This window comes from Sphingomonas sp. G-3-2-10 (genome assembly GCF_012927115.1).
Taxonomy (GTDB): Bacteria; Pseudomonadota; Alphaproteobacteria; order Sphingomonadales; family Sphingomonadaceae; genus Sphingomonas.
Genome location: NZ_JABBFY010000001.1, coordinates 283,402 through 1,182,608, shown reverse-complemented (window position 1 = coordinate 1,182,608; position 899,207 = coordinate 283,402). Strand labels below are relative to the sequence as shown.

Annotated in this window: 901 protein-coding genes, 14 tRNA genes, 2 other RNA genes and 1 riboswitch (2 of these 918 only partly in view); of the genes, 421 read left to right on the top strand and 496 right to left on the bottom strand. The window is 65.6% G+C overall.

The genetic code is table 11. The features are described 5' to 3' along the window. The 3 genes from HHL13_RS05970 to HHL13_RS05960 form a co-directional block, all read right to left on the bottom strand. Window positions 1–88, bottom strand: the 5' portion of a protein-coding gene (locus HHL13_RS05970) for an REDY-like protein HapK (protein WP_169554805.1). Its footprint begins 227 nt before the window's first position; 88 of the gene's 315 nt are visible here — the first part of the coding sequence; the start codon lies at window positions 86–88; its stop codon lies beyond the left edge, outside the window. A 24-nt stretch (window positions 89–112) separates the two neighbouring features. Further along, window positions 113–1,261 (bottom strand): aspartyl/asparaginyl beta-hydroxylase domain-containing protein, encoded by a 1,149-nt coding sequence (locus tag HHL13_RS05965; protein WP_169554804.1) that lies wholly within the window; start codon window positions 1,259–1,261, stop codon window positions 113–115. Between the two features lie 77 nt (window positions 1,262–1,338). Further along, entirely contained in the window at window positions 1,339–1,938 is a 600-nt protein-coding gene (locus HHL13_RS05960) for a glycine zipper 2TM domain-containing protein (protein ID WP_169554803.1), read from the bottom strand. A gap of 311 nt (window positions 1,939–2,249) precedes the next feature. Between HHL13_RS05960 and HHL13_RS05955 the strand changes: the two genes are divergently transcribed. Beyond that, window positions 2,250–4,352, top strand: coding sequence for an EAL domain-containing protein (locus HHL13_RS05955; RefSeq protein ID WP_240953635.1), 2,103 nt, complete (start codon window positions 2,250–2,252; stop codon window positions 4,350–4,352). Window positions 4,353–4,358: 6 nt separating this feature from the next. On the opposite strand, the gene HHL13_RS05950 is transcribed toward HHL13_RS05955, so the two are convergent. Continuing rightward, the gene (locus tag HHL13_RS05950; protein ID WP_169554801.1) at window positions 4,359–4,871 is read right to left on the bottom strand and encodes a hypothetical protein; all 513 of its coding nucleotides are present in this window, start codon (window positions 4,869–4,871) and stop codon (window positions 4,359–4,361) included. A gap of 79 nt (window positions 4,872–4,950) precedes the next feature. Here HHL13_RS05950 and HHL13_RS05945 point away from each other — a divergent pair, with 79 nt between their 5' ends. Then, window positions 4,951–5,619, top strand: coding sequence for a hypothetical protein (locus HHL13_RS05945; RefSeq protein ID WP_169554800.1), 669 nt, complete (start codon window positions 4,951–4,953; stop codon window positions 5,617–5,619). Window positions 5,620–5,646: 27 nt separating this feature from the next. Here HHL13_RS05945 and HHL13_RS05940 read toward each other — a convergent pair whose 3' ends face one another. From HHL13_RS05940 to HHL13_RS22810, 3 genes are all read right to left on the bottom strand, one after another. Further along, entirely contained in the window at window positions 5,647–6,537 is an 891-nt protein-coding gene (locus tag HHL13_RS05940; protein ID WP_169554799.1) for a hypothetical protein, read from the bottom strand. Window positions 6,538–6,669: 132 nt separating this feature from the next. Continuing rightward, complete coding sequence (locus HHL13_RS05935; protein WP_169554798.1) at window positions 6,670–8,988, bottom strand: UvrD-helicase domain-containing protein; 2,319 nt, start codon at window positions 8,986–8,988, stop codon at window positions 6,670–6,672. A 43-nt stretch (window positions 8,989–9,031) separates the two neighbouring features. Then, a complete protein-coding gene (locus HHL13_RS22810) occupies window positions 9,032–10,375 on the bottom strand; it encodes a class I SAM-dependent methyltransferase (protein WP_169554797.1) in 1,344 nt (447 codons plus the stop codon). A gap of 121 nt (window positions 10,376–10,496) precedes the next feature. Between HHL13_RS22810 and HHL13_RS05925 the strand changes: the two genes are divergently transcribed. Both HHL13_RS05925 and HHL13_RS05920 read left to right on the top strand, forming a co-directional pair. Beyond that, window positions 10,497–12,140 carry an inorganic phosphate transporter gene (locus HHL13_RS05925; RefSeq protein ID WP_169554796.1) on the top strand — a complete coding sequence of 548 codons (1,644 nt, stop codon included), beginning with the start codon at window positions 10,497–10,499 and terminating at the stop codon, window positions 12,138–12,140. 52 nt (window positions 12,141–12,192) lie between these two features. Next, window positions 12,193–12,795 (top strand): hypothetical protein, encoded by a 603-nt coding sequence (locus HHL13_RS05920; RefSeq protein ID WP_169554795.1) that lies wholly within the window; start codon window positions 12,193–12,195, stop codon window positions 12,793–12,795. A gap of 7 nt (window positions 12,796–12,802) precedes the next feature. Here HHL13_RS05920 and HHL13_RS05915 read toward each other — a convergent pair whose 3' ends face one another. Next, complete coding sequence (locus HHL13_RS05915; protein ID WP_169554794.1) at window positions 12,803–12,973, bottom strand: hypothetical protein; 171 nt, start codon at window positions 12,971–12,973, stop codon at window positions 12,803–12,805. Window positions 12,974–13,111: 138 nt separating this feature from the next. On the opposite strand from HHL13_RS05915, the gene HHL13_RS05910 reads away from it, so the two are divergent. Beyond that, on the top strand, window positions 13,112–14,386 hold the full coding sequence (locus HHL13_RS05910) for an MFS transporter (protein ID WP_169554793.1): 1,275 nt from the start codon (window positions 13,112–13,114) through the stop codon (window positions 14,384–14,386). 110 nt (window positions 14,387–14,496) lie between these two features. On the opposite strand, the gene rsmD is transcribed toward HHL13_RS05910, so the two are convergent. Together rsmD and HHL13_RS05900 are read right to left on the bottom strand one after the other, a co-directional pair. Continuing rightward, window positions 14,497–15,036 (bottom strand): 16S rRNA (guanine(966)-N(2))-methyltransferase RsmD, encoded by a 540-nt coding sequence (rsmD, locus tag HHL13_RS05905; protein ID WP_169554792.1) that lies wholly within the window; start codon window positions 15,034–15,036, stop codon window positions 14,497–14,499. Beyond that, a complete protein-coding gene (locus tag HHL13_RS05900) occupies window positions 15,036–16,427 on the bottom strand; it encodes a pseudouridine synthase (protein WP_346775484.1) in 1,392 nt (463 codons plus the stop codon). The genes rsmD and HHL13_RS05900 overlap by 1 nt, the downstream gene beginning before the upstream one ends. A 120-nt stretch (window positions 16,428–16,547) precedes the next feature. Between HHL13_RS05900 and HHL13_RS05895 the strand changes: the two genes are divergently transcribed. Further along, window positions 16,548–16,979: a response regulator gene (locus HHL13_RS05895; RefSeq protein ID WP_169554791.1), complete on the top strand. Its 432-nt coding sequence runs from the start codon at window positions 16,548–16,550 to the stop codon at window positions 16,977–16,979. Window positions 16,980–17,116: 137 nt separating this feature from the next. Here HHL13_RS05895 and HHL13_RS05890 read toward each other — a convergent pair whose 3' ends face one another. After that, window positions 17,117–18,244, bottom strand: coding sequence for an SRPBCC family protein (locus HHL13_RS05890; protein ID WP_169554790.1), 1,128 nt, complete (start codon window positions 18,242–18,244; stop codon window positions 17,117–17,119). Window positions 18,245–18,312: 68 nt separating this feature from the next. Here HHL13_RS05890 and HHL13_RS05885 point away from each other — a divergent pair, with 68 nt between their 5' ends. Beyond that, the gene (locus HHL13_RS05885) at window positions 18,313–19,674 is read left to right on the top strand and encodes an MFS transporter (RefSeq protein WP_169554789.1); all 1,362 of its coding nucleotides are present in this window, start codon (window positions 18,313–18,315) and stop codon (window positions 19,672–19,674) included. Between the two features lie 4 nt (window positions 19,675–19,678). After that, window positions 19,679–20,440, top strand: a complete 762-nt coding sequence (locus tag HHL13_RS22460) for a tetratricopeptide repeat protein (protein WP_169554788.1) — start codon at window positions 19,679–19,681, stop codon at window positions 20,438–20,440. On the opposite strand, the gene HHL13_RS05875 is transcribed toward HHL13_RS22460, so the two are convergent. The 7 genes from HHL13_RS05875 to HHL13_RS05845 all read right to left on the bottom strand — a co-directional run bounded on the left by HHL13_RS05875 (window position 20,437) and on the right by HHL13_RS05845 (window position 26,259). After that, window positions 20,437–20,865, bottom strand: coding sequence for a DUF6628 family protein (locus HHL13_RS05875; RefSeq protein WP_169554787.1), 429 nt, complete (start codon window positions 20,863–20,865; stop codon window positions 20,437–20,439). The genes HHL13_RS22460 and HHL13_RS05875 overlap by 4 nt on opposite strands. Window positions 20,866–20,964: 99 nt before the next feature. Next, complete coding sequence (locus tag HHL13_RS05870) at window positions 20,965–22,284, bottom strand: folylpolyglutamate synthase/dihydrofolate synthase family protein (RefSeq protein WP_169554786.1); 1,320 nt, start codon at window positions 22,282–22,284, stop codon at window positions 20,965–20,967. A gap of 127 nt (window positions 22,285–22,411) precedes the next feature. Continuing rightward, window positions 22,412–23,263, bottom strand: coding sequence for an acetyl-CoA carboxylase, carboxyltransferase subunit beta (gene accD, locus HHL13_RS05865; protein ID WP_169554785.1), 852 nt, complete (start codon window positions 23,261–23,263; stop codon window positions 22,412–22,414). Further along, window positions 23,260–24,051 (bottom strand): tryptophan synthase subunit alpha, encoded by a 792-nt coding sequence (trpA, locus tag HHL13_RS05860; RefSeq protein WP_169554784.1) that lies wholly within the window; start codon window positions 24,049–24,051, stop codon window positions 23,260–23,262. Before trpA ends, accD begins: the two co-directional genes overlap by 4 nt. Continuing rightward, window positions 24,048–24,305 carry a hypothetical protein gene (locus HHL13_RS05855; protein WP_169554783.1) on the bottom strand — a complete coding sequence of 86 codons (258 nt, stop codon included), beginning with the start codon at window positions 24,303–24,305 and terminating at the stop codon, window positions 24,048–24,050. The genes trpA and HHL13_RS05855 overlap by 4 nt, the downstream gene beginning before the upstream one ends. Continuing rightward, window positions 24,302–25,546, bottom strand: a complete 1,245-nt coding sequence (gene trpB, locus HHL13_RS05850) for a tryptophan synthase subunit beta (RefSeq protein WP_169554782.1) — start codon at window positions 25,544–25,546, stop codon at window positions 24,302–24,304. Before trpB ends, HHL13_RS05855 begins: the two co-directional genes overlap by 4 nt. An 89-nt stretch (window positions 25,547–25,635) precedes the next feature. Further along, entirely contained in the window at window positions 25,636–26,259 is a 624-nt protein-coding gene (locus HHL13_RS05845) for a phosphoribosylanthranilate isomerase (protein ID WP_169554781.1), read from the bottom strand. 97 nt (window positions 26,260–26,356) lie between these two features. Here HHL13_RS05845 and HHL13_RS05840 point away from each other — a divergent pair, with 97 nt between their 5' ends. Then, a complete protein-coding gene (locus HHL13_RS05840; RefSeq protein WP_169554780.1) occupies window positions 26,357–26,812 on the top strand; it encodes a surface-adhesin E family protein in 456 nt (151 codons plus the stop codon). Between the two features lie 163 nt (window positions 26,813–26,975). Here HHL13_RS05840 and HHL13_RS05835 read toward each other — a convergent pair whose 3' ends face one another. Further along, window positions 26,976–27,488, bottom strand: coding sequence for a GNAT family N-acetyltransferase (locus tag HHL13_RS05835; RefSeq protein WP_169554779.1), 513 nt, complete (start codon window positions 27,486–27,488; stop codon window positions 26,976–26,978). A 66-nt stretch (window positions 27,489–27,554) separates the two neighbouring features. Here HHL13_RS05835 and HHL13_RS05830 point away from each other — a divergent pair, with 66 nt between their 5' ends. Then, window positions 27,555–27,992, top strand: coding sequence for a hypothetical protein (locus HHL13_RS05830; RefSeq protein ID WP_169554778.1), 438 nt, complete (start codon window positions 27,555–27,557; stop codon window positions 27,990–27,992). 18 nt (window positions 27,993–28,010) lie between these two features. On the opposite strand, the gene HHL13_RS05825 is transcribed toward HHL13_RS05830, so the two are convergent. From HHL13_RS05825 to purM, 9 genes are all read right to left on the bottom strand, one after another. After that, window positions 28,011–28,448, bottom strand: a complete 438-nt coding sequence (locus HHL13_RS05825) for a hypothetical protein (protein ID WP_169554777.1) — start codon at window positions 28,446–28,448, stop codon at window positions 28,011–28,013. Beyond that, the gene (gene pyrF / locus HHL13_RS05820) at window positions 28,448–29,122 is read right to left on the bottom strand and encodes an orotidine-5'-phosphate decarboxylase (RefSeq protein ID WP_169554776.1); all 675 of its coding nucleotides are present in this window, start codon (window positions 29,120–29,122) and stop codon (window positions 28,448–28,450) included. Before pyrF ends, HHL13_RS05825 begins: the two co-directional genes overlap by 1 nt. Continuing rightward, window positions 29,119–29,463, bottom strand: coding sequence for a lipopolysaccharide assembly protein LapA domain-containing protein (locus HHL13_RS05815; RefSeq protein ID WP_240953634.1), 345 nt, complete (start codon window positions 29,461–29,463; stop codon window positions 29,119–29,121). Before HHL13_RS05815 ends, pyrF begins: the two co-directional genes overlap by 4 nt. Before the next feature lie 205 nt (window positions 29,464–29,668). Beyond that, window positions 29,669–31,963, bottom strand: a complete 2,295-nt coding sequence (locus tag HHL13_RS05810; protein ID WP_169556789.1) for a patatin-like protein — start codon at window positions 31,961–31,963, stop codon at window positions 29,669–29,671. 11 nt (window positions 31,964–31,974) lie between these two features. Next, complete coding sequence (locus HHL13_RS05805; protein ID WP_169554775.1) at window positions 31,975–32,670, bottom strand: endonuclease/exonuclease/phosphatase family protein; 696 nt, start codon at window positions 32,668–32,670, stop codon at window positions 31,975–31,977. Window positions 32,671–32,712: 42 nt separating this feature from the next. Further along, window positions 32,713–32,901: a hypothetical protein gene (locus HHL13_RS05800; RefSeq protein ID WP_169554774.1), complete on the bottom strand. Its 189-nt coding sequence runs from the start codon at window positions 32,899–32,901 to the stop codon at window positions 32,713–32,715. Between the two features lie 75 nt (window positions 32,902–32,976). Then, window positions 32,977–33,354, bottom strand: a complete 378-nt coding sequence (locus HHL13_RS05795; protein ID WP_169554773.1) for an MmcQ/YjbR family DNA-binding protein — start codon at window positions 33,352–33,354, stop codon at window positions 32,977–32,979. Further along, a complete protein-coding gene (purN, locus tag HHL13_RS05790; protein ID WP_169554772.1) occupies window positions 33,321–33,920 on the bottom strand; it encodes a phosphoribosylglycinamide formyltransferase in 600 nt (199 codons plus the stop codon). The genes HHL13_RS05795 and purN overlap by 34 nt, the downstream gene beginning before the upstream one ends. Before the next feature lie 94 nt (window positions 33,921–34,014). Continuing rightward, window positions 34,015–35,109, bottom strand: coding sequence for a phosphoribosylformylglycinamidine cyclo-ligase (purM, locus tag HHL13_RS05785; RefSeq protein ID WP_169554771.1), 1,095 nt, complete (start codon window positions 35,107–35,109; stop codon window positions 34,015–34,017). Between the two features lie 61 nt (window positions 35,110–35,170). Here purM and HHL13_RS05780 point away from each other — a divergent pair, with 61 nt between their 5' ends. The 4 genes from HHL13_RS05780 to HHL13_RS05765 are packed head-to-tail and all read left to right on the top strand — an operon-like array spanning window position 35,171 to window position 40,720. Continuing rightward, a complete protein-coding gene (locus HHL13_RS05780; protein ID WP_240953633.1) occupies window positions 35,171–36,439 on the top strand; it encodes a heavy-metal-associated domain-containing protein in 1,269 nt (422 codons plus the stop codon). Continuing rightward, window positions 36,436–37,050 carry a chromosomal replication initiator DnaA gene (locus HHL13_RS05775; RefSeq protein ID WP_169554770.1) on the top strand — a complete coding sequence of 205 codons (615 nt, stop codon included), beginning with the start codon at window positions 36,436–36,438 and terminating at the stop codon, window positions 37,048–37,050. Before HHL13_RS05780 ends, HHL13_RS05775 begins: the two co-directional genes overlap by 4 nt. Next, window positions 37,047–39,224, top strand: a complete 2,178-nt coding sequence (locus tag HHL13_RS05770; RefSeq protein ID WP_169554769.1) for an RNA degradosome polyphosphate kinase — start codon at window positions 37,047–37,049, stop codon at window positions 39,222–39,224. The genes HHL13_RS05775 and HHL13_RS05770 overlap by 4 nt, the downstream gene beginning before the upstream one ends. Next, window positions 39,221–40,720: a Ppx/GppA family phosphatase gene (locus HHL13_RS05765; RefSeq protein ID WP_169554768.1), complete on the top strand. Its 1,500-nt coding sequence runs from the start codon at window positions 39,221–39,223 to the stop codon at window positions 40,718–40,720. Before HHL13_RS05770 ends, HHL13_RS05765 begins: the two co-directional genes overlap by 4 nt. A gap of 31 nt (window positions 40,721–40,751) precedes the next feature. Here the strand turns inward: HHL13_RS05765 and HHL13_RS05760 are convergent, their stop codons facing one another. Further along, a complete protein-coding gene (locus HHL13_RS05760) occupies window positions 40,752–41,039 on the bottom strand; it encodes an I78 family peptidase inhibitor (RefSeq protein WP_169554767.1) in 288 nt (95 codons plus the stop codon). After that, the gene (gene rnd, locus HHL13_RS05755; RefSeq protein WP_169554766.1) at window positions 41,036–42,211 is read right to left on the bottom strand and encodes a ribonuclease D; all 1,176 of its coding nucleotides are present in this window, start codon (window positions 42,209–42,211) and stop codon (window positions 41,036–41,038) included. The genes HHL13_RS05760 and rnd overlap by 4 nt, the downstream gene beginning before the upstream one ends. A gap of 88 nt (window positions 42,212–42,299) precedes the next feature. Between rnd and aspS the strand changes: the two genes are divergently transcribed. The 5 genes from aspS to HHL13_RS05730 all read left to right on the top strand — a co-directional run bounded on the left by aspS (window position 42,300) and on the right by HHL13_RS05730 (window position 46,926). Next, window positions 42,300–44,096, top strand: a complete 1,797-nt coding sequence (aspS, locus tag HHL13_RS05750; RefSeq protein ID WP_169554765.1) for an aspartate--tRNA ligase — start codon at window positions 42,300–42,302, stop codon at window positions 44,094–44,096. Between the two features lie 77 nt (window positions 44,097–44,173). Continuing rightward, complete coding sequence (locus HHL13_RS05745) at window positions 44,174–44,896, top strand: hypothetical protein (protein ID WP_169554764.1); 723 nt, start codon at window positions 44,174–44,176, stop codon at window positions 44,894–44,896. Next, window positions 44,851–45,348 carry a GNAT family N-acetyltransferase gene (locus tag HHL13_RS05740; protein ID WP_169554763.1) on the top strand — a complete coding sequence of 166 codons (498 nt, stop codon included), beginning with the start codon at window positions 44,851–44,853 and terminating at the stop codon, window positions 45,346–45,348. Before HHL13_RS05745 ends, HHL13_RS05740 begins: the two co-directional genes overlap by 46 nt. A 34-nt stretch (window positions 45,349–45,382) precedes the next feature. Further along, the gene (locus tag HHL13_RS05735) at window positions 45,383–46,153 is read left to right on the top strand and encodes a hypothetical protein (protein ID WP_169554762.1); all 771 of its coding nucleotides are present in this window, start codon (window positions 45,383–45,385) and stop codon (window positions 46,151–46,153) included. Next, window positions 46,150–46,926, top strand: coding sequence for a polyphosphate kinase (locus tag HHL13_RS05730; RefSeq protein ID WP_169554761.1), 777 nt, complete (start codon window positions 46,150–46,152; stop codon window positions 46,924–46,926). Before HHL13_RS05735 ends, HHL13_RS05730 begins: the two co-directional genes overlap by 4 nt. On the opposite strand, the gene HHL13_RS05725 is transcribed toward HHL13_RS05730, so the two are convergent. After that, on the bottom strand, window positions 46,923–47,630 hold the full coding sequence (locus tag HHL13_RS05725) for a hypothetical protein (RefSeq protein WP_169554760.1): 708 nt from the start codon (window positions 47,628–47,630) through the stop codon (window positions 46,923–46,925). The two genes, HHL13_RS05730 and HHL13_RS05725, sit on opposite strands and share 4 nt — an antisense overlap. Before the next feature lie 60 nt (window positions 47,631–47,690). Further along, entirely contained in the window at window positions 47,691–48,320 is a 630-nt protein-coding gene (locus HHL13_RS05720; RefSeq protein WP_169554759.1) for a carbonic anhydrase, read from the bottom strand. A gap of 122 nt (window positions 48,321–48,442) precedes the next feature. Here HHL13_RS05720 and lipA point away from each other — a divergent pair, with 122 nt between their 5' ends. Beyond that, complete coding sequence (gene lipA / locus HHL13_RS05715) at window positions 48,443–49,363, top strand: lipoyl synthase (protein ID WP_169554758.1); 921 nt, start codon at window positions 48,443–48,445, stop codon at window positions 49,361–49,363. Beyond that, a complete protein-coding gene (locus HHL13_RS05710; protein ID WP_169554757.1) occupies window positions 49,363–49,845 on the top strand; it encodes a type II toxin-antitoxin system RatA family toxin in 483 nt (160 codons plus the stop codon). Before lipA ends, HHL13_RS05710 begins: the two co-directional genes overlap by 1 nt. Here the strand turns inward: HHL13_RS05710 and HHL13_RS05705 are convergent. The 4 genes from HHL13_RS05705 to HHL13_RS05690 are packed head-to-tail and all read right to left on the bottom strand — an operon-like array spanning window position 49,785 to window position 52,557. Then, complete coding sequence (locus HHL13_RS05705) at window positions 49,785–50,306, bottom strand: CinA family protein (RefSeq protein WP_169554756.1); 522 nt, start codon at window positions 50,304–50,306, stop codon at window positions 49,785–49,787. The two genes, HHL13_RS05710 and HHL13_RS05705, sit on opposite strands and share 61 nt — an antisense overlap. A gap of 7 nt (window positions 50,307–50,313) precedes the next feature. Then, window positions 50,314–50,865 carry a hypothetical protein gene (locus HHL13_RS05700; protein ID WP_169554755.1) on the bottom strand — a complete coding sequence of 184 codons (552 nt, stop codon included), beginning with the start codon at window positions 50,863–50,865 and terminating at the stop codon, window positions 50,314–50,316. Between the two features lie 4 nt (window positions 50,866–50,869). Continuing rightward, entirely contained in the window at window positions 50,870–51,412 is a 543-nt protein-coding gene (locus HHL13_RS05695; RefSeq protein ID WP_169554754.1) for a hypothetical protein, read from the bottom strand. After that, window positions 51,409–52,557 carry a bifunctional 2-C-methyl-D-erythritol 4-phosphate cytidylyltransferase/2-C-methyl-D-erythritol 2,4-cyclodiphosphate synthase gene (locus HHL13_RS05690; protein WP_169554753.1) on the bottom strand — a complete coding sequence of 383 codons (1,149 nt, stop codon included), beginning with the start codon at window positions 52,555–52,557 and terminating at the stop codon, window positions 51,409–51,411. Before HHL13_RS05690 ends, HHL13_RS05695 begins: the two co-directional genes overlap by 4 nt. A gap of 83 nt (window positions 52,558–52,640) precedes the next feature. On the opposite strand from HHL13_RS05690, the gene dusB reads away from it, so the two are divergent. From dusB to HHL13_RS05665, 5 genes are read left to right on the top strand one after another with little or no spacing between them, the layout of a single operon-like run. Further along, the gene (gene dusB / locus HHL13_RS05685) at window positions 52,641–53,639 is read left to right on the top strand and encodes a tRNA dihydrouridine synthase DusB (RefSeq protein ID WP_169554752.1); all 999 of its coding nucleotides are present in this window, start codon (window positions 52,641–52,643) and stop codon (window positions 53,637–53,639) included. After that, window positions 53,615–54,721 (top strand): ATP-binding protein, encoded by a 1,107-nt coding sequence (locus HHL13_RS05680; RefSeq protein ID WP_169554751.1) that lies wholly within the window; start codon window positions 53,615–53,617, stop codon window positions 54,719–54,721. The genes dusB and HHL13_RS05680 overlap by 25 nt, the downstream gene beginning before the upstream one ends. Then, complete coding sequence (gene ntrC / locus HHL13_RS05675; RefSeq protein WP_169554750.1) at window positions 54,718–56,172, top strand: nitrogen regulation protein NR(I); 1,455 nt, start codon at window positions 54,718–54,720, stop codon at window positions 56,170–56,172. Before HHL13_RS05680 ends, ntrC begins: the two co-directional genes overlap by 4 nt. Window positions 56,173–56,231: 59 nt before the next feature. Beyond that, window positions 56,232–58,484 (top strand): ATP-binding protein, encoded by a 2,253-nt coding sequence (locus HHL13_RS05670; RefSeq protein ID WP_169554749.1) that lies wholly within the window; start codon window positions 56,232–56,234, stop codon window positions 58,482–58,484. Then, window positions 58,481–59,860, top strand: a complete 1,380-nt coding sequence (locus tag HHL13_RS05665) for a sigma-54 dependent transcriptional regulator (protein WP_169554748.1) — start codon at window positions 58,481–58,483, stop codon at window positions 59,858–59,860. Before HHL13_RS05670 ends, HHL13_RS05665 begins: the two co-directional genes overlap by 4 nt. Window positions 59,861–59,902: 42 nt before the next feature. Here HHL13_RS05665 and HHL13_RS05660 read toward each other — a convergent pair whose 3' ends face one another. After that, complete coding sequence (locus HHL13_RS05660) at window positions 59,903–60,220, bottom strand: multidrug efflux SMR transporter (RefSeq protein WP_169554747.1); 318 nt, start codon at window positions 60,218–60,220, stop codon at window positions 59,903–59,905. Between the two features lie 234 nt (window positions 60,221–60,454). Here HHL13_RS05660 and hfq point away from each other — a divergent pair, with 234 nt between their 5' ends. The 5 genes from hfq (at window position 60,455) to HHL13_RS05635 (ending at window position 64,401) form a co-directional block, all read left to right on the top strand. Further along, entirely contained in the window at window positions 60,455–60,940 is a 486-nt protein-coding gene (hfq, locus tag HHL13_RS05655; protein ID WP_169554746.1) for an RNA chaperone Hfq, read from the top strand. Between the two features lie 14 nt (window positions 60,941–60,954). Beyond that, window positions 60,955–62,247, top strand: coding sequence for a GTPase HflX (hflX, locus tag HHL13_RS05650; protein WP_169554745.1), 1,293 nt, complete (start codon window positions 60,955–60,957; stop codon window positions 62,245–62,247). A 66-nt stretch (window positions 62,248–62,313) separates the two neighbouring features. Further along, entirely contained in the window at window positions 62,314–62,655 is a 342-nt protein-coding gene (locus HHL13_RS05645; protein WP_169554744.1) for a hypothetical protein, read from the top strand. Between the two features lie 22 nt (window positions 62,656–62,677). After that, on the top strand, window positions 62,678–63,331 hold the full coding sequence (locus tag HHL13_RS05640) for a YdcF family protein (protein WP_169554743.1): 654 nt from the start codon (window positions 62,678–62,680) through the stop codon (window positions 63,329–63,331). 17 nt (window positions 63,332–63,348) lie between these two features. Further along, window positions 63,349–64,401: an MBL fold metallo-hydrolase gene (locus HHL13_RS05635; protein WP_169554742.1), complete on the top strand. Its 1,053-nt coding sequence runs from the start codon at window positions 63,349–63,351 to the stop codon at window positions 64,399–64,401. Window positions 64,402–64,405: 4 nt separating this feature from the next. Here the strand turns inward: HHL13_RS05635 and mazG are convergent, their stop codons facing one another. From mazG to HHL13_RS05575, 12 genes are all read right to left on the bottom strand, one after another. Continuing rightward, window positions 64,406–65,170 (bottom strand): nucleoside triphosphate pyrophosphohydrolase, encoded by a 765-nt coding sequence (gene mazG / locus HHL13_RS05630; RefSeq protein WP_169554741.1) that lies wholly within the window; start codon window positions 65,168–65,170, stop codon window positions 64,406–64,408. Between the two features lie 81 nt (window positions 65,171–65,251). Further along, the gene (locus HHL13_RS05625; RefSeq protein ID WP_169554740.1) at window positions 65,252–65,920 is read right to left on the bottom strand and encodes a TIGR02281 family clan AA aspartic protease; all 669 of its coding nucleotides are present in this window, start codon (window positions 65,918–65,920) and stop codon (window positions 65,252–65,254) included. A 47-nt stretch (window positions 65,921–65,967) separates the two neighbouring features. After that, a complete protein-coding gene (locus HHL13_RS05620; RefSeq protein ID WP_169554739.1) occupies window positions 65,968–66,240 on the bottom strand; it encodes a hypothetical protein in 273 nt (90 codons plus the stop codon). Next, window positions 66,237–67,004 (bottom strand): MBL fold metallo-hydrolase, encoded by a 768-nt coding sequence (locus HHL13_RS05615; RefSeq protein WP_169554738.1) that lies wholly within the window; start codon window positions 67,002–67,004, stop codon window positions 66,237–66,239. Before HHL13_RS05615 ends, HHL13_RS05620 begins: the two co-directional genes overlap by 4 nt. 112 nt (window positions 67,005–67,116) lie before the next feature. Beyond that, window positions 67,117–67,896, bottom strand: coding sequence for a TatD family hydrolase (locus tag HHL13_RS05610; protein WP_169554737.1), 780 nt, complete (start codon window positions 67,894–67,896; stop codon window positions 67,117–67,119). Further along, a complete protein-coding gene (metG, locus tag HHL13_RS05605; protein WP_169554736.1) occupies window positions 67,893–69,401 on the bottom strand; it encodes a methionine--tRNA ligase in 1,509 nt (502 codons plus the stop codon). Before metG ends, HHL13_RS05610 begins: the two co-directional genes overlap by 4 nt. A gap of 40 nt (window positions 69,402–69,441) precedes the next feature. Continuing rightward, window positions 69,442–69,765, bottom strand: coding sequence for a hypothetical protein (locus tag HHL13_RS05600; protein WP_169554735.1), 324 nt, complete (start codon window positions 69,763–69,765; stop codon window positions 69,442–69,444). Window positions 69,766–69,854: 89 nt separating this feature from the next. Next, a complete protein-coding gene (locus HHL13_RS05595) occupies window positions 69,855–70,184 on the bottom strand; it encodes a cystatin domain-containing protein (RefSeq protein WP_169554734.1) in 330 nt (109 codons plus the stop codon). A 79-nt stretch (window positions 70,185–70,263) separates the two neighbouring features. After that, window positions 70,264–71,256 carry an AAA family ATPase gene (locus tag HHL13_RS05590; RefSeq protein WP_169554733.1) on the bottom strand — a complete coding sequence of 331 codons (993 nt, stop codon included), beginning with the start codon at window positions 71,254–71,256 and terminating at the stop codon, window positions 70,264–70,266. 7 nt (window positions 71,257–71,263) lie between these two features. Further along, complete coding sequence (locus HHL13_RS05585) at window positions 71,264–72,433, bottom strand: D-alanyl-D-alanine carboxypeptidase family protein (RefSeq protein WP_169554732.1); 1,170 nt, start codon at window positions 72,431–72,433, stop codon at window positions 71,264–71,266. A 51-nt stretch (window positions 72,434–72,484) separates the two neighbouring features. Further along, window positions 72,485–73,558: an SPOR domain-containing protein gene (locus HHL13_RS05580; protein ID WP_169554731.1), complete on the bottom strand. Its 1,074-nt coding sequence runs from the start codon at window positions 73,556–73,558 to the stop codon at window positions 72,485–72,487. After that, the gene (locus HHL13_RS05575) at window positions 73,542–74,561 is read right to left on the bottom strand and encodes a lytic murein transglycosylase (RefSeq protein ID WP_240953631.1); all 1,020 of its coding nucleotides are present in this window, start codon (window positions 74,559–74,561) and stop codon (window positions 73,542–73,544) included. Before HHL13_RS05575 ends, HHL13_RS05580 begins: the two co-directional genes overlap by 17 nt. A 180-nt stretch (window positions 74,562–74,741) precedes the next feature. Here HHL13_RS05575 and HHL13_RS05570 point away from each other — a divergent pair. Further along, window positions 74,742–74,831, top strand: a tRNA-Ser gene (locus HHL13_RS05570). Between the two features lie 207 nt (window positions 74,832–75,038). On the opposite strand, the gene HHL13_RS05565 is transcribed toward HHL13_RS05570, so the two are convergent. Next, entirely contained in the window at window positions 75,039–75,434 is a 396-nt protein-coding gene (locus HHL13_RS05565) for a MerR family transcriptional regulator (protein ID WP_169554729.1), read from the bottom strand. Window positions 75,435–75,506: 72 nt separating this feature from the next. On the opposite strand from HHL13_RS05565, the gene HHL13_RS05560 reads away from it, so the two are divergent. The 4 genes from HHL13_RS05560 to HHL13_RS05545 all read left to right on the top strand — a co-directional run bounded on the left by HHL13_RS05560 (window position 75,507) and on the right by HHL13_RS05545 (window position 79,807). Then, window positions 75,507–76,490 (top strand): aldo/keto reductase, encoded by a 984-nt coding sequence (locus HHL13_RS05560; protein ID WP_169554728.1) that lies wholly within the window; start codon window positions 75,507–75,509, stop codon window positions 76,488–76,490. A 67-nt stretch (window positions 76,491–76,557) separates the two neighbouring features. Then, on the top strand, window positions 76,558–77,052 hold the full coding sequence (locus HHL13_RS05555; protein WP_169554727.1) for a GFA family protein: 495 nt from the start codon (window positions 76,558–76,560) through the stop codon (window positions 77,050–77,052). A gap of 77 nt (window positions 77,053–77,129) precedes the next feature. Beyond that, the gene (locus HHL13_RS05550) at window positions 77,130–78,320 is read left to right on the top strand and encodes a GNAT family N-acetyltransferase (RefSeq protein ID WP_169554726.1); all 1,191 of its coding nucleotides are present in this window, start codon (window positions 77,130–77,132) and stop codon (window positions 78,318–78,320) included. Next, the gene (locus tag HHL13_RS05545) at window positions 78,320–79,807 is read left to right on the top strand and encodes a lipopolysaccharide biosynthesis protein (protein WP_346775483.1); all 1,488 of its coding nucleotides are present in this window, start codon (window positions 78,320–78,322) and stop codon (window positions 79,805–79,807) included. The genes HHL13_RS05550 and HHL13_RS05545 overlap by 1 nt, the downstream gene beginning before the upstream one ends. On the opposite strand, the gene HHL13_RS05540 is transcribed toward HHL13_RS05545, so the two are convergent. Together HHL13_RS05540 and HHL13_RS05535 are read right to left on the bottom strand one after the other, a co-directional pair. Beyond that, window positions 79,770–80,957, bottom strand: coding sequence for a serine hydrolase domain-containing protein (locus HHL13_RS05540; protein WP_169554725.1), 1,188 nt, complete (start codon window positions 80,955–80,957; stop codon window positions 79,770–79,772). The two genes, HHL13_RS05545 and HHL13_RS05540, sit on opposite strands and share 38 nt — an antisense overlap. A gap of 94 nt (window positions 80,958–81,051) precedes the next feature. Next, window positions 81,052–84,090 (bottom strand): TonB-dependent receptor, encoded by a 3,039-nt coding sequence (locus HHL13_RS05535; protein WP_169554724.1) that lies wholly within the window; start codon window positions 84,088–84,090, stop codon window positions 81,052–81,054. Window positions 84,091–84,353: 263 nt separating this feature from the next. On the opposite strand from HHL13_RS05535, the gene HHL13_RS05530 reads away from it, so the two are divergent. Then, complete coding sequence (locus HHL13_RS05530; protein WP_346775482.1) at window positions 84,354–85,940, top strand: permease; 1,587 nt, start codon at window positions 84,354–84,356, stop codon at window positions 85,938–85,940. Then, window positions 85,937–86,938 (top strand): serine hydrolase, encoded by a 1,002-nt coding sequence (locus tag HHL13_RS05525; RefSeq protein WP_169554723.1) that lies wholly within the window; start codon window positions 85,937–85,939, stop codon window positions 86,936–86,938. The genes HHL13_RS05530 and HHL13_RS05525 overlap by 4 nt, the downstream gene beginning before the upstream one ends. Before the next feature lie 32 nt (window positions 86,939–86,970). Here HHL13_RS05525 and dacB read toward each other — a convergent pair whose 3' ends face one another. Then, the gene (gene dacB / locus HHL13_RS05520; RefSeq protein WP_169554722.1) at window positions 86,971–88,401 is read right to left on the bottom strand and encodes a D-alanyl-D-alanine carboxypeptidase/D-alanyl-D-alanine-endopeptidase; all 1,431 of its coding nucleotides are present in this window, start codon (window positions 88,399–88,401) and stop codon (window positions 86,971–86,973) included. Window positions 88,402–88,531: 130 nt separating this feature from the next. On the opposite strand from dacB, the gene HHL13_RS05515 reads away from it, so the two are divergent. After that, window positions 88,532–90,562, top strand: a complete 2,031-nt coding sequence (locus HHL13_RS05515; protein ID WP_240953630.1) for a prolyl oligopeptidase family serine peptidase — start codon at window positions 88,532–88,534, stop codon at window positions 90,560–90,562. Further along, window positions 90,562–91,833 carry an amidohydrolase family protein gene (locus HHL13_RS05510; protein WP_169554720.1) on the top strand — a complete coding sequence of 424 codons (1,272 nt, stop codon included), beginning with the start codon at window positions 90,562–90,564 and terminating at the stop codon, window positions 91,831–91,833. The genes HHL13_RS05515 and HHL13_RS05510 overlap by 1 nt, the downstream gene beginning before the upstream one ends. On the opposite strand, the gene HHL13_RS05505 is transcribed toward HHL13_RS05510, so the two are convergent. The 24 genes from HHL13_RS05505 to rpsB all read right to left on the bottom strand — a co-directional run bounded on the left by HHL13_RS05505 (window position 91,830) and on the right by rpsB (window position 113,030). Beyond that, the gene (locus tag HHL13_RS05505) at window positions 91,830–92,213 is read right to left on the bottom strand and encodes a hypothetical protein (RefSeq protein ID WP_169554719.1); all 384 of its coding nucleotides are present in this window, start codon (window positions 92,211–92,213) and stop codon (window positions 91,830–91,832) included. The genes HHL13_RS05510 and HHL13_RS05505 overlap by 4 nt on opposite strands. Continuing rightward, window positions 92,213–93,049 (bottom strand): TIGR02587 family membrane protein, encoded by an 837-nt coding sequence (locus HHL13_RS05500; RefSeq protein ID WP_169554718.1) that lies wholly within the window; start codon window positions 93,047–93,049, stop codon window positions 92,213–92,215. Before HHL13_RS05500 ends, HHL13_RS05505 begins: the two co-directional genes overlap by 1 nt. Window positions 93,050–93,190: 141 nt before the next feature. Next, complete coding sequence (locus HHL13_RS05495) at window positions 93,191–94,432, bottom strand: dicarboxylate/amino acid:cation symporter (RefSeq protein ID WP_169554717.1); 1,242 nt, start codon at window positions 94,430–94,432, stop codon at window positions 93,191–93,193. After that, window positions 94,429–95,994 (bottom strand): amidohydrolase family protein, encoded by a 1,566-nt coding sequence (locus HHL13_RS05490; protein ID WP_169554716.1) that lies wholly within the window; start codon window positions 95,992–95,994, stop codon window positions 94,429–94,431. The genes HHL13_RS05495 and HHL13_RS05490 overlap by 4 nt, the downstream gene beginning before the upstream one ends. Further along, a complete protein-coding gene (gene dgcA, locus HHL13_RS05485) occupies window positions 95,991–96,980 on the bottom strand; it encodes an N-acetyl-D-Glu racemase DgcA (RefSeq protein WP_169554715.1) in 990 nt (329 codons plus the stop codon). The genes HHL13_RS05490 and dgcA overlap by 4 nt, the downstream gene beginning before the upstream one ends. After that, window positions 96,938–97,972, bottom strand: a complete 1,035-nt coding sequence (dgcN, locus tag HHL13_RS05480; RefSeq protein WP_169554714.1) for an N-acetyltransferase DgcN — start codon at window positions 97,970–97,972, stop codon at window positions 96,938–96,940. Before dgcN ends, dgcA begins: the two co-directional genes overlap by 43 nt. 69 nt (window positions 97,973–98,041) lie before the next feature. Then, a complete protein-coding gene (locus HHL13_RS05475; protein WP_169554713.1) occupies window positions 98,042–98,926 on the bottom strand; it encodes a LysR family transcriptional regulator in 885 nt (294 codons plus the stop codon). 37 nt (window positions 98,927–98,963) lie between these two features. Continuing rightward, window positions 98,964–99,479: a hypothetical protein gene (locus HHL13_RS05470; protein ID WP_169554712.1), complete on the bottom strand. Its 516-nt coding sequence runs from the start codon at window positions 99,477–99,479 to the stop codon at window positions 98,964–98,966. Window positions 99,480–99,568: 89 nt separating this feature from the next. Next, entirely contained in the window at window positions 99,569–99,826 is a 258-nt protein-coding gene (locus tag HHL13_RS05465) for a PilZ domain-containing protein (RefSeq protein WP_240953628.1), read from the bottom strand. 139 nt (window positions 99,827–99,965) lie between these two features. Continuing rightward, complete coding sequence (gene rpmE / locus HHL13_RS05460) at window positions 99,966–100,196, bottom strand: 50S ribosomal protein L31 (protein WP_169554710.1); 231 nt, start codon at window positions 100,194–100,196, stop codon at window positions 99,966–99,968. 163 nt (window positions 100,197–100,359) lie between these two features. Next, on the bottom strand, window positions 100,360–100,839 hold the full coding sequence (gene fabZ / locus HHL13_RS05455; RefSeq protein WP_346775481.1) for a 3-hydroxyacyl-ACP dehydratase FabZ: 480 nt from the start codon (window positions 100,837–100,839) through the stop codon (window positions 100,360–100,362). 11 nt (window positions 100,840–100,850) lie between these two features. Further along, complete coding sequence (locus tag HHL13_RS05450) at window positions 100,851–101,600, bottom strand: OmpH family outer membrane protein (RefSeq protein ID WP_169554709.1); 750 nt, start codon at window positions 101,598–101,600, stop codon at window positions 100,851–100,853. Continuing rightward, window positions 101,600–104,353 carry an outer membrane protein assembly factor BamA gene (gene bamA / locus HHL13_RS05445; RefSeq protein ID WP_240953770.1) on the bottom strand — a complete coding sequence of 918 codons (2,754 nt, stop codon included), beginning with the start codon at window positions 104,351–104,353 and terminating at the stop codon, window positions 101,600–101,602. Before bamA ends, HHL13_RS05450 begins: the two co-directional genes overlap by 1 nt. Before the next feature lie 91 nt (window positions 104,354–104,444). After that, window positions 104,445–105,578, bottom strand: a complete 1,134-nt coding sequence (locus tag HHL13_RS05440; protein ID WP_169554707.1) for a M50 family metallopeptidase — start codon at window positions 105,576–105,578, stop codon at window positions 104,445–104,447. After that, window positions 105,575–106,732, bottom strand: a complete 1,158-nt coding sequence (locus HHL13_RS05435; RefSeq protein ID WP_169554706.1) for a 1-deoxy-D-xylulose-5-phosphate reductoisomerase — start codon at window positions 106,730–106,732, stop codon at window positions 105,575–105,577. Before HHL13_RS05435 ends, HHL13_RS05440 begins: the two co-directional genes overlap by 4 nt. Then, window positions 106,729–107,496, bottom strand: coding sequence for a phosphatidate cytidylyltransferase (locus HHL13_RS05430; protein ID WP_169554705.1), 768 nt, complete (start codon window positions 107,494–107,496; stop codon window positions 106,729–106,731). The genes HHL13_RS05435 and HHL13_RS05430 overlap by 4 nt, the downstream gene beginning before the upstream one ends. Further along, a complete protein-coding gene (locus HHL13_RS05425) occupies window positions 107,493–108,224 on the bottom strand; it encodes an isoprenyl transferase (RefSeq protein ID WP_346775480.1) in 732 nt (243 codons plus the stop codon). The genes HHL13_RS05430 and HHL13_RS05425 overlap by 4 nt, the downstream gene beginning before the upstream one ends. A gap of 46 nt (window positions 108,225–108,270) precedes the next feature. Further along, window positions 108,271–108,828 carry a ribosome recycling factor gene (frr, locus tag HHL13_RS05420; protein WP_169554704.1) on the bottom strand — a complete coding sequence of 186 codons (558 nt, stop codon included), beginning with the start codon at window positions 108,826–108,828 and terminating at the stop codon, window positions 108,271–108,273. Between the two features lie 30 nt (window positions 108,829–108,858). Then, the gene (gene pyrH, locus HHL13_RS05415; RefSeq protein ID WP_169554703.1) at window positions 108,859–109,593 is read right to left on the bottom strand and encodes a UMP kinase; all 735 of its coding nucleotides are present in this window, start codon (window positions 109,591–109,593) and stop codon (window positions 108,859–108,861) included. A gap of 110 nt (window positions 109,594–109,703) precedes the next feature. Next, window positions 109,704–109,895, bottom strand: a complete 192-nt coding sequence (locus HHL13_RS05410) for a hypothetical protein (protein ID WP_169554702.1) — start codon at window positions 109,893–109,895, stop codon at window positions 109,704–109,706. Between the two features lie 13 nt (window positions 109,896–109,908). Continuing rightward, window positions 109,909–110,502 (bottom strand): hypothetical protein, encoded by a 594-nt coding sequence (locus HHL13_RS05405; protein WP_169554701.1) that lies wholly within the window; start codon window positions 110,500–110,502, stop codon window positions 109,909–109,911. A gap of 58 nt (window positions 110,503–110,560) precedes the next feature. Beyond that, a complete protein-coding gene (locus HHL13_RS05400; protein ID WP_169554700.1) occupies window positions 110,561–110,938 on the bottom strand; it encodes a hypothetical protein in 378 nt (125 codons plus the stop codon). 105 nt (window positions 110,939–111,043) lie between these two features. Then, entirely contained in the window at window positions 111,044–111,979 is a 936-nt protein-coding gene (gene tsf / locus HHL13_RS05395; protein ID WP_169554699.1) for a translation elongation factor Ts, read from the bottom strand. A gap of 166 nt (window positions 111,980–112,145) precedes the next feature. After that, on the bottom strand, window positions 112,146–113,030 hold the full coding sequence (gene rpsB / locus HHL13_RS05390) for a 30S ribosomal protein S2 (RefSeq protein WP_169554698.1): 885 nt from the start codon (window positions 113,028–113,030) through the stop codon (window positions 112,146–112,148). Between the two features lie 323 nt (window positions 113,031–113,353). On the opposite strand from rpsB, the gene HHL13_RS05385 reads away from it, so the two are divergent. Next, the gene (locus tag HHL13_RS05385; protein WP_169554697.1) at window positions 113,354–113,575 is read left to right on the top strand and encodes a hypothetical protein; all 222 of its coding nucleotides are present in this window, start codon (window positions 113,354–113,356) and stop codon (window positions 113,573–113,575) included. On the opposite strand, the gene HHL13_RS05380 is transcribed toward HHL13_RS05385, so the two are convergent. Continuing rightward, window positions 113,508–114,329 carry a phosphatidylcholine/phosphatidylserine synthase gene (locus tag HHL13_RS05380; protein ID WP_169554696.1) on the bottom strand — a complete coding sequence of 274 codons (822 nt, stop codon included), beginning with the start codon at window positions 114,327–114,329 and terminating at the stop codon, window positions 113,508–113,510. The genes HHL13_RS05385 and HHL13_RS05380 overlap by 68 nt on opposite strands. Before the next feature lies 1 nt (window position 114,330). Further along, window positions 114,331–115,065 carry a phosphatidylserine decarboxylase gene (locus HHL13_RS05375; protein WP_169554695.1) on the bottom strand — a complete coding sequence of 245 codons (735 nt, stop codon included), beginning with the start codon at window positions 115,063–115,065 and terminating at the stop codon, window positions 114,331–114,333. A 46-nt stretch (window positions 115,066–115,111) separates the two neighbouring features. Here HHL13_RS05375 and aac(6') point away from each other — a divergent pair, with 46 nt between their 5' ends. The 3 genes from aac(6') (at window position 115,112) to HHL13_RS05360 (ending at window position 117,312) form a co-directional block, all read left to right on the top strand. Next, a complete protein-coding gene (gene aac(6'), locus HHL13_RS05370; protein ID WP_169554694.1) occupies window positions 115,112–115,543 on the top strand; it encodes an aminoglycoside 6'-N-acetyltransferase in 432 nt (143 codons plus the stop codon). Between the two features lie 161 nt (window positions 115,544–115,704). Then, complete coding sequence (locus HHL13_RS05365) at window positions 115,705–116,928, top strand: NADP-dependent isocitrate dehydrogenase (RefSeq protein WP_169554693.1); 1,224 nt, start codon at window positions 115,705–115,707, stop codon at window positions 116,926–116,928. 69 nt (window positions 116,929–116,997) lie between these two features. Continuing rightward, entirely contained in the window at window positions 116,998–117,312 is a 315-nt protein-coding gene (locus HHL13_RS05360; protein WP_169554692.1) for a hypothetical protein, read from the top strand. Window positions 117,313–117,336: 24 nt separating this feature from the next. On the opposite strand, the gene HHL13_RS05355 is transcribed toward HHL13_RS05360, so the two are convergent. The 9 genes from HHL13_RS05355 to hisI form a co-directional block, all read right to left on the bottom strand. Beyond that, the gene (locus tag HHL13_RS05355; protein ID WP_169554691.1) at window positions 117,337–118,800 is read right to left on the bottom strand and encodes a PH domain-containing protein; all 1,464 of its coding nucleotides are present in this window, start codon (window positions 118,798–118,800) and stop codon (window positions 117,337–117,339) included. Beyond that, the gene (locus tag HHL13_RS05350; protein ID WP_169554690.1) at window positions 118,797–119,288 is read right to left on the bottom strand and encodes a PH domain-containing protein; all 492 of its coding nucleotides are present in this window, start codon (window positions 119,286–119,288) and stop codon (window positions 118,797–118,799) included. The genes HHL13_RS05355 and HHL13_RS05350 overlap by 4 nt, the downstream gene beginning before the upstream one ends. A 122-nt stretch (window positions 119,289–119,410) precedes the next feature. Continuing rightward, window positions 119,411–119,845 carry a hypothetical protein gene (locus HHL13_RS05345; RefSeq protein WP_169554689.1) on the bottom strand — a complete coding sequence of 145 codons (435 nt, stop codon included), beginning with the start codon at window positions 119,843–119,845 and terminating at the stop codon, window positions 119,411–119,413. A 65-nt stretch (window positions 119,846–119,910) separates the two neighbouring features. Next, window positions 119,911–121,692, bottom strand: a complete 1,782-nt coding sequence (locus tag HHL13_RS22805; protein WP_169554688.1) for an alpha/beta fold hydrolase — start codon at window positions 121,690–121,692, stop codon at window positions 119,911–119,913. A 97-nt stretch (window positions 121,693–121,789) separates the two neighbouring features. Beyond that, a complete protein-coding gene (locus HHL13_RS05335) occupies window positions 121,790–122,479 on the bottom strand; it encodes a heme-binding beta-barrel domain-containing protein (RefSeq protein WP_169554687.1) in 690 nt (229 codons plus the stop codon). A gap of 184 nt (window positions 122,480–122,663) precedes the next feature. Then, window positions 122,664–124,466, bottom strand: coding sequence for an acyl-CoA dehydrogenase C-terminal domain-containing protein (locus HHL13_RS05330; RefSeq protein ID WP_169554686.1), 1,803 nt, complete (start codon window positions 124,464–124,466; stop codon window positions 122,664–122,666). Window positions 124,467–124,485: 19 nt separating this feature from the next. After that, complete coding sequence (locus HHL13_RS05325) at window positions 124,486–124,902, bottom strand: MerR family DNA-binding transcriptional regulator (protein WP_169554685.1); 417 nt, start codon at window positions 124,900–124,902, stop codon at window positions 124,486–124,488. A 64-nt stretch (window positions 124,903–124,966) separates the two neighbouring features. Next, a complete protein-coding gene (locus HHL13_RS05320) occupies window positions 124,967–125,464 on the bottom strand; it encodes a hypothetical protein (protein WP_169554684.1) in 498 nt (165 codons plus the stop codon). Further along, window positions 125,461–125,826 (bottom strand): phosphoribosyl-AMP cyclohydrolase, encoded by a 366-nt coding sequence (gene hisI, locus HHL13_RS05315; protein WP_169554683.1) that lies wholly within the window; start codon window positions 125,824–125,826, stop codon window positions 125,461–125,463. The genes HHL13_RS05320 and hisI overlap by 4 nt, the downstream gene beginning before the upstream one ends. Before the next feature lie 118 nt (window positions 125,827–125,944). On the opposite strand from hisI, the gene purF reads away from it, so the two are divergent. Beyond that, the gene (purF, locus tag HHL13_RS05310) at window positions 125,945–127,405 is read left to right on the top strand and encodes an amidophosphoribosyltransferase (protein WP_169554682.1); all 1,461 of its coding nucleotides are present in this window, start codon (window positions 125,945–125,947) and stop codon (window positions 127,403–127,405) included. A gap of 14 nt (window positions 127,406–127,419) precedes the next feature. Next, window positions 127,420–128,130, top strand: a complete 711-nt coding sequence (locus HHL13_RS05305; protein ID WP_169554681.1) for an SDR family NAD(P)-dependent oxidoreductase — start codon at window positions 127,420–127,422, stop codon at window positions 128,128–128,130. Between the two features lie 190 nt (window positions 128,131–128,320). Here the strand turns inward: HHL13_RS05305 and HHL13_RS05300 are convergent, their stop codons facing one another. The 7 genes from HHL13_RS05300 to HHL13_RS05270 form a co-directional block, all read right to left on the bottom strand. After that, entirely contained in the window at window positions 128,321–129,505 is a 1,185-nt protein-coding gene (locus tag HHL13_RS05300) for a serine hydrolase domain-containing protein (RefSeq protein ID WP_169554680.1), read from the bottom strand. Beyond that, window positions 129,505–130,737 (bottom strand): cyclopropane-fatty-acyl-phospholipid synthase family protein, encoded by a 1,233-nt coding sequence (locus tag HHL13_RS05295; RefSeq protein WP_169554679.1) that lies wholly within the window; start codon window positions 130,735–130,737, stop codon window positions 129,505–129,507. Before HHL13_RS05295 ends, HHL13_RS05300 begins: the two co-directional genes overlap by 1 nt. A 51-nt stretch (window positions 130,738–130,788) precedes the next feature. Continuing rightward, on the bottom strand, window positions 130,789–132,144 hold the full coding sequence (locus HHL13_RS05290) for a deoxyribodipyrimidine photo-lyase (RefSeq protein WP_169554678.1): 1,356 nt from the start codon (window positions 132,142–132,144) through the stop codon (window positions 130,789–130,791). 37 nt (window positions 132,145–132,181) lie between these two features. After that, on the bottom strand, window positions 132,182–133,216 hold the full coding sequence (locus HHL13_RS05285) for a 2-oxoacid:ferredoxin oxidoreductase subunit beta (protein WP_169554677.1): 1,035 nt from the start codon (window positions 133,214–133,216) through the stop codon (window positions 132,182–132,184). Between the two features lie 10 nt (window positions 133,217–133,226). Beyond that, complete coding sequence (locus tag HHL13_RS05280; RefSeq protein ID WP_169554676.1) at window positions 133,227–133,754, bottom strand: hypothetical protein; 528 nt, start codon at window positions 133,752–133,754, stop codon at window positions 133,227–133,229. Then, window positions 133,751–135,694, bottom strand: coding sequence for a 2-oxoacid:acceptor oxidoreductase subunit alpha (locus HHL13_RS05275; protein ID WP_169554675.1), 1,944 nt, complete (start codon window positions 135,692–135,694; stop codon window positions 133,751–133,753). The genes HHL13_RS05280 and HHL13_RS05275 overlap by 4 nt, the downstream gene beginning before the upstream one ends. A 90-nt stretch (window positions 135,695–135,784) precedes the next feature. Beyond that, window positions 135,785–136,684: a histone deacetylase gene (locus HHL13_RS05270; protein ID WP_169554674.1), complete on the bottom strand. Its 900-nt coding sequence runs from the start codon at window positions 136,682–136,684 to the stop codon at window positions 135,785–135,787. Window positions 136,685–136,731: 47 nt separating this feature from the next. Between HHL13_RS05270 and HHL13_RS05265 the strand changes: the two genes are divergently transcribed. The 17 genes from HHL13_RS05265 (at window position 136,732) to HHL13_RS05185 (ending at window position 159,649) form a co-directional block, all read left to right on the top strand. Further along, entirely contained in the window at window positions 136,732–137,220 is a 489-nt protein-coding gene (locus tag HHL13_RS05265) for an RNA pyrophosphohydrolase (protein ID WP_169554673.1), read from the top strand. Window positions 137,221–137,264: 44 nt separating this feature from the next. Beyond that, window positions 137,265–138,158 (top strand): DUF481 domain-containing protein, encoded by an 894-nt coding sequence (locus tag HHL13_RS05260; protein WP_169554672.1) that lies wholly within the window; start codon window positions 137,265–137,267, stop codon window positions 138,156–138,158. A gap of 24 nt (window positions 138,159–138,182) precedes the next feature. Then, window positions 138,183–139,391, top strand: coding sequence for a hydrolase (locus tag HHL13_RS05255; protein ID WP_169554671.1), 1,209 nt, complete (start codon window positions 138,183–138,185; stop codon window positions 139,389–139,391). Further along, window positions 139,392–140,402: an arginine N-succinyltransferase gene (locus HHL13_RS05250; RefSeq protein WP_169554670.1), complete on the top strand. Its 1,011-nt coding sequence runs from the start codon at window positions 139,392–139,394 to the stop codon at window positions 140,400–140,402. It abuts the gene before it with no gap. Further along, the gene (locus tag HHL13_RS05245; RefSeq protein ID WP_169554669.1) at window positions 140,389–141,645 is read left to right on the top strand and encodes an N-succinylarginine dihydrolase; all 1,257 of its coding nucleotides are present in this window, start codon (window positions 140,389–140,391) and stop codon (window positions 141,643–141,645) included. Before HHL13_RS05250 ends, HHL13_RS05245 begins: the two co-directional genes overlap by 14 nt. Before the next feature lie 66 nt (window positions 141,646–141,711). Next, window positions 141,712–141,924: a hypothetical protein gene (locus HHL13_RS05240; protein ID WP_169554668.1), complete on the top strand. Its 213-nt coding sequence runs from the start codon at window positions 141,712–141,714 to the stop codon at window positions 141,922–141,924. Window positions 141,925–142,017: 93 nt separating this feature from the next. Further along, entirely contained in the window at window positions 142,018–143,316 is a 1,299-nt protein-coding gene (locus HHL13_RS05235; protein ID WP_169554667.1) for an ATP-binding protein, read from the top strand. Between the two features lie 225 nt (window positions 143,317–143,541). Then, window positions 143,542–145,125, top strand: coding sequence for a pectate lyase (locus HHL13_RS05230; RefSeq protein ID WP_206376852.1), 1,584 nt, complete (start codon window positions 143,542–143,544; stop codon window positions 145,123–145,125). 30 nt (window positions 145,126–145,155) lie between these two features. After that, a complete protein-coding gene (locus HHL13_RS05225) occupies window positions 145,156–148,713 on the top strand; it encodes a hydantoinase B/oxoprolinase family protein (RefSeq protein ID WP_240953627.1) in 3,558 nt (1,185 codons plus the stop codon). Continuing rightward, window positions 148,713–149,399 carry a DUF969 domain-containing protein gene (locus HHL13_RS05220; RefSeq protein ID WP_169554666.1) on the top strand — a complete coding sequence of 229 codons (687 nt, stop codon included), beginning with the start codon at window positions 148,713–148,715 and terminating at the stop codon, window positions 149,397–149,399. Before HHL13_RS05225 ends, HHL13_RS05220 begins: the two co-directional genes overlap by 1 nt. Continuing rightward, window positions 149,396–150,337: a DUF979 domain-containing protein gene (locus HHL13_RS05215; protein ID WP_169554665.1), complete on the top strand. Its 942-nt coding sequence runs from the start codon at window positions 149,396–149,398 to the stop codon at window positions 150,335–150,337. The genes HHL13_RS05220 and HHL13_RS05215 overlap by 4 nt, the downstream gene beginning before the upstream one ends. Beyond that, window positions 150,334–151,329, top strand: coding sequence for a DUF2891 domain-containing protein (locus HHL13_RS05210; RefSeq protein WP_169554664.1), 996 nt, complete (start codon window positions 150,334–150,336; stop codon window positions 151,327–151,329). Before HHL13_RS05215 ends, HHL13_RS05210 begins: the two co-directional genes overlap by 4 nt. A gap of 237 nt (window positions 151,330–151,566) precedes the next feature. Next, window positions 151,567–152,472, top strand: a complete 906-nt coding sequence (locus HHL13_RS05205) for a hypothetical protein (protein ID WP_169554663.1) — start codon at window positions 151,567–151,569, stop codon at window positions 152,470–152,472. Window positions 152,473–152,483: 11 nt separating this feature from the next. Next, complete coding sequence (locus HHL13_RS05200; protein WP_169554662.1) at window positions 152,484–152,960, top strand: DUF11 domain-containing protein; 477 nt, start codon at window positions 152,484–152,486, stop codon at window positions 152,958–152,960. Between the two features lie 19 nt (window positions 152,961–152,979). Beyond that, a complete protein-coding gene (locus HHL13_RS05195) occupies window positions 152,980–154,071 on the top strand; it encodes a DUF11 domain-containing protein (RefSeq protein WP_169554661.1) in 1,092 nt (363 codons plus the stop codon). Window positions 154,072–154,139: 68 nt separating this feature from the next. Next, a complete protein-coding gene (locus HHL13_RS05190) occupies window positions 154,140–159,167 on the top strand; it encodes a hypothetical protein (protein ID WP_240953626.1) in 5,028 nt (1,675 codons plus the stop codon). Then, window positions 159,164–159,649 (top strand): hypothetical protein, encoded by a 486-nt coding sequence (locus HHL13_RS05185; RefSeq protein ID WP_169554660.1) that lies wholly within the window; start codon window positions 159,164–159,166, stop codon window positions 159,647–159,649. The genes HHL13_RS05190 and HHL13_RS05185 overlap by 4 nt, the downstream gene beginning before the upstream one ends. A gap of 3 nt (window positions 159,650–159,652) precedes the next feature. Here HHL13_RS05185 and HHL13_RS05180 read toward each other — a convergent pair whose 3' ends face one another. Both HHL13_RS05180 and HHL13_RS05175 read right to left on the bottom strand, forming a co-directional pair. Further along, a complete protein-coding gene (locus HHL13_RS05180; protein WP_169554659.1) occupies window positions 159,653–160,228 on the bottom strand; it encodes an alpha/beta hydrolase in 576 nt (191 codons plus the stop codon). A 184-nt stretch (window positions 160,229–160,412) separates the two neighbouring features. Next, window positions 160,413–160,489 (bottom strand) — tRNA-Arg (locus HHL13_RS05175). Window positions 160,490–160,604: 115 nt separating this feature from the next. Between HHL13_RS05175 and HHL13_RS05170 the strand changes: the two genes are divergently transcribed. After that, window positions 160,605–161,096, top strand: coding sequence for a hypothetical protein (locus HHL13_RS05170; protein ID WP_169554658.1), 492 nt, complete (start codon window positions 160,605–160,607; stop codon window positions 161,094–161,096). On the opposite strand, the gene HHL13_RS05165 is transcribed toward HHL13_RS05170, so the two are convergent. From HHL13_RS05165 to HHL13_RS05140, 6 genes are all read right to left on the bottom strand, one after another. Next, window positions 161,093–163,345 (bottom strand): fused MFS/spermidine synthase, encoded by a 2,253-nt coding sequence (locus HHL13_RS05165; protein WP_169554657.1) that lies wholly within the window; start codon window positions 163,343–163,345, stop codon window positions 161,093–161,095. The genes HHL13_RS05170 and HHL13_RS05165 overlap by 4 nt on opposite strands. Window positions 163,346–163,394: 49 nt before the next feature. Beyond that, window positions 163,395–163,931: a GNAT family N-acetyltransferase gene (locus HHL13_RS05160; RefSeq protein ID WP_169554656.1), complete on the bottom strand. Its 537-nt coding sequence runs from the start codon at window positions 163,929–163,931 to the stop codon at window positions 163,395–163,397. Then, the gene (locus tag HHL13_RS05155; protein WP_169554655.1) at window positions 163,928–164,461 is read right to left on the bottom strand and encodes a GNAT family N-acetyltransferase; all 534 of its coding nucleotides are present in this window, start codon (window positions 164,459–164,461) and stop codon (window positions 163,928–163,930) included. Before HHL13_RS05155 ends, HHL13_RS05160 begins: the two co-directional genes overlap by 4 nt. Beyond that, a complete protein-coding gene (gene hemB / locus HHL13_RS05150; RefSeq protein ID WP_169554654.1) occupies window positions 164,458–165,444 on the bottom strand; it encodes a porphobilinogen synthase in 987 nt (328 codons plus the stop codon). The genes HHL13_RS05155 and hemB overlap by 4 nt, the downstream gene beginning before the upstream one ends. A gap of 39 nt (window positions 165,445–165,483) precedes the next feature. Continuing rightward, complete coding sequence (locus tag HHL13_RS05145; RefSeq protein WP_240953625.1) at window positions 165,484–166,932, bottom strand: MATE family efflux transporter; 1,449 nt, start codon at window positions 166,930–166,932, stop codon at window positions 165,484–165,486. A 137-nt stretch (window positions 166,933–167,069) separates the two neighbouring features. After that, window positions 167,070–169,874: a valine--tRNA ligase gene (locus HHL13_RS05140; protein WP_169554653.1), complete on the bottom strand. Its 2,805-nt coding sequence runs from the start codon at window positions 169,872–169,874 to the stop codon at window positions 167,070–167,072. An 89-nt stretch (window positions 169,875–169,963) separates the two neighbouring features. On the opposite strand from HHL13_RS05140, the gene HHL13_RS05135 reads away from it, so the two are divergent. Continuing rightward, window positions 169,964–170,383 carry an MAPEG family protein gene (locus HHL13_RS05135; RefSeq protein ID WP_206376992.1) on the top strand — a complete coding sequence of 140 codons (420 nt, stop codon included), beginning with the start codon at window positions 169,964–169,966 and terminating at the stop codon, window positions 170,381–170,383. A 55-nt stretch (window positions 170,384–170,438) separates the two neighbouring features. Here HHL13_RS05135 and HHL13_RS05130 read toward each other — a convergent pair whose 3' ends face one another. The 4 genes from HHL13_RS05130 to HHL13_RS05115 form a co-directional block, all read right to left on the bottom strand. Further along, entirely contained in the window at window positions 170,439–172,529 is a 2,091-nt protein-coding gene (locus tag HHL13_RS05130) for a S9 family peptidase (protein ID WP_169554651.1), read from the bottom strand. A 68-nt stretch (window positions 172,530–172,597) separates the two neighbouring features. Continuing rightward, a complete protein-coding gene (locus tag HHL13_RS05125) occupies window positions 172,598–172,957 on the bottom strand; it encodes a DUF2497 domain-containing protein (protein WP_346775479.1) in 360 nt (119 codons plus the stop codon). A gap of 198 nt (window positions 172,958–173,155) precedes the next feature. After that, the gene (locus HHL13_RS05120; protein WP_169554650.1) at window positions 173,156–174,691 is read right to left on the bottom strand and encodes a TolC family outer membrane protein; all 1,536 of its coding nucleotides are present in this window, start codon (window positions 174,689–174,691) and stop codon (window positions 173,156–173,158) included. A gap of 20 nt (window positions 174,692–174,711) precedes the next feature. Then, complete coding sequence (locus HHL13_RS05115; protein WP_240953624.1) at window positions 174,712–175,374, bottom strand: protein-L-isoaspartate O-methyltransferase; 663 nt, start codon at window positions 175,372–175,374, stop codon at window positions 174,712–174,714. 233 nt (window positions 175,375–175,607) lie between these two features. Between HHL13_RS05115 and HHL13_RS05110 the strand changes: the two genes are divergently transcribed. Beyond that, window positions 175,608–175,681 (top strand) — tRNA-Cys (locus HHL13_RS05110). A gap of 142 nt (window positions 175,682–175,823) precedes the next feature. Here HHL13_RS05110 and HHL13_RS05105 read toward each other — a convergent pair. Further along, on the bottom strand, window positions 175,824–176,351 hold the full coding sequence (locus HHL13_RS05105) for a hypothetical protein (protein WP_169554649.1): 528 nt from the start codon (window positions 176,349–176,351) through the stop codon (window positions 175,824–175,826). Window positions 176,352–176,579: 228 nt separating this feature from the next. On the opposite strand from HHL13_RS05105, the gene HHL13_RS05100 reads away from it, so the two are divergent. From HHL13_RS05100 to HHL13_RS05070, 7 genes are all read left to right on the top strand, one after another. Then, the gene (locus HHL13_RS05100; protein ID WP_169553742.1) at window positions 176,580–176,801 is read left to right on the top strand and encodes a hypothetical protein; all 222 of its coding nucleotides are present in this window, start codon (window positions 176,580–176,582) and stop codon (window positions 176,799–176,801) included. A 91-nt stretch (window positions 176,802–176,892) separates the two neighbouring features. After that, complete coding sequence (cysS, locus tag HHL13_RS05095) at window positions 176,893–178,323, top strand: cysteine--tRNA ligase (RefSeq protein WP_169554648.1); 1,431 nt, start codon at window positions 176,893–176,895, stop codon at window positions 178,321–178,323. 63 nt (window positions 178,324–178,386) lie between these two features. Next, window positions 178,387–179,142, top strand: coding sequence for a hypothetical protein (locus HHL13_RS05090; RefSeq protein WP_169554647.1), 756 nt, complete (start codon window positions 178,387–178,389; stop codon window positions 179,140–179,142). Window positions 179,143–179,202: 60 nt separating this feature from the next. Then, window positions 179,203–180,138, top strand: a complete 936-nt coding sequence (locus HHL13_RS05085) for an NAD(P)-dependent oxidoreductase (protein WP_169554646.1) — start codon at window positions 179,203–179,205, stop codon at window positions 180,136–180,138. Window positions 180,139–180,151: 13 nt separating this feature from the next. After that, the gene (locus tag HHL13_RS05080; RefSeq protein ID WP_169554645.1) at window positions 180,152–180,736 is read left to right on the top strand and encodes a hypothetical protein; all 585 of its coding nucleotides are present in this window, start codon (window positions 180,152–180,154) and stop codon (window positions 180,734–180,736) included. Window positions 180,737–180,777: 41 nt separating this feature from the next. Beyond that, complete coding sequence (locus tag HHL13_RS05075; RefSeq protein ID WP_169554644.1) at window positions 180,778–181,116, top strand: metalloregulator ArsR/SmtB family transcription factor; 339 nt, start codon at window positions 180,778–180,780, stop codon at window positions 181,114–181,116. Then, window positions 181,113–181,565 carry an SRPBCC family protein gene (locus tag HHL13_RS05070; protein ID WP_169554643.1) on the top strand — a complete coding sequence of 151 codons (453 nt, stop codon included), beginning with the start codon at window positions 181,113–181,115 and terminating at the stop codon, window positions 181,563–181,565. Before HHL13_RS05075 ends, HHL13_RS05070 begins: the two co-directional genes overlap by 4 nt. Here HHL13_RS05070 and HHL13_RS05065 read toward each other — a convergent pair whose 3' ends face one another. After that, a complete protein-coding gene (locus tag HHL13_RS05065) occupies window positions 181,566–182,138 on the bottom strand; it encodes a TetR/AcrR family transcriptional regulator (protein WP_169554642.1) in 573 nt (190 codons plus the stop codon). Window positions 182,139–182,199: 61 nt separating this feature from the next. On the opposite strand from HHL13_RS05065, the gene HHL13_RS05060 reads away from it, so the two are divergent. After that, a complete protein-coding gene (locus HHL13_RS05060) occupies window positions 182,200–183,621 on the top strand; it encodes a carotenoid oxygenase family protein (RefSeq protein WP_169554641.1) in 1,422 nt (473 codons plus the stop codon). Window positions 183,622–183,624: 3 nt separating this feature from the next. Here HHL13_RS05060 and HHL13_RS05055 read toward each other — a convergent pair whose 3' ends face one another. From HHL13_RS05055 to HHL13_RS05040, 4 genes are all read right to left on the bottom strand, one after another. Further along, window positions 183,625–184,701 carry a flavodoxin family protein gene (locus tag HHL13_RS05055; protein ID WP_169554640.1) on the bottom strand — a complete coding sequence of 359 codons (1,077 nt, stop codon included), beginning with the start codon at window positions 184,699–184,701 and terminating at the stop codon, window positions 183,625–183,627. A gap of 42 nt (window positions 184,702–184,743) precedes the next feature. After that, window positions 184,744–184,974: a hypothetical protein gene (locus HHL13_RS05050; protein WP_169554639.1), complete on the bottom strand. Its 231-nt coding sequence runs from the start codon at window positions 184,972–184,974 to the stop codon at window positions 184,744–184,746. After that, complete coding sequence (rnk, locus tag HHL13_RS05045) at window positions 184,971–185,393, bottom strand: nucleoside diphosphate kinase regulator (protein ID WP_346775478.1); 423 nt, start codon at window positions 185,391–185,393, stop codon at window positions 184,971–184,973. The genes HHL13_RS05050 and rnk overlap by 4 nt, the downstream gene beginning before the upstream one ends. Window positions 185,394–185,601: 208 nt before the next feature. Further along, the gene (locus tag HHL13_RS05040) at window positions 185,602–186,246 is read right to left on the bottom strand and encodes a metal-dependent phosphohydrolase (RefSeq protein ID WP_169554638.1); all 645 of its coding nucleotides are present in this window, start codon (window positions 186,244–186,246) and stop codon (window positions 185,602–185,604) included. Between the two features lie 104 nt (window positions 186,247–186,350). On the opposite strand from HHL13_RS05040, the gene HHL13_RS05035 reads away from it, so the two are divergent. From HHL13_RS05035 to HHL13_RS04995, 9 genes are all read left to right on the top strand, one after another. Continuing rightward, the gene (locus HHL13_RS05035; RefSeq protein ID WP_169554637.1) at window positions 186,351–187,943 is read left to right on the top strand and encodes a 3-deoxy-7-phosphoheptulonate synthase class II; all 1,593 of its coding nucleotides are present in this window, start codon (window positions 186,351–186,353) and stop codon (window positions 187,941–187,943) included. Between the two features lie 178 nt (window positions 187,944–188,121). Further along, complete coding sequence (locus HHL13_RS05030) at window positions 188,122–188,949, top strand: transporter substrate-binding domain-containing protein (protein WP_169554636.1); 828 nt, start codon at window positions 188,122–188,124, stop codon at window positions 188,947–188,949. A 34-nt stretch (window positions 188,950–188,983) separates the two neighbouring features. Beyond that, entirely contained in the window at window positions 188,984–189,736 is a 753-nt protein-coding gene (locus tag HHL13_RS05025) for an ABC transporter permease subunit (protein WP_169554635.1), read from the top strand. Next, window positions 189,733–191,208: an ATP-binding cassette domain-containing protein gene (locus tag HHL13_RS05020; RefSeq protein WP_169554634.1), complete on the top strand. Its 1,476-nt coding sequence runs from the start codon at window positions 189,733–189,735 to the stop codon at window positions 191,206–191,208. The genes HHL13_RS05025 and HHL13_RS05020 overlap by 4 nt, the downstream gene beginning before the upstream one ends. After that, entirely contained in the window at window positions 191,205–191,972 is a 768-nt protein-coding gene (locus HHL13_RS05015) for a hypothetical protein (RefSeq protein ID WP_169554633.1), read from the top strand. Before HHL13_RS05020 ends, HHL13_RS05015 begins: the two co-directional genes overlap by 4 nt. 67 nt (window positions 191,973–192,039) lie before the next feature. Next, window positions 192,040–192,114 (top strand) — tRNA-Glu (locus tag HHL13_RS05010). Window positions 192,115–192,366: 252 nt separating this feature from the next. After that, on the top strand, window positions 192,367–192,531 hold the full coding sequence (locus HHL13_RS05005; protein WP_169554632.1) for a hypothetical protein: 165 nt from the start codon (window positions 192,367–192,369) through the stop codon (window positions 192,529–192,531). Between the two features lie 85 nt (window positions 192,532–192,616). Beyond that, entirely contained in the window at window positions 192,617–193,378 is a 762-nt protein-coding gene (locus HHL13_RS05000) for a class II aldolase/adducin family protein (RefSeq protein WP_169554631.1), read from the top strand. Further along, a complete protein-coding gene (locus tag HHL13_RS04995) occupies window positions 193,378–193,695 on the top strand; it encodes a hypothetical protein (protein ID WP_169554630.1) in 318 nt (105 codons plus the stop codon). Before HHL13_RS05000 ends, HHL13_RS04995 begins: the two co-directional genes overlap by 1 nt. 53 nt (window positions 193,696–193,748) lie before the next feature. Here the strand turns inward: HHL13_RS04995 and HHL13_RS04990 are convergent, their stop codons facing one another. Next, the gene (locus tag HHL13_RS04990; protein WP_169554629.1) at window positions 193,749–194,549 is read right to left on the bottom strand and encodes a class III extradiol ring-cleavage dioxygenase; all 801 of its coding nucleotides are present in this window, start codon (window positions 194,547–194,549) and stop codon (window positions 193,749–193,751) included. 95 nt (window positions 194,550–194,644) lie between these two features. Here HHL13_RS04990 and HHL13_RS04985 point away from each other — a divergent pair, with 95 nt between their 5' ends. From HHL13_RS04985 to HHL13_RS04960, 6 genes are all read left to right on the top strand, one after another. Beyond that, window positions 194,645–195,127, top strand: a complete 483-nt coding sequence (locus HHL13_RS04985; RefSeq protein WP_169554628.1) for a (2Fe-2S)-binding protein — start codon at window positions 194,645–194,647, stop codon at window positions 195,125–195,127. A 107-nt stretch (window positions 195,128–195,234) separates the two neighbouring features. Beyond that, window positions 195,235–196,179, top strand: a complete 945-nt coding sequence (locus HHL13_RS04980) for an RcnB family protein (protein ID WP_206376850.1) — start codon at window positions 195,235–195,237, stop codon at window positions 196,177–196,179. Between the two features lie 92 nt (window positions 196,180–196,271). Beyond that, on the top strand, window positions 196,272–196,961 hold the full coding sequence (locus tag HHL13_RS04975) for a 2OG-Fe(II) oxygenase (RefSeq protein ID WP_169554627.1): 690 nt from the start codon (window positions 196,272–196,274) through the stop codon (window positions 196,959–196,961). A 46-nt stretch (window positions 196,962–197,007) separates the two neighbouring features. Next, on the top strand, window positions 197,008–197,706 hold the full coding sequence (locus HHL13_RS04970; protein WP_169554626.1) for a 2OG-Fe(II) oxygenase: 699 nt from the start codon (window positions 197,008–197,010) through the stop codon (window positions 197,704–197,706). Window positions 197,707–197,711: 5 nt separating this feature from the next. Then, a complete protein-coding gene (gene recJ / locus HHL13_RS04965) occupies window positions 197,712–199,478 on the top strand; it encodes a single-stranded-DNA-specific exonuclease RecJ (RefSeq protein WP_169554625.1) in 1,767 nt (588 codons plus the stop codon). An 80-nt stretch (window positions 199,479–199,558) separates the two neighbouring features. Beyond that, window positions 199,559–199,633 (top strand) — tRNA-Glu (locus tag HHL13_RS04960). A 34-nt stretch (window positions 199,634–199,667) separates the two neighbouring features. Here the strand turns inward: HHL13_RS04960 and HHL13_RS04955 are convergent. From HHL13_RS04955 to HHL13_RS04935, 5 genes are read right to left on the bottom strand one after another with little or no spacing between them, the layout of a single operon-like run. Beyond that, window positions 199,668–201,794 (bottom strand): DNA/RNA non-specific endonuclease, encoded by a 2,127-nt coding sequence (locus tag HHL13_RS04955; RefSeq protein WP_169554624.1) that lies wholly within the window; start codon window positions 201,792–201,794, stop codon window positions 199,668–199,670. 13 nt (window positions 201,795–201,807) lie between these two features. After that, the gene (locus tag HHL13_RS04950; protein WP_169554623.1) at window positions 201,808–204,531 is read right to left on the bottom strand and encodes a hypothetical protein; all 2,724 of its coding nucleotides are present in this window, start codon (window positions 204,529–204,531) and stop codon (window positions 201,808–201,810) included. Next, complete coding sequence (locus HHL13_RS04945; protein ID WP_169554622.1) at window positions 204,528–205,610, bottom strand: hypothetical protein; 1,083 nt, start codon at window positions 205,608–205,610, stop codon at window positions 204,528–204,530. Before HHL13_RS04945 ends, HHL13_RS04950 begins: the two co-directional genes overlap by 4 nt. A 1-nt stretch (window position 205,611) precedes the next feature. Next, window positions 205,612–206,631, bottom strand: a complete 1,020-nt coding sequence (locus HHL13_RS04940) for a serine protease (RefSeq protein WP_169554621.1) — start codon at window positions 206,629–206,631, stop codon at window positions 205,612–205,614. Between the two features lie 11 nt (window positions 206,632–206,642). Then, window positions 206,643–208,052, bottom strand: a complete 1,410-nt coding sequence (locus HHL13_RS04935) for a hypothetical protein (RefSeq protein WP_169554620.1) — start codon at window positions 208,050–208,052, stop codon at window positions 206,643–206,645. A gap of 204 nt (window positions 208,053–208,256) precedes the next feature. Between HHL13_RS04935 and HHL13_RS04930 the strand changes: the two genes are divergently transcribed. Both HHL13_RS04930 and HHL13_RS04925 read left to right on the top strand, forming a co-directional pair. After that, entirely contained in the window at window positions 208,257–209,342 is a 1,086-nt protein-coding gene (locus tag HHL13_RS04930) for a hypothetical protein (protein ID WP_169554619.1), read from the top strand. 29 nt (window positions 209,343–209,371) lie between these two features. Then, window positions 209,372–209,977, top strand: a complete 606-nt coding sequence (locus HHL13_RS04925) for a DUF1353 domain-containing protein (protein WP_169554618.1) — start codon at window positions 209,372–209,374, stop codon at window positions 209,975–209,977. A gap of 61 nt (window positions 209,978–210,038) precedes the next feature. On the opposite strand, the gene HHL13_RS04920 is transcribed toward HHL13_RS04925, so the two are convergent. Together HHL13_RS04920 and HHL13_RS04915 are read right to left on the bottom strand one after the other, a co-directional pair. Then, on the bottom strand, window positions 210,039–210,662 hold the full coding sequence (locus tag HHL13_RS04920) for a lysozyme (protein WP_169554617.1): 624 nt from the start codon (window positions 210,660–210,662) through the stop codon (window positions 210,039–210,041). A gap of 163 nt (window positions 210,663–210,825) precedes the next feature. Further along, window positions 210,826–212,496: an MFS transporter gene (locus HHL13_RS04915; RefSeq protein ID WP_169554616.1), complete on the bottom strand. Its 1,671-nt coding sequence runs from the start codon at window positions 212,494–212,496 to the stop codon at window positions 210,826–210,828. 202 nt (window positions 212,497–212,698) lie between these two features. Between HHL13_RS04915 and HHL13_RS04910 the strand changes: the two genes are divergently transcribed. Both HHL13_RS04910 and HHL13_RS04905 read left to right on the top strand, forming a co-directional pair. Further along, entirely contained in the window at window positions 212,699–212,965 is a 267-nt protein-coding gene (locus HHL13_RS04910; protein WP_169554615.1) for a DUF6356 family protein, read from the top strand. Window positions 212,966–212,987: 22 nt separating this feature from the next. After that, window positions 212,988–214,334, top strand: coding sequence for an FAD/NAD(P)-binding protein (locus HHL13_RS04905; protein WP_169554614.1), 1,347 nt, complete (start codon window positions 212,988–212,990; stop codon window positions 214,332–214,334). 213 nt (window positions 214,335–214,547) lie between these two features. Here HHL13_RS04905 and HHL13_RS04900 read toward each other — a convergent pair whose 3' ends face one another. Continuing rightward, window positions 214,548–215,150 carry a TetR/AcrR family transcriptional regulator gene (locus HHL13_RS04900; protein ID WP_169554613.1) on the bottom strand — a complete coding sequence of 201 codons (603 nt, stop codon included), beginning with the start codon at window positions 215,148–215,150 and terminating at the stop codon, window positions 214,548–214,550. Between the two features lie 129 nt (window positions 215,151–215,279). Here HHL13_RS04900 and hppD point away from each other — a divergent pair, with 129 nt between their 5' ends. From hppD to HHL13_RS04885, 3 genes are all read left to right on the top strand, one after another. After that, window positions 215,280–216,317 carry a 4-hydroxyphenylpyruvate dioxygenase gene (hppD, locus tag HHL13_RS04895; RefSeq protein WP_169554612.1) on the top strand — a complete coding sequence of 346 codons (1,038 nt, stop codon included), beginning with the start codon at window positions 215,280–215,282 and terminating at the stop codon, window positions 216,315–216,317. Window positions 216,318–216,441: 124 nt separating this feature from the next. Further along, window positions 216,442–217,719 (top strand): homogentisate 1,2-dioxygenase, encoded by a 1,278-nt coding sequence (gene hmgA, locus HHL13_RS04890; protein ID WP_169554611.1) that lies wholly within the window; start codon window positions 216,442–216,444, stop codon window positions 217,717–217,719. Further along, complete coding sequence (locus tag HHL13_RS04885) at window positions 217,716–218,075, top strand: Rieske (2Fe-2S) protein (protein ID WP_346775477.1); 360 nt, start codon at window positions 217,716–217,718, stop codon at window positions 218,073–218,075. The genes hmgA and HHL13_RS04885 overlap by 4 nt, the downstream gene beginning before the upstream one ends. Window positions 218,076–218,144: 69 nt before the next feature. Here the strand turns inward: HHL13_RS04885 and HHL13_RS04880 are convergent, their stop codons facing one another. Then, window positions 218,145–220,199, bottom strand: coding sequence for a M13 family metallopeptidase (locus tag HHL13_RS04880; protein ID WP_240953623.1), 2,055 nt, complete (start codon window positions 220,197–220,199; stop codon window positions 218,145–218,147). A gap of 97 nt (window positions 220,200–220,296) precedes the next feature. Here HHL13_RS04880 and HHL13_RS04875 point away from each other — a divergent pair, with 97 nt between their 5' ends. Together HHL13_RS04875 and HHL13_RS04870 are read left to right on the top strand one after the other, a co-directional pair. After that, a complete protein-coding gene (locus tag HHL13_RS04875; RefSeq protein WP_169554608.1) occupies window positions 220,297–220,767 on the top strand; it encodes a GNAT family N-acetyltransferase in 471 nt (156 codons plus the stop codon). A 5-nt stretch (window positions 220,768–220,772) separates the two neighbouring features. After that, window positions 220,773–221,222 (top strand): MaoC family dehydratase, encoded by a 450-nt coding sequence (locus tag HHL13_RS04870; protein ID WP_169554607.1) that lies wholly within the window; start codon window positions 220,773–220,775, stop codon window positions 221,220–221,222. Between the two features lie 95 nt (window positions 221,223–221,317). Here the strand turns inward: HHL13_RS04870 and greA are convergent, their stop codons facing one another. From greA to carA, 4 genes are all read right to left on the bottom strand, one after another. Continuing rightward, on the bottom strand, window positions 221,318–221,794 hold the full coding sequence (greA, locus tag HHL13_RS04865) for a transcription elongation factor GreA (protein ID WP_169554606.1): 477 nt from the start codon (window positions 221,792–221,794) through the stop codon (window positions 221,318–221,320). 83 nt (window positions 221,795–221,877) lie between these two features. After that, window positions 221,878–225,210: a carbamoyl-phosphate synthase large subunit gene (gene carB, locus HHL13_RS04860; RefSeq protein WP_169554605.1), complete on the bottom strand. Its 3,333-nt coding sequence runs from the start codon at window positions 225,208–225,210 to the stop codon at window positions 221,878–221,880. A gap of 3 nt (window positions 225,211–225,213) precedes the next feature. Further along, window positions 225,214–225,843, bottom strand: a complete 630-nt coding sequence (locus tag HHL13_RS04855; protein ID WP_169554604.1) for a hypothetical protein — start codon at window positions 225,841–225,843, stop codon at window positions 225,214–225,216. Then, window positions 225,840–227,003 carry a glutamine-hydrolyzing carbamoyl-phosphate synthase small subunit gene (carA, locus tag HHL13_RS04850; protein ID WP_169554603.1) on the bottom strand — a complete coding sequence of 388 codons (1,164 nt, stop codon included), beginning with the start codon at window positions 227,001–227,003 and terminating at the stop codon, window positions 225,840–225,842. The genes HHL13_RS04855 and carA overlap by 4 nt, the downstream gene beginning before the upstream one ends. A 129-nt stretch (window positions 227,004–227,132) precedes the next feature. On the opposite strand from carA, the gene HHL13_RS04845 reads away from it, so the two are divergent. The 3 genes from HHL13_RS04845 to rpoD are packed head-to-tail and all read left to right on the top strand — an operon-like array spanning window position 227,133 to window position 231,543. Next, window positions 227,133–227,585: a GatB/YqeY domain-containing protein gene (locus tag HHL13_RS04845; RefSeq protein WP_169554602.1), complete on the top strand. Its 453-nt coding sequence runs from the start codon at window positions 227,133–227,135 to the stop codon at window positions 227,583–227,585. 1 nt (window position 227,586) lies between these two features. Beyond that, the gene (dnaG, locus tag HHL13_RS04840) at window positions 227,587–229,470 is read left to right on the top strand and encodes a DNA primase (RefSeq protein ID WP_169554601.1); all 1,884 of its coding nucleotides are present in this window, start codon (window positions 227,587–227,589) and stop codon (window positions 229,468–229,470) included. Window positions 229,471–229,512: 42 nt separating this feature from the next. Next, window positions 229,513–231,543, top strand: coding sequence for an RNA polymerase sigma factor RpoD (rpoD, locus tag HHL13_RS04835; protein WP_169554600.1), 2,031 nt, complete (start codon window positions 229,513–229,515; stop codon window positions 231,541–231,543). Here the strand turns inward: rpoD and HHL13_RS04830 are convergent. The 3 genes from HHL13_RS04830 to HHL13_RS04820 form a co-directional block, all read right to left on the bottom strand. Further along, window positions 231,526–234,321: an SIR2 family protein gene (locus tag HHL13_RS04830; RefSeq protein ID WP_169554599.1), complete on the bottom strand. Its 2,796-nt coding sequence runs from the start codon at window positions 234,319–234,321 to the stop codon at window positions 231,526–231,528. The genes rpoD and HHL13_RS04830 overlap by 18 nt on opposite strands. A gap of 154 nt (window positions 234,322–234,475) precedes the next feature. Further along, window positions 234,476–234,760 (bottom strand): hypothetical protein, encoded by a 285-nt coding sequence (locus HHL13_RS04825; RefSeq protein ID WP_169554598.1) that lies wholly within the window; start codon window positions 234,758–234,760, stop codon window positions 234,476–234,478. 196 nt (window positions 234,761–234,956) lie between these two features. Then, window positions 234,957–235,334 carry a hypothetical protein gene (locus HHL13_RS04820; RefSeq protein ID WP_169554597.1) on the bottom strand — a complete coding sequence of 126 codons (378 nt, stop codon included), beginning with the start codon at window positions 235,332–235,334 and terminating at the stop codon, window positions 234,957–234,959. 299 nt (window positions 235,335–235,633) lie between these two features. On the opposite strand from HHL13_RS04820, the gene HHL13_RS04815 reads away from it, so the two are divergent. From HHL13_RS04815 to HHL13_RS04780, 8 genes are all read left to right on the top strand, one after another. Then, a complete protein-coding gene (locus HHL13_RS04815) occupies window positions 235,634–236,248 on the top strand; it encodes a hypothetical protein (RefSeq protein WP_240953622.1) in 615 nt (204 codons plus the stop codon). Window positions 236,249–236,310: 62 nt separating this feature from the next. Beyond that, window positions 236,311–236,670: a hypothetical protein gene (locus tag HHL13_RS04810; protein WP_206376849.1), complete on the top strand. Its 360-nt coding sequence runs from the start codon at window positions 236,311–236,313 to the stop codon at window positions 236,668–236,670. Between the two features lie 84 nt (window positions 236,671–236,754). After that, on the top strand, window positions 236,755–237,606 hold the full coding sequence (locus HHL13_RS04805; protein ID WP_169554595.1) for a MoxR family ATPase: 852 nt from the start codon (window positions 236,755–236,757) through the stop codon (window positions 237,604–237,606). Between the two features lie 5 nt (window positions 237,607–237,611). Then, window positions 237,612–238,022 carry a GFA family protein gene (locus HHL13_RS04800; RefSeq protein ID WP_346775476.1) on the top strand — a complete coding sequence of 137 codons (411 nt, stop codon included), beginning with the start codon at window positions 237,612–237,614 and terminating at the stop codon, window positions 238,020–238,022. A gap of 79 nt (window positions 238,023–238,101) precedes the next feature. Beyond that, the gene (locus tag HHL13_RS04795) at window positions 238,102–238,620 is read left to right on the top strand and encodes a ferric reductase-like transmembrane domain-containing protein (RefSeq protein ID WP_169554594.1); all 519 of its coding nucleotides are present in this window, start codon (window positions 238,102–238,104) and stop codon (window positions 238,618–238,620) included. After that, a complete protein-coding gene (locus HHL13_RS04790) occupies window positions 238,617–240,014 on the top strand; it encodes a hypothetical protein (protein ID WP_169554593.1) in 1,398 nt (465 codons plus the stop codon). The genes HHL13_RS04795 and HHL13_RS04790 overlap by 4 nt, the downstream gene beginning before the upstream one ends. 3 nt (window positions 240,015–240,017) lie before the next feature. Continuing rightward, window positions 240,018–241,196 (top strand): VWA domain-containing protein, encoded by a 1,179-nt coding sequence (locus HHL13_RS04785; protein ID WP_169554592.1) that lies wholly within the window; start codon window positions 240,018–240,020, stop codon window positions 241,194–241,196. Then, on the top strand, window positions 241,193–242,290 hold the full coding sequence (locus HHL13_RS04780; protein WP_169554591.1) for a M23 family metallopeptidase: 1,098 nt from the start codon (window positions 241,193–241,195) through the stop codon (window positions 242,288–242,290). The genes HHL13_RS04785 and HHL13_RS04780 overlap by 4 nt, the downstream gene beginning before the upstream one ends. Here the strand turns inward: HHL13_RS04780 and HHL13_RS04775 are convergent. Together HHL13_RS04775 and HHL13_RS04770 are read right to left on the bottom strand one after the other, a co-directional pair. Next, a complete protein-coding gene (locus HHL13_RS04775) occupies window positions 242,287–242,676 on the bottom strand; it encodes a DoxX family protein (protein WP_169554590.1) in 390 nt (129 codons plus the stop codon). The two genes, HHL13_RS04780 and HHL13_RS04775, sit on opposite strands and share 4 nt — an antisense overlap. An 83-nt stretch (window positions 242,677–242,759) precedes the next feature. Further along, the gene (locus HHL13_RS04770; protein ID WP_169554589.1) at window positions 242,760–243,053 is read right to left on the bottom strand and encodes an Hpt domain-containing protein; all 294 of its coding nucleotides are present in this window, start codon (window positions 243,051–243,053) and stop codon (window positions 242,760–242,762) included. Between the two features lie 82 nt (window positions 243,054–243,135). On the opposite strand from HHL13_RS04770, the gene HHL13_RS04765 reads away from it, so the two are divergent. Further along, on the top strand, window positions 243,136–245,445 hold the full coding sequence (locus tag HHL13_RS04765; RefSeq protein WP_169554588.1) for a hypothetical protein: 2,310 nt from the start codon (window positions 243,136–243,138) through the stop codon (window positions 245,443–245,445). 4 nt (window positions 245,446–245,449) lie between these two features. Next, window positions 245,450–245,893, top strand: coding sequence for a GyrI-like domain-containing protein (locus HHL13_RS04760; RefSeq protein WP_169554587.1), 444 nt, complete (start codon window positions 245,450–245,452; stop codon window positions 245,891–245,893). Here HHL13_RS04760 and HHL13_RS04755 read toward each other — a convergent pair. The 28 genes from HHL13_RS04755 to HHL13_RS04625 form a co-directional block, all read right to left on the bottom strand. Then, the gene (locus HHL13_RS04755; RefSeq protein ID WP_169554586.1) at window positions 245,890–246,150 is read right to left on the bottom strand and encodes a DUF1467 family protein; all 261 of its coding nucleotides are present in this window, start codon (window positions 246,148–246,150) and stop codon (window positions 245,890–245,892) included. The two genes, HHL13_RS04760 and HHL13_RS04755, sit on opposite strands and share 4 nt — an antisense overlap. A gap of 4 nt (window positions 246,151–246,154) precedes the next feature. After that, complete coding sequence (locus HHL13_RS04750) at window positions 246,155–247,789, bottom strand: ribonuclease J (protein WP_169554585.1); 1,635 nt, start codon at window positions 247,787–247,789, stop codon at window positions 246,155–246,157. A gap of 30 nt (window positions 247,790–247,819) precedes the next feature. Then, window positions 247,820–248,602 (bottom strand): type III pantothenate kinase, encoded by a 783-nt coding sequence (locus HHL13_RS04745; RefSeq protein WP_169554584.1) that lies wholly within the window; start codon window positions 248,600–248,602, stop codon window positions 247,820–247,822. 17 nt (window positions 248,603–248,619) lie between these two features. Then, window positions 248,620–249,321: a biotin--[acetyl-CoA-carboxylase] ligase gene (locus HHL13_RS04740; RefSeq protein WP_169556774.1), complete on the bottom strand. Its 702-nt coding sequence runs from the start codon at window positions 249,319–249,321 to the stop codon at window positions 248,620–248,622. Window positions 249,322–249,323: 2 nt separating this feature from the next. Beyond that, on the bottom strand, window positions 249,324–250,772 hold the full coding sequence (gene nuoN / locus HHL13_RS04735) for an NADH-quinone oxidoreductase subunit NuoN (protein WP_169554583.1): 1,449 nt from the start codon (window positions 250,770–250,772) through the stop codon (window positions 249,324–249,326). Next, window positions 250,772–252,352 carry an NADH-quinone oxidoreductase subunit M gene (locus HHL13_RS04730; RefSeq protein ID WP_169554582.1) on the bottom strand — a complete coding sequence of 527 codons (1,581 nt, stop codon included), beginning with the start codon at window positions 252,350–252,352 and terminating at the stop codon, window positions 250,772–250,774. The genes nuoN and HHL13_RS04730 overlap by 1 nt, the downstream gene beginning before the upstream one ends. Window positions 252,353–252,356: 4 nt before the next feature. Next, complete coding sequence (gene nuoL, locus HHL13_RS04725; protein WP_169554581.1) at window positions 252,357–254,447, bottom strand: NADH-quinone oxidoreductase subunit L; 2,091 nt, start codon at window positions 254,445–254,447, stop codon at window positions 252,357–252,359. Further along, a complete protein-coding gene (gene nuoK, locus HHL13_RS04720) occupies window positions 254,447–254,752 on the bottom strand; it encodes an NADH-quinone oxidoreductase subunit NuoK (RefSeq protein WP_169554580.1) in 306 nt (101 codons plus the stop codon). The genes nuoL and nuoK overlap by 1 nt, the downstream gene beginning before the upstream one ends. Then, window positions 254,749–255,360, bottom strand: a complete 612-nt coding sequence (locus tag HHL13_RS04715) for an NADH-quinone oxidoreductase subunit J (protein WP_169554579.1) — start codon at window positions 255,358–255,360, stop codon at window positions 254,749–254,751. The genes nuoK and HHL13_RS04715 overlap by 4 nt, the downstream gene beginning before the upstream one ends. A 32-nt stretch (window positions 255,361–255,392) precedes the next feature. Further along, the gene (nuoI, locus tag HHL13_RS04710) at window positions 255,393–255,878 is read right to left on the bottom strand and encodes an NADH-quinone oxidoreductase subunit NuoI (protein ID WP_169554578.1); all 486 of its coding nucleotides are present in this window, start codon (window positions 255,876–255,878) and stop codon (window positions 255,393–255,395) included. After that, on the bottom strand, window positions 255,875–256,930 hold the full coding sequence (nuoH, locus tag HHL13_RS04705) for an NADH-quinone oxidoreductase subunit NuoH (RefSeq protein ID WP_169554577.1): 1,056 nt from the start codon (window positions 256,928–256,930) through the stop codon (window positions 255,875–255,877). Before nuoH ends, nuoI begins: the two co-directional genes overlap by 4 nt. Window positions 256,931–256,943: 13 nt before the next feature. Beyond that, window positions 256,944–257,066 (bottom strand): hypothetical protein, encoded by a 123-nt coding sequence (locus tag HHL13_RS22710; RefSeq protein WP_277346986.1) that lies wholly within the window; start codon window positions 257,064–257,066, stop codon window positions 256,944–256,946. A 3-nt stretch (window positions 257,067–257,069) separates the two neighbouring features. Next, a complete protein-coding gene (nuoG, locus tag HHL13_RS04700; protein WP_169554576.1) occupies window positions 257,070–259,070 on the bottom strand; it encodes an NADH-quinone oxidoreductase subunit NuoG in 2,001 nt (666 codons plus the stop codon). After that, window positions 259,070–259,699, bottom strand: coding sequence for a hypothetical protein (locus tag HHL13_RS04695; protein ID WP_169554575.1), 630 nt, complete (start codon window positions 259,697–259,699; stop codon window positions 259,070–259,072). The genes nuoG and HHL13_RS04695 overlap by 1 nt, the downstream gene beginning before the upstream one ends. A gap of 2 nt (window positions 259,700–259,701) precedes the next feature. Then, window positions 259,702–260,289: a hypothetical protein gene (locus HHL13_RS04690; RefSeq protein WP_169554574.1), complete on the bottom strand. Its 588-nt coding sequence runs from the start codon at window positions 260,287–260,289 to the stop codon at window positions 259,702–259,704. Next, window positions 260,286–260,918 carry a hypothetical protein gene (locus tag HHL13_RS04685; RefSeq protein ID WP_169554573.1) on the bottom strand — a complete coding sequence of 211 codons (633 nt, stop codon included), beginning with the start codon at window positions 260,916–260,918 and terminating at the stop codon, window positions 260,286–260,288. Before HHL13_RS04685 ends, HHL13_RS04690 begins: the two co-directional genes overlap by 4 nt. After that, window positions 260,915–262,219 (bottom strand): NADH-quinone oxidoreductase subunit NuoF, encoded by a 1,305-nt coding sequence (gene nuoF / locus HHL13_RS04680; RefSeq protein ID WP_169554572.1) that lies wholly within the window; start codon window positions 262,217–262,219, stop codon window positions 260,915–260,917. Before nuoF ends, HHL13_RS04685 begins: the two co-directional genes overlap by 4 nt. A 93-nt stretch (window positions 262,220–262,312) precedes the next feature. Continuing rightward, the gene (locus tag HHL13_RS04675; RefSeq protein WP_169554571.1) at window positions 262,313–262,489 is read right to left on the bottom strand and encodes a hypothetical protein; all 177 of its coding nucleotides are present in this window, start codon (window positions 262,487–262,489) and stop codon (window positions 262,313–262,315) included. Further along, window positions 262,489–263,157: an NAD(P)H-dependent oxidoreductase subunit E gene (locus HHL13_RS04670; RefSeq protein WP_169554570.1), complete on the bottom strand. Its 669-nt coding sequence runs from the start codon at window positions 263,155–263,157 to the stop codon at window positions 262,489–262,491. The genes HHL13_RS04675 and HHL13_RS04670 overlap by 1 nt, the downstream gene beginning before the upstream one ends. Then, the gene (locus HHL13_RS04665; RefSeq protein WP_169554569.1) at window positions 263,157–263,621 is read right to left on the bottom strand and encodes a hypothetical protein; all 465 of its coding nucleotides are present in this window, start codon (window positions 263,619–263,621) and stop codon (window positions 263,157–263,159) included. Before HHL13_RS04665 ends, HHL13_RS04670 begins: the two co-directional genes overlap by 1 nt. Next, window positions 263,618–263,962 (bottom strand): nuclear transport factor 2 family protein, encoded by a 345-nt coding sequence (locus HHL13_RS04660; protein ID WP_169554568.1) that lies wholly within the window; start codon window positions 263,960–263,962, stop codon window positions 263,618–263,620. Before HHL13_RS04660 ends, HHL13_RS04665 begins: the two co-directional genes overlap by 4 nt. Window position 263,963: 1 nt before the next feature. Beyond that, window positions 263,964–264,281 (bottom strand): hypothetical protein, encoded by a 318-nt coding sequence (locus HHL13_RS04655; protein ID WP_169554567.1) that lies wholly within the window; start codon window positions 264,279–264,281, stop codon window positions 263,964–263,966. 23 nt (window positions 264,282–264,304) lie between these two features. Next, window positions 264,305–265,540 carry an NADH-quinone oxidoreductase subunit D gene (locus tag HHL13_RS04650; RefSeq protein WP_169554566.1) on the bottom strand — a complete coding sequence of 412 codons (1,236 nt, stop codon included), beginning with the start codon at window positions 265,538–265,540 and terminating at the stop codon, window positions 264,305–264,307. Continuing rightward, the gene (locus tag HHL13_RS04645; RefSeq protein WP_169554565.1) at window positions 265,533–266,456 is read right to left on the bottom strand and encodes an NADH-quinone oxidoreductase subunit C; all 924 of its coding nucleotides are present in this window, start codon (window positions 266,454–266,456) and stop codon (window positions 265,533–265,535) included. The genes HHL13_RS04650 and HHL13_RS04645 overlap by 8 nt, the downstream gene beginning before the upstream one ends. Beyond that, window positions 266,453–266,992: an NADH-quinone oxidoreductase subunit B gene (locus tag HHL13_RS04640; protein WP_169554564.1), complete on the bottom strand. Its 540-nt coding sequence runs from the start codon at window positions 266,990–266,992 to the stop codon at window positions 266,453–266,455. Before HHL13_RS04640 ends, HHL13_RS04645 begins: the two co-directional genes overlap by 4 nt. After that, complete coding sequence (locus tag HHL13_RS04635) at window positions 266,983–267,357, bottom strand: NADH-quinone oxidoreductase subunit A (RefSeq protein ID WP_169554563.1); 375 nt, start codon at window positions 267,355–267,357, stop codon at window positions 266,983–266,985. The genes HHL13_RS04640 and HHL13_RS04635 overlap by 10 nt, the downstream gene beginning before the upstream one ends. A gap of 172 nt (window positions 267,358–267,529) precedes the next feature. After that, window positions 267,530–268,006 (bottom strand): hypothetical protein, encoded by a 477-nt coding sequence (locus HHL13_RS04630; RefSeq protein WP_169554562.1) that lies wholly within the window; start codon window positions 268,004–268,006, stop codon window positions 267,530–267,532. A gap of 70 nt (window positions 268,007–268,076) precedes the next feature. Next, window positions 268,077–269,330 (bottom strand): hypothetical protein, encoded by a 1,254-nt coding sequence (locus HHL13_RS04625; protein WP_169554561.1) that lies wholly within the window; start codon window positions 269,328–269,330, stop codon window positions 268,077–268,079. Window positions 269,331–269,408: 78 nt separating this feature from the next. On the opposite strand from HHL13_RS04625, the gene HHL13_RS04620 reads away from it, so the two are divergent. Beyond that, on the top strand, window positions 269,409–271,007 hold the full coding sequence (locus HHL13_RS04620; protein ID WP_169554560.1) for a glycosyltransferase family 39 protein: 1,599 nt from the start codon (window positions 269,409–269,411) through the stop codon (window positions 271,005–271,007). Between the two features lie 94 nt (window positions 271,008–271,101). Here HHL13_RS04620 and HHL13_RS04615 read toward each other — a convergent pair whose 3' ends face one another. The 5 genes from HHL13_RS04615 to thiE all read right to left on the bottom strand — a co-directional run bounded on the left by HHL13_RS04615 (window position 271,102) and on the right by thiE (window position 275,104). Further along, complete coding sequence (locus tag HHL13_RS04615) at window positions 271,102–271,923, bottom strand: inositol monophosphatase family protein (RefSeq protein ID WP_169554559.1); 822 nt, start codon at window positions 271,921–271,923, stop codon at window positions 271,102–271,104. 189 nt (window positions 271,924–272,112) lie between these two features. After that, a complete protein-coding gene (efp, locus tag HHL13_RS04610) occupies window positions 272,113–272,676 on the bottom strand; it encodes an elongation factor P (protein WP_169554558.1) in 564 nt (187 codons plus the stop codon). 41 nt (window positions 272,677–272,717) lie between these two features. After that, window positions 272,718–273,335 carry a M23 family metallopeptidase gene (locus HHL13_RS04605; protein ID WP_240953621.1) on the bottom strand — a complete coding sequence of 206 codons (618 nt, stop codon included), beginning with the start codon at window positions 273,333–273,335 and terminating at the stop codon, window positions 272,718–272,720. A 4-nt stretch (window positions 273,336–273,339) separates the two neighbouring features. Further along, complete coding sequence (locus tag HHL13_RS04600; RefSeq protein WP_169554557.1) at window positions 273,340–274,338, bottom strand: L,D-transpeptidase family protein; 999 nt, start codon at window positions 274,336–274,338, stop codon at window positions 273,340–273,342. A 76-nt stretch (window positions 274,339–274,414) separates the two neighbouring features. Continuing rightward, window positions 274,415–275,104, bottom strand: coding sequence for a thiamine phosphate synthase (gene thiE / locus HHL13_RS04595; RefSeq protein ID WP_206376847.1), 690 nt, complete (start codon window positions 275,102–275,104; stop codon window positions 274,415–274,417). A gap of 80 nt (window positions 275,105–275,184) precedes the next feature. Here thiE and HHL13_RS04590 point away from each other — a divergent pair, with 80 nt between their 5' ends. Further along, on the top strand, window positions 275,185–275,559 hold the full coding sequence (locus HHL13_RS04590) for a hypothetical protein (RefSeq protein ID WP_169554556.1): 375 nt from the start codon (window positions 275,185–275,187) through the stop codon (window positions 275,557–275,559). Here HHL13_RS04590 and HHL13_RS04585 read toward each other — a convergent pair. The 9 genes from HHL13_RS04585 to tkt all read right to left on the bottom strand — a co-directional run bounded on the left by HHL13_RS04585 (window position 275,556) and on the right by tkt (window position 284,697). Next, window positions 275,556–276,218, bottom strand: a complete 663-nt coding sequence (locus tag HHL13_RS04585; RefSeq protein WP_169554555.1) for an O-methyltransferase — start codon at window positions 276,216–276,218, stop codon at window positions 275,556–275,558. The two genes, HHL13_RS04590 and HHL13_RS04585, sit on opposite strands and share 4 nt — an antisense overlap. A gap of 4 nt (window positions 276,219–276,222) precedes the next feature. Then, window positions 276,223–276,615, bottom strand: a complete 393-nt coding sequence (locus tag HHL13_RS04580; RefSeq protein ID WP_169554554.1) for an antibiotic biosynthesis monooxygenase family protein — start codon at window positions 276,613–276,615, stop codon at window positions 276,223–276,225. 1 nt (window position 276,616) lies between these two features. After that, on the bottom strand, window positions 276,617–277,531 hold the full coding sequence (locus HHL13_RS04575; RefSeq protein ID WP_169554553.1) for a class I fructose-bisphosphate aldolase: 915 nt from the start codon (window positions 277,529–277,531) through the stop codon (window positions 276,617–276,619). An 85-nt stretch (window positions 277,532–277,616) separates the two neighbouring features. Next, the gene (locus HHL13_RS04570; protein ID WP_169554552.1) at window positions 277,617–279,401 is read right to left on the bottom strand and encodes a hypothetical protein; all 1,785 of its coding nucleotides are present in this window, start codon (window positions 279,399–279,401) and stop codon (window positions 277,617–277,619) included. A gap of 83 nt (window positions 279,402–279,484) precedes the next feature. Beyond that, window positions 279,485–280,033 carry a putative glycolipid-binding domain-containing protein gene (locus tag HHL13_RS04565; protein ID WP_169554551.1) on the bottom strand — a complete coding sequence of 183 codons (549 nt, stop codon included), beginning with the start codon at window positions 280,031–280,033 and terminating at the stop codon, window positions 279,485–279,487. Between the two features lie 31 nt (window positions 280,034–280,064). After that, window positions 280,065–281,261, bottom strand: a complete 1,197-nt coding sequence (locus HHL13_RS04560) for a phosphoglycerate kinase (protein WP_169554550.1) — start codon at window positions 281,259–281,261, stop codon at window positions 280,065–280,067. Beyond that, complete coding sequence (locus HHL13_RS04555; protein WP_169554549.1) at window positions 281,258–281,716, bottom strand: MOSC domain-containing protein; 459 nt, start codon at window positions 281,714–281,716, stop codon at window positions 281,258–281,260. Before HHL13_RS04555 ends, HHL13_RS04560 begins: the two co-directional genes overlap by 4 nt. Further along, complete coding sequence (gene gap / locus HHL13_RS04550; RefSeq protein WP_169554548.1) at window positions 281,713–282,720, bottom strand: type I glyceraldehyde-3-phosphate dehydrogenase; 1,008 nt, start codon at window positions 282,718–282,720, stop codon at window positions 281,713–281,715. Before gap ends, HHL13_RS04555 begins: the two co-directional genes overlap by 4 nt. 18 nt (window positions 282,721–282,738) lie before the next feature. Continuing rightward, the gene (gene tkt, locus HHL13_RS04545; protein ID WP_169554547.1) at window positions 282,739–284,697 is read right to left on the bottom strand and encodes a transketolase; all 1,959 of its coding nucleotides are present in this window, start codon (window positions 284,695–284,697) and stop codon (window positions 282,739–282,741) included. A 214-nt stretch (window positions 284,698–284,911) separates the two neighbouring features. Here tkt and HHL13_RS04540 point away from each other — a divergent pair, with 214 nt between their 5' ends. The 7 genes from HHL13_RS04540 to HHL13_RS04510 all read left to right on the top strand — a co-directional run bounded on the left by HHL13_RS04540 (window position 284,912) and on the right by HHL13_RS04510 (window position 287,472). After that, window positions 284,912–285,091 carry a hypothetical protein gene (locus HHL13_RS04540; RefSeq protein ID WP_169554546.1) on the top strand — a complete coding sequence of 60 codons (180 nt, stop codon included), beginning with the start codon at window positions 284,912–284,914 and terminating at the stop codon, window positions 285,089–285,091. Beyond that, window positions 285,091–285,393, top strand: coding sequence for a cell division protein ZapA (locus HHL13_RS04535; protein WP_169554545.1), 303 nt, complete (start codon window positions 285,091–285,093; stop codon window positions 285,391–285,393). The genes HHL13_RS04540 and HHL13_RS04535 overlap by 1 nt, the downstream gene beginning before the upstream one ends. A gap of 337 nt (window positions 285,394–285,730) precedes the next feature. Continuing rightward, a complete protein-coding gene (locus tag HHL13_RS04530) occupies window positions 285,731–286,279 on the top strand; it encodes a 5-formyltetrahydrofolate cyclo-ligase (protein WP_169556771.1) in 549 nt (182 codons plus the stop codon). Then, window positions 286,276–286,512: a DUF2842 domain-containing protein gene (locus HHL13_RS04525; protein ID WP_169556770.1), complete on the top strand. Its 237-nt coding sequence runs from the start codon at window positions 286,276–286,278 to the stop codon at window positions 286,510–286,512. The genes HHL13_RS04530 and HHL13_RS04525 overlap by 4 nt, the downstream gene beginning before the upstream one ends. Further along, window positions 286,503–286,769 carry a hypothetical protein gene (locus tag HHL13_RS04520; protein ID WP_169554544.1) on the top strand — a complete coding sequence of 89 codons (267 nt, stop codon included), beginning with the start codon at window positions 286,503–286,505 and terminating at the stop codon, window positions 286,767–286,769. The genes HHL13_RS04525 and HHL13_RS04520 overlap by 10 nt, the downstream gene beginning before the upstream one ends. Before the next feature lie 31 nt (window positions 286,770–286,800). After that, window positions 286,801–287,010, top strand: coding sequence for a hypothetical protein (locus HHL13_RS04515; protein ID WP_169554543.1), 210 nt, complete (start codon window positions 286,801–286,803; stop codon window positions 287,008–287,010). Window positions 287,011–287,022: 12 nt separating this feature from the next. Beyond that, window positions 287,023–287,472, top strand: a complete 450-nt coding sequence (locus tag HHL13_RS04510) for a DoxX family protein (RefSeq protein ID WP_169554542.1) — start codon at window positions 287,023–287,025, stop codon at window positions 287,470–287,472. 266 nt (window positions 287,473–287,738) lie between these two features. On the opposite strand, the gene HHL13_RS04505 is transcribed toward HHL13_RS04510, so the two are convergent. After that, window positions 287,739–287,815, bottom strand: a tRNA-Asp gene (locus HHL13_RS04505). A 56-nt stretch (window positions 287,816–287,871) separates the two neighbouring features. Beyond that, entirely contained in the window at window positions 287,872–289,023 is a 1,152-nt protein-coding gene (locus HHL13_RS04500) for an AI-2E family transporter (protein ID WP_240953758.1), read from the bottom strand. A 402-nt stretch (window positions 289,024–289,425) separates the two neighbouring features. Between HHL13_RS04500 and HHL13_RS04495 the strand changes: the two genes are divergently transcribed. The 3 genes from HHL13_RS04495 to HHL13_RS04485 all read left to right on the top strand — a co-directional run bounded on the left by HHL13_RS04495 (window position 289,426) and on the right by HHL13_RS04485 (window position 292,135). Further along, on the top strand, window positions 289,426–290,886 hold the full coding sequence (locus HHL13_RS04495; protein ID WP_169554541.1) for a glycerol kinase: 1,461 nt from the start codon (window positions 289,426–289,428) through the stop codon (window positions 290,884–290,886). Between the two features lie 66 nt (window positions 290,887–290,952). Beyond that, window positions 290,953–291,675, top strand: a complete 723-nt coding sequence (locus HHL13_RS04490) for an SIMPL domain-containing protein (protein WP_169554540.1) — start codon at window positions 290,953–290,955, stop codon at window positions 291,673–291,675. Between the two features lie 100 nt (window positions 291,676–291,775). Further along, window positions 291,776–292,135, top strand: a complete 360-nt coding sequence (locus HHL13_RS04485; protein WP_206376844.1) for a hypothetical protein — start codon at window positions 291,776–291,778, stop codon at window positions 292,133–292,135. On the opposite strand, the gene HHL13_RS04480 is transcribed toward HHL13_RS04485, so the two are convergent. Beyond that, the gene (locus HHL13_RS04480; protein ID WP_240953620.1) at window positions 292,132–293,883 is read right to left on the bottom strand and encodes a class I adenylate-forming enzyme family protein; all 1,752 of its coding nucleotides are present in this window, start codon (window positions 293,881–293,883) and stop codon (window positions 292,132–292,134) included. The genes HHL13_RS04485 and HHL13_RS04480 overlap by 4 nt on opposite strands. Before the next feature lie 156 nt (window positions 293,884–294,039). Here HHL13_RS04480 and HHL13_RS04475 point away from each other — a divergent pair, with 156 nt between their 5' ends. The 6 genes from HHL13_RS04475 to HHL13_RS04450 all read left to right on the top strand — a co-directional run bounded on the left by HHL13_RS04475 (window position 294,040) and on the right by HHL13_RS04450 (window position 302,211). Beyond that, a complete protein-coding gene (locus HHL13_RS04475) occupies window positions 294,040–295,263 on the top strand; it encodes a serine hydrolase domain-containing protein (protein ID WP_169554539.1) in 1,224 nt (407 codons plus the stop codon). A gap of 82 nt (window positions 295,264–295,345) precedes the next feature. Further along, complete coding sequence (locus HHL13_RS04470) at window positions 295,346–297,373, top strand: 3-hydroxyacyl-CoA dehydrogenase NAD-binding domain-containing protein (RefSeq protein ID WP_169554538.1); 2,028 nt, start codon at window positions 295,346–295,348, stop codon at window positions 297,371–297,373. 52 nt (window positions 297,374–297,425) lie between these two features. Continuing rightward, window positions 297,426–298,862: a serine hydrolase domain-containing protein gene (locus HHL13_RS04465; protein WP_169554537.1), complete on the top strand. Its 1,437-nt coding sequence runs from the start codon at window positions 297,426–297,428 to the stop codon at window positions 298,860–298,862. A gap of 31 nt (window positions 298,863–298,893) precedes the next feature. After that, window positions 298,894–300,048 (top strand): acyl-CoA dehydrogenase family protein, encoded by a 1,155-nt coding sequence (locus tag HHL13_RS04460; protein WP_169554536.1) that lies wholly within the window; start codon window positions 298,894–298,896, stop codon window positions 300,046–300,048. Window positions 300,049–300,190: 142 nt separating this feature from the next. Then, window positions 300,191–301,315, top strand: coding sequence for an acyl-CoA dehydrogenase family protein (locus tag HHL13_RS04455; protein WP_169554535.1), 1,125 nt, complete (start codon window positions 300,191–300,193; stop codon window positions 301,313–301,315). After that, on the top strand, window positions 301,315–302,211 hold the full coding sequence (locus HHL13_RS04450; protein ID WP_169554534.1) for an acyl-CoA thioesterase II: 897 nt from the start codon (window positions 301,315–301,317) through the stop codon (window positions 302,209–302,211). Before HHL13_RS04455 ends, HHL13_RS04450 begins: the two co-directional genes overlap by 1 nt. On the opposite strand, the gene HHL13_RS04445 is transcribed toward HHL13_RS04450, so the two are convergent. From HHL13_RS04445 to HHL13_RS04410, 8 genes are all read right to left on the bottom strand, one after another. Then, a complete protein-coding gene (locus HHL13_RS04445) occupies window positions 302,208–302,552 on the bottom strand; it encodes a hypothetical protein (protein WP_169554533.1) in 345 nt (114 codons plus the stop codon). The two genes, HHL13_RS04450 and HHL13_RS04445, sit on opposite strands and share 4 nt — an antisense overlap. After that, the gene (locus HHL13_RS04440) at window positions 302,552–303,268 is read right to left on the bottom strand and encodes a TonB-dependent receptor (protein WP_169554532.1); all 717 of its coding nucleotides are present in this window, start codon (window positions 303,266–303,268) and stop codon (window positions 302,552–302,554) included. The genes HHL13_RS04445 and HHL13_RS04440 overlap by 1 nt, the downstream gene beginning before the upstream one ends. A gap of 64 nt (window positions 303,269–303,332) precedes the next feature. Further along, a complete protein-coding gene (locus HHL13_RS04435; protein WP_169554531.1) occupies window positions 303,333–304,046 on the bottom strand; it encodes a TonB-dependent receptor in 714 nt (237 codons plus the stop codon). 59 nt (window positions 304,047–304,105) lie between these two features. Further along, on the bottom strand, window positions 304,106–304,906 hold the full coding sequence (locus tag HHL13_RS04430) for an SDR family oxidoreductase (RefSeq protein ID WP_169554530.1): 801 nt from the start codon (window positions 304,904–304,906) through the stop codon (window positions 304,106–304,108). Then, window positions 304,903–305,667 (bottom strand): SDR family oxidoreductase, encoded by a 765-nt coding sequence (locus HHL13_RS04425; RefSeq protein ID WP_169554529.1) that lies wholly within the window; start codon window positions 305,665–305,667, stop codon window positions 304,903–304,905. Before HHL13_RS04425 ends, HHL13_RS04430 begins: the two co-directional genes overlap by 4 nt. 87 nt (window positions 305,668–305,754) lie before the next feature. Further along, on the bottom strand, window positions 305,755–306,771 hold the full coding sequence (locus HHL13_RS04420) for a phosphotransferase family protein (RefSeq protein WP_169554528.1): 1,017 nt from the start codon (window positions 306,769–306,771) through the stop codon (window positions 305,755–305,757). Continuing rightward, window positions 306,768–307,853 carry a Zn-dependent alcohol dehydrogenase gene (locus HHL13_RS04415; RefSeq protein WP_169554527.1) on the bottom strand — a complete coding sequence of 362 codons (1,086 nt, stop codon included), beginning with the start codon at window positions 307,851–307,853 and terminating at the stop codon, window positions 306,768–306,770. The genes HHL13_RS04420 and HHL13_RS04415 overlap by 4 nt, the downstream gene beginning before the upstream one ends. After that, the gene (locus HHL13_RS04410) at window positions 307,853–309,136 is read right to left on the bottom strand and encodes an acyl-CoA dehydrogenase family protein (RefSeq protein ID WP_169554526.1); all 1,284 of its coding nucleotides are present in this window, start codon (window positions 309,134–309,136) and stop codon (window positions 307,853–307,855) included. Before HHL13_RS04410 ends, HHL13_RS04415 begins: the two co-directional genes overlap by 1 nt. Window positions 309,137–309,286: 150 nt before the next feature. Between HHL13_RS04410 and HHL13_RS04405 the strand changes: the two genes are divergently transcribed. Together HHL13_RS04405 and HHL13_RS04400 are read left to right on the top strand one after the other, a co-directional pair. Then, window positions 309,287–310,540 (top strand): TetR/AcrR family transcriptional regulator, encoded by a 1,254-nt coding sequence (locus tag HHL13_RS04405; RefSeq protein WP_169554525.1) that lies wholly within the window; start codon window positions 309,287–309,289, stop codon window positions 310,538–310,540. Between the two features lie 25 nt (window positions 310,541–310,565). Next, window positions 310,566–311,039 (top strand): surface-adhesin E family protein, encoded by a 474-nt coding sequence (locus tag HHL13_RS04400; RefSeq protein ID WP_169554524.1) that lies wholly within the window; start codon window positions 310,566–310,568, stop codon window positions 311,037–311,039. 27 nt (window positions 311,040–311,066) lie between these two features. Here the strand turns inward: HHL13_RS04400 and HHL13_RS04395 are convergent, their stop codons facing one another. The 6 genes from HHL13_RS04395 to HHL13_RS04370 form a co-directional block, all read right to left on the bottom strand. Then, window positions 311,067–311,843, bottom strand: coding sequence for an SH3 domain-containing protein (locus HHL13_RS04395; protein WP_169554523.1), 777 nt, complete (start codon window positions 311,841–311,843; stop codon window positions 311,067–311,069). Window positions 311,844–311,881: 38 nt separating this feature from the next. After that, complete coding sequence (locus HHL13_RS04390; protein ID WP_169554522.1) at window positions 311,882–312,238, bottom strand: hypothetical protein; 357 nt, start codon at window positions 312,236–312,238, stop codon at window positions 311,882–311,884. Between the two features lie 24 nt (window positions 312,239–312,262). After that, a complete protein-coding gene (locus tag HHL13_RS04385; RefSeq protein ID WP_169554521.1) occupies window positions 312,263–313,552 on the bottom strand; it encodes an MFS transporter in 1,290 nt (429 codons plus the stop codon). Window positions 313,553–313,649: 97 nt separating this feature from the next. Further along, a complete protein-coding gene (locus HHL13_RS04380) occupies window positions 313,650–316,451 on the bottom strand; it encodes a TonB-dependent receptor (RefSeq protein ID WP_346775475.1) in 2,802 nt (933 codons plus the stop codon). A 594-nt stretch (window positions 316,452–317,045) separates the two neighbouring features. After that, window positions 317,046–318,122 (bottom strand): acyl-CoA dehydrogenase family protein, encoded by a 1,077-nt coding sequence (locus HHL13_RS04375; protein ID WP_169554520.1) that lies wholly within the window; start codon window positions 318,120–318,122, stop codon window positions 317,046–317,048. A 128-nt stretch (window positions 318,123–318,250) separates the two neighbouring features. After that, window positions 318,251–319,474 (bottom strand): acyl-CoA dehydrogenase family protein, encoded by a 1,224-nt coding sequence (locus HHL13_RS04370; protein ID WP_169554519.1) that lies wholly within the window; start codon window positions 319,472–319,474, stop codon window positions 318,251–318,253. Window positions 319,475–319,640: 166 nt separating this feature from the next. Here HHL13_RS04370 and HHL13_RS04365 point away from each other — a divergent pair, with 166 nt between their 5' ends. Both HHL13_RS04365 and HHL13_RS04360 read left to right on the top strand, forming a co-directional pair. Further along, window positions 319,641–320,858 carry an MFS transporter gene (locus HHL13_RS04365; RefSeq protein ID WP_206376842.1) on the top strand — a complete coding sequence of 406 codons (1,218 nt, stop codon included), beginning with the start codon at window positions 319,641–319,643 and terminating at the stop codon, window positions 320,856–320,858. 45 nt (window positions 320,859–320,903) lie between these two features. Further along, window positions 320,904–321,608 carry a glutathione binding-like protein gene (locus HHL13_RS04360; protein ID WP_169554518.1) on the top strand — a complete coding sequence of 235 codons (705 nt, stop codon included), beginning with the start codon at window positions 320,904–320,906 and terminating at the stop codon, window positions 321,606–321,608. Between the two features lie 39 nt (window positions 321,609–321,647). Here the strand turns inward: HHL13_RS04360 and HHL13_RS04355 are convergent, their stop codons facing one another. Further along, entirely contained in the window at window positions 321,648–322,439 is a 792-nt protein-coding gene (locus HHL13_RS04355) for an SDR family oxidoreductase (protein ID WP_206376841.1), read from the bottom strand. Between the two features lie 83 nt (window positions 322,440–322,522). On the opposite strand from HHL13_RS04355, the gene HHL13_RS04350 reads away from it, so the two are divergent. The 5 genes from HHL13_RS04350 to HHL13_RS04330 all read left to right on the top strand — a co-directional run bounded on the left by HHL13_RS04350 (window position 322,523) and on the right by HHL13_RS04330 (window position 327,690). Beyond that, entirely contained in the window at window positions 322,523–324,013 is a 1,491-nt protein-coding gene (locus tag HHL13_RS04350) for a class I adenylate-forming enzyme family protein (RefSeq protein ID WP_169554517.1), read from the top strand. Further along, window positions 324,010–324,783, top strand: coding sequence for a thioesterase family protein (locus tag HHL13_RS04345; RefSeq protein WP_169554516.1), 774 nt, complete (start codon window positions 324,010–324,012; stop codon window positions 324,781–324,783). The genes HHL13_RS04350 and HHL13_RS04345 overlap by 4 nt, the downstream gene beginning before the upstream one ends. A 164-nt stretch (window positions 324,784–324,947) precedes the next feature. Beyond that, on the top strand, window positions 324,948–325,466 hold the full coding sequence (locus tag HHL13_RS04340; RefSeq protein ID WP_169554515.1) for a ca2+ sensor protein: 519 nt from the start codon (window positions 324,948–324,950) through the stop codon (window positions 325,464–325,466). An 83-nt stretch (window positions 325,467–325,549) separates the two neighbouring features. Next, complete coding sequence (locus HHL13_RS04335; protein WP_169554514.1) at window positions 325,550–326,269, top strand: response regulator; 720 nt, start codon at window positions 325,550–325,552, stop codon at window positions 326,267–326,269. Next, window positions 326,269–327,690: a HAMP domain-containing sensor histidine kinase gene (locus HHL13_RS04330; protein ID WP_169554513.1), complete on the top strand. Its 1,422-nt coding sequence runs from the start codon at window positions 326,269–326,271 to the stop codon at window positions 327,688–327,690. Before HHL13_RS04335 ends, HHL13_RS04330 begins: the two co-directional genes overlap by 1 nt. Window positions 327,691–327,759: 69 nt before the next feature. Here HHL13_RS04330 and HHL13_RS04325 read toward each other — a convergent pair whose 3' ends face one another. Beyond that, the gene (locus HHL13_RS04325; protein ID WP_169554512.1) at window positions 327,760–328,632 is read right to left on the bottom strand and encodes an OmpA family protein; all 873 of its coding nucleotides are present in this window, start codon (window positions 328,630–328,632) and stop codon (window positions 327,760–327,762) included. Between the two features lie 265 nt (window positions 328,633–328,897). After that, complete coding sequence (locus tag HHL13_RS04320) at window positions 328,898–330,496, bottom strand: alpha-L-fucosidase (protein ID WP_169554511.1); 1,599 nt, start codon at window positions 330,494–330,496, stop codon at window positions 328,898–328,900. Window positions 330,497–330,645: 149 nt separating this feature from the next. Between HHL13_RS04320 and HHL13_RS04315 the strand changes: the two genes are divergently transcribed. Beyond that, window positions 330,646–331,761, top strand: a complete 1,116-nt coding sequence (locus tag HHL13_RS04315; protein WP_169554510.1) for a mandelate racemase/muconate lactonizing enzyme family protein — start codon at window positions 330,646–330,648, stop codon at window positions 331,759–331,761. Window positions 331,762–331,847: 86 nt separating this feature from the next. Here the strand turns inward: HHL13_RS04315 and ndk are convergent, their stop codons facing one another. Together ndk and HHL13_RS04305 are read right to left on the bottom strand one after the other, a co-directional pair. Beyond that, window positions 331,848–332,270: a nucleoside-diphosphate kinase gene (gene ndk / locus HHL13_RS04310; RefSeq protein WP_169554509.1), complete on the bottom strand. Its 423-nt coding sequence runs from the start codon at window positions 332,268–332,270 to the stop codon at window positions 331,848–331,850. Window positions 332,271–332,379: 109 nt separating this feature from the next. Continuing rightward, window positions 332,380–332,820 carry a DNA polymerase III subunit chi gene (locus tag HHL13_RS04305; RefSeq protein ID WP_169554508.1) on the bottom strand — a complete coding sequence of 147 codons (441 nt, stop codon included), beginning with the start codon at window positions 332,818–332,820 and terminating at the stop codon, window positions 332,380–332,382. Between the two features lie 110 nt (window positions 332,821–332,930). Here HHL13_RS04305 and lptD point away from each other — a divergent pair, with 110 nt between their 5' ends. From lptD to rsmA, 4 genes are all read left to right on the top strand, one after another. Further along, a complete protein-coding gene (gene lptD, locus HHL13_RS04300; RefSeq protein WP_169556764.1) occupies window positions 332,931–335,234 on the top strand; it encodes an LPS assembly protein LptD in 2,304 nt (767 codons plus the stop codon). A gap of 200 nt (window positions 335,235–335,434) precedes the next feature. Next, on the top strand, window positions 335,435–336,760 hold the full coding sequence (locus tag HHL13_RS04295) for a peptidylprolyl isomerase (protein WP_346775474.1): 1,326 nt from the start codon (window positions 335,435–335,437) through the stop codon (window positions 336,758–336,760). A gap of 14 nt (window positions 336,761–336,774) precedes the next feature. Continuing rightward, complete coding sequence (gene pdxA, locus HHL13_RS04290; protein WP_169554507.1) at window positions 336,775–337,788, top strand: 4-hydroxythreonine-4-phosphate dehydrogenase PdxA; 1,014 nt, start codon at window positions 336,775–336,777, stop codon at window positions 337,786–337,788. Further along, entirely contained in the window at window positions 337,785–338,618 is an 834-nt protein-coding gene (rsmA, locus tag HHL13_RS04285; RefSeq protein WP_169554506.1) for a 16S rRNA (adenine(1518)-N(6)/adenine(1519)-N(6))-dimethyltransferase RsmA, read from the top strand. Before pdxA ends, rsmA begins: the two co-directional genes overlap by 4 nt. On the opposite strand, the gene HHL13_RS04280 is transcribed toward rsmA, so the two are convergent. The 6 genes from HHL13_RS04280 to HHL13_RS04255 form a co-directional block, all read right to left on the bottom strand. Next, window positions 338,608–339,135 carry a tetratricopeptide repeat protein gene (locus tag HHL13_RS04280; protein ID WP_206376839.1) on the bottom strand — a complete coding sequence of 176 codons (528 nt, stop codon included), beginning with the start codon at window positions 339,133–339,135 and terminating at the stop codon, window positions 338,608–338,610. The two genes, rsmA and HHL13_RS04280, sit on opposite strands and share 11 nt — an antisense overlap. A gap of 32 nt (window positions 339,136–339,167) precedes the next feature. Beyond that, window positions 339,168–340,352 (bottom strand): RsmB/NOP family class I SAM-dependent RNA methyltransferase, encoded by a 1,185-nt coding sequence (locus tag HHL13_RS04275; protein ID WP_169554504.1) that lies wholly within the window; start codon window positions 340,350–340,352, stop codon window positions 339,168–339,170. Window positions 340,353–340,518: 166 nt separating this feature from the next. Beyond that, the gene (locus HHL13_RS04270) at window positions 340,519–341,349 is read right to left on the bottom strand and encodes a TIGR02452 family protein (protein ID WP_169554503.1); all 831 of its coding nucleotides are present in this window, start codon (window positions 341,347–341,349) and stop codon (window positions 340,519–340,521) included. Between the two features lie 4 nt (window positions 341,350–341,353). Further along, on the bottom strand, window positions 341,354–342,811 hold the full coding sequence (guaB, locus tag HHL13_RS04265) for an IMP dehydrogenase (RefSeq protein WP_169554502.1): 1,458 nt from the start codon (window positions 342,809–342,811) through the stop codon (window positions 341,354–341,356). 63 nt (window positions 342,812–342,874) lie between these two features. Further along, window positions 342,875–343,279 (bottom strand): ACT domain-containing protein, encoded by a 405-nt coding sequence (locus tag HHL13_RS04260; RefSeq protein ID WP_169554501.1) that lies wholly within the window; start codon window positions 343,277–343,279, stop codon window positions 342,875–342,877. A 4-nt stretch (window positions 343,280–343,283) separates the two neighbouring features. After that, window positions 343,284–343,577, bottom strand: a complete 294-nt coding sequence (locus HHL13_RS04255) for a hypothetical protein (RefSeq protein WP_169554500.1) — start codon at window positions 343,575–343,577, stop codon at window positions 343,284–343,286. A 144-nt stretch (window positions 343,578–343,721) separates the two neighbouring features. On the opposite strand from HHL13_RS04255, the gene HHL13_RS04250 reads away from it, so the two are divergent. After that, on the top strand, window positions 343,722–344,948 hold the full coding sequence (locus HHL13_RS04250; RefSeq protein WP_169554499.1) for a cysteine dioxygenase family protein: 1,227 nt from the start codon (window positions 343,722–343,724) through the stop codon (window positions 344,946–344,948). Between the two features lie 7 nt (window positions 344,949–344,955). Here HHL13_RS04250 and HHL13_RS04245 read toward each other — a convergent pair whose 3' ends face one another. Beyond that, entirely contained in the window at window positions 344,956–345,768 is an 813-nt protein-coding gene (locus HHL13_RS04245) for a CoA ester lyase (RefSeq protein ID WP_169554498.1), read from the bottom strand. Window positions 345,769–345,834: 66 nt separating this feature from the next. Between HHL13_RS04245 and HHL13_RS04240 the strand changes: the two genes are divergently transcribed. The 4 genes from HHL13_RS04240 to HHL13_RS04225 are packed head-to-tail and all read left to right on the top strand — an operon-like array spanning window position 345,835 to window position 349,422. Beyond that, entirely contained in the window at window positions 345,835–346,809 is a 975-nt protein-coding gene (locus HHL13_RS04240; protein WP_169556762.1) for an SPFH domain-containing protein, read from the top strand. Beyond that, window positions 346,806–347,261, top strand: coding sequence for an NfeD family protein (locus tag HHL13_RS04235; protein ID WP_346775473.1), 456 nt, complete (start codon window positions 346,806–346,808; stop codon window positions 347,259–347,261). Before HHL13_RS04240 ends, HHL13_RS04235 begins: the two co-directional genes overlap by 4 nt. A gap of 17 nt (window positions 347,262–347,278) precedes the next feature. Next, entirely contained in the window at window positions 347,279–349,096 is a 1,818-nt protein-coding gene (locus tag HHL13_RS04230) for a DUF885 family protein (protein WP_169554497.1), read from the top strand. After that, window positions 349,093–349,422 carry a hypothetical protein gene (locus HHL13_RS04225; protein ID WP_169554496.1) on the top strand — a complete coding sequence of 110 codons (330 nt, stop codon included), beginning with the start codon at window positions 349,093–349,095 and terminating at the stop codon, window positions 349,420–349,422. The genes HHL13_RS04230 and HHL13_RS04225 overlap by 4 nt, the downstream gene beginning before the upstream one ends. 219 nt (window positions 349,423–349,641) lie before the next feature. On the opposite strand, the gene HHL13_RS04220 is transcribed toward HHL13_RS04225, so the two are convergent. The 5 genes from HHL13_RS04220 to HHL13_RS04200 form a co-directional block, all read right to left on the bottom strand. Continuing rightward, window positions 349,642–349,962 (bottom strand): hypothetical protein, encoded by a 321-nt coding sequence (locus HHL13_RS04220; protein WP_169554495.1) that lies wholly within the window; start codon window positions 349,960–349,962, stop codon window positions 349,642–349,644. A gap of 38 nt (window positions 349,963–350,000) precedes the next feature. Continuing rightward, entirely contained in the window at window positions 350,001–350,276 is a 276-nt protein-coding gene (locus HHL13_RS04215; protein ID WP_169554494.1) for a hypothetical protein, read from the bottom strand. Then, window positions 350,273–350,533 carry a translation initiation factor IF-1 gene (gene infA / locus HHL13_RS04210; protein WP_169554493.1) on the bottom strand — a complete coding sequence of 87 codons (261 nt, stop codon included), beginning with the start codon at window positions 350,531–350,533 and terminating at the stop codon, window positions 350,273–350,275. Before infA ends, HHL13_RS04215 begins: the two co-directional genes overlap by 4 nt. 128 nt (window positions 350,534–350,661) lie before the next feature. Beyond that, a complete protein-coding gene (locus tag HHL13_RS04205; RefSeq protein ID WP_169554492.1) occupies window positions 350,662–351,105 on the bottom strand; it encodes a hypothetical protein in 444 nt (147 codons plus the stop codon). 46 nt (window positions 351,106–351,151) lie between these two features. After that, window positions 351,152–352,765: a phosphoenolpyruvate carboxykinase gene (locus HHL13_RS04200; RefSeq protein WP_169554491.1), complete on the bottom strand. Its 1,614-nt coding sequence runs from the start codon at window positions 352,763–352,765 to the stop codon at window positions 351,152–351,154. 426 nt (window positions 352,766–353,191) lie between these two features. On the opposite strand from HHL13_RS04200, the gene HHL13_RS04195 reads away from it, so the two are divergent. The 9 genes from HHL13_RS04195 (at window position 353,192) to HHL13_RS04155 (ending at window position 359,659) form a co-directional block, all read left to right on the top strand. After that, window positions 353,192–353,899 carry a response regulator transcription factor gene (locus HHL13_RS04195; protein WP_169554490.1) on the top strand — a complete coding sequence of 236 codons (708 nt, stop codon included), beginning with the start codon at window positions 353,192–353,194 and terminating at the stop codon, window positions 353,897–353,899. Next, window positions 353,868–355,442 (top strand): stimulus-sensing domain-containing protein, encoded by a 1,575-nt coding sequence (locus HHL13_RS04190; RefSeq protein ID WP_169554489.1) that lies wholly within the window; start codon window positions 353,868–353,870, stop codon window positions 355,440–355,442. Before HHL13_RS04195 ends, HHL13_RS04190 begins: the two co-directional genes overlap by 32 nt. After that, a complete protein-coding gene (locus HHL13_RS04185; protein WP_169554488.1) occupies window positions 355,443–355,901 on the top strand; it encodes an HPr kinase/phosphatase C-terminal domain-containing protein in 459 nt (152 codons plus the stop codon). After that, window positions 355,898–356,830: an RNase adapter RapZ gene (rapZ, locus tag HHL13_RS04180; protein ID WP_169554487.1), complete on the top strand. Its 933-nt coding sequence runs from the start codon at window positions 355,898–355,900 to the stop codon at window positions 356,828–356,830. Before HHL13_RS04185 ends, rapZ begins: the two co-directional genes overlap by 4 nt. 5 nt (window positions 356,831–356,835) lie before the next feature. Continuing rightward, entirely contained in the window at window positions 356,836–357,243 is a 408-nt protein-coding gene (locus tag HHL13_RS04175; RefSeq protein WP_169554486.1) for a PTS sugar transporter subunit IIA, read from the top strand. Continuing rightward, window positions 357,240–357,512: an HPr family phosphocarrier protein gene (locus tag HHL13_RS04170; protein ID WP_169554485.1), complete on the top strand. Its 273-nt coding sequence runs from the start codon at window positions 357,240–357,242 to the stop codon at window positions 357,510–357,512. The genes HHL13_RS04175 and HHL13_RS04170 overlap by 4 nt, the downstream gene beginning before the upstream one ends. 44 nt (window positions 357,513–357,556) lie before the next feature. Further along, window positions 357,557–358,360, top strand: a complete 804-nt coding sequence (locus tag HHL13_RS04165; RefSeq protein WP_169554484.1) for an RNA methyltransferase — start codon at window positions 357,557–357,559, stop codon at window positions 358,358–358,360. 23 nt (window positions 358,361–358,383) lie between these two features. Beyond that, window positions 358,384–358,854 (top strand): hypothetical protein, encoded by a 471-nt coding sequence (locus HHL13_RS04160; protein ID WP_169554483.1) that lies wholly within the window; start codon window positions 358,384–358,386, stop codon window positions 358,852–358,854. A 97-nt stretch (window positions 358,855–358,951) separates the two neighbouring features. Further along, window positions 358,952–359,659, top strand: coding sequence for an META domain-containing protein (locus HHL13_RS04155; RefSeq protein WP_169554482.1), 708 nt, complete (start codon window positions 358,952–358,954; stop codon window positions 359,657–359,659). A gap of 3 nt (window positions 359,660–359,662) precedes the next feature. Here HHL13_RS04155 and HHL13_RS04150 read toward each other — a convergent pair whose 3' ends face one another. Both HHL13_RS04150 and HHL13_RS04145 read right to left on the bottom strand, forming a co-directional pair. Beyond that, window positions 359,663–360,415, bottom strand: a complete 753-nt coding sequence (locus HHL13_RS04150) for an AAA family ATPase (protein ID WP_346775472.1) — start codon at window positions 360,413–360,415, stop codon at window positions 359,663–359,665. 2 nt (window positions 360,416–360,417) lie between these two features. Beyond that, entirely contained in the window at window positions 360,418–361,668 is a 1,251-nt protein-coding gene (locus HHL13_RS04145) for a DNA recombination protein RmuC (RefSeq protein ID WP_346775471.1), read from the bottom strand. Window positions 361,669–361,905: 237 nt separating this feature from the next. Between HHL13_RS04145 and HHL13_RS04140 the strand changes: the two genes are divergently transcribed. From HHL13_RS04140 to HHL13_RS04085, 12 genes are all read left to right on the top strand, one after another. Continuing rightward, window positions 361,906–363,570 (top strand): formate--tetrahydrofolate ligase, encoded by a 1,665-nt coding sequence (locus tag HHL13_RS04140; RefSeq protein WP_169554480.1) that lies wholly within the window; start codon window positions 361,906–361,908, stop codon window positions 363,568–363,570. A 35-nt stretch (window positions 363,571–363,605) separates the two neighbouring features. Further along, window positions 363,606–364,040: a hypothetical protein gene (locus tag HHL13_RS04135; protein ID WP_169554479.1), complete on the top strand. Its 435-nt coding sequence runs from the start codon at window positions 363,606–363,608 to the stop codon at window positions 364,038–364,040. A 24-nt stretch (window positions 364,041–364,064) separates the two neighbouring features. Beyond that, window positions 364,065–364,889 (top strand): sterol desaturase family protein, encoded by an 825-nt coding sequence (locus HHL13_RS04130; protein ID WP_169554478.1) that lies wholly within the window; start codon window positions 364,065–364,067, stop codon window positions 364,887–364,889. A 90-nt stretch (window positions 364,890–364,979) separates the two neighbouring features. Next, window positions 364,980–365,765, top strand: a complete 786-nt coding sequence (cobA, locus tag HHL13_RS04125) for a uroporphyrinogen-III C-methyltransferase (protein WP_169554477.1) — start codon at window positions 364,980–364,982, stop codon at window positions 365,763–365,765. Further along, a complete protein-coding gene (locus tag HHL13_RS04120; RefSeq protein ID WP_169554476.1) occupies window positions 365,762–366,058 on the top strand; it encodes a DUF2849 domain-containing protein in 297 nt (98 codons plus the stop codon). The genes cobA and HHL13_RS04120 overlap by 4 nt, the downstream gene beginning before the upstream one ends. A 1-nt stretch (window position 366,059) precedes the next feature. Then, entirely contained in the window at window positions 366,060–367,691 is a 1,632-nt protein-coding gene (locus tag HHL13_RS04115; RefSeq protein ID WP_169554475.1) for a nitrite/sulfite reductase, read from the top strand. Further along, on the top strand, window positions 367,684–368,109 hold the full coding sequence (locus HHL13_RS04110; RefSeq protein ID WP_169554474.1) for a DUF934 domain-containing protein: 426 nt from the start codon (window positions 367,684–367,686) through the stop codon (window positions 368,107–368,109). The genes HHL13_RS04115 and HHL13_RS04110 overlap by 8 nt, the downstream gene beginning before the upstream one ends. Further along, on the top strand, window positions 368,102–368,878 hold the full coding sequence (locus tag HHL13_RS04105; RefSeq protein ID WP_169554473.1) for a phosphoadenylyl-sulfate reductase: 777 nt from the start codon (window positions 368,102–368,104) through the stop codon (window positions 368,876–368,878). Before HHL13_RS04110 ends, HHL13_RS04105 begins: the two co-directional genes overlap by 8 nt. Before the next feature lie 42 nt (window positions 368,879–368,920). Beyond that, window positions 368,921–369,478 carry a hypothetical protein gene (locus HHL13_RS04100; protein WP_169554472.1) on the top strand — a complete coding sequence of 186 codons (558 nt, stop codon included), beginning with the start codon at window positions 368,921–368,923 and terminating at the stop codon, window positions 369,476–369,478. 116 nt (window positions 369,479–369,594) lie between these two features. Further along, window positions 369,595–369,813, top strand: a complete 219-nt coding sequence (locus tag HHL13_RS04095) for a hypothetical protein (protein ID WP_169553741.1) — start codon at window positions 369,595–369,597, stop codon at window positions 369,811–369,813. Window positions 369,814–370,014: 201 nt separating this feature from the next. After that, the gene (locus HHL13_RS04090) at window positions 370,015–370,365 is read left to right on the top strand and encodes a hypothetical protein (RefSeq protein WP_169554471.1); all 351 of its coding nucleotides are present in this window, start codon (window positions 370,015–370,017) and stop codon (window positions 370,363–370,365) included. Window positions 370,366–370,401: 36 nt separating this feature from the next. Further along, a complete protein-coding gene (locus HHL13_RS04085; RefSeq protein ID WP_169556759.1) occupies window positions 370,402–372,030 on the top strand; it encodes a GMC family oxidoreductase N-terminal domain-containing protein in 1,629 nt (542 codons plus the stop codon). Here the strand turns inward: HHL13_RS04085 and HHL13_RS04080 are convergent. Continuing rightward, window positions 371,991–373,481, bottom strand: coding sequence for a replicative DNA helicase (locus tag HHL13_RS04080; RefSeq protein WP_169554470.1), 1,491 nt, complete (start codon window positions 373,479–373,481; stop codon window positions 371,991–371,993). The genes HHL13_RS04085 and HHL13_RS04080 overlap by 40 nt on opposite strands. Window positions 373,482–373,565: 84 nt before the next feature. Here HHL13_RS04080 and HHL13_RS04075 point away from each other — a divergent pair, with 84 nt between their 5' ends. The 5 genes from HHL13_RS04075 to dcd all read left to right on the top strand — a co-directional run bounded on the left by HHL13_RS04075 (window position 373,566) and on the right by dcd (window position 378,027). Next, window positions 373,566–374,045, top strand: a complete 480-nt coding sequence (locus HHL13_RS04075) for a UPF0262 family protein (RefSeq protein ID WP_169554469.1) — start codon at window positions 373,566–373,568, stop codon at window positions 374,043–374,045. Between the two features lie 3 nt (window positions 374,046–374,048). Continuing rightward, complete coding sequence (locus HHL13_RS04070) at window positions 374,049–374,744, top strand: GH25 family lysozyme (RefSeq protein WP_169554468.1); 696 nt, start codon at window positions 374,049–374,051, stop codon at window positions 374,742–374,744. Then, window positions 374,741–375,184, top strand: a complete 444-nt coding sequence (locus HHL13_RS04065) for a cytidine deaminase (RefSeq protein WP_169554467.1) — start codon at window positions 374,741–374,743, stop codon at window positions 375,182–375,184. Before HHL13_RS04070 ends, HHL13_RS04065 begins: the two co-directional genes overlap by 4 nt. A gap of 120 nt (window positions 375,185–375,304) precedes the next feature. After that, the gene (locus HHL13_RS04060; protein ID WP_206376838.1) at window positions 375,305–377,269 is read left to right on the top strand and encodes a sialate O-acetylesterase; all 1,965 of its coding nucleotides are present in this window, start codon (window positions 375,305–375,307) and stop codon (window positions 377,267–377,269) included. A 203-nt stretch (window positions 377,270–377,472) separates the two neighbouring features. Further along, on the top strand, window positions 377,473–378,027 hold the full coding sequence (gene dcd, locus HHL13_RS04055; RefSeq protein ID WP_169554466.1) for a dCTP deaminase: 555 nt from the start codon (window positions 377,473–377,475) through the stop codon (window positions 378,025–378,027). 111 nt (window positions 378,028–378,138) lie between these two features. On the opposite strand, the gene HHL13_RS04050 is transcribed toward dcd, so the two are convergent. The 5 genes from HHL13_RS04050 to HHL13_RS04030 all read right to left on the bottom strand — a co-directional run bounded on the left by HHL13_RS04050 (window position 378,139) and on the right by HHL13_RS04030 (window position 381,403). Then, on the bottom strand, window positions 378,139–378,501 hold the full coding sequence (locus HHL13_RS04050; RefSeq protein WP_240953618.1) for a tetratricopeptide repeat protein: 363 nt from the start codon (window positions 378,499–378,501) through the stop codon (window positions 378,139–378,141). Window positions 378,502–378,847: 346 nt separating this feature from the next. Then, window positions 378,848–379,276: a biopolymer transporter ExbD gene (locus HHL13_RS04045; protein WP_169554465.1), complete on the bottom strand. Its 429-nt coding sequence runs from the start codon at window positions 379,274–379,276 to the stop codon at window positions 378,848–378,850. 27 nt (window positions 379,277–379,303) lie between these two features. Then, entirely contained in the window at window positions 379,304–379,780 is a 477-nt protein-coding gene (locus HHL13_RS04040) for a biopolymer transporter ExbD (protein ID WP_169554464.1), read from the bottom strand. Between the two features lie 98 nt (window positions 379,781–379,878). Then, complete coding sequence (locus tag HHL13_RS04035; protein ID WP_169554463.1) at window positions 379,879–380,643, bottom strand: MotA/TolQ/ExbB proton channel family protein; 765 nt, start codon at window positions 380,641–380,643, stop codon at window positions 379,879–379,881. An 82-nt stretch (window positions 380,644–380,725) separates the two neighbouring features. Next, window positions 380,726–381,403, bottom strand: coding sequence for an energy transducer TonB (locus tag HHL13_RS04030; RefSeq protein WP_169554462.1), 678 nt, complete (start codon window positions 381,401–381,403; stop codon window positions 380,726–380,728). A 222-nt stretch (window positions 381,404–381,625) separates the two neighbouring features. On the opposite strand from HHL13_RS04030, the gene HHL13_RS04025 reads away from it, so the two are divergent. Further along, window positions 381,626–382,465 (top strand): hypothetical protein, encoded by an 840-nt coding sequence (locus tag HHL13_RS04025; RefSeq protein WP_240953617.1) that lies wholly within the window; start codon window positions 381,626–381,628, stop codon window positions 382,463–382,465. 87 nt (window positions 382,466–382,552) lie between these two features. On the opposite strand, the gene HHL13_RS04020 is transcribed toward HHL13_RS04025, so the two are convergent. Beyond that, window positions 382,553–382,924, bottom strand: a complete 372-nt coding sequence (locus tag HHL13_RS04020; protein WP_169554461.1) for a dihydroneopterin aldolase — start codon at window positions 382,922–382,924, stop codon at window positions 382,553–382,555. A gap of 144 nt (window positions 382,925–383,068) precedes the next feature. On the opposite strand from HHL13_RS04020, the gene HHL13_RS04015 reads away from it, so the two are divergent. From HHL13_RS04015 to HHL13_RS03995, 5 genes are all read left to right on the top strand, one after another. Further along, window positions 383,069–383,575 (top strand): N-acetyltransferase, encoded by a 507-nt coding sequence (locus HHL13_RS04015; RefSeq protein ID WP_169554460.1) that lies wholly within the window; start codon window positions 383,069–383,071, stop codon window positions 383,573–383,575. 121 nt (window positions 383,576–383,696) lie between these two features. Further along, window positions 383,697–384,275, top strand: a complete 579-nt coding sequence (locus HHL13_RS04010; RefSeq protein WP_169554459.1) for a DUF1285 domain-containing protein — start codon at window positions 383,697–383,699, stop codon at window positions 384,273–384,275. Further along, the gene (locus HHL13_RS04005; protein ID WP_169554458.1) at window positions 384,272–384,862 is read left to right on the top strand and encodes a CoA pyrophosphatase; all 591 of its coding nucleotides are present in this window, start codon (window positions 384,272–384,274) and stop codon (window positions 384,860–384,862) included. The genes HHL13_RS04010 and HHL13_RS04005 overlap by 4 nt, the downstream gene beginning before the upstream one ends. Continuing rightward, complete coding sequence (locus HHL13_RS04000) at window positions 384,850–386,028, top strand: CCA tRNA nucleotidyltransferase (RefSeq protein WP_169554457.1); 1,179 nt, start codon at window positions 384,850–384,852, stop codon at window positions 386,026–386,028. The genes HHL13_RS04005 and HHL13_RS04000 overlap by 13 nt, the downstream gene beginning before the upstream one ends. A 103-nt stretch (window positions 386,029–386,131) precedes the next feature. Next, window positions 386,132–387,466, top strand: a complete 1,335-nt coding sequence (locus HHL13_RS03995; protein WP_169554456.1) for a hypothetical protein — start codon at window positions 386,132–386,134, stop codon at window positions 387,464–387,466. 132 nt (window positions 387,467–387,598) lie between these two features. On the opposite strand, the gene HHL13_RS03990 is transcribed toward HHL13_RS03995, so the two are convergent. Then, window positions 387,599–389,203, bottom strand: a complete 1,605-nt coding sequence (locus tag HHL13_RS03990) for a bifunctional diguanylate cyclase/phosphodiesterase (protein ID WP_169556755.1) — start codon at window positions 389,201–389,203, stop codon at window positions 387,599–387,601. A gap of 262 nt (window positions 389,204–389,465) precedes the next feature. Beyond that, window positions 389,466–391,706 (bottom strand): DNA topoisomerase IV subunit A, encoded by a 2,241-nt coding sequence (parC, locus tag HHL13_RS03985; RefSeq protein ID WP_169554455.1) that lies wholly within the window; start codon window positions 391,704–391,706, stop codon window positions 389,466–389,468. A gap of 92 nt (window positions 391,707–391,798) precedes the next feature. Here parC and HHL13_RS03980 point away from each other — a divergent pair, with 92 nt between their 5' ends. Further along, a complete protein-coding gene (locus HHL13_RS03980) occupies window positions 391,799–392,611 on the top strand; it encodes a hypothetical protein (RefSeq protein WP_169554454.1) in 813 nt (270 codons plus the stop codon). On the opposite strand, the gene HHL13_RS03975 is transcribed toward HHL13_RS03980, so the two are convergent. After that, window positions 392,563–393,507: a LysR substrate-binding domain-containing protein gene (locus HHL13_RS03975; protein WP_169554453.1), complete on the bottom strand. Its 945-nt coding sequence runs from the start codon at window positions 393,505–393,507 to the stop codon at window positions 392,563–392,565. The genes HHL13_RS03980 and HHL13_RS03975 overlap by 49 nt on opposite strands. A 116-nt stretch (window positions 393,508–393,623) precedes the next feature. On the opposite strand from HHL13_RS03975, the gene HHL13_RS03970 reads away from it, so the two are divergent. The 11 genes from HHL13_RS03970 (at window position 393,624) to purQ (ending at window position 404,386) form a co-directional block, all read left to right on the top strand. Next, window positions 393,624–393,956: a UrcA family protein gene (locus tag HHL13_RS03970; RefSeq protein WP_240953616.1), complete on the top strand. Its 333-nt coding sequence runs from the start codon at window positions 393,624–393,626 to the stop codon at window positions 393,954–393,956. Window positions 393,957–394,314: 358 nt separating this feature from the next. After that, window positions 394,315–395,247 carry a hypothetical protein gene (locus HHL13_RS03965; protein WP_169554452.1) on the top strand — a complete coding sequence of 311 codons (933 nt, stop codon included), beginning with the start codon at window positions 394,315–394,317 and terminating at the stop codon, window positions 395,245–395,247. 470 nt (window positions 395,248–395,717) lie between these two features. Beyond that, window positions 395,718–396,692, top strand: coding sequence for a DUF4349 domain-containing protein (locus HHL13_RS03960; protein WP_169554451.1), 975 nt, complete (start codon window positions 395,718–395,720; stop codon window positions 396,690–396,692). 106 nt (window positions 396,693–396,798) lie between these two features. Next, a complete protein-coding gene (purC, locus tag HHL13_RS03955; RefSeq protein ID WP_169554450.1) occupies window positions 396,799–397,578 on the top strand; it encodes a phosphoribosylaminoimidazolesuccinocarboxamide synthase in 780 nt (259 codons plus the stop codon). A 6-nt stretch (window positions 397,579–397,584) separates the two neighbouring features. Further along, window positions 397,585–399,450: an acyltransferase family protein gene (locus HHL13_RS03950; protein ID WP_169554449.1), complete on the top strand. Its 1,866-nt coding sequence runs from the start codon at window positions 397,585–397,587 to the stop codon at window positions 399,448–399,450. 55 nt (window positions 399,451–399,505) lie between these two features. Beyond that, the gene (locus HHL13_RS03945) at window positions 399,506–400,744 is read left to right on the top strand and encodes a transferrin-binding protein-like solute binding protein (RefSeq protein WP_169554448.1); all 1,239 of its coding nucleotides are present in this window, start codon (window positions 399,506–399,508) and stop codon (window positions 400,742–400,744) included. Beyond that, complete coding sequence (locus tag HHL13_RS03940) at window positions 400,741–402,099, top strand: surface lipoprotein assembly modifier (RefSeq protein ID WP_169554447.1); 1,359 nt, start codon at window positions 400,741–400,743, stop codon at window positions 402,097–402,099. The genes HHL13_RS03945 and HHL13_RS03940 overlap by 4 nt, the downstream gene beginning before the upstream one ends. Window positions 402,100–402,183: 84 nt before the next feature. Continuing rightward, window positions 402,184–402,567: a hypothetical protein gene (locus HHL13_RS03935; protein WP_169554446.1), complete on the top strand. Its 384-nt coding sequence runs from the start codon at window positions 402,184–402,186 to the stop codon at window positions 402,565–402,567. A 119-nt stretch (window positions 402,568–402,686) separates the two neighbouring features. Beyond that, on the top strand, window positions 402,687–403,301 hold the full coding sequence (locus HHL13_RS03930) for a DUF4272 domain-containing protein (RefSeq protein WP_169554445.1): 615 nt from the start codon (window positions 402,687–402,689) through the stop codon (window positions 403,299–403,301). Between the two features lie 192 nt (window positions 403,302–403,493). Beyond that, on the top strand, window positions 403,494–403,724 hold the full coding sequence (purS, locus tag HHL13_RS03925) for a phosphoribosylformylglycinamidine synthase subunit PurS (RefSeq protein ID WP_169554444.1): 231 nt from the start codon (window positions 403,494–403,496) through the stop codon (window positions 403,722–403,724). Further along, window positions 403,721–404,386 (top strand): phosphoribosylformylglycinamidine synthase subunit PurQ, encoded by a 666-nt coding sequence (purQ, locus tag HHL13_RS03920; RefSeq protein WP_169554443.1) that lies wholly within the window; start codon window positions 403,721–403,723, stop codon window positions 404,384–404,386. Before purS ends, purQ begins: the two co-directional genes overlap by 4 nt. 63 nt (window positions 404,387–404,449) lie before the next feature. Here purQ and HHL13_RS03915 read toward each other — a convergent pair whose 3' ends face one another. Both HHL13_RS03915 and HHL13_RS03910 read right to left on the bottom strand, forming a co-directional pair. Further along, a complete protein-coding gene (locus HHL13_RS03915; protein WP_169554442.1) occupies window positions 404,450–404,848 on the bottom strand; it encodes a hypothetical protein in 399 nt (132 codons plus the stop codon). Next, entirely contained in the window at window positions 404,845–405,594 is a 750-nt protein-coding gene (locus HHL13_RS03910; protein WP_169554441.1) for a queuosine precursor transporter, read from the bottom strand. The genes HHL13_RS03915 and HHL13_RS03910 overlap by 4 nt, the downstream gene beginning before the upstream one ends. A 58-nt stretch (window positions 405,595–405,652) precedes the next feature. On the opposite strand from HHL13_RS03910, the gene HHL13_RS03905 reads away from it, so the two are divergent. The 6 genes from HHL13_RS03905 (at window position 405,653) to HHL13_RS03880 (ending at window position 411,426) form a co-directional block, all read left to right on the top strand. Further along, window positions 405,653–405,729 (top strand) — tRNA-Arg (locus HHL13_RS03905). A gap of 482 nt (window positions 405,730–406,211) precedes the next feature. Then, window positions 406,212–406,505 (top strand): hypothetical protein, encoded by a 294-nt coding sequence (locus HHL13_RS03900; RefSeq protein WP_169554440.1) that lies wholly within the window; start codon window positions 406,212–406,214, stop codon window positions 406,503–406,505. A gap of 233 nt (window positions 406,506–406,738) precedes the next feature. After that, complete coding sequence (locus HHL13_RS03895; RefSeq protein WP_169554439.1) at window positions 406,739–406,939, top strand: helix-turn-helix transcriptional regulator; 201 nt, start codon at window positions 406,739–406,741, stop codon at window positions 406,937–406,939. Beyond that, a complete protein-coding gene (locus HHL13_RS03890) occupies window positions 406,936–408,198 on the top strand; it encodes a DNA cytosine methyltransferase (protein WP_169554438.1) in 1,263 nt (420 codons plus the stop codon). The genes HHL13_RS03895 and HHL13_RS03890 overlap by 4 nt, the downstream gene beginning before the upstream one ends. Continuing rightward, complete coding sequence (locus HHL13_RS03885) at window positions 408,191–410,515, top strand: ATP-binding protein (RefSeq protein WP_169554437.1); 2,325 nt, start codon at window positions 408,191–408,193, stop codon at window positions 410,513–410,515. Before HHL13_RS03890 ends, HHL13_RS03885 begins: the two co-directional genes overlap by 8 nt. Further along, window positions 410,512–411,426, top strand: coding sequence for a response regulator (locus HHL13_RS03880; RefSeq protein WP_169554436.1), 915 nt, complete (start codon window positions 410,512–410,514; stop codon window positions 411,424–411,426). The genes HHL13_RS03885 and HHL13_RS03880 overlap by 4 nt, the downstream gene beginning before the upstream one ends. A 1,171-nt stretch (window positions 411,427–412,597) precedes the next feature. On the opposite strand, the gene HHL13_RS03875 is transcribed toward HHL13_RS03880, so the two are convergent. The 6 genes from HHL13_RS03875 to HHL13_RS03850 all read right to left on the bottom strand — a co-directional run bounded on the left by HHL13_RS03875 (window position 412,598) and on the right by HHL13_RS03850 (window position 420,782). After that, window positions 412,598–412,915: a hypothetical protein gene (locus HHL13_RS03875; protein WP_169554435.1), complete on the bottom strand. Its 318-nt coding sequence runs from the start codon at window positions 412,913–412,915 to the stop codon at window positions 412,598–412,600. 400 nt (window positions 412,916–413,315) lie between these two features. Beyond that, window positions 413,316–413,675: a hypothetical protein gene (locus tag HHL13_RS03870; protein WP_169554434.1), complete on the bottom strand. Its 360-nt coding sequence runs from the start codon at window positions 413,673–413,675 to the stop codon at window positions 413,316–413,318. A 60-nt stretch (window positions 413,676–413,735) separates the two neighbouring features. After that, window positions 413,736–417,734, bottom strand: a complete 3,999-nt coding sequence (locus tag HHL13_RS03865) for an RHS repeat-associated core domain-containing protein (protein WP_169554433.1) — start codon at window positions 417,732–417,734, stop codon at window positions 413,736–413,738. Window positions 417,735–417,810: 76 nt separating this feature from the next. Further along, entirely contained in the window at window positions 417,811–417,987 is a 177-nt protein-coding gene (locus tag HHL13_RS03860) for a hypothetical protein (protein WP_169554432.1), read from the bottom strand. Between the two features lie 741 nt (window positions 417,988–418,728). Beyond that, window positions 418,729–419,898, bottom strand: a complete 1,170-nt coding sequence (locus HHL13_RS03855; RefSeq protein WP_169554431.1) for a putative 2OG-Fe(II) oxygenase — start codon at window positions 419,896–419,898, stop codon at window positions 418,729–418,731. A 14-nt stretch (window positions 419,899–419,912) separates the two neighbouring features. Then, window positions 419,913–420,782: a hypothetical protein gene (locus tag HHL13_RS03850; protein WP_169554430.1), complete on the bottom strand. Its 870-nt coding sequence runs from the start codon at window positions 420,780–420,782 to the stop codon at window positions 419,913–419,915. A gap of 183 nt (window positions 420,783–420,965) precedes the next feature. Between HHL13_RS03850 and HHL13_RS03845 the strand changes: the two genes are divergently transcribed. From HHL13_RS03845 to HHL13_RS03835, 3 genes are read left to right on the top strand one after another with little or no spacing between them, the layout of a single operon-like run. Next, on the top strand, window positions 420,966–421,223 hold the full coding sequence (locus tag HHL13_RS03845) for a PqqD family protein (RefSeq protein ID WP_169554429.1): 258 nt from the start codon (window positions 420,966–420,968) through the stop codon (window positions 421,221–421,223). 22 nt (window positions 421,224–421,245) lie between these two features. Continuing rightward, window positions 421,246–423,144, top strand: coding sequence for an asparagine synthase-related protein (locus HHL13_RS03840; protein ID WP_169554428.1), 1,899 nt, complete (start codon window positions 421,246–421,248; stop codon window positions 423,142–423,144). Between the two features lie 28 nt (window positions 423,145–423,172). Further along, the gene (locus HHL13_RS03835) at window positions 423,173–423,463 is read left to right on the top strand and encodes a PqqD family protein (protein ID WP_169554427.1); all 291 of its coding nucleotides are present in this window, start codon (window positions 423,173–423,175) and stop codon (window positions 423,461–423,463) included. A gap of 10 nt (window positions 423,464–423,473) precedes the next feature. Here the strand turns inward: HHL13_RS03835 and HHL13_RS03830 are convergent, their stop codons facing one another. The 10 genes from HHL13_RS03830 to hutI form a co-directional block, all read right to left on the bottom strand. Beyond that, the gene (locus HHL13_RS03830; protein ID WP_169554426.1) at window positions 423,474–424,298 is read right to left on the bottom strand and encodes a Stf0 family sulfotransferase; all 825 of its coding nucleotides are present in this window, start codon (window positions 424,296–424,298) and stop codon (window positions 423,474–423,476) included. A gap of 98 nt (window positions 424,299–424,396) precedes the next feature. Beyond that, window positions 424,397–424,546, bottom strand: a complete 150-nt coding sequence (locus HHL13_RS03825; RefSeq protein ID WP_169554425.1) for a hypothetical protein — start codon at window positions 424,544–424,546, stop codon at window positions 424,397–424,399. 145 nt (window positions 424,547–424,691) lie between these two features. After that, window positions 424,692–424,841, bottom strand: coding sequence for a hypothetical protein (locus HHL13_RS03820; protein ID WP_169554424.1), 150 nt, complete (start codon window positions 424,839–424,841; stop codon window positions 424,692–424,694). Window positions 424,842–424,932: 91 nt separating this feature from the next. Beyond that, window positions 424,933–425,967 (bottom strand): 50S ribosomal protein L11 methyltransferase, encoded by a 1,035-nt coding sequence (locus tag HHL13_RS03815; RefSeq protein WP_169554423.1) that lies wholly within the window; start codon window positions 425,965–425,967, stop codon window positions 424,933–424,935. Window positions 425,968–426,074: 107 nt separating this feature from the next. Then, window positions 426,075–427,229, bottom strand: a complete 1,155-nt coding sequence (locus tag HHL13_RS03810; protein WP_169554422.1) for a nucleotidyltransferase family protein — start codon at window positions 427,227–427,229, stop codon at window positions 426,075–426,077. A 63-nt stretch (window positions 427,230–427,292) separates the two neighbouring features. Continuing rightward, entirely contained in the window at window positions 427,293–427,583 is a 291-nt protein-coding gene (locus tag HHL13_RS03805) for a PqqD family protein (protein ID WP_169554421.1), read from the bottom strand. Between the two features lie 9 nt (window positions 427,584–427,592). Beyond that, complete coding sequence (gene hutU / locus HHL13_RS03800; protein ID WP_169554420.1) at window positions 427,593–429,251, bottom strand: urocanate hydratase; 1,659 nt, start codon at window positions 429,249–429,251, stop codon at window positions 427,593–427,595. After that, window positions 429,248–430,048, bottom strand: coding sequence for an N-formylglutamate deformylase (gene hutG / locus HHL13_RS03795; protein ID WP_169554419.1), 801 nt, complete (start codon window positions 430,046–430,048; stop codon window positions 429,248–429,250). The genes hutU and hutG overlap by 4 nt, the downstream gene beginning before the upstream one ends. Then, window positions 430,045–431,535, bottom strand: a complete 1,491-nt coding sequence (gene hutH / locus HHL13_RS03790) for a histidine ammonia-lyase (protein WP_169554418.1) — start codon at window positions 431,533–431,535, stop codon at window positions 430,045–430,047. Before hutH ends, hutG begins: the two co-directional genes overlap by 4 nt. After that, window positions 431,532–432,722, bottom strand: coding sequence for an imidazolonepropionase (hutI, locus tag HHL13_RS03785; RefSeq protein WP_169554417.1), 1,191 nt, complete (start codon window positions 432,720–432,722; stop codon window positions 431,532–431,534). Before hutI ends, hutH begins: the two co-directional genes overlap by 4 nt. A gap of 47 nt (window positions 432,723–432,769) precedes the next feature. Between hutI and HHL13_RS03780 the strand changes: the two genes are divergently transcribed. From HHL13_RS03780 to HHL13_RS03710, 15 genes are all read left to right on the top strand, one after another. Next, on the top strand, window positions 432,770–434,077 hold the full coding sequence (locus HHL13_RS03780) for a formimidoylglutamate deiminase (protein ID WP_169554416.1): 1,308 nt from the start codon (window positions 432,770–432,772) through the stop codon (window positions 434,075–434,077). Next, complete coding sequence (locus HHL13_RS03775; protein WP_169554415.1) at window positions 434,074–434,730, top strand: UTRA domain-containing protein; 657 nt, start codon at window positions 434,074–434,076, stop codon at window positions 434,728–434,730. Before HHL13_RS03780 ends, HHL13_RS03775 begins: the two co-directional genes overlap by 4 nt. 36 nt (window positions 434,731–434,766) lie before the next feature. Then, window positions 434,767–435,288, top strand: a complete 522-nt coding sequence (locus tag HHL13_RS03770; RefSeq protein ID WP_169554414.1) for a hypothetical protein — start codon at window positions 434,767–434,769, stop codon at window positions 435,286–435,288. Window positions 435,289–435,317: 29 nt separating this feature from the next. Beyond that, the gene (locus tag HHL13_RS03765) at window positions 435,318–435,722 is read left to right on the top strand and encodes a hypothetical protein (protein WP_169554413.1); all 405 of its coding nucleotides are present in this window, start codon (window positions 435,318–435,320) and stop codon (window positions 435,720–435,722) included. 110 nt (window positions 435,723–435,832) lie between these two features. Then, window positions 435,833–436,144 (top strand): TrbC/VirB2 family protein, encoded by a 312-nt coding sequence (locus HHL13_RS03760; RefSeq protein ID WP_240953615.1) that lies wholly within the window; start codon window positions 435,833–435,835, stop codon window positions 436,142–436,144. Between the two features lie 4 nt (window positions 436,145–436,148). Then, window positions 436,149–436,433 (top strand): type IV secretion system protein VirB3, encoded by a 285-nt coding sequence (locus HHL13_RS03755; protein ID WP_169554411.1) that lies wholly within the window; start codon window positions 436,149–436,151, stop codon window positions 436,431–436,433. After that, window positions 436,412–438,793: a VirB4 family type IV secretion/conjugal transfer ATPase gene (locus HHL13_RS03750; RefSeq protein WP_169554410.1), complete on the top strand. Its 2,382-nt coding sequence runs from the start codon at window positions 436,412–436,414 to the stop codon at window positions 438,791–438,793. Before HHL13_RS03755 ends, HHL13_RS03750 begins: the two co-directional genes overlap by 22 nt. Then, the gene (locus tag HHL13_RS03745) at window positions 438,793–440,028 is read left to right on the top strand and encodes a type IV secretion system protein (protein ID WP_169554409.1); all 1,236 of its coding nucleotides are present in this window, start codon (window positions 438,793–438,795) and stop codon (window positions 440,026–440,028) included. Before HHL13_RS03750 ends, HHL13_RS03745 begins: the two co-directional genes overlap by 1 nt. Next, on the top strand, window positions 440,025–440,867 hold the full coding sequence (locus tag HHL13_RS03740) for a type IV secretion system protein (protein ID WP_169554408.1): 843 nt from the start codon (window positions 440,025–440,027) through the stop codon (window positions 440,865–440,867). The genes HHL13_RS03745 and HHL13_RS03740 overlap by 4 nt, the downstream gene beginning before the upstream one ends. Next, window positions 440,864–441,553, top strand: coding sequence for a TrbG/VirB9 family P-type conjugative transfer protein (locus tag HHL13_RS03735; protein WP_169554407.1), 690 nt, complete (start codon window positions 440,864–440,866; stop codon window positions 441,551–441,553). Before HHL13_RS03740 ends, HHL13_RS03735 begins: the two co-directional genes overlap by 4 nt. Continuing rightward, a complete protein-coding gene (locus HHL13_RS22450) occupies window positions 441,553–442,671 on the top strand; it encodes a TrbI/VirB10 family protein (RefSeq protein WP_240953613.1) in 1,119 nt (372 codons plus the stop codon). Before HHL13_RS03735 ends, HHL13_RS22450 begins: the two co-directional genes overlap by 1 nt. Then, a complete protein-coding gene (virB11, locus tag HHL13_RS03725; protein WP_169554406.1) occupies window positions 442,668–443,660 on the top strand; it encodes a P-type DNA transfer ATPase VirB11 in 993 nt (330 codons plus the stop codon). The genes HHL13_RS22450 and virB11 overlap by 4 nt, the downstream gene beginning before the upstream one ends. Before the next feature lie 86 nt (window positions 443,661–443,746). Then, complete coding sequence (locus HHL13_RS03720; protein WP_169554405.1) at window positions 443,747–445,234, top strand: L,D-transpeptidase family protein; 1,488 nt, start codon at window positions 443,747–443,749, stop codon at window positions 445,232–445,234. A gap of 15 nt (window positions 445,235–445,249) precedes the next feature. Next, window positions 445,250–445,570 carry a hypothetical protein gene (locus HHL13_RS03715; protein ID WP_169554404.1) on the top strand — a complete coding sequence of 107 codons (321 nt, stop codon included), beginning with the start codon at window positions 445,250–445,252 and terminating at the stop codon, window positions 445,568–445,570. Window positions 445,571–445,574: 4 nt separating this feature from the next. Continuing rightward, complete coding sequence (locus HHL13_RS03710; RefSeq protein WP_169554403.1) at window positions 445,575–446,915, top strand: NCS2 family permease; 1,341 nt, start codon at window positions 445,575–445,577, stop codon at window positions 446,913–446,915. 3 nt (window positions 446,916–446,918) lie between these two features. On the opposite strand, the gene HHL13_RS03705 is transcribed toward HHL13_RS03710, so the two are convergent. From HHL13_RS03705 to HHL13_RS03675, 7 genes are all read right to left on the bottom strand, one after another. Continuing rightward, window positions 446,919–447,932 carry an aldo/keto reductase gene (locus HHL13_RS03705; protein ID WP_169554402.1) on the bottom strand — a complete coding sequence of 338 codons (1,014 nt, stop codon included), beginning with the start codon at window positions 447,930–447,932 and terminating at the stop codon, window positions 446,919–446,921. Window positions 447,933–448,060: 128 nt separating this feature from the next. After that, a complete protein-coding gene (locus HHL13_RS03700; protein WP_169554401.1) occupies window positions 448,061–449,002 on the bottom strand; it encodes a Gfo/Idh/MocA family oxidoreductase in 942 nt (313 codons plus the stop codon). A gap of 81 nt (window positions 449,003–449,083) precedes the next feature. Next, window positions 449,084–449,926 carry a class III extradiol dioxygenase subunit beta gene (locus HHL13_RS03695; protein ID WP_169554400.1) on the bottom strand — a complete coding sequence of 281 codons (843 nt, stop codon included), beginning with the start codon at window positions 449,924–449,926 and terminating at the stop codon, window positions 449,084–449,086. Next, window positions 449,926–450,336, bottom strand: coding sequence for a protocatechuate 4,5-dioxygenase subunit alpha (gene ligA / locus HHL13_RS03690; protein WP_169554399.1), 411 nt, complete (start codon window positions 450,334–450,336; stop codon window positions 449,926–449,928). The genes HHL13_RS03695 and ligA overlap by 1 nt, the downstream gene beginning before the upstream one ends. Beyond that, window positions 450,333–451,358: an amidohydrolase family protein gene (locus HHL13_RS03685; protein ID WP_169554398.1), complete on the bottom strand. Its 1,026-nt coding sequence runs from the start codon at window positions 451,356–451,358 to the stop codon at window positions 450,333–450,335. Before HHL13_RS03685 ends, ligA begins: the two co-directional genes overlap by 4 nt. Next, complete coding sequence (locus HHL13_RS03680; protein WP_169554397.1) at window positions 451,355–452,197, bottom strand: NAD(P)-dependent oxidoreductase; 843 nt, start codon at window positions 452,195–452,197, stop codon at window positions 451,355–451,357. The genes HHL13_RS03685 and HHL13_RS03680 overlap by 4 nt, the downstream gene beginning before the upstream one ends. A gap of 54 nt (window positions 452,198–452,251) precedes the next feature. Beyond that, window positions 452,252–453,454 (bottom strand): LysR family transcriptional regulator, encoded by a 1,203-nt coding sequence (locus HHL13_RS03675; RefSeq protein ID WP_169554396.1) that lies wholly within the window; start codon window positions 453,452–453,454, stop codon window positions 452,252–452,254. Between the two features lie 97 nt (window positions 453,455–453,551). Here HHL13_RS03675 and ligK point away from each other — a divergent pair, with 97 nt between their 5' ends. From ligK to HHL13_RS03635, 8 genes are all read left to right on the top strand, one after another. Further along, complete coding sequence (gene ligK, locus HHL13_RS03670; protein ID WP_169554395.1) at window positions 453,552–454,226, top strand: 4-carboxy-4-hydroxy-2-oxoadipate aldolase/oxaloacetate decarboxylase; 675 nt, start codon at window positions 453,552–453,554, stop codon at window positions 454,224–454,226. Next, complete coding sequence (locus HHL13_RS03665; RefSeq protein ID WP_169554394.1) at window positions 454,219–455,274, top strand: 4-oxalomesaconate tautomerase; 1,056 nt, start codon at window positions 454,219–454,221, stop codon at window positions 455,272–455,274. The genes ligK and HHL13_RS03665 overlap by 8 nt, the downstream gene beginning before the upstream one ends. Continuing rightward, window positions 455,271–456,155 carry an amidohydrolase family protein gene (locus HHL13_RS03660; RefSeq protein ID WP_169554393.1) on the top strand — a complete coding sequence of 295 codons (885 nt, stop codon included), beginning with the start codon at window positions 455,271–455,273 and terminating at the stop codon, window positions 456,153–456,155. Before HHL13_RS03665 ends, HHL13_RS03660 begins: the two co-directional genes overlap by 4 nt. 92 nt (window positions 456,156–456,247) lie before the next feature. Continuing rightward, entirely contained in the window at window positions 456,248–457,291 is a 1,044-nt protein-coding gene (locus HHL13_RS03655) for a bifunctional nicotinamide-nucleotide adenylyltransferase/Nudix hydroxylase (protein WP_169554392.1), read from the top strand. 53 nt (window positions 457,292–457,344) lie between these two features. Next, window positions 457,345–458,745, top strand: a complete 1,401-nt coding sequence (locus HHL13_RS03650; protein WP_169554391.1) for a nicotinate phosphoribosyltransferase — start codon at window positions 457,345–457,347, stop codon at window positions 458,743–458,745. 94 nt (window positions 458,746–458,839) lie between these two features. After that, window positions 458,840–460,393: a carboxylesterase/lipase family protein gene (locus HHL13_RS03645; protein ID WP_169554390.1), complete on the top strand. Its 1,554-nt coding sequence runs from the start codon at window positions 458,840–458,842 to the stop codon at window positions 460,391–460,393. 123 nt (window positions 460,394–460,516) lie between these two features. Beyond that, entirely contained in the window at window positions 460,517–461,851 is a 1,335-nt protein-coding gene (locus HHL13_RS03640) for an alginate export family protein (protein ID WP_169554389.1), read from the top strand. A 191-nt stretch (window positions 461,852–462,042) separates the two neighbouring features. Continuing rightward, complete coding sequence (locus HHL13_RS03635) at window positions 462,043–464,241, top strand: TonB-dependent receptor (RefSeq protein ID WP_169554388.1); 2,199 nt, start codon at window positions 462,043–462,045, stop codon at window positions 464,239–464,241. Between the two features lie 144 nt (window positions 464,242–464,385). On the opposite strand, the gene HHL13_RS03630 is transcribed toward HHL13_RS03635, so the two are convergent. Continuing rightward, entirely contained in the window at window positions 464,386–466,848 is a 2,463-nt protein-coding gene (locus HHL13_RS03630; RefSeq protein ID WP_169554387.1) for a TonB-dependent receptor, read from the bottom strand. A gap of 272 nt (window positions 466,849–467,120) precedes the next feature. On the opposite strand from HHL13_RS03630, the gene HHL13_RS03625 reads away from it, so the two are divergent. Continuing rightward, on the top strand, window positions 467,121–467,588 hold the full coding sequence (locus HHL13_RS03625; protein WP_169554386.1) for an Hsp20 family protein: 468 nt from the start codon (window positions 467,121–467,123) through the stop codon (window positions 467,586–467,588). Window positions 467,589–467,683: 95 nt separating this feature from the next. On the opposite strand, the gene HHL13_RS03620 is transcribed toward HHL13_RS03625, so the two are convergent. Beyond that, window positions 467,684–468,724, bottom strand: a complete 1,041-nt coding sequence (locus HHL13_RS03620) for a serine hydrolase domain-containing protein (protein WP_169554385.1) — start codon at window positions 468,722–468,724, stop codon at window positions 467,684–467,686. A 169-nt stretch (window positions 468,725–468,893) separates the two neighbouring features. Between HHL13_RS03620 and HHL13_RS03615 the strand changes: the two genes are divergently transcribed. Next, entirely contained in the window at window positions 468,894–469,118 is a 225-nt protein-coding gene (locus HHL13_RS03615) for a hypothetical protein (RefSeq protein ID WP_169554384.1), read from the top strand. A gap of 48 nt (window positions 469,119–469,166) precedes the next feature. Here the strand turns inward: HHL13_RS03615 and HHL13_RS03610 are convergent, their stop codons facing one another. Both HHL13_RS03610 and secG read right to left on the bottom strand, forming a co-directional pair. Continuing rightward, on the bottom strand, window positions 469,167–470,798 hold the full coding sequence (locus HHL13_RS03610) for a CTP synthase (protein ID WP_169554383.1): 1,632 nt from the start codon (window positions 470,796–470,798) through the stop codon (window positions 469,167–469,169). Window positions 470,799–470,932: 134 nt separating this feature from the next. Further along, window positions 470,933–471,322, bottom strand: coding sequence for a preprotein translocase subunit SecG (gene secG, locus HHL13_RS03605; RefSeq protein WP_169554382.1), 390 nt, complete (start codon window positions 471,320–471,322; stop codon window positions 470,933–470,935). A gap of 254 nt (window positions 471,323–471,576) precedes the next feature. Here secG and HHL13_RS03600 point away from each other — a divergent pair, with 254 nt between their 5' ends. The 8 genes from HHL13_RS03600 (at window position 471,577) to eda (ending at window position 479,168) form a co-directional block, all read left to right on the top strand. Continuing rightward, window positions 471,577–471,930 carry a MarR family transcriptional regulator gene (locus HHL13_RS03600; protein WP_169556752.1) on the top strand — a complete coding sequence of 118 codons (354 nt, stop codon included), beginning with the start codon at window positions 471,577–471,579 and terminating at the stop codon, window positions 471,928–471,930. A 118-nt stretch (window positions 471,931–472,048) separates the two neighbouring features. Beyond that, complete coding sequence (locus HHL13_RS22445; protein WP_240953611.1) at window positions 472,049–472,246, top strand: SH3 domain-containing protein; 198 nt, start codon at window positions 472,049–472,051, stop codon at window positions 472,244–472,246. Then, complete coding sequence (gene argC, locus HHL13_RS03590; protein ID WP_169554381.1) at window positions 472,243–473,181, top strand: N-acetyl-gamma-glutamyl-phosphate reductase; 939 nt, start codon at window positions 472,243–472,245, stop codon at window positions 473,179–473,181. The genes HHL13_RS22445 and argC overlap by 4 nt, the downstream gene beginning before the upstream one ends. 157 nt (window positions 473,182–473,338) lie before the next feature. Beyond that, the gene (gene zwf / locus HHL13_RS03585; RefSeq protein WP_169554380.1) at window positions 473,339–474,796 is read left to right on the top strand and encodes a glucose-6-phosphate dehydrogenase; all 1,458 of its coding nucleotides are present in this window, start codon (window positions 473,339–473,341) and stop codon (window positions 474,794–474,796) included. A 166-nt stretch (window positions 474,797–474,962) separates the two neighbouring features. Continuing rightward, complete coding sequence (gene pgl / locus HHL13_RS03580) at window positions 474,963–475,667, top strand: 6-phosphogluconolactonase (RefSeq protein WP_169554379.1); 705 nt, start codon at window positions 474,963–474,965, stop codon at window positions 475,665–475,667. A gap of 1 nt (window position 475,668) precedes the next feature. Then, the gene (gene edd / locus HHL13_RS03575) at window positions 475,669–477,492 is read left to right on the top strand and encodes a phosphogluconate dehydratase (RefSeq protein WP_169554378.1); all 1,824 of its coding nucleotides are present in this window, start codon (window positions 475,669–475,671) and stop codon (window positions 477,490–477,492) included. Between the two features lie 78 nt (window positions 477,493–477,570). Next, complete coding sequence (gene glk / locus HHL13_RS03570; protein WP_169554377.1) at window positions 477,571–478,539, top strand: glucokinase; 969 nt, start codon at window positions 477,571–477,573, stop codon at window positions 478,537–478,539. Further along, the gene (gene eda, locus HHL13_RS03565) at window positions 478,536–479,168 is read left to right on the top strand and encodes a bifunctional 4-hydroxy-2-oxoglutarate aldolase/2-dehydro-3-deoxy-phosphogluconate aldolase (protein WP_169554376.1); all 633 of its coding nucleotides are present in this window, start codon (window positions 478,536–478,538) and stop codon (window positions 479,166–479,168) included. Before glk ends, eda begins: the two co-directional genes overlap by 4 nt. Window positions 479,169–479,186: 18 nt before the next feature. Here eda and HHL13_RS03560 read toward each other — a convergent pair whose 3' ends face one another. The 9 genes from HHL13_RS03560 to fabD all read right to left on the bottom strand — a co-directional run bounded on the left by HHL13_RS03560 (window position 479,187) and on the right by fabD (window position 485,946). Further along, the gene (locus HHL13_RS03560) at window positions 479,187–479,504 is read right to left on the bottom strand and encodes a hypothetical protein (protein ID WP_169554375.1); all 318 of its coding nucleotides are present in this window, start codon (window positions 479,502–479,504) and stop codon (window positions 479,187–479,189) included. Further along, entirely contained in the window at window positions 479,501–480,409 is a 909-nt protein-coding gene (mltG, locus tag HHL13_RS03555; RefSeq protein ID WP_346775470.1) for an endolytic transglycosylase MltG, read from the bottom strand. The genes HHL13_RS03560 and mltG overlap by 4 nt, the downstream gene beginning before the upstream one ends. A 112-nt stretch (window positions 480,410–480,521) precedes the next feature. Continuing rightward, window positions 480,522–481,781, bottom strand: a complete 1,260-nt coding sequence (fabF, locus tag HHL13_RS03550; protein ID WP_169554374.1) for a beta-ketoacyl-ACP synthase II — start codon at window positions 481,779–481,781, stop codon at window positions 480,522–480,524. Window positions 481,782–481,941: 160 nt separating this feature from the next. Beyond that, window positions 481,942–482,178, bottom strand: a complete 237-nt coding sequence (locus tag HHL13_RS03545) for an acyl carrier protein (RefSeq protein WP_169554373.1) — start codon at window positions 482,176–482,178, stop codon at window positions 481,942–481,944. A 128-nt stretch (window positions 482,179–482,306) separates the two neighbouring features. Further along, a complete protein-coding gene (locus HHL13_RS03540; protein WP_169554372.1) occupies window positions 482,307–482,852 on the bottom strand; it encodes a hypothetical protein in 546 nt (181 codons plus the stop codon). A gap of 54 nt (window positions 482,853–482,906) precedes the next feature. Further along, complete coding sequence (locus tag HHL13_RS03535) at window positions 482,907–483,455, bottom strand: hypothetical protein (protein ID WP_169554371.1); 549 nt, start codon at window positions 483,453–483,455, stop codon at window positions 482,907–482,909. Window positions 483,456–483,576: 121 nt separating this feature from the next. Next, a complete protein-coding gene (locus tag HHL13_RS03530) occupies window positions 483,577–484,119 on the bottom strand; it encodes a hypothetical protein (RefSeq protein WP_169554370.1) in 543 nt (180 codons plus the stop codon). Between the two features lie 111 nt (window positions 484,120–484,230). After that, on the bottom strand, window positions 484,231–484,971 hold the full coding sequence (gene fabG / locus HHL13_RS03525; RefSeq protein WP_169554369.1) for a 3-oxoacyl-[acyl-carrier-protein] reductase: 741 nt from the start codon (window positions 484,969–484,971) through the stop codon (window positions 484,231–484,233). A 39-nt stretch (window positions 484,972–485,010) separates the two neighbouring features. Further along, a complete protein-coding gene (gene fabD / locus HHL13_RS03520) occupies window positions 485,011–485,946 on the bottom strand; it encodes an ACP S-malonyltransferase (RefSeq protein ID WP_169554368.1) in 936 nt (311 codons plus the stop codon). Between the two features lie 191 nt (window positions 485,947–486,137). On the opposite strand from fabD, the gene HHL13_RS03515 reads away from it, so the two are divergent. From HHL13_RS03515 to HHL13_RS03480, 8 genes are all read left to right on the top strand, one after another. Beyond that, window positions 486,138–486,497, top strand: coding sequence for an RcnB family protein (locus tag HHL13_RS03515; RefSeq protein ID WP_169554367.1), 360 nt, complete (start codon window positions 486,138–486,140; stop codon window positions 486,495–486,497). Between the two features lie 170 nt (window positions 486,498–486,667). Next, complete coding sequence (locus HHL13_RS03510) at window positions 486,668–487,612, top strand: hypothetical protein (RefSeq protein ID WP_169554366.1); 945 nt, start codon at window positions 486,668–486,670, stop codon at window positions 487,610–487,612. Between the two features lie 149 nt (window positions 487,613–487,761). Next, a complete protein-coding gene (rpsF, locus tag HHL13_RS03505; RefSeq protein WP_169554365.1) occupies window positions 487,762–488,133 on the top strand; it encodes a 30S ribosomal protein S6 in 372 nt (123 codons plus the stop codon). Window positions 488,134–488,139: 6 nt separating this feature from the next. Further along, on the top strand, window positions 488,140–488,364 hold the full coding sequence (rpsR, locus tag HHL13_RS03500; protein ID WP_010543816.1) for a 30S ribosomal protein S18: 225 nt from the start codon (window positions 488,140–488,142) through the stop codon (window positions 488,362–488,364). A gap of 12 nt (window positions 488,365–488,376) precedes the next feature. Next, window positions 488,377–488,985, top strand: coding sequence for a 50S ribosomal protein L9 (rplI, locus tag HHL13_RS03495; RefSeq protein ID WP_169554364.1), 609 nt, complete (start codon window positions 488,377–488,379; stop codon window positions 488,983–488,985). A 120-nt stretch (window positions 488,986–489,105) separates the two neighbouring features. Continuing rightward, a complete protein-coding gene (locus tag HHL13_RS03490; RefSeq protein WP_169554363.1) occupies window positions 489,106–489,579 on the top strand; it encodes a hypothetical protein in 474 nt (157 codons plus the stop codon). Window positions 489,580–489,959: 380 nt separating this feature from the next. Then, on the top strand, window positions 489,960–490,493 hold the full coding sequence (locus HHL13_RS03485) for a CAP domain-containing protein (protein WP_169554362.1): 534 nt from the start codon (window positions 489,960–489,962) through the stop codon (window positions 490,491–490,493). Between the two features lie 112 nt (window positions 490,494–490,605). Further along, window positions 490,606–491,298 carry a CAP domain-containing protein gene (locus HHL13_RS03480; protein WP_169554361.1) on the top strand — a complete coding sequence of 231 codons (693 nt, stop codon included), beginning with the start codon at window positions 490,606–490,608 and terminating at the stop codon, window positions 491,296–491,298. Window positions 491,299–491,301: 3 nt separating this feature from the next. On the opposite strand, the gene HHL13_RS03475 is transcribed toward HHL13_RS03480, so the two are convergent. Both HHL13_RS03475 and mutL read right to left on the bottom strand, forming a co-directional pair. Further along, a complete protein-coding gene (locus HHL13_RS03475; RefSeq protein ID WP_169554360.1) occupies window positions 491,302–491,703 on the bottom strand; it encodes a hypothetical protein in 402 nt (133 codons plus the stop codon). 249 nt (window positions 491,704–491,952) lie between these two features. Further along, window positions 491,953–493,770: a DNA mismatch repair endonuclease MutL gene (gene mutL / locus HHL13_RS03470; RefSeq protein WP_169554359.1), complete on the bottom strand. Its 1,818-nt coding sequence runs from the start codon at window positions 493,768–493,770 to the stop codon at window positions 491,953–491,955. A 161-nt stretch (window positions 493,771–493,931) separates the two neighbouring features. Here mutL and HHL13_RS03465 point away from each other — a divergent pair, with 161 nt between their 5' ends. From HHL13_RS03465 to HHL13_RS03440, 6 genes are all read left to right on the top strand, one after another. Next, a complete protein-coding gene (locus tag HHL13_RS03465) occupies window positions 493,932–494,972 on the top strand; it encodes a rod shape-determining protein (RefSeq protein WP_169554358.1) in 1,041 nt (346 codons plus the stop codon). Between the two features lie 87 nt (window positions 494,973–495,059). Further along, window positions 495,060–495,893, top strand: coding sequence for a rod shape-determining protein MreC (mreC, locus tag HHL13_RS03460; protein ID WP_346775469.1), 834 nt, complete (start codon window positions 495,060–495,062; stop codon window positions 495,891–495,893). Next, complete coding sequence (locus tag HHL13_RS03455; protein WP_169554356.1) at window positions 495,890–496,402, top strand: rod shape-determining protein MreD; 513 nt, start codon at window positions 495,890–495,892, stop codon at window positions 496,400–496,402. Before mreC ends, HHL13_RS03455 begins: the two co-directional genes overlap by 4 nt. 5 nt (window positions 496,403–496,407) lie before the next feature. Beyond that, window positions 496,408–498,402 carry a penicillin-binding protein 2 gene (mrdA, locus tag HHL13_RS03450; protein ID WP_169554355.1) on the top strand — a complete coding sequence of 665 codons (1,995 nt, stop codon included), beginning with the start codon at window positions 496,408–496,410 and terminating at the stop codon, window positions 498,400–498,402. Next, window positions 498,399–499,517: a rod shape-determining protein RodA gene (gene rodA / locus HHL13_RS03445; RefSeq protein WP_169554354.1), complete on the top strand. Its 1,119-nt coding sequence runs from the start codon at window positions 498,399–498,401 to the stop codon at window positions 499,515–499,517. Before mrdA ends, rodA begins: the two co-directional genes overlap by 4 nt. Window positions 499,518–499,629: 112 nt before the next feature. Continuing rightward, a tRNA-Lys gene (locus tag HHL13_RS03440) sits at window positions 499,630–499,705 on the top strand. Window positions 499,706–500,399: 694 nt separating this feature from the next. Here the strand turns inward: HHL13_RS03440 and HHL13_RS03435 are convergent. Then, on the bottom strand, window positions 500,400–501,290 hold the full coding sequence (locus tag HHL13_RS03435; protein WP_169554353.1) for a LysR family transcriptional regulator: 891 nt from the start codon (window positions 501,288–501,290) through the stop codon (window positions 500,400–500,402). Between the two features lie 148 nt (window positions 501,291–501,438). Between HHL13_RS03435 and HHL13_RS03430 the strand changes: the two genes are divergently transcribed. From HHL13_RS03430 to HHL13_RS03410, 5 genes are read left to right on the top strand one after another with little or no spacing between them, the layout of a single operon-like run. Beyond that, window positions 501,439–502,422, top strand: a complete 984-nt coding sequence (locus tag HHL13_RS03430) for an aldo/keto reductase (protein ID WP_169554352.1) — start codon at window positions 501,439–501,441, stop codon at window positions 502,420–502,422. Between the two features lie 22 nt (window positions 502,423–502,444). Further along, on the top strand, window positions 502,445–503,308 hold the full coding sequence (locus HHL13_RS03425) for an aldo/keto reductase (protein WP_169554351.1): 864 nt from the start codon (window positions 502,445–502,447) through the stop codon (window positions 503,306–503,308). A gap of 55 nt (window positions 503,309–503,363) precedes the next feature. Further along, window positions 503,364–504,533, top strand: coding sequence for an aldo/keto reductase (locus HHL13_RS03420; RefSeq protein ID WP_169554350.1), 1,170 nt, complete (start codon window positions 503,364–503,366; stop codon window positions 504,531–504,533). Between the two features lie 8 nt (window positions 504,534–504,541). Then, window positions 504,542–505,351 (top strand): carboxymuconolactone decarboxylase family protein, encoded by an 810-nt coding sequence (locus HHL13_RS22440; protein ID WP_169554349.1) that lies wholly within the window; start codon window positions 504,542–504,544, stop codon window positions 505,349–505,351. A gap of 16 nt (window positions 505,352–505,367) precedes the next feature. Next, window positions 505,368–505,886: a hypothetical protein gene (locus HHL13_RS03410; RefSeq protein WP_169554348.1), complete on the top strand. Its 519-nt coding sequence runs from the start codon at window positions 505,368–505,370 to the stop codon at window positions 505,884–505,886. A gap of 61 nt (window positions 505,887–505,947) precedes the next feature. Here the strand turns inward: HHL13_RS03410 and HHL13_RS03405 are convergent, their stop codons facing one another. From HHL13_RS03405 to HHL13_RS03345, 13 genes are all read right to left on the bottom strand, one after another. Next, window positions 505,948–506,427 (bottom strand): hypothetical protein, encoded by a 480-nt coding sequence (locus HHL13_RS03405; RefSeq protein ID WP_169554347.1) that lies wholly within the window; start codon window positions 506,425–506,427, stop codon window positions 505,948–505,950. A gap of 69 nt (window positions 506,428–506,496) precedes the next feature. Beyond that, window positions 506,497–508,380 (bottom strand): ATP-binding protein, encoded by a 1,884-nt coding sequence (locus HHL13_RS03400; RefSeq protein ID WP_169554346.1) that lies wholly within the window; start codon window positions 508,378–508,380, stop codon window positions 506,497–506,499. A 59-nt stretch (window positions 508,381–508,439) separates the two neighbouring features. Further along, window positions 508,440–509,561, bottom strand: coding sequence for a DUF1176 domain-containing protein (locus HHL13_RS03395; RefSeq protein WP_169554345.1), 1,122 nt, complete (start codon window positions 509,559–509,561; stop codon window positions 508,440–508,442). Further along, the gene (locus tag HHL13_RS03390) at window positions 509,554–510,099 is read right to left on the bottom strand and encodes a hypothetical protein (RefSeq protein ID WP_169554344.1); all 546 of its coding nucleotides are present in this window, start codon (window positions 510,097–510,099) and stop codon (window positions 509,554–509,556) included. The genes HHL13_RS03395 and HHL13_RS03390 overlap by 8 nt, the downstream gene beginning before the upstream one ends. A 77-nt stretch (window positions 510,100–510,176) precedes the next feature. After that, window positions 510,177–511,142, bottom strand: a complete 966-nt coding sequence (locus HHL13_RS03385; RefSeq protein WP_169554343.1) for a DUF1176 domain-containing protein — start codon at window positions 511,140–511,142, stop codon at window positions 510,177–510,179. Next, window positions 511,142–512,182: a DUF1176 domain-containing protein gene (locus HHL13_RS03380; RefSeq protein WP_169554342.1), complete on the bottom strand. Its 1,041-nt coding sequence runs from the start codon at window positions 512,180–512,182 to the stop codon at window positions 511,142–511,144. The genes HHL13_RS03385 and HHL13_RS03380 overlap by 1 nt, the downstream gene beginning before the upstream one ends. Window positions 512,183–512,262: 80 nt before the next feature. Next, the gene (locus HHL13_RS03375; protein WP_169554341.1) at window positions 512,263–516,705 is read right to left on the bottom strand and encodes an autotransporter-associated beta strand repeat-containing protein; all 4,443 of its coding nucleotides are present in this window, start codon (window positions 516,703–516,705) and stop codon (window positions 512,263–512,265) included. Between the two features lie 89 nt (window positions 516,706–516,794). Continuing rightward, a complete protein-coding gene (locus HHL13_RS03370; protein ID WP_206376835.1) occupies window positions 516,795–517,499 on the bottom strand; it encodes a response regulator transcription factor in 705 nt (234 codons plus the stop codon). Window positions 517,500–517,624: 125 nt separating this feature from the next. Continuing rightward, entirely contained in the window at window positions 517,625–518,023 is a 399-nt protein-coding gene (locus HHL13_RS03365) for a DUF1801 domain-containing protein (protein WP_169554340.1), read from the bottom strand. A gap of 13 nt (window positions 518,024–518,036) precedes the next feature. Beyond that, the gene (locus HHL13_RS03360) at window positions 518,037–518,450 is read right to left on the bottom strand and encodes a DUF1801 domain-containing protein (RefSeq protein WP_169554339.1); all 414 of its coding nucleotides are present in this window, start codon (window positions 518,448–518,450) and stop codon (window positions 518,037–518,039) included. Continuing rightward, window positions 518,447–518,662 (bottom strand): hypothetical protein, encoded by a 216-nt coding sequence (locus HHL13_RS22435; RefSeq protein WP_169554338.1) that lies wholly within the window; start codon window positions 518,660–518,662, stop codon window positions 518,447–518,449. The genes HHL13_RS03360 and HHL13_RS22435 overlap by 4 nt, the downstream gene beginning before the upstream one ends. Before the next feature lie 11 nt (window positions 518,663–518,673). Continuing rightward, window positions 518,674–519,081, bottom strand: a complete 408-nt coding sequence (locus tag HHL13_RS03350) for an SRPBCC domain-containing protein (RefSeq protein WP_169554337.1) — start codon at window positions 519,079–519,081, stop codon at window positions 518,674–518,676. After that, window positions 519,078–519,407 (bottom strand): metalloregulator ArsR/SmtB family transcription factor, encoded by a 330-nt coding sequence (locus tag HHL13_RS03345; RefSeq protein WP_169554336.1) that lies wholly within the window; start codon window positions 519,405–519,407, stop codon window positions 519,078–519,080. The genes HHL13_RS03350 and HHL13_RS03345 overlap by 4 nt, the downstream gene beginning before the upstream one ends. Before the next feature lie 124 nt (window positions 519,408–519,531). Continuing rightward, window positions 519,532–519,734, top strand: a riboswitch (cobalamin riboswitch). A gap of 110 nt (window positions 519,735–519,844) precedes the next feature. Between HHL13_RS03345 and metE the strand changes: the two genes are divergently transcribed. Next, window positions 519,845–522,148 carry a 5-methyltetrahydropteroyltriglutamate--homocysteine S-methyltransferase gene (gene metE / locus HHL13_RS03340; RefSeq protein ID WP_169554335.1) on the top strand — a complete coding sequence of 768 codons (2,304 nt, stop codon included), beginning with the start codon at window positions 519,845–519,847 and terminating at the stop codon, window positions 522,146–522,148. Between the two features lie 4 nt (window positions 522,149–522,152). Then, the gene (locus tag HHL13_RS03335; RefSeq protein WP_169554334.1) at window positions 522,153–522,923 is read left to right on the top strand and encodes an acyl-CoA thioesterase; all 771 of its coding nucleotides are present in this window, start codon (window positions 522,153–522,155) and stop codon (window positions 522,921–522,923) included. On the opposite strand, the gene HHL13_RS03330 is transcribed toward HHL13_RS03335, so the two are convergent. Beyond that, complete coding sequence (locus HHL13_RS03330; RefSeq protein WP_169554333.1) at window positions 522,910–523,572, bottom strand: LysR family substrate-binding domain-containing protein; 663 nt, start codon at window positions 523,570–523,572, stop codon at window positions 522,910–522,912. The two genes, HHL13_RS03335 and HHL13_RS03330, sit on opposite strands and share 14 nt — an antisense overlap. A gap of 154 nt (window positions 523,573–523,726) precedes the next feature. Between HHL13_RS03330 and HHL13_RS03325 the strand changes: the two genes are divergently transcribed. The 3 genes from HHL13_RS03325 (at window position 523,727) to HHL13_RS03315 (ending at window position 529,629) form a co-directional block, all read left to right on the top strand. Further along, complete coding sequence (locus HHL13_RS03325) at window positions 523,727–527,842, top strand: GAF domain-containing protein (RefSeq protein ID WP_169554332.1); 4,116 nt, start codon at window positions 523,727–523,729, stop codon at window positions 527,840–527,842. Further along, on the top strand, window positions 527,839–528,663 hold the full coding sequence (locus tag HHL13_RS03320) for a response regulator (protein WP_169554331.1): 825 nt from the start codon (window positions 527,839–527,841) through the stop codon (window positions 528,661–528,663). The genes HHL13_RS03325 and HHL13_RS03320 overlap by 4 nt, the downstream gene beginning before the upstream one ends. A 411-nt stretch (window positions 528,664–529,074) precedes the next feature. Beyond that, entirely contained in the window at window positions 529,075–529,629 is a 555-nt protein-coding gene (locus HHL13_RS03315; protein ID WP_169554330.1) for a porin family protein, read from the top strand. A 161-nt stretch (window positions 529,630–529,790) separates the two neighbouring features. On the opposite strand, the gene HHL13_RS03310 is transcribed toward HHL13_RS03315, so the two are convergent. Then, the gene (locus tag HHL13_RS03310; RefSeq protein ID WP_169554329.1) at window positions 529,791–530,942 is read right to left on the bottom strand and encodes a crosslink repair DNA glycosylase YcaQ family protein; all 1,152 of its coding nucleotides are present in this window, start codon (window positions 530,940–530,942) and stop codon (window positions 529,791–529,793) included. Window positions 530,943–531,074: 132 nt separating this feature from the next. Between HHL13_RS03310 and HHL13_RS03305 the strand changes: the two genes are divergently transcribed. Further along, complete coding sequence (locus tag HHL13_RS03305) at window positions 531,075–532,688, top strand: alpha-L-fucosidase (protein WP_240953608.1); 1,614 nt, start codon at window positions 531,075–531,077, stop codon at window positions 532,686–532,688. Next, the gene (gene fucP, locus HHL13_RS03300; RefSeq protein WP_169554327.1) at window positions 532,685–533,938 is read left to right on the top strand and encodes an L-fucose:H+ symporter permease; all 1,254 of its coding nucleotides are present in this window, start codon (window positions 532,685–532,687) and stop codon (window positions 533,936–533,938) included. Before HHL13_RS03305 ends, fucP begins: the two co-directional genes overlap by 4 nt. 85 nt (window positions 533,939–534,023) lie before the next feature. Here fucP and HHL13_RS03295 read toward each other — a convergent pair whose 3' ends face one another. From HHL13_RS03295 to HHL13_RS03285, 3 genes are read right to left on the bottom strand one after another with little or no spacing between them, the layout of a single operon-like run. Further along, entirely contained in the window at window positions 534,024–536,876 is a 2,853-nt protein-coding gene (locus HHL13_RS03295) for a TIM-barrel domain-containing protein (protein WP_240953607.1), read from the bottom strand. Between the two features lie 11 nt (window positions 536,877–536,887). Then, the gene (locus HHL13_RS03290) at window positions 536,888–538,504 is read right to left on the bottom strand and encodes a DUF5597 domain-containing protein (protein WP_169554325.1); all 1,617 of its coding nucleotides are present in this window, start codon (window positions 538,502–538,504) and stop codon (window positions 536,888–536,890) included. A 19-nt stretch (window positions 538,505–538,523) separates the two neighbouring features. Then, window positions 538,524–541,313: a TonB-dependent receptor gene (locus HHL13_RS03285; RefSeq protein WP_169554324.1), complete on the bottom strand. Its 2,790-nt coding sequence runs from the start codon at window positions 541,311–541,313 to the stop codon at window positions 538,524–538,526. Between the two features lie 226 nt (window positions 541,314–541,539). Here HHL13_RS03285 and HHL13_RS03280 point away from each other — a divergent pair, with 226 nt between their 5' ends. Next, window positions 541,540–543,153, top strand: a complete 1,614-nt coding sequence (locus HHL13_RS03280) for a tryptophan halogenase family protein (RefSeq protein WP_169554323.1) — start codon at window positions 541,540–541,542, stop codon at window positions 543,151–543,153. A 29-nt stretch (window positions 543,154–543,182) separates the two neighbouring features. On the opposite strand, the gene HHL13_RS03275 is transcribed toward HHL13_RS03280, so the two are convergent. Then, window positions 543,183–544,484 (bottom strand): L-fuconate dehydratase, encoded by a 1,302-nt coding sequence (locus tag HHL13_RS03275; RefSeq protein WP_169554322.1) that lies wholly within the window; start codon window positions 544,482–544,484, stop codon window positions 543,183–543,185. Window positions 544,485–544,651: 167 nt separating this feature from the next. Here HHL13_RS03275 and HHL13_RS03270 point away from each other — a divergent pair, with 167 nt between their 5' ends. The 3 genes from HHL13_RS03270 to HHL13_RS03260 are packed head-to-tail and all read left to right on the top strand — an operon-like array spanning window position 544,652 to window position 546,698. Then, entirely contained in the window at window positions 544,652–544,987 is a 336-nt protein-coding gene (locus HHL13_RS03270; RefSeq protein ID WP_206376833.1) for an L-rhamnose mutarotase, read from the top strand. Continuing rightward, window positions 544,984–545,985 (top strand): aldo/keto reductase, encoded by a 1,002-nt coding sequence (locus HHL13_RS03265; protein ID WP_169554320.1) that lies wholly within the window; start codon window positions 544,984–544,986, stop codon window positions 545,983–545,985. The genes HHL13_RS03270 and HHL13_RS03265 overlap by 4 nt, the downstream gene beginning before the upstream one ends. After that, window positions 545,982–546,698 carry an SDR family oxidoreductase gene (locus tag HHL13_RS03260; protein ID WP_169554319.1) on the top strand — a complete coding sequence of 239 codons (717 nt, stop codon included), beginning with the start codon at window positions 545,982–545,984 and terminating at the stop codon, window positions 546,696–546,698. The genes HHL13_RS03265 and HHL13_RS03260 overlap by 4 nt, the downstream gene beginning before the upstream one ends. Window positions 546,699–546,847: 149 nt before the next feature. Here the strand turns inward: HHL13_RS03260 and HHL13_RS03255 are convergent, their stop codons facing one another. After that, entirely contained in the window at window positions 546,848–547,639 is a 792-nt protein-coding gene (locus tag HHL13_RS03255; protein ID WP_169554318.1) for an IclR family transcriptional regulator, read from the bottom strand. A 177-nt stretch (window positions 547,640–547,816) separates the two neighbouring features. Here HHL13_RS03255 and HHL13_RS03250 point away from each other — a divergent pair, with 177 nt between their 5' ends. The 3 genes from HHL13_RS03250 to HHL13_RS03240 all read left to right on the top strand — a co-directional run bounded on the left by HHL13_RS03250 (window position 547,817) and on the right by HHL13_RS03240 (window position 549,387). Then, on the top strand, window positions 547,817–548,524 hold the full coding sequence (locus tag HHL13_RS03250) for a hypothetical protein (RefSeq protein WP_169554317.1): 708 nt from the start codon (window positions 547,817–547,819) through the stop codon (window positions 548,522–548,524). 103 nt (window positions 548,525–548,627) lie between these two features. Continuing rightward, entirely contained in the window at window positions 548,628–548,852 is a 225-nt protein-coding gene (locus HHL13_RS03245) for a hypothetical protein (protein WP_169554316.1), read from the top strand. A 10-nt stretch (window positions 548,853–548,862) separates the two neighbouring features. Next, a complete protein-coding gene (locus HHL13_RS03240) occupies window positions 548,863–549,387 on the top strand; it encodes a gamma carbonic anhydrase family protein (protein WP_169554315.1) in 525 nt (174 codons plus the stop codon). A 7-nt stretch (window positions 549,388–549,394) separates the two neighbouring features. Here HHL13_RS03240 and HHL13_RS03235 read toward each other — a convergent pair whose 3' ends face one another. Beyond that, complete coding sequence (locus HHL13_RS03235; RefSeq protein WP_169554314.1) at window positions 549,395–549,670, bottom strand: hypothetical protein; 276 nt, start codon at window positions 549,668–549,670, stop codon at window positions 549,395–549,397. A 157-nt stretch (window positions 549,671–549,827) separates the two neighbouring features. On the opposite strand from HHL13_RS03235, the gene HHL13_RS03230 reads away from it, so the two are divergent. Next, window positions 549,828–550,772 (top strand): nitronate monooxygenase family protein, encoded by a 945-nt coding sequence (locus HHL13_RS03230; RefSeq protein WP_169554313.1) that lies wholly within the window; start codon window positions 549,828–549,830, stop codon window positions 550,770–550,772. A gap of 102 nt (window positions 550,773–550,874) precedes the next feature. Here the strand turns inward: HHL13_RS03230 and HHL13_RS03225 are convergent, their stop codons facing one another. Both HHL13_RS03225 and HHL13_RS03220 read right to left on the bottom strand, forming a co-directional pair. After that, window positions 550,875–551,339 carry a DUF1465 family protein gene (locus tag HHL13_RS03225; RefSeq protein ID WP_169554312.1) on the bottom strand — a complete coding sequence of 155 codons (465 nt, stop codon included), beginning with the start codon at window positions 551,337–551,339 and terminating at the stop codon, window positions 550,875–550,877. 117 nt (window positions 551,340–551,456) lie between these two features. After that, window positions 551,457–551,651: a DUF465 domain-containing protein gene (locus HHL13_RS03220; RefSeq protein WP_169554311.1), complete on the bottom strand. Its 195-nt coding sequence runs from the start codon at window positions 551,649–551,651 to the stop codon at window positions 551,457–551,459. Between the two features lie 152 nt (window positions 551,652–551,803). On the opposite strand from HHL13_RS03220, the gene HHL13_RS03215 reads away from it, so the two are divergent. Then, window positions 551,804–551,956 (top strand): DUF465 domain-containing protein, encoded by a 153-nt coding sequence (locus HHL13_RS03215; RefSeq protein WP_169554310.1) that lies wholly within the window; start codon window positions 551,804–551,806, stop codon window positions 551,954–551,956. 148 nt (window positions 551,957–552,104) lie between these two features. Here HHL13_RS03215 and HHL13_RS03210 read toward each other — a convergent pair whose 3' ends face one another. From HHL13_RS03210 to HHL13_RS03195, 5 genes are all read right to left on the bottom strand, one after another. Then, window positions 552,105–552,479 (bottom strand): PilZ domain-containing protein, encoded by a 375-nt coding sequence (locus HHL13_RS03210; RefSeq protein WP_169554309.1) that lies wholly within the window; start codon window positions 552,477–552,479, stop codon window positions 552,105–552,107. 112 nt (window positions 552,480–552,591) lie between these two features. Continuing rightward, the gene (gene dksA, locus HHL13_RS03205; protein ID WP_169554308.1) at window positions 552,592–553,056 is read right to left on the bottom strand and encodes an RNA polymerase-binding protein DksA; all 465 of its coding nucleotides are present in this window, start codon (window positions 553,054–553,056) and stop codon (window positions 552,592–552,594) included. A 531-nt stretch (window positions 553,057–553,587) separates the two neighbouring features. Continuing rightward, complete coding sequence (locus HHL13_RS22380) at window positions 553,588–553,941, bottom strand: hypothetical protein (RefSeq protein WP_206376832.1); 354 nt, start codon at window positions 553,939–553,941, stop codon at window positions 553,588–553,590. Between the two features lie 30 nt (window positions 553,942–553,971). Next, on the bottom strand, window positions 553,972–554,301 hold the full coding sequence (locus tag HHL13_RS22375) for a hypothetical protein (RefSeq protein WP_206376831.1): 330 nt from the start codon (window positions 554,299–554,301) through the stop codon (window positions 553,972–553,974). A gap of 338 nt (window positions 554,302–554,639) precedes the next feature. Next, window positions 554,640–555,095 (bottom strand): host attachment family protein, encoded by a 456-nt coding sequence (locus tag HHL13_RS03195; RefSeq protein ID WP_169554307.1) that lies wholly within the window; start codon window positions 555,093–555,095, stop codon window positions 554,640–554,642. Between the two features lie 143 nt (window positions 555,096–555,238). On the opposite strand from HHL13_RS03195, the gene serS reads away from it, so the two are divergent. The 4 genes from serS to HHL13_RS03175 all read left to right on the top strand — a co-directional run bounded on the left by serS (window position 555,239) and on the right by HHL13_RS03175 (window position 559,156). Continuing rightward, complete coding sequence (gene serS / locus HHL13_RS03190) at window positions 555,239–556,525, top strand: serine--tRNA ligase (RefSeq protein WP_169554306.1); 1,287 nt, start codon at window positions 555,239–555,241, stop codon at window positions 556,523–556,525. Window positions 556,526–556,570: 45 nt separating this feature from the next. After that, window positions 556,571–557,638, top strand: a complete 1,068-nt coding sequence (locus HHL13_RS03185) for a M23 family metallopeptidase (RefSeq protein ID WP_169554305.1) — start codon at window positions 556,571–556,573, stop codon at window positions 557,636–557,638. A gap of 12 nt (window positions 557,639–557,650) precedes the next feature. Beyond that, entirely contained in the window at window positions 557,651–558,649 is a 999-nt protein-coding gene (locus tag HHL13_RS03180) for a potassium channel family protein (RefSeq protein ID WP_169554304.1), read from the top strand. A gap of 150 nt (window positions 558,650–558,799) precedes the next feature. Further along, a complete protein-coding gene (locus HHL13_RS03175) occupies window positions 558,800–559,156 on the top strand; it encodes a DMT family protein (RefSeq protein ID WP_169554303.1) in 357 nt (118 codons plus the stop codon). Between the two features lie 4 nt (window positions 559,157–559,160). Here the strand turns inward: HHL13_RS03175 and HHL13_RS03170 are convergent, their stop codons facing one another. Beyond that, complete coding sequence (locus tag HHL13_RS03170; protein ID WP_169554302.1) at window positions 559,161–559,565, bottom strand: DUF1761 domain-containing protein; 405 nt, start codon at window positions 559,563–559,565, stop codon at window positions 559,161–559,163. A 120-nt stretch (window positions 559,566–559,685) separates the two neighbouring features. Between HHL13_RS03170 and rimO the strand changes: the two genes are divergently transcribed. From rimO to HHL13_RS03155, 3 genes are all read left to right on the top strand, one after another. Then, on the top strand, window positions 559,686–561,014 hold the full coding sequence (gene rimO, locus HHL13_RS03165) for a 30S ribosomal protein S12 methylthiotransferase RimO (RefSeq protein ID WP_169554301.1): 1,329 nt from the start codon (window positions 559,686–559,688) through the stop codon (window positions 561,012–561,014). 129 nt (window positions 561,015–561,143) lie between these two features. Further along, window positions 561,144–562,061 (top strand): hypothetical protein, encoded by a 918-nt coding sequence (locus HHL13_RS03160; protein WP_169554300.1) that lies wholly within the window; start codon window positions 561,144–561,146, stop codon window positions 562,059–562,061. A 110-nt stretch (window positions 562,062–562,171) separates the two neighbouring features. Continuing rightward, window positions 562,172–563,566, top strand: coding sequence for a leucyl aminopeptidase family protein (locus tag HHL13_RS03155; RefSeq protein WP_169554299.1), 1,395 nt, complete (start codon window positions 562,172–562,174; stop codon window positions 563,564–563,566). 4 nt (window positions 563,567–563,570) lie between these two features. Here the strand turns inward: HHL13_RS03155 and HHL13_RS03150 are convergent, their stop codons facing one another. After that, on the bottom strand, window positions 563,571–563,966 hold the full coding sequence (locus HHL13_RS03150; RefSeq protein ID WP_169554298.1) for a GFA family protein: 396 nt from the start codon (window positions 563,964–563,966) through the stop codon (window positions 563,571–563,573). Between the two features lie 50 nt (window positions 563,967–564,016). Between HHL13_RS03150 and HHL13_RS03145 the strand changes: the two genes are divergently transcribed. Beyond that, window positions 564,017–565,399, top strand: a complete 1,383-nt coding sequence (locus tag HHL13_RS03145; RefSeq protein WP_169554297.1) for a DHA2 family efflux MFS transporter permease subunit — start codon at window positions 564,017–564,019, stop codon at window positions 565,397–565,399. Here HHL13_RS03145 and tpiA read toward each other — a convergent pair. Further along, window positions 565,365–566,117: a triose-phosphate isomerase gene (gene tpiA, locus HHL13_RS03140; protein WP_169554296.1), complete on the bottom strand. Its 753-nt coding sequence runs from the start codon at window positions 566,115–566,117 to the stop codon at window positions 565,365–565,367. The genes HHL13_RS03145 and tpiA overlap by 35 nt on opposite strands. 118 nt (window positions 566,118–566,235) lie before the next feature. On the opposite strand from tpiA, the gene HHL13_RS03135 reads away from it, so the two are divergent. Both HHL13_RS03135 and trpE read left to right on the top strand, forming a co-directional pair. Then, window positions 566,236–568,173 carry a peptidylprolyl isomerase gene (locus HHL13_RS03135; RefSeq protein WP_169554295.1) on the top strand — a complete coding sequence of 646 codons (1,938 nt, stop codon included), beginning with the start codon at window positions 566,236–566,238 and terminating at the stop codon, window positions 568,171–568,173. Further along, window positions 568,174–569,685 (top strand): anthranilate synthase component I, encoded by a 1,512-nt coding sequence (trpE, locus tag HHL13_RS03130; protein ID WP_169554294.1) that lies wholly within the window; start codon window positions 568,174–568,176, stop codon window positions 569,683–569,685. It begins immediately after the preceding gene. 124 nt (window positions 569,686–569,809) lie between these two features. Here the strand turns inward: trpE and HHL13_RS03125 are convergent, their stop codons facing one another. Beyond that, window positions 569,810–570,226 carry a hypothetical protein gene (locus HHL13_RS03125; protein ID WP_169554293.1) on the bottom strand — a complete coding sequence of 139 codons (417 nt, stop codon included), beginning with the start codon at window positions 570,224–570,226 and terminating at the stop codon, window positions 569,810–569,812. A gap of 110 nt (window positions 570,227–570,336) precedes the next feature. Here HHL13_RS03125 and HHL13_RS03120 point away from each other — a divergent pair, with 110 nt between their 5' ends. The 3 genes from HHL13_RS03120 to HHL13_RS03110 are packed head-to-tail and all read left to right on the top strand — an operon-like array spanning window position 570,337 to window position 572,812. Then, window positions 570,337–571,101: a phosphodiester glycosidase family protein gene (locus HHL13_RS03120; RefSeq protein WP_169554292.1), complete on the top strand. Its 765-nt coding sequence runs from the start codon at window positions 570,337–570,339 to the stop codon at window positions 571,099–571,101. A gap of 54 nt (window positions 571,102–571,155) precedes the next feature. Continuing rightward, the gene (locus HHL13_RS03115; protein WP_169554291.1) at window positions 571,156–572,217 is read left to right on the top strand and encodes an alpha/beta fold hydrolase; all 1,062 of its coding nucleotides are present in this window, start codon (window positions 571,156–571,158) and stop codon (window positions 572,215–572,217) included. Between the two features lie 10 nt (window positions 572,218–572,227). Next, a complete protein-coding gene (locus HHL13_RS03110; RefSeq protein WP_169554290.1) occupies window positions 572,228–572,812 on the top strand; it encodes an aminodeoxychorismate/anthranilate synthase component II in 585 nt (194 codons plus the stop codon). Here HHL13_RS03110 and HHL13_RS03105 read toward each other — a convergent pair. After that, entirely contained in the window at window positions 572,809–573,189 is a 381-nt protein-coding gene (locus HHL13_RS03105; protein WP_169554289.1) for a VOC family protein, read from the bottom strand. The two genes, HHL13_RS03110 and HHL13_RS03105, sit on opposite strands and share 4 nt — an antisense overlap. Before the next feature lie 145 nt (window positions 573,190–573,334). Between HHL13_RS03105 and HHL13_RS03100 the strand changes: the two genes are divergently transcribed. Then, the gene (locus tag HHL13_RS03100; RefSeq protein WP_169554288.1) at window positions 573,335–573,727 is read left to right on the top strand and encodes a hypothetical protein; all 393 of its coding nucleotides are present in this window, start codon (window positions 573,335–573,337) and stop codon (window positions 573,725–573,727) included. Between the two features lie 49 nt (window positions 573,728–573,776). Here HHL13_RS03100 and HHL13_RS03095 read toward each other — a convergent pair whose 3' ends face one another. Next, the gene (locus HHL13_RS03095) at window positions 573,777–574,736 is read right to left on the bottom strand and encodes an NAD(P)-dependent alcohol dehydrogenase (RefSeq protein WP_206376830.1); all 960 of its coding nucleotides are present in this window, start codon (window positions 574,734–574,736) and stop codon (window positions 573,777–573,779) included. 215 nt (window positions 574,737–574,951) lie between these two features. Between HHL13_RS03095 and trpD the strand changes: the two genes are divergently transcribed. The 5 genes from trpD (at window position 574,952) to HHL13_RS03070 (ending at window position 579,302) form a co-directional block, all read left to right on the top strand. Further along, window positions 574,952–575,944 carry an anthranilate phosphoribosyltransferase gene (gene trpD / locus HHL13_RS03090; protein ID WP_346775468.1) on the top strand — a complete coding sequence of 331 codons (993 nt, stop codon included), beginning with the start codon at window positions 574,952–574,954 and terminating at the stop codon, window positions 575,942–575,944. Next, window positions 575,944–576,729, top strand: a complete 786-nt coding sequence (trpC, locus tag HHL13_RS03085) for an indole-3-glycerol phosphate synthase TrpC (protein WP_169554285.1) — start codon at window positions 575,944–575,946, stop codon at window positions 576,727–576,729. The genes trpD and trpC overlap by 1 nt, the downstream gene beginning before the upstream one ends. After that, complete coding sequence (gene moaC, locus HHL13_RS03080; protein WP_169554284.1) at window positions 576,726–577,193, top strand: cyclic pyranopterin monophosphate synthase MoaC; 468 nt, start codon at window positions 576,726–576,728, stop codon at window positions 577,191–577,193. Before trpC ends, moaC begins: the two co-directional genes overlap by 4 nt. A gap of 124 nt (window positions 577,194–577,317) precedes the next feature. Continuing rightward, window positions 577,318–578,889 (top strand): ABC-F family ATP-binding cassette domain-containing protein, encoded by a 1,572-nt coding sequence (locus tag HHL13_RS03075; protein ID WP_169554283.1) that lies wholly within the window; start codon window positions 577,318–577,320, stop codon window positions 578,887–578,889. Between the two features lie 20 nt (window positions 578,890–578,909). Then, complete coding sequence (locus tag HHL13_RS03070) at window positions 578,910–579,302, top strand: VOC family protein (RefSeq protein WP_169554282.1); 393 nt, start codon at window positions 578,910–578,912, stop codon at window positions 579,300–579,302. Window positions 579,303–579,308: 6 nt separating this feature from the next. Here the strand turns inward: HHL13_RS03070 and HHL13_RS03065 are convergent, their stop codons facing one another. Continuing rightward, window positions 579,309–579,644: a hypothetical protein gene (locus HHL13_RS03065; RefSeq protein ID WP_169554281.1), complete on the bottom strand. Its 336-nt coding sequence runs from the start codon at window positions 579,642–579,644 to the stop codon at window positions 579,309–579,311. After that, window positions 579,641–580,183, bottom strand: a complete 543-nt coding sequence (locus HHL13_RS03060; protein ID WP_169554280.1) for a DNA-3-methyladenine glycosylase I — start codon at window positions 580,181–580,183, stop codon at window positions 579,641–579,643. Before HHL13_RS03060 ends, HHL13_RS03065 begins: the two co-directional genes overlap by 4 nt. 105 nt (window positions 580,184–580,288) lie before the next feature. On the opposite strand from HHL13_RS03060, the gene HHL13_RS03055 reads away from it, so the two are divergent. Next, the gene (locus HHL13_RS03055) at window positions 580,289–580,948 is read left to right on the top strand and encodes a glutathione S-transferase family protein (protein ID WP_169554279.1); all 660 of its coding nucleotides are present in this window, start codon (window positions 580,289–580,291) and stop codon (window positions 580,946–580,948) included. Between the two features lie 91 nt (window positions 580,949–581,039). After that, complete coding sequence (locus tag HHL13_RS03050; RefSeq protein ID WP_169554278.1) at window positions 581,040–582,005, top strand: PilZ domain-containing protein; 966 nt, start codon at window positions 581,040–581,042, stop codon at window positions 582,003–582,005. A 3-nt stretch (window positions 582,006–582,008) separates the two neighbouring features. Here the strand turns inward: HHL13_RS03050 and HHL13_RS03045 are convergent, their stop codons facing one another. Both HHL13_RS03045 and HHL13_RS03040 read right to left on the bottom strand, forming a co-directional pair. Beyond that, window positions 582,009–582,797, bottom strand: coding sequence for a hypothetical protein (locus HHL13_RS03045; protein ID WP_169554277.1), 789 nt, complete (start codon window positions 582,795–582,797; stop codon window positions 582,009–582,011). Then, complete coding sequence (locus HHL13_RS03040) at window positions 582,797–585,436, bottom strand: TonB-dependent receptor (RefSeq protein ID WP_169554276.1); 2,640 nt, start codon at window positions 585,434–585,436, stop codon at window positions 582,797–582,799. The genes HHL13_RS03045 and HHL13_RS03040 overlap by 1 nt, the downstream gene beginning before the upstream one ends. Before the next feature lie 163 nt (window positions 585,437–585,599). On the opposite strand from HHL13_RS03040, the gene glp reads away from it, so the two are divergent. Together glp and lexA are read left to right on the top strand one after the other, a co-directional pair. After that, window positions 585,600–586,790 carry a gephyrin-like molybdotransferase Glp gene (gene glp, locus HHL13_RS03035; protein WP_169554275.1) on the top strand — a complete coding sequence of 397 codons (1,191 nt, stop codon included), beginning with the start codon at window positions 585,600–585,602 and terminating at the stop codon, window positions 586,788–586,790. A 59-nt stretch (window positions 586,791–586,849) separates the two neighbouring features. Further along, complete coding sequence (lexA, locus tag HHL13_RS03030; protein WP_169554274.1) at window positions 586,850–587,530, top strand: transcriptional repressor LexA; 681 nt, start codon at window positions 586,850–586,852, stop codon at window positions 587,528–587,530. Here lexA and HHL13_RS03025 read toward each other — a convergent pair. The 3 genes from HHL13_RS03025 to HHL13_RS03015 are packed head-to-tail and all read right to left on the bottom strand — an operon-like array spanning window position 587,524 to window position 591,167. Continuing rightward, window positions 587,524–588,150, bottom strand: a complete 627-nt coding sequence (locus HHL13_RS03025; protein ID WP_169554273.1) for a 2OG-Fe(II) oxygenase — start codon at window positions 588,148–588,150, stop codon at window positions 587,524–587,526. The two genes, lexA and HHL13_RS03025, sit on opposite strands and share 7 nt — an antisense overlap. 42 nt (window positions 588,151–588,192) lie before the next feature. Continuing rightward, complete coding sequence (gene bla, locus HHL13_RS03020) at window positions 588,193–589,050, bottom strand: subclass B3 metallo-beta-lactamase (RefSeq protein WP_240953606.1); 858 nt, start codon at window positions 589,048–589,050, stop codon at window positions 588,193–588,195. Beyond that, window positions 589,047–591,167, bottom strand: a complete 2,121-nt coding sequence (locus HHL13_RS03015; RefSeq protein WP_206376829.1) for a ComEC/Rec2 family competence protein — start codon at window positions 591,165–591,167, stop codon at window positions 589,047–589,049. Before HHL13_RS03015 ends, bla begins: the two co-directional genes overlap by 4 nt. A gap of 79 nt (window positions 591,168–591,246) precedes the next feature. On the opposite strand from HHL13_RS03015, the gene gltX reads away from it, so the two are divergent. Both gltX and HHL13_RS03005 read left to right on the top strand, forming a co-directional pair. Then, on the top strand, window positions 591,247–592,680 hold the full coding sequence (gene gltX, locus HHL13_RS03010) for a glutamate--tRNA ligase (RefSeq protein ID WP_206376828.1): 1,434 nt from the start codon (window positions 591,247–591,249) through the stop codon (window positions 592,678–592,680). 21 nt (window positions 592,681–592,701) lie between these two features. Next, the gene (locus HHL13_RS03005) at window positions 592,702–593,976 is read left to right on the top strand and encodes a citrate synthase (RefSeq protein ID WP_169554272.1); all 1,275 of its coding nucleotides are present in this window, start codon (window positions 592,702–592,704) and stop codon (window positions 593,974–593,976) included. A 435-nt stretch (window positions 593,977–594,411) separates the two neighbouring features. Here HHL13_RS03005 and HHL13_RS03000 read toward each other — a convergent pair whose 3' ends face one another. Beyond that, complete coding sequence (locus tag HHL13_RS03000; RefSeq protein ID WP_169554271.1) at window positions 594,412–595,281, bottom strand: MBL fold metallo-hydrolase; 870 nt, start codon at window positions 595,279–595,281, stop codon at window positions 594,412–594,414. A gap of 72 nt (window positions 595,282–595,353) precedes the next feature. On the opposite strand from HHL13_RS03000, the gene HHL13_RS02995 reads away from it, so the two are divergent. The 5 genes from HHL13_RS02995 (at window position 595,354) to HHL13_RS02975 (ending at window position 597,598) form a co-directional block, all read left to right on the top strand. After that, entirely contained in the window at window positions 595,354–595,668 is a 315-nt protein-coding gene (locus HHL13_RS02995; protein WP_169554270.1) for a metalloregulator ArsR/SmtB family transcription factor, read from the top strand. Window positions 595,669–595,672: 4 nt separating this feature from the next. Next, entirely contained in the window at window positions 595,673–596,191 is a 519-nt protein-coding gene (locus HHL13_RS02990) for a rhodanese family protein (protein WP_169554269.1), read from the top strand. Window positions 596,192–596,197: 6 nt separating this feature from the next. Beyond that, the gene (locus HHL13_RS02985) at window positions 596,198–596,977 is read left to right on the top strand and encodes a sulfite exporter TauE/SafE family protein (protein ID WP_169554268.1); all 780 of its coding nucleotides are present in this window, start codon (window positions 596,198–596,200) and stop codon (window positions 596,975–596,977) included. 172 nt (window positions 596,978–597,149) lie between these two features. Continuing rightward, entirely contained in the window at window positions 597,150–597,362 is a 213-nt protein-coding gene (locus HHL13_RS02980) for a hypothetical protein (RefSeq protein WP_169554267.1), read from the top strand. Continuing rightward, a complete protein-coding gene (locus HHL13_RS02975) occupies window positions 597,359–597,598 on the top strand; it encodes a hypothetical protein (protein ID WP_169554266.1) in 240 nt (79 codons plus the stop codon). Before HHL13_RS02980 ends, HHL13_RS02975 begins: the two co-directional genes overlap by 4 nt. Before the next feature lie 184 nt (window positions 597,599–597,782). On the opposite strand, the gene HHL13_RS02970 is transcribed toward HHL13_RS02975, so the two are convergent. Beyond that, window positions 597,783–598,664: a LysR family transcriptional regulator gene (locus HHL13_RS02970; RefSeq protein WP_169554265.1), complete on the bottom strand. Its 882-nt coding sequence runs from the start codon at window positions 598,662–598,664 to the stop codon at window positions 597,783–597,785. 104 nt (window positions 598,665–598,768) lie between these two features. Between HHL13_RS02970 and blaOXA the strand changes: the two genes are divergently transcribed. Then, window positions 598,769–599,593, top strand: coding sequence for a class D beta-lactamase (gene blaOXA, locus HHL13_RS02965; protein WP_169554264.1), 825 nt, complete (start codon window positions 598,769–598,771; stop codon window positions 599,591–599,593). A 21-nt stretch (window positions 599,594–599,614) separates the two neighbouring features. Here blaOXA and HHL13_RS02960 read toward each other — a convergent pair whose 3' ends face one another. From HHL13_RS02960 to putA, 7 genes are all read right to left on the bottom strand, one after another. Then, complete coding sequence (locus HHL13_RS02960; RefSeq protein ID WP_169554263.1) at window positions 599,615–601,036, bottom strand: ATP-binding protein; 1,422 nt, start codon at window positions 601,034–601,036, stop codon at window positions 599,615–599,617. Then, complete coding sequence (locus HHL13_RS02955) at window positions 601,033–602,151, bottom strand: DUF2336 domain-containing protein (RefSeq protein ID WP_169554262.1); 1,119 nt, start codon at window positions 602,149–602,151, stop codon at window positions 601,033–601,035. Before HHL13_RS02955 ends, HHL13_RS02960 begins: the two co-directional genes overlap by 4 nt. 36 nt (window positions 602,152–602,187) lie before the next feature. Further along, entirely contained in the window at window positions 602,188–603,369 is a 1,182-nt protein-coding gene (locus tag HHL13_RS02950; protein ID WP_169554261.1) for a hypothetical protein, read from the bottom strand. A 284-nt stretch (window positions 603,370–603,653) separates the two neighbouring features. After that, the gene (locus HHL13_RS02945) at window positions 603,654–604,208 is read right to left on the bottom strand and encodes a sel1 repeat family protein (RefSeq protein ID WP_169554260.1); all 555 of its coding nucleotides are present in this window, start codon (window positions 604,206–604,208) and stop codon (window positions 603,654–603,656) included. 136 nt (window positions 604,209–604,344) lie between these two features. Beyond that, the gene (locus HHL13_RS02940; RefSeq protein ID WP_169554259.1) at window positions 604,345–605,541 is read right to left on the bottom strand and encodes a DUF1343 domain-containing protein; all 1,197 of its coding nucleotides are present in this window, start codon (window positions 605,539–605,541) and stop codon (window positions 604,345–604,347) included. Next, a complete protein-coding gene (locus HHL13_RS02935; RefSeq protein ID WP_169554258.1) occupies window positions 605,538–606,050 on the bottom strand; it encodes a DOMON-like domain-containing protein in 513 nt (170 codons plus the stop codon). The genes HHL13_RS02940 and HHL13_RS02935 overlap by 4 nt, the downstream gene beginning before the upstream one ends. A 40-nt stretch (window positions 606,051–606,090) precedes the next feature. Beyond that, window positions 606,091–609,690, bottom strand: coding sequence for a trifunctional transcriptional regulator/proline dehydrogenase/L-glutamate gamma-semialdehyde dehydrogenase (gene putA, locus HHL13_RS02930; protein WP_169554257.1), 3,600 nt, complete (start codon window positions 609,688–609,690; stop codon window positions 606,091–606,093). A 97-nt stretch (window positions 609,691–609,787) separates the two neighbouring features. On the opposite strand from putA, the gene HHL13_RS02925 reads away from it, so the two are divergent. The 3 genes from HHL13_RS02925 to HHL13_RS02915 all read left to right on the top strand — a co-directional run bounded on the left by HHL13_RS02925 (window position 609,788) and on the right by HHL13_RS02915 (window position 612,028). Then, the gene (locus tag HHL13_RS02925) at window positions 609,788–610,258 is read left to right on the top strand and encodes an Lrp/AsnC family transcriptional regulator (RefSeq protein ID WP_169554256.1); all 471 of its coding nucleotides are present in this window, start codon (window positions 609,788–609,790) and stop codon (window positions 610,256–610,258) included. Window positions 610,259–610,325: 67 nt separating this feature from the next. Continuing rightward, window positions 610,326–611,273, top strand: coding sequence for a serine O-acetyltransferase EpsC (epsC, locus tag HHL13_RS02920; protein WP_169554255.1), 948 nt, complete (start codon window positions 610,326–610,328; stop codon window positions 611,271–611,273). Next, window positions 611,270–612,028 (top strand): gamma-glutamyl-gamma-aminobutyrate hydrolase family protein, encoded by a 759-nt coding sequence (locus tag HHL13_RS02915; protein WP_206376826.1) that lies wholly within the window; start codon window positions 611,270–611,272, stop codon window positions 612,026–612,028. The genes epsC and HHL13_RS02915 overlap by 4 nt, the downstream gene beginning before the upstream one ends. A gap of 4 nt (window positions 612,029–612,032) precedes the next feature. On the opposite strand, the gene HHL13_RS02910 is transcribed toward HHL13_RS02915, so the two are convergent. After that, window positions 612,033–612,512 carry a CYTH domain-containing protein gene (locus HHL13_RS02910; protein WP_240953604.1) on the bottom strand — a complete coding sequence of 160 codons (480 nt, stop codon included), beginning with the start codon at window positions 612,510–612,512 and terminating at the stop codon, window positions 612,033–612,035. Between the two features lie 87 nt (window positions 612,513–612,599). On the opposite strand from HHL13_RS02910, the gene tyrS reads away from it, so the two are divergent. Together tyrS and HHL13_RS02900 are read left to right on the top strand one after the other, a co-directional pair. Further along, a complete protein-coding gene (gene tyrS, locus HHL13_RS02905) occupies window positions 612,600–613,829 on the top strand; it encodes a tyrosine--tRNA ligase (RefSeq protein WP_169554254.1) in 1,230 nt (409 codons plus the stop codon). Between the two features lie 105 nt (window positions 613,830–613,934). Next, window positions 613,935–614,264, top strand: coding sequence for a PilZ domain-containing protein (locus HHL13_RS02900; RefSeq protein WP_346775467.1), 330 nt, complete (start codon window positions 613,935–613,937; stop codon window positions 614,262–614,264). 1 nt (window position 614,265) lies between these two features. On the opposite strand, the gene recG is transcribed toward HHL13_RS02900, so the two are convergent. After that, window positions 614,266–616,317, bottom strand: a complete 2,052-nt coding sequence (gene recG / locus HHL13_RS02895; RefSeq protein WP_169554253.1) for an ATP-dependent DNA helicase RecG — start codon at window positions 616,315–616,317, stop codon at window positions 614,266–614,268. Window positions 616,318–616,388: 71 nt separating this feature from the next. On the opposite strand from recG, the gene HHL13_RS02890 reads away from it, so the two are divergent. From HHL13_RS02890 to HHL13_RS02880, 3 genes are all read left to right on the top strand, one after another. Further along, the gene (locus tag HHL13_RS02890) at window positions 616,389–616,655 is read left to right on the top strand and encodes a succinate dehydrogenase assembly factor 2 (RefSeq protein ID WP_169554252.1); all 267 of its coding nucleotides are present in this window, start codon (window positions 616,389–616,391) and stop codon (window positions 616,653–616,655) included. A 115-nt stretch (window positions 616,656–616,770) separates the two neighbouring features. Continuing rightward, window positions 616,771–620,229 (top strand): transcription-repair coupling factor, encoded by a 3,459-nt coding sequence (gene mfd / locus HHL13_RS02885; protein ID WP_169554251.1) that lies wholly within the window; start codon window positions 616,771–616,773, stop codon window positions 620,227–620,229. A gap of 80 nt (window positions 620,230–620,309) precedes the next feature. Then, window positions 620,310–620,816: a GAF domain-containing protein gene (locus HHL13_RS02880; RefSeq protein ID WP_169554250.1), complete on the top strand. Its 507-nt coding sequence runs from the start codon at window positions 620,310–620,312 to the stop codon at window positions 620,814–620,816. A 3-nt stretch (window positions 620,817–620,819) separates the two neighbouring features. On the opposite strand, the gene HHL13_RS02875 is transcribed toward HHL13_RS02880, so the two are convergent. From HHL13_RS02875 to HHL13_RS02865, 3 genes are read right to left on the bottom strand one after another with little or no spacing between them, the layout of a single operon-like run. Continuing rightward, a complete protein-coding gene (locus tag HHL13_RS02875; protein WP_169554249.1) occupies window positions 620,820–621,221 on the bottom strand; it encodes a hypothetical protein in 402 nt (133 codons plus the stop codon). Beyond that, complete coding sequence (locus tag HHL13_RS02870) at window positions 621,221–621,664, bottom strand: nuclear transport factor 2 family protein (RefSeq protein ID WP_169554248.1); 444 nt, start codon at window positions 621,662–621,664, stop codon at window positions 621,221–621,223. The genes HHL13_RS02875 and HHL13_RS02870 overlap by 1 nt, the downstream gene beginning before the upstream one ends. Before the next feature lie 12 nt (window positions 621,665–621,676). Next, entirely contained in the window at window positions 621,677–623,647 is a 1,971-nt protein-coding gene (locus HHL13_RS02865; RefSeq protein ID WP_346775466.1) for a GGDEF domain-containing phosphodiesterase, read from the bottom strand. A gap of 75 nt (window positions 623,648–623,722) precedes the next feature. On the opposite strand from HHL13_RS02865, the gene moaA reads away from it, so the two are divergent. From moaA to HHL13_RS02830, 7 genes are all read left to right on the top strand, one after another. Then, window positions 623,723–624,721 carry a GTP 3',8-cyclase MoaA gene (gene moaA, locus HHL13_RS02860; protein ID WP_169554247.1) on the top strand — a complete coding sequence of 333 codons (999 nt, stop codon included), beginning with the start codon at window positions 623,723–623,725 and terminating at the stop codon, window positions 624,719–624,721. Next, complete coding sequence (locus HHL13_RS02855; RefSeq protein WP_169554246.1) at window positions 624,718–625,488, top strand: NAD kinase; 771 nt, start codon at window positions 624,718–624,720, stop codon at window positions 625,486–625,488. Before moaA ends, HHL13_RS02855 begins: the two co-directional genes overlap by 4 nt. Before the next feature lie 76 nt (window positions 625,489–625,564). Further along, window positions 625,565–625,639 (top strand) — tRNA-Asn (locus tag HHL13_RS02850). A 141-nt stretch (window positions 625,640–625,780) separates the two neighbouring features. Then, entirely contained in the window at window positions 625,781–626,404 is a 624-nt protein-coding gene (locus HHL13_RS02845) for an MSMEG_1061 family FMN-dependent PPOX-type flavoprotein (RefSeq protein ID WP_169554245.1), read from the top strand. A 54-nt stretch (window positions 626,405–626,458) separates the two neighbouring features. Continuing rightward, the gene (locus HHL13_RS02840) at window positions 626,459–627,472 is read left to right on the top strand and encodes an adenosine deaminase (protein ID WP_169554244.1); all 1,014 of its coding nucleotides are present in this window, start codon (window positions 626,459–626,461) and stop codon (window positions 627,470–627,472) included. Window position 627,473: 1 nt separating this feature from the next. Next, a complete protein-coding gene (locus tag HHL13_RS02835) occupies window positions 627,474–627,992 on the top strand; it encodes a phosphoribosyltransferase family protein (protein WP_169554243.1) in 519 nt (172 codons plus the stop codon). Window positions 627,993–628,149: 157 nt separating this feature from the next. Further along, window positions 628,150–628,692 carry a hypothetical protein gene (locus HHL13_RS02830; RefSeq protein WP_346775465.1) on the top strand — a complete coding sequence of 181 codons (543 nt, stop codon included), beginning with the start codon at window positions 628,150–628,152 and terminating at the stop codon, window positions 628,690–628,692. 72 nt (window positions 628,693–628,764) lie between these two features. Here the strand turns inward: HHL13_RS02830 and secA are convergent, their stop codons facing one another. The 4 genes from secA to HHL13_RS02810 form a co-directional block, all read right to left on the bottom strand. Further along, window positions 628,765–631,509: a preprotein translocase subunit SecA gene (gene secA / locus HHL13_RS02825; RefSeq protein ID WP_169554241.1), complete on the bottom strand. Its 2,745-nt coding sequence runs from the start codon at window positions 631,507–631,509 to the stop codon at window positions 628,765–628,767. A gap of 123 nt (window positions 631,510–631,632) precedes the next feature. After that, the gene (locus tag HHL13_RS02820) at window positions 631,633–631,899 is read right to left on the bottom strand and encodes a hypothetical protein (RefSeq protein ID WP_169554240.1); all 267 of its coding nucleotides are present in this window, start codon (window positions 631,897–631,899) and stop codon (window positions 631,633–631,635) included. Window positions 631,900–632,026: 127 nt separating this feature from the next. After that, window positions 632,027–632,914: an energy transducer TonB gene (locus tag HHL13_RS02815; RefSeq protein ID WP_169554239.1), complete on the bottom strand. Its 888-nt coding sequence runs from the start codon at window positions 632,912–632,914 to the stop codon at window positions 632,027–632,029. 110 nt (window positions 632,915–633,024) lie between these two features. Beyond that, window positions 633,025–635,856 (bottom strand): TonB-dependent receptor, encoded by a 2,832-nt coding sequence (locus HHL13_RS02810; RefSeq protein WP_206376825.1) that lies wholly within the window; start codon window positions 635,854–635,856, stop codon window positions 633,025–633,027. Between the two features lie 410 nt (window positions 635,857–636,266). Between HHL13_RS02810 and HHL13_RS02805 the strand changes: the two genes are divergently transcribed. From HHL13_RS02805 to HHL13_RS02795, 3 genes are all read left to right on the top strand, one after another. Continuing rightward, complete coding sequence (locus HHL13_RS02805) at window positions 636,267–637,079, top strand: 2-keto-4-pentenoate hydratase (protein ID WP_240953603.1); 813 nt, start codon at window positions 636,267–636,269, stop codon at window positions 637,077–637,079. Window positions 637,080–637,146: 67 nt separating this feature from the next. Beyond that, window positions 637,147–638,382: a bifunctional glutamate N-acetyltransferase/amino-acid acetyltransferase ArgJ gene (argJ, locus tag HHL13_RS02800; RefSeq protein ID WP_169554238.1), complete on the top strand. Its 1,236-nt coding sequence runs from the start codon at window positions 637,147–637,149 to the stop codon at window positions 638,380–638,382. Window positions 638,383–638,456: 74 nt separating this feature from the next. Beyond that, window positions 638,457–638,678, top strand: coding sequence for a hypothetical protein (locus HHL13_RS02795; RefSeq protein ID WP_169554237.1), 222 nt, complete (start codon window positions 638,457–638,459; stop codon window positions 638,676–638,678). Between the two features lie 41 nt (window positions 638,679–638,719). Here the strand turns inward: HHL13_RS02795 and trxA are convergent, their stop codons facing one another. The 8 genes from trxA to HHL13_RS02755 form a co-directional block, all read right to left on the bottom strand. Beyond that, window positions 638,720–639,040, bottom strand: a complete 321-nt coding sequence (gene trxA / locus HHL13_RS02790) for a thioredoxin (protein WP_169554236.1) — start codon at window positions 639,038–639,040, stop codon at window positions 638,720–638,722. 49 nt (window positions 639,041–639,089) lie between these two features. Next, window positions 639,090–642,536 carry a double-strand break repair helicase AddA gene (gene addA, locus HHL13_RS02785; RefSeq protein WP_169554235.1) on the bottom strand — a complete coding sequence of 1,149 codons (3,447 nt, stop codon included), beginning with the start codon at window positions 642,534–642,536 and terminating at the stop codon, window positions 639,090–639,092. Next, window positions 642,523–645,456 carry a double-strand break repair protein AddB gene (addB, locus tag HHL13_RS02780; protein ID WP_169554234.1) on the bottom strand — a complete coding sequence of 978 codons (2,934 nt, stop codon included), beginning with the start codon at window positions 645,454–645,456 and terminating at the stop codon, window positions 642,523–642,525. The genes addA and addB overlap by 14 nt, the downstream gene beginning before the upstream one ends. 107 nt (window positions 645,457–645,563) lie before the next feature. After that, window positions 645,564–646,325: a nucleotidyltransferase family protein gene (locus HHL13_RS02775; RefSeq protein ID WP_169556739.1), complete on the bottom strand. Its 762-nt coding sequence runs from the start codon at window positions 646,323–646,325 to the stop codon at window positions 645,564–645,566. Between the two features lie 10 nt (window positions 646,326–646,335). Then, window positions 646,336–647,313 (bottom strand): phosphotransferase, encoded by a 978-nt coding sequence (locus HHL13_RS02770; RefSeq protein ID WP_206376967.1) that lies wholly within the window; start codon window positions 647,311–647,313, stop codon window positions 646,336–646,338. Further along, window positions 647,310–647,753 (bottom strand): tRNA (adenosine(37)-N6)-threonylcarbamoyltransferase complex ATPase subunit type 1 TsaE, encoded by a 444-nt coding sequence (gene tsaE / locus HHL13_RS02765; protein WP_169556738.1) that lies wholly within the window; start codon window positions 647,751–647,753, stop codon window positions 647,310–647,312. The genes HHL13_RS02770 and tsaE overlap by 4 nt, the downstream gene beginning before the upstream one ends. Further along, the gene (locus tag HHL13_RS02760) at window positions 647,753–648,094 is read right to left on the bottom strand and encodes a hypothetical protein (RefSeq protein WP_169554232.1); all 342 of its coding nucleotides are present in this window, start codon (window positions 648,092–648,094) and stop codon (window positions 647,753–647,755) included. The genes tsaE and HHL13_RS02760 overlap by 1 nt, the downstream gene beginning before the upstream one ends. Continuing rightward, the gene (locus HHL13_RS02755; RefSeq protein WP_169554231.1) at window positions 648,091–650,421 is read right to left on the bottom strand and encodes a PAS domain-containing sensor histidine kinase; all 2,331 of its coding nucleotides are present in this window, start codon (window positions 650,419–650,421) and stop codon (window positions 648,091–648,093) included. The genes HHL13_RS02760 and HHL13_RS02755 overlap by 4 nt, the downstream gene beginning before the upstream one ends. A 147-nt stretch (window positions 650,422–650,568) precedes the next feature. Between HHL13_RS02755 and HHL13_RS02750 the strand changes: the two genes are divergently transcribed. Continuing rightward, window positions 650,569–651,675 (top strand): TIGR03032 family protein, encoded by a 1,107-nt coding sequence (locus HHL13_RS02750; protein ID WP_346775464.1) that lies wholly within the window; start codon window positions 650,569–650,571, stop codon window positions 651,673–651,675. A 96-nt stretch (window positions 651,676–651,771) separates the two neighbouring features. On the opposite strand, the gene HHL13_RS02745 is transcribed toward HHL13_RS02750, so the two are convergent. The 4 genes from HHL13_RS02745 to HHL13_RS02730 all read right to left on the bottom strand — a co-directional run bounded on the left by HHL13_RS02745 (window position 651,772) and on the right by HHL13_RS02730 (window position 659,145). Next, the gene (locus tag HHL13_RS02745; protein ID WP_169554230.1) at window positions 651,772–654,891 is read right to left on the bottom strand and encodes a TonB-dependent receptor; all 3,120 of its coding nucleotides are present in this window, start codon (window positions 654,889–654,891) and stop codon (window positions 651,772–651,774) included. A 229-nt stretch (window positions 654,892–655,120) separates the two neighbouring features. After that, window positions 655,121–656,536 (bottom strand): adenosylhomocysteinase, encoded by a 1,416-nt coding sequence (gene ahcY / locus HHL13_RS02740; RefSeq protein WP_169554229.1) that lies wholly within the window; start codon window positions 656,534–656,536, stop codon window positions 655,121–655,123. 126 nt (window positions 656,537–656,662) lie between these two features. Beyond that, window positions 656,663–658,432, bottom strand: coding sequence for a hypothetical protein (locus HHL13_RS02735; RefSeq protein WP_169554228.1), 1,770 nt, complete (start codon window positions 658,430–658,432; stop codon window positions 656,663–656,665). A 32-nt stretch (window positions 658,433–658,464) separates the two neighbouring features. Then, window positions 658,465–659,145 (bottom strand): GNAT family N-acetyltransferase, encoded by a 681-nt coding sequence (locus HHL13_RS02730; protein ID WP_169554227.1) that lies wholly within the window; start codon window positions 659,143–659,145, stop codon window positions 658,465–658,467. Between the two features lie 45 nt (window positions 659,146–659,190). Between HHL13_RS02730 and HHL13_RS02725 the strand changes: the two genes are divergently transcribed. After that, window positions 659,191–659,757 carry a WG repeat-containing protein gene (locus HHL13_RS02725; RefSeq protein WP_169554226.1) on the top strand — a complete coding sequence of 189 codons (567 nt, stop codon included), beginning with the start codon at window positions 659,191–659,193 and terminating at the stop codon, window positions 659,755–659,757. Between the two features lie 9 nt (window positions 659,758–659,766). Further along, complete coding sequence (locus tag HHL13_RS02720; protein WP_169554225.1) at window positions 659,767–660,093, top strand: YnfA family protein; 327 nt, start codon at window positions 659,767–659,769, stop codon at window positions 660,091–660,093. A 1-nt stretch (window position 660,094) separates the two neighbouring features. On the opposite strand, the gene HHL13_RS02715 is transcribed toward HHL13_RS02720, so the two are convergent. Continuing rightward, window positions 660,095–660,655: a YqgE/AlgH family protein gene (locus tag HHL13_RS02715; RefSeq protein ID WP_169554224.1), complete on the bottom strand. Its 561-nt coding sequence runs from the start codon at window positions 660,653–660,655 to the stop codon at window positions 660,095–660,097. A 96-nt stretch (window positions 660,656–660,751) separates the two neighbouring features. On the opposite strand from HHL13_RS02715, the gene HHL13_RS02710 reads away from it, so the two are divergent. The 4 genes from HHL13_RS02710 (at window position 660,752) to HHL13_RS02695 (ending at window position 663,712) form a co-directional block, all read left to right on the top strand. Beyond that, window positions 660,752–661,234, top strand: a complete 483-nt coding sequence (locus HHL13_RS02710; RefSeq protein WP_169554223.1) for a peroxiredoxin — start codon at window positions 660,752–660,754, stop codon at window positions 661,232–661,234. Window positions 661,235–661,297: 63 nt separating this feature from the next. Then, window positions 661,298–661,555: a hypothetical protein gene (locus tag HHL13_RS02705; RefSeq protein ID WP_169554222.1), complete on the top strand. Its 258-nt coding sequence runs from the start codon at window positions 661,298–661,300 to the stop codon at window positions 661,553–661,555. A 214-nt stretch (window positions 661,556–661,769) separates the two neighbouring features. Next, window positions 661,770–663,212 carry an AMP nucleosidase gene (locus HHL13_RS02700; protein WP_169554221.1) on the top strand — a complete coding sequence of 481 codons (1,443 nt, stop codon included), beginning with the start codon at window positions 661,770–661,772 and terminating at the stop codon, window positions 663,210–663,212. 140 nt (window positions 663,213–663,352) lie between these two features. Next, complete coding sequence (locus HHL13_RS02695) at window positions 663,353–663,712, top strand: hypothetical protein (protein WP_169554220.1); 360 nt, start codon at window positions 663,353–663,355, stop codon at window positions 663,710–663,712. Window positions 663,713–663,722: 10 nt separating this feature from the next. Here the strand turns inward: HHL13_RS02695 and HHL13_RS02690 are convergent, their stop codons facing one another. From HHL13_RS02690 to HHL13_RS02680, 3 genes are read right to left on the bottom strand one after another with little or no spacing between them, the layout of a single operon-like run. After that, a complete protein-coding gene (locus tag HHL13_RS02690; protein ID WP_169554219.1) occupies window positions 663,723–664,451 on the bottom strand; it encodes an SIMPL domain-containing protein in 729 nt (242 codons plus the stop codon). A gap of 55 nt (window positions 664,452–664,506) precedes the next feature. Continuing rightward, window positions 664,507–666,366 carry a M2 family metallopeptidase gene (locus tag HHL13_RS02685; protein WP_169554218.1) on the bottom strand — a complete coding sequence of 620 codons (1,860 nt, stop codon included), beginning with the start codon at window positions 666,364–666,366 and terminating at the stop codon, window positions 664,507–664,509. 57 nt (window positions 666,367–666,423) lie between these two features. Continuing rightward, on the bottom strand, window positions 666,424–667,128 hold the full coding sequence (locus HHL13_RS02680; protein ID WP_169556736.1) for an alpha/beta fold hydrolase: 705 nt from the start codon (window positions 667,126–667,128) through the stop codon (window positions 666,424–666,426). 274 nt (window positions 667,129–667,402) lie between these two features. Here HHL13_RS02680 and HHL13_RS02675 point away from each other — a divergent pair, with 274 nt between their 5' ends. The 3 genes from HHL13_RS02675 to HHL13_RS02665 all read left to right on the top strand — a co-directional run bounded on the left by HHL13_RS02675 (window position 667,403) and on the right by HHL13_RS02665 (window position 670,657). Beyond that, window positions 667,403–667,852: a MarR family winged helix-turn-helix transcriptional regulator gene (locus tag HHL13_RS02675; protein ID WP_206376824.1), complete on the top strand. Its 450-nt coding sequence runs from the start codon at window positions 667,403–667,405 to the stop codon at window positions 667,850–667,852. Beyond that, the gene (locus tag HHL13_RS02670; protein ID WP_169554217.1) at window positions 667,845–668,945 is read left to right on the top strand and encodes an HlyD family secretion protein; all 1,101 of its coding nucleotides are present in this window, start codon (window positions 667,845–667,847) and stop codon (window positions 668,943–668,945) included. Before HHL13_RS02675 ends, HHL13_RS02670 begins: the two co-directional genes overlap by 8 nt. Before the next feature lie 131 nt (window positions 668,946–669,076). Further along, entirely contained in the window at window positions 669,077–670,657 is a 1,581-nt protein-coding gene (locus tag HHL13_RS02665) for a DHA2 family efflux MFS transporter permease subunit (protein WP_169554216.1), read from the top strand. A gap of 21 nt (window positions 670,658–670,678) precedes the next feature. Here the strand turns inward: HHL13_RS02665 and HHL13_RS02660 are convergent, their stop codons facing one another. From HHL13_RS02660 to HHL13_RS02645, 4 genes are all read right to left on the bottom strand, one after another. Beyond that, window positions 670,679–671,158 (bottom strand): hypothetical protein, encoded by a 480-nt coding sequence (locus HHL13_RS02660; RefSeq protein WP_169554215.1) that lies wholly within the window; start codon window positions 671,156–671,158, stop codon window positions 670,679–670,681. Between the two features lie 71 nt (window positions 671,159–671,229). Beyond that, the gene (locus HHL13_RS02655) at window positions 671,230–671,667 is read right to left on the bottom strand and encodes a GFA family protein (protein ID WP_169554214.1); all 438 of its coding nucleotides are present in this window, start codon (window positions 671,665–671,667) and stop codon (window positions 671,230–671,232) included. Between the two features lie 4 nt (window positions 671,668–671,671). Next, window positions 671,672–672,700 (bottom strand): aspartate-semialdehyde dehydrogenase, encoded by a 1,029-nt coding sequence (locus HHL13_RS02650; protein WP_169554213.1) that lies wholly within the window; start codon window positions 672,698–672,700, stop codon window positions 671,672–671,674. A gap of 92 nt (window positions 672,701–672,792) precedes the next feature. Beyond that, window positions 672,793–673,908 (bottom strand): LysR family transcriptional regulator, encoded by a 1,116-nt coding sequence (locus tag HHL13_RS02645; protein ID WP_169554212.1) that lies wholly within the window; start codon window positions 673,906–673,908, stop codon window positions 672,793–672,795. A 124-nt stretch (window positions 673,909–674,032) separates the two neighbouring features. On the opposite strand from HHL13_RS02645, the gene HHL13_RS22370 reads away from it, so the two are divergent. Both HHL13_RS22370 and HHL13_RS02635 read left to right on the top strand, forming a co-directional pair. After that, complete coding sequence (locus HHL13_RS22370; protein WP_206376823.1) at window positions 674,033–675,166, top strand: GNAT family N-acetyltransferase; 1,134 nt, start codon at window positions 674,033–674,035, stop codon at window positions 675,164–675,166. Continuing rightward, window positions 675,159–675,515, top strand: a complete 357-nt coding sequence (locus tag HHL13_RS02635) for a transcriptional regulator (protein WP_240953602.1) — start codon at window positions 675,159–675,161, stop codon at window positions 675,513–675,515. Before HHL13_RS22370 ends, HHL13_RS02635 begins: the two co-directional genes overlap by 8 nt. Here the strand turns inward: HHL13_RS02635 and HHL13_RS02630 are convergent. The 4 genes from HHL13_RS02630 to soxR form a co-directional block, all read right to left on the bottom strand. Further along, the gene (locus HHL13_RS02630) at window positions 675,490–675,672 is read right to left on the bottom strand and encodes a hypothetical protein (RefSeq protein WP_169554211.1); all 183 of its coding nucleotides are present in this window, start codon (window positions 675,670–675,672) and stop codon (window positions 675,490–675,492) included. The genes HHL13_RS02635 and HHL13_RS02630 overlap by 26 nt on opposite strands. A gap of 97 nt (window positions 675,673–675,769) precedes the next feature. Beyond that, window positions 675,770–677,095, bottom strand: a complete 1,326-nt coding sequence (locus HHL13_RS02625; RefSeq protein ID WP_169554210.1) for a DUF418 domain-containing protein — start codon at window positions 677,093–677,095, stop codon at window positions 675,770–675,772. A gap of 192 nt (window positions 677,096–677,287) precedes the next feature. After that, a complete protein-coding gene (locus HHL13_RS02620) occupies window positions 677,288–679,504 on the bottom strand; it encodes a DPP IV N-terminal domain-containing protein (protein ID WP_169554209.1) in 2,217 nt (738 codons plus the stop codon). A 78-nt stretch (window positions 679,505–679,582) separates the two neighbouring features. Beyond that, window positions 679,583–680,041 carry a redox-sensitive transcriptional activator SoxR gene (gene soxR, locus HHL13_RS02615; RefSeq protein ID WP_169554208.1) on the bottom strand — a complete coding sequence of 153 codons (459 nt, stop codon included), beginning with the start codon at window positions 680,039–680,041 and terminating at the stop codon, window positions 679,583–679,585. 88 nt (window positions 680,042–680,129) lie between these two features. Here soxR and HHL13_RS02610 point away from each other — a divergent pair, with 88 nt between their 5' ends. Continuing rightward, the gene (locus tag HHL13_RS02610; protein ID WP_169554207.1) at window positions 680,130–680,510 is read left to right on the top strand and encodes a VOC family protein; all 381 of its coding nucleotides are present in this window, start codon (window positions 680,130–680,132) and stop codon (window positions 680,508–680,510) included. Between the two features lie 52 nt (window positions 680,511–680,562). Here HHL13_RS02610 and ybaL read toward each other — a convergent pair whose 3' ends face one another. The 12 genes from ybaL to ffh all read right to left on the bottom strand — a co-directional run bounded on the left by ybaL (window position 680,563) and on the right by ffh (window position 690,798). After that, window positions 680,563–682,182 (bottom strand): YbaL family putative K(+) efflux transporter, encoded by a 1,620-nt coding sequence (ybaL, locus tag HHL13_RS02605; protein ID WP_169554206.1) that lies wholly within the window; start codon window positions 682,180–682,182, stop codon window positions 680,563–680,565. Window positions 682,183–682,467: 285 nt separating this feature from the next. Continuing rightward, on the bottom strand, window positions 682,468–682,866 hold the full coding sequence (locus tag HHL13_RS02600) for a hypothetical protein (RefSeq protein ID WP_169554205.1): 399 nt from the start codon (window positions 682,864–682,866) through the stop codon (window positions 682,468–682,470). A 127-nt stretch (window positions 682,867–682,993) separates the two neighbouring features. After that, on the bottom strand, window positions 682,994–683,383 hold the full coding sequence (gene rplS / locus HHL13_RS02595; RefSeq protein WP_169554204.1) for a 50S ribosomal protein L19: 390 nt from the start codon (window positions 683,381–683,383) through the stop codon (window positions 682,994–682,996). Next, window positions 683,380–684,117, bottom strand: coding sequence for a tRNA (guanosine(37)-N1)-methyltransferase TrmD (trmD, locus tag HHL13_RS02590; RefSeq protein ID WP_169554203.1), 738 nt, complete (start codon window positions 684,115–684,117; stop codon window positions 683,380–683,382). Before trmD ends, rplS begins: the two co-directional genes overlap by 4 nt. A gap of 46 nt (window positions 684,118–684,163) precedes the next feature. Continuing rightward, complete coding sequence (locus tag HHL13_RS02585) at window positions 684,164–684,505, bottom strand: hypothetical protein (RefSeq protein WP_169554202.1); 342 nt, start codon at window positions 684,503–684,505, stop codon at window positions 684,164–684,166. Beyond that, entirely contained in the window at window positions 684,505–685,965 is a 1,461-nt protein-coding gene (locus HHL13_RS02580; protein ID WP_169554201.1) for a serine hydrolase domain-containing protein, read from the bottom strand. The genes HHL13_RS02585 and HHL13_RS02580 overlap by 1 nt, the downstream gene beginning before the upstream one ends. Window positions 685,966–686,173: 208 nt before the next feature. Next, a complete protein-coding gene (locus HHL13_RS02575) occupies window positions 686,174–687,016 on the bottom strand; it encodes a TIGR04222 domain-containing membrane protein (RefSeq protein WP_169554200.1) in 843 nt (280 codons plus the stop codon). Window positions 687,017–687,019: 3 nt separating this feature from the next. Further along, complete coding sequence (locus HHL13_RS02570; protein ID WP_169554199.1) at window positions 687,020–687,589, bottom strand: hypothetical protein; 570 nt, start codon at window positions 687,587–687,589, stop codon at window positions 687,020–687,022. Window positions 687,590–687,615: 26 nt separating this feature from the next. After that, complete coding sequence (locus tag HHL13_RS02565) at window positions 687,616–688,155, bottom strand: AAA family ATPase (protein WP_169554198.1); 540 nt, start codon at window positions 688,153–688,155, stop codon at window positions 687,616–687,618. Between the two features lie 67 nt (window positions 688,156–688,222). Then, on the bottom strand, window positions 688,223–688,699 hold the full coding sequence (rimM, locus tag HHL13_RS02560) for a ribosome maturation factor RimM (RefSeq protein ID WP_169554197.1): 477 nt from the start codon (window positions 688,697–688,699) through the stop codon (window positions 688,223–688,225). Window positions 688,700–688,703: 4 nt separating this feature from the next. After that, entirely contained in the window at window positions 688,704–689,252 is a 549-nt protein-coding gene (gene rpsP / locus HHL13_RS02555) for a 30S ribosomal protein S16 (protein WP_169554196.1), read from the bottom strand. A 40-nt stretch (window positions 689,253–689,292) separates the two neighbouring features. Further along, a complete protein-coding gene (gene ffh, locus HHL13_RS02550) occupies window positions 689,293–690,798 on the bottom strand; it encodes a signal recognition particle protein (RefSeq protein WP_169554195.1) in 1,506 nt (501 codons plus the stop codon). A 271-nt stretch (window positions 690,799–691,069) separates the two neighbouring features. Here ffh and HHL13_RS02545 point away from each other — a divergent pair, with 271 nt between their 5' ends. After that, window positions 691,070–692,707: an EAL domain-containing protein gene (locus HHL13_RS02545; RefSeq protein WP_169554194.1), complete on the top strand. Its 1,638-nt coding sequence runs from the start codon at window positions 691,070–691,072 to the stop codon at window positions 692,705–692,707. Here HHL13_RS02545 and HHL13_RS02540 read toward each other — a convergent pair. Beyond that, on the bottom strand, window positions 692,704–693,249 hold the full coding sequence (locus HHL13_RS02540) for a cytochrome b (protein WP_169554193.1): 546 nt from the start codon (window positions 693,247–693,249) through the stop codon (window positions 692,704–692,706). The genes HHL13_RS02545 and HHL13_RS02540 overlap by 4 nt on opposite strands. A gap of 66 nt (window positions 693,250–693,315) precedes the next feature. Here HHL13_RS02540 and HHL13_RS02535 point away from each other — a divergent pair, with 66 nt between their 5' ends. Continuing rightward, the gene (locus tag HHL13_RS02535) at window positions 693,316–693,966 is read left to right on the top strand and encodes an intradiol ring-cleavage dioxygenase (RefSeq protein WP_169554192.1); all 651 of its coding nucleotides are present in this window, start codon (window positions 693,316–693,318) and stop codon (window positions 693,964–693,966) included. A gap of 2 nt (window positions 693,967–693,968) precedes the next feature. On the opposite strand, the gene HHL13_RS02530 is transcribed toward HHL13_RS02535, so the two are convergent. Beyond that, complete coding sequence (locus HHL13_RS02530; RefSeq protein WP_169554191.1) at window positions 693,969–694,562, bottom strand: DUF924 family protein; 594 nt, start codon at window positions 694,560–694,562, stop codon at window positions 693,969–693,971. Here HHL13_RS02530 and mtaB point away from each other — a divergent pair. From mtaB to HHL13_RS02510, 4 genes are read left to right on the top strand one after another with little or no spacing between them, the layout of a single operon-like run. Beyond that, window positions 694,562–695,785, top strand: coding sequence for a tRNA (N(6)-L-threonylcarbamoyladenosine(37)-C(2))-methylthiotransferase MtaB (mtaB, locus tag HHL13_RS02525; protein ID WP_169554190.1), 1,224 nt, complete (start codon window positions 694,562–694,564; stop codon window positions 695,783–695,785). The genes HHL13_RS02530 and mtaB overlap by 1 nt on opposite strands. Further along, window positions 695,782–696,717: a signal recognition particle-docking protein FtsY gene (gene ftsY, locus HHL13_RS02520; RefSeq protein WP_169554189.1), complete on the top strand. Its 936-nt coding sequence runs from the start codon at window positions 695,782–695,784 to the stop codon at window positions 696,715–696,717. The genes mtaB and ftsY overlap by 4 nt, the downstream gene beginning before the upstream one ends. Then, window positions 696,707–697,321, top strand: coding sequence for a septation protein IspZ (ispZ, locus tag HHL13_RS02515; RefSeq protein WP_240953600.1), 615 nt, complete (start codon window positions 696,707–696,709; stop codon window positions 697,319–697,321). Before ftsY ends, ispZ begins: the two co-directional genes overlap by 11 nt. A 4-nt stretch (window positions 697,322–697,325) precedes the next feature. Beyond that, window positions 697,326–698,333: a 2-hydroxyacid dehydrogenase gene (locus HHL13_RS02510; RefSeq protein WP_169554188.1), complete on the top strand. Its 1,008-nt coding sequence runs from the start codon at window positions 697,326–697,328 to the stop codon at window positions 698,331–698,333. Here the strand turns inward: HHL13_RS02510 and HHL13_RS02505 are convergent. Continuing rightward, the gene (locus tag HHL13_RS02505; RefSeq protein ID WP_169554187.1) at window positions 698,330–698,716 is read right to left on the bottom strand and encodes a hypothetical protein; all 387 of its coding nucleotides are present in this window, start codon (window positions 698,714–698,716) and stop codon (window positions 698,330–698,332) included. The two genes, HHL13_RS02510 and HHL13_RS02505, sit on opposite strands and share 4 nt — an antisense overlap. Window positions 698,717–698,833: 117 nt before the next feature. Next, window positions 698,834–699,454 (bottom strand): superoxide dismutase, encoded by a 621-nt coding sequence (locus HHL13_RS02500; protein WP_169554186.1) that lies wholly within the window; start codon window positions 699,452–699,454, stop codon window positions 698,834–698,836. Window positions 699,455–699,643: 189 nt separating this feature from the next. Here HHL13_RS02500 and HHL13_RS02495 point away from each other — a divergent pair, with 189 nt between their 5' ends. Beyond that, the gene (locus HHL13_RS02495) at window positions 699,644–700,210 is read left to right on the top strand and encodes a urate hydroxylase PuuD (protein WP_169554185.1); all 567 of its coding nucleotides are present in this window, start codon (window positions 699,644–699,646) and stop codon (window positions 700,208–700,210) included. 74 nt (window positions 700,211–700,284) lie between these two features. After that, window positions 700,285–700,644 (top strand): DUF559 domain-containing protein, encoded by a 360-nt coding sequence (locus tag HHL13_RS02490; protein ID WP_346775463.1) that lies wholly within the window; start codon window positions 700,285–700,287, stop codon window positions 700,642–700,644. Between the two features lie 85 nt (window positions 700,645–700,729). Here HHL13_RS02490 and pspF read toward each other — a convergent pair whose 3' ends face one another. After that, complete coding sequence (pspF, locus tag HHL13_RS02485; protein ID WP_169554184.1) at window positions 700,730–701,764, bottom strand: phage shock protein operon transcriptional activator; 1,035 nt, start codon at window positions 701,762–701,764, stop codon at window positions 700,730–700,732. Between the two features lie 402 nt (window positions 701,765–702,166). Between pspF and pspA the strand changes: the two genes are divergently transcribed. The 10 genes from pspA (at window position 702,167) to HHL13_RS02435 (ending at window position 707,883) form a co-directional block, all read left to right on the top strand. Further along, entirely contained in the window at window positions 702,167–702,835 is a 669-nt protein-coding gene (gene pspA, locus HHL13_RS02480; RefSeq protein ID WP_169554183.1) for a phage shock protein PspA, read from the top strand. A 4-nt stretch (window positions 702,836–702,839) separates the two neighbouring features. Further along, window positions 702,840–703,106 carry an envelope stress response membrane protein PspB gene (gene pspB / locus HHL13_RS02475; protein WP_169554182.1) on the top strand — a complete coding sequence of 89 codons (267 nt, stop codon included), beginning with the start codon at window positions 702,840–702,842 and terminating at the stop codon, window positions 703,104–703,106. Between the two features lies 1 nt (window position 703,107). Then, on the top strand, window positions 703,108–703,485 hold the full coding sequence (pspC, locus tag HHL13_RS02470; RefSeq protein WP_169554181.1) for an envelope stress response membrane protein PspC: 378 nt from the start codon (window positions 703,108–703,110) through the stop codon (window positions 703,483–703,485). Between the two features lie 33 nt (window positions 703,486–703,518). Beyond that, window positions 703,519–703,809 carry a hypothetical protein gene (locus tag HHL13_RS02465; protein WP_169554180.1) on the top strand — a complete coding sequence of 97 codons (291 nt, stop codon included), beginning with the start codon at window positions 703,519–703,521 and terminating at the stop codon, window positions 703,807–703,809. Window positions 703,810–703,820: 11 nt separating this feature from the next. Next, on the top strand, window positions 703,821–704,141 hold the full coding sequence (locus HHL13_RS02460; protein ID WP_240953599.1) for a hypothetical protein: 321 nt from the start codon (window positions 703,821–703,823) through the stop codon (window positions 704,139–704,141). 25 nt (window positions 704,142–704,166) lie between these two features. After that, window positions 704,167–704,430 carry a hypothetical protein gene (locus HHL13_RS02455; protein ID WP_169554179.1) on the top strand — a complete coding sequence of 88 codons (264 nt, stop codon included), beginning with the start codon at window positions 704,167–704,169 and terminating at the stop codon, window positions 704,428–704,430. 199 nt (window positions 704,431–704,629) lie between these two features. After that, window positions 704,630–704,902, top strand: coding sequence for a hypothetical protein (locus tag HHL13_RS02450; RefSeq protein WP_169554178.1), 273 nt, complete (start codon window positions 704,630–704,632; stop codon window positions 704,900–704,902). A gap of 42 nt (window positions 704,903–704,944) precedes the next feature. Further along, window positions 704,945–705,169 (top strand): hypothetical protein, encoded by a 225-nt coding sequence (locus HHL13_RS02445; protein WP_206376964.1) that lies wholly within the window; start codon window positions 704,945–704,947, stop codon window positions 705,167–705,169. 154 nt (window positions 705,170–705,323) lie between these two features. Continuing rightward, window positions 705,324–705,728: a SufE family protein gene (locus tag HHL13_RS02440; protein ID WP_169554176.1), complete on the top strand. Its 405-nt coding sequence runs from the start codon at window positions 705,324–705,326 to the stop codon at window positions 705,726–705,728. A gap of 67 nt (window positions 705,729–705,795) precedes the next feature. Next, window positions 705,796–707,883, top strand: coding sequence for a beta-propeller domain-containing protein (locus HHL13_RS02435; RefSeq protein ID WP_169554175.1), 2,088 nt, complete (start codon window positions 705,796–705,798; stop codon window positions 707,881–707,883). A 61-nt stretch (window positions 707,884–707,944) separates the two neighbouring features. On the opposite strand, the gene HHL13_RS02430 is transcribed toward HHL13_RS02435, so the two are convergent. From HHL13_RS02430 to HHL13_RS02415, 4 genes are all read right to left on the bottom strand, one after another. Next, complete coding sequence (locus HHL13_RS02430) at window positions 707,945–708,376, bottom strand: hypothetical protein (RefSeq protein ID WP_169554174.1); 432 nt, start codon at window positions 708,374–708,376, stop codon at window positions 707,945–707,947. A gap of 262 nt (window positions 708,377–708,638) precedes the next feature. Next, the gene (locus HHL13_RS02425) at window positions 708,639–709,061 is read right to left on the bottom strand and encodes a hypothetical protein (protein WP_169554173.1); all 423 of its coding nucleotides are present in this window, start codon (window positions 709,059–709,061) and stop codon (window positions 708,639–708,641) included. Window positions 709,062–709,210: 149 nt separating this feature from the next. Continuing rightward, entirely contained in the window at window positions 709,211–709,504 is a 294-nt protein-coding gene (locus HHL13_RS02420; protein ID WP_240953598.1) for a (2Fe-2S) ferredoxin domain-containing protein, read from the bottom strand. Then, a complete protein-coding gene (locus tag HHL13_RS02415) occupies window positions 709,501–710,037 on the bottom strand; it encodes a J domain-containing protein (protein ID WP_169554172.1) in 537 nt (178 codons plus the stop codon). The genes HHL13_RS02420 and HHL13_RS02415 overlap by 4 nt, the downstream gene beginning before the upstream one ends. A gap of 302 nt (window positions 710,038–710,339) precedes the next feature. Between HHL13_RS02415 and HHL13_RS02410 the strand changes: the two genes are divergently transcribed. Next, the gene (locus HHL13_RS02410; RefSeq protein WP_169556728.1) at window positions 710,340–711,932 is read left to right on the top strand and encodes a SulP family inorganic anion transporter; all 1,593 of its coding nucleotides are present in this window, start codon (window positions 710,340–710,342) and stop codon (window positions 711,930–711,932) included. Further along, entirely contained in the window at window positions 711,929–712,567 is a 639-nt protein-coding gene (locus HHL13_RS02405) for a carbonic anhydrase (RefSeq protein WP_169554171.1), read from the top strand. Before HHL13_RS02410 ends, HHL13_RS02405 begins: the two co-directional genes overlap by 4 nt. A 48-nt stretch (window positions 712,568–712,615) precedes the next feature. Here HHL13_RS02405 and pip read toward each other — a convergent pair whose 3' ends face one another. The 10 genes from pip to HHL13_RS02355 form a co-directional block, all read right to left on the bottom strand. Beyond that, window positions 712,616–713,572 (bottom strand): prolyl aminopeptidase, encoded by a 957-nt coding sequence (pip, locus tag HHL13_RS02400; protein WP_169554170.1) that lies wholly within the window; start codon window positions 713,570–713,572, stop codon window positions 712,616–712,618. A 38-nt stretch (window positions 713,573–713,610) separates the two neighbouring features. Further along, window positions 713,611–713,981: RNase P RNA component class A (rnpB, locus tag HHL13_RS02395), an RNA gene on the bottom strand. 23 nt (window positions 713,982–714,004) lie between these two features. Next, window positions 714,005–714,607 carry a DUF2306 domain-containing protein gene (locus HHL13_RS02390; RefSeq protein WP_169554169.1) on the bottom strand — a complete coding sequence of 201 codons (603 nt, stop codon included), beginning with the start codon at window positions 714,605–714,607 and terminating at the stop codon, window positions 714,005–714,007. Then, window positions 714,604–715,302: an N-acetylmuramoyl-L-alanine amidase gene (locus HHL13_RS02385; protein ID WP_169554168.1), complete on the bottom strand. Its 699-nt coding sequence runs from the start codon at window positions 715,300–715,302 to the stop codon at window positions 714,604–714,606. Before HHL13_RS02385 ends, HHL13_RS02390 begins: the two co-directional genes overlap by 4 nt. 84 nt (window positions 715,303–715,386) lie before the next feature. After that, a complete protein-coding gene (locus tag HHL13_RS02380) occupies window positions 715,387–716,253 on the bottom strand; it encodes a protein-glutamate O-methyltransferase CheR (protein WP_240953597.1) in 867 nt (288 codons plus the stop codon). Next, entirely contained in the window at window positions 716,250–717,317 is a 1,068-nt protein-coding gene (gene cheB / locus HHL13_RS02375) for a chemotaxis-specific protein-glutamate methyltransferase CheB (protein WP_346775462.1), read from the bottom strand. Before cheB ends, HHL13_RS02380 begins: the two co-directional genes overlap by 4 nt. Before the next feature lie 22 nt (window positions 717,318–717,339). Then, window positions 717,340–717,705 (bottom strand): response regulator, encoded by a 366-nt coding sequence (locus tag HHL13_RS02370; protein ID WP_169554167.1) that lies wholly within the window; start codon window positions 717,703–717,705, stop codon window positions 717,340–717,342. 86 nt (window positions 717,706–717,791) lie between these two features. After that, a complete protein-coding gene (locus HHL13_RS02365) occupies window positions 717,792–718,223 on the bottom strand; it encodes a chemotaxis protein CheW (RefSeq protein ID WP_169554166.1) in 432 nt (143 codons plus the stop codon). Continuing rightward, window positions 718,223–720,541, bottom strand: a complete 2,319-nt coding sequence (locus HHL13_RS02360) for a chemotaxis protein CheW (RefSeq protein WP_169554165.1) — start codon at window positions 720,539–720,541, stop codon at window positions 718,223–718,225. Before HHL13_RS02360 ends, HHL13_RS02365 begins: the two co-directional genes overlap by 1 nt. A gap of 80 nt (window positions 720,542–720,621) precedes the next feature. Beyond that, complete coding sequence (locus HHL13_RS02355; RefSeq protein ID WP_169554164.1) at window positions 720,622–721,266, bottom strand: histidine phosphotransferase family protein; 645 nt, start codon at window positions 721,264–721,266, stop codon at window positions 720,622–720,624. Between the two features lie 145 nt (window positions 721,267–721,411). Between HHL13_RS02355 and HHL13_RS02350 the strand changes: the two genes are divergently transcribed. After that, window positions 721,412–722,134 (top strand): energy transducer TonB, encoded by a 723-nt coding sequence (locus tag HHL13_RS02350; RefSeq protein WP_169554163.1) that lies wholly within the window; start codon window positions 721,412–721,414, stop codon window positions 722,132–722,134. Here the strand turns inward: HHL13_RS02350 and HHL13_RS02345 are convergent. The 3 genes from HHL13_RS02345 to HHL13_RS02335 form a co-directional block, all read right to left on the bottom strand. Beyond that, window positions 722,131–723,420 (bottom strand): tetratricopeptide repeat protein, encoded by a 1,290-nt coding sequence (locus HHL13_RS02345; RefSeq protein ID WP_169554162.1) that lies wholly within the window; start codon window positions 723,418–723,420, stop codon window positions 722,131–722,133. The two genes, HHL13_RS02350 and HHL13_RS02345, sit on opposite strands and share 4 nt — an antisense overlap. Window positions 723,421–723,443: 23 nt before the next feature. Continuing rightward, complete coding sequence (locus tag HHL13_RS02340) at window positions 723,444–724,730, bottom strand: tetratricopeptide repeat protein (protein ID WP_169554161.1); 1,287 nt, start codon at window positions 724,728–724,730, stop codon at window positions 723,444–723,446. A gap of 132 nt (window positions 724,731–724,862) precedes the next feature. After that, window positions 724,863–725,267, bottom strand: coding sequence for a M67 family metallopeptidase (locus HHL13_RS02335; RefSeq protein ID WP_169556725.1), 405 nt, complete (start codon window positions 725,265–725,267; stop codon window positions 724,863–724,865). Between the two features lie 19 nt (window positions 725,268–725,286). Here HHL13_RS02335 and HHL13_RS02330 point away from each other — a divergent pair, with 19 nt between their 5' ends. The 4 genes from HHL13_RS02330 (at window position 725,287) to mtgA (ending at window position 728,926) form a co-directional block, all read left to right on the top strand. After that, on the top strand, window positions 725,287–726,240 hold the full coding sequence (locus tag HHL13_RS02330) for an RluA family pseudouridine synthase (RefSeq protein ID WP_169554160.1): 954 nt from the start codon (window positions 725,287–725,289) through the stop codon (window positions 726,238–726,240). Between the two features lie 69 nt (window positions 726,241–726,309). Further along, entirely contained in the window at window positions 726,310–727,212 is a 903-nt protein-coding gene (gene rpoH, locus HHL13_RS02325) for an RNA polymerase sigma factor RpoH (protein ID WP_169554159.1), read from the top strand. Between the two features lie 43 nt (window positions 727,213–727,255). After that, window positions 727,256–727,885, top strand: a complete 630-nt coding sequence (locus tag HHL13_RS02320; protein WP_169554158.1) for a zinc ribbon domain-containing protein — start codon at window positions 727,256–727,258, stop codon at window positions 727,883–727,885. 333 nt (window positions 727,886–728,218) lie between these two features. Then, entirely contained in the window at window positions 728,219–728,926 is a 708-nt protein-coding gene (gene mtgA / locus HHL13_RS22430; RefSeq protein ID WP_346775578.1) for a monofunctional biosynthetic peptidoglycan transglycosylase, read from the top strand. A gap of 6 nt (window positions 728,927–728,932) precedes the next feature. Here mtgA and HHL13_RS02310 read toward each other — a convergent pair whose 3' ends face one another. The 3 genes from HHL13_RS02310 to HHL13_RS02300 form a co-directional block, all read right to left on the bottom strand. Further along, window positions 728,933–729,253: a hypothetical protein gene (locus tag HHL13_RS02310; protein WP_206376822.1), complete on the bottom strand. Its 321-nt coding sequence runs from the start codon at window positions 729,251–729,253 to the stop codon at window positions 728,933–728,935. A 64-nt stretch (window positions 729,254–729,317) separates the two neighbouring features. Then, window positions 729,318–729,641: a YbaB/EbfC family nucleoid-associated protein gene (locus tag HHL13_RS02305; RefSeq protein WP_169554156.1), complete on the bottom strand. Its 324-nt coding sequence runs from the start codon at window positions 729,639–729,641 to the stop codon at window positions 729,318–729,320. Window position 729,642: 1 nt separating this feature from the next. Next, a complete protein-coding gene (locus tag HHL13_RS02300) occupies window positions 729,643–731,265 on the bottom strand; it encodes a DNA polymerase III subunit gamma/tau (RefSeq protein ID WP_169554155.1) in 1,623 nt (540 codons plus the stop codon). A 31-nt stretch (window positions 731,266–731,296) separates the two neighbouring features. Between HHL13_RS02300 and HHL13_RS22705 the strand changes: the two genes are divergently transcribed. Continuing rightward, a complete protein-coding gene (locus HHL13_RS22705; RefSeq protein WP_277346984.1) occupies window positions 731,297–731,422 on the top strand; it encodes a hypothetical protein in 126 nt (41 codons plus the stop codon). Between the two features lie 12 nt (window positions 731,423–731,434). Here HHL13_RS22705 and ffs read toward each other — a convergent pair. The 7 genes from ffs to HHL13_RS02265 form a co-directional block, all read right to left on the bottom strand. After that, window positions 731,435–731,532: signal recognition particle sRNA small type (gene ffs / locus HHL13_RS02295), an RNA gene on the bottom strand. Between the two features lie 80 nt (window positions 731,533–731,612). Then, window positions 731,613–731,912: a hypothetical protein gene (locus tag HHL13_RS02290; RefSeq protein ID WP_169554154.1), complete on the bottom strand. Its 300-nt coding sequence runs from the start codon at window positions 731,910–731,912 to the stop codon at window positions 731,613–731,615. 154 nt (window positions 731,913–732,066) lie between these two features. Then, window positions 732,067–732,927, bottom strand: a complete 861-nt coding sequence (locus HHL13_RS02285; protein ID WP_169554153.1) for a sigma-70 family RNA polymerase sigma factor — start codon at window positions 732,925–732,927, stop codon at window positions 732,067–732,069. Then, window positions 732,927–733,388 carry a carboxymuconolactone decarboxylase family protein gene (locus tag HHL13_RS02280; protein ID WP_169554152.1) on the bottom strand — a complete coding sequence of 154 codons (462 nt, stop codon included), beginning with the start codon at window positions 733,386–733,388 and terminating at the stop codon, window positions 732,927–732,929. The genes HHL13_RS02285 and HHL13_RS02280 overlap by 1 nt, the downstream gene beginning before the upstream one ends. Before the next feature lie 213 nt (window positions 733,389–733,601). Continuing rightward, window positions 733,602–733,934 (bottom strand): 2Fe-2S iron-sulfur cluster-binding protein, encoded by a 333-nt coding sequence (locus HHL13_RS02275; RefSeq protein WP_169554151.1) that lies wholly within the window; start codon window positions 733,932–733,934, stop codon window positions 733,602–733,604. After that, the gene (locus HHL13_RS02270) at window positions 733,931–735,010 is read right to left on the bottom strand and encodes a cysteine desulfurase family protein (RefSeq protein ID WP_169554150.1); all 1,080 of its coding nucleotides are present in this window, start codon (window positions 735,008–735,010) and stop codon (window positions 733,931–733,933) included. The genes HHL13_RS02275 and HHL13_RS02270 overlap by 4 nt, the downstream gene beginning before the upstream one ends. Beyond that, on the bottom strand, window positions 735,007–736,083 hold the full coding sequence (locus HHL13_RS02265; protein ID WP_169554149.1) for an aminotransferase class V-fold PLP-dependent enzyme: 1,077 nt from the start codon (window positions 736,081–736,083) through the stop codon (window positions 735,007–735,009). The genes HHL13_RS02270 and HHL13_RS02265 overlap by 4 nt, the downstream gene beginning before the upstream one ends. 89 nt (window positions 736,084–736,172) lie before the next feature. Between HHL13_RS02265 and HHL13_RS02260 the strand changes: the two genes are divergently transcribed. The 3 genes from HHL13_RS02260 to HHL13_RS02250 are packed head-to-tail and all read left to right on the top strand — an operon-like array spanning window position 736,173 to window position 737,581. After that, complete coding sequence (locus tag HHL13_RS02260; protein ID WP_169554148.1) at window positions 736,173–736,829, top strand: alpha/beta hydrolase; 657 nt, start codon at window positions 736,173–736,175, stop codon at window positions 736,827–736,829. A 4-nt stretch (window positions 736,830–736,833) separates the two neighbouring features. Next, entirely contained in the window at window positions 736,834–737,298 is a 465-nt protein-coding gene (locus HHL13_RS02255) for a GFA family protein (RefSeq protein WP_169554147.1), read from the top strand. Between the two features lie 31 nt (window positions 737,299–737,329). Beyond that, window positions 737,330–737,581 (top strand): hypothetical protein, encoded by a 252-nt coding sequence (locus tag HHL13_RS02250; protein ID WP_169554146.1) that lies wholly within the window; start codon window positions 737,330–737,332, stop codon window positions 737,579–737,581. A gap of 10 nt (window positions 737,582–737,591) precedes the next feature. On the opposite strand, the gene HHL13_RS02245 is transcribed toward HHL13_RS02250, so the two are convergent. Genes HHL13_RS02245 through HHL13_RS02230 form a run of 4 tightly spaced genes read right to left on the bottom strand, consistent with a single transcriptional unit; the run spans window position 737,592 to window position 739,129 of the window. After that, window positions 737,592–737,807, bottom strand: a complete 216-nt coding sequence (locus HHL13_RS02245; protein WP_169554145.1) for a DUF2093 domain-containing protein — start codon at window positions 737,805–737,807, stop codon at window positions 737,592–737,594. A gap of 1 nt (window position 737,808) precedes the next feature. Beyond that, window positions 737,809–737,988, bottom strand: a complete 180-nt coding sequence (locus HHL13_RS02240) for a hypothetical protein (protein WP_206377104.1) — start codon at window positions 737,986–737,988, stop codon at window positions 737,809–737,811. Then, on the bottom strand, window positions 737,985–738,149 hold the full coding sequence (locus HHL13_RS02235) for a hypothetical protein (protein WP_169554143.1): 165 nt from the start codon (window positions 738,147–738,149) through the stop codon (window positions 737,985–737,987). The genes HHL13_RS02240 and HHL13_RS02235 overlap by 4 nt, the downstream gene beginning before the upstream one ends. 11 nt (window positions 738,150–738,160) lie before the next feature. Then, a complete protein-coding gene (locus HHL13_RS02230; protein WP_346775461.1) occupies window positions 738,161–739,129 on the bottom strand; it encodes a threonine/serine dehydratase in 969 nt (322 codons plus the stop codon). Window positions 739,130–739,281: 152 nt separating this feature from the next. On the opposite strand from HHL13_RS02230, the gene HHL13_RS02225 reads away from it, so the two are divergent. The 4 genes from HHL13_RS02225 to HHL13_RS02210 all read left to right on the top strand — a co-directional run bounded on the left by HHL13_RS02225 (window position 739,282) and on the right by HHL13_RS02210 (window position 743,265). Beyond that, a complete protein-coding gene (locus HHL13_RS02225) occupies window positions 739,282–740,466 on the top strand; it encodes a type III PLP-dependent enzyme (protein WP_169554142.1) in 1,185 nt (394 codons plus the stop codon). 106 nt (window positions 740,467–740,572) lie between these two features. Continuing rightward, entirely contained in the window at window positions 740,573–741,655 is a 1,083-nt protein-coding gene (locus tag HHL13_RS02220) for a deoxyhypusine synthase (RefSeq protein WP_169554141.1), read from the top strand. A gap of 118 nt (window positions 741,656–741,773) precedes the next feature. Further along, window positions 741,774–742,745, top strand: coding sequence for an alpha/beta hydrolase (locus tag HHL13_RS02215; protein ID WP_169554140.1), 972 nt, complete (start codon window positions 741,774–741,776; stop codon window positions 742,743–742,745). A gap of 79 nt (window positions 742,746–742,824) precedes the next feature. Beyond that, window positions 742,825–743,265 (top strand): MAPEG family protein, encoded by a 441-nt coding sequence (locus tag HHL13_RS02210; RefSeq protein ID WP_169554139.1) that lies wholly within the window; start codon window positions 742,825–742,827, stop codon window positions 743,263–743,265. A 6-nt stretch (window positions 743,266–743,271) separates the two neighbouring features. Here HHL13_RS02210 and HHL13_RS02205 read toward each other — a convergent pair whose 3' ends face one another. The 12 genes from HHL13_RS02205 to HHL13_RS02150 all read right to left on the bottom strand — a co-directional run bounded on the left by HHL13_RS02205 (window position 743,272) and on the right by HHL13_RS02150 (window position 758,780). After that, on the bottom strand, window positions 743,272–745,164 hold the full coding sequence (locus HHL13_RS02205) for an XrtA/PEP-CTERM system amidotransferase (RefSeq protein ID WP_169554138.1): 1,893 nt from the start codon (window positions 745,162–745,164) through the stop codon (window positions 743,272–743,274). Further along, complete coding sequence (xrtA, locus tag HHL13_RS02200) at window positions 745,164–746,696, bottom strand: exosortase A (RefSeq protein WP_346775460.1); 1,533 nt, start codon at window positions 746,694–746,696, stop codon at window positions 745,164–745,166. Before xrtA ends, HHL13_RS02205 begins: the two co-directional genes overlap by 1 nt. Next, on the bottom strand, window positions 746,693–747,898 hold the full coding sequence (locus HHL13_RS02195) for a TIGR03087 family PEP-CTERM/XrtA system glycosyltransferase (protein WP_169554137.1): 1,206 nt from the start codon (window positions 747,896–747,898) through the stop codon (window positions 746,693–746,695). Before HHL13_RS02195 ends, xrtA begins: the two co-directional genes overlap by 4 nt. Further along, a complete protein-coding gene (locus HHL13_RS02190; protein WP_169556721.1) occupies window positions 747,898–748,959 on the bottom strand; it encodes a FemAB family XrtA/PEP-CTERM system-associated protein in 1,062 nt (353 codons plus the stop codon). Before HHL13_RS02190 ends, HHL13_RS02195 begins: the two co-directional genes overlap by 1 nt. A gap of 8 nt (window positions 748,960–748,967) precedes the next feature. Further along, window positions 748,968–749,810, bottom strand: a complete 843-nt coding sequence (locus HHL13_RS02185) for an XrtA system polysaccharide deacetylase (protein WP_169554136.1) — start codon at window positions 749,808–749,810, stop codon at window positions 748,968–748,970. Window positions 749,811–749,818: 8 nt separating this feature from the next. Further along, window positions 749,819–750,943 carry an AAA family ATPase gene (locus tag HHL13_RS02180; RefSeq protein WP_169554135.1) on the bottom strand — a complete coding sequence of 375 codons (1,125 nt, stop codon included), beginning with the start codon at window positions 750,941–750,943 and terminating at the stop codon, window positions 749,819–749,821. Window positions 750,944–750,960: 17 nt separating this feature from the next. Then, on the bottom strand, window positions 750,961–752,592 hold the full coding sequence (locus HHL13_RS02175; protein ID WP_169554134.1) for a hypothetical protein: 1,632 nt from the start codon (window positions 752,590–752,592) through the stop codon (window positions 750,961–750,963). Beyond that, window positions 752,589–753,626: an AAA family ATPase gene (locus tag HHL13_RS02170; RefSeq protein ID WP_346775459.1), complete on the bottom strand. Its 1,038-nt coding sequence runs from the start codon at window positions 753,624–753,626 to the stop codon at window positions 752,589–752,591. The genes HHL13_RS02175 and HHL13_RS02170 overlap by 4 nt, the downstream gene beginning before the upstream one ends. Window positions 753,627–753,630: 4 nt before the next feature. Beyond that, complete coding sequence (locus HHL13_RS02165; protein WP_169554133.1) at window positions 753,631–755,151, bottom strand: XrtA system polysaccharide chain length determinant; 1,521 nt, start codon at window positions 755,149–755,151, stop codon at window positions 753,631–753,633. A gap of 7 nt (window positions 755,152–755,158) precedes the next feature. Then, the gene (locus tag HHL13_RS02160) at window positions 755,159–755,803 is read right to left on the bottom strand and encodes an XrtA/PEP-CTERM system exopolysaccharide export protein (protein WP_169554132.1); all 645 of its coding nucleotides are present in this window, start codon (window positions 755,801–755,803) and stop codon (window positions 755,159–755,161) included. A 99-nt stretch (window positions 755,804–755,902) separates the two neighbouring features. Beyond that, entirely contained in the window at window positions 755,903–757,126 is a 1,224-nt protein-coding gene (locus HHL13_RS02155; RefSeq protein ID WP_169554131.1) for a pyridoxal-dependent decarboxylase, exosortase A system-associated, read from the bottom strand. Between the two features lie 142 nt (window positions 757,127–757,268). Next, window positions 757,269–758,780, bottom strand: coding sequence for an acyl-CoA ligase (AMP-forming), exosortase A system-associated (locus tag HHL13_RS02150; RefSeq protein ID WP_169554130.1), 1,512 nt, complete (start codon window positions 758,778–758,780; stop codon window positions 757,269–757,271). A gap of 74 nt (window positions 758,781–758,854) precedes the next feature. On the opposite strand from HHL13_RS02150, the gene HHL13_RS02145 reads away from it, so the two are divergent. Genes HHL13_RS02145 through HHL13_RS02135 form a run of 3 tightly spaced genes read left to right on the top strand, consistent with a single transcriptional unit; the run spans window position 758,855 to window position 760,649 of the window. Then, on the top strand, window positions 758,855–759,127 hold the full coding sequence (locus HHL13_RS02145; protein ID WP_169554129.1) for an acyl carrier protein: 273 nt from the start codon (window positions 758,855–758,857) through the stop codon (window positions 759,125–759,127). Further along, window positions 759,124–759,864, top strand: a complete 741-nt coding sequence (locus HHL13_RS02140; RefSeq protein WP_169554128.1) for a hypothetical protein — start codon at window positions 759,124–759,126, stop codon at window positions 759,862–759,864. The genes HHL13_RS02145 and HHL13_RS02140 overlap by 4 nt, the downstream gene beginning before the upstream one ends. Continuing rightward, on the top strand, window positions 759,852–760,649 hold the full coding sequence (locus HHL13_RS02135; protein WP_169554127.1) for a hydrolase 1, exosortase A system-associated: 798 nt from the start codon (window positions 759,852–759,854) through the stop codon (window positions 760,647–760,649). The genes HHL13_RS02140 and HHL13_RS02135 overlap by 13 nt, the downstream gene beginning before the upstream one ends. Before the next feature lie 31 nt (window positions 760,650–760,680). Here HHL13_RS02135 and trxB read toward each other — a convergent pair whose 3' ends face one another. Continuing rightward, window positions 760,681–761,652, bottom strand: a complete 972-nt coding sequence (gene trxB / locus HHL13_RS02130; RefSeq protein ID WP_169554126.1) for a thioredoxin-disulfide reductase — start codon at window positions 761,650–761,652, stop codon at window positions 760,681–760,683. Between the two features lie 368 nt (window positions 761,653–762,020). Next, entirely contained in the window at window positions 762,021–762,158 is a 138-nt protein-coding gene (locus HHL13_RS02125) for a hypothetical protein (RefSeq protein ID WP_169554125.1), read from the bottom strand. 175 nt (window positions 762,159–762,333) lie between these two features. Here HHL13_RS02125 and HHL13_RS02120 point away from each other — a divergent pair, with 175 nt between their 5' ends. Beyond that, window positions 762,334–762,933, top strand: coding sequence for a peptidylprolyl isomerase (locus HHL13_RS02120; RefSeq protein ID WP_169554124.1), 600 nt, complete (start codon window positions 762,334–762,336; stop codon window positions 762,931–762,933). Between the two features lie 129 nt (window positions 762,934–763,062). On the opposite strand, the gene HHL13_RS02115 is transcribed toward HHL13_RS02120, so the two are convergent. Next, complete coding sequence (locus HHL13_RS02115) at window positions 763,063–763,449, bottom strand: hypothetical protein (RefSeq protein WP_169554123.1); 387 nt, start codon at window positions 763,447–763,449, stop codon at window positions 763,063–763,065. Between the two features lie 238 nt (window positions 763,450–763,687). Here HHL13_RS02115 and HHL13_RS02110 point away from each other — a divergent pair, with 238 nt between their 5' ends. After that, window positions 763,688–764,209, top strand: a complete 522-nt coding sequence (locus HHL13_RS02110) for an SMI1/KNR4 family protein (protein ID WP_169554122.1) — start codon at window positions 763,688–763,690, stop codon at window positions 764,207–764,209. A 210-nt stretch (window positions 764,210–764,419) separates the two neighbouring features. On the opposite strand, the gene HHL13_RS02105 is transcribed toward HHL13_RS02110, so the two are convergent. The 4 genes from HHL13_RS02105 to HHL13_RS02090 all read right to left on the bottom strand — a co-directional run bounded on the left by HHL13_RS02105 (window position 764,420) and on the right by HHL13_RS02090 (window position 767,620). After that, window positions 764,420–764,496, bottom strand: a tRNA-Met gene (locus HHL13_RS02105). Window positions 764,497–764,549: 53 nt separating this feature from the next. Beyond that, entirely contained in the window at window positions 764,550–765,086 is a 537-nt protein-coding gene (locus tag HHL13_RS02100) for a 2'-5' RNA ligase family protein (RefSeq protein ID WP_169554121.1), read from the bottom strand. Further along, window positions 765,083–767,002 carry a potassium transporter Kup gene (locus HHL13_RS02095; RefSeq protein WP_169554120.1) on the bottom strand — a complete coding sequence of 640 codons (1,920 nt, stop codon included), beginning with the start codon at window positions 767,000–767,002 and terminating at the stop codon, window positions 765,083–765,085. Before HHL13_RS02095 ends, HHL13_RS02100 begins: the two co-directional genes overlap by 4 nt. 150 nt (window positions 767,003–767,152) lie before the next feature. Next, window positions 767,153–767,620 carry an Lrp/AsnC family transcriptional regulator gene (locus HHL13_RS02090; RefSeq protein ID WP_169554119.1) on the bottom strand — a complete coding sequence of 156 codons (468 nt, stop codon included), beginning with the start codon at window positions 767,618–767,620 and terminating at the stop codon, window positions 767,153–767,155. A gap of 137 nt (window positions 767,621–767,757) precedes the next feature. Here HHL13_RS02090 and ald point away from each other — a divergent pair, with 137 nt between their 5' ends. Continuing rightward, entirely contained in the window at window positions 767,758–768,864 is a 1,107-nt protein-coding gene (ald, locus tag HHL13_RS02085) for an alanine dehydrogenase (RefSeq protein ID WP_169554118.1), read from the top strand. 34 nt (window positions 768,865–768,898) lie between these two features. Here the strand turns inward: ald and HHL13_RS02080 are convergent, their stop codons facing one another. The 13 genes from HHL13_RS02080 to HHL13_RS02025 all read right to left on the bottom strand — a co-directional run bounded on the left by HHL13_RS02080 (window position 768,899) and on the right by HHL13_RS02025 (window position 777,456). Then, a complete protein-coding gene (locus HHL13_RS02080; RefSeq protein ID WP_169554117.1) occupies window positions 768,899–769,561 on the bottom strand; it encodes a tetratricopeptide repeat protein in 663 nt (220 codons plus the stop codon). Continuing rightward, window positions 769,558–769,995, bottom strand: coding sequence for a cytochrome c-type biogenesis protein (locus tag HHL13_RS02075; protein WP_169554116.1), 438 nt, complete (start codon window positions 769,993–769,995; stop codon window positions 769,558–769,560). The genes HHL13_RS02080 and HHL13_RS02075 overlap by 4 nt, the downstream gene beginning before the upstream one ends. Continuing rightward, window positions 769,992–770,519: a redoxin family protein gene (locus tag HHL13_RS02070; RefSeq protein WP_169554115.1), complete on the bottom strand. Its 528-nt coding sequence runs from the start codon at window positions 770,517–770,519 to the stop codon at window positions 769,992–769,994. The genes HHL13_RS02075 and HHL13_RS02070 overlap by 4 nt, the downstream gene beginning before the upstream one ends. Continuing rightward, window positions 770,516–772,441 (bottom strand): heme lyase CcmF/NrfE family subunit, encoded by a 1,926-nt coding sequence (locus HHL13_RS02065; RefSeq protein ID WP_169554114.1) that lies wholly within the window; start codon window positions 772,439–772,441, stop codon window positions 770,516–770,518. Before HHL13_RS02065 ends, HHL13_RS02070 begins: the two co-directional genes overlap by 4 nt. Next, complete coding sequence (gene ccmE / locus HHL13_RS02060) at window positions 772,438–772,872, bottom strand: cytochrome c maturation protein CcmE (protein WP_169556719.1); 435 nt, start codon at window positions 772,870–772,872, stop codon at window positions 772,438–772,440. Before ccmE ends, HHL13_RS02065 begins: the two co-directional genes overlap by 4 nt. Next, on the bottom strand, window positions 772,872–773,000 hold the full coding sequence (locus tag HHL13_RS22700; protein ID WP_277346983.1) for a hypothetical protein: 129 nt from the start codon (window positions 772,998–773,000) through the stop codon (window positions 772,872–772,874). The genes ccmE and HHL13_RS22700 overlap by 1 nt, the downstream gene beginning before the upstream one ends. Beyond that, on the bottom strand, window positions 772,997–773,722 hold the full coding sequence (gene ccmC, locus HHL13_RS02055) for a heme ABC transporter permease CcmC (protein ID WP_169554113.1): 726 nt from the start codon (window positions 773,720–773,722) through the stop codon (window positions 772,997–772,999). The genes HHL13_RS22700 and ccmC overlap by 4 nt, the downstream gene beginning before the upstream one ends. A 95-nt stretch (window positions 773,723–773,817) precedes the next feature. Continuing rightward, window positions 773,818–774,117, bottom strand: coding sequence for a hypothetical protein (locus tag HHL13_RS02050; RefSeq protein WP_169554112.1), 300 nt, complete (start codon window positions 774,115–774,117; stop codon window positions 773,818–773,820). 112 nt (window positions 774,118–774,229) lie between these two features. After that, entirely contained in the window at window positions 774,230–774,520 is a 291-nt protein-coding gene (locus HHL13_RS02045; protein WP_169554111.1) for a hypothetical protein, read from the bottom strand. A gap of 152 nt (window positions 774,521–774,672) precedes the next feature. After that, window positions 774,673–775,023 carry a PilZ domain-containing protein gene (locus tag HHL13_RS02040; protein ID WP_169554110.1) on the bottom strand — a complete coding sequence of 117 codons (351 nt, stop codon included), beginning with the start codon at window positions 775,021–775,023 and terminating at the stop codon, window positions 774,673–774,675. A gap of 168 nt (window positions 775,024–775,191) precedes the next feature. Next, the gene (locus HHL13_RS02035) at window positions 775,192–776,244 is read right to left on the bottom strand and encodes a Glu/Leu/Phe/Val dehydrogenase (RefSeq protein WP_169554109.1); all 1,053 of its coding nucleotides are present in this window, start codon (window positions 776,242–776,244) and stop codon (window positions 775,192–775,194) included. 56 nt (window positions 776,245–776,300) lie between these two features. Further along, window positions 776,301–776,377, bottom strand: a tRNA-His gene (locus HHL13_RS02030). Between the two features lie 56 nt (window positions 776,378–776,433). Next, a complete protein-coding gene (locus HHL13_RS02025) occupies window positions 776,434–777,456 on the bottom strand; it encodes an ATPase, T2SS/T4P/T4SS family (RefSeq protein WP_169554108.1) in 1,023 nt (340 codons plus the stop codon). 111 nt (window positions 777,457–777,567) lie between these two features. Between HHL13_RS02025 and HHL13_RS02020 the strand changes: the two genes are divergently transcribed. Continuing rightward, on the top strand, window positions 777,568–778,230 hold the full coding sequence (locus HHL13_RS02020) for a 2OG-Fe(II) oxygenase (protein WP_169554107.1): 663 nt from the start codon (window positions 777,568–777,570) through the stop codon (window positions 778,228–778,230). Between the two features lie 49 nt (window positions 778,231–778,279). Here HHL13_RS02020 and HHL13_RS02015 read toward each other — a convergent pair whose 3' ends face one another. The 3 genes from HHL13_RS02015 to HHL13_RS02005 all read right to left on the bottom strand — a co-directional run bounded on the left by HHL13_RS02015 (window position 778,280) and on the right by HHL13_RS02005 (window position 785,403). Then, window positions 778,280–780,673: a TonB-dependent receptor gene (locus HHL13_RS02015; protein WP_240953595.1), complete on the bottom strand. Its 2,394-nt coding sequence runs from the start codon at window positions 780,671–780,673 to the stop codon at window positions 778,280–778,282. Between the two features lie 238 nt (window positions 780,674–780,911). After that, the gene (locus HHL13_RS02010; protein WP_169554106.1) at window positions 780,912–783,638 is read right to left on the bottom strand and encodes a TonB-dependent receptor; all 2,727 of its coding nucleotides are present in this window, start codon (window positions 783,636–783,638) and stop codon (window positions 780,912–780,914) included. A gap of 88 nt (window positions 783,639–783,726) precedes the next feature. Continuing rightward, on the bottom strand, window positions 783,727–785,403 hold the full coding sequence (locus HHL13_RS02005) for a hypothetical protein (RefSeq protein WP_206376820.1): 1,677 nt from the start codon (window positions 785,401–785,403) through the stop codon (window positions 783,727–783,729). A 321-nt stretch (window positions 785,404–785,724) separates the two neighbouring features. Here HHL13_RS02005 and HHL13_RS02000 point away from each other — a divergent pair, with 321 nt between their 5' ends. After that, the gene (locus HHL13_RS02000) at window positions 785,725–786,831 is read left to right on the top strand and encodes a hypothetical protein (protein ID WP_169554105.1); all 1,107 of its coding nucleotides are present in this window, start codon (window positions 785,725–785,727) and stop codon (window positions 786,829–786,831) included. Window positions 786,832–786,872: 41 nt separating this feature from the next. Here HHL13_RS02000 and HHL13_RS01995 read toward each other — a convergent pair. The 3 genes from HHL13_RS01995 to lon all read right to left on the bottom strand — a co-directional run bounded on the left by HHL13_RS01995 (window position 786,873) and on the right by lon (window position 789,976). Further along, a tRNA-Val gene (locus HHL13_RS01995) sits at window positions 786,873–786,947 on the bottom strand. An 87-nt stretch (window positions 786,948–787,034) separates the two neighbouring features. Next, on the bottom strand, window positions 787,035–787,307 hold the full coding sequence (locus tag HHL13_RS01990) for an HU family DNA-binding protein (protein WP_169554104.1): 273 nt from the start codon (window positions 787,305–787,307) through the stop codon (window positions 787,035–787,037). A gap of 212 nt (window positions 787,308–787,519) precedes the next feature. Continuing rightward, window positions 787,520–789,976, bottom strand: coding sequence for an endopeptidase La (gene lon, locus HHL13_RS01985; RefSeq protein WP_169554103.1), 2,457 nt, complete (start codon window positions 789,974–789,976; stop codon window positions 787,520–787,522). Window positions 789,977–790,064: 88 nt separating this feature from the next. Here lon and HHL13_RS01980 point away from each other — a divergent pair, with 88 nt between their 5' ends. Together HHL13_RS01980 and HHL13_RS01975 are read left to right on the top strand one after the other, a co-directional pair. Then, window positions 790,065–791,774, top strand: coding sequence for a M1 family metallopeptidase (locus tag HHL13_RS01980; protein WP_346775458.1), 1,710 nt, complete (start codon window positions 790,065–790,067; stop codon window positions 791,772–791,774). Next, window positions 791,771–792,823, top strand: coding sequence for a serine hydrolase (locus HHL13_RS01975; protein ID WP_169554102.1), 1,053 nt, complete (start codon window positions 791,771–791,773; stop codon window positions 792,821–792,823). Before HHL13_RS01980 ends, HHL13_RS01975 begins: the two co-directional genes overlap by 4 nt. A gap of 12 nt (window positions 792,824–792,835) precedes the next feature. Here the strand turns inward: HHL13_RS01975 and HHL13_RS01970 are convergent, their stop codons facing one another. Together HHL13_RS01970 and HHL13_RS01965 are read right to left on the bottom strand one after the other, a co-directional pair. Continuing rightward, complete coding sequence (locus HHL13_RS01970) at window positions 792,836–793,291, bottom strand: hypothetical protein (protein ID WP_169554101.1); 456 nt, start codon at window positions 793,289–793,291, stop codon at window positions 792,836–792,838. 133 nt (window positions 793,292–793,424) lie between these two features. Next, a complete protein-coding gene (locus HHL13_RS01965) occupies window positions 793,425–793,583 on the bottom strand; it encodes a hypothetical protein (RefSeq protein ID WP_169553740.1) in 159 nt (52 codons plus the stop codon). Here HHL13_RS01965 and HHL13_RS01960 point away from each other — a divergent pair. Beyond that, window positions 793,570–794,298 carry a cytosine permease gene (locus tag HHL13_RS01960; RefSeq protein ID WP_240953594.1) on the top strand — a complete coding sequence of 243 codons (729 nt, stop codon included), beginning with the start codon at window positions 793,570–793,572 and terminating at the stop codon, window positions 794,296–794,298. The genes HHL13_RS01965 and HHL13_RS01960 overlap by 14 nt on opposite strands. Here HHL13_RS01960 and HHL13_RS01955 read toward each other — a convergent pair. After that, a complete protein-coding gene (locus HHL13_RS01955; protein ID WP_169554099.1) occupies window positions 794,295–795,026 on the bottom strand; it encodes a hypothetical protein in 732 nt (243 codons plus the stop codon). The genes HHL13_RS01960 and HHL13_RS01955 overlap by 4 nt on opposite strands. 79 nt (window positions 795,027–795,105) lie before the next feature. Here HHL13_RS01955 and HHL13_RS01950 point away from each other — a divergent pair, with 79 nt between their 5' ends. Then, the gene (locus tag HHL13_RS01950) at window positions 795,106–795,939 is read left to right on the top strand and encodes a TonB family protein (RefSeq protein ID WP_169554098.1); all 834 of its coding nucleotides are present in this window, start codon (window positions 795,106–795,108) and stop codon (window positions 795,937–795,939) included. Here HHL13_RS01950 and HHL13_RS01945 read toward each other — a convergent pair. The 3 genes from HHL13_RS01945 to HHL13_RS01935 all read right to left on the bottom strand — a co-directional run bounded on the left by HHL13_RS01945 (window position 795,936) and on the right by HHL13_RS01935 (window position 798,382). Next, on the bottom strand, window positions 795,936–796,118 hold the full coding sequence (locus HHL13_RS01945) for a hypothetical protein (protein ID WP_169554097.1): 183 nt from the start codon (window positions 796,116–796,118) through the stop codon (window positions 795,936–795,938). The two genes, HHL13_RS01950 and HHL13_RS01945, sit on opposite strands and share 4 nt — an antisense overlap. A 155-nt stretch (window positions 796,119–796,273) precedes the next feature. Further along, window positions 796,274–797,530 (bottom strand): ATP-dependent Clp protease ATP-binding subunit ClpX, encoded by a 1,257-nt coding sequence (gene clpX / locus HHL13_RS01940; protein WP_169554096.1) that lies wholly within the window; start codon window positions 797,528–797,530, stop codon window positions 796,274–796,276. A gap of 225 nt (window positions 797,531–797,755) precedes the next feature. Beyond that, window positions 797,756–798,382 carry an ATP-dependent Clp protease proteolytic subunit gene (locus HHL13_RS01935; protein ID WP_206376819.1) on the bottom strand — a complete coding sequence of 209 codons (627 nt, stop codon included), beginning with the start codon at window positions 798,380–798,382 and terminating at the stop codon, window positions 797,756–797,758. A gap of 156 nt (window positions 798,383–798,538) precedes the next feature. Here HHL13_RS01935 and HHL13_RS01930 point away from each other — a divergent pair, with 156 nt between their 5' ends. Beyond that, window positions 798,539–799,549, top strand: a complete 1,011-nt coding sequence (locus HHL13_RS01930) for an aldehyde reductase (protein ID WP_169554094.1) — start codon at window positions 798,539–798,541, stop codon at window positions 799,547–799,549. Here the strand turns inward: HHL13_RS01930 and HHL13_RS01925 are convergent. The 4 genes from HHL13_RS01925 to HHL13_RS01910 form a co-directional block, all read right to left on the bottom strand. Beyond that, on the bottom strand, window positions 799,546–800,526 hold the full coding sequence (locus tag HHL13_RS01925) for a glycosyltransferase family 2 protein (protein WP_169554093.1): 981 nt from the start codon (window positions 800,524–800,526) through the stop codon (window positions 799,546–799,548). The genes HHL13_RS01930 and HHL13_RS01925 overlap by 4 nt on opposite strands. Before the next feature lie 25 nt (window positions 800,527–800,551). Then, a complete protein-coding gene (locus HHL13_RS01920) occupies window positions 800,552–802,072 on the bottom strand; it encodes a S41 family peptidase (RefSeq protein ID WP_169554092.1) in 1,521 nt (506 codons plus the stop codon). Window positions 802,073–802,187: 115 nt separating this feature from the next. Then, window positions 802,188–803,822 (bottom strand): trigger factor, encoded by a 1,635-nt coding sequence (tig, locus tag HHL13_RS01915; RefSeq protein WP_169554091.1) that lies wholly within the window; start codon window positions 803,820–803,822, stop codon window positions 802,188–802,190. Window positions 803,823–803,883: 61 nt separating this feature from the next. Further along, a tRNA-Leu gene (locus tag HHL13_RS01910) sits at window positions 803,884–803,968 on the bottom strand. A 106-nt stretch (window positions 803,969–804,074) separates the two neighbouring features. Here HHL13_RS01910 and HHL13_RS01905 point away from each other — a divergent pair. From HHL13_RS01905 to HHL13_RS01885, 5 genes are all read left to right on the top strand, one after another. After that, complete coding sequence (locus HHL13_RS01905) at window positions 804,075–804,248, top strand: hypothetical protein (protein WP_169554090.1); 174 nt, start codon at window positions 804,075–804,077, stop codon at window positions 804,246–804,248. An 11-nt stretch (window positions 804,249–804,259) separates the two neighbouring features. Next, a complete protein-coding gene (locus HHL13_RS01900; RefSeq protein ID WP_169554089.1) occupies window positions 804,260–804,460 on the top strand; it encodes a hypothetical protein in 201 nt (66 codons plus the stop codon). A 156-nt stretch (window positions 804,461–804,616) separates the two neighbouring features. Continuing rightward, on the top strand, window positions 804,617–805,264 hold the full coding sequence (locus HHL13_RS01895; RefSeq protein WP_169554088.1) for a hypothetical protein: 648 nt from the start codon (window positions 804,617–804,619) through the stop codon (window positions 805,262–805,264). Window positions 805,265–805,277: 13 nt separating this feature from the next. Beyond that, a complete protein-coding gene (locus tag HHL13_RS01890) occupies window positions 805,278–805,937 on the top strand; it encodes a hypothetical protein (RefSeq protein ID WP_169554087.1) in 660 nt (219 codons plus the stop codon). Between the two features lie 40 nt (window positions 805,938–805,977). After that, the gene (locus HHL13_RS01885) at window positions 805,978–806,637 is read left to right on the top strand and encodes a hypothetical protein (RefSeq protein ID WP_169554086.1); all 660 of its coding nucleotides are present in this window, start codon (window positions 805,978–805,980) and stop codon (window positions 806,635–806,637) included. A gap of 44 nt (window positions 806,638–806,681) precedes the next feature. On the opposite strand, the gene HHL13_RS01880 is transcribed toward HHL13_RS01885, so the two are convergent. The 9 genes from HHL13_RS01880 to HHL13_RS01840 all read right to left on the bottom strand — a co-directional run bounded on the left by HHL13_RS01880 (window position 806,682) and on the right by HHL13_RS01840 (window position 815,989). Beyond that, entirely contained in the window at window positions 806,682–807,482 is an 801-nt protein-coding gene (locus tag HHL13_RS01880) for a hypothetical protein (RefSeq protein WP_169554085.1), read from the bottom strand. Next, window positions 807,479–808,072: a hypothetical protein gene (locus HHL13_RS01875; protein ID WP_169554084.1), complete on the bottom strand. Its 594-nt coding sequence runs from the start codon at window positions 808,070–808,072 to the stop codon at window positions 807,479–807,481. Before HHL13_RS01875 ends, HHL13_RS01880 begins: the two co-directional genes overlap by 4 nt. Before the next feature lie 107 nt (window positions 808,073–808,179). Further along, window positions 808,180–809,085 (bottom strand): hypothetical protein, encoded by a 906-nt coding sequence (locus tag HHL13_RS01870; RefSeq protein WP_169554083.1) that lies wholly within the window; start codon window positions 809,083–809,085, stop codon window positions 808,180–808,182. Continuing rightward, window positions 809,085–809,636, bottom strand: coding sequence for a hypothetical protein (locus HHL13_RS01865; RefSeq protein WP_169554082.1), 552 nt, complete (start codon window positions 809,634–809,636; stop codon window positions 809,085–809,087). The genes HHL13_RS01870 and HHL13_RS01865 overlap by 1 nt, the downstream gene beginning before the upstream one ends. A 51-nt stretch (window positions 809,637–809,687) precedes the next feature. After that, a complete protein-coding gene (gatB, locus tag HHL13_RS01860; protein ID WP_169554081.1) occupies window positions 809,688–811,190 on the bottom strand; it encodes an Asp-tRNA(Asn)/Glu-tRNA(Gln) amidotransferase subunit GatB in 1,503 nt (500 codons plus the stop codon). A 115-nt stretch (window positions 811,191–811,305) separates the two neighbouring features. Beyond that, the gene (locus tag HHL13_RS01855) at window positions 811,306–812,124 is read right to left on the bottom strand and encodes an FkbM family methyltransferase (RefSeq protein ID WP_169554080.1); all 819 of its coding nucleotides are present in this window, start codon (window positions 812,122–812,124) and stop codon (window positions 811,306–811,308) included. A 227-nt stretch (window positions 812,125–812,351) separates the two neighbouring features. Next, a complete protein-coding gene (gene gatA, locus HHL13_RS01850) occupies window positions 812,352–813,833 on the bottom strand; it encodes an Asp-tRNA(Asn)/Glu-tRNA(Gln) amidotransferase subunit GatA (RefSeq protein WP_169554079.1) in 1,482 nt (493 codons plus the stop codon). After that, window positions 813,833–814,120, bottom strand: coding sequence for an Asp-tRNA(Asn)/Glu-tRNA(Gln) amidotransferase subunit GatC (gatC, locus tag HHL13_RS01845; RefSeq protein ID WP_169554078.1), 288 nt, complete (start codon window positions 814,118–814,120; stop codon window positions 813,833–813,835). Before gatC ends, gatA begins: the two co-directional genes overlap by 1 nt. Before the next feature lie 66 nt (window positions 814,121–814,186). Then, window positions 814,187–815,989: a DUF4153 domain-containing protein gene (locus tag HHL13_RS01840; protein ID WP_169554077.1), complete on the bottom strand. Its 1,803-nt coding sequence runs from the start codon at window positions 815,987–815,989 to the stop codon at window positions 814,187–814,189. A 195-nt stretch (window positions 815,990–816,184) separates the two neighbouring features. On the opposite strand from HHL13_RS01840, the gene HHL13_RS01835 reads away from it, so the two are divergent. The 5 genes from HHL13_RS01835 (at window position 816,185) to HHL13_RS01815 (ending at window position 820,705) form a co-directional block, all read left to right on the top strand. Continuing rightward, entirely contained in the window at window positions 816,185–817,303 is a 1,119-nt protein-coding gene (locus tag HHL13_RS01835) for a DUF3089 domain-containing protein (RefSeq protein ID WP_169554076.1), read from the top strand. 121 nt (window positions 817,304–817,424) lie between these two features. Next, window positions 817,425–817,886 carry a Holliday junction resolvase RuvX gene (gene ruvX / locus HHL13_RS01830; protein WP_169554075.1) on the top strand — a complete coding sequence of 154 codons (462 nt, stop codon included), beginning with the start codon at window positions 817,425–817,427 and terminating at the stop codon, window positions 817,884–817,886. Window positions 817,887–818,028: 142 nt separating this feature from the next. Continuing rightward, window positions 818,029–819,018, top strand: coding sequence for an aspartate carbamoyltransferase catalytic subunit (locus HHL13_RS01825; RefSeq protein ID WP_169554074.1), 990 nt, complete (start codon window positions 818,029–818,031; stop codon window positions 819,016–819,018). Next, the gene (locus HHL13_RS01820) at window positions 819,015–820,226 is read left to right on the top strand and encodes a dihydroorotase (RefSeq protein WP_169554073.1); all 1,212 of its coding nucleotides are present in this window, start codon (window positions 819,015–819,017) and stop codon (window positions 820,224–820,226) included. Before HHL13_RS01825 ends, HHL13_RS01820 begins: the two co-directional genes overlap by 4 nt. A gap of 5 nt (window positions 820,227–820,231) precedes the next feature. Further along, window positions 820,232–820,705 (top strand): hypothetical protein, encoded by a 474-nt coding sequence (locus HHL13_RS01815; protein ID WP_169554072.1) that lies wholly within the window; start codon window positions 820,232–820,234, stop codon window positions 820,703–820,705. A 131-nt stretch (window positions 820,706–820,836) separates the two neighbouring features. On the opposite strand, the gene HHL13_RS01810 is transcribed toward HHL13_RS01815, so the two are convergent. From HHL13_RS01810 to HHL13_RS01800, 3 genes are read right to left on the bottom strand one after another with little or no spacing between them, the layout of a single operon-like run. After that, the gene (locus tag HHL13_RS01810; protein WP_169554071.1) at window positions 820,837–822,195 is read right to left on the bottom strand and encodes an SPOR domain-containing protein; all 1,359 of its coding nucleotides are present in this window, start codon (window positions 822,193–822,195) and stop codon (window positions 820,837–820,839) included. Window positions 822,196–822,206: 11 nt separating this feature from the next. Then, window positions 822,207–822,800: a hypothetical protein gene (locus HHL13_RS01805; RefSeq protein ID WP_169554070.1), complete on the bottom strand. Its 594-nt coding sequence runs from the start codon at window positions 822,798–822,800 to the stop codon at window positions 822,207–822,209. Further along, a complete protein-coding gene (locus tag HHL13_RS01800) occupies window positions 822,800–823,522 on the bottom strand; it encodes a ParA family protein (RefSeq protein WP_169554069.1) in 723 nt (240 codons plus the stop codon). The genes HHL13_RS01805 and HHL13_RS01800 overlap by 1 nt, the downstream gene beginning before the upstream one ends. Window positions 823,523–823,697: 175 nt before the next feature. Between HHL13_RS01800 and HHL13_RS01795 the strand changes: the two genes are divergently transcribed. Beyond that, window positions 823,698–824,666, top strand: a complete 969-nt coding sequence (locus HHL13_RS01795) for an SPOR domain-containing protein (RefSeq protein WP_240953593.1) — start codon at window positions 823,698–823,700, stop codon at window positions 824,664–824,666. A 12-nt stretch (window positions 824,667–824,678) separates the two neighbouring features. Here HHL13_RS01795 and HHL13_RS01790 read toward each other — a convergent pair whose 3' ends face one another. Beyond that, complete coding sequence (locus HHL13_RS01790) at window positions 824,679–825,470, bottom strand: hypothetical protein (RefSeq protein WP_240953592.1); 792 nt, start codon at window positions 825,468–825,470, stop codon at window positions 824,679–824,681. Between the two features lie 187 nt (window positions 825,471–825,657). On the opposite strand from HHL13_RS01790, the gene HHL13_RS01785 reads away from it, so the two are divergent. From HHL13_RS01785 to HHL13_RS01770, 4 genes are all read left to right on the top strand, one after another. Next, the gene (locus tag HHL13_RS01785; RefSeq protein WP_169554068.1) at window positions 825,658–826,179 is read left to right on the top strand and encodes a DUF2975 domain-containing protein; all 522 of its coding nucleotides are present in this window, start codon (window positions 825,658–825,660) and stop codon (window positions 826,177–826,179) included. Window positions 826,180–826,182: 3 nt separating this feature from the next. After that, window positions 826,183–826,401: a helix-turn-helix transcriptional regulator gene (locus tag HHL13_RS01780; protein WP_169554067.1), complete on the top strand. Its 219-nt coding sequence runs from the start codon at window positions 826,183–826,185 to the stop codon at window positions 826,399–826,401. Further along, complete coding sequence (locus tag HHL13_RS01775; protein WP_169554066.1) at window positions 826,398–826,814, top strand: hypothetical protein; 417 nt, start codon at window positions 826,398–826,400, stop codon at window positions 826,812–826,814. The genes HHL13_RS01780 and HHL13_RS01775 overlap by 4 nt, the downstream gene beginning before the upstream one ends. A gap of 61 nt (window positions 826,815–826,875) precedes the next feature. Further along, window positions 826,876–827,670, top strand: coding sequence for a MipA/OmpV family protein (locus HHL13_RS01770; RefSeq protein WP_169554065.1), 795 nt, complete (start codon window positions 826,876–826,878; stop codon window positions 827,668–827,670). A gap of 3 nt (window positions 827,671–827,673) precedes the next feature. Here the strand turns inward: HHL13_RS01770 and HHL13_RS01765 are convergent, their stop codons facing one another. Both HHL13_RS01765 and serB read right to left on the bottom strand, forming a co-directional pair. Further along, window positions 827,674–828,084 (bottom strand): PilZ domain-containing protein, encoded by a 411-nt coding sequence (locus HHL13_RS01765; protein WP_169554064.1) that lies wholly within the window; start codon window positions 828,082–828,084, stop codon window positions 827,674–827,676. A gap of 100 nt (window positions 828,085–828,184) precedes the next feature. Next, window positions 828,185–829,063 (bottom strand): phosphoserine phosphatase SerB, encoded by an 879-nt coding sequence (serB, locus tag HHL13_RS01760; protein ID WP_169554063.1) that lies wholly within the window; start codon window positions 829,061–829,063, stop codon window positions 828,185–828,187. Between serB and miaA the strand changes: the two genes are divergently transcribed. The 4 genes from miaA (at window position 829,056) to ilvC (ending at window position 833,459) form a co-directional block, all read left to right on the top strand. Beyond that, entirely contained in the window at window positions 829,056–829,991 is a 936-nt protein-coding gene (miaA, locus tag HHL13_RS01755) for a tRNA (adenosine(37)-N6)-dimethylallyltransferase MiaA (protein WP_169554062.1), read from the top strand. The two genes, serB and miaA, sit on opposite strands and share 8 nt — an antisense overlap. Before the next feature lie 78 nt (window positions 829,992–830,069). After that, window positions 830,070–831,815, top strand: coding sequence for an acetolactate synthase 3 large subunit (locus HHL13_RS01750; protein WP_169554061.1), 1,746 nt, complete (start codon window positions 830,070–830,072; stop codon window positions 831,813–831,815). Window positions 831,816–831,819: 4 nt separating this feature from the next. Next, window positions 831,820–832,335, top strand: coding sequence for an acetolactate synthase small subunit (gene ilvN, locus HHL13_RS01745; RefSeq protein WP_169554060.1), 516 nt, complete (start codon window positions 831,820–831,822; stop codon window positions 832,333–832,335). A gap of 104 nt (window positions 832,336–832,439) precedes the next feature. Continuing rightward, window positions 832,440–833,459 (top strand): ketol-acid reductoisomerase, encoded by a 1,020-nt coding sequence (gene ilvC / locus HHL13_RS01740; protein ID WP_169554059.1) that lies wholly within the window; start codon window positions 832,440–832,442, stop codon window positions 833,457–833,459. Window positions 833,460–833,537: 78 nt separating this feature from the next. Here ilvC and HHL13_RS01735 read toward each other — a convergent pair whose 3' ends face one another. Then, the gene (locus HHL13_RS01735) at window positions 833,538–833,681 is read right to left on the bottom strand and encodes a hypothetical protein (RefSeq protein WP_169554058.1); all 144 of its coding nucleotides are present in this window, start codon (window positions 833,679–833,681) and stop codon (window positions 833,538–833,540) included. Between the two features lie 86 nt (window positions 833,682–833,767). Between HHL13_RS01735 and HHL13_RS01730 the strand changes: the two genes are divergently transcribed. Together HHL13_RS01730 and HHL13_RS01725 are read left to right on the top strand one after the other, a co-directional pair. Further along, window positions 833,768–834,193, top strand: coding sequence for a DUF5990 family protein (locus tag HHL13_RS01730; RefSeq protein WP_169554057.1), 426 nt, complete (start codon window positions 833,768–833,770; stop codon window positions 834,191–834,193). 101 nt (window positions 834,194–834,294) lie between these two features. Continuing rightward, on the top strand, window positions 834,295–834,927 hold the full coding sequence (locus HHL13_RS01725; protein ID WP_169554056.1) for a YceI family protein: 633 nt from the start codon (window positions 834,295–834,297) through the stop codon (window positions 834,925–834,927). A 324-nt stretch (window positions 834,928–835,251) separates the two neighbouring features. Here the strand turns inward: HHL13_RS01725 and HHL13_RS01720 are convergent, their stop codons facing one another. Next, the gene (locus tag HHL13_RS01720) at window positions 835,252–837,963 is read right to left on the bottom strand and encodes a TonB-dependent receptor (RefSeq protein ID WP_169554055.1); all 2,712 of its coding nucleotides are present in this window, start codon (window positions 837,961–837,963) and stop codon (window positions 835,252–835,254) included. 235 nt (window positions 837,964–838,198) lie between these two features. Between HHL13_RS01720 and folE the strand changes: the two genes are divergently transcribed. Genes folE through HHL13_RS01705 form a run of 3 tightly spaced genes read left to right on the top strand, consistent with a single transcriptional unit; the run spans window position 838,199 to window position 839,931 of the window. Next, entirely contained in the window at window positions 838,199–838,819 is a 621-nt protein-coding gene (gene folE / locus HHL13_RS01715) for a GTP cyclohydrolase I FolE (protein WP_169554054.1), read from the top strand. Between the two features lie 4 nt (window positions 838,820–838,823). Then, a complete protein-coding gene (locus HHL13_RS01710) occupies window positions 838,824–839,588 on the top strand; it encodes an SDR family NAD(P)-dependent oxidoreductase (RefSeq protein ID WP_169554053.1) in 765 nt (254 codons plus the stop codon). Further along, window positions 839,581–839,931: a dihydroneopterin aldolase gene (locus HHL13_RS01705; protein WP_169554052.1), complete on the top strand. Its 351-nt coding sequence runs from the start codon at window positions 839,581–839,583 to the stop codon at window positions 839,929–839,931. Before HHL13_RS01710 ends, HHL13_RS01705 begins: the two co-directional genes overlap by 8 nt. Here HHL13_RS01705 and HHL13_RS01700 read toward each other — a convergent pair. From HHL13_RS01700 to HHL13_RS22425, 4 genes are all read right to left on the bottom strand, one after another. Continuing rightward, the gene (locus HHL13_RS01700) at window positions 839,928–840,881 is read right to left on the bottom strand and encodes a hypothetical protein (RefSeq protein WP_169554051.1); all 954 of its coding nucleotides are present in this window, start codon (window positions 840,879–840,881) and stop codon (window positions 839,928–839,930) included. The two genes, HHL13_RS01705 and HHL13_RS01700, sit on opposite strands and share 4 nt — an antisense overlap. Window positions 840,882–840,991: 110 nt before the next feature. Next, window positions 840,992–841,573, bottom strand: a complete 582-nt coding sequence (locus HHL13_RS01695) for a helix-turn-helix transcriptional regulator (protein WP_169554050.1) — start codon at window positions 841,571–841,573, stop codon at window positions 840,992–840,994. Window positions 841,574–841,618: 45 nt separating this feature from the next. After that, window positions 841,619–842,323: a LytTR family DNA-binding domain-containing protein gene (locus HHL13_RS01690; protein WP_169554049.1), complete on the bottom strand. Its 705-nt coding sequence runs from the start codon at window positions 842,321–842,323 to the stop codon at window positions 841,619–841,621. Further along, window positions 842,320–843,423, bottom strand: a complete 1,104-nt coding sequence (locus HHL13_RS22425; RefSeq protein WP_169554048.1) for a histidine kinase — start codon at window positions 843,421–843,423, stop codon at window positions 842,320–842,322. The genes HHL13_RS01690 and HHL13_RS22425 overlap by 4 nt, the downstream gene beginning before the upstream one ends. Window positions 843,424–843,526: 103 nt before the next feature. Here HHL13_RS22425 and HHL13_RS01680 point away from each other — a divergent pair, with 103 nt between their 5' ends. Then, entirely contained in the window at window positions 843,527–844,213 is a 687-nt protein-coding gene (locus HHL13_RS01680; RefSeq protein ID WP_169554047.1) for a hypothetical protein, read from the top strand. Between the two features lie 102 nt (window positions 844,214–844,315). Beyond that, window positions 844,316–844,819, top strand: coding sequence for a rhodanese-like domain-containing protein (locus HHL13_RS01675; protein WP_169554046.1), 504 nt, complete (start codon window positions 844,316–844,318; stop codon window positions 844,817–844,819). Here the strand turns inward: HHL13_RS01675 and HHL13_RS01670 are convergent. Next, the gene (locus HHL13_RS01670; RefSeq protein WP_169554045.1) at window positions 844,816–845,607 is read right to left on the bottom strand and encodes an AraC family transcriptional regulator; all 792 of its coding nucleotides are present in this window, start codon (window positions 845,605–845,607) and stop codon (window positions 844,816–844,818) included. The genes HHL13_RS01675 and HHL13_RS01670 overlap by 4 nt on opposite strands. A gap of 131 nt (window positions 845,608–845,738) precedes the next feature. On the opposite strand from HHL13_RS01670, the gene HHL13_RS01665 reads away from it, so the two are divergent. Beyond that, complete coding sequence (locus HHL13_RS01665; protein WP_169554044.1) at window positions 845,739–846,167, top strand: hypothetical protein; 429 nt, start codon at window positions 845,739–845,741, stop codon at window positions 846,165–846,167. Between the two features lie 85 nt (window positions 846,168–846,252). Here the strand turns inward: HHL13_RS01665 and HHL13_RS01660 are convergent, their stop codons facing one another. The 4 genes from HHL13_RS01660 to HHL13_RS01645 form a co-directional block, all read right to left on the bottom strand. Then, window positions 846,253–849,417, bottom strand: coding sequence for a TonB-dependent receptor (locus HHL13_RS01660; RefSeq protein WP_169554043.1), 3,165 nt, complete (start codon window positions 849,415–849,417; stop codon window positions 846,253–846,255). A gap of 163 nt (window positions 849,418–849,580) precedes the next feature. Then, window positions 849,581–849,943, bottom strand: a complete 363-nt coding sequence (locus tag HHL13_RS01655; protein ID WP_169554042.1) for a LytTR family DNA-binding domain-containing protein — start codon at window positions 849,941–849,943, stop codon at window positions 849,581–849,583. A gap of 116 nt (window positions 849,944–850,059) precedes the next feature. Next, window positions 850,060–851,718 (bottom strand): 2-isopropylmalate synthase, encoded by a 1,659-nt coding sequence (leuA, locus tag HHL13_RS01650; protein WP_169554041.1) that lies wholly within the window; start codon window positions 851,716–851,718, stop codon window positions 850,060–850,062. 225 nt (window positions 851,719–851,943) lie between these two features. Beyond that, on the bottom strand, window positions 851,944–852,144 hold the full coding sequence (locus HHL13_RS01645; RefSeq protein WP_169554040.1) for a hypothetical protein: 201 nt from the start codon (window positions 852,142–852,144) through the stop codon (window positions 851,944–851,946). 340 nt (window positions 852,145–852,484) lie between these two features. Here HHL13_RS01645 and HHL13_RS01640 point away from each other — a divergent pair, with 340 nt between their 5' ends. From HHL13_RS01640 to HHL13_RS01630, 3 genes are all read left to right on the top strand, one after another. Further along, a complete protein-coding gene (locus tag HHL13_RS01640) occupies window positions 852,485–852,754 on the top strand; it encodes an SWIB/MDM2 domain-containing protein (protein ID WP_169554039.1) in 270 nt (89 codons plus the stop codon). A gap of 494 nt (window positions 852,755–853,248) precedes the next feature. Then, a complete protein-coding gene (locus HHL13_RS01635; protein WP_169554038.1) occupies window positions 853,249–853,983 on the top strand; it encodes a polysaccharide biosynthesis/export family protein in 735 nt (244 codons plus the stop codon). Window positions 853,984–854,017: 34 nt separating this feature from the next. Continuing rightward, a complete protein-coding gene (locus HHL13_RS01630; protein ID WP_169554037.1) occupies window positions 854,018–856,243 on the top strand; it encodes a polysaccharide biosynthesis tyrosine autokinase in 2,226 nt (741 codons plus the stop codon). Window positions 856,244–856,294: 51 nt separating this feature from the next. Here the strand turns inward: HHL13_RS01630 and HHL13_RS01625 are convergent, their stop codons facing one another. The 12 genes from HHL13_RS01625 to HHL13_RS01570 form a co-directional block, all read right to left on the bottom strand. Further along, window positions 856,295–856,936 carry a class I SAM-dependent methyltransferase gene (locus HHL13_RS01625; RefSeq protein ID WP_169554036.1) on the bottom strand — a complete coding sequence of 214 codons (642 nt, stop codon included), beginning with the start codon at window positions 856,934–856,936 and terminating at the stop codon, window positions 856,295–856,297. 145 nt (window positions 856,937–857,081) lie between these two features. Next, window positions 857,082–858,200, bottom strand: coding sequence for a glycosyltransferase family 1 protein (locus tag HHL13_RS01620; RefSeq protein WP_169554035.1), 1,119 nt, complete (start codon window positions 858,198–858,200; stop codon window positions 857,082–857,084). Window positions 858,201–858,207: 7 nt separating this feature from the next. Beyond that, window positions 858,208–859,593 carry a hypothetical protein gene (locus tag HHL13_RS01615; RefSeq protein WP_169554034.1) on the bottom strand — a complete coding sequence of 462 codons (1,386 nt, stop codon included), beginning with the start codon at window positions 859,591–859,593 and terminating at the stop codon, window positions 858,208–858,210. Further along, entirely contained in the window at window positions 859,590–860,765 is a 1,176-nt protein-coding gene (locus tag HHL13_RS01610; RefSeq protein WP_169554033.1) for a glycosyltransferase, read from the bottom strand. The genes HHL13_RS01615 and HHL13_RS01610 overlap by 4 nt, the downstream gene beginning before the upstream one ends. Beyond that, window positions 860,758–861,399, bottom strand: a complete 642-nt coding sequence (locus HHL13_RS01605) for a class I SAM-dependent methyltransferase (protein ID WP_169554032.1) — start codon at window positions 861,397–861,399, stop codon at window positions 860,758–860,760. The genes HHL13_RS01610 and HHL13_RS01605 overlap by 8 nt, the downstream gene beginning before the upstream one ends. Continuing rightward, complete coding sequence (locus tag HHL13_RS01600) at window positions 861,392–862,264, bottom strand: glycosyltransferase family 2 protein (protein WP_169554031.1); 873 nt, start codon at window positions 862,262–862,264, stop codon at window positions 861,392–861,394. Before HHL13_RS01600 ends, HHL13_RS01605 begins: the two co-directional genes overlap by 8 nt. Then, on the bottom strand, window positions 862,261–863,445 hold the full coding sequence (locus HHL13_RS01595; protein WP_169554030.1) for a glycosyltransferase family 4 protein: 1,185 nt from the start codon (window positions 863,443–863,445) through the stop codon (window positions 862,261–862,263). The genes HHL13_RS01600 and HHL13_RS01595 overlap by 4 nt, the downstream gene beginning before the upstream one ends. Next, entirely contained in the window at window positions 863,445–864,755 is a 1,311-nt protein-coding gene (locus HHL13_RS01590) for a hypothetical protein (RefSeq protein WP_169554029.1), read from the bottom strand. Before HHL13_RS01590 ends, HHL13_RS01595 begins: the two co-directional genes overlap by 1 nt. Then, complete coding sequence (locus tag HHL13_RS01585) at window positions 864,755–866,212, bottom strand: PQQ-binding-like beta-propeller repeat protein (protein ID WP_169554028.1); 1,458 nt, start codon at window positions 866,210–866,212, stop codon at window positions 864,755–864,757. Before HHL13_RS01585 ends, HHL13_RS01590 begins: the two co-directional genes overlap by 1 nt. Window positions 866,213–866,234: 22 nt before the next feature. Further along, window positions 866,235–867,107, bottom strand: coding sequence for a phytanoyl-CoA dioxygenase family protein (locus tag HHL13_RS01580; RefSeq protein ID WP_169554027.1), 873 nt, complete (start codon window positions 867,105–867,107; stop codon window positions 866,235–866,237). Between the two features lie 29 nt (window positions 867,108–867,136). Further along, window positions 867,137–867,901, bottom strand: coding sequence for a TylF/MycF/NovP-related O-methyltransferase (locus tag HHL13_RS01575; protein WP_206376817.1), 765 nt, complete (start codon window positions 867,899–867,901; stop codon window positions 867,137–867,139). A gap of 85 nt (window positions 867,902–867,986) precedes the next feature. Next, window positions 867,987–869,681: an oligosaccharide flippase family protein gene (locus HHL13_RS01570; protein WP_169554026.1), complete on the bottom strand. Its 1,695-nt coding sequence runs from the start codon at window positions 869,679–869,681 to the stop codon at window positions 867,987–867,989. 23 nt (window positions 869,682–869,704) lie between these two features. On the opposite strand from HHL13_RS01570, the gene HHL13_RS01565 reads away from it, so the two are divergent. Then, on the top strand, window positions 869,705–870,367 hold the full coding sequence (locus tag HHL13_RS01565; RefSeq protein ID WP_169554025.1) for a hypothetical protein: 663 nt from the start codon (window positions 869,705–869,707) through the stop codon (window positions 870,365–870,367). On the opposite strand, the gene HHL13_RS22800 is transcribed toward HHL13_RS01565, so the two are convergent. Next, window positions 870,364–872,304, bottom strand: coding sequence for an acyltransferase family protein (locus HHL13_RS22800; protein ID WP_169554024.1), 1,941 nt, complete (start codon window positions 872,302–872,304; stop codon window positions 870,364–870,366). The genes HHL13_RS01565 and HHL13_RS22800 overlap by 4 nt on opposite strands. Continuing rightward, window positions 872,301–873,419, bottom strand: a complete 1,119-nt coding sequence (locus tag HHL13_RS01555) for a glycosyltransferase (RefSeq protein ID WP_169554023.1) — start codon at window positions 873,417–873,419, stop codon at window positions 872,301–872,303. The genes HHL13_RS22800 and HHL13_RS01555 overlap by 4 nt, the downstream gene beginning before the upstream one ends. Before the next feature lie 248 nt (window positions 873,420–873,667). Between HHL13_RS01555 and HHL13_RS01550 the strand changes: the two genes are divergently transcribed. Further along, window positions 873,668–874,924 (top strand): glycosyltransferase, encoded by a 1,257-nt coding sequence (locus HHL13_RS01550; protein ID WP_169554022.1) that lies wholly within the window; start codon window positions 873,668–873,670, stop codon window positions 874,922–874,924. On the opposite strand, the gene HHL13_RS01545 is transcribed toward HHL13_RS01550, so the two are convergent. The 4 genes from HHL13_RS01545 to HHL13_RS01530 all read right to left on the bottom strand — a co-directional run bounded on the left by HHL13_RS01545 (window position 874,897) and on the right by HHL13_RS01530 (window position 880,530). Next, the gene (locus tag HHL13_RS01545; protein ID WP_169554021.1) at window positions 874,897–875,982 is read right to left on the bottom strand and encodes an acyltransferase; all 1,086 of its coding nucleotides are present in this window, start codon (window positions 875,980–875,982) and stop codon (window positions 874,897–874,899) included. The genes HHL13_RS01550 and HHL13_RS01545 overlap by 28 nt on opposite strands. A gap of 46 nt (window positions 875,983–876,028) precedes the next feature. Further along, the gene (locus HHL13_RS01540) at window positions 876,029–877,423 is read right to left on the bottom strand and encodes an exopolysaccharide biosynthesis polyprenyl glycosylphosphotransferase (RefSeq protein ID WP_169554020.1); all 1,395 of its coding nucleotides are present in this window, start codon (window positions 877,421–877,423) and stop codon (window positions 876,029–876,031) included. Between the two features lie 118 nt (window positions 877,424–877,541). Then, window positions 877,542–880,061, bottom strand: a complete 2,520-nt coding sequence (locus HHL13_RS01535; protein WP_169554019.1) for an O-antigen ligase family protein — start codon at window positions 880,059–880,061, stop codon at window positions 877,542–877,544. Window positions 880,062–880,272: 211 nt separating this feature from the next. After that, window positions 880,273–880,530 (bottom strand): hypothetical protein, encoded by a 258-nt coding sequence (locus tag HHL13_RS01530; protein WP_169554018.1) that lies wholly within the window; start codon window positions 880,528–880,530, stop codon window positions 880,273–880,275. 188 nt (window positions 880,531–880,718) lie between these two features. On the opposite strand from HHL13_RS01530, the gene HHL13_RS01525 reads away from it, so the two are divergent. The 5 genes from HHL13_RS01525 to HHL13_RS01505 all read left to right on the top strand — a co-directional run bounded on the left by HHL13_RS01525 (window position 880,719) and on the right by HHL13_RS01505 (window position 886,414). Continuing rightward, on the top strand, window positions 880,719–881,732 hold the full coding sequence (locus HHL13_RS01525) for a M48 family metallopeptidase (RefSeq protein WP_169554017.1): 1,014 nt from the start codon (window positions 880,719–880,721) through the stop codon (window positions 881,730–881,732). A 78-nt stretch (window positions 881,733–881,810) separates the two neighbouring features. Next, window positions 881,811–882,812 carry an NAD-dependent epimerase gene (locus HHL13_RS01520; RefSeq protein WP_169554016.1) on the top strand — a complete coding sequence of 334 codons (1,002 nt, stop codon included), beginning with the start codon at window positions 881,811–881,813 and terminating at the stop codon, window positions 882,810–882,812. Between the two features lie 79 nt (window positions 882,813–882,891). Continuing rightward, the gene (gene cysD / locus HHL13_RS01515) at window positions 882,892–883,788 is read left to right on the top strand and encodes a sulfate adenylyltransferase subunit CysD (protein ID WP_169554015.1); all 897 of its coding nucleotides are present in this window, start codon (window positions 882,892–882,894) and stop codon (window positions 883,786–883,788) included. Beyond that, the gene (gene cysN, locus HHL13_RS01510) at window positions 883,788–885,701 is read left to right on the top strand and encodes a sulfate adenylyltransferase subunit CysN (RefSeq protein WP_169554014.1); all 1,914 of its coding nucleotides are present in this window, start codon (window positions 883,788–883,790) and stop codon (window positions 885,699–885,701) included. The genes cysD and cysN overlap by 1 nt, the downstream gene beginning before the upstream one ends. After that, window positions 885,698–886,414: a 3'(2'),5'-bisphosphate nucleotidase CysQ gene (locus tag HHL13_RS01505; protein WP_169554013.1), complete on the top strand. Its 717-nt coding sequence runs from the start codon at window positions 885,698–885,700 to the stop codon at window positions 886,412–886,414. The genes cysN and HHL13_RS01505 overlap by 4 nt, the downstream gene beginning before the upstream one ends. Here HHL13_RS01505 and HHL13_RS01500 read toward each other — a convergent pair whose 3' ends face one another. The 7 genes from HHL13_RS01500 to HHL13_RS01470 form a co-directional block, all read right to left on the bottom strand. Further along, window positions 886,415–886,822, bottom strand: a complete 408-nt coding sequence (locus HHL13_RS01500) for a hypothetical protein (protein ID WP_169554012.1) — start codon at window positions 886,820–886,822, stop codon at window positions 886,415–886,417. Window positions 886,823–887,054: 232 nt separating this feature from the next. After that, window positions 887,055–887,131 (bottom strand) — tRNA-Arg (locus tag HHL13_RS01495). A 79-nt stretch (window positions 887,132–887,210) separates the two neighbouring features. After that, window positions 887,211–887,627 carry a hypothetical protein gene (locus HHL13_RS01490; protein ID WP_169554011.1) on the bottom strand — a complete coding sequence of 139 codons (417 nt, stop codon included), beginning with the start codon at window positions 887,625–887,627 and terminating at the stop codon, window positions 887,211–887,213. Between the two features lie 125 nt (window positions 887,628–887,752). Beyond that, entirely contained in the window at window positions 887,753–888,214 is a 462-nt protein-coding gene (locus HHL13_RS01485) for a DUF1178 family protein (RefSeq protein ID WP_169554010.1), read from the bottom strand. Further along, window positions 888,211–889,038 carry a carbon-nitrogen hydrolase family protein gene (locus tag HHL13_RS01480; protein ID WP_169554009.1) on the bottom strand — a complete coding sequence of 276 codons (828 nt, stop codon included), beginning with the start codon at window positions 889,036–889,038 and terminating at the stop codon, window positions 888,211–888,213. The genes HHL13_RS01485 and HHL13_RS01480 overlap by 4 nt, the downstream gene beginning before the upstream one ends. Then, complete coding sequence (gene grxC / locus HHL13_RS01475; protein ID WP_169554008.1) at window positions 889,035–889,292, bottom strand: glutaredoxin 3; 258 nt, start codon at window positions 889,290–889,292, stop codon at window positions 889,035–889,037. The genes HHL13_RS01480 and grxC overlap by 4 nt, the downstream gene beginning before the upstream one ends. A gap of 34 nt (window positions 889,293–889,326) precedes the next feature. Continuing rightward, window positions 889,327–890,055 (bottom strand): ComF family protein, encoded by a 729-nt coding sequence (locus tag HHL13_RS01470; protein ID WP_169554007.1) that lies wholly within the window; start codon window positions 890,053–890,055, stop codon window positions 889,327–889,329. A gap of 44 nt (window positions 890,056–890,099) precedes the next feature. Here HHL13_RS01470 and HHL13_RS01465 point away from each other — a divergent pair, with 44 nt between their 5' ends. Further along, entirely contained in the window at window positions 890,100–890,924 is an 825-nt protein-coding gene (locus HHL13_RS01465; RefSeq protein WP_169554006.1) for a methyltransferase domain-containing protein, read from the top strand. Between the two features lie 29 nt (window positions 890,925–890,953). On the opposite strand, the gene HHL13_RS01460 is transcribed toward HHL13_RS01465, so the two are convergent. Continuing rightward, complete coding sequence (locus HHL13_RS01460; RefSeq protein WP_169554005.1) at window positions 890,954–891,346, bottom strand: (deoxy)nucleoside triphosphate pyrophosphohydrolase; 393 nt, start codon at window positions 891,344–891,346, stop codon at window positions 890,954–890,956. 103 nt (window positions 891,347–891,449) lie between these two features. On the opposite strand from HHL13_RS01460, the gene HHL13_RS01455 reads away from it, so the two are divergent. The 3 genes from HHL13_RS01455 to HHL13_RS01445 all read left to right on the top strand — a co-directional run bounded on the left by HHL13_RS01455 (window position 891,450) and on the right by HHL13_RS01445 (window position 892,327). Then, window positions 891,450–891,620, top strand: a complete 171-nt coding sequence (locus HHL13_RS01455) for a Flp family type IVb pilin (RefSeq protein WP_346775457.1) — start codon at window positions 891,450–891,452, stop codon at window positions 891,618–891,620. A gap of 220 nt (window positions 891,621–891,840) precedes the next feature. Then, window positions 891,841–892,008 (top strand): Flp family type IVb pilin, encoded by a 168-nt coding sequence (locus tag HHL13_RS01450; protein ID WP_169554003.1) that lies wholly within the window; start codon window positions 891,841–891,843, stop codon window positions 892,006–892,008. Between the two features lie 151 nt (window positions 892,009–892,159). Further along, window positions 892,160–892,327 carry a Flp family type IVb pilin gene (locus tag HHL13_RS01445; protein WP_169554002.1) on the top strand — a complete coding sequence of 56 codons (168 nt, stop codon included), beginning with the start codon at window positions 892,160–892,162 and terminating at the stop codon, window positions 892,325–892,327. Window positions 892,328–892,406: 79 nt separating this feature from the next. On the opposite strand, the gene HHL13_RS01440 is transcribed toward HHL13_RS01445, so the two are convergent. The 4 genes from HHL13_RS01440 to HHL13_RS01425 are packed head-to-tail and all read right to left on the bottom strand — an operon-like array spanning window position 892,407 to window position 896,203. Beyond that, window positions 892,407–893,354: an acetyl-CoA carboxylase carboxyltransferase subunit alpha gene (locus HHL13_RS01440; protein ID WP_169554001.1), complete on the bottom strand. Its 948-nt coding sequence runs from the start codon at window positions 893,352–893,354 to the stop codon at window positions 892,407–892,409. 12 nt (window positions 893,355–893,366) lie between these two features. Further along, the gene (locus tag HHL13_RS01435; protein ID WP_277346981.1) at window positions 893,367–894,284 is read right to left on the bottom strand and encodes a tyrosine-type recombinase/integrase; all 918 of its coding nucleotides are present in this window, start codon (window positions 894,282–894,284) and stop codon (window positions 893,367–893,369) included. Window positions 894,285–894,294: 10 nt separating this feature from the next. Beyond that, window positions 894,295–896,085 (bottom strand): hypothetical protein, encoded by a 1,791-nt coding sequence (locus HHL13_RS01430; protein WP_240953590.1) that lies wholly within the window; start codon window positions 896,083–896,085, stop codon window positions 894,295–894,297. After that, a complete protein-coding gene (locus HHL13_RS01425) occupies window positions 896,066–896,203 on the bottom strand; it encodes a hypothetical protein (protein WP_169554000.1) in 138 nt (45 codons plus the stop codon). The genes HHL13_RS01430 and HHL13_RS01425 overlap by 20 nt, the downstream gene beginning before the upstream one ends. 83 nt (window positions 896,204–896,286) lie before the next feature. On the opposite strand from HHL13_RS01425, the gene HHL13_RS01420 reads away from it, so the two are divergent. The 3 genes from HHL13_RS01420 to HHL13_RS01410 all read left to right on the top strand — a co-directional run. Continuing rightward, a complete protein-coding gene (locus HHL13_RS01420; RefSeq protein ID WP_169553999.1) occupies window positions 896,287–896,826 on the top strand; it encodes a shikimate kinase in 540 nt (179 codons plus the stop codon). Beyond that, window positions 896,823–897,926 carry a 3-dehydroquinate synthase gene (aroB, locus tag HHL13_RS01415; protein WP_169553998.1) on the top strand — a complete coding sequence of 368 codons (1,104 nt, stop codon included), beginning with the start codon at window positions 896,823–896,825 and terminating at the stop codon, window positions 897,924–897,926. Before HHL13_RS01420 ends, aroB begins: the two co-directional genes overlap by 4 nt. Before the next feature lie 134 nt (window positions 897,927–898,060). After that, window positions 898,061–899,207, top strand: the 5' portion of a protein-coding gene (locus HHL13_RS01410; protein WP_240953589.1) for an ATP-binding protein. 824 nt of this gene lie beyond the right edge of the window; the window shows 1,147 of its 1,971 coding nt (coding positions 1–1,147); it begins with the start codon at window positions 898,061–898,063; the stop codon falls past the right edge of the window.

The window sequence follows — 899,207 nt, the reverse complement described above, 5'->3', positions numbered from 1 at the left end:
TCGGATAGTCGGTGGAGCGCACCCAGGCTTCGAACTCGTCGTGCGTGGTGCCGGGCTTCAGCCGGTAGTGCAGGATCACCTTGGCCATGATCGTCTCTCCTCCTCGGTTGGTTCAGGCGAAATCGGGCGTTCCCTGATATTCGCCGATCAGTTCGAACACCTGCGATAGCGCCGCCTGCTCCTCGGGCGTGATTTCCGGCCGCCAGATCTCGAACAGCAGCACGACGCGCGTCGATTGTCCGCGATTCCATGCCTCATGCTCGAAGCTGTCGTCGAAGATCAGCGTCTTGCCCTCTTCCCACTCGCGGGTCTCGTTGCCGACGCGGAAGCCGCAGCCGGGCGGGACGATCAGCGGCAGGTGGCAGATCAGGCGGGTGTTGAGCACCCCGTTGTGCGGCTGGATATGGGTGCCCGGGCGGAGGACCGAGAACAGGCCCATCGGCGACCAGCCCTCGATCATCGGCCGGGGCGTCTTTGCCAGCGCGGCCATTGTCACCGGACAGCGCGCCGCATTCTCCTCGACGATCGCACCGTCCTTCCACAGGAAGAAGGCGCTCCAGTCGGGATTGTCGAGCAGGCTGTGCGAGGGCGGCGGGCGTCCCTCCGGTGTTTCGATATAGGGTTGAAAGCCTTGCGGACCCGCCAGCACCGCTTCGAGCTCAGCGCGGATCGCCGGGGCCTGGGCCTCGAGTTCGGCGAGCCACGGGAACTCGTCGCGCTCATAGAATTGCCGCTGGGGCAGCCCGGGGAAATAGAACATCGAGGGCTGCTGGAGATAGAGCTGGGTGCGGCCTAGCAGCAGGTCGATCGCGGCCTGCATTCGGGTACCGCCGAAACCATCCGCGAGGCCGGCGGTCAGATGGCTCTCGAACCGCTTTCCAGCATCGGCCATGAAGCGCCGCGCCGTGTCGATCAAGGCGGCCAGCGCCGGGGCCGGGGGCTGGTTCGCGGCCAAGGCAAGCGCTGTCTGGAAGAAGTCGGTCGCGGCACGATCGTCGCCGTCGAGGCGCTTGCGGTCGCCCAGCAGGAGAAGCGCGGGAAGGCTGCGCGGTTCGTCGCGCAGCGCGTTTTCCAGCGCGGCGATTTCGGCGGGCGCATCGCCGGTCTGCCGGCAGGCCTGGGCCAGCATGATCCACGGGCGGCGCGCGCCGGGCGGCGGGTCCAGCGCCAGCGCCTGTTCGAACAGGCTGCGCGCTTCGGCACCGCGACCCGCGCGATAGGCTTGAACGCCGGACTGGGTAAGGGCTTCGAAGCTGGTCATCGGCACCAGCGATGCCGCGACCGCTCCGGGCCGTCAATCCGGGCGGGGCGCCGCCCTGCGGCAGCGCCCCCAATCCCTCAGCGACAGCGGATCTGCTGGTTCTGCTGATTGTTCGCGTTGCGCTCGATCGCCGAGCCCGCGACGGCGCCGACCACTGCGCCGAGCAGGGTCCCCGCAGTGCGCGAATGGCCGCCATCGATCAGGTTGCCGAGCACGCCGCCCGCCACCGCGCCGACGATCAGGCCGGTCGTGCCGTCGCTGCGCTTGCAGTAATAGCGGCCGTCGCGCCCGCGATAGACGCGCTCGTCGGCGGTCAGGACGCGCTCCTGATAGCGCGGGCTGTCGCGATAATATTGGACGGGATCGTAATCGCCCTCGTCGCGCTGGTCCCAGCGATCGTCGCGGTCATAGCTGCCACGCGGATCGTTATAGCGCGGATCGTTGCCGCGGGGCGGATTGTAGCGGGGATCGCGGCGCACCGCCTGATAGCGATCGAACGCCTGCTGATACAGGTTGAGCTCGCTCGCGAAGCGGCGCTGCGCGGCGTCGAAGCGGGCCTCTTCCTGCTGCGGCGTGCCGTAGCGATCGTTCGGGGCCGGCGCGCGCTGGGCCATCGCCGGCGTGGAGACGGCGAGACAGGTCGCAGCGAGTGCGGCGAAGGTGGTGATGGTCTTCATGATTATCCTCTCGTGTGGCGGCTTGCGCCCCCTGGAATACGGTTGAGGTGCGACGTTCGTTCCGGTGCTGTGATGATTGTTCGCGGCAGCGCCGCCGGTGATTTCACCAAACCTAAAGGATCGCCGCCGTAACAGGGTCGGTCACCGCAAAAATCGCGGGAACACGGGTGCGCAAAGCAATGGGTCGAGCTTCCTCTACGGGTAAGGAACCCGGCACGGCAGAAGCGGGAAGCCGCCGCGCGCTTCCGTTCGTCCGCGCCCCCTGGTCCGCTGGCGGGCGTGATGCAGCGGTAAAGGACCAGCATTCGCGGTTGCTGAGCAATTACGAGGAAATGGAGCTCGGCTGGTTCTGGGAAACCGATGCCGAAGGCCGAATCGTTTATGCCAGCGAGCCGGTCGCCGCGAAGCTGGCGGGAAGTCCGGATGGTCTGCTGGGTCGCGACCTGATGTCGCTGTTCAAGTCGCCGGACGATGCCGATCGCCGCCGCACACTGCCATTCCAGCTGATCCGGCGAGCGAAGTTCGAGCATATGCTGGCGATGATCGACATGGATGGCGTCGAGCACTGCTGGTCGCTGTCGGGCAATCCGCAGACCGATGCCAAGGGGAATTTCGCAGGCTATCTGGGCCACGGCGTCGATGTGACCGCGCAGCATCAGTCGGCGGTGGAAAGCAGCAGGCTGGCGACCAGCGACCAGCTGACTGGCCTGGCCAACCGCGTGCGCATGGCGGCCAAGCTGGACGGCATCATGAGCGCGATGCGCGCCCAGCGCCGGCCGTGCGCGGTGATGCTGGTCAATCTCGACCGGTTCAAGCCGATCAACGACTCGATGGGCCATGCCGTGGGGGACGCGCTGCTGAAGCAGGTCGCGACGCGGCTGGTGAAGATCGTGGGCGATGCCGACAAGGTCGGCCGGATCGGCGGCGATGAATTTCAGATCCTGTTGCAGGATGCGCATGACCGCGGCTCGCTGGGCGAGCTGGCCACGGCGATCGTCGAGGGCTTGTCCCAACCCTATTCGATCAATGGCAGCCGCTGCCTTGTCGGCACATCGGTGGGCATCGCGGTGACGCCGTTCGATGGCGGCACCAGCGAGGAAGTGATGCGCAACGTCGATCTGGCGCTGTACGACGCCAAGTGCGGCGGGGGCGGGGGATATCGTTTCTTCTCGACCGAATTCCTGAAGGCGGCGAACGAGCGGCGCGAGCTGGAACAGGATCTGATGGACGCGCTGTCGCGAGGCGAGATCGCAGTCCATTACCAGCCGGTGGTGAACGCCGCGACCAACGAGGTCAGCGGGTTCGAGGCGCTGATGCGCTGGAACCACCCCAAGCGCGGCCGCATTTCGCCGGCGGTGTTCATCCCGATCGCCGAGGAAGCGAACCTGATCCCGGCGCTGGGCGAATGGACGCTGCGGCAGGCCTGCATGGATGCCGCGAAATGGCCGGGCGAGCTGCGCGTCGCGGTGAACGTCTCGCCGATCCAGTTCGCCAATGAGAACCTGCCCCAGATCGTAGTCAGCGCGCTGGCCAATTCGGGGCTGCCCCCCGAGCGGCTGGAGCTCGAGATCACCGAAAGCGTGTTCCTGGGCGACAGTTTCGAGACCGATGCGCGGTTCGCCGCGCTGAAGCGGCTGGGCGTGCGGCTGGCGCTCGACGATTTCGGCACCGGCTATTCCTCGCTCGGCTATCTGAAGACCGCGCCGTTCGACAAGATCAAGATCGACCAGAGCTTCGTCCGCGGCACCACCGAGGAAGGCGCGCGCAACCAGGCGATCATCGCCGCGATCGTCGCGCTGGCCAATGCGCTGGGCATGGAGACCACAGCCGAGGGCATCGAGAGCTTCGACCAGCTCGAGACGATGAAGGCGCTGAAGGTCAGCCATATCCAGGGCTTCCTCTACAGCCGCGCCGTCTCGGCCGAGGAACTGACCGGCTATATCCATGACGGCAAATGGGTGATCAAGCCGAACGGCCCGGCCAAGCAGCGCCACAGCCGCCACGCGACCTTCCGCAAGGTGGGCGTGATCCATGACAATCACTATTACGCGGCGGTGCTCCGCAATTTCTCGGCGTCCGGCGCGCTGATCGACGGGATCGTCGACGTGCCCGAGGGGACCCAGTTCGTGGTCGATCTGGGCGAAGGCCAGCTGGCGGTGGCGACCGTGCGCCGCGCGATGAACCATCAGCAGGGCGTGGAATTCGAGCAGCCTCTGGTCGACGACGGCACCGGGGGCCTGTGCACCCGGCACCGCGTATCGCCCGCGGTGCTCGCGGCGGCCGGCCTGACCTACGATCCGAGCAATCCCAAGAACAATCTGGTCGCCAAGACCGGGGACGGACAGCTCAGCCTGCCGGCGTTCCACACCATCACCGAATGGAAGGCCGCGATCGAAGGCGGCGGGATGGTCTGAGGACCTTCACACGAAGGCCGTTTCGCCGAGCGCCGCCAAAAGGTCCGGGAAGTCGCGCTGTTCGTGACCTTTGCCCGAGGGGATTTGCGCCGATCCGAACCGACCGGCAGCGCCATGTGCCCGAAGCGCGGCGATGAGCATGTGATCATTGTTCGCCGCAACGACGCCCAGCGGCAGCCCGCGATAGGTGCGCGGAACGAAGCGATCGGTGAGCGCGGCCTCCGTCACCAGATCCAGGGCCCGCCGCCGCGCGTCGCCGAGCAATTTGTCCCATGCGGCGGCGAAGCTCGCTGCGCCGGAGCGGGTGCGAAGACGATAGGCCGTCCGCCCGCTCATCCCGACCGACTTTGCCGCGGTGGCAACGACGCCGGTGGCGTACAGCGCGACAAGGAACGCCTGCTGCCGCGCCGGCGTCCAGCCGTCATGGCGTTTGCGCTCGGTGCGGACGGGGACGAAGGCGATACCGGCGGCCTTGAGTCGGCGGGCACGGGGTCTGGGTTGGGTAGGGAAGGCTGTCATCCGCCAGTTTGGAGCAGATGGAATCCAACATTGGAAGGGGGCGCTTGAGGCTGGGCCGGTGCTGTGCTGTGTTCCGGCCATGAATTTCATGCAGTTGCTCAAGTCGCTCGACGATCTGTTGTTCGAGATCATGAGCTGGCTCGTCTTCTATCCAATCACCTTCTGGCGGACGATCCGGCATCCGTGGAAGATGATGGCCTATGCCAGCCGCGAACTGAGCGCGGACGAGGACAAGCAATATGACGACACGCTGAGTCCGCCGCTGTTCCTGCTGCTGACGCTGTTGCTGAGCCATGCGATCGAACTGGCGCTGGTGGGGCAGAGCAGCCTGATCGGTGACAAGCATGGACTGGCGGCGCTGGTGAGCGACGATACCAGCCTGTTGCTGCTCCGCCTGCTGGTGTTCAGCATCTTCCCGCTGATCATGGCGGTGCGGCTGGTGCGCAAGATGAAGGGCGGGCTGAACCGCGAAACGCTGCGCCGGCCCTTTTATGCGCAATGCTATCTGGCGGGGCCGTTCGCGCTGCTGGTAGGGCTGGGGGGGCTGGTGAACCAGTTGGGCTGGGCCTGGACCGAACCGGCCGGACTCGCACTGATCGCAGTCGCCTTCCTCTGGTATGGCGGATTTCAGGCGCGCTGGTTCTCGCGCAAGCTGCGTGTCACGATCTGGCGCGGCTTCTGGATCGCATCGGTTGGGATGATCGAATGCGTCATCGCGATCCTGCTGGTGGCGCCGCTGCTCGCCTGAGGACAGGCAGCGGCGCCGGTTGCAGGATCAGAACTGGCCGCCGCCGCCGCGCCAGTTGCCGGCTTCGCAGCGGCCGTTGAACGGCTGCATTCCGCGGATCGTGATGGCGCCGCTGCGGCGGTCGATCGTTACCGTGGGGCGGTTGAGGCCGTTGAGGCGATAGCGACCGGTGATCTGGCTGCGGTTGATCACCAGATCGGTCAGATCCCACCAGCCATTGTCGCCGCGGGTATTGATCGGCGGCACCATGTTGCCGCCCAGATGGATGCGGCCGCGGCCATGCCAGATCTCGATCTGGATATCCGACTGATAGCCCTGACGGCCGAGACCGGTTTCCGAATAGGGTTCGAACTTGTGGCTGTCGTAATTGTAGCGATAGCCCGAACGGTAATCGGTCGTGACCTTCGTACCGCCGCCGAAGCAGATCAGCGTCAGCGAATCGTCGCCATTGTCGCCATGACCGTAATCCGGCCGCCCGCCGCCGGGACCGGGGCCGTAATCGGGACGGCCGCCGCCCGGAGGGGGGCCATAGTCCGGACGTCCGCCCTGGGGCGGGCCATAATCGGGACGGCCACCCTGAGGCGGGCGATTGTCGACGGGCGGACGCTGGCCGCCGCCCTGCTGCGAGCAATTGCCGTCGGGTACGCGATTGATGCTGGAATAGCGGCCATCGGTGGTCGCGATGCTGACGCAGGTGCGGCCGTTCCACCAGAAGGTCCACGACACGCCGTTGGTGCGCGACGCACCGGTGTTGGTATAGCCGCGCGACTGCATCTGCGTCTCACCGCCAGCCGCGCGCGCACCGACCAGATCGGCGAGTTCCGGCGGGGTCTGGGACGACTGGGCCGAGGCGGGCAGCGCCGCAAGGGCCGCGAGCAGCACGCCGGCCGGCATCGCGAATTGAAGTGGCTTGACCATCTTGTTCTCCCGGAAGTCGTTACACGCACCGGATCGGTGCGGGGGCGAAACTATCAGCCCTTTGTGACAGGGGGAACGTGGCGTGATGCCGAAAAGTTGCAGAAGATACGAGCAACTTCGCGAGGGACGGGATCAGTCCGTCGTAACGAAGCTATCCATCACCCGCTTCCTGCCCGCAGTCTCGAAGTCGATCTCCAGCTTGTTGCCTTCGATCTCCACGATCGCGCCATAGCCGAACTTCTGGTGGAACACGCGCATGCCGAGCGACAGGTCATCGCGGGGTTTGGCGCCGAAACTCACGGCAGATGCGCGGCTTTCGAGGACGCGGGGGGCTTCGCGGGTGAAGGTGCGGCTGGTGAAGCCGCCGCCGGGTTGTTTGGGGTCGTAGGCGCTGCTGGTGCCTGCCGCGCGTTGCCAGCCAGGACCCCGGCCGGTGCCCCGGCCGACATCGGCGAAGGGATCGCTGCGCTCGCTCCAGTTGGCCTGCCATAGCGACGCGCCGCCGGTCATGGTGGACTCGCTCTCGTGATGCTCGGGCGGCAGTTCGGCGACGAAGCGGCTGGGGATCGAACTGGTCCACTGGCCATAGATGCGGCGATTGGCGGCGTGGAGGATCGTCGCCTGACGCCGGGCGCGAGTGATCGCGACATAGGCGAGGCGGCGTTCCTCCTCGAGGCTCGCGAGGCCGCCTTCGTCGAGAGCGCGCTGCGACGGGAAAATGCCTTCCTCCCATCCGGCGAGGAACACGGTGTCGAATTCCAGCCCCTTCGCCGCGTGGATGGTCATGATGGTGACCTTGGGCTCGTCGGCCTGCGCTTCATTGTCCATCACGAGCGAGACGTGTTCGAGGAACGCGGTGAGGCTCTCATACTCCTCCATCGCGCGGACGAGTTCGTTGAGGTTCTCCAGACGCCCGGCGGCTTCGGCGGTGCGGTCGGCCTGCCACATCGCGGTGTAGCCGCTTTCGTCGAGGATGATGCGGGCGAGTTCGGGATGGGGCAGGGTGTCGGCCATCGCGCGCCAGCGAGCGATGTCGCCGACAAGGTTGCCGAGCGAGCGGCGGGCCTGCGGCGTCAGTTCGTCGGTATCGAGGATGCGCGCGGCCGCGACGGTCAGCGGGAGCTGTTCGGCGCGGGCGAGCATATGGACCTTCGCCAGCGCCTTGTCGCCCAGACCGCGCTTGGGCGTGTTGACGATGCGTTCGAAGGCGAGGTCGTCGGCCGGTTGCGCGACGGTGCGCAGATAGGCGAGGGCGTCGCGGATTTCGGCGCGTTCGTAGAAGCGGAATCCGCCGACGATGCGATAGGGCATGCCGATGGCGATGAAGCGGTCTTCGAACTCGCGGGTCTGGTGCTGGGCGCGGACGAGGATCGCGGTCTTGTCGATGCTCAGGCCGCCGCGCTGCAGGCCCTCGATCTCCTCGCCGACGCGGCGGGCTTCCTCGGGGCCGTCCCATACGCCGAGGACCTTGACCTTCTCGCCATGCGGTTCCTCGGTCCACAGGGTCTTGCCGAGACGGCTGCCATTATTGGCGATCACGCCCGATGCGGCGGCGAGGATGTGCGGCGTCGAGCGGTAATTCTGTTCGAGGCGGATCACCTTCGCGCCGGGGAAATCCTTCTCGAACTTCAGGATATTTTCCACCTGCGCGCCGCGCCAGGAATAGATCGACTGGTCGTCGTCGCCGACGCAGCAGATGTTCTTGCGTTCTTGAGCAAGGAGTCTCAGCCAGAGATACTGGACGCTGTTGGTGTCCTGATACTCGTCGACCATGATGTAGCGGAAGCGCTGCTGATATTGCTCCAGCACGTCGCGATGCTTGCGCAGGATGACGAGCATGTGGAGCAGCAGGTCGCCGAAATCGCAGGCGTTGAGGGTGCGCAGACGATCCTGATAGGCGGCGTAGAGGCTCTTGCCGCGGCCGTTGGCATATTGCTCGCTCTCGCCGGCGTCGAGCATGTCGGGCGTGAGGCCCTTGTTCTTCCAGCTGTCGATCAGCCCGGCGAGCTGGCGTGCGGGCCAGCGCTTCTCGTCCAGTTCCTCCGCGACGATGAGCTGCTTGAGCAGGCGCAACTGATCGTCGGTGTCGAGGATGGTGAAGTTCGATTGCAGCCCTACCAACTCGGCATGGCGGCGGAGCATCTTGGCGCCGATCGCGTGGAAGGTGCCGAGCCACGGCATTCCCTCGACCGCGTCGCCGACGAGACGGTGGACGCGCTCCTTCATCTCGCGCGCGGCGCGATTGGTGAAGGTGACCGAGAGGATTTCGGACGGATAGGCCTTCCGCGTCCATAGCAGATGCGCGAGGCGCGCGGTGAGCGCCGCGGTCTTGCCCGTGCCGGCGCCGGCAAGGACGAGCACCGGGCCTTCTGTGGTGAGCACGGCATCGCGCTGCGGCGCGTTCAGACCCTTGAGATAGGGCGGGTCCTGGGGATCGGCGGGTACGGACATCGGCGAACAAGTAGGGAACGAGGGCGGCGGGGGCAAGCGGCGTTCACGTCCTGCGGGTGCACCAGAAATCATACATGCCGTTGAACAGGCGCGGATGACCGCGCTCCCATGCATGCAGCGCCGCCAGATCGCGAACGGCGGGATCGCCGGAATGTGCGGCGCGATAGGCCGCCGTCGCTTCCCGGCCGGGCAGGCTGAAGCCGAGCAGTTCCAGCCCAAACCGGTCGAGCGCGCGTCCGATGCGCGGCAGATCGAACGGATCCTCGTGCCGGTGGAGCAGCAGATCATGGATTCCACCCATGCTGTAGAAGCTCACGGAGTCGATAATCGGCTGGAAATCGGCTGCGATGATGCGGGCGCGGACCTGCCGGATCAGGTCGGCGGTGACGGGCCGGTCGATCAGATCCGCGATCAGCCGCCGCGCGGCCTGCACCTGCAGACGGGCGATCCGGCTGTATAACATGATCCGCATCGTGCCGCCGGGCGCGAGCGCTTCGGTCAGCGCTGCCCAGCCCGATTCGGGATCGGGAAGATGGTGCAGCACGCCGCTTGACGCGATGTGATCGAACGGGCCGATTTCAGGAGCGGTATGAAGATCGCGCCGTTCGAGCGTGAGGTTGGGTGCGTCGCAATGCGCGCGCGCCCATGCCAGCGATGCGCTGCTGAGGTCGATGCCGGTCACCGATGCTTCGGGCGCGCTCATGGCTAGCCGCTGGGCCTCGCGCCCGGTGCCGCAACCTGCGACGAGCAGGCGCGCGTTCGCCGGAAGCGGAGCGGCTCCCATCCGGGTGCGAATTCCGGATAGCCGTTCGCTCGGGGCGGTCATGGCGCGTTGCCAGACCGGATAGGGCCAGTCCGAATATTGCGCGGCAACCGCGCGGGTGACTGGATCGGTATAATCGGGCGTAGCCATACCCGGCGGGGGCGGCAGATAGGCGGGTGCGAAGTCAGGCGCTCCGGCAAGAGCATCGGCTTCATCGGGAGCGAACAGCCAGGTGCCGCCATGATGCGCCGCCTGCGCGATCAGAGCGTCGCAGACTGCGGGCCATGCCGCGCGCCGAGATTCGAGCAGGAGCCAGCGGCGGAGCCGGGTCAGCGGGCGTTCGATTTCGAGCAGGGTGAGCTGGGTGGAATGGAGAAGATCGAGAGCGAAGCGATCGCCCTCCAGCCATGCCGCGACAGCCTCCGGCGCGGCGTCGGGTGCAGGCAGGCGGCAGGTTTCGCGGATCGCCGACCAGCTTGCGCGCTCGATCGTGCGCGGATCGACTTCGGGATCGAGCAACAGGCCATGCAGCAGCGGTTCGTCGGCGGCGTTCGCCTGTGCGGGGTGCATCTGGAACCAGCGGGCGAGGCGGATGGTGCCGGACGGACGGGGGGCAGGGCTCACCCCAGCGGCTTACGCGCGGGATTGGCTGCGAACAAGCGATCGGGGCAGGATCGTAACGATCCACAAAGCTGTAATCGATACGTCATCACATTGTCACACGGCCCCGCCAGAGGCGCGGCATATGGCCACGCTCGCACTGGACCTAGCCCCGACGGCCGAAACGCCGGCGGCTCCCCGATTCGACTATGAGACCCACCCGCTGGCGAAGCTGCTGTTCGCAGGCTTGCTGGTCGGTGGTCTGGTGTTCGCAGGCTGGAGCGTGTTCACCGACACGGCGATGGCCGGCGAGCATCTGGCGCTGGGCGTGTTCGCATTCCTCGCCGTGGCGCTGCTGATCGCGCTGGGCTTCGAGTTCGTGAACGGCTTCCACGACACCGCGAACGCCGTCGCGACGGTGATCTACACCAATTCGATGCCGGCGCACTTTGCCGTGGTCTGGTCGGGCATCTTCAACTTCCTCGGCGTGATGTTCGCCAGCGGGGCGGTGGCCTATTCGATCATTACCCTGCTGCCGGTGGATCTGATCCTCAACGTCGGATCGTCGGCGGGCTTCGCGATGATCTTCGCGCTGCTGCTGGCGGCGGTGCTGTGGAACCTCGCGACCTGGTATGTCGGGTTGCCCAACAGCTCGAGCCACACGCTGATCGGGTCGGTGCTGGGCGTCGGCTTCGCCAACCAGCTGATTCAGGCCGGATCGCGCGGCGGCACGGCGGGCGTCGACTGGAGCCAGGCGCAGAAGGTGCTGACGGGCCTGTGGATGGCGCCGCTGATCGGCTTCTTCGCCGCGGTGCTGCTGTTCTTCGTGCTCAAGATGCTGGTGCGCAATCCCAAGCTCTACAAGGCGCCCGAGGGCAATGCGCCGCCGCCCAGGGGCATTCGCGCGCTGCTGATCCTGACCTGCACCGCCGTGTCGTTCAGCCACGGATCGAATGACGGCCAGAAGGGCATGGGCCTGATCATGCTGATCCTGATCGGATGCGCGCCGACGGCTTACGCGCTGAACCGTACGGCGCCAGCGAGCGAGACTCCGGCTTTCGTTCAGACCGCCAATGCCGCGACCGCGGTGTTCGACGCGCGCGGCGGGCAGATCGATATTCCGGTCGCGGATGCCCGCGCAAAGCTGACCAGCGCGCTGCAGAACCGCAAGATCGAAGCGCCGCAGACCTATGCCGCACTCGAAGCCCTGTCGCGCGACCTGACCACGCGCGTGCAGGGCTATGGCTCGCTGAGCGCGGTGCCTGCCGAAGCGACCTCGAACGTGCGCAACGACATGTATCTGGTGCTCGACAGCCTGCGCCTCGTCGCCAAGAAGCCGCCGGCCGACTTTACCGAAGCCGATACCAGCGCGGTGAAGGCGTATCAGACCAAGCTCGAATCCGGCACGCGCTACATACCGCTGTGGGTGAAGATCGTGGTCGCGATCGCGCTGGGCCTTGGCACGATGATCGGCTGGAAGCGGATCGTGATTACCGTGGGCGAGAAGATCGGCAAGCAGCACATGACCTATGGCATGGGCGCATCGGCCGAGATCGTGGCCGCGGCGACGATCCTTTCGGCGGATCGCCTCGGCCTGCCGGTGTCGACCACGCATATCCTGTCCTCGGGTGTGGCAGGCGCTTCGGTCGCCAATGGCGCAGGCCTTCAGGCGAAGACGCTGATGCAATTGGCGGCGGCATGGCTGCTGACGCTGCCGGTGGCGATGGCGCTGTCGGGCGGGCTGTACTGGCTGCTGCTGACGATCGTGAAGGCGAGCGGAGCGAACTGACGCTTCGCCGCATTCGCGGAACCCGATCGGGGGCCGCGCGCGTTGAGCGGCGATGACGTTTCCCAACCTTCCCCATCGCACGTCGCTTCGCAGCGGTGCCGCGGCGCTGCTCGCCGGCAGCGTACTCGCCGCCTGTTCCTCGCCCGAGAGCAACACCAGCAACACCGTGGAGCGCGACATTTCGATCACCGAAGTGACGATCCGCAACGAAGCCGCCGTGACGCCAGCGCCGGAAGTGGCGGGCAACGCCTCCGGCGCGACGATCGGCGGTGACGGATCGGAGATCGTGCTGAACCCGCTGACCGCCGCCGATGTGGAGGGCGCGAAGCTGGAGGGCGAACTGGCGTGCAGCTTCGCGACGTCCGCAAGCACCGCGCCGCTGTTGCTGGGCAAGGCCAATGTCGGGCCGAACGAGACTGCGTGGAGCGTGGTGAAGGTCAGCGACGATGTCGAACCGCTCAGCGCGGGCGGCGGCTTCAACGCGATGGTTCGCGGCGTGACCTTCTCGGGCAAGGGCAAGACGATCCGCATCGCGCCGACGGGCGAGAAAGCTGCGGAGAGCGGGGAATCGCCGCCGGTTCCGGCGACGCTGACCTATGACCGCGCGGACGGTGCGCGGCGGGTGATCGAGGGGCTGTGGACCTGCGGGCCCTGAGGCGCGCTCAGCCGACCAGCTTGGCGGTATATTCGAGGCTGAGAACGAAGCCCTTGGTATCGGCGCGGACTTCGGCCTTGAGCCGGTCGACCGGGTTGGACAGCCAGACCATCACGCCGGCTGCGACCGCGAAAAGGGCGCCGAAGATCGGTCGCCGGTGCGTGTCGTAATAGCGCATTCCCGCCTCCCTCTCGCTTCTCTGTCGGATGCGTAACGAATAGGTCGGCTTGTCTGTCGCGCAGATGAACGAGGCTTGACCGCGGCCCCCGCAATCGCGACCACGCGACGGAACGAAGGGTTTGGGGGAGGAGCCGAAGTGACCGCAGAGACCGTACCCGCGTCGCACCGGCGCATCCTGTCCGCGAGCCTGGTCGGCACAGCGGTCGAATTCTACGATTTCTATATCTATGCGACGGCAGCGGCGCTGGTGTTTCCGGCGCTGTTCTTCCCTGCCGAAGATCCCGGCGTCGCGACGTTGCTCTCCTACGCCAGCTTCAGCATCGCCTTTTTCGCGCGTCCGCTGGGCGGGATCGTGTTCGGGCATTTCGGCGACCGGATGGGACGCAAGTCGACGCTGGTCGCGTCGCTGATGCTGATGGGCATTTCGACCGTGCTGATCGCATTCCTGCCGACCTATGCGATGATCGGGCTGACCGCGCCGATCCTGTTGTCGCTGCTGCGGTTCGGACAGGGCTTCGGCCTTGGCGGCGAATGGGGCGGGGCGAGCCTGCTCGCTGTGGAGAATGCACCGAAGGGCTGGTATTATCGCTATGGCGGCTTCCCGCCGATGGGCGCGCCGGTCGGGTTCATCGCCGCCAACGGCTTCTTCCTGATCCTGGGCATGATCCTGAGCGACGACCAGTTCCGCGACTGGGGCTGGCGCATCCCGTTCCTCGCCAGCGCGGTGCTGGTGGGTGTGGGCCTATGGGTGCGGCTGAAGATCACCGAGACCCCCGATTTCGTCGAGGCCCAGCAAAAGGCCCCGCCGCCCCGGGTGCCGATCGGCGAATTGCTGCGAGATCATCTGCGCCCGACGCTGGCGGGCACGGTGGGCGCGGTGGCGTGTTTCGCGATGTTCTACATCTCGACCGTGTTCATCATCGGCTATGGCACCAAGGTGCTGAAATATGATCGCGAGACGTTCCTCGCGGTCGAACTGGTGGCGATCCTGTTCATGGCGCTGGGCATCGTCGTCGCCTGCACCTGGGCCGACAAGGCCAAGGGCGGCGCGTCCACGGTGTTGCGCTGGGGCTTTATCGCGACGATGATCGCGGGACTGGGGATCGGAGCGCTGATGAATAGCGGCACGCTGGGGGGCGTGTTCGCATGGCTGGCGCTGGCGCTGTTCGTGATGGGGCTGGTCTATGGCCCGCTGGGCGGCTGGCTGCCCAGTCTGTTCCCGGCGCGGGTGCGCTATACCGGCGTGTCGGTGACCTTCAACCTGGCCGGGATTATCGGCGGCGGCCTCACCCCGCTGATCGCCGAGACGCTGGTGCGCGAAGGCGGGATCGGGCTGGTGGGCTATTACCTCGTCGCCGCGGGCGTGCTGAGCATGATCGGGCTGGCGTTGCTGCCGAAGCGAGTGCTTTGAGCCGGTTCAATCCCTCCCGTTCGTGTTGAGCTTGTCGAAGCACCGCTCTTTCTTCTGACCATCGGTCGAAGAGGAGGGCTGCCCTTCGACAAGCACAGGGGGAACGGAAATTATGCGGCAGGTCGAAGCAAGGTCAGCCGTGCCTTCCCGTAAACACGGGTGGCATCGACTTCGAAGCCGGCGACGCTCGGTTCCTCGCCCTTTTCGGTCTCGAGGCTGACCCAGGTCGCGGGGCCGGTCCAGCCGAGCCGGGCGAGTTTGTCGAGCGCCACGCTGCCCGCGCCCGTGCCGTAGGGCGGATCCATCATGATGAGGTCGAGCGGCCTCGCGGCGGGGCCGAGGGCCATGACCGAAGTTGCGCGGATGTCGGCCTTTGCGCCCAACTTAGCGATATTGGCTTTGAGCGCTTCGAGCGCGGGCTTGTCCTGCTCGACGAACAGGCATGAGCCTGCACCGCGTGACAAGGCTTCGAGGCCAAGCGCGCCGCTGCCCGCGAACAGATCGGCGACCGCCAGATCCTCGAAGCTGCCGACGCGGCTGACCAGCATCGAGAACAAAGCCTCGCGGGTGCGATCGGCGGTGGGACGGGTGGCGTCGCCCTTGGGCGCGACGAGCGGGCGGCCGCGCCAGGTGCCGGCGATGATCCGCATTATTTGCGCGTCCTTGGCGGCCGGGCGGGCCTGGACGGCTTGCCTCTGCCTCCCGACGGACCCTTGGTCGGGCGCGGCGGACGCGGATTGCGCGGACGATCGACGAAATCGCCTTCGCGCGGCTCGCGGGTCTCGCGATGCGCCTTGGCCCTTGCGGCGCGCGCGGTGTTGGCCACCGGGCGGGCATCTTCACGGGCCGGGCGCTCGGTGCGGGCGGACGGCGTTACGCGCGGGGTGAAGCGAGCTGCGCGCGGTTCGGCGGCGCTGCGCTCGTCGTTTCGCGCCGTGCCGCGGCGTGCGTCGGGCCGGGCGCCCTCACGCGCCGGGCGTTCGCTGCGATCGGGTGCACCGCGCGGGGCAAAGCCGCGAGGGCGTTCGCCGGACGGGGTGCGGTCGTCGCGGCGGACCGGGCCGCGCTGGGGACGCGCGTCGTCACGGGCAGGGCGTTCTTCACGAGCCGGACCACGGCGGTTATCGGGGCGATAGTCTTCGCGAACCGGCGTGGGGCGAGGGGCTCGCCCGGGGCGGTTATCCGGGCGGCTGGTGCGCCGGCCAGCCGGTTCGATCCCGGCTTCGCTGCGCGGCGGAGGGGGCGCCGCGACGCGCTGGCGCACCGCGAACTGGAGGTTCGACGCCGCCTTGCCGCCGCCCGGCTTGCCCAACACGGTGCGGAAGGTGGCCAGATCGGTCGGGCGGATCTCGTCGACATCGCCGGTTGGCAGGTCGCCGAGATGGAACGGGCCATAGCGCGTGCGGATCAGGCGGCTGACCTGCAGCCCGAGATGTTCGAGCACGCGGCGGACTTCGCGGTTCTTGCCCTCGGTCAGCGTCATCTCGATCCAGAGATTGGCCCCGGTGCGGCGTTCGATGTTCGCGTTGATCGATCCGTAGCGCACGCCCTCGATCTCGACGCCGAGCATCAGATCCTCGAGCTGCTCCTGCGTCACATTGCCATAGGCGCGGGCGCGGTAGCTGCGCTCGACGCCCGAGGCAGGCAGTTCGAGCTCGCGCTTGAGCTCGCCATCGGTGGTGAGGAGCAGCAGGCCCTCGGTATTCAGATCGAGCCGGCCCACAGGCATCACGCGCGGCAGGCCCTGCGGCATCCGGTCATAGATGGTCGGGCGGCCCGCCGGATCGCGCTCGGCGGTGAGCAGGCCCGATGGCTTGTGATAGCGAAACAGGCGCGCGGCCTTGGGCGCTTCGACGGGATGGCCATCCACCGTGACGCCCTCGAGCGACGCAAGGACGGTGGCGGGCGTATCGAGCGTCTTGCCGTTCAGGGCGATGCGGCCCTCGGCGATCATGCGTTCGATCTCTCGACGCGACGCGATTCCGGCACGGGCGAGCAGCTTCGCGATGCGCTGCTGATTTGGATCACTGGTTTGGGACACGCGGGCGCTATAGCGATTAACTGCGCGCAGACAAAAATTATTGCGGCACTGGAAAGAGGTTGCGCGTTACAGCGTTGAGGCGCGGGCCATTCTGGGCCGTGCGGGTTTGGGTAATCGGCCATGTTGTTCGGAAAGAAGAAGCGCAGGATCGAACATGTTCTCATCGTCGAGGACGAACCTCTGGTCGCGTTCGACACAGAGCATTTCCTGCGTGAATCCGGGTTCGAGATCGCCGGCACGGTCGATCGCGTGGCGGATGCGCTGGCGCTGATCGATACCGCCGAAGAGATCGACCTGGTGCTGCTCGACGTGAATCTGGCCGATGGCAGCGGAATCGATGTGGCGAAGGCGGCGCATGCCCGCGGCATCCAGATCCTGTTCGTGACCGGCAATTGCCCCGGCGATGCGCGGGCGCTGGCGGCGGGATGCCTGTCCAAGCCCTATCCGCAGCGCGACCTGCTTGGCGCGATCGATGCGATCGAAGCGGTGGTCGAGGGGAAGAAGCCCAAGCGCCTGCCCGGCAGCTTCAGCCTGTTCGCGCAAGCGGCATAATTCCTTCTCCCATTGGGAGAAGGAAGGGTCCCGCGCCGAAGGCGTGGGAAGGATGATGTGGCTTAAGTCACCTCGTCCAGTCGCCCTCACCCTTCCGGCGCTTCGCGCCTCCTCCCTCTCCCAATGGGAGAGGGCATTCAGAGAGCTCCCTCCACCGCGTCGTGGAAGTTGCGCACGCCCAGTTCGAGCGTGCCCAGCGTCATCCGGTCGATCGCGCCCGACGCCAGCCCCTGCTGGCCGAGTTCGGCCGCGCGGAAATCCTCGCTGGCGAAGACGCCGCCGTCGAGCAGGTTCCAGCTCTTTTCCCAATGCGCCAGCGCCTTCTCGGTCGCGGGCGGCTCGGGGATCAGCATGAAATCCTCGACCAGCACGCGGTCGACCGCCTGCGGCATCAGCACCATCAGGTTGATGTAATCCGGGCTGACGATCAGCACCGTGCCGGGGAACATCTGATAGGTGTAGGTGATCGCCCCGCGCAGCACCGCCCAGTCGCTCGACGACAATGCCTCATGCGCGGAATCGCGGCCGACCGCGCTGCGCTGATGCGGGCCGATCGTGTCGGCGGTGGTCACGCCATCCTTGAAGAACGGCCCGATCGTCGCGGCGTGGAGGCGGGTGACGTGATAGGATTCGAGGAAGGCGTCCATGATCAGCTTCCAGTTCGCCTTCACGTCGTGGGTGCGGCGGCGGAACAGGTGCTGTCCGGCAAGGTCGAACGCTTCGAAATCATGCGCGAGCGTCTCGGGCCCGGCGAAATCGGCGTCCTCGTCGAAGGCGAACCAGATCAGCCCGCCGGCTTCGAAGGTGGGCAGGCGCTTGAGCCCGTGCGCGCTCTTGTCGAGGCCGGGAAAGGTTTCGGGGCGCGGCATTCCGGTCAGGCTGCCATCCAGCTTGTAGGTCCAGGCATGATAGGGGCAGACGAGCCGCGGCGACTTCACCGCCTCGCATCCCTCGACCAGCCGCGTCCCGCGATGCTGGCAGACGTTGAGGAACACATGCGCGGCGCCATCCTTGTCGCGCGTGACGAGCATCGGCTTGCCGAAGCCGTCATGCGGCACGGCCATATTGGGTTCGGGCAACAGCGCGGACGGCGCGATCACCAGCGGGTGGCGGGCAAAGATGCGCTGCTGCTCGGCGGCATAGCGGGCTTCGCTAACATAGGCCGAGGCATCGACATAGGTGATGCCCGTCGCGCCGCGCGAGCCGCCTGCCGCAAGCTGCGCGGCGAGCGCCAATTGCCCCTCGGTCGGAACCCGCGCGTTCATTATCCTCTCCCACTGGCGTTCGCCGGTTTTGGCGCTAGTTTCGCCCCAACGGGGTAAGGGAGCAAGGGATGACGACGGGCAGCACGTTCGAGGAAGGCAAGGGCGGTTTCGGCGCCGCGCTGCTTCCCTATCTGAAGCCGCGTCCGCTGGCGGCGCTGCTGCTCGGCATTTCGAGCGGTTTCCCGCTGGCGCTGCTGCTCGGCACCATGACCTTCTGGCTGGCCAAGGTCGGGATCGACAAGAAGACGATCGGCTTCGCGATCGGCCTCACCACACCCTACACGCTCAAATTCCTGTGGGCGCCGCTGATCGACCGGCTGAAGCTGCCTATCCTCACCGGCATCTTCGGTCAGCGCCGCGCTTGGCTGTTCACGGTGCAGGCGCTGCTGTTCGTCTCGATCTGGATGCTCGGTGCCAGCCAGCCCGAACTGCATCTGGGCGTGTTCGCCTTCTGGGCGATCGCCACCGCCTTTCTCGGCGCGACGCAGGACATCATCATCGACGCCTACCGCATCGAGATCCTCAGCGAGGACGAACTGGCGCACGGCACCGCCAACAACCAGTTCGGATACCGGCTCGGCGCCTTCGCGGCGGGCGTGGGCACGATCGCACTGGCATCGCCCGAGGGGCTTGGGCTGGGCTGGGCGACCGCCTACGGCCTGACCGGCTTCTGCATCATCCCCGCGATCATCGCATCCTTCTGGGCCGGGTCGGGCCTGCACGACCGCGTGATCGCGACGCACCAGCGCCAGTCGGCGGGAGCGTGGATCCAGTCGACCCTGATCGGCCCGTTCCGCGAGTTCCTGAAGCGGCGCGGCGCGGTGCTGATCCTGCTGTTCGTGCTGATCTACAAGCTGGGCGACGCGATGGGGCAATCGATGCTCAATCCGATGATCGTCGAGCTGGGCTTCAGCGACACCGAATTCATCGCGATCAACAAGGTGATCGGATTCTGGGGCCTGATCGTCGGCACCGCGCTGTCCGCGCCGCTGCTGGCGTGGCTGGGAATGGGACGCGCCCTGTTCGTGTCCGGCGTGCTGATGATGATCAGCAACCTGACCTTCGCGATCCTCGCGTCGCAGGGCCATTCGAACCTGTGGCTGACGATCGCGGTGGCGACCGAGCAGGTGACCAGCGGCCTCGGCCTGTCGATCTTCGTGGTCTATCTCTCCGGGCTGTCGAGCCTCGCCTATACGGCGACGCAGTTCGCGCTTCTCTCGGCGCTGGCGGGCGTTGGGCGGACCTGGCTGTCGACACCCGCGGGCTGGGCGGCCGAGGAACTGGGCTGGGTCGGCTTCTGGGTGATGACCACGGTCGTCGCCATTCCCGGCATGATCCTGTTGTGGGTGCTGTGGCAGAAGGGGTTCGTCGTCGAAAGCGTCCGCAAGGCGCGCGCGGGGGCGGAGGAAGCCGCGCCGGCGAAAGACTGACGCCGTGCCCGTCTATCTCGCGATCATCGCGCTGCAGGTGGCGTGCGTCATCCATCTGGTGAAGACCGGCCGGAACCAGATGTGGCTCACCGCGCTGATCTTCCTGCCGGTGGTCGGTGCGATCGCCTATTTCGTCGTCGAAGTGCTGCCTGGCATGCAGGGCAACCGGCATGTGCGGACGGCGAAGGCCAACGTGATCGCTGCGATCGATCCCGAGCGCGAGGTGCGGGCGGCGCGCGATGCGCTCGATCTGGCCGACACCGCCGCGAACCGGATGCGGCTGGCCGATGCGCTCGCGGCGCTGGGGCGGCACGACGAAGCCATCCCGATCTATCGCGAAGCGATCGACCGGACCGCGGGCGATATCGATCCGCGGACGCAGGGAAAGCTCGCTGCTTCGCTGTTCGAGACCGGGCAGGGGGCGGAAGCGCTGGCGTTGCTCGACACGATCGGTAGTTCGGGCACGCAGGGCGAGCGCGATCGCATGACGATGCTTCGCGCGCGGGCGCTCGATCATCTCGGGCGCAAGGACGAGGCGCTGGCGCTGTACGAGGATGTCGTCACGCGCCTGCCGGGCGAGGAGGCGCGATGCCGCTACGCAGCGCTGCTGATCGAGCGGGGATGGGACCGCAAGGCGCTGAAGGTGCTGGAGGAAGTGGAGCGCCGGATGCGCCACCTCGACCGGCATCAGCGCGCGGCCGAGGCCGGCATGTACAAATGGGCGATGGACACCCTGCGCGATCTGCGCGCGCGGGGCGTCGCTTAGCCCGGCAGGGGCAGGCCCATATCGGCGAAGGCGTTCGACAGCGCATGGGTCGTCGCGACGATGCCGCCAGGATCGCGCAAGCCGAGCAGGTCACCAAGCAGCAGCGACGCGGCCTGGGGATTGGTGCGGACCCGGCCCAGGGCCGAGAGCAGGGCCGATTCGGCTGCGGTCATGCGCGGGCAGCACCACGGCGCGATCTGGACCGGGCGGGCCGATGCCGCGGACATTTCCGCCATGAGCGCGCGCAGCAGGACCAGCGGGCGCTGGAAGCCCCTCCCAAAGGCGGTGACGAAGGCATGGGCGGCGCAGGCGTCGTTGAGGCCATGCGCACCCATCTGGCGGATACCGAAGAGCATGAGCCGTGCACCGGGATCGTCCGACTGGACGGCGGGAAGCGCGGCGGTGAGGGTCGAGCTGGCGTGCATTCGAGGACTCCGGCGTGGGTACGGAATCCAGTCTTGCGAGTTCGCTATTGATAGTCAATCGCAATAACGTGATGCGGTGCGGCATTGCGCCGAGCCGCGTCAGTCGGGCAGTTCGCCGTTGGCCTCCAGCACCTTGCCGGCGAGATAGAGCGAGCCGAGCACCAGCACGACCGAGGGCTTGCCGCCGTGCGGCAGGCGGGCAAGGGCGGTGGGGACGTCCTTTTCCATCTCGGTGACGGGCGTACCCATTTCGCGCGCGATCTCGGCGAGATGGCCGGGATAGTGATGCGCATGACCCTCGACCGGCACGGCCGTCAGCGACGCGATCCGCGACGCGAAGTGCCAGATCAGCGTCTCGGCATCCTTGTTTTCCAACATGCCGAGGATGAGGTGGATCGGGCGGCCCTGTGCGACTTGCCAGATGGCATCGGCGATGACTTTCGCGGCTGCGGGATTGTGGCCGCCGTCGAGCCACAGCTCGCTGTCGGGCGGCAGGTGCGCGGTCAGCGGCCCCTTGCGCAGCCGCTGCATCCGCGCGGGCCAGCGGGCGCGGCTCGAAGCTTCGATCAGCGCGCCGAGCGAGATGGGCACGGCCTTCTGATAACGCAGCATCGCGAGCGCGAGGGCATAGTTGGCGGGCTGGTGCGGTCCGGCGAGCGCGGGCAGCGGCGCGACGATCGTCTCGCGGGCATCGGCGAAGCGGATGGCCTGGGCAGTGGCGGTGTAGCGCCATGCCTCGCCCTCGGCGATCACCACCGCGCCGGCCGCGTCGGCCACCTTGCGGATGCGGTTCGCCACCGAATCGGGATAGCGCATCGTCACCAGCATCGTGCCGCGCTTGGCGATCCCGGCCTTCTCGGCCGCGATGTCCTCGGCGGTGTTGCCGAGGAACGCTTCGTGATCGATGCCCAACTGGGCGATGCCGGTGATCGCGGGATTGGGGATGACGTTGGTCGCGTCGAGCCGCCCGCCCAGGCCGACCTCGATGACGCAGGCATCCGCCGGCGTGCGCGAGAATGCGAGGAAGGCGGCGGCAGTGGTCACTTCGAAGAAGCTGGCGCCGATCCCCTCGGCATGATCGAGCACTTCGGAAAGCAGGACGGCAAGCGCGTCGTCTTCGATCAGCTTGCCCGCGATCCGGATTCGCTCGTTGAACCGGACGAGGTGCGGGCTGGAATAGACATGGACGGTCTTGCCCCCGGCTTCGAGCGCGGCGCGCAGGAAGGCGCAGGTCGAGCCCTTGCCGTTGGTGCCGGCGACGTGGAACACCGGCGGCAGCTTGCGATGCGGATTGCCGATCCGGTCGAGCAACGCGGTGATGCGCTCGAGGCCGAGGATATCGGCGCCGGGCGAAAGCGCGGTCAGCCGGTCGAGCTGGGCCTGGACCGCGGGCGAGGAGGAGGTGGCGTGATCGGGCATGGCTTTTTCTTAGCCCCTCCCCTTCAGGGGAGGGGTTGGGTGGGGCAGTCATCGCCTCGCAGAGGCCGGGGCCAGGAAGGACTCCTCCACCCCAACCCCTCCTCTGAAGAGGAGAGGCTCAAGAAGATCAGGCCGCCTTCTTCGCCTCGCACAGCAGGCCGATCAACTGACCCAGCGTCTCGCGCAGCTGCTTGCGATGGGTGACCATATCGACCAGCCCGTGATCGTAATAATATTCCGAGGTCTGGAAATCGTCGGGCAGCTTTTCGCGGATCGTGTTCTCGATCACGCGGCGGCCGGTGAAGGCGAGGGTGGCGCGCGGTTCGGCGATCTGGACATCGCCCAGCATCGCATAGGCGGCCATCACGCCGCCCGAGGTCGGATCGGTCAGCACAACGATATAGGGCAGGCCCGCGTCGTGGAGCATCTCGATCGCCACGGTGGTGCGCGGCATCTGCATCAGCGACAGGATGCCTTCCTGCATCCGCGCGCCGCCCGATGCGGTGAAGACAATGTATGGCGCGCGGGCGCCGATCGCGGCTTCGACGCCGGCGATGAACGCTTCGCCCACGGCCTGGCCCATCGATCCGCCCATGAAGGCGAAATCCTGCACGCCGATCACCGCACGGCGGCCGAGGATCGTGCCGCTGGCGTTGATGAACGCGTCGCTCTCGCCGGTTGCGGTGCGCGCGGCCTTCAGGCGGACCGGATAGGGCTTCTGGTCGCGGAACCGCAGCGGATCCTCGGCGACCTTCGGGCTGGGAAGGACGGTATAGCCTTCGTCGAACAGCGCTTCGAAGCGTTCGGCCGGGCCGATGCGCTCATGGAAATCGCAATGCGGGCAGACGCTCTGGTTTTCCTCGAGCTCCTTGAGGAACACCATCGTCCCGCATCCCTTGCACTTGTGCCAGAGATTGTCGGGCGTCTCCCGCTTGGTGACATAGGCGAGCGCGTTGCGGACGCGTGAGATCCAGGTCATGCGACTTCCTTGGCGGCGACGATCGCCGACTTGAGCGAATGGATATAGGCGCGAACGGGTTCCGGCGCACCCTCGCCATGTTCGGCGATGATTTCGATGATCGCGGAGCCGACCACGACGCCGTCCGCCACGCGGGCGATGGCGGCGGCCTGATCGGGCGTGCGTACGCCGAAGCCGACCGCGACGGGCAGGTCCGTGGCGGACTTGAGCCGGCCGACCGCGCTTTCGATGCTGTCCTGCGCCGCTTGCTGGAGCCCGGTGATGCCGGCGACCGAGACGTAATAGAGGAACCCGCTGGCGCCATCGAGCACAGCGGGCAGGCGGGCGATGTCGGTGGTCGGCGTGGCGAGGCGGATATTGGCGACACCAGCGGCGCGCAGGCTCGCGCCGAGGCTGTCGTCTTCCTCCGCCGGGATGTCGACACAGATCACGCCGTCCACGCCGGCTTCGGCGATGGCGCCGGCGAACCAGTCCGGCCCGCGCACGGTCATCGGATTGGCATAGCCCATCAGCACCAGCGGGGTTTCCGGGTGACGCTGGCGGAAGGCGCTGGCGATGGCGAGCACGTCGACGGTGCGGGTGCCCTTGGCCAGACTGCGCAGATTGGCAGCCTGAATCGCCGGGCCATCGGCCATCGGATCGGTGAAGGGCATGCCCAGCTCGATCACGTCCGCCCCGCCGGCAACCAGCGCGTCGAGATTGGCGGCGGTGTCGCCATCACCGGCGGTGATGAAGCAGACCAGGGCGGGATGCCCCTTGGCAAAGGCGGCGGAGAGACGCGTGCTCATGCGGGGCGCTTTCGGCGAGGCTTGCGGCTGGATTTGCGCGAGCGGACAACTTCCACGAGCGCAGTGGCGATCACGGCGAACAGCACGCCGCCGGCGATGCCGGTCCATTGCGCGCCGCGAAAATACATCGCCGGAACCACCACGCCGATCCCGAGCAGGATGACGAAAGTCGCCACCGGCCGGATCCAGCGGTGATAAGGCACCGGCGGAAGATCGGCGCGGCGGCGGATATGGCGCCGGGTACGAATGCTCACAGCTTTACCCCGAGCGCCTCGGCGACGGTGAAGATGTCCTTGTCGCCGCGGCCCGAGACGTTGACGATGATGATCTGATCGTCACGATATTTCAGTGCGTTGGTTTCCAATGCCGCCAGTGCGTGCGAGCTTTCCAGCGCGGGGATGATCCCCTCCAGCTTGCAGCAGAGCTGGAACGCGTCGAGGGCCTGCGTGTCGGTGATCGGCTCATACGTCACCCGGCCACTCTCGTGCAGCCAGCTATGTTCGGGGCCGATGCCGGGATAGTCGAGGCCGGCCGAGATCGAATGCGCCTCGGTGATCTGGCCGTCTTCGTCCTGGAGCAGATAGGTGCGGTTGCCGTGCAGGATGCCGGGAACGCCGCCGTTCAGGCTTGCCGCGTGCTGGCCGGTCTCGACGCCATGTCCCGCGGCTTCGACGCCGATCATCGCGACGTCGGCATCGTCGAGGAAGGGATGGAACAGGCCGATCGCGTTCGATCCGCCGCCCACGGCCGCGATCAGCAGGTCGGGCAGCTTGCCCTCGGCCTTCCGGATCTGCGCGCGGGCTTCGGTGCCGATCACGCTCTGAAAGTCGCGGACCAGTTCGGGATAGGGGTGCGGGCCGGCGGCGGTGCCGATGATGTAGAAGGTGTCGTGGACGTTCGCGACCCAGTCGCGAAGCGCTTCGTTCATCGCATCCTTCAGCGTCTGCGCGCCGCTGGTGACCGGCACCACTTCGGCGCCGAGCAGCTTCATGCGGAACACGTTGGGCTGCTGCCGCGCGACGTCGACCGCGCCCATGAAGATCGTGCACGGCAGGCCGAAGCGCGCGGCGACGGTGGCGGTGGCCACGCCATGCTGGCCCGCACCCGTCTCCGCGATGATCCGCGTCTTGCCCATGCGGCGGGCGAGCAGGATCTGGCCGATGCAATTGTTGATCTTGTGCGCGCCGGTGTGATTCAGCTCTTCGCGCTTGAAATAGATTTTCGCACCCATGCCCGCGGGCGCGCCGTCGCGATAATGTTCCGTCAGCCGCTCGGCATAATAAAGCGGGCTGGGGCGGCCGACATAATGTTCGAGCAGATCGTCGAACTCGGCCTGGAACGCCGGGTCGGTCTTCGCCGCGCGATATTCGCGCTCCAGATCGAGGATCAGCGGCATCAGCGTCTCGGCGACGAAGCGGCCGCCGAACTGGCCGAAATGGCCGCGCTCGTCAGGCAGGTTGCGGAGCGAATTGGGCAGGGTGATGGAATCGGTCATGGTCGCTGTCTCTCGATACGGTGGTCGGGTCGCTTCAAGCGATCAGCGCCATCGAATCGCGGTGTGCGTGGCCGGCAGGATCAGCGTCTTCATTGCGAAACCGCCTTAAGGAATGCGGCGATCTTGTCCACATCCTTGATACCCGGAGCGGATTCGACACCTGAAGAAACGTCCACCAGCGTCGCGCCGGTGATCCGGATCGCTTCGGCGACATTGGCCGGGTCGAGACCCCCGGAGAGCGCCCAAGGCAGCGGGTGGCGAAAGCCCTGCAGCAGTGTCCAGTCGAAGCGCAGGCCCATGCCCCCGGGCAGCTTCGCGTTATCCGGCGTCTTCGCGTCATACAGGATGCGGTCGGCCGCGCCGTGAAAGGCGGCCGCGGCGTTCAGGTCCGCGCGCGTCTTGACCGCGACCGCGACCCATACCGGCACGCGCGCCCGGACCGCGGCGGCCCGCTCGGGCGTCACCTTGTGGAGCTGGACCGCGTCGATCGCGGGCAACGCCGCTTCCAGCACAGCATCGTCGGGATCGACGAACACCCCGACCTTGCCGACATGCGACGGCACCCGCGCCGCAAGCCCGCGCGCCTGCGCGAAGTCGAGATTGCGCGGGGAGGGCGGGAAGAACACGAAGCCGACATGGCTCGCCCCGCCGCCGATCGCGGCGTCGAGCGTTTCGGGCGTCGAAAGGCCACAGATCTTGGCGGTAACCGGCATGGCGTGGCCCATAGGGGCAAGCATCGGTCATGGGAACGCAGAATGGCTTGCGCGGGGTGGAAGCTGGACTAGCCTCGCGCCATCGGGGAGGGCGTGGATGATTCGAGCGATCTTGCTGGCTGCGGCGCTGATGGCGCCGGTCGCGGCTCAGGCGCAGGACTGGCGCCTGCTTTCGGTCAGCGACGACAAGGACGCCGTGGTCTTCATCGACGCGGGCAGCATCACCAGCGGGAATCCGCATCCCAGCGCCACGATCTTCCTGATGATGAACGGCTTGCCCGGCGATGCGAGCGGCGTGGCGGCGCAGATGGAATATGACTGCAGCACCGAACGCTGGCACGGTCTGAACGCCACGAGCTATGATGGCTCGGGCAAGGTCGTGCAGGACGTCGGATCCGATCCGCGCTGGAACGAGATTGCGTCGAACGGCCTCTATCGCCCGGCCTTCGACATCGTGTGCAAGGGTGCGAAACTGGCGGCGGAGAGCCACGGAAGCGCGCCGCCGATCGCTCATGGCCGTTCGCTGATCGGTTCCCCGGCCTCGCCGAAGTAACTGGGCGGCTTAGGGTCAGACCTCAATTAGATGCGGTGCAGATGGAAAGGGCGATCAGCCCTCCCCCTTGATGGGGGAGGGTGGGGTGGGGGTGACCATCAAGAGAGAGGGATTGTCTTAGAATCCCAATCTATTAGCCCGACTTCCAATTGAGCATGGAGCCTTAGCCCAGTGGCTTGACCAGCACCGTCATGAATAAGGGCGGCGTCACCGGCACGGGGAAGTCGCGGCGCTCGCCGGACGCAGCGTAGCCGCGCCGCTCGTAGTAAGCGATCAGCTCGGTGCGCTGGTCGATAACGGTCATTTCCATCGCGGTTGCGCCGAAGCTCTCGCGCGCCTCGGCTTCGGCGGCAGCGACCAGATGCTTGCCGATGCCGCCGGCCTGAAGCTCGGGATCGACGCAGAGCAGGCCGAGATAGGCGATGCCCTCTCCGCGATCCTGCACATTGACGCAGCCGAGCACGGTATCGCCGTCGCGCGCGATCAGCAGGCGGCTGGCGGGATCGTCGATCAGCCCGCGCAACGTGTCGAGATCGGTGCGCTGATCGCTCAGCAGGTCCGCCTCGTGGGTCCAGCCCGCGCGGGCGGTGTCGCCGCGATAGGCGCGCTCGATCACCGGATGGAGCGCAGGGAGGTCGTCTCGCGTGGCGGGGCGGATGTCGGGAACCTTGTGCATCACGCCAGCCTATAGGAGCGCATCGTGCCGTGCGATATGCGTGTCGGGACACAGAGGGGCAAAATCATGATTCGGACGGCATGTATCCTTGCGGGCATCGCACTGGCCGCGCCGGCTCAGGCGCAGGACTGGCGCTTCCTCGACAAGGAGAGTGGCGGCGGAGCGGTATTCTTGGACGCCAAGAGCGTCGTTCCCGGCGATGACGGTGTCCGGACTGCGGATCTTGCGATGATCTACCCGGAATCGCGGGACGGCGTGGACGCCTTCCGCTTTCGCATGACGGTGGATTGCACCCAGCCGCGATTCCGGACCGAATTCATCTGGCTCTACGATGCCAGCGGAAAGCAGACGGGATCGGGAGCAGGCACCCGCACCTGGACCCCGACGTCCGGCGCCAACGGCCTGAAGACGAGCGACATCATCTGCGAACGTCAGGCCGCCCCGGCAAAATCCTATGGTTCCGAGATCCCGATCGCCGAAGGGCGTGCGATGAAGGTGCAGTAGGCCGCGGGAGCGGCGGCCTCAGCGCGTCGGTGCGCTGAAGGTCGCGACGGCGCCGAGCGTGCTCGATCCTTCGCGATAGACCGCGAAGCAGAGCATCATCAGCTCGCCCAGATTGTCGTTTTTGTAGATGCGGCAGCGTCCGTTGCTGGTCGCGGCGGGCGCCGATCCGCCGATCGAGACGCGATCCATCGTGATATCGGTCTGGTCGCCCGCATGGCCCTCGAACGTGGCGACCGGTTTGCCGCCCTTGTAGAACACGGCCTGCTTGCCCGGATGGATGACGACGCGATCGCATTCCACAGTCGTCACCCGTTCCGCGCCGTCGCGCTGCTTCATCATGTTGGGCAGCGTCGCATTGAGCTCACACTTGCCCTTCAGCTCGATCGGGCGCTCCGCATCCTGCGGTGCCGCCGCGATCGTGAGCGCTGCGATCCCGATCGCGAGCAGGGCCTTCATCAAAGCGTCGCTTCGATCGCGCGTGCGGCGAGGTCCGGATCTTCGGCCTGCGTGATCGGGCGGCCGACCACGAGGATCGACGCACCGGCGTCGAGCGCGGCGCGCGGCGTGACCACGCGCTTCTGATCGCCCACAGGCCCGTCCGCGGGGCGGACGCCGGGGACGACGAAGAACCCGTCGTGCCACAGCTTCTTCGCGGCGGCGACTTCTGCGCCCGAGCAGACGATGCCGTCCACGCCCGATTCGCGGGCCAGTTCGGTCAGGCGCATCACCTGCTCGTGCGGGTCCGGCGCGAGGCCGATTGAGGTCAGGTCGCTCGAATCGAGGCTGGTGAGCATGGTCACCGCGACCACCTTGGTGCCGCTGGGCGCAGCGGCCTTGGCGTCTTCCATCATCGATCGGCCGCCGGCGGCGTGGACCGTCAGGATCGCCGGATTGAGCGGACGCAGCGCCTGGATCGCCTTGCCGACGGTGTTGGGAATGTCGTGGAACTTCAGGTCGAGGAAGATCGGCAAGCCGATCTCGGCCATTTCGTGGACGCCGTGGCGGCCATTGGCCATGAAGAATTCGAGGCCCAGCTTGATCCCGCCGACATGCTTGCGCACGCGGGTGGCCAGCGCCTTGGCGCGTTCCAGATCGGGGGTGTCGAGCGCGACGTAGAGCGGCGTGCTCATGCGCCCTGCTCCGGGAACAGGCTGGTAGCGGGGGCTGCGGCCGGCGCGGGAATTGCTTCGGGCGCGGCGGTCGGGGCCGGGGGCGTCACCGCGCGGATATCGGTCAGCGCGCGCTCCAGTCCGGCGATCCGCTGGCGGCTGCGCCAGCGCAGGCCGTGATAGGCGAGCAGCATCGGCAGGAAGCCCAGCAGGAAGACGAGGATCAGCATCACTGGCAGGCTGAAATCGGCGATCAGTCCGCCCCACAGGTGGATGGCGACGCGTTCATTGCCGTTGTAGATCACGAAGGCCGCGACGAGGCCGCCCAGCAACAGCCAGAACAGCACCTTCAGAAACCGCATTCCGCTCCCTTCCTTCGCGACCTTGAGCGAAACGAGCTTAGGACGGGTGGGTCAATTTGACCAGCGTTCCCTCTCCCCTTGTGGGAGAGGGAGGGAGCGAACGAAGTTCGCGGAAGGGTGAGGGGAGTGAGACTCAGTCCCCCTCATCCTTCCCACTCGCTTCGCGAGCGGGCCCCTTCCTTCTCCCACAAGGGGAGAAGGAGGTTCAGCCGATCTCTGCTCTCAGCTCGTCGAACAGGCCCGGCACGGCCTTCAGCCGCGGCTCCTCTTCGTCGAGGATCGCGTGGAACGCGGCCTTCTTGATCTCGGCGATGCGGGTCTGGGGCAGGCAGTTCGAAGGGGGCAGGGTGGACAGGATGATGTCCACCAGCCGGTCCGCGCCGTGGAGGCGGCCCCACAGATAGTCGTTCTCGCGATAGGCGCGGCTGAAGAACGCGCCGAAGCTGTTGAACTGGATGCCCTTCAGCGTCTCCTTCGCCCCGCCGGATCGGATCGCGCAGGCGTCGTCCGGCGCGATCCGATCGACGCGGATCGGGTCGAACTCGTCCACGCCCTCGCCCTGCAGGATCGGCAGGGTTGCGATGTCGAAGAAGGGGAAGCCGAGATGCGCGAGCAGCAGCGGGCGGCGCAGTTCGCGCGAAAGCTGGCTGAACCCCTCCGACAGCCGCGCGTCGGTGGCGGCGTCTAGCGCCTTGAGGCCCATTCGCGCCGCCACTTCGTCAAGCAGCGGCCCGGCATCCTCGCTCAGATCGCGCACCAACGGCTTGAGATCGGAGAAAGTGTCGGCGCGCTTGCACTCCAGATAGGCGGCCAGCGAATCATAGATCGCCTCGCGCATGGGCAGCAGTTCGGCATGCGATCCGGGCAGGTCGATATCGGTCAGGCGGCGGGCGAGGAGCCGCAAGCGCCGGATCCGGAAGCCCAGATCGTGCGCGCGCAGGAATTCCAGCGTCTCGGGGCTGGCGCCGTTGGATTGGGTGGCACCGAATTGCGACTGGCCGCGCTCGCGCACCGATCTGGCCACCAGATCGCGGATTTCGCGCAGCCGCTCCGGCCCATGACGGTCGCCGATCTGGTAGAGCAGGCGCGCGGTGCGATCGATCGCGCCATTGACCTTGAGCAAGCCATAGGCGGTGTGCCCGTATCCCGCCTTGGCCGCCGCCGCGATCTGGGCGCGCCGGCGCCATGCCGCGAGCCGCTTGGGCGTCGGATAGTCCATGAACAATGTGTAGCCGAACAACGCCTCGACCTGAGTTTCCACTTCGGTGCGGATTTCGCCGATGATCGCCAGCATCTGCTCGATCCGGTTCGATCGCGCCGCGATCTCCTCCAGATTGTCGCGGATCGGCTGTTCGCGGGGCAGTTCGGAAAGCGCGCCGATGATCGTCTGGAAGAAGCCCGGCGTCTCGGTCTTCTCGCCGTACAGCGCCAGACGGCCGTCGGGGAACGGATCGATGAACACGAAGCGGCGGTCGACCTGACGCCGCGCCGGGCGCTCGCGCAGCGCTTCGATCGCGGGCCGGAACGGCGCATTGGCGAGGACCGACCCGTCGATCAGCACCGCCTTCTCGGCGCGATTGTCGTGCCACTGGTGCGACAAGGCATGTTCGAGGAACGCATCGCGGCCCGGCCATTTCGCGCCGCGTTCCTTCACCGCTTCGTCCATCTCGGCGACGGTGAAGGGCGGGAAGGCGCCGGGGAAGCTCGACGTGGCCCGCGCGGCAAAGGCCAGCTCGCAGCCATGCGCGAACTCGCCTTCGCTCGCCACGCCATGATCGGTGAAGGAGAAGACGAGGCGATGCTCGGTCTCCATCACTTCCGGCGGGGAGTTGAGGCGGAGCCGCTCGGCATGGCCGCGGAAATCGGTGACGGTCACGAACAGATCGAGCGGCTGGCCCTCGGGCAGCAGTCTTTTGTCCGCCGGGGCCTTCGCCATCGCGTCGAACGCGTCGAGGATGGTGTGGAGCAGTTGTTTGCCCCCGAAGGGCGGCTCGAACCAGCGCGAGCGGACGAACTTCTCCAGCTTCAGCCGGACTTCGTCGCGCGCGGCGGCTTCGACCGTCGCCTCGACCGTCTTGCTGCGATTGGCGACCATCCACGCCAGCGGGATCGCCCAGAATTTGGCGAGCTTGTGCGACGGGCGCTGGCTGGGGGCGAGCAGCGCTTCGACATCGGCATGCTCCATCCACAGATCGGTCAGCGGATCGAGCGACTGGCCCGTGGCGATCGCCTGCGCGAGGAACACTGCGTTGATGCCGCCTGCACTCGCACCGGCGATGATGTCGACCAGCACGCGAAGCCGGACGCCGGTGGTTTCCTGAATCTCGCCCAGCATCGCGTGATACACGCCTTCGCTGCCGGTCCTGGGCGTATCGCCGTCGCGCGCAGCGCGGCTGGCGCGGGCGAGGTGCCAGATCTCCTTGCTGATGCCGTGCATATATACGGCGAGACTGATGCCGCCGTAGCAAACCAGTGCGAGCCGCAGCTCGCGCTCATGGATCGTCGTCACGCTCAGGCCTGCTCCACCGTCGCCCAGATGGGGAGATGATCCGAGGCTGTACGCGATGCCGGGCTGTCATGCACCCCGGCCGAAGTGATGCGCAGGTCCGGCGTCGCCATGATCCGGTCGAGCTTCGCGACCGGCCGGCGCGCATGGAAGCTCCGTCCCGTCTCGGCGAAGGTGTAATGATTGGCGAAATCCTTGAGACAGCCCGATCCGGCGGTCCAGTCGTTCAGGTCGCCCATCAGTACCGTCGGGCGCTGATGCGTGCTCGACTGGATGTGCGTGATGATCGCGTGCGCCTGCCGCCGCCGCCACAGGCCGGACAGGTCGAGATGCATCCCGACGAAGCGGTAGGTGGTCCCCTTGATCCGGATATCGGCCATCACCGCGCCGCGCGGCTCCAGCGCAGGCAGGTGGATCTGCTCGTAATCGACGACCTCGGCGTCCTTCGGCACCAGCAGCGCATTGCCGTGCCAGCCCATGCTGGCCGCGCGTGCGCCGAACGAGATTGCCTTGTACGGGCTATGCTCGAGCAGCAGGTGTGACGTCATCACCGCGGCGCGCGTGCCGAACCGGCGATCCGCTTCCTGCAGCGCGACCACGTCCGCGCCGATCTCGCACAGCACTTGCAGCGTGCGTTCGGGCCGGCGCCGCCGATCGGTACCGATCGACTTGCGCATGTTGTAACTGGCAACCTTGATCATCTGACCCCTCTATGGCGGGGGCGGTGGCGACCACGCAAGATTTTAGGCTCCCGGCTCCTGATGCTTCGCCACTTCGGCGGCGACGAGCAGACTTCGGGCGGTGCCTTCCGCCGCATCGGGCGTCATGGTGATCGCGACTCCGTTCGGACCGTCGAGGATCACCTGTCCGCCTTCGGCGCTGGCGACACCGGGAATAGCCTTTGTCTCGATCGAGTGGCCTGCCTCTGTCATGGTTGGTTCCTTTCGCGCGGCGGACTGCCGGGCTGGTGGAAACAACTTGCGGGCAACCGAAAATATCCCCGAAAATCAGCGCCCACCGGCCTCGAGCAAGCGGCGCGGGGCGACCAGTTCCCAGCTGCGCGCGATCCGGTCGCCGACATGGTCCCAATCGGTGTCCTCGGGCTCGAGATTGATCGAGACCCAACCGGCGCGGAAATAGGCCGGGCGGCTGTACAGATCGGGCATGCTCTCGATCAGCGAAACGGCTTCCTCGGGATCGCCGGTCTTGACGATCACCACGGTGCGGTCGTCGCCATGATGATCGTGACGGAACTGCGCGAACATCTTGCCCGCGGCGAAGAAGGTCGGCTGCATATGGCTCGGCCGCTCCTCGCTTTCGGGAAGGGCCAGCGCCAGATCGCGGACTTTGGTCAGGATGGCGTCACGGTCGGGGCTAAGCGGCATACGAACTCCGCAAGGACTTTGGGATAGAGCCGATGCTCCTCCTTCAGCACGCGTTCGGCAAGCGTTTCCGGCGTATCGCGCGCTTCGATCCGAATGCGCGCCTGGCCGAGCACTTCGCCGCCATCGAGTTCCTCGGTGACGATATGGACCGAGCAGCCGGCCTCCATGTCGCCCGCCACCAGCGCGCGGCGATGCGTGTCGAGGCCCTTGTACAGCGGCAGCAGCGAGGGGTGGATATTGACGATCCGCCCGCGCCAGCGCTCGACGAACGCGTCGGAGACGAGGCGCATATAGCCCGCCAGCGCGATCACCTCGACGCCGGCCTCACGCAGCGCCGCGTCGATCGCAGCTTCATATTCGGCCTTGGGAATGCCCTTGGGCGAATGCGCGAAGGTCGGGACGCCCTGTTCCTTCGCCCATGCGAGTCCGGCGGCGTCGGGCTTGTCGCTGGCGACCAGCACCACTTCATAAGGCGAGTCGGGCGTCCGCGACGCTTCGACCAGCGACATCATGTTCGAGCCGCGGCCTGAGATGAGGATGCCTACCTTGCGCTTCATTCCAGACATCCGTTCGTGCTGAGCTTGTCGAAGCACCGTTCTTTCTTCCTGCCTCGGGAGAGAAGGAGGACTGCCCTTCGACAAGCTCAGGGCGAACGGTGGATTATTGATTGTGCGTCGCGATCCAGTCGCCCCGGCCGCCCCAGGTTTCGTCGCTGCCCTTCACGGTACAGCCGCGCTGGCCTTCGGAGACGGTGCCGATCGAAAACACCGTTTCGCCAGCAGCTTGCAGCGCTTCCGTGACCGCAGTCACATTATCCGCGCTCACGATCACCGCCATGCCGATGCCGCAGTTGAAGGTGCGGGCCATCTCTTCGGGCTCGATATTGCCCTGCGCCTGCAGGAACGCCATCAGCCGCGGCTGGTCCCACGCATCGGCATCGACGGTGGCATGGCAATTGGCGGGCAGGACGCGCGGGATATTCTCCAGCAGGCCGCCACCGGTGATGTGGGCGAGGCCGTGGACCAGACCGGCCTGCACCGAAGGCAGCAGGCTCTTCACATAGATTTTGGTCGGCGCCATCAGCGCGTCGATCAGGATCACGTCCTGATCGAACAATGCAGGGCGGTCGAGCTTCCAGCCCTTGTCCGCGGCGAGGCGGCGGACCAGCGAGAAGCCGTTCGAGTGAACGCCTGCCGATGCGAGGCCGAGGATCACATCGCCAGCCGCAACCTTCGATCCGTCGAGCAAATTCTCGCGCTCGACCGCACCGACGCAGAAACCGGCCAGATCGTAGTCGCCGTCCGAATACATGCCCGGCATCTCGGCGGTCTCGCCGCCGATCAGCGCGCAGCCGGCCTGACGGCAGCCTTCGGCGATCGACGCGATGACGGTCTGCGCGACCTGCTGGTCGAGCTTTCCGCTGGCATAATAATCGAGGAAGAACAGCGGTTCGGCGCCCTGCACGATCAGATCGTTGGCGCACATCGCGACGAGATCGATCCCGACGCCTTCGTGGCGGCCGCTCTCGATCGCCAGCTTCAGCTTGGTGCCGACGCCGTCGTTCGCGGCGACGAGCAGCGGATCCTTGTAGCCGGTGGCCTTCAGGTCGAAGACGCCGCCGAACCCGCCGAGATCGGCATCCGCGCCGGGGCGGCGGGTCGAACGGGCGAGGGGCGCGATGGCGCGGACCAGCGCGTTGCCGGCTTCGATGGACACGCCTGCCTGGGCGTAAGTGTAGCTTTCGGGGTCGCTCATGGCGCGCGCTTAGCGACATCGCGCTTGGAATTCCACGCCCGCTTCGCCAAAAGGGCGCGGAATGATCCGTCGCCGCTCTTCTTTCGTCTATGGTTTCGCTGCCGCCGTGCTGATCGCGGGGGCTGCCGGCGGCGTGATGGCGCAGCGTGGCGGCACCAAAACCGGCAAGGCCGGCACCGCCTCGACCGATCCGGCCAGCTTCGAAGTCTCCGGCGTGATGGTCGACGTGCGCGGTGCGAATGCCGAGGCGGCCCGGCAGGGCGGCTGGCGCGTGGCGCAGCGCAAGGGCTGGGAAATGCTGTCGAAGCGGCTGGGCGGCAAGGCGAGCAGCCTGTCCGATTCGGCGCTCGATGCGCTGGTGACCGGCATCGTCGTCGAACATGAGCAGATCGGGCCCAATCGCTACATCGCGCGGCTGGGCGTCCTGTTCGATCGCGGCAAGGCCGGGGCGATCCTCGGTGTGGCCAGCACGGTTTCGCGCTCGGCGCCGATGCTGCTGATTCCGGTCGAATGGTCGGGCGGCACCGGCCGCGTGTTCGAACGCCAGACGGCATGGGCCAGCGCGTGGACGCGGTTCCGCAGTTCGAACAGCACGATCGATTATGTCCGCCCGCGCGGCGGCAGCGCAGACTCGCTGCTGATCAATGCCGGGCAGATCGGCCGGCGCGGGCGCGGCTGGTGGCGTGCGATCGTCGATCAATATGGCGCGATCGACGTGCTGGTCGCCGAGGTTCAGCTGCGTCCGGACTATCCGGGCGGCCCGGTGACGGCGATCTTCACCGCCAGCCACGGGCCGGACAAGATCCGCGTCACCCAGTTCGCGTTGCGCGTCGACAATGCGGCGGGTCTCGATTCGATGCTCGATCAGGGCATCCAGCGGATCGACCAGGCCTATCAGGCGGCGCTTGCCAGCGGTGCACTGAAGACCGATCATCTGCTCGCCTATCGTCCGCCGGAGGAAAAGCCGGTGGAAGAGGAAACGCCCGAAGAGGCAGCGACGCCCACGCCCACGCCGGGAGCGACCGATACGACGGCCAGCTTCACCGTTCAGGTCGAAACGCCGACCGCGACTGCGTTCAACGCAGCCGAATCGGGCCTGCGCGGCGTTCCCGGCGTCCGCAGCGCCAGCTCCACCAGCGTCGCGCTGGGTGGCGTCTCGGTGATGAGTGTTCGCTACGACGGACCGATCGGCAGCCTGCGCGCGGCGCTGGAAGGACGCGGCTGGCAGGTTCAGGAAGGGCCGGGCGTGCTTCGCATCCGGCGGCCGGGTGGCGGTGGCGGCGGCAACGCGCCGAGCCCCGCGCCATCGGGTAGCCCGAAGAGCGAATGAGCCAGCTCGCGCTGCCGCTCGTCATTCCCGAGACGAGCGAGACGGAGTTCCTTGTCGGCGAGTCCAATGCACGCGCGGTGCAGATGCTCGAGCGCTGGGCGACGTGGCCGGTGATGGCCGGGCTGCTGATCGGCCCGCGCAAATCGGGCAAGAGCCTGCTCGCGCGCATCTTCGCGGCGAAGACCGAGGGCAATTTCATCGACGATGCCGATCGGGTGAGCGAGACCGCGATCTTCCATGCGTGGAACAAGGCGCAGGCCGATCACAAGCCGCTGCTGATCGTCACCGAGGAATTGTGGCCGGTGAAGCTGCCCGATCTGCGCTCGCGCATGGCCGCCACGCCGCTGCTGACGTTGCAGCCGCCGGACGACGCGCTGGTGCCGCTGCTGCTCAACAAATTCTTTGAGCGCCGCCTGCTGGTTGCGCCACCCGAACTGATCGCATGGCTCACAAAACGGGTCGAACGATCGCATGTTGCGCTGATTCGGGTCGCGGATGCGCTGGAAAACGACGCGCACGAGCGACGCAGCCCGCGATTATCAATTACACATTCCCGCGCCACACTGATTCGCGCCGGCCTGCTGGCCGAATCCGAAAGCGAGACGCAATGACGACCGCCGTACCGACGATCGCCGAGAATGTGGACGAGGCGCTCTCCGATCCACTGGAGGGAAAACGCTATTTCAACCGCGAGCTGAGCTGGCTCGCCTTCAATCGCCGGGTGATGGAGGAAGCGTCCAACCGCGCCCATCCCTTGCTCGAGCGGCTGCGCTTCCTTTCGATCTCGGGCAGCAATTTCGACGAGTTCTTCATGGTCCGCGTCGCCGGGCTGATGGGTCAGCATATGCAGAAGGTCGAGGCGCGCTCGGTCGACGGGCTGACGCCCGAGCAGCAGCTCGAGGCGATCGTCGCCGAGGCCGAAGTGCTGGCGGACAGCCAGCAATCGGTATGGACCCGGATCCGCGCCGAACTGGCCGAAACCGGGATCGAGGTGCTCGACCAGGGCCAGATCGACGGCGAAGTCGAGAAATGGCTGGAGAATCATTTCCGCGAGCAGATCTTCGCCATCCTGACCCCGCAGGCGCTCGATCCCGCGCATCCCTTCCCGTTCATCCCCAATCAGGGATCGAGCGTGATCTTCGATCTGGTCCGCCAGTCGGACCATGAGCCGATCCGCGAGCTGGTCCTGCTGCCGACCACCATGCCGCGCTTCGTTCGCCTGCCGGGCAAGCGGGTCGCGCGCTACGTCACGGTCGAGACGATGCTCAAGCGCTTCTCGCACCTGATGTTCCCCGGATATGATGTGCTCGGCTCGGCGGCATTCCGCGTGCTGCGGGACAGCGACATCGAAATCGAGGAAGAAGCCGAGGACCTCGTCATGACCTTCCGCAGCGCGATCAAGCGCCGGCGGCGGGGCCGCGTCATCCGTCTCGAGATGGAAGACGGGATCGACGCGGCGCTGGAAGCGGTGCTGCTGGAGGAACTGGGCGGCAGCGAGGCGCTGCTGACCGAGACTGGCGGTTTCCTCGGCGTGGGCGACCTGTCGATGCTGGTCGACGAGGATCGGCCGGACCTCAAATTCCAATCCTATACGCCGCGTTTTCCCGAGCGAATCCGGGAATATGGCGGCGATTGTTTCGCCGCGATCCGGGCAAAGGACATCGTTGTCCACCATCCCTATGAGAGCTTCGACGTGGTGCTCTCGTTCCTGGGGCAGGCGGCGGCCGATCCCGATGTGGTCGCGATCAAGCAGACGCTGTACCGCGCGGGCAAGCAGTCCGCGGTCATCAATGCGCTGATCGCCGCGGCCGAGGCAGGCAAGTCGGTGACGGCGGTGGTCGAGCTGAAGGCGCGGTTCGACGAGGAACAGAATCTTTACTGGGCAACCGCGCTGGAGCGCGCCGGGGTACAGGTCGTCTATGGCTTCATCGACTGGAAGACCCACGCCAAGATTTCGATGGTCGTGCGGCGCGAGGGCAATGGCTTCCGCACCTATTGCCACTTCGGCACCGGCAATTACCATCCGATCACTGCCCGCATCTATACCGATCTGAGCTTCTTCACCGCTGACCCCCGCATCGGGCGCGATGCGGCGAAGGTGTTCAATTATGTCACCGGCTATGTCGAGCCGCATGGGTTGGAGCTGCTCGGCATCTCGCCGCGCGATCTGAGACCGCGCCTTATGGAGCTGATCGACGAGGAGATCGCCCATGTCCGCGCGGGCCATCCCGGGGTGCTGTGGGCCAAGATGAATTCGCTGGTCGATCCCGCGATCATCGAGAAACTGTACGAAGCCAGCAATGCGGGCGTGGAGATCGAACTGGTCATCCGCGGCATCTGCTGCCTCCGCCCCGGCGTGCCGGGCATGTCGGACAATATCCGCGTCAAATCGATCGTCGGCCGTTTTCTCGAACATAGCCGTATCTGGGTGTTCGGCGGCGGCAAGGCGCTGCCGAATGACGGCGCGAAAGTGTTCATCTCGTCCGCCGACTGGATGCAGCGCAATTTCGATCGCCGCGTCGAATATATGCTGCCGATCCGCAACCGCACGGTACACGACCAGATCGTCGACCAAGTGATGGTCGCGAACCTGATCGACAATGAACAGAGCTGGGAATTGAAGCCGGATGGCCATTATACGCGCGTCGATCCGGGTGAGACTCCGTTCAACCTGCATCGCTATTTCATGACCAATCCGTCGCTGTCCGGTCGTGGCGCGGCGCTGGAGAAGAGCAGCCGTTCGGTGCCGAAACTCACCCTGAAGCGTTCGAAGAAGCGCAAATGAACACGCTGCCCTTCCGCAAGCCGCGCGCCGATCGCGCGACAGCGCCATATCGGGTCGCGATCATCGATATCGGTTCCAACTCGATCCGCCTCGTCGTCTATCAGGGCGCGGCGCGATTGCCCGCGATCCTGTTCAACGAGAAGGTAATGGCCGGGCTCGGCCGTTCCCTCAACGAAACCGGTGCGATCGATGCCGCATCGCTGGCGATGGCGCGGGCCGCGCTGGCCCGCTTCGCGGCGCTCTCGCGCGAGATGCAGGTCGACGAGCTCCGCGTTGTCGCCACCGCCGCGGTGCGCGACGCATCGAACGGGCAGGAGATCATCGACACCGCCAATCGCCTCGGCCTCGAAGTCGAACTCCTGTCGGGGCAGGAGGAGGCGATGGCCTCGGGCCTCGGCGTGCTTTCGGGCATTCCCGATGCCGACGGGATTGTCGGCGACCTGGGCGGTGGATCGCTGGAGCTTGTGCGCGTGGTGGCGGGTACGGTGACCGACCGCGTGTCCTTCCCGCTCGGCGTGCTGCGGCTGGCTGCGATCCGCGCCAAGCCGCAGGGTACGCTCGACCGTCGCGTCGGCAAGCTGATCGCCGAGGCCGGTTGGAAGGGCAGGGGCAAGGATCTGCCCTTCTACCTCGTCGGTGGATCGTGGCGCGCGCTGGCGCGGCTCGACATGCACCTGACCGACTATTCCCTGCCGATCATCCACCAATATCCGATCTCCGCCGAGCAGGTGACGCGGCTTGGCCGCACGATCAGCCATGTCGCCAAGGGCAAGCTGCGGAGCATCCCCAACATGTCGGGGGCACGCGTCGCGACGCTGGGCGATGCCACGGCTCTGCTTTCGAGCGTGCTCAAGCATCTCGGCAGCGATCAGACGATCGTGTCGGCCTATGGTCTGCGCGAAGGCCTGTTGTTCGCGCGGCTGAACGACGAGCAGCGGCGCGAGGACCCGCTGATCGTCGCGGCGCGTGACGAGGGCCAGCGGCTCGGGCGCTTTCCCGAGCATGGCGACCTGCTGAACGAATGGATCGAGCCGCTGTTCGAGGGCGAGCCGCCCGAGCTGGAGCGGCTGCGCCACGCTGCCTGCCTGCTGGCCGATGTGGGCTGGCGCGCGAACCCCGAGTTCCGCGCCGAACGCGGGCTTGAGATCGCGCTGCACGGCAATTGGGTCGGCATCGACGCGGCGGGCCGGGCGATGGTCGCACAGGCGCTCCACAGCTCGCTGGGCGGCGGAACCGAGGTTCCCGCGATGATCGGCAATCTCGCGACGCCCGAAGCGCTGGCGCGCGCGACGCAATGGGGACTGGCGATGCGCCTCGGCCAGCGGCTGAGCGGGGGCGTCGCCGCGCCGCTCCGGCGCTCGCGCCTCGCGATCGACGACGACGCGGTGTGGCTGGTGCTCGAATCGCGCGACGCGGCGCTCTACGGCGAAGCCGTCGAGAAGCGCCACAAGGCGTTGGCGAATGCGATGGCGCGTAAGGCGCGGCTGGAATCCTGAACATCCTTCCCGTGCGCGGGAAGGTCAGGGGTCAGCTGCAATAGAAGCGGGTGATCACGCCCTTGTCGTTCAGATCGACGTTCAGCCGATCCTCGCGATAGTCCATCGTCACTGCCATTCCCGGCGAGATCCAGCGGATGTTCTTCGCGCCCGATCGTTTCGCGACTTCGGCTGAAATTGCGTCGGTGCGCTTCTTGCCGATGAAATCGGCTACCTTCTCCGATCCGCACGCGGTCGGCGGCGCGGGGATCGCGGCGGGGGGCGGGGGCGCGCAACTCACCAAGGCGAATCCGATCAGCGGGATGGTCAGGCGAATCATTCGGGTACCTCCGTCCGTGTCATCTTGAGCTTTCCGTTCTTCACGGTGAACCCAAGCTGACCCTCGACAAGATTGAGCGCGTCGCGGCCGAATTGTTCGAAACGCCAGCCTTCGAGGATCGACAGGCCTTCGCGCTGGCCCGCCGCCAGTGCTTCGAGATCGTCGCTGCGCGCCAGCAGCTTGGCGGCGACGTTGATTTCCTTGGCGCGGATCTTGAGCAGCAGCTTGAGCAGATCGGCGACCAGCGCGCCGTCCTTGCCCAGCGCCGGCTTGCGATCGTCGCGTGCGGGCATCTCCGCCGTGGTCATCGGCTGCGCATCGGCCAGGGCCGCCATCAGCCGCCCGCCGATATCGTTGCCCGACCAAGCGGGGGAAAGGCCCCGGACGCGGCCCAGATCGGCCTGCTTGCGCGGCGGATTGGCGGCGAGATCGGCCATCGTCTCGTCCTTGATGATCCGTCCGCGCGGCAGATCCTTGCCCTGCGCTTCCAGCTCGCGCCAGCGCGCCAGCGCCTTCAGGCGGCCGAGTACTTCGGGCTTGCGGCTGGAAACGCGGATTCGCTGCCATGCCTTGTCCGGATCGTTGCGGTAATTCTCGGGGTCGGCGAGCCGCTCCATCTCCTGATCGAGCCAGGCGCCGCGTCCGGTCTTCTTCAGCTTCTCCAGCATCCGCGGGAAGATTTCGGAGAGATAGGTCACGTCGCAGATGGCGTAGTCGATCTGGCGCTTGTCGAGCGGACGCCGCGCCCAGTCGGTGAAACGCGCACCCTTGTCGACCACGATGCCCAGATAGGTATCGACCAGGTTGGAATAGCCGATCTGCTCGCCTTGCCCCAGCGCCATCGCCGCGACCTGGGTGTCGAACAGCGGGTGAGGGGTCTTGCCCGTCAGGTTATAGACGATCTCGATATCCTGCCCGCCGGCATGGAAGACCTTCAGCACGTCCTCATTCTCGGTCAGCAGATCGAGCAGCGGGCCAAGGTCGATATTCGGCGCCATCGGATCGATCGCGGCGGCTTCCTCGTCATCGGCGATCTGGATGAGGCACAGTTCGGGCCAATAGGTGTTCTCGCGCATGAATTCCGTGTCGACGACCACATAGGGCTTGGTGGCGAGACGGGCGCAGAGATTGGCGAGCGAGGCGGAGTCCTCGATCAGGTCATGGATATGCATCTAGGCCCCATAGACATGTCTTCGGGTTGACAAAAGAGTGCTTGGCGGGGATGCGCCCGCCTTTCCGTATCTGTCAGAGACGAGAACCATGCACGCCTATCGTACGCACACCTGCGCCGCACTTCGCGCGACCGATGTCGGTCAGGAAGTCCGCCTCTCCGGGTGGATCAATCGCACGCGCGAACATGCCAATGTGCTCTTCGTCGATCTGCGCGATCATTACGGCATCACCCAGGTCGTGATCGAAACCGATTCGGATCTGTTCAAGACCGTCGATGCGCTCGGCCCCGAGTCGGTCATCACCGTCACGGGCAAGGTTTCGGCACGCTCGCCCGAGACGCTGAACCCCAAGCTGCCGACCGGCGAGATCGAAGTGTTCCCCAGCGCGGTGACGGTCCAGTCGGCCGCCGACAAGCTGCCGCTGCCGGTGTTCGGCGATGCCGAATATCCCGAGGAAATCCGCCTCAAGAACCGCTTCCTCGATCTGCGCCGCGAGCGGCTGCACAAGAACATCATGCTGCGTTCGAACGTCATCTCGTCGCTGCGCCAGCGGATGATCGCTCAGGGCTTCACCGAATTCCAGACGCCGATCCTGACCGCGTCGAGCCCCGAAGGCGCGCGCGACTATCTGGTTCCGTCGCGCGTCCATCCGGGCAAGTTCTACGCGCTGCCGCAGGCGCCGCAGATGTTCAAGCAGCTGCTGATGGTCGCGGGCTTCGACCGCTATTTCCAGATCGCGCCGTGCTTCCGCGACGAGGATGCCCGCGCCGACCGTTCGCCCGGCGAATTCTACCAGCTCGATTTCGAGATGAGCTATGTCACCCAGGACGACGTGTTCGCCGCGATCGAGCCGGTGCTGCACGGCGTGTTCGAGGAATTCGCGGACTGGGACGGCAAGGGCCGCACCGTTTCGCCGCTGCCGTTCAAGCGCATCCCGTACAAGGAATCGATGGCCAAGTACGGCAACGACAAGCCCGATCTGCGCAACCCGCTGCTGATCAGCGACGTCTCGGACTTCTTCAAGGGCTCGGGCTTCGGCCGCTTCGCCTCGATGGTCGAGGAAGGTAGCGTCGTCCGCGCAGTCGCAGCACCCAACACGCACGAAAAGTCGCGCAAATTCTTCGACGAGATGAACTCGTGGGCGCAGTCGGAAGGCTTCCCGGGCCTCGGCTATGCCACCCAGAAGGATGGCGTGTTCGGCGGCCCGATCGCCAACAACCACGGCCAGGACGGCATGAAGGCGATCGCCGATGCGATGGGCCTCGGCCCGAACGACGGCATCTTCTTCGCGGCCGGCAAGGAAGCGCAGGCGGCCAAGCTCGCCGGCCTCGCCCGCACCCGCGTGGCGGACCAGCTCGACCTGATCGACAAGTCGCGTTTCGAATTCTGCTGGATCGTCGATTTCCCGATGTTCGAGTATGACGAGGACAACAAGAAGGTCGATTTCAGCCACAACCCCTTCAGTATGCCACAGGGCGAGCTGGAGGCGCTGAACACGAAGGACCCGCTCGATATCCTCGCCTATCAGTATGACATCGTCTGCAACGGCGTGGAGCTCTCGTCGGGCGCGATCCGGAACCATCGTCCGGAGATCATGTACAAGGCGTTCGAAATCGCCGGCTACACCCAGGCGGAGGTGGACACGAACTTCGCGGGCATGATCAACGCGTTCAAGTTCGGCGCGCCGCCGCACGGCGGTTCGGCGCCGGGCGTGGACCGCATCGTGATGCTGCTGGCCGACGAGCCGAACATTCGCGAAGTGATCGTGTTCCCGATGACCCAGAAGGCCGAGGACCTGATGATGCAGGCGCCGGCCGAAGTCAGCCCGAAGCAGCTCAAGGAACTGCACATCAAGCTGGCGAACGACGGCCCCAAGGCAGGCTGACAACCGATATGCCCCGGCTGGCCTTTGATCGCCGGCCGGGGCACATTCCTCCCGCCGGATCATGGCAGGGGGATCGCATGATCAATTTTTCCGCCGTTACGACGACCGATGCCATCGCCATCTTCGCGATGGGCGCGTCGATATTCTCCGCGATCTACGCGTGGCGATCGACGCGCAATGCACGAGCACAATTCGAAGCGGCCGAGGCGCGCGAACAGCGCCACTACGAAGATAGTAGGCTGCGCGAGAACGAGGTCCACCTTGCGGCGAACTATCTCGCGCTGGAAACCAGCTCGAGCGAAATCTTCAAATATACCGCGGACAACGAGACCAAGATCGCAGCTATCCGCGGTGCCGTCGGCAAGACGATATGGTCGGCGAAGAAATATGCCGAAGCGCGCGGCATCCTGATCAACCTCTATTACCAGTCGCTCAACCTGTTCGAGGTCTGCGCCAGGTTCCGCCGCAAGGAGATGATCCGGACCGAGGTGTTCGCCAGCTGGATCGCGTGGATGGTGGAGATATTGGAGGATGATTATTTCCGCGCGCACTGGGACGCGCTGATCCGCTCCAACTACACTCGCGACGTGCGCGATATCTTTGATGTCGGCGTCGAGATTTTCGAGGCAGGCCTGCCGGTCGCGGATCGCGACCAGGCCTTTTATGAAGCCGTTGCGGAGATTATGGGCGGCTGCGAAGCGATCGCCAACTGGCTGGTCGATAGCCGCGAGCCGGCCAGATGGAGCGAATTGGATTGCAGCAGCAAATATCTGTCGAGTGGGACAAGTCAGGCAGCGTAGCGCAGGAAGCGGCGGCGTTTGCCGCGCGCGTGGTCGCGACCGATCCGCGCTATATCAGCCACGGCGAGATCCAGACCGGCCTCAGCCCCGATGGCGAGCGCTGGGTCGACAATCTCGACGCGCTCTATGCCGAGGACTTCGCCGAACTGGGTGACGAGCGCGATCTGGTGATTGCGCGCGATGGTGGCGGCGTTCTGGTCGGCATGGCCGTTGTCGCATGGGAGGAAACGCCGCGCCGCCGCTTCGCGGTGCTGGAGGACATGGCCGTGGAGCCTGCGCGCCGGTCGTTGGGGATCGGCGAGACGCTGTTGAAGGCCGTCGAGGCGCGGGTGGCGGAACGCGGCGTGGACTGGCTGTTCCTGGAGAGCGGGCTGCAAAACCACGGCGCGCATCGCTTCTTCGAACGCAACGGGTTCCACACGGTGTCGCACGTCTTCGCCAAGCGCCTATAAGGGGTGCTGGCCGGCCGGGCCGGGGGAGGATGCCATGACGGTTCGCTACCTTGTACTGATGGCTGTGGCCGTCGCGACCCCCAGCCTGGCGCAGCAGGCACCGCCCAGCGTGGCAGCCGGCGCCAAGGCGCGTGCCGGGCTCGACGCGATCCTTCAGTCCGATGGCATCTTCGAATCCGGAAACAGCCTGGAGGGCGCCTATACCGAGGGCCGGCTTTATACCCGTCCCGTCTCGACGGGGTTCCCGGGCGTGTGCCGGCGCGACATGGTCGCGGTCGGCTATGCCGATGTGAAAGGGGGGCAGCGGACCTATACCGACATGGCCGAGATGCCGTTCGGCCTGCGCGCGAAGACCGAGTATCGCATCATCACCGGCGAAGCGATGATCTCGCTGGACCGCCCGCGCGACTATCAGCCGTTCAAGGGACCCTGCACTGCGATCGACGGCATGGCCCGCGATGGCTGGATCAGCGCGGACAGCAGCTGGACGGTCGCCTATGGCTATAATGCGCTGATGATCGCGCTGGGCACGATCCGCGAGGGCAAACGCGCCATTCCCGGCTGCCACGACAAGAAGGGGCGGATATCGCGCGAATGCTCCGGCTTCGTGTCCAGCGCCTTCCCGGGCGACGTAACCGATATCCGCCAATGCGTGTCGAAGCCGCCCGATCCCTGCTATGCGTTCACAGTGGGGAACTATTGGGTGACGATCCAGCTTGAGTACCGGCCTTCGCCGCGCCTCGATGTGCTGCGAAGCATCGTGATCGAGGAGGACAACACCATCATGGTTCAGGGAACACCATGACGATCGACCTTTCCGACTATGAATCCGGCGACGAATTCGACGGCAAATACGCGCACGAGCTGGAAAAGCTGCAGAAGCGGCTGAGCCATATCCAGACCGCGCATATCGTCCACAAGCGGCGCGCGATCGTGCTGTTCGAAGGCTGGGACGCGGCGGGGAAGGGCGGCATCATCAAGCGGCTGACCGCCGAATGGGACCCGCGCTATTTCGAGGTCTGGCCGATCAGCGCGCCGACGCCCGAGGAACTCGGCCATCACTTCCTGTGGCGCTTCTGGCAGCGGCTGCCCGCGCAGCACAATATCGCGGTGTTCGATCGCAGCTGGTACGGCCGGGTGCTGGTCGAACGGGTCGAGGGCTATGCCACCGAAACCGAGTGGCGGCGCGGCTATGACGAGATCAACGCGTTCGAGGCGCAGCATGTCGATACCGGCGCGACGCTGGTGAAGGTCTTCGTCCATGTGACGCAGAAGGAGCAGGACAAGCGGCTCAAGGACCGGCTGGAACATCCTTGGAAGCGCTGGAAGACCGGCCTCGACGACTATCGCAACCGGGCGAAGCGCGACGCCTATCTCGACGCCATGCACGAGATGTTCGAACGCACCTCGACCAAGGCCGCGCCCTGGACGGTGATCGACGGCAACAACAAAAAGGCGGGCCGGATCGCGGCGCTGACCGCGATCGCCGAGGCGCTGGAGGCGAATGTGCCGATGCACCCGCCGAAGCTCGATCCCGAGGTGGAGAAGGTCGCGCGCAAGGCGTTGGGCAAGAGCTAGGGCCGCGCTGCCTCATAGGTCAGGCTGAGCGCCGCGCCGACCATCGATGCGATCAGGCCGACCGCGAGCGAGTCCAGCACCATGATCGGCCACAGCAACACTGCCGGCTTGCCGATCGCGATCCAGTGGAAGCCGTAATGCAGCGCCATCCCCGGCGCATAGGCAGCGACCAGCAGGAGCAGCAGCAAGGGCACGTAGCGCCAGTCGCGCCAATAGCGCGCGAGCAGCCCCGTGCGCCGATCGCCCGCCAGCGCGGCCATGATCGGCACCATCAGCGGCAGGGTCGCGAGGCTCAGCACGGTGTAGCTGGTCCAATAGACCCAGACGGGCACATGGGCGCGGACGAGATCGGGGATCGCCGGGACCAGCAGGAACAACAGCAGCGCGCCGATCAGCGGAAGCCAGGCGATCTCGCCGAGTTTCCACCACGTTCCGCCTTGCGCCCGCGCGGCCAAGTATCGAGCCGCCGCCAGCATCGCGAGGCCGAGTCCGGCCAGCTTGAAATAACCCGCCGTCCAGCGCGCCGGATCGTTCGCCAATGCGCGGCCCTGCTCGATGCTGTCGAACATGCCGATGCGGATTTCGACGATGTGCTGGATGAACTCCGGCACCACGACCAGCGCGATGATCACCGGGGCGATCAGGAACAGCGCGAAGCCGCGGCGATAAAGCCCGACCAGTTGTCGCCAGGTGAATTGGATCATCGCGCTTCCCCCGCCGTGAAGCTGGAGAAGAGCGCGATGTCCGTCAATGGGTGGCCCGAGTTACGCTGCCGCGAACTCGCCGTCCTCGCCCATCACATGCAGTCCGCCGTCGGCGATCGCGAAATAGGCGCCGTGGATCGTCAGCGCGCCCGCCGCTTCGCGCTCCGCCACGAACGGAAAGCCGCGCAGATTGGCGATCGAGGTGCGGACGGTCTCATATTCCATCTCGCGGGCGATATCGGGGCTGCCGGCGAACTTCGCCTTCACCTTCTCGCGCGCGCCATCGAGGATGCTCACCCATTCATGCACGAAGCCGCCGTCGCCAGGCTCGGAATCATGGAACATCTCGGTCAGCGCAGCATGCGCGCCGCCGCACTTGCCGTGGCCGAGGATCACGATTTCCTCGACGTTCAGCTTGGTCACCGCGAACTCAAGCGCAGCGGAGACGCCGTGGCGGCCCGGAGTCGTCTCGAACGGGGGGACGAGATTGGCGACGTTGCGCACCACGAACATCTCGCCGGGCAGCGTATCGAAGATCTGCGAGGGCTCGACGCGGCTGTCGGCGCAGGCGATGACCATTACCTTGGGCGACTGCCCCTCGGCCAGCTGCTCCCAGCGTTCGCGCTGGCGACGATAGTCGGAGCTGCGGAAGCGGTGATAGCCGTCAACGAGGTCGGTGAAATAGGTCATGTTACCTCCATGCGCCCCGACAGGTACGATAGGGCGATTGCCGGGTGGCGGTTAATGGAAAGCGCGGTAGCGGGACAAGCGCAACATTGTAACCGTTCGTTGCTGCCGCTATCTGGCCCCTCATGAACGACCTTTCCGCCACGCCGCGCCCGGAACGCCAGCGCAAGCCCGACTGGATCCGCGTCAAGGCGCCGACCTCGGCCGGGTTCGCCGCCACGCGCGAGCTGATGCGCTCGAAGAGCCTGACGACGGTGTGCGAGGAAGCGGCTTGCCCGAATATCGGCGAGTGCTGGTCGAAGAAGCACGCCACGGTGATGATCCTGGGCGATACCTGCACCCGTGCCTGCGCCTTCTGCAACGTGAAGACCGGCATGCCGCGCGCCGTCGATCCGATGGAGCCGAACAACGTCGCCGATGCAGCCGCGCAGATGGGGCTGGAGCATATCGTCGTGACGTCGGTCGACCGCGATGATCTGAAGGATGGTGGCGCGAGCCAGTTCGTCAAGGTGATCGAGGCGATCCGCAAGGCGAACCCGGTCACCACCATCGAAATCCTGACCCCGGATTTCCGCAACAAGCACGAAGCCGCGGTCGAAGCGATCGTCGCGGCGCGGCCCGATGTGTACAACCACAACCTCGAGACGGTCCCGAGGCTCTATCCCACGATCCGCCCGGGCGCGCGCTATTACGCCTCGCTGCGCCTGCTGGAGCAGGTCAAGCGGCTCGATCCGTCGATCTTCACCAAATCGGGCGTGATGCTCGGGCTGGGCGAGGAGCGGCTGGAGGTTCATCAGGTGATGGACGACATGCGCTCGGCCGGTATCGATTTCCTGACGATGGGCCAGTATCTCCAGCCCACGCCGCGCCATGCCAAGGTGCAGGAATTCGTCACCCCGGCGGCGTTCAACGCCTATGGCGCGATCGCGCGGGCCAAGGGCTTCCTGCTGGTCGCATCCTCGCCGCTGACCCGCTCCAGCTATCACGCGGGCGATGATTTCGCGAAGATGCGCGCCGCGCGAGAGGCGAAGCTGGCCAAAGCCTGATGCCGCGCCATCAGGAGACGAAGGCGCTTCCCTATACGCCGGAGCAGATGTTCGATCTGGTGGCTGATGTCGGCCGCTATGCCGAGTTCCTGCCCTGGGTGACCGCGGTCAGGGTCCGTTCGAACAGCGAGACCGAGATGGTCGCCGACGTGATCGTCGGCTTCAAGGGGCTGCGCGAGACTTTCTCGTCGCGGGTCGGCAAGCAGCGGCCCGATCATATCCGCGTCGATTATCTCGACGGGCCGCTCAAGCATCTCAACAACGACTGGAAATTCCGCCCGGATGGCAAGGGCGGCTGCCTCGTCGATTTCAGCGTCGACTTCGCGTTCAAGAACCGCATGTTCGAGATGCTGGCGGGGCAGGTGTTCGATCGCGCCGTCCGCAAGATGGTCAACGCGTTCGAGGAACGCGCGGCGCGGCTTTACGCTTCGGGAACCGAAGCGCCCGGCATCAGCAGTTCGAGCGCAACCAGCGCCGCCTGAAGGCGGATACCGCCCCGGCCGTTATTCTCGAACAGCTTCGAATCCGCGACGATGTGATCGGGATCCGCGCCCTTTTCGGCGCGGGCGAACACCACCGTGCCCACCGGCTTCTTCTCGCTGCCGCCATCGGGCCCGGCGATCCCGGTGATCGCCACGGCGACATCGGCGCGGGTCTTCGCCACCGCATTCTGGGCCATCGTCCAGGCAACGGCGATCGAGACCGCGCCGAACGTCTCCAGCACATCGGTGCTGACCTTGAGCAGATCGGTCTTGGACTCGTCCGAATAGGTCACGATCCCGCCCTCGAACACGTCGGACGATCCGGGGATTTCGGTCAGCGCGCCGCAGACGAGGCCGCCGGTGCAGCTCTCGGCGACGGTGATGCGGCGTCCGGCGGCGCGATTGGCCTCGATGACCTTGCGCGCTGCGGCGACCAGTTCGGCGGGAAGTACGGTATCCATGTTACTCTCAACGTGCCTTTCGGGCGCATATGGTGATCGGCAGCGGCTTCTGCTTCTTGTCGCGCGAGCCGAGCTCTGCGACGATCGTCAGCACGCTGGCGACATTCTGGGGCGGCAACGGGTCGAGCAGGCGAAACATCCTGTCGAACGCGTAGCAGCGGATCGTGTCCATCTGATCGAGTTCGCCCAGCACCATCATCTGGGCCAGCGACGCAAAGCCGGCCGAGGAGCCGGGTACCGAAGCCGCGGCGGGCGGCAAGCCGAGCAGCTTGGCGATGCCCGCTCCGGCGGCGCCTTCCGCGCCTTTCGCAGCGCTTTCGTAGCGCGCGAGCTGGGCGCGGCCGCCGGAGCCGGACAGGAAGGCGCCGGCGGTGAAATAGGGCGTACAGGCCTGCGTCACGCCCTTGATCGCACCGGGCGCGATCAGCAGCATCACGGCTTCCGCTTCATGCGCCTCGAGGCACGGGATATCGCGCCCGCCAAAGGCCTGCGCATGCGCAGCCGTGGCGGCGAGCGCCGCCCAGGCCGCGGCGGCGGCAAGCAGGCCCTTGCGTATCATCCGGTTACTGGCCGGCCGGGCAAATGGTGAAGGGCGGGTTCTTGTCTTCCTTCATGCCGATTTCCATCAGCATCACCACCAGCCCGGTGAGGTTCTCCGCCGGCAGGGGATCGAGCAGCAGCAGCGCCTGATCGATATCGGTGCAGATCTGGGCGTCGACCTTCGGCTGGAGCGACATGATCATCATCTCGCCCATCGGCGCCATCGAAGCGGCTGCGCCCGGAACGCCCTTGCCGTCCTTGATGCCCATCATGCGCGCCATAGCGCGATCGGCATCGGGGCCGGATCGGGCCGCGGCCTGCTCGAACCGCGCACCCAGCGTGCGGCCGCCATTCAGCAGATAGGCTTCCTTCGGCAGCAGCGTGCCGCAGAGCTGGTTCGCGCCCCGGATCACCCCGGGAAGCATCAGCATGACCAGCGCGGAGGCTTCCTGCTTCGATACGCAGGGCGGCTTCGCGCCGCGTTTCGCGACCGACTGCGCTTCGGCGGCCATGCCGGTCATTGCCATCCAGCCCGCCGCCGCCGCGACGATTCCCTTGCGAATCATGCCCCTGTCTCCGCTATCCTGATGGTTGCGACGGCCTGCGCCGCCATGCCTTCGCCCCGGCCGGTGAATCCCAGCCGCTCGGTTGTCGTTGCCTTGACGCTAATGCGGCTGACCGGGAGCCGCAACAGTTCCGCGATGCTGGCGCGGATCTCTTCGCGGTGCGGACCGATCTTGGGTGCTTCGCAGATGATCGTGAGATCGATGAAGTCGATGATCCCGCCTTCGCGCGCGACCAGCGAAGCGGCATGTTCGAGGAAACGGCCCGAAGCCGCGCCGCGCCATTGCGGATCGCTTGGCGGGAAATGCATCCCGATATCGCCCGCGCCGATGGTGCCGAGCAGCGCATCGGTGATGGCATGGAGCGCGACATCGGCGTCGCTATGCCCGCTCAGCCCCTTGCTGTGCGGGACCAGCACGCCGCCCAGCCACAATTCCTCACCCTCGGCAAAGCGGTGGACGTCATAGCCGCTCGCGGTACGGACCCTTAGGCCGGCGGCGTAGCGGGCTTCGGCGGCGGCGAAATCGGCGGGATGGGTGATCTTTTCCAGCGCAATGTCTCCTGGGACGATCGTGACTTCATGGCCGGTATCGCGCACCATCTGGGCGTCGTCGGTGGCTTCGATTTCGGCGGGCCAAAGGCGATGTGCTGCCATGAGGGCGCCGAAGACGAATGCTTGTGGTGTCTGCACCCGGTAGAGCTGATCGCGAGGGACCGTCTCGCCCATCATACCGTCGAACCGAACCAGCGTATCGGCGACGGGTAGCGCGGGAATTGCACCCTCGTAGCAATCCAATTGGGCCAGAAGGTCGTCAATGACGCGGTTGGACAGGAAGGGCCGGGCGGCGTCATGGATCAGCACGCGGTCCGCTGTGATCGCTTCGAGCCCGCGCAATACCGATTCGCGCCGTGTCGCGCCGCCAGTGACATGGCGAACGTCGCCGAGCGCTGTTGCGAGAGCGGCTTCCTGCCCCTCACCGATCACCACCAGCACTTCGTCTACGTCGGGATGCGACGCCAGCGCGGCATGGCTGTGCGCCAGCATCGGCTTGCCGGCGAGGGTCGCGAACTGCTTGGGAACGGTGCCACCCGCACGGGTGCCTTGCCCAGCGGCGACGATGATCGCGACGGTCTTTGGGCGTGACATGCCGCGCGCCCTAGCGGGCCTTCCCCAACTTGCCAATCTCCGCTTGTACGCGTAGAGGCCGCTGCCTATTTTTCAGGCAGATCATGACGACGCTCGCTCCCATCCAGGTCGGTCCGGTAAAGATCGACGTACCGGTGATCCTCGCCCCGATGACGGGTGTCACCGACCTGCCGTTCCGGCGGGTGGTGCGCCGCTATGGATCGGGCCTCAACGTCACCGAGATGGTGGCGAGCCAGGCGGCGATCCGCGAGACGCGCCAGTCGGTCCAGAAATTCGCATGGGATCCGATCGAGGACCCGGTGTCGATGCAGCTGGTCGGCTGCACGCCCTATGAAATGGGCGAAGCGGCGAAACTCTCCGAGGATCGCGGCGCGGCGATCGTCGACATCAATATGGGCTGCCCGGTCCGCAAGGTGACCAATGGCGATGCCGGATCGGCGCTGATGCGCGATCTGCCGCTTGCCAGCCAGCTGGTCGAGGCGGTGGTGAAGGCGGTGAAGGTGCCCGTCACGCTCAAGATGCGGATGGGGTGGTGCCATTCGAGCCTCAACGCGCCCGAACTGGCACGGATCGCCGAGGATCTCGGCGTGAAGATGGTCACCGTCCACGGCCGCACCCGCAACCAGATGTATCGCGACAGCGCCGACTGGGCGTTCGTGCGCAAGGTGAAGGATGCGGTCTCGATCCCCGTCATCGTCAATGGCGACATCCTGAACGCCGACGACGCCCGCACCGCGCTCGCGCAATCGGGCGCGGATGGCGTCATGATCGGCCGCGGCTCCTATGGTAAGCCGTGGATCCTAAAGCAGGTGATGGACGAACTGTCGGGGCAGGGCGAGCGGCCCGATCCCGCGCTCGACGAGCAATATGACATCATTACAGCGCATTATCGCGACTCGCTGAGCCTGTATGGCAACGAAGTCGGCGTGAACATGATGCGCAAGCATATCGGCTGGTACACCAAGGGGCTGCATGGCTCGGCGGAGTTCCGAAATGGCGTCAACAAGATCGCCGATCCCGACACGGTCCTGAAGATGCTCGCTGAATTCTACGCGCCGTGGCGTTCCCGCGCCGCGGCCTGATCCGCGCGAAGCCGGCGCCCGTCAGCGGGCCGGGCTTTGGCGAGATGTTCGCGGCCTTGCCCGTGGCGGTGCTCGTCATCGATCCCGATGGCCGCATCGCCCATGCCAATGCCGCGTGCGAATTGCTGCTCAACCATAGCGAGACCGCGATGGCGGGGCAGCCCTACGACGCTGTCCTGCTGCCGCCCGACGATTATGCCGACCGGCGCGACGGGCGCGGCTTCGCTGCCTATGACGTCGAGATCGAGGCCGTGCGCGGCGCGCGCATCCGCGTCGATTTCGTCGAGACGTCGGTAGCCGATCATCCCGGCTGGCGGATCGTGACGCTGCACCACGCGCCGCGTCGCGCCGCGCATGGCGGCGATCGTTCGGCTGGCGCCCGCGCGGCGGTGGGCGCGGCGGCGATGCTTGCGCACGAGATCAAGAACCCGCTTTCGGGCATTCGCGGCGCGGCGCAGTTGCTCGGCATGGGCGGCGGCAGCGAAGGACCGGAGCTGACCCAGCTGATTACTACCGAAGTCGATCGCATCGCCGCGCTGATCGACCGGATGCAGGATTTCACCGACACCCGCCCGCTCAAGCTCGCACCGACCAATGTCTATCCGCTGCTCGATCATGCCCGGCGCGTCGCGCTGGCCGGGTTTGCGCGCGGGATGGTGATCGAGGAACGGTTCGATCCCTCGCTGCCACCGGTCCTGATCGACCCGGACGCTTTCCTTCAGGTGATGCTGAACCTGCTGAAGAACGCCGCAGAGGTTCTGGTCGGCCTTGCCCAGCCGCGCATCACTCTTTCCACTGCCTATCGCCACGGCATGTCGGTCAGCACGGGGCAGGGGCGGCCGCGCCAGCCGCTGCCGATCGAGATCCTCGTCATGGACAATGGCCCCGGCGCGCCCGAGGACATCGCCGAGCATCTGTTCGAGCCGTTCGTGTCGGGCAAGCCCGAGGGCAAGGGCCTTGGCCTGCCGCTGGTCGAGAAGCTGGTCCGCGACATGGGCGGCATCATCCAATATTCGCGCGAGCGCACGGGCCACAACGAGTCCACCGTCTTCCGCATCCTCCTGCCCAGAGCTTCCAAATGACCAGCCCCGGCACCGTCCTTGTCGTCGATGACGACGCCGCGATCCGCACCGTCGTCGCCGCGGCGTTGAAGCGCGAGGGGCATCGGGTGACAACGGCGGGCAGCGTCGCCGAATTCCACCGCGAGTTCCGCCTGGCCATGCCCGAAGTGCTGGTCACCGATGTGGTGCTGCCCGATGGCAACGGCCTCGATCTGGTCGCGGGGTTGCTCGGCGATCATCCCGATCTGCCGGTGATCGTCTTTTCGGCGCAAAACACGCTGGCGACGGCGGTGCGTGCGACCGAGGTAGGGGCGTTCGACTATCTGCCCAAGCCGTTCGATCTCGACGTGCTGACCCAGGCGGTGCGTGGTGCGATCGCGAAGGGGCGGCGGCGGCCTTCCGAAGCCCCCGAATTCGATGGCGGCGCGGGGACGACCCTGATCGGCCGCTCGCCGGCGATGCAGGAAGTGTATCGCGTGATCGCGCGGGTGGTCTCGAACGACCTGACCGTGCTGGTCTCGGGCGAGTCGGGCACCGGCAAGGAACTGGTCGCCAGTGCGATCCACGAACTCGGTCCGCGCAAGCGCGCGCCGTTCGTCGCGCTCAACATGGCGGCAATCCCGCGCGAACTGATCGAAGCCGAACTGTTCGGGCATGAGCGCGGGGCCTTTACCGGCGCTGCGGCGCGCGTCGCGGGCAAGTTCGAGCAGGCGGCGGGTGGCACGCTGTTCCTCGACGAAATCGGCGACATGCCGATGGATGCCCAGACCCGCCTGCTGCGCGTGCTCCAGTCGGGCGAGTTCACCACCGTGGGCGGTGCGCGCACGATCCGCGCCGATGTGCGCATCGTGGCGGCGACCAACAAGGATCTGGCGGCGCTGGTGAACAGCGGCCAGTTCCGCGAGGATCTGTTCTACCGGCTAAACGTCGTGCCGATCGCGCTGCCCTCGTTGCGCGAGCGCCGGCAGGACGTGCCGTTGCTCGCAAGGCACTTCCTCGATCGCGCCGCCGAGGACGGACTGCCCCGCAAGCAGCTCGACAAGGACGCGGTCGCGGTGCTCGAGGCCTATGACTGGCCGGGCAATGTCCGCGAGCTCGAGAACCTCATGCGCCGTATCGCTGCGCTCAGCCGCGACGAGTGGATCGACGCCGCGGGGATGCGTCGCGCGCTGGGCGAGGCCAATATGGGCGCGGCTCCGTCGACGGTTCGCGACGAGGGGATCGAAGCAGCGGTGCGCGCCCGGCTGGAGCGGATCGCGATCGAGGAACCGCAGTCGCTCGACGATGGTTCGCTCTACGATCGCATCATCGGCGAAGTGGAGCGGCCGCTGATCGAAGCGATGCTGAGCCGCCACGGGCAGAACCAGTTGCGCGCCGCGCGGTCGCTGGGGATCAACCGCAATACGCTGCGCAAGCGGCTCGACACATTGGGGATTGCTGTTGCCGGTGGGCGACAGGATGGTACCGAATAGCGACAATCTGATCACATTATGTGTTTTTCCGGCCACAATCCTGTTGTAGCCATGTCACGATGGATGCCGTTACCACGCCGATGACCGCAGAAGCCGCTCGCAAGCGGTGGTTCTCGGTTACCCCGGCAATCGAGTTCGGCGTCCTCGGAATCGCCGTCGCGATCGCCCTTCTCACCTGGTTCATCGTCGCCGGACGCAACGAATCCGAGCAGTTGCTAACGCCGCCGCTGGTGGCGCTGTTGCTTGTCGCGAACCTGTTGGCCTGCGGATCGCTGATCGTGCTGATCGGGCGGCGCATGGCGCGCAAGCGGGCTGCTGCGGCGGCATTGGGCGGAGGGGCGCTCCATGTCCGTCTGGTCGCGATCTTCTCGTTGCTGGCGTGCGTGCCGACGGTGCTGCTGGCGGTAATCGCATCGCTGCTGTTCCAGTATGGCGCCGAATTCTGGTTCTCCGCGCGAACGCAGGGAATGCTCGAGAATTCGCAGAAACTGGCCCAGGAATCCTATGCGCAGTTGTTGAGCTATGTCGACAACGAGAATGTCGCGATGGCCAACGACGTGAACATCATGCTGTTCGATCGCCGCTGGGAACCGCAAAGCATCGATTTCCAGACCACTTTTGCACAGGACGTCTATCAGCGCAGCCTGTCGAACTCGGTGCTGTTTTCGGTTCGCCCCAATGGCGAGCTTCAGGCCATCGCGATGGTCAAGAACTCCGATCGCAATCCGATGCAGGACGTTCCGGCCGACGAGATCCGCAAGCTGAAGGGCGGCACCGCGCAGAGCGTGGTGGGGATGACTGCCGCACGGACCTATTCGATCGCGCGCGTCGCGGGCACCGATTATCTCCTCTATTCGACCCGCGAAGGCGACGCGAAGGAGATGGTGAGCCGCATGGACCGTGTGCGGGCGGTGTTCACCGACTATCAGTCGCTGCTCAACCGCACCCGCGCACTCCAGCTCCAGTTCAACATCGCGCTGCTGGTGATCTCGCTCCTCGTGATCGGCATCGTCGTCTTCATCGCGCTGCGGGTCGCCGACAGGCTGGTGCGGCCGGTCAACGAACTGGTTGCTGCGGCGCGAGGCGTGGCCGAGGGCGACCTTGGCGTGCGCGTGCCCGAGCCGAAGACGCAGGACGAGGTCGGCGTGCTCGCCGGCGCGTTCAACCGGATGACCGAGCGGCTCCAGATCTCCACCAACGCGCTGGTCACGGCCAATGCCGAGTCCGAGAGCCGCCGCGCGCTGATCGAAGCGGTGATGTCCGGCGTGACCGCAGGCGTGGTTTCGATCGATGCGGACCGCAACGTGCGGCTGCTCAATGCCTCGGCGATGGCGATGCTGCGTCAGGGCGACGTGACGGGCAAGCCGCTGGCCGAGATCGCGCCGGAACTTGCCGCGCTTCTCGACGGACCGGAGCGCGAAGCGGTGGTGCAGGTGTCGCCGGGCGGCGATCCGCGTACGCTGGCGGTGAAGATCACCCGGGACGACGAAGGGCAGGTTCTGACCTTCGACGACATCACCCAGCAGCTGCTCGACCAGCGCCGCGCGGCATGGTCGGACGTAGCACGCCGGATCGCGCACGAGATCAAGAACCCGCTGACTCCGATCCAGCTCGCGGCCGAACGTCTCCAGCGCCGCTATGGCAAGAAGATCGATGCCGAGGACGGCACGTTCGCGCGGCTGACCGACACGATCATTCGCCAGGTCGGCGACCTTCGCCGGATCGTCGACGAATTCTCGTCCTTCGCACGGATGCCCAAGCCGCTGTTCCGCCGGGAATCGCTGCTCGACATCGCCCGCCAGTCGATGTTCCTCCACGAAGTCGCACATCCTACGATCCGCTTCGAGATGGATACGCCCGATCCCGCCCCCAACCTCGTCTGCGACCGCCGTCAGATCGGTCAGGCGCTGACCAACGTCGTCAAGAACGCAGTCGAGGCGATCGAGGGGCGCGGCGAAGGCGAGGCGCTGCCGCGTGGCGAGATCGTGCTGACCATCCTCGATGGCGAGGAGGGCAGGGTGATGCTCACTGTCGCGGACAATGGCGTCGGGCTGCCCGTCGAACGCGACCGGATCGTCGAGCCCTATATGACCACGCGCAGCCGGGGCACCGGGCTGGGGCTCGCGATCGTCAAGAAGATCGTCGAGGAGCATTGCGGCACGATCGGCTTCACCGACCGGCCGGGCGGTGGAACCATCGTCACCATCTGCTTCGACACCGATGCGCTGGCCAACATGGTCACCGCCGATTCCGATACCGCCGACAGCGCCGATGCGCGCCCGGCGGCGCTTACCCGTGGGAACAAGTCATGAGCCTCGATATCCTGGTCGTCGACGACGAGCGCGACATCCGCGAACTGGTCGCGGGAGTCCTCGAGGATGAGGGCTATGAAACGCGCGGCGCAGCCGACAGCGATTCCGCGCTGAACGCGATCGCCGACCGCCGGCCGAGCCTCGTCCTGCTCGACGTGTGGCTGCAGGGCTCGCGGCTCGACGGACTGGAACTGCTCGACGAGATCAAGCGCCGCGACCCCTCGATCCCGGTGCTGGTGATCTCGGGGCACGGCAATCTGGATACCGCGGTGGCCGCGATCCGCCGCGGCGCGGTGGATTTCATCGAGAAGCCGTTCGAGGCCGAGCGGCTGCTGTGGCTGGTCGAGCGTGCGACCGAAACCGAGCGGCTGCGCCGCGAAGTGGCGACGCTGCGCGCGTCGATCGGGCGCGAGGAAGACCTGACCGGCATGTCGGGTTCGATCAACGCGGTGCGTGCGACCCTCAAGCGCGTTGCCTCGACCGGCAGCCGCGTGCTGATCAGCGGCGGCGCGGGCGTGGGCAAGGAAGTCGCCGCGCGGCTTTTGCACGGCTGGAGCCAGAGGGCGCAGGCGCCGTTCATCATCGTCAGCGCGGCGCGGATGACGCCCGAGCGGGTCGACGAGGAATTGTTCGGGGTCGAGGAGAATGGCGACCTCGTCCGCACCGGCCTGCTGGAGCAGGCGCATGGCGGCACGCTGTTCCTCGACGAGATCGCGGACATGCCTGTCGCGACGCAGGCGCGTATCCTGCGCGTACTGACCGATCAGAGCTTCAGCCGCGTCGGCGGTACGCGCGTAGTGAAGGTCGATGTGCGCGTGGTTTCGGCCACGGCGCGGGACCTGATGACGGAAATCGCCGAGGGCCGCTTCCGCGAGGACCTTTATTACCGCCTCAACGTGGTCCCGGTGGTGATCCCCCCGCTGACGGAGCGGCGCGAGGATATCCCGGTGCTGGTCGAGCATTTCGTGGCGCATTACGCCAGCGAACGACGCGTTCCGACTCCCGAAGTGGCTGCGGACGCAATCGTCGCGCTGCAAAGCTATGAATGGCCGGGCAATGTCCGCCAGCTTCGCAACGTGGTCGAGCGCACCGTCATTCTTGCTCCGGGCGACCGGATCGGACGGATCGATCTCGACCTGCTGCCCCCCGAAGTACTCGGCAAGCCGGGCGAGATGGGCAATGGCATGGGCGCCAACGCGATCATGGGTGCCCCGCTGAAGGAAGCACGCGAGACGTTCGAGCGGGAGTATCTGAAGATCCAGATCCGCCGCTTCTCGGGCAACATCTCGCGCACCGCGAGCTTCATCGGGATGGAACGCTCGGCGCTCCACCGCAAGCTGAAGCTGCTGGGGATCACCGAGACGCGGGAGGACTGATCTTCCTTCTTAGCCCCCCCCTCAGGGGAGGGGCTAAAGAGATTACGGCGTAGCCAGCTTCATCAGCGCGATGCCCGACACGATCAGCCCCGCGGCGGCGATGCGCATCAGGCTGGCGCTTTCGCCGAGCACCATCACGCCCACGGCAAACGCGCCGACCGCGCCGATTCCGGTCCAGATCATGTAGCTGGTGCCGAGCGGCAACTGCTTCATCGCCCAGGCAAGCAGGGCGAAGCTGGCGAACATGAAGACGAAGGTAGCGATCGTCGCGCCGGGGCGGCTGAAACCGTCCGACAGCTTCATGAAATAAGCCCACACGATTTCGAGCAGACCGGCGACGAACAAAGCAATCCAGGCCATAGGGCCCTCCTTTGAAGGGCCGGGCCGTCCCGGGCTTTTGCCCGCGACATTGCGGGGGAGGGCGTGGCCTCGCGCGGCTCACTTAGGAAAATGAAGCACCCCGATCAAGCATCCAACTGGACGGAAGGGGGCGGAATCCCTAGATTGGCTCTGCGCGCCAGCGGTGGCGCGACTCCGACGCCGGGAAACGGCGCCCAGCGGGACAGACCCCGCCAAAAATAGTGGAGCCCATTGATGGCCGACAAGCAGACCTCGCTCCAGGACCTGTTCCTGAACTCGCTGCGACGTTCCAAGACCCCCGTCACCATGTTCCTCGTCAAGGGCGTGAAGCTCCAGGGCATCGTGACCTGGTTCGACAATTTCTCCGTCCTGCTCCGCCGCGACGGCCAGTCGCAGCTGATCTACAAGCATGCCATTTCCACGATCATGCCCTCGGGCGCGGTGGACCTCGAGCAACTCTTGGATCAGGTTGGAGAATATCAGGCCAAGAACCCGGTTTTGCAGGAAATTTTCCTGAACGCGATCCGTAAGCAGCAGGAAAATGTCACCATGTTCCTGGTGAACGGCGTGATGCTGCAGGGGCAGATCGCGGCGTTCGACCTGTTCTGCATGCTGCTCCAGCGCGAGGGCATGGCCCAGCTGGTCTATAAGCATGCGGTTTCCACCATCCAGCCCGCACATCCGCTGAACCTCGCCGAGGAACAGAATGGCGAGGACTGAGTAAGGTCCAACGTATGAGTACCGGTTTCGATCGCGACGCCAGCGAGTTCACTCGCGGGGCGAGGGCGGCAGTCGTCTATCCCGACACGGGAGGCAGCTCGCGCGACCCTGACGCGCGCCTTGAGGAAACCGCGGGTCTGGCGCTGGCGATCGGTGTGGAAGTGATCGAGAAGGTCAGCTTCCGCCTGCGCCAGCCCAAGCCGGGTACGCTGATCGGTTCGGGTCAGGTCGAGGCGCTGGCGGAAACGGTGCGTGATCGCGAACTGGACCTCGCCGTGTTCGATGCGGCGTTGACGCCGGTGCAGCAGCGCAATCTCGAAACCGCGCTGGGATGCAAGGTGATCGACCGTACCGGGCTGATCCTCGAAATCTTCGGCGAGCGCGCGCGCACGGCCGAGGGCCGGTTGCAGGTCGAACTCGCCCATCTCGATTATCAGGCGGGCCGGCTGGTGCGCAGCTGGACCCATCTCGAGCGGCAGCGCGGCGGCTTCGGTTTCCTTGGCGGTCCGGGTGAAACCCAGATCGAAGCCGATCGCCGGCTGATCCGCGACCGGATGGCGCGGCTGAAGAAGGAACTCGATCAGGTCAGCCGAACGCGAAGCCTCCATCGCGACCGGCGCCAGCGTGCCCCTTGGCCGGTGATTGCGCTGGTCGGTTATACCAACGCCGGAAAGTCCACGCTTTTCAATCGCCTGACCGGCGCTGACGTCATGGCGGAAAACCTTCTCTTCGCCACGCTGGATCCGACGCTGCGCCAGATCCAGTTGCCGGGGATCGACAAGGCAATCCTTTCCGACACGGTGGGCTTCGTTTCCGAACTGCCGACCCAGCTGGTTGCGGCGTTCAAGGCGACGCTGGAGGAAGTGGTGTCGGCCGATCTGCTGATCCATGTCCGCGACATCGCCCATCCCGACAGCGAGGCGCAGCGCACCGATGTCGAGAAGGTGCTGGGCGAGATCGGCGTGTCGCTGGAAACCCCGCGGTTCGAGGCGTGGAACAAGCTCGACCTGCTCGACGACGAACGGCGCGAGGAAGCGCTGGCCGAAGCGACGAAGCGCGAAGACGTGGTGGCGCTGTCCGCCTGGACGGGGGAGGGCGTGGCGATCCTGATCGAAGCAGTCGCGGCACGGCTGACCGAGGGGCACCGGCGCTACACGATCCTGCTCGACCCCGCCGATGGCGCGGGCGCTGCGTGGCTGCATCAGCATGGCGAGGTGATCGACCAGTCGATCGAAGGCGAACGCGTGGTCTATGAAGTGCGGATGGCGCCGCGTGATTTCGAGCGGTTCGGGCTACGATCGCGCTGAGCGGCGGATGGCAAAAGCGATAGAGGCAGGCGGGCATTTGGCCGCATCGATCGAAGGTTGCCGCTCATGATCGCGAGTATCGGAATCTATCTCCTCATTTTCTTCGTTCCGTTGCTGTTGCATCTGGACTGGCGGATGGACCGTTCGCGCGGGCGGTCCGGCAAACGGAGACCCAGGCGGCCGAAGGGGCTCTCCAACGCTCAGGCACCCAAGGCCAGGAAATCGCCCTTCCGCATCCGTAACTGGCAGATCGTGCCGCTGGCTGTCGGTGCGCTGCTGGTCTCGGCGGCGATCGCGCACGATCATGGTGCGCCGGAGCCGCTTGCCGTCACGCTGTTCGTACTGGCGCTGATCCTGTTCGCGGTAGATGTCGTGTTGATGATCATGCGAACGCTGCGCGCGCTGTAGCGATGTCTGGAGGGGGCAAAGCATGAGCGGGCTGGACAGCGTAACCGATGAGGATTGGCTGGGCAGTTGGCTGATGCGCGAGGCATGGCGGCTGTTGCGCTGGCCGCTGCGGTTGCTGGGCGCGCTTTCGATCCTGTTGGCCGGCTGGCTGCTCTGGCTCGTCGTCGCGATCCAGATCGATGGCGGCCGGCATTCGACGCGCAATGCCGATGTCGCGATCGTACTGGGCGCGGGGGTTACACGCGGCGAACCATCGGCGGCGTTCGATGCGCGCATCCGCCACGCCGTGGATCTGTACAAGGCGGGAAGGGTGCATCGCCTGCTGATGACGGGAACGGCTTTTGGCAGGGAACCTGCGGAGGCGCTGGCCGGGCGGGACCGGGCGATTGCACTGGGGGTGCCGCCACAGGCAATCCTGATCGAAACGCAATCCTGGACGACTTCGATGAACTTCAGCGAGGCGCGCAAGGTGATGCAGGCCAATGGCGCGAAGACCGCCCTGGTGGTGACCGAACCGCTGCACATGATGCGGTCGCTGCGAATGGCCCGCGATCTGGGGATGGATGTGGCGGGTGAACCCACGCCCGCGACCTTTTATCAGGATTGGGGTAGCTGGTACCGTTTCCTGCGCAGCGAGATCCTGCTTTACCATCGCTATCTTGCATACGGTTATTGATATTGGAGGATAAGCCAATGTTCTTCCAGCAGATATCGGATAGCGGATGCCAATCGTACATCGTCGGATGCGAGACGAGCTGCACCGCCGCGATCATCGATCCGGCGCTGGGGCAGGCGGACCGGTATCTGGGGATCGCCAGCCGCGAAGGGCTGAGGGTGCGCTACATCATCGAAACGCATACCCATGCCGATCATTTCTCGGCCGCACAGCAACTGCGCGACGCGCTGGGCGCGCAGATCGTGATGCACCGGAACAGCCCGGCGCCTTATGTCGACATGCATGTCGAGGATGGGCATCTGATCGCACTGGGCGAGCTGCGCTTTCGTATCGTGCATACGCCCGGCCACACGCGGGATTCGATGAGCGTACAGGTCGGGGACCGGGTGTTCACCGGCGATACGCTGCTGATCGGCGGGACTGGCAGGACCGACCTGCCCAGCGGCGATCCGGATCAGCTGTACGACAGCCTGTTCGGCAAGCTGCTGAAGCTGGAGCCCGGGACGCTGGTGTTTCCCGCGCATGATTACAAAGGGCAGGGGCATTCGACCATCGGTGCAGAGATTGCCGGCAATCCGCGGTTGCAGAAGCGCGATCGGGCCGAGTTCGTCGCGATGATGCAGGGCCTCAACCTTTCGACCCCGACGCATCTGACCGAGGCGCTGCGCACCAACATGACCGGCGGGAAGACGGTGCGGCAATTGCTGGCGGAGGCGGCTGCGGGAACGCCGTTCCTGTCGCTCGACGAACTGGCGGAACGCCTCGAGCAGCGGCGCAACGACTTCGTGATCCTCGACGTGCGCGAGCGCGATGCCTATGCGCGCGGCCATGTGCCCGGCGCACGGCATCTGGCGCGCGGTCAGCTCGAGATGAAGGTCGACGAGACGTTTCCCGATCCGACGATCGAGATCCTGACGGTGTGCGAGGTGGGAAAAATCTCGACGCTGGCGGCGGCGACGCTCCGCGCGCTTGGCTTCCGCCGCGCGGTCGCGCTGGATGGCGGCATGACGTCGTGGCGCGCGGCAGGCTATCCGGTGGACGAGGGGGAGGAGCCGGCTTTGCTGATCTGAGCCCTCAACCGCGCTTTACGACTTGCCAGAGCGCTTCCTTGGCATCCAGATCGAGATCCAGGAAAGCGTCGCCGGCGCTGGCTTCCATCGCCTTGAAGCGGCGTTCGAACTTGCCGTTGGCGGCGCGCAGCGCGGCTTCCGCGTCGACGCCCTGCTTGCGAGCCCAGTTGACCACCGCAAACAGCAGATCGCCGATTTCCTCCTCGCGATGCTCGGGCGTCTCGGCGGTTTCGACTTCGGCGATTTCCTCGTCGATCTTGGCGCGGGCGCCGGACGGATCGGGCCAGTCGAAGCCGGTGCGGGCAGCGCGCTTCTGGAGCTTTTCGGCGCGGAGCAGGGCGGGAAGACCGAGGGCGACGCCGTCCAGCGCACTTTCCGCGCCCTTGCTAACCCGTTCTTCGGCCTTGATTTGTTCCCATAGATGATGGCCGCCATCGGCGACGTCACCGAATATGTGCGGATGGCGGCGCTCCATCTTGTCGCTGATCGACGTTATGACGTCAGCGAGGGCGAAGTGGCCGGCTTCCTCGGCCATGCGGCTGTGGAAGACGACCTGGAGAAGCAGGTCGCCAAGCTCGTCCTTGAGGTCCGCCATGTCGTTGCGCTGGCAGGCGTCGGCGACCTCATAGGCTTCTTCGATCGTATAGGGTGCGATGGTGGCGAAGGTCTGGACGGTGTCCCATTCGCAGCCGGTCTCCGGATCGCGCAGGCGCGCCATGATCTGAACGAGACGTTCAATAGCGTCCGGGGCGATGTTGGTGAAAGTCATGCGGAGGGGGCTTTCCGGAGTTGATCCGTTGGAACGATAATATACATTATGTTAAATTAAAATGGTGTTCCGGGAGAGGCCTCACGGTTCGCGCTGGTCCCTCTTGCCCGGCATATCGGCCTTTTCCGCGCTGTTGCTTCCGCGGATGTTGTCATTGCCGCCGCGTGCCGGCTCGAGCACCAGCATCTTGCCCTCGACGCGCCAGGAATCCAGGCGCGACAGGAAGTTCATCCCCAGCACGTCGAACTCGCCAAAGCTCCGCGCGACGACGACTTCGAGATCGCCGGTCCGCAGCGGCCCGACCTCGACCAGCCTGGCGCGTGTGCTGCGCGCCGAAACCGATCCGTTGGCGGTCTCGATGACCACGGGCAAGCCACGGCCGATGTCGATGCCGGCTTCGCGCGCGGTGCTTTCGGACAAGGCGGTGATCGTCGCGCCGCTATCGACCAGCATCCGGCGCTCGACCCCGTTGATCGTCACGCGCGCCCAGAAATGGCCGTCGCGGCTCATCGGAATGCGCACGGTGTCGCCTTCGACCTTCTGATCATAGCCGAGCCGTTCCGACACGCGTGCCAGCAGCGATCCGAGTTCCTGCTGATGCGTGAACACGATGAACGCGACCAGGCCGATCGCGGCCCAGCTGACCAGGCTCTGGATCAGGCCGCGCACCGTGAAGCCACCCGCGAGCAGCCGCGCGGCGATCAGCAGCGCGACGGCAGCGACGATCAAGGCAAGCAGTTGATTATTCATGAGATATCCATGCCCTGCCCCTCATGAACAAATGCCGAACGCGCGGATCAGGCCCTTCCCTGCGCGCCGGAAATCCCGGCGATCCGGCTATTGTCGGTCGGCTGCACTTCCAGCGGCGCATCGTCGGGCACGATCCCGATCGCGCGGCCGATGGCGTGGCGATTGTCGACGATCACGAAGGCGATCAGGAAGATGCCGGCCCAGAGCAGCAGCAGCCGCAACGACTTGCCCAGCGACAGCCGCGTTCCCCACAGCCCGCTGGCAACCAGCACAAGCGCCGCCAGCAGATAGATGACCCGCGCGCCTTCATATTCGCTCATGCCGCGATCTCCAGTCCGTCATGCCCCGGCTCGACGCCGGGCGGCAATTCGGCGGACAAGGTAGCGAAGTCCATCGACTGGTCCATATGCACCAGCACCGCGCGACGCGGTTTCAGTTCGGCGATCCATTCGAGCGTGGCGCCCAGATGCGGGTGCGTCGGGTGCGGCGCATGGCGCAGGGCGTCGACTACCCACAGATCGAGATCGCGGAAATTATCGCGCATCTCGTTCGTCATTTCATTGAAGTCAGTGGAATATCCGATTGATTTCCCATCACTTTCAAAGCGGAGTCCGGCGGAGGTAATGCCCCCGTGCGGCTGATCCGCGACGCTGATCGCGATGTCGCCGATGCGGCAGCAATCGTGGAGCAGATCGCCTTCGATCGTCGGCCGATAGCCGGCGCGGCCGTAAAAGGCATAGGCGAAGCGGCTCTGGAGCTGTTCGAGCGTGAAGGGCCGCGCGAGACCGCGGACGGGATCGCCGCCGCGCAGGTGCATCAGCTGGCGCAGATCGTCGATGCCGTGACAATGATCGGCGTGATCATGGGTCCAGATCACTGCGTCGAGATCGCTGACGTTCGCGGCGAGGAGCTGTTCGCGCATGTCGGGGCTCGTATCGACGAGGATCTTCGTCGTGGCGGTGGATATGAGAACCGAGGCGCGGGTGCGGCGGTTGCGCGGGTCGCTGGGATCGCAATCACCCCAGTCGTTGCCGATCCTCGGGACGCCTGACGACGTGCCTGAGCCCAGGATGCGGACTTTCACGCCCCTGCCCTGAAGTCGTCATCCCCGCGAACGCCGGGATCCAGAGTCTCAGGCGACACGGCCTCCGATTCTGGATCCCGGCGTTCGCTGGGATGACGAAGGGAGAAACGCGTCACGCCGCGGTTTTGGCGAAAAGGCGGTGGAAGTTGAGCCGCGTCGCATCGGCCAGCGCGTCCTCGTCCTCGCCGCGCAGCTTCGCGAGGAAGCGGCAGGTGTCGGCGACGAAGGCGGGTTCGCCGGTCTTGCCGCGATGGGGGACCGGGGCGAGGAAGGGGGCGTCGGTTTCGATCAGGAGCCGGTCGAGCGGCAGGCGCGCGGCGGTTTCCTGAAGCTCCTTGGCGTTCTTGAAGGTCACGATGCCGGAAATCGAGATGTAGAGGCCGAGTTCCAGCGCGATGTCGGCGAAGGCGCCGCTGGCGGTGAAACAATGGATGACGCCGGGAAAGGCCCCCTTCCCCATCTCCACGCGGAGCATCTGCGCCGTGTCTTCTTCGGCATCGCGGGTATGGATGACGATCGGCAGCTGGGTTTCGCGGCTGGCGGCGATGTGCGAGCGGAAGCTGTGCCGCTGACGGTCGCGGTCGCTATGATCGTAATAATAATCGAGGCCGGTTTCGCCGATGCCGACGATGCGGGGATGTTGGGCGCGAGCGACCAGTTTCGCAGTGTCAACATCGGGGTGTTCATCCGCCTCGTGCGGATGGATGCCTACCGTGGCCCACACATCCGGCTCGCGCTCGGCCGCGGCGAGGACATCGTCCCATTCGGATTCGCGCGTGGCGATGTTGAGCATCGCTTCGACGCCAGTTTCCCGAGCACGCGCAATGACTTGCGCCTGTTCTTCGACAAGCCCTTTGTAGTTCAGATGGCAGTGGCTGTCGGCTAGTCTCACGCTTCCTCGCTCTGCTGAAGCTCCAGTCGCGGGAAGATAGGGGTCGGGGCGGTGATGTTGAAGGTGCCGCTGGCCTCGTCATAGCCGAGTTGGGCGATCAATCGTTCCGCCGAAGTTGGCACGACCGGCTGAATCGTCACCGCGAGACGATGAATTGCCTTCAGCAACGTGCCGAGCACGGCATGCATCCGCTCCAGATCGGTCTTGCGCAGCGCCCACGGGGCCTGGGTGTCGATAAAGGCGTTGCAGGCGAAGACGCCCGCCATCCAGCTCTCGATGCCCTGGCTGAGCGCGAGATCCTCGAACGCCTTGGCGAAGCCCGTGCAGGCAGCGTCAACTTCGGAGAGAAGTTCCGCGTCGGCAGGTTCGCCCCTGCCCGGCTCGACCTTGCCGTCGAGATTCTTGGCGATGAAGGCGCAGACGCGTTGCGCCAGATTGCCGAAGCTGTTCGACAGATCGGCATTGGCGCGCGTGACGATGGCTTCGTCGCTGAACGTGCCGTCATTGCCGAAGCTGACGTCGCGCAGCAGGAAATAGCGCAGCGCATCGACGCCATAGAGTTCGGCCAGCCGCATCGGATCGACGACATTGCCGACCGACTTCGACATCTTTTCCCCGCGATTGAGCAGGAAGCCGTGGCCGAACACCTGCTTCGGCAGCGGCAGTTTCGCCGACATCAGGAAGGCGGGCCAATAGACCGTGTGGAAGCGGACGATGTCCTTGCCGATCAGATGCAGGTCCGCCGGCCAATATTTGTCGAACATCGCCTGATCGTCAGGGTAACCGACGCCGGTGATGTAGTTGGTCAGCGCATCGACCCAGACATACATGACGTGACCGGGCGATCCGGGCACCGGCACGCCCCAATCGAAGCTGGTACGGCTGACCGACAGATCGGTGAGGCCGCCTTCGACGAAGCGCAGGATCTCGTTGCGGCGCGATTCCGGGCGGATGAAGTCGGGCTGGCTTTCGAACAGATCGAGCAAAGGCTGCTGATATTTGGACAGGCGGAAGAACCAGGTCTCCTCGGCGGTCCATTCGACCGGCGTGCCCTGGGGCGACAGCTTTTCGCCGCTCTCGCCTTCGACCAGTTCCTTTTCCTCGTAGAACGCTTCGTCGCGGACCGAATACCAGCCTTCGTAGCGATCGAGATAGAGGTCGTCATTGGCCTCCATCGCCTTCCAGATCGCCTGGCTGGCGGCATAATGCTCGGGCTCGACGGTGCGGATGAAACGATCGCACGAAATATCGAGTTTATCCGCCATCTCATGGAAATAGCCGGACATTTCGTCGGCAAGCGCGCGGACTTCGACGCCGCGATCGCGCGCGGTCTTGACCATTTTCAGGCCATGCTCGTCGGTGCCGGTCTGGAAGCGCACGTCGCGCCCCTGCTGACGCTGGAACCGCGCGATCGCGTCGGCCGCGATCATCTCGTACGCGTGACCGATATGGGGGCGACCATTCGGGTAGTGAATGGCGGTGGTGATGTAATAGGGCCGGGACATGAGGGGGCTTTAGGCGAATGCGCCCCCGTGGTGAAGGCCCTCAGCCCAACAGTTTGCTCACCAGCGCATAAGGGGTCTCGCCCGCGGGAACGCCGGTCTTGCGCTCGTGCAGCTGCTTCACCGCCGCGGCGACTTCGCGGTCGATCGCTTCGCGCTTTTCCGGCGGCAGACGGCTGTAATCGGCTTCGCTGATGTCGTGCTTTTTGAGCACGGCTTCGCGGACCCGCTCTTCCGGGGTCTGGGCGGCGGCCTTTTTGAACGATTCGAGGATCTGCTCGAACGCGGCGGCGGCGTTCGCCTTGGCCGAAGGGCCGGTGCGGAGCGGACTATGGCCGGCGCCGGCGCCGGAAATGCCGATGGTCATGACGGTTCCCCTGTTCGGAGAGGGTCTAGACCGGCGGGACTGAATTCATGGTTAAAGGCCCTCCCCCCGAGGGAGAGGGCCGGAGGCGATCAGTGTGCGTGGACTTCCTCGCTGTGGGTCAGTTCATAGCTGCGGTCGAGCTTGGCCCAGACCTGGACCTTCCACTTGTGACCGTCCTTTAGGACGAGGGTGAAGCGATAGTTCATGCCGGCAACGACCTGCTTTTCGACATCCTCTACGCGATCGAGCTGGTCAGCCGGGATCTTGAGCTCGCCGAGCGCGAATTCCGCTGCCTTGGTCACTTCCGGCGTCGCTTCGGTTGCGCTGAAACCGCCGACGACCGGCGCGGGCGCGTCCTGCGCCTGAGCGGCGGTAGCGAACATGAGCGTGGCGGCAACGCTGGCGAGAACAAGACGCATATCGTTTCAACTCCTTGTGAGACGTTCCGTTTGAGGGGCGTAACGAGCTTTGTCGATATGCAAGATGAACGGATTGCGCCTAGCGCGTGCTGAGCTTTGCGATCAGGCCGCCCATTTCGAACACAGTGGCGGTGGCATCGAGCGACAGGCCGAGTGCGGCCCCCGCGAGATCGCGGGCGCCGGCATAGGCGTCGAGCGCGGCGCGAAGCGGTTCGCCATTCATCGTGCGGGCCTGTTCGGCGATGAAGCTGGGCGCGCGCTCGATGAACGCTTCGTAGCGCGGTTGCGCCGCCTTGACGCCGAGCAGCCGCGCCAGGCGGGTGCGAATGGCGTTCGACGGGTCGCCGGTCTCTGCGATGCTGGCCATATCGGCTTCGAGTGCTGCGATATCGAGCCCGGCAAAGCCGAGCGCGCGGCCGGGCGAACCCTCCCCTGCCCGCACCAGCGCGTCGATCTCGCTGGCGCTGGCTTCGGGCAACTCGCGGCGCAGCACGGTGGCGACATCGTGCGACGCGAGCGGCTCGAACCGCAGCAGGCGGCAGCGCGAGCGGATCGTGGGGAGCAGGCGGCCGGGCGCGTGGCTGACGAGGAGGAAGATCGTCCCTTGGGGGGGCTCCTCCAGCACCTTGAGCAGCGCGTTGGCGGCGCCGGGGCGTTCGACTTCGTCGATCGAGTCGATCAGCACGACGCGGCGCTCGGACAGCGAAGGCTTGGTCGCGAAGCTGGCGATCAGGCTGCGGACCTGCGCGATCGGGATCGAGCGGGCAAGGCCCGCCTCGGGCTTGTCCGCATCCTTGGGCAGGCGGATCAGCTCACGATAATCGGGATGCGAATGCGCTTCGAACAGGTGCGAAGTCTGGCTGGTGAGCGGGACGTCCCAGCCAGGCTGGAGGCGCTGGGATTCGGCGGGCTCGGCGGCTTCCGCGAGCATCCGCCGGGCCGCCTTGCGCGCGAACCTGGCCTTGCCCACGCCCTCCGGCCCGGCGAGCAGCCAGGCGTGATGGAGCGATCCCGACGCCATCGCGGCGGCGAGCTGGGACTGGGCCGTTTCGTTGCCGATCAGGTCGGTCATGCCCCTATCAGAGGCCGAAAATGCCCCAGAAGCCGAGCCAGGCGCGGCGGAAGAAGCCCGCTTCGCCGACATCGGCTTCGGCGACCAGCGGCAGGGTCTGCGCGCCATTGCCGTCGGGGGTGGTGATGACGAGGTCGGCGATATGGTCGCCTGCCTTGATCGGGGCCTTGATCGGGCCGGTATAGACGATCTTGCCCTGCATCGTCGGCGTGGTGCCGGCGGGTACCGCAATGGCGAGATCGCGCGGCGCGACGAGGCCGACGCTGCCCGAACCGCCGCCCTGCACGTCCGCTTCGCCAACATGCTTGCCCTTCGACACGACCTTGTGCGGGGTCCAGGCGCGGAAGCCCCAGTTCATGAACTTGACCGATTCATCGGCGCGGCCGTTGTACGAGCTGAGCCCGGCGAGAACCATGACGAGGCGGCGGCCATTCTGGTCGGCGGAGCCGGTGAAGCCATAGCCGGCTTCGTCGGTGTGGCCGGTCTTGAGACCGTCGGCGCCCGCGACGCGGCCGAGCAGCGGGTCGCGATTGTCCTGCTTGATCACCTTCCCGTCGCTGAGCGTGCGGGTGTAGTTATGCTGGCTGTAGAACTGCTTGTAGAGCGCGGGATGCTCCTCGATCGTCGCCTGCGCCAGCTTGGCGAGATCGCGCGCGGTGACGAAGGTGCGGCCTTCGTCGGGCCAGCCGTTCGAAGTGCCGAAATTGCTATTGGCGAGGCCGAGCTTCTTCGCCTGCTGGTTCATCAGCGCGGTGAAGGCTTCCTCGGTGCCCGAGATGCCCTCGGCCAGCACGACGCAGGCGTCGTTACCGGACAGTGTGACGATGCCGTAGAGCAGCTCCTGCACGCTGATCTGCTCGCCGGTTTCGAGGAACATGGTCGAGCCCGCCTGCGGTCCGTGCCACTTGCGCCACGTTTCGGGCTGGACGGTGAACTTCGTGTCGAGCTTCAGCTTGCCCTGCTTGATCAGGTCGAACGCGACATAGACGGTCATCATCTTCGCCATCGAAGCGGGCGGGATGCGCCGATCGGCTTCCTTGGCGAACAAAGTCGCGCCCGAGGACAGATCGACCATGAAGGCGATCGGCGCCGGCGTATCGAACACCGGTCCTGCCGCCTGAAGCGGCATCGCGATCGAAAGGGCGACGAGGGACGCGGCGGCGAAGAGCTTCTTCATGGGGTCTCGGAATCCAGCGATAGATGGGTTTCCGGACCTTCTAGGCGGTGATCAGTTCTGCGTGAAGACCCGTGCGTCGCCGAAACCGCGCGATGCGGCCGATGCGCGGGCGCGATCGGCTTCCGCCGGGCTTGCGAACGGCCCGAGCTGAACGCGGAACAGGCCGCCGCCGGGCTTTACGAACCCGCCTAGGCTGCGTGCGAGATTGCTGGCGTTGGCGCCGTTCGAAAGCGCCGCGACCTGCACATAATAGCGGCCGCTTGCTGCGGGACGCGGGGTCGCCGGGGCCGGGCGGCCATAGGAAGGCGCGGGCGCAGGCGTCGCGACGCGCGGAGCCGCATAGGCCGGGAGCTGCTTGCGCAGCGCGTTGAGCAGCACCGGGGGCGTATCCGGGCGCGGGCTGGCCGGCTGGCCGCTGTTGAGCGCGGTCTGATCCGGCCCGGTCGGCGTCGATTTGCGGACGCGGACGGGGATCGATTCGCCGCTCGCGCCAAGATAGCGGGCGGCCGCGGGCGAGAGATCGATCAGCGTATTTCCGTCGCCACCCGTGCCGGTGACAAGGGCTATGATCGTCTTGCCGCTATCCAGCGACGTGATCTCGACGAAGCTGCCCGCAGGCAGATCGGGGCTGATCGCGACGACCGCGCCGGCGGTGCTGTCGCCACCCTGCACGCCGCGAACGCCGGCATAGCCGACCTTGTCATAACGTGATTCGCCGCGGCCGCTGGACGAAGCCGGGCCGGTCGCGTTGGCGGTCGGATCCTGCCACGCATCCTGTTGCGGCTGGGGCGCGGGGGTGTTTTCAGGCGCCGGACGGCGCTGCGGCGCGGGCTGGCGAACCGGTTGACGCTGGGCGGCCTGTTCGCCCGGGCGGCCATAGCTGGCACCCGGCGCGTCGTAACCTGCATCGGGGCGCTCGTATCCGCCCGGCTGCGCTTGTGCGGAATAGGGATCGACGGGTGCCGGAGCCGGCTCCGCATAGGGATCCTGCGGCTGCTGATAGGCGGTGCCGTAATTCTGCGGCGCGCGCTCGGCGGCGGGCAGCGTTTCGGGACCATAGCCAAACCCTCCGCCACAGGCAGAGAGCAGGAAAAGAACAGCAAGGATGCTAGCGTTCGACCTCATCGGCGAGGAGGCCTACCGACAAAGCGTAAAAATTTGAGCAATTATAATCGAGGATCACGCGATAATTGCCGGTGAGCAGATAGGCGGTCTTGCCGGGACCGTCCGGCTCGAGCAGCGTCGCCTGCATCTTCTCGTTCGGCCATGCGCGGGTTTGCGGCACGATGCCCAGCGCGCGCCATTCGGCCATCGTCTTCCACTGGCTGTGGCGCTCATGGACGCGAGGGCAGCGCGGGGACGTGGTCCGCGCCTTGATCGCATTGCGGTTCAGATCAGCGGGCACGCTGACCGCGAACCCCCAGGGCTGGCCCGGACGCCATCCGGCATCGACGAAATAATTGGCGATCGAGGTCAGCGTATCGGCTTCGCTGGTCCAGATATCGGCGAGGCCATCGCCATCGCCATCGCGCGCGAGGCGGATATAGACCGAGGGCAGGAATTGCGGCCCGCCAAAGGCCCCTGCCCAGCTGCCGATCAGCTTTTCGCGCGGCACGCCACGGTCGATCATCTTGAGCGTGGCGATGAACTCGCCCGAGAACAAATCGCGGCGGCGGCCTTCATAGGCGAGGCTCGCCAGCGCGCGGGGCAGATCGAAATTGCCCATGATCCGCCCGTAATTGGTCTCGTGACCCCAGATCGCGACCATGATCGATTCGGGCACGCCGGTCTCGCGCTCGATCCGCTCAAGCCGGGGACGCTGGCGCTGATAGGCGGCGCGGCCGCGATCGATACGCGAGGCGTCGACATGCTGACGGCGGTACGGTTCGAACGCCGGGATCGGGGCATTGGGCCGCGTTTCGGGCTGTTGCCGGTCGAGCTCGACCACGCGCGCGTTGAAGGTGAGCGTGGGGATGACGAGATCGATCGTGCGACGGCTGACGCCCGCAGCCTCGGCCTGACGCGCCAGCTGCGGCAGATAGGCCTGGAACCCCGCTTCGCTGAGCGGCGCGGACTGCTGCTGTGCCTGTCCGGAGGAGACGCCGACCGTCGCCACCGTTACTGCCAACAGGATTGCTCCCACCCTACGCATCGCCGCACCCGTAACTCGCATGGCGGCATAGTGACACAGCGATTCCCCGGGTTGAACCCCCTCCCCGCGCAATTCACCAACAATTCTGCCCGCTTGCGCGCACTGCGACAGGCGGCTTGCGCAAAGGCCGCTCGCCGGGCTAGCGGGAACCCGCGCGGAGAGGTGGCCGAGTGGTTTAAGGCAGCGGTCTTGAAAACCGCCGTGGGTGGAAGCTCACCGTGGGTTCGAATCCCACCCTCTCCGCCAAACCCTCATACGCCGCCGTTGTCCGCCATTTTCCACTCAGTGGCCGCCGCCCTTACGCTTGGCTCACGCGCCGCGGGGTTCGTTGACAGCTTGTGGAACTTTCCTTTCGTTCCCGCTCTTAAAGGCAAATGCCAGCTTTCGGCGCAAGCAGACGTTCAGGCAATTCTTGCCGCTGATCAGTGAAGCCCCCAGATCGCCGCCAGCCAGTCAGCAGATGTAGTCCTGCCAATTCGGGGCGTCATCGGGCTGCCCAGCTTCCACCCAGGCGAGCTTCCTGCCGAGAAAGTCGATAGCGGATTCGAGCTCGATGCGCCGCTCGTTGAGTTTCGCCATCTGCGCCCGCAGGATTGCGGCAGTCTGTTCGGGTGAGTGCGCGCGCGCGCGGTATTGGGCGCCCAGTGCCGCTATTTCGCGCAGCGAGTAGCCCAACGCCTGCTGCAGCCGGATCATCCGCGCCGCCGTGACGTCCTGCGGGCCGAAGACCTGATAGGGATTCGCCCCGCCCTTGCCGCTACGCTCCGGACTCAGCAGCCCCTTGCGGATGTAGAAACGGATGGTGTCGAGCGGCAGGCCGGTCGCTCTGGAGAATTGAGAAATAAGCATCGTGGAAGGCTCTTGACCATGGACTAAGCTCCACGGTTATAGGCCGGGCCTGTCAGAAAATGGAGATACAAAATGACCGGTCCTTCTTCTCCGCTACCGCAGGTTCCGCTCGGCGCGGGCGGCCCCCTCGTCGGGATCCAGGGCCTCGGCTGCATGGGTATGAGCGAATTCTACGGTGAAACCGACGAGGTCGAATCGCGCGCCACGCTGGAGCGGGCGCTGGAGCTGGGCGTCAGCCTGTTCGATACCGCCGACATGTACGGCATGGGCGCAAATGAGGCTTTCCTGGCCCCGTTCGTGCGCGCGAACCGGGACCGCGTCGTGATAGCGACCAAGTTCGGCTATGCCCGATCGGCCGAGCATCCCGACGACTGGAGCCTCGACAACCGGCCCGAATTCATCCGCGCGGCGGCCGAGCGCTCGCTCCGGCGGCTCGGCGTCGACACGATCGACCTCTACTATATGCACCGGCGTGACCCCGCAGTCCCGCTGGAGGACAGCATCGGAGCGATGGCCGACCTCGTGGCGGCAGGCAAAGTCCGCTGGCTCGGGCTCTGCGCGATGAGCGCGGACGACTTGCGCGCGGCCCACGCCCTGCACCCGATCGCGGCGCTGCAATCGGAATGGTCGATATTCACGCGCGAAATCGAACGCGAAATACTTCCGGTGGCGGCCCAGCTGGGGGTGACGGTGGTGCCTTATTCACCACTCGGCCGCGGGATGCTGACCGGGCGGGCCTTTAGCGCGGCATTAGGGACGGACGATGCACGCCAGAATTTCCCTCGGTTCTCGGCGGAAAACCTGGCCGCCAATACCCGGCTCGTCGATCGGATTGAGGCGATCGCCGCCGACATGGGCGTCACTCCGGCGCAGCTCGCGCTGGCCTGGCTCTATGCGCGGGCAGCCGAATTGGGCATCGCCTGTGTGCCCATTCCGGGCACTCGCAAGCGCGCGCGTCTTGATGAAAACCTGGCTGCGGCTCTGCTGCGCCCGAGTGCGGACGCCATGCAGGCGCTCGAACCGCTCGCCGCGGCTGTTCAGGGGATTGCCGTCTGACAGGACAAACATCGCGGTAAGCGGACCGCTCATCGCCTGCCGCCCACACATCAAAAAAGGAATGCCCATGCCGATCACGGGAGGGTGCCGCTGTGGCACGATCCGTTATGACATCGCTCTCGATGCACTGCCGTCCGTCTATGCCTGTCATTGCCTGGACTGCCAGACATGGAGCGGCAGCGCCTTCGCGCTCCATGCGATGTTGCCTGACGACCTACTTGCGCTCGATCGGGATGCCCACTGTTTCCGGATCGACGAGGTTGAGCAGATGCCGTCCGAGCATCTCGGCTGCGCCCGCTGTATGACGCGCATCGCCAACCGCAATAGCGCGGTGCCTGGCATGATTATCCTGCGCGCAGGGACAATGGACCGTAGCGATGAAATTATACCCGTCGCACACATCTGGACTCGTCGAGCGCAGCCTTGGGTGACCTTGCCCGAGGGTGTGCCAGCCTTTGGAGAAACGCCAACTCCCGAGCAATTTCAGACTGTCCTTTCGAAATCAGGGGCGGCGGCTATCAAACGAGGTAGCACCAGCCTGGCTGCCGCCAGTGTTATCTAACGCAACCTCCTCGGCGTTACCCTTATCGTAGCATTTTCCACGTAACCCCTGCTCCCAAGAGGAGCTTGCGGACGCGCATGATGCATGAGGTGATCGACAGCCCGGCGGCGGAAAGCTGTGTGGGCATCGAGGTGGAGAGCGGGTTTCCGCCTCTGCTCGACGATCTCGCCTCGCGTGCGATCGGAGCCCGGGCGTTCCTGCGATCCGCCTGGTATGCCGGCGACGGCGCGGAGGGGACGACGCTGGTCGCGCGGCGGATCGATGGCGGCGTTATCGCCGCAATCCCCACCATTCCGATCGGCCCGGCGATGCTCGGTGCGCGGACGGTGCCGGGGAGCTATTGGCCGTTCCGATCGATCCTGATCGACGAGAGCGCGACGCAGGGCGAACTGACCGAGGCGTTCAAACACTCCCTTACCCGATCGCTGCTGACGCCGATGTGGCGCGTCGGGCCGATCTACAAGGACGACCCCGCCACGGTGATGCTGAAGCGCGCGGCGGCGCGGGCGGGCTGGACGGTGCTGACGCGGCATATCAGCCGGACCTTCGTATTCGATCTGGCGGCGAGCGAAGCCGAAGGCGGCTGGCCGCGCAAATCGACGCGGCGGCGGCTGGCCGGGTATGAGAAGCAGTTGGGGGCGATGGGCGAGGTCTCGTACCGTCATGTCACCGGCGCGGACTGGGACGAAGCGGCGTTCGCGGCGCTGGCGGCGATCGAAGCGAACAGCTGGGTCGGCAAATCCACCGACGGCAGCGGCGCAAAGTTTCTGAGCCAAGCGCAGCGCAAGCGCTGGCGGACAGCGGTCGCCGATCCGGTGCTGGCCGAGGCGCTTTCGGCGGCGATCCTGTTCGTCGGCGATGTGCCCGCCGCCTTCTCGTTCGACCTTCAGGACGGCGCGACGCAGTACAGCATCGCCAGCAGCTATGACGATCGCTTCGCCGCGGGGCGGCCGGGGCGGATCGTGACGTGGCGGCAGCTCGAATGGGCGCGCGGGCGCGGGGTGACGATGGTCGATCTCGGCGCGGGTGACAGCGGCTACAAGCAGGATATGGGCGCGGTGGCGGGATCGGAGATCCTCGACCTGCTGATCGTCCGCAGCCGTTCCGCCGCGAAGGTGCTCAAGCTGAAATGGGGCGAGGAATCGGCGATCGGGCGCGATGCGTTCCTGCCCGCCGCGGACATCGGCCATGCCGCGATGCTGACCCGGATCGAGCCGTGGCTGGCGGCGGGGGCGATCGCTGCTGCCGCGCTGGCGCTGTCTGAATAGTGAAACACGAAGCGATCGGGACCAGCGAGCCGGGCGACCTGCTGCGGCGGGTGAGGCAGGCGGTGATCTGGCGTTCGGGGAGCCAGATCGTGGCGCAGGCGGTGGCGTGGGGATCGACCTTCATGGTCATCCGCTTGCTCGATCCCGCCGATTACGGCCTGTTCGCGATGACCCAGGTGGTCCTCGTTTTCCTCAATCTGCTGAACGGATATGGCGTCGCGAGCGCACTGATCCGCGCCGAGACCGTCTCGCGGACCGAGCTGCGGCAAGTGTTCGGGATGCTGGTGCTGCTCAATTTCGGGCTGGGGCTTGCGCAGTTCGTCGCGGCGCCGTGGATCGCGGGCTATTACCGGCAGGATGCGGTGACCGGCCTGCTCCAGGTGCAGGCTTTGCTCTATGTCGCGACGCCGTTCACGGCCCTGTCCCATGCGATGCTGAGCCGCCAGATGGATTTCAAGCGACCGGCGCAGGTGCGGCTCGCGGCGGCGCTGGCGGGCGCGGGAACCGCGCTGGCCTGTGCGCTGGCCGGATGGGGCGTATGGACGCTGGTCGCGGCACCGATGGCGCTCTTCTATGTCGAGGCGATCGGGATGACGTGGGCGGCGCGGTCGCTGATGTGGCCTAGTTTCCGCTTTCGCGGATCGGGTTCGCTGTTCGGCTATGGCGCGGCGCTGACGGGCGCGCAGTTCTTCTGGTTCCTGCAAAGCCAGGCGGATGTGATGATCGCGGGGCGCTCGCTCGATCCACACGCGCTGGGGATCTATACGACCGCGCTGTTCCTGACGCAGATCATCGCGTCGAAATTCGTGCCGCCGCTGAACGAAGTGGCCTTCGCCGCCTATTCGCGGATCCAGGACCAGCGCGACGTGATGCAAAGCGCGTTCCTCAAGACCGTGCGGCTGATCATGCTGGTTGCGATGCCGGCCTATCTGGGACTGGCGGTGACGGCCGAGCCTTTGGTCGCGACGATGCTGGGCGAGAAATGGCTGGAGACGGCTGCGGTGGTGCCGATCCTCGCGCTCGCCATGCCGCTGCTGACCTTGCAGATTCTGTTCGCGCCGGCCACCAACGCGCTGGGCAAGCCGGGCATCTCGCTGCGCGCGGCAATTGCGGGCGGCGTGGTGCTGCCCGTGGCGTTCCTGATCGGGGTGCGCTGGGGGATCGAAGGGCTGGCATGGGGCTGGCTGATCGGGATGGCACTGGTGCTGGCGTTCACCGCGAGCCAGTCGCTGCCGGCGATCGGGGTGCGCGCGCGCAGCGTCGCGCTGGCGGTTGCGCCGGGGCTGGCGGCGTCGCTGGCGATGGCGGCGCTGGTGCTGCTGGCGGACGGCGCCCTGCCCGCTCTGGCCGCACCCGCACGACTGGCCGTGCTGATCGCGGTCGGCGCGCTGAGCTATGCCCTGCTGCTCGGGCTGTTCGCGCGCGGCGTCGTGATCGACGCCTGGACGCTCATTCGCCGCGAGCCAGCGCTTCCTCGGTCGGCGTGAAGGCCGAGCGGCCGGGCTTGGCGGTCGAGACGTCGGTGGCGAAATAGACGACGCCGGTGCCACGCTCGCGATCGATCCACAGGCCGGACTTCAGGCCATAGGCGTCGCCCGAATGGCCGAAGCGGCGGCGGCCGTCGCCGAATGGATCGTCGCGGCAGCCTTTCACCGGGGTCGCGAGGAAATGGACCGACAGGCCATAGCTGCAGGTGAAGCCGCCGGTGGGGGCATCGACCGAGGAATCCGCGCCGATATCGCCGTTCGCGCCCTCCCCTTCGATCCCGTTATAGGTCCAGAGCGGGGTTTCGAGCATCGCGAAGCTGCGCCGGTTCAGCAGGCGGACACCGTCGAGCGCGCCGCGGTTCAGCAGGAAGCGGCCGACCCTTGCGAGATCGCGCGCCGAGATGCGCAGGCCGCCCTGCGGCGAGAAGATCGCGCCGTTCGCGCCGGGGCGCCAGACCGACAGATCGCAGCTGCCGTCCTTTGCCGGGGTGACCGAGCAGGCGGGCTTCACGCCCTGATTGTCGTCCTTGGTCGGCTTGCCGTCGCGATACTGGACCACCGCGCGGGCGGCGACCGGGGCGGTGCAGGCTTCCCAATTATAGCAGGCGCTGAGCTTGAGCGGGCGGATGACGAGGCGATCCATCAGCTTGTCGAACCGCTCGCCGGTGGCGCGCTCCATCACAGCTGCGATCACCGGAAAGTTGAAATTGGTGTAGCGGAAATAGGTGCCGGGCGCGTGCTGGTCGTCCCATGCCTTGGGGTCCGACAGGATGCCGCGCATGTCGGCGTCGAGCGGGAGGACGTAATCGATCCGGTCGGTCAGGCTCGACTGGTGCGACAGCAGCAGGCGGAGCGTGATCGGCTTGTCCGGAAAGGCCGGGTTGCGCAGTCGCCAGCCGAGCAGTTTCGAGACATCGGCATCAAGGTTCAGCCTGCCCTGCTCGACCAGCCGGAGCACCGCGATCGACACGACCAGCTTCGAGATCGAGGCGATGCGGACGGGATCGTCGGCAGTCACCGCGCGGCCGGTGGCGAGATCGGCCATGCCGCGGGTGAAGATCGTCGTTTCCCCCGATCGATCGAAGGTGATGCGCACCGCGGCGACGGGTTGCGGTGAAGCGGTAAGCAGCAGGGCGGACAGGAGCGGCATCGATATCCCTCAAACGACAGCGGGCGGGTGGAGAACCACCCGCCCGCTTTCGGCGTTGCTGAACGCGCCGGCCACCGGACGGCGCATCCGGATCTTAGAAGTTCGCTTCGAGCGCGAGGGTGAACGAACGGCCGCGCGGATCCGCGACGCGCGGTTCCCAGCTGCCGCCCGCGCCCGAGTTGCCGTCATAGGTGATGGCAAAGGGCGGATCGGTATCGAAGATGTTCCGGACGCCTGCGGTCACCTTGAAGGGCTTGAAGCCCGAATAGCTGATCGAGGCGTTGAAGATGTGATAGTCGGCCACGAACGGGTTGTAGCCCGGACGCGTGATCGTGCCGTTGGCGATGCCGGGCAGTGCGCCGTTCTTGTAACCTTCGCGGAAGATGTGGCTGACCGAAGCGGTCAGGCCACCCGTGGTGTAGGTGACGAACGAGTTCTGCTTCCAGCGCACGCCCAGATCGCCCGCGAAGCTGAACACGCCGATCAGGCTGGGGCCATAGGCCGCAGTCGGGGTCAGCTTTTCACGCTTCTTGAGCAGGAAGGTCGCATCCGAACCCAGCGAGAAGCTGCCGCCGAGCATTTCGATCGACGAGGCGCGGAACGAGAATTCCAGACCCTGGGTGCGCCGCGAACCGGCATTCGCCCAGCGATCGTCGATGGCAACCACGGTGTTGGTCGCGTCGCGGATGAACCGCTCCGGGAACAGCGCGGCGTTATCGATGATCTGACGCAGCGTGAGCAGCTGGATCGTGTTGTCGACCGCGATCGACCACCAGTCGGCCGAGAAGCTGACATTGCGGATCGGCTGGAACACGACGCCCGCGCTGAACTGTTCCGCCGTTTCCGGCCCCAGCTGGCGGTTGCCGCCAGTCAGGATGCTGGGACGGATGAACGCGCAGCCCGGAACCGACGGATCGACGGTCTTGCCCGGATTGTTGCAGGTCACCGGATCGACCAGATCGCTGCCCGAATAGGGCGAGTCGGTCACGCCGTTGAAGATCTGGTTGAACGACGGAACGCGGAAGCCGGTGTTGTACGAGCCGCGGAACATGACCTGTTCGAACGGACGATACTTGACCGAGATCTTCGGGTTCGTGGTGCTGCCGAAGCCCGTATAATCGTCGATGCGAACCGCGCCGGTGATATCGAGGCCAGGAAGCAGCGGCACCAGCACTTCGGCATAGGCCGCCTTCACGGTGCGGCTCTTCGGCGTCAGCGCGTTGACGTTATCGAACGCCGCCAGGAAGATCACCGGTGCGGTGGCTGCAGCAGCTTCCGAACCGTTGAACGAATAGGTTTCCTTGCGGATGTCGATGCCGGCCGCGAGCTGGACGTCGCCGCCCCAGATGCCGAACAGCGGACCCGACGCCGAGAAGTCGAACTGGCGGACTTCATACTGGCCGCCATAGAGCGTCGCACCTTCGGCCGAGACCGACTGGAGCGCGGCGAGACCGGCGGCGGTCTGGGTCGAGCTGAACGGATTGATCAGGCCCGAGTTCATCACGCCGACCAAGCCGCGACCGACGGTCGAGCCGGTGCCGAGCGGCGCATTGGGATCGACGTCGCCATTGGCGAGCGTGCCGCGATAATAGTAACCCGAGCCGAGGACCGACGAAGCTTCGCTCTTCGCATAGGATGCGCCGGTGCGGTAATCCCAGCCCTCCCACAGCGGACCTTCGATCGCCAGCGCGGCGCGGAACGTCTTGGTGTTGGTGCGATACTCGCGCGGGCCGCAGACGTCGCAGCGCCAGCGATACGCGATCGGCAGGCCATAACGGGCGTCGAGCGCTGCGATCTGCGCATCGCGAACCGGCTGGGTGCTGGGGTTGATCGCCGGATTGGCGAAGTTCCCGCGGATCGAGTTGAACACCGCGTCATAGGTGGCGGCGGTCGTCGCGTTGCGCGGATAGGCGATCGCGAAGTTGGTGGTGTTCGCGGTGAACTGCGCGTTCGAGAAGCTCTTGGCCGAATCCGCTTCGGAGCCGGTGACTTCCAGCGAAATCTCATGACCGCCGCCCAGCGAGGCCACGGCGCGGCCATAATAGGTCAGCGTTTCGATCGGCTGCTGGATCACCGCGACGCGGCCCGTGTCCCATGCGCAGGCGTAATAGGCAGTCGGCGCCGCCCACAGCGCAAAGTCATAGTCCATGCCGCCGTCCATCGACGTGCAGCCCGCGCCGCCAGCCAGATCGAGCGGGTTGATGCCGCCGGCCGCCGCGTTGGCGCCGTTCGGCGCGGTCAGGGTCAGGCCGGTAAGCAGCGTGCCGCCGGCGGTGATGCTGCCGGGGCGCGTGTTCGCACCGATATTGAACGCAGTCGCGATCGGAGTGCCGCGGGTATCGATCGACAGGCCGTTCTGCGGCTGATTGCCGTTGACGAACGGGCGATCCGCACCGCGCAGAATCTTGTTCCAGCTATACGATGCGCCGGCCATGATGTTGAAGCCGTCCTCGTTCAGGTCGCCGTAACCGACCAGTCCCGAAACGCGGTAGATGTCGCCGCCGCCCGCTTCGGTCTGATCGGTGAAGCCGGTGACGCTGACGCCCTGGAAGCTCTTCTTGGTGATGAAGTTGATCACGCCGCCGACCGCGTCGGTACCGTAGATCGCCGATGCGCCGTCCTTCAGCACTTCGACGCGTTCGATCGCCGCGAACGGGATCTGGTTCACGTCGACTGCCGAGCCCGACAGGCCGTGGGCCGCGACGCGGCGGCCGTTGAGCAGGACCAGCGTACCGGCGCTGCCCTGACCGCGAAGGTTTGCGGCGGAGAGGCCGTTGGTGCCGCGCTGGGCGCCCGTGGTGACGTCTGCGTTGGAGGCGAGGTTGTCCGCGCCCGAGCCGTTGGTGCTCAGATACATGATCAGCTGCTCGGGGCTGCTGATGCCGTTGCGCTCGATCTCGGCGCTCGAAATGACCTGAAGCGGCAGCGCGCTGTTGTTCGGATTCTGGCGGATGCGCGAACCGGTGACCAGGATTTCACCCTGCGGCACCTCCGGATCGGCGGTCTGCGTCTGCGTTTCCGGCAGCGTGGCCGGTGCGGTGGCGTCCTGCGCGAAGGCTGCCGGCGCGCCTGCCAGCGCGATCAGCGCGGTGCCCGACGCCAGAGCCATTCTGAACGAAGTCGATCCAACCATGTCTTAAACCCCCTTAAACTCGCACTTCCCGATGCGTAGTTCGGCATTAAGTAACAAGAATGCTGCGGCGCGCCATAGTTTCTGTTCCCCACGCCATAACCATTCGGCATCTTTCGGTACACAATCCCTCCAAAGCGTGTTGCGCGGGCAACAGTGGCCCCGTCCCTCATGGCATTGACTGCGCGCGCCGGGCAGTCGAGCGTGGGGAAACATGCTTCGGGGGACTGAAATGCGGTTCGATACCATCGATTTGAGGGCGGCTCGTGACTGACGCCGCCACCCTTCCCCCGCCAGCGATCAAGCCCGGAATCGGGCGGATGGCGCTGTATGTGCTGCTGGGTTTCTCGGCTGGCCTGCCCTTCTACATGTTCTCCACGATCCTGTCGGCGCGGCTGACCGATCATGGCGTCGCGCTGACGATCATCGGCTTCTTCGCCTGGGTTCAGCTGCTGCCGACGTTCAAGTTCCTGTGGGCGCCGCTGCTCGAGAAATATGACGTGCCCGGCTTCGCCCGCTTCTGGGGCAAGCGCCGCGGCTGGATCATGCTGTCGCAGCTGGGCATCGTCACGTCGATGGCAGCGATGACGCTGACCGCATCGGACGCCAGCCTGCCCGTGACGGCGCTGTTCGCGGTGCTGCTCGCCTTCTGGACGACCACGCTGGAAGTCGCCGCCGACGCGTGGCGCATCGAACTGGCACCCACGCAGGAGGAACAGGGGCCGATCGCGGCATCGAACCTGTGGGGCTATCGCACCGCGATGGTCGCGGCGGGCAGCGGCGCGCTGATCTTCGCCGATGCCAGCGGCAGCTTCGCGGGCACCCTGCGCGGGTTCGGAATCGAGCCGAGCTGGACCTCGTCCTACCTGCTGATCACGCTGGCGGCGGCCATTCCGCTGCCGATCCTTGCCTCGCTGCCCGCCCAGCCTTCGCGCGAAGGCGGCACGGGCACCGGCGGGCGCGGCGTTGCGCTGGTCACCGGCCTCGGTGCGAGCGCGGCAATCCTGCTGGCGATCGGGCTGGGCACCGCTTTGGTCGGCTGGCTGGTGCTGGGCGCAGCGTCGGGCATCGGCGTCGACGCCAAGACCAACGTCACGCCCTGGGTGCTGGGCATTTCGGCGCTGCCATTCCTCGCAATGGCGATCGCCCTGCCCCGCATCCGCACCGCGGGTCCGAACTCGCCGCTGCGCACTTCGACCGCGATCGGGCCCTATGTCGACTTCTTCTGGCGCTATGGCACGCTTGCGATCACGCTGATGGCGTTCGTTTCGATCTATCGCATGGGCGACGTGCTGGCGCTCAACCTGTCCAAGCCGATGATCCTCGGACTGGGTTACACCAAGACCGAGATCGGCCGGGCGGACGGGATCATCGCGCTGGTTTCGTCGATCGTCGGCGTTGGCCTTGGCGGATGGATGGTCACACGCTGGCCCTCGGCGATCACGCTGACCATCGGCGCGATCTTCGCGGCGATCGGCAATTTCGGCTTCGTCTGGCTGGCGCATATGCCGCATGACGAGATGACGCTCTACATCGCCACCGCGCTCGACCAGTTCGGCAACGGCATGGCCGGGGCGGTGTTCGTGGTCTATCTGTCGATGCTGTGCAGCCCGCGCTATCCCGGCGCGCAATATGCGTTCCTGTCGGGCTTCGCCTTCCTGCTCTCGCGATTGCTGGCGGGCGCGGGTGGCACGATCGTCGGGCAGCTCGACAAGATGCCGTGGCTGAAGGCGCTCAATGCCAGTGGCTTCGATGCGTTCTTCTTCGCCTCGGGTGCGATCAGCCTGGCGGCGTTGCTGTTCCTGCCGCTGATCGCGCGGGCAAGGGCGCGGCCTTATGAGGAAGCTGCATGATCGACGACGCTTTCGCGCCGGCTGCGCGCGCCATTGCCGACAAGCGGATACCGGGAGCGACGCTGGGTGTAGTGACCGCCGACGGGCGGCGCTGGACGAAGACCGACGGCATGGCGGCGCTCCAGCCCGAACCGGAGATACTGACGCCCGAGCATTGGTTCGATCTGGCGTCGGTGTCGAAGGTGATCGCCACCACCACGATGATCCTGCAACTCGCCGATTGGGGAAAGATCGACCTCGATGCGCCGCTGACCACGGCGATCCCCGACCTGCGGCAATATGACGTGGCCAACGCGGCGGAGCGGAAGCTGACCTTCCGCGATTGTCTGGCGCATCGCAGCTTCTTCCCCGCGGTGGAGCCGATCTACACCTATGGCGACGACCCGGCGCGGCTGCGCGCGTTCGTGCTCCAGCGCGAATGGCGGCACGTCGACCCGCCGGTCTATTCGGACATCAACTTCATCCTGCTGGGCATCGCGATCGAGCGGATCACCGGGCGGCCGCTGGGCGAATGGGCGCTGAACGCCGAGCTGAGCTTCGGCCCGCCCCCCGGCCCCGCGGTCGCGACCGAATTCTGCCACTGGCGCGGGCGCGTGCTGAAGGGCGAGGTGCATGATGAGAATTGCGCCGCGATGGGCGGGCAGACCGGCCATGCCGGGCTGTTCGGTACGGTGAACGGCGTGCTCGATTACGCGCAGGGACTGCTCGACGGCAGCGGCGCTTCCCCCGCGATGATCGAAGCGATGCGGACCCCTTATTACGACCACCGCACCTGCGGTTGGGAGCGCAAGTTCGCGGGCTGGTCGGGCGGGCAAGCCTGTTCGAGGGAGACGATCGGCCATACTGGCTTCACCGGCACCGGCCTGTGGGTCGATTTCGAGCTCGGACTGGCATGGACGCTGCTGACCAACCGCGTGCATCCGACGCGGCATTTCGACAGCGGCATCTTCGTGTTGCGGCCGGAGACGGGGGATGCGGTGGCGAAGGCATTTGGGTGAATTCCCTCTCCCAAGGGGAGAGGGAGATTAGATCAATTCGCTTCGGCGATCAGCACCAGCGCGGCGTCCATCCATTTCGTTGCGCCAACCCCTTCGGGCACATCGTTGGCGAATGCGGAGAAGATCAGCCGCTTGCCGCTTTTCCCGATCATATAGCCCGACAGGCCGTTGGTGGCGTTGAGCGTGCCGGTCTTGGCGAAGATGCGGCCTTCCAGCGGCGTGCCCTTGAAGCGGCGGCCGAGCGTGCCGTCGACGCCGCCGATGGGCAGCGTGGCGCGATAGGCTTCGCCCCAGGGCTGCGCCGCGATCCAGCGCAGGAAGATCGTCATCCCGCGCGGTGCGACGCGGTTATAGGTCGACATGCCCGAGCCGTCGGAAAAGTCGTAGGCGGTGCGCGGCACGCCGGCGAGCGCCAGCATCGCGCGGACCTCGGCCAGCCCGTCCTGCGTCGAACCCATGCCACGGACCAGGCCGACGCGGCGGAGCAGCAGTTCGGCATGGAGGTTCTGGCTGACCTTGTTGATATGGGTCAGGTCCTCGGCCAGCGGCGGCGGAGTGAGCTGGGCCAGCCCCGCGATGCGCGGCGCGCGGACCGGCGGGTTGCCGCGATTGGCGGGATCGTCCGCGGGGCCGGTCGCGCGGCGGCGCACGGTCACCTTGCCCGTCACGCGTACGCCGCGTTCCTCCAGCATCTTGCGAAAGCGCCATGCGGCATAGTTCGCCGGATCGTCGATACCGACGCGCACCGTTTCCACCGTGCCGGCCTTGATCGTGCCGGTCAGGCGCAGGACCATGCCGTTGGGTTCGCGATCATAGCCGATATCGGTCTTGCCGTTGGTGACGGTCATGATCCGGTTGTCGAGGGTGAAATAGGGATAGCCCTCGACCTTCGGTTCGGCGCCCTCCTCGCCCGGCGTGATCGTGAGCGCCAGCTCGTTGTCGTCGAGGGTCAGCGCGGAGATGCCGGTGCCCGAACGCGACGGGATATTGTTCCAGCTCATCCCCTGGCTCCAGCGCTGGTCGGGGAACAGCGTGTCGTCGCCGATCACGTCGCGGACGCGCCTGGTGCGCTTCGCCACGGCATCGGCCAGCACCGCCAGACAGTCGGTCTTGCAGTCCGCCGCGCTCGACAGGCGGGCATCGCCAGCGCCTTCGAGAACCACGTCCTTGCCGTCCAGCAGCACCACGGTGCCGCCCGCGACGTCGGGCTGGTCGAGCCCGGTCATGGTGTGGAATGCGACCGCCGTGGTGAACATCTTCGTGTTCGACGCGGGGATGAAGCGGCCGTCGGGATTGATCGCGACGATCTCGCGTCCCGCCTCGTCGGTGACGACAAGGCCGTAGCGAACCCCCGGTCCTGCTTCGGCCAGCACGGTCTCGACCCGCTGCTGAAGCGGCGGCGCGACCTGCGCGGTGGCGGGCGTGGCGATGAGCAGGGCGAGCGCGAGCAACGATCGGTTCATGGCCGCGAACCTAGAGCCAAAACCGGCCCGTGCAATTCATTCGGAGCCTTGGCCGGGGCATAACCGCGAAGCATGGAACGGTTGTGGGGCGGGTTTGCCGCCCTAAGCTGCCGTCATGGCACTGCGAAACTTGCTTCGGATCGCGCTCGGCGCGCTGGCATTGGCGACGGCTCCGGCCGCAGTAGCGCAGAAGGCGGATCCGCTCGCCGAAGCGATGGCCCTGCCCCATGCGGGGCAGTTGACCGGCGCGCGTGATGCCGGGCGCTTCGCCTGGGTCGAGACCGCTTCTGGCGTGCGCAACATCTGGATCGCCGACAAGGGCCAGCCCGCGCGGCAGGTGACCCGCTTCACCCAGGACGATGGCCAGCCGCTCTACCATGTAACGCTGAGCCGCGACGGGAAGCAGATCGCGTTCGTGAAGGGCGGCGACGACGAGTTCGCCGATGGTTCGACGCTCAACGCAGCATCGCTGGCGACCGCGCCGAAGCAGCAGGTGTGGCTGATCCCGGCGGACGGCGCGGAGCCGGTGCTGGCGGGCGATGGACATTCCCCGGTCTTCTCGGCTGATGGGACCAAGCTGGCCTTCACCCGGCGCGGCGAAGTGTGGGTGCGCGAGAAGGGTGAGGCGAAGCGGATTGCGATGCTCGGCGGCGAAGTGACGCGGCTGCAATGGTCGGCCGATGGCGCCCAACTGCTGATGGTCGATAACCAGAACGACTATAGCTTCGTCACGCTGATCGACGTCGCCAGCGCGAAGGTGCGGCAATTGGGACCGGGCCTCGGCTATTCGGTCGAGCCAGTCTTCGCGCCCGATGGCAAGCAGGTCGCCTTCATCCAGTATCTCGATCCGCCGGCAGGCGCGGCGCGCGACAGCGGCCCCTATTGGTCGATCCGCATCGCCGATCTGGCGACGGGTTCGGTTCGGACCCTGTGGAAAGCACCGCAGGGCATGGGCGGGCGCTATGCCGGGACGCGGATGCGCAATTTGTGGTGGAGCGCGGACGGCGAGATCGTCTTCCCGTGGGAGCGTTCGGGCTATCTCCACGTCTATGCGATCAATGCGGCGAAGGGTGGCGAACCCCGCCCGCTGACGCAGGGCAGCTATGAGGTCGAGACTTTCATCCTCGCGCCCGACAATGCGACGCTCGTCTTCTCGGCGAACCGGCTCCAGCCCGACAAGCGGAACATCTGGCGGACCGATCCCGATGGCGGCGATCCGGTGCGTATCACGCAAGGCGACGGGATCGAGAGCTTCCCGACTTTCACGGGCGATGGCGAGCTGGCGGTGATCGCGACCGACGCTTCGCATATCGCGCACCCGGCCCGGGTCGCGAACGGCAAGCTCACCCCGCTGGGCAAGGCGCCCGCGCTGCGCAGCTTCGTCGTGCCGCAGGCCGTGACGTACAAGGCGGCGGATGGCGTGACGGTCCATGCCCAGCTGTTCCGCGCCACGGGCCCGGGCAAGCACCCTGCCCTGATCTACGTTCATGGCGGCCCGCGGCGGCAGATGCTGCTCGGCTTCCATCCGATGGGCTATTATTCCAACGCTTATGTTATGAACCAGCACCTCGCGGCGCAGGGCTATGACGTGCTGTCGATCAACTATCGCAGCGGCACCGGCTATGGCCGCGAATTCCGCGACGCGCCGGAGATCGCCCGTGACGGGGCCAGCGAATATCGCGACGTGATCGCCGGCGGGCGCTGGCTGGCGGCGCAGAGCCATGTCGATCCGGCGCGGATCGGGATCTGGGGCGGCAGCTGGGGCGGTTACCTGACCGCGCTGGCGCTGGCGCGGGACAGCGATCTGTTCGCGGCGGGCGTCGATTTCCACGGCGTCCACACGATGCTGCGCCCCGTGCCCAACAATCTTTCGCCCGACGCGCAGAATGCCGCGAGGCAGTTGCAATGGTCGTCCTCGCCGATGGGCGCGATCGGCACCTGGCGTTCGCCGGTGCTGCTGATCCACGGCGACGACGACAAGAGCGTCGATTTTGGGCAGTCGCTGATCCTTTCGCGCGAACTCGCGGCGCGGCGCATTCCCTATGAGGAACTGGTGTTCCCCAATGACCGGCACGAATTCTTCCTCTTTTCCAACTGGCTGGAAAGCTATCGCGCGACGGCCGATTTTCTCGACCGGCGCCTGAAGAGCAAGGGCAGGTGATGCGGCATCTGCTGGGGCTGCTGGCGGCGTTGCTGCTGCTCGGCGCGGCGGCGCCTCCGGACGAACCGGCGACGCTGATCCACGGCGCGCGGGTGTTCGACGGGACCGGATCGCCCGCACGGGTCCGCGACGTGCTGATCCGCGGCGACCGGATCGTGAAGGTCGGGCAGCGGCTGAGGGTGCAGGACGCGACGGTGATCGACGGCGCCGGCATGACGCTGATCCCCGGGCTGCACGACCTGCACATCCATACCCGGCGCGACGCCTTCACCAGTCCAGAGGTGCTCGCGAAAGGCTATGCCGCCTATCTGGCGAGCGGCGTGACTTCGGTGAATGAATATTCGATCGCGCCGGATACGATCGCGCCGGTGCGGGGTTTCGGTGCGCTGACCCCTCATTTGTCGCTCGCGATCCGTCTCGGTGTGCCGCACGGGCACGGGACCGAATATGACTATACCAACGCGATCACCGCTCAGGTCACCACGCCCGAACAGGCGCGCGCGGCGATGGCGCGGCTGCTGCCGCTGCGGCCCGACGTCATCAAGGTGTTCGCCGATGGCTGGCGCTATGGCCGCGATATCGACCGGCCGAATATCGATCTGCCGACGCTGACCGAGATCGTGAAGGCGGCCCATGCGCAGGGCGTGCCGGTGGTGACGCATACGGTGACGCTGGACGGCGCCAAGCTGGCGGCGCGGGCGGGCGTGGATGCGCTGGTCCACGGCATCGGCGACGCGCCGGCCGACCGCGAGCTGATCCGGCTGATGAAGCGCGGCGGCACTGCCTATGTCCCCACGCTGGCGGTGTACGAGCCCCAGGAGGATCGCAAGTTCCTGCCCGCCGAATGGGCGCGGCTCCAGCCCGACGATCTCGAACGGGAGGAGAAGCGCATGGGCCAGCCGATCGCGGCGATCGCAGCCTATGACGCGAAGCGCTGGCGCATCATGCAGGAGAATGTCCGCATCCTGCATCGCGCGGGCATCCCGATCGGGATCGGCACCGATACCGGGATCGGCGGCGTCTATCAGGGGCTGGCGGCGATCCGCGAGATCAGGCTGCTGACGACGCTAGGCTTTACCCCTGCGCAGGCATTGCGCGCGGCGACCAGCGTCAGCGCGCGGATCATGGGGCAACAGCGTGGGCATGGCCGGATCGCAAAGGGCATGCGCGCCGATCTGGTCCTGGTCGCCGGGCGCCCGGACGAACGGATCGAAGATCTGTACGCGGTGCGCCGCGTATGGGTTTCGGGGCGCGAGGTGCCGCTGCGCTAGGGCGTCTGGAAGCCGAGCGCGCGCAGTTCGAGTTGCTGCCCGCGCGGGTCGGTCGTGAAGAACAGTCCGCCAGCGGTCTTGCCGCGTCCGGGGACATAGTCGAGTGTCGCGCTGCTCGTCTCGCCCGAGGCGAGCTTGCCTTCGATCTCTACCGCTGCCGCCGTCCCGCGCGATGCATTGTTCGCCTCGAATGCCACGACGAAGCCCGCGCCGGTCTGTGTCACCTGCCCTGCCGTCACGGTGATTGCGGGCGGTTCGTCGGCAGCACCGGTCATGGCTTCCTGCCCGATCGCGCCGAACACGATCAGCAGCAGGATCAGCCCGATCCCGGCGGCGATCCATTCGAGCAGCGGCGTCCGCGCAGGTTGTTTCTTCGCCATCAGACCACCAGCCTTGCGACAGCCGCGCCCATCGCGGCGGGGAAGCCGAGCACCACCACCGCGCCGGCGATGGTGCCGATCTCGGCGCCATCCACCCGGCCGAAGGTCCACAGCACATAGAAGCTGACCAGCAGCGCAATGGCATAGCCGGGCGTCGTGAAGATCAGGAACCGGCGGAGCGGGCCATAGCCTTCCGGCGCTTCCTCCTGTCCTGCGAAACCGACCGCGAACACCAGCACATGCAGCAGGGCAAGCGATGCCGCGACCATTGCAAGGCTGTGCCAAGGCGTCATCTTGAAGCCGATCAGGATCACCTCCTCGGTCGGCGCGACGTTGAAGGCAAGGAACAGCGCGCCTGCCATCATCAGGAAGAGCTGGCCCGCATAGCCCGAGGCGCGGGCCTCATGATCCTCGTCTTCCTCCGCTTCGCCGCCGGTCAGCTGCTTGCGGGCGATGATCGCGCCGAAGCTGGCCGGCACGGCCTGCACGGCAACCATGCCGATCGCTTCACCGAGCGGCACCGAAGGTGTCAGTAGCCCGAACAGGGCAAGCACGGCCGCCGACGCGATGATGCCGACGCCATAAGCGGCCAGCGCGTCGAGTATGTCCTCGATCAGCGTCGCGGTATGCTCGAACCCGCCGAAGCGCGACAGGATCACCAGCACCACGAAGTTGAGCGCGAGGAACAGCAACAGCCGCCCCGGATGCGCGTAGAGGCCGAGCGACCACATCTCCATCGTCATCAGCAGCGGCAGCCCGAACAGGATCGCCCCGCCGAATGCGCGCGCGAGGCCGCGGGCGTAATCGTAATTGGTGGTGCCGCTGGCGCTGGTCATTGCGCGAGGGAAACTGCGCGTTTCCCTACTAGTTCCCCGGCAAAGGCCGGGTCCAGTCTGGAAAGCGCAGGAAAAGCGGGCACGCGCTCACCATCACCGCCTTGCAACTGGCCCCCGGCCTTCGCCGGGGACCAGGAACGATCAGGTATCCACCTTCGACCGGTAAACCTCCTCGTCCAGCTCCCCTTCCCATCGCGCCACGGTAGTCGCGACGGTCAGGTTGGCGCTGGCGCTGGGAACGGTACGGGTCATGTCGAGCAGCCGGTCGAATGGCAGGACGAAGCCGACCACCAGCGCAGTCTGTTCGGGCGAGACGCCGACTGCCGATAGTACTGCCGCCAACATGAACAGCGACGCCGAAGGCACCGGCGCGGTGCCGAACGCAGCCAGCGCGCCGGTCAGCAGCACGAGTGCATAGACGGTCGGGGTCAGTGGCACGCCGAATGCCTGAAGCGCGAACATGCTGAGCAGGCCGACATACATTGCCGTCCCGTCCTTGCCGATGCTGGCGCCGAGCGGGAGGACGGTGGAGAAGACCGGGCGGCCGATACCCAGATTCTGCTCGGCCACGCGCATCGCCACCGGCAAGGTCGCGCCGCTGGATGCCGTGGAAAAGGCCACCGCGAGGGCATCGACGATGCCGCGGAAGAAGGGCAGCAGCGGCAGTTTCGCGACGAATTTGAGGATCAGGCTGTGGACGATAATGATCTGGATCGCCGATCCCAGCACCACCGCCAGCGCCAGCCAGCCGACATTGACGAACACGTCGACGCCCTTCGACGCCACCGCGTTGGCGACCAGCGCGAACACACCGAAAGGCGTGGCTTCCATCACGATGCCGACGACCTTGAGCAGCACCGCCGAGAGCGACTGGAGCAGGTTCGCGAACGGCTTGCCCGCTTCGCCCGCCACCACCGTGCCGCACCCGACCAGGATCGCGACGAAAATCAGCGCGAGCATGTCGCCCTTGGCCAGAGCCTCGACGATGTTGAGCGGGATGATGCCGATCAGTTGCTGATAGGGCGTCACCGGCTCGCCCAGCGCATGCGCCGTTGCGGTGCCTAGCGGCGCGCCGACGCCGGGTTGCACCAGCGTCGCGACCAGCATCCCCACCGAAACCGCGATCGCCGTGGTGAAGGCGAACAGTCCGATGGTCCGCCCGCCAAGGCTGCCGAGCCGCTTGGGATCGGCCAGCGAAGTGATGCCCGATGCGATGGTCACCAGCACGATCGGCGCGACCAGCATCCGGATCGCGCGGACGAACAGATCGCCCATGAAGGCGACATAGGGCGTGCCCGCGGGCCAGGCGAAGGCGAAGACGAGCCCCAGCGCCAGCGCGCCGAGGACGCGCTTCCACAGCGGCACGCCGAACCACCAGCTCATTTGCAGACGCCCGTCGGCTTGTGCGCCAGCGCGCGGCCCGCCGCCTTGCCCGTCATCGTGCCATTGTCGACCGCCAGCACGCCGTTGACGACGACGGTGCGGACGCCCGAGGCAAGCAGCTTGGGCTGTTCATAGGTCGCCTGCGAGGCATAGGTCTTCGGATCGAACACGACGATATCGGCGAAATTGCCCTGCTTGATCCGCCCGCGCCCGGTCAGGCCGAACGTGTCGGCGGTCAGCGACGTGCTCCGTTCGATGAACTGGCGCAGCGTGATGACATTCTCGGCCACCACATATTTCGCATATTTCCGCGCGAAGCTGCCGAAGACGCGCGGATGCCCGCCCGACGCATCGGATCCGGTCATCACCCACGGCATCTTCATAAAGGCCGTGATGTCGCCTTCGCTCTGGTTGAATGAGACGACGCCCGGATCGGCGATGCGGATCACCGAGATCGCGGCGGTCACCGGATCCTCGTTCCGCTCCTTCGCGACATCGGCGAGGGTGCGGTTGAGATATTTGCCCTCGACGATCAGCAGCTTCTCCGCGCCGCCGCGCTTGCGGAGATTCTCGGTGATGCCCGCGCGCAATTTCTCGCGCTGTGCCGCATCGTCGAACCGCTTGAGCAGCGCCGGGCGGCCGCCATCCTGCGCCCAGAGCGGCATCAGCGATGCGACCAGGCTCGTGCCCGATGCCGACCAGGGATATTGATCGGCGGTGATCGTCAGGCCCGATGCCTGCGCCGCTTCGATCATCGCGATGATCTTGGGCGCCTGTCCCTGCACATCGACGCCCAGCGCCTTGATGTGCGCGATATGCGCCGGAATCCTGGCTTCGCGCGCGATGGTCAGCACTTCCTCGATCGCGCCGGCCAGCCCCACGGTGTAGCTCGATTCGTCACGGATATGGCTGTCGTAAACGCCGCCATGCGCGGCGGCGACCTTCGAGAGCTCGACCACTTCGCCGGTCTTGGAGAAGCTTTGCGGCGCGTAGAACAGGCCCGTCGAAAGCCCGAGCGAGCCCTGGCACATCGCGGTGCCCACAAGGCCCTTCATCTTCTCCAGTTCTTCCGCGTTCGGCGCGCGGTCGCCCGCACCCATCACTTGCTCACGCACCGCGCCGAAGCCGATATAGGCGGCATAGTTGATGCCCACCGGTTTGGTCTGCGCACTGGCCAGCACCTTGCCGACATCGGGCGATCCGCCGCCGTCATTGCCGATGAACGCAGTGGTGACGCCCTGCATCAGAAAGGCCGGGATCAGTCGCGTTTTCGGGTCGTTCGACGCCAGTTCCGGCCCCATATGCGTATGCGGATCGATGAAGCCGGGAGCGACGATCATGCCCTTTGCGTCGACGATCCGTTTCGCCGGGAGATCGTTGCTGGTGCCGACGTACATGATCTTGTCGCCAACGATGCCGATATTGCCGACAAAGGCTTCGTCGCTGCCAGTGTAAACCGTACCGCCGAGGATCACGACGTCATAGATCTGGTGCGGCTTCGGCGCGGCCCCGAGCGACAGCGCCGCGATCCCGACCAGGAGTGAGATGCGGCGCGAAATCATAATGTTCCCCAGAAACCTTGCGAGGGCGGGAACATATATCCCGCTTCGTCGCGAACCCCGCCCGGCCGATCCTCCCGGAGCCAGACCGGCCCGTCAAGGTCCACGAAGTCGGACATGCGGGCGATGTGCAGCGCGGGCGCGATCGACAGCGACGAGCTGACCATGCAGCCGGTCATCAGCCCCAGCCCGCGCGACCGCGCCGCTGCGGCAAGCGACAGCGCCGCGGTGAGGCCGCCGGTCTTGTCCAGCTTGACGTTCACCACCTGATAGCGGCGTGCGAGCTGATCGATATCGCCCGCGACATGCGCGGATTCGTCGGCGCAGATCGGAATGTCCGGCGTGAAGCCTTCCAGCCATGCGTCGTTCTCTGACGGCACCGGCTGCTCGAGCAGATCGACGCGGAGCGCCACCAGCAGCGGCTGAAGCGCTCGGACCAGCCCCTCGTCCCAGCTTTCGTTGGGATCGACAATCAGTCGCGCGTTCGGCGCGGCGGCGCGGACGGCGGAAACCTGCTCGTCGGGCGAATTGGTGTCGACCTTAACCTTGATCAGCGGCGCGGCTGCGATCTCGCGTGCGGCGGCGCCCATTGCGGCGGGGCTGTCGATGACCACGGTCAGCGCGCTGGCCAGCCGTTGCGGCTCGGGATCGCCGATGATCTGAGCCACGCTGTGGCCCGACTGGCGCGCCTCGAGGTCCCACAGGGCGCAATCGACGGCGTTTCGCGCGGCGCCCGGTTTCATCAGCGACTGGATCTGCTCGCGCGTCACGCCGGCCTCGATCGCATCGCGTACCGCTTCGATCTCGGCAAGCGCGCTGTCGATGCTCTCGCCATAACGCGGATAGGGCACGCCTTCGCCCTGCCCGCGCAGGCCGTCCTGCTCGACCGTCACCGTCACCACATCCGCGGCGGTCTTCACCCCGCGCGAGATGCGGAACGGGCGGTTCAGTGCGAAGCGATCGTGCTGCGCGCGGAGGGTGCGAGGCATAGCAGCTCGTCGATGATGGCGTCGGCGCCAAAGGCGATCGGATCGGTGGCGGGCAGGCCCAGCTGGTCCTCGGTCCGGCGGCACAGGGTCAGCGCCTCGTCACGGTCCAGCGCGGACGTGTTGAGGCACACGCCGACCGCGCGCACGTCGGGGCTGGTCAGCCGCGCGACCTGGAGGTTCGCATCGAGGCATTCCTGCAGGCCCGGCAGCTTGCGGTTCTTCAGCCCGCGCATGCTTTCGCGCATCGGATCGTGGCACAGCACGATCGCTTCGGCCTGCGCGCCGTGAAGCAGGCCGGTCGAGACACCGGCGAAGCTCGGGTGGAACAGCGATCCCTGTCCTTCGATCAGGTCCCAGCCGTCATCGTCGCGCGCCGGCGCGAGCATTTCGATCCCGCCGGAGATGAAGTCGGCGACCACCGCGTCGATCGGAATCCCGCCGCCCGCGATCAGGATGCCGGTCTGCCCGGTGGCGCGGAAGTCCGCCTTGACGCCACGCGCGCGCAGCGCGGTGGTCAGCGCCAGCGTGGCGTACATCTTGCCCACCGAGCAATCGGTGCCCACCGTAAGAAGACGGTGGCCGGCGCGGGCATAGCCCGTACCGACCACCAGGTCTGCGGGGGGATCGCGAACGTCGAACAGTTGCAGGCCGCGTTCCTTCGCCAGATCGGCGAGACGGGGCACATCGCGCAGCCGCTGGTGCAGACCGGCGGCGACGTTCATGCCCGCTTCGAGCGCAGCGGCGGCGTCGTTGACCAGATCGCCCCCCATCACCCCGCCCGAATTGGCGATGCCGAGTACGAGGGTCTTCGCGCCCCGCGCTGCGCCTTCCTCGATGGTCAAGCGCGGCAGATCGAGCGTGAGCGGGCAATCGTCATGACGGAACTCGCCGACGCAATCCTCCGGACGGAAGGTCGCGAGACCGCGCGAGGTTTTGATGCCTACGAAATCGGTGCTGTGACCGAGATACAAAAGATAGGGTGCCGGGATCATATGCCCCAAACGTAACTTGGCCCTTGGAAACATACGCATAGTCTCTGCTAGGCCGAACATGCCCTTTCGTTATGGCACGTTGATCACCTGCCCGAGCGTCTTGAGGAAATCGGTGGCAAGCGCGGTCGGCGGGCGGTTCAGCAGAAACATTGCGTGGACGTCGAACGTGATCTGCGGCTTAAGCGGGCGGATCGACAGGCCCGGGCTGAGCGAAGCCTGTGCGGTAAAGCTGTCCACCACGGTCATGCCGACGCCCTGCCGCACCAGCGCCGTCGCGATGTAGAAGGTGCGCGCCGACACCACTTCGTCGAGTTCGAGATCGAGCCGCGCCAGTTCCTGGCTGAAAATCTGGCCGATCGGGCCGCTGCCCACCACGCTGATGAACTTGCGGCCCCTCAGCGCCTCCAGCTCGAGGCGCGGCGGGGCATCGGGCATATCCTCTTCGCGATAGAGGACGACCAGTTCGCCCTCCCCCAGCCAGCGATTGCCCAGCGGCGTCGCGGGGGGAACTTCATAGGCGATCGCGACATCGGTCTCGCGTTCGTAGAGCTTGCGCAGCAGATCGTCGTGATGGACCGTCTGCAGATCGAACTTCACGTCCTGATGCGTCCGCATGAAGCGCGCGACGGCGGTGGGCAGCGCGGCCAGCGCCAGCGACGGCAGCGCCGAGATGCGCAGCGTGCCGCCCGATCCGCGGCGCAGGTTCCGCCCGGCTTCGCGCAGGGCATAGACGCGTTCCTGGATCTCGCTGACTTCGGTGAACAGCGTATGCGCGTCTTCGGTCGGCACCAGCCTGCCATTGGTGCGCTGGAAAAGCTGGAAGCCGAGCAGCGATTCGGCGTGGCGCAGCATCTTCGAAACGGAAGGCTGCGAGACGTTGAGCGCCCGCGCCGCGGCGCTGACCGATCCGTTGACATAGACGGAGTGGAATATCTCGATATGGCGCAGGTTCATGGCCACAGCCTAATGCGCCCTGCCGCCCGGTGGAAGCCTAGCGCTTGCGCACCATGTTCAGCACCGTCCCAGCCCCGCCACCCAGCGTGAACGGCGGGCTCTCCTCGCGCCCGTCGAGCCGGAACTCCAGGCTGGCGCTGAGCGCCGAGCGCCGGCGGTGGCCACGAGCGGAACCGGCGCGGATTTCGCTCAGTGCCGGATTGACGTCCGGCCGCAGGATTCGGCCGCTTGCCACTTCGGGCAGCCGCCACGTGCCGGTTGCGGACAATATGCCATCGGCCGTCACCGCGAGATAGCGGAACGACGACAGGTTCAGCGCGTCGAATACCACAAGATCATCCGCCTCGGCGCCGCCCGCCACGACGCGCTGGTCCAGCGTGAACCCCGGAACGGACATCAGGCGGATCCCGTTGCCGCCATGCGTCGCGTCATCGTCCTGCATCAGCAGGCTCAGCGTGTCGGGTATGGGGGTATAGCCGGTGCGTTCGCCCGCCGCAGCAGGCGTTGCGATCATCAGGATCGTAATGGCGCAGACGAGCGAACGCCCCAGCATTCACAGTCCCCCTCTGTGATGCGGGGAACATGACTAAGGAATCTGGTTAACGCAATATTGCGGTTCGCGCGGCGCGAGCGCCCGGATTATTACCCGGTAATTGCCTCGAACGCTTCCTCGCTAAGGGGATTCTGGAATTCGAGGCCCGCCTCGAAGTCACGCGCCCAGACGACGCGAGCGCCCCAATGTCCCACTTTGGGAAGGGTCAGCCACATCATCGAGCCCGCGCGGAGTTCGGAATAGGTCTGGAGCTTGGCGCCATGCTGCGAAAGGTCGATGACCTTGCACAAGGCGCGGTCGAGACCGCCGCGGCCGATCTTTGCGTCGAGCGACACGGGCGCACGCATCGAGCGACGCCGGCCAAGGCCGAGCGCCGGTTCGATTTCGGCAGCGAATGCAATGGGTTTTCCCTGAACCATCAGGGAAAAATACGGGGGTGTGGCTAACGGCGCGTTAACGACGCGCGATAAGCCACACCCAATCCGATTACTTCTTGCCGAGGCTCAGGCCACCGAAGCGCTTGTTGAAGCGCGCAACCTGGCCGCCCGCGTCGAGCAGCTGGCCGCGGCCGCCGGTCCAAGCCGGGTGCGCGAGCGGATCGATTTCGAGCTGCATCGTGTCGCCTTCCTTGCCCCAGGTCGAGCGGGTCTGGTAGGTCGAGCCGTCGGTCATCTGCACCGTGATGGTGTGATAATCGGGATGGGTGTCTTTCTTCACGTCGAATTCCTTGAATAGCCGCTGGTTCCGACCAGCAGCGGAGGCGCGCGGTTAGCAGAGGGCAGCGCGGGGTGCAAGTTGCGGGAAAGCTGCGCATCGCGCTTCTCCCGCCCCTCCTCGTCCGTCACCCTGAAACAAGTTCAGCATGACGGAAGGGAAGCGCTTATTTCGGCGGGTCCGCGATCATGGCGGTGAATTCGCACTCGGTCGCCACGTCGTCGCCGAGATACGCCTTGCCGGCGAACTTGCAGACGCGCGAGCGCTTCTGGACGAACTCGACTTCGAGGCGGAGCAGGCAGCCGGGTTCGACCGGCTTGCGGAACTTCACTCCGTCGATACTCATGAAATAGACGAGCTTGCCCGAACCGGCGAGGCCGAGGCTTTCGACCGCGAGCACGCCTGCCGCCTGCGCCAGCGCCTCCACCTGGAGGACGCCGGGCATGATCGGCCTTCCGGGGAAATGTCCCTGGAAGAACTGCTCGTTCATCGTCACCGCCTTGATCGCGACGATCCGCTGATCGACGACCAGCGATTCGACGCGGTCGACCAGCAGCAGCGGGTAACGATGCGGCAGGGCCGCCATGACCCGCTGGATGTCCAGCGGGCCGATGTCGGTCCCTTCCGTCTTTGCTTCTTCGCTCACAGCGGCGTCGCTCAGCGGCCCGGAGGCGGCGTCTGCGGCGCGGGACGCGCGGGCTGGCCGGCGGCCGGGGCCGGAGCGCCTGCGGCCGGACGCGGCTGCTGAGCCTGCTGCGCCTGGGCGCGGCGGGTCTCATACTCGCTGATCTGCTCCAGCGTGTTCACGGTCGCCTGCGACGGATTCCAGTTCGCGGGCGGCTGGCTCGGCACGCTCGGCACGACCTTGTCGAGCTCGGCGGTGATCGCACCGGTCACGTTGACCGATTCCGGAGCGTAGAGGAACGCCGAAGGCTGCAGGATCACGCTGATCTTGCGCGCGTTGATGACGTTGGTCTGCGCGGTACCGTAATTCTCGAGCACCTTTTCGAGGGCATAGAGCTGGGCGCGGATCACCGGAGTGCTCATGCGGACGATATCGGCCTGGGCCTTGTCCTGCGCGGTCTTCACGCGGGCAATGACAGGTGCGGCGGCCGGGGCATTCGCCTCGGCGTCCGAGATTTCCTTGTCCTTGTTGGTGTCGATCTGGTTGTAAAGCGGCTCGAGTTCCTTCTCCAGCGCGGCGCGGCGGGCGTTGATCTGGTCGATCGCTGCCTTGTGCGTGGCCGCGATCTGCGTGCTCGCAGCCGCATAGGCCTTGGAATTGGCGATCGCCACGATCGGGTTGGCGGTGGCGATGCCCTGAACCTGCGCCGCCGCGGGCGCCGCGGTCAGCAGCGCCGCGGGCGCGGCGAGCAGGCTCGCGATGAGGAGCTTCTTGGTGATCATCAGAACTGAGTCCCTACGTTGAAAGTGAAGAGCTTGGGGTCGTCGCCCGGCTGGGTCAGCAGGGCCTTGGAGAGGTCGATACGCAACGGGCCGAACGGCGAGTTCCAGTTCACCCCGATGCCGATCGCGAGACGCGGCCGGGCGGAATCGCCGACGAAACGCTCGAGGAACGGCTGGGTCGGAATATTGTAGATCGCGTTGACCGAGGTGCCGCTGCAGGCGCCGCCGGAGGTTGCGGTATAACCGATCTGGCAGGTCGTGAGCGCACCGGTATTCACCGGATCCGAGGCGCTGACGATATACAGCTGGTTGCCGTTCGCATCCTTGATGAAATTGTCCTTCGGCAGCAGCGAAGGCGAGCCATCGGCGTTGAACATCTTCACGCCGCCAACGGTGCGTTGCTCGAACTGAACAGTCTTGTCCGGTTCGCGGATGCCGAACAGCGCGCCGGCCTGAATGAAGATCGACGGACGCAAGCCCAGTTCGGCCGCGCCGGCGCCCAGCGGAATCTCCAGCTCGGCCTTGGCGAGGTAATAGCCCTTGCCGCCGATCGCATCGTCCACGATCTGGTCGCGGTCGGTCACGAGCAGCTGGTTGCCGGTCACCGCATCGCCGGTGAAGCCGATGCGCTGCACGCGCGGACCGACGCCGCGAATGTCGAAGCCGCGGAACTGCGGTTCGCCCAGATAGAAGCGATCGGTGATGCGCACCGGATCGATGCCCCCGCCGCTGCTCTTTTCGAACGAGTGGATATAGCCGCCTTCGGCCGAGACCGACGCGATGAAGCCGCTGCCGACATGCCAGAACTTCTTGCCGTCGATACGGGCGCGGGCATAGCGCACGTCGCCGCCAAGACCGGCGAAGTCGGCGCCGACCACCAGCCGCTGGCCACGGGTCGGGCGCAGGCGGCTGTTGAGGCTGTCATAGATCAGCGAGATGCCGACCAGCGAGGTGATGCGCGTGCCGATCGCGTCGCAATAATAACGGCCCGCCTTCAGCGGATCGCACTCATTGTCGCCGATCACGCCGTCGCTGTTGAGATCCGAATAGAAGCTCGATTTGTCGAGCGTCACTTCGTCCTGCATCAGCGTGTAGCGGCCCGACAGCGTCCAATACTCGGTCAGCGGCACGCCGGTGACGAGCTGGAGGCCGGTCGAGACCTGGCTGTAGGTCGTGTTGCGGTCCGAACCGATATAGTTGAACGCGTTGTAATCGCGGCGGAAGATCGTGGCGCCCAGCGCGATATTGCGGTCGAACAGGTAAGGCTCGGTGAAGCCCAGCTCAACCGACTTCGAATAGCTCGAATAATCGACCGAGGCCGACAGGGTCTGTCCCTTGCCGCGGAAGTTGCGCTGACGGATCGACGCCTGAAGAATGAAGCGTTCGAGGCTCGAGAAGCCCGCCGACAGGGTGAGTTCGCCGGTCGCGCGCTCTTCGACGTTCGCCGACAGGACGATGCGGTCCGGCGCCGAGCCTTCCTTGCGCTCAATCTCGAACTTGTCCTGGAAGAAGCCGAGCGAGTTGATGCGGTCCTGCGAACGCTTGACCAGGAAGGTGTTGAACGCGTCGCCCTCGGCCACGCGCATTTCGCGGCGGATGACCTTGTCGACCGTCTGGGTGTTCCCCGTGATGTCGATCCGCTCGATATAGGTGCGGTTCGTCTCGGCGATGTGGAAGTTGATCGTCATCGTGAGGTTTTCACGATCGCGCTGGAATTCCGGGCGCACGTCGGCGAAGGCATAGCCGAACAGGCCAGCGGTCTCGCTCAGCGTCTCCACCGAGTCTTCGACGGCCTTCGCGTTATAGAACTGGCCTTCCTTGATCGGCAGATTCTCGGCCATCTTCTTGTCGTCGAAGTCGCGGATCGCGCTGTCGACCGTGATCGGGCCGAATTTGTAGCGCGGTCCTTCCTCGACCACATAGGTGATGATGAAGTCCTTCTTGTCCGGCGTCAGCTCGGCAATGGCCGAGATCACGCGGAAATCGGCATAGCCTTCGGTCAGGTAGAACTGGCGCAGCTTCTGCTGGTCATAGGCCAGGCGATCCTGATCGTAGCTCGTGTTCGAGCTCATGATCGAGGTGATGCGGGCCTGCTTGGTCGCCATCTCGCCGCGCAGCTTGCCGTCGGAGAACACCTCGTTGCCGATGATGTTGATCTGGCGGACCTTTGACTTCGGTCCTTCGCGGATTTCGAAGATCACGTCGACGCGGTTCTGGTCGAGCATCACCATCTTGGGCTCGACATTCGCGGCGAAGCGGCCCTGGCGGCGATACAGTTCGACGATGCGCGCCACGTCGGCGCGGACCGCGGTGCGAGTGAAGATCTGGCGCGGCGCCAGCTTCACTTCCTTGACGATCTTGTCGCTCTTGAGGCGCTTGTTGCCCTCGAAGATCACGCGGTTGATGATCGGGTTCTCGCGGACGCGGATCACGATATCGCCGGTCTCGACGCCCGCGATCTCGACATCGGCCAGCAGATCGGATGCGATCAGGTCCTTGATCGCCTGGTCGATCGTCTCGTTGGTGTAGGTGCCGCCGACGCGCAGCTGGGTGTAGGACAGGATCGTATCGGGCTCGAGACGCTGCGAACCTTCGACGCGCAGCGAGCGGATCGTCTTCTGCGCCTGGGGCGCGACGGCCACCGCTTCGGGCTGCGCCGCCGGCGGCGTCGCAACCTGCGCCATTGCGGGGGTCACAGCGATTCCCGCCGACAGGATCGTACCTGCGAGGAGCTTGGTGGCGCTCACGCCCATATGTTTCGCCTTAATAGCAGTCACCATCCACCCCAGTCGGAATCAATATTCGCCGGTCTGCACGGCGGCGTACCGCCCTGCCCCAAGCACGTCAGCCGATCAACCCGGCCAGATTTCTCCACACGCCGAAAGCGCCCAGATCATTGAGAGTTACGAACACCATCAGCGCGAGAACCGCCATCAGGCCACCGCGATACGCCCACTCCATTACCTGCGGCTCGACCGGCCGCCGCCTGATTGCCTCGATTCCGTACAGCAGCAAATGGCCGCCATCCAGCACCGGGACTGGCAAGAGGTTAATGAATCCCAGATTAATCGAAATGAGCGCGATCAGGAACACGAACTCGTTCAATCCCATCGAGAGACGCTCGCCGGACACCTTCGCGATGCGCAGCGGCCCGCCCAGCTCGTCGATCGAGCGCCGTCCGGTGATGATCTGGCCCAGTCCGTCGATCGTCGTGCGGATGACCCGGCCGGTTTCCCTCATGCCGATCAGCGGCGCTTCGAGCAGGCCCACGGGCTGCATCACGCGCTCGCCCGAGCCGACGCCCAGGAAGCCGATCTTGTACACGTTGCCGAAACGGTCCCGCTCTTCGCGGACGCCGGTGGTGAGATCGGCCGACATCGCCTGCCCGCCACGCTCGAACGAGACCGTCATGGCCTCGTTGGGACGGAACATCGTATATTCCGCCAGTTCGTTGAAGGTGCCGACCTCGCGTCCGCCCAGCGCGGTGACGCGGTCGCCTGCCTGCAGACCGGCGGCGGCGGCGGGGCTTCCGGCCGCGACGCTGGCGATCACCGTCGGCGTCATCGGCTTGCCATAGAGGGTCGCGAACCCGGCCAGCAGCACGATCGCGACGATGAAATTGGCGATGGGGCCGGCTGCGACGATGATCGCGCGCTGCCACAGCGGCTTGGACTGGAACGTCTTCGAGCGTTCCTCGGCCGGTAGCGCCAGCCAGTTCGGATCGGGCTGGCTCGCCGGGTTCATGTCGCCCGCGAAACGGACATAGCCGCCCAGCGGCAGCCAGCCGAACTTCCAGCGCGTGCCCCGCTTGTCGGTGAAACCGGCGATCTCGCGGCCGAAGCCGATCGAGAATTCATCGGCCTTCACGCCGAACCAGCGGCCCGCGAGATAGTGACCCAGCTCATGCAGGAACACGAGCGGACCCAGCACCAGCACGAACGCCAGAACGGTCAGCAGGATGCCGGGATTTTCGATCAAGCGACGCAGTCCTTCACACGCTCGACCGCGTAGCGCCGGGCTTCTGCGTCGATGGCCAGTACGGCGTCGAGCGTGTCCGGAGCGGGCGGGTCATAGCGGCTCAGCGTATCGGCAACGATTGCGGCAATTTCAAGAAAGTTGAGCCCATCCGCGAGGAAGGCCGCCACAGCCACTTCATTGGCTGCATTGAGGATTGCCGGACGCGCGCCGCCGGCCCTCAGCGCCTCGCGGGCAAGGGCCAGACAGGGGAAGCGTTCATAGTCGGGCTCCTCGAAATCGAGCCGGGCAATCCGGGCCAAATCGAGGCGCTCGCACGGAGTTTCCATCCGATCCGGCCAGGCGAGCGCATAGGCGATCGGGATTCGCATGTCGGGCGAGCCCAGCTGGGCCAGCACCGAACCGTCGACATATTCCACCATCGAGTGGATCACCGACTGCGAATGGACGATCACATCGAGCTGTTCGGCCGCCACCGGGAACAGGTGGAACGCCTCGATCAGCTCAAGCCCCTTGTTCATCAGCGTCGCCGAATCGACCGAGATCTTGGCGCCCATCGACCAGTTCGGATGCGCCACGGCCTGCGCGGGCGTGATCGCGCGCATCTCGTCGAGGCTGCGGGTGCGGAACGGGCCGCCGCTCGCGGTCAGGATGATCCGGCGCACGCGCTCGGGTGCAGTGCGGTCGAGGCACTGGAAGACGGCGTTATGCTCCGAATCCACCGGCAGCAGCGTCGTGCCGTGCGCTCGTGCGGCGGCGGTCATCACTGCGCCTGCCGAAACCAGCGATTCCTTGTTGGCCAGCGCCACCGTGCCGCCCGCCTCGAGCGCGGCCATCACCGGCTTCAGCCCTGCGGTCCCGACGATCGCGGCCATAGTCCAGTCGGCGCCCATGCGTGCGGCGTCGCACACCGCATCGGCCCCGCCCCTCGCCTCGATACCGGTGCCGTCCAGCCGCGCCTGCAGCTTTGGCAGGCACGCCGCGTCGGCGACCACCGCCAGCTTCGCATTGGTGCGGATTGCGGCTGCGGCGAGCTTGTCCGCATCGCCATTCGCGGTCAGCGCGACGACTTCGAACCGTTCGGGCTCGCGTTCGATCAGGTCCAGGGTCGAACTGCCGACCGATCCGGTCGCGCCGAGGATGGTGACGCGCTTCATTTGAGCAGCAGCACCAGCAGCGCGGCAGCCGGCGCCACCGCGACCAGCCCGTCGAGCCGGTCGAGCAGCCCGCCATGTCCGGGCAGCAGGTTGCCCGAATCCTTCACGCCTGCGACCCGCTTGAGATGGCTTTCGTAGAGATCGCCGGCTTGCGCGAACATCGCCAGCAATGGCGTCGCGGCGGCAAGGGCGATGGGCAGGCCGAAAAACGCCGCCAGCACGCCGGCGAACACGCCCGCGGCGACGACCCCGCCGATGAACCCGGCCCAGGTCTTGTTCGGGCTGATCGACGGCGCCAGCTTCGGCCCGCCGATCGCGCGTCCGGCGAAATAGGCGCCGCTGTCGCAGGCCCAGACCAGAGCCATCGCCCAGAAGGTCAGCAGGAAGCCGTTCGGCTCGCCGCGCAGCACCATCAGCGCCAGCACCGGCAGCCCGACATACGCCACGCCCCATGCCAGCCGCACGTTGCGGCTCGTCGCGCCGGTGAAGAACAGCGCCGCACCGATCAGGCCCAGCGCGAGAAAGCCCGGCCCTGCCGCCAGTGGCGACATGATCGCCAGCGGTACGGTCAGCGCATATTGCGCGAGCAGCCGTTGCCGGGGTGTCGCGCCGACCAGATTGGCCCATTCGGCCAGCATCAGCAGCCCGCCGATCGCGACCAGCAGCCAGAAGACGAAGCCGCCCAGCCACAGCGCAGCGAAGGCCACGCCGATCAGCAGGACCGCGACGACGAACCGTTTGGGAAGATCGGCGTTCTTGCTCACAGGCCCCCGAAGCGCCGCTGACGCCGTCCGAACTGCCCGATCGCCTCGGCCAGCGTGTCACCGTCGAAATCGGGCCACAGCGTGTCGACGAACAGCAATTCGGCATAGGCCGCCTGCCACAGCAGGAAGTTCGAAAGGCGCTGCTCGCCCGAGGTCCGGATCAGCAGGTCGAGCGGCGGCAGGTCACGTGTTTCCAGCGCATTGTCGATCGCCTTCTCGTCGATCGCCTCGATCGCGATCCGCCCGGCGGCCGCTTCGCTCGCCAGATGGCGCGCGGCGGCAGCGATCTCCGCCTGAGCGCCATAGTTCAGCGCGATCACCAGCGTCGGCCCCGGGCTGGCGGCGGTACGCGCCATCGCCTGATCGATCATCTCGACCAGATCGGGCGAAAGCCGGCGGAACTCGCCGATCACCTTCAGCTTCACGCCTTCGCTGATCAGTTCATCGAGTTCGCTCGCCAGGAAATGGCGGAGCAGGCCCATCAGGTCGCGCACTTCATCTTCCGGACGCCTCCAGTTCTCGGACGAGAAGGCGTAGAGGGTCAGGACTTCGATGCCGAGCTGGCGCGCCGCGCGGCTGACGCGGCGCACCGCTTCCACGCCCTGCCTGTGCCCGGCGATGCGCGGCAGGAACCGCTTCTTCGCCCAGCGCCCGTTGCCGTCCATGATGATGGCGACATGGCGCGGCAATACACCGTCGGCCGGCAGAGGCGCAGCGTTGGCGGCCACGCCTATTCTCCGGCGCGAACGCGGAGATCAGGGCGGCGCGCGTCCGTCATTTGCCCATGATTTCCTTTTCCTTGGCAGCCGCTGCTGCGTCGATATCGGCGATCGTCGCGTCGGTCAGCTTCTGGACTTCGGTCTCGTGGCGCTTGCGCTCGTCCTCGCCGAAGACGCCCTTCTTTTCGTCGGTCTTCAGATTGTCGTTGCCGTCGCGGCGCACATTGCGCACCGCGATGCGCGCGCCCTCGGCATATTTGCCGGCCAGCTTGGCGAGTTCCTTGCGGCGTTCCTCGGTCAGATCGGGGATCGGCAGGCGCAGGGTCTGGCCGTCGGTAATCGGGTTGAGGCCAAGACCTGCCGAACGGATCGCCTTTTCGACCGGACCGACATTGGACTTGTCCCACACCTGAACCGAGATCATGCGCGGCTCGGGCACAGAAACGGTCGCGACCTGGTTGATCGGCATATGCGCACCATAGACTTCGACCGTCACCGGATCGAGCAATGCGGTCGATGCACGGCCAGTGCGCAGGCCCTGCAAATCATGCTTCAGCGCCTCGACAGCGCCGGCCATGCGGCGTTCGAGATCGGCTTTATCGTAAGCGGCCATTTCGGGCTCTCCTTATCAAGGCACGGGGCCTTATGCGTATGCTTCTTGTTCGTTGCGGACGATCGTGGAGGTGCCCTCGCCGCGCAACACTGCGGCGAGATTGCCTTCCTCGCGGATGTTGAACACCACGATCGGGATATTGGAGTCGCGGCACAGCGCCACGGCGGCGGCGTCCATCACCTTCAGATTGTCGGCAAGGACGCGGTTGTAATCGAGCGTCTCGTAACGCTGCGCGCTCGAAACCTTCTTGGGATCGGCGTCGTACACGCCATCGACCGAGGTTCCCTTGAACAGCGCGTCGCACTTCATCTCGGCAGCGCGCAGGGCTGCGCCGCTGTCGGTGGTGAAGAACGGGCTGCCGACCCCCGCGGCGAAGATCACCACGCGGCCCTTTTCCAGATGACGCTCGGCGCGGCGCTGGATGAAGGGCTCGCAGATCTTGTCCATCTGCACGGCGGACTGGACGCGGGTGTGCACGCCCAGCTTCTCCAGCGTGCTTTGCATCGCCAGCGCGTTCATCACCGTGGCGAGCATGCCCATATAGTCGCCGGTGGTGCGCTCGATCCCCTGGGCCGCACCCGCGACGCCGCGGAAGATGTTGCCGCCGCCGACGACCAGGCAGACTTCATGCCCGGCCTCGCGCGCAGCCTTCACTTCCAGCGCGACGCGCTCGCAGGTCGCCGGATCGATGCCAAACTGCCCCTGCCCCATCAGGACCTCGCCCGAGAGTTTCAACAGGATGCGTTTGAAGCGTGGCAGAGTCATGGGTTCCGGACATGTAGTGGGAGGCGGCGCGGACCTTAGATGCGCGCCGCCGGGAAGCCAAGCGGAGAAGCCGTGCAGATCGCGTGGAATTTCGGCGGCGCCGGTCCGGTTCAGCCCAGTGGCGTCTCGCCAATGTCCAATTGCCCCAGCGGATTTGCCGCGAGCATGTCGGCGACTTGCTCATAGACCGCAGCATTGTCGTTCATCTGGTCGGCAAGCGCGGGGTTCTGCGCACCGACATTGCGGAAAAAGGTCGCGGCGTCGTGAAGCAGCTTCGCGCCCAGCTCGGCATAGGTGGCCATTTCCCGTCTCTCCTCAGGGCCAGGGGAATTCGCGCAGGAAGGTCTGGCTGTTCTGCGAGGCCTGGGTGCAGAACGGGTCCTCGGCCATCGTTTCGGCGCCCAGCACCAGATCATTGCCCCTGGCATAGCCGAACTGGGTCAGCCGGAAACGGCCCCGTGCATTGGCTGCGACTCCGCCTGCGTGGAAGACCTCGATCAGATGATCGGGCGTGCCCACCCGCCGCGTGCCGAAGGCCGGCCGCGCATCCGGCCCCCATTGCGCCGCCAACGCATTGACGGCTTCCTTCGACTGAGCGCCCAGGCCGGGAAAATAGCGGATCTGGAACACCTGCATGCAGCGTTCGTGGAGCGGCCCGCCGGCGTCCATCTCGTAATAGAATTCGACGCCATTGGGTGCGACCCCGCATCCCGCGAGCATTGCCTTGCCCACAGTCGAAGGCGCAGTGACCCCGCTGCGTTTGTCGCGATATTTCCGTCCGCCGCCCGTCATCGGCAGGATGTCGAACTGTTCGGCGGTGCAGCTCTTGTCCCGCTCTGCGGCATGGGTCGCGGGATCGCTGGGCGGGGCGAGCATCGCGAGGGCGGCCAGGATGAGCATGGTCGGCATGGCGCAGGCTTAGGCGCAGCGGGAGCCTTCGCCAAGGGTATCGAGCCTGCCCGTGCGTTCAGGTGTCGCGGACGCGGGCCGACACAACCCGGCCATCCTTCCATTGCACCTCGATTACCCAGATATCCATGACGCTCGGGCACAAATGCCAGTGGCTGTACGACGGGTCGTTATACCGGTCTTCGGGCGACCCTAGCAATTGTACCACTTCTTCCCGCGTCTTGCCGGCAAGGCCGATCCGGTACTGAAGGTCGACGATCATGCCGCAGCGGGTTTTGTCATATGTGCTCGCGGCCTTCCATTGTGCGGCATTGAACGGGCGCGGAAAGGTCTCGGAGTATGCGCCGCCGAGCGCCCATCCAAAGGCCAACGCGATCATCCCCGCGAGGACCGCGAAAAACAGGGCGATGCGCGCTTTGCCCGGGCGATATGCCATGCCGCGCACCTCATCATGATTGAAGGAAGGCCGCAACCAGCCCCCGAACGAAAACGGGCGCGGCCACCGGAGTGACCACGCCCGCAATCTGCCTCGTGAAAAGGCTTACTTGGTGAGACCGGCGGTCGCAGCCACTTCGGCGGCGAAGTCGCTCTCTTCCTTCTCGATGCCTTCGCCGAGCTGGAAGCGGACATAGTCCTTCAGCACGATCGGAGCGCCGGCATCCTTGCCAGCCTTCTCGATCACGTCGGCTACCGGGGTCTTGCCGTCCATCACGAACAGCTGCGACAGGAGAGCGTTCTCCTTCTTGAACTTCTCGATAGGGCCGTTGAGGATCTTCTCGGCCACTTCGGGGCTCTTGCCGACGATCTTGTCCGCGTTCTTCTCACGCAGGATCGCAGCTTCGCGCTCGACGACTTCGGGGTCGAGGTCGGCGATGGTCAGCGCCAGCGGGAAGGCAGCGGCGATGTGCATCGCGATCTGCTTGCCCAGCGGCTCGAGCACGTCGACGCCGGCGTCCGATTCCAGCGCGACCAGCACGCCGATCTTGCCGAGACCCGGAGCCGCGGCGTTGTGGACGTACGGGATCACCGCGCCGTTGGCGACCGAAACGGCCTTGGCGCGACGGAACACCTGGTTCTCGCCGATCGTGGCGATGTTCGCGATCAGGACTTCCTCGACGGTGCCGCCGGCAGCCATCGGAGCAGCCTTCAGCGCCTCGACATCGTCACCCTTTTCGAGCGCGATGCCGGTCACTTCGCGGACGAAGCCCTGGAAGATTTCGTTCTTCGCGACGAAGTCGGTCTGCGAGTTGACTTCGATCGCAACGCCCTTGGTGCCGGCGACGGCAACGCCGACCAGACCTTCGGCCGCGGTGCGGCTCGACTTCTTCGCGGCGGCGGCCAGGCCCTTCGAGCGCAGCCAGTCGCTGGCGGCTTCGATGTCGCCTGCGGTTTCGGTCAGCGCCTTCTTGCAATCCATCATGCCGGCGCCCGAGCGCTCGCGCAGTTCCTTGACGGCGGATGCGGTGATCTCTGCCATTTTCCAGTTCCTTATCGGTTGGGCCGCGGCTCTTTCGCGGCACTCAAAAAAATTCCGTTCGCCCTGAGCCTGTCGAAGGGCCGTTCTTCTCTCTTTGTTACGAGAGAAAGACGGTGCTTCGACAAGCTCAGCACGAACGGGTGAGAAGACTTGTCGAAGCGACGGCTTACGCGTCGAGCTGGCGCTCGCCTTCGGCGGCCGCTTCCGGCTCGGTCGTGGCGGCGGGAGCTTCGAACTCCTCGGCGGTCACGACCGGAGCGTCGGCCGCAGGGGCCTCGGCTGCACCGGCGTCGACCGGAGCGCTCAGCGCTTCCTCGACCGGCGGGGCGTCCATCGCACCGATGTCGGCGCCACGGCGAGCCTGCTGCTCGTGACCACCACGGGTCGCGGCGATCGCAATGGCTTCGCAGTAGAGGCGGATGGCGCGCGATGCGTCGTCATTCGCCGGAACCGGGAATGCGATGCCGTCGGGCGAAACGTTCGAATCGAGGATCGCGACGACGGGGATGCCGAGCGTGTTGGCTTCCTTGATCGCCAGCTCTTCCTTGTTCGCGTCGATCACGAACATGATGTCGGGAACGCCGCCCATGTCGCGGATGCCGCCGAGCGAAAGCTCCAGCTTGTCCTTCTCGCGGGTCAGGTTCAGCACTTCCTTCTTGGTGAGGCCGTGCGTGTCGCCCGAAAGCTGCTCTTCAAGGGTCTTGAGACGCTTGATCGAGCCCGAGATGGTCTTCCAGTTGGTGAGCATGCCGCCCAGCCAGCGATGGTTGACGAAGTGCTGGCCCGAACGGCGGGCTGCTTCGGCGATCGGTTCCTGCGCCTGGCGCTTGGTGCCGACGAACAGGACCTTGCCGCCGGCGGCGACGGTCGAGTTCACGAATTCGAGAGCGCGCGCGAAGAGCGGAACGGTCTGCGACAGGTCGATGATGTGGACGCCGTTACGGTCGCCGAAGATGTAAGGCTTCATCTTCGGGTTCCAGCGGTGCGTCTGGTGACCGAAATGTGCGCCCGACTCGAGCAGCTGCTGCATGGAGACGACAGGTGCCGCCATAGGATAATTCCTTCCGGTTGATCCTCTGGGAAGCGAGTGACCGTGGTATCACGGCACCGGGTTATGATGCTTCCCATGTGGGGTTGAGGGCGCGCCGTTACAGGCAAGCCGCGGCGATTGCAAGCCGATTGGTGCGGATCGTGGATGCCATCGGATCGCCTTTTGGAACCCGGCGAGTCGCGATCCGTTCTCCTGTGCAACCATATGGTTAGCGGAAAATGGAACAAAAAGCGATCGAACGCTTGACGCGCTGAACATTAATGGAACATAAAGGGTTCATGAGGCGGACGCGGCAAGGCGCCCCTCGGGACGGAGACGATAAGATGGTCGCAATTCTGGGAACGCTCTTCTTCGCCGCGGTGCTGGGCATTGCGATCTGGTCGATCGTCGAGACGGCGCGCCCGCGCATCGGCCGTATCCTGTTCCTGCTCGAATATGGCCCGGTGGCCGGCGCGCCGCTGCCGCCCGCGCCGCGCGTTACGGTTCGAGGCCGCTCGGTTCCGTTGCGGATGCAGGTCCCTGCCCGGCTTCGCGCAGCCGCCTGATCCGGCGATAGGCCCGCACGCTGAACGGGATCGTCGCCAGATAGAGCAGCACGATCCCCGTCAGCGACTGCCACGGCGCGGAGACCACCGCCGCCGCCAGCACCACCAGCACCGCGATCGCCTCGAACCGGATCCGCTGGCGCAGTTTCAGCGACGCGCCCGACCAGGTGGCGATGCTCGAAATCATCAGGATCGCCGCGAATGCGGTCCACGGCCCCACCAGCCAGGGCGAACGGAACTGCTCGAGTCCCGTCGAGAGCCACAGGTAGAGCGGCATCATCACGATCGCCGCGCCCGCCGGCGCCGGAACGCCGGTGAGGAAGCCCGCCGATTTGTGCGGCTGCACGGTCTGGTCGATCTGCGCGTTGAACCGCGCCAGCCGCAGCGCGCAGAACAGTGCATAGACAAGGGCAAGCAACCAGCCGAGCCGCGACACGTCGTGCAGCGACCACATGAACAGGATCAGCGCTGGCGCCACGCCGAACGAGATCGCATCGGACAGGCTGTCCAACTCCGCGCCGAACCGGCTCTCGCCACGGACCAGCCGGGCGATCCGCCCGTCGATCCCGTCGAGCACGCCCGCGATCAGCACCATCATCACCGCGATTTCCCACTTCTCGTCCATCGCGAAGCGGATGCTGCTCAGGCCCGAGCAGAGCGCGAGTGCCGTAACCGCATTGGGCAGGATGGTGCGAAGCGGGATGCCGCGCTGAGGCCGGGGCGCGCGAGGCGCGCGGATGCGCGGCGGTTTCATCTTACTGGCTGACGCCCGTCGCGTCCTGACCACCCTTGCGCGCCAGCACGGTTTCGCCGGCGACGGCGCGCTGGCCCAGCGCGACGTTCACGCCATAGCCTTCGGGTACGAACACGTCGACGCGGCTGCCGAAGCGGATCAGGCCGACACGCTGACCGGCCACGACCATGTCGCCCGCCTTGGTGAACGACATGATCCGCCGCGCGATCAGTCCCGCGATCTGCGTGAAGCCGACGCGAACGCCGTTCGCATCCTCCACCACGAAATATTGCCGCTCATTCTCTTCGCTCGCCTTGTCGAGGTCGGCGTTGAGGAACTTGCCGGAGACATAGATGACGTGACGGATCGTCCCGGTGATCGGGGTACGGTTGATGTGCACGTCGAACACCGACATGAACACCGACACACGCACCATCGGCGCATCGCCCAGCGCGTTCGGGCCGGCCAGCTCACGCGGCAGGTTCACGCGCTCGATCATCGTGATCAGCCCGTCGGCGGGCGACACGATCAGCCCCTCGCCCTGCGGCGTCACTCGCACCGGATCGCGGAAGAAGGCGGCGACGAACAGCGTCACGCCGATCAGCGGCCAGGTCAGCACATCCCACACCCACAGGCTGGCGAGCGCGATCACCGCGGCGATGGCGACGAACTTGCGCCCCTCGGGGTGCACTTCGGGGAAACGCCACTTCACGCTCGGCGTGTCGGGCGACTGTTTCGGAGGGATCGAGGCTGCCATGCCGAAGCTCCTAGCCGTGTCGCCCGCGCTTTCCTAGACTTGCCAGATGGATATCCGCCCCGCCACCTCCGCCGATCTTGCAGCCTGGGTCGCGATGCGCATCGCGCTCTGGCCCGATGAGGAGGGTTTGCGCGAAGGCGCCGAAGCAATGCTCGCGGATTTCGGCATGCTCGCGCTGATCGCCCGGATCGACGGCGAACCCGTCGCTTTCGCCGAAGCGGCGCTGCGCCGCGATTACGTCAATGGCTGCGAAACCTCGCCGGTCGCCTTTCTCGAAGGCATCTGGGTCGCTCCCCGATATCGCCGCTCCGGCGTCGCGCAGGCGCTGGTCGAGGCCACCGCCGGCTGGGGCCGTGCAAAAGGCTGCACCGAATTCGCGTCGGACATTCTCGCCGACAATCACGAAAGCCATGCCTTCCACACCGCCATCGGTTTCGAGGAGACCGAGCGGGTGATCTATTTCCGGCGGGAGTTGTAGGCCCTTCTTCTTCGTCACTCCTGAACAAGTCCGGAGTAACGGGCATAGAATCGGGTCGCGCTAATCGCTCGCATGAGCAAAACCCTTGCGCTCTCCCTTGATCCCCTCCCCCCATCCTCCTAGGGACACCGCCAAACCTCCCTCAGCAGGAAAGCGAGCATATGGCGAAGATCAAGGTGGTGACGCCCGTCGTGGAGATCGACGGCGACGAGATGACCCGCATCATCTGGCAGTGGATCCGCGAGCGTCTGATCCTCCCCTATCTCGATATCGACCTGAAATATTACGATCTCTCGGTCGAGAAGCGCGACGAGACCAACGATCAGATCACGATCGATTCGGCCAAGGCGATCCAGCAATATGGCGTCGGCGTGAAGTGCGCCACGATCACCCCGGACGAGCAGCGCGTCGAGGAATTCAACCTCAAGGAAATGTGGAAGTCGCCCAACGGCACGATCCGCAACATCCTGGGCGGCGTCGTGTTCCGCGAGCCCATCGTGATCTCGAACGTGCCGCGCCTGATCCCGGGCTGGACCAAGCCGATCGTCGTCGGCCGCCACGCATTCGGCGACCAGTATCGCGCGACCGATTTCAAGGTCCCCGGTGCAGGCAAGCTGCGCATGATCTGGGAAGGCGCGAATGGCGAGAAGATCGAGAAGGAAGTGTTCGATTTCCCCGCCGCCGGCGTGGCGATGGGCATGTACAATCTCGACGATTCGATCCGCGATTTCGCCCGCGCATCGTTCAACTACGGCCTGAACCTGAAGTGGCCGGTCTATCTCTCGACCAAGAACACCATCCTCAAGGCCTATGACGGCCGCTTCAAGGATCTGTTCCAGGAAGTGTTCGACACCGAAGGCTTCGCCGAAAAGTTCAAGGAAGCCGGCATCGTCTATGAGCACCGCCTGATCGACGACATGGTCGCTTCGGCGCTCAAATGGTCGGGCGAATTCGTCTGGGCCTGCAAGAACTATGACGGCGACGTCCAGTCGGATCAGGTCGCGCAGGGCTTCGGCTCGCTGGGCCTGATGACCTCGGTCCTGCTCTCGCCGGACGGCAAGACCGTCGAGGCGGAAGCTGCGCACGGCACCGTCACGCGCCACTATCGCCAGCACCAGCAGGGCAAGGCGACCTCGACCAACCCGATCGCGTCGATCTTCGCCTGGACCGGCGGCCTCAAGTTCCGCGGCAAGTTCGACAACACGCCGGACGTGGTGAAGTTCGCCGAGACTCTCGAGCGCGTCTGCATCGAGACCGTCGAGGCCGGCCACATGACCAAGGACCTCGCGCTGCTAATCGGGCCGGATCAGGCCTGGATGACCACCGAGCAGTTCTTCGAGCAGATCCGCGTGAATCTCGAAAAGGAAATGGCCAACTGGGCCTGATCTGAATTCCCGCCGCGGCGCCTCACGGGCGTCGCGGCGGATTTCTCCGACTATTTCGAGGCGACCAATATGCCTCCCTTCGATCATCGCTTCTGGCTCTATGCCACCGCTGGCCTGCTGGCTGCACAAGTCCTGCTCTTTTGGTTGAGCATCGACTCGCTGATGATCATATCCATTTTCTGCACTGCTTCCGGGTCGAGGCTGCCCGACGCTCTTAGCTACGTGCATCTCGCCTATATCGGCCTGTTCGTCTTCGGCATCGTTTCACTGGCATGGCGGCGAGGCCGGGCCATCTATGCGGGGCTCATCTGCCTCGCGCTTCTGGCATTGCCGGTTCAGGTCTATCTGATCCGGAACGGCCAACTCCAATGCGACGGCCCATGACGATGGAGAATTGGCCTTAAAGGCTCACCCCGCCGCCCGCGTCCCCAATTCCCGCGCCAGTTCGATCGCATCGCCGGTCAGAACATCCTCGATATCCGGCCGTGCGCGACCCTTGGCACCTGCGGTATCGACTTCCACCGAAGCGATGCCCAGCAGCCGCTGGACGATACCCTGGCGGATCGTCACCACCTGCACGCTGTCATAGGGCACCACCCATTCTCGCCGCCGCAGCACGCCGCGCATCACCTGCAGGCTGGCGTCGCGCATCGCATAGCGGTGAAACCGGCGCAGCAGCAGCGAGACACCGACGATGAACGGCACCGCGATCAGCCCCAGCCACGCCCAGCGGGTGAAGAAGGCGCCGGCCACGATTACCGCGATGATGAACGGCATTGCCTTTTCGAGGAAAGATCGCACGACATGGCCAGCCGCGACGGGCTTCAGGCCCGGTTCCTCGAAGCGCGGCAGCCCTGCCGCATCGACGATCGCGTCGATCTCTCCCGCTCTGGCGAACGGCGCCATTTCCTGTCGCCCACCCGCGTCGTTGCTGCCGCCCAGCGACTGGAACTGGAGTGAAGCGAAGCCCAGCGCGCCGGTGATCGGCCGCCGCTCGACCAGCGCGAGCTGCACCCGGCGGATTGCGATCGCCACTTCGCTGCGCGTCAGCAGCCCCCGGACGCGGCGGAACCGCCCTTCGCCATGCGTCAGCCGGAAACCGAACTCGCGCAGCACGGTGCCGACCAGTCCGCTGACGAAGCCCAGCACCAGCAGCAGCCCAATCACGCCGAGCACGAGCAGGATCCCGAACCGCGCGCTGGCTTCGTGACCCGCGACGTTGAGCCAGTCGAACACCATGTCCCGGTCGATCGGCAGGAAATCGTCAAGAAACTGCGCCGCGCCGAACAGCGCCGCCATCCACAACAGCGAAAAATTGAACGCGCCGAACAGCAGGATCCGTCCGAACGACATCGCGAAAATCGTGCCTTCGGCGGGTGCCGCCACCGGCTCGACCGCACCGTCGGTCGCGGCGGCCACTCGCACACCGCCGCCGCGCAGCGTCGCGCGCAGCCGCTTGGCCTCGGCGAGCCCGACGCAATCCAGCGACCCTTCGTCCGCCGCGCCGCCGCCGGTCTCGATCTTCACCGTCACCACGCGCAGCAGCCGGGCCAGCAGCTTCTGCTCGATCGACACGTCCTGGATGCGCTCCAGCGGGATCGCACGGCGGCTGCGGCTCAGCAGCCCCTGTTCGATCACCAGCGCGTCGCCGTCGATCCGGTAGGTGAAGTTGCGCCACTTTAGCAGCGCGATCAGCGCCGAGACGCACAGCACGCCGGCCAGTGCGACCGCCATCCAGCCGAGATCGCGCATCCCGACGACGACGGCGGGGATCGCCACCGCGAATTGCGGGAGGCCCTTGATCCAGCCGATGAACAGCGAGGCGGGATGCAGCCGCCTCGGCTCGTCGAGATAATGAAGGTCCTCGCTCACGCGTCCACGCTGCCGATCTCGCCGCGGATCGCGTCGCGGATATCCTCGGCGGTGTCGCGCGTCACGCCGGGCAGGCTCACTACGCTGTTCTCGGTTCCCGCAGTGTGCAGCGACAGGGTCGAGACGCCGAACATCCGTTCCAGCACGCCCTGGCTCACATCGATATGCTGGACGCGCGAGACCGGCACGATCGTGTGCATATGGACCAGCCACCCGCTCGCCACATGCAACTCGCGCCCGGTGAACGCATAGCCCCAGCGCCGCCACTTCCGCCCCGCACTCAGCAGCAGATACAGGCCGAACAATGCGATCACCGCTGCCGGCGCCCAGAGCGGTACGCCATATTTGGCGAACAGCCGTGGAAGCGCGACGAACGGCACGATCGCCGCAGGCGCCATCAATATCCCGGCGAACACCAGCGAGCGAAGACGCATGACATGGAGCTGCCCGAGTTCGAGCGGCTGGAGCGGGATGACGGGAAGTGGCATGTCGCGACTATGCCGCGCCCGAAGTGTTTCTCAAGCGAAACCGGACGGCTGGCAGCCTGCGCGGCATGTTCCGCGCCGAGGCCCAAGTCGATTATTATGGCGGCGTGCCGGGGCAGTTCGGATCAGATCCGGACCAGCGCCATGTCCATATTCTCCAGATCGACCAGTTCGCCCGCCGCGGAGAGCCCCATCATGTGCAGCGAATAGCGGCCGCCCGCGACCTGGCTAACCACCGCGATATTGTGGGTGGTTTCCAGCCCAGCTTCGGGACCGATGAAGCGCACCGCGATCACCTGTTCCTCCCTCGCGCCTTCGCGGATCGATGACGGGCCGATCACCAAAGCGGTTTCCGCGCTTTCGCCGGGGCTGCCCCACAGCCCGGTCAGCGCATCCGGGATCACGCGCGCATCCGGATTGGCGATGTCCTCCCCGAAGGGCCGCTCCGCCTCGATTTCCGCCGCCGCCGGCGCGGGCGCATCAGCGCCCGGCGTCTTTCGCCGCAACAGGATCCAGCCGATGAGCGCCAGCGCAGCCGCCGCCAGAACGAGATATGCCATCGAAATCCCCAATGGTCCGGAGGCGTAACGATATCGCGAACCGGTAAATTGCCGGTGAACCGCGTTCAGGCGCCCGCCAGCAGCCGCGCGATCAGGTCGGGCTTCTGGAAATGCACCAGCCGTCCGGCATCGGGCACGATGACCACTGAGCAGCCCGGCCACGCCGCCTGCCAGCGCGGCAGCGAATCCGCGCTGCTGTAGAGCGGGTCCTGCGCGCCGTAGAGGAGCGTCATCGCGGACCCGTCGGCAAGCTGGGGGATGGCCGCGAACGGCTCGGTAGTCGCCACCGCGCGGAACCCCGCGCCACCCTGCAATGCACTATGCTGGGTCGAACGGATATAGGCGGCCATCACACGAGGATCGCGCAGCACCGTCATATCGGCTTCGCTCGCTCCCAGCGCCTTGATCGTCAGCCGCTCGACGATCGGCGCGGAGGCATTGCGGCTCAGATACGTCGCCAGCCGCGCCGTCATCCACGGCTGGCCATAGACAATCGCCTTGATCGCGCCGATCAGCCCGCTTCGCCTGCGATCCGCAACCGGGCCCGGCTCGGGATTGACCGTCACCGCGCGGACGATCCGCTCCGGCCAGCGTTCGGCGAAGCGGCAAAGCACCATCGTGCCACCGCGCGCGAGGATGCACGCCCGCTCCAGCCCCAGCGTGTCCAGAATATCGGCAAGATCCTGCGCCGATTCCTCCAGATAGTCCCCGCCGACCATTCCGGACAGCCCGAAGCCCGGCCGGTCGAGTGCAATCGGTCGCAGCCCTCCGGTCTGCAACCCGCGGATGAAGCATTGCGGATTGTGCCTGCTGGTCGTTGCGGTGTGCAGGATCAGCACCGGTGTCGCCCCGCTCGGCCCATGATCGACCACCGCGATTCGCCCTGGCCGGCCGATCCGCGGGATCAGCCGCAGCGGCTCGGCCGTTTCGAACGGCGGTGCGCTTTCCATGCTCGTTGCCATCGCGATCCGCGTCAGGATGCTGACCTCGTGGATGGCAATCGACAGCCCGGCGACGGTCGCCACGTCCAGCGCGGCGAAGACCATCTTCAACTCGCTCTTGACGACATGGTCGGAAACCCCGGCCGCCGCGGCCGCTTCGCGCCTGCTGCCGCCTTCCGCGACAAGCACGGCGATCTCGGCTTGCCGCGCGCTGATCCGGAAGAGCTCGGTCAGCGCCCCGAGCAACGCGGTCCGCGTCGCCGGTTCGCCAGCCTGCAGCATCAGGCACAGCCCGATCAGTTCTCCCTGCCGGCGCACTCCGGCCTTGCGCATCGCCGCCTTGGTCGCGGTGCGCGCGGTTTCGTAGCCTACGCGGGCCTGCCGCGCGGCGCTGCGCAACTCGCCGGTGCGAACCAGCCCGCCGACGACCCGCGCTTCCAGCCCGGTCAGCCCCAGCGCGTGCGTGAATTCGCTCTTTGCCGGATCGAGCACGGTCAGCGGAACGCAGACCATCACGACATATCGCCCCGGCCCGGTCCGTTCCCGCACTGCCTGGGTCAACGGCCATTCCGCCGCCAGCGCCATCGGCGCGACCAACGCGGGCACGGTTCGTCCGCCGGGGCCGCACAACAGCGCGACACGCGCGGCATGGGCGCATGGCGGCCGATCGAGCTGCGCGCCAGCGCCGGGCAGGCCCCATTGGCCAAAACGCAGATCGGCGAACTGGATCGCGCCCTCCGCGTCACATAGCGCCGAAGCGAAACCGCCGGGATTGAGGAACGCCGCGCCCCCACCGGCGCCGTCGTCGATCACCGGAGCGGCCAGGCCGATCGTTGCGATCAACTCGCTGGGCAGGCCGCCGGGCGCGACGGAAACAGGCGCAATCGCTCCGCTCACGATCCGCACTGCCCCCGCATCCGATCCTCTCCACACCCGCGAGGCAAGTCATATCGCGAACCGGCGCGCCGATCCACGGGCTTGCGGTTGCCCTTCCCGCCGCGCCTCAGCCGTCGATGCGCGGCGCGATCGGCACCAGCGAAGCCGCGCCTGGTGCTGCGCCGCGAATGACCTTTTCCCAGGGGTTCAGGTCGGGCTCGCCGATCTTCACCAGCGTGTTGCGATCGCGATGCGCGAACGGCTCGTCCCGGCCCTTCACCACCAGCGTCGTGTCAGAGAGGTAGCTCCACGATCCATCCTCGTGGAACTCCACCTCGATACGATAGGCATCCGTCCGGAATGCCATTTCGAGGAAGGTCGTGGAGCAGATGCCGTAATCGGTCTGCCCGCGCTCGGCGGTCAGCACCAGCCGGGTCGCATCGCGCTCGGCATGGCCCGAAGCGATCGCCACCTGCCCGCGCGGGATCGACAGCGTCTGCAGGATCAGCCCGGTCGCCGGCTCCCACAGCCAGTATCCCACCTGATCGTGGAAGGTGATGTCCTCTTCGGGCGTGTTGACATGGACATGATAGCGCAGCCCGTAGAAGAGCTGCGGCCCGTTCGCCTGCGGATCGATCGGCTGCATCTCGATCCGCTCATAATAGACGCGCTGCTCCGGCCCATCGGCCTTGGGGTTCACATCGACCCCGCGATGCCCTTCCCAGATCCCTGCCAGCCGCCGCAACGGCCCGAGATTGGCCAGCGTATCGGCATCCACGTCCTCGGGTTCGGTGAAGATATCGTCCGGAAGTTCCACGCTGCCATACCCCTGCACCCGGCGACGCTTCGGAACAGCTCCGCAACGAACGCCCTCGCCGCTTCGCTATCCGCCCGGGAGCCGAGGCGCAATCCATCCGAGCTGGACATTCGGGAGATCGCACCGCCACCCCCGACTTGTCCCGGGGCGACGGTGGTGCAGGCGATGACAGCCGGAGCGGCGATCACGCCGCCCGGAACATCTCCGGATCCAGCGCCATCACGGCGTCGCTGCCCGCTTCGATCTTCCGCCGCAGCGCACCTGCGTCGGGCATGAACCGCTCGGCGAAGAAGCGCGCGGTCACCAGCTTTGCTTCGAGGAACTTCACGTCCTCCGCGCCTTCGGCCAGCGCATCGACCGCGGCCTTCGCCATGCGCAGCCACATCAGGCCCAGCGCGACCACGCCGGTCAGCTGCATGTACGGATAGGCGCCCGCGCCGACATGGTTGGGGTTCTGGAAGCCGTTCTGCGCCAGCCACATCGTCGCCGCCTGCATCTGGCCCAGCGCCTTTTCCAGCGCTTCGGCGAAATCCTTCAGCTTCTCGTCGCCCTTGGCCGCCGCGGCTTCCTCGGCCACGATCTTGAAGAAGGCCTGCACCGCGCGGCCGCCGTTCATCGCCAGCTTGCGGCCGACCAGATCCATCGCCTGCACGCCGTTGGTGCCTTCGTAGATCATCGAGATGCGGGCATCGCGAACATATTGCTCCATGCCCCATTCGGCGATGTAGCCGTGTCCGCCATAGACCTGCTGCGCGTCGGTCGCGACCTTGTAGCCGATATCGGTGCCCACGCCCTTGATGACCGGGGTCAGCAGCCCGACCAGATCGGCGGCCAGCTGGCGTTCTTCCTCGGTCGCGGCGGCATGTTCCAGATCGACCTGGAGCGCGCCCCACAGGCACAAAGCGCGCATCCCTTCGACCTGCGCCTTGGATTCCATCAGCATCCGGCGCACGTCGGGATGGACGAACAGCGTATCCGCCTTCTCGTTCGGTTCGGCCGGCCCGGTCAGCGCGCGGCCCTGACGGCGATCCTCGGCATATTGCACGGCGTTCTGCAGTGCGGTCTCGCCGATGCCCACGCCCTGCAGGCCGACGCCCAGGCGTGCCGCGTTCATCATGATGAACATCGCGGCGAGGCCTTTCATCTCCTCGCCGACCAGCCAGCCGGTCGCGCCGTCATAGTTCATGACGCAGGTCGAATTGCCGTGGATGCCCATCTTATGCTCGATCGACCCGCACGACACCGCGTTGCGCGCGCCCAGCGATCCGTCGTCGTTGACGATGAACTTCGGCACCACGAACAGGCTGATGCCCTTGCTGCTCTCCGGCGCGCCCGGCGTCTTGGCCAGCACGAGGTGGATGATGTTGCTGGTCAGGTCATGCTCGCCCGACGAGATGAAGATCTTGGTGCCGGTGATGCTGTAGCTGCCGTCCGCCTGCGGCTCGGCGCGGGTGCGGATCAGGCCCAGATCGGTGCCGCACTGGGGTTCGGTCAGGTTCATCGTACCGCCCCATTCGCCCGAGGCCATCTTCGGAATATATTTCTGCTGCTGCTCGGGCGAGCCCTTGACGATCAGCGACGAGATCGCGCCATGCGTCAGCCCGAAATACATGGCGAAGGCCATGTTGGCGGAGATCATATATTCCTGGAACGCGGTGCCGATGATGTGCGGCATCCCCTGCCCGCCGAATTCCTCCGGCGCGCCCAGCGTGCCCCAGCCGCTTTCGACGAACTGGTCATAGGCTTCCTTGAAGCCCTTCGGCGTGGTGACGCTGCCGTCGTCGTGACGGGTGCAGCCTTCCTGGTCGCCGCTCAGGTTGAGCGGGAACAGCACTTCGGAAACGAACTTGCCGCCTTCCTCCAGCACCGCGGTGACCACATCCGGGGTCGCATTCGCAAAGCCCGGCAGGTCCGCATAGTTCTGCAGGCCGATCACGCGATCGAGGATGAAGCGCGTATCGCGCACCGGCGGCGTGTACTGGGGCATTTCAGGTTCCTCTCTGGTCTCAGTCGCCGCTTTTGAGCAGGTCGACGAATTGATTCAGTTCTTCGATGTGCGCGTCGATGTCGCGCTTCTGGTTCTCGAGCAGGTTGATGCGATCGAGGCAGCGCTCCAGCGTCACCTGACGCTGCACCCGCCGGCCGTCGCCGACATCGTAGAGATCGATCATTTCCCGGATTTCTCCGAGCGAGAAGCCCACCCGCTTGCCGCGCAGAATCCAGGCCAGCCGGGCGCGATCGCGATGTGAATAGATGCGGGCGGTGCCCCGCCGCTCAGGGCCGATCAGCCCTTCATCCTCGTAGAAGCGGAGCGCGCGGGCGGTGACTCCGAACTCGGCGCACAGGTCCGAGATGGAGAAATGCTCGCGGTCCGTCCGCGGCTCGATCGGCGCAAGCGCCTCGATAGGGAATGCGGCACCCATGACCGCTGGCTACTTTACCCTTACGTGAACGTCAAGCTGACGAAATGCCCATCCGCCGACTTTGCTACTTTCCGCACAAGGACCTGCCGCGCGAATCCCGCATCGCCGCCGCTTCTGCCTCGGACTCGCTGATCCGGCTGACCTCAAGCCCTGCATAGGAGGCTCGCTTGGCGCAGAGTTTCGAGCAGGTGTCGGGCACATTGCCGGGGAAGAGGATCTTGTCTCCCTCGAACCGGGCGTCGAAGCCGCACTTCTCCTCGCCCTCGCCCATCTCGACCCGCAACACCTCACCCACCCGGCTGACCGTGCCGGAGCCCGAGCAGGTGATCTTGTCGCCATAGTCGACGAATGCGCCGATCTTGTAGCCATTGCCGTCGGGTACGATGCAGACCCGGTCGGTATCGCGGGCATAGAGCCCGGCGATCTCGGTATCTTTCGGATCGCGCACCAGCCCGCGTTCGATCGCGGCCTTTTCCAGATCCTGCGGCTCGGCGGCGTTCTGGACGACGGCGTCGCCTGAACAGCCGGCCAGCAACAGGAGGAGCGCGAATACAGCCCTCATACCCGCACCAGCCCCCCGCCCTCGACCGCGCGGTAGAAGCAGCTCGGTTCGCCGGTGTGGCACGCCGGCCCCTGCGGATCGACGATCAGCCAGATCGCGTCCTGGTCGCAATCCACCCGCACCTCGCGCACCTTGAGCACATGGCCGCTGGTTTCACCCTTCTTCCACAGCCGCCCGCGGCTGCGCGACCAGAAGGTGGCTTCCCCGCTCGCCAGCGTTGCCTCCAACGCCTTGGCGTTCATATGCGCGACCATCAGCACCGAATCGCCATGCGTGGCGACCGCCGTCACCAGCCCGTTGGCATCGTATTTAGGGTCGAGCACCAGCCCGGTTTCGCGCGCATTCTCAGGATCGTCGGCCATGCCTCCCCTCCTAGCGAAGCCCGGTTTCCCACGCGAACAAAGATTTTGTGACAGACGGGCGACAAATCCGAACCCAGCCTATATAGGGCGGCAACTGTAACCGAACCCACAGGGTACGATGCTTACCACAAACCCCTACGACGACGACAAACTCCGCGAGGAGTGCGGAATCTTCGGTGTATCCGGTGCGGAAGGGGCTGCTGCCCTTGTCGCGCTGGGTCTCCACGCGCTCCAGCATCGCGGACAGGAAGCCGCCGGAATCACCAGCTTCGACGGCCGCATGTTCCACACCCATCGCGCGATGGGCCATGTCGCCGGCAATTTCGACCGTGACGACGTGATGCGCCCGCTTCAGGGCACCACCGCCTGCGGTCACGTTCGCTATTCGACCACCGGCGAGACGTCGCTGCGCAACGTCCAGCCGCTCTATGCCGAACTGGCCACCGGCGGCTTCGCGATCGCGCACAACGGCAATATCTCGAACGCCAGTCGCGTCCGCCGCGACCTCGTTCGCAGCGGTTCGATCTTCCAGTCGACCTCGGACACCGAGGTGATCATCCACCTCGTCGCGACGTCGAACTACCGCACGCTGATCGACCGGTTCATCGATGCGCTGAAGCAGGTCGAAGGCGCCTATTCGCTGATCTGCATGACGCCGGAAGGCATGATCGCCTGCCGTGATCCGCTCGGTATTCGCCCGCTCGTCATGGGCAAGCTGGGTGATTCGATCATCTTCGCGTCTGAAACCGTCGCGCTCGACGTGGTCGGCGCGGAATATGTCCGCGACGTCAATCCGGGCGAGTTGGTGATCGTGAAGGGCAACGACATCCAGTCGCACAGCCCCTTCGCGCCGCAGGCCGCGCGTCCCTGCATCTTCGAATATGTCTATTTCTCCCGCCCCGATTCGATCTCGGCGGGCAGCTCGGTCTATTCGGTGCGCAAGGCGATCGGCGCGCAGCTCGCCATCGAATCCCCGATCGAAGCCGATCTGGTCGTGCCCGTTCCGGACTCCGGCGTCCCCGCCGCGATCGGCTATGCCCAGCAATCGGGCATTCCGTTCGAACTCGGCATCATCCGCTCGCACTATGTCGGCCGCACCTTCATCCAGCCGAGCGCCGAAGTCCGCCACCTCGGCGTCAAGCTGAAGCACAATGCCAACAAGGAGCTGATCGCGGGCAAGCGCATCGTGCTGATCGACGATTCGATCGTGCGCGGCACCACCAGCCTCAAGATCGTGCAGATGATGCGCGATGCCGGCGCGAAGGAGGTCCATATGAGGATCGCCAGCCCGCCGACGCGGCATAGCTGCTTCTACGGCGTCGATACGCCCGAGCGCGAAAAGCTGCTTGCCGCGAAGATGGATCTGGAGGGCATGACCGGCCATATCCATGCCGACAGCCTCGCCTTCATCTCGATCGACGGGCTGTACAAGGCGCTGGGCGAGAGCGGCCGCGCGCGCAACAACCCGGGCTATTGCGACGCCTGCTTCACTGGCGAGTATCCCACGCCCCTCACCGATCAGGACGAGCTGGCGCCGCCGCTCGACCAGTTCGCGCTGCTCGAAGAGCGCGTCTCCTAACTTTCCGGAATCCCATGACCGACAAGCCACTTTCCGATCAGATCGCGCTCGTCACCGGCGCGAGCCGCGGCATCGGCGCCGCAACCGCCAAGGCTCTGGCCGCCGCGGGCGCACACGTCATTCTCACTGCGCGCACCGCCGGCGGGCTCGAGGAAGTCGAGGAAGCGATCCATGCCGAGGGCGGCTCCGCCACCATCGCCCCGCTCGACCTGACCGAGAATGACAGCATCGCCCGTCTCGCCACCGCGATCGGCGGCCGCTGGCCCGCGCTCGATATCATGGTGCTCAACGCCGCGACGCTCGGTACGCTCAGCGCCGTGCCCGCGATCGACGGCAAGGATTTCGCCAAGCTGCTGACGCTCAACGTCAGCGCACAAGCTGCCCTGCTCGCGGCGTTCGATCCGATGCTGCGCAAGGCAAAGGCAGCGAAGGTGATCGGCGTCACTTCCAGCGTCGGCCGCAATCCGCGCGCCTATTGGGGCATGTACGGCGCGTCCAAGGCGGCGTTCGAGAATCTGCTGCTCACCTATGGCGAGGAACTGCGCAACCTGACCGCGCTGCGCGTCGCGATCCTCGATCCCGGCGCCACCCGCACCGCGATGCGTGCCCGCGCTTTCCCCGGCGAGGATCCGTTGAGCGTGAAGGCGCCTGAAGTCGTCGCCGAACGCATCGCCGCCCTCGCCGCCTCAGGCTTCGAAGCGGGGCATTTCGAACGGGTGGACTAGGGCGGCTTGAAATGTTGGATTTCGCTTGCTGAAAGCGTCGGCGCCGCCGCTTGGTTGCCGCTCTTTGACCTGTTGATGCCTCTGCTTCCGCGCGCCGGGCAAGGCGCTGCATCCGCGCAAGCAAATGCGCTTTCCTCCTCGGGCAAAGGTCACCGCTCGTGCGAACTTCCGGGACCTTTTCAGGCCAGCCTTATTTCGCAGCCGCCTCGAACAGCTTGTCGAGGAAAGCTGTCCGCGCCCGGCCATAGGCTGGATCGCTCGCCTTGGGCGCTGCTGCAGAAACCACGATTACCGTCCGCGTCTTGGGATCGACGCGGATCGACTGGCCGAAAATCCCCTGCGCCCCATACCGGCTCTGCGGATAGGTCCACCATTGATAACCATAGCCATATCCCGGCACGCCGATCTCGGCCTGCGCGCGGGTGGCCTGCGCGAACCAGTTGGCCGGCACCACGCCCTTGCCGCCCTCCAGCGCGAACTGACCCATCCGGGCATAGTCGCGCAGGGACACGGAAAGGCAGCAGCCGCTCACTTCATGGTTCGACGGATCGACCATCCAGAAGGCGTCCTGCTCCATGCCATAGGGCTTCCACACCTTTTCGCTGAGATAGGTCGCCAGCGGCTTCTTCGTCGCGCGCATTACCAGCACGCCGATCAGGTTGGTTTCGCCGGTCTTATAGACCCATTTGCTGCCTGGTGCGGATTCGCGCGGCAGGTTTTTCATATAGTAAACCGTGGGGTCCTCGCCCGCGGGCACCGGCTGGAGGAACATTCGCGCCACGTCCGAATTGGCGTCGGTATAATCCTCGTTCCACTTCACGCCCGAGGTCATCGTCAGCAACTGGTGGATCGTCACCCCGTCATAGCCGCTGCCGGCCAGTTCCGGGATATATTTGGTCACCGGCTCGTCGACCGACTTGATGTATCCGTCGCGGATCGCCGCCCCGACCAGGGTCGAGGTGAACGACTTTGCGACCGAGAAGCTGGTCCAGCGCCCTTCCGGCCCATAGCCGCGCGCGTATCGCTCCAGCCGCACCTTGCCGTTCTGGAGCACGATCAGCCCGGCGACATTCTGCGCCGCGATGAAGCTGTCGATTTCGCTGTCGGCGATCGGCAGCGGCGTGCCCTTCGGCAGCGCGCGCACCTTGCCGCCGCGCTGGACGATGTTGCCGGGGAACAGCCGTTCCATATGCGGGAAGTTCGCGTCGCGCTGGGCTTGCGACCAGAACAGGATCTCGGCGCCGACCTTGCGCAGGCCTGCCGTATCGTCGGCCTTCAGCGCGACTGCGGTCGACGGTACTGCCGCCATTTCCGCCGCTTTCTCCGCACATCCCGCCAGCATCAGCGTGCCTGCCAGCAACAACGCCTTGCGCATCACCCCTCCTTGATCAGCGTCACCTGCGCGACATCGATCCCGCCGCCGCGGAACCCGCCTTCGCAATACATCAGATAATAGCGCCACAGATCGATGAAGCGCTGATCGAACTGCGCGGGCAGCTGCCCGGTCGCCGCCGCCGCATCGAAATTCTCGCGCCACTGTTTCAGCGTCTCGGCATAATCGAGGCCGAACGAATGTTGATCGCGCCACGCCAGCCCATGCTGTTCGCCGATCGCGCGGAACTCGCTTTCGCGGATCAGCAGCCCACCGGGGAAGATATAGGTCTGGATGAAGTCGACATTGCCGGCATAGGCATCGAACAACGCATCGTCGAAGGCGATATACTGGATCGCCGCCCGCCCGCCCGGCTTCAGTACGCGAGTGATGGTGCCCAGATAGTCGCGCCAATATTCGCGGCCCACCGCCTCGACCATCTCGATGCTCGCCACAGCGTCATAGGTGCCGGTCACGTCGCGATAATCGGTCAGCGAGAAATCGACTCCGTCGATCCCGGCTGCCGCGATCCGCGCTTCTGCCCATGCCTTTTGCTCGGTCGACAGGGTCAGCCCGTGCAGCCTGCGCCCTGCCCGTCCGGCGGCTTCGGCGAATGAGCCCCAGCCGCAGCCGATCTCGAGGATCGTATCGCCGGGTTGCGTCGCCGTGCGATCGAGGATCGCGGTAAGTTTGCGGTCTTGCGCGGCCTCCAGGCTGTCCCCGCCCGCGAAGATCGCGCTCGAATAGGTCATGCCCGGATCGAGCCATTGCGAATAGAAGTCATTGCCCAGATCGTAGTGGAAATGGATGTTCCGCTTCGATCCTGCGCGGCTGTTGCGGTGGCGCCAGTGGTTCAGCCGCTTGCCGAGAAGCGAAAGCCCGGATGCGCGCGCCGGACCCGCCAGATGTGCGCGATTGACGCTGAACACCGCGAAGATCTGCACCGGATCGGGGCTGGCCCATTCGCCCTTCGTCCAGGCTTCGTACCAGCCGGTCGAGCCTCCGGTGCCCAGGCGCATCAGCGCGCGCCAGCTGCGAATTTCGATGACCGCCAGCGGGCCCTCGCCGCGCCCGCCCAGCACACGGATATGGCCGTCCGGCAGCGTGGCCTGGATGCTGCCTGCGATGATCCCGCGATCGATGCGATCGAGCACGCGGCGAAATACCGGCCCGAACCAGTCGAGCAGGTTCCTCCCCCGAGCAGCGCTGCCCTCTTTCCCCATCGGCGCGTTCATGGCGCGCCCTTCATGCACCCTTCGCCAACGGGAGCAAGCCCCATAAGGGGGTCATCGAATAGCGCGTCCCGCCGCCAGCGCGCGCTCGCGCGCCTCGCGATGGCCGATGATCTTGGGCGGATAGCCGTCCGGACGGCATCCGGCCGCGTCGGGATCGTGGATCCACGGATCGGGAATGTCCGCCAGTTCGGGCACCCACTCGCGGATATAGCCGCCCGCGTCGAACTTCTCGGACTGGACCAGCGGCGCCATGATCCGCCCCCACATGTTCGAATCGACCCCGGTGCCGGCCACCCATTGCCAGTTCACGCTGTTGTTGCCGTAATCGGCATCGATCAGCGTGTCCCAGAACCAGCGCTCGCCCGCGCGCCAGTCAATCAGCAGATGCTTCACCAGAAAGCTCGCGGTGATCATCCGCACGCGATTGTGCATCCATCCGGTCGCCCACAACTGGCGCATTCCGGCATCGACGATCGGATAGCCGGTGCGGCCCTGTTGCCACGCCTTCAGGTCATGTTCGCTGCGTCTCCATGCCATCGCGTCCCACGCGGGACGGCCGTTGCGATAGCCGTAGTGCGGGAACTGGAGCATCAGGCTGGCCGCGAAATCGCGCCACGCCATCTCCTTGCGGAATTTGTCGGCATTCCGCCCGCGATCGAGCTTGTGCCACACCGTCGCAGGCGAGATTTCCCCGAAATGCAGATGCGGCGAGAGGCGCGAGGTCCCCTCCACATCGGGCAGGTCGCGGCGGGCTTCGTAATCGACCACCTCATCGACAAAATCATCGGCCTTGCGCAGCGCTTCCGCCTCGCCCGGGATCCAGTCAGCGGAAAAGCCCTTGGCCCAATCCGGTTTGGCCGGCAGCAGATCCCAGTCGGAGAGCTTGTCGCTCTTCGGCCATATATCCGGGGAGGAGATCGTGTGCGGCACGGGCTGATCGTCTGGCGGCGGCATACGCTCGTTCAGCGCCCGCCAGAAGGCCGAATAGACCTTATACTGCCCGCCCGACCCGGTGGTGATGTCACGCAGCGACGCCAGATGATTGCCGTCGTGCAGCGTCAGCCGGTCGCCCAGCGCGTCCTCGGCCTTCACCCACCACGGCTCATAATGCCGGATCGCATGGATCGTCGACGCTCCGGTTTCCTCGGCAAGCTTGCGAAGCGCCTCCACGGCACTCCCGCGCCGCAGGATCAGCCGCGACCCCTTCGCCTCCAGCGACGCGGCAAGGCTGACCAGCGAATGGTGCAACCACCACCGCTGCGCCCCGCCTATCCGCCACCGCCCCGGCGCCTCGTCGTCCAGCACATAAACAGGCACCACCGCGCCTTCATGGGCAGCAGCGATCAGCGCAGGCTGGTCATGCAGCCGAATATCCTGGCGAAGCCAGAGGAGGGACGTTCCGGTCATGGCTGGAGCAACGGCCCGACGCCGTCAAAGCTCCGCCTCACTCCGCCCGAGGCTGCTTGTCCACCATCCACGTCTGACCCTTGGCGACCAGCTTCTGCAGGTCGGCCACCTTGCCTTCGCTCGCGGCCTTGTTCTGCGCGACGATCGCGCTTTCGAAGGTCGGGGCGGGGTCGTCGTACAGCACGCCCAGCGCCATCGGGAACGGCCCGAACGGCATCTCGACCAGCATGTGCGCCACGGCGCGATTGGTGACATTGTGGACGATCACGCCCGCCGCCTGCCAATCGCCATCGAGGACATCGACCACCTTCAGCGTCAGCTTCTCGACATCGAGCGAAAGGCCGCGGGCGCCGCCCGCGAACAGCAGCGGCTCGCCATCGACGCACCACATCTGGTTCGCTGCGGCGTTGGGCTTGGCGGTGAACGGCTCGAACACATCGTCATTATAGACGATGCAGTTCTGGAAGATTTCGACGAACGCCGCGCCCTGATGCTTGTGCGCGGCCTTCAGCACGCTCGGCAGATTCTTGTGCACGTCGATCCCGCGCGCAATGAAGCGCCCGCCCGAACCCAGCGCGAAGGCGCAGGGCTTGGCCGGATGATCGACCGATCCGAACGGCGTCGAGGGCGAACGCGTGCCTTCGCGCGAGGTCGGCGAATACTGCCCCTTGGTCAGCCCGTAAATCTCGTTGTTGAACAGCAGCACCTGGCAGTTCAGGTTCCGCCGCAGCAAGTGCATCGTGTGGTTACCGCCGATCGACAGCCCGTCGCCATCTCCGGTGATGATCCACACGTCGAGGTCCGGATTGGCCAGCTTGACCCCCGTCGCCACGGCCGGCGCGCGGCCGTGGATCGTATGGAAGCCATAGGTCTCCATATAATAGGGGAAGCGTGAGGAGCAGCCGATGCCGCTGACAAACACGGTATTCTCGGGCGTGCCGCCGATCTCTGGCATGGTGCGCTGCACCGCCTTCAGGATCGCATAGTCGCCGCAGCCGGGGCACCAGCGGACTTCCTGATCGGTTTCCCAATCCTTGGGCGTCGAGGGGCGGATGGTGGTGATCTCGTTCATCGTCGCTCTTTCACTTGTTCGCCGCGATCAGGGTCGCGCCGGAGAACAGCTCCCGCATGACCGAATCGAAGATATGCTGCTGATCATCAGGGCGCGGGATCACCGCGATCACGGCGGTGATAACGCCATCGTTGAACGTCGCCCAGACCAGCCGCAGCCCCTGGTCGGTGGCATATTCGCGATAGAGTCCACGCGCTCCCGAACCGACATCGCCAACAAAAAAATAGGCTTCGCGCTTGAGTTGCGACCGTCCGTTCCCTGAGAACATGATGCCCAGGGCAAGCAGGCCCTCATCGCGTCGAGCCTTGTCACGAAGTATGTTCTCGACTTCTCCGCCGGGGACAATCGCCCCAACGACGATCGAAGTACCCGATGCATCGGTGCGATAGCCGATGCGCTCATCGGACTGTAGCCTCGCATCGCGAGGCAATCCCGCCAGTTCCGCCGGCAGCGCGGTCAGCGCCGCCGCGACACGCGGATCCTGCGCGGTGGCCGGGAGCACCACCGGAGCGACCGCCAGGACAAGTGGCAGGATCACGGATTCACAGCCTCCGGGCTGGGCAACTGCGTGTTGTCCGGGCCAAGCTCTTCGGGCTTGTCGCTCGACAAATGCCGCGCGATCGCACCTTCGATCTCGGCGATGGTGAAGGGCTGGCCCGACACCTTGTTGAGCGGCACGGCGTTCACCAGGAACTGGTCGCGCAGCACGGTCTTGAGCTGCCCGGTGTTCATCTCCGGCACCAGGATATGCTCGTAGCTCTTCAGCAGATCGCCGAGATTCTTCGGCATCGGCCAGATGTGGCGGATATGGATGTGGCTGACGTCCACGCCCTTGGCCCGCGCGCGGCGGACCGCGGTGGTGATCGGGCCATAGGTCGAACCCCAGCCGACCACGACCAGCTTGCCGCCCGCCTGCCCCTGCTCGACCACCTGATCGGGGATGTCGATATTGGCAACCTTATCGCGGCGGATATCGGTCATCGCCTGATGGTTGGCGGGCGAATAATCGAGGTTGCCGGTATCCACCGCCTTCTCGATCCCGCCGATGCGGTGGAGCAGGCCCGGCGTGCCCGGCTTGACCCACGGACGCTTCAATTTCTCGTCGCGGGCATAGGGCAGGAATTTCTCGCCCTCGGCCGGCAACTCGGTGTGATGCTTCACCGGGAAGGGCTTGTAGGTGCTCATGTCCGGCACCTTCCACGGCTCCGCGGCATTGGCGATATAGCCGTCGGTCAGGATCATGACCGGGGTCATATATTGCGTGGCGATCCGCACAGCCTCGATCGCGACGTCGAAACAATCGGCCGCCGAACGCGAAGCGATCACCGGCATCGGCGCATCGCCGTTGCGGCCATAGACCGCCTGATAGAGATCCGATTGCTCGGTCTTGGTCGGCAGACCGGTCGAAGGACCGCCGCGCTGCGAATTGACGATGATCAGCGGAAGCTCGGTCATGATCGCCAGACCCATCGCTTCGCCCTTCAGCGCTATGCCCGGACCCGACGATGAAGTGACGCCCAGCGACCCCGCATAGGATGCGCCCAACGCCGACGCGATCGCCGCGATCTCGTCTTCGGCCTGGAACGTCGTAACGCCATATTCCTTGAACTTGGACAGCGCGTGGAGGATCGCCGAAGCCGGCGTGATCGGATAGCCGCCGAAGAACATCGGCAGTTCGGCAAGCTGTGCTCCCGCGACCAGACCCAGCGAGATCGAATCCGCGCCGGTGACGGTGCGGTACAGGCCCGGCTCGGACGGCGCGGCGGACACATTCCGCTGCGAAATGCCCAGTGCTCCGAGTTCCGCGGTCTCGCCATAGGCATGACCGGCGTTCAGCGCGGCGATGTTCGCTTCGGCAAGGTTCGGCGCCTTGGCGAACTTGTCCTTGAGCCACTGGATCAGTGGCGCGCGGTCGCGGTCGAACATCCAGAGCGCCAGCCCCAGTGTCCACATATTCTTGCAGCGCAGGGCTTCCTTGTTGCCCAGCCCGAACGGCTTCACCGCCTCGACCGTCAGCGCCGAGATGTCGAGCTTGAGCAGCTGCCACTTGCCGAGGCTGCCATCCTCGAGCGGATTGCTGGCGTACTTGGCCTTGTCCAGATTGCGCTGACCGAACTCGCCGGCATCGGCGATGATCAGCCCGCCGGGCTTCAGCGCCTCGACATTGGTCTTGAGCGCCGCCGGGTTCATCGCGACCAGCACGTCGGGCTGGTCGCCCGCGGTGTCGATCTGCGTCGAGCCGAAATTGATCTGGAAGGCGGAGACGCCGAACAGCGTGCCCTGCGGCGCGCGAATCTCGGCGGGGAAATCCGGGAAGGTGGCAAGATCGTTGCCCGCCAGTGCGGTGGAGAGCGTGAACTGCCCGCCGGTCAACTGCATGCCGTCGCCGGAATCACCGGCAAAACGAACGACGACTGCCTCTTGCGGCGGGTGGGCCGATGCCTCTTCGGGCGTCAGCATATGGGTGGCGGTTGCCATTGGCATCTTCCTGCGAACACTATCGTTGCCGCGCTCTACGCCTCACTCGCGGTTCGCCCAAAGTAGAAAATAGCCTTGTGCTTGCAAAGGCTAGTTTGCGACGGCCTGTCCCAAGGTGCGGATAGAGGCGGCATGCCGTTCGGCGACTTCCATCGCATCCTGCCCATATCCGCCGCCCAGCGCACTCGCGATCGGGATACCCCGCGCGCCGAAAAAGCCGCCGATCCATCGTTCCCGCGCGGCCAGTCCATCGTGGCTGAGCGACAGCCGCCCAAGGCGGTCTTCCGCGAACGGATCGACGCCTGCCTGATAGAGGATGAGATCAGGCGCGAAACCATCGACCAGCGGCGGCAGGGTTTCGGCCAGCGCGGCCAGATAAGCGTCGTCGCCGGTCCCGTCGGGCAGCGCCACGTCGAGGGTGGACCGCGCCTTGCGCACCGGGAAATTCTTTTCGGCATGGATCGAATAGGTCGCGATCCCCGGCCGCCCCGCGGTGAGCGAGGCCGTGCCGTCGCCCTGATGCACGTCGCAATCGACGATCAGCACGCGCGACGCCCTGCCCTCTTCCACCAGCCTGACCGCGACGATGGCGAGATCGTTGAAGATGCAGAACCCCGCGCCGGTGTCGGCCAGCGCATGGTGGCTCCCGCCTGCGGTGTTCGCCGCATAGCCATGCTCCAGCGCCAGCAGGGCGGCGAGCCACGTTCCGCCCGGAACCACCTGAGCGCGTTTCGCAACTTGCGGCGTCACCGGAAAGCCGATCCGCCGTTCCTTGTGCTTCGGCACCCGCGCTTCCAGCACTTGGGCGGTATAATCGGGATCGTGCACCGCTTCGATCCATTCGCGCGACATCGGTTCGGGTACATGCCATTGGAACGCATCGCCCTGTTCGCGCAGCACGTCGCGCACCAGTCCGTTCTTGTTCCACTGATAGGTGCTCCGCGCCGGAGCCGGCGCGACATAGTCGGAATGGTGGACGATATGGATCATCGCCGGACTGGGTAGGCTTCGTAACCCTTGGCGGCTAGAGGAGCGGCATGACCGATCACAGCCACCTTCCCTATCGCCCGTGCGCCGGTGTCATGTTGATGAACCGCGACGGCAAGATCTTCGTCGGCCAGCGCCTCGATTCGACGCTTGAGGCGTGGCAGATGCCGCAAGGCGGGATCGACGATGGCGAAGATCCCTATGAAGCCGCCGTCCGCGAATTGTGGGAAGAGACGGGTGTCGAGGCGCATCGGGTCGAACTGATCGCGGAAGCGCCGGAGGAACTCTGGTACGACCTGCCCGACGATCTGGTCGGCAAGGTCTGGAAGGGCAAATGGCGCGGTCAGCGGCAGCGCTGGTTCCTGTTCCGCTTCCTTGGGGAGGATCATGACGTGAATATCGTGACCGCCCATCCCGAATTTCGCGCATGGCGCTGGTCCGATCCCGCCGATCTTCCCGAATTGATCGTGCCGTTCAAACGCGATCTCTATATTCAGCTTCTCACCGTCTTTGCGGAACCACTCGCCGCTGAGCGCTGAGGCAAGTCTTTTCGTTGCGACTCGATAACGATACCGGTCAGTTCATGCGCGCATTGCTCCTCGCCCTTCCGCTGCTGCTTGCCAATACGGCGGGCGATCCCGAAACCATCCCGGCACCGGTCCGGGCGATGCTCGACGCCGCCTTCGCGTCGGGCAATGAGGGCGAAGTCGCGACGATCGTCAAATATGCGCGCAATGCGGCTCCGGAACATGCCGAGACGATCAACAAGATGGCCTCGGACTGGCGCGCTGAGCGCCGCCGCAAGAACGAGAAGCGCATCCGCGAAGCCGGCCTGTTCGATTTGATGAAGGGCCGCGCCGAGCTGGGCGGGTACCGGACGACGGGAAACACCAACAATATCGGCCTCAGTGCCGTGGTCGAGCTGCGCCGCGAGGGCCTCGAGTGGCGTCACAAGCTCAAGGTGCAGGGCGATTATCAGGAGAGCCTCGGCGTCGTGACGCGCGAGCGTTATCTCGCTTCCTACGAGCCCAACTGGAAGTTCGACGAGCGCGCCTACATCTACGGCTCTGCGCTGTACGAGAATGACCGGTTCCTTGGCTTCACCGATCGTTTTTCGCTGTCGGCCGGTGCAGGCTACAGTGCGGTCAAGAAGCCCAAGCTGCGCCTTGATCTCGAAGTCGGGCCTGCGTTCCGCCATACGGCGTTCGTCAACGGCAATATCGAAAGCTATCCTGCGGCGCGCGGGTCGGTCGATTTCGACTGGAAGGTCACGCCGGGCATCACGCTGCGTCAGAATGCATCGGCCTATTTCCAGGAAGCGAACAGCACGATCACCAGCAAATCGGCGCTGCTGGCCCGCCTGATCGGGCCGCTTTCGGCGCAGCTTTCCTACACGCTGCAATATGAAAGCAAGCCGCCCACAGGCCGTGACACGACCGACACCACCAGCCGCGCGGCGCTCGTCGTGGATTTCTGATTTCCGCCGCGCTACCACCTGTTCATGAGTGCGATTTCTGCAATCGAAGCCGCCGCGATCGAACGGATCGGCGATGCCGCGATTCTCGAGCGGACCCAGTCATGGGTCGCGGTGAACAGCGGTACGCGCAATCTCGAGGGGCTCGCGACAGTTGCGGACATGCTGGCGGAAAGCTTCGCAGTGCTGCCGGGCGACCTGGCGCTGATCGATCCCGCGCCGGTCGAAAGCGTCACCGCCGATGGCAAGGTCCAGTCGCTCGAACATGGCCGCCATCTCCATCTGGCCGTCCGTCCCGACGCGCCGGTCCAGCTATTGCTGACCGGGCACATGGATACGGTCTATGGCGCGGATCATCCGTTCCAGTCGGGCGTGTGGCGCGGGGACGGAACGTGGAACGCGCCGGGCTGCGCCGATATGAAGGGCGGGCTGGCGCTCATGCTCTCCGCGCTGGAGGCCGTCGAGGCCAGCCCGCTCGCGTCGGGTATCGGCTATGAGGTTCTGATCAATTCGGACGAGGAAACCGGCTCCTTCTCTTCCGCTGCGCTTATCGCGGGAGCCGCGCATGGCAAGCTCGCCGCGCTCACCTACGAACCCTCCGCCCTACCCGACGGCACGCTTGCCGGCGCGCGCGGCGGTACCGGCAATTTCTCGCTCGTCGTCCACGGCAAGAGCGCCCATGCCGGCCGCAATCCCGACGAGGGCCGCAATGCGCTCGTCGCCGCCGCCGACCTTGCGCTGCGCCTTGCCGACGCACGCGCACCGGGCCTTGCGGTCAACCCCGCGCGAATCGAGGGCGGCGGGCCGAACAATGTCGTCCCCGATCTCGCCATCCTCCGTGTCAATTTCCGCCCGAAGGATGCCGCCGCCATCACAAAGGCGCAGATCGCGCTCGATCAGGCGATCGCGATCGTCTCGGTCAAGCATGACGTTCGCATCGAGCTCCACGGCAGCTTCAATCGCCCGCCCAAGCCGATCGACCCCGGCGCGGAGAAGCTCTTCGCACTGGTCAAGCAGGTCGGCAGCGACCTTGGCCTGCACATCACGACGAAGGATTCCGGCGGCGTGTGCGACGGCAACAATATCGCAGCCTGCGGCGTGCCGGTGGTCGACACGATGGGCGCACGCGGCGGGGCGATCCACTCGCCCGACGAGTATCTGATTCCCGAAAGCCTGCCGGAGCGCGCCGCGCTTTCCGCGCTCACCATCCTGCGACTTGCCGAACGGGGCCTCTGAATGACCTTCATCATCCGCGCCGCGCGCGAAAGCGACATGCAGCATCTCTACGAGATGGCGAAACTCACCGGTGGCGGTTTCACCAACCTGCCGCCCGACAAGAAGTCGCTCCGCGCCAAGCTCGAGCGCAGCGCGGCGTCGTTTGCGCGCGACGATACCAGCGTGGCGGACGAACTGTTCGTGCTGATGCTGGAGAATGTCGCGACCGGCGATGTGCGCGGCACTTGCCAGATATTCACCCGCGTCGGCCAGCACTGGCCCTTCTACAGCTACCGCATCGGCATCGACACCAAGTATAGTCAGGAGTTGAACCGCACGTTCCGGTCTGAGCTGCTAAACCTGACCAACGATCTGGGCGGGTGCAGCGAAGTCGGCGGGCTGTTCCTGCATCCCGGCGAGCGCGCCGGGGGTCTCGGAATGCTGCTCGCGCGCAGCCGCTACATGTTCATCCGCAACCACCGCGACCGCTTTGCCGATCGCATCCTCGCCGAGCTGCGCGGGGTGATCGACGAAGCCGGCGGTTCTCCCTTCTGGGATGGTGTGGCGGGCCGCTTTTTCGGCATGAATTTCCAGGAAGCGGACGAATTCAACGCGATCCACGGAAACCAGTTCATTGCCGATATGATGCCCAAGCATCCGGTCTATACCGCGATGCTCCCGGAGACCGCGCGAGCGGTGATCGGCCTGCCTCACCCAAGCGGCCGCGCCGCGATGCGGATGCTGGAAGGCGAGATGTTCTCCTTCGAAAATTACATCGACATCTTCGACGGCGGCCCCACCATGACTGCCCGCACCGACCATGTGAAGACGATCCGCGAAGCGAAGACCGGCAAGGTCGTGGCGATCGACAAGGGCGGGCAGCCCGCTCTTGTCTCCACCGGCCGCCTCGGCGATTTCCGGGCGACACAGGCTCTGGTCAGCGCGGTCGACGATCGGGTGATCCTCGATCCCGAAGCCGCCGGGGCGCTTCGCGTCGATGTCGGTTGCGAGGTCACCTATGTCGATCGTTGAGATCAATTTCGACGGCATCATCGGCCCCAGCCATAATTATGCCGGGCTGAGCTTCGGCAATCTCGCCGCCACGAAGAACCGTGGCGAGATCTCGCGTCCACGCGCAGCCGCGCTGCAGGGCATCGCCAAGATGCGCGCGAACATCGCGCTCGGGCTGACGCAGGGTATCTTGTTGCCTCATGCCCGGCCGCATCGCAGCTGGCTGGAAAGCTTGGCGACAACCTATGAGGACGCAGCGCCTCACACTCGCGCGCAGGCGCTTTCCGCGTCGTCGATGTGGGCTGCCAATGCCGCCACCGTCTCCCCCGCGCCCGATGCAGATGACGGCCGCTGTCACCTGACCGTCGCCAATCTGGTGACCATGCCGCACCGCAGCCACGAATGGCCCGAGACGCTGGCGCAGCTCCGCCTGGCCTTCGCCAATCCGGCCTTTGCAGTCCACGGCCCCGTCCCGGCGCCGTTCGGCGACGAAGGCGCGGCCAATCACATGCGCCTGTGCGCGACGCACGATGCGCCCGGCGTGGAGGTGTTCGTCTATGGCATCGCCGGCGGCCCCTTCCCCGCGCGCCAGCATCCCGACGCCAGCGCCGCGATCGTTCGCCGTCACCGGCTCGATCCGACGCGAACCTTGTTGGTCCAGCAATCCGAGGAGGCTATCGCGGCCGGAGCATTCCACAACGATGTGGTCGCGGTCGCCAATGGCCCCGTCCTCTTCGCGCACGAGAAGGCGTTCGCCGACAAGGATCGCTTCTACGCCGATCTCCGCGCCGCCCTGCCCGAAGTCGAGATCGTCGAGGTTCCGGCATCCCGCGTCAGCCTGGCGAACGCGATCAAATCCTATCTCTTCAACGCCCAGCTGGTGACGCTCCCCTCGGGCGAGATGGCGCTGATCCTGCCGAGCGAAGCGCGTAACACGCCGAGCGTTTGGACCTGGCTGCAGGAGCATGTCGCCGGGAACGGCCCGATCCGACGTCTCGAAGTCGTCGACGTCCGGGAGTCGATGGCCAATGGCGGCGGCCCCGCCTGCCTGCGGCTGCGGGTTGCTGCCGATCCCGCGACGATCGACCCGCGATTCCTGGTGGACGATGCAAGGCTCGATGCGATTGCGGCGGTGATCGAGGCGCATTGGCCAGAAGCGATCGCGCAGGAAGAAATATCCGATCCCGCGCTGATCGCCCGCGTCGAAAAAGCGCGCATCAAACTGCTGGAGATGCTCGGAACTGTCGAGTTAATTGACAGGTAACCATAGTCGTTAAGGCGGAAATCGCGGAAAACCGTACTTGGCCCGCACCTTGCGTAAGATATGCGCATGTTCCGCAGGATCGCACGCCTCTTCACCATCAAGACCAAGTTCGAGGCTTTCCTCGTCATCTACGGTCTCGGCACCGGCGCGGTGGAGCGCGGCCTCCACTATCTCGATCGCTTTCCCGGCCTGGGCGGGTGGATGCTGTTCTTCGTCTGCCCGATCGCGGTGTTCATGGCGGGCGGCAAGATTCTGGACAGCGTCAATGCGGCGGAGTGAACTGAGGCGTACCCGATTGTGTCGCGTTGACGGGCACGTTAACCGACGAAGCGCTTCCTCGGGCTGGAGATTCTAGTGCGGCTTTTTCCCGGAATGTTCATACCCCTGGCAGCGCAGGCGCTGCTGGTCGCCGTCGTTCCCGGCGGTCTGCTGGTGTGGAACATGCACAATGGCCAGCAGATGGAATTGGCCCAGCGCGATCAGGAGCGCCTCGAGGGTTTTGCCGCGACCGCCAGCGAAGCGCTCGGCGCCGGAAAGCCGATCAGCCGCCTGATCCCGGAACTCGACCAGCGCGATCCCCGTCTCGGCGGCCGCGTTCAGCTGGTGAATGCCGACGGCACGCCGATCGCGGGCCCGACCAGCACCAATCCGCCGCGCGCGGAGCGTCCGGTCAAGCTCAACGGCCAGACCGTCGCGCTGGCTCGCATCGTTCGCGCGCCGACGCTCACCGATGGCGACCGCAGCTTCCTCGCCACCCAGTATCTCGGCATCGCCGTGATCATCGCCGGCCTGTTCGCACTGCTTCTGGCCGCCGCCTATGAATTCGCTCGCCGCTGGTCGAAGCCGCAGCTCGAGCTGTACCGGCTGAGCCGCGAGATCGTGCATGGCGATCACGACGTCGAGATCGAGGAGCGTGGACCGGCCGAGGTCGTCGCCACCTCTCGCAACTTGCAGCGTATCGCCAGCCAGTTCAGCCGCCTCGAAACCGCGCGCCGCACCTGGCTCGTTTCGATTGCCGACGAGCTGAAGCGCCCTACCGAAAGCCTGGCAAAGCATCTCGATTCGCTTGCAGAAGTGCAGCACCCGATCAGCGCCGAACTGGCCACGGGACTTGAGGAAGATCAGCGCCGCCTGTCGCAGATGGCGGAGGACCTCAGCGCGGTCGCGCTCGCCGATCTGGGCCGCCTGCCCGTCAGCTTCAGCCAGGTCGATCCCCGCGCCCTGATCCACAATGCGATCTGGGGCAATGCCAAGCGGGCCGAGGGCCAGGGCGTGAAGCTCGAGACCAGCACGCTCCCGCAATACACCATCCTGGTGAAGTGGGATGGCACGCGGATCGAGCAGTTGTTCGGCGCGCTGATCGACAATTCGCTGCGCTACACGCCGCGCAACGGCCGGATCGTCCTCGGCCTCGAAAGCTCGCGTGATGCATGGCGGCTGATCATCGACGACAGCGCACCGGGCGTCGACGTGATGCTTGCCCAGCGCCTGTTCGAGCCCTTCTACCGCAGTTCGGACAATCCCGAGGATTCGGCCGCCGCATCAGGTCTTGGCCTCGCTACGGCGCGCGCCATCGTCGAAGCGCATCATGGCCGGATCGAAGCCAGCCGCTCGCCGATCGGCGGCCTGCGGGTCACGGTGATCCTGCCGGCGGAACCGCCCCGCGCCTGAAAACGGGAACGGGTGGATCGTCGATCCGGTTGACACGGTTGACACCTAGATTGCGAAAAACCCCTTCCCGGCAAAAAGGGGATGCCGACGATATCAAAGAGCTGTTGCTGCGGCATCGAGCACAGCAGGCGAAATCCAACTTTTCAAGCCTTGCCCAGTCAATGGCGGTTGAAACACGCCATCAAACCTTGCTACCGGTGTCATAACGATATCGGGAGAGGTTGAATGGCAAGGCTGTTGCGCTGGCTGCTGGCGATACTCGCCCTTGCGACACTCTCCGCCCCCGCCGCCGCGCAGGATCGCGCGAAGATCCTCGACACGATGAAGCGCGCGACGCGGTTCATGGTCGAGAAGGCATCGACCAATGGCGGCTATGTGTGGGCCTATACCGAGGATTTCTCGCGCCGCTGGGGCGAGATGGAAGCCTATCCCACGATGATCTGGGTCCAGCCGCCGGGCACTCCGACAATGGGTCACCTCTTCCTCGACGCATACCACGCCACGGGCGACGACTATTATTATGAAGCGGCGGAGAAGGCCGCCGCTGCGCTGATCGCGATCCAGCAGGATAATGGCGGCTGGCACTATTTCGGCGATTTCGGCGGCGCGGCTTCGACGAAGCAATGGTACGCCACGATCGGCCGCAACGCGTGGCGGCTGGAGGAATTCCAGCATGACTGGGGCAACGCCACGTTCGACGATGCCGGGACGTCGGAAGCGATGCAGTTCCTGCTGCGCGTCTATGTCGAGCGCCACGATCCCAAATATCTGCCCGCGCTGAAAAAGGCGCTGAGCTTCGTCCTCGACAGCCAGTATCCGATCGGCGGCTGGCCCCAGCGCTGGCCGCTGCGTCACGATTTCTCGCATCACGGCAAGCCCGATTATACCAGCCTGATCACCTTCAACGACGATGTCGCGGGCGAGAACATCAAGTTCCTGATCTATTGCTATCAGGTGCTGGGCGGCGACGAGCGGGTCTATGACGCGATCATCCGCGCGATGAACGTCTATCTGGTGACCCAGCAGGCCGCGCCGCAGGCCGGATGGGGCCTGCAATATACCCTCGACCTGAAGCCGGTCGGCGCCCGCACCTATGAGCCCGACGCGCTGGTCACCCATACCACCGCCGCCAATGTCCGCTCGCTGATGGATTTCTATCGCCTGACCGGCGACGCGAAATTCCTCGCGCGCATTCCCGAAGCGCTCGACTGGCTGGAGTCGGTCAGGCTCCCCGCCGATCAGGTGAAGGGCGGCCGCGCCTATCCGACCTTTATCGAGATCGGCACCAATCGCCCGCTCTACGTCCATCGCCGTGGATCGAACGTCGTGAACGGCGAATATTATGCCGACTATGACCCGGCGGGCACGATCACCCATTACAGCGCGTGGCGCGCGATCAACGTGCCTGCGCTGCGAGCCGAATATGAGAAGCTCAAGGCGACACCGCCTGCCGAAGTCGCCAAGGGTTCGCCGCTCCGTCCCGGCAATGCGGGTGCCCTGCCCCGCTATTTCCTGATCGACTCGGTCGAGACTTCGGACCTCAATACCGCCGACGGAAAGCGTTCGCCCGCGGCGCTGATCGGATCGCTCAACAAGGCCGGCTACTGGCCGACCGAATTGCGCGCGACCAGCAACCCCTATGCCGGCGACGGATCGAAGACTCCCGCACCCGGCGATTTCGGCGGCACCCGCGTCGGTGACGCCACCGACACTTCGCCCTTTATCACCGACAAGCCGGTGATCGGCATCTCCACCGGCACATATATCGACAATATGAAGGTGCTGATCGGCGCACTGGGACCGCGCTGACCGCTTGACCTGCCAGCACCCTTGACCTGAATGCGCGCGCCCCGCATCGCTTCGCCGATGGGGCGCTGGCATTTCTGGGTCGATCGTGGCGGAACCTTCACCGATGTCGTGGCGCGTACCCCCGATGGCGCGATGGTCACCGCAAAATTGCTGTCCGAGGATCCGGAGCGGTATGACGATGCTGCCGTCGCCGCGATCCGGCTGCTGACCGGGGTCCCCAGCGGCCCCCTGCCCCCCGCCGAAATCCGCATCGGCACGACGATCGCCACCAATGCCCTGCTCGAACGCAAGGGCGAGCCGGTGCTGCTCGCGGTCACGCGCGGCTTCCGCGATGCGCTGGTGATCGGCACGCAGGATCGCCCCGATATCTTCGCGCGGCGGATCGATCGCCCGCCGCCGCTCCATGCCGCGACCGTCGAGATCGACGAGCGGGTGACGCATGAAGGCGAAGTGCTTCGCCCGCTCGATCTCGACGCAGCCCGCATCGCCTTTGCCGCTGCCTATGCGGAGGGGCTCCGCGCGGTCGCGATCCTGCTGGTCCACGGCTATCGCCACCCAGCGCACGAACAGGCCCTCGCGGCGCTGGCCCGCGAGATCGGCTTCACCCAGATTTCGGTCAGCCACGAAGTCGGCGCGCTGATCAAGCTGGTCGGGCGCGGCGACACCACCGTGGTCGATGCCTATCTTTCGCCGGTGCTGCGCGCCTATGTCGAGGGGCTGGAAACGGCGCTCGACGGCGAGAGCCCGTTGTTCATGCAGTCCAATGGCGGCCTGGCGCCGGGCCGTGGTTTCCGGGGCAAGGATGCGATCCTCTCCGGGCCCGCAGGCGGCATCGTCGGTATGGCGGAGACGGCGCGCCGCGCGGGGTTCGATCGCGTCATCGGTTTCGACATGGGCGGCACCTCGACCGACGTGTCGCTGTTCGCCGGCCAATATGAGCGCGACAACGAGACCATCGTCGCGGGCGCACGTATCCGCGCGCCGATGCTGCGCATTCATACCGTCGCGGCGGGCGGCGGCTCGGTCTGCAGTTTCGACGGAGGGCGGCTGAAGGTTGGTCCGGAGTCCGCGGGCGCGGTTCCCGGCCCCGCTGCCTATCGGCGCGGCGGGCCGCTGACGGTGACCGACTGCAACGTCGCGCTCGGCAAGGTTCAGCCCGACTTCTTCCCGAGCGTGTTCGGCCCTGAAGGCGACCAGCCGCTCGATCGCGACGCCGCGCAGGCCCGGCTCTCGCAAATCGCCGCCCGGGCAGGACTCGCGCCCGAAGCGGCCGCCGAGGGACTCGTTGCTATCGCGGTCGCCAATATGGCCAATGCGATCAAATCGGTTTCGATCGCGCGCGGGCATGACGTCACCCGCTTCACCCTCGCCAGCTTCGGCGGTGCCGGCGGCCAGCACGCCTGCCTCGTCGCCGATGCGCTGGGCATCGAGACGGTGATGATCCATCCGCTCGCCGGGGTGCTTTCCGCTTACGGGATCGGCATCGCGGCGCGGCGTGAAGTGCGCGAGCGGACGGTCGAACTGCCGCTCGACGATCCCGCGCTGGAGCGCGTCGCGACTTCGCTCGGGCTGGAAGCGCTCGGCGCACTGGGTGAAACCGCCCGGCTCGAACTGACCGCGCATCTGCGTACCAAGGGCAGCGACAGCACAATCGAACTTCCCCTCGATACGCCGGAAGCAATGCGCGACGCCTTCGCCGCCGCCTACCGCCAGCGTTTCGGTTACGACCCGATCGTTCCGCCGATCGTCGACATGATCCGCGCCGAAGCCATTGCCGAAACCGGCGAAGCGCTCCAGCTCCCCGCACCACCGGAGGCCAGCGCGCCGCCGATCGGAGAGGTGACGACCTTCATGGGTGGCGCCCACCATAGGACGCCGGTTCATGACCGCGCCGAACTGGCCGAGGGCGCGATCGTCACCGGTCCCGCGCTGATCATCGATCCCGTCGCGACCACCGTGATCGAGCCCGGCTGGCAGGCGACGATCGACGGCGAAGGCAGCATCATCCTGACCCGCGCCGTGGCGCGTGCCACGGCGACGCTCGGCACCGCGCTCGATCCGGTGCGGCTGGAGATCTTCTCCGGGCTGTTCATGGCCATCGCCGAGGAAATGGGCGCGGCGCTCCGCCACAGCGCATCCTCGGTCAACATCCGCGAGCGGCTCGATTTCTCCTGCGCGGTGTTCGACGACGCCGGGAACCTGATTGCCAACGCGCCGCATATCCCGGTCCATCTCGGATCGATGGGCGAGAGCATCCGAACGATCCTGAACCGCCGCACGACTGACGGCCGCGGTATTCGTCCGGGCGACGTCTATGCGCTCAACGCGCCTTATGATGGCGGCACGCACTTGCCCGACATCACCGTGATCCAGCCGGTATTCGTCGATGGCAGCGACACGCCTGCCTTCTTCGTCGCCGCGCGGGGGCATCATTCCGATATCGGCGGGATCAGCCCGGGATCGATGCCGCCGAACAGCCGGAGCATCGAGGAAGAGGGCATCATCTTCGACAATGTCCTTCTCGTCGAGGACGGCCGGCTGCTGGAAGCCGAGGTCCGCGAGCTGCTCGCCTCCGGACCGTATCCCGCACGCAATATCGACCAGAATATTGCGGATCTCGCGGCGCAGATCGCGGCCTGCGCGCGAGGGGCGGAAGGCCTGAAACGGACTGCGGCCGATTACGGCGTCGCGGTCGTCCAGGCCTATATGGCGCACGTCCAGGACTATGCCGAAGCGGCGGTACGCCGCCTGATCCCGCGCCTCCGCGACGGCAGCTTCGCCTATGAGATGGACAGCGGCGCGGTCATCCGCGTCGCGGTCACGGTCGATCGCGAAGCCCCTGCCCTCGCTTTCGACTTCACCGGCACCAGCGATCAGCAGCCCGACAATTTCAACGCGCCGCTCGCCGTGGTCCGGGCGGCGGTTCTGTACGTCATGCGCACATTGATCGACGAAGCCGTGCCGCTCAACGACGGCTTCCTCCGCTCGGTCAGCATCCGCGTGCCCGAAGGATCGATGCTCAATCCCCGCTATCCAGCCGCCGTGGTCGCTGGCAATGTCGAGACCAGCCAAGTCGTCACCGACGCCTTGTTCGGGGCGCTGGGCGCATTGGCGGGGTCGCAGGGGACGATGAACAACTTCACCTTCGGCAACGACCGCCATCAATATTACGAGACGATCGCTGGCGGGTCCGGCGCCGGCTCCGACTTCGACGGCACCGCCGCGGTCCAGACACATATGACCAACAGCCGTCTGACCGATCCTGAAATTCTCGAAGCGCGTTACCCTGTGCTGGTCGAGCAGTTCTCGATCCGCCGAGGCTCGGGCGGCGAAGGCACGCACAAGGGCGGCGACGGCGCGATCCGCCGGGTCCGCTTCCGCGAAGCGATGCGCGCGGGCATTTTGTCGAACCGGCGCCGCGTGCCGCCCTTCGGCCTGGATGGCGGCAGTGCGGGCGCGACCGGGATCAACCGCGTCGAGCGCGCGGATGGGTCGGTGGAAGCTCTGTCTGCCACTGCTTCGGCGGAGATGGCGCCGGGCGACGTCTTCATCATCGAAACCCCCGGCGGCGGAGGCTTTGGACGCTGATGCAATATCTCCCGCTTCTCGGCATCCTGGTCGTCGTCGCGGGGTTCGCGCTGCGGCTCAACGCGATGCTGGTCGTCACCGCATCGGCCTATGTCACCGGACTTCTGGCGGGCAAGAACCCGATCGAAGTCACCGAGATTTTCGGCAAGGCGTTCAACGACAATCGCATCCTCGCCATCACCTGGGTCGTGCTGCCCGCGATCGGCCTGCTCGAGCGCTATGGCCTGCAACAGCGCGCCCGCGCGGTAATCCTGGGCTTCCGCAACGCCAGTGTCGGCAAGCTGCTGATCCTCTATCTCCTCTATCGCCAGATCACCGCGGCGATCGGCCTCCACTCCACCGCGGGCCACCCCCAGACCGTCCGGCCGCTGGTCGCCCCGATGGCGCTCGCCGCTGCCGAGAAACAACAAGGCGAACTCGACGAAGCGACGACCGAACAGGTGAAGGCACAGGCCGCCGCCACCGACAATGTGGGTCTGTTCTTCGGCGAGGATATCTTCTTCGCCATCGGATCGATCGTGCTGATCCAGGCGACGCTGGCGACCTACAGCATCGAACTGACGCCGTTCGAACTGGCCAAATGGGCGATCCCCACGGCGATCGCGGCTTTTCTGATCCACGGCCTCCGCCTGCTGCTGCTCGACCGCAAGTTGGGGAGGCGCAAGCCGGGGAGCCGGAAGCCATGATCACGCTCGAATGGCTCTATGTGCTGGTCGGGTTGATGTTCGCGGCCTTCGCGCTGCTCAATGCGCGCGACCGCAACTTCGGCAATGCGGCCTTCTGGGGCCTGATGGCGGTCAGCCTGCTGGCCGGATCGTATCTCGGCAATTTCGCCAACGGCCTGATCGTGCTCGGCCTCGCCGGGCTGGCAGGGTTCGGGGCGCTGGGTCGCGGGAACCCGCCGACCACCAGCGACACCGAGCGCGAAGCGTTCAGCGCCCGCCTCGGCAACCGGCTGTTCCTGCCCGCGCTGGTGATTCCGCTGACCGCTCTGGTCGGCACGCTGGCTTACAACTATACCCCGTTCGGCCAGTCCGGCCTGTTCCAGCCCAAGCGCGAAACCTATGTCCTGCTCGGCCTCGGCGCGTTGCTGGCGGTCGGGGTGATCTTCGTCTGGCTCCGCCCGCCCGCTACCGCACCGCTGCAGGAAGGCCGCCGCCTGATGGATTCGATCGGCTGGGCCGCCGTCCTGCCCCAGATGCTGGCCGCGCTGGGCGTCGTCTTCGCCGCCGCCGGCGTCGGCAAGGTGATCGGCGACACCACCAGCGCGATCATCCCCGAAGGCAGCATCTTCCTGACGGTGCTCGTCTTCGCGCTGGGCATGGCGCTGTTCACGATCATCATGGGCAACGCCTTCGCGGCCTTTCCCGTGATGGCCGCCGCGATCGGCGTGCCGTTGCTGATCCAGGGCTATGGTGGGGATCCGGCAGTGATCGGCGCGATCGGGATGCTCGCCGGGTTCTGCGGCACCCTGCTCACGCCGATGGCCGCGAACTTCAACCTCGTGCCCGCAGCCTTGCTGGAGCTCGAGGACCGTAACGGGGTGATCAAGGCGCAAGTCGCGACGGCCCTGCCCCTGCTCGCGGTCAATATCGCGCTGATCTATTTCCTGGCCTTCCGATGACGACCCTCACCCCCGAAATCGCCGGCACCTTCGCCCGCCTGACGCTCAGCCATCTCGAGCAGCAATATCCCTACAAGATGGATCTGGTGCTCAACGGACCGGAGGACGCGAAGCCGCCGATCGAACATCACCCGATCTTCCACGGCAGTTTCGACTGGCATAGCTGCGTTCATGGCTGGTGGCAGGTCATGCGGTTGCTACGGCGCTATCCGGACCTGCCTGAAGCGGCGGAAATCCAGACCCGCGCCAACCGCATGCTGACGCCGGATAAGGTTGCCGGCGAACTCGCCTTTCTCTCGCGCCCGATGTCGGCGGGGTTCGAGCGCCCCTATGGCTGGGGATGGCTCCTCGCGCTGCACAGCGAGCTGGCACGGCATGATGCGCCCTGGGCCGAGGCGCTGGAACCGCTGGCTCGAGCCTTTGCCGCGCGTTTCCGCGATTTCCTGCCCAAGCTGACCTATCCGATCCGGGTCGGCACGCATTTCAACACCGCCTTCGCGCTGATCCTTGCCCGCGACTGGGCGGCGGATCACGATCCCGAGCTGGTCCCACTGATCGAAGCTCGCGCGCTGGACTGGTTCGCGCGGGACCGCGATTGCCAGGCGTGGGAACCGGGCGGCGACGAGTTCCAGTCGCCGGCGTTGATCGAGGCGCTGCTGATGAGCCGTGTCCTGTCCGCACCCGCATTCGCCAGCTGGTTCGACGCCTTCCTGCCGCGCTGCGCACAAAGCGAGCCGTTAACGCTTTTCACGCCCGCCCATGTCTCGGATCGCGACGACGGCAAGATCGCCCATCTCGACGGCCTGAACCTCAGCCGGGCGTGGTGCTGGCGGGGGCTGGCGGCGAAACTGGGCCCGGCTCATCCCGCATCGGATGTGGCCCGCGCCGCAGCGGATCGTCACCTCGAGGCCAGTCTTGGCCATCTCGACGACAGCTATATGGGCAGCCATTGGCTCGCGACGTTCGCGCTTCTTGCGATAGATCACGGATAGGTATCTTTACCTAAGGGACTCACCGTGATCGGGTCTTGCCAAATATCCTGAAATACTTTTGGCGATGTATCCGAATTGGATGAATCTAATAGATTCAGCGTATTAGTACCTAGCCGCCATTTAAATCAGCCATAACTGAAATCGGGCACTTACCTCCGCGATATTCGTGAGTGGCGAGTGTATATAGTGTCGTTGATCGACGGGATCATGGCTGGATTGCTTGGAGGCTGCGGCTGCATGTTCGCTGCAGCGCCCGCGTCCGCGTCCATTCCCGCGGGTGCGATGCTGCCCAACACCGCAACGGTCAGCTATACCGTCGATGGAAAGACGGGCAGCGTCGCGTCGAACCTCGCGGCCGTTCGCGTCGGTGAAGTTCTGGATCTGCGGCTGGTTCCCACCGCGTCCAGCCTGGCCATTGGCCCCGGCCTGACTCCGGTCGCATTCCACCTCACCAACGCCGGCAATGGCCGGGAAGCATTTACCTTGTCCGGCCGGCTGGAGGGCGTGGACGCGACCATCGAGGCGTTCGCGATCGACATCGATGGCAATGGCGAATTCGATCCCGCGATCGACGTCCGGATCGAGCCGGGGGCGGTCACGCCCCGCCTCGCTTCCGACGCGTCGGTGACGTTCCTCGCGCTGATCCGCGCCAACGCCCCGGCGGCGGGCGGCAAGCTGATCGTGGCGGCACGCGCGGTCACCGGATCGGGCGAACCCGGCACGGGCTATAACGGCCTTGGCGACGATGGGTGCGATGCCGTGGTCGGCGCGACCACCGCCGCCGCCGAAGCCAGCGTGACTCTGACCATCGCCTCGGGCGACCGCAACAGCGTTTCGGTGTTCAAGTCCCAGGCGGTCAGCGCGCCCAATGGCAGCACCGATCCGGTCCGCGGCGCAACCGTCACCTACACGCTCGAATCCCGCTTCGGCGGGAGCGGCGCCGTCCGCGATGCCCGCCTTGCCGACGAGATCCCCGCCGGCACGGTCTATGTCCCGGGCAGCCTGCGCCTCGACGGCGCCGCACTTACCGATGCCGATGGCGACGATGCCGGCAGTTTCGACGGGGCCGCAATCCGCGTCGCCCTTGGCGACATTAGCGGCCCGGCCACCCGCACCATCCAGTTTCAGGTCAAGATCAAGTGAGGAGCACTTCCATGCCTGCGTATTTGAAGTCTGGCGGGGCGGTCGCGCTGCTCGCCATCGCCGTGCCGGCGCTTGCGGTCGGCAATCCCGTTTCGATCAGCTCTCGCGTTCTGGCGGAAGTCCGCAAGTCTGCGGCCGACGGTACGACGCGCGTCGAGCTGGCAGCCCCTGGCCGCGTCACGCCGGGCGACCGGGTCGTCTATCAGATCACCGTCCGCAATTCGGGCAGCCAGGCCGCGCGCGACCTCGTCATCGCCAACCCGGTGCCGGCGCAGCTTGCCTATGCCGGCCCCGCCCAGGGTTCGCCTGCGCCGGAGCTGTCGATCGACGGCCAGCGCTTTGCCCCCATCGCCCAGCTGACCGTGCGCACCGCGAACGGCCAGTCGCGCGCCGCCACGCTGGCCGATGTCCACATCGTCCGCTGGCGTATCGCCTCGGTTCCCGCTGGCGGCTCCGCCAACGTCTCATTCCGCGCCACCCTCAAGTAATTCAAAGGATTAGTTCGTCATGCACCACAAGCTCAAGCTGCTCGGCGGCGCGGCGATCGTCTCGATCTTCGCTTCCCCGGCCTTCGCTCAGGAAACCCCTGCCGGCACCAGCATCAACAACCAGGCGACCGTTACCTACTCGGTCGGCGGTTCGAACGGATCGAGCACGTCGAACACCGCGACCTTCGTGGTCGACAAGAAGGTCAATCTCGCCGTCGCCGAAGTCGGCGGCACTTCGACCAAGGTTTCGATCGGCGGCACCGATCAGGTGACGACCTTCACCGTGACCAACCTGACCAACGCGACGCAGGACATCCGCCTGTTCGGCGGCCAGCAGGTCGTTTCGATCCCGCTGCTCGGCACCGACGATTTCAACGTCACCAGCCTGCGCGTGTTCGTCGACAGCAACGGCAACAACACCTATGACGCCGGCGTCGACACCGCGACGTTCATCGACGAACTCGCGCCCGACGCCACCGTCACCGTGTTCATCGTTGCGAACATCCCGAACACGGCTGGAATCCATACGGCGATCGTCGGCCTGGAAGGTACTGTTGCGGCGGGCGGCACGCCGGGTTCGCTCGGCGCTGATCTGGTCGCCACGCCGCTGCTCACCGCGGATTCGGCCGGCACCGTCGACATCGTCTTCGCCGATGATGCCAATTTGCTCGATCAGCTCCGGGACGGCGCACACTGGGCATTCGATGCCTATACGATCGACAGCGCATCGGTGACGGTGAACAAGACCGCACGGGTGGTCAGCGATCCCTACAACCTCCTCGTCAATCCCAAGGCGATTCCCGGCGCGGTAGTGGAATATTGCATCAGCATCGCCAATGCCGGCCCCGGCATCGCGAGCGGCGTGCAGCTTTCGGACGCGATCCCCAGCGGCACCACCTTCGTGCCCGGTTCGATCTCGGTCGGCGGGCTTGGCGTCGGCCAGTGTCTGCTCAACGGCACGGCCGAGGACGACAACAATACCGGCGCAGATGAAAGCGACCTCTACGGTGGCTCGTTCGACAGCAGCGGTAACGGCACCGTCCATGCGACTGTCGGCAACGTGCTGCCCTTGATCCCGCTGAACGTCTCGTTCCGCGTGACGATCAACTAAGCGGCACTCCAAGGCGATCCCCCCCGCCCGGTGCGCGCCCTCCCTCGCGCACCGGGATGGGGAGACCTATGCCCGGCATCCTCGCTTCCCTGAAAACGGCCCTGGCCGTGCTTGCGCCGATCGCCGCGCTGCTTGCCTCCCCGGCGAGCGCGCAGATGCCGATCCGCAACACCGCCACGCTGACCTATGCGTCCGCTTCCGGCGATCACTCCGTCGCGTCCAATACGGTCGAGCTGACGCCGGCCAAATATCACACGCGGATTTCCTTCCGGCGCCTGCCGGCCGACTTCACGATCGACTACAGCCAGCTGAAGTGCCAGCCGCAGCCCGTGGTCTACACGCCGCAATGGGTCAGCGCGGAAATGCTGGCCAAGGCGCAGCCGCTGCGCTCGCTCAATGTCGAAAATCCGATGATCATCGTCATCGAGGCACCGGGCGAGAATTACGATCCGGACAGGATCGAGACGACGGTTCTTCATGCCGATTCGGGCAAGCGGACCGGCGATGCGATCCTGTTCGAGACCGGCCCGAACACCGGCGTCTTCGCAGGCGCATTCCCGCCCAGCACGCTTCATTCGGGCCAGACCGAGCGGATCGCCTGCGACCTGACCCGCGACAATAACGGCTGGCTCACTTTGTCCTTCTCCGAAGATGACGACAGCTACGGCTCGACCGCGAACCTGCTGATCGATCCGCTGGGCCATGTGTTCGATTCGAAGACCGGCAAGCCCGTCAACGGCGCGACGGTGACGCTGATCGACGATGCGACCGGCCTGCCCGCCACGCAGGTGTTCGGCGACGATGGCGTGAGCGCCTATCCGAACCAGGTCGTCACCGGCCAGAGCGTCACCGATGCTGGCGGCTGGCACTATGCGATGGAGGATGGCGACTTCCGCTTCCCGCTGCTGCCCCCGGGCCGCTATCGCCTCGTCGTCACGCCGCCGGCTGGATATACCGCGCCATCGGTCGTCTCGCCCGACGGCTTCGCCGCGATGCGCAATCCGCATGGCGAGCCCTACACGATCACCGGTGCCTCCTATGGCGGCGCGTTCGTGCTTTCCACGCCGGATCCGGTGACGATCGACATCCCGATCGATCCCGAACGTGCGGCGACTCAGCAACTGGCCGCGCCGCGCCTGATCGTCGAAAAGACCGCATCGGTGCGCGAAGCCGAGATCGGGGACTTCGTCCAGTACCGGCTCGATATCCGCAATGCGGGCAACGACGCCGCAACGCCGGTTACCGTCACCGACACGCTGCCGCGCGGGCTGCGCTATCGCAAGGGTTCGGCGCGTGGTGCGCCGGAGCCCGTGGTCAGCGCCGATGGGCGCACCGTCACCTTCACCCTCGCCACACTGGGCATCGGCGCCGAGGCGCATATCACCTATCTGGTCGAGATCGCTCCCGGTGCGCCTCCGGGGGATGCAGTGAACCATGTCGTCGTCCGCTCGCCGAGCCAGGCCGGTCCGGTCAGCGGGGCGGCCAGCGCGCCGGTGCGCATCCGCCGTTCGCTGTTCACCGATGCCTTCACCGTGATCGGCCGTGTCACCGAAGGGGGCTGCTACGATCCCGAGCGCGGCCGCAAGGGCGTTGCCGGCATCCGCCTGCTGATGGAAGACGGCAGCTATGTCGTCACCGACAAGGACGGCTTCTATCATTTCGAAGGCGTCGCGCCGGGCACCCATGTCGTCCAGCTCGACCGCGCCAGCGTACCGCGCACGCATGAGCCGATCAGCTGCGACCGCGATACCCGCGCCGCGGGCAGCGACATCTCGCGCTTCGTCGAAGGCAGCGGCGGCAGCCTCCAGCGCGTCGATTTCCAGCTCAAGCCGACCGGCCTCGCCGCCATCGAGCGCGACGCCCTGCCCGTCACCTCGACCGAGGCCGCCCAGGCCGCGGGCAACCGCAGCGACTGGCTCGACCGTGCCGAGCCGGGCATCGGCTTCCTGTTCCCTGAGGTCGATCATAATCCCCGCGCGCCCGCCGTCCGCGTCGTGATCCGCCACCTGCCGGGCCAGCGCGTCGCCCTCACCCTCGACGGCAAGCCGGTCGATGCGCTCAGCTTCGACGGCAGCGACAGCGATGCCGCGCGCGGCGTGGCGATCTCGCGCTGGACGGGCCTTGCGATCGTGGAAGGCGACAACCGCCTGCAGGCGCGCGTGCTCAACGCCGACGGCAGCGTCGCCGCCACGCTCGATCGTATCGTCCATTACGCCAACACCCCCGCCCGCGCCATCTATGTCCCCGAACAGTCGCGCCTCGTCGCCGACGGGCTCACCCGTCCGCTGATCGCCGTGCGCGTCACCGATCGCGCGGGCCGCCCCGTTCGCGCCGGCACCCTCGTCCCGTTCCGCGTCGATCAGCCCTATCAGGCCGCCAGCGAAGCCGCTGCCCAGCAGGGCCGCCAGCTTGCCGGTCTGGAGCGCACCGAAGCGACCGGCCAGGTGGTCGGCGACGATGGCCTTGCCTTCATCGCGCTCCAGCCGACGCGCCAGTCCGGCATGGTCCATGTCACCGTCACGCTGGCGGACCGCGAGCGCGAACAGGTCAGCGAAGTGAAGGCATGGCTCGCGGCCCCGGCGCAGGATTGGGTGGTGGTCGGGTTCGGCAAGGGCACGGTCGGGTACGAAGCGCTCTCGGGCGCCGAACGCCTTGCCACCGGCAAGCGCCACGAAGTCATCGCCGACGGCCAACTCGCGCTCTATGCCAAGGGTCGAATCCGCGGATCGTGGCTCCTGACGCTGGCCTATGACAGCGACAAGGACGGCGAGCGGATGCGCGAGCGCGGCGTGCTCGGCGCGATCGATCCGGGCCGCTACTACACCGTCTATGGCGACGGCACCGAACAGGGCCAGGACGCGCCCAGCCGCCGCAAGCTCTACGTCCGTCTCGAGCGCCCCGAATTCAACGCGCTGTTCGGCGATTATGAGACCGGGTTCGTCGATACCAAGCTCGGCCGCTACAGCCGCACGATGAACGGCGTCCGCGCCGAATATACCGGCAGTGCCCTGCATATCGCCGCCTTCGCCGCCAATGACGACAGCCGCTATGGCCGCGACGAGATCCAGGGCAACGGCCTGTCCGGCCCCTATCGGCTCTCGGCCCGTGACCTCGTGCCGGGCAGCGACAAGCTGACCCTCGAGGTTCGCGATCGCTTCCGTTCGGAACTGATCCTCGATAGCCGCGTGCTGACCCGGCACGTCGATTACGACATCGACTCGCTGGCGGGCACCGTCCGCTTCCGCGACCCGATCCTCAGCCGCGACGCCGAAATGAACCCGATTTTCATCGTGGCGGAATATGAGACTGCCGGCGGCGTCAAGACGCTGGCCGCCGGCGCACGCGCCTCGGTCAAGGTCGGCCCGGCTGAGATCGGCGCGACCGTGCTGCGCGACGAGAGCTTCGGCGACGCCACCCTCGCCGCGATCGACCTCAAGCTGCGCGTTTCGGCCACCACCGAAATCCGCGCCGAGGCCGGCGCCGGTGGCCGCAAGGGCATCGATCAGGGCCGTGCATGGCTGGTCGAGGCCGAGCATCACGGATCGCTCGCCGACGTCATCGCCTATGCCCGCCAGCAGGACCGCGACTATGGCTTTGGTCAGCAGAATGGCGGCGAAGCCGGATCGCGCAAGATCGGCGCGGATGGCCGCCTGAAGCTCGGCTCGCTGTGGAGCATCGCCGCGTCGGCATGGCATCAGCAGGACCTTGACGGCCCCGCCGGCCGCATCGCCGCCGATGCCCGCGTCGAATATCGCCGTGCCGCCGGTACGCTCTATGGCGGCTTCCGCATGGCGTCGGATCGCGGCGTCGGCGGGGCGGAGCGGGACTCGATCCTGCTCACGCTCGGCGGCACCCAGAAGCTGCTGAACAACCGGCTCGAGATCACCGCCGAAACCCAGCTCCCGCTGGGCGGCAAGAACGACAGCGCCGATTTTCCGGCGCGCCAGAATCTCGGCGCGTCGTGGCGCTTCAACGACTGGCTGCGCCTGATCGGCGATGTCGAAGTGGCGAAAGGTGAGAAGTTCACCGCGCAGAACACCCGCCTCGGCTTCGACGTCGCGCCCTGGGGCGGCGCACGCCTGCTCGCGACGATGAACCAGGGGCAGATCGGCGAGAATGGCCGCCGCACCTTCGCGCAATATGGCCTCAGCCAGTCGCTGCCGATCGGCAAGCGCTGGACCATCGACGTCACGCTCGATTCGGCCAGCACGCTTTCGGGCCATGTCCCGGCGGGCGACGTGGTGAACCCGCTTCAGCCGGTATCGTCGGGCGGTTTCCTCGATCGCAGCGGCTTGCAGGAGGATTTCACCGCGACCACGCTCGGCGCAACCTATCGCGGCGACCGGTGGAGCTGGAACGGCCGCGCCGAATATCGCGTCGCAGGCCGCGAACAGCGCTTCGGCCTGACCTCGAACCTGCTGCGCACGCTGGGCGACGGCGCGACGCTGGCTTCGGGCATCCGCGCCTTCCGTCTGCGCGAGAAGAGCGGCGCGGTGTCGAGCTCGGTCAATGCCGATCTGGCTCTCGCGCTGCGCCCGATCGACAGCCGCTGGTCGCTGCTCGAACGCTTCCAGCTGCGCCACGAAAGCGCGGGTGGCGCGACCAGCCGCGGCAACGCGCTGGGCATCCCCACCTTCGCCAACGGCACCCTGGCCACCTTCCGCCTCGTCAACAATATCGCGGTCAACTACCGCACCGGCAGCGAAGGCGCGGGCCACGGGTTCGAAGCGAGCATCTATTACGGGGCAAAATATGTCCGCGGCCGCTATGCCGACGAAAAGGTCGACGGCTTCGTCGATGTGCTCGGCGTCGAAGTCCGCAAGGATATTACCACCCGGATCGACATCGGCGCACAGGCCAGCGCGCAGCACAGCTGGAAGATCGGCGCGATCAGCTGGTCGCTCGGCCCCTCGGTCGGCGTCTCGCCCGCCCGTAATCTGTGGATCACCGGCGGCTACAACATTTCGGGCTATCGCGATCGCGACTTCGAGGAAGCCCGCTGGACCCGCCAAGGCCCCTACGTCACCGTCCGGATGAAGTTCGATCAGGGCAGCCTGGGCGACCTCGTCCGCCCTCTGCTGGGAGGATCACGATGAGAAAGGCATTCCGCCTGCTCCCGCTCATGCTGCTGATGGCATTCGCGCCGCTGACGATCACCAAGACGTCGGCGGTGGTGTCCGACCCGCAGGGCAATCTGCTGCCCAAGCGGGTTCCGGGTTCGCTGGTCGACTATACGGTGACGATCAGCAATCCGAACGGCGCGCTGACCACGGTCAATGGTGTCACCTTCGCCGATGCAATCCCCGCGAATACGGTGCTGCGCGTCGGCGATCTCGGCTTGCTCCCCGGCTCCGGGCCGATTGTCTATACCGATGGTCTGAGCCTGCTGAGCTACAGCTTCACCTCGCTCGGCAGCAGCACCGACCGGCTCGACTTCTCGAACGATCACGGCGCGACCTGGACCTACACGCCCAGCGGCGAATTCGACGCGAACGTCACCAACATCCGTGTGCGGATGGGCGGCAATCAGGTCGCCGGGTCATCCTTTACGCTGCGTTTCCGCGTGAAGGTGAAGTGAGACTCAGTCGACCGGAAAGCAGTTGGCGATGCGCATGTCGCGCTCGACTACGCGCGCAGTGAGCTTCAGCACCAGGTTCTGCGCCTGCTGCCATGCGCTCTCCTCGCTCTCGCGGCCCTGCTCGACGAAGCGGCTGCCCCAGCCTTCGGCAAGCGCGAGAACGCGCTGGTCAAGCGGCCGGCTTTCGGTTCCGACGATTGCCGATGGGAATGGCAGCACGATCCGCGGCGACGCGAACCGGTCGTCCGTATCGTTGGCGGCCTTTGACGGGGCGAACAGCAATGCCCCGGCAACCCGCGACACATAGGGTGTCGGCGAAAGCCGCGCCCACCATGCGGCGGCGTGGCAGGTCTCGCCACTGGCGATGAGCAGCACCGGCTTGTCGGCGCGCATCACCGCTTCGTCCATCCGCACGGCCCAGCGGTTCCGCTGCGCCGGCGTTTCAGCTTCATAGTCGACATGGTCGTCGCCGAAGCGGGGCCAGTTGAGCAGCGATTTCCATGACGCGGAGCGGGAATCGCGGCCCGCAGTCGTTATGACCGAAAAAAGATCACCGGCGGGTAGAGCAAGGGACGTCATCTCGCATCTCCATCACAACCGGAGACGAGGCTATTCCTACCGTGATGCTATGCAATGGCGTTGCGCCAAGGGGCCGCGCGGCTGCGACGAATGATCGTAAAGATGCGCCAGCGCGCAACAATCGAAAAGCCATTTCCTCACATCGCCGGTCCGAAACCGGTTCGAATTTGGCGATGTGAGGAAATGGCGCACCCGGAACGATTCGAACGTCCGACCCTCAGATTCGTAGTCTGATGCTCTATCCAGCTGAGCTACGGGTGCTTGGGAGTGGCGCTCTTAGAAGCCACTCCGATTCGGCGCAAGCCCTTTCGCCAGCTTTTCTCGCTTTTGTTCAAGCGAGTTGCGCCACCCCCTCGCGAGGCATAGATCAAACGCCATGCGAGCCCTTGCTTTTCCCCTCGTGGCGCTGGCCGTCACCGGCTGCGTCGATGTCGACAGCAAATATCCGTCGCTGCTGCCACGCCCCATCGAATCACAGAGCACGGCGGAGCCGGTGCGTCCGGTGCCAGTCGCAACGCCCGATCCCGCGCTCGATTCGCGTATCGCGGCGCTCGTCGGATCGCTCGACAAGGCGCAGCGGGACTTCACCGTCGCGTCGCAGGACGCCGAAGCGAAGATCGCCGTGGCGCGCGGACTTCCGGAAGGGTCCGACCCGTGGCTTGACGCGCAATCGGCGCTGACCGCGCTGGGCGCGGCGCGAGGCACGACGTCGGAGGCGCTGGTCGATCTCGAGCGGTTGGCGATGGACCGCGCGCAGGAAGGCAAGCCACCCTACCCCGCGCTCGACGCCGCCATCGCCCGCGCCACGGCGCTCAACGACGATCAGGCCGCCCGCGTCCGGCTGCTCGAAGGTGCGCTGAAGCCTTAATCGTCGTCCCACGGCATCTTCGCCGGGCGCAGCACGGGCACGATCGACGCATAATCGTCGGTCCAGCCCGGCACGCCGAATTCGGGCACCAGCACCGTCCACCCGCCGCCACGTGCGACCAGCCTGTCGAGCGTCTTGGGATCGCGCGACAAGGCGATCCAGTCTGACGCGCCGGCTTCGTCCACCGTCTCTTCCATCGGGGTCGGGTTGTAATAGAGCCGCTCGGCATACCAGCCGCCGCGCCGCGCCGCTTCGGCCACGATCGGATCGAGCGCGAGATAGCGGTTCGAGATATGGACCATCAGCAGCCCGTTGGGCGCCAGCACCCGGCCATAGGTGGCATAGGCTTCGGCGGTCATCAGATGCATCGGCACCGCGTCGGACGAGAAGGCGTCGAGTGCGAGCAGATCGAGGCTGTTCGCTCGCTGCTCCGCCAGCCGCAGCCGGGCGTCGCCGATCACGATCCGCGGATTGGGCAGGCACTGGCTGAGGAAGCTGAACTTGCCCGAATCGCGGGCGATGCCGACCACCGCCGGATCGATCTCGTAGAAACGCCAGTCCTGCCCCGGCTGCGCATAGCAGGCGAGCGTGCCGGTCCCGAGACCCACCACGCCGATCCGCGCGCGCGGCCCGAACAGTTCCGGCGCGGCGGCCATCGCCAGCCCGACGCCCGAATTCCTGGCATAATAGGTCGTTGGCGTGCGCGAACGCTCGCCGGTCAGCTGGACGCCGTGCAACGTCGTGCCATGCGCCAGACGAACCTCGGTGGGCGTTTCGGTGATGGTATAGACCCCGAAATAGCTCCGCGTCCGCGCCCCGGCCGCCGAAGTCTGCAGCGCCTGATATCCGCCGAATAATATGATCGCCCCGGCAAGCGCCACAGTGAAGGCGAGCTTTCGCCCGATCGAAAGCAGCCCCACGATCGCCACGCCGACGAATGCCACCTGAACTGCCATCGATCCCAGCGAGAACAGGTCGCGCAGGCCGACGACCATCAGCACCGACACGATCAGCGCCACCGCGAGCGTCTTGATGCGCAGCACCTGCGAATCGCCGGTCCACAGCCGGCCGATGAGCGGGATCAGGAACACCTGCGGCACCAGCGCACCCGCGGCGATGATCAACAGCGGATATTCATAGGTCCAGTCGAACACGATCGGCGCGATCAGCGCCGAGAACACGCCGCCCAGCACGCCGCCGACCGACATCGCCAGATAGAAGCCGGTCAACCGGTCCGGCGCGGGCCGCAGCGCGTACATCCGCGAGTGACACGCGACCGAGACGATGAAGAGCAAGGCCACGCCGATAAAGGCGTTGAGATAGGCATATTCGTGGTTGCCCGAGATCAGCGTCGCGCCGAACAGCAACAGGCACAAAGGCGCGAACTTGGCGATCAGATCGGCCAGAAGCCGGCTGTCGGAAAATGCAACCGAGAAGCTGAGCAGATAGAGGCCCAGCGGCACCACCCACAGCATCGGCACCGCGACGATGTCGGTGGTCAGGAAGGTGGTGGTCGCCAGCATCAGGCCCGAAGGAACCAGCGCCAGCAGGATCCAGTGCGCCACCAGCCGCCATCCCGGCGCTTCGCTGGTGTGGGTTACATGGGGCACGTCCGCGGCCTTGCGTGGCAGCAGCAGCGCACATCCGGCGACCAGCAGGAACACCAGTGCGTAGCCCCCGGTCCACAGCCAGCGCTGGCTGGTGATCGCCATATTGGGCTCGACCAGGATCGGATAGGCGATCAGACCGCCAAAACTGCCGATGTTCGATGCGGCATAGAGCGCATAGGGATCGCGTCCCCCGCTCGACACGCTGTACCAGCGCTGGAGCAGCGGCGCCTGAGCGGCGATCGCGAAGAACAGCGGCCCGATCGACGCGACCAGCAGCCAGGGCACCCAGATGGTGGGTTCGGCATCGGCGGGCAGGTTCATGCCGATCAGGCCGATGGGCAGCCACAAGGCCGCGATCGCCAGCACGGCCAGGTGGATCGTCGCTTGCCGCCGCACCGGCACCCGGCCGAGCCAGTGCGCATAGGCATATCCGCCCAGCAGCAGCGCCTGATAGACCAGCATCGCCGAGTTCCACACGGCAGGCGCCCCGCCCAGCTTGGGCAGCGCCATCCGGGCCACCATCGGCTGAACGAGGAACAGCAGGAAGGATCCGGCGAGGATCGCGAGAACGAATAGCTTGTGCGTGAGGCTGGGCGCCTTGCCCTGCGGCACCGCCGCTTCGTTCGCCTGATCCGTCATGAATATTTCTCCCCGGATACCGGCTTAGGGTGCGATGGTTTCCCTGCGATTAACCGCGTTTCGCCGGTCTGGCGATGCGATAGGTGATGTGCGGGATCAGATGCCCGATCGCCTTGGGATGATCGAAATCGTCTTCCGGCGCGCGCACCATGCCCAGCCGCTCCATCAGGCCCCAACTGTTGCTGTTGCCGGGCGTGGTGATCGCGGCCACCTGATCGGCGTCGAGATGGGTCCATACCCAGTCGAGGCTCGCCTGCGCCGCTTCGCGGGCATAGCCCTTGCCCCAATGATCGTGCGCCAGCCGCCAGCCGATTTCGACCTCGCCGGCGATCGGCGTATCCTCCGCGCCGGGCTTTACCCCGCAAAAACCCAGGAACGCGCCATCCTCGCGCCGTTCGATCGCCCAGAAGGTATAGCCATGCGCCTCGCGAATGCCTTCGATCCGGGTGATTACCGCCGCTGCCTCGTCCCGGCTCATCAGCGGACCCAGCGTCGCCATGACGCGCGGATCCTGACTCATCGCCGCGAAGGGATCGAGATCGCTGTCTTTCCAGCCGCGCAGGATCAGGCGTTCGGTCTCGATCATGCCGCGGGTCTCTCGATTGCAAAGGTCACTGTGGGGCGAAGCCGATGCCCCTCGGGAAATGTCGCGCTGTCATAATCGCCGTCCGCCAGCCGCTGCATCCCCAGCCGCGACATCAGGCCCTGGCTCTTCAGATTGAGTGCGGCGGTGATCGCATAGATGCGGTCGGCATCGATCCGGGGCCATGCATCGTCGAGGATCGCGGCCATCGCCTCGCCGGCATAGCCATGACGCCACCACGGCTTGTCGACGATCCATCCCGCCTCGACCCGATCGGCGATCGGAGAGTGTTTTTCGCCGCGCTTCAGGCCGCAAAAGCCGACCACGGCGCCATCCTCGCGCCGCTCGACGGTGAGGAACCCCAGCCCTTCGTGACGGAACCCGTCATGCTTGGTCAGGACCGCTTCCGCCGCGGCTTCGTCCAGCCCCGGAAACAGATCGGCCATCACCTCCTGATCGGTGAACATGCCGACCAGCGCGCCACGGTCGCGCGGCTCCGGCAGGCGCAGGACCAGGCGTTCGGTGACGATCATCCGTTCAGCAATCGTGCCGCGACCGGAGCATGATAGGTCAGTACGCCCGAGGTTCCGGCGCGCTTGAACGCCATCAGTGTTTCGAGCACCAGCGCGTCGCGTTCGCCAGCACCTGCCGCGACTGCGGCTTCGATCATCGCATATTCGCCGCTTACTTGATACGCGAATACAGGAACCTGAAACTCGCTCTTCACACGCAATATGATGTCGAGATACGGCAGGCCGGGCTTCACCATCACGCTGTCCGCGCCTTCGGCCAGATCAAGGCCGACTTCGCGCAGCGCTTCCTCGGCATTGGCCGGGTCCATCTGATAGGTCTTCTTGTCGCCCTTCAGCAGCCCGCGTGACCCCACCGCGTCGCGGAACGGACCGTAGAAAGCCGACGCATATTTGGCGGCATAGGCCATGATCTGGACATTGGCGTAGCCGCCGCTCTCCAGTGCGTCGCGGATCATGCCGACGCGGCCGTCCATCATGTCGCTGGGCGCGACAATGTCCGCGCCTGCTTCGGCCTGAACCACCGCCTGATCGACCAGCACCTTGGCGGTATCGTCGTTCAGCACATAGCCGGCGGCATCGACCAGCCCGTCATGGCCGTGGCTGGTATAGGGATCGAGCGCGACGTCGGTCAGCACGCCGATATCGGGCACCGCATCCTTGATGGCGCGGATCGCGCGGCACATCAGATTGTCGGGGTTGAACGCTTCGCGGCCATCGTCGCTGCGCAGTTCGTGCGGGGTGTTGGGGAACAGCGCGACGCACGGGATGCCGAGCGCTGCGGCTTCCTTCGCACGCTCGACGATGCCCTTCACCGACCAGCGCGACACGCCGGGCAGCGTCGCGATAGGCTCTTCCGCATCGCCCGACGTGACGAACAGCGGCCAGATCAGATCGGCGGGCGTCAGCACGGTCTCGGCGTGCATCCGGCGGCTCCAGGCCGAGGCTCGGGTGCGGCGAAGGCGAAGCGCGGGGTATTGGCTCATGGCCGGGCTTCTGCGCCAGCCCGTGGCGTGGTGCAAGGGTCAGCCTGCCGGTTGTATCCGTCCCGCCGGCTCGCCGCTGGCCAGCGCCTGTTCCTCCACCTCTTCCTGCTCGGGTGCGACTACCAACCGCGTCGCGCGCCACCCGCCCCAGCGGTAATAGGCGGCCGCCAGCCCCATCGCGGTCGCCGATCCCAGCACGAAGCTCCACCACAGCGAATCCGCGTGCAGCAGGGGCTCGGCGAACAGCGCGAAGCCGAAGCGCACGGGGTACAGTGCGACGATCAGCGCGATCAGCGGCGCCCAGACCGCTCCGTTGGCGCGGACGACCGAGAACATCACCATCGTGGTGCCGAACAGGATGAAGCTCCAGCTGACGATCAGCTGGATATGCCGCGCGATCGGCAGCGCCGGGCTGTCGCCGCCGAGGAACAGCGCCATCACCGGACGGTCGAACAGGATGACCAGCACCACCATCGCCCCGGTGATCACGACATTGTAGAGGATGCCCGATCGCGTGATCTGGGCGATACGGTCCCAGCGCCCTGCCCCGATATTCTGCGCGGCCATCGCACTCACCGCCGCACCGATCGCCATCGCGGGCATCTGGATATAGGTCCACAATTGCTGCGAGACGCCGTAGGCGGCGGCAGTGTCCACACCGCGGCGGTTGACCAGCCCGACCATTGCGAGGCCCGCCAACGTCATCACCACCATCTGCGCGCCCATCGGCAGGCCCTTGGCGACGATCGTCTTCATCAGCGCGCGAGCCGGCAGCAGCCAGCGCAGTTCATGGCCGCGCAGCCGGATCGGCAAGTCGCGCCAGTAGATGACGATCAGCAGGCCGATGGCGGAGACATGGTTGGCGATCAGCGTCGCGGTCGCGGACCCCGCGATGCCCATCTGCGGAAACGGCCCGATCCCGGCGATCAGCAGCGGGTTGAGCCCCACATCGATCACCGCGCCCAGCCCCATGAACCACAATGGCGTCATGGCGTCGCCCACGCCGCGCAGGCCCATCATCAGCAGCACCAGCAACATGCCGGCAGGCAGGCCGAGGAAGATCACGCGGAGATAGTCCAGCGCCATGTCCATCACTTCGGGCGGGGTGGCGAGCAAGCGGAGGATGTCGGGCGCGAAGATCCAGCCGACCACCGACGCGACCACCGCGCCACCCATCACCAGCCCGGTCGCCGAACCCAGCGCCCGCCGCGCGCCTTCGACGTCGCCGCGTCCCATGCTCTGGCCGACAAGGATGGTCGCCGCCATGCCGAAGCCGAACACGGCCGAGAACATGAGGAACATGACCATGTTCGCGTTCGAGGTCGCCGCCAGCGCGCCTTCACCAAGGAAACGCCCGACCCAGATCGCGTTGATCGAGCCGTTCAGCGACTGGAGGATGTTCGATCCGAGCGTGGGCAGCGCGAACAGCAGCAGGGTGCGGCCGACATCGCCCTGTGTCAGGTCGCGCCGTTGCGGTGATTGCGCCAAGCTCTGTCCCCTCTACCGCCCCATGACGGCGGATACGGAACGGCGCACGCTTCGCCTAGCCTGTAGTGCGAAGCGCGCCGTACGGTATCGCCGGGGTGAAGAACGCGTTCAGACCGGGCCGGTTGCGCGGCGGGGGATTACCCCAGCCGCGCCAGCGCCGCGCTCAGCCGCTCCGCCTCGGCAGCCTTTTCGGCATGGTCCGCGCGTGCCTTCTCCACCGCTTCGGGCTTGGCGCGTTCGACGAAGCTCGGGTTGTTGAGCCGGCCAGCGAGACCGTCGCGTTCCTTCTCCGCCGCCCCGATCGCCTTTTTCAGACGCTCGCGCTCGGCCTCGAGATCGACCACGCCCGCGATCGGCAGGACGAAGGTCGCTTCGTCCACCACGATCTGGAGCGCGCCGCCTTCGGGCGCATCGCCGCTCGCCTGATCGACACGGGCGAGACGCGCCAGCGCCGCTTCCTGCCGCGACAGCCGTTCGGCGGTGGCGCCCGAAGCATCGCGGACATGCACCGGCAGACGCGCGCCCGGCGGCACGTTCAGTTCGGTCCGCGCGGTGCGGATTTCGCTGACCAGACGGATCAGCCAGTCGACTTCCTTCGCCGCTTCGGGATCGAGCGCGCGGGCATCGGCCATCGGCCACTTCGCCACGATCAGCTCATGCTCGCGCGGGCCCATCTTGGACCACAGTTCCTCGGTGATGAACGGCATGAACGGGTGGAGCATCACCAGGATCTGGTCGAGCACCCATCCCGCCACCGCGCGCGTCTCGTCGGCGCCCTCGGCGCCTTCGGTCTGCAACACCGGCTTGATAAGCTCGAGATACCAGTCGCAGAAGCGGCTCCAGGTGAACTGGTAGATCGTGTTCGCGGCTTCGTCGAAGCGCAGATCGGCCAGCGCCAGATCGAGCGCCTGCACCGTGTTCACCGTCTCGGCGATGATCCAGCGATTGACCGCCAGCGTCGCTTCCGGCGCTTCCAGCGTTGCGCTCGCGCCGATCCCGTTGGACTGGGCAAAGCGCGCCGCGTTCCACAGCTTCGTCGCGAAGTTGCGGTATCCCTCGATCCGCTTCTCATCCATCTTGATGTCGCGGCCCTGACTTTCCATCGCCGCCATGAAGAAGCGCAGCGCATCGGCGCCGTAATTGTCGATCAGCCCCAGCGGATTGACGACATTGCCCTTCGACTTGGACATCTTCGCGCCATCTGCCGCGCGGACAAGACCGTGGAGATACAAGGTCTTGAACGGCACTTCCTTCAGAAAATGCAAACCCTGCATCATCATCCGCGCATCCCAGAAGAACAGGATGTCGAAGCCCGAGATCAGCACGTCGTTGGGATAGCGGTTCTTCCACTCGCCCGCATCCGGCCAGCCCATCGTCGCGAAGGGCCAAAGCGCGGAGGAGAACCAGGTGTCGAGGACGTCGGGGTCTTGGCGAAGCACAACGGTGTCGCGATCGATCGGTTTCGAACCAGCGTCCTCGGCTTTGCCAATCCAACCAGAAATCTCATTTCCGGCTCGCACATTCTCCGTGTCGAGGAAAATCACCTTCGGCGAAGGCACCTCACCGCTCCGGAAATGCTCCGCAGCTTGCTGAGCGGCCTCATCTTCAGTCTCCGCGACGAAAATCTTGCCATCGTCGGCGAACCAAGCCGGAATCCGATGCCCCCACCACAACTGGCGGCTCACACACCACGGCTGGATGTTCTCCATCCAGTTGAAGTACGTCTTCTCCCAGCTCTTCGGCACCACCTTGGTCGCCCCCGAGCGGACCGCTTCGATCGCCGGCTTCGCGAGCGTCGCGGCATCGACATACCATTGGTCGGTCAGCCACGGCTCGATCACCACGCCCGAACGATCGCCGAACGGCGTCGCGATGGTGCGCGGCTCGGCGTCGTGTTCGTTGCCGTCCTTGTCGATATGCGGGATCAGCCAGCCCTCGGCCTTCAGCCGCTCGACCACCGCCTTGCGTGCCGCGAACCGCTCCATGCCGATCAGATCGTCGGGGATCAGCCCATCGCTCGTCTGGGTGATGTTTGCCTTCGCATCGAGCATATTGAGCATCTCGCCGGCCTTGAAGCCCGCGCGCTTGCCCACTTCGAAATCGTTGAAGTCATGCCCCGGCGTGATCTTCACCGCGCCCGAACCCAGCTCGGGATCGGCATGTTCGTCGGTGACGATCGGGATCAGGCGTCCGGTGATCGGCAGCTTCACCTGCTTGCCGACCAGCGCGGTGTAGCGCTCGTCGGTCGGATGCACCGCCACCGCCATATCTGCCAGCATCGTCTCGGGCCGCGTCGTCGCGACTTCGATCGAACCCGATCCATCCGCGAGCGGATAGCGGATTCGCCAGAACCCGCCCTTCACATCGGTCGTCTCGACTTCGAGATCGGAGATCGCGGTGCCAAGGCCCGGATCCCAGTTCACCAGGCGCTTGTCGCGGTACAGCAGACCCTGCTTGTACAGTTCGACGAACACCTTGAGCACGGCTTTCGAAAAGCCCTCGTCCATGGTGAAACGCTCGTTGGCCCAGTCCATCGAGCAGCCGAGGCGGCGGAGCTGGCCGGTGATCTCGCCGCCGCTCTCTTCCTTCCATTCCCACACCTTCGCGACGAACTCGTCGCGGGTGAAGTCGGTGCGCTTCTGCTGCCTGGCGTTCAGCTGGCGCTCGACCACCATCTGCGTCGCGATGCCGGCATGGTCGGTGCCGACCACCCAGCGCGCGTCCTTGCCCTTCAGCCGGGCGTGGCGGACGAGGATGTCCTGAAGCGTGTTGTCGAGCGCATGGCCGATATGCAGGCTGCCCGTCACGTTGGGCGGCGGGTTCACCAGCGTCCACGGATCGGCGCCGGGGCGCTCGGGCGCGAACAGGCCCTTATCTTCCCAATGGGCGTACCAGCGGGATTCGATTTCGGCGGGGTCGAAGGTCTTGGGAAGCTCGGTCATGGCGGGGCTTTAGCGGTGAGCCGCCCTCCGGGTCGATGAAAAAGTCATTGGGTGGTACAAAGGCGTGAAACAGAGGGAGGAATGCGATGCTGCGTATCGAATATGCCGTGCTGGCCTGGGGCTGCGTACTGGCTCTGATCCATATCTTCGGCACCGCTCAGGTGCGGACACGGCAATATGGCGCGAAGTGGAACATGGGTGCGCGGGACGAGGCCCTGCCCCCGGCCTGGCCCGTCGTCGGCAGGCTGGAGCGCGCGCAGTCGAATTTCTTCGAGACGTTCCCGCTGGTGATCGCGGCCGTCGCCCTGCTCGGCATCACGCAGCTCTATTCGATGTACACCGCGATCGGCGCGCTGCTGTGGCTAGGCGGGCGCGTGCTGTACCTGCCGATCTATGCGGCGGGCATCCCGGTGATCCGGACGCTGGTGTTCCTCGCCAGCCTGACCGGCATCGTCATGATGCTGTGGCCGGTGCTGAGCGCCGGGATCGGGACATTCGGGGCGCTTTGAACAAGTCCCTTTCCGTCACCCCGGATTCGGAGTGACGGAAAACGGATAAGGCAGGTTACTGCCCCGTCGCGGTCACGACGAAGCCGTCGCGGCCGCCGGTATGGTTGTTCAACCAACCGATGACTTCGCCGTACCACTGCATCGAGTTCTTCGGCTTCAGCACCCAGTGATTCTCGTCGGGGAACACCACCAGCCGCGAAGCGATGCCCTTGCGCTGGAGCGCGGTGAAGCTCGCCAGACCCTGGGTATAGGGGATGCGGAAGTCCTTCTCGCCGGTGATCACCAGCATCGGGGTCTTCCATTTGTCGACATGGTTGACCGGGTTCCACTTCTCATACTCGGCCGGGTCCTCATGGTAGGGCTTGCCGCCATGCTCCCACTCGTCGAACCAGAGTTCCTCGGTCTCGTACGCCATCGCACGCGCGTCGAAAACGCCGTCATGCTGGACGAGGCACTTGAACCGGTCGGGCCACTGGCCGGCGATCCAGTTAATCATATAGCCGCCATAGGATGCGCCGAGCGCACACGCCTTGTCGCCGTCTAGCCATGTGAACTTGGTCGTAGCAGCCGCAAGACCCTTTTGCAGATCTTCCAGCGGCCAGCCGCCCCAATTCTTGTTGATCGCGTCGGTGAAACCCTGCCCGTATCCGGTCGAGCCGTGGAAATCGACGGTCACGACCGCATAACCCGCGCCCGCGAACACGGCCGGGTTCCAGCGATAGGACCAGCTGTTGTTCATGCTGCCTTGCGGCCCGCCGTGCACGATGAACGCCACCGGTGCCTTCTTGCCCTCCGCCAGCGACGCGGGCTTCACCGCATAGCCCCACACCGTGTCGCCATTGGCGCCGGTGAAGTTGAAGCGGGCGACGCTGGGCATTGCGATGCCTTCCAGCTTCGCCGCGTTGACACTGGTCAGCCGCACCGGGGTCTTGCCGGTCAGGCTGTAGAAATCGTCGGGCGACAACAGGCTGTTCATCGAGAAGATGACGCCCTTCTTCGTCGGGATCACCGCCGAGACCACGCCTTCCTGCGTCAGCCGCGTGACCTTGCCGGTCTTCACGTCGACGGTGAAGATCGGTTCTTCCTGCGTATCCTGCGCCGTGACGTAGATCTTCTTGCCGTCCGGCGCCCATGCGATCGACGCGACCGAGCGATCCCAGCCTTCGGTCAGCGCGCGGACATTGCCGGTGGCCAGATCGCGCAGCATCAGCACCTGACGGTCGGCTTCGTAGCCGGGGTGCTTCATCGCGAAATAGGCGAGCCACTTGCCGTCTGGCGACACGGTCGGAAGGTTGTCGGTCCCGTCATTGTCGGCGGTCAGGTTGATCGGCGCGGCCGAGCCGTCCGAAGGGACCGAGAAGATGTCGAGGTTGGTCGACAGCGGTTCGGTCGTCCCCGCCTCGCGCAGCGCGAAGAACACGGTCTTGCCATCGGGCGACCATGCCGTCTCCTCGCCGCCGCCGAACGGCTTGGACGGGGTATCGCCGTCCAGCGTGCGGCTCAGCGGGATCGACGCCGCATTGTCCTTGCCCAGCGGCAGGACGAACAGCTGCGATCGGTCGCCATTCGACCAGGTGTCCCAGTGGCGCACGAACATCTTGTCATAGACGCGTGCCGAACCGGCGTTCGCGTCCTTCTTGACCTGCGCCGGCTCGATCGTCGGCGCGCCGGGCTTGCGATCGGCCCACACCAGCACGCGAGTGCCGTCGGGCGAGAGCTTGAAGCCCGAGAAGCCGCCCGCGGGCACCGATTGCACCGTCTGTGCGCCGCCAGTCACCGGGATCGAGATGATCTGGTCCGCGCCGCCCTTGTCCGACTGGAAATAGACGATGTTGCCGGGGCCGAACTGCGGGCCGGTTTCGTTGACGGTGGCTTCGGCCACCAGCGGCTCGGGCACCGCGCCCTTGGTCGACAGATCGAGGCGCCACAGATCGTATCGGCCGCGATTGTTGGGCAGGTCGGTCTCTCGCTGCTGCCACACCAGCCATCGCCCGTCGGGCGACACGACAGGCGCGCCGACTCGGGAGAGCTTGGCCACGTCTTCGATGGTGAGGTCGCGACCCGCCGGCTTTGCGGTCTGGTCTTGGGCCGCGGCAGGCGCGGCGACGGAGGCGAGCGCAACGCCCGCGAGCAGGAAGTGCTTCATGGAGCGGGTTTTAAGCAGATGGTGACGGCGGATACAATCGCGCCGTCAGCCAAAATGCGCTGGGAATTTTACCGCCCGGTGATCCGCGAAATCTCGCGCGCGACCATCGTTTCGACGACCTGCGGGAGATTTTCGTCGAGCCACTCGCGCAGCATCGGCTTGAGCAGCTCCCGAACCAGCCCTTCGAGCGTGTCCGAACCGGCGACCTCGGGCTTCACCACCATCCGCGACAGCGCCTCGAGCGGGCCACGGGTGGCCTCGACCGCGTGCTCCGACAGGATCGGATCGGCGGCGCGCGGCGCAGGAGCGGCGGCTTCGGGACGAAGAGTCTCGGGACGAGGTGGCACGTCGGGGGCTCCAATGGGCAACGGCGCGGGCGTCGGCGCGTCGGCAGCTTCCTCAGCCGCCAACTCGCTCAGCTCGAGCACTTCTTCCCCCCCGATGGGATCAGCGCGCGGCGTCGTTCTGGCCGGGCCCGGACGACGCGAACGCGTCCCCGTCGCAGCATCGCCCTCTTCGGCGATGATGCGTTTGATAGAGGAGAGAATCTCCTCCATCGAAGGCTCGGAACTGATATCCCCCATATCCACCAGCACCTTCTATCCGAAAGACGGCAGCGCGCTCAATCAAGGATTAGTACGGGTACTGTCAACTGGTCTGGTTAACAAAGGATCCGTTCCCGGCGTAACTTCAGGATTTTGCACGGGAGTTTGATTGGTCCGCGTACCCTTTACGGTCTCCGGAGGGCCGTCCGACCAGTCCGACCAGCCACGGCGAACCTGATTATAGTTGGTCAGCGGGTCGTACAGCGGGCCGCCATCGAGCCCCAGATCCTCGGCTTCGGCCTTGCCCATCACTGCCAGCAGGGTGAACCCGGCGACATAGGCGTCGCGCTCCGCAGTCACGTAAGTCACCTGCGAATTGAGGAATTCCTGCTCGGCGTTGAGGATGTCGAGGATCGTGCGCGTGCCGACGCTGTTCTCGGCGCGGACGCCTTCGAGGCTCAGCCGGTTGGCGTCGACCGCGACCTTGGACGATTCGATCACGCGCAGCGAAGACTGGTACAGCGCGAAGGACGAGCGGGCCTGGGCGATCACGCCACGTTCGGTGAAGGTCACCGTCTCCAGCGCCGCCTCGCGCCGCGCCTTGGCCTGACGCACCTGCGCGGCCGGACGTCCGCCCTGGAACAGCGGGAGCGACAGGTTCACGCCCGCGCTGGTCGAGAAGCCGTCGTCGTTGAAGCCAGCAGCGGTAGAACGCGCCGTGCCCGATCCGAGATAGTTATAATAGTTGCCGCCGACGCCGACGCTCACGCGCGGCAGACGGCCGGACTGCGCGACATTGACGTCGTAGCGCGTCGCTTCGCCCGATTTCACGGCAGCGTCGAGATTGGGATTATTGGCCAGCGCGATGTCGGTGGCGCCTTCGACGGTCGAAGGCAGGCCCGGCAGCTGCGGCGGCGGCGCCAGCACGCCCGGAGGCGCGCCGACCACACGGATGAAATTCTCGCGGCTGCCGATCAGGCGCGCTTCCGCACCACGGAGCTGCGCCTGCGCCAGCGCATAGCGCGCTTCGGACTGGGCAACGTCGGTACGGGTCAGGTCGCCCACCTCGAACCGGTCGCGCGTGGCCTGGAGGTTGACCTCAAGCACCCTCACATTCTGCTGGTTCAGCCGGACGATCGCTTCGTCGCGGATCACGTCGACATAGACGGTCACGACCTGGGTGAAGATATCCGCCTCGGCTGCGCGGAGCAGCGAGCGGCCGGCTTCGACGCGAGTCTCGGCGGCGCGCACCGAATTGCGCACCGAACCGCCGGCATAGACCGGCACCGACAGATCGACGCCCAGCGTGCCGCGGCGGCCAGGGCTCAGCCCCTGATCGGTGTTGTGCAGGCTCTGGTCGACGCCTGCGTTCGACGTAACACCGGGAAGACCCGAGGAACGCGCGATCGGCACGCCTTCGTCGGTGGCGCGCAGGTTGGCGCGCTCGCCGGCCAGATCGGGATTGCTGTTGTAAGCGAGGACAAGGGCATCACGCAGCGTCATGGTCGGCTGCGCCGCCGCCGGGGCTGCGCCCGGTGCAGTCTGGGTCGTCTGCGCCGCCGCCGGCATCGCCAGCGCCGCCAGGCTCGCGCCCAGGAACAGGGTGGAAAGTCGCATGAGCCTCATCTTCTGGTCTTTCAAAACTGAAATGTCCGCGGCTTGGCAAAGCCGGGCAGCACCGCGCATTCGATATCGGCGAACTCGTTCAGGCCGAAGCCGCCACCGGTCTTGCGGCCGGTCGCCAGCCGCGTGATGCCGCGATCCTCGATTCCGGTCGCAATGCGCCCGCCATCCTTGAGCTGGGCGATCAGCGCGTCGGGGATATGCCCGACGGCGCCGTCGATCAGGATCACGTCATAGGGACCGGCCTTGGCCCAGCCCTGCGCCAGCGGCCCTTCGACCAGCGTGACGTTACCGGCGTCCGGCAGCGCCGCGCGGGCGATCGCCAGCAGGCTCGAATCTTCTTCCAGCGCGACGACCGAAGCGGCCATCTCCGCCAGCACCGCCGCGGAATAGCCGCCGGCCGCGCCAATCAGCAGCACATGGTCGGTCGAACGGATCTGCGCTTCGGTCAGCAGCCGGCCAGTGGCCAGCGGCGAATTCTGGCGGCGTCCGCCGTTCAGCGGCAGCAGCGTGTCGCGATAGGCGATCCCGCGATGCTCTTCCGGCACGAACTGCTCGCGCGGCAAGCGTGCCATCGCTTCCACCACCCGGACATCACTGACCGAGTTGGTGCGCAGCTGGCTGGCTACCATTGCATGGCGCATCGAATGCGCGGCATCGACCGTCGGGGTCATCATCACTCCGCTTATCTCGCACAGCCGTGTTATCTGCGCAATACACTTGTTGGGTTCGGCGCTATGTATCGTGGCGCGGGGCCTACGCCAAGCGACCTTCTGTGTGCCGCTCTACGGAAACATCCGCGCGCTTTGTGTGCGGCTCTGCGGAAACATCCGCCCACCCGTACGCAATTTTCGCATCGCCGATGTTGACATGGAAGGGGCAGCCTGCGCAAAGCCGCCGCTCGCTCCGAGGCCCGATGGCGGAGTGGTGACGCAGAGGACTGCAAATCCTTGCACCCGGGTTCGATTCCCGGTCGGGCCTCCATTTCCGACAGAGCAAGAAAAAGGCGCCCGCGAGTTACCGCGGACGCCCTTTTCCCTGCGTGACGCCTTATTCCTGCTCAGCGGCAACGGCCGCCGGTAATTCGTTGCGGCTCAACGCCAAGAGCCGCCGCTGGTGATTCGCCTCAGCGGCGATACCCACCGCGATAGCCGTCCCGATAGTCTTCGCGGCAATTGCTACGGTCGATCTCGCTGCCGATCAGTGCGCCGGCGCCTGCGCCCAAGATCGTGCCGGTGCCGCTACGGCGGTTGTAATACCCCCCGCGCCCGGCCTCGCCGCCGATCACTGCGCCCAGCAGGCCGCCGACGATCGCGCCGGTCGTGCCCGAGCAGCGCTCGTTATTGCGATAGTAGCGGCGGCGATCGCCACGATAACCGTTCAGGCTGCCCTGCCCGTCGCCACGATAATAGTCGCCCGGACGATAGCGGCCATTGTCCCGATAGCCTTCGCGATACTCGACGCGCACTTCGGTGCGGCTGCGCTCATAGCCGCCATCGTCATAATAGCCGTCCTGGCCCTGATCGTCATAATATTCCTCTTCGCCCGGCGCCGGACCCGAATAGGTGTAGGGCTGTGCCGAAGCGGAGGTGGCAGTCAGCGCACCGGAAAGGGCAGCCGTCGCGATCGCGGCGGAAAGCAGAAGCTTCTTCATGGTCGGTCTCCCCCGGGCGGCGTATTCGCCCGTTGCACATGCTTTGGATGAACGACGGTGCCCCGAGGCTGAACGGAGCTGTTATCCGCCGTTCAGCTTATCACGTCGGCGCGATGAAAATCGTGATGATTTTGCAACTCATCGATGATAAATAACGGTTCGTCGCTGTCATGGCGGAACAAATGACGATTCTCGCCCGTTGGCTGCGGACTATTACGGAGGTGTATCATGTACGATTTCGGCATCCGTCAGTCGCACACCGGCTATCGCATCGGCTATCGCGCCAATGAGGCAAACCACTGCCCGGGCTGCGGACAGTCGCACTGGATCGTCGGCCGCCTTACCGCCGAATGCGCCCATTGCGCGACTGCGCTGCCGCTGATCGCGGGCAGCAGCAGCGGAATCGGTGTGCTCCGTCCGCGCGGCCCGGCCAGGCTCGCCGCCGCGTAAAGGCCTTCGCCAACCCCTTCGCTCCCGCTTCCGTGGGCGAAGGGGCGCGCTTCCTTTGAAATCGCGCACGCACGCGGTATGGCCCGCCGCCATGAACGCCGCGCCTCTCACGCTTTACAATTCGATCACCCGCAGTCTCGAGCGGTTCGAACCGCTCGACGCCGCCAAGGGCGTGCGCGTCTATTCCTGCGGACCCACCGTCTATTCCGACCCGCACCTCGGCAATCTGCGCGCCTATGTCTTCACCGACACGCTCAGCCGCGTGCTGAGCTGGAAGGGCAACAGGCTCACCCATGTCATCAACATCACCGATGTCGGCCATCTGACGTCCGATGCCGATGCCGGCGAAGACAAGATGGAGGCGGCCGCGCGCAAGCAGGGGCTGAACGCGTGGGACATTTCGCGCCATTTCGCCGACGTGTTCCGCCGCAACCTGGCCGATCTGAACATCCGCAAGCCAACGCAAATGCCGCTGGCAACCGATTACGTGATCAAGATGATCGCCTTTGCCCAGGCTATCGCGCCGGATCATTGCTACGAAATCGAGTCGGGCCTGTATTTCGATAGCCGCTCGGTCCCCGATTATGGCCGCCTCGCCGGTTCGCAGGACGATATCGGCGAAGGGCGGATCGATCCCGTCGAAGGCAAACGCCACCCGCAGGACTTCGCGATCTGGCGCAAGACCCCCGCGGGCGAGACGCGCCAGATGGAATGGGACTCGCCCTGGGGTCGCGGCGCGCCGGGCTGGCACCTCGAATGTTCGGTGATGAGCAGCGAGCTGCTCGGCCTGCCCTTCGACATCCACACCGGCGGGATCGACCATCGCCAGATCCATCACGTCAACGAGATCGCGCAGAACCAGGCGCATTGCGGCTGCGCGGACTCGGGCGCGAAGTTCTGGATGCACAACAACTTCCTGGTGGACCGCGACGGCAAGATGTCGAAGTCCAAGGGCGGCATCGCCACGCTCGACGCGCTGGTCGGGCGCGGCGTGCATCCCCTCGCCTATCGCCTGATGTGCCTGAGCGCGCATTATCGCAGCGAACTGGAGTTCAGCCCCGACAATCTCGCGGCGGCGCTGACCCGTCTGAAGCGGCTCGTCATGGCCGTCCGCGCGCTCCCGCTGTCGCCCGCTACAGACGCTTCGGGCGACGACGATTATCTCGTCCAGCTCGATGCCGCGGTCAGCGACGACCTCAACACGCCCAAGGCGCTTCCGGTGCTCGAGGCGATGGTGGCCGACAAGAAGCTGACCACGGGTCGCAAGCTCGCCCTGCTCGTCCATTTCGACGATGTGCTGGGGCTGGACCTGCTCAACCTGACCCGCGACGCGCTGCGCGTCCGTCCGGCCGATGCCACGCTGACACCCGAAGCGATCGAAGCCCGGCTCGCCGAGCGCAAGCAGGCGCGCGCGGACAAGGATTTCGCGCGTTCCGATGCGGTCCGCGACGAGCTGATCGCGTCGGGCGTCGAGGTGATGGACGGCGATCCGCTGGGCTGGGACTGGAAACTGAATCTCTGATCGGCGGAGAAACACCAGACACTTGCGCATTTCATCCTTCGATCCCCTGATCGGAGACCCTTGATGATACGCCTGCCCCTGATCGCCCTTGCCCCGGCACTGGCGCTTGCCGCCTGCAATGGTGCCGACAAGACCACCGACAATGCGCTCGTCGATGTCGGCAACGCCGCCGATGTCGACGACTCGGCGTTCAACGACACGCTGGTCGAGGATGCCGACGACAGCGACACGGCCGCCGTCACCGTGGCCGCCGTGCCGAAGCCCGTCGCCGGAGCCACCGCCGGCGAAAGCGCACCGCTGGTGGAGGCCAGCGACATCGAGGACGAGATCCGTGCCGGCACCGGGGTCGATCGCATTCGCTATGGTGATGGCTGGGCGTGGCGCCGGGATGGCCGCATCGTCCGCACTGCCGATCGCGACGGCAGGAACGTGGCCTATTTCCGTCGTGGCGAGGATCGTCCCTTTTTCGTCCAGCGCGGCGAGCGTTCCTATGCCTATCAGGGCGACAAGCCGGTGAGGGAATTCGGCCGCGACGGCAGGGCCCGTACCCCCGACACCGATCGCGTCCGCGAAGCCGAGGAAGCTTCGCGTGAAGCCGGCGAGCATCGCCGCCGCGCCGACGAGGCGGGGGATCGCTCCGCGGACCGCGACCGCGACCGCGACGATCGCAGACCGCGCCGCCCCGAAGCGACGCCCTCGCCAGCCGCAACGCCTTCTATTCCGGCCGCGCGTGGTCCGGGGCGGAACCCCGACTGGAAGGGCGATCCCTCGCCTTCCCCCCAGACCCGCGAACGCCCGCGTCGGGATCGCGACGACTGACGCCATTCTCAGCAACCGGGGAGGATTGCGCGCGCGGACCATCGCGCTAACCTCGCGCTCATGAAAGCCGTCCTCCCCGCGCTCGCCCGTCCGCTGGTCGAGCCGCATCTTCCGCCCGGCATCGAAGCAAGCTGGTTCATGACTCGCGAGGAAGCCGTAGCGCTGGCGCCATCGGCCGAGATCGGCTGGCTCGACATGAACAAGCCTGCCGACTGGGCCGCCGCCGTCGCGGCGGGCGGAAACCTGAAATGGCTTTCGACCATCTATGCCGGCCTCGACGCGCTCGACACCGGGTTGCTGCGCGAGCGTGGCACCCGCGTCACCAACGGCAGCGGGGTCAATGCTCATACGGTCGCCGAATATGCGGTGATGGGCGCGCTGGTCGCCGCCAAACGCTATGACGAAGTGGTCCGTGCGGCCGACCGGCAGGAATGGCCGATGGACGCGCCGGGCAAGCAGGAGCTGTTCGAAAGCAACGCCCTGATTATCGGCTATGGCACGATCGGCAAGCTGATCGGCGAGCGGCTGAAGGCGTTCGGCACGAAGGTGACCGCGGTCACCCGTTCGGGCAGCGACGGCAGCCTCACGCCCGATCAATGGCGCGAGCGGATCGGCGACTATGACTGGATATTCCTCGCCGCCCCCTCGACCAGCGAGAGCCGGGCGATGATCGGCGCGGACGAGCTGGCGGCGATGAAGCCCAGCGCGTGGATCGTGAATGTCGGTCGCGGCGAACTGATCGATCAGGATGCGCTGATCGAGGCACTGACCAAACGCCGGATCGGCGGCGCGTTCCTCGACACGGTCACGCCCGAACCGCTGCCGCCCGAACATCCGCTGTGGCGCACGCCCAACGCGATCCATTCGATGCATTTGTCCGGCCGCAGCCAGACCCGCATGTTCCTGCGCGCCGCCGCGCTGTTCGTCGAGAATCTCAAGGCTTATGCCGAGGGCCGGCCGATGAAGAACGAAGTCGATCTCGACGCGGGATATTGAAGGGGAGCCGCCAATGCGCCTGATGATCGCGGCCGGAGCCTTGCTGGCCCTCGCGAGCCCTGCCCTCGCCCAGCGCGTCGATACCCGCCGGATCGATATCCGCGAGATGGGCACGAACACGATCTGCAGCTTCAACGCCTTTCGCGATCTCACGCTGATCGACGCCAGCAAGAGCGGCAAGGCGAGCGTCGGACGCTGGAAAGGCGCCAGCGACGCTTCGGCATCGCCGCCCGCCTATCTGGAGGCAGTGTTCACCGCCTCGAAAGACCGCTGGTTCGACGCGCCCTTTATCGGCGTCGCCTTCTCGATCGAAGCCGATGCCGCGCTGTCCACATCATCGGTATCCGGCGCCCGCGCGGTGATCGACGGGGATGCGCCGGTCGATCTGCTCTACCACGCCAGCGGCGATAAGCTGAGCTTCCCGGTTCCCGGCGATCCTTCCGGTTTCGCCCGCCGCCTGATCCGCGCCAAAACGCTCCGCCTCGATATCCTCGGCAGGGACGGCAATGTCGCCGCCACCCGGACATGGAGCATCCGGCGGTTCGGCGAGGCCGTGGAAGTCGTCTCGATCGTCGGCTGGAAGTGCGACACGCCCTGACCGGCGCTTGCGGTCAGGTCAGCCTTTTGATACCTAGCCATATGGCTAACCAACAACCGATCGAGACGCTGTTCGCCGCGCTCGCCGATCCCACCCGCCGCGCGGTGGTCGAGCGGCTGGGCCAGGGCTCGGCCAGCGTCAGCGATCTCGCCAGCCATTTCCCGATGGCGCTGCCCAGCTTCCTCAAGCACCTCAAGCTGCTCGAATCGAGCGGTCTGGTGGAAACCGCCAAGCAGGGCCGTATCCGCACCTGTACGCTCCAGCCGCTGGCGCTCGATCGCGTCGAAAGCTGGATCATCGAACGCCGCCGCGAAACCGAGGGGCGGTACAGCCGCCTCGCCACCTATCTCGACGATCTGGACAGGGAGATTTCCGAATGACCGCCGTGCACGACAAGTTCGTCCTCGAACGCGTCTATCGCCAGTCTCCGGCCAAGGTCTTCGCCGCCTTCGCCACCGAGGAAGCGAAACGGCGCTGGTTCGCCCCGCCGGGCGACGAATGGGACCTGATCAGCCGCGGCTTCGAATTCGGCGTGGGCGCCAGCGAACATATCGAAGCGAAGTGGAAGACCGGCCGCGTGTCGCGTTTCGACTGCGATTATCACGACATCGTGCCCGATAAGCGGATCGTCTATGCCTATCGCATGAAGATCGACGGCAAGCCGATCTCGGTCAATCTCGCCACGGTCGAACTGCATCCAGAAGGCGCCGGCACCCGGCTGGTCCATACCGAGACGGGCGTCTATCTCGACGGCTACGAAGATAATGGCAGCCGCGAGCATGGCATCGGCATCCAACTCGACATGCTCGGCGAGACGCTGCCCGACTGATTACATCCCGCCGACCACCGCATCGATCTCCGCATCGCTCAGCACGATCTGGCCGTCGAGGATCAGCAGCGCGAGGCCGTGGACCAGCGCCCATGCCTTCAGCGCCACACGGCGCGCGGCTTCGTCATCGGGCGACACTTGCTGTGCATTCTGACGGAGCAGGCGGAACGCGTCATTGTCGCGCCCGTCCCAATCATCCTGCCCCCAGCAGGGTGGCGCGCTGTCCGGTCCCGCCGAAAAGGCCAGCCGGAACAGCGCGGGATTGGCGATGGCGAAGCGCACATAGGCAGCGCCGGTCGCGGCGAACCCCTTCTTGCCGCCCCCTGCCGCGTCGGATGCCGCATATTGCGCCGCGCCAAGGAGCCGCAGCCCTTCGGCCGCCAGCGCCGTCAGGAACGCGCTCTTGTCCGGAAAATGGCGATACACCGCGGTCGCACTGACCCCCACCGTGCGCGCGACTTCGCGCAGGCCCAGTTCGTCCGCCGATCGCTCGGCCAGCAGGCCCAGCCCCGCATCGATCAACGCCGCGCGCAGGTCGCCATGATGATATTTCTTCGCTTCGTCGCCAGCCATGTTGACACTGTTACCATTGAGCGTATGTAAACACCGTCAACATTTAGCCCGGAGTCGGAAAATGGCAAGCACCGTCGAAACCGCGATCCGTTCAGCCGTGACCAGCGGCGTGATGACGCTGGCGAAGGTCAACCGCGCCCTTGCGTCCGCGAAGCCCAATCCGTTCGTGGAAGGCATCCACGCGCCGATGGGCGAGGAGCTGACGATCGGGGACCTGCCCGTCACCGGTACGATCCCCGCGCAGCTCGATGGCCGTTATCTCCGCATCGGGCCGAACCCGATCGATCCGCAGCCAGGCGGGCACTGGTTCACCGGCGACGGCATGGTCCACGGCCTGCGCATCGAGGGCGGCAAGGCGCTGTGGTATCGTAACCGCTGGACGCGCTCGGCCGACGTCTCGCGCGCGCTCGGCGAAGCGCCGATCCCCTCCCCGCGCGGCGACACCAGCATCGTCAACACCAACGTCCTCGGCCATGCCGGGCGGACCTGGGCGCTGACCGAAGCCGGCGTCGCGCCGATCGAGCTGGGCGAGACGTTGGAAAGCCTCGCCTACAATGCCTTCGACGGCACGCTGCAGCACAGCTTCACCGCGCACCCGCACCTCGATCCGCTGACCGGCGAGCTGCATGCGATATGCTACAAGGGGCAGGACCAAAGCCATGTCTGGCACACGGTCGTCACCGCCGAAGGCAAGGTGCGCCGCGAGGAGCCGGTCGCGGTCGAGCACGGCCCGTCGATCCACGACTGCGCGATCACCGCACGCTACGCGATCGTCCTCGACCTGCCGGTCACCTTCTCGATGCGCGCGCTGATCGGCGGCGCGCGCTTCCCGTACAAATGGAACCCGGCGCACAAGGCCCGCGTCGGACTGCTCCCGCGCGAGGGTCGTGGGGACGAGATCATCTGGTGCGATGTCGACCCGTGCTACGTCTTCCATGTCGCCAACGCCTATGACGCGCCCGATGGCACCGTGATCCTCGACGTCGCCGCGCATACGACGATGTTCGCCGAAAGCACCGTAGGCCCGGATTCGGCGCACAGCGCGTTCGAACGCTGGACCGTCGATCCGAAGGCAGGCCGCGTCACCCGCACGGTGATCGACGACAATCCGCAGGAATTCCCTCGCCCCGACGAGCGCCGATTCGGCCAGCCCTATCGCTATGCCTATACGATGGCGCTGAACGAAGGCGCGGGTTTCCTGCCGGCCAACCATCTGATCAAGCATGACCTCGAAGCCGGGACGCGCCAAATTCATGCGTTCGGCGCGGATCGCTATCCCGGCGAGTTCGTGTTCGTGCCGACCCATGCCGATGCGGCGGAGGACGAAGGCTGGCTGATCGGCCTGGTGGTCCATCATCCGGCCGAGACCACCGACCTGGTCATCATCGACGCGGCCAAGTTCGAGGGCGCGCCGGTCGCGAGCGTCCGCATCCCCCATCGCGTTCCCCCCGGCTTTCACGGCAATTGGGTCGCGAAGGGCTGACGCCTATTTCTCGCGGGGGGCCTTCAAATGGCTCCCCGCGTTGATCTGCATGCCGGCCCGCGCCTGCCGCACCCCCTCCAGCAACGTCAGCGCGGCGTTGCGTACTTCGCCCTGAACCGCCTCGTCCTTGTCCAGCGCTTCGTGGCTGGTCGCATAGGGTTCCCAATAGCCGATATAGCGGTCGAGCTCGGCGCGGACGCCAGCCGGGCATAGCTGCATGAAGCGCAGCCAGTCGGCGATCGCGCGCCGCACATTCTCCGCGCCTTCGACATCGCCATGCACCACGACGGAGAAGCAGCGGTTGGCCAGCTGGCGCGGATAGTCCCACCCCCTCAGCTCGATCTGCTTTGCCTCCTCGGCCTTTTTTCCATGCGTGGAAGTCGGATCGGGATTGCCCCCGTCCGCGCAGACCAGACGGTCCATCATCAGCTTCAGCGGCGAGGTGGGCGAATACCAGTGGACCGGCGTGACGATCATCACGCCATGCGCGCGGATCCACATCGGGTAGATCTCGTTCATCCAGTCGTGCGTTTGGCCGAGCGAATGGTTCGGATAGCAGCTGCACGGAAAGTGGCAGAGCGCCGCGGCCGTCGAGAAGCACGCCTTGCAGGGGTGGATGTTGCGGCCATATTCGGAGGTGACCCGGCTCAGGTCGAGGATCTCTACCTCGCTGTCATCCGCCTCCAACGCCTTCTTCGCGATGTCGATCAGCCTCCAGCTTTTCGACATCTCGCCGGGGCAGGTGTGCTCGCTGCGGGGCGACCCGTTGACGATCAGGAAGCGGCACGGCCCCTCGCGATCAGCATTCTCCGCCCGGGCCGCGTCGACCGCCGCCTTTGCCGCGATCCAGTCGGTCGAGAGATCGTAGTCCGGATCGGCATAACCCGGCCCGGCCTTCGCCGTCTGCGGGCTCTTGCGCGAATTGTCATAGGCATCCCAGGCCGCCCCCGCGATCTCGTCGATCGCCGCGCGCATCGGATCGAAGGCGGGATCGCGGAACTGCTCGAGATAGCGGCTGCGGAAGGTCGCCCGGTCCAGCTTCGGACTGGGCATCCCCTTGCGGGCCTTGGGCACATGCATGGCAGTCCTTCGGGTCGTTGCCAGCACACAACGACCCGCAACTCAGCCGGTTGCCTCGCGCCGCAGCAGCTCGCCGCTGGCGACCACTTCGAAGGTCGCGGCGTCGATATAGCGCACCGGCTCGCCATCGAGCAGCGCGAGCCAGCTCGATCCGCGATGCTTGCGCGTCTTGCCGCCCTCCCCGCTGGTGAAGACATGGCGATATTCCACAACGATCAGCGGCGTTCCGTCGTCGCCGGTGCAGCGATGCCGCGCGAGTTGCTCCACGCTCATGCTCCGCCCGGTGGCGCCACCCGCACGATACGCAGCAACCGGTCGTGCTGCCCGCGATCGGGCCACAGGATCGATCCGCCCGCGCGCATCCCGATCAGGCCGGTGCCTACCGGCGACAGGATCGACACGCGCCCGGCCTCGATGTCCGCATCCTGCGGCCACACCAGCTTCACGGTGCGTAGCGCGCCGTTATTGTCGTCGATGAATTCGACCCGGCTGTTCATGGTGACCACATCGTCCGGCATTGCGGACGCCGGGAGAATCTCCGCCCGGTCCAGCTCGGTCAGCAGCAGCGCCGCCCGCCCGGGCCATTTCGGCTGGATCGCCAGCGCCAGCGCATAGAGCGCATCGCATTCGCTATCGATAAGGGTGATGGCCGGCCGGCTGTTGCCGTCCGCCACGATTTCTGTGCTTTCCACGCGTTTCGCTTTCACTGAAGTCGGTGCGCCGCCGGGTCGCGCTGACCCGCGGCAAATCAAACAGGTTCGTGAAACCCCGGACCTCGCGGCGTCAGCCAGCCGAGACCCGGGCTAGGCGCGTGCGGCGAGCTGCCCGGAATGGACGCGAAAGCGCAGGAATGTCGCGGTGGCGGCCATGCTCCAATGATGGGGACCCCGCCCCGCCCTGTCAATTCGCGCGAAGCGCCGCCTCGATCGGCCCGCCGCCACGCAGCCGTTCCTGCTCCCACCGCATATTGGCTCGCGCCGCTGTTTCCAGCGCATCCCCGGCCAGGCCGCGCGACGCCGACAACAGTCTCAGCAACGGGGCGTCGCACAAATGGTCGAGCACGCGGATGCGGCCGGCCCGATAGGCTTCCTCCGGATGCATCGAATATTCCTCGCGAATCGCCAGCGCATAGTCGCGGTACGCATCACGCTCGCTCGCGAGGATCGACAGGTCGAGATCCACCACGATCCGCGCGAGCGGATGATCTGTCGCATGGCCCTTCGTTGCCATCACGCAGGTTTCGAGATCGCGCATCTCGTCCTCGGGCCACTGCAACAGCGCCAGTCCGATATCCGCGCTGCGCCGCTCATTGTCCGCCGCCGCAGGATCGTAGAACAGGTCGTGTAGCCAGATGGCATGGCGCGCGATCCGTGCATCCCGCGCGCTCAGATCGTCCGCGAACACAGCCGCAAATCCATCAAGCATGTGCCGGATATGAGAGAGGTTGTGATAGGCTAGCGGCGATGCGCCGAACCGCGCGACCAGCAAGGCCCGCAACAGTGGCGGCATATCGCCGGTCCGTTCGAGAACTTCCTTCGCGCTCACCGCGTCACTGTATCGCCCTCCGATGCAAATGCCACATTACCCAAATCAGGACATTTGAATTTTCATCCTTGCCTTCACTTACCCCATGTGGGTAAAGGCGCGGCATGACAACACTGGCAGGCAACAAGATCCGTCGCTTCCGCGAGGAACGCTCCCTTTCCCGAGCCGCGTTCGGCGCGTGGTACGACACGCCGGGCTCGACCGTTCAGGGCTGGGAAGACGAAGGCAAGCGCGCCAATGCGCAGGTGGTCAACCAGATCGCCGCCAACGGCATCGCCCATCATGCCGACTGGTATGTCGAGGTCCGCGGCGCGGATAATGACACCGTCGGCGAGTGGAAGCCCGACAGCTGGAAAGCGGCCGAGGCGCGCCAGTTGCCGACCTACCCCGATCCGGTCGCACTTGATGCCGCCACCGATCGGCTCGCTTCCTATCCGCCGCTGGTCTTCGCGGGGGAAGCGCGCAATCTCACCGCCGATCTTGCGCGCGTGGCGGAAGGCAAGGCGTTCCTGCTCCAGGGCGGCGACTGCGCCGAAAGCTTCGCCGAGTTCCATCCGAACAACATTCGCGACACGTTCCGCGTCATCCTCCAGATGGCGGTCGTCCTCACTTATGCGTCGAAGCTGCCCACGGTGAAGGTCGGCCGCATGGCGGGCCAGTTCGCGAAGCCGCGCTCGGCCGATACCGAGACGATCGATGGCCTCGAGCTGCCGTCGTATCGCGGTGACAATGTCAACGACATCGCCTTCACCGCCGAGGGCCGCAAGCCCGATCCGGCGCGGATGATCCGCGGCTATAACCAGTCCGCCGCCACGCTGAACCTGCTGCGCGCCTTCGCCAGCGGCGGTTATGCGAACTTGCACCAGGTCCACAAATGGACTCATGACTTCATGGGCAAGAGCCCCTGGGCCGATCGTTATGCCGAAATGGCCGCCCGCATCGGCGAAGCGCTCGATTTCATGCAGGCCTGCGGCATCGACGCCGACAGCGTGCCCCAGCTCAAGGCGACCGATTTCTACACCAGCCACGAAGCGCTGCTGCTCCCCTATGAGCAGGCGCTGACCCGGCAGGACAGCCTGACCGGCGACTGGTACGACACCAGCGCGCACATGCTGTGGATCGGCGACCGCACCCGCTTCGAGGGATCGGCGCATGTCGAATTCCTGCGCGGCATCGGCAATCCGATCGGCATGAAGTGCGGCCCCAGCCTCGAGCCCGATGCGCTGCTGCGCCTGCTCGACACGCTGAACCCCTATCGCATCCCGGGCCGGATGACGCTGATCACCCGGTACGGGCACGACAAGATCGAGGCAGGCCTCCCTGCCCTTGTCCGCGCGGTCAAGCGCGAGGGGCATTCGGTGGTGTGGAGCTGCGATCCGATGCACGGCAACGTCGTCAAGGCCGCCAACGGCTACAAGACCCGTCCGTTCGAGCGCATCCTCGCCGAGGTCCGCGGCTTCTTCGCGGTGCACCGCGCGGAAGGAACGTTCGCCGGCGGTATCCATTGCGAGATGACCGGCCAGAACGTCACCGAATGCACCGGCGGCGCGATCGACATCACCGAGCATGGCCTTGCCGACCGCTACCACACCCATTGCGATCCGCGGCTCAACGCCGGGCAGTCGCTCGAACTCGCCTTCCTGTTGGCGGAGATGCTGAACGCCGAAATGAAGCATCGGCGTCCCGAAGGCGCATAAACGATTGAAGTGCGGCGGCAGTCACTTGCCGCCGCTTCAAGATGCGCAGCTATACCGTTCCAGTCCCGGATAAATTTAGTCCATATTGACTGAAACTGACTCGATTTGACCTCCCCTTTACTTGCAGGCCGGATTTCGCTGGTTACAGTAGCGATTCGGATCAATGGGGGAGGTTCGAATGACCACGCGTCGGCTCGTACTTGGCGGCATGGCTGCCAGCGGCATCATGGCGATGGGCGGTTGCAACCGCAGCCGCAAGCTGGATTCGATCGCGGCGCTGCGAGAGCGGGCCGAGTCCGGAAAGCTGACGGTCGGCTTCATTCCCTATTACGAGATTTCGACCGATCAGGGGCCGGCGCATCCGCCCACGGGCTTCCTCGTCGATGTGTTCAAGCTGTTCGCCCAATATGCCCGCCTGCCGCTCGAAAGGATCAAGTGGCGGTCGCTGAGCTGGGATTCCTTCGCGCCGCTGATCCAGCAGGGTGCAGTCGATTTCAGCATCGCCGGCACCTTCATCACGCCCGCGCGCCAGGAAAAGGTGGCGTTCACCCGACCCCTGTTCTCGCTGGGCAATGGCGCGGCGACGCGTGCGAACGACGCGCGCTTCAACGATGTCACCGATGTGCGACAGCTCGACCGCAAGGATATCCGGATCGCGGTCGTCGCCGGTGAACAGAGCGCGGAATATGTCCGCCGGGAATTCACCAACGCGACGATCCTCAACCTAGACGGCCCCGATCTCGCCGCAGCACCGCGCGCGGTGAAGGAAGGCCGGGCCGATGTCGCGATGTCGGATCAGTTCATCCTCAGCCGGTACATCGTCGAGAACCCCGATCTGGTCGATCGCTTGCGAAATGCCCCCTTCTCCGTTCTTCAGATTGCATGGGCAGTTTCGAAGGAAAACATCGAACTTCTCTCCCAGATCAACCCGATCCTCGACAGTCTGGTGGCCAGCGATGCCTTTGCGAGCCTGAAGAAAGCCTATCCAGTCATTCCGTTTGCGTAACTTTCAATGATCTCCATGAAGCAGGGGGCGGAAGATGCGCAGCATTATTCCTTGGGCGCGAAAGCAATCGATTGACCTGTTCCAGATCGTCGGCGGGCTGGCCTTCAGCCTGGCGACGGCCATCCTGGCATTGCTCAGGGAGCCGATCACCTGGATCTTCGACATCTGGTTCAGTCGCAAGCAGTCCGAATTGCTGGCGGAAGGTGTCTTCAACACGGTCGGGATCAGCGTTGCTTCCATTGTTGCGGGGACGCTGCTGGGAATATTTCTGGCCTACATCGCACGCCCGGCCTTCGCCAACCGGAAGTTCCTGTCGCTCGTGTCGCGCGGAGTCCTCTATGTCGCGCTCAGCGTACCGGTCTATGTGCTGCTGATTTTCGGCCAGGGCTGGTTCGCCAATCCCTGGATCGCGGCAGTCGTCTTTCTGTCGCTGAATCTTGCAGTGTTCGTCTGCCGGCTGATGGTGCGCGCATTCGAAACCCTCCCCATCGCGCAGGTCGAGGCGGCTCGGGCCGCGGGCGCCCACGGATGGTCGTTCCGCTGGAATTTCGAACTTCCTGCCTTGTGGCGCTCCTGCGGAGCCGGCGTGACGAACGAATGGGCGACCACGCTGAAGCTCAGCTCGCTGGTCGGCGTCATCGGCGCCTATGACATCATGAAAACCTCGCGGACCATTCTCGACGAAACCTACGACACGCGCGTCTTTCTCGTGGTCGTGGCGGTCTATGCCCTTCTGACCATTCCGGTCTTCATGTTGTCCGATCGATATATGCGGCAGCAGGGATGACGAACGCCGTCGAAATCAACGGCCTGATCGCGTCCGTCGGGGGAGATGTAAAAATCTCGATCCCGCTGGCCGAGTTCAGGCGAGGCAGTCTTCACCTGCTCGTGGGGCCGAACGGATCGGGCAAGAGCTCGATCATGCGCGCGCTGCTCGGCTTCGTGAAAGCCAGCCAGGGCACGATCAACTGGGAGTTTGCGGACAGCGTGGAGTCATTCGGCGCATCGAAAGCCGTATCCCCCAAATTCTATCAGAATATCGGCTATGTGCAGCAAGGGTCGGACTCGCTGTGGCCTCAGCACACCGCCGCCCAACATGTCGAACTGGCACTCCGTGCGAAAACCACGTTCCGCGAAATCGACAAGAATGATATGGAAAAGAAGGTCCTCAGCGTCCTGAAACGCGCGGAGGTCGCCAAGATCAATTGGGACAAGCGCCCGGATCACCGCTCGATCGACGGGCATGGCACCTCGGTTTCAGGCGGCGAGCGGCAACGGATCGCCTATGCCAGGGCGATCGCTGGCGATCCCGAGGTCCTGCTATTCGACGAGCTCGAAGCATCGCTCGACGCCAATGTCCGCGGGCAGTTCATCGATCGCGTGCTTCGCGACTTCCTGAACCGGGACAAGCACCACACCGCTTTCGTGGTCACGCACGATCCGGTGAACTGGCTTGTCGGCGAATGGGCGCCCGGAGACCGGCAGATCTGGCGCATCAGCAAGAGCGGCAGCCAGGAAATCACGATCGCGCGTGACAAGGATTCGGAGATGCCCGGCCTGAGCGTCGCACAGGCCACGGTAGCGCATGGCGGACGGCTCGGGAGGACCATCAGCAACCTCCCGGTAGGTGAGGTCAGGAAAACCGCCGAATGGTGCCGGGTCGGCGCGGAACTGGCCTGGGCGATCCACGATTTCATCCACCCCCTGCTCGGCCAGCCCAAGGCGATCATCACCGTCGTTACCGCCAATCGGGAATCAGGCACTCCGGACATCGAGCAACCCATTCTCCTGAGCGCGGTCGGCCCAAAGGACTATGCGCCCGATGGCCTGGACAAGAATGATCTTGCCCCCTTCCTCAACCAGGTTGGCGCATTTCACACAAAGAGAAGTCCTGTCCCCAACCCCCCGCCAATATTGGCAAAAGGACTGATTACGGTTCTCCTCCATGCAGGGATGCGAGAAGCCTATAAAGGCGCACGTCTGGATCAGGTCGCGTTCGAGGGCGTAACAGCCGAGAGCTTCCTGTTTTCGACGAATACCGAAGGCGAGGGAGCGAAATCGGGCGATTCCTATTTGGAACTTTCCCGGTCCACCAAAGCGGTATATTTGTTTCGCGCAATCCGGGAGTCTGACGATGCGAGGATCGTTGTCGGCATTGACTTCATCGACGAACGAGTTCTGGATCCATATCAATGTTACTTTGTGATGCAGGCCCTAGAGCACGCGCTGGTAAAGCTTCGGTGTCTGGAGGTACCGTGACCGACAGCCTGTTTCGTTCCGGTAACTATGCGCCAGGCGCGACCCGGGCCTTGGGTTCGTTGCATTTCCACATCGATGTTTCCGACGATCATTCGGTCGAGGGGAAACTGGTCTCGATCGCGCGCGAACTGGATCGTCGCGGCATTGCGACCAAGGTGACGCGGATTGTGGGAGCCGTGAAGGGCGCCCATTTCAACGATCCCGAATATGCCCATGACTATCACGTGCATACGCCGGAGCTGCGCAACGGCTATTCCACCTTCACTTCCTATCTCACCTCGCTGTTGCCGCCAGTCGAAACGCAGCAGGATTTCCTCGATCTCGGCGCGCGGGTGCGAAAGATTCTGGGGGAGATCTTCGCCGACAGCGCGCTGCCCGGCGCGGTGGTCGAGATCGAGCGGGTATGCGCGCGGATAACGCGTGACCGGGAAGAGGTTCTCGACGCCTCGGCGTCGCAAATCCCGGTGCCCGGATCGAGCTTCGAAAGCCATCATTTCATCGACATCGCTTCGTCGAACCTCAGCCTCGACGACTGGAACCGGATGCTCGAGCCCACCGAGATTGCTGTCGGGGGCTGGTTCCAGTTCCAGAAGAGCAATGTCCAGGCATTCCGATCGGTATGTTTCGATCACAGCGCCGATGTCGTCCGGCTGAGGCACGAACACCGCACCCTTCGCGACATGCTCGACCGGCACGGTTTCGCCGGCAGCTACGATGCTCAGGCTATTATCGAGCAGGTCGTGGATATCTGGAAGATCGAATAGGAGGATCGCGGGGTTCTTGCGGGTTGACGGGTACGCCGTCCACCCCTAGTAGCCCGCTTCCGCGCACGGCCCCTTCGTCTAGCGGTTAGGACGTCGCCCTCTCACGGCGAAAACACGAGTTCGATTCTCGTAGGGGTCACCACGGACGCAAATCATGCCGGAGACATGATTTTAGCCGTGTGGACGGCGGCAATGCCGCCTCACTCAGTTCCAGAACGTCAGGGTCTTGCGGCGGCAACGCCACCTCATTCGATGACGCAAGCCCGAGCTGCCACGCGATAAAGCCCTCTCGCAGGTTCGAAACCCTCGGCTCCGACCTCCCCGCACAGCCGCCGAGCCGCACGGCATGAAAAATGTCACGACATGTTCACAAATCTGTGGATAAGTTGTGGACATGGATACGCGCCACCAACAGGCACTGGCTCTCGAAGCGCGCGCGGCGACGGCATCGTCGCTGGCGGAGGCACAGGCGCTGCATGACGCCGCCGATCGCCTGCGCGGTAGCCGCCGGGGCAACGCCTGGCTCGGCTTCGCCCGCCTGCCGCTCTACCGCAACTAGACGACTGCCTTCCTACTCCGCGATATTGCCTGCGCCCCCGCACGCGTGGCATACCCCGTCTTCGAAAGAGACGAAGGAGAGGATCATGGCCACCGCGCTGCACACCCGGCCCAACATGACCGAAGCCGAGCAGGAAGCCCGCCAGCAGCTCGCCGCCTGCTATCGCGTATTCGACATGCTCGGCTGGTCCGAGATGATCTACAACCACATCACGCTGAAGATCCCCGGCGAGGACGGCGCGTTTCTGATCAATCCGTTCGGGCTGCATTTCAGCGAAGTGAAGGCATCGAACCTCGTCAAGATCGATATCGACGGCAACAAGCTGGACGACAGCCCCTACCCCGTCAATCGCGCCGGCTTCGTCCAGCACGCGCTGTTCCACCGCCATTTGCCCGACGCGCATTGCATCATGCACACGCACACCACAGCGGGCATGGCGGTCAGCAGCGTCGAGGGCGGCCTGCGCCCGACCAATTTCTACGCCTGCAACTTCCACGGCCAGATTGCCTATCACGACTTCGAAGGCGTGACGGTGCGCGACGAGGAAGGCGCGCGGCTGCTCGAGCATCTTGGCGACAAGCGGGTGATGCTCCTGAAGAACCACGGCATCCTGGTGATGGGCCGCACCCTTCCGGAGGCATTTATCAAGCACTGGTCGCTCCAGCGCGCCTGCGAAATCCAGGTCGCCACGGCGAGCATGGGCACGCCGCTGGTCGTTCCCGACGAAGTTGTCACGGTCCATCAGCGAGACCTGCACATGGCGCAGGTCCCCGGCGGCCCGGGCGCAGCGGACTTCGCGGCGATGGTGCGGCTGGTCGACCGTACGGACCGAAGCTGGCGGGATTAGTGGACGACGCGACAGTGCGGGTCCACGCCCGGATTCATTTGCTCACGACCGAGGATGGTGGACGGAGCACGCCGTTGGCGGGCGGAAGCAGTTATCGGCCGAACCACAACTTCTTCGATGCCGATAATCGGGAGATGGCCATCGGTTTCGTCGAGTTACCGGACCATCCGATTCCGCCCGGCGAAACCTTCGATGCCGAGATTATCTTTCTGAATTTGTCCGACTTGGGCTTGGAGGCTTCTCCGGGGCTGGTCTGGCGCATTCAGGAAGGCCCGAAGCTGGTCGGATCGGGTGAAATGCTCGCAATACTGTCGTGACGAAGCGAGTACCGTAGGAAATTTGCTTCCGGCACAGCCCCCGTGGCGACTGTTTACCCGAACCGGAACCCGCTCACCGCCCAGCCCATCACATGGTCGCGGTAATCGCACACCGCCGATCCGTCTCCGCCCGCGCCCAGCGCGACCATCAGCGGCAGGAGATGCTCCTCGCGCGGGTGAGCGAATTGAGCATGCGGAAGGCTGTCCCACGCCGCCACGCGCTCGGCCCGGCGCGCGGGATCGGGATCGATCACTGCGTCAACCAGCGCTGCGTCCCATTCGTCCGAAGGTGCCGTCGCCGGCACGCCGCGCACGCGGAGATTGTGGAAGCTCATGCCGCTGCCCACGATCAGCACGCCTTCGTCCCGCAAGGGAGCGAGCGCCCGGCCCATCGCGATATGCGCGGCGGGGTCGAGATCGTGCCGCAACGAAAGCTGGGCCAGTGGGATATCGGCGCCGGGCACCGCGACCATCATCGGAATGAAGACGCCGTGGTCCCATCCCCGCTCGCGCTCGACGCCGACGGGAAAGCCCGCGCCTTCCAGCAGTTCCTTCGCCCGCATCGCAAGGCCGGGCGCGGCCGGCGCGTCCCAGCGCAAGCGATAGGCATGTTCGGGAAAGCCGCCATAATCGTACAGCAACGGATGGCCGCTTCCGGCGTGAACCGTCACGGCTGCTTCTTCCCAATGGCCGGACACCAGCAGGATCGCTGTCGGTCGTTCGGGCAGGCTGTCGATCAGCCCCGCCAGATAGGCCTCCATCTTGAGCCACATCGCATCGGGCGGGCCGCCATGAGGGTCCATGAAGAAACAGGGGCCGCCGCCATGCGGAATGAAAAGAGTAGGTTGGGTCATGCCGCCAATGTCGCCCTGCCCGTCCGCGCCCGCAACGTCAGAAGCGGAAACGCGCCGTTTCCAGTCCGGACGATTTGGGTCTAGGGTCCGCCGCGATGACTCGCTTCACCGTCAACGACAATCCGGTCGAGTACAAGATGGACCCGCGCACGCCGCTGCTCTGGGCCCTGCGCGATGCTTCCAATCTCACCGGCACCAAATATGGCTGCGGCACGGGCGAGTGCGGCGCGTGCACCGTAGATGTCGATGGCCAGGCGGTGCTGGCGTGCCAGGAGTCGATCGCGTCGCTCGAAGGCAAGTTCGTCGTGACGATCGAGGGGCTTTCCGAGAATCGCAGCCATCCTGTGCAACAGGCGTTCATCGCCGCCAATGTGCCGCAATGCGGCTATTGCGTCCCCGGCGTGGTGATGGCGGCCGCGATCCTGCTGCGCACCAATCGTGCCCCGTCGGAAGACGATATCAAGGCGGCGATCCCCAACATCTGCCGCTGCGGCATCTATCCGCGGCTCGTCGCGGCGATCGACCATGCCGCGCGCCTTGCCCGTGGCGAGGAAAATACGCCGGGCTTCGGCGGTTAACGAATCTTTCAATCGGCTGTCAGTGCAATTCAGCCTCACGACATTCTCGTTCACCTAGAAGGGCATTACAGACAGCGGCACCTCGCCGACTGTGCGGAGACAGAGGAATGTTTAAGCCCATCATCGCGGCGCTGATTGCAGCAACGGCACTGGTGCCGCCTGCGCTCGCGCAGGATCGTGGCCGCGGCGATCGCGGTGGCGGTCAACGTTCGGAAAGCGGTAACCAGGGCCAGCGCGGCCAGTGGCGCCAGCAGAATGAAAGCCGCCCGCAGGCGCAGCCCCGTCAGGAGGGCCAGCGTGGCGAATGGCGTCAGTCGCAGCAGGCGCCGCAACAGACCCAGCCGCAGCGCGAATGGCGCGGCGACCGTGGCGGCAACGGCGGCGATCGCGGCAACAATGGCGGCTGGAACCGGGGTCAGCAGGCCCCGCAGGCCCAGACCCCGCAGGCGCCGCAGCCTTCGCCCCGCTGGCAGGGCAATCGCGGTAACGGCAACACCGGCGTCGTCGGCTCGCAGGGCTCGCCGCGTCAGGACTGGGGCAATCGCGGCAACCGTGGCGACGGCGTCCGGGATCGCGGTCCGCAGGGCCAGACCCGTGGTCAGCAGTTCGAGCGTCGCCGCGACAATGACGGCCGTAACTGGTCCAACAACGGCCGCCGTGACAATGACGGGCGCTGGAACGGCAACAATGGCGGCCGCAACGATGGCCGGTGGAACGACGGTCGCGGCAACAACGACAATCGCTGGTCGAACAACTGGCGTCGGGACAGCCGCTACAACTGGCGCAATTACCGCAGCCAGAACCGCAACGCCTATCGCCTGCCCCGCTATTATGCGCCGCGTGGCTATAATTACGGGTATAACCGCTTCTCGATCGGTCTGACGCTGGGCTCGCTGCTCTACTCGTCGAACTACTGGATCGAGGATCCGTTCTACTACCGCCTGCCGCCGGCCTATGGCCCGTATCGCTGGGTGCGCTATTACAACGACGCGCTTCTGGTCGATATCAGGACCGGCATGGTCGTCGACGTCGAGTATGACATCTTCTGGTAAGCCGACGGGCTTGCCCGAGGAGGCACAGGGAGCCCGGTCGCGAAAGCGGCCGGGCTCTTGTCATTTCAGGCCCACGCGCCAAACTCCGAGTTATGGCCAGCGATCCGCATCTCACCGGCGAACCTTCCCGCAAGCGCGCGATGGTCACCCGCATCGTCGAGGCGCGGCTGGATGCAAACCCGCAGGCGCAGCGCATCCCGGTGCCCGGCGCGGCGATCTGGCATTGCCCCGATTTCCTCAGCGCGCAGGAATGCACGGCGCTGATCCGGCAGATCGACGAAGATCCCTTCCCGTCCAAACTCTACGAACCCGATCAGGACCCCGAATTCCGCACCAGCGCGACCTGCGATCTCAAGGCGGATGCGGTGCTGCCGATCGACGATCGCCTCTCGAACCTGCTCGGCATCCCCTACGAATATGGCGAGGGCCTGCAGGGCCAGCGCTATTCCCCCGGCCAGCAGTTCCGCGCCCATTGCGACTATTTCCGCGAGGGTCAGGCCCATTGGGATGCGATCCGCGCACAGGGAGGTCACCGCACCTTCACCGCGATGGTCTATCTCAACGAAGTCGAGAGCGGTGGCGCGACCTTCTTCCCGCTCGCCGGCATCCGCATCACCCCCCGTCCGGGCCTGCTGATCGTGTGGAACAACATGGTTGCCGATGGCCGCTTCAACTATCGTACGCTGCATGAAGGCGAACGGGTGACCGCCGGCACCAAATATGTCGTCACCAAATGGTATCGCGAAGACCCGTGGAACCGCGCCTGGATTGCGCCGGTTTGATCGCGGCCCCTTGCCTTCCGGCGCGCGCCCGGCAATCTGCCCGCCCATGAGTCTGTTTTCCCGAAAGAAGAAGGATCCGGTGGCTGCCGAACGCGGGCGCGCCGGCAAGCTGGTCACCGATCGCCTCGATGCGATGCCGGGCATTCGCCGCGCGCCGATCGAAGCGGCGCAGCTTTACCTGTTCGAGAATTATCTTTCCGACGCCGAATGCGACAAGCTGGTCGAACTGATCGACGCCAACCGCCGCCGCTCTACCTTGCTCGCGACGCACGAGGATCCCGAGTTTCGCACCAGCGACAGCTGCGATCTGGATCGCTGGTCGCCCGACGTGCTGCCGGTCGACGAGCGTATCGCGCACCTGCTCGGCTTGCCGCCCGAACATGGCGAAACGCTGCAGGGCCAGCGCTATGCGCCGGGCCAGCAGTTCAAGGCGCATTGCGACTATTTCCACGAAACCGAAGCCTATTGGCCCGCGATGCAGGAAAGCGGCGGCCAGCGCACCTTCACCGCAATGGCCTATCTCACCAATGTCGAGGAGGGCGGCGCGACCTGGTTCCCACGCGCCGGCATCCGCATCGCACCGCGAAAGGGCCTGCTCGTCATCTGGAACAACATGCTTCCGGATGGCCGCCCCAACTATGACACGCTGCACGAGGGGATGCGCGTGATCGAGGGCACCAAATATATCGTCACCAAATGGTTCCGCGAACGCCCCTGGATCCGCACGCACATCAAGACCTATTGAAGGTCATGTCGACGGTCCTCAACATCCAGCGCTCGATCTCCGGCCAGGCATGGCGCTGGCGGGGGCTGGCGGCCGATGCGCGCGATCCCGGCTTCGCGCCCGACGACCTCGTTACCCAGTTGCTGCTGACTCGAGGCTGCCCGCGCGAGGAGCTCGACGCGCACCGCGCGCCCAGCATCCGCGCGTTCATGCCCGATCCCTCGATCTTCCGCGACATGGACAAGGCCGCCGAACGCCTCGCCGATGCCGTCGCGGCGCAGGAACAGGTCACGATCTTCGGCGATTATGACGTCGATGGCGCGACTTCGGCAGCGTTGCTCATCCTGCTTCTGAGAGATCTTGGCCTCGAAGCGAAGCCCTATATCCCCGATCGTCTGATGGAGGGCTATGGCCCCTCGGGCGAAGCATTGGTCCGGCTTCGGCAGGAAGGCGCATCGCTGATCGTCACCGTCGATTGCGGTGCGCAGGCGTTCGAGGCGCTGCAGATGGCCAGCGACGCAGGCGTCGACGTGATCGTGTGCGATCACCACAAATGCGCCGCGGAACTCCCGATCGCCCATGCGCTGGTCAATCCCAACCGGCTCGACGAGGACGAAGGCGCCGCGCACGGCCATCTCGCAGCGGTCGGCATGGCTTGGCTGCTCGGCGCGGCGCTGATCCGCACCCTGCGCACGCGCGGCTTCTTCGCCGGTCGTCCCGAGCCCCGGCTGCTCGATCTGCTCGATATCGTCGCACTGGGCACCGTTGCCGACGTCGCCAGCCTTCGCGGCCTGAACCGCGCGTTCGTGGCCCAGGGCCTCAAGGTCATGGCGCAGCGCCGCAATCTGGGCCTCAACGCGCTGATCGAGGCGTCGCGCCTCACGCGCGCGCCGACCGCCACCGATCTCGGCTTCGCGCTCGGGCCGCGCATCAATGCCGGCGGGCGCGTCGGCCGCTCCGATCTGGGCGTCCGCCTGCTCACCACGCGCGATCCCGACGAAGCCCGCGCCATCGCCGCCGAGCTGAACCTGCTCAACGAAGACCGCCGCGCCATCGAAGCCGAGGTCCAGCGCACCGCCGAGGAACTCAGCGAACGCCAGTCCAACCGTGCCGTCGCGGTGATCGCTTCGCGCGGGTGGCACGCCGGGGTGATCGGCATCGTTGCGGGGCGAATCAAGGAGAAGATGGGGCGTCCGGCGATCGTCATCGCGCTCGACGAACAGGGGCTCGGCAAGGGCTCGGGCCGGTCGATCCCCGGCGTCGATCTCGGCGCGGCGATTCTGGCGGCAAAGGATGCCGGTCTGCTGATCGCCGGCGGCGGCCACGCGATGGCGGCAGGCGTTACCGTCGCAGAATCCAAACTCGATGCGTTCGCCGATTTCCTCGAGGAACGCCTGTCCGAACGCGTCACGCAGGCGATGGGCGATCGCGCGCTGCTGCTCGACGCCGTGCTTGCCCCCGGCGGCATCAACCCCGCCCTCGTCAATGCGATGGAGGAAGGCGGCCCCTATGGTATGGGTTGGCCAGCCCCGCGCGTCGTCGCGGGCCCGGTATCGATCATCAAAGCCGACGTGGTGGGCAGCGGTGGCCATGTCCGGCTGATCGTCTCTGGCGAGGATGGGCGCAGTCTCAAGGCCGTCGCTTTCCGCCAGGCTGATACCGAACTCGGTCAAGCCCTTCTCTCGGCCCCGCGCCACCGCAAGCTGTGGCTCGCCGGCCGTGCGAAGATCGACGACTGGGGCAGCCGCCCCACCGCCGAGATGCATATCGACGACGCGGCATGGGTGGATTGAGCAAGATATTCGAATAGTCGCGCGACAATGCTTGACGAGCCGCCAGCCTTTCCCTAACCGGCCCTTCCACGCTACGGCATGGCCCCTTCGTCTAGCGGTTAGGACGCGGCCCTTTCACGGCTGAAGCACGGGTTCGATTCCCGTAGGGGTCACCATCGCCGATGGGCGTGTGACGGATGCGACAGCCGGTCACACGAAGCGGATCTGCTCCAGCTGATCGAGCAGGCCGTCGCCGCCGCCCGCCGCTTCGGTAATGCCCGACTTTGGATCGAAATCGGCGAGATTGCCGAACGAAAGCCCGCTGCGCGCTTCGATCGACCGGATCGACGTTTGGGTCGCGATCCCCAACTGGCGCGAGCGGAACTCGCCGAACACATATTCGGTCGACGGCGCGGGCAGCGATGCCTTCTGGCTCATCTCATATCCGGTGGCGCACAATTTGCCCGACACGTCATGGATGAAGGCGATGATCTTCCAGAAGCTCACCGGCACCTGCACTCCGTACAGCACCGGATCGTCCGCGCGGAAATAGGGACCGGTGAAGACCGAGATCTTCATCTCGTCCTCGCGCGCATGTTCCAGCGCATAATCCTCCAGCGCCAGCCAGATCGGCGAGTTGAACGCCTGCATCTGCGGCACGGTGTTGGTGACGTGCATCGAATCCGCATTGCCCCGCGCCGCGGCGGTCTCGTCGCCCCACACCGGGTCTTCGCGCCGCGTCATATGCCCGCGGCTGAACCGGGGCGGATTGCCATAGCATTCCTGGATGATCTGCTGCGCGGTCGGGATGCGCGGGTCGAGCCGCCATCCGGTGCGCGGCGACTTGCGCGACAGCCCGCCATCGATGTTCACCGCGCTGAAGAAACACAGCCGCCGGGGCCGGTTCATCACGACGGAGAAATGCTCATACCGCAGCTCGGTCTCGGTCTTGCCGTCCAGTTCGAAGCGCAGCACGTCGGCCGCCGCCGCGCGGACCTCGGGCAGCGCGACCGGCGCGCCGAGGAACGCCGCGTCATAGCCCCTGCGGTCCCGATAGTCCGCCACCGGCGCTTCGATCGGCACGACATTGTCGCCGCCGGCGGACGGAGGCGCGGGAGCGGGCCCGCCGCCTCCCGCGACGACCGGCGGCTCCATTTCGATCGTGACGGTCAGCGGCAGGGTCAGCCGGATCCGGTTCCCCGCGCCCTGCGCCTGCGTGCCGGCGTAGGATGCCGGAACGGTGACCGTGGTCGCGGCGGCCTGCGCCGCTTCGGACTGGTCCCACCAGCCGTCCCAGGGGCCGCTCTCGCGCCGCGGCGTGCCTTCGAACCGCACGCCGGCATCGATCACCCGCCCGTCGCGCGCCAGCAGGTCGGCCGGCACGCCGTAATTGGTCCTGAGATAGATGCCGCCGAAATGCAGCGCGGCGACCGTCCCGTTGCCGGCATTCACCACCGCCGACGCCGATGCGCCGCCCAGCGTCGAGCTGTCGTGCGTCGACGCGAACACCAGTTTTCCGAAACTCTGGGTCTGCTCCCGCCCGGTCAGCTTACCGGGCATGATCCGCTTGACGTTGTAGATGCCGCGAAACACCTGGTTCTGCACCGCGATATCGTTGCGCGGATCGAAGGCGGGATAGCCGATCACTGCGACATCGGGCACGTCGCCCGGGGCCTGGGTCGCCAGCCGCAGCGGCTCGATGCTGGCCGGCAGCCCTTCGACCTCGAGCAGCGCCATGTCCCAATAGGGATGGATCATCACGACGCGCGAAACGGCGAGCACGAAGCTGCCGCCATCGGCGCGCTGCTCGAAATCCACTCCCGCCCGGCGATCCGGCAGGAAAGCAAGATTGCGCGTACCCAGACCGCTGGCGAACAGCTCGGCGATATGCCGGTTTGTCATCAGCAGGTTGTGCCCCACCACGAAGCCGGTGCCGCCATAGGCCAGGCTGGGATGGCCCGGCAGCTCCACGCGCCCCACCGCGGGCACCGCCGCCGCGATGCGATCATGCGCCGGCCCGCCGTTGAAATGCTGCCACAGCGCGTGATCGGTACGGAACTGGTTGCCGCTCAGCACGTCGATCACCGGCCTCTTGTCCGGAATGATGATCGCCTCGAGCGCGAAGGATTCATGGCTGTCGAGCGCGCGGTTCTCCGCGATCTTCGCCAGCGTCCGGTCGACCACCGGTTGCAGCGCGTCCGGCGCGGGGACGCTGGGCGCCAGCATCTCCAGCGCGGCGCCGGGCGCGGTCATGGCTTCCAGTCCGCCACCCTGCCCCGCGGCCGGCGCGATCCGCTTCAGAAACCCGATCGCCGGGTTGTCGCCAGTATCGGACACCGTTTCCCTCCCGCTATGCCACGGCCGGACGCGCCACCGCGCGTTCCAGCGTCCAGTCGACTTCCTCGCGTATGACCTCGATCACCTTGGGTGCTTCGGGGCCATAGACCATCTTCGAGAGATAGCCGGCCAGCTCGCGCGGCGATCCCGCGCTGAAACCAAAGCGTTGGGCGATATCGCGCGCCCGTTCGGGATTGTCGATCGCGCCGGGAAATGCCTCCCCGCTCTCGACCAGATGGACGAGCATCCGGAACAGCAGCGGGTTGATGCTGTTCGCACCATCGGGCGGCGACAATTCGGCCACCACTTCACGCGATTCCACCGCCCTGCGCGAAAGGCCGTCATAGACGCGCTCGACCAGTTGCAGCGCCTTCCCGATCTGACGGGTACGGCTCCGCGTGAAGCCTGCGAAATGGCGGATCTCATCCTGCTTGCGGGCGGTGCGAAGTGCGCCGATCCGCGCGGAGAGTGCGATATGCACCGCTTCCTCGCTGGTCTCGGTCGCGAGCTCGACTGCAGTGCGGAACGTGTCCGCCGCTTCCGCCAGTCTCCCCAGCCCCTCCAGCGCGCCGCCGGCAATATTCGAAACCGCCGCGCGAACCTGACGCGGCGCATCGCGCGTCTCGATCAACCGTGCTGCTTCGCTCAACAGTTCGTCTATCCGTCCATCGGCAAGAAGCCCCTCTGCATAGAGATCGGCCAGCGGCCCGCTCATCTTCGCGGCATTATACCGCTCCAGCGTCGCGACCGGCGTCGCGCCGTCAGCGATGCTCTGCAGCTCGCGCTGCACGACCTGCCGCAACTCGCTGTCCGCGCCGCTGATCTCGGCCGAAGCGTCGATCGCCTGCAGCGACGCGCTGCCCAGCTTCCGCCGGACATAGCTGCGCGAGGCAGGTGGCAATTCCTCCAGCGCACCGCGCAGGGCGGCCCCCGCCGTGTCGGTCCAGCGCGGATCGATCTCCGCCGCGTCCTGCTCCATCCGCAGCCGGTGATAGAGCTCCTCGGTGCGTGAGATCACGTCGTCGCGGTCGAGATAGTAGGCGATCGCCCGCGTGTTGATGTCCTGCGCCACCGTGTCGCTCACTTCGGTGTCAAGATCGGCCAGCATCAGCGCGCGCACATCGGCGCGGTGCCACAGCGCGCGCGGATCGGGATCGGCGCGATTGGCGGTGAACAACTGTCCTTCCCCGTGGCCCTTGAACAGCAATTTCTCGGCATCGCCCGGCGCGATCTTCAGGCCGCACGGCTCTGCCAGCACCTGCTCCACCACGCCTTCGGTCAATCGCCGCACCAGCAGGCCCGGACGCGCGATCTTGGCGAGGTTCGTATCGCGGATGCGCTTCAGGATGCGGTCGTACAGGCTGGCCTGGATCCGTTCGGGATCGTTGCGCAGGGTCTTCGCCCATTGCCCCGGATCAAACGTCTCGTCGCCCTTCTCCATCAGCGATACCGCCAGCCGCAGCGCCAGGGGCGACTGGCCGACAGTCGCGATCACGCGATCGACGATCTTGTCGCTCAACACCACATTCGATCGATCGGCTTCGTTGGCGAGATACAGCCGGGCTTCCTCGTCTGTGAACTGGGTCAGGTCGATCCGGTGACCCAGCCGGTATTCGATGCCATCGGAATCCGCGAAGTTCCGCGACACGCAGATCACGAAGGTCTCGACACCTGCATCTCGCATCCGCCCCGCGACATAATCGATGCTCCGCACCGCTTCGTCGTCATGCCCGAGTATCTGTTCCATGCTGTCGAAGATCAGCACGATCCGCGCCTTTGCAGGTGCCTTTTCGCACAACAGGAAACCGAGCTCGGAAACGAGGTCGCCCTGCGCCTGCCCACGCCGCGACGAGCGCGAGAAGGAAATCGATTCCGACGCCCAGGGTCCGGCACTGCTTCCGCCGAACCGCTGGAGATTGTCGATCGCCTCGGGCGGCAGCCAGCGCCGCGCCTGCCGCATCAATTCGCTGGTCAGTATCTCCAGGCTCGACGCGCGCGAAACGCCGATCTCCTGCAAGTCGCGCCGGTCGTAATCGATATGGAAGATCGCGGCGGGGCGCTCGGCTTCGTTCGCGTCCATCAGGTCGGACACGAACCGGCTGACCATCAGCGATTTGCCCATGCCGCCGGGCCCGGCGATCGCCACCCCTGCCGCGCCTTCGCGCCACAGGCGATGGATCGTCGCGAGATCGCGGGCGCGCCCGACGAAACGATGCAGGTCCGGCCCGCCCAGCGTCATCATCAGGTCCTGCCGCCGGATCATCGCGTCCAGTTCGGCTTCGGTATAGCGCGGCGTCACGCCCGCCGCCGCCGCGCTGCTCGTCGCGATGCGCAACGCCAGCAACTGATCGCGATCATTGTCCGGGGCGACAACATCCTCGCCCGCCAGCAGCCGCCGCAGCATCCGCTCGACCGGGCTCAGATCGGCCGCCGCCACCGCTTCCAGCACCTGCCGCGCCACTGCCGCGCCAAGTTGCTTCAACACGTCGAGTCTGATTTCCGTGGGAAGTCTCAGCGTCTCGCCACCATCTGCGCTCAGGCCGGATCGGGCGACGTTCTGGATATCGCGCGACGCGAACATCGCCGCCTGCTGCACATCCATACCCGCACTTTCATGCGTCCGAAGCCACTCGCCCAGCACGTCGCTGACGCGGAAGCGCTCGCGCACCGCAGCGGTCGCCCATAGTTCGCTGACCGGATTCTCCGCCTCCAGCTTCGGCGTCTCTCCCGGCATCATGCGCGCACCTCTACCCGCAGATCGATCAGCTTGACGCAGACTTCGCGGCACAGGGCGCTGCCCGCATGCTGGCCCGCCAGCCCGTGCATCACGGCGATGCGATCGTTCAGATCGGCTTCCGAAAGCGGCGTGGTGCCCTGCCCGTTCAGCCCGGTCGCCGCCTCGGTGATTTCCGCAGGCGTGAACGCCACCAGGGGTTCGTTGCGGACCAGCCGGCCCGGGTCAGCCGGCTCGGTGATGGCATCGGGACCGAGCAGGAAGATGACGCACCTGTCGAAGCCTCCCTCGAACCGCATCGTCGCCAGCAGCGACACGAACCGCTTCACCTCGGGGCGCAGTTCGCGGTCCAGGCTGTCGAACACCAGCCACAGCGGCTTCGGCCACCCACCGGAGGCCCGGTTCAGGCATCCGGCGAATTCCTCGGCATAGCGCGCGGCCAGCGTGTCCGCGGTCACGCCGTCCGACGTCGGCGCCCTGCCGTCAGTGATGCCCAGATTGCGCACCAGCGTGTTGAACAGCACTTCCAGCGTCTGGTCCTGCAGGGTCGCGCTGATCAGATCGACCTTGATCGCCTTCGCGACACCCGAGTCCGCGACGTGCTTGATCAGATACCAGGAATAGGTGCGGCCCAGCCCGCGATCGCCGACCACCTTGACCACCTTCACGTCACGCCCGGGATCGTTCGCGCCGTCGATCGCATCCTGCAGGTGCTGGCGCAACGTCATGCGATTGATGATCGGCATCCCGCCGGCCAGCCGCACATCGGTCGGTCGGCCCAAGGCCCGGGTACGGGCCTCGACCGTCCTCAGCCGCAACGCCGCGGCCACGAGCATGGGAACTTCGACGCTTGAACCCGCCGATGTCGCCAGCGCATCCAGCAGCTTGGGCAGGTCCTTGCCATCGCGCTGTACCCATCCGTTGAAGTCGATCGCGATCACCATCATCGATTTCAGGGGGGAGCTGAAGCTGCTGAGCGCCGGCCCGCCATTCATGCCGAGAAAGGCTTCGAAATCGAGCTGGTTGAACCGGCAGACCACGGTCAGAAGGGCGTTTTCCTCCTCGGGAAGCAGGCTGGCCATGTCAGATCGCCACGCCCTTCGCGACCGCATCGGTCAGGATCGCGCCGAGCGGGATGCCTTCATTATAGGTCAGGGCAGGCCCTGGTCCGCCGGTATGTCCGGCATGATGGATTCCAACCAGCCGGAGCGCCGCATCGAACACCGGGGCGCCCGACGATCCTGGTTCGGTGTTCACCGTATGCCGGAAGCGTGCCGGTCCGACTTCGGTGACCGAGCCGAAGTCGATCTTCATCGGTTTGCCGCCGGGATGCTGGATGACGAGCACGCCCGCATCGACTCCCGCAGTCGGTGCGCCCGCCACTTCGATGCGTCCGCGCGGATTGCCGCCCGCGACGACAGGTTCGTCGGCGAACTTCCGGTCGAGCTTCAGGATCGCATAGTCGAGTGCCGCCAGATCGGTTGCCATCGGACCGACCACCGTGTCCTGCGGCGCGTGGGGGCTGGACGCCAGCAGGAGGTGGGCCGCCACCTCGGTCGCCGGCGTGGTATAGCCTTCCCCGTTGGTTTTATAGTCGAAGCGGCAGGTCGCCGGACCGGTCAGTTTCCCGTCCGTCCCGATCCGGGCAGCGACTACATGGCGATTGGTGATCACCAGATCGGCCCCGATCAGCGTGCCGGTGCCGGTCGCGCCGTCGATATCGACCTGGCAGATCGCCGCCTCGATCGTGGCCAGCTTCGCGCGGAACACGTCGACGTCCTGATAGGGTGTGCGGCCGGTCTGAACGAGAACCTCCAGGCCGGTGGAAATCACGGCAAAGCCCATGCCGTCCGCGACTTTCGCAAACTCGGGGACATTGGGCCGCGCATCCCGCAGGGCGCTGACGAGATGTTCGGTTTCGTTCCGCTTGTCGAAATAGTCGTGGATGTTGATGACCTGCAGGCTCCACGGCCGGATCGGGTTCGTTAGCTTCGAGTATCGAAGGCCGAACCGTTGCAGCAGGATCACCTGCAGATCGGTATCGTCGAAACTGGCTTCCATCGCGCGCAGGAAAATCGCCAGCAACGGGTTCTGCAATTGCATCGTCCGCTCTCCTAGATCGACACATCGCCGGCATTGGCCAGCGCCCGCAGCATCACCGCCGCGCCGCACTGTTTCGACACGGCATTGGGATCATATTGATGATCCGCAACGAACTTGCCCTTCGAATACTGGTTCGAAAAGCTCCATAGATAGGGCGAGTTGATGCCGTGCGAGTAATAGGACATGCCGTTATAGCGCTCGAAACGGTACAGCACCCGCGCCAGCGTCCAGTCCCCCTGCCCGGCCAGCCCGTCATGTTGCAGCGCGTCGGCCGCGCTCGATTCCCAGTCGTTGGGCGGGTTCCACACCGGCGGCCGCCCGGCCGGAACGCGCACCGTCTTCGCCGTCAACGGATCGCCATTGTGCAGATGGGTAGTGAAGTTGAAGCTGCCTTCCAGCGCATGGACGATGCCGATGAACCACCACGGCACGCCGGTCTTGGCGGCGACCGGATCGTAGCGCGGGCGATATTGCAGCAGCTTCTGGCGGTGCCAGGCCACGGTCGACGCCCATTCGGGCCGCACCACGGCGCCGGCATAGAGCATCTCGTAGCGCAGCTTGAGGTCGGCAAAGCCGGTCCCGGTGAAGGGCGGCAGCGGCGCGGGCGGTGACGGCTGCACCGCCGCAGCCATTGTAGCGGTGTCCGGTGCCGGTGTCGGCTGGGGCGCTGTATCGATCCGGGTCAGCTCGCGATAACGGCCCAGCAACTCTCCCGCGCGGACGTTGATCGCGGCATCGTCGCTGTCCTGAAGATCGGTCAGCCGCTGCAGCAGCGGCGTCAGGCCCAGCAGCGCCTGCGCCGCGCGGTCCAGTTCGGCGATCGCCGCATCATGCTCCGGAGTTCCCGTCTTCGGCAGCGGGGACACGGCACTCGCAGGCGTGGGCGCCGGTGCAGCCGGAGCGGGTGTCACCACAGCCGGAATGACGCCGCCCGGCAAGGCCGCGATCGCCCATTCCGTTGTCGAATCGTACAGCGCCTTGTCCGGAAACACCGACAGATGGAGGTGCTTGTTGTGCGGATTATCGCCGGTATAGGGCCGCCACGCCCATGCCGGCTGCCCGCCCATCGGCTGCGAAGCGCAGATTCGCCGGTTCCAGATGATGTATTTGATCCGCGGGTCGCGGCTCGCGCGCAGCAGGTCCGCCAGCCGGTTGCCGTCGCAGCCATGCGCGGGATCATGGGTATAGTCGCGCGCGGTCACCACGCCGATCCCGGCGTCGATCACCCAGGGATTGTGATCCGATGCGCGGGTCGCGTGCGCGGCGTCGCCGATCCCGCCGTCGCTCGCCCGGTCACGCCCGGGGCACAAGGTGTTGATCTGGATCCGCAGCGTCTCGAGCGCTTTCGCCACGCGCCATTGCCTCACCGCGGCTTCCAGCCCCCCTACGGACTCGACCGGCGCATCGGGATCGGCATGCATGTCATCGCCATTCTCAGGCTGATCCAATGACTTGGCCTTATCTTCATCCGAAATGGCATTAATTTCGTGAATGTCATCATTCTTGCTTGCCACGCCGAATCTCCCCCGAAGACAAACCTAAATCAATCCAACGACAACTTGCCTCTATCTGCGTTATAGTGAATGATTTGCCAGATTTGCACTGAGACGAGAAGGGGTGATCTCATGGCCGTCTATAGAATTCTCGGAGACAAGCTGTTGAGCAAGGCGGACTTCGCCTCTCAACTTTCGGTGGCCAGCGGGCTCGAGTCGCTCGAAAGCGCCGAGTCCCATGCGCTCGCCGCCGCGTTCGAAACGCCCGCAGGCCTCGAGAATAACCCGGCCGTCACCCAGTTCGTGCCGATCGGCCTGGGCAAGCCGCTCACCATCCTGATCCGCGAAGTCTATACCGGCCGGCATCCGACCAAGGGGTTCCTCGGCAGCAGCGCGAAGCCGATGGCGGTCGTCACCGGCCTGAAGGATTATTCGGTCTATGCGGCGTCCAGCCGCGCCGTGAACTTCCTCCAGAACGACATTCGCCCCAAGACCCGGTTCAAGGCCCCGTCGACCTTCAATGACGGCACCAATGTCGTCGCCTATTCGCCGGCGGTGGTGACGGACTCGTTCCACTTCACGGTCGAAATGGCGTTCGACCGGTTCGACGGCGGCTTGTTCGAGATCATCTCCAAGGGGCTCAGCACCGCGGCGGGCATCCCGCTGCTCATGCCGGCGGCGGGGTATCTGATGGCGGCTGGCGGCCTGATCAAGATCGGGTCCGAGCTGGCTGACGGCCTGATCGACGGCAAGGCCGCCTTCTCGGTCACCGACAGCCTCGATTTCAACATGCCCGGCGTCGCCGCGCCGACCGCCGATTTCCGCGTGATGTGCAACTTCGACGCCTCGGGCATGCGTTACGATCCGGCGCGCGGCCTGCTCAACAAGGACAGCAGCGTCTATAATGGCGACGAGCCCTATGTGGTGATCAGCCTCGACGGCGCGGTGCGCAAGAATCTCGAGAGCTTCGCTCCGACGGTCGCTACGGCAGGGGTCATGAAGCAGTTCTTCGACGCCCGGAACGGCGCGGAAGTCAGCATGACGGCGCTGATCGAGGGCATGAAGCTGGTCAACGACATGAAGTATCGTGGCGAGGCCGAGCAGCTCAAGAAGCAGCTCGCCAGCGCCGCCGCCGACGACAAGGTCGCGATCCAGGCGCGCCTCGACGCGCTCAACAAGAATATCCTGAGCGAGGAACTCAAGGTGCCCGCCGCCTGAGGCGGGCCGATCGGAGGGGAGCCGGCACGATGACAGAAACACTCGCGATCTCGACGCTCGATGAAGCCACCCATTATCTGCACGCGCTGCTGGAATATGCTCCGGATGGCGGCGGCGGGCTGGAATCCACAGTCACCGGCTTCGGCTCCTATATTGGCCTGCCGCCACAGGTCGCGCTGCTGCCGGACGGGCGGCTGGGCGAGTTGCTCGCGCCGATCGAATATATCCAGGAGAGCAGCAAGCAGTGGCCGGTGCCCAAGGGCGCCAGCCTCGACGGTGCATCGATCCCGCGTCCGCTGTGGAGCATCATCGGCGGACCGTTCGAAGGGCGCTATCGCGACGCCTCGATCGTCCATGATCATTATTGCGTGGTGAAGACCGAGCCGTGGCGCGAAACGCATCGCATGTTCTACGAAGCGATGCGTTGCAGCGGGGTCGGCACGACGAAGGCGAAAGTGATGTTCTACGCTGTCCACCGCTTCGGCCCGCGCTGGGGTGGCGGCGGCCTCGAATCCCTCGCCCCGGCGCCGCTGACCGATGCAGACGCGGAAACGCTGGTTCGCGACGCTATGACGATCGCCGCTAGCGATCCGGACATCGAAACGATCGAGGCGCTGGCCGACAGTCGCGAATAGCGGCGTCCGGACCGGTGTCGCGAGGGCGTCATCCCGGCGGAAACCGGGATGACGCCGCCGGTCATGCCGACGCGTATAGCTCCGCCTCGGCCGCGCGGCGGCGCACCAGCCCGCGCATCACCGTGCCGTTGTTCTTCACCCAGCGCCCGAACTCCGCCCTGGCGCCGGCATAGTCCTTCGCCTTGTGCTTTCGGGTCAGCGTCGCGGTGGCGATCGCGCCGGTATTATAGTGGAACGACACCAGCGCATCGAACTGGCTGGCCGTGGTCGGCGCATCGCCGATCGCCTTGGCCACATCGTTCGCATAGCGCTGGATATCGGTCGCGAAACGCGCGTCGCACTGGGCCTGCGTCCATACCGTGCCGGGCTTGATGTCCGGCCCGGTCGATCCCCAGCCGATCGTCCAGGGATGGCCGTCGCCGCTCCCCGGATCGGGATAGGCTTCGAACTTGCCGTCGGACCGGTGCTTCTCGCACGCTTCGAATTCATGGATCAGCTTCAAACCCGCCGCGCCAATCTTCCGGCCTGAAGGCGCGGCGGGCGTCGGCGGGCGCACCGGATCGGCGGTTGCCGCGATCGTCGCCTCGGCGGCGTCGCACGCCTTGTCGAGCGCCTTCACCTCCTCGTTGGTAAAGCCACGGTCCAGCATCTTGCGAACGGCATCGAAAATCGGCTTGCGGTTCATCGAACGTCTCCCCCGGTACGATGGGATTTCCTCCCCATCAGCGTACCAGCGTTGCCCGAAGCCCGCTCGGTCTATCCCGTCCGATCCTGCGTGAATTCGGTCCCGGTACGCGGCGTCACGAAGCAGGAGAAATCCAACATCGCAAGCGCCGCGCCGGTTGAACTCAATCGTCGATCGACCGCTCCCGCGTTTCGGGCAGCAGGAACAGCCCGATCACCACGCAGGCCGAAGCCGCGACCACCGGATACCAGAGCCCGTAATAGATATCCCCGGTCGCGGCGACCATCGCGAATGCCGTCGCCGGCAGGAACCCGCCGAACCAGCCGTTGCCGATATGATAGGGCAGGCTCATCGAGGTATAGCGGATCCGGCTCGGGAAGATCTCCACCAGCATCGCCGCGATCGGACCATAGACCATCGTCACCAGCAGCACGAGGACGAACAGGATCGCCACCACCATCACCTTGTCGATCCGCGCCGGATCGGCCTTGGCGGGATAGCCGGCCACTTCCAGCGCCAGCCGGGTCTTGTCCTGGAACGCCGCGATCGCTGCCTTCTTCGCAGCTGGGTCGAGACCGGCCGGGTTCACCGCCGGAATGCCCACGCCGCCGATATGCACTTCCGCCACCGATCCGTCGGCCGGCAGCGGCACGTTGCGATAGGCTACGCCCTGTTTGGCGAGGAAAGCCTTGGCGATGTCGCAGCTCGATCCGTCGAACTTGTTCTTGCCCACCGGATCGAACTGGAACGAGCATTCGGCCGGGTTCGCGGTGATGCTCACCGGCGATTGCGCCTGCGCCAGTGCCAGCGCCGGATTGGCGGCGGTCGTCAGTGCCGCGAACAGCGGGAAATAGCTTGCCGCCGCGATCGCGCAGCCCGCCAGGATGATCGGCTTGCGCCCGATCCGGTCGCTCAGCCAGCCGAAGAACACGAAGAAGGGCGTGCCCAGCGCCAGCGCGATCGCGATCAGGATGTTCGCCGTCGCGCCATCCACCCGCAGCGTCTTCTCGAGGAAGAACAGCGCATAGAATTGCCCGGTGTACCACACCACCGCCTGCCCCACGACTGCGCCGAACAGCGCGATCAGCACCAGCTTGAGGTTGCTCCACTGGCCAAAGGCTTCGGTCAGCGGCGCCTTCGACGTCTTGCCCTCTTCCTTCATCTTCAGGAACACCGGGCTCTCGTTCAGCTTCAGCCGGATCCAGATCGACAAGCCCAGCAGCACGATCGAGATCAGGAACGGAAGGCGCCAGCCCCATGCGGCGAACGCTTCCTCGCCCATCGCGGTGCGTACGCCGATCACCACCAGCAGCGCAGCGAACAGGCCCAGCGTCGCGGTGGTCTGGATCCAGCTGGTGTAGAGGCCGCGCTTATGCGTCGGCGCATGTTCGGCAACATAGGTCGCCGCGCCGCCATATTCGCCGCCCAGCGCCAGCCCCTGCAACAGGCGAAGCGAGACGAGGATGATCGGGGCCGCGATCCCGATCGTCCCGTAGCTGGGCAGCAGGCCGACCGCGAAGGTCGAAAGGCCCATGATCGCCATCGTGACCAGGAACGTGTTCTTGCGCCCGACCAGATCGCCGATCCGTCCGAACACCAGCGCGCCGAACGGCCGCACGGCAAAACCCGCGGCGAAGATCAGCAGCGCGAAGATGAAACTGGTCGTCTCGTTCAGGCCGGTCAGGAAGTTGCTCGAAACGAAGCTCAGCAACAGCCCGTAGAGGTAGAAATCATACCATTCGAACACCGTGCCCAGCGACGATGCGCCGATCACCAGCTTCTCGTTCTGCGTGGCGACGTGATGATCCTGCAATTCGGCCGCTGCTTCGCTCATTCCCTCTCCCCTTACGTCTTCTACGTGAGCCGATTTATATTATTATATCAGCAATCACAAACGCTATCGCGTACGCGCCTGTTAGCGATAACAGTAGAGCGAATCCGGCCCGCCGCAAGACCGGATCGTGGCACGCGGGTTCCCTTTTCGGCAAGCAATCCGTAGAGGAAGGCGAACCCGTAACAACGGATACGATTCAGCCATGTTTGACCGCCTCTTCCTGTCCCACCCGCGCAGCGTCGGCGAGACCTATTCCGAACATGCCGCGGTCGCCGGAAAGTTCGGCGCGACAATGGTGGTCGGCGGCGTCGCCTGTCTGATCCACGCGCTGTTCCCGGCGATCTTCCCGCGCACCGCCAGCGATCGGGTGAAGCGGCTCTACGCGCAGATGGTCGCCCGCCAGCCTGCGATGGCCCAGCGCCGGCCCGCGTTCCAGGAACCCGAATGGCAGATCGAATACGAGATCTGAATTCGTCTCCGGGGGACCAGCCATGATCAACCACGTCGCCATCATCGGCGCCGGCTTTTCCGGCACGCTTCAGGCGATCAACCTGCTGCGCCATGACGGTCCCCGCGCCACGCTGATCGAGCGCGCGCCGCAACCCGGCGTCGGTCTGGCCTATGGCGCCGCGCATCCCAGCCACGTGCTCAACGTCCGCGCCGGAAATATGAGCGCCCTGCCCGACGATCCCGGCCATTTCGTCCGCTGGCTCGAAAGCCGCGGCGTTGCAAATCCCGCCACCGCCTTCATCCCGCGCGTCACCTATGGAGAATATCTCCGCCAGATGCTGGACGAGACCCGCGCCGCCGCCGGCGATCGGCTCACCATCATCCAGGGCGAAGTCGAGGATGTCGAAGTCGGTGCGAAGGCCCGCGTCATCCTGGGCGATCGCACCATCGACGCCGATGCCGCCGTGCTCGCGGTCGGCAACCTCCCGCCCCACTCCCCGCCCGGCCTCGATCCCGATGCGCTCTCGGCGAACCGCTACAAGGGAGATCCGTGGGACGCCTCGATGCCCGAGGGGCTGGGCGAGGACGATACAGTCCTCATCATCGGCACCGGCCTGACGATGGTCGATGTCGCGCTAACCCTCGACGCGCATGGCTATCGCGGGAAGATCGTTGCGCTTTCGCGGCGCGGTCTCCTTCCCCGCCCCCACGGTCCGGGCGCCGAATGGCAGAGGATCGACGAGCGGCCGGATACCAATGCTTCGACCCTGCTCGGCAATGTCCGCGCCCGCGCCGACGCGATCGGCTGGCGCAATGCGGTGGACGAGCTCCGCCCTTTCACTCAGCCGATGTGGGGCAACGCCACCGAAGACCAGCGCGCCCGCTTCCTGCGCCATCTGCGCCCGTGGTGGGACGTCCACCGCCATCGCCTTGCCCCCGAAGTCCACGCCCGGCTTCAGGCGATCATCGATCGCGGCCAACTCTCGGTCGTCGCAGGCAAAACCCTGTCGTTCGACGAGCGCCCCGACGGGATCGAACTGACCTGGCGTCCCCGCGGAAAGCAAACTTCCGAGACCGTAACGGTACAGCGCATCGTCAACTGCACCGGTCCGCTCACCGATCTGGCCCGCACCGCCGAACCACTGCTGCGCAAGCTGGCCGCCCGCGGCACGATCCGCGCCGACGAAGCGCGGCTAGGCATTGATGTCGACAATCAGGCCCAGACGATCAATTCGCAGGGACAGATCAACCCCGCGCTCTACGCTCTCGGCCCGATGACGCGCGGTGCCTTCTGGGAGATCGTCGCGGTCCCCGATATCCGCACCCAGACCTGGAACCTCGCCCGCCGCCTCTCCAACGCCCAGTGGGTCGGCGGCGAAGGGCTGTAGGCCGCTGTCCTACAGAGAGATGTTCTACTATTATTCTCAGGCTCTTTGAAATCGTGAGACCCTGAAGAAACCCTTCCGGACCGTACCGGATTCCGCGCGGCAAAAACGCAACGCGCCCGAATCCCGGTCGCCAAACTGGAAAGGCACGCAAATCCGTGCGCGCGGGGCCAATTGGTACGCGTGGCGTTCGCCAACTTCGGCATACGGAAACGGCTAGAGCACCAGCCCCTTCGCCAGCAGCGCCATATGCCGCCGCGTCAGCACCCGCGCGGCAGCATAGGGCGGGCCTTCCATCGCCCATTGCGCCATCAGGCCCATGTGCATCGTGCGGAACGACAGCACCAGCGTGTCCACCGGCAGCGCCCGCCGCATCCCCGGGCGCGCCAGCAGCCGCTCGAACAGCGCCTCCACGGCCTCGTCGAGCTGGTCGTAATAATCGGCCAGCTCGGGCGACACGTCCTCCGCCGCGAACATGCGGGAGAGGAACGCCTTCACATAGGGCCGGTATTCGGCCTTGTTGTCGATCAGCCGCCACGCCGCCGCGTCCAGCGCCTCTGCAACGCTCATCCCCTGCGCGGGCAGGCTCGCCATCTCCGCCAGCGCCTTGCGGTCGAGATCGACCAGCAGTGCGACGATGATGTCTTCCTTGGCTTCGAAATAGTTATAGACCGTGCCCTTGCCGATGTCCGCCGCGGTGGCGATCGCATCGACGGTCACGTCTTCCAGGCCGTGCCGGTCGAACAGCGTCGAGGCCGCGGCGACGATCCTGCCGCGGGTGTCGACGCGCTTCCGGTCACGAAGGCTGACTACGGTCATGCATGTTTATGAACATAACATTGGTTAAAATGCAACTTATCCACAAGCTGTGGATAACTGCTCGCTTCAACTAGTATCAATTGACACCAATTGGCCGATCCTTTAGCCGCCGCGTTAAGGAGATACCCCATGAGCGACCCCGCCAACCCCCTTGGCCTGAACGGCTTCGAATTCGTCGAATTCACTTCGCCCGATCCGCTGGCGATGGCGCGGCAGTTCGAACAGCTCGGCTTCGTCCCGACCCATCGCCACCTCACCAAGAACATCACCCGCTACAAGCAGGGCCGCATCAATCTGATGCTCAACCGCGATGCCGACGGCCGCGTGGCGCAGTTCCGCAACGAACATGGCGCCTCTGCCAGCGCGATGGCGTTCCGCGTCGCCGATCCCGAGGCCGCGATGAAATGGGCGCTCGAACATGGCGCTAAGCGCACGATCGAGGACGACACCGTTATCGAGGGCATCGGCGGCTCGTATCTCTATTTCATTCAGGACGGCGTCGATCTCTATGCCGACTGGGCCGAAATCCCCGGCTGGCAGGAAGCCGAAGCGGCAAACAATGTCGGTCTCGACCTGCTCGACCACCTCACCCACAATGTCCGCCGCGGCCAGATGCGGGTGTGGTCGGAGTTCTACAAGACGCTCTTCGGCTTCGAGGAGCAGAAGTATTTCGACATCAAGGGCCAGGCCACCGGCCTTTTCAGCCAGGCGATGATCGCCCCGGACAAGGCGATCCGCATCCCGCTCAACGAGAGCCAGGACGACAAGAGCCAGATCGAGGAGTTCATCCGCGAATATCATGGCGAAGGCATCCAGCACCTCGCGCTGACCACGCCGGACATCTTCGACACCGTCGAACGCCTCCGCGCCCGCGGCGTGAAGTTGCAGGACACGATCGAGACCTATTACGAACTGGTCGACAAGCGCGTGCCCGGTCATGGCGAGGATCTCGAGCGGCTGCGCAAGAACCGCATCCTGATCGACGGCAATGTCGGCGACGAGGGCATCCTGCTCCAGATCTTCACCGAGAACATGTTCGGCCCGATCTTTTTCGAGATCATTCAACGCAAGGGTAACGAAGGGTTCGGTAACGGAAACTTCCAGGCGCTTTTTGAGTCGATCGAACTCGATCAAATCCGTAGAGGCGTCATCAAAGTCGACGCCTGAGTCCCAACCGCCAGTTTCGGCCGCCCGCCCGCCGCGCGCAGCCACCGAGTCGGAGAGGAGAGCCGGGGGGAGTGGCCAGTGGCGTAGCCCGCCATTCCACCCCGGCCCAACCGGAGCACCAGCATTGACCGAATATTTCCCCGGCTTCGGCAACCATGTCTCGACCGAGGCGGTCCCCGGCGCCCTCCCCATCGGCCGCAATTCGCCGCAAAAGCCACCCTTCGGCCTCTATGCCGAGCAGCTCAGCGGCACCGCCTTCACTGCCCCCCGCGCGGAGAATAAGCGCTCCTGGCTCTATCGCCTCCGCCCCAGCGCGGAGCATCCGCCCTTCACCCGCTATCAGGGCGCGACGAACTTCTCTCCCGCAACGCCTGAGGCTCCCCTGCCCCCCAACCGGCTGCGCTGGGATCCGATCGCGGCCCCTGCGCCCGGCACCGACCTGATCGATGGGATGACCACCATGCTGGTCAACCGCGATCCCGCCGATCTCGAAGGCGTGGTCGTTCATGTCTATGCCGCGAACACGGACATGGAGACCCGCGTCTTCTTCGACGCCGATGGCGAGCTCCTGTTCATCCCGCAGGCGGGCCGTCTCGCGCTGCTGACCGAGATGGGCCGCATCGATATCGAGCCCGGCCAGATCGCGCTGATCCCCCGCGGCGTCCGCTTCCGCGCACTGCTGCCCGACGGCGAAGCGCGAGGCTATGTCGCGGAGAATTACGGCGCCCTGTTCCGCCTGCCCGATCTCGGCCCGATCGGCGCCAACGGCCTGGCCAACCCGCGCGATTTCGAGACCCCGGCAGCATGGTTCGAGGATCGCGACGAACCGTTCGAGGTCGTCCAGAAGCATCTCGGCAATCTCTGGACCACCACGCTGGCGCACAGCCCGCTCGACGTGGTTGCGTGGCACGGCAATCTCGCGCCGTGCCGCTACGATCTTGCCCGGTTCAACACGATGAACACGGTCAGCTACGATCATCCCGATCCCTCGATCTTCACCGTGCTGACCTCGCCCAGCGACGTGCCGGGCCGCGCGAACGCCGATTTCGTGATCTTCCCCCCGCGCTGGATGGTCGCCGAGGACACGTTCCGCCCGCCCTGGTTCCACCGCAACATCATGAGCGAAGCGATGGGCCTGATCCACGGCGCCTACGACGCCAAGGCGGACGGTTTCGCGCCGGGTGGCATTTCGCTCCACAATCTGATGGCCGGCCACGGTCCCGACGTAACGAGCTGGGAAGGCGCGACCAACGCCACGCTCAAGCCGCACAAGATCGAGAGCACGATGGCGTTCATGGTCGAGACCTGCTGGCCCTACAGGCCGACCAAATTCGCGCGCGACCACGCCCAGCCCGATTACGACGCGGCATGGGCGGGTTTCCCCAAGGCGAAACTCCCGTGACGCCCGCGCGCCTGACGGAGACACCCTCAGGCGTGAAGCTCGGCCCGCTCGATCTGATCGCCGATGGCAAGGCGCGCAATTTCGTCCTCGAAATGCGCGCCGGCCGCTTCCACGGCTTCGTCATCCGCCGGGGTGACGAGGTGACCGGCTATGTCGATCGCTGCCCGCATATGGGCGTACCGATGGCGCAGCAGCTCGACGGCTATCTCACCGATAGCGGCGACCTGATCCAGTGCAGCTGGCACGGCGCGCTGTTCCGCCTCGACGACGGCCTGTGCGTCGGCGGCCCGTGCACCGGCGCAAGGCTGATGCCCTGGCCGGTCACGGTCGAGAATGGCGTGATCGTTACTGCTTAACTCCTTCTCCCCTTGTGGGAGAAGGAAGGTTCGCTCCCTCCCTCTCGCACAAGGGGAGAGGGACAAAGATCACCACACCTTCACCCGCTTGTCCGGCGCGAGGAACAGCTTCTCGCCCGGCTGGACGTTGAACGCCGTGTACCACGCGTCGAGGTTGCGCACCGTCATCGCCCGCCAGCGGTCCGGCGCATGGCCGTTGGTCGCCACCTGTGCACGAAGCTGCTGCTCGCGCGCCTTGGCCCGCCAGCTCTGCGCAAAGGCGAGGAAGAAACGCTGGTCGCCGGTCAGGCCGCCGATCACCGGCGCTTCCTTGCCGCCCAGCGACGCGCGATAGGCCTGATAGGCCGCCGACAGACCGGCCACATCGGCGATATTCTCGCCAAGGGTCAGCTTGCCGTTCAGGTTCAGCCCCGGGAACACTTCATAGGCGTCATACTGCGCCGCCAGCGCGGTGCCGGCTGCTTCGAAATGTGCAAGGTCTTCCTTGGACCACCAGTTGCGCAGCCGCCCGGTCGAATCGAAGTCCGCGCCCAGATTGTCGAAGCCGTGGCTGATCTCGTGCCCGATGATCGCACCGATCGAGCCATAGTTGCTCGCGGCATCGGCGGCCGGATCGTAGAACGGCGCCTGCAGGATCGCCGCGGGGAAGTTCAGCGAGTTCTGCAGCGGCAGGTTCACCGCGTTTACCGTCTGCGGCGTCATCCACCATTCCTTGCGGTCGACTGGCTTGCCGATCTTGGCGAGCTGATGCGCCGTCTCGGCCTTCTGCGCGCGGCGCAGGTTGCCGACCGGATCGTCCGCCTTCACTTCCAGCGAGGCATAGCTCCGCCACGTCTCGGGATAGCCGATGCCGACCTGCATCGTTTCGATCTTCTTGCGCGCCTCGGCCTTGGTAGCGGCGGTCATCCAGGGAAGGTCCGCCACGCGCTGGTCGAACGCCTTCAGGATGCCGGCGACCATCGTCTGGATCTCGGTCTTCGACGATGCGGGGAAATATTGCTCGACATAGAGCTTGCCCATCGCATCGCCGAGCCAGGTGTTGACGCTCGAGATCGCGCGCTTGTCGCGCGGGCGGGGCTGCTGCTGGCCATTCAGCGTCTTGTTGAAGAAGTCGAAATGCGCCTGATCCAGCGCCGCGGGCAGCACGTCGGTGACTTCATTGATGCGGTGGAAGGTCAGCCAGTCCTGCCAGTCCTGAAGCGGCGCGTCGGCTACCAGCTTCGCGGTGGCGATCACCGTGGCCGGATGCCACACGATGAAGTCCTGCTGGCTGCCCAGCCCCGCCGCCGCCCAGAAGCCGTCCCAGTCGATCCCCGGCGCCTTCTTTGCGAAGTCGGCCTTCTTCCACGGGTTGTTCGCCTTGTGCGCATCCTGCGAGGTCAGATTGTCGGTGTGCGCCGAGGCGATCCGCGTCTCCAGCGCCATGATCCGGTCCGCTCGCGCGGCAGGGTCACTCACACCCGCAAGCGTCAAGAGCTTGACGATATAGGCTTTGTAGGCGGTCCGGATCGTCACCATCTCGGGCTTTTCCGAGAGGTAATAGTCGCGGTCCGGAAGCCCCAGTCCGCCCTGCAGCACATAAGGCACCGTGGCATCGGGCGTGTCGAAGCCCTGGCTGACGAACAGGCCGAACAGATTCTCTGTCTCGAAATTGGTCGCGTTCAGCGGGTCGAGGTCGGCCTGCACATTGCCGCCCAGCATCTTCGAGAGCTCAGTCTTGTCCTTCAGGCCTGCGATTGCGGCCAGTTCGGGCTGCATCGGCGCCATCCCGCGCTTTTCGATCGCCGCCGTGTCGGTGAAGCTGGCATACCAGTCCGCGATCCGCCGCTGATCGGTCCCCGTCGCGGCATTGGCCTTCTGCGCGGCGGCGATGATCGCGACATTGTTCGCTTCGGCCTTGTTCGCCACGTCGAGGAACACGCCGGTGCGCGAACGGTCCGCCGGAATCTCCGTTTTGGCGCGCCAGGTGCCGTTGGCGTATTCGTCGAAATCGTCGCCGGGCTTTACCTTCTTGTCGAGGCCCGCGAGATCGACGCCGATGCCGGTTCCGGCGGGCGTCACGGTAGCGGAATTGCAGGCCGAGGTCGCCAGCAGCACGGCGAGGAACAGGGCGCGAGTCTTCATCATTCTCTCCCGGAAATCATGTATGGCCGGGTCGCTACACCCCTGCAAAAACGTGCGCCAGAGCCTGCCGGGATGAGCTGGAGATGGAGGGTGACGAATGGGTGAACTGACCATGCGGGCCGCAACGCAGGACGATCTGCCCGCCGTCATCGCATTGCTGTACGACGACGAAAGCGGCCGCACCCGCGAGGATCCGTCGCTGCCGCTCGATCCGCGCTATCTGAGCGCGTTCGATGCAATTCGGAGAGATTCGAACCAGAATCTGATCGTCGCCGAGCTGGATGGCGAGGTGGTGGGCACGCTCCAGTTGAGCTTCCTCCCCGGCCTGTCGTTTCGCGGCGCATGGCGCGGCCAGATCGAAGCGGTGCGCATCGCCAGCCATTTGCGCAACCGGCGGCTGGGCGAACAGATGATCCTGTGGGCGGTCGAGCAATGCAACGCCCGCGATTGCCGCATGGTCCAGCTCACCTCGACCGCGACGCGCACCCCCGCGCACCGGTTTTACGCGCGGCTCGGTTTCGTGCAGAGCCATGTCGGCATGAAACTGCATCTGAAGACTGGAGACTGAGGCCGATGGCCGGACGATTTTTCGAGGAATGGCAGATCGGCGACACCGTCGTCCACGAACTGCGCCGCACCGTGACCGAGACCGACAATCTCCTGTTCACGACGATGACCCACAACACCCAGCCGCTGCACCTCGACGCCGAGGCGGCGAAGGCCAGCGAGTTCGGGCAGATCCTCGTCAACGGCACCTTCACGTTCAGCCTGATGATCGGGCTGAGCATCACCGATACGACGCTGGGAACGCTGGTCGCGAACCTGGGCTATGACAAGCTGGTGATGCCCAAGCCGGTGTTCATCGGCGACACGCTGCGCGCCGAAACCGAAGTGGTCGAACTGCGCCCCAGCAAGTCGCGGCCGGGCCAGGGCATCGTCACGTGGAAGCACCGCATGTTCAACCAGCGCGACGAGTTGGTGTGCGAATGCCTGCGCTCGGCGCTGATCAAGGGGCGCGGGTGATCGCCCGCGACTGCACGACAAAAGAAAAAGGCCGGGCATAGGGCCCGGCCTTTTCCAGCTCACCGCTAACCCTCCCCCGCAGGGAGGGAGCGGGATCAGATGAACTCGATCGCCGAGACGAGATAGTAACGGTCGCCCGCAGGCACCGAGACCTCGACCTCTTCGTCGACCTTGCGGCCGATCAGCGCGCGGCCGATCGGCGAATTGTACGAGATGCGGCCGCGTGCGGCATCGGCCTCGGTCTCGCCGACGATCTGGTAGCGGATCGGCTTGTCGTCCTCGTCGAGCAAGGTCACGGTCGCGCCGAACACCACCTTGTCGCCGGTCAGCTCCTTGGGGTCGATGATCTGGGCGCGGCTCAGCTTGCCTTCGATATCCGCGATCGTGGCTTCGTTCTGGCCCTGCTGTTCCTTGGCGGCGTGATATTCGGCGTTTTCCGAGAGATCGCCATGCGCGCGCGCTTCCTCGATCGCATCCACGATCAGCGGTCGCTCGATCTTGAGTCGCTTCAACTCGGCGGTGAGCTTCTCGTAACCTTCCTGCAGCATCGGCATCTTGTCGACCGTCGCCATCACTCTTCGTCCTTCGTCAACGCCCCTTTCCCCAAGCGCCTCTCCCATGAGGCGCCCGCACAGTCACTCCGATGGTGGGGGATTCAATTGTGCGACTGCGAATAATAGGACTGGAGGGGGCAGACTTCAAGGCTCTGGCGGGAAAGCGATTCTATCGCACGGGCAGCCGCGACGCTGGCCTGGGCCGTCGTGAAATAGGGAACTTTCAGCCCCAGCGCGGACCGCCGGATGTCCGAACTGTCCTTCAGCGACTGCCAGCCTTCGGTGGTGTTGAAGATGATCGCCACATCGCCATCGACGATCCGGTCGACGATATGCGGGCGGCCCTGCGCCACCTTGTTGACGTCGCCCACCGCCAGGCCCTGCTCGCGCAGATAGGCCGCCGTGCCGGTGGTCGCGATGATCGAAAAGCCCAGATCCGCCATCAGCCTGACGCCGGGCAACACCACGTCCTTGTCGGTATCCTTCACGCTGACGAACAACGTGCCCGACGCGGGCAACACGGTCCCCGCCCCCAGCTGCGCCTTGGCGAAGGCTGTCGCGAAATCGCGATCGATCCCCATCACTTCGCCGGTGCTCTTCATTTCCGGTGACAGGACCGGGTCGACGCCGGGGAATTTGTTAAACGGGAACACGGCTTCCTTGACCGCGATATAATCGATGTTGCGGTCGATCCCGGGCAGGTTCGCCAGCTTCTCGCCCGCCATCACGCGGCTGGCGATCTTGGCGACCGGTGCACCGATCGCCTTGGCGACGAACGGCACCGTGCGGCTGGCGCGCGGATTGACTTCGATCAGATAGACCAGCCCGTCCTTCACGGCGAACTGGATGTTCATCAGCCCGACGACCTTGAGCGCATGTGCCAGCGCCACCGTCTGGCGCTCGATCTCGGCGACGATTTCGGCGGACAGGCTATAGGGCGGGATCGAGCAGGCACTGTCGCCCGAATGGACCCCGGCTTCCTCGATATGCTGCAGCACGCCTGCGACCACCACATCGGTGCCGTCGCAGATCGCGTCGACATCCACTTCCACGGCGTCGCGCAGATACTGATCGATCAGCACCGGCGAGTCGCCGGATACCTGCACCGCAGTCTGGATATAATCGTCGAGCTGCTGAAGCGTATCGACCACTTCCATCGCGCGGCCACCCAGCACGTACGAAGGCCGCATCAGCACCGGATAGCCGATCCGCTCCGCCGCTGCGACGGCTTCATCCCGGCTGCGCGCCAGGCCGTTGTCGGGCTGGCGAAGGCCAAGCTTGGCGACCAGCGCTGCAAAGCGCTCGCGGTCCTCGGCCAGATCGATCGCATCTGGCGATGTGCCGAGGATCGGGATTCCCGCCTCTTCCAGCGCCTTGGCCAGGTTTAGCGGGGTCTGCCCGCCGAACTGGACGATCACGCCGACCAGTTCGCCGTTGGTCTTCTCGATTTCGAGAATTTCCAGCACGTCCTCGGCCGTCAGCGGCTCGAAATAAAGGCGGTCCGACGTGTCATAGTCGGTCGAAACCGTTTCCGGGTTGCAGTTGACCATGATCGTTTCATAGCCCGCGTCCGCCAGCGCGAAGCAGGCATGGCAGCAGCAATAATCGAACTCGATCCCCTGCCCGATCCGGTTCGGACCGCCGCCCAGGATCACCACCTTGCGCCGGTCGCTCGGATTGGACTCGTTCTCGGGCTCGCCAAAGATCGGAGCCTCGTAGGTCGAGTACATATAGGGCGTCTTCGCTTCGAACTCGGCCGCGCAGGTGTCGATCCGCTTGAACACCGGGCGCACGCCCAGCCGGTGGCGATGCTTGCGCACTTCCAGCTCGGTCACGCCGCCGGTCATCGCGTTTACGACTTCGCCGATCAGGCCCGAACTGCGCGCCATCTGTTCCGAACCGGCGCGCAGATGCACCGATTTCAGCGCCAGATAGGCCAGACGCTTGTCGCTGAAGCCCATTGCCTTCAGGCGCCGCATCCCGGCGGCATCCTGAGGCAAGCCGTTCGCGGCCACTTCGGCCTCGGCTTCGATGATCTCGCCGATCCGCGCGAGGAACCACGGGTCATAGGCGGTCAACGCCTGCACTTCGGCCTGGGTGAAGCCTTCCCGAAGGGCCTGGGCCGCGATCAGCAGCCGGTCGGGCGAGCGAATGGCCAGCGCAGCTTCGATCTCGGCGCGCGGCGCGCCCACCAGCCGGTCGACATCGTTGAAGCCGCTCAGGCCAGTCTCCAGACCGCGCAGCGCCTTCTGCATCGATTCATGGATGTTGCGGCCGATCGCCATCACTTCGCCGACCGACTTCATCGCAGTGCCGAGCGTCGCTTCGGCGCCCTTGAACTTCTCGAACGCGAAGCGCGGGATCTTGGTGACGACGTAATCGATCGTCGGCTCGAACGACGCCGGCGTCGCGCCGGTGATGTCGTTGGTGATCTCGTCGAGCGTATAGCCGACCGCCAGCTTTGCGGCGACCTTGGCGATCGGGAAGCCGGTGGCCTTCGACGCCAGCGCCGACGAGCGGCTGACGCGCGGGTTCATCTCGATCACGATCAGGCGGCCATCCTTCGGATTGACTGCGAACTGAACGTTCGAACCGCCCGTTTCCACGCCGATCTCGCGCAGCACAGCGATGCTGGCGTTGCGCATGATCTGATATTCCTTGTCGGTCAGCGTCAGCGCCGGCGCGACGGTGATCGAGTCACCGGTGTGGGTGCCCATCGCATCCACATTCTCGATCGAGCAGATGATGATGGCGTTGTCGTGCTTGTCGCGCACGACCTCCATCTCATATTCCTTCCAGCCGAGCAGCGATTCCTCGATCAGCACCTCGGTGGTCGGCGACAGGTCTAGGCCCGTCCGCACGATGGTCAGGAATTCCTCGCGATTATACGCGATGCCGCCGCCCGATCCGCCCATCGTGAAGCTCGGCCGGATGATCGCGGGCAGCCCGACCGTCTCCAGTCCCGCCAGCGCCTCCGCTTCGGAATGCGCGATTGCCGAACGGGCGCTTTCCAGCCCGATCTTCGTCATCGCGTCCTTGAACTTCAGCCGGTCCTCGGCCTTGTCGATCGCTTCGGCATTGGCGCCGATCATGGTTACGCCGAACTTCTCCAGCGTGCCGTCATTGGCCAGCGCCAGCGCGGTGTTCAGCGCGGTCTGCCCGCCCATCGTCGGCAGGACGGCGTCGGGCCGCTCCTTCTCGATGATCTTCGCCACGATCGCCGGCGTGATCGGCTCGACATAGGTCGCGTCGGCCAGCTCGGGATCGGTCATGATCGTCGCCGGGTTCGAATTGACCAGGACGATGCGATAGCCCTCTTCCTTCAGGGCCTTGATCGCCTGCGTGCCCGAATAATCGAACTCGCACGCCTGCCCGATGACGATGGGGCCCGCGCCGATGACGAGGATGGAGGAGATGTCGGTGCGTTTGGGCATTGTTTAAGCAACCACTTGAAAAAGCGCGATTATAGATACGAAGAGCGAGGCAATGCCTGCTATCGAGTTCGCACGGCCGATTATCTCCCAGATAAGATCAACAGGTGGATCAGGTGTGTCGGCAAGAGCTCTCACTGCCACAATGTACGCCCGAGCCATTGCCTTATCGCTATTGCCCGCGCCGAGTGAGTCCAATGTCCTTTCTGCGTCGTTGAGCAGAGAGATCAAAGAAGCCTTCTTTTCTTCATTGAGCTCAAATTCGGACGGCAGACCCGTCCAGCCACGACTATCGACCGATGTCGGTGGTGTTGGACGCTCAGTGGAAGGGTCACGGTACCCTGCACCGTGCTGCTCAAGAAACTGCGCTACATTTTCACCGATTTCATCTTCAACCCACCGAAACCCGTCGGGTGTAAGAGCGACGCGCTGATCTTGTGGTGGCCCAATATGTCGAGTTATATCAACGTAGTACTTTAGTTCGTTATCATCTAACACTTGATTGCGCCAAACAGGCTCAAGAGTAAGCGAGTAACGATCGAGAATTTCCCCGACGCGAAATCGAGGGGTTCCGCGCAGACGAGTCTCATTATAGAGCGCTGCCACGAAGACCTTCACGAAGGTCGAGAGCTTCACCGCATCATCCCCACAAACCGCTCGAACAGATAGAAGCTATCCTGCGGCCCCGGGCTGGCCTCGGGGTGATACTGCACGGAAAATGCCGGCCGGTCGGTGAGTTCGAACCCGCAGTTCGATCCGTCGAACAGCGACACATGCGTCTCGCGCGCATTCGCCGGCAGCGTCTCGGTCTCCACCGCGAAGCCGTGGTTCATCGAGGTGATCTCGACCGCACCGTCGCTCAGCCGCTTGACCGGATGGTTCGCGCCGCGATGGCCCTGATGCATCTTGCTGGTCTTCGCGCCCACCGCGAGGCCGAGCAGCTGGTGCCCGAGGCAGATGCCGAACAACGGCTTGTTGGTCTCCAGCAACTGCCGGATTACCGGCACGGCATATTCGCCGGTCGCGGCGGGATCGCCGGGGCCGTTCGACAGGAAGATTCCATCGGGCGCAAAGCTCATCACCTGATCGAAGGTCGCGGTCGCTGGCAGCACGGTCACTTTCGCGCCGGCCTGCACCAGATTGCGGAAGATGTTGCGCTTCGAGCCGTAATCGATCGCCACGACATGCGGGCGCGTGTCTTCCGCGCCTTCGCCGCCATAGCCGAAGCCGAGCCGCCACACGCCGCCTTCCCAGCCGAAATGGGTCTCGGTGGTAACGGTGATGGCCAGGTCCATGCCTTCCAGCCCCGGCCATTCGCGAGCCATCTGGAGCAATGTCGGAATGTCGAACTCGCCCGCGGCCGAATGCGCGATCACCCCGTTGGGCGCGCCGCCCGTCCGGATGCGGCGAGTGAGCGCCCGCGTATCGATCCCCGACAGGCCGATCCGCGCATGCTTCTTCATCCACACATCGAGATGTTCGGTCGCACGGAAGCTCGAAGGCTCGGTCACGTCTTCGCGGACGATCATGCCCAGAGCATGCGGCCCGTCGGCTTCGATATCCTCGGGATTCGCGCCGACATTGCCGATGTGGGGGAAGGTGAAGTTGATGATCTGACCGGCGAAGCTCGGATCGGTCATGATCTCCTGATAGCCGGTCATCGCGGTGTGGAAGCACACTTCGCCGACCGCTTGCCCTTCCGCGCCGAACCCTCGGCCGAATACCACGTCTCCACTCGCGAGCACCAGGACACCGGTAGCTCCAGCAGGCACGGACATGGGTTTGGCTTCGGCCATTTAGGGGTGGCTCTCCATCAGGGTTCGCAGCGATGTCGCTAAGTGCCGCCCGCTAGACCCCATGCCCCCTCGCGTCAACCGGTTCCCGGGTCTATCAGCGGGCTCGACGACGATTCACGAGAGAAGAAAATGATCCGCGACGACATCAAGACCGCCCTCGTCACTGCCATGAAGGGCGGCGACAAGGCTTCGACCGCCACGATCCGCCTGATCCAGTCGGCGATCAAGAATCGCGATATCGAGGCGCGCACCGGCAAGGCGCCGGACGATGACGACGTGCTCGTGGTCGAAGTGCTGCAGAAGATGGTCAAGCAGCGCCGCGAGTCGATCGAGATGTACACCAAGGGCAATCGCCAGGAACTGGCCGACGCCGAGGCCGCCGAAGTGGTGGTGATCGAACGCTTCCTGCCGCAGGCGATGAGCGACGCCGAAACCGCTGCCGCGATCGAAGCCATCAAGGCCGAACTGGGCGCCAGCGGCATGAAGGACATGGGCCGCGTGATGGCCGAACTGAAGGCCCGCCACGCGACCACGCTCGACATGAGCAAGGCCAGCGCCGCGGTGAAGGCCGCGTTGAGCTGAGGTGAGCCTCACACCCCAATTCCTGGACGAGCTCCGCGCCCGGACCCTTCTCTCGAGCCTGATCGGCAAGACCACCAAGCTCCAGAAGGCCGGGCGCGAATTCCGTGCATGCTGCCCGTTCCACAACGAGAAGACCCCGTCCTTCTACGTCAACGACGACAAGGGCTTCTATCATTGCTTCGGCTGCGGCGCGCATGGCGATGCCATCCGCTGGATGACCGATCAGCGCGGCCTGCCCTTCATCGATGCGGTGAAGGAGCTGGTTCAGGCCGCCGGCATGGAAATGCCCGAGCAGGACCGCCAGTCGGTCGAGCGCGCACAACGCGCCAAGGGCCTGCACGAAGCGATGGACGATGCCGCAAAGTGGTTCATCGAGCGGCTTAACGGGATCGAAGGCAGCGAAGCGCGCGCCGTGCTCCAGCGGCGCGGCATCAGCGAAGCCACCGCGCGCGAATTCGGCATGGGCTTCTCCCCCGATTCGCGCGGCAAGCTGAAGGAAGCACTCAAGACCTACGGCGATCCGATGCTGATCGAGGCGGGTCTGTTGATCTCGGTCGAGAAGAAGGAACCGTACGACCGGTTCCGCGGCCGCCTGATGATCCCGATCCGCGACGCGCGGGGCCGCACGATCGCGTTCGGCGGCCGGGTGATCGGCGAAGGCGAACCGAAATACCTCAACTCGCCCGACACCCCGCTCTTCGACAAGGGCCGCACCCTCTACAATCTCGACAAGGCCCAGGCCGTCGCGCGCAAGACCGGCCGCATCATCGCGGTCGAAGGCTATATGGACGTGATCGCGCTGGCGCAGGCCGGGTTCGGCGAAGCGGTCGCTCCGCTGGGCACCGCGCTGACCGAGCATCAGATCGAGCGGCTGTGGCGCATGGCCGATGTCCCCCTGCTCTGCTTCGACGGCGACAATGCGGGCCAGAAGGCCGCGATCCGCGCCGCGCACCGCGCTCTGCCCCATCTCCAGCCCGGCCGCAGCCTGGCATTCGTCACGCTGCCCGACGGCATGGACCCGGACGATCTGGTGCGCGCGAAGGGGCCCGCCGCGTTCGAGGCGCTGCTCAAATCGCCCGAGCCGCTCGTCAGCCGCCTCTGGGCGCATGAAGTCGCCGCCGGGCCGCTCGACACGCCCGAACAGCGCGCAGGCCTCAAGGCGCGGTTGAGCGAGCTTGCGGGAACGATCGCCGACCCCAACGTGAAGTCGGAATATATGGCGGAATTCCGCCAGCGGATCGACGCGCATTTTGGCCGCGGCCCACGCGAATTCCAGCCACGCGATCGTCAGTTCACGCCCCAGCGCCCCCGCAACGCCAAGGGCGGTCGCGGTGGCTGGCAACCGCCCGAACCGCCGCCTTCGGAGAAGGTGAAGGGCGTACAGGCGAGCGGCCTCGATCCGATCCTCGCCCGCGCCGTGCTTGCCGGGCTGATCCGCCATCCCGCCGAAATCGCACGCCATATGGAAGTGCTTGGCAGCCTGCGCAGCACCTCCGGCGCGCTCGGCCGCCTGTTCGAAGCCGTGATCCATGTCGCGCTGGAAGATCAGCAGCTTGATAGCGCGCGCATCCTCACCATATTGGCGAAATCCGGATTCGATCAGGTGGCGGGCGATCTGTTGAGAGCCGATACGCTTCCCTTCTCCTTCACCCGCCGCGCTGCGGTGGACGAGGCAAGGGCGCGCGAGGATCTCAACGAAGCGATCGCCGTTATGGTGGCGCAGCCGGCGGTGGACGCCGCGCTCGCCGAGGCAACCGCTGCGTTGAGCAGGGATGGTTCGGAGGAAGCGTTCACCCGTCAGGTGGCGCTTTCGAGGAAGCGTCAGGAGCTCGAAGCGCGCCTTGCAAATCTGATGCTTGCGGATGAAGAAGATTTGGACGATTAGGCGGCGATTAAAATAGCCGCCATCTTATTTCGAGGGCATTTGATGGCGAAGGCACCCCTGGCGGACGCAGATACCGGTGAAACGGGCGACGCGCCGCTGATCGACCTCAACGAAGGCACGCTCAAGAAGCTTGTCGCCCGCGCCAAGAAGCGCGGTTACATCACCGTCGACCAGCTCAACGAGATGCTTCCGCAGGATCAGATGACCTCGGAGCAGATCGAGGACGTCATGTCGGCGCTGAACGACATGGGCATCAACGTCGTCGAGAATGAAGACGCCGGCGAGGATGCCGAGCCCGAGGACGATACCCCGGACGAAGTCGATGCCGACAGCGGCAGCGACGATGGCGGTCCCGCGCTCGAAACCAAGAAGAAGGAAGTCGTCGACCGTACCGACGATCCCGTGCGCATGTACCTGCGCGAAATGGGCGCGGTGGAACTGCTCAGCCGCGAAGGCGAAATCGCCATCGCCAAGCGCATCGAGGCCGGCCGCGACACGATGATTCTGGGCCTTTGCGAGAGCCCGATCACCTTCAATGCGATCATCGCCTGGTCGAACGCCCTCAACGAAGGCACGATGCAGCTGCGCGAGATCCTCGATCTCGACGCCATGCTCTCCAAGGGGCCGTCGGCCGAGCAGGTCGAAGGTGCCGAGGAAGACGATAACGGCGAGATCAGCGAGAAGACCGCTGGCGCGACCTTCAAGGAAGAGGAAGAGCCCGAAGAGGCGTCCGCCGACGAAGAGGACGAGGATTCGATGACCGAGCGCCGCACCCCGCGGCCTTCGGACGACGAAGAGGAAGACAACACCCTCAGCCTCGCCCAGATGGAAGAGCAGCTCAAGCCGCAGGCGCTGGAGCGGTTCGCCAACATCACCGCGATCTACAAGAAGTTCAGCAAGCTCCAGCAGCAGCGCCTCGATTCGATGGCCGCCGGCGGCGAGCTGCCGGTTGCGGAAGAGCGCAAGTATCAGAAGCTGCGCGAGGATCTGACCGCCGAAGTCGAATCGGTCCAGTTCCACAACGCCAAGATCGAATATCTTGTCGACCAGCTCTACAGCTTCAACCGGCGCCTGACCGCGCTGGGCGGCCAGATGCTGCGCCTTGCCGAGCGCCACAAGGTGTCGCGCAAGGACTTCCTCGACCGCTATGTCGATCACGAGCTCGACGAGAGCTTCGTCGCCACCGTTGCGAAGATCGACAAGAAGTGGGCGGCCTTCGCCGAGAACGAAGCCGGCGCCGTCGATCGCATCCGCATCGAGATCAGCGAGATCAGCCAGGCGACCGGCATGGCGCTGGGCGAATTCCGCCGCATCGTGAACATGGTCCAGAAGGGCGAGCGCGAGGCGCGTATCGCCAAGAAGGAAATGGTCGAGGCGAACCTGCGTCTCGTGATCTCGATCGCGAAGAAATATACGAACCGTGGCCTGCAGTTCCTCGACCTCATCCAGGAAGGCAATATCGGCCTGATGAAGGCGGTCGATAAGTTCGAATATCGCCGCGGCTACAAGTTCAGCACCTACGCGACCTGGTGGATCCGTCAGGCGATCACGCGTTCGATCGCGGATCAGGCGCGCACGATCCGTATCCCGGTCCACATGATCGAGACGATCAACAAGCTGGTCCGCACCAGCCGCCAGTTCCTCCACGAGCAGGGCCGCGAGCCCACCCCCGAGGAAATGGCGGAGCGCCTGAGCATGCCGCTCGAGAAGGTCCGCAAGGTGATGAAGATCGCCAAGGAGCCGATCTCGCTCGAAACGCCGATCGGCGACGAAGAGGATTCGCACCTCGGCGACTTCATCGAGGACAAGAACGCGGTCATCCCGGTGGATGCCGCGATCCAGGCGAACCTCAAGGAAACGGTCACCCGCGTCCTCGCCAGCCTCACCCCGCGCGAGGAACGCGTGCTGCGGATGCGCTTCGGCATCGGCATGAACACCGATCACACGCTCGAGGAAGTCGGCCAGCAGTTCTCGGTCACCCGCGAACGCATCCGTCAGATCGAAGCGAAGGCGCTCAGGAAGCTGAAGCACCCGTCGCGTTCGCGGAAGATGCGGTCATTTCTGGACCAGTAGGAGCGCCTTCAATCGCGTGAAGGCCAGCCTCCCCTCCTTCAAATTGCGAAGGAGGGGGTCCTGCAATTCCTCCTGAGCGGCGAAAGCGGCATCCGTCAGCCAGGATATGGCTTGATCGATATCCGCTGACTTGGAAATGCCCGATGCGTCGAGCTCGCGCTGATGCCCTGCGAGGATGCCGGTCGCGCGTTGATCGGGTTTGGCCAGCCAGCCAAGGTCGATGACTGCGCGGCGCCCTTTGGCATAGGTTCCGGTCGCGTCGCCCGCCAGGCGCCTGAACACGCTCCCCAGGCCGGCACAGGACATTTTTGCCTGTTCGAACGTCAGCTCGACCGGCAACAGATCCGACAGCGAGATGGCGGCAAGCCAGGCGTCCATCACCGACCCCTGCCGGCCCGGCAAATTGCCGGCGCAAGTACTCCATTCGTAGAAATAGCCGCGAACGACGATTGCCTTGTCGACCGTATTTTTGAGGGTCGGCAATTTCGTCCTGAGGAGGTCGAACGCTTCCTGAGGGTGCCCGGCAGAGCGCAATGCATGTGCCAGCGCACTGATGACTCCTGTCCATGTCGGCATCGCCACGACAGCCGCTTCAGCGGCGGCAATCGCGATCTCGTCACGCAGGCTTTCGGAAAGCTCCTGAGGCAAATCACGCTTCAGGCGCGAGCCGGCAAGAATGATCTGCGAAAAGGTGTCGCCGACCTTCTCATCGTCCGACGATTTGACCGTCGCATCGATCAGCCGCGGCCATATCGCGCTCAAATCGGCATCCAGACGGTCAGCCGCGACCAGAATCGCATCGGCGACACGCTTGTGCCGGGTCAGCGCATGGCCGCGTACTTCGGAGGCTCCCAGCTCTATGCCGAGCGGCGTCATGATCGCTCCGGACACGCGAAAGGCCGGTAATCCACACAGCATGGCCAGCACGCGGACATTCAGCCCGATCATTCCCGTGGCGTGGCAACAGGCGATGTACAGCAGCGCATCGAACAACGTGCCCGTCCCACCTTCGATCGGCCTGGTCCGGAGAAACTCGAGCAGAGGCACGAGGTGATCGACGAGCCCCTTCGCGCCGAAGCGGGTGTCGAGAAGCCCCCCGAAGAACGAACCCTGTCCGGGCTGCCCGTCTTGCGCGCCGACCGCGTCCATGAACTTGCGGATACGGGCATCGCGGCTTGCGGTGCTGCCCAGCGCGCGCAGTCCCTCTTCACCTTGCGCTGCCCAGGCATCGACGATCAGGCCGATATCCCCCTCGCCAATCGAGCCCAATGTCACGTCGTCCAGCCGATTGACCCGGGTCGACCATGACTTCTTCTCGCCGCCTTTCAGACGCCAGTCGGTATCGCGCGCTGCGAGCAGGAAGAAGACGTTCTTCCGACCCAGCGCGTGCAACTTGCCAATGGCCAGCCACAGTTCGTCGATATAATTCTCGGCATCGTCCAGGACGATCAGCCAGTTCCGCGACGGATCGAGTTGCGAGACAATATCGGCATTCAACCCGGCATCCGATCCCGGGCAATATAGCGCGACCCACTCGCCGCCCGACACCGCAGCCGTCGCGACCTGCAACAGCGCCGTCGATTTTCCTTCGCCGCTCGCGGCACGAACGAGTTGCAGCGCGCAACCGCCATTCACGCTGCCCCTCAAAAGCGGCAAGAGCGCGTCCACGCTGCTGAGCCGCGGAACGAGCGGGCTCACCGCATGCCGCAAGGCAGGCACGGCGCCATCGAAAAACCGCAGCACTTCGGCCGTACTCAGTGGCGGTTCGGCCTCGAGCGTCGCCTGCGTCACGATTTGCCACCCGGGCATGGGAGATGCGGCAATGCCCGCCGCCGCATCCTCGAAAACGTCCCCCGCCAGTTCGTCGAAGAAACTGTGGCAATCGACGCCCCGGAAAAACGCGATCTTGCTCTGCGCGATTCCCGCCTCGAACTTCTCGAACAAACGCTGGTTCTGCGCGATGACCCGCGCTTCATCCTGTTCGTAGAAACACCAGGACACCGTCCCGTTGAATGCCGGATCGCTGAGGCAATTCGCGATCGCCGTAGTGAAAATATCGTCCCAGCCGCTATACGCCATGACGACCAGATGCACATTATCCAGATGCCGTTGCAGCGATTGCTGAAGCTGCGGACGCTTCGACAGCAATTGCTGCGGCCGGTGCAATGTCGCCGAATCGCGCCAATAGCCGTGCAGATGGAAGACATCGACTTCGCTGGTGCGCATCTTGACGAGTGCCGAGATCGATCCGTCCAGCGGGATGCCCACGGTGTTGACCTTGAACCCGCAGGTTTCGAGCGCGAGTGAAATCAGCGGGTCGAAATTGGTAGTGAATATCGGGCCCGGGAAGCGGTCCGGTGCAAGCTGCATTGCTCTGGCCAAGCCTCGCTGCGCACGCGTGATCTCCCATTCGCCGGGGATCAGATCGCGTTCGTCGAAGGGCGGCGCCGATGGCTTGCGAGCGCAAAGAACGGCCTTCTGCACGACGTCCGTCGCTGCGCGTGCATCCAGCAGGTCATAGAGAAAGCTCATCGCCGTCTGATATTGATCGGCACCGGCGGTGGCGGCCAATTGCCCGTCGAATTCCCGCAAGAGCGCCGCGCCGCTTTCCTCGACCCGCGCACGCGCGATGCGTACGAAACCGTCAATCCCGGGGACGCCGACACCCCGATCCAATGAAAACGGCGCACCCACAAGAAAACTCACCGGTTGCCGCGAATTATCTTCGCGGCCCAGCTTCAACCGCAAATATTTCGCTTCTCTGATCTCGACGTTCATGGCCCGATTACTGCCTTAATCCCTGCCGGGATGCAAAGCGCCAAGTTGAACGGAGACGGAGGAAAGCGAGCGGGCAAAAGTAGAAAAGGCCGGGGATCGCTCCCCGGCCTTTTCATTTGTCCGTCTCCCGTAGCGGGAGGGCGGAAATGAGGGATCAGTGACCCGCCTTCTCGTCGATCTTCTCGGCGGTGTTCGCGCCGGCGTCGCGGACGGCGGCCGCCTTGTTCTCGACCGCATCGGCGCGGTTCTCGGCGCCGCTTTCGATCGCGTCGACCGTGTTGCCCGCGTCCGAACGGATCTCCGCAGCCTGGTTGTCCAGCGTGTCGGCGGTCGCTTCGGCGTTGGCCAGCGCGTTCTCGGCGGCGGGGGTCTTCGGACCACAGGCGGCCAGCGGAAGCGCGCCGATGATGGCGGCGGCGATCAGATATTTGCGGTTCATGTGCATCCCCTTTGGTTGGGCGAAACGAAAAGCCTGATCCGACGTTGTGCAAAGTGCCGACGAAAAGAAGCAGGCGCGCCTTAAACACCTGAGGCAGCGTCTGGTTTCACTTCCGTCACATCGGTTTGGCCGGATTCCCCGCCCAGGTGGCCGGGAAGGGGCCGCCGCGCTCCAACAGCTCCCGGTGCGCGGCGGCCTAGCCTCGGGCCGAAAGGCAGGCGCTGCGATGGAACAGCGCCGCCGAGATCAGCCATAATGCTATGAAGCCGCCGCTCAGCACGATCACGCCCATCGCATCGCGCGCATTCGACGGTGCCGTTGCCAGCATGAGCGCAAGCAACGCCTGCACGCCGGCCACCGCGACCATCGCCCTCGCCATCCCGTCGGCGGTAAACCGTGCGACGAACGCGCAGGCGGCGGCTGTTACGACGACGCCGTAAAAGCCCTGGTTCACCGGATTATCCTCATTGCCGACGATCCCCACCGCCAGGTTCATCCAGACCTGAAGTCCCGCCGCCGCAAGCGCGACGATCATGGCGATACGATACTGGGCCCTTCCCGGACTGGTGTTCATGTCACTGCCTCCACTTGTGCTTGAGGCTTTGCTTTGCCGGAGCGGCAGGTGAGCGGCATGAGGGTGTTGTGAGGATTTGATGAAATCAGCTCAGGCAACCCAATGACGCAAAGAAGATCGAGCGCGCTCAGTAAAAATACCTAGGTAAACACCGAATAAACCACGTCTTTACGGGGTTCGGTATATACCTGCCCGCTATTGGGGGGAGCGCCCGTCCGCGGGCGGCAACTCTTGAGTTATGGGGGCGTATGCCGTTTGATTCCGTACAGATCGCGCGGCTTAGCGGGGCTTCGGGACCGATGGGCGCCCTGACGGCGTCGGACGGCGTCCAGGTTCATCCGTGGCTGCGCCGCCTCGCCGCCAATGGCGGCTCGCCGCGCGACCTTGCCGATGCGGTCCATTATCTCTGCCTGCTGCACGGCAATCATCCCGGCGTGATCGATCTCGCACTGAACCATGCGCGCGGCAGCCTAGAGCGCGATTGGCTCGAAGCGGCGGCGGAAGCCTTCGTGGCCGAGCGTGAGTTTCTGGTCCGGATCGTCGCGGCCGCAGGCCCCCTGCCCAGCACCCCCGGCCATGCCGAAGCCGAAGCCGCGGCCCAGCATCAGCGTCACGCGCTCGACATGCTGGCCCAGTCCGACCGCGCGGGCTGCGCGACCGGCGCGGCGCTGGCGCTGGCGCTCGACTGGGATGCGGTGCGCGACGTGCTCGACGCCGCCGCGACCCGGCTCGGCCTGATCGCGCCGCGCAGCACGCTGCCGCTGGCCGAGGAGACGATCATCGTCGTCGACACGCTGGTGCGCGAGATGAGCGTCGAGCGCGCCATGTTGTTCGGCGCACAGCAGATGTTCGCGCAGCATCGCGGCCTGTTCGATCTGCTCGAAGCACGCGCCAGCGCGCGCGGGAAGCACTAAGACCCCATCGGCGCCCCTTGTGGGCGTGGACAGCGATCGTCCGGCATGGCACCCCGCCGCCGATGAGCGAGCTACAGCAGGAATGGGACGGCGAGATCGTCCGCAAATGGCTGGAAAGCCGTTTCAACGCGTCGCGTATCGATCAGGATCGCGCCGATCGCGGTGGCCGTTCCTGTGAGGGCGATTACGACAAGGCAGCGGCCGAGGAATGGGTCTGCCGCGCACTCAGGACCAGCGACGCGACGAACGATCGGGCACGGTTTGCCGACGCGCTCAAGGGGCTGCTCGATCAGGACGATTATCTCCGCGTCGGCGTCCATGACGAGCGGCGGTTCGAGCGGGAAGTCCGGGGCTATCTCCGCAAGCTGGTCAAGATGACGAAGACGAACACCGGCTTCGGCAACCGCCTGCACCACCAGTAAGGCCGGCTGCGGATCGGCGCCGCATGGGGCTGACAAGCCTTTCCTTCCTCTCTAGGCAGCATATCGGGTTTCAAAGGAATACCGATGCGCTTCGAAGGTACCCAGTCTTACGTCGCTACCGATGATCTGAAAGTCGCGGTCAACGCAGCGGTTACGCTGCGTCGTCCGCTGCTCGTCAAGGGCGAGCCGGGCACGGGCAAGACCGTCCTCGCCTACGAGATTGCCAAGGCGGTCAATGCGCCGCTGATCGAGTGGAACGTGAAGTCCACGACCAAGGCGCAGCAGGGTCTCTACGAATATGACGCGGTCGCCCGCCTTCGCGACGGCCAGCTCGGCGACGAGCGCGTTCACGACATCGCCAACTATATCCGCAAGGGCAAATTGTGGGAGGCGTTCGTTTCTCCGCAGCTCCCCGTCCTGCTGATCGACGAGATCGACAAGGCCGATATCGAGTTCCCGAACGACCTCCTGCAGGAGCTCGATCGCATGGAATTCCATGTCTATGAGACCCGCGAGACCGTCCGCGCCGCCGAGCGCCCCATCGTGGTCATCACTTCGAACAACGAGAAGGAACTGCCCGACGCGTTCCTGCGCCGCTGCTTCTTCCACTATATCAAATTCCCCGATCGCGAGACGATGCAGGCGATCATCGACGTGCACTTCCCCGGCATCCAGAAGGTGCTGGTCAGCAAGGCGATGGATATCTTCTACGAGATCCGCGACGTGCCGGGCCTGAAGAAGAAGCCCTCGACCACCGAATTGCTCGACTGGCTCAAGCTGCTGCTCCACGAAGATCTGCCGCTCGACGTGCTGCAGAACCGCGATCCGACCAAGGCGATCCCGCCGCTGCACGGCGCGCTGCTCAAGAACGAGCAGGACGTGATGCTGTTCGAACGCCTCGCCTTCATGGCGCGGCGCCAGCAGAACAAGGGCTGAGCGGCGTGACGAGCGGCGCAGGGTGCCTGTGCGGCGCGGTGCGCATCGCGATTGCGGGCGATCCGGTGCGGGTGCGCACCTGCTGGTGCCGCGATTGTCAGTATTGGGGTGCGGGCAACGGCACCACCAACGCGCTGTATCGCACCGCTGATCTCGAAATCTCGGGCGAGCTACGCTGGTATGAAAGCGTGGCGGACAGCGGCAACCGACTGCGCCGCGGCTTTTGCAGTGCGTGCGGCACGCCGTTGTTCACCGGACCTGTCAGCGGGGAGTTTTTGGGCATTCGCGCGGGCGCGTTCGACGATCCTAACCCCGTACGCCCGACCGAAGTGATCTGGGCCGCATCCGCGCCCGGCTGGGCGGTGTTCGATCCCGCGCTGCCGCGGAGCGAACGTCAGCCGCCGCCGATCGGCTGAGGCTGTGGCAGGGGGGCGCAAACCCTGGCTGATTGCGCTGGCAACCGCCGGCGCCCTTGCCATTTGCGCAACCGCTGCATTGCTGCCGGGCAGTCACAAGGAGCAGCTCAGCCTCGCCACCCGGCTCACCGCGCGCTGGGCGGCGGTCTGGTTCCTGCTGGCCTTCACTGCGCGGCCGTTGTTCGAGATGTTCGGCGGGCCGTTCAGCGAAGTGCTGCGGCAGCGTCGCTATATCGGTCTCGGCGTCGCTTCGATCCACACGATCCACGGCGTCGCCTTTGTCTGGCTGATCGCCTCGACCGATGTCAGCCGCCCGGCGATCGTCTGGATCGTCGGCGGCACCGGCTATCTGCTGATGTGGGCAATGGCCGCCACCTCGAACGACCGCGCGATGCGAGCGCTGGGAAAGAATTGGAAGCGACTGCACACGCTGGGCATGTGGTGGCTGTGGTTCGTCTTCACCTACAGCTATGGCGGCCGGATATTCCGCACCGGAACCGAGACGCTCGGACTGGTCATGGCCGGGCTGTTCGTCCTCGCCGCGCTGATCCGCATTCCGGCCACCCGCCGGCTGATCGGGCGGAACCGGATCGCATGACCGCCGGACGTCGCCTGTGGATCGCGGTTGCCGCCATCGCCGCGATCGGCCTCGCGCTTCGCATCGCCGCAGCGCAAGGCGCGCTGTGGCTCGACGAGGCATGGTCGGCGGTTCAGGCGCATGATGTCGGCACGCCGCTGGGCGTGTTCCTGAAGATCAATCACGACAACAATCATCACCTCAATACACTGTGGCTCCAGATGGTCGGGCTCGATACCGCACCCGTCGTCCAGCGCGGGCTCTCGATCCTGACTGGCACCGCGACAGTCGTCGTCGCGGCATTGATCGGGCGGCGCGACGGCAAGGCGATGGCGCTGGTCGCGGCGCTGATCTTCGCGATCTCGCCGCTGCTCGTGACCTATGGATCGGAAGCGCGCGGCTATGCACCGATGGTGCTGGCGCTGATGGTCGCTGTCCTGCTGACCGCGCGCTGGCTCGACGACCCGGCGCAGCGTCTGCCCGCCATCCCGCTCGCGCTTGCCTCGCTGCTGGGCATGGCATCGCAGCTGACGATGGCGTTCGGGCTGGCGGCGATGGCGGTGTGGATCGTCCTCACGCTGTACCGGGCCTATCCCTTGCGCGAAGCGGCGGGACTCTCGATCCGCATCCTCCTGCCGCTCGCCCTGCCCGCCCTCGCGATGCTCGCGCTGATCCTCTGGGCCGCCGGCGGCCATCTCCAGTTCGGCAATGTCGAGGCCTTTGCCTGGCGGAGCTGGTGGAACGGGATCGCTCAGATGGCATCTTATTGGATCGACGGAATCCTGCCGCTGCTCTTCCTGCTCCTGTTGCTCAACAATTGGGCGGAAGGCGCGCTGGTGCCCAAGGCCGAGCGGAAGGAGCTGGGCTTCTGGTTGATCGCGCTGATCCTGCTGCCGCTGGGCATCGCCCTCGCCCACCTGCCCAACAGTGGCGCGCCGCGATACCATCTGGTGAGCGGGATCGGCGGATTGATGCTGATCGCGCTGCTGATCGCCCGGCGGCTCGAATGGCCCGGACTGGCGCGGATGATGGCGTGCGGTGCGTTGGTGATCGTCACCTGGTTTGCGCTCGACAAGGATTACCGCCTGATCCTCGACCAGCGCGCCGATCCCGGGCGCGCGATCGAAGCGATGCGCGCCCGGGCGCCCGCCGGGGCCGATATCGCTCCCGAGCAGGAGCGCGCGGACGCCGTTCTCCAGGCCGCCGCGCTATCGTCCGGCTATCCGCTCAGGATCGCCGGGACGCCCTGCCCCGCCCCGCGCTTCCTGTTCGTCGATCGCGACGGCAGCGAAGCCTTTCCCGCCGAGGCGATCCGCTGCGGCAGCCCTTACGCGCCGATCGCCGAAGCCCATCCCGAGGGTCTCTCCGGCACGCATTGGAAGCTTTACGAACGCGTCGATCAGGACCAACGATAGCCCATGTTCTTCAACTTCCTCGACGAGCTGCGCGCCGCCGGCATCAAGGCCAGCCTGAAGGAGCATCTGATCCTTCTCGAAGCGCTCGACCGTGACGTGATCGATCGCACGCCCGAAGCCTTCTACTATCTCGCCCGTGCGACCTTCGTGAAGGACGAGGGGCTGCTCGACCGGTTCGATCAGGTCTTCGCCAAGGTCTTCAAGGGCATCTCCTCCACCTATGGCGTCGCGCCCGCAGACATCCCCGAGGACTGGTTGAAGGCCGTCGCCGAGAAGTTCCTGACCGCCGAGGAGATGGAGAAGATCAAGTCCCTCGGTTCGTGGGACGAGATCATGGAGACGCTGAAGAAGCGGCTCGAGGAGCAGCAGGGCCGGCACCAGGGCGGCAACAAATGGATCGGCACCGGCGGCACCTCGCCCTTCGGAAACGGCGGCTATAATCCCGAAGGCGTGCGCATCGGCGGCGAAAGCAAGCACAAGCGCGCGCTGAAAGTGTGGGAGGGCCGCGAGTACAAGAATCTCGACGCCACCCGCGAACTCGGCACGCGTAACATCAAGGTGGCGCTGCGCCGTCTGCGCCGTTTCGCTCGCGAAGGCGCCGCCGACGAACTCGATCTGGACGGCACGATCGAAGGCACCGCGCGGCAGGGCTGGCTCGACATCCGGATGCGGCCCGAACGCCACAATGCGGTGAAACTGCTGCTGTTCCTCGACGTCGGCGGGTCTATGGATCCGTTCATCAAGCTATGCGAGGAGCTGTTCTCCGCCGCCACCGCCGAGTTCAAGAATCTCGAATTCTTCTACTTCCACAACTGCCTCTACGAAGGTGTGTGGAAGGACAATCGCCGCCGCTTCACCGAACGCACGCAGACCTGGGACGTGCTCCACAAATATGGCCATGACTATAAGGTGATCTTCGTCGGCGACGCCGCGATGAGCCCCTATGAAATCAGCCATCCCGGCGGCTCGGTCGAGCATTTCAACGAGGAAGCCGGCGCGGTGTGGATGCAGCGCGTGGCGAACACCTATCCCGCCGCGGTGTGGCTCAACCCGATCCCCGAGGCGCAATGGGGCTATTCGCAGTCGACCCGCATCATCCGCGAGTTGATGACCGACCGGATGTATCCGCTGACCCTGGCGGGGCTAGACGACGCGACGCGGGAATTGAGCCGCAAGCGGTGATCGACCGGCGCACGTGCCTTGCCGGTGCGCTTGGGCTACCGCTCTTGACCGGGGCGCGGCTGCCGGAAGAGGAGCCTCTGGCAGTCGCGATATTGTCGCTGCCCGAAGCGGTGCCGACGACCGACGGCCCTCTTGCGCTCTACGAACTGACATTGTCGAACATGGGGACCGCATCGATTCTGATCGAGCGGATCGTCGCTTTCGCGGATGGCCGGAGGGCGCTGGATATCGAGGGCCAGGTTTTGGCGGCCCGCTTCGACGCACCCGGCCCCTTTTATGGGCCTGCCATGCTGCCTCCGGGCCGGATCGCCACCGTCTATCTCGAAGTACGGCTTCCCGATCCGCTTCCACGCGAACTGAACCACGAAATCTCCTGCCGCCATTCGGCACGGTCGACGTCGGTGTATCGCCCTGCGCCGGCAATGCTCGACCAGACCCCGCTTCCGCGTCTCGGGCCGCCGCTGAAGGGTGGGCCGTGGGTCGCGATCCATTCGCCCGACTGGCCACGCGGGCACCGGCGCGTCATCTATACGCGCGGCCTGCCCCGTATCCCGGGCCGTCACGCGATCGATTTCGTCCTCGCCGATGCCAAGGGCCGAATCGCGAAGGGCGATGCCGATGTTCCCGCCAATGCGCTGGGCTATGGTGCCGAAGTGCTGGCGGTCGCCGATGCCCGTGTCGCGATGGTGCGGGACGGGATGAAGGAGAGCGCCAGCGTCTCAGGCAATCCGGCGCATGCACAGGACGATGCCGCTGGCAATTTCGTTTCGCTCGATCTCGGCGACGGGCGCTTCGCCATCTATGAGCACCTCAGGCCCGGCAGCATCCGCGTCAAGCAGGGCGATCGCGTCCGGAGCGGCGACGCGATCGCGGCCCTCGGCTTCACCGGCGATACCACCGGGCCCCATCTCCACTTCCATGTCGCCGATGCGCCGCAGCCATTGCTGGGCGAAGGCAAGGGCTTCGTCTTCAAGCGGTTCGAATTGATCGGCAGCTATCCGGATCTCGGCGATCTGGGCAGCAAGCCTTGGACGGGGCCAGCCAGCGCCCGGACCGGCGAGAAACCCGGTCCGAACACCGTGGTCCGCTTCTAGGCCTTCCGGAACGGGAAGATCGCGCGCACCGTCGCGTCGCGCAGCCACAGGCCGCCCCACATGAACAGGCCGAGATAGATGCCGAACAGCACATGGCTGAACAGCGGGCTGCCGGCGCGGATCTGCGTCGCCATCGCGCCGCCGAACACGGCCATGAACAGCACCGCGCCAAGGATATTGGTGCGCGGATAGAGATAGAGGATCAGGCAGCCCAGTTCGATCAGGCCGATCGTCATGACATAGCCCGCGGGCCATCCGAGCTGCGCCATCGTCTCTTCGGCGACCGGCATTCCGCTCAGCTTCGGAAAGACCGACGCTCCCAGAATGAACAGCGAGAACAGGCCCGTCAGGACCCATCCGGCGATCGTCATCGTTTTCGGCGTCATGGCTTTCGGTGACACAGGCGCTCTCCCCTCAGAATGAAGTTACTTTACTTAACTTCAATGAGGGGCGCAAGCGCCGCAGCGGATCAGAGGCGTTCGATGGCCCGATGCAGGCGGCGCAGCGTGGCGCCGTCATGAGCCAGGCCATTGGCGGCTTCGCCCGCCAGCGCCATCAGGCGAACCGCGCCGAAGCTTGCGGCAAGGCCCTTGAGGCGCAGCGCGGCCGAGGTCCAGCCATCCGGCGTATCGGCGGACTTCATGCCCTCCAGATTGCGCTTCACGCCATCGAGGAAAGCCTCGCGAAGCTCCGCGATCAGCGCGGGCTCGTCGCCCACCGCCGCCGCCAACGTCGCATCGATTGCACCCGGATCATACGCCATGACCGGAACATAGCTTAACCAACGTTAATGCTTCGTTTCTGTACCTAGTTGGTCCGGGAGCGAAATGTGGTAAATGGGACACATGACAGGGGCCAAAACTGCCGAACCCATTCTCGCGTCGACGGCAAGCGACGACGAGGAGCTATTGCTCGCGAACGACATGCCCCCGGCACCGTCGCCCGAGCCGGAACCTGTGTATCTGGTCGAGGCTGAGGAAGAAGACGCGCCGCGCCGCCGTTTCGGCTGGCTGCTGCCCGCGCTGGCGATCCTGCTGGTCGCAGGCTGGTTTGCCGGCGCGCTATGGGCCCTGCGCGATGTGCTGACGCAGCCGATGGCGCCGATCGATTTCATCCGGCTCGTCGCCGAACTTTGCGTCCCGCCGATCCTGATCGGCATCGTCTATTTGCTCGCGATGCGCACGAGCCGGGCGGAAGCGCGCCGTTTCGGCGCAACGGCTCGTGCGATGCGTGCCGAGGCTGTCGCGCTCGAGGGCGTGGTCGAAGCGCTGGCCCGGCGGATCGAGGAAAACCGCGCAGCGCTGGCGCAACAGACGACGACCCTGATGGCGATGGGCGATGCCGCAGCCGAACGCATGTCGAGCCTGGCGACCGAAATGGGCCAGCAGGCCCGCGTCGTCGATGCGAGCACGCGTACGCTGGTCGAAGCGGTGAGCGACGCCGAAAAGAGCGTCGCGGTGGTCCTCTCCTCGCTGCCCAAGGCGCATGAGGAGATGCAGGGCATGGCCGCCCGCGTCGATGCCGCCGGCCTGATCGCCAGCGAGCGCGCTGCTTCGCTCGATACCCAGCTCACCGCCCTCGCCGATCGGGGTCGTGAGGCCGACAGCGTCGCGGGCGGCGCAGCCGACCGGCTCGCCGCGCATATCGCGCGAATGGAAGCGACCAGCGAGACCGCCAGCGCGAAGCTGGAACAGGTCACCGGCGAAATGTCGGTCGCCGTCGACGCGGTGCTCGATCGCGCCGCCAATGCGGTGGACGAAGCGCGCAAGGGGATCGCCGCGCAGGGCGAAGCGATGCTCGCCATGCTCGAAGCCAATCAGGCCGCGCTGGATCGCGCGGGCAAGGACAGCGCCGAGGCGCTGGCCGGGCGGATCGCGACGATCGAGGAAGCGGTCGGCCGCATCTCGTCGCGGCTCGGCGAGGAGCAGGATCGCGGCACCGAACTGTTCCGCACGCTCACCGATGGCGTGAAGCGCACCGATCAGGAGCTCTCCGTCTTCCACGCGGCCGGCATGGACCGCACGCAGGCGCTGGCCGCACAGGTCAGTGCGCTCGGCGAGTCCTTCGAAGCCACCGCCGCTTCGATGCGCGCGGGCGAGACGACGGCGCGCGCGGTCATCGCGACGTCCGAGGATCTGCTCACCGCGCTCGACGCCTCCGCGCGCGAGATCGACGAAACACTGCCCGAAGCGCTCGACCGGCTCGATCACCGGATCGCGCTCAGCCGCAAGGTGGTTTCGGAGAGCAAGCCCGAGCTGCTTGCGCTGGTCACCGCGGCGGAAAGCACCCACGACGCGATCGAAGCGATCGCCGATGTGGTCAAGCAGCAGACCGATACCCTCGCCAAGACGCAGGAATCGCTGATCGAAACGCTCGCCAACGGGCGCGAAAAGGCCAACGACCTCGAAGCGATCGTCGACGACGCCATCTCGACCACGCGCCGCTTCGCGTCAGAAGCCGCGCCGCAGCTGATCGACGCGCTGCTCCGGGTTCGCGAGACATCGGCGCAGGCCGCCGATCATGCCCGCAACACGCTGGCCGGGATCGTGCCGGTAGCCGAGGCTGCGCTGGAGGAAGCCGGCAATGCCGCGCTCAGCCGCGCGATGGATGCCTCCGTGCGCCGTCAGCTGGGCGAATTGGCCGAGACCACCGAAGCCGCGGTCAACGCCGCATCGCGCGCATCCGAACGCCTCACCCAGCAGATGCTGGCGCTGGCCGACACCACCGCGCAGATCGACCGCCAGATCGACAAGGCGCGCGCCGAGCATGAGAAGAACGACAGCGACAATTTCGCCCGCCGCGTGACGCTCCTGATCGAAGCGCTCAATTCGGCCTCGATCGACATCACCAAGAGCTTCTCGGCCGAAGTGACCGACAGCGCATGGTCGGCCTATCTCAAGGGCGATCGCGGCGTCTTCACCCGCCGCGCGGTGCGGCTGCTCGACGCAGGCGAGACCCGCGAAGTCGCACGCCTGTACGACGCCGACGACGTGTTCCGCGACAACGTCAATCGCTACATCCATGATTTCGAAGCGATGCTCCGCCAGATCCTCGCGCTGCGCGACGGCTCGCCGCTGGGCGTGACCCTGCTTTCGTCGGACATGGGCAAGCTCTACGTCGCGCTGGCACAGGCGATCGAGCGGTTGCGGGGCTGACCGCGTGACGCCAAGGCTGGTCGACGGCGCGGCGCTGCATCTTGCGGGCATCCGCCGGCGCCATGCGCCCGGCAAGATGCCCGCCGAATCGCGGCGTCAGTGGATGGATCTGGTCGCGCTGGGCAACCTGCCCGGACAGGTCTCGCAAATCGCCTATGGCCTGCATCTGGAAGCGCCGGATGCGGCGACGGTCGACTATTTCACCGCCGTGGAAGTCGCGGGCTTCGACGGCCTGCCCGATACGGTGGAACGCATGATCCTGCCCGCGCAGCGCTATGCGATGTTCGCGCATGACGGGCATGTCAACGACGCCCGGACGCTGCGCGCGCGGATCGCGGCCGAACATGGCGGCAAGTTCGGGACGCCCGATTTCGAACGGTTCCACGAAAGCTTCGACCCGATTTCCGCCACCGGGCGAATCGAGCTGTGGTTTCCGCTCGCGCCCTAGTGCGCCCAGTCGAGCATGTCGGTGGTCACCCAGCCGAAATAATAGTTGAGCATGAACAGTCCGAACAGGATCGCCGACACGATCGTCGTCCGGATCGCCACCCGCTTGATATCGAAATTATGGGGCGCGCTGTCTGCCTGACCCGGGACGAGTTCAGCGCCGGCCTCGGCTGCGGTGCGGACCCCGAACGGCAGGACGAAGAAGACGCAGATCCACCAGAACAGCACATAGATTGCGAGCGCGGATTGCCATTTCATCGGATCAGGCCTCGATCAGCAGCACGTCGACGACCGGCTTCTTGCCGGTAAAGCGCGTCGCGGTGCGCCGCACCGCCAGTCGCAGGGCCTCGCGCAGCGCTTCGCCGCCCGACTTGCCGGCGCGGACCGCCTCGGCGGCCGCCGCCGAAGCCTCATCGATGAACTTGTCGCGATCTTCCTCGACCGGAACGCCCTGCACCTTGATCTGCGGCGTGCCGATCAGCCGCCCGCCCTTCAGCGCGACCGCGACCGAAATCTGGCCGTAGAGCGCAACGCGCCGGCGCTCGTTGATCGTCGCGCCGTCCGCAGGGAGGATCACGTCGCCATCCAGAACGAGGCGGCCGGCATGGGCCTCACCGATCTTCTTCGGCTTGCCCGGCGCGAGGCGGATGATGTCGCCATTCACCTGCACGACCGACTGCGGCACGCCCTGTTCGCGGGCGAAACGCGCCTGTTCGTGCATGTGGCGGACCTCGCCGTGCACCGGCAGGATGATCTCGGGACGGATCCACTTGTACATCTCGGCCAGTTCCGGACGCCCGGGATGGCCGGAAACGTGGATGAAGGCCTGCCGGTCGGTGACCAACTCGACGCCCTGCCCCGCCAGGATGTTCATGATCCGCCCGATCGCGATCTCGTTGCCCGGGATCTGGCGCGACGAGAACAGCACCGTGTCGCCCTTGCCCAGCTTGATCTGGTGATTGCCTTCGGCGATCCGCGACAGCGCGGCGCGCGGTTCGCCCTGCCCGCCGGTCGCGACGATCATCACCCGGCTGGGCGGCAGGGTCATCGCGGTGTCGAAATCGATCGTCTCGGGGAAATCGCGCAGATAGCCGGTCTGCTTGGCGACGCGCAGGATGCGATCGAGCGAACGGCCCGCGACGCAGAGTTGGCGCCCCGTATCCACCGCGACTTCGCCCAGCGTCTGAAGCCGTGCGGCGTTCGAGGCGAAGGTGGTGACGAGGACGCGCCCCTTGCAGCCCGCAACGACCTCATCGAGCCCCTTGCGGACTTCGCCTTCCGAACCCGACGCTTCGGGATTGAACACGTTGGTGGAATCGCACACGAGCGCCAGCACGCCTTCGTCGCCGATCGCGGTCAGTTCCTCGGCGGTCGAAGCACCGCCAAGCGAGGGCGTCTCGTCCAGCTTCCAGTCGCCGGTGTGCATGATCTTGCCGTACGGCGTCTCGATCAGCACCGCGTTGCCTTCGGGGATCGAGTGGGCGAGCGGGACATAGCGGACGGTGAACGGCCCGATATCGAACGGCTCCTCATCCTTGACGACGTTCAGCCGGACGCGGTCCTCGACGCCTTCTTCCTCCAGCTTACCCCGGATCAGCCCGGCGGTGAACGGCGTCGCGTAAAGCGGCACGCCCAGATCGGCGGCGAGATAGGGCAGCGCGCCGATATGATCCTCATGCCCGTGGGTCAGCACGATGCCGAGCAGATCGTCCAGCCGCTCCTCGATGAACTGCAGGTCGGGCAGGATCACGTCCACGCCGGGATAGCTGGCGTCGCCGAAGGTGATGCCGCAATCGACCATCAGCCACTTGCCCTGCGTGCCATAGAGATTGACGTTCATGCCAATCTCGCCGGAGCCGCCAAGGGCGAGGAAGAGAAGTTCTTTAGCCGGAGTCACAATATTCCAATCTGTTCGGCCGCCAAACGCTCAAACCGCGTTATGGCTGCGCTGCCAGAGCATCGACAGGCCCTGGATGGTGAGGTCGGGTTCGATCGTATCGAACACGTCGGTCTGTTTCTCGAAAAGCACCGCGAGACCGCCGGTGGCGATGACTTTCGACGGGCGGCCCACTTCGGCCTTCAGCCGGGCGACCAGCCCCTCGATCATCGCGATATAGCCCCAATAGATGCCGATATGCATCTGGTCCACGGTATTGCGCCCGACCACGCTGGTGCCCTGCGGCGCTTCGATCGCGATGCGGGGCAGCTTGGCCGCGGCGCTGACCAGCGCGTCGAGCGACAGGTTGATACCCGGGGCGATGATCCCGCCCTTGTAGGCGCCCTTGAAATCGGTGACGTCGAACGTGGTCGCCGTGCCGAAATCGATGATGATCAGGTCACCCTGGTGCCGGGCATGGGCGGCGATCATGTTCAGCGCGCGATCGGCGCCGAGATTTTCCGGCTCGTCCACGTCGAGCTGGAAGCCCCATTGGGCATTGCCCTTGCCCGCGATCACCGCTTCGGTCTTGAAATATTTGCTGCTGAGCACCTGCAGATTGTGCAGCGCGCGCGGAACGACCGTACCGATGATCACGCCGGTCACCGACGCCATCGTGTAGCCTTCGAGGCTGAGCAGTTGGCTGAGCCAAACGGCATATTCGTCCGCCGTGCGCCGCGGGTCGGTGGCGATCCGCCAGCGTGCGCGGATTTCGCCGGAATCGACCAGCGCGAAGACGACATTGGTATTGCCGGCGTCGATCGCGAGCAGCATCAGGCTTCCTCTCCTGCCTAGATCAGGAACACATCGGCGGCGTGAATGACACGGCTGGTGCCATCGGCCAAGCGAAGGATGAGCGCGCCCTCGCCGGTCAGGCCGCCGAACAGCCCGTCATGCGAACTGCCATCGGCTTCGCGCGCGGTGAGCGCCGTGCCGATCGGGTGCGCGCGCTCGGTCCAGCGATCGCGGATCGGCGCGAGCCCCTCGCCCCGCCAGCGCGCGATCCAGCGCTGAAGGCTTTCGGCGAGTGTTTCGAGGAAGACATGCGGATCGGGCGCGACGCCGTGCGCCGCAAGGCTCGTGACCGGACGCTCCAGATTCTCCGGATGATATGCGAGGTTCACGCCGATCCCGATCACCACAGCGTCATCCACGCGCTCGAGCAGGATGCCGCACAGCTTCGCGCCGTCGATCAGCAGGTCGTTGGGCCATTTGAGCATCGCCCGGCCCGGCAGGAAGGTCGAGACCGCATCCTCGATCGCGACCGCGGCGACCAGCGCCAGCGTGGCCGGCTGCGGATCGCTGGGGCGCAGGCGAACCAGGGTGCTCGCGAACAGATTGCCGGCGGGGGATTCCCACGCCCGGCCCTGCCGACCCTTCCCCGCCGTCTGGCGCTCGGCCCTCAGCCACAGGCCCTCGCTCGCCCCGCTGCGGGCGAGCTCGGCGACATCGGCATTGGTCGAGCCCGTCTCGGCGACGGTGCGGATCGTGATGCTCAGAACAGCGACTTCGCGGCCAGCATCGTCCAGGCCGACAGGCAGGTCAGGCCGAACATGCCGATCGGCGAGACCGCCGCCGCGCTCAGCACGATCAGGCCGCCCTCGACCACGCCCGGCGTACCTTCGAACTTCGGCGCGGCCTTGTCGAAATACATCCGCTTGACGATCGAGAGATAATAGAAGGCGCCCGGCACCGAACCGACGATACCGATCGCGGCGAGCCAGAACAGGTTCGCCTGAACCGCCGCGTTGAACACTTCGAACTTCGAGAAGAAGCCGAGCAGCGGCGGAATGCCGGCGAGGCTGAACATGAAGATCGCAAGCGCCGCGGCGAGGCCGGGCCGCGTGCGCGACATGCCCGACAGGCTGTCGATTTCCTCGATCTGGTTGCCGTTGCCGTCGCGCATCTGGAGCACGATCAGGAAGCAGCCGATGGTCATGACGACATAGACCGCCATGTAGAACAGCACGCTGGCAACGCCCGCCTGCGTACCGGCCGCCAAGCCGATCAGCGCGAAGCCGACATTGTTGATCGACGAATAGGCCAGCAGGCGCTTGATGTTCTTCTGCCCGATCGCGCCGAACGCACCGAGGATGATCGAGGCAAGCGCCGCGAACACCACGATCTGGCGCCAGTCATGGATCGCGGGGCCCATCGCCTCGGTCGCCACGCGGACGGCCATCGCCATTGCCGCCATCTTGGGCGCGCTGGCGAAGAAGGTCGTCACCGGGGTTGGCGCGCCTTCATAAACGTCGGGAGTCCACATGTGCAGCGGCACCGCACTGACCTTGAAGGCCAGGCCGGCGAAGACGAACACGAGGCCGATCAACAGGCCGAGCGATCCGTCCGCCGATGCATAGGCATCGGCGATGCCCGAGAACAGGGTAGTGCCGCTGAAGCCATAGACCAGGCTGATGCCGTACAGCAGCATCCCCGAGGCCAGCGCGCCGAGGACGAAATACTTCAGGCCCGCTTCGGCCGAACGCGCGTCGCGACGCATGAAGCTGGCGAGGACGTAGGAAGCCAGGCTCATCAGCTCGAGGCCGACATACAGGGTCAGCAGGTCGCCCGCCGATACCATCATGCCCATGCCCACCGTCGAAAGCAGGATCAGCACCGGATATTCGGGGCGCAGATCCTCACCCGACGTGCGCTGGAAGAAACCCGGCGCAATCAGGATGCAGACAGCCGCCGCGGCGTAGATCACCGTCTTGGCGAAGGCCGCGAACATGTCCGCACGGAACAGGCCGTCGAACGCCGCGCCGCCCGCCGAAGCCGGGCCGAACAGCGCGATGAACGCGCCGCCCAGGACCGCCACCGCGGCATAGCTCACCGCGCGGGTCGATGCCTGCCCGCCCCATGCGGCGACGAGCATCAGCAGGACCGCGCCCACGCCGAGAACGATCTCGGGCAGGGTCATCGCGAGTTGGAGGGAATAGGACATCAGTGCGCCTCGGTCTTTGCGGCGGGTTCGCCGTGCGCAGCAGGGGCGCCATGTTCGTCACCATGCGCCGCCTTGGCGGCCGCGGGGTTGCCCGACGTGGGCTGGGAATCGCTCGCAGGCTTCGCGCGCTCGATCCGCTCGACGAGGCGAGCGACGTCGGGACGCATCGGCTTGAGGAAGCTTTCCGGATACACGCCCATCCACAGTACGACGGCAGCGATCGGCGCCAGCGTCAGCATCTCGCGGCTGTTGAGGTCCGGCATCGCGCGGACATCGTCCTTCGTGAGATCGCCGAACACGACCCGGCGATAGAGGTACAGCATGTACGCCGCGCCAAGGATGATGCCGGTGGTCGCCAGCAACGCATAGAGCGTCGAGATCTGGTAGATGCCCGCCAGCGCGAGGAATTCGCCGATGAAGTTGCTCGTGCCCGGCAGGCCGACCGACGCCATCGTGAACAGCATGAACAGCACAGCGTATTTCGGCATGTTGATCGCGAGGCCGCCGTACCGGTCGATCTCGCGGGTGTGCAGCCGGTCGTAGATCACGCCGACGCACAGGAACAGCGCGCCCGAGACGAGGCCGTGGCCCAGCATGACCATCATCGCGCCTTCGATGCCCTGCGCGTTGAACGCGAACAGGCCGAAGGTCACGATCGCCATGTGCGCGACCGACGAATAGGCGATCAGCTTCTTCATGTCGCTCTGCACCAGCGCGACGAGCGAGGTGTAGATCACTGCGACGGCCGACAGACCGAACACGAGCCATACGAGCTGCGCAGAGGCTTCGGGGAACATCGGCAGCGAGAAACGCAGGAAGCCGTAGCCGCCCAGCTTCAGCAGCACGCCCGCCAGGATCACCGAACCGGCGGTCGGCGCCTGCACGTGCGCGTCGGGAAGCCAGGTGTGGACCGGCCACATCGGCATCTTGACCGCAAACGAAGCGAAGAAGGCCAGCCACAGCCATGTCTGCACATGCGCCGGGAAGTCGTACGCCATCAGCGTCGGGATGTCCGAAGTGCCCGCGGTGATGACCATGTACATCATCGCGATCAGCATCAGCAGCGAGCCGAGCAGCGTGTACAGGAAGAACTTGTACGACGCGTAGATGCGGTTCGCCCCGCCCCAGATGCCGATGATCAGGTACATCGGGATCAGGCCGGCTTCGAAGAAGATGTAGAACAGGAAGATGTCCTGCGCCGCGAAGGTGCCGATCATCAGCACTTCGGTGACGAGGAACGCCGCCATATATTCGGACACGCGATCCTTGATCGCGTCCCAGCTCGCCAGGATGCAGATCGGCATCAGGAACACGCTGAGCATGATCAGCATCAGCGCGAAGCCGTCGATGCCGAGCGCCCAGGAGAAGCGGCCGAGCACGGCGCTGTTCTCGACGAACTGCCACTGCGCGGCGTGCGCGCTCATGTCGAAATTCGCCCAGAGCAGGATGCCCAGCACGAAATCGATCAGGGTTGCGCCGAGCGCGATCCAGCGCGCCGACTTCGCGTCGACGAACAGGCAGGCAATGGCGGCGATCGCGGGGACCGCCAGCATGACCGAAAGGATTGGGAAGCCGTTCATGCGCTTAGCCCACCATGAACCAGGTGATGGCCGCTGTGAGGCCGATCAGCATGACGAACGCATAGCTATAGACATATCCCGATTGCAGGCGAACCGCGCCAACGCTGCCAAGCTGGACCAGCTTCGCGAGACCGTTGGGGCCGAACCGATCGATCGTGCCCTCATCGCCCTTCTTCCAGAAGAAGCGTCCGATCGCGAAGGCGGGCTTCACGAACAGGAAATTGTAGAGCTCGTCGAAATACCATTTGTTGAGCAGGAAGGTGTAGAGCGGACGGAACTGCTCGACGAACCGCGCCGGGAAGCCCGGATTGCGGATATAGGCGTACCAGCCGATCAACAGGCCGCTGACCATCGCGATGGTCGCGGAAAGCTTCACCAGCGTCGGCACCTCGTGCATCGCGTGCATCAGATGGGTGTCGAACGCGAGCGCCCCCTTCCAGAATTCCGCACCCGTCTCGGCTTCGATGAAGAAGCCGTGGAAGACGAAGCCCGCAGCAACCGCGCCGATGGTCAGCACCACCAACGGGATCAGCATGACCCACGGGCTTTCATGCGGGTGATACCCCGCCGTGCCCGTCGCCGGACCGTGATGGTGATGATCGTCATGGCCGTGCGCATCGTGCGGGGCGTGACCGGCATCTTCCTCCGACGGCGCGTCATGATGATCGCCGTGGCCGTGTGCGTCGTGCACCGCGTGCTGGATATGCTCCGATCCCGCCCAGCGCGGCGCGCCGTAGAAGGTCAGGAAGATCAGGCGCCAGCTGTAGAAGCTGGTGATGAGCGCGACGCCCACGCCGACCCAGAAGGCGCTGGGATAGCCTGCGGCCCATGCCGCTTCGATGATCGCGTCCTTCGAATGGAACCCCGCGAAACCGATGGCGAGATGGTTGCCGAATACAGCCGGGATGCCGAGACCGGTGATCGCGAGCGTACCCGCCATCATCGTCCAGAAGGTGATCGGGATGTGCTTACGCAGGCCGCCATAATAGCGCATGTCCTGCTCGTGGTGCATCGCATGGATCACCGAGCCGGCGCCGAGGAACAGCAGCGCCTTGAAGAAGGCGTGCGTGAACAGGTGGAACATCGCCGCACCGTATGCGCCGACGCCTGCGGCGAAGAACATGTAGCCGAGCTGCGAGCAGGTCGAATAGGCGATCACGCGCTTGATGTCGGTCTGCGTCATGCCGACCGTCGCGGCGAACAGGCAGGTCGCCGCGCCGACGAAGGTGACGACATGCTGCGCGACTTCGCTCGTTTCGAACATCGGCGACAGGCGGCAGACCATGAATACGCCGGCGGTGACCATCGTCGCCGCGTGGATCAGCGCCGACACGGGGGTCGGGCCTTCCATCGCGTCCGGCAACCAGGTGTGCAGGCCGAGCTGCGCCGACTTGCCCATCGCGCCGACGAACAGCAGCAGGCAGAGCACGGTCATCGTGTCGAACCGCATCCCGAGGAAGCCGATCGTCGAACCCGCCATGCCCGGCGCGGCGGCGAGGATCGTCGGAATGTCGATCGTGCCGAACACCAGGAAGGTGCCGAAGATGCCGAGCATGAAGCCCAGATCGCCGACGCGGTTGACGACGAATGCCTTGATCGCGGCCGCGTTGGCCGAGGGTTTCTTGAACCAGAATCCGATCAGCAGATACGAGGCGAGACCCACGCCTTCCCAGCCGAAGAACATCTGGACCAGATTGTTCGCAGTCACGAGCATCAGCATCGCGAAGGTGAACAGCGAGAGATAGGCGAAGAAGCGCGGCTGATCCGGATCCTCGCTCATATAGCCCCAGCTATAGAGGTGGACGAGCGCCGAAACGCTGGTGATCACCACCAGCATCGTCGCGGTCAGCGCATCGACGCGGAGCGCCCACTGGACGTCCATCGCGCCCGACAGGATCCAGGTGAAGCCCGGTGCGACCGACGCTTCATCACCGCCGAGATAGCGGATGAAGATGCTCCACGAGAGCGCGCACGCCAGGAACAGGCCACCGGTGGTGACGAGCTTCGGAAATGCCGTGCCGAACGCCTTGTTCGAAAGGCCGCCGATCGCCGCGGTGATGAGCGGGATCAGGACAATGAAATGAATGGTCGACATCAGCCCTTCATCCGATTGACGTCGTCGACTGCGATCGTGCCGCGGCCACGGAAATAGATGACGAGGATGGCGAGACCGATCGCGGCTTCACCGGCTGCGACGGTCAGGACGAACATCGCGAACACCTGACCGACCATGTCGTTCAGCGACGCCGAGAAGGCGACGAGGTTCAGATTCACCGCAAGCAGGATCAGCTCGATCGCCATCAGAATGACGATCAGGTTCTTGCGGTTCATGAAGATGCCCAGCACGCCCAGCGTGAAGAGAATGGCCGAGACGACCAGATAATGGGTGATGCCGATCACAGCTCGACCCCCTGCCCGACCGGCGGTTTCATGTTGCGCGTCGCATCCTTCTGGCGGCGATTGATCTGACGGTTGATGTTCTGCTTGTGGACGTCGCCGCGCTGGCGGTGCGTCAGCACGATCGCGCCGATCATGGCGACGAGCAGGACGAAGCCGGCAGCTTCGAAGATGAACAGATAGCGGGTGTAGAGCAGCTGCCCCAGCGCCTCGATGTTCGGCAACGTGCCGTCGGTCGGCGCGATACGACGGCCGAGCTGCAGCCCGCCCGCGCTCCACGCGCCCACCGCGATCACGATCTCGGCGGCCAGCGCCACGGCGAGCGCAAGGCCCACCGCCGCATAGCGCATTACGCCCGCGCGAAGCTCGGCGAAGTCGATGTCGAGCATCATGACGACGAACAGGAACAGCACCGCGACCGCGCCGACATATACGATGACCAGCAGCATCGCGATGAACTCGGCGCCTGCGAGCACCATCAGCCCCGCTGCGTTGAAGAAGGCGAGGATGAGCCAGAGCACCGAATGCACCGGATTGCGCGCCAGGATCGTCATCGCCGCGGACGCGACGACCACGATGGCGAACAGGTAAAAGGCGAGTATCTGGATCACGGAATCAATCGGCCCCTGAAGCTGGCGTGCGCTTAACGATACGGTGCATCGGCGGCAAGGTTCGCGGCGATGGCGCGCTCCCAGCGGTCGCCGTTGGCGAGCAGTTTCGACTTGTCGTAGATCAGCTCTTCGCGCGTTTCGGTCGCGAATTCGAAATTCGGCCCCTCGACGATGGCGTCCACCGGGCAAGCCTCCTGACACAGCCCGCAATAGATGCACTTGGTCATGTCGATGTCGTAGCGCGTGGTGCGGCGGCTGCCGTCGTCACGCGGCTCGGCCTCGATCGTGATCGCCAGCGCCGGACAGATCGCCTCGCACAGCTTGCACGCGATGCAGCGCTCTTCGCCATTGGGATAACGGCGCAGCGCATGCTCGCCGCGGAAGCGGGGCGAGATCGGGTTCTTCTCGTACGGATAGTTGATCGTCGCCTTGGGCTTGAAGAAATACTTCAAGGTCAGCGCGTGCGCCTTCACGAACTCCCAGAGGGTGAAGGAACGGATGGTCTGGGCGATGCTCATACGGGCAATCCAACGCGGGTGATCATCAGATACCCGGAAACGAGGAACACGAAGATCAGCGACAGCGGCAGGAAGATCTTCCAGCCCAGCCGCATCAGCTGGTCGTAGCGGTAGCGCGGTACGGTGGCCTTCACCCAGCTGAAGCAGAAGAAGAAAAACAGGATCTTCGCGAACAGCCAGATGATGCCCGGCACATAATAGAGCGGCGCCCAGTCGAACGGCGGCAGGTATCCGCCCCAGAACAGGGTCGCGTTCAGCGTGCACATCAGCAGCACGTTGGCATATTCGCCCAGCCAGTAGAGCGCGAAGCTCATCGACGAATATTCGGTCTGGTAACCCGCGACGAGCTCGGACTCGGCTTCGGTCAGATCGAACGGTGCGCGCTGGGTTTCGGCCAGCGACGAGATGAAGAACACCACCGCCATCGGGAACAGCAGCGGGTTGAACCCGAACCCGTTGAGGAAGCCCAGCACATGGCCCTGCTGCTCGTTGACGATCACCGACAGGTTGAAGCTGCCGGCCCACAGCACGACCGCGATCAGGACGAAGCCGATCGAGACTTCATAGCTGACCATCTGCGCAGCAGCACGGATCGCCGAGTAGAACGGGTATTTCGAGTTCGACGCCCAGCCCGCGAGGATGATGCCGTACACGCCGAGCGACGAAGCCGCGAGGATGTAGAGCAGGCCGACATTGATGTTCGACAGCACCACGCCCGCCTGGAACGGCACCACCGCCCACACGATCAGCGCGACCGTGAAGGTGATGATCGGCGCGAGCAGGAAAAGCACCTTGTTCGCACCAGACGGGATGATCGTTTCCTGCAGGAAGACCTTCAGGCCGTCCGCGAACGACTGGAGCAGGCCCAGCGGGCCTACCACGTTCGGACCGCGGCGCAGCGCCATCGCCGCCCAGATCTTGCGATCGGCATAGATGATCATCGCGACGGCGAGCATCAGCGGGAGGGCGATCACGAGGATGCCGACGATGGTCGATACGAACCATGCCCATTCATAGGGCAGGCCGACAAAATTCTGGAAGAAGGCGGTCATCGGGAAAGCTCCATCATCCGGTGACCCAGAACAGCAGCGCCAGCCCGGCAATCAGCAGCACAGCCAGCGCCAAAAGCGCGAATTGCGCCCTGACTGGCAGCAACTCGAACCAGTGACCGATGAGAAACTGGAACATGCATCACTCCGCCGCCTCCGCAAAGTCTGCGCCGTGGATCAGTTCAGCCGAGCAGCGCTGCATCGTCGGGCTGGCCCGGCAGATGGCGTTGGTGAGGTAGAAGTCCTTGAGCGGATAGCCGACCGGACCGCTCGCCTTGGCCGCGAGCTTCGGCGGCGACCAGTCGTAACCGGCCAGCCCCTCCTGCCCCAACGCCGGCACATCCGCCGCCATCGCCGAACGCAGTTCGTCGAGCGTGTCGAACGGCAGCGTGTGGCCGATCTTGTCGGACAGCGCGCGCAGGATCGTCCAGTCCTCACGGGCATCGCCCGGCGGGAACACGGCACGGTCGCCGCGCTGCACACGGCCCTCCAGGTTCACATAGGTGCCCGGCTTCTCGGCATAGGTCGCGCCCGGCAGGATCACATCGGCATGATGCGCGCCGGTATCGCCATGATGGCCGATATAGACCTTGAAGCTGCCCTCGAACGCCGAGAAATCGACTTCGTCGGCGCCGAGGAAGAAGGTCAGCTTCGGCGCGGATGCAACCACGTCGGCGATGCCACCCTTTTGCGCATAGCCGAGCATCAGCCCGCCCATCCGCGCCGCGGCGATATGGACGACGTTATAGCCGTTCCAGCCATCACGCATGAACCCGCCCGCCATCGCCAGCGTCGGGCCATGCCCGTCCTTCAGCGCGCCGGGGCCGAGGATCAGCATCGGCTTCTTGGCTTCGTCGATCGCCTGCGCAGCCTGAGCCGGCAGCTTGGCGAGCAGGCCCAGATCGTTGCCGAGCCATTCGACCTTGTAGGTCAGATCGGTCTCGGGGCCGATGGCGAAGACCTTCGCGCCCTTCTTGATCGCCTTGCGCACGCGGGTGTTCACCAGCGACGCTTCCCAGCGCAGATTGGTGCCGACCAGCAGGATCGCATCGGCTTCTTCGACACCGGCGATGGTCGAATTGAACGCCACCGCGGCCAGATTGCTGGTGTCATAGGCCATGCCGGTCTGGCGGCCTTCGAGCAGGTCCGAACCGAGCGACTTGAGGAGCGCCTTTGCCGCGAACATCGTCTCGCAATCGAGCAGGTCGCCCGCGATGGCCGCGACGCTGGACCCGGCACCCTTGGCGGCCTTGGCGACTTCGGCGAATGCTTCGTCCCACGTCGCTTCGACCAGCTTGCCGCCCTTGCGGACATAGGGCTTGTCGAGGCGGCGGCGCGACAGGCCGTCGACATGGTGGCGCGTCTTGTCGTGCGCCCATTCCTCGTTGACGTCCTCGTTGATGCGCGGCAGCGCGCGCAGCACGGCACGGCCGCGGCTGTCGAGGCGGATATTGGTGCCGACCGCGTCGGTCACGTCGATCGCGAGCGTCTTCTTGAGCTCCCACGGACGCGCTTCGAACGCATAGGGCTTCGACGTCAGCGCGCCGACCGGGCACAGATCGACGACATTGCCCGAAAGCTCGCTGGTCACGGCCTTTTCGAGGTACGACGTGATCTGCATGTCCTCGCCGCGATAGATCGCGCCGATTTCCTCCACGCCCGCCACTTCCTCGGCGAAGCGCACGCAGCGAGTGCACTGGATGCACCGGGTCATCACCGTCTTGACGATCGGACCCATGTACTTCTCGGTCACCGCGCGCTTGTTCTCGGTGTAGCGCGAATGGCCGCGGCCATAGGCGACCGACTGGTCCTGCAGGTCGCACTCGCCGCCCTGATCGCAGATCGGGCAATCGAGCGGGTGGTTGATCAGCAGGAATTCCATCACGCCTTCGCGCGCGGCCTTCACCATTGCGCTGTCGGTGCGGATTTCCTGATTGTCGGCGGCGGGCAGTGCGCACGAAGCCTGCGGCTTGGGCGGCCCCGGCTTCACTTCGACCAGGCACATGCGGCAATTGCCGGCAATCGACAGCCGCTCATGATAGCAGAAACGCGGAATCTCCTTGCCCGCGGCCTCGCAGGCCTGGAGCACGGTCGCCCCGGCGGGGACTTCCACTTCGATTCCGTCGACTTTTAGCTTGGGCATTACTGGGTTCCCGCTTGGGCAGGTGCAGCGCTTCCGCTGCGAGACTTGAACAGGGCTTCGGCGAGAAGACCGTGGAGCATGGCGCGATCGAAACCGATCTGGGCGCCTTTCGGGGTGCAGCCCGCGATCACCGGAATGATGCGGCTCAACGCCGCCTTCTCCTCCGGTGAACGCAACGGTGAACGAACGAAGCGATCGGCGCCGAACGGATCGCGCTGCGCCACGCACAGCGTGACGTCATAGCTCGCCAGTCGCGAATTTCCGCTCCCGGTGAACGGCGCATCGGATACCGGCAGATCGGCCGGAGGATCGGAATAGGTATCGAGATAGAGACGCTCGGCCACCACGCCGCGGAACGATGCCTGCCGCATACTCAGCTTGCCGCTGGCGTTCATGCAGCCGTCGCGGCGGGAAATCGCCGCCTGGAACATCTTCTTGGTCTCTTCCGTCTCAGGCTGCATCGCCAGCAACGCACGCGCCTTGGTGGGCTCGCCCCGCACGAAACAGCGCGCGAGGTCCTGCATCATGCGATACGAGCGTTCCGGGCTCTCGGTCTGCGCCTGCGCGGGTGGCGCGGCGCAGCCCGCGGCGGCAGCGATTGCCGCAGCAAGGGTCAGGACGGCGCGCATCGTCAGTTCGCCCCCGCCGCGCCGCGAACCTGCAGCAGGCCCTCAGCCACATAGCCGCGCAGCTTTTCGCGATCGAGGCCGAGCTGGAATCCGCTGGGCACGCAACCCGCGAGCACCGGCATGATCCGCTTCAGCGCGGCCTTCTCGGCGTCCGAACGCAGATCCGAACGGACCAGCATGTCGACGCCCAGCGGGTCTCGCGACGCAGTGCAACGGCCGATGTCGTAATAAGCCAGTTCCTTGACCCCGCTGCCGGTGAAGGCAGGCGGTTCGCCGGTCAGCTCGGCCGGCGCGGTGGCATGGGTCGCCAGATAGACGCGCTCGGCGATCGCACCGCGCAGCGCTTCCTGACGGATCCTGCTGCCGTCGCAACCGGTTGCCGACAACGCGCTGGCGGCTGCCTTTGCTTCGGTGCTTTCCGGCGTCGCGGCGAGCAGCGCGCGCGCAGCGGCGGCATCCTTCGTCACCACGCATTCCGAATAGTCCAGCGCGGCCTTGTAGTTCGACGTCGACACGCTCTGCGCGGCCGCCGGCTGGGCGATCGCGACAACGCCGCCGATGACGAGCATTGGGAACAGCTTGCGCATCATTTCGTCTCTCCCGCTCGAGCCTGAACCGATGCGCGGTACGCCGCCTCGGCGAGCGCGCCTCGCAACTGGGTGCGGTTGAACTCGATCTTCATGCCATCGTTCAGGCACGGCCCCAGCGCGGGCGCCACCGCAGCGAACGCGGTGCGCTCGCTCGCGCTGCCCGGTTCTGTGCGCAGCAGATTCACCGTTTCCTTCGGCGCGGCAGCCACGACGCACTGGGCAAAGCCCAGGAACGCGACCTTGAGCTTCGAGATCGGTGCGAGCTGGTTGAAGGCGTCCATCGCCGGAATGGCGAACAGCGCAGCGACGGGGTTCTTCGGCTTGCCGCCGATCGCGCTGAAATCCCGCTCGAACAGCGCCTCGGCCATCGTTCCGCGCAGCAATGCCGGCTCGATCGTGAGGTCGCCGAATTTCGGGCAGCCTTCGCTCATGAGCTCGACGAGAACCGTCGCTTCCTCGGCGCTTCCCGGCATGGTGCCCAGCAGCCGGTTCGAGTTGGCGCGATCCTTCGCCACGCACGCGCTGAAGCCGTGCATCCCCTTCACCAGCTTGGCCGTATCGGCCGCGCTCGGAGCCGGGGCGCCCTGGGGCGCCACAGCCAGAACGAGAGCAGCCAGCGTCGCGATCATTCCGCGGCTTCCATCATCGGTGCTTCGCCGCCGCCGTTACGCTCGACGATGCGGCGCTCCAGCTCGGGACGGAAATGACGGATCAGGCCCTGGATCGGCCATGCAGCCGCATCGCCCAGCGCGCAGATGGTGTGGCCTTCGACCTGCTTGGTCACCTGATGCAGCGTATCGATTTCGCTGACATCGGCGTCGCCGGTGCGCAGCCGCTCCATCACGCGCCACATCCACCCGGTGCCTTCGCGGCACGGCGTGCACTGGCCGCAGCTCTCATGCTTGTAGAAATAGCTCAGGCGGCTGATCGCGCGAACGATGTCGGTCGACTTGTCCATGACGATGATCGCCGCGGTGCCAAGGCCCGAGCCAACCTTCTTGAGGCCGTCGAAATCCATCGGACAGTCGATGATCTCCGCCGCCGGCACCAGCGGCACCGAGGAACCGCCGGGGATCACCGCCAGCAGATTGTCCCAGCCGCCGCGAATGCCGCCGCAATGCTTCTCGATCAGCTCGCGGAAGGGGATGCTCATCTCCTCCTCGACGACGCACGGCTTGTCGACATGACCGCTGATCTGGAACAGCTTGGTCCCGCGATTGCCCTCGGCGCCGAAGCTGGCGAACCATTCGGGCGAGCGGCGCAGGATCGTCGGGACGACCGCGATCGATTCCACGTTGTTCACGGTGGTCGGGCAGCCATAGAGGCCCGCGCCCGCCGGGAATGGCGGCTTCAGGCGCGGCTGGCCTTTTTTGCCCTCAAGGCTCTCGAGCATCGCGGTCTCTTCGCCGCAGATATACGCGCCGGCGCCGCGATGGACGACCACGTCGAAATCATAGCCCGACTTGCAGGCATTCTTGCCGATCAGGCCCGCTGCATAGGCTTCCTCGACCGCCGCGAAGAGCGTCTCCGCCTCACGGATATATTCGCCGCGGATGTAGATGTACGCGGCGCGCGCGCGCATCGCGAACCCGGCGATCAGCGCGCCTTCGATCAGCTTGTGCGGATCGTGGCGAATGATCTCGCGGTCCTTGCACGAACCCGGCTCGGATTCGTCGGCATTAATGACGAGGAAGTTCGGACGGTCCGGACGCGGTTCCTTGGGCATGAAGCTCCACTTCATGCCGGTCGGGAACCCTGCCCCGCCGCGGCCGCGCAGGCCGGAAGCCTTCACCTTGTCGATGATCGGATCCTGACCGAGCTGCATCAGCTTCGCGGTCTGGTCCCAATCGCCACGGCCCATCGCGGCCTTCAGTCCCCAGGACTGGAAGCCGTACAGGTTGGTGAAGATGCGATCCTTGTCGGCGAGCATCTCAGTTACCGTCCTTCTTCTTGGCATTCTTCGCGATCAGCACCGCCATCAGGGCGATGGCCACCGCGAACAGAGAAATGAAGATTGCGGGGTTCATCGACGCCCCTTGCCCATCACATTCTGGACGAAGAACACCGCGACCACGACGATCCCGACAAAGATCAGCAGGCCCAGCAGGTTCGCGAACAGCTTGAACACCCACCCCAGCACGACGAGCCCGCCGATGATGGCAAGGATCGTGATAATCAGGTTCTTGTTATCGCCGCTCATCACCATTCTCCCCGATAATCGTGGTTGGCGTTGACCATTTCCTTCAGCGTCGTCGGGCCACCGACCGGCTCGACCGTGTGCCGGCCCGGCTCCTGCGTACCGGTCTTGGGGCTCTCGCCCTTCGCCAGCGCATCGAGGATCGCGGTCGTGCGGTCGTAATCCAGGTCTTCGAAATTATCGTCGTTGATCTGGACCATCGGCGCCGACGAGCAATTGCCCATGCATTCGACCTCGGTCAGCGTGAACAGCCCGTCCTCGGTGGTGTGGCCCTTCTTCATGCCGCGCGCCTTGCACGCCGCCATCACGTCGTCCGATCCGCGCAACATGCACGGCGTCGTCCCGCACACCTGCACGTGATACTTGCCCACCGGATGCAGGTTGAACATCGTGTAGAAGCTCGCGACTTCCAGCACGCGGATGTACGGCAGGCTCAGTTCCTTCGCGACGAACTCCATCACGGGAATGGGCAGCCAGCCCTGCGTATTGGTCTCCGCACCGACCTGACGCTGCGCCAGATCGAGGAACGGGATCGTGCACGACTGCTGACGCCCCGCCGGATAGCGCGACAGGATTTCCTGCGTCTTCGCGACATTCGCCGCATTCCACGCAAACCCGCCCCAGCGCGCGCGCAGTTCGGGAGTATCTTCGAGAGGGGGTTTCTCAGCCATTATTGACTACCTGTAGGTGCGGGCGGCGGCGGGGTGAGATTACATTCCGGCGTGCGAAGCCTAGTTTTGGAAAGTGATGCCGCCGTCGGCAAACTATCGCTGAACAAGAAAAGGATCGTGTAGTTACCGGTAAAGCACTTGCCCGCCGGTCCTCCAACAGGCTCGGCTGCGCAATCTAGCGATATAGTACGAGCGGAAATCTTACCCACCCGACAACCATCAACCCTCGACACGAGCTCGGTAGCCGAAATCGGTCGCAACTGATCGCCATCTTCCATGCCGCCATTCGCGATAACAGCCATCAGCGCGGTATCTCGTGCGACAAGCGCTTCAGCGAAGGCTTCGGGAGTGGTTTTTGCTTCCTGCGGCGTGGAAAAAGCCGACGAGGGGAGCGCCATCAACATAGCGGCAATCCCGACCGACGCACGCGCGTTTCGATATGAAAGCAAGAGCGCTTCAATCACCGGATGAACTCCACCCGCTCGACCAGATCGCCGTCGAACGAATAGACCGTCATAACGTCGAAAGGCTCGGCCGTGCTGGAGCGGTACACCCGCTCGTGCAGCACCACGCGATCGCCCAGCAGAAACTTCTGGAGCACGTCGGCGCGGTTCTCCGGGAATTCGGCGAACACCGCCTTCATGCCCGAACGAACGCCTTCGCGGCCCTCGCGCACCACGTCGCCGCGATACATGGCCTCGCTGCCGCCCTCGGCGAACATGTCGGCATACGCGTCCGCGTCGAGCGCGTTGTAATGCGCCATCAGCGTATCGATCAGGGCGATGCGATGGTTGATGTCGCTCATCCTACGAACCCCTGTTCGGCCGCGAGACGACCTCGAAGGTTTCGACACGGACCAGCTTGCCGTCGCTGAGGTTCATTCCCATGCCCAAAGCGCCGCCGCCACGACAAACCCAGACAACCGTGTATCGTCCGGCCTTCTGCTTCATGAAGTTGGTCGGATTGCAACCCTGCAGACGCCGCAGGGATGCAGCCTCGCGGTCGTTCACGGCGTCAGGATGGGCAGCCTGTACGTCGCCGCCGCTTCGTACCGCTGCGACGAACGCCTTCGCGGTGTCGGAATCCGAGTCCGCAGATGCAGCAGCCGGGGCAACGGCCAGCATACAGGCGATAGCGAGCAACGCTCTCACCGGTCGCACTCCCCGAACACAATATCGAGCGCGCCGAGGATCGCAGTCGTGTCCGCCAGCATGTGCCCGCGCGACATGAAGTCCATCGCCTGCAAGTGGCTGAACGCAGTCGGGCGGATCTTGCAGCGGTACGGCTTGTTGCTGCCGTCGCTCACCAGATACACGCCGAACTCGCCCTTGGGGCTTTCGGTCGCGACATACACCTCGCCCGCGGGGACGTGATAGCCTTCCGAATAGAGCTTGAAGTGATGGATCAGCGCTTCCATCGACTGCTTCATCTCGCCGCGCTTGGGCGGGCCGACCTTGCGGTCGAGCGTCATGATCGGGCCTTCGGGCATTTCGGCCAGGCACTGCTTCATGATGCGCGCGGACTGATAGACTTCCTCGACGCGGACCATGAACCGGTCATAGCAATCGCCGCGCGTGCCGACGGGGATCTCGAAATCCATCCGGTCGTACACGTCATAGGGCTGCGCCTTGCGGATATCCCAGGGGATGCCCGCGCCACGGATCATCGGGCCGGAAAAGCCCCATTTGATCGCATCCTCGCGGCTGACCACGGCGATGTCGACGTTGCGCTGCTTGAAGATGCGGTTCTCGGCCACCAGGCTGATCGCATCGCCGAACAGTTTCGGCAGGCGCGTATCGAGCCAGTCGCCGATATCGGTCAGCAGCTTCAGCGGGACGTCCTGATGGACGCCGCCGACGCGGAAATAGTTGGAGTGCATCCGCGCGCCCGAGGCACGCTCGAAGAAGTTCAGGCAATCCTCGCGGATTTCGAACATCCACAGGTTCGGCGTCATCGCGCCGACGTCCATCACGTGCGAACCCAGGTTCAGCATGTGATTGCAGATGCGGGTCAGCTCCGCGAAGAACACGCGCAGATACTGCGCGCGCAGCGGCACTTCGAGGTCGAGCAGCTTCTCGACCGCCAGCACGTACGAATGCTCCATGCCCAGCGGCGAGCAATAGTCGAGGCGATCGAAATACGGCAGCGCCTGCGAGTAGGTCTTGTACTCGATCAGCTTCTCGGTGCCGCGGTGAAGCAGTCCGATATGCGGATCGAGCCGCTCGACGATCTCGCCGTCCAGCTCCATGACCAGACGCAGCACGCCGTGCGCCGCGGGATGCTGCGGGCCGAAATTGATCGTGTAGTTCTGGATCTCGACGTCGCCGACCTCGGGATCGCCCGCGTCAGTCACGCCTGCCAGTTCGTCCAGATACTCAGCCATTGTCCGGGCCCGTCTTCTTCGCGCGCGGCGCACGCGGCTTCTTCACGACATCGGGGTCGGCCGGCTTGGGGCCGGCGTCCGGACCGGGCTTGCCGGCGCCGGTCTGCGCGGTGCTGTCGCTGGTCTTCGGCTTGGTCACGCGCGCTTTGGTCGCCTTCGTGGCAGGCGCATCGGCCTTGACGATCTGGTCGGCGGTCAGCGGCGTCGGCGCACCCTTTGCCTGCGGCACGGCGGCGGGTGCCGGAGCAGCCTCGACCTTCGCAGCCGGAGGCGCGGGCGGCGGAGCCGGCGGCGTAGGCGCCACATATTTCTCGTCGCCGGGGAGGATATACTCCGCCCCTTCCCACGGGCTCATGAAATCGAAGTTGCGGAAGTCCTGCGCCAGCTGAACCGGCTCATAGACCACGCGCTTCGCTTCTTCCGAGTACCGCAGTTCGACATAGCCGGTCAGCGGGAAGTCCTTGCGCTGCGGATGTCCCTGGAACCCGTAATCGGTCAGGATGCGGCGCAGGTCGGTGTTTCCCGAGAAGAGCACGCCATACATGTCGTACACTTCGCGCTCGAGCCAGCCGGCGACCGGCCAGATGTCCGTCACCGACGGCACCGGCTTAACTTCGTCGGTGGTCACGCGCACGCGCAGCCGGTGGTTCCGGGTCAGCGAGAGCAACATGTAGCAGACGTCGAACCGCTCCTCGCGGTCGAGATAGTCGACCCCGGCGATCTCCATGCACTGCTGGTATTCGAGGCCCTTGGTATCGCGCAGCGCGATCATCGCCTCGACCAGCCGGACGCGATCGACGGTCAGATTGACTTCGCCGACCAGATCGGTCGCTTCGATCAGCATGGTGCCGAGCGCAGCCTTCGCCGCGTCGATCACGCCGTCATTGGCGGTATATTTCGGAGCAGGCGCCCTCACCGTTCGAGCGTCCCGCTGCGACGGATCTTCCGCTGGAGCTGCATGATGCCATAGAGCAAGGCTTCGGCGGTCGGCGGGCAGCCGGGGACATAGATGTCCACGGGCACGATCCGGTCGCAACCGCGCACGACGCTGTAGCTATAGTGGTAATAGCCGCCGCCGTTCGCGCACGATCCCATCGAGATCACATATTTCGGCTCGGACATCTGGTCGTACACGCGACGCAGCGCCGGGGCCATCTTGTTGCACAGCGTGCCGGCCACGATCATCACGTCCGACTGGCGCGGCGATGCGCGCGGCGCGGCGCCGAAGCGCTCCATGTCGTAGCGCGGCATGTTGACGTGGATCATCTCGACCGCGCAGCAGGCCAGACCGAAGGTCATCCACCACAGCGAGCCGGTGCGCGCCCACTGGAACAGCTCCTCGGTCGACGTGACGAGGAAGCCCTTGTCACCCAGCTCGGCGTTGATGTCGTTCAGGAACGCGACGTTCGGGAGCGTGCCCGGCGGCGGCGCCTGCGTAAGATCTACTCCCAATCCAGGGCTCCCACTTTCCAGGCGTAAACGAGGCCGAGCGCGAGCTCGGCAATGAAGATCATCATCGAGATCCAGGCCACCCAGCCCAGATCGAACACCGTCACCGCCCACGGAAACAGGAAGGCGGCTTCGAGATCGAAGATGATGAAGAGAATGGCGACGAGATAGAAGCGCACGTCGAACTGGCTGCGCGAATCCTCGAACGCGGGGAAGCCGCACTCATATTCGGTCAGTTTTTCGGGCGTGGGCTTGTGTGAGCCGGTCAGGCGGCTGACGGCCATCGGTGCGAACACGAACACGCTGGAAAGCGCGAGCGCGATGCCGAGGAACAGCAGGATCGGCAGATATTGCGACAGGTCGATCAAAGCTCATCTCGCGAGTGCGGAATCTGAGGCGGCTTCTAGGACTGCCTGCCCCATGACGCAACGCCTTGGGGCGTGAGAATGACTCGCAAAAAGGGCCACTTCAAAGCCCCGGATATCTTCATGTTGGCGATGGCGCCCGCTCCCCTCCGGAAGCAGGCGCCACGCACGAAAATCAGCTGGTCTGGGTGACGCAGCGGCGCAGCGCGGCGCGTGCCGCGGTGAAGCCTGTGACGTTCAGGTCCATCAGCGTCTCGCCGCCCTTGGTCACCTTGAAACGCCAGCTGTCCGGAAAGGCGTCGATCGTCGTCGCGCTCGGGAACGACATCCAGTAGCCCGGCATGTCGCTATAGCCGATCGCGGTACGGGCGCCCGCCATCGTCGGCGGACCGGAAAGCTCGATCGCCTGGCCGGGGCCGTCGGCAACCGTCAGGCCCGGCTTGGCGATCATCATGCCGCCCTGATTCTCGCCGCCGGTGGCGGGCGAAGCGATCATCAGCATCCCGTTCGGCGTCATGAAGCCGACCAGACAGTCGCCCCCCTTGCCGCTGACCTTCCACGGCCCGACGGCCTCCAGCGGCATTTCCTTGACCTGCGCCTGTGCGGCGACAGGAACGACGAGCGTAAAGGCGAGCGCAATCAACCACTTCATGATGTTTTCCCCTAGATAAGTCCCGAACACGATAGCGTGGTTGCACGAACGGGCAAGCACGTGGATGCAGTCAAATGCCAATATCCATGACTGGAAGCTGAAGAATCGGCGTGCCGCGCGGCGGTTGCCCATCCTTCAACGCGCCGCCGGGCCCGTACCGCTCCCATTGTCCGTCGCCGATATAATAGAGGCTGTCCCCGACGAGTACGCCCAGCGTCGGCTCGGGACCATCGGGCGAAAGCGCCAGAAGCGGGACCGCGTGCCGGACGATATCCGCGGACCGCCCGGGATGGAGCCGGATGATTCGCCGCGGCCGCGTGCCGTTCTGGATGGCCACCAGCCCCTCGCCCGCCGGTAGCGCTCGATGCGCGGCAACCAGTCCGTCGACGCCGTCGAGCATGGTCGCTTGGGCGACCCGCATCGGCGACACCTGGCCGGTACGGGTCTCGACGACCCACAGCCCGGTGCCATAGTCCGCGACATAGAGGCGGCCACCACGCTTCGACAGCGCCATCCCCTGCGGGCTGCGGAACCGCCCGGCGGGCACGAGATCGTCCAGCGCGGCGCATCCCGGCCGGCAGCGATGGATCGCGCCGGACATGCTGTTGCTGACGAACACGGTTCCATCGGGCGCCAGCGCCACATCGCCCGCCACGCCGGGCGCATTGCCGGACAGCGCAACGCGGCGCACGACCTTCAGCGTATCCAGATCGACCGCGATCAGGCCGGTCATCCGCTCGCCGGTCACCGCAGTCTGGTCGACCGATCCGGTGGCGATCCACAACAGTCCCCGCTTCGCGTCCACCGCCATGCCGAACAGACCGCCACGCGGCGATCCCACCGGAACCTCGTGCCACACGCCGTCTTCGAGATAGGCCAGCCGTCCATCGACCACCGTCCCGATGAACAGCCGTTTCCGCGCCGGATCCCACGCGATGCCCTCGACCAGCCGGTATTCGGCCGGCACCGTCGCGACCAGTTCCTCCGGACGCGGCGCGTGCACCTTGCCGTTATCGCGAAACCATGTCCGCAGCGCCGTCACGCCATCGGGAAAGCCGGTCCGCGGCTGGTTCGCCACATCCGCGAGCAGCGACAGATCGAGCAGCGGCGCGATCCGGTCGATGCTGGCATCCGAAAGCGACGCCCCCATCCCGGCGAGATCGATCGCCGATCGGGTGAGCGTGGCGCGATCACCCGATTCGATCGCGTCCAACATCTGCTTGCGCACCACCGAGCTCGATTGCGGCGCGTCGAGCGTCAACGGCCGCGAGGCGCACCCGTGAAGCATCAGCCCCGCCGCGAGCCAGAATGCGATCCGCTTCATCCGCAATCCCCTGCCGTTCGACAGCGATCCTAGCCCAAATCCATAATTTACTAAGCCCTTGGTGGCAGAAGCGTGCAGATGTCCGCTCGCCGCCTCCCCTTCCCCGCCGCCGCAGCGCTCGTTTTCGGGCTGTTGTCGCTGTTCCTCGCATCGATGAGCGGCGGGCTTTCGGAGAGCCTGATCAACCCCGACGAGGGCGGCCATTATGTCAACGCGCTCTTCATCGGCGACTGGATCCGCGCCGGCTTCCCATCGCCGATGGCGTTCGCGCAGGACTATTACGCGCATTTCCCGCGCCTCTCGATCGGCCACTGGCCGCCGGGCTGGTATCTGCTCGAAGCACCGATCTTCGCCACCCTGCGGCCTTCGCCCTGGGGCGCGCTGTTGATCGCGGCGTTCGTCGCGGGACTGCCATCCGGCGCGATCGTCTGGGCGTTCGACCGGATTGGCCATCGCGCGATCGGGCTGGCGCTGGGGATTGCCTATGTCTTCCTGCCGCTCGTCGTCGACGGCGCGCGCTATCTCCTGCTCGACCAGCCGGTCGCGCTGGTCGTCGCGATCGGCGCGATCCTGTGGGCGCGCGCATCGGAAAAGCCGAGCTGGCCACGCTTCCTGCTCTTCGCGATCTTCGCCGCCGCCGCACCGCTGACCAAGGGCAATGGCGCCCTGATCGCGCTCGTTCCGGCAATCGACATCGCCTTGACCCGCCGCTGGTCGCTGCTGAAGCGCCCGGCGCTATGGGTGGCGGCACTGGTCACGGTCGCACTGGTCGCGCCCTGGTACTGGATCTCGTTCAAGATTTCCGCCGGCGGGTTCAACTATGCTCCGGGGCTAGAATATGCCGGCCTGTCGCTCGACGCGAACGGACAGGCGCTGCTGGCGAATTTCGGCTTCATCGGTCTGGCGCTGGCCATCGGCGGCATGGTCTCGGCCTTCCGCCCCGGCGACGCGCGCGAGATGCGCATCGCGCGCCTTTCCATCGCAGTCGTCGCGGCCACGCTGATCTTCCAGGCCGCCGTCCCCGCCGCACTCGAGCCCCGCTATATCACCCCGCTGTTGCCGTGGCTGATCGTGCTGGCGGGGATCGGTCTGCTCAACCTCTGGCGCCTTGGCCGCAACGCGCGCTTCGCCACGCCGGCGGTTGCGCTGGCGGCGCTCTATCCCGCCATCGCCGCACTCTGGGTCCTGCCCCCCAAGCCCGATATCGGCGCACCCGCGCTCGGCCGGACGATGGCGCGCGAAGGCGGCCTCTGGCTGGTCGATGGCCGCGCCGGGGGCGAAGGCGCGCTGATCGCCGCCGCCGCACATGCCGATGACGGGCAGAAGCGCGTATGGGTCAGCCGCGCGTCGCAATGGCTCTCGACCAGCGACTTCATGGGCCGGGGCTATGTGCTGACCGCCACCACGCCGGGCGCCGCGCGCAGGATCATGGACGAGATCGGAGTCAGCGGCGTGGTCTCCGCAGCCGAGCAGGACCGCTACGCCTATCCGCACAGCCAGCTCCTGTGGCGCGCGGCAAAGGGGGAACGCTACACCGCCACCGAATGGGGCTTCGCGTCGGGCAAAGGCACCGTGCTGATCGCTCGCCGCAACTTGCCGATCGAGCCGAACCTGGCGCTGATCCGCGAGAATTCAGGCTCGGTGAATGTCGGCAAGATGAAGACCGCGCTGCGCTGATCGCAGGATATTGCCACACGAAGCCGCCGCGCGCCGGTCCTGACCAAAGATAGCGCGGTCCGCAGGGCAGCGCTGCGCCCCTGGGAGCCTCGCGTCAGGCGTTGCGGAGCGCGCCGGCGACCAGCTTGTGCAGCTTCGAATGCAGCACGTCGTTCGCCGCGAGATACTGGTTGCGCTCGCGCGCCAGATCCTGACCGCGGAAATCGGTGACGAACCCGCCCGCTTCCTTGATCATCAGGATGCCCGCGGAAACGTCCCACGGCTGGAGATCGCTTTCCCAGAAGCCGTCGAACCGGCCTGCCGCGACCCATGCGAGATCGAGCGCCGCCGAACCGAGCCGGCGGATGCCCGCCACTTCCGGCGCGACCGCACCGAAAATCCGGCTCCACTGGGCGAAATTGCCGTGGCCGAGGAACGGGATGCCCGTGGCGATCAGTGATTCGTCGAGATGACGGCGCGCCGAGACGCGCAGGCGCTGGTCCTGCAGCCACGCACCGCGGCCCTTCTCGGCCCAGAAGCTCTCGTCGGTCAGCGGCTGGTAGATCAGGCCGGTGGTGATTTCGGGCTTGCCCTGCGAACCCATCGGCTCCTCGACCGCGATCGATATCGCGACGTGCGGGATGCCGTGGAGGAAGTTGGTCGTCCCGTCGAGCGGATCGATGATCCAGCGCGGCTTGGTCGGATCGCCTTCGATCACGCCGCCTTCCTCGAGCAGGAAGCCCCAGTCTGGCCGCGCCTTGCGCAGTTCCTCGACCAGAGTCTCCTCGGCGCGCTTGTCGGCCAGGCTGACGAAGTCGGCGGGGCCCTTGCGGCTCACCTGCAGGTGCTGGACTTCGTTGAAGTCGCGGCGCAGGCGCGGCGCGGCCTTGCGGGCAGCGCGCTCCATGACGGTGAGAAGGCCGGAATGGGAAACCAAGTTCAAAACTCCAAAACCCCTCTCCCCTTGGGAGAGGGTTAGGGGTCGGTCATGCCCCCGGCATGACCTGAATAACGCGGGGCGTTATTCACCCCGTAACTGGGCCCATCGCGTCAGCGATGGGAGGGTGGAGGGTGAGGAGCGGTTCAAACAGCCCTCACCCAACCCTCTCCCAAAGGGAGAGGGCTTTTAGTCCGCGCGCTTGACGTAAGTCTGCTCGTACACGTCCACCACGATGCGTGTGCCTGCGGCGATGTGCGGCGGCACCATGATGCGCACGCCATTGTCGAGGATCGCGGGCTTGTAGCTCGACGACGCCGTCTGGCCCTTCACTACCGCGTCAGCTTCGACGATCGTCGCTTCGATCGTGTCGGGCAGCTGCACCGAGATCGGCTCTTCGTCGTAAAGCTCCATCACCACGTCCATGCCGTCCTGAAGGAAGGCAGCCGCATCGCCCAGCAGGTCGCGGGGCAGCGTCGTCTGGTCGTAGGTTTCCTTGTCCATGAAGGTCAGGATGTCGCCCTCGGCGAACAGGAACTGGAAATCCTTGGTGTCGAGGCGGACGCGCTCGACCGTTTCCGCCGAGCGGAAGCGGACATTGTTCTTGCGGCCATCGCGCAGGTTCTTCATCTCGACCTGCATATAGGCCCCGCCCTTGCCGGGCTGGGTGTGCTGGATCTTCACCGCACGCCAGATGCCGCCTTCATATTCGATGATGTTGCCGGGACGGATGTCCACGCCGCTGATCTTCATGATCGAGACCTATAGAGCTTGAGAAAGAGCGAGCGCGGCCTTTAGCGGGGGGCGGGCCGTCCCGCAAGCAGCGGATAGGGATTGACGGGCTGCCCCTTCCACCAGCCTTCCTCCGGCAACATCCGCGCGATGCCGAAATGGAGGTGGAAATTGCCCGCGCCAGCGTTTCCGGTATCCCCGACAAAGGCGATCAGCTCGCCCTCGCGCACCGCCTGGCCCTCATGAATGCCCGGCGCATAGCCTTGCAGATGCGCGTAATAATAGCTCCACAGCCGGTCGGGCGAGCGGACATAGAGCGTGATCCCGCCCCCGCCATGCGAGAAATAGAGCTTCTCGATCCGTCCCGGCGCCGCGGCGATCACCGGCGTGCCGCCGGGGGCCATGATATCGGTTCCCTGATGCGCGCGCAGTCCGCCCGCACGCGATTGGCCCCAGGTGTCGCGGATCGCGGCGCGCGTCACGCCATCGACCGGCACCGTCAGCAATGCATGCTCCTGCGGCTGGACCGGTGCGCCCTCCGGCGCCCCGCCGGCGAGCGCCTCCACGCGCTGCACCGGCGGTGGGGCCTGCGCTTCGGGCGGGACGATGCGCACCATCGATCCGGCGATGACCACCAGACCACCGACGATCCCCGCACCGATCCAGGCCGATAGCGTCATCGCGTCACTCCTGGAAAATCGCCGGCGTTCCCGGCTTCACCATCAACGACAGGCGCGCGACGTCCCAGTTGGTCAGCCGGATGCAGCCGTGGCTTTCCGCCCGCCCGATCGTCTGGGGTTCCGGCGTGCCGTGGATGCCGTAATGCGGCTTGTTGAGATCGAGCCACAGCACGCCGACCGGGCCATTGGGGCCGGGCGGCAGCAGCACCTTGGGCTTGTGGTCGCTCACGTCCCAGAACAGCTCCGGGTTGTAGTGGAATTTGGGATTATAATCCGCGCCCTGAATCTTCCAACGCCCGATCGGCAGGGGATCCTTGCCGCTTCCCATCGTCGCGCTGAACAGGGCAACCAGCCGGTCGCCCGAATAGACCCGCAGCGTCTTTTCCGACTTGTCGACCACGATCCGGTCGCCCTGCGGCTGGTTCGCATCGACGTTCAGGTCATTCAGCGTCTTGCGCCAGTCGGCGCGCAGGCTCTCGGGGTAAGCCCGCGAGGTCGGCAGCGCGTTCGGGAACAGCATCCGCACGCCCGGCTTCAATTCTCCGATCCGCGGATTGAGCGCCGTCAGCACCTCGGGCGTGGTGTGGAACATCTCCGCCAGCTTTTCCATCGGGTCGCGATAGCTCAGGCTGGCCAGCTTGCCCTGTTCCACCGGATCCTTCGGAAACGGATTGACGAAGGGACCACTAAGCGACGCTTCGCTCAGCGCCAGCCGCCGCACCGGCCGCAACGCACGATAGGGATGCAGCGCGTACAGTGTCTGCGCATCGAGCTTGCCGGTCTCCGGAAGCCCGCGCGTTTCCTGAAAGCCCTTGAGCGCTGCGACCAGCGATTGGCCTTCGCGGCCATCGAGGATGCCCGGCGCGAAACCGAGGTGATCGAGGATCACCTGCGCATGGAGAACATTGATATCGACCGGCGGTTTCGTTCCCTGCCCCTGCGCCTGAGCGAGACCGGGCGAGGCAAGTATGAGGCAGGCCGCCAATCCGAGAAATTTCCGCACGCTTTCAAGCTCCTGCTGCTTCGTATCGTTATGACAACGATGCAGCGGGAGCTTGTTTCCGCGCCCGGTTTCCCGATCAGACGATTGCGTCGGCCAGCGCCTTTACCGCTGCTTCCTCGTCGCCCGCGCCCCATACGGCGTTACAGACGGCGATGAAGTCCGCCCCGGCCTTCACCAATGCAGGCGCATTCGCGGCATTGATCCCGCCGATCGCGACGCACGGAATCTCGAACATGGTCGACCACCAGCTGAGGATCGACGGATCGGGATGATGCCGCACTTCCTTGGTCGTCGTCGGATAGAAGGCGCCGAACGCGACATAGTCGGCCCCGGCCTCGCCCGCTTCCATCGCGAGATGGCGGCTGTCGTGGCAGGTCACGCCGATCTGCGCATTGGGACCCAGCACCGATCGCGCTTCGCGCGGATCGCCATCGTCCTGCCCCAGATGCACGCCGTCCGCGCCCAGTCGCTTCGCCAGCGCGATGCTGTCGTTGACGATGAAGGCCGTCTCGTAATCGGCGCAGATCCGCTGCAACGGCTCGGCCAGCCGCGCTGCTTCATGCTGGTCGATACCCTTCACGCGAAACTGGAACGCGGCAACGAAACCGGTGCCCACCGCGCGCCGCAGCCGCTCGTCGAACCCGCCGGTCACGTCGGCCGGCGAGATCAGATAGAGCTGGCACGGCGGACGCCGCATGTCGCGCTCGAACTGTTCGGCGAATTTCGGGTCGAGCGGGCCCAGCGGGTCTTCTTCTTCGATGATCATGACGCTCCCCTAACGCCTCCGTCGCCCGGGGGATAGTTTCGTTCATCGAACGTCTCATCCCGCGCGGATAAGGGTCGTCCATGAAGACTCTCGCCCTGTTTCCGCTGTGCCTGCCGCTCGCCGCTTGCGTGACCCCGGCGTCGCCGCTTCCCGAAGGGCCTGCCCGGCTTGGCCAGACCGTTTATGTCGATGGCCCGACGGTCCGCCCGATCGCGGTGATCGAGGACAGCCGCTGTCCGACGGACGTGGTGTGCGTCTGGGCCGGACGGGTCGTGATCCGCGCCGAAGTCGGCACCGGCCCGGGCAAGCGCGAAATGACGCTGACGCTGGGCGAACCCGTTCCCGTTGCGGACGGCGCGCTGATCCTCGCCGAAGTGGCCCCGGTCGCGCGGCACACCCAGCCGGTCAAACCGGCGGACTATCGCTTCACCTTCAAATTCGCAGGCGGGCTCTAGCGCACCATCGCCAGCACGAACCCGTCCCAGCCCTTCGCGCCGACGGTCTGGATCGCCGTCGCGTCGATGCGCGGTTCGGCGGCGAGCATCTCGAACATCGCCCGAGTACCGTGCACCGAAGGATCGCCGCTCGCGGAATCGAGGATCGCCCCGCCGCGCACCACATTGTCGACCACGATCACCGCGCCCGGCCGCGTCAGATCCAGCGCGGCGCGGAGATACGCGACGTTGCTGGGCTTGTCGGCATCGACGAACACGAAGTCGAACGGTTCGCCGCCCTCGGCCTTCAACGCCGCAAGGCTCTCCACCGCGATACCCGCGCGCACCTCGACACACTCGGCCAGCCCCGCCGCAGCCAGGTTCGCCCGCGCGACATCGGCATGGTGCGGATCGATCTCCAGCGTCACCAGCCGCCCGCCCTCTGGCAACGCCCGCGCCAGCCAGATCGTGGAATAGCCCCCCAGCGTCCCCACTTCGAGGATGCGCCGCGCACCGGCCATCCGCGCGAACAGCTGGAGCATCTTGCCCTGGGTATCGGATACATCGATCGGCGGCAGGCCCTCGGCCTCGTTCCGGCGGAGCGCTCCGCTCAATCCATCATCGGGTGCAAGCAAATGCGCGGAGAGGTAATCGTCGACCGCGGACCATGCGCCGCTCATCGCTTCAGTTCCTCGCCGTGTCGATGACCGGAACCGTCTCGACGCTCAGCTCGAACCCGGCAATCATCGGCCGGCCCTTCGCGATCGCCTCTTGCACCGACGGCAGCTTCAGCGACGCGGCATGGCTTTCCTTGCTGTCCCACAGCTCGGTGATCCAGATCGCGTCGGGATCCTTGGCCTCGTGCGCGACCAGATAGGCCATGCAGCCTGGCATTTCGCCGGCGCCCGCGGTCAGGATCTTCACCAGCGCCGGTCCCATGCCCGGCTTCGCCTTCATCTTGCCGATCAGGCCGTAGGTGGGAAACAGCTCTTCCACGCGCCCGATCTCCTTCGCGAAGGCGGGGCCGCCCAGCATCGCCAGCGCAAGGCCGGCGAGCACCGGGCGGCGCCCGGTCATCTTATTCCTCGCCCTTGTAGATGCGGACGAGCTTGTCGAGCATCGCCAGTGCTTCGCCGCGCTCGCGCTGGAAGGTGTTGCGGCCGATGATCGATCCGTTGCCGCCGCCGTCGCGAATGTCGCGCGCGTCCTGATACACGGCATCGGCGCCCTTGGCCGCGCCGCCCGAGAAGACGACGATGCGGCGGCCATTGAAACACGACTTCACGACATGGCCGACACGGTCCGACTGCTTCGACCAGTCGGTGCCCTCATAGGCCTTCTGCGCATCCTTCTGCTCGATATGATCCGAAGGCAGCTTCACCTTGATGATGTGCGCGCCGAGCAGCGCCGCCATGTGCGCGGCATAGGCGCCGACGTCGAGCGCCAGTTCGCCCGACTTGGGCAGGTTGCCGCCGCGCGGATACGACCACAGCACGGTGGCGATGCCGACCGACTTGGCCTCGGCCGAGAGTTCCTTGATCTCTTCCATCATGTCGAAGCAGTCGTCGCTGCCCGGATAGATGGTGAAGCCGATCGCCGAGCAGCCGAGGCGCAGCGCGTCGTCCACGCCGCCGGTGATCGCCTGGTTAGCGCCGCCGGCCCAGCTGTTCGAGCTGTTGCACTTCAGGATCGTCGGGATCTGACCTGCAAAGGTCGATGCGCCCGCTTCGAGCATGCCCAGCGGCGCGGCATAGGCCGACAGGCCCGCGTCGATCGCCATCTGGTAATGATAGTGCGGGTCATAGGCCGGCGCGTTGATCGCGAAGCTGCGCGCCGGGCCGTGCTCGAAGCCCTGATCGACCGGCAGGATGATCAGCTTGCCGGTGCCGCCCAGACGGCCCTGCATCAGGATGCGGGCGAGGTTCGTCTTTACGCCCGGATTGTCGGATTCGTAGTTGGCGAGGATGGCTTTGACGGCAGGCGTGATGCTCATGAGGGTCCCCTGATTCGTAGCGTTGTGGGGTCCCTATCGCCGCATTGCAGCAGGGGGAAGGCTGACAACGATGACGGTCGCGCGTTCAGCCGCGATGCGGCTCCAAAAGCCGCTCCAGCCGCTCCCAATTCTCGCGATCCCTCCGCTCCCGCGCCTCTCGCAACGCGGCATGGTGCAGCGCGCGCGCCACCGGCTGCCCGATCCGCGACAGCGCATCGCGTTCGGCGCTGTCATAAGCGCTTTTCTCCGGTTTCGGACCCAAAAACAGCCATCCCGACACGCCGCGCTCTTCGATCGACAGCGGAATGCGCATGGGCAGCAGCGTGTCGTTGCGGTCATAGTCGATCCCGTCTCCGGCAGGCGGAGACCAGCCGGCAAGCCACTGGTCCAGCGCTGCTTCATCGATTCCGCGCAGACGCAGCGGCGCACCGTCGATCACGATCGCTGCCGAGGTCGCATGAGCGTCGCGCTCCACACGCGTAAGAACGATATCGGCAATCTCGCCCGGCCGCGCCGTCAGGCGGAGCTCGGCCAGCAGTTGCGGCAGCGTATCGCGCAGCGCCAGCACACCGCTGCGGAACGTCCGCTCCGCCCATCCGCTGGCGCGCTTGCGGACCGGATCGACCACTGCGGCGATGATGATCGCGCCGACGAGAGCGCCCCCCGCATTGCCGGCCAGTTCCTTGCCGAAATCGCCCGCGATCTTGCCAGCACCGGCAGCAAAGGCGAGCACGACCGCGGTCACCACGCTGTACACCACCGATTTGTGCAACGTGCTTTCCGCATCGAACAGCCGCAGACCGAGCAGCGACGCGACCGCGCCCAGCGGCAGCGCCAGCGTCGAGGCGATATTGCCGAGGTGGAGAACCACATCGGTCGCCGAAACGCCGATCAGCCGCGCCGGCGTAAGCCATAGCGCATCGATGAACACCAAAGCGCAGGCCGCCGATATGCATGCGCCGGTCATCGCCCATTGCAGCCGCTGGCGGCTCGTTACGTCGGGGGTCATCCCGTATCGCTGCAGCATGACCATCGCGGCATAGGCCATCGTGCCGAAATAGAGCGACCGGTCGATAACGTAGAGCGTTGCGGGCGAAACTTGCGGCCAGAACGCACCGGTTGCCAGCAGCGGCAATGGCGCGATGACAAAGATCAGCTTCGCCAGCCGGGTCCGGTACCGGGCATCCGGCATCCCCGCCGCTGCGATGAAGCATACCGCCCAGCCGATCTTGACCAGCGCGATCCGGTAATCGGCCGGGATGGCGGGCAACGCCCACACCGTGAAAGCCGAACGGTAGCAGAGCAGCAGGAATCCGAACGCGAACAGCATCGCGATCCGCGTCCGTCCTCGCCGCAGGAACAGCAGCAAAGACGCGGCGAGCAGCAGCGGCGGCGGTAGGTTCAGCGCCAGATACCAGAAGCTCCGGTCCAGCCACAGCGCCTCCCCATCGAACACCTGCGTCCAGGGCGATGGCGATCGCGACAAGGTGATCGTCGCATCGGCCTGCCCGGCGCGGGAGACAGTCAGGCCGATCCGGTCGCCAGCGCTTCCCAGTGCGGACCCCACCGCGAACTTCGACGCCATCGGAGCGCCGTCGATCGCCTTGATACGATCGCCTTCGTGGAGGCCGTATATCTTCGCGGCCGGCGTTACGGCCGAGACATCGACCCGCCCGGCATCCCCGGACGGCGATTGCATCCGGAACCCGAACGCCACCGAATTCGGCGTGTTGCGGAAAGTGTCGATCGTGTTGAACCACAGCGACACCACGACAACCGCAGCGGTGATCGCCGCGAACAGCAGATAGACGGCGCGAACCGCCTGCCACTCATGCCCCTTCAGATGCGGTAGCGCCTCGGGCAATCCCATGCCGTTTCCCCCTGCAACGAGCCTATCGGCGGCAAGCCCGCCCGCAAGCGGAATTCAGGCAGGAATGATCGGCAAAATCGTGATCAGCGCGCCATTTCCCAGAGCCCCGGATAATCGCGAACGAAGCCGCTTCCGGCGATCCGCAACGTCGCGCGATAGTCGTTCTGCGGCGATTCATAGGCATAGGCGTCTTCGCGCACGCGCCGATAGCGCTGCGGAAGCGGCGCCAGCGCGGCCGCAGCGACGTCGAGCCAGGCGACCACGATCTCGGCCGATTGCCCGACCTCCAGCGCCATGCGCCTGAGCTGCGGGCAGTTGGTCGCGGGCGTGAAGCCGAAATCGAGATCGACGCACGCCTGAACGTCTGTCTGCGGGACACCGTCGAGCGTCCAGCCTTCCGCATTCCGCTCGATCCGCCGCGCGACCGGAGTCGTGCCGGCAAACCCGTCGATCGCGCCACGGCGGGTCGACCAGTCCGGGTCGAGGTCCAGCACATAGCTGAGACAGGCGGGCACGCCGTCATGCAGGAATACAGCGGTGCCGCTCAGCCGCCAGCCTTCACCGGCGGCGTCGAGCAGCGCCGCGTCATGCCCCGGCGTGTAGAGCGTCTTCCAGAATGCGGGTTCGCCCATCCCCGCTCAACCGGCGGCGCGAGCGAAGGTTTCAGCCCTTGGTCAGCGCCGCGACGCCGGGCAGTTCCTTGCCTTCCATCCACTCCAGGAACGCGCCGCCGGCAGTGGAGATGAAAGTCATGTCGCCCGCAACGCCCGCCTGGTTGAGCGCGGCAACCGTGTCCCCGCCCCCGGCCACCGACACCAGCGACCCCTCATGGGTCAGCGCCGCGGCAGTCTTGGCCAGCGCGACGGTCGCGGTGTCGAACGGCGGGGTCTCGAACGCGCCCAGCGGCCCGTTCCACACGAGGGTGCGGCAGGTCTTGAGCACATCGGCCAGCGCTTCGGTCGCCGCCGGCCCAACGTCCAGGATCATCTCGTCGGATTCGACTTCATGTACGTTGCAAACGCGCAAGGAAGGCGGATTCGGCGCGAATTCCTTCGAAACCTGCACATCGTACGGCAAATGGATCGTGCAATTCGCGCGCTCCGCCGCGTCGAAAATCTCGTTCGCGGTGCCGATAAGATCGTGCTCGCACAGGCTCTTGCCTACATCCACCCCGCGCGCGGCAAGGAAGGTATTGGCCATGCCCCCGCCGATGATCAGGTGATCGACCTTGTCGACCAGATGCCGCAGCACATCGAGCTTCGACGAGACCTTCGCCCCGCCGACGACCGCCGCGACCGGATGCTCGGGATTGCCCAGCGCCTTTTCCAGCGCGTCGAGCTCGGCTTCCATCTGGCGGCCTGCAAATGCCGGCAGCTTGTGCGCCAGACCCTCGGTCGAAGCATGGGCGCGGTGCGCGGCCGAGAAGGCGTCGTTGACGTAGAGATCGCCCAGCGCCGCGAGACGCGCGATGCTCTCGGGCGCGTTCTTCTCCTCGCCCGGATCGAAACGGGTGTTCTCGAGGATGCCGATATCGCCCGACTGCATCATCGCCACCGCGTCGCCCGCATCCTGGTCGTCGATGAAGCGAACCTGCCGGCCCAGCACTTCGGAGAAGGGCCGCGTCACCAGCGACAGGCTCATGCTCGGGTTATGCTGGCCCTTGGGCCGCCCGAAATGCGCCAGCACGATCACGATCGCGCCCTTGTCCGACAGTTCGGCGACGGTCTGCACCGCGGCGCGCAGCCTTGTGTCGTCGGTCACTGCGCCATCGGCCATCGGCACGTTCAGATCCTCGCGGACCAGCACGCGCTTGCCGGTGATGTCGCCCATATCGTCGAGAGTCTTGAAGGTGCGGCTCATGCTTCGATCCTGATTTCATCGCCGATGGCGATATTTCCGCCCGAAACGACGCGGGTGCAGGCCCCGCCGCGCCAGTCGGGCTTCAATGCTTCCTGCAGCCCCATGTGCAGCGCGTCCATCCGGCTGCACGGGTCGCATTCGCTGGTGACTTCCAGCACGACATCGCTGCCGATGCGGATCCGCGCGCCTTCGGTCTGGGGCAAGTCCACGCCGTCGACCAGCAGGTTCACCCGCCGGTTCCACCATGCGAGGTCGGTCCCCGCCTCGCGCGAAGCCGCCGCCCAGTCGCCTGCTTCCATCACAGTGACCTGGCGGCGGTTCTTGCTATTCGGTTTCAAGATGCCGCGACAGCAGCCCTCGATCCCGCGCTCTACCGTCACCGCGACCGAATCGAGCGTCTCGATCGGGCCTTTACGCTCGCGGTGGAGCGCGATGCCGGAGAGCGTTCCGGTCACCCCAGCTTCGCCATCGTCGAAGCGGTGTCGACCATGCGGTTCGAGAAGCCCCATTCATTGTCGTACCAGCTGACGACGCGAACGAGCTTGCCGTCCATCACCGCCGTCTCGAGGCTGTCGATGGTCGACGATGCCGGGGTGTGGACGATGTCGATCGAGACCAGCGGCTCGTCCGAATAATAGAGCACGCCCTTCAGCGGACCGCTTTCCGACGCCGCCTTCAGGATCGCGTTGACCTCTTCCTTGGTCGTGTCGCGCTTCGGCGTGAAGGTCAGGTCGATCAGCGAGCCGTCCGGAACCGGAACGCGGATCGCCGAACCGTCGAGACGGCCCTTCAGCTCGGGGAGAACCTCGCCGACCGCGCGGGCGGCGCCGGTGGTGGTCGGGATCATGCTCATCGCAGCCGCGCGGGCGCGGCGCAGATCGTCATGGATCTGGTCGAGGATCTTCTGGTCGTTGGTATAGGCGTGGACCGTGGTCATCAGGCCGCGCTCGATGCCGACGGTGTCGTTCAGCACCTTGGCGACCGGCGCCAGGCAGTTGGTGGTGCACGACGCGTTCGAAACGATCGTGTGACCGGCTTCCAGCTTGTCGTGGTTCACGCCGTACACGACGGTCAGGTCGACATTCTTGCCCGGGGCCGAGATCAGCACCTTCTTCGCGCCGGCGGCGATGTGCTTCTCGCACGACGCACGGTCGGTAAAGAAGCCGGTGCACTCCAGCACCAGATCGACGCCGTTCGCGGCGTGCGGCAGGTTCGCGGGATCGCGCTCCTTGGTCACCTTGATGCGCTTGCCGTCGACGACCAGATCGTCGCCATCGGCCGAGACGGTGCCGGGATATTTGCCGTGGACCGAGTCACGCGAAAACAGCCACGCGTTCGACTTTGCGTCGGCCAGATCGTTGATCGTCACCAGTTCGAGCCCGCTGTCGGGACGCTCGAGAATGGCGCGCGCCACGAGGCGACCGATGCGTCCGAACCCGTTGATCGCTACCTTCGTCATATCCCTGCTACTCCTGCCTTATTTCAGCTTTTCGAGGATTTGCGGCACGATCGCCGCGGCCGTGAGGCCAAAATGCTTGAACAGATCGGGCGCCGGGCCCGATGCGCCGAACCGGTCGATGCCGAAATTCAGCCCGTCCAGCCCGGTATAGCGCTCCCAGCCGATCGTCGTGCCGGCTTCGATCGAGACCTTCAGCGCGTCGGCGGGGAGCAGGTCCTTGCGATAGGCAAGCGCCTGCGCATCGAAGCGCGACCAGCACGGCATCGACACGACATCGGCGCCGACACCCTCGGCTTCAAGCGCATCGCGAACCGCGACCGCGATCTCGACTTCCGAACCCGTGGCGATCAGCACGACCTTGCGCGCCGCGGTCGCCGCCGCGAGGCGATAGCCGCCCTTCGCGGTGTTGCCCGCTGCGGTGGCCAGCTGCGGCAAATTCTGCCGCGACAGCGCCAGCAGCGACGGGCCGCCGGCATTCTTCAGCGACTCTTCCCACGCTTCGGCGGTCTCGACCGCGTCGCACGGACGCCAGACTTCGAGGTTGGGGATCAGGCGCAGCGAGCTCACATGCTCCACCGGCTGGTGAGTCGGGCCGTCCTCGCCGAGACCGATCGAATCATGCGTCATCACATAGACGACGCGGGTCTGCTGGAGCGCGGAGAGGCGGATCGCCGGGCGCGCATAGTCGCTGAACACCAGGAAGGTGCCGCCATAGGGGATCACGCCGCCATGCAGCGCGAGGCCGTTCATCGCCGCGGCCATACCGAACTCGCGGATGCCGTAACGGACATAGCGGCCGCCATAATTGGCCGGGCTGATATCCTCGAGACCCTTGGTCAGCGTGTTGTTCGACGGCGTCAGGTCGGCCGAACCGCCGATCGTCTCGGGCAGACCGGCATTGATCGCGTCGAGCGCGAGCTGGCTGGCCGAACGGGTGGCGATCTTCTTCGGCTCGGCGAGCAGGCTCGCGACATGCGCGTCGAGCGAAAAGCCCTCGGGCAGGTCACCCGCCATCCGGCGCGAAAATTCGGCGCCCTTGCCGTTGCTTGCCAGCCGCTGCTGCCACTCGGCGTTAGGAGCTGCGCCGCGCGAACCGGCCTTCAGCCACGCCTCGCGAATGTCGCCCGGCACGTCGAACGGCGCATGCGTCCAGCCCAGTTCCTCGCGCGCAGCGGCGACTTCGGCGGCACCCAGCGGCGAGCCGTGCGTCTTCGACGTGCCCTGAAAATTCGGCGCACCCTTGCCGATGATCGTCTTGCAACGGACCAGCGACGGCCGGTCGTCGGCCAGGGCGCGGTCGAATGCCTTGGCGATGCTCGCCGGATCGTGACCGTCGCACTCGACGACCTGCCAGCCGGTGGCGGCATAGCGCGCCGGAATATCCTCGCTCGACGACAGTGAGACCGCGCCGTCGATCGTGATCTTGTTGTCGTCCCACAGCACGATCAGGCGGCCCAGCTTCAGATGGCCCGCGATCCCGATCGCTTCATGGTTGATGCCTTCCATCAGGCAGCCGTCGCCCGCGATCACCCAGGTGCGGTGATCGACCAGCGAATCGCCGAAGCCCGCGTTCAGGTGACGCTCGGCGATCGCCATGCCCACCGCCATCGCGAGGCCCTGCCCCAGCGGACCGGTGGTGCATTCGACGCCGGCGAGTTCGAAATTCTCCGGATGACCCGCGCACGGGCTGCCGACCTGACGGAAGGTCTTGAGATCCTCCAGCGTCGGGCGCGCATAGCCGGTCAGGTGCAGCAGCGAGTAGAGCAGCATCGATCCGTGACCGGCCGACAGCACGAAACGGTCGCGGTCGGGCCATTTGGGATCGGCGGGATCGAACTTCAGATAATCCTGGAACAGCACCGTCGCGACATCGGCCATGCCCATCGGCATGCCGGGATGCCCCGAATTCGCGGCCTCCACGGCGTCCATCGAGAGTGCGCGGATGGCGTTGGCGCAATCGGTGAAGGATGCGGTCACGTAAGAATTCCCCGGGTAGCTGGCGCGGACGCCTTTGGGACGCATGGGCGCGCACGTCAACCGAGTCGCCGGTCAGCTTTTCTTGACGGGCGGGAAGCTGGCCGATTGCGCAGCTATCGGCCCGCCGCTGCAATCCCTCGCGTTATACCCCTAGGCGCATGCGCTATAGGTGCGAGGGGTTGCCGCTCAGCGCCGGGGCGCTTAGTCTTTTCTCATGGCGGGCAGTTCTTCCGACCGGATCGAAAAAGCTCTGGCTCGAATCGAGGCGGCGGCTGCGGCACGTGCCTTCACCACTGCAAAGCTCGTCCGCCGCCACACCCTTCTCCGCGAGCGGATCGAAGATGCCGTCACTTCGCTAGACGCCCTGATCGCTCGCGAAGGAAAGGGCGAGTAATGGCCGAGATCACGCTCACCGTCGCCGGCCGCGGCTACAGCGTCGCTGCCCGCGAAGGCGACGAACCCCATCTGCGCCACCTCGAATCGCTGCTGGCGAAGCATGCCGACACCGCCCAGCGCGCGTCCGGCGGGCTCAGCGCCGAGAAGACCCTGCTCTATCTCTCGCTGATTCTCGCCGATCTGCTCGACGAAGCCGAAAAGAATCCGCCGTCCGGCGTCTCGCCCGTGCTGCTCGATCGCATCGCGGATCGTCTCGAAGCCGTGGCCGCAGCCCTTGAGGATGACGCTTCGAACGCCTAGATATGTCGGCGGTGGGCACTGCCCGATACGAGCTTTAGCGATTATCCCTGAGGCGATTCATCATCCATGGGGGTTGTCCCTGCGCAGATCCTGGTCTGTCGTACATGATCCCCACCTGACGTACTTGGCGTCAGAGGATATTCAGGCAAACGGTCATGGCGGTCCCACCACCCCGATCGGCCCGTAGAGTCGGATCCAGCTTCGCTGTATCGTGCGGTGCCAGCCCGCTCCCCCACCCGGCCACCCAGCACGATAGTAACCTATGGGTGGCCGGGTGGGGGAGCGGGCTGGCACCGCATCCACGCAAGTGGATCAGACTCGAGAAGATCGGATGACGATGATCCCGGACAAACTGGCACTTCGAGCACGACTTCGCGCAGATCGCGATCTGTTCGCCGCCGAATCGGTCAGCGCGATCCTCGCGCCCGATGCCTTTGTCGAGCGGCTGAAACCGGGCCTCGTCGTCACCACCTATATCGCGCTGGGCAGCGAAGCCGATCCGACCCAGCTCGCCGCCGCGGCAGCCGCGCATGGCTGCCGCCTCGCCCTGCCCCGTATCACCGATCGCTCAAGCCCGATGCGCTTCCTCGCATGGTCGATGAACGACGATCTGGTCACCGGCCCGCTCGGCCTGCGCCAGCCCGCCGAGGATGCCGAGGAAGTGACGCCAGACGTCATCCTGACGCCCCTGCTCGGCTTCGACGCCCGGCTCGACCGGCTGGGACAGGGCGCGGGCTATTACGACCGCGCATTCGCCCGCTATCCCGATGCCTGGCGCGTCGGTATCGCGTGGAGCGTGCAGCAGGTCCCCGCCGTCCCCACCGACATCTGGGACGTTCCCCTGCACGCCGTCGTTACCGAGGAAGGCATGTTGTGGCACAAATGACCCCGGACAATTCAGGCGAATCCGGCCCCGAGCCGACGTGGCGCAAGCCCGCGGGCATGTTCGCCATCCTGACGCTGATCCTCGTCTGGATCGTCGCCGTCGCCACCTTCTCCGCCGAGATCGGATCGCTGCCGGTTCTCGTCCAGTTGATCATCTACGTCGTTCTCGGCATCGTGTGGATCCTGCCGCTCAAGCCGCTGCTGCGCTGGATGGAGTTGGGACGATGGAAGTAGATGCGCCCAAGGCCCCGTTTCCGCTGAAGCAGCTGCTCCGCGAATCGCTGTCGCAGATTGCATTGGGGCTGGTGTGGTTCGCCGGCATCTTCCCCGTGAATATGATCTTCGACGTGCTGGTCCGGGGCACCGACTATGGCCAGCGCTGGATTTGGATCACAATGGCGATGTCCGCCGGCATGCTCCTCCTTGCCGCCCCCGTCCTGATCCTCGATCACCGTAAACAGCGCTGCGAGAAGTCCCTCGCCCGACCCTGACGCCCCCGAATCGCCGCCTCCGCCGCGCGACGTGCGCTGGGAGGGCATCGTCGTAGCCGCGACCTTCGCGTTCGGCGGCGGCGCCGTCTCGCTTTCCCTGATCGGTCTCGCATGGCTGCTGATGGGCCCGGGCTTCAACTGGAGCCTCGTTTCCGGATTCGCCACCATCTGCGCCGTCGCGGTCGCGATCGGCTTTCCCGTGCTCGTTATCGACCGGCTGAAGCACCGGGAGAATCGTTAGGAGAGAATCGCAATGTCGGGCTGGAAGCGGATGATTGTTCAGCCCGGCTGGGCGAATCGGGGTGACGCGATCCTGCTCGCTTCGCGACTCATGCTCGGCGCATTTCTGATCTGGGGCGTATGGGACAATATCGTCAGCCCCGCGCGGATGAGCGAGTTCCGCAACTTCCTCGCCTTTCACGGCTTCCCTTTGCCCGATCTCGCCGCACCACTGTCCGTCTGGGCGCAATTCATCTGTGGAGTCGCGTTTATCGCCGGATTCGCCACGCGCTGGGCCGGGCTGCTCTGTGCGGTCAATTTCGCGGTGGCGGTGGCGATGGTGGACGCCAAGCTGGGCATTCGCGGAGCCTTCCCCGCAGCTTGCCTGATCCTGTTCGGATTGATCTTCGCAACCATCGGTGCGGGCCGCTATTCGGCCGACGCCACCCTAGGGTTGGCAGTCAGGTCTCCGCAACGGCCATGATTGCCCGGAGAAGCCCATTGGCAAGGAAGGTTGTGCAGTCGCGTAGCGGCGCTACGCGCAAGCGACCTGACGCCGTCCAGTGGGCTTCTCCGGGCAACTGCGAAGCGGCGGGCCAAAATTTGCGCACAGCGGCGTCACGTCGTCGGTCACGATGCTTTCGCATCGCTCCGCTTCTGGTTCCTACCTGTGCGCAAATTTTGGCTCCGTCCCGGCCATTGCGGGGACCTGACTGACAACCCATACGAAATCCTTGATTTCGTGAGGGATGGCGCGAGTGACGGGGCTCGAACCCGCGACCTCCGGCGTGACAGGCCGGCGCTCTAACCAACTGAGCTACACCCGCTTGAACCAGCGAGGAGGCGGGCACTAGACGCGGGTCCCACCCCTGTCAACACGCTTTCAACCGGATTGATCGCGTCCCCCCGATCTTCTGAAGCGGCTGGCGCTCCGATCGTGCGTCAGCGTGCCGTGTTCGAACAGGAATCCGGCGATATCCGGCTTGCCGGCGGCGTTCATGACCGTCTGAATAATAATCAGCAGCGGCACCGCCAGCAGCGCCCCGGTGGTGCCCCACACCCATCCCCAGAAGCTCAGCGAGATGAGAATCAGGATCGGGCTGATCGTCAAACGGTGTCCGACGATCAGCGGAGTCACCAGATTCGCTTCGATCAGATGCGCGCCGATCATGATCGCGGCGGGAATCAGCGCCACGCCCAGTTCGGAAAAGGTCATCAGGCCGCCCATCGCCAGCAGGAACGCCGCGATCACCGGCCCGAAATAGGGGATGTAGTTCAGCAGCGCGACGATGCCGCCCCACATCAGCGGCGAAGGCATGCCGATGATCGTCAGCGCCCCGGCCACGATCAGGCCCAGCGTCAGGTTGATCAGCGTGATGGTGCCCAGATAGGCCGAGGTGTCGTCCACCACGTCCTGAATGACGCGCGCCGTTGCCATCGCTCCGCCGAAACTGGTCCGGCTGGTGATCGCCGAGCGCCGCAGCCGGGTCCAGCCCGAGAGGAAGAAGTAGATCACGAGAATCGCGAAGAACATCTCGATCAGCGCGGATGGCGCGGAGGTGGAAACCAGATCGAGCAGCGAGGTCGGCGGCTGAGGCGCCTGCTGCACCGGCTGCTGGATCGGGCCCGACGCGAAATTGTGCAGCGTCCGGTTCACCCACTGCTCGAGGTTCGAATAGAAATCGATCAGCGGCGCAAGGTTGCTCTGGATCCGCCCGACTCGCTCGGGAAGATCCTGGATCCAGCGCCACGCCGGCACCACGATCGACGCCAGTGCGACATTGGCCGCAACGAGGAACAGCAGCACGCAGGTGAACGCCGCGATCGGCGCGGGAATGCGATGCCGCTCTAACCACTCCAGCAACGGTACCAGCGCGATGGCGATGACGATCGCGGCAGTCAGCGGCAGGAAGAACTCGCTCCCCGCCCGCAACGCGAACGGCAGCGCCAGCAAAAGTCCGATTCCGGCGATCAGGGTGAGCGCGGCAAGCAGGCGATCGCGCTGCGTCTGCCCCTCGGCCCCCTCGGCGGGCATGATCGGATGCGGCGGCACGGGTTCGGGCGCCGGCACCGCCGCGGCGGCCCCCATATGCGGCGCATCCACACCCGTCATCCCGCCTTTGTCGCTCATATCCTACCCTCTCCGGGGTACATTAGGACTGGCACAGGGCGGCGGCAACGCGTTCTTGTACATCGCGGAGGATGCTTTGCCTTCAGGGGCTTCCGCCGGGGATTGCAATGTTGGACTTCGCTTGCTCCCTTGATCGCGGACGATCGTCCACCGCTCTTTGAAAGGTCCAGCGAGCCGCAAGGCAACCTCCCGCTCGTCCGGCTCGACCTGTTTTCCGGAGAAGCGGTTTTCGCGATATTGGTGTCAACCGTGTCAACCGCCCCGCCCCCCGTTTTCACCGGCGGAAAACCCCGCTAGCCTCGCCGCATGGGAGAGAAACTGCTCGTCATCGACGAAGGCACCACATCGACGCGCGCGATGCTGTTCGCGCCGGACGGGACCGTCCTCGGTTCGAAATCGGCCGAACTCAAGCAAAGCTATCCCGGGCCGGGGCTGGTCGAGCATGACGCCGCCGAAATCTGGACCAAGACGCTCGCCTGCGCGCAGGCGATGGTCGAAAAGGCCGGCGGCGCGGACCAGATCGCGGCGATCGGCATCACCAACCAGCGCGAGACTCTGGTCTTCTGGGACAGGACCAGCGGCGAGCCCCTCGCCCCCGCGATCGTCTGGCAGGACCGCCGCAGCGCCGATATCTGTCGCACGCTCAAGGAAGCCGGCGAGGAACCCGGCGTGCAGGCGCGCACCGGCCTGCTGCTTGATCCCTATTTCAGCGGCACCAAGATCGCCTGGGCCATGCGCAACTGGCCGCAGCTCCGCGAGGCCGGCGACCGTCTCGCCCTTGGCACGATCGAGAGCTGGCTGGTGTGGAAACTCACGCAGGGGCTCCACATCACCGACGCAACAAACGCCTCGCGCACGCTGCTGATGGGGCTTGGCAGCGGCGCATGGAGCGACGGGCTGATCGACCTGTTCGACGCCCCGCGCGACGCCCTGCCCGAGATCGTCGACTGCGCTGGCCGATTCGGCGTGACGAAGCTGTTCGGCGGCGAAATCCCGATCTGCGGCCTCGCCGGGGATCAACAATCCGCCACGATCGGTCAGGCCTGCCTGTCCAAGGGCGAGACCAAGGCCACGTTCGGCACCGGCGCCTTCGTTCTCACCAATGCGGGCACGTCACCGCCGACATCGAAGAACCGCCTGCTCGCCACCTGCCTGTGGCAGCTGAACGGCCGCCGCGCCTATGCCCTCGAAGGATCGGTGTTCGTCGCAGGCAGCCTGATCCAGTGGCTCCGCGATTCGGTGAAGCTGATCGAGAAGGCGCAGGAAACCGAAGCACTCGCTCGCTCTGTCGAGGATAATGGCGGGGTCTATCTGGTTCCCGCCCTGTCCGGCCTCGGCGCGCCCTGGTGGCAGCCCGAGGCCCGCGCCGCGATCTCGGGCCTCAGCTTCTCGAACGGCAAGGCGCATATCGTCCGCGCCGCGCTCGAAGCGATGGCGCACCAGAGCCACGATCTGAAGACCGCCTTCGCCGCCGACGGCGCGGACTGGGCGACGCTGCGCGTGGACGGCGGCATGGTCACCAACGACTGGATCGCACAGGACCTCGCCGACATGCTCGACGTCACGGTCGAACGCCCCGCCTTCGCCGAAACCACCGCGCTGGGCGCGGCGATGCTGGCCGGCATCGGCTGCGGCATGTTCAAGGGTCTGGAGGAAGCAGCGGCAATGCGCGGCAAGGTCGAGATGTTCGAACCGAAGCTGGGAGCCCCGGCCCGCGACGCCCGCCTCGCCGGCTGGAAGCACGCAGTGCGCAGCGTCATCGAATGAACTGAACGCTTTACGCGTTTTCGATACAATGTATCATTCTCGCCCATTAGCAATGGAGGGACGAGGATGCGCACGCACACGAAGATCGCCATCTTGACGGGCCTCGCGCTCGCCACCGCCGCATGCGATCGCGGCAAGCCCGGCCCGGGCGGCCTCGAACGCGGCGAGACGTTGCTTCAGGTCAGCGCCACCGGCCAGAACGAGACGAAACCCGACGAAGCCCGGTTTGGCGCGGCCGTCGTCACCTTTGCCGCCACCGCCGAGTCGGCCTCACAGTTGAATGCCACGAAGATGACCACGGTCATCGCCGCGATCCGCGCACTCGGCATCGACGAGAAGGACATCCAGACCAGCAACGTCAGCGTCTCGAAGGTCGAATGGGGGCCGAACCGCGGAAAATATCAGGCGAGCAACAGCGTCACCGTCCGCGTCCGCGACGTGACCAAGGCCGGCCCCGCGATCGCCGCCGCGACCGGCGCGGGCGCCAACAACATCTCCGGCCCCGATCTGCGCGTCTCCGATCCCGAAAAGGCGAGCCGCAGCGCCTATGCCAGCGCATTCAAGGCCGCGCGCGCCCGCGCCGACACCTATGCCGAAGCGGCCGGCCTCAAGGTCCTCCGCGTCCTGCGTATCCGCGATGGCGGCATTCCCGAGGCGCCGGTGACCGTGGGCATGTACGACAGGCCCGCGGTGGCGGCGATCGAGCAGGCCGCCCCACCGCCGGTCATGGCCGGCACCAGCGAGTCGACCGCACAGGTCAGCGTCGATTTCGCTCTGGGTCCGAAATAACCGCGAAACGTTTCGGCTTTAGCTCCATGTCATCAGCCGTTGACTTCGCGCCTCGCCCAGCCGGGCGAGCGCGGGTCGCGGCCAGTAGTGGAGTAGGAACATGGATCATACCGAGCGCGAGCGGGCGCTGCGACTGCATGAGAGCCTCGAATATATCGGCCTTCGGGCGCAGGCGACGATGGTCGGGCTGTCGCAGCTTTGCACCGAGCTGGCCGCCGCCAATGTGCTGAGCGACGATGCGGTCGAGCGGATCAAGGTCGCCATCGTGCAGGACCTCACCGTGTCCCGCCCCCGCATGCGCAACCATGAGGAATTCGAAGCCGCGCTGCGCACCCGCATCGACGCGATCTTCCCTCGCCCCGCCGGCGGCAGCCGCAGCGCGCGGATCGGTCCCTCGACCGACATGGAACGCGTCCTCGGGCCGACGCCCGAGGAACTGCGCGGCAGCGAAGAAAACTAGGCCGCCGCGACTCCCTCCCCGAACAACGCCTTCAAATCCTTCTTCAGGATCTTCCCGTTGGCGTTGCGGGGCAGCGTGTCTTTCGAGAACAGCACCTTCACCGGCACCTTGAACCCGGCCAGCCGCGCGCGGACCCAGTCCTGCAGCTCGGCTTCGGTCGCGGTCGTTCCGGGCGCCAGATGCACCACCGCCGCCGGCTCCTCGCCCAGTGAGCGGTGCGGAATCCCGACCAGCGCCGCGTCGGTCACCGCCGGGTGGGCGTACAGCACGTCCTCGACTTCGATCGAATAGATATTCTCGCCGCCTCGGATGATGATGTCCTTCGCCCGGTCGACGATATAGAGGAACCCTTCCTCGTCGACCTTCGCCAGATCGCCGGTGCGCACCCATCCGTCGATAAAGGTCTCGGCGGTCGCTTCGGGCTTGTTCCAATAGCCTTTCACCACCATCGGCCCGCGCGCCCACAGCTCGCCGACATCGCCGACGGGCAGCTCTTCCTTGCCCTCGATATCCATGATCTTCACGTCGGCGACCGCCACCGGCACGCCCGCGCTGGTCGGGCGCGTCAGATAGTCCTCGCCCGAATGCTGCGTCACCGTCGCGGTCGTCTCGGTCATGCCCCAGCCATTGCCGGGCAGCGCGCCGAATTCCTCGAAGATGCGCTTCACCAGTTCGGGCGCAGAGGGCGCGCCGCCATAGGAGATGCTCTCCAGCGACGAGAGGTCGTATTTCGCCCGGTCGGGATGCTCGAGCAGCTGCCACGCGATCGTCGGCACGCCGCCGGTCATGTTGATCTTCTCGCGCTGGATCAGTTCCATCGCGGTCACCGGGTCCCAGCGGCGGATGAACACGATCGTCCCGCCCGCCGCGATCAGCGTCATCATCGCCGCGCTGCACGCCGTGACGTGGAACAGCGGGATCACCAGCAGCGTCGTCTTGTGATCGGGCATCTCCGGCGGAATCTCGCCCCGGCGCAGCATCGCGCGCCCGGCGGAAAAGCCGCTCGACATGATGTTGGTCACAAAATTGCGATGCGTACCCAGCGCGCCCTTGGGGTTTCCGGTGGTGCCGCTGGTGTAGAAAATCGTCGCATCGTCATCGGGCAGCACTTCGGCATCGGGAAAGCCGATATCCTCCAAAGTCGCCCAGTCCTTCGTCGTGCCGATCAGCACTTCCAGCCGGCTGGCGGGCGCGAGGATCTCGCCCTTCGCCCGCGCCACCACGATCTTCTCCAGATCGGGCATCCGGTCGTAGCAATCCTTCAGCCGCTCGTGCCGCTCGCCATCGACGAACAGCACCTTCGCGCCCGAATCCTTCATGGCATATTCCAGCTCGCCGCCGGTCCACCACGCATTGAGCGGCACCACGATCGCGCCGATGCTCACCGCCGCGAAATAGATTGCCGGCCATTCGGGCAGGTTGCGCATCGCCAGCGCCACCCGGTCGCCCTTCGCCACGCCCATGTCGCGCAGCTTGTGGCCCAGATGGCTCACCGCGCGATAATTGGCGTCATAGGTGACCCGCTCGTCCTCATATATGGTGAATTCGCGCGGACCATATGCCCGCACCGCCTGCGCCAGCAGCCGCAGCGTCGGCGGCGCATTTTTCCAGACCCGCGTCGGCACGCCGCGGATATCGACCGTATCCATCTCGAACTTCGCGCCCGGCGCGGTCATCGCGGCCTCGACTGCCGCTAGGGAAGCCTTGGGCCAGGAGGGGTCCAGCGGCACGATCGGATCGGTCGACAAGCGGCATCACTCCTATTTGTAGAATGTCGGGTTTGCCCCGAGCTTTCTGATTCCTTATCGAACTAGTGTTGATTCAAGCGGCGCTCAAGGCAATAGGGGATGCGAACGGCGCGGAAACGCTTCGGACAAGATTCGAGTTTAGGGTATGGAGTGGGCATGAAGGTCGCAAAGCCGGAATCACTTGGGTTCGACGCGGCGCGCCTCGCCCGCATCCCCGGCTTCGTGAAGGAGCGCTATCTCGATTCCGGAAAGCTGCCGCACGCCCAGCTGCTGATCGCACGCGACGGGGAGGTCGTCCACTTCTCCAGTCAGGGCGCTGCACGCGAAGGCGGGCCGGAAATCGACGAGACGTCGCTGTTCCGCATCGCGTCGATGACCAAGCCGGTCACCAGCCTCGCCTTCATGATGCTGGTCGAGGAATGCCGCGTCAGCCTCGACACGCCGGTCCATCACGTCCTCCCCGAGCTCAAGGGTCTGGGCGTCTATAATGGCGGCGGCGCAGGCGTGCCCTTCGCGACCAAGCCGACGGCAGAGCCGATGCGGATGGTCGACCTGCTCCGCCACACTTCGGGCCTGACCTACAGCTTCCAGAACCGCAGCAACGTCGACGCCGCCTATCGCGAGGGCAAGATCGAGAATTGGTGGGGCAATCTCACCCTCGAACAATTCGTCGCCGCGCTCGGTCAGATCCCGCTCGAATTCTCGCCGGGCGAGGCTTGGAACTATTCGGTGTCCACCGACGTGCTCGGCCTCGTCGTGGAGCGGCTGTCGGGTATGTCCCTGCCCTGCTTCTTCGAGGAACGCATCTTCACGCCGCTCGGCATGGTCGACACTTTCTTCCAAGTGCCCGCCGACAAGCTTCACCGCCTCACCGATTGCTGGACGCTCGCGCTGGGTAAGGGCCGGATCATGTTCGATCGCGGCGCGGAAAGCTTCTGGGCGAACCCGCCGACCCTCGTCTCGGGCGGCGGCGGCCTCGTCTCCACTTCGGCCGATTACCATCGCTTCAACACGATGCTGCTCAATCGCGGCGAGCTGAACGGCGCGCGCATCGTCAGCCGCAAGACGATCGACCTGATGACGATGAACCACCTCCCCGGGGGTTCGGATCTCGCTTCGATGTCGCAGTCGCTGTTCAGCGAAACCACCAACGCCGGCGTCGGCTTCGGCCTGGGCTTCGCGGTGACGACCAACGTCGCTCCCACGCTGATCCCCGGCTCGGCCGGCGAGTTTTATTGGGGCGGCATGTTCTCGACGGCCTTCTTCGTCGATCCGGTCGAGCGAATCTCGATGGTTTTCATGACCCAGCTCTCGCCCTCATCGGCCTATCCGATCCGCCGCGAACTCAAGACCATGATTTATTCCGCCTTGAACGACTAATCGGGACCCGGCAGCCGCCGGGGCCTAAAAGCCGAGACAGCTCCGGGCAACGCCGGGGCACGATCCAGAAACGGAGAGAAGAATGACTTCCCCCATCACCACCAGCCGCCAGGGCGACGTCCTGATCATCACGTCGGACAATCCGCCGGTGAACGCGCTCGGCGCCGCCGTGCGTCAGGGCATTCAGGCCGGAATCCGCGAAGCCGCCGCCGATGACAGCGTGAAGGCGGTTGTGATCCACTGCGCGGGCAAGACCTTCTTCGCCGGCGCCGACATCACCGAATTCGGCAAGCCCTTCGTCGATCCGGCACTGCCCCAGCTCGTCGACGAGATCGAAGCGTCGGAAAAGCCGGTGATCGCCGCGATCCACGGCACCGCGCTGGGCGGCGGCTGCGAGGTCGCGCTCGCCTCGCACTATCGGATCGCCGTGCCCTCGGCGAAGTTCGGGCTTCCCGAAGTGAAGCTCGGGATCCTCCCCGGCGCGGGCGGCACCCAACGCCTGCCGCGCGTCGCCGGCGTCGAATTCGCGCTCGAACTCGCTGCGAAGGGCGATCCGGTCCCGGCCAAGGTCGCCCAGGCCGCGGGTCTTGTCGATCGCCTCGCGAGCGAAGACAGTCTGCTGGCCGACGCCGTCGCCTTTGCGAACGAAGTCGCAGCCGCCCGTCCTCTGCCCCGCGCCAGCGAGAAGACCGCCACCGCCGATCCGGCGCTGTTCGAAACCTTCCGCAAGACCAACGCCAAGCGTTTCCGCGGCTTCGAAGCCCCGGCCGACATCATCGACCTGATCGAGAAGACCACCGGCATGCCCTATGCCGAGGGCGTCGCGCTGGAGCGTCAGGGCTTCATGAAGCTGATCATGGGCGTCCAGTCCGCCGCGCAACGCCACATCTTCTTCGCCGAGCGCAAGGCGAGCAAGATCGACGGCATCGCCGACGACATCAAGCTGCGCGACATCAAGCGCGTCGGCATCATCGGCGCGGGCACGATGGGTGGCGGCATCGCGATGAACTTCCTCTCGGCGGGCATCCCCGTCACCATCGTCGAGATGGCGCAGGAAGCGCTCGACCGCGGTGCGGGCACGATCCGCAAGAATTACGAAGCGACCGCCGCCAAGGGCCGGATCAAGCCCGAACAGGTCGAACAGGCGGTCGGCCTGCTCAACCCCACGCTCGATTTCGACGCGCTGTCCGAATGCGACCTCGTCATCGAAGCCGTCTATGAGAGCATGGACGTCAAGAAGGAGGTCTTCGGCAAGCTCGACAAGGTGGCCAAGCCCGGCGCGATCCTCGCTTCGAACACCAGCTATCTCAACGTCGACGAGATCGCCGCCGCCACTTCGCGTCCGCAGGACGTGGTCGGCCTGCACTTCTTCTCGCCCGCCAATGTGATGAAGCTGCTCGAAATCGTCCGCGGCGCAAAGACCGCCGACGATGTGCTGGCCACTGCGATGGCCATCTCGAAGAAGATCAAGAAAGTCGCTGTCGTCGCGGGCGTCTGCTACGGCTTTATCGGCAATCGCATGCTCATCCCGCGCCAGATGGAAGCGATGAAGATGCTGCACGAAGGCGCCACGCCGCAGCAGATCGACAAGGTCCATGTCGAATTCGGCATGCCGATGGGTCCGTTCCAGATGAGCGATCTCGCCGGTGTCGACATCGGCTGGCACCGCGACCCGAACCGGATCGAGAATATCCGCGACGCGCTCGCCGCCGAAGGCCGCTGGGGCCAGAAGAAGAATGCCGGCTTCTACGATTATGACGAGAAGCGGAATCCCTCGCCCTCGCCCCGCGTCGCTGAAATCATCGAGGATTTCCGCAAGAAGACCGGCACGCCGCAGCATGAAGTGACCGACGAGGAGATCGTCGAGCGCACGCTCTACACGATGGTCAACGAAGGCGCGAAGATCCTCGCCGAAGGCATGGCCCAGCGCGCGAGCGACATCGATGTGGTGTGGATCTACGGCTATGGCTGGCCGATCTATCGCGGCGGTCCGATGTTCTGGGCCGACACGGTCGGTCTCAAGAAGATCGTCGAGGGGCTCGAAAAGCACGGCTTCGAAGTCGCCCCTCTGCTCCGCGAAAAGGCGGAAAAGGGCGAGCGGTTCAACTGATCCTCTAATCCCCTCTCCCGCGAAGGCGGGAGAGGGGAAGAAGGAAGAGCGGATGCGTACAACCTTGGCTGGATGGTATCCTGTGCTGGCTCTCGCCGGCGCGGTCGGCCTGTCAGCCATCCCCGCTCACGCAGCCCCCGCCCCCACTGGCGAAGCCATCGCCCTCCGCCTCCTCACCGAACTACAGGCCGTCAGCGGCGTCCCCGGCATCGGTGCGGCATATTGGAACGACGGCCGTATCGCCTGGACCGGCAGCGCCGGCCTGCGCGACCTCGAGAACAATCTGCCGGTCACCCGCGACACCCGCTTTCGCTTCGCCAGCATCTCCAAACTGTTCGCCGCAACCGGCGCCGCGCGGCTGTGGCAGCAGGGCCGGCTCGACGTCGATGCGCCGATCGCGCCGATGCTGCCTTGGCTCGGCAATGGCTGGGCGCCGATCACCACGCGGCAGGTCGCGGCACACATCGCCGGCATCGGCCATTATCAGCCGGGCGAATCCGCAACTATCGGCAGCCGGGCGATCGCCGACATGCCCGGCGCCGTCGCGATCTTCTCCGGCCGTCCGCTGCTCTCGGTCCCCGGCACCCGCTACGAATACAGCACCTATGGCTTCACCCTGCTGAGCGCCGTGGTCGAGACGAAGGCCAAAATGCCCTATCTCGACTATCTCTCGAAAGTGGTCGCGCCCGGCCTCGCCATCGGCCCCGACTATACCGGCCGCGACCCGCTGGCCTCACGCGCCTATCTCATGGTCAACGGCGCGCCGGTCGAAGCCCCGAAGCTCGACTATAGCTATAGCTGGGGCGGCGCAGGCCTTGGCGGCACCCCCTCGGCGCTCGCCGAATGGGGCGGCCGTATCGCCACCGGCAAGGTCGTTTCGCCCGCCACGGTCCGCTGGATGGCTACGCCCGCCAAATATACCGACGGCCGGACAGTCAACGACGGCACTTATGATGTCGGCTTCGGCTGGCGCTCGATGACCGATCTCGACGGTAACGCGGCCATGCTCCACGCCGGCGCCACGCCCGGCGCGCGCGGGGTGCTGATCGTCCTGCCCGGCGGACGCGGCTCCGCGATCAGCCTGCTCGCCAATGCGATGTGGACCGCCTCGATCGAGAAGTCGGCCTTCGCCATCGCCGCGCCACTGCGCCCCGCCCCCGTGCTCGCCGCGAAGCCCTGCCCCCTGAAGGCTGCGCGCTACACCGGCGCCTTGAACGGCGAAGCGATCGCCGGCACGGCCAGCTTCGCGATGGAAGGCGGCCTGTGCACCGCCACGCTGTCGGCGGACAATGCGCTGGGCAAATGGATCGGCGGCACCACGCGCAACTCCAACCCGCGCCTGCGCTTCATCGGCATCGATCCGAACGGCGGCTTGCCGCGCGGCGCGCTGATCTCGCCCTTCGGGGCATGGGAAATGCGCCCTGATCCCGCCGGCGCCTACGCAATCCAGCTTGGCACGAACCGTAGCCTGACCCTGAATTTCGAATGATGGCGGGACGCGATCCCGCCGGTGGAGAGGAATGATGAGCGACGAAAGTTTCCGCGCGGAGACGCGGGCATGGCTCGAGGCCAACTGCCCCGAATCGATGCGCCAGCCCGTCCGCAGCGACAAGGACGCGACCTGGGGCGGCCGTAACCCGACCTATGCCCATCCCGACCAGAAACTGTGGATGGACCGCATGGGCGCACGCGGCTGGACCGTGCCCGATTGGCCCGCGGCCTATGGCGGCGGCGGCCTCACGGCGGCCGAAACCAAGATCCTTCGCGAAGAGATGGCCCGGCTGAAATGCCGCAATCCGCTCAACTCGTTCGGCATCTCGATGCTCGGGCCGGCGCTGCTCAAATATGGCACCGAGGAACAGAAGCTCGAACATCTGCCCAAGATCGCGCGCGGCGAGATCCGCTGGTGCCAGGGCTATTCCGAACCCAATGCGGGCTCCGACCTCGCCGGCCTCCAGACCAGCGCCGACGATGCGGGCGACCATTTCGTGGTCAACGGCCAGAAGGTCTGGACCAGCTATGCCGACGAAGCCGACTGGATCTTCTGCCTCGTCCGCACCGACAAGACGACCAAACAGGCCGGCATCAGCTTTCTCCTGTTCGACATGGCCAGCGAAGGCGTCAGCACCAAGCCGATCCTGCTGATCTCGGGCTATTCCCCCTTCTGCGAAACCTTCTTCGACAATGTGAAGGTCCCCAAGGCCAATCTGCTCGGCACGCTGAACAAGGGCTGGGACGTCGCCAAATTCCTGCTCGGCCATGAGCGCGAGATGATCTCGGGCTTCGGCTTGGGCGGTTCGGCGGGGGACCCGCTGATCGAGGCTGCGCGCAAGGGTGTCGATCCGCTCCTCCGTGCCCAGATCGCCCTCTTCGACGTCCGCTCGAAAGCGTTCTCGGCCATGTCGGAGAAATTCATCGACGAGTTGAAGGCGGGCAAGGCGCATCCCGCCCAACCCTCGATGATGAAATATTACGGTACCGAACTGAACAAGTCGCGCCATGAGCTGCTGATGGCCGCCGGCGGCAGCGACGAGCTCGAATGGGAAAGCGAAGCCAGCCGCCACGGCGCCGCGCCGCGCGCCTGGCTGCGCACCAAGGCCAATTCGATCGAGGGCGGCACGAGCGAGATCCAGCTCAACATCATCGCCAAGCGAATCCTGGATTTGCCGTCCTGAAATTCCCTCTCCTCTGCAGGGGAGAAGGCAAGCGAACGAAGCGAAGCGCGGGAGAGGGGCAGGTGTGGTTCACTCTCGATAGCCCCCTCTCCCCTACCCTCTCCCCGCAAGCGGAGAGAGGGAGAAGAAGAAAGAAATAGAAATGCCCCTGTACCTCACCGACGAACAGCAGATGCTCCGCGACACCGCAAAGGACTTCGTCGCCGAACACGCCCCCGTCAGCCATATGCGCGCGCTGCGCGACGCCAATGACGCCACCGGCTTCAGCCGCGATCTGTGGAAACAGTTCGCCGAACTCGGCCTCACCGGCGTGCTGGTCCCCGAAGCCGATGGCGGCCTTGGCCTCGGCCATGTCGAAGCCGGCGTGGTGCTGGAGGAGATCGGGCGGAACCTCTCCCCTTCCCCCTTCCTCGCCACCGCCGTCGCCGCCGTGGAAGCGCTGAAGGGCAGTGCGATCCGCGAACAATATTTCCCCGGCATCATCGCCGGCGAAACCGTCGCCGCGCTGGCGATCGACGAAGGCCGCAAGCATGACGGCGCGATCGCGCTCAAGGCCGAGCGTTCGGGCAACGGCTTCCGCCTGACCGGCGCCAAGCAGTTCGTCACCCACGGCCATGTCGCCGATGTCATCCTCGTCGCCGCGCGCACCGCAGGTTCGCCCGATGACGATGAAGGTGTCACCCTGTTCGCCATCACGAAGGACGCCGCCGACCTCACCGCCGATCCGCAGCGCCTCGCCGATGCCAGCCTCGCCGCCCGGCTCGAACTGAACGGCGTCGAAGTCGATGCCGACGCGGTGATCGGCGATGTCGATCAGGGCCGCATCGTGCTCAACCGCCTGCTCGCCGCGGGCCGCACGGGCGCGTCGGCCGAACTGGTGGGTGTCGCGGGCGGTGCTGCGGACATGACCTATGCCTATCTCAAGGATCGCAAGCAGTTCGGCGTGCCGATCGGCAGCTTCCAGGCGCTCCAGCACCGCGCCGCGCATCTCTATTCCGAGATGGAAGTCGCTCGCGCCGCGGTGCTCAAGGCGCAACAGCTGCTCGATGCCGGGCAGGACGCGACGCAAGCCGTCTCGGTCGCCAAGGCGATGACGGGCCTCGCCACCACGCTGGCGGTGCAGGAAGGTGTCCAGATGCATGGCGGCATCGGCATGACCGACGAATATGATATCGGCTTCTACATGAAGCGCGCCCGCGTCCTTGCCGAGATGTTCGGCGATACCAATTTCCACGCCGATCAATTGGCGGTAGCAGCCGGATACTGATGACCGAAGATATTCCCACGGGCCGGGCCAAGACCACCGAGGCCGCCGTCGCCCAGCTGATCGATCTGCTCGATGTCGAGCAGATCGACGTCGATCTCTATCGCGGCGCACGCCAGCCCGGCGGCGTCGGCCGCGTGTTCGGCGGACAGGTGATTGCGCAGGCGCTGCAGGCCGCACAGCGCTCGATCGGCGACGAGAAGACAGCGCATTCGCTCCATGCCTATTTCCTGCGCGGCGGCGATGAAGGCCATCCGATCGTCTTCCGCGTGGTCCGCGATTTCGAAGGGCGCAGCTTCGCCAATCGTCGCGTCATCGCAACCCAGCAGGGCAAGCCGATCCTCAACATGGCGGCATCGTTCCAGCTGCCCGAGGATGGCGTCACGCATCAGGATGCGATGCCCGACGTCACGCCGCCCGAGGACCTCAAGAACGAAACCGAGCTGTTCGGTGCGGTAGCGGATCGCATTCCCGCGCAGTTCCGCGACTTCGCCTTGCGCTCGCGCCCGATCGAGCTGCGCCCCGTGCGCCCGCGCCAGTGGTTCAGCACCACTCATGCCGAACCGCTCCAGCATTGCTGGATGCGCCTCGCATTGCCGGTCGCGCACGATCCGATCCTGCACCGCGCGATGCTGGCCTATGCGTCGGACATGCTCCTGCTCGGCACCGCGACGCTACCGCACGGAATGCACTGGATGACCGGCAATCTCCAGTCGGCCAGCCTCGATCACGCCTTATGGTTTCACGAGGAAGTGAACTTCAACGGGTGGCTGCTCTACAGCTGCGACAGTCCTTGGGCCGGGCACGGGCGCGGGTTCAATCGCGGCAAGATCTTCTCGCGCGACGGCCGCCTGATCGCCAGCGCCAGCCAGGAAGGCGTGGTCCGCGAACGGCGTTAAACGAAAGGCTTGCAGGCCGCGCTGTCGAACACGAAGACGCGGCCCGCTTCCTCGAACCGCGTCTCGGTGCGCCACCACGCCGCGGCGTCGGGCCGCCGCTCGTTCAGCAGGAAGATTGCGGCATGGCTCTCCACCAGATAGCCGTGCATGAACCTGCTCCTGCCGAGCAGCATCGCCCCGATCTGTCCGATCCAGCTCCGCGGGCCGGTCACGACCCCCGTCGTCCGTATCCGCTTCGGCTCGGACTGCATCAACGGCAGCCGTACGCCGACCCACGCCTCGCGCACCCAAAGCGGCGCTTCGCCCTCAGGCGTCGCGACGATCTCGATCGCGACAAGCATCAGTTGCTCTTCGGCCGCACGACCATGTTGTACGGTACATAGAGGAACACGTCGGTCAGCCCGACCTGCGTCCACTCCACCGGCCGGTCCAGCCCGCGCAGCTCGACGCCATAATCGGGGCCGAGCCGGCCCGAGACCGCCTTGGCATCCGCCGCGACGATATCGAGGATTTCGCCGCGAAACTTGTCCGGCCCGACGATCGACAGGGTCAGATCGTCGCCGCTGCCCCTTATCTCCGCGCGACCGACCGCAGGCACTGCCTTGATGAACTTCTGAACGCGGTCGCGCGCCGTCGCGCCATCGACGCCCGATCCCAGCCGCACCTTCACCATGAAGCTGACCCGGTCCGTATCGGGCCGATTGTCGTTGGTGAAACCGAGGTCGCGGAAATTGGCCACGGTCAGCGGCTCGACCACTTCGTCGCCTGTCGCCAGCTCGACGCCATGTTTCGGGGCCAGCTCGATCGCGCTGCGCACCATCGCCATGATCTCGCTTTGCCGTTTCGCCTCATCGCGCGTGTCGCCCGCGATCGTGACTTCGAGGATCGCGAAATCGGCCGGCCGCCGCAGCCCGATCACCGGACGCGTCTCGTCGAACCCGTCGGATTCGCGGCGCGAAGCCGTCACGACAATCTCGTCATTGCCGTAATCCTGAGCCAGCGCGGGCGCAGGCATCAGGAACAGCAACGCAATCAGGGAACGCTTGAAGATCGACATGGCACCCTCTCCTCTCGGCAATGACCGAAAGCTGTCGCGGTGCCGGGGCCAAGTCAATCGAACCCTAGGGCTTGGGGGAGACGACCATCGTGTAAGGCACATAGAGGAACACATCGGTCAGCCCGACCTGCGTCCACTCCACCGGCCGGTCGAGCCCGCGCAGCTCCACGCCATAGTCCGGTCCCAGCCGCCCGGTGACCGCCTTGGCGTCGGCGGCGATGATGTCGAGGATTTCGCCGCGAAACTTGTCGGGCCCGACGATCGACAGCGTCAGATTGCCCTCGTCGCCCTGAACCTCGGCGCGGCCCACGGAAGGAACCGCCTTCAGGAAGCGCTGGATACGCTCGCGCGCGGCAACGCCGTCCACGCCGGATCCCAGCTTCACCTTGACGCGGAACGTCACCCGATCGGTATCGGGCCGGCCGTCTCCCGTGAAGCCCAGATTGCGGTAATTGGCCAGCGTCAGCGGCTCGACCACGACGCTGCCCGTCGCCAGCTCGACCTGATGCTTGGGCGCCAGCTCGATCGCGCTGCGCACCATCTGCAGGATTTCGGTGCGCCGCACCTCGCGATCGCGCGTATCGCCGACGATCGAGACCTGCAGGATCGCGAAGTCGGCGGCGCGGCGCAGTCCGATCACCGGGCGCGACGCATCGAACCCGCCGGATGCGCGCCGCGATCCGGTCACGACCACTTCGTCATTCGCATAATCCTGCGCCATCGCCGGAACCGGCGACAGGCACAGCGCTACAAACAGGGATCGCAACAGGATCGACATGGCACCCACTCCTCTCGAATACTGGGAGAGAGGCTGTAGCGGGTCCGCCCGCGAGTCAATCAGGCCGCGGTCTTGCCGAACTCCTGCCGCGTCACCGGATGGCTGGTCGAAAGCCCGCCATCGACCACCCATGCCTGTCCGTTGACATAGCTCGCCTCGTCGGACGCGAGGAACAGCGCCACCCGCGCAATCTCGTCGGGCACGCCGGCGCGGCGCAGCGGATTGAGCCGCCCGATCTTGTCCTCAACGCCCTTGTCGCGCGCATATTCGAACGCGCGCTGGGTCATGCCCGTCTCGATCAGGCCCGGACAGATCGCGTTCACCCGCACATTCGATCCCGACAGCTGCTGTGCGCTCGTCTGCACCAGATTGATCACCCCGGCTTTCGAAGCCGAATAGGCCGGTCCGCCCGCGCCCGATCGAAGGCCCGCGACGCTGGCGGTGCACACGATCGCGCCCTTGCCGCGATCCACCATCCGCGGCGCGGCATGTTTGATCGCCAGGAACGGCCCGATCAGATTGACCCGCAACACTTCGGTCCACAGCTCGACATCGGATTCGAACAGGCCGGTAATCCCGCCCGAAATCCCGGCATTGGCGTAGAAGACATCCAGCCCGCCAAATTCGGCGCAGGCCAGCGCGACCACATCCTCGACGTCGCGCTCGGACCCGGCATCCATCTGCACCGCGATCGCCGCGCCGCCCCCTGCCTTGATCGCCTCGACCGTTGCGTTGACCGCATCGGTCTTGTCGGCGGCGATCACTTGCCCGCCTTCCGCCGCGAACGCCCTGGCGGTCGCCCGGCCGATGCCCGAACCCGCGCCGGTCACGATGATCGATTTGCCTGCGAACCGCGTCATATCGTCGTCCCTCCGTCGATCACGATCGACTGTCCCGTGATGTAGGCGCCCGCCTTGCTGGCAAGGAACACCACTGCGCCTGCGACATCCTCGACTTCGCCGAACCGCCGCAGCGGCAGCACCGAGTTCATCGCTTTCACCCGTTCCGGATCCTCCCACAGCGCGCGGGCAAAATCGGTCTTGATCACACCGGGCGCGATGCAGTTTACCCGCACATTGTCCGGCCCCAGCTCGACGGCAAGGTTGCGCGCCAGCTGCATGTCGGCTGCCTTTGAGACGTTGTACGCGCCGATCAGCGGCGATCCGCGCAGCCCGCCGATCGACGAAACGATGATGATCGCCCCGTCCTTGCGCTCGCGCATCTCAGGCCCGACCATCTGCGCCAGCCAGTGGTTCGACAGGATGTTGTTGTCGAGGATCTTGCGGAACTGCTCGTCGCTGATCCCAGCCATCGGCCCGTAATATGGGTTCGACGCCGCGTTGCAGACGAGGATGTCGATCCGGCCGAACGCCCGCCGCGTCTCGTCGACAAGGTTCTGAAGCGCGGCCTTGTCCGAAATGCTCGCGGCCACCGCAATCGCCGTGCCCTCGCCATGCGCTGCGTTGATCACCGCGGCGACTTCCTCGCACGCATCCTGCTTGCGGCTGGAGATCACGACCTTCGCGCCATGCTCCGCCAGCGCCTCCGCCGCCGCGCGGCCGATGCCCTTGGTCGATCCGGTGACGATCGCCACCTTGCCGCTCAGGTCGAACAAATTCACGTCCATTTCTCCGTTCGTTTCGAGCGAAGTCGAGAAACCGAAGTCGTCAACGCCGTGTCTCGACTAGGCTCGACACGAACGGGCGCATCACGCCCCCGCCTTCACCGCGAACTCCCACGCCGCCGCGACCAGCCCCGGCATCCGCGCCACGGTCGCCGCCGCCTGATCGCTCGACGCATTGCCGTCGATCATCCGCTTCTTGATCCCCTGAACGATCCCCGCCAGCCGGAAGAGGTTGTACGAGAAATACCAGTCGAGATCGGGCACCCCGTCGCGCCCGGTCGCCTTGCAATATCGCGCCACGACCTCGTCGATCGTCGGGATGCCGGTGGCAGGGCCTGTCAGCCCCATCACGCCGCTACGCCCCTCGGGCTGGGTCACCCAGCTCATCAGGAAATAGGAAAAGTCCGCCAGCGGATCGCCCAGCGTCGACAATTCCCAGTCGAGCACCGCGATCACCCGCGGATCGCGATTGTCGAAGATCATATTGTCGATGCGGAAATCGCCGTGGACGATGCTCATCCGCGTCTGCTCGGGCACGGTGCGCGGCAGCCACTCGATCAGCTTGTCCATCTCGGGCAGATCGTCGGTCTGGCTGGCCTTGTACTGTTTCGACCAGCGGCCCACCTGACGCTCGAAATAATTGCCCGGCTTTCCGTAATCGCTCAGCCCCACCCGATCGACATCGATCGAATGCAGCTTCGCCAGCGTATCGACAATCGCATTGTAATGCGCGGTCCGCTCCGCCGGAGGCATCCCGGGCAGCGACCCGTCCCACAGCGTCCGGCCCTCGACCATCTCCATGATGTAGAAGGCCGAACCGATGACCGCGTCATCCTCGCAAAGCCCATAAGGTTTCGCGACCGGAAAGCCCGCCGGATGCAGCGCCGCGATCAGCTTGTACTCGCGATCCACCGCATGGGCGGAGGGCAGGATCGGACCGAACGGCTTGCGCCGCAGCACGTACGACCCGCTCGCCGCATCGATACGGTAGGTTGGATTGCTCTGCCCGCCCGGAAACTTCCGGACCGTCATCGGCCCCTTGAAGCCTTTGACGTTCGCCGCCAGCCAGTCGCCCAGCTTAACCTCGTCCATATCGCTCATGGGAAGATGATCACCGATCGCGCGCTGTCTCCCTTGCGGAGCTTCTCCAGCGCGTCATTGACGTCCTCCAGCGCGATCCGCTCGGCCACCATCGTGTCGAGGTCGAGCAGCCCGTCGAGATACATCTTCACCAGCCGCGGCATGTCGATCGGAAAGCGGGTTGAACCCAGCGACGATCCCTGGATCTTCTTCCCGCTCAGGAAGGTCGGCCCGGCCAGGCTCACGCTGTTGCCCGGCGCGATCATCCCCAGGATCGTGGCGGTGCCGCCCCGGCGCAGGATGTTCCACGCCAGCTCCGCGGTGCTCGACCGCCCGACCGCTTCGATCGCATAATGCGCGCCGCCACCGGTCAGCTTCATCACCTGCTTGGCGACATCGTCCGCGCTCGCGTCTATGGCATGGGTCGCGCCCATCTTCATCGCCAGCTCGCGCTTTTCGAGCACCGGATCGATGGCGATGATCATCCCCGCCCCCGCGATCTTCGCGGCGTTGATCGCCGAAAGGCCGATCCCGCCCGCACCGATCACCGCCACGCTCTCGCCCGGCTGCACCTTGCTGTCATGGAAGATCGCGCCCGCCCCGGTGATCACCGCACAACCAAGCAGCGCGGCGCGGTCCAGCGGCATCGCCTTGTCGATCGCGACGCACGCATTCTCGTGCACCAGCATATATTCGGCGAAGGACGACAGGTTGATGAACTGCGTCACCGGCGTCCCGTCGGGCAGCTTCAGCCGCGGCTCCGCATCGGCCGGACGCTTTGTCGAGGGATCGACGCACAACGACGGCCGCCCGCTCACGCAGAATTCGCAGCTGCCGCAGAACACGGTGAAGAAGGTGATGACATGATCGCCCGGCTTCAACCGCGTCACGTCGCTTCCCACCCGCTCAATGACGCCCGAAGCTTCATGCCCCAGCACGGTCGGCACGGGATGCGGCCACGCCCCGTCGGCAAAGTGCAGGTCCGATCGGCACACGCCCGCCGCCGCCGTCCGGATCACCACTTCGCGCGGGCCGGGTTCGCCAAGCTCGACCTCGGTGATCTCCAGCGGCTGCTTTGCTTCTCGAAGGACGGCTGCCTTCATCACCGGCTCACCCCGATATCCCCCGAACTCACCCGGTCCGCCCGGAAATCGTGATACTTCCCGAACTCGTTCCGCGCGATTGCCCGGTTGTGGACCTCGTCCGGACCATCCGCGAAGCGCAGCGTGCGCACCGACGCCCAGTTATGCGCCAGCTCGAAATCGCCCGAAACGCCGCCGCCGCCATGCGCTTGGATCGCGTCGTCGAGGATTTGCAGCGCCATCAGCGGCGCCTGCACCTTGATCATTGCGATCTCGAGCTGCGCCGCCTTGTTGCCGGCCTTGTCCATCATGTCCGCGGCCTTCAGGCACAGCAAGCGGGTCATCTCGATATCGATCCGCGCCCGCGCGATCCGCTGCTCCCACACCGAATGCGACGCGATCGGCTTGCCGAACGCCACGCGGCTCAGCAGCCGCTTCGCCATTGCTTCGATCGCTTCCTCGGCGACCCCGATGGTGCGCATGCAATGGTGGATGCGGCCCGGCCCCAGACGGCCCTGCGCGATCTCGAAACCGCGCCCTTCACCCAGCAGCAAATTCTCCGCCGGAACCCGTACATTCTCCAGCACCACTTCACCATGCCCATGCGGCGCGTGATCATACCCATAAACCGAAAGCATCCGCTCGATCTTCACGCCGGGCGTGTCGAGCGGCACCAGGATCATGCTTTGCTGCGAATGCTTGGCGGCTTCGGTATTGGTCTTTCCCATAACAATCGCGACAGCGCAACGCGGATCGCCGACACCCGAAGACCACCATTTCCGCCCGTTGATCACATAGTCGTCGCCATCGCGAACCATGCTCGTCTGGATGTTGGTCGCATCGGACGATGCCACCGCCGGCTCGGTCATCAGAAAGGCCGAACGGATCTCGCCTTCCATCAGCGGCTTCAGCCAGCGATCCTTCTGCGCGCGGGTGCCATAACGGTGGAAGACTTCCATATTCCCCGTGTCCGGTGCCGAGCAGTTGAACACCTCCGGCGCCCAGCCAATCCGCCCCATCTCCTCGGCGCACAGCGCGTATTCGAGGTTGGTCAGTTGCTCGCCGCGAAACTCGAAACTGTCGTCGACATGCGCCTGGCCCGAATGCGGCGGCATGAAGAAGTTCCACAAACCCTCGGCCTTGGCCTTGGCCTTCACCTCCTCCAGCACGCGGTTGACCTTCCACCGCTCGCCGCTGTCCGCTTCGGCATGATAGTCATGCTGTCGCGGCCGGACATTTGCATCGATGAAGGCTTTCACGCGGTCGCGGTAATAGGTCTCGCGCTCGTTCAGCGTGAAGTCCATGACATCTTCTCCTGATACTGTTCGAATCTGGCTTAGAGCGTACCGGTTTTTCGGTAAAGGGGATTAGCCCCTGAAAAAACGTGGGTTCGAATGTCCCGCGAAATTCCAAAAAACTCTTTTGGATCGCACCGAAATGGCTAAGCTGGCCCGATGAATGCCCCGGACAATATCGCAGCCGACAAGGCGAGCACGGAAGGAGGAACCAAGCGCTTTCAGGCAAAGCGCGACGCGATCCTCGCCGCGGCCGCCGACGCGATCAACGAACAGAGCGCCAAGGGCATGACCTTTGCCGACGTCGCGCGCCGCGTCGGGCTGAACACCACCTCGGTCACTTACTATTTCAAGCGCAAGGAAGACCTTGCCGCCGCTGCGTTCGAACAAACGCTCGACAAGCTGCGCGAGATGCTGACCGACGCGATGCGGGAGCCGACGCCAGAGGCCCGCGTTGCCCGTTATCTGCGCATCAATTTCGAACGGCTGGCGGCGATCCAGCGCGGCGAGGAAAAGGCGCTCGCCATCCTCTCCGATCTTCGCGCGATGGACGGCGCGTTGAAGCGCGAGTTGCTCGCCGGCTGGCGCGAAGTGTTCCGCATGACCCGCAGCCTGTGGGGCGCGGAGGGCACGCGCGCCGAAACCGATCTTCGCGGCGCCCGCGCGCATGTGCTGCTGGAAAACACCTTCTGGCTCACCGCCTGGCTCACCCGCTACGAAGTCGACGAGTATCCGCGTGTCGAGGCGCGGCTGATGCAAGTCTTCAGCCAAGGCATCGCCGCGCCGGGCCAGAGCTGGTCGCCGACCATGCTCGACCTCGAACATGACGAGCCCGAGCCGGGCCGCGAAGCCTTTCTCCTTGCCGCCACCCGCCTGATCAACGAACTCGGCTATCGCGGCGCGTCGGTCCAGAAGATCGCGAGCGAGCTCAACGTCACCAAGGGCAGCTTCTACCACCATCTCGATGCCAAGGACGAGCTGGTCATCGCCTGTTACAAGCGCAGCTTCGACATCATCGCCGATGCCCAGCGCCTCGCGGACGAAGGCGGCGGCACCCATTGGGACCGTCTCGAAAACACCATCGCGACACTGCTCGACGTCCAGTTCTCCGAGCGCGGGCCGCTGCTGCGCACCACCGCGCTGTCAGGCCTGCCGCCACGCGAACGCTCGACCATGATCGACCGGTCGAACCGCATCGCCCGCCGCTATGCCGGCATGCTGTCCGATGGCATCGCCGAAGGATCGATCCGCGCGATCGATCCCCTTGTCGCCTCGCAGGCGCTGATGGCGCTACAGAACGCGGCATTCGACATGCGCAAATGGGCCGGCACCATGCCGCGCGAAAAGGCCGTGGCCTTCTACGCCTCGACATTGGCCTATGGACTGTTCGACGATCGTGTGCTCGATCTCTGACATCAGTTCCCGGGGGAGAATGAACGTGAAGCCGACCCATCTTCTGGCCGCCATTGCCCTGCTCGCGCCGGGAACGGCCTTTGCGCAGGCGTCGGACTGGCGCTTCGTCGACGTGACGGCCAGCGGCACCGAGCGCGAAAGCCTCATGCTCGTCGATGCCAAGTCGGTCACCAACCCCGCCAAGGATATTCGCGAAGCCTGGAACTCGAACGTCTTCGCCCGCAATCAGGATCTCGGCAACGGCACGCTCTATTCCGAGCTGCGGATCAAATATCGCTTCGATTGCGCTGCCAACACCTTCGCGATCCGCGACATCAGAATCCTGCTGGACGGCACGGCGGTGACCGAGACCTCGACCGAAGGAGAGGCCAAGGTGATCAATCCCGGAACACCTGCCGCGAAGATGGCAGCTGCGGTGTGCTCCGGCAATTTCAGCGGCTTCGCGCCCGCCCGGGGCGGCACGCCCAACACCGAACGCCGCGCCCGCTTCGGCGGCTGACCGGCGCGTTCATTCGTAACCGCCAATTCATTCGTAACCGAACGTCGCGTTCCAGTTCACGCTGCCGTCACTCCGGCACTTGAGGGCGCCGGATTCGCACGTCTGCCTGGTGCGGAAGGCATAGCTTCGCACCCAGCCCTGCACCGGTTTGCTCCGCGCAATCTCGGCGGGCGTATAGTCGATCCACTGGCCGTTCGCATCGCGCCGCGCGGTTTGGCGATACTCGACCCGCAACCATTCGCCGCGGCAATCGAGCAGTTTCAGCGATTGGCGCACCATATGCGCATTCACCGCGCCGTCGGGATCGATCACGGCGGCGGTTTCATCGGGCGCCGCGCGCGCCGGACCCGTCACGCCTTGCTCCGGCCGCTGCAGGTCGATCGCGATCGCCCGCGAATGCACCCATCCGGCGCCGGTGTAATTGGGAATATCGTCGCCGATTCCTTCGGAAATCGGGTCCGCGCCATCGATCTGCACCCAGTCGCCCCGCACGTCGACGATGCGGAAACCCGGGCCGTAATAGTCGGGCGGACCGGTCCAGCGATGGCTTTCGGGATCTTCGACCGACTGCAGCACGCCCAGAATCTTCGCCTTCGCATCGGGCTCTGCCCGCACGTTCAGCCCCTTGCGATCCTGCTCGACCGACATGCCCGCGGCGGCGCAGCGCGTCGTGATCTTCTCCACCACGGGGGCAGGCGAAGCGTCATTCCCGCGATCGGCGCTGTCATTCGCCACCGGCGCGTCGCTGCACGCCGAAAGAGCCAGCGTAGCCGCTATCCACAGAGTTTCGCGCGCGCCCCGCATGGCCGGAGCCTAGCGCCCGGAGCGGCGCGAAGCCATCCTCAGCGCGGCGGCTTGGAAATCGTGGCCCGCTGCCCCGTGCGGGTCTCGATCGTCACCGGGCCGCGAGGATTGGGGGGGATCAGCGCCCGCACCCGTCGGAACAGCGTCCGCGCCTGCGTCGGCGTCCGCGTCTTCGCGCACAGCGTCACTTCGCCTTCGCGGCCCCAGCGGTGGCTGGTCGTGCTGCGCACCGTCCGGTCACGCTTCAGCAGCCGCTCGGTCTTGCGCAACGAATTCTGGTCGATCCCCATCGCATAGCTGCCGAACGACACGGTCAGCGAGCAGTCGGTCGGCACGCCCGATTGGATCGGCGTGGTGGCGGCAAGCGCGGCGAGCAGGATGGATGTCATCGTCATGCGGACAATTGAGGCCCGCGCGCCTTAACCGTGCCTGAGCAGCACCCCCGCCCGCCAGTAATGGAAAATCGCCCAGGGCGTCACCGCGGCGAATGTCACCATCGCCCAGCGCAGCGAGTCCGCCCCCAGCGCCGGCTTCAGCAGCGTGCTGATCACCCCGACCAGCGTCGGACCCAGCCCCAGCCCCACCAGATTGATCACCAGCAGTGTGATCGCGGCCCACAGGGCCCGCTGCCGCATCGGTGCCAGTCCCTGGATCAGCGCAAAGCTGGGGCCGAGATAGCTATTCGCCAGAAGCACCTGGATGAAATAGGCCGAAATCGCCGCCACCGGCAGGTCGAGGATCAGAAAGGCCAGCGTGAACGGCAGCGCCATCGTTTTAAGCACTGCGACCATCGTGCTCTGCATGTGCAGCCCCCGCGTCCGCGCGAACCGGTCCGCCAGCTTGCCGCCCAGCACCGCCGACAACATGCCGAGAAAGCCCGCGGGCAGCGCGACATAGAGCGCGATCTGTTCCTTGTCGAAGTCCAGCGAGCGCTGCATGTAGCTCGGCCCGAACGCGGTCAGGCCGTATCCGATCATCGATGTGATGGTCACCGCCATCACCAGATGTAGCGCCGCCGGCGTCCGCAGGATCGCGATGAAGCCGTCGCGCAGCGGGGGCATCGGCGCTGCTGCCGCAGCAGCGTGCTGCGGATCGGACAGTCCCCGGCGCGGCTCGACGACGAACAGCCAGACGATCAGCGCCAGCGCCACACCGGGCAGGCCGATGATGAACATCGCGGTCCGCCAGCCATAATGGTGCGCCACCAGCCCGCCGATCGTCGTGCCGAACGCCGCGCCCAGCACCACGCCCAGCGAGTAGATGCCCATCGCCCCGGCGCGCTTCTCGGGCGGATAGAGATCGGCGATCATCGAATGGCTCGGTGGCGAAGACCCCGCTTCGCCGATGCCCACGCCGATCCGCGCGAGCAGCATCTGGGTGAAATTCTGGGCAAGGCCGCCAAACGCGGTCATCGCACTCCACACCGCCAGACTGATCGCGATGATCCCCTTGCGATTGGCGCGGTCAGCCAGCCACGCGACCGGGATGCCCAAAGTCGCATAGAAGACTGCGAAGGCCAGCCCCGCCAGCAGCCCGAGCTGCCAGTCGACCAGCATCAGGTCCCGCTTGATGTCCTCCTGCAGGATCGCGAGGATCTGCCGGTCCATGTAACTGAAGAAATAGGTCAGCGTGAGCAGCGTCAGCGTCACGCCACGGCGGCGGATCGCACGCGCGTCGGCGTCGCTCTGTGATGGCGATGGCTCGGTCATGACACTCCACGCGACGAAAGGGCCGGCTCCGGTCCGCTGACCCCGAAACGAAGAAGGGCGCGAACCTCAGGTCCGCGCCCCTCCTTTTTCATCCGGCTCAGAACTTGAACCGGCCGGTGATCCCGTAGGTCCGCGGTTCGGCCAGAAAGCTCGAGAAGAGCTGGTTTGCCGTCGCGAAGCTCGGTGCCCCAAAGCCGGGCGCGGTGATCTGCGCGCGGCTGTTCGATCCCTGGAAGGGCGAGTTGAACGCGACCTGCTGATAATCCTCGTTGAGCAGGTTCTGCGCCCAGAACTCGATCGCCCACTTCTCCTCGGGGCCACGGATACCGATGCGGCCGTTGACCACCGTGTAGCCGTCCTGCTCCTTCTCGGGGAACAGGTCGGAGCCGGTGTTATAGTCCGAGGTGGTACGCTGATCGATGTAGAACAGCGCCGAAAGGCCGCTGCTGCCGAGATCCGGCGTCCACGAGAAGGACGTGGTCACGACATGCTCTGGCGCGTTGGACAGATTGTCGCCGGGCAGCAGGAACAGCGCGGGGTCGAGCGGGGTGCCCGTGTTGCGGCCGACCAGATTGTTGCGGAACTTGGTCTTCGAATAGGTGTAGCCCGCATTCACCGCCACGTTACGCGACGGATAGAAGCTGGCTTCCAGCTCGACGCCCTCCGAGCGCACGCCCGGACCGATTTCCCCGGCCGGGCAGGTGCCGGTCGCCGCCGACGGATCCCGGTCAGCCCCGCTCAGATCGTTTTTGCAGCCCGCGATGTTCTGGACCAGGAAGACCGAGCCGTTGAACGTGTTGAGCTGGAAGTCCGAGAAGTCCTGACGGAACAGCGCGACATTCATGTTGAAGCGGCGGCCGTTATATTTGAAGCCGATTTCATAGGCGTTGACCTTCTCGGCGTCGAACTGGAGGTTCGTCGTCCCGAAGGCCGCGCCACGTCCGCCGACATTGCGCGGATCATTCTCGGCATATTGCGGCAGGCCCAGCGCCGAACGGTCGAGGTTGAACCCGCCCGCCTTGTAGCCCTTCGAATAGCTCGCATAGACCAGCAGCCGGCTGGTCGGCTTCCACGACAGCACCGCCGTGCCGGTCCATTCGTCCTCGTCGCGCGTATCCGCCAGATTGAGGGCGTTGAGGCTGCTCGAGCTGTTGCCCTGGCAGGTCAGGTTGACCACGCCGGCGGCAAGGCCCTGAAGCGATGCCGGCAGCGGCGTCGCACCGCCCGTCAGATACGGCGAGAAGAAGGCGCGCTGCACCGGGCAGATGGTGTTATTGTTGTTGAACTTCGCGCTGAAGTCCTTGCTTTCGCTTGTATAGCGGCCGCCAACGGTCAGGTTCACCGTGTCGGTGAGCTTGATGATGTTGTGCGTGAAGACCGCGAAGTTGCTGCTCTTCTGGTAATAATCGGCGTTATTGTCGCCCAGGCTGTTGACCGTGCTCAGCCGGTCGAGACCGGCGAGGAAGATCGGCGCGGCAGCGCCCAGCGCTCCGCCAAAGGCCTGCCGCCCGGTCGCGCCGCCCAGCGCCACCTGGGGGGTCGTGCCGAGACAGCCGGGCTGGGTCGGATCGCGCAGCAGCGCGTTCGGGCTGACCGTCGCGACCAGCCGGCACGATGCAAACGCACCATATTGCGTTCCGAACTTCAGATTGTCGCGAACGTGCAGCTTCTCGTTGGCATAGTAGCCGCCGATCAGCCAGTTGAGGCGATCCTCGAACGCCGAACCCTGCAGGCGGAGTTCCTGCGTGAAGGTGCGGAACTGGCGATAGGAATTGCCGTCGTCGGCGCGGTACAGGATATCGACATTGCTATAGTCGATGTCGCCGCCACCCGCGGCCTTGTAATCGCGATAGGCGGTGATCGACGTCAGCGTCGCGCCGCCGAAATCATAGTTTATCTCGCCCGACAGACCCCAGTCGGTGGTCTTGCCGGTATAGGGCCGGTTCGCATTGGTCGCGATGCGGCGGCTATAGGGATCGCCGGCGCTCGGGTTGCGGAAGCCCAAGCTGGTCATCACCGCGACGATGCGGTTCGACGAAGCCGTGCTGAAATCGCCGGGCACGCCGGGCGTCGGATCGGTCGTCTCGTCGAGGCCGGTATAGACCGCCGCGCAGCAGGATTCGCTGCGACTGGTATAGTCGCCGATCAGGCGGACGCTCAGGTCCGAATTCGGCTGGAACAGCAATTGGCCGCGAACGAAATAGCGGTCGCGGTCGTTGACCCGGTCGATCACGTTGCCGCTGGCGTCGACATTCTCGTAAAAGCCGTCGCGCTTCACATAGACGCCATCGATCCGCGCCGCGACCGTCTCGGACAGCGGTCCGGTAATGCCCAGCTGGCCGCGCCAGTAATTGAAATTGCCATAGCTCGCCTCGGCCTTGCCGCCGAAAGTGAAGGACGGCGACTTGCTGACGATGTTGATCAGGCCTGCCGACGCGTTACGCCCGAACAGCGTGCCCTGCGGCCCGCGCAGCACTTCGATCCGCTCGATATCGCCGAGTTCGTTCAGGCCGATGCCCGACCGCGAGCGGTACACGCCGTCGATAAAGGTCGCGACCGAGCTTTCGAGGCCCGGATTGTCGCCCACCGTGCCGATGCCGCGGATACGTGCCGAACCGTTCGATTCCGAACCGGTCGACGAGACCAGCAGCGACGGGGCCACCTGGTTGAGCTGACGGATATCGCTCGCGCCGGTCTTCTCCAGCGATTCCGCGGTCACCGCCGAAACTGCGATCGGCACGTCCGACAAGACTTCGGAGCGCCCCTGCGCCGTCACGACGATTTCGGGGTTGTTGCTGCCGTCGTCCTGATCGGCGGCATCCTGGGCAAAAGCGGGCGCGGACAGCGCCATCACGAACGCAGGCACAGCACAGGCCGTCAAAAGGCGAAACCGCATCATCATCATCTCTCCCACCATGGCCGGAGCACTTCGCGGCTCCATACCCTATACTCGAATAAGCCGGTTTCCCCGGCGTCCGTCAAGCATAACAAACGTTGCAAAGCAGGACGGTTCTAGGGTGTTGCAGGAAAGTCATAGGTATCGGTACGGCCGGACCGGTCCCGAACCATTTTTCGAAACGGCAGAAATGGGTAAGCGCAGAGAGGCGCCTGGCCACCCCACGCGTCACCCCGGACTTGTTCGGGGCATATCCCTTTCGACCAAACGGGCGTTTTCGTGCTCCGGCGAAGGCCGGAGCGTTGGAGGTAGGGGAGGATGTTGCCAGCGCTCCGGCCTTCGCCGGAGCCCGGTTACCTGTTCGAAAGGGATAAACGCTGACTTGTTCCGGGTCCCACCGAGCCGCGGGGCGATACCCTTTGAGGCGAGCAACGGCGCAGCGACACGATTTTCAAATCCTCCCCCGGAGGGGGAGGGGGACCGAGAAGCGGTGGAGGGGGATTATCCACGAGCGGTGTCGCTCGCGGGTAATCCCCCTCCGTCATGCTGAAACATGCCACCCCCTCCGAGGGAGGAGCGATCCTGGAACCTAGCGGCTCAATACCCGCCTAGCCGCGCGAACCGCTCGCGATGCCAGGAAGCATTGCCCCACATCGTCTCCAGAACGCGCGCGCGCTTCAGGTAGAAGCCCGCATCATGCTCATCGGTCATGCCGATGCCACCATGCAGCTGCACCATCTCGCGACTGACCAGATTAAGCGTATCGCCCGCGATCGCCTTGGCCAGGCTCACCGACTGCGGCACGTCGGGCCGGTTGGCGTCGATCGCCTCGAACGCGCCTTCCACCGCCGAACGCATCAGTTCCAGCTCGGTAAACATCTTCGCCATGCGATGCTGCAGCGCCTGAAAGCTCGCCAGCACCTGGCCGAACTGAACGCGGGTCTTGAGATAGTCGTTGGTCTGCGCGAACGCCGCTTCGGCCATGCCGAGCATTTCGGCGCACGTCGCTGCGGCCGCGCGGTCGGTCACCTTGATCAGCAGATCCGCGCCGCCATCGGCCAGCTTCTCCGCCGCCGCGCCGTCGAATACCACCTGAGCATGGCTCCGCGAATCCGCCAGATACCGCGCCGACCGGCTCACGCCCGCATCATCGCCCGCCACCAGATAAAGCCCGTCGGCCGCCGCCACGACGAACAGTCCGGCGCTGTCGCCCTCGGTCACGAATTCCTTGGTTCCGCTCAGCTTTCCGCCGCTCACGCTTGCCGAGATCCTGTCGGGCGCGAAGCGCGGCCCTTCGTCCACCGCCAGCGTCGCGACCACTTCGCCTGACGCAATTCGGGGCAACCACGCCGCCTTCTGAGCTTCCGATCCGCCCAGCACGATCGCGGCGGTCGCAGCCGAAGTCGCGGCGAGCGGCGTCGCGGTCAGCGTGCGGCCAAGCTGCTCGAGCACCGCACCCAGCGACACGAAGCCCATCTCCACCCCGCCCTGCGCCTCGGGCACGAGGATGCCCGCCCAGCCCATCTCGGCCTGAGCCTTCCATGCTTCGGCATCGAACATCTCCGCCGGCGCGGCATCGCGCATCTTGCGGAAGGCAGTCACGGGCGACTCATTGTCCGCCCACTCCCGCGCCATGTCGCGGAGCATCGTCTGTTCTTCGGTCAGTATGGCCATTCTAACTTCTCCCTCTCCCCTCCGGGGAGAGGGCCGGGGAGAGGGGCAGTCCCTCCACGCGGCCCATTCGATTTTTTCAGACTGCCCCTCTCCCAACCCTCTCCCCGATGGAGCGAGGGCTATTTTCGCTATTGATGATCCAACATCCCCAGGATGCGCTTCGCGATCACATTGTTCTGGATCTCGCTCGACCCGCCATAGATCGACACCGCCTTGCCGAAGAGCCAGTGGCGCGTGTCCTTCAGCGCGTCCTCGTCAAAGCCCTCGCCTTCCCAGCCAAGGCCCGCCATCCCGCGGATCTCGATCAGCAGCTCGGATCGCTCCTGCATGATCCGCGCGCCGACATTCTTCATGATCGACGTCGCGGCGCTCGGTCCCGAATTGGACTTGGCGTCGAGCTGCACCCGGCGCAGCGTCAGTGCGAAGGCGCGCATGTCCATCTCGTGCTTGATGATCTTGGAGCGCAGTTCGCCATCGGCGATCCTGCCTTCGGCATCCACGCCGACATATTTCTTCGCCAGCGCCGACAGCGGCGCGCCCGCGAACAGCCGCGAAGCGCTCGATCCGCCGCCGCCCAGGCTGTTGCGCTCGTGCTGGAGGAGCCTTTTGCCGATCGTCCAGCCCTGCCCTTCCGCGCCGACACGGTTACCCTTGGGCACCTTCACATCGGTGAAAAACGTCTCGCAGAAGGGTGACGATCCGGAGATCAGCTGGATCGGCTTCACCTCCACGCCGGGGCTGGTCATGTCGCACAGCAGGAAGGTGATCCCTTCATGCTTCTTCGACTTGTCGGTGCGGACGAGCATGAAGCATTTGTCCGCCCACTGACCGCCGCTGGTCCAGGTCTTCTGCCCGTTCACCACATAATGATCGCCGTGATCCTCGGCGAAGCATTGCAGGCTGGCGAGGTCCGATCCCGCGCCCGGCTCCGAATAGCCCTGACACCAGCGCAACTCGCCGCGCACGATCGGCGGGATGTGCTCCTGCTTCTGCTCCTCGGTACCATATTCCAGCAGCGTCGGGCCGAACATCATCACGCCCATGCTGCCGCCCATCGGGTTCCACGCCCCGACCTTGGCCATCTCCTCCTGCAGCACCCGCGCCTCGGCCCGGCTCAACCCGCCGCCGCCATATTCCTTCGGCCAGGTCGGCACGCTCCAGCCCTTCGCGCCGATCGCGTTCTTCCATGCCGCCTGTTCGGGCGTGTCGTCATTGGGGCCTTCGACGGCGGACATCGAATTGTCCTTGCCGCGCAGATCGGGGTCGAAGTTCGCCGCCAGCCACTCGCGGGCTTCGCTGCGGAACGCCTCCAGCGGATCCGCCGGCGCGTCGATTTCGGGTGCGGTGGCCAAAGTCTCTCTCCCGGGGCCTGAATTTCATTGTTTCGAATTTGCGGTATGGCGAAGCGCGCGTCAAGCGGGTCCAGTCGCGTCCCCCTGAATTTGCACCGATCCGCGCCGTGTCCGCTTCCCCCGCCCGAATCCTGCGCTAGAACCGTCGCCGAACAGGGGGGCCTTGATGACATTCCACCACCGCGCCGTGCCGATCGTGCTCATGGCGATCCTGATCGACTCGATCGGATTCGGCATCGTCATGCCGGTGCTGCCGAACCTGATCGTCGAGTTGAGCGGCGTTACGCTCGCCACCGCTGCCGAGATCGGCGTGGGGATGCTCGCCTCCTATGCCGCAGCGCAATTCTTCGCCGGGCCGGTGGTCGGCAGCCTCGGCGACAGTATCGGCCGTCGCCCGGTCATCCTCTTCTCGATGGTCGCCTTCTCGATCGACTATGCCCTGATGGCCATCGCGCCGACGGTGGCGTGGCTTTTCCTCGGCCGCGTCGTCGCGGGCTTGGCGGGCGCGGTGTACAGCCCGGCCAATGCCGTCCTCGCCGACGTGACCCCGCCCGATAAGCGCGGACAGGTCTATAGCCTGATGGGCGCAGCGTTCGGCGGTGGCTTCATCCTCGGCCCTGCGATCGGCGGCCTGCTCGCCGATTTCGGCCCGCGCGCGCCGTTCATCGCGGCGGCCGTCCTCGCGGGGATCAACGCCGTCTGGATCATCTTCGCTTTGCCCGAGACGATGACGCCGGACCGGCGCCGCCCGTTCAAATGGAAGCAGGCGCATATCGTCGGCGCATTCCGCCCGCTGGTCAGCGAATCCGGCGCGGCGCGCTGGCTGATCCTCGCAGCGTTCTGCTGGCAGTTCGCGCACATGGTCTATCCCGCTACCTGGGCCTTCTGGGCCGAGATCGCGCTCGACTGGGATCCGAAGATGATCGGCTATTCGCTCACCGCCTCGGGCGTGGCGATGGTGCTGGTTCAGGCGCTCATCACCGGCCGCGCGATCAGCCGCTTCGGCGAGGAGAATACCGTCGTCATCGGCATGATCGCCGCGGGCCTCGTCTTCGCGTCCTTCGCCTTCACGCGGCAGGGCTGGCTGGTCTTCCTCCTGATCATCCCCAGCGCGTTCCAGGGCTTCGTCCAGCCCTCGATCAACGCATTGGTCTCACGCTCGGTCGATGCCTCGCATCAAGGCGCGGTACAGGGCGGGATGCAGAGCCTCGCCGCCATCGCCGCGATCCTCGCGCCGCTGATCCTCGGCTATGCGCTGGCGATCGGCACGCGCAACGGCTTCTCCGGCGGCAATTTCGTCGTCGCCGCGACGCTGGCCATCACCGCGCTGATCATCGTTCTTTTCCGGGTGAGAGGGAAACTATTGCGCCCTCCGGTTGCCTGACGCGGCGCAACCCCCATCTGCGCTCCAACCACGGAGGAGACCCGCATGATCGAGCTGTATTACTGGCCCACCCCGAACGGCCACAAGATCACCCTGTTTCTCGAGGAAGCCGGCCTCGAATACACGATCAAGCCCGTCAACATCGGCGCGGGCGAGCAGTTCAATCCGGACTTCCTCAAGTTCAGCCCCAACAACCGTATGCCCGCGATCATCGATCGTGCGCCGGCGGACGGCGGCGAGCCGGTGACGGTGTTCGAAAGCGGCGCGATCCTGATTTACCTCGCGCTCAAGTCGGGCAAATTCTACGGCGAGACCCCGCGCGAGCGGACCGACATCCTGCAATGGCTGATGTGGCAGATGGGCGGCCTCGGCCCGATGGCCGGGCAGAACGGCCACTTCAACGTCTATGCGCCCGAGAAGATCGAATACGCCATCAATCGCTACGTCAACGAGACCAACCGTCTCTACGGCGTGCTCGACCGGCGTCTCGAGGGCCGTGAATTCGTCGCCGGCTCGGGCTATTCCATCGCCGACATGGCGATCTATCCGTGGATCGTCCCGCACGAGGCGCACAAGCAGGACATCAACGACTTCCCCAATGTGAAGCGCTGGTTCGACGTCATCGCCGCGCGCCCGGCCACCGTCCGTGCCTATGAGATCGGCGGCGAAGTCCGTTCCTACGCCACGCCGATGACCGACGAGCAGCGCGCCGTCCTGTTCGGCCAGACGGCGGCGAGCACGAAGGCCTGACCCTAAAATCCTCCCCCGGAGGGGGAGGATTGAAATGCCCTAAACCTCCCGGCCCGGCCTTCTCGATTGCCCGATGTCGAGATGCGCCCCGGCATCGACCCGTACGATCTCCCCCGCCAGCGACCGGCTCGCCGGATCGAGCAGGTGAACGACATGCACCGCGATATCTTCGGCCATCGTCGCGATCCCCATCGGCACCCCGGCGGCGATCTTCGCGTTGAGCGCCGCGAACCCATCGGGGCCCAGCCGCTTCTCGAACCATCCCGTCCCGACATAGGCCGGCGCGACGGCGTTGATCCGGATCGCCGGCGCCAGCACGCGGGCAAGGCTCTCGGTCATAGTGATCAGCGCACCCTTGGACGCGGCATAGGCCACCGACGATCCATGCCCCGATATCCCCGCGACCGACGCGATATTGACCACCGCGCTCGTCGGCCCCTCGCGCATCGCGGGCGCACAGGCGCGGATCATCTGGAACGCACCGACGGTGTTCAGGCGATAGATGTCGAGAAAATCGTCGGCGGACAGCGCATCCAGATCCTCATGCGCCGCGAACTTTGTCCTGCCCGCATTGTTGACCAGAAAGTCGATCCGCCCGAACGCCTCGACCGCCGCACCGGCCAAGGCGCAGCACGCGGCATCGTCGCCGACATCGGCCCGCACCGCGATCCCGCCCGTTTCGCTCGCCAGCAGTTCCGCATCCTCGCGGCTGCTCGCATAATTGATCACGCACCGCACGCCTCGCGCCGCCAGCATCCGCACCGTCGCCGCACCGATCCCGGTTCCGCCTCCGGTCACGATCGCCACCATGCCTTCCATCCGATCCGTCATGCCGTCTCCCGATTTTTCGAACATCGGTTATGGCATTCCGCGCCGCGCTCGCCTAGCGACAGAAAGGTGAGGGCAAGGGAATCATGAGCGCAGCGGACATATTGGCCGGCAGCTTCGCGACGCTGCCCGAACTCATCCGCGCCCATGCCGCCGAGCGCGGGCAGAAAGCGGCGATCGTCTGCGGCGATCAATGGATAAGCTATTCGGAGCTCGACCGCGCGATGGATCGCGTCGCCGCAGCCCTCCAGCATGACGGGATCGCGCGCGGCAGCGCCGTGGCCATCGCCTCGGCCAGTTCGCTCGAATATGCCCAGGTCTTTCTTGGCGCGATCCGCGCGGGCTGCGTCGCCGCTCCGCTCCAGCCCTCGGCCACCGCCGAGCAGCTCGCGGCGATGGTCGCCGATTGCGCCGCGTCGATCCTGTTCCACGACGCCGCTTCCGCCGGTATCGAAACGAGCGCCCGCAAGATCGCCCTCGACGGCCCGGCCCTTGCCGAGTGGCTGAGCGACGAGCCTCCCGTTCCGGTTATCATCGGCCTCGAAGATCCGTTCAACATCATCTATTCCTCGGGCACCACCGGTACGCCCAAGGGCATCGTCCAGCCGCATTCGATGCGCTGGCAGCATATCGTCCGCGCCCCGCCGACCTTTGCGGACGCGGTGACGATGATCGCGACGCCACTCTATTCGAACACGACCTTGGTCAGCTTCCTGCCCACGCTGGCATGGGGCGGCACCGCCGTGCTGCTCGGCAAGTTCGATGCCCGGACCTATCTCGCGCTGGCCGAGAAGCATCGCGCCACCCACGCCATGCTCGTCCCTGTCCAGTATCAGCGGATCATGGCCCTGCCCGATTTCGACAGCTTCGACCTGTCGAGCTTCCAGTTCAAATCCTGCACCAGCGCGCCGTTCAGCGCCGCGCTCAAGGCCGACATCATCGCTCGCTGGCCCGGCGCGCTGGTCGAATATTACGGCCTCACCGAAGGCGGAGGCACCTGTGTGCTGGTGTGCAACATGTTCCCGGACAAGCTCCATACGGTCGGCCGCCCGGTCGAGGGTCACGATATCCGCCTGATCGACGATGACGGCAACGAAGTCGCGCCCGGCGAGATGGGCGAAGTCGTCGGCCGTTCGAAGGCGATGATGTCCGCCTATCATGGCCGCGAGGACGCCACTCGTGCCGCCACCTGGCACGATTCCGATGGCAACCGCTTCGTTCGTCACGGCGATGTCGGCCGCTTCGACGAAGACGGCTTCCTGATCCTGATGGACCGCAAGAAGGACCTGATCATCTCGGGCGGGTTCAACATCTATCCCTCCGACCTCGAAGCGATCCTGATCCAGCACCCCGATGTGAAGGACTGTGCAGTGATCGGCGTCCCCTCCGAAGCATGGGGCGAAACTCCGGTCGGCTTCTACTCAGGCACGGGCGACGCCGCCGCGATCCTCGAATGGTTCAACGCTCAGGTCGGCAAGACCCAGCGCCTCTCCGCGCTGGAGCCGGTCGACGAACTCCCCCGCAGCGCGATCGGCAAGGTGCTGAAGCGCGAACTTCGAGACCGGTATCTCGCATGACTCCTCTCGCCCAAATTCTCGCCGCCGCCACGCCGACAGAAACCGGCCTGCGCACCTCTATCCCCGAAGACTGGATGCAAGGCCGCACCGCTTATGGCGGCCTCTCCTCCGCCCTCGCGCTCCACGCAGCGATGCAGATCGAACCCGATCTGCCCCCGCTCCGCTCGGCGCAGGTCGCGTTCATCGGTCCGCTGGCAGGCGAAGTGACCGTCACCGCCACCAAGCTGCGCCGCGGCCGCAACGCCGCCTTCATCCAGTCCGATATCGTCTCCGAAGCCGGGCTCGGCTACCGCGCCACCTTCATCTTCATGGCCCCGCTGCAATCGCAGATCGCCCATGACGAAGCCCCGCGCGCGCCCCTTGCCCCGCCCGCTGCCGACGCCAAGATCTACACTGGCCCCGATGGCTTCTTCACCGGCAATTTCAACTTCCACGATCCCAAGGCGACGACCAAGGCCGCCGAATGGCTTCGCTGGGGGCGTCTGCGGGCCCGCGACGGCCTCCACCCGATGGTCGAACTGATGGCGATCGGCGACGGCCTGCCCCCCGCCGCGTTCAAGCTGATCGAGGGCCAGCGCGCGCCGCTCTCCTCGCTCAACTGGCAGATCAACTTCATCACCGCCGAACCGGTGACGCAGGACGGCTGGTGGCTCCTAGGCGCCACTGCCGACGTCGCCGCCGATGGCTATTCCACCCAGCGCATGACCATCTGGAACGCACAGGGCGACCTCATCGCCGAAGCCATGCAGGCCGTCGCGATCTTCGCTTAACCCCCCCCCATCCTCCCCCGCCAGTGGGAGGATTTCGGCTCGACCTTGCGACAATTCGCGACACTTTCCTGAACGCCTGACAAACGGCTGCGACAGGACTCCGACAGAAAGGCACCAACGGCGGGGCATCCCCTCCCCGCCGCCAAGCCAGGAGTTCTCGCCCCATGATGATCAAATTGCTCTCCGCCACGCTCGCCGCGGCGATCACCTTCGGCGGCGGCGCTGCCGCCTTCGCTCAGGAAGCGCCGCCCCAGCGTGGCGGCGGCCTGCTGATGCGCGCCGATGCCAATACCGACGGCATCCTCACCCGCTCCGAATTGATCGCCCATGTCGAAGCCCGCTTCGCGAAGCGCGACGCGAACAAGGACGGCAAGATCGGCGCCGACGAGCGCGGCGGCCGCGGTCCCGGTATGCGCTCGCGGCGCGGCGGTCCCGATGGCATCGGCGGCGGCAACGGCGCGCCCACCAAGGCCGAACAGATCGCCCGCGCCACCCGCGCGTTCGACTATATCGACCGCAACGGCGACGGTAAGGTCGACAAGGCCGAACGCGATGCCCTGCGCGACACGATGGCCGCGCTCCACCGTGGCGGCCCCGGCAAGTTTGGTCATGGCCGTCACGGCCACATGGGTCCCCCGCCTCCCCCTCCCGCCGGCACCCCGAACGCCCCTCAGGGCAACTAAGCCGGCCGGAAGCCGGGCGGGCTTCTGTGCCTCCTCGCCCGCCCGGCACTTCCTTCCCTCTGACGAGTTGCTATCAACCGGTCATGTCCGAGATTCCCCACATCCTGCTCGTCGATGACGAGCGTTCGATCCGCGAGCCGCTGGCGCAGTATCTGACCAAGCAGGGCTTCCGCATCACCCAGGCCGGCGATGCCGAGGGCGCCCGCGCACGTATGTCCGCATATGCGATCGATCTGGTGATCCTCGACATCATGATGCCCGGCGAGGACGGCCTGAGCCTCTGCCGCCACATCCGCGAGACCAGCGACACTCCGGTCATCCTCCTAACCGCCCGCACCGAGGAGACCGATCGCATCGTCGGCCTCGAAATGGGCGCCGACGATTATGTCGTGAAGCCCTTCTCCCCGCGCGAACTCGCCGCCCGGATCAAGGTTGTGCTGCGCCGCCTCCAGGCCGGCGGCACCCGCCAGACCGCGCCCGAAGCCGGCAGCTATGCCTTTGCCGGCCTCGTCCTCAAGACCGGCGAGCGCGCGCTGGTCGACCGCGAAGGCGTGTCGATCCCCCTCTCCACCGGCGAGTACAACCTCCTCCACGCACTGGTCACGCGCCCACGCGCGGTGCTGACCCGCGACCAGTTGCTCGATCTGACCCAAGGCCGCGAAGCCGCCGCCTTCGATCGCGCGATCGACAATCAGGTCAGCCGCCTCCGCAAGAAGATCGAGACCGACCCCAAGAACCCGGTCCTCATCAAGACCGTCTGGGGCGGCGGCTACACGCTCGCGGCGGAAGTCACCAAACTCTGATGCGCTTCTTCCCCCGCAGCCTGACCGGCCAGATCGGCCTCATCGTCGCCGCCGCGCTGTTCCTCGCGCAGGCGATCAATTTCGGCCTGCTGCTCAACGAACGCCGCGAATCCCGCTTCGCCCAGATCGTCGTCCCCTCGGTCACGCGCCTCGCCGACACCGCCGAGCGGCTGGCCAATCCCAACGCCGATCCCCAGCCCGATCGTGTGCGTCGCGGCCCCAACGACGCGGAACGCCCCGGTCCTGACCGCGCGCGTCGGGGCCCGCCCGGCTATGATCAGCGCACCCGCGTCCAGGTCCTCACCACCCCGCCCGAACTTCCCGTCGAGCCGCGCCGCGCCGATATCGAGGACATGGTCCGTCAGGGTTTCACCGATGGCGGCGTCGCGCTGCACGAAGTGATCGCCGTCGTCCGTCCGATCGACGAAAGCCGCCCGCTGATCCGCCACATGACTCCCGAGCGCAAGAAGCGCCTCCACCGGCTCGGCGCCGAGTTGCACATCCTCGTCCACCTCAAGAGCGGCCAGTGGCTCGCCCTCTCCACCGGCTGGCCCACCGCCGAGCGCGTGCTGATCTGGCAGCTGATGGCGCAGACCGGCATCCTCTACATCGTCGTGCTGATCCCGGTGCTGCTCGCCACCCGCCGCATCGCCAAGCCGCTGCGCCGCCTCGCCACCGCCGCACGCGAGTTCCGCCCCGGCAGCGATGCCGGTCCGGTCGAGGAACGCGGCCCCAGCGACGTCCGCTCGGTCATCGCCGCCTACAACGGCCTCGGCCAGCGCGTCACCGCGATGCTCGACGAGAAGGACAAGATGCTCGGTGCGATCGGCCATGATCTGCGCACCCCGCTCGCCGCACTGCGCGTCCGCATCGAATCGGTCGACGACGATGAAGATCGTAATCGCATGGCCGACACGATCGACGAGATGAACCGCACCCTCGACGACATCCTGTCGCTCGCGCGCCTCGGCCGCCCCAGCGAGCCGCCTACCGATGTCGATCTCTCCGCGCTGATCGACGCGGTGGTCGAGGATTTCCGCGACCTCGACATGCCCGTCGCGTTCGAGGAAGCCCCGCGCCTCAAGATGCGCATCCGCCCCAACCTGATGCGCCGCGCCGTCCGCAACCTGATCGAGAATGCCGTCAAATATGGCGGCGGCGCCGAAGTTCGCCTCGTGCCCGGTGAGACCAGCGTGGCGATCGACGTGTGCGATCGCGGCCCCGGCATCCCCGCGGACAAGATCGCCGCGGTGTTCGATCCCTTCACCCGCCTCGAAACCTCGCGCAACCGCGAGACCGGAGGCATCGGGCTGGGCCTTGCGCTGGCAAAGGCGATCGTCAGCGAAGCCGGCGGCACCATCGTCCTTGCCAACCGCGAAGGCGGCGGCCTGATCGCAACGATCCGCCTGCCGCGCGGCTGAAAGAAAACCCTCCCCCGCCGTAGCGGGAGAGGGTGTTCTTCATTCCGAAGGGCTAGCCTCGCGAACGCGTTACAGCCCGTCCACGGCCTTGCTGACCAGCACGTTCACCGCGACGCGGCGGTTCTGCGCCATGCCCGTGGGGCTATCGTTGGGCGCCGCCGGATCGGCTTCCGCCATCCCGGTCGGGGTCAGCATGCGATAGGGTTTCCAGCCGCAGGCCTGCTGCAGATAGTTGACCACCCGCGCCGCGCGCTTCTCGCTCAGCTCCTGGTTGAAGTCCTGGCTGCCCGTCGCATCGGTATAGCCGACCACCAGCAGCAGGGCGTTGTCGGTTCCCTCCGCCTGCGTCGCCACGCCGCACAGATCGGCCTTCGCCTGTTCGGACAGCACCGTCTTGCCGGTGTCGAAGGTCACGTTGGTCGTGCTCTTGACGTTATACTGGTCGATATCGGCCACGCGATTGCGCAGCGATTCCGTGGCGGCCGCCTGTTCGCCGAAACGCTGGTCGGTGCCGTTGTGGATCATCGACGCAGTTCGGAGATCGCGGCTCTTCAGATCGACCCGGCTCGCCACCAGCCCGTCTGCCCAGCGCACCGTCCGGATGCTGACCGGCAGGCCGTTGAGCAGCGACTGCTCGCCCAACCGGTTGCGATTGAGGCCGAGGAAGCCGCCGCTAGACTTGATCTGGGTCCCCTCGCTGATCAGCACCACTTCGCGGGTGCCCGAGGCGGTCGTGACATGCACGGTCCCGTCCCTGCGGGCGGAAATAATGCCTTCGATTTCGGGGCCGGCAGGCAATCCGGCCAGATCGGCGGGTGCTGCGCCGCTGACGGTGATCGATGGATTGGTCTCGCCCTGATCCTGTGCATAGGCGACTCCCGCCGTGCTGGTCAGCATGGCGATCGCGAACAGATACTTCGGGCTGTTGGACATAAAACGCATCCGTGGTTCCTCCACATAAGAACTCGCCAGGATCGTGCGATTATCGTCCGGCGTGGGTGCACGCCGCTTTGCCGCATTTTGCGACCCCGCTCATCGCACAGGATATCCTGAGCGTCGGGCCAACCCTCTCGTCGGGGAAATGCTCCGGCTTATCCTGTGTTAAGCGGACAGGCCGAGCCAATCTTGCGGCCGCCCGATGCCGGCGCGCCATTTCAGGCGCGCAACAACCGTCGTTTTGCTTTCCCCCTGCCGGTCCAACATGCCCTCAGACCGGCGCGCCCCTATCCCGCACCAGCCGTTTGACCTCCCGCAGCACCGGCATTGCCTGCGGGCCGAAGCTGCCATCCTGAAAGATGCCCACGCCCAGCGTCACGGGCACCTGCTCGATCTGGCTGGCGATGATGAAATCCGCCAGTTCCTTCGCCTTGAAACGCGGCGCCGGCATCGGCGTATCCTGCTTGATGTGCAGCCAGTCGGCGTCGAAGCGCAGCGCGACATGTCCCTGCAACCCCTTGGCCACGCCATTCCTGATGACGCGGCCGCCATAGGATTTGACGGGCAGGTCGGTCAGCTCGCCCGCGAAATAGTCCTGCCATTCGGTCTCGTGCGGGAACACCCAGTTGTTCCACGCCACCAGCCGCTCGGGATAGCCGGTCTTCACCGCGGCATTGATCGCGTCGAACGGCAGGTTCGGGAAGCATTCGGTCGCCTCGAAGGTGGAATCGAACCAGTAACCCGCCACGCGAGAGCCGTATCGCGTCCCGAATTCGCGGAACACCTCGATCAGGTGGTTGGCGTAATCGTCTTCGTTATAGGCGGGTATCCCGTTCACCGTGCCGGGATTGAGCGCCATGTTCCCCACGCCGGGCGGGTTCATGTACAGCATCAGGCGGATACCCCGCTTGCCCAACGCATCGGCGAACTCGCTGATCAGGTCGCGCTTGGTGGTAAAGCCGGGATGGAGCTTCTCCCAGCTCTTGATCGGCGCCGGGCAGGTCGGATTGCCGTGATTGACCGTCCAGATCATGTACCCGGCGCCGGTCTCGGCCACCCTGCCGACCAGTTCCTCGACATCGATCCGGTTGACCGCTTCCTCATAGGGAATGCGCGGGCCGCTGGGCGGCTGGGTCAGGTCGAGGAAATGGAACCACACGCCATAGCCCGCCTTGGCGAACCAGTCGGAATTGACGCGCTTCGACACCGCGCGCTTCCTGTCCGCTTCGATCGCGGCGCGCGCGCTCACCGGCGTTACTTCGACCGAGCGCAGGCGGAGCACTTCCCGGCCCGGCAGCGCCTTCTCGCCCAGCACGCGCAGCCGCACGACGTTCACGCCACGCACCAGATCGAACTCGCCCGTCACCGCAACCCGCGCGAAATTGTAGAACTCCTTCAGCCGGAAGAAGCTCTCGCCGCTCGGATCGCCGGGGTTCTCCGCCGGCCCTTCCGGATGCGGATGGAAATAGCCTTCCGTCACCGGCATCGCGAAATCGCGCTCGGTCCGGCCCGCCTTGATCTTCACCGGCAGCCCTTTGACCGTGGTCGAGCAGCATAATGCGATATCGTAGCGGCCCGCTTCGGGCACGGTCACGGTCCATGTGATTTCGCCCGGTCCGAGGAACGGCATCATCGTGCCGATCTCCGCGCCGCCGAACCGGATGTCGCCCAGACGGCCCAGCGCCTTGACCGGATAGAGCCGCATCGTCGGATTGAGCCGCGTGATCGACACCGGCCCAGCGGGACCGGCCCCCGAAGCAGCCCCCGCACCCGAATCCATCGCCGCCGATGCCGCGCGGGCAGTTTCGGGCAGGCTTGCCGCCGCCATCGCGGTCAGGCTGCCACGCAGGAAGTCCTTACGGTTCATCATCCGTTCTGCCCCTCTCCAGACACGCCCGGGCCGCGCCGCATTGCTTGCTGGCGTCAGCGCCGGACCTTGCAAGTAAGTGTCATCCATGACACAACGTGTCAATAATGAAACATTCGCCGCAAACATGGCGAGGGTCCGAAGGAGGGGAAATGCGAATCGTATCGGTCGAGCCGTTCATTCTTCACGCGCCGATCGCGCGCGGCACCATCTCGGATTCGACCAACACCATATCGCACTGGGGCATCGTCGGCGCGCGCATCGCCACTGCCGACGGGCTGGTCGGTTATGGCTTCACCGGCACCCATGCGCATCTGCCGTCGGACCGGCTGATCGCCGCCTGCATCCGCAATTGCTACGCGCCCTTGCTCGAAGGCGAGGATGCGCATGACGGTGACCGGCTGTGGCACAAGCTGGCGCGCCATCCTGCGATCCAGTGGGTCGGCCGCGCGGGCATCGTCCATCTCGCGCTGGCGGCGATCGACATCGCGCTCTGGGATCTGCGCGCGAAAAAGGCCGGGCTGCCGCTGTGGAAACTGCTCGGCGGCGCCACGGTGGACCGGCTGGAAGCCTACAACACCGACATCGGCTGGCTCTCGGTGCCGAAGGACGGGCTGGTCAGCGGCTGTGCGCGGGCCGTGGAGGAAGACGGCTTCCGCCGGATCAAACTCAAGGTCGGCCATGACGATCCGATGATCGATGTCGATCGGATCGCGGCAGTGCGTCAGCGGCTCGGCGACGATGTCACGATCGCGGTCGACGCCAACGGCAAATGGAACCTCCCCACTTGCAAGCGCTTCTGCGCCCGCGCCGAGGGCCTCGACATCTTCTGGCTGGAGGAGCCTCTATGGTATGACGATATGCACGGCCATGCCGAACTCGCCGCATCCACGTCGATCCCGATCGCGCTGGGCGAGCAGCTTTATACCGCCGAGGCGTTCCAGACCTTCCTCGATGCCGACGCGCTGCACTATGTCCAGCCCGACGTGACCCGTCTTGCCGGGATCACCGAATATATCCGCGTCGCCGACGCCGCGCATGGCCGCCGCCGCCCGGTGGTCGCGCATGTCGGCGACATGGGGCAGGTCCATGTCCATCTCTCGTTCTGGCATCCAGCTACGACGATGCTCGAATATATCCCGTGGATCCGCGACTGTTTCGTCGAGCCCATCCTGGTGCGGGACGGCGCCTATGCGCTTCCTGACGAACCGGGGGCCGGATGCACCCCCACCGAACAGGCGATGCGCGACTACGCCCAGCCGCTCTGACCCAGCCCAAAAAGAAACCCTCCCTCGCCTGGTGCGAGAGAGGGTTCTTTTTCACATCGGCGCAATCCCGGCGAACCGGGCGCGGATCAGCCGACGATTTCTTCCGGCTTGAAGAAGAACGCGATTTCGATCGCCGCATTCTCTTCCGAGTCCGAACCGTGGACCGAGTTCGCTTCGATCGACTCCGCCAGCTCCTTGCGGATCGTGCCGGCGTCGGCATTGGCCGGGTTGGTCGCGCCCATGATGTCGCGGTTGGCCTGGACGGCGTTCTCGCCTTCCAGAACCTGAACCACGACCGGACCCGAGGTCATGAAGCTGACCAGGTCGTTGAAGAAAGGGCGCTCCTTGTGGACGCCGTAAAAGCCTTCGGCCTGTTCCTTGCTCATCAGGATGCGCTTGGAAGCGACGACGCGCAGGCCGGCTTCCTCCAGCATCTTGGTGACCGCGCCGGTCAGGTTGCGGCGGGTGGCATCGGGCTTGATGATCGAAAAGGTCCGGGTCGCGGCCATGGCCGTGCGGCTCCATTATTTGAGTTGTGGAAAAGTCGCGGCTCCCTAATCTTCTCGCGGTCAGGATGCAAGCGGGGGCAGCGACTTGAAGCGCTGAAGTGCACGCGCGCTAGGCCACTTTCTCCCAGCGCCCCGCGTCGTTCTGCTTCCAGTAATTGCGAGTCACGCCCTCGCGCTCGGCCAGCCCCTTCCAAGCCAGCCGCGCCTCGGCGATCTTCTCTTCGTCAAAGAAGTGGAACGCCCGGTCGAACCCCAGCGCCGCCTCGCGCCACACGCCGTCGGCCAGCGCGATGTTCCGCGCCCCGTTGCCCGCCTCGGTTTCACCCGCGATCAGCACCGGCTGGCGCGAATCATCCTCCCCACCGGCCTGTCCGTGGGGCAGGAAACTCTCGGGCGAGAAGGTCCATAGCGCGGAATCCAGCCGCGCCCGCGCGCCCTCGTCCCCCGCGACAACCAGCAGCCGTCCGCCGCTTTCCAGCACTTTCTGGGCGATCTGCGGCAGCACGCGGTCGAGGGGCCGGTGCGTCAGATGGTAGAAATCGACCTGCATGGTTCCTTGTTAGCGTGTCGTGCGTTGGAGGCCAACGCGGCGTTGCGACGCACGAACCGGTGCGATAGGGCAGCACAAGGCGCCGCGCGGGAGTGATACAGAAGGTGGGAATGGTCGGGACGCGCAACGCCCTGTTGCTTTCGGGCGCGCTGCCATTGGCATTGTGCCTGGCAGGAGGCGCGCACGCGCAGGACGTGGCCCCGCCGCCCGTCCCCGCGCCACAGGATGATGCCGCGCCCAGTCTTCAGGACCGGCCGGTCGATCCCGCCCCGCCCTCGCCCACCGCGCTGCCCGACGATCCGGATCAGGTCCAGTTTTCGGCCGATCTGCTCGAATATGACAACGACACGGATACGGTAATCGCTACCGGCGATGTCCGCATGTACCGCCGCAGCGACCGTCTGCGCGCCGACAAGGTGACGTGGAACCGCACCACCGGCCAGGTCGTGGCAGAAGGCAATATTGTCGTCACCAATCCCGCCGGCGACGAAGCCTATGGCGACAGGATCGAGCTGACCGATTCGCTGAAGGACGGCGTGGTCCAGAACATGCTGGTCGTGCTCGAAGCCGGCGGCCGCATCGCCGCCGAACGGGGCGAGCGCAACGAGAACGGCATCATCACCGTCCGCAATGCTGCCTACACGCCCTGCACGGTGACCGGCGCGGACGGCTGCCCCAAGGAACCGAGCTGGAAGATCACTGCCGACAAGGTGGTCTATAATCCCGACAGCGGCCGCCTGCGCTACACCGGCGCGCGCGTCTCGGTGTTTGGCTTCGCCACCATCCCGCTCCCGGTCTTCTCGCATCCGGTGGGCGGCAAGAGCGACGACGGCTTCCTGATGCCCGACATCCGGTACAGCCGGACCAACGGGTTGCAGATGAGTCTGCCTTATTTCTTCAGCCTCGCGCCCAATCGCGACCTGACCGTCACGCCGCGCATCTACAGCGCGGTGCTGCCGATGGTGCAGGCCGAATATCGCGAGTTGAACACGCTCGGCGCCTTCCGCGTCTCGGCCTATGGCACCTATAGCCGCCGCGCCGACGACCTCACCGTTCCGGTGACCCCCGCGACTTCGAAGAACGATTTCCGCGGCTATCTCGATGCCAATGGCCGCTATCAGCTGACTCCGAACTGGGCGGTCAGCGGCTCGATCCGCCTCACCAGCGACCGCACCTTCCTGCGCCGCTACGATATCAGCCGCGACGATCGCCTGCGCAACAATGTGCGCGTCGAGCGGATCGACGAGAACAGCTATTTCTCGATCAACGGCTGGGCGGTGCAGACGTTGCGCGTGGGCGAACGGCAGGGGCTGCAGCCCTTCGTCCTGCCCGAGATCGATTACCGCAAGCGGTTCAATGAAGGTCTCGTCGGCGGCCGGGTCGAGCTTCAGCTCAACACGCTGGCGATCGCCCGCACCGGCGGACAGGATTCGCAGCGCGCCTTTGCTTCGGCCCGCTGGGACCTCCGCCGCCTGACCGCTTGGGGTCAGGAAATCACTCTCACCGCCTATGGCCGCGCCGACGTGTACAATGCGCACGATACGCTGCTGACCACCGTGGCGGGCTATCGCGGCGACGAAGGCTTTAGCTTCCGCGGCGTCGCTGCCGGCGCGCTCGACATGAAATGGCCGCTGGTCGGCGAGTTCCTCGGCGGTACGCAGCGGATCACGCCGCGCGTCCAGGTCGTTGCCGCGCCGCGCACCAACAATATCGACATTCCCAACGAAGACGCCCGCGCGGTCGATCTCGAGGATTCGAACCTTTTCGCGCTCAATCGCTTCCCCGGCTACGACCGGTTCGAGGATTCGAGCCGCGTCACATGGGGCGTCGAATATGCGCTGTATCTGCCGGGGTTCAGTCTGGATGCGAATATCGGCCAGAGCTACCGCTTCTCGTCGCGCCCGCTCACGATCTTCCCCGACGGCACCGGCCTGAACGATCGCGTCTCGGACTTTGTCGGACGCACCGTCATCCGCTTCCGCGACTTCGTGACCTTCACGCACCGCTATCGCATCGACAAGGACGGCCTCGCCTTCCGCCGCAACGAAGTCGACATGACGGTCGGTTCGCGCAGCACCTACGTGTCGCTCGGCTATCTGCGCCTTAACCGCAACATCGGCCCGGCGCTGGAGGATCTTCAGGACCGCGAGGAGGCGCGCATCGGCGCCCGCGTGCAGATCGCGCGCTACTGGTCGCTGTCCGGTTCCGCGCTGATCGACTTGACCGACCGGAACGAGGACATATTGTCGGTTTCGGATGGCTTCCAGCCGGTCCGCCACAGGCTCGGCATCACTTATGAGGACGATTGCCTGCGGCTGGGTCTGACTTGGAAGCGCGACTATGAGACAACCGGCGATGCGCGGCGCGGCAACAGCTATCTGCTGAGCCTTTCGTTCAAGAACCTGGGGCGTTAAGTTCTTCGCGGCACCTGTCCGCTCCCCTACCCGGCCACCCATAGAATAACCTGCCGTTGGGTGGCCGGGTGGGAGAGCCGGCAGGTGTGGCAAACATCATAAAGCCTTGGTTCAGGCACAATTGACGATTAAGCGGCGCAATCCCCGGATAGGATGAGGGCAAGGTTTACGTGAACATTGGTGTTGCGACGGCGGTCCGGGTGGCCCGCAAGACTGTATTGGCGTTCGGCCTCGCCGCGATCGCGGTGCCTGCGATGGCTCAGGTGGTGCCCGACGATCAGGGCCCGCCGGTCGCCGGTCTTGACCTGCCCGCGAACCTCCAGATCTTCGGCAAGGCGGATCCCAACGTCCGCAAGCCCACTGCGATCGTCAACGATTACGTGATCACCGGCACCGACGTGGAGCAGCGCGTGGCGCTGATCGTCGGGCTGAACCAGTTGCGCCTTAACCCCGAGGAAATGAACCAGCTGCGCCTGCAGATCCTGCGCCAGCTGATCGACGAGACGCTGCAGATCCAGGCAGCCGCAGCCGACAAGATCACCGTGGACAAGGGCGAAGTCGACCAGAGCTTCAGCCGCGTCGCTCGCAATTTCCAGCGGACCCCGGATCAGATGCGCGCCTGGCTGCGTCAGATCGGTTCGTCGGAACGCTCGATCAAGCGCCAGATCGAAGGCGAAATCGCGTGGAGCCGGGTCCTGCGCCGCCGCGTCGACATCAGCGTCAGCGACGCCGAAATCGCTGCGATGCTCAAGCGCATCGCCGATGCCGCCGGTACTGAAGAATATCACTTCTACGAAATCTACATGAACGCGACGCCCGATCGCGCGAATGAGGTTTTCGCCCAGCAACAGCGCATCATCGAACAGATGAAGCAGGGCCAGCCGTTCGGCGCGCTGGCGCGGCTTCACTCCCAGGCATCGACGCGCGCAACCGATGGCGATCTCGGCTGGGTCCGCCTCGCAATGCTTCCGCCTGAGCTGGCCACGCATGGCGGCCAGATGAGCCCGGGCCAGGTCGCGGGACCGATCGAAGTGCCCGGCGGCTTCTCGATCCTCTACCTCGCCGAGACCCGCAAAATCGCCACCGCCGATCCGCGCGACGCCAAGCTGAACCTCAAGCAGCTGACGATCACCTTCGCTCCCGGCACCACCGAGGCGCAGGCGACCAGCCGCGCGGCGCAGTTCGCCGAAGCGACCAAGTCGATGCAGGGCTGCGGCGACGCCGAACGCGTTGCCGGCCTGATCGGCGCCGAGGTGATCAGCAACGACACGATGACGATCAAGCAGCTCCCGCCGGCGCTGCAGGAACTCATGCTGCCGATGCAGATCGGCCAGTCGACCCAGCCCTTCGGCTCGATCGATCAGGGCGTGCGCGTGCTGGTGCTGTGCGGGCGTGACGATCCCCGCGAATATGTTCCGCCTTCGCCCGACGCGATCCGCGAGCGTATCGAGGAACAGCGCACCAACCTGCGCGCCGCGCGTATGCTGCGCGACCTGCGTCGCGACGCGCTGATCGAATACCGCTGACGGCGGCCGGGGCGGTGGAAAGCCTCCGACCCCTTGCCGTCGCGATGGGCGATCCCGCCGGGATCGGGCCGGAAATCACCGCCAAGGCGTGGAAGGCGCGCGAGCTTCATTCGCTCGTGCCCTTCTTCGCGGTGGGCGACGAACGCTCGGTGGCGGCAGTGTGGGACGGTCCGGTCGTCCGGATCAGCGATCCCGAGGAAACGGCACGGGTCTTCCCGAGCGCCCTGCCGGTCATTTCCGTGGCGGATATGGGCGAGATCGTGCCGGGTTCGCCGGATATCGATGGCGCCCGCTGCGCGCTTCAGTCGCTCGAGCTCGCTGTCGGCCTCACCCGGTCGGATGCTGCCAGCGCGCTGGTGACTGGCCCGGTGTCCAAGGCGCAGCTCTACGGCGTTGGCTTCACCCATCCCGGCCAGACCGAATTCGTCGCCGAGCGGTGCGGCATCTCGAAGGACAACGCCGTGATGATGCTCGCGGGCCCCACGCTCCGCGTGGTGCCGATCACCGTGCATATCCCGCTGGCCGAGGTGCCCACGGCGATCTCGATCGACCTGATCGTGGCCAAGGCACGGGTGACCGCGCGCGGGCTGTACCGCAATTTCGGGATCGAAAAGCCCCGGCTGGCCTTTGCCGGGCTGAACCCGCACGCGGGAGAAGGCGGCGCTATAGGCCGGGAAGAGATCGATTTCATCAAGCCCGCGATCGAGCAGCTCCGCGACGAAGGCATCGATGCGGTCGGCCCGTTCGCGGCGGACACCATGTTCCACGCCCGCGCCCGCGCCGGATATGACGTGGCGCTGTGCCTCTATCACGATCAGGCGCTGGTGCCGCTGAAGACGCTGCATTTCGACGATGGCGTGAACACCACGCTGGGCCTGCCGATCGTGCGGACCTCGCCCGACCACGGCACCGCCTTCGGGATCGCCGGCAAGGACGAAGCCAATCCCGGCGCGATGATCGCTTCGTTGCGCATGGCGTCGACAGCGGCCTTGCGCCGCGCGGAGCTGGCTGCCAGCGGAACGCTGTGACCGACCTTCCTTCGCCTAACCTCCCCCCGCTGCGCGACGTCATCCAGCGGCATGGCCTTTCCGCCAGCAAGGCGCTGGGCCAGAATTTCCTCTTCGACGGGCAGTTGCTGGGCCGCATCGCGCGCGTCCCGGGTGATCTGACCGGGCAGGACGTGTTCGAGGTCGGACCCGGCCCCGGCGGCCTGACGCGGGCGCTGCTGGCGGCGGGCGCCAATGTGGTTGCGGTCGAGCGTGACCGGCGCTGCATCCCCGCGCTCGCCGAACTGGCCGGAGCCTATCCCGGCAAGCTGCGGGTGATCGAAGGCGACGCCCTCGAAGTCGATGTCCCCTCTCTCTTCACCGGCAAGCCGCACATCGTCGCCAACCTGCCCTACAATGTCGGCACCGCGCTGCTGGTCGGCTGGCTGTCGGCCGAATGGGAACCGTGGTGGGCCAGCCTGACGCTGATGTTCCAGAAGGAAGTCGCCGAACGGATCGTGTCCAAGGCGAACGACGACGCCTATGGTAGGCTGGCGGTGCTGGCCCAGTGGCGATCGACCGCGCGGATCGCGATGACGGTCCACAAATCGGCCTTCACCCCGCCGCCCAAGGTGATGTCGGCGGTGGTGCACATCGTTCCCGCCGAAGAGCCGGCGGGCGTGCGGTTCAAGACGCTCGAGACCCTCACCGCCGCCGCGTTCGGCCAGCGGCGCAAGATGCTGCGCCAGAGCCTGAAGGGCGTGCCCGGCGCGCTCGATGCGATGGAGCGGATCGGCATCGATTCCGCTCGCCGGGCCGAGACAGTCTCGGTCGACGAGTTCGTCGCGCTGGCTCGCGCGCTTACGGCTTAGCGGCGGGCGCCGGAGTCGCGGGCGACGGCGCCTGCGGCAGGTTGTTCGCGGTGACGTTGGCCGGCGGCCCCTTGGCGATCGCCGCGGCAAGCACGGTGGCATCGTTGCACGGACGCGTGCCGCAAATCGTCTTGATCCGCGCCAGATTCTGGTTGGCCTTCTCGACCGCGCCCTTCTGCACCATCGCCTCGCCCTGCCCGCGCAGCGCGGTCAGGTCGTTCGGCTCGAGCAGCAGGGCTTCGCGATACAGGCGGATCGCCTTGCCCGGCAGGCCGCGCGTCCGCGCAATCTCGGCCAGCGCGACATAGGCGGCACGATTGCGGGGATCGACCACGAGCGCGGCTTCGAACGCATCGGTCGCGCCATCGATATTGCCGGCAGCCTGCGCCGTGCGGCCTTCCTGCACCAGCGAAACGGACTTCGGATCGATCTGGTCGTCGGGCTTCTGGGCCACGAGCGCCGAGGAAACCGTCAGCAGCATCAGCGCGCACGCCGCCGAGATCGCAGTAATCCGCATCAACATCTCCGAAACTGGAACCCGGGTCGCTATCATGGCCGCACTATCTTCGCGACAAAAAAGCCGTCGGTCGAGTGGGACAATGGGGTGAAGCGCAGCCCCGGCCCGCGCGGGCTGCCGGCGCCGATCGAAATGGGTTCGGCAGTCCAGCCCGGATAGGCGCTCAAAAACGCCTCTGCCTGCCCCGCCCCTTCGGCATCGAGCACCGAGCAGACGACATAGACCAGCGCTCCGCCTGGCCGGACCAGTTCGGCGGCGACGCCCATGATGTGCCGCTGCGTCATGACCAGCCGGTCGAGCCGGTCGCGGGTCATCCGCCAGCGCGCCTCGGGATTGCGCCGCCAGGTGCCGGTGCCCGAACACGGCGCATCGACGAACACCACATCGGCACGCCCGACCTGATCGGCGAGCATTTCGGCTTCGCGATTGGGATTGAGCAATCGGATATCGGCGATCGATACCCCTGCCCGCTCGGCCCGCTGCGGCAGGCGCTGAAGGCGTCCGCGATCGATGTCGCAGGCGAGGATGGTGCCATGATCGGCCATCAGCGCCGCGAGGGCGAGCGTCTTGCCCCCGCCGCCCGCGCACAGATCGATCACATGATGTCCACGCTCGACGCCGGCAGCGCGCGAGACGAGCTGGCTCCCCGCATCCTGCACTTCGATCTCGCCCTGAGCATAGGCGGGAAGCTGATCGACATTGGTATCCGAAGGCAGACGCAGCGCATCGGGCGCGAAATCGAGCAGTTCGGCGCCGGGAATTTCCGCGACCAGCTGCGCCGGATCGGCCTTGAGCCGGTTCACGCGCAGATCGAGCGTCGCGCGCGACAGCAATGCGGCCTGCTCCTCGATCCCGACATCCGATGCGCGAAGCTGCTTGATCAGCCATCCTGCGGCATGGCCGGGCACCGCAACCGGCTCACCGGCTTCGATCACGGCGGGTCCATAAGGCGAGCCATCGAAATGTTCGGCCAATTCGGGCCGCTGCGCCACCAGGGCCAGCATCGCCGCGCGGCCGCTGACGGGAATTTCACCGATCAACCGGATCGATTCATAGACCAGCTCGCGGATCGCACGGCGATCCTTCGACCCCGCATAGCGTCGCGCCGCAAAGCCGCGCGCGATGATGGTGTCCGCCGCCGCTCCCTGCTCTCGCGCGGCAGTGACGATCTGATCAAGCATTTCGATCGCGGCCTGAATGCGGGCGGAAGGAGTCATTCAGCCGCTCCCGCAACGCCATCCGGTTGACACGGTTGACACCCAGAACGTCGAAAATAATGCCTCCCCGTAAATGCCGGAGGCATGGCCGGCGCGCGGGCGAGAAGGGTGTGCGTGTTCATTCGAATAGCGAGAGCAGAACAAACCCAACATTGAAAGCACGGAGTTACGCTGAGGCAAAGTCGCCGGCGAAAGCGGCATGGACGTGGCGATCCGGCGTGATGTCGTAAACCGCCATCACCACATGTTCGAAACAGCCGGCGAATTCGCCCGTCAGCAGATCGTGGAACAGCGCGGAAACCCGTGCGGGATCGTTGCGGAACACGCCGCATCCCCACGCGCCCAGCACCAGCACCTCATGCCTCTTGCGATTGGCCAGCCACAGCAGCTTGCGCGCGCGTTCGCGGTTGACCAATGCGACCTCTCCCACGCGCTGCGGCTCGTTCTGCGCCACCGCGCCCGCATTGACCGCCGGCGAAGTCAGGAAGCTGACAAAATAGGGCTGGTCCAGCAGGCGACCATCGTCGCGCCGGAACACCGGCACACCGGGCGAGTAGATCATCCAGTCCGAATAGAGGCAGCTCGATCCGGCACGGTTATGATCGTAGAATTCGAATTTCGCATTCTGGCTGGCGTACAGTGCCGACGCGCGGGCGAGCGACTCCTCCTGCGCCTGAGAACCGCTGAGGAACCCGCCGCCCGGATTCTTCGCCGAAGCGAAGTTGAGCACGAAGGGATCGGTCACACCCTCACCGGCCAGCCGCTCGGCCGCTTCCAGCGTGGTCTCGCCGGTCAGTTCGAAGCGAGTCCGTCCGGTCCGCCGCTCCGGCTCGATCCGCTCCGGAAAATCGCCATCGCGAAACAGCTCGGTATTCGCCACCGCGCGGTCCACCGCATCGCGGATCGACACGCTCGCGCCATCCGCCGTGGCGTACGTCCCCCGTTCGACGATCGCGAGCGTCTCTTCGGAGAGCGCGACTCTCGCCGAGCGGTTCATCGCCTCACCGTGTCGGGTAGTTCGGCGCCTCGCGCGTGATCGTCACGTCATGGACATGGCTTTCACGCAGGCCGGCATTGGTGATGCGGACGAACTTCGCGCGTTCCTGAAGATCGTTGATCGTCTTCGAACCGGTATAGCCCATCGCCGCCTTGATGCCGCCGACCAGCTGGTGGATCACATCCTTCGCCGGACCCTTATAGGCCACCTGCCCCTCGATCCCCTCGGGCACCAGCTTGAGCTGGTCCTTGATGTCGCCCTGGAAATAGCGATCCGCCGAGCCGCGACCCATCGCGCCGACGCTGCCCATGCCGCGATACGCCTTGTACGAGCGGCCCTGGTACAGGAACGTCTCGCCCGGCGCTTCCTCGGTGCCGGCGAGCAGCGATCCGACCATCGCGGTCGATGCGCCGGCGGCCAGCGCCTTGGCGATGTCGCCGGAAGTGCGGATGCCGCCATCGGCGACGACCGGCACGCCGGCCTTGTTGGCGACGCTGGCGGCTTCCATCACCGCGGTAAGCTGCGGCACGCCGACGCCCGCGACGATGCGCGTGGTGCAGATCGAGCCAGGCCCGATGCCAACCTTCACGCCATCCGCGCCCGCATCGATCAGCGCACGTGCTGCATCGGCGGTGGCGATGTTGCCGGCGAGCACCTGAACGCGGTTCGACAGCTTCTTCACCCGCTCGACCGCCACCGCGACTTCGCGGTTATGGCCGTGCGCGGTGTCGATCACGATCAGGTCGACATCGGCATCGACCAGCGCCTCGGTCCGCTCGAACCCCTTGTCGCCCACGGTGGTGGCGGCGGCGACGCACAGGCGGCCCGCGCCATCCTTGGTCGCATCCGGATAGGTCACCGCCTTCTCGATATCCTTGACGGTGATCAGGCCGACGCAGTGATACCCCTCGTCAACGACCAGCAGCTTCTCGATCCGGCGCTGGTGGAGCAATTTGCGTGCTTCCTCCTTGCCGACATCGGCCGAAACGACCGCCAGATTGTCGTGCGTCATCAGCTCGGACACCGGCTGGTTCGGATTGCCCGCGAAGCGAACGTCGCGATTGGTGAGGATGCCGACCAGCTTGCCGCTGTCCTCCACGATCGGAATGCCGCTGATCCGGTGCTGCGCCATCAGCGCCTGCGCCTCGCGCAGCGTGCCGCGCGGCGACATTGTGATCGGATTGACCACCATCCCGCTCTCGAACCGTTTGACCTGACGCACCGCCGCCACCTGTTCCTCGACGGTCAGGTTGCGGTGGAGCACGCCAATGCCGCCAAGCTGCGCCATCACGATCGCCATGTCGGCTTCGGTGACGGTATCCATCGCCGAAGAGACGATCGGAATGTTGAGCGAGAGGCCGCGAGTCAGCTTCGTGCGGGTGTCGGCCATGCTTGGCAGCACTTCCGATTCCGCCGGGAGCAGCAGCACATCGTCGAAGGTGAGGCCGAGAGAGATTTCCATGTGGGGCGCCAAGGTCCTGAGTCGGAGGTTGGCGAGCCATGTAAACGCGGCCCCCGGGAAACGCTAGGGGGTCGCTTGCTGCAATGCCTTCAGCACCGCCAGCGCGTCTTCGGCCCTGCTTTCCGGAACGAAGACATGATCGTGATGGAAGGCCGCGACCATGTTGCACGCGATCCCGTGCGCGGCGAGCGCCTGCGCGACGGCAGCGGTCAGGCCGACGCCATCCAGCGCGGAATGAACGGTGAGCGTGATCTGCCGCATCGCCAGCGCCTCGATCCCGTGCGCCTCGGCCGTTTCGATTGGAACGACGAAGGATGGCCCCTCCACCTCGGCGAACATCGCGATCGCGACGTCCCTGAACGCGTGGGCCAGATCCCCGTCCTCGCCGCACCCGACGAAGGCGAAGCACCCGGGGCGGAGTTCCGGCGCCATCGACGCGATCATCGCCTGCGTGTCGCGAACCACCATCGGCTCAGGCCAGCTTGTACGGCGTCGGGTCGCCGCGCTCGGCGATCAGTTGCCGGCGCGCTTCGTCCCGGGCTTCGGCGAAGCGAAGGCGGATATCGGGGTTCGTCGCGGCGAGATCGATGAGGATCGCCTCGTCATCCTGCAATGCGATCCGCATGGCCATCGCGTCGGGATCGTGGCCGATCACCGGTGCGAGCAGCCGCATCGTACGGGCGCGCAGGCGGAACTCGAAATCGACCAGCCGGGCCGATTCCGTCTCCTCCTTCTTGAGCAACGCGCCGCGCAGATCGAAGACCATCGTGCAGGTATAACGCGGGAGGAGACGCGCGCAACCAGCGGAGATCGCAATGGAATCGCGCCATTTCGGCCTCGATTGACTGCCGTATCCCGCGGACTTCGCGTTACCGTGGCGGCCACGAACACCAGATCCGGGGGACCGACCATGACGCACGCCAGCGAGAACTTCCTGCAAATCCCGGCGCACCTGACCTTCGCCCCGGTGGAAGGCGAGACGCACAGCAATCCGGACATCCGGCTGCTGGTGCGCGGACAGGGCACGATCGGCTTCGCCATCGCCCGGAAAGCCGCGTTCTCGGTCGAGGTGCGCGGCGAGGATTGGGGCGAACCGGCGTTTCGCTGGGACGTGGATTTCGGCAGCGTCCGGCTGAACGAGCACAAGGACGGCCAGTGGCAGGAGGTCTGGTCGGAACCGCACGGACTCGATCGCGAACCGGCCTGTCCTTACTGGTTCAGCTTCGACAGCCACAATCGCATACTCGGCTACGGCAAGGGCGAGATGCGCAAGGGCTGCGAACTGGCCTGTTACGGCTTCGGCCCCAAACCGGAAGAGGGCCCCGATCCCTATGCCTGGCTGGCGCAGGCCGAGAGCGTGGCGGTATCGGCCACGATCCGGGGCGCGGTGGACATCTGGCGCGATCCGGTGACGGTCGAGCCGCCCCTCTACATCGTGCCGCACGACGAGATCACGATGGACGACATGGCGCATGGCAAGCTGACCGTGCCCGCCAACCTCAGCCCGACCTGCCAGCAACTCTACGACAATGTCGCCGGCAAGGCGTTCGTCCTCGATACGCCCGGCTTCCCCAACTTCGCCGAGGCAATCAAGCGCAGCATCGCGAACCCCGATGGCTGGTGCCACAAGACGCTGGTGGCGAAGGCATCGGAGTTCGGCAAATCCGATCCGCTCAAGACCTATCTGCGGATCACGATGGGCCAGAATCAGGGCGATTCACCCGGCATTCCGTTCGTGATGGAGATCTGGCCGGTGGGCCATTATTCGCCGATCCACAATCACGGCGGCTCGGACGCGGTGATCAAGGTGCTGCACGGCGCGATCACCGTCGACATGTACCCGATGCTGTCGTCCTGCCATGTCGATCCCTTCGCGCGGGCGACGTTCGAGAAGGACGATGTGACGTGGATCTCGGCGCGGCTGAACCAGAATCACAAGCTGATCAACCTGGCTTCGGAGGAACCCTGCATCACCATCCAATGCTATATGTACGCGCAGGGCAACGTCACTCACTGGCCCTATTTCGACTATCTCAACAATGCCGAGATCGGCCATTTCGATCCGAACTCGGACGCCGACTATCTCGAGTTCAAGACGCTGATGCAGCAGGAATGGGAGGCGTGGTACTCGGGCTGAACGGCGCTCAGAGGGCGCGTTCCAGCACCGCCCACGCCTGGGCCACATGCATCGATTCGATCATGCGGTCGCGGAAGCGTTCGGCCCCGCCGGTCGCGGCTTCGATCAACGCGCGGGCGTCGGCGATCTCGGCTTCGGTCGGGCCAAAGGCTTCGGCGGCGACCGCGATCTGGTTGGGATGGATCAGCGTCTTGCCATCGAACCCCAGATCCCGGCCGTGGCGGCATTCGGCGGCAAGCCCCTCGGCATCGTCGAGCCGGTTGAACACGCCGTCGAACGCCCAGCATTCGCCGATCCGCGCGGCAAGGACGATGCTCTGGAGGGATAGCGACAGGCTCTCGCGCCCCGCACCCGAGGGGATGCGCAGCTCGGCGCGCAGGTCGTTGGTGCCGGCGATCAGGCCGATCACCCCCGCGACCGAGGCGATCTCGACGGCGTTCAGCACCCCGCGCGGCGTCTCGATCATCGCCAGCAGCTTCTTTCCGCCCAGCGCCGCGACCACGCGGACGGCATCTGCGGCATGCTCGACCTTGGGCAGGATGGCGATCTCGCACGCCGACGCCCGCACCGCCGCGACATCGGCGTCATGCTCCGCCGCATCGATCCCGTTGAGCCGGATCGCGAAGAGGTGTTCGCCGAACCCCTCGGCCGCCGCCGCGACCGCCATCGCCCGCGCTTCCGCTTTGGCTTCAGGCTTCACCGCGTCCTCCAGGTCGAGGATCACCATGTCGGCGTCCAGCCCCCGCGCCTTTTCGATCGCGCGAGCATTGGAGGCGGGAAGAAACAGCGCGGTGCGCGGTGCGAGGCTGGCGGTGGTCATGGCGGCGTTCTATGCTACCAAGACACAAGTTTTGCGAGGGGAGTCGTGATTATGGACCCGTTGTTCATGCTGGCATTGCTGGCGCTGGCGGTAGTGATCCTCTACCTCTTCTCCAGCCTGAAGATCGTGACCCAGGGCTATCAATACACGATCGAGCATTTCGGCCGCTTCACCGCCGTCGCTTCGCCGGGCCTCAATTTCTATCCCGCCTTCTTCTATCGCGTCGGCCGCAAGGTGAACATGATGGAGCAAGTGATCGATATTCCGGGTCAGGAAATCATCACCAAGGACAATGCGATGATCTCCACCGACGGTGTGGTGTTCTTCCAGGTCCTCGATGCGGCCAAGGCAGCCTATGAAGTCAGCGACCTGTACGTCGCGCTGCTCCAGCTCACGACCACCAACCTGCGCACCGTGATGGGTTCGATGGACCTCGACGAAACGCTGTCGAAGCGCGACGAGATCAACGCGCGCCTCCTCTCGGTGGTCGATCACGCGACCACGCCGTGGGGTGTCAAGATCACCCGCGTCGAGATCAAGGACATCCGCCCGCCCGCCGACATCGTCAACGCGATGGGCCGCCAGATGAAGGCCGAGCGCGAAAAGCGCGCCAACATCCTAGAAGCCGAAGGCACCCGCGCTTCCGAGATCCTGCGCGCCGAGGGCCAGAAACAGTCGAAGATCCTCGAGGCCGAAGGCCGCCGCGAAGCCGCCTTCCGCGACGCCGAGGCCCGCGAACGCGGCGCCGAGGCCGAAGCCAAGGCCACCGAAATGGTCTCTGACGCAATCGCCAAGGGTTCGGCGACCGCGATCAACTATTTCGTCGCGCAGAAATATGTCGACGCCGTCGCCAAGTTCGCGACGTCACCCAATGCCAAGACGATCCTCTTCCCGGTCGAGGCGACGCAGCTGATCGGCACGCTGGGCGGCATCGGCGAACTGGCCAAGGAAGCGCTGGGCGGTCCGTCCAGCCCGCCCGCGCCGCCTGCCCCCGCCCGGCGTGAGCGGCCCCAGCCCTTCAATCCGGAGAGTGGTCAGTGACCGAGATCCAGAACCTGCTGAACGAGCCCGGCATCGCCTGGCTCGCGCTGGCGGCGGTGCTGGCGATCGTCGAGCTGCTGATGCCCGGCATCTTCCTGGTCTTCATCGCCGCCGGCGCGGCGGTGACCGGGCTGATCGCGCTGGTGCTGCCCCTGCCGATCTTCGCCGAGATCGCGATCTTCGCGGTGGCTTCTTCGATCGCGGTGGCGATCGGGCGGCGCTGGTATTCGCGTCATCCGATCGAAAGCAGCGATCCGCTGCTCAACGACCGCATCGCCCGGCTGATCGGCCAGACCGTCACCGTATCCCATGCGATCGTGTCGGGCGAAGGCCGGGTCCGTGTCGGCGACGGGGAATGGCCGGCACGCGGTGTCGACATGCCGACGGGCGCGCGCGTGCGCGTGACCGGGGCGAAGGACGGCTCGCTCGACGTCGAGCCGATCGCGAACTGATTTCCGGAGAAGCCTGAATGCATACCGACCGCCGCCACCTGTTGCTTGGCGCGGGAGCAACCGCCGCGCTCGCTACCCTGCCCGCCCGCGCCCTTGCCGCACCCGGCAACGAAGCCAGGGCGCAGGCGCTGATCGACCGGATCGCCGAACAGGCGCTGAAGACTTCGCCCGAAGGCGCGACCTCGCTCGGCATCGACAATGGCAAGCGCGCGCGGCTGAAGCATCGGCTGGAAGACCGCACGATCCGGGGCAAGCTGGCGGTTCAGGCGAACCTGACCCGGGCCATCTCCGAGATCGACCGGCTCGACCAGACCGGCCTGAGCCACACGATGCGGGTCAATCTCGACGTGGTGAAGACCGCCTATCAGTCGGGCGTCGAAGGGCTGAAGTTCGGCTATGGCGACGTCGCGGTCGGCAGCTGGCGCAACGCGCCCTATGTCGTCGTCCAGAATGTCGGCGCGTTTCTCGATACCCCGCGAATGCTCGAGAACGACCATCGCATCGCCAGCAAGGAAGATGGCGAAGCCTATATCGATCGCCTTGCCGCTTATGCCGGCCAGCTCGACGGCGAGACCGAGCGGCTGAAGATCGCAGCGTCGAAGGGCGTGATCGCGCCCGACTTCCTGCTCGACAAATGCCTGAAGCAGATCAAGCAGGCACGCAGCGGCCATGTCGCGGCATGGAGCCTCGTTACCTCGGTCGCCAATCGCACCGCAGGCATGAAGGGCGATTTCGGCCAGCGCGCCTTCGACATCTGCACCTCGGTGGTCGCGCCCGCGCTAGACCGGCAGATCGCCGAGCTCGAACGGCATCGCGCAAAGGCGACCAGCGACGCCGGCGTGTGGAAATTCCCCGATGGCGAGGCCTATTATGCCTGGGCGCTGCGCGCGGGCACGACCACGACTCGCACGCCGGAAGAAGTCCATCAGCAGGGCCGCGCCGAACTGGCCGAGCTGCAGAACGAGATGGACGGCATCCTCAAGAAGCTCGGCTTCTCCAGCGGCACCGTGGGCGAGCGGATGACCGCGCTCGGCAAGGACGAGCGCTTCCTCTATCCGGACAACGACGCCGGCCGTGCCGAGATCATGAAGTTCCTCAACGAGCGGATCGTCGATATTCGCGGCCGGATGCCGCAGGCGTTCCACACGCTGGTGAAGGGCAATGTCGAGGTGAAGCGCCTGCCGCTCGCCGAGGAACCGGGCGCGCCCGGCGCCTATGGCGGCCCGGGATCGATCGACGGCACCGTGCCCGGCCGTTTCTGGATCAACCTGCACACCACGCGGCTGCACACCCGCTACGGCTTGCCCACGCTGACCTATCACGAAGCGATCCCCGGTCATGGCTGGCAGGGCGAATATACGTTCAAGCTGCCGCTGATCCGCTCGATCCTCGCCTTCAACGCCTATAGCGAAGGCTGGGCGCTGTACGCCGAACAGCTGGCGAGCGAGCTGGGCGTGTACGAGAACGATCCCATCGGGCGGCTCGGCTATCTCCAGTCGATCGCGTTCCGCGCGTGCCGCCTGGTGGTCGACACTGGCCTCCACGCCAAGCGCTGGACGCGGGCACAGGCAATCGAATGGTTCGCCACGACCAACGGCTCGGGCATCGACGAAGTCACCAGCGAGGTCGACCGCTACTGCTCCTGGCCGGGTCAGGCCTGCGGCTACAAGGTCGGCCACAGCGAGATCAACCGGCTGCGCAAGCATACGCAGGCCGAATTGGGCGCGAAGTACGACTTCAAGGCGTTCAACGACGCGATGGTGCTGGGCGGCAACGTGCCGATGACCGTACTGGGCCGTGTGATCGAAGCGCATATCGCCGAGCGCAAGGCATGATCCTGCGCCGCTGGACCGGCCGCATCCGCACCGCGGACAAGGCCGATTATGCCGATTATATCGAAGGCACCGGCGGCGCGGACTACACTTCGACACCCGGCAATCTGGGGTTCCAGATGCTGTTCCGCGACCGGACCGACGGCATCAGCGAAGTCACCACGCTAAGCTGGTGGCGCAGCGTGGACGACATCCGCGCCTTCGCCGGCGAGGATATCGAAGCCGCTCGCTATTATCCCGAGGACAACCGCTTCCTGCTCGATCGCCCAAGAACGGTGGACCATTTCGAAGTGGCGAAGAACAGCCTGCCGCTGGAAGGCCAAGGCTGACATTCTACTTTTAAATCCTCCCCCGGAGGGGGGAGGATTTATTACCCCGCCTGAAATGTTGAATTTCCCCTGCCTGGCTCCGCGCGCCCGGTAGCGGGGGCACACTCTTTTACATCGCGAATCCTCAGGACCAGCAATGGCCGCGACACCCTCGCCGCAGCTACCGCAGAACATGCGGCGCAAGCCTGCGACCCATCGCAGGCTCGCGCCGCCATCAAATCACTTTTTGCCGAACAGACCCGAAGCCATTCCGACAATATCGTTGATCGGATTGCCGTCGCCGTCCTTGTCGAGCATCCCGGCATATTTCGCCAGCGCGCCTTCGCCGCCGATATGGCCGATCAGTTCCTGGATCTTGTCGAGCGGCAGGCCGGTCGCGGCGGCCGCGCCTTCGGCGGTGTCGCCCTGCATCGGATGGTATTTGGCCAGCGCCTGCACCGCGGATTCGACATGCTCGGGCGAAAGGCCGACCTTGGCCGCGAGATTGGTCACATCGGTGTTTCCGCCCAGCTGGCCGAGCAGTCCGTCAAGAATTCCCATCGTCACGACTCCATTGAAGCGAGGCCGTAACGATAGGCTCAGCCAGCCTTGCCGTCGAGGTCCTGCTTGACCGCAAGCAGGCCTTCCTCGCTGGCGACGGCGAGATCGATCGGACGGCCGCCCAGCGCGTCGTCATGCGTATTGAGATAGGCGATCACCGCGGCATTGTCGCGAAACCGCTCCCACGCCAGCGTCGCCGCCTTGCCCTGCCGCGCAGCCGCATCGGGCGCCAGCCGGACGCCATCGAAACGGCGGCGGAATTGCCTGGTCTTCGGCTTGTCGGTTTCGCTGCCGCCAGCGACCTCATCGGTCACCTGCGAGCGCCCTTGCGCTGCTGGAAGCCCATGCTGGCGACGCGTTCGCGATAGACCAGCCGGCCCTTCTCCAGATCATAGGGCGACATCTCCACCATGACGCGGTCGCCGACCAGCGTGCGGATGCGGAATTTGCGCATCTTTCCAGCGGTATAGACGATCACGCGGTGATCATTTTCGAGGCAGACGCGGAAGCGGCCATCGGGCAGCACTTCCTCGACCATGCCGTCGAGGGTCATCAATTCTTCTTTGGCCACGGATCATGCTCCCGGGATTGTAAGCGGGAGCGCGCTGGGTCTCTCAGTCGCGGGCGCCTACGAAGGATTTGCCGCGCGATGGGTGCGATATAGGGATTGAGGCCCAAAAAGCCAACCAATGCCGTGAATTAGGGAAACGGCTTCAGATCCGGCGCAACAAATCCCCGCCGCGCCGCCACCGAGAACAGCAATTCCCGGCTGTAGAAACGCAGCGGCCAGTCGCGATGCCCCATCGGCGAAAGCAGCAGCGCGTTGACCCGTTCGGTCAGGCCGGTCGCCGGCGTATCGCGCAGGAACAGCCGCACGCCCGCGACGAACGCATGGGTGATCGTGTCGTGATAGCCGCCATTATCGTCATTCACGCCGCCCACGCTTTCGTTGAAGCGCGAGATGATGCCGGCGATTTCGGCATCGACATCCACATCCGACCGCTCGGTCAGCAGATAGAGGCAAGCGGCGAGATGCGCTTCATGGGTCCAGTCCTCGCGGACGAGGCTGCACGCGATCAGCCCTTCGCCGAGGCGGATCACCTCGGCGTCGGACGAAAACAGGCGGGGTTCGTGGTCGGTCATCGATCGGGCTTTCTTGTGGGAAGGCCCGATCGAGGATCAGGCCGGGTCAGGCGTTTTCGGTCGCTCCAGGCGCCGCTTGTCGCACCCCTTCGTCGACATGGTCGGCGAATTGGGCGAAGTTGGCGACGAACTCGTCGACTAGCTTGCCCGCGGTCGCATCATATTCGGCCTTGTTCGACCAGGCCGCGCGCGGATCGAGCATATTGGGATCGATCTCGCCCACCGCGACCGGCACCATGAAGCCGAAATTCGGATCCTTGCGGAACTCGGCCGAATTCAGGCTGCCGTCGAGCGCGGCGTTGAGCAGCGCGCGGGTCACCTTGATCGGCATCCGCTTGATGCCCGGCTTCGTCGCCTTGCCGCCCGACCAGCCGGTGTTGACCAGCCAGCACTTCACCCCGCCCTTCGCGATCCGCTCCTTGAGCAGATTGCCATAGACCGACGGGTGGCGCGGCATGAACGGCGCGCCGAAGCAGGTCGAGAAAGTCGCCGAAGGCTCGGTCACGCCGATCTCGGTGCCCGCGACGCGCGCGGTATAGCCCGAGAGGAAGTGGTACATCGCCTGTTCCGGCGTCAGCTTCGCGATCGGCGGGAGCACGCCATAGGCGTCCGCGGTCAGGAAGATGATGTTCTGCGGCACCGGGCCGAGATTGTTTTCCGACGTGTTGGGGATGAAGTCGATCGGATACGAACCGCGGCTGTTCTCGGCCAGCGTGTTGTCGTTGAAGTCGAGCTCGCGGGTCTCGGGGTCCATCACGACATTCTCGAGCACCGTGCCGAAGCGCTTGGTCGTCGCGAAGATCTCCGGCTCGGCCTCGGCCGACAGGTTGATCATCTTGGCGTAGCAGCCGCCCTCGAAATTGAAGACTGCGGTGTCCGACCAGCCATGCTCGTCGTCGCCGATCAGCGTGCGCGACGCGTCGGCCGACAGCGTGGTCTTGCCGGTGCCCGACAGGCCGAAGAACACCGCGGTGTCGCCGTTCGGGCCGATATTGGCCGAGCAGTGCATCGGCATGATGCCCTGTTCCGGCAGCAGATAGTTGAGCAGGCCGAAGACCGACTTCTTCATCTCGCCGGCATAGGCGGTGCCGCCGATCAGGATCAGCTTCTCGGTGAAGTTGACCGCGATCACGGTCTCGCTGCGGCAGCCGTGACGCTCGGGCGTGGCGCGGAAGCTCGGCAGGTCGATGATGGTGTATTCGGGCACGAAGTCCGCCAGCTCGCCGGTCGTCGGGCGCACCAGCAGCGTGCGGATGAACTGGTTGTGCCATGCCAGCTCGTTGATCACGCGAACCTTCACGCGATGTTCGGGCTGCGAGCCGCCGTACAGGTCCTGTACGAACAGCGTGTCGCGCTGGGCCACTTCGGAGAGGAAATCGGCCTTCAGCGCCGCGAAATGCTCCGGCGTCATGCCGCGATTGGTGTCGCCCCACCACACCGTATTCTCGGTCTCGGCGTCACGGACGATGAACTTGTCCTTCGCGCTGCGTCCGGTGTGCTTGCCCGTAGCGACGACCAGCGGGCCATCCTTGGCGAGCTTGCCCTCGCCCCGGCGCAGCGCGTGCTCGACGAGCTCGGCGGCAATGAGGTTCCAGTGAAGGGTGGCCCCGGTCCCGATGCCCTGTGCATCGAGGCCGTGACGCGGCATACGCTCGGTCAAAATAACTCTCCCAGTAGCGCCTTTTCAGACGCATCCACTCCGCATACTCGCCGGTAACCCCCGCCCCGAAGGGGGGTCAATCCCAGGTAAACGCTGTCAGAGTCGAGGTAATCGGTGTCATCGCGTAATTGGGCTATCGAATTTTCGCGAGGCACGAATCCGCGGGAGCGATTTGACCGGCTTTACCCGAATCACGGCCCCGCTTCCGGCCGCCGCAACTGGAATGCAACGCGCGCCTTGCATCAAGCAAAACAGGCAGCGGTCAATTATAGTATTTATTTCTGAATGGCTTTGCGGGCAGCTGCGCCCCGCCCCAATCCCGCCCCGATCCTCGTCCAACCCGTGCGAATTGCGGGGCGCATTGAGGGGCGAGGGAGTTTCGTATAATCGCATGACGATGGTTCTGACACAGGTTCGCACCGCCCGATGACGGCTACGATCGCGCTGGTCGACGACGACCGCAACATCCTCACTTCGGTCTCGATCGCACTTCAGACCGAGGGTTTCCTGACGCGAGTCTATTCGGACGGCGAAAGCGCGCTGAAGGCGCTGGTCGAGAATCCGCCCGATCTGGCGGTGCTCGACATCAAGATGCCCAAGATGGACGGGCTCGAACTGCTGCGCCGGCTGCGCGAAAAGAGCGCGATTCCGGTGATTTTCCTGACCAGCAAGGACGACGAGCTCGACGAGGCGCTGGGCCTCGCAATGGGCGCGGACGATTATATCGCGAAGCCGTTCAGCCAGCGCCTGCTGATCGCTCGCATCCGCGCGATCCTGCGCCGCACCGAAGTGGCCATGCCGGCTGCCGAGGGCGAAGCCGCCGAACCGGCCCAGCCGCTGGTGCGCGGACGGCTGGCGATGGATCCGGCGCGTCACCGCGTGACGTGGAACGGCACCAACGTGACGCTGACCGTCACCGAATTCCTGATCCTCGAGACGCTGGCGCAACGGCCCGGCATCGTGAAGACGCGCAACCAGTTGATGGATGCCGCCTATCAGGACGACATCTACGTCGACGATCGCACCATCGACAGCCACATCAAGCGGGTCCGCCGCAAGTTCCGCCAGGTCGACGGTGAGTTCGACGCAATCGAAACCCTGTATGGCGCCGGATACCGATTCTCGGACGAATGAAGAGCGCGTCCTCGCGCTCAAATGGTCCAACCGGATCTCGCTGACTCCACGGATTCTGGCGGTCAACATCTTCGCGCTCGCCCTGCTGGGCGGCGGCTTCTCGTACCTAGATTCGTATCGCGAACGGATCGTGGAGAGCCGCATCGCCCAGTCGAGCCGCGAAGTCCGCCTGATCGCCCAGTCGCTCGCATCGGCGACCAAGGAGCGGCGCGACCTGCTCGTGCTCAGCCTGGCGCGCGACATGGGCGTGCGCATCCGGCTGTATGACGAAGCGGGCAAGCTGATCTCCGACAGCAAGGAACTGGGCCTGCGCAACTTCGTGCTGCGCGATCCGGACAAGGATCCGTGGAACCAGACGGTCGCCCGCTTCCTCGACGGCGTGATCGACACGGTCGCCGGCGCGGACCGGGTGATGCAGTATCGCGAGCGCGACCCCGCGCACGGCTTCAACTGGCCCGACGTGCGCACCGCCAACGAAACGCATGGCGCGCCCGCCACGGTGTGGCGCGCGCCGGATCGCACCCCGGTGATTACCGCCGCCGCGCCCATCGCCGGGCTGGGCGTGGTGATGACTACGGTCAATGCGCGCGACATCACGCAGACGGTGCGCTCCGAACGCTACCGGCTGGGCGTGGTGCTGCTGTTCGTGTCGCTCGCTTCGATCATCCTCTCGCTGTTCCTCGCGCGGACCATCGTGCGGCCGCTGCGCCACCTCGCCCGCGCCGCGATCCGGGTGCGGCTGGGCCGCGCGCGCGAAGTGGTGGTGCCGCGCCTGCCGACGCGCAGCGACGAGATCGGCCTGCTCGCCCGCGCACTTTCGGACATGAGCCAGGCGCTGCGGGCGCGGATCGACGCGACCGAAGCCTTCGCGGCCGACGTCACGCACGAACTGAAGAACCCCCTCGCCTCGCTGCGCAGCGCGGTCGAGAGCCTGACCACGGTGAAGAAGAAGGAGCATCGCGACCAGTTGCTCGAGATCGTCCGCGACGATGTTCACCGGCTCGACCGGCTGATCACCGATATTTCCGAAGCCTCGCGGCTCGATGCCCAGCTCAGCCGCGCCACGTTCGAACCGGTCGATGTCGGGCAGATGATCCAGGCGCTGATCGACCAGCGCGAGGCGCGCGGGCTGCCCAACGGCATCCGCCTGCGTTTCGACCGGCCTACCGGACGGCCGCTGATCGCGCTGGGCGAAGGCGCGCGGCTGGAGCGGGTGTTCGAAAACCTGATCGAGAACGCCATTTCCTTCTCGCCCCCGGACGGGTTGATCGCGATCTCGGCGGCCAGCGACGGCTACACGCTGACGATCCGGGTCGAGGATGACGGCCCCGGCGTGCCAGAGGCAGCGCGCGAGGCGATCTTCCGCCGCTTCCATTCGGTGCGGCCGGACAGCGAAGCATTCGGCCAGCATTCGGGTCTGGGGCTTGCCATCGCGCGCACGATTGTCGAAGCCCATCAGGGGAGCATCGCGGTGGAAAGCCGCGAGGATCGAATGGGGGGCGCGCGCTTCGTCGTGCGGCTTCCGCTGGCCGAGAGCGAGTGAATGGCTGAACTGCGCGTGCCCGAACTGTCGTCCGAAACGATCCATGCCAGCTGCGTGGCGATCGGCGGCCGCGCCGTGCTGATCGAGGGCCGCTCTGGCGAGGGCAAGTCGGATCTGGCGCTGCGCCTGATCGATCGCGGAGCGACGCTCGTCTCCGACGACCAGACCATCTGCCACCGCGCCAGCCGCGTCGGCGAACTGCTTGCCTCGCCGCCCGTGACCATCGCCGGCAAGATCGAGGTTCGCGGCATCGGGATCATCGAGATGCCGCATGTCGCCAAGGTACCGATCGACATCATCGTGGTGATCCTCGATTCGCCACCGCGCTTTCCCGAGGAACGCCGCTCGCGCCGGATCGCGGGGGTCGACGTGCCCTGCTTCCCCCTGCCCGCGCTGGAGCCCTCCGCGCCGATCAAGGTCGAGCTGGCGCTGAAACAGCTCGGGCGCACCGCGAAATGAGCAAGAAGCGGCCCAAGCAGATCCTGCTGGTCACGGGCATGTCCGGCGCGGGCAAGTCGACCGTGCTGCGGACGCTGGAGGATCTCGGCTGGGAAACGGTGGACAACCTTCCCCTCCTTCTCCTCAACCGCCTGCTCGACACCGCACCCGCCGAGGACAGCGACGACGACCGACCGCTGGCGATCGGCATCGGCGTCGCGACTCGCGGCTTCGATGCGGAGAGCATCGTCCGCCGCATCAAGAAGCTGCGCGAGGAGCATGGCCACGACATCGGCACGCTGTTCCTCGAATGCGCGGGCAGCGAGCTGGAGCGCCGCTACAACGAGACGCGCCGCCGCCACCCGCTGGCGCAGGACCGCCCGGCCAGCGAAGGCATTGCCCGCGAGCGCGAGCTGCTCGCCCCGCTGCGCCGCTGGTCGAACCGGCTGATCGACACGACCAAGCTGGCGTCGAACGAACTGGCGCAGCAGATTCGCGCGACCTTCTCGGGCGAGCGGCTGGGCGAACCGACGCTCTCGGTCATGTCCTTCGGCTATTCGCGCGGCCTGCCCAGCAACGCCGATCTGGTGTTCGACATGCGCTTCCTGCGCAATCCGCACTGGGTCGAGACGCTGCGGCCCGGAACGGGACAGGATGCCGACGTCTCCGCCTATATCGCCGGCGATCCGGCCTATGATCAGGCGATGGTGGAGATCGAGTCGCTGCTGCTTTTGTTGCTGCCGCGTTACGAGGCCGAAGGTAAGGCGTATGTTACGATAGCGTTCGGATGCACGGGTGGCCGTCATCGTTCGGTGCATGTGACCGAACGGATGGCCGCGCGGTTGCGCGACGAGGGTTTTTCGCCCACGGTGACCCATCGCGATCTGCAGACTGCGCCGCAGGATTCGCTTGAGGGGGCGCCGGCGGCTGCATCAGGGGGCGGAGTTTAGGTGAAATGATTGGTCTCGTTCTCGTGACGCATGGGCGGCTCGCCGAAGAGTTCGTCGTCGCGATGGAGCATGTTGTCGGGAAGCAGGAAAGGATCGCCACGATCTGCATCGGCCCCGAGGACGATATGGAAGAACGTCGCGCCGACATCGCGAAAGCGATCGAAGAAGTGGATGGCGGCCGCGGAGTGATCCTGCTGACCGACCTGTTCGGCGGCACCCCGTCGAACCTCGCCATCTCGCTGATGCAGGCGGGCAAGGTAGAGGTGATCGCGGGTATCAACCTGCCGATGCTGATCCGGCTGGGCGGCGCGCGCAAGACGATGAAGGTTGCCGAAGCCGTCGCCGCCGCGCGCGAAGCCGGCCGGAAATACATTACCGTCGCGTCCGAGGTTTTGGGAGAAGCCGCTGCATGAGCGAAACCAGCCGCACCGTTCTGATCTCCAACCGCCGCGGCCTCCATGCCCGCGCCAGCGCCAAGCTGGTCACGCTGGCATCGGCCCAGCCCGTGCCATTGGTCGTCGAGAAGAACGGATCGAAGGTCACCGCGACCTCGATCATGGGGCTGATGATGCTGGGCGCCGCGATGGGCGATTCGATCACGATCAGCGCTGAAGGCGCAGGCGCCGAGGATGCGGTTCAGGCGCTGGTGACCTTGGTCGAGGACCGGTTCGGGGAAGATTGAGCCCCCAGCTTTCGCTTGGGGGACGGGCAGGTTAAAGGCACGACATGCCTCGCGAAATCACCGCCTTTTCCAACCCGCTGATCAAGCGGGTCCGCAACCTGCGCGACAAGAAGCATCGCCGCGAGGAAGGGCTGTTCCTCGCCGAAGGACTGCGCATCCTCACCGAAGCGCGCGAAGCCGGGCGGCTGCCGCAATATCTCTTCTATGCCCGCGACATGGCCAATCACCCGCTGGTCCGCGAGCTGATCGCGGCGGTCGAGAACAAAACCGGCTGGGCGATTGAGACCAATGCCGACATCCTCTCAAAGCTCTCGGGCAAGGATAATCCCGGCGCGGTGGTCGGCGTGTTCGCCGAGTTCGAAGCAAGACTGGAGGATCTCGACCGCACCAGCGCGCCGATCTGGCTGGTTGCCGAGCGGCTGCGCGATCCGGGCAATCTGGGCACCATCCTCCGTACCGCCGATGCGATCGGCGCGGGCGGACTGATCCTGGTCGACGATTGCGTCGATCCCTTCTCGGTCGAAGCCGTGCGCGCCAGCATGGGGGCGCTGTTCACCGTGCCGGTCGCCCGCGCGCCCTGGGCCGAGTTCGCGACCTGGCTCCGCGCAGGGCCGGGCCAACTGGTGGGCCTGAGCCTCGATACCGATATCGACTATCAGGCCGCGCGCTATCAGGCACCGACCTTTCTGCTGACCGGCAACGAAGCGCAGGGGATGCCCGATTTCATGGCCGCCGCGTGCGACCTGACGGTGAAGATCCCGATGCTGGGCAAGGCCGACAGCCTGAACGCTGCTGTCGCGACCGCGGTGATGGCGTATGAAGTGCTCAACCAGCGGCGACGCGGGTAACCGATCATAGGGGGAGAATGCCGATGTTCCGTGTGCTGATCGCCGCCGCCGCGCTGGGCGCAGCGTTTCCCGCCGCCGCTCAGGCGGACAAGGTCGATCAGGCCGGCGACTGGTGGCTGATGCCCAGCGGCGACCTGCGGATCGATGACGAGCTGCTGCTGGTCGACGGCGCGCCGAAACGGCAGGGCAATATCGCGACGCTGCCCACCTTCCTGATGTTCCGCGAAGCCGATAGCGACGGCGTGATCGCGATCCGCGTGGATGCGCGTCTCGATTGCGCGGCGAAGACCCGTTCGGGCGTATTGACGCGCGTCTATTACGCCGACGGCCGGGTCGAGAACGCCAATGCGGGCTTCGATCCCAAGCCGGTCGATGACGGGCTGCTGATCTATCAATATGCCTGCCTCAGCAACAGCAGCGACATGGTCCATTACGGCCGCCGCCCGCGCAGCGAGGTGACGGCGGAAGTCTTCCGCGCCAATCCCAAGCGCTGAAGCGAAAACCGGGCGTTCGACCTGAACGGCAGCGAAACAAATCGGCCACCATGCGTTAAGCCACGCGGGACGATTTGAGCGTTCAAGGAGAACGACCATGAAGACGATGCTTGCCGCCGCTGTTGCCCTGACCGCCCTCGCCAGCCCCGCGCTGGCCCAGCGGGACGCACCGTACAAGGCGGTGGGCACCGAACCCTTTTGGGGCCTGACGATCGATTCGCGGACGATGAAGTTCGAGACCCCGGATCGCCGCCCGGTGATCGTCGCCACGCCCAGGGTGATCAACGGCTTTGCCGGCGAGATCTACAAGACCCGCCGGATCGACGTGAACATCGTTCACCGCGCGTGCAGCGACGGAATGAGCGACCGCACCTATCGCGACACGGTGACCGTCACCGTCGATGGCCGGCGCTATCAGGGCTGCGGCGGCGGTAGCGCACAGGCCGAGAACCCGCGCTCGGTGATCGAAGGCAACTGGCAGGTGCAGAGCATCGGCGGCGTGCCGGTGATGCGCGGCTCGAATGTGACCCTCAGCTTCAACGGCAATCGCGTGTCGGGCAACACCGGCTGCAACAGCCTGAACGGCGACTTCCGCATGGAGCGCGGCTTCCTGAACGCCGGCCCGCTGGCCACCACCCGCCGCGCCTGCCTGGGCCGCTATGCGATCACGCAGGAGCGCAACCTGCTCGACCTGCTCGGCCAGCGCCTGAGCGTGAGCCGCAACCGCGACGGCAAGCTGGTACTGAGCGGCCGCGCGGGCAAGACGCTGGTGCTGGCCCCGGCGCGGGCTCCGGGCCGCCGCTGAGGCCTATTCCGCCAGCATGTCGCCGACCAGCCCGTGCGGGTCGGCGACGAACTGGCGATAGATACGAAAATGGGCGGTATCCTCCAGCTCGACCGGCTCGATCCCGTATTTGCCCATGCCGAGCAGGCGCGCCTCGGGCAGCGCCATCAGGATCGGCGAGTGCGTCACCACGATCGCCTGCGACTGACCGCCGGCCTGCATCCGGCGGAGCAGCTTGAGGAACTCGAACTGGCGCGCGGGCGAGAGTGCGGATTCGGGTTCGTCGAACAGGAAGATGCCGGGCCGGGCACAGCGCTCTTCGAAGAAGCGGACGAAGCCCTCGCCATGCGAATGCGAGAGGAAGTCGGCGGACGGGCTGCCTGCTTCGTCCAGATAGCGGGCGACCGAGAAGAAGCTTTCCGCACGAAAGAACCAGCCGCTGCCGATCTTGGGTAGCCAGCTTGCCTTGAGCCCCGAAGCCAGACTGCCACCGCCTGCCTCGACAGCCCTCGAATTGTCGACCGCGCGATATCCCGGCCCCCCGCCGGATTCGTCGAACCCTGCCAGCACCGCGATGGCTTCGAGCAATGTCGATTTGCCGACGCCATTCTCGCCCGCGATGATCGTGACCGGCTTGTCGAAGTCGAGCTCGAATTCGCCGGTGCGAAACAGCGGAAGGCACCAGGGGTAAGCCGTCCGGTCGATATCGGGCGGAAGATCGAGCCAGACCCGCTTCAGATAGGGCGGCGGCAGCGTGGTGTGCCGGTATTTCGCCACGGCTATTCGGCCGCTTCGTCCACCGGCCCGGAGATCAACCCGGCTTCATCGCCATAGCGCGCCAGCGATTCGACCGGAGGCAGTTCGGGGATCTCCTTCGATGTCGTCTCGATATTGAGATCGCGGAACTTGCGGCCGGTGCTCAGCACGTTGCGTTCGAACGATCCGACGAACTGGTTGTAGCGATTGACCGCGCTGCTCAACCCGCCGCCAACCACGCGCATATGTTCCGCCGCGACGGCAAGACGCTCGTGCATCTCCTTGCCCAGTTCGCCGATCCGGCGCGCATCTTCCGCCAGCCGCTCCTGACGCCACACCGCCGCAACGGTGCGGGCGATGGCGATCAGATTGGTCGGCGTGGCCAGAAGCACGCGCTTCTCGAACGCGAAATCCCACAGGCCATGATCATATTCGAGCGCGGCGGAGAGGAAATGTTCGCCGGGGACGAACATGATCACATAGTCGGGCGCGTCGTCGAACTGGCTCCAATACGCCTTGTTGCCGAGCGCGTTGACATGCGCCTTCATCGACGCGGCATGGGCGGCTAGGCCGATCTGCCGTTCCGCCTCGTCCACCGCCCCGAACGCATCCTGATACGCGTTGAGCGACACCTTGGCGTCGATCACCAGTGCGCGACCGCCGGGCACGCGGACGATGGCATCGGGGCGCAGCCGTCCGCCGTCTTCGACGCCGATGCTCACTTCGGTCTGGAAATCGGTGTGTTCGGAAAGGCCGCACGTCTCGAGCACGTTCTTGAGCTGCTGCTCGCCCCAGCGCCCGCGGGACTTGGGCGCGTTTCGCAGCGAATTGACCAGCTTGGCGGCTTCGGTCGAAACGCGCTCCTGCCCGATCCGCATCTGCTCGATCTGCCCCTTGAGATCGCCGAACGCATCGCGGCGTTCCGCCTCGACCTTCGCGACGCCTTCCTCATAGCGCTGAAGCCGTTCGCTGACCGGCTGGAGCAGCGACTTCAGGTTCTGGCCCGCAGCTTCCTCCGATTGCCTGAAGCGATCGTCGGCACGCTTGAGAAAGCTTTCCTGCGCCTCGGTGAGCGCACGATTGGCGAGGTCGGCGAAACGCGCCTCGAGGCCCGAGGTCTCTGCCCTCAGTGTCGCAAGCTCGATGTCCTTTCGCCCAAGATCCGCCACGGCGGCCTTGTGCTCATTCAACCAGTGGTCGCGTTCTTTCCGCGCCTCCACGGCCCCGCGCCCACCAAGGAACCAGCCGAGCGCCAGGCCACCCAACAGGGCCACGACAACGAGAATGAGAGCGAGCGGGTCCAAGAAACCTCCAAAAGTCACGCTAAGTTGACACTAACTTTACACTATCGCGCTTCGCATGTGAGGCGACACAAGCGGTCGCAGGCCCTTGCACAAGAGCGCTCCACGCAGGAACATAGACCGAACATTTTCTGTGGGACAGCGATTTTTCGCGAGCGTCGCAACGCCCCACTTGCAGGCACAATCAGGGGCGCTACCGTCCGCCCGCATATGCTTTCCGATATCGAGATTTCGCGCGCCGCCGCGCTTCATCCCATTCCCGAAATCGCCGCCCGGCTCGATATTCCCGAGCCGGCCTTGCACTATTACGGGCGCACCAAGGCCAAGGTCGATCTGAGCTGGATCGAGGCGCAGCCGGAGCGCGAGGGCAAGCTGATCCTCGTCACCGCGATCAACCCGACGCCTGCGGGAGAAGGCAAGACGACCACCTCCGTCGGCCTCGCCGATGCGCTGACCCGGATCGGCAAGCGCACCGCGCTCTGCCTGCGCGAACCGTCGCTCGGGCCATGCTTCGGCACCAAGGGCGGCGCGGCCGGTGGCGGCTATGCGCAGGTGGTGCCGATGGAGGACATCAATCTCCACTTCACCGGCGATTTCCACGCGATCACCAGCGCGCACAATCTGCTGGCGGCGATGATCGACAATCATGTCCATTGGGGCAATGCGCTGGACATCGACGTGCGGCGGATCACCTGGCGCCGCGTGCTCGACATGAACGACCGCGCGCTGCGCGACGTGGCACAGTCGCTCGGCGGCCCCGCCAACGGCTATCCGCGCGAAAGCGGGTTCGACATCACCGTCGCCAGCGAAGTCATGGCGATCCTGTGCCTTGCGACGGGTCTTGAAGATCTGGAGGCAAGGCTGGGCCGGATCGTGGTGGCGCAGACGCGCGGCAAGCAGCCGGTAACCGCGCGCGACCTGAAGGCCGATGGCGCGATGGCCGTGCTGCTGAAGGATGCGATCATGCCCAATCTGGTGCAGACGCTGGAGGGCACCCCTGCCCTGCTCCACGGCGGGCCGTTCGCGAACATCGCGCATGGCTGCAACTCGGTGATCGCGACGCGGGCGGGGCTGAAGCTGGCCGATTATGTCGTGACAGAAGCCGGGTTCGGCGCCGATCTGGGCGCGGAGAAATTCTTCGACATCAAATGCCGTCAGGCGGGGCTGAAACCTGCCGCCGCGGTGGTAGTCGCCACGGTGCGTGCGCTCAAGATGAATGGCGGGGTGGCCAAGGCCGATCTGGGCGCGCCCGATGCCGAAGCGGTGCGCCGGGGTGGCGTGAACCTCGCGCGGCATCTGGAGAATGTCCGCCAGTTCGGCGTGCCGGTGGTGGTGGCGATCAACCACTTCACCAGCGACACCGAGCAGGAAGTCGCGGTGATCGCCGAAATCGCGGCAGCACAGGGGGCCAAGGCGATCCGCTGCACCCATTGGGCAGACGGCGGCGCGGGCGCGGAAGCGCTGGCGGAGGAAGTCGTGGCGCTGACCGGCGGCGGGGCGCAGTTCGCGCCGCTTTATGCCGACGACCTGCCCCTGTTCGACAAGATCAACACCGTCGCGACCCGCATCTATCGCGCCGAGGAAGCCGTGGCCGATCCGAGCGTGAAGGCGCAGCTCAAGCGCTGGGAGGAAGCCGGATTCGGCCATCTGCCGGTGTGCATGGCGAAGACGCAGTACAGCTTCTCGACCGATCCCGCCGCGCTGGGCGCACCCACGGGCCATGTCGTGCCGGTGCGCGAGGTGCGGCTTGCGGCCGGCGCGGGGTTCGTCGTGGCGATCTGCGGCGAGATCATGACGATGCCCGGTCTGCCGCGCGTGCCCGCCGCGGAGTCGATCCGGATCGGCGCGGATGGGGCGGTCGAGGGGCTGTTCTGACGGAACGCCGCGCCCGGCTCGCCCGTTTGCCCGGGATGAGAGGATTGCTTCCGCTTGCCGCGCTGGCGCTCGGCGCCTGTTCGTCCGAACCGGTCAACCAGACCGCCGACCTGCCCGAAACTGCGCCGCCGGTTTCCAAGCCCGAACCCGCGCCCTCGGTCACGCCAGCGCCGGCGCCGGAGCCTGCCCGCTATATCGGCCGCTGGGCTGCCAATGCCGGGCTGTGCAAGGACGGCGCGTGGCGGTTTGAGGAGATGGATCTGTCCACCGCTGGCGAGGTGTCGTGCGATTTCCACCGTTTGGCCAATGTCCCCGGCGGCTATGACGCCGCCGCCACCTGCTTCGCCGAAGACGAGCAGAGCGAGGATGTGGTGAAGCTCCGTTTCCCGGCGGGCGGGGGAATGCGCGTGGAATCGAAGATTTTTCAGCCGATTACGCTGATCCGCTGCGGCACCGAGAAGGAGCGTTAACCCTTTCCATGCGATGCCTTCGGCATGGATGCGCTCGCTCCCGTTATCGATCATCTCGCCAGCGCGGCGCCGTGCTGGGCGTTTGCGTTCGCCTTCATGACCGCGCTTGAGCTGCTGCTGCCGCGCAGCAGAACGTCGATCCGCGGGCGGCTGTCCGGATTGCTGTTCTGGGCGATCTTCCTGCCGGTCAATGCGCTGGGGCTCGCGCTGTTTCGCGAGATCTGGGCGCTGATCGGCATCCATCCGCTGATCACCCTGCCGTTGACGATGAGCTGGACCGGGGCGCTGGCCTGGATCGCCGCGCCGATCGCAGGTGCGGTGGTGGGCGACTTTTTCTTCTACTGGTTCCACCGCGCCCAGCATCGCTGGTTCTGGCGCTACCACGCGGTGCATCACTCGATCCGCGAGCTGAGTGCGGTCAATGCCTTCCACCATATCAGCGAGCCGATCTTCTACTCGCTCCTGTTCATCATACCGACCAGCCTGATCCTCTCCGATACCGGGCCGGTCGCGCCGCTGATGACGGTGATCCTGTTCCTCCATTCGAGCTATATCCACTCGCCCGCCGCGATCGATTTCGGACCGTTGCGCAGCGCGCTCGTCGACAATCGCTTCCACCGTATCCACCATTCACTGGAAGAGAAGCATTTCGACCATAATTTCGGAGCGTTCACGACGATCTGGGACCGGCTGTTCCGGACCGCGTGGTTTCCGGCGAAGGACGAGTGGCCGGATACCGGACTGGCGGAAGTGGATCAGCCGCGCACGGTGGGCGAATGGCTGACCCTGCCCGGGCGCTACGACGCCGGATCCGTGGTCGACCCGTTGGCGGATGAGGTCCCCGCCTGATGCCCTTGTTCGATAGGGAATAGTTTCCCTACCCCAACCCCAAACCATCCTCCGTTGCCGTTCCGGCCCTCGCGGCCCATCTCCCGCCGCATGGCAAGCCTTCTCGATCCTTCCGCGCGTGGGCGCGTGATCCTTGTCGGTGCCGGTCCGGGCGATCCGGGCCTGCTGACCGTCCGCGCCGTCGAAGCGCTGCGCGAAGCCGATGTGCTCGTCCATGACGGCCTCGTCGATTCGCGCGTGCTCGATCTCGCTCCTCAGGCGCACCGCATCTCGGTCGCCAAGCAGCGTTCCAAGCACACCCTCTCGCAGGATGCGATCAACGCGCTGATCGTCGCGCATGTGAAGACCGGCGCGATCGTCGTTCGGCTGAAGGGCGGCGATCCGTTCATCTTCGGCCGTGGCGGCGAGGAAGTCGAAGCGGTGCGCGAAGCGGGCCTGCGCGTCGAAGTCATTCCCGGCATCTCCGCGGCGCTTGGTGCCGCCGCCGAAGCGATGCTGCCGCTGACCCATCGCGACTGGTCGAGCGCGGTCAGTTTCGTCGCGGGCCAGTGCAAAGGCCTCTCCGAGCAGAACTGGTCCGGCCTCGCCGGCAAGGGCCGCACGCTGGTGATCTATATGGGCGTCGCGACCTGCCCCGACATCAGCGAGAAGCTGATGAACGACGGCGTCGCTCCCGACATGCCGGTCGCGGTGCTCGAGCGCGGCACGCTGGAAGGATCGCGCGCGATGCGTACTCTGCTCGCGGACCTTGGCCCGATGGTCGAGCGCGAGAAGGTGAAGAGCCCGGCGATCATCGTCGTTGGCGAAGTCGTGATGCTGTCCGACGCCGAAAACAAGCTTGCCCAATGGGCGAAGGCCGCGGAGGCACTTGCATGAAACTCCTCACCGGAAACGATCTGGGCAGCGGCGACGTGACCTGGTGGACCGGCAATGGCTGGTCGCGCCATGTCGAGGATGCCGTTGACGTCGCCGATCAGGGCGAAGCGATCGCGCATGCCGAGGAAGGCGCACGCCGGGTCAACGCCCCCTATGTGATCGACGCGACCATAACCCCCGAAGGCCCCCGCCCCGCGCATATCAAGGACCGCGTCCGCGCACTCGGCCCGACGGTGCGGCCCGACCTCACGCTCAAACCCGCCGACCCGAATGCCGGCAGCTGGGTGATCTGACATGTACAAGTACGACAATTACGATCAGTCGATCGTCGACGCCCGCGTCGAGGAATTCCGCGATCAGGTGACCCGCCGCCTCGCCGGCCAGATCACCGAGGACCAGTTCAAGCCGCTGCGGCTGATGAACGGCCTCTATCTCCAGCTTCACGCCTATATGCTGCGCGTCGCCATTCCCTATGGGACGCTCGACAGCCGCCAGATGCGGATGCTGGGCCATATCGCGCGCAAATATGACCGCGATTACGGCCATTTCACCACCCGCCAGAACCTCCAGTACAACTGGATCAAGCTGGAGGACGCGCCGGACATCCTCGCCGATCTCGCTTCGGTCGAGATGCACGCGATCCAGACCAGCGGGAACTGCATCCGCAACATCAGCTCCGACCAGTTCGCCGGCGCCGCGGCGGACGAAGTCGCCGATCCGCGCCCCTGGGCCGAGCTGTTGCGCCAGTGGAGCACCTTCCACCCCGAATTCAGCTACCTGCCGCGCAAGTTCAAGATCGCCGTGATCGCGTCCGAAGAGGATCGCGCGGCGATGCGCCTGCACGATATCGGCATCCAGCTGGTCGAGAAGAACGGCGTGCTCGGCGGCAAGGTCTTCGTCGGCGGCGGCATGGGCCGCACGCCGATGATCGCGCCCGAGATCAAGGATTTCGTCGGCGCCGAGGACCTGCTGAGCTATCTCGAAGCCTGCCTGCGCGTCTATAACCGCTACGGCCGCCGCGATAATATCTACAAGGCGCGCATCAAGATCCTCGTCCACGAAATCGGCGCGGACGAATATGGCCGCCAGGTCGAGGAAGAGTTCGTCAAGGTGAAGGCGCTCGGCATCGATCCGCCCCAGGCCGAATTCGATCGCATCGCCGCCTTCTTCGCCCCGCCCGCCTATGACGCCGGCGCTTCGGACGCGGTCGACCGCAGCGATCCCGACTTCGCGGTCTGGCTCGACCAGAACGTCATCGCCCACAAGGCGCCGGGCTATGCGATCGTCAATATCAGCCTGAAGCCGCAGGGCGGCATTCCGGGCGATGCGACGTCGGCGCAGATCGACCTGATGGCCGACCTTGCCGAGAAGTACAGCTTCGACGAGCTGCGCGTCACCCATGCGCAGAACATCGTCCTGCCGCATGTGAAGAAGGCCGACCTCCATACGATCTGGCAGATCCTCGCCGACAATGGCCTGGCCGAAGCCAATCTCGACCTGATCAGCGACATCATCGCCTGCCCCGGCCTCGATTATTGCAGCCTCGCCAATGCGCGCTCGATCCCCGTGGCGCAGAAGATCCACAACCGCTTCGCCGATCTCGGCCGCCAGCGCGATCTGGGCGAACTGAAGCTCAAGATCAGCGGCTGCATCAACGCTTGCGGCCACCACCATGCCGGTCACATCGGCATCCTCGGCGTCGACCGTAAGGGCGTGGAGAATTACCAGCTGCTGCTCGGCGGATCGGGCGCGGAGGACGTGTCGCTCGGCAAGATCACCGGCCCGGGCTTCGACGAGGACGGCATCGTCGATGCGGTGGAAAAGGCGACCGACGTCTATCTGGCGCAGCGTACCGACGGGGAACGTTTCCTCGACACCTATCGCCGCATCGGCATGGAGCCGTTCAAGGAGGCGATTTATGGGTGATCTGTTGCGCTATCGCGATGACGAGGCCCATGACGAGCCCGCCGTCACGCTCGACAGCTTCCTCGGCCAGTCCAACGCCACCGCCGTCCGCATCGAGGCCGGCGACGACGTAACGCCGCTGCTCGATCAGCTCGATCGCATCGCGCTGGTCGAAGTCAGCTTCCCCAAGTTTCGCGACGGGCGCGGCTATTCGACCGGACGCATCCTCCGCGAAGCCGGTTACACCGGCGAGCTTCGCGCGCAGGGCGATGTGCTGGTCGACCAGATCCCGCTGATGCGCCGCTGCGGCTTCGACAGCTTCGCCCCCGAAGCCGAGATCGACCAGGCGACGCTCACCGCGTCGCTCGAGCGGTACGAGTTCGCGTATCAGAAGGCCGCCGACGCCTATGTGCCGGTATGGAAACTCCGGCATGGCTGACGCGGACATTGGGAAGATCGGCAGGACCCCTGATCGCATCGACCTGACGCCCCGTTTCACCGAGGCCGATGCCGTGCGCCTCAATAACATGTTCCGCGGCGCCGATACGCTGGAGATGCTCCGCGCCGTGCTCGGCAATCACATGCTCGGCGAAGTCGGCATCGTGTCTTCCTTCGGCGCCGAGAGCGTGGCGCTGCTCCATCTCGTCGCCAGCGTCGATCCCAACATCCCCGTGCTGTTCATCGATACGGGCAAGCATTTCCCCGAAACGCTCGCCTATCGCGATCAGGTCGCCGAGCTGCTCGGCCTCAACCTGCGCATATTGACGCCGGACGCGGAGACGCTGGCCAGGCGCGACGAGACCGGACTGCGCTGGTCCTACGATCCCGACGGCTGCTGCGAGATCCGCAAGGTCGCTCCGCTGGAAAAGGCGCTGGTCGATTTCGACGCGACGATCACCGGACGCAAGGCGTTCCAGGCGAGCACGCGCGGCAATCTGCCCCGCTTCGAGATCGACGGAGACCGGCTGAAGGTGAACCCCTTCGCCAGCTGGACCAAGGCCGATCTGGAAGCCTATTTCGAGACCCACAACCTGCCCCGCCACCCGCTGGAGGCGCAGGGCTATCTCTCGATCGGCTGCGCGCCGTGCACCAGCGTGGTGAAGCCGGGCGAGGATCCCCGCGCGGGCCGCTGGCGCGGCTGGGAAAAGACCGAGTGCGGCATCCATACGCCGGTCGACGACAACGATCCCAACCTGCCGGTATTCTGACGCCGGGTTTGACCGGCGTCGATGATATGATATTACACGGCCATGCTGGTGCTGGCCGCGTTGATCGTCACAACATCGCCGGACGATGACGCCGCGGCCGCGCTGCGCGACGCGATCGTCATCAGGTGCGGCATTTCCGCCGAGCGGATCGCCATCGAACATTGGGAAGGCGAAAAGCAGCCGACCATCGTCCTCAAGGGCGATGCGCCGCTCGGCGACATCGAGCTCAATTGCTTCGGGATGGAAATCGCGGCGACCGGAGCCATCGGCTTCACCATCGAAAATGATGCGATCAGCCGCCGCTACAGCGCGCTCGCCGCGACGCGCGCGCTCGACGAGCTGCAACGTTCGCGCCCCTTGCCGGTGTTCGATGCGGACAGGGAAAGTGTCGCATCCTATGCCGTGCGGATCGAACGGCTATGCGGCTTGCGGCCGCGCTCGACCCTGCGCGCGGTGCGCGGCAATATCGAGTTGATCGACGCTGCGCTGAACCGGAAGGGCGACCGCACCTTCCTGCGGGTGCATTGCGCGATCACCGCTGCCTCGGCGGCCGGATTCAGCCCATTTTCGTCGAGCATCGAACCACCGGGAATCTTCTGACCTTCGCAAGATCAGACTAAGACCAGATCGGCCCAATCTCCGCATTGTCGCGATGTTAGCGATCCCATAGCCTGTTCTTGCGTCAATTCGATGGCGCAAAACTATGGGAGAGTGCAATGTTCAGCGTCTTCGCGACTTTGCTGATGTCGACCAGCCTCCAGACCGCCGGTCCGGAATATTGCTACAATCAGGTATGGGACGAGATTCCGGCCGAATGCGACGTGATCGGCGATGTGCCGATCGGCGGTTGGGATCCGTTCAACACGCCGACGCCGCCGACTTCGCCGCCCCCGCCGCCGCCTCCGCCGCCGCCCCCCTCGCCTCCCGGACCCTGACCCGTGACGGAGGAGCCGGGCCCTGCGCGGCCCGGCTCCTCCACCGGTATCGCACACACGTTACTTGCATCAGCATACACAAGGCCGTTGACGCGCGCGGATTCCATCCTAGCCTCTCACCTGCGCCGGCAATAGCGGCAGGAGTCCGGACCAACCGGGCCCGCCATTCCCGTCAGCCGGAGCGCTTGTGGAGGGTGATGTATGGACCGGAACGCAAAGGAGCAGGCAATCCGCCTGCATGAATGCCTCGACTATATCGGCCTGCGCGCGCAGGCGACTTCGGTCGGGCTGTTGCAGCTTTGCGCGGAACTGGTCGCTGTCGGCGTGCTCGACGACGACGCGGTCGACCGGATCAAGAGCGCCATCCAGCACGACATCGCCGTTTCCCGCCCGCGCAAGCATGGCCAGGCCGAATTCGAGACGGTGCTGCGCAAGCGCCTCGACGCCGTATTTCCCAGCAGCTGCGATCCGCGCATCGGCGTGCGTGTCGGAACCACCCGCGACATGGAAAATGCACTGGAAGGCGGAGCGCACCAGGCCGTCGCCAACTGAGGCCCGCCCGCGAACCGACTGTTTTCCCGGCCGATGATGCGCACCGATTTCGGCGACTATGACTATATCGTCGTCGGCGGCGGCAGCGCGGGGTGCGTGCTCGCCAACCGGCTGAGCGCCGATCCGCGCAACCGCGTGCTCCTGATCGAAGCCGGCGACCGCGACGACTATGTCTGGATCAAGGTTCCGGTCGGCTATCTCTATTGCATGGGCAATCCGCGCACCGACTGGTGCATGACCACCGAGGCCGAACCCGGCCTCAACCAGCGCGCCTTGCCCTACCCTCGCGGCCGGGGCCTTGGCGGCTCCTCGTCGATCAACGGGATGATCTATATCCGCGGCCAGTCCGCCGATTATGACAGCTGGCGGCAGGCGGGGAATGCCGGCTGGGGCTGGGACGATGTCCTGCCCTGGTTCCGCAAGTCCGAAGATCATTTCGGCGGAGCCAGCGAGATGCACGGCGCGGACGGGGAACTGCGCATCGAACGCCAGCGGCTGCGCTGGGAGTTGCTCGAGGCGTTCCGCGACGCGGCGGAAGAAGCCGGCATCCCCAAGGTCGCGGACTTCAACACCGGCGACAATTTCGGATCGGGCTTTTTCGAGGTCACCCAGCGCAAGGGCCTGCGCTGGAGCGCGGCCGACGCATTCCTTCGCCCGGCGATGGAACGAAAGAACCTGCGCGTGCAGACCGGCGCGACGGTCGAGCATCTGACGTTCGACGGGCAGCGCGTCACCGGCGTCGCCTTCCGCCTCCACGGCCGGCTGATGACCGCGCGGGCACTCGGCGAGACGATCCTCGCCAGCGGCGCGATCGGCTCGCCCGCGATCCTCCAGCGTTCGGGGATCGGCGATGCCGCGCGGCTTGGCGAACTCGGCATCGTATCGATCCATCATCTTCCCGGCGTCGGCGAGAATCTGCAGGACCATCTCCAGATCCGCTGCGCCTATCGCGTCGCGGGCGTGCCCACGCTCAACGCGCGCGCAGGGTCATGGCTGGGCAAGGCAAGGATCGGCCTTGAGTATCTGTTCGCGCGATCCGGCCCGATGTCGATGGCGCCCAGCCAGCTCGGCCTGTTCGCGCGCTCCGATCCGCGCTTCGCCACGCCCAATCTGGAATATCACGTCCAGCCGCTGAGCCTCGCCGCGTTCGGCGGCGCGCTCGACCCTTTCCCGGCTTTCACCGCCAGCGTGTGCAATTTGCGCCCGCTCAGCCGGGGCAGTGTGCGGATCGACAGCGCCGATCCGGACCACGCGCCGCGCATCCGTCCCAATTATTTGTCGAACGAAGAGGATGTCCGCGTCGCGGTCGAGGCGGTGAAGCTCACTCGCCGGATCGTCGCCCGGCCAGCGCTCGCCAAGTATAATCCCGAGGAATTCCGCCCCGGCCCCGGCGTCCGGACCGACGCCGAGCTCGCCGAAGCGATCGGCGCCATCTCCACGACGATCTTCCATCCGGTCGGCACCGCCGCGATGGGCAGCGTCGTCGACGCCGAACTCCGCGTCCACGGCGTGGACGGTCTTCGCGTGATCGATGCGTCGGTGATGCCGACGATCCCCTCGGGCAATACGAACGCCCCGACGATGATGATCGCCGAAAAGGGCGCCGATATGGTCCTGAAAGCCGCTCAGTATTCCGGCACGAGGTCGCTGAACTTGGTGAACTGACGATCGAACCTAAGGTCGACAAAGCCAGTCGCGCCGTGACGCTGCTTGGCGATGATCACCGTCGCCTTGTTCGCCACCTGAAGCTGATGCTCCTGCCACGCCTGATATTTGGCGATCTCGTCGGCCGAGGAATTGGCGTCGATCGCCTTGGGGGCCTTGAAATCGTGATAATATTCGTCGCGATAGACGAACAGCACGATGTCGGCGTCCTGCTCGATCGAGCCGGATTCGCGAAGGTCGGAGAGCTGCGGACGCTTGTCCTCGCGGCTTTCGACGCCACGGCTGAGCTGGGACAGCGCGATCACCGGGACGTGCAGTTCCTTGGCCAGAGTCTTGAGACCACGGCTGATTTCCGAAATTTCCTGCACGCGGCCATCGCCCTGGCTGCGGCTCGATCCGGTGAGCAGCTGGAGATAGTCGACCACGACCATGCCGATCTTGTGCTGGCGCTTCAGACGGCGCGCGCGGGTGCGCAGCGCGGCGATGGTCAGGCCGGGCGTGTCGTCGATGAACAGCGGCAACTGCTCCAGATCGGCGGCGGCGCGCGCGAACTTCTGGAAGTTCGCCGGGCTGAGGTCGCCGGTGCGCAGCTTTTCCGACACGATCTCCGATTGTTCGGACAGGATACGCATCGCCAGCTGATCGGCCGACATTTCGAGGCTGAAGAAGGCGACCGGCGCGCCGATCGACTTTTCCTCGTCGATTCCCGCTTCCTTGTCGTCGATCCAGCGCCGCGCGGCGTTGAACGCGATATTGGTGGCGAGCGAGGTCTTGCCCATGCCGGGACGGCCGGCGAGGATGATAAGGTCCGAACGGTTCATGCCGCCGGTCATCGCGTTCAGATCGGTCAGGCCCGAAGTGATGCCCGACACGCTGCCGCCCGAATTCATCGCCCGCTCGGCCTGCTTCACCGCCAGCGCCGCGGCGCGGGTGAAGCTCTTGGCCCCGCCCTCGGTATCGCCCTTTTCCGCGACTTCGTAGAGCTTGAGTTCGGCGATCTCGATCTGCTTCGACGGATTGACGTCCTGGCTGGTATCCAGCGCGCCATCCACCATGTCGCGACCCACCGTCACCAGCGCGCGCAGCATGGCGAGATCGTAGATCTGGTCCGCGAAAGCCCGCGCGCCGATCAGGCTGGCCGGATTGCCGGTCAGCTGCGCCAGATAGGCCGGACCGCCCAGTTCCTTCATCGCCGGATCGGCGGCGAACATCGGGCGCAACGTCACCGGAGTCGCCAGCCGGTTGTCGCCGACGAGGAACGCGATCTGCTCATAGATGCGCCCGTGCAGCGGCTCGAAGAAATGCTCGGGCCGAATCTTCTGCAGCACGTCCTCGGCGACGCGATTGTCGATCATCATCGCACCGAGCAGCGCGGCCTCCGCTTCGATATTCTGCGGAAGCTGCATCCCCTCGGGCGTGCCGGGGGCGGGAAAGGGAATCGGCTCGGCCATGATCCGTCCCTAGTCGCCCACTCCGCGGCGTCCGACAATGGCTGAACGCTTGTGGATCATGGGGATTGCGATAGGACGCACCCAATGTCGGACCCGCGCATCATCGATGTCACGCTGGACGAGCGCACCATATTGTGGCGCTCGGCCGATATCGAGCAGGAGCGGCGCATCGCGATCTTCGACCTGATCGAGGACAATCGCTTCGCTCCGGTGTTGCGCAACGCGGACTATGCCGGCCCCTACAAGCTGCACCTCAGCGTCGAGGAAGGCCGGCTTGCGCTGCACATGATGCGCGCCGACGGGTCCCATCTCGAAACGCTTGTCCTCGGCCTGGCCCGATTCCGCCGCCCGATCCGGGATTACTTCGCGATTTGCGACAGTTACTATCAGGCGATTCGCAACGCCTCGCCCGCGCAGATCGAAACGATCGACATGGCGCGGCGCGGCATCCACAACGAAGCGGCCGATCTGTTGAAGGAGCGGCTGGAAGGCAAGATCGACGTGGATTTCGACACGGCCCGGCGCCTCTTCACGCTGATCTGCGTGCTGCACATCAAGGGCTGAGCGATGGCCCTGCGCGTCCTGTGGCGTCGAACGCGCGTGTTCGCCGGGATCGCACTGGCGCTGGCGCTCATCGCGCTCACCGGGTTGCTGCTGGCGATCAACTGGGTGCCCGATCGCCAGGCCTTTCCGCGCCAGGGGCTCGACGTCAGCGAAGGCAATGGCGAAATCAACTGGTGGGGCGTCAAGAAGACCTACGGGATCGCCTTCGCCTATGCCCGCGCGACGATGGGCGCCACCGATCGCGACGCGCGCTTCCCCGAATATTGGCGCGGCCTGTACGAAGCCGGCATCCCGCGCGGCGCGATCCACGTCTTCTCGCTGTGCCAGCTTGCCGCCGACCAGGCGGGCAACCTGGTTTCCACCGTCCCGCGTTCCGACGACCAGTTGCCCGTCGCCTTGCTGCTCGATTTCGAAAGCGATTGCCCCGCCCGCCCCGAACGCCATGTCGTAATCGGCGAGATCAACCGCTTCCTTGCGGGCGTCGAGGCGCATACCGGCAAGCCCGCTATCCTCAAGGTCTCCAGCGCGTTCGAGAGCAAGTACCGCGTCAGCGAGGGCATCCAGCGAAAGCTGTGGAGCGTGCAGGCCTTCTTCCCGGGTTCCTATTTCGACAAGCCGTGGACGATGTGGCAGGCATCGGGTTTCCGCCGCATCGAAGGGGTTTCGGGCGGGGTAAACTGGGACGTGATGGTCAAATGAACGACGTGAAACCGCAGCATCTTATCGCCGAAGCGCGCAAGGCCGCGCGCAACGCCTATGCGCCCTATTCGGGCTTCGGCGTGGGTGCCGCGGTGCTGCTGACCGACGGCACGATCGTCACCGGCGCCAATTTCGAGAATGCCAGCTACGGCCTGTCGCTGTGCGCAGAAACGGTCGCGCTGGCCACGATCAGCGCCCAAGGCCGACTGCGCGATGTGGCGGAGATCGGCGTGATCGGCGGCCTGATCGGCCCGGATGGCCCGCAGGGCACCACCCCGGTCAGCCCCTGCGGCCGCTGCCGCCAGATCATCAACGAAGCCGCCCAGCTCGGCGACCGCGACCTGCCCATCCATTGCGGCGCGGCCGAAGGCGATGCGATCACGACGTACAAGCTGTCGGAACTGCTGCCGGCGGCGTTCGGGCCGAAGGATCTGCTCTAGATCGGCGATGACGGAGCGCGACGGGATTGCAAGCCTTTCGAGAGATTCCGTTAGCGCTATCATTCTTCGCTTGCCTTGCGCGTGCGGCGCGGCAAACTTCCTCGAAACAGGGAGAGAGACATGCCGTCGAACCGGGCGAAGACAGCGCTGATACGAACGATGCTCGCGGCGCTGGCGCTGACCGCGTCGCCCTTCGCTTCGGCACAGGCGCGGCTCCATCCGATGTTCCAGGATCATGCCGTGCTTCAGCGCGACACGGTGCTGCCGGTATGGGGCACCGCGAAGCCCGGCGAGACGGTGACCGTCACCATCGCAGGCAAGTCCGCCACCGGTACCACCGATGCCGGCGGAAACTGGCGCGCGACGCTGCCCGCGCTGGCGGCGGGAGGTCCCTATACCCTGACCGCCACCGCGGGCGGCGCGACGACCACGGTCAGTGACGTGCTGGTCGGCGATGTCTGGCTCTGTTCGGGCCAGTCGAACATGGAATTCGCGGTGTCGCAGGGTCTGAACGGCCAGAGCGAGATCGCCAACGCCAACGATCCAGAGATCCGGTTGCTGAGCGTCACCCGCGATTCCGGGCCGGAGCCGCTCGCCACCTTCAAGCATCCGGTCGCGTGGCAGGCGGTGACGCCGAAGAGCATCGCCGACTTCTCGGCTGCCTGCTATTTCATGGCGCGCGATCTGAAGGCCCAGCAGAAGGTGCCGTTCGGCCTGATCGATGCGACCTGGGGCGGCACCGCGATCAACGCATGGCGCAGTCAGGCCTCGCTTGCCGACGATCCCGCCGCCAGCGCCGCCAACAACCTGCTGGCCTTGTATCGCCGCGACCGGCCCGCCGCCGCGCTGCAATGGGGCGGCACGTGGAGCGACTGGTGGCGCAAGCGCAGCAACGACGCGCCGGGCAAGGAGCCGTGGCAGCCAAACGCGCCGGGCGAGTGGCGCACCCTGCCCAAGTTCGACTTCTGGGAAGGCTGGGGCGTCCGCGAACTCGAGGCCTATAACGGCATCATCTGGTACCGGACCGAGATCACCCTGACCGCCGCGCAGGCAAAGAAAGGCGCGACGCTCGATCTCGGCATTGTCGACGACATGGACATGAGCTTCGTCAACGGCACGCCGGTTGGCACCACGAACATGTGGGACGAGATGCGTTCCTATCGTCTGGCGCCCGGCGTGCTGAAGCCGGGGGTTAACCGTATCGTGATCAGCGCGCTCGACACGTTCGGGCCGGGCGGGTTGTACGGGAAACCGGAACAGCGGGTGCTGAAGTTCGATGACGGCACCTCGGTGCCGCTGCCCGATGCCGCGAAGTGGCAATATCGCGTCACGCCCGGCATCGGCGATCCGCCCCACGCGCCGTGGGAAACGATCGCGGGGCTCGGTGGCATCTACAATGCGATGATCGCGCCGATGGGGCCTTACGCGCTGCGCGGGGTCGCCTGGTACCAAGGCGAAGCCGATGCCGGGAACCCGGCGGGCTATGCCGGGCGGCTCGCGGGGCTGATGTCGGGCTGGCGCGCCCAGTTCGGGAACCGCGACCTGCCCTTCCTGATCGTCCAGCTCGCCAATTGGGGCGCGCGCAACGCCGCGCCGATGGAGAGCGGTTTCGCGGGCGTGCGCGAGGAGCAGCGCCGCGCGGTGGGCGCCGATAGCCACGCCGCGCTTACGGTCGCAGTCGATCTGGGCGATGTGTGGGATATCCATCCCGCCAACAAGCAACAGGTCGGTCGCCGTCTGGCGCTGAACGCCCGCGCGGTCGCCTATGGCGAGGCAATCCCCCATTCCGGCCCCTGGGCGACCAAGGCGGTGCGCAGCACCGATGGCATCCGCATCCGCTTTGCCGGTGCGGATGGGGGGCTGGTTGCCTATTCGTCGGCGACCCCGATCGGGTTCGAATTGTGCGGCGACGCCTATGGGAGCTGCCGTTTCGTCGCGGCGCGAATCGACGGTGGCGACGTGTTGCTTGCGGGCGATCCCGGACAGGCGTCCCGCGTGCGCTTCTGCTGGGGCGATAGTCCGGTATGCAACCTCTACGACAAGGGTGGATTGCCTGCCGTGCCGTTCGAGCTGAAGGTGGATTGAGGCGGCTTCCGTAGCACCATCCGCTCGTCGAACGGTGCGCGGACGGGACGCAGGTCGAAAGCGGCGAGCATCCCGAGCACCGACTCGCAACATCGGGCACAACGCTTCAATCGGAGCGATCCCGTGGCAGTCATCCACACAAGTCGAGCGGGGTTGGCCAACACCCTCTTGCCCCGCGCGCGTGGACCCGCGAAAGCTGACGCATGGCAATACTTTCCGACCGCTGGATTCGCGAACAGGCTCAGAACCACGGCATGATCGAGCCGTTCGTCGAGGCGCAGCGGCGCGAGGGATGCATCAGCTATGGCCTGAGCTCGTACGGCTATGACGCGCGGGTGGCGGACGAGTTCAAGATCTTCACCAATATCGACAGCGCGGTGGTCGATCCGAAGGACTTTTCCTCGACCAGTTTCGTCGATCGCAAGACCGATGTGTGCATCATCCCACCGAACAGTTTCGCGCTGGCCCGGACGGTCGAATATTTCCGGGTGCCGCGCGACGTGCTGGTCATCTGCCTCGGCAAATCGACCTATGCGCGGTGCGGGATCATCGTGAACGTCACCCCGCTCGAGCCCGAATGGGAAGGTCATGTGACGCTCGAATTCTCGAACACGACGCCCCTGCCCGCCAAGATCTATGCGAACGAAGGTGCCTGCCAGTTCCTGTTCCTGAAGGGGAACGAGCCCTGCGAGACCAGCTACGCCGATCGTGCCGGCAAATATATGGGCCAGCGAGGCGTGACGCTTCCTCGCCTCTGACCCGATTTGGGGCGCCAACGCCCTCAGCCAGAATGCACAAAGGGCGCCGCGATCCGATCGCGGCGCCCTTTGTCTTGCATCAGCCAAGCCCCGCCAAAGCGGGGCCGGAGATCAGCGCGCGGTGAACTGCGTGGTCTCGAGGCGGCGCAGACCGGTGGCCGCGACCGCGTGCGACCCCGCAGTACGCTCGGCCGACAAGTCCATCAGCACGTCGCGCTGGCCCAGCACCTGACGATACAGGCCCCGCGCCTCGCTGGCGCGGCCGGTGCGCGCATAGACCGCGGCGAGATTGAGCAGCAATTCGGGACGGCCGGGATGAATGCGAAGCTCCTGAAGCAGCGCCTTCTCGGCGCCGATCATGTCGCCCTGGGCGATCGCGGAGCTGGCGACTCGGTCGCCTTCCTGAGCTTGGGCCGGCATCGCGACCAGCGCAAGCGGGGCCATCATGGTGAGGCCGACGAGCAGATGACGCATAACTCCCTCCATCTCCGTGACATCACGATTTCAATTACGTGACTCTTTGATGGAGTTTTTATGACATTTATGTTTCACATTCGCAAGCGAATAGCGCGAAGCTGCCCCTGCATCGGGTACATCGGCGCGGAGCCCCTGCCGCGGGCGGGCTCTGGGCCAGTCATCCGGAGCTGTCTGGCGAAAAGCGGGCCAATTTCGGATCGGCCGGCGAAATCACCACGTTCCGAGGCGGGGCCTGATTGGGGCAACCGCGGCGAACGGCGACGATGCAGGAACAAAAAAAGAGGCGACCCGAAGGCCGCCTCTCATTTGACCGGCGCCGAAGCGCGGCCGATCTCTGCAGGGCTTAGAAGTCCCTGCCGTACTGCTCGTTGCCGACGAAGCCGAGCTTGGTGATGTTTGCGCGCTTCACGATCGCGAGAACGTGATCGACCACTTCGTACCGCGCGGTCGGCGCGGGCTGGAAGTGAAGCTCCGGCTCGACCGGCTGCGCCTTGGTCGCGTCCAGATACTGACGAAGCAGCGTGTCATCGACCGGAACGCTGTTCCAGAACACACGGCCGGCTTCGTCGATGAAGATCTTGTTCTTCTCCGGATCGACCGGCGGCTTCACCGCATCCTTCGGCGTCTGCGGAAGGTCGATCTTCACCGCGTGCGACTGGATCGGGATGGTGATGATCATCATGATGAGCAGAACGAGCATGACGTCGATCAACGGCGTCGTGTTCATTTCCACCATCGGTTCGCCTTCGGCGCTACCTGCACTCATTGCCATGAGATAAAATCCTTAAAACGGTAGCCGTTACAGCTGCGAGTTGGGCGGCGGCTCGGAAATGAAGCCGACCTTGATGAACCCTGCACGCTGCATGGTGAAGATCGTGGCGCCGATGCAACGATACGGCGTGTTGATGTCACCACGGATATGCGCTTCCGGCAGTTCGAGATTGGCGGCGGTGAGACCACCCTGCTTGTTGATCTCGGCTTCCAGCTTCTTCTGCGCGCGGTTGTACAGCTCTTCGCTCGTCACCGGAGCCATGCCCCAGTAAACCTGGCACTGACCCTCGGGGCTGGCGCGGACGGCCAGAAGCACGTTCTCCGGCTTCGTTTCGGTCGGCTCGTAAACCACCTTCGGCAGTTCGAGCTCCACCGACTGAATCACCGTCGGGATCGCGATCAGGAAGATGATGAGCAGAACCAGCATGACGTCCACGAGGGGCGTCGTGTTGATGTCCGACATCGATTTTTCTTCGGCGGAATCTCCACCCACACTCATCGCCATTGGCGCTTATCCTATCTTTCGCATCCTGTCCCCGGTCCGAACTTCGGCCCGGGACCGCGCGGCGGGATCACCCGCCGCGCGGCCTGTTCCGAGAGCCCTTAGGCGGCGGTCGTCGAGGCCTGCGGAGCCTTGGCAGCCGGCGCGGCGCCCTTCTTCACGGTCGGGCGCACGCGGCCGTCCGAGGCGAGGTAGCCGAGAACGTCGTTCGAGAACGCACCCATCTGCTCGGCGATCGACTTGTTGCGACGCTGCAGCCAGTTGTAGGCGAGCACGGCCGGAACGGCGACGACGAGACCGAGCGCGGTCATGATCAGTGCTTCACCGACCGGGCCGGCGACGGTGCCGATCGAGGCCTGACCTTCGGCGCCGATCTTGATCAGCGCGCGGAAGATGCCGACCACGGTACCGAACAGACCGATGAACGGTGCGGTCGAACCCACCGACGCGAGGAACGCGAGGCCGGTGCCGAGCTGCGAGTTGATCGTGGCTTCCGAACGGGCGAGCGAGCCGTGCAGCCAGTCATGGGCTTCCATCGGATCGGTCAGTTCCTTGTACTGGTCCTGCGCCTGGAGCGCGTCGTCGACGAGCTGGCGATAGGCCGAGTTCTTGGCGAGCTTCGCGGCGCCTTCACGCAGGCTGCCGGCCGACCAGAAGGTCTGACGGACGCGCTTGCCCTGGTTGAGGATCTTCTGCTGCTCGAACACCTTGGTGAACAGGATGTAGAGCGTGAAGAACAGCATCACGGTCAGGATGATCGCGGTCGCCCACGAAATGATCCCGCCTTCGTTCAGAGCGTGCAGGACGTCGAAGTTGGCGGGCGGCGCTCCAGCATTGGCTCCGGCAGCGAGAATGGTCGTGAACATGGTTGAATCTTTCCTCTAAGAATTTGCTTCGTCGTTTTCACAACTCCGGCGCGCTCGAACCCGGCGCGCCGGACACCCCAAATCAGTCCTTCGGCAATTCCCAACGGAACCGGCTCGGCCAGCTCGCGGGCATCTTGTTCCCTGCACTATCCTCGGCCGGCGAGAACCGGGCGCGGCGCTTGAGCAGCGAACAGGCCGTATTGTCGAGCAAGGACGAGCCGCTCGATCCCGTGATGGTGCAGTTGGTCACCTTGCCAGTCGCGTCCACGTCGAGACGGAAGCTGGTGGTGCCCTGCTGCTCGGCGCGCAGAGCGGCCGCGGGATAGTCGTCGTTCGTCACCCAGCTCTGCGGGCTGCCACGCGGCGTCAGCTTCTTCGCCGGCTTCGGCGGAGGAGGCGGCGGCGCGGGCGGCGCAGGCGGCGCAGGCGGAGCCGGAGGGCTCGTCGGCGGCGGCGGCGGAATATCCGGAGCCGTGCTCACCTGGTTCGGGCTAGGCACCGGGATGTTCGTCGGCGGTGCATAGACCTGAGTCGGCGGCGGCGGAACCGGCGAATCTGGTGGGGGCGGAGGAGGCGGAACCTCCTCGGGCGGGGGCGGAGGATCCTGAACGTCGAAGACGTCCAGCTGCTCAGCCTTCTTCTTGATATATTGATAGGCCAGTCCAGTGACGAAGACGTAGCCCAGGCCAGCCACAATGAGCGCGACCATCACGATCGCGACCATTCGGCTGCCACTTGCATTCCGGTCAGCGTAAGCCATTCGGCACCGTCACTCCTCTATCCCGTTTCGCGACCCCGTACGCGGTATAGTTCGCACACGGGATCACCCGCCTTGCGCTCTGTGCGTCCATCGGCAGAGCGCGAGTCTCTATCGCCCTGCCCCGAACGACGCAAACGCTTTGTCGGACATTTCGTGTCCTACCCGGCATCTGCGGCAGATTTATTTCTGTTTAAGAACGGCACAATCCGGTAACAAAGGCGCATGATCCGTACCCACGCACGCTTCCTTTGTTGCGCGGCGGCACTCACGGCCTCTTTTCCGGCCGCCGCCCAGACGCCGCCGGCCGCCACCACCCAGGCCGCTCCCGCCCTCCCCAGCTATGCGACCGTCGCACGGCAGGTGATCGCGGCCCCGCTGATCATCGACGCGCGCGTTCGCAGCGCAACGCGGGTGAAGGACGCCCAGGCGACGGGCCTGCCGACGGGGCGTGCGCGCTTCTATATAGAGGCCGATGTGCTGGCGCTGATTCGCGGGAATTCCGCGGTTCCGGCCCGGATTTCCTACCTTGCCGACGTACCGCTCGACTCGCGTGGACGCGTGCCGAAGCTCAAGAAACAGCGGGTTTTGCTGTTCGCCCGTCCCATCGCGGCCGCGCCCGATCAGGTGCAGCTGACGGGGTCGGACAGCCAGCGGAATTGGCTTCCCGAACTCGATTCGCGGGTGCGCGGAATCGCTCGCGAAGTGCTTGCCGCGGATGCCCCCGCAGCTATCACCGGCGTGGGCAATGCCTTCCATGTTCCCGGCTCTTTGCCGGGCGAAGGCGAAACCCAGATCTTCCTAATGACGGCGCGCGGCGATCAGATTTCGCTGCAGATTCTCCGCCGTCCGGGACAGCGGGCAAGCTGGTCGGTCTCGACCGGCGACTTCATCGACGAATCGGCCGGCGCCCCGCCGAAGGACACGCTCCTGTGGTACCGCCTCGCCTGCGGCCTTCCGGCGCAGATGCCTGCCTCGGCGCTCGAATCCGAGGACCCGGCGAATGCCCGGATCGCAGCAGAAGATTACGCGCTGGTGCTTCGCGAACTGGGCGCCTGCGCCTGATACGACCCGCCGGACGCGGTTCGATCGATGCACACAACGCAATGATCTGAACCGCAAAAACGGCCCGATTTCGATCGCAATCGAGCCTCAGCGGCGGTTGCGGACCAGATTGATGCCGATCGACTCGCCGTCCTCGGCGATCGCGAGCTTCACGATCTTCACTTCGATTCGCTTCACGCGATCGTCCGAGACGAACAGAGTCTCGCAGATATGGTCGGCGACACCTTCGATCAGGGTGAAGTGAACGCCCTGCGGCAGCGCGGTGGTGGCCGCGTGCTTGATGTCCATATAGCTCTTCGATGCGCTGAGCGGCGTATCCGGCGCGAAGCGTTCCGGCAGCGCGAGATCGACCGTGATCGAGATGCGCAGCGGCTGCGGGAGGTGAGTCTCCTCCGAATAGATGCCGGTCAGGACCTGGACTTCGAGGTCGTGCACCTGGAGCTGGAGGAGGTCGTTCAAGCAACTGCCCTTCGGAAAAACTGGCCGCGCCAATAGCAGAAGCGGGACGGACTGAAAGGCGATTCAGCCTTGCGTCACCCACACACAGGTCTAAAGCGCCCGCCCCCGGCATCGTGGCCGGAGACGAATGGAGGATTATTCGAAGTGATCGCATTGGTGCCGCTTGCTCAGGTTGACCCGCTGGCCGTCGAGTCGTTGCTCGACCATGCTTTCGGTGCCGAGCGACGGGAGCGCACCGCGTATCGCATTCGAACTGGGACCGAGGCGATCCCGGAGCTGAGCTTTGCGGCCATTGCCGAGGACGGCAGCCTTGCCGGAACCATCCAGTGCTGGCCGGTGCTGATCGCCTGCGACGGCGGCGAATCGCGGCCGCTGGTGATGGTGGGGCCGGTCGCGGTCGAGCCGGAGCTGCAGCAGGGCGGCATCGGGCGCGCGCTCATGGACCGGATGCTCGAGGCGGTTCCCGAGGGCGAATCGCTGATGCTGATCGGCGATCCCGAATATTATGGCCGCTTCTTCGGCTTCTCGGCGGACCGCACCGGAGGGTGGCGATTGCCGGGGCCGTTCGAGGCTCGGCGGTTGCTGGCGCGAGGCATCAACGTGCCCGATTGCGCCGGCGAACTGGGGCCGCGAATCCTGTCGCCTGCTTGACTCCGAAGTTGGGGAAAGTGTCGCGGGAGGGCATCCCGCGGCACATCCCTCCAGAGCGCATCCGTCCCCTTGCGGCGGCGGAAGTTGAGCGTGCCGCCAATCGCGCCTAACGAGACCCGACATGCCGACGCCCCCTCCCCCCGATTTCGCGAACCTGTCGCTGGCCGAGATCGCGCGGCTGGTGGAAGAGAAGAAACTGCCGCCGGTCGAGCGGTGGAACCCGACCCATTGCGGCCATAGCGACATGCGCATCGCCCGCGACGGGACCTGGTTTCACCAAGGATCGCCGATCGGCCGCATCGCGATGGTGAAGCTGTTCTCGACGATCCTGCGGCGCGAGCCGGACGGATCGTTCGTGCTGGTTACCCCGGTCGAGAAACTCGACATCGGAGTGGAGGACGCTCCGTTCCAGGCGGTGGAGCTGAAGGTCGAGGGCAGCAATGACAATATGCGCCTCGCCTTTCGTCTGAATACCGACGAGCTGGTGACCGCCGGCCCCGAACGCGGCCTGCGTTTCGAAGCGGGGGAGGACGGCCCGCGCCCCTATCTGCACGTCAGAAACGGCCTGGAAGCGCTGGTTTCGCGCAGCGTCTATTACGAACTGGCCCAGATCGCCCTGTCCAACGGCAGCGAGCCGCCGGGCGTGTGGAGCGACGGCGCCTTCTTCCCGCTGGAACCGTCCTCCGAGGGTGAGGCATGACTCTGGCCGAGCGCCTGCGCGCCGCGCTGGAGACGCAGCACGACCCGATCCTGCTGACCGGCGATTTCCACGATTTCGACCCTGACGAAGTGACCCGCCCCGCCGCGGTGCTGATTCCGGTGACCGACCGCGCCGACCCCGGCGTGATCCTGACCGTGCGCAACGCCAACATGCGACGCCACGCGGGACAGATCGCCTTTCCCGGCGGGCGGATCGACCCCGAGGATGACGGCCCGATCGACGCCGCGCTGCGCGAAGCCGAGGAGGAGATCGCCCTGCCCCGCAGCGCCGTTCAGGTGATCGGCACCGGCGACCGATACCGCACCGTGACCGGATATTGCGTGACGCCGGTGATCGGCGTGGTGACGCCCGATCTGGTGCTGCGGCCCGCCGAAGCCGAAGTCGCCGAAGTGTTCGAAGTGCCGCTCAGCTTCCTGCTGAACCGCGACAATCATGTCGAAGGTTCGGCCGACTATCAGGGGCAGATGCGCCGATTCTATGAGATTCCGTGGGAGGGCCGCCACATCTGGGGCGCCACCGCGGCGATGATCGTCAACCTTTCGAAACGGCTGCAATGGACCGCATGATTCTTCCTCACGCGGACTGGCGCGACCGGGTGGGCCTTGCCGGACTGGCGCGCGTCCTGACACCGGCGCGCTTCGTGGGCGGCGCGGTGCGCGATACGCTGCTGGGAATTCCGGTGGCCGATATCGACATCGCAACGCCGCACCCGCCCGAAGCAGTGATCGATATGCTGAAGGAATCCGGCATCCGCGTGGTGCCGACCGGATTGCAGCACGGCACGGTGACCGCGGTGCTGGAGAGCGGGCCGGTGGAAGTCACCACGCTGCGCCGCGATGTTTCGACCGACGGGCGGCATGCGACGGTGGCGTTCACCGACGACTGGCGCGAGGATGCCGCACGGCGCGATTTCACGATGAACGCGCTGTATGCCGACCCGGTGACCGGCGAGATTTTCGATTATTTCGAGGGACTTGCCGATCTGGAGGCGCGCAAGGTGCGCTTCATCGGCGATCCGTTGCAGCGTATCGCCGAGGATCATCTGCGTATCCTGCGCTTCTTCCGCTTCCTCGCCCGGTTCGGCGACGCGCCCGATGCCGAGGGGCTGGAAGCCTGCGTGACGCGCGCCAAGGATCTGATGGCGCTGAGCCGCGAGCGGATCGCCGACGAACTGCTCAAGCTGCTGGTGGCGAAGGACGCGGTGGGCGTGATGCGGCTGATGGTGGACCGCGGCATCCTGCTGCCCGTGATCCCCGAGATCACTGCCGAGGGCGTCGAGCGGCTGGCGGCACTGGCACCGCGCGAGGCCGAGGCTGGTGTCGCCCCCAATGCGATGCGGCGGCTGATGGCGCTGCTTCCGGCCGATCCGGCGGTGGCCGAGACGGTGGGCGCGCGGCTACGGCTGTCCAAGGCGCAGCGCAAGCGGCTGGCGATTGCGGCGGCGGCGCCCGACAGCGAGCCCAAGGCCCTCGCCTATCGTTCGGGCGTCGAAGGCGCAGTCGACCGGCTGCTGCTGTCAGACCGTCCCGTGTCGGAAACTGTCTCGATTCGGGACTGGGAACCGCCGCGTTTTCCGCTGTCGGGCGGCGCGATCGTCGCGCGCGGGGTGAAGGCAGGGCCGGACGTGGCGCGGCTGATGCGGCGAGTCGAGGATCAGTGGGCCGCGGAGGGGTTTCCTGATGCGGCTCGGGTTGAGGCTATTGCGGATGTGATGGTGGGACAATCACTCTAGTTCTCACTAAAGGCTTAGCCACCCACAGGATGCATTCGCGAGATATTGGCGACTAGCTGCACGACGCGTGGACGACACGTGCGGTTGACGCGACAATGCACCAATGGACCTGAACACTAGAGAGATCGCCCTCGTCGCTTGGATTGCGATCGCCGTGACGGCGATTCTGTTCGCTAAGAGCACTCGGTCATCGGCGCTTGGGGTTCTAGGTGCGCTCCTGCAGCGAAAGATTGTCGATGCCATCGGCCTATCGGTTTTTTATGTGACTGGATGCGTTTGGCTCCTCGCCCAAGCGGATATTTGGGTTTGGAAGAACCTCAAGACGGTTGTTTTCTGGTATCTCGGCACAGCCTTTGTAGCGATGGCCGATGTTAAAAAGCTTGAGCGCGGGCCGATGACCTTATGGGAAATCCTAAAAGGCTCGGTAGCAGTATCCGCGTTTGTCGTGTTCCTCGGAGGCATCAATACGCTGCCATTTCTGGCTGAATTCATCCTACTACCGATACTGACAGTCATCACCGCCATGGCAGCGCTGGCCGCACATCAAAATGAGCATCGCGTTCTTGTCTCGCCGCTCAACACCCTTTTGGCCTGCGCCGGTCTCTATCTGGTTGGCTACAGTATCTATCGAGTGTTCAGCGATTGGCAGCAGGTCGACACGATCCACCAAGTGCGCGAGTTTGCGGTGCCGCTTGCGCTGACCGCGATGTACCTGCCCTTTTTGTATTTCCTCATGCTCTACATGGGTTTGGAAAACGCCGCGACACGCCTTCAATTCACCGTGCCTGACAGCTCGCTACGCAAATACATGATGTGGCGGGGCGCTCTGGCCTTTGGCCTCCAGCTGCGGACATTTGCCCTCTACATCGATACTCTCCGGCGTCTAAACGTTGTGGACAAGGTGGGCGTCAGGAACGCCGTCTCGGAAGTGCGAAAAATGCGGCGGCGCGAAAAGAACCCGCCGTTGGTCGATTTTGCGGAAGGGTGGTCACCCTACGATGCGCGCGAGTTCTTAGCGGATCGCGGTCTGCGTACCGAAGAGTATCATTTCTCGAATGTCGAATGGTATGCCACCTCGCCCAATGTGCGATTGAGTGACGAGGCGCTGCCGGATCAACTCGTATTCCGCATCTCGGGCACCGAGACCGCCGCAACGATGTTGCAACTGGAGCTAAGCGTCCGCGCTGCGCGCGACCCAGCGGCAAGCGACACGAAGTTCTGGGCCGTAGCTGAGCAACTAGTTTTGCAAGCTCTCGGCGACGAAACTGCGGAGCGTCTCTCGCAATTAGCATCCAGCCCACAAGGCTCGATGTCAGCAGGTGGGACGACCCTCTCCACAACCTTTGATGAGTGGGGAAATGCCGAGCTCGGCGGCCATTCTCGAAAGTTGACGATCCGCCACCCAGCCCGCCGAGACCCCTTTTCTTCCTTCGATTAGAGAAGGGGCGCTTGCAACCCGCCTCTTTGTCGAGCGGTTGCGGGATGCTTCGCGGGAAATTATGATGGCAACCAAGTGCCGATATCACTTCAGCCACTTCTTCCGGCTCAAGGCCGGGAAGAAGATAATGGCTTACCCGTTCCGCTGGCCGATCAGGCTGTACGCCTCGCTCTGCGCGAGCGGGCGGGCGTAGAGGAAGCCCTGGCCGTAGGTGCAGCCCAGCGCGGCGAGGGTCTGGGCGAGTTCGTTGGTTTCGATGCCTTCGGCGGTGGTCTGCATGCCGAGCGCCTGCGCAAGCGACAGGATGGCGCGGACGATGGCGACCTTGTCGCGATCGGCCAGCATACCCGAGACGAAGCTGCGGTCGATCTTTAGCAGGTCGATCGGCAGCTTTTGCAGATAGGCGAGGTTCGAATAGCCGGTGCCGAAATCGTCCATCGCCAGCGTGGTGCCGAGATCCTTCAGCGCCTTCATCGTCTGGGTGATGCGATCGGGATCGGTGACGATTGCGCTTTCGGTCAGTTCGAGTGTCAGGCGGTTGCCACCGATGCCGTGGCGGTCGAGCGCGGCGCGCACCATCGTCGGGATCTGGTCGCGCTGAAGCTGGATGGCGGAGAGATTGACCGCGACCTTCACGCCGCAATCGCCGCCGGCCTGCGCATCCCATGCCGCCAGCGTCCTCGCCGCTTCGTCCATCGCCCAGCGGCCGAGCGGAACGATCAGGCCCGATTCCTCGGCGACCGGAATAAAGTCGTTGGGCGAGAGGCTGACGCCATCCTCGTTGGTCCAGCGGGCGAGCGCTTCGAACGAAGTGATCCGGCCGGTGGCCAGATCGCAGATCGGCTGGAAATAGAGCGAGAGCGCCCCTTCCTCGATCGCGCGGCGCAGTTCGGTCTCCATGCCGAATTGCTCGCGGGCGATGTCGAAGGCGTGGGTGTGATAGGTTTCGGTGCGGCTCGACTGTTTGGAGCGCTTCACCGCGAACTGGGCGTTGCGGACCAGATCCTCGCTGTCGCCGTCATTGTCCGATCCGAGCGCGATGCCGATGGCGCAATCGACCCGAATCTCGAAGTCCGAGAGGCGGAAGGGATTGGCGAGCGCGGCCTGGATGCGCTTGGCGACATGCAGCGCATCGTTGGGGCCATCGTCGAGAACCAGCAGCACGCCGAACTCGTCGCCGTTGAGGCGGGCGAGGATGTCGCGGCCGCGCAGCGCGCCCTTGAGGCGGCGGGCGACCGAGATCAGCAATTCGTCGCCGGCAAGGCCGCCCATACAGGCGTTGACCCGGCTGAAGCGATCGAGATTGACGACCAGCACGGCATAGTCGGCAGCCGTACCGGGCGAGAGCGCGGCTTCGACTTCGTCGCTGAACCCGGCGCGATTCGGCAGCCCGGTGAGGCTGTCGGTCATCATCTCGCGGCGCAGGCTCTGTTCGGTGCGCAGCTCGGCGGTCTGATCGATCAGGCTGACCAGCGCGCGATCGAGGCCGCGGACATTGGCGCGCCGGGCGAACATCACCCGGAAATAGCGGCAATCGACTTCGTCGCCGAACTGCCAGTTGATCTCCTGATGCGTCTGATCCGACTCGAAAAAGCGGCGGAGATGCGGGCCGAGCAGGCGGACGACGGGCGATTCGGACGCGATCGTGCCGAGACCGGCGAGGCGGAACGGGCGATTGACTGCTTCGAATTCGAAGTCCCGGCCGCGCCGTTCTATCACCGCGGCGGGGATCGGCATCAGGTCGAGAACCGCGGCGCTGGCGGCCGGGCCGCAGGCGAGCGCATCCGCGCCTGCGGGCTCCGCCGGCGGGGCAGTCGTCACGTCCGAGTTGCGCTTGCGTAGCACCATCACAGACCCGGCTAACCGGGATTAGTTAAGACGTCCTGAAGCACGCGTTATTTCGTAATCGAAATGGATAGTTAGCTGCATTGCAGCGCAACTTGGCCGACGGTGTCAGCAGCTGCTCTTTTCCCTCTCCCGTCGGGAGAGGGAAGAAGGCCTAGAACTTGTTGTCCCGGGGGAAACCGGTGGGCGGCATCCGGCCCGCCGCGCCGCGCGCCGCGCGCCAGGGGGTGAGATCGGTTTCCGAACGGGTGCGGCCGGTGTCGCCGCCCATTGCCCAGCTCAACCCGTCCGCCATGCGGAAGGTCTTTGCGTCGGACAGGCCGCCATCGCGGTACCGCTGGAGCTGGACGCCCTGCCCCCGCGCCATTTCGGCGACTTCGGAGAGCGGGAAGACCAGCATCTTGCGATTGTCGCCGATCGCGGCGACGGCGTCGTCCTCGGCGCCGATCGGCTTGACCAGCCGGAGATGCGCGCCCGGACGCGGGGTGACGACCTGCTTGCCCTTGCGGGTCTCGGCGATCACATCCTCGGACTTCACCACGAAGCCGCGTCCGTCGCTGGCGGCGACGAGCAGCTTCGGAGCGCTGCTGGCGGGGAGCAGGGTCACGATCTGACGCTCGCCCTCAAGGTCGATCATCAGGCGTACCGGTTCGCCGAAGCCACGGCCGCCCGGGAGCTTGTCGGCCCCCAGCGTGTAGAAACGGCCATTGTCGGCAGCGAGGAGCAGCTTGTCGGTGGTCTGGGCATGGAAGGCGAGGAACGGGCCATCGCCTTCCTTGAACTTCAACGCTTCGCCGCCGGTATCCTCGACATGGCCCTTCATCGCGCGGATCCAGCCGCGCTGCGACAGGATCACGGTGATCGGCTCGCGTTCGATCATCGCCTCGAGCGGGATTTCGCGCGCGGGGGCCGCTTCCTCGATGCTGGTGCGGCGCTTGCCGAGCGCGGTTTCGGGGCCGTAGCGGTCCCGGATCCGGCCGAGGTCGCGCTTCATCCGGGTGCGCTGGCGCGCGTCGGACGAGAGCAGCAGTTCCAGATCGGCCTTTTCCTTTTCCAGCCCTTCCTTCTCGCGGCGAAGCTCCATTTCCTCGAGCCGGCGCAGGCTGCGCAGGCGCATGTTGAGGATGGCTTCGGCCTGGCGGTCGGTCAGTTCGAATTCGGCGATCATCACCGGCTTGGGTTCGTCCTCGGTGCGGATGATCTCGATCACCCGGTCGAGGTTGAGGAAGGCGATGATGTAGCCGGTGAGCAGTTCGAGCCGGTCGGCGATCTTCGCCAACCGATGCTCGGACCGGCGGCGCAGGACGACGAACTGATGCTCGACCCAGGCGGCGAGCGCGTCGCGCAGGCTCATCACGCGCGGCGTGCGGTTCTTGTCGAGCACGTTGAGATTGAGCGGGACGCGGACTTCGAGGTCCGACATGCGATAGAGGCTGTGGATCAGATCCTCGGCATTCACCGTACGGCTGCGCGGTTCGATGACGATGCGGATATCCTCGGCGCTCTCGTCGCGCACATCGCCGAGGATCGGGAGCTTCTTCTCGTTGATCAGGTCGGCGATGCCCTCGATCAGCTTGCCCTTCTGCACGCCATAGGGAATCTCCGACACGACGAGGTGCCAGCCCCCGCCCTTTTCGATCACCTTCTCGATGCGCGCGCGGACACGGAAGCCACCGCGGCCGGTATTGTAGGATTCGGCGATGGCGAGCGCGCTGTCGGCGACGATGCCGCCGGTCGGGAAATCGGGGCCCTTCACATAATCGAGCACGTTCGCCTGGGGATTGTCGATCAGCGCGATGGCGGCGTCGATCAGCTCGGCGGCGTTGTGCGGCGGGATGCTGGTCGCCATGCCCACCGCGATGCCCGCCGCGCCATTGGCGAGCAGGTTCGGGAACAGGCCCGGGAACAGCTCGGGCTCTTCCTCTTCGCCGTTATAGGTTGGGCGGAAATCGGTGGCATTCTCGTCGAGGCCGTCCATCAGATCGATCGCGACCTGGGTCAGACGGGCTTCGGTGTAGCGATAGGCCGCGGCGTTATCGCCATCGATATTGCCGAAATTGCCCTGCCCGTCGACGAGCGGGTAGCGCAGCGAGAAGGTCTGGGCGAGGCGGACCATCGCGTCATAGACCGACTGGTCGCCATGCGGGTGATATTTGCCGATCACGTCGCCCACGACGCGGGCGCACTTCTTGTAGCCTTGCGCGGGATCGAGGCGGAGCAGTCGCATCGCCCATAGCAGGCGGCGATGGACAGGCTTCAGCCCGTCGCGCACGTCCGGCAGCGAACGCGCGGTGATCGTCGACATCGCATAGACGAGATAACGCTCGGAAAGCGCGCTATCGAAGGGAACGTCGGACGGGCCAGCGGGTTCGATGATGTCGGTGTCGAGTGCCATTATGTTCCCGCTTAGCAGCGCTTTTCGCCAGTTGCGAGGCGGTGACGAAAAAACTAGCGTATTAGTATAGCAAACCACTTCGGAGGATCGCGATGCGGATTGCCCTCACAGCAATCGCTCTGCTGAGCGCGGGGACCGCTCTGGCCCAGCCGTCGCCGGTCGGGCGAACCTTCCACTATGAGCGGACCAACCGCGACGGGAGCGAACCCGAGCAGATCTATATCCACCGCGCCGCCGAGGATCGCGTGGTGGTGTACAAGATGGTCGAGCGCTGCACCCGCTCGGCGCTGGTCACCGCCACGATCGATCCCGAGACGGGCGAGCCGAAGGGCTTCACCGCCGCGCAGCTGAAGCCGGGCGCCACGTCCGAGCCCTATGCCTCGATCCTGGCCGACGTCCCGGCAAAGACGCTGAAGGGGTCGATCTTCTCGGTCCACCCGCCCCTGCCCCTGACCGCGACGCTCGGAACGCGGCCCTGGCACCTCTACGATTTCGATCTGGGCACGCTGGCCGCGGCGTTTCAGGCGCGACCCGGCAGCCGGATGCCGATGCGGTTCGGGATGGCGATGACCTGGTCCGACGCGAAGAGCGGCCCGCAACTTCTGTGGCTGGGCGACGCGGAAGCGCGGTTTCTGCGGATCGAGCGGCATATGGATCGCAACACGCTGCGCTTCGACGTGGGCGGACCCGCATTCGGCGAGGCGGGCGGCGGGCCGTTATGGGTCGATCCCAGGGACGGGCACATCGTCGACGTGCAATGGAGCCGGCCCAATCACGACAATTACAAGGACTTCCGGCTGAGGCTGATCGGCGAGGAACCGGCGGGCGACGCGGCATGGACCGCACTGCTGACGCGTCATTTCGAAGGCTGTTCCTCTGCATCGGTCGGCACGAGAACGCCGTAAGGGTCGTCGCCGACCGCGGTCAGCACTTCCGCCAGCAGCCATTCGCGGAATGCCCGGACCTTGGGCAGATTGCGCTTGTTCGCCGGATAGACGAGCCAGAAGCCGTTCCGGTAGCTGACGAAGTGCGGCAGGGGCTGAACGAGCAATCCCGCCTCGATCGCGGGCTGCCACATCGGCGGGCTGAGGATCGCGACGCCATGACCGGCGATCGCGGCATTGCCGTCGAGAATCTGCGATTCGAACCGGATGCCCGGCTGCGGCTTGCCATCGGGCTCGCCGGTCGCCGCGGAATCGATCCACAATTCCCACCAGTCGTCATCGGGCGACAGGCGCGGCAGCTTGAGCAGATCGGCGGCTTCGCGAACGGGCGGATATTTGGCGAGGAAATCGGGATGCGCCAGCGGCGTCACCGGCATCCGCATCAGGAAATGCGATTCAAGGCCGGGCCAGGGCGAAAAGGCGCCGCGGATCGCAACATCGGCTTCGCCGGCGGCCAGATCGACGATCCGGTCGGACACGTCGAGCCGCACCGCGAGGCCGGGACGCGAAAGCTGGAAGCTGCCGATCCGGCCCGCGAGCCAGTTGGTCGCGAAAGTCTGCGGCGCGGTGATAGTGAGCACATTCTCGCTCTCGGCGCGGACCGAGCCGAACGCCTCCCCCATCGTATCGAAGGCCGAAGTCACCTGCGGCGCGATGCGGCGGCCGTGATCGGTGAGCATGATCCCCCGCCCGCTACGCGCGAAGAGCGGCGCGCCCAGCCGCTCCTCCAGCAGCTTCATCTGATAGCTGACCGCTGCCTGGGTCATCCCCAGCTCCTCGGCGGCGCGCGTGAAGTTGCCGTGACGCGCCGCGGCCTCGAAGACCCGGACGGCGGCAAGGGGTGGCAGGCGGCGCATCGCGAATTGATAAGCCACACTTGTTACTCATGTCCAACGATTTGTTGGCGCTTTGTTCGCTGCGGGATCATTTGACCGGTGTCGCCCGACGAGGCCCAGAACCGGAGGAACACCCCATGATCACTACCCTGATTTCGCCCCTGATTTTGGGCGCCATGCTCGCCGTCGCCACCCCCGTGCAGGACGTGCCCGCGCCCGGCGTGAGCCCCAGCGTGAGCATCGCCTATGCCGATCTGAACCTGACTCACGCCGCCGGCATCGCCGAATTCGACCGCCGCATCGAACGGGCGGTGGACGCGGTGTGCCCCGCGCCGAAGATCAAGTCGCTTGCCGACCTGCAGGCAGTGGAATCCTGCCGCGCGGCGGCGCTGAACCGGGCTTCGGCCCAGCGCGAGAAGGCGCTGGCGTCGGCGCGCATCAACAACGAGACCCTCGCCAGCGTTCGCTAACCCTGAAAGCGGCACTGACGGGAAGCGGGCGGCGTTCCGGAGCGCCGCCCGCTATTTCGTTTTATAGGAGGTGCGGAATCTCCGTGGCACTGCACCCCGGACCTGTTCCTCGCGACAATATAGCAGTGCTCCGGCGAAGGCCGGAGCGTTGGAAGTATCACGATCCTTGATTGCCGAAGCTCCGGCCTTCGCCGGAGCACAGTCATTTGTGGAGGGTGTGCAAGCGACCGCCACCCGATCCCGCAAGCCACGCTGATCGATCCGCCACCTAGTTCCCGAAACGGAACAGCATGGTTAAGGCAATGTTGGGGGTTCCCGGAATCTCGGCTAAATCTCGCGCGTTCCAGGGAGGAAATCGATGCGAGTCGTTGCGGCATTGGCGGCATTGTTGATGATGGCGGGTTGCGACAATCCGTCCGCGACCGGCGAGGCCGCGAAGCAGGCGGCGATGCAGGTGTCCGCATCCGACGGCATCGATACGGTGGGCCGCAGCGGCAGCGGGTTCGACTATCGCTATGCGTTCCGCCTGCCCGGCGACAAGCTGAAGGCGGTGCTCCAGTCCAACGCCGACGCCTGCGACCGGCTGGGGCCGACGCGCTGCCGGATCATCGCGATGCGATATCAGGTCGGCGCGACCAACGAGATCCGCGCGGTGCTGACGCTGAAGGTCGATCCCGCGATCGCACGCAATTATGGCGAGGCCGTCACCAAATCGGTGACCGGCACCCACGGCGTACTGGTCGACACCGAAATCACCGGCGCCGATTCGACTTCGGCCGCGCGCAGCACCGCCGTGGTGAGCCGATTGCGTGACCAGTTGAAGAATGCGCAGGGGATCGCTGCGTCCAATTCCCCCGACGCCGCCGCAGCCAAGGCGCGTGCGACGCGGTATCAGAGCGCGCTGGAAGCGATCGCCGAAGTGGAAGCCAGCCAGGGCGGTTCGCTGGCGACCGCGCCGATGCTGATGACCTACGAATCCGGCACCGCACTGACCGGACTGGGCAGCGCCGACGCCAATTTCCACAATGCCGGCGCGACGCTGGCGGAATCGGTGTCGCGCGTGCTGATTGTGCTGGGATCGATCGGGCCGTGGCTGCTCGTACTGATCCTGATCATCGTCGTGCTGCGCTGGGTCGTGCATGGCCGCGGCGGCGTGGTACCGCGCGATCGCGACGAGGAAGATGGCTATGCGCCCCCTGCCCCGGCGCATCACGACAATCATGACGATAATCGCAACCTGATCCAGCGCTGGTTCAACCGCGACGACGAGCGGCAGCCCGAGCATCAGTGAGGGCGATTTCCCTCTCCAATAGGGAGGGGAATTGGAGTGCATTGGTCTTCTCAACCGGCCTGGCGCCGGCGTCCGCTCAGCCAAGGCTCCGTACTCAATTAGAAGTCGGGCCGGTAAGATGAGATTGCAGGACAACCCTCTCCCTTGATGGGAGAGGGAGGGGCCCGCCGTCGAAGGCGGTGGGAGGGCGATGGTGACCTCTCCTCATGGCACCGCCCAATGAGGAGAGGTCACCCCCACCCAACCCTCCCCCATCAAGGGGGAGGACTAATCGCCCTTTCCATCTGCACCGCATCTAATTGAGTCCTGACCCGAGCGCGATGTGCTCTATCCTTCAGGGCTTTGCTTGCCTCCCGGTGGATCCCGGCACTGCCGCCGGGATGACGGCGGGATTTAAGGTCGCGAGAACGCCGGATTGCGCCTCTTCATTTATGTGATATTATATCGTTACATAAATGGGGAGAGATGCGATGGCGGCGGCGTGGCGCAGGAAAGCGATACTCTTGGGCGCGGCATTGCTGGCGGTGCTGATCTTCGTCGCGGCGATCGTCGCGTCGCTCCAGCGCAAGCCGCAGCACGAGGCTCCGGTTGTCGCCGATCTGATGGTGTCCGATTCCAGTGCGGCCGCGCCCACGGCACTTGCCAGCGAGCCGCCGCCCGCCGAGGTTCCGGCACCGGCCGAAAGTGGCTCGGGCGGCATTGCGCCGGTGACGGTGAGCGTCCCCAAGCTGGCCTATACCTATCGCCTCGGGTTTCGCCTTCCCGGCCACAGACTGGCCGAAGTGCAGGAAGCGCACCGGGCGCTGTGCCTGCGGATGGGGCCGTCGCGGTGCCAGCTGCTCGCCATGTCGCGTTCGGCGGAGGGAGAGGCCCAGGCGCCGGCGCGGCTGACCCTGCGCGTCGCCAGTATCGAGGCCAAGGCCTTCTCCGACCGGCTGACCGGGATCGTCGCGGGCAGTGGCGGCAAGACGATGGCGACGAGCGTAACCGCCGAGGACGTGTCGAAGGCGATCGTCGATGCCGAGGCGCGCATCCGCCAGCGCGAACTGCTGGTGGCGCGGCTGACCGAGATATTGCGGACGCGGCGCGGCACCGTGGGTGAACTGGTCGAGGCCGAGCGCAGTGTCGCCGAAGCGCAGGAGGAGCTGGACCAAACCAAGGGCTGGCTGACCGAATTGCGCGGGCGAGTCGCGATGTCGGAGTTCGAGATCGGCTATTCGCAGGCGGAAGCGCCCAAGGCCGAGACAGTTCGCGAAGGCCCGTCGATCCTCGACGCGCTGGGCGGATCCGCCGGCGGATTTCTGATGACGCTGCGTATCGTGCTGTTGATCCTGATCTATCTCGCGCCCTGGCTGCTGATCGTGGTTCCGATCGCCTTGTGGGTGCGCCGGGCAGCCCGCCGAAAACGGGACAGCGAAACCGTGGCCGCGACCGCCGATGCTTGATTGCGCCGGGGAGACCGTTTCGGTATAGGCCCGGCCTTCCATTGCCCCGGCAGCCACGCGGTGACCCGCGCCGCCGGGGCCGCGCATTTCAGGGGTACCAGCCGACATGGCACGCCGCCGGCAAATCTACGAAGGCAAGGCCAAGATCCTTTACGAGGGTCCGGAGCCCGGCACGCTGATCCAGTATTTCAAGGACGACGCAACGGCCTTCAACGCCCAGAAGAAGGGCACGATCAACGGCAAGGGCGTCCTGAACAACCGGATTTCCGAGCATATCTTCACGATGCTCGGCAATATCGGCATCCCGACCCACTTCATTCGCCGTCTGAACATGCGCGAACAACTTATTCGCCAGGTTGAGATCGTTCCGATCGAAGTCGTGGTTCGCAACGTCGTGGCCGGTTCGCTGTCGAAGCGCCTGGGGATCGAGGAGGGCACGCCCCTGCCCCGCACCGTCGTCGAATATTATTTCAAGGACGATGCGCTGGGCGACCCGATGGTCACCGACGAGCATATCCTCGCCTTCGGCTGGGCGACGCAGGAAGAACTGCACGACATGGCCGACATGGCGATCCGGGTGAACGACTTCATGTCGGGCCTGTTCGCGGGAATCGGGATCAAGCTGGTCGACTTCAAGCTCGAGTTCGGCCGCATCTGGGACAACGACTATCCCCGCATCATCCTGGCCGACGAAATCAGCCCGGACGGATGCCGTTTGTGGGACATCGCATCGGGCGAGAAGCTCGACAAGGACCGGTTCCGCCGCGACCTTGGCGGTGAAGTCGAGGCTTATCAGGAAGTTGCACGCCGTCTTGGACTCTTCCCCGAAGGTCCCGACTCGGCCGTGCTCGACCTTGAAACCCACCGGAAGCGCCGGGGCAAGTAACGCCCGATGAGCGCCGGGGGGCGCGCTTCGCACGGGATCGCGTACCGGCCCGAGATTGACGGGCTGCGCGCGATCGCCGTGGTGGCGGTCATCCTCTATCATGCCGGCTTCGGCTGGCTTCCGGGTGGCGTGCTCGGCGTCGATATCTTCTTCGTAATCAGCGGATATCTGATCACAGGAATATTGACCAAGGATCTGGAAGCAGGCGAATTTTTGCTCTGGCGCTTCTACGAGCGGCGGATCCGGCGGATCCTGCCGGCGCTGTTGCTGGTCACCGCATTGTGCGTCCCGCTGGCATGGCGGGTGATGCTGCCCGACGATCTCGAGAATTTCGGCCAGTCGGTCGTCGGCACAATGCTGTTCGTCAACAATGTCGTGCTGATGGCCACCTCGGGCTATTTCGGCATCCATGCGCAGTTCCGGCCGCTGCTCCACAGCTGGAGCCTTGGCGTCGAGGAGCAATATTATCTGGTCGTGCCGCTGCTGATGTGGGCGGCGTGGCGGCTGGGCAAGCTGCGCGGCGTGGCGATCGGCATCGCGGCGGTGACGCTGCTCAGCCTGATCGCGTGCCTGTGGCACTGGCCGCTGGGCCCGCGCGGCAATTTCTTCCTGATCACGTCGCGCGCATGGGAACTGGGCGCGGGATCGCTGGCGGTGCTGGCCCAACCGCGGCTGCGGCGGCTGGCGAGCGAACGCGCGGGTGCCGCGCTGGCACTGGCGGGACTGGCGATGTCGGCGGTTCCGCTGTTCCTGCGTGCCGGCGAGAGTGGTCCGGGCCTTTCGACGATCGTGCCGGTGGCGGGCGTCTGCCTGATCCTGATCTTCGGCGGATCGCGCGATCCGGCGGGGCGGCTGCTGTCGAGCGCGCCGTTCGTCGGCGTGGGGCTGATCAGCTACAGCGCCTATCTGTTCCACCAGCCGGTGTTCGCCTTTGCCCGGCTCGTCAGCCTGGAGCCACCGAGCCTCACGACGATGACCCTGCTGCTGCCGCCGGTGTTCCTGCTCGCATGGGCGTCGTGGCGCTGGGTCGAACGGCCGTTCCGCGACCGCACCCGGGTGCGCACGGGCACCGTGCTGCTGACGACGGGCAGCGCAAGTGCGGTACTGCTGGCGATCGGCCTCGTCTTTCACTTCAACGCCGGCTTCTATCGCAACTGGCCCGAACTCAACGACGGCAGCGTCGTGGCGGCCGACAACCCCAACATCGCCTATAACAAGGGGCCCAACCGCTTCAGCGGCGTTCCACTGCCCGAAACGCGCGAGCGGGTGCGCATTCTGGTGCTCGGCGACAGTTTCGGGCGCGATTTCATCAATATGGGGCTGGAAAGCGGCGGCTTCGACAAGGCAGTCGTCAGCATCGACCAGGCGGACCGGTGCGGGGCGCAGACGCCCAAGCTGCGCAGCCAGGTGCGGAACGCGGACTTTATCGTGATCGTCCAGCGCTTCGAGGCGTCGGCGCTGGAATGCCTGCGGCGGCGGATCGAGTCCCTCGGGGAGATCGATGCAACCCGGATTCTGGTGATCGGCCGCAAGGGCTTCGGTCAGAACAACAACGCGGTGATGCTGATGCCGCGCGAGCAACGGCTGAACTGGCGCGCCGGACCGAGTGCGGAAGTCACCGCGGTCAACGATGCCCTGCGGCACATGCTGCCGCGGGAGATGTTCGTCGATGTCATGGCAATACTGGGCGACGATCGAGGCCGCGTGCGCGTGTTTACCCCCGAGGGCAAGTTCATCAGCCAGGATCGCGAGCATTTGACGCGCCCCGGCGCCCGCTATGTCGGCACGATCCTCTTCCGCGATCCGGCGCTGGCGCCGATCGCACGGGCCATCGCGGACTCGCAAAAAGCAGTTCCCCCTACCCGGCCTTAAAGCCCTTCTTAACCAAGCTCCGCTACTCCCCCTTCAGTTTCTCAGGGGGTTTCCGATGCGTTCGATGGGCAAGTTGCTGGCGATCACGAGTGCGCTTTCGATGGCGACACTCCTCTCCGCGTGCGGTGGCGACACCGCGCCGCAGACCGTTGGCAGCGTCGCGCCGCCCGCCGGCGGTACGCCGACCCCGACACACACGTTCGAGGTGCCGACCGAGGTCAAGACCTATGAGGGCATCGGCGTAGTCCAGAATTATCAGTACAACACGCGATCGGATGGCGCCGTCCAGGCGGGCCAGCTCTACGCCGGCGATGCGAATACCGTGCGCAACAGCGGCATCAGCGTCACCTACAGCCCGCGCGACGCGATCTTCGAAGTGACGATCAACCGTCCGGCGGGCGGCGTGAACACCAGCGCCATGCGCTTCCAGGATCCCGCGCACCGCACCGATTTCGGCGGCGCGATCCAGCCGCAGGCCGGCGTGCCGCAGCTCGCGACGAGCAAGAACATCCAGTATCTCCAGTCGGGCAGCAGCACCGGCGCGCGCCTCGGCGCGGGCAGCCCGTACAACACGCCCGGCGCACAGCAGTCCGACTATGCCGTCGGTTCGCCGGGCTACAGCTCGACCGTCCAGACCTTCTTCTACCAGAAGCCAGGCACCACGACGAAATACGTCACCTATGCCGGTTTCGTCCGCAACACGGTGAGCGCGACCGAGCAGCAGGACAGCGCGACCTCGCCCACCTATCTGCGCCAGAGCTACAGTCTCGATCGCGCCGCCTTCGTGTTCGGCGAGCGCACCGCCAACAGCGCGGTGCCGACCAGCGGTTCGGGCATCTATACCGGCGACATGATCGCGACCGTGGCGTTCAACCCCGCGCTCGACACCGATCCGACCACGCCGACCTATTTCCAGTGGATCGAAGGTTCGCACACCACCAACGTGAACTTCGCCACGCTGGGCGTCACCAGCAACTTCACCGGCACGGTGAAGGCTCCGGCGCTCGACGCCTATACCAGCGGCGCCTTCTACCTGCCCGCGGGTTCGACCTTCACCGCCACTTCGGGCGCGACGATCGATCTGGTCAACAAGGGCGGCTTCACCGGCAACTTCTCGGTCGCGCGTTTCGTGCGCCCCGGCCTGCCCGACTTCGTGATCGTGATCGCGGGCTCGAGCATCGACGGTGCGTTCTTTGGCCCGAACGGTCAGGAACTCGGCGGCGGCTTCCGCGTCGTCGGCGGCACGCCGGACGAGCGGATCGACATCCTCGGCGCGTTCACGGGCAAGAAGTGAACCGGCTCCTCGCAGCGCTTGCCTTCATGGCGGCGCTGCTGGTTCCCGCCACGGCGGGGGCCCAGGCTCTTATCGACCAGTGCACGGCGGAAACGTGCAAGGCGCGTCTGACCCCCGACCAGCTGGCCGGGGAAGCCCAGACGCTGATCCTTGCCGGCCGCTTCGACGAAGCGCGGCCGATGGTCGCGGCGCTGATGACCGTGCCCGACAAGAAGTTCGAGGCGCGTTTGCTGAGCGGCATGCTGGCGGCGGGCACCGGCGACCACGCCCGCGCCGCCGAATATTACAAGGCGATCCTGAGCGACGATCCCAGCCAGACCCGCGTCCGGCTGGAGCTGGGCCGCGAGCTGCTGGCGCTGGGCCACACCGCCAGCGCCGACAAGCAGTTCAAGATCGCCCAGCAGGACGGCGACCTGCCCGACGATGTGGCGCGTACGATCCGTTCGGTGCGCGACGTGATCCGTCAGCGCCGCGCATGGCGGCTCGACGTGGATCTGGGCATCGCGCCCGATACCAACATCAACAATGCGACCTCTTCGGACACGGTGACAATCCTGTGGGGCGGCATTCCCCTGCCCCTGATGCTGGACCAGCGCGCCAAGGCGCGCTCGGGGACCGGCATAACCGCATCGATCTCGGGCGGGGTGCGCCTGCCCATCGCCAACAAGATGTCGGCGATCGTCGACCTCGATCTGGCCGGCAACAACTATTCCGGCGCCGCATATGACGATTATCAGGTGCAGGCGGCGGGCGGCGTCGAATTCCGGCTCACGCCCACTTCCAGCGTCTCGTTGCAGGGCGTCGGCGCCCAGCGCTGGTATGGCGGACAGGCGGTCAGCCGCCAGACCGGCGTCAAGGCCGGTTTCCAGATCCGCCTGAGCGACCGCGACCAGATGGGCGTGCAGATCGACAGCCGCCGCACCGACGCGCTGTTCGATCCCTCCTATGACGGCTGGCAGACCGGCGCCTATGTGACCTACGAGCGCGCCGTGGCCAAATCGCTGGTGGTTTCGGGCGGCGGCTTCGTGCGGCGCGACAGTCTGAAGGCCGAAGCCTATTCCAACACCGAGATCGGCGCGATCGCGGGCTTTGGTGGCGAGTTGCCGCTGGGCATCACCTTCGGCCTTTCGGGCAGCGTGAGCCGGGCGAAGTTCGACGCGGCGATCCCGCTCTTCTCGATCGATCCGCGGCAGGACTGGCGATACACGGCGCGCGCGACGCTGGGCAATCGCGGCTGGCGGCTATGGGGCTTCTCGCCCCAGGTGAGCGCGAGCTATTCGCGGATCGACAGCTCGATCGATTATTACCGGAACGACCGGCTTCGTTTCAGGTTCGCGCTCGCCCGCTATTTCTAGGCTGTAGAGCCATAAAGCAGTCGTACCGCTTTCGACCCAGTTGCGGACATTGACATCTCCTTCGCCAGATTGTGGATTGTCCATGTGACGACCGATCATATTCCCATTGAATTGGATGAAGACGGGTTCTCCGGGACCGTCAGGCAGGAGGGTTTCCCGGGTGAAAGCCTGCCGGACTTGATTGCTCATCGCCCGGAGCCTTGGAGATTTCTCCGTTTGGCGAGAGTTGTTGGCGCCGCAAGGTCCATTGCTCGCGATGAGCTCGGCCCAGATGAAGCTAAAGCGATGATCAACGCCATGGCGTCGATTTGTGACTACAAGGGCGACTTTGGTGTCATTTGGCGGGACTCGGGCCACAAGCCGGTTTTTGAGGGTGTCCTAAATCGCGCTCTGGCATCCGAAGGGGAGGACGAAATACTCCACGAAATCGAGTCCGATCGATCTGGTATCGTCCCTCGCTCAGATTAGCGCACTGTCCGCTATCCACCCACTCACGGACGTTCGCGCACTAAGCTCGCGTCCCAGAAGCGGCCCGGCGGCATCCGACCCACTTGCGGACATTGAGCCACCAAGGGCATTGAGTTGCGATGAAGGCTGAAGAGATACGCCAAACCACAGTCACCGAGTTGCTAAAGCTCGGCTTCAATCTTCCGGCTCAGCTTCCGCTCACTGAAGCGTCTTCCTTTCAGAGCGGCAGGACGATTTTTAGCCGCTTCGCCTGCCTGCATCTATGCGCAGCGGTCGCCTACGGGTTGCCCACGGATCGGGCATTGGCGTGGGCCGAGGCAGAAGGCGTGCTTCATCATCTTGAGCCGCAAGAAGATAGCTTTTTGCAGAAACCGTCCGCCGATCCACGTTTTCAGCAGCAGGTTGAAGGGATGTTTGCACTGTGCTGGGCATTGGGAACGGAGGACAGATTGGACTGGTTCACAGCAGTGGACAATCACTTCGTCCGCCGGGTTCCTGACCTGCGGAGTTCCGAAGGGCTGGCATCTTTAAAGCAACGTACGAGAGCGCGCGAAAATGGCGAAATCGCGCAAGCGACGGACCTTGGCTACTGCGTTCACTGGCTTTGGCGAGAAGCCGCGATCGGGCGCGGCGCAACCTTGCCTGTTCCAGAATATGTCGTTGCTGAACGTCGTCGAGCGCTCGAATGGCTGACCGGCCACGGCGCATGGTATGAGATTTCTCTCGATACCTGATGTCCGCTTCCCACCCAATCCCGGCCGTTCAGCATGAAAGGCTGGAAGCGGTCGTTATTGGGTCATAAGCCGGAAAAGGCGACCTCGCGTTCACTGGCGCGCGCAAGCTGGATAAAAAAATCCGCGTTGCGGTCATTGATGCACGCTATTTCCAATTGCCCCAAGCGCCTTGGATCGCCATAGGCGCGGGGCATGAAGCTCCGCATCATCGTAACGCTCAAGAACGGGGTCCTCGACCCCCAGGGCAAGGCCATCCAGCACGCGCTCGGCGGTCTCGGGTTCAACGGCGTCGAAGACGTCCGCGCCGGCAAGCTCTTCGAGCTGGAACTGGCGGACGGCACCAGCGACGAAGCCATTGACGAGATGTGCCGCAAGCTGCTAGCCAATACGGTGATCGAGAATTACCGGGTCGAAAAACTGTGAAGACCGCGGTCATCGTCTTCCCCGGATCGAATTGCGACCGGGACATCGCGGTGGCCCTGGAAGACGTGACGGGCGTGAAGCCCGCCATGATCTGGCACGGCGAAAGCGAACTTCCCCCAGGGCTAGGTGCGATCGCCCTGCCCGGCGGCTTTTCCTATGGCGACTATCTGCGCTGCGGCGCGATCGCGGCACGTTCGCCGATCGTGAAGGCCGTGATCGCGGCGGCCGAGCGCGGCGTGCCGGTGATCGGCATCTGCAACGGATTCCAGGTGCTGACCGAAACCGGCCTGCTGCCCGGCGCGCTGATGCGCAATTCGGGACTGAACTTCGTGTGCCGCGACGTGAAGCTGACCGTGGACAACAGCCAGTCGATCTTCACCAGCGCGTATGACGCGGGCGAGGAAATCCGCATCCCGGTGGCGCATCATGATGGCAATTACTTTGCCGACGCCGAGACGCTGGACCGGCTGGAAGGCGAAGGCCGCGTCGCGTTCCGCTATGCCGAGGACGTCAACGGATCGGCGCGCAACATCGCCGGTGTGCTGAACAAGGCGGGCAACGTGATCGGTATGATGCCGCATCCCGAGCGCCGCATCGAAGCCGCGCATGGCGGCACCGACGGGCGCCGGATGTTCGAGGGACTGCTCGAAGCGGTGGCCTAACCGCCCCCCGGCCGGGCGCCGGAGTCCGCGAAACGCCGCGCACCATAAATTCTCCGCTTCGGCTTACTCGTCCAAAGGCCCGACCGCAGCCGGCTGGCCATCGAACACGCGCGTGAACCGGGCCAGCAGCAGGATCGCCAGCGGCCAGAACATCGTGTTCCAGAGATCGTGGAGGCTCAGGGGCACGCTGACCGCCAGCGGCACGCGGGTCAGCAGTCCGTCGCGAATGTCCCAGGCCTCGCCGATCAGCGCGAAGGCGAGGATCAGCGCGAACGGCTTCCAGCTGCGCAGCGGCCAGCGGAAAAGCCAGACGCTGCCGAACAGCAGGATCAGCGCGAAATAGATGTGCAGCGCGTCCTTCTCGAGCCCGGCGGCGTCGATCAGCCAGAGCTTGGCCTGCTGAAAGAAAGTGGTTCCGGGTTCGACGATCGCGGCGGGATACTGGATCTGGACGTTGCTCACACCTGCGTCCGGAACGGGGTGAAGTCGGTGCCCTCGTCATAGACGTCGACGCCTTCGCGGCGCTTCAGCCCGTTGACCACAAGATAGGTGACGGGCGTCAGGATGACTTCCCAGCTCACCTTGAGCACCCATTGCGTCACCAGCACCTTGAGCACCAGATCGTTGGTCCAGCCCGCCGCACCCCAAAAGGCGAGCGGGTAGAAGATCAGGCTGTCGATCCCCTGCCCCGCCACTGTCGATCCGATCGTGCGCGACCAGAGATGCTTGCCCTTCGTCCAGATCTTCATCTTGGCGAGGACATAGGAATTGACGAACTCGCCCGCCCAGAAGGCGCAGACCGACGCGAGGACGATGCGTGGCACCTGACCGAAGATCGTCTCGTACGCCGCCTGGTTCTTCCAGTCGGGCGCGGGCGGCAGTTCGACGACGACCCACGACATGAACGCCATGAACAGCACCGCGACCGTGCCGGTCCAGATCACGCGGCGGGCGCGGGCATAGCCATAGACCTCGGTCAGAACGTCGCCGATGACATAGGAGAGCGGGAAGAACAGGATGCCTGCGCCGAACGGCCAGTAGGTTTCCCAGAACGGCAACCAGATCTGCGCGACCTTGCCCGCGCCAAGCACGTTGGACAGCAGGATGATGGCGACGAACGCCGCCATAACGAAATCGAAATAGCGGAAATGTCCGCCCGCGATCTGCCCGGCATTGATGGCCGCCGGCTTGCCGTTCCCCTCGGTCATGCCGTGAGTATGATCATGGTTTGCCAACGGCGCAATCCGCGCTAGGCGATGCCGGCGCGCGCCCGTAGCTCAGCTGGATAGAGCACATGCCTTCTAAGCCTGTGGTCGTTGGTTCGAATCCAACCGGGCGCGCCAGTCTTCCAACCTCACCTTTCAACTGCCCTAAAAGCGTGAAAGGTGAGGAGGTTAGCGGTGTTCTAAAGCCCTCTTTTCGGACGTATTGCAGCCGCTCGGGAAAAGCGAGGGCAAGCACCATTCTGCGCATCTCAAAACGGCCAGAAATCCATAATTTATAAGGACTTGAGAAGAACAGCATCGCCGTTCTAAATGCTTCGTCGAAGGTTCCGAGCGGGCGTTCAAGATTGGCCATCCGCTCAGTTATCTCGGCCTTTCGCGCTTCCGATTCCGTAATGCGCTGCTCATAGGCGGCGATCAGCGTCTCGCTGCTCGTTTCCACGACGCGATCAACGAGCTTCTTGATCTGTCCCTCGATCTCGCGACGTTCGAGGCCTAGAGACGTTCTCTGCTCGGCTGCAACTCCACCGCGCAAACTGCGCCCGAAAGTTGTTCGCGGATCATTCCCTGAGCCATGCTTGGATCATCGCCTCAGCGAGAGGATGCGTCAAGCGATCGAGATTGTGCTGGTAGCTGACTGGCAGTTCAGCGGCTGCGGCAACCACGACATGCGCTCCGCGTGGCAAGCTGGCCGCATTTCAAAAAGAGCATGGCGCAATGTCGGCCGCAAAACCGCGCAGGATCTAGCGCGATACATTCTGCGCGATGCCGCCGAGGTCAAACAGCAGAGCAAAGGTGTCGCAGCCACGTCACCACTGGAGAACTTAGAGTCCTCCTCAAACCGACCCGTGTTCCGCGTCGACAGTGAACTGGATCAGGCAGCCGAACGCGGATGAAGCCCCGCCGCGCCAGTCATGAGCCGAATACCAACGGAAGACCCAAAGTGCCGAACCTTGCACGACCGAACGCTCATCTTCCCGGAGTATGTGGATGTCAATCAGGTCGATCTCGGCGTGAAAGAGGCTATCGCCGTTGCTGAATTATGCTGACTTATGCTGATTTATGCGTATGTTTCGTGCGGGGTTGAGAAGCGCGTGTTCACGCCGTGGGTGCCGGGAAGCGGATCATAATGAGCAAAATCAAAAGCCTGCGCTTGGAGGCGAAGCTTTCGCAGAACCAGTTCGCGAGGCTCGCAGATCTGGATCGAGCGACCGTCGCTAAAGCTGAAAAGGGCGGCGCGGTGTCAGAGCTGACACTTCACAAGATCGCAGCAGCGCTTGGTCGACAATTGGATCGGAGCCTCGACGCAGACGAGTTGGTGTCTCAATGAGCGTCGAACCGACGGCCTCTGGTGCGCCATCGCCAAGCTCTAAGACGTTCATCGATTTGTTTTCGGGCTGCGGCGGCCTTTCGCTGGGGCTGCTCATGGCGGGCTGGAAAGGCCTGTTCTCGATCGAAAAGTCAGAGGACGCCTTCTCCACGTTCAGCGCAAATCTTTGTGAAACCGGGGGGCGCTACCAATTTTCGTGGCCAGAGTGGCTTCCATGCGAAGCCATGACGACATCGCACCTTCTCGAAAACTATCGGACACAGCTCAAGGCGCTCAAGGGGCAGGTCGATCTGATCGCGGGTGGCCCGCCTTGTCAGGGCTTCTCAATGGCAGGCCTGCGGAGCAATGACGATCCGCGCAACCGTCTCACCGAGGAATATATTGAGATCGTTCGGCTGATAGAGCCGAGGTATCTCCTGCTTGAGAATGTCCGCGGCTTCCAACACCCGTTTGCCGAGGACGAGATGCCCTATTCTCATCGGGTTGCCCTGCAATTGGCCTCGCTTGGGGAGTTCGGATACGAGGTTTATTCGGAGCTCATCGACACCTCCAAATTTGGCGTTCCGCAGATGCGGAAACGCTTTATCATGGTTTGCATCCGCAAGGATCAGGATGGTTGCGAAAGTGATCCGCTGAAGGTTCTGACGAGCAACATTCGCGCGTTTCGTGACCGTCGATCACTCAATGGCCATAAGGTTGGCGTGCGCGAGGCGATCGGCGACTTGGAAACTCTGCGTGGGGCGTTGATCGACTATCCGTATGATCAACGATTCAAGCAAGTTCGCTATGATGGCAGCGGCCCCCTGAGCACATTTCAGCAGCTCATGCGCACCGGTGTGCCTCCGAGCTTTGCGCCTGACAGCTTGCGGCTTCCCAACCACACGCCCGAGATCGTCGCGCGGTTCTCGCGAATTCTAGAGCAATGTCCGCGCGGTCGCTCGCTGTCCCCTGAAAACCGGGAAAAGTTCAGCACCAAGAAGCAGTGCTTGACCCCCTTGCATCCAGACATGCTCGCGCGGACTGTCACCACCCTTCCGGACGACATGATCCACTATGGCGAGCCCAGGATCTTGACGGTGCGGGAGAACGCCCGGCTTCAAACCTTCCCCGACTGGTTCAGCTTCAAAGGGAAATATACGACCGGCGGCCATCGTCGAAAGAAAGAGTGCCCGCGATATACGCAGGTTGGAAATGCTGTGCCGCCGCTTCTCGCCGAAGCAATTGGCGAAACACTACTTGAGATAGCATCCCATGAGTGAGCTCCTACCCCTGAAGTTCAGCGCGCATGCCAGACTCAAGGACATTGTCGGTCGCGGGCTTATCATCAGCGACGACATTGCGATTATCGAGCTTATTAAAAACTCGAAAGATGCGGGCGCCTTCGATGTCTGGATCGAGTTTCGACAGTTCGGATCCAGCGAAGCAAGCGAGCTGGTGATCTCCGATAACGGGCACGGCATGACGCTCGATGACATCGAGCATAAATGGCTCAACATCGCCTACTCAGAGAAGAAAAACTCCGCCCCATCAGTCGGCGCCTATGCGGGTAGCAAGGGGATTGGCCGTTTCTCCTGCGATCGTCTGGGCACAAATCTGCAGATCATGACGAGGAAGGACGGTCAGAAGCCCGTCAAACTCGACGTCGATTGGACGAAATTCGAAGTTGATGGGCGCGATCAAGAGATTGGCAGCATCGACCTATTTGCTAGCGAACCCACGCTGGAGGAATTTCGACAGGCGATGGGCCCTGAGCGGGCTGCCCATGGGACCGTCCTCACGATCCGAGGATTACGCAGCGAATGGGATGCCGATCGCCTGCGTTCGCTTCGCAAGGAACTTGAGCGCTTTATCATCGATCCGGATAACGAGTTTTCGGTCAACTTCTCCCATTGGAAATATGGCCCGAAGCATCCGCTGAACGGTCCGATTGAGAACAAGATTTTTGAGGAACTCGATTTTCGAGCGTCGTCGATTCAAGCCGACGTCGATACCGAGGGAAAGTTCATCACGTTTGAGTTGCGCCATGACGGCGATTTTCTCTTCAAAAGCACGGAGAAAAATCCTTACTCGGAATTGCGCAACATCAAGCTGACGCTATTTTACTTGAACCAGCCCGCCAAGGCCTTCTTCAAAAGGCGCACGGGGTATCGGTCCGTAGAATATGGCTCTGTCTTCCTGTTCCTGAACAGTTTCCGCGTGTTCCCTTACGGCTCCATCGGAGACGATTGGCTGGGCATCGATAAGCGTAAAGCCCAGGGTCAGCGTCGCTTTTTCGGTTTGCGCGAGCTAGTCGGTTTCATCCAAATTACCGACGCGGATGAGAAGTTCGAACCCGTGTCGAGCCGAGAAGGCCTGAAGCGCAATACAGCGTTCCGAGAGCTTGCCACGGACAGCCAGACCATCAGCAGTTCATTCGACGATGAACTCGTCTACGGCCTATTCCATAAGGCTATGAGGAAGCTCGAGAAATTCGTCGTTGACGGCCTGGACTGGGACAGGATCGACCGCACGATCGGCGAAGATAATGACGAGGAGCTACTCGCGGGCAACTATCAATATCTCCAGGGCGAGAAGCCAGTTCTGGAGACGATTGATTCCGTTGTAACGATCAGATCTCCGCAGAACCATATCATCGACATCGACATCAATCTGAAATATTTGTCGTCACTCGCCGATCAAGAATCTCAGGATTATGATGATCTGGTCGAGACGCTTGAAGAGCGGTTTGACGGCACGCCGATCGATAAGCTGCTACCGGCCGAAAAGCGGGATCTTTCGCGCTTCATTAGCCGTCAGGCAAAGGAACTGGCCCAAAAGAACCGCACCAACCGCGGGCTCGAATTGAAGGTCGGTCAGGTCGAAAAGCAGCTCGAATCCGAGCAGCGGAAAAGGATCTTTGCTCAGTTCGAAAGCACGGCCGACCAAACCCGAATTATCCAGCTGCATCACCAGATTGGGCTTGTCGCTGGGTCCCTCCTGAAGAGAATGGATCGCGTAGTCCGTCGCTACAGGGCGAATGAGGGGAATTATTCAAAAGCGGATCTCTTCGATGTCATCGAGGCGAGCCTGTTTGAGATCGAGAAAATCCAGAACGTTTCGAAATTGGCGTCGAAAGCCGATTTCGACATTTCAACGAACCGCGTGCGAAACGACATGCTGCAGTTCGTGGATGAGTATCTCGAGAATTTCAAAGATGTCGGTCTCGGTTGGAATCTGCGGACGACGTATGAAAATCCTGAGCACTGTCAGCTTGTCCGCTCCTTCCGGCCGATAGAATTGACCATGCTCGTAGACAATCTGGTCGACAATGCCGGCAAGGCGGGCGCCAAAAAGCTCGTTGTCAGGGCCTATAGCAGCGGCAAGAATGTTGTTCTGGAATTCACCGATAACGGTAGCGGCCTAACCGATCGCTTCTCACCCGATGAGCTCTTTGAAAAGGGAATAACCAACACCTCAGGCTCGGGCATCGGGTTGAGTCATGCCAAGCAAATTGTCGACGAACTGCAGGGCAAGATCTCCATCTCGAGCGGCGCCGACGGCGTTGGCGCTACAGTCCGAATGGAATTCAAAGCATGAAAACTGCTTACAACATCCTCTGGATCGATGATGAACCAAAGAGCACCGACACCGACCAGGCGGACGTGCGGGACTTCCTCGAAGAGTCTGGCATCCGGGCCGATATAACTTTCGTCGAGGCGACCGAGGATGGGTCGATCAAGGAGCGGCTAGAGCATCATCTAAAGGATCCGGACCTGGACCTGCTGATGGTGGACTATAATATGGTCGGCTTGCAGGGTGACCAGCTCGTTCGCCTCATCCGAGAGACCGACCACATCTATCTCCCGGTCATCTTCTATTCGTCGAGTAGTGTGAGCGATCTTCACGAGGCCGTGCGAGAGGCACAGCTGGACGGCGTGTATATAGCGAACAGGACCGCGCTCATTCAGAAGGTCAAGAGTGTCGTCGGCAGCCTTTTGAACCGCGAGCAAACGGTGAAACAGGTGCGCGGACTCTTGATGGAGGGCGTGTCCGAAATCGACACCCAATTCTACGAGATCTATCTGAAGGTATGGCCCAAGCTGACCGAAGGTCAGCAGGTTGATGTCGCAAAATACCTGAAAGAGATCGTGGATGAGAGGGCTAAGGCCGCAAAAAAGAAAGCCGATGCCTTTCCGTCGGACGCGGAAGCTTTAGGAACCCATTTGACGGAAAAATTTCTGACAGCGACGTATGACACCTACACCCGATGGCGACTCACCCGCAAAATCCTCGACGCCTCGGGACACGTCGAAGACCACCTCGCTGAGTTGAAAAAGTTTGCCGATATTGAAGGTGACGAGATCCCACTGAACAAGTTGCGCAACGACTATGCTCACAAGAGTCGGAAGACATTGTTGGAGAACCACAATACCGAACGCTGCATTGCGATTCGCAAATCTCTAAGAGCGCAGGCGGCAAATATCGATGCGATTCTAGGATCGGAATGACCGAGTGGACAGCCTCCGGATCAGCCGCACATGAGTTCCAAATTTTGGTCGCTGGCTGAAAGAACGGCCGCTTTCGGCGTTGGAATGAAGCCTCAATGGCGTAGATTGGGGCGAAAAGTGGATGTTATCCGCCCAGCTGCACAGATATTTCCCAATGATCGCGGTGCCCATCTTCGCTATGTCGGGTGCGTCAGGATCCTGATTCGACAGAGTGGGTTAGCGGGTCCGGCACGTGCTGCGGCGGGGCCGAGGGTGGCACGGGGTGACGCTGGGGTAATTCGCGGTGGTTTGCTGGGCTAGGGTGAGGATTGAATGCGGAAGTTAATCCCTCCAACTATTCGGCCGCCTCATCCGAACTAGGGTCGTTTGCCGCTGCCATCGCCCCGACCCCATCCTGGACGCCATCTTCACCAGCAATACCATTCTGTATGTACTTATCGAGCGCATCGATGAACGTTGGTGCGTGGCTTGAGCCCGCTCAAGAAGCGCACGTATTCCTATGACCATCCACGGCGTATCGGGTCCGGTCTTGGCAACCTTCGTCCGGAGCAATAGTTCTTTATCTACGGTCGTCTTTTCCTTCGGAATTGCTCCCATCAAATATCCGTGCACGGTCACGCTGCGCTGGAGTTGGTGGAGGCAATAATTTTCAATTTTTGCCCTGTATATTTCGAGCTGGGTCAAATGGTCGTTGTTGAGCGGCGGCGACGGACTCTTGAGTTCCACTACTGAAATCATGTGCGGCATGCTGGTGTCGCTTAGGACGAATACCAGATCTGGTCGTGTCGGATCGTTCATTTTCGATGGGTCGTCAATGCCCAAGTGCTTTGCGATGGCGACAGAAACACTGCCTAGTCGTTCGTCACTCGTGAGATAACGGGCATATTCCGGTTTGATTAGCCAAGGGTTCTCCTTCAAGAGCGTATGAAGTCACCCCTCAATTCCCTTTACCTTCCAAAGCTCCTCTTCACCTTCCTCAACTAGCTTGAGCAGTGCTATAATGCCGTTTCGGTGACCACGATAGATTTTCAAAGCGTCGCTTTTTTTCAATCTCGGCCAACTCAGCAAGGTTTAGCGCAACAACCTGGAGCGACTTTGGGTCGTGTCCCAATTCACTCAGCCGGATCAGCACCTCGCCCGCATTAACGGACTCAACAACGAGCGGTGCAAGCTAGTTGAACTCGGTCGAGTCGGCACCATGCTTGACAGCTAACGCGCGCAACAGCTGCTTAGTGGAGGTACGTACTTCCCCTGCAAGAGTGTTCGTCAGCCGCATCATTCTCTTCGCAGCCTTAGACTTCTCGATCTGCTGATCGACGTCGCTCTCCCGCCTTTTTGCATGAGCCGCGAGTGACTTTCGTATCGCCTCTTCGATGAACTTAACAAGACTTCCGACGATCTCGTTATCCTCGCGCAACTGCGACCGATTGGTGTTGACGAGGTCAACACCGTGCTGATCCAGCGCGTCGGCGCGGATGATCGCCGGCATATAACTCTAACTGTGGATGTGGTAACTCTAACTGTGGAAATTATGCACGCCAGTGGGTAGCCCGAACATCGGTCGAACGCCTTTCGGTCCATGGTAGTATGGCGGCATGGGCCAAGGGATCGCAATCGGTTTTTAGTAAACTGTCACCGCAATTCGAAATACATGCTTGGCCAGATCGACGCTGACCATCGTGACAGCCGAAAGATCGGCGTTTACCCTTCTCATGTGGATGGTGCTCCTCTGGTGGACTTCGACATCGCACCGTGGATGCCGGGCAACCCCGAATCAAACCCTCAACAGATCGCCGTCCACACCATCACCTTAATTCCCGTAATTCTGTTGCACGTGTCACCGCAATTTGTAATTCGCAAACCGCAACTCACGGTAATATATTACTAAACTACACTTCCCCTCTACCTTCTATCAATATTTTTACACGAATCATATCGATTTTAACATCTTCCAAAATATTGTTAGATATAGGTAATCCTATATCTCCAAGTGACGCACCCTCCCAAGTAATATTTCCGTTTTTATAATCATCCGAAGAATATATTTCCGTTGAAATATAAATAAGAGAAAGATAAAATGCCTGTATTGCATCGATTCCATATGATATTTTTTCTTTAAATTTTCCAATTCCATCTATTCTATAGTGACATTTCCATTCCATATATGAAATTTCTTCGGGAGGAAGAACAGTTATTTTAACATTTTTACCGTCGCGATGTGACAAATATCGCGTAAATTCAACCTCCATAGATAACTCCACATATATATAATAATTATATCATACGCATTAGACTAGTGAATATTTTAGCTAAATTGTAGTGAACAAGGTATAAATTATAGCCCCTCCCACCACAACAATCGTCCCGACTATTGCGGCAGGCCACCAAGATGTTGGCTTTGGTTTATTTTCTTGTTTTGTGGGTGGCGGTACCGGGTTTTGTGATCTTCTGGTAATTAACGGAGGAATGGGCTTTCCTCTACTACGCGCTGCATCCCGATCTGCAGCACTTGCCCAGGACCTACCCCTTGCAGCAGGCGAAGCTAGGCCGCGACATATATTGTAATCATCTTCTGCGGCCCGATCTCGTTCATCATCGTCAGGATCCTGAGTACCCCCTGCTGTATCTTCGCCCGAACCATGGGGACGGAATGACCTCAACAGAGCGGCGTGTCCCGTTGCGCGACTCTTGGGTGGCTGTCCCGTGACAATAATATCATCATTATGGCCAGTTGAATCAATCAAATTAACCGGATCGTTCACCACGTAAGCGTACTGATTCATTCCATCGCCATATCCGATCGGATCAGTCTGTATGAATCGCCCCAACGTCGGCGAATAAACCCGGGCCTTATAGTAATACATCCCAAGCTCCGGCAGCCACGCCTGCCCGGTATATTGGAACCGCCCGGCATTTCCGCTCGCCGGAATCCCATATTCGTCATAGCTGTTGATCACGATCTTCGCGCCCGTTCCGTCACTCCGCACCACAACCGAACCGCGTTCGTCGGTCTGGAGGAAGGTGCGCGTCGTTGTTGTAGGGCCTGTATATTCTACCAGAACCTCGTCTGCACCGGGTCCGCGAACATAGCGCCGTTGCATGATGCCGGAGTCATTCATCTGCGCGATTTGCTCGACGCCGTCATACAGGAAGCGCTGGCCCACTGAGCTGACATCAATCTTGTACAAGCGGCCCAGCGGATCATATTGCAGCGTCGAACTGGTGCTGCCTACCGTCGCGCTGGTAAGCAGGTTTTCCGAACTATAGCCGAAGCTGTCGCTGCCCGAAGAGGTCAGGTTGCCGCGAGCGTCATAGCCCAGGCTTGTTCCGCCGGCAGCGGTCAACTGGTTAAGGTCGTTCGACGTATAGTTGCGACCGACATTATAGTGGCTACCCCAGGCATAACTGTCATTGGTGCGGGTCTGCCCGGCGATCTGGCTGGCGGGACTGTAGGTGAAGCTGGTCGTAACGTCGTAGCCCGAACCCGAAAGATTGTGCGACAGCGACGACAGGCGCGACACATTGTCCACCGTGTAGGTCGTGATCACCCCGTTGCCATAGGTCAGGCTCGTGCGGCGACCCAGATCGTCATAGGCAAAGGTGGCGAGCACGCCCACGCCGGAGGTCGCGCCATTCTCGCGGATCACCGTATTCTCGCCAGTGACGAGATAGTCGTAGGTGACATACTGGCCGTTCGGCCAAGTCATCCGTGTGCGGCGACCTGCAACGTCGTATTCATAGGATACGGTCCCATTATAGCTTGATGTATCGAGTGCCGTGCTGCGCACGCTCAGGTTCCGGCCGAGCGCGTCATAGGTGAAGGTCAGGTCGTTGCCGCTATGGCTGGCGCCCGCCAAGCGACCGAGCAGGTCATAGCTATAGGCGGCGTCCGGCTCACTGCCCGGAAGATTCTTCGCGGTCGGGCGGTTCAGGGCATCATAGGTAAAGCCGATCGACGTGCCGTCGCGCAGCCGGATGCTGGTGACGTTGCTGGCCGCATCATAGGCCGGCTGGGTATAGTCGGTGGTCGAGCTGGTGCCGGCGCCCTTGGTCGTATCCGGGTAGCGCGTCTTGGCGACGCGATCGTGGCCGTCATATTCGTACGTCGTCTTGTTGCCTTCGGCATCGGTGAGAGTCGCAAGCTGGCCGTTGCTGCTATAGGTGGACGTCACTTCGTCGGCCTGGGCGCCGCTGACGCCATAGCCGGTCTGGACCTTCGTCACCTGTCCGGCCGTGTCGTAACTGGTTTTGGTGATCCGGTCCTCGCCGAAGCTGCCCGCGGTGCCAGCGGTACAGGCCGATGACGGCAGCGATCCCCAAGTGGCGCTGTTCATCCGCAGCGCAACGCATTCGGGGCGGCCGACCGCGTCATAGCTATATTGGGTGACCTGGTAGGTGGTCGACGAAGCCGTCACCACATCCTTCGTCTTGAAGCCATTGGCGTCATAGCTGGCGGTAGATTGCTGCTGCGATGCGAATGCCGCCCAGTCGGGATCGCTGGTGCCGTTCACGGTGCCGAACTCGGTCGCAGTCGGCTGACCATCGGCATTGTAGGTCTGCCTGACAGCGCGCCGCTTGAGCGAACCGCTGCCATCCGGATCGGCCGACACCATGCCCACGCGGCGGCGGTCCGCGTCGTAGCGGAAAGTGGTGATGTCGTCGCCGCCGGACTGTGGGCCATCGACGGTTACCAGATTGCCTGACAGGTCATAGGTCGCGCTGGTGGTTGCGGTCAGGCTTCCATCGCCGGCAGCGCGGGTCACGCTGGTCACGTTGAGATTGTCGTCATAGACGACAGTCGTCTTCACTTCGTCCGCGGTGCCGACGCAGCTCGGCGTGTCGCTGGCCTCGCCGACCTCGCATTGCGAGGTGCTGGTCACCTGTGAGATGCCCGCGCTGTTGGCCGAATAGCTGTAGCGCGTCTGCGGGCGCTTGGCGCCATAGGTTGGCGGCGGCGCGGTCACGCTGGTCAGCAATCCGGTCGTGCTGTCATAGGTATAATCGGTGACATTGCCGCGCGCATCGACGGTCGAGTTCGGGCTGTTGCACGATGGCGTGGTGCAACTCGACGGATAGCTGGCGGTCGTGACGATATCGGACAGGCCGGACCCCGATTTCGCCTTGATCCGGGTTTCGGTGACGTTGCCGCGGCCATCATAGGTGTAGGCGATCTTGTTCCCCTCCGGGAACGTGATCTCGGTGACCCGGCCGACGCTGTCATAGGCATAGCTGGTCGTGCGCGAGAGGCTGTCGGTAATCGATGTCGGCCGGTATTTCGTGATGTCCGATACCACGGTCGTGGTATTCGACTGGGCGTCGGTCACCACCATCGTCGCGGTCGATCCCGATAGCGACCGGTTGTAGCCGGTGGTGATGCCATCGCGCGTCAGCGAGGTTACGATGGAGCCCGAATAGCTGACCGACGTGGAGTCGGTGCTGGCGCCGGGGCGGCGAATGCCGGTGATGACATAGCCCGCGCCGGTAAAGCGCCAGACGCCGCCGCCCGGCGCGGTGATCGTGTCTACGCCGCTCGAGGGATTGGCATAGGTGACGGTGTTTACCGTCGTGCTGCCATTCTTCATCGCGACGCTGGTCGGGCGATGCCAGACCGGGCCGGTGCTCGGATTGTTGCTCGCATAGGTCCAGGCGAGCGAATAGCCCCCTCCATTGGCGACGCTGGCAAGCCGCCAGTTGTACAGGCAATTCTGCGGACCTTCCGGGCTGGGTAGCCCCTCGCAGACCGTATCGATCTCCCATTCGAATAGCGCAGACATGCCGCTCTTGCCGGAAATGGATTGCGGCAGAAGGAAGCAATTGTTGTTGTTGACCGCGTCGCACAGATTGGACGTGCCGCCAGGACCGACGGGGATCGGGAAGCTGATCTCGACGCCGTCCAGCGTGCGATAGATCATCTCGCCGCCGGTACCGGACAGCGTCAGCGTCGCACCGCTGCCGCGCGTGGATGCCGGGCCGGCGCTGGTGAACCGGTCGGTGGCGCGTCCGGTCGTGATCAGATAGGTGATCGTGCCGCCGGTGGAGGTCTGCATGAGCGAGATGCTCGACCAATTGTCCGTCTGCCCGTCATAGGCGACCAGTGCCAGCTCGGCTTGCCCGGAGCCGATCGAGGCGATCGGCAGCGTGGGCGTGAACTGGCCCGTCGTCAGGTCGACGCCGTTTCCGTCCGGGTTTGGGTGCGGCGTCTGTGCCAGCGCCGGCATCGCGAGACCGCTTGCCAGGATGGTGCTGAGCGAGAGCGCAACGCGGCCCGCCCAACGGCCGCGCGCGCGGCCGGAGTTGTGGATTCCCATTAGTGATCCCCCGGTAAAAGGTTCGAACTAAGCTATCGGCTTACGGAATTGGCGGCTCAAGGAACTGGCGGCCTGATCAATTGGGCGAGCCGGTGACGTTCACCAGCACGCGGTTCTCGGCCTTGTCATAGGTGTAGTTGGCTTGGAGATTGTTGTTCACGCTGCCCGAATGCTCGACCCGGACAAGCCGTCCGCGCGCATCATAGGTGTAGTTGATCGTCTCGTTGCCGCCAGACCCAGACGCCGCGGTCATCGAGAGACCGGCGAGGCCAGCGCAAACGAATACCGCCGGGAAAAGCCATCGAGCAAAACGCTGCATGCTTCGTTGTCCCCCATGAACGGCGAATCGAAGCGACGCCATTGCCTACGTAGTATCCCTCAGGGAGGGGTCTGCTCCAATATGGATGAAGCTGAAATTTAGTCCGAAATGGCCTGATCCAGAATTCCAGTCACGGACGACGCAGCGAGGCGCCGGCATAGGGATCCGGCTTGGCGTGCCGGATCGACTGGCGGAATGACAATGGCCGGCGAGGGATCGGCCGCCGCTACGGCTGGCGTATCGCCCGAAGCGAAAACGCGGAGGCCGGCAACAATGCTGGTCGCCCCGAACAGAATGAAGCATCCCATAATCGTGGTGGCGCCCTGTCACAGATCGATCCACCCTGTGAGCATCATCACCCCGATCCAGGCAATCGTCGCGGTGGCAATCTTGATGGCGACGGTACCCAGAAGCGTGCCTTCAAGCCATCGAACCGCAGCCAGAATGGCGCCAGACCCGTTTGGGTCAGAGAGGAGAGGCACGTAGTTCGACACGGATGCTAAACAAAAAATTAGACGTATCACATTGATTCATAATGGTTTAATTTCACGCCTTCTAAGCCTGTGGTCGTTGGTTCGAATCCAACCGGGCGCGCCAATTTTGTGAAAAGAGCCTCGCATAAGCTCGGGCGCGCGTTCGCGCTTGCGAACCCTGGCGGGGTCGAAGTCGCTACCTTCAGGCGCGCCAGACCGGTTCCAGGTCCATCGGCACCGAAATCCGCGGCTCGGCGGTCAGCGGCGGGATCACATCGTGGAAGAAGTGCGAGGGGAACAGCGCCAGCCAGCCTTCGACCGGCTTGATCAGCCGTTCGCCCCAGCAGGCACGGTGTCCGCCGGTGCGCTGGTCGCACGGGCCGATCTGGAGGCTCCCGCGCGGATCGTTGGCGGCGCGCACGCTCTGCGGCACCTGCACATAATAGACCGAGGAGAGATAGCCGGTCGGGTGGATATGCTGGCGGTTGCTGCCCTCGTCGCGAATGATCGTGGTGCCCACCCGCATCCGCGCGGCGGGCGGCGGCGGCGGCAGGGCGTGGTGCAGCGCGAGTTCGTCGTAGCGCGCCAGAAACGCTTCCATCCGGCTCCGTACGACATCCTGCAGCACCGCGAGCGCCGGGCCGATATCGGCGGCATAGTTGATCTCCACCCCGGGATCGGCGGTCGTCGCGGGCGGCTGCGCGAGGATCTCGGCGGCAAGCGCGCGATTGAACGCAGCGATATCGGCATATCCGGGCGGCGGCGCGATCGGCTCCCACACGACGTGACGATCGAGATCGACCAGCGCGCGGGCCTCCGCGTCCCTGCCGAGCCGGCTGAGCGCGGCGGCGCGATAGCCGCGGACCAGCGCGCTGCGGCCATGCAGCGGTTCCAGCCGGTCGCACAGCGCAAGCAGCTCCGCCGGGTCGCCGCGTTCGGCAAGCGGCCGCAGCACTGCCTTCAGCGCGAGATGCGGCCGGTCGAGATCGCCGCAGCCCAGCGCCCGGAGGAAGGCCGCATTTGCCTGAGGCGCGAGGCCCAGCTGGCGAAAGGCGAAGCCCCGCCACATGTGCAGATCGTCGGGGCCGCCGGCGCGCAATCCGCGCTCGGCGGCGATCAGCGCCTCCTTCGGCGCGTTCGCCCACATGCTCGTCTCGGCCAGTTCCAGCCAACGATCGAACCCGGCGGGATCCGCGTCGAGCAGCGCGGCATAGGCTTCGCGGGCTCGGGCGAAGCGATCCGCGCGCAGGCAAGCATCGCCAAGCGCTCTCAGCGCGGCCGGATCGTCCGGGCTTCGCACGACGCGGTCTTCGGCCTGCGCGATGCGTTCGCCGTGATTGACGGATTCCGACGCCTGATCGAGCCAGCGCATCGGCGGCCCCTCGCTCAGGCCGCCTGCAGCGCGGCGCGGATGCTGTCCGACGCGGCGCCGAAACTGGCGTAGGACGCCGGATAGGTCAGCGTCCAGGCCGGCACCTCGCCGAGCAGGGCATTGAGGCGCATGACCGATTCGAGGCGCTCGCCCCCCTTCCCGCCGCTCGGATTGAAATAGATGAGCTGGCTCAGCGCGCGGGTGAAGGCTTCGGCGCGGGTGTGGCGCGTCAGTTGCGCGCGGTCGCAATCGCCGCGATTGAGGAAGAAGATGCCGCCGAGCGGCACCGGATCGAGGCTGTCCATGCGCCGCGGGTGGAAGGCGTGCTTGCCGTCATAGCCCTCAAGCGGCGTACAGGCTTCGGGCGGCAGGTTCAGCCCGGCGCAGGATTGGGGCCAGATCGTCACATCGGCGGCGGCAGGCGCGACCATTCCGGCGCCGTCGCCCCAGATGAGCGCCATATCGTCACCCAATATGTCCCATCCCTCGGTCGCGGCGAGGCCGACCGACATGGTCGATTTCCCCGCGCCCGAGGGTCCCATCACCAGAATCGCCTTTCCGTCCCGCGCCAGCGACGCGGCATGATAGGTCGCCCCGCCCTTCAGCTTGACGAGACGCGGCAGCAGCCGCCGCGCGAACAGATCCTTGATGACCGTGGCATCGGGGCCATCCGCGCCGAAGATGCGGACCCGCGACGCCGCGCGATCGAACAGATAGGTGCCCCAGGGCGATCCCATGCGCCACTCGCCGCCCGCCTCGCCCAGCCGCATCTGGAACCGGCCGTGCCAGTCGAAATGCAGCTTGTCCTCGGGCGGAGCCTCGCCGACGCCCGCGACGACTTCGATCCGCGGAAGATCCGGCCGGTCGCCGGTCAGGGACCGCAATCCCGTCAGAGGGATATCGGAAACCAGCTGAACACCGCCGAAAAAATAACCGAAACTCAAGCCAGGCCCCTGGATCACCAATTTCGCCCCAATCGCAAACCCATACCGCAGACGCAACCGATTGATCGCGGGGCACGGCGAGTGCTACGGCGGCGCCAGGCCGATCCGGCCGGGGAAAACATCATGATCCGTTGCGCTTCCTGGGTTTCCTGGGTTCCAAGCTCAGGCCCGCTTACGCTGTTCGACGCGCGGGACGGCAGCTATCACACGCTCAATCGCACCGGCTCGGCGATCTGGAGCGCGCTGGCGACCGGCCAGCAGCCCGACGAGATCGGCGCGATGCTGGCCGCCTCGCACGACGCGCCGCTGGCGCTGGTACAGGGCGATGTCGACGCCTTTGTCGCGACATCGCTCGAGAAGGGGCTTTTGGCGGCCGAATGACCCGTCTCGGCCAAATTCCGTCATGAGCGCGATCGCTGGCATACTCCACACCGGCGGGCGTGACGTAACGGCGGACATGCTCGACGGCATGATCGCCGCGGCCCCGCCGCGCGGCATGGACGGCGTCTCGACCTGGCGCGAAGGCGCGTTCGGCACGGCGCGGTTCGCCCACGCCACCACGCCGGAAGCGGTGGGCGAGATCCAGCCCTTCATCGGCGCCTCCGGGGCGGCGCTGCTGCTGGACGGGCGGCTGGACAATCGCGCGGCGCTGATCGCCCTGCTCGGCCCCGCCGGCGATGCGCTGCGCAACGCGCCCGACGGACGGATCGCGCTGGCGCTGTACGAGCGTTTCGGGCGCGATTTCGTGCAACCGCTGGCGGGCGATTTCGCGATCGCGATCCATGAGGCCTCCGCTCGGAGGCTGTCGCTGTTCCGTTCGGCGCTGGGATGGCGGCCGCTCCACTGGACCTTTGACGGCACGCGCTTCGCCTTCGCGACCGACGCCCGCACGCTGGTCGTCGGGCTGAAGCTCGAGCGGCGGCTGAACGAAGGTGCGCTGGCCGAATTCCTCGCCGGGCGCTTCATCACCGAAACCGACACCTTCTGGGATAATGTCCAGCGCGTCGCGCAGGGCGGCGCGGTGTTCCTCGACAATGGCCAGCTGAGCGTGAAGGCCTGGCATGGTGGTCCGTTCGAAGACTGGCACGGCCGCTCGATGGACGATCATGTCGAGAAGTTCCGCGAACTGTTCGACCTCGCGCTGATCGCGGCGGGGCGCAGCACCGGGCCGGTGACGTCGCAACTCTCCGGCGGGCTGGATTCGTCGGCGATCGTATGCCGCGCGGCCGAGCTCCACCGTGCGGGCAGGCTCGACAAGCCGTTCGGCGCGATCTCGGCGCGTTTCCCCGGCGAACCGCACGACGAAACCGAATATAGCAGCGCTGTCGAGGCGCATACCGGCATCACCGCCGAAGTCGTCGGCGCAACGCCCTTCTCGATCGAAGCGGCGCAGCAATGGTGCGAGCAGACCTATCAGCTGCCGGTCCGCCCCAACGCGCTCGACACGATGGCCGGCGCCATCGCCGCGCTGAAGGCAAACGGGCGGCGAGTGCTGCTGACTGGCGAAGGCGGCGACGACTGGATGAATGGATCGCTGGCGCACTGGCCCGATCTGCTGGCGCGCGGGCGCTGGATTTCATTGCTGGCTCACGGCCGCAAGCACTGGCCCGACGCGCCCTGGATCATCAGCGCACTCAAGACCGTCTATATCGCGGGCCGTCCGATCGTCAGCCCGCGCTACCGGCAGGCGCTGCGGCATCCGCATCTCGACTGGCGCAATCCGGAAGTGCGCTGGCTGCGTCCCGAATGGATGCGCAAGGTGGACCTGCAGGACCGCTGGCACGATTTGCTGCCGCGCGACGGCATTCGCGGTTTCGCCCAGCACTCACGCTACGCCGTATTCACCTTCGGCAACCGCCAGCTGATCGCCCAATCCGCGCTTGCCTATGCCGAGAGCCAGGGCGTGGAGGTCCGCCACCCCTTCCACGACGCGCGGCTGACCCGGTTCATGATCGGCGCGTCGGGAAACCACATGCTGGTGAAGAACTACCGCAAGCTGATCCTGCGCGAAGCGATGCGCGGAACGCTGCCCGAAATGGTGCGGACGCGCACGTCCAAGGCAGCCTTCACCAATCATTCGGTCGACGCGCATCAGGCGATGTTCACCGCGCGGCCGGCCAGCGAGTTGCTGCCGGTGAAGCTCGGCTGGATGGACGGCAAGGAGATCGCCGCACTCCACGAACCCTATCTCAAATGGCGCCGCGAAGGATCGCAGGGCGAATTTCCCCATGCACCGATGGGGCCGGTCTGGTTTGCACTTGCCACCGATATGTGGCTGCACCATGCGTTCGGCCTGAGCTGATCCGGCCAGACCACGGAGTTTAATTTCGATGCCGCAAGCGCTTCACAGCGACGACCTTATCGCACGCCGGCCTGACGTCGTCGGCGCGGATACTGCCGACGAAGCGCTGCTGATGGATATCGAGAGCAGCTATTTCTACCAGCTCAACGGCCCGGCCTCGCGCATCTGGACCCTTGTCGAGCAGCCGATCACCTTCGAAGCGTTGTGCGACGCGATCCGGAAGCAGTTTGCCGTGTCGCCCGACCAGTGCCGCGCGGACGTGGCCGAATTCGTCACCGACATGCAGGGCCGCGGGCTGATCAACGTCACCCGCGCCTGAGCGCGCGGCTTCAGCCCGCCGAAGGCGCGCAGCGTTCGCGCAGATAGCGCATCACAAAGGCTTCCGACACACCGTCCGCCTGCCGCCGCATGCGGACCGGCGGCGGCGCGGCGTCGCTGCCGAGGCTGGCGAACAGCGCGGAAACGCTTCCCTGAAAGTCGTTCGCCAGATCCTCATAGGCGATCGACAGCGCGGGCGCGCCCGATGCCGCGATCAGATTGCGCCAATGGCCGTGGCAGAAGTCGGAATAGCCGACCAGCCGGGTGATCGTGTCCGCATCATATTCGGGCTCGGCGAGGCGCTCCATCTCGGCGCCGGGAATCGAGCGCCACTGCCCGGTCTGGGTGGCGACCATGCCCGAAACGGCCTGACGCAGCCGGTCCCGGCGGTAGAGATGGACATAAAGCGGCGAGGGGAGGATCTCGTCGATGATCTGCGCGACGCGGCGATAGGTCTCCGGCGAGGCGGTCTCCGGCGGTGACTCCAGATCGTCGAACGCGCCGGGCTCGCGTTCTTCCGCGAGTTCCTGAATGTCGCGCCACATCAGCTTGCTCGACAGCACGCCATTCGGGCCGGTGCGATGCCGCCAGACGGCACGCGCGAAACCATCCAGGTCATCGACGCCCCATCGCGCCTCGAACCGGGGCCGGAAACCCGCGTGGAAATATTCGAGAGGGCATCCCAGATCGCGCGCGAAATACAGTGCTTCGCCCAGCAGGGTGCTCCCCGAGCGCGGGTGCGTGCAGATCAGGATGCTGCGAGACGGCGGCTCCGACCGTTCCGGATAGTCATGTTCCGCGGTCGATAGATCATAGGGCCGGCCAGCGATCGTCACAAAACCCCAATCCGTCGAATTCAGATAGCAAGAAGCACCCCGTCCCTGTCAGAACGGGGTGCCCGTAACGCAATAATGTCCCGCGGGGGACGACCCTTTCAGGGGGTCATGTTGGTCAGGCCGTCGCCACGGTTGTAGGAAATGCCTTCCGCCGCCTTGACCGGCGCATAGGATTCCACCTGCGGCTTCACCCAGGTCTCGAGAGCCTCGTCCTGAGCCACGATCGTCTGTTCTACGGGCTTTTCCATCGAATCCATCCTGTACATTTGGCGATATCACTTCGCCTCACCCCACCGACACGCAACCGCGCGCAGCAGATCAAGAAAACCTATTTAGCAACAAGCCGTTGCCTCGCGACACTCGCAAATGCAACCGTTCTCAGAACACGACCCTTTAGGGGGTCATGTTGGTCAGGCCGTCGCCACGGTTATAGAAAATGCCCTCTGCCGCCTTGACCGGCGCATAGGATTCCACCTGCGGCTTCACCCAGCTCTCAAGAGCCTCGTCCTGGGCCGCGATCTTCTGTTCTTGGGGCTTTTCCATCGAATCCATCCTACACTCTAGGCCAGAACATATCGGATGCCCCCCAACATGCCGACCATACTGCGCGCTGCGGGATACTCCCAAAACCCCCTCAATAACAAGGTGGTTCCCGCCACAATCGCAGGCGATCGACGAGATGCGAGGCACCGGCAGTGATGATGTCGCCCGCCACCGTCTCCACCGGCGCCGCGAAGGGCCAGAAAAGCAGGGCCCAGGAGGATTGCGACCCCGCCAGCGGCGGATTTTCGTAGGTGCCCTGATCATCGAAATCGAGCGCGATCCACTGCACGATACCATTCACCGGCCCGCCGGTGGCGCGGAGATCGCGGTGCGTGCTCGCATCGGCAGGGGCTGGACTGGCGGCGAAATCGAAATCGAAAATGTCGGCGGGCTCGCTCCGCAGCGTCAGCCGGGGGCTACCAACCGCGATCTGACGCGACGGATGCCCAATTCGGTTGAACGGCGACAGATCGAAGCCGCTGACGGTCCCTGCCCGCGCCTGTTCCCACAGACGATCCTCGGCCAGCGCCACGCGAATGCGTCCGCGCGCGGGAATGACCGGCGCGCCGGGCTTGAGCAGCCGGGCGACCGCATCGGCATGCGCGGGCAAGACGTATTCGCTGAGCAGGTCGTTGCTGACGATCTCGGAGACCAGAATATCCGCCAGCTCCGGCAGGTCGGCGGCCGGATCGACCGCGGTCGAGTGCTTGTTGATCACCGTCACGCGATCCGCATAGCCATTGGCGGCGATGACCGCGCGCGCCGCGGCGGCGACCGACGGGTCCGCTTCGCACGTGACGACGCGCGCACCGGCCCGCGCCGCCATCATCGCGAGGATGCCCGATCCGGTGCCGATCTCGAGGACGAGGCATCCCGGCGTCACCGCGCGGCGGATGGCGTCTTCATAGGCCTGGTTCCGCGCCGTATCGCGCAGCAGGTTGAAGTGCCAGCGCGGCACGCTGTCGCTCAGTAACTGCCCTGCAAGCGTGCCGGCATTGCCGTCGCCGGCGAGCTGTTCGGATGCCGCGAACGCGAGCTCCACCGCCCTTGCCTGTTCGCCACAGGCGGCGAACTGGCGCGCCAGGGCGACCATCGCGTCCGGCCTTCCCGCGACAGCAGGCTCCATCAGCCGGAGCCGTTCCGCCCGTTCCCGGTCCGTCAGCACAATCGTCCCTTTCCCATAGTGCGCGCCTCTCACCAGATTTCGCCCGGCCCCGCAATCGCAGTCCCGGTTCAGCGCTTCAGCCTGCGGATCAGCCAGCCGAACGGCCGCAGCGCCATGTAGCCCCAGCGCAGGCCCCGCGGCAGCGTGACGAGCATGCGATCGGCAGGCGAGACCAGTTCGAGCGACATCTGCTGCCGCCAGTATCCCAGCCCCGGCTTCATCGCATAGCCGGTGATCCGGCCCAGCACCGAGTTCAGATAGAAGCGCCGCCACGAACGCCGCGGCGCCTGTTCGAACCAGCGCGGATCGGAATGGAAGCGCAGCGTCATGCGGTTCAGCAGGCGGACGGTGCGGTCATTCCCTGCCCGCACCAGAATCGCCGCCGGGACCTCGTGCCCGAACCAGTGGTGCAGCAGCCACAGCGTGTGCAGCAGCACCGGTGCGAGATGGAAGCGCCGGGCATGGGCCAGCGCGGCGTCGATTGCCTCCGGCGAAGCGGTCAGCGGCGCGATGTCGAGCAGCCACATCAGCCGCGCCCAGTTATGCTTCGCGCCGTGGACCGACAAATAGGTCGCCAGATGCTCGCGACCGAGCGTGGGCAGCTGGCGTCCGCCCATCGCCACCGTGTCGCGGGTTTCCCACAATGTCTCGAAATCGGGCGCGAACAGCCCTTCATTCTCGGTCAGCCGGGTATGGACCTCGATCATCATGCCGATTTCGTGATTGAGGTAGCCGATCTCCTTGGGGACGTGACCGGCCAGTTCGTCCTTCGCCAGGTCCATCTCCGGCCGCTCATAGCCCAACGGGCGAAGGATCGCGTCCACTCGTGCCGCGGCGCGGGGTTCGACCAGCAGATCGATATCCTTGCTGCTGCGTACGCCGGGGCTGCCGAACAGCTGGATCGACAGGGCCACGCCCTTGACGAGAAGATACCGGATTTCGGCACTGTCCAGCAGCGCGCAGATACGCAGCGTCTCGCGAAGCTGCAGCAATGCAGTGGCGGCGCCGGCCTGCCGGAGCGCGCGGAGCGTGGCGACTTGAGCGGCCGGAACCGCATCGCGGGCAAGCATCTTCTCCCCGGCCAGATGGGCGAGGCCATGCCGCTCGATGCCCCGCGCGACGACCTGCCAGTCGATGCCCTCCGCATCCGGCACCGGAAGCGACGGATTGCTTGCCTGAAGCACGTATCGAAGCTCGGCCGGGAGCGCGCGCGGGATGGTCATGTCTGCGAATACTCCCGGCACCGTTTCCGGCCCCGCATTTTCAGCCCGGCGAGGTGATCGAACTCAGGCAGCCGAAAGCACCACCAGCCCGTCGCTGGCCAGATCGTCGAGCAGCACGCGCACATCGGCCTCGCATTCGTCCGCTTCGATCTCGAAATCGTCGCTCAGCACCGCGCAGATCTCGGCGAGCGTCTTTTCGTCCTCGACCAGCTTCCAGATCGCCGCAGCCGTCGAATTGAAGCTGTAGCAGGTGCCGTTCTGGATATGCAGGCCGACCATCTCGCCATCGACCTCGGCTTCGATCAGCCCGGCGCCCCGGCGCACCATCAGCTTGCTTGCTTCGACGTGTTCCATCGCGGCGGACTAGCCGAGGATGCCCGGCAAATCGAGACCCTGTTCGCGCGCGCAGTCGATCGCGATCTCGTAGCCCGCATCGGCATGGCGCATCACGCCGGTGGCCGGATCGTTCCACAGCACGCGCTCGAGCCGCTTCGCCGCTTCGGGCGTGCCGTCGGCAACCACAACCATACCGCTATGCTGCGAATAGCCCATGCCGACGCCGCCGCCATGATGGAGCGACACCCAGGTCGCGCCGCTGGCGGTGTTGAGCAGCGCGTTGAGCAGCGGCCAGTCGGACACGGCGTCCGAACCGTCCTTCATCGCTTCGGTCTCGCGATTGGGGCTGGCAACCGATCCGCTGTCGAGGTGGTCGCGGCCGATCACCACAGGAGCTTCCAGTTCGCCGTTCGCCACCATTTCGTTGAACGCCAGGCCCAGCCGGTGCCGGTCGCCCAGCCCCACCCAGCAGATGCGCGCGGGCAGGCCCTGAAAATGGATCCGCTCGCGCGCCATGTCGAGCCAGCGGTGGAGATGCTTGTTGTCGGGCAACAGCTCCTTCACCTTCTGGTCGGTCTTCCAGATGTCCTCGGGATTGCCCGAGAGCGCCGCCCAGCGGAACGGACCGATGCCCCGGCAGAATAGCGGGCGGATATAGGCGGGGACGAAGCCGGGAAATGCAAAGGCATCCTCGACGCCCTCGTCTTTCGCGACCTGACGGATATTGTTGCCGTAATCGAGCGTCGGCACCCCGGCGTGATGGAAATCGAGCATCGCGCGGACCTGAATCGCCATCGATTTGCGCGCGGCGGCTTCCACTTCGTGCGGCGCGGTCTCGCGCTTGGCGAACCACTCGTCGAGCGTCCAGCCGAGCGGCAGATAGCCGTTGATCGGATCGTGCGCCGAAGTCTGGTCAGTTACGACATCGGGGCGGATGCCCCGGCGGAACAGTTCGGGGAAGACATCGGCGGCGTTGCCGAGCAGGCCGACCGAGACCGGCTTGGTCGCGGTGCGGATGATCTCCAGCGCTTCGTCGATGCTGGTCGCCTGACGGTCGAGATAGCCGGTCTTCAGCCGCATCTCGATCCGGCTGGGCTGGCATTCGACCGCGAGGCAGTGTGCGCCCGCCATCGTGGCGGCAAGCGGTTGCGCGCCGCCCATGCCGCCAAGCCCGCCGGTCAGGATCCATTTGCCGGTCAGGTCGCCGCCATAATGCTGGCGGCCGACCTCGACGAAGGTCTCGTAGGTGCCCTGAACGATGCCTTGGGTGCCGATATAGATCCACGAACCGGCGGTCATCTGGCCGTACATCGCCAGCCCCTTGCGATCGAGCTCGTGGAAATGATCCCAGGTCGCCCATTTGGGGACGAGGTTGGAATTGGCGATCAGCACGCGCGGGGCATTCTCATGCGTGCGGAACACGCCGACCGGCTTGCCCGACTGGACGAGCAGAGTCTGGTCGCCCTCCAGATCGCGCAGCGCGGCGACGATCCGGTCATAGCTCTCCCAGTCGCGCGCGGCGCGGCCGATGCCGCCATAGACGACCAGCCCCTCGGGCGCTTCGGCGACGCGCGGATCGAGATTGTTCATCAGCATCCGCAAGGGGGCTTCGGTAAGCCAGCTCTTCGCGGTGAGTTCGGTGCCGGTGGCCGCCTCGATGTGGCGGGCATTGTCGATACGGGTCATTCCTGTTCTTCCGCAAATTCGATGGCTTGGATGAGAATGTGGCGCAGCGCCTTCTGGCAGGCCTCTGCGCGTTTCTCGTTCCACGGCGGCGGCCAGTCATACGGGCCGACCTCGTCCACATAACCGCGCATTGCCAACTCCATCTGGATGGCGTGGACGCCCTTTTCGGGCTGGCCATAATGGCGCGTGGTCCAGCCGCCCTTGAAGCGGCCATTGGTGATCCACGATCCGCCACTGGTCTCGCACACCGATTCCACGGCTTCGGTCAGCTTCGGTGAGCAGGATGCGCCGCTGTTGGTGCCGATGTTGAACTGCGGCAGTTCGCCGTCGAACAGGCGCGGGACATAGCTGCGGATCGAATGCGCTTCGTAGAGTACGATGGCATTATGCTCCTCACGCAGCCGGGCGATCTCGGTCTCCAGCGCCCTGTGATAGGGCTCGAAATAGAGGGTGCGGCGGCGCGCGATCTCGGCTTCGTCCGGTTCGCGGCCGGGGCGCCAGAGCGGCTCGCCGTCGAACGTGGTCAGCGGGCAAAGATCGGTGGTGGTCTGCCCGGGATAGAGCGACACGCCCGAAGGATCGCGGTTCATGTCGATCACGGTGCGCGACAGCGTGGTCCGCACGATCGTCGCGCCCAGCGTCACCGCGAAGGCATAGAGCTTGTCGATGTACAGGTCCGCGTCATAGCGCGCGCGTTCGAGCGAGTGGACGTCGCCTGCCAGATCGTCGGGAATCTCGGTGCCCGCATGGGGGATCGACACGATCAGCGGCGCATCGCCGCGATGGACGGCGATCATTGCGACACTCCCGGCAGCGCGATGCGCAGGTCGCGGAGCAGCGCGGTGGCGGTCGCCATGTCCGGCGCGAAATGGCGGTCCTCGTCGAGCATCGGCACCTTCGTGCGCAGCAGCGCCCTCGCCCCCTCCAGCGCCTGACTGGACTTGAGCGGCGCATGGAAATCGCAGCCCTGCGCCGCGGCGAGATATTCGATGCCGATCACATGGCCGAGGTTCGCCGCCATCTCCAGCAGGCGGCGTGCACCATGCGCCGCCATCGACACATGGTCCTCCTGATTGGCCGAAGTCGGGATCGAATCTACGCTGGCCGGATAAGCGCGCTGCTTGTTTTCGCTGACCAGCGCGGCGGCGGTGACCTGCGGGATCATGAAGCCCGAATTGAGGCCCGGACGCGGGGTGAGAAAGGCTGGCAGCCCCGACAGCGCCGGATCGACCAGCATCGCGACGCGGCGTTCGGACAGCGACCCGATCTCGCAAATGGCCAGCGCGATCATGTCCGCCGCGAAGGCGACCGGCTCGGCGTGGAAATTGCCGCCCGACAGCGCTTCGCCGGTCTCCGCGAAGATCAGCGGGTTGTCGGTCACGCCATTGGCTTCCACTTCCAGCGTCGCGCCGGCCTGCCGCAGCAGATCGAGACACGCGCCCATCACCTGCGGCTGGCAGCGCAGGCAATAGGGGTCCTGCACCCGCTCGTCGTCCACGGCATGGCTGGCGCGGATCGCCGAACCGGCCATAAGGCCGCGCAGGGCGTCGGCGACTTCGATCTGGCCCTTGTGACCGCGCAGCGTGTGGATACGGTGGTCGAACGGCGTGTCCGATCCCTTCGCCGCTTCGGTCGACAGCGCACCGGTAACCAGAGCGGCACGAAACAGTCGCTCGGCCTCGAACAGTCCGGCCAGCGCATGGGCGCAGCTGAACTGCGTGCCGTTGAGCAGCGCCAGCCCTTCCTTCGGTCCCAGCACCAACGGGGTCAGCACATCCTTCGCCGCGCGGCGCTCGCCATCCACGATCACTTCGCCCACGCCGATCATCGCCGCCGCCATGTGCGACAGCGGGGCGAGATCGCCCGACGCGCCGACCGATCCCTGCCCCGGGATCACCGGCATCACGTCGCGGGCGAGCATGTCCTGGAGCATCGCGATGGTCGCGGGCCGCACGCCCGACGCGCCCTGCGCCAGACTGGCGAGCTTGAGCGCCAGCATCAGGCGCACGATCGGCACAGGGACCGGATCGCCGACCCCCGCAGCATGGCTCAGCACGATATTGCGCTGAAGCGTCTCCAGATCGGCATCGCCGATCTTCACGCTGGCCAGCTTTCCGAAGCCGGTGTTGATACCATAGACCGGCTCGTGCCGGGCAAGGATCGCCTCGACCGCAGCGGCGCTGGCGGCGATGGCGTCATGGCACGACGGATCCAGTTCGGCGCGCGCGCCTTCGTAGATCGCCCGCCATTCGGAAAGGCTCACATGGCCCGGCCGGATAATCATATGCCTCCAATCACACGTGCATGGAGCGGGTTGAACCCGATCCGGTAAACCAGTTCGGCGGGACTCTGGACGTCCCAGATCGCCAGGTCGCAAGCCTTGCCTGCCTCGAGTGTGCCGATTTCGCCGGAAAGCCCCAGCGCCGCCGCGGCGTTGCGGGTGACGCCGGTCAGGCACTCCTCCACTGTCAGGCGAAACAGGGTCGCGCCCATGTTCATCACCAGCAGCGGCGACGTCAGCGGCGAGGTGCCGGGGTTGCAGTCGGTCGCCAGCGCGATCGGCACGCCTGCCGCGCGCAGGGCGTCGATCGGCGGCTTGAGCGTCTCGCGCATGAAATAGAAGGCGCCGGGCAGTAGCACCGCAACCGTTCCCGCGGCGGCCATTGCCGCGACGCCCGTTTCGTCGAGATGCTCGAGATGATCGGCCGACAGCGCCTTGTGCTTCGCCGCCAGCGCAGCGCCGTGGAGGTTCGAAAGCTGCTCGGCATGGAGCTTGACCGGCAGGCCATGCGTGGCGGCGGCTTCGAATACGCGCTCGGTCTGCTCGGGCGAGAAGCCGATGCCTTCGCAGAAAGCGTCCACCGCATCGGCAAGCCCGGCCATTGCGGGCATCATCTGGTTGCAGACGAGATCGACATAGCCATCGCTGTCGCCCCCATATTCGGGCGGAACGGCATGAGCGCCGAGGAAGGTGGTGCGAACCCGCACCTTCCGCGCTTCGCCCAGCGCACGGGCGGCGCGGAGCATCTTGGCTTCGTCGTCGAGGGTCAGGCCATAGCCGGACTTGATCTCAACCGTGGTGACGCCTTCTGCCAGCAGCGCATCGAGGCGCGGGAGGCTGGCGGCAACGAGTTCGGCTTCGCTTGCTTCGCGAGTCGCCTTCATGGTCGAGACGATCCCGCCCCCTGCCCGCGCAATCTCCTCGTACGACGCGCCTTGCAGCCGCAATTCGAATTCGCGCGCGCGGTTGCCGGCATGGACCAGATGGGTGTGGCAATCGATCAGGCCCGGCGTGATCCATCGGCCTTCGCAATCGATGGTCTCGTCGGCGTCGGGTGCACCATCGGCCGGTCCCGCATAGACGATCCTGCCGTCGCGAGATGCGACCGCGCCATCCTCGACCACGCCCAGCCCGTAACGCATCGTCGCGAGGCGCGCGTTTCGCCAGATTCGGTCCGCAGGAGTCGTCATGCGCATTAGACTTGGCCAATGCGATGAATATGTCTAGACATAATCGCATGAGCATCTGGTTCGAGACTGCTTTAGTGGATGGTAACCGGATCGATCGGGTCCGGGTGGATGGCCGCGCTATCACGGCCGGCGTCGATCCGCAGCCGGGCGACGAGCGCCATGCGATCGGCATCCCCGGCCTGCCCAATGTCCACAGCCACGCCTTCCAGCGCGGCATGGCCGGCCTCGCCGAAGCGCGCGGACCGGGTAGCGACGATTTCTGGTCGTGGCGCGAGCTGATGTACCGCTTCGTCGAGCGGATGACGCCCGACGATCTCGAAGCCATCGCCGCGCAAGCCTATGCCGAGATGCTGGAAACCGGCTTCACCCGCGTCGGCGAGTTCCACTATCTCCACCATGCGCCCGACGGCTCGCGCTATGCCGACATTGCCGAGATGTCGCACCGGATCGGCGCGGCGGCGGAAGCGACGGGTATCGGCCTGACGCTGCTGCCGGTCTTCTATGCGCAGGGCGGGTTCGGCGGCGCACCCGCCGGTAGCGCGCAACGGCGGTTCCTCAACGATCCCGACAGCTTCGGCGATCTGGTCGACCGTGCGCGTGCTGGCCTGCCGCATGACGGCATCGCCGGGATCGCCCCGCACAGCCTGCGCGCCGCGACGCCCGACCAGCTCCGCGCGATCCTGCCGGTGGCGGACGGCCGGCCGATCCATATCCACATCGCCGAGCAGGTGAAGGAAGTGGCGGACTGCATCGCCTGGAGCGGCAAGCGCCCGGTCGAATGGCTGCTCGACGAGATGCCGGTCGGGGTGGACTGGACATTGGTTCACGCCACTCACCTGACCGATGCCGAGCGGATTGGGATCGTGCGCAGCGGCGCGGTGGCCGGGCTGTGCCCGATCACCGAAGCCAATCTGGGCGACGGCCTGTTCCCGGCGGCGGCGTTCCTCGACGAAGGCGGCGCCATCGGCGTGGGCAGCGATTCCAACGTGCGGATCGATGCAGCCGAGGAACTTCGCCTGCTGGAGTATGGCCAACGTCTCACCGCCCGCGCTCGCAATGTGCTGGCGGCTCCCGGCCAGTCGACCGGCGCGCGGCTGTTCAACGCCGCGCTGAACGGCGGGCGGCAGAGCCTCGGCGCGTCCGGCACCGGCGACTGGGTATCGCTCAACACGAATGACCCCGCCTTCGCCAATCGCAGCGGCGACGCGATCCTCGACAGCTGGATCTTCGCCAGTCGCGCGCCCATCGACTGCGTCTGGCGCAACGGCCGGAAGCTGGTTCAGGGCGGGCGGCATATCCATGCCGAGGCCATCGCGACGCGCTATCGCGCCACGCTCGCCCGCCTGCTCGCATGACCATCGAAGCGCGCATCCGCGGCCAGATCGAAGCGCGCATCCGCTCGGGCGAATGGGCGCCGGGCACGCGCATCCCGTTCGAGCATGAGCTGGTCGCCGAACATGGCTGCGCTCGCGCGACGGTCAACAAGGCGCTGAGCCATCTTGCGCGCGAAGGGCTGATCGAGCGACGCCGCCGCGCGGGTTCGTTCGTTGCCCAGCCGCGCATCCGCTCCGCCGTGGTCGGCGTGCCCGATATCGGCGCGCTGATCGCCGCGCGGGGGGAAACCTATCGCTGGGAACTCGTAAGCCGCGCGATCGACGGCAACAGGCTGATCCTCACCGGTGTGCATCATTCGGGAGCGAAGCCGTTCGGATGGGAAAGCCGCTGGCTCGATCTCGCCACCGTACCCGAAGCCGCCGCGATCGATTTCGCTGTCGAAGCGCCGGGCACCTGGCTGCTCCATTCGGTGCCGTGGACCGATGCCCGCCACCGCATCTGCGCGACCGGCGCTGGACGGACCGAAGCGCAGCGGCTGGGCATAGCCCCGGGCGCGCCCTGCCTTCAGATCGAACGCTGGACGTGGCGCGGCGATGCGCCCGTCACCCACGCGACCCAGCTTTTCCCGGCGGACCACTACGATCTGGTCGAGGATTTCACCCCGCGCAGCTGAAAACCCCCTCGTGGAGCCCCCCTCATACAAGGGGTTGTGCGCGAAGGCGGCCGGCCCGATCCCGGCGCGATGGACAAGGACGAGGACGGCCGGATCGAACTCCCCCGATCACACCCGATCGGCCATGAATTCCGCCACCTCGGTACCCTTCCGGAGCCCCCGCGCTGGGCCGCGGCGCCAGAATTCTCCGCCGAACGAAGGCTGACCGATCCGGTGACGAAGCGGATCGGCTGGTGGTCCGCCTTGCGGGTGCTGATCAAGGCTTCCCGGGTGAAGCGCGACGACCGCGAGGCGCAGCTGAGCGATATCGAGCAGATGATCGTCGCCGGCCATGCCCAGGCCGCGATCGGGCATATCGAACGCCTCGCCGTCGCTCATCCCGACTATCGTCCTCGCTGCCTAGGCCTGCTCAGCCTCGCGCTCTACGATCTCGGGCGCGAACCCGAAGCGATCGCCTGTCATTGCGAGGCGCTGATCCAGGGCGGCGCGCATCGGGCGATGATCGAGATGTTCGGCATCCCCCCAATTGACGGGAATGCCTCCGGCGACGGTTCGTGATCTCCTGCCTCCGCTACGGATCGGGAGGAATGACGATGGGATGGTTCGGCAATCTGTTCGGCGGCGGCACGCCGGAAGAGAAAGCGGTGCGCGCGGCGCTCAAGGCAGCCGAGAAGGACGCAGCGGCGCTCGCCTTGTTCGTTCGCGCCAGCGGCAGGGATCCGGAACACGCCAGCAAGGCCGCGCGCAAGGACGCCGCGCACAGCCTGATGCTGCGGAGCGACGCCCGCGCAATCGATGCGTTCCGCGCCATCGCCGCGGATTTCCCCGACGACGAAGCCGATTGCCTCAACCAGATCGGCGTGTGCCATCACATCGCGAAGGATTATGGTGCCGCGATCGAGAATTACGAAGCGGCCAAGCGTCTCGGTTTCGACGATTCCACACTGGAGGAAAATCTGGCCGAAGCGCGAAGCCAGCTCGCCAGGCGCTGACCCGGACCGAACCGCCGTACCGCACCGCGACAGGCACACGCATTTCCGCCACTTGGCTTTGACCGCTCCACGGCGCAGTATCGGCGCTCGCGGGGAGGAAAATGCGAATCATGTTAAAGCGAGTATCGGTGTGCGTTGCGGCAATCGGCGCCGCCTTCTGGTCGAGCGCGGCGATGGCGGCGCTTGCCGATCCCGCGGGTTCGGGTCCGATCGTCGGCGCGGTGCGCTGGCTCGAAGGCACGTTGCTGGGCACCATCGCAACCGTCGTCGCGGTGATCGCGGTCGCATCGGTCGGCCTGCTGATGCTCACCGGGCGGATCAACTGGCGCTATGGCGCGACCGTGATCCTCGGCTGCTTCATCCTGTTCGGCGCGGCCAGCATCGTCGGCGGCATCCAGCAGACCGCTCAGGTAGCGCAATAGTCCGATGAACGGGCTGGAGCGCGATACCCTGTTCGTCGCCCTCACCCGGCCACAGATGTTCGCGGGCGTCACCTATAGCTATTTTATCGCCAATGCGGTTATCGCGACCGAGCTGTTCCTGATCTTCAAGTCGGTGTGGGTGCTGCTCGCGGCGCTGATCATCCATCTCGTCGGCGTGCTGCTGTGTGTGCGCGAACCGCGCTTCTTCGACCTGTGGCTCACCAAGATGAGCCGCTGTCCCCGCGTGAAGAATTATTCGGTGTGGAAGTGCAACTCCTACAGCGCCTGAGCGCGGACCCGAAGGTCGCCCAGCGCGAGACGCCGGCGGGGAAGCATCTTCCCTATGGCCGGCACGTCGACGATCATACGATCGAGACGCGCGACGGGCTGTTGATGCAGGTGATACACCTGCGCGGCCTGTTGTTCGAAACCGCCGACACCGACGAGCTGAACTATCGCAAGCGGCTGCGCGACGCGATGCTGCAGGCGGTCGGATCGTCGCGCTTCGCCATCTATCACCACATCGTGCGCCGCCGCGTCGATGTGGCGATGGCGGCGGACTATCCCGACGCATTCTCGAAGCAGCTCGACGAAGCATGGCGCGCGCGGCTCGCGGGCAAGCAGCTTTACGTCAACGAACTGTTCCTCACTTTGGTGCGCCGTCCGCTTCAGGGCCGGGTGGGCGTGCTCGACCGGATCCGCGAAGCGCTGGGGCGGCCCGCAAACGGCTCGGGCAGCGGCGAGGCGCAGAGCGCGTACGAACTGCGCCAGCTCGACGTCGCGCGAGATGCGATCCTCGCCGCGCTGGCCAGCTATTCGCCGCGCGTGCTGGGCGTGTACCAGACCGAACAGGGCCCATGTTCGGAGCCGCTCGAGTTCCTCTCCTCGCTCTACAATGGCGAGCTGCGCCCGGTGTTGCTGCCGATGCAGGATCTCGGCAGCTATCTGCCCTATCGCCGGATCAGCTTCGGGCAGGAGACGATCGAGCTGGGCCAGACCGGCGCGACGCCGCGCAGCTTCACCGGCATCGTCTCGATCAAGGATTATCCGGGCCAGACCGCGCCGGGGATGCTCGACGAATTGCTCCGCCTGCCCTTCGAACTGACCGTGTCGCAGAGCTTCGGCTTCGTCGAGCGTCAGGCCGCATTGTCGAAGATGAACCTCGCGCTGCGCCGGATGAAATCGGCCGAGGACGAGGCCGTCAGCCTGCGCGGCGACCTCGCCAGCGCCAAGGACGAAGTCGCGGCCGGCCGTGCGGGCTTCGGCGAGCATCACATGACCATCGCGGTGCGGGGGGATTCCCCGGCACAGGTCGATGAAGGCGTCGCCGAGGTCCAGGCCGCGCTCGCCGATCTGGGCATCATCGCGGTGCGCGAGGAAATCGGGCTGGAGCCTGCCTTCTGGGCGCAGTTCCCCGGCAATTTCAAATATATCGCGCGGCGCGGCATGGTTTCGACCAGCAACTTCGCCAGCCTCGCCAGCGGGCATAATTTCCCGATGGGCGAAGCGGCGGGCAATCATTGGGGCGAAGCGGTCACGCTGCTCGAAACGACGGCTGCCGGCCCCTATTATTTCAACTTCCACCAGGGCGATCTTGGGAATTTCACCGTCATCGGGCCATCGGGCTCGGGCAAGACGGTGGTGCTCAACTTCCTGCTGGCGCAGGCGCGGAAATTCCGCCCGCGCATCATCTTCTTCGACAAAGATCGCGGCGCGGAGCTGTTCATCCGCGCGATCGGCGGTCGCTACGATCTGCTGCGGCCGGGCACGGCTTCGGGGCTGAACCCGCTCCAGCTGCCGGACAATCCCGCCAACCGCCAGTTCCTGATCGACTGGGTCGCGCTGCTCGCGGGCGCCGCGGATATCGATGAAGTCGCGCGGATCAAGGACGCGGTCGACGCCAGCTACGATCAGCCGGTGGAGCATCGCCGCCTGCGCCACCTCGCCGAGCTGTTCCGTGGCGGCCACCGCCCGCATGGCGCGGACCTGTGGGCGCGGCTGCGGCCCTGGTGGGGCGATGGCGAACGCGCCTGGCTGTTCGACAACGAAACCGACCAGACCGACCTTGCCGCCGATGCGGTCGGCTTCGACATGACCCAGATCCTCGACGATCCGGCGCTGCGCACCCCGGCGATGATGTATCTGTTCCACCGCGTCGAGGAGCGGCTGGACGGCACCGCGGCGATCGTGGTGGTCGACGAGGGCTGGAAAGCGCTCGACGACGATGTGTTCGTGCGGCGGATCAAGGATTGGGAAAAGACGATCCGCAAAAGGAACGGGATCGTCGGCTTCGCCACGCAGAGCGCGCAGGACGCGCTGGAAAGCAAGATCGCCAGCGCCATCATCGAGCAGGCCGCGACCCAGATCTTCATGGCCAACCCCAAGGCGCGCGCAGCGGACTATATCGACGGGTTCGGGCTGACGAGCCACGAGTATGAACTGGTCCGCACCCTGCCCGACAATGCCCATTGCTTCCTGATCAAGCATGGCGCGGACAGCGTCGTGGCGCGACTGAACCTGACGGGGGAGCGCGATATCCTGACCATCCTGTCGGGCCGCGAGCGTACCGTGCGGCTGCTCGACGAGATCCGCGAGACCAGCGGCGACGACCCCGCCGACTGGATTCCCCGCCTGCTGGAGGTGGCGTGATGGCTGCCTGTCAGGCGCTCAGCTACGAAAGCGGCTACGTTACCGGCGTGCTGAACTTCGTCGATTGCCAGGCGCAGAATATCGGCGCGGGCGGCTATCAGGCGCTTGCCGTGCCGGGATCGACGCTGTCGCTCATGATCACCGGGCTGCTGACGATCTTCGTGGCGCTCTACGGCTACCGGATGCTGTTCGGCTACACGCCCAGCGCGCGCGATGGCGTGATGGCGCTGGCGAAGATCGGGATCGTGCTGGCGCTGGTCTCCAGTTGGCCCGCCTATCGCGCATTGGTCTATGATGTCGCGCTGCGCGGCCCGGCGGAGATCGTGAGCAGCACCGGCGGCCCCGCCGGTCTGCCCGGATCGCGCGGCGGGATCGTCGCGCGGCTGCAAGGCGCGGATATCGGCCTGATCGAACTGGCCCGCGCGGGCGTCGGCGGCGCAGAGCAGCGCGACCGCTCGACCGTCACACGCATCGTCAACGGCCAGCCGCAGCAAGTCGTCCAGTCCGACCGGATACCCGATAATTTCGAGCCCACCGCCCTGGGCTGGGCGCGCGTGCTGTTCCTCACCACCGCGCTGGCCGGGTTCGCCGCCGTGCGGATCGCCGCGGGTCTGTTGCTGGCGATCGGCCCGTTCTTCATCGCCTTCCTCCTGTTCGAAGGGACTCGCGGCCTGTTCGAAGGCTGGATCCGGGGGCTTGCCGCCGCCGCCTTGGGCGCGGTGGCGGTGACGATCATCCTCGGCGTCGAGCTGGCGCTGATCGAGCCGTGGATCAGCGATCTTCTCGCCCGCCGCGCCGCGGCGCGATCGATCACCGGCGCGCCGACCGAGCTGCTGGTGACGATGCTGGTATTCGCCCTCGCCATGCTCGGCACGCTTGCCGCGACGACCCGTCTGGCGATGGGCTTCCGGATGCCAGCCTCGTGGCGCGCCGCGTCGCAGCGCTTCGTCTCGTCGTTCGGCGCGCAGCCGCAGGTCCAGCGCCCGGCCTTTGCCGGCCCGCAGGTCCCGGCCGAGCAGCGTTCGCGCGCCGCCTCCGTCGCCGAAGCCGTCGCCGCCAGCCAGCGCCGTGAGACCGTCACCAGCGTCGCCGGCCTCGCGGCCCCGCGCGTCACCGCGTCGGGACAGGCGCGCGACCTGCCGGCCGCACCACCCGCCCCGCTGGGGCAAAGCCATTCGCGCCGCACCCGCGCCCGTTCTACAGGTAGCGCCGGCAAACGGGATTCGAGCTCATGAAGATGAAGGCGCGCGAGGCGCTCGACCAATATTACGAGAAGGCCGAGAGCTGGGGCGTCGACCAGCAGGAGACCGTGCGCGGGTCGCGCCGGATCGCATGGATCGTCGCCGCCGTCTTCGCGCTGATCGCGGTGCTCGAGGCGTTCGCCCTCTATCGCCTGACTCCGCTCAAGACCGTCGAGCCACTGACCCTGCTGGTCGACCGCCAGACCGGCTATGTCCAGGCGCTCAAGCCGCTCGATCCGCAGCAGATCAGTGGCAACACCGCGCTGACCCAGAGCTTCCTCGTCCAATATGTGATCGCGCGCGAAGGCTTCGACATCAACGCGCTGCAGGCCAATTACGCCAAGGTCGCGCTCTGGTCCGAAGGCACGGCGCGCTCGCAATATGTGTCGGGGATGCAGGCGGCGAACCCCGACAGCCCGCTCGCGCGCCTGCCGCGCAGCACCGTGCTGGAAACGCGGGTGAAGAGCGTCACGCCGATGGCCGGCAATACCGCGATGGTGCGCTTCGAAACCGTTCGCCGCGATGCGGGTGGCCAGACGGCGGCGGTGCAGGCATGGGTCGCGGTGATCAAATATCGCTATTCGGGCGAGCCGATGCGCGTCGAGGATCGCTTCGTGAACCCGCTCGGCTTCCTCGTCACCAGCTATCAGCGCAATGCCGAGGCGCTGCCCGTCACGCCACCGGCGCAACAAACCTCCGAGGCCGCCTCGGCCGGCGACGAGACCGCGCCCGGCATCGTCATTCCGCAGGCCAGCCCGACCCCGGCAAGCAAGGGCTTTGTGCCGCCCTACGATCCGCGCAACCTGACGCCCTATAATCCCGACCCGCAATGAGAGCGTTCCTCGCCCTTCTCACGGCGTTCGCCGCCCTTCCCGCCGCCGCGCAGGTTTCGCCCCAGGCGGGGACCGGCGACCCGCGCGTCCAGTCGATCGAATATAACGAACAGCAGGTCGTGCTGCTTCAGGCCGCGCCGGGCTATCAGGTGACGGTGATGTTCGCCCCCGACGAGCGGATCGAGAATGTCGCGCTGGGCGACAGTGGTGCATGGCAGGCGACGCCGAACAAGCGCGGCGACTATCTGTTCGTGAAGCCGGTGCAGGGCGGCGTCACCACCAACATGACCGTGCTGACCGATTCCCGCATCTACGCGTTCGAGCTGCGGCCGCTCTACGGCCCACAGGCCGACATGGCCTATACGGTGCGCTTCCGCTATCCCGGCACGGCGCCCGCGACCGCCGGGGGCGATACCGCCGCGACCGCCACGCGCGGCCGTTACCGGCTAAGCGGCGACGCCGCGATCCGCCCCAGCGGGATCGATGACGATGGCGCGAAGACCTATATCGAATGGCCCGCCGATGCGACGTTGCCCGCGGTCTATTCGGTCGATGTCAAAGGCAATGAATCGCTGGTCAACGGCAATATGCGCGACGGCATCTATGTGATCGACAGCGTGGTGCCGCGCCTCGTGTTCCGGCTCGATCGCCAGATCGCCCGCGCTTCGCGGGTGGAGGGGCGCTGATGGCCACCGTTCCGCCCACGGGCGATCCGCGCGTCGCCCCTCCTTCGGGCGGCGAACAGAGCGTCGCGCCGCAAGTCGCGTTGCCGCGCGGCGGTCCGTCATGGATCGTGATCGCGATCGGCATGGCGATCGTCGGCGTAATCCTGTTCAGCGTGCTGGACGCCCGCCGCCGCGCGCGGGAAGCCCCCGCGGTGCGGGTGGGCGCCAGCGACCGCGCCGGCGCCGCCGCGCCGCTGAGCCCGCCCCCGCTCTACGTACCGCCGGCCCCTGCCCCGACGCCGATCGTGATCGAGGCCGCGCCGCTACCGCCGCCACCCCAGCCCGCGCCGCAGCCGCAGATCATCTATGTGCCGCAGCCCGCGCCGCCGCAGCCCCAGCCGGTCGCCCCTGCTCAGCCACCGCGCTCCAGCGCCGAACCCGCGCTCGTCTATGACGGCGGCGGCATGGCGCAGGCCGGTTCCGCCGGTACGACGCCCGACAAGGCCGATACGGACGGTGCCGCGCCGACCACCAGCGCCTCCTCTACATCGGTCGCGGGCAGCCGCGCGCGTGCGGGCGTGCTCGCCAATCGCGGCAGCACCGTGCCGCAGGGCACGCTGATCCCCGCCGTGCTGGAAACCGGCCTCGATTCCACGCGTCCCGGCCTCGCCCGCGCGATGGTGACGCGCGACGTGCGCGGCTTCGACGGCAGCAAGATTCTGATCCCGCGCGGCAGCCGGCTGATCGGCGAATATCGTTCCGACGCACAGCCGGGGCAGAAGCGCGCGCTGGTCAACTGGATCCGCCTGATCCGTCCCGATGGCGTGACGATCGCGATCGGCTCTCCGGCCAGCGATCCACTGGGCCGCGGCGGCGTCGGCGCAAAGGTGAACAGCCACTTCTTCGCGCGCTTCACCGGCGCGATCCTTCAGTCCGTGCTCGACATCGGCGTGAACGTCGCGTCGCGTCAGGTGGGGTCGCCGGTGATCGTCGCCTTGCCGGGCGCGGTGCAAGGAGCTGCCCAGCCGCTGACCCAGAACCAGCAGATCACCCCGACGCTGACCGTGAAGCCGGGCACCAGCATCACCATCTTCGTCGCGCGCGACCTCGACTTCACTGGCGCCGAGAGCCGGCGGTGAGCACCGTTTCGGACGATGGCCGCGTCTATCTGCGCAGCTATCTCGCGCCGCTGAACGATGTTCTGGCGCGCACCGATGTCACCGATATCTACGTCAACCGGCCCGGCGAAGTCTGGGCCGAGACGATCGGCGGGACGGTGGAGCGGCACGAAGTCGCCGGGCTGGACGAAGCGACGCTCGCCCGGCTCGCCCGGCAGATCGCGGCGGTCTCGCATCAGGGCATCAGCCGCGAGCATCCCCTGCTCTCGGCCACGCTGCCCGACGGCGCGCGCGTCCAGATGATCGCGCCGCCCGCGACGCGCGGCCCGATGGCGCTGGCGATCCGCAAGCATGTCTCGTCGGACCTGACGCTCGACGATTATGTCGCCTCGGGCGCCTTCGACACCACCCGGCGCCGCGCCGCGCCGGAACGCTCCGACGCCGACGACGCGCTCGCCGCGCTGCTCGACGATGGCGACATCGCCGGAATGCTCTCCGCCGCGGTCCGCGCGCGGAAGAATATCCTCGTCTCGGGCGGCACCTCGACGGGAAAGACCACCTTCCTCAACGCGTTGATCCGAGAGATTCCGGCGGAGGAACGGCTGATCTTCATCGAGGATACGCCCGAAATCCATCTCCACCACGCCAATGCGCTCGGCCTGCTCGCGGCGCGCAGCGAGCTCGGCGAAGCGCGGGTCGATATGAACGACCTACTCGCCGCCTCGCTGCGGATGCGGCCCGATCGCATCATTCTGGGCGAGCTGCGCGGACCGGAGGCCTATGCCTTTCTCCGCGCGATCAACACGGGCCATCCGGGTTCGATGACGTCGGTCCATGCCGATTCGGCGGAACGCGCGATCGAGCAAATCGTATTGCTCGTGCTTCAGGCGGGCACCCAATTGGGGCGGGACGATGTGCGGCATTATGTGCGAAGTACGGTGGACGTGTTCGTCCAGCTGGCGCGTACGAGCGGCAAACGGCACGTCGCGGAGGTGGTTCTGCCGCGTTGACCCCCTCATTATGGGGATAGCGGCGCAGCGATGAGCCGTGTAATATGCGCGACGAACCGAAACGTGTTTCAGGGTAGAGAGTATTCATGGGCAATCGCATCAAGAGCGGGTTGGGCAGGCGCATCGCGCTGCTGGTTGGAGCTGGCCTGATCGCAGGGCCGCTGATCGCGCAGACCGCGCCCACGCCGACTCCCTCGCCCAGCGGCACGCCGGGCTTAGTGCAGGCCGTGCCGCAGGCGATCCCGCTGCCCCAGCTCGACCAGAGCCAGGCCGCGTCGCTCGTGACGATGCTCAGCGAAGCCCGCTACGCGCACGGCCTCGTCCACAATGCCTCGACCGCGAGCGATCCGGAGAACAACGACGCGCTGGTCCGCGCCGCGCTCGATTACGCCCATGCGGTCCATGCGGGCCGGCTCGATCCCGAGGATTTCCAGTCGGACTGGGGCCTGCGCCCGGCCGCCTATGACCCCCTGCCCGCCTTCGCCGATGCGGTGAAGCGCAACCGGCTGCAGCAGTGGATCAACTCGCTGCCGCCGCCCTATTCGGGCTATGACGGGCTGAAGGACGGCCTCGACACCTATCGCCGGATCGAGGCGTCGGGCGGCTGGAAGGCGCTGGCCGCCGGTCCGGATCTCGCTCTGGGCGCCAGCGGCCCGCGCGTCCTCGCGCTGCGCCAGCGGCTTGCGGTCGAGGATCAGCAGATCATCGCCAAGGGCGACAAGTTCGACGCCGAGCTGGTCGAGGGCGTGAAGCGCGCCCAGCGCCGCTATGGCCTGAATCCCACCGGCACCTTCGCCGCGCAGACCCGCGCCGCGCTGAACGTGCCGGCCGGCGACCGCGTCCGCCAGATCATGGCGAACATGGAGCGCTGGCGCTGGCTGCCGCAGGAACTGCCGCGCAACCGCATCCAGGTGAACATCGCCGCCGCGGTCCTCACCGTGTTCGAAGGCGATTCGCCCGTCGCGTCGATGCGCGTCGTCACCGGTGCGCCGGGCGGCCGCGAAACGCCGATGCTCCAGTCGCGCATCCATTCGATCGTGCTCAATCCGCCGTGGAACGTTCCCGCCGGCATCGCCGCCAAGGAACTGTTCCCCAAGGGCGCGGACTATCTGGCGCGCAACGGCTACAAGGTGATCGGCACCGGCGCGAACCGCCGCCTGCAGCAGCAGGCCGGGCCGCAGAGCGCGCTGGGCCGCTACAAGTTCGATTTCGACAATCCCTATGCCGTCTATCTGCACGACACGCCTGCCCAAGCGAAGTTCGCCAGCTATGACCGGCTGGCCAGCCACGGCTGCGTCCGGCTCGAAAAGCCGGCGGCGCTCGCCCGGCTGCTGCTGCGCAACGATCCGAACTGGCAGCCGGACCAGATCCAGGCGACCGTCGATGGCGGCAAGACCACGCGTGTGCCGCTGCGCGCCGAGGATCAGGTGCAGGTCTATCTGCTCTACTGGTCGGCCTATATGGGCTCGAACGGCATGAATTTCCGCAACGATCCCTATAGCTGGGACAAGACACTCGCGACTCGCATCGAGCGCCGCTCCGCCGTGAAGGCGGGCAGCCTCTCGGCACGATAAACAGAGGAATTCCGAATGATCACCTTCCGTCGTATCGCCATGCTCGCCGCCGGTTCGGCCGCGCTCGCCCTCTCCGCCTGCTCGGGCGGCGGCGAGACCAACGAAACGCCGATCGAAACCAACGTCGCCAACGTCGAAGAGCCCGTGACGAACGTGGTGATCGAGAATGTCGTGGAAGAAACTCCGGTGGTGACCAACACTGCGCCGGTTCCCGCAGCGCGCGGCGAAGACTTCACCGACACCGAGCAGACCAAGGAAGACGCCGACGCGACCGGCATGACCTCGCGCGTCGATCGCAGCGCGGACGACGCTCCGGCGACCGAACCCACCAAGTAACCGGGTGAGCGAAGCCACGCCTCAACCGGCTGGCTTTCTCGAACGCCGGTTCGAGCTGACCGCGCGCGGCACCACGCCGCGCACGGAAGCGCTGGCCGGCGTCACTACCTTCCTGACGATGGCCTATATCATCGTCGTGAACCCGGCGATCCTCAGCGCGGCGGGGATGCCCGTCGCCGCGGTCGCCGCCGCCACCTGCCTCGCCGCGGCGTTCGCCAGCATCCTGATGGGGCTGACCGCGAACATGCCGTTGGCGCTGGCGCCGGGCATGGGCATCAACGCTTATTTCGCCTTCACCGTGGTCGGCGCGATGGGGGTGCCGTGGCAGGTCGCCCTGGCCTGCGTCTTCATCTCCGGCGTCGCGTTCCTGCTGCTGACCTTCGCGGGCATCCGCCAGCTGATACTCGCCGCGATCCCGCCGCATCTGTTTGCCGCTGTCGCGGGCGGAATCGGGCTGTTTATCGGCTTCATCGGTCTGAAAAACGCTGGAATCGTCGTCAGCAACCCCGCGACTTCGGTCGCGCTGGGCGATCTTCACGCCGCCAATGCATGGCTCGCCTTGCTCGGCCTGGCGGTCATCGCCGCGCTCACCGCATGGAAGGTGCGCGGGGCGATCCTGATTGGCATCGCCCTGACTACGCTGGCAGGCTGGGCGAGCGGCCATGTGACCTTCACGCCCCAGCCCTACGACCTCACCGCGATCGGCCAGGTCGCCTTACAGCTCGACTTCGCCGGGGTCTTCACCGGCGGCCACGGCATCGGCATTTTCGAGATCTTGTTCGTGTTCCTGTTCGTCGACCTGTTCGACAACATTGGAACACTCATGGGCGTCACCCGCCGCGCGGGGCTGATCCGGCCGGACGGCAGCATCCCCCGGCTCAACCGCATCCTGTTCACCGATTCGATCGCGACCATGTTCGGCGCGCTGGCCGGGACCAGTACCGTCGTGTCCTATGTCGAAAGCGCATCGGGCGTTCAGGAGGGCGGCCGCACCGGGCTGACCGCCGTGGTCGTCGGGCTGCTGTTCCTCGCCGCCATGTTCGTCGCGCCCTATGCGCAGCTGGTGCCGCTGGCCGCCACCGCGCCCGCGCTGATCCTTGTCGGCGCGCTGATGATGGCGCCGTTGCTCGACGTGGACTGGCACGATCCCGAAGTCGCGGTGCCTGCCTTCCTCACGGTCGCGATGATCCCGCTGACCTATTCGATCGCCAACGGGCTGGCGTTCGGCATCACCGCCTATACGCTGCTCAAGCTGCTGCGCGGGCGGATCACGAAGACCGACTGGCTGCTGCTCGTGCTGGCGCTGCTGTTCGTGATCCGCTTCGTCTGGCTGGCGGCGGAGTAAGGATCAGGCCGGTTCGAGTTCGCCGGGGAAGGTCTCGGTATCGATCTGCGCCTGCATCGCCGGGGTGTAACGATGCCCCAGGATCGCGCCCTCGACGAAGATTGCGTCGACCTGCGCCACCGTATCGGCATCCAGCGTCACCGCCGCCGCACCGATATCCTCCTCCAGATGCGCGATGTTCGACGTACCCGGAATCGGCACGATATCGTCGCCCTGCGCCATCACCCATGCCAGCGAGAGCTGTGCCGGGGTGATGCCCAGCCCGGCCGCCAGCGCATTGAACCGCGCCACGGCCTTGAGATTATGTTCAAGGTTCGCGCCGGTGAAGCGCGGCATCACCGCGCGAATATCGCCTTCGGCATAGGTGTCATCGCGCACGCCATCGGCCAGCAGCCCGCGCGCGACGGGCGAGAAGGCGACGAATCCGATCCCCAGTTCGCGGCAGGCATCGAGCACCGCGATCTCGACATTGCGAACCGCGGGCGAATATTCGGACTGGATCGCGGCAACCGGATGCACCGCATGGGCGCGCCGGATCGTCGCCGCCGACATTTCCGAGAGGCCGATCGCGCCGATCTTGCCGGCTTCCACCGCCCGCGCGAGCGCCCCGACTGACTCCTCGATCGGCACCGCCTTGTCGAGGCGATGGAGGTAATAAAGGTCGATATGATCGGTGCCGAGCCGCTGGAGCGACCGGTCGAGCGATCCCGCGATCGTTTCCGGCCGCCCGTCGAGCACCCGCTTGCCGTCGATCAGGTCGAGCACGCATTTGCTGGCCAGCGTGAACTCGCCGCGCCGGTGCATCACCGATGCCGCGAGCAGCCGCTCGTTATTCCCGCCGCCATAGAGCGCGGCGGTATCGAGGAAGGTCACACCCAGATCGAGCGCGCGGTTGAGCAGCCGCCCGCCCTCTTCCGCCGGCGGCGGCGCGCCATATGCATGGCTGAGGTTCATGCAGCCGAGACCGATCGAAGAGACGGTCAGCGAGCCGATGGTGCGGGTGTGGAGTTTGGTCATGGGATGCCTTTATCAAGCCCCTCTCCTTTAGGGGAGGGGTTGGGGTGGGGCAGTCATCGCCTCGCAGAGACCTGCGTTCGTGGAGACTCCGCCACCCCAACCCCTCCGAAGAGGAGGGGCTTTCATTGTCAGCCCTGAAGCTGCTTCTCCAGCGCATCCAGCACGCGGTAGCAAGGCAGGACCTGTGCCACGCTGGAGTTCGGCTCGCGGCCTTCGCGGATCGCGGCGACGAATTCGCGGTCCTGAAGCTCGATGCCGTTGTTCGACACGGTTACGCCGCTCAGGTCGATCGGTTCTTCCTTGCCGGTCACCAGGTCGTCGTAGCGGGCGATATAGGTGCCGTTGTCGCAGATGTAGCGGAAGAAGGTGCCGAGCGGGCCGTCATTGTTGAACGACAGCGAGAGGGTGCAGATCGCGCCGCTCTCCGCCTTCAGCTGGATCGACATGTCCATCGCGATGCCGAGTTCCGGATGGACCGGGCCTTCGATGGCGTTGGCCTGCACGATCGGGCCGGCCTGATAGGCGAACAGATCGACGGTGTGCGCGGCATGATGCCACAGGAGGTGATCGGTCCAGGACCGCGCCTCCCCCTTGGCGTTCATGTTCTTGCGGCGGAAGAAATAGGTCTGAACGTCCATCTGCTGGATGTTCAGATCGCCCGAGACGATCTTGTTGTGCAGAAACTGGTGGCTCGGATTGAAGCGGCGGGTGTGGCCGACCATCGCGACGAGGCCGGTTTCCTGCTGCTTCTTCAGCACCGCTTCCGCGTCGGCAAGGCTGTCGGCGAGCGGGATTTCGACCTGCACGTGCTTGCCGGCTTCGAGGCACTGGATCGTCTGGGCGGCGTGCATCTGGGTCGGCGTCGCGAGGATCACCGCGTCGAGGCCGGGCTGTTCCAGCGCTTCGGCCAGTTCGGTGCAGGCATGGCCGATGCCGTATTTGTCGGCGACCGCCTGGGTCGGCTCGAGCCGGCGGCCGACGACCGAGACGACCTCGACGCCGTCGATCAGCTTCAGCGCGTCGAGATGCTTTTCACCAAAGGCGCCGGCGCCGGCGAGTGCGATCTTCATAACTTCAACTCCATCTTCGTCACCCCGGCGAAAGCCGGGGTCTTGAGCCGCATGAGACCCCAGCTCTCGCTGGGGTGACGGCTAGGACACAGGCTCCAGCACCAGATGCCCGATCGCGGTGTTGCTGCACGGCACATGGTAATGCCGGTGCAGCGCGCGGGTGGTCTTGCCCAGCGCGCCGCGCATGATCAGCCACATCACCATCTCGATCCCCTCGGATCCGGTCTCGCGCAGATATTCGATGTGCGGGATATGGCGGAGCCGATCGCTGTCGCCGATCATCCCGTCGAGAAAGTCATTATCCCACTCGGCATTGATGAGGCCCGCGCGCGGCCCCTGAAGCTGGTGGCTCATGCCGCCCGTGCCCCAGACCTGCACGTTCAGATCCTCGGGGAAGCTGGCCACGGCGCGCGCGATCGCTTCGCCCAGCGCCCAGCAGCGATTGCCCGAGGGCGGCGGATAGGTGACGACGTTCACCGCCAGCGGGATCACCTTGCACGGCCATTCGTCGACATGCCCGAACATCATCGACAGCGGCACGGTGAGCCCGTGATCGACGTCCATCTCGTTGATGATCGTCATGTCGAATTCGTCGAGGATCAGGCTCTGCGCGATGTGCCAGGCAAGGTCCGGATGGCCATGCACGTCGGGCACCTTGCGCGGTCCCCAGCCCTCGTCGGCGGGCTTGTACAGCTCGCCGCAGCCGATCGCGAAGGTCGGGATGATCTTCATGTCGAACGCCGACGCATGATCGTTATAGACCAGAATGACCACGTCGGGCTTCTGCGCCTTCTCCCATTCGCGGGTCCAGTCGTAGCCGGCGAAGATCGGGCCGAAATAAGCGTCCTTGTCCTTGCCCTGATCGTGCGCGACGCCGAGCAGCGGCACATGGCTGGAGGCAACGCCTGCGGTGATGCGGGCCATTATTTGGCATCCTTGATAGAGCGCACGCCCTCGGGCGAGCGGCCGCCGGCGTTCATCATCGCCTGATACTCCTCGACGCTGGCGCCGGTCATGGTGCTGACCGCCTGCACGAAGCTGAGCCCGTCGGTCGAGAAGACCTTGGAGAGAAAATAGATGTTCCCGCCCAGATCGAGCAGCCGGTTGTAGTCGCGGTCGAGCACGGCCTGTTTCTGCTCGTCGCTCATCGGCCAATCGGCCAGATAGGCGGCTTCGTCGTCCTTCCACCGCTCGCGGTTCTCGGCCTTCATCAGGCTCATCGCGAACTGGTTGAGGTGATAGCCCTGCCGCGCGCGCTTCGCGGTGAAGACGCGGGTGCCGGGGATATCGTCGAACTCGGCGAGATATTCGTGGATGTCGGTAGGAGCGGTCACAGCCCTCGCTCCTTCAGCTTCGCGTCGAGGCGCGGGAAGACGCGGCGGGCATTGCCCTCGAAGATCGCGTGACGCTCGGCATCGCTGATCTCCAGCGCGTCGACGTAACGCTTGGTATCGTCGAAATAGAAGCCGGTCTGCGGGTCGATGCCGCGCACCGCGCCCACCATCTCGCTGCCGAACAGGATGTTCTTGTTCTCGATCACTTCGGCCAGCAGGTTGATGCCGGGCTGATGATAGACACAGGTATCGAAGAACACATTGTTCATCAGATACTCGTCCACCGAGGGCTTCTTCAGCATGTCCGCCAGCCCGCGATAGCGGCCCCAATGATAGGGCACGGCACCACCGCCATGCGGGATGATGAAGCGCAGGGTCGGGAAATCGGCAAACAGGTCGCCTTCCAGCAGTTGCATGAAGGCCACGGTGTCGGCCGCGATATAATAGCCGCCGGTCGCGTGCATCGCCGGATTGCAGCTGCCAGAGACGTGGATCATCGCCGGAACGTCGAGCTCGACCATCTTCTCGTAGAAGGGATACCAATAGCGGTCGGTCAGCGGCGGATGGGTGAAATGCCCGCCGCCGGGATCGGGGTTCAGGTTGCAGCCGATAAAGCCGAGTTCGGTGACGCAGCGTTCCAGCTCGGCGCTCGAGTTGGTCATGTCCGCCTTGGGGCTTTGCGGCAACATGCATACGCCTGCGAAGGTCTCGGGGAACAGGCCGACGACGCGCGCGATCAGATCGTTGCAGCGGGTCGCCCATTCCTTGGCAACCGCTTCGTCGCCGACATGCGGGGCCATCGCCGAAGCGCGGGGCGAGAAGATGGTCAGGTCCGCGCCGCGTTCCTTGATCAGGCGAAGCTGATTGGCTTCGATCGTCTCGCGGATCTCGTCGTCGCTGATCTCGGGATAGGGCGGCGCGGGCACGCCGGCCTTGAACGCCGCCTTCTGTTCCTCGCGCCAGGCGTCATGCGCCTTGGGGAGAACGGTATAGTGACCGTGGCAATCGATGATGAGGGTCACGCGCCCAGTTCCTTCCTGCGAGCCTTGATCGCTTCTAGTTTTGCGGAGAGGCCATCGGGCGCGGCCAGGCCGAGCTCGCCGATGCCCTGCTGCCAGTTGACCGTGCCTTCGGTCATCATCGGCGAGATGCCGAGGCCGAGCAGGGTCTGTGAGGATTCGTACATCTCGGCCGAGCGGCGCAGGCCGTGGATCATCATCCGGTCGAGATTGTAATCGGTCTTTTCGGCCCAGTCGGTGCCGGGCCAGCTGGCGTTGAGCGAGGCGATCACTTCGTCGAGAACGCCCGCCGCGTCCGCCGCGAGCACGCATTCGGTGGTCAGCGCTTCGAGGCCCTTCACCATCACCGAACGGATCATCTTGATCGACGAGGCCCGCCCGACATCGCCGGGCACCACGCGAACCTTCGAAAAGCCGATCGCGCGCAACGTCTCCGCACCCGCTTCGGCATGGGGCCCGCTGACCAGCAGCGGAACGCCGAGTTGCGCGGGATAGACCGGCGACATCACCGCGACATCGACATAGCGGCCGCCCGCCGCTTCGATCGCCAGCGCGGCTTCGCGCTTGGTATCCGGCGCGACGCTGTTCATGTCGAACCAGAGCGCACCGGGTTCGAGCGACGCGGCATAATCCTTGGCCACCGCCAGCGCCTGATCGGCGGTCACCAGCGACAGTATCGCGCGCGCGCCCTTGAGCGCGTCCGCCGCGCTGTCCCGGCTTTCGACCCCGCGCCCGGCAGCTTCGGCCCGCCGCTCGGCTTTCACGTCATAGACGCGCGCAGGCACATGGCCCGCAAAGGCCTGCGCCGCTTCGCCGAAGCCGATAAAGGCGATACCGTTCATGGGTCCGGCCTACCCTTCGCCATCGCGCCCGATCCAATCGGTTTGGATGTCCGCTTATTGGTTTTCCGGAACTATGGCCGCTTCCTGTACCAGCGAAACGAACCGCGCCTGCATTTCGGTCGGCCGCCAGCTGGCGCGGGTGGTGATGCCGATGGTGCGCGTCGTCCCTTCGCGCGGGCCGCCGATCTGGGCGAGGATGGCGTTGTCCACCTCCAGCGCGATCTGATCGGGCGACAGCAGGGTCAGGAAATCGCTTTCCTGCAGGATGCCGCGGATCACCATCACCGAACCACACTCGATCGGCGCGTCGGGCAGCCCCCCGCCATCGAACAATTGCTCCCAATGCGCGCGCAGCGGCGTACCCATCCGCCCGACGATCCACGGGTAGCGCGCCAGTTCCTCGCCGGTCGGCTCGCGCCCGGCAAGCGGATGCCCGCCGCGACCGACCACGACCAGCGGATCGTCCATCAGCGGCACCTGCGCCAGATCGGGCGGCGGCTCGTCGCGCAGCGCACCGACCATCAGGTCGAGTACGCCGTCGCGCAACGGCTCGACCAGTTCGCGCCACGATCCCTCGACCACGTCGATCGTCGCGCGCGGGGCGAGCGTCGCCAGCCGGGCGATGGCGACCGGCAACAGATGCGCGCGCGACAGCGGCATCGCGCCCACGGTGATCCGTCCCGTCATTCCCGAATCCGGCTGGGTCTCGACGATCGCCGCGCCGATCTCGCCCGCCGCGAGTCGCACTCCACGCGCCAGCCGCCGGCCCGCGGCGGTCAGCGCGACGCCGCGCCCGCGCCGCTCGACCAGAGGCACGCCGCCAAGCTGCTCAAGATCGCGCACCGCGCGGTGCAGCGCCGGCTGCGACAACCCGGTCGTCTGCGCCGCACCGAGGAAGCTGCCTGCATCGGCCAGGCTGAGAAATGCGTGGAGCTGGGTCGCGGTCATCAACTGCTCGGGCCGGGCAAAGCCCCGCGCGCCGCTGCGCGCGATCGCCCGCGATGCCGCGCCGAGATGGAAGAAGGCCGCTCGCGCGCGTTCGGCGAATATCTTGCCTTCGGTGGTCGGCACCATGCCGCCGGGGCGACGCTCGAACAACTGGACCTCGACTTGCTTCTCCAGCTTGCCCAGCCCTTGCGTCAGCGCGGGCTGCGACAGGCTCACCGCTTCGGCGGCCGCGCTCATGCTGCCACGCGCGACGATGGCGGACAGGGCGCGCAGATGGCGCAGGTTGAGATCGAACGGCGCGACGGTCATGTGCGACCTATCGTAAAAACTTATCGGCGATCCGCAATTGTTAGTTGCTCCCCGCCCTGCCCCCGCCCATCCCGAAACCAATTCAAGGAGACAGACAGTGGCAGGACGTGTCGTCCAGAATATCGAGCGTGCCGATGCGGCGGTCATCGACGGACTCGCCAAGTGCGGCGTCGCGACGGTGCATGAAGCGCAGGGCCGGATCGGTCTGCTCGCGCCGCACATGCGCCCGATTTATGCGGGTGCGCGGATCGCAGGTTCGGCGGTCACCATCTCGGCACCCCCGGGCGACAATTGGATGGTCCATGTCGCGATCGAGCAGCTCGGCCCCGGCGACATCATCGTCCTCGCGCCTACCAGCCCGTGCGACGACGGCTATTTCGGCGACCTGCTCGCCACCTCGGCGATGGCACGCGGCTGTCGCGGGCTCGTGATCGACGCCGGCGTGCGCGACGTGCGCGACCTGACCGAGATGGGCTTCCCGGTCTGGTCGAAAAGCGTCTTCGCGCAGGGAACGATCAAGGCGACTTTGGGGTCGGTCAACGTGCCGATCGTGTGCGCTGGTGCGGCGATCGAAGCCGGCGACGTGATCGTCGCGGACGATGACGGGGTGTGCGTGGTCAAGCGCGCCGATGCCGCGTCGGTGCTCGAAAAGTCCCTCGCCCGCGAAGCCGCCGAAACCGACAAGCGCGCGCGGCTCGCGGCTGGCGAACTGGGTCTCGATATCTACAAGATGCGCGAGAAGCTCGAGGCGATGGGACTGCGCTATGAGTGACGGCGTTCGCTGCATGTGGATGCGCGGCGGCACCTCCAAAGGCGGCTATTTCCTGAAAGATGACCTGCCCGCCGACATTGCCGAGCGCGACGCCTTCCTGCTGCGGGTGATGGGATCGCCCGATCCGAACCAGATCGACGGCATGGGCGGCGCCGATCCGCTCACCTCCAAGGTCGCGGTGGTCAGCAAGTCCGCGCGCAACGGCATCGATGTTGATTACCTCTTCCTCCAGGTCTTCGTCGATCAGGCCATCGTCACCGACGCTCAGAATTGCGGCAACATCCTCGCCGGGATCGGTCCCTTCGCGATCGAGCGCGGGCTGGTGAAGGGCGAGGACGGCGAGACGCGCGTCGCGATCTTCATGGAGAATACCGGACAGGCGGCCATCGCGACCGTCCAGACCCCCGGCGGCGTGCCGGTCTATGCCGGGGAAGCGCGGATCGATGGCGTTCCCGGCAGTGCCGCGCCCATCCCGCTCGAGTTTCGTGACACCGCCGGATCGTCGTGCGGCGCGCTGCTGCCCACCGGCAATGCGGTGGACGTGATCGAGGGGGTGCGCTGCACACTGATCGACAACGGAATGCCCTGCATCGTGTTCAAGGCCGAGGATGTCGGCGTGACCGGTTACGAGGATCGCGACACGCTCGACGGCGCAACCGATCTCAAGGCGCGGATCGAAGCGATCCGCCTTACCGCCGGTCCGCTGATGAACCTCGGCGACGTGAAGGAGAAGTCGGTCCCCAAGATGATGCTGGTCGCTCCGCCCCGCAATGGTGGCGCGGTGACCGTGCGCAGCTTCATCCCGCATCGCGCGCACGCCACCATCGGCGTGCTGGGCGCGGTCAGCGTGGCGACCGCCTGCCTGATCCCCGGCTCGCCCGCCGCCGAGGTTGCCGGGATTCCCGAGGGCGCGCGCAAGACGCTGTCGGTCGAGCATCCTACCGGCGAAATGAGCTGCGTGCTCGAAACCGATAATAGCGGCGCCGTGGTCAGCGCCGCGCTGCTACGCACCGCGCGCAAGCTGATGGATGGAGTGGTTTTCGCATGAGCACCGACGCAAACGGTCGCATCCGCAGCTGGACGCTGGAGCCATCCAAGCCCGCCTACACGCCGCCGCCGGGCGCGGTCGATGCGCATTGCCATGTGTTCGGGCCGATGGCGGACTTCCCTTTCAGCCCCAAGGCCAAGTATCTCCCGCAGGATGCTGGTCCGGAAATGCTGTTCGCCCTGCGCGACCGGCTCGGCTTCGAACGCAACGTCATCGTCCAGGCCAGCTGCCACGGTACCGATAATGCCGCCACGCTGAACGCGATCGCGCAGTCCAACGGCAAGGCGCGCGGGGTCGCGGTGGTCGACCCCGCCATCTCCGACGCGGAGCTGGATGCGCTGCACGCCGGCGGCATTCGCGGCATCCGCTTCAACTTCCTCAAGCGGCTGGTCGACGACGCGCCCAAGGACAAGTTCCTCGAAGTCGCCCGGCGCATCGTTCGCCTCAACTGGCACGTCGTGATCTATTTCGAAGCCGACATCCTCGAGGAGATGAAGCCCTTCATCGCCGCCCTCCCCACGCTGGTCGTGATCGACCATATGGGCCGCCCGGACGTGTCGCAGGGACCGAACGGCACTGACATGACCGCGTTCCGCGCATTGCTCGACAGCCGCGACGACATCTGGGTCAAGACCACCTGCCCCGACCGGCTCGATTCCGCCGGCGAGCCCTATGACGATTTCGTCGCCTCGGTCCGCCCGCTGGTCGAGGATTATCCCGATCGCGTGCTGTGGGGCACCGACTGGCCGCATCCGAACATGGAAACGCGCATCCCCGACGATGGCGGGCTGGTCGACGTGATCCCCCGCATCGCACCGACCGCCGAGCTTCAGCGCAAGCTGCTCGTCGACAATCCGATGCGGCTTTACTGGGCCGATTGATCCGCCGTTGCAGCGCCTCCGCGCGAGGCGTATAAGCGAGTCGTCGACGGGGAGTCCGCCGGCTTTACATTCGCTTTTCGAGGGAGCCTCGAATGCAATCGAACGATTTCAGCGTCTTTATCGGACGCTTTCAGCCTTTGCACATCGGCCACGAGCATGTGGTGCGCGAGGCGCTTTCCCGGACCAGCCATGTCATCGTCCTGATCGGGTCGGCCAATGTCGCCCGCGATCCGCGCAACCCGTTCACCTATGACGAGCGCGTGGCGATGTTCCGCAAGAGCTTCGCGTACGAGATGGCCAATGGCCGGCTGGTGGTCGAGCCGCTGGACGATCATCTCTATTCCGACACTGCATGGTGCGCCGAGGTGCAGAACCGCGTGAAGCGCGTCGTCCTCGCCGCGGGAAACAGCCCGGCGGAGGCAAAGGTGAACCTCGCCGGATACGGCAAGGACGCGACCAGCTATTACCTCAAGATGTTCCCCGAATGGGAGAATATCCAGGTGGATAGCCAATATGGCACGTTCAGCGCGAGCGATGTGCGGAAGCAGTATTTCCAGCGCATACCGGTGGTGCCGCGCAGCATCCTTTCCACCGGCGTGGCCGAATGGATGGATGCCTTCGCGATGGGCGACGAATTCCGCACGCTGCTGGCCGAGCGCGAATATCTCGACGCCTATCCCGCGCAATGGGGCAAGGGACCGTTCGTCACCGCCGATGCGGTGGTGGTCCAGTCCGGCCATATCCTGCTGGTCGAGCGCGGCCGGCTTCCGGGTAAAGGCTTGCTCGCCATCCCCGGTGGCTTCGTCGATCCGGGCGAGCGCATCCGCGACGCGGCGATCCGCGAACTGCGCGAGGAAACCGGCATCGGCGACGCCAAGGGGCAGATCCCGCCCGCGATGCTGGCGTCCTTCATCGACGACAGCCGCACCCGCGTGTTCGACGCGCCGAACCGCTCGCTTCGCGGCCGCATCATCACCCATGCCTATCTGTTCCGCCTGCCCGAACGGCGCAGCCTGTTCACGGTGAAAGGCGGCGACGATGCCGCGCACGCACACTGGTATCGCATCGGCGATCTGACCGCCGACATGTTCTTCGAAGATCACTGGTCGATCATCACCCAGATGGCCGACCTTTGAAGACCCGCGCCGGGGAGCCCGGCGCGACACACCGCATGTGAGGAGCTCACATCATGACGACCAACCTGATTCTGGCGACCGACAGCTACAAGCAAAGCCACTTCCTCCAATACCCGCCCGAAGCGCGCACGATCAGCGCCTATGTCGAGGCGCGGCCCAATCCGTTCGCGGACGAGCTGATCTTCTTCGGCCTTCAGGCATTCCTGCTCGGCTATCTCGCCCATCCCGTCAGCCGCGCGGATATCGAGGAAGCGGAGGAAGTCTGCGCCGCGCACGGCGTGCCGTTCAACCGCGCCGGCTGGGACGCGATCCTCGCCGATCATGGCGGATTCCTTCCGCTCGAGATCAGCGCGCTGCCCGAAGGCACTCTCGCGCCGAGCGGCGTGCCGCTGGTGCAGGTGGAGAATAGCGATCCGCGTATGCCGTGGCTGAGCACCTGGATCGAAACGGCGCTGCTGCGCGGCATCTGGTATCCCACCACCGTTGCGACGCTGAGCGGCAAAGCCAAGCGAGTGATCCATGCCGGCCTCGTCCGCAGCTCCGACGATCCGATGGGGCAACTGCCCTTCAAGCTCCACGATTTCGGCGCGCGCGGCGTTTCTTCCGCCGAAAGCGCCGCGCTGGGCGGGCTGGCGCATCTAGTCAATTTCGAGGGCACCGACACGATGGAGGCGATCTTAGCCGCGCGCCGCTTCTATGGCGCGAAGGCGATGCCCGGCTTCTCCATCCCCGCCGCCGAGCACAGCACGATGACCAGTTGGGGCCGCGACCGCGAGGAAGCCGCCTATGCGAACATGCTCCGCCAGTTCAAGCGCGAAGGAAAGATCGTCGCGGTCGTCTCCGACAGCTATGACCTCGACAATGCCGTCGCCAATATCTGGGGCGGCAGCCTCAAGGATCAGGTGCTGGCCGAGGGCGGCACTCTGGTGGTCCGCCCCGACAGCGGCGATCCGGTCGAGACGCCCGTCCGCGCGCTGGGCGTGCTGTGGGAGAAGTTCGGCGGCGCCACCAACGGCAAGGGCTATCGTGTGCTCGATCCGCATGTCCGGCTGATCCAGGGCGACGGCATGAACATCGACAGCATCGCCCGGCTGGTCGACCGCGTGATCGAAAGCGGCTTCGCGATCGACAATATCGCGTTCGGTATGGGCGGCGGACTGCTCCAGCACGTCAACCGCGACACGCTGCGCTTCGCGATGAAGGCCAATGCGATGCGCGACGGGAACGGCGTGTGGCACGATGTCAGCAAGACCCCGCTGACCGATCCGGGCAAAGGCTCCAAGGCCGGGCGTCAGGCGGTGCTCGCGGAGAATGGCAGGCTGGTCGCGAAGCGCCTCGATGCCGTGCCGCAGGGCGCGAGCCTGCTCCAGCCGGTGTGGCGCAATGGCGAGATGCTCAAGGAGCACAGCCTCGACGAGGTCCGTGCGCGCTCCGAGGCGGGCCTGCTCGGCTAGGGCACAATTCCGCTGCCAATCGGCAAACGCCCCGCCCGCACAGGACGGGGCGTTTGCGCTATTTCCTCCCGGCACGATCGAGAGGACCCGACCGATGAAGCATCTGCTGGCCGCCACCGCCGCGCTCGCCCTCGCCGCCGCTCCGGCGCTGGCGCAGAGAGCGCCCGTCGTCACTACCGATACCGGCAGATTGAGCGGCGCCACCGCGAACGGCGTCCACAGCTTCCTGGGCGTGCATTATGGCGCGGACACCGGCGGCCAGAACCGCTTCCGCGCGCCGCGACCGGTCGCGCCGTGGCAGGGCGTCCGCCCCGCGACCAAGTTCGGCGATCGCTGCCCCCAGCCGCCGCTCAATATGCCCGGCTTCATCATCGCCTTTTCGGATCTGCCGGTGAGCGAGGATTGCCTCGTCCTCAACGTCTGGACCTCCGCCCTCGAGCCGAAAGCGAAGAAGCCGGTCATGGTCTGGCTGCATGGCGGCGCGTTCGGCTTCGGATCGGGCAGCGACAAATATTATGACGGCACCACGCTGGCGAAGCGCGAGGACGTGGTGATCGTCACGCTCAACCACCGGCTCAACGGCTTCGGCTATCTGAACCTCGGCCCCGAGGCGAAAGGCGATTTCGACGCCAATGCAGGGCAACTCGACATCGTCGCCGCGCTCAAATGGGTCCGCGCCAATATCGGGCAATTCGGCGGCGATCCGGGCAATGTCACCCTGTTCGGCCAGTCGGGCGGCGGCGGCAAGATTTCGGGCCTGATCGCGATGCCCGCCGCGAGCGGCCTGTTTCACAAGGCGATCATCCAGAGCGGCTCCGATCCGCGTCTGGGTACCGAAGCCGAATCGATCGCCGCGCGCGATGCCGTGCTCGCCTCGCTGAAACTCAAACCCACGGACGTCGCAAAGCTGCGCGACCTGCCGATGGCCGATCTGATCGCGGCGTTCGGCGGCAAGGCGCAGTTGCTGACCTATCGGCCCTGGGTCGATGGGACCGTGCTGCCCACCCACCCCTTCGATCCGGTCGCCACGCCGCTGGCGAAGAACATTCCGATCATGATGGGCACCGCGCGCGACGAAGCGACGTCGGTGCTTCTGTCCGATCCGACATGGCCGGCGACCGACGATACCAAGCTCAATTTCATGGGGACGATCCTCACCGGTCCGCTCGCGCAGGAAGCGGTGGCGCTCTACAAGGCGCGCGCGCCGGGCGACAAGCCGATGCACCTGCTCGCCAGCCTGCTCGGCGACAGCATGTTCCTGTGGGGGGCGGTGACGCTGGCCGAGCGCAAGACCTCGCTGGGCGGCGCGCCGGTGTGGATGTACCGCACCGACTGGCGGACGCCGGTGCAGGACGGCATTCTCCGCTCGCCCCACGGCGTGGAGCTGCCCTTCGTATTCGGCACGGTCGGCGTCTCGGCCGATCTGGTCGGCAGTGGGCCCTCACAGGATAGCATGGCCGCGCTGATGATGCATGTCTGGGCGAACTTCGCGCGCACCGGCAACCCGAACGGAAAGGGCATCCCGGCATGGGCGCCCTATGACGAAAGGACGCGGACGACCTTCATCTTCAACGATCCGCCCAGCGTGATCCACGATCCCGATCCGCAGATTCGCGAATTCTGGGGACGCGTGAAGGCAAGGAAATAGACGCGGCTCCCCTCGTGCTTGACTTGCCGCGCCCCCTGCGATTGAAGCCGGAACATGGGGACCGCGATCTCCCCATGAGGCAGCAGCCAAAGCATCGCGTCCACCCTCGTCCGGGACGCCTCCATGCTCAGCCTCCGCCTGTCACTTTCACTCGCCACCGCCCTCGCCGCCGGCCCTGCCTTCGCGCAGGATTCCGAAGGTCTCGATGTCTCGGGCACCGTCCGGCTGCGCTACGAAGCGATCGCCAATCAGCCGCGCGCCGGATTCAACGCGCATGACGACCTCGTCAATCTGCGCACCACGCTGCTGGCGCGATACAGGACCGGGCCGGTAAGCCTCGTCGCGGAGCTGTGGGACAGCCGCGTTTATGGCGAGGAACCGGGAACCCCGGTTTCGACCAACGAAGTCAACGCGCTCGAACTCGTCCAGGCCTATGCCGCCGCGGATTTCGGCTTGGGCAATGGCGCGAAGCTCAATCTGCGGGCCGGCCGTTTCACGCTCAATATGGGCTCGCGCAGGCTGGTCGCGGCGGACGATTACCGCAACACCACCAACGGCTATACCGGCGTTCAGGCCAGCCTGACCGCCAATGGCGGGATCATTGCCACCCTGATCTACGTCCTGCCGCAGCAGCGCCGCCCCGACGATCCGGCGGCAGTCCGCCGCAATGCGATCGCATTCGATCTTGAAGGCTTCGATCTCGTCCTGTGGGGCGGCACCGCGGCGAAGGCGAAGGCGATCGGCCCGCTGACGGCCGAACTCAGCTTCTACCATCTTGGCGAGCGGGACGCACCGGGCCGCACCACGCGCGATCGTTCGCTGAACACCTATGGCGGGCGCATCCTCCGCGATCCGGCAGCCGGGAAAGCCGATATCGAGATCGAGGCATTCTACCAGTCGGGCAACATCAGCGCTTCCACCGCATCCAACGCCGCCCAGCTCCCCGTTTCCGCATGGTTCATCCACGGCGATGTGGGCTACACCTTCGCCGGCGCGTGGAAGCCGCGTCTCTCGCTGGAATATGACCGCGCCAGCGGCGACCGCGCGGGCGGGCGCTATGGCCGCTTCGACACGCTGTTCGGGATGCGCCGCGCCGATCTCGCGCCCTCGGGTCTCTATAATGCAGTCGGCCGCGCCAATATCTCGACGCCGGGAATCCGGATCGAAGCCGTTCCTTCCAAGCGCCTCGATCTGTTCGCCAGCTATCACGCGTTGTGGCTCGCCGAGCCGACCGACAGCTTCTCGACGACCGGGGTGCGCGACGCCAGCGGCCGATCGGGCGGGTTCGCCGGGCACCAGTTCGACGCGCGGCTGCGCTGGTGGGTCCGGCCGAACACACTGCGCTTCGAAGCCAATAGCGTGGTGCTGGCGAAGGGGCGGTTCCTCGAGCAGGCTCCCAACGCGCCGCGGGGTGAGACAACCCTCTATGGCTCGCTCAATCTGACCGCCAGCTTCTAGGCACCCCCCTCCAGAACGGCCGGAAATCCACGGATTTCCGGCGATTTACGTGCTAAACCCTATGTGCCGATCGGCGCACATGCCCGCATAGAGTCCGAGCGGATCGGCAAAGAGCAAGGCAGCGCATCGGGAAAAGCTATCTGATAGGTAGCATCCCACAATAAGCGAAATTACAGTTTGGGAGGGTTGCTTTGATCAAGGTTCTGACCGGCCGCACCGCGTTGCTCGCAGGCACCGCTGCCGTGCTTTTCGCCGCCGCGCCGGCCTTCGCGCAGGATGCCGCTCCCGCCGATGACGGCGCCGGCAATCCGGAAATCGTCGTCACCGCGCAGAAGCGCTCGCAGCGGCTTCAGGACGTTCCCGCGTCGGTCGCAGTGGTCAGCTCCGAAACGCTCCAGCAGCAGGGCGCGGTGAAGTTCGAGGATTATGCGACTCAGGTTCCGGGCCTGTCGCTTTCCTCGGGCCGTCCCGGCCTCACCCAGGTCACGCTGCGCGGCATCACCACCGGCCCGGCCCAGTCCGCCGCCGCAACCTCCTTCTATGTCGACGAAGCGCCGATCGGATCGGTCAACGCCTATACCGGCGGATCGAACACCACGCTCGATCTCGATCCCGCCGATCTCGGCCAGATCGAAGTGCTCAAGGGGCCGCAGGGCACGCTCTACGGCGCCAATTCGATGGGCGGCCTGATCAAGTACGTCACCACCGCGCCGGACTATAACAGCGTCTCCGGCCGCATCTCGGGCGGCGTCAACAGCGTGCTGGGCGGCGGCACCGGCTATGCCGTGCGCGGCTCGATCAACGTGCCGCTGATCAGCGATACGCTGGTCGTTCGCGCCAGCGCGTTCAACCGCCGCGATGCCGGCTTCATCGACATCGTTTCAGGCCCGGCCGCAGCAAAGGACGTCAATTATGCCGACGTCACCGGCGGCCGCGTTCAGATCGCCGCGAAGCTCGGCCCGAACGTGCGCATCAGCCTGCAGGCGATCGGTCAGGACACCAAGGTCGGCGGCACCAGCGTGATCGACGTGGATCCGAACTCGCTGCTCCCGCTCTATGGCGATCTGCGCCAGCGGCATCTGTCGCGCGAGCGCGGCAAGGTCTCGTTCCGCCTGTACAACGGCACGATCAACGTCGATCTCGGCGCGGTCGAGCTGACCTCGTCGACCACCTATCAGACCGCGAAGGCGGATACCGGCGTCGATGCCTCGTCCAGCTTCGGCCTGGCGCTGGGCGGCATCGGCGTGCGTTCGGTCCAGTCGACCACGGTCGAGCGCTGGTCGCAGGAATTCCGCGCCGACGCCAATGGCCTCGCGGGCGGCCTGTTCGATGCTCAGGTCGGATTCTATTATACGCACGAGGACGATGCGAACCGCATCCCCAAATTCTTCACCTTCAATCCGGTGACGGGCGCGGACGTCGCCTTCCCGAACATCGCGACCGCATCGATCACGTCGAAGTACAGCGAATATTCGATCTTCGCGAACACCACGGTCCATTTCGGCGACCGGTTCGACGTGCTGCTGGGCGGCCGTTATTCGCATGACAGCCAGGTCTATGATCACAGCTATGTCGGCCTGATCATCCCCGGCGGATCGAATGTCGGCCACGGCACCGAGAAGGCGGACGTGTTCACCTTCCTCGTCAGCCCGCGCTTCCGCATTTCCGAAAACGCGATGGTCTATCTCCGCGCCTCGTCGGGCTATCGCCCGGGCGGCCCGAACGCGCCGGGCGTCGGCGCGCCGGTCACCTTCGATCCCGATCGCCTGACCAGCTATGAAGGCGGCTTCAAGGTCTCGGCATTCGATCGGATGCTCACGGTCGACGCGGCGCTGTTCCACACCGACTGGAAGGACGTGCAGATCCAGACCAGCGCGGGCGGGTTCAACTTCTTCGTCAATGGCGGCGACGCGGTCAGCACCGGCGGCGAAGCGACCGTCCGGATCAATCCGGTCCGCGGCCTCAGCTTCGGCATCAACGCGGCCTATACCGATGCGCACCTGACCGAAGATGCGCCGGCCGCGGGCGGCCTGAAGGGCGACCGGATGCCGCTGGTCCCGCGCTGGTCGGGATCGGTCACCGCGCAGTACGACTTCAGCCTGGGCGGCGACCTGAACGGCTCGTTCGGCGGCATCGTCGGCCATGTCGGCGAACGCACGTCCAACTATACCAACCGGGCGCTGCGCAGCCTGCCCGAATATACCACGCTGGGGCTGAACGCCGGGCTGAGCTACAAGAATTACAGCCTGACGGTGTACGCTAAGAACCTGACCGACGAGCGCGGCATCACCGCGCTGGGCACGCTGGGCCTGACCCCGGCATCCAGCCCGTTCGCAATGGGCGTGATCGCCCCGCGCACGATCGGCATGGATCTCGCCATCAAGTTCTGATCGTCACGCGGAACGGGAAAAGGGGACCGGAGCGATCCGGTCCCCTTTTCTGTGTTTGGGAAGGAGGGGACCGCGCGGGCGGCGATCCCCTCCCCTCAGCCCTCCCCGGCCATGGTGGAGGACCAAGCTCTCAAAGGCCTTGGCTCAGAAGTTGAGCGACACGGTTGCACCATAGGTGCGCGGGTCGCCCGGGTTGCCGGCGATCAGGCCGGTATTGCCCGGCGTGGTCGCCAGCAGATCGAAATATTCCTGATCGAAGGCGTTGCGGACCCAGCCGAAGATGTTGAACTTCTCGGTGCGGAAGCCGAGCCGGAAGTTGGCCAGCGCATAGCCTTCGATGTCGGTGTAGATCGAACGCGAGGCGTTGGACGAGAATTTCGAGCGGTAGTTGCCGTCGCCGCCGATATAGATCTCGCCATCCTCGCCCAGCAGGTTCGCCGGCACGTTGTATTCGCCGCCGAAAGAGAAGGCCCAGTTCGAGATACCCGGAAGCCACTGACCCGAAATGTCACAGGCAGTCGGGCTGTTGGTGTTGGGCGTACCGGGTGCGCCGATCACTGCGCCGCTACCGCCACCCGAAAGCTCCGGCGGGCACGGGGCGTTCTTGAAGTCGACATATTCGTGATCGGTGTAGGCGCCGTTCACATAGAAGCTGAAGCGGTCGGACGGACGGACCGAGAAGTCGGCCTCGATGCCGCGGACACGGACCTGGCCGGCATTGGCCAGATAACCGCGCAGGGTCGAATTCTGGCCGTCATTGACCAGCGCCTGATAGTCCTTGATCGAGGTCCAGTAGCCCGTGATGTTCAGCGTGGCGCGGCGATCCCAGAACTGGGTCTTCGCACCGATTTCGAAGTGATCGACCTTCTCCGGCTTCACCTGGGCGAACTGGGTCTGGGCGACGCCGGCCACGACCGGAACGCCGTTGAGGTTCAGGCCGCCCGATTTGAACGTGTGCGCATAGGTTGCGTAGATCAGCACGTCGCGGGTCGGCTTGAACGACGCGGTGAAGTCGTAGGTGAGGTTCCATTCCTTGAACGATTCGTCGCGGAAGGCCTGCGGAGTCACTGCCGTGCGCTGCTCGATCTGGCGCGCCGTGCCGCCGGTCGCGGGGACGAGGTTGCCCTGCCCGTCACGCACGATGCTGACATAGCTGCCGACCTTGTCGTCGTAATTGACGCGGATGCCCGGCGAGAGAGTGAACTGATCGGTGACCTCCCAATTCACCTTGGCGAATACCGCGCCGCTGAAGTTCTTCAGGCGGATGTCGTTGTTCGCGGTCAGGCCGTCGAGCACGGTCGGATCGTTCGCCAGCGCGTTGCTGGGATTGATCAGCCAGCGGCTCGCCGCCGGCCCCTGGCGCTGCGTGCCGGTGGTGTGGATGTCCTGATAGAATGCGAAGGCGCCGACGACATAGTCGAAACCCTTGCCTTCGCCGGCATAGCGGAATTCCTGGGTGAACTGGGTCTGTTCGGTCGGATTTTGCGACAGGGTGGTGATCGGCAGGCCGGTGAAGTCGCGATCGTTCTTCGGGCCCCAGTCCCAGAAGCGCCATGCCGAAACCGAGGTCAGCACGCCGTTGCCCAGTTCGAGCTCGGCGCGCAGCGATGCGCCGCCAAGGACGTTGAGCGCGTTCAGTTCGGCGTCGACGTCGGTCAGGCGATCGAACGGGTTGGTGCTCGGCACCGAATAGCCGAATGCCGCGGTCAGCGCCGGATACTGGCGGGCTGCCGCACGCTGGGTCGGGCCATAGCGGACATAGATCTGCGCGCAGCAATTCGGGTTCTGGCGATTATAATCGCCCGACAGAGTCAGCTTGAGGACGTCGCTGACCTTCCACAGCACCGATCCGCGGATGCCGATATTGTCCTGCCCGTTGATATAGGTGCCGCTGGCGACGTTGTAGATCGTGCCCTGGCGGCTGGTGGTCGACGCACCGAGGCGCACCGCGACATTGTCGGCGAGCGGGCCGGAGACCGACGCCTTGGCCTGCTTGAACTCGAGATTGCCCACGGTCACTTCGGCGCGGCCCTCGAAGGTGAAGCTGGGCGCCTTGCTGGTGATGTTGATCGCGCCGGCAACGGTGTTCTTGCCGTACAGCGTGCCCTGCGGCCCGCGCAGCGTCTCGACCTGCTGGATGTCGAGAAAATCGAGCGTGGCGACTGCGACGCGGCTGAAATAGATCTGGTCGATATACACGCCGACGCCCTGGTCGATGCCGTCATTGGTGAGGCCAAGCGGCGCGCCGAGACCGCGGATGTTGACCGACGAGTTGCGCGGGTTCGACGAATAGAATTGAAGCGTCGGCTGGATCTGCTGGAGACGCTGCACATTGAAGCTGCCGGTGCTGTCCAGTTCCTTCACGCCGACCACCGAGATCGGGATCGGTACGTCCTGCACCTGCTCCGCACGGCGGCGGGCGGTGACGATGATTTCGGAAGACGCCGAACTGCGCTGAACATCGTCCTCGGTACGATCCTGATCGCCGGGCGTGCTCGGTGCGCCGTCGTTCTGCCCGGTTACGGTCACCGGATCGCTCGTCTGTGCGAATGCGGCAACCGGCGCGGTGCCGACGAGTAATGTCAGAGCGAGTTTCGTTAGGCGCATTCTTGATCCCCTTTGAACGTTGCCCAATTAAACTCCATCATTCCTATAGGAATAATCGACAAAGGGAATCTTTGGGAAGCCCTAGCGCGCGTTTTACGGCGCGGATCGGGTGCGTTTCGCCGCAGAAAAGCGTGGATTCAGCCCCTCTTGAAACCCGGATACCGCGATCCAAGATAAGGGATACGCGGCGCCGCAATGGGCCGCGAAACACCGCCGGACGCCGATTTCGGGTCCGGATCAGGACGTTCAACTTGCTCAAGAGAGGTTTTGAAATGCGTCAGTTCGACTTCACTCCGTTCCGCCGCTCGACCATCGGATTCGACCGTCTTTTCGACATGCTCGAAGCCAGCGCCCGCCAGCAGGCGTCGGAGAATTATCCCCCCTTCAATCTCGAGCGCGTGGCCGATGACCGCTATCGGATCACCCTCGCCATCGCCGGCTTCAAGTCGGACGAGATCGACATCACCGCGCAGCAGAACCTGCTCGTCGTCGCCGGCAAGAAGGCCGAGAACGAGAATAGCCAGGGCGCGTTCCTGCATGTCGGCATCGCCAACCGCAGCTTCGAGCGCCGTTTCGAACTGGCCGATTTCGTGCGCGTCGAAAGCGCCGATCTGGCCGACGGCCTGCTGACCATCGAACTGGTCCGCGAAGTGCCCGAAGCGATGAAGCCCAAGAAGATCGCCGTCGGCGGCAACAAGCCCGCCGAATCGATCGAGCACAGCACCGCCAAAGCGGCGTAACCCGACCCACCACGGCTCGCGGCGTCTTCCTCCCTTTGGACGCCGCGCCAGGGGGCGCCCGGATCGAGAGGTCCGGGCGCCTTTCGTTTCTGGGTTCAGCCCAAAGCCGTCCGCCCGATATGGAAGCCGAACGCGTCGATATCGGCCTTGTTGGTGTTGGCGAGGATCACCACCGTCAGCGCATCGTCGGGAAAATGCAGCAGGGTCGCGTTGGCGCCCATGATGCTGCCCGGCCGCTGGGCGAATCGGTGCCGCTTCTCGCCGACCTTCAGGCTCGCGATCCACAAGCCGAAGCCATAATCGTCGAGCCCCGGCGTGAGCAGCGCATCGAGTTGCGCCTGGCCAATAAGCTTGCCGCCATAGAGCGCATTGGCGAAGCCGAGCAGGTCGCCCACGGTCGCGTACATGCCGCCGGCCGCGTACCAATTTTCCATATAGACCGGCATGTCGTTGATCAGCGGCTGCTCGCCATATTTGAAATAGGTCGAGGCCAGTCGCGGCATCACCCGGTTCTGGAACAGCAGCCCGGTTTCGGCGAGGCCGAGCGGGGCGGTGATCTCGCGGCGCAGCGCGGCGTCATAGTCGAGCCCGGTCAGCGCCTCCACGATCTTGCCGAGGATGATGTAATCGGCGTTGTTGTACTCGAACGCCTTGCCCGGCTCGCGCACCAGCTTGCCGCTGGCGAACTTGTCGAGCAGCGCGTCGCTCGATTGCGGCAGCTGGTAGGACGGGATGCCGTCCCTGATCGCCGCCTCGTAGCTGGTGACGGAATCGAAATTGGCGATGCCCGAGGTGTGATTGAGCAACTGCCGGATCGTCACCTTGTCCGCGCCCTCCCCCGCATAGCGCGGCAGGCAGGTCCGGATCGTGCGATCGAGGCCCAGCTTGCCCTGCGCTTCGAGCCGGAGGATCAGCGTGGCGGTGAACAGCTTCGTGATCGAGGCGATGCGGTAGCGCGTATCGACCGCACAGGGCGCACCGAACGCCAGCTCTGCCTGCCCGAACGCGCCGCGATAGATCGGCTTGCCGTTCCGGGCGACGAGGATGGTGCCGCTGAAGCCCGAGCTAGCCGCCCGGTCGGCGATTGCCTTGGCCAGCGCATCTTCCTCCGCGGCGAAGGCTGGTTGCGCGGCCATGACGGCAGCCGCGGACACTCCGATAAATCCGCGCCGATCCATTACGCCGTCCCCTTCACGCTTCCGCAGATAGCATCTCGCAGACTCGTGTCACTTTTTTGGCGCGGTTCGGAACCTTTGTACGGATTCGACGTTTCGTGCGCGGGAACGGGGTTTTTGTTTGGGCGTAATGGACGACAATCTAGACAGTTCGAACCCGGCGCACGTCGCGCCGATCAGCTTTTCCGACCCTGAGGAAAGTGACCGCGAAACGCGCGCGGAAACGCTGCGCGCGCAGGCGGCGCGCTGCCGCCGGCTGTGCAGCAGCGTGCTGGATCCGCGGACCCGCGATTCGCTTACGAATATGGCCGAGGAATATGAGGCCGAGGCCGCGCGGCTGAACGCGGGCGACTGATCGCCCGGCCCGCAGCGATCGCCCCGGCCGCTGACCGGGGCTCCCTCATCAGACCAATCGGCTCTGGCGCACCGCTGCTTCGATGAAGCTGCGGAACAGCGGGTGCGGATCGAACGGCTTCGACTTCAGCTCCGGATGGAACTGGACGCCGACGAACCAGGGGTGATCCGGCCGCTCGACGATTTCGGGCAACGTACCGTCGGGCGACATGCCCGAGAAGACGAGACCGCCGGCCTCCAGCGCGTCCTTGTAGTGCGTATTCACTTCGTAGCGGTGGCGATGGCGCTCGCTGATGTCGGTCGCCTGATAGATCGAATTGACCACGCTGTTGCCCGCCAGCTTCGCCGGATAGGCGCCAAGGCGCATCGTACCGCCCAGATCGCCGCCCTGCTCGCGCTTCTGAAGGCCGTCCTTGCCCAGCCATTCAGTAATGAGGCCGACGATCGGGGTATCGGTCTCGCCGAACTCGGTGGTCGATGCATTGGCGAGGCCCTGTGCCCGCGCGCCTTCGACGCATGCCATCTGCATCCCGAGACAGATGCCGAAGAACGGCACCCCACGCTCGCGCGCGAAGCGGACGCTGGCGATCTTGCCTTCGCTGCCGCGTTCGCCGAACCCGCCGGGGACGAGGATCGCGTGCATCGGCTCGAGCTGCGCGGCGATCTCGTCGGCATCGCCCTCGAACAGCTCGGCGTCGAGCCAGCGGACATTGACCTTCACGCGATTGGCGATGCCGCCATGAACCAGCGCTTCGTGGAGCGACTTGTACGCATCCGGCAGGCCGACATATTTGCCGACCACGCCGATCGTGACTTCGCCCTCGGGATTGTCGAGGCGCTCCGTAATGTCTTCCCAGCGCGCCAGCGACGGCGCAGCGCCCGGATCGATCCCGAAGGCACGCAGCACTTCGCTGTCGAGGCCCTGCGCGTGATACTGCGCGGGCACCGCATAGATGCTCCTCGCGTCGAGCGCCGGAATGACCGCTTCCTTGCGGACGTTGCAGAACAGCGCGATCTTGGCGCGCTCGCCTTCCGGCAGGGGCTGTTCGCTGCGGCAGACCAGCACGTCGGGCTGAACGCCCAGCGCGGCGAGTTCGCGCACGCTGTGCTGGGTCGGCTTGGTCTTCAGTTCGCCCGCAGCGGCGATGTACGGCACCAGCGTCAGATGGACGCTGACCGAGTTGCCGCGGCCCAGATCGTTGCGAAGCTGGCGAATCGCTTCGATGAACGGCAGCGACTCGATGTCGCCCACAGTGCCGCCGATCTCGCACAGCACGAAATCGAGGCCGTCGGTGTCTGCCTGGGCGAATTCCTTGATCGCGTCGGTCACGTGCGGGATCACTTGCACGGTGGCGCCCAGATAATCGCCCTTGCGCTCACGCGTGATGATCTGCTGGTAGATCCGGCCCGAGGTGACGTTGTCCGACTGGCGCGACGCGACGCCGGTGAAGCGCTCGTAATGGCCGAGGTCGAGATCGGTTTCCGCCCCGTCGTCGGTCACATAGACTTCGCCATGCTGATAGGGCGACATCGTGCCCGGATCGACGTTCAGATAGGGATCGAACTTGCGGATGCGGACCGAATAGCCCCGCGCCTGGAGGAGGGCAGCGAGACTCGCCGCCATGAGACCTTTACCGAGCGAGGAGACCACGCCGCCGGTGATGAAAATATACCGCGCCATGGGGGAAAATGCCTAGCGTGAATGGACGCGCGCCGAAAGCACCCGAATCCGGGGCAGCGCACTTTTTTTGTGGAAAGCTCCGCGCGGCGGCGGAGCGGCTGAAGAGAAAACCCCGCGTTTCCGCGGGGTTCACCTTACTGACCGAAGGGCCGGCTGGTGTTGCCTGCCGGGGTGGTCGAATTGGCGGGCGCCGCGCCCTGCGGGGCCGGAGCCGCGCTATTGCCGGTTGCGGGCGCCGTGCCAGTGGCGGGCACCGAGGCTGCCGGAGTCTTCTGAAGCGACGCATCGACCGAAACCGAGCGGCGGCTGGCCGCCATTACCGCCAGCGCGATGCACAGCACGATGAACGCCGTCGCCAGGATCGACGTCGCGCGCGTCAGGAAATCCGCAGCGCCGCGCGCCGACATCAGGCCCGACGGGCTGCCGCCCGTGGTCAGGCCGCCGCCTTCCGACTTTTGCATGAGGATCACCGTCACCAGCATGGCGGCGACGACGAACTGAATGACGAGCAGGAAAGTGAACATCGGGAAGCGCGGACCTTTTGCGGAAAGGCGCGACATAGTGGAGGCGCGGTGCGGGTTCAACCATCTTGCGTCGACGCTGCGCCCGAAGCGGCCCGCCGCCCCAGCCGATCGACATGCCGCATCCGAAACGACTCGTCCCGTATCCGTAACATTTCGCCCGCGGACTGAAACTTGCGGGCCCCACGCGCGTTTAGTGGCGGATAACTCCGGCCTGTGCCGGGGCCGTAACGGATAGAGTAAAGACCGTGAACGCCATGTCAGACAGATCGCTTGCCTCCTGGAAGAACACGTTGATCGACTATGTTCGATCGGGAGAGCCGGACCTCACCAATCGCCAGATGGCCCTACTGTTGCTCGTTTACCTCGATCCGGGCCCGCATACCGTGCGCGGCTTGGCGCGGGCGCTCAATGTCTCTAAGCCGGTCGTGACGCGAGCCTTGAACCGGCTCGGCGCGCTCGGCTATCTGCGCCGTCAGCGCGACGATACGGACAAGCGTAACATCTTTGTCGCGCGAACGACTGAAGGGGCTGATTTTCTTGCAGAATTCGGGCACTTCCTCTCAGGGGGAAACATCAGCGAGCCTGTCGCCCAAAGGGCCAACGCGTAAACGCTTCGCACTGACCGGAGTCTCCGCGCCGGTCGATCCTCGCGTCGACGCGGTTCGTGGCGACCTTGCCGATATCCGCCTCGCGGACCGCGTATTCGCGCCACATTATGCCTCGCCGATGCCACGCGCCCTTGCCCGCGCGGTCGCGCTGCGCGCCGGACCCAAGATCGATTCGGACGTGGTTGCCGAACTCGCTGCCGGCGAAACGTTCGAAGTGCTGGAACTGGCCGGGATCAACGCCTGGGGCGTCGCCGCGACGCCGCGGCTTGTCGGCTATATCGATGCGGATGCGCTGGGTGAGGCGCCGGGGGCATGACCATCAAGGTTTTTATCGACGGCGCGGTAGGCACCACCGGCCTTGAGATTCGCGAGCGGCTGGAAGGCCGGAGCGAGATCGATCTGGTCGTGCTCGACGACAAGTCCCGCAAGAACGCGAAGAAGCGCAGTGCAGCGCTTAACGCGGCGGATTTCGTGATCCTCTGCCTCCCCGACGACGCCGCCATCGAAGCGGTTTCGATGATCGAGAATCCCGCGACTCGAGTGATCGACGCTTCGACCGCGCATCGCGTGGCGGATGGCTGGGCCTATGGCTTCGCCGAACTGGAGCCGAGCCAGACCGCGGCGATCGCGGCGGCGCGATTCGTCAGCAATCCCGGCTGCTACCCGACCGGCTATCTCGCGCTGATCCGTCCGCTGGTCCGCGCGGGTTTCATTCCGGTCGACTGGGTGCTCAGCGTCAACGCCACTTCGGGCTATTCGGGCGGCGGCAAGACGATGATCGCCGAATTCGAGGAGGCCAAGGATCACACGACCACCGCCTTCCGCCCCTATGGTCTGAGCCTCGCGCACAAGCATGTGCCCGAGATGCAGAAGCACGCCCGCATGGAGCATCCCCCGATCTTCATGCCCGCCGTCGCCCGCACCTATCGCGGGATGGTGGTCGAAGTCCCGCTGCCGCTCCACGCTTTGCCCCGCAAGCCGTCGCTGGCGACGATCGAGACCGCGCTGGCCGACGCGTACAAGGACAGCCCGATCGTCCGCGTGCTGCCCGCCGGCGACATCTCGACGATCGCGATCGAGGATGATGCCGGCACCGACCGGCTGACGCTGCGGGTGTTCGGCAATGCCGAGCGCGGCCAGGCGCGGCTCGTCGCCACGCTCGACAATCTCGGCAAGGGCGCGGCGGGTGCCGCGGTGCAGAACCTCAACATCATGGCGGGTCTCGATCAGACGGCAGGGCTGGTACTTTAAGCCGTATCGGCGTCGAAGATCTCATTCCTCCGTCCCTAACCCGGACTGACACCGGGTACCCAGAATTGGTAATGACCAATTCTTGTCCGGTACCCTTGATCTTTGCCCCTCTTTCGTGTCGAGCAGGCCCGTCGAACGAGAGAGGATTGCGCATCTGATGTCTCAGCCGGTCGGGAAGCTGCTGCTGTTTGGAGCCACAGGCGATCTCGCCCAGCGGATGCTGCTGCCCTCGCTCTATGGCCTCCATGCCGACGGTTTGCTGCCCGAGGGGCTGACGATCACCGGCACCGCGCGCTCCGATCATGACGACGAGGGCTTCCGCCAGTTCGCCCGCGAAGCGCTCGACGAATTCCTGCCCGCGGATCGCAAGGACGACAGCGCTGTCTCCACCTTCCTCGAACGGGTCAATTATCAGGCGCTTGACGCTTCGAAGACCGAGGGATTCGCCGCGCTGGCCGAGAAGCTGGGCGACATTTCGGGCGGGCTGGCGATCTTCCTCTCCACCGCGCCGTGGCTGTTCGGGCCGACGATCAAGGGCCTTGAATCGGCCGGTCTCGCCGGATCCAACGTGCGGATCGGGCTGGAAAAGCCGCTGGGCAAGGACCTTCAGTCCAGCCGCGAGATCAACGACATCGTCGCCGAGACCTTCCCCGAGGATCGCACCTTCCGGATCGACCATTATCTCGGCAAGGAGACGGTGCAGAACATCCTCGCGCTGCGTTTCGGCAATTCGCTGTTCGAGCCGGTGTGGAATGCGCAGGGCATCGATCACGTCCAGATCACCATCTCCGAGACGGTGGGTCTGGAAGGCCGCGCGGGCTATTATGACGAAGTCGGCGCGCTGCGCGACATGGTGCAGAACCATATGCTCCAGCTGCTCGCGCTGATCGCGATGGAGCCCCCTGCCCGCTTCGACGGCACCGCGATCCGCGACGAGAAGGTCAAGGTGCTCCGCTCGCTACGCCAGATGAAGCCTTCCGATGTACCCAATCTGACCGTCACGGGCCAATATGGCGACGGCGCATCGAAAGGCGAGATCGTAAAGGGTTATGTCGAGGAGCTTGAAAAGCCTTCCAACACCGAGACCTTCGTCGCGATCAAGGCGCATGTCGACAATTGGCGCTGGCAGGGCGTGCCCTTCTATCTGCGCACTGGCAAGCGGCTGGCCGAGCGCCGGTCGGAGATCGTGGTCCAGTTCAAGCCGGTGCCGCATTCGATCTTCTCCGAACGCGGCGGCCAGCTTCAGGCGAACACCCTCGTCATCCGCCTGCAACCCGAGGAATATATCCGCCTGCTGGTGATGGCGAAGCAGCCGGGACTCGACCGCGAAGGCATTCGTCTTAGAGAGGTGCCGCTGAACCTGGCGCTGGACCATGAATTCGCCGGCACCCGCCGCCGCATCGCCTACGAGCGGCTGTTGCTCGATCTGATCGAAGGCGATCCGACCTTGTTCGTCCGCCGCGACGAAGTGGAGGCGCAGTGGGAATGGATCGACCGCATCCGCGCGGGCTGGGAAGCGAACGACGTGCATCCCAAGCCCTATGCGTCGGGAAGCTGGGGCCCGAGCGCGGGCATCGCGCTGACCGAGCGCGATGGGGTGACCTGGAACGAATAATTTTCTTCCCTTTACCCTCCCCCGCTTTCGCGGGAGAGGGAGGGCCCCGCGAAGCGGGAGGGTGAGGGTCTTCTTCTTCCTACGAGCGTTGAAGAAGAAGACCCTCACCCGGCCTCTCCCGCGAAAGCGGGAGAGGCGCAGAAACAGAAGCAGATAGAGAGTTCAGATGACCGAGATCGAATGGTGGGAATATGACGATGCCGGCGAGATGGCGGATGCTGTCGCGGGGGATATCGGCTTCATCATCGAAAGCGCGATCGATGCGCGCGGCGCCGCGGTGATCGCGCTCGCCGGCGGCAAGACACCGCTGCCGATCTACGAAAAGCTGGCCAAGGCCAAGATCGACTGGAAGCGAGTAACCATCGTGCCCGGCGACGATCGCATGGTGCCGCTGGGCGATCCGCTGTCGAACGTCACCGCGATCGGCAAGATCTTCATCCCCAAGGGCGCGCGCGTGATCCCGCTGATCAGCGCCACCGTGGCGGACTATAAGGCGGCGGGTCGCTCGGCCGACGCGATCCTCCAGGATCTGCACTGGCCGCTCGACCTGTGCCTGCTGGGCATCGGCGCGGACGGGCATGCCGCCTCGATCTTCCCCGGCCCCGACTTCGATGAAGCGCTGAACGGCCCCAAGGAACGCCGCGCGCTGGGCGTGATGCCCGATCCGCTGCCGCCCGAGGCGCCAGTGGCGCGCGTGACGCTGAGCAAGGAAGCGATCGTTTCCGCCCGCGCGCTGATGATCGCCCTGACCGGCGACAAGAAGCGCGAAGTGCTCGAAGCCGCCATCGAACAGGGCGCGTCGTCGAGCTACCCGGCCGGCCGCATCCTCGCCGATGTCGAGCTGCCCGTGGACATCCACTGGGCGGCCTGAGATGACGCTTCATCCCGAGATCGCCGCCGTCACCGATCGCGTGATCGAACGATCGCGGGAGAAGCGTGCCGCCTACCTCGCGCTGATGGCGCACGAGCTGGAATCGGGGAACGACCGGCCCAAGCTGGGCTGCGCCAACCTCGCCCATGCCTATGCCGGCACCGACGAGCAGCGCGAGCGGCTGACCGCCGGCCGCGCGATGAACATCGGCATCGTCACCTCGTACAACGACATGCTCTCGGCCCATGCGGTATATTACCGCTATCCCGAGCAGATGAAGCTGTGGGCGCTCGAAGTCGGCGCCACCGCGCAGGTCGCGGGTGGCGTGCCCGCGATGTGCGATGGGGTGACGCAGGGCTATCAGGGCATGGAGCTCTCGCTGTTCAGCCGCGACACGATCGCGATGGGCACGTCGATCGCCCTGTCCCACCGCACCTTCGAAGGCGCGGCTTTACTCGGCATCTGCGACAAGATCGTGCCGGGCCTGCTGATGGGTGCGCTGCGCTTCGGCCATCTGCCGATGGTGCTGGTGCCCGGCGGGCCGATGCGCTCGGGCCTGCCCAACAAGGAAAAGGCGGCGGTCCGTGAGCGCTATGCCGAAGGCAAGGCGACGCGCGAGGAACTGCTCGAGGCCGAGATCGCGGCCTATCACAGCAAGGGAACCTGCACCTTTTACGGCACGGCGAATTCGAACCAGATGATGATGGAGGCGATGGGCCTCCACGTCCCCGGCGCGGCCTTCGCCAATCCGGGCACCAAGCTGCGGCAGGAACTGACCCGCACCGCAGTGCATCGCCTGACCGAGATCGGCTGGAACGGCGAGGATTACCGCCCGATCGGCCATGTCGTCGACGAGAGGGCGATCGTGAACGCCGCCATCGCGCTGCTCGCGACGGGCGGATCGACCAACCATCTGATCCACCTGCCCGCCATCGCGCGCGCTGCCGGGATCCTGATCGACTGGGACGATTTCGACCGCCTCTCGCGCGTCGTCCCGCTGCTGACGCGCGTCTATCCCAATGGATCGGCGGACGTGAACGGTTTCGAGGATGCCGGCGGCCCGGCCTTCGTGATCCGTGAGCTGCTGCGCGGCGGGCTGATGCATGGCGACGCGCTGACCATCGCCAGGGACGGCATGGCCGCCTATGGCCGCAAGCCGGTGCTGGACGAAGCCGAGGCGCTGACTTGGCCGGAACTGCCCGCGAAGAGCGGCGACGATACGATTGTTCGCACCATCGAGGAGCCCTTCTCCGACGAAGGCGGCTTCCGCATCCTTTCGGGCAATCTCGGCCGCGCCTGCATCAAGGTGAGCGCGGTGGAGCGCGATCGCTGGACGATCGAAGCCCCCTGCCGCGTGTTCAGCGACCAGCAGCAGGTGCAAGACGCGTTCAAGGCGGGCGAACTCGATCGCGACGTGATCGTCGTGGTCCGTTTCCAGGGGCCGCGCGCCAACGGCATGCCCGAACTGCACAAGCTCACGCCGCCGCTCGGCGTGCTGCAGAACAAGGGTTTCCGCGTTGCGCTGGTCACCGATGGGCGGATGTCGGGCGCGTCGGGCAAGGTGCCCGCGGCGATCCACCTCTCGCCCGAGGCGCTGGGCGGCGGGCCGATCGGCAAGCTGCGCGACGGCGATGTCGTGCGCCTGTGCGCCGAGGAGGGCATTCTTCAGGCAATGGTGGAACCGGCGGAATGGGCTGCGCGCGAGCAGTGCGAAGCACCGCCGGCGGCTGTCGGCACCGGCCGCGAGCTATTCGCGCTGATGCGCCTGACCGCCAGCGAAGCCGAAATGGGCGGCTCGGCCATGCTTTCTGCGGCGGGGCTATAAGAACCCGCACTGACAACGATGACATTCCCCGCGCAACCGGATAGGGAGTGCTCAGAAGAAGAGCGTTTGGGAGCGGGAATGGAAGTCGTCGCGGTCGATATCGGGGGAACCCATGCGCGGTTCGCCATCGCCGAAGTCGCGGAGGGCCGTGTAGTCTCGATGAGCGAGACGATGAAGCAGAAGGTCGCCGAGCATTCGAGCCTGCAACTGGCGTGGCAGGCCTATGGCGAAGCGATCGGCCGCCCCCTGCCCCGCGCCGCCGCGATCGGTCTGGCCTCGCCGATCAATGGTGACCTGATCAAGCTGACCAACAATCCGTGGATCATCCGGCCGCAACTGATTCCGGAGCGGCTTGGCGCCGACACCTGGACGCTGGTCAACGATTTCGAAGCGATCGGCCACGCCGTAGCCCAGCTGGGCGACGATTCGTTCGAGCATCTGTGCGGCCCGCAGACAACGTTGCCGGATCGCGGATCGATCACCGTGTGTGGACCGGGCACCGGGCTCGGCGTCGCGCAGGTGTTCCGCCACAAGGGCGGGTACGACATCATCGCGACCGAAGGCGGGCATGTCGATTTCGCGCCGCTCGACGAGATCGAGGATGCGATCGTCAAGCGGCTGCGCAAGGCGCACAACCGCGTCTCGACCGAGCGTGTCGTGGCCGGGCCGGGCATCGTCGCCATCTACGAAACGCTGGCCGAGATCGAGGGCAAGCCCGTGCTTGCGCGGGACAATCTCGCGGTGTGGGACCTTGCGCTCGAAGCGAAGGACAGCCTGGCGATGGCGGCGCTCGACCGCTTCTGCCTGAGCCTCGGCGCGGTCGCGGGCGACCTGGCGCTGACCCACGGCCCCAAGGGCGTGGTGATTGCCGGCGGTTTGGGCTTGCGGCTGAAGGACCATCTGCTGCAATCGGGCTTTGGCGAACGCTTCGTCGCCAAAGGGAGGTTCCGTAACCTGATGTCCTCGATCCCCGTAAAGCTGATCACCCATCCCGAGCCGGGCCTGTACGGCGCGGCCGCCGCCTTTGCGCAAGAGCATGCCCAATGACCGGCGGCGCGAGCGACATCACGGGTATCGAAGCGATCATGCGGACCGCGCCGGTCATCCCGGTGCTGGTGATCGAGGATGCAGCGGCCGCGAAGCCGCTGGCCGAAGCGCTGGTGCGCGGCGGGCTGCGCGTGCTCGAAGTGACGCTGCGCACGGGCGCGGCGCTGGAAGCGATCACCGAGATGAAGAAGGTCCCCGGCGCGATCGTCGGCGCAGGCACGGTGGTGAATACCCAGCAGTTCGCCGACGTGATGGACGCCGGCGCCGAGTTCATCGTCTCGCCGGGCCTGACCGAGCGTCTCGCCGATCCGATCATCGCCAGCGGCGTGCCCTTCCTGCCGGGCACGGCCACGGCGGGCGACATCATGCGCGGGCTCGATCTGGGCCTCGAGCATTTCAAATTCTTCCCGGCCGAGACGTCGGGCGGGCTGAAGGCGCTGAAGGCGCTGGCCGCGCCCTTCTATCAGGCGAAATTCTGCCCGACCGGCGGGATCACGCTGGCGACCGCGCCGGACTGGCTCGCCTTCGACCGCATCCTGTGCGTCGGCGGCAGCTGGATCACGCCGAAGGGCGCAAGCGTCGAGCAAGTCGAACAGCTGGCGCGGGAGGCGGCGGCGCTCGCGCGCTGACCGCCCTCAGCGGATCGCTTATTCGAAGATTTCCTCGAAATCCTCGTCCTCGCTCCAGTGACGCTGGAAGGATCGCCATTCCCACAGGAAGGTGATCACGGGCGCCGCGATCCATGTGACGATGCTGATGGGGTCGCTCCGGAACAGGAATTCGCCCGCATCCAGCACGGCTGCGAACGCAATGGCGATCGCCCAGCTGATGGCGGTGGCGAACACCACGCATTTGGCTGCCCGCGCCAGCGGCAGCTCGGCCTTGAACGCGACTTTCGAAATCTGATCGCTGAGGAACAACAGCCACACGACGTTGATCACCAGCAGGAGCGCAAGCAGGATCACTGGATCTCGCCGCGCTGCCGCCGGATTTCGCGCCACTTCTGAACCGCGGCGTCATGCTGCTCATAGGTCTCGTTGAAGACGTGTCCGCCGGTGCCATCGGCGACGAAGAACACCGCATTGGTCTGCGCCGGATTGAGCACCGCGTCGATCGAGGCGCGGCTCGGATTGGCGATCGGCCCCTTGGGCAGCCCGGTCATCGAATAGGTGTTGTAATCGTTCACCGCGTCGATTTCCGAACGCAGGATGCGGCGGCCAAGCGCTTTGCCCCTGGTAATGGGGTAGATGATCGTCGGATCGGCCTGCAGCTTCATGTTCCGCTTCAACCGGTTCGAATAGACGCCCGCGACCAGCCCGCGCTCCTCGGCCTTGCCCGTCTCCTTCTCGACGATCGAAGCGAGGATCAGCGCATCGCGCGGATTGTTCACCGCGATGCCGGGCGCGCGCTTTTCCCACGCTTTGGCGAGATAATTGACCATCGCCTTCTGCATCCGGTCGAGCACCATCTGGCGGGTGTCGCCGCGATTATAGGCATAGCTGTCGGGCAGCACCGATCCCTCGGCGGGGATCTCGATCTCTCCGGTCAAATGCGGCGCCTTCATCAGCGCTTCGTAAACGAGGATCGAGGGGGTGCCGGGCGTGACGGTCACCATCCGCTGGAGCGTCTTGCCGCCCTGAAGCATCGCCAGCACGTCCGACTGGCGCAGCCCTGCGGGGATGCGATATTCGCCCGCCTTGATCGGCTCGCTGCCGCCGAAGACCTGCGAAAGCACCACGAATACCCGCGCGGAGCGGATCGCGCCGGCCTTTTCCAGTTCGTTCGCTGCCCTGGTGAGGCTCGCGCCTTCCGGGATGATTACCGATACATTGGCGCGCGACGGCCCCGGCCCCGCCCAAATCTGGAGCACGCCGAATCCGGCCGCGAGCGCAACCAGGATGAGAACGATGATCGCAACGCAGCCGCCCCTGCCCCGCCGCTTTCTGGGCGGCGGAGGCGGGGCCGGCGACGCCGGCGCGTCGTCAGACAGCTTTCATCACCAAGCTGGCATTGGTGCCGCCGAAGCCGAACGAATTGTTCAGCACAGCCTTCACCTTGCGCTCCTTGGCCTTGAACGGGACGAGATCGACGCCCGCGCAATTCTCGCTCGGATTGTCGAGATTGAGCGTCGGCGGAACGATCTGGTCGCGCAGCGCGAGGATGCAGAAGATGCTCTCCACCGCGCCGGCGCCGCCGAGCAGGTGGCCAATCGCCGACTTGGTCGACGACATGGACAGCGTCTCGATGCTGCTGCCGAACAGGCGGCGGACCGCGCCCAGCTCCAGTTCGTCGCCCAGCGGAGTCGAGGTGCCGTGGGCGTTGATATAATCGATGTCGCTGACGTCGAGGCCCGACTTCTTCACCGCCATCTGCATCGAACGGAACGCGCCCGAGCCCTCGGGATGCGGCGCCGTCACGTGATAGGCGTCGCCCGACAAGCCGTAACCGACGACTTCGCAATAGATTTTCGCGCCGCGCGCCTTGGCGTGCTCATATTCCTCCAGCACCACGATTCCGGCGCCTTCGCCCATGACGAAACCGTCGCGGCCCTGATCCCAGGGGCGGCTGGCGCGCCAAGGCTCGTCGCGGAAGCCGGTCGAGAGTGCGCGCGCCTGGCCGAAACCGGCGATGCCGATCGGGCAGATCGTGCTTTCCGCGCCACCCGCGAGCATGATGTCTGCGTCGTCCATCGCGATCATCCGCGCAGCGTCGCCAATCGAGTGGGCGCCGGTCGAGCAGGCGGTGACCACCGCATGGTTCGGGCCCATCAGGCCGTACTTGATCGAAACCTGACCCGAGATAAGGTTGATGAGGCGGCCGTGGACGAAGTGCGGCGAAACGCGCTTCGGGCCCTTTTCCGCGAGCACGAGCGATTCGCTCTCGATCCCCGGCAGGCCGCCGATGCCCGAACCGATCGAGCAGCCGGCACGAAAGCGCGTGGCTTCGTCCATGTCGGTCAGGCCGGCATCCTCGATCGCCTGTCCGGCGGCATCGATGCCATAGACGATGAACGGATCGACCTGACGCTGGATCTTGTGGTCGACGCGCTTGCCGGCGTCGAAGCCATATTCATGATCCGCCGGCTTCACTTCGCAGGCATAGTTGCTCTGGAAATCGGTTGCGTCGAAGCGCGTGATGGTTCCCGCACCGGACTTCGCGGCAAGAATGTTCTTCCAGGCCGTCTCGACATCCGCCCCGAGGGGGGTGACGAGCCCAAGGCCGGTCACGACTACGCGGCGCATACCATCTCTCCGTCAAACTTCATCGGCTTCGCTCCATAGGGATCAAACGAAGCGGAGTAAAAAAAGAAACGGCCCCCCGCCCCTCGCGACACTGTCGCGTACGGGGCGGGAAGCCGCTTATCCTGCATTATCCGCCATGAGGCGCGATAGCGGGAGCCAATCAGGCGCCCTGATGCTCGCTGATATACTTGATCGCGTCACCAACGGTGGTGATCTTCTCGGCAGCGTCGTCGGGAATTTCCACGCCGAACTCTTCCTCGAACGCCATCACCAGCTCGACGATGTCGAGGCTGTCGGCGCCCAGATCGTCGATGAAGCTCGCTTCCGGCTTCACTTCGCTGGCTTCGACGCCGAGGTGATCGACTACGATCGTCTTGACGCGGTCCTCGGTGCTCATGGTCCCTGTTTTCCTTCTCTGTTGGGCTCTGAATTCGTTGAACGCACGTAGAACGCCGCTGGTGCCGTTGCAAGAGGGGCCGACACCAGCCGGATGCGTTCGGCCGCTCCGGAATTCCGCTTCCCGGTTCAGTTGGCCTTGAAGTCGGCCAGCCCCTTTTCGCGCACGGCGAGAAGGCCGAGCAAACCGCCGGCAAGGTTGGCATTGCTCTCGTTCACTTCACCGGCCGCGAGCGCACCTTCGGCGACCTTGCGGAACGTGTCCGGATTCTCCATCGCCTGGGCGCGTTCGTCGGCCGGCAGCGCCATGAAGCGGCTTTCGACCTTCTTCGGGTCAAGCCGGGCCGCGCGTGCCATGCGATCCGCGACCGGCCAGCCGACCGTCGGCACCGCGTACAGGATCGCCGCCATCGTCGCCGCGTCACTCCAGCCATGCTGGGCCTGGCAAGCCTTGGCTGCCTTCTGGATACCCTGAACCGTGGTGGGAGCGTAGCTCTGCTGCCCCTGGGGATTGGCGAGATTCTTCTCGAGATCCTGTTGCAGCTGGGTGCGGGTGGCGGCATCGAGCGTCTTCTCGACGCAGGTGATCGTCGCGATATCGGCGGCAGATGCCGGCGCGGCGGCAGCGGTCATCGCCAGCGGGGCGGCTGCAAGGGCAAGAGCGAGCTTAAGCATTACGAGAATCCTCCCAGGAAATTGACGCCATGCTGTACCTGCACGGCCGCGCGATCAAGCGTCGTTGAAGGCTTTTTGCCCTTCGAGTTGAAGGATTTGCCCCAATATGCCCTGCGCCAGCTTCTGGGCAAAGGCAGCACGCTCCTCGGCCGGGATCGCGTTGAAATCGATTCCGATCGTGGCCAGCGCCGCCATCGTGGCCGCGGACTGCTCGTTCGAGACCTGACCGGAGACATAAGCCTGCCGAGTCGCCGGATCGAGCGCCTCGACCAGTTCGACCAGCTTGGAATAGGTCAGGCCGTATTTCTTGAGATTGTAGGTCGAATCCGATCCCAGCACGCGTCCGGCGAAATAGCGCAGCGCGGCGTTCTCGCGCGTCTTGCCCCAGCCGTAACGGGCGCGGCAGCGGGCCGTCGCCTGACCGATCTGGTTGATCTGCTCCTTCTCGGTCGGGCTATCGCCGTTCATCCCGGCCCGCACGACCTTCACCAGCGTCGGCCAGTCATTCTTCTTGAGCCCGTAATAGATGCAGGCGACCGGCCCGGTCTTGTCGTTCTTTTCGCGTTCGCCCTGTTGCTCCTGGGTCTGGGCCTGAGCGGGCATGGCAATCACGGCTGCCGCGGTGGCAAGCGCTAGGGAAAGGGCGAAACGGCGCAACGTTGGTCTCCGGAAAATCGAATGCCTGCGAATTAGCTGAAGCATCGCGCGCCGCCAAGCAGTCCGCTCAGCCCGAAGGTCCGTCCTCGAGAATCACCCGCCCCGGCGCGTTGGGGTCCTGGAACTGGATCTCCAGCACCGCGAAGCCCCGCTTGGGCATCGTGCAGAGGTCGAACGGCTGGACTCCCTCGACCAGCGCATCGGTTTCGCGATGCCGCAGCACGACCCGAATGTTCAGCATGCAGTTCATCTTGCGCGGACGCGGAGTCCAGACCGCCTTGTTGCTGTGCAGGCTGAACCCCTGGAACTGGTTCGCGCCCCATGCCACCTGCCCGGCCGGATCGCGCTTGCCGTCGTTGATGTAGAATTGCGCCACGTCATAGACGGGCGACTTGTTGATCACGATGATGCAGCCTTGGCCGCCGCACTGGTCCGCCTCGAAATGGGCAGGCGGCATGCCGCCATACATGCCCATCTGGACGCCCATCGGGCGCAGGTCCTGCGCCATCGGCAGGTGGCTGTCCGGATCGCCGCCGCGCATCTGGGCCTGAGCCGTGGCGGGAATGGCAATTGCGGCCAGAGTGGCGAGAATTCCGAGTCGGTTGCGCAAGATCGTTCCCCTCGATCGAACCGATGCGCAACAAGCGCCTTTTCAGATAAACCGCGGATGAACGGCGCCGCGCGGGGAAAGACCGGTGCCGGTCCCTCTCCCGCTACGGCCTCAGACCATCGCCATGCCGCCGTTCACATGGAGCGTCTGGCCGGTGACGTAACCGGCTTCCTTGCTGGCGAGATAGACGACCGCTGCGGCGATATCCTCACCGGTTCCCAGATCGCCCGCCGGGATCTTCGCGAGCAACGCGGTCTTCTGCGCTTCCGGCAGCACGTCGGTCATCGCCGAGCGGATGAAGCCCGGCGCGACGCAATTCACGGTGATGTTGCGGCTGGCCAGTTCCTGACCCAGCGCCTTCGACATGCCGACCAGACCCGCCTTGGACGCAGCATAATTGGCCTGCCCCGGATTGCCCGTCTGGCCGACGACCGAAGTGATCGAGATCATGCGGCCATAGCGCGCCTTCATCATCGGCTTGGCAGCGGCACGCATCAGACGGAACGCAGCTTCCAAGTTGACGCGGATCACCGTGTCCCACTCCTCGTCCTTCATCCGCATCGCGAGATTGTCGCGAGTGACGCCGGCATTGTTGACGAGAATGTCGAGCTTTCCACCCAGCGCCTCGACCGCGCGCGGAACGAGGCCGTCGACCTCGGCAGCGTCGGACAGGTTGCAGACCAGCGCGACATGATCGCCGCCGAGCTCGGCGCGAAAGGCTTCCAGCTTCTCGGCATTGGAACCCGAAACCGCCAGTCGCGCGCCCTGCGCAGCAAGGCCCTTGGCGATCGCGGAACCGATCCCCCCCGAAGCGCCGGTGACGAGGGCAGTCATGCCAGTGAGATCGAACATCATCCTGTCCTTTGTTCTTCTATTCTTCGGAGTCGGCTTTTAGAGGCTCTTCGCCAGATTCTCGATGTCTTCCATCGAAACCACGCTGGTGACGGTGGCGTCGGGGGAGATGCGCTTCACCATGCCGCCCAGCACCTTGCCGCCAAGTTCGACGAACTCGGTGACGTCGGCCGCAAACATCGCCGCGACCGATTCGCGCCAGCGGACCATGCCGGTGACCTGCTCGACCAGCAGCGTGCGGATCGTGGCGGGATCGCTGACCGGCGCGGCGGTGACATTGGCATATACCGGCACCAGCGGCGCCTGGATCGCGACGTCGGCGAGGGCCTTTTCCATCGCATCGGCGGCGGGCTGCATCAGCGGACAGTGAAACGGCGCGGAGACCGGCAGCAGCAGCGCGCGCTTGGCGCCGTGATCCTTCGCAATGGCGACGGCGCGCTCGATTGCGGCCTTCGCGCCCGAAATAACGACCTGCGTCGGGTCATTGTCGTTGGCGACGGTGCAGATTTCGCCCTCGGCTGCGGCGTCGGCGATGGCCTGCGCCTTGGTCAAGTCGGCGCCGAGCAGGGCCGCCATCGCACCGACACCCACCGGGACCGCCGCCTGCATCGCATCGCCGCGAACGCGCAGCAGCTTCGCGGTGGTCGACAGGTCGAGCGCACCGGCCGCGCACAGGGCAGTATATTCGCCGAGCGAGTGGCCCGCGACGAAATCGGCCTTGTGGGCGAGGCGGATGCCGCCTTCCTTCTCCAGCACGCGCAGCACCGCGATGGCGTGCGCCATGATCGCCGGCTGGGCGTTAGCGGTCAGGGTCAGTTGGTCGTCCGGGCCTTCGCTCATCAGCGTGAACAGGCTCTGGCCGAGCGCCTCGTCGACTTCCTGAAAGACTTCGCGCGCGGCCGCGCTGGCTTCGGCAAGCGCCTTGCCCATGCCGACTGCCTGGCTGCCCTGACCGGGGAAGATGAATGCGCGCATGGCCGCTGCTCCGATGAAATTGAAGGGCGTCGCGTTAGAACCGTTGTCCGCGGATGCCAACCCCGACACAGACGCGAAACATTCGCGACAATGTGCGACCATTTCGCCTGCCCGCCGGGAAATGTCTGCGACACCTGCATCCCAGATTGCACTCAACGCCAATGACGGCGTTCAGTTCGAGGAGTGCAGTCATGAAGAAGTTTATTCTCGCCGCCGTCGCGGTTTCGATGGTCGCCACCCCGGTTCTCGCCGCGCCGCAGAATTATCGCCCGACCCAGACCCAGACGGTCGTCAAGCACAAGCCCAACGGCACCGTCGTGGTGAAGAAGAAGACCGTGAGGCAGGCGCCGGTCCAGTATCGCAACTGGAAGAAGGGCCAGCGCTTCGACAGCCGCTATGCGCGCAACTACCGGCAGGTCGACTATCGCCAGTATCGCAACCTGAAGGCTCCGCCGCGCGGCTATCGCTATGTCCAGTCGGGCAACGACGCGGTGCTGGTCGGCATCACCAGCGGCATCGTCGCCGCCGTGTTCGCCAACATGTTGCGCTAAATTCCTCCGTCGGCTTTCCCCTCGCCGACGTCCCGGGAGACGGCGGGGCCTTCGGGCTCCGCCGTTTTCGCGCGCTCTATCGGCGGCGTTACCTGCATCAATCAGATTCCATCTTCGTTTCGGATGCGATGGTGATATGGTTAACGGCCCGCAACGGAGGAGCGAGTCCCATGATCCGCGCTTGCCTGATCGCCCTGCTCACGCTTTTCCTCGCGCCACTGGCGCTCGCTGCGGGATTCGAGGATCCGGATACGGGCGAGCTGCCTGCCGGATTTCAGGGCCAGGTGGCCTATTTCGGCAATTATACCGGCCGCACTTCGGTGATGGCCTCGCGCAATTCGCGCGCGCCCGACGTGCCTTGCCCGTACAAGGACAATCGCTGCTGGGAGCAGGTGGTCGGCGGCGGCGTGAAGGTCGTGCTGTCGTTCAGCGGCGACCAAGTGACCGGATTCTACTTCAGCGTCGGCGGCTTCATCGGCCCCAACGGACTGAGCCAGGGCTCGCTGACCGGACGCCGCACCCCTGGCGGCTGCGAGTTGTTCGAAGCCGACGGCACCACCTGGGTCGCGACCGTGTGCAATCGCCGCGAGTTCCGCGGGCAGATCATCTCGGTGAAGGGCATCCCGAAACAGTCCGACGTCCGCTTCGGCACTGTCGGCATGTTCGTGCGCGATCTGGGCTGGGTGAACGAGCAGACCGACAAGATCGAGGCGCGCAACCGCCGGATCGACTGGCTCGGCAACCGGCTCAGCCGGCCGGGCACTGACGAATCGCATTTCCGCATCGCGGTGGAGCTCGATTCTTACAGCCGCCGTCCTTACGGCCTCGACGACGACCGGCTTTCCGCCCCAACCATCCCGTCGCGCTACAATGGCGCGCGGAACAAGCCGGGCAAGAATCGCCGCTATTTCATGGAAAGCACCTATACGCGCCGCGACGGATCGACCGGCCGGGTCGGCACATTGCTGTACAACGGCGTGGTCGAATGCGTTCAGTGGGAGAGCGAGGAATGCCAGCCGATCCGTCCGCCGATCGTGCTGACGCCGCCCCAGCCCGACGATGACGGCGGCTGGCTGTCGCGCAGCACCGCCCCGATCGTGATGGGCGGCAACTGAACCGCGCTCACCCGCTTGCCATGACCGCGCACCTCCGCTAAGGGCCGCCCTTCGCGAGCGGGCCCTGCCCTTCGCGTTGCATGAAGACGACAGCCGGAGGGGCGTCACACGGGGTGACGTCAGCGATCGGCCAACAGTGAGAAGAAAGCATGGCTCTTTACGAGCATGTGTTCCTTGCGCGCCAGGATCTGGCACAGGCGCAGGTGGATGCACTGGCGGAAGCCGCCACCAAGATCGTCGAAGATCACAAGGGCAAGGTCGTGAAGACCGAGTCCTGGGGCCTTCGCAGCCTCGCCTACCGCATCGCGAAGAACCGCAAGGCGCACTACGTGATGCTCGAGATCGACGCCCCCACGGACACCGTTGCCGAGCTGGAGCGCCAGACGCAGATCAACGAAGACATCATCCGCTACATGACCATCAAGGTTGACGGTCACGAAGAGGGTCCTTCGGTGATGATGCGCAAGGGCGACCGCGAGCGCCGCGGCCGTCGCGACCGCGATGGCGGCTTCGAGGAGTAATAGACAATGGCACGACCCTTTTTCCGCCGCCGCAAGAGCTGCCCCTTCTCCGCGAAGGACGCGCCCCGGATCGACTATAAGGACGTCCGGCTGCTGCAGGGCTTCGTCTCCGAGCGTGGCAAGATCGTCCCCTCGCGCATCACTTCGGTGAGCGCGAAGAAGCAGCGCGAGCTGGCCCAGGCCATCAAGCGCGCCCGTCATCTGGGCCTGCTGCCCTACATCGTTAAGTAAGGAGCAGATCCGATGGAAGTCATTCTGCTGGAACGCGTCGAGAAGCTCGGCGCCATCGGCGATATCGTGAAGGTCAAGGACGGGTTCGCCCGCAACTACCTCCTTCCGAACAAGAAGGCGCTTCGTTCGAACGCCGCCAACAAGAAGGTGTTCGAAGCGAACCGTGCGCGGATCGAGTCGGACAACGCCAACCGTCGCGGCGAAGCCGAGAAGGAAGCCGTCAACTTCAAGGACGTGTCGGTCACGCTGATCCGCCAGGCCTCGAACACCGGCCAGCTCTACGGTTCGGTCGCGGTTCGCGATCTGGTCGAAGCGCTCGTTGCCGATGGCCACAAGGTCAACAAGGCGCAGGTCATCCTCAACAAGCCGATCAAGTCGATCGGCGTGTATGAAGTCACCGTCGCGCTGCACCCCGAAGTGTCGGTGACCGTCAAGGTCAACGTCGCTCGCTCGCCGGAAGAGGCCGAGATGCAGTCGCAGGGCGTCGACGTGATGGCCGCGATGTTCGAGAAGGACGAGACCGGTTTCGTCGAGGATTACGATCCGAACGCCGAGCCGGGCGCGACCGCCGAAGTCCAGTCGGCGCCTGCCGAGGACGAAGGCGAGACCGCCGAGGGCTGAGCCCTTTGCGAGACGCGATGAGAAAGGGGCCGTTCCGGGAAACCGGAGCGGCCCTTTCCTTTTGTGCCCCATGACTTACGGTTGCACCGAGGTTCATATCCCCGGGGGAGACTATTCGCGATGATCGGTAAACTGGCGGCCGCAATGGCGCTATTCATGGTGTCGCTGCCGGCAATGGCGCAGGACGGGGGCATGATCGACATCGACGGCTGGTCGATCGCCCCGGTCGCACCTCGTGTGTGTCAGGCGGCCGGCACCTTCAAGGGCTCGACCGTGCTCAGCTTCATCGATTCGGATTCAAATCCAGGGATGATCGCGCTTGTCGACAGCGGATTGACGCTGACGGAAGGCGCTGTTCATGATGCGCAGGTCTCGTGGGACGGTGGGAAGACGTCGACCCCGCTGAAGCTGAAGGCCGGCAAGGCTTCGAACGGCCTGTGGACGCTCACTACGCTTACCGACCGCGATTTTAGCCAGCGTACGCGGCAGGCAAAGGGTGTCACGATCCGCGTGCCCAGCCTGAATCTCAACGGATCGGTGAAGTTCACCGACGCGGTGCTGACCGCGCTCAGCGACTGCATCCGCAAGGGTTGAGATGGCCGAGAAAAAAGGGCGCCGAGGAAAGCCGCGACGCCCTTTTCGGTTGAGCAATACTGGCTGTGCCTCGATCAGGGGCAGGCCACGCAGGCACCGATCACCGCAGCCAGCGGAATGAGGGCGAGAAATACCGGAAATGCCTGCTTCATCGTTATTTCCCTGTTATCTTCGTTGCTTGCAGGTGAAACGAGCGGAATGGATTAAGGTTGCACGAATATGAATCGCCTGTTCGTCGCCGGTTCAGAAGCGCGCCCGGCCTGAAAGCGGCGGCACGCCCGGCGCCGTGGCTGTTCGCTGCCCTGCTGTTGCCCGGCGCGAGTGCTCCGCCCCCTGCCCCGGCCCCGGCCCCGGCCCCGCAAACCGTGCTTGAAAGCGCGGTGATTGCCGAGATCAACTTCGCTCGCGCCAATCCCAAAACCTATGCCCGCCGGCTGCGCGAGTATCGCAAGGGGTTTGAGGGGCGGATCGTGCGCTATCCCGGCAATCCCGACGGCTTGCGAACCAGCGAGGGTGTGGCGGCGGTGGACGAAGCGATCCGCTTCCTCGAGCACCAGAAGCCGCTGGGCCCGGTCGAGCCGTCGCGGTTGCTTGCCCGTGCCGCTGCCGACCATGTCGCCGAACAGGGACCGCGCGGTGTCACCGGCCATGCATCGCGCACTGGCGAGCGCGTTGCCGACCGGGTGCGCAGGCACGGCGGGGGCAGCTATGTCGCGGAGAACATCACCTACGGCCCACCCAGCGCGATGGAGGTCGTCCGCCAGCTGATCGTCGACGACGGGGTGAAGGGCCGCGGGCATCGCCGGGTCGTCTATTCGCCCGAATTCCATTTCGCTGGCGCCGGATGCGGTGGGCATAAAGTCTATCGACGGATGTGCGTGATCGTGTTCGGACGCACGGCGGAGGGTCATTAGGGTAAATCGGGAATCTACGGACTGTTTTGGCCGAACGTTAACCGGCAATAGGCAAGTCCCTGATTTCCATCCGCGAATTGTTTGCGGATCGGTTCCCGGGGGGGAACTTCGAGTGCCTGTACTGACCCGCGTGACCGCCGCGATCGGCGTGTGCTGGCTTGCCTTGTGCGGCATGTCCGATCCGGTATCGACTGCGTCGCTGGAAGCCGGCGTGCTCGAGCGGATCAACTTCGCCCGGCAATATCCCCAGGAATTCGCCCAGCAGTTGCGCGACTATCGCCGCTATTTCGACGGCGATATCGTGTTCCTGCCCGGCGACGAGAATGGCCGGATCACTCGAGAGGGGCCGCGCGCCGTGGACGAGGCGATCGACTTTCTGGAGCGGCAGGCGCCCCTGCCCCCGCTGACCCGCGCCGAGGTGCTGACGCTGGCGGCGCGCGACCATGCCGACATGCAAGGCCCGATCGGCGGCACCGGCCATGTCTCGCGCGATGGCGCGACGCCGGGCGAACGGGTGAAGCGGCGCGGCGGCGACATCTATGTCGGCGAGAGCATTTCCTACGGCCATGCCGATCCCGACGAAGTGGTGATGCAGTTCGTCATCGACGACGGCGTGCCCGGACGAGGCCATCGCAAGCTGTTGTTCACGCAGGACTTTCGTTACGCCGGAGTCGGTTGCGGCGCGCATCGCAGCTATCGCCACATGTGCGTGGTCGACCTGAGCGGCACTGCCACCGGCGCGCCTGCAATTCCCGAATGGGCGAGCAATCGCGGCGCGCAGGTGTTCCGGGTGCCGAACCGCTGAGCGTCAGCCGTTCGGGCCGTAACCGATCCGGTAAGTACCGCCGGGCGTGATGGTGAAGCGCTGCGGCCCGGACTGGAGCCAGCTGCAGCTGGTTGCGCCGCCGGGTTGCGAGGCGCAGGTGCCCGAGCGGCCGACCATGATGTCCCAGCAGCCCGCGCCGAGCTGAAAGCTCATCCGCGAATTGTGATAGATCACCTGGCTGGTCAGGCGATCGAGGCCGTGGCTCATCGCATTGCAGCGCGAGAGGGTGAGCACATCGATCCCCACCCCGCTCTGATTCTCGACGATCAGCGTGCCCGACGCCTCGCCCTGCCGGACGAGTTCGCCGCCGGTAAGCGTGGCGCAAGCGGTGAGTGCGACGGCCACGACGGAAAGCGCGGCAAGAAACGACAGACGCTGCTTCATGAGCAATGGCCCCCTGTAATGTTCGTAGTCCGCGACGAATGAACCCTCATGAAATTTGAAGATACCCCTATTTGGGTGATGCGGACTTCAGATTTAACGTCCCGCGACTCGCGCGCTTCGTGACCTTTGGCCGAGGGGCGATGCGCATTCCGGCATTTGCGAGAAGCGCCACGTGCCCCCGGGGAGTTCAACGGTTCAAAGAGCCGTTATGACGGAGCAGGCGAAATCCAACATTGCAAGCGGCTGGGGCTATTTCCGCCCGAACAGCTTCTCGATATCCCCATGCGCCAGCTTCACCCAGGTCGGGCGGCCGTGGTTGCACTGGCCGCTGTGCGGCGTGACTTCCATCTCGCGGAGCAATGCGTTCATTTCCGGCACCGAAAGGATGCGGCCCGCGCGGACCGAGCCGTGGCAGGCCATCGTCGAGGCTACGTGATCGAGGCGTTCCTTGAGTGACAGGGCTTCGTCGAAGCTGGCGAGTTCGTCGGCGAGATCGGTGACGAGGCCAATGATGTCGCCCTTGCCGAGCGCGGCGGGCATGGCGCGGACCAGCATCGCGCGGGGGCCGAAGCGTTCGAGTTCGAGGCCGAACTGGGAGAGTTCGGCGGCGCGGGCTTCCAAGCGGTCGCAGCCGGGTTCGTCGAGTTCGACAACTTCGGGGAGAAGAAGCGCCTGGCTGGGCACCCCGCCGCCCTGCATCGCGCGGCGCATCCGTTCGAGGACGAGGCGCTCGTGCGCGGCGTGCTGGTCGACAAGGACGAGGCCGTCCTCGGCTTCGGCGACGATATAGGTCTTGGCGACCTGACCGCGGGCGACGCCGAGGGGGAACTGGGTGGTTTCGGGGACCGGGGTGTAGGCGGGTTCGGCGCGGGCCATCGGGGGCGGCGTGAGGAAGGTCGGGCGGCGGTCGTGGACGGACGCGCCGCCTGCCCCATATCCGTCATCCCGGGGGAAGCCGGGATCCAGAGCCTCGAACGGCGTCCCTTGCGACCCTGGATCCCGGCCTTCGCCGGGATGACGATCGAACATTGAACCCGAAGTCCACATGCCCAGCGCGGCTTCGCTTGGGCGCTGGACGCTGCGGTGGCCGGCCTCGTCGAGGGCTCTTCGCAAGCCACTCACGATCAGGCCGCGGACCAGCGCGGGGTCGCGGAAGCGGACTTCGGTCTTGGCGGGGTGGACGTTCACGTCGACCTGATCGACCGGGACGTCGAGGAACAGGGCGACCACCGGGTGCCGGTCACGCGCGAGCATTTCGGCATAGGCGCCGCGGATCGCGCCCATCAGCAGGCGATCCTTCACGGGCCGTCCGTTGACGAACAGATATTGATGATCTGCGACGCCGCGATTGAAGGTCGGCAGGCCGGCGACGCCGCCAAGCACAATTCCCTCGCGCTCGAAATCGATACCGACGCTGTTTTCGACCAGCGCGCGATCGGTGAGCCCCGCGACGCGATCGGGGCGCGATTCCTCGCCCTGTACGCCCAGTACGCGGCGGCCGTCATGTTCGACCGAGAAGGCGACGTCGGGCCGCGCCATCGCGAGCCGCTTCATCACATCGAGACAGGCGGCATATTCCGAGCGCGCCGAGCGCATGAACTTGCGGCGGGCGGGCACGCGGGCGAACAGCTGTTCGACACGCACGCGCGTGCCGGGCGGGAGCGCGGCGGGTCCCTCGGCGACGAGCGTACCGTTGTCGACGATGCGCGACCAGCCTTCCGCGCCGCGCACGCGGCTTTCGATGGTCAGCCGCGCGACGCTGGCGATCGACGGCAGCGCTTCGCCGCGAAAACCCAACGTCGTAACCTGATCGATCTCGTCATCGGGCAGCTTGGAGGTCGCGTGACGCTCCAGTGCGAGCGCCATTTCGGCCGGATTCATGCCGCATCCGTCGTCGGTGACTTCGATCAGTTCGGTGCCCCCGCCGCCAAGGCGCACGGAGACGCGGGAGGCACCCGCATCGATGGCATTTTCCACCAATTCCTTCAGCGCGCTGGCGGGCCTTTCGACCACTTCACCGGCGGCAATTCGATTGACGAGATGTTCGGGGAGACGGCGTATTGACACTCGTGTCGCTCTAGACCAAGCGAAGCCATTCCGCGACCCGCATCCGCCAGAAATCCGAGGCTGGAGTCATCCCTTGTGTTTGGCCGCTCCGGAGGGTTGGGGATAAATATTTGTGCGAACAGCGGCGCTGATCGGGCCGGCGCTGCAGGATTGGACGGTTGATGGTTTTCTCGCGCTTTTTCAAATTCATGTCCCATGACATGGCGATCGATCTGGGGACCGCCAACACGGTCGTTTATCTTCGCGGACGCGGCGTCGTGCTCAACGAACCGTCGGTCGTCGCGGTCGAAACCCTCAATGGCGTGAAGAGCGTCAAGGCCGTCGGCGACGACGCCAAGCTGATGATGGGCAAGACGCCCGGCTCGATCGAGGCGATTCGCCCGCTGCGCGACGGCGTGATCGCGGACATCGATGTCGCCGAGCAGATGATCAAGCACTTCATCCGCAAGGTTCACGGGCAGCGCCGCTTCATGCGCTGGCCCCAGATCGTGATCTGCGTGCCTTCGGGCTCGACCTCGGTCGAACGCCGCGCGATCCGCGACGCCGCGCAGAATGCCGGCGCCAGCCAGGTGTTCCTGATCGAGGAGCCGATGGCCGCGGCGATCGGCGCCGACATGCCGGTGACCGAGCCGATCGGCTCGATGGTCGTCGATATCGGCGGCGGCACCACCGAAGTCGCGGTGCTTTCGCTGCGCGGCCTCGCTTACTCGACCTCGGTTCGCGTCGGCGGCGACAAGATGGACGAAGCGATCGTCTCGTACGTGCGCCGCAACCACAACCTGCTGATCGGCGAAAGCACCGCCGAGCGGATCAAGCAGGAAGTCGGCGTGGCCAAGCCGCCCGCGGACGGCATCGGCCTGACGATCCACATCAAGGGCCGCGACCTCGTCAACGGCGTGCCCAAGGAAATCCAGATCAACCAGGGCCAGATCGCCGAAGCGCTGAGCGAACCGGTCGGCACGATCGTCGAAGGCGTGCGCATCGCGCTGGAAAACACCGCGCCGGAACTGGCGGCGGACATCGTCGACCAGGGCATCGTGCTCACCGGCGGCGGCGCGCTGCTGCAGGGCATCGACGAAGTGCTGCGCGACGAGACCGGCCTGCCGGTGACGATCGCGGAAGATCCGCTGACCTGCGTGGCGCTGGGCACGGGCCGCGCGCTCGAGGACCCGGTGTTCCGCGGCGTTCTCATCCAGGTCTAATCGGAAGGCAGGGGGGACATGGCGCCGCCAAGAAACCGGCGCCCGGGCTTTTCAAGGCGGGCGCAATACGGCCTCTTCCTTGGATATGTGGGTGCGGTCGGCGGTGCGCTGATCGGCGCCGGCCTGCTGCTGCTCTCGACGTTCAACCCGCCCGCCTATGCCGCGGTGCGCGGGTTCTTTGCCGAGATCACCACGCCGATCTCGTCCGCGCTCGCCTGGGCCACCAGCGGCATCGCCAACACGCCGCAGGGCATCTCCGAGCATTTCAACGTGCGCGGCGAGAATGAGCGGCTGCGCAAGGAACTGGCGGACAGCCAGACGCTGATCAGTCGCGCGCGGACCCTGAACCAGGAGAATCGCCGCCTGCGCGAGCTGCTGAAGGTGCGCGACGTGACCACCGACGCGGTGGTGACGGCGCGGCTGGTCAACAGCTCGGCGTCGTCGACGCGGCGCTATGCCACGCTGAACGCCGGCTCGTGGCAGAATGTGAAGCGCGGCCAGCCGGTGCGCGAGGCTAGCGGGCTGATCGGGCAGATCATCGAGACCAGTCCGAACACCGCGCGCGTGCTGCTGATCATCGATCCCGACAGCAACGTGCCGGTGCGCCGCACCCGCGACGGGATGCCTGCAATCGCAAAGGGGCGCGGCGACGGCTTGCTCGACATCCGCTCGGCGGGTCTTTCCAACATGATCTTCCAGCCGGGCGACGTGTTCGTCACTTCGGGCACCGGCGGCATCTTCCCGCCGAACATCCCGGTGGCGAAGGTGATCAGCAACCAGCGCGATTCGGCAATCGCCGAGCCCGCCGCCAATCCCGACGCGCTCGACTTCGCGCTGGTGATGCAGGCCTTCCTGCCCGAGCCGACGCCCGCCCCCACGCCGTCCGACGCGCCCGCACCCAAGGCGGCGCCGAAGCAATGAGGGGTCCGGTCCGTTTCGTGCCGCTGGGCGCCAGCGAGAACGCCTCCCGCGCCCGCTGGCTCGCCCCGGTGTCGATCATGATCGGATCGATGGTCACGATCCTGCCCTTCGTGGCGGGCTTTGCCTGGCTGCCCCCGTTCGGCCTCATGATGCTGCTCGGCTGGCGGCTGCTTCGCGCCGACACGATCAAGGTGTGGGCGGCGGTGCCGCTGGGCTTTTTCGACGATATGTTCAGCGGCCAGCCGCTGGGCAATTCGATGCTGTTCTGGACGCTGTGCGTGATCGCGATCGATATCCTCGATACGCGGCTGGTGTGGCGCGATTACTGGCAGAACTGGCTGATCGCGGCGGGATCGATCGCTTTCTGCCTGATCGCCGGGCGGCTGATCGCGACGCCGATCGACGCGCATGTCGAAACCACGCTGGCGCTGCAGATCTTCATTTCTGCTGCACTCTTCCCGCTCGTGGCGCATTACTGCACCTGGCTCGATCGCGATACGAGAGGCTGAGCGCGATGCGGATCACCGAAGCGGCGCAGACCTACAGCTTTTCCCGCCGCGCACTGGTGCTCGGCGGGCTGCAGGCCGGTATCGGCATGATCCTGGCCGGGCGGATGACCTGGCTGGCGGTGTACGAGAACGACAAATACCGCCTGCTGGCCGACAGCAACCGGATCAACCTGACGCTGACTCCGCCGCGGCGCGGCTGGATCGTCGACCGCAACGGCAAGCCGCTGGCGCTGAACCGCACCTCGTTCCGCGTCGACCTGATCCCCGACCGGATCGAGGACAAGGCGAAGGTCGTCGAGCAGTTGCGCGACGTGCTGAAGCTCACGCCCGAGGAAGTCGCGAAGATCGAGACCGATCTGAAACGCGCCGCCGGGTTCCAGCCGGTGCAGGTGCTCGAGAATCTCGACTGGGAACGCTACGCGGCAGTCAGCGTGCGCCTGCCCGAAATGCCGGGTGTCCAGCCGACCCAAGGCTATGCGCGCTATTACCCGCTCGGCGCGGGCGTGGCGCATCTGCTCGGCTATGTCGGCGCGGCATCGGCCGAGGAATATCGCAAGCTCAAGGACCCTTTGCTCATCACGCCGGGCTTCAAGATGGGCAAGGACGGGCTGGAGAAGGTCGAGGAGGACATGCTGCGCGGCACGCCGGGCGCAAAGCGCGTCGAGGTGACCGCGCGCGGCCGGCTGGTGAAGGAACTGGCGACCCGCGACGATGTGCCCGGCAAGAACGTCAAGCTGACGATCGACGCCGGGCTCCAGGAATATGCCGCCCGGCGGCTCGGCCCCGAATCCGGATCGACCGCGCTGATCGATCTACAGACCGGCGGCCTGCTCGCGCTGGTTTCGATGCCGGCCTATGATCCCAACAGCTTCTCCGACGGAATCAGCCGCAGCGAATGGGCGATGCTTTCGGGCGACGAACGCATTCCGCTGATGAACAAGGCGCTGCAGGGCCTGTATCCGCCGGGTTCGACCTTCAAGCCCGCAACGGCGCTGGCCGCGCTGGGCGGCGGGCTCGATCCGAACAAGGTCGTCTATTGCGGCGGCGGCTATCAGCTCGGCAATCGCCGCTTCGGCTGCCTCGGCCGGCACGGGCCGATGACACTGCACACCGCGATCGCGCGCAGCTGCAACACGTATTTCTACACCGTCGGCCGCGAAGTGGGCCCCGACGCGATCGCCATCGCCGCGCGCAAGCTGGGGCTGGGCGCGGAATACAAGCTCCCCCTGCCCTCGCAACGTTACGGCACCGTGCCCGATCCCGCGTGGATGATGCGGCGGCGCAAGACGCAATGGGCGGTGGCGAACACGCTCAACATGTCGATCGGCCAGGGCGACCTGCTCGTCTCGCCGCTGCAACTCGCGATCCTCGCGGCGCGCGTCGGATCGGGCAAGGCGCTGGTGCCGCAGCTGCTCGCCGATCAGATCGCCGGCGCACAGGCGCTGGATTTCCCGGCCGAGCATCTCGCGCTGGTGCGGTCGGGCATGGACGAAGTGGTCAACGGCCACGGCACCGCCGTCCGCTCGAAACTGCCCTTCCCCGACATCCGCATGGGCGGCAAGACCGGCACTGCGCAGGTCCGCCGCATCGCCGGCGGCGCGCGCGGCGGCATAAACGTGCCGTGGAAATATCGCGATCACGGCCTGTTCGTGTGCTTCGCGCCGGTCGACAATCCGCGCTACGCCGCCGCGGTGGTGATCGAGCACGGCATGTCCGGCTCGGGCGCCGCGGCTCCGGTGGCGCGCGACATGATGACCTATCTGTTCGACCCCACGCTGGCGATGACCAAGCTGACGGAGATGGAAGCCGGCTGGGGCGGCGACTACAAGACCCGCATGGCGAAGCAGGCCGAGGCGTTCCGCGCGTCGCAGGCTGCCCCGCCCCCGCCCCCGCCCGAGGACGCCGCTGGCGCAGTCGAAGCGACTGCCGCCGCCGCCTCGAACGAAACCGCGCGATCGGCCGATACGGCCGCGACGCGATCCGGCGAGGCGCCCGAATGAGCCAGCTTGGCCCCGGCTTCGTCCCCAGCCCCGTCGCGCAGCTGCCGTGGAAGATCCTGCTGCTGGTCACCGCGATCGGCATGTTCGGCCTGGTCGTGCTCTATTCGGCGGCCAGCGGCAGCATGACCCCCTGGGCGCTGTCGCAGGGCGTGCGCTTCTTCATCTTCCTCGCGATGGCGATCGTGCTGTCGCGGGTGCCCGAGACCTTCTGGGCGCTGGGCGCCTTTCCGATCTATACGGTCATCCTCGTGATGCTGGTCGGCGTGGAGCTGCTCGGCGCGGTGGCCGGGGGCAGCCAGCGATGGCTCGATCTCGGCGTGATCCGCATCCAGCCGTCTGAGCTGATGAAGCCGGCGATCGTGCTGGCCGTTGCGCGCTTCTACGAGATGCTTCCCGCGGGCGAGACACGGCGGTTCGCCGCGATCTGGCCGGCCGCGGTGCTGATCGGCCTGCCCGCCGGATTCGTGATGCTGCAGCCCGATCTGGGCACCGCGCTGATGATCGTGGCGGGCGGCATTACGGTGATGTTCCTCGCGGGCATCCCGCTGCGCCTGTTCATCGGCGGCGCGCTGGCGCTGGCGATCGCCGCCCCGCTGGCGGTCAATTTCCTGCTCCACGACTATCAGCGCAACCGCGTGCTGATCTTCCTCGACCCCGAAAGCGACCCGCTCGGCACCGGCTATCATATCAGCCAGTCCAAGATCGCGATCGGATCTGGCGGGATCACCGGCAAGGGCTTTCTCAACGGCACCCAGAGCCATCTCGACTATCTGCCCGAAGGCCATACCGACTTCGCGCTGGCGACGATGATGGAAGAATGGGGCCTGCTCGGCGGATTCTTCGTGATCATCGCCTTCGGCGCGCTGATCCGCTGGGGCATCAATGTCGGCGTGCGCGCGCAAAGCCGGTTCGCCCGGCTGACGGCGGCGGGTCTAGCCTCGACCATCTTCTTCTACTGCGCGATCAACATGGGCATGGTGATGGGCCTGGCGCCCGTCGTCGGCATCCCGCTGCCGATGATCAGCTTCGGCGGCACCGCGCTGATGACGACGATGATCTGCCTCGGAATCCTGATGTCGATCGATCGCCAGAACCGGAAAGTGACCCGCTGGTAAGCGAAGTCGCATTTTTCGCGATTTTAGGGTTTGCAATCCGCAAAAGGGGTGCTAACCGCGCCCCTCCCCGACGGCAGGCGACATACCAAGTCGCCATCAGACGCCCCGGTATGGACGCATAGCTCAGTTGGTAGAGCAGCTGACTCTTAATCAGCGGGTCCTAGGTTCGAGCCCTAGTGCGTCCACCATTTTTCAATGACTTACTTCGCCCGGAGCGGATTGCGCTCCGTCTCCCGCAATCACCGAGTAAGCCCCCCCCGGTACGCGGGTCCTTCCTTCGCGCGTCTGGTATCAATGCGGTTACGGACCCCTGAAGCGGGTGGGCTTTGACGTCTCCGACCTGTACGAAACGGCAACGGCCGTCTGTCGCGCAAGCGGGGATCAGAACTCGCTAAGCGTCCTGACCGGACGGTCATGCGTGGATAGCAGGGTGGCGCGGAATTGGGCGCGAGATCCCGCCCACATATTCTGAACATGACACTGCCGCGCTGTGAAACAGCCACCGCCGAGACTGGCTACCGCGCAGCCGACACTGAACCGCTCTGTGGGTTTAATGTCGGCAAAACGACAGCGGGCTTCTAGTGCAACGGCCGCCTAGGTCCGTCCGCTCTTCGATACACGCAGTTCACCCGAAGCCATGCCGGTGTCGCGCAGCAACAGGCTAAGCGCCTCCGCTATCGTATGGTCGCCCTGCCTCGAAGATCATCCGATAGCGGTAAGAGACTGCCTACCAGGCTTTTTTGGCTCCGAGAATCGAGCAGGAACGGTCCTTGCCCTTGGCTGATTCGCGCCTCAATCCCGGCCGTTCAGCCCGATCAGGCGCGGCCCTAAAACCTGACATTCGTTTATCACACTCGGAACCCTGGCCGGTAGCAGCCACCGTCACCCCCGATAACGGAGTGCGTCGAGCAGAAGGGTGAAGGCCGCAGAACTTTGCCGGCGGCTGGGGTAATAGAGGTAATAGCCATCGAACGGCTCGCACCAGTCCTCGAGCACCCGGACGAGCTTGCCTTCAGAGACCAGCGCCGCGACGCGATCCTCGACTAGATGGGCGAGGCCATGGCCGGCCACGGCTGCTGCCGCGATCAGGTCGGTGTTGTTCAGCACCAGTTGGCCTTCCACCCGCACGTTCAGCTCGCGTCTGTCCTTCTCAAATTCCCAAGCATAGATACTGCCGCTCATCATCCGCAGGTTGATGCAGGCATGCCCGGCCAGATCGCGCGGAGATTCCGGTGCCCCCCGTCGCGCAAGGTATTCGGGAGAGGCCACGGTTGCCATACGCAGTCGCGGACCGATCTGCAGGGCGATCATGTCCTGCTCCAGTCGCTCACCAAGCCGCACGCCTGCGTCGAACCGTTCGGCCACGATGTCGGTGAAGCGGGACTCGATGTTCAGCTCGACATGGATGTCCGGATGCTCGGCCGTGAGCCGATCGATTGCAGGCCAGAGGATCGTGCGGGCGGCATGCTCCGATGTCGTGATGCGGAGGGTTCCCGCAGGTCGTGCCTGCAATTCTATGAGGCCAGCGAGGCTGGCGTCGATCTCTTCCAGCGCCGGCTTCAGGCTCGCGGCGAGCCTTTCCCCGGCGTCCGTCGCAGCGACGCTGCGAGTGGTGCGGGTCAGGAGCCTGAGCCCGAGCTTCGCCTCCAGTCGTCGCATGGCATGACTGAGCGCGGACTGCGAAACGCCCAGCTTCGCAGCTGCGCGGGTGAAGCTCCGTTCCTCGGCGACGACGAGGAACATTGCCAGACTTCCCAGATCCTCACGCCGCACCGGCGGTTCTCCTTGCTTCCGGTTTCATGACATCTTCTCATAGACCCAAGCGATTTACCCTGTCTAATCGGGACAACGGGAAAGGACTATCTTGCTTGCAACGGGCAGAGACGCGCCGCGGCGCGCATGCTCTTGCGAGGAAATGGAAATGCAGAAGCGCGTATTGGGCAAGGGTGGCCTTGAGGTATCGGCGATCGGTCTGGGATGCATGGGCCTGAGCTTCGGATATGGCCCGGCCACGGATCGCAGCGAGGCGGTGGCGCTCATTCGCGCTGCTGTCGAGCGTGGGGTTACCTTCTTCGATACCGCCGAAGCCTATGGCCCAGCTCTCAACGAGGAAGTCGTCGGCGAAGCACTCGATCCGTTTCGCGAAGAGGTCGTCATTGCGACCAAATTCGGATTCCGGGACGGCGTGCCGGCGAATGGCCTCGACAGCAGGCCGGAACGCATCCGCCAGGTCGCGGACGAAGCGCTGAAGCGCCTGCGCACCGACCGGATCGACCTGTTCTACCAGCACCGTGTCGATCCGAACGTACCGATCGAAGAGGTCGCCGGCACCGTCAAGGACCTGATCGCGGCCGGCAAGGTCAAGCATTTCGGCCTCTCTGAGGCCGGAGTGGAATCGATCCGCCGGGCGCACGCCGTGCAGCCGGTCGCCGCGCTGCAGAGCGAGTATTCGATGTGGTGGCGCGAGCCGGAGGCCGAGATCCTGCCGCTGCTTGAGGAACTCCGCATCGGTTTCGTGCCGTTCAGCCCCTTGGGCAAGGGCTTCCTGACCGGCCGGTTCGGAGCCGACGCGACCTTTGGCGAGGGCGACTTCCGCGGCAGCGTTCCGCGCTTCTCGCCGGAGGCGCTCAAGGCCAACCAGGCGCTCGCCGATCTCGTGCGCACTCTCGCCGCCGAGAAGCGCGTCACCCCGGCCCAGATAGCGCTCGCCTGGCTGCTGGCCCGAAAGCCCTGGATCGTGCCGATCCCCGGCACGACGAAGCTGCATAGGCTGGAGGAAAATCTCGGAGGTGCCGATATCGAGCTCGGCACCGGGGATCTGGACCGGATCGAGCAGGCGCTTGCCTCCGTCGAGGTGCAGGGCGCGCGCTACGCCGTCTCGCACCAGCAATTCGTCAATCGCTGAGCCGACCTGAAGGAGGCCGACCATGACCAGCAATGTCCCAGCCGTCACGCTGAACAACGGCGTCGAGATGCCAAGTCTCGGCTTCGGTGTGTTCCAGGTGCCCGACCCCGCCGAGTGCGAGCGCAGCGTCCGCGATGCGATCGATGTCGGCTACCGCCTGCTCGATACCGCCACTTCCTACGGAAACGAGGATGCTGTCGGGAATGCGATCCGCAATCATGGCATCGATCGCCGCGAACTGTTCGTAACGACCAAGCTCTGGATCGAGGACGCAAGCTACGAAGGCGCCAAAGCCGCGTTCGAGCGCTCGATCAACAAGCTTCAGCTCGACTATCTCGACCTCTGGCTGATCCATCAGCCCTATGGCGACGTCTATGGCGTCTGGCGCGCCATGCAGGAGCTCCACAAGGCCGGCCGCATCCGCGCGATCGGCGTCAGCAATTTCTACCCGGACCGTCTGCTCGACTTCGTACTCCACAACGAGATCGTCCCGGCGGTCAACCAGATCGAGATTCATCCATTCCACCAGCAGGAAGATGCCAAGGCGCTGCTGGAGGAACACAAGGTTCAGGCCGAGGCATGGGGACCGTTCGCCGAGGGCAAGAACGGGCTCTTCTCCAGCGAATTGCTGCAATCCATCGGCGACAAGCACGGCAAGAGCATCGCCCAGGTGGTGCTGCGGTGGCTGAACCAGCGCGGCATCGTCGCCATTCCGAAGTCGGTGCGCAAGGAACGCATGGCCGAGAATTTGGCGATCTTCGACTTCGAACTCGATGCCGCCGATCTGGAGGCCATCGCCACGCTCGACCGCAAAGCCAGCAGCTTCTTCGACCACCGCGACCCGGCGATGGTGAAGTGGCTGGGGACCCGCAAGCTCGAAGGCTGAGCCGGTCGCGACATCGCTCGCGCCCTGGCGCATCAAACCAAGGAAGGAGAATGGCGTGAACGAGAAAATTACGGGCGGCATCGATCGTCGCGGCTTGCTGCTCTCGGGCGGAGGTCTCGCCGCCTTGCCGCTGGCCGGTGCCGCGTTCGCGGTCCCCGCGAAAGCCGCGAACGTGGGCGACGCGCCGGACCCGGTGCGATCCGCCGACATCGGTCGTCGCAAGTTGGGCCGTCTGGAGGTCTCGAGCCTCGGTCTCGGGGTGCAGAACCACAGCCGGAGATACACCACCGAAACGCCCTGGCGCCCCGAGATGGTCGAAGTCATCCGGACCGCTTTCGATCACGGCGTCACTTTCTTCGATTGCGCCGAAGCCTATGGCCCCCATGAGTGCGAGCGCATTTTGGGTGACGCGATCCAGCCTTTCCGAGAAAAGGTCGTGATCACCTCGAAGTTCGGCTGGAACATCGATCAGGAGACCGGGGCGCGGCGCCCGGGGCTCAACAGCCGACCCGACCATATCAAGCTGGTGGTCGACGGCATGCTCCGGCGTCTGCGAACCGATCGCATCGACCTCCTGTATCAGCACCGGGTCGATCCTGACGTGCCGATCGAGGACGTCGCGGGTGCGGTCCAGGATCTCATGCGGCAAGGCAAGGTTCTGCACTGGGGCCTGTCCGAAATGGGCTTGGGTACGCTTCGCCGCGCGCATGCCGTGCTGCCGGTCACTGCGGTTCAGAGCGAATATTCGATGCTGTGGCGCGGACCAGAGCAGGAGGTGATCCCGACCTGCGAGGAACTCGGTATCGGTTTCGTGCCCTGGAGCCCGCTCGGCGTGCAATTCCTCACCGGCTGGATCGATGCGAATACGCGGTTCGCAGCCGGCGACATCCGGGCCGTGGAAGGGCGGTTTTCCTCCGAGAACCTGCCCCATAATCTCCAGCTGGTAGCGCTCGTGAAGCAGTGGGCGGAACGCAAGCGGGCTGCTCCGGCCCAGATCGCATTGGCCTGGCTGATGGCACAGAAGCCGTGGATCGTACCGATTCCGGGCACGACCAATGCCGCGCATGCCATCCAGAATGCCGGCGCTTGGGCAATGCGCTTCAGCCCCGCCGAGCTGGCCGAATTGAACGCCGGTGTCCGGGCCATCGAGGTGCGCGGCCAGCGCTTACCCGATGCGGTCCTTGTCCACTCGGGCCGGGAAGCGCCTCCCGCGGTGCGCCGATGAGGTGGTTCTTGCCCGCCGCGCTGTTGATAACGGGGGCGTCCGTCCCCGCCATGGCGCAGGAGGTCCCGGCACGCGTCGCGCCCGAAGACATGCGCTGGGTGGCGCCCAAGCTCGCGGACTATACCGACCGGGTGCTCTTCGGCGAGGTTTGGAAGCAGCGCGATCTGTCGCCTCGCGACCGCAGCCTGATCACGATCTCGGCGTTGATCGCGGGGGGGAATACCGCCCAGCTCAAGGGGCATCTCGGTCGCGCGCTGGATAACGGCGTCACCCCAGCGGAGATCGCCGGCGTGATCACGCATCTGGCGTTCTACACCGGTTGGCCCAACGCCGTCTCTGCGCTCGGTATCGTTCGCGAAGTGCTGGAAGCGCGTGGAGTCAGCGCTGCGGAGATGCGGCGAGAGATATCTTCCGCGCCCGCCGCTCTGCGAATCACCCGCAAGGGCGAGGGAGCGATCGCGATTGGTCCCGCCGGCCGGTTCACCGGCACGGCGCGAGTCTTCGCACCAATTGGTGGAGATGGTGATGGTATCAACGGCGCGGCCGTGCGGTTCGAGCCGGGCGCACGCACGGCATGGCATCGTCACAGGCTAGGCCAGACCTTGATCGTTATCGAGGGATGCGGACTGGTGCAGCGTGCGGGCGGAACCGCGCAGAAGATCTGCGCCGGAGACGTGGCGATGATCTCTCCGGGCGAAAAGCATTGGCACGGGGCGATACAGGATCAGGCGATGACCCATGTCGCGCTTTCGCAGAGCCCATCCGTGGAATGGTTCGAGGAGGTGTCCGACGAGGACTACGCACGCGCGCAAAACTGACGATCGGGAGAAGACAATGTTGCGATCCCTCGCTCTGGCCTGCGCGCTCCTGACCGCCACCCCGGCGAGTCCACAGACGTCGAATGCGCAACCGGCCGGATACGGTTCGCCGATCGCGGTCGATGGGGCTCTGAGCATCATCCGGAAAGGCATGGCGGAAAGCACGGCAAAGGGTTTGAAGATGGCCGGCATCTGCCGCGGGCACGGCAAGGAGCCCGAGTTCGTCTGGACCCAGTACAAGGCCTATGCGACGCCTGCCGTGATCAGCGAGTCCAGGCGTCCGCCCAAGGAAAAGCAGACCAAGACGGTCTATTACACGCTGATGCCGGGAATCATCCCGGTGCAGCATCGCGCGGAGGCGGGCGGCGCGTGCCGCGTGATCATGGCCGTCGAATTGGAGATGAAGTGGATCCCCGGCGGCGTCGGCGTCCATTATGCCGACGAAAACCGCCCGGATCCGAATGCCCGGCACGGGGTCGGCGTCCCCTCAGCGCCTGCCGCGCCGCTCGTTCCCAAGGCCGACAGCTGTAACTGAAGCGCGGCCCGGCCGGGAGGTACCACTCTCAGCCCGGGCCAAAGCCGGGAACTGGAACGCGTCAGATATTCTCGCACAGGATCGGTTCCTGCTTGAACCCGTCCTGAAAATAGCCGCGCTGGTAGCCGCCGGATTGCCACGTTTCGTAATAGTCGAGCGCGACGATCCGGCAGCTGCCGTCGGCCCCTTTCACCGCGAAATTGGTGCCGATCTGGCGGTATTCGATCTCGTTCGTGATCGGGTGCCGCTTCACATACCAGTCGCGGCTGTAGAGGCTCTGCTTGATCAGGGTGTCGCCGGGGAAGAATTTCGCGAATTGCTCGCGAAACATCCGCTCCCATTCGGGATTGACCGTTACCGGCGCAGGCAGGCGCGTCGTGGCGATCCTGGCGCGCGGATCGTAATTGCGCTGAGCGCGGACCCGTTCGCGTGCGCTAGCCTTCGGATCGTTGGCGGGCGCGGGCTGGGCCAGCGCGGTGTCGGCGATGAGGAGCGTCAGCGAACATGCGGCGCCCAGCGCGGCGAAGCGGATCAGGGTCATTGGCGGTCTCCTTGAGCCCTGTTCCATGCGCCAGGCAGGCCCGGCGCGCGATCCCCGCAGATGGAGGGATCAGTCGGCCGTCATCGAGTCCGGCGGCAGGACCAGCACGACATGGGTTCCCTCCCTGTCCGACCGCACCGACAGGCTGCCGCCGACCGCGGCAGCCCGGGTTTCCATGCTCTTGAGCCCCCTGCCCCGCCGCAGCGTTTCGGGCAGGCCACCGCCATTGTCGGACACCGCGATCCGCATCCCGCCGCCCGATACGAGGCTGCTGTCCAGCGTGATCTCGCTGGCGCCCGAGTGACGGATCGCGTTGGTCACCGCTTCCTGAAGGATGCGCAGAATCTGGAGCGTCGCGCGCGGCCCTGGCGGCGCCATCGCATCGCCCGCGGTGTCGAAGAACCGGAAGACCATGCCTGCCGCCTCGACCTGAGGCCGCACGCGATGTTCGAGCGAGCGGAGCGTTTCGGACAGGCTTTCCTCGGCGGTATCCATCGAGTCCACGATCAGGCGGAGATCGGCGATGCTCGATTGCAGCCCGGCCTCGACCTGCGGCGGCTCGATCCGGCCGCTGCGCACCTGCATCATCAGCCCGAGCAACTGCCCGCCGATCCCGTCATGCATGTCGCGCACGATCCGCTGCCGCTCCTCCAGCACCACCTGGCGCTGGAGCATCTGCTTCTGCGTTTCATGGGTCTGCGCCAGCTCCGCTTCGCGCTCGGCCAAGCGATCGGCGAGCACCTGATTGGCGGTCATCACCGTGCGTCGCGCTTCGGTCGCCTCTCGCGCGGCCGACATGATGACGCCGAGACCGAGCAGGATCCCGGCGGGCGCCGCGATATAGAAGGTCAGCGGCAGGCTGGGCACGAAGGGCACGGTCAGCGCGAAGGCCGAGTCCGCCGCGTCGACGAGGAAGGCGGTGATGCACAGCATCAGCGCGGCGCGTTCGATCAGGCGTCCGTCCGACGAGCGCGCGGCCGAACGCGCCAGCAGGACGAGCGAGCCGATCCCGACCAGCAGCGACGCGATGCCCACCGCCTGCGGCAGCCGCTTCATCAGATGCTGCGCGGGCGGCCCCATGAAGAAACCGAGCGCGGTGGCGATCACCGTGCCGACGAGCAACGCGATCCACAGCCACGTCACCGCGCGCTGCCAGTTCGGCGCAAGCTGGCTCTCGATCGCGACATAGCGGCCGAACGCCATCAACGCCGAGGTCTCGAGCAGATAATAGATCAGATAGGTGAGAAGGAACGGGATCTCGAAAGGCGTCTGGAAGGTGACGAAATAGGTCCGCGCCATCCACACCGCGAGCAGCACGATCAGCGCGCGGACGCGGCGGCGGTCCTGGGGCGGCCAGTTGACCACGAGGCACAGCAGGATCGCGAACAGCAGGAACGAGACGGCGACGGTCGGCAACGTCTTGCCGACCAGTTCGACGGCCTTGACCGCGCCCGCCGCTTCCTCGGCCGGGCCGATCGAGAAGGGCGCGAGCGCGACGATCGCGCTCTGCGTCTCGACCAGCACGCGGATCTGGTTGCGGCCAGCCTTCAGCGCATCCTTCGGCAGCATGTAGAAGACGGCTTCGCCATCCGAAGCGCCGCGCAGCGTGTCGAGCGGGACATTGGGCTGGAGCAGCCGGCCGTTGACCTCGATCTGCTGAAGCCCCGGCGTGCTGGCGAGGAAGAAGGCCAGCCCGTCCCGGGGTGCTTCGAGATCAAACGGGATCAGGAAAGCGGCGCGCGGGCTGCCGTCGCCGATCGGGGCATTGTAGATCGGATCGATATCATAGGGCGCGCGCGCAAGCGGACCGGCGATCGGCGTCCCGGCTTCGTCGAGGCTCTGATATTCGACCCATTGGCGCGCGGCCATCGACGGCGGACGAGCAGCGGTTTCGCCCCATGCCACCAGCAGCCAGAACAGCAGCTGCACCGTCACCAGGATAAGCGCGGACATGCCCCACAAGGCGGCATCGTTCCGAATGCGGGTGCGCCAGCCCCGCGTCTCGCCCGCCGTCACCGTCGGCCATCCCCCTTCCGGTTCGCATCCCGTGTCCGATAGGTGACCAGCCACCGATCGGTCAGGATGCCAAGACACGCGCGCATTTCACGCGCCGAAATCATTTCGAACCTGGAACCATTCCATGCCCATTTGCGCTCCCAGCCGCAATCGCCGAAGCGCCCGTCGGCGTAGCGCGCGGTGATGATCCCCGTGCGAGCGTCGAAACTGCTGTCGGGCAGATATGGATCGATCGCCGGCCGGCCCTGTTCCGGCCGGGGCAGCTTGCGGATCTCGGGGCCGGTGCCGGTGTCGATCAGCCAGAGAGTCGCGGGGAAGCCGTTCATCGTGCCGCAGTTCACGGCCCAGAGCCGGTGGCCATTGGCGAGCATATGGCGTTTCACGGTGATGCTGCCCGGCTCCGCGCCCACACCGCAGATGCGGTCGCGCAGATCGCGCAGCGCCGAGACCTCGGCCGTGCTTTCGCGTCCGCCAGCCACGCCGGGAATGGGCGCGACCACGGGCAGCGGCCTGGCCGGGAACACTGACGACGCGGGCGAAGCCCCCCTGGCATAGATGGCGGTGACGTTGTCGCGCCTGCCCTGCACCTCGTCGACATAGCGCAACGCGGCGATCATGCCGCGCGTGGTGATCAGGCCGTGCATCGATCCATCGCGATTGCGTGTGGCCGCCTGCGATGTTCTCGCGCTCTCGGCGAGGAAGGCAGGCACGTCGCGCGGATCAACTTCGTCGAGGCCATCGGCCGACCCGATCAGCCGATAGGCCGGCCCGGTCCGGTCGCCTTCGCCGTCATAATAGACATGGAGCGTCAGCGCGCGCCGTTCGGGGACTGCATCCCAGATTCGGCGATCGACGAAGATGCGGGGCTTCGCGCCCGGGCCGGGCGCGCGGACTACGCGCAGCATCGGCATGGCGAGATCGCCCGCGTCGGCGCCAGCGATCCGCGCGGCATATTCAGGCGAGACGCTGATCGCCTCGCAGGTCCGGCTGTTGTCGCAGGCGACGGACCAGTCGTCATGCTCGCGCACTTCAGGCGCGGTCCAGTCCTGCGCCCGGCCGCCCGGGCCCAGCAATGCCAGCGCGGCCAGCGCGCCGAGGATTTGCGCGCGCCTAGCCATGCGACCGCCGAACCCGCAGCCATCGCAGGCCCGTCCAGATACCGAGGATCACGAGCAACGCCGCCACCAGATACTGGATCGGCCCCTGTGCCCCGGTCGCACGCCGCGCCACCCAATCGGACAATTCGGGCCTGCCGCTGTCGCCGGGCAGATAGGTAACCATCACCCGATCGCCTTCGCTGAAGCCCGCATATTCGTCGCGCCCGACCGGAATATCGGTCGAGACGATGGCGAGGTTCGCGTGCGGTGCGGCGCGGCGGCCGGCCTCGAACTCGGCATGGGGCGTGCGGGACAGCGCGTCGTAGGACAAGCGGATGCTGCGTTCGGTACGGCTGCGCGGCCGGCCGCGGCGATCGTCCTGCAGATAGGACCACTCGCTCTTGCCGATCACGCGTGCCTCGGCGGTGACGCCGCGCCGCCGCAGATCGGCGACACGCGCATCATCCTCGACCGTGACGAACACCAGCAACGGCGCGGCCATGAAGGACAGCGCCGAGATGATCAGCAGCCATTCGCCGGGCCGCGCCGCACGCCCCATCCCTTCGCTCCCCGATGTCTTCCCCGCATCTCCATGACGAAGCGCGAGCACCGCACCTATCCCCGCATCTGGGGGGATCATCCCAGCACGCGCCAGCGTCGCGCGAACCAGCGTTCCGGCCAGGCCTCGGGCGGGATCCCCCGGCACATCGGCATCGAACGTTCGGCGATCGCGACGAAGCCCTCGCCCCCGACCCAGCCCCATTGGCGCAGCGAGCCGCAGTCACGCCTGCCATCGCGGTACATGGTGAGAGTCAGGATGGCCGAGTCCGGATCGAATTCCGCCACGCCCGGCATCATCCCGCCGGCAAGGTCCGCAGGGCCAACCAGCCGCGGTGCACCCTCCCGCCGTTGCAGGAAGATGCGCGAGCGTCCGATGCACTGGATGACCCATATCCGTGCGGCACCGTCGAGCGGCCAGCTCTCGACGCTGCGATGTACCGTCCGCCCGCACGGACGGCGCACCCCCGGCGGTAATTCGTGCGTCGCCGGTTCCCGCACCCTGAGGAATTCGAAATCGAAGAGCGGCGACGGGTCTTCATCGGGAATCTCGGGGCTGAGCCGCTGCGAGCGTTCGATCTCGGCCAGCAGTCCTCCGATCCGTCCGCGCGGCATATCGGCATAGTGCAGCCCGCTGGCGCGCAGCACCGTGCGCTCGGTGGTCGAAAGGAAGCTCAGCATCCTGGGCACGCTGTGCTCGGGCACGAATGCCGTGCCGGGCGCGCCCATCAGCTCGAATTCGAGCCGCACCGGCGGCGGCGGCCAGCGCGAACGGGCGGAGAAGAGACGCAGCGTTTTTGGAACGTTGCCCCTGACGCCGGGAAACCGCAGCAGCGCGGTATATTTCGCGTCCGGAAGCGCCGAACGCGCGATCACCACCAGCGCGCGCTGCCCCTTGCGGTTCGTCGCAATGCCGGTGATGCGGCAGGTGTTCCAATTGTCGCACAGCAGGTACCAGTCGCCGCTGCGCATCTCGGACCGGCGCTCGGGCAGCGGCGCGGCGCCCAGCGTCGCCAGACACAACAGAAGCAGGAGCCGGCGCATCAGTCGGGCGAGATGGTGTCGGCACGGTACGTCACGATCCAGTGCTTTTGCGGTATGCCCCGGCACACCGGCATTTCGCGCCGATCGATCATCGCGAAGGCCTCGCCGTCCCACGCCCAGGCTTCGGTGATCCCGCAATCGGCGCGGCGGCCGATATGGCGCGTCGCGCGGACGATGCCTTCGCTCGCGAAGAAGAAGGCGCCGTAAAGCACGCCCTTTGAGCCGCGAGAGGGGCGCGGCTCGCCGGGCCAGTCGACCGGACGGGGCATGGGATCGCCCGCCCGCTCGATGAACCACTGGGTAGGTGCGCTGGCCAGCGGACAATTGCGCTGGATCAGGATGTTGCGATCGTCGAGCCACCATTCGCTGGTCAGCGACGATCCGGGCACGCCCCGCGCGCACGGGCCTTCGGCCAGATCCCAGCGGGTGCCGTGCGGCAGCGCATCCACGCTCACCGCCGTCCGCAGTTTTACCGCCGGCGCTTCGGGCGGGCGCGGATGCCAATAGTCGAGGATCATGCCGTCCGGCTTCGTCACCAGCGCGCCGGGCGTGCCTTCGAGATCCTGTTCGCGGTCGAAATGGACCAGCGCGGGATCGAGCAGATGGGTGTCGATGGCGATCGCCGGAGCCGCGCCGATCCGGATGCGCAGCGGGCGGTCAGACCGCAAGCCGATCAGCACCGCCCAGGCATCATCGGACAGGATACGATACGCGCCGGCGCCGTCGGGCACCGCGCGATAGACACGTTCGGGCGTCGCCGCGAAGATGAGTTCGGCGAAGGCTGCATCGCCGTCGGGTGCGATCACGGTGATTTCCGGGATCGCATCCTGGTTCGGGTGATGGCGGATCTTCAGCAGCACCGGATCACCCCGTCCGGCGCGCGGGCCCGCCGCGATGGCAGTGCAGATGTTGGTGTTGTCGCAGCCCGCGATCCAGTTGCCCGAGACGATCACCGCCGGATCGGCGGGCGCGGCACCGGTGCCGAACAGTGTCGCGAGCGCCAGCCACAGCGTCCTCAGGCAGAATACGGGGCGGAGCACCTCTGGCCAGGCGCTCCGCCCCAACCCCGCGATCGTCTCAGGTGTGTCCAACGACGGCGGGGTTTCCGAAGGCATGGCCTTCAGAAGCCGATGCCCAGGCCTGCGCGGCCTTCGTGACGGTCGGTCTGGCCGACCTGTCCCGAATAGCCGATGCCCAGCGTGACCCGATCCGACACGCGCCAGTCGAGCCGCGCGGCGCCATAGCCCTGAACGCCGTCGCGCGTGTCGCCCTGAAGGACGATGCCCGCATTGCTCGCTGCGAAGGTCACCGGGATGCGGCGGTCGCCCGTCGCGCCGAGATAGCGTGCGCCGGTATCAAGGCGGAAGCTGACCCCGCCTGCGAAGCTGCGTTTCGCCGACAAGCCGGCACGTCCCTCGATCGTGGTCGTTTCGATGTCGCCGACAGTGAGGCGCAGCGGACTGGAGCCGCTTTCGGTGTAGCCGTCCTGGCTCTGGCGAACGAGGCTGGCGCGGCCGCTGACGCCGAAGTCCCAGCCGCCTGCGCCGCCCAGACGGACATCGGCGGCGACATAGCCGCCGATCAGCGATGACTTCGTCTCGCCGGTCACGCCGGCCGAGAAGCTGTTGAAGCTCACGTTACGCAACGTATCCTGATCGACCTTGCCCGCGACGAACCCGGCGGAGAAAGACGCGCCATTGCCCGCATACTGGATCTGCAGCGCGCCGAGCAGGCTGTCCTGATCCCCGCCACCACCATTCGCGCCGAGGACGATATCGCCCTTCGCCCAACCGCCGGACAGACCGGCCGACCAGCCATTGCCGATCGGCACGATCAGGCCGCCGCTCAGGCCGTGGCTGCGATGGCCATAGGACAAGGTGGTGCCCGATGCGCTGCGATTGCCGTCCGCGCCGAAGCCCTGCAGCCACAACCGGCTCCCCTCGCCCGATCGCGGCGCTTCGGCGATGGTATCGACGAAGCCGAGCAGCGTGTCGGCGGCGGCGAAGGACTGGGCGTTGACGGTCGAGGGGCGAGCGGTGAGGACCGACGGCGCCATGATAGCGCTGTTGGTCTGGTAGATCACCGCCAGCGGCAATTGCGCGCCGACCGTTTCCACCGTGGCGAAGGTGCCCGTCACGCCCCCCGTGGCGGTGAGGAAGGTGCCCCCCGACCCTTCCGCCCCGCCGATCGAGATGAAGCGCAGCGTGCCGCCGTTAAGCGTCGCCGAGCCGGTGACCGAAAGCAGGTCGATCCCGCCCGCTCCATCGAACTCGATCTCGAGCACCGATCCCGAGCCGTGGACGTAATTGCCCTGCACGGTGAGCGTGCCGATGCTGTTGCCGGGCGCGACCACGCCGTTGTTGGTCAGATTGCCGACGATCCGCCCGGTGCCGTCCAGCGTCGCGCCCGAAGCGACGGTCGCGTTGGTCGTCGCAACGGTGTTGATCCGCACCCGCCCGGTGGCAACCGTCAGCGATCCGATCGAGAAGGGATTGGCAAAGGTCAGCATTCCCGTGCCGAGCTTGTTGAAATTGCCCGAACCGGCCAGCGCGTTGGCGAAGGTCAGGTTGCCGGTCGCGGTATAGTTGAGCTGCGTCCCCGATCCGATCGTGACCGTACCCGTGCCGAGCGAGCCGTTGCCGGTGACGCTGACCGAACCGCCCTGGATGTCGATGCCGCCGCTATGCGTGTTCGTACCGGTGAGGACGGCGTTGCCTCCCGCGGTCTTGATGATCTGTCCGCCCCCGGTGACGCTGTTGGCCAGACTGATGTCGCCGATGCCGAGAATCGCGCCGAGCTGGACGAGGATCGCGCCCGAGCCGAGCGCGCCGCCATCGTTCAGGCCGATCCGCCCGGCGTTGATCACCGTTCCGCCGGTGAAGCTGTTCGCATTCTGGATGACCAGCAGGCCGCTGCCATTCTTGGTCAGTGCACCCGCGCCGCTGATCGAAACCGAGCTGACATGCGGCGGCCCACTCAGATCGAATACGATCTGGGTGTCGGCTGCGGTCGTGACCGGGCCACTACCCAGCGACGCGACGTCATGGACGATCACGCGGCCGCCGATGATATCGACGCCGCCGGTCAGCGCGTTGCTGGTCAGCGTCAGGTCGCCCACATCCGATTTGCGCAGCTTGCCCGAACCGGAGGCCGTTACGTTGAGCGTCGCCGAACCCGCGATCGAAAGATCGAGGAACGCGCCGCTGGAGACCGAGACCGGCCCGGTGCCAAGTGCCGCGACATCGGTCACGCGGATCGCGCCACCGAAAATGTCGGTCCCGCCCGAATAGCTGTTCGCGCCGGTCAGCAAGACCGTGCCCGCGCCGTTCTTCTGGAGGCGGCCCTGACCGGTGATCGTGTTGGCGAACGTCACCGTGCTGCTCGTTTCGATGTTGAGGAGGGCGCCGCTGTCGAGATTGACTGCCGCCGTGCCGATATTCGCGCCGCTGGTGACGCGCAGCGTGCCCGAGCGGACATCGACATTGCCGGTCAGGCTGTTGGTGCCCGTGAGCTCGAGCACGCCGCTGCCGCGCTTCTCGAACGTACCCGATCCGGTCAGGGTGGTGCCGAGAATCTCGTTGAAGGGATTGTCGAACTCGAGCAGCGTACTGGCGTTGCCGAGATTGACCGTGCCGGTCCCCAGCGCATTACTGGTCTGCGCGTAGAGGTAGCCGTTGATCGAAGCGAGATGGATCGTGCCGCTGAAGCCCGAATTGTCGCCATAGAGCGCCGCGCCGCCGGGGGTGTCGATCAGGATCGTGCCTGCGCCGGAGATATTGTTGCTGACCGAAGGGCTGCTGAACGTATTGCCCAGCGCCAGCACCGCGCCCGCATCGACGCGGATCTGGCCGGTGCCGAGCGCGTCGGCCGAAGCCATGCGCAGAGTCCCCGCGCGGATCGCGGTGCCGCCGGTCCAGCCGTTGATGCCGCCGAGTTCGAGCTCGCCGGTGCCTTCCTTCACGAAGCCGCCGTCACCCGAGAGGAACGGGTTGCTCAGCACCAGCGGCGCGGCGCCATTATAGTCCAGAATCAGGAACGCATTGGTGTTGGCGGTCACCGGCCCGGTGCCGAGCCGCGCCAGATCGTCCACGCGGATGCCGCCGGCGTTGATGACGGTTCCGCCCGAATAATCATTGGTGCCTGTAAGCGTGACGATCCCCGCGCCGTTCTTCGAGACGCTGCCCGGTCCGGTGATGTCGTTGGAGAAAGTCTGATCGGTCGCGAAGTTCAGGTCGAACGTCGTGCCGGGGCCGACGGTGACGAGACCGGTGCCGACCGCGTCCGAATTGGCGATCGACAGCGTACCGCCCTGAACGAAGGTGCCGCCGGTATAGCTGTTGGTGCCCGAGAGCACGCCGATGCTTCCGCCGACCTTCGTGACCGTCCCGGTGCCGCTGATCGTGTTGCCCAGCGTGATCGCGGTCAGTTCGAGCGCGCTGTTGTTTTCGATCGCCGCAGTTCCGAATGCGCTGCTCGACGCGATGGTCGCGGTGCCGCTGGTGATGCGGAAGGTGCCGGAGAAGCTGCTGCCACTGGCGGTATAGGTGACCGTCTGGCCATCCTGCTCGATCGTGCCGCCGCCCGTCAGTGCATGATCGAAGCTGGCCGAACTGCCGAGATTGAGCAGCAACCGCCCGCCAAAGCCGATCCCGACCGTCGAATTGGACTGGCCGAGCGCGGCGAGGTTCGCGACCGAGGTGGTGCCGGCATACAGGTTGACCAGGCTATAGTCGCCGGTGCCGGTCAGGACGCGCGTATTGCCGACGCCCGGCGCGACGAAGAGCTGTTCGATATTGACCGAGCCATAGTTGTTGGTGCCGCCACCTTCGACGAGCAGGCGATCATCGCCGCTGCCGCCGTCGAAGATCAGGTTGTTGCCGGTACCGCCGCCGATCACCGCCCCGGCGTCGAGATAGATCTGGTCGTCGCCGCCGCCGGCATCGATCAGCAGGCCGTTCGGCGCGGCGTTGAGCGTGCCGTAGATATTATAGGCCTGCGAGGTCGATCCGCCGGTCAGCAGATAGGCGCCGCCATTGTTGCCGGTGGCCGACAGCGTGCCGAGCAGCGAGAAGGTCGAATAGCCGCCCGGCGTGGCCGACTGATAGATGTTGCCCGGCGCGGCGGTGACGGTCGCGCCCGCGAGGATGCGGATATAGTTGTTGTCGCCGGTCAGCGATGCGCTGAGATTGTTTGCGCTCGAGCCGTTGGCGAAGATGATCTGTCCGTTCAGGCCGGTCGAGACAAAGTTCAGATTGTTCGACGTGCTGCCGCCGGCGAAGTTCAGCGAGTTGAGGTCGCCGTTCAACGTGACGCTGCTGTTGTCGAGCGTCGCGCCGGGCTGGACATGGACTTCGACGAAGCCAGCATTCGAAACGACGGTTTTTGCGGTATTCGCGCCGGTGCAGGAAACCAAGGTGCCGTCTGCGGTAATGTTGCCGATCGGCTCGGTCACCGGCGTCGGATCGCAATCGGCGAGCGCGGGCGTGGCGGTCAGCATGGTCAGGAGCGACGCGGTCGCGAACAGGGCCAGCTTGCGGTGCGAACGAATGCGGTTCTGAAACACGATAATCCCCTCGGCAATTTTCGAGGGGGAAGCTCTCATGGGGGTCCGCGACACGATATCCCCTCAGGCGAGGGGATCGGCGGGCAGGATCAGTCCCGGTCGATGCGGATCAGCTTGGCCTGGATCGCTTCGAACACCGCTTCGCCGCGCGAGCGGACCTGCAGCTTGCGATAGATGCCCTGAACATATTCAGCGACGGTGTAGGGTGAGATGCCCATCACCCGCGCGGCTTCCTTACGCCCCAGCCCGCGCGCGAGATATTCGAGCAGCTCGCGTTCGCGCGGCGACAGTTGCGGCGTGTCGGTCTTCGGATCGGGCTCGGGCGGATCGTCGCGAACGAGGCTGAGCAAATGGCTGGCGGCGCGCGCGCTGATCGGGGTTTCGCCCGCGATCGTCGCTCGGACATGTGCCAGCAGCTGATCGGGCGGGGTGTCCTTCAGGATATAACCATCGGCGCCGGCCTTCAGCGTGTTGATCACGCTCGCCCGATCCTCGAACACCGTGAACACCAGCACGCGGCAGCCGGGCGCTTCGCGGCGCAGCGCAGCGAGCACTTCGATCCCGCTGCCATCGGGCATGCCGAGATCGAGCAGGGCCAGATCGGGGGCAAGGCCGACCAGCGCCATTCCCTCGGCGACGCATTCGCCTTCGCCGACCAGTTCGATATCCGGCGCATCGGCCAGCACCGCCGCGGCATAGGTGCGCAGAGAGGCATCGTCCTCCACCACGATCACGCGCGCTCGCGCAGCAGGTCGGGTGTTGCCGGGGGTCGCCATCGGCGGATTACTGACCATGCCGATGACCAAAGTCCAATTCCGCCGCGCGCACAGCCATCATCCATTCTCGTCCGATCGATGCGGCGATAAGACCATCCCCGCGCGATACAATCATCCCCGCCAGATGGGGGGATGCCCGGCGTTCAGCCGCGCTTCGGCTTTTTCGACAGGTTCAGCGCCACCGCTGCGAGGACCAGCGCCTTGAGCGCCGCTTCGTCGATCTCCGCGCCTTCGCTGAAGTCGATCGCGCGACGGACATTGCCGTCGAGGCTGGAATTGAACAGCCGCGAGGGATCCGCCAGCGACGCGCCCTTGGCGAAGGTCAGCTTGACCACATTCTTGTAGGTCTCGCCGGTGGTGATGATCCCGGCATGCGACCAGACCGGCACGCCGCGCCACTTCCATTCCTCGATCACTTCGGGATCGGCGTCGTGGATGATCTTGCGCAGCCGGGCGAGCATCGCGCCGCGCCAGTCGCCCAGATCGGCGATCCGCTTGTCGATCAACTGCGTCGGGGTTTCGCCTGCCGCTTCCGTCGTCATCGCCGCATCCTCCTCACATCTTCACCCCGGGCAGATCGCTTGCCTGCCTGATCCATGACGCCAGCTGATCGTCGCTGGTCGCATCGTCCTCGTAGATATCGAGGTAACGCACATCCTTCTGTTTCGACTTGCCCGGCGGCAACGGATCAAGCGATGCGCCCATGAAGAAGGCCAGCTTCACGTATTTCGTCATGCAGTGATAGCTGAGGAACCAGCCTTCCGCGCCCGCCGCGCCATAGAAGGGCGAATTCCATTTCACCGCCTTGCGCACGCCCGGAACGGCGCGTTCGATCAGCGTGTCGAGGCGCTTGCCGACCGCCTGCTTCCAGCCGGGCATCGCGGCGATATAGGCCTGTACCGGGCCATCGCCCTCGCCCTTCGCGATCTGGGGATTGCCGCCCGAAAGCAGCTTCGGCGCATCGCTCATCCCGCGCGCGCCCGGCGCCACTTCGCGGCGTGCGGCAGCACGAACAGATACAGGCCGGTGACGAGCAACAGGATCAGCGGCACCAGCGCGAACAGGCCCAGCCATGCAGGTGGCTGTCCGCTCCCCTGCCCCATCGCGACGATGTAGGCGATCACGCCAAGGGTGAAGGCGATCGACGTCCAGCGATGGAATTGCCGGATCCACTTGCTCATCGAATCTCTCCTCAATCGATCCGCGCCAGCAGCGCTTCGAGCTTGTTCAGGAAGCGCGGCCAGCCGGCCTTGGCGCCATGATAGGCCTGAAGCTGATCGGGGCGGAATCCGGTCTGCTCCATGCGCAGCGTCGCGCCCGTATCGGTCGGTGTCAGCGTCCAGGTGACCACGCTTTCGAGACCGAGGCCGTCCCACGTGTAGGACAACGACCGGCCGGTTTCGATCTCCAGAACCCGGCAATGGACTTCGCCCCATTCGGCGCTGAAGCTGAAACGATGGTCGAGCACCGGGCTGAACTCGCTTTCCATCAGCCATTCCGCGATCAGATGCGGCTGGGTCAGCGCGCGCCAGATGCGCTCGGCCGGGAAAGGCAGATCGCGCTCGACGGTGACCGTGCGGGTTTCGACGGCGGCGTTCATTGGTCCATCCTCTTCAGCAAGTCTTCCAGCGCATCGAACCGCCCTTCCCAGAAACCGGTCATGCGGGCAGTCCAGTCGGTCAGCGGCGCCAGCGCCTCGAGCTGCGCACTATAATGGGTCTGCCGCCCAGCCTGACGATCACGCACCAGCCCGGCCTGTTTCAGCACCCCGAGATGCTTCGACACCGCGGGCTGCGACACGCCCGATTGCGCGGTGAGCGCCCCCACGGTCCGCTCGCCCTCGCGGCACAGCCGCTCGAACAGCGCCCGCCGGGTCGGATCGGCGAGCGTTCGGAACAGCGTGTCGGAATCGGTCTGTATCTGCATTCGATAACTCACGGGTTATGGATATTCCCATAACCACGGAGTTATACGTGGGTCAACTCCGCATCCCGGGAACCTTCATATAAAGAATTCTTTATATCATGCTTGACGGCGGAGCGGACAGCTGTGATGCTTAGAAGGTCGAGGTTCTCCGTGCGGTTCGCCACACGGAGCTAAGACGGGAAGCCGGTGCGATGCCGGCGCTGCCCCCGCAACTGTAAGCGGCGAGCGGCGGCCATAAAGTGTCACTGGCGGAGCGATCCGCCGGGAAGGCCAGGCCGACGTGACGACCCGCGAGCCAGGAGACCTGCCTCCGACGCGATAACGTCCACCGGCGGGGTGTCCGGTCTGGCCGCTCGTATGCCGCGGCCGGGCCATGCCTGTCGTGCGCCTGCCTGTGACCGGTCCGCTGCCCCGCCTTTCATCGGGGTATGAAGACAATGACCGTCACCGTTGCCACGCTCGGCTTTCCGCGCATCGGCCCACGCCGCGAACTGAAGTTCGCACTCGAAAACCACTGGTCGGGCAAATCGTCCGAAGCCGAATTGCTCGAAGCCGCCGCCGGGCTGCGCACCGCCGCATGGGCGCGGCAAAAGGCGCTGGGCGCCGACTGGCTGCCGTCGAACGATTTCTCGCTGTACGACCATGTGCTCGACACCAGCGTGATGCTGGGCGCGATCCCCGACCGCTATGGCGCGGCCGACGGCGAAGCAAGCCTCGCCACCTATTTCGCGATGGCACGTGGCACGACCGGCGGGTCGAATGAAAGCTGCGCGCACGGCCACAGCCTGACCGCGTGCGAGATGACCAAATGGTTCGACACCAACTATCACTATATGGTGCCCGAGCTGGCCGCGGGTCAGAAGCTCGCGCTCAACCGCCTGAAGATCGTGGACGAATATCGCGAGGCCAAGGCGCAGGGGTTCGAAACGCGCCCGGTGCTGCTCGGCCCGGTCACCTGGCTGAGCCTCGCCAAAGGCCGCGACGTCGATCCGTTCGACTTCCTCGATGAAGTCCTCGCGCTCTACACCGTGATCCTCGGCCATCTGGGACAGGCCGGCGCCGAATGGGTCCAGATCGACGAGCCGGTGCTGGCACTCGATCTCGACGACAAGCAACGCAAGGCACTGACCCGCGCTTATGCCAAGCTCACCCGCTGCGGCGTGAAGCTGATGCTCGCCACCTATTTCGGGGCGTTGCAGGACAATCTCGGTTTCGCGGCAGCGTTGCCGGTGGCCGGGCTGCACGTCGATCTGATCCGCGCACCCGAACAGCTCGATCCGCTGCTCAAGGTTGCGCCGAAGTCGCTGCTGCTCTCGCTCGGCGTGATCGATGGCCGCAATGTGTGGCGCGCCGACCTGGAAGCGATCCTCGACCGGATCGAGCCGATCGCGGCGACGCGAGACCTGGTCCTCGCCCCATCCTGCTCGCTGCTCCATGTGCCGGTCGATCTCGCGCTGGAGAGCAAGCTCGACGCCGAAGTGAAGCAATGGCTGGCCTTCGCGGTGCAGAAGATCGACGAACTGGCGACGCTGAAGCGCGCGCTCAACGAAGGGCGCGCCGCGGTCGCTCAGGAACTGGCCGCGTCAAGCCATGCGGCGAAGACCCGCAAATCCTCGATCCGCATTCATGACGCGCTGGTTGCCAGCCGCGTCGCCAGCGCCTCGCCCGCGATGCGCAACCGGCGTTCGGACTATCCGGTTCGCGCGCAGGCGCAGGCGGATCTGCTCAAGCTGCCGCTGTTCCCAACCACCACGATCGGATCGTTCCCGCAGACCGCCGAGGTGCGCAACGCGCGCGCAGAGCATAATCGCGGCAATCTCGACGCGGCATCCTATTACCGTTTCCTCCAGGAAGAGACCAAGCGCGCGATCGCCTGGCAGGAGGAAGTCGGGCTCGACATGCTCGTTCATGGCGAGTTCGAGCGGAACGACATGGTGCAATATTTCGGCGAGCAGCTTTCGGGCTTCGCCTTCACCGTGAACGGCTGGGTCCAGTCCTATGGCTCGCGCTGCGTCCGTCCGCCGATCCTCTATGGCGATGTGTCGCGCCCGGTAGCGATGACGGTCGAATGGTGGCGCTATGCCCAGAGCCTGACCAATTTGCCGGTCAAGGGGATGCTCACCGGCCCGGTGACGATCCTGAACTGGTCGTTCGTCCGCGACGATCAGCCGCGATCGGTCAGCTGCCAGCAGATCGCCCTCGCCATTCGCGATGAAGTCCTCGATCTCGAAACCGCCGGTTGCGAAGCGATCCAGATCGACGAAGCCGCGCTGCGCGAGGGTCTGCCGCTGCGCCGGGGCGACTGGCAGCATTATCTCGACTGGGCAGTCGATTGCTTCCGCCTGTCCGCCGCCGGGGTGCGCGACGGGACGCAGATCCACACCCATATGTGCTATTCGGAGTTCAACGACATCCTGCCGTCGATCGGCGCGATGGATGCCGATGTGATCTCGATCGAGACGGCGCGGTCGCAGATGGAGTTGCTCGAAGGCTTCGCCGCCTTCGCCTATCCCGCCGCGATCGGGCCGGGCGTGTACGACATCCACGCCCCGCGCGTGCCGGGCGAGCCGGAAATGGTCGAGCTGATGCGTCTGGCGCAGCAGCATCTTAGCCCCGAGCAATTGTGGGTGAACCCCGATTGCGGCCTCAAGACGCGCAAATGGCCCGAGGTGAAGCCCGCGATCGAAGCGATGGTCGCAGCGGCGCGTACGCTCCGCGCCGAAGCGCTGGTCGAGGCGTAAGGACATGACGGTGACGAAGGCCGCAGGATCCGTCCGGCTGATCGACATGATCTTTCCGGGCGACACCAATCATCACGGCACGCTGTTCGGCGGCGTGGCGCTCGCGCATATGGACAAGGTGGCGTTCCTCGCCGCCTCGCGCCACGGCCGGGCGCCCTTCGTCACCGCATCCTCCGAACGGATCGACTTCGCCGCGCCCGCACGGCTCGGCGAACTGATCGAAGCGACCGGCACGGTTGTCCGCGTCGGCACCAGCTCGCTCGATGTCGAAATCGATCTGGTCGCCGAAGCGCTGGTCAGCGGCGAGCGGCGGCTATGCACGCGCGGACGCTTCACGCTGGTAGCGGTGAAGGGACCGGACACCCGCCTGCCCCTGCCCCCGCTCGATGCCGCGCTGGCCGATCCCGGCGATGGCGCGCTGCGGATGATGGACATGGTCTTCCCGCCCCAGACCAACCATTACGGCACGCTGTTCGGCGGCGACGCGCTGCGGATGCTGGGCAAGGCCGCTTTCATCGCCGCGACGCGCCATGCCCGCGCGGTGATGGTGATGGCGGCGTCGGACCGCGTCGACTTCACCTCTCCGATCCACGAAGGCGAGATGACCGAACTGGCTGCGCGGGTGAAGATGACCGGGCGCAGCTCAGTGCTGGTGCAGGTCGATCTGCTCGCCGAAAATCTGCTGACCGGCGAACGGCGTCAGGCGGCGACGGCTGCGTTCACGATGGTCGCGGTGGACGAGCATGGCAGGCCGAAGCCCGTCACGCCGCCTTGAGGCTGTCGATCAGTGCGGACAGCGGCCATTCGGGTTCGGCATCTTTCCAATAGGCGCGCACGGGGAACACCGCCCCCGGCGCATCGATCGGGCGGGCGACGATGTCCGCGCCGACATGCTCGACATGGCTCTGACAAATCAGCGCGATCCCCCCGCATTCGGCGACGCGGCCAAGGATGCGCGGCAGGCCCAGATCGATGATCGTGGCGTTGAGCGCCGGCCCCAGCGGCAGGATCAGCCGCGCGAGGAACCGGTGCATGTCGCTGCCGAATTGCTGACGCGAGACGAGGAAGGCTTCGTCGCGAAGCTCGGCGGGGCGGATAGACTCCCGCCCGGCCAGCGGGTGATCGGCGGGCATCGCGACCATCACCCGGTCCTGCCAGACTTCGGCAGATCGCACTCCAGGCTCGTCCTTGCCCGGCAGCACCGCCAGCGACAGGCTGCCCATGCGCAACGCTGGCAACAGCGCGCCGCGCGGCATTTCGTGAACGCCGATGTCGACGCTGGGGCAGATGCGGGAGAAGGCGAGCAACTCGTCCGCCAGCCGGTCGCGGCAGATCGACGCGAAACAGCCCAGGGCGATCGTGTGGCGGCCGATGTCCCCTTCGGCGGGCTCGATCATGCCGGAACCGGCAGGTACGCTATGCATCGGAACACGCTGCGCTATTCCCGCGCATAACGGTCCGGTCTTGCGACGAATGCGACGAAGCTGCGACGAAAGTGTCGGACGCGGCGACCGGGCTGCATCGGGCCCCTCTGCAATAATACGTAGATACGCTAAGGGTCTTCTTGAGGGGACCAGCATGAACATGCGGATCGAACTGACGGAGAAGCAGACGCATGACCGGCGCCACGCCGTGCTGCGCGCGTTCAACGATCAGTCTCGCGACCTGACCGACACCCACGCCATCCTCACCGTGCTTGCCGGGGTGCTGGCGCAGCATCTGGGCACGCCGCATTTCCTGTATGGCGAAACCGATCATGGCGATGCGGAAACGCTCGACGTGTTCCATGCCGTGCGCGGCGAACCGCAATCCGATGCGGCGCAGCGTTTCCATCTCAATCAGGCGTTCGCGGCGCTGGCGCGGAATTATTCGTGGGATGTCAGCCGGGTCGTCGACGACAACCATATGCTCGGCCGCGATCCGGCGGACCCGGTCCAGTTCGCGGCCGACCGGATGGGCGTGCGCGCCAGCATCAACGTGCCGATCGTCCGCGAAGGCGTGCCCGTCGCGATGATCGCGGTGCTCGACACCGAAGCACGCAACTGGACCTATGAAGAGATCGAGATCTGCGAGGAACTGGCTGAGCGGCTATGGACCGCGATCGCCCGCGCCCGCGCCGAAACCGCGTTGCTGGAACGCGAGCGCAACCAGGCCTTCCTGATCGCATGGACCGACGCGCTGCGCGGCGAAACCAGCCCCCGGGCGATCATGGCGACCACGCTGGAATGGCTCGCCCGCCAGCTCGACGTCACCCGCGCCACCTATTCCGAAAGCGACGAGAGCGGGCGGCTCTTCTCCATCCTCGGCGAATGGCGCGATCCGGAGGTGATGAGCATCGCCGACACGCACTTCTCGCTCGACGATGTCGGCGAGACGGTGGAGCGCGAATGGGTGTCGGGCGAGATCGTCCGATACGACGATGTAGCCGGCGATCCCCGTATCGAGGCGGCGGTGCGCCCGGCATATGAGATCCCGCAGATCCTCGCCTTCGTCAGCGTGCCGCTGATCGAGAACGGCAAGGTGCGTTCGGCGCTGTCGGTGCAGCACAAGGCGCCCCGGCCGTGGCGCGAGAGCGAGATCCAGCTGCTCCGCGATATCGCCGAGCGCACCTGGGTGATGCTGAAGCGCGCCCGCGCCGAAGCCGAGCTCCTCGCCCGCGAACGGCAACAGGCGTTCCTGATCGACTGGAGCGACGCAGTGCGCGGCTTGGCGACGCCCGAAGCGATCATCGACACGACGCTCGAACGGCTCGGCCGCCATCTCGGCGCGACCCGCACCACCTATGCCGAATGCGATCCGAGCGGACGGATGTTCACCATCACCGGCGAATGGCGCGACGGCGTGAGTTCGGTGCGCGGTAACGTGTTCGCGCTGCAAAGCGTCGGCGCTTCGGTCGATCGCGAATGGATGGCGGGCGAAGTCATCCGCTACGACGCGGTTGCCACCGATCCCCGGCTCGAACCATCGGCGATCGACCGCTATCAGGCCAACCAGATCGAAGCGTTCGTCAGCATCCCGCTGGTCCGTAGCGGCCAGATGCGTTCCGCTTTGTCGGTGCAGCAGAACCGCGCGCGCCAATGGCATGACAGCGAATTGCAGCTGATGGCCGACATCGCCGAACGCACCTGGGTCGCGCTGGAACGCGCGCGGGTGCAGGCGGCGCTGGAGGAGCGCGAGCGGAATCAGGTCTTCCTGCTCAGCTGGAACGACCGCGTCCGCCGCGAAAGCGATCCGCGCGCGATCATGGAGACCACGCTGGGCCTGCTCGGCGCGCATCTGGGCGTCACCCGCGTCACCTATTCGGAAAGCGACACGGCCGGAGAAACCTTCACCGTGCTCAACGAATGGCGCGACGGGGTGCCGAGCAATCTGGGCAACACCGTGCGGCTGGGCAGCTTCGGCCGATCGGTCGACAGCGAATGGCTGAGCGGCGACCTGGTCTGCTACAACGACGTCACCACCGATCCGCGCGTCGAGGAAGCGGCGCTGCGCCGCTATGCCGAGACCGAGATCCGCGCCTTTATCAGCGTGCCGATCATCCACGGCGGCGCGATGCGATCGATCCTGTCGGTCCATGATCGCAACCCGCGCCGCTGGCGCGAGGACGAATTGCAACTGATGCGCGACATGGCCGAACGCGCCTGGCTGACGCTGGAACGCGCCCGCGCCGAGACCGCGTTGCAGGAGCGCAACCGCAACCAGAGCTTCCTGCTCGCATGGAACGACCGCATCCGCGGCGAGACCAGCGCGCGTGGCATCCTGGCTGAAACGCTGGCCGCGCTGGGCGAGCATCTGGGCGCGCTGCGCACCAACTTCGCCGAAAGCTTCGGATATGGCAGCGAGATGGAGCTGTGCGTGATCCAGGAATGGTCGCGCGGCCTGCCGAGCATCGTCAACCAGCGCTATCCGCCCAGAGCCCTTGGCGAGAAGCTGGCCGAGGCGCATCTGAGCGGACAGCCGGTGCGCGTCGACGACATCCACGACGATCCGCGCTTCGATGCGCAGAATATCCCGCTGTTCGAATCGCTGGGCATCGGCGCCGTGCTGACGCTGCCGATGGTGCGCGCGGGACAGATCGTCGCGGTGCTTTCGGTCCAGCAAGGCGATCCGCGCGTCTGGACCGACGCCGAAGTCGATCTGGTGCGCGAACTGGCCGACCGCACGCTCGCGGTGCTGGAACGCGCGCATTCGGAGGAGCGGCTGGCCGAGAACGAAGCCCAGCTTTCCGCCTTCCTCGAAAACGCGCCGGTCGCGATGCACCTGAAGGACGAGAGCGGCCGCTATCTGCGCGTGAACCCCGAATTCGCGCGCACCATCGGCCGGGGTCAGGAAGAGCTGATCGGCACCCATCCCGACGAGATCCTGCCGCCGTCCATTGCCGCGAGCATCACCGAACTCGACATGCTGGCGCGCAATGGCGAAGTCGCGACTGCCGAAGTCGCGATGGAAGCGCTGCGTCCGGACACGCACATCCTCGCAATGGCCTTCCCGATTCCCGGCGCGGGCGCGGTGCGTACCGGTGGCTTCACGCTGGACCTGAGCGAGCGCAAGCGCGCCGAGGCCGCGCTCGCCCGATCGCGCGAGGCGCTCTACCAGACCGAAAAGCTCTCCGCGCTCGGATCGCTGCTCGCGGGCGTCAGCCACGAGCTCAACAACCCGCTGTCGATCGTCGTCGCGCAGGCGGTGATGATGGAGCGCCAGTCGCGCGGCGGCGAACTGGCCGAACGCGCGCAAAAGATCCGCAAGGCCGCCGATCGCTGCGCCCGCATCGTTCAGACGTTCCTCGCAATGGCGCGGCAGAAGCGGCCCGAACGCGAGCCGGTGGACCTGAACGTGGTGGCGATGGCCGCATACGACCTCGCCGAATATGGCTTCCGCACCGACGGCATCGCCGCGACCCGCCACCTCGCTCCGTCGCTGCCCAACATCTCGGCCGATTCGGATCAGCTCCACCAGATCATCATCAACCTGCTGGTCAACGCGCAGCAGGCGCTGGCGGACGAAGGCGATCCCGATCGCGCACTGACGCTGCGCACCGCGCTCGGCCCGGTGCCCGGGACAGTGATCCTCGAAGTCGCCGACAATGGCCCCGGCATTCCCGAAGACGCCCGCCGCCGCATCTTCGAACCCTTCTACACCACCAAGCCGCAGGGCCAGGGCACCGGCGTCGGGCTATCCTTCTCGCAGGGCCTGGCCGAAGCGCATGGCGGGCGGCTGGAACTGATCGCGGCTCCGCGCGGCGCCTGTTTCCGCCTGACCTTGCCGATCGACCCGAACGAGGCCCTTCCCGCCGCGCCCGCCGAAGCCGCCGCCAATGCGGAACTGCCGCTACGGCGCGCGCTGGTGGTCGACGATGAGGAAGAGATCGCGGAATCGCTTGCCGATTTCCTCATGATCGAAGGCTTTGCCTGCGACATCGCGATCGGCGGTGTTGCGGCACAGAAGAAGCTGGTCTCGGGCGATTACGATCTGATCGTCAGCGATCTGCGGATGCCCGATATCGACGGTCCGCAACTCCACGCCTGGCTTTCGGCCGAGCGGCCCGACCTGATCGACCGCATGGCCTTCGCCACCGGCGACACGTTGGGCAGCAGCGCCGCGCGCTTCCTCGAAGCCGCGCGCCGCCCCGTCCTCGAAAAGCCCTTCATGCCCGAAGCCGTGCATCACTTTCTCCAGCAGATGGATCTCGCATGACTCTCGCCGCTGTTTCCGCTGCCCCGCTGGCCTCGGCCCCAGTCCCTGCACCCTATGTGATCGTCGTCGATGACGAGGAGGACCTGCGCGAACCGGTCGCCGCCTATCTGCGCGAACAGGGCATCGACGTGGACGAGGCGAGCGGCGGTGCTGCGCTAGACCTGCTGCTCGCCCGGCGCGAACCGGCTCTGGTCGTGCTCGACGTGACCATGCCCGACGAGGACGGCTTCAGCATCGCCCGGCGCCTGCGCGCCGAACGCGGCAACATCGGGGTCGTCATGCTCACTGCGCGCCGCGACGTGATCGACCGGATCGTCGGGCTTGAGCTGGGCGCCGACGATTACATCATGAAGCCGTTCGAGCCGCGCGAGCTGCTCGCGCGCATCCGCTCGGTCCTGCGCCGCCTCGCCGCGCTGGCGCCGCCTGCGATCGTTCGCAGCGACCCCGAGCCGGACGACGAGGACGAGGATGTCGCGCCGATCGCCCGCGCCGACTATCACGACGAATTCTGGATCCCCACCACGCGGGGTCAGATCCGCGTGCCGGTGGAGACGATCGAGTGGATCGAAGCGGCCAAGGACTATGCGCTGCTCCACACCCCTGATCGCAGCCACATGATTCGCATCACGATGGCCGCGCTCGAAGCGGGGCTGGACCCGGACAAGATGATCCGCGTCCATCGCTCCGCCTTCGTCCGCCCTGGATCGGTCCAGCGGATCAGCGCGATCGGGCGGCACATGGTGCTGGAGCTGAAATCGGGCACCGTCGTCCGTGTGGGCCCGCGCCATTGGGGCGAGGTTCGCCACCGGCTGAAGGTGTAAGGCTGGCTTATCCTCCCCCGCCAGGGAGAGCGTTGCACAGCCTCAACACATTCGTCGCACCGCCGTCGCACGAACGCTGACAGCGGAATCTGCCTGATCTAGCAGGAACGCACGCCGCTTCACCTCCCCCGGCTGAAGCAGCGCCCCGCATCCGCCCCGCCCCCCGGGCGCGACGCCAGTATCGGCCATCCGGACACCCCCGTCCGGATGGCCGTTTTGCATTTAGCGGCCTGTTTTCCGTCACTTCGGTCGCTTCGTCCGCCCGCCATGCGCTTCCGCCGCAGCTTCGTCGCACCGGTCGCGGGACGGATTCCTTCACGCTTCGATCCGGGTAGCAGGTCGCCAGACGGCCGATCGCGGCCGCCACAACCGCCCCGGCATCGACCGGGGGAAAGTGCAGGGAGTAACATCATGCGTAATCTGATCCTCATCCTCACCACCGCTTCGGCCGTCGCCGCGATGGCCCAGCCGGCCTTTGCCCAGGACTTCACCGGCCCACGCGTCGAAGCCACTGTCGGTTACGACAGCGTCAACGCCGACGTGCCGGTCACGCCGAACTCGCTGGAAGGTGTCCGCATCGGCGGCGCGATCGGCTATGACCTCGAGATCGGCAATGTGCTGGTGATCGGTGCCGAAGCCGGCTTCGGCTTCAACGCATCGGGCAACGTCATCGTCGCCGGCGACAAGCTGACGGCGGGCCGCGATCTCGACGCTTCGATCCGTCTCGGCGCGCGCGTCGCACCGCGCACGATGGTTTATGCCAAGGGCGGCTATGTCAACAGCCGCTTCACCCTCGAATCCGGCGCGACCAAGGTCTCGACCGACGAGGATGGCTGGCGCGCGGGCGTCGGCGTGGAGCACGCCATCAACGATCACATCTATGCCAAGGCCGAGTATCGCTACTCCGATTATGGCGACGACGTGACCCGCCATCAGGCCCTGATCGGCCTCGGCTACCGTTTCTGAGCGCGCATCGCGCCAGTCACGCGGAAGGGCGGCGCCGATCCGATCGGTGCCGCCCGACCGCCGTTCCCAGGGAAAATCTCATGAAGAATCTGATCTCGATCCTGCTCGCCTGCTTCCCGCTCGTCGTGATGATCGACGTGTGGCGGCACACCGTCTGAGCCTCAACGCGTGAGGCCGAGCCACGCCGCCATTGTGTGAAGCTCCCCTTCCAGTTCCGCTCTCGCTTCGCCCGGCGCATCGGGCTCCATGTGCAGCGACTGCACCAATAACCGCCCATTCTGCCGGTCCGATTTGAGATCGACCCGCGCCACCAGCCGGTCGCCGAGCAGGAAGGGCAGCACATAATAGCCATGCACGCGCTTCTCGGCAGGCGTGTAGATCTCCAGCCGGTAGCGGAAGCCGAACATGCGCTCGGTGCGGGCGCGTTCCCAGATCAGCGGATCGAACGGCGCAAGCAAGGCGCGGCCCTCGATCCGGCGCGGGCGGCGCGCGTCGCGATGGAGATAGGCCGGCTTGCCCCATCCGGCGACGTCGACCGGGATCAGCACGCCTTCGTCCACCAGCGCCGCGACGGCCGGATCGCTGTCCGCGGGCCTGATCCGGAAATAGTCGCGCAGCTCACCGCGCGTGGCGACGCCAAGCGCGCGGGCGGATCGTTCGATCAGCCCCTTGTGCGCTTCCTGCTCGGACGGGGTCGGCAGATCTAGGATCCGGCGCGGGAGCACGCGCTCGGTCAGGTCATACACCCGCTCGAACCCGCCGCGCCGGGTCGCGGTGGTGATGTGCCCGGCATAGAAGAGCCATTCGAGGATGCGCTTGGCGTCGCCCCATTCCCACCAGCCCGCGCGGCTGCGGCCTTCCTCGAAGTCCGAGACTGCCATCGGCCCCTGGTCGCGGATGCGCTTCAGCACCACTTCGGCTTCGGCGCGGCGTTCGGTGGCGAAGGCCTTCATGCTCGACCAGCCCATTTCGCCGCGATCCGCCCGCGCCATCTTCCAGCGCAGCAGCGGGTGGAGGTCCATCGGCAGCAACGAGGCTTCGTGCGCCCAATATTCGAACATGCGCCGCTCGCGCTTCGGCCCCCAGGCGCCGCGGTCGAGCAGCTTCGGGTCATAGCCGCCCAGCCGCGAGAAGATCGGCAGATAATGCGCACGGACCAGCACGTTGACGCTGTCCATCTGGTGGATCGCCACCCGGTCGAGCAGCTTGCGCAGATGCGCCGCGTTCGCCGCATCGGGCCGCTTCGCGCCAAAACCCTGTGCGCCCAGCGCGATCCGCCGCGCCTGCGCCGCCGTGATCCGTTCGATCGTCATGGCATCGGGATGCCGGGTACGATCCAACAGGGCAAGCGCCCCCTTGCGCCCGGCGACGTGCGCGGTTAGCATTTCCTTCCATAAAACTCATTTGCACCAATGATAATGCGGTGCGTCAGCGGGAGAGGCGATTTGGTCACGCGTCGTGGAGCGCTCGGCAGCATCGGCGGCGCAGTCGCGGGCGCGCTCGCGGCCCCTGCCGCCCGCGCGGCGACGCCGGCCAACTGGTCCGCGCTCGCCGCGGCCTATCGGATGCCCGACTGGTTCCGTGACGCCAAGTTCGGCATCTGGGCGCATTGGAGCGCGCAATGCGTGCCCGAATTCGGCGACTGGTACGGCCGCAAAATGTATATCCAGGGCGATCCGTGCTACGAACATCACCTGAAAACCTACGGCCACCCCGCCGACACCGGCTTCCTCGAAATCGAGAACAAGTGGAAGGCCGAGCACTGGGATCCCGAATATCTCGTCAAACTCTACAAGAAGGCGGGCGCCAGGTATTTCATGGCGCTGGCCAACCACCACGACAATCTCGACGCCTATGACAGCCGCCACCATGAGTGGAACACGATGCGCGTCGGCCCGAAGCGCGACATCGTCGGCACATGGGAGAAGATCGCGCGAGCGCAGGGGCTGCGCTTCGGCGTGTCGAACCACAGCAGCCATGCGTGGCACTGGTGGCAGCCCGCTTATGGCTATGATGCCGAGGGTCCCCGCGCCGGCCAGCGCTACGACGCGTTCCGGCTGACCAGGGCGGACGGCAAGGGCAAGTGGTGGGAGGGGCTGGACCCGCAGCAACTCTATACCGGCCCCGCGATGGTGCCGCCCGACGGCATCGCTTCGGTCGCCGCGATGAACGACTTCCACGAGACGCACAGCCGCCGCTGGATGGAATTCGCGCCGGAGAACAACCCGCATTTCGTCGCGAAATGGCTCCTCCGGCAGAAGGATCTCGCCGAAAAATACCATCCCGACATCATCTATTTCGACAATTATGCCCTGCCTTTCGGCACGGTCGGCCTCGAGGCGCTGGCCCATTATTACGACCTGTCGATCGCGAAGCACGGGCAGGTGGAGGTGGTCGCGACCGCCAAGACGCTCACCCCCTATCAGCGCACCGCGCTGGTCGACGATGTCGAGCGCGGCTTCCTCGACCATATCCGGTCCGAGCCGTGGCAGACCTGCACCTGCATCGGCGACTGGCACTACAGCCGCTGGCGGTACGACGCGAAAGCCTATGTCCCCGCCGCGAAGGTGATCCAGCGGCTGTGCGACGTGGTGTCGAAGAACGGCAATCTGCTGCTGTCGATCCCGATGCGCGGCGACGGCACGATCGACGGCGAGGAGGAGAAGATCCTCGCCGGCATCACGCGCTGGATGGCGCGCAACGGCGACGCCGCGATCTACGGCTCGCGCCCGTGGCGGGTGTTCGGCGAAGGCCCGTCGCAGCTCGGCAGCGGGATGCACAATGAGGGCAAGGTCGAGTTCAAGCCCGGCGACGTGCGTTATACCACGAAGAACGGTGCGTTGTTCGTTGCCTTCCTCGTCTGGCCCGACGAACCCGTCTCCCTCGCCGCACTCGGCAAGGACGCGATGCCCGATGCCGAGATCAGCCGCGTCACCCTGGTAGGCGGCGGCAGACTGAAGACCGAACGCTTCGGAACGGGGCTGACGATCACGCTGCCGCGTGCCAGAAAAGACGAAATGATACCGGTAGTCCGGATCGACGGGGGAGGATTGATATGAACCAGCCGGCGGCGGGCGCACGAGCCAGATACATCGTCCCGCTGCTGCTGATCGTCAGCCTGTTCTTCCTGTGGGGCGCGGCGAACAATCTCAACGACGTGCTGATGAAGCACTTCAAAAAAGCCTTCACCCTCAGCGACTTCCAGACCGGTCTTGTCCAGTCGGCCTTCTATTTCGGCTATTTCTGCTTCGCGATCCCCGCAGCTTTGTTCATGAAGCGCTTCGGCTACAAGGCGGCGGTGGTGCTCGGCCTGTGGCTGTTCGGCGCGGGCGCCTTGCTCTTCGTCCCCGCCGCCAACATGCACAGCTACGGTTTCTTCCTCGTCGCCCTCTATGTGCTGGCCAGCGGCCTCGCCTTTCTCGAGACATCGGCCAATCCGCTGATCACCGTGCTGGGCGATCCCGCGACTGCCGAAAGCCGCCTCAACTTCGCGCAGAGCTTCAACCCGCTCGGCTCGATCGCAGGCGTGCTGATCGGCAGCAGCTTCATCCTCTCCGGCGTCGAACTCACGCCCGAACAGACCGCGGCAATGAGCGAGACGGCGTTGCAAAGCTGGTACGCCGCCGAAAGCCAGGCGGTGAAAGGGCCGTATATCGCGATCGGCCTGTTCGTGCTGGCATGGGCCGCGCTGGTCGCGTTCGTGCGTTTCCCTGCCGCGGCTGTCGGCCCGGCCGCCGATGAAGTCGGTAGCAAGGGCGATTACCGCACCCTGATCGCCCGGCCGCGCTTCATGGGCGGGGTGATCGCGCAATTCTTCTATGTCGGCGCACAGGTCGGGATCTGGAGCTATCTGATCCGCTACACGCAGGTCGAACTGCCGGGCACGCCCGAGAAGCTGGCGGCGCAGACGATCACCGCGTCGCTGGTGCTGCTGTTCGTCGGCCGCTTCCTCGGCGCCGCGCTGATGCAGCGGATCGCGCCCGCGAAGCTGCTGACCGCCTTCTCCGCCATCAACGTCCTGCTGTGCGCCGTGGCGGTCCTGGCCGGAGGCACGCCCGGCCTCGCCGCGCTGATCGCGACCAGCCTGTTCATGTCGATCATGTACCCGACGATCTTCGCGCTATCGATCCGCGGCCTCGGTCCGCTGACCAAGGCCGGATCGTCGCTGCTGGTGATGGCGATCATCGGCGGCGCGGTGCTGACCGCGCTGATGGGCTATGTGTCGGACATCAGCTCGATCACGATGGCGATGCTGGTGCCCGCGGGCTGCTTCGTCGCGATCCTCGTCTTCGCCCGATCGGTGCGCTGACCCCGAAAGCAAAGTGGCCGCCCAACCGGGGATGCTCTACCCGGCCGGGCAGCCACCGCCGGTGACCGCCGATTGCGTCCCCCCTTTACGGCCGCCGAACCACGATCTCCTTGCCGTCATAGCTGAAGCTGAGCGCCGGATTCTCCGCGAAGTCCGGCACTACCGCCTTGCCCGGGCCATAGAAGCGCACCGAGATCGCACGCTTCTTTTCCATCCCCGGATAGCCGCCCTCGCGCGCACCGATGGTCAGCGTAGCGCTACCCTCGTCCCAGCGCAGCGGCACGCGCGCGAACTGGCCCTTCTTGTAGCCGGGGCTCAGGCCGTCATCCTCGTACAGCGAGAAGCTGCCCGAATTGCCGGTGAAGACGTGGAGCACGATCGGCCCGTCGGGCTGCTCGCCGGTCCATTGCGTCGCCGGACCGGTCGGTACGATCGAACCGGCGCGGACGAACAGGGGCATCCGTTCGCGCGGGGCATCGGCCTTCACCACCTGCCCGCCCTTGTAGAGAATGCCGGTGGCGAAATCGTACCACCCTGCCCCGTCGGGCAGATACACGTCGCGGCTGCGCGCCTTGAACACCGTCACCGGCGCGGCGAGGAAGGCCGGGCCGAACATGTATGCGTCGTCGATATTCCACACGCGCTTGTCGGACGGGAAGTCCATCACCAGCCCGCGCATCATCGTGCCGTCCTTGTGCCAGGTATCGGCGGCGACGGTGTAGATATAGGGCATCAGCCGGTAGCGGAGCCGGGTGTACTCGACCATCGACTGGTACATCGCGTCGTCGCCCGCCGCGATCTCGTAGATTTCGCGCTTGGGCGTCTCGCCATGACTGCGGAACAGCGGCGAAAAGACCCCGAACTGGAACCAGCGCAGATTGAGTTCGCGCCACTCGGGCAGATGCTCGGGTTCGGCGCGGGTGTAGCGATCCTCGACCGCGAACCCGCCGATATCATGGGTCCAGTTGGGCACGCCCGACATCGACAGGTTGGTCCCCGCCGAAATCTGATCGCGCAGATCGTCCCAGCGCGCCGCGACATCGCCCGACCAGAGCGCGGAGCTGGTCCGCTGCGTGCCCCCGAAGCCCGAGCGGGTCAGGATGAAGGGCCGTTTGTCCGGCTGCGCCACGCGAAGCCCGTCCGCCACGCCCTCGCCATGCACCAGCGGATAGCTGTTGAAGAAGGCCGCGCCCGGCCCCTGCGCGGTCGGCCCCATGCGTTCGGCGCGCTGCTCGATCGAGAGGTTGGAATGGATATCCGGCTCGGTCGCGTCCATCCACCACGCGTCGAACCCCTTGTCGACAAGCTGCTCGCGCATCTGCCGGAAATAGATCTGCCGCGCGTCGGGGGCATAGGGATCGTAATCGGTATTCTCATATCCCGGGCCGACCCAATCCTTCTCCTTCGCCTCCAGATTGCCGCGATAGAGATAGCCTTTGGCCGCAAGCTCCTGAGCGTTCTTCGTGTTCGGATAGAATTTCGGCCAGACCGAAATCATGATCCGCACATTCAGTGCATGGACCTCGTTCACCATCCCCACCGGATCGGGGAAGCGCTTCTTGTCGAACTCGTGGCTGCCCCACTGGTCCTCGGGCCAGTAGAACCAGTCCTGCACGATATTGTCGATCGGGATCTGGCGCTTGCGATACTCTCGCACCACGCCGAGCAATTGTTCCTGCGTTTCGTAGCGCTGGCGGCTCTGCCAGAAGCCATAGGCCCAGAGCGGCATCATCTCCGCCTTGCCGGTCAGCCCGCGATAGCCGGCGATCACCCCGTCCATGTTCGCGCCGGTCACGACATAATAATCGAGCCCCTTGGCCACTTCGGACGACATCCACAGCGAATTGCGGTCGGGCGCCGGCAAGGGGTCCGAATGGAACAGCGCGAGATAGCCGGCATTGGGTTCCCACTCGATCCTAATCTCGGCGGGCTTGCCCTTGGTCATCGGCAGCTCGAAATTGCGGAACCACGGGTTCCAGTTCTGCCGCCAGGCGTTCACCACTTCCTTCCCGTCGACGAAGACCTTGATGTAGCTCGACGCATAGAGGCGGAATTTGTGGATGCCGGTGGCGTCGGGCGTCACCGTGCCGCTCCATACGACATGCTGCTTGCCGACAACCTGTCCCGCGGTGTTCTGCCCGCTCTCCGGCGTGGCGACGGTCTGCGCCTTGGCGGCGTCGGGCCAGTTCTTCTGGTCCTTGATGAACTGATAGTCGATGAAGCTTTCCTGCCGCGTCACCGCCAGCCGGTCGCCGAGATAATATTCGGCCTTCCACCCCGGCTTGCCGCCGTTCGCGACGCGCAGCCCCTGCCCGACATGGGCATAGGGCGTCGGATTGCCGAAGCGGGTGATGCCGTTGTTGTCCCACAACAGCCCGTACCCTCGCGTCGAGACGACGAAGGGGATCGCAATGTCCATATTGTGCTGGGCGAGTTCGACGTCCTCGCCATTGTAATTCATCTGCCGGTTCTGGTGCTGGCCGAGGCCGTAAAGGCCTTCGTCGCTCGCACGGTTGAACTGCTGGCGGATCGTCAGATAGCCGGGCGTTGCGGACGGTCCGAAGGCACCGCGCGCGGACTCGGTCAGCACGATCCTGCCCGCAGCGTCGCGGAAGCGGACATTGCCATCGGACAAGCGGATTTCGGCCGTGGCGCGGGGCAGCTTCAGCGTCACGACGCCATTGGCGGTGGTCACTTGCGGATCGCCGCTCGGCTTCGCAGTCACCATCAGGCTGGCCGGCAGATCGAGGCTCTCGACTGGCAGCGCTGTCACCCGAAATGCCGCATCGCCATAGGCAAGCACGCGGACCCGCTTGGCCGGGCCGCTATCGGGCGTGACGACCACGCCATGCGCGACCTGCACCACATCCGATGCCAGCGCCGTTCCGGAATAAAGCGAAAGCGTCAGCGCCGCGACGCCGAGGAAAACCTGCCTCAATTCTCTCTCCCTTATGGCCAGCTGGCCAAGCGTATCCTCAGCACCTGAGGCAAACCAGTGAAGTTCAGCCCGTAATCGGTCTGGTCGCCGTTCCACACGCGGACGAACACCCATTTGCCGTCCTTGAAATAGCCTTCCTCGACCCGGTCGAGCATCAGGTTGCGCGCGCCCGGCTTGGCGAAGCCGAACTCGATCCGCGCGTCGAAGCCGGTGACGAGATACTCGTCCGGTCCCAGCCGTGCGACGACCAGGCCACCACGCGGCTCGCCATTGCCCTTGGGCGGATCGAAGCCGAACTGGCCGCGCCCGAAGGTGACCGTCGCCTTGTGCTCGCCAAGGTCGATCGTCTGGGTGAACTTTGCCTCGGGGTCGGTCGGCTCTGCGACGCCCCACACCTGCCCCTCATAGGCCAGCCGCGCCCATTCGCGCTGCATCGGCGCGAACAGACGATAGTTGCGCGCGAAACTGTCGACCGTATCGTCGTCCAGCACCTTTGCGCCGAGCGGGAAGTTGGAATAGCCGCTCTGGTCCATCCCGAACATCGACCAGCCGATCCCGCCCCGCCCGATCGTCGCGAAGAAATAGCGGGCATAGGCCTTCGCATTGCCCGTTTCGGCGACGAACAGCGGATTGTCCGCCCGCGCATAGGCATCGAGGAAGCCCAGATAGGTCTTGTGATCGGGATTGTAGATGTCGGGCGACACCAGATCGAGGTGCGGCGCGGCGGCCTCGTACACATCGATCACCGTGTTGGCGGGACCACCCGAGGCATAGGTGTTCGGGTCCTGCCACGCGAAGGGATTCCCCGGCAGCGCGGCATTGGCGTACATCGGCAGCGGCTTGATCGCTTTCCCCGCCGCCGCGATCTCGTCGATATAACGCGCCATGTACCAGCTGTGGAAGAACAGGTCGGCGTCGCGGCCATAAAGCTGCGTCCAGGTACCGGGTTTCTTGCCGGTCTGCTTCGCCAGTACATCGGGCACCTGCCCCGCGAACAACCGGTTGGCCTCGGGCGAATGATCGCGCGCGCTGCTGTAGCTGCCTGGCTCGTTCTGCACCTGCATCATGATGACCGTATTCTGCCGGTCGGTGTCGCGGAGATGCTTCATCAGCGCCACGAACGCGCGCTTGTCCGCCTCCAGCGTGGCGCGCGAATGCGGGGTCAGCGCGTAATGCGTCTTGCCCTCGCGATTGATCATCCGCGGAAAGCGTTTGTTATCGGTCTTCACCCAGCGCGGGGCATAGTGCGGGCTGGTGTTCTTCCACGTCGCGAACCACAGCAGCACCAGCCGCACATCATGTTCGCGCGCCTGCCGGATCAGCGTATCGACGAAGGAAAAGTCGAACTCCCCTTCCTCCGGCTCGATCTGCTCCCAGGCGATCGGCACCTGCACCGTGTTCGCCTGAAGCCGGTCGATCACCGGCCACACCTTGGGCAGCATCGCCGGATAGTTGCTCGAATTATGGACCTGCGCCGCCAGCATCAGGAACGGCGCGCCGTCGACCATCAGTGCGTGGCGGCCATTCTTCGAAACGATCGAAGGCACTGCCTGCGCCGCCGCCGGGGTGACGGCGACGGCGCATAGCAACGCAATCAGTACGGGAACCAGCCTCGACCAGTTGAACATCGCCGTCCCGCGCCTCCTTCTAGTTCCGGAAGCGGATGCTGAAGCCAATCCGGCGATCGTCCAACTGATATTTGCGCGGATGGTTGGGGACGTTCTGATACTGGATCTTGTCCTCGTTCGTCAGGTTCACCACGTCGAGCACCAGGCTGACGTTCGGCGACACGTCATAGGCGATCGAAGCGTCGATCTGTCCGTAGGACTTCACATAGATCGGGATCGCCCCTGTGCCGTTGCCCGAGATCGTATCGAGATAGCTGTCGCGCCAGTTATAGGCGACGCGCAGGCGCAGCCCGTATTTCTCGTACATCGCGACGGCGTTATAGCTCCACTTGGACAGGCCCTGCAGCGTGGTCGGCACGACGATGCCGTTGGCCAGCGTACCCACCGCGCCGGGCGCGGAGCTGTCGACATAGGTCAGGTTGCCCTGCACGCCGAAGCCGTCGAACGGCGCGGGCAGGAAGTTGAAGAAGGTGTTCCCACCGATCTCGAACCCCTTCACCTTGCCCTTGGTCCCGTTGATCAGCGCGGTGACCTGGAAGGGCTGAGCGCCCTTGCCCGGCACGTCCGCGTTGAGCGTATAGACCGCGTTGGCAAGGAAGTTGGTCAGGTCCTTGTAGAACAGGGTGCCGTACAGCATCGTGCTGCTGTTCGGGAACCACTCGGCCGAAACGTCGGCCTGGGTCACTTCCAGCGGCTTGAGATACGGGTTGCCGCCGCTGCCGGTACGATCGCGCAGCGTCGGCGTGCCGCCGCCCACCGGCGTCACGTAATTCTCGCTGAGATTGAACAGCGCGCGCATGTCGTAGAAGGGCGGCCGCGAAAGCCCCTTCGATGCCGCGGCGCGGAGCTGGAACTGCGGCGTGATGCGATAGCGCAGGTTCAGGCTGGGCAGGACGCGGGTGTAATCCTGCGCGACGTCGATCGGCGTCTGGACGATGATGTCCGCGCTGGTCGGGGTCGGGCGATAGGTGGTCAGGCTCCACCCCTTCGCCGAATTCTCGGTCTTGACCACGCGCACGCCGATATTGCCGCTGAACGCGTTGCTGTCGCCGAAGCGCAACATGCCATAGGCGGCATAGGTGGTCTCGTCCTGCACGTTGATGTCGGCTGCGGGATTGTAATCGGTCAGCGGCCGGGTGGCCGGGCCGCAGCAGGACGGTCCGGCGCGGTTATAGAGTTCGTTGAAGAACTGGCCCGCGTCGAACAGGCGGTTGTGCGCCAGCGCCGGCAGCGCCTGCACCGTCGCCTTGCCGCCATAGAAATTGTCCACGAACGGGTTGGTCACGCCATAGGCCGACAGCGGCACGACATTGTTGCCGCTCCACGGCGCCGACAGGAAGGTCCAGCTATACGGCGTCGAGCGGTTGACCGCCGATCGATCGGTGTAGCGCACGCCCGCAGTGAAGCTGCGCAGGAAGCTCGAATCGTCGAAATCCCATTCGAGATCGAGCCGCGCGCTCTTCTGGTTCGCGTCGCTGTCTTCCTTATGGTCCATCACCGCGATGAGGTAGTAATTCGCGACATTCTCGGCGCCCGTCGGGCCGAAGGTGATCTGCGGCACGTCGCCGCGCAGATCGACATAATAGCTGCCCGAATCCCGCTGGCCGAATGCCGAGTAGTTGCGGTTCTCGGCGGTCGCGGTGATGTACTGAAAGTCGGCATTCACCCGCAGGTTCGCCGCCGGCGACCATTTGAAGCCGCCCGCCCAGTCGGTGGTGGTACTGATGTTGAAGTTGATCTGGTTGTTGTTGTTGGTGGCCATGCCGTCATAGCCGCCGCGAAGGAACGTGCCGTCCGAGGCGAACTCGAACTGACCCACCGGCGTGAGGCCGGTGACGCCCTGCGGATCGGTCCCGCGCGTCACGAACGTACCGAGGTTCGACCCTTCGATATAATAGCGCGAGTGGAAGACCTGGGCATAGAATTCCAGGTTTGGGCTCGGCGCCCACTGGATCGCGCCATAGGCGCCGCGCCGCTCGCGATCGCCGAAGAAGGTCGCCCAGCCCGCGCCGTCGGTCACTTCCTTTGGACCGGTGATCCCGGCCGGCAGGTTGGTGGTCGAGACATAGGGCTCGATGACGAGTTCGTCCGAACGATAGTTGGACTCGAAATATGAGAAGTTGGCGAGGATGCCGATCTCGCCGATCCCGGTCTCCCAGCGATTGCTGATCAGGAACGATCCGTTGATCCGCGTGCTTTCGCTCAGGCTGTAATTGTTGACGCCCAGCGTCGCCGCGGCGACCAGCCCCTTCGCATCGAAAGGCATCCGCGTGCGCAGATTGACGAGGCCGCCGATCGCGCCTTCGACCAGCTCGGCCGACGGGTTCTTATAGACGTCCACGCCTGCCAGCAGTTCGGAAGGAACGTCCTCGAAGCCCAGCGCGCGACCGCCCGACGCGCCGAAGCTGTCACGGCCATTCACTTCGGTGCGGACCTGGGTAAGCCCGCGGATCGCGATGCTCGAACCTTCGCCGCGATTGCGGGTGATCTGGATCCCCGAGATACGCTGAAGCGCCTCGGCCACGTTGCGATCGGGCAGCGCGCCGATGTCGATCGCGGTCACCGAGTCGACGAACTGGTCGCTGTTGACCTTGATCGACTGGGCCGACGCGACCGAAGCGCGCAGACCGGTGACGACGATGCCTTCCTCTTCGTCGCCCGTCTGCTCCTTGTCGTCGGCCTTCTTGCCATCCTGCGCGAGCGCGGGCGATGCGACGCCCAGCGCGATCGCCGAAGCGCCGAGCAGCAGCCCGTGCCGCAACAGCAGGCCGAGCGCGCCGTCGGCAGCATCCCGATCATAATTCGACATGACATCCTCCCCTTTGCCGCATCCGTGCGGCGGCATTGTTCCTTGGGAGGATCGAGGAGCCCGCATCCCTGCCCGGCCTCGACTCGCGCACTCCCACAAACCGTCTCCGGATTTTTGCTTGTGAAAAGCACTTTCCAGATGTCCAGCGTTGTCGGCGCTATCATCGAACCTGCTAGGCGTCTACGAAAAAATACGACATATATGAAAATCCAGACGGGAGAGGGGCATGACGGACCGCGCAATCAGGAAGCTGCTGATCGTCGGCGGCGGCACGGCGGGATGGATGGCAGCCGCCGCCCTTACGCGCGCGCTCGGAGAGGAACGCCGGATCGAGATCGCGCTGGTCGAATCCGATGCGATCGGCACGATTGGCGTGGGCGAAGCGACGATCCCGCCGATCCAGCACCTCAACCAGCTGCTCGGTTTCGATGAGGACGAGTTCGTCCGCCGTACCCGCGCGACCTTCAAGCTGGGAATCGACTTCCACAATTGGAGCGCGCCGGGCTCACGCTATTTCCATCCGTTCGGCCGGCATGGCGCGGACATCGGCACCCTGCCCTTCCACCAATATTGGCTGCGCCTGAAGCGGGAAGCAGGCGAAGCCGCGGGCGCGCTGGCGGATTACAACCTGCCCACGGTCGCGGCGCTGGCTGGCAAGTTCTGCCGTCCTTCGGAGGATCCGAAGAACACCCTCTCCAACATCGCCTATGCCTATCATTTCGATGCGGGCCTCTATGCCGCGATGCTGCGCGACCATGCCGAGGCCGCCGGCGTGATCCGGCACGAGGGCAGGATCGCCGAAGTGCTTCAGCACGAAAACGGCTTCGTCAGCGGCGTGAAGCTGGAAAACGGCGCGATCCACGACGCCGACTTCTTCATCGACTGTTCGGGCTTTCGGGGGCTGCTGATCGAGCAGACGCTGGAAACCGGCTATGAGGACTGGACCCACTGGCTGCCGTGCGACCGGGCGATCGCCATGCCCTGCGCGAACGCCGGCGGCTTCACGCCCTATACCCGCTCGACCGCGCACGACGCCGGGTGGCAATGGCGCATCCCGTTGCAGCACCGCATCGGCAACGGCCATGTCTATTGCAGCGCCTTCATGGAGGATGACGAGGCAGAGGCGATCCTGCGCGCCAACCTGGACGGCGAAGCGCTGGCCGAGCCGAACCGCATCCGCTTCGTCACCGGCAAGCGGAAGCAGTTCTGGAACAAGAACGTCGTCGCGCTGGGGCTCGCTTCAGGCTTCATGGAGCCGCTGGAATCGACCAGCATCCACCTGATCCAGACCGCGATCTCGAAGCTGGTGAACCTGTTCCCCGACCGCGACTTCCATCAGGCGGACATCGACTATTACAACCGCACCACCGCGATCGAATATGAGCGGATCCGCGACTTCATCATCCTCCACTATCACGCCAATCAGAAGGCCGGCTCGCCCTTCTGGGATCAGGTGCGCACCATGCCGATCCCCGACACGCTGCAGGAGAAATATGATCTGTGGCGGCACCATGCCCGCGTGTTCCGGATCGAGGACGAACTGTTCGACGTGACCAGCTGGGTCGCGGTACTCGAGGGTCAGGGCATCCCGCCGCGCGGCCATGACCCGCTGGCCGATGCGATGCCGGCGGAGAAGCTCCACGCGCTGCTGCCCCGCATCCGCGCCGCCATTGCGCGTGGGGCCGGCGCGATGCCGACGCACGAGGATTTCATCGCGCAGAATTGCGCCTGTGACCGCCCGGCCAGGGCGCAGCCCGCGCCGGCGCCCAGCCGGGCCAGCTTCTCGCTCACCGCCGCGCGGAGCCATTTCGGAGGATTGACGGGGGCCGCGGCGCGCTAAATAAATTCCTCTCCTTCCCGGGGAGGAATTTACGCCACCGCAATTTTCTCCCGCGCGACGCCATACTCATACGCCGCCAGCGACGCCGCCTTCATCTCGATCGAGAAGCCCGGAGCGGCTGGCGCCAGATAGGCCCCGCCACGCACCACGCACGGATCGACGAAATGCTCGTGGAGATGGTCGACGAACTCGATCACCCGCCCCTCCATCGTCCCGGCAATGGCGAGATAGTCGATCATCGCAAGGTGCTGGACATATTCGCACAGCCCCACGCCGCCCGCGTGCGGGCACACCGGCAGATCGTATTTCGCCGCCATCAGCAGCACCGCGAGCACTTCGTTGACGCCGCCAAGCCGGCACGCATCGATCTGCACCACGTCGATCGCGCCGCGCATGATCAGTTGCTTGAAGACCACCCGGTTCTGGCACATCTCGCCGGTCGCCACGCGCATCGGATGCACGCCTTCGCGGATCGCGCGATGCCCCTCGACATCGTCGGGGCTGGTCGGCTCCTCGATGAACCAGGGATCGGCGAAGGCCAGCTTGCCGAGGTGCGCGATCGCCGCGTCCACCTCCCACACCTGGTTGGCGTCGATCATCAGCTTCGCGTCGGGACCGATCGCCCGGCGGGCGATGGTGGCGCGGCGGATATCCTCCTCGACATCGCGCCCGACCTTGAGTTTCACGTGCCGGAACCCTTCGGCCACCGCTTCGCGACAGAGCCGTTCGAGCTTCTCGTCGGAATAGCCCAGCCAGCCGGCGGAAGTGGTGTAGGCGGGATAGCCCCGAGCCTCGAGCGTCGCGATCCGCGCCGCCTTGCCGGCCTCGCGGTCCTTCAGCAGCGCGAGCGCTTCGGCGGGCGTGATGCAATCGGTGATGTAGCGGAAATCGATCAGCCGGACGATTTCCTCCGGGCTCATCTCGCCGACCAGCCGCCATAGCGGCTTGCCTTCGGCCTTGGCCCACAGGTCCCAGACGGCATTGACCACCGCGCCGGTGGCGAGATGGATCACGCCCTTTTCCGGGCCGATCCAGCGCAGCTGGCTGTCGCTGGTCACATGCCGCCAGAAGCGCCCGCCATCCTCGCGGATCCAGTCGAGATCCAGCCCGACCACCAGCTGCGCCAGCGCATCAATCGCGGCGCAGACGATGTCGTTGCCGCGCCCGATGGTGAAGGTCAGCCCGTGCCCGTTCAGCCCCGGCGTATCGGTCTCGAGGATGCAATAGGCCGCCGAATAGTCCGGATCGGGGTTCATCGCGTCCGATCCGTCGAGAAAATCGGAAGTCGGGAAGCGGATGTCGAGCACCCTCAGGCCGGTGATCACCGTCATTTCACAGATGCCGATCGGCCGGAAATCGCCTCGTGCGGCTTCAAGACGGATACCCCTCCCACATATGATCTTTCGTGGATGACGAGCATTTTCATATGTAACAATTCCGGCTGGCGCAAGCCGGGATATTCGCTAAGGTGCCGGCGAGAGGATCCTGGAGGGGAATGATGGGGCGCAGGCTGTGCTTCGCGCTGGACCTGATCGACGACGCGGCGCTGATCGCGGCGTATGAGGCGCGCCATGCGCCGGGCGCGGTGTGGCCCGTGGTGATCGCGCATATCCGCGCCACCGGCGTCGAGGCGATGGAGATCTGGCGCACCGCCGACCGGCTGGTGATGATCGCCGAAGTCGCTCCGGACTATCCCCGCGCCGTGGCCGAACCGCCGGAGATCGCCGATTGGGAGGCGCTGATGTGGCATTTCCAGAAGCCCCTACCCCATGCCGGCGCCGGCGAGAAATGGGTGGCGATGGACCGATTCTTCACGCTGGACGGCGAGCCATGATCCCGCGCCACCGCATCGGCCGCACCGATCTGACCGTGCCCGAACTCGGCTTCGGCACGGCGGCGCTCGGCAACCTGTTCCGGGAAGTGCCCGACGATACCGCCCGCGCGACCATCGCGGCGGCGCTGGCCGCCGGGCTCACCTATGCCGACACCGCGCCCTATTACGGTTTCGGCCTTGCCGAACGGCGGCTGGGCGAAGCGCGGACGGAAAGAGCGATCGTCTCGACCAAGGTCGGACGGCTGCTCGAACCGACCCGGGAACCGCTTCCGCCCGAGCGTCACGGCTTCGTCTCGTCCGAACCGTTCGAGCCGGTCTTCGACTATTCGTACGACGGCGTCCTGCGATCGCATGAAGACAGCCTTCGCCGCCTGAACCGCGACCGGATCGATATCCTCTTCGTCCACGATATCGGCGAACGCACCCACGGCGCGAACCATGAAGCGATGCGCGGCCAGTTGCTCGACGGCGGTTTCCGCGCGCTGGAACGGCTCCGCAGCGAAGGCGCGATCTCCGCGTTCGGCATCGGGGTGAACGAGACCGGGATCGCGCTCGATCTGCTCGACCGGATCGCGATGGACGTGCTCCTGCTCGCCGGCCGTTACACCTTGCTCGAACAGGGCGCGCTCGACGCGCTGCTGCCGCGATGCGTGGCGGCGGACATTTCGATCGTCATCGGCGGGCCGTATAATTCGGGCCTGCTCACGGGCGGTGCGACTTACGACTATGAAGCCGCGCCACCCGAAATATTGGGCCGCGCCCGCCGCCTCGAAGCCGTCTGCGCGCGCCACACCGTCCCCCTCGCGGCGGCGGCGCTGCAATTCCCCCTCGCCCATCCGGCCGTGGCGAGCGTCATCCCCGGCCTGGCCAGCCCCAAGGAAGTCGACGACACCGTGACCCGATACGCGACCCCGCTCCCGCCCGCCTTGTGGGACGAGCTGAAGGCCGAGGGCCTGCTCCACGCCGATGCGCCGACGCCGCAGGCGGTGGCCGCATGAGGCTGGCCGGCAAGACCGCGCTGATTACCGGCGCCGGACAAGGCATCGGGCGCGCCGCCGCCGAACTGTTCGCTCGCGAGGGCGCTACCGTCTGGGCGACCGACCGCGAAGCGATCGACGTCCCCGGCTGCACCGTGCGCCGGCTCGACGTCACCGATCCCGCGCGGATCGACTCCGTCTTCGCCGAAGCCGGGCCGCTCGACATCCTCTTCAACTGCGCGGGCATCGTCGCGGCGGGCAATATCCTCGAATGCGACGAAGCCGACTGGTCGCGCAGCTTCGATATCAACGTCACCGCCATGTACCGCACGATCCGTGCCGCCCTGCCCGCAATGCTCGCGAAGGGCGGCGGCTCGATCGTCAACATGGCGTCGGTGTCGAGCTCGGTGACCGGCGTGCCGAACCGCTTCGCCTATGGCGCGTCCAAGGCTGCGGTGGTCGGCCTGACCAAGCATGTCGCAGTCGATTTCGTCGGACAGGGCATCCGCTGCAACGCGATCTGCCCCGGCACGGTCGACACGCCTTCACTCCAGCAGCGGCTGCGCGACACCGGCAACTATGAAAAGGCGCGCGCCGATTTCAACGCGCGCCAGCCGATGGGGCGGCTGGGCAAGGCGGAGGAGATCGCCGCGCTCGCGCTGTATCTCGCTTCGGACGAGTCGAGCTTCACCACCGGCCAGATCCACGTCGTCGACGGCGGCTGGACGACCTGATTCACTCCTTCTCCCCTTGTGGGAGAAGGAAGGGGCCCGCTCGCGAAGCGAGTGGGAAGGATGAGGGGGAGAGTAGCGCAGACGCTAAGCCCCCTCACCCTTCCGCCGACTTCGTCGGCTCCCTCCCTCTCCCACAAGGGGAGAGGGAATTACGGCCGGCTATCCCCCTCGACGAGCTGCGCCGAAATCCGCTCGGCCGCTGCCTGCACTTCCTTCGCGGTATCGCTGCGCGAAACCGAGGGCAGCAGCTTCTTGAGATAGGGCACGGTCAGCGCCGCCGCCGCCGCGCCGCCGCGCATCACCGGCGCGGAAATGTCGGTCACCCCCGCGACGAAGCGGCTGGGCGTCAGTTCGACGCTGCGCTCGCGGACCTCGTCGGCATGGGCGCGGAATTCCGCCAGTTCCTTGGCGCCAAGCGCGGGATCGAACAGCGCTTCCCAGCGCTGGCGCACATCCTCGGGCTGGAAGGCATAGAGCACGACGCCCGACGCCGCCTGATGCAGCGGCCGCCGGTATCCGACGCGCACCGAGAAGCCGAGTTGCTCGCTCGATTCCATCCGCGCGACCACCACCATCTCGCCCAGCGTATGCAGCGCGAGGTGGCAGGCCTGCCCCACCGAAAGGCTCAGCTGGCGCATCACCGGCAGCGCGATCTCGATCAGGTTGCGCGTGCGCGGCTGCTGCATCCCCAGAGAGAAGAGCCGGTCGGTCAGCCGGTAACCGTCGCTGCCGGCTTCCTGCTCGATATAGCCGCGAAATTCGAGCACCTGGACCATGCGGAACAGCTCGCCATGCGAACGCCCGAGCCGCGTGACGATGCCGGTCAGCGTCACCGGCTCGGTTTCCGCCGCCAGCAATTCGAGGATGTCGATGCCCTTTTCCAGCGCCGGCGCGCGATAGCGGCGGCCGCCCTCGCCGTCTTCGTCCTCGATATCCGCCACGCGCTGTCCTCTCTGAAACGATCGGGTCAGTCCTTACGCCATCGAATGGCCCGGGGACAATCGCGTGTCGCATGGGTGAAAATGCCCTGCACGGCGGGCACCCCCGAAAGCGTGGGGATTGGACGCGCCGCCAAGTCTGTTAACCATATCGATTCTGAGGGGGAACGAGTCGCGGAAATGGCGCTGATCAGGATCATGCTGGCGAACGCGGCGGGCACTGCCGCGGCTCCTGCGACTGCGCCCGAATCCGCCCTGCCGGTGTGGATCAGCGTCGCGGGCGTGACCGGGCTGTTCTCGGCGATGGCCGCCTTCTTCCTCTCGATCGCCGCGGTCGTGCTCGCGCTGCGGCTCAAGGCATTCCTGACGCACGGGCCGGATCCCAAGGAACTGGCCTTCGTGAAATCGTTGCGCGGCGAAGTGCGCGAGCATTCGCGGCGGATCGACGAGCGGCTGGCCGCGCGCATGGCGACCGTCCCCGCCAGCCTCGAATCGCTTCGCGCGCTGCTGCGTGGCCTGCGCGGCGAGATCAGTGAGCCGATGGCCTATCTCGCCCGCATGGCAGCCGTGCCGGTCACTTCGTTCGGCGAGCCCGAGATCAGCAGCGCGTTCGGCGCATGGGCGGGCGTAGTGCGCGCGCTGGGCGAAGCGATCGACCATCTCTACGCCGATACCAGCTATGCCGGATCGGACATCGACGTCCGCCGCGAAACCTATCTGCTGCGCCAATATGGCGTGGAGGCCGAGCATATCCTGGCATTGCGCGCCAAGGTGAAGGAGAGCGCGGGCAAGCTGGACAAGCTCGCCGGCGCCTATATCGTCAAGCACACGCCGAAGGACGGATCGAAGGCCGAATCCGATCACAAGCCAGCCGCCGACCACGCCTGACGCGACGAAAGCTGCCCTGCGCGCGGCCAATGGTGCAACGCGGCATTGAAAGCATTAACCATTCGCCGGTATTTCTGGCCCGGGGTTTACCGGGGTGGGTTAAATGACCGAGTTCCTTGTGTTTCTTTACGCCATGCTGGCGATGTTCGTCGTCATGTCGATGCGCCGCAATCAGAAGCTGCAGCGCCCGTCCTCGCCGATGCTGACGATGGCCGGCTGGGGCCTGTTCTCGCTCTCGACCACGCTTGCGCTGCTGCTCGGCGGCGTCGCGCTGGCGATCGCGATGGGGATGAACGTCCCTCTCGGCAATTTCGAGACGATGCTTTAAACGCGGCGTCATGCCGCTTTACGAAATCGCAGGGCAACGCCCGACCGTCGCCGACACCGCCTGGGTCGCCCCTAGCGCGGATCTGATCGGCGACGTCCATCTCGCCGAACAGGCCAGCGTGTGGTTCGGCGCAGTGATCCGCGCCGATAACACGCCGATCAAGGTGGGTGCGCGCAGCAATGTCCAGGAAGGGGCGATGCTCCATTCCGATCCCGGCATTCCCTGCACCGTGGGCGAGGACGTGACCGTGGGCCATCACGCGATCCTGCACGGCTGCACCGTCGGCGACGGCGCGCTGATCGGCATGGGCGCGACGATCCTCAACCGCGCGGTGATCGGCGAAGGCTGCATCGTCGGCGCGGGCGCGCTGGTGACCGAAGGAAAGGAATTTCCGCCGCGCCAGCTGATCGTGGGCAGCCCTGCCCGCGCGATCCGCACGCTGGACGACACCGCACAGGCTGCGCTGAAGATTTCCGCGGCAGGCTATGTCCACAAGGCCGGCGAGTTCGCCAAGGGCCTCAAGCGGGTCGACTGACCGGCCCTCAGAAAGTCAGCATCGCCCAGTCGGCAATGTAATAGAGCGTCCCGAACGATGCGACGATCGTCGTCGCGGCACGGCTGCGCAGCACGAGCAGCAGCGCCACCAGCGCGAGCGGCATCGCCGGAAGCGTGAACTGGCCGAGATACTGGCCGAACGTCGCATCGCCCGTATCGACGTCGATCCGCAGGAAGTTCGAGATCGCGGTCGCCAGCAACAAGGCGAAGGCGCTGGCGCACATGATCGCCGCTTCGTTTGAAAATGTCCGAATCGCCTGCATCGGAATCCCCCCGGATTTATGTTCTGAGTGAAACAAATCGGAAATATCCGATCGGGGCACCTAGGGAAATATCCCGATCCATCGCACCGCCGGGGGACGCGGATCGCCTTCCCTTACGTCAACTGGACAGCCATTCCGGTTGCGCTATGAAACTCGCATGGCTCTTCCTGCGATTTTCGATCGTCTGCGGCTTCCCGTCATCGGCTCGCCGCTCTTCATCGTCTCCGGTCCGGAGCTGGTCATCGCCCAGTGCAAGGCAGGCATTGTCGGCTCGTTCCCGGCGCTGAACGCCCGTCCGCAGAGTCTGCTCGACGAATGGCTGCACCAGATTACCGAGGAACTGGCGGCGTGGGACCGCGCTAATCCGGACGCGCCCGCCGCGCCCTTCGCGGTCAACCAGATCGTCCACAAATCCAATGTGCGGCTCGAGGAAGACGTCGCGACCTGCGCCAAGTGGAAGGTTCCGATCGTCATCACTTCGCTCGGCGCGCGGCCCGAACTGAACGATGCGGTCCATAGCTGGGGCGGCATCGCCCTGCACGACGTGATCGACGACAAGTTCGCGCACAAGGCGATCGAGAAGGGCGCGGACGGCCTGATCCTCGTTGCGACGGGCGCGGGCGGCCATGCGGGGCGGCTCAACCCCTTCCCGCTCGTCCAGGAAGTCCGCGAATGGTTCGACGGGCCGGTGATCCTCTCCGGCGCGATCGCTACCGGGCGCTCGATCCTCGCGTCGCAGGTGTTGGGCGCGGATCTCGCCTATATCGGCTCGCCTTTCATCGCGACCAACGAAGCGAATGCTGTTGCCGCCTACAAGCAGGGCATCGTCGAGGGCCGCGCAGCGGACATCGTCTATTCGAACCTCTTCACCGGCGTTCACGGCAATTATCTGCGCAGCTCGATCGTCGCGGCGGGGATGGATCCGGACAATCTGCCCGAAGGAGATCTCAGCACGATGAACTTCGGCGGCGCGAAGGCGTGGAAGGAAATCTGGGGATCGGGCCAGGGCATCGGCGCGATTAACGCGGTCGAGCCCGCGGCCGCGCTCGTCGAGCGGCTCAAGGCCGAATATGCCGCCGCAAGGGCTGCGGTCTGCGGTTAAGGATTGTGCTCGGGCGAAGGCCGGAGCGCTGGAGGTAAGCACGGGATTGGGGCCAGAGCTCCGGCATTCGCCCGAGCACAAGTTAACCCGACGCCGCTGGTCTCAGAACGCCAAAGCGAGCCTGTCCATCATCGATCGGGCCGGGCTGACGACCGGCGCGGGTTCGTCGTCCAGCGCTTCGTCGAGCCGGGCCACGCGGCGATACAGGTCGATGCTCGTCAGCATGATCCCCTTGGCATGTTCCGGCATCGACGCCAGCACATGATCCTCGGTCTCCGGCGCGACGCCCAGCCGGCGCGAGGGCGACAAGGCCTCACGCGGGGCCAGTTCGCCCGAATCCACCGCACGCTGGGTCAGCAGCCAGGCGATGATGTGCATCAGCCGGGTGGTGACCTTCAGCGATTCGCATGAGAATGCGACGCGGCTCACCGCTTCCATCGAATCCCGCTCCTCGCGGCCCAGCTCGTCGAAATAGGCGCGAGCCTCGTCGGCGAGCAGCATCGCCTCGACATAGAGCGAGTCGGCGAGCCGCCGGTGAATTCGCGAAGTTTCGGTTTCCCCCATCATGCAAACCTTGCTGCCATAGGGTCCGTGGTAACTGAATGCTTAATATGCGGGTATTTCCGTCCCGTTACGGCACCATGTGCGGGATGGCATTCGCGGGGCATCGCCACGCCCACCCGACTAGGCGATGATATCGGGAATCAGCTGGTCTTCCAGTTGGGCGACTTCGTCCTTCAGCAGCAGCTTGCGCTTCTTCATTCGCGCGATCTGGAGTTGGTCTCCGCTCATCGCCAGCAACGCTGCGATCGCGGCGTCGAGATCGCGATGCTCCGACTTCAACAGTTCCAGCCGGCGCAGAATCTCACTCTCTTCCATGCATCCTTCCTGCCCGAAAGCCGCACCGCTCCGCAACGGCCCGTCTCGCCTTTTCGCCGATTCAGCGAAACTCCCGGAAACCAATGGCGACAATCGATTGGAAAGGTGTTTTACTCACTCTCCCACCTGAGTCTTGAAGGAGGAACGCTTCCATGCACACCGCGCATCTCTCGGCCCTTAACGCCAAGCATGCAGTGCTCGACCAGCGAATCGCCACCGAGTCGCAGCGTCCGAAACCGGACGACATCCTGCTGCGGGAACTCAAGCGCCAGAAGTTGCGCGTGAAGGAAGAGATGGGCCGCTAAACCAGCCTCCAATCTCACGATCCGGAAATCGCTGACCCCGGCCTCGCGCCGGGGTTCGTGACCGCTCAAACCCGAAAACTACAGCATCCGGACACAAGAATGCCGGGACAAATCCCGGCATACGCCTCCGGTGATCGATCCGTGGCGTTCAGCGCCGCGGCAGGATCGGCTTTACATAAGACGGGGTATGGGTGCCCTTGCCCACGGGCTTGCGCGCAGCCATCGGATCGATTTCGCGATCGAACGCCACGCCCACGCGGCCCTCGGCCGCCCAGGCGATCCGCCCGCCGATCCAGCCCACGCCACGCACCTCGACGTCGAGCAGCGTGCCGACGGCGATCGGCTCGGCATATTCGGCCATCATCCCGCCCGAGGAAAGATTGCGCACGCGCACGGTCGCATCTGGCTTGCCCACGATGCGGAACTGCGCGGTCAGCATCAGGCTGTCGCGCGCACCGTTACGCTGCCCGGCGACATCGTCGACCGACACAGCGTTCAGGGGATCAAACGAAAACTGGTCCATTCAGACTGCTCGATCGCGTGTTACCATCGCGCAGGAATAGAGCAGCAATCCTTATCCAAAGCGTTAACCCGGAGCCGATTCTGCGCTGCAAAATCGGCCCGGGACGCTTTTTCTACTCCTCGCGGGAGACCTTTTCGTTCCGCTCGTGGCGCTCCTGCGCCTCGACGGTCATCGTCGCGATCGGACGCGCTTCGAGCCGGCCCAGCGAAATCGGCTCGCCGGTGACTTCGCAATAGCCATATTCGCCATCCTCGATCCGGCGCAGCGCTGCGTCGATCTTCGAGATCAGCTTGCGCTGGCGATCACGGGTACGCAGCTCGATAGACCAGTCGGTCTCGCTCGATGCGCGATCGGTAAGATCCGCCTCCCGCAGCGACTCGCTCTGCAATTGCGACAGCGTCCCGGCAGACTCGCGATGAATCGCGTCCTTCCAGGCCAGCAATTTCTCGCGAAAATACTCAAGTTGCCGAGGATTCATGAAAGGCTCGTCGGCGCCCGGACGATAACCGTCGCCGTCATTGGCCGCCGCCGGCGGGCCTTTCTCAGGATCTTCGACTTGTTCCAAAACCGAAGCCATTCCCTAACTCTCCAACACCGGTTCCCCAGTGGCGACGCCGCTGGAGACCGCCTTTTGCCCGCAGGCCCTATACTTACGCGCGAGACCATTCACAAGGCGGGGAATCGGCAAAATCGCGCGCGAACACCCTATATCTTGGGGGAAATTAGCCGCTGCTGAACCGAAGACCATAATGTTCCGCCTTCGCAATTAACCAGTTGCATTAATAAATTGGCAATGAACAGTAAGGTGATTTGTCCCAGCTTCGGACGTTAACCAATGAATACGGCTTCCGGCGCGGCAATTTCTGTCAAGTTGATGGTAAACAGTCGTTAATCGAGTTGCGCTTAATATTTTGTTCTGCACTTTTGCGGCATGAGCGGCGTGCAAGCTGCTGGCGGTTCCGTCGGAGAAAGCACGCAGGCAACGGGAAGAGTGGGACATCATGTCGGTTCGCATGGCCTTGGCAAAACTCTGCGCTTGCGCCTGTGGTGGCGCAATCGTCGGCGGTGGCGCGGTGCATGTCGCCGAATCCGCCCAGACGCAGCGAGTCTATGCCCAGCAGAAAGCATCTGTCGCAAAGAAGCGCACGACCGTTCGCCGCACCGTGGTGCGCCGTCCGGCCAAGCGCGTCGTGCGCCGCACGGTCACCCAGACGCAGGCCCAGTGCCCGCCGGCGGTGGTGACCGTCACTAGCCAGGGCTCGCCCATCCCCCTGCCTCCGCCCCTGTACGGGTCGAGCGGGGAGATTCCGATCGTATCGTCCAGTTCGAGCGGCTCCAGCAGCTCGTCGGGCGTCGTCGGCGGTTCGAGCGGCGGCGGCTTCATCGGTGGCTTCTTCGCCGGCGGCTTCTTCGGCAGCTCGGGCAGCGGCAGCGGTTCTTCGGGCAGCAGCGGCATCAACATCGATATTTCGTCGACCAGCACCTCGAGCGGTCAGGTTTCGACTTCGACCGGCGGCGTTTCGACCTCGACGGGCGGCGTATCCACTTCCTCCGGCGTGTCCACGTCGTCGGGCAATGTCTCGACCTCGTCGGGCGTGTCGTCCTCGACCTCGACGGGTGGCTCGTCCACCTCGACCGGCGGTTCCTCGACCTCGACGTCCACGGGCGGCTCCTCGACCTCCACTTCGTCGGGCGCGACCTCCTCGTCGACCTCCTCGGGTGCGACTTCGTCTTCGACGTCGACCTCGTCGGGCATCTCGACCAGCTCGTCGAACTCCTCCTCGACCTCGTCGTCGAATTCCTCTTCGACCAGCTCGTCCAACTCGTCCTCGACTTCGGGTTCGACCAGCAGCTCCAGCTACGGCTCGAGCAGCAAGGGTTCGTCTGGCTGGAGCAATTCGTCGGGCTGGCACGGTTCGAGCGGCTGGAGCAGCAACGGTCACGGCTCGTCGAGCCGCGGCGGCAGCTCGGGCACGTCCTCGGGTGGCCCGTCGCCGGTGCCCGCTCCGCCGATGATCCTCCTCTTCGGCGGCGCCGCCGCCGCGCTGGTCGCCCGCAAGCGTCTGGCGAAGAAGAAGGCCGAAAAGACCGACGGCGAATAAGCCGGACAACCGGAAGCGAAACAGGCCGTCCCCGCCATCGCGAGGGCGGCCTTTCGCTTTATTCGGCCTTGGCCAGCGCGGCTTCGATCTCCGACACCGGATGCTTGGTCAGATCCTTGTCGATCTCGGCCGAAATCCGGTCGCTCACTTCCTTGTGATAATGTTTCCGCAGCTCGCCCAGCGTCTTGGGCGGGGCGACGATGATCAGCGATTCGAACTCGTTGCGCAGCGCGCGTTCCTTGAGCAGCTCGGCGGTTTCCGCGGCGAAGCGGTCCTCTTCGAGCTGGTGGAAGTCGGTATTCTCGACATTGCTGCTGCCCCAGGCACCGCCCGAAGTCCGCGTTCCCATCGCCCGGCCGGCCAGGTCCGCCGCCTGCTCGTGATCGGCCGGGTTCACATCGACCCGCTTCTTCTCGACCTGCAGGTTCGGATATTCGGCATCGCCTTCGTTGCGGAAGAACAGCATCTTCCGCCCATCGGCGACGACGACAACGGCATTATGGGGAACCCGCATGGCAAATCTCCTTGTGATCTGCCGGTATAACGGGTGGGGACGACGACGGTTGCGGCTCCCCCAGGCTACCCCATACCGCTGCGCCTCGACCGGCCCTCAAGCCGGGTTGCGCCCATCGCCGCCCCCGCTAATACGCCAAGCCGATGCATGACATTCGCTCAATTCGGGAAAAACCCGCAGATTTCGACGCCGGCCTTGCGCGTCGCGGCCTCGAACCGGCTGCCGAAGCCCTTGCCGCGCTCGACGAAAAGCGCCGCGCGCTGATCCACGAAGTGCAGCTCGGCCTCGCCCGCCGCAACGAAGCGTCGAAGGCGATCGGCGCGGCCAAGGCACAGAAGGACGAGGCCACCGCTGCTTCGCTGATGGCCGAAGTCGCGACGCTGAAGGAGCGCCTGCCTGCGCTCGAAGCCGAGGAAAAAGCCCTTGGCGACGATCTCACGGCACGCCTCGCCGCCATCCCCAATCTGCCGCTGGCCGATGTGCCCGTCGGCGGTGGCGAGGACGACAATGCGCTGGTCCATCTGATCGGCACCCAGCCCGAATTCGCGTTCGAACCGAAGGAGCATGACGCGATCGGCCCCGCCCTCGGCCTCGATTTCGAGACTGGCGCACTGCTCGCCGGATCGCGCTTCACCTTCGTTCGCGGCTCGGCGGCGAAGCTGCACCGCGCGCTCGGCCAGTTCATGCTCGACACGCTGACCCGCGATCATGGCTTCGAGGAATGCGTGGTGCCGCTGATGGTCCGCGACGAAGTGATGTTCGGCACCGGCCAGTTGCCCAAATTCGCCGAGGACAGCTTCCAGACCACCGATGGCCGCTGGCTGATCCCGACCAGCGAAGTCAGCCTGACCAATGCGATCCGCGAGCAGATCCTGCCTGAACACGCCCTGCCGCTGCGCTTCACCGCGCTGACGCCCTGCTTCCGCTCCGAAGCGGGTTCGGCGGGCCGCGACACGCGCGGCTATATCCGCCAGCACCAGTTCGAGAAGGTCGAGATGGTGTCGATCGTCACGCCCGAAACCTCGGACGAGGAGCATGAGCGGATGACCGCTTGCGCAGAGGATATCCTGACCAGGCTCGGTCTGCATTTCCGCCGCATGAAGCTGTGCACCGGCGACATGGGCTTCTCCGCCGCGCGCACCTACGATCTCGAGGTCTGGCTGCCCGGCCAGAAGCGCTATCGCGAGATCAGCAGCGTCTCGACCTGCACCGATTTCCAGGCGCGCCGCATGAATGCGCGCTATCGCCCGGAAGGCGAGAAAGCGACGCGCTTCGTCCATACGCTCAACGGTTCGGGCCTCGCGGTCGGGCGCACGCTCGTCGCGGTGGTCGAGAACTACCAGCAGGAAGACGGTTCGATCGCGGTGCCCGAAGCGCTCCAGCCCTATCTGCGCGGGCTGAACCGGCTGGAACCCGTCGCATCTTCCTGAATTAACCACGTTCGCGCTATACTCCCCGCACTGGGAGGGACGGTTATGTGGAAACAAGGGCTCGCGCTGGCTGCGTTCGCGCTGACGGCTGCGTGCGGCCCGCTGGTTCCGCGTGCGGTGGAATATGGCGACGCAGCGCCGCAGCGCCGTCAGGACTATAGCCCCCCGCCGCGTCAGGATGCGCCGCGTGTCGATCCCGATGTGGAGCGCCTCCCCGCGCCGCCGCCCGCATGGCAGATGCGCCCCGTCACCGCCGATGCGCGCGACGTGCCGGCCAGCACCTATGTCGTCCGCAGCGGGGATTCGCTGCGCCTGATCGCGGTGAAGACCGGCGCCGGCTCAGAAGCGATCGCCCGCGCCAACAATCTCGCCGCGCCCTACACGATCCAGCCGGGCCAGCGGCTGACGATCCCCCCAGGCCGCTATCACACCGTGCGCGACGGCGAGACCGGCATCGCCATCGCGCAGGCCTACAGCGTCGACTGGGGCCGTATCGTCACCGTCAACGCGCTGCAGGAGCCCTATATCCTGCGCACGGGCATGCGGATCCTGATCCCGTCCACCGGTCCGGAGACGCTGGAAGAGCGCGCCGCGCGCTTCCGCATCGATATCGACGATATCGTCACCGGCGGACAGCCCGCACTCGCGGAGAAGGCCAAACCCGCGCGTCCGACCGCTTCGTCGGCACGTGTCCTGCCGTCGACCACGCCGGTCGCCGCGCCTGCCAAGCTGAACACCGCGTTCCAATGGCCGCTAAACGGCACCATCGTGAAGCGGTTCGGCCCCGGCGCAAGCGGCGAACGCAGCGACGGGATCAAGATCGCCGTCCCGCTCGATACGCCGGTCCTCGCCGCCGCGGACGGTGTCGTCGCTTATGTCGGCAGCGACATCCCCGCGCTGGGCGGTCTCGTCATCCTGCGTCACGGCGACAGCTGGACCACCGTTTACGGCCATGCCGGACAATTGCTTGTCCAGCGCGGCCAATCGGTGAAGAAGGGGCAGATGATCGCGCTTTCCGGCAATTCGGGCCATGCCGACCGGCCCGAGCTTCATTTCGAGATCCGTCAGGGCCGCACGCCGGTCGACCCCGTTCCACGCCTGCCCAAACGCTGATATCCGCCGCAGATGCTTCCGCCTGCCACGCTGAAACGCAAGTCGAGCCTGCCCGTCTGGGTTTCGATCGGCTGGCGCGTGCTTGCTGTGCTCGCGCTGCTGGCGCTTGCGATCGGCGTCCACTGGTTCGAGCGCCACGGCCTGCGCGACAATAGCGACGGGCATGTCAGCTTCCTCGACATCATCTATTTCACGTCGATCTCGATCACCACCACCGGCTATGGCGACATCGTTCCGGTCAGCGACAGCGCGCGGATGTTCGATGCGCTGATCGTCACGCCGATCCGCGTGTTCGTGGTGCTGCTGTTCCTCGGAACCGCCTATAATTTCGTCCTCAAGCGTACCTGGGAGAAGTGGCGCATGGCGCTGATCCAGCGGAACCTGTCCGGCCACATCGTGATCGCCGGATATGGCACGACCGGCTCCGAAGCCGTCGACGAACTCATCGCCCGCGGCGAAAAGCCCGAGCGCTTCGTCGTGATCGACGAGGATGAGGAGGCACTGGAGCGCGCCAAGGCGTGCGGCTGCATCGTCCTGCACGCCGATTCGACCCGCGATCAGGTGCTGAGCGACGCCCGGATCGCGCAGGCGGAATCGATGATCGTCTCGGCGGGGCGCGACGACACCTCGATCCTGATCACCCTTACCGCGCGCCATCTCGCGCCGGACCTGCCGATCAGCGTCATCGTCAAGAACGAGGACAACGAACTCCCCGCCCGCGCCGCCGGCGCCACCACCGTGGTCAATCCGGTCAGCTTCGCGGGGCTGCTGCTCGCCAGTTCCTGCACCGGCCCGCACATCGCCGATTACCTGACCGACCTCGCCTCGTTCCACGGGCAGGTCCAGCTTGCGGAACGTGCGGTCGCCGCCGCGGAAGTGGGCAAACCGCTATCGGCGATCGCGACGGGGCTCGGCCTGCGCGTCTATCGCGACGGCACACATTACGACCGCAAGGCTCCCGAAGCCGGTGCGCTTCAGGCCGGTGACATGATCGTCGAGATTTTGAGCTAACTCCTAACCCCGTTCGCCCTGAGCTTGTCGAAAGGCAGTCCTTCTTCACTCCGGCAGGGAAAAGAAGGAACGGTGCTTCGACAAGCTCGGCACGAACGGAAAGTTGGAAGTCCCGCTTGACGCCATCGCCGGCTCGGCGATGGTCGCGCCATGCTGACTCCCCTCGCCGCTCGCATCGTTCCGGTCGCCATGCTCGCCATGTCGAACGTCTTCATGACCTTCGCATGGTATGGCCATCTCAAGCACAAGAGTGCGCCGCTGCTCGGTGTGATCCTGGTCAGCTGGCTGATCGCGCTGCCCGAATATCTGCTCGCGGTGCCCGCCAATCGCTGGGGCAGCAGCGTCTATTCCGCCGCCCAGCTGAAAGCGATTCAGGAAGTGCTGACGCTCACCATCTTCGCGATCTTCTCGGTCCTGTATCTGGGCCAGAAGATCACGATGAACCACGTCATCGGCTTCGCCCTGATCGCCGCCGGCGCATGGTTCGTGTTCCGCGCGCCGGCCTGACCGGTCAGATCAGCAGCCCGATGATCAGCCCCATCGCGCAGAAATTGACGATCCAGTATCCCGCGTCGATCGCGAACAATTTGCGGGACAGCCCGCTGAACAGATAGTTCACGCCCATCGCCGGCACGACGAAGCCCAGCGCGATCACCGCCGATGCGATCACCCAATGGCCCACGCTCCCGGGATGGAAGCCGCCGAGGATGTGGACCAGCATGAACGCCATCACGAGGTTCAGCACGAACGCGGTGCCGTAGATCAGCGGCATGTTGACCTTCTTCGCGGCATCCATCGTGATCCCGCGTTCCTTCATCCATGCCTTGGCGAACAGCGGCCCGTACCACACGCCGCCCACCGCAAAGCCCGCAAAGCCCGCGACCAGCACCGCCAGCCAGTTGATTGCCTGATGCATTGAAACCTCCCCCGATCGTTTCGATGGCGGGATAATACGCCTCATGCAGCGCGACGGAAAGAACCGGGGAAAACCCGCAACTAGCTATTTTCGCAGAAATCCCTATGTGCGCGGCCAATCATGGCAACTCGTCTTCCCGAAGCCCCTCGCGTGGGCATGGTCTCGTTGGGCTGTCCCAAGAACCTCGTCGACAGCGAACGCATCCTCACCAAGCTGCGCTCGGACGGCTATTCCATGTCGCCCGACTATGCCGGCGCGGACGTGGTGCTGGTCAACACCTGCGGCTTTCTCGACAGCGCGAAGGAAGAATCGCTCGAAGCGATCGGCGAGGCGATGGCCGAGAATGGCCGCGTCATCGTCACCGGCTGCATGGGCCAGGAAGCCGAGACGATCCGTGCGCGTTTCCCCAACGTTCTCGCCGTCACCGGGGCGCACCAATATGAGCAGGTCGTCGACGCGGTGCGCGAGCATTCGCCGATGCCGCCCAACGCCTTCCTGAACCTCGTTCCGGAAAGCGGCCTCAAGCTTACCCCGCGCCATTACAGCTATCTGAAGATCTCCGAGGGCTGCAACCATCGCTGCGCCTTCTGCATCATCCCGTCGATCCGCGGCGACCTGGTGTCGCGCCGCCCCGATGCGATTCTGCGCGAAGCCGAGAAGCTGGTCGAAAGCGGCACGAAGGAATTGCTGGTCATCAGCCAGGACACTTCGGCCTACGGCGTCGACATCCGCAAGGAACCGCGCATGTGGAAGGGGCATGAAGTCGTCCCCCACATGACCGATCTCGCCCGCGAACTCGGCAAGATCGCGCCGTGGGTCCGCCTGCATTACGTGTACCCTTACCCCCATGTCGATCAGGTCATCCCGCTGATGGCCGAGGGGCTGGTGCTCCCCTATCTCGACATCCCGTTCCAGCATGCCAGCCCCAAGGTGCTGCGCACGATGCGCCGCCCCGCCAATGAAGCGAAGGTGCTCGAGCGGCTGAAGAACTGGCGCGAAATCTGCCCGGATATCACCATCCGCAGCTCGTTCGTCGTCGGCTTCCCCGGCGAGACCGAGCAGGATTTCCAGTATCTCCTCGACTGGCTCGACGAAGCCCAGCTCGACCGGGTCGGCGCGTTCCGCTTCGAGCCGGTCGAAGGCGCAGCTGCCAACGACCTGCCCGGCGCGGTGCCCGAAGAGGTGAAGGAAGAACGCTACGCCCGCGTGATGGAAAAGACCGCGGCGATCTCCGCCGCCAAGCTGCAAGCCAAGATCGGCCGCACCCTCGAAGTCATCATCGATGTCGTGGACGAAGACGGCGCCACCGGCCGTTCCCAGTCCGACGCGCCGGAGATCGACGGCGAAGTCCATCTCCGCGACGCCGGCCATCTGGCGCAGGGCGATATCGTGAAGGTCGAGATCGAGGACGCCGACGATCACGACCTGTTCGGGGTGCCGCTGGACTGATTCTTTCTGGCCCCTTCCCTTCAGGGGAGGGGCGTTAGACCCATGCCCCACACGCCTAGCCCTGCCCCCGTTCGGAATAGCCCCACCTCGCCCCGCCTCCCTATGCTGCCCCCAAACCCCGGAGGTCGCATGATCCGTCGCCCGTTGCTTCTCGCGATAGCTTTTCTCGGCCTGTCCGCCGCCGCCGATCCCGACCGGCCGCGTATCTCGCCGGTCGATCCGCTGACCGTGCAGGACGACGATTTCGCCCGCCACCGCGATCCCGCCGAGTGGAAGGGACTGAAAGTCGAGCGCATCGAGTTCACCGAAGAGCGCGCCGACTGGCGGCTGTGGCGCATCACCAACACCGCTCGCCCGCGCGGCCCCCTGTGGTTCGTCCCCCACGATAACGAGAATGGCGGGTTCGAAGCTGCCCTGGCCGCACTGCGCAACTATGGCGGCACGATCGTCGCGGTCGATGCCGGCGTCCATCCCGAGCATGACGGCCAGCGCTTCAACTATGCCGTCGCCTATGGCCGCCCGGTCGATCCCAACCGCAATTTCGACAGCGCCCTGCCCGGCTATGCCCGCATCATCCTGTCGAACCACCGCCCCGCGGACGGCCCGGTGATCGCGCTGCACACCAACCAGAAGGGCTTCAACACCGCGGAATCGAACTGCAACAAGTCCGATCCGCCGGGCAACGGCATCATCTCGATCCGCTATTGCGACGATTTCTACACGCCGCACGCCTCGACTTCGAAGGCTTTCCCGTTCGACGATGACGACAGCGTCGCCTTCGTCACCCACCTCACCGGCCGCGATCCGCAGGCCGCCTTCTGCTGGGCGCTGACCCAGAACGATTTCAACGTGGTGCAGGAGCGCGTCGTCGTCACCGATCGCTCGGCATCCAACTATGCCGCGCTCCACGGACTGAACTATCTCAACTTCGAGACGCTCGACACCGGCCTCGAACCCGCTGCTCTGGAGGGGCAGCGCAACCGCCTCACCGCGATGGTCGATCGCGCGATGGCGCTGTGCGCGCCCGAAGTGAAGCCCAAGGGTTAGAAGGCTCGGCTGCCTCCGCGCCCTCCCTGAACACCCGGCGATCCTGACAACCGACAAAACCAGTGCAATCGCCTCTAGGCGATCCGCTCGCGCATCCCTAAATCAACCCGATGTCCGATCTCACCACGCTGATTCAGCCCGATCGCGGCCAGGCCGCGCGCACCATCCACCTCGTCGACGCAAAGGGTTGGGAAGCCTGGCTCAATGCCCAGCCGCCGCGCCATCGCGCCGCGATCGCCGCGCAGAAGCTGTCGCCCAGCCCCTATGCCAGCGCCACCCTGCCCGGCGACGCGCCGGAGGACTGGTCGGTCGTGTCGGTGGTCGCCAATGTCGATCGCCTCTCGCCCTGGTGCTTGGCCAAGCTCGCCGAGACGCTGCCCGAAGGCACCTATCGCGTCGAAGGCGCGGAGCCCGGCGCGGCGCTCTATGGCTGGCTGACCGCCCAGTACAAGTTCGACCGGTACAAGAAGAAGGACGACAAGGCCCAGGGCCCGCGCGTGCTGCTCACCGCCGACCCCGCCCGCATCGACGACGCCGTCCGCCTCGGCACTGTGACGCAAAAGCTGCGCGACTGGATCAACACCGGCGCGAACGATTTCGGCCCGGCCGATGTCGAAGCCGCAGCGGCCGAGATCGCCAAGACCTATGGCGCGACGTTCACCGTCACCAAGGGTGCGGAGATCGAGAAGGGCTATGGGATGATCTGGGCGGTCGGCAAGGCTGCCGGCAAGGGCCGCGACCCGCGCCTGATCGAGATCGAATGGGGCAATCCCGATCATCCCCGCGTCGCCATCGTCGGCAAGGGCGTTTGCTTCGATTCGGGCGGCCTCGACATCAAGCCGGCCTCGGGCATGCGCCTGATGAAGAAGGATATGGGCGGCGCGGCCCACGCGCTGGCCATCGCCGAGCTTGTCATGAGCGCGCGCCTGCCGATCCGCCTGCACATGCTGGTCCCCGCGGTCGAGAATTCGATCAACGGCGAAGCCACGCGTCCGGGCGACGTCATGCGCTCGCGCAAGGGCCTCACGGTCGAGAACAGCAACACCGACGCCGAAGGCCGCCTGATCCTCGGCGACGCCTTTACGAAGGCCGGCGAGAACAATCCCGAGCTTATGATCAACTTCGCCACGCTGACCGGCGCCGCGCGCGTCGCGCTGGGCACCGATCTTCAGGCGCTGTTCTCGAACAACGATACGCTGGCGAGCGAAATCCTGGCGGCGGGCGAGAGCGAAGCCGATCCGATCTGGCGCCTGCCGCTCTACGATCCGTACAAGGACATGCTGAAGTCCGACGTGGCCGACATGGTCAATGCCGCCGAGGCCCCGTGGGGCGGTGCGCTGACCGCCGCGCTGTTCCTCAAGGAATTCGTGCCCGACAAGGCCGAATGGGCGCATCTCGACATCTTCTGCTGGCAGGGCTCGCCCAAGCCCGGCCGCCCCAAGGGCGCCGACGCCGCCGGCCTCCGCGCCGTGTGGAAGGTGCTGAAGGACCGCTACGCGGGCTGAGGGATCAGTCGAAGTGCTCGACGTTCGCGCCGGGCACTTCGACCCAGGGCTGCTTCCGCACTTCCCACACCGAATATTGCGGCTCGAACGCCCCGACCTCGGCGAAATTGCCGATCGGTACCGCGATCACGTCGGGCTGCACCTCGAGCGCGTACCAGACGCCCGATCCGCAATTCGGGCAGAAATGGAAATCGGCGCGATTGCCGTCGTCGTTGATCCGCGTCCATGCGCGCGTCTCGCCGCGGATCGTCACTTGCTCCGCCGGAAACCGCACCTGCGCCGCGAACGCGCTCCCGCTGCGCTGCTGGCAGTGGAGACAGTGGCACACCGAGACGCGCACCGGATCGCCTTCGCACGTCACGCTCACCGCGCCGCACTGGCACGTCGCCGTTTTCGTCAAGGCACCGCTCCCTTCATTGCCGCCGCCGCAGCGGTGTTGCACAAGGCTGCATGACTGGCGAGACCCACGGCGGCGCGAAGCATCCCACGCTCACGCTGGTCGCCTGCATCCTCGCGTCCAGCCTCGCCTTTATCGACGGTTCGGTGACCAACGTCGCGCTGCCCGCGATCGGCAAGGATCTCGGCGCGACGCCCGCCGAACTGCAATGGACCATCAACGCCTATCTGCTCCCCCTCTCCGCCCTGCTCCTGTTCGGCGGTGCGGCGGGGGACCATTTCGGGCGGCGCAAGCTGCTGATCGGCGGGATCGCGCTGTTCACCTTCGCCTCCGTCCTGTGCGCCATCGCGTCGGACCTGACCCTGCTCCTCGGCGCCCGCGCGCTACAGGGCGTCGGCGCCGCGATCCTGCTGCCCAACAGCCTCGCCACGCTGGGCCACGCCTTTACCGGCGAAGCGCGCGGCAAGGCGATCGGGACATGGGCAGCGGCCGGCGCGATCGCGGGCGCAGTCGGCCCGCCGCTCGGCGGCTGGCTGGTCGATGCGATCGGCTGGCGTTCGATCTTCTTCGTCAACGTGCCGGTAGCCGCCATCGCGATCCTGATCGCCTGGCGCCACGTCGAGGAAAGCGTGGCGAAGGAAATACCGCTCGACTGGCCCGGCGCGCTGACCGCTACCCTCTCGCTCGGCGCGCTCACCTGGGGCCTGACGATCTGGTCGAGCCACGGCGCCGCCGATAGCCCGAGTATCGTCGCGCTGGTGGCGGGCGGGCTGCTCGCCCTGATCTTCGTCGGGATCGAGCGTCATCGCGGCGATCGCGCGATGATGCCGCTGGCCTTGTTCGGCTCGCGCGCCTTTGCCGGGCTGACCGTCCTCACCTTCCTGCTCTACGGCGCGCTCGGCGGCGTGCTGCTGCTTCTGCCCTATGTGCTGATCGAAGCGAGCGGCTACACCGCGCTTCAGGCCGGACTCGCGCTGCTGCCCCTGCCGCTGGGCATGGCGATCGCCTCGCGCATCACCGGCGGGCTGACCAGCCGCCTCGGCCCGCAATGGCCGCTCACCATCGGCTCGCTGATCGTCGCGGCCGGATTCGCATTGCTGATCCTGGTCGAGGAACAGGGCAGCTATTGGACGATGGTGCTGCCCGGCGCGTCGCTGATCGCGGTCGGCATGTCGTGCGTCGCCGCTCCGCTGACCACCGCCGTGCTCGCCACGGTGGACGACCGCCATTCGGGCACCGCCTCGGGCTTCAACAGCGCCATCGCGCGCACCGGCGGCCTGATCGCCACGGCAATCGCCGGCGCAGTCATCGCATCGGCGGGCGCGGCGCTGATCGCCGCGTTCCACGCCGCCGCACTGGTCGGCGCCGCCCTCGCCGCCCTTTCGGGCGCGGCGGCGTTCCTCACGCTTGGGACAGTGAAGCCGCCGCCTCGATGATCGGCACGAACTTCTCGGCGGTCAGGCTCGCCCCGCCGACCAATGCGCCATCGACATCGGCGCAGGCCAGCAGCGACGCCGCATTGGCTCCGTTGACCGACCCGCCATAGAGGATCCGCACCTTCGCCGCTTCGTCGCCGATCAGCGCGGTCAGCTTCGCGCGGATCGCGCCATGCATCGCCGCCACATCGACTTCGGTCGGCGTCCGGCCCGTGCCGATCGCCCAGACCGGTTCGTAGGCGAGCGACAGCCACGCCGCATCCGCGCCCTCGGGCAGCGATCCCGCGACCTGCGCAGTCACCACTGCCTCGGCCTGGCCCGCGTCGCGCTCGTCCAGCGTCTCGCCGATGCACAGGATCACGCCCAGCCCCGCCGCGTGCGCCGCTTCGGCCTTGGCCTTTACCTGCGCGTCGGTCTCATACTGGTCCGCGCGGCGCTCCGAATGGCCGACGATCGTCAGGCCCGCGCCCGCCTCGACCAGCATTGCCGCAGAGATGCAGCCGGTATGCGCGCCCTTGGCCGCCTGATGCACGTCCTGCGCGCCCACCGGCATGTCGCCCGCCGCGACCGCCGCGGCGGCGATCAGCGTAAAAGGCACGCACAGCGCGGCATCGACCGACGGATTCGCGCCCGCTGCCGTAGCGATCGCGGTTACTTCGCTCAGGTCGGCCTTCAGCCCGTGCATCTTCCAGTTGCCGGCTACCAGCTTGCGGCGCATTCGCATCTCCTGTCCTGTTTGGACAAGCCGATAGCGCGCCTACCCGCGCGCGCAAGCTTGAAGGCCGCGTTCGCACCCCCTAAAGCACCCTCAAACACTCTCGCACGATCGGCCTTCAATGCTCAGTTTCTTTCGTAACTTCACCAAGTCGCGCGTCGGCATCGTCGTCGTGTTTCTGGTGCTCGGCATCATCGCCATCGCCTTCGCGCTGGGCGACGTCACCGGCCTGCGTACCGCCGGCGGCCCGAGCCCCGTGCTGGTCCGCATCGGCAAGCAGACCATCACCGAAGCCGATCTGAAGGATTCGATCGATCGCTGGCTGACGCAGCAGCGCAATCGCGGCGCGAATATCTCGATGCAGGATTTCGTGGCGCGCGACGGCGTGAATCTGGTGCTGAACGAGCTGATCGTGGCGCGCACCGTGCAGGAGTACGGCACCGATTCCGGCATGTTCGTCGATCGCAAGATGATCGACGCCGATATCGTCAACGATCCGAATTTCCACGGCATCGACGGCAAGTTCGATCAGCAGAAATACGAAGCGACGCTCGCCCAGCTGCGCATCACGCCTGCGCGGATGCACGCCGATATCGCGCAGAACACCTATGGCCGCTGGCTGCTCGATCGCCCGGGCCGCCCGTCCTATGTGCCCAACGGCATCGTCGCGCCCTATGCCTCGCGCGGGCTTGAGCGCCGCCAGGGCCAGGCCACGCTGATCCGTCTCGCCGACATGGATGTGGGGCCCGCGCCCGACGACAAGACGCTGACGGCCTTCTACAACCAGCACCGTGCCAGCTACATGGTGCCGGAACGCCGCATCATCCGCTACGCGATCGTCCGCCCGGATCAGTTCAAGGCCGCCGCCGCCGCGACCGACGCCGAGATCGCCGACGCCTACGCCAAGGCCGGTACGCGCTTCGCCGCGACCGAGAAGCGCACCGTGACCCAGATCGTGCTCGCCGATCAGGCGACCGCCAACGCCGTGGCCGCCGAGGTCAAGGGCGGCAAGTCGATCGCCGACATTGCCCGCGCCCGCGGCCTCGAACCGCGCAAGTTCGACGCGGTGGAGAAGCCCGCGCTCTCCGGCGAGACGTCGGCCGCCGTCGCCGATGCGGCCTTCGCCGCGCCGCAGGGCAGCGTCGCCGGTCCGGTTCGCTCCGCCTTTGGCTGGGCCGTGCTGCAGGTCGAGAAGGTCGAGAAGATTCCGGCCAGGACGATCGAGCAGGCGCGCCCCGAACTCGCCAAGGAGATCGAGGAACGCAAGACCGTCGCCGCGATCGTCGCCCAGCGTCAGACGATCGACGATTCGATCGGCAACGAGGACACGTTCGACGAGATGGCGGGCAAGGCCAAGCTGCAGGTCCAGCTCACGCCCGCGCTCACCATCGCCGGCGTCAATCCGGACGACGCCGCTTCGAAGCCGGACCCCGCGCTGCTGCCGATCATCCAGGGCGGTTTCGCCGCCGATCCGGACAGCCCGGAGCCGCAGATGGTCGCGCTCGGCCAGGATGGCAGCTTCGCCGTGCTGATCGTGAGCAAGGTGGTGAAGCCCACCCCGCGTCCGTTCGCCGGCATCCGCGACGATGTCCGCCGCGACTATCAGCACGACATTGCCGTGAAGCAGGCGCGCAACGCCGCGCAGAAGCTGATCGCCGAGCTGAAGAAGGGCACGCCGATGGCGCAGGCGATCGCGATCGCCGGTATCAAGGCGCTTCCGCCGAAGGACTTCAACCTGGCCTATGCCGATCTGAACAAGGATACGCCGCGTCAGGTCCGCATCGCCTTCTCGGTCGCCCCGAAGACTGCGCGCCTGATCGAGAGCCCGGACGGGAACGGCTTCTTCGTCGTCTATGTGTCGTCGGTCGAGCAGCATGACGCGTCGGGCAACGCCGCGCTGATGGCGACCTATCGCTCGCAGCTGGGCGAGAGCAGCTATGGCGAGCAAGCCATGCAGTTCATCCACGCGATGCAGAAGCATATGAAGGTGAGTCGCGACGAAGCCGCAATCGCCCGGTTCCGCGCCCAGCTCGCGGGCCAGGACGTCACGGGTCAATAAGTGACTGAAGGTGTCGAAGCCGCCCGGGCCGCACTCGGAGCCGGGCGGCCTGCGCTGCTGTGGCGGCGTCAGGTCGCGGATACCGAAACGCCGGTCGCGGCGGCGCTCAAGCTGATCGAATCCGGCCGCGGCGATTTCCTGCTGGAATCGGTCGAGGGCGGCGCGACGCGCGGGCGGCACAGCCTGATCGGACTTGCGCCCGATCTCGTCTTCCGCGCCACCGGCAACGACGCCTCGATCAACGCACACTGGCTCACCGATCGCGATGCGTTCGCGCCGTGCGGGGCGCCGACGCTCGACGCGCTGCGCGCGCTGGTCGCTGGTTGCCGCATGGACGTGCCGGCGGAATTGCCCCGCGCCCTCGCCTGCCTTGTCGGCTATTTCAGCTACGACACGATCGGGCTGGTCGAAAAGCTGCCGCGCCCGCCCGCCAATCCGGTCGGCGTGCCCGACATGATCTTCGTGCGCCCCACGGTGATCCTGATCTTCGACCGGCTGGCCGATGCGCTGTTCCTTGTCGCCCCGGTCTGGCCGGATAGCGATGGCAGCGACGATGCGGACGCCGCGATCGAAGCCGCGGCCGAGCGGATCGACGCGACCGCCGCCCGCCTCGCCACCGCGCCGCTGCCCGCGCCCGTCCGCGCGGAGCCCGATGCGGTCCAGCTTACGCCGGTGCTTCCGGAAGGCCGCTATGGCGAGATGGTCGCCGCCGCGAAGGATTATATCGCCGCGGGCGACATTTTTCAGGTGGTGCTGGCCCAGCGCTTTACCTCGCCATTCACCCTGCCGCCGTTCGAGCTCTACCGCTCGCTGCGCCGGATCAATCCCTCACCCTTCCTCTATCATCTCGATCTGCCGGGCTTCTCGCTGACCGGATCGAGCCCGGAGATCCTCGTCCGCACCCGCGACGACGAAGTGACGATCCGCCCGATCGCCGGCACCCGCCCGCGCGGCAAGACCGCCGCCGAAGACGAAGCCAATCGCGCCAGCCTGCTCGCCGATCCCAAGGAATGCGCCGAGCATCTCATGCTGCTCGATCTGGGCCGCAACGATGTCGGCCGGGTGGCGGAAGCGGGCAGCGTGCGGGTGACCGACAGCTACACCGTCGAATTCTACAGCCACGTCATGCACATCGTGTCGAACGTGGTCGGCAGGCTGGCACCGGGCAAGGATGCGCTCGATGCGCTGTTCGCCGGTTTCCCGGCGGGCACCGTCAGCGGCGCGCCCAAGGTCCGCGCCTGCGAGATCATCGCCGAGCTCGAATCCGAAACCCGCGGCCCCTATGCCGGGGGCGTCGGCTATTTCTCGCCGGACGGGTCGATGGACAGCTGCATCGTGCTGCGCACCGCGCTGGTGAAGGACGGCGTCATGCACGTCCAGGCCGGCGCCGGCATCGTCGCCGACAGCGATCCGGCCTATGAACAGCGCGAATGCGAAGCCAAGGCCGGCGCCCTCTTCGCCGCCGCGCGCGAAGCGGTTGCGAGAGCAGGCGAAGCCGGGTTCGGGCAGTAAAATAAAAGCCCTCCTCTTCAGAGGAGGGGTTGGGGTGGAGGATATATTCTCGGCACCGGCCTCTGCGAGGCTATGACTGCCCCACCCCGACCCCTCCCCTAAGGGGGAGGGGCTCAGAAGAGCCTCACTCCTCGGGACCCATTTCCCGCCCGCGCTTGGCTTCGGTTTCGAGCCGTTCCTGATACCATTGCCGGATCATCTGACGGGTGCAGCCGCTCTGGCCGCCGGTGCCGATCGGCGAGCAGCTGTTGGGCAGGCCCGCGCGGTTCACTTCCTCGACCACTTCGACGCGGCGCGACCAGCTCTGCGCCGCCGGGCCTTCGGCCGGCTGGTTCCGGAAACGCTTGGGGATGCGATAGGGCGAATCGCCGCCGCTCGCGCACACCACGATTTCGTCCGGATCGGTCGCGGGCGGGCACTTCTCGTCCCCGAAGGTGATGACGCTGCGGACGCGCTTGGGCGGACCATCCTGCGCGTCCTGCGCCGCCGCGGGCACCGCGAACAGGATCAACGGAGCGGCGAAAAGAAACCTGGAAAACATGCGACCTCCAAAAACCGGCCCGTAACAACGCCCCCGCGTCGGCACGGTTGCCGCTGCACTATGGCCGCAATGCGGCTTGTTTCGGGGAACACAAGAACTAAGTCGGCGTGATGACGATATTCGCCCGTCTGGCTCTCGCCGCCGCTCTGCTGACACTGGCCTCCTGTGGCGCGCCCAAGAGCCGCAACGGCATCGACGCGGCCTGCGCGAAGGTCGCATTCGAGGGCAGCGAATTCACCGTCTGCCACGCCGAGCCCGGCAAGCACGATCTGATGCTGGTCAACAAGGGCGCGGACGGCAAGCCGATGCGCAACTTCGACGCGCTCGACAAAAGGCTGGGCGATCGCTTCCCCCGCGTCGCGTTCGCGATGAATGCCGGCATGTACGATCCGAAGGGCAACCCGATCGGCTATTATGTCGAGGACGGCGCCGAACAGGCCCCGCTCAACCGCCGCGAGGGCCCCGGCAATTTCCATCTCAAGCCCAACGGCGTCTTCTATGGCGATGCCGCGGGCTGGCATGTCGCCACCACCGAGCAATTTTCGGCGGGCAAGCCCGATCATGTCCGCTTCGCCACCCAGTCCGGCCCGATGCTGCTGATCGGCGGCAAGCTCCACCCGCAAATCTCGGAGAACGGCGTCTCGCTGCAGATGCGCAACGGCGTGGGCGTTTCGGCGGACGGCAGCGCATGGTTCGCGATCAGCGACGAGCCGGTTTCGTTCGGCCGTTTCGCCCGGCTGTTCCGCGATCAGCTGAAGGCGCCCGACGCCCTCTATCTCGACGGCGCCGTCTCGCGGCTGTGGGATCCGGTCGCGGCGCGCACGGATGCGGGTCCGGAAATCGGCCCGATTGTGGTGGCGCTGCAAAGGAAATAGGCTGTTCCAGTTCCGCACCCGGGCGAAAACCGGGATGGCAAAAGGGGAATGACAATGGCCCGCCTCCTCGCCCTGCTCGCGCTGCTCCTCGCTGCCCTGCCCGCCTCGGCCCAGTCCTGGCCCGGCAAGGAAGGCGACCACCTCATCAAGGATTTCCGCTTCGCCAGCGGCGAGACGCTGCCCGAACTGCGCATCCATTATCTCGCGCTCGGCACCCCGCATCGCGGCGCGGACGGCAGGATCGACAATGCGGTGATGGTGCTCCACGGCACCGGGGGCACGGGCAAGCAGTTCCTCGCTCCCCAATTCGCGAACGAACTGTACGGTCCCGGCCAGCCGCTCGACCTCGCCAGATACTACGTCATCCTGCCCGACAATATCGGTCATGGCGGCTCGTCCAAGCCCAGCGACGGGCTGCGCATGGCTTTCCCGAAATACGACTATGCCGACATGATCGAGGCCCAGCGCCGCCTGCTGGTCGACGGGCTCGGCGTCGACAGTCTCGAAGCGATTATCGGCACCTCGATGGGCTGTATGCACGCGTTCATGTGGGGCACGCGGCATCCCGGTTTCGCCAAGCGGCTCGCCCCGTTCGCCTGTCAGCCCGTGGAGATCGCCGGCCGCAACCGCATGTGGCGCAAGATGATCATCGACGCGATCCAGGCCGATCCCGTCTGGAACAACGGCAACTACACCGCCCAGCCGCTCAACGGACTGCGCACCGCCGCCTATCTCTCGGTGATCGCCGGCGGCAACCCGGTGGCGCTGCAAGCCGATTACCCCACCCGCGCCAAGGCCGAGGAAGCGCTTGCCGCCGCCTTCGCAACGCGCGGGCGCGGCGTCGATGCCAACAACGCCCTCTATTATTACGACGCCTCGCGCACCTACGATCCCTCGCCCGATCTCGAGCGGATCACCGTGCCGGTCCTGTGGATCAACTCCGCCGACGACTTCATCAATCCGCCCGAACTCGGCATCGCCGAACGCGAGGTAAAGCGCATGCCCCGCGCCCGCTTCATCCTGATCCCCGCGACGCGCGAGACCAAGGGACACGGTACCCATACCTGGGCGAAGTTCTGGAAGGCCGATCTGGCGCAATTGCTGGCAACGCCCTAAAGCCCCGCCCATGATCCTCGTCATCGACAATTACGACAGCTTCACCTGGAACCTCGTCCATTACCTGATGGAGTTGGGCGCCGAGGTGAAGGTGGTGCGCAACGATGCCCTCACCGCGCAGGAAGCCATCGCCAGCAATGCGCAGGCATTCCTGATCTCGCCCGGCCCGTGTACCCCGAACGAAGCCGGGATCAGCCTCGATCTGGTCGCCGCCTGCGCCGAACTGAAGAAGCCGCTGCTCGGCGTCTGCCTTGGCCACCAGTCGATCGGCCAGCATTTCGGCGGCAGCGTGGTGCGCGGCGGGCTGATGCACGGCAAGACCTGCCCGGTCGAACATGACGGCACCGGGCTCTTCACCGGCCTGCCCTCGCCCTTCACCGCGACGCGCTATCACTCGCTGATCGTCACCGACATTCCCGAGGATCTGGTGGTCAACGCCACCGCCAGCGACACGTCGGTCATGGGCTTCCGCCACCGCGGGCTGCCGATCCACGGCGTCCAGTTCCACCCCGAAAGCATCGCCACCGAACATGGCCATGCGATGCTGGCGAACTTCATGCGCCTGTCGGGGATCGAGGCAAAGGCGCTGGCTTAACCCGTCTGCGCGACGCTAAGCACATTCCCTTCGGAATCGGGGAAGAACGCCACCTTGTTCTTCCCGTCGGGTGAGGTCCAGATGCCCAGCGCGTCCTGCCCCATCCCTTCATAGATGATGCATTCGACGCCGCGTTCGCGCAGCCCGGTCACGCTCGCTACGATGTCGTTCACTTCCCAGCCCAGCACCGGATGCGGCCCGGGCGCATAGCCCGGCATCGCCGTCATCCGCACCAGCGCGCCGCCCAGATCGATGAAGTCGCCATGCGCATCGGCGCTGCGCGGCGCGAAGCCCAGCGTGTCGCGATAGAAGCCCAGCGCCCGCTCGCGATCCATCACATAGAGAAACGCCACCGGCGTCGCCGATCCCAGCACCATGCCCAAACTCCCTCGGCTGTCGTCGCCTATCTAGCCGGGATCGCACACATTTTGCGACAATATTGCCGGTTCGTTGCAATCCCCCGGTGATCTGGCGGCCCCATTCCGCCTCCATCGCCCCATCCGGGCGCGAATGGAGATTGGAATGAACCAGAAACTGAAACTCGCCGGGGCCGCATTGGCCGGCGTCCTGCTCACCGTCGCGGCAGGCGGCATCGCTTCGGCCGTGACCGACAAGGGCCTCGGCCCGATCGGCAATGCCGATCTCGACGGCAATGGAGAGATCACCCGCGCCGAATGGCTGCAAAAGTCGGGCGCAGGCTTCGACCGCCTCGACGCCAACAAGGACGGCAAGCTGATTGTGGGCGAAATCCCCTCGCCCCGCGGCCCGCACGGTCCGGGCCGTCGCGGCCACGGTCATGGCGGCTCCGGTTTCGACCGCGACGGCGATTGGGATCGCGACGACGCGCCTGATGCTGCTCCGGCGCCGGCCGCAGCCCCCGCACAGAACGCAACGGCACCCGCCACGCAGAAGTGATACCATCCCCTCCGCCACGCCTGGTCTGACCCGGCGTGGCGGCACGGGATCAGATGTCGATCCACAACTTGCCGACATGCCCGCCCGACTGGAGCCGGCGGAAGCCGTCCGCCAGTGCATCCAGCCCGAACCCGCTGTCCATCACCGGCCGGATGCCATTGGCTTCGATCGCCCGCACCATGTCGATCTGATCGCGCCGGCTGCCCACCGTCACGCCCAGCAGCTTCAGCCGCTTCATCTGCACCGTGACGAACGGGATGCTGTTCCCGTGCAGCCCGTCCACTGCGCCGATGATCGCCAGATGCGCCCCCGTCCGCGCCGCGATCAGCGATTGCGGCAAGGTGCCCGGTCCGCCGACTTCGATCACATGATCGACGCCCAGACCGCCGGTCAGCGCCAGCACCGACTCGCCCCAGTCGGGCGTCTCGCGATAGTTGAGGACATGATCCGCCCCCAGCGCGGTCAGCCGCTCCAGCTTCTCCGCGCCGGAGGACAGGGCGATTACCCGAGCGCCCGCCGCCTTGGCGAACTGCAAGGCGAACAGCGAAACCCCGCCCGTCCCCTGGATCAGCACCGTCGCGCCGGGCTTCACCTGCCCGTCGGTCACCACCGCCCGCCACGCGGTCAGCCCGGCACAGGTCAGCGTCGCGCTTTCGACGTGCGACAGCCCCTTGGGCGCATGGGTGAAATGCGTCGCGGGCCGCGTCGCCCATTCGCACGCAAAGCCGTCCTTCGGCCCGCCGGGGCTGGCCAGCAATTGCGCGCGCTCCATATGCCCGTCGATCCAGCCGGGATGGAAAACGCTGACCACCGCATCGCCGACCGCGAACTCGCTCACCCCCTCGCCCACCGCGACGACTTCGCCCGCGCCGTCGGACAATGGGATCAACCCCTCCGGCGAAGGAATCACACCGGTCACCACCAGCATGTCGCGATAGTTAAGCGACGACGCACGAATCCGGACCTTTATCTCACCCGGCCCCGGCGCGGCGGCTTCCAAGCAATCCATACGGAGCGTATCCAGCGTTGCCGGGGCGCCAATCCGAACCGCATTTGCGTCATCTGTCACGACATCACTCTCCACAACCGATTCGATATGATGCTGGCTATGGTCGAGTACAGCTTCGGACTCAATGTCCGGACAATATCGAGATGGATGTCGCAGCGCCCGTCGCACAGCTTTTCTATCTCGACTCCGGGAGCACCGGGCGGAATAGCAACCGCGTGACCCTATTCGCGACACTCCCCGATCCATCCTCGCCCCTCGCGCGCGAAACCGCCGCGCAGGCCTTCTCCGATCTGCTCGACGGCGGCGTGCCCGAGGGCGAGATCGAAGCCTTCCTCATCGCTTTGTCCGATCGCGGCGAAACCAGCATCGAGATCGCCGAGGCTGCCCGCGCCATGCGCGCCCGCCTGATCCCGATCACCGCACCCGAAGGCGCGATCGACGTGTGCGGCACCGGCGGCGATGGCCATCACACGCTCAACGTCTCGACTGCGGTCAGCCTCGTCGTCGCGGCGGCAGGCGTGCCCGTCGCCAAGCATGGCAACCGCGCCGCTTCGTCCAAATCGGGCGCGGCCGACACGCTCGAAGCGCTCGGCCTCAATCTCGAACGCGCCGCCGCCCGTGCCGAGGAATCGCTGAACGATCTCGGCATCGCCTTCCTCTTCGCCCAGCATCACCACCCGGCGATGGCGCGCATCGGCCCGATCCGCCGCCGCATCGGCCGCCGCACCATCTTCAACCTGATGGGTCCGCTGGCGAACCCCGCGCATGTCACCCGCCAGCTGATCGGCATCGCCCGCCCCGATTACGCGCCGATCTATGCCGAAGCACTCGAACAGCTCGGCGTGCACAGCGCAGCAGTCATCTCCGGCGACGAGGGCCTCGACGAACTCTCGACCGAAGGCGCCAGCGTCGCGGTGAATATCGGCGGCGCGAGCCTGCCCACGCGCATCGTGCCGGAGGATGCGGGCCTGCCCCGCCATCCGCTCAGCGCGATCCGTGGCGGCGATGCCGAACACAATGCCCTCGCGCTGCGCCGCCTGCTTCAGGGCGAGAAATCGGCCTATCGCGACGCGGTGGTCCTCAACGCCGCCGCCGCGCTGATGGTCGCCGGCCGCGCGTCGGACCTTCGCGAAGGGGCCGAGGAAGCCGCCGAATTCCTCGACAACGGGCTTGCCAATGCGCTGCTCGACTGCTGGATCGCCTTCTGATGGCTGACATGCTCGACAAGATCCTTGAGACCAAGCGCGAGGAAGTCGCCGCCCGCAAGCGCGCGACCACGCTGGCCCAGCTCGGCGACCTGGCGCTCGCCCAGACACCCCCGCGCGGGTTCCGCGCCGCACTCGATGCGAAGGCCGCGACCGGCTTCGGCCTGATCGCCGAAATCAAGAAGGCCAGCCCGTCCAAGGGCCTGATCCGCCCCGATTTCGATCCCCCCGCCCATGCCCGCGCCTATCAGGCCGGCGGTGCAGCCTGCCTCTCGATCCTCACCGACGCGCCCTATTTTCAGGGGCATGAGGACTATCTGATCGCTGCCCGCGCCGCCGTATCGCTCCCGGTGATCCGCAAGGATTTCATGGTCGATCCGTGGCAGGTGATCGAGGCGCGCAGCATCGGCGCCGATGCGATCCTGATCATCGTCGCCGCGCTGGAAGACGGCCAGATGGCCGAGATCGAATCGACCGCGTTCGAACTGGGCATGGACGTGCTGGTCGAGGTTCACGACGAATCCGAGCTGGATCGCGCGCTCGCGCTCCGGTCGCGGCTGATCGGTGTGAACAACCGCAATCTCAAGGACTTCACCGTGTCCTTTGATCGCACCTACGAACTCGTCGGCCGCGCGCCAGCGGGCTGCACCTTCGTCGCCGAATCCGGCCTCACCGGCCGCGCCGATCTCGACGCGATGGCCGAGCATGGCGTCCGCTGCTTCCTGATCGGCGAAGCGCTGATGCGCCAGGCCGATGTCGAGGCCGCGACGCGGGACCTGATCGGGTGAGCAACCTCACCCATCTCGACGAAGCCGGCGCCGCGCATATGGTCGATGTCGGCGGCAAGGCCGTCACCGCCCGCGAAGCCGTAGCCGCCGGCCGCATCGAGATGTCCGCCGAAGCCGCCGCCGCGATCGCACAGGGCCTCGTGGAGAAGGGCGACGTCCTCGCCGTCGCGCGCGTCGCGGGCATCATGGCGGCCAAGAAAACCAGCGATCTGATCCCGCTGTGCCACCCGCTGCCGCTCACCAAGGTCTCGATCGAACTTCAGCCCGACGAAACCGGCGTTACCGCCACCGCGACTGCCGCGACCGACGGCAAGACCGGGGTCGAGATGGAAGCCCTTACTGCGGTCAGCACCGCGCTGCTGACCATATACGACATGGCAAAGGCCATCGATAAGGGCATGATAATCGGCGATATCCGTCTGCTGTCCAAGACCGGCGGCAAGTCCGGCGACTGGAAAGCGTGATCCGGCGCGCTTGAACGCGCCGCCGCGCCGCCCTATCTTCGCGGCTCCATTCGAAAGGCCGTACCCGACCATGTGATCCCTTCCCGACAGCATCGCCCCTTCGCCTTGCCCCCGGGAATCCCGCATGTCCGCCATCACGCTTTCGAATCTCAGCTGGTCCACGCCCGACGGCGTTCCGCTCCTCACCGACCTCGATCTCGGCTTCAGCCCAGAACGCACCGGCCTTGTCGGCCGCAACGGCGTCGGCAAGACGACGCTGCTGCGCCTGATCGCCGGCGATCTCGCGCCGCAATCGGGCAAGGTGTCGGTCAACGGCACCCTCGCCACCCTTCGCCAGTCGCTCGCTCCGCAACCCGGCGAGACCATCGCCACGCTGTTCGGCGTCGGCGACGCACTCGCCCTGCTCCGCCGCGCCGAGGCCGGCGACGCGACGATGGAAGAACTCGCCGAAGCCGACTGGACGCTGGAGGCGCGCATCGAATCCGCCCTCGCCCAGTTTCGCCTCGACGTCCCGCTCGATACGCCGCTCACCGCCCTGTCCGGCGGCCAGCGCACCCGCGCCGCGCTTGCCGCCGCGGTGCTGGCCGAACCAGACTTCCTGCTGCTCGACGAGCCGACCAACAATCTCGACCGCGACGGCCGCGACGCAGTTCTCTCGCTCCTCGCCGGATGGCGCGCGGGCGCGATCGTCGTCAGCCATGACCGCGAACTGCTCGACACGATGGACGCCATCGTCGAGCTGACCGGCCTGGGCGCCACCCGCTATGGCGGCAACTGGACCGCCTATCGCGAACGCAAGGCGCTCGAACTCGCCGCCGCGCGCCATGACCTTGCCGATGCCGAGCGCCGCGTCGGCGAAGCCGCGCGCACCGCGCAGCAACAGGCCGAACGCAAGGCTCGCCGGGACGGTGCGGGCAAGCGCAAGGCGGCGAAGGGCGACATGCCGAGGATCATCCTCGGCATGATGAAGAACCGCGCCGAGAACAGCAGCGGCGAAGCGGCCCGCTTGGCCGAGCGCCAGCGCAGCGAAGCCCGCGACGCCGCCAGCGCCGCGCGCGAGAAGATCGAGATCCTCCAGCCGCTCACCGTCACGCTCCCGCCCAGCGGCCTGCCCGCCAACCGCAATGTTCTGGAGCTTCATGACGTCACCACCGGCTATGACCGCCCGATCCTGTCGAGCGTCTCGCTGTCGCTGAACGGTCCGGAGCGCGTCGCGATCAGCGGCCCCAACGGCAGCGGCAAATCGACCCTGCTTGCGCTCGTCACCGGCCGGCTTGCGGCGTGGTCCGGCACCGTCCGCGTCACCGATCGCATCGCCATGCTCGATCAGCAGGCCAGCATCCTCGATCCCGCAGCGTCGATCCACGACAATTTCGCCCGGCTCAATCCCGGCGCGACCGAAAATGCCTGCCGCGCCGCCCTCGCCCGCTTCGCCTTCCGCGCCGACGCCGCGCTCCAGATCGCGGGCACCCTGTCGGGCGGCCAGCGCCTGCGCGCCGCGCTCGCCTGCACGCTGGGCGGAGAAACCCCGCCCTGGCTCCTGATCCTCGACGAGCCGACCAACCATCTCGACATCGACTCGATCGAAGCGGTCGAGGCCGGCCTGATCGCCTATGACGGCGCATTGCTGGTGGTCAGCCACGACGCGCCCTTCCTCGAAGCGATCGGCATCGAACGGCAGGTGGAACTGGGCTGAGCGCGGCCCGTTCGGCATTCATGCTCGATCACACCGGAATCGTCGTCACCGATCTCGCCACCGCGCGCGCCTTTTACGATGCGATCGCTAGGCCGCTCGGCCTTCTGACCGTCAGCAATGGCGAAGGATCGTTCCTGCTCGGCCGCGGGCCGGAGGACTATCCCTATCTCTGGATCGGCGCCCTCCGCCCCTCTTATTGGGTCGAAGGCTCCCGCCCCGGCATCAACCAGATGCACATCGCCTTCACCGCAGAAAGCGAGGCCGCAGTCGACGCCTTTCACAAAGCCGCGCTGGAAGCCGGCGGCAAGGACAACGGCCCACCCGGCCCGCGCGAAGGCGTCCCCGACTATTACGGCGCGTTCGTGCTCGATCCCGACGGCAACAATATCGAGGCCTGCTACCGCAACCGGTGACGCGCCTCACACGCCTCTCAAATGCCCGCCGCTCACCCCATATTCCGCGTTCAGGTCGAGCAGGCGGTGCCCCGCTATGGCGCGCGCCCAGCGGTCGATCACGATCACCAGCATCGCGTTGAACCGGCCTGTTCCGATCAGCACCTGATCGAACCGTCCGCTACCGTCGCGATAGACATAGTTCACATCGTTGAGGTGCGGCACGCCCAGTGCGTCGAGGTCGATCGCAGCGGCATAGGGCCATATGTCGACGATCGCTTCGGCTTCTGCGGTCACGTCGCGCATCGGCTCGCTGAAGCAGGCGCGAAACGCTTCGTCGGACAGCAGGCGTGTCGCGGTCATCGCCTGAAACAATCCGGGGCATGATCGTTCACCATTCCCACCGCCTGCATCCAGGCATAGACGATCACCGGCCCCACGAACTTGAACCCCCGCGCTTTCAGCGCCTTCGACATGGCTTCGGATACCGGCGTCTTCGCGGGCACGCTCACCCCGTCGTTCACCACCGTCTCGCCCCCGGCCAATCCCCATACCCAGCCCGAGAAATTCTCGCCATCCGCCTGCATCTGCTGGTAAATTCGTGCAGCCGCGATCGTCGCTTCGATCTTCGCCCGCGCGCGGATGATCCCCTCGTCCTGCATCAGCCGCTCGACATCCGCCGCGCCGAACGCCGCGACCTTCGCCGGATCGAACCCCGCGAAGGCACGGCGAAATCCCTCGCGCCGATGCAGGATCGTCCGCCACGAAAGCCCCGCCTGAAACCCTTCGAGCATCAGCATTTCCCACAGCATCCGGCTTTCGCGCACGGGCACGCCCCATTCGGCGTCGTGATACGCCGCCATCACCGGATCGCCTTCCGCCCATGCACACCGAACCGTCATCCGCAGCCTCCCATGATCCGTTCCCTTCATGACAGTCCAAAGCCCGCTTGCACATCCGCGCAAATCGGATTACTTAGCCAATAAGCTAACTATTGCGAGGCACAGATGAACCCCCAGCTCTTTGGCCATCCCTTCTCGTCCTATTACCAGAAGGCGCTGATCGCCTTTTACGAGAATGACATCGCGTTCGACTTCCGCCTGATCAGCCCCGAAGAGGAAGCCAATTGCCGCGAGTTCGCCGCGCTCGCGCCGATGGGCAAGTTCCCGGTCCTCGTCGATCGCGGCCGGACGATCTTCGAATCGACCGCGATCATCGAATATCTCGCGATTCACCATCCCGGCCCGGTCGCGCTGATCCCGGCCGATCCCGACGCCGCGCTCGAAGCGCGCATGTTCGACCGGGTGTTCGACAATTACATCATGAACGCGATGCAGCCGCTGGTGAACAACATGCTGCGGCCCGAGGATCAGCGCGATCCGCATCTGGAAGGCTATATCCACCGCACGCTCGACCGGGCCTATGCCTGGATCGACAGCCATATGGTGGGGCGCGAATGGGCCATAGGCGACAGCTTCACACTCGCCGATTGCGCCGCCGCTCCGTCGCTCTTCTATGCCGACTGGGCCTATCCGATCCCGGCCGAACACACCCATCTCAAGGCCTATCGCGCACGGCTGCTGGCCCGTCCGTCCTTCGCCCGCGCAGTCGATGGCGGACGGCCGTTCCGCCACTATTTCCCGCTCGGCGCGCCCGACCGCGATTAACTGCGATTAGGAGGTTAACGGGCTGTAGGATTAAGACTTTCTTCAGCCCGGAAGCCCAACCCTTCGCGCGGGATTCGGTGGGGTTTTTGGTATGACGGAAGGACTCAGGTCCGCGACGATTTTCTGCCTGAGCGCAGATCTTCCAGCTTCGATTCCCAACCCCGCCCATATCGATCATCTCGATCCGGCCACGCTGATCGGCGCAGACGCCAGCCGCGAACGCTGCTTCGTGCGCAAGCTCAGCGCAGCCGGCGCCACGCTCCGCCTGCTTGAGACCAATGTCGAGGATGGCGACCGCTTCACCCTCGAACTCGAAAATGGCCAGGCGATCGAAGGCGAGATCAGCTGGATCGACGAAGACGAAGCCGGCTTCCTGTTCGACGCCCCGATCGACGTGGTCGGCGCGCTCGCCCGCAACCTCGCTCATCTTCCCGCCGAGCGCCGCAGCGTGCCGCGCGTCGAACTCCACCAGACCGTCTCGATCCGCCGCGGCAACAAGGTGGAATTCGCCCGCACCCGCGACGTGTCGCAGGCGGGCGTCGGCATCGACATGGAATTCGCGCTGGCACCCGACGAGGAAGTCCAGATCGCCTTCGACGGCCTCCACCCGATCGTCGGGCAGGTCCGCTGGTCGCAGGGCCGCCACGCCGGCATCGCCTTCGAAAACGAGCTGGGCTGGCAGATTCTCATGCCCTGGCTCCGTCAGGCGCAGAACCGCCCCTCGCGCATCCACACGATCCGCACGCTCGGCATCCATGAGGAAGAGAAGGGCTTCGGCCTGAAGGCGGACAAGGCCGCACTTCATCTCGACGCCCCCGGCCGCGTCCGCGAAGGCGCGCGCTGGTGGAACGTCCGCGTCCGCAGCCTCACTTTCGGGCTGGTCGAATTCGAAGCCGACGCCTCGATCGAAAAGGGCACCCCCCTGTGGATCACCCTGCCGGGCACCACTGGCTGGCCGGCGACGGTGATCGAAGCCGATCAGGGCCGCTATCTCGCCGAGTTCCGCATCCCGCTGCGCCAGCACGAACTGGACCGGATCGCCGCGCGCGATCTCTGATCCTCAACGCTTTGGCATGATCTCCGGAATGCGTGTCGCGACCGCTTCCCTGGTCTTGCGCTCGATCGACCAGAGGATGCGCCGCCCGCCCCGCTCCCACGCGATCGCCTGACCGTTGGTGGGGATGGCCAGCGTGGTGACCAGTTCCAGCCGCGACCCCGCCTCGGGCAGGCGCAGCGCATAAAGCTCGGGCCGGTCATGCCCGGTCACATAGAGCAGCCCGTCATCGCCCCACACGCCGCCCGACGAGCTATAGGGTGCGAAGCGTTCGAGCACTTCGGTGGGGAACAGCCAGGCGCCCTCCTCCACGAATTCCGGCGAATAGCGCACCAAAGTCGTCAGCCGATGGTCTCGGCCCGCCTCCCCGCCCTTGCCGTCATAATTGGCGAAACCCGCCCACCAGCTGCCGTCATGCCAGTCGAGCCAGGTCAGCGACCCCCGGCCGGGGCCGAGGCTGCGCGAGCGGACATGTTCCATCCGCGCCGCGTCGAACCATTCGATCGAACTCGCCATCGGCGTGTCCGGATAGTTGGACGCGGCACAGACGATCTCGCGGCGCAGCAGGATGCAGCTGTTCATGTGCCGGAACAGCTTGGGATCGCCCTGCCAATGGCCGATCCGCTTGCCCGTGGCGCGATCGTACTTGCCGATCTCCGCATTGGAGACGGCATAGACGAAGCGCCGGTCGGCAACGACGCCCTGCCGCGCCTCCGCGGCCGGCATCCGTGCGACCACCTCCGGTTCGGGCGGCGTCTGTCCGAATGCGAGGAGGAGCGGCAGGAGCATCTGCATCAGAACTTCACCGATACGCCGCCATAGACGGTGCGGCCGTAACGCTCGTTCTGCGAGATCCAGTCGGTCCGGCCGCCCTGATACTGGCGAGTCGGCTCGTCGGTCAGGTTCTGCGCTTCGACGAACAGCGTGGCGCCAGTGAACACTTCGAAGCTCGCCTTGAAATCGAGCCGGCGCAGATCGTCGTTATACTGGTCCTGATAATCCACCCCGCCCGGCGCGATCAGCGAGTGGCCGGTATTGTGATAGGCGATCGACGCCTCCACCCGGCCGCGCTGGTAGAAAAGCTGCGCGCCGTACAGAAAGCCCGACTGGCTCGGGAAGGTCGAGGTGCGGCCGCTCGGCAGCTGCAGGTTCGAGTCCGTCAGCGTGCCGTTCAGTTCGATGCCGAAGCCCGACAGGAAGCCCGGCAGGAAGGTGAACTGCTGCTGGTACGCCGCTTCGATGCCGATGATGTCGCCGCTGTCGGCGTTCAGCGGCTGCGAGAAGCCCAGCCGCTCGAACGGACGGCCGGCGAAGCTGGTGTTGGTCAGCACGTAATTCTGCACGAAGATCGGGTTCTTGATGAACTTGGCAAACACGCCGACGGTCAGCAGGCCGCCCTTCGAGAAATACCATTCGCCGGTGAAATCGAGATTGTCGGCGCGATACGGCTTCAGCGCCGCATTGCCCGCACTGAACGATCCCTCGAACTGCCCGTCCGAATTGGCATCCTCATAGCTCAGCGACCCGCCGGGCGAGAGCTGGCTGTAGTTCGGCCGGCCCAGATTGCGGGTATAGCCAAGGCGGAATACCGTGTTCCGCGACGGCTCCAGCCGCACGATCAGGCTCGGCAGCCAGTCGTCATATTCGTTCAGCACGGTCGCGGGGACCACGGTGGTGCCGCCTTCCAGCCGGTATCCGGTGACCCGCGACTTGGTGTGTTCGAACCGGATGCCCGGCGTCACCGTCACCGCGCCGAAGCGCAGATTGACCATCGCGTAACCGGCGGTCACGTCCTCATCGATCCGGAAATCGTTGAGCGTCGCGTTGGCCAGCGACGCGGTAGTATCGCGAACGAAGAACGGGCCGGACAGGTTCGAGGCAGTGAAGTCGCGGATCGCGGCGAGGTCGATCGTCGGCGCATTGAAATAGGGCCGGTCGTCGCCATCGGGATAGACCGTCACCGGCGCCCCGGAAAGGTTGAACTGCGCCAGCGTGAAGCGGGTCGCCGCATTGCCGCCGCGGGTCCAGGTGTCGTTGGCGCTGTCGAACCATTTGTCGGTCGCGCGATACTTGCCGCCCAGCTTCACGAAGCTGCCTTCGTCCAGCCCGGCGATGTGCCAGGTCAGGTCGGCGCGGCCCTGCCAGATATCCTCGTCGCCGCTTTCGTTCTGCTCGGTGTACTGGCGGAAATTCAGCTGCGACGACGTGCATTCGGTACGCGGGGTCGCGCTGAACACCTTCTCGGTCAGGTCGAAATCGACCGTGCCGGGGTTGCAGCGGAACTGCCACAGCTGGTTCGGCTCGCGCACTTCGTTGTGGACGCGCGCCACGACGTAATCGAGCGTCACGTCGCCAAAATGGCTCGATCCGCCCAGCATGCCGGCCAGGATCGACTTTTCCTTATATTCGAAACGCAGATCCTGCCGCCGCTCGGGGCCGACGCCCGCGCCCACGCCGGCATTGGGCGTGCCGGTGACGGTGCCGGTCAGGCCACCGGGATTGAAGGTCAGCCGCGGCAGCAGCGCGTCGCTTGCGAAATCGAGGCGATAGCGCTGGCGATATTCCTCCTCGGTGAACTTCGAATAGATGCCGCGCACATGGAATTGATGGTTCTCGTTCGGCCGGAAATCGAACGAACCCGCCGCGCCGATCCGCTCGCGCTGCAGGCTGTAATCGGTGAACTTGATGTTGACCGGCAGCGCGCCCCGCGCCGACTGGGCGATCACCGCCGTGGCGGGCGTGGTCGCCGGGCGCCAGTCGTCGGGATAGACGCCATAGCTGGCGAAAGTGCGGTTCGAATAGCTCGCGCCCAGCGCGATGCCGAACTGCTCCTCGGATCCGAAACGCGCCGCGATGCTGGCGTCGCCGCGCACCGGGACCTTCTTGTTCAGTTCCTGATAGCCGGCCTGCGCGTTCAGCGTGACGTTGAACGCCTTGCGGTAATCGAACGCGGTCTGGGTCACCAGGTTGATCGAACCGCCGATGCCCTGTCCGTCCAGATCGGCGGTCTTGGCCTTCACCACTTCGACCCGGTTGAGCAGCTGGCCCGACACCACGTCGAGCGGCAGCGAGCGGCTGGTGCCGTCGGGATTGCCGATCTCGACGCCGTTGACCGAATAATTGTTGAGGTCCGAAGGCACGCCGCGGATCGCGACATAGCGGCCTTCGCCCTGGTCGTAGGTCACGCCCACGCCCGGCAGCCGCTCGATCACTTCGGCGACGTTGCGGTCGGGCAGCCGCCCGATTTCGTCCGCCGCGGCCACATCGACGATGCTGATCGCATCGCGCTTCAGCTCGATCGCGCGCTCCTGCTGGGCGCGCTGGCCGGTGACGGTGATCTCCTCGCCTGCCTCTTCGGGCACGTCCTGGGCATGAGCGGCATTGGCGAAGGCGAGCGCGGCAAGCGCGCCCGCGGCGAGCAGGCTGGATTTCATCTGGTGTGACCCCTTTATGGTTCAGGGGGCCGGTAGGCGGGGCCGGAGACTCGGTGGTGAAGGGACGGTTGCGCCTGCATGACGGTCTCGCGACCAATCCGTGTCACCGGCTCGCGCCGATTTCCCCTGTCCCAACCCGCCCCTTCTGTGCCACCGCAACGTCATGGCCGGTCCCGCCCTCCTCCCCGTCGCCGATGCGCAGTCCCGCCTGCTCGCGCTCGCGACGCCGCTCCCGGCCGAAACCGTCCCCCTCGCGCAGGCGGCGAACCGTTACGCCGCCGCCGATATCACCGCGCTGCGCACCCAGCCGATCGCCGATCTTTCCGCGATGGACGGCTATGCGATCCGCTTCGCCGACATGCCCGGCCCCTGGACGGTGATCGGTGAGAGCGCAGCGGGCCGCAGCTTTGGCGGGCAAGTCTCGCCGGGTCAGGCCGTGCGCATCTTCACCGGCGCCCATGTTCCCGCCGGCGCCGACACGGTTCTGGTGCAGGAAGAAGCCTCACGCGACGCCGCCGCCCTCACGCTGACCGGCGAAGGCCCCGCCTATGAGAGCCGCAACATCCGCCGTCGCGGTCTCGATTTCGCGGAAGGCGACACGCTGATCGCCGCCGGAGACCGCCTCACCCCCGCGCGCCTCGCGCTTGCCGGGGTCGCCGGTCACGCCACTCTGCCCGTCCGGCGCATCCCGCGCATCGCCATCGCCGCCACGGGCGACGAACTCGTCCCGCCCGGCGCGGACATCGGCCCGGACCAGCTTCCCGAAACCAACCGGCTGATGCTGACCGCGCAGCTCGCCGATCTTCAGGTCGAGATCGTCGATCTCGGCATCCTCCCCGATCGCGCCGATGCGCTGGAGGCGGCGTTCCGCGCGGTCGACGCCGATCTGCTGGTCACCACCGGCGGCGCGTCGGTCGGCGATCACGATCTGGTCCGTCCCGCGCTCGAAGCTGCCGGCGCGACGATCGATTTCTGGCGGATCGCGCTGCGCCCGGGCAAGCCGATGATGGCCGGGCGGCTCGGCAAGGCAGTTATCCTCGGCCTTCCCGGCAATCCGGTTTCGGCTTTCGTCACCGCCCAGCTCTTCGTACGCCCGCTCGCCGCCTATCTGGCAGGCGCACGCAATCCCTTTCCCCAGCCGCGCGCCGCCATCCTTGGCGAGCCGCTGCCGGCGAACGGGGAACGCACCGACTATCTTCGTGCCGAACTGCGCGATGGCGCGGTATCGGCTTCCACCATCCAGGACAGTTCGATGCTCCGCACGCTGGCGCGGGCCAACTGCCTGATCCTGCGCGCCCCCCACGCGCTGCCCGCAAATATCGGCGACTCGGTGGAAATCCTCGGCATCGCTTGACAAGCTCGCGGAACATTGCATAAACGTTCCCAGTCTGTTCCCAAGAGAGGATCCCGGGAATGCTCACGCGCAAGCAGCACGATCTGATCTGCTTCATCAACGACCGCCTGAACGAGACCGGCGTTTCCCCCTCGTTCGAGGAAATGAAGGAAGCACTGGATCTCAAGTCGAAGTCGGGCGTCCACCGGCTGATCTCGGCGCTGGAAGAGCGCGGCTTCATCCGCCGCTTGGCCAATCGCGCCCGCGCCCTCGAAGTCCTCAAGATGCCCGAGCGTGGCGGAGAGACGAAGAAGGCCGCGCCGGCACCGGCCGCCGACAATGTCGTGGCGCTCAAGCCCCGCGCGCCCGAGCCCGCCAACGACGTGATCGAGATCCCGCTTCACGGCCGCATCGCCGCAGGTACGCCGATCGAAGCGCTCGAAAGCTCGACCATGCTCCCGGTGCCTGCCGCCCTGCTCGGTTCGGGCGAACATTATGCGCTCGAGGTCGCCGGTGACTCGATGGTAGAGGCCGGCATTCTCGACGGCGACTATGCGCTGATCCGCCGCACCGAAACCGCGCGCGACGGCGAGATCGTCGTGGCGCTGATCGACGAAGCCGAAGCGACGCTGAAATTCTTCCGCAAGGAAGGCGCGATGATTCGTCTCGATCCGGCGAACCGCAGCTACGATCCGCAGCGCTACCGCCCCAATCAGGTGCGGATCCAGGGCCGCCTCGCCGGCCTGCTGCGCCGCTACTGACCTTCCGGCCCCGGCCCCAGCTCAGGCTGGGTGCCGGGGCTGGCCGGGTGGTTGCGGACCGCCCAGAAATTGATCGCGAACCGCGAATCCGCATAATCCCCTGAAGGGATCCCGATCCGCAGTACTTCGTGAATCGCCCAGCTCGGGAAGGCGATCAGCATGTTCTGGCCCGGCGTCAGATCGATATGCGCAGGTGCGCCGTCTGGCGGCGCGATCTTCGGAACCAGCCGCAATTCGCCGCCCGTAAAGCCGCGCGGCTCGCGGTGGAAATAATAGACGATCGTCACCACCCGATCGCGCTTGTGGCGGCTGAGCCCCGTCGCCGTATCGTGATGCCGGTTGATGAAGCCGCCATCGGGATAGACCACCATCTCGGTCTCGAACCCGTCCATCGCGAACGACGCCATGCCCAGGTCCGCCAGGATGCCGGGCATCAGCGCGGCGATGCGCGCGCTCATCCCCTGCTTCCACGGCGCATCGCCATACAGGCTGCGCGCGTTGCGCTGGTCGGCAAGCACGCGATGTCCGCCGACGCGCGACGGTACCAGCGCGGCTTCGTTCGCCATCGCCCATTCGATCAGGGCCGCATGTTCGGCCTCGGGCAGGACATCGTGCCGCATCGTATGCGGCGGAATGCGCTGGAGCGGATTGATGGCCCGCTCCTATTTCTTCAGCGCGGCGCGCTGGCGCGCCAGTTCGGTTTCGAAGCCCATGCGCGCCGCGGCGACACGTTGCCCGAGTTCCTCCGGCGCGACGAAGGCGAACGGATCCCCGGCAGCGAGCCGTGCCCGCTTCGCTTCCATTCCGAACGCGCCGGGATGGAAGTTCAGGAAAATGTCCGCCCGCATCCGCCCCAGCGCGGCGAAGGTGTCGAGGAACTCGCTTTCCGCTGCGGGCGTCAGCACGCGCCCCGCCACCGTCAGGCTGCACGCGAACAGCACGTCCAGCGTGCGCCCCGCTTCGGTCACCTTCATCGACCAGCTCGTGCAGCCGCGCGTATGCCCTGGCGTCAGGTGCGTGGTCAGGTCGGTCGCCCCGATGCGGATATGCGTTCCTTCTCCGATCACCCTGTCTACCTTCACCGGCGGAAAGCCGAGCAGATCGGTCCGCCCCAGCGTCCGCCCGCGCTCGATATCCCGGCGATCGCCTTCGCTCACCATCAGCGTCGCGCCGGTCGCCTTCCGGATCTCCGCCAGCCCGCCCGAATGGTCGAAATGCGCATGGTTGATCAGCAGGTAGCGCACGTCCTTCGCCTTGAAACCGAGCTTCGCGATATTGGCGAGGATCAGCGGCGCGCTCTCGGGCAGACCGCCATCGATCAGCACATGCCCCTTGGGATCGGTGATAAGGAACGCCGAGAGCCCCTCGGTCCCGACGAACCAGACATTGCCCGCGATCCGGAACGGCTCGGCCGGCACATTCCATTCCCGCCGCTGCTCCGCCCAGGCATCCTGCCCGTCATGCGCCGGTGCGGCACCCGCCAACAGGATCGGAAGCATCAGGGCAAGCGCGCGCATCATCGGCCTTTCGGGATCGGTCGCGGCGCAGGTGGCGGCATTACGGTCGGCGGGTCAACCCACGGATGCCGTCCCGCCGGTCCGTTCACCGTCGTTACCCGCCCGCTCGCAAAGGTCACCGCCACGCCGCCGGTATGCGCCAGCGTCTCGCGATCGAGCTTCATCCATCGCGGCGCGCAACCCGGCGGCAGGCGGCGGTCGCTCACCACGATGTCGCTCGCCCTGCACAGCGCCATCATCTCGCGCCACGGCACCAGATAATTGCTCCGGGTCGCCGTCACCCGCCAGCGCCGCGAACCCGCGACGACATCGATCATGCACAGATCCGCGCTGCATCGCGCACCGGGCTGCTCCGCCAGCAGCGCCAGATCCGCTTCGCCGCCATTCTCGGCCAGCATGTCGCGCGTATAGTCCCCCGCCCGGTCGCGCAGCAGCGCCATCCCGCCATCGGGCGTCCGGATCGCCAGATGCCGCCCGTCGCCGGTCACCAGCAGGTCGGGCGGCGGCGTCATCAGCGCCCATGTCGCGCCGATCGCCAGCGGCAGCGCCCCGGCCAGCCGGGCGCGGCTCCGCCACAGCGCGATCCACAGCCCGCCCGCCGCCATCAGCGCGAACGCGCCCGCCGGCATCGCGGGCAAGGCAGCGACGGCGCCCGGCGCCGAAGACGCCGCATGGGCCAGCCACAGCAGGAAATGCAGCGCCTGCTCGGCAAGCCACCACACCGGCGCGCCAAGCCCGGCCAGATCGAGCGTCAGCGCCAGCGCTTCCAGCGGCATGATGACGAATGTCGTCAGCGGGATCGCCACGATATTGGCCAGCGCGCCATAGACGCCTGCCTTGTGGAAGTGGAACAGCGCCAGCGGCATCAGCGCCAGCTCCACGGCGACGCCGGTGAGCAACAGCGACCCCAGCCCGCGCAGCAAGCGCCGCCCCCATCCCTCCTCGCGCCGCAGGAACCAGCCGCGCACAACCGGATGCTCGTGCAGCGCGACGATCACCGTAACCGCCGCGAAGCTCAGCTGGAAGCTCGGCCCCGCCAGCGCCTCGGGCCAGAGCAGCAGCACGAAGCACGCCCCCGCCGCGACCAGCCGCAGCGTGATCGCCTCGCGCCCGAGGCTCAGCGCCAGCAGCACCAGCAGCGCCGCCGCGCACGACCGGATCGTCGGCACTTCGGCGCCGGTCAGCAGCGTATATCCGATCGCCGCAGCCGCGCCCGCGCCGGCCGCCACCAGCGGCAGCCGCCACGTCAGCGCCAGCCACGGGCTGAGCGCCAGCAACCGCAGGACCAGCAGCATCGTTCCCGCTGTCACCGCAGTCACGTGCAGCCCGCTCACCGACAATAGATGCGCGAGCCCGGATCGCTGCATCGCTTCCGAGTCTTCGTCCGAAATCGCGCCGCGATCCCCCGTCGCCAGCGCGCTCGCGATCCCGCCCGCGCTGCCTTCCACCCGGCTCTGGATATGCGACGAGAGCCGCGTCCGCAGGTCCGCGCGCCCACCGTCTGACCCAGCGGTCACCGTCACCGGCGCGAACCCGCGCCCCGTCGCGCCGATCCCGTCGAACCAGGCGACCCGCGCGAAATTATAGGCCCCCGGCACCGAAGGCGGCGGCGGCGGCATCAGCCGCGCCCGCAGCCTCACCACGCTCCCGCGCGCCAGTCCCGCCGGCACATCCTTCTCCGCCAGATTGACGCGCACCAGCGGCGGCAAGTCCGCCCGGCCGACCGGCGCCAGCCTCAGCCTGACCAGCGCGCGTGCGGGCAGTTGCTCGACGCGCTCCACCCGCGCTTCGAACGCCACCACCGCCGCCCGCGCCAGCACCGGCGCCGCCACCCGTTCGGCCCGCAACCAGATCCAGCCGCACCCCAGCGCCATCGCGATCGCGCTCGCCAGCACCACCCGCCCGAGCCGCGTGGTTCCGGAAACCGCCAGTCCGATCAGGCCCAACGCCCCCGCGCCGGTCAGGAACGCGATCCACGCCGCCTTGTCGGGCAGCACGAACCATGCGGCGATCCCCACCCCCAGCATCACCGGCAGCCACAGCACCAGTTGCTCGCGTTCGCTCTCCAGCCAGCGCTCCAGCGCGTCGCGGCACTGGGAAATCAGTGTCGGCGCTCCCATTTGAAGGGAGGGGAACCCCGTGCTAGGGGCCTCGGCGGCTGAACTGGCCACCGAATTTCAAGTCTGGGAGCAGGCGCAGTTGAGCGCAGTATCTGACAACGGCAGCACGCCGAAAATCTCTGGTGTCGTCACCCGTTTCGCGCCGTCCCCCACGGGCTTCCTCCATATCGGCGGCGCGCGCACCGCGCTGTTCAACCTGCTCTTCGCCCGCCATCACGGCGGCAAGTTCCTGCTGCGGATCGAGGATACCGACCGCGCCCGCTCCACACAGCCTGCGATCGACGCCATTCTGGATGGAATGCGCTGGCTCGGTCTCGACTGGGACGGCGACGAAGTGTTCCAGTTCGCCCGCGCCGATCGCCACGCAGCGGTCGCGCATGAAATGGTCGAGAAGGGCGCGGCCTATCGCTGCTACCTGACCCAGGACGAGCTCGCCGCGATGCGTGCCGAAGCCGAAGCGGCGAAGAAGCCGCTGCGCATCCGCTCGCCCTGGCGCGACAAGCTGCCGAACGAGGAAGGCAAGCCGTTCGTCGTCCGCCTCAAGGCCCCGACCGAAGGCGCGACCACGATCCGCGATTCCGTTCAGGGCGAAGTGACCGTCCAGAACAGCGAAATCGACGATCTGGTCCTGCTCCGCTCCGACGGCACGCCCACCTATATGCTCGCCGTCGTCGTCGACGATCACGACATGCGCGTCACCCACGTCATCCGCGGCGACGATCACCTCAACAACGCCTTCCGCCAGCTGCCCATCTATCGCGCGATGGGCTGGCCCGAACCAGTCTATGCCCACATCCCGCTGATCCACGGCGCGGATGGGGCCAAGCTTTCCAAGCGCCACGGCGCGCTGGGCGTCGATGCCTATCGCGACGAGATGGGCCTGCTGCCCGAGGCCGTTTCGAACTATCTCCTGCGCCTCGGCTGGGGTCATGGCGACGACGAGATCATCAGCCGCGAGCAGGCGATCGAATGGTTCGATCTGTCGGGCGTCGGAAAATCACCAAGCCGGTTCGATCAGAAGAAGCTGGAGAACCTGAACGGTCATTACATCCGCGAAGCGGATGACGATCGACTGGCCATGCTGGTTGCCGCCCGGATGGGCTTCGAACTCAGCGAATCGCAGTTCGATCTTCTGCGTCGCAGCATGGCCGAATTGAAGCCGCGCGCCGCGAATCTCCTCGAATTGACCGATGGCGCCGCCTTCCTATTTCGCACTCGCCCACTGGAATTGGACGAAGCGGCAAAGGCTCTGCTAGAGGGCGACGCGCGGGCATTGCTGGCCCGGCTGCACGCGGCGCTTGACGCAGCGGAAAGCTGGGATACGGAAGCGCTCGAAACGGCGGTACGTGCTGTCGCCGAGGATGCGGGGGTCAAGCTTGGCGCCGTCGCGCAGCCGCTTCGTGCTGCGCTGGTCGGCCGCAAGACGTCGCCCGGCATCTTCGACGTGCTGGTGCTGCTGGGCCGCGAAGAAAGCCTCGGGCGGATTGCCGATCAGATCGGCGTCCCCGCCTGACGAGAAACGAAAGGAACGACGATGAGCGACGCAACCTTGAAGATCGGGGACTCTGAGTATCCCGTCCTCTCCGGCAGCGTCGGTCCCGACGTCGTCGACATCCGGAAGCTTTATGCCAAGACCGGCATGTTCACCTACGATCCCGGCTTCACCTCGACGGGCAGCTGCGAATCCGGGCTGACCTATATCGATGGCGACCAGGGCGTGCTGCTTCACCGCGGCTACCCGATCGGCCAGCTCGCCGAAAAGTCGAGCTTCATGGAAGTCAGCTACCTCCTCCTGAACGGCGAGCTGCCGGATCAGGCGGAACTCGACAAGTTCAGCTACACGATCAGCCGCCACACCATGCTGCACGAGCAGCTCGCCACCTTCTATCGCGGCTTCCGTCGCGATGCGCATCCGATGGCGATCATGTGCGGCGTCGTCGGCGCGCTTTCGGCCTTCTATCACGACTCGACCGACATCACCGATCCGACGCAGCGGATGATCGCCAGCCACCGGCTGATCGCCAAGATGCCGACGATCGCGGCGATGGCGTACAAGTACAGCGTCGGCCAGCCGTTCCTCTATCCGCAGAACGACCTGTCCTACACCGGCAACTTCCTGCGCATGACCTTCGGCGTTCCGGCCGAGGAATATGTGGTGAACCCGGTGATCGAGCGCGCGCTGGATCGCATCTTCATCCTCCACGCCGATCACGAACAGAACGCCTCGACCTCGACCGTGCGCCTCGCCGGTTCGTCGGGCGCGAACCCGTTCGCCTGCATCGCGGCCGGCATCGCCTGCCTGTGGGGCCCGGCACATGGCGGCGCGAACGAAGCGGCGCTCAACATGCTGCACGAAATCGGCACGCCCGATCGCATCCCGGAATTCATCGCCCGCGCCAAGGACAAGAACGATCCGTTCCGCCTGATGGGCTTCGGTCACCGCGTCTATAAGAACTACGATCCGCGCGCGACCGTGATGCAGCAGACCGTCCGCGAGGTCTTCAAGGAGCTCAACGTCTCGAACCCCGTGTTCGAAGTCGCGCTCCAGCTCGAGGAGATGGCGCTCAACGATCCGTACTTCATCGAGAAGAAGCTGTTCCCGAACGTCGATTTCTATTCGGGTGTCATCCTCTCGGCGATCGGCTTCCCGACCACCATGTTCACCGCGCTGTTCGCGCTCGCCCGCACCGTGGGCTGGGTCGCGCAGTGGAACGAGATGATCTCGGACCCCGAGCAGAAGATCGGCCGCCCGCGCCAGCTCTACACCGGCCCGACCCAGCGCGACTACGTGCCCGTCGGCCAGCGCTAAAGGCGGACAGGCCTAAATCCCTCTCCCTTCAAGGGAGGGGCAAGGGGTGGGACAGCGGCGGACGAGGCTCGATGCCTCGTCCGCCGCTGTCGTTCCGGCCACCCCGGCTTCTTCCTCTGCGGGCGTAAAGCAGGCCCCCGGATCAAATCTGGGGCGACAAAGAGATAGTGGATGCGACCCCGGGGCCGTACTTCGCTCAGCGCGAGGAATTTGAAGAAGCCTGCGTTTAGTCCGTCAATCTCGGCCCTCCTGATGCGTATGGCACTGCCACAAACCGAATGACCGCTTGTCGGCCCGTAGCGGCCTGGCAGGTTGTGAGCAGAATATCCCTTGCGCAGACGTTGGAACTGCGAAGTGGCGCTCTCGCCACGGCGGCTGGTCCGCTGGCGATGCGCCTACGAGGTACATTCCGGTTGGAATGCGCGCGTCACAGGCTCACGCTGTTCTCCACTTCACCGGAATGCGCAAATAGCTGACGCCATTCGCTTCCGCCACGGGGAAGCGGCCCGCGCGCACGTTCACCTGGATCGACGGCAGCAACAGCCTGGGTACTGCGAGCCCGGCATCGCGCACTTCGCGCATCGCGACGAAATCATCCTCGCTGACGCCTTCATTGACGTGAACGCTCGCCCGCCGCTGCTCCCCGACGGTCGATTCCCAGCGATAGTCATCGCGGCCCGGCGCCATGTAATCGTGGCACATGAACAGCCGGGTCTCATCCGGCAGCGCCAGCAGCCGGTGGATCGAGCGATAGAGCGTACGCGCGTCGCCGCCCGGAAAGTCGGCGCGCGCCGTGCCGTAGTCCGGCATGAACAACGTGTCGCCGACGAACACGGCGTCACCGATGCGATAGGCAATGTCAGCCGGGGTGTGGCCCGGGACGTGCATCACCTCAACCGATAGATTGCCGATCGCGAACCGCTCTCCATCCTCGAACAGCCGATCGAAATCGGAGCCGTCGGTCTTGAGATCGGTCATCGCGAAGACCGGGCGGAAGATGCGCTGAACGTCGCGAATATGCGCGCCGATACCGATCCAGGCGCCGGTCTTCGCCTTGATGAAAGGCGCGGCCGACAAGTGGTCGGCATGGGCATGGGTTTCCAGCACCATCTCGATCCGCCAGCCCTGCTTCTCGGCATGGGCCAGGATCCGCTCGGTCGAACGGTTGTCTGCCTCTCCGCTGGCCAGATCGAAATCCAGCACGGGATCGATCACCGCGGCCACGCCCTGAACCGGGTCGGCGACCAGATAGCTCACCGTATTGGTCGGTTCGTCGAAAAATGCCTCGATATGCGGGGTCGTCATCGTCGCCTCCAGTCTCGTGCTTGACTATATATTAGCATATTCTATATTAGCAAGTACTAACGGAGTGATGGAATGATCAAGCCCCCGATGGATCTGGCGACGTTCGAGGCTAAGGCCGAATCGGTCGCCGCGACGCTGAAGGCGATCGGCAATGCCCGGCGGCTAATGCTGCTGTGCAAGCTGGTCGAGCATGGCGAGATGCCTGTCGGCGATCTCGCGTCTGAAACGCAGCTGTCGCAATCGGCCTGCTCGCAGCACCTCGCGCGGATGCGGGAAGAGGGCTTGGTTGCCTACCGCCGGGAGAGCCAGACGCTTTGGTATCGCATCGCCGATCCGCGCGTCGAATCCCTGCTGGCCACACTCTACCAACTCTATTGCAAGGACTGACACGATGGCGATCAAGACTCTCGATCCGCATGCGGCGCAGGCCATTATCGACGGCGGCGCGCGGTTGATCGACATTCGCGGGGCTGACGAACATGCGCGTGAGCGCATTCCCGGCGCGATCAACCTCCCGCTCGAGCGGATTGGCGAACTGGCCAATGACGGTCGCCCGGTGGTGTTTCACTGCCGGTCTGGCATGCGCACTGCGGGCAATGCCGCGCAGCTCCAACAGTCGGCGAGCGACTGCGACACCTATATCCTGGATGGCGGCATTGATGCCTGGCGCCGCGCCGGTCACAAGATTATCGCCGACGCTTCGCAGCCCATCGAGGTGATGCGCCAGGTGCAGATCGCCGCCGGGTCGCTAGTGGTGATCGGTGTGCTGCTGGGCCTGTTCGTCGCGCCAGAGTTTTTCGGGCTGGCGGCATTCGTCGGCGCAGGCCTGATCTTTGCCGGCGTTTCGGGCTGGTGCGGCATGGCGCGGCTGCTGCGCGCGATGCCGTGGAACCGCCGGGCAGCGGCCTGACCCACTATGGACACGGCTACCATCGGCGCGGCGCTGGGCGCTGGCGGGCTGATCGGGCTCGTCCTAGGGCTGGTCGGCGGCGGGGGATCGATCCTCGCCGTCCCGCTGCTCGTCTATTTGGTCGGCGTGGGATCAACCCATGCCGCGATCGGCACTGCGGCAGTCGCGGTCAGCGCGAACGCGCTGGCGAGCCTGATCGGCCATGCGCGTGGCGGGCGCGTCAAATGGCGTTGCGCGGGGGTGTTCGCGATAGCCGGCATAGTCGGCGCGGCGCTGGGTGCGGAACTGGGTAAATCGGTCGATGGACTGCGGCTGCTGCTGCTCTTCGGCCTGCTGATGATTGGCGTGGGCCTCTCGATGCTGCGCCCGCGCCGCACCGCGCTCGCACCCGATGTGCGGCTGACTCGTGAAAGCGCCAGCGTGCTGCTGCCCCGGCTGGTGCCGATCGGGCTGGCGGTGGGGTTCGCCGCGGGCTTTTTCGGGATTGGCGGCGGGTTTCTGATCGTGCCGGGCCTGATGCTCGCGACGCGCATGCCGCTCAATTTCGCCATCGGCACATCGCTGGTGGTGGTGAGCGCGCTCGGCGCGACGACGTCGCTGTCCTATGCGATGTCGGGGCTGGTCAACTGGCCCCTCACGGCGCTGCTGATCGCGGGCGGTGTTGCGGGCACGATGGCGGGCATTGCTCTCGGTCATCGCCTTGGCGCCGGCAAAGGCCTGCTCGAACGCGGCTTTGCCGGTATCGTCATCACGGTTGGCAGCTATGTAGCGCTGTCGTCGGTATGACTATCTTGAACGGCAGCTTTCGTGGCCTGCGATCCGCACCACAAACGACCGATTATGAGGCGCATAGTCGCCCGATCCCCGCAAACACTCCCTCCCGGGATCGAAACCAGCTAAAAGCGCATTAACCCCTCATCCCCCCGCACCCGCCGGGGACCGAGACGGAGACAAAAGCGTGCGTCATTCGATCCTGACCTTCGCCGGCATCCTCGCGGTGATCTTCGGCCTGATCTTCATGCTGCAGGGGCTGGGCGTGATCCGCTATCCCGCGTCCAGCTTCATGGTCGACAACAGCGTCTGGGTGATGCGCGGCGGGATCATCGCCGCGCTCGGCGCGCTGCTGGTCGCGGGAATGCGCGTGGTCCCGGCCAAGCGGCGCCGCGATTGATCAGGCCGCCCGACAAACATGACGACGCCGCGCTCGGCTATCTCACCGGGTTCTTTGGCGCGGGGCTGCTGCTGATCTCGGGCGGCGGCTTCTGGTTCCTGATCCGCTACGGCCAGACCGTGCGCTATCGCGGCGACTATCTGTCGGTCGGCGAAACGCTGCCGATCCTGATCCTGCTCGCCGTGGCTGGCGCCGCACTGCTCCGGCTGGCGACGAAACTGCTCCCGCCTCGCTAGAGACAGGCTCGCCGATGTCCGTGCCCGGCTTGCAATGTTGGATTTCGCCTGCTTGGCTCGCACGGGTTCGGGAAAGCCGTCCGCTCTTTGAATTCGTCAGCAACGCCGCGCGTTTCGCCGGAAACCGGATTTTCGCGATATTGGTGTCAACCGTGTCAACCAGACCCTGAGAAGTGATTGTTTTTCAACACTTATCGAATTGCATGGATTCCCCGGAGATCCACTCCCGAAACGCCGTCATCGCCGGGCTGGGCGTTCGCGACTTCAGCCAGGTCAGCCAGTAACGCCCGCTCCCCACTTCCTCCGCGAACGGCCGCACCAGCGCACCGCTCTCGATCGCGCGCGCCAGCATCGCGGGCGGCGCCAGCGCCACGCCCACGCCCTGCATCGCTGCCTCGGCCATCGCCAGCGAGGAATCGAACACCGGCCCGCGCAGCGTCGGCGCACTCACGCCCACGCTCGCCAGCCAGCGCGGCCATTCGTCGGCGCGATAGGAGCGCAACAGCGTCAGCCCCAGCAGGTCGCGCGGCTCTCCGATCTCGCGCGCCATCGCGGGCGTGCACAGCGGCGTCAGCGGCGCTTCGATCAGCGCCACACTCTCCGTCCCGTGCCACGCCCCGTCGCCGAAGCGGATCGCGTAATCCAGCCCTTCGCCCGCCAGATCGACGCGGTTGTTGTTGGTGAACAGCCGCAGGTCGATCCGCGGGTTGGCGGCCCGAAACGCCGGCAGGCGCGGCAACAGCCAGCCGGTGGCGAAGGTTCCCACCGCCGCGACCGACAGCAATTGCGCCGCAGTGCCCGCCGCGATCCCCTCGACCAGTTCGGCGATCCGGTCGAAACTGTCCGCCAGCGCCGGGACCAGCGCCAGCCCCTCGTCGGTCAGCGCCAGTCCGCGCGGCAATCGCCGGAACAATTGCACGCCCAGCCGCGCCTCCAGCCCCTTCACCTGATGGCTGATCGCCGCCTGCGTCACGCACAGCTCGATCGCTGCGCGCGTGAAGGAAAGGTGCCGCGCGGACGCCTCGAAGGCGCGCAGGGCGTTGAGCGGCAAATGCGGGCGGACCATCGCCGATCCATAAGTTTTTCTGGGGTCAGACGCCAGCTATCATCCTTTGTGCGACACTCGCCCCACCGTCACTCTCGCGCCCACACCCTAGCAGGAGCGCCACCATGACGATCGACCGCCGCAACTTCACTCGTATGTTCGCTCTTGGAACCGGCTATGGAATCCTCGGATTTCCCGGCCTTTCCGAAGCCGCGACGCCAGCAGCCGGCACCCGCGCCTTCGTCATGGTCGATCATGCCAGCGCCAGGATCCTTCACCGCACGGGCGCCGCGGCGACCCGCTTCACGCCTTGCTCGACCTTCAAGATTCCCTTGGCCTTGATGGGCTTCGACGCGGGCATCCTCAAGGACGCGCACACCCCCGCCTGGGACTATGACCCGCGCGTCCACCAGGCCAGCCGCGCCGCCGAGAAGCAGCGCACCGATCCGACCAGCTTCGAACTGAACTCGGTCATCTGGTATTCGCGCGAGATCACCCGCCGCCTCGGCGCGCGGAAGTTCAAGGCCTATATCGACCAGCTCGGCTACGGAAATCGCGACGTGACCGGCAATCCGGGCAAGAATGACGGCCTCACCCATAGCTGGCTGCTGTCCTCGCTGCGCATTTCCCCCGACGAACAGGCAATGTTCGTCCGCCGCATGCTCGCCCGCCGCCTCATGGTCTCGGCACAGGCCCAGTCGCTCACCCAGAGCATCCTCCCGGTGTTCGAAGGCAGCGGCGGCTGGACCGTCCACGGCAAGACCGGCAGCGGATCGCTCGACAAGGACGACAGCAAGCCGCTCGGCTGGTTCGTCGGCTGGGCCGACAAGGGCAAGCGCCGCGTCGTCTTCGCCAAGTTCGGCGCGGGCGCGGACATGCGGCAGGACATGGCCGGCGGCATGGCGATGCGCACCGAGCTGCTCCGCGATATCGGCAAGCTGGCGGGCTAGGCTACCAGCGGCGGCGTAGGATCAGGCCCCGAACACCGGGCTTCGGCCCGGCAATTCGCGCGCGGGCATGGTGAACACGAAGCGCGCGCCCATTCCCGGCGCGCTGTCCACCGTGATGTCGCCGCCCATCGCGCGGGCGAGGCGGCGGGCGATGTAGAGGCCCAGGCCGCTGCCGCCCGGCTCGGTCGGATCGACGCGGCCGAACTTGTCGAAGATGCGGGCCTGATCCTCGTGGGCGATGCCCTTGCCCTGATCGGCGACGATCACATGGGCCCGGCCTTCGCTGCCCTCGATCCGGATCCACACCATCCCGCCCGGCGGCGAATAGCGCACGGCATTGCCGATCAGGTTGACGAGGATCTGCAAGGCGCGCTTGAACTCGCCGGTGACCGGCAGGGTCTCGCCAGCCGCGGGGCGGTCGATCCGCACCTCGGCCTGCGCGGCGCGCACCGCCAGCAGCCCGGCCGCGCGGCGCGCGACATCGGCCAGGTCGATATCCTCCGCGATCGTCGTGAAATCGTCGCGCTCGATCGCCTGAAGATCGACCAGATCGTCGACCAGCCCCAGCAGGTGCCGCCCGGCGTTGGCGATGTCGCTGGCATATTCGGCATAATCGGACTTGAGCGGCCCTTCGGTCTGCGCGCTGATGCTGTCGGCGTTCGCGATGATCTTGCCCAGCGGCCCGCGCAGCGCGCGGTCGAGGCGCTGGCTGAACGAGTCCGGAAAGCCGCCGAACGGCGTCGCCGGCAGCGGAGCATCCACCTTCGGCGCGGGCGGCGTCTCGTCGTCGAGCATGTGCGCCCCGCCGACGAAGCCGGCAAAGCGCCCGCCCGGATCGGTGCGCGGCGTGGCATCCAGGCGCACTGTGCGACCGGTGCCGCGCAGTTCCGCCTTTTGCCCGTCGAACCGCGCCTGCGCCGCGACCGCGCTCAGGATCGGCAGGTTTCCGCTGGCGTCCTCTTCCAGTGCGAACAGCCGGGTCAGCGGCTGGCCCAGCATCGCCGAGCTGTCGAACCCGTACCGTGCGCCCGCTTCGATCGAGAGGAAGGTGATGCGCAGCGACGCATCGGTTTCCCACAGCCAGTCGGCCGCCGAACGGAAGAAGTCGCCGTCGCGCTCGGGCTCGGTCGCCGCGGCGCGCCACACTGGTCGCAGCCGCCAGCCGCTCACTTCCAGCCGCACGCCGCCGTCACGCGGTTCGGCGCGGACCCATAGTTCCAGATCGTCCTCGCCGTCGGCGGCGATGACGTTGCGCGAGATGCCGATGCCCAGCCGCTGCGCCAGCCGCGCCAGCGTCGCGATCTGCGGCACCGCCAGCGGCAGTCCGACGCCGCCGCCCGCGCGCTCGTTCAGTTCCTGCAGGCGCGACTCCGCATCGACCAGCCGGCCATCGCTGTCGATCTGCCCGATGGCGATGGGAAGTGCGGGGTCGATGGCGTTCACTCCGCCCCCCCGGCCCTGCCGAGCGCAAGCACGGCGGCGCGATAATCGGGGTTGAGCTTCATCGGCGACAATGCCGCCCGCGCCTCGCCCGCGCCGATCGACGCGATCGCGTCCAGCGTGTCGGCGAAACTCTCCAGATCGCGGCGCGGATCGGCCTCGCACAGCGCGTACCCGATCTTGGCCACCGTATCGCGGCTCAGTTCCAGGGCCCGCAGCGCCAGCCACAGCCGGTCGCCAACCGGGTCCAGCACGATGTCGCGGGTCAGCGAGTAGCTCACGCCCAGCGCGTGCGCGAGCAAGGCGTTGAACAGCACGATCCGCCGGTCCCCCAGCGATTCGACCAGCAATTGCGGCAGTTCCTGCCGCTGCGCATCGATCGCAGCGGCAAAGCGCATCGCCGTCGCTTCCAGTCGGTCGCCTTCGTCATAGGCGGACAGGCTGCGCGTCGCGGCATCCGACAATGCCTGATCCAGCGCGTCGAACGCACCCTCGGCTGCATCGGCCACCCGCTCGCGGATCGCAGCCGCGACCCACCACACCAGCCGGTGGTGAAGTTCGGCCGGAAGCTCGGTCTGGCTCAGCTGTCCCGATTCGGGACTGCCCCGCCGGCGGCTTTCCGCGATCAGCACGGCCATCGCGCCGGCGGAAACCACGCGATCGGGGTGCTGAACGAATCGGTTGATCAGGCTGGGCCGTTCGGGATCGACCGCGCCCTGCATCGGCAGCGCATTGCCGACCAGCTCCTGGCGCACGCGCGCCATCAGCTCGGTCATCAGTTCGGGATCGCGCAGCAGGCCCGATCGGGAGAGCCGCGCGAGCACCGGCGCGGTGTCGTTGGCCAGCGCCTGCGCCAGCACAGATTCACCACGCGAAGCCAGCAAACGCGTCGAATGTTCGCGGATTTCGGCCTCTACCGTCTCGACCAGACCGCGCAGCAGCACCGCCATTGCCGAGCGGGTCCGCTCGTCCAGACGCTGCTCTTCGGGAAGGAAGAAGTCGTCGGTCGCCACCACCAGGCTGCGATAGGCGCACGTCTCCGCAGCCGCCGCACGCGCGAGCAGCTTGCGAGCGCCGGTGGCTAGGCCATCGCGCACGTCGACGGGATTGTCCGACATCGACCTCAAACTAGCGGGAGTTTACTTAAGACGATGCTAAGCTTTTTCGCGCGTCGCCTCAACCGCCGCAGCGAGCGTGGAAAATGCGTAGGCCGCAATTATCGCAAGCCCTGCCTCGGTGAATCCGGCCAGCGCGAACGGGGTCAGAATCAGCAGATGCGCGGCCGGACTGGCCCACCAGCGGCGATGCCGCGACGGCGCGCGTTCGACAAGTCCCTGGCATCCGATCGCGGTCAGCGCGAGGATCACGGGAGACACATGGGTCCAGTCGGTCCAGGCGCTCCATCCGGCCGCGGCGGTCATCGCGCCGAACAGGCCGGTGATCGCCAGCTCGAGCCCGTCGGCCCGCTTCGCCTCGCCCCGCAGCGCCGCCATCGCCGCCCCCGTCGCCAGCGTCGCGACCGAAAGCAGCGCCACGACCATCCCGCCTCCGGCGCCGGGCCAGCGATAGAGGGTCAGTCCCACGCCCGTCGCGCCGAAGATCGCGGCCAGCAGGATCAGCGCCCATCCGGGCACGTTCCGCGTCACGAGTTCAGGCAATACCCAGCGCGCGATCCGCGTGAATACCCAGCGATCGGCCCAGCTGGTCCGCCGCTCGGTCAGCGCCGCCAGCACGTCATTGCTGCGCGAAGCCAGCGCCTGCGCGTTGAGCTCGACCAGATGCCCGCCGCGCTCCTGCCCTGCCGTCAGCGCGACATGCTCGGCTCCCGCCTGCACCGCGACGCGCAGCAGCGCCGACTGGAAGTCGTAATCCGCGGGCATGGTCGCGATCTCGGAAAGCTGGCTGCCCGAGACGCGAGCGATCCCCGCCCAGCAATCCTTCATGTCCAGCCGCTCGATCGCCGCCGGCGATTCGGGATCGTTGGTGACCAGCAAGGCCTCACCCGTCCCCGACGCCATCCGGTCGATCACCGGATCGGTCGTGACGAGGCCGTCTGCCATCACCAGCACGCAGCTGCCCGGATCGACCTTTTCGGCCGCTTCCTCGGCCGACCGTACGACTTCGACCAAAGCCTCGCGCTTGCCGGCCCGCGTGACGGCGGCAAGCAAGGCCGGTGTCATTCGCCCCACCGCGACGAAGATCCGCTCGGCCCCGGCGCCTGCGAGCAGCCGCACCTGATATTCGAGCAGGGTCATCCCCCCGAACGGCAAGGTCGCTGCCAGCGTCCCCGGCCGGTCGGTTGCGTCCTCGATGGCGAAAATCAGTCCTGCGAGCATGATCGGGTGGTTATGCGGAATGCCATCGGGGCGCAATTCCCCGGCGGGTGTTCTTCGCCGGATCATGGGCAAAGCACGGGCATTTCCGCCGGCTGGGTAAACCGGCTAGAGTCACAAAAGTCACACCGGCATCGCGGCGGGCACGCACCTGCCCATGTGCGCCCGCACGCGATGGGTCGCGGTAAGGGGCCCCGCATCGCGAACGATGCAGGTTATCGATGTCGGAAAGGGGTTCGAAGCTTCGAGCGGATTAATGGAACAAAATGAGAACAATGTCAAGCGATTTATGCGGCTGGAGCGGCCTGTATCTCGCGCGACAACCATAATAGCCGCCTGCATCCCGCCGGAATCTCGCGAACGCCGAATCTGCCTCGCGCCATCCAACGCGCGAGGATGAGCTTCGCGCCGGGATGCCCTTGATCGGCGGCATGACTCAGCAAAGGCCTGACATCTCTGCCGGTGGCAAGTGTCGGGGACCGTTTGTAACGATACCAGGCCAGCCAGAAAGAGGACGGGACGAAGCCGCCGGCCAAACCTTGTTCCAGCATCGCTTCGGCTTCGTCGAAACGCTCCAGCCCTACAAGAAGGCGGGCAACCTCAAGGGTTGCCGTCCACGATCCGGCGCCGATCGCCCTATTATAATAGTCGAGCGCCCGATCGACATCCACGGCGGTGCCACGTCCCGTCTCAAGGCGGTCGCCAACCTGTTCCATCGCCCATGCCGAACCGGCATCCGCAGCTTCGCACAACAACCGGAACGCCGCTTCGGGTTGAGTTTCTTCAAGCGCCCGCGCCCGAGCGATCCGCTCGCGATTGATGTCGGAATCCGCGCTCCACAATTCCCACTCCGTGGAAGCATCCCGCTCCCATTGGGAAGACAGGTCCCACAAGGCCGCCTTGGCTTGGGCGGAGCTCCGTGAAAACCGGCTATTGATCCATGCGCAAAACCTGCAAGCCACCGGACCGATACTCCGCTCAGTATAGCAAATGGGGTCGCCTTACTTCTTCCCATGCCGATTCATCGGGCAACGTCACCGCATCCAGACCGCCCGCGACCGAACCCGCATCGTCCACCCACTCGCGCAACCCCGGTCCGCCGTTGATGACGTCGATCGCCAGCTTGTCGAACACATATTCGTACGGGAAATCGCGCCACAGGTCATATTCGGGATAGAGGTTGCGGATCGCCTTGAAGCCGGCGGCCTGCAACCGCCACGGGCGGAAGGCGGCGTGGTCGTAGCCCGGACCCCCGGCATGGATGAACACGCCCGAGCAGAGCTGGCCGACATGCTTGTGGAAAGTCGGCTGGAACCAGAAGTCGCGCAGGGTACAGCCTGCCAGCCAGTCCGGGGCGATGCGGCGCATCTCGGCGATTACCGCCTTGGCATCGATATCCGGCGCGCCGAACAGTTCCAGTGGCCGCGTTGTCCCGCGGCCTTCGGACAGCATCGTGCCTTCCAGCATCACCGTGCCGGCATAGGCGCGGGCCATGTTGACGTTGGCGGCGTTGGGGCTGGGATTGATCCAGGGGCGCTCAGGCGGCCAGCCGAAGCCGGGCGCTGCATCGGGCTGCCAGCCTTCCATTTCGATCACGCGATAATCGACGTTCAGCTTGAAGTGATCGATGAACCAGTGGCCCATCTCGCCCAGCGTCATGCCGTGGCGCATCGGCATCGGCCCCGCCCCGACAAAGCTCTCCCATCCGGGCAGCAGCGTCAGTCCCTCGACCGGGCGGCCGGCGGGATTGGGGCGATCGAGCACCCACACCGACTTGCCATGCTCGGCAGCGGCTTCGAGGACGTAGAGCAGCGTGGTGACGAAGGTGTAGATGCGGCACCCGACATCCTGAAGGTCGATCAGGATCGTGTCGAACGTGTGCATCGACTGGCCGGTGGGCCGCCGCACTTCGCCGTACAGGCTGAACACCGGCATCCCGTAGGTCGGGTCGGTATAGTCCGGCGACTCCATCATATTGTCCTGCAGGTCGCCGCGCACGCCATGCTGCGGGCCGAATACCGCCGACATGTTGAGGCCACTCGCGACCAGCGCGTCGAGCGAATGGGTCAGGTCCGCCGTCACCGAAGCGGGATGCGCGAGCAGCGCCACGCGCTTCCCCTCCAGCGGCTTGCGGAGTTGCGGGTCGGCGAGCAGGCGATCGATACCGAATTTCATGCCGCGTTTGCTGCCGGGAGTTCGAGGGCGAAGCAAGCGGGATCGTGGAAATCGGGCTTTCCGGGCGGATGGGCGATCGCCCAATAGGATTTGGTCCCGTCCGCTTCCTCGATCACCGCGGTCAGCCCGAAACCCCATGTCCCGCCCGGCAGGCCGGAAAGATCAACCGTCACACGAACCCCGTCCGCCAGCGGTTCGATCATCGGCACCGGCAGCGGCAGATCCGCCATCCCGGTACGATACCCATCCAGCCGGTACGCCGCCCACCGCGTCGAAGGCGAGAAATTGAACTCGTAATAGGCCTCGCCGTCATCGGGTCTTACGAACAGCTCGAAACAGGTGGTCTGCCACAGGCCATCGGTCCGCTCCGGTTCGGAACGCACCGCCATCAACGGCGGACCGCCGATCACGCGCCAGCTCAGCGTACTGACGCCATGCCGAACGTCGGCGGTGACTTCGATGCCTTGGATGGCGGCAGGCGGATTGGCAGGATGCGGGATAAGCTTCACGGCATCCGGACTAGGCCCGGCAACCGCGCCTGCCAATGCCTCAGCCGATCATCATCAGGCTGGCATTGCCCCCCGCCGCCGTGGTGTTGATCGACGTGACGACCTCTTCCAGCAGCAGGGTGCAGGGATAGCCATCCGCGCCACGGGCATGAACCGTCACGATCGGGCCGGGCATCGCAGCGGCCTCGGCAACGACTGCAGCAACGCGTGCCGCATCACCCTCGACCAGCGCCGCCGAAAACGGCTCGGCAGCGGCCGGCGCGAAGGTGGCCGCAACCGAGGCCGGCAGCCCCTGCGGCAGCGCAATGTCCTGGACCGTCCCGCGATTGCCCGTCGCCAGTACGGCCGCCATCTGTTCGAACAGCCCGGAAAGCGTTTCCGGCTTCAGCAGGATCCGCCCGCGCGGGTGCAGCGCATAAAGGTTGCGCTCGCCGACCGGCCCCGGAAGCGTGGTTTCGAACCCGAGCGCCGAGTCCGCGCCATAACGGCGCGCCTGTGCGGCGGCATCGGCCTGCCCCTGGCGTTCCAGCCAGTCGATGAAATCGGCCAGCCGCGTATTCACGGCGTTCGCGCGCCCTTCAAAAGCCGGTGCGGTCGCCACAAGCCGCCCGAGATAAAGTGGCCCGCCCGCCTTCGGCCCGGTGCCCGAAAGCCCGCGTCCACCGAACGGCTGCACGCCTACGATCGCGCCGATCACGTTGCGGTTCACATAGAGATTGCCCGCCTTCACCCGCGCGGTGACGTCGGAGATCGTCTCGTCCAGCCGGGTGTGCAGCCCGAAGGTCAGGCCATAGCCGGTCGCGTTGATCGCATCGATCAGCGCATCCAGCCCGTCGCGGCGGAAGCGGATCACGTGCAGCACTGGGCCGAACACTTCGCGCTCCAGATCGGCGATGCTTTCCAGCTCGATGATCGTCGGCGGCACGAAGGTGCCATGCGCGGTGTCGGCGGAAAGCTGCTGCTGTTCGACGTTGCGACCGCGCCGGCGCATCGCTTCGATATGGGCGTTGAGATTGCCCTGCGCTTCGGCGGTGATGACCGGGCCGATGTCGATCGCCAGCGCATCGGTGCGGCCGATACGCAGCTCCTTCAGCGCGCCCTTCAGCATCGCCAGCGTGCGATCGGCGACGTCTTCCTGAAGACACAGGATGCGGAGCGCCGAACAGCGCTGGCCCGCGCTGTCGAAGGCCGAAGCGATCACATCGCCCACCACCTGTTCGGCCAGAGCCGAGGAATCGACGATCATCGCATTCTGACCGCCCGTCTCGGCGATCAGCGGGATCGGCTTGCCTGCAGGCGACAGGCGCGTCGAAAGCTGGCGCTGGATCAGCCGCGCGACTTCGGTCGATCCGGTGAACATCACGCCCGCCGTCTCGGGGGCGCCGACCAGAGCCGCGCCGATCTCGCCAGCACCGGGCACGAACTGCAATGCGTCGGCGGGGATGCCCGCTTCATGCAGCAGACGCACCGCTTCGGCGGCGATCAGCGGAGTCTCCTCGGCCGGCTTGGCGAGCACCGCATTGCCCGCGACCAAGGCGGCAGCGACCTGCCCGGTGAAGATCGCCAGCGGGAAATTCCACGGGCTGATGCACACGATCGGGCCAAGCGGCGTCTGAGCGGGACCGAAGGTCGCCCGCGCCTGTGCCGCATAATAGCGCAGGAAATCGATCGCCTCGCGCACTTCGGCGATGGCGTTGGCGGTCGATTTGCCTGCTTCGCGCATGATCAGGCCGAGCAGCAGCGGCATCCGCGCCTGCATCGCATCGGCGGCGCGTTCGAGCGCAGCGGCGCGATCCGCGACGGGCGTTTTGCCCCAATCGCTGGCCGCCGCGCGAGCAACCGCGGCGCGCGCCTGATCGGGGCACGCCTCGCCCACCGCGCCCACGACATCGCGATGATCGGCAGGGTTAAGCACCGGACGCATTACCTCCGCGCCATCGGCGGGGGCAGCGGTCCATTCGATCACAGCGCTCTGCTTGAGCGCCTCGGTCAGCGCCGCCAACGCGCGCTCGTCGGTCAGGTCGAGGCCGTCCGAGTTGCGGCGGTCTGGATAGAGGCCGGCGGGCGCCGCGATCAGATCATGCCGCGCGCCGGGATGCGGCATCGCCTTCACGATCTCGACCGGATCGGCGACCATCTCATCGATCGACACCGCGGGATCGGCGATCCGATTCACGAACGACGAGTTTGCGCCATTCTCGAGCAGGCGGCGGACCAGATAGGCCAGCAGCGTCTCGTGCGTGCCTACGGGCGCATAGATGCGGCACGGCCGGTCGAGCTTCGCCTTGCCGACGACCTGTTCGTACAGTGGCTCGCCCATGCCGTGCAGGCACTGGAATTCGTAATCGCCGATCGCGAAGTCGGGTCCGGCAAGGTGATAGATGGTCGCCAGCGACTGGGCATTGTGGGTCGCGAATTGCGGGAACACCGCGTCGCGCGCCGCCAGCAGCTTCTTGGCGCAAGCGACATAGGCCACGTCGGTATGGAGTTTGCGGGTATAGACCGGGAAATCGGCGAGGCCGTCCACCTGCGCGCGCTTGATCTCGGCATCCCAATAGGCGCCCTTGACCAGCCGCACCATGATCCGCCTGTCCGAACGCCGCGCCAGGTCGACGATCCAGTCGATCACGAACGGGCAGCGCTTGCCATAGCCCTGCACGACGAAACCGAGGCCATTCCATCCGGCCAGTTCGGGATCGGTCGCCAGGCTTTCCAGCAGGTCGAGCGAGAGTTCCAGCCGGTCGGCTTCCTCGGCGTCAATGTTGAAGCCGATGTCATAGCTCTTCGCCAGCAGCGCCAGCTCGCGGACGCGCGGCAGGAGTTCGTTCATCACGCGGTCCGCCTGACTGCGAACATAGCGCGGGTGCAGGGCCGAGAGCTTGATCGAGATGCCCGGCCCGCCATAGACGCCGCGCCCGGCCGAAGCCTTGCCGATGGCGTGGATCGCGTTGGTGTAATCGGCGTGATAGCGGCTGGCGTCGGCGGCGGTCGTCGCCGCTTCACCGAGCATGTCGTAGCTATAGCCGAAGCCCTTGCCTTCCATCGCCTTCGCGCGCTTCAGCGCCTCGTCGATCGTCTCGCCGGTGACGAACTGCTCGCCCATCATCCGCATCGCCAGATCGACCCCACGTCGGATCACCGGCTCGCCCGCGCGCGCCACCAGCCGGGTGAGCGCTGCGCCGAGACCACGGTCGTCCACGCTGCCGACGAGCTTGCCGGTCACCACCAGACCCCAGGTCGCCGCATTGACGAACAGCGATCGCCCGCCGCCCAGATGCGAACCCCAGTCGCCATCGGCGATCTTGTCGCGGATCAGCGCGTCGCGAGTGTCATTGTCGGGAATCCGCAGCAGCGCTTCGGCAAGGCACATCAGCGCCACGCCTTCCTGACTCGACAACGAATATTCCTGTACCAGCCCCTCGACCCCGGTGCCCTTGTGATTGGCCCGCAACGCCGAGATCAGCGTGGTCGCCGTTGCGCGAACCGCTGCGCGGCTTTCCTCGGAAAGCGTCGCCGCTTCGATCAGCGGCGCGAGGCATTCGGCTTCGTCGCGGCGATAGGCGGCGGTGATCGCCCGCCGCAGCGGCGATTGCTCGCGAATGGCGGGGGCGAAGGCGGTGAATGGGGGCTGGCTGGTCATACCGGCAATATAATCACGGCCCCAAAGTCGATCCGACTTTTCAGATACGCCATAGCGACGATCTTGCCTTATAATCGGCATATGATAGGCAATATGGATGGAAAAGAAGGCTGAAACAGTCGATCTGGACGAGTTCGACCGCAAGATCGTCGCGACGTTGCGCGCCGATGGCCGGATTACCGTCACCGATCTCGCGTCGAAGGTCGGCCTGTCCAAGACCCCCTGCCAGGTCCGCCTGCGCAAGCTGATCGACAGCGGCGTGATCCGCGGCTTCGCGGCGATCGTCGATCCGGCCAAGCTCGGCCTCGATCACGTCGCCTTCGCCGAGGTGAAACTGTCCGACACGCGCGAAGCGGCGCTGCGCGAATTCAACACCGCCGTCCGCCGCATCCCCGAGGTGGAGGAATGCCACATGATCGCCAGCAGCTTCGACTATCTCCTCAAGGTCCGCACTTCGGACATTCGCCGCTATCGCGCGGTGCTGGGCGAGAAAATCTCCAGCCTGCCCCATGTCGCCAGCACCTCCACCTTCGTCGCGATGGAAACGGTGAAAGAAGCCGGCCGCTAGGCTGGAGTTTTGGCGGCTGAACCAAAACTATCTTCCGTCCGCCGTTCAATTCCTATCAATTAGGAGGATGATACACACCGGCTTCTCGACCGAAATCGCGGATGCGGTTTCCGCGCTGAACGCGACACGCGCCGAATGGCGGGTGCGGCAGGCGGGCCGGTATGGCGTCACGCGCTTCCCCTCCCCCGCGCGGCTCGCCGAAGCGGTGCAGCATCTGTCGGCAGCGCTCTTTCCGGTGCGTCTGGGCGGGTTTCGCGGCGGCGCGGCGCGCGAAGATGATTTCGTCGCGGAGCAGTTGCGCGACGGTCTCGCGATCCTGCGCGAACAGGTGGCGAGCGAACTCGATTACTGGCAGGCCGAATGCGACGCGCCGTTCGACGAGGATCAGGCGGAGATGATCGTCCGACACTTCACTGCGTCGCTGGCCGAGATCCGCTCGCTGATCGACGCCGATGTCGAAGCCGCGTTCGTCGGCGATCCCGCCGCGCGCAGCGTGGACGAGATCCTGATCAGCTATCCCGGCGCCTTCGCGATCCTGCACCATCGCCTCGCGCACCAATTGCATCAGCTTGGCGCGGCGATCGTCGCGCGGCTCATTTCCGAACTCGCCAATGTGCGCACGGGCATCGACATCCACCCCGGCGCGACGATCGGCCCGCGCTTCTTCATCGATCACGGCACCGGCGTGGTGATCGGCGAGACCGCGATCATCGGCGCGAACGTCCGTCTTTACCAGCACGTCACGCTGGGCGCGCGAAGCCCGCTCGGCCTGTCGCAAGTCTCCCCGCGCGAACGCTTCGCCCGCCACCCGATCCTTGAGGACGATGTCGTCATCTACGCCGGAGCGACCATTCTCGGCCGCGTCACCATCGGTCGCGGCGCGACGATCGGCGGCAATGTCTGGCTGCTGGACGACGTGCCCGCGGGCGCGGTGATCGTCCAGCCGGGCGCGGTCCGCCTCGATACCGACGCCGCACAGGGTGTCGCCGCGCAACTGGCGGGCCGCGCCAGATGACCGCGCCCTTCTTCCGCCGCCGCCCGGCCGGTCCGCGCAAGCCGGTGATCGGCGTGCTAAGCTGCAACGAGTTTGCCGACCGCCCAATCCAGTCGGTCGCCAGCCGCTTCATCGAGCCGCTGTCGCGCATCTCCAACGCCACAGTGCTGCTCGTCCCCGCCATCGCCGACGTGCTCGATGCGCCGGCGCTGACCGACCGGCTCGACGGCCTGCTGCTCACCGGCTCGCGATCGAACGTCGCCGCCAGCAATGGCGGCTGCGCCGGACAGAATGACCGGATCGACGAACAGCGGGATTTCGTCGCGCTGACGCTGGCCGAACATATGATCGAGGCGGGCCGCCCCGTTTTCGGCATCTGCCGCGGGCTTCAGGAACTCAACGTCCTGTTCGGCGGCACGCTGCAATGCGCGGGCGATCACCATCACCGCGCCGAGGACGGCCTGTCCTTCCCGGAACTGTTCGATCACGGCCATGAGGTTTCGCTGGCCGACCAAGGCCTGCTGGCGACGGCCACGCGCAGCCGTTCGCTCCACGTCAATTCGGTGCACCATCAGGGAATCGACCGGCTCGGCAGCGGCCTCGACATCGAAGCCGTGGCGGCCGACGACGGGCTGATCGAAGCCTTCTCCGCCTCGCCCTGCGGCGCATCGGTACTGGCGGTGCAATGGCATCCCGAATGGGACGTCGATCGCCGCGCGGACGGTCAGGCCTTTTTCCAGCTGATCGGGACGGCGCTGCGCACGGTGGATGCGTGACGGTTCAATTGCCGGGATACAGGTGCAGGTTCGAATTGAGATAGACGGGATCCCCGGTAACTTCCGGACCCAGCCAGTCGGGCCGGTCGAACACCGTATCGGCAGCCGGCAGTTCGATCTCGGCGAGCACGAGCCCGGCCAGCGCACCCCCGAATTCGTCGATCTCCCAGACCAGCCCGCCCGAAGCCGGCACGATATGGCGAACCTTATCGATCGCCCGCTCCGCGCAAAGTGCCAGCATCGCCTCGCCGTCGGCGAACGGCACCTCATATTCGAACTCCGCCCGAGCCAGCGCGTCCATCCCCGCCTTGACCGTCAGCAGAGCCTTTTCGCCCTTCGTTCGTACGCGGACGGACATGCCGGGATTGCGCATCAGATAGTTTTGACGGATAGCGCCGGATCGAACCACCGCGCTCCGCCATCCTTCGCCCGCGATCAGGAATTTGCGCTCGATCTCGATACCCATCGCCTGCCCCTGTCCCATTGACCCTGATCCGCCACCTAAAGACACCTGCGCGAGAGCGCGAATGCGTTTGTCGATATTCGCCGCCTTCGCTATGCGGCGCGCACTATGACCGAACACAAGTCCGAACTGCTTCGCCTGCTGGCCTCGCGTGGTTACATCCACCAGGTCACCGATGCCGCCGCGCTCGACGCGCTTGCCGTGAAGCAGATCGTGCCGGCCTATATCGGCTTCGACCCGACGGCGCCGTCGCTGCACGTCGGCAGCCTCGTCCAGATCATGCTGCTCCGCCGTATCCAGCAGAGCGGGCACAAGCCGATCGTCCTGATGGGCGGCGGCACCGGCAAGGTGGGCGACCCCAGCTTCAAGGACGAAGCGCGCAAGCTGATGACCGCGGAGACGATCGCGAGCAACATCGCGTCGATCAAGACCGTGTTCGAACCGTTCCTGACCTTCGGCGACGGCCCGACCGACGCGATCATGCTCGACAATGCCGAATGGCTCGATGCGCTCGAATACCTCCCCTTCCTGCGCGATTACGGCCAGCATTTCTCGGTCAACCGGATGCTCAGCTTCGATTCGGTCAAGCTGCGGCTCGATCGCGAACAGTCGCTCAGCTTCCTCGAATTCAACTACATGATCCTCCAGGCGTACGACTTCCTCGAACTGTCGCGCCGCCATGCCTGCCGGCTTCAGCTCGGCGGGTCGGATCAGTGGGGCAATATCGTCAACGGCATCGAACTCTCGCGCCGCGTCGACGGCACCGAAGTGTTCGGCGTCACCACCCCGCTGATCACCACGGCCGATGGCGGCAAGATGGGCAAGACCATGTCGGGCGCGGTGTGGCTGAACCCGGATCAGCTGTCGCATTACGATTACTGGCAGTTCTGGCGGAACACCGACGATCGCGACGTGGGCAAGTTCCTGCGCCTGTTCACCGATCTGCCGCTCGACGAGATCGCCCGGCTCGAGAAGCTCGAAGGCGCGGAGATCAACGAAGCGAAGAAGATTCTCGCCAACGAAGCCACCGCGATGTGCCGCGGCCTGGCCGCGTCGCAGGAAGCCGCCGAGACCGCGCGCCGGACCTTCGAGGAAGGTGCTGCGGGCGAAGCGCTGCCCAGCCACACCGCATCGGGCGACATCGGAATCGTCGACGCGCTGGTCGCGCTGGGCCTCGCTGCATCGAAGGGCGAAGCCCGCCGTCTGATCAAGGGCGGCGGCGCGCGCCTCGATGGCGAGAAGGTGGAAGACGAAGCACTGGTCATTACGGCTACGTCGGCATCCCTGCGCATTTCCGCAGGTAAAAAGAATCACGGAATCCTCAACTTCGCACAGTAGAAAACCGTAGCCCGCAATAGCTGAGCGTTAATCACTTTCGTTGCATAGCGATTCACGCGGCAACGTTATTGCTGCACCGGTACCACTTGTGTTCGTGGGGTGTGTGTGAGTTTTGGAACGGGAAATCTGGCTTACGCCGAGATCCGTCGCGAGGGGCGGGACGATGTTCATTACCGCGCCAAGGCGTTCGGCCCGGATGCTCGCCCGCACACGCTGCTGATCGTCAATCTCTCGCCGCATGGCCTGATGGCGCGCTGCGATCACGACTTCCAGCCCGGCGACCGCCTCCGCGTGACCTTGCCCATCGTAGGCGTGACCGTCGCTGAAGTGCGCTGGTCGCTCGGCGGCCGCGTCGGCTGCCAGTTCGATCACGCGATCGACCTTGCCGGCTATTACGAGCTGATCGCGGTCGTCCTCAAGTCCAACCGGCCCTGACCTAACCGGCCCTCAGCAGCCCCACCGCTGCATCGCGCTCGAACAGATAGAGCGCCACCCGCGCCGCCTGGCCCCGCTCGCTCTTCAGCGCGCGATCCTGATCCTCCAGCAACCGTGCGTCTGCATTTGCGGCAACGATCAGCGAGGCGAGGCTCTCCGGCGTCGCCAGCCGGAACGTCTGCTCGCCCGACTGGCGCGTGCCGAGCAACTCCCCTGCCCCGCGCAGCTCCAGATCCCGTTCGGCGATCAGGAAGCCGTCGGTCGTGTCGCGCATCAGCCCCAGCCGCGCGCGCGAGGTCTCGCTGAGGCTGCCGCCGCGCAGCAGGATGCAATGCGACTGCCCCCCGCCCCGCCCTACGCGGCCACGGAGCTGGTGGAGCTGGGCAAGGCCGAACCGGTCCGCTGCCTCGATCACGATCAGCGTGGCATTGGGCACGTCGACGCCCACTTCGATCACTGTCGTGGCGACCAGCACGCCCAGTTCGCCGCTGGCGAAGCGCGCCATCACCGCATCCTTTTCCGGCCCCTTCATCCGGCCGTGGACCAGACCGACCTTGGCGCCGAACCGCATCGTCAGCTTCGCCGCGCGATCCTCGGCGGCGGCGAGATCGGTCTTCTCGCTTTCCTCGACCAGCGGGCAAACCCAATAAGCCTGTTTGCCTGCCGACAGATGTCGCCCCAGCCCATCGACCACCGCGTCGAGCTTGTCTTCGGAGATCACCGTGGTCTGGATCGGCTCGCGCCCCGGCGGCATCTCGTCGAGCCGACTGACATCCATTTCACCGTGCGAAGCCAGTTGCAGCGTACGCGGGATCGGCGTTGCGGTCATCACCAGCAGATGCGGGGGAACCAGCGCCTTGGCCTGCAACATCATCCGCTCGGCCACGCCGAAGCGGTGCTGCTCGTCCACCACCACAAGCCCCAGATCGCGATAGGCGACGCCCTGCTGGAAGATCGCATGGGTGCCGATCAGGATGTCGATCTCGCCCGAAGCCACGCCCATCAGTGTCGCTTCGCGCGCCTTGCCCTTGTCGCGCCCGGTGAGGATGGCGATCCTCACGCCGAGGCCGGAGAGAAGGCGGGAGAGATTCTCGAAATGTTGGCGCGCAAGAATCTCGGTCGGCGCGAGGAACGCGCCCTGCGCCCCTGCTTCGGTCGCGATCAGCAGCGCCATCGTCGCCACCAGCGTCTTGCCCGATCCCACATCGCCCTGAAGCAAGCGGAGCATGGGGTGCGATTGGGCCATGTCGCCTTCGATTTCACCGATCGTCCGCGTCTGCGCGCCGGTTGGCGTATAGGGCAGCTGCAGCTTGTCCCTCAGCCGCCCGTCGCCTTGCAGGGCGCGCCCCCGCTGCCGCCGGGTCTGGCCGAGCACGAGCGTCTGGGCGAGCTGATTGGCGAACACCTCGTCATAGGCCAGCCGCTCGCGTGCCTTCGCATCGGACGGATCGGCGTGGATCCGCACCAGCGCCTCGCGCCAGCCGGGCCATTGGTTCTTCGCTTTCAGGCTCGACTCGACCCATTCGGGCACTTCAGGGGCGCGCTCGATCGCCTGCGCCACCAAAGCCGCGATCCGCTTCGACGTAATGCCTTCGGAACAGGGATAGACGGCCTCGCGCCCGCCCGCTTCGGCTTCCTCCGAAACCTCGGGATGCACGATCTGGAGTTCCTGCCCATATTGGTCGAGCCGCCCGGAAACCCAGCGCGGTTCGTTCAGCGGCAGCAATTTCTTCGCCCAGCCCGAATTGCCGCCGAAAAAGACGAGGCTGACATGATTGCCCAGCGCGTCGACCGCCTGCACCCGCGCCGGAGAGCGGCGTGTGCCGCCGAAGCGATAGTTCACCGGCGTAATCCGGATCACGATCGTCCGCCCCGCATCCACCGCGTCGAGTTCCTCGCGAAACTCACGGTCGATCCAACCCGTCGGCAGGTGGAACAGCACATCCACCACTCGCGCGATGCCCAGCCGGTCGAGCGGCTTCGCCAATGCGCTGCCGATGCCCTTCAGCGCCGTCACTTCGGCGAACAATGGATTGAGAAGTTCTGGACGCATGGCTATCTCGCAGCCCTACACCCAAGCCGACCGCGCATTCCAGCGCTGTCGGCCAATCGCCGTTGGATTTGATGGATAGAGAAACCCGCCTGAAACGCCTCCGCTTCCGTGCATGGCACCGCGGCGTCAAGGAAGCCGACCTGATGATCGGCGGCTTTTTCGACGCCCATCACACCGGCTGGAACGATGCCGAGATCGAGCTGTTCGAAGCGCTGCTCGAGGAACAGGATGTCGACATCATGGCCTGGGCAATGGGAACCCAGAGCGTGCCGCCGGAGTATGAAGGCACGATCATGGCTGCGCTGAAGACGCTGAACTACGTGCCGATCGCCGAATAATCTCCCTCTCCCCGCTTGTGGGGAGAGGGTCGGGGAGATGGGAAGTGCGACGCACTATCCGCTCCTGCCCCTCTCCCAACCCTCTCCCCGGAGGGGAGAGGGCTAGAAAGAAGAAATGCCCGAACTCAAGACGATCCTCTCCGCCAGCAAGCCCCTGACGCTCGCCGGTGCACCGAACGGCTTCCTCCCCTGGATGCTGGCCGACCTCGCACGCGCGGGCGGCACCGCAGTATTCATCGCCTCGGACGAATCCGCGATGCGGGCGATGGCGAGCACCGCGACCTTCTTCGCGTCCGAGATCGAGATCGTATCCTACCCGGCATGGGATTGCCTTCCCTATGACCGCGCCAGCCCCACGCTGCGCGTCATGTCCGAACGGCTCGCTGCACTCCACATGCTCCAGACCCCCGCGAAGAAGCCGCGGCTGTTCGTCACCACCGTCAACGCCGCTACCCAGCGCGCGCTGACCCGCTTCCGCATCCGCCAGCTTGTCGCCCGTCTCGCTCCCGGCGAGCGTATCTCGCTCGACAAGCTTACCAATCTGCTGTCGTCCAACGGCTATGTCCGGCTCGACACCGTCAACGACGCGGGCGAGTTCGCAGTGCGCGGCGGTCTCGTCGATCTGTTCCCCAGCGGCGCGGAACAGCCGCTCCGACTCGACTTCTTCGGCGATGAGATCGAAAGCGTCCGCACCTTCGATCCCTCCGACCAGCGCACCACCGGCCGGGTCGACGGTTTTACCCTGCTTCCGGCAAGCGAAGCGCTGCTCGACGAAGACAGCATCAAGCGCTTCCGCACCCGCTATCGCGAGAAGTTCGGCGCCACCGCGACCGGCGATCCACTTTACCAGGCGATCAGCGACGGCCGCCGCCTCGCCGGCATGGAGCATTGGCTCCCGCTGTTCGAGGACAAGCTCGAGACCCTGTTCGATCATCTGCCCGACGATGCGATCATCGTTCGCGATTCCGGCACTGCGGGCGCTGCCGAGCAGCGTTTCGAAGCCATCGCCGATTATCACGCCAACCGCGTCCGCGCCGAATCGACTGCGCCGGGCAGCTATCGCCCGCTCGAGGCCGGTGCGCTCTATCTGACCGCCGATCAGTGGGAGACCCGGCTGGCCGAGGCCCCGGTCCACGCCGCCACGCCGTTCCACGAACCCGAATCGAAGACCGTCCTCGACTTCCACGTCGACGGCCCCCGCGACTTCGCGCCCGAACGCGCTGCCAGCATCAACGTCTATGAAGCGGTGGTCGATCACATCGACAAGCTGCGCAAGGAGAAGCGCAAGCCGATCCTCGCCAGCTATTCGATCGGCGCGCGCGAGCGGCTGACCGGCCTGCTCAACGATCACGGCCTCACCGGCGCGCACCATGCCGAAAGCTGGCACGAAGCGATGGGCATCGCCGACAAGGCGGTCGCGCTGATCGTCCTCCCGCTCGACCACGGCTTCAGCGCGCCCGACGTCGCGGTGCTGACCGAACAGGACATGCTCGGCGACCGCTTGGTCCGCCGCGCGAAACGCAAGAAATCGACCGACGCCTTCCTCAACGAACTGGCGACGCTCTCGCCGGGCGATCTCGTCGTCCATGTCGATCATGGTATCGGCCGATACGAGGGCCTGACCCAGATCCCGGTGCAGAAGGCGCCGCACGATTGCGTCGCGCTCAGCTATGCCGGCGGCGACAAGCTCTACGTTCCGGTCGAAAATCTCGAAGTCCTGAGCCGCTATGGCGCGGGCGAGGAAGGCGCCGCGCTCGACAGGCTGGGTGGCGAGGCTTGGCAGCGCCGCAAGTCGCGGATGAAGGAGCGCATCCGCGAGATTGCGGGCGAGCTCATCGCCACCGCCGCGCGACGCGCCGTGCGTCCGGGCGAAGTGCTCGAGCCCGATGCGGGCGGCTATCCCGCCTTTGTCGATCGCTTCCCCTACGAGGAAACCGACGATCAGGACCGCGCCATCGGCGACGTCATCCACGATCTGGGCGCGGGCAAGCCGATGGATCGCCTCATCGTCGGCGATGTCGGCTTCGGCAAGACCGAGGTCGCGCTGCGCGCCGCCTTCGTCGCGGCGATGGCGGGGCAGCAGGTCGCCGTCGTCTGCCCCACCACCCTGCTCGCCCGCCAGCACTTCCAGAACTTCACCGAACGCTTCCGCGACTTCCCGGTGAAGATCGGCCGTCTCTCCCGCCTCGTCCCCGCCAACGAGGCGAAGACCACCAAGGAAGGCATGGCCCAAGGGACGATCGACATCGTCGTCGGCACCCATGCGATCCTCGCCAAGGGAATCGACTTCAAGCGCCTCGGCCTCGTCATCGTCGACGAAGAGCAGCGCTTCGGCGTCACGCACAAGGAGCGGCTCAAGTCGCTCAAGGCCGACGTCCATGTCCTGACCCTCACCGCAACCCCGATCCCGCGCACCTTGCAAATGGCGATGTCGGGCCTGCGCGAACTGTCGGTCATCCAGACCCCGCCGGTCGATCGCCTCGCGGTGCGCACCTATGTCATGCCGTGGGACCCGGTCGTCCTGCGCGAAGCCCTGCTGCGCGAACATTATCGCGGCGGCCAGGCCTATTTCGTCACGCCGCGCATCGCCGACCTGCCGGATATCGAGAAGTTCCTGCGCGAGGACGTACCCGAAATCACTTATGTCGTCGCGCACGGCCAGATGTCGCCGACCGAAGTGGAAGAGCGTATGTCCGCCTTCTACGACCGCAAATACGACCTTCTCGTCTCGACCACGATCATCGAATCCGGCCTCGACATTCCGTCGGCAAACACGCTGATCGTCAACCGCGCCGACAAGTTCGGCCTGGCCCAGCTCTACCAGATCCGCGGGCGCGTCGGCCGGTCCAAGACTCGCGCCTATGCCTATATGACCACCCCGCCCCAGCGGCAGGTGTCCGAAGCCGCGGAAAAGCGCCTCAAGGTCCTGTCCGATCTCGAATCGCTCGGCGCGGGCTTCCAGCTTGCGTCGCACGATCTCGACATTCGCGGCGCGGGCAATCTGCTCGGGGACGAACAGTCCGGCCATATCAAGGAAGTCGGCTACGAACTCTACCAGTCGATGCTGGAAGAGGCGATCATGGACGCCCGCGCCGGCGGCCTGCGCGACGACCTCCGCCCGCGCGACCTTTCGCCTCAGATCAATGTCGACGCGCCGATCATGATCCCCGAGGACTATGTCCCCGATCTCGACCTGCGCATGGGCCTGTACCGCCGCCTCAACGACGTCGAGGACAAGGCGGGGATCGAGAGCTTCGCGGCGGAACTGATCGACCGGTTCGGCAAGCTGCCCGAAGCGACCGACAACCTCCTTCAGCTGATCGAAGCCAAGCTCAACGCGAAAAAGGCCTGCATCGCCAAGCTGGATGTCGGGCCGAAGGGGGCGCTGGTCAGCTTCCACGAAGACAAGTTCCCGAACATCGACGGCTTGCTCGCCTATGTCGGCAAGCTGGGCGAAACCGCGCGGCTGCGGCCGGACATGAAGCTGGTGATCAACCGCGTCTGGGCCGATCCGCGCGCGCGGCTTCACGGCGCGCTTCAGCTTTCGCGCGGGCTTGCCAAGGCCGCGGGTTAACCTCCGGGAAACCCCGTACTGCTCAGGAATGGCCCGTAAACCATTTGGCGCTAGGCCTGACGCAGGTTAGGGAAAGCGTCATGGAAGTTGCGAGCCTCGAGCGGCGCCGCCGCCTTATGGATACGCTGGGCCAATTGGCTCAGGTCGATACGATCGAAGCGCTCGTCATGACGCTTCGCGGCTCTGCTCGCGCGATCGGCAATGCCGACGGGATCACGGTCGTCCGCCGCATCGGCAATCGCGTCGCCTATGTCGCCGAAGACGCCGCCAGCCCCTTGTGGACCGGTCAGGATTTCCCGATCGAAGCCTGTATCTCCGGCCTCGCGATGATCGAGAACCGCCCGATCGTCATTCCCGATATCTTCGCCGACGATCGCGTGCCGCACGAAGCCTATCGCGCCACCTTCGCCAAGAGCATGGCCATGTTCCCGATCGGCGTCGCCGAACCGCGCATGTCGATGGGGGCCTATTGGGCGAAGACCGGCGAAATCGATCCCGAAGCCGTCGCGCTGCTGTCGAACCTCGCCCGCGCCGCGAGCCGCGTGTTCGATCGTGTCGAGGGCAGCCGTATGGGCGCCGCCGGCTAAGCTTCAGCGGACCGGCGTTTCCAGTTCCGCTTCTTCCTCGGCTTCCAGTTCGGCTGCGGAGAATTTCTCGCGCTGCATCGTGAATCCGGCGCCGAGACCATCCACGTTCCATCTGCCGGAGATCGTCGTGCCTTCCGCATCGATCGAGCCGGAATAATCGACGGCGTGATCCCAGCCGTTGCCGCCATCATATTGCTTGAGGAAGCGGACCGCCGATCCCTCGCGCCCGCCCGTCACATAGGCGCGCCGGATATCCGATACCCCGCTGTCGTCGGGCTCGGTGATCGTCCCGCCGAACGCACCGGCCGTTTCCTCCAGCAACGCGATGAAGCTGTTGTCGGAACCGCGGAAGAAGCCGGTATAGCGCCCGTACCAGACGCCGCTCACATCGCGCTTGTCGGCCATCAGCTGCTATGGTCCGCGATGATCTTCCAGCCCGTGGTTTCGCGACGGAACACCAATGTGGTCATGCCGGTGAGTTCCTTGCCGCCCGCATCGACCAGCTTCCACCGCGCCGTCAGCAGGGCGTGATCGGTGCCGAGCATCCGGAAATCCTCGAAGGTGAAGGACAGCCGCGTCGCGCCCGCGCCCCGGTTCGGTCCGAACTGTTCGGGATAACCCGACAGATAACGCGCCCGCACCGCCGGTTTGCCTCGCGCAATGCCCTTTTCGGTGGTGAAGCTGGTCGCCGGATCGTCGGAATAGATCGCCAGGAAGCGATCGACGTTCCCGGCATCCCACCCCGCCGCACTATCGGCCATCCCCGCCTCGATGGCGGTACGCGGGTCCTGCGCCGCCGCGGGCAGCGCAAAGACCAGCGCAAGCGAGATCAGCAACCAGCGCAGCATCGTCTTTACTCCTCAGACCCCGACCAGCGACGCCAGCGCGCTGCTTTCGATCGGTGCGGAACACAGGAAGCCCTGGAAATACTGGCACCCTTCCTTGGCCAGCAGATCGAGCTGCTCGGCCGTCTCCACGCCTTCCGCCACCACGGTGAGGCCGAGCGAGCGCGCCATGTCGATCACCCCGCGCACCACCACCCGGTCACGTGCGCTCCCGGTGATGTCCTGGCTCAGATGCTGGTCGATCTTGAGATAGTCGAGCGGCAGCGCCTTCAGATAGGCGAGGCTCGAATAGCCCGTCCCGAAATCGTCGATCGCCACGCGGCACCCGGCGGTGCGCAATTCGCTCAGCAGCCGCGCCGCATCGCCCAGATCCTCCATGATCCCGCTTTCGGTGATCTCGATCGTCAGCCGCTTGCGGGGAAAGCCGCTCGCATCGACTCGCCCGAGCAGGCTGTCGGCAAAGCCCGGCCGCCCGACATCGCCTGCCGTGACATTGATCGAGAGGCGCAGCTTGCCGAGGTTCATCGGCCAGCGCGCCGCCTCGTCGAGCGCGCGCCGCTGGACATGATCGCTCACCGCGCCTTCCAGACCCGCATGGGCCGCGGCGGCGAACAGCGTCTCCGCTCCGATCTCGCCCAGCCTGGGATGCCGCCACCGCGCCAGCGCCTCGACACCGGTGATCATCTTGGTCGCGATCGATACTTGCGGCTGGAACAGCACGCTCAGTTCGTTGCGTTCAAGCGCAAGGCGCAAATCCCCGGCCAGCACATCGAGCGAAGCCGCAGACTCTTCGCGCGGCGCATGCCCGTCGAACAGCGTGTCGCTCGCCCGCCGCAACAGGCTTGCGGCGCTGTCGCCCTCGACGCTGATCGCAGACGCCAGCTTGGCTCCGAGCGGCAGGAAATTGCCCGCGACCACGAACGGCCGCTCGATCGCTTCCTCGAACTTCGCCGAAGCCGCCGCGATCGCGTCGGCATCCGCATCGTCGCTCGCCACGAGGAATTCGGATCCACCCATTCGCGCCACGACCGCGCGCCGTCCCAGCGCTTCGCGCGCGGCTTCCGCCAGCCGCCGCGAGACCGCGCGAAGCAACGCATCGCCCGCAGGGCGGCCATAGGCAGTATTGACTGTCTCGAAGCGCGTGAGCCCGATCAGGATCGCCGAAACCGTGGCGCCGTCGCCCAGTCGCCGGTCGATCCAGCGCCGCGCGCCCGCCGCATCGCGCGTTCCGGTCAGCGCGTCGCGGACCGCAGCTCCCGCATCGGGCGCGTCGCCCAGCCGCTCCACCAGGCCGCTCAACCGCCCCGTCCGCGTATCGCGCTGGATATGCTGCACTACGCGGCCGATCCCCGGCAGGTCATGCGCGAAGGCCGTGGTCGGCTTCTCCACGGTCAGCCGCCGGATCGCCACCCGGCCGAGCTTGCGGTCAGCGCTATCCGCCAGCCGAATCGCTTCGCGCAGGCCGGGCGCATCGCCCAGGCCGAGCAGCGCCGCCAGCGCTGGCGTGACCTGAAGCGACCGGAGTTCGCCATCATAGCGCCAGCCGAGCGGCTCGGTAACGTCGCCTCCGCCGCCGAAGCCGCTCGCCAGCCGCTCGACATGGCGCAGGGCAAAACGGATCGCCTGCGCGATCCCCGCGGTCGACATCGGGCTGCTCAGGAAATGAGTCGCGCCGGCATCGTAGAAATGGCGCATGTGGATCGTGTCGCTTTGCGAAACGAGGATCAGCATCGCGCCGCCATTGACCTCGATCGCGCTTCCCAGCGCCTTCGCCGCTTCCAGCCCGTCGCTCAGCGCACCCCGCGCGTCGATCACCGCCAGCGCCGCGCCGCTGGTCAGGAAGCGCCGCTCGACCCCCTCGCCGCGCCGCGCAGCAACCACGCGCCACCCTGCCCCGGCCGCAGCGGAGGCAAGCTCGTCCCGCTGGCGGAACGAAAGCACGAATACGGGCGCATCGGCGGGAGTCGCAGGATCGGTTTCGGTCACTCTCCTACGCTTCCCCGCTCTGCAACGACTTGTCGAGGCTTGTTTGCCCGGATGTTAGCGCTTACGCCACCCTGCATGGCCTGCGCGCCCTCCTTGATAGACGGTCACGGCCGCGCGATCCGTTATCTGCGTATCTCCGTGACCGATCGCTGCGACCTTCGCTGCCGCTATTGCATGGCGGAGGCGATGACTTTCCTGCCGCGCGACGCAGTGCTCAGCCTCGAGGAAATCGCGCTGATCGCCGAGCGCTTCATCGCCAGCGGCGTGCGCAAGATCCGGCTGACCGGCGGCGAGCCGCTGGTGCGGCGCGACATGATCGATCTGGCCCATCGCCTCGGCCGTCAGATCGGTACAGGGCTGGACGAACTCACCCTCACCACCAACGGCACGCGCCTCGCGCAACATGCCGAGGCGCTCCATGACGCCGGCATCCGCCGCGTCAATGTGAGCATGGACAGCCGCGATCCGGGGACATTCCGCTACATCACCCGCCACGGCGACGTGTCGAAGGTGCTGGAAGGCATCGCCGCCGCGAAGGCTGCGGGTCTCGCGGTGAAGATCAACATGGTCGCGCTCAAGGGGCTTAACGAGGACGAGATCGCGCCGATGCTGGCATGGTGCCGCGACGAAGGCCACGATCTCACGCTGATCGAGACGATGCCGCTGGGCCTGATCGACGAAGACCGCGCCGATCGCTTCCTGCCGCTGACGAAGGTGATGGACGTGCTCAAGGGCCAGTTCGACCTGTCGTTCGACAGTCACGTCACCGGCGGTCCCGCGCGCTACTGGCGCATCGCGGGCACCGACACTCGGCTCGGCCTCATCTCGCCACTGACCCAGAATTTCTGCGCGACCTGCAACCGTGTCCGCCTGTCGACCGACGGCAAGCTGCACATGTGCCTCGGCCATGACGATTCGGTCGATCTCAAGCGGGCGATTCGCTCCGGCGGTCTGGCCGAAGTCGATGCGCGCATCGCGGAAGCCCTCGCGCTCAAGCCCGAGCGGCACGACTTCAGCGTCGAACGCGGCGCCGCACCCGCCGTCGGCCGCCATATGAGCGTGACCGGCGGATGAGCATCGCCCGCGCGCTGGTCGCATCGCCCACCCCGCCCGCGCAGGCCGCGGAAGAGGAACTGCGCCAGGCCTATGACTGGGTGCCGTTCAACGAAGCCGACACCGTGGTCGCGCTTGGTGGCGACGGTTTCATGCTCCAGACACTGCACATGATGCTGGAAGCGCGCCGGATCGTGCCGGTGTTCGGCATGAACCTGGGCACCGTTGGTTTCCTGATGAACGAATGGCGGCTGGAAGGGCTGAACGATCGCCTGATCCGCGCCAAGCCGTTCAAGGTCTCGCCGCTGCGGATGCACGCGGTGACGATTCATGGCGAGCAGGTCGAACTGCCGGCGATCAACGAAGTCTCCTTCCTGCGCGAAACCCGCCAGACCGCGAAGCTGGAAGTGACGGTCAACGATCGCATCGTCTTGCCCGAGCTGGTGTGCGACGGGTTGCTGGTCGCTACGCCCGCCGGCTCCACCGCTTATAATCTGTCGGTTCAGGGCCCGATCCTGCCACTGGGCTCGGGAATGCTGGCGATGACGCCGATCAGCCCCTTCCGCCCCCGCCGCTGGAGCGGAGCGATCCTGCCTGAAAAGGCGCGAATCGGCATCCGCGTGCTCGAGGCGGACAAGCGCCCGGTCAGCGCGGTGGGCGACCAGCGCGAAGTCCGCGAAGTCTCGCGAGTCGATATCGTGATCGATCCGCTGCGCGATCTCACCTTGTTGTTCGATCCCGAGCACGCGCTGGATGACCGGATTACGATGGAGCAATTCGTCGCCTGACCGCGGCGGTGCAAAATTCATCGCATGACCCGCTTGCATCGCTCGAAAGCAGCGCTATAGAGCGCCCTCCGGCTATTCCCTGATAGCTCAGCGGTAGAGCTCTCGACTGTTAATCGAGCGGCCGTAGGTTCGAATCCTACTCAGGGAGCCAGCCGGCTCAGGCGCCCATCGGGCGGCGCCGAAGCCTCCGAAATCGTGAAGCGACAGTCCGGCCTCGACCGGCGCCTGCCCTTGCGCTTTGTCCGCATTGCATTGCATGACATTTGCGAGTGAGTCGCAACAAGGAAGTGCCATGCTCGAATTCCAGCGGATCGAGACCGAAGCCGGGCTTCGCGAAATCTATGCCGAGCCGAGCAAGCCGGTGCGCGACAAGAGCTTCCCGCATCTCGACAAGCACAGCCGACGTTATCTCGAACTTTCGCCCTTTTTCTGCATCGGATCTGCGCGTTCCGGCGAACTGGGCGACGTATCCCCGCGCGGCGGCGAGCCCGGCTTCGTCCATGTCCTCGACGATACTCACATCGCCTTCCCGGATCGCCCCGGGAACAACCGGCTCGATACGCTGGTCAACTTCATCCACAATCCGGCCGTCGGGATGCTGTTCTTCCTGCCCGGCGTGCAGGACATGATGCGGATCAACGGCATCGCCGCGATCACCGTCGACGCCGGATTGATGACGCGCTTCGTCCATGACGGGAAACCGCCCCGCTCGGTGATCGTGGTCGAGACCCGCGAAGTCTATTTCCACTGTTCCAAGGCGTTGCGCCGTTCGGACCTGTGGAATCCGGAGAAGCATGTTCCGCGCGGGGGTTTTCCGACGCTGGGCCAGATCGCGAAGGATCAGGCCGGCCTTCCAATCCCCGCGAAGCTGATCGACTTCGCGCTGGGCCGGGATGCACGCAAGAACCTGTATTGAGAGGCCCGATACACCGCTTGCGCGCTTCCCCGCCCCCTGCGATGTTCGCCTCCCATGAGCGACCTCGACGCCTTCATCGCCGGCCTGCCCAAGGCCGAGCTTCACCTCCATATCGAAGGCAGCCTCGAGCCCGAGCAGATGTTCGAGTTCGCGCAGCGCAACGGCGTGGAAATCCCGTTCAAATCGGTCGAGGAAGTGCGCGCCGCGTATGAATTCTCGAATCTGCAGGACTTTCTCGACATCTATTATGCTGGCGCGAACGTGCTGCGCACCGAAGAGGATTTCCGCGACCTCGCCCTCGCCTATTTCGATCGCGCGGCGGCGGACGGCGTGGTCCATGCCGAGATCTTCTTCGATCCCCAGACCCACACCGCGCGCGGCATTCCCTTCGGCGTCGTCGCCAATGGCCTGCTCGCGGGCATGGCGGCGGCCGAAGCGAAGCATGGCCTCACCTCGAAGCTGATTCTCTGCTTTTTGCGCCATCTCGACGAAGCCGACGCGTTCCGCACGCTGGAACAGGCCCAGCCCTGGATCGACCAGATCGAAGGCGTTGGGCTCGATTCCTCCGAAGTCGGCCATCCGCCGTCCAAATTCGAGCGCGTCTTCGCCGCAGCCGCCGCGATGGGCCTGAAGCGCGTCGCCCATGCCGGCGAGGAAGGGCCGCCCGAATATGTCCATGAGGCGCTGAATCTGCTCCGGATCGACCGGCTCGATCATGGCAACCGCTCGCTGGAGGACCCTGCTCTCGTCGCCCGGCTGGCGCGAGAGGCGATGACGCTGACCGTCTGCCCGCTTTCCAACGTCAAATTGTGCAACGTCGCGTCGATCGACGTCCATCCGATCGACCGGATGCTGAAGCTCGGCCTGCGCGCGACGATCAATTCGGACGATCCGTCCTATTTCGGCGGCTATATCGGCGACAATTATCGTGCCGTGGCAGGCGGGCGCGGGCTCGATCGCGACGATCTGGTCACGCTGGCGCGCAACAGCTTCCTCGGCTCCTTCCTCCCCGACGATGCCGTGGCGGCGCACCTCGCCCGGCTCGACGCCTATGCAGCGGCGAACTGACATGGAAATCGTCTTCACGCCCTTTACCCATGCCGAAATGGTCGAAGGCGTTCAGGCCGTCGCGGACGCGATGGATGCGGAAGGCTGGCGGCCCTCGCTGCTGGTCGGCGTCGGGCGCGGCGGGCTGACCCCGGCGGTCTATCTGTCGCACCGCATGGGCCTTCAGCTCGTTTCGATCGATCACAGCGCGAAAATCGCGCCGTTCGGGCAGGAACTGGTGACCGTGCTGGCGCAGCGCACCCGCGACGGCGATCATTTGCTGTTCGTCGAGGACATCAACGACAGCGGCAAGACGATCGGCGAGATCCGCGACGCGCTGACGGCCGAAGGCGCCGACCTCAGCCAGATCCGCTTCGCCGTGCTGCTCAACAACCTCAATTCGTCGCAGACCGTCGATTACTGGTTCCGCGCGATCGATCGCAGGGTGGACAAGGACTGGTTCGTCTTCCCGTGGGAAGCGATGGCGCCGGATTCGGTCCTGGCGGCCGAAGCGATGGAAGTGCCCGAGCGGCTCGCCTGAACATCCGTTCAGGCCCGGTCAATCGCGGATGTGCAACGGTTCGCCGTCGATATCGCCGGATACATTGTCCCGGCGGCGCGTTCGGATCGCCAGAGAACGGAGAGAAGTAATGTCCGGGAAAATCTTTAGACATCCACGCCTTAGGGCTCTTGGCCTGGTGCTGGCGGCAAGCGTGGCGGTTACCGCCTGCGCCTATCCCACGCCATACCGCGCGGCAAACACGGCGAGCGACCGCACCGGCTATTCGGATCAGCAGATCGAGAATGACCGTTTCCAGGTCAATTTCGCGGGAAACAGCCTCACCTCGCGCGAAACGGTCGAGCGCTACCTGCTCTATCGTTCGGCGGAACTGACGCTGCAAAAGGGCTTCGACCATTTCGTGCTGGTCAGCCGCGATACCGAGACTCGCACGACCACGACCGTCGATCGCAGCTGGGGCGCCGGCGGCGGCCCTTGGGGCTATTGGCGCCCGTCATGGCGCTGGTATCGCCCCAGCTATGGCTGGCGCAGCTGGAATCCGTTCTACGACGATCCCTTCATGCGCGATTTCGACGTGCGGACGATCAATCAGTACGAAGCCACCGCAGAGATCGTCACCGGCCGCGGTCCGAAGCCGGCGGGCAATGTCCGCGCCTTCGACGCGCGCGAAGTGGTCGATCGCCTCGGCCCTTCCATCGAGCTGCCCAAGCCGCGCAACTGATCGCGGCGGATCGCCGAAACAAAAAAGGGGAGGGTTCGTACCCTCCCCTTTTTCTTGTCCCGAACGCCCGGCTTACGCGGTCAGCGCCCCGTGGCAATGCTTGTACTTGCGTCCCGAGCCGCACGGGCACGGCGCGTTGCGGCTGACCTGACCTTCCCACTGGGCCGGATCCATGCCGGCAAGCTCGCCCTCGGGCTGTGCCAGGCCGAATTGCGGAATGCGCGTGGTGATCAGGCCGGACGCTCCCGCGTCCCAGTCCATCGTATTGTCGTCGCCGGTCAGCGGATCGATATGCGTCGTCAGGAAGTCCGGCAGCTCGGGCAGCGCCGGCGGCGCTTCGTAGCGGAACTGGGCATAGGCCAGCGTGCGCGTCACGTCCTCGCGGATGCTGCTCAGCATACGCTCGAACATCGCGAACGCTTCCTGCTTATACTCGTTCAGCGGCGTCTTCTGCGCATAGGCGCGCAGATGGATCACCTGCTTGATCGCGTCGAGCAGCGCGAGATGCTCCTTCCAGTGATGGTCGAGATTCTGGAGCAGGATCGACTTTTCGATGCTGGTCCAGGTTTCCGGTTCCAGATCGGCGGCCTTGTCGTTGACGACCTTGTCGGCCGCTTCGCGAATCCGCTCCTCCAGCGTCTCGGGCTCGATCGCTTCCTCGTGCTTGATCCACTCGTCGATCGGCGCGTCGACATTGAGCGTCTCGAGCACGCGCAGCTTGAGCGCCTCGACGTCCCACTGTTCCGGATAGGTGTCCGGCGGGCAGGCGGTGCCGACGATCTCGTTCACCGTCTCGGCGCGCATGTCGATCACGACGTCGCCCACGGCGTCCGCGTCCATGATGTCCGAGCGCTGCTCGTAGATCACCTTGCGCTGATCGTTCATCACGTCGTCATATTCGACGACCTGCTTGCGGATGTCGTAGTTGCGCGCCTCGACCTTCTTCTGCGCGGTCTCGATCGCCTTGGTCAGCCACTTGCTGCCGATCGCTTCGCCGTCCTCGATGTTCGAACGCATCATGCGAGCGAACAGGGTATTCGAACCGAAGATGCGCAGCAGATCGTCGTCGAGCGACAGATAGAAGCGCGACAGGCCCGGATCGCCCTGACGGCCCGAACGGCCGCGCAGCTGGTTGTCGATGCGGCGGCTCTCGTGACGCTCGGTGCCGAGCACGAACAGGCCGCCCGCGGCCTTCACCTTTTCCTTTTCCTCGGCGACCTCGGCCTTGATCCGCGCGATCGCGGCGTCACGCTCCGGCCCCTCGGGCATGTCCTTCAGTTCGTCCTCGACGCGGAACTCCCAGTTGCCGCCCAGCTGAATGTCGGTGCCGCGGCCCGCCATGTTGGTCGAAACGGTGACCACGCCCAGGCGGCCCGCCTGCGCGACGATGTGCGCCTCGCTCTCGTGGAAGCGGGCGTTGAGCACCTCGTGCTTCACCTTTTCCTTGTTGAGGAATTCGGAAAGCAGCTCGGACTTTTCGATCGAGACCGTGCCGACCAGCACCGGCTGGCCCTTGGCCTGATGCTCCCGGATCTTCTTCGCGATCGCGGCGAACTTGTCCTTGGTGTCCTTGTAGAACTCGTCTTCCTCGTCGATGCGCTTCACCGACAGGTTGGTCGGGATGGTGACGACGTTCATCTTGTAGATGTCGAAGAATTCCGGGGCCTCGGTCGCTGCCGTGCCGGTCATGCCGCCCAGCTTGGGGTACATGCGGAAATAGTTCTGGAAGGTGATCGAGGCGAGCGTCTGGTTCTCCGGCTCGATATCCACGCCTTCCTTGGCTTCCACCGCCTGGTGCAGGCCGTCCGACCAGCGCCGCCCGTCCATCATGCGGCCGGTGAACTCGTCGATGATGACGACCTTGCCGTCCTTCACGATGTAATCGGTGTCCCGCTTGAACATCATGTTGGCGCGCAGCGACTGGTTCAGGTGGTGGACCACCTGGGTGTTCTCGTAATCGTACAGGTTCGCACCCACCAGCACGCCGGCATCCTCGAGCATCCGCTCGGCCCGCTCGGTGCCGCTCTCGGTCAGGATGATCGAGCGCTGCTTCTCGTCCTTCTCGTAATCCTCGGGGACGAACTGCTTCACGATCGCGTCGACGCTCATATAGAGCTCGCTGCGGTCGTCGGTCGGGCCGGAGATGATCAGCGGGGTGCGGGCCTCGTCGATCAGGATCGAGTCGACTTCGTCGACGATCGCGAAATTGAACGCGCGCTGGGTCATCGACGCGCGGTCATATTTCATATTGTCGCGCAGATAGTCGAAGCCGAACTCGTTGTTCGTGCCGTAGGTGATGTCCGAGGCATAGGCTTCGCGGCGCTCATGGTCGGACAGGTTGGGCACGATCACGCCCACGGTCAGGCCGAGGAAGCGATAGACCTGCCCCATCCACTCCGCGTCGCGGCGGGCGAGATAATCGTTCACCGTCACGACGTGCACGCCGGTGCCCGGCAGCGCGTTGAGATAGGTCGCCAGCGTCGCCACCAGCGTCTTGCCCTCGCCCGTGCGCATTTCGGCGATTTCGCCGCGATGGAGCACGATACCGCCGATCATCTGCACGTCGAAGTGCCGCATCCCGAGCACGCGCACCGCCGCTTCGCGCACGGTGGCGAAGGCTTCGGGAAGGATGTTGTCGAGCTTCTCGTCATTGGCGAGACGCTCGCGGAACTTGACGGTCTGCGCCGCCAGCTCCTCGTCGCTCATCGCAGAGATGGTGGGTTCGAATGCATTGATCTTGGCAACGATGCTGTGAAGCGACTTCACATAGCGTTCGTTCGAGGAGCCGAAGAGAGTCTTGGCCAGACCGCCGAGCATTGGAATTCCTGTCGTATCTTGAGATGGATCGATGCGTGCGCGCCGCTGAACGGCTTACGCGCGCAGAAGTGCCGGATGGCGGCACATGAAATGGAAACGGCCCGCGCGAACGGCGGGCCGGACTCATTCGAGACGGCGCTCGAAGACCTGTGCGATGCTGCGCAGCGGGGCGGCGGCGAGGCGCGGCCATGCCGAGCGCTCCGGCCGCGCCGCGATGGCGGGCATCACCGATGCGGGGATCGCGCGCCGCGCCGGCTGGACCGCAGCCTGCACGCCCTGCGCCGAACGGACCACCGCCACGCCCTGAACCTGACGCGCAACGTCAGCCCGATCGCCGGACGAACCGGTCAGGCTGGCGAAGAACGCGGTAAGGAGAAGCAGCAGTTCCAAACTCAATCCCTGTTTACTGCGACGCGAGACGCAGTTGAGGTGCGGACATAGTGCCTCGGACCCAATTCGCCAATCCGAAATGAACCGTTGCTGTCCCGGTTTCCGATGCAGGCTCCGGAAATAGGGCTCAGGTGATCGTTTCGCCGGGACCTGCCCGGAACGGCTGTTTGACGGGCTGTTGAGGCTGAAGACGCAGGCGCAGAACAGCGCGCATCGACGTCACCCGATGCGACTTTCCGTCCGCCGGTGCAAAGTAGCGCAGCCGGCTTGGACAGGCCCGGGGCGGATCGCCCGCCTGCCCCAGCCCGCGCGCCTCGACCAGCGTACAGCCGGAAACCGTGCCGTCCTTGCCGATGGTGTAGCGCAAGCGGATGAGCGCCAGCACCTCGACACCAGCAGGAATAGCCGACGCCTCGGCACCATCCACGACATGAGATTCGCGAACTTCGATCACCGCACCGCCGTGATTCTCTCCGAGAAGCTGCGTTCGATCGACTGTACGCACACGCTGCAGCCACCCGCACGGATTGGTATAGCCGGGCACCGGTCCGGCGCTTTGCACGGCGCAGCCGACGAGCGTGTTCGAAGGATCGAAGGTAAACCGGTTCAGCCGGGTCCAGGAGGCAGGCGCCTGTGCTTCCATATCCAGCATCCAGCGAAAGCGGCTGGGCCAGCTCGATGCGATCGCCCGCCCCGCGGCGTCCCGGGCCGGCTCGAATTCGGCGCGCTCGCGCATCAATTCACAAGCGCGGGTATCGAGCAGCGACCATCCGCTGGAAGTCGTGATGTTGCATGCGGTGACCGCGCCATCCGCGCCGACGCTTATCCGGAAGCTCGGCCATCCCTCCGCCTGAACCAGCATGGCGAGCAGCGGATAATCATCATTGGTGACCCAGGTCTGCGGCATCCCTTTGGGTCGGGGCCGTGACGTCGATGTTGGTGCCGGCGCGGCAGCCGGCGGCGGCGCGTCCTGCCCTGCCATCATCATGGCAAGCATCGTCAGCAATAACGGCATCCGTTCCTCCGATAAGGTCGCGATTGTGCGTTCCCCGCCCCGGAAACGCAATCGCCGCGCCCGGGGGCACTCCCGGACGCGGCGATCATAGGCGACCCTCTTCGGGAAGGTTACATCTTGAAACGCGCACCGATCAGGATGGTGCGGCCGAAATGGTTGTACTCGTAATTCCGGTCGGCGCCGAAATCGGTGTAGCGATCGCGATAGGCGTCGGTCAGGTTGGTGCCTTCCACCGAGAGTTCGATCTGCGGCGTGAGCTTGTACCGGATCGACGCGTCGACATTGGTGATCGCGTTATAGCCCTCATAGAGGTTGCCGGTGCCCGACAGCGCATCGACATAGGGTCCGCGATAGCTGACCGAGACGCGCGCCGAGAACTTGCTGTCCTCATAGTAGATGGTGCCGTTGAACGCGCGCTTCGACAGGCCGAACAGCGTCGAGCTGCTGGTGATGCTCGGCAGCGTCAGCGAGCCGTTCGCGTTCACCGCCGTCGCCGGGCCGCTCTGCGTATAGCTCGCGGTCGAATCGACGAAGGTGGCGTTGGCGATGCCGCCGAAGTTGCCCAGGAAGCCCGGCAGGAACTTGAACGGAGCCTGCAGCGAGATTTCCATGCCCTCCAGCGACGCGCCCGTGCCGTTCACCGTCGAATTGACCGTCCAGATCGGCTGGGTCTGCTGAACCGGGTTCAGGAACGCCGGCGACGACGCCGCCAGAACCGAGGCCGGCAGGCCGGTCGAAGTGAAGGTCACGCCCGTCTGGGTGCTCGCCACGGGGAAGCTGGCGACATCCTTCTTGAACACCGCGACCGAGAAGATCGACTGCGGCGCGAAATACCATTCCACGGCAAGGTCGTAGGCCGTGGCGCGGAACGGATTGAGGTTCGGATTGCCGAAGGTGACGCGATAGTTGAAGCCGTCGGCCGAACCGCCCGGCGTCAGGTTGCCCAGGCTCGGCCGGGTCATCACGTCCGCGGCGGCCGCGCGGATGATGATGTTGTCGGTCGGAAACAGCGCGAGGTTGAACGAGGGCAGCCAGTCCTCATAGTCGCGCTTGAACGTCACGGTCGCCGCGCCGTTGATGCCCGTCGATTCCTGATCGGTGCGGGCATAGCGGATGCCGGCGTTCAGCGCGTAGCGCAGGCCGAGCAGTTCGCCCTTCGCATCGAACTGCAGATAGCCGCCGCGAACTTCCTCCGTGACGCTACGGTTGTTGCCCACGTCGAGCGCCAGCGGGCGGTTGTACAGGTTGGTGAAGGCCGCGGCCGCGCCGATATTCGGCACCAGCCACTGATTGGTGTTCCCAGCCGGCTGGCCCGCATTGCCCAGCGTGAACAGCTCGGACAGCGCCGCCGTGGCGGGGAAGCCATAGACTGCGGTCGGCCCGAACAGCGAAGTGGGCGAGCAAGTCAGCGTGCCGAGTATGCGATCGACGCCGCCATTGCCGCACACCGCGGTGTCGCGCTGGAACGCGATCGTGTTGTAGTCGAACCGGCGATAGACGCCGCCCGCCTTGACCGTGAAGCCGTCGGCGACATCCCATTCGGTGCGCAGGTTCACCGTGGTGAATTCGTTGGTGACGGTCGACGGGCGATCGCGGATTTCGGCGAGCTGGAAGTTCGCCGGATCGGTGACGCTGGTGCCGAACTGCAGCAGCGGGCTGCGGCTGTTGGTATAGTCGAACTTGTAGCCCTGCGCGTCGCGATCGTCGAAGATGATCGTGGTTTCGACGGGGATGTCGGCGGTCGACTTCGAATAGCCGCCAGCCAGGGTGAAGCGGAATGCCTCGCCCACATCCTGATCCCAGGTGCCGCCGATCTGGTAGAATTCGGTCTCGGACTGGCGCGAATAATGCTCGGTGCGGACCCACGCGTCGTTCAGCGTCGCCGACACCATGTTGCCCTGGCTGTCATAGACCGGGTTGACGACGTTGATCGACCGCTCGTTCGAGCGCAGCAGCACTTCGCCCCACTTCTCTTCGCGGGTTTCCTTGAAGCGCGAATAGAGCGCGTCGATCGAGACCTTGGTCGCGTCGCTCGGCGACCACTGGACGCTGCCGGTGATGCCCAGACGCTCGCGGTCGTGGCGCACTTCGCCATAGCGCGGGATACGCGGGTGGAAGGCGAGCGCCGCCTGGGTGCACGCCGGAACCGCGAGCCAGGTGCCGCCCGAATTCGGGGTGCTCCAGCAGTTCACGCCATTGACCTGGTCGAACGACGCCTGCGCCCAGCGCACGGTGTTGTTGCCCAGTTCGAGATTGTCGGTCTTCTGCCACGCAGCCGACACCGCGACGCCGAAGCTGCCGTCCGGCGACTTCCACGAGAGCAGCCCGGCAACGCGCGGGCCCCAGTTCTTCGACAGGTCATTGTAGCTGCCCTGCGCCGACGCGACGAGGGTGAAGCCCGACTTGCCGGCCAGCGGATTGCCGGTGTTCAGATCGACCACCGCGCCCAGCGAGCCTTCGTCGAGCGAGGCTTCGGCGGTCTTGTGGACCACGATCGAGCTGAACAGCTCGGATGCGAACACGTTGAAGTCGAATGCACGATCGCGGTTGGCGCTCGCGCCGTCGGTCGAAGTCGCGACGGTCTCGAGACCGTTCAGGCGAACGCGGGTGAACTGCGCGCCAAGGCCGCGCACGGTGATCGCACGGCCTTCGCCGGCGTCACGCTGGATCGAGATGCCCGGAATGCGCTGCAGCGACTCGGCGAGGTTCTGATCGGGGAATTTGGCGATGTCCTCGGCGACGATCGCGTCGACCGACGACACCGATTCGCGCTTCACGTTGAGCGCGGCATCGAGCGATGCGCGGAAACCGGTGACGACGATTTCCTCGCCCTCTTCCTCGGCTGGCGCGTCCTGCGCCTGCGCAGCCGTCGCCAGCGCGAGCGTCGAAGCCGCAGCCAGCGCCATGCAAACGCGCAGCCGTGAACGAGTCGTGATTCGCATCGGAAAAACCTCCCCTATGTGCGGCCGCAGCCGAGCAAGATGCCGCCACGTATGCTCGTGGTCGGCGGGTTGCGGTGTCCATCATTGGATACCGGTGTCATCAGAAACTGGAAGCATAACCCGGCCGTGTCAAGCGAGAGATCGTGGCATTCCGGGCGATCGCGGCTGTCCCGTGTCTTCCCGGATACAGGTGCTTCGTCGCAATTAGGGACAATATGAACGCGCTTGCCGATCGCCCGGCCAATCGCCCCATTCCAGCGAGCGCGGTACCACGCCGAGGCACGGCGATTATATTTGTCCTTATATTACAATATTATAATCGAACGATATGAATGTTTCGCCGTGCTTTGCGGAAGGCCGGAGGTGACATCTCTTGTCATTGACACCGGTATTCCATAAACAAGCCCGATATGGGGAAAGAAGAACCGGGGATGGGAGAGGCACTGAGGATCGCGCAGGCTTTCGTGGCCGCGCGGCGGGGAGCGCATGGGCTTCCCGACTATCCCGGAACCCCTCCCGAGACGCTCAGCGAAGCCTATGAGATTCAGCGCCACGCCATCGCGCTGTGGGGCGAGTCGGTCGCCGGATGGAAGGTCGGCCGCATCAATCCGCCGCTCGATACGAAGCTCGGCGCCAATCGCCTGGCCGGACCGATCTTCTCCAGCGCGATCGTCAATGCCTCGCCTGCCCCGGCCATGCCGGTGTTCGCGGATGGCTTCGCCGCCGCCGAAGCGGAGTTCCTGCTGCGCATCGGCGCGACGCCCGATCCCGCCAAGACCGACTATACGCTCGACGAAGCCGCCGCGCTGATCGATGCGGTGCATGTCGGGTTCGAGATCGCCAGTTCGCCCCATCCGGGGATCAACACCGGCGGCCCGACCGTAACCGTCTCCGATTTCGGTAACAATTACGGCCTCGTCGTCGGTCCCGAAGTCGCCGGATGGCGCGACCAGTCGTTCCTGAAATGGCCGATCAGCCTGTCGATCGACGGGATCGAGGTGGGCAATGCCAGGGCCGAGGACATGCTGGACGGCCCGTTCGGCGCTGCGGCTTTCCTGTTCTCGCTGGCGGCGCGGCTGGGCTTCACGCTCAAGCCGGGCCAGTGGATCTCCTCGGGCGCGGTCACCGGGGTCCACGAAATCGCGGTGGGCCAGAGCAGCACGGCGAAGTTCGGCGACGATTACGAGATAAGCTGCTCGATCACGGCTGCGACGGCGGCGTAACGCCGTCAACGGCATTGATCTTTCCGCCGCCCTGTCCGATGCGCTGCCAGACCTAACCGGAAGGCAGATGCCCGTGTCCATTGCCCGTTCGCCCCTCGCTCCCGAAGGCTTTCCCGATCTGCCGCAGATCGCCGGCGTCACGCCGCGCGTGGCGCGCGCGCGCTACAAGACGTGGGACCGGTGCGACCTGACCTTCGTGACGCTCGATCCGGGCACCGCCGTCGCCGGCGTCCTGACGAAGAGCCGCTGCCCCTCGCCTGAAGTCGAATGGTGCCGCGACGCGCTGCCGCTGGGCACCGCGCGCGCGCTGGTGGTCAATGCCGGCAATTCCAATGCGTTCACGGGAAATCGCGGCCGGGCGGCCGTCGAAGCCATCGCCGCGCGCGTGGCGGGGCATCTCGACTGCAATCCTTCGGACGTGTTCGTCGCCTCCACTGGGGTGATCGGCGTACCGCTGCCGGTGGACAAGGCCGAAGCGGGTCTGGACGCCGCCTTCGCCGCGCCGCAATGCGACTGGCAGGACGCCGCCGCGACGATCATGACCACCGACACGTTCGAAAAGGCCGCGGTGACCAGCGCGGTGATCGGCGACCGGACAGTAAGTCTCGTCGGCATCATCAAGGGTTCGGGCATGATCGCGCCCGACATGGCGACGATGCTCGGCTTCATCTTCACCGACGCAGCGGTCGAACCCGCCTTCCTCCAGGCCGCGCTCGGCGACGCCAATGTCCGCAGCTTCTCGTGCATCACCGTCGATGGCGACACCTCGACCAGCGACACCGTCCTCGCCTTCGCCACCGGCAAGGCAGGCAATGCGCCGATCGCCGGTGACGACAGCGCGGGTGCCGACGCCTTCCGCGCGGCGCTGACAGATCTTTGCACTCAACTGGCGCATCTGGTGGTGCGCGACGGCGAAGGCGCGAGCAAGTTCATCACCATCGATGTCGAAGGCGCGGAAAGCGACGAGAGCGCGCATCGCATCGCGCTGTCGATCGCGAACTCCCCGCTGGTGAAGACTGCCATCGCCGGTGAGGACGCCAATTGGGGCCGGGTGGTGATGGCCGTGGGCAAGGCCGGCGAACCCGCCGAACGCGACCGCCTGTCGATCCGTTTCGGCGAGACGCAGGTCGCGGTGAACGGGCTGGCGGTCGAAGGCTATGACGAAGCTCCGGTGGCCGCACACCTGAAGGGCAGCGACGTCGATATCGGCGTCGATCTGGGCCTGGGCGACGGCCGCGCGACGGTTTGGACCTGCGACCTGACGCACGGCTATATCGCGATCAACGCGGATTACCGGAGCTGAACGACGATATTCGCGAGCGCCTGATCGAGGCATTGATCGCCCGGTGCCGGACGGAAGCGGGCGAAAGCAGAGCAGTGGACCGCTTCACCGATCCGTGCGCGCATCTTGGGATTTGTGAGGAGGATCTGGACGAGGTTCAGATCGACGCGGCCGCCGCAATGGGGCTGCGGCCACCCTGTCCGGGCGAAGCGCTGACTATCCCGTGGAGTGGCCCCGAAGTGCCGCTCGATATCGAGCAGCTTGCCGAATGGATGGCGGCGAACGGCCGCCCGCTGGACGCCCCGCGCGAGGCGTAACGGCGCGGAACGGGCTTGCCGTCCCGCGCCGGAAAGGCCGATTACAGGCCGCGTTCGATCCAGGCCTTGATCTGGCTCTTGGGCATCGCGCCCGGCTGGGTCTGGGCGACTTCGCCATTCTTGAACAGGATCATGGTCGGGAAGCCGCGCACGCCGTACTTGGTGGCGACGTCGAGATGCTCGTCGGCGTCGATCTTCACGATGCTCACCCGATCGGCCATCTCGTCGGCCAGTTCCTCGAGCGCGGGCGCGATCATCTTGCACGGCCCGCACCAGGTCGTGAAGAAATCGACCACCACCGGCTTGTCGGACTTCAGCACATCGGCCTCGAATGCGGCCTCGCTGGTCGTAATGGTTCCCATTGGAATCTCCTTTGCGTTGACCGGTATCTATGAAGCCCGTCGTCCCGGCTCAAGCGTTCGAAGCCAAGCTTTGCTCCGTGGTGACGAAGCGCGGCTTGTGTTCGGCGAGCAATTCGGGCGGCAATTCGTGCAGCGCCGGGCCGGCGGTATAGAGCAATGCCGCCTCGATCGCGCGGTCGGGAAAGATCACCGCAAGCGCGGCGGCATAGGCTGCCATCTGGCGCAGATGATAAGGCGGTACATCGTCCAGAGCCGCAGGCGCACGGCGGCCGGTCTTGAAATCGACGATGCGGATACGCTCCGGCGTGACGACCAGCCGGTCCACCGTGCCCGAAACCACGATCGTATCGACCACCGCGGCGATCGGCGCTTCGGCCAGCGCATCCGGGCCGAACAGTTCGGCAAAGCGCGGATCCTCGGTTACACCCAGTGCAGCCTTGACCAGACCGGCGCGCGCGGTGGCTTCGGCCACGCCCCCTGCCCCGGCCAGCCAGCGCTCGGCGGCCTCGGCGCGCTGCGCGGAGGGCACCGACGGCAGACGCTCGAACAGCGCATGGAGCAGGCGCCCTCGTTCCGCCGCCGCGCGCATCGCTGGGTTCGGCGGCGGATCGGAGACGCTGTCGTCCCCCAGGGAGGAGGGCGCAAGCGGACGCGGCGGTCGCGCTTCTTCCGGCGCCTTGCGGCTAACCCAGTCGGGCAGCGGCGCAGCTTGCGCGATCGCCTCGGCCGCCTCGGGTCTGGCGGGAATCGGACTTGCCGGGGTAAGGCCGCGAAACTCACGCTCGCCCTCATCCGCGATTCCGAACGCATCGAACGCCCGCGCGGCGGCGGTGTACCAGCTGTTCGCTGGTGCCTCGCCCTTCGCCATCGGCCCGAGCGCACCGGCGATCACCAGCCGTTCCTCGGCACGCGTCGCGGCGACGTAGAACAGCCGCCAATGCTCCTGAAGTTCGCGCTCGTCAGTCCGCGTCATGACCTCCTGCAACGCCCCGCCCCGCTCCCCGGCGCGCGGACGGAAGATCGGGAAAGGCTCGCCCTCATGCCCCTCAGGCTGCCAGTTGAGGATGTCGCGCGGGCTGCGTGAAGGATCGGCAGTCGCGTCGGCCAGGATCACCAGCGGTGCCTGAAGCCCCTTGGCACCATGCGCCGTCATCACCCGAACCGACCCCTGAGGCTGCGCCGCATCGCGGACGATCTCCACATCGCCACGATCGAACCAGTCGAGGAAGCGCTGGAGCGACGGCGTCGCCACATTCTCGAAATTCAGCGCGGCATTGAGCAGTTCGTCGATCGGATCACGCGCTTCCTCGCCCAGCCGCAGCAACAGCTTGCGGCGGCCCTGCATCGGCCCGGACAGGATTTCCTCGAGGAAGCGATAGGGCGTGGCGATGTCCGCGCGGCGGAGGATTTCCTGCAACGGGGCAAGGCGCTCGTCGCTCTGCGTCGCGCGAAGATGCCGCCACAGCCCGCCCTTGTCGCGCACCGCCCCAGCCATCAGTTCGTCCTGCGTCCAACCGATCAGCGGCGACACCAGCAGCGACGCCAGCGACAGATCGTCCTCGGGCTGGAGCGCAAAGCGGATCGCGGCAAGCAGATCCTGCACGGCAAGCGGCGCGTTGAGCCGCAACCGGTCTACCCCGGCAACCGGCACACCCTCGGCATAGAGCCGCGCGACGATCAGCGAGGCCAGATCGCCGCGCCGCTTGACCAGAATCATCACATCCTCGGGCCGCAGCTTGCGTCCCTTGCTCTCCAGATCGAGCACCCCGACCCAGGATTTGATCGCCCGCGCAATCTGTTTGGCCAGCGCGCGGGTGGCGTCGTCGATCCAGCCTTCCTCGCCTTCGTCGCTTCCTTCGACAGTGACCGGCCACAGCGTGACGGTGCCCGGCCCCGGCACTTCGCTGGCATGCTGCTCGATCGCGCTATGCTCGCCCATCGATTGTTGGGGCAGCGCGGCGATGGCGGCATCGACGAACTCCAGCACCGGCCGGGTCGAGCGGAAGCTGGCTGTCAGCGACAACGTCTCCAGCGGCTGCGCGCTCGGCGCCCCTTCCAGCGGATCGTAACGGTCGGGATCGAGCGCGGCTTGCGCCAGCTTCTCGAAATGCCGGTGCGCCAGCGCGAAGAAGAAGGGATCGGTGCCCTGAAAGCCGAAGATCGCCTGCTTGTAATCGCCCACGGTGAACAGCGTGCGCGTCCCCTCGCCGCGCGTCGTCTCGCCCGCGAAGAATTCGTCGGCGACCGCGCGGACGATGGTCCATTGCTTCCAGTTGGTGTCCTGCGCTTCGTCGATCAGGACATGCTCGGTCACCTGATCCAGCTTGTAGCGAACCCATTCGCCCATGCCCGGCTGGCCCAGCAGCTCGACCGTACGGCGGATCAGATCGTCGAAGTCGACGGCGCCCACGCGGCGCTTCGCGGCGGCATAGGCGCGGGCATATTCGCGCCCAGCTTCGAGACCGCGCGCGAGGATGTCGGCATAGCCCGCCTGCGCGCGCATGGTGAGAAGCGCGCCGCATGCGTCGTACAACCCGGTAGCGACATCGGCATAATCTGGGTCCTGAGGCGCCTGTCCCTTCGCAAATGACGAGATGTCCCCGTCCGCCTTCGCCCAGACCCGGTGCAACGCCGCCAGTCCCGCTGCGCGGCTTGCAGGATCACCCGCGATCCACGCGGCCGCGATCTCGACACGTCCGAGCCCTTTCTTCGTGCCCCAGGCCGCATTCATATCCGACAAGGCACGTAGCGACTGCAGATCGAAAACATCGTCCGAGCACCATTCCGCGATCTTGGCTTCGACATCCCCCTGCGGCAGCCCCATCGTCCGCCGCAACCACGGCTGGATTCCGGTGGGCAAGCTCTCCAGCGCATCCCCGGCCCGCGCGCACTGGCGCAGGAAATTCTCCGCCCCGCCCTCGCCCAGCCTGAGGCTCAGCGCGCCGACATGATCGACCAGCGCCGTGCGCCCCTCGCGCTCCGCATCGACCAGCATCTCGGCCAGTGCCTCTCGGGCAAGGACATATTCCTCGCGCCCGTCGAGCGGACGAAATCCGGGAACGAGCCCCGCCTCCACCGGAAAGGCCGACAACAGGCTCTGGCAGAAGCTGTGGATCGTCTGGATGCGCAGCCCCCCGCCGGGCGCGTCGAGCACCTTGGCGAAAAGAGTGCGGGCGAATTCGCGCTCGCGCGGGCCATACTCCTCGCCCAGTGCTTCGAGATCGCGCTGCAGCTCAAGATCATCGATGCGGACCCACCGCGCGAGGCGGCCGGTGACGCGCGCCGCCATTTCCGCCGCACCTGCCTTGGTGAAGGTGAGGCACAGGATCGCCGCCGGATCGGTCCCGCGCAGCAGCAGGCGAAACACGCGCGCGGCCAGCACCTGGGTCTTGCCGGTGCCAGCCGAGGCGGACAGCCAGATGTTGCGGCGCGGATCGCTGGCCGAACCCTGATTGCCCTTCAGCGGCGGGAGGGGCGAAAGACTAGTCCCGGCCATACCACTCATCCAGACGCATCAGCTGATCGTAATCGGCAAAGGGCGCGTATTCGGGCACCTTCTTCGCGGTGAACGGCTCCGGTCCCGTCAACCACAAGTCCGCGGCATCCTTGAAATTGGCGGCGGCGATCGAGACGAATTCGGAGGTGACGATCCGGTCGCGCTTGCCCTCGGGATCGACCGGCGTCGCGATATAGCCGAACGCATCGCCCTTCTTGGCCAGCGACCAATATTCGAATCCCGCCGCCTTGCCCGAGATACCGGCGAACCCGCCCTGCTCCGCGATCAGCCCGAGCAGGCCGAGCTGGAGGCTGTATCCCGCGCGAACCGCCTTGGCGCTTGGCGGCTGGCCGGTCTTGTAGTCGACGATCGCCAGCCCGCCGCTGTCGAAGCGATCGATCCGGTCGAATGTGCCGCTCAGTGTCACGCCGGCGAACTCGATCTCTCCGCGCTGCTCGACCGCGAGGACGCGGCGGCCTTCGCCAGCCTTGGTGGTGATTTCCTCGGCGATCCAGTCGATCGCTTCCATCAGACGCGGCTGCCACAGCGCGCGCATCATCGGATGGGTCCGCTCGTCGGTCAGCATCGCGGTGGCGCGGTCGCGCAGCTTCGCAGGATCGCACGCGTCCTTCGCAAACCATTGTTCGAGCACCGCATGCACCGCCGTGCCGCGCCACGCCGCGCTGGGATCGGCATCGACCGGATCGAGCGGCGAAAGCCCCAGCATCCGCCGCGCGTAAAAGGCATAGGGATCGGCCTTGAGCCGATCGACTTCGGTGACGCTGATCGCCTTGGGCCGCGCGGCGACCGGCGGCGCGGGTTCGGGGCGCGAAGCAGGCTGCGGCCTGCCGGGATCGTCGAGCGCACGGAGCCACTGGACGATCTCGCCAGCCGACTCGATCTGGTCGCCTGCCAGTGCGAGGATGCGCAACCAGAAGCGCGAAGCGATGGTCGGTGCGGAGGCATCGCGGCGCGCGCGAGTCAGCAGCACTTCAGGCGCACCCAGTGCCCCGGCAAGATCATGCGCGGAGAGGCCGATGCGCCGCTCCAGACCCGGCAGGCCCAGATCGGCGCGAATGCGCGGGGCCAGCCAGGGATCGGGTGCGGGCAGGCCCGGCCACACGCCTTCGTTCAAGCCTGCAAGGATCATCAGGTCGGCCGTCTGCAACCGCGCTTCGATCAGGCCGAGGATGGCAAGGCGCGGATGCCCGCCCTGCGGCGGCCGCACCGCCACTTCATCCATCAGCGTGCGCAGCATCGGCGCGAGGCTGGCGGGATCGGCGCGCGGCGGTCCGGCAGCGGCTTCGCGCTCGAGGCTGTCGAGCAAGTCCGCCGCGGCGCGGCCGTCAGCCCGGCCCCACAGACCGTCGCCGCCCAGCGCCTGCGCGGTTTCGCGAACTACCGCCAGCAGCACGGGGACCGGTTGCGGCCCGGCGGAGAAGGCGGCTTCGAGCGGTTCGAGGATCGCGCGCGCCTGCGGCCACCAGCCCTGCGCGGCGCGGCGGAGATGCCCGTCGCGGCCTTCCTGATCGGCGAGGTGCCGATCGACGCCCGACAAGCCCGTCGCGGGACGCGGCCCGCGCAGCGCACGGTCGAGCGTACGGACGCCCTCCAGCCACTGCAGGCGATCGCCGGGCATCGCCAGCGGATGCTTGAGCAGACCGAGCAACGGCAGCGGTGCAAACGCCTGCGCCGCCGCTTCGGCCAGCGCCAGCAACAGCGTCCCCGGCGGCATTACCGCCAGCGGCTGACCCGCCGAATCGTCGATGGCAATGTCCCAGCGGACAAGATGCGCCGCGACACGACGCGCCAGTGCGCGATCCGGCGTCACCAGCGCGGCGGTCCGGCCTTCGGTCTCCAGCGCCTCGCGCAGCGCCAGCGCGATCGCCTGCGCTTCCTCGGCCGGTGTGGCGACTTCCAGCATCCGCACGCCATCCAACCGGCGCTCGCCCTTCCCCAGCCGGATCCATTCATGGGTCAGTTCGGGCGGCTGCATGGCCGATGCGATCGCCTTGCTCCGCGCGGGCGCCGCGTCATGCTCGCTCTTGCCCTGCCACTCGGCGAACTCGCCCCGCCCGACGCTCATCCGGTCGAGCAGCAGCTTCAAGTGGAACTGCGGATGGGTTTCGATCGCGCGCTTGCGGCGGCCATAGGCGTCGGGCTGGTGCGGCCCCAGCGATTGCCATTCGGCGTCGCTGATCGTGGTGGCGAGGCCCGGCAGCACGACCATGCCCTGCGGCAGTTCGGCAACAACCCGCATCAGCCGTGCGATCGACGGCGCCGAGGTGGTGATGCCGGCCGTGCAGACGAACCCGGCCGGCGGATTCGCTTTCCAACGCGCCGCAACGCGGTCGATCAACTGTGTGCGCCGCTCCGCCAGATCGATCAGGCCCAGCGCCTTCAACTCCTTCGGCCAGCGCGCCAGCACCAGCTCGAACAACTGCAACGATCGTTCCCAATGCTCGGTCAGCTCGCCAAGATTGAGTTCGCGCAGCAGCCGTGGCTCGACTTCCTCTACCAGCAATTGATCGAGCGTCCGGGCGAGATCGCCCGCAAGCCGCACCGCTTCGGCAGCATCGATCTCGGGTTTCGTCTCGACGATCAGCCGGGCAAGGATCATCCGCCGCTGCAGCGGATCGACTGCGCGGGCGACCGGCTCGCTGTCGTCGGCAAAATCGAACACGGCTTCGTCGAGTTCGGGATCGCCAACCGCGACCAGACGCGGGAGGAGCAGCCCGCCCTTGCTCTCACGAACGAACGCGTCGGAAATGGCTCGCTTGGCGCGGTTCGACGGCACCAGCACCAGCCCGCGCGCGAGCCGCATCGGATCGCCGCCGAAGCGCCGGATCAGCCCGGCCGCCAGCGCATCGGCAAAGGCGCGGTGCGGCGGGATCGTGTAGAGATGGAGGCGTTCGGGCATGAGCCTTCTTGTTCCCCTTCCGCTTGCGGGAGGGGTCGGGGGAGGATGCGTCAGTTTAGTCTGACATGCCCTCCCCTAGCCCCTCCCGCAAGCGGAAGGGGAACAGATCAAGCATCCGCCAGCGCCGCCTCGGCCATACCGATCGCCTCGGGCGTGCCGATGTCGAACCACAGCCCCTGATGCACCACGCCGTACAGGCGCCCGGCTTCCATCGCGCGGGTCCAGAACAGGTTGGTCGAGAACGGCCCCTCCGGCCAATCGCGGATCACGCGCGGGCTGAGGATCTGCACGCCGATATAGACGAACGGCGCGACGCGGCCCGGCTTGCGGCGCTCGGTGATGCGGCCGTTCGCATCGACGCGGAAATCGCCCATGCCGCGATGGCAATTGGCGCGCGCCAGCGGCACCAGCAGCAGCAGCGCGTCCATCTTCTCGTCGTCCCATCGCGCCGCCAGCGCGCGGATCGCGTCGATCGGGCCGTCGATCCACAGATTGTCGCTGTTGACGCACAGGAACGGCTTGTCGCCGATCATCTCGCGCGCCTTCACGATGCCGCCGCCGGTTTCGAGCAGCCGCTCGCGCTCGTCGGAGATCAGGACTTCCATGTCCCTTACCCGCGCGCGCAGATGCGCTTCCATCTGGTCGGCGAGGTAATGGACGTTGACCACCGCACGCTTCACACCGGCAGCGCGAAGATGATCGAAAGTGTGGTCGATCAGCGTCTTGCCTGCCACCTGCACCAGCGGCTTGGGCCGCGTCGCGGTCAGCGGGCGCATCCGTTTGCCCAGCCCGGCCGCCATCACCATCACCGTTTCCGGCACCGCCGCGTCGGGCTGCGGACGGATCGACAGCGTCTTCTTGCCCTTCATGGCGCTCATTTCATTCACCGAGGATCGCCATCGGATCGCCGCGCATCTCGGGCGGCAGATTGGCGTCGAACCAGTCCGAAACGGGCTTCAGCGCCGGATGCGCCAGGTCGCGCTCCAGATAGCGCCATACGCGCGGGCACAGGCCCGCATAACGTGGCTTGCCGTCGCGCTGCCACAGCCGGGTGAAGATGCCGACGATCTTGGCGTTCCGCTGCGCGCCCAGCACATGATAGGCGACGTCGAACGCATCGCCCGCGCCGGTCATCCGCTTGTAGTAATCGAGCATCTGCGTCTCGAGCACCGCGTCCACGTCGCGCCGCGCATCCTGCAACAGCGAGACGAGATCGTACGCCGGATGCCCCGCCAGTGCGTCCTGGAAATCGAGCAGGCCCAGCGTCTCGCTGCCCTCGATCAGCATGATGTTCTCGGCGTGATAGTCGCGCAGCACCGTGACCGGGGCATGGCCGGTCAGGACCGAAGCCAGCACCTGATCCCATGCATCGGTATAGCCCTGCGCATCGACTTCGAGGCCCAGCGCCGGGCAATACCACTCGGTGAGCAGCCCCACTTCGCGATGATATTCCTTCAGGTCGTACGGACGAACATCCGCCGCTTCATGCTGGTGCAGCCGCACGAGCAGGTCGATCGCCGCTTCGTAGAGGCGCAGTTCGCTCTCGGGCGCGGCATCGACGGTTTCACGCATCCGCGCGTCGCCGAAATCCTGGAGCAGCACGAGCCCGTCCTCCAGATTCTCGTGCAGGATCTGGGGCGCCGCGAAGCCGCGATCGGTCAGCCAGCGCGCGATGTTGATGAACGGCGTCGGGTCCTCGCCCTTGGACGGCGGCGAATCCATCAGGATCGCACTGCGCTCATGCTCGACGACTCGGAAATAGCGGCGGAACGAAGCGTCGCCGGCAAGCGGCAGGATCTGCGCGCCTGCCCAGCCCGCATCGGCGAGGAAATGGGGCGCAGCGGCGGGCGGGTTCATGTCAGGGGCCATCGCGCGCTCCATGCCTCAGGGACTTTTGCTGTCAAGCTGCGCGCGCCGTCCGCTGTCACATCCAGGGTCAACCACAGCGCATCGTGCCAATATTGTTCGGGCAACCGCTCTGGCCATTCGACCAGAAGCAGCGAATCGATCCGCGCATCGTCGAGGCCGAGTTCACCGGCTTCGGACGGATCGTCGATGCGATACAGGTCGACGTGCAGCACCGGCAGGCGCACTTCGGGCGGATCATAGGGCTGGACGATCGCAAAGCTGGGCGACGGCGCTTCCCCTTCCAGCCCCAGCGCAGCGAGCAGCCCGCGCGCGATGCTGGTCTTGCCCGCACCGAGTTGCCCCGAAAGCGCGATCACATCCCCGGGCCGGACGACCCCGGCAAGGCGTTCGCCAAGCGCCAGCGTTTCTTCGAGATCGGCGAGACGGATCACTCCGAAGGCGGCCCGTCGCTCTCGCCGAGCTTCGCCACGGCGGTAAGCGCGAGGCAGACGCCCGCCAGCGCGAGCAGCGAGGTACCGAGCTCGCCGACCAGCCCGCTGATCAGCAGGAAAGCGCCGCCCGTGGCCATCAGCCCCCAGATCAGGTTCATCCGCAGCGCGCGCGACGATTTGCGGCGGGACCATCCTTCGTAGAACAATGCGAGCGCGGCCAGCGTCAGGATGCCGCCGAACAGGAGATGGACGCCGGGCGGCGACCAGCCGATCAGGCCGAGCACGCCCGAGAAGATCGCCACGCGCAGCGCGATGTCGGCGGGGGAAAGGTCCCTCATCCGCGCGGCAACTCGACGGTGACGAGGGTGCCTTCGCCGGGTTCGGAGATCAGCGCGATCTTGCCGCCATGCGCTTCGACGAACTGCTTGGCCAGCGGCAGGCCAAGACCCAGCGCGCGCTCGCCGCTGCGTGCGATGTCCGCCTGCGCAAAGCGGTCGAACGCCCGGGCCTGCGCCTCGTCGCTCATGCCCGGGCCATCGTCGGAAACGATCACCCGCGCCACGCGCTGGTTGCCGTCGAGGTGGAGCAGAACGCGGCCCTGCTCGGGTGTGCCGGAGACGGCATGGCGCAGCAGATGCTCGATGATCTGACGGATGCGCTTGGGATCGCCCGTGACGCTACCCGCGGTCCCCGCCATCTCGACCGCGAGATCGATGCCCCGCGCCTTGGCCAGCGGCGCGACCAGTTCGGCAGCATTGTGCGCGGCCAGTTCCATGTCCACCGTCTCGCGGTCCAGCGGTTTGCCTTCGCTGCCGGTCAGGTCGAGAACGTCGTCGATCAGCGCGCCGAGGCGGTCGACCGAGACGAGGATCGCTTCGGCATATTCCTCGCCGCTTTCGCTCAGTTTTCCGGCGAATCCGCCATGCAACATCTCGGCAAAGCCCTTGATCGAGGTGAGCGGCGTACGCAGTTCGTAGCTCATATTCGCCACGAACGCGGTCTTCACCCGGTCGGCGGCTTCCAGCGCTTCGTTGCGGTCGCGCAGCGCGCGCTCGACGCGGTGGCGGTCGCTGGTGTCGAGCATGGTGAGCAGCGCATTGCCGTCGGGCAGCGGCACCGCCGCAATGTCGTACCAGCGCCCATCGGCGAACTGGATCGAGCTGCCGCGCTGCTGGCGATCCTTGGCCGCCGAGCGGATCAGGTCGCCGATCACCTCGGCCTGTTGCGGCCGCGTCAGGCGCGGACCGGCGGCCTTGGTGAGCGCGACGATCTGCGGATGCCCGTCGAGGAACCCGTCTTCGAAGCCCCACAGCCCGCTGAACTTGCGGTTCCACAGCTGGAGCCGTCCCTTGCCGAACACCGCCACGGCTTCGGACAGGCTCTCCAGCGTCGCGGTGCGCACCGCCTGCATCTCGCCATGCTCGCGCTGGAGTTCCAGCTGTTGCGTGCGATCCTCGAAGATCAGCAGCAACCCGCCCTCGGGCAACGGCTGGCCGACGACGCGGAGATGCGCGCTGCCGACGGTCCAGGTCTCCTCGACCGCGTCGGGCGCGGTAAACCAGTCGCGCCGCTCCGCCTTCCATGCCGGGAAATCGCGCATCTCGGGCAAGCGATTGGCTTCGCGCATCCGTTCGAGCACGCGATCGAATTCGGGCCGGTCGGCCAGCCACTCATTCTTCATCGCGAAGATGCGGCGGAACGGCTGGTTGCAGAAGACGAGGCTGCGGTCCGGCCCGAACTGGGCGACCGCGGCCGAGATGCGATCGAGCATCGCGCGCTGCGCTTCGCCGAAGCGCTTCATCCCGCCGCGAAGCTGCTCAAGCTCCTCGATGTCCACCGCGAACCCCGCGACGCCGCCGGTCGGCAGCGGCACGTCGTGAAGGCGCAGCATCCGCCGGGCGCCGCCGATCGTGGCGGGCATGGCGGCGGTCTGCGGCTCGCCGGTATCGCGCGCGATCGCGGCATTGGCCAGCGGTCCGCCCAGCCCCGCCCCCTCGACCAGTTCCAGCCCGCGCTCGACCGTATCCTCGGCATCCTCGCCCTCGACGGCGCGGACATAGGCGGTGTTGACCATCAGCAGCCGCAGGTCCGGCCCGCGATACCACATCGGCATCGGCGCGGCTTCGATCAGCGAGGTGAGCGCATCGAACGCATTGCGCAGCCGTCCGCTGTCGCGCTGCAACCGGCTGATCTCGTCCTGGCTCTCGGTCGTGTCGAGGAACCACAGCACCGTCCCGCCCGGTGCGCGCACCGCATCGGCCGCACGATCGCCGATCACCAGCAGGGCGCGTTCGGAGCCCTTCGCGCGAACCGACAGGCTGAACGGCCGCGCGGCCTTCTGCGCCGCGGTCACCTGCGCGTTCAGCGCGGCCGCATCCTCGGGCACCAGAGCCTCGGAGACTTCGCTGAGATCGATCGGCAGATCCGCCTTGCCCAGCCAGTCGGACAATTTGCGGGAAAGCTCGACCCGCCCGTCGGAGCGGATCACCATCGCCTGCGCCGGCGATCCCTTCGCCAGCGCCTGAAGCCGGCTGTTGGCGTCCTGCATCGCGCGCGCGCCGGATCGCGCACGCAACCCGGCGGCCAGCGCCCAGGTCGCGGCCACGACCAGAAATGCCAGAACGGCCCCGGCGAGCGCCGCCGCGGAAGTGGAAATCTCGATCAACGCACGCCGTCCCGGGCCTTCATAATCGATCCTTATGCCAATCGCGGGGCCAACGGGAAGCGGGGCAAAAGAAAAAGGGACGATATGGCTGCGAACCCGGCCCGGCCGAGGCTATAGCGAGGCGTCAAGTTCAGGAGTTCGTGCCGCGTGTCCGCCATTTCCCGCACCGAAGCCGAAGCAATGCTCGCGCAGGGCCGCGATTACGATCCCGCCGGCACGAACATCCGCATCACGCCGGGCCTCGCGAAATGGATGCTGGCCAATGCCTGCTCGCTGGCCTTCACTTCGTACCAGACCGGCCAGCTGTTTCTCGCCGGGGTCGCGCCGGACGGACGCATCGCGTTCAGCGAACAGAATTACGCGCGCGCCACCGGCCTCCACTTCGCCGATCGCACGCTGAGCGTCGCGTCGATGTTCCAGCTCTGGACGCTCAGGGACATGCTGCGGCCGGGCCATTTCGCCAACAATGCCCATGACGCGGTGTTCGTGCCGCGCGGCGCGCAGACGGTGAACTATCTCGACCTGCACGAGCTGGGCATGGAAGCATCCGGCCGGCTGGTCTTCACCAACAGCCGCTATTCCTGCCTCGCCACGATCGACGAGACATACAGCTTCCAGCCGCTGTGGAAGCCGTCCTTCATCTCCGCGCTGGCGCCCGAGGATCGCTGCCATCTGAACGGCATGGCGATCACCGATGGCACGGTGCGCTACGTCACCGCTTTCGGCACGACCGACAGCAAGGATGGCTGGCGCGCGAACAAGGAAAGCGGCGGCATCCTGATCGACGTGCCCAGCGGCGAGATCGTGGCCACCGGCCTGTCGATGCCGCACAGCCCGCGCGTGCATGAAGGCGCGGTGTGGCTGCTCGACAGCGGGCGCGGCTGGATCGTGCGCATCGATCCCGTTAGCGGCAAGCGCGAGGACGTGGCCTTCTGCCCCGGCTTCCTGCGCGGCCTCTCGTTCCACAACGGCCATGCGCTGGTCACCATTTCGAAGGCGCGGCACGACGATTTCGGCACTCTCCCGATCGAAGCCGAACTGGCGAAGCGCAGCGCCGCGGCGGCATGCGGCGTGATGGTCGTCGATCTGGCGAAGGGCGAAGTGGTCGAATCGATCGGCTTCGAAGGCGCGATCACCGAATTGTTCGACGTGACCGTCCTGCCCGGCATCCGCAATCCGATGTCGATCGGGCCGGCCACCGTAGACATGATCGGCACGGTCTCGATCGGGGATTTCGGTACGCTCGGCGCTTGACCGCAAGCCTCCCCCCCTGGCGGGGGGGGATTTGAAACAAAAAAGGGCCGGACAGCATCTGCTGCCCGGCCCCTTTTTTCGTTGCGGCCTCCCGGCTCAGAAGCCGATCGACGCGCCCATGCGGAAGTAACGGCCCAGAACACCCGGGAAGTAGGTGACCGTGCCGCCACCGGTCGGCGACGGGAACGGCGGTGCCTGGTCGAGGACGTTGTCGACGACGAAGCGCAGGCTGAACCGCTTGTCGAAGCGATAGCTCATGCCGGCATTGACGAACACCACGTCACCCACGCCGCTGATCGAACGCGCGGTCGGGCTGGCATCGGCGTCGAACACGGCCTTGCCATAGTAGTTGGCCTGGATGAACGTGTTGAAGCCGCCATTGGTGTAGTCGAGGCTGGCAACGCCCTGATGGCGCGAATAGCCGATCTCGGTCGCGGTCTGCGCGGTGGCCGAATTGGCGTCCGCACGCGACGTCAGCGTATCCAGATACTGGTAGCTGACGTTCAGCCCGATCGTCGAGTTGGCACCCAGGAACGGGGTGCCCGTGCGATAGTCGAGCGACGCGAGGACGCCCTTGTAGCGCAGTTCGGCTGCGTTGAAGTAGCCGCTCTCGATGAACGACAGCTGGTTCGAGGCATCGCGCTGGATGCGGCCGCAGAACTCGTTCGCCGGGAAGTTGCTCGAGTCATAGCAGTTCGCCACGATCTGATCGCCGCTCAGCTGGGTGATCACGTCGTTCACGGTGATGTCGACATAGTCGGCCGAGAAGGACAGGCCCGGGATGAAGCGCGGACGGAAGATCGCGCCAACGGTGAACGCGTCGGACTTTTCGTTCTTCAGGTTCGGGTTGCCCGCGATTGCCTGGAGGAAGCTGGCATTGTCCGACGTTGCGTTGAAGTTGGTCGGCAGGCCGGCCGCGGCGCAGTTTGCCGCACGAGTGGCCGGGCTCGGGCCCTCATCCTGCTCGAACTGATCGCAAGGATCGGTCGCGAAGTCGAAGAAGCTGCTCGACGGGTTGAACGCCTCGGTGATGAACGGCGCACGGATGGCGCGGGTAAAGTTGCCGCGGATCGTGACGTCGCGGATCGGCTGCCAGCTTGCGCCCGCCGTCCAGGTCAGGTCGCCGCCCGCGGTCGAGTGATCGACCCAGCGCGCCGAGCCCGCCAGTTCCAGCGAGTGGATGAACGGGATATCGTTGTTCGGGCCGATCAGCGAAGCGCGAAGCTCGCCGAACACTTCGTTGGTCTTATACTCACCATACAGCGGCTGCATCGTGACGCTCTGGCCGAACGCAACGCGATCGTTGGTCGGATCGCCATCGCCGTCCGCATCGGTCAGCGGATCGGGATCCGGGCCGCCACGGAAGAAATCGCCCGGATCGAAGTCCTGCTTCTCTTCGCGATGCTCGTAACCGATCGCGAACGAGAAGTCGCCGCCCGGCAGCTTGAACAGCGCGCCGGAAAGCGATGCGGTGAAGATCCGCTGCTCGTTGACCGAACGCGGATGGGCGATCGCGGTCACATAGTCACGCGCAGCCTGCGACGACTGCTGGCCGAACAGGTTCAGCGGCGCGCAGGTCGAGCTGATCGTCTGGGCAGCCGAATTGGTGTAGCCCGGACGGCACACGATGTTGCCGTTGCCGTCGAGCACTGCGTCGACTGCGTTGAAGAAGTTCTGCGTCGCGATCGTCGGAACGTCGCCATTGGTTTCCGAACGGCCGTAATTGCCGACGATCTGGAAGGTCCACTTGTTGCCGCCGATGCCGGTGAACGAACCGTCCAGACCCGCAACGAAGCGAACGATCTCGACATTGCCGGTGGCATAGCCAGTGGTGATGTCGGTGTTGGCGCGGTTGAGGTAAAAGGTGCCGCCAGCCGACTGCGCCTGGATGATCGAGCGCGCCTGCGGGGTGAGGAACGGATTGTCCGTGCTCATGATGATCGCGCCGGCCGGATCGCCTGCATAGCCGAACAGATAGGAGTTATACTCCGGCTGGTCGCGCAGGTTCACGCCCTGGCTGCGGCTGTACCAGCCTTCGCCGAAGAAGCGCAGATTGTCGCTGATGTTGAAGCTCACCAGCATGTTGCCGCTGTAGCGCTCGGTGTCCGTCAGCAGGTTGGTCAGCGGCACGAGGCTCAGGCCGTTGCCGCCCGATGCGTCGGTCTGGAAGGTCGTCGGATTGCCGTTGGCATCCAGCGGACCGAACGAGGTGCCGAAATCGATCGGGATCAGGTTGCCGGTGCGGTCGAAGCGGAGCGCGCGGCCCTGCGCATCGACGAAGCCGCCCTGCGGGAAGCCGAGATTGGCTTCCTGGCCCTGGCTGACCGGGATGAAGTCGAACACGGTCGGGATGCCGAATTCCGAGATGGTCGGGATGCGGCGGTCGCGGAAGATCACTCGGTCGAACGGCGAGCTGGGATCGTTCGGACGGCCGAAGAAGCCGCCGTCGAACAGCTCGGGACGATCGGTCGCGAGCAGGCCTTCGCCCTTGTTGTACTCGCCCGAGACGGTGATGTTCAGGCGGCCGTCGAAGAAGTTGCGGCCGGCCAGACCGCGGAAGCGGTAGTTGCCAGCATCGCCGCGGCTGGAAATGCCGTACTGCGCGTCGAGCTCGAGGCCCTCATAGTCGCGCTTCAGGATGACGTTGACGGTGCCCGCGATCGCGTCCGAACCATAGATCGGCGCGCCGCCGATCACGATCGTCTCGACGCGGTCGACCAGCTTGGTCGGGATGACGTTGAGGTCGACCTGGTTGCCGCCCTGCCCGGTCGGACCGAAGATCGACGCGGTGTTCGAACCGACGAAGCGGCGGCCGTTGACCAGCGTCAGCGTGCGCTCCGAGCCGAGGCCGAGGAAGTTGACGAAGCTCTGGCCGGGACCGAAGCTCGACTGGCCGCCGACCGGGCTGCTGCCGGGAACGCCGAAGGCCGGCAGTTCGTTGAGCGCCTGACCCAGCGTTTCGAAGCCGCGTGCTTCGATCTGCTCCGAACCGAGAACCACCGAAGGTTCGATCGTGTCGTAGTTGGGACGCGCGATGCGCGAACCGGTGACGAGGATTTCATTCCCATCTTCTTCGGCCTGCGGCGCGGGCGCCGGATCCTGAGCCTCGACGGGGTCGCTCTGAGCCCAGGCCGGAACGGCGTGAGTCATCGCGATGGCGGCAAGCGAAGCGGTAAGCGTGAGGCCCGCGCGGGACCGGGCAGCGAAAATACGCATGAAGAAACCCCTTAATACTGAAGGCTCGCGATCAGACGAGAACATTTCTGCTCTTTGTCCAAGCCATGTCCGGGGGACGCTTAACGGGCCGTTTCGGTTGCGATTCGCAACAATTCTGTAAGAGTGTGCCTTTCTCGACACAGCGCCAGCTGTATTATCACAGCAAAACGGCCACCCCTCCCGAGGGAGAAGCGGCCGTTTCGTACCTCACGCTTTCGCGCAGGTCGGATCAATAACGATAGTGATCCGGCTTGAACGGACCTTCCACCGGCACGCCGATGTAGCCGGCCTGCTTCGGGGTCAGCTTCGACAGGCTCACGCCCAGCTTTTCCAGGTGCAGCGCCGCGACCTTCTCATCGAGATGCTTCGGTAGGACGTACACTTCGTTCTTGTAGTTCTCGCCGCGGGTCCACAGCTCGATCTGGGCCAGCGTCTGGTTGGTGAACGACGCCGACATCACGAACGACGGGTGGCCGGTCGCGCAGCCCAGGTTCACCAGGCGCCCCTTCGCCAGCACGATGATCTGCTTGCCGTCCGGGAACTTCACCAGGTCGGTGCCCGGCTTCACTTCGTCCCACTCATAGTTCGAGAGGGCAGCGATCTGGATCTCGCTGTCGAAGTGACCGATGTTGCAGACGATCGCCATCGGCTTCATCGCCGCCATGTGCTCGGCGGTGATCACGTCGGCATTGCCGGTCGCGGTGCAGAAGATGTCGGCGCGCTTCACCGCCTCTTCCATCGTCACGACTTCGAAGCCTTCCATCGCCGCCTGCAGCGCGCAGATCGGATCGATTTCGGTGACCATCACGCGCGCGCCGCCGTTGCGGAGCGACTGGGCCGAGCCCTTGCCGACATCGCCGAAGCCGGCGACGCAGGCGACCTTGCCGGCCAGCATCACGTCGGTGGCGCGACGGATCGCGTCGACCAGCGATTCCTTGCAGCCGTACAGGTTGTCGAACTTCGACTTCGTGACCGAGTCATTGACGTTGATCGCCGGGAAGGGAAGCTCGCCCTTCTTGGCGATCTCGTACAGGCGGTGAACGCCGGTGGTGGTCTCTTCCGAAACGCCCTTCAGGTTCTTGACGGTCTGCGTCAGATAGCCCGGATACTTGGCGATGAACGCCTTGAGCGCGCGCTGGAACTCGACTTCCTCGTCATTCTCCGGCTCGCCCAGCGTCGCGCCGGCTTCGAGCTTCGCGCCCCACAGTGCGAACATGGTGGCGTCGCCGCCGTCGTCGAGGATGATGTTCGCGGTCGTGCCGTCGCCGTCCGCGCCCCAGTTGAAGATGTCGCCGACATAGTCCCAATATTCGGCCAGGCTCTCGCCCTTCACGGCGAACACCGGCACGCCGGTCGCGGCGATCGCGGCGGCGGCATGGTCCTGGGTCGAGAAGATGTTGCAGGTCGCCCAGCGGACGTCGGCGCCGAGCGCGGTCAGCGTCTCGATCAGCACCGCGGTCTGGATCGTCATGTGCAGCGAACCGGTGATGCGCGCGCCCTTCAGCGGCTGCGACGGACCGAACTCGCTGCGCAGGCTCATCAGGCCGGGCATCTCGGTCTCGGCAATCTCGATTTCCTTGCGGCCGAATTCGGCCAGGCCGATGTCCGCGATCACATAGTCGGGTTTGTCGACGACGGTAGCCACTGAGCGTTCTCCATTGGAAATTCCGGGGCCGGAGCCATGCTCCACCCACGATGGTGCGGCCCATAGCGGTTTAGGTGCAGCGCCGCAATCTAAATATAAAGATATCTTTATATGATGTCGGCACCACTACCGGCCGCGCGGCGCGCACCAGTTCCATTGCGCCCCGGGATCGAGCGCGATCGCCGCTCCGGTCACGTTGGTGAAGCGGATCGCCAAGCGGTTCTCGCCGTCGATATAGCCGTTCCACATGATCCCCGCCGGCGGGACCCGGCCCGGAGCAGGGTTGACGAACAGCTGGTGCTGAAGCGCGGAAATCCCGTCGACAGCGAACAATTCGGTAACGCTCGATCGCGGCGGAACCGATGCCGTCCTCGCCGCCAGCGTCCCCGTCTTCATCCCCGACAGCGTGCTCCCATCCGCGAACGCGATCGGCGAGAGGAAGTTGATCGGCGCGTTGGACCATTCCATCACCCCGTTGTTCGCCCCGCGAATGCCCCGGATGTGGAGCAGTTCGGGCAATTGCCCGCCTTCCCATTTCGCCGGATCGCTCAGCAGCTTCCACGCATCCTCGACGCATTCCTCGAAGCGAAAGGTGACTCCGCTCGATCCCCTGCCCTCGGCCGCCGCGCCGAAGCCGTTGCCGCGCGAATGGAAGAACCAGCGCCCCTTCGGGTTCGGCCCCTGCCCGCCCGGCTCGGGCATCGCGCCCAGCCAGGCAAGGCCGCGCATCACCACTTCGCAATTCTCCGACCGGCGCATGTCGAGCAGCGCGGCGGGCGCGGTGCGGATGACCCGTTCGATCACCACCTTGCCGGTGGCGCGCACCTTGAAGTTGAGCGGCTGGAACGGCGCTTCGCAATGGAAGGTGTCGACATGGAATTGCTTGACCACGGGCGAGGCCTGATAGTCGAATTCGAGGTCGCATCCCTTGCCCGGCCCTTCCGAGATACAGCCGTTCACGCGCACCGCGTCGCTGCCGAAGATCGCGAAGGAAGAGACATGGGTGTTGCTGCCGAACACGCGGCAATTCTCGAACACGCTGACATTGCTCGCCGAATTATACTCGGTCGCGCCCGGCCATACCTCGCCATGATCCGATCCCGCGCCGGTCTGGAGCACCGCGCCGCGCCTCGCGCACATATGGTAACGATTGTCGCGCCACGCGCTGGCCAGGCAGAAACTGCCGATCGAGCCATAGTCGAGCATCAGGAACAGGCAGTTGCGCACCACATTGCTGTAGGTCGCGCCCAGATGCAGCCCGATCTGGCCCGCCAGCCCCGTGCCGCGGAATTCGAGGTGATGGATGTCGTAGCTCGACCGGGCGATGATCCGGTCGGCTTCCTCCTGAGTCTTCGGGATACGGCTCAGGATCGTGATCGGCTTGTCGGTGCGCAGCATCCCGCCGCCGCCGTCGATCTCGATCGGCATGAACACCGGAATGGTCGGCAGGATCAGCGGCCGCGACACATAATAGCGCGCGCCGAGCAACTGCACCGGCATCGCCACCGCGCGCGCGGCGATGCTGTCGAACATCGCCTGGATCGCGCCGCTGTCGTCGGTCCGGGCGTCGCCCTTCGCGCCGAACATGAAGGGGTTGAGCACTGCCTCCGCCAGTTCCCACCACGCGCCATCGCGCGAGCGGAACTTGCCTTCATGGTTCGGCTCGGCGGGGCGGCGCACATAGAGGCCCTGCCCGCGATCGCCTTCCACCGCATAGCCTGCGCAGAAGATCGCGCGGACATCGCCGGCAAAGGCCTGCGCCGCCGCCGCCTTGCGGCTGACGGCCAGCGTCGCGCTGTCCCCCGCCCGGTCTTCCGCAAGCGGGGCGGCAACCGCGGTCCCGGATGCGGCAAGCGCGGCGGCGGTGAGAAGCGAACGGCGGGAGGTCTTCGTCATGGCGCGGAGCCTAGAGGGCGAGCGCCCCGGCCTCAACCGCGCCGCAGGATCGCCGACCAGATATGCTGGCGCCAGCGAAAGCCCAGCGCTTCGTACAGCGCGATCGCCCCCGCATTGGCGGCATAGCTGTGCAGGAACGGCGTCTCGCCACGTTCGAGGACGCGCCCGGCCACCGTCCGCATCAGCGCCCCGGCATAGCCGCGCCCGCGATGATCGGGATGGGTGCAGACCCCGCTCACTTCGGTGAAGCCCGGTACGCGCAGCCGCTCGCCCGCCATCGCGACCAGCCGGCCGTCCACCTTCACACCCACGAACGCGCCCAGCCGGTGCGTGCGCACATTATACGGCCCCGGCTGCGTCAGCCGTGCGAGCACGAACATCTCACCGGCATCGCCATCGCCCAGCGGGGCGATCTCGAATGCGGGCGGATCGGTGGGAGTCAGCGCATCGGCGGTCATCTGCGCCAGCAGCACCTGCCGCGTCATCACCGCACCCGGCGGCGGCGCCGTTTCCTGCGCATCCACCGTCCAAAGCTCGCCATCGGCCGGGACCAGCGCCGCCATCGCCGCCTGACATTCGGGCGAAGCATCGCGCGCGGCGACGAATACGCCATAATCCTCCGCCAGCCGCCACGCCCGCGCGTCGCCCTCGGCCAGATCGGACTGGCGCGAGGTCAGCGCATTCCACACGGGACGATCGAGCAGATGGGTCATGCCGTTCCGCTATCGCGGTGCTCGCGGATATGCCAGTCTGGCGCGATGCATCCGATTGCCCTGATCCTCGCGCTGGCCGGCTTTGGGCAAGACGCCTATCCGCTCGACTGCATCTACACGTCGCGTGCGGAGAAGGAGATCGTCGTCGCCCGCAATTGCGCGGCGCGAACCGGCGATGGCGGCATCCGCCTCGACCCCACCCGGTTCCGCGACCTGACCTTCAGCACGAAGACCGGAATGGCCGAAGTCGATGTCCGGGGCTGGTATTATGTCCGCCGCGACGGCGTGTCCGCGCCGGTGATGGCGTTCGACAATTCCCCCGACGAATTCCACAACGACCGCGCCCGCTCTCCCCGCGACGGGAAGATCGGCTACGTGAACCGTCGGCTGGCGCTGGCGATCCCTGCACGGTTCGACGGCGCGTTCCCCTTCGAGCATGGCCGCGCGGTGGTCTGTTTCGGCTGCACCAGCGAAAGCGATGGCGAGCACAGCTTTTACGCGGGCGGAAGCTGGACCTGCATCGACATCAGAGGCCGCGAAACCCGCCCCCGCATCGAAGCCGCTCCGGGCAAGGTGGGCGCCACCGACTGCAGCCGTCGCGCGAAGCCCTAACGCCGCGCGATGCTCACACCGATCCTCTATCTTGCTGCGGCGCTCACCGAGATCTTCGGCTGCTTCACCTTCTGGATGTGGCTGCGGATGGACAGATCGCCTTTCTGGCTCGTGCCGGGCATATTGTCGCTCGCTGCGTTCGCATGGCTGCTGACCCTGGTGCCCAGCGAAGCGGCCGGGCGCGCCTATGCAGCCTATGGCGGCGTCTATATCGCCATGTCGCTGCTGTGGCTGTGGCTGGCGGAGGGAATGCGGCCCGATCGCTGGGATATGGCCGGATCGGCGATCTGCCTCGTGGGTGCGTGCCTGATTCTGTTCGGACCGCGCGCGGCCTGATTCAGGCAGTGCCCGCGCTGTTCGCCAGCATGCGCGGATCGATCCCGGCGGCGGCGAACCCCATTTCCCAGCGATCGTCGGCATCGACGTCGTAGATCAGCCCGACTTCGCCATCGGTGTTGAACCAGCCGTGCCGGCCCATCTCGTCGTCGAGCTGTCCTTCGCCCCAGCCGGCATAGCCCAGCGCGACGATCCATTCGCTCGGGCCGCTCCCCTCGGCGATGGCGCGCAATATGTCGATCGTGCCCGACAGCGCCCAGCGGCCCGCCACGTCGATCGTGTCCTGCCCGCTCCAGTCGGTCGAATGGATCACGAAGCCCCGCCGTGGCTCCACCGGCCCGCCGAAATGCACCGCCACGTCGGGCGCCGATCCCGGCTCGATCTCGAATTGCTTGAACAGATCGTGCAGGCCCAGGCCATCGATCGTCTCGCCGATGCCGATGCCAAGGGCACCTTCATCGTCATGCGCGCACATCGCGATCACCGCGCGTTCGAAGCGCGGATCGCCAATGCCGGGCATCGCCAGCAGGAACTGTCCGGTAAGAAAGGGGGTCGACTCCATGCACTCACAACATATCTGCGTCGTTTCGGCTCCGCCACGCTTGAAAATGTCACGCAGGATGCCGATTGGGGACGGGAACCAACAAGGAGAGTTCCGATGACCATCAGCGTAGGCGATCGCGTTCCCAACACCACCTTCACCAAGGTGACGGCCGATGGCCCCGAGCCGGTCGAGTCGGACAATTTCTTCGCAGGCCGCAAGGTCGCGCTTTTCTCGGTCCCGGGCGCCTTCACCCCCACCTGCTCGGCCAAGCACCTGCCGGGCTTCGTCGAAAAGGCCGATGATCTGAAGGCAAAGGGCATCGACGAGATTGCGTGCACCGCCGCCAATGACGCGTTCGTGATGGGCGCATGGGGCAAGTCGGCCGAAGTCGACGGCAAGGTGACCATGCTCGCCGACGGCAATGCCGCATTCCCCAAGGCGATCGGCCTCGACGCCGATTTCACCAAGTTCGGCATGGGCACGCGCGGCCAGCGCTTCTCGATGGTGGTCAACGACGGCGTCGTCGAGCAGCTCAATGTCGAGGGTCCGGGCGAATTCAAGGTCAGCTCGGCCGAACATATGCTCGAAACGCTCTGATCGACGGAACTGCACCCACGGGCCGGAGTTGATCTCCGGCCTGTTTCTGAAAGGGATTGCATCATGGTCACCGATACCCCGGCGAACGAAACCGCCGTCACGCCTGCCGCTGAAGAGCCCAAGTCGTTCCTCGAACAGGCTCAGGCCGCACTCGAGAGCGCACAGGAAGCCATTGGCGACGCGTTCGAGTCCACGGTCGAAGCCGCGAAGGAAAATCCGGTAGCCGCCGCCGCGATCGCGGCCGGTGCGGTCGCCGCGGTGGGTGCTGCTGCTTACGGCATCAGCCAGCTGGTCGGCGGAGACGACGACGCGAAGAAATAAGCATCCTGCCCGCCCGGCCCGCCGGGTTGCAATGTAGGATTTGCGCTGCTCTGCTCGGGCGGTCCGCGTGTTTCTGCGCGGATCGCCCGTTGCATGAGGAGGAAGGAATTTCCGCATTATTGGTGTCAACCGTGTCAACCGGAACAGCGTCTTCGCAGGCTGACGCGCGGGTCACGGTCTTGCCAGAGTCATTTTCCGGCATTAGCCGCATAAGATGACACAAGCAGAAAACATCGTAGCCGAATTGGATCGGCTCTATCGCGGCTCCGTCGAGCGACTCCAGGCCGCCCTTACCCGTTATATGCAGGACGGCACCCCGCCCGATCCCAAGAGCCGCACCGACGGCTCGTTCGCATATCCGGAGATCCGCATCATCTATCGCGGCGGCAATGATCGCCCCGCCCCGCCTCGCTCGTTCGGGCGCCTGGTCGATCCGGGCGATTACCGCATCAGCGTCACCAAGCCGGCAATGTTCAACGACTATCTGGTCGAACAGCTGACCTTCCTGATCGAGGATTTCGACGTCGAGGTCGATGCTCATCCCGGCACGCAGGAAATCCCTTTCCCCTACGTCCTCGACGCCAGCCTGGCGCTCAATCTCGATCAGGTCTCGGCGACCGAACTGGCCCGCCACTTCCCGGCGACCGAGCTGGCGCATATCGGCGACGAGATCGCCGACGGCCTGTGGCGCGTCGACGTGGACAATCCGGTCCGCCCGCTCGCCTTTTTCGACGGCCTGCGCACCGATTTCTCGCTGGCTCGCCTGCGCCACTATACCGGCACGCCGGTCGAGCATGTCCAGCAGTACATCCTGTTCACCAACTATCACCGCTATGTCGACGAGTTCGTCCATTGGGCGTGCGAGCAGCTCGGCCCGGAAAGCCGCTTCACCGGCGTCTCGGGCGCGGGCGGGATCGTGATCGAGAACGCGGCGGACAAGGACCGGCTGATCAGCGACAGCGCATGGCGCCGTCACCAGATGCCCGCCTATCACCTGATGGCGCCGGGCAATACCGGCATCACGCTGGTGAATATCGGCGTCGGCCCGTCCAACGCGAAGACGATCACCGATCACCTCGCGGTGCTGCGCCCAGAGGCGTGGATCATGATCGGCCATTGCGGCGGCCTGCGTCCCAGCCAGCGGATCGGCGACTATGTCCTCGCCCACGCCTATCTGCGCGACGATCATATCATGGACGACGTCCTGCCGCCGGAGATCCCCATCCCCGCCATCGCCGAAGTCCAGCTGGCGCTGGTCAAGGCCGCGGCGACCGTCTCCGGCCAGAGCGAGAATGAGCTCAAGCAGCGGCTGCGCACCGGCACGATCGTCACCACCGACGATCGCAACTGGGAGCTTCGCTACTCGGCCTCGGCGCTCCGCTTCTCGCTGAGCCGCGCTGTCGGCGTGGACATGGAGAGTGCGACGCTGGCGGCACAGGGCTACCGGTTCCGCGTGCCCTACGGCACCCTGCTCTGCGTGTCGGACAAGCCGCTCCACGGCGAGCTCAAGCTGCCCGGCCAGGCCAACCGCTTCTACGAACGCGCCATCGCCGAGCATCTCAAGATCGGCATCGAAACGATGGAAGAGCTCCGCCGCGAAGGCGCCAAGCTCCACAGCCGCAAGCTGCGCGCCTTCAACGAACCCCCCTTCCGGTGAATCGCCGTTCCCGGCTGGCAATTTTCTGTTTCCAGCCAGGAATAGCACTCGCGATCGTTCCGCACCCGTGCCACGGGAAGGCGTCGCCACGGCCCGGCCGGGGCGACGCGTATGATGTGGTTGCGTGAGGTGCTGACCGGATGTTCGAGGTCGAATATGATCGCCGCGCCAATCTGGTGCGGATCGTCGTGGCAGGTTTCTGGGAACCGCACGACGTTCCACCTTTCGCCGCGGCGGTGGAGGCCAAGGTCCGCGAAGCCAGCGCGGTCTCCGGCGACTTCGACGTGCTCGTGGAATCGTTGGACTTCCCGGTTCAGGCAAACGACGTCGCCGATCTGCTGACCGGCGTCATGCAGCGCGGCATGCCGCTGACGACCGGCCGCTCGGCGGTGGTGGTGGGCAGCCAGCTCAACAAGCTTCAGGCCGAACGCACGCTGTTCCACCCCCGCGTCGGCGTATTCCGTTCGCTGATCGAAGCCCGGGAGTGGCTGGGCCAGTAAGCTCCGCGCCTCAGGGTTCGATCACGAACTCGACAAGGACTCCGGCCACAACCCGAACGGTGCCGGGGCTGTCATTGTCGAACATCGTCCGCAATGCTTCCGCCCCCCCGGACATCATCTCCCCAAACTTGTCCTGCATGCCGAAGGGCAGCATGCCGTCGATCTTCTCGCTGATCCGCACGATCCGGACATTGCGCATGCCCAGCGTGGCGGCATAGGCCAGCGCATCCTCGCGAGCCACACCGACTGCCTTGCTCTTGGCCTGCCGGCGCAGCGACGCCGGATCGCCGGCCTCGGCGATGGGCCTGCCGAAAGTGACGTCGAGCTTCTCGAGCGATGCTTCGAGCGATTCAAGCTGATCGAGGCTGGTCAGACGCAGCACGCCCCGGTCCCCATAACTCTTGCGGTCCGGTTCGCCCGCGCTGTCCGAAGCGTCGGTCACGATGACGGGGAAAGCGATCTCGCCGGATCGCACCGGTACGAGGACCAGGGTATTGGCAGGAAGACCCGCCTTCGCGACGGCCGCGCGGACCGCCGCCCTGTTCTGCTCCTGCTTCCCGCGTGCCTCCACTTCGTTGTCGCCGGTCGAGGTCCAGTTCAGCGTGACCTTATAGGAGGTCGCAGGCACTTCGACCGTCCCGGTGGCGACGATCTCGACCCGAACCGACTTGTCGCCGGTCTGCGCCAACGCAACTGCCGGCAACATCAGCGCCAGCACAACCATCAACCTGACGAACATTCATCCCTCCCCTGTTCGCGCCATTGCTAACGCGAACAGGGGCGGATGTCTTGCCTTACCAGCCGGAAGGCTGACCCTTGTTCTGCTCGTCGAGCCATTTCTTGAGCGGCGCGAAATATTCGATCAGCGCCACGCCCGAAATCTCGCGGGTGCCGGTGAAGGCCTCCAGCGCATCGGGCCAAGGCTTCGACGCGCCCATCCGGAGCATCGCGTTCAACCGCGCGCCGACTTCCTTGTTGCCATAGAAGGAGCAGCGATGGAGCGGACCCTTCCATCCGGCCTGATCGCAGGCCGCCTTGTAGAACTGGAACTGGAGGATGCGCGCCAGGAAGTAGCGCATATAGGGCACGTTGTTCGGGATGTGGTACTTCGCGCCCGGATCGAACTTGTCCTCGCCGCGCGGCACCGGCGGGGCGACGCCCTGATACTGAAGCCGCAGCGCGTTCCACGCCGACTGGTAGTGCTCGGGCTTGACCTGGCCCGAGAAGACGCCCCAGCGCCATTTGTCCATCAGCAGGCCGAATGGCAGGAACGCGACCTTGTCCATCGCCTGACGCAGCAGCAGGCCGGTATCCTTATCGGCGCTTGGCACCTTCGCCTGATCGAGCAGCCCGATCTGGACGAGATAGTCCGGCGTGATCGACAGCGCGACGAAATCGCCGATCGCTTCGTGGAAGCCGTCATTCGCGCCGTTGCGGTAGAGGAAGGGCTGATCCTTGTAGGCGCGCTGGTAATAATTGTGGCCAAGCTCATGGTGGATCGTGACGAAGTCGTCCGAATTCACCTTGATGCACATCTTGATGCGCAGATCGTCCTTGTCATCGAGGTCCCAGGCCGAGGCGTGGCACTGCACTTCGCGGTCGGCCGGCTTGAGGAACAGCGAACGGGTCCAGAAGGTATCGGGCAGCGGATCGAGGCCGAGCGACGAATAGAAATTCTCGCCCGCCTTCACCATCTTGATATGGTCGTAGCCCTTGGCCTGGAGCAGCTCGCCCACGTCATAGCCGAGGTCGCCCGATCCCGGCGGCGCGACGATATCGTAGATATTGCCCCATTCCTGCGCCCACATATTGCCGAGCAGGTCGGCGCGGATCGGTCCGCTCTTCGACTGGACCGCGTCGCCATATTTCTGGTTGAGCTTGTTGCGGGTGTAGGTGTGCAGCGCTTCGTAGAGCGGCTTCACCTCGACCCAGAGCTTGTCGACCAGCTTGGCAAACTCCTCGGGCGACATGTCGTAGTTGGAGCGCCACATCGCGCCCGCATCCGCGAAGCCCAGCTCCTTCGAGCCTTCGTTGGCGAGGCCGACGATCTTCGCATAGTCCCCGCGCATCGGCGCGCCGACATTGTCGTGCCAGCTGACCCACATCTCCTGCAGCTCGGCCGGATTGCGGTTGGTGCCCATCTCGGCTTCGATATCGCTGCCGCTGATCGGCTGGCCGCGCAGCGTGCCCTTGCCCTTGCCGTAGAGCGAACCGATGCGGGTCGAGAGATCGGCGAGTTGCGTCGCCGCCCCTTCGCGCGTCGGCGCGGGCAGAACGATCGCGTTGCGCAGGAAATCGAGCATCCGCTTCGTATCGGGCGACAGGCCGGGCACGTCGTTGTAGCGCGCGGCCTCGAGCGCGAAGCGGACCGCCATCTCGGTGCCGCGTGCACCATATTCGGCGGAGAGCGCGTCGGTATCGTCGGTGATGAAGTTCGCGTTGATCCAGGCGACACGGTTGGCAATCAGGTTGAACGAATAATATTCGGCCTGCGCCTTCGCGACAAAGGCGTCGGCATCGGCTGCGGTAAGCGCCGGGGCGGGGGCCGGTTTGGTAGTTTTGGCCTTACCCTTGGGCGCGGTCTGAGCGCCGAGCTGGGTGGGTGCGACAAGGAGCGCGGCGAGCGCGAACAGGGAGATACCGGAGCGGATCATGGTTTGACCTCGGACATTCATGGATGGCGCGGACGATGCGCGCCACCCTGTCCGGGGTCAAGCCGACAGGAAGTCCGCGATCACCTCGCCCAGCTCGCGCCGCGTGACCGCGCTCATGTGATTGCCGGGAATTTCGACCAGCTTGCCGTCAGGCAACAGGTCCGACAGCTCGTGCGCGGGGCCGTTATCGTCGTCCTCGACGCCGGAGATCACCACGGTTGGCTGCGCAATCGCCGCCACTTCCTCGCGCGGCGTATCGACGAAGGTATCGAGGATGCGCAGCAGCGCTTCGGGATCGCCCTTGGTGGTGTTCAGGAACGCCTCGGTCAGCCATTCGGGCGTCCCGCGCTCGAAGCTGCCGAGATTGGTCAGCACCCGGCGGAAATAGGTCCCCCGCCCCTGCGTATCGGTCAGCCCGCGCAGGCCCATGCCGGAGATCACCACGCGGCGAGGCGTCACGCCATTGGCCAGCATCCGCACCGTGGTGCGCCCGCCCAGCGAATAGCCGCCGAGATCATAGTCGGTCAGACCGAGATGCCCAATCAGCGCAAGTCCGTCGCGCATCAGCACGTCCGGCGGATAGGAAGCCGCGTCGTGCGGTTTCGCGCTTTCGCCATGCCCCCGCAGATCGGGCATGATCACCCGGAAGCCGGCATCGGCGATCTTCTCGGCATGGCCGTAGCGGATCCAGTTGACGAAGGCATTGGAGAAATAGCCGTGGATCAGCACCACCGGCCGGGCGTCAGCTCCCCCTGCGCTCATCTCGTGCCACGCCAGCTGAGTGCCGTCGAAGCTGCTGAAATGATGGGTTTCGGTGGGGTATTTCGCCACGGGTTTCGATCCTTAGCGCCTTGATATCGGCGGCACCGGTAGCGGTCCGGTGCGGCGGTGTCGACCATCGCTTTCCGTTCTCGCAGGGTCGCGAAAGTGCGGCGCAAACGCATTTTCGCCGGTTGCGCGAGCCGCAATTGCTGCACCGCACAACGCAACTGCATTGCATATTGCAATTTATAACTATACTTATTATATGCTGCGTATGACCGAGACGCTTGGATTTGTGCTGAAGGACCTGTCGCATGTGATGCGCCGCGCATTCGACGCGCGTGCCCGCGCCATCGGCGTGACTCGCGCCCAGTGGCAGACGCTGTTCGTGCTCTCGCGCAACGAGGGAAGCAATCAGGGCACGCTGGCCGAACTGCTCGACGTCGAACCGATCACCTTGTGCCGCATGGTCGACCGGCTGGAGGAAGCCGGTCTGGTCGAACGCCGCCGCGATCCCGCCGATCGCCGCGCCTGGCTGATCTACCTGACCCCGGCCTCGCATCCGATGGTCGCGCAGCTGCGCGAGCTGGGTGATGCCCTGAACGAAGAGGCGCTGGACGGCATCGACGACGCCGAGCGCGAACAATTGACCGCAACACTCGCCAAGGTTCGGGCCAACCTTGCCCGCACCACGACCGACATGAACGAGACCGCCAATGGCTGACGCAGACCCCAAGATCGATCCGAAGAAGGTGGAGGCCATCATCGTGGAGCCGGAAACCCTTGAGATCGTGACCGAATCCCCCATCCCCGCCGAAAAGCCGAAGCGCAAATGGCTGCGCCCGCTGCTGATGTTCGGCGTGCCCGCGCTGATACTGGCGATCGGAGGCTGGTTCTGGCTGACTTCGGGCGGGACCGTCTCGACCGACAATGCCTATGTCCAGCAGGACAAGGTCTCGGTCTCGTCCGACGTGGCCGGCCGCATCGTCGAAGTGAATGTCCGCGAGAACCAGCAGGTCAAAGCGGGCGACATCCTCTTCCGCATCGACCCCGAACCCTATCGCATCGCACTGGCGCAGGCTGACGCGTCGATCGCCGGGGCGCAGGTGCAGCTGACCACGCTGGAGACCAGCTATCAGGGCACCGGTTCCGATATCGAGGCAGCCCGCGACCGGCTGACCGCAGCGCAGCAGGATTATGCCCGCCAGAACGAGCTGATGAAGAGCGGCTTCACGACTCGCGCCCGGCTGGAACAAGCCGAGCATGCGCTGGAACAGGCCCGCGCCGGCCTGTCGCGCGCCAATGCCGATGCTGCCGAGGCCCGCGCCAAGATCGGCACCGGTTCGCAGTTGCCCGGCGAGAACCCGGCGATCGCCGCCGCGCGCGTCCAGCGTTCCAAGGCGCTGCTCGATCTGTCGCGCACCACCGTTCGTGCGCCGACCAGCGGCATCGTCAGCCAGGCGGACCGGCTGCAGGTCGGCCAGATGCTGATGACCGGCCTGCCCGGCGTGACCATCGTCGGTGGCCGCCCGGCATGGATCGAAGCCAATTTCAAGGAAACCGACCTCAACAAGATGCGCGTGGGCCAGACCGCTTACGTAACGTTCGACGCCTATCCCGGCCTGCGCCTGAAGGGCCATGTCGCGTCGATCGGCGCGCTGACCGGCTCCGAAAATTCGGTGCTGCCGGCGCAGAACGCCAACGGCAACTGGGTGAAGGTGACCCAGCGCGTGCCCGTTCGCATCGTGTTCGACGAAACCAGCCCGCGACCGATGATCGCCGGCCTCTCCGCCAAGGTGACGGTCGACGTGCGGTGATCCGCACCCGATCCCACCCTGTCGTCATCCCCGCCGGGGCAGGTGTCGCCCGCCTGCCAAGCCTCCCCCTCCCGAGCCGGAGGGCGGCCCGCCCCGCGCGGGGGTGACGTTACCCTTTTCGAGTTGCGCCAATGGCCAGTGCCGCCGCTAACCCATCCGCAGTCCCGGCCGCTCCCGCCGCCGGGGTCGCCGCGCTTCCGGTAAACCGGCGCGGCCTGCTGACGCTGGGCGTGATGCTCGCGACGATCATGCAGATCCTCGACACGACGATCGCCAACGTCGCGCTGCCGCACATGACGCCGCAGCTCGGGGCCACCAACGACACCATTACCTGGGTGCTGACCAGCTATATCGTCGCATCCGCCATCGCGATGCCGGCTACCGGCTGGTTGTCCGACCGGATCGGATCGCGCAACCTGTTCCTGCTTGCGGTCGTCGGCTTCGTTATCGCGTCCGCCATGTGCGGCGCCGCGCAGAATCTGGAGGAGATGGTCGCCTTCCGCATCCTTCAGGGGGTGTCGGCGGCGTTCATGAACCCGCTGAGCCAGACCGTGCTGCTCGATATCAACCCGCCGGAACGGCAGGGCAAGGCGATGGCGATCTGGGGCATGGGCATCATGGTCGGCCCGATCCTCGGCCCCGTCATCGGCGGCTGGCTGACCGAGAATTTCGACTGGCGCTGGGTGTTCTTCGTCAATCTGCCGCTGGGCGTGATCTGCATCGCCCTGCTATGGTTCCTGCTGCCCAGCCGGCCGATCCGCAAGCGAACCTTCGACATTTTCGGCTTCACCCTGCTCTCGATCGGGCTCGCGGCGATGCAGCTGATGCTCGATCGCGGTCAGGGCGAGGACTGGTTCGGATCGACCGAAATCTGGATCGAGGCACTGGTGATGGGCATCGCCCTGTGGATGTTCACGATCCACATGTTCACCGCGAAGCAGCCGATGTTCGAACGCAGCCTGTGGAAGAACCGCAATCTGATGACCGCGGTGGGCTTCATGGCGGTGATGGGCGTGGTGATGATGGCGACGATGGCGCTGCTGCCGCCGATGCTCCAGTCGCTCTATGGCTATTCGGTGCTCGACACCGGCCTGTTGCTGATGCCGCGCGGCATCGGCGTGGTGCTGACCATGGCGGTGGTCGCGCAGATGCTCCAGCGCGGGGTCGATCCTCGCTGGCTGGTGGCGATCGGCTTCGCGATCGCCGGCTTGTCGCTGTGGCAGATGACCCAGTGGACGCTGATGATGGGATCGTCACATTTCATCATTTCGGGTTTCGTGCAGGGCGTCGGCATGGGGCTGGTGTTCACCCCGCTACAGGGCATGGCGTTCGCAACACTCGCCCCGCACCAGCGCACCGAGGGATCGAGCCTGATGAACCTGTCGCGCAGCATCGGCGCGTCGGTGGGCATTTCGGTGGTCACGACGGTGCTGGCGCGCAGCATCCAGACCAGTCATGCAGATCTGGCGCCGCACGTCTCGTCCGAAGCGCTGTCGACCTTCGATCCGGGCCTGCTCAACATGCTGGGCGGCAGCGGTCAGGCGGTGCTGGCGATGGCCAATGCCGAGGTCAACCGGCAGGCTGCAATGATTGCCTATCTCAACGACTTCTGGCTGATGGCGATCATCACCGTCGCTGCGATCCCGCTCGTGGTGCTGCTCCAGCGGCCGAAGGGACGGATCGAAAGTGATCCGTCGGCGGCGGGGCACTAGGAGAGTTCCGCCGCACCGCCGTCAGGCGGGCGGATCGCAGCGAACGAGATCGAAGAACTGCTTCGTGGTGCCTTCCCGGCGGTCCTGAGGCGTGCGGTACCACATTGCCCGGCGCAGATTGGGGATCAGGAAATGCGCCGGAGCGTCGTCGCCGTGCCGCGGGACCGCCTCGAGCACCGCATAATCCGCATCGGCGGTGATCCATTCGATATCGCCCAGCGGCCTGACCGCCATCGGCCGCCAGCCCGGCGTCGCGGGATCCGGCGTCGAGGCGAGGTTCTGATGTCCATTGGTACCGCCGTTCCAGGGCAGCCACCAATAGCTTCGCCCGGTCGCCGCGAAATCCATGCGAAGCGCCAGCCCGACCGGCCAGTCTTCGGTGACGGAAACCCGGAGGAACCGCGCCGTCACGCCGGGCATCGTACGAAGCGCGTAGTGTGCGCGCTCGACCGGACATTGCCCGGTGGAAAGCGACATGGCGGCGATCATACTGAAAAACATCGGCAAACCCCTCGATTCGCCCTCAGTCTAGCGCGATTTCAGGCCGGCCGCTGCGGGCCTTTCGCGCCCGCTCAGGTGGAAGCGAGCAGCCGGTACCATTGGTCGAGCGGCGGCACTTCGTCATATGCCGGCACCCCGTCCGGCAAGGCGATCCACGGCTGTTTCGAGCGGACATAGATATGGGCACGCGGAACCAGCCCGGCGCTGTCGTCGAGCGTGCCGGCGCGCACCACGCCGAAGCCCGGGCGACGATCATTGATGTTGTAGATGCGGACCAGACAGGCCGCGCAGTAGAAATGGGTGCTGTTCGCGCCGCTCGGCGTCACGATAGTGGCTTGGGCCAGATCGCCCTCGATCTCGAATCCGTCGATCGAAACGGGCAGTTGCAGCGCGAACGACGCGCCGCTCACTGTCTGGCAATCGGTGCAATGACAGCAATAGGTGACCGGCGGGGAGGCCAGATCGACGCGGTATCGCACCGCGCCGCACCGGCATCCCCCCGCCAGCACCGTATCAGTCCGCCTTCTTCAGATGGCGGCGGCCAAGCAGTTCGGCGATCTGCACCGCGTTCAGCGCCGCCCCCTTGCGGAGATTGTCGCTGACGCACCACAGGCTCAGACCGTTCTCGACGGTCGAATCCTCGCGGACGCGGCTGATATAAGTCGCGTACTCGCCGACGCATTCGATCGGCGTGACGTATCCGCCGTCCTCATGCTTGTCGACGAGCATGATGCCCGGCGCTTCGCGCAGGATATTCTTGGCCTGCTCGGCCGAGATTTCGTCCTCGAACTCGATGTTCACGGCTTCGGAATGACCGACGAACACCGGCACGCGGACGCAGGTGGCGCTCAGCTTGATCTTGGGATCGAGGATCTTCTTGGTCTCGACCACCATCTTCCACTCTTCCTTGGTCGAACCATCGTCGAGGAAGCTGTCGATGTGCGGAATCACGTTGAACGCGATCTGCTTGGTGAACTTCTTCGGCTCGGCGGGGTCGCCGACGAAGATGTTGCGGCTCTGCTCGAACAACTCGTCCATGCCCGCCTTGCCCGCGCCGGAAACCGACTGGTAGGTCGCGACGACGACGCGCTTGATCTTGGCCACGTCATGCAGCGGCTTGAGCGCCACGACGAGCTGCGCGGTCGAGCAGTTGGGGTTCGCAATGATGTTGCGCACCTTGTAGCCGTCGATCGCTTCCGGATTCACTTCCGGCACGATCAGCGGAACGTCGGGGTCCATGCGGTAGAGCGACGCATTGTCGATCACGGTGCAGCCAGCTGCGGCGAAGCGGGGCGCATGCGCCTTCGATCCGTCCGAACCGATGGCGAAAATCGCCATGTCCCACCCTGTCGGGTCGAAATGCTCAATATTCTGAATTTTATACTGTTTACCGGTCTCGCCGAAATCGACCATGTCGCCGGTCGAACGCGAAGACGCGAGGACGGCGAGATCATCAATCGGAAACTCGCGCTCGGCGAGGATGTTCAGCACTTCACGCCCGACATTGCCGGTGGCGCCAGCGACCACGACCCGGTAGCCCATTTCAAACTCCAATATGGGATGGAGCGCTGCCGGTACGCGCAGTCACGGGCTTGCGCAAGAAAGCGCTGCTACTGCGCGCCGTTACCGCACATTTATTTCCCGCCGGAATTAATCAGCTGCTTCTCGATCGTGTCATGCGAGACGACGCGAGGCGCGAGTTCCTCGAACAACTGGACCACGCCCGCCTCGCGTTCGCCGGCCGGGAAGTCGTTGGGATGGACGAACTCATCGGCGAACCACGGATAGCGGGTACCGTCGAACGCGTCGCGGATCCAGTCGACCGCGGCGCGCACCGCGGGCGCGTTCTTCGCGGCGGCGTGGTAATAGATCCACAGATCGAAACGCAGCTGGAACGGCAGGTCGAGCGGGATCAGATCCTTGCTCAGCGCACGGGTATAGGTGGGGAACGCGCCGATGCCCGCGCCGTTCACCACCGCCCAATAGACCGACATCGCCGAGTTCGAACGGATCGGGATGAAACCCGCCGGCCGCGCGGTGCCGAAGAAGAAATCGACCAGCTGCGATTTCACCCCTGGCGTCGCCTGCTCGATAAAGCGGTGATTGTCTCGGATATCCGGGAAGGATCTGGGCTGGCCGTATTTGCGCAGATAATCCTGGCTGGCGAACAGCATGAAGTGCAGCGCGCCGATCCGGGAGCGGATCAGGTCGGGATTCTGCGGCTCGGAAAAGGTGATGCCGACATCTACTTCGCGGCTGCGATCGCCGCCCGCATCATAGCTATGCTGCAACGAAAGGGTCAGCTCGGGAAGCTGCTCGTGCAGCGCCATCATCCGCGGGGTCAGCCACACGCTGCCCAGCGTCTCGGTGCAGCCGATGCGCAGCTCGCCGGGGTTGATGAGGACGTCGACCTTGCCGTCGCCCGGATCGAGCTCGGTCGTGGCCTGTACCTCGCGCGCGACGCCCAACAGGGTGTTTCCGGACTCGGTCGGGGTCACACCGTTAATGTCGCGGCGCAGCAGGATGGTGTTGGCCTGTGCCTCCAACCGTTCGACCCGGCGGCGCAGCGTATTGACCGAAACCCCGCAAGCGGTGGCCGCAGCACGGAAGCTGCCGCTTTCGCAGACTGAAAGGAAAGCCTTCAGGTCATCCCAATGGATTCGCTTGGCAAAATCCCTCGCCCGCAGCGCGTTCCATGCCGGAACGGGGTGTTCCGAACTTGGGATCGCGGGTTTGTTGTCGCTCCCCATTATGGTGCCCCCCAACGGCCCACCAGATCGGCCTCGACGCGCGGAGTTGCACATGAGAACCGACAGTAACCTTAACAATGCAACCCATATTGGACGGATTCGCTTTTCAGAACAAGGCGAACGCTTGATCGCAACGTTCAAGGATCTGGCCGAAAACAGGACGCGCGCGACCTGGCCGGAAATCGAGGCCTTGCTGCGCAGCATGCCGACCGATTTCGAGATCGCATCGGTCGAGGCAGTGAAGCGGATCTGGGACCGCAACCCCAATGTCTTCTGGCGCTTCGACGGGCCCGAGGGCACCAATCCGGGGGCCTTCGCCTATCTGCCGCTCAACGCGCTGGGCGCGACGCGGCTGATCGCCGGGATGCTCGACGGGCTGAACCCCGACCCCGCCTATATCACCGCGCCGGGCGAGGAGCCCGTGGCACTTTATTTCTGGCTGACGGTCATTCCCGGTCGCTTCGCCAAGTCGCTGCCCGCGCTGGCCCGCTGCATCGAGGATGCCTCGTCCGAGCCGGTGCCCTTCTTCTCGCGCGCGGTGACCGATCATTCGCGCAGCGTCAGCGAGGGACTGGGCTTCATGTCCGCCAAGGAAGTCTATCCCGGCGCGCCCGACTGGCTGCTGGTGATCCTGCCCGAAGCGATGAAGAGCCGGCCTTCGGCCATCACCGTGAAGATGGTCCGCAATTTCGAGGATATGGCGAAGATCTACGCCATCCGTTCCTCCACCTATCTCGCCGAGCAGTTCTGCCTCTACTCAGAGGAGTTCGATGGGAACGACTTCTGCTCGACCCAGTTCATCGGGTACGTCGATGGCGATCCAGCGGGTTGCATCAGGATGCGCTATTTCGGCGACTTCGTGAAACTGGAGCGCCTGGCGGTGCGCCGCGAATACCGCCACACCCGCCTCGCCTTCCGCCTGGTGCGCGAAGCCGGCGCGATTGCGCGGCGCAAGGGCTTTACCAAGGCCTATGGCCATGCCCGCGAGGATCTGGTGCCCTTCTGGCGCATGTTCGGCGGCAAGGAGATGGATCGCCCCGCGTTCCGCTTCGCCGACTTCAATTATCGAGAGATGGTGTTCGACCTGGGCGACGTTCGTGACGACGCCCTCCGGCTCGGTCTCGATCCGCTTGTCTCAATCCGGCCCGAAGGGGAGTGGGATCGGTTGGGACCCCTCGAACTGTCGAACCTGCGTCCAAGCAGGGAACAGCTCATCAAGCAGCACACCAAGACAATCCGGGGGACAGTAAATGCCTGAAACTACGATGGAAACCACCCTGACGCCGCTTCAGCGCGCGCAGGCCCTGTACGACCTGCGCCGGGCGCGCGAACCGTTTTTCGGCGCCAATGCCGATCTGTTCGGCGAACCGGCCTGGGATATCCTGCTCGATCTCTACATCGCGCACGAACGCGGCATCGATACCTGCGTCAGCGACGCGTGCATCGGCGCCTGCGTGCCGTCGTCGACCGGCATCCGCTGGCTGGCGATCCTCGAGGAGCGCGGACTGATCGAGCGCGAGTCCGACCGGTTCGACGCGCGCCGCCGTTCGGTGCGCCTCACCCGCCGCGCGCGCGAGCTGCTTACGGCTTACTTGCTGAGCTGCTGAGCGCCGTCGCTTCGGTTCGTTCCACATGGGCGCGGAGCATCTCCACGCCCGTATGGATATGCACGCTGGCAAGCGATTGTCCGGCGTCGTCGCTGATTCGGATCAGCTCCTCGCCCAGCGCGATCGCGCGGCGAAGGGGGTCGGTTTCTTGCGGCAATTCGAATCGTTCCTGTACGCTAACGAAGATATTCCGTTCACACGGATGTCAGTAGCGGACAAGCCAGGGGCCAGCCCTTATCTGCCCCGATTCGGAACTATTCGACGTGCCGTCTGCGGAAGGGCTGGCGCTTTACATAGGCAAGCGAGCGCCACGCCCATTCCAGCGGACCGCTGGTGAAGTAGCGCACCCAGATATTGGCGAGGATCACCTGGCCGGCGATCACTGCGATCACGACGCTGTGCATCCCGCCCCAGCTCAGCTTGCCCCACAGCCCCGGTCCCCACGGCGCGAACAGGATCCACAGGCCGATGATCGTCTGCATGAAATAGAGGGAGAAGGCCGTGCGCCCCGCTGCCTTGAACGGCGCCAGGATCGCCCTGCCCGCCCCCGATTTCACCAGCAGATTGATCAGCGCGAGATGGCCGACCGACGCCGCGATCCGCGCGAATTCCTGCGTAGCCCAGAAACTGCGCGGGATCGGCACCATCGTCAGCATCTCCTGCGCGCCCATCCAGCGCAGCGGCAGGGCGAAGGCGTAGCAGCCGAGCATCAGCACCGCATAGAAACGCGCGCTTCGCCCGCCCTGTATGATTTCCCATTTCCACAGGGCGATGCCGAGAAGCATCACGCAGAACGCCTCGATCACGCCGAGATACAGGCCGCCATCGGCGACGATGAAGAACCACAGCCCGATATTGAGCATGGCATAGTCGAGGAAGCCGCCGCTATGGCCCTTGATCTCCTGCTTCTTCATCTCCTGAAAATCGGGGCTGTTGCCCTTGCGGCGCTCGATCGCCTTCTTCCAGTCCTCGACCGCCTTGGTCTCCTTCTTGTCGAGCTTGGCACCGCTCGCCGCTTTCGTCTGCGCGGATTCGGCGCGGTGCATCAGGTCGGCGCGCTCGGCATAGCGGATGCCGCCGGTCACCGCGGTGAACAGCGCAAAGCCCATCGCCAGCACCAGCAGCCACCGCGCGCCCAGCTTGCGGAAGGGGAACAGGAACAGCGCCGCGATGGCATAGAGATGGAGGATGTCCCCCGCCCAGAAGAGCAGGAAGATGTCGGCCAGCCCGAACGCCAGCAGCCACAAATTGCGGCGGAAATAGAGATCGGCGATCGCCACCGGCCCATCGGGCTGCATCGCCCGCGCAGTGAGCACCATCATGCCTGCGCCGAACAGCAATTGCAGCATCCCGCGCTGGGTGCCTTCCAGCAGCACCTGCACCGCCGTCCAGCTCGCCTGATCGACCGGCGTCCAGCCGAGCAGCCGCACATCCACGAACAGCGCCGGAAGCGACGCCGCCATATAGGGGATGTTCATGAAGAAGATGCCGAGAATGGCGATGCCGCGCAGGATATCGAGCACGTCGATCCGCGAAGTGCCGGTCACCGGCGCGAGATTGGTGTCCGTGGTGTCGGTCATGGCTTGCCCCCCATGTCTGGAGAGCAAGCTATGTCAGGTGCGTGAGGGAGTCGAGCGGGACGCGGCCGGCCTCAACTACCGCCGTCACCCTGAACTTGTTTCAGGGTCCATTGCTCCACCCGCGATGAAACCGTTTGTAGCACGATGGATACCGAAACAAGTTCAGCATGACGAAAATTGAGAGGCCCGGCCTTATTTCGCCGGCGCGCTGCGATCGAGGAAAGTGAAGATCAGGTTCCACAAATGAACGCTGACCTTCGGCCCGCCGACCTTATGCGTGTGTCCCGGATAGAGCATCACTTCGAACGGTACGGCATTCGCCTGCAGCGTCGCCATCATCACCGTCGAATGCTCCAGCACGACATTGTCGTCGGCCATGCCGTGGATCAGCAGCAGCGGATCGGTAATTTTCGTGGCATTCTCGACCGTGTTCGATGCCTTGTACGCTTCGGGCACCACGCGTGGATCGCCCATGTAACGCTCGGTATAATGGGTGTCGTACAGCTCCCACTTGCTCACCGGCGCACCGGAAATGCCCGCCGCGAACACGCCCGGCGCGGCTTCGAGCATCTTGAGGGTCATGTATCCGCCGTACGACCAGCCATAGGTGCTGATCCGGTCCGGATCGACGAAATCGAGCGTCTTGAGATAGGCCGCACCCGCAAGCTGGTCGGTCACTTCGACCGTGCCCATCGCGTGATAAATTGCGTCCTCGAACACCTTGCCGCGATTGGCCGAGCCGCGATTGTCGATCTGGAACCAGATATAGCCGCGATCGACGATCGACTGCTGCAACGCCCCGCCCCAGCTGCGCGAAACCGACTGATTATGCGGCCCGCCATAATGCTGGAAGAACACCGGATAGCGCTTGCCCGGTTCCATCTCCGGCGTGATCATTTCCCAGTGCAGCGTGGTGCCGTCCTCGGCCTTGATCGTGCCGAAGGTGCGGACGCGGTGGCTGGCGAGATAGGGGTTATAGGGATGCGCGGCATCCTTCACCGAATTCTCGTTGACCCAGGCAAGGCGCTTGCCGCTGGTATCGGCCAGATAGACCTGCGCGGGCTGGCTGGTGTTCGAACGGGTGACGATCATCCGGCTCGCGGCCTTGTCCATCGTCGCCATGTTCCACCAGCCCTCTTGGGTGAGCTGTGAGGGCGTGCCGGGACGGTTGAGATCGACCCAATAGAGCTGGCGTTCGAGCACGTCGCCGCGATTGGCAAGGAAATAGACGCGGCCCTTCGCTTCATCGACCCCGGTGACCGAGAAGACTTCCCAATCGCCCTTGGTCAGCTGGGTGAACTTGCCCTTCTTCCAGCGATAGAGATGGCCGTGCCCGTCGCGTTCGGACCACCAGATCAGGCTGCCGTCCTTGAGCGGGGTGAAGGCGTTGGAGAGATTGACCCAGCTCTTCTCACCCGAACGCTCGGTAAAGACGACCCGCGACTTGCCGGTCGCCGGATCGACCGCGAGCAGATCGAGCACGGTCTGGTCGCGATTCTGGCGCTGGACGTAGAGCGTTTTCGCGTCGGGCGACCATTTGACGCGGGCGAGATAGATATCGGTTTCCTGGCCCAGATCGACGCGGACCTTGCCGCTGCCGTCGGGGTTCATCAGCCACAGTTCGACCAGCACATTGGCGGTGCCCGCCTTAGGGTAACGCTGCTGGACGATGGTCGAGGTCTCGGCGCCGATCGCGGCGCGGGTGACGATGCCGACCGGGGCTTCGTCGAACTTCTGCACAGCGATGCGGCTGTCGTCGGGCGCCCACCAATGGCCGGTGAAGCGGTCCATTTCCTCCTGCGCGACGAATTCGGCTTCGCCCCAGTGGATCGTGTCCTTGCCGTTGCTGTCGGTCGGCACCACGGTCTTCCCGCTGGCCAGATCGAGGATCGAGAGGTTCTGCGAATGGACATAGCTGACATGGCCGCCCATCGGGCTCATCGTGACGTTGAGCTTGGGTCCGCTGCTGGTGTCGAGCTTGCGCACGCTGCCGTCGAGCAGCGCGAGATAGACTTCGCCTTCGAGCGGCACGACGATCGACTTGCTGTCGGGCGACCAGTCATAGCTGATGATGCCGCGGGTGCCGGCGATGCGGGCGCGTTCCATCTGCATTTTCTCGGCTTCGGAGAGTGCCGCGCCCGATCCGACCTTCTTCGAATCGACCAGCATCCGCCATTCGCCGGTTGTGGTGTCCATCGCCCACAGATCGAACCGTTCCTTCTCGTCGGCGCGGTTGCGCAGCACGGTAAGATACTTGCCGTCGGGCGACAGTTTCATCGAACGCGGCTGGGTGCCGGCCAGGTCGGGGCTGGCGAAGACGCGCTCGAACGACAGTTTCGGAGCCTCTTGAGCTTCAGCCGGCATCACCGAACCCACCGCCAACGCAACACCCGCAACCCATTTCCACATTCCGCAACTCCGGATGGTTTCACCTGATACCAGGACCTGTGGGCGTTATCGCGGCGGAATGGCGGCGGGTAAAGGGTGTCACGCCAGCTCGCGCGGTGCGATCACATAGCGCGGCCCTGCCCCGCTGCGCGCGGCGCGGTCGTCCGGATTGTATAGCGCACATTTGCTCAGCGACAGGCAGCCACAGCCGATACAGCCGTCGAGAATGTCCCGCGTCCGCTCGAGCATCGCGATGCGCTCGTCGATCAGCTGGCGGAATCCGTTGCTGATCCGCTTCCAGTCGGTCGCATTGGGCGCCCTGCCCTCGGGCAGCTTGGCCAGTTCGGCCGCGATCTGGGGAATGGTCAGCCCCATTTGCTGCGCGATCAGCGCGAATGAGATGCGGCGGATGTCTGAGCGGAGAAAGCGGCGCTGCCCGCCCGAGGTGCGGAAGGCGCTGACCAGCCCCTTGCCTTCGTAAAAGCGGATCGCCGAGACCGACACGCCGGTCCGCGCGGCGAGATCGCCGATCGCCAGAAGCTCGTTTCCGCGCGACATCCCGCCTCCGAATTAAGCCCTTGACCTCAACTTAGGTTGAGGTTGTACCTGCTTCTCGCATGGCAATCCACAGACAAGGACCATGCGAATGACGGCTCCCTTCATCGAGCATATCAACCTGACCGTGCGCGACCCCGAGCGCTCGGCGCAGCTGCTGAACGACCTGTTCGGCTGGCATATCCGCTGGCAGGGGCCGTCCCAGCTCGGCGGATGCACCATCCATGTCGGCGACGCGCGCTTCTACATCGCGCTCTACACCCGTGACGGCGCGGCGAGCCCGGACGAGACTTTCATCAAGGGCCGGCCGTTCAACCATGTCGGTATCGTCGTGGACGATCTCGACGCGATCGAACGGCGCGTGGAGACTGCCGGGCTCGTTCCCTTCTCGCATGGAGATTACGAACCGGGGAAGCGCTTCTACTTTCTCGATTTCGACGGCACCGAATATGAGATCGTCAGCTATGCGTGACGGGTTGCCGGGGAGCGCCGAACAGGACGGGCCTGCGCTCCCCGACACAAGCTCATCCGGCGGAACAGAGGGTCAGCATGCGGCTGGCGATCTCGCGCTCGCCCATCACGACTTCGGGGACGCCGGCCTTTTGCAGGAAGGCGACCTCGGCGTCGGAATGGGCGCGGGCGATGATGCGGATGCCGACGTTCAACTCGCGCGCCCGCTCGGCGATCGCCCCGGCCTCGAACCCCTCCGGGATCGCGATCAGGAGCTTGCTGGCGTCGCGAATGCCCGCGGCTTCCAGCGTATCGGGATCGACCGCGTTGGCCTGCACCACATCGATCCCCGCCGCTTCGGCCTCGCGCGCCATGTCGGCCTGATCCTCGATGATAGTGAACGGTTTCCCGCTCTTGGTCAGGTCGCCCGCGATCAGCTTCCCGACGCGGCCATAGCCGATCAGGATGACGTGGCCCTTGTGCGCGCGGGGCTTCGGCGCCTCGTCAGGGATCTCAACCGCATCGCCGCGCTTGGGCACAAGCGAGAAGATGAAGGGATTGAGGAAGATCGAGATGATCGCACCCGCCAGAATCAGATCGCGCCCTTCGGCGGGGAGGATCTGCAGGCTGGTGCCCAGTGAGGCGAGGATGAACGAGAATTCGCCGATCTGGGCCAGGCTGGCGGCCGCGGTGATCGCAGTCTTGCCCGAATGGCGCAGCGCGCGAACGATGGCATAGGCCGCGACCGACTTGCCCACGACGATGATCGCGACCGTCGCCAGCAACGGCAACGGCTGTTCGATCAGCACGGACGGATCGAACAACATGCCAACCGACACGAAGAACAGCACCGCGAACGCGTCGCGCAGCGGAAGCGTCTCCTCGGTCGCCTGACGGCTGAGCGGCGTCTCGCCCAGGATCATGCCGGCGAAGAAGGCGCCAAGCGCGAACGAGACCTGAAACACGAAGGCGGCGCCGAACGCCACACCCAGCGCGATGGCGAGCACGGCAAGGCGGAACAGCTCACGCGAGCCGGTATGCACCACCCAGTGCAACACCCACGGGATCACCTTGCGGCCGACCAGCAGCATCAGCACCACGAAGCCGGTGACCTTGAACAGCGTGCCGGCCAGCGGCACCAGAAGCGCCGCGGCGTCACCGTCCGGGCTCTTCATCACATTGGCCAGCACCGGCAGCAACACCAGCGCCAGCACCATCACCAGATCCTCGACGATCAGCCAGCCGACCGCGATGCGGCCGCGCTCGGTCTGGACGAGGTTCGCGCCCTGAAGCGCGCGCAGCAGCACCACCGTACTGGCGACCGAGAGCGCCAGGCCGAAGACGAAGCCAGCCAGCGGATCCCAGCCCAGCGTCCAGGACAGGCCCATGCCGAGCAAGGTCGCGACGGCGATCTGGCCGATCGCGCCGGGCACGGCGATCTTGCGGACCGCGAGCAGATCCTTGAGCGAGAAATGCAGGCCGACGCCGAACATCAGCAGGATCACGCCGATCTCCGCGAGTTCGCTGGCCAGGCCCGCATCGGCGACGAAGCCGGGCGTGAACGGCCCGACTACGACGCCTGCGAGCAGATATCCGGCGATGGGCGACACCTTCAGCCGATGCGCGATCGCGCCCATGACGAATGCGATCACCAGGCCGGCGACGACCGTGGCGATCAGGGGGGTGTGGTGCATCTGAATTCCTTGATTGCGCCGCGCGCGGGCGGCGTAAACCGGGCCGGAACATGTCCGGCCCGGGCATTTGATCTAACGAAACACATCATTCCGCAGTTGCACCGATCACGGCTGCCGCAAGGGCTGCCGATCCGGCGATGCCGCTCCATACGGCGGTTACGAACCACCAGGGCGGGCGCTTTCGCTTGTTTGTACGTGCCATTCTGCTTCCCCGGATGCGGAGCCGCGCGGAGTCACGCGCGGTCTCTCATCTCGAAACATGCGGCCTGAGGCCGCGGCGGGAAGTCAGGCTTGTGGGGGACCGCGCGGCTGGGCGGTCTCGCGCGGTGCGCGCGGCGGCGCACCGACGACGCCGAAGGGCGACGGAACGCCGTCGGCGGTCGCCAGGGGGACCGGAATGCCGGCCATCTGGACCGGCGGCAGGGCGTCGGACGCAACGACATGTGCGCCCTTGTGCCCCGAACCGTCGTCATCCGCTGGATCGACCGCCGTCCGCAGCCCGGAGCTGGAAGCGCCGAGCGCGACCTGGGTGGTCGAGGGATTGAACGCTGAGCCGAGCGCGGTGGTGAGCGGGGCGCCGACTGGCAGCACCGCACAAAAGACCGCGGTCACCAGCGACAGCCACAGCGACGCCGCGAACAGCCTCAGCTGCCCTAGTCGCTTGTCGTGTGCATCGCTCCGCATGGCTGGCATAGTAGCGTAACACGCCGGAAATTTAAAGTATCCCTGGGCGGAAAACGAAACAGCCAAACGAAACGGGGCGCGAAGGCATGTGCCTCCGCGCCCCGCGCTTGCTTCGTTAGCCTCGGGCTTACTCGGCCGCGGCAACCTCGGTCGGGCGCGGATCGCGGCGCTCGGCGATACGAGCCGACTTGCCGGTGCGGCCCCGCAGATAATAGAGCTTCGCGCGGCGCACGACGCCGCGGCGAACGACTTCAACCGAATCGATGTTCGGCGAGTAGAGCGGGAACACGCGCTCGACGCCTTCGCCGAACGAAATCTTGCGGACGGTGAAGTTGCTGCCCATGCCCTTGTTCGAGCGGGCGATGCACACGCCTTCGAAGTTCTGAACGCGGGTGCGCTCGCCTTCGACGACCTTCACGCCGACGCGCAGGGTGTCGCCCGGGCGGAATTCCGGAATCTTCTTCGCCTCGTTGAACTTGGCGATCTGCTCGGCTTCGAGCTGCTGGATGATGTTCATTCGAACGTTTCCTGTTTTCGTCGCCGCGCGCCAGAGGGAGGTTGAACCCGAGCGCCCTCATGGCGCTCCCAAAGGTCCGGCCTCCTTAGCCGTGTATCGGTCTCGGCCTGGCTTTTACGCCATGCCGCGATCCTCGCATGATCCCCCGATCGCAGCACTTCGGGGATCGTGCGCCCTTCCCATTCAGCAGGTCGGGTATATTGCGGATATTCGAGCAGCCCCGTTTCGAAGCTCTCGTCCATACCGCTGGAAGGCGCGCCCATTACTCCGGGAATGAGGCGAATGCAAGCGTCGAGAAGGGTCAGCGCCGCCATCTCGCCGCCGGAGAGGATATAGTCGCCGATCGAGACCTGTTCGATCTCGCGCGCGTCGAACAACCGCTCGTCGAACCCCTCGAACCGGCCGCACAGCACGACCACGCCGGGGCCGTCCGCCAGTTCGCGGACCCGGGCCTGGCTGAGCGTGCGCCCGCGCGGCGTCATCGCCAGCACCGGGCGGCCCGCAGGCAAGCTGTCGAGCGCGGATGCGAGGATATCCGCCCGCATCACCATCCCTGCCCCGCCCCCGGCCGGGGTATCGTCGACCGAGCGATGCTTGTCGGTGGCGAAGTCGCGGATCTGGACCGTATCGAGCGACCACAGCCCCTCGCGCAGCCCCCTGCCCGCCAGCGACACGCCGAGGGGGCCGGGAAACATCTCCGGGTACAGGGTCAGGACGGTGGCGGCGAAAGTCATGCGCGTCCTTCGTCCGTTGGCGCCGGATTGGCAAGCGGGCCGTGGCCTAGCGCCCGCCCTTCCTCCCCCGCGTCCGGAACGCGACGATCAGGGCGATGGGGAAGCCGACCGCAAGGATCAGCATCCCCTGCAGCACCCCATAATGGAGCATGTCGACCGCGGGCACGGCATCGCTGACGGTCCCGGTTCCGGCCTCCCCGATCCGGGCCAGCGTCTGTACGATCGTCCAGCCGACGATCAGCACGAGGATGGCGAGCATCAACACGATGGCCAGTACCGCGGTGCCGACCGGATGGAGCCAGCGCATCCTGCGCTGGAGCATCCACGACAGCGCCGCCGATGCGAGCAATACCGCCGCGCCGATGCCGATTACACCAAGCCACTCCATTACGGCTTCACCAGCTGAAAGCGCAGCGCCTGCACGCTCAGCGGGTTGGTGGGGGCGAGCAGGATCTGGCCGTCGAGCTTGCCCTTCTCGCAATTCCAGCGGAACGAAACCGTCAGCGCGCCGGTGGCGTGGAGCGGCTCGGCGGTGGGGCACGCGCCCAGCTGCTCGCGCAGCTTGCCGAGCTCGATGCGCCAGTTGGCGGCGGTACGATCCATCAGGAAGTTCATCGCCAGCGGCAGGACGGTCACGTCGCCGCTGGCATAGGCCGCGCGCGCCTTGTCGTGCATCGCGGTGAGCGCCGGCGTCACCGGAAGCTCGCGCGGGGTGAACGCCCCGGCATCGTTCAGCAGGAACGCCGCGTCCCACGCCAGATTGGCCGCGCCGGTATAGGTGCGATTGGTGAAGACGAAGATGCCGACACCATATTCGGGAAGCAGCAGCACATGGCTGCCATAGCCGGGATAGCCGCCGCCATGATGCATCATCAGGCCCAGCTGGCAGTCCTGCGCGACGCGGAAGCCCTTGCCATAGGCTTCGGACTGCATGCAGCCCTTCTCGCCCGTGGCGCCGATGCGGCGGCGGGTGCGCGTGAAATTCTCGCCCTGCGCCAGTTCGCGAACCGTTGCGCGGCGGACCGGCCCCGCATCCGCGCCGTCACGCGCGGGCCAGCCGGAGAGCAGGAACGACACCCATTTCGCATAATCGTTCGCGCTGACCTGAAGCCCGCCCATCGCGCCGAACGCGCCATGCTTCATCGTCGGCTCCTCGAGCCAGGCGTCATTCTCCCAGCGATAGCCGATCGAACGGCGAGCGATCGGCCATTCGCCGACCTCGAAACCGGTGCTGGTCATGCCCAGCGGCTTGAGGATCGTCCGCTCGACATAGGTGCGGTACGGCATGCCCGATGCGTTCGCCACGATCCGTCCGAGCAGCGCATAGCCGAAGTTGGAATATTCCATGCCGGTCTGCGGCGGGCGGGTGAACGGCACGCCGTCGCGGATCATCCGGGTGAATTCGGCTTCGCTCAGCACTTGCTGGCGATCGCCCCAAGGATCGTCGGTGACGAATCCGGCGGTATGGCTCAGCAGATCGCGGACGCGGATGCGCGGGCTGTCCGCGGTCGGATAGCGCCAGCCCTTCATCTCGGGCACATATTTCTCGGCCAGATCGTCGAGCGACAGCTTGCCCGCATCGCGCAGTGACAGGATCGAAAGCGCAGTGAACGCCTTGGTCATCGAAGCGATTCGGAACAGGCTGTCGGGCGTGACCGGGCGCTTCTCCGCGATGTCCTGCACGCCGAAGCCGCGAACATGGACCAGCCGGCCATTGGCGACGATGCCATAGACGAGACCGGGTGTCGGGTTTTTCTTCTGGAACTCCTCGAACATCGCGTCGATGCGCGGGACGTTCGTGCGGATCACCGCTTCGTCGGCAGGCGCGGTCTGGGCGAACGCGGGCATGGCGATGAGGAGCAGCGCCAGCGCCGCCAACGCGACAATCGGTTGACACGGTTGACACCAATATCGCGAAAAAATCCCCCGCCCCGGAATGCGTCCGGCCACCGGACTCATCGCCACAAAATCAGCCTGCCGACCGCTCATTTCATATCCCCGGGATTCGTTTCGGGGCAAAGGCTAGCGGAGGAAATCCGTGTAGGACAGCGCCGGCTCAACCGCCCCCGCATCCGCCGCAGCCGCCCCCGCCGCAACCGCTACCGCCGCCGCCCCCATCGCTGCTCGATCCGCTGTCGCCGCTCGACGAACTTCCATCTCCGGCGCTGCGCATGCGGTGATAGTCCGCCCATGCCGATCCGGCGAGAACGGTGGTGCCGAACAGGGCGACCGCCAGCCCGGTCTCCTCCGCAGTCGGCGCACGGCGGAGGCGATCGGCGCCGCGCCTTGCCTGCGCGACCGCAGCCTTTCCGCCACGCGTGCGCCGGTCGACCATAAGGAAGCGGACCAGCGCGAGGATCGCGGTGAGGATCAGCAGCAGCGTCAGATAGCCGACCGGCCGGTCGCGGCTCATCCCCACCTCGAGCTTGATCGCGCCGAACAGGAGCAGGAGGAGGTAGGGCGTGGTCTGCCAGAAGCGCAGCTGGAGCACCGTGCCGCCGTCCATCAGCAGATCGTTCGCGATCAGGCGGCGGCGGATCGGATCGGCATGGGGATGGATCGCTCCCTGCACGCTATTCCATTTCGCCGGAGAAGACAGCGCCAGCACGCTGCGTTCGGCAGGAGTGCGTCCCTGATGGTGCGGATCGGGCTGGAACGCGTCCTTGCTGACGATGAGCAGCGCGCGCGCCGCGAGCAGCCGCGCGACCACCGCATCGGCGAAGCGCGCCTTGCCGCCCGCGAGCCACGCGAGTTCGTCGGGATCGCTGGTGCCAGCCGATCGCCCGTCCGGACGCAGCCAGCGGGGGATCAGCAGGCCGAGAATGATCGTGACGACGAGCAGGACGCCGTAAAGTTGGAGGAAGGGTCCGCCCGTGAGGTCGAAAGGTCCCAGTCCCATAAGTCAGCTCCCTTGAGCGATCATCCAGACGAGCAAGGCCGCAGCGACCACCGCTACGGTCAACCACATTGCGCGTCTCGGGATGACGAGGACGTCGCGCGGATGCACCCGCCGCGCGCGCGGGTCGTCGATCAGCCGCCGGGCCGCATCGGGCCAGAGATCGGCTGGAGGGGTGCCGAACGCCGCTTCATAGCTTTTGAGCGTATCGGCATATTGCTCGAAATAGCGCTGCTGCTCGTGCGGGCCGCCCGCCGTGGGGCCGTGATGCAGGGCCATTCCGAGGATTTCGGGGCAGAAGCGATCCCAATAGTCGCGGGTATAGGTGAGATGCAGGTGCCAGGCCTGATCCACCGCATCCGAAGGCGTGACGGGATGCCCGGCGGTGACCGCGAGATAGCAGAAGCGCTTATATTCCGCGATCACCCGTTCGGCCTCGGCAAGGCTCCAGCCATTTTCGCGCGCCAGCCGCTGCGCGAAGCTCAGCGCGGCGTCTTCGGGTCCGATGCGGTAAAAGGAGAGCCTGTCCCAAAGCTGGGGTTCGGCGAGGCAGGAAGCGCGTTCCGTGTTGCCCATCTGGAAACCCCAGTAGAATAGTCGAGTTACAAGTCGATGACAGTCCCGGCGCGTTCAAGCACGAAAGCCACGCGCTCGGCCACCGGCGCAAGGGGCAATTCGACCAAAGCATAGCCAGCCTCGCCATAGACGGTGCGCATCGCGTCGCAGGTGCGGATGGCCTCGGCGAAATCCTGTTTCCGTTCGGCATCCCGCTCGAAGATCGCTTCCCAGGGCGGGGCGATGAAGACGGTCGGTGCGTAGCAGCAGGCGGCGACCGCAGCCTCGACTTCCGGCAAGGGCGTCTCGCCGATCAGGCGGAGATAGCCCTGCACGTCGGGAATGCCGCGATCGAAGAAAGTCCGTCCCGAAGCCCCGCGATATGCGGCGACGTCGCGTTCCAGCATCAGCCGGGCATAGGCGACGCGATCGGCCCAGGGCAGCGCATCGCCGCCCCGCGCCACCTGATCGCGGATGATCGCCCTGCCCGTTTCCCCGACCACGGCGTGGCCTGCGGCACGGAGCGCTTCGATAAGGGTGGACTTGCCCGAGCCGGGACCGCCGGTGATGACGTGGAAGGAGTGCAAGAAGAAATTTCTCCTTCTTCTTCGTCACCCCGGGCTTGTTCGGAGTGACAAATAAACTGAAGCTCCGCTATTCGACGAAATCGTCCGCCACGACCAGCCGTTCGGCATCCCATTCGGGCACCGCTTCGGGCTTCATCGGCACCATGAAGCGCTTGCCGGTTTCGCGCTCGATCTCGATCACGTCGCCCGCGCCGTAATTGTCGATCGCAATCACGCGGCCGAGCGCTTCGCCGCTCGCGGAGACGGCGGGCAGGTTCAGCAGATCGACATGATAATATTCGCCCTCGCCCAATGGGGGCAGCGAGGTGCGCGGCACGGTGAGTTCCGTGCCGCGCATCGCTTCGGCTGCGTTGCGGTCCGCCACTTCGGCGAAGCGCGCGATCGCGCCATTATTGCCTGGGCGCAGCGACTTGAGCGTCAGCGCGCCGTTGTTGAATGCCTTGTGGGCATTCAGGTCCTCGGCGAAGACCTTCAGACGGACCTCGCCCGTCACGCCGTGCGCACCGATGATGACGGCGAGCGTGACGGGGCGATCCTGCGTCAAGGAATCAGCCCTCGGCCTTTTCCTCGCCGGCTTCGGCAGCCGGAGTCTCTTCAGCAGCGGCCTCGGCAACGGCTTCGGCTTCCGGAGTCGGTGCTTCGGTCGCAGCTTCGACTTCGGCGGCGACGACGGCTTCGGTCTCGGCCTGGGCTTCCTCGACGGTCTCTTCAGCGACCGGCGCCGGAGCAGCCGCTGCCTCGGCGGCGGCTTCCTCGGCTGCCTTCAGCTTCTCGGCACGCTCTTCAGCGCGCTCGACGGCCTTCTCGCCCGGCTTGCCCTTGTTCGGGTTGTTCTTGGCGGCGCGCTCCTTGATGCCGGCAACGTCGAGGAAGCGGGCGACGCGGTCGGTCGGCTGCGCGCCGACGCCCAGCCAATACTTGGCGCGGTCACCGTCGAGAACGATGCGCTTGGCGTCGTCCTTGGCGAGCAGCGGGTTGTAGGTGCCGATCTTCTCGATGAACTTGCCGTCGCGGGGCGAACGGGCGTCGGCGACGACGATGCGGTAATACGGGCGCTTCTTCGAGCCGCCGCGCGACAGACGCAGGGAAATAGCCATTATTCGATTCCTTCTTTCAATTTGAATTCAGTGTGTTGGGTTATTTCTTTTTCAGGAATTTCTCGAGGCCGGGGGGCAGGTTCGCCCCCGGTCCGGGCAGGCCGGGAAGGCCGGGACCGCCCATCTTGCCCATCATGTCGCCAAGCTGCGAACCCATTTCCGGGCCGCCCATCGCGTTGCCGAGACCGCCCATGCCGCCGCCGGGTCCGCCCTTGCCGAGCATCGCCATCATGCCCTTCAGGCCGCCCATCTTCTTCAGGCGCTTCATCGCGGTCTGCATCTCGAGATGCATCTTCATCAGCTTGTTGACGTCCTGAACGGTCGTCCCCGATCCCTTGGCGATGCGGATCTTGCGCTTGGCGTTGATCAGTTCGGGCTTGGCGCGCTCCTTGGGCGTCATCGAGCCGATCATCGCGTCCATGCGGAGCAGGATGCGCTCGTCCACCGCGCCGCCGGCCATTGCCGCCTGCGCCTTCTTCATGCCGGGGATCATCCCCGCCAGCGCGCCGATTCCACCCATCTTGCGCATCTGCGCCAGCTGGCTGCGCAGGTCGTTCATGTCGAACTGGCCCTTGGCAAGCCGGCTCGCCATGCGCTCGGCATCTTCCGCCTCGATCGACGCCGCGGCCTTTTCGACCAGCGACACGACGTCGCCCATGCCGAGGATGCGGCCGGCGACGCGCTTGGGATGGAACGGCTCGATCGCGTCGAGCTTTTCGCCCATGCCGGCGAACTTGATCGGCTTGCCGGTGACATGGCGCATCGACAGCGCCGCGCCGCCACGGGCATCGCCGTCCATGCGGGTCAGCACCACGCCGGTCAGCGGCACCTGCGCCGAGAAGCTGGTCGCGACGTTGACGGCGTCCTGACCGGTCAGGCTGTCGACCACCAGCAGGATTTCCTGCGGCTTCGCGATATCCGCGACGGCCTTCATCTCGTCCATCAGCGCCTGATCGACGTGGAGGCGGCCGGCGGTGTCGAGCATCACCACGTCGAAGCCCTGCAGCTTCGCGGCGGAGAGCGCGCGCTGGGCGATCTCGACGGGGTTCTGGCCCTTGACGATGGGCAGCGTGGCGACTTCGGTCTGGGTGCCGAGGACCGCGAGCTGCTCCTGCGCCGCGGGACGATTGACGTCCAGCGACGCCATCATCACCTTCTTGCCTTCGCTCTTGGTGATGAGCTTGGCCAGCTTGGCGGTGGTGGTCGTCTTGCCCGAGCCCTGAAGGCCGACGAGCATGATGACGGCGGGTGGCGTGACGCCAAGGTTCAGCTCGGCCGTGTCCGGCCCGAGCATCTCGACCAGCGCGTCATGGACGATCTTGACGACCTGCTGGCCCGGCGTGATCGAGCGGAGGACTTCGTGTCCGACCGCCTGTTCGGTCGCCTTGTCGACGAACGCCTTGGCTACCGGAAGCGCGACATCGGCTTCCAGCAGCGCCACGCGGACTTCGCGCATCGCGGTCCGCACATCGGCTTCAGTGAGCGCGCCACGGCCCCGCAGGCGCTCGAAGACGCCGCCCAGCCGCTCGCTCAGACTCTCGAACATGAGACCAAAATCACTCCGTTTTTCGTCCCCCGAATCGCCAAACGCAAAGCGAGCCGGCGGACGAAACCTCGTCGGCCGGCCTGCACCCGTAGGCGCTGATGCGATCGCGTTCCGGGGAACGGATGGCCGGGCACATAGCGGGAGAGGCCGTTCAGTGCAAGCCGGACACAAGCAACGAAAAATCCGCAATAAAACCGTTCCGGGCTTAACCCGTTCTATACCCTGATCATGAGAAACCTGCACCCTCATGCATTGGGGGAGCCTTCCGGCAATGGCGCTGGATCTCGAGGAAAACGCGGAAAACGACGCCGGCAAGGGCGGCGACATCGTCACCGGTGCGATCAGCGTCGCCGCGATTCTCATGTTCGTGGGCACGGGCAGCTCGGTGCTGTCGACGACGCTCCAGCATTATTTCGAAGGCGGCGCCCCGGCGGATCGCACGCTGGTGATCGCGCTGCTGCTCAACGTCGCGCTGATCCTGTTCGGCTGGCGGCGGCACCATGCGCTGAGCATGGAGGTGCGCGTGCGCACCGCTGCGGAGGAACGCGCGCAGATGCTGGCGAGCCGCGATCCGCTGACCGGGTTCCTCAACCGCCGCAGCCTGGCCGAGGAAGGCGCCGCGATGTTCGTCCGCGCCCAACGCCGCCGCAAGGCGATGGCGCTGCTGATGCTCGATCTCGATCACTTCAAGACGATCAACGACATGCACGGCCATGCGGTGGGCGACGCCCTGCTGCGCGCGGTCGCCCAGGAAATCGCCGCGGCCATGCCGCCGATCTCGCTGACCGCGCGGCTGGGCGGCGACGAATTCGCCTGCGGCTTCCTGTTCGATCCGAGCCAGCCCGGCACGGTCGAGCGGATCGCGGAGAAGCTGGTCAGCCGCATGTCGCAGCCGTTCGACGTCGAAGGCCTGCGCCTGCACATCTCCTGCTCGCTGGGCGTGGCGCGCTCGGACTTCGAATGCGCGAGCATCGACGCGCTGATGCGCTCGGCCGATATAGCCATGTATCAGGCCAAGAAATCGGGCCGAAACCGCTTCGCATGGTTCGACCAGTCGATGGAGCGCGAGCTCCAGACGCGCAACGAACTGGAAAGCGGCCTGCGCACCGCGATCCCGCGTCAGGAGATCGTCCCCTATTTCGAGCAGCAGATCGATCTGGCCAGCGGCAAGCTGCACGGGTTCGAAGTGCTGGCGCGCTGGGAGCATCCGGTGCGCGGGCTGATCAGCCCCGAACTGTTCATCCCGATCGCCGAAGAAACCGGCATGATCGCCGATCTGTCGCTGTCGATCATGCGCCAGTCGTTCATGGCCGCGCGCGACTGGGATCCGTCGCTCAGCATCTCGATCAACATCTCGCCCTGGCAGCTGCGCGACGCGTGGCTGGCGCAGAAGATCATCAAGGTGCTCACCGAAACCGGCTTCCCCGCCAACCGGCTGGAAGTGGAGATCACCGAAAGCTCGCTGTTCGACAATCTGGCGCTGGCGCAATCGATCGTCGGCAGCCTGAAGAATCAGGGCGTCCGCCTGGCGCTCGACGATTTCGGCACCGGCTATTCGTCGCTGGCGCACCTGCGCGCTTTGCCCTTCGACCGGATCAAGATCGACAAGAGCTTCGTCATGTCGCTCAACGAGAATGCGGATTCGGCGGCAATCGTCAACGCCATCGCCCGGCTGGGCGAAAGCCTGAACCTGCCGGTGACGGCGGAAGGCGTCGAGGACGCCGCGATCGAGGAACGCCTGCGCGCAATCGGATGCGCCAAGGCACAGGGCTGGCTCTACGGCCGTCCCCTGTCGGTCACCGGCGTCCGCCGCCTGCTCGCCGAGCGGCGCCTGCTGGTGGCCCAGCAGGGCGCACCGGTTGCAGTCGAAACCTCGCCGGAAATCCCGAGCCAGCGACTGGCGGGCTAAAGCATCCGCCGCCGGATAAGGCGGTCGCGCAGCACCAGTTCGTGCCATAGCGCAGCGGCGACGTGGAGCAGCACCAGCGCGATCACTGTCCAGCTGCTATACACATGAATGTACCACGCATTCGCCCGCCAGGTTTCGTCCTCGGCGGGCGGCGTGAACAGCGCCGGCAGCTCGAACAGCCCGAGCACGTCGCGCGGCGCATCCATCCATATCCAGATGACATAGCCGCTGACCGGCATGGTCAGCAGCAGCGCATAGAGCGCCCAGTGCACGGCCGAGGCAGTTCCGCTGCGCCAGCGCGGCTCGCTTGCGTCCGGCGGTGGCGCGCCCTTCGCGACGCGCCACAGCAGCCGCATCGCCATCAATCCCGCAAGGATCACGCCCAGCTGATAATGATTGCGGATCAACTGGAAACTGGCGTGACGGTCCTCGGTCCATTCGGAGGCCCAGCCCAATCCGATCTGCACCATCACCCCGATCGCGACCACCCAGTGGAGCAGGCGCGCGGGCAGCGCGTAACGATGGCGCGATTCCGGCCGCAACGGCTTCCCCTCCCCTTCAATCCCGCATAATTTGCGCAAAACTGATGGAGCGGATGGGACAGGTCAATGACGCTGGATCGGCGAACGGCTTTGCTGACACTCGCAGGCAGCGCGGGCACGCTGATCGCCTGCCGCTCGATTTCGGCCGAACCTGCGGCCCCACGCGATACGGTGAGGGCCGACCTCTATAATTGCGAAGGCTGCGAAGCGGTGGCCGAGCGGGCGCCCGCCGGGCTCACGGCGACCGTCCAGCTCGCCGCGGCCAGCGAACCGGGTGAGCGGATGATCCTGACCGGCCGCATCACCGGCGCCGATGGCGTCACTCCGGCGGCCGGCGTGATCGTCTATGCGCATCACACCAACGCGAAGGGCCTCTACGCCAATGGGTCGGCCGAGAGCCAGTGGAGCCGCCGCCACGGCCGCCTGCGCGGCTGGGCGAAGACCGGCGCGGACGGCATCTACACCTTCCGTACGATCAAGCCGGCGCCCTATCCGGACATGACCATGCCCGCGCATGTTCACCTGTTCATCGGCGAACCGGGGCGGCGGCCCTATTATATCGACGATGCCGTGTTCGCCGGCGAGTTTGGCGTGACCGACGACTATCGCAGACGGCAGGAGCTGCGCGGCGGGAGCGGTATCGTGACGCTGGGCCGTGCCGCGAATGGGGAGTTACTCGCCCGCCGCGATATCCGGCTCGAACGCCATCCGGGCTGAAGTTACCAGCTAACCGGAGAAGCGGCGAGCCATTCGGCTTCGGCAGGCGTGGTCTCCCGGCCCAGCGCGGCGTTGCGGGTCGGGAAGCGGCCGAACCGCTCGATCACCGCGGCATGTTCGCGAGCGAAAGCGATATTCTGCTCGCGGCCCAGCGCATCGAAGCATTTGAGGCACAGCGCCTGAAGTTCGGGATCCTCGGCGTGCATCAGCGGCATGTAAAGGAACTGCCGCCGCTCCTCGCTCATCCCTTCGTCCCAGCCACTGACCAGCGCCAGTGCGGTGAGTTCCTGCGCCAGCGGATCGGCGGCGAAGGCCTCGGCCGTGCCGCGATGGATGTTGCGGCTAAACTGATCGAGCACGATGATCGCGGCCAGCAGCGTGTCCGGATCGTCGCGCCAGCCTGCGGCACCGCTGCCCAGCACGAGATCGCGCAATGGGCCGAACAGCGCGCGTACTTCGTCGTCGAACGAGTTCGACTGGGCGAACCATTGCTCGGGCATCGCCAGATCGAACCAGAAGCCAAGTACTTCGGTCGCCCGCTCTTGAATTCTTGGCGCGTGGACATCGAGGTCCGTCACACCTAGATCGTCCGCCAATGCCACTCTCCTCGCCACATGTGATCAGTCTGGGCTGCCGTCTCAACCTTGCCGAGAGCGAAACGATCCGTTCGCTTCTGACAGGACGTGACACCGTCGTGGTGAACAGTTGTGCCGTCACCAACGAAGCCGTCAAGCAGACGCGCCAGGCGATCCGCCGCGCACGGCGCGAGCGGCCCGGCGCGGAGCTGGTCGTGACCGGCTGCGCGGCGCAGATCGATCCGCAGGCGTTCGCGGCGATGCCCGAGGTGGACCGGGTGATCGGCAATGCCGAAAAGCTCGACGCAGCGGCATGGGCCAGCGAAGCCGCGCTGGTGGTGCAGGACATCATGGCCGTGCGCGACACCGCGCCGCATCTGGCCGCCAGCTTCTCGACCCATGCCCGCGCCTTTGTCGAGGTGCAGAACGGGTGCGACCACCGCTGCACCTTCTGCGCGATCCCGTTCGGGCGGGGCAACAGCCGCTCGGTGCCGGCCGGCGCGGTGATCGACCGGATCGCGGCGCTGGCCGAGAGCCATGCCGAAGTAGTGCTGACCGGCGTGGACCTGACCAGCTATGGCCACGATCTGCCCGGCCAGCCCAATCTCGGCACGCTGGTCGAGCGCATCCTGCGCCATGTGCCCGTGCTGAAGCGCTTGCGGCTTTCGTCACTCGACGGGATCGAAGTCGACGACCGGCTGTTCGCGCTGCTGACGCAGGAAGAGCGGGTAATGCCGCACGTCCATCTGTCGCTGCAGGCCGGCGACGACATGATCCTCAAGCGGATGAAGCGCCGCCATTCGCGTGCCGAAAGCGTGGCGCTTGTCGAACGGCTGAAGACGGCGCGCCCGGATATTGCGATCGGCGCGGACCTGATCGCGGGTTTCCCGACCGAGGACGACGCGATGTTCGCCAACTCGCTGGCGCTGATCGCCGATTGCGACATCGTCCATGCCCATATCTTCCCCTACAGCCCCCGCGCCGGCACGCCCGCCGCGCGGATGCCGCTGGTGGAGGCGGAAGTGGTGAAGGCGCGTGCTGCACGCTTGCGGGACGCCGCTGCGACGCGCAGGACGAGCTGGCTCGAAAGCCTTGTCGGCAGCGAGCAGGAAATTCTGGTAGAGCGCCCCGGTGACCGGGGCCATGCGGGCAACTTCGCCGAAGTGCGCCACGCCCAAACCGAGGTTGGAAAGATAGTGCGTTTGAAGATCAACAGCGTTCAGGACGGAAAGCTGATCGCATGAGCACCTCTTGGCACCAGCGCCTGCTTGGCGGGTTCAAGCGCACGTCGGACCGGCTGATCGGCAATCTCGCCGGGCTCAGCCTTGGCCGTCTTGACGACGCGACGCTCGACGAGATCGAGGAAGCGCTGATCGCTTCCGATCTAGGTCCGGGCACCGCCGCGAAGATCCGCAGCCGCCTTGCCGACGGCCAGTTCGAAACCGGCATGGAAGAACTGGGCATCCGGTTGGTCGTGGCCGAAGAGATCGCCAAGGCGCTCGAACCCGTGTCCAAGCGGCTCGAGATCGAAGCATTCCCGCGTCCGCAGGTGATCCTCGTCATCGGCGTCAACGGCAGCGGCAAGACCACCACCATCGCCAAGCTCGCCAACCTGCTGATGGAGCAGGATTACAGCGTGATCCTGGCCGCGGGCGACACGTTCCGCGCCGCCGCCATCGGCCAGCTCAAGACCTGGGCCGAGCGGATCGGCGTTCCGATCGTCACCGGCCCGGAAGGCGGCGATCCTGCGGGCATCGTGTTCGAAGCGGTCAAGCAGGCAACCGAAAAGGGCATCGACGTGCTGATCGTCGACACCGCCGGACGCCTGCAGAACAAGCGGGAGCTGATGGACGAACTGTCCAAGATCCGCCGCGTGCTGGGCCGCCTCAACCCCGCCGCGCCGCATGACGTGGTGCTGGTGCTCGACGCCACCACTGGCCAGAACGCGCTGAACCAGATCGAGGTGTTCAAGGAAGTGGCCGGCGTCACCGGCCTCGTCATGACCAAGCTGGACGGCACGGCGCGCGGCGGCGTGCTGGTCGCGGCGGCGGAGAAATACGGCTTGCCGATCCATGCGATCGGCGTGGGCGAAAAGGTCGACGATCTGCGCCCGTTCGACGCGAACGAGGTTGCGCGGATCATCGCCGGCGTGGAAGAACTGACCAATGGCCGCTAAGACCGAAGCTTCCCCGCTGCTGCGCATGGCGATCGACATCGGGCCGCTCGCGGTCTTCTTCCTCGTCAACTTCCTCGCGCCGGGACCCGGTATCGCCCGCCTGCTGGCGGCGACGGCGGCGTTCATGATCGCCATCTCGGTGGCGATGGCGGTGTCGTGGTGGAAGACGCGTCACATCTCGCCGATGCTGTGGATGTCGGGCGCGCTGGTGCTCGTGTTCGGCGGGCTGACGCTGTATTTCCACGACGATTTCTTCATCAAGATCAAGCCGACGATCATCTACTGCATCTTCGCGCTGTTCCTCGGCTATGGCCTCGTGACGAAAAAGCCGGTGCTGGAGACCCTGCTAGGCACCGCCTATCCGGGCCTGTCGAAGCGCGGCTGGCAGTTGCTGACGATCAACTGGCTGGTGTTCTTCCTCGTGCTGGCGGTCGCCAACGAAGTGGTGCGGCTGAACTTCAGCAGCGACGTGTGGGCAGCGTTCAAATTCCCCGGCGTGGTGATCGTCACCTTCGTCTTCGCCGCGGCGAACATCCCGATGCTGATGAAGCACGGCCTCCAGCTCGAAAAGCCGATCGACGCGCCGATCCCGCCCGAGGGCTGAGCCGATGCGGGTCGCAGTGTTCGGCGCGCGGTCGTACGACCGGAAATTCCTGACCGCGGCGAACGCGGCGTTCGGACACGATCTGCACTTTCTCGAGGCCGGACTGAACGCCGATACGGCGCCGCTGGCCGCCGATTGCGGCGCGGTGTGCGTCTTCGTCAACGACCGGCTGGACCGTGGCGTGCTGGAGCGGCTCAAGGCCCTCGGCGTCGGCCTGATCGCGTTGCGCTGTGCCGGGTTCAACAATGTCGATCTGGCGGCAGCCGATGCGCTCGGCCTGCCCGTGGTGCGCGTTCCCGCCTATTCGCCGCATGCCGTATCCGAATTCACCATCGCGCTGCTGCTGGCGCTGGACCGCAAGATCCACCGCGCATGGTCGCGCACCCGCGAGAACAACTTCGCGCTCGATGGGCTGGTCGGCCGCAATTTGCACGGCCGGGTCGCAGGCGTGGTCGGCACCGGCAAGATCGGCGCATTGGTGGCGCGGGCACTGCACGCAGGCTTTGGCTGCGAAGTGCTGGCGAGCGATCTGGTCGAGGATGCCGAGCTGAAGGCGCTCGGCGTCCGCTACGTCCCGCGCGAGACGCTGCTGCGCGAGAGCGACATCGTGACGCTCCACTGCCCGCTGACGCCCGACACGCATCACCTGATCGACGCCGCGGTGCTGAAAGCGGCGCGGCCTGGCCTGATGCTGGTCAACACCAGCCGGGGCGGTCTGATCGACACCGGCGCGCTGATCGAGGCGCTCAAGCGCGGCAACGTCGGCGGCGTGGCGCTCGACGTGTACGAACAGGAAGCCGACCTGTTCTTCCGCGACCTTTCGGGCACCATCGTTCAGGACGACGTCTTCCAGCGGCTGCTGACCTTCCCCAACGTGCTGGTCACCGGCCATCAGGCGTTCCTGACCGAGGAAGCGCTGAGCGCGATCGCGGAGACCACGCTGGCCAGCATCGCCGATGCCGAAAATGGCCGCCCGCTCGCGAACCGCGTAACGGCCGAACGGATCCGCTAGCGCGTCCTGCTGCGGGCGGCGATCACGTCGTCGCGCAGCAGATCCTCTCGCGTGCCCAGTTCGGCAATTTCGGAATCGCTAAGGCCGCCGCTGCGATAGCGGCTACGCATCGCGTCGATCCGGTTCGCGTCGCGGCGCAGGCGTCGCGCGGTGCGCCGATCGATCTGGCCGTTCTCCAGCGCGGAATCGATCTCGCCGCGAATCTGCCGCGTATCGCGCCCGCTGGTCCCGGCCGAACCGATGCGCGTCTCGCTTTTCGGAAGCCGCACCTCGGGTGTGCGCGGCGTGAACCGCTCCGCGCCGCCCGAAGGACCGCCCCAAATCTGCGCCGAAGCCGGAGCGGCCATCGCCACCAGAGGAACCGCCATCAGCCAGACCCGCATCGCTCGCTCCCGTCGCCGTTGGCGGCAAGCTCGCCCGCATCCGTTGAACGACGAATGAACAACGAAAAGGGCGCCGGACCTGCATCCGACGCCCCTTCTTCGTGCGATCGTGATCGATCAGCCCTGATCGGCGCGGCTCACGCCCTTGCCGTCGAGATTCTCGGCCACGAATTCCCAGTTGATCAGGTTCGCGGTCACCGCTTCCAGATACTTCGGGCGCGCGTTGCGGTAATCGACGTAATAGGCGTGCTCCCACACGTCGATCGTCAGCAGCGGGGTCATGCCCTCGTGCACGATCGGGGTATCGGCATCGTGCAGCGAACCGATCTTGAGCGTGTCGCCATCGAGCACCAGCCAGCCCCAGCCGCTGGCGAAGTGATTGGTCGATTCCTCGATCAGCTTCTTAACCAGCTCCTCGGGCGTGCCGAAGCTGTCCTCGATCAGCTTGGCCAGCTTGCCCGACGGAGTCTGCTTCGCCGGCGACAGGCTCTTCCAGAAGAAGCTGTGGTTCCAGATCTGGGCCGAGTTGTTGAACAGGCCCTTGTTGCCCTGTGCCTTGGCCGCCTTGATCACTTCGGACAGGCTGGCATTTTCCAGGTCGGTGCCCGCGATCAGTCCGTTGGTCTTGTCGACATAGGCCTTGTGGTGCTTGCCGTGGTGGAACTCCAGCGTCTCGGCGGACATGTGCGGCGCAAGGGCGTCCTGGGCATAGGGAAGTGCTGGAAGTTCGAAAGCCATGATTACTCTCCGTATGAAGCGGTTCGCGGGCAGAACGAACGCCCGCGCGATCCGGTCCCGGCACTAGGCGAATTCCGCGCGGGGAACACCGATAAATCGTTGCATGTGACAAACGATTTCTCCCGGCATAGGGTGAACCGCGAAGGTGGTCCCGGGGCAAGTGGACCGCCCAACAGAGGGGACCGTTCGATGGACAAGTTTTTCGGAAATCTGCACGCCGTGCTCGCGGTCGGCTTCGCGCTGGCGATCGGCCTGATGCTCTCGCCGCTGGCCGCATCGATGCCCACCCCGCCCGCGACCAGCGTGTTCCAGTGGCTGCATGTATTCTTCGGCATCACCTGGATCGGCCTGCTCTATTATTTCAACTTCGTGCAGATCCCGACCATGCCGTCGATTCCGGCGGAGCTGAAGCCGGGTGTATCGAAGTTCATCGCCCCCAAGGCGCTGTTCTTCTTCCGCTGGGCCGCTGCGTTCACCGTGCTGACCGGCCTGATCCTCGCATGGCTGTATGACGAGCTTCACGAAGCGATGGCGCTGAAGGAAGGCTTCCAGCTGATCGGCATCGGCATGTGGCTGGCGGTGATCATGGCTGCCAATGTGTGGTTCGTGATCTGGCCGAACCAGAAGAAGGCGCTGGGCATCGTCCAGGCCGACGACGCAGCGAAGGCCAAGGCCGCGAAGATGGCGATGATGGCGTCGCGGTTCAACACGATGCTGTCGATCCCGATGCTGCTGTGCATGGTGGCGTTCCGGTAAGCACTGATTCCTCCCCCGCAGGGCACCTGCGGGGGAGGTGGCAGCGCGAAGCGCTGACGGAGGGGGCTTACCCCGTGGAATTGAAGGGCTGGTCAGGCGCGAAGCGCGCCGCGCGCAAATCCCGCAAGGAAATGAGCCCTGCAGAAATCCGGCTGTGGCTGGAACTGCGCAAGGAGCCGGGCGGCCACTATTTCCGCCGCGAACATCCGGCGGGCCCATACCGTCTCGATTTTTACTGCGCCAAAGCCAAGCTGTGTATCGAGATCGATGGCGAGGCGCATGGCTATGGGGACCGGCCGGCGCGGGATGCGAAGCGCGATGCGTGGCTCGCAACCCAAAACGTGCGCACCCTGCGCATCCCTGCCCGCGAGGCCATGAAGAATCTCGACGGCGTACTTCTACACATACTGACCACCATAGCGGTGAAGGGGTAAGCCCCCTCCACCCCCACCTTCGCTTCGCTACGGTGGGCGGTCCCCCTCCCCCGCTGTCTTCGCAGCGAGGGAGGAATGGATAAGGTCATCCGCCCGCGTTCAGCAGCTCGTGCCGCTTCAGCGCGTGGCGCAGCTGGTCATAGGTCAGCCCCAGCGCTTCCGCCGTCGTGCGCTGATTGTAGCGGCATTCCGCCAGCGCCCGCGCCAGCAGGTCGCGTTCGAAGCGATTGACCCGCGTCTTGAAATCGCGCGCCTCGTCGGGCGCCTGGGCGATCACCACGATCGGCGCCGCCTCTTCCCCCGCGCCGGCGGCAGCAGCAGCCGGCGCAGGCTTCGCGGTGCGCGGGCGATAGGGCGACTGGAACGGGTCGATCTCGATCGAGTCGATCGGGCCGTCCTGCTCCCAGCGATAGACTGCCCGCTCCACCACGTTGCGCAGTTCGCGGACATTGCCCGGCCAGTCGTAATTTTCGAGGATGTCGGTCGCGCTCGGCCCGAAGCCGGGCCAGTCCTCCTGCCCGATCTCCGATCGCATCCGGCGGCCATAGAATTCGGCGAGCACCATCACGTCGCCGCCGCGATGGCGCAGCGGCGGCAAGGTGACGACTTCGAAGCTCAGCCGGTCGAGCAAGTCGGCGCGGAACGTCCCGGCTTCCACCCGGTCAGGCAGATGCTCGTTGGTCGCCGCCACGATGCGCACATCGACCCGCACCGGCCGTGACGATCCGATGCGGTGGATCTCGCCATATTCGACCGCGCGCAACAGCCGCTCCTGCGCGCCCATCGACAGCGTGCCGAGTTCGTCGAGGAACAAAGTGCCGCGATGCGCCTCCTCGAACCGCCCTGCCCGCGCCTTGGTCGCGCCGGTAAAGGCCCCCGCTTCGTGCCCGAACAATTCGGCTTCGATCAGCGTCTCGGGCAGCGCGGCACAGTTCATCACCACCAGTGGCTGGTCCCAGCGCTGCGACAGGCGGTGGAGACGCTCGGCGACCAGTTCCTTGCCGGTTCCGCGTTCGCCGATCACCAGCACCGGGCGATCGAGCGCAGCCGCGCGGCTGGCGCGTTCGAGCGCATCGAGAAAGGCCGACGACTGGCCGATGACCTGCGTTGTGCGTTCCATGCCAAATCCTTGGCGAATTTTCCCAACAATTGGCAAGTGCAAAATGCCAACTGAACGCTGTGTGAACAGCAAAAATGGCGGAAAACCGTGGCTTTTTCGCATTTGGCACGCATCATGCTGAGTATCAGGCAAGCCCGCCAACGGGCCACCAAAAACAAGACACAAGGTTCAGGGAACAGACAATGACCTACCAGAGCAACTACTACCGCAACGCCTTCGCAGCCGTCGCACTCACCTTCGTCACCGGCATCGTCCTGATGTCCAGCGTCGTCGGTTCGGCGGTCACCGCGGTCGCGTAACCACAGACCCCGCCGATCGCCCGCCCCGGCGATCGGCACCCGGCGGGAGGGATACCCCCTAGTCCCTCCCGCCACAGTACAAGTTCCGAAGGAGTGAAGTCAGATGGGCATTTTCTCGCGAACCCGCGATATCATCGCAGCCAACGTCACCGACCTGCTCGACAAGGCGGAAGACCCGGCCAAGATGATCCGCATGATCATCCTCGAGATGGAGGAAACCCTGGTCGAAGTCCGCGCCAGCGCGGCGCGCACCATCGCTGACCAGAAGGAAATGCGCCGTCACATCGCCCGCCTCGAAAAGCTCCAGGAGAGCTGGACCGAAAAGGCCGAGCTGGCGCTGTCCAAGGATCGCGAAGACCTGGCCAAGGCCGCACTCGTCGAGCGCCAGAAGGCCGCCGACATGTGCGAGCAGCTCGGTGAAGAGATCGCGGTGCTCGACGAAGCTCTCCAGGCGTCGGAAGCGGACATCCAGAAGCTCCAGACCAAGCTGCGCGAGGCTCGCGCCCGCCAGAACTCGATCCAGACCCGTCTGGAAAGCGCCAACAACCGGGCCCGCCTGCGCGAGGTGACCAACGGTTCGCGGATGCAGGACGCCTTCTCGCGCTTCGACGTGATGGAGCGCCGGGTCGATCTGGCCGAGGGCCGCGCGGACGCCGCCGGCATGGGCAGCGAGCCGAAGACGCTCGAGGAAGAAATCGCCGAGCTCCGTTCGTCGGACAAGGTCGATGCCGAACTCGCCGCGCTGAAGCAGCGCATGGCCAAGAAGGGTTGATCCGATGGAAGATGTCTTCCTTCCCATCGTGATCGTCGGGATGCTCTTCATCGGGCTTCCCTGGGTGATCTTCCACTACATCACCAAGTGGAAGACCGCCGCGACGATCACCGGCGAGGACGAGAAGCTGCTCGACGAGCTGCACTATCTCGCCCGCCAGCTCGAGGAGCGGCTCCAGACCGTCGAACGCATCATTGCCGCCGACAACCCGGATTTCCGCCCCGCCCGTCGCTCGGAAGACGACGCCTACGACTTCAGCAGGAGGAACTAAGATGTCCGCCAGCCGCACCAAATTCTACCTCGACAAACAGAACGGCAAGGTTTTCGGTGTCTGCTCGGGTCTCGCCGATTACACCGGGATCGAGGCTCTCTGGCTCCGGGTCGGCATGATCCTCCTGACGCTGATGACCAGCGGGATGGTGATCGTCGCCTATATCCTGATCGCGATGATGGCCCCGGCCAAGCCGCGTGAACTCTACACCGGCGCCGAGGACCAGAAGTTCTGGCAGGGCGTTCGCAGCAACCCGAAGCGCTCGACCGCCGAGGTTCGCTCGAAGTTCCGCGACATCGATCGCCGCCTCGCCGACATCGAGATGTACTATACGAGCCGCAACACGCGTCTCGCCGACGAAATCGACAGCCTGCGCTGATACCGGCAGCGGCTGACAAAGGGAGGAAAGACAATGGATTGGGGTGGACCTGGCTTCGTCATCGCCATCATCGCGATCTCGACCGCCGGCTGGCTGATCAGCACCTGGATCCGGGCCAAGCACGGATATCCGATCGAGAATGAATGGTCGGGCAGCACCGCCAAGAGCGACCCGGCAGCCGAACGCAAGATCGAGCTGCTCTCCAACGAGAACGGACGGCTTACCGGCCAGATCTCGCGGCTCGAAGAGCGGATCGCGGTCCTCGAACGGATCGCCACCGATCCCGCCGAGCGCACCGCCCGCGAAATCGACAGCCTGCGCTGAGAGGACAGACGATGGAAAAGATCATGTTCATGCAATCGGTCTTCCCCTTCATCGCCGTGATCGTTTCGATCGCGATCGGCGGATGGGTTCTGACCACCTGGCTCCGGATCAAGAACGGTTACCCGCTCGACGGCGCCTGGGGACAGGCAGTCTATCCGAAGAACAACGACGAAGCGATGGAACGGATCAAGCTGATCAGCCAGGAAAACGCTCAGCTCCGCGCCGAGCTCGGCTCGATCAAGGACCGGCTGGCGAATGTGGAACGCATCGTCACCGACAGTTCGCACAGCCTGGATCGCGAGATCGAGCAGCTGCGCGGCACCCGCAACTAACTGGCCGAACTGAGGAGAGACTGACATGAGCCCGATCTGGGTCCCCGTCCTCGGCATTCTCTGCGGAACGATCGCCATCTTCGGAGGCGTCTTCCTCAAGGCTTGGTTCGCATTGCAGCAGCGCAAGATGGAACTGGAAGCCCAGATGGTCGCCGAAAAGGCCGCGCAATATGCGGCGCAGACCGAACGGCTCGAACAGCGGGTCCGGGTTCTGGAGCGGATCGCCACCGACAAGGGCGCCGATCTCTCCGACGAAATCGAGCAGCTGAGGGATCAGCCGCTCAACTAGGAACAAGGGTCCTCGCGACCCGACCAGAAGGACAGTATCATGATTATCGTATTCGGTGTGCTCGCCGCGCTCTGCGGTGGCTTCATTTGGCTCGCCGAGAGCCGGGACCGCCCCCGCCGCCGCGCGGAGCGCCAGCAGATGATCCAGCCGGCCGAATAAGCGCCAGCGGATCACAGACGAAAAAGGGAAGGAAAAGGCGATGAATCCGTTCGAAATGGTCATCGGTATCGTGCTGATCGTGTCGATCGCCGGGGTTCTCAAGGCCAAATACGGGGTCCGCAAGGATCAGTGGGGCAACGAAACCCATGTCGATGATGGCCGCTCGGCCGCCGAGAACCAGCGGCTCCGCGGCGAGATCGCTTCGCTCAAGGAGCGCATCCAGGTGCTCGAACGGGTCATCACCGATGACCAGACCAGCGCAAGCCGCCTCGATCGCGAGATCGAACGGCTCCGCGACAAGAACAACGTCTGACGGGAGGACGATGTGACCAACGACGTAAATCTCTACATCACGATGGCCACCGCCAGCCTTGCCGGTCTCGGCATGGTCACCGCGGCAGGACTTTCGGGCTGGCGCAGCTGGCTCTCGCTGAAGCGCGAGGAACTTCACGGTCACCAGGCGCTCAATGCGCCGACCACGGATGGCGGCGCCCCTTCGGTGGCTTCGCGCATCGAACTGGCGGATCTGAAGGAACGGATGCGCAAGCTCGAGGCGATCGCCGCCGGCGTCGACCTCTGACGGAAAAGCCGTCGCCCCGGTCAGGGAGACGGGGGTCCGCGGCAAGGGGAACCGGGTGGCTATCCCGGCCCAGGGTTCCCCGGGATCGCGGGTGCCGGACAATGATCCGGCATGACGGTGGATTAATCGAGGGTCGGCGCTATAGGCTCCAGCCATGCCGACCCTCACCGACCTTCAGGAAGAATATGAATTCCTGGAACCCGACGACCGCTATCGCCTGCTGATCGATCTGGGCCGCTCGCTCGAGCCGATGCCCGATCCGCTCAAGACCGATGCGACTCTGGTGCGGGGCTGTTCGGCGGCGGTATGGGTCTATCCCACCCGCGCGGACAACGGGACGCTCCATTTCCTCGCGGACTCGAACGCCGCGATCACCAAGGGCATCATCGCCCTCGTCCTGCTCACCGTGCAGGATCGCAGCCCGGCCGACATCCTCGCCACCGACATCGAAGCCGCGCTCGCGCCGTTCGACTTGCGCAACCAGCTCAGTTCGAACCGGACGCAGGGCATTCCCAACATGATCGCACTGGTGCGCGAAACGGCGACGCGCTACGCCTGAGCGCCGCTTCCCCGCCGTCCGCGCCTGCGATATGCTCGGCGCAAATCGCGGCGAGGAGGGGAACGCCATGTCGAGACCGTGGATGCTGCTGCTGGCAACTGCGCTGGCCCTGCCGCTGGCCGCTCACGCCCAGACCCCCGATCCAGAGACCCGGCCGCTGCCGCGCAGCCTGACCAGCCCGACACTCGAACGCTTCTCCAGCGAGGGCGAGTTGCGCGCCTATCTCCGCCGCGTCCGCGCCGAAGCGAAGAAGCGCGGCGCGTGGTGGGCGGGCCGCAGCGGCCCCGTGCTGGTCGCGCAGTTGCAGGACCCGCAGGATCCCCCCTGCCCGACCCCCGAAGATTGCCCCAAGGGTGAGGGCGAGAGTATCCTCGTCACCGGATCGCGCGCCGCGCCGCCGGCCAGCATCACCAATGTGCAGGAAGCCGGGGTCGACGAAGGCGATATCGTCAAGCAGATCGGCCCGTTCCTGCTGGTGCTGCAGGACGGGCGCATCTTCGCGATCGATACGCGCGGCAGGGACGGGCTGGCGCTGGTCGATCGGGTCAACGTCTATCGCGACAAGGATTCGGGCGCCTGGTACGACGAGATGCTGGTGCAGGACGATCACGTCATCGTCACCGCCTATTCCTATGAGGAAGACGCGACCGAAGTCTCGGTCTTCAGCCTGAGCAAGGAAGGCAAGCTCGCCTCCGAGGGCGTCTTCCTGATGAGCTCGAACGACTATTACGATACCGAGAATTACGCGACGCGCCTCGTCGGGGATCAGCTGGTCGTCTATGCCCCGCTCGATCTCACCGATTTCGATCCGGATTCGAAGTTCGAATGGCCGGTGGTGCGCCGCTGGCTGCCCGAAGCGGAGCGGGAGAAGGGCGAAGCGCGGGGCGTGCCGCTGTTCGATGCGCGATCGATCTACAAGCCCATCCAAGAGACGATCCAGCCGACCGTCCACACCATCTCGACCTGCCCGATCGGCGCGATCCGGCCCGGCCGCGACATGCGCTGCCGCACCACTGCGGTGATCGGCCCGGGCGACCGGCAATTCTATGTGACGCCCACCGACGCCTGGCTGTGGGTCGGCCCCGCCAATGACGAATATGATCCCTCTCGCTGGGACCCGGATTGCGACGAGTGGGGCCGGCGCGGGCCTGCCGACGCTCATCCCGCCGCGCTGTTCCGGATGCCGCTGTCGGGCGACGAACCGACCGCGCTGCGCACCAAGGGGATGCCGTTCGACCAATTCTCGTTCGATGCCCGCGACGGACGGTTTCGCGCGCTGCTCGGCTGGGTGCCGATCGTGTGCGGTGGCAAGTCGAGCGAGGAGTATCCGACGCCCAGCCTGCACCTGATGGACGTACCCCTATCGGCACTCGACTGGCGCCCCTATGAGGCGCCGGCGCGGGCCTATACGCTCCTGCCCTCGCCCGGCGCGCGGATGGTTGAAAACCGCTTCACCGACACACAACTGGTCTATGCCGGCCGCACCGGATGGGGCCATAGCCGACCCTATGATGCCGACGACGATGACTTCAAGCCGCTGAGCACGACCGCAGTGGCCGTGCCGCTGCGCGATCCGCGCGCGGCGAAAAGCCTGTCCGTGCCGCACAGCGTCGTCCGCCTCGAGCGGATCGGCGAGGATGCGGTGATGACCGGCTATACCGACGGCGCGGGCCTGAAGATCAGTGTGCTCGACCTGTCCGGCGAGCAGCCCAGGCTCGGCGCGCCCACCTTCCTTCGCAACCGGTTCGAAAGCGAAGGGCGCAGCCACGCGTTCAACAGCATGATCGCGCCGGCCGGCGACGGACTGTTCGGGCTGCCGACCGTCGTGCGGGAAGACGACGATACGACCTGGTACTGGCGCAGCGCGCCATCCGACATCAGCTTCTTCGCCATCGATCGCGCTCGCGAGGTCACCCGGCTGGGCGAACTGAAGGCCTCCCCGCGCGATTCCGCGGTCGACCCGGATTATGAGTGCGAAGTCTCGTGCATCGACTGGTACGGCAATTCGCGTCCGATCTTCACCGGCGGACGGGTTTTCGCGCTGTCCGGCACCGAACTGGTCGAAGGAAAGGTCGAGGGCGCGCGCATCGTCGAGATCCGCCGGCTCAACCTGTCGAAGCCGCTGGCGAAGCCCGCCACGGAAACCAGGCCCTGAACGACGAAGCGCGCCGCAGCCGGAGCCGCGACGCGCTTCCTGTCGTTTCAGGGCGCTGAAGTTACTTCTTGAACGCCTTGGCACCGAACGCGCAGGGAGCCGACGAGCAGCCCTTCATCACCACGCGCGCGGTGTAGGTGCCGGGAGCGGTCGCGCCGACGATCGGGAAATCGTCATCCTCGACGTCGGAATCGACCAGCTTGCCGCTGGCGTCGGTCAGGTAGATGTCGAGATTGCTGCAATCGGTGTCGCAGACGCCGACGATGCTGAATTCCGATCCGCCCTTCAGCGCGACCTGGAAGCTCTGCTCCGCGCCCTGCTTCATCTCGCCGCGGGTTTCCCAGCCGGTGGGCGAATAGCCCTTGCCGCCATAGATTTCGGTCGCCTTGTCGAACAGCATCTGGACGATGTCGTTCTGCGTCGCGGCAGTCACGGCGGCGGTGGGGAGCAGCACGGCGGCGGCTGCGGCGGCGGCATAAGCGAGCTTGATCATTTTACACCCTCCCGATGAATTCGGACTCGTTTCGCACCCTGTCTTCGGGAATGCACCTCCCCAGTCAAGCCGAGGCGCCGGTTTCCGGGCGAATCACAGCATATTACGGCTCGGGAGAGCGTTGCCACCGGTCTCCGTCACCGTCGGTCGGCGGGAAAAGCGCCCTCCCGTCCGCCAGGGCGATGCCGGACGAATCGAAAAGGCCCTGCGCTCCGGGTGGAACGCAGGGCCTTTCGTCACCGGTAAAGCCGACGGCTGATGCTTACTGCTTGAACGCCTTGGCGCCGAAGCCGCAGGGCGCGGCGGTGCAGCTCTTCATCTCGATGCGGGCGGTGTACGTGCCCGGAGCCGAAGCGGCGACGATCGGGAAATCGTCATCCTCGACGTCGGAATCGACCAGCTTGCCCGACGAGTCGGTCAGATAGATGTTCAGATCCTTGCAGTCGCCGTCGCAGACGCCGACGATGCTGAACTGCGAACCACCGTTGAAGGTGACCTGCACGCTCTTCGAAGCGCCGTTGCCCAGCTCACCGCGGGTTTCCCAGCCGGTCGGGTTGAAACCCTTGGTGCCGTAGATTTCGGTGGCCTTGTCGAACAGCTGCTGGATCAGGTCCGCCTGAGCGGCGGCGACCGGCGCAGCGATGGTGAGGCCGATGGCGGCGGCGGCATACGCAAACTTCTTCATAAACTTACCCTCCCGGATAGAACGCGATAACACGTTCATGGATGCGCAATTGCAGTCCGGCTGTACACCCCCATTTGGGTGTAAATCCGGGACACTCCCGCAGCGATTTCGCTGTGAGGGCAAGCGCTTCCTGCCGATACTGGCCTGAATTAGAGCTTAAGTGCGGCGGCAACCTCGTTCAGATCGGCGCCGGCGGGCACCAGCAGCCAGTCGCGGCTCTCCGCGCCATTGACCACCGTCACCGCGCCCTTTGGACAGACGCCGAGGCAGCGGACCTCGACGATTCCCGCTGCGGCCTTACGGCCCTTCTTCAATTTCAGGTGCTTGCGCAGCGCCTTTGCCAGCGGCGCCTTGCCCTTGCGGCCGAACCCGCCATCCAGCTTCCGCGAGCATTTGGCGCAGACCAGCAACGCGCTCGACCAGTTGGCGGGCAGATGCCTCAATCGGGCTTCCAGGTCCGCCGCTCCTCCGCGGCCTTGAGCACTTCATAAGCCGCCTGGATCGCCTGGAAACGCTTCGCGGCATCGGCATCGTTCGGCTTCACATCGGGATGGTTCGATTTTGCCATCCGCCGCCACGCCAGCCGCACTGCTTCGAAATCGGCATCGACTTCGAGTTCGAGCACTTCCAGTGCGCGCATCTCGTCGCGCGAGCGGCTGCCGTCGCCAGGCCCCGCCCAGCCATTATGCTTCGATTCCGCGAACCCGCCGGCATCGCGCCGCTCATTCGCCTCGCGCTCGGCGGCTTCCTCGGCGGTCAGCCCTTCGAAATAGTTCCAGTTGCGGTTGTACTCGGCCGCATGCGCCTCGCAGAAATACCAGCGTTCGGGGCTGTTGGGCGATTTGGGCGCGGGCCGGTCGCCCGGTTCCTCGCATCCGTGGCGGTCGCACAGGCGTACCTGCACGGCTTCGCGCTCTGCGCCATAGCTGCGCCAGCGGGGAAAGCCCCAGTCGGAAGATCGGGTGGAACGCGCCATAACCGCCCGCAAATAGGCAGCAAGCCGGCGTAACGCCAGCCTCTCCTTCGCTACGCCGCTCAAGAATGGCGCATCCACGCATCCGGCCGGATTCGACACGACCGCACCGCAGCAGCATTATTGCTAATGCGACGCAACACTAGAAACAAATATCTGCAAATCGGGACATTTTTCTCTCATTTCATCGGCGTGAACGCACGATCCATCGCCACGCTGGTGCGCGGCAGTATTTGTGCAATGCAGTAGAGATATCGCCTTCCTGTCACGGCTCGCTGGGGGCGGCAGCCGTGAAAACAATAAAAATGGAGAACTGCGTGCCACGAACACCCCAATCCTCCGCCACGTGGCGGCAGGATGTCCCTGCGTCGATCGTCGTCGCGCTGGTAGCGCTACCGCTTTGCCTCGGCGTCGCCCTCGCCTCAGGCGCACCGCTCATGTCCGGTCTGATTGCGGGCATCGTCGGCGGCATCGTCGTCGGCGCGCTCAGCAAGTCGCCGCTCTCGGTCAGCGGCCCCGCCGCCGGCCTCACCGTGATCGTGCTCGCCGCGATCCAGAGCCTGCCTTCGTTCGAGGCCTTTCTCCTCGCCGTCGTGCTTGCGGGCACGATGCAGCTCGTCTTCGGCCTTACCAAGACCGGCATCCTCAGCGAATTCATCCCCAGCTCGGTCATCACCGGGATGCTCGCGGCGATCGGCCTGATCCTGATCCTCAAGCAGGTCCCGCACGCGATCGGCTATGACGGGGATTACGAAGGCAGCTTCGCTTTCCTCCAGCCCGACGGGCGCAACACCTTCTCCACCCTGTGGTACGTGCTGCAGGAGAAGATGGTGTGGGGCGCGGCGATCATCGCAGCCGTGTCGATCGCTTTCCTGTTCTGGTGGGACAAGGCCCGCCCGAGCGAAGGCCCGCTGCGCTTCGTGCCCGGCCCGCTCGTGGTCGTCGTGTTCGGCGTCGTCGCCAACTCGATCTTCGCCAATGCCGCGCCGCAGTTTCAGATCAACCCCAGCCATCTGGTGCAGGTGCCGGTCGTCGAAGGCTTCGGCGGCGTCATCGGGCTGCTCGCCTTCCCCGACTTCGGCCAGATCGGCAATCCGGTCGTGTGGACCACCGCGGTCACCCTCGCGCTCGTCGCCAGCCTCGAATCGCTGCTCAGCGTCAAGGCGGTCGATCAGCTCGATCCCCAGCGCCGCACCACCGACAAGAACCGCGAACTGTTTGCGCAGGGCAGCGGCAACCTGGTCTCCGGCCTGATCGGCGGCCTGCCGGTCACTTCGGTGATCGTCCGCAGCTCGGCCAACGTCGATTCCAACGCGGCCAGCAAGAAGTCGACGATCCTGCACGGCCTGTGGCTGCTGCTCAGCCTGTTGCTGATCCCCACCGTGCTGAACCTGATCCCGCTGGCTTCGCTCGCGGCGGTCCTGATCGCGACCGGCTACAAGCTGACCAAGCCGGACCTGTTCCGCAAGAAGTTCGCTCAGGGCTGGAGCCAGTTCGTGCCGTTCACCGTCACGGTCGGCGCGATCCTGGTCACCGATCTGCTCACGGGCATCTTCATCGGCCTGGGCGTCGGCTTCGCGTTCGTGATCGCACGCAACTTCCGCCCGGCGATCAGCTATGTCTGCGAAGGCCGGGATTGCCTCGTCCGCGCACGGCGCAACCTGTACTTCATGCACAAGGTTGAGCTGCAAACCGTGCTCGATCGCGTGCCCGACGGCACCGACGTGCTGATCGATCTGTCCAGCACCGAGTTCGTCGACATCGACAATATCGACATCATCAATGATTTCATCCGCGCCGCCGAGTATCGCGACATCAAGGTCGTGGTCCGAGGCGATCTCGCGGAGCGTACCGCGCCGCGCATCCGTGCGCCGCGCCAGGAGGTCGTTTACGCATGAAGGATTATCGCCAGCTGCTGCTCGCCAATCGCGCCTGGGCAGACGAACACACCGCCGAACGCGCCGATTTCTTCGAGCGTCAGGTTCAGGGCCAGAAGCCGCAATTCCTGTGGATCGGCTGTTCCGACAGCCGCGTCGCGCCCGAACAGATGACCATGACGCCCCCGGGCGGCATGTTCATCCACCGCAACGTCGCCAATCTGGTGCATGAGGACGACGTCAACCTGCTCTCGGTCGTGCAATATGCGGTCACCGTGCTGAAGGTGCGCCACGTCATCATCTGCGGCCATTATGGCTGTGGCGGCGTGCGCGCGGCGCTGGACGGTGGCACCAGCGGACCGGTCCATGACTGGCTGGAAAATGCCCGCACGGTGTATTGCGACCATGCCCATGAAGTGGACGCGATGGGCGACGCCGATGCCCGCGCGAACCGCCTTGTCGAGCTGAACGTGCGCGACCAGCTGGTCCGCCTCGCCCAGCTCGAAACGATCCGCCAGGCTTTTGCCGAGGGGCAGGAACTCTTCCTCCACGGCTGGGTGTACGACATGCGCGACGGTCTGATCAAACCCCTGATGGAGATCGACCGCGAAACCGTGCTCGAGGAAGTCGGCCGGCCGGAACGCGTGCTGGTCTGATATCCGCGCGGCCGGGCGGGGGGAATCCCCTGCCCGCCCGGCACGCGATCACGCCTCGCTTTTACCTGCGTAGCGATCCGTCGCGCGGATCAGTTGGTCGAGAATGCCCGGCTCCGAGAATGCGTGCCCCGCGCCGTCGATCAGGTGGAAGTCCGTCTCGGGCCACGCCTTGTGCAGCTCCCAAGCGTACCGCGCCGGGCACGGCATGTCGTAGCGGCCGTGAACGATCGTCCCGGGGATCGCGCGCAGGCGCTGGGCGTCTCGCAGCAACTGGCCCGGCTCCAGCCAGCAATTGTTGACGAAATAATGCGCCTCGATCCGGGCGAAAGCGAGCGCGAAATGGCCGTCGTCATGCTGCGCCGACATCGCCGGATCGGGCAGCAGGGTGATGATCTCGCCTTCGAAGATGCTCCACTCGCGTGCGGCGGCGACCTGATCCTCCAGCGAGCCGGTGGTCAGGCGGCGGTGATAGGCGGTCAGCATGTCGCCCCGCTCCGCCTCCGGGATCGGCGCGACGAAGCGCTCATATTTCTCCGGGAACAGCTCCGACACCCCGAACTGGTAGAACCAGTCCAGCTCGGGCTTGGTGCACATATAGATGCCGCGCAGCACCAGCTCGGTCACCCGCTCGACATGCGTCTCGGCATAGGCGAGCGCGAGGGTCGAGCCCCATGAGCCGCCGAACACCAGCCATTGCTCGACCCCGGCCAGCTCGCGAAGCCGTTCGATATCGGCGACCAGGTGCCAAGTCGTGTTTGCCTCCAGCCCGGCATGCGGCGTCGATCGGCCGCAGCCGCGCTGGTCGAACAGCATGACGTCGTACAGCGCGGGATCGAACAGCCGCCGGTGCGTCGGCGAAATGCCGCCGCCGGGGCCGCCATGCAGGAACACTGCGGGCTTGGCGCCGGGCGTGCCGCAGCGCTCGTAATAGATGACATGCCCATCGCTGACATCGAGCATGCCGGTCTCATAGGGTTCGATTTCGGGGTAGAGCGTTCTGAACATCCCTCCTCCTCCGCCATTTCGGACGGGAGGGAAAGGAAAATGCCAGAGGGTCTGTAAGCCGGGTTCTGTCCACCCTCGAAAGGGATAGGCGACCATTCCTCTAGGCGACGGATCGCTCCGCCGCTCAAGCAACCAACCCGGACGACGGGCCGGAACGAGGCCCATATGCCGTCCCTATTCGGTTTTGCTCCCGGTGGGGTTTGCCGTGCCGCTTCCGTTGCCGGTCGCGCGGTGCGCTTTTACCGCACCCTTTCACCCTTACCCTTAGTCCTTACGGACCAGTGGGCGGTCTGCTCTCTGTGGCACTTTCCCTAAGGTCACCCTCGCCGGGCATTACCCGGCACCGTCGTTCCGTGGAGCCCGGACTTTCCTCGCGTGCTTGCACACCCGCGGCCGCCCGACCCTCTGGCAAGGCGCGCGATACAGCGAGGATCACCGCTTGGCAAACACCCGCCGCGCGGCGGGCCACCAGCTGAGATATGCTTCTGCCGCCAGCAGCGGCAGGACGAGGCTCAGCCAGCCGCGCGTGGCGTAGCGAAGCTCGGGCCAGTCGAGCCAGCCGAACAACACCGCCTCCCCCGCCTGAAGCAGATGGAGCAACACGAACGAAGTGGCGATGGCGAAGCTGCGGATGGTGAACTGGCGATGCGCAGTCCAGTCGCGCTTGCGCGCCGCGAGCCACGCCAGCGCGGAAAAGCCGATCCACAACAGCCCGAACATCACCAAAGGCAATTCGGTCCCCTGCGCTTCCATCGTCAGCCCCAGCGCGACCGCCATCACGCCCGCGACCAGCGACAGACCCAGATACACCCGCCCCAGCCAGCGATGCACCGCCGGCCGGGCGCCGCGGATACCCGCCATGAACTGAATCGGCGCGATCAGCAGCACAGGCGCTGCGGCCGCGACATGTCCGCCATACCAGAGCCAGCGCGCAGCGGGCATCTCGCGCTCCGCCGCAGCCGAAATATCCAGGCAGAGATACCAGCCCGCCGCCCCGGCCAGCCCGGTCAGCGCGAGCGCAAGGGCTCGGTTCAATCGTCGCCCTGCGGCTGGGGCAGCAGCAAGGCGAGCAGCAGGCAGCAGCATTCGCGGTCGATCTCGCCGTCGATCATCTCGGGGCGGAAGCGGCGCTGGAAGGCGGTCACCGCAGCGGGCGCGTCGTCGATGTCGTAGCCGAAGCGCTGGAGCGCCAGCATGAAGCCCGCATCGCTCCAGCCGGGATCGACCAGATTGCGGGTCGGCCTGGGCAGCGCCAGCCGCAGCCGCGCCAGCGCGTGCCAGTTGAACAGCTCGCCCGGATCCTCCTTGCGGGCCGGGGCGACGTCCGAATGGCCCACCACATTGCCGCGCGTGATGCCGTACCGCTCCTTGATCTCGGCCACGAGCGGGATCAGCGATCCCATCTGCGCGGGCGGGAATTCGCGATAGCCATGTTCGTGGCCCGGATTGACCAGTTCGATACCGATCGACGCCGAATTGACGTTGGGAATGTCGCGCCAGTGCGATTTGCCCGCGTGCCAGGCGCGCTTGTCCTCCGCCACCAGCCGGTGGATCGTTCCGTCCTCGTCGATCAGGTAATGGGCGGAGACTTCGGCCAGCGGATCGCACAGCCGCGCCAGCGCTTCCTCCGCGCTGCGCATGCCGGTGTAGTGCAGCACGATCATGCTGATCTCGGCGTCGCGCGCGTTGAAATTGGGCGACGGGGTTTCGACGATGTCCAGGCCGCTCATGGCACAATGACTAGCGCAATCGCTGCCCCAGTCTAGGGTCTGGTTCGTCGCTGTGCCGTGGCTCAGCGCAGCGTCACAAGGACTCTAGCCCGCGCGGCGCAACGGCTCCGCCTTGGGCTGGGCCGGATGATAGAAGCCGCGGAAGCGGTCGCTCGGCACGAACTGATCGGTCTGGCCGATCACCGTCTCGCCCGCGCCCAGCACCAGCATCCCGCCGGGCCGCACCGCGGCGAACAGCGTGTCGAACACCTGCTTGCGCAGCGCGCCCGAGAAATAGAGCATGACGTTGCGGCACAGCACGATATCGAACTTGCCCGGCGGCGGCGGATCGCCGGCAAGGTTCTGCTGGCGGAACTGCACCTTGCGGACCAGATCCGGGTTGGCGGTCCATTCGCTGCCGTTTCCGTCGAACCAGCTCATCATGCGGCGTACCGAAAGCCCGCGCTGGATCTCGAACTGCGAGAATTTGCCCGCCTTCGCCCGTGCCAATGCGCTCGGCGAGATATCGGTCGCGACGATTTCCGGCTGGGTGCCGGGATTGCTGACGCTGCGCTCCTCGAACAGCATGGCAAGGCTCAGCGGCTCCTGCCCCGTCGAGCAGCCCGCCGACCAGATGCGGAGGCGCTTGTGCGGCGTCTCGGCCTGCAGCTCGCGCGCGGCATCGGCGACCATGTCGAGCACCGCTGCGTCGCGGAAGAAACTGGTTTCCTGATTGAGCAGGGCATCGACCACCATGTCGGAAAGTTCCCCCGTCCGCGTCGCTATCAGCTGGGTCACCAGCTCGTCGAGCGTATGCAGTCCGCGCTCTCTCAGCAGCGGCTTCAGCGCCGTCTCGATCCGCCATGCGCGATTGGCGGCGATCTGCTGGCCCGTGCGCTGTTCGAGCAGCGCGGCGATCATGTTGTTGGCCGCCGAGGACGAAGCCGGCGACGGCGTGTGCGGCGTGATCATGACGGCCGCCGGCGGCTGGCGACCAGCCGTCCGATCTCGTCGGGCGGCAGCACCGCGCTGGCGCGTCCGGCCGAAGCCACCGCGCCCGGCATCCCCCACACGACCGAGCTTTCACGGTCCTGCACCACGATCTTCGCCCCGGCGTCCACCAGATTGCGTGCGCCTTCGCACCCGTCACGGCCCATGCCGGAAAGGACGATGGCCAGCGCCCGGCTGCCGAACACATCGGCGATCGATTCGAACATCGGATCGACCGAGGGCATACAGCCGCTCGACGACTTCTCATGGGTCAGGCGGATCGCCGCCCCTTCGCTCATCCGCACGACGCGCATATGCGCTTCGCCCGGCGCGACGATGATCCGGCCCGGCCGGATGCGCATGCAATCGGTCGCGACTTCGCACGGCCGGCTGCCCAGCACCGCAAGCTGCGCCGCGAAATAGCTCATGAACGACGGCGGCAGATGCTGCGTCACGAGGATCGGCACGTGGAAACTCGCGGGGATCGCGCGCAGCAACTGGCTCAGCGCGTGGATGCCGCCGGTCGATGCGCCGATCGCCACGATGTCATAATCGTCGGGCACCGCGATCCGCGACGGCGGTGGGGCCGCGAGCGGCGCTTCGGCATGGGTTTCGACCAGCCGGCCCAGCTTTTCCTCGAGCACTTCGGCAAAGCGGCCGCCGAACGCGCCGACACCCGGCTTCACCAGCGTATCCGCCGCGCCCAGCGCCAGCGCCTGCACGGTAGAGGCAGCGCCTTCGTCCGCCGAAGAGGAGACGACCAGCACCTTCGCCCCGCGTCCCGCGACCAGCAGGTCGGGCAGCGCGGTAAGGCCGTCGATGCCCGGCATCTCGATGTCGAGCAGGATGATCTCGACTTCCTGGTTCTTCAGATACTGGAGCGCGGCATGCGCATCGCTCACCGCGCCCGCCACCATGAAGCGGCGCGTACCGTCGATCATCCGGCCCAGCACCGATCGCGCGACGACCGAATCGTCCACGATCAGCACGCGCGCGGGAATGCTCGCCCGCACGGCCGGATTGGCGATGTTCAGCTGATACGCCACGCGTGGCTCCCGCGCCCGAAGTTCAGGCGACGCCGACGATCTGCAGCTTGCTCTCGAGCGTCTCTCGATCGAACGGTTTCATCACATATTCGTCCGCACCCGCTTCGATTGCGGCGCGGATATAGGCCATGCCGTTCTCGGTGGTGCAGAACACGACCTTGGGCTTCTGCTGAATGCCCGAATCCTTGAGCGCGCGCAGGAAATCCATGCCGCTCATCACCGGCATGTTCCAGTCGAGCAGCACCACGTCGGGTACTGCCGCCATGCAGCTGTCGAGGGCTTCGCGGCCGTCACCGGCCTCGCGCACTTCGAAGTCCAGCGTCTCGAGGATGTGCCGGGCCACCTTGCGGATAACCTTCGAGTCGTCGACGACGAGGCAAGTCTTCATAAAACCCATTTCCCTGTTGGGGGCGATCCCGCGAGCACCTTGCCCGAAATCCGTAAGCGCGCCGTTAATTGCGCAAAATCTAGGTATTATTCCGCGGCGACGGCATGTCCGGGTACCAGCGACGCCAGGTCCACCACCAGGATCGGCTCGCCATCGCGCTCCACGATCCCGCGGCCCACATGACGCCATGCGTTGCCCAGCGCGACGCCGCTGGCCAGCGGCAGCGGATCGAACGGCGCGACATCGTCGAGCGCATCGACCAGCAGCGCGTAATGATGCCCGTCGATCAGCGTGATCACCGCGCGGCGCGCTTCGCTGCCATGCGAATCGAGCCCCAGCGCCGACTGCGTGTCGACCACCGTCACCACCCGGCTTCGCAGCGCAGCGAGACCGCGGACATGATCGGCGGCGCGGGGAATGGCAGTGACCTCACCGATATCGACCACCGATTCGACCTGATCGGAATCGATCGCGACCGTGCGCCCAGCGATCTGCGCGATGAGATAGAGATGCGACATCAGCGGCTTCCTACCTTGGCTTCCAACGCGGAGAGCAGGCCCGCGCGATCGTAACGATAGATGCTGTCGTCGCCGGGCTTGGCCGCCTTGCGGCGGCGCAGGCGCACCACCGGCGCAAGCGCGCCCTGCACCGCGACATCGTCGCTGGAAAGCACCACCGACGCGCTTTCGCCCGGCGCCAGCTCGGTCTTCACGCGATAGCCCGCGCCTTCGAGGATCGGCCGAACGAACGATGCCATCCAGCCATCGGCATCGCCGCTCAGCAGGCACAGCGGACCCGTTTCTTCCTCGGCTTCGTCTTCGCCATATTCGCCGAACACCCAATAGGCGTCGAGCAGTTCGACTTGTTCGCCATCGAGCAGCACCACGCCCGCGACCACGCCGGGCTCGCGCGCCGGAGCCAGTTCCTCGGGCAGCACGACGATGTCGAGCGCTTCGTGGATGGCGTAGGCGACTTCGCTCTCGCCATCCTTCAGGCGCAGCACGCTCACCTTGCCCGCGTCGAATTCTGCCTGCGCGACCAGCGGCAGGATGCGGCCCTCGATCGCCAGCCGCTGACGGCCGGCGGAATGGAGGATCGCCGAAGTATCGACCTGTTCGACGCGATCGACGATGCCCAGCGCGACCGCGCGGCGCGCGCCGTCGAGATCGCGGAACAGCAACGCCGGCGTGCCCGGCACTTCGGCCTCGACTTCGGCTTCGTCATAATCGCGGCTGGCGTCACGGCTGAAATCGAGCTTCGCGGCGCTGGCCATGCCTGCGCAGTCGAGCATCAGCATCGGCAGGCCGCTGTCGGGCAGCGTCTGCCCGGCATAAAGGCCGGTCGACATCACCGCGGGCGACGCCGGCTTGATCACCAGTTCCTCATTGTCGAGCACGGTGTCGACACTCAGCGCATAGCTGCCGTCGCTGACGCTGACGATTGCCAGCATCTGTCCGCCACCCAGCATGTCCGGTTCCGCGCGTTCGATCCCCAGCAAATTCGCCAGATCGACCAGCGGGATGCGGCGGTCGCGCACGGTCGCGACCTGCGATCCGCCGATCATGTCGATCCGGATCGCGTCGCCGCGCTCGGTCACGATCTCCTCGATCGCCTGACGCGGCATGGCGAAGCGCTGCTTGCCCACGCCGACTACGATCGCCGAGATGATCGACAGCGTCAGCGGCACATGGATCGCGATGCGCAGGCCCTTGCCCGGCACGCTGTCCAGCTCGACGCGCCCGCCGATCTGCTCGATCGATGCGCGGACCACGTCCATGCCGACGCCGCGGCCCGAAACCTCGGTGACTTCGTCCTTGCTCGACAGGCCCGGCTCGAACACCAGCGCCAGCTTGGCCTTGTCCGACAAAGCCTGCAGTTCGCGCTCGCTGCGCGGGCCGGTGGCGGAAAGCTTGCGGATCAGGCGTTCGGTATCGATCCCGCGCCCGTCATCGACGATCTCGATGATGATCTGGTTGCCCGACTGGCGGGCGGAAACGATCAGGCGGCCATTCTCGCGCTTGCCGGACATGCGGCGCTCGGCGGGATGCTCGATGCCGTGATCGATCGAATTGCGGACGATATGGACCAGCGGGTCGCGCATCACTTCGATCATCTCGCGATCGAGCTCGACGTCCGAACCCTCGATGTGCAGCGTCACCGACTTGCCCAGCCCCGCCGCCGTATCGCGCACCATGCGCGGCAAGGCGGAGAACAGGGCGTCGATCTTCTGCATCCGCGTCCGCGTCACGGTGTCGCGCATTTCGCCCACGGTCAGCGACAGGCGTTCGAGCGCGGCTTCCACGGCAGGATCGATATCCCCACCACGCAGCCGCCGCGCGAGTTCGTTGCGCGCCAGCACCATGTCCGACATGCCGGACATCATCCGGTCGAGCAGTTCGACGTTCAGCCGCACGCTGCGCGACGCCGCGCGCTGGATGCCGGGAACGGCAGCCTGAACGACTTCCTCGGCCCCTTCGGCCAGCGCCGCGACCAGCAGCTCGTCGCCGCTATCGTCGAGCGACGTGCCCGAATCGATTGCCTCGACCAGTTCACCGATGCGATCGACGATCGCCAGCACGGCATTGACCAGTGCCCGGTCCGGCACCCGCTCGCCCGCGCGCACCTGCGCCAGCACATCTTCGGCCGCATGGCTGAGACGTCCCAGCCGCGGCAGATCGAGAAAGCCGCAGCTCCCCTTCACCGTGTGCACGAAGCGGAAAATCGCATCGAGCCGGCCCTTGTCGTCCGGGCTCGATTCCCACGCGACGATCTCGCCCGATAGCGCCTCGAGCGTTTCGCGTGTCTCCGCGATGAATTCTTGCAGCAGGTCGTCCATGGTGCCCCAGGCAAATTTGCGTGGGTACTTTGGACGTTAGAGGGTTAATTCGAGGTTAGTGCGGGGATAGGTTTCGCCCCTCACCCCACCCGGAACGACGCCCCGAACAGCAGCACTTCGGCATCCGGCGGGCTTACCTGCAGCGCGCCGCCGCCCTGGGTCACCAGCGCATGGACCAGATAGGCCGCCGCCGCGCGCGGGGTGATCGGCACGTCGTCCTTTCCGCCGGCCAGCGCGCTGCGCAGTTCGGGGTCCAGCACGATGCGCGGGCCGTCCGCGCGGACCACGATCTCGATATTGCCGGTCACCAGTTCGGCGCCGATGTCGAGCTGGCCGCCGCGGATCAGCGCGTCGCCCGCGATCAGCGCGAGATTGAGCAGCACCTTGATCGCCTGTTTCGCCAGCACCGGCTCGTCGACCATCCAGCCGATCTGGATGCGGTGATTGTCGCCGAACAGTCCCTCGATCGCCGCCTGCGCCTCGCGCGTGTCCACGGTCTCGCCGAAACCGCCCGCCGCGCCGAACGCCAGGCGGAAGAATTTCAGCTTGTTGGCGGATGCCCGCGCGCTTTCGTTGAGCAGTTCGAGGCAGCGCTGGCGCATCTCGGGATCATGCTCGTCGGCCAGCAGTTCCAGCCCGTTGTTGAGCGCCCCCACGGGGCTCAGCAGGTCATGGCAAAGCCGCGAACAGAGCAGGCTGGCAAAGTCGGTCGGGGTGATGTTCAAGGACGGCGCTCCAGCGTTTCCGTCTCTTTGAAGCAGCATGGGGCAAGCCGCAACCCGCATGGTCGAAAGCGGCGATTGTACGGTCCGTCGCCCAGCGATATCCTGACCGGCGCGGCGACCCGCCGCCCGGGGGAATTCAGGGCTCATGTTCTCGTTCGTCGCCGCATCCGCGCTGGCCGCGCTCACGCCCTTGCCGGTTCAGGACGCGCCGCCGCCGGCTACGGCGCAGGAAGCCCCTTCCCCGGCTATGGCCGCGGCGAACGCCAATCGCGCGAAGGTGAAGACTCGCCCCAGCTTCAAGGACGGCCCTTCCGCCGATCTGCCCGCGGCGTCGCGCGCCATCGGCGAGCATGGCAAGGTCGAGATCACCGGGATCATAGGCGTCGATGGCCGGGTCACCGAGACCAGGATCACCCAGAGCAGCCGGTCGCCCACGCTCGACCGGATCGCGCTCGAAGCGGTTGCCGGATCGTCGTACGAGCCCGCGAAGGATGCGGAGGGCAATCCGATCGCGATCCCGGCGAAGATTCCGTTCGACTTCGGCAATCTCCGCACTCCCGGCAAGGGTGGCGGCATCCTGCGCTACAGCTGCGCGCAGTTCGTCCTCGATCAGGACTGGTGGAAAGCGACCTGGGGCGAGGATGCGCGCGGCGACGAATTCTTCCATATGTCGCTCGGCATCGCGATGCTGTCGCGGCCGGGCGGCCTGACGGGTATGTCCGGCAAGGATCTCACCGCGGCCGTGGCAGATTTCGGCAAACGCTTTGACGACGCGCTCGGCAAGTGCCGGAAATCGCCGGAGAAGATGGTGATCGACGTGTTCAAGCCTTATGGCGACGTGATGCGCCGCCTCGCCAGCCAGGGTTAGCGGCAGCCCCAGCCCGCATTGCAATAGCTGCTCCGCGTATTCTCGCGGGCGTTCCGGTAGATTTCGCTCTCGCTGATCCGCGGCGTCGGCGTGTAGCTGCTCGACGAGGAGGAGCTTGACGACGAGGACGGCGTCCAGCTCCACGAACTGCTCGATCCGCCATAGGAAGGCGAAATCCGCGCGCTTTGCCTCGCGGCCAGATCGCGGCTGCGCTTCTCGGTCCGCACCAGCGCATTCGCCGCCGGAGTCAGCTGCCAGGTCTCGAACGAGACGAAATAAATGTCGTCGATCTCGGCCAGCCGCCCCGCCGATTGCGCCGCGGTCAGCACGCGCGACACCTGCTCGGGGCTGCCCATCACATAGGATGCATGGTTGATCGCCCCGGCATAGTTGCCCGCCGACAGGAAGCGGTCGACTTCGGCCCTGCCCGTCGCCTGCTTGCGGTTCCACTCCGCCCATTGCGCATCGGACTGGGCCTTGTCAGCCAGATAGCCGTCGATATCGCGCTCGGCCTTGCACGCTGTCGGATCCCGATTGATCGCGCAGGCGCGGCCATACCATTTCTTCGCGGTCAGCCAGTCTCGGCGCTCCCCGGCCAGATAGCCCAGGTTCATGCAGCCGCCATGATGGTTCATGTTGCAGCCGAGCTGGGCATAGCGGTCGGCGATCGCCTCGTTCTTGGGATAGCCCCGATTGCCTTGCGCCAGCCATCCGGCGAGCACGCAGGAATCGGCGCGCGCGGCGGTGCAACCCATCTGCGCGAACTGCATCGACTTGCGCACGTCGACGCGGTTCTCGCCCTTCTCGCCGCTGGCCCAGATTTGCGCGAGATAATGGCAGCTGTCGCCTTCGCGCAGCGTGCAGGCGCGCTCGTAATAGGCCATCGCCAGCCGCACATCTGCGGGAACGCCCTGCCCGCTCTCGGTACGGATCGCGGCGGAGAGGCAGCTGTCGCCCAGCCCCGCTTCGCAACCTTTCTTGAACAGCGCGAAGGCGGCGCTCTGGTCGCCCCCGCTCGCGGTGCGCGATGCGGCGATGTAGCAGGCTTCGGCGACCGCGAGATTGCAGGCCCGGCTGAACGCGGCCAGCGCCTTGACCGGGTCCTTCGCCACGCCTCGCCCGGCGCTCAGCGTTTCGCCCAGCGTGAAGCAGGCGACGGCATCCTTCGCGGTGCATTTGCGGTCGAGCGTCGGGTTCCAGGTCGAAGGTGCTGCGGGCTGCGCCACTGCCGGCAGGGCCCAAGCCAGCGCGCCCGCCGCCAGCGCCCGGATCATGTGCTTCAGCATCGCCCGTCTCCCTTTTTGTCCGCTCAGCGGCAGCCCCAGCCCGCGTTGCAATAGGTGGTGCGCGTGTTCTCGCGGGCGTTGCGATAGATGTCGCTCTCGCTGATCCTCGGCGCGGTGTAGGTCGTTCCGCCCGACGAGAGTGACGAAGACGACGGAGCCGACCAGCTCCAAGACGAACCGCCCCCGCCCGAAGGCGCCAGCCGAGCCGCCTGCCGCTGCGCCGCGTCGCGGCGGCGCTTTTCGGATGTCACGATCATCCGCGCTTGCGAACTGATGTTCCACGTCTCGAACGCGACAAAGTAGATGTCGTCGATCTGCGCCAGCCGGCCAGATGAACTCGCCGCCAGCAGGATGCGGGTGACCTGCGGGATGCTGCCCATGTCGTACGCCGCCTTGTACATCGCGCCGTTATAGTCGCCGCTCGCCAGCAACCGGTCGATCTGCGCCGCACCCTCCGCCTGCTTCGCATCCCACCGGGCGCGCTCGCCATTGTCGCGGGCGAGAAACTCGTCGAGCTTGCGCGCTTCCTGACACGCCGAGGCCTGATCGCGTCCGCCGGGCAGCTGGCACGACCGTGCATAGCTGTTGCGCGCTGCGGTCCAGTCCTTGCGCTGGAAGACCATGTAACCAAGGTTGAAGCAGCTATCGGCATGGTCGAGGCTGCAGCCCATCCGGGCATAGCGCTCGCCCGCCGGCTGATCGTAACCGATCCCCATATTCCCGGCATAGAGCCACGCCGCCGTCACGCAGGACGGTCCGTCGCCGATGTTGCAGCCCTTCACCGACCAGTCGAGCGTCTTGCGGCCATCGGTGCGCGTTCCGTTGATCGGCTCGCCGAACGCCCAGATCTGGCTGAGATAGCGGCAGCTCTCGCCGTCGCGCAGCGCGCAGCCGCGTTCGTAGAACATCAGCGCGCGCGGATAATCCTTCGCCCCGCCCCAGCCGGATTCGGTGTAGATGCCGGACGAGAGGCAGGACGAACCCAAGCCCGCTTCGCAACCTTTGACGAACAGAATGCGTGCGCCTGCGGCATCGCCACGCTTTTCGAAATCGGTGCGCGTGGCGGCGATATAGCAGGCCTCGGCAACGCCGAGGTCACAGGCCCGGACGAAAGCGGCAACGGCCTTCACCGGACTGGCCGCCACGCCATTGCCCTTGAGCAGCGATTCACCCAGCGTCCAGCACGCCGCGGCGTCGTTCGCCGCGCATTTATTGCCCAGCGCGGGCGACCAGGTCGATGGCTGCGCCATCGCCGGCACGGCCCACGCCAATATCCCGGCGACTGCGATTCCGATCACCCGCTTCAACATCGATACTCTCCCCTCGGGACCGCGCATCTCTCGATCAGCCGCACGCGCGCCGCATCCTTCAAATGGAGGATAATTCAATCTGTTCGTTTGTGCATCTATCAAGAATGGGCAATCCCCGATTGGGGTGTCCCGTCAGTCGCGGATGCCGATGTCCACCCGTTCGAACCGCCCGTGCAGCCCGCTCTCCCCCGCGCGCCACGCAGCGATCGCGCCGCCAGCCACGATCAGCCACAGCTTCCCGTCGGGCGCGGCCATCGCCGCATCGGTGGCCGATGGCGTCGCGTCGCCGCTGGGGTGCGAATGCCAGTATCCGGCCAGCGCCGGCCCGCCATTCCGTTCGGCCCGCAGCGCGGCGAACAGCGCGCGCGGATCGATCTCAAACCGTATCTCGGGATTTTCCGATACGTTTTCAGTAGCTTGAGAATCGGTGATTTCGTCCGCGTTTCCGAACAGCAATCCGCACGCCTCGCACGGCGCGGCAGCTTGCGATTCCTGCCGTATTATCTCGGCAACGCACCTTGAAATCCAACACCGCATACCCATCTTCATCTACATAATGGACCGGGGGGTTACTACGCACGAAGCACGCATTTCAGACGCCGCCGATGGCTGGCGTCTCGATCGCGCGCTTGCCGATGCGCTGCCGATCCTTTCACGTGAACGCTTGAAGGTACTGATCGCCGCAGGTCAGGTCTCCGGCCCCGAAGGGCTGGTCCGCGACGCGAAGAAGAAGGCGGCGGGCGGCGCACTGTTCAGCGTGACGATCCCCAATCCGGAACCCGCGCACAACGAAGCGCAGGATATCCCTCTCAACATCGTGTTCGAGGACGAACATCTGATCGTCGTCGACAAACCTGCGGGCCTCGTCGTCCATCCGGCGGCGGGCAATCTCGACGGAACGCTGGTCAATGCGCTGCTTCATCATTGCCGCGGCAGCCTGTCGGGCATCGGCGGAGTCGCGCGGCCCGGGATCGTCCACCGGATCGACAAGGATACGTCGGGCCTGATGGTCGCGGCCAAGACCGACCGGACCCATGTCGGCCTGGCCGAACAGTTCAAGGCGCACACGATCGACCGCCGCTACAAGGCGATCGTCGCGGGCCGCCTGACGAGTTCGGAAGGAAGAATCGAGGCCCGGCTCGGCCGCTCCTCGGCAAATCGCAAGAAGATGGCGATCGTCGGGGAGAGCCAGGGGAAGCACGCCATCACGCACTGGCGCAGACTTCACCAGCTTCGGGACGCGGAAATGGTGGAATGCCGGCTCGAGACGGGCCGCACGCATCAGGTCCGCGTTCACATGGCATCCATCGGCCATCCGCTACTCGGCGACCCGGTGTATGGCAGCACCCGCAAGTCGCACCGGCAAGTTTTGGAAACCTTGAATTTCAAACGCCAGGCCTTGCACGCGGCTCGTCTGGGGTTCATCCACCCCGTGAAAAGCCACGCTTTGGCGTTCGAAAGCGAAATCCCTGCAGATATGCAGGAACTGTTCGATAACCTCATCGTATGATTTTCGGCAGACCGATGCCCGCCTATACAGGGGGCAAGGCGGTCGGCCCAGTGAAAGGGAGAAGTGATCATGGCTAGCGGAAGCAACGTCCCGGCGACGATCCCCGCGCTTGGCGGTGAGGCGAGCCTCAACCGCTATCTGGCTGAGATCAAGAAGTTTCCCCTGCTCCAGCCGGAGCAGGAATACATGCTTGCAAAGCGGTTTCAGGAGCATGGCGACCCCGAGGCCGCAGCTCAGCTGGTGACCTCGCATCTGCGCCTCGTGGCGAAGATCGCGATGGGCTATCGCGGCTATGGCCTGCCTGTCTCGGAGCTGATCTCCGAAGGCAATATCGGCCTGATGCAGGGCGTGAAGAAGTTCGAGCCCGATCGGGGCTTCCGCCTGGCGACCTACGCCATGTGGTGGATCCGCGCCTCGATTCAGGAATTCATCCTGCGCAGCTGGTCGCTCGTGAAGATGGGCACCACCGCCGCGCAGAAGAAGCTCTTCTTCAACTTGCGCAGGATGAAGGCCAAGCTCGACGCGTTCGAGGATGGCGACCTGTCCCCCGAGCATCTCGCCAAGATCGCCACCGATCTGGGCGTGACCGAGGAGGAAGTTACCTCGATGAACCGCCGCATGGCGATGGGCGGGGACACCTCGCTCAACGTGCCGATGCGCGAGGATGGCGAGGGTCAGTGGCAGGATTGGCTGCAGGACGACAGCGCCCTGCAGGACGAAGTCGTCGCCGAAGCTCAGGAAGCCGATGTCCGTCACGAGATGCTCGTGTCGGCGATGGACGACCTGAACGAGCGCGAGAAGTACATCCTGACCGAGCGCCGCCTGACCGACGATCCCAAGACCCTCGAGGAACTCTCGCAGGTCTATGGCGTGTCGCGCGAGCGCGTTCGCCAGATCGAGGTCCGCGCCTTCGAAAAGCTCCAGAAGGCGATGATGCGCCTCGCGGGCGAGAAGCGGTTGCTGACCGTCTGATATGGGCATAGCTTCCTCCCGTCAGTGGCGGGAGGGGCAGCCCATGTGGAAGTGGATCCGGATTCCAAAGGGCATCGCGCTGGTCGCGTTCGTCCTGCCCTGGCTCACCGTTTCCTGCTCCGGCACGAAGATCGTCAGCGCTACCGGCTTTGGTATCGCATTCGGCCGCTTCACCTCCGAACTTCCCAATACCGAGCGGACACCCGGCGCGGGTGAGATCAACTATCTGATCCTGCTCGCATTGATCGCCGTGGCCATCGGCCTTGCGATCGCCTTCACACCACAGACCCGGCAAAAGGCCGCGGCGCTGATCGGCACTTCGGTCGGCGCCTTGGTCCTCATCTGGGCAGGCACGCTGAAATACAGCAAGTCCACCATCCTCGCCGAAGCCGCGAAGAAGAATGGCGGCCAGCGCAACGAAATGAGCGACGCCGCGCTGGCGATGATCCAGATCGACTGGCAGTTCGGCTATTGGCTCGCGATCCTCGCCCTGCTGACTGCCGGCGTGATGGCCTGGCTGGCGTTCAGCGGCCGCGGCGCCGAAGTCGAGGAACGCGTGCGCAGCAGGATGTCCGGCGCGCCGTCCGGACCGCTCGTAAACTGCCCGCAATGCGGCAAGGGCCTGCCCGCGGACACGCGTTACTGCCCCGACGACGGCACGCCGCTCATCTAAGCCGCAACGGGACGTGTTAACGCTTAACCCAGGTTGCTCCCCGCGCTCCGGCGCGGCACATGACGTTGCATGAGCGAACCGAACGGCGACGACGAAGACCGCAAGCTGCCCTCCGAGCCGGAAAAGCCGGTTTGGGCGCAACCGGCGATCGAACCGTTCGAACCCGCCGAACCGCCCTTCGAAACCTATGACGAGCCGGGGTTCGATCATGACCCCCTGCCCCCGCAACGGCCTGCGGTGGCCTCGACGATCCAGGTCTCGACGCCACAGGGCTGGCCCCCCGCCGCTGTCCCGACCCCGCTTGGCAAGCCCCCGCTACCCGACATCGAGCCGATCAAACCGCCGCGCAAGCGCCGTGGCTGGGCTGCACGGATCGGCATCTGGGCGGCCAAGGGCATTGGCGGCTTCGTACTCGTTTCGGTGCTGATGGTGGTGATCTTCCGCTTCGTCCCGCCGCCGGTCACCTGGACGATGATCGGCGACATCTTCGCGGGCAATGGCGTGACCAAGGACTGGATGTCGCTCGACGAAATCTCGCCCAACATGGCTCGCGCAGCGATCGCCGCCGAGGATGCGCGCTTCTGTCAGCATGGCGGGTTCGACTATCGCGCCATCGCCGCCGCCGCGGCGCGCAACGCCACCGGCAAGAAGACCATCCGGGGCGGCTCGACGATCAGCCAGCAGACCGCCAAGAACGTCTTCCTGTGGCAGGGCGGCGGCTATTTCCGCAAGGGACTGGAGGCATATTTCACCGTCCTGATCGAAAATATCTGGGGCAAGCGGCGGATCATGGAAGTCTATCTCAACGTCGCGGAGACCGGGATCGGCACCTATGGCGTGAACGCGGGTTCACAGCGCTATTTCAGGCACGATGCCTCGAAACTGACGCCGCGCGAAGCCGCGCAGATCGCTGCGGTCCTGCCGCTGCCAAAGAAACGCGCCGGGATCGACCCGAAAGGCTTCACCAGGCGCTATGGCAATTCGATCACCGCACGGATCGGCGTGGTGCGCGGCGACGGGCTCGACGCCTGCCTCAAATAGCCGCGGCTATTCCTTCTTCTTCTCGGTCCCGCCGGTGCTGATCGCGTCGCCGGCCTTTTCGGCGGTGTCGCCCACCTTGTCGGCCGCCCTCTCGACGCCCTTTGCGGCGTCGCTGATCGCATCGGTGCGGATCGCATCGTTCTGGCCCTGATTGAACAGGTAGAATGCGCCGGCCGCCACCGCGATCAGCAGGATCACCGCGATCAGGATGCCCGCGCCGCCGCCACCGCCGCGGCGCTCCACGATCACCGTGCCGCCGCCGCTGTCATGTTCGGTTACGCGTTCGGCGGTCACACCGTCCGAACGCTCGGTCACACGATCCACCATTTATAGTCCTCCTCGATATACTGCCTGCAGCAACCGAGAGGGCCGACCGATGGTTCCACCCGCCTCAGAAGGGCAGCTTGAACCCCGGCGGCAGCGGCAGGCCCGCGGTCATCTTGCCCATCGCTTCCTGCGACGCGGCATCGGCCTTGGCGCGCGCATCGTTGAACGCGGCAGCCAGCAGATCCTCAAGCATGCCCTTTTCGGAAACGTTCATCAGCGAATCGTCGATATCCATGCCGAGGATACGGCCCTTGGCCGAGGCGCGGACCTTGACCAGCCCGCCGCCCGAGACGCCCTCGACCTCGATCGTATCGAGATTGGCCTGCGCCTTGGTCAGCTCGGCCTGGACGTTCTGCGCCATTGCCATGATGTCTTCGAGGCTCTTCATTTCAACTTCCTGTCTTGGTCCAGCCGATCAGCTCGGCATCCGGAAAGGCTTCCAATGCTGCCGCCACCAGTGGCGAGCTCAGCACAGCATTGCGCTCGGCGGCGGCATTCTCCGCCTCGATCTCGCGTAACGTCTTTCCGCTCGTGTCCGATCCGGTGAGCAATTTCCAGTTCTTGCCGGTGGTTTCGCGCATCGCCGCCGAAAGTTCGCGGACGAAATCGATCGGCAGCGGCCGGGTCGACGCGAATTCGACCTCGGTTCCGTCGAAGCGGATCGGGCGGAGCAGGTGGCGGACCTGCTCGGCAAGGCTGTAGCGGTTGTTGGTCTCGAGATGCTGCGCCAGTTCTGCCATGTCACGCGGCATCGCCGGCTCGGCGCTGGCGGCCGCAGCCGGGGACGCGGCGGCGCCCACCGTGATCGCCCCGCTGGCGATCTGTTTCGCCAGTTCGCCCGGATCGGGAAGCTGCGAGGCATGGATCACGCGCAGCAGCGCCATCTCCGCCGCTTCGATCGGCAGCACCGCGCGCGCCACTTCGTCATGGCCGCGCAGGATCAGCTGCCACAGCCGGTGCAGCATCGGGAAGCTCAAGCCCGCCGCCCAGCGCTCCAGAGCCTTCACTTCCTCGGCCGATTGCGCCGGATTGGCCTCGGTGCCCAGCTTGATCAGCGTGGTGGCATGGACCGTCTCCAGCAGCGTGCGAAGCACCGCCTGGGGATCGACGCCCAGATCATATTGCCCGCGCAGCGACGCCAGCGCGGCAGGCGCATCGCCGCTCAGCAACAGCCCGAACAGATCGCGGATCGCGCCGCGATCGGACAGGCCGAGCATCGTGCGCACCACATCGGCGCGAACCTTGTCGCCTTCGATCCCCGCATGCGCGATCGCCTGATCGAGAATCGACAGTCCGTCACGCGCCGATCCTTCGGCAGCACGCGCAACCAGCATCAGCGCCTCGGGCTCGGCCTCGACGCCTTCGGCTTCGCAGACATAGGCGAAATGCGCGGCGAGCTTGTCCGCGCCGATCCGGCGCAGATCGAACCGCTGGCACCGCGACAGCACCGTCACCGGCACCTTGTTCACCTCCGTAGTGGCGAACAGGAATTTCACATGCGCCGGCGGCTCCTCAAGCGTCTTGAGCAGGCCGTTGAACGCGGCCTTGGACAGCATATGGACTTCGTCGATGATGTAGATCTTGTAGCGCGCCGAGACCGCCGAATAGCGCGACGCCTCGATGATCTCGCGGATATCGTCGATGCCGGTATGCGAGGCCGCGTCCATCTCGATCACGTCGATATGGCGCCCCTCGGCGATGGCGCGGCACGGCTCGCACACGCCGCACGGATCGATCGTCGGCCCGCCCTGCCCGTCCGGCCCGATGCAGTTCAGCGCCTTGGCAATCAGCCGCGCCGTCGAGGTCTTGCCCACCCCGCGCACGCCAGTCAGCAGGAACGCATGGGCCAGCCGGTCACGCTTGATCGCATTGCCCAGCGTGGTGACCATCGCATCCTGCCCGATCAGCTCGGAAAAGGTCTGTGGCCGGTATTTGCGCGCAAGGACGCGATATGCCTCCGGCTTGTGCGGCTGGGGCGGTTCGCCAAGATCGAAGGAAGATTCGTCGCTCATCTTGGACCTTTCCTAGCGGCGGAAAAGCCTCGTGTCGAAGCAAGTCGAACAGGTTTCTGGGGAGATCGGGCAGCGCCACGGCAAAGCCGCGTCGTCGGTCGGCGCTTTCCGCGTCGCCAGCCGCGCGCGCTTCGCGGCATCGCTTTGGCTTCGCTAAATCTCGGCAGCGCGCGGTGGGAGCCGGAACGACCCGCGGCGAAATCGTTGTGGCTGCTTCCTTCCGGATCTGACCAAGTTGGCGACGACCACGTCCGCCCGACTCCCGCGGCGCATATGGTGGAAGTGATCCGGCGACGCAAGAGGGGCGGCCCGCAGACCGCCCCTTCATATCATCTCGCCTCAGCGGCTTAGCGCCAATAGCGGACCCGGCGGCAGTCGCGATGGCGATAGCCGTTGCGCCAATAGGTACGGCAGGTGCGCTTCCAATAGCCGCGACGCGCGTGACGGCGCTCGTAGCGGCGGTCGCGCTGGTAGCGGCGCTCGCGATAGTGGCGGCGGTCCTGCTCGATCGCGGTGCCCGCGCTCGACCCGATCATCGTCGACACCATCGTGCTGGTTAGCGGCGCGGTGGCCGGCGTGACCGACGCGCTGGCCGGAACCGTGAAGGCGGCAAGAACCGCGGCGGCGGCAAGGGGAAGGATTTTCATGCGCACTCTCTCCTGACTGACAGGCCATTAACCCCGCTGGTGCTGGACGCGGGGGCGGTGCGATTGGTTCCCTTATATCGCCGCCGGTTAAGCAAAGCAGTGCTCCGGCGAAGGCCGGAGCACGATTGGATCAGACTGGCCCGCACTCGAATGCTCAGTGCAGCGCAGCCCCCTCAAGATGCGCGAGCTTGTCGGGATTGCGCACGATATAGATGCGCGTCACCCGGCCCTCCTCGATCTGCAATGCCGTGGTCTGGATCACCCCATCGGCTTCCATCGTGATAAAGCCCGGCAGCCCGTTGATCCGCCCATAGCGCAGCAGACGCGACTGCCCGCCGGTGAAGAAGCGCGCGAGGCTGGTGTGCAGCTTGATCGCATCGTCCACGCCGAAGATCGGCTTGAGGCCCGCGTGACGCCTGCCTCCGCCGTCCGAGTATATCTCGACATCGCTGGCGAGCAGCCCCCGCAGCGAGCTCATATTGCCTTCGCGCGACGCCGCGAAAAAGGCCGCCGCGATTTCCATGCCGTGCGCCCTGGGCATGTCGAAGCGCGGGCGATCGGCGCGGACATGCGCGCGGGCGCGGCTGGCAAGCTGACGGCACGCTGCGGAATCGCGCTGGATCGTCTCGGCGATCTCGTCGAACCCCAGCCCGAACACGTCGTGCAGCAGGAACGCCGCACGCTCCAGCGGCGAGAGGCGTTCGAGCGCGATCAGCAGCGGCAGGGTCACGTCCTCCACCGCATCCTCCGGCTCGACCACCGGCTCGGGCAGCCACGGGCCGACATAGGTCTCCCGCCGCGCCCGCGCCGATTTGAGCTGATCGAGGCACAGCCGGGTCACGACGCGGCGGAGGAACGCCTCGGGCACCTCCACCGCATCGCGATCGGCATCCATCCAGCGCAGGAACGCATCCTGCACCACATCCTCGGCATCCGCGACCGATCCCAGCATCCGGTATGCCACCCGGATCAGTTTCGGGCGGAGCGGATCGAAGCTCTCGGCTGCATCAGCCATCAGGCCGCCGCCTTCCGCACGCCGAAGCTCTGCGTCATGCGCAGGCCCGCGCCGAAACGGTTCCAGGCATTGATCAGCGCGATGGTCATGGTCAGCTTCACGATCTCGTCCTCGCTGAAATGCGCATGGACTTCGTCATAGACATGGCGCGGCGCGCGGCTTTCGGGAAGCAGGGTCAGCGCATCGGTCCAGGCGAGTGCGGCGCGTTCGCGGTCGGTATAGATCGGGGCTTCCTCCCACGCGCCGGTCAGCAGGATACGGTCCTCGCTCTCGCCATCCTTGCGCGCCTCGGCGGCGTGCATGTGCAGGCAATTGGCGCAGCCGTTGAGCTGCGACGCGCGGATCTTGACCAGATGGGCAAGGTGCGGATCGATCAGATTGGGGCTGATGCCCATGCTGAAATCGATGAATGCCTTCATCGTGGCGGGATCGGCGGCGAAGGGGTTCAGGCGGGTGTCCATGTCATGTCCTTTCGGTTGGGTTCCGAAAGCATGACGAGATGGCGGCGCGGGTTGTGACATGGCCCGCGAAATATTCTGGCCCCTTGCAAGATTTGGGGCGCCAGGATCGTACTCCGGCGAAGGCCGGAGCGTTGGCCGCCACCCATTCCCCTTCCAAAGCTCCGGCCTTCGCCGGAGCATGGCGACTGTGGAATGGCAAAGCGCCTGTTACGTTCAGCGCCCCTGCATATCGCGATGTTCGGAGGGAATGCGGACGGTGATCCCGTCGAGTTCGGGGGTTAGCACGATCTGGCAGGCGAGCCGGCTGGTCCGCGTCGCGCCGAAGGCCAGGTCCAGCATATCCTCTTCCTCTTCCACCGCTGGCGGCAGCCGGTCGAAATCCGCGGCATCGACGATCACGTGACAGGTCGAACAGGCCATCTGGCCTTCGCACGTTCCTTCCAGCGGCTGGCCATCGGCCTGAGCGATCTCGAGCAGACCCGAACCCTCGGGCGCGGAGACTTCGCGCGTGTCGCCATCGGTGCCAATGAAACGGACGCGGATCATGCGGCGACGTTCTGGCTGCGCGCGGCAGCATCGATTCGGGTGAGCGCGGTCATCAATTCCTCTTCGGTCGTATAGCGGCCGAAGCCAAGCCGGATGCTGGAACGTGCCTCCGCGTCGGACAAGCCGATCGCGCGCAGCACATGGCTGGGGCGGCCCGATCCGCTGGCGCAGGCCGATCCGGCGGAAAAGGCGATGTCGCGCAATTCGGACATCAGCCGCGCAACGTCGAGGCCCTGGCGGCGAAGGTTGAGATTGCCGTGATAGCGATGGTCCGGCGAACCGTTGAGGACCCATTCCTCGCCCAGATGCGCGCGCGCCGCCCGGAACAATTGCTCGGCATGCGCATGATCCGCGCCGAAACGCTCCTTCGCGATACGCGCCGCGACGCCGAACCCGGCGCACAGCGCGGGCGAAAGCGTACCCGATCGGCCGCCGGGCTCCTGTCCGCCGCCATGCATCAGCGGGGTCAGCGTCACGCCGTCGCGGATCCATAGCGCGCCGATCCCCTTGGGGCCGTGGATCTTGTGCGCGGAGAGGGCGACCAGGTCGCATTCATCGGGAATAAGAACCCGGCCATAGCCCTGCACCGCATCGCACAGGAACAGCGCCCCTACCTGATGCGCCATCGCGGCCAGCTCGGCGACCGGCTGGATCACGCCGATCTCGTTATTGACCAGCATCGCGGAGACGAGCGCGGTGCCCGGGCGGATCGCGGCGCGGGCGAGGTCCAGATCGACGCGCCCGTCAGGGCCGACCGCCAGCACCTCCACATCGCGCGTCGCGGCGGTATCGAGCACCGCGGCATGTTCGGTGGCCAGCGTCACCACCCTCCCCGGCCCGACACCCTTGATCGCCCAGTTGAGCGCCTCGGTAGCCCCGCTGGTGAAATTCACTTCGCCATTCTCAGACAGCAACCCGGCCACCTGATCGCGCGCCACCGCCACAGCCGCGCGAGCGCTGCGTCCCGGCGCATGCGCGGAGTGCGGATTGGCGAAATTGCTCTCCAGCCACGGCCGCATCGCGGCGAATGCTTCGGGGGCGATCGGAGTCGTCGCCTGATAATCGAGATAGATCATGCCCGGGCGGATGCCTCCGCCGCGATCTTCACCCAGGCGTCGGTAAAGGCGTCGATCTCGGCCGGTGTCGTGCTCCAGCCGATGCTCATGCGGATCGTGCGCTTGGCGACATCCTCGGGAATGCCGAACGCCGCCAGCACGCGGCTGGGCTTCAGCGTACCCGAGGCGCAGGCGCTGCCCGCCGATACCGAGAAGCCGACCATGTCGAACCGCATCACCTGAATCCGCGCATCCATTCCCGGCATCGCGATGGGGAAGATAAAGCCGCTGAACTCGCCATAGCCACCGACGAAGCGCCCGCCCGCATCGCCGATCGCGTCGCGCATCCGGCGCAGCGCGGCGAGCATATCCTCGTCCACCCATTGGCGGCACGCTTCCAGCGCCGCGGCAAAACCGAGGATGGCAGGCAGGTTCTCGGTCCCGCCGCGATAGCCGAATTCCTGCCCGCCCGTCGGCTCCAGCGTCGCGATGTCATGCACCAGCAGCGCGCCCACGCCCGGCGGCCCGCCGAACTTGTGCGCGGAAATCACCACCATATCGGCGGTCGGTAGCGGATATTTGCCGGTCGATTGCGCGCAATCCGCGATCACCATCCCGCCCGCGCCGCGCACCATATGCGTGATGTCGCCAATCAGGTTCTTGCGCCCCGTCTCCGGGTTCACATGCTGCACCGCGACCACCGGCCGGTCGCCCTTGGCCAGTCGCGCTTCCAGCCACGCCTTGTCGAACTCGCCTTCGCGATCGACCGGCATTACTTCGGCGCCCGGCGCGGCGCGCAGCACCGCGTCATGCTCGACCGACGAGACGATCCGCGGCCCGCCCTTGGCCCGGCCCAGCGCCAGCATCAGCGCTTCGCTCGCCCCGCTGGTGAAGATCAGATGCCCGCCCCAGTTCAGCTTCTGCCCGACGCGGCGGCGCGCATCCTCGATCTGGCGGCGCGCGTTGCGGCCGTCTGCGTGCGGGCTGCTCGGATTGGCCCAATGCAGCATCCCCTCGACCATCGCTTCGCGCGCTTCCGGGCGCATCGGCGAAGTCGCGGCGTGATCGAGATAGATGCGTTCGGCCAAGTTCATCGTTCCAATTGCGCAAAAACGCGCTGTGCCTATATAGCGCGCAACTTCACGCGCTCCACCGGCGCCCATAGATATTCAGCAGGTCATCGATGCCAGAAGTCATTTTCCCCGGTCCCGAAGGCCGCCTCGAAGGCCGTTTCGCCCCTGCGCCCAAGCCGCGCGCGCCCGTGGCGATGATCCTCCACCCGCATCCGAACGCGGGCGGCACGATGAACAACCGCATCGTCCAGGAGATGTACAAGACCTTCCAGCGTCGCGGTTTCGCAACGTTGCGCTTCAATTTCCGTGGCGTGGGCAAGAGCCAGGGCACGTTCGACAATGGCATCGGCGAACTCTCCGACGCCGCCTCGGCGCTCGACTGGGTGCAGAGCTTCCACCCGGAAGCATCGACCACCTGGGTCGCCGGCTTCGGCTTCGGCGCGTGGATCGGCATGCAGCTGCTGATGCGCCGCCCGGAAATCCGCGGCTTCATCTCGGTCGCGCCGCCGGCGAACATGTTCGACTTCACCTTCCTCGCCCCGTGCCCGGCCTCCGGCATCATCGTGCAGGGCGAGAATGACGAAGTCGTCACGCCGGGCGCGGTGCAGAAGCTCGTCGACAAGCTGCGCACCCAGCGTCACATCACGATTCACCACGACACCATCCCCGGCGCGAACCATTTCTTCGAGCATGAAATGGACCAACTGATGGGCAGCGTGGACAACTATCTCGACATGCGCCTCGACCCCAACTCGCCGATCCGGTGATCGCATGAAGCATATCGACGTCACGGTGACGGGCGGCTGCCAGTGCGGCGCGGTCCGGTACCGGGCGTCGGCGATGCTCGACAATTCGCACCTCTGCCATTGCCGCATGTGCCAGAAGGCGAGCGGCAATCTGTTCGCCGCCCTCGTCGCCGCGCCCAACGAGGCGCTGGCCTGGACGCGCGGCGAGCCCGCCACCTTCCGCAGCTCGGAACATGTCGATCGCGGCTTCTGCGCCGCCTGCGGCACCCCGCTTTTCTATCGCGGCAACAGCGGCCGCACCAATCTGATGATCGGTACGCTCGATGATCCCGCCGCCTTCGAGCCGAAGGTCCAGATGGGCAGCGAAGCGCGGATGCCGTGGTTCGCTGACCTTGGCGCGCTGCCCGATGAAGGCGAGACCGGCGCGGACGACCCCGACTGGGCCGAAGCGATCCGGGCGACCAGCCGCCAGCATCCCGACCATGATTGAGCGCCCGCGCACGATCGGCTAGGCTCCGCCCATGACCGATACGAGCAACGCCTGGTTCCGCTATGAACCCAATGCCTCGCTGCTAAGCGCCCGCCCGCTGAACGGCGCCGCATGGGGCGTGACCGCGGCGCTGATCCTGGTGCCGATCCTCGCCATCTGGATCGCCGGCGCGCTTACGCCCGGGCAGGGCGCGGGCTGGCCGCTGATCGTGGCGATCGTCTTCTTCGGCGCGGCCTATTTCGCGGCGCTCCAGATCCTGAAGACGAAGAGCCGCCCGCGCTGAAACTGCCGGGTTAACGCTTCAGATTCTTCGCGCCACCCGCGAGCGCCGCGGCGGTCGCTTCGTCGGCGCCGCGATAGGCTTCCTGAAACTCAATGCTCCAATATTTCAGGTCCTCAAGCGCGATCCGCTCCCCACTGACCGCGCACAGCACATAGGCACCGCGCTGGAGCACATCGAAATCCGCGGCTTCGTACCGCAACACCGCTTGTCCCGCCGAACCGAACATCTCAGACCGTCCAGATCGCGACATTGCCGAGCAGCACGACCGCGCAGATCCACATCAGCACGCCCTTGCGCTTGTCGTTGCGGCGGAAATACATCTGCCACCCGCCCCAGGCGAGAAACAGCGCCGCCAGCACCAGAATGCTAAGCGTCAGCGATGCAGCGGTGCCAATCTGCGGGCTCACAGCGCCCACCGCACCAGCAGCACGACGCCCAAGATGATCGCCGCGAACAGCGCCATCCACTTCACGTCGCGGCGATAGATCACCCGCAACATGCCATAGACGCCGTGCGTGAGCAGCCATGCCGCGCCACTGAGCAGATTCGCCAGGAAATTACCGGCCACTTGGGTCACCTTCAGTCCTTCGTCGCGAGCACCCGGGCATAGGCTTCGGGATCCGCATTGCCGCCGGAGAGGATCACGAGCGTCCCCGGCCTGATCTCAACCTTTCGCGCCAGCAGCGCCGCCAGCGCCACCGCGCCGCCCGGCTCCACCACCAGCCTGAGTGTCCGCGCCGCCCAGCGCTGGGCCTCGCGCACCTCATATTCGCTCACCGCCACGCCCTTCGCATCGCGCCGCGACAGCACGTCGAAGGTCAGCGGCGACACCTGCTTCGTCTGGAGCGCATCGCAGGCCGTAAGCGGCGGATTGTCGCCCACGGGCTCGATCCAGCCCGCTTCCAGGCTGCGGCGCATATCGTCCCACCCTTCGGGTTCTACAAGGACCATGTCCGCTTCGGGCAGCGCCAGCGCGACTCCCGCGGCCAGCCCGCCGCCACCGCATGGCACGATCACATGATCCGGATCGGGCAGCTTCGCTTCGACCATCTGGGTCATCGCCTCGATACCCAGGCTCCCCTGACCCTCGATGATCCACGCATCGTCGAAACTCGGCACCAGAGTGGCGCCGCGGGCATGGGCGAGATGCGCGGCGATCTTCTCGCGATTCTCGGTCGCGCGATCGTAGCGGACGATTTCCGCGCCCATCGCCATCGTCGCTTCCAGCTTCACTTTGGGCGCATCGGCCGGCATCACGATCACCGCGGGAATGCCCAGCCGCTTCGCTGCCCAGGCCACGCCCTGCGCATGATTGCCCGATGAAAAGGCGACGACGCCTTTGTCGCGAGTCGCGGGGTCCAAAGCCGTCAGCCGATGCCATGCGCCGCGTATCTTGAACGCCCCGACCGGTTGCAGCGTCTCGGCCTTGAACGAAACCTGCTGCCCGTGAATTTCCGCTGTAAGAAGAGGCGTTTGCGGCAGAATGGCTGCGATCTTTGCGGCTGCGTCCCGCACCCCTGCCCGCGTCGGTTGTCGTACAATCGTCACAGTTCGCCCCCGGCGGAAAAATACGGATCAAGAATCACTTTACACGCGGACTCGCCGACCCTAAATGCCCGCTTCCCGCTGCCCCATGGGACTTCCAACCGCAAGGCAGCTTTGTTCAACGACAGCCGTAAGGCACTTGGAGGTCCCTTGAATTGCACAAGCACCATAGCGCGCTGGGGCTAGCGACTGCCCTCCGACCGGTCCAGCCGGTCACGCTCATTCGTCCGCACGCCGCATCGCGTGCCGCCCGCTTCTTCGCCGAGAAGTTTCCGGGTCGGTCGATGTATGCCGTGAAGGCGAATCCTTCCCCGGAACTGATCCAGATCCTGTGGGAAAGCGGCATCACGCATTACGACGTTGCTTCCATCGCGGAAGTGCGCCTCGTTGCGCGTACCCTGCCGGAAGCCACGCTTTGCTTCATGCATCCGGTGAAGGCCGAGGAGGCCATCTCCGAAGCCTATTTCACGCACGGCGTCCGCACCTTCAGCCTCGACAGCATGGAAGAGCTGGAGAAGATCGTCCGCGCCACGAATGGCGCCGAGGATCTGACCCTGTGCGTCCGCATCCGCGTGTCGTCGGACCTGTCCAAGCTGAGCCTCGCTTCGAAGTTCGGCGCGATGCCGGGCGAGACCAAGGATCTGCTGATCGCCACCCGTCAGGTCGCCGATGCACTGGGCATCTGCTTCCATGTCGGTTCGCAGGCGATGTCGCCCGACGCCTATGCCCAGGCGATGGAGCGCGTTCGCGCCGCCATCGTCGAAGCCGGCGTCACCGTCGACGTCGTGGACGTGGGCGGCGGCTTCCCGTCGACCTATCCCGGCATGGAGCCCCCGCCGCTCGAACTCTATTTCGAGACGATCCACCGCGCGTTCGAGAGCCTGCCCGTCAGCTACTCGTCCGAACTGTGGTGCGAGCCGGGCCGCGCACTGTGCGCCGAATACAGCTCGCTGATCGTGCGCGTCGAAAAGCGCCGCGGCGACGAGCTGTACATCAACGACGGTGCCTATGGCGCGCTGTTCGATGCAGCGCATATCGGCTGGCGTTTCCCGGTGCAGCTTCTGCGCGAGCCGGATTCGAACGCCCGCGACATGGAGTTCAGCTTCTACGGCCCGACCTGCGACGATCTGGATCACATGACCGGTCCGTTCCTGCTGCCCGCAGACACGCAGGCCGGCGACTATATCGAGATTGGGATGCTCGGTGCCTATGGCTCGGCCATGCGCACTGCGTTCAACGGCTTCGGATCGGACGAGACCGTGGTGATGGAAGACGAGCCGATGGCTTCGCTCTACACGCCGGCGGAACGTGCGCTCCACTCGAACGTCGTAAAGCTGTAACGACCAGGTTCTAGCGAAATTGGGAAGGCGGGTGCCCCGGCATCCGCCTCCCTACGGGTTTCCGCGTCCCCTAATGACGGCGGCATGAAGAAGATGGGAGCAACCCATGACCGAGACGACCCTCAACAAGCAGGCGACTGCGAACGCGCCGATCAACGACACCCGCAAGGCGGAGCTGCTGTCGAAGCAGGTCAAGCATATCGACATCACGTCGTTCGACGCACGTCCGATCGTGGACGCGATGGCGGACATGAGCTTCACCAGCCGCGACCTCGGCCGCGCGACCAAGATCTATAACGAGATGCTGGCGGACAAGGATTGCACCGTCTGTCTCGTGATCGCGGGTTCGACTTCGGCCGGCGGCTGCATGGACCTCTATGCCGAGCTGATCCGCAACAACATGGTCGATCTCGTCGTCGCCACCGGCGCGACCATCGTCGACATGGATTTCTTCGAGGGCCTTGGCCACAAGCATTATCAGGCGCTCGAAATCCCCGACGACGACACGCTGCGCTCGCTCTATATCGACCGCATCTACGACACGTACATCGACGAGGAAGCGCTCCAGAACGTCGATCATACGATCTTCGAGATCGCCGAGACGCTGGAAGCCAAGCCCTATTCGTCGCGCGCCTTCATCCGCGAGATGGGCAAGTATCTCGTCGAACACGGCAAGAAGGACAACAGCCTCGTCAAGCTCGCTTACGAGCATGACGTGCCGATCTTCTGCCCGGCATTCGTCGACAGCTCGGCGGGCTTCGGCCTCGTCAAGCATCAGGTCGATCGCGCCAAGGCCGGTCAGCCCTATATGGTGCTCGACGCCATCGCCGACTTCCGCGAGCTCACCGAAATCAAGATCAAGGCCGGCACCACCGGCCTGCTGATGATCGGCGGCGGCGTGCCGAAGAACTTCATTCAGGACACCGTCGTCTGCGCCGAAATCCTCGGCCACGAGGATGTCGAGGTGCACAAGTACGCCGTGCAGATCACCGTCGCCGACGTGCGCGACGGCGCCTGCTCGTCCTCGACGCTGCAGGAAGCGGCATCGTGGGGCAAGGTGAACACCGGCATCGAACAGATGGTCTTCGCCGAAGCCGGTTCGGTGATGCCGCTGCTGGCCAGCGACGCCTATCACCGCGGCCACTGGAAGAATCGCGCCAAGCGCGGCTGGGCGAAGCTGTTCGCCTGATCCTTTCGGCGCAAGCCAATCAGGGGCGGTCGTGGCGCAAGCTGCGGCCGCCCTTTTTCTTTGCGAGTGGATTTCACGGCGCCGGATCGTCAGAAAGCAGGGCTGAAGGAGCGGAATGATGATCGACAGACGAACCGTGCTGGGCGCCGCCGCCGGGCTGACCCTAGCCTCCGCAGCTGATGCGCAGCAGGCTGCGGCGCTGCCCGATATTCTGTGGCCGCCTGCCGAACATTTCGCGCTCTGGCCCGATACGCCGCCGGGCGCACCTTCGCCGCTTCCTAAGCCGGTGCGCGAACGCAACGGCTATCAGGGTGCAGAACTGTGGCTGCGCGGAATCGATCGGCCCATCGTCGGCGTCTTTCGTCCCAAGACGCCGGACGGGCGCGCTGTGCTGGTGATTCCGGGCGGCGGATATGGCTTCGTGTCGGTCAGCAACGAGGGGATCGACGTCGCGGGCGAACTGACCCCGCACGGCATCACCGTGTTCGTTCTGGCCTATCGCCTGCCGGGCGATGGCTGGGCCAATCGCGCCGATGTGCCGCTGGCGGATGCCCAGCGCGCGATGCGGCTGATCCGCGCAGGCGCGGCCCGGTTCGGCATCGATCCGGCGAAGCTGGGGCTGCTCGGCTTCTCGGCGGGCGGTCACCTCGGCGCCACCCTCATGACCCGGCATGGCGATCGGGTTTACGCGCCTGTAGATGCCGCCGATGCCCTGCCGGCGCGGCCGGCTTTTGCAGGTCTCGTCTATCCGGTCGTCACCCTCGCCGATCCCGGCCTCAACAGCCTGTCGAGCACGCGCCTCCTGGGCGGAACCAGCGACGCCACGCTGATGGCGCGCTATTCCCCGGTGCGCGGAATCGACGCTTCGACGCCCCCGGTCTTTCTGCTCCATGCGATCGACGACCGTACCGTGCCCGTGCGCCATAGCCTCGACACGCTCGAAGCCTGCCTCGCCGCCCAGGTGCCGGTCGAGGCGCATATCCTGGAAAAGGGCGGGCATGGCTTTGGTGGCGCGCATCTGCCCCCGGGCGCTTCGGGCCGTCCCTGGCCCGAACTGTTCGCGCGCTGGACCGCCAGCCGGTTCGGCTGAATTCCGCTCCGGCGCGAGACCCGTTGCGCTAGCGAACTGATTGCTGCAGCCTCCCGCAACTTCAGGGGGAGGAAACATCATGCATTCACCTATTCTCGTGCCCGTCGTTGCGCTGATCGCGTGGACGCTGATCATGCTCGTCTGGCTGGTCGCGGTGCGGATGCCTGCGATGAAAGCGGTCGGAATCGACGTGAAGAAGGTCGTCGGCGGGAAACCGGGCGCGCTGGACGGGGTGGTGCCGGACAAGGCGCAATGGCCCGCGCATAACTACATTCATCTCGTCGAACAGCCGACCCTGTTCTACGCCATCTGCGCGGTACTCGCGCTGTTGCAGGCAGGGGGCGGATCGAATGTCTGGCTGGCCTGGGCCTATGTCGGGCTGCGGATCGTGCACAGCCTCATCCAGGCGACGATCAACCGCGTCTATTTCCGCTTCATTCTGTTCGCATTGTCGACGCTGGTGCTGATCGCGCTGGTGGCTCAGGCCGTGCGGGCGATGATCCTGACCGGCGCGATTTAAAGAGATTCAGCCGAACAACCGAGTCAGGCTGCGTTCGAGCATCAGCAGCTGCCACAGGGTCCGGCCATGCTCCGCGCGGCCGGACCGGTGGTCGGCGGCCAGCGCCTGGATCGTCGCGGCGTCGAACCAGCCGGTATCGGCGAGCACCTTCGACCTTGCGAGCGCCGCCGCTTCGTCGGCCAGTGCGGTACGGAACCAGGCGCTGATCGGCGTCACGAAGCCCATTTTGGGCCGGTAGAGAATGTCGCGCGGCAGCCAAGGCTCCAGCGCCTTCTTCATCAGCCACTTGCCCTGCCCCGAGCGGATTCGCATCGACGGCGGCAGCGTCGCGGCGAACTCGACCAGCCGGTAATCGAGCAACGGCTCGCGCGCCTCCAGGCTCACCGCCATGCTGGTGCGGTCCACCTTGGTCAGGATGTCGCCGGGCAGATAATGTTTGATGTCGGCATATTGCGCGCGGTCCAGCCCGTCGCGGGCGGGCGCCAGCCGCATCGTATCGGTATAGCGCTGCTCGGCATTGTGCCCGGCCAGCGCCTTGAGCGCCTTGCGGGTGTAGAGCCGGTGGCGGAGTTCGGGGCCGGTGACGCCCACGGCCTTGGGATAGGCATATTCGCCCCCCTCGGCCAGCGCGAGCAGGGTCGTCTTGGCGCGGAACGGACGCGGCGCCCAATCGGCTTTCGGAAAGTATTTGCCAAGCGTGCCGAACACGCCCGAACGTAATCCGCCCGGCAACAGCCCGCGCATCCGCTCCTCGGCGGCAAAGAATTTGTACCGGCGATAGCCCGCGAACGCTTCGTCCGCGCCGTCACCGGAGAGCGCCACGGTGACATTCTCGCGTGCCAGCTCGCACACTCGATAGGTCGGCAGTGCGGAGGCATCGGCAAAGGGTTCGTCGAACGCATCGACCAGCGTATCGATCAGCGCGAAATCGTCCGCCGCGACCTTGCGCGCGCGATGTTCGGTGGCGAAGCGGTCGGCGATCAGCTGCGCGTGCGAGGTCTCGTCATGATCGGCGACGTCGAACCCGATGGTGCAGGTCTTCACCGCGCTGCGGCTCGCCTCGGCCATCATCGCGACCACCGCCGAACTGTCGACGCCGCCCGAAAGGAAAGCGCCGAGCGGCACGTCGGAGATCATCCGCGACGTGACAGCCGCGCGGAGATGCTCGACCAGTTCGGCCTGCAAATCCTTGGGCTTTCCCGTCGCGCGCTGCGAGAAATCGATATCCCACCACTGCACCGGCTGCGGCACGGGCTTGCCGCGCTCGATCAGCATGAAATGCCCGGCGGGGAGCTTCTTCACCCCCGCGACGATCGAGGCATCGTCGGGCACATAGCCGAGGCCGAGATAGTCCTCGACCGCGCGGAAATCGGGCACGCGGCGGAACGAGGGATGCGCGAGGATGCCCTTCAGCTCCGAAGCGAACGCCACCGCCCCGTCCGAAAGCTGGGCATAGTGAAGCGGCTTCACGCCGAACCGGTCGCGAGCGAGGAACAGGCTCTTCGACTTTGCATCGTACAGCGCGAAGGCGAACATGCCGTTGAGCCGCGCCAGCATATCGGGGCCCCAGGCGCGCCAGCCGTGAAGCAGCACTTCGGTGTCGCTATGCGTCAGGAACTGCGCGCCCAGCCGCTCCAGCTCGGCGCGGACCTCCTGAAAATTGTAGATCTCGCCATTGTACGTGACTGCGATCTGCTGGTCCGGCGTCAGCATCGGCTGCGCCCCCCCGCCAAGATCGATGATCGACAGGCGGCGATGGCCAAGGCCCACGCCAGGCGCGGTCCACACGCCCGACCCGTCCGGCCCGCGATGCGCCTGCGCGTCGCTCATCTGCGCGACGCGGGCGGGGTCAACCGGCTTGGCAATATTGGGGTAATAGAGCCCCGCGATCCCGCACATCAGCGCGTGCCGGACATGCGGTCCGCAAGCGCGTCGACAGGCCCCGCCGCGCGCAGGAAGTCGCCGATCGCATCGCGCGAGTCATGGCCCGCGCCACGCTCGGCAGAGATCAGCACCGCGACGCCGCGCTGCGGTCCGCCGAAGAGTTTGACGAAAAGGGTCTCGAGCTTCACGCGGTTGGGGCTCCCGGTCACGATGTTGCCGACGCGGTACCATGTGACGACCTCGCGCTCCACCCGTCCGGGGCCGGTCATGCGAAGAGCCGTGCCGCCTTCGAGATCGGCCAGATCCTCGATGCGCACCCAGCGGTCGTTCTGCCGGATCGCGCCGATGCCGAAACCCACCAGTTCCTTGCCATCTTCCTGATGATCGAAGACCGCGACGGCGAGATCGACTGCCCTGCCCTGCCGGTCGACATAGCGGCCCATCAGCATGTGGTCCGCGCCGGGATAATTGGGCGACCACGGCGCCGAACCGCTCAGCGGTGCGCGTTCCCAGCCCACCACATTGGGCAGATCGACATTGGCGGGCGACGGCGTTGCGCTGGCGGCGATCGCGCTCGACCAGCCGAGAAACAGCGCGGCGGCGGTCAGCACCAACAGCGATGCAACCGGCACACCGACGCGCTTCGTGGGCGGGGCCTGAAGCGTCGCGGGATCGAACCAGCGCGCGTCGGGATCGCGGTCGAACCATTTCCAGCCGATCGCCAGCACGATCGCCATCACCAGCCCGAAGAACACCCAGCCATAGACGATATGGTCGTATCCCGTCGCGGCCTCGACCGAGGTCCACCAGGCGGCATAGACGGTGCCGAACGCACGGAAGCCATTGGCGATCACCGGTACGACGAGCGCCATCGCCAGAAACGCAATCCGCCGACGCCACGACACGTAGCAGACGTTCGCGACCAGCACGCCATAAGCGATCATCGCGATCAGGAACTTCGCGCCCGAACACGCCTCGGCCACTTCGAAATAGCCATTGGGCGTGGTGATGAGGACGCCGTCCACCGTCGCCGGCACGCCGAACAGATGCAGCAGCGGCATCATCATCGCGACCGTCAGGTCCTGAAGCGGCCCCTCGAAGAAATCACCGAACGGCACGAGGAACGCCATATAGGCCAGCGGGAACAACAGCGCCCGGCTGACATTGGGCCCGAGCACGGTCACCACCGCGCCCTGCATCATCAGTACGAGACCGGCATGGCGGAACAGAGCAACGCCCGCGGCATCGCCCAGCAGCCAGCCGAACCCACCTGCTGCGACCAGCGCGAGACCCGGCCACCAGCCCTGCGGCGTGACCTGCGACAGCTCGTTTCGGCGCTGCCACACCAGCCAGCCGACAACCGGCGCGATGAACAGGCAATGCCCGTAGGTGGTGTTGGTCCAGTAGATCTCGGCCAGATCCCGCGCATCGTGGCGGAACAACAGGATCAGCGCGGCCCAGACACCCGCGAGCATCACCGCATGACGCTGCCACCGCGCATCGAACGAAACGCCCGAAGGCGCGCGCGATGCGGCGATCGCGGTCACGCCGCGGTCCTCCGTCCGCTCGGCTTGATGCCGAGGATCGCGTCGAGACCAGAAAGCCGCGCCTCCCAGCTATAGCGTTCCTGCACCTGACGGCGCGCGGCGGCGCCGAGTTCGGCGGCCTTTTTCGGATCGGACAGCAACTGGCTGACCGCCGTGGCGATCTCCCCCACGGTCGATCCGACGCGGATCGTGTCGCCATGCTCGATGCCCTGCGCAGCGGCAGCCGAAGCCACCACCGGCCGCGCCATCGCCATGCCTTCCAGCACCTTGTTCTGGATACCGCGCGCCAGCTTCAGCGGCGCCACGACTACCGCCGCCGCCGCCAGCCAGCCGCGCACATCGGCGACTTCGCCGGTTACGGTGACGCCGGGATGCTTGGCCAGCGCCTTGACCGCTTCGGTCGGGTTGCGACCGACGATCACGAAACGGGCATCGGGATGATCGACACGGATATGCGGCAGGATCGTCTCGACGAACCAGGTCACGCCTTCGATGTTCGGACGATAGTCCATCTGCCCGGTGAACACGATCGGGCGGCCCATCGTGTCGATCCGCTTGAAGCTGGCCGAGGGGTCATATTGTTCGGTATCGATGCCGTTCTCGATCACCATCACCCGCTCGGCACCGGTGCGTTCGCGGAAGAGTTCGGCTTCGGCTTCGCTGACGAAGATATTGGCGTCGGCATGCTTCGCCGTCGCCTTTTCGTGCGCCAGCAACAGGCGCGCCTCGCGGCCGAGCATCCAGCCCATCGGACCCTTGCTGGTCTGCGAATAGGCCGCGAACTTCGCCGAATCCATGTCGACGAAGTCCATGATCACCTTCTGCCGCAGCCGCGCCGGCACATATTGCGCCATCTGGCTGGAGAAGACGTAGATCGTGTCGATCGCGTGCCGCTGAAGGATATTCTCGACCGAGGCGCGAAGCTGCTGATTGTCGAACGCCGTCAACGACACCGGACGATGCGACAGCAACGCCTGGATCGCGGCCATCGTCTGCGACTTGGCGCGCCAGATGATCGAACGATTGCCGGTATAGCGGGCAAGGCCGCCCTTGCGCTTCAGATCCTTGGGATCGTCGGCGAAGGCGATCAGGTGGACGCGCTTCTTCGTCGAGAGATATTTCAGGATGTGGAAGCCGCGGATCTTGTCCCCCCGGTCGGGTGGGTACGGGATGCGATGCGCGAGGAACAGGATATCGCCCATCAGCCAAGGCCCTTCGCGATGAAGGGGCCAACGGTATTGGCGGCCCAGAGCGGCAGCTTCTTCCACACCGCGATCTGCAACCGGTATTTCGGGTTGAGCGGGCTGGCGTCGCGCGGCTTCTCGCCGTCGGCGGTGCGCTCGTAATAGGTCAACGGCTGCGGCTCGAAGCCCCAGGTCTTCTTGTATGCCGCAGGTCCCGTGCCGGTCTTGGAACGGCCGAAGTCGAAGCGGGTGCAGCCCCGCGTGCGGGCATGGCGCATCAGCTCGAAATACATCCGGTCGTTGGCGCGCAGCGCGCGCGCGGCGGCGGTGCCTCCTCCCCAATAGGGATAGACCGTGCCTTTCCAGTAGAGGCTAAGTACGCTCGACACTGCAACTCCGCGATGCCGCACGATAAGGATGTCGGCGGATTTGCCAAACTCCCGCAGCACCTCGGAGAAAAGTTTCTTCGGGAATACGGGCGTACCCAGATTGCGGACCATCTCGGCATAGACCGCATAATGGACGTCCGCGTCCTCCACGTGACAGCCCGTGCTCACATCGAGATCGAAGGAAAGCGACTTGCGCACCTCGGCGCGCTGCTTGCGCGGGATGGCGAGCAGTTCGGCTTCGTCGTCGGCCGCCAGCGGGCGGACGAAGCCCAGATAACGCCCCGTATCGACATGCCAGTCCGGACCGGGCAGCGGCCCGCCGCGAACTTCCATCGTCGGGCAGTTCAGTTCGCCGGCCAGCGCCCAGGCGCGCTCGGCAAGCACCGACGCGGCGTGAGCGCTATCCGCCAGGATACCGCCACCGACGCCGAAGCCGGCGGAAACCAGCGCCTTGCCGAACAGGGGCGAGCTGCATTCGGTCAACGGCATCACGCCGGTGATCTCGCCATTGCCCTTCTCGGCGACGAGGTAGTGGCTCTTCTGCCCGCACCCCTTTTCCACCGCCACGCTCCATGCGGGCAGGTGGAACGGCGTGCCGTCCTTATGATCGTGGACATAGGCACCGATGCGCGCACGCTCGATGGGATCGCTCAGATCGGCGACATGAAGGCCCAGCGGGCGCACGAACATGGGAGCATTCACTGGAGCCGCTCCGCTTCGCGTGCAACGATATGATCCATCCGGCCCCATTCATGCCCCGCGATCAGCGTCTCCAGCTTGCCCGACATCGCACCGAGCCGGGCATAATGGCGCAGCTTCGAACGGAGCGGCGCATTGGCGACGCGCGGCTGGGCGGGATCGATTTCCCACGGGTGGAAGTAGAAGATCGCCGGACGCGCCTCGCGGTTAGCGGCGCTGACGGCAGTGCTGGTGATCGATCCGGGCAGCAGGCGGAAGAAACCGCCGCCGGTCGTCACTTCCTTGCCCGCGACGCGCGCGATGGTGATCGGCACTTCGATCAGACCGGCGTCGCTCACCGGGCGATATGCGCCGCGCGGGGCATCGGCCCAGCCATAATGGTCGTGCCGGATCGGGGCTACGCTGGAGGAATAAAGATAGCCTTCCTCGGCCAGCACCTGATGCGCCCAGGGCGTTCGGGTGTCGATCGAGAAGCTGGGCGCGCGATAGCCGGTCACCTTGGCGCCGCTGGCGTCCTCGATCGCGGCGCGGGCGCGGGCCAGATCGGCGCGGAACTGCTCCGGACCCATCGTGAAGACGCGCTGATGATCCCAGCCGTGGCTGGCGATCTCATGCCCGTTCTCGACGATGCGGCGCATCAGTGCGGGATAGCGCTCCGCCACCCAACCGAGCGTGAAGAAGGTCGCCTTGACGTTGCCCGCGTCGAACAGCGCCAGCACTTTGTCGGTATTGGCTTCCACCCGGTGTTCGAGCGAATCCCAGTCCCGCCGGTCGATCACCTTTTCAAAGGCGCCGACCTGGAACCAGTCTTCGACATCGACCGAGAGGGCGTTGACCACCATGAGGGCGCTTACGCCGCGTTGCCGCGAAGCGCGGACAGATCCGGACGGGCAACCTTGTTGTCGCTGTTCTCGACCCAATCGACCAGCAGGGTCAGCACGCGGCGCAGCGCCTCGTCCTGTTCCTTCACATGGGCTTCCAGCTCGGCGATGCGCTTCATCGAATCGTCGGCGGGAACCGTCTCGGGCCGGATCGGGCGCGGTTCGCCCATCACCGGTGCGGGTGGGGTGATCGGCATCGGCGTGGGAGCGACTTCGTGAAGCTCGTACGGCGCCTCGGCGACCGGCGCGGGCGCAGACATGGCCGGCTGATACGCCGATTGCGGGGTATCGTTATCGAGATCAGCGATCACCGTGGCGAGGTCTTCCGAGCCAAAGGTCTCGATCTGCTCGATCGCGCCGAACAGCAGGACGCGGCCGGCAAGCTGGTTCAGCCGGCGCGGGCTGCCGCCCGACCAGCGGTACATCGCGGCCACCGCATCGTTGGTGAAGCGCGGCTTGCCCCGCCAGCCGACGCACGACAGGCGGTGGATCAGATAGGGCTCGACTTCGTCGGCCTCCATCGAATCGAGATGGTGCATCGCGATCACGCGCTGGCGCAGCTGCTCGAGCCGCGGGTCCTGCAGCGTGACGCGGAACTCGGGTTGGCCGAGCAGGAAGATCTGGAGCAGCGGATAGCCGCCCGCCTGGAAATTGGAGAGCATACGCAGCTCCTCCAGCGTCTCCAGCGGCAGCGACTGCGCTTCGTCGACGATCAGCAGCGTGCGCTGGCCGTTGCGCGCGACGGTATGCAGCCCGCGCTCGATCGCCGAGAGCATCGCCGATTTCGGCAGGTCCACCGCATCGATCTGAAGCCCCGCCGCGACGAGGCGCAGCAGATCGTTCGGCGCGAGCTGCGTCGTGACGATCTTGATCACGTTCATCCGCTCGCGATCGATCGTGCCGAGCAGATGGCCCATCAGCGTGGTCTTGCCAGCACCTGGATCGCCGGTGATCACGACAAAGCCCTCGCCCTGGCTCAAGCCATAGCCGAGATAGGCCATCGCCTTGCGGTGCGTGGCGGTATCGAACCAGAAGCGCGGATCGGGCGTCAGCTGGAACGGCCGGCCGCTCAATCCATAATGGTCGTCGTACATATCCCTGTCCCGACCCCTTAGAACCCGTACCGCAGACCAACGAGCGCCTGCGCCGAAGCTGCATTCTCGTTGTTTTGTCCTTCGAAACCGGAAACGCCGGCTGCCAAAGTCGCGCCGATCGGACCGAAGCGCTGGGTATAGACCGCATTCGCGCCCCAGCCCATCACGCCATCCGCACCGGCCAGCCCGCTGTCATAATAGCTGACATAGGCATTGCCGCCGAGCGACGCGTTGCGGCCGACCGACTGCGATGCGAAGATCTGACCATAGAAGGTCTCGTCGGTAACGCCGTTGATGTTGACGCCGTTGCCGAAGCCGGTGCTCGGCGCGATGAAGGTGCGGCGCGAATAGCCGCCACCGATACCGAACTGCGTCCCGCCACGGCCCAGCACGAGCACGCCGGTCACGCCACGCGCGCGGTAATTGCCCGTGGTGGTCGAAGCGAGGATGCCGTTCATGCAGCTGCCTGCCGCATTGCCCGCCGTGCCGAACACGCAGCTGCTGTTCTGGTTGCCCAGCGGATCGTTGTTGGTCAGGAAGCCGTTCGGCAGCGAAGCGACACCGCCGTTGATCTGCCGGCCAAAACTCTCGATCGAATCATAGACGCCGATCTGGATGCCGCTGCTCGGCCCGATCTGGTAGCTGAACGACCCGGTATAGCTCCACGAGCCATAACGCTTGCCGACGCGCGCTTCGAGGAAGGTGCGGCGGCTGGGGCGCCAGATGACGCCCGCATCCCAGAAGATGCCGTCGAAATCATAAGCGATGCGGCGCGGCGAGTTGGGGTCGGTCACCTGCCGCCCTGCCCCGTCCACCACCGGCACCGGGTTCGGTCCCGCGGTAAGCAGCGGATCGCGCTGGCTGATCTCGATCTTTTCATAGCCGACGCCGCCTGCGATCGCGAGGCCACGACCGATCGGCAGCACGGCATCGCCGCGTCCGAACTTGCCTTCGTAGCGCTGATCGAGCTGGCCGGCATTTTCGCGGGTATAGGAACCACTGGCGGTCAGGCCGATCGGCAGCACCGTGCCCGATTTCACGCCGACGCTGGCGGTCGCGACATGCACGGTCGAGCTGTCATAGACGTCGAGCGGCTGCTGGCCGGGCGCGATACCGGTGCCGCCCACCGGCGATTCCACCTTGGTATAGCCGAAGCGATAGGCGCCGTTGACGAACATCGGCCCGACATGAGTCGACAGCGAGGGACCGGCATAGCCCGAATAGACCTGGCTGGTGTTGCGGACATTGCCGACCGGATTGATCGATGCGTCGCCGCGAATGTCGCTGCGGGCACGGGTGGCGATGCCGCCGGCTTCCAGCGTCAGCCCCTGCGCGACCACGACCCGCGCGGTGGCGAGGCCGCTATGGATCGAATCGTCGCCCACCTTCTTGTCGTAGGAGAAGCGATGCTCGTAGCGGTAGCTGGCCTGCACCTGCACCCGGCGCGACTGGATCGACGCGTCGATGCCCCCCGAAACGGTGGAATAGGTCAGCACGTCGCCGCCATCGAGATCGGAAGTCACGACCTGACCGACCTCGATATAGGGCTGGATGCTGGCGCGCCGCTGCTGGCGTTCCTGCGCCCATGCCGGCGTCGCCAGCGTGGCGGCCGCGATCGCGGCGGTGGTGAACAGTCCAAGCCGGGTCACTTCCCCGCCTCCTCATAGTAAGTGCCGAACCGGCGGCCGCCGGGCTGGAACGAAACCGAATTGAGAACGAGCTGGATATGCTCGCAGCCGTCGAGCATCGCAGTCGCTTCGCGCAGGTCGGACTCGGTGGTCTTGTCGGCGCGCACCACCAGCATCACCTGCCCCGCATGCAGCGCCAGCACGGCGGCGGGCGACGCGGCGAGCGCGGGCGGCGAATCGAAGATCACGATGCGGCGCGGATTGGCGGTGGTCAGCCCGTCGATCACCGCACGGGCCCGCTCGCTGGCAAGCAGTTCGGTGTCGCCATGCGTCCGCGTGCCGGCGGGCAGCAGCGAGAGCTGCGGGATATCGGTGTCGATGATGCAATCCTCGACATTGCCGACCGCGCCCGACAGCACGTCGAGCAGACCAGGGCCTTCGGGCACGCCGAGGCGGCCCAGCACATCGGGCTTGGCGAAATCGGCATCGACCAGCAGGATCTCGACATCCTTTTCCGCCGACATCGATAGCGCGAGGTTGATCGCGCAGAAGGTCTTGCCCTCGTTCGGCTGTGCCGAGCAGACGAGGATCATCCGGGCACGCTGCGCATCGGCCCCGGCCACGGCACGCGCGGTCAGCAGCAGCTGACGCTTCACCTGACGGAATTCCTCCGCCAGCGCGGTGATCGGACCACCGGGCACGAGCATGCCGCCCTGCGACAGCAAGGTGCGATCGACCGGCGCCACGCGGCGTCCACTCGGCCGGACTGGTTCGACCGGTCCTTCGGCGGCGAAGCCGCGGCGGATGGCAGGCGCGGGTTCCTCGAGAACCGGATCCTCGAGATAGGCAGGCTGCGGCGCGGCGACCTGAACGGGCGCGGCAACCGGCGGCTCGGGCGGATAATAGGCCTGAACCGGCGGCGCGGGCGGCTGCGGCGGAGCAACGGGCGCTGACGGCATCACCGGCGGCACCGCCGGCGGCGCGCCAAACGCATATTGCTCCGCTGCCCGTTCGAGCAGCGAACCCTTGTAGCGGCGGGGGCTATGATCGTTCACTGGCCTAGGCCCCCATTCCACGCTGGATCATCTCGACACCGAGCAGCCCGACCCAGGCCGCGCCGAGCGCAGCGACGCCTCCGGCAAACAGCATCAGCTTTTTCCGGCGCATCGCGATCTGCGCGGCGGTAACCACTTCGCCGATCGATCCGATCACCGGCATCCCGCTGGCGCGTTCGAGACGGCTGGCGGTCGAATAGGTCGTGGTCAGCTTGCCCAGCGCAAAGGCCGCGGCGACGCCCGCGCCCAGACCCGCGATCAGCACACCGGTCAGCAACAGCGTCCGGTTCGGCGCGGTCGGCGCGCGCGGCTGGGTCGGCGGATCGATCACGCTGAACTTCACCGCGTCGGTATCGTTCTGCACCGAGCTGCGCAGCCGCACCTGCTCGCGATCGGCGAGCAGCTTGTCATACTGGTCCTTGAGCACCTGATAGTTGCGGTCGATCTGCGACTGCTCCGCCGCTGCCGCCGGATTGTCGTTCATCGCTGCATTCAGCTTGGCGAGATCGCCTTCCAGCGCCGATTTGCGCTGGGTGAGCGACGCCACCTGCGTGAGCTTGTCCGCGCGCATCGCCTGAAGGCTGACATAGAGCGGATTGCTCGACGCGCCGCCACCGCCCCCGCCGACCAGCGGCTCGTTGCGGGCAGCGGCCTGCGCCGCGGAAAGCTGACCGCGCAGGGCGATCATGTCGGGATGATTGTCGGTCCAGCCGCGTCCGCGGGCTTCGGCGATCTGGCCCATGATGGCGTTGAGGCGCGCGCGCGCCGGTCCGGCCGAGGCGCCGCCGCCTGCGCCCGGAACGCTGGCCGCCGTGCCCGACATCTGGGCATTGATCGTATTGAGCGCGCTCTGCGCCGCCGCCAGATCCGAATCGACCTGCGCCAGCTGCGACCGCGCCTGGCTCATCCGCTCGCTGAGCGAACCGGTGCCCGGCAGCGAGCCGAGATAGCGCGCCTGGAAGTCCGCACGCTTGGCTTCGGCATCCTGCAACGCCTTCTGACGCGATTCGATCTGCTGATCGAGGAAGCGCAGCGAAGAGCTGGTCTCGTCGCGAGAACCGGCCAGATTGTCCTCGATGAACAGGTCGATCAGCTTCTGTGCGATCTGCTTGGCCAGCCGTCCGCTGCCCGCGGTCACGGTGATCTCGAACAGATTGTCCTGCTGGGCGGTGATCTTGATCATGCCCTGAAGCGCAGCGATCCGGTCCGCGATGTCGCGGTCGGTCGCCACGGTCTTGGCCAGATCGGTGCCGCGCACGACCTTTTCGAGGTTCGACGCCGAGGTGATCGTCTGGCGTACGCTGTCGATATCCTTCTGCTGCCCGGCCTGCGTCACTGCATTGTCGGTCGGCAGAATCTGGCGGAGCTGCACGAAGATGCGCGCATGGCTCTCAAACTTGTTCGGCATCTGCGACACGACCAGCCAGCCCGCGAGGCACAGCCCCCAGGCGACCGCCAGTGCGATCCACCGGCGCATCCAGACCGCATGGATCGCGGCGCGAATCTCGTCGAAGATGCTGCCCATCAGGTCCTCAGAACATGCTTTCCGGGATGATGATGACGTCGCCCGGCTCGAGCTTCACATTGGCCGAGATGTCACCATTTTTGAGAAGATCGCCGAGCCGGACGCGATATTCGACCTGACGCCGCGTGCGCGGATCGTAGCGGATCAACCGCGAGCGATTCCCCGATGCGAATTCTGAAAGCCCGCCGACCGAGATCATCGCGTCGAGCAGGGTCATGCTGGCGCGATACGGCACCAGCGCCGGCTTTTCGGTCGCGCCGACGATCCGGATCTGCTGGCTGGGCACGCCCGCCGCATTCTCGACGATCACCGAGACGATCGGATCCTTGATATATTCGCTGAGCGCGTAGCGGATATCGTCCGCAAGCATCGCCGGGGTCTTGCCCACCGCGGGCATGTCGCTGATCAGCGGCGTGGTGATGCGGCCGTCGGGGCGCACCTGCACCTTCGCCGACAGATCGGGATTGCGCCAGACAAACACCTGGAGCGAATCCATCGGCCCGATCACATATTCCTCGCTCGGCGCCTCGCGGCCCCCGGCGATCGCAGCCGAGGGAAGCTCGGGGCGGCCACCGCCGCCGACACAGCCCGACAGGAGGAATGCGGCCAGAACCGGCGCCGCGACGAACTTGCTCTTACCAACGAAACACATGCTCGAGCTCCCTTCCGAGCACGGGCATTGGCAACCGACGTCTCGGCCGCACCCGTACTGGATCGGGGAAGCTATGGAGCCGGAGAGGTAAAGATAGCGTTAGGGGTTGGCGGTTCCCACCAGCATTTCTCGCGCCGGGGCATGTCCCAGAAACGCACTGGGGCTCGCCGACGGGCCATAGGCTCCGGACGCGAAGATCGCGATGACGTCACCCACTTCGGTTTTGGGAAGCGCGACGCGATCTGCCAGCCGGTCGAGCGGGGTGCAGAGCGGACCGACGACCGACGCGATCTCTTCGGGTTCCACACCGATCTTCGTCGCCACCGCGACCGGATAATTGCGCTTCACCACCGTGCCGAAATTGCCCGAGGCCGCGAGATGGTGGTTCAGGCCGCCATCGATGACGAGGAAGGCCTCCCCGCCGCTTTCCTTCCGGTCGACCACCCGGGCGAGGTAGACCCCCGCCTCGCCGACCAGCCAGCGGCCAAGCTCGATCGCGAAGCGGCTCTGTGCCAGCATCGGCGAAAGCCGCTCCATCTGGAACGCCAGCGCGCGGCCGATCCCCTCGACATCGACCGGGGTATCACCAGAGAAATAGGGAATCCCGAACCCGCCGCCCAGATTGACCAAAGGTGGCGACGCACCGATCTCCTCCGCCAGCCGCCCGGCCAACGCGAGGGTCAGCGACTGGCTCTCGCTGATCGCGCCCGAATCGAGCGATTGCGATCCGGCGAAGATGTGGAAGCCCTGCCAGTCCGCCCCGGCCGCGATCAGGCGCTTCACCAGGGCCGGCACGCGCGCGGCATCGACGCCGAAGGGTGACGCGCGGCCGCCCATGCGCATTCCCGAGCCACGCAGCTCGAAATCGGGGTTCACCCGCACCGCGAGCAGCGGACGGATGCCGAGACGGTCAGCGATCAACAGCGCGCGCTCGGCTTCGCCTTCGGATTCGAGGTTGATCGTCACACCCGCGCGGATCGCCGCTTCCAGCTCGAAATCGCGCTTGCCCGGGCCCGCGAAGCTGATCGCATGTGACGCCATGAGGCCAAGCGCCTTTTCCAGTTCCCCCGCCGACGCGACATCAAGCCCATCGACCAGCGGCGCGATCGCTGCGAGCAGCGCCGGCATCGGATTGGCCTTGATCGCATAATGAATCTCGACGCTGTCCGGCAGCGCAGCCCGCAGCTGCGCCACCCGAGCCGCGACGACCGCGAAGTCATAAACGAACAACGGCGTGCCGCCCGCCTGCGCGATCCATTGTTCGGCGGGGAAACCGCTCGCGAATTCCGCCGGGATCGGCCCGATCGCCTTGGCGCCGTTCATGACCTCTCGCTCCCTGCCCTGCGCTCCAACCCAAATACCGTTCGTGCTAAGCTTGTCGAAGCACAGTTCTCCTCTTTTCCGCCGGTCGAAAAGAAGAACGGCCCTTCGACAAGCTCAGGGCGAACGGAGTTTGGGGGTGCAGTCATGCCAGGGATTCCAGACCCGCCTTCAACGCCGCCCGGTCCAGCTTGCCATTGGCGTTGCGCGGCAATGCTTCGCGCCACTCATAGCGCGACGGCTGCATGAAGCTCGGCAATTCGCGCCGCAACCGTTCTCGCAAACTCGCTTCGGCCAGCGCCGCATCACCCTTCGCGCGTGCAACTACAACGATCGCCTGCCCCAGCCGCTCGTCCTTCACCCCGAACGCCGCCGCTTCCGCCACTTCTCCACCAGACAGCACGGCTTCCTCGACTTCCGTGGGGCTAATGCGGTTACCGGCGGATTTTATCATCTCGTCGTCGCGCCCGACGAAGCGGAGCAGCCCGTCTGGACCTTCGGTCACCGTGTCGCCGGACCACACCGCCATGCCGCCGCTTTCGGCAAAGTCCGGCGCGGGGCGAAAGCGTTGCGCGGTGCGCTCCGGATCCTGCCAGTATCCTTGCGCGACCAGCGCCCCTGCATGGACTAGCTCGCCCGGTTCACCCGGATCGGCGCGGCTACCATCGGGACGCACGATGATAATTTCGGCGAACGGAATCGCCTTGCCCATCGAATCGGGATTGGCATCGACCAACGACGGATCGAGATAAGTCGAACGAAACGCTTCGGTCAGCCCGTACATCGGATAGAGGCGCGCATTGGGGAAACGCTCGCGCAGGCCCCGCACCATCGGCGTCGTCAACGCGCCGCCCGAATTGGTCAGCCGCTTCAGCCGGTTCGCGGTCTCGCCCCATTCGGCTTCGAGCACCTGCACCCATAAAGGCGGCACCCCCGCCAGCGTGGTAGCGTCATAACGTTCCACGGCCTTCACCACATCGCGCGCCGTCAAATAATCGAGCGGGATCACCCGCGCGCCGGCATACCAGGTCGAAAGCAGCTGGTTCTGGCCATAGTCGAAGCTGAGCGGCAGCACGCCGAGCACGCGATCTTCAGACGAAATCTGAAGATAATGCGCCACGCTTACAGCTCCGAGCCACAAATTGGCGTGGCTGAGCATCACCCCCTTGGGCCGCCCGGTCGACCCCGACGTATAGAGAATCGCAGCCAACGCGTCCGGATCCCCCGAGGAAGGCGGCAAGGCATCCCTGCTCGTCAGTTCGTCCTCGGTGACGACGCGGCATCCCACAGGCACGTCGCCTGGTTCCAGCGCCGCGATCCGCGAAGCCTGCGTCACCAGCAGCCGCGCGCCGCTATCGGCAAGGATATGCGCAACCTGCTGACGCTTGAGCACCGGGTTCACCGGCACATGCACCAGCCCCGCACGCGGCGCGGCGAGCGGCATCAGGCACGCGGTGCGGGTCTTGGGCAGCCAGGTCGCGACGCGATCTCCAGGCGCCAGCCCCTGCCTCGCCAGCCAGTGCGCCATGCCGCCGACGGCAGCTTCCAGCTCGGCAAAACTCAGCGTCCCGGCCTTGTCTTCCAGTGCCATGGCGTCGCCTGCGCCACGCATTGTCAGCGTGTCGATCGGGTGCGGAACAGGATCGAGCGGGACCATGATGCAACCCTTATACTTGGCAGTAGCTTCGCCAACCCTTACGGGAGCGAAAAAATTGCCGCAGGGGAAGTCCATTGCAGCCCGACGGGTTCGCCGAAATCGAGAACACAGTCCGCGCCGTATTGCGCGACGTACTGGGAATCAGCGCCGATCGCGCCGCCGCGTTCAACGCGGGGACGCCGCTGTTCGGGGCGCTGCCCGAACTCGATTCGCTCGCCGTCGCCGGCGTGCTGACCGAGCTGGAGGATCGCCTGGGCATTCTGATCGAGGATGACGAAGTGGACGGCGAGATGCTGGAATCCTTCGGCGCTCTGACCGAATTCGCCGCGAGCAAGGCGCTCAAATGATCTCGCACTACGACTGGTCCGGCGGGCGGGAAGCGATGCTTCGCTTCGGCCCCGATACCGGCCCGGTCGTGGTGGCGGCGCTGCCGCTGTTCGAGGAAGCGAACCGGACGCGCGCGTTCGTGGTGACGATTCTGCGCGCGCTGGCCGAACGTGGAATCGCAAGCGCGCTGCCCGATCTGCCCGGGACGGGCGAGAGTATCGTTCCGACCTCCGAAATGACGCTGATGCGGCTACATGAGGCCTATGAAGCAGCGGTCGACACCTTCGACAGCCAAGGCCGACATTGCTACGGCGTCAGCCTTCGTAGCGGGGTCCTGATGGACACCTTGGGTCTTCTCTACGGGCGCTGGTATCTCGCGCCGCAATCGGGTCCGGAATTAAAACGCGAACTGACCCGTATCAAGCGGGCAGAGCTTGGCCGTGAGGCTAAGAAGCTCACCGAATATTGGTATTACGACAATGACCTGCCAGAAGATGCAGCCGATCCACCGGTGGAGATTGCCGGCAATCTCGTGCCCGCCGATCTGATGACCGAACTTAGCGCGGCATTGCTATACCCGAAAAAGAATGAGTGCCTGCCACGCCGTACGGTTCGGCTCGAGACAGATCCGAAACCGGCCGATCTGAAAATTTCAGCCGCGCCGCTCTGGCGCCGCGCCGAACCTGACAATGATTCGGAACTCGCCGTCCTTCTGGCGGACGATATCGCCGCATGGGTGCGCCAATGCGAAGGCTGATCGAATTTCCCTGCGCGGGCGAAACGCTCGCCGGTACGATCGACGAAGGCGCTGGCGCGGCCGGCCTGCTTATCGTCTCAGGCGGCAACGAAGTCCGCATGGGCGCGCATCGCGGAATGGCGCTGCTCGCCGCGCGGGTGGCAGGCGAGCTAGGCGCGCCGGTGTTTCGTTACGACCGGCGCGGGATCGGCGATTCGACGGGCGCGAATGGCGGCTTCGAGACCAGCGCCGAGGATATCGCCGCCGCAGTCGCCGCGTTCCGCGCGGAGGCCTCCCATCTCACCCGCATCGTCGCCTTCGGCAATTGCGACGCGGCGACCGCGCTGGCGCTGTTCGGACCCGGTGCCGGCGTCGATACGCTGCTTCTCGCCAACCCCTGGGTGATCGAGGCCACCGACGACCTGCCCCCCGCCGCCGCGATCCGCGCGCGCTATGCCGAGCGGCTGCGCGATCCGAAGGAGTGGCTGAGATTGATTCGAGGTGGCGTGAATATCGGGAAATTGATCAAAGGCTTGCTGAAAGCTTCCAAGAGTTCATCTCAAATCCCGGCCGGCCTTGCCGCGCGCCTGGCGGCATCGCTCGGGAGGCACGGCGGCGCGACGACGATCCTCATTGCGGCCCGCGACAACACCGCAATCGCCTTCATGGAGGCGTGGAACAGCGCGGCGTTTGGCGCTGCCCGCAAACGTGTCCGGCTGGTCGAACTGGTCAGCGACAGCCACAGCTTCGCCAGCGTCGAGGACAAGGACTGGCTGTTCGAGCGGGTGCGCGAGACGCTGGCCTGATTCCCTCTCCCGAAGGGAGAGGGAAATTCCCCTACTCCGCCGCGTGGGCGACCTGTTCGAAGTCCGCTTCGGCAAGAAAGCGTTCGGCGTCCAGCGCGGCCATGCAGCCGGTGCCGGCCGCCGTCACCGCCTGGCGATACACCTTGTCCATCACGTCGCCACAGGCGAACACGCCGGGGACGCTGGTGCGGGTGCTGCCGGTCTCGACCTTCAGATAGCCGTCCTCGTCCAGCTCGAGATGCCCGCGGAACAGCTCGGTCGCCGGGTGGTGGCCGATCGCGACGAAGCCCCCGTCCACCTCGATCTGCGAAAGCTCGCCGGTCACCGTGTCCTTCAGCTCGATCGCGACCAGCCCGTGCGGCTCGCCGCCGCCGACGAAGCGCGACACTTCCTTGTTCCACAGCACGTTGATCTTCTCGTTCGCGAACAGGCGCTGCTGCAGGATCTTCTCGGCGCGGAAGCTGTCGCGGCGGTGGATCAGCGTGACGTCATGGCTGTGGTTGGTGAGGTACAACGCTTCCTCCACCGCGGTGTTGCCGCCGCCGATCACCGCGACCTTCTTGCCGCGATAGAAGAAGCCGTCGCAGGTCGCGCAGGCGCTGACGCCCTTGCCCTTCAGCAGTTCCTCGCTGTCCATGCCCAGCCACTTGGCCTGCGCGCCGGTGGCGATCACCAGCACGTCGCCGACATAGACGTTGCCGCCGTCGCCGATCAGGCGGAACGGGCGCTGGGTCAGATCGATCTCGACGATCGTGTCCCACATCATCTGCGCGCCGACATGCTCGGCCTGTGCCTGCATCTCCTCCATCAGCCACGGCCCCTGGATTACGTCGCGGAAGCCCGGATAATTCTCGACATCGGTGGTAGTGGTCAGCTGGCCGCCGGGCTGGATGCCCTGCACGACGATCGGGGCCAGACCGGCGCGCGCGCCATAGATGGCCGCGGAAAGGCCGGCCGGGCCCGAGCCGAGAATGAGCATACGCGTGGAGTGAGTTGCGGTCATCGAATCCGTCCGAAGTTCAGTTGGCCCGCATCTAGGGGGTGCGAGCCTTCGGACGCAACATGGGTTGTGGCGCGGGGACGGCAATCGAGGGACGGGCGATCAAAGCTGTCAGGCAGCAAAGCTCAGGTTAGCACCACCCAGGCGACCCAGCTCCAGAAAAGGCCCGAGACGAGGATCGCCAGCAGCAGTGCCGCGCCAGGCGGCAAGCTGCGCTCACACTCTCCCTCTATCCAGGATTCCGGTGATTCCGGAACAGGTTTCGGCATATTCTCTCCCCGTTCGGGAGGATGCTCGGACGACGCCATGATGAACAGCGCCCCGTTACCCATTTCGGTTATTCAGGCGAAGAAAGTTACGCTGCCGTAACGTTAGATGACGGCCCAGGCCAGCACGGCCCAGAATGCCATCGAAACCGCGATCGCGATGAGCAGGCCGCCACCGGGCGGCAGCGCGCGCTCGCCCTCGGATTCGTTCAACGCGTCGACATTGTCGTGCATCGTCCTCATCAAGCCTCTCCTTACGCGACCTGGTTTACTTCTCCTTTCGGTATAGAAGGCGGCGGTGCGGATTTCGTTCCCGGAAAACTCCTTATGGTAGCGTTACGAAGTACCTCCGGCGCCGCCCGATGACAGCACCGCGCGGCAAGGTTAGCCTGCCCCCGCCTGAAGCGTGGAGGATTGGATGATTCGGCGTTTGCTTGCCCTGCTGGCCCTTACCCTGATGGCGATCCCGGCCGCGGCGCAGACCGCGACGCCCGCGCCCCCCGCCCCCGTCCGGGTCGCGCTGGAGACCAGCGCCGGCCGGATCGTGATCGAAGTCGATCGCGAGCACGCGCCGGTGACCGCCGCCAATTTCCTGCGCTATGTCGATCAGAAGCGGCTCGACGGCACGGTGTTCTACCGCGCGGTCCGCGTCGCGGAGAATTTCGGCTTCATCCAGTTCGGCGTGCAGAATGCGGCCAAGCGCGTCCTTCCCCCGATCCGCCACGAACCGACGACGCAGACCGGCCTGAAGCATCTCAACGGCAGCATCTCGATCGCGCGCACCGCACCGGGCACAGCGCGCGGCGATTTCACCATCATGCTGGGCGACCAGCCCTCGTTCGACGCCGATCCGGCCAAGCCGGGCGACAATGCCGGCTATGCGACCTTCGGCCGCGTCGTGGAGGGTATGGACGTGGTGCGGAAGATCCAGGAATCGCCGGTCGCGGAAGGCGGCCATTTCAAGGGCGAAATGCTGGCGCCGCCGGTACGGATCGTGTCCGCACGGCGGGTGCCTTGATCTGTGTGAGTGATGGTAGCGGAGGAGCGATACAATCAATCCCGCCGACGTGCTCCAATTTTGTGGCGCATGCAGCTTACCGCATAGATCTGTCTCGCCCAGTCGGCCCGAATGACCGGGATTGGGTGGTTAACTGCCATTCTGCGCACGGCTCAAATCGCGCGCCAGATAGCGCTTCGACAGCCGCTTTCCTTCTCGTTCTAGATAGTAGTTCGGGGCCGCGTCCCGAAAGTGCCAGATGATATCCCTGACTACGCTCTGCTTGCCTTGCACTTCCACGGCGTCGCCGACATCGAAGGTGACGCCGCTGACGCGATGCAAACACTTCTCTTGCACGCGAAACCTTGCGTCGCCGAACCGGATCTCGGTCCACTCATCGCTGCGCGCAGATACCCGGACAACGCGCTGATGGAGACCCATTGCGACCAGGTGCTCAGCATCTCCTGGCGCGGCCAAGGTTGGGTCATTTTCAGCTGTCCAGAGAAGTACAGCCGTCTGCTGAGGTGCGTTTGGCATCCGGTCCAGATTAGGTGACGCGAGCGTCGGCGCAAGGTCCGCAATTGGGTCGTTTCCGGTCGGGCAGCTTTTAGTGCGGCGCGATCGGCGCGGGAAAGACCGGGAATGGGTGGTTAGGCGACAGGCTGCTTGCGTGACGGCCATCCGATATTGCAGACGTACAGCTTCTGGTGTCGAGGGTGGATAGCACGTGGAAGTCGGGACAAGCTTGGGAAGCATTCTAAGCTCGCTTACGTCGATGAACCGGCTGATCGCAGATCGACCGCGCCCCGGCACTTCAGCCGCCTTTCTGACGCTCTCATCACTGGGCTTGGACTGCCCAGCAGACTTGTCGGCACTCTATGGACTGATTGGCGGTTTCGATACGCCCACGAGTGCCACCATTGGGGAGATCACTCTTTTCCCCGGCTATTACATGCTGTCGTTAGATGAAGCGGTAGAGACCTACCGCTCAATCTCCGCTGACGAGCAATGGGACAGGCGTTGGCTTCCCTTCCTTGCAAGCGGTGGCGGTGATTTTTACGCAGTTATCTGCGACGAACCTTCGCACGATCACGGGGCGGTAGTCGGCTTTTTGTTGGGTGAGCCGGAACAGACGGTGGAGTTCTCGACGATTGGCGCAATGTTGGAGACAATCAGCGCGGCATACTCCGAGGGCGTTTTCTACCTGACGGGCGACCACCATCTCAAAGCGGATTATCCGAAAATGCGAGGTATAGCGCGACGAGTTCAACCGAACTTCGTTGAATATCTCGCATAGGAACGTCCGCTAACGCGCATTCTCTCAGGTGCGAGGAATGTCCGTGATTGGGTCGATTGCCGACCGGAAGCTTTCAGTCCAGCCCCGTCATGGTGCGAAGCCCGTTCGCGGCGGAGGCGTCGATTCGCAGCGGTAGATCCTGGGGACAGCGCGGCTGGATGCCCCGCCGTGAACGCGGCTCATAATTTCGTTATTGTTCAATGACTGAAATGGTAGCGGAGGAGGGACTTGAACCCCCGACCCCAGGATTATGATTCCCGTGCTCTAACCAACTGAGCTACTCCGCCCTACCGGGGCTCGCCGAAGCGAGGGGGCGACATAGGGGCCGTCTGCGAGCCGGTCAAGCGAACATATGACGCGAATGCGACTCCCAGGGGCCGCCGCGATAATGCCAGCTCGCCAGGCCCGCGATCTCGACCTCGCGAGGCACGAAATCGCGCGACAAGGCCTTCATCACCGCTGCCGCGAGCGACGGACTGACCTTGTTCTGGACGGTGACGTGCGGCCGCCAGCGGCCGGCATCCTGCGGCATCAGCAGGCCTGCGAACGCCTCGGTCAGCCGCTCGCGAACCGCATCCAGCTCGGGAACCTCGATTCGATAGGCGATGCCGCGCCCCAGCGACATGAGCCCCGTCACGCGCGCCCGCGGTGCGCGGATGCCGCGGGTTTCCTGCGACAGCCGGTGCTTGAGCTCCTCCGCGACCGAGGGCGGCAGATGGTGAAACAGCGTCAGGTGCGCAGCGAGAAAGTTGCGATCCGGCGGGAAATGCTCGCGGCGCAGGGCGTCGAACCACGCCTGATCCTGCCGGCCGAACAGCGCGGTCACGATCAGGGGTGCGGGTTTGGCGCCATCGCCCCCGACCTGATCCGGGGTCAAATCTCGACCTGGCTTCCCAGCTCGACCACGCGATTGGTGGGCAGGCGGAAGAACTCCATAGCGCTTTCGGCATTGCGCAGCATCCAGGCGAACAGCTTTTCGCGCCACACCGCCATGCCCGGCTTCGACGACGGCAGCAGCGTCTGCCGCGCTAGGAAGAAGCTGGTGTCCATCATCTTGAACTCGGCGCCGCACTGGCTGACCATCTTGAGCGCGGCGGGCACATCGGCTTCCTGCATGAAGCCGTATTTCAGCACCATGCGATGGAAGCCCTTGCCCAGATCGTCGAGATGGATGCGGTTCTCGTCGGGCACGAAAGGCGAATCGGTGATCTTCACGGTGAGCAGGATCACGCGCTCGTGCAGCACCTTGTTGTGCTTGAGGTTGTGGAGCAGCGCGTGGGGCACGCCGTCGGGCGTAGAGGTCATGAACACCGCAGTGCCCTGAACCCGGCTGGCCGAATTGGCGGCGCTTTCGATGAATATCTTGATCGGCATCGCGCTCTCGCGCAGCCGCTCGATCATCAGCTTGCGGCCCTTCGCCCAAGTGGTCAGCAGCGTGAAGATCACGAAGCCGATCAGCAGCGGGAACCAGCCGCCATCGGGCACCTTGGTCAGGTTGGCCGCGAAATAGGCCAGATCGACTGCGAAGAAGAGCGCCAGCACCGGGATCGCATAGCGCTTGCGCCATCCCCACAGCGTCAGCAGCACGACTGCGAGCAGGCAATTGTCGATCAGCATCGCCCCGGTCACCGCGATGCCATAGGCCGCGGTGAGGTTCGACGAGGTCTGGAAGCTGAGCACCAGCAGGATCACCATCACCATCAACGCCCAGTTGACGAGCGGGATGTAGATCTGGCCGGCGGTGGAGGCGCTGGTATGCTCGATGCGCAGGCGCGGGATGAAACCGAGCTGGATCGCCTGCTGCGTGACCGAGAAGGCGCCCGAAATGACCGCCTGCGACGCGATGATCGCGGCCATCGTCGCCAGCGCCACCATCGGCAGCTGCAGCGCCTGCGGGGCGAGATTGTAGAAGGGGCTGTTGATCGCCGAGACGTCGCGCATCAGCAGCGCGCCCTGCCCCATATAGTTGCACATCAGCGCCGGCAGGACGAACCACAGCCACGACACGCGGATCGGCTTGCGCCCGAAATGGCCCATATCGGCGTAGAGCGCCTCCGCACCGGTCACCGCCAGCACGACCGATCCGAGCGCGAGAAAGGCCGCCAGCGGATCGTCGACGAAGAACATCACCGCGTGGCGCGGGTCGAGCGCCCACAATATCTCCGGCGTCTGGATGAAGCTCATCACGCCCAGCGCCGCGATCGACGCGAAATAGAGCAGCATGATCGGCCCGAAGAATGCGCCCACGCGCGCGGTGCCCGTGCTCTGGATCGAGAAGAGCAGAACCATGATCGCAACCGAAATCGGCACGATCAGCCCGCCAAAGCCCGGTGCGGCGATCGCGAGGCCCTCGACCGCCGAGAGCACCGACACGGCCGGGGTGATCATCGAATCGCCATAGAAGAGCGCCGTCGCGAATACGCCGAGCAGCACGATTCCCGCAGTCCATTTCTTCTGGCCGCTCTTCGAATTGATCAGCGCCAGCAGCGCGAGCGAGCCGCCCTCGCCCTTGTTGTCGGCCCGCATGATGATGGTGACGTATTTCAGCGTCACCACGATCATCATCGACCAGAACATCAGGCTGATGACGCCCATGATGTGCAGTTCGTCGAGGGCGAGCGGATGGTGACCGGCGAAGGTTTCGCGGAACGCGTAGAGCGGACTGGTGCCGATATCGCCGAAAACGATGCCGATCGCGCCGACGGCGAGCTTGATCAGGCCGTCCTGCGAATGATCGTGCCCCGGGACATGGTCCTGGGCCGTATCGGGTGCAGCGATGTCGGGGGTGCTCACAGGCGGAACAGACTGGCCGGTGAGAAGGGAATGGACGTGGTCATACGACCCGGTTTCTCGCCTTCAAATGGTGGCGCGCGTTAGCACGTGCAACATGGGCTAGCAACGCGATTCGAAGTCGCAACCGACGCCCCGGGCTTTCGGTTCCGCTCAGCGGGCCGCAAACAGCGCATCGGCTTCGCTCCGGGTGGGCACGGCGCGCAGGACGAAGCTGGAATTGATCGTCACAACCCCCGGCAAACGGCCGAGATGCTCGCGATGGAGCCGCTCATAGTCGTCGAGATCGCGCGCGAGAATCTTCAGCCGGTAATCCTGCCCGCCCGAAACGAGCGCACATTCGACCACCCCGTCGATCGCCGAAACCGCGCGTTCGAACCGGTCGAGATCGTCTTCCTTCTGCGTGCCCAAAGTGATGTCGACCAGCGCCGTCACCTTGAACCCCAGTTCTCGATAGCCGAGTCGCGCGCCATAGCCCTGAATATGGCCGGACGTCTCCAGCGCCTGAATCCGTCGCGTGCACGCCGATTGGGAGAGGCCGACATCGGCGGCGATCCCGCTCACCGGCGCCCTCGCATCGGCAGCCAGCAGTTTCAGGATTGAAGTGAAAATCCGATCCATTCGGCAATATTTCCCGGTTTGATCGGACAATATAGCATTTCCATGCACAGGAACCATAGTTCGATGCGCAACTTTGCAGGGATTCGCGCCGCCACTTCGCGATAGGCTGGAGCCAACAAAATCCCAGGAGAGCTGCCATGCGCATCGGTGTGCCCAAGGAAATCAAGAACCGCGAATATCGCGTCGGCCTGACCCCCGGCTCGGTGGCCGAACTCGTCCATGCCGGACATGAGGTTCTGGTCGAGACCAGAGCGGGCATGGGCATCGACTTCGACGATTCGGCCTATACCTCGGTCGGTGCGAAGATCGCGCCCGACGCGGCCGCGGTGTTCGCGGGCTCCGACATGATCGTGAAGGTGAAGGAACCCCAGGCAGTCGAGATCGCGATGCTCGAGCCGCGGCACCTGCTCTTCACCTATCTCCACCTCGCCGCAGACAAGCCGCAGACCGAAGGCCTGATGCAGTCGGGCGCGACCTGCATCGCCTATGAGACCGTGACGTCGAACTCGGGCGCCCTGCCCCTGCTCAAGCCGATGAGCGAAGTCGCCGGACGCATGTCGATCCAGGTGGCGGCGCATTATCTGGAGAAGGAACAGGGCGGCCGCGGCGAATTGCTGGGCGGCGTCCCCGGCGTCGCGCCGTGCAAGGTCGCGATCCTGGGTGGCGGCGTATCGGGCATCAATGCCGCGCAGATGGCCGTAGGCCTGCGCGCCGACGTGACGATCTATGACATCAACAACGAGCGGCTGGCCGAGCTGGACATGCATTTCGGCAGCCAGATCAAGACCGCCTATGCCAACAAGGCGGCGATCGCCGAAGCCGTGGCACGCTCGCAGGTGGTGATCGGCGCAGTTCTGGTGCCGGGCGCGGCCGCGCCGAAGCTGGTGACCCGCGACATGCTGAAGACGATGATGCGCGGATCGGTGCTGGTCGACATCGCGATCGATCAGGGCGGCTGTTTCGAGACCAGCCATGCCACCACGCATGACGACCCGGTCTATGTGGTGGACGACGTGATCCATTATTGCGTCGCGAACATGCCCGGCGCGCTCGCCCGCACCTCCGCCATCGCGCTCAACAACGCGACGCTGCCCTTCGTGCTGAAGCTGGCAAACAAGGGCGCGGAAGCCGCGATGAAGGCGGATCGCCACCTCGCCGCCGGCCTGAACGTCTCCGAGGGGAAGATCCGCCACGCCGCAGTTGCCGAAGCGCTCGACCTGCCGTTCGAAGCCTGGGGCGAGTAAACGACGCTGTCCCTCTCCCCGCGGGGGAGGGACTTCAGGGCTGCGGCGGCACTGGTGGCTGCTGCGGCCCCTGACCGGCCTGTCTGGCGATCACCTCATCCAGCCGCGCGAGCCATTCGACCAGCGGCTGCCGGTACGAAACGTCGTCGGGCGAAAGCTCGATCGCCTTCACCCACCATTTCCGCGCTTCGGCGAACTGCCCCATCCTCGCGTAGTAGAGACCGAGGAAATAGGGTGGGCCGGGATTTTGCGGCCACAGCTCCATCGCGCGATCGAACGCCAGCTTCGACGCGGGCGACACTTCCCGGTCATGCTCGGCCAGCGCCATGCCAAGACCGGTCCACACGCCGGCGTCGCCGGGGCCCTTCGCGACCGCGCCACGCATCGCGATCACCGCCAGATCGGGCCGCCCCCGCCGCATCATCGAATCCGAGACGGCGAAATAATTGTACGAGAAATTATAGCGGCCGAAGAACGCCTCGCGCAGTTCGATCATCCCCGGATCGACTTCGCCGGTCTTTTCCTTCGTCAGCACCGAATGGCCCGGCAGCCCGGGGCTGCCCTGCCATGCATAGCCGGTCGCGCCCAGCGTCAGCGCGGTCGCGGCGATGGTCCAGAGGCGTTTCGGGAATCCGATCGCGAACAGCAGCGCGCCCGTGAAGGCCGCGACGATCGCCAGCATGATCCAGCCGCTCATGCCCTGGTACCCTCCTGCCCTTCGCTCTCGTCATCGTCCTTGCCGAACGAACGGCGCGCGATGAACAGGCCGATCGCGATCAACAGGACCGGCGCGGCCCAGAGCGGCGCGGTCAGCCAGCTGAAGGGCGGATCATAAGTGACGTAATCGCCATAACGCTGGATCAACCAGCCGCGCACCTGATCGGGCGTCTCGCCCGCTTCGATCCGCTGCCGCACCAGTGCACGCATATCGGCCGCCATTTCCGCATCGCTGTCGGCGATCGACTGGCCTTGGCAGACGAGGCAGCGCAACGTCTCCATCAGCGCCTTGGCACGGAGTTCCTTCGCCGGGTCCCTGAGCTGGGTATAGGCGAGCTCGGGTGGCGGCAGGCCGGAATCGGCGAGCGCGGGCGCCGCGAACATCAGCGTCAGCAGGAGGAGGAAGCGCTTCATCGCGCCGCCGCCAATGCTTCGAGCAGCTTGGGCATGTCCTGCGGGCCGACATAGCCGATATGCTGGTAGGTCACCTTGCCCTTGCCATCGATCACGAAGGTTTCGGGCACGCCGGCCGAACCGAACGCGAACTGGACCTTGCGGTTGCGATCGTCGCCGATGGCGGTGAAGGGATCGCCGTTGCGCGTCAGGAAGCCAAGCATCGCCTCGGGCGTGTCCGCCGTGGCGATGCCGACGATCTCGATGCCCATTTCCCTCATCTTCATCAGCTGCGGCGCTTCGGCGATGCAGGGGCCGCACCAGCTGGCGAAGACGTTGACCAGCCGCGGTTTCCCATCCGCGAAGGTCTTGCTGTCGACACCCGGCTTGCCCGGCAGCAGCGCGGGCAGCGTGAAGGCCGGCGCGGGCTGGCCGATCATCGCGGATTTCACCGCACGCTCGCCCGGCGCGAACAAGCCGGAAGCAACCAGCCCGAAGACCAAGACGAACAGCGCGAGCGGCGCCCAGATCAGCAACCGCCTCATTCGTACGCCTCCTCGCTGCGGCGCTCGCGGCGGACCCGGCCAACCAGCGCGAGAAGCGCGCCGAACGCGATCAGGAAGCCGCCGAACCAGATGAAGGTGACGAACGGCTTCCACCACAAGCGAATCTGCCAGCGCGCGTCCTTGCCGCTGCCTTCGCCCGCGCCGATCACGGTATAGAGCTGGCCGTCCCACAGCGTCTGGATCGCGGCTTCGCTGGTGGTGGTCACCGGATCGGTGAAGAAGCGCTGCTGCGGATTGATCTCGAACGGCTTGCCGTCGCCCTTGCGGACGATCAGCACCGCCTCGACCGCCGACCAGTTCTGGCCCAGCGTCGGGCGCACTTCGGCCAGCTTGGCTTCGAACGGGCCGACCGTGACGACTTCGCCGACGCGGACCGCGGCGAGCCGCTCCTGCGTGAAGGCCGCGTCGCTGGCCATGCCGGCGATGCTCACCGCGACGCCGAGATGCGCGACCACCATGCCGTAGATGTGCATCGGCGTGCGGCGCAGATTGCGCTTCCACAGCGGCACCAGGCTGGCCACCGCCAGCGCGCCGGCGGCGATCAGGCCAAGCGTCGCGTTAAGGCTGATCCCCGGCGCGACGACCAGCAGCATCACCGTAACGGTGATCGCGGCGGCGGCGGGCACCAGCATCTTGCGGCCCAGCTCGGACCATTTGTCCTTGCGCCATTTCAGCAGCGGCCCGGCCATCGTCGCAACGATCAGCACTAGCGTGACCGGGATACCTGCTTTGTTGAAGAAGGGCGGACCGATCGACAGCTGCTGCCCCATCGCCTGCGCCACCAGCGGATAGAGCGTACCGATGAAGACGATACCGAGCAGGACCGACAGCAGCAGATTGTTGAGCACCAGCGCGCCTTCGCGGCTGACGAGCTGGAAGGTCGAACCCTGCCGGATCGTGCCCACGCGCGCCCCGAACAGCGCCAGCGCGCCGCCGATATAGATGCCGAGCAGTGCGAGGATGAAGCTGCCCCGCGTCGGATCGACGGCAAAGGCATGGACCGAAACGAGGATACCCGAGCGGACGAGGAAGGTGCCGAGCATCGACATGGCGAAGGCGACCAAAGCCAGCATCAGCGTCCATGCGCGAAGGCCGTCGCGGGTCGCCAGCACCGTCACCGAATGGAGCAGGGCCGTCGCGGCGAGCCACGGCATCAGCGACGCATTCTCGACCGGATCCCAGAACCACCAGCCGCCCCAGCCCAGTTCATAATAGGCCCAATAGCTGCCGGCGGTGATACCGATCGTCAGGAAGATCCATGCCGCCAGCACCCAGGGCCGCATCGCCCTGGCGAACGCCGGGCCGACGTCGCGCATCACCAGCGCCCCCACCGCGAAGCTGAAGGCGACCGAGAGGCCGACATAGCCGAAATAGAGCGCGGGCGGATGGAAGGCGAGGCCCGGGTCCTGCAGCAGCGGGTTCAGCCCCTGCCCGTCGGGCGGCGGCGGATCGATGCGCAGAAACGGGTTCGAGGCGAAGACGATGAAGGCGTAGAAGCCCAGCGCCATCGCCGCTTGCGCACCGAGCGTCGCAGCGAGCGTCTTGCCCGGCAGCCGCCGCTCGAACAGCGCGACGCACGCCCCGGCCACCGCGAGCACGGTGACCCACAGCAGCATCGAGCCCTCATGGTTCCCCCATGCCCCGGCAAACTTGTAGAGCAACGGCTTGGCCGAATGGCTGTTGGTCGCGACCAGCAGCACCGACATGTCGGAATTGAGGAACAGCAGGATCAGGATGCCGAACGCCAGCGCGGCCAGCACGCCCTGTGCGATGGCGATGCGACGGACGGCGGTGATCAGTTCCTCGGAACCCGAACGCGCCGCACCCCAGCCCAGCGTGAGTTGGACCAAAGCCAGCGCTGCCGCGATCCACAGTGCGGCAAGCCCCCCCTCGGCGATCATTGCTCGAGGCTGTCCGACTTGTGCATCTTGCCTTCCATCTGCGGCGGCATGTAGCGCTCGTCATGCTTGGCGAGCAGATTGTCCGCCACGAAACTGCCATCGGCCTGGAACTGTCCCTCAGCGACCGCGCCCGATCCTTCCTTGAACAGATCGGGAGTCACGCCGCGAAACGAAACGGGGGTCTTCGCCTTGCCGTCGGTGACGATAAAGCGGATCGACACGCCGTCCGCCGCACGCACGATCGATCCGGCCTCGACCATCCCGCCCAGCCGGACATTCTTGCCCAGCGGCAAGGGCTTACCGGCGACATCTCCGGGCGAATAGAAGAAGGCGGCTTCGTCCTTCAGCGCCGACAGGGCCAGCCCGCTCGCGCCCGCGATCGCCGCCAGCGCCGCTAGGCCCAGCGCGAGGCGTTGGTGTTTCGGCTTCATCATTTCCGCTTCAATTCCTCGGCAGCCGCTTCGGCGCGGCGCATCGCGACATAGCTGGCGATGGCGAGACCCACGGTCCCGGCGATCGTCACCACATAGGCCGCGGTCACATAATCCCAGTGCGTCATTGCGCCGCCATCCGCTTCATCCGCGCCTCGACCTTCTGGCTTGCCAGCGCCGCGCGCATCCGCATCAGCACGATGCCCGAATAGATCAGGGTGAACCCCGCCAGCGTGAACCACAGCGGCCACAGCATCGACGAATCGATGGTCGACTTCGTCAGCCCGATGCTCTGCCCCTGATGCAGCGTGTTCCACCACACCACCGAGTAACGGATGATCGGCAGCAGCACCGTGCCCGCCACGCCGAACAGCGCCGGCACGCGGCCGTCGCCGCCCCGTTCTGCGTCAGCTTTGGCCAGCGCGATATAAGCGATATAGACGAAGAACAGGACGAGCATCGACGTCAGCCGTCCGTCCCACTCCCACCAGGTGCCCCATGCCGGGCGGCCCCAGATCGATCCGGTGAGCAGGCAGACCGCAGCGAACAGCGCGCCCGCCGGAGCCATCGCCCGCGCGGCAAGGTTCGCCAGCGGATGCCGCCAGATCAGGTAGCAAAGGCTGGCGATCGCCAGCCCGCTCCACCCGCCAAGGCCGAGCCATGCGGAGGGAACGTGGATGTAGAGGATGCGGACGGTTTCGCCCTGCAGATAATCTGGCGGCGTCTGCGTAAGCCCGGCCCACGCCCCGAACGCAGCCAGCGCCACGCCCGCCCAGAACAGCACGGGCGTCAACGGACGCGCGATCTTCAGAAAGCGCGTGGGGTTTGCAAGGGCATGAAGAACGGCCACGCGGGCGGAATAGCGGGGTTCGTCCGGGGAATCCATGCCGGGTTGGCTGCATCCGGCGCGATTTCGTCGCGGCGTTGTCGCAGCGCTGGTTTGGCTCAGGCCAGCGGTTCGGTTCGCTCGTAGTAGATGCACCAGACGAGGCCCAGCGCGGTTACGCCCGCCAACGCCATGATCCCGATCAAACTGCCTGCCCCGTTCAGCGCAGGGAAAACAACGAAAAGGCACCCGATCGCGCAGGACAGCACAGCCAGTAAATAATAGGTCAGTCTTGGCCGGCTCAGCTTTAATGCGGGCCACATCGCCAATCCGGCTACCGCCAGCCCGGCGACGGCCTGCCCGAAGCGGCCAAAGCCTTCCGCGGTGAACCCGTCGCGGAAACAAGCATGGGCCAGCATGAAAAGAAGCCAGGCCGGGAAGTACCGGCTTAGCCATGCCCTTCTAGGCGAGGAGGCCGACGATCCGTCCACGGCTCCAGCCTGCCACAATCCGGTTCAATCGCAAACCGTCTCAGGCCGAAGCCAGCCGCTCCCGGCGCGCCGCTGTCAGGTCGATCGGATAATCGAAACGGATGCCGGCACAGCCTTCCCGCACCCAGGTCACGATCGCCGGAATATTGGCGATGCGGCCGATCGAGACGCGAGTGGTGACGCCGGTTTCCAGTTCGCCTTCGTGATCGAGGCAGGCGCCGCACATCGAAAGTGTGCGGATGCCGTGCACGCTGGGCGACGGCGCACCGGTTGCCCAGACGCGGGCATCCAGGCTTTCGCGGTCGCTGCGGGTGAAAATCCGTTCGTGCATGAGCACAATTTGCCTTTTCAGAGTCTCCGGAAGTTAAACCGAGGCTCCCGGAAGACTACGCCCCGTAGCACTACGCCTGGGGAAACTACTGAAGCTGACAAAGCATCAGGAATGCGCAGGTTCCGGCAAACCATGCCTAAAATCGCGTAACCTTATTTGCGATAGGCGTCGTTCATGTCGCCGACCCAGCCCGTGCGTGCGGGCATATGACTTGCACCGCGCCTGCGAGCGGCGGCGAGATCCATCGGATAGTCGAAGCGGATGCCAGCAGCATCGGGCGTGGCCCACATCACGATCGCCGGCACATCCAGTGCCTGCCCGATCGACACGCGAAGATCGTCGCCACGGCGCAACTGGCCCTGATGCGACAGGCATGCGCCGGAGATCGAGAGATTGCGGATACGATGCTCGGTCGGCAAGCGCGCACCGGGGCTCCACACGACCGCGCGCATCATCACGCTTTCGCGCTTGTCCTGATTCCGGTTGATTCTGGCTTCGGGCATGGTCGGCGCTTTCCGATATTCCGGCTGAACGAGGCCAAAACATCGCCATCCGGAAAGTTACGCTCGGGAAAAAACGCGGGACATGCGCCACCGGATGCCCGGTCCGGCGCATGTCCGGACCGAGTCATCGGCGAAATATTGGTAGCTTAACCGTTAAGGATCAGTGAGTTAACCGCGACCGATCAACCGCTGGGCGATGCGATCGGCGACGTCGCTCTGCGGATCGCCCGAACGATCGGCTTCGTCCCACACCTCGACCAAACGATCGGGAATCTTGGCCACGCGCGCCTGCACTTCGGCCATGTCGCCCTGCCCGAGATATTCGAGGCCGACATTGATGATGCCGCCGGCGTTGATGACGTAATCGGGCGCGTAGAGGATACCGCGCTCCTGCAGGCGCTTGCCGTCCGCGCGCGTGGCGAGCTGATTATTCGCGCCGCCCGCGACGATTCCGGTCTTCAGCGTGGGGATCGACGCTTCGGTGAGGATCGCGCCCAGCGCGTTGGGACTGAAGATATCGGCTTCTAGGCTGAGGATCGCGTCGGTCGACACGACCTCCGCGCCCAGTTCCGCAGCCAGCGCCTGCGCGCGGGCTTCGTGAACGTCCGCCAGCGTCAGCCGCGCGCCGTCCTTCGCCAGCAGGCGGGCAACGCCGCCGCCGACGCTACCCACGCCCTGAATGGCGACATGAACGCCCTTCATGTCGGTCGCGCCGAGCCCGCGCTTCGCCGCTGCCTTGACGCCCAGATAGACGCCCATCGCCGTGACCGGGCCAGGATCGCCGCCCGCGCCGCCCGCCGCCACCGGCAGGCCGGAAACGTGGCGCGTCTGGGTCGCGACGACCTTCATCCGTTCCTCGGACATGCCGACATCCTCGGCAGTGACATAACGCCCGCTCAGCGATTCGACCGCGCGGCCGAATGCTTCGAGCTGCGCAGTGGTGATCTCAGCGCCCGGCTTCGGCGCCAATACCACGCCCTTGCCACCGCCCAGCGGCAGATTGGCCATCGCGTTCTTGTAGCTCATGCCGCGCGACAGGCGCAGCGCATCGGTGATCGCCGCCGCGCTGTCGGCATAATGCCAGAAGCGCACGCCGCCGGCTGCGGGACCGAGCTTGCTGGAATGGATCGCGATGACCGCGCTCAGGCCCGATTCGCGGTCGCTGAACAGGTGGACGCCTTCATGGTCGTCAAAATCGGGGAAACCCCAGTCGGTGAGCATGTTCGTTCCTGCGGATGCGCTACCCGTCTATGGGTGCGGGCAGTCACGAGAGAGAGTGGGGCGACCGACGGGACTTGAACCCGCAACTTCCGGCATCACAAGCCGACGCTCTAACCAATTGAACTACGGTCGCCGCGAAGAAGGGCCGCTTAGCGGGCAGTTTGCGCGAGCGCAAGATAATGTCGCGGGTTATCCGCGCGAAATTCTGACGGCCTCCTCGGAGGTGATCACGCCCTGCCGCACCAGCGTCCGCGCTGCGGAGCCGAGATTGGGCGAATTGAGGAAAGCGTGCCGCGCGATGATCGCGCCGTCGCCGCCATCGTTGATCAGCCGGCGCAACGCCGCATCGGCATGGATCGCCTCGAACACTGCGGTTCGCCCGGCATAGCCGCTGTCGCACCGCTCGCACCCGACAGGCGCATAGACCACCGCGCCGGAATCGAAGCCCAGCAGCGCCGAGACCGATCCCTGCGCCTGCACTGGCTCGCGGCAGGCATGACACAGCCGCCTCACCAGCCGCTGGGCGACCACCGCGCGCAGCGTGAACGCAAGCTGGAACGGCTCGACTCGCCAGTCACGCAACTGCTGGATTGCCGCCACCGCATTCGGCGCATCGACACCGGCAAGGATCAGATGCCCCTGCCCCGCCGCCTGAACCGCCAGCGCGGCGACTTGGCGATCGGCGATCGATTCGATCATCACCACATCGGGGTCCTGGCGCAGCGCCGCGCGCAGTTCCTCGGCATCGCGCGCAATCAGCACGTTACGCGTACCGTCATCGGCTTCGCGCAACAGCGCGCGGAGCGTGGTCGCCTTGCCCGATCCGTCCGGTCCGGCGACGATCATCAGCCCGCCCCGCGTCAGATCGCCACCGAGCGCCAGCGCGAGCCGCGACGGCATTCCGAGCGCCTCCAGTTCGCCGAACCGCATCGCCGGAACCGGCAGGTGGAGCACGATGCGATCGCCGTGCGGCGTCGGCAGCCGCGCGACATCGACGCCATGCGGCTGAAAATCCAGATCGGCCGGCGCCGGCAGGCTCAGCGCTTCACGCAGCATCCCGCCGATGCGCAAGCGCACCCGCGTGCCGCCCTGATGCGGCTCGATATGAACATGAGTCGCGTCACGGCTGCGCGCTTCGGCCAGGATCCCGCTCGCCAGATCGCGGCCCGCAACGGGCGCATCCGGCGTCAGCTGGGAGGATTCGAGGGCCATGTGACTCGCCTAGGCACATCGTGTGACACCGGCCTTGCGCTTTTGTTACGTTCGCGTGGCAACCGCGCGCCGGGCTGGAATCGCCCGGCGCGATTTGGCAAAAGCCGGGTCATGCAGACCGCGACCCTCGTCAATCTCGGCTCCGGCCACCCTTCCGAACCGGTGATGGCCCATATGGGCGCCCAGCCCGGCGTTCAGCGCGTGCCCAGCCCCAAGGTGGCGATGTTCATCAAGAAGGGCTTTGTCGAGCCCGAAATCTGCCAGTTGCTGATGATGAAGATCGATCAGGACCGCCGCCCCTCGACCATCGCCGACGCCAATGGCGACTACGCCTTCCGCACCAGCGAGACCTGCGATCTGCCGTCGAGCGACGCGGTGGTGATGGAAGTCGAACGCCGCATCACCGAGATGACCGGCCTCGATCCGCGTCATGGCGAGCCGATGCAGGGCCAGCGCTACGAGATCGGGCAGGAGTTCAAGGCGCACACCGACTATTTCGAGCCCTCGGGACAGGATTTCGCCAAATATTGCACCGTCGCGGGCCAGCGGACCTGGACGGTGATGATCTACCTCAACGAAGTCGCCGCGGGCGGCGCAACCCGGTTCAAGGCGATCGACAAGATCGTCCAGCCGGAGGTGGGCAAGGTTCTGGCGTGGAACAATCTGCGCGTGAACGGCACGCCCAATCCCTCGACCCTGCACCATGCGATGCCGGTGCGCGCGGGGCTGAAATACGTCATCACCAAATGGTATCGCGAACGGCCCTGGGGCTGAGCGCGGGAACAGGCGGCGGCCGTTTCGCGCGGCCGCCGCTCCGAACGCCTCAGAAGCTCATCGAGGCCTGGACATACCAGCTGCGCGGGCGTCCAAAGATGCGCTCGGCATAGCCCAAGGTCGCGAGCGAAGCGTTGCCCTGAATGAGGTAGCGCGCATCGAACACATTGTTCACGCCGCCGCTGATCTCCAGCCCGTTGCCCAGCTTCAGCGCCACCGATGCGTTGCCGAGGAAATAGCCATTCTCCTCGATCAGCGGAATGCTGCCGGTGATGAAGGTGATCTTCGACGTGTAGCTGCCGTCGATACGCGGCGTCAGCGTCGTATCGCCGCCCAGCCGGATCACATAGCCGAGGCCGAAATTGGCCTGGAGTGCCGGAGTGAACGGTAGGTCGTCCGAAGGCGTCACCGTCGCGGTCGCACCCGGCACCGGGGTGACGGTTTTGATCTGGTCGTCGAGCAGGCTGAGACCGCCGTCGAACGTCAGGCCGAAGGGCGAGCGATAATTGGCCTCCAGCTCAAGGCCGCGAATGCGCGCTTCGCCGGCGTTGAACAGCAACGGCACCACGCCCTGGCGGAAGATCAGCTGGATATCGTCATATTGCGCTTCGAACGCCGCGATGTTCAGCCGCAGGCGGCCGATATTGGTCTTGGCCCCGATTTCGTAGCTGGTGACCTTCTCTTCCCCGAACGGCACCGGCACATTGCCGGCAGGAGCCGCATTGTAGCGGGTGTTGAAGCCGCCAGATTTGAAGCTGCGCGAATAGGAGGCGTAGGTGCTGATCGCGTCGTTCCAGCGATACTGGATGCTCGCCGAACCGGTCAGCGCCGAGAAGGCCTGCTTGTTCGGCGTGTTGAAGATGAACAGCGGACCGCCCTGTGAGGTCGCCAGTGTGGGCAGCGGGTTCGGATCCGGCAGCGTGGCCGGAAACAGGTTCAGCACCGTGCCCTGATAGGTCTTGCTGTCCGACGTGTAGCGAAGCCCGCCGCTGATCTCGAGGCCCTGCACCGGCTCCCATGTCACTTCGCCGAACGCCGCGACCGAGTCGGTCTTGAGCCGCGAAATCTGCAGATCGCGCGATCCGGGTCCGCCGGCCAGCAACGACGAGATGACGGGGGGCGAAGGCGGGAATGCGAGCAGCACGGTGGCGCGCTCGTGCGTCACTTCGTTGAAGAAGTAGCCGCCGAGGATCGCGTTGACGGTGCCGAAATCGAGCTGGAGCTGAACCTCCTGGCTGAACTGCGCCGATTCCGCCGCGACATCGGTGGTGATGAGCAGCAGCGGAGTGTTGTCGCCGTCGCGCACGCCGCGCGAACTGGTTTCGCGATAGGCCGAGATCAGCTTGATCGAGGCATGATCGGTCAGGCGGATATTGGCCGTCCCGGCAAGGCCCCAGACTTCCGAATTGCTCTGCACCGGCGCGGTGCCGCCGTTCACGAACGGGCCCTTGGCCTGCAGATCGTTGGCGCAGCGCGCATCGTTGGTCATCGGCACATTGGGCGCGCCGAAGCGCGGGTCGCCCGGCGCGATCGGCGCGAACGGGATCGTCGCGCCGGGGCAACCCGCCGCAACGCTGGCGATCGCTGCTACAGGCGCCTGTTCGTTGATCCCGGCGAAGACGAAGGGCGCACCATGTTCGTCCTGCTTGCTGTAGTCGGCGCGCAACAGCAGATTGAAGTCGTTAGAAGGCTCCCATTTGAACGAGCCCGCGAACGAGTAACGATTCTCATTGCCCAGATCGAGGCCGTCAAAGGCGCGGATGACATAGCCGTCGCGCTTGCGGAAGCCACCCGAAACGCGCATCGCCATCGTGTCGCCGATCGGCAGGTTCAGCGCGGCAAAGCCTTCGAGCAGGCTGTCATTGCCCGCGCGCACCCGCGCCTTGCCACTGAACTCGCCCAGTTCGGGTTGGCGCGAGCGGATCAGGATCGCGCCGCCGATCGTGTTGCGGCCGAACAGCGTGCCCTGCGGCCCGCGCAGCACTTCGACTCCGGCGATATCGCCGAAATCGATGGCGCCGCCGACGGCGCGGCCGAGATAGATTTCGTCGAGATAGATGCCGACCCCGGGATCGACCGCAGCGGTGGGATCGACCTGGCCCACGCCGCGGATGAACACGACCGAGGATGCGCTGTTGCCCGAAAGCTGACCAGCCGGCTTGAACTGAAGGCTGGGCGTGATGCGCTCAAGGTCCTGCGTCGCGACGATCTGCCGGTTCTCCAGCATTTCGGAGCTGAACGCCGAAACGGCGACGGGCGTGTCCTGCAGGCTCTCTTCACGCCGGCGCGCGGTGACGACGATTTCGCCCTCGCTCATGTCGGTATCGGCAGCTGCCTCGACGGGCGCGTCCTGCGCCAGCGCCGGCGTCGCCGAAAGCAAAGCAGTGCCAAGTACGATGCCGCTGCATGCCGATGCCATGCGCGCACGGAAACCCAATGCCATCCTGTCCTCCCCTTCGTAAATCGAGCCTCTGATGAGCCCGGTGATAGTAAGTGTTACATACAAGTTCGGGCAGATTGTCAACAACTGTTATGGCATAGAACATATGTCGCGAAGTCTATCGTTTTGAAATACAACTATAAGCACTGCGCCGAGGTCATTGCGCAGGTCCCGGAACAGAAAAGGCCCCGGAGCGACTTTCGTCACTCCGGGGCCATTCCCCCTTTAATCGCGGGAGCGATCAGAAGGTGGCGCTGATGCCGAGCGAGAAGCTGCGGCCCATGTCATAGGTGTTCACGTCGCGGCGCACGCCGTTCGGGAAGATCTGGAACTCCTCGTAGCGGCGCTTGGTGAGGTTGCGCGCCTCGAACTTCAGTTCGAGATCGACGCCGCCAAGGGTGAAGCCCTGACGCGCGACGATATCGAAGCGCCAGCCCGGCCGCTCGACGATGTTCGGCTCGGGGATACCGGTGCCCGAAGGCGGAACCGGGCCGCGATTGGTCACGCGGTCGCTGGCATAATTCACCAGGAAGGTGACCTGCGACAGCCGGTCGCGATTTTCGATGCCCAGCTGGAAGTTCACCAGATGGTCCGACTGGCCGACCAGCGGATCGCCGTTCACGAACAGCTGGTTCGCCTTCACATAGGTCGCCACGCCACCCTGAAGCGGGCTCGGCACGAGGCTCTCGTCCACGCTCAGTTCGGACTTGGTGTAGGTGTAGTTGGCGATCAGCAGCAGCCGGTGCGCGGGCGAGATGAAGTCGAGCGGGATGTACTTCACGCCTTCTACTTCGGCGCCGTACAGGCGAGCGCTCGGAGCATAGGAGAAGCCGACCTGCGGGGTGGTCGAGCCGCCCGGGAAGAAGGCCACCGTTTCGATCGGCTTGTCGATCTTCTTGAAGAAGCCGGCCAGTGTCACGCGCTGCTCGCGGGCGAAGAACCACTCGAAGCGGAGTTCGCCGTTATAGAGCTGGGAGTCGTTCAGCAGCGGGTTGCCGTAGAACTGACGGTTGCTTTCGAAGTCCTGATAAAGCTGCGGAGCGAGCTCGCGGAACTGCGGGCGGGCGATGGTCTTCGATCCGTGGACGCGCAGCTGCATGTCCTCGGCGAAGTTCCAGGTCAGCGTGGCCGCGGGCAGCCAATAGGCGTTGTTCAGCCGCGTGTTGATCGCGCCGCCGGTGTTGACGCTCTCGTCCGCCTTTTCATAGCGCACGCCAAGGTTGAAGCGCAGGCCGTCGGTCGGCTCGATCTCGGTCTGCACATAACCGGCATGGATCTTCAGTTCGGCGACATATTCCGCCGAGCCCGAATTGGCCGAGGTGTTGCGCAGCTCGATGCACTGGGTGCTGTTCGGGTCGAAGCCGGGGATGAAGCGGCGGCAGCCGTTCAGGATGGTATCGTCCGAAAGCAGATAGTCGGGACGCAGTTGCGCCAGCACGTCGGGCAGCGCGACGCCGCCCGGACCGAAATACTGGAACGAGTAGCGGCTCGAAGTGCGGTCCGCGTCGCTATAGGCGTAGCCGGCCGACAGCGAGAAGGGGAACGCGGTGTTGAAGCGGTACGAAAGGTCCGCCTGACCCGACCACAGATCCTCGTTCAGATCGCTGAACGCGATCGTCGCGGGGGTCAGCGTGCCGAGATTGTTGATATAGTCATGGATCGGCACGGTGCCGCGGAAATCGACATACTGGTAGCGAAAGTAGCGCTCGTACGGCGACTTGCGCTTGGTGTTGGCATAGGCGCCGCGCAGATCGACGCTGAGGTCGCCGAACTTGAATTCGCCGGCCAGTTGGGTGTTGATCAGCTGACGCTCGAACCAGTTGGTCGACTGGTCGAGGAACGACTGCTTGCCGTCGACGACGTCGAAATTATTGCCCTGCCCGCCCGCGCCAAGCTGGGTCTGCTTGAGCGTGTCGTGGATGTAGAGGTTGGTCCAGCGGATCTTGTGCTCGCCAAACTCGGCGCCGAAGCCGAGCAGGCCGTTGACGAGGATGCGATTGTCGGTGGTGACGGTGCGGAAGTCCTTGGCAAGGCCGCCGTCATTGTCGATCGAGAATTGCTGGATCGCATCGCGGGTGCGCCACGAGTTGCTGAACCCGCCCGCCGCAATCAGGCCAAGCCGGACGCCGCCGACATCGACCGAGCCGCCGAGGCTGGCTTCCCAGCTCAGGTTCGGCGGAATGTGATAGTTGGTCTGGGCCAAGGTGGTTTCGGCGTTGGTCAGACCGGTGATGACGTTCGACGGCAGGATCGCGGTGCGATTGCGGCCGGCGTCGCGGATGAAGGCAGGCACGCTGCGCTCGCCGCTGTCATAGCCGAAAAAGTCGCTGTCCCCGCCGTCATAGACATAGCCGAGGTTGCTGGTGGTGATCGTGTCCGCGCCGATCGACGCGCCGAACTGGATGAAGCGGTCCTTGGGCACCGCGCGCGTGGTCAGGTTGATCACGCCGCCGCCGAACTCGGCGGGATAGTTGGCCGAATAGCTCTTCTGCACCAGCGCCGAAGCCACGACGTTGGTCGGGAAAATGTCGAGCGGCACCACGCGGCGCAGCGGCTCGGGGCTGGGCAGCGGCGAACCGTTGAGCAGCGACGAGGAATAGCGGTCACCGAGGCCGCGGACATAGACGAAGCCGTCGCCGACCACCGAAAGGCCGGTAACACGCTCGAGTGCGCCCGCGACGTCGCCTTCGCCGGTGCGGGCAATGTCTTCCGACGACAGCACCGACACGACCTGCGGGGTGGCGCGCACCACATTGGGAACGTTCCGGCCGCGAACGACGATTTCGCCGGTATCGCCGGCGCCGGGGGCCGAAATCTCGACCTCCTGCTCCGCTTCGACCGGATCCTGGGCCTGTTCGTCCTGCGTGGTCGGGGTGACGACGGTGCCTGCGTCCTGCGCCAGCGCGGCAGGCGCTATCAGGGTCGTCGTTGCAAGGAGGAGCGTGCCGAAAGCGAGCTGCTTTTTCATGTGCCTGTCCGGTCGGAGTATCGGGAAGTGGATGTGACGAGCGGGGCGGCGGACTGGCCACCGCCCCGCAAGTCCACAAGTCGGTCGATTAGTTGACCGGCAGCGCGGTGCAGGCGCCGCTCGTCGCACCGAAGTTGATGCGGTTCGAGTTGCAGGTCCAACGCTGGAACCAGGTGGCGTTCGGATCACCCGCCGTCGGCGAGACCGCACCGAGATACGGCGCGTTGACGAAGAATGCCGCCAGGCCGGTCGCCGGAGCCGGATTGAAGTTCGCTGCGTTGGTCGCAGTGACTGCCGCCGGGCCGGTGCCGATCTGATACATGTTGACCAGCGCCGCGCCGATGGTGCCGCCGATCACGATGTTCGTGCTCGGCGCGTTCTCGACAACCGCCAGCTGCTCGGCGGTGGTGACCGAGACGCCGTTGACGGTGCTGGCGGCATACTTGTTGGTGCCGCAGGCGAAGTAGATCGAGTGGAACAGCGGCGGACCATATTCCTGCAGCGCACCCAGCGTGCCGGTGACCACCGGGCTGCTGGTCGACGGCGTCGAGTCAGCGGCGCGGATCGTGGTCTTGCCGCCGGCATCGGCGCCAGCGACGATGTTGAGGCACGCCTGCGGCGTTGTCACGATGCCGTTGACGAAGCGGCTGTCTGCGCCGCCGCGGATGCGGATCGCCGCATTGGTGCCGGTGGTGGTGTGAACGAAGGTGAAGTTGGCGATCTGGCCCCAGGTGCGCGGCAGTGCGTCTTCGCCATTGTTCGAGTCGATCTCGAGCATGTAATTGTCGCTCTGGGTGTTGGTCGGCTTCTGCACCGCGAGCAGAAACTGGACCTGACCGCGCCAGCCCACATCGTAATCCAGCGAGTCGTCGTCCGCGCCGGTGATCGCGATATGCTTCAGGTTGGTGCGGCCGCCGAAGATTTCGATGCCGTCGTCCGAACTGTTGTGGATCTGGACGTGATCGATCGCGGTGCCGTAGCCGGTGCCGCCCAGCGTCAGGCCCTGAAGCTCGACGCCTTCGGCCAGGATCGTGCCCGAGTAGCGGATCTGGACGTAGCGGAAGACGCCCGAGTTGTCGGCCGGCGCATCGCCGCCGTACAGCGCGGTGCCGGTGCCTTCGACGACGTTCTCGCAGTTCGCTGCGCCGCCGACGACGCCGCCGAGGTTGCAGTTCGAGATCGGCGCGCGGCCGGCGAGGATGATGCCGCCCCACTGACCCTGCGACTCGTCGGTCGCGGTGCCGCGCAGGTTCTGGCCCGAGGTGAAGATGATCGGTGCGGTTTCGGTGCCTTCCGCCAGCATGCGCGAGCCGCGGTTGACGATCAGATAGTCGTTATCGGCGTCGAGTTCGTTGGCGTAGAAGATCGCGCCCGGAGCAACGGTCAGGATCGCCGACTGGCCACCCGGTGCGGTGCCTGCGCCGCCGATGTCGATGCCCACATCGACGCGGCCGTTGATTTCATAGGCGACGCCCGGGAGCTTCGCGAGCGTCGTGGTGCCGGTGATCAGCGAAGGGATGCGGCAGCCGCGGAACGAACCGATGACACCGCGATCGATCGTGCCGCTGGGGCACGATGCTGCCGGCGTGCCCGGGGTCGGGGTGGGCGTGGGGCTCGGGGTCGGGGCAGCCGGGGTCGGCGCCGGGACAACGATCACACCCTCGCCAGGCGAAGCAACGCTGAGCGCGCCGTCGCAGCCCGAGAGCAAAGCGCCGCCGCAGCAGCTGGTCATGAGGATGAGGCTGAGACGCGTGAAGCTGGCCATAAAATCTCCGTTCCGGGTCGGGTGCCGGGCATGGGGTGGGGTCGTGCTGTGAAGCGCGACTCGGTGTTCCCCCTGCCGGTCGCAGGCCCCCGCTAGGGACGGCGCGTGACTCGACGGTGCGAGATCGAAGACTTTTGAGAGACGGTTCGATGACAGGTTCGTGACGCGGTTGCCGCGACGCAGCAAAGCGTCACGAAGCGGTCCCACCGGCGATTTGACGAAGAAAACGGCAATCGCAGCCATTTCGGTGTGATTTCGGCACGAGATCATTGCGCAGGCGGAACTTTAGATGCGAACCTTCGGGATAAACTCGGGGGAGGCATGGACGACAACCACAACGACGAACAGTTCGCCCTCGATCTGACTCACGTAGCCACGCCGGCGGAAGCAGCGACAGAAAACCCGATCCAGGAAGCAAGACGGCAGTTCCGCCCGTTCGGCAGCCGCGCGATCGGCATCGTCTTCGAGATATTCTCGGTGCTGACGGTACTGAGCTTCGCGCTGTCGGCGGCCATGCACGAAGCCGTCTTCCAGACGCGCGGCATGTCGTTTCTGGAAGTGGCCTCGACCGAAGACATTGTGCGCCAGGGGCTCGCCGCGCTGGTAACGATGCTCTGCTACATGCTCGTGTTCATGATCGCTGGACTGGTCATCGTCTTCCTGATCGCGATCTTCGACGGCGGCGCACGCGATCTTCTTCAGAACGCCTTGCCCTTCACCTTCATGCTGGTGCTCACCGTCTGCCTGCTGACCGCGCCCTGGCCTCCGACGCCGGTGCCGTCTTGGCGGACCCTGACGAACTTCGGTCTCATGTTGCCGCCAGCAGCGCTCATCTTCGTTCTGCGAATGCAGATCCAGCACCTCTGGCAACACAGCAAACTGGCCAGCTGGAAAGAAATTGGAAGCAACCTGCGCGAGGTTCAGCGTGCGATGTGGCGCCCCCTGCTCTACTCTGTGATCCCCGCCGCCGTCATAGTCGCGGGGCTCTCGACGATCCAGCGCTTGGGGATCATGGCGACCGACGGCGCCGGATTCGTACGATCGGTCAACGGACAGGATGTCGGCGGCAGATATTTCGTGCCGAAGCTGATCTGGGCCGGATCGCAGGCCGCGATCGTGCGGTGCGGCGGGCAGACGTTCATCGTCCGCGGCGCGCAGGATCTTGTCGTACGCCGCAACGACCCCGAACCTTCCAAGACCTCGGTGCTGGGAAGAATCTATCGGGAAATTGCCGGCCAGCAGGAATCCCCCAAGCAAATCCAGGCCGTTCGCGCTCCCGCGCGGCATCGCAATGTCGACAATTTCTGCTTCCCTCCGGCCCGGGAACGGCAAAAGGTCTTTTCGCTGGAGGAAGTGACCGCAAGCGAGCTCGCGCCGAAGTCTCCGCTCGCGCCGCCGGCGAATGCCTCCGCCCCACAACCGCGCTGACCAAAAAGCCCCGCCGGTCCTGCGACCTGCGGGGCTTGAAATGGTGGGCGCGACAGGGATTGAACCTGTGACCCCACCCGTGTGAAGGGTGTGCTCTACCGCTGAGCTACGCGCCCGGATCCGCGTGGCGGAAAAACCGGAAGCGGGCCTTTAGGCGGCGCGGGGCAGGCTGTCCAGCCCCTGAAACGCCACCAGACCCGATATCAGTTGACCGAGTCCTTCAGGCCCTTGCCGGCCTTGAACTTCGGCTGGTTCGACGCCTTGATCGTCATCTCTTCGCCGGTGCGCGGATTGCGGCCCGTGCTCGCCTTGCGCTTGCTGACCGAGAAGGTGCCGAAGCCAACCAGGCGAACTTCGTCGCCCTTCTTCAGCGCTGCCGAGATCGCGTCGAACACGGCCTCGACTGCCTTGCTCGCGTCACCCTTGCCCAGACCCGAGGTGTCGGCGACGGTGCCGATCAGTTCCTGCTTGTTCATTCCCGGAGAACCCCCTGTAATTGCGCTAAACTGTTAATGTTTATGAATGACTCGCGGCCTTTAGCCGGAAGGGCCAGTCAGCACGGGGCGGATACCGCTGTCAAAGGGAATCGGGCGGATTTTCGCCGTAAATGGCGAATTGATGACGTTGTTTCACTTCACCGCAGGAGCGCCAAATCCCCCTCCCGCCGAAGCGGGAGAGGGATGCGAACTCAGTGGCGCTGCGCGGATTCGATGCCCTGCACCGCCACCGGGGGCTGCGCCGCAAGTTCATCCGCATCGGTCCATTCGATCGACTGGAGCGGCTCGGTAAGCGCCAGTCGCAGCACCTCGTCGGCATGCTTCACCGGAATGATCTCCAGCCCCTCGCGGATGTTCGCGGGAATTTCGGCCAGATCCTTTTCATTCTCGTGCGGGATCAGCACGGTCTTGATGCCGCCGCGCAACGCCGCAAGCAGTTTCTCCTTCAGCCCGCCGATCGGCAGCACCCGGCCCCGCAGCGTGACTTCGCCGGTCATGGCGATGTCGCGACGCACCGGCACCCCGGTCATGGTCGAAACGATCGCCGTCACCAGCCCGATGCCCGCCGACGGCCCATCCTTGGGCACGGCGCCTTCGGGCAGATGGACGTGGATGTCCTTGCGCGCGAACAGGTTCGGCTTGATGCCATAGACCGGGGCGCGCGCACGGACGAAGCTGAACGCGGCCTCGACCGATTCCTTCATCACGTCGCCCAGCTTGCCGGTCGTCTTGATCGCGCCCTTGCCCTGCACAGTGACGCTTTCGATCGTCAGCAGCTCGCCGCCGACCTCGGTCCATGCGAGCCCGGTGACCGCACCGATCTGGTTCTCTTCCTCGCCCAAGCCGTGGCGATATTTCTGCACACCCGCGAATTCGGCGAGGTTATCCGGCGTGATCGTCACGCTCTCGACCTTGCCTTCGAGGATCTTGCGCAGCGCCTTGCGCGCCAGCTTGGCGATCTCGCGCTCCAGCGTACGGACGCCGGCTTCGCGGGTATATTGCTGGATCAGCGTGCGCAGGCCTTCGGTCGTGAGCGTGAATTCACCGGCCTTCAGCCCATGCGCCTCGACCTGCTTCTCGACCAGATGCCGCTCGGCGATCTCGACCTTCTCGTCCTCCGTGTACCCCTCCAGACGGATGATCTCCATGCGATCGAGCAGCGGCTGCGGCAGGTTCAGCGAGTTCGCGGTGCATACGAACATCACGTCCGAAAGATCGATGTCGATCTCCAGATAATGGTCGTTGAACTTGTTGTTCTGCTCCGGATCGAGCACCTCGAGCAGCGCCGAAGCGGGATCGCCTCGGAAGTCCTGACCCAGCTTGTCGATCTCGTCGAGCAGGAACAGCGGGTTGCTGGTCCCGGTCTTCTTCAGGTTCGACACGATCTTGCCCGGCAGCGAGCCGATATAGGTGCGCCGATGGCCGCGGATCTCGGCTTCGTCGCGCACGCCGCCCAGCGACTGGCGGATGAACTCGCGCCCGGTCGCCTTGGCGATGCTCTTGCCGAGCGAGGTCTTGCCTACGCCGGGAGGGCCGACGAGGCACAGGATCGGCCCCTTCAGCTTGTTGGTGCGCGCCTGGACCGCGAGATACTCGACGATCCGGTCCTTCACCTTCTCCAGCGCGTAATGATCCTCGTCCAGCACCGCCTGCGCGGCGGCGATGTCCTTCTTGATCTTCGACTTCTTGCCCCAAGGCAGGCCCAGCAGCACGTCGAGATAGTTGCGCACCACCGTCGCCTCGGCGCTCATCGGCGCCATCGTCTTGAGCTTCTTCAGCTCGGCAGTGGCCTTGGTGCGCGCCTCCTTCGACAGCTTCAGCGTCGCGATCTTCTGGGTCAGGTCGGCGATCTCGTCGCCATCGCCTTCCTCGCCCTCATTGCCCAGCTCGCGCTGGATCGCCTTGAGCTGTTCGTTGAGATAATATTCGCGCTGGGTCTTCTCCATCTGGCGCTTCACGCGGCTGCGGATCTTCTTCTCGACCTGCAGCACGCCCAGCTCGCCTTCCATGAAGGCGAACACCATCTCCAGGCGCTTCTGCGGATCGCTTTCGACCAGCAGCGCCTGCTTGTCGGAGACCTTCACGGCAATGTTGGCGGCGACCGCATCGGCGAGGCGCGACGGATCCTCCAGCTCGGACAGCTGGACCGCGGTCTCGGCCGGCAGCTTGCGGTTGAGCTTGGCGTAATTCTCGAACTGGTCGATCACCGAGCGCATCAGCGCCTTCAGCTCGGGGCTGAGGTCGTCCAGCGTCACCTTCGCGACTTCGCCGGCGAGTGCCGCATCGGCAGCCTCGAGGCTTGCGTCACCGGCTTCGACCGGCAGCACGGTCGCGGTCAGGAATGCGCCATCCTCGCTCAGCACGTCGAGCTTGCCGCGCTCCTTGCCCGAAACGAGCACGCGCACGGTGCCGTCCGGCAGCTTGAGCAGCTGGAGCACTTCGGCCGAGACGCCGGTGTCGTACAGGTCTTCGCGGCCGGGATCGTCCTCGCTCGGATCGAGCTGCGCGACGAGGAAAATTTCCTTGTCGTCGGCCATCGCCGCTTCGAGCGCGGCGACGGACTTGTCGCGGCCGACGAACAGCGGCACGATCATGTGCGGAAAGACGACGATGTCGCGAAGCGGCAGTACGGGATAGGATTGCTTCATGAAAACTCCGGTGAGCTCCAGATGGACCTCTTTGAGCACTATATGGGGTGCCGGGCGATTCCATCAATCTCGGCGATCCACTGAGGCGATGAAAGCTGTGAGCAGCGTGCTGGCGATGGCGCTGGTCGCCACCCCTGCCCTCGCCCCCCATGCCTTTGCCCAGCGCCCCGGCCAGCCGCCGATCAGCGCGCTGACGATGCGCACCGGCGGCGAGGTGGAGCCCGAGCGGATGGCGCTGCGGCTCGAACATGCCGATCTTGTCCTCAACGTGATGCCGGACGAGAAGAAGCTGGCGGGTGTCGCCACGCTGACGCTGACCACCGCGACCGCGCAGACGCGGCTGCTGATCGATCTCGACAAGAACTTCCCGGTCTCGGAGATCAGCGTCGATGGCCGCGCGCTCAACGCATCGGCATGGACCAATGCCGATGGCCGCCTCGAAATCCGCCTCGCCCGCCCGCTGCGGGCCGGCGCGAAGACCGTGCTGAAGATCACCTATGCCGGCACCCCGCACGTCGCGATCCGTGCGCCGTGGGACGATGGCATCGTCTGGTCGAAGACCCGCGACGGCAAGGCATGGGCCAGCACCACCGCGCAGGGCTATGGCTGCGACCTGTTCTGGCCGTGCCTCGATTTCCCGCAGGGCGAACCCGCCTCGGTCGACCTGCACATCACCGTGCCCGCAGGCCTATCTGCCCCTTCCAACGGCGTCCTGGTGAAAAAGGAGCAGCTCGCCGACGGGCGCACCACCTGGCACTGGCGCTCGGGCAGCGTGAACCCGTATCTCGTGTCGCTCAACGTCGGCCCCTACAAGGAGCTGACCAAGACCTATACCAGCCGCTTCGGCAACAAATTCCCGATGACCTACTGGTATCTGCCGGGCCGCGAGCGGCAGGCCGAGGGGCTGTTCGCCGAGTTCGCGCCGATCCTCGATTTCTTCGAAGCCAATGTCGGCCCCTATCCGTGGGGTAACGAGAAGATGGGTGTGGTCGAGACCCCGTATCTCGGCATGGAGCATCAGACGATCAACGCGTACGGCAACAATTATGTGAAGGACGCGACCGGCTTCGACTGGCTGCTCCAGCACGAATTCGCGCACGAATGGTTCGGCAACCAGATGACCGCCGCGCGCTGGGACGATTTCTGGCTGCACGAAGGCTATGCCCAGTACATGCAGCCGCTCTACGGCCGCTGGCGCGAGGGCGAGGCCCGCTATGCGATCATGATGGAGGAATTCCGCCTCACCATCGCCAACAGGCAACCGCTCGTCTCGGGCCGAAACCCGACCAGCGAGGAAGTATATCAGGACGAGAATGGCGGCCCCGGCAGCGACATCTACGTCAAGGGCGCCTGGGTGCTCCACACGCTGCGCAACACGATCGGCGACAAGGCGTTCTGGGAAGTCACACGCCGCGTCGTCTATGGCCGCCCCGATCCCGCCCCGGGCAATTTCAAGCCGCGCTTCAGCTCGACCGACGAGTTCGTCGAAGCGGTGAAGATCACCACGGGCAAGGATTATAGCTGGTTCTTCGACGTCTATCTGCGGCAGGCCGCTCTGCCCGAACTGATCCAGACGCGCGAAGGCGGCAAGCTGACGCTCAGCTGGAAGGCGCCCAACGGCAAGCCCTTCCCGCTGCCGGTGGAAGTGCAGGTGGACGGCAAGGTCCAGCTCGTCCCGATGGCCGGCGGCTCCGCGACGATCGACGTGCCCGCGGGCGCGCATGTGGTGGTCGATCCGGCGTCGCGGCTGCTCAAGCGCAGCGAAGCGGTGGAGGCGGTGCAGAAGGGCCGGCGGTGAGGCGCTTCGCGGCTGCCGTCGCGGCTTCCATATTGCTCGCGCCTCCGGTCGCAGCCCAGCGGCTCGATCTCTCCGCCATGTCGGCGCAGATCGAGGCCGGGCGCTATCGCAATATCGAGGGCATCCGCGTCCAGCGCGGCGGCGAAGTCCTGTTCGAAGCCAGCTATCGCGGCAACAACGCCGAGACGCGTGTCGATGCCCGATCGGCGGGCAAGTCGATCACCGCGATCGCGGTGGGCATGGCGATCGACGACGGCAAGATCGCCGGCGTCGATGCGCCCGCCTTCGCCTTCTTCAAGGACCGCGAGCCCTTCGCCAATGACGGGCCGCTCAAGCGCGGCATCACCATCCGCGATCTGCTCGCCATGTCCTCCGCGCTCGACTGCGACGACTGGACCGATGCCAGCCCGGGGAACGAAGAGCGGATGTACGACACGCGAGACTGGACGCGGTTCGCGCTCGATATCCCGCTGGCCGCCACCTATGCGCGCGCGCCCTCGGGCCTTGGCCGCTATTCCTACTGCACGGCGGGCGCGTTCCTGCTCGGCCGGATCGTCGAACGCGCGATGGGCGAGCGGTTCGACGCCTATGTCCAGCGGCGCCTGTTCGATCCGTTGGGCATCAACGGCGCCGTATGGGCGAAGTCTCCCACCGGAGAGGTCCAGTCCGGCGGGCAATTGAGCCTGCGCGTTCGCGACTTCGCGGCGATCGGCCAGTTGGCGATGGATGGCGGCACAGTGGGCGGAAAGCAGATCGTCTCGCGCCAGTGGCTGGGCGAGATGCTCCGCCCGCGGGCCAAGGCCACGCCGCTCGACGCCTATGGCTATCTCTGGTGGGTCCGCGACTGGCGCGAGCCGGGCAAGCCGAAACCGTGGCCGGGCTTCTACATGTCCGGAAACGGCGGCAACAAAATCCTGCTCTTCCCCGACCTGAAGACCGTCGTGGTGATCCTGAGCACCAACTATAACCGCCGCGACATGCACGAACTGACCGGTGCGCTGATCGAACAGCACATCCTGCCCGCGCTCGTCGCGGCGAATGGCGGCTGACCCGCCGGGGGATCAGACCGGCTTCAGCACCTTGGTCAGCACGAAGGCGAAGAAGACCTGCCACGGCGTGTAGATCCACAGCACCCGCATCATCCGACCCGCGAAGGTGCCGTCGTCGCCGATGCTGGCGAGATACATCTGCACGCCGAAACTGCCCGCCAGCGTCAGCAACAGCACGCTGAACAGCGAGAACACCACCGTCCCCGATCCGCCGCGCAACTGCCCGAGAACCGCCAGTAAGCCCAGCGAACCCGCCGCGCCCACCGCGCCGCCGATCGCGCCCGGCACCAGGCTGGGTCCCTGATATGCGTTCGCGGCAAGTTGCACCGCCAGATAGTGAATCGCGGCGAAGCCGATGACGAACGCCAGTATCCGCGCCCATGACCTCTGGTTTCGATCAGCGATCAGCAGCGGAAGCGCGAATAGCGGGATCAGCCAGATATTCGCATCTGGCAATCTCAAGAACATCGCGAGTGTTAGTGCGGATATATAGACGAGATGACCCAAGACGAGCCATTTTATAGTCTCGACTTCAGCTGGATCCAGTTCAAGATCGAATGGCGACCGAAACTCCGGGCGCTCTCCACTATATTGCAGGGTATCATCCAACATAGGACACCACCTCTACCTGTTTACTGACGTTATATTGCGCCTCATTGCCGAAGCGGTCAATCTCGGCCCGGCGCAAATCCCGTCCCTTGCGGTTACGCAACGATCGGGAGATGGTGCCGCGGGCGAAGAGGGGGATGACGCTCAACATCCCCGATTTCACCCGCTTCGCGCGCAGCCAGCGCGACCAGATTATCGGCCAGTCGATCGGCCTGCCGCCGATGATGGGCCTGATCGCCCTCGCCAGCGTCATCACCACTTCGGCGACGGTGGTGATCTATGGCGAAGCGATCTGGGACCCGGTGAAGCTTTCCGGCACCTTCGCCGGGCCGCTGGTGCTGCTCGGACTGGTGGTCATCAGCATCGACACCATCTCGTGCAACATCGCCGCGAACCTCGTTTCCTCGGCCTATGACTTCTCGTCGCTGTCGCCGAAGCGCATCTCGTACCGTACCGGGGGAATGATCACCGCGATCATCTGCATCCTGATCATGCCGTGGAAGCTGCTGGAGACCAGCGGCGGCTATATCTTCGTCTGGCTGGCCGGATACAGCGCACTGCTGGGGCCGATCGCAGGCATATTGATCGCCGACTATTGGCTGATCCGGAAGACCGAGCTGGACGTGGAAGCGCTGTACCGCACCGATGGGCGCTACACCTATCGCGGCGGCTGGAACCCGGTGGCGCTGATCGCCTTTGCCTGCGGCGTGCTGCCAAACCTGCCCGGCTTCCTCGCAATCGCCTTCCCCGGCAGCTTCGGCTGGATCGGCGAACCCTGGACCTCGATCTACACCTGGGCCTGGTTCGTCGGGCTGGGGCTGGCGCTGGCGATCTATACGCTGCTGATGCGTCGGCAGCCAGCCTAGGGCGGCGGCGGGACGGCAGCTTTCTTCGCCACGCGCGGCGGCCGCATCAGCCACGCCAGCGCGACGCTGAGCACGATCTGCCACGGCAGGTGGATGGTCTCGAACCACAGGATCAGCGCTTCGCGATCCTGCGTATCGGGGGTGTCCCCGGCGAAGACCATGCCCTGCGTCACGCCCAGCGCGCCGACCACGGTCAATGCGATCGTCGCAACGCCCATCGTGAGCAATTCGGCCTGCCGCCGCGCGGTGAGCCGCGTCAGATAGAGGAAGGTGAAAGCGAAGGTCGCGCCGGTCACCCCGCCCCACGCTCCGGTCAACAGATGAACCTTCAGCATATCGATGCCCGGGCGGAATACATGGTCCAGCGCAACCGACCAGGCGAGGAAGTTCGCCGCCACATGCGCGATCGGCAGCAGGAGCATGAAATAGATCAGCCGCCGGATCCGCCCCGGACGATGCATCAGCCGCAGCACCAGCGGCAGGCCGAACACCGGCGTCAGATACAGGCTGGGCCCGACGATCGGATAGGCCGCCTCGCTCGGGTTCGCCGTGATGAACACCAGCAGCAGCAATGCGTAGATCAGCGCCCCGGCCAGCAGCCATTTCAGCGAGATCGAGAAGCGTACCCCGCGATAGGGCGCGAACCAGGGCCTGGGTTCGGAACGCGCTGCATCGGGTGCCGCCGTCTCGGGCGCGGGTTCACCGGGCTGGATCGCGTCATCGCTCACGAAGCGCGAGCATAGCTCGTGCGCGGCCGGTTGCCAGTGAAGGATTGACCCCGATACGGGACAGGGGGAGACTGGCGCGATGCGGACGCTGGCGCTCGCCCTCCCCTTGGTTTTCCTCGCTACGCCGGCCGCGGCGCAGACGCTGTTCGGCTGGAGCGGCAGCTGGGAGATTCGCCAGCAGGGCGGCGTCTGCATGATGCGCCACATGGCGACGGATGCGGCCGGCACCCGGATCGAATTCAGCAAGCGCGTGTTCGATGATGGCAACTTGCTGCTAACTCTCACCGGCATCGGCTGGCCCTATGCAGGGGGCAATGAATATGCGCTGCAATTCGCCGCGGATGGCGAATTGCTCGCCAACCATCCCGGCTGGGGTATCGAGGACGGGCCCGGCCGGGGCGGGGTTCAGCAGTGGATCTATCGCGACACGCCCACCCGCCTCCTCGCCGCCCGATCGGTCACGCTTCGGGAAATCAGCCCAAAGCGCGACGGCCCGGGCTTCCGGATGCCGCCTGCCATGCTGGCCGAACAGGATCTCGAGCACTGCCTTGCCGACCTGCGCAGCCGCGAGGCCGGATCGGGCTCGCCGGCAGTCAACCCACCACGGGTGCGAGGCGCGCTGGATACGCTGATCACGGACGATGATTATCCGGGAGCCGCCCGGAGGACCGGACAGAGCGGGCAGGTCAAGATTCGCCTGACCATCGGTGTCTATGGCTTCGCGCGGGATTGCGTGGTGCTGGAATCCTCGGGCAGCGAGATGCTCGATACGCGAACCTGCACCCTATATCGCAAGCGGGCGCGGTTCGAACCGGCCACCGATGCCTTGGGCCGCCCCACGCTGGGCAGCTACGACATCGTCAGGACCTGGGTCCTGCCGCCTCCGCAGCCGCCCCAATATTCCGGCTCCTAGCGCCGCGAACGCGCTTCCCGGCGACGGCTTCGCAGCGTTGCGCCCGCTTCGTTGGGCGTGGACAGCGGGCGGCTGGTCCGCATGACATGAGGCGCGACGCAATCGTCGGACGGGCAGCCGCAGGGGACGGCATCGACATGATAGTCCGGCCCGCTGCTTCGCGCCTGCAGTCTGTTCATCTTCTCTTCGCTTCGGATCGTGTCGATGATCGCGTTTCGCTTGAGAAATTTTCCGGCCATCCCGATTCCCCACACCAAAGGAACCCGCCCCGACACGAAAAAGGCGCCGCTTTCGCGACGCCTCTTCGTGACGGCAGGATCGGGGTTTCAGCCCGTCAGCCCGCCTTTTCCTTCTTGGCATAGACGCGCACCGGTTCCTTCGTGCCGATGACCACGTCCTTGTCGATCATCACTTCGTCGACGCCGTCCATGCTGGGCAGGTCGAACATCGTGTCGAGCAATATGCCTTCGAGGATCGAACGGAGGCCGCGCGCGCCGGTCTTGCGCTCGATCGCCTTTTTCGAAACCGCCACCAGCGCATCGTCGGTGAAGCGCAGGCCGACCGACTCCATGTCGAACAGCTTCTGATACTGCTTCACCAGCGCGTTCTTCGGCTCGGTCAGGATCTTGATGAGCGCGTCGATATCGAGATCCTCGAGCGTCGCGATCACCGGCAAACGGCCGACGAATTCGGGGATCAGGCCGAACTTGAGCAGATCTTCCGGCTCGGTCCTGCGCAGCAGCTCGCCGGTGCGGCGTTCGTCCGGTCCGGCGACATGCGCGCCGAAACCGATCGACTTGCCTTCCAGTCGGTCGCCGATGATCTTTTCGAGGCCCGAGAAAGCGCCGCCGCAGATGAACAGGATGTTCGTCGTGTCGACCTGCAGGAACTCCTGCTGCGGATGCTTGCGCCCGCCCTGCGGCGGAACGCTCGCGGTGGTGCCTTCCATCAGCTTGAGCAGCGCCTGCTGCACGCCTTCGCCCGAGACGTCGCGCGTGATCGAGGGATTCTCGGCCTTGCGTGAAATCTTGTCGATCTCGTCGATATACACGATGCCGCGCTGCGCCCGCTCGACATTATAGTCGGAAGCCTGGAGCAGCTTGAGGATGATGTTCTCCACGTCCTCGCCGACATAGCCGGCTTCGGTCAGCGTGGTCGCGTCGGCCATCGTGAACGGCACGTCGAGGATGCGCGCCAGCGTCTGCGCCAGCAGCGTCTTGCCGCAGCCGGTGGGGCCGACGAGCAGGATGTTCGACTTGGCCAGCTCGACGTCCGCACCCTTCGCGCCGTGGTTCAGGCGCTTGTAGTGGTTGTGAACCGCAACCGAGAGGACGCGCTTCGCCTGCTTCTGGCCGATGACGTAATCGTCGAGGACGTCGCAGATTTCCTGCGGCGTCGGGACGCCGCCGTCCTTCTTGCTGACCAGCGCGGACTTGGTTTCCTCGCGGATGATGTCGTTGCAGAGCTCGACGCATTCGTCACAAATGAAGACGGTCGGGCCGGCGATGAGCTTGCGTACCTCGTGCTGCGACTTGCCGCAGAACGAGCAGTAGAGCGTGCTCTTCGAATCGCCGCCACTCAGCTTCGTCATAGAAATTCCTTACGAGCCCCGGACGGGGGCCATTGGTACGCAATTGCTCGCGCGTGAAGCGCGGGGAGCCGAGGATACACCGGCATCCCTAACAAGAAAACTAATATGCCCATGCCGCGAGGCGAAACAAGGGCAAGGATGCGGCGTACGGTGTCCCTGCGCCGGACCCTCCCGCGCATCGTAGCGGCCCCCGCCGCGATCCGGCAGGGGCCGTTTCCGAAACGATCAGGCTGCGTCGTCCGAAACGGTCGGGCGCTTGTCATACACTTCGTCGACCAGACCGAATTCCTTGGCCTCGTCGGCTTCGAGGAAGGTATCGCGATCCATCGCCCGCTCGACGCGCTCCAGCGTCTGGCCGGTATATTTCACGTACAGGCCGTTCATCCGGTCCTTGATGCGCTGGATTTCCTTGGCCTGGATCTGGATGTCCGAAGCCATGCCCTGCGCACCGCCCGAAGGCTGGTGGATCATGATCCGCGAATTGGTGAGCGCCACGCGCAGGCCCGGCTCGCCGGCCGCCAGCAGGAAGCTGCCCATCGAAGCCGCCTGACCGATGCACACGGTCCCCACGCGCGGACGAATATACTGCATCGTGTCGTGGATCCCCATGCCCGCCGTGACGACGCCGCCCGGCGAGTTGATGTACATCCAGATGTCCTTCTTGGGATTCTCGGATTCGAGGAAGAGCAGCTGGGCGGTAATGATCGAGGCCATGTGATCTTCGACCGGACCGGTCAGGAAGATGATCCGCTCGCGAAGAAGGCGCGAATAGATGTCATGCTGGAAGGTGCCACGACCCGACTGCTCGATGACCGTGGGAGGATAGGCTCCGGTGATGGATTCGAGAGTCATCTGGTCTTGAAGCGGATGCATGGGAAATTTCTCGTTTGTGGTTTTGCCCGGTCAGTACATCGGCGCTCGGGATGCGGGGCGCAAGGGGGAACGAGGTAAACGCCGCCGCGGCGCTGGCACCTTGTATCGGCACGGCTGCGTAACCATCATGGAGCGATGAGCAACGTCCTCGTCACCGGAGGGTCGGGCTTCGTCGGAAGCCATGTCATCCTCCAGCTGCTGGAAGCGGGCCACAACGTCCGCACCACCGTCCGCAACCTCTCGCGCGAGGCGGAAGTGCGCGCGACGCTGAAAGCCAATGGCGCCGATCCCGGCGATCGGCTGAGCTTCTTCGCCGCCGATCTGGAAAAGGATGCGGGCTGGGCCGAAGCGGTCGCAGGCTGCGACTATGTCCAGCACGTCGCTTCCCCCTTCCCGATCAACCAGCCCAAGGACGAGCAGGAACTGATCCGCCCCGCGGTGGAAGGCACGCTGCGCGTCCTGCGCGCCGCGCGCGATGCCGGCGTGAAGCGCGTCGTCCTCACCTCCTCCTTCGCCGCGATCGGCTATGGTCATGGCGAGCGCAAGACGCCCTATACCGAAGCCGACTGGACCGATGTGAACGGTCCCGCCGTCCAGGCCTACATGAAGTCCAAGACTCTGGCCGAGCGCGCGGCGTGGGATTTCGTCGGGCGGGAAGGCAATGGGCTGGAGCTGGCGGTGGTCAATCCGGTCGGCATCTTCGGCCCCGCGCTGAGCAACGATCTCTCGACCTCGATCGAACTGGTGCGCCAGATGATGGCGGGCAAACTGCCCGGCACCCCCGACCTGTGGTTCGGTGTGATCGACGTGCGCGACGTGGCGTCGCTGCAACTGCTGGCGATGACTGCACCCGAAGCGGCAGGACAGCGCTACCTCGCAGTCGCGGGCGAACCGGCGTCGATGCACCAGATGGCAGTGGTCCTGCACAAAAATCTCGGCACCAAATTGCCCCGCCAACTGCCCAGCTGGCTGATCCGCACCCTTGCGATCTTCAACCCGATGGCCCGCGAAGCCGTGCCCCGCCTCGGCATCCGCGGCCGGGCGAGCAACGCCAAGGCAAAAGCGCTGGGCTGGACGCCGCGAAGCAACGAGGAAGCGCTGCTCGCCACCGCGAACAGCCTGAAAACGCTCGGACTGATCGACTAGTCTTCGACGCGCGGCGTCAGTCCCGGCACGAAATTGTCCGGCTTCGCCTCCCTCGCCGAATGAGGCGAGGCATGGCCGAGATAGGCCAGCCGCCGCATCTCGCGCCGGCCATGCACCACCGTGTCGAGGATCAGCCCGGCGAACAGGTTGAGGAAAGCCAGGATCATCAGCCCGGTCGAAAGGATCGCGGTGGGGAAGCGCGGTACCAGCCCGGTCTGGGCATAGGTGACCATCAGCGGCACTGACAGGCCGACCGCGATCAGCGCGAACAGCGCCGCGATCCAGCCGAAGAAGAACATCGGCCGCTCGATCCGGTAAAGCTGCACGATCACCCGCAGGATGCGGAAGCCGTCGCGATAGGTGTTGAGCTTCGACTCCGATCCCTCGAGCCGCGCGAAATAGGTCGTCTCGACCTCGCCGACCGGCATCTTGAGCTCGAGCGCGTGGACGCTGATCTCGGTCTCGATCTCGAACCCCGACGACAGCACCGGAAAGCTCTTCACGAAGCGGCGCGAAAACACGCGATAGCCCGAGAAAATGTCGGTGAAGCTGCGCCCGAACAGCCCGGCAAGGAAGCCCGTCATCAGCTTGTTGCCCAGCACATGCCCGCGCCGGTAAGCCTCGGCTTCCTCGTGAACGCGGGTGCCGACGATCATGTCGAGTCCCTCTTCCACCAGCCGCGCAACCATCGCGGGCGCCGAAGTCGCGTCATAGGTCGCGTCGCCATCGGCCATCACATAGATGTCGGCGTCGATGTCCGCAAACATGCGGCGGACGACATTGCCCTTGCCCTGCATCCGCTCGGTCCGGACCACGGCCCCGGCGGCCTTCGCCACCTCCACCGTGCGATCGCGGCTGTTATTGTCATAGACGTAGATCGTCGCATCCGGCAGCGCCGCGCGAAAGCTCGCGACCGTCTGCGCGATGGCGGCCTCTTCGTTGTAGCAGGGAAGGATAACGGCGACGTTGTGCTTCATGCCGCCAGCCATAAGGGTCAGGCTGTTAAGGTCGAGTATTATTTGGTCGAGGCCGCTCCTGCGCCCGAACGATCGCAAGCGTATCCTTCAGAAACACGTCCTCGGCTTCCCCGATCGCTGGCCGGCCGATCCTGAAATCGGGCACGACACCGGCAACCTCATCCTTGCCGTTGGGGCGAATGAAATGGCTCTTGGGATAGCTCACCACAAAGCCGGTTCCCGGCAGGGTGAAAGACTGAACCGACGCGTAGTTCGACGCCACGTCGGCGGTTTCCTCGCCAAGCACCTTGCCGAACCCATAGTCTTGCACGAGCGCGGCGACCGACGCAGCGTTCGAATAGCTGTGCCGGTTGACCAGTATCCATATTCGCCCGCGATAGCGCGGCCCCTCGCGAGGCTGCACCAGCGGTAGATCGTAGCGATAGCGGATGCCGTTGGGCTGGGTATCCTCAACCGCCATCTGCCGGGCGAAACTCGCATCGATCGGCTCGCCGCTCGCACGGATGCGCGCATAATCCGCCTTGGTCGCCGCGCTTGCCTTCAGCATGAAGGACGACGCGAAGCGGAAGGGACGATCCGCGAACCAGGCGATCATCGGATCGCTGAAGCTGTTGTCTCCGCCGGGATTGTTGCGCAGATCGATAATCAGGTCGGTCGCGCCGCTCGCGATGATCTTGCCGAAACTGTCATCGATGAACGCCTTGAACGAGTCCGACCGGTAGGACGGCCCTGTTTCGCTCGCAGCCTGCCCGGTGTCGAAAAAGGGACCGGGCCGCAGATAGGCGATGCCGCGCTCCAGTTCGCGATACTCGCGCGTCCCGAAATCGATAGCCGGCTCGCGCGTGGGAAATTTCGCCTCCAATCCGCGCCGCTGCTCGAGCGTCACGGCGGGAACGCGAACGTTCACTGCTTTGCCCTCGATCGTCGCGGTCACCATGACCGACCCGACCGCGCCGCGATCTAGCCAAAGCAGCGCCGGGAAGCTTTCCTCCATCTGGGCATGGGCCATGTAAGGTCGCTCGGCCGAGACATAGGTGCCGAAACGATCGAGAACGTCAAGGATCGGCATCCCATCGATCGCCGCGACTTCGACGCCGGCGCGGAGCACCCCGCTCTCCTCCGCGGCATGGGTCAGAACGACGCGCTTGCCATCCACGCGGATGAACAGCGGCACCACCGTCCCGCCCGACCGCAGATGGGTTACGAACGCGATGAGCGGCGCATCGACCTTTGCATGGCCGATCCGCCCATATGCCACGAATTTCTGGAACAGCTTCGCGACCTCGATCTTGTCCATCGGCCCACGGATCGACGCGGCGAGCGCCCGGTAATAGGCGTCATATTCCCGCTTCGTCCGGTGGATGTAGAGGTCGAAATGCGCCTCCTGCAAAATACGATAGAGAAGGGCGAAATCGGATCTGACGATCTCCGCCGGCACCTTCTCGGCCTGATCGGCCGCCACATTTGACGGCGCCGCGTCCAGCGCCGTCGCCGCGCTCAAACCACTACAGGCCAGCGCGAGAGCGATGAGGGATCGAATCTTCATGACCGCACAGAAGCGCGGGCCGGATGGACACGACAAGCGAATAATCGGCTCCAAAACGAAAAACCCCCGCCCGGGCGGACCGGACGGGGGCTTGTCTTTCACAAGGTCAGAAAGCTCATTCGGCCTTCTTCTTGGTCGCCTTCTTCGGCTTTTCTTCGGTAGCGTCCTCGGCCTTCGCCGCCGGAGCCTTCTTGGTTGCGGCCTTCTTCACCGGCTCGGCTTCGACCAGTTCGTCGCCGGGTGCGGCAGGCTCGATATCGGCCGCCTCAACCTTTTTGGCATCGACCTTCTTCGCCTTGGCGGGCTTGGCGTCTTCAGCCGGAGCCTCTTCCTTCTTCGCCTTGGCCTTCTTGGCCGGCTTGGCGTCGTGGTCATGGTCGTGACCGCAGCCCGGGCCGTGGACGTGCGGCACTGCGCCTTCCTCGGACTCGATCGCGGCTTCCAGCTCTTCGCGGGTCACTTCGCGCTCGGTCACTTCAGCCTTGTCGAACAGGAAGTCGACGACCTTGTCCTCGAACAGCGGCGCGCGCAGCTGGGCGGCAGCCATCGGCTCCTGACGGATATACTGGATGAAGCGCTCGCGGTCCGCCGGGCTGTACTGCTGCGCGGCCTGCGCCAGCAGCTGGTTCATTTCCTGCTGCGAGACCTCGACGCCATTGGCGGTCCCGATTTCCGACAGGAGCAGGCCCAGGCGCACGCGGCGCTCGGCGATCGCGCGATAGTCGCCACGCTCGGCTTCCAGCTCGGCCTTGGCCGCTTCCGGGTCTTCCTCATGGCCGGCTTCGTGCTGGAGCTGTTCCCAGATCTGCGAGAATTCGGCTTCCACCATCGACGGCGGCACTTCGAAGTCATGGCCCGCGGCGAGCTGGTCGAGCAGCTTGCGCTTCATGTGAGTGCGGGTCAGGCCGCCATTCTGCTGCTCCAGCTGGCCCTTGAGCAGGCCGGTGAGCTGCTCGAGGCTCTGCAGGCCGAGCGACGTCGCAAACGCATCGTCGATCACGGTCTCGCCCGAAGTCTTCACCGCAGTGATCTTCAGGTCGAACGTGGCGGGCTTGCCGGCGAGGTCGGCGGCGCCGTAATCCTCGGGGAAGGTCACGTTGATCTGCTTCTCGTCACCAACCTTAACGCCGACGATCTGGTCCTCGAAGCCCGGGATCAGACGGCCCGAGCCGATTTCGACGGCCATGTCGGTGCCGGTGCCGCCTTCGAAGGCGACGCCGTCAGCGGTCTTGCCGACGAAGTCCATCGTGACCTGATCGCCTTCCTTCGCCTTGTGCTTGGCGGGGGCGTCGGTCCACGACTTCTGCTGGCCCGCGAGCTGCTTGAGCTGCTCTTCGACAGCCGAATCGGCAACCGGGATCACCAGACGCTCGAGCTTCAGGCCTTCGATCGAGGGCAGCGGCACTTCCGGCAGCACTTCGAGTTCGACCGTAACGTCGGCATCCTTGCCGTTCTCATAGCCTTCGCCGAGGCTGACCGACGGCGCCATCGCCGGGCGCAGCTTGTTCTTGGCGATCAGCGACTGAACGCCTTCCTGGATCGCGCTGTTCAGCGCGTCGGCGGCGATCGCTTCGCCGTGCATCTTGCGGACGAGGTTCGCAGGCACCTTGCCGGGGCGGAAGCCGGGCATCCGGATCTGCGGCGCGACCTTCTTCACTTCGGCATCGACCTTCGCGTCGATATCCTTGGCAGTGATCTTCAGCGTGTAGGCGCGCTTGAGGCCCTCGTTCAACGTCTCGACAGTCTGCATTTCACGGCTTTCTTATAGAATTCGGATTGGCGGCGTCCGGACGCTGAAGGAACGGCGGTGCTGGTGCGGGCGAAGGGACTCGAACCCCCACACCTTTCGATACCAGAACCTAAATCTGGCGCGTCTACCAGTTCCGCCACGCCCGCAGGGGCACCGCCGGTCGGCGGGCTCTATAACAGTCATGGGTCCCGGGGCAAGGGCGAAGCAACCGACAGCAGGGACAGGCGTTGAACCAAGGAAGGAGACACGATCTTGCCCGTCGAACCGCCCGTCAAGCCAGCCACGCCCGAGCCCGAAGCGCCCCCTGCCCCGCAGCCGGGCCAGCCCGAGACGCAGCCGCCGGAAATCGTGCCGCCGCAGCCCGATATCGATATCCCCGCGCCGCAACCCGGCACCGATCCCGGTCCGATCCAGCCAACCGCCTGAAGGAAACCCGCATGGGTGACATCGCCCGCGACCCCGATCTCGACCACCGGCCCGATCCGCGCAAGGACGTGGAATCGGTGACCGGCGCTGCATCGGACGCCGCCGAATCCGCCGACGGCGCCTCCGTCACGCCGCCCGAGCCCAGCGGCGCACCCGACGGCGCTCCAGGAGCGGCAGGCCAGACCAGTAATCGAGACAAGACGGCGCAATAGACGGAACGGTAAATCCGGAAAAATCGAGTATTAGAATGAAGCGGGACAACCCGCTTCATTTTTCCAATTGCACGCCGATCCCGCCCCGCCTAGCACAGTCCGGTATTCCGGCTCGGGGGGGCCATCTTGATCATTCGATTGTCTTTTTTCGCGGTTTTGGCCGCTCTTGCATCCACATCTCCGGCCTCCGCACAGGATTCGGCGGCAGCTCCGGCAAGCGTTGCGGCGGCACCTGCGACCGAGCCCACGCCGGCCGGTTGCGAGCTCCATGTCTGGCCAGGTTCCGACCTGATCCATCTCTATTATGGCTGGGTGCATGGCGGGACGATCAATGGATCGACCAAGGGTCGCGAAGGCTATCCGGAGGCACCGGAAAATCCGCTCACGGCCGAAGTACAGGGACATTTGCTGGCAGGAATGAACCTGCCCAAGCTCGTCGCACTCCCCGACTATGCGGTGATCGTCCATCCGCAGCCGCTGAGCAGCCGTGAAATCCGCGCGAGCAAGACCCGTTTGGCCACCAGCAATTCGCCCTGCTACGCGGAGCTGATGGTCGACGACCTGCTGTTGACGCAGAATGTAATCGGCGGCAATGCGCTACGCGCCTCGTTCCGCTTCCGCGATTTCGGCCCCGATGCGGCACCCCGGCGGATGTTCGGCAGCTTCGCCATGACCAAGCTGCTGCAATTCCCGCCCAAGGCGCCCGACAACATGCCCGCCGCGGCGGAAGAGCTGCGCAAGGCGTTCGAATCGAACGTGGCGCAATTCGCCGCCGCGCTCACCAAGCCGCCGAAGCGCAAATAGCGCCGCCATGCGGATGCGCAGCGCATTCTCCGCTCTGCTGCTGTCGTGCGCCGCGCTGCCCGCGTCCGCGCAGGATGCGCCGTGCGAACTCCATGTCTGGCCCGCCGACGGCATGGGTAGCGTGCGGCAGCGCGCGTTCGAATCCTCGCCCTCGGCCGGCCTCATCCCCGCGCTGATCAAGCAGTCGCAGCAAAAATCCGCGGATGCCGCCGACGAGCGGGCGCGGGACAATCTCGCCGCGTCGGCCACGCCCGAGCCCATGTCCACCGCGGTTCAGGTCGAGGCCCTCAAGTCGCTCCCGTTGGCCGACATGCTCGGTCTCCCCGGCCATGTCGTCGTCGTGCACGACACGCCGCTGGAAAGCCGCACGATCCGCACGGTGCGGACCCGCTATGTCGAGACGGTCGCGCCCTGCTATGCCGATCTGGTGGTGGACGACGTGTTCTACGCGCGCGCCTACGCCAATGGCCGGACGCTCAAGACCTTCTACCGCTTTCGCGATTTCGGCGCCCAGGCCGCGCCGGTGCGCAGCTTCGGCACCTGGGTCGACACAAAGCTCCTGATCTTTTCGATCGACCCGCCCGATTTGAGCCAGCCCGCGCTCGACGAGATTGTTTCGGCCTTCCGAACCAATGCGACACGCTTCTCCGAACTGCTCCGGAAGAGGCCGTGACGTTCCTACCGACGTTATAATTCAACCACTGGGGGATATCATGAAAGCAGCCTTCCGTACGGCCACGGCGATCGCCGCCAGCCTCACCTTCTTCGCTTCGGCGGCCGCATCCGCTCAGGACGCGCCGTGCGAGCTTCACGTCTGGCCAGCCGAGCGCATGACGTCGGTCACCACCGGCCTGCTCGGCGGCGGCCTGCTCGATGCCGCCATCCACGGCGGCAAGGATGCCAGCAACAAGGCGCAGATGGCCAGCGCGCTCGACAGCCCGAGCCAGCTCGACGCGCTCCAGTCGCTCGATCTCAACACGTTGCTGAGCCTCAAGCCCGGCACGGTGATCATCCGCCACGAAGAGCCGCTCGAGCGCAAGACGATGAACAAGGTCAAGACGCGCCGTTCGGATTCGACCGCGGCCTGCTATGGCGAACTCATCGTCGCCGACGTCTTCTACCAGAAGGCGGCGATCTATGGCCGCTCGCTGCGCACCCTGTTCATGTATCGCGACTTCGGCGACGACCAGAAGATCGACTTCGAATACAAGGCATGGGGCGGCAATGGCCTCAAGCTCTTCCCGCCCAAGGAAGGCGAAGACGCGATCGCCGCGCTCGACGAGCTGGTGAGCGTGTTCAAGAAGAATTTCGAGGAATACGCCAACAACGCCCGCACCCGCGTGGCGGCGCGCAAGCCGGCGAAGACGAAGTAAGATCGATCAGGCGGGCGGCCGGCCACTGGCCGGGCGCCCATCGGTCAATTCGCCGCGCTGCCGGTGGCGCGCAGGTCGATCACCTTGTCGCGTTCATATCCCAGTACGCCGGGCATGGGTGTCAGCCGGTCGATGTCGATCTTGAGGAAATTGGGGATCTTGTCCGCCGCGCGGTACTCCGCGGGCGCCACCGTCGCGTCTTCGAACGGGGCGGGCATCCGGACCGGCGCGGTCGCGGGCACGATCGTCATCGATCTCCGCCCGGGAAATTGAGGCTCGCCTTCGCGCGGGAGGTCGTCCGGCTCGACTATCAGCACCCGGCCCATGTCGGTGATCTGCCCGGCCCGCGCTTCGAAGCTGACGGTGCCCATGCACAGGCACCGCCCGCCAAAGCCGAATTCACCCCAGCCGATCGCGCCATAGACGGTGTAGTTGCCCGGCTGGACCGCGACGAGCAGCAGTTCCTCGCCATCCGGCCCGGTCAGGAAGTCGCTAGGCTGCAACTCCACCCGCATCCTCATCTCGATCGGGGGATGGACCAGAGTGGCGTCGGTAATCACCAGCGGCTTGAGCCGTGCCACCATATTCGCCCGCGCCTGCGCGTCCTTCAGCGCCTTGGCCCGCTCGGCGCGATATGCTTCGCGATCGGCTTCGAGCGGCGCGCGCAGCAGGGTCAGCCGCGTCGTCGGCCCACGATAGAGGATATAAGCCTTGCCGGTCTCGATCCGCCCGTTGACCGGCTCGGAATATTGCGGCGCATGGCGCTTGCCCTGCGCGTGGGCAGGCAGGGCGCCGGCAAACATCGCGCAGGCGGCAGCCGCGACGGCGAACAGACGCAGGCTCATGGTTCCAACTCCTTTCCTGCCGGGCGCGGCCCCGAAGCGACCTTGGCCTGGCGCTGAAGATAGTCGCGCTGGCGGGCCAAAGGCAGCGCATCGGCGGCGCTGCCCTCGAAATGGAACTTGCCCCAGATCCCCTTGGGCAGCCCGTAGCGTTGATACCCCTTGAACCCCATGCAGGTTCGCATGTTGGCGCGGCGCAGGCGGCGGCGTTCGCCATTGGTCCGGCTCGCGGTGCTGATCGACGCGACCAGCAGATTGCCCAGCGCCCCGCCCAGCGCGCCCGCCATCGTGCCCTGATATTGATAGGGCGTGTCGACATAGCCCGGCGCGTTGTTCGAGCCCTGGAACGGTCCGCGCGAATAGCCGTCGCATTCGAGGACATCGGCATAGGCCGTCGTGAAATCGGTCTCGTCGCGATGGAAGAAGAAGTATTTGTCGTAATCGGCCGCGATCTTGTCGGTCTCGACGAAGGTGAGCGCCGGCACCTTGATCTTCGCTACGTCGATCGGCCCCGCCGCTTGCCGCCGCTGCGCCTTGGCGTCGTTCGCCGAAAGGCCCGCACACAACACGGCGCCCAGCGCGAGCGCCGTCATCCTGCCAAATCTCATCATTTCCCCCATTGCGGAACCGCAACGATCGTCACGATAGCGGCAATGCGCCCCGTGACAAGCGGTCCGGGCGCCCTTCCGGCGCGACGACGTCACCGGAACGGATAGGCCCCCGGTGCTTCCTTACCGCTCTTCACGTCGATCACCTTGCCCCGGTCGTAGCTCAGCACGCCCGGCACCGGCACCAGCCGGTTGACGCCCCCGGCATTGGGATTGAAGTACTTGCCCACCGCGCGATATTCGCCGCGCACCACCGTCACCCCCGCCAGCGCGGGCGGCAGGGCCGTTCCGGGCGCGACCGGCCGCACGGTGCCCGCGATCAGCACGTTCGGCGTATCGCTGCTCGGGCCGAATCCGGTCTCCGCCGCCAGTTCGGGAACGATGGACTTGGACTTGGCGGCATCGGCGTAGAAGGTGCCGAGATCGGTCACTTCGCCCGCCTTGGCGGTGAAGCCCACCGTGCCGAGGCAGAAGCACACATGCAGCCCCTGCCAGCCCATGCCCCATGACGCGCCATAGAGAACGAAGTCGCCGGGCAGCGTCTCGACGAGGAACAGACTGTCCGGCTGCCCCTTCACGAACGGCCAGTTGTTGGCGATCGCGTTCACGTTGAGCGTGCCGGCATAGACGAAATTGAAGGTTTCGAGCGAAGGCACCGGCGGGATGTCGCCGTTGAACTTCTTCCCCGCCGCCTCGGCCTGCGACTTTCGCGCCAGTGCTCGTTCGCGCTCCGCCTTCAGCTTCGGCTCGGCCTCGGCGAAGGCCTGGGCCTTGGCCACATTATAGGCATCCATCTCCGCGCGGGCCGGGATGCGCATCAGGACAGGCTCGAACGTCGGAACGCCTTTGGGCTTATGTACGCGAATGATCAGATAGGCGCGGTCCGGCCGGATCGTCACCGGCGCGCCTTCGCGGATCTGGACGATTTCCTGACCCGGGCGGTCGCCGGCTGCCACGGGCGAGCTGGCGAGTGCGATTGCGGAAAGCCACGCGAGCATCAGCGGTCCTCCGGAAGCGGCAGGCCATCGGGCGCGGCGCCCGATGCCGCCTTGGCCTGCATGGCGATCGAAGCCGCCGAGAAATTGTCGGTAAGCACTTCCCAGCGGCGCTCCTGCAACGGGTAGCGCTGATAGCCGCGCGGCTCCATGCAGCGGCGCAGGCGTGACTGACGCGCGCGGCGCTCCAGCGGGCCGGCGATGATCGCCCCGATCGCCACGCCCACCAGCCCATAGGCCGGGATCGGCGTATAGGCTTCGGCGGCCGGCCTGCCCTCCCACGGCGCGAACATCGGCGTGCCGGGATGGGTGCTCCCCACCGGCAGGAAGCGATAGCATTCGGTGAAGTCGGCCAGTGCTTCCTCGAAGCTCGTATCCGCTCGCCAGAAATAGAAATATTTCCAGCCGTTGCGCACCACGTCGGGGTCGCGTCCGCCGGTAAGATCGGGAACGACGATCGTCGCGGGATCGACCGGCGCACCGGTATCCTGAGCATATGCCGGCAGCGCCAGAAGCGCGGCGACGCCAGCCATCAACGTTGCAATGATGCGCATCCTCTCCCCCCTGACGGCGCACCATAATGCTCCGTCAGGAGGTGACAATGACTAACCGAGCGCTTTCTTCAGCAACTCGTTGACCACGGCCGGATTGGCCTTGCCTGCCATCGCCTTCATCGTCTGGCCGACGAAGAAGCCGAATAGCGCTTCCTTGCCGCCACGATACTGTTCGAGCTGGCCGGGGTTCTTCGCGAGGATCTCGGCGATCACCGCTTCGATCGCGCCGGTGTCGCTGGTCTGCTTCAAGCCGCGCTCCTCGACGATCTTCTCGGGCGCGTCGCCGGTTTCGAGCATGATCTCGAACACCTGCTTGGCCAGCGGCCCGCTCAGCGTACCATTGGCGGCCAGCGCCAGCAGCTCGGCGCCCTGCACCGGGCTGACCGGGCTCTCGCCCAGATCCTTGCCCAGCTTGTTGAGCGCGCCGAACAGGTCGGAGATCAGCCAGTTGGCGCTGGCGCGCGCCACTTCCTGCTCGCCCTTGCCCTGGATGCGCGCACCTTCGGCCAGCAGCGCTTCGAACCAGCGCGCCGTATCGGCATCGGCGGTCAGCACCGCGGCGTTGTACGCAGTCAGCCCAAGATCTTGCTCGTACCGGCGGCGCTTGGCGTCGGGCAGTTCGGGCAGGCTCGCTTCGCACTCGTTCAGGAATGCGTCGTCCAGTTCCAGCGGCAGCAGATCGGGATCGGGGAAGTAGCGATAGTCGTGCGCGTCTTCCTTCGACCGCATCGACCGCGTCTCGCCGCGATCGGGATCGAACAGACGGGTTTCCTGCACGATGCGGCCACCAGCTTCGAGCACCTCGACCTGACGCTTCGCTTCGATCTCGACCGTCTGCATCACGAAGCGGACCGAGTTGACGTTCTTGGTCTCGGTGCGCGTGCCGAACGGCTCGCCGGGCTTGCGGACCGAAACGTTCACGTCGGCGCGCATCGATCCCTGATCCATATTGCCGTCGCACGACCCGACATAGCGCAGGATCGAGCGCAACTTGGCGACATAGGCACCGGCTTCCTGCGGCGAACGCATGTCGGGCTTCGACACGATCTCCATCAGCGCCACGCCGGCGCGGTTGAGATCGACGTACGAGCGCGTCGGATGCTGGTCGTGCATCAGCTTGCCCGCGTCCTGCTCGACATGGATGCGCTCGATGCCGATGGTCTTCACCTCGGCGTCGGGATCCTTCTCGTCGAGGCTGATCTCCAGCGCGCCCTCGCCCACCAGCGGATGGAACAGCTGGCTGATCTGATAGCCCTGCGGCAGATCGGCGTAGAAATAGTTCTTGCGATCGAAGCGCGACCATTTGTTGATCACCGCGCCCAGCGCCATGCCGGTGCGCACCGCCTGGCGGATGCACTCGCGGTTCGGCGTGGGCAACATGCCCGGCATTGCCGCGTCGATCAGGCTGACCTGGCTGTTCGGCTCGGCCCCGAACGCAGTCGCGGCGCCCGAAAACAGCTTGGCGTTGGACGTGACCTGGGCATGGACCTCAAGGCCGATCACGACCTCCCACTCGCCGGTTTCGCCATGAATGCGGTACGCTGTTTCAGCCATTATCTATCTCGAACGGAAAATCACGATGATGCGAAGTCTCGTCCGATAGTGACATGCGCCGCCGCTGAGAAGAGGCGAGCGGAGATTTCGCTGCCGAACCACTGTCGTCAGGCGATCAGTCTTGCGGAACCATGAGGAAATTGGTGTTCACCGGATAGCGTTTGTAGGTCGTCTCGGTGCGGTAGCCCCATTGCTCGCATTGCGCCGTGAAGGCGGGGATGTTCACATCCTCCACCTCGACGAACATCACCGGACGATGCCGCCTGATGGTCTGCTCGAGTCCCGCGAGCACGCTCATCTCCAGCCCCTCGGTATCGATCTTGAGGAAAGCGACGGGTTCATCGACGAGCACACTGTCGCCGGTCACGATCTCCAGTTCGCCGCGATCCGTGACCTCGAGCGCTGCGCCGCCCAGATTGGCATAGGGCAGATGCACCATTGCGCGGCCCGGCCGATCCGACAGGCCGACGGGCTGGATGGTCACGCGATCGCCCAGTCCGTTCAGGATGATATTCGTTTCCAGCACCGCCAGCGCGGGCGGATTGGGTTCGAACGCGATCACCCGGTCCGCTCCCAGGATCAGGGTCGCATACAGGGTATGATTTCCGACATTCGCGCCGACATCGACGAACAACCCGCCGCGGAACCAGGGGGCGAGCAGCGCCAGTTCCTCCGCCTCGTAGAATTTTCCGCGCAAATGATAGCGCTGGATCAGGTCGCTATTGTCCGCAACGAAGAAGCGGACCGCGTGTCCCTGCTCGATGGTTCTGACCACCGCGCCACGCTGCACATTGGCGGGATCACGCCGCCACTGGAACGCCAGCCCGGCGGCGCGCGAACCCGGCGTCTCGATCCGTGAAAGATCGAGCCCGGCGCGATTCAACATCTCGTTGCTGCGCTGAACGATGCGCCGGGCATAGTGCCCGAGATTCACCGCCAGTCACCCGGCAAGCGTCGCGTCGCTCGAAGAAACGCCGGTGTCGACGTACCGAATCCGGTCATGGGATCACTTCCGCGCTATGACGAGCGTCGTCAGGAATCCCCCCACAATCGGATAAGGTCACCCGACGGTGCCCTATGTCAATTGCGCATCACACCGATCTGGCTGATTTCAATAGCGTTTACGACCAACCGAGCCAGCCGCCCGGCAATCTGCCTGTCTCACCACCACGCATCCGGCCGCGCGGCGAAGCCCGCGCGCTGCTCGATCGCGAGACCGGCGTTCAACACGCCCTGCTCGTCCAGCGGCTTGCCGATGATCTGCAGGCCGAGCGGCAGCCCGTCCTTGTCGAGCCCGCCCGGCACCGACATCGCAGGAAGGCCCGCGAGGCTCGAGGGCACCGTGAACACATCGTTGAGGTACATCGCCAGCGGATCGGCCGACTTCTCGCCCAGCGCGAACGCCGCGCTCGGCGCGGTCGGCGTCAGGATCAGGTCGCACACGGTAAACGCGTTCTCGAAATCCTGCGCGATCAGCGTCCGGACCTTCGATGCCTGCGTGAAATAGGCGTCGTAGAACCCGGCCGAAAGCACATAGGTGCCGATCAGAATACGGCGTTTCACTTCGTCGCCGAAACCGGCGGCGCGGGTCGCGGCGTACATGTCCTGCAGGTTCGCGCCCTCGGGCAGGTCGCGCAGGCCGTACCGCACGCCGTCATAGCGGGCGAGGTTCGACGAAGCCTCTGCCGGCGCGATGATGTAATAGGCCGGCAGCGCGTACTTGGTGTGCGGCAGCGAGACTTCGACGATCTCCGCGCCCGCATCCTTCACCCATTCGATGCCCTGATCCCACAGCGCGAGGATTTCGGGCGGCGTGCCGTCGAGGCGGTATTCCTTCGGAATGCCGATCTTCTTGCCGCGAAGATCGCCGGACAACAGCTCTTCCCACTTCGGAACCGGCAGGTTCAGCGACGTCGAGTCCTTCGGATCGAAGCCTGCCATATTCTCCAGCAGGATCGCGCAATCGCGCACGTCGCGCGCCATCGGGCCCGCCTGATCGAGCGACGACGCGAACGCCACCACGCCATAGCGCGAGCAGCGGCCATAGGTCGGCTTGATGCCGCTGATGCCGACGAACGCGGCGGGCTGGCGGATCGAGCCGCCGGTATCGGTGCCGGTGGCACCCGGGCACAGCCGCGCGGCCACCGCCGACGAGCTGCCGCCCGAGGAACCGCCCGGCGCCAGCGAAGCATTGCTGCCCTGCTTGCGCCACGGCGAGATCACGTTGCCGAAGTACGAGGTCTCGTTCGACGAACCCATCGCGAACTGATCGAGGTTCAGCTTGCCCAGCATCCCCGCGCCGGCATCCCACAGCTTCTGCGAGACGGTCGATTCATAGACCGGCTTGAAGCCTTCGAGGATGTGGCTGGCGGCGGTGGTCTGCACGCCCTTGGTGCAGAACAGGTCCTTCATGCCGATCGGCACGCCCGCCAGCGGCTTCAGCTTGTCGCCACGCGCCAGCGCCTCGTCAGCCTCGCGGGCGGCGGCAAGCGCGTGCTCGGGGGTCTCGACGATGAACGCGTTGAGCGCCTTCGCCCGGCTCACCTTGATGACGAACGCATCGGCCACTTCGCGCGCGGAGAATTTGCCGCCACGGATACCGTCGCGCAGTTCGGCGACGCCCAGATCGGTAACGTCGCTCATTATTCGACCACCTTCGGCACGGTGAAGAAGCCATGTTCGCCCTGCGGCGCGTTCTGCAGCACCGCGTCGCGCTGGCCGCCTTCGGTCACCACGTCTTGGCGCAGGCGCAGCGTATTGGGGATCACCGCGGTCATCGGCTGCACGGAGGAGGTATCGACCTCGCCAAGCTGCTCGATCCAGCCGAGGATGTTGTTGAGCTCCGGCGCCAGCCTCTCGGCATCGGCGTCGGTGATCGCGATGCGAGCGAGGCTCGCGACCTTCTTCACGGTTGCAGTGTCTACGGACATGGGAGCGCGCCTAGCAGGCACGCCCCCATGCCATCAAGCACCGTTCACTCGCCAATCACTTGTCAATCACTCGAAAGCCTCGCCCACCGGCTCGCCGCCGACGAACACCTGCCGCCGGGTGACGGGACGAACCTCGATCTGGCCGGCCTGATAGGCCTTGCCGGCCTTCGCTGCCGCACCCTTCGCGGCTTCGTCCTTGCGATCGATCCGGGGGCTGTAGTTCATGCTCTGCCACTTGCCGTCGACGAAGCGATAGCGGTTCTCGAGGCCGCAATTGACCGCAAGCTCCTCTCCGCCCTTCGCCGCGCGATCGTAGCACCAGTCCTGAAACACCAGCGCCTCGGCTCCGCCCGGCATCAGGAACACCGTGCACTTGCCTTCGCTGGTGCAGTTGATGTTGCCGGCCATCGCATCGATCAGCGCGGGCGGAAGCGTCGTGCCGCTGGGTAGGATGCGGGCATTCTTCGCAATCTCCCTGCTCCGCACCTCGCTATTGTCCACCTCGGCGACATCCCAGCGATTCTCGGCCTTGGCCGCCAGATCGGCCTTCGCCTTGATCGCCGGATTAGCCGATGCCTGCAACTTCTTCAGCGCATCGCGCCCCGCCTGCCCGAACTCGAACGCCAGCGCGCGCCAGTCGAACTTGTCCGGCGCGATCCTGCCCGATTCGAGCCGCGCGACCTGATCGCGCGTCGAGATCGCGTTGAAGCTGATCAACGGCGTCGCCAGCACGAGCGCCAGCCCGCACAGGACGAACGCCAGATTCAGGTTCGCCGGCCGCGCCCGCTCGGCCCAGTGCAGCCGCCCGATCAGCAGCGAGACGAGATAGGCCAGCCCATAGGCGCTGGCGACGATCACGAAGGTCAGCGCCCACAGCCGGTCCGGCGTGAAGCCATATTGTCCGATGCGCAGCCCGGTGGCGATCGCGGCGATCACCGCCAGCGGCAGCATCACCAGCCCCAGCCCCATCGCGCCGTACTTCAGCAGCGGAAAGGTCCGCTCCTCCGACGGCGCGTTGCCGATCACCGCATTGGCGAGAATCAGCGCCCCGACGCAGCAGCTCAGCAGCAACGGCGTGGTCGCGCTCGTCGCGTCCCACAAGGCGCCAAGCCCGGTAAAAGGCAGTGCGAGGACGAACAGCAGCAGCCCGACCGCGAGCACCGGCGCCAGCACCGAAAGCACGATCGCCACCACCCGCTGAAGCAGATGGACCACCTTGTCCTGCTCGCGCAGCACGCCCAGCGCGCCGCCGAACGCCGTCCCGATCAGCGCGTGCCAGAACCAGCTCTTTTCCAGCAGATCCTTCAGCACATCGATCTTGATGAGGTGGAACAACTCGGCCAGCAGAAACGACAATGCGAAGGTGATCCCGACGAACACCCAGCCGGCGCCCCACAGCACCACATTGGTCCAGGCATGATCGTGGACCGACGCGTAGGGGAAGCGCGGCTTTCCCACATCGCGCGCCGCCTGAAACAGCGGTGCTGCGATCGCGATCCCCAGGAACAGGCTGAACGTCCGCCAGCCATCGCCGCCGCTCCACTGGTCCGGTCCGCCGTTCCACCAGATGACAGAGCCTGCCAGCACGCCCATCGCCGCCGAAAAGACCAGCGAGGCCCACCACAGCCGCCGCTCGATGGTGAAACCGATCAGCCCGGCGGTCACGGTCAGCGCGGTTGCAAGCGCCAGCGTCAGCGAAGTCGGTTCGCGCCGGTAGAAAGGCTCGTCGCCAAGGAGGAAATAGACCCCCAGCCCCGCCGCCAATCCAAGCAGCGCGAGCATCACGGGCCGCAACGGCCAGTTCTCATGCTCGGCCGGAACTTCTTGCCGCTCCGCCCAGTCTTCCACCGTTTCGTGCGAATCGCTCATGCCCGGCTCCCCTTCCAGACGGCCCGTGCTGGCCACATGCGCAGAGCCTCCGCCATCGCGGCGCATCGGTAAAGTCAATTTACCGTGCAGGATCGGTGCAGCCGCCCCGACGGTTGCATGTTTCGCACGCTTGCCTCAGGGGAACGTGGTTGCCGCCTCGCGGCTTATGCCGCATTGCACAATGGAGTGGTCTCCTTGGCCCGCAAGTTCCTCTATGTGGTCGCTGTCCTGATCGTGCTCGCGCTCGCCGCCACCTTTGCCTATCGCTTCTGGGGTCCGCAACTGATGCGGGCCGCATTGGTGCCCAGCGTCGAAGTCGCGGCGCTGCCGCCGCATGGCGACTATTCGCGGATCGAGATGTGGATGGCCCGGCCGGACAAGCCCGGCAATCCGGCTTTGTGGGTCCCGGATGGCTTCAAGCCGACCACCGAGCCCAGGGCCGCGGTCTTCTTCATTCATCCCACCTCGTTCCTCGACCGCACCCGCTGGAACGCTCCGCTCGACAATGCCGAAGCCAATGGCCGCGCCGAACTGTTCCTGCGCAGCCAGGCAAGCGCGTTCAACGGCATCGGCGCGATCTGGGCGCCGCGTTACCGTCAGGCGACCTTCGGCGCCTTCCTGACCGACAAGGCCGAGGCGCAAAAGGCGCTCGACTTCGCTTATGGCGACGTCCTCGCTTCGTTCGATCAGTTCCTCAAGGAAGCCGGCGATCGCCCGATCATCCTCGCCGGGCATAGCCAGGGTGCGCTCCATTTGTCGCGCCTGCTGGTCGATCGCGTGGCTGGCACCCCGCTCGCGAAGCGCATCGTCGCAGCCTATGTCGTCGGCTGGCCGGTCTCGATCACCGCCGATCTGCCCAAAATGGGCCTGCCCGCCTGCACCGGTCCCGATCAGGCCGGCTGCATCCTGTCGTGGCAGAGCTTCGGCGAACCCGCCGCGGCGTTCGACGATCCGACCAACACCGCGCAGGTCACCGACATCTTCGATACGACCAAGGGTTTCACCGGCCAGTCGCGTGCGGGCACGCCGCTGGTCTGCACCAATCCGATCACCGGCAAGCCGAACGACACCGCGTCGTTCACCGCAAATCTCGGCACGCTGATCCCCAACAAGGATCTCAGCAACGCCCGGCTCGAAGCTGGTCTGGTTCCCGCCCGCTGCGACGGCCGCGGTTTCCTGCTGATCGGCGCGAACCTGCCGAAAATGGGACCCTATGTCCTCTCCGGCCAGAACTACCATGTGTACGACTACAGCCTGTTCTGGGCCAACATCCGCAAGGACGCCGAGCGCCGCGTGGCGGCGTATCGAGGATAACCCCAAATCCGTTCGTGCTGAGCTTGTCGAAGCACCGTCCTTTCTTCGACGCCGCCGGAACAGCCGCCGGAAAAGAAGAACTGCCCTTCGACAAGCTCGGGGCGAACGGTAAGAAGCATCCATGATCACCACCGATCGCCTCACCTATCGCGAAGCCCTGCCCAATGGCGGCCGCCTGCTCGGCCTCGACGTGGGCACGAAAACGATCGGCACCGCCCTGTGCGACGCGGAGTGGAGCTTCGCCTCCCCCGCCCTGCTGATCCGCCGCAGCAAGTTCACCAAGGACAAGGCCGCGCTGACCGAACTGATCGCGCAACAGCAGGTAAAGGGCCTCGTCATCGGCCTGCCGCTCAACCTGGACGGCACCGACAGTCCCCGCACCCAGTCCACCCGCGCCTTCGCCCGCAACATGGACGATATGGGCCTGCCGATCTTCATGCAGGACGAGCGCTGGTCCACCGTCGCGGTCGAACGCACCCTGATCGAACAGGATTTCAGCCGCGCCCGCCGCGCCGAAATGATCGACAACATGGCTGCCGCCCACATCCTGCAAGGCGCGATCGACGGACTGGTTTTGGTCTAATCGACCTTATTCCCGTCATCCCCGAGAACGCGGGGCTCCCGCTTCTTTCTTCCGTTACCGGAGATGCGGGACAGGTGCGTTGGCGGGAATACCATAGCTGCCGCTTGCCACCCCGCCCCCGCCCCGCTACCCGACACCTTTAATGTCAGCCTCCGATCATCGCCCCGCTGCCCAGCTTCCGGGCAGCGCCGTTTTCCCGCACCGGCACCTCACCGGCATTGCGGGACTCGAGCCCCATCAGATCCTGTTCCTGCTCGACGAAGCCGAGCAATGGGTCGATGCCAACCGCGACCGGGCACGCCCCGACAAGCGCCTCGCCGGTCTCACCCAAATCAACGCCTTTTTCGAGAACAGCACCCGCACGCTCCTCTCGTTCGAGATCGCGGGAAAGCGGCTCGGTGCCGACGTGGTCAACATGCACGCCGCCCAGTCCAGCGTGAAGAAGGGCGAGACCCTGATCGACACCGCCGTCACGCTCAACGCGATGCGCGCCGACGTGATCGTCATCCGCCACGGCAGCTCGGGCGCGGTCCAACTCATCGCCGACAAGGTCGATTGCCCCGTGCTCAACGCCGGAGACGGCTGGCACGAGCATCCCACGCAGGCGCTGCTCGACGCCCTCACCATCCGCCGCCGCCGGGGCAGCATCGCCGGTCAGCGCGTGGTGATCTGCGGCGACATCCTGCACAGCCGCGTCGCCCGATCGAACATGCTTTCACTCACCGCCCTCGCCGCCGAAGTCCGCGTCGTCGGCCCGACCACGCTGATGCCCGCCGCGATCGAGCGGATGGGCGTCACGCCTTATACGAATTTCGACGAAGCGCTGGAGGGCGCGGACGTGGTGATGATGCTTCGCCTCCAGAACGAGCGGATGAACGGGGCTTACATCCCCTCCACTCGCGAATATCACATGCTCTACGGCCTCACCCCCGAACGCCTCGAACGCGCGAAGCCCGATGCGCTGGTCATGCACCCGGGCCCGATGAACCGTGGCGTCGAGATCACCTCCTCGGTCGCCGATCACCCCGAACGCTCGGCGATCACCGAACAGGTCGAGATGGGTGTGGCGGTCCGCATGGCCTGCCTTGACGTGCTGACGCGCCATGAGCGCGGCGTGGAGGGCTGGGCATGACCGCGACCATCTTCGCCAACACGCAAATCCTCGGTGGCGGCACGTCGCTCGCGATCGATGGCGATACGATCGTCGCTGAAGCGCCGGGCGCGCAGACCATCGATTGCGCGCAGTTCGCTCGCAATGGCGGGATGATCGCGCCGGGCATTATCGATCTGGGCGTGTTCGCGGTCGATCCCGCAGCCTGCCGCGCAGGCGGGATCACCCGCGTCGGACTGATGCCCGATCAGTCGCCGATCCTCGACGATCCCGGCATCGTCCGCCGCGCCGCGCTGATGGGCAAGCCCGATCTGTGGGTCCACCCCCTAGCCGCCGCCACGCGTGCGCTGGAAGGGAAAGACCTCGCCGAAATGGCGATCAACGCCGCCGCCGGCGCCAAAGCGGTTTCGACCGGCCGCCGCTGGATCCCGGACTCGGGCGTGATGCGCAAGGTGCTGGCCTATGCCCGCGATTGCGGCCTTACCGTCATCGCCCATGCCGAAGATGGCGGCCTGACCGCCAATGCCGTAGCGACCGAAGGCGAAACCGCGATGCGCCTCGGTCTCGCCGCCGCGCCCGCCAGCGCCGAAGCGCTCGCCATCGCCCGCGACCTGATCCTTGCCGAAGACACCGGCGCGCGGCTCCACTTCCGTCAGGTGACCACCGCGGCGGGTTTCGATCTGGTCCGCCGGGCCAAGGCGCGCCGCATCGCCGTCACCTGCGGCATCACTCCGGCGCATCTGTTGCTGTCGGATATCGACGTGTCGGATTTCCGCACCTACGCGCACCTTTCGCCCCCGCTGCGCGCCGAAAGCGACCGTCAGGCCGCCCTCGCCGCGCTGGCCGATGGCACGATCGACGTCCTGTCCTCGGGTCACGATCCGCGCGGCCCGGAGGAAAAGCGCCTCCCCTTCGCCGATTCCGAAGCCGGCATGTCGGGCGCGGAGACGCTGTTCGCGCTGGGCATGACTTTGGTGCAGAACGAGACGATCACGCTCGATCGCCTGTTCGACCTGCTGGCGAAGAACCCCGCCCGCATCCTCGGCATCGATGCCGGCCAACTGGCCCCCGGCAAGCCCGCCGACTTCATCCTGATCGATCCCAACGCCTCATGGCAGATCAACGGCGAAGCGATGCGCGCCCGCGCCGGCAACACGCCGTTCGACGGCCTGCCGGTTCAGGGCAAGGTGGTGAAGGTCTGGAAGGGCGGGACCGAGATCGGCGGCTAAGAGGTATGGGAAGCAGCTTCGTCACCGTCGATGGACAGCACGGCTTTTGGGCCGTGGATAGCATCCACGAACTCTGGATCTGGCTCGTTGCGCTAAACATCGACGCCAGTCGGGAGCCACCGGCATCACCGGTCGTTGAGCTTCGCAATTCGTGGCTCACCGCCGGAATGATGTCGCTGGGCGGTGTGGTGTACAATCAGCTCGACCGGTTCATGGCTCAGCCGGAAGCTGCCGATGCGATACGGTCAGCGACTGCGAAACTCCGCACAAAGCTGATCAAAGCACCCGATTTCATTCACGTCGATGCGTTCAATCTGGCAGGATTCGATACCGACTGGATTGATTGCATCCCGCGGGAGGGGCTGCTGGCCTTCGCTGAGGCGTGGACTTCACTCCTTGATGGCAAAATCGGGACGACGGCATCGCATAGCTACAAGCTCGGCTTCACCTCCCGACGAGGCGACCACCTTCCAGACTAACCCCTTGCAATGTTGGATTTCGCTCGCTGAAATGAAACGGCCACGAACCCTGTGGGGATCGTGGCCGCCCTGTCAGATTACACTCCGGCGAAAACCCCCGGACAGTGTGAGGTTCGTGTGAAATCTGGCGATCAGCGCGACGCCATCTGCACATTGCGGCGCGGGTTCACCCAGCTCGCAACCTGATCGCCGCCCGATTGCGCGCGGACGAAACAGGTACCGCCGGTCGAACGTACGGTGCGGCACAGCGAGTCCGCGTCGGCGCGGGCGAAGCCGCCCACCGACAGGCGGTAGAAGCTCGAACCGCGGCTGGAGATCGAGGCACCCTTGGGGGTCTGGCTGGCCAATGCGGGCACGCGCGCCGTGGTGCGCTTCCATGCGTCACGGGCGACTGCGGCATTGTCGAAGGCGCCCAGCTGGACCACCCAGCCGCCCTTGGCGTAGCTGACGCGCTGAACGGCGGGTGCAGCGGCCAGACGGGTCGGCGCGGCGCGAACCGGCGCCGGCGTGGCGGCGCGGCGCGGCGCGGCGGCGGGAACGGCCTGCACGACTTCGGCACGTGGGCCGAACACGACCTGCGGGCCGGTGCCGGCGACCTGGACGGCCGCGGGAGCGGCTTCGACCGGCGCGGCATAGGGATCGGCTTCGACCTCGGCCACCACCTGCGGCGCATTCTCCGGCACGCCGGGCATATAGGCGTCGACCGGATCGGCGGGCTTGGGCGCAACGGCGGCGACGCCGATATTGCCGGGCATGACCAGCGCCAGCGCGGTGGGCTGGCCCTGATCCTCGACCGCGCGCACGCCGAGCAGCGATGCGACCTGGTCATAGGCATTGGTCGGGCGCGAGAAGCTGGCCCACTGCATGATGCGCGCGTCGAGTTGGTCGGCGGGCACGTCCATCGCGGCAATCGTCTTGGCTTCCTGCCAGCGCCCGGCGAGCGCAAGGCTCAGCGCATAATTCTGGCGAGTCTTGGCGGTGGCGTCGGCGGCGCGGACGGCGGGGACGAGTACGTCGACCGCCTTCACCGGATCGCCGGCCAGCGCATAGGCGAGGCCGCGATCGCTCGCCGCGATCGTGCCCTCATATTTGTCCAGCGTGCCGCGGGCCCCGGCCCAGTCACCCTGCGCGATCTGCGACAGCGCATAGTTCAGCGCGACGCGACCATCCGAAGGATCGAGCGTCAGCGAGTCGCCCAGCGCGGTCCGCGCAGAAGCGAAGCGGCCGGCGAGCAGATAGGACTGGCCCAGCAGCGCGCGATATTCGGCGCTCTGCGGCGCATAAGCGACGGCCGCCTCGGCGAACTTGATCGCCTTGGCCGCATCGCGCTTCGCGATCGCCTTGCGGGCATTGGCTGCCTCGGAAGCCGCGCGCTTGGGATTCTCGGTGCCCGCCGCGGTGGCGATCATGCCGGGAACGCCGATGCCGACCATTCCGCCGGTGACCACCAGGGCCGAAATACCGATCGAGAGCAGGGTACGGGTCTTCATGTCCTTGATCCTCAGCGGCTTTTCCGGGCGTCGAGCTGGTTCGCCAGCGCGTCGACCTCGGTCAGCGATTCGAGAAAGGCGTCGAGCGCCTCGGTCACCAGTTGCTGCGCCGATCGATTGGTGACCGCTGACGCCAGGCGCAGGCGCAGATGGCGGTCATTGTCGAGGCGGAGCGTGAACGCCGCCTTGGATTTCTCTGCCTTGGCGCGCGGCGCGGCCTTGGCCTCGCGCACCACCCGGGCAACGCTCGGCTGCGCGACGGGCTTCGGCGCGGGCACCGGGTCGAGCGCGACGAACGGCGCGGGCTCGGGCGCAAGCTGTTCCTCCAGCGCCTCGCGCTGGCGAACCACCTCGGGCACCGGAACGGCGACGGGCTGCGGCGCGGGAACGACCGGCTGGACAGGCTGGACCTGATGGACCTGATGGACCGGCTGCGGCGCGGGATGGAAATCGTCGCCCATGTCGTTCCAGCCGAGATCCTCGGCCGAAGGCGGCAGATGCGAGACGAAACCCTGCGGACGCATCGCCGGGCGGGCATGGCCCTTGCGCGCGAGCAGGCCGGAAGAAAGCGAAGCGGTGGGCTTCGGCGTGCCGAACATGCTCATCAGCTCACCACGCGGCGGCCGAAGCCACCCCCTGCCGGACGCGCCATGCCGCCGAACTGGCTGACCTGCGCCGCCGGAGCCGAGAACACGGTGCGACGGAAATTCTTCTCGAGCCGGTCGGAGATATAGCCCCACAAGGCGGTCACTTCCGCCGCCGACTTGCCGTTGGGATCGGTCTCCATGACCGTACGGCCGTCGATCATCGACGACGCGAAATCGGTACGGTGATGGATCGTCACCGGCGCGACGGTGCCATGCTGCGACAGCGCGACTGCGGCTTCGGACGTGATCCGGGCCTTGGGAGTCGCGGCGTTGACGACGAAGATCAGCGGCTTGCCCGCGCGCTCGCACAGGTCGACCGTGGCGCCCACGGCGCGAAGGTCATGGGGCGAAGGACGCGTCGGGATGACGATCAGTTCGGCGACCTGGATCACGCTCTGGATCGCCATCGTGATGGCGGGCGGCGTATCGATCACGGCCGTGCGGAAGCCCTGCTGGCGCAGCACCTCGAGATCGGCCGCAAGCCGCGCGACCGTGGTCTGCGCAAAGGCGGGGAATTCGGTGTCGCGTTCGTTCCACCAGTCGGACAGCGAACCTTGCGGATCGATATCGATCAGCACGACCGGGCCGCAGCCCGCGCGCTGCGCCTGCACCGCAAGGTGCCCGCTGAGCGTAGTCTTTCCAGACCCGCCTTTCTGCGATGCCATCGCCAGAACGCGCATTGAACCCCTCAACTCCCGGTAATCCGGCCTCCGAATTGCCATGCGGGGTCTCAAGAAGAGGTTAACGCGTTCCGCACCGGGACTCAGGCCCCTTCCGGCGGACGTAAGGATTTCTTTCACACTCGATGGTTAACTGGCATTTATCCATTCATCGCGGGGGCGTGGGAGTAAGGCTTTGATCAAGTCCGTTTGGTTGGCTGCTGCGGCTGGGACCGTGCTGCTGATGTCGCCGGCACTGGCGCAGAACGCACCTGAAGACCCGGTCAAGGCGGGTGTCGAAGCCTGGGACCAGCGCGGCGACTACAAGACCGCCGTCGCCCTGTGGCGCCCGGAAGCGCTGAAGGGCAATCCCGACGCGCAGTTCAACATGGGCCAGGCGTACAAATTGGGCCGCGGCGTCACCACCGACCTCAATCAGGCCGAGGAATGGTATCGCAAGGCCGCGATGCAGGGCCATCCGCAAGCGCAGGACAATTACGGCCTGATGCTGTTCCAGAACGGCAAACGCACCCAGGCGGTCGAATGGCTCCAGCGCTCCGCGACCCGCGGCGAGGCCCGGGCGCAGTTCGTGCTGGGCACGATGTATTTCAATGGCGACGGCGTGGAGCGTGACTGGGTTCGCGCCTACGCCCTGACCGTGCGCGCGTCGCAGTCCGGCCTGCCCCAGGCATCGACCGCGCTGGCGCAGATGGACCGCTATATCTCGCTGTCGGAACGCCAGCAGGGCCTGACCCTCGCCCGGCAATATGAGGAAGCGGCCAACCGTCCGCAGCCGATCACCGATTATGCCAGCAACATCCCGCCGGGCACCCGCCCCGCCCCGGCGACCGGCACCCGCCCGCCGCGCAACACCCCCGCGCCGCGTCCGACTCCGGCTGCGCCGAAGCCCACGCCTCCTGCAACCGAAGTCGCGTCCGCAACGCCGATCCGCGAAGGCGGCTGGCGGCTTCAGCTCGGCGCGTTCGGCGACCCGAACAATGCCCGCAAGCTGTGGAGCCAGGTCAGCGGCCGCTTCCCGGGGCGTCAGGTCAGCTTCGTGAAGACAGGCAATCTCACCAAGGTTCTGGTCGGCCCGTTCGCTTCGCGCGCCGAAGCCGCGGGCAGCTGCCGCGGTCTTTCCCCCTGCGTGGCCGTCCCGAAGTAAGCCGCCCCCGGCCTATTCGCGCGGTTCGGTCTCGCGGGTGAGAGTATAGTCGATCCGGATCCGCACCCAGCTGCCGACCAGCGGCTTGCCGCCTACGCGCGGCGGCCTCACCCGGAACTGGAACGCGGCTTGCCGGACGGCCCCGGCCAGCCCCGATCCGCGCGGGGAATCGCCCAGTTCGATACAATCCTCGACGCGATAATTGGCGACCGTGCGACAGGCGATCAGGCCCCAGCCGCTCTGCCGCGCCCGCGCGGGCAGATAGGTCGACAGCTCGGCATTGGTCGGCCGACGATGCCATTCGGCGGCGTAGAGCGGCTCACCGTTCGGCCCGCTGCCTTCGACCCGCTCGCTGTCGCCAGCCGTGCCCCGGCCCTCGCCCTGCCCCGCCGCCGGCGTCTCGTTCCCGGACGCCCGCGATCGCGAGACGTCGGTTGCGGCATAGTCTCGCCGCGTCATCCAGATCACGTTCGAGTCCGTCGGCGGCGTAGGGGTCTCCAGCTCGGTTTCGACCGGCGGCGCAGGCTGCTCGGTGACCCGCGCCTTCTCCGTCGCCGCGCCCTTCGGCCGGGCTTCGGACGAACGCTGTTCCTTCGGCTCGACCGGATCGCCTTCGCTCACGTCGAAGCCAAACAGTGGCGGCTGCTCCTTCTTCTCCTTCGGGCTCAGCGCCGGCATCAGCGCGAACAGGAACAGCAGCGCGATCAGTATCTCGATCGCGACCGCGCACACGAACGCCGCGCCACGCTCGCGAAACGACATGGCGAGCCGCTCGCGTACGGAAAATTGCTGGATCGAATCCATCGGCGGCAATCAGGACCTCAAACGTCCGCGAACGAAGCCCGTCGCGCGATGCGGCTCTACAACCACATGCGATGGGGCGACAGTGGGGCGATAGCGTGTCGCGAATGGATCACCCTTATCGTTTTTCGATAAATATCATTGACGCATCGCAATCGTGGAATTATCGATTATCGATAAGGAGGATCACATGTCCAGTCCCGATACGCTCATGAACACCGCTCGCTTCGTCGTTCGGTTCGCTTGGTTCGCCAATCGCTTCGTGCTGGTCGCGATCGTTGCGCTGGTGCTGGGCAGCTTCATCTTCGACGCCGGCTTCACCGATGTGGTTGGTGAATCGCTGCCCGGCGCGGACATTGTGTCGGCAAAGACCGGGATGCGGCTGCTTGCGCTGCTCGGCATCGTCATGGCGGTCGTCACCGATCGGCTGCTGGGCACGCTCTCCGCCATCGTCGGCACCGCCGCCGCCGGGGAGCCGTTCGTCGCGATCAATGCACAGCGGCTGCAGTTCATCGGTTGGTGCCTGCTCGCGCTGCAGCTTTGCGACATTCCGGGCGGGCTGATCGCGCGCTATTTCCCCGCAATGGGCTCAGCCGCGCCCGAAGTGGACATCTCGTTCGCGGGGTGGATCGCGGTGCTGATGGCGTTCGTCCTCGCCCGCATCTTCGCGGTCGGATCAGCCATGCGCGACGAACTCGAGGGAACGGTCTGAACCATGCCGATCCTGGTCCGGCTGGACGACGTGCTGGCAAGCCGCGGCATGTCCCTCACCCAGCTTTCCGAGGCGGTGGACATCACCCTCGCCAATCTCTCGATCCTCAAGACCGGCAAGGCCAAGGCGATCCGCTTCTCGACGCTCGAAGCGATCTGCACGGTGCTCGATTGCCAGCCCGCCGACCTGCTGGTGTTCGAAGCCGAAGGGGATGCGGCATGACCCAAATCTCGCCGTTCCGCCTCAACCTTCTTCGTATGGCCTATCTCGTCCTCGTGATCGGACTGGGATCGGTCATCTGGCCGGCGATCCTCGACACGGGCCGGTCATGGCCGCTGATGTCGGGCGTGGTGACGAGCATGCTGGGCGCCTTGTCGCTCCTGTCTCTGCTCGGCCTCCGCTACCCGCTACAGATGCTGCCGCTTCTGTTCTTCGAAATGGCGTGGAAGGCGATCTGGCTGGCCCGGATCTGGTTCCCGTCATGGTCCGCCGGGCATCTCGACGCAGCGACCGTGCAGACTGCGTGGGAATGCCTGGCGATCGTGATCTTCCCGTTCTTGATTCCGTGGGACCATGTCGTGCGAAACTATGTGATCAAGGCCGCCGACCCGTGGTGGCGCCACCACACCTCGTGACAGCGCCCGCAGCCCGTCGCAGTTGCGTTGTCTAGGCCGTGACCAGCGTCTAGGGCGGCTCATGATCAAATTCGCTGCGTTCGCCGGCCTGTGCCTGTCATTGCTTTCCACGAGCGCCCACGCCCAGTCCGATCCGGACGCGCCGTCGAAGCGCGAGCCGCGCCGCTATCGCATTGCCCTTGGCATCCAGCTCGTCCCCAGCTTCGCGGGCGCGGACCGCACCAGCATCAAGCCGCTCTGGGACTTCAACTCCGCGCGCGGCGACGATCCGTTCCCGTTCGAAGCCGCCGATGAAAGCACCGGCTTCACGGTACTCGAAGCCGGCCGCGTCGAGTTCGGCCCGGCCCTTAGCTTCGAAAACGGCCGCAACTATCGCGTTCCGGGCATCGGCAAGGTCGGCAACAGTTTCGAGGTCGGCGGCTTCGCGCAGACCATGATCCGGCCCGATCTTCGCGCGCGGATCGAAATACGTCGCGGCCTTGGCGGGCATGAAGCCTGGGTGGGCGTGGCCAGCGTCGATTATATCGCCCGGAAAGGCGACAGCCGGCTATTCTCGATCGGCCCGCGCGTCACGCTGGGCGATGCGCGCTATCAGCGAAGCTATTTCGGGGTAAGCCCGGCCGAGGCCGCTGCGACCGGCCTTGCGGCCTATCGTCCCGATGCCGGAATACACGCGATCGGGGCGAATATCGGCTATCTGCACCAGCTCAGCGACCGCTGGACGCTCCACAGCTATGCCCGGTACGATCGGCTGACCGGCGACGCCGCGGACTCGCCGCTGGTGCGTGCGCATGGCTCCCGCGATCAGTTTTCGACCGGGATCGGCATCGGCTACACCTTCGCTCGCCGCCGCTAAGCGCTATTTGCGATAGGGACTGTTCAGTCCGCCGATCCAGCCGGGCGCGTTGCGCGGGGTTGCGTCGGTCTGGCCGATGTCGTGCTTGCCGACCGTCTTTTGGGTCGGAGAGACCAGTGCCTTCGAGCGGGCGGCATCGGGATCGATCGCTTCAGCGAATTTCAGGCCAGCGAGATCGTCGCGCACCCAGATCACGGTCGCGCCCACCTGTTCGAGAACGCCGACCGAAACCAGCACGGTCGAGCCGACCTTGAGCGAACCGGCGCGATCCACCCGCGCGCCGGACGCGGACAGATCCCGCACGCGGTGCTTGGTCGGCGTACCGCCACCGAACCCCGAAATCTCGGCGCCGAGCAGAACATTCTGACGAGGTTGGCGGGGCGTCAGTTCCTCGCCGTCACCGGGCTCAGACATTACAGGTCCTTCCAGCCGCTGCACCATCGCAAGGGCTGTGAAATCAAATAGTTCGAATGGCGATTTGGTTCAAATCGGGGTCTTCGACAGGGCGGAAGGCTCAGCCGAGCACCCATTCCGCCTTCGGGATGCCCTGCGCATAGAGCAGCGTGGTCAGATCGCCATGATCGATCCGTGCGCCCGCCGCGGCGGCGACGATCGGCTTGGCATGATAGGCGACACCCAATCCGGCCTTTTTGATCATGGCCAGATCGTTGGCGCCATCGCCCACCGCCAGCGTCTCGCTCGCGTCCAATCCGCGCTCGGCGATCGCGTTCAGCAGCGTGGTTTCCTTGGTCGAGCTGTCGACGATCGGCTTGCTCACGGCGCCGGTCAGCGCCGCGTCCTCGATCAGCAGCCGGTTGGCGATCATCCGGTCGAACCCGATCCGCCCGCCCACCGGCTCGGCAAAGCGCGTGAAGCCGCCCGACACAAGGATGGTCAGCGCGCCGCGCGCGCGCATCGTCTTCACCAGCGCCTCGGCGCCCGGCATCAGCCGCACGCGCTCCTCAAGGCAGCGATCGATCGCGCTTTCCTCAAGCCCCTTGAGCAGCTCCACGCGCGCATCGAGCGCCTCGGCAAAATCCAGCTCGCCGCGCATCGCCCGCTCGGTCACTTCGGCGATCTGCGCCTTTATGCCGGCATAGTCGGCCAGCTCGTCGATGCATTCGACGGTAATCATGGTGGAATCCATGTCGGCGACGAGCAGCTTCTTCTCGCGGTTCGCAGCGGGCTGGACGACCACGTCGGTCGCTGGGAAAGCGCCTTCCAGCGTCCCGCGCGCGGCCTCGGGATTGTGCGCGAACGCGATGTCCGCCGCCCTGCCCTCGTCCAGCCAGCGGGTCGCGCCCGGTACGCAGCCTGCCGCCGCCAGCTTGTCCGCGGCCGAGGAAAGGTCCCCAGCGGACAGCGTCTCTGCTATGAGCGTGGCGATGAACATGACGACCCCTGATCTTCCAAAGGTCGCGCTCATTGCAGGGCCGACCGCCAGCGGCAAGTCCGCACTGGCCATCGCGCTGGCGGAAAAGCATCGCGGCGTGGTGATCAATGCCGATTCCGCGCAGGTCTATGCCGATCTGCGCGTGCTTTCCGCTCGTCCCACGGCCGAAGACGAAGCCCGTGTGCCCCACCGCCTGTTCGGCCATATCGACGGCGCCGACATCTATTCCGCCGCGCGCTGGGCGACCGAAGCGCGCAACGAGATTGCGGAAGCCCATGCCGCCGGCCGCCTTCCGATCCTTGTCGGCGGCACCGGCCTCTATCTGCTGACCCTGATCGACGGCATCGCCCCGGTGCCCGAGATCGAACCGGAAATCCGCGAGGAAGTCCGCGCAATGGCCGTGGCGGACGCCCACGCCGAACTCGCCCGGCTCGATCCGGTCGCCGCGGAGAAATTCCCGCCCAGCGACACCACCCGCGTCGCTCGCGCGCTGGAAGTGATCCGCTCGACCGGAATGCCGATCTCGCATTGGCAGAATGAGCGGCATGGCGGGATCGGCGGGACGATCGATCTGGCCGCAATCGTCCTTCTGCCCGACCGCGCATGGCTGACCGCGCGCACCGACGCCCGCTTCGAGGCGATGCTCGACCAAGGCGCGGTGGACGAGGTGCGCGCGCTCCATGCCCGCACCGATCTGGCCGAGAATGCGCCGGTGCGCCGCGCGATCGGCGTACGCGAGATCGCCGACTGGCTCGCGGGCAGGATCAGCCGCGCCGAAGCGGTCACGCTGGCCCAGGCCGCGACCCGCCAATATGCCAAGCGGCAATACACTTTGTTCCGCAATCAGCCGCCCGAGCGCTGGCACCGCACTAGCGAGACAGATTTATACGTAAATCTTGACTCAATTGAAAGAAAATTATCTCAATAGCGCTTGACGCGATGTTTTCGTGCGATTAGCAGGCCCGACCGGGCGATGCTATTGCACCGCACCAAAGGGAGATTCGACGTGACCGAGAAGAGCGGAGCAGACATCCTGATCGAGACGCTGTGCGATCTCGGTGTGGAAGTCATCTTCGGCTATCCGGGCGGCGCGGTGCTTCCCATTTACGATGCGATCTTCAAGCAGGACCGCATTCGCCACATCCTGGTCCGTCACGAGCAGGCCGCGACCCATGCCGCGGAAGGCTATGCTCGCTCGACCGGCAAGCCCGGCGTCGTCCTCGTCACTTCGGGTCCGGGCGCGACCAATGCCGTCACCGGCATCACCGACGCGCTGCTGGATTCCATCCCGATGGTGGTCATCACCGGACAGGTCCCGACCGCACTGATCGGCACCGACGCGTTCCAGGAGGCCGATACCGTCGGCATCACGCGCCACTGCACGAAGCATAATTATCTGGTGAAGGACCCGGCCAAGCTGGTCGATATCGTCACCGAGGCGTTCCATATCGCCACTACCGGCCGCCCCGGCCCGGTCGTGATCGATATCCCCAAGGACGTGCAGGTCGCCACCGCGCGGCCCGGATCGGCGCACCCGATCCGCCACGCGACCTACAATCCGCAGACCAAGGGCGATCCGGCGAAGATTCAGGAAGCGGTCGACATGCTCGCCGCGGCCGAACGCCCGATCTTCTATACCGGCGGCGGGATCATCAATTCCGGCCCCGAAGCGACGCGCCTGCTGCGCGAACTGGCCGAACTGACCGGTGCGCCGGTTACCTCGACCCTGATGGGTCTGGGCGCATTCCCGGCATCGTCGGACAAGTGGCTGGGTATGCTGGGCATGCACGGCACGTTCGAAGCGAACATGGCGATGAACCGCGCCGACCTGATCATCGCGATCGGATCGCGCTTCGACGATCGCGTGACCGGCCGGCTCGACGCGTTCAGCCCGAACAGCCGCAAGGTCCACATCGATATCGATCGCTCGTCGATCAACAAGAATGTCCGCGTCGATCTGCCGATCATCGCCGATTGCGCCAGCGCGCTCGCCGATATGGTCGATGCGTGGAAGTCGCGCCAGCATCCGAAACCCGACCTCGCCGAGTGGTTCCGCCGGATCGACGGCTGGCGCGCGCGCCGCTGCCTCGACTTCCCCGAAAAGGGCGATGCGATCATGCCGCAGCGGGCGATCCGCGCGCTGTACGAAGCGACGAAGCATCGTTCACCGATCATCACCACCGAAGTCGGCCAGCATCAGATGTGGGCTGCCCAGCATTTCCACTTCGATGATCCGAACAAGTGGCTGACCAGCGGCGGTCTCGGCACGATGGGCTATGGCCTGCCCGCGGCGATCGGCGCGCAGTTGGGTCATCCGGACGATCTGGTGATCGACATCGCCGGCGAAGCGTCGATCCAGATGAACATCCAGGAGCTGGCGACCGCAACCCAGTATCGCCTGCCGGTCAAGATCTTCATCCTGAACAACGAATATATGGGCATGGTCCGCCAGTGGCAGGAGCTGACCTATTCGAGCCGCTATTCGGAAAGCTATTCCGACGCGCTGCCCGATTTCGTGAAGCTCGCGGAAGCTTACGGGTGGAAGGGCATCCTGATCGAGCGTCCCGACCAGCTCGACGGCGGCATCGCCGACATGCTGGCCTATGACGGTCCGGTGCTGGTCGATTGCCGCGTGGCAAAGCTCGCCAACTGCTTCCCGATGATCCCATCGGGCGCGGCCCACACCGACATGATCCTCGAAGGCAACGAAGTCTCCGGCGAAATGGACGACGAAGCGAAGGCGCTGGTTTAATCCCATGCATATCAAACAGGAAACCAGCGAGCGGCACACGCTCGCCGTCATCGTCGATAACGAGCCGGGCATCCTCGCCCGGATCGCCGGCCTCTTCACCGCGCGCGGCTATAATATCGAGAGCCTGACGGTCAGCGAGATCAGCGACGATCGCGCGGTCAGCCGCATCACCATCGTCACCTCTGCCTCGGCGCATGTGATGGAGCAGATCATCGCCCAGCTCGATCGCCTCGTGCCCGTGCACAAGGTGACCGACCTGACTGCGAGCGGCCCGCACGTCGAACGCGAACTGGCGCTGGTGAAGGTCGCCGGCACCGGCGATCACCGGATCGAAGCGCTACGTCTGGCTGATGTCTATCGCGCCCGCGTGGTCGACGCGACCATCTCCAGCTTCGTATTCGAAGTCACCGGCGGGGTCGAGAAGATCGACAAGTTCGTCGAACTGATGAGCGAAGTCGGGCTGGTCGAAGTCGCCCGCACCGGCGTGGTCGCCATCTCGCGGGGTCGCGAAGCGGCCTGAAGATAAAGTTTCGTGCGCCTGTTCGGGCAGGAGTCTAGGGGCGACGCATCCTTGGGCTCCGGCTTTCGCGGGAGCACGCAGATAGATTGAAAAGGGAGCTATCCATGCGTGTCTATTACGATCGCGACGCCGATCTGAACCTGATCTCGAACAAGAAGATCGCCATCGTCGGCTATGGCTCGCAGGGCCATGCCCATGCGCAGAACCTGCGCGACAGCGGCGTCAAGGAAGTCGCGATCGCGCTGCGTGCCGGTTCGGCCACCGCGAAGAAGGCCGAAGGTGCCGGCTTCAAGGTGCTTTCGACCACCGAAGCTGCGCAATGGGCCGATATCCTCATGATCCTCGCGCCCGACGAGCATCAGGCCGCGATCTGGGAAAGCGACATCAAGGGCCATCTGAAGCCCGGCGCGGCGCTGGCCTTCGCGCACGGCCTCAACATCCATTTCGGCCTGATCGAAGTGCCGTCGGACATCGACGTCATCATGATCGCCCCCAAGGGTCCCGGCCACACCGTGCGCAGCGAATATGCGCGCGGCGGCGGCGTGCCCTGCCTGATCGCGATCCATCAGGATTCGACCGGCAACGCGCATGATATCGCCCTCGCCTATGCCTCGGGCGTCGGTGGCGGCCGTTCGGGTATCATCGAGACCAATTTCCGCGAAGAATGCGAGACCGATCTGTTCGGCGAGCAGGCCGTGCTGTGCGGCGGCGCGACCGCGCTGGTGCAGGCCGGCTTCGAAACGCTGGTCGAGGCCGGTTACGCGCCGGAAATGGCCTATTTCGAGTGTCTCCACGAGCTCAAGCTGATCGTCGATCTGATGTATGAAGGCGGCATCGCCAACATGCGCTACTCGATCTCGAACACCGCCGAATACGGCGACATCAAGACCGGCCCGCGCATCATCACCGAAGAGACCAAGAAGGAAATGAAGCGCGTTCTGGCCGACATCCAGTCGGGCCGCTTCGTGAAGGACTTCGTGCTCGACAACCGCGCCGGCCAGCCGGAACTGAAGGCCAGCCGCATCGCGGCGAAGCGTCACCAGATCGAAGAAGTCGGCAGCGAACTGCGCGCGATGATGCCGTGGATCGGCGCCAACAAGCTGGTGGACAAGGAAAAGAACTAAGGCCCGAAGGCCTGGGGAGAGGAAGGCCGCGAGCGCTCAGCGTTCGCGGCCTTTTTCATGTCGCCTACGAAGCCGGATTTAGCGGCACTGGTTGGCGAGTTGCGCAACCAGCGGATCATAATCGAGTTCGAGCGGCGCGAGCGCGGCGGGCGCCAGCGTGAAGCGCGTTCTGGTCGCGCTCGTGCGGCGGACCGTGGGAAGCAAATGACGAAGCAGTCGCATGGGGTAACCCTCTCCCTATTGTGCGTTCACCATAGCAGCGACGGATTTACAGGAGATTGCCAGCCGCATCGTGATATTCACAAGGTATGGCGCGCGCAGACCAGACCGAGATCCCCATGCGGATCGTCATCGAACAGCCGGTGCCCGGCGTATTCCACAGCCTCCAGTCGGGCGACGACAAGATACTCGATCCCAAGCGCTCGACCGCCGGCGAACCGCTGGCGTTCGACTTTCCGGTCCGCATCGCCCCCGGCCCGAAATTCTTCGGCGATCAGGTGCGCCGCGAAGGCCCCGAGCGCCGCTTCGTCTATATCCGCATCGGGCAGAGCGCAGGCGACTGCCTGTCGCCCTGGACCCGCCGGATGAAGATCGACATCCACGATATCCCGCAGGACCTGCTCGATCGCGCCGCCAAGGGCGACGGCGTGGTGGAACTGACCGTCAACGGCACCGGCAAGGACGGCACCCCGGCCTGCGCCACGGTGCGGCCGGTCGGGCGGCGGATCGCTTAGCGCCGCGACGCCCCAACCGGAAACCTTGGGTTTCCCACTGATGGTTTGACGCGGATCAATCGTGCACAGAGATAGGGCTCCCCAAAATGGAGCCTCTTCCCATGCGCTTTCGTGCCCTTGCCATCATTGCCGCGCTCGCGGTTGCCGCCCCGGTCATCGCTCAGCAGGATGCCGGCCTGCCCGGCGCGAAGGATGCGTCGCGCGTCGCGGCCGGCGCCTATGCCGTCGATCCCAGCCACACTTTGGTCGGCTGGCGCGTCAATCACTTCGGCTTCAACGACTATTTCGGCCTGTTCGGCGACGCGACCGGCACGCTGAGCATCGACCCGAAGAACCCGAACGCGTCGAAGGTGGACATCACCATCCCGGTCTCGAAGGTCACGACCGCCAGCGCGGGCCTGACCGCGCACCTGCTGAAGCCGGGTGCCGAGGGGAAGTCCCCCGACTTCTTCGGCGCCAACCCCGCCGACGCCCGGTTCGTGTCCAAGCGAGTCGTCGCAAAGGGCGACAAGGCCGCGATCACCGGCGACCTGACGATCAACGGCAAGACCCGCGAAGTCACGCTCAACGCCGAATTCACCGGCGCGGGCGCGAACCCGTACAACAAGAAGGAAACCGTCGGCTTCGAAGCCACTGGCGCGATCAAGCGCAGCGATTTCGGTATCAACGCTGCCTTGCCGATCGTATCCGACGAAGTCGAACTGACGATCACCGTCGCGTTCGAGAAGCAGTAAGGTGCGGCGGGCCGGCTTCCGGGCCGGTTCGCCTTCCCGCCAAGAGGCGACGATGTGCCGGAACGTCGCACTAACTTTACACAAACTTTACACCATCGGCATGTTTCGTTCGCCGATGGCTTGAAACGCCAAAGGTAACACGCGGGTCACCCTATCGCGCATGTTCCGCGCGAGCGGCAATGTGGCTTTCGAAGACCCGGAGAATTCGCGATGTCAAAGAGCGACAACGCTTAGCCAAGCAGGCGAACTCCAACATTTCAAAAGAAAACGGCCGGGGCATCGCTGCCCCGGCCGTTCCCATTTTCCCGATTTGCTGTCCGGGTCTTAGAAACCGAAACGCGCCCGCACGCCGTAGAAGCGGGGGTAGCCCGGATAGCCGGCATAGTTGCCGGTCTGCTCGGGCACCGCGAAGCCAGTGATGTTGTAATACTGGTTGAACAGATTCTCGACGTAGAACTCGCCGCTGATGTTGCCGTCGGCGCTCTGCAGGCCGAGGCGTGCCGAAACCAGAGCATAGCCGGGATTGCGGACGATGCCGCGGTCGGCGTTCAGCGGGCTGCGACCCGAAATCTCGACTTCGCTGTTGTAGCGCATGTCGACATGGACCAGGCCGTTGATGTTGTCGCTGAGGCGCGGCTTCCAGGTCACGGTGGAGGTCACGACATGCTTCGGCTGGTTCTGGACCTGACGCCCTTCCAGGCCCGCGAGCGGCGTGCCGGTGAAGTTGTTCGACGCGTCGTACTTGGCGTCCAGATAGGTGTAGCCGAAGCGCACGGTGAAGGCCTGCGACGGACGGATCGTGGCTTCCGCCTCGACGCCCTTCGAAGTCGACGAGTCGATGTTCTGGACGACGAAGTTGTTGCCGCTGAACACCAGGTTCTGCAGGTCGTTATACTTGGCGTAGAAGCCGGCGATGTTGAAGGTGAACTCGCGGCCCCAGCTCGTCTTGAAGCCGATTTCGAACGAGTCGACCGTTTCTCGGCCGAACGCCAGATCGCTGGCCTGCGCACCGTTGCCGCCCAGCAGCACCGAGTCGAAAGTCGCCTGGTCGAGATTATAGCCGCCCGACTTGTAACCGCGATCGTAGCTGGCATAGCCGAGGATCGTCGGCGAGAACTTGTACGCCAGCTTGGCGGTGCCGGTGATCTGGCTTTCGCTCTTGTCGTGGTTGTAGGTGCCGTTGAACTCGGTGTTCACCGCCGGATTGCAGCTCAGCAGGAACAGATTGTTGAACAGGCCGGCCTGACGCAGATAGAAGGCGTAGGTCGCCGCCGCCGGGTTGCCCGCGCGCACCTGGTTGAAGAACGCACAGCTGCCGGTGTCGTTGTTGATCGAAGCGTTCAGCTCCTTCTTCTCATAGTTCCACCGCGCACCCAGCGTGATCGAGAATTTGTCTGACACGTTGATGATGTTGTGCGTGAACAGCGCGAAGGCCTGGGTCTTGACCCCGAAATTGTCGCTGTTGTTGCCCTGACCGGCGGTCACGCCCGGCAGCGGGCTGGTGACCAGTGCAAGCATGCCGGGAACCGCCGCGGTGGGAACGCCCGGAATGACGCAGAGCGACGACGGCGCGGTGCCGGCGTTGGCGCGGAAGCAGCCGACCAGCGGCGCGAGCGATGCGCCATAGGCGGCGCTGAGCGCCGGAAGCGAGTTCGGAACCGCGGGGTTGAGCAGCGCGGAGCCGAACAGCGGCACGCCAGCGCCGAGCGAACCGTAGAACTGCAGCGGCGTGCCGAAGCCTGCGGGCGGGGCAGCGCCCAGGGCCCCTGCGAACACGGTGTCGACATAACGGTTGGCATCGTTGCCGAAGCGCACCGTGTCACGCAGTTCGAGGTCTTCGTTCAGATAGAAGCCGCCGATCAGCCAGTCGAGCGCGCCCATCGACCCCTGAACGCGGAATTCCTGCGTGAAGTCGTTGAGGTTGTTCTGATAGCCGTCGCGATAGGCGCGATCGAGACCCGAGAAATCGATGTCCTGGTTGCGGGTCGCGCGCCACTGGCGATAGGCGGTGATCGACGTCAGCGTCACATTGCCCAGATCCCAGTTCAGTTCGGCCGAGGCACCGTAATCCTTCACGCGCTCGCCGAAGCTGCGGTTGGGCGAGACCGCCATCGTGCGATGCTCGGGGTTGAAGGTGTAGCTGGTGCCGCTGATCGTGGTCGCGTCGCCGATGAACAGGCCGGTCCGGCCCTGCGACGCCGCGATCGAGTTCACGACATTGCCGAGCGAGCCGCGAGCGATGCTCACTGCGCCGCAGCAGGCTTCGTCCGTTTCCGAATAGTCGCCGATGATGCGCAGCGTAATGTCGCCGGTGTCGAGCAGCGCCTGGCCGCGGACGTTCCAGCGATCGATGTTGTTGATCTTGCGCGACGAATTGGCGTCGTTGATGTAGCCGTCGCGCTTGCGATAGCCCGCATCGAGGCGCAGCGCGAACTGTTCGGACACCGGACCGGTGATCGCGCCTTCCAGCTCATAGGCGTTGTAGTTGCCGTAGCTGCCTTCGATATAACCGCCCAGTTCGAACTCGGGCTGCGCGGTGAAGACCGACAGCGCACCGGCCGAAGTGTTGCGGCCGAACAGCGTGCCCTGCGGACCGCGCAGCACTTCGACGCGCTGCAGTTCGGGAAGCTCGGCCAGCGCCACGCCGGCGCGGGCGCGGAACACGCCGTCGATGAACACGCCGACGGCGGGCTCGAAGCCGGGGTTGTCGCCGGCGGTGCCGACGCCGCGGATCGAGAGCGACGAGCCGGTCGCGGCCGACTGGCCAGTGGTGGTCTGGAGCGACGGCGCCAGCTGCTCGAGGCCCTTGATGTCCTGCACGCCGGCGTTCTGGAGAAGCTCTGCGCCGACGGCGGTCACTGCGATCGGAACCGTCTGCACCGTTTCGTTACGCTGGGTCGCGCGGACGACGATGTCGTTGGCCGACTGATAGTCCTGGCTGGTCGAATCTTCGGCCGGAGGCGCATCCTGCGCCATCGCGGGCGTCGCGAGGAAAATGGTCAGCGCCGACGCTGCAAGCAGTTCGAACTTCTTCATGGGTGCACCCCCTCCTGAAAAATAACTGGTGAGCGATCTATGCCGCTCTCGCTTTGCTTTTGTTACATCACAACCTAACGCTGCGAATTTCCACGCGTCAACGGGAATAGAGGCCGGAACAGACCGGGTTCAGGCGCTTTTTCCCAAGGCGATACAGGGATGTCACACAGATAAACTTGCTGGAATCCAGCTTGCCGTAACGTCAAAGCGGAAATGCACGGGAAAGACAGGAATAATGGCCGAAATTCACGATTCACCTGACGATGGCGACATCATTGCATCGCCGGCCAAGATTCCGGTTCCCGAAGAGGTGCAGGAAGCGATCCGCACCCTGCTGCGCTGGTCGGGCGACGACCCCAGCCGCGAAGGCCTGCTCGACACGCCCGCGCGCGTCGGCCGCGCATGGAAGGAATATTGCCAGGGCTATGGCGAGGATCCGGCGCACCATCTCAGCCGCGTGTTCGAGGAGGTCGGCGGTTACGACGACATCGTCCTGCTGACCGGCATCCCGTTCCAGTCGCATTGCGAACATCACATGGCGCCGATCATCGGCAAGGCTTCGATTGCCTATCTGCCCAACAATCGGGTCGTCGGCATTTCGAAGCTGGCGCGCGTGCTGCACGCCTATGCCCGCCGGCTTCAGGTGCAGGAACGCCTCACCGCGCAAGTGGCGGACTGTATCTGGAACGAACTCAATCCGCAGGGCGTCGCGGTGGTGATCGAAGCGAGCCACGCCTGCATGACCGCGCGCGGCGTCCGCACGCCCGGTGTCGGCATGGTCACCAGCCGGATGATGGGCGTTTTCCGCGAGGACGAACGCAGCCGCGCCGAAGTGCTGAAGCTGATGGGTTACTGAGCCGATGCGGATATTGGTGACCGGCGGTGCGCGGCGGATCGGCGCGGGCATTGCCCGCCGCCTCGCGCTGCGCGGCCATTCGGTCGCGATCCATCATCATCATTCGCCCGACGAAGCCGAGATGCTGCGCGCGGCCATCGCCGCGGCGGGCGGGCAGGTCTGCGTGGTGAGCGGCGAACTGGCCGAGGCCGCGACCGCCCCGGCACTGATCGAAGCCGCTCGCGAGGGACTGGGCGGGCCGATCGACGGCCTCGTCAACAACGCGTCGATGTTCGCGTTCGACGCCCTGCCCATCGCGGACTTTACGCTGCTCGACCAGCATATGCGGGTGAATCTCGGCGCGCCGGTCGCTTTGGTCTCCGCGGTCGCCGCCCAGCCCGATCTCGACGATGGCGCGGTGGTGAACCTGCTCGACCAGAAGGTGGACAATCTGAACCCGGATTTCTTCACCTACACCTGCAGCAAGGCGGCGCTTCAGGCCGCGACGACGATGATGGCGCAGGCGCTCGCCCCCCGCATCCGCGTCAACGCCGTTTCGCCGGGGCTCACCCTCCCCAGCCTCGACCAGACCGAAGCCGAATTCTCCGAACATTCGCGCCAGAACCTGCTCCAGCACCCGGTCGCGCTCGACGATATTGCCGCCACCGTCGAACATCTGCTCGTCACGCGCAGCATCACCGGGCAGAATATATTCGTCGATTGCGGCCAGCGATTCCTGAAGCGCGACGGCGATGTGATGTTCGAGGGGCGCGAGCGGCCGCATGGCTGAATATACGATCCATCTGGAAGCGCTGGAGGTCAGCATGGGCCTCGGCATCCACGACCATGAGCGCGCCGCCCCGCAGCGGGTGATGCTGCACGTCGCGATGGACTGCGCCTATCCCGAAACGCCCGAGGACCGGATCGACGCGGTGGTCGATTACGACTTCCTGCGCGAAGGCATCCGCGCGCTGACCGAAGCGCGGCATTTCGAATTGCAGGAAACGCTGTGCGACGAAGTCGCCCGGCTGGCGATGCGCGACCCGCGCGTCACCGGGGTGCGGGTGCGTTCGATGAAGCTCGATATCTATCCCGACGCTCGCGTGGGCTGCGAGATCGTCCGCCGGCGCTAGCCCAGCCGCCGCCGCAACGCTTCGCCGCCGCCGGTTACCTTCACCGTGCGGCTGGCGATCAGTCCCTGCCCCACATCGCCGCGCAAATGGTGCGTCCGCCAGAAGGTTTTGCCCGCGCGCCGCACCAGATGACCGCGCACCTGATGCAGCCGCGCCGCCGCGCGGTCGCCCTGCCCGGCGGCACCGTCGCGGCCGCCGACCACCGCCAGCCTCAGGCTTACCTCGACATGATCGAGCAGCAGCGCCTTGCCGGCCTTGCCGCGGGCGCGGTTGATCTTCTCCAGTCCCTGGCGGGGTTCGGTCGCGGCGCATTCGAGACTCAGCAGCAGCAGGAAGGCGCACAGCATCCCGAAATCGGGCAAAGATGCGCCCATCATCATCTGCAGGTCCGTGCGCTTCAATCCGCCCGAAGCGCGGAAATAGTTGAGCCAGCCATTATCGATCCGGCCGAGGCCGTGGCGGAAGATACGGCGCAGCTCGGCCGGATTGTCGCCCTGATCGAACTCCATGCCGCACAAGGCATCGTCGGACGAAATCTCGTTCTCGAAATCGAACGAGAACAGGATCTGCGTGGCCCAGGGCCGGCCCTCGATATCCTGGCTATAGCTCTGCACCGTGCCGCGACGGCCGGTTTCGTCCGTCTGGACGAACATGCCCGCCCGCTGGCTGGCCGCACCGGAGATCGCCGCGACCTTGGGATCGGTCCATTCGATCCACATGCTCTGGTGCGGGATACGGTAGCAATCGTCCTGCGGCCGGATCACCTCCGGCCGGTTGCACAGCAGTTCGAGGCAGATGTCGCGAATGCCGTTGTCGAGCACATAGCGAGTGCTGCAGCTGCGCACAGCCGCCGCGGCATCGGCTGCGCCCGGCACGCGATGCGCCTTGCCCGCCGCATCGACGATGGCCGATTCATCCCTGCTCTGCGCGACGCGGTCGTAAAGATACATTCGCAACACCTCCGAAAACGGATGATATTGCGATTAGTAATATAGGCTGGCCATAGCGAAGACTTTTGGCACGAACTGGAGCGCGCGGGTGACGAAACGGTGAGCGCCGCTCAGCTTTGCGAGATTTCCAGCATCACGTCGCTCAGCCAGCGATGCCGCGCCTTGATTCCCACTACGGCCCCGGCAGTCGCGAGTTCGACGTTCAACCCTTCGTGCGCACGGGCAAAGCTCTCGATCTGCTCCAGCTTGTCCTCCAGCGCACGGCTGGCTTCCAGCAGGAAGCGCATCTGCTCGGGCTTGGTCAGCAACGCGAAGAACAGGATCTTGCTGCGCAGCGGATCGTGCGGCAGCAAATCGGCGTCGGACACGCGCCCGACCCAGCGCGCAGCGGCGGCACGGCCGGTGCGCGTCGCGGACAGCACTTCGGCGCGGCGCGGGGAATCCTTCACCGGCGTCGCTTCGACCAGCCCGCGATCGCGCAGCCGCTTCACGATCGGATAAATCGCCCCCGTACTGCCGGAGAGCGAACTGACCGGCGATCGCGCCAGCGCCTTCATCACGTCATAAGCGGAAATCGGCTGGTGCACCGCGATCTGGGCAAGCACATGCGCCTCCAGTTCGGTCAGCGCCGCCGCGCCTTCGGTCTCGGATGCGGCGATAGAGTCTTCTTGCGTCGCGGATTCAGTCTTCATTCAGCTAGCCCCCTTGCTGAAATATTGTAATTCGCACGATAGCCGCTATCCCTGCAAGGCCGTTTCGACATCGCGGCGAAACGAGCGGGAAACACGCATCGTCTCGCCGGAACGCAGCGTGAGTTCGCCATCCCCATGACGATCGCGCGAGAGGCGCTCGATCCAGCGCACCGCCACGATCGCGGAGCGGCTGATCGCGACGAAACCATGCCCCGCCAGCCGTTCCTGCATCTGCTTCAGCGTGGAACGGACCATATAGCCGGCGTGCTGGGTGAGGATGCGGACATAGTTGCCCTCGGCAAGCACAGCCATCACGTCCTGCGGCAGCAGCGTCACCAGATCGCCCGCATCGCGCGCCGCGACCCAGCTGATCGCCGGCGCGGCGGGCCGGCCCAGCAGCTGCGCGCGGCGGCACGCCTGGCGCAGCCGCTCCAGCGTATAGGGTTTCACCACATAATCGGCGACGTCGAGGTCCAGCGCCTCGACCGCGAAGTCGATATGGGCGGTGACCAGCACGACCGCGGGCCGCGCATCGGGCGGGCTCGCGCGCAGCATGTCGAGCCCGCTGCCACCGGGCATGTTGATGTCGACGAAAGCGATGTCGGGCCTTGTGTCGTTGAGCAACGCCAGCGCGGACGTACCGTCCGACGCTTCCCCCACGATCGTCAGCCCGCCAATTTCCGCCAGCATCCGCGCGAGCCGCTCGCGCGCGGGCGGCTCGTCGTCGACGATGATGACTCGGGTGCTCATACCGGTTTCTCCGGAAGGACCATTTCGGCCACCGTCCAGCCGTCGACGACGCGCAGGCTCAGCGTCGCCGCACCGCCGAACAGCAAGCCGAGCCGGGTCCGCAGATTGTCGAGTGCGATGCCCGCGCCGCGCCCGTCGCCCTTGGCGATCGATCCGCCGCTGTCGCGCACGCGGATGCGCACGCGTCCCGAGAAGCTGTGCGCTTCCACGAAGATCGCGAACGGGCCCCGGCTCTGCTCCAGCCCGTGGCGAACCGCATTCTCGAACAGCGTCTGCACCGCGAAGGGTGGCACCTCGACCCGGCCCGGCGGGACAGTGATGTCCCACCGCACCTCAAGCCGGTCGCTGAACCGCGCCTGCTCGATCGCGGCATGGGCGCGAACGATGTCGAGCTCGCCCTCCAGATCGACCAGATGTCCGTCGAGCCGCTCGGTGCTTTCGAGCAACGCGGCGAGATCGGTCAGCACCGCCCGGGCGCGCTTCGGACGGTTGACCAGTTCGCTCAGCGCCATGTTGAGCGCATTGAGCACGAAATGCGGGCGAAGCTGGCGGCGTAGCGCTTCGAGCAGCGCGGTCGAGCGGCGGCTGTCCACCCGGTCGCGCCACGTCCGCGACGCCACCGCCCGCGCATGGTTGCGCCAGATCGACGCAGTCGCAACGATCACCGCATAGATCACCAGATCGGTATCGATCAGCACCACCAACTGCGTGATCTTCGGCGGCGGCCAGCGCACACCGAGCATCAGCGGCGCGATGTCCAGCCATGCGCGCAGGTTCAACGCGGCCCAATAGATCAGCGCGTGGAGCAGCCAGATCCCCAGCGCCGCGCCGAGATGGATCAGCAGCCGCTGCACGATGTGCGGCGCGGAGACCGGCCAGCGCCGCGCCGCGATCCAAACCAGCGGCGCAAGCGGCGCCCATGTCCAGAACAGCAGCAGCAACCGGGTGACGATCTCGATCCGCGGGTGCGGCACCGAATAGGCCCACACCGCCATCAGCGCATTGCTCATGTACAGCCCGGCCGCGAACGTGCCGAAGGCGAACGCGACCAGCGCGATCCGCCACGGCGACGGCTCGACCATGCGCGGTTCAGTCGCCACGGGGACAGGTCCGATAATCAGGGGCTGGCGTCAGCATTGCTAATCGGAGTATGTCTTAGAGCGGTTTCAGGTGCAAGCGAGCGAACGGGCCATGCGGCGCGCGATGCGTATCATTTTCGGAGCGGCTGCCGCGATCGTCGTGATCTCGGCGCTGATCACGCTGCAGCAATGGATCATCGTGCCCGATATGGGCTGGCGCAGCGCCTATGTCGTGATGCTCGACGGACTGATCGACTGGACGGTGTGGGCACTGATGACGCCGCTCATCATCTGGCTCGCCCGTCATGCGCCGATGTTCCGCAAGGGCAAGCCGCAACCCGCGATCCTGCTGCATGCGCTGCTGGGTACGGCCGCCACCGCGATCTGGTCGATCCCGATCGCCTATATCACCATGTTGTTCGCCCGGTTCGGCTTCGACGGGATGCAGCCCATCCCCTATTCCAGCGCCTATCTCTACGAACTTCAGGGCCGCAGCTTCTATTATTCGCTGTTCTACTGGCTGGTGGTCGGCATCGTCACCGCGCGCCAGCTCGCTCACGATGCCCAGGAAGCCGCCGGCGAAGCCGCCCGGCTGGAAAGCGAAGCGCTCGCCGCGGATTTGCAGGCCGCGCGCGTCCATTACGATCCCCGCGGTCTGGCGCACGAACTGCGCGAAGCAGCGGCGCTTGCCGAAGCCGATCCGATCCGCGCCGAGGAGCATATCCTCGAGACAGCGGGCGAACTGCAACGCAGCCTGACGCTCACCTCGTCCCTTGTGGGAAAGCGCCCCGTGCACGCCGCGGCGGTCTGATCCGCTCCGTTTCGTCCCCGACATCATCCATCCGGTCACTTCACGCTTGAGCCGCGGCGCACGCGAGGGTCCATTCCGATCACTCTGTGGGAGGAGGGTGTGATGGAGCGTTTCGAACAAGACGTCGCGGAAATGGCCGGACTTGGCACCGCGCCTATCGAATTCGTCGCGCGCGAGGCCGGTAGCCATCCCGAAACCATCGATACCCCTGCCCTGCCCCCTCGCGTAATGGCGGCACTCATGGCTCATCGGCTTGAATTCGAGATCGACGTTTGCGACCTGTTCGACGCACAGCTGCGCGGCAAGGCGCCGCCGCTGATCGACGCGCGGATCGGCCGCGCCTTCCGCGCCGCGCATATTGCCGGTGCGGTCCATATGGATGCCGACAGCATCAGCAGCGACACGCTGCGGTTGCTGCCCGCCGCGCCCTATATCGCGGTCTATGGCAGCGACGCGCAGCGGCTCGACGCGGTGCGGGTCTCGCACGAGATCGCCAAGCTGGGCTTCGCGGTGAAGATCGTGAACGGCGGCTTCGCGGCCTGGACCGAACAGGGCTTCCCCGTCGCGCAGTCGAGCGCCCCGACGCACCGTATCGCCGCGCTTTAGCCCTTGCCCGCCCGGCGCCACGCAGCCGGGGTGGTCATCGTCATCAGCTTGAACGCCGAGCTGAAGTGCGACTGGGCGGCATAGCCGCATTCCAGCGCGATCTGCGCGATGCCCTGATCGGTTTCGACCAGCAGTGCCTTGGCGCGCTCGATCCGCCGGCGCCGGAAGTATCGGTAGGGCGGTTCGCCCAGCGACCGGCGAAACGCCCGCGAGAAATGCGGCGTGCTCAGGCCCGCCAGCGTAGCAAGCTCGGCCAGTTCGATGTCGCGATGCAGATTGCGCTCGATATGATCGAGACAGGCGCGCAGCCGATGCCCGGTAAGCCCGCCTTGCAGCGGCTGATCGGTGTCGATGCGGATATGCCGTCCGGCCAGCCGGATCGCGAGAATCTCGGCGATCCGCCGGGCATAATCGGGGCCATGCCTGCCGCCATCGATGCATTCGCGCCGCAACGCCTCGGCCATCAGCCATGCGACCTCGTCGCCGGCGTCGCGAAATCCGATGAACCGCAGATTGGGATGCCATTCGCATCCGGCGGCATCGAGCATGAAGGAGGTATCCAGCGACACGGCCAGCAACGCCTCGCCGTCGCACACCGGCATCGCCCCGGGCCCCGCCGCCAGCAGCTTCCGGCCAAAGGCGAAGATCGCGGCGAACCCGCCCTCCGGCAAATCCGGCAGAAGCTCCGCCGGCCCCAGGCTGGCGGTTCCGCCGCACCAGCCGATGGTGCGGAGCGACGGGAGCGCTGGCGGATCGTGCATCATCATCATCGCCCGCAGACTGGGCATTGCGCCAGCGGCGAACCACCGCCCTTTCGACGAACGGCAGCACTGGGCGACGAACGTATGCTTCGCGCCGGGGTCATCTTGCCGCCATCATCCCGACGCTGAATGCCCTCTCCTCGAATGCGAGAGGTCCGATGCAGAATCCCGTAAAGTCGCCGGCGCGCATATTGGCCCGCTTCCGGCTTCCGATCGCCGTTGCGGCTGCGGCGTTCGCCCAGCCCGCAATGGCGCAATATATCGGCCATGCCACGCTCCCCACACCCCATACGCCACAGTCCTACAGGGATCCGGACTCGGGCCTGATCTTCTATGTCGAGCGCGACGGTCGCGGCGTCGCCGCCATCGGTGCTGACGGACAGGTCGCGTGGGTCGCCGATCCGTTCGTGGATGCGCGGATGGAGCCCTATCGCTTGGAACGGCCCGTCATCGTCTCGATCGGCAAGCCGCTCGAATGGATGATCCGCGACCGCAAGGGCCGCTTCGTCTCGATCGCGTTCAACTCGACCCAGTTCGGCATCCTCGACATCGCCGACGGCAAGTTCATCTTCCTCGGTCAGGACTGACCGGGATCAGGCAAAAAATTGGGGCCGGCGGTCTTCCTTCCGCCGGCCCCTGTGGGAACCGTCAAACCTGATCGCGGGGCAGCGATCAGAACTTGATCACGGCTCCCGCATAGAAGAAGCGGCCGACATTCTCATAGACCGCCGTGCCCGTGCCGCCCGAGCCACACGAGAAGACGCCGCCGGTACCGCAGGTGCCGTCGAAGCCGAAAGGCGGCGCGGTGTCGAACAGATTGTCGACGCCGACATAGAAGCGGTAGCTCTTCACCGGCTCGAACCCGAGGCGGAACGAGTGGTAGAAGGTATCCGGAGTCCACACGACCGGGAACTTGTCGAGATCGGTCGCCGGGCGCCCGTCGAGCGGGTGCTGGGTCTCGTAGAAGTCGACCGTCATGCCGGTGATGTACCGCAGGTTATAGTTCAGATCGAACTTGCCGAAGTCGAGATTGGCTTCGAGACTGGCGGCATATTCCGGCTCGTTCAACTCGCCCTTCGCACGATCGCGGAAGGTCGGATCGTTGACGTTGCTGTACGAATCCCGCTTCAGCAGCCAGCTGAACACGCCGCGCAGGTTCAGGTCGCCGCCGAGGAGGCGGGTCTGGTAGGTCGCATCGAAATCGATGCCCGACGTTTCCAGCCGTGCGAAGTTGAACGGACCGGAGACGAACGAATTGTCGTTCGCGCCGACCGTATATTGCACCGTCGATCCGCCGACATTGCGGTTCGACTGGCCCAGGAACGTTCCGTCCGGACGGCGGAAGACCGCCGCGCAATACTGGTTGCTGATGCCGCTGGGATTGTCATAGCACAGGTCGATCACCGTCTGCGCGCCGAGCGAGAAGATGACGTTCTCGACCTTGATGTCGTAATAATCGACGGTCAGCGAGAAGCCCGGCAGGAAGCGCGGCTGGAACACCGCACCGATGGTGATGCTGGTCCCGCGCTCTTCCTCGAGATTGGAGTTGCTGCCGTTCAGGCCGCGAATGCCCGACGAGGGCACGTTGGTCCAGGGTACGCTGACGCCGGCGATGATTTCCGACGTCGGCACACCCGCCGCCGCGCAGTTCGCCACGCGATGCGAAGTGCCGTTGTTGATGTTGGTCTGGCTGCACGGATCGATCAGACCGTTGAGGAAGGTCTGCGACGCCGGACGGTACAGGTTCACCAGCGTCGGCGCGCGCACCGAGCGGGCATAGCCGCCGCGGAAACGCACCCCGGGCACCGGCGAATAGACGCCGCCGAAATTATAGGTCCAGACGTCACCGGTCGATCCCGCCCCGCCATTGTAGCTGGAGATGCGCGCGGCGCCTTCGATCGAGAGTTCCTCGATCCCCGTAATGCCCTTCAGCAGCGGGATGCGGACTTCGCCATAGGCTTCCTTCACCTTCAGCGTCGGCGACACGAAGGGCAGGATCACGTTGAAGTCGGTCGCGCCGCTCGCGGTGATCGGATCGTAGAGCGAACGCGCGGTTTCGGCGCGATACTCGCCGCCGATGGCGAAGGCGATCGGGCCGCCGGGCAGCTCGAACAGCTGTGAAAGGTCGCCCGACACGAAGGCGCTGGCGCCGAAGAAGGTCGCCCGCTCGTCGCGATAGACGTCGGCGCTGACATAATCGAGCGCCGCCTGTGACGGCTTGCCGTTGCCGAACACGTTGATCGGCACGCAGGCCGCGTCATTGTTGTTCGGATTGGCGTCGGCGTTGATCGCGCAGACGATCTGCCCGCCCGACAGCACCGCGTCGGCCGCGTTGCGGAAATTCTGCAGCAGGATGCGGTTGGTCGCGTCGAAATGTGTGTCGGTCTGCCCGTAATTGACCGCGACTTCGTAGCGCCAATCGTCGTTGAACACGCCATCGAAGCCGCCGACAAGGCGGAAGGTGTCGCGCCGATACTGCTCGCCGCGCCCGCCGAAATCGACGTTGAAGCGCTGGATGCTGAACGTCGTCGCCCCCGGAGCGAGGCTGCGGGTCAGCACGTTGCGCGCCTGGGTGGTCAGGAACGGATTGTTGATGCTGTAGGTGCCCTGCAGGTTGGCGATGCTGGTCGGCTGGCCTTCCTGGTTGCCGTCGATGCGGACGAACTTGCCTTCGAAGAAGGCGCGGAACGCCGGGCTGAACTCATAGCTGGCCAGCATGTTCGCCGACTTGCGCTCGAGCCGGGGCAGCAGCTGACCGGTCAGGCGCAGCGTCGAGCCCTGCCCGCCGATGCAGTTGTTCGAACCGACCGGACGCAGATCGCGAACGCAATTGTTCGGGTTGAGATTGCCGTTGCCATCGAAGTGGAAATTGACGCCGAGTTCCGCACCAGTGTTGCTCCGCTCGCCGGTGCAGTTCAGCGCGCGGCGCGCCTGCACCGCAGCGAAGTTCGGATCGCCCGCCGGAACCGCCGCCGGACAGGCCGCGGCATAGGTGCCGCCTTCGGAGATATTGCCGTTGCGCACGCCGCGCAGGAAGGCGTTGTCCGGGATGCCGTCGCCCGCAGCGCCTTCGCCCAGCGTATTCTGCACCGCGTTGAACTGCGGACGGCCCGAATAGGCGCCGTACAGATCGTCACGATCGGTATAATAGACGTCGTCGGCATAGGAATATTCCAGCGACGCCGCGATGTTGCCGCGGCCTTCGGAGAAATTCTTGCCCGCCGTCGCCGAGAGCAGATAGCTGCCGCGATCGCCACGCCCGCTCGCGCCGGCCTGCGCACGGAAGCGGAAGCCCTCGAAATTGCGCTTGGTGACGAAGTTGACCACGCCCGCGACTGCGTCCGAGCCATAAATTGCCGAATTGCCGCCGGTTACGACGTCGACGCGCTCGAGCAGATCGACCGGAATCGTGTTCACGTCGACGCTGGTCGGCGTGCCCGGCTGCGCGGTGACGTGGCGGCGGCCATTGACCAGCACCAGCGTGCGCGCGGTGCCGAGACCGCGAAGGTCGAGCAGGCTGAGACCCGCCGTTCCGATGAAGCCGCCCGAATTGGCCTGGCTGAAGGTCGCGTGCATCGACGGCAGATTGTTGAGCGCGTCGCCCAGCGACACGTTGCCGGTGTCGGTCAGTTCGCTGACCTGCATCGTCGTGACCGGCACGACCGAGGTCAGGCCCGGCCGCGCGATGCGCGAACCGGTGACGATGATCGGTGCTTCGTCCTGCGGCGCGGCTTCGGTTTCATCGGCGGCGGGCGCGTCCTGCGCCTGCGCCACGCCGGGCAGGAGGATCGCGGTCGCAAGCGCGGTCGCCGAAAGGAGTTGGTGGATCGTTCGCATGTGTTCGCCCCTTTGTCTTGTTGCGTGGGGCCGTGATTGCAGCGAGTGGCTGCGATGCGCTTTCGCGATACGATCGACGATTGCGCGAAACGATCATATTGCGTTTCGCATTATATAAGTTGTGCCGCGCCTGTGGCAGCATTGTCACAATATTGCGCGATGATCAGGCGGCGAACGGCGCGCGGCTGGCTAGCTCGTCCAGCAGGCCCCGGGCATAGCTGCGCCCCACCCTCACCTCGGCCCCACCCCCGGTAATGACGGTCAACGCACCATCCGGATTGCGCCGCACTTCGCTCGCCCGGTCCCAGCGGACGATGGCGGAGCGGTGTACGCGGCGGAACGCAGTGGCCCCGATCCGCGCTTCGATCGAGGCCATCGTCTCATGATGCAGGAACGAGCCACCCGGCGTATGCAGACGGACATAGTCGCGCTCGGCCTCGATCCAGTCGAGATCGCCGCAGCTCACCCGACGGTAGCGACCGTGGGCATGGACCCAGATGCTATCGGATTGGGAAAAGCCGGACATGGGCGGATAATAGTACGAAATACACTATCTTCCAACCCTTCAGCATCAGCCAATAGCGCTCCGCCGGTCTTGAACGAGTCATCCCGGCTTTCGCCGGGATGACGAATGAGAAGAGACTAGGCCCGGTTCGCCGCGCTGAGCACCGCCCGCACCGAAGCGGTCGCGATGTCCGCGTCGATCCCCACGCCGAACACCGTCCGCCCATCGGCGGTGCGGCACTCGACATAGGCGGCGGCCTGCGCGTCGGCGCCGTGGCCGATGGCGTGCTCGCTATAATCGACCACGTCGAGGCTCGGCCCGGTGGTGCCGGCAAGCGCGTCGATCACGCCCGAGATCAGGCCGTTGCCGCGCCCGGAGATCGAGCGGACCTCGCCGTCCACCGCGATGCGGCCGACGAACACGCGGCTGCCTGCCGCGCCGCTTTCCTCATAATCCTCCAATCCGAACCGCGCGCCTTCGCCGGGCAGATAGGTCCGGTCGAACAGCGCGCCGATATCGGCGGCATTCAGTTCGCGGCTGGTCTCGTCGGCCAGCGCCTGCACATGCTTCGAGAAATCGGCCTGCATCCGCTTGGGCAGCTTCAGCCCGCGATCCTGCTCGAGCACCCAGGCGACGCCGCCCTTGCCCGACTGCGAGTTCACCCGGATCACCGCTTCATAGTCGCGGCCCAGATCCTTGGGATCGATCGGCAGATAGGGCACGTCCCAGAATTCGTCGTTGCGCGCTTCCTGCGCCGCGAAGCCCTTCTTGATCGCGTCCTGATGGCTGCCCGAGAACGCGGTGAACACCAGCTCGCCCGCATAGGGATGGCGCGGATGCACCGGCAGCTGGTTGCAATATTCGACGGTCTTGATGACCTCGTCGATGTCCGAGAAATCGAGCTTCGGATCGATCCCCTGCGTGTACATGTTCAGTGCCAGCGTCACGAGATCGCAATTGCCGGTACGCTCGCCATTGCCGAACAGGCAGCCCTCGACGCGATCCGCGCCGGCCATCAGCCCCAGCTCGGCCGCAGCCACGCCGGTGCCGCGATCGTTGTGCGGGTGGAGCGAGATCACCACGCTCTCGCGGTTGCGGATGTTGCGCCCGAACCATTCGATCTGGTCGGCATAGACGTTGGGCGTCGCGCATTCGACCGTAGCGGGCAGGTTGAAGATGATCGGCCGCTCGGGCGTGGGCTGGAGGATGTCCATCACCGCCTCGCAGCACTCCAGGCTGAAATCGAGTTCGGCGGTCGAGAAGGTCTCGGGGCTATACTCGAAATGCCATTCGGTATCGGGCTGCTTCGCGGCTTCGTCGCGCAGCACCTTGGCACCCGCCACCGCGATCTCGCGAACCTCGTCGCGGCTCATGTTGAACACGATGCGCCGCCATGCCGGCGACACGGCATTGTAGAGATGGACGATCGCCTGCTTCGCGCCCTTCAGGCTCTGGAAGCTGGTCTCGATCAGGTCCTGGCGCGACTGGGTCAGCACCTGGATGATCACGTCGTCGGGGATCTTGCCGTCGCGGATCAGGCCCGAGATGAAGTCGAACTCGGTCGCGCCCGCCGCGGGGAAGCCGACTTCGATCTCCTTCGCGCCGACCTTGAGCAGCAGATCGAAGAAGCGCGTCTTCTTCTCGCTGTCCATCGGATCGATCAGCGACTGGTTGCCGTCGCGCATATCGGTGGAGAGCCAGCGCGGCGGCTGGGTGATCGTCTTCGACGGCCATTGCCGGTCGGGCAGGTCGATCGTCGGGAACGGACGGTATTTTACGGAAGGATCGCGTAACATGTGCGGTGTCTCTCGGCTCGACCGGGCGCTCGCCGGGTCAGGGTCGGTTCTAAGGTCTGGAAGTCACCCTTAGGGGAGACACGCGCGCAAGCGGCTCGCCCCTAAGGGCGGATAAGTCGAAGTGCGAGGCGCGCGATCATCATGTCCGCTCCAATGCCGAAGCCGCACGGCTTTGTCCACCATAGCGAATGTGCGCAGGCGTAAAGCTGATGTGCGGACAGCGCCCTACATCGTGTTGGCTTCGGTCATCGTGTCTTCGGCCGGCGACGGGCTCGGCGAAGGCTCGGCCTTGGGCGACGGCGTCGGGCTGGGCGTGGCGACGATCTCGGCCATCGGCGGCGGATCGGAATAGTTGGTTCCTGTCGTGCCGCCGCCACCGCACGCCGCCAGCATCAGCGCTCCGCTCAGACCCAGAACCACCCGCATCGCGCTCTCCATCGCTGTTTCGCCGCTGTCGATAGCACGACTTCGCGGCGAGCCGAACAGCCTCAGCGGTGAAACGTTGCGCAGGCGCTATCGCCCGGCCGCGAAGCGCGCGAGGAGTGGCGCATCGCACCGCCTGTGAGACGCGCTGCAACATGATCCGCAGCAAAGTTATTCACAGGCAAACGTCCGATACGAATGAGAAAGCGCTATCAGGCACGTGCATCGGGAAAAAATCCACAGTACATCGTCCTCAGCGACTACGGTGGGAAAGCCCCGCACAAGCCGTCTGCGCTGACCTAAGGAATAGCCCGTCCAAGGGCACGAACAGGAGATGAAGAACATGGCGGAGAAGAAAGCAGCGGGCGCTGCGCGCGGCGGTATCGCCAAGCCGGTCACCCCCTCGCCTGAGCTGGCCGCGATCGTCGGCTCGGCGGCGCTGCCCCGCAGCGAGATCGTCAGCAAGATGTGGGCTTACATCAAGAGCAACAACCTCCAGAACCCTGCAAACAAGCGGGAAATCCTGGCGGACGCGAAGCTCAAGCCGATCTTCGGCGCCGACAAGGTGACGATGTTCGAGATGAACAAGCACATCGCCAAGCACGTCAAGTGATGCCTGGGCCGGTGTGAGCCGGCCTGCCGCTGGACAGGAAATCGGGGCGGGGCCTTTGCGGGCCTCGCCCCTTTCTTTTCCGGCCGGTCGCCGGCTCGAACTGGCCACGAGCCCGATGCTTTCCGGCATCCCGAATCGGATTCCGGACATCCGCTTTCCCGGCGCACCTTCCCCGCTTCGCAACATAATCGAGCGTTTTCAGTACCGGACGAGCCTTGCCAGGGGGATCGAAACACGCCGGCCACCCTATTCCAACGGCATATTTCAACGCCGAAACGGCCGCCAATCGTGACGAAACGAAATCCCTGCCCGCGCAACTATGTTGCACTGCGGCAAATCCGGACTAATCATCCTTGCACAAAGCGTGGAGGTCGCCATAACGTCCTTGCACGCTGCCTTGAGTAGCCATGTTCGCCTGCACGGCGGCTGGAAACATGAGGGAAAGGCAGCGCAGATAGGCGGCGATAGGCCGCACGGAGCGCAGGGGGAAAGTGATGAACGTTCGAGCGACCTCGCTGTGGAGTCAGGCGGCAACCCCGGTCCGCGCCCTGTCCCGCCTCGTGATGGTTCTTGGCCTCGGCGCCTTGCTCGCCGCCTGTGCGACCAAGCCGTCCAACCTTCCCGGCGGGCAGGATGCCTATACGGCGATCCCCGCGGCGCCGACCGACGTTGTGCTGCGCGATTACCGCCTGCAGCCCGCCGACGTGGTTTCGGTCGTCGTCTATCGCGAACCCGAACTTTCGATCAGCCAGGTCGAAGTCGATTCACAGGGCCGCGTGCCGATGCCGCTGCTCGGCCCGGTGGCTGCGGTCGGCTCGACCACCGACGAACTGGCCGAACTGATCCGTCAGCGCCTGCTGCAATATCTCAACGAGCCTCGGGTGACCGTCTATGTCGCCTCGGCCGTGTCGCAGCGCGTGGTGGTCGATGGATCGGTGATGCAGCCGGGCATCTACGAATTCCGCGGCCGCACGACATTGCTCGGCGCGCTGGCGCTGGCTCGCGGGCCGACCAATGTCGCCCAGCTCAACGAAGTTGCGATCTTCCGCCGTCAGGGCGGCAAGCTGCTGGCCGCGAAGTTCGATATCCGGGCGATCCGGCGCGGCGAAATGCCGGATCCGGAGATCCTCGGCAACGATACGGTCGTGGTGGGCTATTCGGGCCTGCGCGGCGCATGGCGTGATTTCCTGCAGGCGCTTCCGGCCTTCGCGATCTTCCGTCCCTTCTAATTGGGGTCCGGCGTTTGCGCGCCGCCCCGGGTAAATGGTGAAACAGACGGTGCAGCACGAGCTTCCGAAGCGCAAAGAGACCGACGCCTGGTCGGAACCCTACCCCGTCCAGGGTCTGGTTCCCGATGGTCCGGCGGCCGACGATCGCAACGGGCTCGATCTGCGCGCGGTGCTGGCGGCGGTTTATCGCAACCGGCTGATCTTCGTGATCGTGATCACGCTGGCGCTGCTCACCGCCGTCGTGGTCACCATGCTCACCACGCCGATCTATGTTGCCACCTCCTCGGTGCAGATCGAACAGCAGACCGCGACGATCCTCGAGAAGTCCGATGTCGAGCCAACCATCCCGATGGCCGATGCCGATCGCTTCCTCGAAACCCAAGCCTCGATCCTGCGCAGCCGGGCGCTGGCCGAACGTGTCGCCTATTCGCTGAATCTGGCCAAGAATGATCGCTTCATCGAAGCAATGGGCGGCGAAGCGCCGCAGGCCACCGGCCGTGCGCTGATCGTCGCGCGGCATCGCCGCGTGGTCGGCCTGCTGATGAAGAACCTGACGATCAAGGTTCCCACGGATTCGCGCGTGGCAAGCATCTCCTTCGCCAGCCCCAGCCCGGAGATCGCGGCGCAGGTGGCGAACAGCTATGCCGACAATTACATCCGCTCGAACCTGGAGCGGCGCTTCGATTCCTCGGCCTATGCGCGCCAGTTCCTCCAGAACCAGATCGCGCAGACCAAGGAGCGTCTGGAGGATTCCGAACAGGCGCTGCTGGTCTATGCCCGTTCCGAAGGACTGGTCGAAACCAGCGTCACTGCCCAGCCGGGCGAAGGCGGGGGCGCAAGCTCGCTGACCACCGCCAACCTGCGCGACATCAACGCAAGCTATGTCGCGGTCCGCGCCGAGCGGGTGAAGGCCGAACAGCGCTGGAACCAGGCGCGCAACACGCCGCTGATGTCGCTTCCCGAAGTTCAGGCAAGCCCGGTCGTCCAGGCGCTGATGACCCGCCGTGCGACCGAACTGGCTGCGCTCAGCGAACTTCGCTCGCGTTATCGCCCCGATCACCCCAGCGTGGAGCAGGCGGTGACCCAGCTCGCCACGCTAGATCGCGAGATCAACACGCAGGCAAGCAATGTCCGCAACGGCATCCGCAATGCCTATGACGTGCTGGTCAACCAGGAAAAGGCGCTGGAATCCAACGTTCAGGGCCTCAGCGGCAGCGCGCTGTCCGAACAGGGTCTGCGCGTCCGCTACAATATCCTGAAGCGCGAAGTGGATACGAACCGCTCGCTCTACGAAGCGCTGCTGCAGCGCTACAAGGAACTGGCGGCGACCGCGGGCGTGGCGACCAGCAACATCTCGGTGATCGACACCGCGCAGACGCCGGGCGCGCCCGCCAAGCCCGATCTGTTCCTGAACCTCGCCTTCGCCCTGTTTGCCGGCCTCGGCATCGGCGCCCTCGCCGCCTTTGTCCGCGAACATTTCGACGATGCGATCCGCACCCCGGACGAAGTGCAGCGCAAGCTGGGCCTCCAGCTGCTCGGCGTCACGCCGGTCATCGCCACCGGCGCCGCGCCCGTCGAGGAACTGCACGATCCGAAATCGCCGCTGTCGGAAGCCTATCACTCGCTGCGCACGAGCATCAGCTTCGCCAGCACGCAGGGCCAGCCGCGCACGATCCTGTTCACCAGCAGCCGGCCCGAGGAAGGCAAGTCGACCAGCTCGATCGCGATCGCGCAGGAATTCGGCAGCCTCGGCCAGCGCGTGCTGCTGATCGACGGCGATCTTCGCAAGCCTTCGCTGCACAAGGTGCTGAAGCTGAGCGCCAAGACCGGCCTCAGCAACGTGCTGGCGCAGCATCTCGAACTGGGTCAGGCGGTCCAGCGCAGCGGCTTCTCCAATGTCGATTTCGTGTCGAGCGGCCCGATCCCGCCCAACCCGACCGAACTGCTCGCCTCGCATACGCTGCTTCAGCTGCTCGCCACCGCGCGGGAGAGCTACGACACCGTCGTGATCGACGGTCCGCCGGTGATCGGGCTGGCCGACGCCCAGCTTCTCTCGCGTCAGGTGGATGCCACCGTCTTCGTCGCGCAGGCGAGCCGCTCGCATCGCGGACAGGCCAAGGCGGCGGTCCGCCGCCTCCGCGACGCCAACGCCAACGTCATCGGCGCGGTGCTGACCAAGTTCGACGCGAAGCGTTCGGGCTATGGCTACGGCTATGGGTACGGCTACGCGTACGACTATACCTACGGCCAGACAGACTGACGGGATGATCGGCGGCGGGCGCCCGATCGCGTTCGCCGCTGGTGTTCCGGCTCAGGGCTTTTCGACGACCCCGAGGCCATAATCGTAGCGCTCCGGAAGGTCATATTCCTTGCAGAATTGCGCGAAGCCGATGCGCGCCTTCCAGTCGCCGTCCGGCGGGCAGTCGTCGACATAGATCACCCCGCCGGAGGCCATGCGCGGCCAGAACCGCTTCAGCGCCTCATAGGTCGGCACAGAGAGATCCATGTCCAGCAGCACCGCGGAGTACAGCGGCGCGAACTTGCTGTCGGGCACCCGGGTGATGTCGCCCTGCACCAGCCCGATATCCTGACAACCATGCTGATCGAGGATGGTGCGGACCAGCGACACCGAATTGGCCCCGAACATGTCTTTCAGCCGATCGGGCGTTCCCAGCGCGGCATCGGCTTCGAACTGATCGGCGACGAAGCCGCCGAATGTGTCGAAACAGGTGTAGCTGCTCGTCCAGCCGTTCCGGCGCAGGGCCCGACAGGCAAGGATCGAGGTGCCCGCGAGATGGCATCCCACCTCGGCCACCGGAAGGTTCAGATGGCGCCGGTCGAGCAGGCCGGTGATGTAGGTCGCGAGGCGATCGGGAACCAGGCCGGTCGGCGGATACCGATACAGGGTCGGCGCGAACTTCTTGCGCAGAGACAGCTTGAGCGACCGCAACATTACACCCGCCTGTCGACAGAGGGAAGGAACGCGATGAGTAGCCGCCGCTTGTTACGGTTCGTCTTCGACGATGCGCATAGTCGCAGCAATAGTGATGCGATCAAGCGGCTTCGATGCCGCTTTGGAACGATCTGCGCGCTATCCGCTAGACGAGTTCGCGATAGACCTGCGCGGTGCGCCTTGCGGTCTCGCTCCAGGTGAAGCTCCGGGCCCGTGCAAGCCCCTTCCCGCGCAGTTCGGCCGCGAGCGCGGTGTCCGACGTCACACGCTGAATCGCATCCGAAATCGCATCGACATTCTCCGCATCGACCAGCAGCGCCGCATCGCCTGCGATCTCCGGCATCGACGAATTGGTCGCAGTGACGACCGGGCAACCCGATGCCATCGCTTCGAGGATCGGCAGACCGAAGCCCTCGTACAGCGACGGATAGAGATAGGCGTCGGCCCGCCACAACAGCGCGCGCAGCACCTCGTCGCTGACATAGCCGGGCATGTGAACCCGCCCGGTCGCTCGCGCCGCATCGAGCTCGGTCCGCAATTCGTCCGAATCCCAGCCCAGCGAACCGACCAGCACGAGATGCTGTGCCAGACCGGGCAGCTGGCGAAGATAGGCCTGCAGAACGCGCCGGACATTCTTGCGCGGATTCATCGAGCCCGCGAACAGGAGGAAGGGCTCGGCCGCCGGAATGACGGCTTCGGAAAGCGCCAGGGCTTCGACCGGCGGCTGTTCGAAGAATTCGGGATCGACGCCTTCCTCGATCACCATCAGCCGATCGCCCAGCGGCACGCGAGCCAGCGTCGCGACTTCATCCGCGGTCGATTGGGAAACGCACAGGATGCGATCCGCCTTCGCGGCCATCTGCCGCACATAGGCCTGTAACAGCCAGGGCACGGCGTTGGAGAAGAATTCCGGATGAACCAGCGCGCCGAGATCATGAACCGTGACGACCCACGGCTTCCCGGTCGGCGCGCGATAATCGACGTCGATCGAGTGCAGCAGATCGAAGCGCGGCAACATCCATTCGGCGCGGGGGATGCCCAGCGCGGTCCATGCCGGCGCGATCAGCTTGCGGGATGCGCGGATGCGGTGGAAGCCGGTCTCCTTCAGCCAGTCCGGCGGCGTGTCGCCAAAGTCGCTCTGCGTCGAAAAGGGCAATGTCTCCACGCCCTCGGCGGCAAGCCCGTCCCGCAGCGAATGCGCGTAGCGGGACAGGCCGAACCGGGCCCTTTTTGCGAAGGAGTCCGAGTGATAGGCGACGCGCATCCGGGGGCTACGATGCCGTGGCAGGCGCCAGCCCGCGCTGCCACGTGCGGGTGGAGGTCGCTGCCGGACGCCAGCTTCGCGAAGCACGCAGCGCGCTGCCGGAGCAGATGCCGACTGCCAGCAGGCACAGCATCGTCACCGTCTCGCTGACATTGGGGCCATTGTCCGCGATGTAGAAAATGAAGACGGCGGTGAGCAGCGCCGCCACACGCGCGCGCACCCCGGCGGGTACATATCTGAGGTTTCGTATCGCTTCGATATGCATCGCGATGCCAGCGAGAAGCCCGATGATGCCGTACTGGAAAAGGAACAACAGATAACTGATCGATACGAACCCGGCTTCGCGCCCGCCGGTATAGACGCCGCCGCCCGCAAGCTTCGTGATATCCGGCCCCGTACCGAACACGAAGATGCTCGGGAATTTTCCGATCGTCGTCGCCAGCCTTATCGGGCCATCGACGTAGCGAGCCGAGAAATTGTCATCCTGTGTGACGCCTTCGTCCCAGCGCGAAAAGCGTTCCAGCACCGATGTCGAATAATCCGACGCCAGGAAGGCAACGACCAGCAGCGGCGCCGCGGCAAGCGTGACAACGCCGGCGCCAAGCTTTTCCCGTCCGCGCGAGACGATGAAATAGATGATGCCTGCCAGGATCGCGCCGATCATCGCCTGACGGGAAACCGAAGACAGCAGGGCAATCGTTCCCGCCGCGAGGACCGCCAGCACGATGATGCGCTGGCGAACGAGCAGCGACGCCGCGAGCGCCGCAAGGACCGCCACCGTGCCCAGCAAGTTCGGCGATCCATAGGGACCTGCCGCACGCCGCGCGACGATTTCGGCGTAGAATTTGGAGTGGATGAACGCGTCCTGCGAGAAATCGCGATAGAAGAAGGCTGCCACCCGGCCCGCCGCGGCCGGCGATCCGAACTGGGTCAGGCCGATTGCACCCAGGATGAGCACCGACGCCGCGATGCCGTATCCCAGCCACAGCCGCTCACGCACCCTGGCAGAGTCATAGAAGATCAACGCCGCCAGACCGAAGCCCGAGAATGTCAGTAGCGCGTGCCCGACCACCCAGACCGCCTGGACGTTCACCGGCATCACCACCAGCGGCCAGGCGATCCCGCAGACAAGGATCAGCGCAATGAACACATAGTGCCACGGGATGCGCTTCCAATCCCACCGGATCGCCAGCAGCTCGCGGCGATATTCGAGGAGCATCAGCGCGACGATCATGTCGTACAGATAGAGCGGGAAGCCGAAATATACGCGCGCGGTCGGAAAGACGATCACCGCGATCGGCCACATCAGGAACAGACCCGGTCGCCCCAGCCCGAAGCGCGCGCCGCCAAGGCAAAGCAGGAACAGCGCGATTTCGATGATGGTGAGATTCACTTGCCGCCATCCTCCGACACGAGATCCGTCACCGCTGCCCGAACCGATCCGTACAGATCGTCCCACGATCGTTCGCGCGCACGCCGGACCCGTTCGGTCTGCAACGCCGGATCGGCATCCGCAAGGCTGCGCTCGATCGCAGCAAGGAACTGGTCGTGATCCCCGGCCAGTTCGACGACATCGCGCAGCGGCTCGAGGCTGCGCAGCGCGGTCGAGACGATCGGCTTCCCCGCAGCCATATACTCGACGATCTTGAGCGGATCGGCCCGGTGTCGCACCTCCAGCGCGAGATGCGGCTGGATGCACACGTCGAGCGCCCGCAAATAGCGCGGCAGCTCCAGATTATGCACCGGCGGCAAGCGGATCAGCCCGGGGATCGCTTCATAGGCCGCCTGCACCTCGGGCTTGACCGGGCCGATCGACACGAGCTGCCCCGGCCAGCGTGCGGCGATCTTCGCAAGCAGTTCGAGATCCATCCAGCTCGCAACCAGCCCGATATGCCCGATCCGCGGCCGCGCCACCTGCGCCAGCGGATCGGCTTCGCCGTCGGGTGCGGGCGCGAAGAAGCTGGGATCGACACCGTTGGGCACGACCTGCACCTTCGGGTTGATCGCACCGAGCCGCTCCGCCAGCGCCGCGGTGGTGGTGAATATCCGCCCTGCCTTGCGCATCAGCCGATCCTCGCGCGCGATAGTCAGCGCGCGCTCTCCTTCGGCTCCGGCATAATGGGCATAGTCGTCGGTCACGTCGTACACGACCGGTCCGGGCGGCAGCCGGTCGAGCGCCTCGACCGAGATCGGCAGGCGGCACCAGTAGAGCGGTCGTTCCCATCCCTCACGCCGCATCCACTTCGCGACGGCGCTTGCGAAGCGCGCCCCGTTCAACTTCCCGATCGCTCCGGATTTGGGCGATCCGGGGATCTGGATCGGCAGCGACATCACATACAGCCCGGGCTCGACGTCGCGCCGCACCGACGCCGTCAGCGCGCCCGCGCCTTCGCCGATACGCCGCCCGAACGAAACCGGGTTCTCGACATAAAGGATCTCCGCCCCGTCGGCGGCAAAGCGGCGCGAGAAATGGTTCTGGCGCGTCCACAGCCCGTCCCAGGGCGGCGATTGCAGCCAGACGATCCGCAGGCCCTTCAGCGCCTCTCCCCGCGCGACTTCAGCCATGCGCGCCCAGCTCGAAGAAATAATGGTAGCTGTAATCCGCGCAGAAATATTCATCGAGGATCGGCAGTTCGCCGGCGATCGCCGCGCGGACCTGCGCCAGCGAATGCCCGTTGGTGCCCAGTTCCCAATAATGCTCGCCGTCGAACTTCCACTCCATCGGCCGCGTCAGCTTGCGCGCGAACGCCAGCGAGAAGCGCTTCTTGAAGAACTGCCCGCGCAGTTCGACCGGATAGCCCCAGTGCGGCAACGAGATGACGACATTCTGCCGCGCCACGCGCCCGAGCTGCGCCAGTGTCGACTTGAAATCGGTGTAGGGGATATGCTCCAGCACCTGAAAGGCGCAGACCAGATCGTAGCTTCCCTTGCCGACCAGCCCTTCGAGTTCGCGCACGTCGCCGCTGATATCGGGGTTCAAATTCGCGTCGAAATCGAAGGTCGTGACTTCGATCCCCAGCCGCCGCAGCATCTGTGTCGTCGCACCGGTGCCGCAGCCGATCTCAAGCACCGTCTTCGGCTTGTACTTCATCACGGCGCGGAGCTGGTACCAATAGCTCTGCCACCGCTCGCGGGTCATATAGGTCTCGAAGTCGTAAAACCCCTCGCCGACCTGAACGCCTCCAGCGGGCTTATCCATCGCGTCGATCCCCGTTGCCCCATTGCTGCGCGAGCGCGTCTTCCAGCGTGTCGCGGCCGATCCGGTTCTGCTCGTCCCACGCGCAGGCATACCAGTTGAAAGTGCCCGCGAAGGTGTACATCGCGAAGATCAGCCCGCGTACGCCGTGCCGCCACGCACCCTGCTTCAGATATGCCGAAAGCGCGCGCTTGGTGGGCACGAGGATCAGATGCCGCGCGCCGATGCGCTTGCCGGTGGCGATGATCTCGCGCGCCGTCCGCTCCGAATAGCCGGCATTCTTGCGCAGCCGCTCGCCGAAACTGTCGTCGTTCAGGTGCAGCATCATCGCGTCGAGCTGGCCGGTCGCCCCCTCCCCGCCCTCGACGTCGACCTTCTCGTGGATCGGACGGGCAAAGCGATGCGCGCCGCGGCGGCCAAGCTGCGGCTCGTTCCAATGCTGCCAGCCGCCCGCCGGAAAGGGACGATGCAGAAAATAGTTCAGCCGCCGGTATCTGAAGCCGTTCCTGTCCGTCTCCCGGATCGCGCCGCGCATCTCGGCCGCAAGCTCGGGCGGGATCCGCTCGTCGATGTCCATATGGACGAGCCAGTCGGAGCGGGCATTGTCGATGCCGTGGTTGCGCTGCGCCGCGAACCCGCCTTCCGGCTCGATCCGGCGATGGACCACCGTCACCGGAAAGCCGCAACCGGCGAGATAATCCAGCGTGCCGTCGGTCGATCCGTCATCGACGATCACGATCTCGTCGATCCAGCCACGCAGATGCTCGACGAAGCCCTTGATATCGACGATCTCGTCGCGAGAGATCGCCACCGCGCCCAGCGTCGGTCCGTCACCGCGCGCAGCGCGCTCGAGGGCGGCGCTCGTCATGCCGCACCCTGCAACAGACGCCGCATCGTGCCGAGATGCGTGGCCGCGTCATGCTTCGCGATTACCGCCTGCCGCGCCGCCACGCCCATTTCGCGCGCCGCCTCGGGACGTTCGTAGAGCGCGGCGACCGCAGCGACAAACCCTTCGATGTCATCGGGCGACGCGAGGATATAGCCGTTCGCGCCCTGATCGATCGCTTCATGCGCGGCGGGCATCGGCGATACGATCGCGATCCGCCCCGCCGCCATCGCTTCGAGCACGACATTGGGCAGCCCGTCATTGAAATCGGTGTTGGCGAGCAGGCAAAAGGCATGGCTGGCCGCGATATGCCCCGGCACCGCGTCGTGCGGCACCCAGCCCGGCATATGCAGCCGCCCGCCGAACCCAAGCTCGCCCGCAAGCGCGCGGATATCGTCCATCGCCGCCCCCTGCCCCAGGATCGTCAGCTCGACTGGAATCCCGCGCGCGAACGCTGCCGCGCACGCCCGCACCAATCGGTCGAACCCCTTGGTCGGGGTGATCCGGCCAGCCGACAGCAGCTTCACCGGCGGCGGGGCATCGGCATCCGGGCCGGGGGTAAACTGCGCGGTATCGACGCCGTGATAGACGAGATGCGCCTTGTCCCGCGCCGCCGCGGGCAGCTTGGCCAGCAGATGTTCCATCGCCGCGCCGTTGCAGAAGCTGGCGAAGCGCAGTTCCTTGAAGCAGGCCGGGAAATGATCGCTCTCATGCGCCACTTCATGGGCATGGACGCTCACCGAATAGGGCACGCCCATCGCCCGCGCCGCCAGATGCGAGGTGATCGTGGCATAGGGCCAGTGCGCATGGAGTTGCGTCACGCCGTCGCGCTTCACCGCTTTCGCAAGCGCCGCCGCGCGCGCGGCGAGCAGCCACAGCCGCCGTCCCGCCGCCGCTTCGCGCATGGTCCGCCGCGCATCGGCGAACACGCGCAGGCCGGTCGGGCTCGCCAGCGCGCGCATCGCTTCGCCCCGGTCGATATAGCGCGTCCGCGCCATCAGCTCCTTCGATTGGGGCGTCAGCAGCGCGATCTCCGCCGGCCCCGGTCCCTCGAACGAATAGATACGGATATCCTCGCCCAGCTCGATCAGCCCGGCGACTTCGCGCGAGATGAACGTCTCGGACGGCCAGGGAAAGCGATGGATGACATAGCCGATCGGCATCAACGGTCCCTCAGCAGCTTGATCAGGGCGGTATCGGCGATGAGCGCGGCGGGATCGGCCGGAAGCAGCGCCAGCTTGAGCGCGAGCGACTGGTATTTGACGATGATCCGCTCGTCCAGCGCCATGCCGGTCGTATCGACACTCAGCACCATGCCCAGATCGGTCTCGTGCAGCCCGACCACCGCCTGCGCGCTGCGCCGCGCTGCCTCAGCGAAACGCACCTCGCCGGTGATCCCCGCCAGCTTCATCAGCGACACGGTCATGTCGGTGTTGCAATCGACATGGTTGCCCGAACGCCCCGGCTGCTCCGGAAACAGCCCGTTCGCCCATTGATGGCCCAGCCAGCGATCGCCAATCGCCGTCGCCAGCTCGATCGGCCGCCCCTCGAATCCCGCCAGATGGAGATCGCACAGCAAGTCGAGCGACGCGAAGGCGGCCCGCAGCGCCACATCGCGCGCACCGCTTTTGTCCCGCCACAGCTGGACGTCGCCGCCATTCCAGTAACAGGCCTCGAACCCGGCGAGCCACCGCTCGATCGCCAGCCGCAGCGCGGGCTCGGGCTCGGCCCGATACAAGGCGAGCAGGCTCCACGCGCCGTTCGTATTGTCCTTGAACAGCAGCGACCGCATCTGCGCGGCGTTGGCCGCCAGCCTGTCCACGGCGCGCGACCATGAACAGAACACCGTTCCGAACACGCCGTGCGCGGTGAAGTAATCCGTCGCGGCATAGGCTTTCGCGATCCGCCGCGCCGCGTCGATGAACCGCGCGTCGCCGGTCAGCGCGTTCAGATCCACCAGCAGTTCGACATAGCCGAGATTGAACCCGCTCGATCGCTGCAGCAATGTGCGCGGACGCCGCAGCGACGGCGCTTCGTCGATCAGCAGCCCCGAACGCTCGAACCCATCGAGCACCGCATGTGCGCCATCGACCGCGGCGTCGAGGAACCCCTGTTCCCCGGTCATCTCGTGCAGTTCGATCAGCCCGAGCAGCCAGTCGTGATTGGTGAACAGCCGGATGCCGCCATCCGCTTCGCGATACAGCCCCCCGCCGATCCGCGACCGCGCACGGGCGACCTGATCGAGCGCGAACGCGGTATCGCCGAACCGCGCGAGGAACGGCAGCACATCGCCGAAATCGGCGATCAGCGGCTCGTTGTCGATGATCGCGCCGCTGTCGCCGTCGATCGTCGTGACGATCAGCCCGTGATCGCCCAGATAATGCGCATGGAACCGCGCCAGCGTACGCTCGACCCACGGGCCCGCGTCCGCGAGCAACGGCGCCTGGCCGTTCGAGGCGATTACCGCAGTCATCAGTAATAATAGTCGAACCGCGACCCGCCGAAGCGGCGCAACACGCGCTTGTCGGCCTGGATCGCAAGATAGCGCGCGAAGTCGCGCCCGGTCAGATCGCGCCACATCGCGGCCTTGACGCCCGGCGCGGCAGGCCGGGCGGGCCCGGTCGCAGGCTCGGGCTCGTGATCGGCGCCGAGCATGTCCGCTCGCCCCTTGTAGAAGGGCACCGGCGCGGGATTTGCGGGCAGGCGATAGAGCAGCAACTGGTCGCCCGACGGTACGACCAGCTCGGCGCGCCCGTCGCCATCGATATCCGCCATCGCGAACGATCCGCGCACCATGCCGTTCGTGTCGTCCTCGAACCGCACCGTACCGGTCTCTGCATCGAGGATCGCGAAGCGGCCATTGTTCGATCCGGTCGCGACTTCCAGCCGCCCGTCGCCGTCGAGATCGGCCACCAGCGGGTTCACATAGGAACGGCAGCGCGCGAACTCGGTGAAATAGGGCGCGCCGTCCGCCCGGCGGCACTGGTCGTCGCCCTCGGGCTGGCGCGCGTCGCGCTTGCCATGATCGCACAATGCAGTCGGTCCGAAGCGATGCGACCAGGCGATGGTCCCGCTCGCAAGATCCACCGCAACCAGCCTGTGGCTGGCCAGCGTCCCGCAAAAGGCCAGCACCCGCCCCGAAGGCATCCGCGCGATCATCGGCGCGCAGTCGATCGCCCCGCCCACCGGCGCGCGCCACAGCTCGTTGCCGGTCCGTCCGTCGAGCGCGATCAGCGCGTTGTCGCCTCGCCCGGCGGTATGCTCGCCGCCGCCGATCAGCACCATCGGCGTGTCGCCGACCATCGCGAAACTCGGCGTCGCGTCGGTGTCATAGGCCAGCCGGTGATACCATTTGGGCCGCCCCGCCACGTCGTAGCAGATCACCCAGGGCGAGCGCCCGCCGGTCACGATCTCGGGCACGCCGTCGCGATCGACGTCATAAACCAAGGGCGCCGCGACCATCCCGGTCTTGGTCTTCGCCATGAACACATGCTTGGGCCGCCGCCACCGCGCGCGAACTTCGCCCCGGCCCGAAAGCACCGTGATCTCCGGGCCATAGGAAGCCAGGACGATCTCCAGCTTGCCATCGCCGTCGACATCCGCCGCGGCCGCCGCCGCGCGGATCATGCCCCCGGCGCGAAACCGCCACCCGTCCCGCCCATCAACCGGCTCGATCGCGAACAGCTCGCCCTGATGCGTGCCGATCAGCACCGCCGGCCCATCGTCGAGTTCCGCCACCACCGGCGACGCGGTGATCGCGCCGCCCAGCCTGCGCTGCCACAGCAATTCGCGGCTCGTCCCGTCGAATGCCGACAGTGCACCCTCGCGATCCGCGGCCATCACGACGACACGCCCCCCCGCCACGCAGATCGCCGGCGCGGACCAGGTCTCTCCGGCGAGGGGGAGCGTCGCCAGTTGCTGGATGTTCATGCGGCGGTTGGGTTGAGCCGCATCAGACGAACGGCTCCTTCTCAAGCTGCGGAACGTCGCCATAAACGAGCCCATCCTCGCTCGGGCGCACCTGATCGCGGTCGATCAGCGTATCGCCCTCAAGGATATCCGCCGGGATCAAGTCGCGGCGCACGCCGAGTTCGAACCCCCGGCGAGCAAGGAAGCGCGATTTACGCCGATCCGAATATTCGAGGCTGATCACGTCACGCGCCTCTCGACCGCCCTCGCCCGTCGCACGATGCAGGCCATTGGTGTCGAACAGGATGCAATCGCCGGCCTTGCCCGTCAGCAGCGCGACTTCGCCCTGCGATTCCGCTTCGTCATCGGCATGACGGCTCAGTTCGTAGCTCGCCCAGCGCCACTTCCCGCGATGCGAACCGACAATATACTGAGTCGGCCGCCCGGTCGCTTCGACATCGTGGAGCAGGATGAACAACTTCAGCCGGTGCCCGCACCAATCGTGGTGCCAGATGGCGGAAGTCTTGCGATCGCTTGCGGAAGCCGGGATCCGCCACACAAGGCATCGGTCGAACACCGGATCGCCACCGAGATAACCGCGCACAACTTCGTTGAGCAACGGTAGCCGCAGCCAATCGCCGATTTCGGGCGCCGCGACGAGCGGGTTCTTGAGATAGAAGCGAGACACGCCCGGATGCTTGGTCTCGCCGACATCAAGCAAACCGCCGACCCGCTCGGTCAGATCCCCCAGCGACAACATCCCGCCGAGCCGGACAAAGCCATCGCGCCGCAGATCGGCGAGCGCATCCGCCGCCTCCGGCGACACCGCCTCGCCCTGCGGCGAAGCGAGGTCAAGCAGGCGCACATAGGATGTGTAGGCGATCGCCTTCGCGTACTGGCGGACCGTTGCTTTCATCCCCCCCTCTCCCCTGCCCTGGCTCGCCCTCAGAGATCCTTGATCATCAGGCGTGCGGTGTGATCGATGCGGTTCAGGAAGATCGGCTTGCCTGCGAAATACTCGTCGACCGCCTTCTTCGCGCCGCCCCAGCTTCCATAGTCGTCGATGATCAACACCCCACCCGGGCTCAGCCGCGGGTAGAGGATTTCCAGCTCGGCCTTGGTCGATTCATACCAGTCGGTATCTAGCCGCAGGATCGAGATCGTCTCCGGCAGATTGGCGGCCTCCTTCAGCGTATCCTCGACCATGCCCTGCACGTAGCGGACATCGGCATGAGCGGTGGAACCGATATTGGCCTGAACATCCTCCAGCGAGGCGCAGCACCAGTCGGAAAAGCCTTTGCCGTCCTGCGTCTCGTTCCAGACCTTCGTCGCACTCTCGCCCGTCGCGGCCTTGAAATCATGCTCGCCGGGTTCGGGCATCCCCGCAAACGTGTCGAACAGCCACAGGCGGCGCCCGGTGCCCAGACGCTTCATCGTCAGCGCGGCCGTCATCGATTGGCCGCCCCGCCATACGCCCAGTTCGACGATATCACCCGGAATGTTGCGCGCCTCGACATGCTTCACCGCCTGAATCGTCGCCCAGAGATTGGCATTGCTGGTTAGCGTGAACGGCTTCACCCGCTTGAGGATCTTCAGATCCTCCGCATCGGCCTCAGGAATATCCTCATGCGCTTCGGGGATCATCATCGAACGCAGTTTCGCGCTCTGCCGCACGGTACGCTTGAGCTGCTCTTTTGCTTTGGTCAGCATCGCCCTTACTCCCAGCCACGGAGGCGTAGCGCCTCACCAAACATTATCCGGCGATCAGACTTCGCCGATATGACAAATCTGCGCCTCATACGACCAGCGACCGCTTGAACGGCGAGGCTGCAAACGTCGCCAGCAGGAGCATCAGATTACGCGGACCGCTCAGCTTCGCCGGCAATGTCTCGGCGGCCAGCCGCAGATGCGTCGCCACGCGTTGGCCTGACGTCACCAGCAGCGATGCGAAATAGACGAGCGATCCGATAACCAGCCCACCGGCAACGCCGGCGATCCCGTGCAACAGCGAACCCGCGCTCACCCCGGCCACAGCCCCCATGACTCCGGCGAAGGCAACTCCAGCAACCGGCGCAAGCGGTGGGAAGCGCCCGGTGCGAACCCATAACCTACCAATGCCGTAGACCATCAGGATCAGGTTGCCGACGATGTTCGAAACCGCAAAACCCTGCAGTCCGTACCGATCGCCCAGCACCAGCAGGATCGCAAGTTGCGCGAGCGCGCTCAGTACATAGCAGGTGATCAGAGATTTCGCGTCGCCCAGCGCCTTTAGTGCCTGATGCGCGGGCATGCTCACAACATAGCTCAGCGAACTGACCGACAGAATCTGGACCAGATACCCGGTTGCCTGCCAGCTCTTCGGAAATATGATCGTCACGATCAACGGGAATAGCGCTACCGAGGCAATCAGGATCGGCACGCAGACAACCGACGACAGGAAGAAGCTCTGCGCCAGCATCTTGCGGAATTGTTCCGCATCGTCCTGCGCACGGGCGAGCAGGCGGAATTGAATGTTCGACAGCAACGTAAGCGGCTGGAGTACCAGGGAGTCCAACAGGGTAATCGCCATACCGACAAGACCAGCCGCCGCCGGGCTAAAGACTGCGGCGACGACGGTGGTGTTCACCGCGCGCTGGCCCAATGCGGTCAGGATCGCGGTCTGCTGCGGCAAGGTCTCGCCGATGATCCGCCTCGCAATGGGCCGATCGAACGAAATTGCAGGAAGCGCCCGGGTTGCACGATAAAGCAATATCGATGCGACGAGGTACCGCGTCAGCGTCGCGATCACGAGGGCCCAAAGGCCAAACCCCGCCAGTGCCAGCCCGATCGAGACCATCACATAAGTCAGATATTCGACCACTTCAGACACAGCGACCAGATCGTGCCGCAACCCGCGCTGGAGTGCTGCGGTAGGGATTGATCGCGACGCGAGCAGGAACACCGCCAGGCCCATCGCAGGGAAGGCCCAGGCTTCGCTGGGGGTCAGTTCATAAGCCGAGGCGAGCAGCGGCGTTGTTCCAAGTACAACCGCGAAAATCACCGCAGCCAAGATCAATTGGATCGAATGGGCTGTACTGTACTCAGCCGGGGAAACCGCTTCTTTCTGACGGGTCAGCACGGTTGTGACCCCACCAACCGCAACGGCGTTGGCAAGTAACAACACGAACTGCGCGAGCGCGAACACACCGAAGGTGTGCGGGTCGATCATCCGCGCCAGAACCAGCGTGCCGCCAAAGGCCATTAACCGCACAAGGGCATGGCGGGTGAACACGCTCATCGCGCCCCGCGCGGCGCGCTTTCGCACCTGCTCCTGCGAAAGCGAAATCTCTTTCATCGCAGATGCATCGAGATCGAAAATATGCTCATCGCAGTGCAGTTCCTGCGGGTTTACGGGCCTTTGCGCAAGGGTGAAGCAAGCATTTTTTCCGCATTGCAGCAAAATCCGATTGCTGCGGCTTGACTCACCCCATCCCGGCGAACAGGACTCCATCAATTGCACCCGGGGGTGACCGAATGCGCGTTTCCGAAGCCGACGCCCTGCGCGAGATGCTACTGAGCCACGGCGACATCTCGCCTCTGCTCAATCTGGGTTCATCGACCCGGCATTTTCGCGAGGTTTCCCAACCGCATATTCAGAACAATCTATTCGCCCCGCTTGAAGAAGCAGGGGTCAAGATCTTTCACGCGGACCTCAAGGAAGGCGAAGGGATCGATCTTACCGGCAACATCCTTGATGCCGGTGTGGTGGAACAACTCGCGGCAATGAAGTTCAAGACTGTGCTGCTGTCGAACCTGCTCGAACATGTCACCGATCCGCAAGCAGTCGCCGATGCCTGTGAGCGGATCGTCGGTGCGGGCGGCCACATCCTCGTCACCGTTCCTAAGAGCTATCCATACCATCCTGATCCGATCGATACGCTCTACCGCCCCTCACCCCAGAAGCTTGCCAGCCTGTTTGGCAACAGCGAACTGACGAACAGCACGATCGTCGAAGATGCGACTTATGCTGAGGATCTGCGACGTCAGGGCATTAGACCGGGCAAGGAACTGGCGAGTCTCGCTTTACGCTGGCTAACCTTCTTTCGGAGAACGCGCGGACTCTTGTCGCGTACCCATCGCTGGCTTTGGTATTCGCGGCGCTACCAGACATCTGTTGCGCTGCTGACTGTCCGCTAAAGCAAGTCTCCAACGTGCAGCTTGCGTACCACCCAGGCAGCACCCGCTTTCGATAGATGGTCCTCGTCCGCCGACACTGGCTGATCACCGATCAGCTGCATACAATCCCGCCGGTTGCACAGCGCATCGCCTGGCCGCACGAGCATTAATCCCGGCCGCGCCGCTGCGACGGATTCGATCGCGCGATCCGATGGCGAGCCCGGCAACGTCAGCGGGCGATGATCGCAGCGGCGTCCCAGCCAGGGCATCCAGATCGAACGCGCAAGACAACTCGCCAGGGGCTGTTCGAATTCGGGTACGTCGCCGATCAGAATCACCCGCTTGCCGTTCGCGCGAAGCCGGTCGATTACTGCCAGCAGCGAGTTCCGGAACAATTCGGGCGCCGCCGGTGACGCCTGACCGACGGGCGCGAGCAATTGCTGCGCTTCGTCATGCGTCGCGGGAAAGTTCAAGCGCGCCCATCGCCCCGAGAGCACTACAGTGCGTATCTGCGGGTCTGTCGCGATCCGCTCAAGCACCATCGCGTTGAAAGCCGCGCAATCCGGATCCTCTCGTTCGCCTCGCGTGAAGCGGACATCGACCAACGGCATACAGCTCGCACGCCCTGCGAGGCGCACCGACATTTGCCGCAGTTCCGCCACCGTCTGCAGTGCATCGAGAAATTGCAACGCGTGCGAATCTCCCCACAGAACAACGGTGGCACGGCCGGGAACATTGTCCAGGCAGTCGCCAATCGTCGGCTTGCTACCCGGTTGGGCAAAGCAATGCGGGAGTGGCGCACCCGGAATCGGTGCCGCAGCGGCAACGGTGATGGCTTGGGCCGGAAGCCGCGCCGGAAGCCCGGAGAGCAGCAAGAGGCTGATCCCGCACGCGATCGTGATTGATGCACCACCGGCAATCAGCGACTTGCGCGGCGAATGCCCCGCGCCACGCGAGCGCCTAAATGGCCTCTCGACATAGCGCCACGAAAGCCACGCCATTCCGCACGAAACCGCGAGACACATGATTGCCACACCCGTCCTCAGTTCGGGGCCGTACAAGAACCGCGCATAGACGATCACTGGCCAGTGCCAGAGGTAGAGCGAATAGGAGATCAACCCGATTCCGCGCAGCGGACCGAGCGCGAGCATGCGGCCGATCAGAGTCCCCTCCCCGGCAAAGATGATCGCCGCGGACCCCACGACCGGCAACAAGGCGGCGGCGCCAGGAAATGGCATTGCCTCTTTATAACCGAAGATCGCGACGAGGATCATGCCAAGCCCGACGAGCGCAATCGCATTGCGTCCGGCCGCGGGGCGCCACGCGATCAACGCGACCAGCCCCCCCGCAAACAACTCCCAGGCACGGGTGGGGAGCATGTAGAAGGTCGCGCTCTGTGCGCGGTCGAGCAATGCGATGCTGAGTACCAGAGACATCAACGCGCCCGCGACCATCGCGGCCACCACGAAGCGGGGAAGCCAGCGGTGGATGAGATACAGCGCAACAGGGAAGAAGATATAATATTGCTCCTCCACTGCCAGGGACCAGGTGTGGAGCAGCGGCTTGGTGCTCGCCGCTGCATCGAAATAGCCGCTCTGAAGGTAGAAGAAGATGTTCGACGAGAAGAGTGCGGTCGCGATACTGCTCTGGCCCAACTCCGCTAGCTCGCGCGGCAACAGGATGAACAATCCCGCGATCAGCGTCACCGCCAGCATGAAGAACAACGCCGGCAGTATCCGCCGGATGCGTCGATCGTAGAATCCAGCGAGCGTGTAGGTCCCCTCCTGCACTTCGCGATACAGGATCGACGTGATCAGATAGCCGGAGATCACGAAGAACACGTCGACGCCGATGAACCCGCCGGAAAAGACCATGAAGTCGGCGTGGAAGAGAAGCACCGGCAATACCGCCAGCGCACGAAGGCCGTCGATATCAGGGCGGTACTTCGTCCCGCTCACCGCCCCGCCTCGGCAATCGCCTCCAACAGCTTGCGGATTTCCTCATGCACCACGGCGCTGGCATATTCGCGCACCACCCGTTCGCGCCCGGCCTTCGCCATCCGCTCGCGAAGCGCCGGATCGTTCAGGATCGCAATGCTCGCCTCGGCCATGCCGGCCGCGTCGCCCGAGGGCACCAGCGTCCCGCTCACGTCGTTCGCGACTGCTTCGCGGACGCCCGAAACGTCGAATGCGACCGACGGGATCTCCATCGCTGCCGCTTCAAGCAGGACATTGCCGAACCCCTCGAAATAGGATGGGAAGACGAACAAGTCGCCCAGCGCGTAGGCAGTGCGCGGGTCGCTGCGATACCCCAGCCAATGCACCTGATCGCCCTTGCCGAAATAGTTGAGCGTCTCGGGCTTCACCGGGTCGCGATCATCCTCGGGACCGACCAGCACCAGATGCGCGCCCGGAATACGCTCCTTCACCCGCGAATGGACTTCGGGAAGCAGGTCCACGCCCTTCTCGCCGATGATCCTGCCGACGAACAGCAGCACGGGCGCATCGGCCGGAATACCCAGTTCCGCGCGCAGCACGGCGGCACCTTTGGCCTCGGCACCCGGTGCGAAGCGATCGACGTTGATGCCGTTGCTCGAGCCGCTGCCGATGAAATGCAGCTTCTCGCGCTTGCAGACGCCGTCGCCGACAAGCTGGTCGCCCAGTTCGCGGCTGATCGGCACAACCTTTTTCGAAAGCGCGGCGATCACCTTGTCGACGCCGATATAGAGCCGCTGCTTCATGCCGCTCATCAGCTCATAGACCCGCCGGCGATAGACGAACACGACCGGTCCATTGCGCGTCAGCGCCGCGGCGATCGAGCCGAGCAGGCTGGCCTTGGGCGTCGAGACATGGATCACGTCGTATTTGCGCGACGAGAGCAGCTTGGCGAAGGAGGCCAGCCCACCGATGTCCTTAATCGGCGAAAGCTCACGCTCGATCGTCAGTTGATGGATCACCGGATCGCCGAAATCCGCGGGATTGAAGCCCGACAGGTCCCCCCCACCGATCGCGATCTCGATCTCCCAGCCGTGCCGCTCGAGATACGGGAACAGGCCGCGATACAGGGTCGCCATCGTGAACGCCGTGGTGCAGGCGAAGAGTATCCTGCGTCGCCCTGCAGACATCCGAACCCAGCTCCCCGCAACTACGCCCCCTGCGAAGGAGGCCCCGGCCGTTTCATCGCCTCCAGATGCCCTTGCCGCACCGCAACACACAAGCGCTTTTTGCGTTGCGGAAGAATGTCCCGGCGCGATATTCCGGTACGGTAACGGGCAAGCGCCCGGTTACGGTCGCCCTCCTGTCGCCAAAGGCCGCTTCCCGAATGCAGACGCGACCACCGGCGCCCCTTCCACCGACCCTCCACCACGTCGTCATCGTCAACGATCGCGCCGTACCCAAGGGCGGCGCCTCGGCAGTCGCGCTCCAGTCCGCGGCCGCGCTCTCACGCGCGGGGGTCGCGGTGACGCTGTTCGCCGGCGGCACGGCGATTTGGGATGAGCTCACCGCCGCCGGCGTGCAGGTCGAACTGGTCGAGACCGACGAGATCGGCGACGAGAGCGTGCGCGGCAAGGCTGCATTCCGCGCCTTGTGGAACCGCGATGCCGAACGACGCCTCGCGACGCTGCTCGCTCGCCTCCCCCGCCCAGGCACGATCGTGCACATCCACAGCTGGAGCAAGGGCCTCTCCCCCAGCGTCTTCGCCGCCGCGCACAAGGCCGGGGTTCCCATCGTCGCGACGCTGCACGATTATGGCTTCGTCTGCCCCAATGCCGGGCTGCACGATTTCCCCACCGGCAGGCCGTGCGAGCTACGGCCCATGACCTCCGCCTGCCTGATGCGGAACTGCGATTCCCGCAGCCGCCTCCACAAGATCTGGCGGATCGCGCGCCAGCTGTCGCTCGAGCAGGTCGCCCGCGCGCCGCGCATCGTCGACCGGCTGGTTTCGGTGACGGATTATGCCGCCGGCATCTATCGCCCGTTGCTGCCCACGGGCAGTCCGTTGACCGTGCTGGCCAATCCGATCGACGTGACCGATGCCGGGCCTGCAAATCCCGCCGCCAATGCCGACATCCTCTTCATCGGCCGTCTCTCGCGCGAAAAGGGTACGCTGATCCTTGCCGAAGCCGCCGCGTCACAGGGCCTTGCGCCGGTGTTCGTGGGCGAAGGCGAGCTTGCCGGCGAAGTGCTGGCACGCTGCCCGCAGGCGACCGTAACCGGCTGGCTCGATCGCGCGGGTGTGACGGCCCGGCTGCGCAACGCCCGCGCCGTGGTCCTCCCGGCGACCTGGCGCGAAACGCAGGGCATGGTCGTGCCCGAAGCCCTGGCCAATGGCGTGCCGGTCGTGGTCAGCTCGGGCACCGCCCCCGCCAGCGCCGTCCGCGATGGCGAGACCGGGCTGATCTTCGCGAATGGCGATGCCGACGATCTCGCCCGCAAGCTCGCCATGCTGGCCGATGACGATCTGGTCCGCCGAATGGGACACGCCGGCTATGACGGCTATTGGTCCGCGCCGACCGATATGGAGCGGCACCTGAGCGGACTGCTGTCGATTTACGGCGAAGTGCTCGCGTCGCGCTGACCGCGAGTAAGCAGCCGTCGCGCCACGCGGATCATCGGCGTTTCGACATAGAGATGCACGAGCACCGCCCCTAGGACCGCCGCCGTACCCGCCACGATCAGGAAGCCAAGCGAGGACTGGATTCCGATCTTCTGCCACACGATGCCCATCGCCTTGAGCGAGAAGAGATGGGACAGATACAGGGCGTAGGAGGCCCCGCCGCCGACGATCAGCCAGCGCCGAAGGCGGCTGTCCGGCAATTCCGGCCCGAGTATCACGCCGGCGGCGATCATCAGCGAAGGAACACCCGCCCATAGCCAGCGCGTTCCGAACGAGAAATCTTGCAGCTCGGCATAGCCGCCCAGCACCACACCGGCGGCGATCAGCCCGATCCGCGCCAGCGCACCCAGCCGGATGCCCCGACCGAAGAGCGCCGCGAGCCCGATTCCGAACAGGAATTCGATGATGATCGGCTGCGTCCAGAAGACGAACGGCCCGAGCCCAAGCCCGAAGACTCTCCCCAGCAGGATCGCCAGGGCAAAGATGCCGCCGATCAGCGCCAGTCCCGCGGTCCTGCGAAAGCAAAGCCCGATCGCGAAGACCGCGTAGAAGAACATCTCGAAATTGAGCGTCCAGCCCGGCCCCAGCGGCGGGAGCAGTTGCCCGTCAGGGCGCGGCCACGGGATGAACAGATAGGACAGGCCGACATGCGCCGGATCGAGCGCGGCGTTGTTCACCCGCCCGGGCAGGGCCAGCGCCGCAGCCACCATCAGCGACGTGAACAGCCAGTACATCGGCACAACACGGATGATCCGGCGAACGATGAAATCCTTCGCGGAAGCCGTGCTGCCGAAGCTGTTGCCGCTGACGTGCAGCATGATGAAGCCGCTGATTACGAAGAAGATATCGACACCCGATCGCCACAGCACCGGCACCGGCGAATGCAGCGCTCCGGTATGGACATAGCCGCGCTCGAACGCGTGAAGCAGATGTTCGACCAGCACCAGGAATGCCGCCACGAAGCGCAATATCTCGACATTCGCCAATGTCGCGCGAGGCCGCGCACCCTCGATCGTCATGCCGCCCCATCCCGGCGGCCCTCACCGGCCTGCATCGGCACCGCGATCAGAACGCATTCTTGTGCAGCAGCACCCGGAAGGTCATCGCGATGATCATCATGTCCTTCCACAGCGACCAGCGCTCGAGATATTCGAGGTCCGACTGCAACCGGTTGGTCAGGTCGTGCTCTTCCTCGGTGTTGCCGCGATAGCCGCGCACCTGGGCAAGCCCCGTCAGCCCCGGCTTCGCGGCATGGCGATGCCAGTAGCGCCCGTCGACTTCCCAATAGAGCTTGTCCGCCGCCCGCGCGCCCAGCGCGTGCGGGCGCGGGCCGACGATGCTCATCTCGCCCTTCAGCACGTTGATCAGCTGCGGCAGCTCGTCGATGCTCGTCTTGCGCAGCCACTTGCCCACCCGCGTCACCCGCGGGTCGACGCCCCGCGCAGTCAGCGTATCGCCGCTGTGATCGGTCAGGTCGGTCCGCATCGAGCGGAACTTGTACATCCGGAACAGCTCGTTCGCGCGGCCGATGCGGATCTGGACGAAGAACACCGGACCGCGGCTCTCCAGCTTGATCAGCAATGCCGAGATCAGGATGACCGGCAGGATCAGGACCAGAGAGACGCCTGCCACGCCGATATCGAAGGCGCGCTTCAGGATGCGGCTCGGCAGGTTCAGCGGCCCGCGCGACACCACCAAAGTGGGCGTGCCCGCGAAACGCGCTACGGTCATCGGCTTGATCGAATGAAGCTCGGGCGCGAGAATCTCGGCCTGCACGTTCGATCCCTTCAGCGCATGCGCCCAGGCCAGGCGATGCTCGGGCGCGCAACCCACCACGACGCGATCCGCGGTGCGCAGCGCCCGCGCCAGCCGGTCGTACATCTGGGGATCGTGCGCTTCGGGATCGAAGCTCGAGGCGGGCAGGATCGCCGAATATTCCTCGGGCGAGACGCTGACCGTGCCATCGCTGATCAGCACGATCATGAACGGGCTTTCGCCCAGCATCGACCGCGCATGTTTGGCGAAGAAATAGCGTCCCGAGGCCAGCGTGATCGCGCTGCCGATAAAGCCGATCGCGAAGATCACGCGCGAGATGTCGGCGCTGGCCTTGAGGTAGAAAGCGATGAAGATCACAGCCGCCGTCGCGACGACGAGCGACTGAAGGCTACGTGTCACGCCCAGTGGCGCGCTGGCGATGGCCTCGGTCGAATAGGAACGCGAACCGAACGCGCTCAGCACATAGATCGGGATCAGCGCGAGGGCGATCGTGATCGCCTCGCCCACGCCCACCGGATAGACGAACGATGCGAACAACAGGCTGGCGAAGATGGCGATGACATCGAGCGCGACGAGGCTGGCATGAAGCCGGATGCGAACCGCCCTGCGCGACAGGCGGCGCTTCCCGGCTGCGATGAGCGCGGGATCGTCATCGGCAATGGGTATGCCAAACTCGGCGTTCATTGCTCCCCCTGCCCGCCCGACTCGCTCACATGAACGTTCATTCTATAGCTGCTTGTTTCAGCAACAAGACACTCATTCCGCAGCGCAGCAAAGTCCGTCCCGAAAATCCAACTGCTGATCACTGGACGACAACATGATCGAACCATGCCTCCACCGGCGAACTGCTCACACCGGCGCGCGAATATAGCTCGACATACATGGCGGGGCAGTTGGCGGGAACGGCGAAATCCTGAACCGAGGTCCGCTTCTGCCCGCTCGTCTCCCGACGCACCGGCCCCAGCTTCAGCTCGGTGCCGTTGATGCACAGGATACGCCAGCGGAACTGATCGGGCGCCCCACCCTCGCTGTCGACCACGTCATAGCGCAGCTGGCGCGCGCCTGCGGGGAGCAGGATCAACTGTCGCGCCAGCCGGACATTGGGTGCGCTCGCCTGCACGAACATCGCATCCTCGCCCACCAGCAGCGGCGCGGCGCCCAGCGCGGCATTGCCGCCGCTTCCTGCATCGAACTGCCACTCGAACGGGTAACGCGGCTGCTGGTCCTCAGCCAGCGGATCCTGGGTGAAATCGCCATCGAAGATTCCGCCCGCCACAGTTTCCGCGCCCGGACCGCGCGTCGCCAGCCACAACCGCCGGGCTGCGCCCAACTGCCCGCGCTTGATCAGATGCTCGACGAACGGCGCCACTTCGCTGCGCCGCGCCCCGCCCTCATGCTGGATCAGCGCTTCGATCAGCAGCAGGTGCCCCGCTTCGGATTCCGGTGCGATCGCCTTCATGTCGCCGAAGAATTCGCGCCGCCACAAGGGCTCGTCGGCCAGACGCGCGGCCAGCTCGGGTCGTGCCTCGGCAGTCCGCGCCATATCGTGCACCAGCCGCAGCATCTCGTCGAACAGCTGGCGGCTGCGCAACAGCGCGTCGATCCGCTGCGAAGCGGTGACGAAATTCCGCTCGGACAGCGCCGCGCGGATCAGCCACACCTGGGTGATCTCGTCGCGCCAGCTCAGCGACCCCGCGCTCAGCAGCAATTGCCCGCCCAGCTGGGTCTGCCCGGACAGCGTGACGACGATCCCCAGCACCCGCAGCGCGCGAACGTCGCGCGGCGTGATCGCGAGCGACGCGCGCGCATAGCGTTCGGCCGAACGAACATCGTCGCGGCCCAGCGCCTGCTCGGCCGCGATCGACAGCGCCTCGGCCGAGTTCGGCCGGATCCGGAGCGCCGTCTTCGCGTCGCCCGCCTCGATCGCCGATGCCGTCAGGCCATAGAGGACAGTGACATAGCCAAGCCCGGCCGCCGCGATCACGACCGCGCCGCGACGCACCCAGCGCAGCGCGCCGCTCGCCGCCGCCGGCTGCTCGCCCCGCGCCGGCGGATCGATCAGCAGCGCGCAGCACAGGCCGAACACCACGCTCAGCAACGGCGTGCGCAGCGGATAATCCACCATCGAATGGAGCAGCAGCAGACCGCTGCAGCTCAGGCCCGCATAGGCAAGCCAGCCCTCCACGCCCGTCGTGGGCCGCCGGATGACCCGCCACACGAGCACGCCCATGAACGCGATCAGCAGGAGCGCGCCGGGCACGCCCATCTCCAGCATCAGCTCGAGATAATCGTTATGCGCATGGTTGAGGTAGCGCTGCGACAGCGTGTCGAGCGTCTCGACGGAGCGATAAACCCCGTCGAAGCTTCCCGCCCCGGTTCCGGTCCAGCCGAAATGTTCGATCGCGTAAACGACGTTGGGCCAGAAATGGAAACGTCCGTCATCGGTGTTCGAGAAATCGGCAAAAGCGCGCGCGAAGATCGGATTGAACGCGACCAGCAGCCCCAGGGCCACTACCAGCCCGATCCCGCCGATCGCCAGCGTGCGGACATGTCCCGCCAGCCGCTCGCGCAGGACGATCGCGACCAGCCCCAGCCCCATAAGCGCGATGCCGGATCGCGATCCGCAGGCAACGACGCCCGCTGCAAAGACCACCATCAGGCCGTAGAGCCACATCGATCGATCGAACCGCCGGCGCGCCATTGCATCGCGGATCGGGGGGGCGAACATCCCGGCCAGTACGAAGCCGATCACCAGCAGGTCGGCCTGATGATTGGTGTTGGCGAACACCCCGATAGGCAGTCCGGTATGGGCGTTGGTGTAAAGGGTGATCGTCCCGGCCTGCGCGCCGAAACTCGCCTGCAGCACGCCGAACACCAGGCTGGCCAGCGCCAGAGCGATCGTGGCCCAGACCAGCACCAGCCGCTGCGATGCGCTCATCCGCATCACCGCCACCGCCATCGCCACGCCTGGCAGCACCGCCAGCGCGGCGAGCACCGTCAGTTCGGGATCGACCGACAAGGGCCGCGGCCCGACCGGTGCGCCGATCAGCGCGAGCACGCTCGCCGAAAGGTCACGCCCGGCGAGCGAAGACCATAGCCCGGCGGGCAGCGGCACCAGTTGCGCGACGAACAACAGGCCCAGCAGGCCGATCAGGATCAGCGGCACTCGTGCGGACGGGGAAAATGGTCGGCCGATCCAGCCTGCGGCGGCAAGCCCCAGCACCACGACCGCCACCAGCCCGACCGCAAGATCGCGCAGCGGCTGTCCGGCTGCGGCGCCCCCGAACAGGAAGGCCGCGATCAACAGGAGCAGAGGAAGCAATACCGTCGGACGGAAGAGGGCCGAGACCGTCGGCAAGGCTCCGGCAGGCGCAGCCGCAGCCGGCTGATTCACTTCGCTCTCGCTCACATCGCCCCCTTCAAGTCGCTGGAGTCATGCTACGCAAGTGGCCGGATAACCAGCACAAATTACAAAAAGGGCCGCGCTTGAGGTACAAGCGCGGCCCTTTTGAAAACCGTCTCGCGGACCGGGCTTACGGGCTTTCGGTAAGCGCCTGGTGCAGAGCGAAGCCTGCGGTGCCGAGGCCGAGCAGGATCAGCAGCCATGCGGTCGGAGTAAGTTCGTTCGCATCTTCGAGCTGGGCGCCCTGGCGGCCCTGCACCGGTGCGGTCTTCGCAACCGAACTGGCCGAGACGAGGGAGTCCGAAGGACGGACAGCAGCACCGGCTGCCGAAGCGGAAATCAGTGCAATCGCGCCCATTGCGGCGACGCTGCTACGTACAATCCCCATATTGTCTACTCCCTCTACAACTCTAATCCGCAGCCTGAGTCATTCCATATTGGCCGGTTCTGGTCAACCTAAACACGCCAATCGTTAAAAAGTTTTTGCATTGCGGCAAAAATGTCGCGGCGGTGCAGAGACATGCCTGTCGCCATTGGACGCTTGCCGCCCCTCCATACAGCGCCTAATCCGTCGCGATGCGAGCCAAAATCCAGCGCCGGGCTCTGATTTTAGCGGCGATTCTTTTCGCAACCGCACTCGATTCGTCTCCGGCATCGGCCGATCCCGAGGGACTTCGCGCCCAGCAACGCTTCGATCAGCTTCTTACCGGAATTGGTTACCGGCTCGCGATGGGCGGCGGCGACCTGTGCGCGCGCCAGGTCCCGCTTGCCGGCTTCACGCTCCATGACCTGTCGCAATATGCCCGCGCCGAGCAGGACGATGCCCGTACCGCGTTCGGCTTCACCGATGCGCCGCAGATCCTCGCCGTCGCTCCCGCCAGCCCCGCCGCGACGGCCGGGCTGCGCGCCGACGATGCGGTGCTGACCATCGACGGCGCGCCCCTGCCCGCCGCCAAACCCGGCGCGCGCAAATCTTATGACCGCATGGCCGCACTGCTCGTCCAGCTCGAACGCGCTGCTGCGGACCAGACGATCGATCTCGGCATCCGGCGCGGCTCCCAGACCCTGACGCTGCGCATCCCGGCTCCGTCCGGCTGCGCCAGCCATTTCCAGACGGTGGTCAGCACAAGCATCGGCTCGCGCGCGGACGGCACCTATGTCGAGATCAGCACCGGCATGATGACCTTCGCGGGCAGCGAGGAACAGATCGCAACGGTCATCGCGCATGAAATGGCGCACAACATCCTGCGCCACCGCGAGCGCCTCGACGCGATGGGCATCCGTCGCGGGATGCTGGGCCAGTTCGGCCGCAGCGCGCGGCTGGTGCGGCAGACCGAGATCGAGGCCGACCGGCTCAGCGTCTATCTGATGGATCGCGCCGGTTACGATCCGCGCGCGATCGTCACTTTCTGGGAGCGCCACCGCAAGGCCAATCCGCTCGGCTTCCTCGACGCACCGACCCATCCCGATCCCGGCGACCGGATCGAGATCGTCAATGGCGAGATCGCCCGCATCGCCGCGATGAAGGCCGCCGGCCAGTCGCCGCGCCCCGAATTCATGGCCGGGAACAGCCTGCCCGAACTCCGCTGAGGTTGACCCTTCGCAATCGCAGCATGTAGTCGGGACCTCGCGGGAAGCGGCCGCAGGCGCCGCGATGAGGGGTTATTCATGCGCTTTCTGATCACCGGCACCGCCGGCTTCATCGGCTTCCACCTCGCGAAGCGCCTGCTCGCCGACGGCCATCAGGTCACCGGCTTCGATGGCGTGACCGACTATTACGATGTCCGCCTCAAGGAAGCCCGCATCGCCTCGCTGTCGGAGAGCCAGAACTTCCGGTTCGTGAAGGGGATGCTGGAGGATGCCTCCGCGCTCGATCGCGCCGCGGACCTCGCCGAACCCGACATCATCGTCCATCTCGCCGCACAGGCGGGCGTGCGCTATTCGATCGAAGCGCCGCGCACCTATGTCGACAGCAATCTCGTCGGCTCGTTCAACGTGCTCGAACTCGCGCGCCGCATCCAGCCGAAGCATCTGATGCTCGCCTCCACTTCGTCGGTCTATGGCGCGAACGAGGACATGCCCTTCGGCGAGAACCAGCGGACCGACACCCAGATGAGCCTCTACGCCGCCACCAAGAAGAGTATGGAGGGAATGGCCCACAGCTATTCGCACCTGTTCGGTGTGCCGACCACGGCGTTCCGCTTCTTCACCGTCTATGGCCCCTATGGCCGGCCCGATATGGCGCTGTTCAAGTTCGTCTCGGCCACGCTCAAGGGCGAGCCGATCGACGTCTATGGCCACGGCAAGATGGCGCGCGACTTCACTTATGTCTCCGATCTGGTCGAAGCGATCACCCGCCTCGCCGATGTCGTGCCGAACGAGAGCAACCGCGTGGCGGGCATCGACAGCCTCTCGCCCGTTGCCCCCTATCGCGTGGTCAACATCGCGGGCGGCCAGCCGACGCCGCTGATGGAATTCATCGAGACGATGGAGGAAGCGCTGGGCATCAAGGCGCGGCTCAACATGATGGAGATGCAGGCCGGCGACGTGCCCGCCACCTCCGCCGATCCGTCGCTGCTCAAGGCGCTCACCGGCTACATCCCGGGCACGACGGTGCGCGAGGGCGTGTTCGCCTTCGTCAAATGGTATCGCGCGCATTACGGCAAATAAGCGGTCCGATAGACTGTCTGTAGCGGGGCCAACAAAAAACGAGTGCGGTTGCGGGGCATGTGACATTACCTGACCCGCAATGTCGCTGACCCACCTGCAACGCCTCGAGGCGGAATCGATCCACATCCTGCGCGAAGTTGTCGCGGAGGCCGAAAATCCCGTGATGCTCTATTCGGTGGGCAAGGATTCGGCGGTGATGCTTCACCTGGCGAAGAAGGCCTTCTACCCTTCGCCCCCGCCTTTCCCGCTCCTCCATGTCGACACGACGTGGAAATTCCGCGCGATGTACGATCTGCGCGACAAGGCCGCGGCGGATGCGGGCATGGACCTGCTGGTCCACCACAATCCCGAAGCGATGGCACGCGGCATCAATCCGTTCGATCATGGCGGCCTCCACACCGATATGTGGAAGACCGAAGGACTGAAGCAGGCGCTCGACAAATATGGCTTCGACGCCGCGTTCGGCGGCGCCCGCCGCGATGAGGAGAAGAGCCGCGCCAAGGAACGCGTGTTCAGCTTCCGCAGCGCCAATCACCGCTGGGACCCCAAGAACCAGCGTCCCGAACTGTGGAACCTCTACAATGCCCGGAAGGCGAAGGGCGAAAGCATCCGCGTCTTCCCGATCAGCAACTGGACCGAACTCGACATCTGGCAATACATCCTTGCCGAAGGGATCGAGATCGTCCCGCTCTATTTCGCGGCACCCCGCCCGACGGTGGTCCGCGACGGGCTGATCCTGATGGTCGACGACGATCGCTTCCCGCTGCGCGAGGGCGAAGTGCCCGTCGAACGCTCGATCCGCTTCCGCACGCTGGGCTGCTACCCGCTGACCGGCGCAGTCGAGAGCGAGGCCGCGACGCTCAGCGAAGTCATCCAGGAAATGCTGCTCACCACCACCTCCGAACGCCAGGGCCGCGCCATCGACCACGATCAGGCCGCGAGCATGGAGAAGAAGAAGCAGGAGGGGTATTTCTGATGACCTCCTACCGCCCCGATGCGCTGATCGCGTCCGACATCTCGGCCTATCTCGACCAGCACCAGAACAAGTCGCTGCTCCGCTTCATCACCTGCGGATCGGTCGATGACGGCAAGTCCACGCTGATCGGCCGCCTGCTCTACGACAGCAAGATGATCTTCGAGGACCAGCTGGCTGCGCTCGAATCCGACAGCAAGCGCGTCGGCACCCAGGGTCAGGAGATCGACTTCGCGCTCCTCGTCGACGGCCTCGCCGCCGAGCGCGAACAGGGCATTACCATCGACGTCGCCTATCGCTTCTTCGCGACCGAGAAACGCAAATTCATCGTCGCCGACACGCCCGGGCACGAGCAATATACCCGCAACATGGTCACCGGGGCTTCCACCGCCGATCTCGCGGTGATCCTGATCGACGCGCGCAAGGGTGTCCTCACCCAGACCCGCCGCCACTCCTATCTCGCGCACCTTATCGGCATCCGGCACATCGTGCTCGCCGTGAACAAGATGGATCTGGTCGGCTATGATCAGGCGAAGTTCGACGCGATCGTCGCCGACTATCGCGAGTTCGCCGCCTCGATCGGCATCACCGCCTTCACCGCGATCCCGATCTCGGGCTTCAAGGGCGACAACATCACCGCCCTGTCGGAAAACACGCCGTGGTTCGCCGGGCCGGCGCTGATGGACCATCTCGAAACCGTCGAGCTCGACGTCGAGGCCGATCGCGCCAAGCCGTTCCGGATGCCGGTGCAATGGGTCAATCGCCCGAACCTCGATTTCCGCGGCTTCTCCGGCCTGATCGCCGGCGGCACCGTGAAGCCCGGCGACAAGGTCCGCGTCCTGCCTTCGGGCAAGACCTCCACCGTCTCGCGCATCGTCACGCTCGACGGCGACCTGCCCGAAGCCGGTGCGGGCCAGTCGGTCACTCTCACCTTCGCCGACGAGATCGATTGCTCGCGCGGCGACGTGATCGCGGTCGCCGATGCCCCGCCCCAGGTCGCCGACCAGTTCCAGGCGACCATCGTGTGGATGGACGGCGAGGATTTGCTCCCCGGCCGCGCCTATTGGCTCAAGCTCGGCACGCAGATGGTCAGCGCGACGGTGCAGCAGCCGCGCCATGCGATCTGCGTCAACACGATGGCCGAACTCAGCGTGAAGACGCTCAGCCTCAACGATATCGGCGTCGCCGAAGTCTATACCGACCGCGGCATTGTGTTCGAGCCCTATGCGGACTCGCATGGTCTCGGTGGCTTCATCCTGATCGACAAGATCACCAACGCCACCGTCGCCGCGGGGATGCTCAACTTCTCGCTGCGCCGCGCCCAGAACGTCTATTGGCAGGCGACCGAGATCAACCGCGAGGCCCATGCCCGCCAGAAGAACCAGCTCGCCCGGCTCCTGTGGTTCACCGGCCTGTCGGGTTCGGGCAAATCGACCATCGCCAATCTGGTCGAGAAGAGGCTGCACGCGCTCGGCAAGCACAGCTTCCTGCTCGACGGCGACAATGTCCGCCACGGGCTGAACAAGGATCTCGGCTTCACCGATGCCGACCGGATCGAGAATATCCGTCGCGTCGGCGAAGTCGCGAAGCTGATGACCGATGCGGGGCTGATCGTCCTCACCGCCTTCATCAGCCCGTTCCGCGCCGAACGCGAACTGGTTCGCTCGATGCTGCCCGAAGGCGAGTTCTTCGAAATCTTCATCGACACGCCGCTCGTCGAAGCCGAGCGCCGCGACGTGAAGGGCCTCTACAAAAAGGCCCGCGCGGGCGAGATCGCCAACTTCACCGGCATCTCCAGCCCGTACGAAGCGCCGCTCAATCCCGAAATCCGCATCGACACCACCAGCCTCTCGCCCGAAGCGGCAGCCGAACTGATCGTCGAGCAGATCATGGGCGTGTGGAGCCCGGTGCTGTGACCGACGCCGAGCTTGCCGCGGACATAGCCGCCGAGGCCGGCAAGCTCCTCGTCGCGCTCCAGAAATCCGGCCTCTCCGGTCAGGCGCTGTGCAATGCCGGCGATCTTCAGGCTAACAACCTGATCCTCGCCCGCCTGCGCGCCGAGCGCCCGGGCGAAGCGATCCTCTCCGAAGAATCCGCCGACGATCTCTCCCGCCTCACCCGGAGCCGCGTGTGGATCATCGACCCGCTCGACGGCACCCGCGAGTTCGGCGAAGGCCGCGACGACTGGGCCGTCCATGTCGCGCTCGCGATCGATGGCGAGCCGGCGATCGGCGCGGTTGCCCTTCCCGCGCTCGGCATCACGCTCTCCAGCGACGCGCCGCCGCCGCTCAGGCCAGCGCACAATCCGCCCCGCATGCTGGTCAGTCGCACCCGCCCGAGCCAGCTTTGCGCGAATGTCTGCGGCATGATCGGCGCGGAGACGATCACGATGGGTTCGGCCGGCGCCAAGGCGATGGCGGTGGTCCGCGGCGAAGCGGAAATCTACCTCCACTCGGGCGGGCAGCATCAATGGGACAATTGCGCCCCCGCCGCCGTCGCGCTGGCGGCGGGTCTCCATGTCTCGCGGATCGACGGCAGCCCGATCATCTACAACAAGGAGAGCAGCGCGATCCCCGATCTGCTCATCTGCCGCTCCGAATTCGCCGAATGCGTCCTCGCCGCGGTCTGATCAGCGCTTCGCGAACCATTCGTCCGCATCGGGCTTGAACAGATAGCTCACCGCCCAGGCGTAGATCAGGAAACCGGCCCAGCTCAGCAGCGACGGCACGCTGAAGCTGAATCCGAGCTGGAAGGTCTGCAGCGCAAGCTGCGCCGTGCCGAGCACGAACCAGATCGACAGGATCCACTTGGCGATCACGCTCCGCCGCCGCGCCGCGAAATACCATAGCGCGAGTTGCAGCAGCAGCACGACGGCGACGAATACCGCCAGATAAAGCATTGCCTCCGGCTCGGCGACCTTGGCCCGCCGCGCCAGCGCCGCGACGCTGGAAGTCCAGGTCAGCGCCTGAACGACGATGTTGATCGCGAACTGCACCAGAAACAGCCGTTCGAACTGCACGATCGAATTGGGACGCATCACTTCTTTCCCCACATCTTCCGGAACGCCCACATTTTTCGAAATGATAGCCGCCTCAACCAAGCGTGCAACGGCACGGGCCAAAAAGATCGCAGCGATGTGAGGGGGTGGGTTGCCGGCGCCCTGTGGGGGAGGATGCGCCGACACGGGCCGTTTCGGCCCGCGATGTTGCCCCGATATGTCTGCGCCAACGGCTGGTCGCATATGAGGCTGAGATGAGTCGGGGGGTAGGTGGTGGTCCCGGAGGGACTCGAACCCCCGACGCCCACTTTAGGAAAGTGGCGCTCTATCCGGCTGAGCTACGGAACCACGCGGCGCCTCCCATAAAGCGCGGTTCGGGCGGCGGCAACCGGGATCGAACCCGATCGCCGCCATCCGGCGCCTCGCTTCAGTCGCTGTCCCAGTCGTCGGCGCCCCACATGTTCAGGTCGCTGTTGGCGGGATCGTTCAGCGCCACCGCGCCGGTCCGCCCGCTGTGCCAGATATAGGGGCAATTGCCCTGCTTCCAGTCGGCGCTGTAGCTCCAGTTGCGCGACTGGCCCTTGTTGTCGGTGATCACCACGCCGCCCGCGTTCGAATGGAATTCAACCGTAGCCGTGGTGTGCGGCGCGATCTTGCACGGGCCGTTGGTGTTGTTGTCGCACGCAATGTCGGTGAACTGCACATAGCCGATGCCCGGCGTGTACTGGACCGACCAGACCTGGTTCGAATTGTTATAGATGTGCCGTACGCACTGGGCCTGCGCCGCGTTGGCCAGAAACAGCCCGCCAACGGCGATAACGACCGCCTGAATTCGATGCCGCATGATGCTCTCCCGCATGTTCACAAGGTGATGCGGCCCGTTTCGCGGCGGCTCTCAGGCGACTCGCGACAGGTGCTGATACGCATTTTCCGTCGAACGGCCGCGATATTTCGCAGCCGGAATGACAGCTAGTTGCATGCCTCCGGGGGCACCACGGGGAACGGCAGGGGCGCAACCGCGACGCCGTCGTCGATCAGTTCCTTCGCCTGCTCCAGCGTCGCCTGGCCGTGGATCTGCGCATGCGGCTCGTCGCCGTCATGCATCGCGCGGGCGCGCGTCGCGAAGCTGCTGCCGACCCATTGCGAGCCTTCCAGCGCCTTGGCCTGCGCCGCGGCCAGCGTCGCAAGCGCGGTCTTGATCGCTTCGGGGCTGGGCGGCTGGCCCGACGGCAGAGCCGGAACCGGCGTCTCCGCGCGCTGGTTGCCCTTGGCCGCCACGTTCGGCGCCATCACTGCTTTCTCGATCGCATCGCTGCCGCACATCGGACACGCCAGCAGTCCGCCGCTGCGCTGCGCCTCATAAGCCGCGCTCGATCCGAACCACGCCTCGAACACATGGCCGCCGCCGCATTTGAGATCGAATACGATCACAGCGCTTCCACCTCGGGAATCGCCCGGCGATGCTGGAGTACCGGCACTCGCGACCGCGCATCCTCGACGCGCCTGGGATCGATGTCGGCAAAGCCCAGCCCCGCCGGGTCACCCATATCGAGCAGCAATTCGCCCCACGGATCGCTCACCAAGCTGTGGCCATAGGTCGCGCGCCCATCCTCATGCACGCCCGTCTGTGCCGACGCGATCACGAACGCCGCCGCCTCGATCGCCCGCGCACGCAGCAGCACATGCCAATGCGCCGCCCCAGTCGGCCGGGTGAACGCCGCGGGCAGCGCAAGGATGGTCGCGCCCGCATTGCTCAGGCTCCGGAACAGGTCCGGAAAGCGCAGATCGTAGCAGATGGCGAGGCCCAGCACGCCCAGCGGCGTCTTCACCGTCACCGCGCGCTCGCCCGGCGCATAGCTGTTCGATTCGCGCCAGCTCTCGCCGGTCGGCAGGTCGACATCGAACAGATGCATCTTGTCGTAGCGTGCGCGGATTTCGCCCGCATCGTCGATCACGAAGCCGCGATTGGCCAGTTTGCCCTCTTCCCGCAGGATCGCGAGGCTGCCGATATGCACCCAGATACCGTGCTTCGCAGCCGCGTCGCGCACCGCCGCCAGCACCGGATCGTCATGTTCGTGCCACAGCGAAGCCGCCGCCCGATCGCGCTTGCCGTCGAGCAGCCCCGACATTTCCGGCGTGAACAGCATCGTCGCGCCGCCCGCCTTCGCATCCCCCACGGCTTTCACCAGGGTACGCGCATTGGCGGCGGGATCGATCCCGCTGGTCATCTGGAGGAGCGCGGCGCGATTGCTCATGCGTTCAGCAACGCGTCCAGCTTGCCCTCGCGCTCCAGCGCGGCGAGATCGTCGGAACCGCCGATATGCTTCCCGTCGATGAAGATCTGCGGGAAGGTGTTCCGCCCGTTCGAGCGCTGCACCATCTCGGCGCGCTTCGGCCCGCCCATCGTGAGGTCATATTCCTCGACGTCCGCGCCCTTGCTGTCGAGCAGCGCCATCGCCCGCGAGCAATAGCCGCAGAACGCCCGAGTGTAGATTTCAACCTTAGCCATCGTGCCTCCGAGGTGTGATGCCGGTCGCGTCTTGTCAATCGACTGCATCGTCCAGAACGCGCGCCCAGCACAGAAGGATCACTTTCGCCGCGCCGCCGCGTTTGAGCAGCGCCGCGCAAGCCGCTGAAGTCGCGCCACTGGTATGAACATCGTCGACCAGCACCACCGTGCGCCCCGCCAGATTCGCCTTCGCGTCCGGCGCCAGCGCGAACGCACCCGCCACCGCTTTCGCCCGACCGCGATGCCCCAGCCCGCGCAGCACCGGCGTCGCCTTCACACGCCGCAACAGGTGCACGTCGGCCACCACCCCGCTGCTCCGCGATAGCGCGCCCGCGATCATCGCCGCCTGATTGAAGCCCCGCCCCCAGATCCGCCAGCGGTGCAGCGGCACCGGCACCAGCAGATCCGCGCCCTCGGGCATCAGCCGCGACATCGCCCGCGCCATCGTTTCGGCATAGGCGGTCCGCCCGCCATATTTCAGGCGCAGCGCCACCTGCCGCGCGACATCGCCATAGGCCACCGCCGCGCGCACGCCGTCATGCACCGGCGGATCGGCCATGCATTGCCCGCATTGCGCGCCGTCGCCGCGATCATAGTCGAACGGCAGGTGGCAACTCGCGCACCAGGGCGGCCCCAGGAACCGCAGGCTGCCCCAGCAAGTCGCGCAGAAACCGTGATCCGCCCCGGTCACTTCGCCGCATCCCGGGCAGCGCGGCGGCAGCGCATAATCGGCGATCTTCAGCAGAGGCGCGGCGAGACGCATCCCGGACTTGTCCCCCACCCCGCATCGGCGCACAAGCGCGCCGAATGTCCCAGCCCGAAATCTTCGACCGTGCCCGCCGACACAAGCGCCGCGACCGCGCCGCGCCGGCCTATCGCGACCACGCCTTCCTGCGCGACCATATGCTCGACGGCATCCATGAGCGCCTGAGCGCGGTACAGCGCGAGTTCCGCGACGTCCTCGACCTCGGCAGCTTCGACGCGACCTTCACTTTGCCCGGCGCGACAATCACCCGGCTCGAGCCCGGCAAGCGCTTCGCCGAAGCGACCGGCGCGATCCATGCCGATGAGGACATGCATCCCTTCCCGCCCGCCAGCTTCGATCTGGTCGTGTCGGCGGGTGTGCTCGATTCGGTCAACGACGTCCCCGGGGCGCTCGCGCTGATCCGCCGCGCGCTCCGGCCCGACGGCCTGTTCCTCGGCGCATTCGCCGGCGCGGGCAGCCTCGCCACGCTCAAGGCCGCCTTTCTCGCCGCCGAGCCTGCCGCCCGCTTCCATCCGCAGATCGACGTCCGCGCCGCCGGCGACCTGCTCAGCCGCGCCGGCTTCGCGCTGCCCGTGGCGGACGTGGAAACGCTTACGGTCCGCTATTCCAGTATTTGGAGCGAACTGCGCGACCTGCGCGGCATGGCCGCCACGAACCTGCTGCCCGATGCCCGCCCCCTGGGCCGCGCCACGCTGATGCGCGCTGTGCAGGAATTTACCGAAAAGGCCGACCCGGATGGCCGAACGCCCGAACGCTTCGAGATCGTCTATCTGACCGGCTGGGCGCCCGACGAATCGCAACCCAAGCCCGCCCGCCGCGGCAGCGGCACGACCTCGCTGGCGGATGCACTGAAGCCGAAAAAATAAGCCCCTTCCCTGAAGGAGAGGGGCTAAAGTCAGACCAGCGCTTCCAGCAACCCGATCAACGGCTTGTCCGCGGGCGGCATCTCCAGCCGGTGGAGTTCCAGCGGCCGCACCCATTTCAGCGCGCTGGCGTGCCGCGCTTCGGGCACGCCCCTCCACTTGCGCAGCGCATAGAGCAGCAGCAGCAGGTGCCGCTCGCCAAGCGCCTCGCTCGCGAAGGTCGCGGGCGCCAGGCACGCCGCCTCCACGTCGATCCCCAGTTCCTCGTGCAGTTCGCGGATCAACGCGGCCTCGGGCCGTTCGCCCGGCTCCACCTTGCCGCCGGGAAATTCCCACAGCCCCGCCATCGGCTTGCCGGGCGGACGCTGCTGGACGAGCACCCGCCCTTCCATGTCGATCACCGCCGCCGCGACGACGAACAGCATTGGATTCGAAACCGTATCGGAACGATCGCTAGACACTTCGTTAATGCTCTTTCTCTACTTTCAGGAGACCTTTGGGGGAGTTCCCGCTCCGATGCGAGCAATAGTGCGCCTGGTTGGAAAGCTGTTTCGCGATCGCCGTGCGGCGACCGCGGTCGAATATGGCTTCATCCTCGCGCTCGTCGTCATCGCGATGATCGCCACGCTGCGCGAACTTGCCGGCACCACCACCGGCATGTGGACCAATGTCAGCACCAAGGTTCAAGCGACCAACTGAATTCGTCCGAGTCGCGCCGCCGCCGCGCCGCTTGCGCGCCCGCGTCCGGATTCCGCCCGGAAGCTCCTTCTCGTAGGTAGATTCCCCTAGAAAGTTACGCTTTCGTAACTTCTCGATTTAGAGGTTTCTTTACCTCCGCTCTCTAGGTTCCGAGTTGCCGTCACGGTCTTCCGCGACGGTCGGGTGAATGAAGCATTCCAACTGAACCACGGAGACCGTTATGACCAAGATTCGCAACTTCCTGAAGAACTCCAAGGGCGCCACCGCAATCGAGTACGGCCTGATCGCCGCTCTGATCGCCGTCGCCGCGATCGCTGCCATGCAGGGCCTGGGCAACCAGCTCAACAAGACCTTCGGCAACGTTTCGTCGAACATGAAGGCTTCGTAAGCCTTCAATTCGAACTGAATTCCGGATCGGGCGGCGAGACTTCGGTTTCGCCGCCCTTTTCGCGTCAATGGTTCATCAACTATGAAGCCTTAGAATTGACCTGCAAGCAATTGCTTTAGATCAATTTTGCGTTTTCTGGGGGATCGGAACCATGCTGAAGTTTATCAAGCGAATGCGCGAAACGCGCGCCGCCACCGCGATCGAATATGGCCTTATCGCCGCGCTGATCGCCGTCGCCGCCATCGCCGCCATGCAGGGCCTGGGCAATCAGCTGAAGAAGACCTTCGGCAATGTCAGCTCGAACATGAAGGCGTCATAAACGCTCGCCCTCACGCAAACGAAAAGGGTGGCGATGCATCTGCTCCGCCACCCTTTTTGGTTACGTATGGGAAATCAGGTCAGATCCGGCCCATCGCCAGGAATTTCGCGCGCCGTGTCTGGCGGAGGACTTCGGGAGCCTGCCCCTCCATCCCGTCCAGCGCCGCCGCGATCGCATCGCCCAGCGCAGCGATCGCCGTGTCGGCATCGCGATGCGCTCCGCCCAGCGGCTCGGGCACGATCGTGTCGATCACGCCCAGCTCCTTCAGATGCTGCGCGGTCACCTTCATCGCTTCGGCCGCATCGGCGGCCTTGTCGGCGGTGCGCCACAGGATCGACGCACAGCCTTCGGGCGAGATCACCGAATAGACCGCGTGCTCCATCATCAGCACCACATTGCCGGCTGCCAGCGCCACCGCGCCACCCGAGCCGCCCTCGCCGAGCACCGCCGCGACCAGCGGCACGCCGAGGTTGAGGCACTGTTCGGTTGAACGCGCAATCGCTTCGGCCTGACCGCGCTCTTCGGCCTGAATGCCCGGGAACGCACCCGACGTGTCGACCAGCGTGATCACGGGGATGCCGAACCGGTCCGCCAGCTGCATCAGGCGGATCGCCTTGCGATAGCCTTCGGGCTTGCCCATGCCGAAATTATGCTTGAGGCGGCTCGCGGTGTCGTCGCCCTTCTCATGGCCGATCACCATCACGCGGCGGCCGCGGAAGCGCCCCAGCCCGCCGATGATCGCCTGATCGTCGGCAAAGGCGCGATCGCCGCCCAACGGCATGAAATCGTCGATCAGCGCCGCGACATAATGCTTGAAATGCGGCCGCTCCGGATGGCGGGCCACCTGCGTCTTCTGCCACGGCGTCAGCTTCGAATAGACTTCGCGCAGGAACTTGTCCGATTTTGCCTGCAGCGGCGCAATCTCGGTTTCGAGATCATGCTCGCCGCCCGCGGCGGTATCGCGAAGTTCGTCGATCCGGGCCTGAAGCTCGGCGATCGGCTTTTCGAAGTCTAGGAAGCTGGCCATTGGTCCGGTCGGTTAAGCGTGGCGGGGCTTCGCGTCAACGAGCGCTTCACCCAAAGGATGCCTCTGGTTCACCAGATCGACGAGTCTCCGGCTGTCGACATGGGTGTAAATCTCCGTCGTCGCGATATCGGCATGGCCCAGCATGGTCTGCAATGCGCGCAGATCGGCGCCGCCTTCCAGCAGATGCGTCGCAAAGGCGTGGCGCAACACGTGCGGGCTCACCCGATCCGGCGGGATGCCCGCCGCCGCCGCGAGCGCCTTCAGCATCTGGTACAGCCGGATGCGCGAAAGATGCGCCTTGCCCGAGGGGAAAAGCCAGGGCCGCGCCGCATCGACATGCTCGCGCCACAGCGCCACTGCCGCCCGCGCGCGATCGCTGATCGGCACCAGACGTTCGCGCCCGCCCTTGCCCTTCAGGATCAGGAACGGCCGGTCGGGGTGGATCGCGTTACGCGGCAGGCTCACCAGCTCGGTCGCACGCAGCCCCGATCCGTAAAGCAGCTCGATCAGCGCCGCGAGCCTCAGGTCCAGCGGATCGGCCGGGACCCGCGCGATCCGTTCGGCCACCGCTTCGAACAATTTGTCGACATCGCCAACGCTCAGCACCTTGGGCAGCGAGCGCCCCGATCCCGGCCGGGGCAAGGCCGCGCCCGGATCGTCCTTGCGCAGCCCTTCGTCCGCCAGAAAGGCGAAGAAACGCCGAAGCGCCGCCGATTTGCGCGCCACCGTCGCCCGCGACAGCTCGCTCCACGCCGCGCCCAGCTTTTCCAGTTCGGCCGCGCCCGCGTCGCCCAGTCCCCCGTCCAGAGCCTCGGACGCCAGCCGCAGATCGGTGCCATAGGCCACGACGGTATTTCCCGCCGCGCCCGCCTCAGCCGTCATCATTTCCAGAAAGCGCTCGATCAGCGCCCGATCGTCGGAGCGGCTCAAGCCCCCACGCTCAAGCTCGCGTGATCGCCTCGACGGCGATCATCCGCGCATAATCCTGCATCCCGGTCGCGCGAAACGCCGCGATGATATGGAACAGCGCCTCGGGGCTCACCGACGACCAGCCGCGCGACTGCATCCCCGTCGCGGCGAGCAGCGCCACCGTGCCGGAATCCCCTGCCCGCGCCGCGCGATCGATCGCCCGCGTCCAGTTGTTCACGCCGCCGACCTGCACTTCCAGCGCCTGTGCGTGACGCCGCACATCGCCTTCGGAAAACAGGCCCAGCCCGGCCAGCCCGGCCAGCGCCAGCTGCGAATGCCGCCGGCTCGATGCGCCGCGATAGGTGTCGAAATCAGCCGAGCTGACCACCGCGCCCGCCGGATCGGCCAGCGCCAGCAGCATCCAGCCTTCGCCGCCCTTCTTGACCACGCCGCGCCAGTTGAGCGCGGGCGCGACCAGCCCGCCGGTCAGCATCGATGCGACCAGCTGGTCGGCATCCTCGGCCAGTTCGGCATTCGCCGGGATCGCCGACGCCGCCCGCGCCGTCAGGATCAGCCGCGCATAGCGTTCGCGCTGCGATTCGGGGCCGTTCCACAGGGTCTTGAGCGCGGTGATCCGCGCCGCCGCGTCCGCGCCGGTATAGGCCGTGCGCAGATCGCGCGCCGCCGCCACCGAAGCGCTCGCAGCCTCTTCCTCCTGCTCGATCTCGCCATAGAGCGAGACCAGTCCGGCGGTGGAGAAGACGCCCTGCGCCGCCGCCAGTTCGGCCCAGCGCAACCGCGCCTGCGAGGTCAGATGCGGCGACAGCGCCGCCCAGTAGCGCACCTGCGGCCCGACCGTCGCATAGAGTTCCTCGGGGATCGTCTCCCCGGTCGCGGTCGCCAGTCCCCAGCGCCACGCGTTGAGCCGGGTCACGCTGCCCCATTCGATGGTCACCGCGCCACGGCCGCCCGCACCGGTGCCGACGACCTTCTCGCCAAGCAGATTGTCGATATCGCCTTCGCCCGAGCGGCCGCGCGCCCGCGACAGCAATTGCTGCGCCTTGTTCGGCTCGCCGCCCAGCCCGGCGCACCAGGCCTGCGCCATCTTCCAGCCGCGCTCGGGCAGCATCCCGGCCGCCGCATCGGCGATCGGGCACACCATGCCCGGATCCCCCGCCGCCAGCGCCGATTGCAGCGCGACGCGATACAGTTTCGGCGTGTAATTCTCGGTATCGACTTCCTGGACCACCGCGCGCGCGGCGTTGGATTCGCCCATGCGCAGCAGCAGCCAGCTCCGTTCGGCGGCGAAGTCCGCGCCGTTGAGTCCCTTCGGCGTATCGATCGGCGATTGCAGCGCGCGGCGCAGCGCGATCGAGACCCAGCGCGACGCGACCGGCGCATCCAGCCGCTGCATCAGCGTCATCAGCGCATGGCCATCGGTATGGCCAAACGCATCCGCCGGGAACGAGCGGTTGCCCCATGCGGTCACGCCCACCCGGTCGAGGGTGCGCTTGGCGTAATCGGGGAGTTCGTAGCGCGAGAGATCGACCGGCGCGACCGGCCCCGCCGCAACGGTCGAATTGCCGATCGGCGCATCGCCCGACGGCGATTCGGTCGTAGAGGTCGTCGTCGACGGCGCGGACGGGCGTCCGCTGTCCGCCGGGCGGGTGGGCGGCGGCGCGGGTGCAGGCGCGGGATTGTCGAATCCCGGCGGCAGCAGCGATTCGGGCGTATCCTGCGCGCCGACCGGCGCCAGCGCGGCAATCGCCGCCCCGGCCATCAGCCCCGCAACGATGACGAGCCTAGTTGGCGAGGTTTTCAAGCGGGACCACCTTCTCGACGCGTGTGGGTTCCTTGGCCGAATCGCGGCTCGCGAGGAGGAACAACCCCGCGATCAACACGACCAGCACCACGATCAGCACGACTATCGAACGGGGCATGGATAAACTCTCGGGCCTGCAATGAAGACTATTCGCGCGGCCTTTTGCCCGAGCGGGACCCTCGCTGTATAGCCCCCCGGGAGATGTTACAAATGCACCACAGCGAGCATCATTGGAACGGCAAGCCGATCGTGCTCGTCGGGCTGATGGGTGCGGGCAAGACCACGGTCGGCCGCCGGCTCGCGCAAAAGCTCAATCTGCCCTTCGTCGATGCCGATGCGGAGATCGAAACCGCGGCGGGCATGACCATCTCCGACATCTTCGATCGCTATGGCGAGGCCTATTTTCGCGACGGGGAGCGCCGCGTGATCGGCCGGCTGGTCGACGGCACGCCCAAGGTGATCGCCACCGGCGGCGGCGCCTTCATCCAGGACCAGACCCGCGAGCTGATCCTCGAACAGGCGATCGCCGTGTGGCTCGACGCCGAACCCGCCATACTCGCGGACCGGGTCCGCCGCCGCGACACGCGTCCACTGCTGCGCGGCAAGGATCCCGAAGTGACGCTCACCGAGCTCGCCGCGATCCGCAATCCCTTCTACGCGATGGCCCCCATCCGCGTGCAGAGCGTCGCCGCCCCGCACGACGCCACCGTCAACGCCATCCTGAAAGCCATCGAAGCGTGACACTGGTAAAGGTCGCGCTCGGCGCGCGCAGCTACGATATCCATATCGAAGCGGGGCTGCTCGCCCGCGCCGCCGATTTCGTCGCGCCGCTCTCGCGCGGCCGGACGATGGCGATCGTCACCGACGGCAACGTCCTGCCCCATCTCGAAACGCTGCAGGCGTCGCTGACTGCGGCGGGAGTCGCCAGCGAAGCGATCGTCCTGCCTCCGGGCGAAGGCACCAAGAGCTGGGCCCAGCTCGAATCGCTCACCGATCGCCTGCTGGAACTCGGCATCGAACGCGGCGATCACGTCATCGCGCTCGGCGGCGGCGTGATCGGCGATCTGGTCGGCTTCGCCACCTCGATCCTCAAGCGCGGTTGCGGCTTCGTCCAGATCCCCACCACCTTGCTCGCCCAGGTCGACAGTTCGGTCGGTGGCAAGACCGCGATCAATTCGCGCGCAGGAAAAAACCTCGTCGGCGCGTTCCATCAGCCGGCGATGGTCCTGATCGATCCCGCCGTGCTCGACACGCTGCCCCTGCGCGAACAGCGCGCCGGCTATGCCGAAGTCGTGAAATACGGCCTGATCGACGATTTCGCCTTCTTCGAATGGTGCGAAGCCAACGCGCCCGCGCTCCTTGCCGGAGACCCGGATGCCCGCGTCCACGCCATCGCCCATTCGGTCGCCGCCAAGGCCCGCATCGTGGCGGAGGACGAACGCGAGACCACCGGCAAGCGCGCTTTGCTCAATCTGGGCCACACCTTCGGCCATGCGCTCGAGGCCGAAACCGGCTTCTCCGACAAGCTGCTTCACGGCGAAGGCGTCGCAGCCGGTATGGCGCTGGCCTTCGCCTATTCCGCCCGGCTCGGCCTCTGCCCGGGGCAGGACGCGGAACGGGTCGTCGCTCATCTCGGCGCGATCGGTCTGCCCAACGGGCTCGCTTCGGCCGGTATCTCGGCCAGCGGCGAAACGCTGGTCGATCATATGCTCCACGACAAGAAGATGGACGCCGGCACCCTGCCCTTCCTGCTCGCACATGGCATCGGCCAGACCTTCCTCGACAAGTCGGTCGATCTCGCCGACGTCGCTGCTTTCCTGGACACCCAGCCGCGGGCCTGAGCCGTTTCGGGACGCCGTCCCGCTTCCGGCCACATCGGGATGAACCTCTGTCCGATCTCCGCGTTTAGCCGGATCGAATGGAAGGGACGGCCTTGATCGCTGAACGGGGGACTGATCTGGCTTCGCTCGCAAGAATGGGCGAGCTCGGCGGATTGATTTCGCAACTGGACGGCAATTCCCCGCTCGGCCCGCCTTCGGGCTGGTCGAGCGCGCTGTGCTCTGCCGTTCGCATGATCCTGCCCTCACGCGCCGAGATCGTGATGTTCTGGGGTCCCGAATATTGCGCCCTCTACAACGACGAATACGCTCCCACGATCGGTGACAAGCACCCGCGCGCGCTTGGCCAGTCGGCGAAGATCTGGTGGGGTGAGCTGTGGGACGATCTCGGCCCGCTGCTTCAGGGCGTGCGCGACACCGGCGAAACCTATCACGCCAAGGACCGCCCCTTTTACATCGAGCGCGACGGCGGCCGCGGCGAGGAAGTATTCTTCGACATCAGCTACTCGCCGGTGTTCGACGACGACGGATCGGTCGGCGGCGTGCTGTGCATCGTCAGCGAGACAACGGCGCGCGTACTTTCCGAACGGCAGGCGCTGGCCGACCGCAACCGGCTGTGGAACCTCGCCCGCGATCCCTTCATGATCGCCAGCCAGGACGGCATTTGGCTCCACGCCAGCCCCGCATGGACCAATATCCTCGGCTGGGAACTCGACGAACTGACCGGACGCACCTCCGAATGGATCGAGCATCCGGAGGACCGCGAACGCACCCGCGAGGAAGTCGCGCATATCGCCTCGGGCGAAGCCACGCTGCGCTTCGAGAACCGCTTCCGCGCAAAGGACGGCGACTATCGCTGGTTCAGCTGGACCGCGGTGCCCGAAGGCGAGCTGATGTACTGCGTCGCCCGCGACATCACCGCCGAACGCGAAGCTGCCGCGACGCTGCGCGAAACCGAGGAAGCGCTGCGCCAGTCGCAGAAAATGGAAACGGTCGGCCAGCTCACCGGCGGCGTCGCGCATGATTTCAACAATCTGCTGCAGGTCGTCACCGGCAATCTCGACATATTGATACGAAACCTGCCCGACGGGCATCCGCGCCTCGCCCGCGCCGCGCAGGCGGCGATGAACGGCGCCGAGCGCGCCGCCACCCTCACCCAGCGCCTGCTCGCCTTCGCGCGCCGCCAGCCGCTCGCCCCGCGCCGCATCGATCCCGACAAGCTGATCGCCGGCATGTCCGACATGCTGGCCCGCACGCTGGGCGAGACGATCGAGGTGGAGACGG

Excerpts from the sequence above, each read along its gene's own strand:
- HHL13_RS05965 (WP_169554804.1), bottom strand. The coding sequence starts at position 1,261 with ATGACCAGCTTCGAAGCCCTTACCCAGTCCGGCGTTCAAGCCTATCGC.
- HHL13_RS05960 (WP_169554803.1), bottom strand. The coding sequence starts at position 1,938 with ATGAAGACCATCACCACCTTCGCCGCACTCGCTGCGACCTGTCTCGCC.
- HHL13_RS05950 (WP_169554801.1), bottom strand. The coding sequence starts at position 4,871 with ATGACAGCCTTCCCTACCCAACCCAGACCCCGTGCCCGCCGACTCAAG.
- HHL13_RS05945 (WP_169554800.1), top strand. The coding sequence starts at position 4,951 with ATGAATTTCATGCAGTTGCTCAAGTCGCTCGACGATCTGTTGTTCGAG.
- HHL13_RS05940 (WP_169554799.1), bottom strand. The coding sequence starts at position 6,537 with ATGGTCAAGCCACTTCAATTCGCGATGCCGGCCGGCGTGCTGCTCGCG.
- HHL13_RS05935 (WP_169554798.1), bottom strand. The coding sequence starts at position 8,988 with ATGTCCGTACCCGCCGATCCCCAGGACCCGCCCTATCTCAAGGGTCTG.
- HHL13_RS05925 (WP_169554796.1), top strand. The coding sequence starts at position 10,497 with ATGGCCACGCTCGCACTGGACCTAGCCCCGACGGCCGAAACGCCGGCG.
- HHL13_RS05920 (WP_169554795.1), top strand. The coding sequence starts at position 12,193 with ATGACGTTTCCCAACCTTCCCCATCGCACGTCGCTTCGCAGCGGTGCC.
- HHL13_RS05915 (WP_169554794.1), bottom strand. The coding sequence starts at position 12,973 with ATGCGCTATTACGACACGCACCGGCGACCGATCTTCGGCGCCCTTTTC.
- rsmD (WP_169554792.1), bottom strand. The coding sequence starts at position 15,036 with ATGCGGATCATCGCCGGCACCTGGCGCGGCCGCCCGCTCGTCGCGCCC.
- HHL13_RS05895 (WP_169554791.1), top strand. The coding sequence starts at position 16,548 with ATGTTGTTCGGAAAGAAGAAGCGCAGGATCGAACATGTTCTCATCGTC.
- HHL13_RS05890 (WP_169554790.1), bottom strand. The coding sequence starts at position 18,244 with ATGAACGCGCGGGTTCCGACCGAGGGGCAATTGGCGCTCGCCGCGCAG.
- HHL13_RS05885 (WP_169554789.1), top strand. The coding sequence starts at position 18,313 with ATGACGACGGGCAGCACGTTCGAGGAAGGCAAGGGCGGTTTCGGCGCC.
- HHL13_RS05875 (WP_169554787.1), bottom strand. The coding sequence starts at position 20,865 with ATGCACGCCAGCTCGACCCTCACCGCCGCGCTTCCCGCCGTCCAGTCG.
- HHL13_RS05870 (WP_169554786.1), bottom strand. The coding sequence starts at position 22,284 with ATGCCCGATCACGCCACCTCCTCCTCGCCCGCGGTCCAGGCCCAGCTC.
- accD (WP_169554785.1), bottom strand. The coding sequence starts at position 23,263 with ATGACCTGGATCTCACGCGTCCGCAACGCGCTCGCCTATGTCACCAAG.
- trpA (WP_169554784.1), bottom strand. The coding sequence starts at position 24,051 with ATGAGCACGCGTCTCTCCGCCGCCTTTGCCAAGGGGCATCCCGCCCTG.
- trpB (WP_169554782.1), bottom strand. The coding sequence starts at position 25,546 with ATGACCGATTCCATCACCCTGCCCAATTCGCTCCGCAACCTGCCTGAC.
- HHL13_RS05845 (WP_169554781.1), bottom strand. The coding sequence starts at position 26,259 with ATGCCGGTTACCGCCAAGATCTGTGGCCTTTCGACGCCCGAAACGCTC.
- HHL13_RS05840 (WP_169554780.1), top strand. The coding sequence starts at position 26,357 with ATGATTCGAGCGATCTTGCTGGCTGCGGCGCTGATGGCGCCGGTCGCG.
- HHL13_RS05835 (WP_169554779.1), bottom strand. The coding sequence starts at position 27,488 with ATGCACAAGGTTCCCGACATCCGCCCCGCCACGCGAGACGACCTCCCT.
- HHL13_RS05830 (WP_169554778.1), top strand. The coding sequence starts at position 27,555 with ATGATTCGGACGGCATGTATCCTTGCGGGCATCGCACTGGCCGCGCCG.
- HHL13_RS05825 (WP_169554777.1), bottom strand. The coding sequence starts at position 28,448 with ATGAAGGCCCTGCTCGCGATCGGGATCGCAGCGCTCACGATCGCGGCG.
- pyrF (WP_169554776.1), bottom strand. The coding sequence starts at position 29,122 with ATGAGCACGCCGCTCTACGTCGCGCTCGACACCCCCGATCTGGAACGC.
- HHL13_RS05815 (WP_240953634.1), bottom strand. The coding sequence starts at position 29,463 with ATGCGGTTTCTGAAGGTGCTGTTCTGGCTGTTGCTGGGCGGCCTCGTC.
- HHL13_RS05805 (WP_169554775.1), bottom strand. The coding sequence starts at position 32,670 with ATGATCAAGGTTGCCAGTTACAACATGCGCAAGTCGATCGGTACCGAT.
- HHL13_RS05800 (WP_169554774.1), bottom strand. The coding sequence starts at position 32,901 with ATGACAGAGGCAGGCCACTCGATCGAGACAAAGGCTATTCCCGGTGTC.
- HHL13_RS05795 (WP_169554773.1), bottom strand. The coding sequence starts at position 33,354 with ATGCCGCTTAGCCCCGACCGTGACGCCATCCTGACCAAAGTCCGCGAT.
- purN (WP_169554772.1), bottom strand. The coding sequence starts at position 33,920 with ATGTCTGGAATGAAGCGCAAGGTAGGCATCCTCATCTCAGGCCGCGGC.
- purM (WP_169554771.1), bottom strand. The coding sequence starts at position 35,109 with ATGAGCGACCCCGAAAGCTACACTTACGCCCAGGCAGGCGTGTCCATC.
- HHL13_RS05780 (WP_240953633.1), top strand. The coding sequence starts at position 35,171 with ATGATCCGTCGCCGCTCTTCTTTCGTCTATGGTTTCGCTGCCGCCGTG.
- HHL13_RS05775 (WP_169554770.1), top strand. The coding sequence starts at position 36,436 with ATGAGCCAGCTCGCGCTGCCGCTCGTCATTCCCGAGACGAGCGAGACG.
- HHL13_RS05770 (WP_169554769.1), top strand. The coding sequence starts at position 37,047 with ATGACGACCGCCGTACCGACGATCGCCGAGAATGTGGACGAGGCGCTC.
- HHL13_RS05765 (WP_169554768.1), top strand. The coding sequence starts at position 39,221 with ATGAACACGCTGCCCTTCCGCAAGCCGCGCGCCGATCGCGCGACAGCG.
- HHL13_RS05760 (WP_169554767.1), bottom strand. The coding sequence starts at position 41,039 with ATGATTCGCCTGACCATCCCGCTGATCGGATTCGCCTTGGTGAGTTGC.
- rnd (WP_169554766.1), bottom strand. The coding sequence starts at position 42,211 with ATGCATATCCATGACCTGATCGAGGACTCCGCCTCGCTCGCCAATCTC.
- aspS (WP_169554765.1), top strand. The coding sequence starts at position 42,300 with ATGCACGCCTATCGTACGCACACCTGCGCCGCACTTCGCGCGACCGAT.
- HHL13_RS05745 (WP_169554764.1), top strand. The coding sequence starts at position 44,174 with ATGATCAATTTTTCCGCCGTTACGACGACCGATGCCATCGCCATCTTC.
- HHL13_RS05735 (WP_169554762.1), top strand. The coding sequence starts at position 45,383 with ATGACGGTTCGCTACCTTGTACTGATGGCTGTGGCCGTCGCGACCCCC.
- HHL13_RS05730 (WP_169554761.1), top strand. The coding sequence starts at position 46,150 with ATGACGATCGACCTTTCCGACTATGAATCCGGCGACGAATTCGACGGC.
- HHL13_RS05725 (WP_169554760.1), bottom strand. The coding sequence starts at position 47,630 with ATGATCCAATTCACCTGGCGACAACTGGTCGGGCTTTATCGCCGCGGC.
- HHL13_RS05720 (WP_169554759.1), bottom strand. The coding sequence starts at position 48,320 with ATGACCTATTTCACCGACCTCGTTGACGGCTATCACCGCTTCCGCAGC.
- lipA (WP_169554758.1), top strand. The coding sequence starts at position 48,443 with ATGAACGACCTTTCCGCCACGCCGCGCCCGGAACGCCAGCGCAAGCCC.
- HHL13_RS05710 (WP_169554757.1), top strand. The coding sequence starts at position 49,363 with ATGCCGCGCCATCAGGAGACGAAGGCGCTTCCCTATACGCCGGAGCAG.
- HHL13_RS05705 (WP_169554756.1), bottom strand. The coding sequence starts at position 50,306 with ATGGATACCGTACTTCCCGCCGAACTGGTCGCCGCAGCGCGCAAGGTC.
- HHL13_RS05700 (WP_169554755.1), bottom strand. The coding sequence starts at position 50,865 with ATGATACGCAAGGGCCTGCTTGCCGCCGCCGCGGCCTGGGCGGCGCTC.
- HHL13_RS05695 (WP_169554754.1), bottom strand. The coding sequence starts at position 51,412 with ATGATTCGCAAGGGAATCGTCGCGGCGGCGGCGGGCTGGATGGCAATG.
- HHL13_RS05690 (WP_169554753.1), bottom strand. The coding sequence starts at position 52,557 with ATGTCACGCCCAAAGACCGTCGCGATCATCGTCGCCGCTGGGCAAGGC.
- dusB (WP_169554752.1), top strand. The coding sequence starts at position 52,641 with ATGACGACGCTCGCTCCCATCCAGGTCGGTCCGGTAAAGATCGACGTA.
- ntrC (WP_169554750.1), top strand. The coding sequence starts at position 54,718 with ATGACCAGCCCCGGCACCGTCCTTGTCGTCGATGACGACGCCGCGATC.
- HHL13_RS05670 (WP_169554749.1), top strand. The coding sequence starts at position 56,232 with ATGGATGCCGTTACCACGCCGATGACCGCAGAAGCCGCTCGCAAGCGG.
- HHL13_RS05665 (WP_169554748.1), top strand. The coding sequence starts at position 58,481 with ATGAGCCTCGATATCCTGGTCGTCGACGACGAGCGCGACATCCGCGAA.
- HHL13_RS05660 (WP_169554747.1), bottom strand. The coding sequence starts at position 60,220 with ATGGCCTGGATTGCTTTGTTCGTCGCCGGTCTGCTCGAAATCGTGTGG.
- hfq (WP_169554746.1), top strand. The coding sequence starts at position 60,455 with ATGGCCGACAAGCAGACCTCGCTCCAGGACCTGTTCCTGAACTCGCTG.
- hflX (WP_169554745.1), top strand. The coding sequence starts at position 60,955 with ATGAGTACCGGTTTCGATCGCGACGCCAGCGAGTTCACTCGCGGGGCG.
- HHL13_RS05645 (WP_169554744.1), top strand. The coding sequence starts at position 62,314 with ATGATCGCGAGTATCGGAATCTATCTCCTCATTTTCTTCGTTCCGTTG.
- HHL13_RS05640 (WP_169554743.1), top strand. The coding sequence starts at position 62,678 with ATGAGCGGGCTGGACAGCGTAACCGATGAGGATTGGCTGGGCAGTTGG.
- HHL13_RS05635 (WP_169554742.1), top strand. The coding sequence starts at position 63,349 with ATGTTCTTCCAGCAGATATCGGATAGCGGATGCCAATCGTACATCGTC.
- mazG (WP_169554741.1), bottom strand. The coding sequence starts at position 65,170 with ATGACTTTCACCAACATCGCCCCGGACGCTATTGAACGTCTCGTTCAG.
- HHL13_RS05625 (WP_169554740.1), bottom strand. The coding sequence starts at position 65,920 with ATGAATAATCAACTGCTTGCCTTGATCGTCGCTGCCGTCGCGCTGCTG.
- HHL13_RS05620 (WP_169554739.1), bottom strand. The coding sequence starts at position 66,240 with ATGAGCGAATATGAAGGCGCGCGGGTCATCTATCTGCTGGCGGCGCTT.
- metG (WP_169554736.1), bottom strand. The coding sequence starts at position 69,401 with ATGTCCCGGCCCTATTACATCACCACCGCCATTCACTACCCGAATGGT.
- HHL13_RS05600 (WP_169554735.1), bottom strand. The coding sequence starts at position 69,765 with ATGACCATCGGCATTTCCGGCGCCGGCGCCGGCCATAGTCCGCTCCGC.
- HHL13_RS05595 (WP_169554734.1), bottom strand. The coding sequence starts at position 70,184 with ATGCGTCTTGTTCTCGCCAGCGTTGCCGCCACGCTCATGTTCGCTACC.
- HHL13_RS05590 (WP_169554733.1), bottom strand. The coding sequence starts at position 71,256 with ATGACCGACCTGATCGGCAACGAAACGGCCCAGTCCCAGCTCGCCGCC.
- HHL13_RS05585 (WP_169554732.1), bottom strand. The coding sequence starts at position 72,433 with ATGAAGAAGCTCTTCGCCGCCGCGTCCCTCGTCGCCCTTTCGATCGCG.
- HHL13_RS05580 (WP_169554731.1), bottom strand. The coding sequence starts at position 73,558 with ATGAGGTCGAACGCTAGCATCCTTGCTGTTCTTTTCCTGCTCTCTGCC.
- HHL13_RS05565 (WP_169554729.1), bottom strand. The coding sequence starts at position 75,434 with ATGCTTATTTCTCAATTCTCCAGAGCGACCGGCCTGCCGCTCGACACC.
- HHL13_RS05560 (WP_169554728.1), top strand. The coding sequence starts at position 75,507 with ATGACCGGTCCTTCTTCTCCGCTACCGCAGGTTCCGCTCGGCGCGGGC.
- HHL13_RS05555 (WP_169554727.1), top strand. The coding sequence starts at position 76,558 with ATGCCGATCACGGGAGGGTGCCGCTGTGGCACGATCCGTTATGACATC.
- HHL13_RS05550 (WP_169554726.1), top strand. The coding sequence starts at position 77,130 with ATGATGCATGAGGTGATCGACAGCCCGGCGGCGGAAAGCTGTGTGGGC.
- HHL13_RS05540 (WP_169554725.1), bottom strand. The coding sequence starts at position 80,957 with ATGCCGCTCCTGTCCGCCCTGCTGCTTACCGCTTCACCGCAACCCGTC.
- HHL13_RS05535 (WP_169554724.1), bottom strand. The coding sequence starts at position 84,090 with ATGGTTGGATCGACTTCGTTCAGAATGGCTCTGGCGTCGGGCACCGCG.
- HHL13_RS05525 (WP_169554723.1), top strand. The coding sequence starts at position 85,937 with ATGATCGACGACGCTTTCGCGCCGGCTGCGCGCGCCATTGCCGACAAG.
- dacB (WP_169554722.1), bottom strand. The coding sequence starts at position 88,401 with ATGAACCGATCGTTGCTCGCGCTCGCCCTGCTCATCGCCACGCCCGCC.
- HHL13_RS05510 (WP_169554720.1), top strand. The coding sequence starts at position 90,562 with ATGCGGCATCTGCTGGGGCTGCTGGCGGCGTTGCTGCTGCTCGGCGCG.
- HHL13_RS05505 (WP_169554719.1), bottom strand. The coding sequence starts at position 92,213 with ATGGCGAAGAAACAACCTGCGCGGACGCCGCTGCTCGAATGGATCGCC.
- HHL13_RS05500 (WP_169554718.1), bottom strand. The coding sequence starts at position 93,049 with ATGACCAGCGCCAGCGGCACCACCAATTACGATTACGCCCGCGGCCTC.
- HHL13_RS05495 (WP_169554717.1), bottom strand. The coding sequence starts at position 94,432 with ATGAGCTGGTGGTTCGGCGTGCCGCTGTGGAAGCGCGTCCTCGGCGCG.
- HHL13_RS05490 (WP_169554716.1), bottom strand. The coding sequence starts at position 95,994 with ATGATTTCGCGCCGCATCTCACTCCTGGTCGGGATCGCGGCGCTGTCG.
- dgcA (WP_169554715.1), bottom strand. The coding sequence starts at position 96,980 with ATGCCTCGCACCCTCCGCGCGCAGCACGATCGCTTCGCACTGAACCGC.
- dgcN (WP_169554714.1), bottom strand. The coding sequence starts at position 97,972 with ATGATCCCGGCACCCTATCTTTTGTATCTCGGTCACAGCACCGATTTC.
- HHL13_RS05475 (WP_169554713.1), bottom strand. The coding sequence starts at position 98,926 with ATGAACCTGCGCCATATCGAGATATTCCACTCCGTCTATGTCAACGGA.
- HHL13_RS05470 (WP_169554712.1), bottom strand. The coding sequence starts at position 99,479 with ATGCTGGGGCGTTCGCTCGTCTGCGCCATTACGATCCTGATGATCGCA.
- HHL13_RS05465 (WP_240953628.1), bottom strand. The coding sequence starts at position 99,826 with ATGCGTGCGCCCGTGTCGCTCGACGCAAAGATCGGCCGCGGCGGTCTC.
- HHL13_RS05450 (WP_169554709.1), bottom strand. The coding sequence starts at position 101,600 with ATGATCACCAAGAAGCTCCTCATCGCGAGCCTGCTCGCCGCGCCCGCG.
- bamA (WP_240953770.1), bottom strand. The coding sequence starts at position 104,353 with ATGGGCGTGAGCGCCACCAAGCTCCTCGCAGGTACGATCCTGTCGGCG.
- HHL13_RS05435 (WP_169554706.1), bottom strand. The coding sequence starts at position 106,732 with ATGAAGCGCGTCACCATCCTCGGCGCGACCGGATCGGTCGGCAGTTCG.
- frr (WP_169554704.1), bottom strand. The coding sequence starts at position 108,828 with ATGGCCGCTTACGATAAAGCCGATCTCGAACGCCGCATGGCCGGCGCT.
- pyrH (WP_169554703.1), bottom strand. The coding sequence starts at position 109,593 with ATGACTCTGCCACGCTTCAAACGCATCCTGTTGAAACTCTCGGGCGAG.
- HHL13_RS05410 (WP_169554702.1), bottom strand. The coding sequence starts at position 109,895 with ATGGCCACCTATGCCGAGCTGGGCGCGAAGCTGCTTCACGACGCCGCG.
- HHL13_RS05405 (WP_169554701.1), bottom strand. The coding sequence starts at position 110,502 with ATGCCGACCATGCTCATCCTGGCCGCCCTCGCGATGCTCGCCCCGCCC.
- HHL13_RS05400 (WP_169554700.1), bottom strand. The coding sequence starts at position 110,938 with ATGGCATATCGCCCGGGCAAAGCGCGCATCGCCCTGTTTTTCGCGGTC.
- tsf (WP_169554699.1), bottom strand. The coding sequence starts at position 111,979 with ATGGCAGAGATCACCGCATCCGCCGTCAAGGAACTGCGCGAGCGCTCG.
- rpsB (WP_169554698.1), bottom strand. The coding sequence starts at position 113,030 with ATGGCGGCACCTGTCGTCTCCATGCAGCAGCTGCTCGAGTCGGGCGCA.
- HHL13_RS05385 (WP_169554697.1), top strand. The coding sequence starts at position 113,354 with ATGGTCGCAATTCTGGGAACGCTCTTCTTCGCCGCGGTGCTGGGCATT.
- HHL13_RS05380 (WP_169554696.1), bottom strand. The coding sequence starts at position 114,329 with ATGAAACCGCCGCGCATCCGCGCGCCTCGCGCGCCCCGGCCTCAGCGC.
- HHL13_RS05375 (WP_169554695.1), bottom strand. The coding sequence starts at position 115,065 with ATGGCAGCCTCGATCCCTCCGAAACAGTCGCCCGACACGCCGAGCGTG.
- HHL13_RS05365 (WP_169554693.1), top strand. The coding sequence starts at position 115,705 with ATGGCGAAGATCAAGGTGGTGACGCCCGTCGTGGAGATCGACGGCGAC.
- HHL13_RS05360 (WP_169554692.1), top strand. The coding sequence starts at position 116,998 with ATGCCTCCCTTCGATCATCGCTTCTGGCTCTATGCCACCGCTGGCCTG.
- HHL13_RS05350 (WP_169554690.1), bottom strand. The coding sequence starts at position 119,288 with ATGCCACTTCCCGTCATCCCGCTCCAGCCGCTCGAACTCGGGCAGCTC.
- HHL13_RS05345 (WP_169554689.1), bottom strand. The coding sequence starts at position 119,845 with ATGGCATATCTCGTTCTGGCGGCGGCTGCGCTGGCGCTCATCGGCTGG.
- HHL13_RS05330 (WP_169554686.1), bottom strand. The coding sequence starts at position 124,466 with ATGCCCCAGTACACGCCGCCGGTGCGCGATACGCGCTTCATCCTCGAT.
- HHL13_RS05325 (WP_169554685.1), bottom strand. The coding sequence starts at position 124,902 with ATGGGTGCCGCATTCCCTATCGAGGCGCTTGCGCCGATCGAGCCGCGG.
- HHL13_RS05320 (WP_169554684.1), bottom strand. The coding sequence starts at position 125,464 with ATGAGGGCTGTATTCGCGCTCCTCCTGTTGCTGGCCGGCTGTTCAGGC.
- hisI (WP_169554683.1), bottom strand. The coding sequence starts at position 125,826 with ATGGCCGACGATCCTGAGAATGCGCGCGAAACCGGGCTGGTGCTCGAC.
- purF (WP_169554682.1), top strand. The coding sequence starts at position 125,945 with ATGCTTACCACAAACCCCTACGACGACGACAAACTCCGCGAGGAGTGC.
- HHL13_RS05305 (WP_169554681.1), top strand. The coding sequence starts at position 127,420 with ATGACCGACAAGCCACTTTCCGATCAGATCGCGCTCGTCACCGGCGCG.
- HHL13_RS05300 (WP_169554680.1), bottom strand. The coding sequence starts at position 129,505 with ATGCGCAAGGCGTTGTTGCTGGCAGGCACGCTGATGCTGGCGGGATGT.
- HHL13_RS05295 (WP_169554679.1), bottom strand. The coding sequence starts at position 130,737 with ATGAACGCGCCGATGGGGAAAGAGGGCAGCGCTGCTCGGGGGAGGAAC.
- HHL13_RS05290 (WP_169554678.1), bottom strand. The coding sequence starts at position 132,144 with ATGACCGGAACGTCCCTCCTCTGGCTTCGCCAGGATATTCGGCTGCAT.
- HHL13_RS05285 (WP_169554677.1), bottom strand. The coding sequence starts at position 133,216 with ATGAACGAGATCACCACCATCCGCCCCTCGACGCCCAAGGATTGGGAA.
- HHL13_RS05275 (WP_169554675.1), bottom strand. The coding sequence starts at position 135,694 with ATGGCAACCGCCACCCATATGCTGACGCCCGAAGAGGCATCGGCCCAC.
- HHL13_RS05270 (WP_169554674.1), bottom strand. The coding sequence starts at position 136,684 with ATGATCCATATCGTCCACCATTCCGACTATGTCGCGCCGGCTCCGGCG.
- HHL13_RS05265 (WP_169554673.1), top strand. The coding sequence starts at position 136,732 with ATGACCGATCACAGCCACCTTCCCTATCGCCCGTGCGCCGGTGTCATG.
- HHL13_RS05260 (WP_169554672.1), top strand. The coding sequence starts at position 137,265 with ATGCGCGCATTGCTCCTCGCCCTTCCGCTGCTGCTTGCCAATACGGCG.
- HHL13_RS05255 (WP_169554671.1), top strand. The coding sequence starts at position 138,183 with ATGAGTGCGATTTCTGCAATCGAAGCCGCCGCGATCGAACGGATCGGC.
- HHL13_RS05250 (WP_169554670.1), top strand. The coding sequence starts at position 139,392 with ATGACCTTCATCATCCGCGCCGCGCGCGAAAGCGACATGCAGCATCTC.
- HHL13_RS05245 (WP_169554669.1), top strand. The coding sequence starts at position 140,389 with ATGTCGATCGTTGAGATCAATTTCGACGGCATCATCGGCCCCAGCCAT.
- HHL13_RS05240 (WP_169554668.1), top strand. The coding sequence starts at position 141,712 with ATGTTCCGCAGGATCGCACGCCTCTTCACCATCAAGACCAAGTTCGAG.
- HHL13_RS05235 (WP_169554667.1), top strand. The coding sequence starts at position 142,018 with ATGTTCATACCCCTGGCAGCGCAGGCGCTGCTGGTCGCCGTCGTTCCC.
- HHL13_RS05230 (WP_206376852.1), top strand. The coding sequence starts at position 143,542 with ATGGCAAGGCTGTTGCGCTGGCTGCTGGCGATACTCGCCCTTGCGACA.
- HHL13_RS05225 (WP_240953627.1), top strand. The coding sequence starts at position 145,156 with ATGCGCGCGCCCCGCATCGCTTCGCCGATGGGGCGCTGGCATTTCTGG.
- HHL13_RS05220 (WP_169554666.1), top strand. The coding sequence starts at position 148,713 with ATGCAATATCTCCCGCTTCTCGGCATCCTGGTCGTCGTCGCGGGGTTC.
- HHL13_RS05215 (WP_169554665.1), top strand. The coding sequence starts at position 149,396 with ATGATCACGCTCGAATGGCTCTATGTGCTGGTCGGGTTGATGTTCGCG.
- HHL13_RS05210 (WP_169554664.1), top strand. The coding sequence starts at position 150,334 with ATGACGACCCTCACCCCCGAAATCGCCGGCACCTTCGCCCGCCTGACG.
- HHL13_RS05205 (WP_169554663.1), top strand. The coding sequence starts at position 151,567 with ATGTTCGCTGCAGCGCCCGCGTCCGCGTCCATTCCCGCGGGTGCGATG.
- HHL13_RS05200 (WP_169554662.1), top strand. The coding sequence starts at position 152,484 with ATGCCTGCGTATTTGAAGTCTGGCGGGGCGGTCGCGCTGCTCGCCATC.
- HHL13_RS05195 (WP_169554661.1), top strand. The coding sequence starts at position 152,980 with ATGCACCACAAGCTCAAGCTGCTCGGCGGCGCGGCGATCGTCTCGATC.
- HHL13_RS05190 (WP_240953626.1), top strand. The coding sequence starts at position 154,140 with ATGCCCGGCATCCTCGCTTCCCTGAAAACGGCCCTGGCCGTGCTTGCG.
- HHL13_RS05185 (WP_169554660.1), top strand. The coding sequence starts at position 159,164 with ATGAGAAAGGCATTCCGCCTGCTCCCGCTCATGCTGCTGATGGCATTC.
- HHL13_RS05180 (WP_169554659.1), bottom strand. The coding sequence starts at position 160,228 with ATGACGTCCCTTGCTCTACCCGCCGGTGATCTTTTTTCGGTCATAACG.
- HHL13_RS05170 (WP_169554658.1), top strand. The coding sequence starts at position 160,605 with ATGCGAGCCCTTGCTTTTCCCCTCGTGGCGCTGGCCGTCACCGGCTGC.
- HHL13_RS05165 (WP_169554657.1), bottom strand. The coding sequence starts at position 163,345 with ATGACGGATCAGGCGAACGAAGCGGCGGTGCCGCAGGGCAAGGCGCCC.
- HHL13_RS05160 (WP_169554656.1), bottom strand. The coding sequence starts at position 163,931 with ATGATCGAGACCGAACGCCTGATCCTGCGCGGCTGGAAAGACAGCGAT.
- HHL13_RS05155 (WP_169554655.1), bottom strand. The coding sequence starts at position 164,461 with ATGATCGTCACCGAACGCCTGGTCCTGCGCCTGCCGGAGCCGCGCGAC.
- hemB (WP_169554654.1), bottom strand. The coding sequence starts at position 165,444 with ATGAGCCAATACCCCGCGCTTCGCCTTCGCCGCACCCGAGCCTCGGCC.
- HHL13_RS05140 (WP_169554653.1), bottom strand. The coding sequence starts at position 169,874 with ATGACCGAGCTTCCCAAGACCTTCGACCCCGCCGAAATCGAATCCCGC.
- HHL13_RS05130 (WP_169554651.1), bottom strand. The coding sequence starts at position 172,529 with ATGAAGCACTTCCTGCTCGCGGGCGTTGCGCTCGCCTCCGTCGCCGCG.
- HHL13_RS05120 (WP_169554650.1), bottom strand. The coding sequence starts at position 174,691 with ATGCGACTTTCCACCCTGTTCCTGGGCGCGAGCCTGGCGGCGCTGGCG.
- HHL13_RS05115 (WP_240953624.1), bottom strand. The coding sequence starts at position 175,374 with ATGATGACCCCGACGGTCGATGCCGCGCATTCGATGCGCCATGCAATG.
- HHL13_RS05105 (WP_169554649.1), bottom strand. The coding sequence starts at position 176,351 with ATGAAGAAGCTTCTGCTTTCCGCCGCGATCGCGACGGCTGCCCTTTCC.
- HHL13_RS05100 (WP_169553742.1), top strand. The coding sequence starts at position 176,580 with ATGTACGATTTCGGCATCCGTCAGTCGCACACCGGCTATCGCATCGGC.
- cysS (WP_169554648.1), top strand. The coding sequence starts at position 176,893 with ATGAACGCCGCGCCTCTCACGCTTTACAATTCGATCACCCGCAGTCTC.
- HHL13_RS05090 (WP_169554647.1), top strand. The coding sequence starts at position 178,387 with ATGATACGCCTGCCCCTGATCGCCCTTGCCCCGGCACTGGCGCTTGCC.
- HHL13_RS05085 (WP_169554646.1), top strand. The coding sequence starts at position 179,203 with ATGAAAGCCGTCCTCCCCGCGCTCGCCCGTCCGCTGGTCGAGCCGCAT.
- HHL13_RS05080 (WP_169554645.1), top strand. The coding sequence starts at position 180,152 with ATGCGCCTGATGATCGCGGCCGGAGCCTTGCTGGCCCTCGCGAGCCCT.
- HHL13_RS05075 (WP_169554644.1), top strand. The coding sequence starts at position 180,778 with ATGGCTAACCAACAACCGATCGAGACGCTGTTCGCCGCGCTCGCCGAT.
- HHL13_RS05070 (WP_169554643.1), top strand. The coding sequence starts at position 181,113 with ATGACCGCCGTGCACGACAAGTTCGTCCTCGAACGCGTCTATCGCCAG.
- HHL13_RS05065 (WP_169554642.1), bottom strand. The coding sequence starts at position 182,138 with ATGGCTGGCGACGAAGCGAAGAAATATCATCATGGCGACCTGCGCGCG.
- HHL13_RS05060 (WP_169554641.1), top strand. The coding sequence starts at position 182,200 with ATGGCAAGCACCGTCGAAACCGCGATCCGTTCAGCCGTGACCAGCGGC.
- HHL13_RS05055 (WP_169554640.1), bottom strand. The coding sequence starts at position 184,701 with ATGCATGTGCCCAAGGCCCGCAAGGGGATGCCCAGTCCGAAGCTGGAC.
- HHL13_RS05050 (WP_169554639.1), bottom strand. The coding sequence starts at position 184,974 with ATGAGCGTGGAGCAACTCGCGCGGCATCGCTGCACCGGCGACGACGGA.
- HHL13_RS05035 (WP_169554637.1), top strand. The coding sequence starts at position 186,351 with ATGACAACACTGGCAGGCAACAAGATCCGTCGCTTCCGCGAGGAACGC.
- HHL13_RS05030 (WP_169554636.1), top strand. The coding sequence starts at position 188,122 with ATGACCACGCGTCGGCTCGTACTTGGCGGCATGGCTGCCAGCGGCATC.
- HHL13_RS05025 (WP_169554635.1), top strand. The coding sequence starts at position 188,984 with ATGCGCAGCATTATTCCTTGGGCGCGAAAGCAATCGATTGACCTGTTC.
- HHL13_RS05020 (WP_169554634.1), top strand. The coding sequence starts at position 189,733 with ATGACGAACGCCGTCGAAATCAACGGCCTGATCGCGTCCGTCGGGGGA.
- HHL13_RS05005 (WP_169554632.1), top strand. The coding sequence starts at position 192,367 with ATGGATACGCGCCACCAACAGGCACTGGCTCTCGAAGCGCGCGCGGCG.
- HHL13_RS05000 (WP_169554631.1), top strand. The coding sequence starts at position 192,617 with ATGGCCACCGCGCTGCACACCCGGCCCAACATGACCGAAGCCGAGCAG.
- HHL13_RS04990 (WP_169554629.1), bottom strand. The coding sequence starts at position 194,549 with ATGACCCAACCTACTCTTTTCATTCCGCATGGCGGCGGCCCCTGTTTC.
- HHL13_RS04985 (WP_169554628.1), top strand. The coding sequence starts at position 194,645 with ATGACTCGCTTCACCGTCAACGACAATCCGGTCGAGTACAAGATGGAC.
- HHL13_RS04980 (WP_206376850.1), top strand. The coding sequence starts at position 195,235 with ATGTTTAAGCCCATCATCGCGGCGCTGATTGCAGCAACGGCACTGGTG.
- HHL13_RS04975 (WP_169554627.1), top strand. The coding sequence starts at position 196,272 with ATGGCCAGCGATCCGCATCTCACCGGCGAACCTTCCCGCAAGCGCGCG.
- HHL13_RS04970 (WP_169554626.1), top strand. The coding sequence starts at position 197,008 with ATGAGTCTGTTTTCCCGAAAGAAGAAGGATCCGGTGGCTGCCGAACGC.
- recJ (WP_169554625.1), top strand. The coding sequence starts at position 197,712 with ATGTCGACGGTCCTCAACATCCAGCGCTCGATCTCCGGCCAGGCATGG.
- HHL13_RS04950 (WP_169554623.1), bottom strand. The coding sequence starts at position 204,531 with ATGATGCCGGGAGAGACGCCGAAGCTGGAGGCGGAGAATCCGGTCAGC.
- HHL13_RS04945 (WP_169554622.1), bottom strand. The coding sequence starts at position 205,610 with ATGGCCAGCCTGCTTCCCGAGGAGGAAAACGCCCTTCTGACCGTGGTC.
- HHL13_RS04940 (WP_169554621.1), bottom strand. The coding sequence starts at position 206,631 with ATGCAATTGCAGAACCCGTTGCTGGCGATTTTCCTGCGCGCGATGGAA.
- HHL13_RS04935 (WP_169554620.1), bottom strand. The coding sequence starts at position 208,052 with ATGCATGCCGATCCCGATGCGCCGGTCGAGTCCGTAGGGGGGCTGGAA.
- HHL13_RS04930 (WP_169554619.1), top strand. The coding sequence starts at position 208,257 with ATGGCCGTCTATAGAATTCTCGGAGACAAGCTGTTGAGCAAGGCGGAC.
- HHL13_RS04925 (WP_169554618.1), top strand. The coding sequence starts at position 209,372 with ATGACAGAAACACTCGCGATCTCGACGCTCGATGAAGCCACCCATTAT.
- HHL13_RS04920 (WP_169554617.1), bottom strand. The coding sequence starts at position 210,662 with ATGAACCGCAAGCCGATTTTCGATGCCGTTCGCAAGATGCTGGACCGT.
- HHL13_RS04915 (WP_169554616.1), bottom strand. The coding sequence starts at position 212,496 with ATGAGCGAAGCAGCGGCCGAATTGCAGGATCATCACGTCGCCACGCAG.
- HHL13_RS04910 (WP_169554615.1), top strand. The coding sequence starts at position 212,699 with ATGTTTGACCGCCTCTTCCTGTCCCACCCGCGCAGCGTCGGCGAGACC.
- HHL13_RS04905 (WP_169554614.1), top strand. The coding sequence starts at position 212,988 with ATGATCAACCACGTCGCCATCATCGGCGCCGGCTTTTCCGGCACGCTT.
- HHL13_RS04900 (WP_169554613.1), bottom strand. The coding sequence starts at position 215,150 with ATGACCGTAGTCAGCCTTCGTGACCGGAAGCGCGTCGACACCCGCGGC.
- hppD (WP_169554612.1), top strand. The coding sequence starts at position 215,280 with ATGAGCGACCCCGCCAACCCCCTTGGCCTGAACGGCTTCGAATTCGTC.
- HHL13_RS04880 (WP_240953623.1), bottom strand. The coding sequence starts at position 220,199 with ATGAAGACTCGCGCCCTGTTCCTCGCCGTGCTGCTGGCGACCTCGGCC.
- HHL13_RS04875 (WP_169554608.1), top strand. The coding sequence starts at position 220,297 with ATGGGTGAACTGACCATGCGGGCCGCAACGCAGGACGATCTGCCCGCC.
- HHL13_RS04870 (WP_169554607.1), top strand. The coding sequence starts at position 220,773 with ATGGCCGGACGATTTTTCGAGGAATGGCAGATCGGCGACACCGTCGTC.
- greA (WP_169554606.1), bottom strand. The coding sequence starts at position 221,794 with ATGGCGACGGTCGACAAGATGCCGATGCTGCAGGAAGGTTACGAGAAG.
- carB (WP_169554605.1), bottom strand. The coding sequence starts at position 225,210 with ATGCCCAAACGCACCGACATCTCCTCCATCCTCGTCATCGGCGCGGGC.
- carA (WP_169554603.1), bottom strand. The coding sequence starts at position 227,003 with ATGGCCGAAGCCAAACCCATGTCCGTGCCTGCTGGAGCTACCGGTGTC.
- HHL13_RS04845 (WP_169554602.1), top strand. The coding sequence starts at position 227,133 with ATGATCCGCGACGACATCAAGACCGCCCTCGTCACTGCCATGAAGGGC.
- rpoD (WP_169554600.1), top strand. The coding sequence starts at position 229,513 with ATGGCGAAGGCACCCCTGGCGGACGCAGATACCGGTGAAACGGGCGAC.
- HHL13_RS04830 (WP_169554599.1), bottom strand. The coding sequence starts at position 234,321 with ATGAACGTCGAGATCAGAGAAGCGAAATATTTGCGGTTGAAGCTGGGC.
- HHL13_RS04825 (WP_169554598.1), bottom strand. The coding sequence starts at position 234,760 with ATGAACCGCAAATATCTGATCGCCGCCGCCATCATCGGCGCGCTTCCG.
- HHL13_RS04820 (WP_169554597.1), bottom strand. The coding sequence starts at position 235,334 with ATGAACACCAGTCCGGGAAGGGCCCAGTATCGTATCGCCATGATCGTC.
- HHL13_RS04815 (WP_240953622.1), top strand. The coding sequence starts at position 235,634 with ATGGGCGCCCTGACGGCGTCGGACGGCGTCCAGGTTCATCCGTGGCTG.
- HHL13_RS04810 (WP_206376849.1), top strand. The coding sequence starts at position 236,311 with ATGAGCGAGCTACAGCAGGAATGGGACGGCGAGATCGTCCGCAAATGG.
- HHL13_RS04805 (WP_169554595.1), top strand. The coding sequence starts at position 236,755 with ATGCGCTTCGAAGGTACCCAGTCTTACGTCGCTACCGATGATCTGAAA.
- HHL13_RS04790 (WP_169554593.1), top strand. The coding sequence starts at position 238,617 with ATGACCGCCGGACGTCGCCTGTGGATCGCGGTTGCCGCCATCGCCGCG.
- HHL13_RS04785 (WP_169554592.1), top strand. The coding sequence starts at position 240,018 with ATGTTCTTCAACTTCCTCGACGAGCTGCGCGCCGCCGGCATCAAGGCC.
- HHL13_RS04775 (WP_169554590.1), bottom strand. The coding sequence starts at position 242,676 with ATGACGCCGAAAACGATGACGATCGCCGGATGGGTCCTGACGGGCCTG.
- HHL13_RS04770 (WP_169554589.1), bottom strand. The coding sequence starts at position 243,053 with ATGGCGTATGATCCGGGTGCAATCGATGCGACGTTGGCGGCGGCGGTG.
- HHL13_RS04765 (WP_169554588.1), top strand. The coding sequence starts at position 243,136 with ATGACAGGGGCCAAAACTGCCGAACCCATTCTCGCGTCGACGGCAAGC.
- HHL13_RS04755 (WP_169554586.1), bottom strand. The coding sequence starts at position 246,150 with ATGAAATGGCAATCCGCGCTCGCAATCTATGTGCTGTTCTGGTGGATC.
- HHL13_RS04745 (WP_169554584.1), bottom strand. The coding sequence starts at position 248,602 with ATGCTGCTCGCGATCGACGCCGGCAATACCAATGTCGTCTTCGCGCTG.
- nuoN (WP_169554583.1), bottom strand. The coding sequence starts at position 250,772 with ATGTCCTATTCCCTCCAACTCGCGATGACCCTGCCCGAGATCGTTCTC.
- HHL13_RS04730 (WP_169554582.1), bottom strand. The coding sequence starts at position 252,352 with ATGAACGGCTTCCCAATCCTTTCGGTCATGCTGGCGGTCCCCGCGATC.
- nuoL (WP_169554581.1), bottom strand. The coding sequence starts at position 254,447 with ATGTCGACCATTCATTTCATTGTCCTGATCCCGCTCATCACCGCGGCG.
- nuoI (WP_169554578.1), bottom strand. The coding sequence starts at position 255,878 with ATGAGCATCGCCCAGACCATCCGTTCCTTCACCCTCTGGGAGTTCGTG.
- nuoH (WP_169554577.1), bottom strand. The coding sequence starts at position 256,930 with ATGACCGCCTTCTTCCAGAATTTTGTCGGCCTGCCCTATGAATGGGCA.
- HHL13_RS22710 (WP_277346986.1), bottom strand. The coding sequence starts at position 257,066 with ATGTTCCAGTTTCTCATCGGTCACTGGTTCGAGTTGCTGCCAGTCAGG.
- nuoG (WP_169554576.1), bottom strand. The coding sequence starts at position 259,070 with ATGCCCAAGCTAAAAGTCGACGGAATCGAAGTGGAAGTCCCCGCCGGG.
- HHL13_RS04695 (WP_169554575.1), bottom strand. The coding sequence starts at position 259,699 with ATGCGCGCCGTCCTGACCCTTGCTGCGGCAATCGCTGCCGCCGCGGGC.
- HHL13_RS04690 (WP_169554574.1), bottom strand. The coding sequence starts at position 260,289 with ATGATGCGCAAGCTGTTCCCAATGCTCGTCATCGGCGGCGTTGTCGCG.
- HHL13_RS04685 (WP_169554573.1), bottom strand. The coding sequence starts at position 260,918 with ATGATCGCGACGCTGGCTGCTCTCGTTCTGGCTGTGGCGCCCCAGGGC.
- nuoF (WP_169554572.1), bottom strand. The coding sequence starts at position 262,219 with ATGCTCGCCGACAAGGATCGCATCTTCACCAACCTGTACGGCTTCCAG.
- HHL13_RS04675 (WP_169554571.1), bottom strand. The coding sequence starts at position 262,489 with ATGAGCGGCGATAACAAGAACCTGATTATCACGATCCTTGCCATCATC.
- HHL13_RS04670 (WP_169554570.1), bottom strand. The coding sequence starts at position 263,157 with ATGGCTGAGAAACCCCCTCTCGAAGATACTCCCGAACTGCGCGCGCGC.
- HHL13_RS04660 (WP_169554568.1), bottom strand. The coding sequence starts at position 263,962 with ATGAGCGACATCAACCATCGCATCGCCCTGATCGATACGCTGATGGCG.
- HHL13_RS04655 (WP_169554567.1), bottom strand. The coding sequence starts at position 264,281 with ATGCTGGCCGTTGCCCCGGCTGCTGCATCTGCGGACTCGGATTCCGAC.
- HHL13_RS04650 (WP_169554566.1), bottom strand. The coding sequence starts at position 265,540 with ATGGCTGAGTATCTGGACGAACTGGCAGGCGTGACTGACGCGGGCGAT.
- HHL13_RS04630 (WP_169554562.1), bottom strand. The coding sequence starts at position 268,006 with ATGAAGTGGTTGATTGCGCTCGCCTTTACGCTCGTCGTTCCTGTCGCC.
- HHL13_RS04625 (WP_169554561.1), bottom strand. The coding sequence starts at position 269,330 with ATGAAGCGGATCGCATTCTGGCTCGCGGCGGGGCTGATGCTTCACGGG.
- HHL13_RS04620 (WP_169554560.1), top strand. The coding sequence starts at position 269,409 with ATGTCCGCTCGCCGCCTCCCCTTCCCCGCCGCCGCAGCGCTCGTTTTC.
- efp (WP_169554558.1), bottom strand. The coding sequence starts at position 272,676 with ATGAAGATCAGCGGCGTGGACATCCGTCCCGGCAACATCATCGAATAT.
- HHL13_RS04605 (WP_240953621.1), bottom strand. The coding sequence starts at position 273,335 with ATGACGCTATCGGCCTGGATCGGTGCGGGGATCGTCGGTGGTCTGGTG.
- thiE (WP_206376847.1), bottom strand. The coding sequence starts at position 275,104 with ATGATCATCGAAGAAGAAGACCCGCTGGGCCCGCTCGACCCGAAATTC.
- HHL13_RS04590 (WP_169554556.1), top strand. The coding sequence starts at position 275,185 with ATGAAGACTCTCGCCCTGTTTCCGCTGTGCCTGCCGCTCGCCGCTTGC.
- HHL13_RS04585 (WP_169554555.1), bottom strand. The coding sequence starts at position 276,218 with ATGAGCGGCGCATGGTCCGCGGTCGACGATTACCTCTCCGCGCATTTG.
- HHL13_RS04580 (WP_169554554.1), bottom strand. The coding sequence starts at position 276,615 with ATGACCGGGCGCCGCCCGGTGCTCGCCGGCCTTGCGCTGGCGATGCTG.
- HHL13_RS04575 (WP_169554553.1), bottom strand. The coding sequence starts at position 277,531 with ATGAGCATCACGCCTGCCGTCAAAGCCATCCTCGCCAACTACGAATCC.
- HHL13_RS04570 (WP_169554552.1), bottom strand. The coding sequence starts at position 279,401 with ATGGGATTGCCCGAGGCGCTACCGCATCTGAAGGGGCATGAGTGGCAG.
- HHL13_RS04565 (WP_169554551.1), bottom strand. The coding sequence starts at position 280,033 with ATGGGCGAACCCGCATTCTGGAAGACGCTCTACACGCCGGGGCATGAC.
- HHL13_RS04560 (WP_169554550.1), bottom strand. The coding sequence starts at position 281,261 with ATGAGCCGCACCTTCAAGACTCTCGACGATATGGGCGACATCACCGGC.
- gap (WP_169554548.1), bottom strand. The coding sequence starts at position 282,720 with ATGACGAAGGTAGCGATCAACGGGTTCGGACGCATCGGTCGCCTCGTG.
- HHL13_RS04540 (WP_169554546.1), top strand. The coding sequence starts at position 284,912 with ATGGCGGGCAGTTCTTCCGACCGGATCGAAAAAGCTCTGGCTCGAATC.
- HHL13_RS04535 (WP_169554545.1), top strand. The coding sequence starts at position 285,091 with ATGGCCGAGATCACGCTCACCGTCGCCGGCCGCGGCTACAGCGTCGCT.
- HHL13_RS04530 (WP_169556771.1), top strand. The coding sequence starts at position 285,731 with ATGATCCCGGACAAACTGGCACTTCGAGCACGACTTCGCGCAGATCGC.
- HHL13_RS04525 (WP_169556770.1), top strand. The coding sequence starts at position 286,276 with ATGACCCCGGACAATTCAGGCGAATCCGGCCCCGAGCCGACGTGGCGC.
- HHL13_RS04520 (WP_169554544.1), top strand. The coding sequence starts at position 286,503 with ATGGAAGTAGATGCGCCCAAGGCCCCGTTTCCGCTGAAGCAGCTGCTC.
- HHL13_RS04510 (WP_169554542.1), top strand. The coding sequence starts at position 287,023 with ATGTCGGGCTGGAAGCGGATGATTGTTCAGCCCGGCTGGGCGAATCGG.
- HHL13_RS04500 (WP_240953758.1), bottom strand. The coding sequence starts at position 289,023 with ATGCCCGCCGAGGGGGCCGAGGGGCAGACGCAGCGCGATCGCCTGCTT.
- HHL13_RS04495 (WP_169554541.1), top strand. The coding sequence starts at position 289,426 with ATGGGAGAGAAACTGCTCGTCATCGACGAAGGCACCACATCGACGCGC.
- HHL13_RS04490 (WP_169554540.1), top strand. The coding sequence starts at position 290,953 with ATGCGCACGCACACGAAGATCGCCATCTTGACGGGCCTCGCGCTCGCC.
- HHL13_RS04485 (WP_206376844.1), top strand. The coding sequence starts at position 291,776 with ATGGATCATACCGAGCGCGAGCGGGCGCTGCGACTGCATGAGAGCCTC.
- HHL13_RS04475 (WP_169554539.1), top strand. The coding sequence starts at position 294,040 with ATGAAGGTCGCAAAGCCGGAATCACTTGGGTTCGACGCGGCGCGCCTC.
- HHL13_RS04470 (WP_169554538.1), top strand. The coding sequence starts at position 295,346 with ATGACTTCCCCCATCACCACCAGCCGCCAGGGCGACGTCCTGATCATC.
- HHL13_RS04465 (WP_169554537.1), top strand. The coding sequence starts at position 297,426 with ATGCGTACAACCTTGGCTGGATGGTATCCTGTGCTGGCTCTCGCCGGC.
- HHL13_RS04460 (WP_169554536.1), top strand. The coding sequence starts at position 298,894 with ATGATGAGCGACGAAAGTTTCCGCGCGGAGACGCGGGCATGGCTCGAG.
- HHL13_RS04455 (WP_169554535.1), top strand. The coding sequence starts at position 300,191 with ATGCCCCTGTACCTCACCGACGAACAGCAGATGCTCCGCGACACCGCA.
- HHL13_RS04450 (WP_169554534.1), top strand. The coding sequence starts at position 301,315 with ATGACCGAAGATATTCCCACGGGCCGGGCCAAGACCACCGAGGCCGCC.
- HHL13_RS04445 (WP_169554533.1), bottom strand. The coding sequence starts at position 302,552 with ATGCTTGTCGCGATCGAGATCGTCGCGACGCCTGAGGGCGAAGCGCCG.
- HHL13_RS04440 (WP_169554532.1), bottom strand. The coding sequence starts at position 303,268 with ATGTCGATCTTCAAGCGTTCCCTGATTGCGTTGCTGTTCCTGATGCCT.
- HHL13_RS04435 (WP_169554531.1), bottom strand. The coding sequence starts at position 304,046 with ATGTCGATCCTGTTGCGATCCCTGTTTGTAGCGCTGTGCCTGTCGCCG.
- HHL13_RS04430 (WP_169554530.1), bottom strand. The coding sequence starts at position 304,906 with ATGACGCGGTTCGCAGGCAAATCGATCATCGTGACCGGCGCGGGTTCG.
- HHL13_RS04420 (WP_169554528.1), bottom strand. The coding sequence starts at position 306,771 with ATGAGCGATATGGACGAGGTTAAGCTGGGCGACTGGCTGGCGGCGAAC.
- HHL13_RS04415 (WP_169554527.1), bottom strand. The coding sequence starts at position 307,853 with ATGAAGGCAGCCGTCCTTCGAGAAGCAAAGCAGCCGCTGGAGATCACC.
- HHL13_RS04410 (WP_169554526.1), bottom strand. The coding sequence starts at position 309,136 with ATGGACTTCACGCTGAACGAGCGCGAGACCTATTACCGCGACCGCGTG.
- HHL13_RS04405 (WP_169554525.1), top strand. The coding sequence starts at position 309,287 with ATGAATGCCCCGGACAATATCGCAGCCGACAAGGCGAGCACGGAAGGA.
- HHL13_RS04395 (WP_169554523.1), bottom strand. The coding sequence starts at position 311,843 with ATGCGGGGCGCGCGCGAAACTCTGTGGATAGCGGCTACGCTGGCTCTT.
- HHL13_RS04390 (WP_169554522.1), bottom strand. The coding sequence starts at position 312,238 with ATGACGATGACATCCATCCTGCTCGCCGCGCTTGCCGCCACCACGCCG.
- HHL13_RS04385 (WP_169554521.1), bottom strand. The coding sequence starts at position 313,552 with ATGACCGAGCCATCGCCATCACAGAGCGACGCCGACGCGCGTGCGATC.
- HHL13_RS04380 (WP_346775475.1), bottom strand. The coding sequence starts at position 316,451 with ATGATGCGGTTTCGCCTTTTGACGGCCTGTGCTGTGCCTGCGTTCGTG.
- HHL13_RS04375 (WP_169554520.1), bottom strand. The coding sequence starts at position 318,122 with ATGGCCATACTGACCGAAGAACAGACGATGCTCCGCGACATGGCGCGG.
- HHL13_RS04365 (WP_206376842.1), top strand. The coding sequence starts at position 319,641 with ATGACATTCCACCACCGCGCCGTGCCGATCGTGCTCATGGCGATCCTG.
- HHL13_RS04360 (WP_169554518.1), top strand. The coding sequence starts at position 320,904 with ATGATCGAGCTGTATTACTGGCCCACCCCGAACGGCCACAAGATCACC.
- HHL13_RS04355 (WP_206376841.1), bottom strand. The coding sequence starts at position 322,439 with ATGACGGATCGGATGGAAGGCATGGTGGCGATCGTGACCGGAGGCGGA.
- HHL13_RS04350 (WP_169554517.1), top strand. The coding sequence starts at position 322,523 with ATGAGCGCAGCGGACATATTGGCCGGCAGCTTCGCGACGCTGCCCGAA.
- HHL13_RS04345 (WP_169554516.1), top strand. The coding sequence starts at position 324,010 with ATGACTCCTCTCGCCCAAATTCTCGCCGCCGCCACGCCGACAGAAACC.
- HHL13_RS04340 (WP_169554515.1), top strand. The coding sequence starts at position 324,948 with ATGATGATCAAATTGCTCTCCGCCACGCTCGCCGCGGCGATCACCTTC.
- HHL13_RS04335 (WP_169554514.1), top strand. The coding sequence starts at position 325,550 with ATGTCCGAGATTCCCCACATCCTGCTCGTCGATGACGAGCGTTCGATC.
- HHL13_RS04330 (WP_169554513.1), top strand. The coding sequence starts at position 326,269 with ATGCGCTTCTTCCCCCGCAGCCTGACCGGCCAGATCGGCCTCATCGTC.
- HHL13_RS04325 (WP_169554512.1), bottom strand. The coding sequence starts at position 328,632 with ATGCGTTTTATGTCCAACAGCCCGAAGTATCTGTTCGCGATCGCCATG.
- HHL13_RS04320 (WP_169554511.1), bottom strand. The coding sequence starts at position 330,496 with ATGATGAACCGTAAGGACTTCCTGCGTGGCAGCCTGACCGCGATGGCG.
- HHL13_RS04315 (WP_169554510.1), top strand. The coding sequence starts at position 330,646 with ATGCGAATCGTATCGGTCGAGCCGTTCATTCTTCACGCGCCGATCGCG.
- ndk (WP_169554509.1), bottom strand. The coding sequence starts at position 332,270 with ATGGCCGCGACCCGGACCTTTTCGATCATCAAGCCCGATGCCACCCGC.
- HHL13_RS04305 (WP_169554508.1), bottom strand. The coding sequence starts at position 332,820 with ATGCAGGTCGATTTCTACCATCTGACGCACCGGCCCCTCGACCGCGTG.
- lptD (WP_169556764.1), top strand. The coding sequence starts at position 332,931 with ATGGTCGGGACGCGCAACGCCCTGTTGCTTTCGGGCGCGCTGCCATTG.
- HHL13_RS04280 (WP_206376839.1), bottom strand. The coding sequence starts at position 339,135 with ATGCGGATTACTGCGATCTCGGCGGCGTGCGCGCTGATGCTGCTGACG.
- HHL13_RS04275 (WP_169554504.1), bottom strand. The coding sequence starts at position 340,352 with ATGACTCCTTCCGCCCGCATTCAGGCCGCGATCGAAATGCTTGATCAG.
- HHL13_RS04270 (WP_169554503.1), bottom strand. The coding sequence starts at position 341,349 with ATGAACCGCTCGGCGAGAGTCGCGCTCTCCGAAGAGACGCTCGCGATC.
- guaB (WP_169554502.1), bottom strand. The coding sequence starts at position 342,811 with ATGGAAATCTCTCTCGGCCTCACCTTCGACGATGTGCTGCTGCTCCCG.
- HHL13_RS04260 (WP_169554501.1), bottom strand. The coding sequence starts at position 343,279 with ATGGTGGTTCGCGACACGCAGGCGATGATCGCGTCGATGGCGCCGGAA.
- HHL13_RS04255 (WP_169554500.1), bottom strand. The coding sequence starts at position 343,577 with ATGGTCTTCGATCTGCGCGGCGCGTTGCTCAAGAAGGAGGAGACGGAA.
- HHL13_RS04250 (WP_169554499.1), top strand. The coding sequence starts at position 343,722 with ATGACGCACGCCAGCGAGAACTTCCTGCAAATCCCGGCGCACCTGACC.
- HHL13_RS04245 (WP_169554498.1), bottom strand. The coding sequence starts at position 345,768 with ATGACCACCGCCAGCCTCGCACCGCGCACCGCGCTGTTTCTTCCCGCC.
- HHL13_RS04240 (WP_169556762.1), top strand. The coding sequence starts at position 345,835 with ATGCTGGCATTGCTGGCGCTGGCGGTAGTGATCCTCTACCTCTTCTCC.
- HHL13_RS04230 (WP_169554497.1), top strand. The coding sequence starts at position 347,279 with ATGCATACCGACCGCCGCCACCTGTTGCTTGGCGCGGGAGCAACCGCC.
- HHL13_RS04225 (WP_169554496.1), top strand. The coding sequence starts at position 349,093 with ATGATCCTGCGCCGCTGGACCGGCCGCATCCGCACCGCGGACAAGGCC.
- HHL13_RS04220 (WP_169554495.1), bottom strand. The coding sequence starts at position 349,962 with ATGGGAATTCTTGACGGACTGCTCGGCCAGCTGGGCGGAAACACCGAT.
- HHL13_RS04205 (WP_169554492.1), bottom strand. The coding sequence starts at position 351,105 with ATGACCGACCACGAACCCCGCCTGTTTTCGTCCGACGCCGAGGTGATC.
- HHL13_RS04195 (WP_169554490.1), top strand. The coding sequence starts at position 353,192 with ATGACGGCTACGATCGCGCTGGTCGACGACGACCGCAACATCCTCACT.
- HHL13_RS04190 (WP_169554489.1), top strand. The coding sequence starts at position 353,868 with ATGGCGCCGGATACCGATTCTCGGACGAATGAAGAGCGCGTCCTCGCG.
- HHL13_RS04185 (WP_169554488.1), top strand. The coding sequence starts at position 355,443 with ATGGCTGAACTGCGCGTGCCCGAACTGTCGTCCGAAACGATCCATGCC.
- rapZ (WP_169554487.1), top strand. The coding sequence starts at position 355,898 with ATGAGCAAGAAGCGGCCCAAGCAGATCCTGCTGGTCACGGGCATGTCC.
- HHL13_RS04175 (WP_169554486.1), top strand. The coding sequence starts at position 356,836 with ATGATTGGTCTCGTTCTCGTGACGCATGGGCGGCTCGCCGAAGAGTTC.
- HHL13_RS04170 (WP_169554485.1), top strand. The coding sequence starts at position 357,240 with ATGAGCGAAACCAGCCGCACCGTTCTGATCTCCAACCGCCGCGGCCTC.
- HHL13_RS04165 (WP_169554484.1), top strand. The coding sequence starts at position 357,557 with ATGCCTCGCGAAATCACCGCCTTTTCCAACCCGCTGATCAAGCGGGTC.
- HHL13_RS04160 (WP_169554483.1), top strand. The coding sequence starts at position 358,384 with ATGTTCCGTGTGCTGATCGCCGCCGCCGCGCTGGGCGCAGCGTTTCCC.
- HHL13_RS04155 (WP_169554482.1), top strand. The coding sequence starts at position 358,952 with ATGAAGACGATGCTTGCCGCCGCTGTTGCCCTGACCGCCCTCGCCAGC.
- HHL13_RS04140 (WP_169554480.1), top strand. The coding sequence starts at position 361,906 with ATGCTTTCCGATATCGAGATTTCGCGCGCCGCCGCGCTTCATCCCATT.
- HHL13_RS04135 (WP_169554479.1), top strand. The coding sequence starts at position 363,606 with ATGAGAGGATTGCTTCCGCTTGCCGCGCTGGCGCTCGGCGCCTGTTCG.
- HHL13_RS04130 (WP_169554478.1), top strand. The coding sequence starts at position 364,065 with ATGGATGCGCTCGCTCCCGTTATCGATCATCTCGCCAGCGCGGCGCCG.
- cobA (WP_169554477.1), top strand. The coding sequence starts at position 364,980 with ATGGCAAGCCTTCTCGATCCTTCCGCGCGTGGGCGCGTGATCCTTGTC.
- HHL13_RS04120 (WP_169554476.1), top strand. The coding sequence starts at position 365,762 with ATGAAACTCCTCACCGGAAACGATCTGGGCAGCGGCGACGTGACCTGG.
- HHL13_RS04115 (WP_169554475.1), top strand. The coding sequence starts at position 366,060 with ATGTACAAGTACGACAATTACGATCAGTCGATCGTCGACGCCCGCGTC.
- HHL13_RS04110 (WP_169554474.1), top strand. The coding sequence starts at position 367,684 with ATGGGTGATCTGTTGCGCTATCGCGATGACGAGGCCCATGACGAGCCC.
- HHL13_RS04105 (WP_169554473.1), top strand. The coding sequence starts at position 368,102 with ATGGCTGACGCGGACATTGGGAAGATCGGCAGGACCCCTGATCGCATC.
- HHL13_RS04100 (WP_169554472.1), top strand. The coding sequence starts at position 368,921 with ATGCTGGTGCTGGCCGCGTTGATCGTCACAACATCGCCGGACGATGAC.
- HHL13_RS04095 (WP_169553741.1), top strand. The coding sequence starts at position 369,595 with ATGTTCAGCGTCTTCGCGACTTTGCTGATGTCGACCAGCCTCCAGACC.
- HHL13_RS04090 (WP_169554471.1), top strand. The coding sequence starts at position 370,015 with ATGGACCGGAACGCAAAGGAGCAGGCAATCCGCCTGCATGAATGCCTC.
- HHL13_RS04085 (WP_169556759.1), top strand. The coding sequence starts at position 370,402 with ATGCGCACCGATTTCGGCGACTATGACTATATCGTCGTCGGCGGCGGC.
- HHL13_RS04080 (WP_169554470.1), bottom strand. The coding sequence starts at position 373,481 with ATGGCCGAGCCGATTCCCTTTCCCGCCCCCGGCACGCCCGAGGGGATG.
- HHL13_RS04075 (WP_169554469.1), top strand. The coding sequence starts at position 373,566 with ATGTCGGACCCGCGCATCATCGATGTCACGCTGGACGAGCGCACCATA.
- HHL13_RS04070 (WP_169554468.1), top strand. The coding sequence starts at position 374,049 with ATGGCCCTGCGCGTCCTGTGGCGTCGAACGCGCGTGTTCGCCGGGATC.
- HHL13_RS04065 (WP_169554467.1), top strand. The coding sequence starts at position 374,741 with ATGAACGACGTGAAACCGCAGCATCTTATCGCCGAAGCGCGCAAGGCC.
- HHL13_RS04060 (WP_206376838.1), top strand. The coding sequence starts at position 375,305 with ATGCCGTCGAACCGGGCGAAGACAGCGCTGATACGAACGATGCTCGCG.
- dcd (WP_169554466.1), top strand. The coding sequence starts at position 377,473 with ATGGCAATACTTTCCGACCGCTGGATTCGCGAACAGGCTCAGAACCAC.
- HHL13_RS04050 (WP_240953618.1), bottom strand. The coding sequence starts at position 378,501 with ATGCGTCATCTGCTCGTCGGCCTCACCATGATGGCCCCGCTTGCGCTG.
- HHL13_RS04045 (WP_169554465.1), bottom strand. The coding sequence starts at position 379,276 with ATGGCAATGAGTGCAGGTAGCGCCGAAGGCGAACCGATGGTGGAAATG.
- HHL13_RS04040 (WP_169554464.1), bottom strand. The coding sequence starts at position 379,780 with ATGGCGATGAGTGTGGGTGGAGATTCCGCCGAAGAAAAATCGATGTCG.
- HHL13_RS04035 (WP_169554463.1), bottom strand. The coding sequence starts at position 380,643 with ATGTTCACGACCATTCTCGCTGCCGGAGCCAATGCTGGAGCGCCGCCC.
- HHL13_RS04030 (WP_169554462.1), bottom strand. The coding sequence starts at position 381,403 with ATGGCTTACGCTGACCGGAATGCAAGTGGCAGCCGAATGGTCGCGATC.
- HHL13_RS04025 (WP_240953617.1), top strand. The coding sequence starts at position 381,626 with ATGATCCGTACCCACGCACGCTTCCTTTGTTGCGCGGCGGCACTCACG.
- HHL13_RS04010 (WP_169554459.1), top strand. The coding sequence starts at position 383,697 with ATGCCGACGCCCCCTCCCCCCGATTTCGCGAACCTGTCGCTGGCCGAG.
- HHL13_RS04005 (WP_169554458.1), top strand. The coding sequence starts at position 384,272 with ATGACTCTGGCCGAGCGCCTGCGCGCCGCGCTGGAGACGCAGCACGAC.
- HHL13_RS04000 (WP_169554457.1), top strand. The coding sequence starts at position 384,850 with ATGGACCGCATGATTCTTCCTCACGCGGACTGGCGCGACCGGGTGGGC.
- HHL13_RS03995 (WP_169554456.1), top strand. The coding sequence starts at position 386,132 with ATGGACCTGAACACTAGAGAGATCGCCCTCGTCGCTTGGATTGCGATC.
- HHL13_RS03990 (WP_169556755.1), bottom strand. The coding sequence starts at position 389,203 with ATGCCGATCCCCGCCGCGGTGATAGAACGGCGCGGCCGGGACTTCGAA.
- parC (WP_169554455.1), bottom strand. The coding sequence starts at position 391,706 with ATGGCACTCGACACCGACATCATCGAACCCGCTGGCCCGTCCGACGTT.
- HHL13_RS03980 (WP_169554454.1), top strand. The coding sequence starts at position 391,799 with ATGCGGATTGCCCTCACAGCAATCGCTCTGCTGAGCGCGGGGACCGCT.
- HHL13_RS03975 (WP_169554453.1), bottom strand. The coding sequence starts at position 393,507 with ATGCGCCGCCTGCCACCCCTTGCCGCCGTCCGGGTCTTCGAGGCCGCG.
- HHL13_RS03970 (WP_240953616.1), top strand. The coding sequence starts at position 393,624 with ATGATCACTACCCTGATTTCGCCCCTGATTTTGGGCGCCATGCTCGCC.
- HHL13_RS03965 (WP_169554452.1), top strand. The coding sequence starts at position 394,315 with ATGCGAGTCGTTGCGGCATTGGCGGCATTGTTGATGATGGCGGGTTGC.
- HHL13_RS03960 (WP_169554451.1), top strand. The coding sequence starts at position 395,718 with ATGGCGGCGGCGTGGCGCAGGAAAGCGATACTCTTGGGCGCGGCATTG.
- purC (WP_169554450.1), top strand. The coding sequence starts at position 396,799 with ATGGCACGCCGCCGGCAAATCTACGAAGGCAAGGCCAAGATCCTTTAC.
- HHL13_RS03950 (WP_169554449.1), top strand. The coding sequence starts at position 397,585 with ATGAGCGCCGGGGGGCGCGCTTCGCACGGGATCGCGTACCGGCCCGAG.
- HHL13_RS03945 (WP_169554448.1), top strand. The coding sequence starts at position 399,506 with ATGCGTTCGATGGGCAAGTTGCTGGCGATCACGAGTGCGCTTTCGATG.
- HHL13_RS03930 (WP_169554445.1), top strand. The coding sequence starts at position 402,687 with ATGAAGGCTGAAGAGATACGCCAAACCACAGTCACCGAGTTGCTAAAG.
- purS (WP_169554444.1), top strand. The coding sequence starts at position 403,494 with ATGAAGCTCCGCATCATCGTAACGCTCAAGAACGGGGTCCTCGACCCC.
- HHL13_RS03910 (WP_169554441.1), bottom strand. The coding sequence starts at position 405,594 with ATGACCGAGGGGAACGGCAAGCCGGCGGCCATCAATGCCGGGCAGATC.
- HHL13_RS03900 (WP_169554440.1), top strand. The coding sequence starts at position 406,212 with ATGCGTCAAGCGATCGAGATTGTGCTGGTAGCTGACTGGCAGTTCAGC.
- HHL13_RS03895 (WP_169554439.1), top strand. The coding sequence starts at position 406,739 with ATGAGCAAAATCAAAAGCCTGCGCTTGGAGGCGAAGCTTTCGCAGAAC.
- HHL13_RS03890 (WP_169554438.1), top strand. The coding sequence starts at position 406,936 with ATGAGCGTCGAACCGACGGCCTCTGGTGCGCCATCGCCAAGCTCTAAG.
- HHL13_RS03885 (WP_169554437.1), top strand. The coding sequence starts at position 408,191 with ATGAGTGAGCTCCTACCCCTGAAGTTCAGCGCGCATGCCAGACTCAAG.
- HHL13_RS03880 (WP_169554436.1), top strand. The coding sequence starts at position 410,512 with ATGAAAACTGCTTACAACATCCTCTGGATCGATGATGAACCAAAGAGC.
- HHL13_RS03875 (WP_169554435.1), bottom strand. The coding sequence starts at position 412,915 with ATGCCGGCGATCATCCGCGCCGACGCGCTGGATCAGCACGGTGTTGAC.
- HHL13_RS03870 (WP_169554434.1), bottom strand. The coding sequence starts at position 413,675 with ATGGAGGTTGAATTTACGCGATATTTGTCACATCGCGACGGTAAAAAT.
- HHL13_RS03865 (WP_169554433.1), bottom strand. The coding sequence starts at position 417,734 with ATGGGAATCCACAACTCCGGCCGCGCGCGCGGCCGTTGGGCGGGCCGC.
- HHL13_RS03860 (WP_169554432.1), bottom strand. The coding sequence starts at position 417,987 with ATGACCGCGGCGTCTGGGTCTGGCGGCAACGAGACGATCAACTACACC.
- HHL13_RS03855 (WP_169554431.1), bottom strand. The coding sequence starts at position 419,898 with ATGCGCTGGCTCGATCAGGCGTCGGAATCCGTCAATCACGGCGAACGC.
- HHL13_RS03845 (WP_169554429.1), top strand. The coding sequence starts at position 420,966 with ATGATCCGTTGCGCTTCCTGGGTTTCCTGGGTTCCAAGCTCAGGCCCG.
- HHL13_RS03840 (WP_169554428.1), top strand. The coding sequence starts at position 421,246 with ATGAGCGCGATCGCTGGCATACTCCACACCGGCGGGCGTGACGTAACG.
- HHL13_RS03835 (WP_169554427.1), top strand. The coding sequence starts at position 423,173 with ATGCCGCAAGCGCTTCACAGCGACGACCTTATCGCACGCCGGCCTGAC.
- HHL13_RS03825 (WP_169554425.1), bottom strand. The coding sequence starts at position 424,546 with ATGGAAAAGCCCGTAGAACAGACGATCGTGGCTCAGGACGAGGCTCTC.
- HHL13_RS03820 (WP_169554424.1), bottom strand. The coding sequence starts at position 424,841 with ATGGAAAAGCCCCAAGAACAGAAGATCGCGGCCCAGGACGAGGCTCTT.
- HHL13_RS03815 (WP_169554423.1), bottom strand. The coding sequence starts at position 425,967 with ATGGAGCCTGCTGTCGCGGGAAGGCCGGACGCGATGGTCGCCCTGGCG.
- HHL13_RS03810 (WP_169554422.1), bottom strand. The coding sequence starts at position 427,229 with ATGACCATCCCGCGCGCGCTCCCGGCCGAGCTTCGATACGTGCTTCAG.
- HHL13_RS03805 (WP_169554421.1), bottom strand. The coding sequence starts at position 427,583 with ATGGAACACGTCGAAGCAAGCAAGCTGATGGTGCGCCGGGGCGCCGGG.
- hutU (WP_169554420.1), bottom strand. The coding sequence starts at position 429,251 with ATGACCCGTATCGACAATGCCCGCCACATCGAGGCGGCCACCGGCACC.
- hutG (WP_169554419.1), bottom strand. The coding sequence starts at position 430,048 with ATGATCGCCGTCCATCGCGGCGATGCGCCGCTGATCGTGTCGATCCCC.
- hutH (WP_169554418.1), bottom strand. The coding sequence starts at position 431,535 with ATGATTATCCGGCCGGGCCATGTGAGCCTTTCCGAATGGCGGGCGATC.
- hutI (WP_169554417.1), bottom strand. The coding sequence starts at position 432,722 with ATGACGACTCCTGCGGACCGAATCTGGCGAAACGCGCGCCTCGCGACG.
- HHL13_RS03780 (WP_169554416.1), top strand. The coding sequence starts at position 432,770 with ATGAGCATCTGGTTCGAGACTGCTTTAGTGGATGGTAACCGGATCGAT.
- HHL13_RS03775 (WP_169554415.1), top strand. The coding sequence starts at position 434,074 with ATGACCATCGAAGCGCGCATCCGCGGCCAGATCGAAGCGCGCATCCGC.
- HHL13_RS03765 (WP_169554413.1), top strand. The coding sequence starts at position 435,318 with ATGACGATGGGATGGTTCGGCAATCTGTTCGGCGGCGGCACGCCGGAA.
- HHL13_RS03760 (WP_240953615.1), top strand. The coding sequence starts at position 435,833 with ATGTTAAAGCGAGTATCGGTGTGCGTTGCGGCAATCGGCGCCGCCTTC.
- HHL13_RS03755 (WP_169554411.1), top strand. The coding sequence starts at position 436,149 with ATGAACGGGCTGGAGCGCGATACCCTGTTCGTCGCCCTCACCCGGCCA.
- HHL13_RS03745 (WP_169554409.1), top strand. The coding sequence starts at position 438,793 with ATGGCTGCCTGTCAGGCGCTCAGCTACGAAAGCGGCTACGTTACCGGC.
- HHL13_RS03740 (WP_169554408.1), top strand. The coding sequence starts at position 440,025 with ATGAAGATGAAGGCGCGCGAGGCGCTCGACCAATATTACGAGAAGGCC.
- HHL13_RS03735 (WP_169554407.1), top strand. The coding sequence starts at position 440,864 with ATGAGAGCGTTCCTCGCCCTTCTCACGGCGTTCGCCGCCCTTCCCGCC.
- HHL13_RS22450 (WP_240953613.1), top strand. The coding sequence starts at position 441,553 with ATGGCCACCGTTCCGCCCACGGGCGATCCGCGCGTCGCCCCTCCTTCG.
- HHL13_RS03720 (WP_169554405.1), top strand. The coding sequence starts at position 443,747 with ATGGGCAATCGCATCAAGAGCGGGTTGGGCAGGCGCATCGCGCTGCTG.
- HHL13_RS03715 (WP_169554404.1), top strand. The coding sequence starts at position 445,250 with ATGATCACCTTCCGTCGTATCGCCATGCTCGCCGCCGGTTCGGCCGCG.
- HHL13_RS03705 (WP_169554402.1), bottom strand. The coding sequence starts at position 447,932 with ATGACCAAACTCCACACCCGCACCATCGGCTCGCTGACCGTCTCTTCG.
- HHL13_RS03700 (WP_169554401.1), bottom strand. The coding sequence starts at position 449,002 with ATGAAGATCGCACTCGCCGGCGCCGGCGCCTTTGGTGAAAAGCATCTC.
- HHL13_RS03695 (WP_169554400.1), bottom strand. The coding sequence starts at position 449,926 with ATGGCCCGCATCACCGCAGGCGTTGCCTCCAGCCATGTGCCGCTGCTC.
- HHL13_RS03680 (WP_169554397.1), bottom strand. The coding sequence starts at position 452,197 with ATGAACGGTATCGCCTTTATCGGCTTCGGCGAAGCGGCGCAGGCCTTT.
- HHL13_RS03675 (WP_169554396.1), bottom strand. The coding sequence starts at position 453,454 with ATGACCGTCGCGCCGTTCGATCTCAACCTGCGCCATCTGCGCGCCCTG.
- HHL13_RS03665 (WP_169554394.1), top strand. The coding sequence starts at position 454,219 with ATGAGTGACGGCGTTCGCTGCATGTGGATGCGCGGCGGCACCTCCAAA.
- HHL13_RS03660 (WP_169554393.1), top strand. The coding sequence starts at position 455,271 with ATGAGCACCGACGCAAACGGTCGCATCCGCAGCTGGACGCTGGAGCCA.
- HHL13_RS03655 (WP_169554392.1), top strand. The coding sequence starts at position 456,248 with ATGCAATCGAACGATTTCAGCGTCTTTATCGGACGCTTTCAGCCTTTG.
- HHL13_RS03650 (WP_169554391.1), top strand. The coding sequence starts at position 457,345 with ATGACGACCAACCTGATTCTGGCGACCGACAGCTACAAGCAAAGCCAC.
- HHL13_RS03645 (WP_169554390.1), top strand. The coding sequence starts at position 458,840 with ATGAAGCATCTGCTGGCCGCCACCGCCGCGCTCGCCCTCGCCGCCGCT.
- HHL13_RS03640 (WP_169554389.1), top strand. The coding sequence starts at position 460,517 with ATGCTCAGCCTCCGCCTGTCACTTTCACTCGCCACCGCCCTCGCCGCC.
- HHL13_RS03630 (WP_169554387.1), bottom strand. The coding sequence starts at position 466,848 with ATGCGCCTAACGAAACTCGCTCTGACATTACTCGTCGGCACCGCGCCG.
- HHL13_RS03625 (WP_169554386.1), top strand. The coding sequence starts at position 467,121 with ATGCGTCAGTTCGACTTCACTCCGTTCCGCCGCTCGACCATCGGATTC.
- HHL13_RS03620 (WP_169554385.1), bottom strand. The coding sequence starts at position 468,724 with ATGGCCGCGCAACCAGCCTTCGCCGCGGAGGAAGATGCGCTGGCCAAG.
- HHL13_RS03615 (WP_169554384.1), top strand. The coding sequence starts at position 468,894 with ATGGACGACAATCTAGACAGTTCGAACCCGGCGCACGTCGCGCCGATC.
- HHL13_RS03610 (WP_169554383.1), bottom strand. The coding sequence starts at position 470,798 with ATGGCGCGGTATATTTTCATCACCGGCGGCGTGGTCTCCTCGCTCGGT.
- secG (WP_169554382.1), bottom strand. The coding sequence starts at position 471,322 with ATGTTCACTTTCCTGCTCGTCATTCAGTTCGTCGTCGCCGCCATGCTG.
- HHL13_RS03600 (WP_169556752.1), top strand. The coding sequence starts at position 471,577 with ATGTCAGACAGATCGCTTGCCTCCTGGAAGAACACGTTGATCGACTAT.
- HHL13_RS22445 (WP_240953611.1), top strand. The coding sequence starts at position 472,049 with ATGCCACGCGCCCTTGCCCGCGCGGTCGCGCTGCGCGCCGGACCCAAG.
- argC (WP_169554381.1), top strand. The coding sequence starts at position 472,243 with ATGACCATCAAGGTTTTTATCGACGGCGCGGTAGGCACCACCGGCCTT.
- zwf (WP_169554380.1), top strand. The coding sequence starts at position 473,339 with ATGTCTCAGCCGGTCGGGAAGCTGCTGCTGTTTGGAGCCACAGGCGAT.
- pgl (WP_169554379.1), top strand. The coding sequence starts at position 474,963 with ATGACCGAGATCGAATGGTGGGAATATGACGATGCCGGCGAGATGGCG.
- edd (WP_169554378.1), top strand. The coding sequence starts at position 475,669 with ATGACGCTTCATCCCGAGATCGCCGCCGTCACCGATCGCGTGATCGAA.
- glk (WP_169554377.1), top strand. The coding sequence starts at position 477,571 with ATGGAAGTCGTCGCGGTCGATATCGGGGGAACCCATGCGCGGTTCGCC.
- eda (WP_169554376.1), top strand. The coding sequence starts at position 478,536 with ATGACCGGCGGCGCGAGCGACATCACGGGTATCGAAGCGATCATGCGG.
- fabF (WP_169554374.1), bottom strand. The coding sequence starts at position 481,781 with ATGCGCCGCGTAGTCGTGACCGGCCTTGGGCTCGTCACCCCCCTCGGG.
- HHL13_RS03545 (WP_169554373.1), bottom strand. The coding sequence starts at position 482,178 with ATGAGCACCGAGGACCGCGTCAAGACGATCGTAGTCGATCACCTCGGC.
- HHL13_RS03540 (WP_169554372.1), bottom strand. The coding sequence starts at position 482,852 with ATGCTTAAGCTCGCTCTTGCCCTTGCAGCCGCCCCGCTGGCGATGACC.
- HHL13_RS03535 (WP_169554371.1), bottom strand. The coding sequence starts at position 483,455 with ATGCCCGCTCAGGCCCAGACCCAGGAGCAACAGGGCGAACGCGAAAAG.
- fabG (WP_169554369.1), bottom strand. The coding sequence starts at position 484,971 with ATGTTCGATCTCACTGGCATGACTGCCCTCGTCACCGGCGCTTCGGGG.
- fabD (WP_169554368.1), bottom strand. The coding sequence starts at position 485,946 with ATGCGCGCATTCATCTTCCCCGGTCAGGGCAGCCAGGCAGTCGGCATG.
- HHL13_RS03515 (WP_169554367.1), top strand. The coding sequence starts at position 486,138 with ATGAAGAAGTTTATTCTCGCCGCCGTCGCGGTTTCGATGGTCGCCACC.
- HHL13_RS03510 (WP_169554366.1), top strand. The coding sequence starts at position 486,668 with ATGATCCGCGCTTGCCTGATCGCCCTGCTCACGCTTTTCCTCGCGCCA.
- rpsF (WP_169554365.1), top strand. The coding sequence starts at position 487,762 with ATGGCTCTTTACGAGCATGTGTTCCTTGCGCGCCAGGATCTGGCACAG.
- rpsR (WP_010543816.1), top strand. The coding sequence starts at position 488,140 with ATGGCACGACCCTTTTTCCGCCGCCGCAAGAGCTGCCCCTTCTCCGCG.
- rplI (WP_169554364.1), top strand. The coding sequence starts at position 488,377 with ATGGAAGTCATTCTGCTGGAACGCGTCGAGAAGCTCGGCGCCATCGGC.
- HHL13_RS03490 (WP_169554363.1), top strand. The coding sequence starts at position 489,106 with ATGATCGGTAAACTGGCGGCCGCAATGGCGCTATTCATGGTGTCGCTG.
- HHL13_RS03475 (WP_169554360.1), bottom strand. The coding sequence starts at position 491,703 with ATGAAGCAGCGTCTGTCGTTTCTTGCCGCGCTTTCCGTCGTGGCCGTC.
- HHL13_RS03465 (WP_169554358.1), top strand. The coding sequence starts at position 493,932 with ATGGTTTTCTCGCGCTTTTTCAAATTCATGTCCCATGACATGGCGATC.
- HHL13_RS03455 (WP_169554356.1), top strand. The coding sequence starts at position 495,890 with ATGAGGGGTCCGGTCCGTTTCGTGCCGCTGGGCGCCAGCGAGAACGCC.
- mrdA (WP_169554355.1), top strand. The coding sequence starts at position 496,408 with ATGCGGATCACCGAAGCGGCGCAGACCTACAGCTTTTCCCGCCGCGCA.
- rodA (WP_169554354.1), top strand. The coding sequence starts at position 498,399 with ATGAGCCAGCTTGGCCCCGGCTTCGTCCCCAGCCCCGTCGCGCAGCTG.
- HHL13_RS03430 (WP_169554352.1), top strand. The coding sequence starts at position 501,439 with ATGCAGAAGCGCGTATTGGGCAAGGGTGGCCTTGAGGTATCGGCGATC.
- HHL13_RS03425 (WP_169554351.1), top strand. The coding sequence starts at position 502,445 with ATGACCAGCAATGTCCCAGCCGTCACGCTGAACAACGGCGTCGAGATG.
- HHL13_RS03410 (WP_169554348.1), top strand. The coding sequence starts at position 505,368 with ATGTTGCGATCCCTCGCTCTGGCCTGCGCGCTCCTGACCGCCACCCCG.
- HHL13_RS03405 (WP_169554347.1), bottom strand. The coding sequence starts at position 506,427 with ATGACCCTGATCCGCTTCGCCGCGCTGGGCGCCGCATGTTCGCTGACG.
- HHL13_RS03400 (WP_169554346.1), bottom strand. The coding sequence starts at position 508,380 with ATGTCCGCGCTTATCCTGGTGACGGTGCAGCTGCTGTTCTGGCTGCTG.
- HHL13_RS03395 (WP_169554345.1), bottom strand. The coding sequence starts at position 509,561 with ATGGCTAGGCGCGCGCAAATCCTCGGCGCGCTGGCCGCGCTGGCATTG.
- HHL13_RS03390 (WP_169554344.1), bottom strand. The coding sequence starts at position 510,099 with ATGGGGCGTGCGGCGCGGCCCGGCGAATGGCTGCTGATCATCTCGGCG.
- HHL13_RS03385 (WP_169554343.1), bottom strand. The coding sequence starts at position 511,142 with ATGCGCCGGCTCCTGCTTCTGTTGTGTCTGGCGACGCTGGGCGCCGCG.
- HHL13_RS03370 (WP_206376835.1), bottom strand. The coding sequence starts at position 517,499 with ATGGTCAGTAATCCGCCGATGGCGACCCCCGGCAACACCCGACCTGCT.
- HHL13_RS03365 (WP_169554340.1), bottom strand. The coding sequence starts at position 518,023 with ATGACGACGGAAGCGGCAGGCGAAACCCCGACGCAGTTGATCGACAAG.
- HHL13_RS03360 (WP_169554339.1), bottom strand. The coding sequence starts at position 518,450 with ATGAGCGATGCGCCGAAGCTGCTTTCGGGCGGCAATCCCCAGATCGCG.
- HHL13_RS22435 (WP_169554338.1), bottom strand. The coding sequence starts at position 518,662 with ATGAGCAAGTGGATCCGGCAATTCCATCGCTGGACGTCGATCGCCTTC.
- HHL13_RS03350 (WP_169554337.1), bottom strand. The coding sequence starts at position 519,081 with ATGAACGCCGCCGTCGAAACCCGCACGGTCACCGTCGAGCGCGATCTG.
- HHL13_RS03345 (WP_169554336.1), bottom strand. The coding sequence starts at position 519,407 with ATGCAGATACAGACCGATTCCGACACGCTGTTCCGAACGCTCGCCGAT.
- metE (WP_169554335.1), top strand. The coding sequence starts at position 519,845 with ATGACCGTCACCGTTGCCACGCTCGGCTTTCCGCGCATCGGCCCACGC.
- HHL13_RS03335 (WP_169554334.1), top strand. The coding sequence starts at position 522,153 with ATGACGGTGACGAAGGCCGCAGGATCCGTCCGGCTGATCGACATGATC.
- HHL13_RS03330 (WP_169554333.1), bottom strand. The coding sequence starts at position 523,572 with ATGCATAGCGTACCTGCCGGTTCCGGCATGATCGAGCCCGCCGAAGGG.
- HHL13_RS03325 (WP_169554332.1), top strand. The coding sequence starts at position 523,727 with ATGAACATGCGGATCGAACTGACGGAGAAGCAGACGCATGACCGGCGC.
- HHL13_RS03320 (WP_169554331.1), top strand. The coding sequence starts at position 527,839 with ATGACTCTCGCCGCTGTTTCCGCTGCCCCGCTGGCCTCGGCCCCAGTC.
- HHL13_RS03315 (WP_169554330.1), top strand. The coding sequence starts at position 529,075 with ATGCGTAATCTGATCCTCATCCTCACCACCGCTTCGGCCGTCGCCGCG.
- HHL13_RS03310 (WP_169554329.1), bottom strand. The coding sequence starts at position 530,942 with ATGACGATCGAACGGATCACGGCGGCGCAGGCGCGGCGGATCGCGCTG.
- fucP (WP_169554327.1), top strand. The coding sequence starts at position 532,685 with ATGAACCAGCCGGCGGCGGGCGCACGAGCCAGATACATCGTCCCGCTG.
- HHL13_RS03290 (WP_169554325.1), bottom strand. The coding sequence starts at position 538,504 with ATGTTCAACTGGTCGAGGCTGGTTCCCGTACTGATTGCGTTGCTATGC.
- HHL13_RS03285 (WP_169554324.1), bottom strand. The coding sequence starts at position 541,313 with ATGTCGAATTATGATCGGGATGCTGCCGACGGCGCGCTCGGCCTGCTG.
- HHL13_RS03280 (WP_169554323.1), top strand. The coding sequence starts at position 541,540 with ATGACGGACCGCGCAATCAGGAAGCTGCTGATCGTCGGCGGCGGCACG.
- HHL13_RS03275 (WP_169554322.1), bottom strand. The coding sequence starts at position 544,484 with ATGACGGTGATCACCGGCCTGAGGGTGCTCGACATCCGCTTCCCGACT.
- HHL13_RS03270 (WP_206376833.1), top strand. The coding sequence starts at position 544,652 with ATGGGGCGCAGGCTGTGCTTCGCGCTGGACCTGATCGACGACGCGGCG.
- HHL13_RS03265 (WP_169554320.1), top strand. The coding sequence starts at position 544,984 with ATGATCCCGCGCCACCGCATCGGCCGCACCGATCTGACCGTGCCCGAA.
- HHL13_RS03260 (WP_169554319.1), top strand. The coding sequence starts at position 545,982 with ATGAGGCTGGCCGGCAAGACCGCGCTGATTACCGGCGCCGGACAAGGC.
- HHL13_RS03250 (WP_169554317.1), top strand. The coding sequence starts at position 547,817 with ATGGCGCTGATCAGGATCATGCTGGCGAACGCGGCGGGCACTGCCGCG.
- HHL13_RS03245 (WP_169554316.1), top strand. The coding sequence starts at position 548,628 with ATGACCGAGTTCCTTGTGTTTCTTTACGCCATGCTGGCGATGTTCGTC.
- HHL13_RS03240 (WP_169554315.1), top strand. The coding sequence starts at position 548,863 with ATGCCGCTTTACGAAATCGCAGGGCAACGCCCGACCGTCGCCGACACC.
- HHL13_RS03235 (WP_169554314.1), bottom strand. The coding sequence starts at position 549,670 with ATGCAGGCGATTCGGACATTTTCAAACGAAGCGGCGATCATGTGCGCC.
- HHL13_RS03230 (WP_169554313.1), top strand. The coding sequence starts at position 549,828 with ATGGCTCTTCCTGCGATTTTCGATCGTCTGCGGCTTCCCGTCATCGGC.
- HHL13_RS03225 (WP_169554312.1), bottom strand. The coding sequence starts at position 551,339 with ATGATGGGGGAAACCGAAACTTCGCGAATTCACCGGCGGCTCGCCGAC.
- HHL13_RS03220 (WP_169554311.1), bottom strand. The coding sequence starts at position 551,651 with ATGGAAGAGAGTGAGATTCTGCGCCGGCTGGAACTGTTGAAGTCGGAG.
- HHL13_RS03215 (WP_169554310.1), top strand. The coding sequence starts at position 551,804 with ATGCACACCGCGCATCTCTCGGCCCTTAACGCCAAGCATGCAGTGCTC.
- HHL13_RS03210 (WP_169554309.1), bottom strand. The coding sequence starts at position 552,479 with ATGGACCAGTTTTCGTTTGATCCCCTGAACGCTGTGTCGGTCGACGAT.
- dksA (WP_169554308.1), bottom strand. The coding sequence starts at position 553,056 with ATGGCTTCGGTTTTGGAACAAGTCGAAGATCCTGAGAAAGGCCCGCCG.
- HHL13_RS22380 (WP_206376832.1), bottom strand. The coding sequence starts at position 553,941 with ATGTTGATGCCGCTGCTGCCCGAAGAACCGCTGCCGCTGCCCGAGCTG.
- HHL13_RS03195 (WP_169554307.1), bottom strand. The coding sequence starts at position 555,095 with ATGCGGGTTCCCCATAATGCCGTTGTCGTCGTCGCCGATGGGCGGAAG.
- serS (WP_169554306.1), top strand. The coding sequence starts at position 555,239 with ATGCATGACATTCGCTCAATTCGGGAAAAACCCGCAGATTTCGACGCC.
- HHL13_RS03185 (WP_169554305.1), top strand. The coding sequence starts at position 556,571 with ATGTGGAAACAAGGGCTCGCGCTGGCTGCGTTCGCGCTGACGGCTGCG.
- HHL13_RS03180 (WP_169554304.1), top strand. The coding sequence starts at position 557,651 with ATGCTTCCGCCTGCCACGCTGAAACGCAAGTCGAGCCTGCCCGTCTGG.
- HHL13_RS03175 (WP_169554303.1), top strand. The coding sequence starts at position 558,800 with ATGCTGACTCCCCTCGCCGCTCGCATCGTTCCGGTCGCCATGCTCGCC.
- HHL13_RS03170 (WP_169554302.1), bottom strand. The coding sequence starts at position 559,565 with ATGCATCAGGCAATCAACTGGCTGGCGGTGCTGGTCGCGGGCTTTGCG.
- rimO (WP_169554301.1), top strand. The coding sequence starts at position 559,686 with ATGGCAACTCGTCTTCCCGAAGCCCCTCGCGTGGGCATGGTCTCGTTG.
- HHL13_RS03160 (WP_169554300.1), top strand. The coding sequence starts at position 561,144 with ATGATCCGTCGCCCGTTGCTTCTCGCGATAGCTTTTCTCGGCCTGTCC.
- HHL13_RS03155 (WP_169554299.1), top strand. The coding sequence starts at position 562,172 with ATGTCCGATCTCACCACGCTGATTCAGCCCGATCGCGGCCAGGCCGCG.
- HHL13_RS03145 (WP_169554297.1), top strand. The coding sequence starts at position 564,017 with ATGACTGGCGAGACCCACGGCGGCGCGAAGCATCCCACGCTCACGCTG.
- tpiA (WP_169554296.1), bottom strand. The coding sequence starts at position 566,117 with ATGCGCCGCAAGCTGGTAGCCGGCAACTGGAAGATGCACGGGCTGAAG.
- HHL13_RS03135 (WP_169554295.1), top strand. The coding sequence starts at position 566,236 with ATGCTCAGTTTCTTTCGTAACTTCACCAAGTCGCGCGTCGGCATCGTC.
- HHL13_RS03125 (WP_169554293.1), bottom strand. The coding sequence starts at position 570,226 with ATGTTTTCCAGGTTTCTTTTCGCCGCTCCGTTGATCCTGTTCGCGGTG.
- HHL13_RS03120 (WP_169554292.1), top strand. The coding sequence starts at position 570,337 with ATGACGATATTCGCCCGTCTGGCTCTCGCCGCCGCTCTGCTGACACTG.
- HHL13_RS03115 (WP_169554291.1), top strand. The coding sequence starts at position 571,156 with ATGGCCCGCCTCCTCGCCCTGCTCGCGCTGCTCCTCGCTGCCCTGCCC.
- HHL13_RS03110 (WP_169554290.1), top strand. The coding sequence starts at position 572,228 with ATGATCCTCGTCATCGACAATTACGACAGCTTCACCTGGAACCTCGTC.
- HHL13_RS03105 (WP_169554289.1), bottom strand. The coding sequence starts at position 573,189 with ATGGTGCTGGGATCGGCGACGCCGGTGGCGTTTCTCTATGTGATGGAT.
- HHL13_RS03100 (WP_169554288.1), top strand. The coding sequence starts at position 573,335 with ATGAACCAGAAACTGAAACTCGCCGGGGCCGCATTGGCCGGCGTCCTG.
- HHL13_RS03095 (WP_206376830.1), bottom strand. The coding sequence starts at position 574,736 with ATGGATTGCTTGGAAGCCGCCGCGCCGGGGCCGGGTGAGATAAAGGTC.
- trpC (WP_169554285.1), top strand. The coding sequence starts at position 575,944 with ATGGCTGACATGCTCGACAAGATCCTTGAGACCAAGCGCGAGGAAGTC.
- HHL13_RS03075 (WP_169554283.1), top strand. The coding sequence starts at position 577,318 with ATGTCCGCCATCACGCTTTCGAATCTCAGCTGGTCCACGCCCGACGGC.
- HHL13_RS03070 (WP_169554282.1), top strand. The coding sequence starts at position 578,910 with ATGCTCGATCACACCGGAATCGTCGTCACCGATCTCGCCACCGCGCGC.
- HHL13_RS03065 (WP_169554281.1), bottom strand. The coding sequence starts at position 579,644 with ATGACCGCGACACGCCTGCTGTCCGACGAAGCGTTTCGCGCCTGCTTC.
- HHL13_RS03060 (WP_169554280.1), bottom strand. The coding sequence starts at position 580,183 with ATGACGGTTCGGTGTGCATGGGCGGAAGGCGATCCGGTGATGGCGGCG.
- HHL13_RS03055 (WP_169554279.1), top strand. The coding sequence starts at position 580,289 with ATGAACCCCCAGCTCTTTGGCCATCCCTTCTCGTCCTATTACCAGAAG.
- HHL13_RS03050 (WP_169554278.1), top strand. The coding sequence starts at position 581,040 with ATGACGGAAGGACTCAGGTCCGCGACGATTTTCTGCCTGAGCGCAGAT.
- HHL13_RS03045 (WP_169554277.1), bottom strand. The coding sequence starts at position 582,797 with ATGCAGATGCTCCTGCCGCTCCTCCTCGCATTCGGACAGACGCCGCCC.
- HHL13_RS03040 (WP_169554276.1), bottom strand. The coding sequence starts at position 585,436 with ATGAAATCCAGCCTGCTCGCCGCGGGCGCGCTTGCCGCGCTCGCCTTC.
- glp (WP_169554275.1), top strand. The coding sequence starts at position 585,600 with ATGGCCGGTCCCGCCCTCCTCCCCGTCGCCGATGCGCAGTCCCGCCTG.
- lexA (WP_169554274.1), top strand. The coding sequence starts at position 586,850 with ATGCTCACGCGCAAGCAGCACGATCTGATCTGCTTCATCAACGACCGC.
- HHL13_RS03025 (WP_169554273.1), bottom strand. The coding sequence starts at position 588,150 with ATGCGGCACGATGTCCTGCCCGAGGCCGAACATGCGGCCCTGATCGAA.
- bla (WP_240953606.1), bottom strand. The coding sequence starts at position 589,050 with ATGATGCGCGCGCTTGCCCTGATGCTTCCGATCCTGTTGGCGGGTGCC.
- HHL13_RS03015 (WP_206376829.1), bottom strand. The coding sequence starts at position 591,167 with ATGGGAGCGCCGACACTGATTTCCCAGTGCCGCGACGCGCTGGAGCGC.
- HHL13_RS03005 (WP_169554272.1), top strand. The coding sequence starts at position 592,702 with ATGAGCGACGCAACCTTGAAGATCGGGGACTCTGAGTATCCCGTCCTC.
- HHL13_RS03000 (WP_169554271.1), bottom strand. The coding sequence starts at position 595,281 with ATGACGACCCCGCATATCGAGGCATTTTTCGACGAACCGACCAATACG.
- HHL13_RS02995 (WP_169554270.1), top strand. The coding sequence starts at position 595,354 with ATGATCAAGCCCCCGATGGATCTGGCGACGTTCGAGGCTAAGGCCGAA.
- HHL13_RS02990 (WP_169554269.1), top strand. The coding sequence starts at position 595,673 with ATGGCGATCAAGACTCTCGATCCGCATGCGGCGCAGGCCATTATCGAC.
- HHL13_RS02985 (WP_169554268.1), top strand. The coding sequence starts at position 596,198 with ATGGACACGGCTACCATCGGCGCGGCGCTGGGCGCTGGCGGGCTGATC.
- HHL13_RS02970 (WP_169554265.1), bottom strand. The coding sequence starts at position 598,664 with ATGGTCCGCCCGCATTTGCCGCTCAACGCCCTGCGCGCCTTCGAGGCG.
- blaOXA (WP_169554264.1), top strand. The coding sequence starts at position 598,769 with ATGACGATCGACCGCCGCAACTTCACTCGTATGTTCGCTCTTGGAACC.
- HHL13_RS02955 (WP_169554262.1), bottom strand. The coding sequence starts at position 602,151 with ATGTCGGACAATCCCGTCGACGTGCGCGATGGCCTAGCCACCGGCGCT.
- HHL13_RS02950 (WP_169554261.1), bottom strand. The coding sequence starts at position 603,369 with ATGCTCGCAGGACTGATTTTCGCCATCGAGGACGCAACCGACCGGCCG.
- HHL13_RS02940 (WP_169554259.1), bottom strand. The coding sequence starts at position 605,541 with ATGAAATTCGGTATCGATCGCCTGCTCGCCGACCCGCAACTCCGCAAG.
- putA (WP_169554257.1), bottom strand. The coding sequence starts at position 609,690 with ATGACCAGCCAGCCCCCATTCACCGCCTTCGCCCCCGCCATTCGCGAG.
- HHL13_RS02925 (WP_169554256.1), top strand. The coding sequence starts at position 609,788 with ATGGAAAAGAAGGCTGAAACAGTCGATCTGGACGAGTTCGACCGCAAG.
- epsC (WP_169554255.1), top strand. The coding sequence starts at position 610,326 with ATGATACACACCGGCTTCTCGACCGAAATCGCGGATGCGGTTTCCGCG.
- HHL13_RS02915 (WP_206376826.1), top strand. The coding sequence starts at position 611,270 with ATGACCGCGCCCTTCTTCCGCCGCCGCCCGGCCGGTCCGCGCAAGCCG.
- HHL13_RS02910 (WP_240953604.1), bottom strand. The coding sequence starts at position 612,512 with ATGGGACAGGGGCAGGCGATGGGTATCGAGATCGAGCGCAAATTCCTG.
- tyrS (WP_169554254.1), top strand. The coding sequence starts at position 612,600 with ATGACCGAACACAAGTCCGAACTGCTTCGCCTGCTGGCCTCGCGTGGT.
- recG (WP_169554253.1), bottom strand. The coding sequence starts at position 616,317 with ATGCGTCCAGAACTTCTCAATCCATTGTTCGCCGAAGTGACGGCGCTG.
- HHL13_RS02890 (WP_169554252.1), top strand. The coding sequence starts at position 616,389 with ATGGATAGAGAAACCCGCCTGAAACGCCTCCGCTTCCGTGCATGGCAC.
- mfd (WP_169554251.1), top strand. The coding sequence starts at position 616,771 with ATGCCCGAACTCAAGACGATCCTCTCCGCCAGCAAGCCCCTGACGCTC.
- HHL13_RS02880 (WP_169554250.1), top strand. The coding sequence starts at position 620,310 with ATGGAAGTTGCGAGCCTCGAGCGGCGCCGCCGCCTTATGGATACGCTG.
- HHL13_RS02875 (WP_169554249.1), bottom strand. The coding sequence starts at position 621,221 with ATGGCCGACAAGCGCGATGTGAGCGGCGTCTGGTACGGGCGCTATACC.
- HHL13_RS02870 (WP_169554248.1), bottom strand. The coding sequence starts at position 621,664 with ATGCTGCGCTGGTTGCTGATCTCGCTTGCGCTGGTCTTTGCGCTGCCC.
- moaA (WP_169554247.1), top strand. The coding sequence starts at position 623,723 with ATGGCCTGCGCGCCCTCCTTGATAGACGGTCACGGCCGCGCGATCCGT.
- HHL13_RS02855 (WP_169554246.1), top strand. The coding sequence starts at position 624,718 with ATGAGCATCGCCCGCGCGCTGGTCGCATCGCCCACCCCGCCCGCGCAG.
- HHL13_RS02845 (WP_169554245.1), top strand. The coding sequence starts at position 625,781 with ATGCTCGAATTCCAGCGGATCGAGACCGAAGCCGGGCTTCGCGAAATC.
- HHL13_RS02840 (WP_169554244.1), top strand. The coding sequence starts at position 626,459 with ATGAGCGACCTCGACGCCTTCATCGCCGGCCTGCCCAAGGCCGAGCTT.
- HHL13_RS02835 (WP_169554243.1), top strand. The coding sequence starts at position 627,474 with ATGGAAATCGTCTTCACGCCCTTTACCCATGCCGAAATGGTCGAAGGC.
- secA (WP_169554241.1), bottom strand. The coding sequence starts at position 631,509 with ATGCTCGGCGGTCTGGCCAAGACTCTCTTCGGCTCCTCGAACGAACGC.
- HHL13_RS02815 (WP_169554239.1), bottom strand. The coding sequence starts at position 632,914 with ATGCCGTTATTGCTGACGATGCTTGCCATGATGATGGCAGGGCAGGAC.
- HHL13_RS02810 (WP_206376825.1), bottom strand. The coding sequence starts at position 635,856 with ATGCGAATCACGACTCGTTCACGGCTGCGCGTTTGCATGGCGCTGGCT.
- HHL13_RS02805 (WP_240953603.1), top strand. The coding sequence starts at position 636,267 with ATGGGGAAAGAAGAACCGGGGATGGGAGAGGCACTGAGGATCGCGCAG.
- argJ (WP_169554238.1), top strand. The coding sequence starts at position 637,147 with ATGCCCGTGTCCATTGCCCGTTCGCCCCTCGCTCCCGAAGGCTTTCCC.
- trxA (WP_169554236.1), bottom strand. The coding sequence starts at position 639,040 with ATGGGAACCATTACGACCAGCGAGGCCGCATTCGAGGCCGATGTGCTG.
- addA (WP_169554235.1), bottom strand. The coding sequence starts at position 642,536 with ATGGCCGGGACTAGTCTTTCGCCCCTCCCGCCGCTGAAGGGCAATCAG.
- addB (WP_169554234.1), bottom strand. The coding sequence starts at position 645,456 with ATGCCCGAACGCCTCCATCTCTACACGATCCCGCCGCACCGCGCCTTT.
- HHL13_RS02775 (WP_169556739.1), bottom strand. The coding sequence starts at position 646,325 with ATGAAGGGCAAGAAGACGCTGTCGATCCGTCCGCAGCCCGACGCGGCG.
- HHL13_RS02770 (WP_206376967.1), bottom strand. The coding sequence starts at position 647,313 with ATGAACCCGCCCGCCGCTGCGCCCCATTTCCTCGCCGATGCGGGCTGG.
- HHL13_RS02760 (WP_169554232.1), bottom strand. The coding sequence starts at position 648,094 with ATGAGGGACCTTTCCCCCGCCGACATCGCGCTGCGCGTGGCGATCTTC.
- HHL13_RS02745 (WP_169554230.1), bottom strand. The coding sequence starts at position 654,891 with ATGCGTATTTTCGCTGCCCGGTCCCGCGCGGGCCTCACGCTTACCGCT.
- HHL13_RS02735 (WP_169554228.1), bottom strand. The coding sequence starts at position 658,432 with ATGACGAAGACCTCCCGCCGTTCGCTTCTCACCGCCGCCGCGCTTGCC.
- HHL13_RS02730 (WP_169554227.1), bottom strand. The coding sequence starts at position 659,145 with ATGACCCATCTGCTCGATCGTCCCGTGTGGAATGCGCTGACCTCGCGC.
- HHL13_RS02725 (WP_169554226.1), top strand. The coding sequence starts at position 659,191 with ATGCATCCGATTGCCCTGATCCTCGCGCTGGCCGGCTTTGGGCAAGAC.
- HHL13_RS02720 (WP_169554225.1), top strand. The coding sequence starts at position 659,767 with ATGCTCACACCGATCCTCTATCTTGCTGCGGCGCTCACCGAGATCTTC.
- HHL13_RS02715 (WP_169554224.1), bottom strand. The coding sequence starts at position 660,655 with ATGGAGTCGACCCCCTTTCTTACCGGACAGTTCCTGCTGGCGATGCCC.
- HHL13_RS02710 (WP_169554223.1), top strand. The coding sequence starts at position 660,752 with ATGACCATCAGCGTAGGCGATCGCGTTCCCAACACCACCTTCACCAAG.
- HHL13_RS02705 (WP_169554222.1), top strand. The coding sequence starts at position 661,298 with ATGGTCACCGATACCCCGGCGAACGAAACCGCCGTCACGCCTGCCGCT.
- HHL13_RS02700 (WP_169554221.1), top strand. The coding sequence starts at position 661,770 with ATGACACAAGCAGAAAACATCGTAGCCGAATTGGATCGGCTCTATCGC.
- HHL13_RS02695 (WP_169554220.1), top strand. The coding sequence starts at position 663,353 with ATGTTCGAGGTCGAATATGATCGCCGCGCCAATCTGGTGCGGATCGTC.
- HHL13_RS02690 (WP_169554219.1), bottom strand. The coding sequence starts at position 664,451 with ATGTTCGTCAGGTTGATGGTTGTGCTGGCGCTGATGTTGCCGGCAGTT.
- HHL13_RS02685 (WP_169554218.1), bottom strand. The coding sequence starts at position 666,366 with ATGATCCGCTCCGGTATCTCCCTGTTCGCGCTCGCCGCGCTCCTTGTC.
- HHL13_RS02680 (WP_169556736.1), bottom strand. The coding sequence starts at position 667,128 with ATGAGCGCAGGGGGAGCTGACGCCCGGCCGGTGGTGCTGATCCACGGC.
- HHL13_RS02675 (WP_206376824.1), top strand. The coding sequence starts at position 667,403 with ATGACCGAGACGCTTGGATTTGTGCTGAAGGACCTGTCGCATGTGATG.
- HHL13_RS02670 (WP_169554217.1), top strand. The coding sequence starts at position 667,845 with ATGGCTGACGCAGACCCCAAGATCGATCCGAAGAAGGTGGAGGCCATC.
- HHL13_RS02665 (WP_169554216.1), top strand. The coding sequence starts at position 669,077 with ATGGCCAGTGCCGCCGCTAACCCATCCGCAGTCCCGGCCGCTCCCGCC.
- HHL13_RS02660 (WP_169554215.1), bottom strand. The coding sequence starts at position 671,158 with ATGTTTTTCAGTATGATCGCCGCCATGTCGCTTTCCACCGGGCAATGT.
- HHL13_RS02650 (WP_169554213.1), bottom strand. The coding sequence starts at position 672,700 with ATGGGCTACCGGGTCGTGGTCGCTGGCGCCACCGGCAATGTCGGGCGT.
- HHL13_RS02645 (WP_169554212.1), bottom strand. The coding sequence starts at position 673,908 with ATGGGGAGCGACAACAAACCCGCGATCCCAAGTTCGGAACACCCCGTT.
- HHL13_RS02635 (WP_240953602.1), top strand. The coding sequence starts at position 675,159 with ATGCCTGAAACTACGATGGAAACCACCCTGACGCCGCTTCAGCGCGCG.
- HHL13_RS02625 (WP_169554210.1), bottom strand. The coding sequence starts at position 677,095 with ATGACCGACACCACGGACACCAATCTCGCGCCGGTGACCGGCACTTCG.
- HHL13_RS02620 (WP_169554209.1), bottom strand. The coding sequence starts at position 679,504 with ATGTGGAAATGGGTTGCGGGTGTTGCGTTGGCGGTGGGTTCGGTGATG.
- soxR (WP_169554208.1), bottom strand. The coding sequence starts at position 680,041 with ATGTCGCGCGGAAACGAGCTTCTGGCGATCGGCGATCTCGCCGCGCGG.
- HHL13_RS02610 (WP_169554207.1), top strand. The coding sequence starts at position 680,130 with ATGACGGCTCCCTTCATCGAGCATATCAACCTGACCGTGCGCGACCCC.
- ybaL (WP_169554206.1), bottom strand. The coding sequence starts at position 682,182 with ATGCACCACACCCCCCTGATCGCCACGGTCGTCGCCGGCCTGGTGATC.
- HHL13_RS02600 (WP_169554205.1), bottom strand. The coding sequence starts at position 682,866 with ATGCGGAGCGATGCACACGACAAGCGACTAGGGCAGCTGAGGCTGTTC.
- rplS (WP_169554204.1), bottom strand. The coding sequence starts at position 683,383 with ATGAACATCATCCAGCAGCTCGAAGCCGAGCAGATCGCCAAGTTCAAC.
- trmD (WP_169554203.1), bottom strand. The coding sequence starts at position 684,117 with ATGACTTTCGCCGCCACCGTCCTGACCCTGTACCCGGAGATGTTTCCC.
- HHL13_RS02585 (WP_169554202.1), bottom strand. The coding sequence starts at position 684,505 with ATGGAGTGGCTTGGTGTAATCGGCATCGGCGCGGCGGTATTGCTCGCA.
- HHL13_RS02580 (WP_169554201.1), bottom strand. The coding sequence starts at position 685,965 with ATGCCCGCGTTCGCCCAGACCGCGCCTGCCGACGAAGCGGTGATCCGC.
- HHL13_RS02575 (WP_169554200.1), bottom strand. The coding sequence starts at position 687,016 with ATGGGACTGGGACCTTTCGACCTCACGGGCGGACCCTTCCTCCAACTT.
- HHL13_RS02570 (WP_169554199.1), bottom strand. The coding sequence starts at position 687,589 with ATGGGCAACACGGAACGCGCTTCCTGCCTCGCCGAACCCCAGCTTTGG.
- rpsP (WP_169554196.1), bottom strand. The coding sequence starts at position 689,252 with ATGGCTATTTCCCTGCGTCTGTCGCGCGGCGGCTCGAAGAAGCGCCCG.
- ffh (WP_169554195.1), bottom strand. The coding sequence starts at position 690,798 with ATGTTCGAGAGTCTGAGCGAGCGGCTGGGCGGCGTCTTCGAGCGCCTG.
- HHL13_RS02545 (WP_169554194.1), top strand. The coding sequence starts at position 691,070 with ATGGCGCTGGATCTCGAGGAAAACGCGGAAAACGACGCCGGCAAGGGC.
- HHL13_RS02535 (WP_169554192.1), top strand. The coding sequence starts at position 693,316 with ATGACGCTGGATCGGCGAACGGCTTTGCTGACACTCGCAGGCAGCGCG.
- mtaB (WP_169554190.1), top strand. The coding sequence starts at position 694,562 with ATGCCACTCTCCTCGCCACATGTGATCAGTCTGGGCTGCCGTCTCAAC.
- ftsY (WP_169554189.1), top strand. The coding sequence starts at position 695,782 with ATGAGCACCTCTTGGCACCAGCGCCTGCTTGGCGGGTTCAAGCGCACG.
- ispZ (WP_240953600.1), top strand. The coding sequence starts at position 696,707 with ATGGCCGCTAAGACCGAAGCTTCCCCGCTGCTGCGCATGGCGATCGAC.
- HHL13_RS02510 (WP_169554188.1), top strand. The coding sequence starts at position 697,326 with ATGCGGGTCGCAGTGTTCGGCGCGCGGTCGTACGACCGGAAATTCCTG.
- HHL13_RS02505 (WP_169554187.1), bottom strand. The coding sequence starts at position 698,716 with ATGCGGGTCTGGCTGATGGCGGTTCCTCTGGTGGCGATGGCCGCTCCG.
- HHL13_RS02500 (WP_169554186.1), bottom strand. The coding sequence starts at position 699,454 with ATGGCTTTCGAACTTCCAGCACTTCCCTATGCCCAGGACGCCCTTGCG.
- HHL13_RS02495 (WP_169554185.1), top strand. The coding sequence starts at position 699,644 with ATGGACAAGTTTTTCGGAAATCTGCACGCCGTGCTCGCGGTCGGCTTC.
- pspF (WP_169554184.1), bottom strand. The coding sequence starts at position 701,764 with ATGGAACGCACAACGCAGGTCATCGGCCAGTCGTCGGCCTTTCTCGAT.
- pspA (WP_169554183.1), top strand. The coding sequence starts at position 702,167 with ATGGGCATTTTCTCGCGAACCCGCGATATCATCGCAGCCAACGTCACC.
- pspB (WP_169554182.1), top strand. The coding sequence starts at position 702,840 with ATGGAAGATGTCTTCCTTCCCATCGTGATCGTCGGGATGCTCTTCATC.
- pspC (WP_169554181.1), top strand. The coding sequence starts at position 703,108 with ATGTCCGCCAGCCGCACCAAATTCTACCTCGACAAACAGAACGGCAAG.
- HHL13_RS02465 (WP_169554180.1), top strand. The coding sequence starts at position 703,519 with ATGGATTGGGGTGGACCTGGCTTCGTCATCGCCATCATCGCGATCTCG.
- HHL13_RS02460 (WP_240953599.1), top strand. The coding sequence starts at position 703,821 with ATGGAAAAGATCATGTTCATGCAATCGGTCTTCCCCTTCATCGCCGTG.
- HHL13_RS02455 (WP_169554179.1), top strand. The coding sequence starts at position 704,167 with ATGAGCCCGATCTGGGTCCCCGTCCTCGGCATTCTCTGCGGAACGATC.
- HHL13_RS02450 (WP_169554178.1), top strand. The coding sequence starts at position 704,630 with ATGAATCCGTTCGAAATGGTCATCGGTATCGTGCTGATCGTGTCGATC.
- HHL13_RS02445 (WP_206376964.1), top strand. The coding sequence starts at position 704,945 with ATGGCCACCGCCAGCCTTGCCGGTCTCGGCATGGTCACCGCGGCAGGA.
- HHL13_RS02440 (WP_169554176.1), top strand. The coding sequence starts at position 705,324 with ATGCCGACCCTCACCGACCTTCAGGAAGAATATGAATTCCTGGAACCC.
- HHL13_RS02435 (WP_169554175.1), top strand. The coding sequence starts at position 705,796 with ATGTCGAGACCGTGGATGCTGCTGCTGGCAACTGCGCTGGCCCTGCCG.
- HHL13_RS02430 (WP_169554174.1), bottom strand. The coding sequence starts at position 708,376 with ATGATCAAGCTCGCTTATGCCGCCGCCGCAGCCGCCGCCGTGCTGCTC.
- HHL13_RS02425 (WP_169554173.1), bottom strand. The coding sequence starts at position 709,061 with ATGAAGAAGTTTGCGTATGCCGCCGCCGCCATCGGCCTCACCATCGCT.
- HHL13_RS02415 (WP_169554172.1), bottom strand. The coding sequence starts at position 710,037 with ATGGCGCGTTCCACCCGATCTTCCGACTGGGGCTTTCCCCGCTGGCGC.
- HHL13_RS02410 (WP_169556728.1), top strand. The coding sequence starts at position 710,340 with ATGGAGAACTGCGTGCCACGAACACCCCAATCCTCCGCCACGTGGCGG.
- HHL13_RS02405 (WP_169554171.1), top strand. The coding sequence starts at position 711,929 with ATGAAGGATTATCGCCAGCTGCTGCTCGCCAATCGCGCCTGGGCAGAC.
- pip (WP_169554170.1), bottom strand. The coding sequence starts at position 713,572 with ATGTTCAGAACGCTCTACCCCGAAATCGAACCCTATGAGACCGGCATG.
- HHL13_RS02385 (WP_169554168.1), bottom strand. The coding sequence starts at position 715,302 with ATGAGCGGCCTGGACATCGTCGAAACCCCGTCGCCCAATTTCAACGCG.
- HHL13_RS02380 (WP_240953597.1), bottom strand. The coding sequence starts at position 716,253 with ATGATCACGCCGCACACGCCGTCGCCGGCTTCGTCCTCGGCGGCCAAC.
- HHL13_RS02370 (WP_169554167.1), bottom strand. The coding sequence starts at position 717,705 with ATGAAGACTTGCCTCGTCGTCGACGACTCGAAGGTTATCCGCAAGGTG.
- HHL13_RS02365 (WP_169554166.1), bottom strand. The coding sequence starts at position 718,223 with ATGTCGCATCTCTATCTCATCGCGCAGATCGCTGGGCGCACGGTCGCG.
- HHL13_RS02360 (WP_169554165.1), bottom strand. The coding sequence starts at position 720,541 with ATGGACGACCTGCTGCAAGAATTCATCGCGGAGACACGCGAAACGCTC.
- HHL13_RS02350 (WP_169554163.1), top strand. The coding sequence starts at position 721,412 with ATGTTCTCGTTCGTCGCCGCATCCGCGCTGGCCGCGCTCACGCCCTTG.
- HHL13_RS02345 (WP_169554162.1), bottom strand. The coding sequence starts at position 723,420 with ATGCTGAAGCACATGATCCGGGCGCTGGCGGCGGGCGCGCTGGCTTGG.
- HHL13_RS02340 (WP_169554161.1), bottom strand. The coding sequence starts at position 724,730 with ATGTTGAAGCGGGTGATCGGAATCGCAGTCGCCGGGATATTGGCGTGG.
- HHL13_RS02335 (WP_169556725.1), bottom strand. The coding sequence starts at position 725,267 with ATGCGGTGTTGGATTTCAAGGTGCGTTGCCGAGATAATACGGCAGGAA.
- HHL13_RS02330 (WP_169554160.1), top strand. The coding sequence starts at position 725,287 with ATGGACCGGGGGGTTACTACGCACGAAGCACGCATTTCAGACGCCGCC.
- rpoH (WP_169554159.1), top strand. The coding sequence starts at position 726,310 with ATGGCTAGCGGAAGCAACGTCCCGGCGACGATCCCCGCGCTTGGCGGT.
- HHL13_RS02320 (WP_169554158.1), top strand. The coding sequence starts at position 727,256 with ATGTGGAAGTGGATCCGGATTCCAAAGGGCATCGCGCTGGTCGCGTTC.
- HHL13_RS02310 (WP_206376822.1), bottom strand. The coding sequence starts at position 729,253 with ATGGTGGATCGTGTGACCGAGCGTTCGGACGGTGTGACCGCCGAACGC.
- HHL13_RS02305 (WP_169554156.1), bottom strand. The coding sequence starts at position 729,641 with ATGAAGAGCCTCGAAGACATCATGGCAATGGCGCAGAACGTCCAGGCC.
- HHL13_RS02300 (WP_169554155.1), bottom strand. The coding sequence starts at position 731,265 with ATGAGCGACGAATCTTCCTTCGATCTTGGCGAACCGCCCCAGCCGCAC.
- HHL13_RS02290 (WP_169554154.1), bottom strand. The coding sequence starts at position 731,912 with ATGAAAATCCTTCCCCTTGCCGCCGCCGCGGTTCTTGCCGCCTTCACG.
- HHL13_RS02285 (WP_169554153.1), bottom strand. The coding sequence starts at position 732,927 with ATGGCTGATGCAGCCGAGAGCTTCGATCCGCTCCGCCCGAAACTGATC.
- HHL13_RS02280 (WP_169554152.1), bottom strand. The coding sequence starts at position 733,388 with ATGGACACCCGCCTGAACCCCTTCGCCGCCGATCCCGCCACGATGAAG.
- HHL13_RS02275 (WP_169554151.1), bottom strand. The coding sequence starts at position 733,934 with ATGATCCGCGTCCGTTTCATTGGCACCGATGGCGACACGCGCGAAGTC.
- HHL13_RS02270 (WP_169554150.1), bottom strand. The coding sequence starts at position 735,010 with ATGATCTATCTCGATTATCAGGCGACGACTCCGATCGCCCCCGAAGCA.
- HHL13_RS02265 (WP_169554149.1), bottom strand. The coding sequence starts at position 736,083 with ATGAACTTGGCCGAACGCATCTATCTCGATCACGCCGCGACTTCGCCG.
- HHL13_RS02260 (WP_169554148.1), top strand. The coding sequence starts at position 736,173 with ATGCCAGAAGTCATTTTCCCCGGTCCCGAAGGCCGCCTCGAAGGCCGT.
- HHL13_RS02255 (WP_169554147.1), top strand. The coding sequence starts at position 736,834 with ATGAAGCATATCGACGTCACGGTGACGGGCGGCTGCCAGTGCGGCGCG.
- HHL13_RS02250 (WP_169554146.1), top strand. The coding sequence starts at position 737,330 with ATGACCGATACGAGCAACGCCTGGTTCCGCTATGAACCCAATGCCTCG.
- HHL13_RS02245 (WP_169554145.1), bottom strand. The coding sequence starts at position 737,807 with ATGTTCGGTTCGGCGGGACAAGCGGTGTTGCGGTACGAAGCCGCGGAT.
- HHL13_RS02220 (WP_169554141.1), top strand. The coding sequence starts at position 740,573 with ATGACCGAGACGACCCTCAACAAGCAGGCGACTGCGAACGCGCCGATC.
- HHL13_RS02215 (WP_169554140.1), top strand. The coding sequence starts at position 741,774 with ATGATCGACAGACGAACCGTGCTGGGCGCCGCCGCCGGGCTGACCCTA.
- HHL13_RS02210 (WP_169554139.1), top strand. The coding sequence starts at position 742,825 with ATGCATTCACCTATTCTCGTGCCCGTCGTTGCGCTGATCGCGTGGACG.
- HHL13_RS02205 (WP_169554138.1), bottom strand. The coding sequence starts at position 745,164 with ATGTGCGGGATCGCGGGGCTCTATTACCCCAATATTGCCAAGCCGGTT.
- HHL13_RS02195 (WP_169554137.1), bottom strand. The coding sequence starts at position 747,898 with ATGGGCGATATCCTGTTCCTCGCGCATCGCATCCCGTACCCACCCGAC.
- HHL13_RS02190 (WP_169556721.1), bottom strand. The coding sequence starts at position 748,959 with ATGTTCGTGCGCCCGCTGGGCCTTCATGTCGCCGATCTGAGCGATCCC.
- HHL13_RS02185 (WP_169554136.1), bottom strand. The coding sequence starts at position 749,810 with ATGGTGGTCAACGCCCTCTCGGTCGATGTCGAAGACTGGTTCCAGGTC.
- HHL13_RS02180 (WP_169554135.1), bottom strand. The coding sequence starts at position 750,943 with ATGTACGACGACCATTATGGATTGAGCGGCCGGCCGTTCCAGCTGACG.
- HHL13_RS02165 (WP_169554133.1), bottom strand. The coding sequence starts at position 755,151 with ATGGGCAGCATCTTCGACGAGATTCGCGCCGCGATCCATGCGGTCTGG.
- HHL13_RS02160 (WP_169554132.1), bottom strand. The coding sequence starts at position 755,803 with ATGTGTTTCGTTGGTAAGAGCAAGTTCGTCGCGGCGCCGGTTCTGGCC.
- HHL13_RS02155 (WP_169554131.1), bottom strand. The coding sequence starts at position 757,126 with ATGAACGGCGCCAAGGCGATCGGGCCGATCCCGGCGGAATTCGCGAGC.
- HHL13_RS02150 (WP_169554130.1), bottom strand. The coding sequence starts at position 758,780 with ATGGTCCCGCTCGATCCTGTTCCGCACCCGATCGACACGCTGACAATG.
- HHL13_RS02140 (WP_169554128.1), top strand. The coding sequence starts at position 759,124 with ATGATCTCGCACTACGACTGGTCCGGCGGGCGGGAAGCGATGCTTCGC.
- HHL13_RS02135 (WP_169554127.1), top strand. The coding sequence starts at position 759,852 with ATGCGAAGGCTGATCGAATTTCCCTGCGCGGGCGAAACGCTCGCCGGT.
- trxB (WP_169554126.1), bottom strand. The coding sequence starts at position 761,652 with ATGACCGCAACTCACTCCACGCGTATGCTCATTCTCGGCTCGGGCCCG.
- HHL13_RS02125 (WP_169554125.1), bottom strand. The coding sequence starts at position 762,158 with ATGAGGACGATGCACGACAATGTCGACGCGTTGAACGAATCCGAGGGC.
- HHL13_RS02120 (WP_169554124.1), top strand. The coding sequence starts at position 762,334 with ATGATTCGGCGTTTGCTTGCCCTGCTGGCCCTTACCCTGATGGCGATC.
- HHL13_RS02115 (WP_169554123.1), bottom strand. The coding sequence starts at position 763,449 with ATGCCAAACGCACCTCAGCAGACGGCTGTACTTCTCTGGACAGCTGAA.
- HHL13_RS02110 (WP_169554122.1), top strand. The coding sequence starts at position 763,688 with ATGAACCGGCTGATCGCAGATCGACCGCGCCCCGGCACTTCAGCCGCC.
- HHL13_RS02090 (WP_169554119.1), bottom strand. The coding sequence starts at position 767,620 with ATGGATCGGATTTTCACTTCAATCCTGAAACTGCTGGCTGCCGATGCG.
- ald (WP_169554118.1), top strand. The coding sequence starts at position 767,758 with ATGCGCATCGGTGTGCCCAAGGAAATCAAGAACCGCGAATATCGCGTC.
- HHL13_RS02080 (WP_169554117.1), bottom strand. The coding sequence starts at position 769,561 with ATGAGCGGCTGGATCATGCTGGCGATCGTCGCGGCCTTCACGGGCGCG.
- HHL13_RS02075 (WP_169554116.1), bottom strand. The coding sequence starts at position 769,995 with ATGAAGCGCTTCCTCCTCCTGCTGACGCTGATGTTCGCGGCGCCCGCG.
- HHL13_RS02070 (WP_169554115.1), bottom strand. The coding sequence starts at position 770,519 with ATGAGGCGGTTGCTGATCTGGGCGCCGCTCGCGCTGTTCGTCTTGGTC.
- HHL13_RS02065 (WP_169554114.1), bottom strand. The coding sequence starts at position 772,441 with ATGATCGCCGAGGGGGGGCTTGCCGCACTGTGGATCGCGGCAGCGCTG.
- ccmE (WP_169556719.1), bottom strand. The coding sequence starts at position 772,872 with ATGAAGCCGAAACACCAACGCCTCGCGCTGGGCCTAGCGGCGCTGGCG.
- HHL13_RS22700 (WP_277346983.1), bottom strand. The coding sequence starts at position 773,000 with ATGACGCACTGGGATTATGTGACCGCGGCCTATGTGGTGACGATCGCC.
- HHL13_RS02050 (WP_169554112.1), bottom strand. The coding sequence starts at position 774,117 with ATGCTGGCCCATGCTTGTTTCCGCGACGGGTTCACCGCGGAAGGCTTT.
- HHL13_RS02045 (WP_169554111.1), bottom strand. The coding sequence starts at position 774,520 with ATGCACGAACGGATTTTCACCCGCAGCGACCGCGAAAGCCTGGATGCC.
- HHL13_RS02040 (WP_169554110.1), bottom strand. The coding sequence starts at position 775,023 with ATGCCCGAAGCCAGAATCAACCGGAATCAGGACAAGCGCGAAAGCGTG.
- HHL13_RS02035 (WP_169554109.1), bottom strand. The coding sequence starts at position 776,244 with ATGCTCACCGACTGGGGTTTCCCCGATTTTGACGACCATGAAGGCGTC.
- HHL13_RS02025 (WP_169554108.1), bottom strand. The coding sequence starts at position 777,456 with ATGGCCCTCGAATCCTCCCAGCTGACGCCGGATGCGCCCGTTGCGGGC.
- HHL13_RS02020 (WP_169554107.1), top strand. The coding sequence starts at position 777,568 with ATGCAGACCGCGACCCTCGTCAATCTCGGCTCCGGCCACCCTTCCGAA.
- HHL13_RS02015 (WP_240953595.1), bottom strand. The coding sequence starts at position 780,673 with ATGGCATTGGGTTTCCGTGCGCGCATGGCATCGGCATGCAGCGGCATC.
- HHL13_RS02010 (WP_169554106.1), bottom strand. The coding sequence starts at position 783,638 with ATGAAAAAGCAGCTCGCTTTCGGCACGCTCCTCCTTGCAACGACGACC.
- HHL13_RS02005 (WP_206376820.1), bottom strand. The coding sequence starts at position 785,403 with ATGGCCAGCTTCACGCGTCTCAGCCTCATCCTCATGACCAGCTGCTGC.
- HHL13_RS02000 (WP_169554105.1), top strand. The coding sequence starts at position 785,725 with ATGGACGACAACCACAACGACGAACAGTTCGCCCTCGATCTGACTCAC.
- HHL13_RS01990 (WP_169554104.1), bottom strand. The coding sequence starts at position 787,307 with ATGAACAAGCAGGAACTGATCGGCACCGTCGCCGACACCTCGGGTCTG.
- lon (WP_169554103.1), bottom strand. The coding sequence starts at position 789,976 with ATGAAGCAATCCTATCCCGTACTGCCGCTTCGCGACATCGTCGTCTTT.
- HHL13_RS01980 (WP_346775458.1), top strand. The coding sequence starts at position 790,065 with ATGAAAGCTGTGAGCAGCGTGCTGGCGATGGCGCTGGTCGCCACCCCT.
- HHL13_RS01970 (WP_169554101.1), bottom strand. The coding sequence starts at position 793,291 with ATGTTCTTGAGATTGCCAGATGCGAATATCTGGCTGATCCCGCTATTC.
- HHL13_RS01960 (WP_240953594.1), top strand. The coding sequence starts at position 793,570 with ATGACGCTCAACATCCCCGATTTCACCCGCTTCGCGCGCAGCCAGCGC.
- HHL13_RS01965 (WP_169553740.1), bottom strand. The coding sequence starts at position 793,583 with ATGTTGAGCGTCATCCCCCTCTTCGCCCGCGGCACCATCTCCCGATCG.
- HHL13_RS01950 (WP_169554098.1), top strand. The coding sequence starts at position 795,106 with ATGCGGACGCTGGCGCTCGCCCTCCCCTTGGTTTTCCTCGCTACGCCG.
- HHL13_RS01945 (WP_169554097.1), bottom strand. The coding sequence starts at position 796,118 with ATGAACAGACTGCAGGCGCGAAGCAGCGGGCCGGACTATCATGTCGAT.
- clpX (WP_169554096.1), bottom strand. The coding sequence starts at position 797,530 with ATGACGAAGCTGAGTGGCGGCGATTCGAAGAGCACGCTCTACTGCTCG.
- HHL13_RS01935 (WP_206376819.1), bottom strand. The coding sequence starts at position 798,382 with ATGACTCTCGAATCCATCACCGGAGCCTATCCTCCCACGGTCATCGAG.
- HHL13_RS01930 (WP_169554094.1), top strand. The coding sequence starts at position 798,539 with ATGAGCAACGTCCTCGTCACCGGAGGGTCGGGCTTCGTCGGAAGCCAT.
- HHL13_RS01925 (WP_169554093.1), bottom strand. The coding sequence starts at position 800,526 with ATGAAGCACAACGTCGCCGTTATCCTTCCCTGCTACAACGAAGAGGCC.
- HHL13_RS01920 (WP_169554092.1), bottom strand. The coding sequence starts at position 802,072 with ATGAAGATTCGATCCCTCATCGCTCTCGCGCTGGCCTGTAGTGGTTTG.
- tig (WP_169554091.1), bottom strand. The coding sequence starts at position 803,822 with ATGCAGACTGTCGAGACGTTGAACGAGGGCCTCAAGCGCGCCTACACG.
- HHL13_RS01900 (WP_169554089.1), top strand. The coding sequence starts at position 804,260 with ATGGGTGACATCGCCCGCGACCCCGATCTCGACCACCGGCCCGATCCG.
- HHL13_RS01890 (WP_169554087.1), top strand. The coding sequence starts at position 805,278 with ATGCGCAGCGCATTCTCCGCTCTGCTGCTGTCGTGCGCCGCGCTGCCC.
- HHL13_RS01885 (WP_169554086.1), top strand. The coding sequence starts at position 805,978 with ATGAAAGCAGCCTTCCGTACGGCCACGGCGATCGCCGCCAGCCTCACC.
- HHL13_RS01880 (WP_169554085.1), bottom strand. The coding sequence starts at position 807,482 with ATGAGCCTGCGTCTGTTCGCCGTCGCGGCTGCCGCCTGCGCGATGTTT.
- HHL13_RS01875 (WP_169554084.1), bottom strand. The coding sequence starts at position 808,072 with ATGACGGCGCTCGCGCTGGGCGCCGTGTTGTGTGCGGGCCTTTCGGCG.
- HHL13_RS01870 (WP_169554083.1), bottom strand. The coding sequence starts at position 809,085 with ATGCTCGCGTGGCTTTCCGCAATCGCACTCGCCAGCTCGCCCGTGGCA.
- HHL13_RS01865 (WP_169554082.1), bottom strand. The coding sequence starts at position 809,636 with ATGCGCATCATTGCAACGTTGATGGCTGGCGTCGCCGCGCTTCTGGCG.
- gatB (WP_169554081.1), bottom strand. The coding sequence starts at position 811,190 with ATGGCTGAAACAGCGTACCGCATTCATGGCGAAACCGGCGAGTGGGAG.
- gatA (WP_169554079.1), bottom strand. The coding sequence starts at position 813,833 with ATGAGCGACGTTACCGATCTGGGCGTCGCCGAACTGCGCGACGGTATC.
- gatC (WP_169554078.1), bottom strand. The coding sequence starts at position 814,120 with ATGTCCGTAGACACTGCAACCGTGAAGAAGGTCGCGAGCCTCGCTCGC.
- HHL13_RS01840 (WP_169554077.1), bottom strand. The coding sequence starts at position 815,989 with ATGAGCGATTCGCACGAAACGGTGGAAGACTGGGCGGAGCGGCAAGAA.
- ruvX (WP_169554075.1), top strand. The coding sequence starts at position 817,425 with ATGATCACCACCGATCGCCTCACCTATCGCGAAGCCCTGCCCAATGGC.
- HHL13_RS01825 (WP_169554074.1), top strand. The coding sequence starts at position 818,029 with ATGTCAGCCTCCGATCATCGCCCCGCTGCCCAGCTTCCGGGCAGCGCC.
- HHL13_RS01820 (WP_169554073.1), top strand. The coding sequence starts at position 819,015 with ATGACCGCGACCATCTTCGCCAACACGCAAATCCTCGGTGGCGGCACG.
- HHL13_RS01815 (WP_169554072.1), top strand. The coding sequence starts at position 820,232 with ATGGGAAGCAGCTTCGTCACCGTCGATGGACAGCACGGCTTTTGGGCC.
- HHL13_RS01810 (WP_169554071.1), bottom strand. The coding sequence starts at position 822,195 with ATGAAGACCCGTACCCTGCTCTCGATCGGTATTTCGGCCCTGGTGGTC.
- HHL13_RS01805 (WP_169554070.1), bottom strand. The coding sequence starts at position 822,800 with ATGAGCATGTTCGGCACGCCGAAGCCCACCGCTTCGCTTTCTTCCGGC.
- HHL13_RS01800 (WP_169554069.1), bottom strand. The coding sequence starts at position 823,522 with ATGCGCGTTCTGGCGATGGCATCGCAGAAAGGCGGGTCTGGAAAGACT.
- HHL13_RS01790 (WP_240953592.1), bottom strand. The coding sequence starts at position 825,470 with ATGGATTCGATCCAGCAATTTTCCGTACGCGAGCGGCTCGCCATGTCG.
- HHL13_RS01785 (WP_169554068.1), top strand. The coding sequence starts at position 825,658 with ATGTCCAGTCCCGATACGCTCATGAACACCGCTCGCTTCGTCGTTCGG.
- HHL13_RS01780 (WP_169554067.1), top strand. The coding sequence starts at position 826,183 with ATGCCGATCCTGGTCCGGCTGGACGACGTGCTGGCAAGCCGCGGCATG.
- HHL13_RS01775 (WP_169554066.1), top strand. The coding sequence starts at position 826,398 with ATGACCCAAATCTCGCCGTTCCGCCTCAACCTTCTTCGTATGGCCTAT.
- HHL13_RS01770 (WP_169554065.1), top strand. The coding sequence starts at position 826,876 with ATGATCAAATTCGCTGCGTTCGCCGGCCTGTGCCTGTCATTGCTTTCC.
- HHL13_RS01765 (WP_169554064.1), bottom strand. The coding sequence starts at position 828,084 with ATGTCTGAGCCCGGTGACGGCGAGGAACTGACGCCCCGCCAACCTCGT.
- miaA (WP_169554062.1), top strand. The coding sequence starts at position 829,056 with ATGAACATGACGACCCCTGATCTTCCAAAGGTCGCGCTCATTGCAGGG.
- serB (WP_169554063.1), bottom strand. The coding sequence starts at position 829,063 with ATGTTCATCGCCACGCTCATAGCAGAGACGCTGTCCGCTGGGGACCTT.
- ilvN (WP_169554060.1), top strand. The coding sequence starts at position 831,820 with ATGCATATCAAACAGGAAACCAGCGAGCGGCACACGCTCGCCGTCATC.
- ilvC (WP_169554059.1), top strand. The coding sequence starts at position 832,440 with ATGCGTGTCTATTACGATCGCGACGCCGATCTGAACCTGATCTCGAAC.
- HHL13_RS01735 (WP_169554058.1), bottom strand. The coding sequence starts at position 833,681 with ATGCGACTGCTTCGTCATTTGCTTCCCACGGTCCGCCGCACGAGCGCG.
- HHL13_RS01730 (WP_169554057.1), top strand. The coding sequence starts at position 833,768 with ATGGCGCGCGCAGACCAGACCGAGATCCCCATGCGGATCGTCATCGAA.
- HHL13_RS01725 (WP_169554056.1), top strand. The coding sequence starts at position 834,295 with ATGCGCTTTCGTGCCCTTGCCATCATTGCCGCGCTCGCGGTTGCCGCC.
- HHL13_RS01720 (WP_169554055.1), bottom strand. The coding sequence starts at position 837,963 with ATGAAGAAGTTCGAACTGCTTGCAGCGTCGGCGCTGACCATTTTCCTC.
- folE (WP_169554054.1), top strand. The coding sequence starts at position 838,199 with ATGGCCGAAATTCACGATTCACCTGACGATGGCGACATCATTGCATCG.
- HHL13_RS01710 (WP_169554053.1), top strand. The coding sequence starts at position 838,824 with ATGCGGATATTGGTGACCGGCGGTGCGCGGCGGATCGGCGCGGGCATT.
- HHL13_RS01705 (WP_169554052.1), top strand. The coding sequence starts at position 839,581 with ATGGCTGAATATACGATCCATCTGGAAGCGCTGGAGGTCAGCATGGGC.
- HHL13_RS01700 (WP_169554051.1), bottom strand. The coding sequence starts at position 840,881 with ATGTATCTTTACGACCGCGTCGCGCAGAGCAGGGATGAATCGGCCATC.
- HHL13_RS01695 (WP_169554050.1), bottom strand. The coding sequence starts at position 841,573 with ATGAAGACTGAATCCGCGACGCAAGAAGACTCTATCGCCGCATCCGAG.
- HHL13_RS01690 (WP_169554049.1), bottom strand. The coding sequence starts at position 842,323 with ATGAGCACCCGAGTCATCATCGTCGACGACGAGCCGCCCGCGCGCGAG.
- HHL13_RS01680 (WP_169554047.1), top strand. The coding sequence starts at position 843,527 with ATGCGTATCATTTTCGGAGCGGCTGCCGCGATCGTCGTGATCTCGGCG.
- HHL13_RS01675 (WP_169554046.1), top strand. The coding sequence starts at position 844,316 with ATGGAGCGTTTCGAACAAGACGTCGCGGAAATGGCCGGACTTGGCACC.
- HHL13_RS01670 (WP_169554045.1), bottom strand. The coding sequence starts at position 845,607 with ATGCCCAGTCTGCGGGCGATGATGATGATGCACGATCCGCCAGCGCTC.
- HHL13_RS01665 (WP_169554044.1), top strand. The coding sequence starts at position 845,739 with ATGCAGAATCCCGTAAAGTCGCCGGCGCGCATATTGGCCCGCTTCCGG.
- HHL13_RS01660 (WP_169554043.1), bottom strand. The coding sequence starts at position 849,417 with ATGCGAACGATCCACCAACTCCTTTCGGCGACCGCGCTTGCGACCGCG.
- HHL13_RS01655 (WP_169554042.1), bottom strand. The coding sequence starts at position 849,943 with ATGTCCGGCTTTTCCCAATCCGATAGCATCTGGGTCCATGCCCACGGT.
- leuA (WP_169554041.1), bottom strand. The coding sequence starts at position 851,718 with ATGTTACGCGATCCTTCCGTAAAATACCGTCCGTTCCCGACGATCGAC.
- HHL13_RS01645 (WP_169554040.1), bottom strand. The coding sequence starts at position 852,144 with ATGCGGGTGGTTCTGGGTCTGAGCGGAGCGCTGATGCTGGCGGCGTGC.
- HHL13_RS01640 (WP_169554039.1), top strand. The coding sequence starts at position 852,485 with ATGGCGGAGAAGAAAGCAGCGGGCGCTGCGCGCGGCGGTATCGCCAAG.
- HHL13_RS01635 (WP_169554038.1), top strand. The coding sequence starts at position 853,249 with ATGAACGTTCGAGCGACCTCGCTGTGGAGTCAGGCGGCAACCCCGGTC.
- HHL13_RS01630 (WP_169554037.1), top strand. The coding sequence starts at position 854,018 with ATGGTGAAACAGACGGTGCAGCACGAGCTTCCGAAGCGCAAAGAGACC.
- HHL13_RS01625 (WP_169554036.1), bottom strand. The coding sequence starts at position 856,936 with ATGTTGCGGTCGCTCAAGCTGTCTCTGCGCAAGAAGTTCGCGCCGACC.
- HHL13_RS01620 (WP_169554035.1), bottom strand. The coding sequence starts at position 858,200 with ATGCGCGTCGCCTATCACTCGGACTCCTTCGCAAAAAGGGCCCGGTTC.
- HHL13_RS01610 (WP_169554033.1), bottom strand. The coding sequence starts at position 860,765 with ATGGCTGAAGTCGCGCGGGGAGAGGCGCTGAAGGGCCTGCGGATCGTC.
- HHL13_RS01605 (WP_169554032.1), bottom strand. The coding sequence starts at position 861,399 with ATGGATAAGCCCGCTGGAGGCGTTCAGGTCGGCGAGGGGTTTTACGAC.
- HHL13_RS01600 (WP_169554031.1), bottom strand. The coding sequence starts at position 862,264 with ATGACGAGCGCCGCCCTCGAGCGCGCTGCGCGCGGTGACGGACCGACG.
- HHL13_RS01595 (WP_169554030.1), bottom strand. The coding sequence starts at position 863,445 with ATGCCGATCGGCTATGTCATCCATCGCTTTCCCTGGCCGTCCGAGACG.
- HHL13_RS01590 (WP_169554029.1), bottom strand. The coding sequence starts at position 864,755 with ATGACTGCGGTAATCGCCTCGAACGGCCAGGCGCCGTTGCTCGCGGAC.
- HHL13_RS01585 (WP_169554028.1), bottom strand. The coding sequence starts at position 866,212 with ATGAACATCCAGCAACTGGCGACGCTCCCCCTCGCCGGAGAGACCTGG.
- HHL13_RS01580 (WP_169554027.1), bottom strand. The coding sequence starts at position 867,107 with ATGAAAGCAACGGTCCGCCAGTACGCGAAGGCGATCGCCTACACATCC.
- HHL13_RS01575 (WP_206376817.1), bottom strand. The coding sequence starts at position 867,901 with ATGCTGACCAAAGCAAAAGAGCAGCTCAAGCGTACCGTGCGGCAGAGC.
- HHL13_RS01570 (WP_169554026.1), bottom strand. The coding sequence starts at position 869,681 with ATGGAGTCCTGTTCGCCGGGATGGGGTGAGTCAAGCCGCAGCAATCGG.
- HHL13_RS01565 (WP_169554025.1), top strand. The coding sequence starts at position 869,705 with ATGCGCGTTTCCGAAGCCGACGCCCTGCGCGAGATGCTACTGAGCCAC.
- HHL13_RS01555 (WP_169554023.1), bottom strand. The coding sequence starts at position 873,419 with ATGGCGACCCTGTATCGCGGCCTGTTCCCGTATCTCGAGCGGCACGGC.
- HHL13_RS01550 (WP_169554022.1), top strand. The coding sequence starts at position 873,668 with ATGCAGACGCGACCACCGGCGCCCCTTCCACCGACCCTCCACCACGTC.
- HHL13_RS01545 (WP_169554021.1), bottom strand. The coding sequence starts at position 875,982 with ATGACGATCGAGGGTGCGCGGCCTCGCGCGACATTGGCGAATGTCGAG.
- HHL13_RS01540 (WP_169554020.1), bottom strand. The coding sequence starts at position 877,423 with ATGAACGCCGAGTTTGGCATACCCATTGCCGATGACGATCCCGCGCTC.
- HHL13_RS01530 (WP_169554018.1), bottom strand. The coding sequence starts at position 880,530 with ATGGGGATTGTACGTAGCAGCGTCGCCGCAATGGGCGCGATTGCACTG.
- HHL13_RS01525 (WP_169554017.1), top strand. The coding sequence starts at position 880,719 with ATGCGAGCCAAAATCCAGCGCCGGGCTCTGATTTTAGCGGCGATTCTT.
- HHL13_RS01520 (WP_169554016.1), top strand. The coding sequence starts at position 881,811 with ATGCGCTTTCTGATCACCGGCACCGCCGGCTTCATCGGCTTCCACCTC.
- cysD (WP_169554015.1), top strand. The coding sequence starts at position 882,892 with ATGTCGCTGACCCACCTGCAACGCCTCGAGGCGGAATCGATCCACATC.
- cysN (WP_169554014.1), top strand. The coding sequence starts at position 883,788 with ATGACCTCCTACCGCCCCGATGCGCTGATCGCGTCCGACATCTCGGCC.
- HHL13_RS01500 (WP_169554012.1), bottom strand. The coding sequence starts at position 886,822 with ATGCGTCCCAATTCGATCGTGCAGTTCGAACGGCTGTTTCTGGTGCAG.
- HHL13_RS01490 (WP_169554011.1), bottom strand. The coding sequence starts at position 887,627 with ATGCGGCATCGAATTCAGGCGGTCGTTATCGCCGTTGGCGGGCTGTTT.
- HHL13_RS01480 (WP_169554009.1), bottom strand. The coding sequence starts at position 889,038 with ATGAGCAATCGCGCCGCGCTCCTCCAGATGACCAGCGGGATCGATCCC.
- grxC (WP_169554008.1), bottom strand. The coding sequence starts at position 889,292 with ATGGCTAAGGTTGAAATCTACACTCGGGCGTTCTGCGGCTATTGCTCG.
- HHL13_RS01470 (WP_169554007.1), bottom strand. The coding sequence starts at position 890,055 with ATGCGTCTCGCCGCGCCTCTGCTGAAGATCGCCGATTATGCGCTGCCG.
- HHL13_RS01465 (WP_169554006.1), top strand. The coding sequence starts at position 890,100 with ATGTCCCAGCCCGAAATCTTCGACCGTGCCCGCCGACACAAGCGCCGC.
- HHL13_RS01460 (WP_169554005.1), bottom strand. The coding sequence starts at position 891,346 with ATGCTGTTCGTCGTCGCGGCGGCGGTGATCGACATGGAAGGGCGGGTG.
- HHL13_RS01450 (WP_169554003.1), top strand. The coding sequence starts at position 891,841 with ATGACCAAGATTCGCAACTTCCTGAAGAACTCCAAGGGCGCCACCGCA.
- HHL13_RS01445 (WP_169554002.1), top strand. The coding sequence starts at position 892,160 with ATGCTGAAGTTTATCAAGCGAATGCGCGAAACGCGCGCCGCCACCGCG.
- HHL13_RS01440 (WP_169554001.1), bottom strand. The coding sequence starts at position 893,354 with ATGGCCAGCTTCCTAGACTTCGAAAAGCCGATCGCCGAGCTTCAGGCC.
- HHL13_RS01425 (WP_169554000.1), bottom strand. The coding sequence starts at position 896,203 with ATGCCCCGTTCGATAGTCGTGCTGATCGTGGTGCTGGTCGTGTTGATC.
- HHL13_RS01420 (WP_169553999.1), top strand. The coding sequence starts at position 896,287 with ATGTTACAAATGCACCACAGCGAGCATCATTGGAACGGCAAGCCGATC.